This is a genomic window from Saprospiraceae bacterium, assembly GCA_016709995.1.
In the GTDB taxonomy this organism is placed as follows: Bacteria; Bacteroidota; Bacteroidia; order Chitinophagales; family Saprospiraceae; genus JADJLQ01.
The window spans coordinates 1-922,746 of sequence record JADJLQ010000002.1 but is presented as its reverse complement, the minus strand read 5'-3'; the positions used below and the strand labels follow the sequence as shown (position 1 = coordinate 922,746).

Here is a 922,746-nt window from a genome sequence, read left to right as displayed (position 1 = left end):
AAGGATTATACTCAATGGAGGACGGACATGATATTTTTTGATAATAGCCGTATCTGCCTGACTCCCAATTATTATGTACAACAAATTTTTTCTGTCAACCGGGGTGACGCTTATATAGAAAACATCATTTCAAAAAATAAATCGGATACGGCACTTTCCGCTTCTGCGGTGCAGGATTCACGAAGTGGTGATCTCATATTAAAATTGGTCAACACCGGAGATATTGAAGGACATTTCCAAATCAACCTGGCCGCTTTTCAATATCTTAATCCTACCGCTAGTCTTACTGTGCTTGCTGGAGGTGGAATGGAAGAAAATACGCTGGAAAGCCCGAATAATATAGTCCCAAAAACTACTGATCTTTTGATAGGTAGTGTTATTGAGTATACTACTCCACCCATGTCGCTTAACTGCATACGCATCCAAAGTCAGCGCAGATGAATATGAAGACTATTTTTTTGACCTACTTGATCGTAATCACGCTTCCATCTGCAGTTTTTGCTCAAAATAAATCTGCCCAAAACCCTCTGATCTTTGCTGATGTACCGGACATGTCCATGATTCGGGTGGGCAAAAACTATTATATGAGTAGCACGACCATGCATATGAGCCCTGGCCTGCCTATCATGAAATCTACTGATCTGGTCAATTGGAAACTGATCAATTATGCCTATGACACCCTGGCCAATATCGATGAGCTCAATCTTACGAATGGCAAGAGTGCCTACGGCAGAGGATCATGGGCCAGTAGTTTGCAATATCATGCGGGTGTTTACTACGTAACCACATTTGCTCAGACCACCGGTAAGACTTATATCTTCAGAACAAAAGATATCGATCAAGGTCACTGGCAGATGTCTTCATTTAAGCCTGCCTACCATGACCACACCTTGTTTTTTGATGACGATGGTAAGGCGTACCTGATCTATGGTGTAGGTAAGCTGAGGCTGGTGGCTCTCAATGATGAACTGAATGGTGTCCGAGCGGGAAGCAAAGAACAAGTTATTCTGGAAAATGCCAGTGCTCCGGCTGGAGAAAATATTGGATTAAAGGCAGAAGGTTCGCAATTATTTAAAGTCAACGGCCGGTATTATCTTTTTAATATCGTATGGCCAAAAGACGGGATGCGTACCGTATTGATTCATCGGGCTGATCAAATCGCCGGCCCATGGGAAGGTAGAATTGCCTTGCAAGATCGGGGCATCGCACAGGGCGGAATGGTCAATACCCCAGATGGAAAATGGTTTGCTTACCTGTTCCGGGATTATGGTGCAGTAGGTCGTATACCCTATTTGGTTCCTGTCACCTGGGAAGATGGCTGGCCTGTATTAGGGATCAATGATAAAGTGCCCGAATCACTGAATTTACCAGTAAATAAAGGCTTGATTCCAAACCTGGTGACCTCGGATGATTTTAAGCGCAAAAAAAACAGTCCTGCACTTCCGTTGGTTTGGCAATGGAATCACAATCCTGACAACAGTTTGTGGTCCGTCAACGAACGCAAAGGTTTTCTTCGTCTCAAGACCGGGCGAATCGATACCTCTTTTGTCCAGGCCAGAAACACACTTACTCAACGAACTATTGGTCCGCAATGCTCCGGATCAATATCGATTGATGTGAGTAATCTGCAGGAGGGGATTTTGCAGGTTTGAGTCTGTTGCAGAAAATTTACGGATTAGTCGGGGTGAAGATAGAGCAGGGTCTAAAATCAATCGTCATGGTCAGCGCAGCCGGTGGCAGCCTCGTAGAAGTACAACATATCCCAATATCCCAATCAACTGTTTACTTCAAAATCAATTGTGATTTTAGAGACAAGACTGACCTGGCAAGATTTTTCTATAGCCTGGATGGTAAATCATGGTTGCCTATTGGTGGAGAATTGAAGATGTCCTATACACTTCCTCATTTTATGGGTTACCGTTTTGGACTTTTTAATTATGCCACAAAAAACATTGGTGGCTATGCCGATTTTGATTGGTTCCGGATAGAAAACAAAAACAATCTGACGAAGGAATCGGTGGCTAAATAAATGAAGTGCTTTTTTTTAATTTTTACAATATTACTAATGCGGGGTCTTTTCCGGTAAAGCAGATTCTGGCATCATCGGTGGAGATTTAAATGAAGATTAAAATTTCGACAAGCAGGGTCAATATTTGCCGGTAAAAAACGAAGTGGATACCAAGGGAACGGGTTTAGTTATACCTTCCTGCCTCATTCTTTTACACAAATAAAAGTAAAGATCATCTCGCAATGATTTGCTGCACTGGTCAGATAAAAGATGATTCTTGTGATTAAATTTGTTTTTTTGTACGAAATGAAAAAAATGAAACATTCTGCATACTTCTTATTCACTCTTATTTTTTTCTCGGGGGCACTAATGGGCCAGTCTGGGGCAGTCTCTGCCCATAGATCGTCATATCCTGATGAGCCAGCAGTTTGTGGTCCTGTCCCCAGTCTCATTCAATGGCGCTGGCAACAAATGGAATATTATGCATTTATACATTATTCCATCAATACTTATACCGATGTTGCCTGGGGTTTTGGCAATGAAGACCCCAAACTATTTAATCCAGCGCACTTAGATTGCAGACAATGGGCACGAATCTGCAAGATGGCAGGAATGAAAGGGATTATCTTCACTGCCAAACACCACAGTGGTTTTTGCCTTTGGCCTTCAAAATTTACAGACTATTCAGTTAAAAACATACCTTGGCGCAATGGCCAGGCAGATATAGTCAGAGAATTGGCAGATGCCTGCAAAGAATACGGACTGAAGTTTGGAATATACCTTTCTCCCTGGGATAGAAACCATGCCGAATATGGAAAACCGGAATACATTCAATATTTCCGCAATCAGCTCCGTGAGCTTTTGACTAACTACGGAGAGATTTTTGAAATATGGTTTGATGGCGCTAATGGCGGGTCTGGTTATTATGGGGGAGCAAACGAGACAAGAAAAATTGATCCAAAAACCTACTATGACTGGCAAAATACCTATAAACTGGTGCGAGCATTACAACCCAATATTGTAATCTGGAACGATGGGGGAGACCGTGCAGACTTGCGATGGGTAGGAACTGAAGCAGGGTATGTTGGTGAGACCAACTGGAGTACACTTTACGGTACGGGAGATGTGCCTGAGCAAATGTTGCGACATGGAGTAGAAAATGGTACGGACTGGGTGCCAGGTGAAGTAAATACCTCCATTCGTCCTGAATGGTTTTATCACCCAAAAGAAGATAAAAAAATCAAGACATTGCCTCAGCTCATGGACATTTATTATAATTCTATCGGCAGAAACGGCACCCTATTGCTCAACTTTCCGGTCATGCCCAATGGATTAATAAATGAAAAAGATGAACAAGCTGCCTTGGAATTTTCCAATGCAAGGAAGCAGGCATTCCAGACCAATCTCGCTAAAAATAGTAAAGCGGTTGCTACTCAAGTGCGGAACCAAAATAGTGATTATAATGAAAGCAAAGCTTTTGATGACAACCCGGATACTTACTGGACGACCAATAATGAAATCAAAGAAGCTTCTATGGACATATATTTTGATCGACCTACCTCGTTCAATCGCTTTCTGATTCAGGAATTTATTCGCTTGGGTCAAAGGGTCAAATCATTTGAGTTGGAAGCATGGACAGATGGTCAGTGGCATAAAATTGCCGAGGCGACTACTATAGGTTACAAACGTATCCTGAGGTTTCCAACGGTCGTGACCAGTCAGCTTAGATTACATATAAAAGACTCCAAATGTTGCCCTTTGATTTCCAATATTGAAATATATAATGCCCCGCAAATTCTCTCTCCACCAGAAATCATTCGTGATCAAGGAGGGTATCTTCATATGACCCCGAGTGACCCGGAATCCGAAATTTATTACACCCTGGATGGTGAAGTTCCCTCAAATCAATCAAATAAATATGTTGACTCGATCGCTACGCCGGACGGAAAGGTGGAGGTTAGAGCCATCTCGTACAATCTCTGGATCAATAAAAGCAGTCTCCCCGCTGAAGAAAGGTTTGACATATCCAGGAAAAACTGGAAGATCATAGGTATTGAAGAAAAAAACGTTTATAATATTTTGGATGGAAATGTTCTTACCAACTGGCATCAAAGCAGAAACAATAAATTGCCTGCCGATTTAATTATTGATTTGGGTAAATCTGAAACTCTGACCGGATTCAAGTACCTCCCAGATCAAAACTGGTGGGCAGAAGCCAGTATAATTTCTCAATATCAAATTTTTGTTTCAGATAATTTAATTGATTGGAAAATGGTACACGAGGGAGAGTTTGCAAATATCAAAAACAATCCCACCTGGCAAACGATTGCAATGGAGACTATAAAAACCCGCTATATCAAATTCAGAGCAATAAAAACTTTGCAGGAAGGCGCTGCAGCAGGGTATGCTGAAATTGATGTTGTCACTAATTAATATGGTATCATGACACTTACCCCACTCCATAGATATCCTGATATTATCTCTTTAATTTCATTAATTTAGGAAAATTTTATTATTCTCAAATTCCTTCTTCGGTATGACAAAACAAATATTGATATTAATTTTCGTTTTCCTGGGGTTCAATCAATTAATAATGGCTCAGCCACCCAGAGGGCCTTTCATTGTATCTCCGCAAATCAATAAAGACAATATGGTCACCTTTCGTTACCTGGCTCCGGGTGCAAAAGAAGTAACGCTGAGTGCCCAGTTTGAAAAAGCCCCTGTACCGATGGTCAAAGACTCACTAGGCATCTGGAGCGTAACTGTAGGGCCGATCTCACCGGATATCTATCCATACAGTTTTCGTGTCGATGGCGTGACCGTCATGGATCCGGCCAATGTAGCCTTTTTTCCTAATGAAAGATTTAAAGCAAGTCTCGTGGACATTCCAGGTGATACACCTTTGATCCACGCCTTGCAGGATGTACCTCATGGCACGATTACCTATGATTATTATGTATCGTTAGAAGGATCTACCGGATCCCTGGTGGTCTATACACCGCCCGGTTACGGGATAAATCCAACCATAAAATATCCTGTCTATTATCTGATCAGTGGTACTACTGATACCGAAGAGACTTTTTTTAAAGTAGGCAAAACTAATCTGATCATGGACAATTTGATTGCCGAAGGCAAGGCAAAACCAATGATCATCGTCATGCCTTATGGCAACACGATGGCGAGGATAGCAGAGCAATCCGGAGGATCAAAATTAGCGGATCCGGTCAACCGAGAAAGTGATGAAGCTATAACCCGCGCAAAAGCGTTTGAAACAGATTTGATCAGCCGGGTAATTCCTTATACTGACAGTAATTATCAAACCATCAGCAACCGTCAGAGCAGGGCTGTCGGTGGATTTTCCAGGGGAGGAGGACAGACCCTGCGCGCCGGATTTGGCAACCTGGATAAGTTTGCCTGGATATGCAGTTATAGTTCTTATCTATCCAGTGAAGAAATGGAAAAATCGTACAGCCAAATCGTTCACAATCCGGATAAGACCAACAAACAACTTAAACTACTGTGGTTGAGCGTGGGCACTGAAGACTTTTTGTACAAAGGAGCCACCGACTTTATGGATTACCTCACTGCGAACAAAGTCCAGTATAAAAAATATATCAGCGACGGGGGTCACACCTGGATGAATGTCAAAAAGTATCTCACCGAAACCCTTCCCCTACTTTTTAAACAATAGAACCATGAAGATCCACCGCTTTTTATATACTTGTATAGTAATTCTATTTATTGCTGGAGGTATCCAGGCTCAGCGACCACCTGCTATCAGCTCGCCCGATGTACATCCGGACAACAGTATCACCTTCCGCTATTTTTCAAAAAACGCACAAAAAGTTACCCTTTCAGGTGAGTTTTTGCGTGCCCCATTACCGCTCGTCAAAGACACCTCCGGTATATGGAGTGTAACCGTGCCTCCTGTAATACCAGACATTTATCCTTATGCATTTTGGGTGGATAGTGTACTCGTGGCTGATCCAAACAATACCTATGTTTTCGCCAATGAAAGATTTAAACGCAGCATCGTTGAGGTGAAAGGTGACCTACCACTCATCCACTCCCTGCAGCAGGTACCGCATGGCAAAATCCAGTATACATATTATCCATCAACGACCTTGGGTCTCACCCGCCAATTGCTGATATATACGCCACCCAATTTTGATGCTTCCGGTAAAACCAAATATCCGGTTCTATATCTGATACACGGGGGATCAGATACCGAAGAGACCTGGACCAAAGTCGGCAAAGCCCATCTGATATCAGATAATTTAATCGCACAGGGCAAAGCCGTACCTATGATCATCGTGATGCCTTATGGTAATGTGCGTCCGGCACCTATGGCGGATTTCACCAAAGATGTGATCAATGATATTATTCCCTTTGTAGAATTAAACTATCCGGTGCAAGCTGATAGCCATCACCGCGCAGTGGCAGGATTTTCAGTTGGAGGTGGTCAGACATTGAATATCGGATTGACCAATACAGATAAATTCTCCTATATCTGTTCCTATGCGCCTTACACAGCTACTGATGAGTTTAAGAAGAATTTCACTGAATGGACTCCGGATGCGGACAAGATCAACCAACAATTAAAATTATTTACCATCAGCGTAGGCACTGAAGATTTTCTATACGAAAGCGTCAAACAAAATCTCGCAATGTTTGACCAGAAGAAGATTAAAGTAGAGCCACTGATCGTGCCTGGCGGACATACCTGGATGAATTGTAAGTTATACTTGGCTAAAACTTTACAGGTGCTCTTTAAATAATAAACATGAATGAAAAATGAATGATTTATAAACTTAAATTTTTAAAAATGAATATCAAAACTTTATTGTTTGCTTTTTTAAGCATGGTATGCTGTGATATCAGCCTGGCACAATCTACTTTACCACCTGTTATTGAAGACTTTAAACCTTCTTCTTTGAATCAGCCGGGACAGGAATATCCCCAGGTAAATTCACAAGGGTATGCCCGATTTAAAATAATAGCCCCTGCAGCAGATAGTGTACGAGTGAGTCTGGGCCTGGGTGGACGCGGGGGAACCAAACTGGAAAAAGCCGAAGACGGAACCTGGATGGGTACCACCGAAGGTCCCCTGGACGAAGGCTTTCATTATTACAATGTCAAGATTGATGGCGGGAAATTTAATGATCCTGGCGCAATGAATTTCTTTGGTTCTACCCGTTGGGAAAGTGGGATCGAAATTCCAGCCCATGACCAGGACTTTTATGCACTCAAATCTGTTCCTCATGGCAACGTGCAGCAGGTATTATTCTTATCGCCCAGCACCAATACTTCGCGACGCGCTTTTGTCTATACACCACCGGGATATGATAAAAAACTTACTATGAGATATCCGGTATTATACCTGCAGCATGGATGGGGGGAAGATGAGACTGCATGGAGCAATCAGGGCCACGCTAACCTGATCATGGACAATTTGATTGCCGAAGGCAAGATCGAACCGTTTATCATCGTCATGACTTATGGTATGACCAATGAGGTCAAATTTGGTGGATTGAGAGATTTTAAAATAGAGCCGTTTCAAACAGTGCTTGTCGACGAACTGGTTCCTTATATTGATGCCAATTTTCGCACCGTGGCGCAATCTTCACATCGCGCGATGGCTGGACTCTCCATGGGCGGAATGGAAACGCATACCATTACACTTAACCAACCAGAAGTATTTTCATATTATGGTTTGTTAAGCGGAGGCCTGTATACACCGGAGGAAATCAAAGACAAGTCAAAAGCAAAGCTAATATTTCTAAGCTGTGGCTCCCGTGAAAGACCGGAAAGGGTCTTGGATGCCGTTGCAAAACTAAAAGAGGCTGATATCAATGCCGTCTCTTATGTATCGGATAAAACCGGGCACGAATTTCAAACATGGCGTCGTAGTCTTAAAGAGTTAGCTCCGCTATTGTTTAAAAATAATTAGTTGTGATTGGTATTTTACTCAAACAATTTTTGTACCCAACTTTCTATTCGGAAATAATTAATTAAATAAAATATTGTGAAAAAAATAATTTCAATTTGTTTCCTGCTCATTGGAAGCAAGCTTGTTTTCTTTGCCCAACCAACTCTAAAAGAAGCTCCGATTGGTTTTGACCAGGTCCGCCCGGGAATAGCCAAAGGCAAAATAGATACCATCACCTATGAATCAAAAACGGTCGGGACAATGCGTAAAGCACTACTCTATACACCGCCTGGTTACGACAAAAAAAACAAGTATCCTGTCTTCTACCTGTTGCACGGCATAGGCGGTGACGAGAAAGAATGGTTGAAGGGTGCTAATCCACAAGTGATATTGGATAATCTGTATGCGGAATCAAAAATAGAACCCATGCTCGTAGTCATGCCCAATGGTCGCGCGATGAAAGATGACCGGGCAGTAGGTAATATTTTTGACAAGGATAAAGTAGAAGCTTTTGCCAGGTTTGAAAACGATCTGCTGAATGATCTCATCCCTTTTATTGAAAAGACCTATCCTACGCTTACGGACAAAGACCATCGCGCCATCGCCGGCTTGTCTATGGGAGGAGGTCAGTCTTTAAATTTCGGATTAGGCCATTTGGATAAATTCTCCTGGGTTGGTGGATTTTCATCTGCTCCCAATACCAAGCTTCCACAGGAATTGGTACCTGATCCTGAAGCAGCCAAAACTAAACTCAAATTACTTTGGATCTCTTGTGGAGACAGTGATGGACTATTGTCTTTTAGCAAACGCACCCATGATTATTTATTTCAGCACGATGTGCCTCATGTCTATTATCTCGAACCCGGCGTACACGATTTTAAAGTTTGGAAAAACGGTCTGTATATGTTTTCACAGTTTTTGTTTAAGCCTGTGGATGCAACTTCCTTTACATCCTATACCGTCTTAGGATCTCCTGCCACTTCTAATGTACGCAATGCCAAATTCCCCCAGATTCTACCGGATAACCGGGTAGTCTTCAAACTGAAAGCGCCGGATGCACAAAAAGTTCAAATTGATTTGGGCAAAAAATATGACCTGATTAAAGACACCAGCGGATATTGGAATGTAACGACTGAGGTGATCACAAGAGGGTTTCATTATTATTCATTGCTGATAGACGGGCTCGCCGTAGCGGATCCTGCCAGTGAATCATATTATGGCATGGGGCGGATGGCCAGTGGAATAGAGATCCCGGATAAAGAGGGTGATTTTTATGCACTCAAAAACGTACCTCATGGGGATCTCCGGCTTAAAAAATATTTTTCAAAAGCATCCAATACCTGGCGCGAAATGTACGTGTACACGCCTCCGGGCTATGATCAATCCAACGATAAGTATCCTGTATTATATATTTTGCATGGTGGCGGTGAGGACCAAAGGGGTTGGGCCACCCAGGGTAAGACGGATCTTATCCTTGACAATCTTATTGCCGACCTTAAAGCCAAACCAATGCTGGTTGCCATGCTGGATGGCAATATGGGTGGTCCGGGCGGTATAGCCGGATTTGGCGAAAATCAATTGAGAGCGTTTGAAAATGAATTAAAAAACGGAGCTATCCCGTTTGTGGAAAATACTTTCAGGGTAAAGACAAATGCATCTGATAGGGCACTGGCGGGTCTATCTCTGGGAGGCTTGCAAACTTTATATGCTGGCTTAAAAAATATTGACCAATTTGCATACCTCGGCGTATTCAGCTCCGGTTGGTTTGCCAATAATCCAACTTTGTCGGAACCGCAGTATGACTATATGAAACAAAATGCAAGTATGATTAACGAACGGCTCAAAACATTCTGGATCTCGATGGGAGGTAAGGAAGATATCGCACATGCAAACTGCAAAATGATGATGAGCAAATTTGACGAAATCGGCATTAAGTACGTATACAGCGAATACCCTGGAGGTCATGCCTGGCCAGTATGGCGTCATGATCTTTACATGTTCTCTCAAACTTTATTCAAGTAGTCACGTGTGTAGAAAGGTATTGCTCATAGGTAGCCTTCTGCTGGCCTACATCATCGGTGCCAGCCAGATCCGGTTGCCAAAGCTGATCAGTGATGGTATGGTTTTGCAGCGGGAGGCTGATCTCCGTATTTGGGGATGGGCACTACCCGGTGAAAAAATTACCCTCCAGTTTCAAAAGGAAGTCCGGCACACTATTACAGCTGAAAACGGCACCTGGAATATCCATTTGCCCAAGCAAAAAGCAGGAGGCCCCTACGATATAGTGATTGCCGGCACCAATACTTTGACGGTACATGATGTCCTGGTAGGTGATGTGTGGGTTTGCTCCGGGCAATCAAATATGGAGCTTTCCATGAGAAGTCTGACCTCCAAATACGGAGATGATATAGCACAATCAGAAAACAAATTTATCCGGCAGTTCGATGTACCCAAAAAGTATTTTTTTGACAAGGAACAAAAAGACCTGGTGAGCGGTTCCTGGCAAGCTGCAGACCCTCAGAGTATTCTCCGGTTTTCCGCAGTAGCTTATTATTTTGCTAGAGAACTTTATCAGCGTTATAAAATACCCATCGGGATCATTAATGCTACATTGGGTGGCTCGCGGGCTGAATCCTGGATGAGCGAAGAAGCCTTAAAACCTTTTGCTAATTTGTATGAAGACGGGTTAAAATTTAAAGATAGCCTCTATGTAGCTAAGGTCATATCTGACGACCGGAATCGGGCTGCAGACTGGTACAGCAAACTAAGGACCTCAGATGCGGGATATCAGGATCCATTGGGTTCCTGGACAAAGCCTGATTATGATGATAGCAGCTGGGAGGAAATGATGATTCCCGGGTTTTGGACTAAAGACAAACTTGGCCCCATCAATGGATCTGTATGGTATCGCAAATTTTTTGAAGTCCCTTCCAGCATGATTGGTAAGACTGTCAGATTACCATTTGGCAATATAGTAGATGCTGACTCCGTCTTTATCAATGGAGTTTTTGTAGGAGCCATGTTTACTCAATATATTCCGAGATCTTATACGATTCCAGCTGGTTTACTTAAAACAGGCAAAAATCTGATCGCCGTGCGCATTGTGAGCCCGGCGGGCAAAGGAGGTTTTGTTCCTGATAAAGAATATACTATCGTCGATGGTACTAATAAGATAGACTTGAGCGGCATGTGGAAATATCGATTGGGCAGTGAGATGCCGCCACTGCAAGGCCCTACTTTTATCCAATGGAAACCTACTGGATTGTACAAAGGTATGATTGCGCCCATCTTGCCGTATGTCATCAAGGGCGTACTTTGGTACCAGGGTGAGGCAAATGTTGGGAGGCATCTTGAACACAATACCTTATTTCCGGCCTTGATCCAATGTTGGCGGGAAAAATGGAATATAGGCGATTTTCCCTTTCTCTGGGTACAACTGCCTAACTTTAATGAGCCCCAAAAAGAACCCTCAGAGGGTGGTTGGGCTTCGTTCAGAGAATCTCAAACCAATGCCCTCTCTGTGCCGAATACCGGAATGGCCGTAACCATAGACATTGGCGAATGGAATGATATTCATCCGATCAATAAAAAAGATGTGGGTATCCGGCTGGCTTTGGTCGCACAACACTTTGTTTATGGTGATAAAAAAATCGTTTATTCAGGTCCTACCTATAAATGCATGAAAATTAAGGGAAAGCAGGTCATCCTATCGTTTGATCATATTGGCAGCGGTATGTACAGCAAAGGTGATACGAACTTAAACTACTTTTCAATCGCCGGGAAAGATAAAAAATTTCAATGGGCAAAGGCAGTAATTAAAAACAACAAAATAGTGGTCTGGAGCGATCACATAGATCACCCTGTTGCCGTGCGGTATGCATGGGCCGACGATCCGGAAGGTGCCAACCTATACAATAAGGAAGGGTTACCGGCGAGACCGTTTAGAACAGACAAGTTTTGATCATTACATTGATTTGATGGGTGATACTATATAAATACTAATCAATAGCAGCTTATATTTATCTATATATTTGTCAGCTTTCTTTATTTAAAACCTTATAGATTCATGAAAAAAATAATTCTGTTTTTGGCGCTGCTATGCGCTCAATATACTTACGGCCAACTAGTCACCGGTGAGAATATTGCCGTCACTTCCACCAACAGCGGTAAAGTGCGCGGATATATCTTCAATGGAATTTATACTTACAAAGGGATACCCTATGCCGAAGCAAATCGTTTTGAGGCTCCACATGCTCCAGCATCGTGGGATGGCGTACGTTCATCCATGACTTATGGTCCGGTAGCTCCCTTATTAGATCCCACGACCAGGGTCCAGGATGAAAGCGAATTTGTATTTGATCACGACTGGGGTTATACCAGTGAAGATTGTATGCGACTGAATATTTGGACCAAAGCTATTAATGATGGAAAAAAACGACCAGTCATGTTCTGGATCCATGGTGGTGGGTACACTGCCGGCTCGAGCCAGGAGCTACCCTCCTACGATGGTGAAAATCTGGCCCGCAAAGGAGATGTAGTCGTAGTCTCTATCAATCATCGGTTGAATGTGTTGGGATATCTCGATCTCTCTGTATTCGGAGAAAAATATAAGCATTCAGCCAATATCAGTATACTCGATATAAAAGCTGCCCTCGAGTGGGTACAGCAAAACATTGCCAACTTCGGAGGCGATCCGGGCAATGTAACCATCTTTGGACAGTCCGGTGGGGGAGCAAAAGTAAATACGCTGATGGCAATGCCTTCCGCTAAAGGTCTATTTCATAAAGCTATTAATCAAAGTGGTGCGTTTCGGGGGACAATGCTTGAAAAAGAGACCACCCAGGCCATCACCGCCGAAGTTTTAAAAGAATTGAATATCACCGCCTCTTCTATAGATGATATCCAAAAAGTGCCGTTCACCGCCTTGAGCGAAGCGAGCAAAAAGGCATTAAAGATCGTAGCAGATCAATTGAAAGCAGCCGGCAAACCGGTGACAGGTTTTGGGTTGAGCTGGGGTCCGAGCGTAGATGGAGTGGACCTGCCTTACCAGATGTTTGCACCGGAAGCTCTGGAACTATCTAAAAATGTGCCTTTGCTAATTGGAACGGTCAAAAATGAATTTATGCCTTCATTGGGAGCAGGACTCAGTAATGCACCATTGGATAAGGTCATAGAGTTCATTCAGAAACAATATGGAGATAAATCAGATGCCTTTATTAAAGCTGTCAAAAAAGCATATCCGCATGATATAAAACCTTCTGATCTGATCGATGTCGATACCCGGTTCAGACCAGGAGCTGTTTATGAGGCTAATCTAAAATCAAACCTTACTGGTGGAGCTCCTGTCTATATGTATTTATTTGACTGGCAATCACCGGTGATGGATGGAAAATATAAAGCGATCCATTGTTCAGAGCTTGCTTTTTGCTTTAATAATATTCAACGCACCAAAAATATGTGTGGTGGCGGTGCAAAAGCTCAGGTACTAGCAGACAAAGTAAGCCAGGCCTGGATTAATTTTGCAAGAAAAGGTAATCCAGCTCATGCAGCACTACCAGCCTGGCCAGCTTATAATGAAAAAAACACAGCTACCATGCATTTTGACAATAGTTGTTCATTAAAACCTCAACTGGATAAGGAACTATTTGAATTGGTGGCTCAATAGTCATCCGTGTAAAATGAGGGAGCCTGGTTGATAGGTGAATTATTTACGGACTACTTTGTAGATTCCCATAAGGCCTGTTTTACCTCTTATCCCGGTATCAGTGATCTTGACCGGAGTGAAGGAGACATTGTTAAACCGTTGTACCAATGGCTCAGTCACCAATAGCTGCTCGCCATATTGACGACACAGGCCTTCTACCCTGGAGGTGGTATTCAACACATCGCCACTGAACTTGATGGATTTTTTGATCTTTCCGATTTCACCGATGATGACCTGGCCGCTGTGTATGGCTACTTTAAACTCCGGCACCGTCCCATATTTTTGCTGATAATAGCTTGACCTTTGTTTGATCACTTTTTCGAAATCAAATATACATTCTACACAATTTCCTTTTTTAGTGCCCTGGATGATATCCCAACTTACTATCACCTGGTCCCCCACATATTCTACCACTTCCCCGCCATGCCTCTCGATCACCGGAGCGATGTCATAAAAAAAATCATTGATCAGGTCATAAAATTTTTCATTTCCCAGTTTCTCCGCCAGTGTAGTTGAATGATTGAGATCGAGGAAGAGCATGACCCGGTCCTCCTGCTGGGGATGAAAATATTTGCCCGACATCATCCTGCTAAATTCTTGCCTGCTAAATCGTTCTGTAACTTGTAGAAAAAAGGTGCTGATGATGATTAGAATTAAAAATGGAAGTATGGGGTGAAACAAGGACTTTGAAGTCAGAAAATGTTTAGCCTTGGCCCACCCTAAGGGATCGAAAAAACTTCGTTGCGATAAAATCGTGTTGTACAATAAAGAGGTCAAAGCCAGTAAACAAAAAATAAATACTACGTAAAAGGCAATTCTCAATATTACCGCTTCCCAAAATCGAAACCGCTTGGAGATTTTTTGAAAATAAAAAAACTCGAATAAACAATATATCAGCGCGCCTACACCTAATGAAAAACAGGCTGCTATCAGATTGTTGGTAAAATTATACTGAGCAAGAGGCTCTGTATTGAGTATGCCCGGATAATTGGAAAGGAAAAAGTATTCATGAGCAGTGATAAATAGTCCTGCCAAAACCCACACCAGGACGATAAGTATAATCTTGCTGAGCACTGTTTTATTGTACATAGGAGCCTTTTGATAAAAGAAGAACGTACTGAAAAGAACGATGTTTCTTCTAAAAGTTGCATGAAGTCAGAAATTAGGTCCCCTTTGCACGCCATTTAAAAAAATATTGCCCGGAGAAAAAAGTTTATTTCCATCTTTGCGCCCTCAAGATTTAACAGATACCCATCGATGTACCCAATTAGCTTGCGCGTCCAGCATCGAATAGCGCTCAGTACCTTTTTCTTTTTATCCGGATTTTGTTTTTCTACCTGGGCTTCGAGGATACCGACGATCAAGATGACCTTTGGTCTCCATGATGCCCAGCTAGGTAGCCTGCTGATGGTGCTACCCATCAGTTCTTTGGTCGGATTGCCGGTATCAGGATGGTTGGTATCGAGATTTGATAGTCGTATTCCTTTGAGTATAGCCTTTGTCGCTTTTTGTATAGCCCTGGTCGGTATAGGCATGGCTGACAGCATGGCAGTACTCATCCTGTCAGTTTGTTTTTATGGTTTTTGTATGAGGATCTTCAATATTGCGATGAATACACAATCCATTATGCTTCAGAAGAAATACGACAAAAAGATCAACGGCTCTTTTCATGCGCTTTGGAGCACCGGAGGTGTATTTGGAGTGCTTTTTACAACCATTATGGTCCGGTACCAGGTAGACCTGCATTGGCATTTTTTAATAGTGGCTTTTATCACCATTATGACCATCACTGTGTCCTATCCCTATTTATTAAAAAATGATCGGGCGACTTCTGGCAATAAAATCGTCTTCGGCAAACCCAATGCTTTAATTCTTTCCTTAGGCTTGATCGTATTTCTTTCTGCTATCTGCGAAGGTGGTATGTTTGATTGGAGCGGTGTCTATTTTCGCGAGGTGGTCAAACAAGAAATTTTTACCCTCGGCTATTTGATTTTTATGATTTTTATGGCAGTTTCAAGATTTTATTCTGATCGCGTAGTTGATAAGCTCGGCATGCAGAAAACATATTTGATCAGTGGCTCTTTTATAGCAGTGGGTATCGGTATAGTAATATTATTTCCTTATTATTGGCCTGTCCTGATCGGGTTTTCTATTACCGGAGTAGGCGTGGCTTCCATCGTGCCTATGACCTTTACCCTTGCCGGCAGATCTACCAAATATTCTCCTGGTATGGCCATTTCTATGGTTGCCACCTATAGTATCGTCGGGATGCTCATCGGGCCTTCCTTGATAGGATATATTTCGCACTGGATGGGGCTTCAGTATTCGTTTATCTTATTTGTTTTAGGTGGGATATTATTGATCCCCATTTCTAAAAGGGTGTTTAAAATATTAAAGGAATGATGACCAGCACAATGACTAAAAACGATCCTTTTTAAGGTGAATCGGGTCGCTTGAAAAATACCCGGTTATTCAATAAGCGGTCCAGCCTCCATCAGCCGTGATCACTGCTCCATTGACAAAGCTTGCATCATCTGAAGCCAGAAACAAAGCTACCCTTGCCACTTCGACAGGATCCGAAGATCGGGGATTCAACACCATCCCGGGCATGACCCTGTCATTGACCAAAGGTGATATATGGGCAAAGTCTATTCCGGTAGCTATATTTGTCTCCATCGCTCCGGGCGCAATGGCATTACACCGGATTCCGGATTTGGCATAGATATATCCAGTGTTTTTGGTGATCCCTATCAAAGCATGTTTACTTGCAGTATAGGCCACACCTGCCCGAGCGCCATATAAGCCTCCTATCGAAGCTATATTGATGATGACACCGGCTTTTTTTTGCAAAAACATGGGGATTAATTTTCGCATCGCCTTTAGTGGTCCTGTGGTGTTTATGGCCATCACCCTTTCCCAGGTATGATCACTTACATCACCAGCCGGACTAAAATCGTCCATAATGCCCGCATTATTGACCAATATATCGATGGTCCTGTAGGTGGCAATTGAAACATCTATCATATGATCTATGTCTGCAGCCTTGGACATATCCGCTACTACAGTGGTGATTACGCCGTCCTGGTCTAAAATCTCATTTTTTAAATTATTGAGCGAGGTCTCATTGATATCAGCTGCGACGATTTTGGCTCCTTCTGATGCAAAGAGGGTGGCAATGGATTTGCCCAGACCTGATGCGGCACCTGTGATCAGGGCCACTTTATTTTCCAGTTTTTTCATTTGTAATTTGTTATGCTAAATAGAATAAGTACAAAGTACCAGTCAATCGCAGGATGCCACTATGATGTGAATCACAATAAAGCCTGATGCTGAGGTGGGGCAGCCGGCATACCCTTTAATCAAGTCCGAAATTAATCAGGGACAGAACTAATTATGATCAGGTCATTGTATCCTCAGTGCTGCTAACTTTGAAAACATGTGACAAGCATTATTTGATAATCATTTAAAACCCAATATTATGTTAAATAAGATATTAGTCCCAATCGATTTTTCTGCTTGCGCTGACAACGCAGTAAATTTTGCAGTACAATCAGCCAAAATATTGCCAGTAGAAATTGTATTGATGCATGCTATGGATATCCGAGGAAGTGTTTATAATGACTATCTGGGTGTCAACAAGGAGTATAATCAAGAGATCCTCCACGATATGAAGACTAAAGTGGCAAAACTTAAAAGAAAAATTGAAGAAAATGAAGGTGTATTGGTATCCACTCACATTAGCACCGGTAGGTTAAAAGAATCGGTCAACTCTCTGGTAGAGGATCTGCATATAGACCTGGTGGTGATGGGCACCTCCGGAGCAAGTGGAGTAATAGGTAAAATATGGGGCAGCAACACCGCTGCGGTCATCGGCAACTGTAAAGTGCCCGTTCTAGCCATACCACAATATTATAAATGGAAAAAGCCACAGACCATCTTATTGTCTTCCAATCATTTTGAGAAAGATCACGCTGTACTAGATATTATTTTTGAAATGGCAGATCTTTTTATGGCATCTGTCAAGGTGGCAGTGTTTACCGATATAGAAGCTGAAAAAGTAGGCGGGCTGTTGGATCACACTCGTCAAATTCCACAGTATGAAAAATTTCTCAAAGAAAGCTATCACGAGAATACACTTACGGCTTATAGCCTGTCAGGATTGCATTTTGAGGAATCACTGCAGGAATTTATCGATTGGAATGAAGTGGATATGATGGTCATGGTGACCTACAAAAGAAATCTCCTTGATAAAATATTAAAGCCCAGTATGACTAAAAAAATGAGCTATCAGACAGAGGTTCCTTTGCTGGCTATTCCTGCACAAACTGAAGTGCAAGCTGAACCAAAAAAAAAAACGATGGTAAACCATTGAAATTTGTGCTATCAAGCTATTTCTGCGAGGTGGGCGCATTCAACATCTGATTGCTCTGGAAGTGAAATAAACAGGTCAATATCTGACCATGCACTGTATTGTTATTCGGGTTATAACTGTAACTTGTGGTGAGTATTTTTTCTTACCCAGTTTTGATGATAACCTTATAATATGAGTCGTTTTATTACCCTATGCTTATTGGTATTAATTGCCCTGTCGACTTTTAAGAGTTTAGCTCAGACTGTCTATAAAGACTATTTAATCTATCCTGTTTCACAAAAAGCTAGTGTTAATGTCGAAGGAAAAGACCTTATATTAAACAATGGTCTGGTCAAAAGGGTGTTCCGTTTATCGCCTAATGTAGCCTGTACAGATTATACCAACTTAATCAATGGCCAGCAACTCCTCAGATCCGTTGAGCCCGAGGCTAGGATCATTATCGATGGAAAGCAATATGAAGTCGGAGGATTGCGTGGACAAAAGGAAAAGGCTTATTTATTGCCGGAATGGGTAGATAAAATGCTTATTGGTCAGGAAGATTTTATCTATTCAACATACACTGTCTCAGATCTTACCCCTTTCATCAATTGGAAATGCACTACCTGGGCTATGAATAAAAAACAGGCCACCGGCAAACGCGTGATTTTTGAATACATATCTCCATTAAAGTCACTTTCGGGCATCATCGTAAAAGTGATGTATGAATTGTATGATGGCATCCCATTGATCGTAAAATCGGTTGGTGTAGAAAATAGATCGACTTCCACATTTAAATTAAATCGTGTCGTCAATGAAGTGCTGGGCCTGGTGGAAGAAGAAAGTGCGGTCGTAGGCTCGCCTGAAGAAATGAAAAAACAACATGGGATCTACGTAGAGACCAATTATGCCTTCAACAATGCCATGCGATATGATATCAGCGATCAGACCACACATTGGAAGACAGACTCTACTTACACTTCGCAGGTCAATTATAATTTTCAAACACCTTGTTTGTTGGAAGTCTATCCAGAAAAAGCCCCGGGTATTGACTTGAATCCCGGAGAGCAATTTAGTTCCGTGCGCACGCACGAATTGTTGATGGACAGTTATGACCGTCAGCGAAGGGGATTGGCCATCAAAAAAATGTATAGCACCATAGCACCGTGGACCACACAAAATCCCATCTTTATGCATCTGGTGAGCAAAACGGACGAACAGGTACGTACTGCTATAGATCAGTGTGTGGCTACTGGATATGAAGCAGTGATCCTCAGCTTTGGTAGTCACTTGAATATGGAAGATAATTCAGAAGGCAATATATCAAGGTGGAAGATTCTCGCTGACTATGCACATCAAAAAAACATCTTGTTAGGCGGATATTCACTCTTTAGTAGCCGACGGATCAGTGATGAAGATGATGTGATAGATGACCGTACCGGTAAGCCGGGAGGTGCATTTTTTGGGCATGCTCCTTGTTTTGGCAGCAAATGGGGATTGAACTACAGAGACAAAATAAAATATTTTTTCGAACAGACAGGTTTTGATATCTGGGAAAATGACGGACCCTATCCCGGAGATATATGTGCGTCTACCGAGCATCCTGGACATAAGGGCCTGGATGACTCGCAATGGAGGCAAATGGAAATTCAAAAGGAGTTATATCACTGGCTCAATGAACGCGGGGTGTATATCAATGCACCCGATTGGTATTTTCTCGATGGCACTCACAAGATAGGCATTGGTTATCGGGAGGTCAATTTTTCCTTGTCCAGAGATCAGCAGAAGATATTGAATCGTCAAAATATTCATGATGGCACTTTAGAAAAAACTGCTTCGATGAGTTGGGGATTTGTGCCATTGACCAAATACCAGGGTGGTGATGAAAGCGCAGTCCTGGAGCCTTTGAGTGAGCACCTCAAAGATTATGAACAGCTCATGATCCAGTATTATGGTGCCGGAGTACAAGCCTGTTATCGCGGACCCAGGTTGTTTGATACTGAAGAGACCAGGATAATGGTGAAAAAGACTATTGACTGGTATAAAACTTATAGAGAGATACTCAACTCTGATATCATACAAATAAGACGGGCTGATGGCAGAGATTGGGATGGCATGATGCATGTCAACCCTTTACTTTCCCAAAAAGCGTTTATCCTGCTATACAATCCCACCAAAGAAAAAATAACACGCACGATTACCCTGCCATTATATTATACAGGCCTTACTAAAGCTGTCATTGAAGATTCAGTTGGGAAAAAGATCAAGTATACACTGAATAACAAAAGTGAAGTTGACTTTACATTTACGATAAAAGCGGACAGTTACTCCTGGTATATTGTGAGATAAACAATTGCAGTTAATACTTAACTTGATTTATGTTTTTGGCCTAACGGTCATTTAGGTCCTCTATAACTGGTAAATTGATTAACTTTGTAAATCACCGCCAATGAATAATTGGTACACGCAAAGGTATTCGCTTTTCCAGCGCATTCAATTGTACTTTGTGTAAGCCGCTCTTGACTTGGTAGTAAATAGCAGTGATAGCATCCTTCCTAATTAATTGGCATTCGGACTTGAATGCGACCTGTTAAACAATGATTAAACATTTGCCATGACTCACATTCATTCCTACAACTTTTTTGCAGCATGACGACAGATACATATTCAACCCTGGACCTTATCAATCCCACCCTCATTGGATTGGATGAATCAGACACACTCGCTATTAATGAACGATCAAAAAAACTGATCTCAGAAGGAAAAACTGTATATCGATTTGGATTAGGACAGTCTCCATTTCCAGTGCCGGACAGTGTAGTCAAAGCATTACGATTGAATGCCCCTCAAAAAGATTACCTACCTGTCCGAGGGCTTCCGGCACTCAGAGAAGCTGTAGCTGATTTCCATCGAAGAAAAGATGGTATCAATGCACAACCGGAATATGTTTTAATTGGACCGGGGTCCAAGGAGTTATTGTTTTTATTGCAACTCGCTTTTAGAGGGGAAGTAATTATAGTGAGTCCCTCCTGGGTGTCCTATGTCCCTCAGGCTAAAATATTAGGCAAAAAAATTTCGATCATACATAGTACCTATGAGGACCAATGGCAGTTGTCGCCAAAATTATTTAAAACTTTTTTAGAGGCACGTGCTAAAAAAAATGATCCTGCGGTCTTGATCATGAATTACCCGGGCAACCCCGATGGTATCACTTTTAATGAAGATGATTTGATGGAGATAGCGGCCCTTGCCAAAGATTATAACATCATGATTTTATCAGATGAAATTTATGGTCAACTTCATCACAAAGGGCATCATATATCTATCAGCAAGTTTTATCCGGAAGGGACCATCATTAGTTCTGGGATATCCAAATGGTGCGGGGCAGGAGGCTGGAGATTGGGCACCTTTACTTTTCCAGCCAATCTCCATTGGCTTTTGGATAAAATGGCTGTGGTCGCCAGCGAAACGTATACCTCTGTCAGTGCACCCATTCAGTATGCCGCGATCCAAGCTTTTAAGGGAGGACTTGAAATCGAAGAATATCTGTGGCATGTACGAAGGATATTATTTTCTCTTGGACAAGAATGTGCTGATATCTTGATCGATGCCGGTGTGAAGACGCATCGACCTATCGGAGGATTTTATTTATTTCTGGATTTTTCAGCATTTTCAGAAAAATTAAAATCCCGTGGCATCACTACCTCCTCACAACTTTGCTCCAGGCTGCTTGATGAAACCGGGGTAGCGATTCTGCATGGCAGTGCTTTTAACCGCAATGAAAATGAATTTACTGCGAGAATGGCCTATGTTGATTTCGATGGCGCCAGTGTATTGTCTGCTTCCAAAACCATTCCATTGCATGAACCGCTACCGAATGATTTTAATAAATATTATTGTCCAAAAGTGATCCTGGGAGTTATCAAAATCAATGAATGGTTAAAAAAGTAAAATATGATAAATAATTATAAAGCCTATTCTCTGAATAATTTCAGGCAGATCCCTCAAATTGAAAAATTGACTGAAGAGCAGTTATTTAACATTGAAGTGGTCGGCAATGTGCTTCCATTTAAATCAAATAATTATGTGGTCAACGAGTTGATCAATTGGGACAATGTCCCCAATGATCCTATGTTTATCCTGACCTTTCCGCAGAAAGAGATGCTCATCCCGGAACATTTTGAAGAAATGGCTGCGCTACTTAGAAAAAAGCCCGGCAAAGATGAGCTCAAAGCTACCGCCAATAAGATCAGGGCCCAATTAAATCCACATCCTGCGGGACAAATGGATCACAATGTGCCTGAGATCGATGGAGTAAAAATGACCGGTGTACAGCATAAATACAAACAAACCTTATTGTTCTTCCCGAGCAATGGCCAGACCTGTCATGCCTATTGCACTTTTTGTTTTCGCTGGCCCCAGTTTGTTGGCATTGATGAATGGAAATTTGCAATGCGCGAGACAGAACTCCTGGTGAAATATGTCAAAATACATACTGAAGTGACAGACATATTATTTACAGGCGGTGATCCGCTCATTATGAAAGCCAAAAGCCTGGCTGCCTACCTCGAACCCCTCCTCGAAGCGGATATACCCAATCTGCAAACCATTAGGATCGGGACCAAAGCACTAGGGTACTGGCCTTATAAATTTCTCACAGATACTGATGCCGGGGAATTATTAAACCTTTTTGAAAAAATTGTAAAAAAAGGAATTAATCTGGCGATCATGGCTCACTTTAATCATCCGGTCGAGCTCAAAACAACTGCTGTCATCGAAGCCATGCGGATTTTAAGAAGCACTGGTGCTCAAATCAGAACCCAATCGCCAATTATGAAAAACATTAATGACACACCAGAGATCTGGGCAGAAATGTGGCGGTTACAAGTAAATAATAATTGTATCCCATATTATATGTTTGTAGCTCGCGACACAGGGGCACAAGAATATTTTTCAATACCCCTGGTCAAAGCGTGGGAAATTTTTCAACATGCATATCAGCAGGTGAGTGGAATCTGCCGGACAGTAAGAGGGCCAAGCATGTCCTGTGCGCCAGGTAAGGTGCAGATATTGGGGATCACCGAAATCCCGTTAAATGGAGTCAGAAAGAAAGTGATCGTGCTTCGATTTTTGCAGGGGAGAAATCCTGACTGGGCTGCAAGACCATTTTTTGCTGCGTACGATGACAAAGCCGGTTGGATCGACGAATTAAAACCAGCCTTCGGAGAAGAAAAGTTTTTTTTCGAAGATGAATTGACCAAGATATATCACGATAGCTTAGGTAGTGTGACTACAAACTACCTGGAGTGATTCAGGGGCCAGATGTCAGCCGTCAGATTCAGAAGTCTGAAGTCTGATTTTGAAATCTGCTGTATGAAATCTAAAATCACTGACTACAAAGACTAATGTTTTTAGCATTGTACCCAAATTTCGGAGCATCTTCAAATGCAAAGCAAAGTATCAGACAACGATCCTGGGTAGGCGTGAGATCCATGAGTACTTTGTCACCCACCTGAAGATCCTGCAGCAATAAACTCTCTACCGAACCGTCGCAATAATTGAGCACAGAGATGGCATTTTGATACTTTTTTTTAGAAAATATATCTGTCCATTCTGCCTCTGAGTCTACACTTTTTTGTGTAAGGGCAAATACGTAGGCTTCACAACCTTTTCTCACCAGCACGGATTGATTGGGAGCAAGCGGACAGTCAACAGTAGTCTCTACCATAGACTTATTGCATGCCATCATGGTAAGTAGCCATCCAATAAGCATCATTCTTATAATATGCATCATTCTTAGTTTCATATCTTAATAAACGAGTGAACCCGGCAAATGGTTTGTCGCCTTCGTTCGCAACCAAATGGACATCTTTGTATTATTGAACTTATATTTTGTCAGAGGAAGAGTTAATAGACCGAATTAAGAAGAATCCTGAAGCTTTCTCAGAGCTGTTCAGGCAGTTTTATAAAGCGATTTTTGGTTATGTATTTCGCCGGATCGGGATTTTTGAAGTGGCTGCAGAGGTGTCCGCAGAGACTTTTGCAAAAGCTTTTCAGAACATTAATCGTTTCGACTATAGAGGTATCCCGGTCAAAGTCTGGCTATACCGTATCGCCAGCAATGAAATCAATCTTTACTTCAGGAATAAGAAAAAATATACCACTTTACTTACAAGGTTACAACAAGATGGACAGTTTGCGCAGTATATTCAAGATGACAGGGAGCGATTAGAAGCAGAATTGCAGGTTCATCAACAATATCTTCTGGTCGTCGAGCAGCTCAAAACATTGTCTATTCCATACCAGGAAGTCATTGCCCTGCGATACTTTGAAGGTAAAAACAATAAAGAGATCGCTGAGATTCTGGATATCAAAGAGGGTACTATCAAATCTCTATTGTCCCGAGGACTCGAAAGACTCCGAATGAAGTGCAACCAACTATGACCTATTACATTATTGATGTGAAAATGGATGAGTTTGAAGAAAAACTATTGAAGATGACCAAACCGGAAGTCGATAAGCTAAAACACGAATCCATGTTAGCTCAGGAAATCATTAAAGCCAAAGAAAAATCTGTACTCAGTCTGTGGTGGATCTCCTTACCACTATATGTTGTAGCTATGTTTTTGATGAAAGCGTTGTTTGATCCTGAAGGCAATTTTTTTCTCTATTTGTATGAATTTGTTTTGTCCTCTTCGTACAAAGTAGTGATCTTGTTTTATGTCTTGCCTCTGGTCATGATCTGGATCAATGCGGTCAGTGTTCGGCGAGTTTATTTTCTGGCTGGCGGCCCTCCCGTTATGCCATTTTTAAGGTTTGTATGGTTTAATATATTGATGATCTTATTGTCCTTATTCTTATTAGTCCTCACATTTTAAATAAATAATTGAAATATGAACAATACCTGGTTTAAAAGAGTATCCTGTTTTTACATACCGACGAGCATGCCAGGCTGGGTGATCCTGATGATGGCGTTGGGGTATGCAGCCTATCAATTTAGGGTGATCGATCGGGATTCTCATTCTGTAAGTGATACTTTGATCAACTGGGGATTCCAGGTATTGATGATCAGTGCAGTGTATACGTTGGTGGCGTATGGAAAGCTAAGAAAATGGGGAGGAAGTTGAAAGTCACCATTTTTTGGTCATAGTTTGGCAGGAGTTTGCGACCACTTCGAGGAGATTGGCTTAATATTAAGCTGGAAGGCAACAACCTCCATCCAGTTAACAATCAAATAGACCAAAAATCTTAACTATCCTGCCGAAAATGCTCTATTTTAGCCCCCAAACATCCATATTCAATTATGATAAACGGACAAAGTCGGGTATTTGCCGGGATTCTTTCACCGGTAGTAGATGGCGGACAATATTCTATTCGCCGGGTTGTGGGTCAATGGGTACAGGTAGATGCCCAGGTTCTGTGTGATGGACATGATATCATCCAGGCAGAGTTGCAGTTTAAACCAGCGAGCCAGAAGGAATGGGATGCTCACCGTATCTGGGGGCATGCAGAAGATCGGTATAGTGGACGATTCCAGGTGACTGCGCAGGGCCTTTGGCAATATCGCGTCGCCGGCTGGGTTGATCATGGGCTGACCTGGAGAGAAGGCTTGTACAAAAAAGTTCAAGATGGGCAATATGTCCGAACCGAACTGCATGATGGAATCGAGCTGCTCGAATCCCTGATTAAATCAAAAAAAGGGGATAAAGCATCCATCACTTTATTGAAAAATGCGCTTGCCCTTATTCGGGATGATGACCAATATGAGGCAGCAGTACAAGCTGCACTATCCAACGAACTACAACATATATTATACACCGCGCCTGAAAAAAAATACATTTCCTATAGCAAGGTATATGAAGTATATGTTGACCGTAAAAAAGCTTTGTTCAGTGCCTGGTATGAGTTTTTCCCCCGCTCTGCCTCGGAGATCTCAGGTCAGCACGGAACCTTTAAAGACTGTGTTCGACTGTTGCCCCGGGTCAAAGAAATGGGTTTTGATGTATTGTATTTTCCTCCTATTCATCCTATCGGTGAAATCAATCGCAAAGGAAAAAACAATGCTACCATCGCCGGACCTGAGGATGTAGGTTCGCCCTGGGGCATTGGGAGTAAACTCGGAGGTCATGATGCTATCCATCCGGACCTGGGCACGCTAGCTGACTACAAAGACTTAATGGCAAAAGCAAAAGCGATGGACATAGAGATCGCCATGGATTTTGCGCTTCAATGTGCACCGGATCATCCCTGGGTCAAAGAACATCCTGCCTGGTTCAAATGGCGCAGTGATGGTACTGTACAATATGCAGAAAATCCGCCCAAAAAATACCAGGACATCCTGCCGATTTATTTCGAGACAGAAGATTGGAAGGCACTCTGGACAGCCATCCGTGATGTAGTAGTTTATTGGATCAAAGAAGGAGTGACCATATTCAGAGTAGACAATCCGCATACCAAACCATTCGTCTTCTGGGAATGGCTGATCGCCGAAATAAAAAAGGACTATCCGGACATTCTATTTTTATCGGAGGCATTCACCAGATCGGCCCTGATGTTTCATTTGGGTAAAATCGGGTTTACGCAGAGTTATACCTATTTCTCATGGAAAAACTCCAAACAAGAATTGATCGGTTATATGAATGAGCTGACCACAGGCTCCACGGCAGAGGTGTTTAAACCCAATTTTTGGCCCAATACACCCGATATCAATACTTTCCCGATGCAAAATGCCAACCAGTCACTGTATATGATCCGTATTTTCCTGGCTGCGACCTTGAGTAGCAACTATGGCATGTATGGCCCGGCTTATGAAATGATGGTGCACCAGGCTATGCCCGGCAGGGAAGAATATTACAATTCAGAAAAGTATGAGATTTACCATTGGGACTGGGCAGCCCGCAATCCCATCACTATGCTCATCACCATGCTTAATAAGATTCGAAAGGCGCATCCGGCTTTGCAGGAGACCAATAACTGGCAAAATGTACCAGTGCAGAATGATCACCTCCTGGCCTACTACAAGCAGAATGACGATGGCAGTGACAAAATACTCTGTGTCGTCAATCTCAACCCCTACGAAAAACAAGCAGGCAGTTTGCAGGCTCCTCTCCAACGGATTGGAGTACATCCGGGTCAGCAGTTTGTAGTACAGGATATGATCAGTAGTAATAGTTGGATCTGGCAGCAGGAGTGGAATTATGTAGCCCTCGATCCGGGTCTGCCGTTTCATTTGTTTGAAGTGAGGGTGTGAGTCAGACATCAGACTCTGAAATCTGATTCTGAAGTCTGAATTCTGATTCTTATTTTCGATCATGCAAAGAAGACATTTTCTCAAATCAGGCAGCCTGCTTCCATTAGCTCCATTGGCTATTCATTCTTCACCTGAAAAAAAGCTTGATCTTATCTCCCTCAGGCCGGACATCAAGCTGAGTGTGTCCAGCTATTCCTATTGGCATTTTAAAGGGGACAAATACCCGATAGAAAAAGTAATCGACCAGGCAGCCATGTTAGGATTGGATGGCATCGATGTGCTTCACCGCCAAATGGAAAGTGAAGAAAAAACTTATATCAATAGACTCAAACGACATGCTTTTGTCAATGGGATCGCCATGACCTGCCTGTCCATACACCAGGGTTTCGTGACACCGGATCAGGCGGAACTCAAAAAGCATATAGACCATACGATCCACTGTATGCAGTTAGCAGCGGATATGGGTATACCCTGTATGAGACTCAATACAGGCCGCTGGGGGACCATAAAATCCTTTGACGAATTTATGGCGCAGCGAGGCCAGGAACCTGCGATCGATGGATATACCGAGACGGATGCCTTCAAATGGTGTATCGATAGCATCAATCAATGTATGCGTACTGCAGAAGATCTTGGAGTCTTGCTCGCGCTGGAGAATCACTGGGGCCTCGGGTCCACTCCCGAAGGAATGCTACGCATTATGAAAGCAGTGGATAGTCCCTGGCTTCAATTGCTGATGGATACGGGCAATTTTCTCGAAAATCCTTATTCAAAACTGGAGAAGATCGCCCCATACACTTGTTTTGTCCAGGCCAAGACTTATTATGGGGGAGGAGTATGGTATTCGCTGGAACTGGATTATGATCGGATTATATCTATATTGAATAATGTTGGTTACAAAGGGTATATTTCCATTGAGTTTGAAGGCAATGAAGCAGCAGATACCGGTGTGAAGAAAAGTGTAGAACTCCTCAGAAAGGTTTTGGGTAAATAATACAATGAGTTGAAATATAATAAGTTAATCATTTTTCTTGGGATCAATTTTTTAGCGTTGGCTATCGGTGCTCCTCACGCCATGAATGGGGTGGCTTCTCCCTGGTACCAGGCACTTCAAAAAGCTCCCTGGACACCACCTGGTTGGGTATTTGCAGCTGCATGGAACATCATCATGCTCTGTTTTTCTGTGTATATGGCCTTTGGCTGGTAACAAATCAAAAACCGTCGAGGGTTGATCATCTTATATATCGGACAGTGGATTTTAAATGTAGCCTGGAATCCCGTCTTCTTTACCATGCACCTCACCTTATTGGGGCTGGCTCTGATTTTGACGCTAACCCTGGTGGTGATCTATATTGCCTTCAGATTTTATCCCGAAATGAAAAACAAAACGGGGTGGTTAGTGCCTTATATACTCTGGATGCTCATAGCTACTTCACTCAATGCCTATATTTATGCTCAAAATTAATAACCATCTCTGGCATGAAGCATACTATTATTACCATTAGACTTATATCATTGACCTTGCTAGTCCTGTTTCAAATGGTAGCAATCCACAGCCAGGTATACATCCGTACCAACCTGGTAGGCTACCGGCCCCAGGATACAAAAACTGCGGTTGCTTTTTCAGATGAAATAATATCAGGCAATTTTACTGTGGTGGACCAAACAGGACGAATAATCGCGACGCTTCCTGTCAAACCCGCGGCTGCTCCCGGGTACGGGCCGTTTAAGCATTATTATGAGTTGGATTATAGCGGTATCTCTCAAATCGGAAAGTATGACATCAGGCTCGATCAATATCCGGAGGTAAAAAAAGAGTTTTTGATTCAGGCTACTGGCATCTACTCGACTTTGCCCGATGTGCTGCTGCAATTTATGCGTCAGCAACGCTGTGGTTACAATCCTTTTTTTGATGCAGTCTGTCACCAGGCTGATGGCCGGGTCATGGATGGCCCTATGCCGGACTCGACTTATATAGATGTGTCCGGTGGCTGGCATGATGCAGGGGATCAACTCAAGTATCTGATCACAGGGAGTAATGCTACAGCCAGGATGATTATGGCCTACCAGATGTCACCAGCATCTTTTGACGATAAGTACAATGCCCTGGGCCAATCAGGAGCCAATCATGTCCCGGATGTCCTGGATGAAGCTAAATGGGGCCTGGACTGGATCCTTAAACTACATCCGGCCTCAGATCAACTGATACACCAGGTCGCTGACGACCGGGACCATCTAGGTTGGAAGTTTCCGATGAATGATCCATCCAATTATGGTTGGGGTAAAAATTCTTATCGGGTAGCTTATTATGCCACCGGCAAACCTCAGGGTCTCCATAAATATAAAAGCCAAGCCACGGGCATAGCCAACCTGGCAGGCAGGTCGGCTGCAGCGCTGGCACTCGGCTACCAGGTGTGGAATGCTAAAAAATACGATCCTTCTTTCGCAATGAGATGCCTCCAGGCTGCCGAAGAATTGTATGCGATGGCTAAAAAACAACCCGGGTATCAGCAAGGCAATTCTTATGGAGCTCCATATCGTTACAATGAAGATACCTGGACTGATGATATGGAATGGGCCGCGGCCGAATTGTATCGAGCCACCAAAAAAACGACCTATCTCAAAGATGCTCAATACTATGCCACCCTCACTGGCGAACTATCCTGGATACAGCATGATACCTCTGCCCACTACCAGTATTATCCTTTTTTAAACATTGCCCACTTTGCTTTGTATGATTTGGTGGATTCAAAATTTAAAAGCCAATTGGCCACCTATTATCGCAATGGCATTAAACAAACCCTGTTCAGGGCCGGCAAAAATGCTTTTAGTCAGGGTGTACCTTTTATCTGGTGCTCTAATAATCTGCTGGTGGACCTGATCATCCAGATCCATCTTTATGAAAAAATGACGGGTGATCAACAATTTAAAAAATACAAGTACGCTCTACGGGATTGGTTATTCGGGAGAAATCCGTGGGGTACGAGCATGTTTATGAATATTCCTGCACAGGGGCCCTATCCCCGTGATGTGCATATGAGCACCTGGGCACTGACTAAAACAGAAGTGCCGGGAGGGCTGGCAGACGGACCTGTGTATTATACGACTTACAAAAGCCAGTTGGGTTTAAGACTGACCCATGAAGATGCATATGCTGCTTTTCAAAACGATTACGTAGTCTATCATGACGATATCGGGGACTATGTGACCAATGAACCTACCATGGATGGGACTGCCTGCGCTATTATGATGATGATCTGTTTTGAATAAAGACCCAAATCCGATGATACGATTTCATTACGCATATCCCTCCTTCAAAGTCAACCAGGCTACCAAAGTCAAAGCCTGGTTGAATAGTGTGGCAAAATCCGAGGACAAAAACATCGATCAACTCGAATTCCATTTTGTAGACGATGAAGCTCTCCTGGATATCAATCGTCAATCCTTGAATCATGATTATTATACTGATATTATCACTTTTCCTTATGCTTATGAACCTATCAGTGGCGAGCTCTTCATCAGCATCGACAGGATACGGGATCATGCGGCTCAGTACAAGGTGACTCCGCAACAGGAGCTATTGAGAGTGATGGTACATGGAGTGCTTCATCTCTGTGGATATGATGACAAAGCCGGCAAACACAAAAAACAGATGACGGTGAAAGAGGACTTTTACTTGGCCAGGCTGGAGATGACAGCCTTTTAAGTAGAATCATTACACTCAGATCTTTCCCAACTAGCTAATTTAAAATGGCCAGAAAGGTCGTGTATCTCCGCTCCAAAATATCTTTCTTTTTTAATATCAGGGTCAATAATTGTTCAAAAGTCGATAACCTCTACTTGTTTTAGAACTATATTTTCATATAAAATGATAAAATAGTTGAACAATCGAATTCATTTGTATTTAATTGATTACCAATATATTAAAACATTAAAAATGAATAAAATACATGCTTTAACATAATTCATACCTAAAACATTATAGTTTTGAGTTATCATTGATACAAATTGATAAACTAATTTGATAAAATTCTATCTGAATAAATTTGGCAACACATTGCGCGTAAAATGACTTTAAAAACTTATTAATCCTTTATTCTAAAAACCAAGATTATGGCTGAAATATTTAGAGAAATCACTCCACTGACACATTATGATTGTTTCCTGGTCTTTGAGCGTTCCAAAAAGGACTTTGACTTTCCAATCCATACTCATGACGAACTTGAGCTCAATTTTATATTTAATGGTGCGGGAGTCTTACGAGTAGTTGGTGACCATAAAGAAGAGATCAGTGACCTGGAGTTGGTCCTCGTTGGAGCCAGACTGCCACATTGCTGGATGACTCATAATTATGAATACAAAAAGGACAAAGGTGAAATGACAGAAATCACCATCCAGTTTCACAAAGACCTGTTGGATGAAAAATTTCTACGACGCAACCAGCTGATTTTTATTAAAAGCCTTTTGGAAAAAGCAGGCCGGGGCATTAGTTTTCCTCAGGAGACGATCAAACAATTAGAACCTCGCCTCCGTAAACTATCTAAACTGAGCGGATTTGACTCCGTACTGGAACTATATTCTATTCTGCATGACCTGTCACTGACCAGGGGCATCCAGCTATTGTCTAACGAATCTTTTGCGGACGAAAAACCCAGCTTTGTCAATCGACGCGTAGAGCTCGTGTACGAGTATATCCGTGCCAACTATCATAAGCAGATCACCCTCGGCGAGATATCCAAGATGGTCGGAATGACCGAAGTGTCCTTCAGCCGATTTTTCAAAAAGACTACCTGCAAAACCTTTGTGGACAGCATCAATGACATCCGCCTGGGCAATGCCTCCCGCATGCTGATGGATTCCAGTTTTTCCATATCAGAGATCGCTTTCAAATGCGGCTTTAAAAATCAATCCTATTTCAACCGACTTTTTAAAGAGAAAAAAGGAGAGACGCCGAAGGAGTTTAGAGAGCGGTATGCAGGGACTAGGATGTTTGTGTAGTGGAGTAGGCAATAGGCGTCCAGTGTCGGCTCGAGTGATTCAGCAAGGTTATCAAAAAACGAAATCCTGGTCAATCTCAAAAATCCAGGTTCAGACATTCACACTTACATTTCCCCTATATTTGTAGCCTTTCACATGACACATATCCGGATGATTAAAATATTCAGCACATTTTTATTGATCGCCTGTACTTCCATCTTATCTGGTCAGGATGCCCGCCTGGCAGAGCAATATTTTCAAGATGGTGAGTATGAGAAAGCGGGTATCTTATTTGCCAAGCTTTTAGATCAAAACAAAAATCAAAATTATTATTTCAACCGGCTGACTGACTGCCTGATCTACCAGGACAAGACGGCCGAAGCAGAAACTTTGGTTAAAAAACAATTAAAGTCTTTCCCTGATGAAGCGGGTAATTATGTGGTGTACGGCAATCTGCTGGACAAGATGGGGCAACCTGATGCGGCTGCGGAGCAATATAAAAAGGCGATAGACAAACTGCCAAATGACCGATCCAAGATCACCAGCCTGGCAGGCAATTTTATCAATATGTCTAAATTTGATTTTGCCATCGCTGCTTATGAGAAAGGCATGAAAGTGTTTAATGACAAAAACATGTTTCCCTACCTGTTGGCAGACATGTATCGACGCAAAGACGATGTACCCAAAATGATTGAGTACTACCTGATCAGCCTCGATGCCGATCCTCAACGTGATGTGACGATCGAATCTATCTTTCAGCGCACTTTCCAACCCTCAGATTACCTGGAGCTGCAAAAACAACTGTATGCAGCCATACAGGGTGCTCCAAGGGCGATACACTTTGCAGAAATGTTGCAATGGGCTATGTTACAATCACGTGATTACCTGGGAGCTCTCCGCCAGGCACGGGCACTCGACAAAATGCTGGATGAGAATGGATCCCGGATATATCAGATCGGTCAGATTGCCAAATCAGCCAATGAATGGGATGCAGCCGTAAAAGCTTTTGAATACATCACCAAGGAGAAGGGACCGCAGAACTCGTTTTATGTCGAAGCCAAAAAAGATGCACTGGCCTGTAAAAGAAATAAAATAAAACTATCAGCCAGCCCGACGACTATGGATGAACTCAAAGTCCTGGAGCAGGATTATGAATCTTTTATCCAGGAGTTTGGCAAAAATAGGGCGAGCAGTGTCCTCATCATTGAATATGCTGAATTGGTGGCACTGCATCTCAATAATATTCCCAAAGCGATTGCTATCCTGGATGAATTGATCCACCTGCCTAATATACCCCGGCCTGCAGCGGCTCAAGCCAAGCTCAACTTAGGTGATTATTACTTAGTACAAGGTGAAATCTGGGAAGCAACCCTCTTATATTCTCAAGTAGACAAAGCTTTTAAAGAAGATCAGCTGGGTGAAGAAGCAAGGTTTCGCAATGCACGGTTGACTTATTTTAATGGCGATTTTGAATGGGCTCAAAAACAATTTGATATTTTAAAATCGGCCACTTCGAGGTTCATCAGCAACGATGCTATCGATCTCTCTGTATTCATCCTGGACAATATGGCTGGAGATAGCGTCTCGGTACCGTTGCAATATTATGCACAAGCAGAACTATTGGGTTTTCAAAACAAACATCAGGCAGCCCTGGAAAAACTGGATTCGATCGTATTTCTGTTTCCCAATCATGACATCGTAGATGATGTATTGTATCTGCGAGCAAAAATATATAGCCAGCTAAAACAGTGGGATCAAGCCATACCGATCTATCAGACCATCATCGAAAAATACAAAGAAGGTATCCGCTGTGACAATGCACTCTTCGAGCTGGCAGAGATCTATGACTTTAAACTCAATGAAAAGGAAAAGGCCAAATCACTGTATGAGACGCTGTTCATGGATTTTTCCAACAGCACTTTTGCAGTAGAAGCACGAAAAAGATTTAGGGTTTTACGTGGAGATAAGATCCAGTGAATAAGGAATTTAAACCTGTAAAAAAATCAGGCATTATTCTTCCAGGTGATCAAATTCATTGGCCATCGCATACTTACCAAACAAAAATAGTCCGGCACAGATCGGGATGAATACAATGAGGATGATCACCCATTGAAGCAAAGTATTGGTCCTCGGAATGCCCTCCGCCGCCAGGTTGACTTTGAGATAAGCCTGGTATACCATGAATATCACCAGGACTGGTGACAGCAACATCCAAACTATACCGAGTGATTGTTTTAATTTATTCACAACATTAAAATTGGGTAATTATTCTGGAATGACCAAATCGGATCCTGTTCTTTTTATAAATATTCGATCTTGACCAGGTTGAGTCGCAGGCTTCGTTGAGAAGGTACTACAAAGGCATTGGAGGAGATTTGTATGGCATCTTTAAACCTGAGTTGAAGCCGTACATATTCGGTACTAAGGACACTTTTCCGCTGATATTGACCATCAGACTGTACTACATATTCGCTCACAGTATTTTCGGAGCTGATCTCATCGTTATACACCAGTCTTAGGCGGGAGGGATTTTTGAAAAGGAAGAAGGAAGAAAATACACCATCATCATCGTGTGAATATTGTTTTTTGTGCAATACTTCTGACCAGTCCAGGTTACCATTGCCATCTACCGCAAAGACCGCCATGTCTTCGTAATAAAAATCTACCATCATAGGTGATCTTAATCCATAGGGGTTGCCGCCGATACTGCGAGTACCTGCGCCATAAGATGCGCGCCGTTCATATTCTTTTTTGATCTCAGTGATGAGCAAAGCGCCACCATCCTGTTTGAGAGCGATATCACTGACTACCAGTTGACTGAATTCGTTTTTGTCTTTTGACCTGCGGGTGATCTCATCGTCAAACCTGGTTTCAAATGGAAAGGTCGTAACTCTCTCATTAACTCCCTGCATCAGGTCATGTTTGATATAATAGATGCCTTCTGCCCGATTCAGATTTTTTTGAGTATAGATGCCTCCACCTACCAGTTGTTGATTGACATTATCAAAAATAAATTTGCTATGAAAGCTTACAAACCTGTATACGGGGATGTAAAATATTTTGTTTGGTTCATTGTTAGAAAAAAAACGATGTACTTCAAACAGGTGTTTGTCTTTCTTAGTGCGAAAATTGTTTTTCTCAAATATCACCAACATGTCCCCTTCATTGGTGACAAGCAAACTTCTAAAATCATCCCGAAGGTCCGTTTCTTTAAAAATAATCTTGCGATCAAAAATGGTTTTTCGGGTATTGACATCGTAAAGGATCGTCTGCATCTCGTGATCGTGCTCGGTCGTAAAAAATATCATTTTAGACCTATCTTCTGATTTGGCAAATTTTACAGTGGGGTTGAGTAATATGTCTTCAAATACTTTGATGGTATCCGAACTGACGAGGCTACAATCCTGATCAAACTGATCTGCCTGGATGTAGTACTTGCCGCGATGTCTGAATCCATAAAATATAAAAAAAGAAGTGGGTGTGGGCAAGGAGGACAATAGCGCACAGTTCTTATCTGCCAGAACGATCTCCTGCTCGACCTTAAACTTAAGATCTTGGTCATAGATGCGGGCTTCATACTTGTTGCCCCGATCTCTAAAGAGGACAAAATGACTATCGATCTTACCTACCAGGTCATAGGACAGGTCATTTCTCAGAGTGACTTCTTCAGAAACGGTGACTTTTTGAGCATGCAGGGCCATCGTACAAAACAAGGATAGCACAGCCATACATAATGGCTTTAATGGATGCAAGCTATAAATCTCAATATTGCTTAAAACTTTCATCATGGTCGGAGTAACCAAAGGTAAATGAAAATTTGGAGGAAGGTGATGAAAGAATTCGGCACTGGACAGAGAGCTTCTCAATGGGCAAAATCCAGATCATAATTGACCATTCTCTCCCTGGGAGGATTAAAATAGCCAAATTTTAGATCCGGATATCGCAACCTCAACCGCATCATCAGGGGCAAGATACCGATCATCTCTTCTTCAGGAGCTATATGGAGTTTGTTGAGATAAAAATCGGGGTCAATATTAAAATTGCGCCATTGAATCATATGCAGCCGGGTATAGTCTATGAGTTCACAAAGGGCTTCGTATTCTGCTTCCGTATCGGTCACTCCAGGAAAAACAAAATAATTGATAGAGGCCCAACCCCCATGATCCCGGACGATCTTGAGGCTTTCTACAATGTCTCTGAACTGATAATTATTAGGAAGGTAATAATTGGTGTATAAGGAGGCCTGAGCAGAATTCATGGAGACGCGAATAGAATTGAGCCCGGCTTCGCAGAGGATTTTTACAGCATCTGGTTTGCTGCCATTGGTATTGATATTAATAGATCCTTTGTCCGTAAATTTTCTAATTCTGATGATCGATTCTTTGATCGTTTCCCACATAAGCAAGGGCTCTCCTTCACATCCCTGGCCAAAACTGACGATGGGGTAAGGAGCAGATTCGAGGTGAGGTACAGTGTACTCTACGACTTCGTCGGCACTGGGCTTGAAGTCGAGCCGATCATGGGAAGATTGGAATACTTCCGTCTCAGGTATGAAGGAGATACAGCCCAGACAGTTAGCATTGCAAGCGGGTGAGATTGGGATCGGGCACTCCCATCGTCCGAGAAAAAAATTTCTTGCCGCCGGACAACAATATCGTTCGGCACAGTTTTCTGCGAGGTGTTTTACCAATCTATTGTGTGGATAGGCAGCAGTCAGTTTTTCGATCCCTGCTTCAATCATAGCATCGTCATATCCCGCAGCCTCTTGCCTGATGTCCTGCTCGATCCGCGTAGCGGCGACATAGATTTTTCCTCCTGCCCATCCCACGGCACTGTAACAATATAAAGGTAGTGGAGTCGCTTCAGGCAAGGTGACATAAGGGACCAGTCTCAAAACTGTATAGGCAGGGGGCACAAATGCAGATACTGCCCTGCCTTTTTCACAAACCCTTACTTCACCTGTTTTTACATCGATACCTATAGCCTGGCGGTCGGGCAGGGTGTAGAGGGTACCCCCATTCGGGATTTCTATCCATTCTTCCAGCGGAACATCCAGGGCATCCCAACCGGATCTGCCCAAAGCATACAGTGTGCGATCTTCAAAAGTATTCCCTTGAGGATCTGCATATAGGAGATAAGGAGATTTTTTTAGTATCAAAACCCTGCAAAGGTAGGCATAGAATGTAGTCCATCCATCAAAATTTACTTTATCAATGTATCAAAGCAAGTATATCCGGGTCTGGTTCGATATGGTTCATTTGAATCATGATGTCATCATATTGGCTTCGTATACGGTTGCTCATGGGTTTGATCGTATATTTTTTGGGATTTGGCAGGGCTGCTGCGATCATCGCCGCTTCAGCCCTACTCAACTCCAGTGCATTTTTATTAAAATATTGTTTTGCAGCTGCCTGGACACCAAATATGCCCGGACCGGTCTCGATTACATTGAGATACCGGCAGAGAATGGTCTTTTTACTCCAAAAAGTCTCTATCATGAAGGTAAAATAGACTTCGAGGCCTTTTCTGATAAAATTGCGGCTTTGCCATAAAAAAACATTTTTGGCAGTTTGTTGACTGATGGTACTGGCTCCCCTGGTCTTGCCGGGCCTGCGCTTATTGTATTTGAGGGCAAGTTTGATGGCTTTGACATCAAATCCATCATGGTCGGTAAAAAGTTGATCTTCACTGGCCAAAACAGCGAGTTTCATGTGAGGACTTATCAGGTCATAATCAACATAGTCTCGTCTCATACCATATCCACCCAGTATACTTCCAAGTTGAGTGAGCGTTATGGGCGGATTGACCATTGAAAAGACCACTAATGCAACCCACTGCAATAAATATAAGACCATAAAGACTTTGGATCCTACACCTACTACTCTGTGGATTGACTGGACTTTATCCAACCATTTGAAATAAATGATCAATATAAGGATGACGACCAGGCTGGCTAGCCCTGTCCTGGCTAATAGAGGAGAAATATCCTCCCATCGTTCTTTGAGCTCACCGGCATAAATCCACAGAAAGAGGATCAATTGTGAAATCAGAAGTAGCGCCATTAATTTCCGTAGCCGACTCCATATACGGGAATCCCCAAGCTTGAAGTTTGAAAGCAGGCGTAGCAACTGCCCTGGAAATGAGAAGTGATCCAATCCGATGTTATTAATTATTATTCAACATCAAATCTAGACAAGCATTTTACATCCTACAAGTGGATTTCACGTTTTGAAGAATATATTCTCCCTATGTCCTAATTTTAAATTTTGGCTTCCTAAAAGTTAATTATATCTATGGCTTGGTACATTCTTTGATTATAAAACATTCAATATAAAACAGATTCATGGCTACATTACACAATATCTACTGGTGGAACCTCGAAAACCTCTTCGATGTACAAAACTCACCCCGCCGTCCTGATTGGTTACAAAAAGAATTAAAATCAGAGCTCAAAAACTGGGACGAGGCCTTACTGGACAAAAAGATCGCCAACCTATGCTCTGTGATCAAAAAATTTAATCAGGGCCTAGGTCCCGATATCCTGGGAGTCTGTGAGATCGAAAATGAGTTTGTTGTAAAAAAATTAATGGACAGGGTGGGCCAGGAACTCAACCGTTCCTACAAAGTGCTGCACAAAGACACGAAGGATCAGCGGGGCATCGATATCTCGATTATTTATGACCAGGACAAATATCATGATGATGGGAGGATATTTACCCTGGAGATCATGAAACGATCGTATACCCGTGATTTATTCCAGGTCAATCTGACGACTACGGCAGGCAATAATGAGCTAATATTGATTGGTAATCACTGGCCGTCCCGATTAGGCGGCAAGTTTGAGTCCGAGCCATATCGAATGATGGTCGGCGAAATTTTGAGCTATTGGGTCACACGGATCCATGAGATCAAATTGGAGGAGCTTGGCGAAGAAAATCCTGCGATCATCGTGATGGGAGATTTTAATGATCAGCCATATGACAGGTCTATTACCAATTACCTCAACAGCACTTCCAATCTTGAAAGGGTCAAAAATGCCAGAACCCCGGTACTGTTTAATACTATGTTTCCATTCCTGAATGGGAAGCTGGGTACCCATGTATTTGGCAATGAGATCAATATCCTGGATCAATTTATCGTGTCTAAATCTCTGACATTTGAATCTGCCAATTATCCATTTCAGTTTATTTCCAGCAAAATTATTGACTATCCTGAGTTGGTCAGGGGGGATTACAACACGCCTATTCGTTTTTCGAGGCCATCGTCTTCAGATTTTAATTCTAATGGGTTTAGTGATCATTTGCCTATTGAGTTGATCATTAAGGAAAGGTGATTAAAGTGGTATTTCAGATCGGCGACCACAATCGCAGGTGTAGAAAAAATGGAAAACTCCATCTAAAGCATGAAAATGCAGCACTTCTGCTTTTGAAGTCTCCCCAAGGCGGCAAACGAGGATAGATTACCCTATATTTATGTCGATGAAACCTTATTTGAAGCACATATTCCTCCTGGCGCTCATTTTCCACAATGGCGATTTCCTGGGGGCGCAGAAACAGAGGCCTCCGGTTAAAGTGATATTTGATACCGATATGGGTCCGGATTATGATGATGTGGGTGCAATCACTTTATTGCATGCCCTGGCTGCCAATGGAGAATGTGAGATCCTGGCTACCGTAGCGAGTGATGGCTATCCGTTTATAGCACCTACCCTGGAGGTATTTAACCGTTATTTTAAGAAACCGGATATCCCTATTGGGGTGCCGGATACTTCTGCTCCGGATTTTTCATGCCCCAATCATTGGAACGATTCATTGGTCGCCCGCTATCTGCCCCAGCCTAAGACCAATCAGAATTATCCTTCGGCAGTCGAGGTTTATCGCAGGACGCTGGCTGGTCAAAAGGATCAGAGTGTGGTGATCGTCACGGTCGGTTTTTTATCTAACTTGTCTGCATTGTTACAGTCTATGCCAGATCGATTCAGTACATTGAGCGGTCGTGACCTGGTGGCAAGGAAGGTGAAAAAATGGGTCGCCATGGCGGGTGGTTTCCCTCAAGGCAATGAATTTAACATCAATCAACATGCCAGTGCCTCTGCCTATACCATTTCTAATTGGCCGACCCCCATTTTATTCAGTGGTTTTGAGATTGGGGTAAAGATCATGACCGGCCATAAGGTTGCCACACAAGGATCACCTGAAAGTCCTGTGAGGTGGGCTACAGCGTATTGTTTGTCTAATTATGAGCATAAAACTTCACAAAACCGCAATAGCTGGGATCAGACAGCAGTGTTATGTGCTATCCGGGATCCTGAGAAATATTTTTATGTCATCAATAATGGCACCATGGTGTGTCAAGAGGATGGAACCAATACCTGGAACCCTGATCAAAACTCCCGGCATTCCTTTTTAGTCCACAAATTTCCTTATGAGGTGATTGCTACTCAGATAGAGGCACTTATGCTCTATGAACCAAATTGATACAATCATTTTAATCAGGTCGTGAACTTCACACAGATATTTGTTGGAGTATTCTTAGAGCTTTTTTTAGTTAAAATAAAAAAGGGATAAACACGATAATTTAAATATTGGTCATTTATAAACTCTGGAGCTTTCTTTTTACCTTTGCAACAAATTTATTGAATACAATCAAATGGATATTTTTGAACGAATCAGAGCGAATATGGGTCCGCTCGGCCAGTATGCTGAAATAGCGGAGGGGTATTATATTTTTCCAAAACTCACTGGTGAGATTGGATCTCGCATGATGTTTAATGGCAAAGAGGTGATCTGTTGGAGTATTAACAACTACCTGGGTCTGGCCAATCATCCCGAAGTGCGCAAAGCCGATGCTGAATCTGCTGCTGAATGGGGCATGGCTTACCCGATGGGTGCAAGGCTAATGACGGGTGAAACGGCCCAACATATTCAATTAGAAACCGAACTGGCGCATTATGTCCATAAAGAAGCCGGTTGTTTGCTCAATTTTGGATATCAAGGCATGGTATCTTGTATTGATTCGTTGGTTTCGAGAAGAGATGTGATTGTCTATGATGCTGAAAGTCATGGCTGTATCATCGATGGTGTGCGACTGCACATGGGCAAGCGCATCGCCTTTGAGCACAATAATATGGAGAGTTTTGAAAAACAATTGATTCGTGCTGTAAAATTGACTGAAGAAAGTGGTGGATCAGTCTTAGTTATCTCCGAAGGTGTATTTGGGATGCGAGGTGATCAGGGCAAACTCAAAGAAATAGCAGCTTTTAAATCTAAATACCCTTTCCGCTTTTTAGTAGATGATGCTCATGCTTTTGGAACACTAGGTCCAAATGGTGAAGGAGCTGGTGTAGAACAAGGTTGTCAGGACGATATCGATATATATTTTGGCACCTTTGCCAAATCTTTTGCCTCTATCGGTGCCTTTATAGCCGGGCCAAAAGACATCGTGACCTTCCTGAGGTACAATATGAGGTCCCAGGTCTTTGCAAAGTCACTGCCCATGCCCCTGGTGATTGGAGGACTCAAAAGGCTCGAATTGATGAAAAATCATCCTGAACTGAAAGAAGCCCTCTGGAAAAATGTAAACTCACTACAAAGTGGACTCCGGGAAGCAGGTTTTGATATAGGTACTACCAATAGTCCGGTGACCCCTGTATTTCTTAAAGGCCATCCACAGGAAGCATCTCAGATGGTCCATGACCTCCGTGAAAATCATCGCATATTCTGTTCGATGGTGATCTATCCGATCATACCCAAAGGGGAAATCCTGCTTCGATTGATACCAACTGCGGTGCATACTCAGGATGATATTGATAAGACCTTAGAAGCACTCAAAATCGTCAATACAAAACTTCTAAACGGCGAGTACAGCACAGATATCATCAACCCCCTGATTGCACAAGAGGCTGTTGCTTAATTAGTTCAACATGCGACTTATAAACTTAGAATGGTAAAATTTTAAGCGATAAGCCTTAGCTTCTGGTGAACCCGGCTCACCGCTGGCTACCTGAACTTAAATTTATAAAAATGTTTGATGATCTGCAAAAAGTTAAACCATTTATGTCAAGCAGGAATTGAAGCCTAATTGAAAACATACTTTTCAATACGCTAACTTTTTATTATTTAGTTCAACATTAAAGTTCACTTTTGCTCCCAAAGCTTCAAATACCTTCATAATAGTTTCAAATCTTGCGTTCTTCACGCTATTTTCAATTTTTGAGATTTGAGCTTTTTGAACTCCAACAAGTTCTCCTAATTCTGCTTGTGTCATATTACGTTCTTGTCGAGCTTGTTTTATGGCTTCTCCTAATAAGTCAATTCTCAACTCATGCTCAAATGCTTCTCGCTTATCGGTTCCGCGTTTTCCAATGTGTTTGTTAATCATAGTATCAAGCGAAACGGTTTTAAATTTATCTGTTGCCATAACTATTTATTTTTTTGTCTTGTTTTCTAAATATTGTTTTCTGATTTCTTCCGCTTTATTAATTTCTTTTGGCGGTGTTTTCTGCGATTTCTTTAAAATTCCGTGTGTTGCAATAACCAAAGTTTCAATTTCGTTTGTTTTATCCCAAAATGCAAAAAGTCGATAAGCTTTACCGTTGTACAAAGTCCTAAATTCCCAAATAAAGGCATTCAATTTTTTGAAAAAGTCATTGTCAATGACGAATTGGGCCTTTTTGATGTTGAAATAGATTTTTTCTCTAGTTTTATCGTCAAGAAGTTCTAAAAACTCAATTGCTTCAGGCAATAATTCAATGTCAAAATTTGGATTCAATAACAGTTTTTGTCAAAGATACAAATTTCCCAATTGGGAAACGAGTGAATTCTAAAATTATTGAGGTTGAAATTTGATTTTATATAAATTTGCCTCTGGAGTCGGAAGACCTAATGTCTTGTTGCTACAACCTTCATAAATTGTCCAGCGGAGCTCTACTCCAGCCTCTAATATAAGCGTAGCATAGGAGTGTCTTTGTATTTGTACAAAAGCGCATCTCCATCCGGACCTTCGACTAACCATTATAGGGCCAATCAGACTTTTAAAGTATTCTCAGACCAAGCACTCTTACCTGGCAGTACACCCTATTTAGCAGTCATTCATATACTGGCAACTTGTGAAAACCAGGTGTATACATTTACTATATTCTCGAGTATACCTGACTTTCAATGCAATAATCAGCGGATCTGGAAACGATTAAATCTATTCCAAAATGGGTGATTAACATCTTGTACATCAATTTGGTATCAAATTTTTTAAACTAATCTTTCCGCAAAGAATTTCTTTTTCGTTTATTACTTTGGTTTGCGCCACGCTGTTGTTTCCTGAAACTTTATAAAAGTTAAAAGCTCTTTGGTGCCTTCATAAATATAGTTAATATTTTCTTTCAAAAGAATTACCATTGAAACGATACACACCATTGGGACCTCCGCCAAACCACAATTCACCCGTTTTGCTTTTGTAAATAATCCAAATAAGGTCACCATTGAGACCATCTTTTTTTGTAAAATTTTTCACGGAATTACCAGCGTCCGCAGACGCGTCATATCTCCATACACCAGATTCTGCAGTTCCAAACCAAATATTTCCTGAATCATCCTCTCCAATGGAAAAAACTCTCTCAAGCGAATTGCCTTTGGTATCCTCCTTTTTCAATTTTTGTTGCTCTGTGAAATTGATTATTTCTTTTCCATCATATTTAAAAACACCAATTCCATTATTGCCAATCCAAAGATTTCCTTTGCGATCTTCCATCATACTGCGGATATGCAGATGACCTGTTTCATCATTTAATCCCAAAGAAGCATCGTTTATTATTTTAAAATCTGAACCATTATAACCAATCAATGCGCCATAAGTTCCAAGCCAAAGCGCTCCATTTTTACTTTTGACAAAAGGTGTTGAAATTGAATAGTGATTCTCTTGCCCTAATTTTGTTTTAACAGGAAGTGTGCGATATGAAAGTTTTTTACCGTCATATTGATACACCCCTGGATTCCCTTCGAGTCTGTTGTAGCCAGCCGTTTCATCACCTTTAAACCAAAGGTCATTATCAGTTAATTTCCATTCGTTTATTGAATCATAATTTCTTTCTTTGTAAACAGTTGTTTTTTGCCCATCATAATTACTTAGTCCTTGCCCACATTCGAACCAAATGATGCCGTTTTTATCTTCATAAATACTCCTTACTTGATTGTTACTTAACCCGTTTTCCGTTGTGAAATATTGGAGCTCTCCCTTATGAAGTAAACACACTCCTTCGTTATAACTACCAAACCAAATATTTCCTTTGCTATCTTCTAAAATTGAACGAACTCCTGTTGTGTATTTCAACAAATTAGTGTCAGTTTGATTCTGTACTAGCTGATTTTCCTTATTTGATTGACTTTGATTTTGTGCTCCGCAGGAAGTGCAGAAGACAAACATCCAGAATAAATCATATACGTGCATGTATTTCATAATTTTTTTATTGATCCTGTAATGAAAGTATCTCGCTAGCCTTTTTGATGGCTGAAGGGCCAACCTCCGCGTTCTAGAAATATTCAAAATCATTTTTAAAATTTTTACTTAGACCGGCGAAATTACTTTGATATTTTCCAGAATGAGTGACTTAGATTGTGAAAAGAAGTGTAAACTTTGTAAAATAATATCTTTACAATTTGCTTTTTAGAAAAAATATCCTGTCTGGGAAGCGTAAATACCTGTACGGATTGTCCCCTACTCATGTGTACCCATTTAATCAGCGTGGCCTTCAGTATGCTGTCAGTGACGATTTTGATTTCTCCAGGAGGGAAGTTATATTCGCCGGATCGGACATGAAAAATAATTACAGTCTGGCGATAGTATATCACGGGCACTTCCAGAAAAAAAGTTCACAAAAATAAATACCAGGTCAGTTTTGAGAATGCTTTTACTTTTCAACCCGACCTCCTGGTGAATACTACCCAGCGTTTGTTGGACAAAGATAGTGCTGGAATCTACTCCAAAATGGGTGATTAACATCTTTACATCACTTTGGCATCAACTTGCACTTAATATGAACGGCTTGGAAAAGATCTCTAACTTACTTTTGCATCTTTCAATAAATAATATATGTATGAAATTCAATTTACTAATTTATCTTGTAAGTTTGTCCTTTTGCCTTCAAGCTCAATTATTGACTCCTTCTGCCGGAGGCAATAGAAAAGCATCTGTATCAGAAAGGATCGGCATCACTGATGTCGGGATTCATTATGACCGACCCGGGGTCAAAGGGCGGGAAGGCCAGATCTGGGGCAAAGTAGTGCATTACGGTTTTGATGATCTGGATTATGGCACTAGCAAAGCCGCCCCCTGGAGAGCCGGAGCCAATGAAAATACCACGATAGAGTTTAGCACGGCAGTCACTGTGGAAGGAATGACCTTGCCAGCAGGTAAATATGGGTTTTTTATAGCCATGGGACCTGATACAGCGACTTTGATTTTTTCAAATTTTAATACTGCCTGGGGCAGCTTCTTTTATGATCCCAAAGATGATGCACTGAGAGTAAAAGTGCCTGTGAAAAAATCTCCTGAAAGTGTTGAATGGCTTAAATATGAATTTGAAAATGAAACGAATAACAGTGCTGACATCGTCATGAGATGGGAAAAGATAGCTATCCCTTTTAAACTGACTGTCGATCTACAACAAACCCAGATCGCTGAGTATCGTAGGTCTTTTAATTCAGGAGACTTTCACCGCTACTGGCAGAATATGTACAATGCTGCCAATTATTGCCTGGTGAATAATATAAATTTAGAGGAAGGACTTAGTTGGGCTGATAGGTCGGTCAATACTTATTTTGGGGAAGCGAATTTTCTAACCTTGACTACATATGCAGGGCTGCTCGAAAAAGCGGGCAGACAGCAGGAGGCGGACTCATTGATGAAAAAAGCGTTGCCAATGGGATCGCTACTTCAAATGAATTCTTATGGCAGGACCTTGCTACGCATGAAAAAATATCAGGCAGCATTCAATATATTTAAAATGAATTTTGATAAATATCCTAAAGACATTTACACCAATATTGGAATGGTTAAAGGATATGCAGCCATTGGTAATAAAACTGAAGCTATCAGGTTTGCAAAGGATGCAAAATCATTGGTACCTGATGAAAATACGAAGTCCTATCTGGATCAGTTTATACAATACATCCTTGAGGACAAAGACATTACCAATTTGTAATAAAAGTATTCCTCGTAGATCTTCATTGTGGTGGTAAGATAAATGAATGGTCCTTATGTTTCAATTATAATAGTAGTTTTTTGTATTTAAATCAATGTTGCATAAAACGCTTAATTCTCTTTTTTTAATGCGTCTTTATATTCCGGCCTTGTTTTCCACTGCTCTAGATAAGGTATATATTCAGGCAAAGTATTCCACAAAACATTGTATCCGTTTGGTTTGATAAGTCCTTTGGGATAATCCTTACCTGCTACACTTGCTTCAACAGATTGATTCCATATGTTGAATTTTTCGATCATTTGCCTGGCTATAACTTTTTCTGTGTCGATAATATCTTTCGTTTCGTTGGGGTCTTTTGCCAAATCATATAATTCAAATTTATTTTTGTTGATATCCAGAGAAATAAGTTTGTAATTATTATCTATGATGGCAGCTTTTCCTAAATGTCTGAATGGAATTGGTTTTGTTCTTGTTTTTAAATCTTTTTTAAAAAGTTTTTTAATGCTTGCTCCATCCATCGGTAAGACCATATCGGATTTTGGAAGATTAAGTATGTCTGCAATGGTTGGAAATATATCCATGGTTGATGCAGGATAATTAGTCACCAAACTTTGGTGTATACCAGCCGGCCATTCAATAATGCAAGGAACACGCAAACCGCCCTCGTATATTTGACTTTTATAGCCGCGGAGCCCTCCAACAGTTTCAGGTCCAAAATTGGGCAATCCTCCATTATCGCTATTAAACCAAACAAGGGTGTTTTCCTCGATTTTTAAGGATCGCAAACCACTTCTCAAATCCCCGATGCTGCTATCCATACTAACAAGTTCACCGTAATGGTTTTGAGCCTCTTTGGCCAGATCGTGAAATGGTTTTTTATCCTTTTCATCAGCTCGCCATGGTGCATGGGGACTTCCATACCAAATCACGATAAACAATGGCTTTTCGTTGTCTTTCTCCTTTTCAATAAATCGAAGGGCTTCGTTGACAATAATGTGCGACGATTCCCCTTTCATTTCCACAAATTCACCATTGTGGCTCATAATTGGATCGATGTCGAAAAAATTGGAAACTGATAACCATTCATCGAAACCAAATTTTCCGGGGTTTCTTTCATCACTTGCAAAAATAGGCACTCCGGGTCCTTTAAGGCCGCTGAGATGCCATTTCCCAAAATGTGCTGTTTTATAACCTGCTTTTTGCAGTGCCTGGGCAATGGTTTTTTCCTGGCTGCAAAGAGCATAACCAGCCGAATATACCCCTGTGCGATCATTTGAGCGTCCCGTTAAAACACTAGCCCGCGAAGGAGAGCAGACAGGCGCTCCGGCATAAAATCGATTGAATCGGATTCCGTTTTCAGACATTTTATCCAAATTGGGTGTTTTCAAGATGGGGTGATTATTATAACTCGTTTGTCCCCATCCCTGATCATCGGACATCACTAAAATAATATTTGGCCTTTTTGTTCCGTTGGCTGAAAGTGCCAGGTATCCAAATACGATCAGCGTAACAAGAATTGTAATTCGTTTCATTTTCAACTTTATAAATTATTGTTTGATGGTAACTTCATTTTAAAACCTCCTCTATATTTCCTTCAAAAAATGGCCATGTATCAAACAGCCTTTGTACTGGTTTGTAATTTACCATTTTAATCACCCAGGTATCTTTGGGTGAATCCAGATCATACTCAATTAGGTTTCCATTTGGATGTTTGAATTGCTTTTTCAATAGATTTTTATCATCATTATTTTGCTGAATCGCTCGTGCTACTTCCTCCGCGGAATTGCCCCTGGCAATAACCATTAAACCTAATTCTTTTTTGGAGAAGACAGCAAGAAATATGCCTTCTGATATAGAAAAATATTGCCACTCCTCCGATGTGAGTACTGCCAGTTTTCCTTCGGGAATGTGGACTGTACCCCTGGAGCAGGCAAAATCTTCATACACCCCCGTATTGTTCCAATCCATAAAATCCTCACCTGGTCCGTACATATGAAAAATTTCTTTCAGATTTTCAGCATCGTCATCTAAAAACAAAACAGTCGGTTTGGGCATAATCAGAGAGCGCCTGCCTTGATTGGCGCCTCCTGCAGAGAGCAAATAACTTTTGTCACCAGAACAAATCTCTGGACAGGAGTTATAACCGTGTCCTATCTTTACGAAATACGGGTTTGGTTTATTCAATGTCCATTCCATGATTTTATCTGAAGGACGATAAGGCAACATGGAAGGCCATAAAGCCATGTGTTCCCCTCTCGAAAGATCTATTTTTAATGAATCGTTGTAAAATCCAGCCCATACCATCAACATCACCGAATGATAATCGGAAACAATCTCTTTGCGAAAATCTTTTTTAAACCGTCTTCTGTAAGGCGGGAAATGTTTGAATTGGTAGCTGTTCAACGCATATTGCCAGTTAATTAGATCGAGGATTTTTGTCGCCATTTCTTTTATCCCCCCCTTGGCAAATGCATTTAGATTTAACAATGCAGAATAAGAATAACCCAGGTAGGGGTCAGCATTGAACTCATACATCCCAAAGGTGTAAACTTCTTTCAAATAATCATACAACCCCGCTTCAACTCCATTGTTTTTATTATCAAATTCAGGGGATTTATTACCGTTTTCCCATCGCCACTGATTTTTTAGATAGCGTGAGCTTTCTGCCATCAAAATATGATTTTCAGTGTCCTCCATCGGCAGCCCCGGGACATTCCTCTTAAATCCTGACCCCTCAATCGTGAGAATATTTTCTACCAAATGCTTTTTTGTCGCAGGATACAACAGTTCAGGCTTGGCATCAAAAAGATAAAGTACAGGGGTTAATGCCATTGTGGTAAAATTATAACCTCCTTTGGGATTTAAGAGCCAGCGGGAACCGGCCGTCCCCACCGCATTTTGCTTGAGAAGATACTGATTAATTTCTTCCACACGCTTGCCCGACAGTAAACAACCCAAAACTGTTCGTGGATTTTTTAGATCAGGTTTTTCGCCATCAACCCAATCCGAAACTTCACCTTCCGACCAGGTTTTAATTATTTCTTTCTGAATTTGAGAAGTGCTGTTATAGTGGATCGAACGGCAGACGGGAATTTCAATATTCCCTTTTGGAAGTGGTTTTCCAATTTTTCTTCCTGCTCCGGCAAACAGAATAATCGATAGGAGGAGCAAAAGGGGGACAGCCAAGATGACCGCGGCAATGATGAAGAGTCGTTTCTTCTTTTTCATAGGGTTATGATTCTAATAATTCGGAATATACCTTGCTTCTTCTTCATTGTCTTCGTTTTCTTACGTTTCATTATTCAATTTCTAACTCGAATCACTGAAATGGATTTTCGTACCAAACGAGTCCCAACCCTTTGCTGTTTTCACCAAAGTTTTCTTCGCAAATCAATACATCCAAATCGCCATCTTTATCCAAATCAATCAGCTCAACTTTATCGTATTTTGAATTGTGTGCTTCAGAAATATATTGCCAGTCGGTCACTTTATAATTGTTGAGCGATTTACCATTTAACCAAAGTAATCCATTTTGGGCTTTTTGGTTTGTATTGGTACTAAGAACCAAATCGTCTACCCCATCATTGTTCAAATCTCCAACTTCAATTGATTTTACTGTTCGGGTGGCAATGGGGATCTGAATTGATTTTTCTTTCCACAGAGTCCCTTCTTTGTCAAGCCTGGTACAAAATTTAACGGTATTTTTTGTACGCTCGCAAACCACTGCATCTTCGGCTCCATCTCCGTTTAAATCGGCCATGCACATAAACATTATTTCAAGATTTTGTGCACCAATAAAATGGTTTCTCCAGAGTTGCTTTTGAGCCTCTCCCTGTCCGGGATTTTCAAGCCACCTGCAGCCTTGTAAGGTTCCATACCGGTCGGAAATTACCAAATCTATATCTCCATCGTCATCCATATCCCTTTTAATGATGGACATCACCCAACCTACCTGTGAAATTTCATGCCACTTCCATTTCCTTAAATCGCCTGAAGGCTCTGGTGATTCAAACCAACCGATGGCAGCATTTTCATTTTTACCTGCGGCGACCAAGTCAATGCCAGCCTTGTTATCAACATCCAACGGTTCGGCATACATCCACATCATTAATCCATCAGACGCCGGCAGGACTTCTTGTTTCCAATTTTCAGGTTGCAAAACCTCTTTCCCGAGATTCCAATGAACAAATATTTTTTTTGTTTTTCCTTCGGAGCAGCTAACTACATCCAGCTTTCCGTCATTATTCAAGTCAGCAAAAACGGCGTCTTCAACATTGGGTGATTTTCCAACAAGTACAGCCGGCCATTTTTCTTTTATCAATTTTGTTTCAGGTTGAAGATATAATTTAGTGATACCTCCTTCTTCCCACCCCGTGACGATATCTAAACGACCATCATGATTAATATCTGCCAGTTTCACTCCGTCTGCTCCATTGGAAGCGTTGTCAATAATGTGCATTTTCCACGTACTTTGAGCTTGAGCGGATAAACTAACCGCTACCAAAAAAGCCAATATGTATTTCATTAAATCTAATTTTTATTTATTTGTAGGCATTCTACGATTTTTTGTGCCACTGCTTCGCCCAAAACCTCATAGCCGGGTTCGGTAAAATGTACGTTGGACGGAAGTTGGATTTCGCTCATCCGGGGCAATACCAATGTATATAAATCATTAATTACTACCCCATTTTCTTTCATTATTTTTTCGGCAACCACGTTGTACTTTTCTGGCATGCCGGGCAAACGCATTGGTTTTATCGCTGTGTCGGGGTATGGAGTAGTGGTGGCAAATATCAATTTTGCACCGGTTCTTTTTAGTTTTCCTACTATCTCTGTCATGTTCTCTTCATATTGTTTCAAATTGGCTTGATGAGGATCCTTTGGATTATTGCTGTTTTTACCAGTTTCCGTATGAACATTCTTTAAATCGTGCAAACCGAAATTAAAATGAATGACATCCCATTTTGTATCTCCTATCCACCGGTCGATATTTTCAACTCCACTTGTAGTTCCCTCGCAATTTTCAGGGGTGCTATCGGGACTAAAGGGTCGGGTAACCATTGCTTTTTCTTTCATAATTTCCTTTACAAAGGGAAAATAGCCAATAGAAATCGAATCTCCAAGGATTAGTACATTGGGTAGTCTTTTATTTGTTTTTCCAAATATATTTTTGGGAAAAGCTAATACCGGGCTAAACAAAAGGGTGGCTTTCAGGAAATGTCTTCTTGATTTCATATAATACCTGGTTTAATTTAATTACATATTGATGAAGCGTGCTATTAATAAGAATCAGGGAATTGAATAATCTGGAATTTTTTTGGCAATCCCATAATTGTTTAATTTATTTTGACATTTTGATCATTAATTGGTTTAACTCCTCAATCCAAATCTTCCTTTTCCTATTGTTCATTTGGCTTTTTTAACCATTAATAAGTTCATCCAAATGCATTTGTCTTGTCAATGATGCCTTACCAATGTCATCGAAACAATTTCTATTCCCAAAAAGAATTCCAACGCGGGTGAAAATCGCAACGGTTTTCGGCATTAATTCCGCAACTGGTGCAGAAAGGCAGCAAAGATGCTAATTTTATTGCCCTCACTTTGAGATATCGTATTCATTTTCCCGGGCAGATGCATTGGCAAAATGAATGAAAGGTATTTTCGTTTATAGTTTTTCGTTACCAAAATAATAAACGTTTTTAATCTTGCCTATTGAACTCTAAAAAATGATCCTCAACCGCCTTCATTACAATCATATTTTTACTGTTACAATTGCTGCCAACCTGAACATCCTTTATTGAGATACGATTGACATCCTGTGCCATGAAAATCGGACGGGGATCATACTTATCCGCATCAATTGAAAAATTATTCACAGTAATTTTATCAACGTGCCTGATAAACAGGCCCGAAACAGGTAAGTTGCCCCAATTGGTAGGCTGCGGATAGCCTTTTATGACTTCGCCTACATCTTCTAATGTAGCTAAATACTCCCCTTCCTTTAGTCCACCTTGCTGAATAATATTGAAGTTACTCAACTTCACATTTTCAATCTTATGACCCGGTATGCCCGTAACGGAACAGGCAAAATTTCCACTGCCGTATGCAATAATATTGCTAATTGAAATATTACGCATGGAACCTACAGTTGGTTCCGGGGCATCTATGCGATGCTTTCTGTTTCTTCCTCCGAGTCGTATATAAACCGGACACTTCGTACCCTCAATTGTAAGGTTGTTGACGGAAATGCCCTCCATAACCCCTCCATCAACGATCTCCAGTGAAAGACCTGTAATCCCAATGGCGCTGGGATTTCCACTTTCCTTAGGTTTTTCAGGATGAATGGATGGTTTTATGATACAGTTGCTAATATTGATGTTTCGAAATCCACCTGTTGATTCGGTTCCCATTTTAATCCCATTACAAAAACTACTGACCACACAGTTGCTGATTACAACGTTCTCGCATGGAGCAGGACCCGTGCTTTTAAGGCAAATGGCATCATCCCCCGAATCGAAAATGCTGTTGGTTAGTATGACCCTTCGACATCCGTCAATATCAATTCCGTCATTATTTCTATTACTGTGATTGTATACGTTGATATTGTTAATAGTAAGGTCTTCACAATTCAGGTAATGCTGGTTCCACATACCTGAGTTTTTCAATGTGATGCCAGATACACTTATTTTCTTACAACTAATAAAGAGGATATTACTAGGTCTTCCATCTAAATCACCCCCCAATGAATTGGGCAGACCTTTTTGCTTTGCACCTTGCCCATCTATCGTACCATTTCCGCTTATGGATATATTGGTTGCACCTTCGGCATATATGAATGAATACCAACCGCCTTGATCTCTCAGTGATCTGTATTTAGGTTGCGGCTGGCGTGGGTAGTCTTCTTGTCTTGCACTTGCAAGTAATTGAGCTCCTTTTGCCAGGTATAATTCAACGTTATCTTTTAAGACAAGTGTTCCCGACAAAAAAACTCCTGTTGGAATAAGCACCTTACCTCCTCCATTTTTATTTGCTGCATCAATGGCAGCCTGTATCGCTTTTGTGTTTACCGATATTCCATCCCGTACGGCGCCAAAATTGGTGATCAGGTAATCTTGTGCCGTACTGATTACAGAACTGATCAATAGCAATATACAAGCTAAGGTGACTTTGATATTTTTCATCGATTGTCAGTTTAAATAAGTTTCAGGAGTATGTTTTATGCGATTCATGTTGTTGGATTTTTATAATAATTTTTTTACCTAGAATTACATCATTGCTTTTTTTCCGATTAAAATAATCTGGATCCAACTATTTGATCTTAAAAGTTGCCATAAACAAATCAAGCCCTGATTGTAAATATTGTCTTTTTTTTTCTTTACCAGACCGTCATTTCATTTGATCCTCTATTGCATCATGAATAGTTGGGAATCAAAATAAGCTTTTCTGATGTACTTTTTCATTTTCGTCACTATTATTGGCATCAACGGTCAAAACCGTTACTTCTCCGGCTTTTTCCCATTTGTACCTGAGCAGACTCCGGGAACAACAAAATATGCTGATAACCTGAGTGATGTTAGTATAAATAGGCTTGGCTCCATATTTAAATTGTTTACTCAAATTTAAATTCGGGCAAAGGCCAACTTTGATCTTCGGGCATTTGTTGTCCTTTTTTGACTCCGTATTGGTTTTTTACTTGCAAAGCATGCGCTATTGGTTTTATTACTGCTTCAACTTTTTCATCTTTCTGATTCAATATTATTTCGTCACCCACTTTAAGGTCAATCTTGAATTCACCATCCGCAATGCTGGTTATTGTAAACCTGTTCCCTTTGCTTATTTGCACTGCCATAGTCCAGTCCGGGATTTTCACAATGCAGGGTTCTCCTGCCAGACTTTTTACCGTAATCCATCTTGTTTTTCCGTTACTTCTGGAGGCACTTACCAAAAATCCTCCCTGTGCTCTTAGCTGGTAAAAGGAAGCATCTTTCCACTGATCAGGTACGGCAGGAAAGACCCTGATTTTATTGCCCCAACTTTGAAGAAGTAACTCCATGATGGAGGCGGCAGCACTAAGTGGAGTTTCTATAACCGGATTTCTCCCTTTACCTTCTACATACATTGTGTTTGGTAATAGATCCCCTTTGTAATCTTTCCCGGAAAGAAATTGCTGAAGAAGCTCCCCGGCCTTGTTCCCATTGCCAAGCGCCGCATATAACGAGGCTGCGCCAGTAAAGGAATAACCGTTCAATTTTCCATCCTTACTGATATTATGCCAGTGAATCACAGATTTTTCTACCAGTTGGCGATCCTCTGGATTATCCGGGCTTAACTGAAACAAGGGGTATAACCCGAGTAAATGGGAATAATGGCGATGCCCTGTATCAAACGACTGGTTGCTTCCAATCTTCAATCCATTTTCGTCTACAGGAAAGGGAATTAGATCAGCCAGCATCAGTTTCCATTTAACTATTTCGGATTGATGGGCATCAAATTTTTCATTTGATTCAATGAGTGAATTAAGCAACCAATGTAAAATGGCAAGGTTGTAATTTGTATTTGGGAAAACAGCAAATCCATTGTATTCGGGTGACCCCATCGGTAACAATTCAATTTTCCCTTTTGCATTTCTGTGCTGCAATTCTTCATAAGCTGCAACAATTTTCATGGCTTTGGGAACCCATTTATCCTGGATTGATTTCCAGTCGCCCAAATAGCGATATTGCAACCAGTAATTATGCATCACCCATCCGAAATCACCCAGTTTAGGCCCAAGAAAGCTTTCGAGTAAGGACTCAAATTGTTTATCAATAAGGTCAATTAAATTACCGGACAGGTTGAGATGATTGCTCGTATAAAAGGGCCAGTAGGTCAGTTGCACGTTCAGGTTCCACCAAAGACCCGGCCATTGACTCACGCGAAAAATGGGGCCAAACAAATCAATAGCAGGGCCATCAGGCCGCGAACATACTGCCATCTTGTAAATCTGAATCCAGAAAAAAGACTCCATTCGCACATCAGGAATAGATAGAAATGATTGCTGATAAAACCGATGCCACCAGTCACGATGAGGTTTTATGAGATCCTGTGGATCAGATTTTGCCGCATCGAGAACCGTTTGAGTTGCGGCTCCCTCAGAGACACCTGATTTTGGCACTTCGTTGGCTGTGGAAACATACAAGGTGGACTGTGATGCTTCCTCTGTTGTTTTTTCTATCCATGCTGTAGCATAATCTCCTCCTGCCAACAAGGGTTGTACACATACTGATGCATCATTTTTTCTGCGGATTATTGGGTTGGGATTGGCGATATAACCCTCTTTTCCAATTCGCTCAGGAAGAACCTGTGCTCTAGGAGAGGCTGGATTTCCCGGTAAAAAATCCCATTTGAATGCAACCTTGCTGCTATCCTTTTTTTCAGAAGAGCTAATCTCAATGACATTGAGCATTTGGTCGTGGAGTGTATAAGCTTTGAATGAAATTTCACCCAGATCAGTTATAATTTTTCCACTGATTTCAGCATTCCATAAATCCTGCCGCATGGTTCCTGAAATGATTTTCCCGGCCGGGCGTAAAAGCATGCGGCCAATATCCAATCGAGGATAATCAAACATCACATCAGCCTCCTTCGCTCCCATGGAAGATTTACGGTTGGGCGCTTTCCGGTGGTCGGTCACATCCTGCCGACCCAGGTGAAAATCGATTCGGTTGTCTGAAGGCGTTGCATAAATCATCATCCCTATTTGACCATTTCCTGCAAATACGCCTTCGTTCCATTGCAGCGGCAGTTCTTCCCAAATGGGATCCTGTTGACCCAGAAAAACCGGCCAATCAATATTCGTTTTGACCTGACTTTGCACTTGCAGTGAAAAAGCCAGGAAAAAGCATGCCACAATAACAGCATTGCGTAAGAAATCAGCTTGCTTCATTTATTGACCTTTAAAATTTGAACGGGACCCAGCAAACCAGATGGCTCCAACGGTATCTCTTTTTGCTTTCTTCCTCTGTAATCATTTATCAGCTCAATATTTGTTTTGGTATTTTGTTTTTTTTCAGGGAATGTTTGATCACCTGCCACCCGGTTGTGCCAGGAATTCACAACCTTTATCTCAAGGGTATTTTTGCCTTTTTGTAATTCTTCGCTAATCTCTATACGGAAGGGATTTGTCCAAAGAATTCCTTTTTCTTTCCCATTGATTTTTACCACTGCAATTCCTACATCTTTTACACTTCCCAGTTGCAGGAAGTATTGCCGATCTTTTTGAGGTTCAAAATCCACATTAAAGGATTTGTGATAAACTGCATTACCTGAATAGTATTTAATTCCTTCATCCGGGTGTTTAGTCCAGTCTGTTAATTCAGGGAAAATTACTGATGGCGGTCCTCCCCATTTTGGGTCGAAATTGACTTCCCATTCACCAGTAATGTTTATTATTGTTTCAAAGTCGGGGTAATTATATTGTTCGGTGCCTTGTTTGTTTTTGCCAATCGGCGTGTTAAAAACGACCATAACAGCTCCATAGGGCTCTAAGGTCAATGGTACCGTTGTTATACCTTCATTTTGAGTAAACGCCTGGGCTTCCCGAATATCTCCCGTTAAGGCGTCCCAAAGTTCAGGTTGTAATCCTGATAACCGAAACTGGCAGTTTATCTTTTGTTTTTCTGTAGTTTGATTGGTAACGAAATATACTTCACTCTGCCCAATGGTATAATGGATGTAATCATAGTCTGTTTTACTATCGCTCTCAACTACATTAAAGTCGGCTGGGACTCCTTTCGACAACAGAAATTCCCTTGCTGATATCCCCCAGCTTATAAGACCTTTCCCATATTTTTTTTCTCCTTTTTCAGAACCACCTTTTCCCCAGATATTGTCCGTTAGTTCGGTAAATTGCTGCTGCGCTGTTTCGCCACCAACAAGGCTAATAGAATTTTTGGGTTTGTAACCGATGATCTGTGCCCCCTGATTTAATAATTCTTCCACTTTCTCTAATACTGCTGCAGACAATACCTTATGGTCAGGCAAAACCAAAACATGATACTGAATACCCCCGGGAGCAGTTATCTTCCCGTCTTTCATTTTCAGTTGCAAAAAAATGGTTTCATCAGTCACATCGTAGTCAAATCCAGGTATAGCTCCGGCAGGGTCAGCATGTTTAAAAGGAAACACATTGGGCACATGGTCGCCGTAATAATAAAGCACATCGGCTACAAATTTTCCGTTTTGAACGATTAACTGCGTTCTATGTATATAATCAATAAAGACACCGGACTGCTCCCACCATGTCACCTGTGGATTTATATGGGTGCCGGCAAAATACTCCTGCCCAGGCAAACCCATTTCAGGCGGTGAACAGGTAAAAGTATGAAAGTACAACCTGTTTAAGCCTGCGCAAATTTCATGATCGAAGGCTGATTTTTGGTTGTGCCACAATTCATCGTTCCAGTGTGGGCCAATGCTGGTGAATGATTCGGCACCAATTATTTTTTTTCCGTAAATATGGGCCGCAGAGGAAGCTTGTTTCAGAAAGAATCGATTTTCAGGCATTGGGCGGTGTAGCGATGGTGACCAGAATTCACTCATCACAATATCACTAAAACCGTAGTTCTTAATCCCATCCATCGGACCGGCATGTGGACCGGCTGATTCAGGCAGAATTCCCATATTGTATTTATGAGCATGCTCCTGAAAACGCGCATAGTGATTGTACGCAACCAGGTCGCCCAAAGTTTTTCGAAAATCGGCGATAAATGCATTGGATGAATTTACATCATCTATAACATAACCTGCAACAATAGGTAAATAACGTATAAGGTCATAGCCCCGGTAGCTTTTAAACTCTTCGGCAAATTTATCCGTCCAGTTCATTCCACCACACTCCCAGCTGTCGGTTTCCATGTATTTAAGCGTAGTACCAACGTGTCCACCTGCCGCTTTAAAAATGGGTTCCACCACATCGTTCCAGTAAAAATCGAAGGCATCCCTGCTCATGTAATCCAACACGCTGCCTTGCCAATCGCCACTTGAAGTAGACACACGTGAGTCGGTACAAGTATATCCGAAGCGAATGATTACCCATTCTCCTTCAGGGGCATGCCATGTAAGGTTTCCTTCCCTATCCATTTTAGACGAGAGAATAGTTACTTCGCCTTTTTTGATGATGTAAGTCGATTTTTTATCATTGTTTTTTCTGCCACTGGGTATATTTTCCAACAGAAACCGCGTATCCGGGGCCGAACCTCCAAGTTCATGATAACCCAATTTATATTCCAAATCAGTAATTACCACATCTGTTTCAGAAGATACTTTAATTGGAAATGCTACTACAACAATGTCTTTATAAAAGTCTCTTCGAATTGTTGGCACCTCTAATTTTTGCGAAATTTGCCTGTTCCCTGATACTTTTGTTTCTGTAAAAACAATTTGTTTTGCAGTGTATTCAGGGGTTACCCGTGGCCCACCCAGGTTCCAGCCACTTTGAATATTAAAGCCCATTTCCAGTCCCAGCCTTTTGGCTTCGTCCATAGCAAAAACCAATAGTTTATTCCACTCATCCGAGCCAAATAATGGACCCGCAGGAATATCTTTATTTCCACGTTGATTATGACCACCGGCATCAAATATCATTGCTCCCTGAAAATTTCTGGATTTCATGGCTTCCAGATCTTTGGTAATGGCTGCATTGTTTACATTGCCATTGAGCCACCACCACCAGCAGTTTACACCATAGTTTGATGGGGGATTTTTAAAGTTTTCTTTCAAGTAGCTGTAATCTGCTGCTTCAACACTACCCTTTGGTTTACCATCACTGAGGTAATTCAACAAAAAAAAGCAGATGGCAACTAAGGCTGAATGATTTATCATTTGTTTTATTATTTGATTTATCGTCTGATTTCAAAGATTTTCGAAAATTCAATCCTTAATGTCCCCCTTTTTGACTTGCACCGCTCTTATCTAAATGTAATTTATTCCTTTTTACAGGACCTGAATTGCCAAGCAGATATAATTTACTGTACTTTCCTTCCGGGTTGACTGGTGTTTCGGCAACAATCACCCGCGCGTCCGGGTGAGCATTTCGTATCAAAGCACTCATTTCATAAGTTGCCTCTGTAGAGGAGAGCATGGGTGCTTCTTTTTCCCATGTTAAGCCATGGTCTTTGGAATTCCACCAGCCAACTTCGTTGTGATCCATAAGACTGTAAGAAGCAAAAAATCGGGTTCTATCTTCATTTTCAAAGATCAGATCCCCATCATTAAAAGTATATTCAGGGGGATTTATGGTCGAAGTTTGCCACCCTTTTCCAGTCCACCCACTATAAAAAATTGCGGGACTTTTTGAATTGTACCGGAAATATAAATGTGGGTTTCCATGAGAATCTGCCAGATTGGTCCCCAGTCGCGTCTTTTCTCCCTTTGAGTCAAAAACCATTGTCAGGGAATCTGCAGATTCTTTGGTCAGAGGCATGGCCAACTTCTCTCCTTTCGCATTTTCCCAGGTATCATCGACCGTATTCATCTTCATCGCATATTCATTTACCCGAAGGGAGGTATGCTCCAAACTATATGAACATGGATGATAATTGAAAGAAGATGTAACAGTATTATCCGGTCCCTCCTGAAACCAGGCATACCAGGTATCATATATTTTCGGATTTTCCTTTTGAGGTTTATGTTTAAGAATGGACACCGGGCTAGCAAAAGTCCTGCCATTGTCGATGGATTTTTGATATACCCAGTCGCTCTGATGAGGTCCGTGCCGGTAGAATAAATAAATGTGGTTATTCGACATTTTGATAAACTGGCTATAAGTCCCAAAAGGAGGAATGTTATCCAGTATTTCCCAGGAGGAGATATCGCCTGGTTTTTTTGAAACGAGATGAGTTTGCCTTCCACTGCCGTATGACCCCAGCGAATTATTTCCCTGATCGCTCTCTCCGCCATGTCCGCCAAAAATTAAATGGATATATCCTTTGCCATCAACGATCAGCGCAGGGCGTCCATGATTATCAATCTTATCCGGATATTTTGGATTCGGAGTCTTGCCCAGTGCGCTCGTCCCTGCCTTGACGGGCCCGCTCCAAACTTTTGTCCGGTGATTATAGGCACAAACATAGGGATCTTCCTTTGGCCCCTGGTAAGCCAGGTAAGTGGTTCCCTTATAATATTCACCCGACGGATGCTGAATCGTTTGCAATGGTCTGCCGAAACCATTTTCAGCGAAATAAGCTGTAGAATCAACATACAAAACAAATGATTTGTGGCGATTTATGCTTTTGTAATCATACCGATGGATGCTTCCAGGTAAGATGGCATGCTTTTGCAGAGGAAGGTCCGCGCCAGTCTTTATCTCGAGACTGCCTGTCAGATTATCCCATCCGGGTACAACTAACATATTTTGTCCAATGCTGTCTGCTTTATCTATGGCTAATTGACTGGCTTTGGTATTCAAGGATTTTTCATCCGGTTCAGATAAACCTGTGCTGCTACCGATAACAGACCAGGTCAATAACAATAGATAAGTAAAGATGATTTTATAATATTTCATTTGTTTGTCAATTATTGGAACAAAAGGCTCCAAATGAAGCTTCGCTGCTTTTTCCTTATTGCTTGCCGTATTCATTGCATTTGTAACATTTTATTTTAGTCTAAAAGTAAATTGGTTTTTTTCTCCGCTTTATCCCATAACAATACAGCAATTATTCGCTATGGCTAGTCATGGTCACCCTTTCTTCCTGAATATGGAATAAAATTACCCCCAAAACCGCGAATGGAAACGCATTTGATCATTTATCATTGACATACCTGCTTTTTTACATTAAAGTCAAGTTTGAAATATCTTTTGGAAGAGTCGGCTGCTTCGACAAGTAGGGTGAGCTATTCATATTTAGTTTTTTTGAGAAAAATATCGACCTTTGATATATGACCAATCCAATCTATCCTTGTTTGTGGTTTGATGGCCAGGCCAAGGAGGCAGCTACCTTCTATTGTTCGATCTTTGAAAACTCGAGGATCACCTCAGATAATGCTATGGTGGCCAATTTTGAAATAGGAGGATTTAAAGTCATGGGTCTCAATGGGGGTCCGGCTTATAGTATCAACCCAGCGATTTCATTATTTTATACCACTACGGATGGGGACGAACTGCAAGTCATTTGGAACAAATTAATCGAAGGTGGAAGTGCCCTTATGCCACTGGATAAATATCCCTGGAGTGAAAAATACGGATGGGTCAAAGACAAATTTGGGTTGACATGGCAGCTCATGATCGGTAGTCTGCCTGATGGAAGTTTAAAAATCAATCCATCTCTTCTGTTTGTCAATCAACAATTTGGCAATGCAGAGTCAGCGATCAATTTATACACCTCGATATTTCCGGATTCAAAGATCCACCCCTTGCAACGATACGGGCCTGATAGCCCCCAGCCGGAGGGATATCTCCAATTTGGCCATTTTGAATTAAATCATGACTTATTTTCAGCGATGGATGGCCCGGGCAATCATGATTTTGATTTTAATGAAGGACTTTCTTTTGTGGTCAATTGTGATACCCAGGAAGAAATAGATCACTACTGGTATAAGTTAACTGAAGGTGGTACTGAGGGTCGGTGTGGCTGGCTCAAAGATCCATTTGGGGTGTCCTGGCAAATTGTGCCTTCTGTTTTGTCCAAACTTATGAGTGACCCTAACAAGGCACCTAAAGCAGTTGGGGCTTTTATGAAAATGAATAAATTTGATATCCAGGAGTTAATAGACGCTGCTGAGAGTTGATATTTCAATATTTATAATGAAAGAACTGCAAGCAAAAAATGTTGACGAGTACATCATTGGATTTCCAAAGGACACTCAGGTCCTGTTAAAACTTATGCGAGATACTATACAAAAAGCAGCTCCTAAAGCTGAAGAATCTATTAGTTATAATATGCCTGCCTACAAATATCATGGGCCCCTGGTATATTTTGCTGCTTTTAAAGAACATATAGGATTTTATGCTACCCCTGCCGCCAATGAAGCATTTATAAAAGAATTGGCAGGATATAAAATGGGTAAAGGCTCTATTCAGTTTCCTATTGATAAGCGTTTGCCCATCAGCCTGATCTCCAAAATGGTCAAATATAAAATGGCTCAAAACCTGGCAAAGGCAGAAGCAAAGAAGAAATGAAGCGTAAAAAATGGAACGCCTATCCAACCATGTAGAAACGCTCTGATGATTTTTTTTAGTGTAGCTATGCTAAAGATGGTCATAATCTGCTCAGTAAAAATTATTTTCAGTTATCTTCATGAGTATTAATTAAATATCTAAAACATGGATCGTCGAAATTTTGTAAAATCATCTTCCATCGCTATAGCAGGTACCGGCATTGGTATGAACGCAATGTATACAGTTCCACCACCTGAAAGAAAATTTAAGATAGCGCTTAACCCAGGGATCATTGGAGTCAAGGCCAATCAACAGGAGGCCATAGATTATGCGATCAAGTATGGATACGAAGCGGTGAGTCCCTACATCAATGAAGTGATGAACTATTCTGAAAGTCAGCTTGCAGACACGGTAGCAAAAGCACAAGCGCATAACCTGGGTTGGGATACGACCAATATCCCTGTAGAGTTTCGTCAAAGCAAAACTAAATTTAACGATGATTTTAAAAGTCTGAAAAAATTCGTCCAGACCATGGAGAAAATGGGAGCTGCACGACTTAATACCTGGATCATCTCCTCTTCACGGGACCTGACTTACAACGAAAACATGAGACAAACTGCCTATCGCCTGGGTGAGTGTGCCAAAGTCATGAAAGATTATGGAGTGCGACTCGGCATTGAGTACCTCGGCATGAGGACTTTATTGACTGCTGGCAGGTACCCCTTCATCTGCTCTTTAAAAGAATGCAAAGAACTTATAGCCAATATCAATGAAAGTAATGTTGGTGTAGTGTTGGATAGCTTCCACTGGTTTTGCGCAGATGACAAAGGGGATGACATCCGTTCACTCAAAGCTGAAGATGTGTCTCATGTAGACCTCAACGATGCCCGTTTAGGGTTTACCCGCATCGAACAACAAGATGGTAAGCGTGAACTGCCCATGGCTACCGGTGTCATCAATACCAAAGAGTTTATGCAAGGTTTGTTAGACATTGGATTTGATGGCCCCCTTCGTACCGAACCGTTCAACCAGGTACTCAATGATTTGGACAATGATGCCGCATTGAAAATAAATATGGATGCTATCAGGAAGGCGATGGCCACGGTAGGTGTTTAGTATCACCTATCTTTTTATCTAATCGAGTTTGGGTCTAGATTTCAGTCTAAGGGCTTTTATATCATATGATTTAAATTGGTGGCCGGATATAGGCCAAGGATACTTCTATTAGAATCAAGCTTCTTCATTCGTACAAGATGATTGTTATTATATGTCGAGGTGCAAATTAACATCTTATCTACCCATAATATTTTAATTTTACTCCATGCAGAAATATATCATCGTACCGGCGATCCTCTTAATGACCTTATCATGCTATTGGTCATTTGGTCAATCACCTACTGTATTTGAGATCAATAAAAATCTTGGAAAAGGGGTCAATTTGGGCAATATGTTTGAGGCTCCTTCGGAGACCGAATGGGGTAATCCTTTTCGCGATGATTATTTTCAACGGATTGCAGCACTTGGATTCAATCATGTGAGGATCCCTATCAGGTGGGATGTGGCAGCCAGAACGCAGCAGTCCGCTCCCTATACCATCAATGCAAGTTTTTTAGAAAGGATAAAATATGTGATCGACAAAGCCCTTGCAGAAAACCTGTATGTCATCATCAATATGCATCATCACGATGCGATCTTTCAGGATCCGGATGGAGCTAAAGCACGATTTATAAGCCAGTGGTCACAGATCGCTGCTTACTTCAAAGCCTATGATCATCGATTGCTTTTTGAAGTGATGAACGAACCCAATTCTGCCCTGACGCCCCAGAAATGGAATGTGTTTTTTAAAGATGCTTTGGCCGAAATCAGGAAGACCAATCCTACGCGTGCTGTATTGATGGGGACTGATCCCTGGGGAGGTCTGGCCGGAGTGCCTGATCTGGTATTTCCTGATGACGATTACATCATCCTTACTATTCATTATTACGAGCCCTTTTCATTTACCCATCAGGGTGCTGAATGGGTCAATGGCGCTGATGCCTGGCTCGGCACCAAATGGGAGAATACTACCCTGGAGCGAGATGAGGTAGCCAGCTCATTTGCCTTTGTCAAAGCACTGGCCAAGGAAAAAAACAAACCCATCCATATCGGCGAGTTTGGTGCCTACAGTCGTGCCGATATTGACAGCAGGGTCAAATGGTCTAATTTTCTGGCTCGATGGTTTGAGCAGCAGGACTTTAGTTGGACCTATTGGGAATGGAGCGCGGGTTTTGGAATTTTTAACCCCACGACCAATCAATACCTTACCGCCCTGTCTGATGCCTTGTTAAAGACCCCTATGCTACCTGCAAAACAACAGACGACTGTATTGGTTTTTGAAGGTAATTTTTCACCGGGCGATGGTTGGAACCTATACCTGCAGCCAGCGGCGTCCGCTACGCTCTCAAGATCCAATGGTACCGGCCTCATCAATGTTACCCAGGCTGGTACTGAAGGTTGGCATGTACAATTAGTCAAAGCCCCTATCTCCCTTAAAAAAAATAGCAGGTATCAAGTCACTATAAAAGCCTCCTCCGATGTGCCGGTATCCATCACCAACTACCTGGGTAAGAACGGAGATCCATGGAATAGTTATTCAGGGTATAAATCCATTTCCTTGACCTCTAGCATGGTAGATTATATCTATAGTTTTGAGATGGCTTCTACGACCGACGACCTTGCCAGGATTGTATTTGACCTCGGCACCAAAGTAGCTAAGATATCCATAGCCAGCATCAAAGTGGAAGAAGTAAAGGATGTAGTATCCGGCTATGCTGACAGCTGGACTGACCGGATTAAACTATCGCCCAACCCGGTCAGGGATCATTTTACGATCCTTGGCATGAAAGATTATAAAATGCTGCACATCGTCGATATGCAGGGTAGGCTGATCAGGAAAATAGTGCGTGGTGATGCCAAAATAGATGTGAGTGGATTGAGCCCGGGGACTTATGCCGTTGAGATCCTTGGAGATCAGGGTTGGGGAGTGAAAAAGATGGTGAAAGAGTAAGTGGAGCCAGGCTGGATTGTCTTTTCACCTGGACCTAGTTCAAAAACGGAACAAGCAAGAAGATAAAAATTCTTAGAATTATGATTATTGACAAGTTTCATTGTTATCTTTTAGTCATTAGTGTGGCATTTCAAATTGCTTGCAATTCTTCTAACCAATCATCCTCAAATATAGCTTCTAAGGTATCTACAGATAAGGTGACGGCACCTATAAGTCGATCCTTGAGCGAGCAAGATCCTTTGGAAAATAATTATCTCGACCATGCTGTGCTGATGGTCCACTCTGAACCATTAAAAGTAGGCAAAGCTGACATCCTTCGTTATTTGTCAGAGCATCCGATGAAGATAGATTCGGCTTTTATGCTGTACAGTACACCTGCGACCGGAGATTCAAGCATCATCTACGAGATCAGTGGATTCAGGACTACAGATCAACATCAATACAGACGGTTGATCATCTGGAATACCAAAACCGGAAGCAGGAAAAAAGAACTTGAATATATCGCTCCCGGTCAGGCATATTCGACCATAGATCCATTGATCGATGTACAACGCCAAGCCTGGATGAAATTGTGCAATCAGCATCAGGTAAATCAACTAGTATCTCAGCTATATGCACCACGAGCTATTTATTACAATCACAAGCCAATCATCCAGGGTACAGAGGACATTATCAGAGAATATCAGTACATGAACAGTCCTGGATATCACCTCACCCTTACCCCTTTATTCACCCTGCGGGTCAATGACGCAGAAGTTTTTGAAATTGGTCAGGGTAGTGGCTCTTATGCAGGCAAATATATATTGATATGGCAGAAAACGACCGATGGACCATGGAAGGTGATTTTGGATTCCAATATTTAAATGAATTAGCCTGGGACTGCACATTAGCGAACATTACAGTATAAGCTTTATTATTGTCTCTATATGCCGTCAGAATATACTCCACTTATCGCCAGTCAGCTATCCATTCGTCATGAACAGGTCATGGCTACTATCAAACTCCTTGAGGAAGGTGCCACTACCCCTTTTATAGCCAGGTATCGCAAAGAACTCACTCATTCGCTGGATGAAGTGCAAATCGAACAAATCAGGCAGCTAAAAAATAAGTATGAAGATCTTTTAAAAAGAAAACAAACCATGCTCGATACGATCTCGGGACTGGGCAAACTCACACCTGCTTTGGAGAAATCTATACAGGAAAGCTGGGATCCAAATATCCTTGAAGACATCTACCTCCCATTCAAACCAAAACGCAAAACCAAAGCCACGGTAGCACGCGAAAATGGATTAGAGCGACTCGCTCTCTGGATGACTGCTGAGCCCAATGGCCAACCGGAGCTGGAGGCTAATCGATACTTGAATCAACAGATAAGCACGGCAGAAGAAGCGTTACAGGGAGCCAGGGACATCATCGCAGAGATCATCAATGAAGATACTCAGGCAAGGGCTATCGTAAGGAGTCTGTTTGCCAGGCAGGGAATAATCTATGCTAAAGTGGCCAAAGGCAAAGAAACAGAAGGCCTCAAATACAAAGATTATTTTAAATACGAGGAAAGTCTGAACAGGTGTCCATCCCATAGGGTGCTTGCCCTTCTCAGAGGCGAAGAAGAAGGCTATTTAAAAGTTTCGATTGCACCAGACGAGGATATGACTTTACAAAAACTGAGTCATCATTTTATCCGAAGGAACAATGCATGTAGTGAACAGATATGGGTGGCACTCAAAGATGCATACAAACGGCTCTTACTGCCGTCGATGGAGACAGAAGCCAGGCATCAGGCAAAAGTCAAGGCAGATGATGAAGCCATCAAAGTCTTTGCTGAAAATGTAAAACAATTGCTGCTGGCCCCTCCATTAGGCAGCAAAAGAATATTGGCCATCGACCCGGGATTCAGATCAGGGTGTAAAATAGTATGCCTCGACCAGGAAGGGAAGTTGCTGATCGATGACATTATTTATCCCCATGAACCTCAAAAAGAGGTTCAACGAGCTACCAATCGTATCCTTGAATTATGTAAAAAGTATAAGATAGAAGCTATAGCCATCGGCAATGGTACCGCAGGCCGGGAAAGCGAAGCTTTTGTCCGGCCCCTTGTTTTTGAACAGCCAATTGAAATATATATGGTCAATGAAAACGGGGCATCTATCTATTCTGCTTCTGAGCTAGCCAGAGAAGAATTTCCTGACAAAGATCTTACTGTGCGCGGTGCAGTATCTATCGGACGGCGACTGGCTGATCCACTCGCAGAGCTCGTAAAAATCGATGCCAAATCTATCGGCGTCGGACAATATCAGCATGATGTGGATCCACACAAACTCAAGGACAGTCTCGATGTAGTCGTGGCATATTGTGTCAACCAGGTAGGGGTCAATCTAAACACTGCCAGTAAAAGTCTCCTGACCTATGTATCCGGATTAAACGAAAAGACTGCAGACAATATCATCACATACAGGAATACCCATGGTGCCTTTACTAGCCGCAGCCAAATATTAAAAGTGCCACGGCTTGGAGAGAAGGCTTTTGAGCAATGTGCAGCATTTTTACGGATACCCGGAGCGCAAAATATTTTAGATAATAGTGCTGTACATCCTGAAAGTTACGGAATCGTGCATCGCATGGCTCAAAGTATAAACAGTACGGTCGAGGAGCTGATTCGCCAGGAAGGTCAAAGAAAAAAAATCATACCTGGAGATTTTATCACGGAGACTGCAGGCATGGAGACGATGAAGGATATTTTAAAAGAACTGGAAAAGCCTGGACGCGATCCACGGGAGATGATCAAACCATTTGCTTTTGCTGATGTAAAAAAACCTGAAGACCTGTCACCTGGTATGATAGTTCCTGGCATCATCACCAATATCACCAAGTTTGGATGTTTTGTCGACCTTGGAGTGAAGCAAGACGGCATGGTACATATATCGCAATTGGCAGATAAATTCGTATCTGATCCAAACACTGTGGTCAAACTGCAACAACAGGTCCATGTAAAAGTGCTCGAAGTGGACCTGGTGAGAAAGAGAATAAGTTTGACTATGAAAGGAATTTAATGGATGGATTGTATCTGCGAGAGACTAGGGTCCACTACGTTGTCAATCAAATAAAATAGTCCCAAACCGGTTATAGTCGTGAAAGTTTTTACGGATGGGTTGCCAGGACCATCGGGTTTGATCATTGTCGTAATCCAATCTATACATATTGGCTCTCCAGGTAGTTCCTTTTTTAGGTGGTACATTGCCAAGAGGTTTGAGCAATGTATAAGGGATAAAACATTCCGCTACCCAGCCTGTAGTCTGATCACCACTCTTTAATATCGTGGTCTTATGCCTCGTCAGGCGCTCACCCTCATAATGCCACGGAGCCCATCCAAAAAACACACCCTGATGATTGGGCACTAATATGGCCAACTCATGGTTTAGTGGTGATAATTCATATTCAAAATACAAGGGATGGTTTTCGTCGGTCCAGAAAAAAAATTCTACTACATCTTCATTGTAAAGATCCTCGAAGTCCTTTTGCAGGGTAGCAGTGATCGTAGGGTCTTCGCACCAGAACAAACAATATATCCCTGTAGTTGAATACATGATCTTGACCCTGGTCTGTCTAAGGGCATTGGTTTGATTCGTTTGGACCAGATCAGTCCAGGTGGTTTTACTCCATGCAGTTGCTGCCGTATCACCGGTCAACTCAAAATCCAAGGAAGCGGCGATATGTAAGATTGCTTTTTTGCCGGTGGGTGTTGAAAATTGATTTGCCTGTGAGCTTAAAGGATAATGAATGCATAACGATATCCCCAGAACTGAGACCAAAATAATACTTGATTTAAACAATGGTTTCATAAGAAGGTCCTATTTTTAATGAAAATACTATAAATATAACCATTCATGAAAAAGCTATTTTTTGCCATCCTACTGGCATTTGGATCTTGGATATCCATACTTTCAGCGCAGTCTATTCCGTTGCGCGTCATTTTGATCGGTGCTCATCCGGATGATTGCGACCAGGGTGGAGGTGGTACAGCGATTTTGTGGGCTTCGATGGGTTATGCTGTTAAATTTGTATCCGTCACCAATGGAGACGCCGGGCATCAGACACAAGGTGGTGGTGTATTGGCCAAAAGAAGGATGGCCGAAGCTCAGGAAGCAGGTAAAAGGTTTGGAGTGACTTACGATGTGCTGGACAATCATGATGGTGAGCTGACACCCAACCTAAATGTGCGACTTCAGATCATCCGCAAGATTAGAGAATGGGACGCAGATATCGTTTTAGCTCCTCGGCCCAACGATTATCACCCGGATCATAGATATACGGGAGTGTTGGTCCAGGATGCAGCCTATATGGTGGCTGTACCCAATGTGGCTCCGGATACCAAACCATTGAAGAAGAATCCTCTTTTTTTATATTACCAGGATAGATTCCAAAGGCCTAATCCATTCAGGCCGGATATCGCTATTGACATAACCTCCGTTTATGATCGCAAGATCTACTCTATGGCCGCACATGAATCACAGTTTTTTGAATGGCTACCCTGGATAGGAGGTTATGCTGATCAGGTCCCCACCGGTGATACAGAACGATTGGCCTGGCTGACTGCCCAAAGAGCGCGACCCATCACTCCAGAAATAAAAAGCGCACTTGAAAAATGGTATGATACTGACCGTGCATCTAAAGTCAAATATGCTGAAGTCTTTGAGATTTGCGAATATGGCATCCAACCAAAAGAAGCTGATATCAGGAGGCTTTTTCCAATGCTAAAAAAATGATTTCCATTCATTCAGAAAATTAAAAAACCCTGGTTGGTTGCACTTCAGAAACCATTAAACCAGGGTTATATGAAAAGACTCACTAAATCCTTAATAATAGGCAATACAAGCTACTGTCAGGAGTACATGACATACACCGACAGACATACGGGCAAGCATTGCTGACTGTTTAGAACAGTTTTAAAAACAAGATACTAACCTGGACTAAGCAGCCAGGTATTGATCATTCAGAGTAAGGTTAATTTTGGTAGGGACTGAATACTGAATAAGGATGTAATATTAAAGACAAAGGTTGCTTGATTTTTGATCTTAACAACGAGATCTTCTAATTTAACTTGTCATTAATATTACTTGTTAAAATATACGCGTGTACTTCCCCCCTTTAGGGTGATGGTGGACTTCATTTCTTTACGATCACGCAGGTAGGTCAAGGTCACTTTATCGCCTACATGTTTTTTGGACAACAACTCTTTAAGATGATCATAGTCGTCAATAAAAGTGCCATCCAGATGGGTCAATAAGTCACCGGACTCCAAGCCACCTATTTCGGCTGCGCCTCCGCGAATCAAACTGGTAATCTTAAGGTCATCATTTAAGGTCACACCGATATTAGGTTTTTTAGCCTCCGTACTATCAACTTTTAAATTAAACTCTCCGCCCAGATCGCTGCCGGACTTTTCTTTGATTTCCACACTGCCATCGGCATTCTTTTTTATCACTACCGTGCGTTCGGTATAGCTGGCACCCTTATTTTCAAAATACCCTTCGTTATCGTCGTCCTCGATATCAATATCACTATTGATAATGATCTTTTTTTGATGGCCCATGCTGTCAGAGGTTATTTTGATGGTGCTACCACCTTTTTCATTCCACTCCATATCTTTTTTGACTGCATCGCCTTCGAGGATTTTCTTTTCGATGACTTCATTGCCCTCTTTATCTTTTGATTTTTCGATAGTGACGACTCGTTTTTGTTTTTTGCTGGATTCAGATTGAGCTAAGATCTGACCAAAACCGACAAACAGTAATGCTATGAGGATGAGTTGTTTCATTTTATATTTTTTGAAGTGCAAAATTATAGTATTTATACCAAGGGTGTGCGTTAATCTTTTTTGCCGGATCCACTGAATGTGAAAGAAGTGTTTTCTTTTAGTTCGAATCCGGTCTTTTCTTCGATAAGTGCTTTGAATTCATTGTACGTTTTTTGGTCTTGTTTTTTTCCATTGATTCGCAGGTCTTTTTCATTGATCTTAAACTCATATTTGTCTCCTGATTTGATGATATGATCGTCGACCAGTTTGTCTTGAATGATTTGATCCAGCTTGCCTTTCCCTGAAAGCAGATTGAATCCCTGGCCATCTTTAAAAAACTTCCTTGCATCCATATCGTCAGCTAATTTCCATTGCATTTTATCTAATAATTCTTTTTGGTGTGATTGAGCATCATCTAAAAGTTTGCGGGAATGCTCCATATATTTATCTGATTTTTCTTTTGACCATAAGAGTCTATCATTGTCTAACATTTTGGCTCTTTCCAGCTTATTCATCATGTCTTCAGAATAAAGTTTTTTCAGCTCAGATATATCTCTCAGGGATTTTAAACCCTTTAAATGATCCAGGCCGTATAAATTATTCCCCAAACCTCTAAAGTCATCACTGAAGTCAATGATCACATCACCATGTTCATCTTTAATGATCAGTTTGTCTCCGGCAATTTTTAAATCGCTTGAATCACCCTCAATGACCCAATTGATGGGATCATTGTCTCTACCAGGAAACATACCTCTACCCAGGCCATATATCTTAGGCCCATCTCTACCATCATCAAAATAAAAAGTATTCCCTCCAGCACCTGATTTGATCCTGACCTTTGGCTGTACCTTGACATGCATCTCGTCGATATCGGATTTGATACGATTCTCACCAAAATTAAATACCCGTGGAGCGAAATTATACTCATAATCACGAGGCTCAAAATCACGAGGTTTATCTTTGACCCTCGCAGGCATGTCTATTTCCTTTAATTCTTTTTTTAATGACTCCATCTCTTCTGCATACGTATTATATTCAGCCGGTGGAATAATTTTATCATCTACTTTCAATTCGGTGATTTCTTTGTCTTTGAGTTGAAGTTCTATTTTTTGCTTGCCATTATCCTTTGAGATTTTTTCAATTTTCGACTTTGGCTTGGTAGTGTCTGATGGAGCTACCGCAACCGTTTTGGTTGGAACCTCCCAGACAAAAGATTTGGCCAAAGGTATTTTTACATTGTTGGCTATAATGGGTGTCCACAGATTGCTGAGGATCCAGATCAAAGCCAGGCTACAAATAAGCATGGGTGCCTGAGTGCGACTAATGGAATATTCGTTTTTGGTTTGCATATTAAAAAGTCTTTGAATTCTATAAAATAATTGTTTTTTGTGTGAAAAGGCCATGGCAAATAAAGGCGCAGGAGCATGTTCTTCCAGTTGTACCAGGGCTTTTGAGAGCGCCATAGGTTCTGCTCCCAGTTCGAGTGCAAGATCATCACAGCATTGCTCCCGGAGGCTTTTGATGGTAGTTGAAAACCACCACACTGATGGATGAAAGAAAAATAGGATCTCTGTCATGGAGATCAGAATATTTTGAAGATAATCTTTGCGGATGATATGAGCGAGTTCATGAGCCAGGATAGCATAAGCTTCTTCCGTACTCAATTGATTGATCAGGCTGACAGGCAATAAGATGATAGGTTTGAGATAGCCTATGGTGGCAGGCATATCGATAAGGTGACTAGTCGCTAGCCTAATATTTTGTTTGACTCCGGACTTTACAATCAATCGATCGAATAGTTGATTGATGCCAGGCACAGGGATTGGATTGGACATTGATCGTAACCTGTATACTTCCCTATATCCTAAGCTCATCCGGATACTTAATATAATGACCCCGAGACACCAAACCCCAAACAATGAAGGTATGTACATCTCTATACCCTGAAAGAATGGAATCTGACTTGCAAGGGAAGGTGCTTTAGAAGAAATCGTAGACCATGCTTCTGTAACTCCCGAAGGGTTTGGGTCAGCGGTGGCCAGGACAGGAGCATTGCTGACGGAAGGTAGGTGGAGTATAAATGCTATCAGGCTTCCTATCGGCAAAAGCATAAATAGGCTAAGACCTACTTTGTACTTCACACTGGGTCTGGATCGGGGGAAATAATTTAAATACAAGAAATATAAGCCAGCCAATGTAATCCCGATCCATGCTGAATGAATCATAGCCCACACCCATGCTTGTAATAGATCCTGTTGCTGAGAGAGTGATGAAAGTATCATGATAATATGGAAGTTTTATTTTTTTGATTCAAGATTGGCTATAAACTCTTTGATCTGCTGCAGCTCTTCTTTGCTGCTTTTGTGTTGCCCGAGGGCCTGCATCACCAGGGTAGAGGCAGAGCCTCTGTAGGTGGCATCCAGAAATTCTGATAGCAGGTTTTGCTGGGTTTCATTTTCTTTGACGACAGGCTCGTATATATGACTTCTTTGATTGGTGTTTCTTTTGACCAATCCTTTGTCGGTCATGATCTGCATGATTTTTAGAGTGGTGGTATAGCCTATTTCTTCATGCTGTTGGGCTGCCAGCATTTCGTTGACTGTCCTGACTGACAATGGGCCGTATTGCCAGAGGATCTGCAGGATGGAGAGTTCGGATTCCGTAGGTTTGATTAGTTTTTTCATCAGGCTATATTGAGTTTACAAATCGACAATTATCAGTTTATGTTATACGAATGATTTCGTATTGCAATGATAGCGAATAAAAGGAACAGAAGTCAAGTAATCGTACGAATATTTTCGTATATTAGGAAAAAATTAACTTATTTGCAAATGATGAATCCAAACCTCCAAACCAACCGTATATAGATAAGTAGCGTTATATAGATAGCGCGATTGAAGAGAGTTGAAGTGATTTTTAAATGGCTATAATAAAGTTAAATGTCCACTAAAAACTAATATTAGTCTAATAACTCAGCGTTTAATAAGCAAAACGATAATATTTGATGAAGATTTTTACCTAACATTTTAAACTATAAGGTATGATGAACAAAATCTTGTGGCACGCAATTTCAGTAGGAGCGCTCGTACGCAGTACTCCCAATGAGACTGCGCCCATACTCAAATCGATCGTTAAAGGCACCTGGCTGGGTGTCATCCAGGAAGTAGGTGAATGGATTTATGTCATAGGTAAAGAATCGATAGGCTGGGTGAGAAGAAGTGAATTAAAAAACTTGGAGACGCAGGCATTGCATATAAATAGAGCAGATGACCAGGCACTTGAGATCAGGTACATGGTCTGACATTGCCTTTATTGCTTTTCAACATCTTTGTTTTATCAGCCTATTTTTTGGCCGTTAGTTACTCGGGCATCGGGTTTGAGCAGGACGATTTTTTTGTCCGCTCCGATGACCCCAAGCACCAGGCAATCTGATATAAAGTTGGCAATCTGTTTTGGTGGAAAATTGACCACTGCGATGACTTGGGTATCGATCAAAGCAGCCTTGTCATACAATTGAGTGATCTGAGCCGAGCTTTTTTTGATCCCCAATTCACCAAAGTCTATCGTCAATTGATAGGCAGGATTTTTAGCTTTAGGAAATTCTTTTGCTTCGAGGATGGTACCCACTCTAATATCAATTTTTTCAAAGTCAGCCCAGGTGATCATCGTATCAGTTTATTTCATTAAAAGCCTGATTGCCGATTCGATACTGCCTCCAATCTTTATAATCAAAGTGCCACCACTCATATTCATAGACGGTATAGCCTACGGACTCCATAGCCTTTCTGAGTATATCCCTCATCTGCCGTTGCTTTTCGGTGCCTCCTTTATAATCTGGATATGAACGATCACTCATCTCATCATAAGCACCGGTCATCTCTATTTCCACACCAGTATTAAGATCATACAGTGATAAGTCTATGGCACATCCGCGGTTGTGACGGGATCCTTTTTTTGGATCAGCTACAAATATTTTTTTATCCTTAGGAGTTCTGTCCCAAAACAGTTTGGTGATGCTCCATGGCCTATAACCATCGAAGATCAGCAGGCCGAGCCCCTGTGCCTTTAAGGCGATATGAGCGTCTTTCAATGCCATGGCGGCATCCCGTTGAAGAAATGCCCTCGCTTCGGAGTAGACGGGTCTGCCAATAAAATTATTAGATGTCGCATAGCGGATATCCAATTTTAGTGATGGGTCCACGCTTGTGAGTTCTACAAGATCCGTGGGTAAGAAATCGCCTTTTTCTACCGGAGGTTTTACACCACATGCAAGTGTAAAGAGTAATAAAGAAAGAAAACAAACTGACCTCATGAGGTGATAGGTATTCGAATGAAGAAAGTAGTTCCTTTTCCCTCTTCAGATGTTACGCTCAAATCGCCCTGGTGGGCCTTGAGGATGTCGTATGCCAGTGACAGACCCAGCCCTGTTCCGTGACCTGTAGGTTTGGTGGTAAAGAAAGGCTGAAATATTTTATCTACGATATTAGTAGGTATGCCGAGCCCATTGTCTTTGATTTGAATCTCAATAAACTCGCCCTGGGGTGGGTTTTTAACTTTTTTGGTACTTACAGTTACTTTGGGTCTATATTCTATTAATGCAGGATCTGATTTTGCTCCTTCCTCTTCGCTTGTCGCTGCGATACTTTGATGTAACTTACTATTTACTGCGTAAAAGGCATTGTTGATGAGATTCAATAGCACGCGACCGATATCCTGGGGTATGACGGATACGACAGGTAGATCCGGATCTGGATCGAAAACAAACTCGGCATTAAAACTTTTGTCTTTGCCACGCAATCCATGGTAGGATAGTCTGAGATATTCCTCCGCCAGAGTATTGAGATTGGTTGGTTCTTTTTGTCCGGTACTCTTGCGCGAATGCTGCAGCATATTCTTCACGATAGAATCTGCTCTTTTCCCGTGATGATTTATTTTCTTTAAGTTTTCCTGGATATCGCCGGCTATGTCCTTGACGGATTGTTGGTCACCGTTCGTCATCGCTTCAACCATTTCATCGATCAGTTCGTTGCTAATCTCTGCAAAATTATTTACAAAATTTAATGGGTTTTGAATCTCATGGGCTATACCCGCTGTCAGCTCACCGAGTGATGCCATTTTTTCAGCTTGTATCAGCTGAGCCTGGGTAGATTGAAGTTCTGTTAAGGAGGATTCCAATTCAGCCTTTTGAGTCAACAGAGCTTGTGTCCTGTCTGCGACCAATCTTTCCAGCTCAGCTTTTTGAGCTTCCAGGAGGTGCTTTTCTTCTTCTTCTTTTCTTCTGATTTTTTGTTCCTTTCGGTTTTGACGGAAGATGTAGAAACCAAAACCAAACATCCAGATCACCGCAAAAATATTGGCGGTATTGATGATATTAAATACTGCTCCTTCTTTGGAAGCATATATCCATCCGAAAATTTCGGAGACTAAACCTGACAGGAAGCCTGGTAAGAAAACCCAGACTATCTGACGCGATGATTTGTGGTCTCTGAGATGGTAGATGAAATATAATGCAACGCCTAGTACTATCACGAAATAGGTGCGCTCAATCAAGGCGATATCCAGGATGCTGGCGAGCAGCATAAAGCCAAATATGCCTAGGGGGGAATATTTAACAATTTTAGAATAATGGGGATAGGACCCACCTATGTCAAAATAGGACATGACATATCGCGATATCACAAAGGCAATTACAGTAGCACCAAATACAAATTCGAGATCCATATCCAAAAATAGTGCATAAGATAGATAAGTTAGTGGATATCAGGGATATTTATTCTGCAAAACCTAGCAAAAAACTGATATCATTGGTTCTTATGAATGGTGTGGAACAAAACCGATCTTTCGAAGTGTTAGATAAACTTTTGCTTTTTATCATCGCCCGAATAATCTATTCAACCTCTAAAAAACAAAGAGCTAATAATGTTATGCTCCTTCCATATCCTTACTGATTCATAAAGTTAAAAACCTTTTTGCTTTTGTCTGGATTTTATATTTATTCATCCGGCTTACAAAATATTTTGGATTATTTTTTTGTAAAAGGCATATTGATAATCTAGGCTTAACATTAGCCTCTTCGCTTAATCTTAAGTACATATTTAATTCATTTAAACTTTATACCAATAATACTTGCAGTATACTTTGTAGCTCTAGGTTTGTGGCGTATTAAAAAACGAAAAACTCCTAATACAATGAAATATTTAATTTTTGCTCTCGCTCTCATCAGCCTACACCCTTCAGCTTTGGCTCAGCTGCTCATACATGGTACTGTAAAATCCGCTTCTGATCAGTCTGATCTGATCGGTGCCAGCATCGTGGTAAAAGGAACCTCCATTGGAAGGGTAACAGATGTAGATGGAAGATTTGAAATCGATGTAACACCAGGATCCACGATCGAAGTCAGTTATGTGGGTTTTCAACCACAATCCATCCTGATTGATAATGCCAACCCAGTCAATATTATTCTTGCCGAAAGTGCATCAGGCCTTACTGAAGTAGTAGTCACTGCTTTGGGTATAGAAAAATCAAAATCGAAAGTGGGGTTTGCAGTACAAACCATAGCAGGATCAGATTTGATCAAAGCCCGTGAACCCAATCCAATCAACTCGCTTACGGGTAAAGTAGCCGGATTGAATGTAGGTGCAAGCGCTGAAATACTTGGCGCCCCACAAATCTTATTGAGGGGGTCCTCCAACGTGCTTTATGTAGTCGATGGAGTGCCAATTCAATCTGATACCTGGAATATCAGTCCTGATGATATCGAGTCTATCACCGTATTGAAAGGCCCTAATGCCTCCGCCTTATATGGCTCCAGGGGACAATTTGGTGCTATCCAGATCACTACAAAAAGAGGTACAAAAGATAAACGTGGATTTTCAGTTGATTTTAATTCTTCCACAATGGTAGAAAATGGATTTATGACGATCCCTAAAGTACAACATCAATATGGTCCTGGTGATCATGGAAGATATGCATTTAAGGATGGAAGGGGTGGAGGTCTCAACGATGGTGACTATGACATCTGGGGACCAAAATTTGAAGGACAATTAATACCCCAATATGATAGTCCTGTGGATCCGGTGACTGGCGTGCGCTTAGGCACACCTTATGTGGCCAGAGGTACCAATAACCTTCAACGTTTTTTAAGACCTGGACTATTATCCACTAATAATATAGCCATCTCTACTGCGGGTGAAAACTATGACCTTCGGTTTTCAGGCACCCAGACCTATCAAAAAGGAATCGTACCCAATACAAAATTAAATGGTACTAATTTTAATCTAAGTGGTGGATTGAATTTTTCAAAAAGACTGCGATTTGAATCTAACTTAAACTTTAATCGGCAGTATACTCCCAATATCCCTGATGTACAATACGGGCCAAATAGTATTATCTACAATATTATTATCTGGGGAGGTTCAGATTGGGATATCAATGATATGCGTAATTATTGGCAGGAAGGAAAAGAAGGATTACAGCAGATATATGCCGAATACCAACGTTACAACAATCCTTATTTTTCAGCCTATGAATGGTTAAGAGGGCATTACAAAAATGATATCTACGGCACTGCCGGACTTACTTACGAATTTAGCGATCATTTTAAGGTGACAGGCCGTACCCAGATCACTACCTATGACCTTTTTAGGACGGAAAAATTTCCCTATAGTGCTACTTCATATGGTAGAGAACAATCCAAAGGAGATTATAGAGAGGATAACCGAAATTTGTTTGAAAATAATTCTGATGTATTATTTACCTATGAAAACAACCTGGGTAGAGACTTTAATTTTAATCTTTCGGCGGGAGGTAATATCAGGAACTTCAAATATGCCTCTACTTATGCTACTACGGATTATCTCAATGTACCAGGATGGTATAATCTGAATAATTCACTCAATCCAAGAAGGGTTTACAATTTTGATTCTGACATGATGGTTTCATCAGCCTATAGCTACCTTGATCTGGGTTATAAAAACATCCTCAATCTGTCATTGACAGGTCGGATAGATAAAAACTCTACTTTGCCGATCAACAACAATAGTTTCTTTTACCCTTCTGCCTCGCTGAGTTTTGTTTTGTCAGAAGCCATCAAAATGCCTTCTTTTCTTCCCTATGCTAAACTTAGAGCTTCCTATGCAAATGTTGGTAGTGGCTTGACGCAAACCAATATTGGGCCAGCGGACAGGGCTACCGGGGCAGATGTCACAGGCTATGGCATAGACTACCAAACTCCATTTGGAGGACCTCAATATATCAACTCTGCTGCCTATAGCATACAAAATAGATACAATAATCAACCGGCAGCTTTTTATTCAAATTCTATAGCCAATCCCAATCTTGAACCAAGTTTTAGTTCTTCATTAGAATTAGGCAGTGACCTTAGATTTTTCCAGAATAGATTGGGAGTAGACTTTACCTATTTTAAAAGTACGGATGGACCAAGAATATTCAATCTTCCTGTTAGTGAAGCGACCGGGTACAATAGTTTGATTCAAAACGGTATCAAAACGGATAAGACTGGTGTAGAACTCACCCTGACAGGCAAGCCAATCAGGACTAAAAACTTTGAGTGGAATGTACTGGCCAATTGGTCTACCTATAAAGATGTATTAAAAGAAATCTATCCGGGAGTAGAAGTGTTTAACCAATACCTCAAAATAGGCGACCGAACTGATAAATATTATGCAGCAAAAGTATTCCGCACCCAGGATGGACAGATCATCAATGATGGAAGTGGAAGACCTCTGGTCAATCCAACTCCACAATTTATGGGTTATCTCAATCCGGATTGGATTTGGGGATTGTCCAATCAAATCAGATATAAAAACCTTGGACTTAATTTCCAATTTGATGGAAGAGTAGGAGGGGTTATCGTCAATTATGTTCAGCGACAAACTTTCAGGGGTGGAAGGAATATTGAAACAGTAGAGGGAGCCATGGGTGAGGCCAGGTACCAGGATTACAAAGGAATAAAGTCCTGGGTAGGAGAAGGAGTGCAGTTGACTTCAGGTGCTATCAAGACAGATGCATTGGGTAATATCACCAACTATAATGAACTGCAATTCAAACCAAATGCTTCAGCTACCTTCCTTCAGGATTATATCAGCAGATGGTATGCTACTGAAGAGGCTAATCTCATCAACAGGACTTATGCCAAACTACGGGAGGTGACATTAAGTTATAATATACCTAATACTATTTTTAAGAACACCTTCTTTCAGTCTGCTACTGTTTCTCTGATTGGAAGGAACTTGTTGTACTTCTCTGATGCGAGAAATAACGATATCGATATGGACCAATTTGCCGCAGGTCAGGGTTATTCTGATCTACAGACTCCTACCCTTAAAAGATATGGAGTCAATCTAAATATCACTTTTTAATTCATTGTATAAATTAAAAAAAATAAAATATCATGAAACTATTTAAATATATTTTAATCCTTCCGGCGATTGTGCTTCTAAGCAATTGCTCCACGGATACTTTTGAAGAGTTGGCAGTGAATCCAAATCAACCCACCGCTGCTCCTGCATCATTAATTTTCAATGGTACTTTGAATGATATGTACGAAGCTCCATTTGCTTTGACCCACCGATGGAACCAGTACTATCTGTGTAATTATAATTATTATGGTAACAATGAATACAATTGGACCTCCAACAGCTTTGATTTTTATACCCTTAAGAACGTGTCCAAAATGGTAGAAGAGAATGAAAAGACAGGAGCAGATGCGGTCAATGTCTACTCCGCAATGGCAAAATTTCAGAAGGCATATTTGGCGTATAGAATGACTATGAAGTTTGGGAATATTCCTTTCTCAGAAGCTTTGCAAGGAGCAGAACTCACAGAACCGAAATATGATGATCAGAAACAAGTATTCGTTCAAATATTAAATCTCCTGGATGAAGCTAATAATGAAATGAATACATTGATCACCTCAGGTAAAAGGAATATTGACGGTGATATCTACTTCAATGGTGATTTGACCAAATGGCAACAAGTAGTCAATGCTTTCAAATTAAGAGTTTTAATTCAGTTGAGCAACAAAACAGCCGAAGCTGATCTTCGGGTGAAAGAAAGGTTTGCAGAAATTGTAAACAACCCTGCAAAATATCCCATAGTTAAAACGAATGCCGATGCATTGGCTTACAAATATATTAGTGGCATCAATAATTATCCGCTGAATCCCGGAAATGAAGGCTTTGACAAACGAAGATATAATCTGTCTGCCACCCATCTGAATAAACTTGTGTCCCTCAAGGATCCGCGCACCTTTGTATTAGCTGATCCTGCGGAGGCAAGAATTAATGGAGGTATGACTGCCAGCGATTTTGGTGCTTATGTGGGCGCAGATCCTGGTGAAAGCCTCGATGATATGACCTTTAAAATGAATAAGGGCGAATATTCGGCCATTAATCAAAAACGATATTACGGTTCTTACGGCGGACCTGAGCCTGGAGTGTTGGTGGGATATATAGAAATGGCTTTTAATATCGCTGAAGGTATGAATCGTGGATGGGCTGGAGATGCCAATACTGCTGCATTGTGGTACAAAAATGGTATCCTGGCTTCTTTGAATTTCTATGGAATCAATGACGCATCTACTATCGATACTTATTTTGCCCAGTCGGCTGTGAACTACAAGGGGCAAAATGCTGAGGGGTTGAAACAAATATTAGAACAACGATACCTTGGTCTTTTTAATCAAGCGGGATTTGAATCGTATTATAATTGGAGAAGAACCGGAGTGCCTACGTTTACTACAGGTGTTGGTACAGGAAATGGCGGAGTGATTCCATTGAGATGGCAATATCCTACGGCGGAAAGGACAGCCAATAAAACCAATTACAACGCTGCTCTATCCAATCAATTCGGAGGTCAGGATGATATCAATGCCAAAATGTGGATTATAAAATAAATTATCTGAGTTTCTTTTCATACATATCGTGAGCATTAAGGTCGGTTACCATGCCTTAGTAACCGGCCTTTTTTATAAATTTTTCAATAAAAAATATCATGATTGATTTCGATTCGATGCAAACGAGGATAGACCATCTTTTTTTACTGTTAAACTCGAAGGGTAATGAGGCATATCATTCTGAACCGGTCTCTCAGTTAGAACATGCACTACAATCAGCTTATTACGCAAAATATCATACGGATAAGCCAAACATTATTTTAGCCGCACTTTTGCATGATATCGGGCATTTGATAGAAGATGAAACTGAGGATCTCCTGGGGCATTATGACCATGATCGTATCGGTGCAGCCTACCTAAGAGATCTTGGGTTTGGTCCCGACATTACCCGACTGGTTGAAAACCATGTGCGAGCCAAAAGATACCTGGTGACTACCGATTTTGACTATAAAAACAAACTTTCTGCAGCCAGCAAATTGACTTTGATACAACAGGGTGGTCCCATGAGAGTAGACGAAGTTGAGTCCTTTGAATCCGATCCTGATTTTGATGATATCATATTGATCCGCATTTGTGATGAGTTGGCAAAGACACCCGGTCTTCCCGTGCCTCTATTAGAATCTTATAGTCCCATGATAAAACAGTATCTCATGGATGTCAATAAAATAGAAAACTAATGTATAAGTCATGGTCTCAAATCAAACTACTTTTTTTACTTTTTACTGTATTCTCAAGTCAAACTAAAGCCCAAAAGGCTGGTACTACCGCACCAAATGTTATTATTATTGCTACCGATGGCCTTCGCTGGCAGGAATTATATCTAGGATTAGATCAGGATATAGTAGCTGCTACCGGAGATACCAGCCAGTTTTTTGAGCAGTTCAATGCAAGCGATGAATTTCAATCGCGTGAAAAATTGTTTCCTTTTGTATGGGGCACTTTGTCCAAACATGGAAGATTCTTTGGGAACAGAAAATTGGACAATAAGGTCGATACAAGAAATTTTCACCGCTTTTCCTACCCTGGGTATAGCGAATTTCTCTGTGGCACCTTCGATCCTTTTGTCAATTCAAACAAAAAAATCCTGAATAGAAATGTATCTATACTGGAAGATCTTAATACTATGTACAACTATCGTGGTCGGGTAGCTGCATTTTCATCCTGGGAAGTTTTTCCCTACATTTTAAATGAACCCAGGTCAGGGATCCTTGTCAATGCCGGATGGGAAGCGTGTCCTCAAGGTATTGTTTCGAAAAAAATGGAAAAATTGAATTATGCCAATCAACTTGCTCCTGCCTGGAAAGGTGAGACCCGCTTTGATGATCTGACCTGGCAGATGGCTCTTGAATACACCAGGAATAATCATCCAAAAGCCTTATTTATATCACTGGACGATACGGATCACTATGGTCATAAAGGCGATTATGGATCTTATATTACTGCAATTCATGAATTTGACCAGTATTTGCAGGATATTTGGACTTTGATGCAAACTGATCCATTTTATAAAGACAATACCTATCTGATAGTTACGACTGACCATGGCCGGGGATCTACTCTTGGCACATGGGCTAAGCATGGATTTTTGCCCTCCCGATCCGGGGAAACCTGGTTTTTAGAAGTAGGTCCGGAGATCAAACCAATCGGGGAAGTATCTGAGCCTATACAACTTTGGCAAGCTGACATAGCCAATCGAATCGCCTTAAACTGTAATATTAAGTTTACGCCACATAAATCTGATAGAATGCCAGTGATAGAAGCAATCGAAGTATTAGCGAGTAAAAAGCCTTAATCGCTATAGACCTTGTGTCTTATACTCTGATTAACTTTAACCTTAGATAGAAAAATAGGTGTTCCAAAATTCAATTCTTTTATGAAAAAGTTATTTCCAGCCTTGATGATCGCATGTTTTTTTTACTTTGGATGTAAAGAAAAAGAATCTATGACGGTTACCACGACTTTTACTGCTCCGGCGGTTGATCAGTACTGTTATCTGAATGATCGTGAAGCCATCATCCCTAATGGTCGTTTGGTCAAGCCCATGGGTAAAACTACGCGCATAGCCCCACACCCTTATGGATTGATTTTGTCCAGAGATGGAAGCCTGGCAGTGACCGCCAATTCTGGCACCAACCCTTTTTCAATCACAGTGATTAAATACCCATTTACTGATTCGATGAAAACCATGCAGATACCCAAATCAGCCAACACGGATGATGACCTGCTCTCCGCGGTTTTTATGGGGTTGGCGATTTCACCTGATAATAAAGTGATCTACGTGGCTGGAGGTCAAACAAATAAAATATTTTCGTTTGATGTAGATTCCGGTGAGAAGTTGGGTGAAATATCCTGCAGTTCAAAACAACAAGGATTTAGCTACAACGATGGTTACATCGGTGATATGGTAATGACTCGTGATGGCAAAAAAATATACGCCGTAGATCAAATCGGATTCAGAATTGTTGAAGTGGACTTGCTGGCAAAAAAAGTCATCGGAAACCGGAGGACCGGCCGATATCCATTTGGGATTTCGCTTTCACCAGATGAAAAAAAGATGTATGTCGCTAATGTAGGGATGTTTGAATACAGTTTTGTCAATAACGCTGATACTTCCAATTATAAACAGAAATCCATCGACTTTCCTGCTTTTGCTTATGGTTCTGACGATATGATCCATGGTATTAAAAACGATTCCACCGACATCAAAGGACTGGGTGAGATGAATAGTGAGGAGGCTTTTTCAGTTTGGATATATAATGTGAATGACCCTAAAAATCCAGAACCCACGAAAATTAAAACAGGCTTTTTGGTCGGTGAAAAAATCGATGATATTCCAGCCGTAGGTGGGAGTAGCCCAAACTCTATCGTGGCCAGTGATCAATATGTATTCGTCAGCAATGGCAGTCATGATTGCATAACGGTGATTGATGCCAGGCAAGACACCATGATTCAAAACATTAGGCTGGGTATTGATCCTGCTATGGACGCTTTTAATGGAATCATTCCTTTTGGACTGGCCTTGGATCGTGAAGCAAAACGGTTATATGTAGCAGAAGCCGGTATCAATGCAGTGGGTATCATCGATGTCCCTTCTTTGAAGTTGATCGGTCACCTGCCTGTAGGTTGGTTTCCTTCCAAGTTACAAGTGCATCCGACCCTAAATAAATTGATCGTCGCTAATGCCAAAGGTTTCGGAAGCGGACCCAATGGAGGAGCCAATTATCAAAAAGGACCAGAAGGTGATTACATTGGGTCATTGATGAAAGGTTCAGTGACTACCCTTGATATTCCGCAAGACAATGATTTAAATACATATTCCGCACAGGTGATGGAAAACAATTTTGTAAAATCAAAAATCAGCCGTATACCCGGACACCCTATTCCAGCAGATAACACCTCTCCTGGAATAGGTCCAATAAAATATTTTGTTTTTGTGGCAAAAGAAAACAGGACCTATGATGAAGTATTTGGTCAGCTAACCAAAGGAAAAGGGGATCCTGAACTGGCACGTTATGGCCACAATGTTTCTTTTGCAAATCGTAAAAAAACCGACTCTGTCATCTCGACGACTGTTATGCCCAATCACCTTGCTCTCGCAAAAAGATTTAGCACAGGCGATAATTTTTATGTAGACTCGGATCACTCAGCTGATGGCCATAGGTGGTTGGTGGGTACCTATCCCAACGAATGGTTGGAGACTCATACTGCTGCCGCCTACGGAGGTAAGCGTAGTTTGGATTATCATAGTAATGCCCCGGGACGATTTGGCATGACCGGTGCTTCTGGTGCAATCTATCCGGAGGATTATAACCAGGATGGATCTATCTGGGATCATATGCATCGCAATCATAAAGAGTTTTTCAATTTTGGGTTCGGGGTCGAATTTGATGCAGGATCTTTCTCTGATACCACTTTTAAATATGGAGGTGTTCGTTATGTAGTCAATTATCCATTGCCAGGTCCATTGTACACCAGGACATCTCACAGATATGCTACTTATAATATGGCTATACCTGACCAGTTTAGAATTGATGCTTTTATCGAAGACTATAATGAAAAATGGAGCAAGGATCAGAACCTTCCATCGTTATTAACTTTCTCCTTACCCAATGATCATGGGGCAGGCGAACGAGCACATGCCGGATTCCCTTTTAGAGAAAGCTATATGGCAGATAATGATCTGGCCCTGGGTCGACTGGTAGAGTTTCTTTCACATACACCTTATTGGAAAGAGATGGCTATCATCGTGACGGAAGATGACTCCCAGGACGGACGAGACCATATCGATGCGCACCGCAGTATTCTGCTGGTGATATCTCCGTATGCCAAAAAAGATTATGTCAGTCATACCCATACCAGTTTCGGTAGTATCTTCAAAACCTTCTGGAATGTACTGAAGATCCCTTACCTCAATCAATATGATGCAGGCGCCACTGATCTGGGAGATTGTTTTTCAGAGAGACCTGATTTCACTCCTTATGACGCATTGATGGTCGATACTTTGATCTTTAATCCCCGTAAAGCACTTACGCCTTTTGATAAAGCATTTGACTGGAAGGCCATGACAGAAGGCCCTAGACTGGATGACGAAGATTTTATCAGAACATCGATGAAACAATATCATCAATAGCCATTGACCTACCTGTCAGGGGATCAATAGCCATTTCTATATTATCGATTCTAATAGCGTGCTGATGACACCAAATGAAAGCGTCATTCCATTGCCTCCAAAGGCATTGATCAATACACAATGAGGACTGACCCGGGATATAAAATAAGGATGATCACCTGTTGATTTGTAATATTGGCCTTTCCAATAATTTTTTATCGTGTAATCCGGAAGCACGCAAAATTGTTTTAGATATTCAAGTATATATTTATTCAATCGTTGATCAATAAACGGCATAAAGTGTGGAGCATAATGGTGAGTATCTCCAATGACAATCTCTCCGTGGTGATTTTGTGCTGCCATCACATGAATTCCGTTAGCGATAAGGTGAGGATACTCTGACAACAATCTAATCTGCAGTTCGGACAAGGTTTCAAGATTTTTAAATGCAGGATAATGAATCAGTGTTAACCCTCCACACATGGAAGGTCCCATAGAGAAAAATTCAGGTTGCGTATCGGTGCGCATCATTTGGAGTTCACACAAGACTCCCTGTGTCTTTAATATCTCCGGGAAAAGAAGATCTATATCCCTTCCTGTGCAAACAAATATTTGATCTGCCTGGTGTTTTTTGCCAGGGCTCGTACAAATATTGCCTTCAATAGCAACGACCGGTGTATTGAAATGAAATACACACTGGCCTGTGTTTTGCAACCAAAATGAAATTTTTTGGATTGCCTCTACTGGATCTACCAACATTTCATCCGCACTATACATTCCACCTTTTAGACCGTGGTGATTGACTGATGGATGTTTTTGAGCCAGGTCATTTGGGTTAAGCCAGACCACAGGTCTATGATCACGATGAGTTTCTACAAATTCACGTAAGACTGATTTTTCATCCTCATGGTAGGCTAGATGCAATGATCCGTTTGGATTGAGATCGAAGGCTGCTTTGTGGCTCAGATCGATCCAAATTTTTTTGGATTCCAGGGCCAGTTGGTAGTGGTCGCCGGATGCCTGACCTATCGGCCAAATCATTCCAAAATTTCTAATGGAAGCCCCATCAGCCCTTGAACTTTTTTCGAGTATAGTGACTTGATAGCCCTGTAAAATGAGTTTATATGCCGTAGCCAGCCCTGTGATACCGGCGCCTACTACAATTGCTGTTTTTGACATCAGATGCTAAGTTTTTTGAAAACAATAAGGAGCGAAGCAGTTACCAGAAGTATTCCACTCCATCCAAGGATATAACATAAATTCATGAAAAAATTTAATGGAGAAATCTCTAGGCCTGACCACTCTTTAAAAAATAAAATAAGTATCGTGCCTGCATAGGCGCAGGAGTCCAATAGATACATGATAAATCCTGCATTAGCCGGATGATTTATCAAAGCGATTAACCGATCCACCAAGATGCAATTGAAAGGTATATATCCTGCAAATACACCCATCCCTGCTATAATGAACCAAAGGATGCCGGGTATCCTGCCCTGACTAAAAAACCACGTGCAAGCAATCACCAAAATAAATCCTGTGATCATCAGTATATGTACCCAGATTAAAGCTTTAAAATGATTTTTTAAAAAAATAAAGCCTCCCAACACTGCCAATATGATCATGCTGATATACAGTTCACTTTGTGTTATCCACCATAGCTTAGCATCTTTAATCTCCGCGAATATTTCTGCAGTAAAGCTGTCCCGGTAATCCCGTAGAATGGTAAAAAAAATGTAAATAAATATAAGTGGGATAAGGACGCGGCTCCATTCTTTTAAGTACTTCTTCCGCTCCAATTTGTTCATAGGAACTCTTTTGCTTCGTTGCATTAGATCCGTTTCGTCCGGGGGATTAATTTTATTCAAGACCCACATCATTATGATTAGTGGCAATACAAAAAGGGCACCGGTCATAAATGGCATCCATTGAGGCGCGCTGCCTGATTGTAATAGCAAGCCACCTATACTTTTCACAAATCCTGATGAGAAAATAAAGCTGCTGGCCAGGATTGCAGCTAACAAATCGGTTGTAGTACGCCCTTCTAAATAGCTGAATACGATCCCCCAGATCAATCCCAGGGGAATACCATTCATAAACATACACAAGATAGTCCAGGGAGGAGGTAAAATGGCAAAGAGAAATAATGAAAACCACGCCACACCAATCAATGAAAATAAGATGCCCATCCGGCTGTTTGCTTTCATTTCACTGATTACCCGGATGCCTATGGTTTTGCTCAGCGCATAACCTAATAACTGGGCAGTAATCAACCAAATCTTGTAACCTACACCCAAAAAATTCACGTGTTCAAAAGTGAGCATAGTGAATGGTTTTCTAAAGGCATACATCGCACAGTAGACACTGGCCGCAGCAAGAGCAGCGATCAACTCAGGTGCCAGCTTATTGATCAGCTTAGGGTTAGGCAGTGTGAGCCAAAATGATGTCTGCGGCTTCACGGAGATTGTTGACGAGATGTGTATGCGGATATTTTTTCATTTCTTCCAAAGGAAAATTTCTGGAACAGATACCTAAGTTAAGACCACATTTTGATCGTTGGCCTTCAAGAAGGTCTGAAGGCGTGTCTCCTATTTTGGCTATTTGAGATGGATCAGATATTTTGGCAGTTTTTTTTATATAATTAATCATGTATGGATGGGGTCTGCCAGCTACTACCTGATCAGATGAAATATAGGCATCGAGATATCCATACCATCCTAAACTTTCAAGAATAAGATGAAGCGTCTCTTTTCCAAACCCTGTATTGACTGCTAATTTTAATCCTTTTGCTTTTAATTTTTTCAGTGTGGCTTCAGCATAGGCTATGGATTTGACATGGTGGGAATAATATTCATTCATCATATGTGTAAAAGTGTGATGAATGGTAGTGACCAATTTTTTTCGCCCTTTCACATTGATTTCGTTAAGGATAGAGTCTATGGCCAGTTTTTTCTCAAATCCCATCCATCGATCTACCACCTCCGCGGTAACCACGATGTCATATTTCTTAAAAGCCTGTATGAAGATCTTTCTAACGTAATTTTTATCCTGTACCAGTGTGCCAGCCAAATCGAATATGCATAACTTGATTTTTTTATCTTCCATAAGTATACATTTTAATTTAATGTAAATGTCTCCTAGGCATTTAAACTCAGGGAGAAACTAATATTATCCTTGGGTTAATATTTGAATATATGCATAGGCTATATCCGGGATTAATAAATTCTTACTTAATGCCCGGATCCCAGGGAAAATGAAATAAATTGATTTCTTATTCCTATTTCTAATTAATTTTTGAACAGCTGTGAATTCTATTACCTCGGTGCGTACTCGCACAAATTTTGGTTATTCGGTATTTTAATTAATGAGATTCTTGTGCAGATATTCCAACCAGCTATGTTTTAAATCTTCACTCAATACACAAGGTATTTTCGCCTGGCCATTCATTTTACCTCTTGAATGGAGCCAGCCATAAAAGGATCCTTTTTGAACCAGTTCAACAGATATATTATTCAACAAAGCAGTCCTCTGCACACTATAGTCATCATTATTTGTTTTTAAGTACTCATCTATAGCAGTGCAAATCTTTTTTTTATCAACAGGTTTGTTGGTGGCGAGGTACCATTTATGAGCAAAATGACTTTCATGTTTTTCGCCGCTAACGGTATATTCAACCAGGTCCAGATGAAATAATTGGTTGAGGTGCTGGATGGCACCTGTGATTAATTCTCCAGTGAGATGTTCGCCGGTAAGATTGAGCTGTAGTTTGGTACGGCCGGTTATTTTTATTCTACAATTTTGTTTGTCTGTGAAAACGATGACATCTCCAAGTAAATAGTGCCAGGCGCCTGAGGTTGTAGATATTAATATGGCATACGGCTTATTTTCTTCAACATATTCTATTGGTATAGTTTCTACGAAGCTCGAAATCAAATTTCCTGTTTCATCAAAATGTTTTTGATCGAAAGGTACGAACTCATAGTACACTCCCTGGTCCAGCACAAGTTTCATTGATCGGTCGTTGGGCTGATCTTGATATCCGATAAATGCTTCGGTAGCGGCATAAGTATCGATATACGATATGGGTTTACCCAACGTATTTTCAAATGATTCACGGTAAGGTTCTAAGAAAATACCACTATGCATAAGCATGGTAAGGTTGGGCCATAATTTATGAATATGCTTTATTCCATGGTATTCGATAATTCTCTCCAGGATGAGTTGTACCCAGGCTACATTGCCTACTAAAAATGCAATATCCCAGGAAGAAGCTTTGGCTACGATTGCATTGACCCGATCATTCCAGTCTGGAATTTCTAATATATCAGCATCGGGTTTGTAGAAAGATTTTAACCAGTATGGGCGATTTAATGCCATGATACCGCTGTTGTCACCATACAAGTGTTGGCCTTCCCTGGTCAATTTGCTGGTACCTCCAACCATGAGGGACTGCCTGCCCAATTGTTGAGGCGTGATCTCGGGATATTGGCTGAGAGATGAAAAGAGTCGCTGAGCCGATTTGTTCCAGCAATGTAAACTTTCATGAGTGACCGGTATATATTTGCTCGCCGCCTGAGTACTGCCGCTGGAAACTCCATAATACGGTATGATGCCTGGCCAGGTGACATTGGGTTCGTCCTGCAAAGATCTATGCCACCATTTAGAATACATTTTATCATATGAATAAATCGGTATCCATTGACGGAATTCTGCTCTTGGGTCTTTAATACGGGTCAGGTCTTCAAAGTCATATCGTTTTCCAAAGTCTGTATTTTGTGCTGTCCGCAATAGCCGGTGTAGCACTTTGATTTGTTGTTGTTTGGGAGAAAGCTGGAGTAAAGGTTTTTTCGGACTGAGCTTAATCCCGGTATGCAATATCTGACCTACCAATGACATGTCGTTTATTTTTTTTCATGCAAGGTAGATTGATTGGGTTCTGGTATACGATACTTTTAGTTTAAGTAATTATGATGTTTTCTTTTTCTTATTAATATTGGCTTAATGTATCTGCTTTCAACAGAAGAGTACCGTTCTCGACATTGCATTGACTCGAAGGTCTAATAACAGAACTGAAAATATTAAAAAATGAAAATTACTGAAACTGGCTGCCGATAAAATAAAATAAAGCTCCCATGAGCGCAGAGATAGGAATAGTCAGTACCCATGCCCACATCAAGCTAATAGTGACACCCCATCTTACCGCACTGACACGCTTGATCATACCTACTCCGATGATGCTACCAGTGATCGTATGCGTGGTACTCACTGGTATACCATATCTACCAGTCAACCAAAGTGTAAGGGCACCACTGGTCTCCGCTGCAAATCCTTCAAATGGAGTCAATTTAGTTACCTTGTGACCCATCGTTTTTACTATTCTCCAGCCACCCATCATGGTACCAAGTCCAATGGCTGTGTAACATGCCAGGGGTACCCAGGAAGGAATATGATGCAAATCCGTGATGTGTCCCTGTGCAATAAGCGCAGCAGCTATGATGCCGACTACTTTCTGTGCATCATTGCCTCCGTGCATCAAACTAAAAAAAGCAGCAGAACCCACTTGAAGTTTTCGGAAAACACCGTCGACTTCTTTTGGACTGGATCTGGAACTCAAATACAACATAACTAAAGAGAAAAAATAGGACACAAACATTCCAATCAAAGGAGCCAACACTATAAACACAAGGATAATCCGGATTTTGTCAAAAGAAATCGCGTCGAAGGAACCAGCATGTGCTATGCCGGCTCCGGCGAATCCCCCTATCAAAGTGTGAGAAGAACTACTCGGAATGCCGAGCCACCAGGTCAAAAGATTCCAAATGATGGCTGCCCAAAGTCCTGCCATAATCACCATCAATGTAATGTGCTCCGCATGAACAGTCTTGGCCACAGTATCTGCTACCTTTAATTCAAATAAAAAATAAGCAAGAAAGTTTGCACCACCTGCCATCAAAACGGCTTGCAGTGGTGTCAGGACCCTGGTAGACACTACTGTCGCAATAGAGTTGGCTGCATCGTGGAAGCCATTGACAAAATCGAAGATCAATGCAAAAACAATGATCGTTATTAGCATTGTAGTCATGTAGGCTTAAGAGTTTTTGATGAGTATGCTCTCAATCACATTCGCGGTATCTAGACAAAAGTCTACAGCTTTCTCCAGGTTTTGTATGATCTCTTTCTTTTTAATCAATTGGATAGCATCCTTTTCACTTCTAAATAATTCAGCGATGGCCTCATTATGGATATTGTCCGCATGTTTTTCGATTTCATCGATACGACCGATTGCTTCACGTACGCGACCAGGATCATTGATATTTTCAAGTGCTTTAATAGAGGCTACGATTTCAAAGACAGCAGCTTTCACCAGGTCTGCCAATTGCACCATCGCAGGACTTACCTCGTCCATTTGGTATAGCTTTACTCTTTTCGCGGTGCCATCCATAGTATCTAATACAGTATCCAAGGTGGAGGCCAGTTCGTGGATGTCTTCTCTGTCAAATGGGGTGATAAAGTTCGCACTAAGATCACTAAATATCTCATGCGCTATATCATCTCCTTTTGTTTCCAACATATGCATCTCGTTGGTATGCTCCAGTCTTTCGTCAAAACTGAGTTTCGAAAAGATTTTGCCAAGTAGCTCGGCAGCTTCAGTGAGGTTATTGCCTGCTTGAAAAAACAGACTAAAAAATTTAGTGTTTTTAGGGACTAAAAAAGTAAGTATTTTATTGATATTCATACAGTTTGCTTGATTCTATTACAAAATTAATCCACCAATATTAAGGTAATGTTAAGTCTGAAAGATATAATATTTTTCTATTTGTTATCATTTGACATTGATTATTAAACCATATTCAGACAATAATCCTGATCAAATAGATCGCTACCAGTCCCCAGGCTGTACCGGTCACCATACTCAGGATAGCCAATAACACTGCATGAGGCATCCATTTTTTTTCATATGCTGCTGTCACTGCCGGAGCTGTGGCGATACCTCCTACGTTGGCCATACTGGCTATCGGCACCCAAGCCATATGGATATTGAGCTTTTTAGCGATTAAAATCATTACAAGATAATGAATGAGCAGCCATCCAACTACTATAAGGATAAAGGTGAGTGGGATATTCATTTGATCAAACTTCAGTCTCAATCCGAGAATCGCCATGATGGTGATGATCAGAAAGGCGCCAGATTTGAGGACGAGCCGTTGATGCCAGCCAGGTACCAGATTTCCAAGGATCAAACCAATCAGAGATACCATAATGATCATGGTTAGGAAATCTTTTAATAACCAGCCAGTTAAAAGTATCACCAACAAACAAACCCCTATGGTCAGATAAATACTGTAGCGTGAATATTGGTGGCCTGACAAAAGGTCTTCACTGTGAGCCGGCCGTTCAGCATTGATTTTAAAAAATTGATTAAGCCGGTCACTCTGTTTGATCGATTGAAACATCAGCATAGTCCAGATATTGACCAACACATTGTCTAATACCAGGATAGTGACAAATAGCCCGTCGGGACACCCGACCACCTCTTTTAAAACCAGCTGGCTGGTACTGCCACCAATCCAACTGCCTATGATGGGTACCATACCCTTCCACAAGCCATCCGCTATGATCATTTGATGTAAGCCACTTCCTGGCCACTGAGCCAATAGGACAAGGAGTACAGGGACTATTGCTATGACTAGTGACCCACTGACAAATAGGATGATCGGTTTGAGACCAACTAGTTTTAGCTGGTTGAAAGACATCGCACTCATCACCGTGAGTATCGCAAGTGGAATGATATAATTTCTACTCCAGGTGTGCAAGATCACCTTAGATAAGTCTAAATGAAATAGGTGGGTACACAAGGCAGGAATCACGTATGCAAAAAGGATAGCCGGAAACCAATCCAGTATACTTTTTATTCTTTTCTCCTCCTGGACATCCAGCCAATAAACCGCCACAACTGTAAATACAACGATTACGATAGCAGTCAACAAATTAGGATCCGTCATTCATCGACAAGGTAATTATTCTATAGAAAAGAACCTGTGGGATAATGATATTTAAACAGATATATCCGTTCGATCAAAAATTTTGGATTATACTGAGTCCAAATCTCTATGTGCTTAGTTTATGTCTTTTTTGTCCTTAAGTTTGTCTATGAGGGCCTGTGCTGCTTTTTTTGCATTTTCATTTGGTGCCTGAGATAGCGATTTGTAGGCATATTCCAATGCTTTAGCAAAGTTTGCTTTGGAGGAATACGTATAAGCCAATCCTGTATTGACCGCCTGGATATCACCAAACCTGTCTAAAGCCTTAGTCATTACTTCCATCGCTTTTTCAGACCTTTTTTGACTGATAAGTGACCGACCATAGGCTACATATTGGTTGACATTGGCCATAGGCAATGCTTCACTCATCACTGAATCAGCCTGAGCAGTTTTGTTGAGTTTGGTATAAGCATTGGCCAGGTTGCTTAATGTAGTATAGCTACGGATACTGCCAAATCCATTGACAGCTTTTTGGCTCCAGGAGAGTGCTTCTTCAAGATTGATATTTTTATTGATACAGTATTGAGCTGCCTGTAAAAGATTGCTGGCATTGAAGCCTTTTTGACTGGTCACCTGATCTCTCAGCCGGGCCACGACGATATTGTCTACATCCACTTCTATTTTAAAAGGGACAATCATTTTTTCCCACATCATAGTCACCGTAGCTCCGGTAGGTCGGTGTTCGACAAACTCATATTTGAGCCACTCTACATTTTTATCATTGATCTGTGGTTTGAGAGCCACTCTGAGCTGATCATACTTTTGTTCGTAATAAAAGCTTCCCCACGCATCACTTTTAGTGGACAGGATTAAAATTACACTGTCAGGATACATGGCCATATGGATACCATAAGTCCCAGCAGGCACCTCGTGTCCCTCTAAGGTAACAGGATGTTCAAAGGAAATGGTGGTGTTTTCATTGGCTCCGGCGCGCCAGGGAGCAGTGAGACCATTGGTGATAAAACTAAAAGTGCTAAAACCATAAGGGACAAGTGTGCCCCAGATCTTACCTTCTCTACCGCTCACATCCGGCCTGGAATAAGAGAGGGTAATATCGGTAATGCCGATTGTCTCCGTTATCGTAGCCCTCGGATTACCTCCCGGAGCGGGTACATCCATCTGTGCATAGGCAGATACAGCTATACCTATGATAGCTATTATTAATATATATTTTTTCATCGTAAGCGTGAGTATATCGTTAAGAAAATAGTTTAAATTTTGTGTCTTTCAGCCCGCGTTCCTGAAGAATTATTGCTAACGGTGATGCATCTTCTCCTCCTTTATTGGCATGGTGTAATAGTGAAAAGCCATGTGGGCCCCTCATAGTCAGGTGCTCCGGAAACGCATTGAGATAATTGACTATCATGTCTGTTTGGCCCAACATCGTCATTAAGAATATATTACTTCTGGCTCCTTTGCCCAACAAATAGGCAGCAATATCTTTCCGACCGACATGACCGGCTGCCTCGATCCCTGATTCAAAATCACCGCCTCCCCAGTCCCAGGAACAGTAAATCAAATTAGGTATTTCAGTCAATAAAGCCTTGACTTTGTCGAGATCAGCATGACATACTCCTACAAATTCTTTGACTTTTTCAGCCGGTAGCGCCATAGGTTTAGGCTCGGGCTGCCCGATAACGACGCTAGAAAGTAAGCTGGCACTCATGGTGCCGCCCAACGTATAGATAAACTGTTTGCGATTCATTGGATGAGTTTAAAATGAAAAAACATAATAAAGCTATCTGAATATCAACCAGATAGAGCGTACATCCTCTGTATTTAACCAAATATTAACCGATCTGCTAAAGTTATCTATCTTCGAAATGATTTAGTCTATGCGGCAAATTATCCTTATCTTTGCGGCCTTAAACAAAAAAATTAATATTTATGGCAGAGCCAATCAGAGCATACAATGTGAAGACCAAAGAAAAAAATGTCGAAATGAAAGACGCAGTGATCACTAAAACTGCACGTGGTGGTTATATGGCCCAGGGCAATGACGGTAAAGGTAACAAACTGACCTGTCTTATGGGTGCAGAAAAAGCCCTCCAGGCGATCAAAGACGGTGTGGCTAAACAGTCATTCTAAATCAACGATTAAGTCTTTTTTACCAGCCAGGGTCCTTTAATTTTTTAAAAACCTGGCAAAAACGGCTCTTGTTTTTTGGCAAGGCTAGACTTTTTATTGCTTCAAAATATGTACTATTTGAGTAATAATGAGCCTAAATAGGTGGTTTTAATTCGTTATAGAATACCTGTACGAGGTAGGTCCTACCTATGCCAAGCACTTTTTAATCAATTTTCAATTTGGGCTGCCTTCAGTCATTTGCGATAAAGCTGCGGTAAATCTGTGGCAAGCACCGGAATCGCTATCAAAAAACAAAAGAGGCTCTAAGAACTCAAGCTCCATCAAATTAAACCGGCCCTGATCATCCAGGTATCCATCGATCCTGGCATATAACAGCGGATCAGTAATCAGACCGAGTATGGTGTCAAGGTCTTTTAATAATGATACATCAGGCGTGTAAGATTGGTGATACCCTCCATGCTCAGACTGTACTCTAAAATCACCTGCTTTGGCTTTTTTACAAACTGCGTGACTAAATTTTTTATTGAAGTATATCATAGAGATTTCTCCGCGATCTACGATCTCATGAGCATACTTTTGGATGATCACATCTCTGTATAAGAGCAAATCTTCAAAATCTGCCGTATGAGCCTCTATAGTAGCAAGTTCAACTACCCAGGTTTTATAGGCCCCTCCGGAAATGGAAGGTTTGATGACCGCCTTAGACCATTGATGATTGTGGAGGATTTCACTCAACGAGTAAGTTTGATTTTTATGACAATAATAGAACTGAGGTATGAGGACCCCTTCCGACCTCAACCGAAGCAGATAACTTTTATCGTGATTCCATCGAAGTACAGAGATCGGATTAAAGACTTTAATTCTTTTTTCTTCCAACAGATCCAGCCAGGCAGTAAAAGCGTCCACTTTGTGAAAATAATCCCAGGGGGATCTCACGATGACACAATCAAATGATGTCCAATCAATCGTGTTATCATCCCAAACAGCAGGATGTACCTGATATCCTTTAGAATATAAATATTGGGCCAAAAGAACATCATCTTCAGTCAGATCCGGGTGTTCGAAGTCAGTGACAAAGGCAAGCAACATAAGTATAGGAAATGGTAAAAGTAAGCAGCTTCATGAATATCCTATTGAACAGCATGATACAATTTTTATTTAAAATGTAGTCAAGTCCGGTTTAAGATTAACTAGATTAGTACGGTCAATCAGCATGTTTTGCATCCGTTGACTTGTCTCTTTTTTAACTAGAAGTGTAAAATTATTTGCAATGACAGAGAATCGTAATGGGTCGTCTAATTTAGCCTTTTAAAAACGCCAATCACTAATCCTATGATCTTCGAACCTTTTCAAATCAAAAATCTACATTTTAAACATCGGATACTCAGATCTTCTATCGGGGGTCGTACCTCTTTTTATGATGGAACCGTATCGTCTGCTTTTAAAAATTTTGAAAAACGATTTGCCCAGCACGATGTGGCCGGCATCATCTCTGCAACCATCAGCGTCAATGATGAGCGTACCTCGCCCATGGAATATCCAAAGCTCAGCGATGATCGTTACATCAAGCCCCTGGCCGATGCTATCAAAGCGGTACAAGCCTATGACTGCAGGTACATCGTACAGATCGGAGATACGGGAGGAGCTACGCACACTAGTTTGTTTGCTCAAGCCTCTGATGCCAAATCATCATCGACACTGTTTGATTTGTTTTATGGATATCAAAATCTGCACAAGGCAATGACCATCGAAGAGATCGAAATGACCATCACCAATTTTGCAGAAGCAGCCAGGCGGGTGCGTGCTGCAGGGGCAGATGGACTTGAGATCACTGCCAGCAAAGGGTATGTCATTCACCAGTTTTTGAATCCGGGTATCAATCGCAGGACAGATAAATATGGTGGCACGGTAGACAAACGATTTACACTGTTAGAAGAAATCATCCTGGCTGTAAGAAAAAAAGTGGGTGATGATTTCCCCATCGGTATCAGGCTATCGGCAGCGGATTATAACTACCAACCATTAAACTTGAGGCTACCTATACGCTTTCCGCTCAGACATTGGTATTTTGGCAATACGATCGAGGAAAATCTTCACTACGCTCAAAAACTCAAAGCCCTGGGTATCGATTACCTGCACATTGATAAAGGCTATGGATTTCCCAATCCTAAAGGCAATCCGGGCTCTTTTCCCGTACACGAGATGAAGATGTTTTACAATTCCAATAGACATTTATCTATCAAAGCAGGTTTGCGCGCAGTATTGTTTAATCTGATCCCCGAGTTTATTCTAAACCCTATCGCAAATATTGGTTGGTCGGACACTCCTGCTATATCAGCTGATGATGCTTTGCGATTTAAGCAAGAGGTTGGACTGCCGGTCATTTCCAACGGAGGCTACCAGGATCGTGATATTATAGAGTCTACGCTCACTCATGGCAAAGCAGATCTGATCTCTATGGCACGACCACTCCTCGCCAATGTAGACCTGATCCAACAATTCAGAGCAGGAAGCACCAAAGCTGCCAATCCCTGTACCCACTGTAATCGTTGCCCGGTTCGAACAGCTAATTTTCCTCTTGGCTGTTACGATCCGTCACGGTTTAAATCAGAACAGGAAATGGAAGCACAGATCATGTGGTGGAGTGCTTGTATTGATGAATGAAAATTAGCACTGGATCTTAAGCGTACAAAATATCCGAAGGATGAAGTAGGTTTTTACCCACCAAAATTGTTGAAAAAGATAAAGTGTCTTCAAGGTAAAACTCAAAGACACTTTATTTTTATGAATACATTAAATGGTATTTAGCACTCACTAGTAGGTATTTACAAATGAGTTCGAATAAATAATAATGTTTTTGACTTTTTTAATTATCCCGCGAAAATGTATCCACATCCTTTATTTTGGGCTCTGCCTAAAGCCCATACGCCAGAGGGAACAGCTTGGATACCTGGAAGTATCCCACTCATAAAATCTTTTCTTACTTCTGAGGCATCCAAATTCATGCCTTTTGCAACTCCTGTACTAAAAACAGTCATTGCCGCTTCACAGACACAAAACATGACGCCATTTGCCTGCAACTCGTTTATACCTATTAATACCTCGCCGATGCCTGGGACTTTAAATGCTCCGGCTTTGGGTTTCCAAAAAGGATTGCGTAGAGCGGGCTTGCCAGTTTCAGGATCATTTGCTTTAAATACCTCTCCCAAATTGTATTTAGCCCAAAGCCTGTCCTCCATAGCATAACCTATGGCAGTATGACGAAGTACGACTACCACCCCACAATCATCGGCTTTCTGTCCTGTCATTTCATTGGTCATTAAAAACACCCTGGGCCAGGCAAAGGGATATATCTCATGCGGTTGTGTCGCATCAAAAACAATGCGTTGTGTGCCTTTAATTTTTTCAAACCATGCGACAGGGTCACCAGGTGCAGCAGGCAAAACAGTCTCTGAATTTGCAAAAGCGTTCATGGTAGGAACCATCGTCGTCAATCCGATGGAAGCAGCCCCTGTAGCAATGGAGCTTAAAAATTTACGGCGGTCTGTGTTTTTGTTTTTTTGATAGATTTTCATAGTAATTGGGTTTAATGAAGAATATTTTTTTGAAAAAAAAACTAAGAAACATACAATAAAAACAGATAATAAACTAATAGAGGCACTATTTTTTTTATTTCATTTTGCAGTAAGGCTTTTGTAAATTGGAGTCAGTTTTTCAATAAAATTCGATTATTAAATATCAAAAATATTATCATGAAACGTATATTATTTATTGCATGCATTTTAGTAGCTTCAAGTTATAGTTTGTATTCACAACCCAAACCATATAATGTTGTGTTCGACTTAACTACTGGTGATACCCTGACGCACAAAAGGGTGATCCGCTGGATAAAAGGTATTCTAGAATCTTATCCTGACGCAAAACTGGAGGTAGTGTTTTATGGAAAATCATTAAATATGGTGGAGACGGAAAAATCTTCTGTGTCCATGGATGTAGAAAAATTTGCTGGCTCAAAAAATGTAACCTTTGCAGTCTGTGAGCAAGCTATGAAAGTGCATAAAGTAGCTCGTGATATGTTATTGCCTGGTGTTACTACTGTGCCTGATGCTATTTATGAATTAATTAGTAAACAAGCTGACGGTTATGGTTACATTAAAATCGTAGATTAAATTTATCATAAGAATTGGCGCACCCTGCTTATGAGTTGATTGCCGGTCTACCATCAGAATTTATTTTTAGAATACCTTTCACCTTCGCCACTACCCATTGGTTGCGTATTTTTTGTTACAAGCAACCAAAGTGAAGACAACGCTGCATGGTTTATTAAATCCTGTTAAGTAATTCTGATTTACCCATATTTATTTGGTCTTCTATGACAAGTATCCGGATATGTGCTGCAATGAAGAAAGCATTGAAAGTTAACACAAAAAAATATACCAGTTTCAAATTCAATAACTGTCCGTCAGAGAATGTCGGATAGAGTCAAAAGACCAATTAGGGATCTTTCTGTTTTCAGCTTTTCGACGATTGTCCTTCATCTTCTCTATCTTTGCAGCCCTAAATTATGCCATACAACGAGTACAAATCCCTCAATCTGCCTGATATCGATCGCGAAGTCAGGTCCTTTTGGGAAAATAACGACATATTTAATAAAAGCATTGCAGAGCGTGCTGATGGCCAACCTTTTGTATTCTACGAAGGGCCACCCTCTGCCAATGGCTTGCCCGGTATCCATCATGTGATGGCGCGCGCGATCAAAGACCTTTTCTGCCGCTACCATACGATGAAAGGCGAGCGGGTAGAGCGCAAAGGTGGATGGGATACTCATGGCCTGCCGATCGAACTCAGTGTAGAAAAGGAGCTCGGCATTACCAAAGAAGACATCGGCAAAAAAATATCAATCGACGATTATAACCACGCTTGTCGCAAGACGGTACTGCGCTATAAAGATCAGTGGGACGAACTCACGCGTCGTATCGGCTATTGGGTCGACCTGGAGCATCCATACATCACGTACGAAAATGATTATATCGAGTCAGTCTGGAATCTGCTGCAAATTTTATACAAAAAAGGTCTGTTGTACAAAGGATATACGATACAACCTTTCTCGCCTGCTGCGGGCACTGGCTTGAGTTCGCATGAGCTCAATATGCCGGGCACTTACAAAGAGGTTAGTGATACTTCGATCGTCGCCTTGTTTGAGGTGATTCGGGATGATCGGTCGGCCTTTTTATTTGATACAGAGACCGAAGATGTACGCATAGCTGCCTGGACGACTACGCCGTGGACCCTTCCCTCCAATACTGCCTTGACCGTCGGAAAAAATATTGATTATGTCAAGATCAAGACCAATAATCCTTATACTGATATGCCGATGTCTATCGTGATAGCTTCCGTATTGGCACCTAATTGGGTTGGAGGAAAAACCAAAGCGCCCATTTTGGAGCAATCAGCATCATTCAAAGGATCCGGATTGGCTGATATTCGATATCATCAATTATTTCCCTATGGCATACCAACAGACGGTGATGCATTTAAGGTACTGATCGGAGATTTTGTGACCACAGAGGATGGTACAGGCGTAGTCCATACGGCTCCTTCCTTTGGGGCGGATGATATGCGCGTAGCCAGAGCCAATGGGATAGGTTCTCTTACCCTGGTGGATAAACAAGGTAAGTTTACGGATCAGGTAGGAGAATTCGCTGGTCGGTATGTCAAAGATTACACGGATGATCCAAACTATCAAAATGTAGATATAGACATCGCCGTAAAACTCAAACAAGAGAATAAAGCGCTGAATGTGCAGAAATATGTACATACTTATCCTCACTGCTGGCGCACCGACAAACCAGTCTTGTATTACCCGCTCGATAGCTGGTTTATCAAATCTACTGCAGCCAAAGACAGGATGGTCGCATTGAATAAGACCATCAACTGGAAGCCTGAGAGTACCGGCACCGGTCGATTTGGCAATTGGTTGGAGAACCTCCAGGACTGGAATCTTTCCCGATCAAGGTATTGGGGTATTGGCTTGCCCATCTGGAGATCCGAAGATCAGTCTGAAGAGATCTGCATAGGATCTATAGCAGAATTACAACAGGAGATAGATAAAGCCAATGTAGCCCTGGACTTACATCAAACCGTACCGACCGATCTGCACCGTCCCTATATCGACGAGATCACGCTGATATCCGCTACCGGTCAACCTATGAAGCGGGAACTTGACCTGATCGATGTATGGTTTGACTCGGGCTCCATGCCTTATGCTCAGTGGCATTATCCTTTCGAAAACCAGGAGAAGTTTAAAGCCAACTTTCCTGCGGATTATATTGCTGAAGGAGTAGATCAGACCCGTGGGTGGTTTTTTACCCTGCATGCGATCGCGACCATGTGCTTTGATTCAGTAGCTTTTAAAAATGTAGTGAGCAATGGTCTCGTGCTCGATAAAAACGGCCAGAAGATGTCTAAACGACTCGGCAATGCGGTGGACCCATTTGAGACACTGGACAAACATGGTGCTGATGCGACTCGCTGGTATATGATCGCCAATGCCAATCCCTGGGAAAATCTCAAATTCGATATAGAGGGATTGGAAGAATCCAAGCGCAAGTTTTTTGGAACCCTATACAATACCTATTCATTCTTTTCCTGTATGCCAATGTAGATGGTTTTTATCATCAGGAGCCTTCGATTGCTTTACATGAAAGACCGGAAATCGATCAATGGATACTCTCCACTCTGCATACCCTGATCGCCGGTGTGGACAAAGCTTATGCCGAATACGAGCCTACCGTGGCCGCACGTTTGATAGAAACCTTTGTCGATGAAAATCTGAGCAACTGGTATGTCCGGCTCTGTCGAAGGCGATTTTGGAAACCCTCGCTCAATGCCGATGGCACTCACACCGTCGACAAAATAGCGGCCTATCAGACTTTGTACGAATGCCTGATCACCGTGAGCAAACTGATGGCGCCGCTGGCCCCTTTCTTTGCAGATTGGTTGTATCGGAATCTAAATTCTGCTACCGGGCAGGAGTCTCATGACTCAGTTCACCTGGCTTATTTCCCTATCTCGGAGAAGGCTACCATCAATACAGGTCTCGAAGAGCGCATGGACTATGCGCAGCGCATCAGCTCCCTGGTCCTGTCCTTGCGCAAAAGAGAAAAACTCAGGGTAAGACAACCATTGAGTCGCATCTTGCTGCCGGTGCTGGATGAAAAATTTATCACCCAGATCGACCAGGTCAAGGACCTCATCCTTTCCGAGGTCAATGTCAAAAACCTGGAGTATATCACCGATACCAGTGGCTTGATCAGTAAAAAAATCAAAGCCAATTTTAAGACCTTAGGAAAAAGGTTAGGTAAAGACATGAAGGCAGCCGCTGATCTCATAGCTACTTTTTCGCAAGATCAGATCCGGTCTCTCGAAAAAACAAATTCCTTCATCCTGGAGATCAAGGAAAGTAATTATCCTATCACGCTGGAAGATGTAGAGATCAGCAGTGAAGATCTGCCAGGCTGGTTTGTGGCTAACGATGGATCTTTGACTGTAGCCCTGGACACCGAGTTGAATGATGATCTTCGTGCAGAAGGCATCGCGCGCGAGATCGTCAACCGGGTGCAGAATCTACGGAAGAGTAGTGACCTTCAAGTGACTGATAGAATACATTTGTATTTAGAACATACAGAGACTATCCTGCCTGCATTAAATCTGTTTTCAGACTATATCAAAAACGAGGTACTTGCCGATGATATCAAGTTGAAGCCGTTGACCGGCGTGGACAAGACGGAATTGGTAGAAGGGTTGGCTGTTGGTATTGGGCTGGAGAAAGTATCATAGGCATTATAGAATGAGTCAACTAAGGAATCATCTTGCTTTTTAAATCATTTTTCTACGAAATCCAACTCACGACCATAAGTCTCCTCTATGCCATAAGATGCCCAGATTGCAATACCCATCACCAGGACTCCGGTAAGGATAGCTCCCTGGACATAGTCTCCCGTAGCACTGCGAAAAAATTTAAATAATATAATGAGTAAAGGGGTGGATCCTCTCACCATATTGGAAATACTGATTGCAGCGGAAGCTCTGAGATTGGTTCCAAATTGTTCGACACCCATAGTAAGATATATCACATTGAGTCCAGCGCCAAATCCCAGGCCTGCAATCAAGGTATAAAACCAAGCTGCCGAATTATGGTGCTGCGTAAAAAACAATATCAGGAAGAAAAGACAGATCAAGTAAAATATATAAAGTGTCCTCTTCCGGCTTTTGATCCGCTCGCTCATCCATCCGACCACATAATCGCCTGCAGCGACAGCCAGGTAGAAATACATGATCGCCTGGCCCGGCTCAATACCCTCCACACCAAAAGCGGTACCAAACTGATCTGAAAAAGTAACCAGGATCCCAATGATGTACCATACCGGAATGCCGATCAGGATACATCGGAGATACCGTATAAACCGACGCCTGTTATTAAAGAACATCAGAAAATTACCCCGGGGGACCGCTGTGTTTTTTACCTGGAGATAAATCGTACTTTCCGAAATTCTTAATCGTAACAACAATAAAACAATCCCCATACCTCCTCCAATAAAATAGCATATTCGCCAATCAAATAACTTGCTTACACCAAAAGCTGCCACAGCACCGAGTACCCCAAACCCTGCAATGAATCCGGCGGCTAAGCTTCTTTTTTCTTTGGGCAATTGTTCACTGACCAGGGTCACACCTGCACCCAGTTCGCCCGCCAAACCTACTCCTGCTAAGAAACGTAGGACCGAATATTGATACAGATCGGTGACCATCCCATTTCCAATATTGGCCAAAGAATATAATAGGATGGATCCAAAAAGTACTCTAAGCCTACCCAATTTATCTCCCAGTATTCCAAACAAGATACCCCCGATCAACATGCCCACCATCTGCAGGCTGAGAAGAAACTCACCGTCAGTCAGCACCTGGGACTCAGTGAGACCGATGGCCGCCAGACTAGGTTTTCTGATAATAGCAAATAGCAGGAGATCATATACATCGACAAAAAACCCCAAAGCACTCACGATGACTGCAAGTTGAAAGATAGAAGCAGAAGGTTTATCGTTCATGTAAAATTGTGCCCAATGACCAATTATTAAAAGCCTCTCCCCAAAGCCACTTCAATCTGTGCCAAATGACCCCTGCAATGCCAGGCGACTTTATCCATTTCATCGCGCAGCGTTCTGATCCCGGTCTGACTATGCACGAAGGGCAGATCACCATGGGATACGTAGTATCTTTCTGCAAGGTGTATGACGCCCTCCCGCACTCCGGTGAATATTTGTTTGCTTATCTCCAAAGGAAAAGTATGATAATCGAGATGAGCAGCCCAGGCATCCTGATCAAATGCCCATATCAGGGGATTAGGTTGCTCTGAAATAATCCTTCGAATTCGGTCATACAATACCGTTTCAGCGTCGACGATATGGATCAATAATTGCCTGATATTCCATTTACCTTCGCCATATGACCATAGCAGCGCAGTAGCGGGCAAGTCAAAATGTTGCAGTACCAGTGACTTGCTCAGTTTGAGATCTTGTACAATATCCATTTCCATTAAGCATTCATTTCTTTCATTACCTTTTTATACAAGGCAGTAATTTTTGTTTTTGGATCGCCGGCTCCGAGTGTCTCGATGGGCAAGTATCCCTGGTAGTTTGATTTTTTGATGATCGCAAATAGCCTTGGCAGATCGGTTTCGACTTCTTTGCCATTCACGAAGATGTTTTCTTTGACCTGCCAGTTGATAGCATGATCAATATTTTTTTCAATGGCTTTATAGGGATCTTCCTGGCGATAACTTCCGGTGTCCAGAATCAATCCAAACCAGGGTGATACAATAGCTTGCATAAATTCATTGACGATGTCAGAAGTCAGTATAAAATCATTGTGATTTTGTAATCCGATGATCACCCCATTTTGTTTGCCATACTCCACACATCGTCGTATATCCTCCAGCATCCATTCGGTGATCTGGGCACGTGTATAGCCTTCGCGTTTTTCTTGTCCTCCGAATATTCGCAGCACCGGGGCTCCAAGCCTGGCAGCTACATCCACCCAGGCGAGTACGCGTTGTACCTCCGAGGCACGAAGTATTTTATCAGGGATCGTAAAATCATTGCGTACGCCTGTGCCACTGATTTCTATGCCTAGTGCATGGGCTTTTCTTTTGATGGAGTAGAGATAATCCCTCTCAGGGGGCAGTGGATATCCTTTAAAATAGTATCCTGTGATGTCGACGCCGTCAAACCCAACCTCTGCACAAAACTCCAGCATATCGATAATATCCATCGAACCATCCATCAATGGGGCATTGAATGAAAATCCATTTAGGCTGGACTTTAACCGCTGATGCATCATAGCGCTATGCGAAGCATTTAAAATTTTATTACCCGAAGTCAACTCTGTTGAAACCAACCCTAATGCAGGCAAGGTCATCAAGCTTTTTAAAACCTTTCGTCTGTTATTATTCATCGAGTCACTTTTTTAAAATGATTGTGGACACTATTTATACTATTGAAGATATTGAATTTCATCTACATATAGATCATCACATGTGCCGAATTTTATGCTGTGATGATATACCTGAGGTGATATTTTTTAGTATATCATTGGGTTATCATAAAGTAATAGAATTTCGACACGGCTGCCATAAAAATGAATTTATTGGATAAATAATAAGTCTTTGAGCACTATTTTTCTCTTTAGGAAACTTTTATTTAACCAACTTGGTTAATAATCTTAACAACTTTATTTCTATAGTGAGTTGTCCTAAAATTACCCTTTTTAACCTCAAAAACCATTGTATGACACTACGGGAACGCCTTTTTATCCCTTTTTATTAACTTTCCAGTTTATTCTCATCGGAAAGTAATTTTTAAAGACTTTACTACATCTCTCATTGGCTCTCCAGGCCTGGACAGCTTTTGATCAATAGTTAGAGTACGTGCCAGTACACTTTAATGGGCATCCTAACTTCATTTGTTATTAAACCTCAATCTCCACTTATATGAAATTAGTATTACCCTTATTTTTAATTGCATTTTCATTTGCATTGACAGGGCAATCCCTGTATCGTGTCAGCGGTCAAATAAGCGGCTCTGATGGTGGGCCTCTCAGCTATGCCAGTATCATTTTACTCAAAAGTCTTGATTCAAGTTTTGTCAAAGGTGCCGTATCAGAAGATTCCGGAAAATTTATTTTTTCTGATATTCCTCATGGCACTTATAGAGTGTTGACCAGCATGGTAGGTTTTGCTTCAAGTTACAGTGAACCCCTGCTATTGACCAAAGATGTCGAACTAGAACCAATAAAAATGTCAGAACAGGAAGCGCTTGCAGAAGTAGTCATCGTAGAGCGAAAACCACTCTATACCCATAAAGTAGATCGGTTGGTCATCAATATTGAAAACAGCATCATATCAGTTGGGGGTACGGCACTTGAAATATTAGAACGCTCGCCCGGGGTAGTGATCAACCGGCAAAACAATACCATCTCTCTTGTAGGTAAGGAAGGCGTTGTATTGCTCATCAATGGCAAAAACAGTAATATCCCAACTAATGCCATGGTACAATTATTACAGGGGATGGCGGGGAACAGTATTGAATCCATCGAACTCCTGACTACACCACCCTCAAATTATGATGCCGAAGGCAATGCAGGTTTTATTAATGTAGTATTGAAAAAACGAATGGATATAGGCCTCAATGGCTCGTACGCATTTTCTGTTGGTTATGGGCTTGGGTTTATCAATTCAGACAATATCAATTTTAACTACCGAAAGGATAAGGTCAATCTGTTTGGCAGCTATTCCTTTCTAACCGATAATAAAATTCAGCAATTTTTGGCCAGCAGGAAAGTATTCAGTGGAGGGAATGTCTTTTCAAATTTGACTACGACAGAACGCGATGCAGTACAACGAAATCACAATGTCCGAATAGGTCTGGACTATGAACTGTCCGATAAAACGATCCTTGGAGTACTGTTCAATACCTACGACAATCGATGGTCCATGAACGCCTTCAATCAAAATACAGCTGCTAAAAATAATGTATCAACCCAATTTATAGAGTTGATGAATGATGAAGTAAATCTGTGGCAACACGCGGGTGCTAATATCAATGTCAAACAAAATGTCTCTAAATCGGCTTTTTGGACGCTCAACCTGGATTACCTATATTATAAAGATGACAATCCCAATGACTATAACAATAGCATCTTTGATGAGCACTACAACTTCATCAGAACTGATCTGGCCAATAGTACCAAGTTAACTCCCATCAACACCTTTGTGGGTAATTGGGATTATGCCAACAAACTATCTGACAAAGTCAATCTCGAACTTGGAGTCAAGGCTACTGTATCTACCTTTAATAATGATGTAGAAGTCAATAATTTTATAAACGGTACCTGGGTAAATGATATTGATCTTACAAATAACAGTATCCTGGATGAAAAGATCTACGCGATATATTCTGCTATGGATATTTCATTAGATGCCGCTACCACCTTAAAAGCAGGACTGCGATTTGAACAGACTGATTCGGAGTTGGAGACAGACAAAGAGGGGAAAGTGGTCGATCGCAATTACGGAAAAATATTTCCCACCATATTTTTGAATAGAAAAATCAATAAAAATGTCAATATGAATTGGTCCTATTCAAAGCGCATTACTAGGCCGACATTCAATGACCTGGCGCCTTTCGTGATATTGCTGGACCCAACTACTTTTTTGGCAGGCAATGCTGCACTGCAGCCGGCGATCAGTAATAATTTTAAATATGATATTACTTATGCTTCATATTTTCTCTCCCTTCAATACACTCACCAATCCTCTCCGATAGCAAGCTTTCAAGAGCGCATTGATAAGGCTACCGGGAGATTGATCTTTGAAGCCTCCAACCTGGACTATACCAAGACCTATTCGGCCACTGTAGGAATGCCTATTCAAATAGCACCCTTCTGGAAAACTCAAAACAACTTCAGCCTGGTATATCAAACTGTCCGTGCCACACGAGATGCAAAGCCGCTCCAAATATCTCTGGGTAATTATTCATTAAACTCTATACATGCTTTTAAGTTATCCAGTTCATTCAATGCTGAACTTTCCGGATTTTATAATAGTCCCGGATTTTTTGGCATAGCCCGATACAAAGGATTTTATGGCATCAATGCCGGTGTCCAAAAATCCTTAGGTGATAAGTGGGGCTCACTGAAATTTTCTGTCAATGATATCTTCGAATCTATCATATTTAAGGGTGGTACCAATATCGAGGGAGAAGGATTTGAGACCGATAATAGCTTTGACTTTAGCAATCGAACTTTCACGCTAACCTATTCCAGAAATTTTGGAAGAAGCCAGGTCAAATCCTCAAGAGACCGCAAGACAGGATCTGAAGAAGAAAGAGGAAGAGTCAATCAGTAAAAGGCAAGGAGAGGTGCAGTAGCTCATCCATATGCAGCCTCATGCACTTTGTGGAGAAATTTTTCCAGAGTCTGGTTAAATAACTCAGGATGCTCCATCATAGGTGCATGGCCACATTTTTCTACCACCACCAGCTCCGAGTTAGGTATTAATTCTTTAAATCGCTCACCTACAAAAGCTGGAGTGATATTGTCCTCTTTGCCCCACACCAATAATGTGGGTATAGTGATATTAGATACTTTATCTTCTACATTGTTGCGCATAGCACTTTTTTGGCAGTGAGCACGATGCGGAGACCTTTCATACGGTCATTGACGATATTAAAGACCTCGTCGACCAATTCTTTGTCAGCATTGGCGGGGTCATAAAATGTAAGCTCCGTTTTGTTTTTGATGAATTCGTAATCGCCCCGTTTAGGAAAAGTAGTACCCATAGCGGACTCGAAAAGCCCAGAACTACCGGTGAGCGTAAGAGATCTTACCTGCTCAGGATACTTCAGCGTATAGAGTATAGCAAGATGACCTCCAAGGGAATTACCCAGGAGATCTACGGATAAAAATTCCTTAAAATCAGTAAATTCTTTGACATGCTGTACAAGGCCTTCGAGAGACACTTCTGTGATGGGTAATTCAAATATCGGCAGGATAGGTACTACAACATTGAGTTTTTGATCAAAGTGATGAAGGATGCCTTTGAAATTGCTCAAGGCTCCAAATAACCCATGCAGTAATAGCAATACAGGCTTGCCAGGGTTCGTCTCAATGTATTTGAACCCATGATCATATTGCACTTCGTAGTCCATTACTCTTGCTTCCACAGACGATCGCTTTAATGTTATAAACGACGAAGATAATTAAACGAGTATGGCATTCAAAATTTTCGGGCTTTATAAATTTTATTAATTAGAAGGGTCCTGTGAAGGGATTTAAAGGATTTGACTAATTTCATTCATTTAAAATTAAGGGATTATGCTTAAAAAATTTGTTTATAGTTTGCTCAGCCTCTTATATTTGATCGCAAATCTTGAGGCTCAGACTAATCAATCCTACAAGGTACCTGTATATAATGATGCAGATCGACTGGCGCATATACAGAAGATGCTACCTCTGATAGACAGCCTCTACAAAAAATTACGCAAAGGCAAGAAATTTTCCATCACTCTCCTATGGTGTTCTATTGGATGGTAAAATAGTCTACTCTGGCCATGTCGGCAGTATACAATTAGACAAGAATATTCCCTCAGATATCCACTCGATGTATCGCATTGCGTCCATGAGTAAAAGTATAACCGCTATGGCTATCATGCAGTTGAGGGATGCAGGAGCGCTTCATTTGGATGATCCTGCTTCAAAATACCTGCCTTATCTCAAACAGGACAAGCTGCTCACGACCGATGCACCAGCTATCACGATCAGGCATCTGTTGACACATGGAGCTGGCTTTCCGGAGGACAATCCCTGGGGTGATCGTCAATTGGAGGATAAAAATAGTGACCTGGTCGATTTGATCCAGCAGGGAACGTATTTTTCTAATGTACCCGGCATCACTTTTGAGTATAGCAACACCGGATTTGCCCTGCTGGGCCAGATCGTAGAAAAAGTGTCTGGCAAAACGCTCGAAGCCTATACCAAAGAAAAATCTTCCTGCCATTGGGCATGACCCATACGGAATGGGAGTATACCAAAGTGCCCGCCGATAAATTGGCTCACGGTTATCGGAGCACAGGTGGTCAGTGGGCAGAGGAACCACTCTTGCACCACGGCTCGTATGGTGCTATGGGAGGATTGATCACTTCTATTGAAGATTTTTCAAAATATGTGGCTTTTCACCAATCAGCCTGGCCGCCAAGATCCGGGCCCGAGCATAGTGTCCTCAGGAGGAGTACCCTTCGGGAGATGCAGATGCCTGGCAATTTTAGTGGGTTAAATCCAAATTTTAAATATGCCAGCGGACGCCCCTGTGCGGTGGTATCGACCTATTTCTGTGGCTTGGGATGGATGATGGATTGTGAGGGTAGAGTTTATATCGGGCACAGTGGTGGATTGCCCGGTTTTGGCAGTCAATGGCACATGCTGCCGGAGTATGGGCTGGGCGTAATCTCCTTTGCCAATTTGACTTATGCCGGTCTGGGAGGCATAAATCTTCAAATTTTGGATACTTTGATCAAGGGAGCTGGTCTAAAACCTTTTGCCATCCCTCCCTCTGATATCCTGCTGCAACGAAAAAAAGAAATTCTGGACATCATACCGGATTGGACGGATACTAAGGTTGCTAAATATGGTCATGGCACTACGAACATTTTTGCCGAAAACTTTTTCCCGACTATGGATTGGAACAGCTTAGGACCAGCCACCGATCTATGTTTGACGATATCGGTCAGATAAAATCTATCGATGAGGTAGTTCCTGAAAATCAGTTAAGGGGTACATTTAAGATCCATGGTGAGCAAGGCAGTCTCCTGGTGTTTTATACCCTGAGCCCTGAGAATCCCCCGCTTATACAAGAACTCAGACTGTCAAAAGAAGAATAATATTTTTATGAAATTGAAAACGATATTCATTTTAAACACCCTCCTTCTCTTACAAATGGAAGTGTGGGCTCAGCATGGCAGCCTTTTTATTATCGGTGGGGAGACAGGCCACCTTCCTGATGAGGACCATGATAGATGCTGCTGAATTATCATCCCGGGATCATATTGTTATTCTCACGATGTCCAGTGCTGATCCCGATACTTCGTATTATTATATCCTGCAAGATCTACAGCCATTTTGTCAGCAAGTGATCGCCAAACTGCAGTTTGCCAAGGAAAATGCCCAGGACAAAACCATGTTGGATTCGCTCCGATCGGCAAAGTTGATTTTTATCACAGGAGGTGTACAAAGCAGATTTATGGATGTCGTCCTGAATACACCGATATATACTGCGATACATGAAGCTTATGATCGGGGTGCTATGATCGCAGGCACGAGTGCAGGAGCTGCTGTGATGAGCCGGGAGATGATCACCGGCGAACAATGGAGAGCGGATACGCTATACTCCGGAGCTGTCGATCGTATGGTCAGGGACAATATACAGATCGCACAAGGATTGGGTCTACTAACCAGCGCTATCATCGATCAACATTTTGTAAAAAGAAGCCGATACAATCGCCTGCTCACTGTATTAAATCAATATCCTGGCAAAACGTGTATTGGCATAGATGAGGAAACCGCTATTTTGGTCAAAGGCCATACTGCCAGGGTATATGGTGAAAGCCAGGTGATCGTAATGAAAAATCCTCGTGGGACTACCTACTCCAAAGACAAGAAATTGCGCATGGAAAAAGCAACTTTAAGTATTCTGACTGAAGGCGATAGATTTAAGTTATAGACACTCCTATTACTAATCCATCAATATATCGTTAGTAAATACAGTGACCGGCAACATGACATATTCTTTCATCACAACTCTATGCTGTACGGATAAATTAGTTTTATGTTTTTTGATGAAGGCGTCTTGTCCGATCGTGACAGTCTGAGATGCAATAGGTCCCGGGCATAAAAACTAAACTTATGGCCATGAAAAGCGGTATACGACATCGTAGCACTTTTGACCTCAAGGTCCGGATAGTAGTTCACGATTTTTTTATACAGGCTATTTTTTCCATGGATTTAAATTTTCAACATCAAATCAACTTTGTCAAAGATCCTCTACGATGAAAACTGCATTATTGTTTAGATCATAAAACCAAACTCATTGGTATTCCAGGGAGTAGCTAATCTAAGACGATCCCGACCCACGGTATTCCTTAATACGAATTCTTCAAATATGGGTTCGATATTTTTTACGAAGATCCTGATCACTGATCCACCCAGTAGTGGGTCTTCCAAAGTATTGGCATGCCACTGGAGGTGTATATGCATCCCGTCTCTCACCAGCACTGCATACATAGTATCTTTAAAAATCAGGTCAAACCCTACCCTATCACGATACCATAATACATCGCGATCGATATTCTGGCTTGGAAGGACGGGCGTGATTTGTACGATAGATGATTTCATTGTTGAAAGTTATGCATATTTGTTGTTTTGGGAGTTGTGGTTCTCTACATCATGTCTTTATTCGATCGGGTTCACCGCGACTTGGTCAGCCTGATGGGAGTACTGTTCAGGAGCTGATTTACTCCGACTGAGATAAACCGTGGTTGCCCTCCAATAAACCACCGCCAAAACCTATCTTTGCCCCCATGCAACTATCCACCGAATTATCGACCCGCAGTGAATCTACATGTGAACTCTGTGGTGGCACCTCCTTTCTCTCTGCCTATACCGTGCCCCTAAATCAGGCACCTAACCGATCACCAGGTAGTAGTCTGTGAGACTTGCCTGGGCCAATTGGAAAACCAGGATCAGCTGGATCCTATCCACTGGCGATGTCTCAATGAAAGTATCTGGAGCCTGACTCCCGCCGTTCAGGTCGTATCACTAAGATTACTTCGTAAACTGACTGATCAGGCCTGGGCACAAGACACCCTGGGCATGATAGATCCGGATATTATGGTCGTTGAATGGGCTGACGATACTGATACCGGAGTAGTAGATGAAGTGCACAAAGATGCCAATGGGCAGGTACTGCAACAAGGAGATACCGTTGTGCTCATCCAGGACCTAAATGTAAAAGGGGCCAATTTTACTGCCAAAAGAGGTACTGCTGTACGAAGGATCACCTTAGTCAATGGCAATCCTGAACAGATCGAAGGTCGGGTAAATGATCAGAATATCGTCATACTGACCAAATATGTTAAAAAAGTCAGGTTAAACCGGCCAGTTTTATTTCGATACCGTTGCCTTTGTGCAGGCAATAAATCATGATATCCATAATTAATTATATGATCATGAACTGCACAATATGGCATTGTTTTAGCAATTATAGTGTTCAGAATACCCGTATGATCCATTAATTTTGCCCTCCCTATAGAAAAAACAATAATGACCACTGACTTAAAAAATAAAGTACTGTCGCATATGGCGCGGTTGATAGATCAGCGGCGAGTACAGCTTATAGCCTCCAATATCGAGGACTTGGCTCAGGCGGACCCAGCTGACCTGGCCATGTATGATCGCCTCAAAATAGATGATAAAAAGGTCGAGTCTATGATCAGGTCGCTGCAGGATACCATTATGCAGCCAGACCCTATTGGCCGGGATAGGTATGAGTTTCATCATCCGCAAGGTATGCGGATCGTAAATAGGACAGCGCCTTTCGGGACGATCCTGATCATCTACGAATCCAGGCCGGATGTTACGATTGAGGCAGCAGCCCTGGCATTTAAGGCAGACAATACGATCCTGCTCAAAGGAGGTAAAGAGGCCCGCAGCTCCAATCTATATCTGGTCGCACTGTGGCACGAATCGCTGAGTGCCTACGATATCAATACGGATAAGATCCAATACCTCGACTACACCCGGGAGCAAACTTCAGAACTACTCAAAACCTCCGGGACCAGGATAGATCTGGTGGTGCCAAGAGGTGGAGATGCCCTGATAGAGATGGTCCGGTCACTTTCCACGGCACCGGTATTGGTGAGTGGACGCGGTAATAACTTTGTATACATTCATGAAGATGCTGACATCGATATGGCGATAGAGATTGTAATTAACTCCAAAATGCATAAAATCAGTGTATGCAATGCTACTGATAAAGTTTTGTTTGACCGAAATCACCCGCAACACGGTATTATTATCACCCGCCTGATAGACAAGTTACATGCAGTTGAATGTGAGGTCCTGGTCGATAAGACTTTGGAAGATAAGGCGCTCCAATCCAATCTGACTATCGTACAAGGCGAAAATATATGGTACGAAGAGTTTTTGGCCAAAAAAATCATGTTTTCGCTCGTCGATGGTCTGGAGGATGCCATAGCAAAAATCAATACTTATTCCGGCGGACACACTGCTGTAATTGTGTCGAATGACAGTGAGGTTGCTACAAAATTTATGGAATCGATCGATGCTGCCTCTGTCATACACAATGCTTCTTCCAGATATACGGATGGTGGTCAGTTTGGACTTGGAGCAGAGCTCGCTATCAGTACTGACAAACTGCACCATCGGGGGCCGCTCGGACTCGATCATCTGGTGACTAATAAATGGTATGTCTATGGTCAGGGCCAGGTCAGATACTAAAATATTATATAAAAGGAGATGAAAAAGAAGAATAGTCATCAAACTGGGCAGTACGACACTGACTAGAGGTACTGACAAGATCTCCAGGGGAAACTGGAAGATATCGCCAGGCAGATCAATGATCTCAATGACCAAAACGAGATTGTGATCGTCACTTCTGGAGCCATTGCTGCCGCTAAACACTATATCGAGCTCAATCGTGGCAATCCCGTAGCGGTCAAACAAGCCCTGGCTGCCATAGGTCAGCCGGTGCTGATGCGATTTTACCAGGAGGTGTTCAATGACTATAGCATCAAGATAGGCCAGTGCTTACTCACGTACCGGGACTTTGAAAACGAACTATCGAGATCCAATACCCTGGCCACCATCAATACCTTGCTGGAGAATGGATATATCCCTATCATCAATGAAAACGACACCATTGCCACCGACGAAATCAAATTTGGGGACAATGACAAACTTGGGGCACTCACAGCAGTCTTGCTCAAAGCAGATCTATTGATTTTGGCTTCTGATATTGATGGAGTGTATGATGCTGACCCAAAATCCAATGCCTCTGCTCAACTCATCCACACTGTGACCGATATTCAGGCTATCGAACACCTTCAAAACGGGAGTAGTGTATCTTCGCTGGGGACCGGTGGTATCAAGTCAAAAATAGAAGCTGCCCGTATCTGTGGTGAACACAGCATAGAGATGTGGATCGTCAATGGGGGTTATGATGGATTTGCAGTCAAAGCCTTAAATGGAGAGATAGCATTTACTGCATTCGCCGTAAAATAATCCATGAAGCAAAATCACATAGTGAGTGGATGATCCTCACTCTTTTCTTTGTGCCGTAGAAAAATATAGTAATACAATAAAATAAATAATCCTATACTGAAGGGTATCAAAGCCAGGTGCCTGCCATCGAAGCCACCAATGATCGGCGTCTCATCGATGCCGGTAAACTCACAGATCATCCAGGTACTATTGGCTGCTATCCAGAATATCACTGCCAGGTTATGGGCCAATTCAGACTTGTATTCTTTGTTTTTAATGGTAATATAGATAGCTACAGAAAGCGTCGGTATGATCATGAGTACCCCCCAACACTTTAAAATTGAGACACCAGGATATATCCTTGAGCAACCAAAAAAGGATATGCATATTTTCCATACGACGCAGTTGAGATGGAATTGAGTAATAAACTGGATTCGGAGACATTTGCCTGATTTTTTGCGAAAGATAAATATTAATCAAAAGTATGGACTCACCTTTTTTCAACCCCTAAGGTCATGTATTACGGAGGTCTGATTCCAATTCGATTTTGGTTCGACACTGCACATTAGGCACAACTAGTTTAATCTTAATTTCGTTAATTTTGATGTACTCAATCGTTATGACATGACTATCAGATCTTTAGTTTTCTTCTTTTAATCCTTTTTGTGGGTCTTGTGCAAAAAAACGAACCAGGTATAGAGATTTATGATCATACCCTCCCACTGCAGGAAGACATTACCAGGGTCGGGTCCGTAGAGTTAAAATCAAATCCAAATCGTATCATTATTTTAGTCATACGGTGTATCCAAACTTTCCTACAGATTTTTGGTTGTATGATAGTACCATTACTCAATGGATACCCAAAGCTGATTTTCCCGGAGCTGACCGGTTAGCGCCCATGATGGTATTTTATTCCTAACCTTTTGTATATGGGATTGAGCACGGCGCAACCACTTCCGGATTTAAATGATTGGTATTCTTTTGATCTGAGCGCAGACCTATGGAGCAAAAAATCTTCTTTGCCAATTCAAAATACCCGGTGCAATGGAGCCCAGTATATCAGGTGAAAAAATTATCATTGATGCGCTTACGTGTTGGATGCAACCTTGTGCCCCTCGTGTATACTACTTCTTCCGATAGCTGGACCAGGATCGACTTAACTGTGATTCGACACGCACTACGTGTTATTAACCCAAAAAATTCATTAGGGATGAATTTTTTATCCTCCGGATCCCGATGATGAATATTGGGATACTGATAGAACCATCAGTCACTCCATCAGAGGTTAATCCTGATATTGATTATGAAATGAATTCTTTCATCAATAAATTCACAATTCATTCAAAATCAATCATCAGATCGTTCATAGAAATTCAAATGAACGATCTCGGATTAATTTTAACCGGAGAGTTAAAAATGCAGTCGACCCGGATTAAAAGACCGACCACATCTAAGCTTACTCTAAATCATTTTTTTGTATTACCTATGATCATCGCGATCATTGATTTCTATATGAATACCACCTTCGGCTTTCTTAAATCCCTGATCGAATAGGCCAGCCCCAACATATAGTATCTGCCGAGTGCATTGGTTCGCTGGGTCTCCAGGTAATTGAGTTGGCTACTTCTGCTGATCCCTTTGTTGCGATCCAGGATGTCAAACACCGTGGCGATGACTTTTAGCCTTTGATCTTTGCCCACATAACGGGTGAGACTGGCTTTCCAAAGAGGCACCACCAATTTATCAGGCTGGCTGGATTGTGAGTATGAAATATAATCATACTCCGAATGTAATGACCAATGGGTATTGGGAGTGTAAGTGAGCTCACCAAAAAGATTTGTCTCTTTATATTTTTGATTTAGACTCTTTTGTATGGAGTATTCAGCAGTGTTACCACTCAGCTTGATTCCAGCCAGGGCGTCCACTTTTTCTTTTCTCCTGTTCTCCAAAGAAAAAGTCACCGCATTGCCAAATCGATTGACCCTGTTTTTTTCGCTATTGACGAAAAGAATACTCTTGGCCAATTGAGACCGAAGTCTGATCTTAGATACTATTTTTAATGGCTTGATGGGCGTACTGAATTCGATATTGCCACGCATCGCTTTTTCATCTTTCACATTGACAGGCTGTATGGTGCGACGATACAGAGAGTCTACCTCGATCAGGTCAGTGATTCTATTTCGGGTATAATTGTATCCAAGATTGCCGAAAAAGAAGTAAAAGAAAACTGGTTGTAGCGAAAATACGAAGTATTGAATGAATGAACATACTCTGGTCTAAGGGAAGGATTGCCCACAGATATTGAGTGGATCTGAATTGTTACTCGTAGGTTGCAACTGCTGCAAAGAGGGTTCTTGTACCCTGGTAGAATAATCAAAGTTGAGGTGATGAGCAGTGCCAAATTCGTAATTGAGATTGGCCTCCGGCAGCAGGCGGGTGAAACCCACTGTAATTGGGTTTTCATTATTCAATACTTCCCCATTTAGTGCAGCATGTTGAAGACTCACTCCATAGGACAAATAATACTTACTGCGGTTTTTGATCATTCGCACTCCGGTATTATACACAGTATACCCGCGATTGTAATTGTTAGATAATAATTCATTTCTGATCTCTATCCCCGGATCGATGATATCATAGAAATCTGTATTGGTTTTGTTCCTGCTGTTGGCTGCATATGCGTTCCACTCAGGTATTGTTTTTTGCCAAGAGGCTCGGTATAGGATATTCTTCCATCATATTGGTTTCCCCGATCTGTATAAAGTTGATTTTGAAGTATAGTGTCTGCATATATACTACCAATAAAATATTGATTGATCGCATCCAGATAGCCATCCCTGTCCGTATTGCCAAACCTACCTGAAGTACTCAATACCAGGGAACGACCCGACTTTTAAATCTGCGCTGCCAGGTGAGCGAGGTGGTAAAATTAAATCCATTCCCATTGGCCAGGTATTGTCTTGCACTTTGGTTGACGGGCATATTTGCTGTCAGAAAGGTAAGATTCTGCAAGTCACTGTTGTATTTATTGGCGCTCCAACCCCCGTTGCCCCGAATGATCAGGTTTTGAAATGAATCCAGCTTTGATTTGAGCCTGAAAGTGATATTGTGACCGTTGTTATTACTTATCCGATCTTCATCCTCTTTGCTATTGTATGATTGCTCGCTAAGCAAACTTTGCCTTTCTGTAGAATTCACCAGGGCATTTTTCATCTCATTGAGGAGGTAGCTTGCTGTCAGTTCAGTCTTGCTGGTAATATTTCGATTGATATTGATGCCCCCTGCCATAGACCTTTGTATTCCTTGGACAGCACCACCTCCTACAGGCAGCCCTGATTCTCCTCCAACCTCTATACGCATTCTACCTCCACCTCCACCTTGCATAAAAGAGCCTAGCCCTCCCATAAAATCTATATAATCATTCATCGAAAAACTCTGATCATTGATATTATTGCCCAGGCCGATGATGGAGGTGCGGGCCTTAGGGGCAAACCTATTGAGGTTAAATTTTGTCTTGAACCTATCATGAGTTCCGCCTGCCAGCTCTGCAGTACCAAAATGTCCATTTTTGCGATTTTCTTTGAGTTTAAGATTGATGGTTTTTCATCGCGACCATCTTCCACCCCGGTAAATTCTGCCATGTCAGACCGTTTGTCAAAGACCTGTACTTTGTCTACCGCATCCGCCTCCAGATTTTTTTAGTAGCGATGCGTGTGTCCTTTCCAAAAATTCTTTGCCATCCACCAGGACATTTTGCACATCTTCACCATAAGCTTTGACTGATCCATCACGTTGTACTTCCAGCCCGGGAGTCGCTTGAGCAGGTCTTCTACGGCAGCACCTGGTTGGACTTTAAAAGCTTTGGCATTGTATTCTACAGTATCCTTTCCTATTTTCATCAGATCGTACTCACCGATGACATCTATATTGGGCAGGGCAGATGCAGACGGCAGCAAGGTGAGGATACCCAGATCGATATCATCTGTTGACGACTTGACATTTTTATTTAAAGTCTCCAGTCCCAGGAATAAGACCTGCAGGACATAGTCTTTATTTTTTGCAGCCCGTATTTTAAATGTACCATCATCACCCGAAGTCACGAATTCCTGCATAATAGAATCTTTAGCACTGAGCAACATTACCGTAGCAGCAGGCAAGGAGTTCCCGGAAGAATCCTGCAAAACCCCTCTGACTACCAGTGATTGGGATGTCAATGCCGCCGATAAAAAATAAAACCGAATAATATTGAATACTTCAATGGAAAGGAATAAGAAGTGAATAAAATGTGATTATGTCTATGACTGATATTTCCACCTATCAAAAAACCAGAGCCTTAGTTTTAATATGCTACTACGCTACAATCCCTCTTTGCGTCGTTGCGCGATGAATGTAAAACTCAACTTTGCGTCTTTGTGCCTGCCTGCCGGTAGGCAAGTCGTTGCGCGACTATTACATTGTTATTGCGCGAACAAAGTTCCTAATTCCTTTCCTCCCGAATCATGACTTTAAAAGTGCCTCCTTTGCCTTGTACCGCACCCATTTCTTCCATTTTTTCTTTTCTGATTTTTTCAAATTCTTCTCCAGACACTTTCTTTCCTTTTTCTGGTTTAGTCATTTCTCCTTCAGCCAGGTCCCGGAGTTCAATTTTAGACGCTACATAAATGCGCTCCCCGTTGTCAATATCTACCATCATGATCATGCCAGGCAAACCGGTAAATCCATTAGGCCCCATATTGGCAGGTAGTTTTGTCGTAAACCAAGCCACTGTATTGGTCGTGTCCTGTAACATCGCTTTGACACAAGTATAATCCAGCAGCGTTTTTTGCTCTCCGGTTATTTTCCAAAGTTGTTTTTTGTTTTCACCGTTGATTAAAATAATTTTCCAAAAAACTCCTGCGAGTTGATCATGACATTATTTTTTACATCAGCGTATAGTGTATTTTCAGGGGATTTCATCACCATACGGATCTCGCCGCCATGCTGATCATTATTATTTACTTCTAGATCCTGGTTGCCCAGATTATTTTTATACAGCGATTCTCCACCCTGGAAGTATAAAACCTTTTGTACAGAATGTGTCTGTGGTATTTTTTCATCATTTCCGGATCCTGGCCGGGCATCTCCATATGCAGCTTGATGGTTTCAGTAAAATTGATTACCCCCGAAGTCTGAGCCATCAGGCCATAAGAAAAGTAGAGAACGATAATGAGTACACTTATTTTTTTCATTGATATAAAATTTAGCATGTTTATAAATAATTGCTGGTGCAAACATAGGCAGACAAAATATGATTTGAGGTTAATCAAGGTGGAAGCAAGGTTAATTAAGGTTAATGATATACACATCCCTGCAATATTGCGACTAATTTTGTGCCGTGCCCAGACGAATAAACGAAAGATGGATCTCTTTGCTGATGTGGCCCAGCATGATTGTGCTCACGGCTTTCCTGACTATTTATTTGTACAAAGCCTACCAAACGGAAAAAGAAAATCTCAAAAAAGAAGTCGGCTATCTTTTTGTCAATGCAGTCAATTCGATAGAAGGTGGTCTCATTAATCAACTGATGTTCAGATCTGATAGCTTTAATAATAAATTTGAGTTTACTACTGATATCAAAGCTGATTCTGTCAAGGTGATGGTGATCAATGCTCAAGAAGACCAGACCATAGCCCACAACGGACCACATCCTTTAAAAATACTTACTCAAAAGAAAGAAATTGGCCCAAAAGGGGGCATCACTATCAAAAGAGAGATCTCTGAAGACAATCGCTCCCTGCATCAGACTGAAGGGGTCATCTCACTAATCCTTCGATCCAGTGTAAACAAAGGGATGTCTATCGATTCTCTCCACCGAACACTCAGCACTGTTAATAATATCTCCGATAGTTTAAAGGAAAAGTTTGATCTCAACCTGCAGCGCGCAGGCATACCCATCCACTATACACTCAATCAATATGCTGACACCGGTCAGGTCTCCTGGAATGAAAAAAATATAGCCGGAACCTACCATGACCTTGCTACCAATGAAAAATTTGATGTGTTGCTGCAACCAGAACCCTGGTTGATATTAAAAAAATTATGGGCGGAATTTTTTTTGGCGCTTCTGTTATTGGCTTGCCTGGGCCTGGCATTCTACAGTATGACCACAACGATCAGAAGAGAAAAAAATCTTCTCGAAGCCAAAAGTGATTTCATTCAAAACATGACTCATGAGCTTAAGACCCCCATTTCGACGGTGCGTGTAGCACTAGAAGCGCTGCACGAGTTTGATGGAATCAATGATGTCGCCAAAAGGGATGATTACCTGAGGATATCCCGTAATGAACTGGATCGACTATCGCTCCTGGTCGATCGGGTGCTGTCTATGTCCAATATCGATCGGGCCTTACCAGCCGCCCAAAAAGAGATCATCCCTCTTACACAACTGGTCACTAATATCACAGAGACCTTGCAGCTGCAGACTGAAAAGCAACATACCCGTATTCTGATCCATCAATCCGAGCCTGATATCAGCCTGTATGCCGATCCTCAGTGGGTGTCCGGCATCGTCTACAATCTACTCGACAATGCTCTAAAATACAGCGACAAGGAAGAACCCCAGATAGACATCTATATCAATAAGAATCAAGATCAGGTAGAACTCATAGTAAAAGACAATGGCCCCGGAATAGGCAGTGACCATCAGCAAAAAATTTTCGAAAAGTTTTATCGGGTCCCTCGTGGCAATGTCCATACGGTCAAAGGGCATGGCTTAGGATTGGCTTTTGTCTGGCGCCTCGTCAAAGAAATGGGGGGTGTTATCTCCATCGATAGCGAACTGGGTAAAGGATCTGTATTTAATGTCATACTCCCTGCCGGATGATCAGACTATTGTACGTAGAAGACGAACCCAACCTGGCGAAAATAGTCAGCGAAACTTTAAGTAGTCGCCAATTTGAGGTCCGGTTAGTGACGAGAGGAGATCATGCTGTGTCAGCTTTCACTGAATTCCAACCTGACATCTGTGTGCTGGATGTAATGCTCCCTCATCTGGATGGGTATGAAGTCAGTAAACGCATTCGCCTGCAGGACAAAAATATACCCATCATCTTTCTTACTGCCAAAAATCAAACGGAAGATGCCCTGGATGGGTTTAGCAGCGGAGGCAACGATTATATCCGCAAACCGTTCAGTATGGAAGAATTGATCGTCAGGATTAAAAATTTGTTGGCACTTGTCAATAAAACTCCTTATCCAGATTCCAAACAAGATTTTATCCCCCTAGGCAGATACCTATTTTTTCAAGGCCGCCAGGAATTGTTGTTAAACGAAAAAACAAAAAGATTGTCCCACCGCGAGACGGAGCTGATGTCCATGCTCCTGGAGAATAAACACGAAATCGTCCTGCGTAAAAACATCCTTGATAAAATCTGGGGCGATGATTCTTTTTTCAATTCCCGCAATCTCGATGTGTACATTACAAAATTGAGGGACTACCTCAAAGAGGATGAACAAATACAAATCATTACTTTAAAAGGAGTTGGATATAGATTGGTGGATTGAGGTGTGGGGTGAAGCTGCTAAATCTGTTACCTTTGCCAAAAAAAATTACATGTCGGGAATACAAGATCATGAGATAGACTACAAAATCTATGGCGAAGAAATGCAATATGTGGAGATCGAGCTGGATCCCAGTGAAACAGCCATCGCTGAAGCCGGAGCTTTTATGATGATGGACGAACCCATCCAGATGGAAACAATCTTTGGGGATGGCCGTAATCATGATAAAGGGTTTCTCGGAAAGTTAATGTCCGCAGGTAAGCGTGTTCTCACCGGGGAAAGTTTGTTTATGACCGCTTTTACCAATATGGGTATGAATAAACACCGTGTTTCATTTGCATCTCCTTATCCTGGCAAAATCATTCCCTTAGACTTGTATGCCCTGGGGGGTAAAATGATCTGCCAGAAAGATGCTTTTTTATGCGCAGCCAAAGGCGTGCAGGTGGGTATAGAATTTCAACGCAAGATAGGTACCGGCTTGTTTGGAGGCGAGGGATTTATCATGCAAAAACTTGAAGGAGATGGGATGGCATTTGTCCATGCAGGCGGTCATGTAGTGAAAAAGGAATTAAAGCATGGGGAGACTTTAAAAATTGATACTGGATGTATTGTGGCGTTCACACCTTCGGTGCATTACAGTATTGAATTCATTGGGGGAATAAAAAATACAATTTTCGGTGGCGAAGGATTGTTTTTCGCTACTCTTAAAGGGCCCGGATATGTGTGGGTACAGACTCTGCCGATCAGTCGGCTCGCCAGCAGGATCATCTCTTATGGTGGATTTAAACAAAAAGGTGAAGGCAGCATCTTAGGCGGGCTGGGCAATTTACTGGACGGAGATGGTATTTAAAATTTAACCGGCATTAGCATATGACCAAATGGAAATATTTACTGGCCTATGCCGCTCCGGCGAGTGCTATAGCGGGTTTGTATTTCAAGGGTTGGGCAGCCCCCGGGGCTATGTATATTGGATTTGTTTTGATACCACTGATAGAAGGACTTTTTTTTAATAAAATGAAAAGACCTGCAAAACCTGAGTCGATCCATGAAAGCCCTGTCTTATTCAATTTGTTTCTTTATCTCAATCTTCCCTTACTGTATTTTATTGTTTTTTATTATTTGTATACGGTCCAATATACTTCTGGTCTGACTTTGGCAGAACATATCGGATTTATATTCAGCGTAGGGTTGGTCATCGGGACAGCAGGGATCAATGTAGCGCATGAATTGGGGCATCGGCGCGAGTCCTACCACAGATGGATGTCATGGAGTTTATTATTGCCTGCATTGTATTTGCATTTTTTTATCGAGCATAATAAGGGACATCACAGATATATTGCCACCCCGCAAGATCCGGCTACAGCCCGGCGGGGTGAACCGATCTACAGTTTTTGGGTTAGATCAGTTACAGACTCCTACCGGCATGCCTGGCAATTTGAGAAAGAAAGATTGCGATCAATAAATCGACCTGTCTACGGCAGGCACAATTTGATGATCTGGTTTCTGCTGGTCAGTTTGGTTTATCTGGCTGGCATCTTTGTTTTATTTTCATTTTATGCAATGATCATGGCGATGGTGATTGCTATCGTTGGTTTTCTATTTCTGGAATGTGTCAACTATATAGAACATTATGGTTTAATGCGTACGGTGGACGAAAAAGGTAGTCCGGGACCGATCCATGACGGACTTTCCTGGGATGCAGATCAGCCTTTAGGCAGAATATTTCTGTACGAACTTACCCGGCATGCAGATCATCATACCAATGCTACTACTCCTTATCAGAGATTGAGCTTTAAGGCTGACAGTCCTAAACTAGCGCATGGTTATCCTGCTTCTATTTTATTGTCGTTAATTCCACCATGGTGGTTTAATACGATGGATAAACGATTGCCCACACAACCATAGGCCTTGTCACCGCTTCAGCCACCATCCCAGCCAGGCACCTACCAATCCCCAGGATACGATACTATCTATCAAGTCACCCATGGTATGCGTCTGGAACCAGATCGAGTTGGTATAGACAGTGGTCAGATAACCGATCATTCCAACCGCAAGGCTGGACAATAGAATCGACTGAAAATTCGTATTGTTCATTTTCAGGAGCAACCATGCCAATAACAAGACTGCTATGATGTCGACGAATAGACCTCGCCCCATATTGGCACCCATGCTGGCATTATAGGCCTTGTGGTAATAAACCTGTGCCCAGGGTTTACCGACATATGCTTCCATAGGATTTTCATGTTCTTGCCCGGGAGGTGTATTAGGCATATAATAAAAGCCTTCCTCCAGGTTTTCATTAAGGGCTTTAAGTACTTCGTCCTGCTTTGGCGTATAGGCCTGCATGGAGCTGTGGACATTGAGTACAGACCAGGACAAAAACTGCCACAGAAATAAGATGATGCCGCCTACGAGTGCGCCGATTCCTAACTTTTTCATAATAGAGGTTTACAATTTTTAAAAAATAGTATTAAGCAATCTAAATTTAAAAAAAAAGGAGGATGTTAGACAAATTCAAAAAGGGTAATGGGTATATCTTTATCAGTTTACACCCTTTTTAGCCATTTTGACAAAGAAAGTCGCTTTCTGCTTTGACATAGGATGATGATACTTTGGGATAAAATCGTTGTAGTTAGCTTCGCTAAAAGCAGCAAGCAACAATTATTTGCAATATGAAATAAATGAATGCGGGTATTCACACTTATATTTAATCCATAATCATTCGATATGTCATCCAGAAGATATTTTTTAAATCAATCAGGTGCTTTGATCCTTGGTGCTGGTGTTTTGCCGTCAGTAACTCCATTTTTAGAAACCAAAAAAGGCATGGCCTCTGCAACGCCTGAGAGCCAGGGTGTATCCAGTGAAGCAATCCTGCATTATTTACAAGCTGCCAACGCAAGTGGTCTGGAGCACCACGCATTTATGTTGATGCGGCATGGCAAAGTCATCTCAGAAGCTTATTGGAATCCATTTACCCCAGATCATATTCACACTTTATATTCATTGAGTAAAAGCTTTACAAGTACAGCCATCGGCATGGCGGTGCAGGAAGGCAGATTTAAACTAACTGATAAGGTCATCTCGTTTTTTCCGGAGCACTTGCCTGTGTCGGTATCAGACTATCAGGCCAGGCTGGAGATCAGGCATCTGCTCAATATGGCCTCAGGACATACTTCGGACACCATGGGACCGATGCGTGCAGCAGAAGGAGTGTCCTGGGTAAAGACTTTTTTTGACAGACCATTGGAAAAAGAGCCGGGTACGCATTTTTTGTACAATACAGGAGCCAGCTATATGTGCAGTGCTATCCTGACAAAAGTGACGGGGCAAAAAATGTTTGATTATCTCACTCCCCGTCTTTTCAAACCACTCGGTATCACCCAGGCTGATTGGGAGGAAAGTCCTGAAGGAGTCAATGTCGCCGGCTATGGCCTGAGGGTGACTACCCGGGATATCATCAAGTTTGGTCAGTTATATTTAAACAAAGGACTATGGCAAGGAAAACAATTGATCAATTCAGCTTATGTAGATGAAGCGACTACTTCACATATAACTTCCAATCCGGGTGATGGTGATTGGTCCCAGGGCTATGGGTACCAGTTTTGGCGATGCAAGCCGGGTTTTTACCGGGGAGATGGAGCCTTTGGTCAGTTTTGTATCGTCATGCCCCAGTATGATGCCGTCATCGCTGTCAATTCTGAAAGCACAGATATGCAGAAACAAATGACTTTACTTTGGGATCATATATTGCCGGGCATCAAAGATGGCCCTCTGAAAAAGGACAAATCGGTGCAAGAAAAGGTACTGCAATTCAGTAATAATCTGACTCTGAATGCGAAACTAGGTGAATCGACTTCTCCATTGGTCAAAGAATTAAACAACCAGACATATCAATTGAAGGAAAATCCCTGGGGATGGCATTCGATTCAAATCAACACTAGTGATCAAGGCGGTGAGATCATTTTGAACAAATCAGCCTCTGCGGGTGCTAAAATAGCTATTCCCTTCGGCTGGAATGCCTGGATATCCAATAGTCAACGAATATTGAACCCTTTCTCCGGGGATTACCGTAGCCTGGTGCCTTCCATGGTAGCAGCTACTGCCGGTACTGAAGGCAACGATGTGTTGAAGATTAGATTAAAATACACAGAGGGCATCCATGGTGATCTATTGACCTTAAATCGTCTAAGTAATACTGGAATTGAACTGACACTTTTGAATAGCCTTGCTGAAAAAAATCCAAATACAAAAGAAACCAGAAATAAATTGACAGGAATAATCTGATGCATTTTTTCGGATGTTGGCCTGTTGATATTTATAAAAATAAAATACAATAACATGAAAATCAATATTTTTTCAATACTACTCCTTACATTCCTTATCGCATTGTCTTGCAAAAATGAGAAGGCACCTGCCACGGCAGATCCAGCCCCTGCAAATTCGGAGTGGGTCGAGCTCATCAGTGGCAAAGACATGACCGGCTGGAAATCCTCAACAGAAAATGTAGGCACCTGGACAGTGGTTGATGGAATGCTACAAGCAGTAGGAAAACGCAATCACTTATTTTATGTTGGAGATCAATTAAAGGATAGTTTTAAAAATTTCGAGTTGATTGCCACGGTCAAGACTTTTCCATTGGCCAACTCTGGTATTTATTTTCACACTCATTACCAGGAGACAGGCTGGCCTTCAACAGGTATGGAGATCCAGGTCAACAATAGCCATATTGGCGAAGGTGATTACGTAGAGCTTAAAAAAGCGGGTAGCTTATACGGTATTCGAAATGTGTACAAATCTTTTGTTGAGGATAATGAATGGTACGAGACCCGTGCTTTGGTAGAAGGCAAACACGTACAGATCTGGCTCAATGGCCTAAAAACAGTAGACTACACCGAGCCGGATGATTTTAATGGAAAAAAATTGAGCAGCGGTACTTTTTGTCTTCAAGGACATGATTCACTGAGTAAGATGCAGTACAAAAGTTTTAAAGTCAGACGATTGCCCGATGATGCAGTTTCCAATACTATAGCCGCAGCATTTGGACCCTGGCAAGATAGTATGGCAGTGCTGCAAAGCCGCCAGTTTGCCTTCATCGATCTTAATCCGCATACCGATTTAAGTACAGATGCGCTGGTAGTCTATTGTTATCAATCCGGTATCAATGTTTCTATCGTCAGGGACCCTGCTCAAGCTGCTGAACTAAATAATATAGGAGCTCAACCTGTGTTCAAAGGGATACGTGTAAATGCACTCACTATTGATACCCATCAACCGGGCAGTGAAGATTACACCGTGGCTGAAAGCAAGGACCTCAAGGAGGCAAGGGCTTTGTTGTCTTCCGGCAAAATCAATATCTGGTCACATCATGGAGAAGCCCTCACGACTAAAAATGCCTCAGCCCTGATAGATCTGGCTAAAAAGAATAGCGTAGCTATAGAGATAGACAATGAAGCCAGGACTCCATCTGCCGAAGTGCTCAAGCTGGCCAAAGCCAAAGGGTGCAGATTCACTATTGCCAATCTGGTTCCTGCTTCTAAAATGGATGCCTCTATGTATGTGATCGAAGTACTGAAAGCAGCTGGCATGACTTATAAAGATCTATATGTTCCTAAAGGAGTTATGTAGATATCCAGGTTAAGCAGGCAACTTTCTGATCCTCATCAGCTCAGGGTCATGAAAACACGTTTAAACTTGAAGTTTGATAAAGTGTAGACTTGTACTCATGCATTATGTAAAAACCTACGCTGCTTTATGGCTTTATCCCACCGTATTGATATGGATAATGGTCATGTCTAATTGTAAGGAAAAGGACCTTGGTGCTAAACTTGTATCTCAGGATACCCTAAAAGTGGAAGGTAAAGTGCCTGGCTCCGGTTTGCAATCTGTTCTGTACACACCCCCATTTGAGAAATTGGTGACTGTGGCAGCATATTTTTGTTTCATCGACAGTATCGTACACCAGTATGACACAGCGATGGATCACCTATTGACTGAGCATATATTGGTCCAGGCCAATCCATGGATAATAGACTCTCTCGCCGCCACAGATTATTATACTATGAGATCTCGTGGTGTCCTCGTTAAAGACCAAAGAACGCTGACCATATTTAAAAAAGGGGACAGTCTCCTGATCCCTGACCGGGAGCAAATAGCTCAAATTCAAAGAAAGTTGGATTCTACCTGGATCGATGTCAATGTGCCGGAGTTTAAGCTCAGGATATACGAGGGAAATGTTCTAAAATATACCTTTCCTGTACGAGTCGGTCAAAACAGAATCCGTTACCTGGCTTTGGTAGGCAGAGCAGTAAGCTTACAGACTGATCTCGGTTCAGGCCATATCTACCGCATAGAACGTGAGCCATATTTTATCAATCCGGTGGATGGAAAACATTTTACTCAAACTAAAAGGGATGACGGCATTGTCACCGAAATGCCACTTATACCTTGGTTAGAAACTGAAATCAATGGCGTACGCAACGGAGATATGATACATCCGACGACCAATCCGACCACGCTCAGCAAACCCTGGTCCAATGGCTGCATAGGTACCTCAGAAGCTGATGCCTGGCGCATATATTATCACGCACCTGTTGGCACCAGGGTAAATATCCGATATGACTTGAAGGTTTTGGGCGAGGGCGGGGACTCTATCAGGTTGGAGGATATTTATCGGAGATATTGAATCGATGTCTTTTTTTCAAGTGTGCCAGATTCTATTTTGACCCGCAGACCATACTTGCTTCAGAGGACAGGGTAATGGAATCCGGAAGAATGTTTTTAATCATATGCTTTCAATTAACTTTACGTTTTTTCATAAAACTAAGCTGTTAATTTTTATTGATCATGATTATCTATTCCTGTCAGATAAATAATCACGAGAATAAGACCACTGATACTAGCACGCATGAAGAACACGGAGGGTATTACCATGGCCATTTATAGCGGGTATCTCGCTGCCTGGGCGATTGCAGGATCATTAAATCGCCCTTCCAGGAAATTATTTTATCAGGATACCTACGTTCAAAACTTAAAGACGAGACTTACTTTGTTTTACCTTCTAACTTATCCCGACAAAGACATAACTGTGCATTTGAGATCAGCCATTCGGGAGAGTATTATCAATCAAAGCGAAAATGAAATCTATCTCACTTTTAGCCAACCTACACTGACGAGTAGAGCAGTTGGATTTAACAGAATCTTGCATGAGCATGGACTTAATATGCAACAGGTAATCAGAAATATTGCGTTGCCTCAAGAATTGATGTGAAAAAGCGGTGATCATCTAATAGGACCCTTTTAAGTAAACAATTCCTCTTCTGGGATATGGTAGTTTTATTATGCTCTCTTTATTTTAACAATGCAGGCAATATAAATTCAGTCATCATCCGATCTACCTGCGGGTGTGCATAAGGAGCTCCATAGGCCGTGGCAGTGACTACTATGACCAAAGGCTGATCTTTAAACACATATATTTTATTGCCTCCATTGCCCGTACAATAGAAAGTCTCATAAGTTTTATCTTTAATTTTAAATTTTTTATTCCAAAACAAATAGCCGTAGTATTCGTCTTCTCTTCCTGGAATCATTCTGTGCTTTGAAAATGTGTGATCGATCCATGATCGGGGAATGATTTGTTCACCATGCCAATTACCCTTGTTTTTATATAGCTGTCCATATTTTGCAAAGTCAAGCGCTCTCAATTGTATGCCACCGGCGGTATTGACTACATGCTGAGGAGTATACTGCCATTGGTAGTCGGTGATGTTTAAGGGTTTGAACAGCTTTTGGTTAGCATATGCTTCAAGACCACCAGGTACTGACTTGTGTAGAATATCTCCCAAGACCACCACTCCTGCAGTAAAATAATGCCATTCGTCTTTGGGCCTGGTGAGATTGACCGGCAGGTCCAGGGTAAATTTTACCCAGTCATTTGTAGGATACATATTCTCCTCATTACCTGGAGAATCATAGTCGTCGTCATTTCCATCCAAAACAGCACTCATCGTCAATAGATCTTCAATGGATAATGCTTCCTTTTCCGAAGAGTAGTTTGCAAATGATTTAAAAGGATAAAATTCCTTGAGCGATTGATGCACACTTTTTAGATACCCTTCGTTTAGAGCTATCCCGGTCATCGTAGATGCAAAGGATTTGCCCACAGATCTCGGATCATGAAGGGTATTCCTGTTTTCCCCATTAAAATATTCTTCGAACAAAAGCTTGCCATCTTTGATGACGACCACGCTGCTGATATGCCTAAATACTGATTCATTGACATTACCCATCATTTCTTTCATTAGAGATTGGTTAAAGTCATCCTGTGAGATATCAAATCCATCATATGGTTTTAAAGGAGTCAAGTGAATATTTGAAATGTCGATCTCAGGTTTTAGTTTGACTTGGATATCCAGTTCGCCAGCTGCCATCAGTTCGCCTACTTTCACTCCTGATCCAATATTGATATAGGGTCTGACCTCTAGTCTCAATCTATGAGGCCCTTCAGTCATCGCACTGTCTCCTCCAAAATGCATAAATCTTCCCCAAAATGATTGACTCCACCATCCACCTTCATGTTGATTGTCGATGAGCGGTTTGGTAATAATAGTAGCGGTATCTTTAATTTTTGGATATGGAGCACCGGGATGAAGATTGCTTTCATAGATTTTTTTACCATCCACCATCATTTTAAATTGAAAATTTCCATTCTTTGTTAGTTCTTCTGTTTTTGAGTCAGGTGATAGTACATGCAGATAATTGGTCAAAGAATTCCCTAAAAACACAGTGATAAACAAATCGCTTTTATTAGTCAATACATAAGATTGCATAAAATCAGTTTCTTTGAGCTCTTGCGGAGGGTACGATCGGTCAGTGAATGCTATTTTACCAATATTGGCCTGATGTATGGGTAAGGTAATGCCCTCTGTCTTTACGAAGTCTTCAGGCACTATGATGTTGTCATGACCACCGGCTTGAAAACAATTCGCAAAGCTCATTAACAAAAAAACAATACAATACTTCATAGCTTGAGTAATTATTAATTGCAAAAATATCCTAAAGGCTATTGTGAAAATAGAATGAGATTAACACTAGTTTAAAACAAGTAAGCTTAACTCAATAATATCCTGCGATAGGCAAGCGGATTGAAGCCAACAAGCTCCTTAAAATTTCTTGTAAAATGACTTTGGTCTGCAAAGCCACATTCAAACGCGATTTCAGTCAGAGAGTATTTTTTGATGGGCAGCAGGGAAATTGCTTTTTCAATCCTTACCTTCCGGATATATTCACCGAGGGTGCAGTTAAAGTATTTTGGAAAACACCTGGACAAGTGGACAGGGTGGATATCTAAGGTTTGAACAAGGCTATGAAGGGATAGATTCCGATTGGATTCCTCCTGAAGTATAGCCCTGAGCTTTTCAACCCACAAAGGTTTTTTGCTGGTGATATTTTTTTGCTGATGATTTAGTTCGGACAGACCCTGTAACAATAGGCATTCAATAGATAATATAGAAGCCACATCCAACTGTTTGCTTTCACCAAATATCTTATACAGTAATAGTTTGATTTCCGGGCTGGAAATATTAAAACTGCCTTCTAAGTGATGGTCTCTTAAATCATATTTTTCAAACCATTGTTTTTCAATTTCAATATGAAAGCCTCTTGTATACCCCTCTGGCTTAATATTATAATGCGGCTCTTGCCAATGGTGAAACAACAGGCTGCTGGGTGTGCAGGTATAAATTTCTTTTTTATTGCCTTCTAATACCTGACCTTGGAGTATAAAGGTGAAATATGCATTCTCATGATAGTGCCAATCCACTTTGGCTTGCGTGTATTCTGTATCTGTCAGGGTGATACCGTCTAATGTATGGATTTTATTAGTTTGCCCATGAAATTGTCCTGTAGTTAATACTTTCATTCAATTGGGGCATGTTCAATAAGAATAACTTCTGGATGGGTGAATTTAAAAATGGAGAATATAATATGTAACGGACTACACTTTCACCCTTTTGGCGATCATCTGATCTACGCCGGAAGTAAATTCCTGTACGGTTGGCACATAACCAGTCTTCCCTAATGCCCTGATGCTAAATTGGCCGGTGCCTTTCTCTTTATCAAGGTCAAATACCCATATAGTAGGATAGCCACTGACATTAAACGCCTGTTGTAAAGATTGATTTTGTGCACGGATCGCGTCAGGGATTTTTATGCCCCTGGGAAAATCCAATTCCAGCAAAACCACATTTTTATCAGCCCATTTTTTAAAGTCAGGTTGTAAAAATACAGCGGCTGATAGCCTTTTACACCAACCACACCAATCACTTCCTGTAAAATTGGCCATGATAGGTTTGCCGGTTTTCTTAGATAGGGCAAATGCTTCATCAATGGACACCAGCCAGCCTTCATGAGTAGCTTTATAAGGCGTATTTTGAGTAAATGCAGTCAAAGTCAATCCAAGGGCTACAATCAGCAGAAAAGGCTTTTTGGAAATGGCAGTAATATTCATGATCACTAAATTAGATAAAAATGAGGTACAAAAGTACGATTTTTTCTATTGCAATGCCAGGCTTTGATGATCGGGGATCTGCTCGATGATGCCATATTATTTTCTCATATGATATTTACAGCTTTGACGGGGAGTAATCATATTATTTACTGTGAGTGAACTTTTTATTCTCCTGTCACTCCAGCCAAGCAGATGGTCCCAAAAAGCCGGAATTTTTCTATTTTTCCATAGCCATAAAATCCACTACCAGATTAGCCATCGCTTTTAGGCCTGTGATGAATCCACTGTCATCGATATAAAAATCCGGAGTATGATGTGGAGCCGAGGATTTTGGATCCTTGCCTTTGGGTAGACCACCAATATAAAAATACAGGCCAGGTACCTTGTTGGCAAAAAACGAAAAATCTTCAGCTCCGGTTTCTGCAGGTACCAGGATGACATTGGACTCACCAGCGGATTTTTGCAAGGAAGGCAACATTTGCGCAGTCAGTGCAATATGATTGAAAGTGACCGGATAATGCGTTGAATAAGGTAGTTCTACGACGGCTTCAGCCCCATTGGCTTCTGCCGTTTTAGTCGCTATCTGTCGAATGCGATCAAAAATCAATGTTTCATCCCCCTCACTTAAAGTCCGTACTGTGCCCAGCATCTCCACTTGCTCAGGTATAATGTTAGAACGGTTCCCACCATTGATCGCTCCGATAGTCACGACCGCAGCATTTTCAGTAATATTGACATTGCGACTCACGATGGATTGCAGACTGGTGATGATCTGCGCCGAGGTCAGCACCGGATCTACGGATGACCATGGTTCAGCACCATGAGAAGATTTACCTTTTACCGTAATTTTGAGATCTCCTACTCCAGCGAACATACCTCCGGGCCGATAGGTGATCTTACCTACTTCCGATTGGGCATTGATGTGTAATCCAAATATCACATCGACTTTTGGATGGTCGAGTACGCCTTCTTTCACCATGAGTTCAGCTCCACCTTCTTCGCCTTTGGGCGCACCTTCTTCTGCAGGTTGAAAAATAAATTTGACCGTGCCTTTTAATTCAGGCTGGATTCCTTTTAGTATTTCTGCGACGCCCATGAGAATGGCTACATGAGCATCATGACCGCAGGCATGCATCACTCCCGTCTCTACTCCATTATATACCGTTTTGACTTTTGAAGCAAAGGGCACCGAAGTCCGTTCGGATACCGGCAATCCATCCATGTCTGCTCTGAGTGCCACCACTGGACCTGGGTGCCCTCCTTTGAGTAATCCTACTACACCGGTTTTTCCCACATTTCTGGTCACCTCCATGCCCAGTGATTCAAGATGCCTGGCGATCAGACCTGCCGTGCGGAATTCTCGATTGCCCAACTCTGGATGTTCATGAATATCATGTCGCCAAAGGATCACTTTCTGCTCTATTTTTTCTGCGGCTGATTGTATTTGTTGTCGGAGATGGTCTGATTGTGCATGTACATAACAAAGATTAAAGACAAAGCTTATCAGAACCGGTATGATTGTTTTTCGCATGAGTATTTTGTTTATGATTTGGCTAATTTCTTTTGGCAAGTTTTTCGATGGTCAGACCTTGAACAATGATGCTGAATAATACACAAAAATAAGTTGCGATGAGCAGCATATTTTTGGTTTCGCTGGAAGGTAAGGACAATACCAGGGCTATAGAAAGACCTCCTCGCAGACCTCCCCAACTTATAATCTTGACCTCCTTGTCAGTCAGTTTTAACAGATTGGGAATGATCAGATGGGGCAAATACACGACTACAATCCTGGAACATAATACAATCAGAACCGAAAGGAGTCCGACAAAAAAGTATTTCGTTTTAAAATCAATTTCTATGAGGACTAAAGCGATAAGAATAAACAGGATAGCATTCAGCACGACATCGACCAATTCCCAAAATTTTTGAACATACTCCAGCGTAGTATTGCTCATCGATACTTCAGTTTTAAAATTGCCTACCATCAAACCCATGACCACCATGGCCAGAGCGCCTGAGATATGGAGATAATTGCAAAAAGAATAACCAGCCATGACAAATGCCAGGGTCAGTAAAATTTCAGTTTCATAATGATCAATCCAGGATAAGAGTACATGCAAAGCATAGCCCAAAACAAAACCCATGATAATACCGCCGATGGCCTCCTGAATGAATAATATCCCAAAATGAGACAGACTAAACGAACCGGTATTGAGTGTATCCAATATAGCTATAAAAAGGACTACACCTACTCCATCGTTGAACAGGCTTTCCCCTACGATGGTATACTCCGTCTTTTTAGGCACGTTTGCTTTTTTTAGTATCCCCAATACTGCGATCGGGTCGGTTGGCGAGATCAGGGCACCAAATATTAGACAATGTATAAAATCGATGTTTAAATCAAATAGCTGCGTCAGTCCGTAGAACAAACCTGCAATGATCATCGTAGAGACCAGGACTCCGCCTATGGCGAAAGTGGCTATAGGCTTGATTTGTTGTCTGAGGTTATTCCAGTTGGTGTGTAGCGCACCTGCAAAAAGTAAAAAGCCCAGCAAGACATCCAGGATGATTTCGTCGATCTTCGCACGTTCGATATAGGTTTTGATTTGCTCGGCAGGAATGTCCAGCCAGTACTTAGAGGTGATGACCAGCAAGGAAAGAATAGTTGAGAGAAAAAACAACCCGATTACAAACGGGAGCTTCATAAACCGCTGGTTGATAAATGCGAATCCTGCTGATAAACAAATGATAAAGGTCAGTGCAGTATATAAATTCATGCTAGTACTCCTTTTATTGCTACCTATTTTGTAGTGCGGCTAAAGTACCCAATATATATCTTTTAGGCATCACCGACTTCCTACATTGGCTTAACCTATATGAGCCGGATCCTTAAATCTTGGCAGTTGAAATCAAATGGCTGTGCTTAATCAATCTACCAATCTACTACAGAACCATCACCGGCATCATAAGACTCCGGATTTTTCCAATCATGGCCAATCTTGTCCGCTAATTTGTTTTCATCCAATTCTATGCCACGACCAGGTCCGGATGGTATCAACACGTTACCATCCTTTTCGAGTTTACAGGATTGTTTTATATATCCCTCCCCAATGAAACTTGCTCCTGCACCAGGAAATTTGGAATGCTGGCTGCCAGTTGTAAACCAGAAGCCAGTGATATTGGGCCCATTGGATTGTGTGGAGCGATCACCGCATAATAAGCTTCCGCCATTCCGGCGATTATTTTTCCCTCAGTGATGCCTCCAGCATGGCAAAGATCGGGCTGGAGGATAGAAGCAGCTCCTTTTTCCAGTATTTCCCTGAATCCCCATTTGGTAAAAATTCTTTCACCAGTTGCGATCGGCAAAAAAGTGCTCTTGGCGATATCTACGAGGACATCCACATTCTGAGGCTGACATGGCTCTTCAATAAACATAGGTTGATAAGGTTCGAGCTGTCGGATCAATATTTTTGCAGTCTGCGGAGAGATGGCCCCGTGAAAATCAATCCCGATGTCCATACTATCGCCTCCGGCTTGTCGGAGTGATGCAAAATTTTCAACTGCATATTGAATAAATTTTGGATTCTCTACTGCCCTGGCAGGATTTAGCTTCGCCACTCCAGTCTTGATGACAGTATAACCTTCTTGTACCCTGAGCTTCATGTCCTCTGCATTACTGGCCCGGCCATAGATGCGTACACGGTCCCTGGTAGGACCTCCAAAAAGTTCATATACCGGAAGGTTCAAAAGTTTGCCTTTGATATCCCACAAAGCCTGATCGATCCCACTGAGCGCGCTGGTCAATATAGGGCCTCCTTTATAAAACGCATGCCGATAGATAGCCTGCCAGTGGTGTACGACATGCCGCGGATCTTTGCCGATCAGGTAGGGTTCTATCTCTTTAATGGCAGCTTGTATAGTAAGTGCTCTGCCTTCGAGCAAAGGCTCACCCAAACCTACCACACCTGCATCGGTATGAATTTTTAAAAAGATCCATCGGGGTTTGACTAGAAAAGTCTCCAGCTTGGTGATTTTTATTTGAGTTTTTTCCCGGGCTTCCAGCCTGGCTATATTGATTCCTTCTTCAGGATTTATTGCATTGGCATTAATAGGTAGTGCCGCTGCTCCTGCGAGTGCCAGGAAAGATTGTATGGCCGATCTTCTGGACACGCCTTTCAATTTGCTCATAATTAATTTACGTTTTGATTTTAGAAAAAAGGGAATGACTTCACAAGTTAAGCAAGTTTTTTATTCCAATTTTTAACCACTTTGGATCGGTGAGGGACCATTAAAAACGCCACTCAAAATGGTATCATCCCCGTGTTGAGTATCAAAACAGAATTTTAATTTACCTGGATATTGGAGGGTGTTAATTTGGCATACCTTGCGGCTTTACCTTAAAAGTGAGTTGGGCTTTATCTCTGTGGGAAAGTGAGGTGGCTTTCATTTTCTGCTACCTTTTAATTACATTCAGTACCAGATTATTAATATGAAGATTTTAGTGCCTATTTTTTCTGCATTCTTGCATTCATTCACTGCAAAAAGGGAGCTCAGCAACACTAGCTACTCTGAAAGCATAAAAGTACAAGAGGTGGACGATACTTCGCTTGTACATACCGATGTTCATCCTGGCGATTGGTTGTCCTATGGCCTCAATTATGCCGAAGATCGATACAGCGCTTTGGATCAAATAAAAAACTAATATTGATTCATTAGGTCTGCTTTGGTCATTAGATCTTGGTACCAAACGAGGACTGGAGGCCACTCCACTGGTGGTAGATGGTATCATGTATTTTACTGGAGATTGGAGCAGGGTTTATGCTGTCGACGCCCGCACAGGCACTATGCTCTGGCAATACGATCCTTTAGTACCTCGCGCTTATGGTGAAAAAGCATGCTGTGATGTGGTCAATCGAGGTGTTGCCTTGTACAAAGGCCATGTATATGCGGGGACCTTTGATGGAAGATTGATCTCTCTGAATGCTGTCAACGGACAACGATTTGGAGCATTATGACCGTTGATACTACCAAACCATACACGATAACAGGAGCACCAAGAATCGTCGAAGGAAAAGTAATCATAGGCAATGGCGGTGCAGAATATGGAGTAAGAGGATATATTACGGCTTATGATGCCATCACAGGTCAGCAGGTTTGGCGATTTTATACCGTGCCTGGTGATCCTGCGAAGCCCTTTGAATCAAAGGCTATGGAAGATGCCGCTAAAACCTGGACAGGTGAATGGTGGAAATATGGTGGAGGAGGAACAGCCTGGGATGCTATGGCTTATGATCCCGGGCTCCATCTGCTTTATATCGGTACAGGCAATGGATCCCCATGGGACAGAAATTATCGAAGTCCGGGTGGGGGAGACAATCTTTATCTATCCTCTATTATAGCGCTCAATCCCACCACAGGAGTTTTAGCCTGGTATTATCAAACTACTCCCGGGGATAGTTGGGATTTTACAGCTACACAGCATATCATACTCGCCGATCTTGCTATTAAAGGGCAAATAAGAAAAGTGTTGATGCAGGCTCCTAAAAATGGATTTTTTTATGTGATAGACCGTACAAATGGTCAATTTATTTCAGGTGATCCATTTGTGTATACCAGTTGGGCTAAAAGCATTGATTCGACCACCGGCCGTCCCATTGAAACTGATTTTGCTCGTTTCGATAAAAGCAATACAGATATATCTCCTACTTATGATGGGGCTCATAATTGGCATCCAATGGCCTATAATCCAAATACGAATTTGGTCTATATCCCGGCTGCGGAGCGAGTAGCACCTTATGGACATGATCCTCATTGGGAGCATGGCAAATCCGGACTGGTAGTGGTAATGGGTGGAATCTGGGCACGGGAACGGACCCGACTAAGCCGTTTAGAAAGATACTATAGCAGCCCGGCTAACACCTAAAGGAATGCTGATCGCCTGGGATCCGGTAGCCCGACAAAGAAAAATGGCGCATAACCCATCCTGCTGATTGGAATGGAGGAGTGCTGGCTACTGCCTCGGATATAGTGTGGCAAGGGACCGCGGATGGTAGATTTGTGGCTTGTGATGCTGCTATCGGGACCAAAATCTGGGGAAACCAATGTAGGCGGTGGAGTGATAGCTCCGCCCGTCACTTATATGGTCGATGGACGCCAATATATTACGCTTTTGGTTGGTTGGGGCAGCGGGGTTGGTCAAAAAAGAAAATGGGCACCTTTGCAACCCGGTAGAGTATTCACTTTTGCACTCCAGGGTCATGCCTCCTTTCCGGTGTATAATAAAACTAACCTTCAAACGATTCCCGATATATCATTTACTTCGACGAAAGAAGATATCCAGCATGGCCAGGTTTTATTTAATCAATATTGTGCTATTTGCCATGTAGTTAATGGAGGTGGGGGAGGAATCATTCCAGACCTGGTTTATGCCACTGAAGCCACGCATCAAAACTTTTCACTCATTGTACGCAAAGGAGCTTATTTGGCCAATGGCATGCCTCGGTTTGGCGATAGATTGAGTGAAGCAGATGTGGCGGATGTTCAGAAATTTGTGCTGAACTCAGCCAGGCAAGTAAAAGAAAGAATGAAATAACTGTTTCTATAGAATTTGATTCTAATAGAGATCGGTTTTTTACGAAAACGTTTTACTTAACTGGAACCACCATTTCAAAAAAATTACTACCTTTTGATCGCCTATTTTAACTCAATGGACTATCTATTTGAACTAGAATACCCTTAAAAGTTATTAATATTTTTAAAACTTAATTTTGCATGAAAATATCTACTGGAATAAAGAAATTAATTTTTAGGATTGTTGGCCATTTGTACGCTGATGGGCCAGAGTCAATCTTATGACCTGCTTATTAAAAATGGTCATGTCATCGACCCTAAAAATAATCTGGATGCTATCATGGATGTGGCCGTCCGGGATGGTAAAATTATCGAAGTATCTAAGTCGATCAATAAACCAGCCACTAAAACCATAGATGCCACTGGTCTATACCTGACGCCTGGACTGATAGATATCCATGGCCATCATTTTTTTGGGACTAAGTCCAATGCTTATCTCAGCAATAGTTATACGGCTCTACCTCCTGATGGCTTCACTTTAAGATCCGGCGTCACAGCGGTAGTAGATGCCGGCGGTGCCGGTTGGAGAAACTTTGACGACTTCAGAAATCAGACCATCGCCAATTCAAAAACCAAAGTATTTCGCTTCCTCAATATAGTAGGCTCAGGGATGAGTGGCGGAGCAATAGAGCAAAACCTGGCTGATATGGATGCCAAGCTGACAGCCATGGTAACCAAACAAAATAAGGATAGGGTCGTAGGTATCAAACTGGCGCATTATATGGGCCATGACTGGACTCCGGCGCTCAAAGCAGCAGAAGCAGGCAGGCTGGCAGATATCCCGGTGATGGTAGATTTTGGAGGCGCAGATCCTCCACTGTCGATGGATACTTTACTGAATATCGTATTGCGACCGGGAGATATATTGACACATTGTTTTGGTCATGTCAACGGTCGTGAACCTTTAGTGCAAAACGGAAAAGTACAGCCATTCGCTTTTAAAGCTCAGCAAAGGGTATCATCCTTGATGTAGGTCATGGTGGTGGAAGTTTTGTATACGCGCAGGCAACCGCTGCGTTGAGCCAGGGGCTTAAGCCCAATACCATCAGTACAGATTTGCATACCGGCAGCATGAATGCAGGTATGAAAGACATGGACATGGTGATGACCAAGCTACTTAATCTCGGCATGGACTTTAAAGAAATTATTACAGCCAGCACCTGGAAGCCAGCTCAGGTTATTCACAAAACAGAGCTTGGTCATCTCTGTAGGCGCAGCGGCCGATATGCATTATTGAAAATAGAAAAGGGCAATTATGGTTTTTATGATGTACAGGGCAAGCGCATGACCGGCGACAAAAAAATCGTGTGCGAAATGACCTTGTTGGATGGAGCCATAGTGTGGGATTTGAACGCCTTATCATATAAAGATTAAAACCTTATACCACCAGTGAAACCGATCATTTTACCACTATTGGCTATTGTATTACTGGCTAAATGCAAGCTCCTCTGACAGAATTATACGTTCAGGAAGATTTCAGTCACCGTTGTAGTAGATAGCCTCCCTGGTGGATCTGGGCATATTGCAGTCAATGAGAATGGCGATATCTATGTCAAGCTGATGGTACCCGGACACGGCGCCAATGTAGCCTTGAGAGATACCAATGGAGATGGCAGAGCCGACATCATCAAAACCTTTGGAAATTATAAAGAACTCGGACGCTACGGTACAGCCATGCGGATCTACGAAGGCTATTTGTATTACAGCACGGAGCTCATGATCTATCGCAGCAAATTAATTCCAGGTCAATTGTTGCCGGAAGAACAGTTTGATACGATCGTCATCGATGATCATGAACATGGCTTGCACGAGCACAATGCCAAGCCCATCACTTTCGATCTTGAGGGGCATATCTTTGTTCCTTTTGGTGGACCCTCCAATGCTTGCCAGGTCAATAACAGAACTCCTTTTTCTCCGGGCATAGATCCTTGCCCTCTCCTAGAAAACCATGCAGGTATCTGGCGATTTGATGCCAATAAAAAAATCAAACCCAAAAGATGGGTATAAATATGCTACCGGACTGAGAAGCCTTTTGGCTATCGAATGGAATGATGTGGATGATCGCCTTTATACAGTCATGCATGGCCGGGATGATTTACTCAGGTTGTGGCCCAATAAATTTAGTCCCTGGCAAGTGCCTTGTTGCCCTCAGAAGAGTTCTTGAGGGTCGACGAAGGCAGCAATTCCGGTTGGCCATACTGTTATTACGATCAGATGCAGGGTAAGAAAGTATTGGCACCGGAATATGGCGGCGATGGTAAGATCATTGGAAGATGTGATACATTCAATAATCCCATCATTGGCTTCCCCGGACACTGGGCCCCAAAATGATTTGTTTTTTTTATGAAGGGGACCAATTCCCTGATCGGTATAAAAACGGGGCTTTTATCGCCTTCCATGGAGCTACCAATCGCGCCCCTTATCCGCAATCAGGTTATTTTATCGGGTTTGTACCTTTTCATGAGGGCGTGTTTGACAAAGAAGTCGAGGTATTTGCGGATGGATTTGCCGGGGTCGGCCCAATCGTCAGTGTCAGCGATGCAGTCTACCGACCTATGGGTATCGCCATGGGCCCGGATGGTTCGATGTATTTTGCGGAGACTGAAAAAGGAAGGATTTGGCGTGTAAAATATAAAGGAGATAAAAAACTTTTGGGCAGCCACAGCTGGCTTCCATGGAACTAGGAAGTCAGCGACTAATATCCGCACCCGGACATTAATCTTGATAACCTGGACCGAAATGATACTGCAATGACCAAGGTTGGCGAAAAATTATATACTGTTTATTGTGGCGCCTGTCACCAACCAAATGGCATGGGTGCCTCAGGAAGGTTCCCTACATTGGCTTCAGACTGGGTGGCAGGTGATAAAACTCGATTGATTCAGACGGTACTCCAGGGTGTCGAAGGGGATATCATGATCAATAAAGAAATATTCAATGGTACCATGCCCCGCCATGATTTTCTCAAAGACGAAGACATCGCCAATATCCTGACCTATATAAGAAAAACTTTGGCAACCAGGCTGATGCCGTCACTACTGACGAAGTCAAAGCCCAAAGAGATAAAATAAAAAAGCAACTAATTCACTTAACTTTTAAATTTTCAAGAATCATGAATACGAATCGAAGAACTATTTTTTAAAAAGCTTGCTACCGGTTTGGCAGCAGTCATGGGATTGAAAACGGCAGAGGCTGCTAATATCATGGCTAACAATTCTTCTGTCGTCATGGATCAGAATGTACCCCTGTTTTCTGGCAATAGAGTGCATGGCAATATGGTGTTTATCGCAGGCAAAGGCGCTCATTTTGATGGTGATATCACAGCCCATACCAACCATGTCCTGGATGAATTGCAAAAAGAGTTGGAAAAAGCAGGGTCCTCCATGAACCATGTGCTCAAGGTCAATGTCTACCTCAACGATCTTAAAGATTACAAAGCTATGAATGAAGCTTATAAAGGACGCTTTGGGGATCTCCCGCCCGTGCGCACGACCATTGCGGCTGCAGGTGGTATCCCTGGCGATTCTCTGGTAGAAATAGATTGTATAGCATTTTTTAAAATCATAGTATCATGACAAAACGAAGAGATCTCATCAAAGGAGCTTTTGCTTTGCCTTTCGTCGCTCCATCCATATCACTTAGAAAACGAGGAGAGGAAAAACTGAAGCCCGGTGATTTTGAGCGCGATTATTTCAAAGAACTTGGATTAAGGACATTTATCAACGCTGCAGGTACCTATACGGCACTTACAGCTTCGCTGCCACATCCTGAAGTGATCAAAGCGATCAATTATTCTGCTTTACAATTTGTCAAGTTAGAAGATTTGCAGGATAAAGTCGGGGAGCGATTGGCAGAGCTGTTACAGTGTGAGTTTGCCATGGTCACCGCAGGTGCTGCTTCAGCTATTACATTAGGAACAGCTGGCATCGTCACGGGAGGCGACTGGGATAAGATAACGCAGATACCCAATGATATGACCGGTATGAAAACGGAAGTGATCATCCAAAAGACACATCGGGTAGGTTATGATCATGCTATCCGCAACTGTGGGTTAAAGGTGATTGAGGTAGAATCTGCCAAAGAACTGGAAGCTGCCATCAATAACAATACAGCCATGATGTGGTTTCTCAATGCCAGCAATTTTTTGGGCAAAGTCAGGGATGAGGAGTTTGTGACAATCGCCAAAAGACACCAGATCCCGACTATGATCGATTGTGCTGCAGATGTACCCCCTGTCGAAATGCTTTGGAAGCATACTAAGATGGGTTTTGACCTGGTTTGTTTTTCGGGTGGCAAAGGCCTGCGTGGTCCACAAAGTGCAGGGCTTTTATTGGGTAAAAAGCCCTGGTTACCGCAGCCAGACGAAATGCTCCACCTAATGGAAATACGGTGGGTCGTGGTATGAAAGTCAATAAGGAAGAGATCCTCGGTATGCTGGTTGCGATCGAACAATACCTTAGCCGGGATCATCAAAAGGATTGGAAGCTTTGGGAAAGCCAGGTCAATTTGATCTATGATGCTGCTACCTCGGTCCCGGGTGTCATAGGTGAAAAACATGTACCTCAAATCGCCAACCATGTACCTTCATTAAATATAAAAATAGACCAGTCCAAAGTGAATATGACTTGTGATCAATTAAGGATTGCTCTCAGGGAAGGTCACCCTTCTATTGAGACTGTCGGAGATGCTTCTACCCTAGGCATTACTACCTGGATGATGATACCCGGTGAAGAACGTACCGTAGCAAAACGGATCAAAGAAATATTATTATCAGCCTCCATTAAATAATAAATAAGGCTCTACGGATCATTAAAATATTAAAGACTTCAATAGCTGGTTATTTGAGTATTGATTTACACTTAAATCTGCTGAATATGCTTGTTAAATGAAAAACATTGACACAAATTATCTCATATATAATAGTTATCGTTTTGAGTACGCTATCCACTATTTCTTCAATAGCTCAGAAGACTAAAAATTATGCTGTAAATGCTATTCAGACAGATCAGCTGATTATCAATGGATTGGGGGATAACCCTCTCTGGCAAAAAGCGGAGATCTTGGCAGATTTTATTTATCCGTGGAATGAAGGCTCACCACCCGCAATGAGCTTTCAAGGCTTACATGACCAGGACTATTTATATGGACTGTATAAAGTGATAGATCCTAAAAAGATTTTGATCTTCCAAAACACCAATCATAAAAAGGAGGTCTTAGCTTCTGATCGGGTGGAAATATTTTTTAGAAAAAATGATAAAATGGATCCTTATTATGGGTTAGAGATGGATCCTCTTACGCGTATTTATGATTATAGAGCACGGTATCAACGCAAGTTCAGGCAGGAATGGAGCTGGCCGGAGGGTGAAGTGACAGTCAAGGCTACGATCAATGATACTGGATATATCCTTGAATTTGCCATTAGTAAAAAATCGCTCAGAACTTTTGACCTGATTAAAAACAACAAAATAGAAGCTGGGTTATATCGTGGAGAGTGTGTCCAGCTCGAAGGTGACAAAGCAGAATTTAAATGGATTAGTTGGGTGAAGCCGGATAGCGAAACCCCTAATTTTCATATTCCGAGTTCATTTGGGGTTTTGGAGTTGAAGTAGGTCTTCACTTTTCGTTGGATACACATTCGCTTTTAAATGAGGCTCACAATCCTATTTATTCAAAAATGGATTGGACTTATTATGCCACTTCTACTTATTTCAGAGGCGCTTCTGATTGCTTCTTTTCATTCAATTCAATTTTTTTACTTTTAAAGAAAAATCATATGATGGACTCAGCCAGAATACTTTTATCCTCAGCATTTTTAATAGCAGCTACCACTTTACATTCCCAGTCCTTTGAAGCCCTGCAGTATCGCACTGTCGGTCCGGGCAGAGGGGGTCGGGTCACTTCCGTAGCAGGTACACCTATAGCGCCTTCTACTTTTTATCTCGGTGCTTCTGGCGGGGGCCTATGGAAGACAGGAGGATTATGGTACTAGTTGGCACAATGTATCTGATGGATTTTTCGCTTCTCCATCGATTGGAGCTATAGGTGTGGCAGTCAATGATGCCAATATAGTATATGTAGGTACAGGATCTGACGGCATCAGGAGCAATGTCATCGTCGGTAAAGGCATGTATAAATCCACCAATGCCGGCAAAACCTGGCAACCTATCGGTTTAGAAAAAACAGCTCATATCGGTGCAGTGGAAATAGACCCAACCAACCACAATATCGTCTGGGTGGCAGCCATTGGCAATGCATTTAAGCCAAATGACGAGCGCGGAATATTTAAAACTTCTGATGGTGGAAAATCATGGCAGAAGGTGCTGTTCATTTCCAACAAAGTTGGCTTTGCCGATATAGAGCTCTTGCCTGGCAATCCGAATGTAGCCTGTGCAGCAGCATGGAAAGTAGATCGCAAGCCCTGGAACATCATATCCGGTGGCACCAATGACGAAGGCGGCATTTATAAAACCATGGATGGCGGTAAATCCTGGGAAAAACTCAGCAAAGGTCTACCGCAGGGACTTATTGGAAAGATTGATTTGGCTGTAACGCCTGCCAATTCCAGCATACTATATGCCATCATCGAAGCGTCTGGCAAAGAAGGCGGTCTGTACAAATCGGAGGATCAGGGTGATTCATTTAAACAGGTGTCCAGTGACGAGGGCTTGGTCAATAGGCCATTTTATTACTGCAATGTGGCAGCGGATCCAAAGAATGCAGACATCGTATACTCCATGGCCAATCCCATGCTTAAGTCAGTTAATGGGGGGATATCCTGGACCAGGGTAAATCCTCCCCACGGAGACAACCACGACATCTGGATCAATCCCAACGACCCGGATCTATTCATTCAATCCAATGATGGAGGAGCCAATATCACGCACAACGGTGGCAAAACCTGGTCTACTCAATTTAATCAACCCACTGCTGAACTTTACCAGGTAGAGGTCGACGACCAGTATCCTTATTGGTTATGCGCCGGGCAACAGGACAATTATACTGCCATCGCTGTGCCCAGCTTTCCCCTAGTGCAATTCAAACGCCAGGAGTAGGGTGGATCATCAATGTCGGTGGTTGCGAAACCGGACCTGCGGTGCCCAAACCCGGGAGATCATAACACTGTCTACACCAACTGCAAAGGCGTATTTGGAGTGTTCAATAAAAAGACTGGTATAGAAAAATCCTATCCGGTGGGAGCCTCCAATATCTATGGACATAATCCTAAAGATCTCCAGTATAGATTCCAAAGAGTAGCCCCTGTCCATGTATCTCCTCATAATCCCAATGTAGTTTACCATGGATCCCAATATTTACACAAAACTATCGATGATGGTCTGCATTGGGAGACGATTTCACCGGATCTCACTGCCAATGAAGCAGATAAACAGGTGATCTCGGGCACACCCATCACCAGAGATATTACTGGAGAAGAATTTTATAGCACGCTCTATTCAATCAGAGAGTCAACCGCAAAAGAAGGGTTGATTTGGACTGGATCGAATGATGGGATTATACAAGTCACCAAAGATGGTGGAAAAGTTTGGTCTAATGTGACTCCATCCAAACTCCCCAAAGGAGGTCGAGTCGACGCTGTAGAGCCTTCACCGCATGATCCTGCCAAGGCCTACGTATCAGTTTTGCTATACCAATTAGGAGATGATCGCCCCTACATTTTTAAAACAGTAGATTATGGAAAGACCTGGGAGCTACTCACAACCGGGACCAATGGGATTCCGGCTGATTTTCCTACACGGGTGATCAGAGAAGACCCTGTAAGAGCAGGTCTATTGTATGCTGGCACAGAATATGGATTATTTGTTTCGTTTGATGATGGCAAAAGCTGGAAGCCCTTTCAACAGAATCTACCGGTGACCCCTGTGACGGATATCAAAATATTTCGTGGCGACCTTATCGTGAGCACCATGGGACGCTCCTTTTGGATCCTCGACAATATCACCACCTTGAGACAAGCAGAGATCCTTGATCTGGCTGGCAAGCCGATCCTGTTCAAACCTGATAATACGATTAGATATCGATATCCAAGAGTCAGCAATGACAGATCAGCCTTTCCGGTGTATCCTCAGCCAGGAGTGACTATTGATTATTATATACCTAAAGACAATGCATCACCGATAAAACTTGATATCCTTAATGTGAATAAAAGTATAGTTGCAACTTATATCAGCGATACCAGCAAACAAAAACTACCTCAGACGGTCATTGAAGATATGAATACCAATAAAACCATTTTTTTGGTAAATAAGTCATTGTCCACTCAGTCGGGATTGAATCGCTTTTCATGGGATATGAAATATACCGGACCCTGGACCAAAGAACTCAGTAGAAGGTATCAAAATGGCCCTGTGGCTGCACCAGGTACCTATACGGTTAGGCTAACACTCAAAGACATAGTTATCGAGCAGCGTTTTGATTTATTGATGGATCCTAGAGTAAAGGACGAAGGTTTGTCAGAAGCTGATATTGTCACCCAGGTATCGATGCAACAAAACTGGCTGACCTCGTGACGGAATCTCAAAAATTACAGGATCAACTAGAAAAAGAAGATAAACAATTACTCGTAGATAAAAATCAAACAGATCGGCAATTGAAAGTAAAGGCTGCGCTGAAACTTTTAAAAACAGAGAGCGGTGCTTACCCTCAACCTATGCTCACAGACCAGGTGACCTATCTTTACAATGTGATCAATGACGCCGATCAGCTCCCTGGTAACGAAGTAGAAAAACGATTTGAAGCATTAAAGAATCAAATGAGAGATATAAAAAAGGCATTGGAATAAATGCGTTACTTGTTTGTTTTTTTAAAATAATCAACAGGCAAATAAACGGAAGAAGTCTATACGTTAAAGGCGTAGTTTGGGAGATTCGGGAGAATCACAAGTAACTGAAAGGCTAGGTATATATTACAAAAAAAAATCATATAAAAACCCCGAAAACACTGCCTTAAGTGTAAATTCGGGGTTTAAAGAATTTAAATTATATGGCAAAGTTAATCGAGATACGGAATAATATTTCACAGCTGCCATTTTTGAGTCTTCAAGACCAATTGGCAGAATATGAAGAAGAGTTTAGGAGAAGTGAACTTGGTATGATCTATGCAGCCATACCTTGGTCAGAAATAGCTCGGACACTATCTAAAATAAGTCGAAAGCAAAAGAAGGGTCCTCTATGTTCGATACTAGGGGAAAAGTGGCATTGATGTTATTGAAGAATTATTGTAATTGTACTGATCAGGATTTGATCAATCGATTGAATAGTGATTGGAAGCTGCAAATGTTTTGTGGGGTATTATTAAGACCTAAAGAAGGGATTGCTAATTTTAAAATTGTAAGCTCTATCAGATGTGAGTTGGCCAGAGTATTGGAAGGAGAAGCGTATCAAAAGATCCAGGAGATATTTGCCAAGAGTTGGAGACACTATATGACTCATCCTCATATTGCACGTATGGATGCGACTGCTTATGAAAGTAATTTACGATATCCAACAGATGTAAAACTATTGTGGGAGTGCTGCGAATGGATGCACAAAAAACTACTTTGGTGCTATGGGCATTGGGTGTTGTTCAACCTCGCATTAAATTTAAAGAGCAAAAAACAAGGTATTTAGGCTAAACGAACAATTACTTGAAAACAAGGTAAACCAAGTCATTGAGAAACTCAAAACATACCGGCCAAGAAAAAAGGAAGCTAGTGAGGCCTTGTCAAATGTCATTCGCTATTATGAGGAACCTGAGGATAGAATGCAATACAAAACCTACAGAGAAAATGGATGGCTACTAGGATCTGGCCCCATCGAATCTGCCCACAGGAATGTCCTTCAACACCGATTAAAGTTATCTGGACAGCGTTGGTCAATTCAAGGTGCCCAGCACATTGCCAATCTAAGATGTTTGAAAATAAGTAACAGGTGGACCGATATCACCAATCTAATTAAAAAATGCAGCTTGATGTGCAATTTGTCCTACACCCTAAATAATTGATAATTTGTCGAGCACCATTGTCTGACATTTATGCTAATTTGGAATGAGTTTTAAGGCAAGAATGATTTATTATATTTGATAGCTTTTAGAAGTGGATTTAGCATTTTTTTGAATTATTTCTATGAGGTTGAAAGCATTAATATTTTTATTATTGTCAGTTACTAGTAAGCTTTTTGCTGGCTCACAGACCGATTATCGATTAGTCATTGAAAATTTTAATTTGCCTATTTGTGGTGGTAGTTGTTCTGGTTATTTTGATTACTATGTATTTCATGATTTGACAAATACCAAAGTACCAATTAGTCAACTCCAAATACTCCCTGAAACCTTTGAAGATGATGGACCTATTTCGAGTAATACCTATAGGTTAAGTCATCTTTGCCCAAATACTTCATATACTTTTCGAGTTATTTTTACTCATAATTCGATACAACACTCAATAACTGAGACAATTGTTGTTAGTGAATCTTCCACATGTACTTTCAATAGTTTTCCAATTTCTAGCTATAATGATTGTGAATGCAATCTATTTACGTTCACAGCTTCTGATCCTTCTCCAAATGGATGGACTTTTAAATGGCAATATTCATCCTCATGCAATGGAGTCTGGTCTGATTACACATCTACTTTACCTGAATATCAATCATTATCAGGCAAATTGGGAGCCTGCCCGGAAAGTGCTCCTTTAAACCCATCAACAGGACTAAGAAGAGCTATCCAAACAAATATTTTGTCCGGTTGTTATCGAAGAGCGGCTCAAAATTTGACTACTGGGACTTGGATATATTCTAATGTTATCAATGTTGTGGTCAAGCCTCTTCCTATCGCAAGTATTAATGGTATCACTACGATCTGTAATGGAGGTATTACAACCTTAACTGCAAGTGGAGGAGGTAGTTATTTATGGAGCAATAATTCAACCTCAGCCTCGATTAATATATCTCCTACTATCACTACCGGTTACTCAGTGAACGTAACGAATAATGGATGTCAGGCAACTGCTTCACAAGTAGTAACTGTGATTCCCACCCCAATAACCCCCACCTTAAGTGGAGTGAGTCAACCCGGTTGTGGTGGGACCACCGGCAGTTTTACCATCACCAATTACAATGCATCTTATATTTATACAATAAGTCCTTCCTCCGGAGTAAGCCGATCAGGTAGTACAATCACCGCGCCAACTGGCAGCTACACCGTAACAGCCACTTTAGGGCCGTGTACCTCGGGATCAACACTGAGTGCAACTGTCAATGCTGCACCAACCACACCAACGACACCAACCTTAAGTGCAGTGAGCCAACCTGGTTGCGGTGGGACCACCGGCAGTTTTACCATCACCAATTACAATGCTACATATAGTTATACGATCAGTCCATCCTCCGGAGTAAGCCGATCGGGTAGTACGATCACTGCACCAACTGGCAGCTATGCAGTAACAGCCACATTAGGGTCGTGTACTTCCGGCACCTCACTAAGCGCAACCGTAAATTCAGCACCAACCACACCAACGACACCAACCTTAGGTGCGGTAAACCAACCCGGTTGTGGTGGGACCACCGGCAATTTTACCATCACCAATTACAATGCTACATATAGTTATACGATAAGTCCTTCTACCGGAGTGAACCGATCAGGTAGTACAATCACCGCGCCAACTGGCAGCTACACCGTAACAGCCACTTTAGGGCCGTGTACCTCGGGATCATCACTGAGCGCAACAGTCAATGCTGCACCAACCACACCAACGACACCAACCTTAAGTGCGGTAACCCAACCCGGTTGTGGTGGGACCACCGGAAGTTTTACCATCACCAATTACAATGCGTCTTATGGTTATACAATAAGTCCTTCCTCCGGAATAAACCGATCAGGTAGTATAATCACCGCGCCAACTGGCACTTATACGATAACAGCCACTTTAGGGTTATGTACTTCCGGCAGCTCTTTGAGCGCAACCGTAAATTCAGCACCCACCACACCAACTACTCCAACCTTAAGTGCAGTGAGTCAACCCGGTTGTGGTGGGACCACCGGAAGTTTTACCATCACCAATTACAATGCATCTTATGTTTATACGATAAGTCCTTCTACCGGAGTGAGCCGATCAGGTAGTACAATCACCGCGCCAACTGGCAGCTACACCGTAACAGCCACATTAGGGCCGTGTACCTCGGGATCATCATTGAGCGCAACTGTCAATGCTGCACCAACCACACCAACGACACCAACCTTAAGTGCAGTGAGCCAACCTGGTTGCGGTGGGACCACCGGAAGTTTTACCATCACCAATTACAATGCATCCTTTGTTTATACGATAAGTCCTTCTACCGGAGTGAGCCGATCAGGTAGTACAATCACCGCGCCAACTGGCAGCTACACCGTAACAGCCACATTAGGGCCGTGTACCTCGGGATCATCACTGAGCGCAACTGTCAATGCTGCACCAACCACACCAACGACTCCAACCTTAAGTGCAGTGAGCCAACCCGGTTGTGGTGGGACCACCGGAAGTTTTACCATTACCAATTACAATGCTACATATAGTTATACAATAAGTCCTTTTACCGGAGTAAGCCGATCAGGTAGTACAATCACCGCGCCAACTGGCAGCTACACCGTAACAGCCACATTAGGGCCGTGTACCTCGGGATCATCACTGACCGCAACTGTCAATGCTGCACCAACCACACCAACGACACCAACCTTAAGTGCAGTGAGCCAACCTGGTTGCGGTGGGACCACCGGAAGTTTTACCATCACCAATTACAATGCATCCTTTGTTTATACGATAAGTCCTTCTACCGGAGTGAGCCGATCAGGTAGTACAATCACCGCGCCAACTGGCAGCTACACCGTAACAGCCACATTAGGGCCGTGTACCTCGGGATCATCACTGAGCGCAACTGTCAATGCTGCACCAACCACACCAACGACACCAACCTTAAGTGCAGTGAGCCAACCTGGTTGCGGTGGGACCACCGGAAGTTTTACCATCACCAATTACAATGCATCTTATATTTATACAATAAGTCCTTCCTCCGGAGTAAGCCGATCAGGTAGTACAATCACCGCGCCAACTGGCAGCTTCACCGTAACAGCAACATTAGGGCCGTGTACCTCGGGATCATCACTGAGCGCAATTGTCAATGCTGCACCAACCACACCAACGACACCAACCTTAAGTGCAGTGAGCCAACCTGGTTGCGGTGGGACCACCGGAAGTTTTACCATCACCAATTACAATGCTACATATAGTTATACGATCAGTCCTTCCTCCGGAGTAAACCGATCAGGTAGTACAATCACCGCGCCAACTGGCAGCTTCACCGTAACAGCAACATTAGGGCCGTGTACCTCGGGATCATCACTGAGCGCAACTGTCAATGCTGCACCAACCACACCAACTACTCCAACCTTAAGTGCAGTGAACCAACCCGGTTGTGGTGGGACCACCGGAAGTTTTACCATCACCAATTACAATGCATCTTATATTTATACAATAAGTCCTTCCTCCGGAGTAAACCGATCAGGTAGTACAATCACCGCGCCAACTGGCAGCTTCACCGTAACAGCCACATTAGGGCCGTGTACCTCGGGATCATCACTGAGCGCAATTGTCAATGCTGCACCAACCACACCAACGACACCAACCTTAAGTGCAGTGAGCCAACCTGGTTGCGGTGGGACCACCGGAAGTTTTACCATCACCAATTACAATGCATCTTATATTTATACAATAAGTCCTTCCTCCGGAGTAAACCGATCAGGTAGTACAATCACCGCGCCAACTGGCAGCTTCACCGTAACAGCAACATTAGGGTTATGTACTTCTGGCAGCTCTTTGAGCGCAACTGTAAATTCAGCACCATCCACACCAACGACACCAACCTTAAGTGCAGTGAGCCAACCTGGTTGCGGTGGGACCACCGGAAGTTTTACCATCACCAATTACAATGCATCCTTTGTTTATACGTTAAGTCCTTCTACCGGAGTGAGCCGATCAGGTAGTACAATCACCGCGCCAACTGGCAGCTTCACCGTAACAGCAACATTAGGGCGTGTACCTCGGGATCATCACTGAGCGCAACTGTCAATGCTGCACCAACCACACCAACGACACCAACCTTAAGTGCAGTGAGCCAACCTGGTTGCGGTGGGACCAATGGAAGTTTTACCATCACCAATTACAATGCATCCTATGTTTATACGATAAGTCCTTCTACCGGAGTGAGCCGATCAGGTAGTACAATCACCGCGCCAACTGGCAGCTACACCGTAACAGCCACATTAGGGCCGTGTACCTCGGGATCATCACTGACCGCAACTGTCAATGCTGCACCAACCACACCAACGACACCAACCTTAAGTGCAGTGAGCCAACCTGGTTGCGGTGGGACCACCGGAAGTTTTACCATCACCAATTACAATGCATCCTTTGTTTATACGTTAAGTCCTTCTACCGGAGTGAGCCGATCAGGTAGTACAATCACCGCGCCAACTGGCAGCTTCACCGTAACAGCCACATTAGGGCCGTGTACCTCGGGATCATCACTGAGCGCAACTGTCAATGCTGCACCAACCACACCAACGACACCAACCTTAAGTGCAGTGAGCCAACCTGGTTGCGGTGGGACCAATGGAAGTTTTACCATCACCAATTACAATGCATCCTATGTTTATACGATAAGTCCTTCTACCGGAGTGAACCGATCAGGTAGTACAATCACCGCGCCAACTGACAGCTACACCGTAACAGCCACATTAGGGCCGTGTACCTCGGGATCATCACTGAGCGCAACTGTCAATGCTGCACCAACCACACCAACTACTCCAACCTTAAGTGCAGTGAACCAACCCGGTTGTGGTGGGACCACCGGCAATTTTACCATCACCAATTACAATGCTACATATAGTTATACGATAAGTCCTTCTACCGGAGTGAACCGATCAGGTAGTACAATCACCGCGCCAACTGGCAGCTACACCGTAACAGCCACTTTAGGGCCGTGTACCTCGGGATCATCACTGAGCGCAACAGTCAATGCTGCACCAACCACACCAACGACACCAACCTTAAGTGCGGTAACCCAACCCGGTTGTGGTGGGACCACCGGAAGTTTTACCATCACCAATTACAATGCGTCTTATGGTTATACAATAAGTCCTTCCTCCGGAATAAACCGATCAGGTAGTATAATCACCGCACCACCGGGCACTTATTCGGTAACAGCCACTTTAGGGTTATGTACTTCCGGCAGCTCTTTGAGCGCAACCGTAAATTCAGCACCATCCACACCAACGACACCAACCTTAAGTGCAGTGAGCCAACCAGGTTGTGGAGAGACCAACGGAAGTTTTAGCATCACCAATTACAATGCAACTTATATTTATACAATAAGTCCTTCCTCCGGAGTAAGCCGATCAGGTAGTACGATCACCGCCCCACCGGGCACTTATTCGGTAACAGCCACTTTAGGGTTATGTACTTCCGGCAGCTCTTTGAGCGCAACCGTAAATTCAGCACCATCCACACCAACGACACCAACCTTAAGTGCGGTAACCCAACCCGGTTGTGGTGGGACCACCGGAAGTTTTACCATCACCAATTACAATGCGTCTTATGGTTATACGATAAGTCCTTCCTCCGGAGTAAACCGATCTGGTAATACGATCACCGCCCCACCGGGCACTTATTCGGTAACAGCCACTTTAGGGTCATGTACTTCCGGCAGCTCTTTGAGTACTTTAGTGGACACTATCCGGGCAGTGCCAACTTTAAATATTATCACTACCATTTGTTCCTCAGATCTGACAACTTACTCTATTAGTTACACCAGCAATGGCACCGTCAGTAGTCCCGTAGGAACAGTAAATAATACTACCAAAACCATAAGTAATATCCCCACCGGCACTAATATTACATTGACATCAACAAGTAATGGATGCAGCACCTCATTAAATGTTACAGCCCCATCTTGCACCTGTCCATCCATCACCGCACCAACAAGCGGCGGTAATCAATCAATCTGCTCGAATGAATCGATCCCAAACTTAAGCGCTAACGCAACTGGCATCAATGAGACCATCGATTGGTATGATAGCAGTACCGGTGGCAATTTATTGCAACAGGGGTCCAACACTTATACTCCATCCATAGCAGGGACTTATTATGCAGAAGCCAGAAACACGATCAACGGATGTAAAAGCAGTACAAGAACCCCAGTAAGTTTAATCATCCGTGCTGTGCCCACTTTAAGTTTGACAACCATCACTTGCTCTGCAGATCTTACTACTTACACCATCTCATTTGCAAGTAATGGCACAGTCAGCAGCACCACAGGCTCCGTAAATAATACTACCAAAACCATAAGCGGTATTCCATCCGGTACAAATGTCACGCTATCTTCAAGCCTCAACGGTTGCACAACTACCCTCAATGTTACAGCTCCATCTTGCACCTGTCCTTCCATCACAGCGCCAACGAGCGGCGGCAATCAAACAACCTGCTCGAATGAATCGATCCCAAACTTAAGCGCTACCGCAACTGGCATCAATGAGACCATCGATTGGTATGATAACAGTACCGGCGGCAATTTATTGCAACAGGGATCCAACACTTATACTCCATCCATAGCAGGGACCTATTATGCAGAATCCAGAAACACGATCAACAGTTGTAAAAGCAATACAAGAACCCCTGTCAGTTTGATTATCCGGGCAGTGCCCACTTTGAGCATTATCACTACCACTTGCTCCGCAGATCTTGCTTCGTATAGCATCAATTTCTCCAGCAATGGCACGGTTAGCAGCTCCTCTGGCATTGTAAACAATACTACCAAAACCATAAGCGGTATTCCATCCGGTACAAATGTCACGCTATCTTCAAGCCTCAACGGTTGCACAACTACCCTCAATGTTACAGCTCCATCTTGCACCTGTCCTTCCATCACCGCACCAACAAGCGGCGGCAATCAAACAATCTGCTCTAATGAATCGATCCCAAACTTAAGCGCTACCGCAACTGGCATCAATGAGACCATCGATTGGTATGATAACAGTACCGGCGGCAATTTATTGCAACAGGGATCCAACACTTATACTCCATCCATAGCAGGGACCTATTATGCAGAATCCAGAAACACGATCAACAGTTGTAAAAGCAATACAAGAACCCCTGTCAGTTTGATTATCCGGGCAGTGCCCACTTTGAGCATTATCACTACCACTTGCTCCGCAGATCTTGCTTCGTATAGCATCAATTTCTCCAGCAATGGCACGGTTAGCAGCTCCTCTGGCATTGTAAACAATACTACCAAAACTATAAGCGGTATTCCATCCGGTACAAATGTCACGCTATCTTCAAGCCTCAACGGTTGCACAACTACCCTCAATGTTACAGCTCCATCTTGCACCTGTCCTTCCATCACCGCACCAACAAGCGGCGGCAATCAAACAATCTGCTCTAATGAATCGATCCCAAACTTAAGCGCTAACGCAACTGGCATCAATGAGACCATCGATTGGTATGATAGCAGTACCAGCGGCAATTTATTGCAACAGGGATCGAGTACTTATAGACCATCCATTGCAGGCACTTACTTTGCAGAATCCAGAAACACGATCAACGGATGTAAAAGCAGTACAAGAACCCCAATGAGTTTGATTATCCTGGCAGTGCCCACTTTGAGTTTGACTACCATCACTTGCTCTGCTGATCTTACTACTTACTCCATTTCATTTGCAAGTAATGGCACAGTCAGTAGTTCCGTAGGAACAGTAAATAATACTACCAAAACCATAAGCAATATCCCCACCGGCACTAATATTACATTGACATCAACAAGTAATGGATGCAGCACCTCATTAAATGTTACAGCCCCATCTTGCACCTGTCCTTCCATCACCGCACCAACAAGCGGCGGCAATCAAACAACCTGCTCGAATGAATCGATCCCAAACTTAAGCGCTAACGCAACTGGCATCAATGAGACCATCGATTGGTATGATAGCAGTACCAGCGGCAATTTATTGCAACAGGGATCGAGTACTTTTACTCCATTAATCGCAGGCACTTACTTTGCAGAATCCAGAAACACGATCAACGGTTGTAAAAGCAGTACAAGAACCCCGGTGAGTTTGATTATCCGGGCAGTGCCCACTTTGAGCATTATCACTACCACTTGTTCCGCAGATCTTGCTTCGTATAGCATCAATTTCTCCAGCAATGGCACGGTTAGTAGCTCCTCTGGCATTGTAAACAATACTACCAAAACCATAAGCGGTATTCCATCCGGTACAAATGTCACGCTATCTTCAAGCCTCAACGGTTGCACAACTACCCTCAATGTTACAGCTCCATCTTGCATCTGTCCTTCCATCACCGCACCATCGAGTGGCAGCAATCAAACAATCTGCTCTAATGAATCGATCCCAAACTTAAGCGCTAACGCATCTGGCATCAATGAGACCATCGATTGGTATGATAGCAGTACCGGCGGCAATTTATTGCAACAGGGATCGAGTACTTATAGACCATCCATTGCAGGCAATTACTTTGCAGAATCCAGAAACACGATCAACGGATGTAAAAGCAGTACAAGAACCCCAATCAGTTTAATCATCCGTGCTGTGCCCACTTTAAGTTTGACTACCATCACTTGCTCTGCTGATCTTACTACTTACTCCATCTCATTTGCAAGCAATGGCACAGTCGGTAGTTCCGTAGGAACAGTAAATAATACTACCAAAACCGTAAGTAATATTCCCACCGGCACTAATATTACTTTGACATCATCAAGTAATGGATGTAGCACTACATTGAATATTACAGCTCCATCTTGCACCTGTCCTTCCATCACCGCACCAACAAGCGGCGGCAATCAAACAATCTGCTCGAATGAATCGATCCCAAACTTAAGCGCTAACGCAACTGGCATCAATGAGACCATCGATTGGTATGATAGCAGTACCAGCGGCAATTTATTGCAACAAGGATCGAGTACTTATAGACCATCCATTGCAGGCACTTACTTTGCAGAATCCAGAAACACGATCAACGGTTGTAAAAGCAACACAAGAACATCAGTCAGTTTGATTATCCGCGCAGTGCCCACTTTAAGTTTGACTACCACCACTTGCTCCGCAGATCTTGCTTCGTATAGCATCAATTTCTCCAGCAATGGCACGGTTAGCAGCACCACTGGTATTGTAAATAATACTACCAAAACCATAAGCAATATCCCCACCGGCACTAATATTACATTGACATCAACAAGTAATGGATGTAGCACCTCATTGAATATTACAGCCCCATCTTGCACCTGTCCATCCCTCTCAGCCCCGATCAGCGGCGGCAATCAAACGATCTGCTCAAATGAATCGATCCCAAACTTAAGCGCTAACGCAACTGGCATCAATGAGACCATCGATTGGTATGATAGCAGTACCGGCGGCAATTTATTGCAACAAGGATCGAGTACTTATAGACCATCCATTGCAGGCACTTACTTTGCAGAATCCAGAAACACTATCAACGGTTGTAAAAACAGTACAAGAATTCCGGTAAGTTTAATCATCCGTGCTGTGCCCACTTTAAGTTTGACAACCATCACTTGCTCTGCAGACCTTACTACTTACTCCATCTCATTTGCCAGCAATGGCACCGTCAGTAGTTCCGTAGGAACAGTAAATAATACTACCAAAACCGTAAGTAATATTCCCACCGGCACTAATATTACATTGACATCAGCAAGTAATGGATGTAGCACTACATTGAATATTACAGCTCCATCTTGCATCTGTCCTTCCATCACCGCACCAACGAGTGGCAGCAATCAAACAATCTGCTCTAATGAATCGATCCCAAACTTAAGCGCTAACGCATCTGGCATCAATGAGACCATCGATTGGTATGATAGCAGTACCGGCGGCAATTTATTGCAACAGGGATCGAGTACTTATAGACCATCCATTGCAGGCAATTACTTTGCAGAATCCAGAAACACGATCAACGGATGTAAAAGCAGTACAAGAACCCCAATGAGTTTGATTATCCTGGCAGTGCCCACTTTGAGCATTATCACTACCACTTGCTCCGCAGATCTTGCTTCGTATAGCATCAATTTCTCCAGCAATGGCACGGTTAGCAGCACCAATGGTATTGTAAATAATACTACCAAAACCATAAGTAATATCCCCACCGGCACTAATATTACATTGACATCAACAAGTAATGGATGCAGCACCTCATTAAATGTTACAGCCCCATCTTGCACCTGTCCATCCATCACCGCACCAACAAGCGGCGGTAATCAATCAATCTGCTCGAATGAATCGATCCCAAACTTAAGCGCTAACGCAACTGGCATCAATGAGACCATCGATTGGTATGATAGCAGTACCGGTGGCAATTTATTGCAACAGGGGTCCAACACTTATACTCCATCCATAGCAGGGACTTATTATGCAGAAGCCAGAAACACGATCAACGGATGTAAAAGCAGTACAAGAACCCCAGTAAGTTTAATCATCCGTGCTGTGCCCACTTTAAGTTTGACAACCATCACTTGCTCTGCAGATCTTACTACTTACACCATCTTATTTGCAAGTAATGGCACAGTCAGCAGCACCACAGGCTCCGTAAATAATACTACCAAAACCATAAGCGGTATTCCATCCGGTACAAATGTCACGCTATCTTCAAGCCTCAACGGTTGCACAACTACCCTCAATGTTACAGCTCCATCTTGCACCTGTCCTTCCATCACAGCACCAACGAGCGGCGGCAATCAAACAACCTGCTCGAATGAATCGATCCCAAACTTAAGCGCTACCGCAACTGGCATCAATGAGACCATCGATTGGTATGATAGCAGTACCGGCGGCAATTTATTGCAACAAGGATCGAGTACTTATAGACCATCCATTGCAGGCAATTACTTTGCAGAGTCCAGAAACACGATCAACGGATGTAAAAGCAGTACAAGAATTCCGGTAAGTTTAATCATCCGTGTTGTGCCCACTTTAAGTTTGACAACCATCACTTGCTCTGCAGACCTTACTACTTACTCCATCTCATTTGCCAGCAATGGCACCGTCAGTAGTTCCGTAGGAACAGTAAATAATACTACCAAAACCGTAAGTAATATTCCCACCGGCACTAATATTACTTTGACATCATCAAGTAATGGATGTAGCACTACATTGAATGTTACAGCTCCATCTTGCACCTGTCCATCCATCCCAGCCCCAACGAGTGGCAGCAATCAAACAATCTGCTCAAATGAATCGATCCCAAACTTAAGCGCTACCGCAACTGGCATCAATGAGACCATCGATTGGTATGATAGCAGTACCGGCGGCAATTTATTGCAACAGGGATCGAGTACTTATAGACCATCCATTGCAGGCACTTACTTTGCAGAATCCAGAAACACGATCAACGGATGTAAAAGCAGTACAAGAATTCCGGTAAGTTTAATCATCCGTGCTGTGCCCACTTTAAGTTTGACAACCATCACTTGCTCTGCAGACCTTACTACTTACTCCATCTCATTTGCCAGCAATGGCACCGTCAGTAGTTCCGTAGGAACAGTAAATAATACTACCAAAACCATAAGCAATATCCCCACCGGCACTAATATTACTTTGACATCATCAAGTAATGGATGTAGCACTACATTGAATGTTACAGCTCCATCTTGCACCTGTCCATCCATCCCAGCCCCAACGAGTGGCAGCAATCAAACAATCTGCTCTAATGAATCGATCCCAAACTTAAGCGCTACCGCAACTGGCATCAATGAGACCATCGATTGGTATGATAACAGTACCGGCGGCAATTTATTGCAACAAGGATCGAGTACTTATAGACCATCCATTGCAGGCACTTACTTTGCAGAATCCAGAAACACTATCAACGGTTGTAAAAGCAGTACAAGAATTCCGGTGAGTTTGATCATCCTACTAGAGCCAACTTTAAGTTTGACTACCACTACTTGTTCCGCGGATCTTACTACATATAGCATCAATTTCTCCAGCAATGGCACAGTTAGCAGCACCTCAGGCAACGAAAACAATACAACCAAAACTATAAGTGGAATTCCATCGGGCATCAATGTCACGCTGACTTCAAGCCTCAACAGTTGCACAACTACCCTCAATGTTACAGCCCCATCTTGCACCTGTCCTTCCCTCTCAGCCCCGATCACCGGCGGCAATCAAACAATCTGCTCTAATGAATCGATCCCAAACTTAAGCGCTAACGCAACTGGCATCAATGAGACCATCGATTGGTATGATAGCAGTATTGGCGGCAATTTATTGCAACAGGGATCGAGTACTTATAGACCATCCATTGCAGGCCATTACTTTGCAGAATCCAGAAACACTATCATCGGTTGTAAAAGCAGTACAAGAACCCCAGTAAGTTTAATCATCCGTGCTGTGCCCACTTTGAGCATTATCACTACCACTTGTTCCTCAGATCTCACTACTTACTCCATCTCATATGCAAGTAATGGCACAGTCAGCAGCACCACAGGCTCCGTAAATAATACATCTAAAACCATAAGCGGTATTCCATCCGGTACAAATGTCACGCTATCTTCAAGCCTCAACGGTTGCACAACTACCCTCAATGTTACAGCTCCATCTTGCACCTGTCCTTCCATCACCGCACCAACAAGCGGCGGCAATCAAACAATCTGCTCTAATGAATCGATCCCAAACTTAAGCGCTAACGCAACTGGCATCAATGAGACCATCGATTGGTATGATAGCAGTACCGGCGGCAATTTATTGCAACAAGGATCGAACACTTTTACTCCATCCATTGCAGGCACTTACTTTGCAGAATCCAGAAACACGATCAACGGATGTAAAAGCAGCACAAGGATTCCGGTGAGTTTGATCATCCTACTAGAGCCAACTTTAAGTTTGACTACCACTACTTGTTCCGCGGATCTTACTACATATAGCATCAATTTCTCCAGCAATGGCACAGTTAGCAGCACCTCAGGCAACGAAAACAATACAACCAAAACTATAAGTGGTATTCCATCGGGCATCAATGTCACGCTATCTTCAAGCCTCAACGGTTGCACAACTACCCTCAATATTACAGCCCCATCTTGCACCTGTCCATCCCTCTCAGCCCCGATCAGCGGCGGCAATCAAACGATCTGCCCTAATGAATCGATCCCAAACTTAAGCGCTACCGCAACTGGCATCAATGAGACCATCGATTGGTATGATAGCAGTACCGGCGGCAATTTATTGCAACAGGGATCGAGTACTTTTACTCCATTAATCGCAGGCACTTACTTTGCAGAATCCAGAAACACTATCAACGGTTGTAAAAGCAGTACAAGAACCCCTCTGAGTTTGATTATCCGGGCAGTGCCCACTTTGAGCATTATCACTACCACTTGTTCCTCAGATCTGACAACTTACTCTATTAGTTACACCAGCAATGGCACCGTCAGTAGTCCCGTAGGAACAGTAAATAATACTACCAAAACCATAAGCAATATCCCCACCGGCACTAATATTACATTGACATCAACAAGTAATGGATGCAGCACCTCATTAAATGTTTCAGCTCCATCTTGCACCTGTCCTTCCATCACAGCGCCAACGAGCGGCGGCAATCAAATAATTTGCTCGAATGAATCGATCCCAAACTTAAGCGCTAACGCAACTGGTATCAATGAGACCATCGATTGGTATGATAGCAGTATTGGCGGCAATTTATTGCAACAGGGATCCAACACTTTTACTCCATCCATAGCAGGGACCTATTATGCAGAATCCAGAACCACGATCAATGGCTGTACAAGCCATGTAAGAACCCCAGTCAGTTTGATTATCCGGGTAGTGCCCACTTTAAATATTATCACTACCACTTGCTCCGCAGACCTTACTACTTACTCCATCTCATTTGCAAGCAATGGCACAGTCGGTAGTTCCGTAGGAACAGTAAATAATACTACCAAAACCGTAAGTAATATTCCCACCGGCACTAATATTACTTTGACATCATCAAGTAATGGATGTAGCACTACATTGAATATTACAGCTCCATCTTGCACCTGTCCATCCATCCCAGCCCCAATCACCGGAGGTAATCAAACAATCTGCTCTAATGAATCGATCCCAAACTTAAGCGCTAACGCAACTGGCATCAATGAGACCATCGATTGGTATGATAGCAGTACCGGCGGCAATTTATTGCAACAGGGATCGAGTACTTATAGACCATCCATTGCAGGCACTTACTTTGCAGAGTCCAGAAACACGATCAACGGATGTAAAAGCAGTACAAGAATTCCGGTAAGTTTAATCATCCGTGTTGTGCCCACTTTAAGTTTGACAACCATCACTTGCTCTGCAGACCTTACTACTTACTCCATCTCATTTGCCAGCAATGGCACCGTCAGTAGTTCCGTAGGAACAGTAAATAATACTACCAAAACCGTAAGTAATATTCCCACCGGCACTAATATTACTTTGACATCATCAAGTAATGGATGTAGCACTACATTGAATGTTACAGCTCCATCTTGCACCTGTCCTTCCATCACCGCACCAACAAGCGGCGGCAATCAAACAATCTGCTCTAATGAATCGATCCCAAACTTAAGCGCTACCGCAACTGGCATCAATGAGAACATCGATTGGTATGATAGCAGTACCGGCGGCAATTTATTGCAACAGGGATCGAGTACTTATAGACCATCCATTGCAGGCACTTACTTTGCAGAATCCAGAAACACGATCAACGGATGTAAAAGCAGTACAAGAATTCCGGTAAGTTTAATCATCCGTGCTGTGCCCACTTTAAGTTTGACAACCATCACTTGCTCTGCAGACCTTACTACTTACTCCATCTCATTTGCCAGCAATGGCACCGTCAGTAGTTCCGTAGGAACAGTAAATAATACTACCAAAACCATAAGCAATATTCCCACCGGCACTAATATTACATTGACATCAACAAGTAATGGATGCAGCACCTCATTAAATGTTACAGCCCCATCTTGCACCTGTCCATCCATCACCGCACCAACAAGCGGCGGTAATCAATCAATCTGCTCGAATGAATCGATCCCAAACTTAAGCGCTAACGCAACTGGCATCAATGAGACCATCGATTGGTATGATAGCAGTACCGGTGGCAATTTATTGCAACAGGGGTCCAACACTTATACTCCATCCATAGCAGGGACTTATTATGCAGAAGCCAGAAACACGATCAACGGATGTAAAAGCAGTACAAGAACCCCGGTGAGTTTGATTATCCGGGCAGTGCCCACTTTGAGCATTATCACTACCACTTGTTCCTCAGATCTCACTACTTACTCTATAAGTTTCACCAGCAATGGCACCGTCAGTAGTTCCATAGGAACTGTAAATAATACTACCAAAACCATAAGCAATATCCCCACCGGCACTAATTTTACATTGACATCAGCAAGTAATGGATGCAGCACCTCATTGAATGTTACAGCCCCATCTTGCACCTGTCCTTCCATCACCGCACCAACAAGCGGCGGCAATCAAACAATCTGCTCGAATGAATCGATCCCAAACTTAAGCGCTAACGCAACTGGCATCAATGAGACCATCGATTGGTATGATAACAGTACCGGCGGCAATTTATTGCAACAGGGATCCAACACTTATACTCCATCCATAGCAGGGACCTATTATGCAGAATCCAGAAACACGATCAACAGTTGTAAAAGCAATACAAGAACCCCTGTCAGTTTGATTATCCGGGCAGTGCCCACTTTGAGCATTATCACTACCACTTGCTCCGCAGATCTTGCTTCGTATAGCATCAATTTCTCCAGCAATGGCACGGTTAGCAGCTCCTCTGGCATTGTAAACAATACTACCAAAACTATAAGCGGTATTCCATCCGGTACAAATGTCACGCTATCTTCAAGCCTCAACGGTTGCACAACTACCCTCAATGTTACAGCTCCATCTTGCACCTGTCCATCCATCACCGCACCAACAAGCGGCGGTAATCAATCAATCTGCTCGAATGAATCGATCCCAAACTTAAGCGCTACCCCGTCTGGCATCAATGAGACCATCGATTGGTATGATAGCAGTACCGGTGGCAATTTATTGCAACAGGGGTCCAACACTTATACTCCATCCATAGCAGGGACTTATTATGCAGAATCCAGAAACACCATCAACGGATGTAAAAGCAGTACAAGAACCCCAGTGAGTCTGGTTATCCGTGCTGTGCCTACTTTAAATTTGACTACTACCACTTGCTCGGCAGATCTTACTACATATAGCATCAATTTCTCCAGCAATGGCACAGTTAGCAGCACCTCAGGCAACGTAAACAATACAACCAAAACTATAAGTGGTATTCCATCGGGCATCAATGTCACGCTGACTTCAAGCCTCAACGGTTGCACAACTACCTTCATTGTTACAGCCCCATCTTGCACCTGTCCATCCATAACAACGCCAACGAGCGGCGGCAATCAAACAATCTGCTCTAATGAATCGATCCCAAACTTAAGCGCTAACGCAACTGGCATCAATGAGACCATCGATTGGTATGATAGCAGTACCGGCGGCAATTTATTGCAACAGGGATCGAGTACTTTTAGTCCATTAATCGCAGGCACTTACTTTGCAGAATCCAGAAACACCATCAACGGATGTAAAAGCAGTACAAGAACCCCTCTGAGTTTGATTATCCGGGCAGTGCCCACTTTGAGCATTATCACTACCACTTGTTCTGCAAACCTTACTACTTACTCCATCTCATTTGCAAGCAATGGCACAGTCGGTAGTTCCGTAGGAACAATAAATAATACTACCAAAACCGTAAGTAATATTCCCACCGGCACTAATATTACTTTGACATCATCAAGTAATGGATGTAGCACTACATTGAATATTACAGCTCCATCTTGCACCTGTCCTTCCTTCACCGCACCAACAAGCGGCGGCAATAAATCAATCTGTTCGAATGAATCGATCCCAAACTTAAGCGCTAACGCAACTGGCATCAATGAGACCATCGATTGGTATGATAGCAGTACCGGTGGCAATTTATTGCAACAGGGGTCCAACACTTATACTCCATCCATAGCAGGGACCTATTATGCAGAATCCAGAAACACCATCAACGGATGTAAAAGCAGTACAAGAACCCCGGTGAGTCTGATTATCCGGGCAGTGCCCACTTTGAGCATTATCACTACCACTTGTTCCTCAGATCTCACTACTTACTCTATAAGTTTCACCAGCAATGGCACCGTCAGTAGTTCCATAGGAACTGTAAATAATACTACCAAAACCATAAGCAATATCCCCACCGGCACTAATATTACTTTGACATCAGCAAGTAATGGATGCAGCACCTCATTGAATGTTACAGCTCCATCTTGCACCTGTCCTTCCATCACCGCACCAACAAGCGGCGGCAATCAAACAATCTGCTCTAATGAATCGATCCCAAACTTAAGCGCTAACGCAACTGGCATCAATGAGACCATCGATTGGTATGATAGCAGTACCAGCGGCAATTTATTGCAACAGGGATCGAGTACTTATAGACCATCCATTGCAGGCACTTACTTTGCAGAATCCAGAAACACGATCAACGGATGTAAAAGCAGTACAAGAACCCCAATGAGTTTGATTATCCTGGCAGTGCCCACTTTGAGCATTATCACTACCACTTGTTCCTCAGATCTCACTACTTACTCTATAAGTTTCACCAGCAATGGCACCGTCAGTAGTCCCGGAGGAACAGTAAATAATACTACCAAAACCATAAGCAATATCCCCACCGGCACTAATTTTACATTGACATCAGCAAGTAATGGATGCAGCACCTCATTGAATGTTACAGCCCCATCTTGCACCTGTCCTTCCCTCTCAGCCCCGATCACCGGCGGCAATCAAACAATCTGCTCTAATGAATCGATCCCAAACTTAAGCGCTAACGCAACTGGCATCAATGAGACCATCGATTGGTATGATAGCAGTACCAGCGGCAATTTATTGCAACAGGGATCGAGTACTTATAGACCATCCATTGCAGGCACTTACTTTGCAGAATCCAGAAACACGATCAACGGATGTAAAAGCAGTACAAGAACCCCAATGAGTTTGATTATCCTGGCAGTGCCCACTTTGAGCATTATCACTACCACTTGTTCCTCAGATCTCACTACTTACTCTATAAGTTTCACCAGCAATGGCACCGTCAGTAGTCCCGTAGGAAAAGTAAATAATACTACCAAAACCATAAGCAATATCCCCACCGGCACTAATATTACTTTGACATCATCAAGTAATGGATGTAGCACTACATTGAATATTACAGCTCCATCTTGCATCTGTCCTTCCATCACCGCACCAACGAGTGGCAGCAATCAAACAATCTGCTCTAATGAATCGATCCCAAACTTAAGCGCTAACGCAACTGGCATCAATGAGACCATCGATTGGTATGATAGCAGTACCGGCGGCAATTTATTGCAACAGGGATCGAGTACTTTTAGTCCATTAATCGCAGGCACTTACTTTGCAGAATCCAGAAACACCATCAACGGATGTAAAAGCAGTACAAGAACCCCTCTGAGTTTGATTATCCGGGCAGTGCCCACTTTGAGCATTATCACTACCACTTGCTCTGCAAACCTTGCTACTTACCCATCTCATTTGCATGCAATGGCACAGTCGGTAGTTCCTTAGGAACAGTAAATAATACTACCAAAACCGTAAGTAATATTCCCACCGGCACTAATATTACTTTATCATCAAGTAATGGATGTAGCACTACATTGAATATTACAGCCCCATCTTGCATCTGTCCTTCCATCACCGCACCAACAAGCGGCAGCAATCAAACAATCTGCTCTAATGAATCGATCCCAAACTTAAGCGCTAACGCATCTGGCATCAATGAGACCATCGATTGGTATGATAGCAGTACCGGCGGCAATTTATTGCAACAGGGATCGAGTACTTTTAGACCATCCATTGCAGGCACTTACTTTGCAGAATCCAGAAACACGATCAACGGATGTAAAAGCAGTACAAGAACCCCAGTAAGTTTAATCATCCGTGCTGTGCCCACTTTAAGTGTGACAACCATCACTTGCTCTGCAGATCTTAATACTTACTCCATCTCATTTGCGAGTAATGGCACCGTCAGTAGTTCCGTAGGAACAGTAAATAATACTACCAAAACCGTAAGTAATATTCCCACCGGCACTAATATTACTTTGACATCATCAAGTAATGGATGTAGCACTACATTGAATATTACAGCCCCATCTTGCACCTGTCCATCCCTCTCAGCCCCGATCAGCGGCGGCAATCAAACGATCTGCTCAAATGAATCGATCCCAAACTTAAGCGCTACCGCAACTGGCATCAATGAGACTATCGATTGGTATGATAGCAGTACCGGCGGCAATTTATTGCAACAGGGATCGAGTACTTATAGACCATCCATTGCAGGCACTTACTTTGCAGAATCCAGAAACACGATCAACGGATGTAAAAGCAGTACAAGAACCCCAGTGAGTCTGGTTATCCGGGCAGTGCCCACTTTGAGCATTATCACTACTACTTGCTCCGCAGATCTTGCTTCGTATAGCATCAATTTCTCCAGCAATGGCACGGTTAGCAGCACCACTGGTGTTGTAAATAATACTACCAAAACCATAAGCGGTATTCCATCCGGTACAAATGTCACGCTATCTTCAAGCCTCAACGGTTGCACAACTACCCTCAATGTTAAAGCTCCATCTTGCACCTGTCCTTCCATCACAGCGCCAACGAGCGGCGGCAATCAAACAATCTGCTCTAATGAATCGATCCCAAACTTAAGCGCTAACGCAACTGGCATCAATGAGACCATCGATTGGTATGATAGCAGTACCGGCGGCAATTTATTGCAACAGGGATCGAGTACTTATAGACCATCCATTGCAGGCACTTACTTTGCAGAATCCAGAAACACGATCAACGGATGTAAAAGCAGTACAAGAAACCCAGTAAGTTTAATCATCCGTGCTGTGCCCACTTTGAGCATTATCACTACCACTTGTTCCTCAGATCTCACTACTTACTCCATCTCATATGCAAGTAATGGCACAGTCAGCAGCACCACAGGCTCCGTAAATAATACATCTAAAACCATAAGCGGTATTCCATCCGGTACAAATGTCACGCTATCTTCAAGCCTCAACGGTTGCACAACTACCCTCAATGTTACAGCTCCATCTTGCACCTGTCCTTCCATCACCGCACCAACAAGCGGCGGCAATCAAACAATCTGCTCTAATGAATCGTTCCCAAACTTAAGCGCTACCGCAACTGGCATCAATGAGACCATCGATTGGTATGATAGCAGTACCGGTGGCAATTTATTGCAACAGGGGTCCAACACTTATACTCCATCCAAAGCAGGGACCTATTATGCAGAATCCAGAAACACGATCAATGGTTGTAAAAGCAATACAAGAATACCAGTCAGTTTGATCATCCATACAATCCCCATCTTAAGAATGACTGCTACTACTTGTTCCGCAGATCAGGCCACCTATACCATTGCATATGAAAGTAATGGCCTAGTCAGCAGTTCTTCCGGTACTGTACATACGATTACCAAATTGGTGAGTGGAATACTAATCGGCACAGAGGTCACCCTCACTGCATCATTAAATGGCTGTGCTACTGATTTAATCGTCGGATCACCAAATTGTATCGCAGATACGAATACGATTAAAATAACCTCCATGGTAAGTCCGGTGTCCTGCTTTGGACAAAAAAATGGAAGCATTGGGCTGGTGGTCCATGGAGGTAAAGCACCTTATTCATATGAGTGGCAAGACCTGCCAAAGGGAGGAAATTTGAATTTTAGAACCGGCCTATCGGCTGGTACCTATCTTATAAAAGTTAGTGACCAGAATATGAATCAAGCAGATGCTCAAATCACAGTCACTGAACCTGCAATCCTTCAGTTGAATAAAATTGATGCATCCCCTGGATGTCAGGCGAACAATGGGATGATCCAAATTACTCCCCGGGGCGGGACCGCACCCTATACCTATGCCTGGAGTGATTTGATCGAACAAAAAGAGTCCGGCAGGCGGATACAATTGTCCGCAGGATATTATGAAGTCATCGTCACGGACAGTGCTGGCTGCAGGGCTGGGTTGTCTGTTCCCCTGTATACTCAACCGGGTGACGGGATCGCTGTGCATACCGAAGATATAGGCTGTGAAAATAAGGCTGCAGGTAAAATCCAGCTTACTTTTGATGCTGATCATATTCCTTCAAAAATACTTTGGAGTGATTTTAAAGAGCAGAATAGGGCCAGCAGATCCAATCTGCCTCCCGGTGACTATAGCGCAATAACAATCGATGGGGATGGTTGCTCCTATTTATTCGATTCTATTCAAATTAAAAACAAAAAGCCCATAACCCTACAGGATATAAATATTAAAGCCCCATCATGTTATGGCATAAGCGATGCTGGCATCCGGCTGGTTGTAAATTCATCCGACCCGGGCATCCAATTTAAATGGTCTAATGGCAGCCGGGACAAGGATATAGTAAATCTTCAGGCAGGCAGCTACACGCTCAGGATATTTGGTGACCAGCATTGTACAACCGATACGGTGATCGTCGTGCCCGAAGGCAATCCATTATTGAGTCCCCGGATTGAGCTGAGTGATAGCGTGCTCACTTGTAAGGATCAGGAGGTATTGGTACAATTGCCTGATAGCTTCACTTATGATTGGATCGGTCCAAATCATTTTACATCCATCTCTAACAGCGTGGCATTAAAATCTGCAGGAAAATATTGGGTGACCCTAGAGAACCACCTTGGATGTATAGCCCGGGATTCGATATTTGTGGGCGAATCGAAAGAAGTATTTAAGGCCTCCTTTATCCTTCCCTCCGAAGGAGTATTACATCAACCTGTGATCGCCTCCGAGATATCCTGGCCTATCCCGGACAGTATACATTGGGTATATGATGGGGCCACCACTTCATGGACAGGCAACGATCAAAATCAATATCGGTTTGCTTTTTCAGGCACCGGCATCTTTTCAATTAAAATGATTGCCTATAAATACGGCTGTTCCAGCGAAATAATCAAAACCATCAAAATAGTCGGTGATGCTGCCCTACTGACAACACCTGATCCTGTGACCCCGATCCGGAACATCAGGTCAATCAAGCTTTTTCCTAATCCCAATGCAGGTGATTTCGCAGCCGTTATTTCTCTAAACAGTCCGGGAGCGATGCAGATCCGGGTGTACGACCTTTTTGGAAAAATCTGGCATTCGAGATTGATTCAGGGCCAGGCCGATTATTCAGAGTCCTTTAATCTGACGGAACTGACCAATGGGGTGTATTCCATGACCTTCCTTCAGGGTATCGAATACCTGGTACTACATTTTATAGTGAGTAAATAAGGACTCACTCAAAGTCCAATAACCCATTGCGATTAGAAAATCACAACATGCATAGATATATCCATGAATGTTGGCATAAAATTGTTTAAGGAAATCAACCGCCTGATTATTATATCGCTTTAGAATTTACATGTAATTTACATTTTTTTACACCTAGCTTTGGGTTCTACATTGCTAAGCCCATACGTTTGTACAATATAAAATATAGCATCTCCGGTATAATATTAAAATTGATTAAAGCAATTATTTTCCTGGTCTTAGACACTTCATCACCTGCAATCGTACAAGGTCGGCGTGGATTCCAAACCCTTATCCCATTGATTTAAAAAAAACGATTAAAAGGAGCGTGAAAGAGAGATTTGAGATCTTTGATGCTTGAATCCTATATTAGCACCAACCAAATAAATAACACGATGATACGACAGCTATTCAGCAGTACTGTTTTTCTTGCACTGACAGTAGGCTTCACTTCCTGCCACGGACAAGAAAAAACAAACGCATCGAAAGACTCAAATACTTCCACACCAGGTCCAACAGTAATAAGAACCTTTAAAGCAGCGGCTTTGGCTCCCGATTTTGACACAACCCTGGTCAGCCAATATATCCGAAGTATTTTCCAGGATTCTAAAGGGAACCTATGGTTTGGTACCATAGGCGAAGGCGTAGTGATGTATGATGCTCATCTGTTAGACGGGCACGAAAAAACCTTGACCTACTTTTCCAATCCAAATGGATTTTATAATACCAGTGTTTATGCTATAAATGAAGACCCTAATGGTAATCTTTGGTTTGGAACCGATCAGGGCGTTTATAAATATGATGGGAAAACCTTTAGAAATTATAATCAAAAAGATGGACTAAGCCATATCGATATAAGTAGAAAAAGCATCCTGGTTGACAAGTCGGGTGCTATCTGGGTAGGCACGCATGGTGGCGTATTCCGATATAATCCATCTGCCGATAGCAGTGGCGGTCAAAGTTTTTCACTGTATGAAGAACTCCCTCCTATCAATGTGGCTGGTATCATGGAAGACCAAACCGGAAACATTTGGTTTGCTTCTTCTGATAAAGGTGTCTATCGGTACGGCGCCCACCAGCCGAACCTAAAAAGAAAGACAATTACTCATATTGCAGAAAAAGAATTATTGGGAGAAAACTATGCTGGTGGCCTCGCTCAAGATAAAGCTGGAAACATGTGGTTTACTATGAAAAACGGCATTTGTAAATATGATCCTTCGGCGGAGCTCAAGCCAGGTGGCATTCCTTTTACAGAATACACCCCGAAAGACGGATTAGGAGGAACCGAATTTTGGGGCATATATATCGAGCAGTCGGGTATTATTTGGGTTACAGCACGAGGCAGTACTACGAGATTTGATCCATCTCTCAACAAAACTGACCCAAAAGCTTTTACAGTTTTTACTCCAATGGACGGACCAAGCTGTTGTGTTCAAAGTATGTATCAAGATAGATCGGGCAATATGTGGTGGGGTACAGGGCAAGGACTTTATCGATTTGATGGTAAACATTTTTATCAGGTAAAACAGAGAGGCCCCTGGTAGTTTAAATAAAAATGTCTCAAAAATAGCTAAAACGATCATAGTGCTACACGCCGCTTGATCGTGAAGCAAACTGCCAACACCAATATACAAAAGTACAACAGTATCTCCTTGTAGAACTCGATTACAGATAACTCAAAGCCAAAAGTTTGAAACACCCAACAGACAGACAATGAAATTAAATGCACTTTTACTTTTTTTTCAGCTTGACCATATTGATTTCTTGCAATGGACAAAAAACCACTCAAAGGGCCAACACCAATTCATCGATAAATTTAGCCGACACTGTTTCCATACCGAGCACAAGCATTTGGATTGTATTTCAAGCCAATATCGGTGATTACTGGTTTGGCAGTGACACAGACCGTGCTTATCGATATGACGGAAAGACAATCGTACATTTTTCAGCCAGCGAACCACTTTATGGCAGACGAGTATTTTGTTAGGTTTTCCAAATAACGACTTTTCTTAAACTTTTACGGACACAATCATTCGACTCAGGGGCAATAACACCGCACTATGAGCCCACTGAACTAAAAACAACAAACCCCTAACAAGTTATTGACAAAGTCTGAGTTGTAAAAAATGAAGCATTAGCGGATGAATGAATTTTGGGCTAAATTTGAACCTTAGAATTTTTATACTCGGCCATATTTATAAATACAATTGTCTATGAATTTTGAAAAACTTGTTCCAAATATTTTTTACCAAAATATCACTGATGGTTTAAAATTATTTGTAGACTGCCTGGGTTTTACCATTGGACATGATGAAATAAAATCCAGCCAACCATTTTGTGTATTAGAAAGAGATGGGTTGCGCCTAAATCTTTTTGAAAATGCATCATTAGCAAAAGAACATAATCCCGAATTTAGGTTGGTGACTAAAGATATTGAAGAGGTTTATAGATCAGTAAGTATGTCCCATGTTGAATTTTTGCATCCAAATCTTAAAGTAATTACCCTTCGTCCCTGGGGCGCGAAAGAATTCGCATTAAGGGACAATCAGGTTGGGATTATTATTCAACAATGGTAAAAACTACTCAGGCTGAAGAATGAACAATTTTCCAGGGCCATTGTGATTTGCTCCAACATTCGTTCCTTTGGAAGAAAGATTTATTGGAAAAGTAATAGGAAAATCGCCAGTAACCGTGATCAAAAGATGAACTTATATGGCAAAAAACAAAACAATCGAAACAGAGGTAAGTGTGGCGGATTTCATCAATTCCTATGTGGCTAGCGACCAAAACAAAGTGGATAGTTTTCGACTAATCGATTTTATGAGGGAATGGTCTGGGTTTGAACCTAAAATGTGGGGTGCCACCATTATAGGATTTGGAAGTTACCATTACAAGTATGCAAGTGGTCACGAGGGTGATGCTCCACTTATTGGATTTTCACCTCGAAAAATGGAATTTTCACTTTATGTATTCTCACCCACACCAGACAACAAACATCTGCTGGACGACTTAGGAAAATTCAAAATTGGAAAAGCCTGTATTTATGTAAAGAGACTTTCAGATATTAATATTTTATGCCTTGAAAAACTATGCAAGACTACCATTGCCTACCTAAATGAACATGATCAATGTGCTTGTAAATAGAAAAAAGGAGATTAAAACCTTAGCTTCAAAGTCCCTCTAAAATTAAATTAACAGGTCAGATCCTTTTGAGAACTTGCTCGCCCATGGCTTCTGTGCCAAGCACCCGATCGATCGGAGTCGTGGTATCCGCTATATCCCTGGTACGCCATCCATCGGCTAGAACCTGATCGACAGCGGATAAGATAGCGTCTGACTCTGATTTGAGCCCAAAAGAGATCTCCAGCATCAGCGCTGCAGACAGGATGGAGGCCAGCGGATTGGCCACACCTTTGCCGGTGATATCATGGGCAGACCCATGGATGGGTTCGTACACGCCGGTACCATCGCCTATAGAAGCAGAAGCCAGCATACCCATAGAGCCGGCGATTTGAGAGGCTTCATCAGTCAGGATATCTCCAAAAAGATTAGCAGTAACGACCACATCATACCTGCGGGGGTCTTTGATCAACAACATGGCCATGGCATCTACAAATTGATGTTCGACCTGTATATCGGGATATTCCAGAGCTACTTTTTGCACCACCTCTCTCCAGAGTCTACTGGTCTCCAGGACATTGGCTTTGTCTACTGAACACAGTTTTTTCTTGCGCAAGCGAGCAGCATCGAAAGCTTTGCGGGCGATTCGATCTACTTCGTAGCGGCTGTATTGGGCCACATCGTAAGCAGTATCTCCATTGTCTTTTCGGCCTTTTTCTCCAAAATAGATATCTCCGGTCAACTCTCTAAAAAAGAGGATGTCAGCACCTTTGAGGATCTCAGGCTTGATACTGGATGCGCTCAAAAGGTCATCAAAGAGTTTGATAGGACGGAGGTTGGCGTACAGGCCAAGTTCTTTGCGCATTTTGAGTAGCCCTTGTTCCGGACGCACTTTGGCGGTAGGATCATTGTCATATTTGGGATGGCCTACGGCGCCAAAAAGAACAGCATCAGAGCTCCGCATTTTATCCAGGGTCTCATCAGGGAGGGGATTGCCGGTGACTTCGATGGCAGCATGACCCATGAGCGCATAATCGTAACTAAAAGTATGGCCAAACTTCAAAGCGATCTTATCGAGTATTTTTTTGCCAACCGCAGTGACTTCCTGGCCAATTCCGTCGCCGGGGACTATAAGGATATGTTTTTCTGTCATAATAATTTCTGCCCTTTAGGCGGCGCAAAAGTAAGATAATAATTTTTATAAAAGAAAGAGTGGATGATTTGGATTGCCTTGATTCAACTTTGAAATTTTTTTACCACCACTCTAAACATTATCTTTGCCCACTTTTTAACCAATCAATAGCTTAATGAATTTCGAAAATTATTCTTTACCCTACGCAGCGAATGAGCTTTATACCCAGCGAGTAGCCTATTTTTCTATGGAGTTTGCCATCCATCAGCCATTAAAAATCTATAGCGGTGGCCTTGGTTTTCTCGCGGGCTCGCACATGCGCAGCGCGTACGAACTCAAACAAAACCTCATCGGCATCGGTATTTTGTGGAAGTATGGCTATTATGATCAGGCACGTAACCAGGATCAGACCTTATTAGCTACCTGGTATGAAAAAAACTATTATTTCCTGGAAGAGACCGGCATCAAGTTTCAAATATCCATTCATAACAGCCCTGTTTGGGTTAAAGCGATGTATCTCAGTCCATACGTGTTCAGGTCAGCCCCGGTCTTTTTTCTGACGACAGATCTGCCTGAAAACGACTATGTATCACAGACCATATGTCATAAATTATATGATGCCAACGAAGCGACCAAAATAGCTCAATTCATCTTATTGGGTCTCGGTGGTGCCAAGCTACTCGACCTGCTCAATTACAATGCGGATTTTTATCATTTAAATGAAGCGCATGCTGCCAGTTCTATCTTCCATCTCTACAAAAAACTGGGTTCCAAAGAAGCAGTAAAAGAAAAATTGGTGTTTACTACCCATACCCCGGAAGAAGCTGGCAATGAAAAACACGACATCTACTTATGCGAACAAATGGGTTATTTTAATGGTATCCCCCTGGATGAAGTCCGTGAGATCACGGGCATGGATGGTGATCTGATCAATCACTCCCTGGTAGCTTTGCGATTTGCCAAACGTGCCAATGGAGTAAGCAAACTTCATGGAGAGGTCAGTCGTAAGATGTGGGCCCCCTACGAAGGCATCTGCGAGATATACTCCATCACCAACGCTCAAAACTACAATTACTGGTCTGATAAAAAGCTCTACAACGCCATGGAAGAAGGGGATGATGACGCTTTTGATGAACGCAAACGATACTTGCAGAAAAGATCTTTTGAGAATGTAAGTGATCAATGTGGTAAAATCTACAACCCTGATATTTGTACCATCGTATGGGCCAGGAGATTTGCCGGATATAAGCGACCGGATATCCTCACCTGGGATATGGCGCGGCTAGAGGCTTTACTCAGCAGTGTCAAATATCCTATACAAATCATATGGGCCGGCAAACCTTATCCTATGGATTATGCAGCCATCAGTACTTTTAACAACCTCGTGATACTCAGTAAAAAGTATAAAAATCTCGCGGTGCTCACCGGGTATGAACTCAACCTGAGCAAACGGTTAAAACAATGCGCCGATGTCTGGCTCAATACTCCCCGCGTACCCAGGGAAGCCAGCGGAACCAGCGGCATGACCGCTGCTATGTCAGGTGCAGTCAATTTCAGTACGTTTGATGGTTGGATTTGCGAATTTGCCAAACACGGCCAAAACTCCTTCATCGTACCACCGGTAGAATATGACAAAATGCGTCAAACCGAGCAGGACGCTTATGATATGAATCAGCTTTTTGATATACTAGAGAAAGAAATCCTGCCTACATTTTATGATCAACCGGCTAAGTGGAGAGAAATCACTCAACAAGGCATGAAGGATGTGCGGTACCAATTTGAGAGTAAACGCATGGCTGATGAGTATTATAAGATAATGTATCGGTAGGCAAGTGGCGCCTTCAGGGCCGCATATTGTCTTTGTCCCAAATGGAAGCCAACTCCAAGGCACTGCCTGGCTAAGCACAAAGCAGGAGGTGGCCTTAAAGGAACCGCCTGCTAGCAGCCGCACTCCATCTGATGTAACTTTTCGTACAAACCTGCGTCAACTTTACAGATTTGCATTCCTTGTGTAATCTATTCAACTTTGCAATTTCTCTATTAAATCCTGCTAGTAGATGCGAGCGATACTATTACTATTATTGATTTTGGGGGCAAAACCCGGTTTTGCGCAGTCAGCATTTGAAGCTATCACTTATGACACCATATATTCTTACGATATAGCCTCATTAAAATGTCATGTGTCCGGCTTGCCACTGTCCATGCCGGTCTATGAATTAAATACCGGAGGTACAATCAGCATTTCATATGATGATCTTCGCAGTGGATCCCACCGTTATAGATATGAATTGATCCATATGGACAAAGATTGGAAACAAGATCAGTTGGATGAAATAGAATATATCGATGGTTTTAACCGCTCTGAGATCAGAGATTATACTTACTCTACTAACCGAAATATCGATTATACTCACTATACTTTTTATCTACCCAATAATGATCTTCGATTTAAAATTTCAGGCAATTACCTGCTTAGGGTATACGAAGAGATCAAGCGTGGACACCGGGATTACATCTTTTCCCGCAGGATCCTGGTAGTCGATCCTAAGGTGAGGCTCCATGCCTTGTTTGCCCGACCTACAGATGCATTGAAATACAGAACACATCAGGAGGTAGATTTTGAAATATCAATCAAAGGATTTCCAATTTATAATCCGAGGGAAGAAGTGACCTGCGCTGTCATGCAAAATGGACGATGGTCTACATTGATCTCTGATCTTAAACAAAACCGTGACAAAACAGAATATCTCGTGTTTGATTATTTTGACAAAGTCAGCTTTCCTGCGGGTAAAGAGTTTAGGATATTTGATATCAGATCATTGCTGTATCGAAGCCGATTTGTGACTAAAATCACAGATACTAAAGATGATGTCATAGTCACTTTGCGTGAAGACAAAGAGCGAGGCCCTATCAACTTTATAGATGAAAGGGATGCTAATGGCAATTACCTTCTTGAAAATAAAGACTTTCCCGACGGTAATAGATCATCAGAGTATGCCTGGGTAGATTTTACCCTCAACTGTCCTGAATTTACTAATCACAAGGTGTATATCATGGGAGCCTTCGCAGATTGGCAGTGCAAGGAGCCCTATCTCATGAAATATGATGCAGCATCCGGGGCTTATCTGGGTTCCGCATATCTGAAGCAGGGGTATTACAATTATACTTATGCTGTCCAGGATCGCAGTGGAGCCTTTACCTTCTCCCCTATCGATGGAGATTGGTATGAGACAGAGAATGAGTACCAGATCATGGTTTATTATCGACCCTTTGGAGGTCGATATGACCAGTTGATTGCTTTTCAGACCTCCATTCCTTAATCGACCATTCAATTAATAATTTGATCTGAGGCAGGAATAGAAATGCAGGGCTACGCTCATATTGCTCGGTATTAAATCTCTTGACAATGCCTACTTGTAAGGGAAAAAACACTGACATTGTTGCGCAGGGTTTGATTATCTTTGCATTTTATTTCACCAGATTAAATATTTTATGGGTAAAGGCGACAAAAGAACTAAACGTGGTAAGATCACCATCGGATCCTATGGCAATAGCCGTCCTCACAAAGAGGTAATCAATCCAGAGGCCACCGCTCCGGTAGCAGCCAAAGCTGCTAAGCCAGCTGCCAAACCAGCTGCACCTAAAGCTGAAAAAAAGAAAAAAGCATAATATTTAAATTATTGCTTTTCATGGTTATGAGGCCATTCTGCACAAGGATGGCCTTTTTGGTTTAGCTATTATTTGACTTTTGACCAGGACGAGATCTTGAAGTTAGTCCTTTGCTGGTCTTCCGAGCCGCCATAAATGATCATTTTATCCTGGAGAGGGATTGAGGTTATTTTTTCAAATTTTTCAATCCCTGAATACATAGAGCTGGTAATAGTACTACTTGCCTTGATCTCATACACATTCAATTTGCCACTTTTGGCATACATCAGGTCTATTTCCAGTCCGTTAGAATCCCTCCAAAAGTTGTATTCTCTGTGCTGGGTCAGATGAGCATTTCTTTTCATCAGCTCACTGATTATGGTGTTTTCAAATAGGTTGCCCCAGTTGGAAAATGTAGGATCGATTTCCCCATTTCTGATACCAAGCAGGTGACAGAGAAGTCCGGTATCGTAAAAATATAGTTTTGGAGACTTGATCAGCCGTTTGCTGAAGTTGTTATAAAACGGTGTTACTGTATAAAGAATATAACTTGTCTCAAGGACCGATAGCCAATTTCTGGATGTACTGTGACTTATTCCTGCGTCCCTTGCCAAATCATTATAGTTAAGTAAGGAGCCGGCTCTGACGGCACAATGTTTTAAAAAATTCCTAAAAGACTTGCTATCCTGGACATGCACCAGTTGTGTTACATCTCTGCTCACATACGTATCTATATAATTAGCATAAAATTCGTCCGGGTCTATCTGCCGATTGAATACCGCAGGATAAAATCCTTTCACAAAAACCTCAGATAAATTGGGAGATAGCCAGTCTGCTGATCTCATTTCATCAAAATCAAAAGGGAAAAGTCTAAATAATCCTACTCTCCCGGCCAATGATTGTGTGATCTGCTGCATAAGATGAAAGTTTTGTGAACCGGAGAGAATATATTGCCCCATGACCTGATTTTGATCCACGACCGTTTGCAGATAGGAGAATATATCCGGAGCCCGCTGTACTTCGTCTAAAATGGTTTTGTCGTTATATAGTTTTAAAAATCCTCTTGGGTCTTCCAAAGCAAATGATCTGGAATCAGGATTTTCCAGTGACACATATTTATAGTCTGGAAGCATCGTTCGCAGCAGAGTGGTCTTGCCGGATTGCCGCGGTCCAGTCAAGGCCAGGATGGGGTATTTAGATAGTGATTTTTTAAAATTTTGCCCAAGATTTCGGTATATCATATATGATTGATTGTCAGTGTAAAAATAATAAAAATATTCAATCTGCATAACTATTATATTCAATATACATAAGTATTATTTTCAATCTGCATAGGTTAAATAACCGATCTGCATAAAAACCTTACACGGAGTTAAACGCAGTTAAAAAATAAAATGAGCTTTAGCAGGGATACCGGTCAACTACAGTGAATGAAGAGCGCTATATCCCAAAATATCCACTTAAGGTGTTATTAGTCAATAGATTAATACGATATTTTGGCGAAAGTATGCTGGAACCTAGGTCTACCGGCTTAATCCTACTTCGCAATCAATTCTGTGACCATCGCCTGCCATTCCGACTCCAGCGTCCCATTAAACCTGGACCTGCCGGCCCGGCGATACCAATAATCGGCATTCCAGTCATCTCCTTCCTTGCGATGGAGATAAGCGTGGATGGCAGCGGAAGTACGATCATCTTCATCCTGGATCAATTTGTGCGCGAGGGTCCAGTCCCCACTGGCATCATACCAAAGCGCTTTTAAATGAAGTCCTACCGTCTCAGGGGGTTGCTTCGATCCGAGGCTATCGATAAATTGAGTTTTATCCATTGATATTATTTTGGCTCCAATTTGAGCGATTGCAGGACTTCTTCACTGAGCCTGATTTCGCGACTTAGATTCATTTTGCCCTCATAAAATAAAGTCAAGGTCACCCGTTCATTGGCATACATCGATGGCAAATACAGATCAAAATGTCCGGTGGCATCGGTCGTATCTTTATAAACTCCACCATTGATATCCAATATAACACCACTGGCTGGCCGGGAGTCAAAATGAGCCACTTTTCCTGTCCAATGTTGTTTATTTTCGACAGCAGGGCTGGTTTCTGGAGGGAGCGATAGTTTACTTGCGGATGTAGGTTGCTGCACCCATTTGAACAGGAGTATGGCCAGAAGTAATACGATGGGGGCAGCTAACCACCACGCTTTGGAGATAGGTTTCTGACCCTTTTCAGCGGGCTGGGTGGTATTTGATTTTTTAAGTTTGCCGGTTGACAGCGCTTCCTGAGCAGAAGGTATTGCAAATCCTTCATTGGCGATCGCATAGACCTCCATCGGTTCCTCTACATTTTTGAACGGAAAAGATCCAACCAATACGGTTTTAAACTCAGGGTGGTTTTTTATCTTATTGTAGATTTCTTTGGAAAAAAGGATGGCTCCCGCCACACCCAGTGTTTCGATCCTGGAAGCGATATTGATGCCATCTCCATGTACTTTACCGCTTTCCTCGATTAATACATCCGCAATATGAATGCCTACCCTGATATTGACTACCGGTTCTTTTTTGAGCTCTTGCTGGATAGCCATAGCGCACTGGATGACCTGGATGGCGCTGGGCAAGACACTCATACTACCATCACCCATATCGTTTTTGACTTCACCTCCAAACTGCTGGACACAAGTATCTACTACGTATTGGTGTCGTTTCTGCATCTTTATTGCCAGGATCTCATCGCGCTGCATGACAGCAGTATAACCCACCATATCTGTAAAGAGTATAGCGGCTAGTTTGCGCGTATATTTATCGAGTTCCAACATCAAGCCAGGCTGTAAATCAAGATAAATATATTATTTTTCCAAAGCATATAAGTTGATTGGCACTGGATGCGAGGCAAATCACTTAGCAAAAAGGTCTATAAAAAAAGGACTTTATCGTCAACGATGATCAAAGTTTAAGAATGATCACTTTCAGGAAGTTTTGAATTTCAGATTGTAAATTTGAATTATATAAAAAATAATATTGTTAAAGTACCATTACAAACTTCACTTTTCGTTGATATTCTACATATACTTGAGCTGATGAAAATCTATTTACCCTTTTTGTGTGCTTTATTCGTTCAAATAGTGGCGGCTCAGACCAGTGTCACCCTCAAAGGCAAAGTCGTAGAACTCCATGAGAATAAAACTACCGGTGTGCCCGGAGTCGTGGTCAGTGTCAGTGGCGAAAGTTATGATGTCACTGCACAGGATGGTAGTTTTAAATTATTTGCACCTGATGGACTGGACCAGGTCACGATAACCATCAAAGGCACGACCAATTCTATGGTGACGCCCTATGATGGCAAAGTCAATCTTCCGCCTTTGGCACAACCTATTTTGATCCGGATCTGTAATGAAAAGAATGTAAAACTGTTGGAGAAAATCCAGGGTCTGAACAATCGCATTAAAAAAATGCAAATGGCTCAAAAACTGAGCGACCGACAAGTTGAGCAGCTTCAACAGACGATGATCGATACCATCCTGCATTTTCAGGCAGTGATAGAAGACTATGCTACCCGCCTGGAATCTTCAGAGTCCACCAACAAAGATTTGCAACAACGCATCCTGCAACTCGAAAAAACTAACAGTGAGCTGGAAGAAAAACTCTTTATTGCCTTAGGTGAAAAGTACAAGAATCAAAAAATCTACTTTGATGATATCACGAAAAATCTCAACAACTATATTTCCAGGTTAAAGGATGTACACAAAAATATCCCCGAGAATGCCCTGGCCTGTCTTTCCAACACCCCGATGGCTTGTGATCGTTTTTATCAGATGATCGATAAGTACAATCAAGCCAGGAATGTGATCAATGAACAAAAAGAGATCCAGGTAAAAGCTGTAGAACAATACTGGTCAGACCCATCTGTAGCAGTCGAGCTACAAAAATTATACACCTATATATTGGAAGACATTCACCAACCCTTGCTTTTCGATAAAATGAATGAGGTCATCATCGATCCTTTAAAAAGCCGATCCCAGGGTAACCTCAGTCTCAAAGCCGGGCGAAAAATCATCTCCGAAAAGGGAGAAGCCCTCAAAGACCAACTCGACCCTATGATCACACAGCTTGATCTCAACAAAACATCTTTATATCTATTGCTTACAAACTCCATACAATAATGAAAATCATTCTCTCCTGCTGCACTTTGCTCCTGGTCGTTCTTTTACAATTTTCCTGCAATCCCTCTTGTGAACCCCTGGTTGGTCTCGAGGTCATGCCCGCTACCGGAGTCAGTGGTACAGAAGTACTCTTACGGGCTACCCCATTAGAATCCCTGATCGATCAGGACCTGGAGATCAGGTTTGGGTCTAAGCCGGTTATAGAAAAAAGATTCCATCCACAGCTGGGATTGGTCATCACTATTCCGGAAGGGGTGAGTGGCAACACCGATTTGGTCGTATCTACTCCAGACTGCCAGGAGCGTTTAAATTTTAATGCGGTGACGGAAGCTTTTTTTGAAACCAATAAAAGTTTTATTCCCCCGGCTGTACCTCAGCTATTTATCCCTATTGCCCCACTGCCCCCTTTTCCTCCTTCTTTGGAAAATGCCTGGCTGCACCCGATCAAGACCGACTATTGTATCTGGTTTAAGTTTCTTAAAGATCCTGCCGGAAAATGCACTACTTCGATCGACCCGACCCAAAGCTTCGAGCAGTCGACCTGCAATGGATCTAATACGGCCTTGCTCTATAACAAAAACCCCATCTTCGGAGTATTGGATCCTGCCAAAAACCTGGTCCATTTCTGGATCGATCGATCTAAATCGCCTGGTGGAAACCTCGGAACCGAGGAATTCATCGGATCCTTTATCAATATCAATGACACTCCGTATAAAACCTGGGAGCTCATAGCCTGTACACCAGCCATCGGTTGGAAACGGCAACGCAATCATATGATCGTAGCGACTTCTCAGACTACCCATAGACAACTCATCATTTACCAACAAGCTTTCAATGATCCAAATTTTGGAATTGACTGCAAATAAATAGTATAGATGATGAAATTATTACCAAAAACCATCAGTTTGGGGATTGCAGTATGTTGTTTTTGCAGTTCTTTATATGCTCAGACTACCTCTTCCACCAAACCGGCCGAAGAGGAAGAACAAAAATTTTCTTTCGGCAATATATCTCCTGTCATTTTAAAAAAAGATGGGATAGAAGTGAGCACGACGCATGACCTTTCTTCCTATTGGATCACCTCCAAATTTGGATCCCGTATCCTGGACCGATATAGGGTGAGCAGATTTGACGGCAATCTCAATGTACAGTATGGCTTTGCTCATAACAAAAGATGGGACTTAGGCGCCCAGGTAAAATATGGGCGGGTACGCCTGGATGAAAATTCGCGAAGCTCCCCGTTTAAAGTCTTTAGCGCAGCAGATGCTACCAGCCAGATCTATAGCGGAGTATCTGCCGTCGGACTTCGTATCAGGACAGCCCCTTTTGAAAACAATACTGCTTTTACATTACAAGGTTCGATCTTGTTTCCAATAGCCAAAGATGAGCTCACCCGGACAGCCCTCAGCATGGATAGGATACAGACAGACCTGGTAGGCACTTATTTTAAAAGCCTGGACGATAACCAGAGTTTGTATTTATACCTGCAAGGCAGATATCTGTTGCAACTGGCCAATAAGGAGAATGATCGCACGACCCACTTCCCGGGTTTGAGCGTATTATTGGTCAAATCATTGTTTGACCAGACTGTATTCCTGTTTCCCGGATTGTCTTATCTCAGCGCTTTTCAACAAAACTACGCCGGAGGTCGCTGGAGCCAACAGTCACAGTTTTTGATGATGTCGATCGGAGCTCAGGTACAGCCTGTGACCAATCTAAGTGTATTCATCAATGCCCAGCGCCCTATGATCTACAGCGCTAAAAACAATATTTATTCTGACCTGGTGAAAAACAGTTATTCTGATTGGGCGGTAGGCGTCAGGCTAGTACTTTAAGGTTGAAACGCAGCTTCAGCGTCGACATATTGTTCGCATCAGGTTTCATAAAAGGTAGTTAGTAAAATACATCATTGCACTTTATATTTTGGTTTAGAAAGGTTCGATTTTGTCCTGCACCAAAAATTGAACACACAGGTTGCAGGAATAGGACGCTATTTTACACGACCAGTTCCATTACAGAGATTCATTCAGAAAAAAACATAAAATGAAAAGAAACAAATTCATCACGGCCATGACTGCCCTTTTGTCTGCCCCATTTCTCTCTTTAGCCAAAGGAAAGACACAGCCTTCCCGACCAGGCAAGGCTTTTAAAATCAATGCCGGCGAAGGCAGATTGCATGGCCATATTCAATTAAAAGGCGTCAATACCAATATCCTGGATGTAAAAATCTCAGGTAAGGATACTAACGGCGACCTGGCCATATTTGAACAGACTTCCTTATCCCAGGGCAGAGGCACGCCCCTCCATGTACACCTCCACCAGGATGAGGTGTTTTATGTGCTGGAAGGGGCCTATTATTTTCAGGTAGGAGAGGAAAAGTTTAATCTGACCGTGGGTGATAGTATATTCCTGCCCCGCCAGGTGCCTCACGCATGGACTCAAAGATCAGCCAGTGGCAAAATGACCGTAATCCTGCAGCCTGCCGGCAAACTGGAAGATTTTTTTGTGACGATGTCCAGCCTGGACCATACCCCCGGCCAGGCAGAAATGGCCAAAATATTTGAAGACAATGATATGAAAGTGGTTGGACCTCCATTGATGCTCGATTAGGTGAAAATCAAAAGTTAAACAGAGGGAAGATCCCGGTTTTTGATCTGATGTATTTTTCGGATTAGTAGCTATTATCCAACAAAATTAAATGTTTCCGTCACCCTTGAATGGCAATGTCAAACTCAGATATTGGGTCGCACCCCAAGGTCATACAGCTTAGCGATATCAGCCTTTGATGCATTATTTCCTATTTATACAGTCAGCTTCCTATGTTGAAAATAGGATCTGAAGGGCCAAATCCTGTATTTGCAAGGACTGTTACGACAAAACTATAATCCTCTTACATAGACACCCAATAAGAGAAATACATATCCAGCTAATAATATCCAATCGCCATTCGCAGCGATAACCGGACTTATAGTAGCTCCAAATAATCCCAAAAGGACGAGTACAACGCTAATGATTACAGTGGAGTTTTTTGGTGCTTGTGGCGATAATTTATTCATAATACATTTATTTATAAGGTGAAATGCATGTAATATATAAAGAATTTTACTGATTCTTTTCAAAAGGTACACCGACTCGACCCGTTTCCTGTTTCTCCGTTTCAGAGGAGTTTTACTCCGATTTAACCATTCACTCCGACTTTTCACTTTTCAGCTTCGGAGGAGCTGCACTCCGACCCTCATCATCCACATCTAAAAAACTTATACGCCAAGCAACTTTCCTCTTCCACCCATCACCATTTCAATGCATACCCCAATTCCGTGATCAGGTCACTACTGCTCTTCGCGGCATCAGACAATAGGTACCTGCTCCGTCGATTAAGTCGCAGGTAGAGCTGATGCTGTTTGCGAAGTTGATAGGTATTTTGCCAAAGGATATTGATCACCCGGTGGCTATGAACAGCTTCAGTATAAATCTCCTGGTCGACCAGGGTCCAGGCTGATAACAATCGATTTTTCAAAAAACTGCGTTGGTATTGAAGACTGGGCCCGATGGTGGATTGATGGAGTGCTGAGAGCGTGTTTTGAGTGAATTGCAGACTGATATTCATATTCCAGGTTTTACCGGCACGGTAACTGTATGCAGCCTGTGCAAATAAAAACCGGGTCAGGTCTAGCTGGATGGCGTCATCTACGATGGTCTGACCTTTTTGATATTGGAAGGTGGCGACCAGTCCGGATTCCTGACCATTGCCCCAATTATACATCAGGGTAGTACCAGCCTGGCTCTGTGTAGATACCAGATATAATGAATCCAGGGGCTGAGTTGGATTTAGATTGTTTCTAAATCTGACCGTATTGGAGATATTGCTCCATTGTAGTTGCCACTGAAGGTTTTGTAAGGGGGAGTAATTAATTTGGGCGGAGCCTATGCCTCTTAAGATTTGATTGCTCTCATTGCGCTCTAGGTAGTTGCGCTGGATGCCGGAGCGAACTGCCAGGGTTAGTTTATTTTTGAGGGCATTCACCCGGGCATGAATAGTATAGTTTTCAAAATCATCCTGAAAGTATAAGGTGCCCAGGCTACGGAATCCCGGATCTACATGGTCAAACTGAAATCCGACCAACACTTTTTTGGCATTATAATTAACCTTGGTCATCCAGGCATGCCGATAAGCTGATGAAAATCTAGGGGTAAATAGACCCAGGATATGGTGTGCATAATTACTTTCTTCCGCAGTGGTTGCACGGGTGTCACGAGAGAAAAGACTATAGGTATAATCGAAGTGAGCACTCCAGGGTCCCCATCGCTTGTAAGTCTGAAGGGCCAGGGCCAGATTTTCTGCAGGCTGGAGGGTGGAGGTATGTGCCTCAAAGGGGATCGAAGATGTTTCATCCTGAGCATGAAACATAGTCAGTGCTATCTTCGCTTTTTCGGTCTCATAACCACTCTTGATACCCCAACCCATTCGCTTAAATGCAGGGTCCAGGCCTTGCAGCGTAAGGTAATCATCAGCGACCGCCCTTTTTAATCTTCCGTACATGCCTGTGAATCGAAACCTGCCGGGTTTGAGCTCTAATCCGATGCCTCTAAACTGGTGCCCGCTCAAGGTGTAGGGAGACAGCTCCAGACTCCGGTCACCCAGATGTACCGTGCCCCATTTATAGGTAGGACTGATGCCTGCAAATGTATAAGCCGGTAGATGATAGATGGAATTGCCATTAGAATACAAAAATGAAAAGGGTGCTTGAATACCCGCAATATCGAATTGAAGCTGAGCAAATGCGCGATAAGTCAGATCAGGGTAATAGGCCGTTTGATTTTTGCTTTGATAGAGCTGACCCAGTAGGTCCACAGCACCATATACTTTGACAGGATCCCTTTTTAATCTCGTGCCGACATCTCCAATGGCCTTCTGGATATCTTGTCCCAGGGACTCATATTGGGGTGCGATAAAAACAAAAACTAAAATTGTAATTCGCAACAATCGACGAGAACTTAAACGAGAAAAATATATGATTATTAAGTTGTTCATCACCAACTGATCGTATTCATATTCTGTTCCCTAAAAATATTTAATATTTAGTATTCCAGATCTTCTTTTCTTTAAATAATTGTTTTTATCTTTTTTCCAAAATTTAGAACCACTATGCATGTACGACACACAGGCGAAACGTTTTATCTGTGTTTGTTTTTGCTGATCTTCGTACCATCCGGCATTTTTTCGAATAATGATGTCAGGTTCAGCATAAAAACCTATCCTTTTACCGCTGTACATAATGATACACTCCCGCAGGTCACCCTGGATCCACTGTTAGCTCAGTTGGCAGAAGACTCTATCGATTTGGGTGGCAACTTTGATGAATTAAATAAGGCCAGGAGCGTCCTGGCTTATGCTTTGGACAAATCTAAACTGGTAGATAAAATATCTGGAGGTGACTGGCAGACATTACCCATCGTACTCCAAAAAGAAATTAATAATGTCACTTACACCATGGGGGTCACCGATGTCTATCTCCATCCCTCATTTATTCAGGCCAGTGTGTATTTGAGTATCGAGATTCCCCAACAAAAAAAAGTACTTTATTTTGGTTCTCCTGATATAAAATTTTCCAGCACCGGAGGCATTATTGGTGATGCCAGGTTGGGTTTGTTGGCAGATTATGCAATCAATCTGGGTGCCAACAAATCCCTCTTGATATTAAAAGGAATGTACCGGGAGGATCAGGCTAATGGATGTTTTGTTCGCATTGATTGTGATGGATTTAAAGAATTAAGTCTTGATGCAGAAGTTTTATTTAGTCGTGACCTCGTCGTACCTGTCGATGGTCAGGGGGAGCCAAAAAGTACCGGTCGCGTCAGAGGCAGATTTTCGTTGATATGCTCTGATTGGAATGATATCCTGACCACGATCGAGCTTCCGGATTTTGCGATGTCAGGATACCAGGATATAGCTTTTAGCCTTAATACAGCAGTGATAGATCTCAGCGATATCCGCAATGATCCTGCAGTCATTTTTCCAAAAGAATATGAAGATCCGGAAGGAGGAGGCATGGATGTAACCTGGCGGGGTGTTTATGTCAATAGCCTTCAAGTCATTCTTCCACGCCAGTTTAAAAAACGAAACGGTGCTGATCGCCTGACATTTACCGCCAACCATTTATTATTGGACCACAGTGGTGTCAGTGGTCATTTTTTTGGAGGAAACCTGCTCACCATAGACGAGGGAGCGATGAACAAATGGAGCTATTCATTAGATACGGTCCACGCTCAGTTCGTCCAGAACCGGATCAAAGGATTTGGTTTTAATGGCAATATGCAAATCCCGATAGCAAATAGCAGAAAAAAACAAGGCATAGACTATGGCGCTTTTATGGACGAAGGCGGAACTTTTAAATTCAATGCCGGAATCATGCAGGATATGCAGTTTCCGATCTTTCAAGCCGGTCGGGTCTCCATTGAGAAAAATTCTAAGGTGATAGTTACAGTGACCAAAGATGAATTTCTGCCGGAGGCCGTACTATTTGGAGATATGAGTATCCAGGCTTCACTTAAAGGCGATAAAATAGACAGTCCTGATTCAAATGCACTGTTTTTAGTTGGTAAGTTGAGGTTTGAAGGTCTCCATCTAAGTACTATTGCTCCTTATATGTCCGTGCAGCATTTTGATTTGGGGTCTGGCTCAGCTTTGGCAAAATTTCCTGTCAACATAAATAATTGTGGATTTAAATCTCAGGATGCAGCAGCCAGACTAACTTTTGGGCTTAGTGTCAACCTGGTGCCCGAAAATGAAACAGCATTTGGGTTGAATACAGTGACCACGATCACCGGCAGCATGGATCCATCCTCGCCAATCCATCAATGGAGTTTCAATAAATTCGAATTGGATGCGCTGGAGTTAAAAATGAAATTAAAATGTTTTTCCCTCGATGGCAGACTATATGTGTTTGAAGACGATCCGGATTATGGCACAGGATTCCAGGGAAGTTTAAAAGCGGCCCTTGAAATAAGCACATCAAAAAAATTCGAATTTGAAAGCAACGCTTTATTTGGAAGGACCAGCACCTACAGGTATTGGTATGCGGACGGATTGGCCCACCTGGGCAATGGGGTTCAACTGGGAGGAGGCTTACAGTTGACAGGATTTGGAGGTGGTGCTTATAGAAAAATGAGTGTAGCTGGAAGGACCACGCCAGGTAGTGCAGGTCTGGGAGTAAATGCCAGTGGAATCAAATATATACCGGATGAAAAGGTAGGCTTGGGCATCATCGCTGCCGTAGCTTTGGCCGAAGTCAATCCATCTCTTTTTTCTGCTACCGCGACTTTGGATATGGCATTTGGTGCTGCTGGTGGACTGCTTGCAGTAAACTTCAGAGGGTATGGAGAATTTTTGGCCAAAGCAACACTTAAAACGGGTTTAGCCGGATCGCTAGAAAAAAGGCTGGATCAATTGGCTTCCCTGGGCTTAAAAAAATCTGTTGAGCAAGACAAAACAGAGGCTTCCAATATCAGTGGTGCCATAGCTGCCTCTTTATTTTTAAATGCTGATTTTGCCAATGATGTGTTTCACGGCAATCTTGCCATTTTTGTAGATATAGCCCATGGTACTATTCGGGGAGCTTCCAACCCTCCTGGTTCCTATGCGGGTGGTGCTGATCTTTTATTTACTCCTGGCAAATGGCATATATATCTTGGGACATGGGACTCCAGATTGGCTGCTGCCCTCAACCTGGGAGCATTAAAAGGGTATGCAGGGGCTTATTTTATGACTGGCAATGACCTGGGTGCTCCTCCGCCCCTTGACCCAAAGATCATGGATGAATTGGGCATCCGTGCAGAATCATTGAGTATGGATCGCAGTCAGCATCAGGCGGCTTTGATCAGTGGCAGTGGCCTTGCTTTTGGAGCCAATGCCTCCATCATTTTCGATTATCAGCGTGGACAAAAATACATCCATATCGGAGCAGGGGCCGGCTTTGAAGTCTATTGTATTGATTACGGAGAATCTGCCCGATGTAGCAACCTCCCTATTGCTGCTCCGATTGGTGCCAATGGGTGGCGCGCAGGGGGGAATATCTATGCTTTTGTCCATTTAAGTGGAAAGTGGTTTATTAGATTGCCCAATATCGGCCTGGCGCTTTTGATCAAATCTGATCTGCCTAACCCCAACCAATTTATAGCGGCTTTTAAAATCATCGGAATTAAATTTGAAATCAATTCAGGTGAGTCCTGCGTGCTGGCACAATGAAAATTGATCTTTTAAAATACTTCGTCGTATTGACACTTTTCTTGTCCAATCTGAATCTCTATGGTCAAACCTTCGAAGTCAATCCTACAATTCAATTAAAAGGAAAACTGAAGTCAAATAAACTCTGGCTTCGCTGGGTGATGTATGACCAGGCAGCCTGGTTACAGGGTATCTCTAATGGGTATACACTTAAAAAATATAGGGTGCTTGGCGATAATAAGACTGTAGAATGGGTAAAAAAAATTCGTCCTGTCAGCAAACCTGATTGGCCTCCGTCTGCCGATAGTTTGACAGATATCGAAGGTTTATATCAGTTGATTTATTATTCCGATCAGGAGCTTATAGCAGAATTGCCCAAAAAACTAAATGGTGAAAATTTTGAATATAGCAAGGAGGAGATCAAAGCGCTGCGACATATCCAGTGTCATCTGGCTGCGAATAATAGTTTTCAGGCTGCGATCCTCCAGGGCATCGCTTACGAAGATCTGGAGCTACTCAATGGCGCTGTCTACGAATATACTTTGCTCACGAGTAAGGATTCAGTTTCTCTAAGATTTGATCCTAAAACAACCGTGACGGCTACTTTGCCACCCAGGATGGAATACAAGTTAGACGAAATCAATTTGGAGTTTAATTGGGATGGAAAAGAACGATTCGACACCTACCACGGTTATGTGGCCGAAATTTCTCTGGATGGCAATAATTTTGTCGCGTCCACCTCCGGCGTATTATCTAATTATAGTGAAAATGCGCTGGGGGAAAACTTTAGAGAACAATTTTACTGGCGCGATTCAGTCAACCCGGGGAGCGAAGCATGGTATCGATTGAGAGGGGTAGATTATTTTGGCGAGATCAATAACCCCGGCCCAACGGTGAGAATACATCAACCCATAAGGATACCCAATCCAGTAATCTTAGATTATCAGGTTTTGAATCGGCAAGCCATCATCAACTGGTATTACGAACCAAAATTTGAAAAGGAACTCAGTCACTTTCAAATCTGGGTCAGCGACTCCATAGGAGGTGCGCAAAAAATGGTCCAGGACAATATTCACCGGTCTCAACGAAGTTTTCAAGTGGATCTGGATCATACCACTAAGTATTATTTTATTAGATTGATTCGTTCAGAGGGAAATATATCGATGGGTTCATTTCCAATCATGGTTGTTCCCCAGGATGCTACTCCTCCAGCTGCTCCCCGGTGGGAATCTGCCATTTGTGATAGTACGGGACAGGTGTCCTTAAATTGGTTTAAAAACTCCGAAGTCGATTTACACGGATATAGGGTTTTTCGGTCAAACAATCTCCTTGACGAATTTGGTCAGATCACCCTCAATACGGTACCGGATAGTTTTCACATTGATTCTATCAGTTTAGATAATCTATCCCCATACATCTATTATAAAATTGCAGCTGAAGATATCAGTGGTAATCTTTCGGTCCTGTCGTCAGTCATCAAAGTGGCCAGATATGATACGATCCCTCCCTCACCACCCCAATTCTATCAATGGATTCCAACGGAAAAGTCTATCGAATTGCATTGGTATCCAAGCTCGTCGATTGATGTGAGCAGTACCGCTTTGTTGAGAAAACCACTTCATTCGGATGAATGGACCGAGATCAAACTCATCGAAGCATCAGATACAATGAATGTCCACATAGATGAAAACCTTATTCAGGATTCGTTTTATATCTACAGTTTGGTTTGTTATGATCATGCCGGCAATAAAAGCCAATTGGCAGAGCCGATCACGGCAAGGTCATTAGCTATATCCAGATACCCGAGGATGGAAGACATTCGTTCAAAATATGACAGTACCTCCAATGCCATTATTTTTAATTGGTCCTATACTCCCGGACCTATCGCGGAGTTTTGGATTTATAGAACCCATAGCGCTTCACCTATAACCCTATTGACCACTATAGAAGGGGTGACCAGGTCTTGGGCAGATTATGATATCAAAAAGGGAACCACCTATATCTACCGGATAAAAGCACTGATGCAGAATGGAAGAGACTCGTTCTTATCCCGACCTATTGTAGTAGAGACCCGGTAGTTTTTGAGGAGTTTCACTCCGAAAATTTCCACAAACATCGTTTCCTGATTGTCCTAAATGTTTGTGAGGAGTTTCACTCCGAAGTTTCCACGGTACCCATTTTAAAAGGACACCATCCCCGTTCCTGAGGAGTTTCACTCCGAAATTTCATCTTTTCTAAAGGATCGTAATCAGAAGCACCCTTTTCTAAGGAGTTTGCCACACAAAACAGTTACCCCCTTCAGAGTAAAACTCCTCCAAAACGGTAATATGGTTACCATCTAAGTTAGTTCAAATGCTGAATGATTGGGAAATTTTATTGTTCACACCGAACTTACAAGGAAATCCGACATTTTTAACCTGGAATGGTTGTACTTTCAGAATATTTTGAAAGATAAAGCATATTAGTTCAGATTTTTATTGACTCCAGTTCGATTTTATGGTGCTAAGGCTCCCTGGCAAAGCCAAATATCCGTAAAATAAAATATTATATAAGAAACTATTCATGAAATTATTGTGCTATTATTTGATAAATTTTTCCTAATCTGGGCAGTTTTATTAACAAATTGTTTTTAAAACAAAATTTAAAGTACTTGCTTTTTCTCCTAACTTATTTAACTTTGCGTCAATTATTTCGAAACTTTCAGAAAAATCTGAAAGAAAAACCCCAAAAGATTGTGACCTTTTCAATAGTACTCGTATAGAAGTATAGTATTAATTTTTTAAAATTCGCGGTTTCCATGATTCAATTTTGTCTTAAACTAGGTAATGGCTCGTTCCATCGTATAGCACTTCTCCTTTTAGTTATGGGATTGATCCCTATGAGTGAAAGACTTTTTGGACAGACCAATCCACTGGCACCCGCTTACGGATTTAACATTTTTGTTCAAAACAATGTAAGCATAGGCCCTGCCGATGTGGAGGGAGGTTTCGCCGCCGGTGGCAATTTTACTTTTAGCCCAAATGGATTATCCAATTATGCAGGCAATGCCAATGCCGGGGGAGTCGGAAATGCTTACGGTACAGTATCAGGTACCAAATATGCCACGGTGATCGGTGGTAATATAAACTGGACCGGAAGTGTGGATCATTTCGATTTTAATTTGAACACTACCGGAGCTTTAATGAAATTTGGAAGTGTTAATGGAGGCACTTATGCTTCTAATCGAATTACAAATGGAAGTAAATTTCTAAATATTAATGGTACACATGCTGCTCAGAATACTACTGCTAGCTTTGTCCAAACTGGCATAATTAATTTTTCTTCAGAATTTGCAACCTTGACAGCTACTTCAAGCTGTTTATCCGGGTTGGCACAGACCATTGCAGATCCTACCAGCAGCAGTTATAGTGTCACCTTAGCGACTGGCTTAAATGTGATCAATATCACAGGAGCCCAACTAACGAGTTTAAGCGATTTTAATGTGACGAATGCAAGCAGTTCGAGATATTTAGTGATTAATGTGAATGCTGCCGGATCTTATACTTTAAGTTCTTTAAACCAAAATTTTGTAAGCAGTGCTCCGTATGTGCTCTGGAATTTTTACAATGCTACTACTTTAAGTGTCGAGAGATTGGTTGGTTCTTTGTTAGCTCCCCTGGCAGATGTGACTAAACCGGTTGGTGCTAACAATATTGATGGACAAGTCGTCGCAAAATCTTATACACAACTTGCGGGAGAAACTCATATTGCCTCCTTAAATTTTAATGTTACTTGTGGGTCTTCACCTACCTGTACAATCTCCACCGGTGGTACCATCGCTGCGGATCAAACCATCTGCTCTGGAGGTGACCCTGTGGCTTTTACTTCTTCTGCAGCTGCTTCTGGCAATGGCACTATCACTTATCAATGGCAAAGCTCTACCAGCAGTACTTCTACCGGTTTTTCTAATATATCTGGCGCCACCAGTATTACTTATGACATTCCATCCGGCCTTACTCAGACTACCTATTATAGAAGAGTAGCCACCAATACCATCACAGGAGGTGCTACGTGTACGGCCAACAGCAATGCATTGACAGTGACTGTCAATACCCCACCCGCTATCGCGGAATGTGAAGCCAGGATCAATGGTACCTGGACAGTATTGGCTAACTGTGTCGCGAGCGTGTGTCCGGGTAATTCATTATCCCTCAGTGTCAATCCTGGTACTTATCCGGCAGGTTATACACAATCCTGGTCGGGTCCTAATGGTTTTACGGCCACTGGGAATGATGCATTGGTAGCTAATAGTGTGACTGCTGCTAATGCGGGCACTTATACATTCACTGTTAGTAATGGGGTTTGTTCTGTAAGTAAGACTATTACTGTGGAGGTTTGTTGCGATGCCAAAATCACTAGCCTGTTTTTTTATCATACCAATAATGATGGAAATGACATTGAAATTTCGGAAGGAGGCATTTTAGATATCAATGATTTATTAAGCAGTTACAATCTCAGAGCTACTGCTTCAGGCTCAAATTTAAGTAGTGTTAAATTTACCGTGACAGGGACTTCTGGAGGTTCTTCTGGTACTCGTACAGATGGTTCATCACCTTATTCATATCCTACGGGATCAACAACGGCCTTTACCGCATCAAACCTTACGGTTGGATCATATTCAGTTAAAGTAGAAGCTTTAAACTCTGGTGGCACAGTTTGTCATGATACGACGATTACATTTTCTGTTGCCGATATAGTCCCACTCACTTGCAACTGCCCAAATAATTTGGTGCTCAATCCTAGTTTTGAAGGAACAGGGGCCGGCATAACTACCAATTGGACCACCTCATCCGGCTCTACCTTAATTGCAGCCACCGGTACTGCAGGAGTCACTCCACCATGTGGAAATGATTATGCTATATTTTCTTATGATGGTTCTAGCGGATCTACTCCAGGATCTACCCGAAGATTTTGGCAGGTGATCAATGTTGGAGCAAGCATGCCTGCAGGGTCAACCATTACGTTTGCAGCATTTGCAGGTATCGGGACGCCCTCCGGCAATCACGCTGCCTCCACTTCCTGTGGCCAAAACCTGATGATAGAATATTATAACGGTGCTAGTTTAATCAGACGCGATGTATCTTCTAATATCACTAACAATATTTATTCAGGGGCAGGCCCGGGCTTTTTACCTTATTCCGTCACCGGCATAATCCCCTCAAATGCGACTTCCATCAGAATAGGAGGAGAGGCTGATTGTCAGTTTTTAAAATTTGATGGAGCTTGCTTGCAAGTTGAGTGTACTAATGTTGCTGCCGGCACAGATGGGAGTACATCGGTTTGTGAAAACTCAACCACTTCTATTAATTTATTCAGTTTAATTACCGGTGAAGATACTGGGGGCACCTGGAGCAGACTTACAGGATCCGGAGGCACATTCACTGCAGGCGCTGGCACATATACTCCTGCAGCAGGAGCGACAACATCCACTTTTAGATATGTTCTTTTAGGATCATGTTCCAATGACACCAGTATTGCGACGGTTACCATAAAACCTGCACCGCTTCCTGTTATCATTGCTGGTTCTAATACCGCTTGTGCCGGTCAGCCGGTCCAGTTTTGCGCCGAAATCGTATCGGGCATCCAATATTATGAGTGGGATTTTGGCACAGGAGCTACTCCCTCAACATCAAAGAATAGATGTGAAAATGTAGTCTGGTCTACTACCGGTACGAAAACTATTAGCTTGTATTATATCATGCTTAATGGCTGCACAACCAATACAATTACTTATAATTTAACTGTAAATAATACTCCTAACGCAGGTACTGATGGTTCTACCACTGTTTGTGCCAACAGCACGACCAGCATCAACCTCTTTAGCTTGATCACCGGTGAACAAACTGGCGGTACCTGGTCAAAAGTATCTGGTACCGGAGGCACTTTTAGTGCAGGTGCAGGTACTTTCATGCCTACCAGTGCGACTACCTCCGTATTCCGATATGTGGTCAATGGTACCAGCCCTTGCCCTAATGATACCAGCCTGGCCACTGTCAATATCACGCCAACTTTCACTTTGGGTGATTTTGTATGGTACGATCAAAATAATAACGGTATTCAGGATGGAGGTGAGCCCGGTTTAGGAAGCGTCACAGTAAGACTGTATGATGATCAGGACAATAATAATATTCCTGATGGACTGGCCATACAAACTACCTCTACCAGTCCTTCTGGGGCTTATTCCTTCACCGGTATTTGCCAGGGAAGATATATCGTGAGTATTGTGACTCCTTCAGGATATATCCAATCCATTACTACTGCTACGAGTGCTGATCCTAACAATGCTACCGCAAATGATAATAATGGAATAGCAATCTATAACACTACTGAGTTGAGATCAAACGATATCAACCTTACAGCGGACAATCCACGTGTAGACTTTGGATTAATAGGCACAGGTTCTATCGGCGACCTGGTATTTAAAGACAATGATGGCAACGGCTTACAAGGTGGAGTTGGTGAAACAGGCATCTCCGGAGTCATCGTCACCCTGACTTATACAATCAATGGAAGCAATTTCACCGTAAAAGACACGACAGATGCCAATGGTATCTACACCTTCAATAATCTGCCTCCAGGCACCTATAACGTAAACTTTGGCACCCCCTCCGGGTACAGTGCCACTACCGCCAATGCCGGAGGCAATAGCTCAAACAGCAGCACCACAGATACCAATGACAGCGATCCAACCGGTGGCAATGTGACCGGAATCGTACTGGCTGCCGGTGAAAACAACCTGGGCATCGATGCAGGTTTCAACCAAACTGTCAATCTCGGCGATTATGTCTGGTATGATCAAAATAATAATGGTATCCAGGATCCGGGCGAACCAGGACTAGCCGGAGCGACTGTTAAATTGTATGCTGCCAACGGCACTACCCTTTTACAGACAGCACCGGTGACCGGAAACACCGGGGCCTACAATTTTACAGGACTTACTCCTGGCGACTACGTAGTAGGTGTAACTCCACCTGCAGGCTACAAATCATCAGCAGTAGATGGTGGTGATCCTGACAACAATACACTCAATGACGACAACGGAACAGGATCAGGCACCGGAGAAGTAAAAAGCTTACCAATCACCTTGACCAGTGGTGGCGAACCAACCAATGACGGTGATGGCAATAATGGTAACCTGACTGTAGACTTTGGTTTTGCAGGTACCGGCTCTATTGGCGACCTGGTGTGGAGAGACAATGATGGCAATGGTTTGCAAGGTGGAGTCGGTGAAACAGGCATCCCTGGAGTCATCGTGACTTTGACCTATACGATCAACAGCACGAATTTCACCGTGCTTGATACCACAGACGCCAATGGCATCTATACCTTTAACAATCTTCCGTCGGCCACCTATGCGGTAAACTTTGGCACCCCCTCCGGGTACAGTGCCACTACCGCCAATGCCGGAGGTAATAGCTCAAACAGCAGCACCACAGATACCAATGACAGCGATCCAACCGGTGGCAATGTGACCGGAATCGTACTGGCTGCCGGTGAAAATAACCTGGGCATCGATGCAGGTTTCAACCAAACTGTCAATCTCGGCGATTATGTCTGGTTTGATCAAAATAATAATGGAATCCAGGATCCTGGCGAACCAGGACTAGCTGGAGCGACTGTTAAATTGTATGCTGCCAACGGCACTACCCTTTTACAGACAGCACCAGTGACCGGAAACACCGGGGCCTACAATTTTACCGGACTTACTCCTGGCGACTACGTAGTAGGTGTAACTCCACCTGCAGGCTACAAATCATCAGCAGTAGATGGTGGTGATCCTGACAACAATACACTCAATGACGACAACGGAACAGGATCAGGCACCGGAGAAGTAAAAAGCTTACCAATCACCTTGACCAGTGGTGGCGAACCTACCAATGACGGTGATGGCAATAACGGCAACCTGACCGTAGACTTTGGTTTTGCAGGTACCGGCTCTATCGGCGACCTGGTGTGGAGAGACAATGATGGCAATGGCTTACAAGGTGGAGTCGGTGAAACAGGCATCCCTGGAGTCATCGTGACTCTGACCTATACGATCAACAGCACGAATTTCACCGTGCTTGATACCACTGATGCCAATGGTATCTATACCTTTAACAATCTTCCGCCGGCCACCTATGCGGTTAATTTTGGCACCCCCTCCGGGTACAGTGCCACTACCGCCAATGCCGGAGGCAATAGCTCAAACAGCAGCACCACAGATACCAATGACAGCGATCCAACCGGTGGCAATGTGACCGGAATCGTACTGGCTGCCGGTGAAAACAACCTGGGCATCGATGCAGGTTTCAACCAAACTGTCAATCTCGGCGATTATGTCTGGTTTGATCAAAATAATAACGGTTTCCAGGATCCTGGCGAACCAGGACTAGCCGGAGCTACTGTTAAATTGTATGCTGCCAACGGTACTACCCTTTTACAGACAGCACCAGTGACAGGAAACACCGGAGCCTACAATTTTACAGGACTGACTCCTGGCGACTATGTAGTAGGTGTAACTCCACCTGCAGGTTACAAATCATCAGCAGTAGATGGTGGTGATCCTGACAACAATACACTCAATGACGACAACGGAACAGGATCAGGCACCGGAGAAGTAAAAAGCTTACCAATCACCTTGACCAGTGGTGGCGAACCTACCAATGACGGTGATGGCAATAACGGCAACCTGACTGTAGACTTTGGTTTTGCAGGTACCGGTAGTATTGGAGATTTTGTATGGAAGGATCTCAATGCCAATGGTATTCAAAATGGTGGTGGTGAAACCGGCGTGCCTGGTGTCATTGCTACCTTGACTTATACGATCAATAGTACCAGCTTTACCATAAAAGATACTACAGATGCTAATGGTCTTTATTTATTCCCGAACCTTCCACCTTCCTCTACGTACTCTTTGTCATTTAGCAATGTTCCTGCAGGTATGGTGATTTCTCCATCCAATGTGGGAGATGATAATTTTGATAGTGATGGACCAGGTGCTATCGCAATCACTTTGGCCGCAGGTCAAAATGACTTGAGCAATGATCTCGGGTTATATGCTCCTGCAGCAATAGGCAATTTTGTGTGGCATGACTTAAATGCCAATGGTATACAGGATCCGGGTGAGCCAGGCATTTCAGGTGTAAGTGTCAGCCTCAGTGGAGGACCTTCTACTCCTCCTGCCACTAATACTGATGGAAATGGTAAATACCTGTTTAGCAATTTAACCCCTGGTACGTATACAGTGACTTTCGGTACACCTGCCGGAGGATATCTTGCATCTCCTGCCAATATAGGGTCAACGACAGATGATAAAGACAGTGATGCCGGATCGGGCGGCACAACAAGTGCCTATACCCTGGTCAGTGGTCAAACGGATACGACAGTGGATGCGGGATTTTATAAGCTTGCTTCCCTAGGAGACTATGTCTGGTATGATAAAAACAAAAACGGCATCCAAGACAATATTATTGACCCCAATGGGAATATAGTAGGTCCGGAAATGCCGGTACAGGGTATCTCGGTCCAGTTAAAACGCGTGTCAGACAATAGTGTGGCGGGTACGGCAGTAACGAATTCATCCGGCTTCTATTTATTTAGCAATGTGATTCCCGGAGATTATTATGTGCAAATGGTGACCGCTACGATTCCTGCTAATTTTGATATTACCCAGAAAGATGTAAGCGGCAATACGATGGATACGAAGGACAGTGATTTTAATCCGGCTACAGGGAAATCAGATAATACCAATTTAACTTCCGGCGAAAATGATCTGACCTGGGATATGGGCATTTATATGATTTCTGCCAGTATCGTAGATCCCTGTATTTGTAAGAATAATGCGACTAATGGCAAAAATGGCCAATTTGATGAAATACTTGATGTTATGGCTACGCCAGGTGGATCCTGGATGATCATACAACAAACAGGTATGTACCTTTCTACAAGTCCTGCACCACCCGCTGCCCCTATTCCGGTTCCAGTGGGGACGATGCTAAACAATGTAGGATTGGGAATGTACCGATACAATTTTGTTCATATTGATTCTTTGGGATATACTGTAAGAGTGACCAATGGTACGGATACACTGATGATCACCAACCTTTGCCCTTACCCTGATGTGATCATGGCTGCTTTTGATACCGCATTGTGTATTTACGACGCCCCGATCAATTTGATGGCCACTGCCAATATGCCGGGTACTATCGATTATATTATCACAACTTCTGGAAACACCGAGATTCATACTAATGTCATCGATCCTGCTACCCTGGGTATGGGTACGTTCACCTTGAAGTTGACTTTTACCCCGCTGGATCCGACCTTATGTCAAAATACCTATATACAGTCATTTAATATTTCGATCAGTAATTGTCCTGCCGCCCTGGGCAACTTCGTCTGGAACGACCAAAATGCCAACGGAAAACAAGACCCCGGAGAGCCTGGAATTCCCAATGTTAATGTAACTTTGACTAACGTAACGACTGCCGCTACGACTAATGCCATGACTGCTCCAAACGGAAAGTACCTCTTTAACAATCTTGCCCCGGGCACATATAAAGTGACTTTTGGTACACCGGCGGGATATATACCGACTGCGGCCAATGCGGCAGGAGTATTGGATGATGTGGATAGGGATGCGGGAGCAGGAGGAATGACGGGTAATTATACTTTGATAGGAGGTCAGGTGGATAGTACGGTGGATGCGGGATTTAGATTACCACCCGATTTGACACCAACAATTTCACTGTCACCATCATCCTTTGTTGTTTCAGCGTCGAACCCTAATAGACAATTAAGAATGTTCGTAAGATTATCGGAAATTTTAAATCAACCTACAAATGGTACGACAATAACCATTCAAATTGTGAAAGATAATCGGTTCACCTTTACATATAATCCTGCTCTCACTTCTCTAGGCACCACCACATTAGAGAATACTGATTGGACATTTGATAATTCGAATCCGGTTTTCTGGATATGGAGAACAAATAAAGTTATTCCTGGATTAAACTCAACCACTTTTGGATTACAGGGAAATTTCAACACTCAAGGAGTCAATGGCACCAAATTTTTCACAGTTCAATTAATTAACGGAGGTGGCGGAGAAATTAATCTGAACAATAATGTGAATGCAGAAAAAATAGATTATTTTATATCAAATTAAAGACAAGTAAAAATGAAAAAGATCTCTTTGGTTTTAAGCTTTTTATTATTTTATTTTATAAATTTTGGACAATATCAACCATTTATAACTGATCCGGTTTTAGATCCGGCACCATATAAATTTGCAGGTCAAACCGGTACAGCTACATTTGCAGTAGGGAACTCAGGAGCATGTGCTTTGAACAGATTTAATGAGAATCCGTGCCAAAATAATAGCTGTAAACTTGTAATTCGGATTGGACTATCTGATGGTTCTAGTGAGCCGGAGTCAGGTCAAGCTAATGCAGTCGTTCATCCTACAGCAGATTTGAGTGGGACTGCAGTATCATGGTTTAATTGGGTATATGATGATTTTTCATCTCAGTGGTTAGGCATTCAAAATCAAGTAATACCATCAGGTGCTGGCGATATTATCGTAGTTCATTTGAGACACGTAGTTGGATCTCCAATGTCCAATCCTAATAATGGACTTATTGTAAATCTGGAACCACTTGCATTTGGAAATGGTGCTCCAACTCCATCGGATTGGACAAGTTGTAGCCAAAGACCTTTGAGTGGTGGAAATGTCGAAGCAGATGATCAATTTTCGGAGTATACATATCTTCCTTTGCAACTTATTAATTTCAACGCTAAATATTTGGGTCAAAACAAATCGAAACTAACTTGGATTACAAAAAATGAAATTTCACTTGAATTTAATATTGAAAGAAAGATAAATGGAGAAGAAAATTGGACAACTATAGGCAAGAAAGCCGCAGCTGGTCAATCAAGTAATGAGCAATTATATATATATGATGACAATATTGGAAGTGCAGGGAAAGTATATTATAGGATTAAGCAGATTGATGTAAATGGAAGTTACACTTATACAGATATACAGAGTATTATTATTAAAAAAAATGATAGGTTTAGTATGGAAGCATATCCAAATCCAGTAAAAGGAAAGCTTGAGATAGTTTTTAATAGTAATACTGAGAGCAACGTGAGATTAGAAATCTATGATATTCTTGGTCGAAGTGTTTTCAATAAAGGGTTGCAATTTCGAAATGGTTCGAACTACCTTGACCTTAACATGTCGGAGTATACGCCAGGTACTTATATCGTACGGGTATCGAGTGCGGAGATCAATGAGTCGATGACGGTGGTGAAAGTGGATTATTAAATTCGTGCGCTCCCGAAGTTTCGGGAGGCGCAAAGCGCTACTGAAGCCCCAGGAGAAATCTTTACAAGAAATACCTTTATACCAGATAGCAAGGAGCCTCGCAGGAATGCGGGGCTTTTTTTTGAGGACAAGTGGCGCCTTCCAGGGCCGCCTCTTGTCTTTTGGGGAATGAAAAGAATAACTTTGCAACCGCGCAAAGCAGGAGGCGGCCTTGAAGGCGCCGCCTGCTAGCGACCACACTTGCCGCAATACAGGGCTCCTTTCAGGGCCGCCTCTTGTCTTTTGGGGAATAAAAAGAATTACCTTTTGCAACCGCGCAAAGCAGGAGGCGGCCTTGAAGGCGCCGCCTGCTTACGACCGCACTTGCCGCAATACAGGGCACCTTTCAGGTTGTCGCCTCTTGTCTTTTGGTGAATCGTAGCGATGTGGGGATTTTTTTGGGGACAAGTGGCGCCTTCCAGGGCCGCCTCTTGTCTTTTGGTGAATAAAAAAATTACCTTTTGCCACCGCGCAAAGCAGGAGGCGGCCTTGAAGGCGCCGCCTGCTTACGACCACACTTGCCGCAATACAGGGCACCTTTCAGGGCCGCCTCTTGTCTTTTGGGGAATAAAAATTACCTTTTGCAACCGCAACCGCGCAAAGCAGGAGGCGGCCTTGAAGGCGCCGCCTGCTAGCGACTGCACTTTAGACAAGTAGCACTTCGTGTTCGCCAGTCGTCTGATGATAAGTAATTTGGTATTATATCTAATGTTAATATAATAGTTGTTTTGGCTGGTAGTTTTTGATCACCTGATAAAATTTAAAACATTTAATAATCAAAATATCTTTGGGATAGCAGACAGAAATAAGGATTTAACTATAATTTTTTAATAAGTCGATTTTTATGGAATTTGAAAATTAATTGATATAATATTCATTCATATAGATATAATATATTGTATAAAATATAATAATTAGAACAATATATTAACATTCAAATTGAAACCTATTTGGATTAATTACCAATTGTAGGGGAGGATGGCTATATTAGAGGACCTAAAAACTATTTCTCGATTTAAAACAAAGGTTTGATCTGAGAAAATATTGTACCGTTTTTTTATTTATTACCTAAAATTACCTACCCTATGTACCTCAAGGCCATTACCAAAATAGCTTTTGGTCTGTATTTATTATTAGTAGCATTTAGTGCTTATAGTTTTACTTGCAGCGACCGAATCCTTGGCTTAAAATTTAATAAACTCGATGGAGGAACTGATATCACCATTGACGAAAATGGAAGCTATTTACCGGTAGGTACAGCCTACAACCTCGAAGCAATCTCTAATTCTTCAGCTACCGGCAGTGTCAGGTTTACCATCAGCGGACCTGCAGGCAACAATATCCAGAATCTTGAGACCTCAGCGCCCTGGAATTCAGGTTACTCACTGAATAGTGTAGGATCCTATACCGTGTTTATAGAAATATTCTCTTCTAATACAGCCTCCTCAGCCAATAAATGTCATGACACGACCTTTCATTTTACTATATCCAATTGTACCCCACCCAATGCAGGCCCTGATAAATCGACTCCTGATATTTACAGCGCTGTGGCTTTAGGGGCTACCTCTACATCAGGGGCTAGCTGGGTAATAGCTGCGTCCAATCCAGGCTATTCAGAGCTTTCAAGCACTTCTTCAGCGACTGCAATTGCCAGCGCTTTTATGACTGCCGGAACCTACAAATATATATGGACTAAGGGAGGATGTTCGGATACCATGCAGGTGGTCGTGGGCTCATGCAATTGTGATAATAATTTAATCCTGAATCCCAGTTTTGAGTCTGGCAATCCCCCTGCCAATTGGACTGCGACCCAACCTTATAATGTATTTCAGAGTGATGCTTATGCCGCCCAGTGCGGGTCCGGTCATTCAGCACAGCAAGATGGCTTAAGCAATAGCAACCTGGCTAGTTTTTACCAGGATGTATCGATTGCAGGAGGCTTGCCGGTCACGCTAAAATTTAAAGCGGGAACCCATGTGCCTGGTGATGTGGCCAAATTTGGTTTGATTTTTTTTAATGGCAATACCAGGCTGGATTCTGTGTTTTTAGAGGTCGATCATGTATTAGGAGCATCCGGTTCTATGGAAGGATATACGATTAATGCCAATGCACCGGCATCCGCCAACAAAGTAAGGGTCATCGGTAAGACCGGGGCTGATTGGCTCAAAGTCGACCTGGTTTGTCTGCAAGGTACCGCCGGCTCAGTTTGTGACGGCAATCGGATCACCGGTTTGTTTTTTAATGAATTGTCTACAGGCAATAATGTAACGCCCATCCAGGTGGGAGGTAGTTTTGATGTGAGTACTTTGTCTGATGGTCTGCGCAACCTCGAGGCCACTGTATCAGGCAATGTAGAAAGTGTAAAATTTACCATCACCGGGCCTACCGCCAGTAACAATATTGAAAATCTGGAGGAGTGGAATGCACCTGGTACAGGTACTGCATGGATACCGGCTGCTGGAAATTATAGTGTGCGAATGCAGGCATATACGCAGGATAATGCAGCTGGCAGTCTTTGTCATGATACGACCATCTCTTTCACCTTGACAGATCTCGCCTGCAGCTGCCCGGGTAATATCCTAAGTAACCCTTCCTTTGAAAATAATGGGGGTAGTACTACCGGTTGGTCAAATAGTACGCCAGGCTCCACCGGAAAGTTTTATGTCGGAGACGGATTTAATGTGTGTGGATCCTATAATGCTTTTCTTGATGCCAGAAATGCCACCAATAATAATCCTTTTTGGTTTTATCAGCAGGTGAACAGTGTGACACCAGGCAATATGTATACCCTTAGTATTTACGGCGGTACGCATGAACCCTCTGGCAATCATGCTTTCTTATTGTCTTTTTACAATTCCAGTGGCGTGAGATTGTCCAGAGACAGTGTTCAGATCGATTACGATGTGGATGTCAATCCGGGATTGCAGCAATATACTTTAGCAGGAACAGCCCCTACCGGGACTTCTTATCTGAGAGTCGAAGGCAGAGGGGTGGGCGATTATATTAAGGTAGATCTGGCTTGTCTAACTTTGACCGGCAATTGTCCTACCATCAATGCCGGAACGGATGGTACTGCCTCTATTTGTAATACCTCGACTACTGCCATTAATTTATTTAATTTAATCACTGGCGAAAATGTTGGTGGAGTATGGTCCAGACTGACTGGTACTGGTGGCACCTTTAGTGGAAATACATTTACGCCGGCAGCCAATGCGACCACCTCAACTTTCAGATACATAGTCGCAGGTGCTCCTCCTTGTCCCGGTGATACGAGTATAGCTACTGTGGTGATCACGCCCCCTGTCGCTGCCGGCACAGATGGTATGACAACGGTCTGTTCTAATAGTGCTTTAAGCATTAATCTTTTTAATTTAATCACAGGCGAACAAAGCGGTGGAACCTGGTCGAGAACTTCTGGTAGCGGTGGTAGTTTTACTGCTTCTACAGGTACTTTCGTGCCTACAGGAGCTACTAGCTCTATATTCAGGTATATTCTCATAGGTTCGTCACCTTGTCCAAATGATACAAGCTTTGCTTCTGTCTCTGTGACTACCGGAGTCAATGCCGGCACAGATGGATCTACTGCTATCTGTAATACTTCTACCTCGCCTATCAATTTATTCAGCTTGATCTCAGGAGAAGAGGGAGGCGGTACCTGGTCCAGAATATCCGGATCGGGAGGTACATTTAGCGGCAATACTTTTACTCCGGCGCTCAATGCGACTACTTCTGTGTTTAGATACATATTGACCGGGTCATCGCCCTGTCCCAATGATACCAGTATGGCTACGGTCAATATAACTGGTCCCGCCGCTGCAGGAGTTGATGGCTCCACCTCCATTTGCAATTCTTCAGTTACACCCATCAATTTGTTGGATCTGATTGCAGGGGAAGCCTCCGGGGGGACCTGGACCAGAATATCAGGATCTAATGGTAGCTTCAGTGGCAGTACATTTACGCCATCCTCCAATGCTACCACTTCCTCTTTTAGATATGTCGTCAATGGAGCGTCACCCTGTCCGAACGATACCAGCATAGCCACTGTCAATATCTCTGTATGCTGTGATGGTCGCGTGACGAGTGTTTATTTTAATAGATTGGATGGTGGTGATGACATCCCTATCATCAATGGCCAGGCCTTTGGCATCAATACTTTAGGATCTTTGTATAACCTTGAAGCAGGATTTATTGGAACCATTGGAAGTATGAAGTTTAGCATCACCGGGCCTGCAGCCAATACAAATGTAGAAAACTCGGTACCCTATAATGCTCCCGGTGGTGACACTCCTTTTACACCAGCTGTAGGCACCTACGTAGTCAATATTAAAGTGTACAATCAATCAGATGCAGGCGGTTCGATATGTCACGACACTACCATCACTTTTGATATTTTCGACCCTGGCTGTAGCTGCCCTGACAATATTTTATTGAATCCTTCCTTTGAAAACAATGGAGGCAGTACTACAGGTTGGTCCTCTTCGACTCCCGGATACACCGGCAAGTTTTATCAGGGTACGGGTTTTGATGTATGTGGATCCTACAATGCATTTCTGGATGCCAGAAATGCCAGCAACAGCAATCCATTCTGGTTTTGGCAGCAGGTCAATGGGGTCACCCCCGGATCTCAATATAGCCTCTCTATCTATGGAGGAACACATGATCCAAGCAAAAACCATGCTTTCTTATTATCATTTTACAATGCCGGCGGGACCCGACTATCCAGAGATAGCGTGCAGGTGGATTATGATGTAGACATCAATCCCGGACTTCAATTGTATCTTTTGCAGGGCATTGCGCCGACAGGTACTTCCTATCTGAGGGTCGAAGGCAGGGGCGTAGGCGACTATCTCAAGGTCGATCTGGCCTGTCTTACTTTGTCCAGTCAACCAGCTTCACTGGGCGACTATGTATGGTATGATAAAAATGAAAATGGAATCCAGGATGGTGGCGAACTTCCTGCACCCGGCAAAATAATCAAATTGTATACCCAGGCCAATGTATTGGTGGGGATGGATACTACGGATGTCAATGGAATCTATGGATTCTCAAACCTGCCTCCCGGCAACTACTATATCAGCTTTGATACCACCGGTACGGGATTTAAACTCACCAAACCCAATGTCGGCAATGATGCATTTGACAGCGATATCGATACGATTACGGGCAAGTCCGGTAATATCACCCTTGCCTCCGGTCAGATTGATCTCAAATGGGATGTAGGTCTGGTGGCCAGAGTCGGGGCATCTATAGGTGATCCCTGTACCTGTCATGATATCATCTATCTAAGGGATGAACTGTATGAAGTGCTGGATGAATTAATCATCAATGGCACACCTGGCAGTGTATGGACCATACTCAGCCAGACTGGCATGGAAGTGATAGACACCCTTGCCAATATGGATTTGCCTGCATCCGGTACGATTATTCCGGAGGTATCACCAGGATTGTATAAATTAAAATTTTCTCATGATGTAGGCGTCGGGTATATGGTGACAGTGAGCGATGGCATTCATACACTCTCCTACAGCAATCTTTGTATCGTTTCCAAATTAATCACTTCCATCGATCCTATATTTTCCATTTGTGGTGTAGCAGACCCTATTACACTCACTGGTAGTGCCACACTGGGAGGTAATCCCTCCCCTGGGACAGTTTCTTTCACTATAAATGGTCAACCAGCTACGATATTTAATCCTGCACTTTATGCTCCCGGTACTACGGTTACTGTGATCGTGCGCTTTACTCCTCAGAATACCCAGGACTGTCCTCAAATGTATAAATATGATATCCTCATAGAGCCCAGCGGTTGCCAGGCATCATTAGGCGATAGAGCCTGGTATGATCTTAATAGGAATGGCATCCAGGATAATATCATTGATCCACTGGACGGTAGCATAGTTGGGCCTGAGTGGGGTGCTCCGGGACTCATTATAGAATTACACAGATCCTCCAATGACGCTTTGGTAGCTAAAGATACTACTGATAGCAATGGATATTATTTATTCACCGGTTTGCCTGCAGGAGATTATTATATCAAATTGGTTGTTTCGAGCCTGCCGACAGGTTTTGTAGTCAGCCCAACGGATGCGAATGGAAACACACAGGATGCAGCAGACAATGATATCATGCATATTACCTACCGATCTGCTTCAACCACCCTGGTATCAGGTGAAAATGACCTCACCTGGGATATTGGTATCAACCATTCCGGGTCACCCAATATCACAGATCCCTGCGGCTGTGTAGAAGAATATATCTATACACCGGACAATCAGAACTATATATATTCGGAAGAAGTAGCCGTAGAAGCTACTCCGGGTGGTATATGGCGCATCATAGCCATCAACAATGCTACCGGCAATACGACCTATGGTATCATGCAGGATGGGCCATCAGCTGATTTTCTTCCTCAGGTTTTGGTGCCACAACCCTTCGGGGTAGCCCTGACGGTAGTGAGCCCCGGCGTCTTCCATTATGATTTTTATCACCAGGAGCCCCTGGGGTACGGCATCGTAGTGACCGATGGTATCGATACACTTGAATATCAATCTGCCTGTATCAGTGTGCAGGAGGAGTTTGATCAGTCAATACGATCCATCTGCGCTTTCAGTCCAACGTTAAATCTTCCCACCGTATTCCCGGATGGTACTGTAACCTATTATTTTCTGCAAAACGGCGCTTTTCATTTCATCGATAATTTTGATGAATATATGGCTCAGTTCATCGCAGCCGCTCAAAACCCACCGATCACCACTTTGAATCCGTTGAATTACAGTCCGGGAGACACCATCGCTTTATATATGCGATGGCTACCCAATGGCAATGTCGGAGTACCCGGTACAGGACTATGTCCCAAGACTCTGGTCCTCAATATAGCGGTAGAAGCCGATGTGACAGACTGCGCTGCAGGTATTGGCAATTTTGTATGGAACGATCAGGATGCTGATGGACACCAGGATGCCGGCGAGCCGGGTATACCAGGAGTGACCGTGACGCTGACCAATATTGGTACCAATGCAATGCGAGATACCCTGACTGATGCTAATGGCCGATATTTCTTTGGAAGCATCCCTCCTGGCACGTATAAAGTGACTTTTGGTACACCGGCGGGATATATACCGACTACCGCCAATGCGGGAGGAGTATTAGACGATGTGGATAGTGATGCGGGAGCAGGGGGAATGACGGGTAATTATGTGTTAGTAGCAGGTCAGGTGGATAGTACGGTGGATGCGGGATTTAGATTACCACCCGATTTGACACCAACAATTTCACTGTCACCATCATCCTTTGTTGTTTCAGCGTCAAACCCTAATAGACAATTAAGAATGTTCGTAAGGTTATCGGAAATTTTAAATCAACCTACAAATGGTACGACAATAACCATTCAAATTGTGAAAGATAATCGGTTCACCTTTACATATAATCCTGCTCTCACTTCTCTAGGCACCACCACATTAGAGAATACTGATTGGACATTTGATAATTCGAATCCGGTTTTCTGGATATGGAGAACAAATAAAGTTATTCCTGGATTAAACTCAACCACTTTTGGATTACAGGGAAATTTCAACACTCAAGGAGTCAATGGCACTAAATTTTTCACAGTTCAATTAATTAACGGAGGTGGCGGAGAAATTAATCTGAACAATAATGTGAATGCAGAAAAATAGATTATTTTATATCAAATTAAAGACAAGTAAAAATGAAAAAGATCTCTTTGGTTTTAAGCTTTTTATTATTTTATTTTATAAATTTTGGACAATATCAACCATTTATAACTGATCCGGTTTTAGATCCGGCACCATATAAATTTGCAGGTCAAACCGGTACAGCTACATTTGCAGTAGGGAACTCAGGAGCATGTGCTTTGAACAGATTTAATGAGAATCCGTGCCAAAATAATAGCTGTAAACTTGTAATTCGGATTGGACTATCTGATGGTTCTAGTGAGCCGGAGTCAGGTCAAGCTAATGCAGTCGTTCATCCTACAGCAGATTTGAGTGGGACTGCAGTATCATGGTTTAATTGGGTATATGATGATTTTTCATCTCAGTGGTTAGGCATTCAAAATCAAGTAATACCATCAGGTGCTGGCGATATTATCGTAGTTCATTTGAGACACGTAGTTGGATCTCCAATGTCCAATCCTAATAATGGACTTATTGTAAATCTGGAACCACTTGCATTTGGAAATGGTGCTCCAACTCCATCGGATTGGACAAGTTGTAGTCCAAAGACCTTTGAGTGGTGGAAATGTCGAAGCAGATGATCAATTTTCGAGAGACATATCTTCCTTTGCAACTTATTAATTTCAACGCTAAATATTTGGGTCAAAACAAATCGAAACTAACTTGGATTACAAAAATGAAATTAATACACTTGAATTTAATATTGAAAGAAAGATAAATGGAGAAGAAAATTGGACAACTATAGGCAAGAAAGCCGCAGCTGGTCAATCAAGTAATGAGCAATTATATATATATGATGACAATATTGGAAGTGCAGGGAAAGTATATTATAGGATTAAGCAGATTGATGTAAATGGAAGCCACTTATACAGATATACAGAGTATTATTATTAAAAAAATGATAGGTTTAGTATGGAAGCATATCCAAATCCAGTAAAAGGAAAGCTTGAGATAGTTTTTAATAGTAATACTGAGAGCAACGTGAGATTAGAAATCTATGATATTCTTGGTCGAAGTGTTTTCAATAAAGGGTTGCTATTTCGAAATGGTTCGAACTACCTTGACCTTAACATGTCGGAGTATACGCCGGGTACTTATATCGTACGGGTATCGAGTGCGGAGATCAATGAGTCGATGACTGTGGTGAAAGTGGATTAAAAGTTCGCTGTGCTCCTGAAGCCACAGGAGAAATCTTTACAAGAAATACCTTTATACCAGATAGCAAAGGGCCTCGCAGGGATGCGGGGCTTTTTTTTGAGGACAAGTGGCGCCTTCCAGGGCCGCCTCTTGTCTTTTGGTGACCTATTGCAACCGCGCAAAGCAGGAGGCGGCCTTGAAGGCGCCGCCTGCTTACGACCGCACTTGCCACAATACAGGGCTCCTTTCTGGGCCGCCTCATGTCTTTTGGTGAATAAAAAGAATTACCTTTTGCAACCGCGCAAAGCAGGAGGCGGCCTTGAAGGCGCCGCCTGCTAACGACCACACTTGCCGCATTACAGGGCACCTTTCAGGGCCGCCTCTTGTCTTTTGGGGAATAAAAAAAATTACCTTTTGCCACCGCGCAAAGCAGGAGGCGGCCTTGAAGGCGCCGCCTGCTTACGACCGCACTTGCCGCAATACAGGGCACCTTTCAGGGCCGCCTCTTGTCTTTTGGTGAATCGCAGCGATGTGGGGCTTTTTTTGGGGACAAGTGGCGCCTTCCAGGGCCGCCTCTTGTCTTTTGGTGAATAAAAAAAATTACCTTTTGCAACCGCGCAAAGCAGGAGGCGGCCTTGAAGGCGCCGCCTGCTAGCGACCACACTTGCCGCAATATAGGGCGCCTTTCAGGGCTGCCTCTTGTCTTTGGTGAATAAAAAAAAATTACCTGCCATCGCGCGAAGCAGGAGGCGGCCTTGAAGGCGCCGCCTGCTAACGACCACACTTGCCGCAATACAGGGCTCCTTTCAGGGCCTGACCCGTCCTAAAAAAAGTTTACACAAGACCAAAAAAAATGGACCAGTCAATAGGAATTTCGCCTCCCTTCAGTGTCGGGGTAATAGCATTTTATCTCTATTCATGGCCAGGGTAATTGGCGTTTTATCTCTCTTCAAGATCGGGGTAATAGGCATTTTGTCTCCCTTTAAGGTCATCACCGCAACCGGAGGTGGCTGCTACCAGCAAGTCCATAGACTTCGATCCTGGCATCATTGATACCGATCACCAGCTTATCTCCTATGAGTTGGATATCTTTTACATCCCCTTTGACTTGCAGGCCGGAAGTGCGCTGGTCGAGGTAGTCATAGCCGCCATGCCGGTTGTTGAAATAGACCTGGCCATAATTGGCATCGAGCCTGCCCAGGCGCACGCGCGCGTGTGACTGATTGCCTGCGAGGATCAGGTCTTCGTAGCCGTCTCCATTGAGATCCCTGGTGAGCATGGCGTAGACCGGGGCATACTGCGCCTGGATGGGCAGGGGCGCCGGGTGGAACAGGCCTTTTTCATTGATCAGCAAGGTAGTCTCCAGGGTATTGACTTCCATCGTCAGGGGTTTGATGGTGCTGAACTGACCAAGCACCTCCTCCGTCGTGACAGAAGCATATTGGTCATAAGTGATGTATTTCTTCTTTAAGATGGCCAGTTGATCCAGCAGTTCGTCTTTGCTATACATCGGATAGCTGGTGCCCTGGGTGTAATAAGAGATGAGGGGATCGATAGAGCCATTGCCATCAAAATCGGCCAGGCTAAGGGTGATGGGGGCTGCTTCACTGGCCTGGTATTGGGAGTTGAGTCCAAAATTGCCCACGATCAGGTCCTGGTCGCCATCGTTGTCTATGTCGGTGATTTGTATGCGGTTCCATAAGCCGGTCCTGCCGGGATAGATATTACGGGCCGGTTGCAGATTACCTAGTTTGTTTTCCAAAAGCAGGATGCCTGACCACTCGCCGACTGCCAGCACATCCTCATCGCCATCATGATCAATATCGGTGATGGTGAGGTCACTGATCACGCCCAGGCTGTCGAGTGCCGGCTCCGCAGCGCGGACTAGCCGACCGCCGGCATATCGATAGAGACGGGTGGGATGAGCCAGGGGATAAGCCAGGGGCATACAACCACCGCCGAGGAGGATCTCAGGATGCCCGTCGTGATCCAGGTCTATTTTTTTGACCACATTGTCAGCATAGGGGAGGTCTGTCATGGCGTCCCGGGCTTTGTCAAAATGACCCCGGCCATCATTGAGATACAACCTGTTTTGCAGGGCCAGGTCATGCTCCAGGTATTGGTAGCCCCCACTGGCGACATAGAGGTCCTGGTCACCATCGCCGTCAATATCGACGAAGGTCGCATCCGTATCGGTACATAAACGGTCTTGCTCAAAATCCGCCTGGGGCAGGAGCTCAAAGCCACCGGCGCGATTTTGTTTAAACAGTTGCCCGGCCTGGCCTTTACCTCCACCGATATAAAAATCGATGAGCCCATCCCCATCGACATCTGCCTGGGTCATGCGCGGACCGGTATAGCTGCACATCTGGGGCAGGAAGCGCTGTTGGGTAAAATCATTGGACGGTAGCTGGCTATGCGCGTAGTCAAAAGCTATCCTGACAAAAAGCGGGTCTGAAGGGGGCCCAGGAGCTATAGGCAATGATCCCTGTCGGGAAAGGGGTACCAGCTGGTCTGCCTGGATGCCGGTCAGTTTCTGGCGTGTACCATCCGGCCAAAGGACGATGATGCTGTCGGCGGAGGTATGAGTGCCCAGGCCAAAATGCATCACTCCCAGGTTACTGCTCTGATAGCCATGGGTAGGGCCATACTCCTGGTATTGTGCCAGGTCACCGGCGTAGACCAGGACCTTGGTACCATACATATATATAGTACTGTCCTGCAATTGGATCTCGAGGTAGTGCGCAGATGCTGGGGGGATGGTCTGCCCAGCGCTGAGATTCTGATAGATGGAGGCGACGGCATTGAGATTGTTGGTGACGAGCTCCAGGTCACCATCCCCGTCGAGGTCTACTGCCACAGCACCATTAGAGATGATCGGCTCCTCAAAACCCCAATCCTTCACTTTATTGGTAAATCCAAAGCGGCCACTGCCCTGGCTGTTTTGATAGATATAGTTGGCCGTGCGGGTAGAGGGCATTTTTTCGATCATGTCTTTGACTTTGACTCCTGACTGGATGGAGGCATCGGCATAATACTTCATAAAATCCATATTGGTATAGTCCCGCAGGTAACCATTGGAGAAAAACAAATCTTTGTAGCCATCATTGTCAAAATCGGCCATCAGCACGCTCCAGCTCCAATCGGTATTGGACATCCCTGCCAGCTGGCCGACCTCGGCATAGGTACCATCACCATTGTTTAACTGCAGCATATTGCGCATAAACGAAGGATGGATACCCCCTTTGAGCATGGAGAGATAGGCTTCATATTTGTCCGGTCCAAACAGCAGTTTTGCCTTTTATTGTCTTCCGGCAGCATATCGGTGGTGATGATATCCGGCAACAGGTCATTGTTGAGATCACCGATATCATTGCCCATTGAAAAATAGGAGATATGGTTGGTGCGGCTTTTTATTTCGTCGGTAAAAGTGCCATCCTGCCGGTTGATATAGAGATAATCCTCCTCCAGGTAGTCATTGGACACGTAGATATCGGGCCAGGTATCATTATTGAGATCTGCGATATGAATGCCCAGGCCAAAACCGATCGGATTGCCTTTGATGCCGGCCTGTACCGATACATCGACGAAATGGCCATGATCATTCTGCATCAGCCGGTCCCCTGCCAGCGAATCACGCATAAACTGGATCGCTTTGACATCAAATCGTTTGAAGTCTTTGACATTGTGGTTGAGGATATAGGCATCGAGATCCCCATCTTTGTCATAATCAAAAAATGCTGCCTGTGTAGAGTAAGTAGCGAGGTCGAGCCCATAGGCCGCAGCTTGCTCAGAGAAAGAGATTTCTGCCCCACCTTTTGACTGGTCGCCGTTATTAATGAATAGTTTGTTTTTGCGCCACTCCGGATGATCGATATTGCCTGAGACAGACACATAAAGGTCGGGCCAGCCATCCTGGTTGAGGTCTACCACGGTGACCCCCGTATGCCATGCGTGCGTGTCTTGCTCCGAAGGGAAGGCCCCGGCGGTGACATCTTCAAACCGAAGCTGCCCACGATTGAGATAGAGTCGGTTGGGCACCTGGTTGCCGGTAAAAAAAAGATCGATCTGTCCATCCCGGTTAAAGTCCGCAGCAGCTACACCCCCTCCGTTATAAAAATATTCATAATTGAGTACATTGTCCTCCTCGGTCTCGGTGATGGTATTGGCGAAGGTGACCTGGGTTTTGGCCGGATCCAGTTTTTTAAATATCGAGGTAGTCGGTTTGGTATTACAGGAGAGGGTACACCAAAGAAGAGATAAGAATAATAGGCGATGGCTCATGAAGAAAAAAGCACGAATGGATGAGGACCAAAATTACTATAAATAAGAAGGGGTGGTCCAAAAACTTCACTTAATTTTATGGCTTGGTCCGGTCAGGTTATTTTCAGGAGATCTTTTTAAAAAATTTAAATCGATCTATTATATATGCGATCTCTTGGGTCATGGTGCTGGCACTGCCTGCTTGTGAATCCCGCAAAGCTGATAGCATACCTGCAGCCACCGCAGCCACCGACCGTCCTATCTTCCACCTGCTCGATCCTGCACAGACCGGAGTAGATTTTGTCAATGAGGTCCGCGAGACGCCTGAGTTTAATGTGATCACCTACCGCAATTTTTACAATGGCGGAGGCGTAGCAGCAGGCGATATCAATAATGATGGCAGGCCGGATATTTTTTTTACCTCCAACCAGCATCAAAACAAATTATATCTCAACCTGGGGGACTTAAAATTTAAGGACATTACGGTTGAAGCCGGTGTCGGAGGCGACAAAGCCTGGAGCACCGGGGTGAGTATGGCCGACATCAACGGCGATGGCTGGCTCGATATCTATGTATGCAATTCAGGGGACATCCATGGGGACAATAAAGAAAATGAACTTTTCATCAATAATGGTCCCGCGGGCATAAAAAATGGAGTACCCAGCTTTACCGAAAAAGCCAAAACCTATCATCTCAATAACCAGGGTTATAGCACCCATGCGAGTTTTTTCGATTATGACCGCGACGGAGACCTCGACTGTTATATCCTCAACAATAGTTTTAAAAATCCTGACCGCATCGAGCTCTACAGCAGCATGCGCCTCCAGCCGGATCTCCTGGGTGGTGACAAGTTGATGCGCAATGATATCGAGACCACCGGCAGCTTTACCGATGTGACTACCGCTGCCGGGATCTACTCCAGTGCGATAGGTTTTGGGCTGGGCATCGCCACCGGTGATCTCAACGAAGACGGATGGCCGGACCTCTATATATCCAACGATTTTTTTGAAAAAGACTATCTCTATATCAACAATCAGCACGGTGGGTTTACTGAAGAATTAAATGATCGGTTAGACTATTGTTCGACCTCCAGTATGGGCGGGGATATCGCCGACCTCAATGGCGATGGTCATCCGGAGATCGTCTCTACGGATATGCTGCCGGGGGACAATGACCGCATCAAGCGGATGGTGGTTTTCGAACCCTTTCACCTCGAAGACTATCGCTACCGGGCCAATTATTATCAGTTCATCCAAAACTGCCTGCACCTCAATGATGGCCGGGGGCACTTCCGGAGATCGCCAATTTTGCGGGATCGCCGCGACCGATTGGAGCTGGGGCGCCATGATCTTTGATTTTCAAAATGATGGTTACAATGATATTTTTATCAGCAATGGTATCTACAAAGACCTGATGGAAGGAGACTTTAGAGAGTTTGTATATGATCAAAACAACAAACAAGCCGGCATGGGCCCAAAAAATCTTGGTATCAGTAGCCAACTACCCTCTACAGGCCTGCGCAATTATGCTTTTGTGCAACACGGTGATCTGCAGTTCAAAAACGAAGCAGTCACATTGGGTCTCGATCAAAAAACCTTTAGCAATGGGGCAGTTTATGCCGACCTGGACAGTGATGGTGACCTCGACCTGGTGATCAATAATGTCAATCAGGCCTCGATGGTCTATGAAAATCTCACGCACCAGCCGGGTCATGCCTACCTGACGGTGAAGTTTGCGGGAGACAAATACAATGCCTTCGGTATCGGTGCCAAAGTAAGTTTAAAAACAGGTGGTCATACCTGGGTGAAAGAAAACTTCACTAACAGAGGATTTCAAAGCAGTATCGAGCCCAGCTTATTTTTTGGCCTGGGATCAAGCTCTATCATCGATACTCTCTCGGTATACTGGCCTAATGGCCGGACTGAAGTACAATACCAGGTGCCCGCCAATCAGGCGATCACGCTCCGTGCCGGGGATGCCAAATTGGTATCCTCCCCTGTCCAAAGCCAGGAAAAATTGATTTTTAAAGAATTGAATGCTGCAGAAATCCTGCCGGGAGCAGTCCATCATGAAAACCATTATAATGATTTTAACCAGGAGCCGCTCCTTCTATCCATGTTGTCTACTCAAGGCCCCAGGATATTAAAAGGCGATATCAACCAGGATGGGCTGGAGGATATCTTGCTGTTAGGAGCCAAAGACGACCCTGACAAACTGTTCCGGCAGCAAGCTAATGGCCGTTTTGTCCAAACCAACCAGACCGTATTGGAGAAAGACAAAAGTTTTGAAAGCACCTGTGGTGCCTTTTTTGATTTTGAGGGGGATGGAGACCTGGACCTGCTCATCGGTGCCGGCAGCAACGAAGTAGGGTTGGACAAGCTGGCGTTCATCGTCAGGCTTTACCTTAATGATGGCAAGGGCACTTATACCGTTGATGCCAATAATATACCCCCGGTACTGGGCAATTTTGCCACCATCCGGGTGACTCCATATCCGGACGGGACCCAGGATGTGTTTTTCGGTGCCCGGGTGGTGCCGGGCAATTATGGATTAAGACCACAATCGTACCTGGTACACCTCGCTAAGGGCAGCTGGTCGGATCATACCCCTGCCTCCATCAGTACCCTGGGTATGATCACCGATGCTTCCTGGACGGATGTCTATAAAGATGGCTGGCCGGAGCTGATCGTCACCGGAGAATGGATGCCAATCACGGTATTTCGCAACCAGGCAGGCACTTTAATGGATCCGGTGACCGTCAAGGGCACTACCGGTTGGTGGCAACGCATCGTGGCAGACGATCTCGATGGCGATGGAGATCAGGATTTTGTCGTAGGCAATTGGGGGCTCAACTCTAAATTACAACCATCCACACTCCATCCACTCACTATGCAGGTGGGAGACTTCGATGCCAATGGAAAAAGCGAATTTATCATCAATTGGAAAGCACCGGATGATACTACCCTGTATCCTTTTTGTTCCAAATCAGAGATTATGGCTCAAGTTCCTTCTCTTAAAAAGACGGGGCTCAAATACGAGGATTTTGCCGGTATGACTTTCGCGGATTTATTTCCAAATATGGATAAAACCAGGATGACCACTTTCAATGCGGAAAATTTTAATACCGGCATATTATGGAATGATTCAGATGGCTTGCATTTTAGTCCTCTGCCACTCGAGGCTCAATGGGCTCCGGTCATGGCCATTGCCATCCAGGATTTTGATCAGGATGGCGTGAAAGATATCTTGCTGGCAGGCAATTATTTTGCCTTAAAACCTCAGATGGGCCGACAAGCGGCGGGGCGGGGTTTATTACTTCAAGGGATAGGCCACCAGGGATTCCGACCATCTACCCATGCCGGTTTGAGCCTAAAGACCGAGGTGAGAGATATGGTGATCATCAATCATCGGGTGTTCGTAGCCAATAATAATAGTGCATGCCGGATACTGGAATATTGAATCTGTACACTTAGCCCATGGAGGTAAACGCCTGAAAAAACGTATAAAGGAAAAACGGATGCTGATATCGAGTTTAGCCCAACTCACTTTTCATCCAACTTCTGATAGTAGGCCATCAACTCCAACAATTCAGCTTCCTTCAACGAAACCTTTTTCCTCTTGATATAAGAAGCGATAGAGTTTTTATGATCAGGCAGGAGGTCTGCTATTTTTTTAGCGCTATAGAGTAATTCGGAAGGCCGGGTGTCGACACGCAGATAATATTGATCTTTGCCCGGCACATATTGAGGAGGCGTCCCTTTGGCTTCCAACGCCTTGGCCAATTTGCGATCCTGAAATTTGACGGTTTTCCTTACCATGAGCTTGACCTTGTCATCTACCAGCATTTTAAAAAATCCCAGTTTTAACCGACCCCCTTCTTCATAAGGCTGTACATACCAGGCCTGATCGTGCAGGTCCACTTTGAGCAGATCAGCCGAGGGATCCAGGATAAAGGTTTGATTATTTTTCAAAAATTCTATCCAATCGCGATAAACATCATAGCGCACCAGGACATCTTTAAATATGCCTTTGGTCGTATATACATCTGCTACTTTAAAAGTATCATTGAGATAAGGACTGCCCAACACATCATCTGCCTGGCGGCCAAACGGATCCTGCTGCTTGATCAACATATAATCTTCAATATCGCTACCCCGGATGACATCAAATTGTGCAGATAAGGAGTTTAGCCACAAACTTGAGCACAAAAACAAGATTATTTTTAAAGAATTAATCATAGCCTAAATATTTATAATTGGGTCCATAGTGTAGTCCAAAAACCAATAAAATTACAGGAATAAAAACAAAAAAGGAGGTCGTATAACAACCTCCTTTTTATATGTAATAATATTAAATGCAGTCTATGACCACCTTACTTCTTATCCCACCATACTCTGGTAGTATAATCATTAGGCAGACTTGCTCCTGCTTGTACATTGGCAGCGTTAGTCGCCAACTCACCTGCAGGAATTCTCAACTTACGAGGTATAGTACCTCCTGTCAGATTACCCGGATAGTTGACAGGTACCAATACGGGATAACCGGTTCTTCTCCAGTCAGCCCAAGCATCCCACCAGTTGAAGAATTTAGATACCCACATTTGTTGTCCGATTTGCTCTAAGCCGGCTGCACCCCCTTTGTAAGGATTTGCGGTGACATAAGCATTGGCAGCAGCATCTGATACAGCAGTAGAAGCATCATAAATATCATATTGTTGAATGGCCGCTTTGACGCCTTTGGCAAAATGGCCCGCAGCATCAGAAGCACCACCGATCTTGCGCTCGGCAGCTTCCGCTAACAAAAACTCTACTTCACTATAGTTCATAAAGACATAATCTTCATCATCATCCAACAGTTTAGGGTTGATGATAGAAAATTCTACCATAAGATTAGAACCAGTCTTACCTGTATAAGCATCCAAAGTGGAGGCATCCAGTCCATTAGGGCAGCCTTTTTTGATTGGCTGGGTTCTGATCAACACCACCTACGCCACCACTGATCACCATCAGTCGTGGGTCATTGTTGTTTTTCAAGAAATCTATCAAAGTCTTACTCAAACAAGATGGTTGACCTCCATCTCCATTGGCAAAAGCCCTGGAGATACCATTCTGATTGGTCCACTCACTGGGACCGAGCGCGGTCTTGATTTTGGCGATGTCAGCATTGCTGGTCATCACTCCTCCGGAGATAGCCTGAGCCACATATTGGGCAGCTTTGGCACCATCCACATTAGAGATTCTCATAGCCAAACGCAGTAAAAGTGAATTACCAAATTTTTTCCATTTGGTGATATCCCCTGCATAGAAAAGATCAGCATTGCCAAATCCGTCATCAGGATTGGAAGTGCTCATCGCAGCGGTGGCTTCAGATACTTCTTTTAATAAATCGGCATAGATGGTAGCCTGATCGGTATAAGTTGGGAAAAAGACACCGTCTGTGATCCCTTTCAAAGCATCGTTATAAGGAATATTGCCATAATAATCTGTCAGCCTCATAAAATTGTAAGCTTTCAAAATACGGGCCGCTTCGCGCATATTTTTCCTTCTGCCTTCTTCAAAACCACCAGGTCCAGTCTGGCGAGCTATTTCCGCAAGGTTTTGAAGTACATCATTGTACAAAAAGTCCCAGGGAGCAGCATTGGTTTCACCATTCTCCTGGTTGTATTTGTCGCCGGGGGCGATACTGGCTCCGGTATTGGCTATATGTTGGATAGCATGTGCACACATCCCGATATTGGTACGCCAGTCGATATACCGGTTGTCTCCCCGGGATCCTCCGGACGCTGTACCCAATTGAGCAGAGGTCATCAGGAAGTTCATATCGATGGTACTTGGAGCCTGTGGATTGATATTTAAGTCTTTCAACGCATCAGTGCCGCAACTTGCAAAAAACAAGATCGACAACGCGCCTATAAATAATTTTTTCATGTATTGTTTTTTAGAAATTTTACAATAAATATTTTTTTTAGAAATAGTTATTAGTGATCTGTTTTTTTTAGAAAGTAACATTAAGGTTAACCCCTACGCTTCTGGTAGATGGCAATGCAAAATAATCCAACCCCTGTGCACCTCCGTTGAAGGAATAAGATGATTCAGGATCGATATTGGGGGTGTGCTTAGACAGGATAGCCAGATTCCTTGCAACGATAGAGATACCTACATTTTGAATCTGGGTACCGGTGAGGATGCTCTTAGGCAGACTATAACCCAAAGTCAACTGACGAAGTTTGACGAAACTGGCATCATAGATATAAGCAGCAGCATTTCTACCACCGAGGTTGCCCCAATAATTTCTGGCTTGTTGAGGAGTCAGGGTTATATTGAGTGGTTCACCTTTTTCATTGACACCAGATATCACCAGGGGAGCTTCGCCGGCTCGTCCTTGCAATGATCTTTCAGAGAATCCCCAGCCGTCAATACTTTGGTTGGTACCAGAGTGAATATCGCCACCTGACTTAAAGTCGATCAGGAAATTAAGATTAAGGCCTTTCCAGGTAAAGCTGTTATTAACACCTCCTGTAAAATTAGCTACTGACTCGCCGATCTTCTCGTACAGATCGTTGCGCACAGGAAGACCTTCGTCCGTAAATACTGGTTTGCCATTAAGCATCTTTTGAGTGACCCCGGTGATGACCCCAAATGGCTCACCTACGATATGTTTGATGAAGGTAGTACGGGTACGAGACTCTTCAAAAGTAAGTTCATTAAGTCCTTCGATGAGGGAGATTACTTTATTATTGTTTTTAGCAAAGTTCAAGGAAACATCCCAAACAAAGTTTTTAGTCTCTATCGGCGTACCGGACAATAAGAATTCTATACCCTTGTTTTCAAGTTCACCAATGTTGACAGAAGTACTATTAAAACCTGAAGCGGTAGAGATGGTAGCATTTAAGATATCATCCGTAGTCTTTTGTTGATAGACACCAATATCTAAACCTAGTCTGCCATTGAAGAATTTTAAGTCAGCACCAAACTCTAACTCTGTTGAAAGCGCAGGATTTAAGTTTGGATTGGCGATAGTCCCTTTATTAGAGAAACTGGCCATATTCTTGCCTAAGTGTGGAGAGCCATTCAAACCATAAGGTTGAGACAACTGATACGCGCCCAGACTACCAGTGAGACCTACCTGCGCCCAGGAAGCTCTAAGCTTGCCATAAGACAACCAGCTGGGCATAGCCTCTCTGAAGGCATCGCTGAAGATAAAACTACCTCCTACAGATGGATAGAGAATGTCCTTGCCGTTGAGGATAGAGAACCAGTCCTGTCGTGCGGTGGCTGTGATATATAAATAATTATTCCAACCTAACTCCGCAGAACCGTATAAAGAATTGATACCAGATTCACTATAACCATAACCAAAGTTTCTATTATTGGCCACATTCAAAGCATGGAAAAAAGGCACTGAAAAGCCAGTTCCACCGGCAGAAATTCTTTCAAATTTGCCTCTTTGCTGATTACCCCCGACAAAAGCATTGACGGACAGTTTACCAAAGGTTTTATCGAATCCTAACATAGCATCCAAATTGTCTTCAGAATTTTTCTGGAAAAATTCGTTAATGCCTCCTCCTAGCTGAAAGCCGGTACCTTGAGGGGTGAGATTCTCTCTTTTAGTATTATAGAAGTCTGTGCTCACCCGACCCATTATATATAAGAAGTCCGTGATATCGTATTTTAACTGCGCTGATGCAGTCACACGATCTCTTTTAGAGTTGTCTTTAAATTGATATGCAGACCAATAGGCATTTGAGCCCCAGAAATCATTGTAATTAGACAGGTTTTCATTACCAATCTGTCTGTTGGCAGAGCTATACAATGCAGCATCGTACCCAGCAGGTATGGCACCCGGTTTGTTAGGGTCTCCTTTGGTATCCTCTATATTGATATTGGCAGGCAATCTCCAAATAGCTTCATTGGCATTACCCGGTGAGTCAGATACTCTAGGCCTGTTTTTTGCATTTTCTTTAGAATACAATACTTTGCCGGTGAGTGTCAGTCTTTTACCAAATTTAGAATCTGTGGCTACCGATACGTTCAATCTGTCAAATCCAGAATTAGGTACGATTGAAGTGGATCGAAGGTCTGTCAAACCTAAGCGGAAGTTTTGAGTGCCTGTACCACCTGTAAATGCCAGACCATTGGTTGTAGCAAAACCGGTGCGGTAAAAGCGATCAAAATTATTGCCGGCATAAGAATATGGATGAGTCTGCCCATCGATGCCCATCACCTGGCTGCCATCCATTTTGGGTCCCCATCCCTGCAATCCCCAGTCACTGGCTTGCTGCACAGTAGTAGGTTTGGTAGCTACCCCATTGATATAACTTCCCTGGCCGTAAGTAGTCTGTAACTCACTGAGGTCTACAAGCTGCTCAGCCACATTATTGGTATTAAATTCTACACCAATACCTTTTCTTTTAGAGCCTTTTTTGGTCGTGATATTGATGACACCATTACCACCACGAGAGCCGTACAAAGCTGCTGCATTGGCACCCTTGAGGACGGTGATGTTTTCGATATCATCAGGATTGATGCTGGATAGACCATCCCCTGAGTCAGAACCACCCCACAGCCCTACAGTACCCTGCTGGCTATTGTCGATAGGTACTCCATCGATGACATAAAGAGGTTGGTTGGCACCACCCAGGGTTTTATTACCTCGGATGATAACACGGGAAGATCCTGCAGGTCCGGTAGACATAGGAGTGACATTGACACCCGCTACACGACCAGAGAGCGCATTACCTACGTTGTTTACCCTGGCTTGGGTAAAATTGCCCCCGTCGATCTCCGTCACTGAATATTGCAGTGCTTTTTTGTCACGGCTGATACCCAAGGCGGTTACTACGACCTCATCCAGTACGTTGGCGGTAGCCATCGAAACATTGATGGGATCAGCAGTAGAAATCAATTTTTCCTGCGTGTTAAATCCAATGTAACTAAAGGTGAGCGTCTGGCCGATATTGGCCTGGATAGCATACTCACCCTGGTCATCTGTAATTACGCCCTGAGCCGTTCCTTTTAAGAGCACGTTGACCCCAAACAAAGGGTCTCCATTTTCTTCAGTCACTTTCCCCTTCACCATGACAGATTGAGAGAAAGCAAAACTAGGAAGGATCAGAAGCAGCATCAATTTGATAAAACTTAATTCCTTTTTCATACTTCTGTTTATTATAATTAATTGTTTAAATGTTCTTGCTAAGATGGTTTTACTTGTAGTGTTAATTCTACAAAATGTTGTTTATGGGTGTACGACTGCAAGGAAAATACATGCTCATGAGGATCGGCATTTTGATCATATCAAGTAGAGTTATCGGTTTTTAAAAGGTCTATCGACCTATTTATAGTAGCTATAAACGATTATTAAGCTGCGAATGTAACCCAATCTTAAGAAAATAAAAGCAGATTCTAATATTTTGTTAAGAAAAGTCAACTAATTGATAATATGGTACTTTTAATTGTATTGGACCTGTTCAAGGTACTATGAATAGGTTATGATGACTGTTGCGCAGAATTAAATTTTAGGATAATTGTTTATAGGTGGGTATAAGCTATTTCAAAGGCAAAATTCGCAGACATTGCAATTTTTAAGTTGGTATTTAAGGTGAGATCTGGCTTATTTTCCGGCTCAAATTGTGAGAAGGAAAACTACCTCATTGATTAGAAGAAAAAATGTATTCCATACCTTGAATGGATGAAATAGTATTATAAATTATGTATTAAAGCACCATTTTCGTTTTGCCATCCAAAAATAATTACGACTGACGAGCCTCAAAGTGAGGCTATTACTTTAATTTCATTTTTTTCATTCAAAGCAAAAAAACATCATGTCATACAATTCTCCTTTCAAATTCCTACCGCCTGTATTGATGAGGCCACTTCAACTCGTCATTGTTTTATTGTCTTCCTGGTGCCTATGCCGGGCAGATATCCCAAAAGTATTGGTCATCCGGGCTAATAGTGACACGGTAGCCATGTATGATAGGTATCAGCTGAGCCTCGACTTTAAAGCGGAGTTTACCAATCCGTTTGATCCTCAAGAGGTGAGCCTCAAAGCAGTCATGACCTCCCCCTCCGGCAAAACCTGGAACATTAATGGCTTTTTTAATTACAATAGCTGGCAATCCCAATGGCAGGTCAGATTTGCACCCAATGAAACCGGCAGATGGAGCTACCAGCTTTATATCGAAGACAAAAATGGAGTAAACGACAGCACAAGAAATTATTTCCAGGTGATCCCTTCTAAAACCAACAAAGGCCCTGTACGCGTCGCTCCAAACAATCGCTATCTGCAATATGATAATGGAGACACCTATTATGGAGTAGGATTGTGGTACAATGATGGGTATGCTGCCTTCAACCGGGGGCAGATCAAAGAGACGACCCTCGATGAATTGAAAGCACTTGGTGTCAATTTTATCTCCAGTTTTATTACGCCGCTGGAGACACAAGCCAGTGGGGTAGGAAGGTATGACCAGAGCATCAGTGGTCGCCTGGACGAAGTACTACAGATGCTGGAAGAAAGAGATATGCAGCTCAGTCTCAACATCTGGTTTCATGCATTTTTGTCAGAGACCGTGTGGGGTGGAGGCAATATTCGGTGGAATACCAATCCATACAGACAAATCACTGAAGCCAAGGATTTTTACCGCAGCGAGGATGCCTGGAAAGCACAGGAAAATCTATACCGTTATATGATCGCACGATGGGGATATAGCAAAGCTATGATGCTATGGTTTATCGTTGACGAAGTCAATGGTACAGATGGTTGGACCTCCGGCGATAGTTTGCAGGCAGCCGTGTGGGGGAAAAAAGTACATGATTATTTCAAGGCTAATGATCCCTACCAACATTTGACTACTGGTACACGCAGTGGAGGAATCGGTGAGTACTGGCACGAGGGATACCAGATTTTTGACTTGCCGTCCCGGGAAATTTATGAGGCACAGGGATTTTCAATGATAAAAGATGGTGGTATCGCCAACCACGAAGAGCACCCCCTTGTATTGAGTTATAATAACTATGCCGGCCAGGTCACCAAACTATGGACCAACTATGAAAAACCTGCCATCATCGGTGAAACCGGTTGGGACCATACCTATTATGAACCGAGTATGCCGGGCTATCAATCATTATATCACAATGCACTTTGGGTGTCCCTGGCCAATGGTACGGCGATGTCGCCCTTTTGGTGGGCCTACTCCGGATATCTCAATGACAATATTATCACCAATCAGATCAGAAGTCTATCCAGGTTTACCAAAGAGATCCCTTTTGCAAAACTGACGCATGTCTCCAAAATCGATACGATCTCCGGAGGACATGATGCTTTTGCCATCACCAGCGATCAGATGATCTTTGGATGGGTGGCTGATCCGATGACAGATGTGACTGGTGCAACTATTTCTTTGACATTAAAAAATACCTATCGGCCCCTGAGTTCGTATGTATCCAAATATAAAGTGCGGGTCTATCATACCTGGCGGGGTGCTTTTATCTATGAAGGAGAAGCCATGGTGACCGATGGCAACAAACTGAGTTTCACCCTTCCTGTGTTGAAACCTGCCGGGGGTCATGGCAATTATATGGGACAAGACGCAGCATTTATATTAGAGCCGATGAAGTAGACATGGATACTGTTTTTTTCTAATCTCATTCATGAAAGAAATAACAGGTGTATTTCCCTAGTCTTCACAAGTGATTGGCCACAAGTATCTAGTTCTTTCGATAAAAATTGCATTCCTTTGCTCCTATGATTCATGTCAAATTATTCACATTTAATGCTTTTAGTGAAAACACGTATGTCCTTTATGATGAGCAAGGATCAGCGTTGATCATCGATCCGGGATGCAATGATGGCAATGAAAGAAAAATGCTCGAAACCTTTATCAAAAAAGAAGGACTACGCCCAACACTTCTGATCAACACACATTGTCATATAGATCATGTACTGGGGAATAAGTGGTGCAAAGAGACCTTTGATATCCCCCTTTGGGTGCCGCTGGGTGAAGAAATGATGCTGAGCCAAATGATGCGGGTAGCTGATATGTATGCGATCAAAGCCGAAGCTTCTCCCAGCCCGGATCATTTGATGACCGATGCTGATACGATCCCACTTGGCGAAATGTCTTGGACTCTACTATCTGCGCCAGGTCATTCACCAGCGAGTATCTGCCTCTACCAGGCGTCGGAACAGATCCTGATCGCTGGGGATGTATTGTTTTATGAATCTATCGGCAGGACAGATCTGCCGGGAGGCAATCACCAACTATTACTGCAAAACATTCATCAAAAATTATTCACCTTACCGGATACTGTATCGGTCTATCCCGGGCATGGACCCTCTACGACCATAGGTCATGAACGTATGCACAACCCATTTTTAAACTAATACTACCTATGGCTAGAATCACCACTATCGAATCCATCGATGCCCCCTATCGCTGTGCCTGCTCCAACGGAATCCATACCTGGTATGCCGACGAACCTGAGTACAATCATGGAGGCAATACCGGACCCTCTCCCGGCGAACTACTCCTCAGCGCAGTCGGGACTTGTGCTACGATCACCCTGCGCATGTATGCTGCTAGAAAAGAATGGCCTGTAGATAAGATCAAGATCGAGCTAAGACTCGAGGAAGTCAAAACTGAGTCCGGAGTGCTGAATAAAATCCACGAAGCACTCACCGTCGAAGGCGATCTCGACGAAGAGCAATATGCACGATTAAAATCATTGCTCCCAAAATGCCCGGTCGCCAGGATCGTAACCGGACAGGTCGAAATCGTGTACTGACTTTAACTCAAGGATACTCTGGCTACCAGGTTGGTTGAGATAAAAAGACCAGATATCCCGCTGAATGGGGGAAGGTGTCCTGGATGAGGCCCAATACCTTTGAGCCAAATAATTATTATGGTAAAATTAATGGGTTTTATCCTGGCACTATCGTACTTCACCAATATCGTTGGTCAATCCTCTAATAATGGCATGGTTACAGGAAGCGTTTTTGTCGAAAACCAACAACCGGCAGATTTTGCAACTATTGCTTTGATGAGAATGAGTGATACCTTTTTAAGCAAAACTACTTTGCCGGATAAGGATGGGGGATTTCAGTTAGAAAATATTGCTCCAGAAAAGTATTTTATACTCATCAGCTATATTGGCTACGATACTTATAGATCCGGCGAGATTAACATCAGTCCTGAAATGAACCAATTTAAATTAGGGGATATCATACTAAACGCTTCTACTCAAACATTATCAGAAGTAGAAGTTACGGCTAAGGTGCCCCTGATTGAAAGAAAGCTCGATCGCATCATCATCAATGTCGAAAACAGTATATCTTCCGCCGGCAGCCATGTGCTCAATTTATTAGAGCGGTCACCCGGTGTCGTAGTCAACGAAGAGAGTGGCATCAGGCTTCGGGGAAAACAGGGTGTAATCATCATGATAGATGGTAAACCCAGTCCTTTGGCAGGTACTGACCTCATGCAATATCTTAAAAGTGTTCCGGCATCTTCCATTGAAAAAATAGAGCTCATCACTAACCCCTCCTCCAAATATGATGCCGCCGGCAATGCAGGTATCATCAATATTAAATTTAAAAAAGACATTCGCCAGGGGTTGAACGGCACCCTGAGTCTAAACCAGGGACAGGGAAAATATTATAAACCCTCGGCCACAAGCAATTTGAATTATAGAAACAAAAAATGGAACTTGTTTGGAAATTATTCCATCTCCGCTCCAAAAAATTTTACACGATTCTTTATCAATAGAAAATTTCTTAATCCGGATGGCACCCTGGAGTCTGTGTTTGACCAGCAAAGTTTTATTCCACAACCATTAAATAGTCAAAATCTTAAATTTGGCGCAGACTACTACTTAAACAAAAAAACCATCGTCGGCGTCATGGTCAATGGAAATCTATTAAATCATAGTCGCAATGGCAATACCGCGAGCCGGATCACTGATCCCCTTGGGCAATTGGCATATACCACAGAGACGAACAATCATTTTTCTGGAAAAAATTTTAATGCTTTCAGTAATATCAATCTCAAACACAATTTTGACAGCACTGGCAGAGAGCTCACCGTAGATATAGATTTTGGTGGATATACCTCACGTGCCTTGCAGGATTTTACCAATCAATATTATAATGCTCTGGGTCTGCCTGCCTCTAATGACTTGCTCAATACAAATCAAAAAGGGAATATTGAAGTAGTATCTGCCAAAGCGGATTATTTGCAGCCTATCAATGACAAATCCAAACTGGAGACAGGTATCAAATCCTCGCTGGTCACCACTAACAGCGATATCAAATTTTTCAATATTTTCAATCATGCTGCCACCCTGGACCAGACCCGATCCAATCATTTTATTTACCGTGAAAACATCAATGCTGCCTACATCAATTTTTCACAAGAATATGCTTCTTTTGATTTTCAGGTGGGCATACGCATGGAGCATACGCATACCCATGGCAACCAACAAACCACCGGAGAGTCCTTTACCAGGGATTATGCTCAACTATTTCCCACCCTTTTTTTTAATCAAAAATTGAATAAGGATCACACACTTTCTTTCTCCTATAGCCGCAGAATAGACAGACCAACCTATCGTCAGCTCAACCCCTTTAGAATATTTGTGGACCCATACACCTATGTCGTGGGAGATCCAAGCTTAAGATCGGTATCATCCCAGGTGTTTGAACTCAATCATACTTTTAAAAATAAATATATAACCAATCTGAGTTATACCAAAAGTCATGCAACCATCACGGATATTTTTAGCCAGGATGATCAAACAAAAATATCGTACCAGATCCCTGCTAATCTGCAGGATTTTGAAAATTACAATTTCGGTTTATCTATCCCGCTTCAATATAAAAAGTTTTATACAGCTAATATGGCGGCAAGTGTCTATTACAATGTGTATAACAGTCCACTGCAAGGAGGCCAATTAAACAATGATTACACTGCATTTGATCTCAACTTCTCAAATAGTTTTGTGCTGGGGAAAAAGGGTTGGTCAGCAGAGCTAAATAGTTTTTACCAATCAAAAAATGCCTGGGGCCTGTTTATCATTAAGGATCTTGCTCAAGTTACGGCGGGACTAGCCAAAACTACCCACAATAGAAAATCGACTTTCAAGCTTTCGGTCTCAGACTTATTTACCACCAATCATATTGCAGTGATCGTACAGTATCAAAATATGGATTTTTTACAGATCGGACCTGGGATAGTCGGGTGGCTACCTTGTCTTGGACACATAGGTTTGGCAAAACCACCATCCAGAGAGCCAGGCAAAGGAGCACCGGAGTAGAAGAAGAAAAAAGAAGGGCCGGCAATGGTTGATACTCAGATTTAGTCTATCGCTCCCCACCACCGGCATAGGTCAGATGGTGACTATAAATCGCAATCTTACGCGGGATAGGAAGCTTCACTATCCCCTTTCGAAGCTATATGTAAAACAAGCTAAAATAAACCCAATGCAATCTAACTGGCAAAATGTGCTTCCTTAAAGTGGAATATCACCTGGCATGATAAAAATATTTATCTTGGAGTAAAATATCAACCAACATTACAATGAAAAGATCGTATTTATGGCTTCTGCTGATGCTAAGCTTACCCTGGATGGCATTCTCTCAAATGCAGGAGTCCAAAGCAGAAAGGGATCGCCGCATGGAGTGGTGGCGGGATGCTGGGTTTGGCATGTTCATCCACTGGGGTGTTTACTCTGTTCCCGCAGGGATCTACAAAGGAGAAGAGACTAAAGGCATTGGTGAATGGATCATGCATAGTGCCAATATACCTACGGCGGAATATGAAGAATTTGTGCACCAGTTCAATCCTACCAAATTTGATGCAAAAAAATGGGTAGACATCGCTAAAAGTACCGGTGTCAAGTACATCGTCATTACCTCCAAACATCATGATGGCTTTTGCTTATGGGACTCTAAAGTGACTCAATATGATATTATGGACGCCAGCCCGTTCAAAAGGGATATCTTGAGAGAGCTGACCGATGCCTGCAAAGCAGCAGGAATTAAAATGTGTTTTTACCATTCCATCATGGACTGGCATCAGCCCGATGCAGAATCAAAGAAAAACTATACCCATCAAAATACAGAAAACCCCGATTGGGCTAATTATCGTGAAAACTATCTCAAACCTCAAATCAAAGAACTCATCGAAAACTACGATCCTGCCGTACTCTGGTTTGACGGTGAATGGATCCCTGAGTGGACAGAAGATCAGGGCAAAGACCTCTATCATTTCATCAAACAACTGAGTCCCAATATCATCATCAATAATCGTATCGGTAAAGGACGAAAAGGTATGAATGGCATGAATGAATATGCGGATGCTGCCGGAGATTTTGGCACTCCGGAACAGGAGATTCTCGAGGGTACCTCTAATTATGACTGGGAATCTTGTATGACGATGAATGATACCTGGGGTTTTAAAAAGAATGATCATAACTGGAAGGCTCCGGAAAAACTCATCAGCAACCTGATCGATGTAGCTGCCAAAGGGGGCAATTATCTGCTCAATGTAGGCCCCACCGCAGAAGGGCTCATCCCTGCAGAAAGCGTAGATCGACTGGAAGAGATGGGCAAATGGCTAAAGACCAATGGTGAGTCTATCTATAACACCCGAAGCAGGAAAAATTATAAAGAAGGAGAACATTTAAAATTCACGGAAAGCAAGGATGGCAAATATACTTATGTCATTGCTGATCAGCTGAATGGTCCTACCGCCACGATACATGATATACATCCCAAAGCAGGGTCCAAAATCTATCTGCTTGGATCCAAAAAATCTTTAGCCTGGTCGCAACTTTCAAATGGTGATTACCTGATTACTTTACCAAAAAAAGTTAAAGGGAAATACGCCTGGGTATTTAAGGTGGTCAATGATTGAAGAAGGGAATTTGAAGATCCGTAAAGTTGAGCAATGCGGAAGCGTGACTTCGTATGAGTAAACTGCATACTGTGATTTTCTTTTTCCTGATGGTCTGGATACCTCATGTGCTCCAAGGCCAATCAAAAAGAGATTTAAAATATGATCATGGGGCTATCGTGCGAGGTGATTCGACTACAAAACAAATCGCGATTATTTTTTCCGGGGACGAATATGGAGAAGGATTAAAATTGGTGCGACGGGCTTTAAAAAAGTCGAAGATTAAGGCTTCGTTTTTCTTCACTGGCAGGTTTTACCGGCATGCATCATTTAAAAAAGGTATTCAAAATTTGATCAGGGATGGTCATTACCTGGGAGGGCACTCCGACCAGCATCTATTATATTGTGATTGGACACATCGGGACAGTCTATTAGTGACCCGGCAGCAATTTGAAGCAGATCTTACACAAAACTATCTATCGATGAAAAAGATCGGGGTGGACATATCCAAAGCTACCTTTTTTCTACCCCCGTATGAGTGGTATAACGACGCCATAGCTGCATGGACAAAACAAGCTGGATATCAATTGATCAATTATACACCAGGTACATTGAGTCATGCAGATTATACGGGTGATCAGGATAAAAATTTTAGAAGTAACCTAACTATATGGAATTCGATCACAGCATATGACATGAACTCAACTTCAGGCTTGAATGGTTTTATCCTGTTGATGCATATTGGTGCCGGAAGTGCCAGACATGAAAAATTTTTTAAACAAGTCCCGGGCCTAATCCGCTATCTCCAGGACAAAGGATATTTATTCAAAACTGTATCGGAAATGCTGAATTGATCCGCCCCAATTATCCACTACCCTTCCTTACCTATCTTCATTCATTTTGATCCTTCGGCCCTTGTACATTTTACCATCCAGCGATTTGATCATTTTTGAAGCGGAAGAAGATTCTATCTCAAAGGTGCTGCCAAGCGTCTTCATATCTATTCTACCCAATACTTCCTTATTAAGATTGCTGGTGTCCAGGATAAACTGAAGAAATGAGGCTTTGTAAAATCCATCTTTCTGACCCAGATTGACAAAGATTCTTTTATAATTGGCATTGCCACCTCCGCCATCATATGATCTTGAACGGTCATTGCCAGAGGAAGATCTGCCAACAGGACCCGATTTAAGTTTAGCCCTCGAGCGATCTTCTTTTTTGATATTCAGGTCTGCTGCATTCTCATAATATTGAAGGAATCGATTAAATTCAAATCCAATCATGCGTTTGAGGATGTCTTCTTTGGATATATGATCAAATTTTTCTTTGAGATCCGGCAAATAGGTTTCATAATCACCATGACTGATGTCAGCAGCAAGCATTTTATCCATAAAGTGAAAGAACTGTTTTCTACACACATCCTTTCCGGAAGGAATATCAAATCGGTGAAACTGCATTTTGACAAACCGTTCGATCTGCTCGATCCGGCTGCGCTCTTTAGGGGTCACTATGCTCATACAAATCCCGCTAAGACCTGCCCGTCCGGTACGGCCACTTCGATGTGTATAGACTTCAGGATCGTCCGGCAATTCGTAATTGATGACATGGGTGATCCCTTTTACATCAATACCCCGGGCTGCAACATCCGTGGCAATTAATAGCTGTAACTCTTTGGACCTGAATCTTGCCATGACCTTATCACGCTGCGCCTGGCTCAAGTCACCATGGAGTGCATCCACATCATATCCTTCTCTCACCAGGCTCTCCGTGATGTTTTGAGCATCCAGTTTGGTGCGGGTGAAAATAAGACCATACATGCCAGGGTTAAAATCGATGAGCCTTTTTAAAGCTTCATACCGGTTATTATGCAGGACCATCGTGAATTGGTGATCGATGGAGATATTGGCCGTATTGATTTTGCCGATAGTGATCTCCAAAGGAGCTTTCATAAATCGCCTGCTGACTGCTTTAACTTCTGTAGGCATCGTGGCACTAAACAGCCAAATTCGTTCCCGTTCAGGAGTATGTTGCAGCACATGCTCGATATCTTCTCTAAATCCCATATTGAGCATTTCATCAGCTTCATCCAGGACGATATATTGGATGTGTTTGAGGTCAATGGCTTTGCGTTCGATCACATCGATGAGGCGGCCTGGTGTGGCGATGACGATCTGGATACCGCGCTTGATCTGTTTGATTTGATCGACGATCGAGGCACCTCCATAGACGGCGCAGGTATTGATGCCGGAGGTATACTTTTTATAAGTGATCAGGTCCTTGCTGATCTGCATACAAAGTTCCCTCGTCGGGCAGATGATCAATGCCTGGGGATATTTTTTGCTTGCGTCCAATAATTGGAGGAGGGGCAACCCAAAAGCAGCTGTCTTGCCGGTACCGGTTTGAGCCAGCCCAATAAAATCATTGGTCCCACCGAGTAATACCGGTATTGCTTTTTCCTGAATTTCAGTTGGGGTCTCAAATCCCAAATCTTTAATGGCTTTCACCAGATTAGGTTCTATGCCTAATGTTTCGAATTTATTCACTTGGTTGTATTATAGTCAAAAATTTGCTCGCGCGGCAAAGTTACGTTAATTAAATCCTATAGAAGTAAGCTGCTAAAGAACTAATGGCTCAGCCCAGGCTGGTATTATGAAGCATATACCTAAGGATTTGTAGCTAATATTCGTTCATTGGAAGGTCTGGACCCATCTTTTGTTTCTTTCGCCTGAGTAGAAGCAACTTGACGGAAGGCTTTGGATGAGGGGCTGCGTAGAAAGGTTGGTTCTTTGTGGGAGTTGATCATTAATCTCAAAGATTGGTCATATGAAAAATAATTCCAGGCCCAATTGATCAAAGTCTGCAACCGGTTTTTAAAGCCTAATAATGAAATCAAGTGAATAAACATCCAGATAAACCAGGCAACAAATCCTGAAAATTTAAGGCCGTAGATCTCAGCAACTGCTTTATTACGCCCTACGGTCGCCATGGTACCCATATCATGATATTTAAAAGGTCTCCACTTGGCAAGATCAAATCCTTTATTGAGATTTTTGGCCAGCCTCCATGCTTGTTGTATAGCTACCTGTGCTACCTGCGGCATCGCCGTCACCCCTACCGCCTGATCACCGAGTACATATATATTATCATACCCGGTCACCCGATTGTAAGGATCTACTATGATGCGATTATTTGGCAGGTATACTTCCTGTCTCAAACCATCGATTCGGACAGCTTTGACACCGGCAGCCCAGATCACTGTACTGGTTTGAATGGTACTTTGATCCGATAAGGTAGCCACGGATCCATCATAATGAGCGACTGTCCTATTGGTGAAGACTTCTACACCAAATTTTTCAAGATAGCTTTTGGCTGTAGAGGATGAGCCGGGGCTCATAGCACTCAAGATACGGTCTGACCCTTCGATGAGGAAGATTTTCATCAGGTCAAAATCCACCTCAGGATAATCTTTGGGTAAAATAAATTTTTTCATCTCTGCCAGTGCTCCCGACACTTCGACCCCCGTAGGACCTCCTCCGACCACCACAAACTGAAGTAGTTTTTTTCTTTCTTCATAAGTTTTCGCCAATAATGCATCTTCAAATTTTTTCAGAATCGAATTCCTGAAAACAAGTGATTCCGTCGTTGACTTTAAAGGGAAAGTGTGTTTTTCAAGAGATGGATTGCCGTAAAAATTGGTCTGCGCACCCATGGCCAGCACCAGGTAATCATAGGTGATGTCACCGATGGAGGTCTCCAGGACATGGGTCACAGTATCTATATGGAATACTTCTGCCAGCCTAAAGTGGAAGTTGGGTTTGTTCTGAAATAACTTTCGGAATGGGTAAGAAATCGCGCTAGGCTCTATACCTGCGGTCGCAACCTGGTAAAAAAGCGGTTGAAACTGATGGTAATTATTTTTATCCAGCAGTACGATCTGAAAATCCCGACTAGTCAGTTTTTTGGCAAATTCTATCCCTGCAAATCCCCCTCCGATCACTACTATCCTTTTGCCGTTAGGGGGCGGCAAATGAGGTTCTAATACGCTGTTCATAATATATTTTGTCTTCTGATTCACCCTAAACATACAAGATATATGTATCTGGTAAAATCCGGGGTGGCGGCAAATGTAGGCGCAATAATAATAAGAGGTAGTCCAGTCTAAAAAAATTTCATTTGGCAAAAAATATATTGGATAATGCAATAATAGTACTGGTATCAATATTTACTCACAAAAGAATGAGATTGCTCCGTATTCAGCATATAATTCGTATTTATTTAATATTTCACAATATTATTAAATAAATTGTAAATGTTAAAGGCAATAATGGAATATTATTCTGATGTTATTACAAACCAGTATGGGCACAGATTAGTCTGATCATAGAGCGTAGAGCGCTTATCTTTGCAGCCTCATGTCACAGCCAATAGACCTCCGATCCATGGATCTCGATCAACTCGAGGCCTGGGTCTTATCCATTGGAGAGACCAAATATAGGGCAAAACAAATCTATCAATGGCTCTGGAAAAAAGGGGTAGCTGAAATAGCGCAAATGACCGACCTATCCATGGCATTGAGAGAAAAGCTAGGGTCATTGACGGCATTCAAGCCCATCCAGCTGGACAAATCCCAGGTAAGTACTGATGGTACGATCAAATCCCGGTTTGTCCTGCATGATGGTCCTAAAATAGAGTCGGTGCTCATCCCGGTGGAGCAATCCAAGCGGTATACGGTGTGTGTATCGACCCAGGTAGGCTGTAGTCTGACCTGTAGTTTTTGTGCTACAGGTAAAATGAAACGACTGCGTAATCTGGAGGCTGCAGAGATCGTAGATCAGTTCTTTTTAGTCAATCAACAATCCCTGGAGCAATATGCTACGCCACTCTCCAACATCGTGTATATGGGCATGGGCGAGCCGCTGCTCAATTATAAAGAAGTCATACGTAGTACCCAATTACTCACGCACCATCTGGCGATAGGCCTGAGCCCTAATCGTATTACAGTCAGTACTGCCGGGATCGCCAAAATGATCCGACAGTTGGGGGATGACCAGGTGAGGTTCAACCTGGCACTTTCCCTCCATGCGGCCGATGATATCAAACGCAATGAGATCATGCCGATCAATGAATCTAATAATCTTGAGATCCTCATGGACGCCCTGGAATACTTCTATTACAAGACCCGCAACGATATCACGTACGAATATATAGCCTTCAATAATTTTAATGATACGCTGTTGGATGCCCAACATTTAGTCAGTCTGTGCAAAAGAAACTTCCCAGTCAAAGTCAATATCATTGAATACAATCCTATAGGAGGTGTAGCGTTTGTCAAGACGACCCAGGATCGCCTGGATATATTCACCAATTACCTGTACAAACATGGAGTATATGTGACTGTGCGGCGCAGCAGAGGGAAAGATATCGATGCGGCATGTGGCCAGTTAGCGAATAAGGAGTAGTTTGATAAGGCTTCAACGCTTCTGAAGTTTTGAAAATAATTGCTTGAAGAAAGATACCCCTGCGATTCAATTCACCATCCTGAGATCATACCTAATCAAAAAAATACTTGCCGGTATAATTAATTCAGCCAAAAAAATTTAATTTTAACTATGGCCTACGACGAAAATTTAGCACAGCGCATCCGCAAAAGATTCGCCACCTTATCCAAGGTAGAAGAAAAAGCGATGATGGGTGGGCTCACCTTTATGTATAATGACAAAATGTGTGTGGGCATCATCAAAGATGAGCTGATGTGCCGGATAGACCCAACCATGCATGATGAGATGATAGAGAAACCCGGGTGCCGCCCCATGGACTTCACGCACCGACCTATGAAAGGCTACGTGCTCGTAGATGAGACCGGCATGAAATCACAGAAAGACTTTAACTTTTGGATTGACCTCGCACTGGACTTTAATAAACAAGCGAAGTCGAGTAAGAAAAAGAAGAAATAACGTTGATTCGTATTGTACTGTCAGAATTGAAATGTGATGCACCATCGCAATCCTCAAAATTTCACTCCGATATAATTCCTGCTATAGAGGAGTTCCTTATCATACACTTTTTATGGGTGCGCCTGACCAGGTACACAAAACGCTTGCGTTCCCCCATGCCTGAAAGAAAAATATTTCATTCTGGATGCATATTATCCTACACTCAGTATATATACGGCATCCATCATAATGAAAATCTTAGCTAACTTCATTGATCCAAAAAAAATGAATATGAAAAAAATCACTTTATTACTGGCATTATGTTTTAGTATCAGTATACATGCCCAAACCAAATTTGATGGCATCGGCGTAAACATGGGCAATCTATTTCGTCTATCTGATGCCAGGACCAGGTCTATCAGCCCTGAAAACTTTACTGGTGAAAAAGGCAAAGCAGGAATGGCGACAGAAGGCACCGGCTCCAGGGCATCCCGTGACCTGGGACAGGGATGGAAGGTAAGTCCAAGCGTAAAAATCGCTTCTAAGACCACCTTTACTTTAGCAGAAATCACCGGACCCGGAGCCATACAACACATCTGGATGACCCCTACCGGCAATTGGAGATTTTCCATACTTAGATTTTATTGGGATGATGAAACTGAACCATCCATAGAAGTACCGGTGGGTGATTTTTTTGGAATGGGATGGTGTAAATATGCGCCTTTGTCTTCCCTGGCTGTTACCGTCAATCCCGGTAGCGCATTCAATTGTTATTGGCCAATGCCATTCAGGAAAAAATGCAAGATCACTATGGAGAATATAGACGAAAAAGATATGATCTTGTATTACCAGGTTGATTATTCACTTACCGAGGTAGCGCCGGATGCAGGCTATTTTCATGCACAATTCCGCAGGACCAATCGATTGCCCTACAAATCAGTCTATACTTTGGTCGATGGCATAAAAGGAAAAGGGCATTATGTCGGCACATATATAGCTTATGGATCTCTGGACAATGGATGGTGGGGTGAAGGTGAAATCAAATTTTATATGGATGGAGATCAGCAATGGCCGACCATTGCAGGCACAGGTACAGAAGATTATTTCTGCGGGTCCTACGATTTTGACACCCGTACTAAAAACGCCGCCGGGGTAGAAACAGTAGACTATACCGTTTTCAATACGCCCTATGCGGGCATGCACCAGGTGATCAAAGGAGATGGTCACTACCAGATCACCCAACGATTTGGATTGTACCGATGGCATATCACCGATCCTATCAGATTTGAAAAAGATCTCAAAGTGACGATTCAGGCCTTAGGCTGGCGCAGTGATGGAAGATATCTACCGCTTCAGGACGATATAGCGTCCACGGTGTTTTGGTATCAAACGGAACCTCATACCAAATATCCGGCCCTACCTGAAAAAGATCTGTTGGAGGTAAAATAAAGTCCCGGATCAAGAAGCTACTATTCTTCTTTCACTCCTACAAAATACACCCACTGGTCTGCCAACTGAATCGAAAAAGTCAATAGTTTATGATTGTCGGCCAGGATAGAATTCTTCCAGCTACCTGCCGGATCACCACGATAGAATAATAGTGATTGATCTGCTGTATCTGTTTGCAACGTGATGCCAGGGTATTTTGAGATTTGCCTATCCGGATTAAATCGGGTGAGTACAAATTCGTATTCAGAGGAGTTTGATTTAAGTACTTGCAGAAAGGGCAGTTTGTCTTCAGGCACTACAGCACAACTTATATCTAATAATCGATTGGTAAGATATTTGCCTTCTAAAACACCCTGATCAGCGCTTTGATCCTTAGCACAAGCAAAAAACAAAGTCAGGAAGCATATGCCTATCATTCTATTCATATAACCATAGACGGAGGAATAACCCAAAGTAGTTGGGTTTAAACAACTAAAAACTACAAATTGGCTTCCGGCCGGTTGATAAAAAGACCTTTTGCCCACCACTCTTTCCAGCCGGCTGGTTCTCGTTTTAGTCGATCTACCTCTTCTTTAACGGCATGTTCTATGAGTTGTTTTTCAGCCCGAATGCGGGTCTGCGCTTTAAATGTATCGATTTCATTTTCCTGAGATATTTTGTATTGTGTAGAAGTGGCCAGGATCGAAGTCAATTGTTTATGATTCATCTCGAATACATGTTCGTGTTTGTGCAATAGATAATCATAGGGGCTGCGGGCAGAAATCAGTTTGGTAAAGATTGGAGCTGTTTCAATGGCGATAAAAAGCAACATGATAAAAAGGCTGGCTATCCAGATTGCCTGACTGTTGGCAGCTAGTCGGGACAGGGCATCTATCCTGGAGGCAAAACCACCGAGGCCAGCTCTATTTAATCCATGGATGTCTGCAGTCATAGACTCTTGTGTAGCTTTTATGGTAGCCTCTTTGTCATTGATCAATGGCTGATATTGTGCGATCAACGTTTTTAGTTCAGCATCTGCCTGGTCTGCATCCTTTTTTTGGCTTTGTAGATAGGACCCAGGTTTTTTTGTTTTGAGCCTCCGGTGCCATCAGCTTCTTGCTGAGCGATGGCGGCCAGTTCATCTCGTTTGATTTGTTTGACTTGTATCTCTGCTTTTAGTGAAGCGATCTCGCTTTGGAGTGCCAGGGTCTGACTTTGATAGCGATCCTGTACTTTGGATTCCTGGGTTTTGTACACCTCCTGCTCCATGCTGATGAGCTCTGCATTGATCTCTTTTTCGAATATTTTTAATTCCAATGGTTTGGAAATGACGATTGATATGATGACTGCCAGCACAAGACGAGGCAAAGCGGTCATAAAATCACTGCCAAAAGTGCCACGCCTTTTCATCGAGGATACGATATACCGATCCAGGTTAAATATCATGAGCCCCCATACCAAACCGAAAGCAATGGCCCCTCCCCAACTATCAAAGACAGTATAGATCGCATAACTCGCCGAGATCATCGCCAGCAAGCCAGTAAAAAAAATCGTAGCACCGATACCTATATATTTATTGATATCGGTGGGGCTTTTTTTGAGAATGGTAGCATTGGCACCGGAGCACATCAGGAAAAACTGTTCGATGGAATTCATGTTTAAGGTTTAAGCAATTTTAAACCCCAAGGTATCAGTCTAAATTGTGCAGATGATAAATTATTCGACGGAAAGGAAGTTTTGAACTATGACTTTAGGATATTCTTAGCTTATACTCAACATAGTATAACAAATAATTCACATAACTCCATGCCATGATGTTGTTGAATAATAATTTTATCCAAGCAAGGCCTGGTTTCTGAATTCAATGCATTTGGTTACTAAATAAGAAATATCTTCATGGCAAAAATCTAATCAATGAAATTCTTAATTTTATCTTTTGTGTTTTTATTTACTCTTCCGATAGCGATGCAGTCACAATCCAATCTCACTTCAACCAACAAGCCTAAAAATTTACGCCACGTAGTCCTGTTCAAATTTAAGGACGCCAGTTCGGCGGAGGATATCAAAAAAGTAGAGACCGCTTTTGGAGTTCTGCCCTCTAAAATAAGTCAAATCAAAGGTTATGAGTGGGGCACGAACAACAGTCCTGAAAATCATAATGAAGGCTTTACCCATAGTTTTGTGCTCACATTTACATCAGAAGCGGATAGGGATGCCTATCTGATACATCCGGAACACAAAGCTTTTGGTAAAGTATTGGGTCCACACCTGGATAAAGTGTTGGTGATTGACTTTTGGGCGATGAATTGAGGCTTATCACAAATTTAGATCCTTGTCAGTTTAAAAATTCTTTAATAGGTTTAAACCTATTTCTTTACGGTTCAGCATGGATCCTACTACCAGACAGATGGGTTATTACCAATTGATACACGAGGCCAAAAGGTTAAAAGTAAGACTATGCAGGCAACGATTTATGATGTTAGAAGTTCTATCATAAACATTATTTCCCTACGGGATTAATTGACGGCATCTAAAAATTTTTATACCGTAAGTTTACGGTTCAGCATGGATCCTACTACCAGACAGATGGGTTAATACCAATTGATGCACGAGGCCAAAACGTTAAAAGCAAGCACTATGAAGACAAAGATTTAGTAGGATTAAAATGTACGTGTTAAGCAAAAGTCCTGAATTGATTCCGGAGGCTTCCAGCACGGATCCGAATGTTCCGATTTAATCCTTTAATAAAAGCTGCGGGACTATTTTTTATCCTGCTTAGCGAATACTTTCTTGAGTAAATCAGAAGTACGTAGGCTGATGTCTTTGCGGATACCGATTTCTTCCTTAGCGATCATGGCAAAAAGACCATTGAGTGCCTGAGCTGCAACATAATCGTCCAATTTTGGATTGGTTTTCTTTACTAAAGGTATTTTGTTGTACGCGGTCACTGCTGTCTCCCAATAATCTGCGGCATGCACTTCGTTGAGCGCATCCAGGATAATCGGTTGAAATTCTGAATATAACGGTGCATAGGTATGCTGATTAAGATAAAAGGTAGCAGATGTATCCGCACCCATCAATATATTGGTCGCATCCTGAAAAGTCATTTCTTTTATTGCTTTGACAAATATCGGCTTAGCTTTTTGCGCAGCAAGTTCTGCAGCGCGGTTGACCCGAAGGGTTAAGTTTTGCTCAAGGTCATTAAATCCAGGCACCATCTTGAGTTTATTGATGACATTGGTAGCCTCTGCAGGCAAAAATATTTTATAAGGGCTTTGATAATAGCCATCGACCTGGCTTAAAAGATCAGATCCTTTGCTGATACCATTGTTAAGCGCTTCTTTGAGACCTCCTCCGATCTCTTCTATGCTCAAGCCAGTACTTAATTTGGGGAGTTTTAGCTTTGAAAACTGTGCGCAAGAGGCAATCGCCATAGACAATGCAATCATCAGAAATAAGAATTTTTTCATATGGTCTAAATTTACACTATTCAACGCCACAATAAGCGATTTAGTTAGTTATAAAAGTATTAATACTCTGATTTTACTCTTTAAGGACGCAAGCTGGATCAAATCGTCACAAAGTGATTTCAACAAAAAAACGATCGATCTGAACTGGCAGCACTGGAAACTGTTTGCTGATCCGGACAGTGACAGTAAGTACCATATTGGATAGGAGTTTTATTCGTTGGCAGATCCTGGCCGCTACCGGCTCTAATAATTTGGAGGTCTGGGCCATCTCCAGGGTGCAGATATTTAAGATCTCTTCGTAATTGACCGTGTCTACCAATTCGTCATGAATGGGGCCTTCAAAAGGGTTAAACACTATATATACATCGAGGACAAATTCTCTACCGGTCAAACGCTCTACTTCGTAGTAACCATGATGGGCAAATAACCTGATCCCCTCTATCCCTATCTTTTGATTCATTCTACGGCTAAAGATAATATTCTCACGTTGGGTCTCCCATACGAATGCTTACTTTTGTAATCCATTCATCTTTTAAGACCACCAAATGAAAAGGAGTGCAAAAGAAGACCGTTATCAACACCATGATTATTACCAGGTAGATGATTTGCTTAGTGAAGATCATCTACTGGCCAGGCAGGTCATTCGTGATTGGGTCAAAAGAGAGGTAAGTCCAATCATTGAGGACTACGCCGAAAGAGCTGTATGCCCTACCCATTTGTTTAAAGGGCTTGCAGAAATCGGAGCTTTTGGTCCCAGCCTGCCTAACGAATACGGAGGCCAGGGCATGGACGAAATAGCCTATGGGGTGATCATGCAGGAACTCGAACGCGGTGATAGCGGGGTACGCTCGATGGCATCCGTACAGGGATCTCTGGTCATGTACCCAATCTATAAATACGCCAGTGAAGCACAAAAGAAAAAATATCTCCCCAAATTGGGAAGCGGAGAGTTGATCGGTTGTTTTGGACTGACAGAGCCAGATCATGGATCGGACCCCGGGGGTATGACCACCAGGATAAAAGAGGAAGGAGACCACTATATCCTCAATGGATCCAAAATGTGGATTACCAACTCTCCAATTGCCGATCTTGCGGTAGTCTGGGCTAAAGACGAATCAGGGCTCATCCGAGGCATGATCGTGGAAAAAGACAGCAAAGGCTTTTCTGCCCCGGAAATTCATGGCAAATGGTCATTAAGAGCCTCTATCACCGGTGAATTGGTGTTTGAAGATGTCAAAGTGCCTAAGTCACAGGTGTTTCCCGAAATCAAAGGACTTAAAGGGCCCCTGGCTTGCTTGTCAAAGGCAAGGTATGGCATCGCCTGGGGTGCTATCGGAGCTGCTTTGGATTGTTATGATGCAGCACTGAGATACTCCAAAGAGCGCATCCAGTTCGACAAACCCATCGGTCAATTCCAATTAACTCAAAAAAAACTCGCTGAGATGATTACAGAGATCACCAAAGCTCAATTGTTGGCCTGGCGCCTGGGAGTCCTCGCCAACGAAGGCAAAGCCTCGCCTGCACAAATATCTATGGCCAAAAGAAATAATGTGCATATGGCCCTCACTGTAGCCCGCGAATCAAGGCAAATCTTCGGAGGCATGGGCATCACCAACGAATATCCTATCATGCGTCATATGATGAATCTTGAGACTGTGCTCACCTATGAGGGCACTCACGATATACATCTATTGATTACCGGCATGGATGTAACCGGCTTGAACGCATTTTCGTGATTCTACCAGTAAAGATGTGGAATGTCGTACGAGGTGGACCGTATATAAATTATTCCCTGATTCTATCAGTCAAGCTCATGTTTTTCTACAATAATTACTCAATTTCATAGCTCACCCAAGTGAGGAGTTTTATATTGTTAAACATTCCCCTATTTTTGCACCATACATGAATAATATACTTTCGCGTTTCGGTATTTATTCCTATTGCTTTTTATCACTCATTGCACAGGCTTATAGTCAGTCAAAGACGGTGGATTCGATACGACTGGTCAATGCCTCTTTTGAAGACACGCCTAAACAGAGCTCACCCCCTATGGGCTGGACTGATTGTGGCTTTACCGGGGAATCTGCTCCTGATGTACATCCCAGCAATTTCTGGCAAGTGAGTAAACCTGCTTTTAATGGCAGAACCTATATGGGACTGGTAGTGAGGCATAACGATACCTGGGAGCGAGTGAGCCAGATGTTAGAATCCCCACTCGTAGGGGGTCAATGTTACAATTTTAGCATCTATCTCTCTAGTTCCGAGCAATACCGCAGTGGAACCAATAACCGGGACCTGCCCATCCCAATGCGCTTGAATGACACAGTTTACAATTTTGACATTCCAGCGGTGCTCAGGATTTGGGGAGGCAATATATCCTGTGGCCGATCAGAATTATTGGCAGAAAGTGATCCGGTGGACCATTTTGAGTGGAAACAATACAGTTTTAGGATCAAACCCAAGACTAACTATAAATACATCATGTTGGAGGCTTTTTTTAAAACTCCCGTCCTTTTTCCATATAACGGGAATATACTTCTGGACAATGCCTCCGCCTTTGTACCGGTGCCTTGCAATGCCCCTGTCGAGCCGCCTAAAACTACCGCTGCAGTAGCCAAACCGAAACCTCCTGTTCTGCCAGCTCCTGCAGTTACTCCTCCAGCCAACCAGTCATCAGCACATTTTGTTCCCAAACCCAAAGTGGGGGAAATCATCAAAATAAATAATTTATATTTTACAGCCAATAGCGATAGTATACCACCCAACAGTTTGAAAGCGCTGGATGATATATTCGATTATCTGATGCTCAATCAGACCCTGGTAGTTGAAATCGGGGGACATACCAATGGTCTTCCTAAAGATGATTTTTGTGATAGTCTTTCTTTGCTCAGAGCTAAAGCTGTTGCGGAATATCTGACAGTAAAAGGCATCCCAAAAGAGCGTATGACCTATGTAGGCTATGGTAGACGCAAACCGGTAGACACTAACGCTACGCGGGAAGGCAGGGCCAAAAATCAGAGGGTGGAATTAAAAATCCTCAGCTCCTAGTTTGATCGTTCAGAGTTCGACCACTCCTATTGATTTGGCAACAGGTTTTGAAGTACCGCTTGTGCTGCGTGGATGCGATTTTTAGCTTGTTTGATAACTAGGGAATAATTACTATCCAATACCTCATCCGCTATCTCCAGGTTGCGGCGGGTGGGTAGACAATGCATAAAATAACCCTGATCGGTCAAAGCCATCTTTTGATCCGTGATCATCCAGGAAGGGTCCTGAGTCAATATCTTGCCATAATCATGGTAGGCGCTCCAGTTTTTGGCGTATACAAAATCTGCTCCTGACAGGGCTTCATCCTGATCATACATGATTTTGGCTCCTGCGGTAAATTGAGTATCCAATTCATAGCCTTGAGGATGGGTGATCACCAGGTCGTATTCGTAACCCCGTGCCCACTGTGCAAAGCTATTGGCTACAGCTTGTGGCAGGGCACGTATATGAGGTGCCCAGGTCAATACCACTTTGGTTTTCTTTCTTTCCTTTTTGCGGTATTGTTCCAGGGTAATCATATCGGCTAGGGACTGGCAGGGGTGTAAGGTCGAAGATTCCAGGTTCATGATCGGTACAGTCGCGTACTTTGAAAACTGGTACATAACCTCCTCACTGTAATCCCGGTCTCTGTCTGCCAGCCCGGGGAAGGATCGAATGGCTATAATATCCACCATCTGGCTCATCACGGCAGCAGCTTCACGTACATGCTCCGCTTTATCTGCATTCATGATGGCTCCATCTTCAAATTCTATTTTCCAACCCTGGTCGGCATTCATCGTGATGACTTGCATGCCCAGTCTATAGGCAGCTTGTTGGGTACTCATGCGCGTACGCAGGCTGGGATTAAAAAAAACCATACCCAGCGTTTTATGTCTGCCTAAAGATTCGTATCGGAATGGATCCGCACTATGACCCAGGGCAGCCTGTAATAAAGCCTCCTTGTCTGGGACATCATGTATAGAAATAAATCGCTTCATTATAATGTATTAGAGGATAGATGTACAAAAAATGGGAAAGGATACAGGGCTTATCGAGCCTTGCTCACCGGCCGGAAGCCGGGAGTTTTATCCGAAATCGATCTCAGCACTGATCTTATTTTTTCTGTCAACTGGTCTACCTGGTCTATCTGTATATTTAAAGCCGGCAATAATCTGAGTACATTGGCATCACTTGAAGAACCTGTGAAGACCCGTTCTTTAAATACTAGTTGTTTTCTGAGTTCGGCGATGGCATTTTCAAACTGTACGCCTACTAGCAGGCCTTTGCCTCTGACTTCTCTTACCTCAGGGATATGGGTCATCTCTGCCATCAGATATTCTCCGACCTGGGCGGCATGCGCTATAAGATCATCGTCTTCGAAGATCTCCAAAACAGCCAAAGCTGCAACACATGCCAGGTGATTGCCACCAAAAGTAGTGCCCAATAAGCCATATTTAGGTTTTATATCCGGATGGATGAGTACGCCCCCTATTGGAAATCCATTGCCCATGCCTTTGGCCATTGTGATCATATCAGGTTCGATACCCTCGTGGTGTTGAAAAGCAAAAAACTTTCCACTGCGACCATAGCCACTTTGTATTTCGTCCAGTATGAGCAAAGTCTTTGTTTTTTTACAGGCTTGCTGCAATGCTGTCAAAAACTCACCGGAAGGAAGGTGGATACCTCCAATGCCCTGGATGCCTTCCACGATCACACAAGTATATTCTTCGGTCATGATGGCTGCCACACTGGATTCGATATCATTGAGCTCACAAAAAGTGACTTCAAATGTTTTGTTGATTTCCGACTTGATCTTAGGGTCATCGGTCACATTGCAAGCAGCGGAGGTGCGTCCGTGGAAACTTTTTTTAAAGGAGAGTACCTTTTTGCGTCCATTTTGAAACGAAGCGAGTTTAATGGCATTTTCATTGGCTTCAGCACCACTGTTGACCAAAAACAATTGATACTGATCGCATCCACTCATCTTACCGAGCTTGGTCGCAAGTTCTTTTTGAAGTGAGTTGATGATACTGTTGCTATAAAATCCAAGTTTTTGAAGTTGTTTGGTCAACCGTTGTACATAATGCGGATGAGAGTGGCCCACCGAAATCACCGCATGGCCACCATAAAAATCCAGGTATTCTATGCCTTTAAGGTCATATACATAAGAACCACGACCTCTCACCGGCTCGATCTCGTAGAGAGGATATACATCGAATAAATTCATGGGACGAAATTAGGTATTTTTAAGAGAGACCGTACTGATACTATGGAATTTATTACGCAGAGACTCTAGCAGTTCCGTCATATGTTTCAGTACACACCTTTCCGGCATAAAGGAATTATCCATGAGTTAGTATCTTCGGGCTTTAAGCAATAATACGATGTCAGAAAACACTAAAATATTTATCAGTCGAAGAATACCGGAGTATGGTATCAATCTCCTCAAAGCAGAAGGATATGATCTTACGATTTGGAAAGCCGACTATCCAATCCCACAGGATGAACTGATAGCAGCCTGCAAAAATGCCGATGTCTTATTAAGCCTGGGTGAAAACAAAATCGATCCTCATTTTTTGAATGAATGTAAGCATCTCAAAATGATCTCACAGTTTGCAGTAGGCTATGACAATATTAATATACCCGAGGCCACCCGCCTGGGTATACCTGTAGGCAATACTCCCGAGGTGCTCAGTGATGCTACGGCAGATATAGCCTTTGGCCTGATGATCGCTGTTTCCAGAAAGTTTTTTTTCAATTATAAAAAAATCATTGATGGTGGCTGGGGAGCTTTTCAGCCCACTGCGCATCTCGGCCAGGAACTGCAAGGCAAGACCCTGGGGATATTTGGGCTTGGAGCGATAGGTATGGTCATGGCCCAACGATGCAAAGGCGCATTTGATATGAAGATCATCTACTGTAATCGCAGTCGCAATGAACAAGCAGAAAAAGCATTAGGCGCTCACCTCGTAACATTCGATGAATTATTGGCTCAGAGTGATGTATTGTCCGTGCACAGTGTATTGAGTGACGAAACCCGAGGCAAATTTGACAAAGGAACTTTTAGCAAAATGAAACCAACTTCCATTTTTATCAATACAGCCCGAGGAGGGGTGCACAATGAGACCGATCTGATCGAAGCACTGACTTTTGGTACTATCTGGGGAGCCGGACTCGATGTGACCAATCCCGAGCCCATGGATAAGAACAATCCCTTATTGTTGATGGAGAACGTGTGTGTATTGCCTCATATAGGATCTGCGACCATGGAGGCCCGGGATGGGATGTCGAGATTGGCTGCTGAAAACATCATCTCTTATCTGAAAAGTGGGACGATACCACATTGTGTCAATCCGTCTGTGTTAACGTAAGTTTGAATTCATACTTGATCAATTTATCCGGATTCATCGCTGATTTTAAACCCCTGGGCAAATAGTCCCAAAACTTCGGGATTGTTAGGCTTCCTTAGGACTTAATATGGAATGCTGTAAAAGGGGCACATAATGAAATTGCTTTGCAACTCTAAAATCATTCCAGTTCCCACACCATCAAATGGCTTGAAAAATCTACCCATTTACAAAACAGGTCATAGGTTCGGTTCTGAGGCCACATAGCTTCGTTAGTATAAACTCCGAAAAGTATATTTCTAAAAACAGCATCATAATTTCTCCTTATCCAGCCCTTTACATCTTTATGTTCTTCAAAATCAGGAATGAGGTAAACATCAGGCTCCATCATATCTTCTGACAGTTGATTCATTTCGATATCTGCCCAATCAAAAAAAGGTTTTTTTAGTTTGACCACTAGAGCGCATCGATGGGAAAGATGGTAAGCTTTTTTTTTATTTGCCATGATCGATTTATTTCACTTCATTGATCTCTAATACTACACTTTTCCTCCTAAGTGATATATTGGGATTAAACCCTATGGACATCAAAAAATCGCCGGAATAGGTCACCGACTCCTCTATCATAGACCTGGTCCCTGGATAGAGATTGAGCTCTTTGATACGGTATCTTTTATTAGCATCTAGTCCTTTTAGTTTTATAGGCTCGACCGTATAATTATAATCATATCTATTGGTCGTGAGATAATTAAACATGACAGCCCTGGACTTTGTATCATCTACAAACATCAAAGAGGCATAATCTGCTTCAAATGGATTGACCATACGATAGAGATCACCATAATTGACAATGGCTTTGATATTGTTATAATCTGAGATGGCCTGCTGAGCAGATTTTAAATCATTTTCACTCAACTTGTCCACTACGATGTCAAATCCCAACTTACCCATCATAGCTACATCACATCGATATTTCATACCGGCATTACTCCAGTCGGTGACATGATTACAATGGGCGATCGCAGGATAATAATAAGAGTTTTCCCACTGGATATAGACGCGCTCTATAGGATCCGTATTGTCACTGAGCCAAAACTCTGTGAAGTATTTTAAAGCTTCATAATCTACCCGACCTCCGCCGCCAGAACATAACATCATGTTTACTTTGGGATATTTCGCCCTGATACGATCCAATACCTTGTAGAGTCCTTTGACATAGTCTACATATAGTTTGGATTGTTTTTGATGGGTCCTTTCGAGATATTGAGAATGAGCATTATAGATGACGGCATTGCAATCCCATTTGATAAAAGCGATACCGGGATTTTTGGTAAATAAGGTATCCAATACTCCGAAAACAAAATTTTGAACAGCGGGATTGGTCAGGTCGAGGACCAGTTGGTTTCTGAAATACTGTTCGGGACGCCTGGCTTCTTTGATGACCCAATCAGGATGTTTTTCGTACAGCTCACTATTAGGATTGACCATCTCCGGCTCGACCCAGATGCCAAATTTTACACCGGCGGCTGTCGCTTCTTTGACAAGATAGCCGATGCCATGAGGTAGTTTTTTTACATTTTCCTGCCAGTCTCCGAGGCCTGCATTATCTCCATTACGTGGGTATTTATTTGCAAACCACCCGTCATCCAGTAGAAACATATCCACACCTAGTTTTTTTGCACCTTTAAATAGTCCGACCAATTTGTTTTCATCAAAATCAAAATAAGTCGCCTCCCAATTATTGAGCAGGGTCATACGAGGTCCTGCTCCGTCCATAAGCCGGTATCTCCTGGCCCAACGATGCAGGTTGATGCTGGCTGGTCCCTTGCCTTTGTCAGAATAAGTATAGATAAACGAGGGGGTTTTAAATTCTTCTTTTGCTGCCAGGGGATATTCGGAAGCATGTGGATTGATCCCTGCCAGTAGTCTGAGATGGTGGTAAGAATCGACTTCAAAGTCAAGTTTGAAATTGCCTGACCAAGCCAGTTGGCCAAGCAAGACACTGCCTTCTTCTTCAGTAGCAGGCCTATCAAATGAAAGCTGAAAAGTAGGAGCTGCATACAAATCAGCACGTGTGCCTAGCTTAGAGTCTATTGTCTTGATACCATGGGTGAGTTTTTCCTGTTCAGGCCTCATCTCCTGTGCCCAGGTCCCATGATAGCTGGTGAGATAATAATCGTTGGCGATCAAATACAAGTTGGCAGAGGCGTATTTTTCGAGTTCAATGCCTGAGGTACCATTATTTTTGATGGTAGTCCACTGTTCAATGACATTTTCCAGGGCATAGGTTTTGTAGTTTAAAGTGACTTCTACGGGATAGACTTCATCTTTTAGTTTGATGGTTGTTAGGCTGACATTGTCATCGATCTTCTGAGTGGCATGTGATAGATATTTAAGCTCCAGTGAGGTATTGTCATCAGCGTGGGTGACCTGGAGGGCAGGTTCTACCAGATTGGTGGAACCACTCGAACTATATGCATTATTATATACACCGGCATTGCCATCATTCATTCGAGTCTGAGAGACAATAAGGCTATAGTCGCCTGGCTGGTGGAGTCGTTTTCCAAAATAAGTGGTGAGTAGCCGGTTAGATTGGTCAGTGGCCAGGATGAGGGCATTGTCTTTGGTTTCTATGGAGATGAGGATGGGCGCTTGGCTGAACGCTGTACCGACAAACACTATCAACGTTAAAAAAACAATATATTTCTTAAATAAGGAATGGTCTAACATAGGTAATAAAAAAGTTTACTTTAAGACAATAGTGAGTTACGCCAATAATGGTCTCAAACGGAAAGATACTACTTATTTATTTTTAGTTTAAACTCCTGTAAAAGGTCAGCAGTTTTAACACAGCGAGTATATCCGGCATATGCTAATCCTTTAATAAGTTTTAAATCACCTGTCCATATTCGTCCTTGAACATATTCATTCAATGCTACAAAATTCGTATCATCTTCATCTATATGTTTACATAATTTTTCAGCGTAATAATATATTTCGTCCTGTAAAATTCGATGGTCTATAAACGTAACGTGCCCGAATAAAAGTAAAAAGATATCATCGAACTTACTCTCATTGTATTTTGCAATTATCTTGATTTTTGACTTGTACTTAAAAAGCTCTTCCTTTAAAAAATCCGGAGCAAAAAACTCATAGAATTGTCTCCCTTCAATAAGGATCATTCCTATATTGCTATTGGTGTTTAACATTCCACTAAATCCAATATTGGTATCAATTACTATTTTGGGCATGTAACCCTAACGATTTTTTAGTTCTGGCCCAACGGCCTTTTTTTCCTAGCTTTACTAGATTAGTCACTTCATTTTGGGTGACAGTTGATGTGCTGGTTAGTTCAACATATTTGATATAATCCAGGATGTCTTGAATACGCGATGCCCCTATATTATCGCTTAAGTAGATTAATAATTGCTTATTCTTTCTCTCAACTCTCATTTTTCAAAAATACTATAATCTTTTTAATAATTGCAAATTTCCTAAAAAAGGGTCGTGGATATTATTTGAAAAACTATGTAAATATTGATTATTTAATCCTTGAAAAAAGAAAAAATAGGTTGGGTAGATTGAGTTTCACAAAAAAGATAATTTACACTGGGCAAGATAGGCACTAGATACGGGCTAAGCCGATTAGTATATTTCGCAAAAACAGAAGTCAAGAGCGGCAAGCAAGGCAGCACTTAAGACTTGTATTTCTACTGTCCCCGCCTTTGCTAAAGCTACAAGAAATTATTCTGATTGCTAGTTTTGGAAAAACCCTTTGACCAAACTGTTATTCTTCCCATCTACTTCTTTCTTTTTCTCATGCCAAAATGCTTCAGCAAAGTCACTTCTTTGTCAGTCAAATGCCTGAAATGTCCTCTGGGGATGTCTTTTTTATTCAAGCCGGCATAGGCTACCCGGTCGAGTTTAGTGACCTCGTAGCCGAGGTGTTCAAAGATGCGACGGACTATTCTGTTTTTGCCAGAATGGAGAGTGATGCCGACTTCATTTTTAGGAGCACCATCGATATGGGAGACCTGATCAACTTCTGCTGGTCCGTCTTCGAGCATGATGCCCTGTGCGATGCGTTCCAGGTCGGTGAGTGGAACATTTTTATCAAGGATCACATGATATATCTTTCGGACCTCACTGCTTGGATGACTCAAAGTTTTGGCCAGATCACCATCATTGGTCAATAATAATAAACCCGTCGTCATCCGATCCAGTCGACCTACGGGATATACTCGTTCCTGGATTTTCATAGCCACTAAATCGAGGACGGTTTTGCGACCTTTTTCATCTTTGGAGGTAGTGATGGTATCCTTGGGTTTATTCATCAGCAGGTATACCATATTAGTCTCAGGCTTGAGGATCTTACCCTGGTATGTGACCCTGTCTTTAGGTTGGACCCGATATCCCGGTTCCAGGACTTCGTTGCCATTGACCCATACTTTGCCATTTTTTATTAGTTCGTCTGCAGCGCGTCGGCTGGCAAAACCACATTGAGCGACATATTTATTTAGCCTGATATCTTCCTCATCGCCATGAATGCTGGAAGGTGTTGGTGGTGCAACCTTGGCTTTTTTGGTATTTTTTCTGATCAAAGTATTTTTCTATTAGTCTGGCTCAAATCCCAGGATGATACTAAACTTACCATAGCTACCCAGTTTGCCTTTAGAAGCTTCCGGCACTATTTTATCAAAACCAAAACCATAATCAAATCCTAAAAGTCCAAACATCGGCAAGAACACCCGCATACCCAAACCTCCGGTTCTTTTCAATTCAAATGGGTTGTAATTTTTGCTTCCTATCCAGGCATTACCCCCTTCGAGGAAACTTAAGAGAAATATAGAGGAACTCGGATTGAGGGTCAAAGGAGATCGAAGCTCCATAGTAAACTTATTGAATATGGTAGCACCACCATTAGAAGCCTCATTGGCTGCCAGGTCAGCTACCTCATATCCGCGAAGTGCGAGGATGTCCCGACCGGTGACCCCATAGTTTTGATTGCTGAGGCCGTCTCCTCCGAGTTCGAATCGTTCGAAGGGCGTGAGGCCCACCTTTTTATTATAGAAACCCAGGAGGCCCATTTTGGCCTGCATTTTGAGTACGAGCTTACCGATAAGCGTAGCGTACCACTGTGCATCCAACCTCCATTTATGATATTCTACCCATTTGTATAGTTCCTGTGGGGTTCCATCCGTATTGGGGGCTTTGCCCAGCAGCGAATACGGAGGCGTCAAAGCAATGGTCAACGAAATATTGGTACCAAATCTTGGGAACAAAGGGTCATAAATCGTGTTACGGGCAAATGTTTGTTTAATACTAAAGTTATTATAGCTACCGCCGAGGATAGGCTGACGAGTGCGAGGATCTACGAAAGACCTGTCTGAACCCAGGCTACCGCTGATATTGATATTCTCGATATTGAGGGTAGTATTAGTAACAAAATTGTCATCAGGCCATCGAAGCTGTGAGCCCAAACCGATGTAACCCCTGGCTATCTGTAATTTACCTAAGCCAAACAATTCCTGATTAAACTTGGTCAAAAAGGCTCCAAGCGTGAAGGAATTGGCTTTTTTGCCTCCTAACCAGGGTTCAGTAAAGGAGAAATTGTATGATTGATAAAACTTGCCATTGGATTGACCCCTGAGCGATAACTTTTGGCCATCACCGGTAGGCAGCGGATCCCATTGTTTTTTATTGAAAAGGTTGCGAACTGCAAAATTGTTAAAAGTCACTCCCAGCGTACCAATGACACCCTGGAAACCTCCCCAGCCAGCAGACAATTCCAATTGGTCAGAAGGTTTTTCTTCTACGGAGTATGTAATATCTACAGTGCCTCGTTCTGGGTTGACATCAGTACCGATATCTACTGTTTCTTGATTGAAGTAGCCCAGATTGATGATCTGCCGTTGGCTACGGATGATATTGGATCGGCTGAATTTTTCGCCTGGTCTTGTCCTAAGTTCGCGCCTGATGACATGCTCATGCGTACGATCATTGCCTACGATGCTCACTTTGTCTATGGTGGCCTGTGGTCCTTCGTAGATGCGCATTTCCAGATCGATACTGTCACTATTGATGGATACCTCGACTGGTTCGACCCTGAAAAACAAATACCCATCATCCATATACAAGCTACTTACATCGCTTCCATCCTGGCTAAATCGAAGCCGTTGGTCTAAAAGTTCCTGGTTGTAGATATCTCCTTTTTTGATTCGTAAATAAGCATTGAGTTGTTTCGCTTCATGGATTGAGTTTCCTTTCCAGGTGATGTCACCAATATAGAACCGAGGGCCTTCGTCAATAAACAATTCGAGCTTTAGTGCTCCATCTTCCGTACGCCATACACTGTCTTTGGCTATGCGCGCATCTCTAAAGCCAACTGTGTTGTAATACTTGATCAGTTTTATTTTATCTTTTTCGAAGTCAGCCTTGACGAGTTTAGATTTGCCGAAGATTTTTCCTTTTTGCTTGGTATCAGACATCTTACTTCTAAGCTTTTTATCTGTCACCTGGACATTGCCATTGATGATGATTTCATCTATTTTAACTCGCTCTTTAGTATCTATTTCAAATTCCAAGACTACGGCGTTGCGCATCTTGGTATCCCTTTTTTCAAGTACTTTGACCCCAACATCATAATATCCTTTATCCCGAAAATACGATTTGATCTCGTTGATTGCAGTTTGTTTTTTACTCTCATTGACCACATCATTTTTGCCGACGAACCGCTTTAGTTTATTATTGAGTTCCTCATGTTGTGATTTTTTGATCCCGGTATAGCTATAGCGAGCCAGGCGAGCTTTTTCTTCCAGGTGAATTTCGAGGTCCATCACGGAGCCATCGATGCCGGCATTGATGATATCTACTTCAGTAAAAAGTTTCAGATTCCAAAGAGAACGAATTGCTTTTTGAATTTCAGGTCCAGGCACCGTGATTTTAGAACCGCTTTTGAGCCCGGTGACCCCTATGATCGCATTGGCATCACTATTGAAGGTGCCGGTGACAGTGATCTTGCCTATCTCATAAGGCTTAGCAAGATCATAATCCATAAAAGGAAGTACAGTGTCTTGCTGGCTGTATGATACTACGGTTGCGAAGAGCAGGAAGATAGCGAAAAGCAAAAATTTACTGAATATTTTCATTGTAACACCGTGATGGATTTGATATAAACGATTTCGATTTTCAATCATTCCCTGAAAGATTGTCTTTTTAACATTGTTTTAATTGTTTGCTTTATGCTCAGTAATCAATTGTTCTGAAGTCTTGCCAAACCTGCGTTCGCGATGCTGAAAAGAAGCGATTGCGGTCCAAAAATCTTCTTTTCGAATATCCGGCCAATAAACCGGTGAAAAATAAAGCTCAGTATAAGCGCACTGCCACAACAAAAAGTTGCTCAACCGCTGCTCTCCACTGGTACGAATCATCAGATCCGGATCAGGATAGTCTTTGGTGGTGAGCTCTGCCCGGATACTTTCCTCTGTGATGTCATCGGGAGAAATGAACCCTTGGGCTACATTCAAAGAAATGCGTTTGGTGGCTTCAGTGAGTTCCCAACGCGATGAATAATTGAGGGCAAGTATCAGCTGCATACCTGTATTATGTGCGGTGTCTGCTATCCCTTTCATCAAAGCATCGTAGGAGGCCTGAGGTAATGAATGAAGGTCACCAATAGCCTTTAGCTGAATGTTATTATCATTTAGTGTCTTCACTTCGACTCCAATGGTTTCAACCAACAAAGACATGAGTGCATTAACCTCAATGGCAGGTCTGTTCCAGTTTTCAGTAGAAAAAGCATAGAGAGTAAGGTATTTAATACCGATCTCAGCCGCTGCTTCCGTACACTCCCTGACTGCTTTGACCCCATTGTGGTGGCCAAAGATCCTGGGCATGCCATGATCCTGGGCCCATCGACCGTTGCCATCCATGATGATCGCCACATGTTGTGGGAGCTTGGTGGTATCTATTTCTGATTTGCTGGCCATGCCTGTTTCTAAAGAAATTGGGTGCAAAAGTACTTAAAATACAGATGGTTACCATAAAAATTTTACGGAAGGCTTGAATCAATGTGGTTATCAATTGTTAGCTGGAAGGTAATAACATGGGCTTAGGATTACATGAACAGATTTTGGAGAAGCTTTCAAAAAAAATTACAGTTATTAATGCACCTCCCCTGAGTACGGCCTATAGATTATTTAATCGATTAAGTATTATCTTCGATATGCTATCAGACCCTACCGTAAGCTGGCCTTGAATCCTAATACCTTATGTCAAATTTGATTAAATATCTTAGCCCATACCTTGTAGCAATAGTCATCCTTGTTTCACTCAACTTATTGTTTTTTTCTCCAGAGCTCAGCGGTAAGGTATTACAGCAAAGTGATATGATAAACAATACCGGCATGGCCCATGAAGCTAAACAGTATTTTGAAAAAACAGGGAAAGTAACCTATTGGACCAATGCCATGTTTGGCGGGATGCCCACGTACCAAATCTATGTGCCCCAGACCAGGCCCAGTTTATTTTGGTCAATGACCCGATGGTTGGGCCTTTCTTTTACCGGATCATTGAAGTACTATTTGATTTTGTCCCTGGCAGCATTTATTGGTTTGTGCTGTTTGAGTTTAGGGCCCTGGCTTTCATTGCTTGGAGCCTATTCGATTACATTTGCGGCCAATCATATCGTGCTGGTAGGTGCCGGTCATCTCACTAAAATAGCTGCATTGGGTTTTGTTCCCCTCATCTTCGTCGGACTACACTTGCTTTTTAATAAAAATTGGAAGCTCGGTTTTCTGGTTTTTACTTCCGGATTGGCGGGTAGTATCAGCATGAATCATATCCAAATGACCTATTACGCTGGCATGCTGGTTACGATTTATATAATTTTCGAGTGCTTCCAAAGATCAAAGGAGAAAAAAATAAATACCTTGATTCGTCCGGGATTGGCTATTGCTGCGGGAGTAATTATTTCGTTTTTGGCTAACTTTTCGTTATTGATGGGCTTGCAATCGTATGCCAAAGATACCATGAGAGGAGGCGCTATATTGCATACGGCTGTGGCACAAAATACAGCCAGCAACAGTGCCAGTAGTAAATCGGGACTTGGCTGGGATTATGCAATGCAATGGAGTGAAGGGTTCTCTGACCTACTGTCTATATGCATTCCTGGAGCTGTAGGTGGATCCAGCAATGAAACATGGTCAAAGGAATCTAAAATGGCTCAAGCTTTGGTAAAAAATGGGACTGCAATCAATGAAAACTTTAAACTACCTCTATACTGGGGTAAGCTGCCTTACACCGATGGACCAGACTATGCCGGGATATTATTGATCCTTACTTTTGTCATGGGATTGGTCCTGATCAAGGGTCCCATCAAATGGTTTGCGTTAGTTAGTGCAATAGTATTAATCCTCCTTTCCTTGGGTTCACATTTTTCATTGATGAATAAATTGGTATTCAATTACCTACCTTATTACAATAAATTCAGAGCTCCCAATTCCATTTTAAACGTTCTCACTGTTTTGATACCCCTGTTTTCAATGTACAGTTTGAATGATTTTATTAAACAAAACTGGACACAGGAAAAGTTGCTTCGGTTATTTAAATGGACGGTTTTGCCTTTGATCATATTGTTGTTGGTCGTAGCGTTGTTTGGTCCATCACTATTTAATATGAGATCTGATTTGGGTGATCCGGATTGGAAAAACAACAAGGGTTTATACCAGGCGTTATTAGATGCACGTGCTGGTTATTTGAGATCAGATACGATCAGGTCACTCGCCATCCTGATTGCAGGAGCAGGCTTAATGTATTTTTTTGGGCTAAAAAAAATCAAATTCAATGATTTCTTATTGGCCTTCGGGCTGTTGATCGCCATGGATCTCTGGATGGTGGCAAAACGGTATGTCAATGCCTCTGACTTCCAGGCCGAATCTTTTGAAGAGTCCAATTTCAAACCTAACCTGGTAGACCAGGAGATACTAAAAGATCCTGATCTTTCCTATAGAGTATTAGACCAGAGTGTGAGTACTTATACCTCGTCGAGGCCTTCCTATTTTCACAAAGCCATTGGTGGCCATAGTCCCGCCAAACTAAGAAGGTATCAGGATATGATCGATTTCTATTTTAGTAAGAACGATATGACCGCCTTAAATATGATGAATACAAAGTATTTTATCAATGAAAAAGGGGCTTTGCAAACTAACTCCGGTGCCATGGGCAATGCTTGGTTTGTTGATACCGTCCTAACCGTATCCACTCCTGATGAAGAAATTGCATCCATTAAAAACATTGATCCTGCTAGTCAGGCTATTTTCCTGGCATCCGATTTTGACCACTTAGAGATCCCTTTACGATTTAATAAGGAAGGCCACATCACATTGACAAGGTATGCCCCTAATGAACTTCAATATATGTCTCAGACCAAAGATCAACAATTGGCGGTATTTTCCGAAGTGTGGTATGGCCCGAATAAAGGCTGGCATGCCACAATAGATGGGATGCCAGCCGAACACTTCCGTGTCGATTATCTTTTAAGGGCGATGCTTGTGCCGGCAGGAAACCATACCATCGAGTTTAGATTTGAACCAGATCAGATTAAATCAAACCAACTTGTCTCGTCTATCTCAGGTACAATATTTGGGGTGATACTGCTGATATCAATTGGCTTGGGCATTAAACAGCTGGTGGAAAAACCTGATGAGACAGTAGGCATTGTACCTTTATCAAATCAAGAGAAGAAACTTAAATGAATGGTCTGGAACAAAAATATCAATTCTGGCTCAGCATTGTTACAGTCTGTTACAACGATGAAAAAAACTTAACTAGGACATTGGATAATCTGCGAAGACAACCAAAAGATCATGTACAAATAATCGTTATAGATGGGGGCTCTGAGGATAATTCAAAAAATATTATTCAAGCCAATCTGGATTTGATCTCTGACTGGGTAAGTGAAAAAGATAATGGTCTATATGATGCGATGAACAAGGGCATTCAAATGTGTAGAGGACAATACATCGTGTTTTTTGAATGCAGGAGATGTATTTCACGATGATCATGTCTTACCTATGTCTTTCAAAATCATCAAAATGCGGACATATTGTATGGAGACTCCATCTTCGTGCATCAAGACGGATCTTATAAAAGCCCCAGACATAAAATAATTCCAAAATCACTCAACTGGAAGAGTTATAAAAAAGGTATGGTGATTTGTCATCAGGCTTTGTTTGTAAAATCATGCATTACAGTCTTATATAATACGACATATAAGGTTTGTGCTGATTTAGATTGGGCTATTCGAAGTACTAAAAAAGCCGCCTCTACCTGCAACCTTGGAATCACAGTTTGTGATTTTCAAGATGACGGCATTTCGAGTCGCAAAAGAATACAAGCGCTTATCGAAAGATGGCGAATCCTGAGCCATCACTACGGGATTTGGCAAACCTTTTGGAACCACCTGAGCATTCCTCTTGCCTTTATAATTTGGAAAAGTCATAGATTCAGAACGTTAAAATGGTCTTCAGTGCGCAGTTTCATCCATCACTTCACTGTAAAGCTTTAAATAGGGCTTTAAGTTTTCTGTGTCATTAAATTTTAACGTTGCCCTGGTGCTAATGGTTTCTCTATTGAATATAGTGCGCTGCTGCACAAATTTTAAAATAGCGTCAGCAAAATCTTGAGCCGATTGCCTATAGGTTAAAAAACCATCCATTCCATCTTCAATCATTTCTGGTACTCCGCCTACGTTGAAAGCAATGACTGGAGTGCCACAAAGCAGCGACTCTGCGATAGTGTTAGGGCATTATCACAGATAGATGGATGCATTAAAATCTCGGCTGCATTATAAAGTTCAGCCATCTCGACTTGTTTTTGCACATAGTTCACTTTAGTGTATGTGATATCATTCAAAAGATATAATCTAAATCTTTTACAACAAGGGTACAATGAAAGTTATCCTGAGACAACAATTTGATGGCCAATTTTAATAACCCAAAAACCTTTGATTGTATTTTGAACGAATGCACCACAAATAACAAATTGATTTTATGCGATGGGATATTCCATTTGTTTTTACAATACACCGGATCCCCAATCTTAAATACATTAGGATCGTACACATTAGGCAAATAAAAATGTGCCAGATTCTTAAATATTAAACTTTTAGCTGATTGATTCAACATCCACCTGGAAGGCGCTGCTATCAAGAGTTTTTTAAAATTTTCGATGGCTTGTTTTTTAATTATAAAATATGTTTCAGCAGCCTGGGGTTGATTGGTTGAACCTATTTGAGGACAAGTGGTGCATCCAGTTATAAAACCGGAACAGTGGTGTGCATAATGGCACCCACCTGTGAATGCGTTCATATCGTGTAACGACCATACAACTGGTTTGTTGATATAATTAAAGAAATTTTGATAGTCCAGAAAATGCGAAGTCCAATGAAGGTGAACAATGTCAGCTGCTTGTATGATGTCGGCAACCTCCGGGCGAAATAATGAATGAGGTGAAGTAAAAAGTACCGTATCCTGTGAATACCCGTCATTAGGAGGAAACAAACCTCTTAACAAATAGTTTTCCAGTAAATAATCCATATAATGATGCACCGATTTGTGCTTCAGGTATGCATAATGATTTTTTAATTGAGTAGAATGGTAGTATTTTGACAAAAAAGTAGAATGTATCCCCATCCGAAGTAAGGCATAATGCAAATTTTTTGAAGCCTGAGCTGCTCCACCCACATCGTTGCTATTTACATGTACTACTTTCATATTATTCCCTCAAGCATTGTCAGTCCAAAGCTAAAGCTAACCCCAGATAGATCGGGAAACTATTTTTTTGAATGGGTCGTAGCTTGAAGGATCTGTAGATAAAACTTGTATATTCAATGGCATATTTATAAATTTCTGAATCCTAGACAAGAGAGATCGATGACCCATTAAATTATTGTAACTAAACTTTCTATTTCCCATCAATGTTTGAAACGCCCATACTCTTTTTGGTTTTTAACAGGCCTTCTGCCACCAGGGTAGTGTTCAACCAATTGCGCGAGTGTCGGCCTATGCATCTCTATATAGCCGCAGATGCCCCTAGACCGGAGATTGCAGGTGAATTTAAATTATGTGAGGAAGTCAAAAAATTATTTCCGAAGTCGATTGGCCTTGTAAGGTGCACCATCTTTTCAGGGAACAGCATCTTGGTTGCAAATTGGCGGTGAGTGGCGGTATAAATTGGTTTTTTGAAACAGTAGAAGCCGGTATAATTCTGGAAGATGATTGCATGCCCTCTTTAAGCTTTTTTACCTTCTGTGCAACAATGTTAACAAAATACAGCTCCTATCCGAATGTATTCCATATCACAGGAAATAATTTTCAGCAAGGCATTCCGAGAGGTTTAAGTTCTTATTATTTTTCAAAATATGCACATATCTGGGGTTGGGCTACCTGGCGGCGGGCATGGAATCAGTACCATCTGCAGCTGACCAATTGGAGTCAGTACAGCAAAAGCGCAGATTTTAAAAAATGGTTTACCTCAAAGAAAGAATTTTCATTCTGGAGTAAGAAATTTAACACCTACCATCAAAATCCTGATATTAACAACTACTGGTCCTTACAATGGCAATATGCCTGTTGGTATCATGATGCATGGACTATTACACCACAAAAAAACCTGGTCACCAATATTGGAATTGGTAGTGGCACCAACACAACCATTTATTTGAAACACTTAATCATCCCGGCCGAGCCACTGCTAGCGCCTTATACAACGCCAACTGAAAAAACTTTAAATTTGGAGGCTGACTCGTATACTTTTAAGCATGTATTTTTATATAAGGGAACTATACAGAGCAGAATAAAATATCATATTGGCCGGTTCAGGAAAAAGCTTAATCTATGAAATTAAAATCCTGGGTTCCAGAAAAAATATACCAGCAATATTTAAAGCCGTTCGATTTAAACCACCTTCACAGGTTAGGCAAACGCATCTATTCGCAGGAAGGTGAGGATATTTTAATAGAAAGATATTTGGGCAAAAAGTCCAAGGGGTTTTACATCGATATCGGGGCACATCATCCTTTTCGGTTTTCAAACACTTATTATTTTTACCGACAAGGGTGGTCCGGTATTAATATTGAGCCTAATCCTGAATTGTTTGGACTTTTGTCAAAGCATCGGCCACATGACATAAATTTAAATATCGGCCTTAGTGATAAACCACAGGACCTGACTTACTACTATTTTGAAGAAGCTGCCTATAATACTTTTTCACACGAGATTGCAATGCAATTAATAGCAAATAAAAATATCCTGATACGCAAAGAGCAAATCGCTACCACTACTTTACCGCTCGCTCTTAAAAATTTGATTTTGCCTACCAATATTGATTTTTTGTCCATTGATACAGAAGGTATGGACCTTGATATATTGATGACAAATGACTGGGATAGTCTCAGGCCTCAGCTCATCCTGGCAGAATTAAAAGTCGACAGCCTTCGATTGGCTTTGGAATCGAAGATGAATCAATATCTCGAACAATCTAATTATCGACTGGTGTCAAAATTGTACAATACTATTTTGTTTAAAAGGTTGGATTAACCAAAGATACTTAAAACGAAACTTAACTTAGGAATGAGACCTGGAAGGTGATGTATGAAGTTCCGGGATTTGTGCTGCACACCTTTCGTTTCTAATTCAGCATTTTTTAAAAGTGCTGGCCCTCAAATAAGGTGATAGATCTGAAGCTAGAGGCGAACGAAATATAGGGGTACGAAACCTGCCAGGGCTATAAGTCGCCCATACTTTTTAGGCCTGGCAGGTTGGTTCGTGCTGACGCTAAAATCCGAGAGATGGCCTTCAAGGTATCTGCTTAAGGCTGACACGCAATTCAGGAGGCGGCCCTGAAGGGGTTGCCGCGAACGAAACCTGCCGGATCTACATATAACAGAGGCATTTGAGACCTGGGAGGTTGAGCTTGTCGAAAACAAGGCTGACGCGCAATTCAGGAGGCGGCCCTGAAGGGTTCGACAAGCTCACCCTATTAGGCGCCACCTGAAGCATGCCCGCAAGGGCTATTCGAGAATAATCATACTGACGCTTCGGTTAGCATGATAATCATGGAATAATATAGTCCTAATGGACGCAATGCAATTGCTTACTAACGTTGAAGCTATTATTCCATAATTATCATTTTCTTCGTAGCTCTGAACGATCCTCCTTCAAAACTGTAATACAACACTCCGCTAACTTTCATCTCCTGACGATCGATCCACACTTCATTATACCCTTTGGCCCATTCCTTCTCGATGACTTTGATCGTCCTTCCGGTGATATCTGTCACTTTGAAGGTGCCTCTACCTTGCTGAGCCAGATTAATCCCAATCACGGTGCGAGAATCGAATGGATTGGGATAGTTCTGATACAATTCAGATTTGGCAGTCACTTCCTGGCCGGATTGGTTGACAAAGCGTATTGACAGATTGCCCAGCTCCCCTTTTCCCTCGTATGACTCGGCTTTGGTATGCTGCGATCCGATGTGCATTATTTCACTCAAGCTGCCTGAAGTCTGTGCTGTAAAATTCATAGTAAACAATACATCGTCTTCTTTTAGGTCAATAGATTGGTTTGTATTCCATGACATTGTGATCATGCCTTCATGTTCCCATCGGCGACCAATATTGTTTTCAGTGAAGTTAATTGACGATTGACGATTTATATTGTCTATTGTCAATTGCTTATTGCCTATTGACATAGTTCCCTGGAAACCTGACACACCCTTGAAGTTTGGTGAAGTGAATGACACCTCTACCCGCTCTCCGGCTTTGAAGGTGCGATCTTTTACTTCTAAGATCAATCCTGAACCACTGCCTCTTACTTCTGTATTCATCAGGCTGTGAGGTGCTGCTGTGGCATTGACATCCCCGATTTTGATACCAACAAAATCTTTGACCATAGCTCCTTGAGCAACTACGATTTGCTCTTCGTTTGGTGCGGACCAGGGGTTGAGGATATCATCAAACTGATAAGACTTGGGTACAAATTTCCAACTGGTGTTCTTAGGTAGTTTGTCGTATAGACCCAGGATTAATTTTCTCAATTCGATCAGATCGATCGCACTTACATTCTGATCATTGTCTGCATCGGCAGCGATGATCTTGTACGGTGAAGTGAATCGCTCCGTACCAAGTATATGTTTTTGAATCAATACCAGGTCGAGGGTCGATACGCCATTCATCGGATTATCATCCCGCATGGCGGAGATACTATAGCTGCCGGATGTTGGAATAGAATTAAACTGATAGCTGCCATCGATGCTGCTCTTCCACGCTGGTATACCGGATGGCGTAGCAGATTTAATTTGCACGGTCGCAGATTCTACTCCTTGCTGATCTTCTGTCAGTAGTTTGCCACTGATGGATGCCAGTGAGGCTACCGTGTCCTTACATGCACCTTCTGGTCGTCCATTGGCTGCATCGGCATTGTCCTGAAGTTTGATATAGGTCTTGCACAGATCCTGGTTGCCGGCTTTATCGGTCACCCAGATCTCTACTTCAAAGATTTGGTTTTGACCGTCACTGGTCATATCTGCACAGGTAAACTGCCGACTTGCTGTAACGACATCCGCAGAGAAACTGTATTTCAAATCCGCAGCCGGTGTACAATTGTCACTGCTGTTGATATTGAGGTCCTTGGCCCAGACCGTGACCTGGCCATTGCCCGGCATGATGACTGTGGCGATGCCATTGTAGCAATAGGGAGTTGGTTTTTTGCAATCTTTGATATCAAATCTGAAGCTGGAAGTATCTGCATTGCCGCAATTATCTATACCCACTACATGCACCACATGTCTGCCAGGAGCGCCTAATAAAAAGACGAAGTCTTTGACATACTGTGTACCACCCTGATCTATGCTGGTTGGGTCAAACAGTCTTCCATTGTACACCGCATCGGTTGCATTCAGGTCGATGAAATAACGGAATCTGATATCTGATGCGGCAGCACAATTGTCTGTTCCACTCAGTGGAATCACTACGCTTACCAAACAATTGTCACTGTATACACATACCGTGGTATCCTGGGTAGTCACTACCGGCGGTATCTCGTCGATCACTTTGATGATCTGGATATAGGTCATGTACCCGTCATTATTATCTTTGATATTGCGGTACACACATGAACGGTTAGTACTATTGGCCCTCAATGAATCATTGACTATCACATCAGGATAGTGCCTATGTTGATTTGGATCACCTGCCTGTCCGGTAGGCAGGTAAATACACCAGTCGATGAGTGTCCAGGTGCGGACAATCTTGTAACAGGCAGAATCCTCTACAGTGAATATTTCATCCGAATATCTCACCCCGATTTGTTCACACTCGTCGTCTGTAATTATTGGAACTCCTGCGTGACCCGTATCGGTGCGATTCAATCCCGAACCATCGGGATCACAGGTCACTACTTTATCTTCAGGGAAGATCACTTCGAAATCGCTGCGATGTTTGACGATGATCTTCTGCGTAGCAGTTACTGCATTACCACACTTGTCTTTGATCGTCCAACTGCGCTGGATCCAGCCTTCGCTACAACCATTGAGCGTACCATTATCCACTACGGTAAGCGTCGCATCATCCAAACGACAATTGTCCGTGATCGTAAACTCATTGGATTTTAATACATGATCGAGTGGTCGTTTTTTGTCGACCTTGACCAATGTCGAGAAATAATCTTTTGGATTGACATGTCCTGCCTGATCCCCGCCTGACTGTCGGGCAGGGAAGCTATCTATGTACAACCAACTTCTGCAATAGATCGGAGCCCAGCCTTTATTGAATTCGCAGGCATCCGGATCACTGTGATCGGCCGGATCCGTATGGATGCCTAAAAAGTCTGATCCTCCATAGTACCCATGCACCACTCCTTTGGAATCTTTTAATTGGAGAGGCCATTTATCAAAGCGTTCGCTGTGTTCGCAATTTGGGTAGCCGGCATAGTCGGGGGCTCCGTCACAGTATATTGTGATATCTTCGAGATGATTGACTACCGGAGCTTGTTTGTCATCGGCAAGGACAGTGACCATACAGTCTGAATACAATCGCTGTGAGCAATAGGTACCAGGAGCTTCGGTCGTATTCCATTGTTCGGGGTTTCCATCGAAGAATCTGCTACTGCAAAAAATCAAATAAGGATTCTACCGCTCCAATGTATTGTGCATAACACATTCCGCCTGATTTTGGGGTGCCTCCATTGGTAAACTGGCAGATGGCCCTACCTCGTTTTTGATGCTCCTCGATACACTGTATAGCATATCGGTAATTGCAATTTTTACTGCCTTTGGGATCAAAATAGTTCCAATTATGCTCTATCCTGAATCGCTGATCAGTATTGTACCAGAACCACTGATGTTCTGAGCATTGCCATACGTGGGGATCATATCTCGGTACACCACAAGCCTCATATACCCGCAACACTACCTGGCTGGTACCGCATTCATCGATAGTCAATTCATCTTTAAACACATATGCATTGATCCATCTTTCGATCTGATATTCATAAAAATCTTTATCTGCCCAGTAAGCTGTTTTACCGCAATCAGTCTCTAATTTATTCGTCCAATAATTTCTCCAATAGGTCACACTATCCATTTGAGCCACTGCAAAATGAAGGACATCGCAACAATTATCCCTGCTACCATTATCCAGATCTTTTGCTTTGATCGTACCCCAGCATCCAACCGGATCCAAAGTCACCTGGGTCACCTCAATACAAATTGGGGTAGGTGGAGTAATGTCTACCACTGCTATCTCTATTTTGCCAAAACTTTCATTGTAGCATGCATCTACCAGGCGGACATCGATGCTAAAATATCCCACCGGTAGCCAGATACGACCGGCTGGCAAGTCACCACGCAATACCCTTGGGACTCCTTCTTCCAAAATGGAAATTAAATAAGTTTGTTTGACATCATTACAATCTTCATACTTCAGTGCCGGCAGATCGACATACTGACCACAATCGTGCGGGCTGGATGCTACCACACCTAATTCTTTATTGGTAGGTACTGGTGCCACTTTATCATCGATGGACAGGTACTGTACACAAGTCTTTTCTGTCACGGTACACCAATCGAGAATCGTCCATTCGCGGCGGATTTTTACTCCAGTACCACAGATGGCTAATGGTTTGTCGGTATAGGTCGCATTGATCTTGCAAATTCCGGAAGCAGCCAGGTACACACTGTGTCCGTCCACATTGGGCACTACCGGGATCGATGGATGGAGTACCCTGTCCTTGGTACCATCCTTAAACTCCCAGGTCGCATTTTGAAGGCTAAGTAAAAATTCCGGAGTCAATTTTTTCTGATCGATTTGAATAGGTACTTTCAATTCTTTCGGAGTAGTATAACTACCCAATTGATGAGTGATCGTACAGGGAAAATCAAATCCTTGAGGGCAGTCTACACTATCCAGGCTGGTCTTTCTGATGTAAATCGTACTGGTGCAGGTCTGACTGTTTTTCCAGCGGTCGCTGCCCCAGATGGTTCGTTCTACATAACCCAGGTAAGTCGAGTCACAACCCCAGTCTACCCATTTGTCTGCGAGAAGCTTCACTTCATCGCCGCTGCAATCATTCGATGGTTTGGCCAGTAAGGGCAGATCAGCAAATTCAAAACAACTCACCGTGTCATCTGCGCAATTTAACAGTGGCGGGGCTTTATCCTCTACACATAGCTTGCCCCAGCTTTTATTTCCCGTCAGGAGATCTGTAACCGAATATACCATGCAATAGCCCACATGACTGCGATCGAGTTTGTCGCCTTCCGGATAGGCATTGGTGCCAAATGGGTAAACAAGATTTATATCGACTAAGATTTCAGTGCAAGAACCACTGTTTTGAATTACATCGGCAGCCGTCAACACTTTCATGCAACTTTCATCCAGGGAGATATTTACCTGGTCTTGTGCTACCAGATTGATGATACTTGGTTTTATGATAATGGTTATATAAAATGGTGACCCTTCACAGCTTCCTGCTACACTAGTTGGCTCCACTCTGTAAACAACAGTTTGATTGTCATGGGTGATATTAGTAAGGACATCATTTATTATTTGACTGGTATTTGGTGGATTGACTGTTTCACCTATTACGTTTGGATTGTCGTATGGAACCGCAGATCCTACAGAAGCTACACTATTCCATGAAAATGTGCTTGGTAAATTACACTTTATCAGTCCTTGCAGATCCGTTGTGATTCCGTCAGAACAATTTTCGATTGTCTTGGTGGAATCTTTTCCTTCTGGCAAAGGAATAATATCAAAAGCTAATGTTTTTACACTGTCATCGACACATTCAAGTGCATCGGTAACATTTGATACCTGAAAAATATAATGTCCTGCACCTGCGCCGGTAAACGCCACAGTATACATACCGTCTTGATCGACTACTATGCTAGCAGGCCCAGAAGCCAAGGGTTCACAATTGGGGCCCAAATATGTCCTGGTATGTCCAAAAGTAATCGTATAGGGTGCTGTACCTCCTGTGACTTTGATATTTAAGATGAGGGATGTACCATCTCCTTCACACGTAGTATCAGGACCTGATAATGTGATGGTTGAAGTGAGGGGTAACACCGTAAAACTAGCCTGACAAGAAGCTGTGTCACAGACAGATATGTTTCTGAAAGTTACGATTTTAGTGCCTCCGGTGACAGGTGGTGGCCCATCATTATCATTGGTGATCATACTATTACAGCCTCCAGAAGCTATTGCACCATTAAGCCATTGATCAAATGCCATTGCAATCACCGCTTCATCACAACTTTTAATAGTATCATTTTGGGGACAGGTAATGGATGATGGCATATTATTGGCTACAGTGATAGTAACCTCGCAAGTACCTATATTATCACAATCATCCCGTGCACTATAGGTGCGAACGAAAGAAACATTACATCCCATAGCAAGAGGGGAGTCACTACAAGATATTGAGAGTTGGTTATCACAATTATCACTAGAAGAGGCTATACCATCCGGTAAGCAAGCAGGAATGTCCTTTGCGCACTCGACGGTATCTATTACTCTACAGGTTATCATTGGAGGCATAGTATCGCTAACTACTATCAATCTGGAACAGGTACTCGAATTTCCGGACAGATCTGTGGCTGTCCAGGTGCGAAGGATAGAAAAGTTACCCGCGCATCCGCCAGCTATAGTATCATTTTTCGCAGTAACAGGAATTGATTGAGCAGTATCACACGAATTAAAGGCCATAGCCTCAATAAAATTCACTTGATTACTGCATTGGACCGGTGTCACCTGATCTTTGCATGAAATTGTAGGATTACAAGTAGGTGGATTAAGTGCTGTACCGTTTCTGAATGTCACCTTTAAAACTGTATTCTGAGCAGTATTTAAGTCCGCTACGGCAATGTACTCCTTCACCTGATCGTTAACAAACAAAAAGCTGGTCAAGGTGTCCGTACCCAAAGGAAAGACTTGCTGACCACCAATGGTAGATATATCTATCCAACCCAGAGGAGACACCTTGACATCTATAGCCCTTGATCTGTATTCTGTTCTTTTGACTCGGAGTACATCGTAAGTACCTTCCGGAATAGTCATACTACCCCACGCGTCCACCACATCAAGGCGCTGGTGAGTCTCCCGAAAACGTATTGAATCCGCCGTTGGCACTAAAAATTGAATGATGCTACCAAATGAAGGATCCAAATCTGATGGAGCAAATGCTTCCAGGGAATTACAGGTAGATTGATAAATATCAAAAAAGTTTAATGGGGCATGTCTCTCAGCCAATGGAGGAGTATAATTAAAAAAATTGTTAGCTGCAAGTTCTGATCCTCCCCAAAAGCCCATATTCTTATCAAAATATCCCATGGTTTCCATTACACTGGGTGTAACATTAAAATATTCTTCTGGATGCGGTGCTCCAAACGTGACCAGCTCGGCTCCAGGCGCAGATGCAGCAGCCATACCATCGCTCGGCGGATGGAAAACGATATTTTGAGAGGATTCGACTTGCAAATTGTTTAAGTTCCACATTTGATCGCCACCAGGAGGGGTGAAAATGGCATTTATTGCACCAGGAGGATTAAAGTCACAAGCAAGCTTGAGTGTATCTCCTACAACCGGAAAAGTTGAATTAGTGACAGTAATTAAGGCCAAATCGGCAGCAGCAGGAGATGTATTGTAATCTTCGATGGGTTCTGTGAAGGATGATCCCGTATTCTTTTGAACAGATATACCTACATGTGATTTTGTCTTGTTACCCTCAAAATGATCTGTATATGCCAAAAAAGCCACCACACCCAAAAACAAAAACGAGAAAGCAAATGAAAATATGCTATGCAATATTTTGAACACGCAGTTTGTTTTTGGTTTTTTTGTCTTAATTCCTAATTTTATATCCAACGGATGGAGGCTCCGGACTCAAAAAAAAGGTTTTGCCATTTTAAAGATAAAGAAAGTGTCACCATTCAAAGTATTCGAAGTGAAAAATATTTTTTATTCTGATGCCCAGACAGGCAGAAAAGGGTGGTATGTAGTGATTATCAAATAATTAATACTTTTGCCAAGTTTCGAATTACTTGATGATATCAAATCCAATCGCTCATTTTTCAAATACTGCCTTAAAGCTATCAGGCAGAGTCAGACTCAAATCATTTGACATTTTTCGAGTGGGCAGTACCATTTATAATGAGAGAAATTTCAGGTTCTTTATGGTCGGTTTATTCGTATTGATGGTCGGCATAAGTCCGCAGTTTGGCATTAACGGGGATGAAAGATTTCAGGTAGATTATTCAAAAAAACTTTGGAGTTATTATACCTCTTTCGGCAAGGAAACTTCAGCGTTGTATATCCCTGAAGGAAATATGCATTTATACGGTGGGCTCTTTGAAATATTGGCTATCTCTACTCAGAAGGCATTGGGACTGAATGAGGAGTATGATCCGGCATTTCATATCATCAGGAGGGTTCTATGCGCCATTTTTGGTTTCATCACCATCTATTTCGCAAGCTTGATGGCAAAAAATATGGGTGGTTGGCAAGCCGCATTCTTAACGGCAGTTATGCTCATCTTATCTCCCAGGTTTTTCGGCGACTGTATGGTCAATCCAAAAGATATACCATTCGCAGCGGGCTTTAGCATTGGGCTTTTTTCAATTGCTAATTTTATACGGACTTTACCAAATCCCTCTATTTCTACTGTCACGGGAGTGATAGCCGGCTCAGTAATCGCCATAGGCACCCGCGCCGGAGGTCTGTTATTGATCGTATTCCTGATTTTCTTTGTGATCCTATATCTGGGAGGATCATTTTTTTCTAATTCTCAACTACAAAGCCACCAGGTATTGAAATGCATCCGATATACCATTGTGATCTGTGTAGTCTCCTATTTTGGTGGGCTCTTGTTTTGGCCATTTGGATTGGTCAATCCTTTGGTCAACCCAATATATGCATTAAATGAATTCAGTAATCAACCCATTGCCTTGTCGATTTTATTTAAATCACAACATTTTCTCAATACCCAATTACCTCTTAATTATCTTCCTGAATGGATAATTCGCACCATTCCCATCACAGTAATCCTCGGAATATTTTTATTCATACGCAGGTATCATGATCATACGATACCTCGGTTGGAAGCAAGTGTGCTAACTTTTTTATTTCGTTTTCAATAGGATTCACGCTGATCAGACATTCCTCCCTACACGATGGTTGGCGACATTTCATATTTGTTTATCCAGCCATGGTGGTGCTCGCTGCTACTGGTTGGCTGGTATTGTTTCGGAATACCGGGTCTCCATTATTGAGTAAAATTTGGCCGGTCGTACTTGGACTCTTATTTACAGAAAACATTTATTCTATCATTCATTTACATCCTTATCAATATACCTACTTCAATCCCTTGTTCGGGGGATTGAAAAAAGCCTATGGCAAATTTGAGACAGATTACTGGATGCTTTCTGTTAAAGAGGCTGCCGACTGGATAAAACTACACGAAGAGTCACGGCCCAAAGACAGTACGATTACCATAGCCACGAATTGTTTTTATCCTTCCCGGGTATTTCTGGGAGATAGTTTATTAGGTATAAAGACGGCCTATGTCAGGTATTATGATCGAGGCGAAAAATTATGGGATTATGGAATATTTTATTCAAGGTTTGTAAATCAATATCAGCTTTCTCATCAAATCTGGCCACCTAAAGGAACGATTCATACCATCGACGCTGACGGCATCCCTCTTTGTGCAATAGTAAAAAGGGAAAACATAGATGACTACCTGGGGTATAGCGCTACTGCCAAAAACGATCCTGTAGCAGCCATCCGGCATTTTTCCAAAGCATTGGAATATGACCCCTTTAACGAGAAAGCTGCCATGGCGCTTTCTATTGTTTTCCTGTCGGTCGGCCAACCCGACCTGGCAGAAAAGGCCCTCAATCAAAGTTTAAATTCATTTCCTGATAATCCCGGGGCCCAGGAAGTGATGAACAAAATACAAGCTTCGAAGAAAAAGTTAATTAATAAATAATCAATCAAAAGGGATTACCAGGGTGCATAGCATGTACATTTAATTGAAAATGAAGCGGCAAATTATCTCCAGATTATAGTCTTTTGAAACCTATTATGCCATCGAGTAAAGCTCTACTTCCAGCGCCCGTCAATTTGAGTGATTTTGTCATTTCATCGGTATGTCACTATTGCCCGTAGATAAAAATCCATTATTTGATCACTGCCTTATTGAAGCTTTGTATAGTTCTGATGAATATGGGTTTGAAGCTGCCGATATGCATCCCATTTCCAGGGAAGAGTATCCATTCATCGTGGGATGGCGTATATTTTTCCAAAGTTGAAGAAATTGTGATTCGTCAGCGGGAGGCACACCCAAATCATATTCCCAAACGGTGAATCAAAGAAAATAATTACCTCGCAATTTTTTAAAGCCACTTAAGCCGACACCAATGAGACTAATGCTATATTCGTAACTACAAAAAGCAGACTATCCATTCAGTTAAATTTTCTATGTCAGTGCAGTTATTATTTAAAAATATTGGACCTTATTTGATGGCTGCAGTCATCTTGATTATCGTAAACATTCTGTTTCTTTCATCAGGTCTCAGCGAACAGGAATTAAAGCAAGGAGACATGATTGGCAATATCGGTATGGCACATGAGGCAAAAGCTTATTATGAAAAGACAGGCAAACCAACCTACTGGACAAATTCAATGTTTGGAGGAATGCCCACGTATCAAATGTATGATCCCTACCGAAAAAAGGGAATATTTGAATACATTTTAAAAATATTCAGCTTAAATATAAATGGGAGCCTGAGATATTTCATGGTGCTCTCGCTGGCTTCTTTTATCGGTCTTTGTTTTTTTGGAATTGGCCCATGGCTTGCTTTGATCGGTGCTTTTGCGATTGGATATGCCACCAACCATGTCGGGTTGGTTGGTGCCGGACATCTCACCAAAGTGGCGGCCCTGGGATTTGTGCCTATGATTCTGGCTGGCTGTTACCTGATTTTTAATTCCAGTTGGAAACTTGGTAGTATCGTTTTTACAATCGGCGTGGCAGGTAGTATTCGCATGAATCACATTCAAATGACTTATCACGCAGGGCTGATTCTCCTATTTTATGTATTGGCTGAAGTTGTCCGATATGTCAAAGCCAGGCGGCACCATGAATTGATTACACCCCTGATAGCCTTATTGATGGGAACGGTGATGTCCTTTTTTATTAATTATCATGAATTAGTGGGGCTGAATTCATTTTCAAAGGATACGATGCGTGGTGGTGCTATTTTGACTCATTCTGCAGCCAATCCATCCCAACCTATCTCTGCCAGTAGTAAAACGGGACTTGGTTGGGGATACGCTATGAAATGGAGTGAAGGTTATCTCGATTTACTTTCCTTTTTTGTTCCCGGTGCCGTTGGAGGATCATCCAGGGAAGAGTGGCCTCTTTCTTCCGAGATTGCTAAGGCAATTTCAAAGAGCAATCCCAATCCAAATGCTAAAATTATACTCCCTATGTACTGGGGTAAATTGCCATTTACTGATAGTCCGGATTATGTAGGAATCTTGATTGTGTTGACATTTATCATTGGATTGGTACTAATGCAAGGAAACTTAAAATGGTTTGCCTTGTTCAGCGTACTCTTCCTTATTGCGCAATCGCTGGGCTCCAATTTTCTGATATTAAATAAAATTTTGTTTACTTATTTTCCTTATTATGATAAGTTCCGCACACCCAACTCAATTCTGAATGTGGCTTCAACTGTTATTCCCATTTTTTCTATGTATGGACTTTATCTTTTCATAAGAAAGGATTGGAACCGTGCATCATTGTACCAATTGTTTAAAAAAACAGCATTTCCGTTGATTGGATTCCTGATCCTTTTATACTTTATTGGTTCTGTCCTTTTGGATATGGAATCGGTTTCCGACGATGTTGTATGGAAAAATGGAAGCAATCGTTTATATGATTTGCTGATAAAAACCAGGAAAGATTATTTTAAATCAGATACCCTTCGTACTCTCGGTATATTGATATCAGGGGTAGTTTTATTATACTATTTTGGTCTCAAAAAAATAAAACACCGTGATTTTATCATTGTATTTGGGCTGTTAATTGCTTTAGATCTTTGGACCATCGCGAAGAGATATGTTAATTCCGGTGACTATAATAAAAGCATAGAATCTAATCATTTCCAGCCCAGGCCGGCGGATGAGGAAATACTTAAAGACCAAGATCTCTCTTATCGAGTACTGGACCTAAGCATTAATACTTTTGAATCCTCTTTCGCATCTTATTTTCATAAATGTATTGGCGGGTCAAGTGCTACTAAATTGCGACGCTACCAGGATATGATAGATTTATATTTCAGTAAAAATCATACCTCCACATTAAACATGATGAATACTAAGTATATAATTGAAAAAAGCGGGAAAGTCAGAGCCAATCCAGGGGCCATGGGGAATGCTTGGTTTATTAACAAAGTAGTATCAGTTGCTTCACCCAACGAAGAAATTGAATCACTGCAAGATGCCGATCTATCGAATACAGCATTTTTCCTGCAAGATGAATTTAAGGGTATTCATCTGGATACAAGTTATCGTAAAAATGGAAGTATCTTATTAAAAAGTTATAACCCTAATCAATTGATTTATCAATCTTTGACCGATACCAATCAAGTTGCAGTTTTTTCTGAAATTTGGTATGGTCCCAATAAAGGTTGGCAAGCTTATATTGACGGCAAGCCAATAGATCATTTCAGATTGAATTATATTTTAAGAGGAATTGAAATTCCGGCAGGAAATCACACGATAGAATTTAAATTTGATCCGAAGGATATTGAATCGAATAAATCCATATCCTATTGGTTTGGAAATATTTTTGGGCTCATCGTGATTTTAGGGATGGCAATGGGTATAAAATACCTTTTTTCACATTCATTAAATGACACGTTGGCACTATACCCCACTCAAACCAAGAGTAAGGCTGAATAAAATGCTTCAAGAAAATGAACAGGTCAGCATATTCTGGATTTGTATGATTACAGCGTGCTACAATCATAATGAGAATCTTTAAAAAACCATAGAAAGCATTCAGGAGGCCCATGGACTCAGAATAAGTCAATATTCAATTCAGCAAAAATATCACCTCATCTCAAAATTGTACAATAAACTCATATTCAACATTTTAAGTAAGTGAAACTTTGAGATCGTGGTTTTCAATTTTGATCGCTGTTGAATGGACTTGTGGTGATATAGTCTTATTCATAAAAATAGCCCTGACAGTTGTCAAGGCTATTATGTTTTGATCTGAAAGCAAGCTTTTTCCTATAGCATCAGCGAGTTTGAGTCATCTGTAATTAATCCAGCAAAACCATTTTCTTCGTCGCTTTGAATGCCTTGCTTTCAAATGAATAATACAGTACGCCACTGGCCTTGATCTCCCTTCGTTCGATCCAGACTTCCTGGTAACCCTTTGCCCATTCTTTTTCAATCGATTTGATGGTACGGCCGGTGATATCTGTCACTTTGAAGGTTCCTCTGCCCAGCTCGGCAAGGTTAAAGCCAATCACGGTCCGCTGGTCGAATGGATTGGGGTAGTTTTGGTATAGCTCGGATTGTGCGGTAACCTCTTGTCCATGCTGACCAATGAACCGGATCGATACATTACCCAACTCTCCTTTACCTTCGTAAGACTCTGCTATCGTATGTTGTGAACCAATCCTCAGCACTTCACTCAGTCTGCCATCCTGTTGGGCTGTAAAGTTCATCGTAAAGAGTACAGCCTGGTTGTCCAGGTCCTGACTCTGATTGCTATTCCAGCTCATCGTAATCATGCCTTCATGTTCCCATCGGCGACCAATATTGTTTTCAGTGAAGTTAATTGACGATTGACGATTTAAATTGTCTATTGTCAATTGTTTATTGCCTATTGACATAGTTCCCTGGAAACCTGATATTCCTTTAAAATTGGGTGAAGTGAATGATACTTCTACCCGCTCCCCGGCTTTGAAGGTGCGATCTTTTACCTCCAAAATCAATCCTGAACCACTGCCTCTTACTTCTGTATTCATCAGGCTGTGAGGTGCTGCCGTGGCATTGACATCCCCGATTTTGATACCAACAAAATCTTTGACCATAGCTCCTTGTGCAACTATGATTTGCTCTTCGTTTGGTGCGGACCAGGGGTTGAGGATATCATCAAACCGATAAGACATGGGTACAAACTTCCAACTGGTATTGTTAGGTAGTTTGTCGTATAGACCCAGGATTAATTTTCGAAGTTCGATGAGGTCGATGGCACTTACATTCTGATCATTGTCTGCATCAGCAGCGATGATCTTGTACGGTGAAGTGAATCGCTCCGTACCAAGTATATGTTTTTGAATCAATACCAGGTCGAGGGTCGATACGCCATTCATCGGATTGTCATCCCGCATGGCGGAGATACTATAGCTGCCGGATGTAGGAATAGCATTAAACTGATAGCTGCCATCGATGCTGCTCTTCCAAGCAGGTATGCCGGATGGCGTAGCAGATTTAATTTGCACGGTCGCAGATTCTACTCCTTGCTGATCTTCTGTAAGTAGTTTGCCACTGATGGATGCCAGTGAGGCTACCGTGTCCTTACATGCCCCTTCTGGTCGTCCATTGGCTGCATCGGCATTGTCCTGAAGTTTGATATAGGTCCTGCACAGATCCTGGTTGCCGGCTTTATCGGTCACCCAGATCTCTACTTCAAAGATTTGGTTTTGACCGTCACTGGTCATATCTGCACAAGTAAACTGCCGACTTGCTGTAGCGACATCCGCAGAGAAACTGTATTTCAAATCCGCAGCCGGTGTACAATTGTCACTGCTGTTGAGATTAAGGTCCTTGGCCCAGACGGTGACCTGGCCATTGCCCGGCATGATGACCGTGGCGATGCCATTGTAGCAATAGGGAGTTGGTTTTTTGCAATCTTTGATTTCAAATCTGAAGCTGGAAGTATCTGCGTTGCCACAATTGTCTATACCCACTACATGCACCACATGTCTGCCAGGAGCGCCTAATAAAAAGACGAAGTCTTTGACATACTGTGTACCACCCTGATCTATGCTGGTTGGGTCAAACAGTTTTCCATTGTACACCGCATCAGTTGCGTTCAAGTCGATGAAGTAACGGAATCTGATATCCGATGCGGCAGCACAATTGTCTGATGCGCTCAATGGTATGACTACACTCACCAAACAATCATCACTCAATACACATACCGTGGTATCCCTGGTAGTCACTACCGGCGGAGTCTCATCGATGACTTTGATGATCTGCACATAGGTCATATATCCGTCATTATTGTCTTTGATATTGCGGTACACACAAGACCGATTACTTGTATTTGCTCGAAGTCTGTCATCTACAATCACATCGGGATAGTGGTTATGTTGATTGGGGTCATAAATGCACCAATCAACCAAGGTCCAGGTACGTACTATTTTATAACATGCACCGTCCTCCACTGTAAATATTTCATCTGCGTAACGGACACCTACTTGCTCACACTCGTCGTCTGAGATGATCGGTGCTCCGGCTCCGGCAGTGCTGGTATCCGTCTTATTGAGGAAATCGCAGGTCACGACTTTATCTTCCGGGAAGATCACTTCAAAATCACGGCGATGCTTGACGATGATTTTCTGAATTGCTGTCACCGAATTACCGCACTTGTCCTTGATCGTCCAGGTGCGTTGGATCCAACCTTCGCTGCAGCCGTTGAGCGTGCCATTGTCTACGATCCTGAGGGTGGTATCTTCCAACCGACAGTTGTCTGTAATAGTAAACTCGTTGGATTTTAATACATGATCGAGTGGTCGTTTTTTATCTACTTTAACCAGGGTGGAGAAATAATCTTTAGGATTCACATGTCCTGCATGGTCAAACGAATCCAGGTACAGCCATGACCTGCAATAAATCGGAGCCCAGCCTTTGTTAAATTCACAGGCATCCGGATCATCATGTGCATCGGCATCAATATGTACACCTAAGAAGTCCGATCCTCCGTAATAGCCATGCCATACTCCTTTAGAATCTTTTAAATCCAGCGGCCATTTGGAAAAACGTTCGCTGTGTTCACAAGCGGGATGTCCGGCATATTCCGGTGCACCGTCACAATAGATCGTGATGTCTTGTAAATGATTGACTACAGGTGCTTGTTTGTCATCAACTAATACGGTCACCATACAATCATTGTATAATATTTTAGAATGTCTACGGTTATTCAATAAATTTAATTGCTCAATAGAATTGTTAATATCATCTATAAATACTTTGCCTTCACACTTAGCTGATGATGTGGGGTCAATCACTCTATAAGTAAGTGTCATTCCCACATCTTGAGTAGTTGCTATGCCGGGAACGTAACTGCCTTTTAAAAATTCGACAATATAATTATCAAAACAACGATACTGCTCTTCAATCAAGACCTGACCTGCCCCTAAAAATGCAAAGCCATCATTGTTCAATAAAACCGTGGATATTGCTTTGCAATTTAATGGAGGTGTACCAACGAGCACTTTTCCCTCGCATTTTTGCGATGTCCTGGGGTCTATTACCCTATAGACATACATTTGCCCAATATCCTGGGTACTTAATACAGCCGGTACGTAGCCTGATTTAAATAATTCAACAATATAATTATCAAAACAACCATAATTAGCATTCACCAAAACCTGACCTGCCCCTAAAATTGCAGAGCCATTATTTAAAATGATGGTGGTATTTTCTTTACAATAGATATAGTTGCTAGGCATATCAAATTCCTTAATGGTCACGGAAAATTCACAATTCGTAACCAAAGTATTGCCATCATTAATATTAAATCTATTGGTCGTAGTGCCTATTGGAAATTCATATCCGGAGGCCAATCCCGAAGTCTGAACAGCACTATATCCTGGTGGAAGTATAATTGAATATTTTACGATACGACCACATTCTCCCGGATTTAAATTAATGGTGGTATCACCCGGACAATACGTACCATGAGTATATATTGAATCCATTTGCTTACTTACAGCAGGAGATAAATCAAATTCCTTGATGGTCACTGAAAAGGTACAATTTGTAACCAGTGTATTGCCATCATATATATTAAACCCATTGGTTGTGGTGCCGATTGGGAATTGCGATCCGGAGGGCAATCCGGAGGTCTGGACAGCCGTATATCCCAGAGGAAGTGCTATTGAATATTTTACAATACGGTTACACTCACCGGGATTTAAATTAATACTGGTATCGCCCGGGCAATATGTACCTTGAGATTGTATAGAATCCATTGTTTGATTGATGGTGACCGCGCTGACATCAATGTTATGTCCATACCGACTACTTATGTATTTAGTTTTTTGAGTGTTGATCCAATCCTCTACTATCGATTTACAATCTAACGGCAATCTCCAGGATGCCAATTTGCTTCCTTTTGAATCAAAGAAATTATAATTGTGTGCGATCCTATAGAATATATTACTGTTATAACAATACCAGGCATGTTCTGACCAGGGGAAAATATGTGGATCGCGGAGCGGAATACGATCGGCTTCATATACTCGGAGCACTACCTGGTTACTACCGCATTCATCAAAATAAACTGTATCTCTAAAAATGTAACAATCTATCCAGTCATCAATCCAGGTTTGATACAATTCGTTATTTCTCCAGTATTCTTCTTTACCGCATTTCTCTTCTAATTTTGATGTCCAATATTTTGTCCAATAATCAATGCTGTCCATTTGGGCTGCAGCGAAATGTAATTTACTTGAACAGTTATCACGGCTTCCCTTGTCAAGATCTTTGGCCGCCACTGAAGCCCAGCATCCTGCCGGATCCACCGTCACCTGGGTATACTCTATGCAAACTGGTGTAGGTGGTGTAACATCTTCGACCTTTACAGCTATTGCGCCAAAACTCTCATTGTAACAAGCATCGACGAGCCGTACTATTATATTAAAAGAGCCAACGGGTAGCCAAATATGACTGGCTGGCAAATCTCCTTGCAAAATCCTTGGAATACCTTCTTCATTGATCGACAATGAATATGTTTGAACCACATCATTACAATCTTTATAATCAAGTTTGGGCAGATTAATATATTGGCCACAGTCATGCGGGCCGGATGCTACCATGCCCAAATTTTGATTGGTCGGTATCGGTGCTATTTTATCTTCAATCGATATGTACTGCACACAAGTCTTCTCGGCCTGGGTACACCAATCAAATATGAGCCATTCTCTTCTAATCTTGACACCAGTACCACAGATCGGAAGCGGTTTGTCGGTATAGCTTGCATTGATCTTACATACACCGGATGCAGCCAGATAGACACTTTGACCCTTTACATGAGGTACCACAGGAATAGATGTTAAAAATACCCGGTCTTTGCTGCCGTCCTTAAACTCCCAGGTAGCCTGCTGCAAACTCAATAAAAATTCCGGAGTGAGCTTATTCTTATCGATTGAAATAGGTATTTTCAATTCTTTGACACCACCTATTTGATGGAGAATAGTACAGGGGAACTCAAGAGCGTCCGGACATTGCACCTGCTCCAGGCTAGTCTTTTTAATATATATCCTGCTAGTACAAGTCAAGCTGTTTTGCCAGCGATCTGAACCCCAGATCGTTCGATCTACATAACCCAGGTAAGCTGAGTCGCATCCATAGTCTACCCATTTTTCACTCAAAATGCGTACTGTATCTCCACTGCAATTATCTATATTAGTAGCTACCAGTGGTAGATTGGCAAATTCAAAACAGCTGACAGTATCATTGGCACATCGGAGCGCTGGTGGTGCTTTGTCTTCAACCTTTAAATTACCCCAACAAGCATTCAAATGACCCGGTACATTTAATATCACTTTATAAGTCAGGGAATAGCCCAGGTAGGAGATATCAATACAATTACCCTGTAATTTTCTTCCGGATGCATCAAAGACCTGAATTTCATAATTTTCTTCAGGCAATGTAGGTCCAAGAAGCAGGTCAGCTGCGGTAATACATTTTTGACAATTGCCATCCAGGCTTACATTCAATTGGTCCTGGCAGACCGGATCTCTTAAGATAAAAAATGGTGCAGGGTCCTGATCATCTTCATCCAGGGTTCCATCATTATTTATTTCATTATCGACTGTCCCGGTCTCATCATCGGGAATGCCATTGGGACTGCTGTCAAGATCAGGAAGCGTATTGTGGAAAGTATCCTGAGCGGAATATATCTCGGCAATATTTTGTGTTGACGCTATAGCAATATCCATTCCCAACTGTATGGTGAAAGATACCACAACAGAGTCTCCGAACACCAGACCGGATCCAGGAAGCAATCCATTGGCTCGTGACAAAGTAAGGCAAGCAGTTCCATCATTATTATTCACCCAATTGGGCGAAATCACAGTAGATGCCGGGCTGGGCAAATAATCAATAATCTTAATACTATCAGAGGCTATAGCAAACTGATTATATATTGTGATTTTAAATGGAACGGTTCCTCCGGGGCTGGCAAAATAAGGTGTCGGAGCATCAATCTCCTTTTTCAAGGCCAGGTCAAGGAAACAAATCGGCATTTGCAGAACTTGTACACAGGTATCGCTGTTGCCGCAACAGTCATCAATGGAATACATCCGGGTAAGCGTAGTCATGCCATCAGGAGCTGTCATCGTTTCTGAAATCAGTCTGAACGAAGAGCTGTCAAGACAACAATTATCCAAAACAGTGCCCTGATCGGCCAACAAAGAATCGACATTTGCATATGCTACCGGGAAATCGATCAAACATTCAAATCGTAATGTATCCCGGCAGGTCAGGATAGGAGGGACCGTGTCATTGACTCTGATCATTTGGGTATCCCTGGTCATATTATTGCAAGCATCAGTAGCTGTCCATATTCTCAGGATGGTTTTTTTATTCTGACAAGTTGAATCAATAGAAACTTCCTCCGTAAAACTTACCAAGGCACTACCACAGTTGTCAGTGGCGAAGGGCGCAACATCTTGAAAAGGACAATGCAAACATCCCAAAGAACCAGCAACCGGTGGCACCTCATCTACACATACCACCGTAGTATCGGTCGGAAAAACTGTAAATACCGGCCCGATCGTGTCTTTGACTACGATCTTTTGAGTACAATAGCTGACATTGAGACAAGCGTCGGTAGCACTAAATACTCTATATACTGTCAACTGGTTGGTACAGACTGAATCTGCAGCAGGTATACTATCTTTGACCCAGGCTACAACTGGACCAACCATCATAAATCCTCTTATTTCTCCCCCTGGGAACGTAGATGAGTGAATATTTAGATAGGATTTCCCAGTCTGCAAAGCAGCTACTAAAGCGACAAACGCCGTTGCTGGTACCCCATTAGCGGTGACAAAAGATGCACTGTAACTGCTGGCCAAAGTCATATCAAATGTGATATCATATGTTCCGCTAGTGACTCCAGATGGAAAACCAGTAAAAGATGGCAGGGTTGTAGCTACCCCGGCATTGCCTGAAAATGCTATAGCTGTCGCTGCATGAATATGCGCTGCAGTAGTCGTACCTGTAAGATCACTAAAAGATATTTGTACCCGCATGGTATTGGCTATGGTATTCACTGTGACAATAGCCTTGCCAAAGCCCGGAGATGCATTTGCCGGGCTTTCATTTGGACCGGATAGACTGGCCTGCAGATCGAAGAAGTCATCTGCTCCTCACAATTATCTGTAGCCATCACCTGGGATGCATCAACTACCGGTACTTCGCTTCTACAGGCTACCATCGTATCATTAGGACAAATGATCATGGGAGCAATCGTATCTCTTACAGTAATTTTTGAATACAGACCGTGTCATTATTACATTGATCCATACCGAGGTATTTGCGATAAATCACTTTTTGATTGATACAAGTCGAGTCGGATATGGATACACTGTCTTTGAGGAAAGTAATGGTGACCTCTCCACCGCAGCTGTTAGATGCAGATACAGAAGTGATATCCGGAGCAGGTACCAGCAGTGCACAAGTGACCGTAGTATCATGAGGGCATACTATATCCAGGGTGGGCGCTGGTGCGGGATCTGTAAATAATCCATCTGACTCTGCCGTACTTTGTGTGGGGTCGAAATTGCAATTGCACCGCGTCTTTATCGTCTGTGCAGGCCCATCCTGATCATAGACTGGAAGCGTACTACTCCACATACCTCCGTTTACCTGATATTGAATAGTATTTCCTGGCGGACATGGGGTCCCGGGTGGAGCTGTTATACTGCCACCACTGGCATACAAGACCCCATACAGGTGCTATTGATGATGGTGACATTAGGGAGCTGGGGAGCAAGTCGCACAATTTCCTCCTGAAGGCGAGTTAACAGTTATGATCACCGCCGATCCATCATCCTCCCCAATATTGCCATTGCCGGGACTGGAGTCAGGATCCGGCACTCCAGTGGCAGTGACTTCTGCAAAATTCACATAACAAGTATATCCCCCGCGTCCTGTAATACTAATATTGAAACTCAATGTAACACTGTCATTAGGGGAATCATGAGGTTGCTCCATTTAATATTTGAAAAAGTACTTGTAATTGTCCTAGGCCCAGAAATCGAACCGGAAAAACCAAGCCCAACAGGCAGCATATCTGTCACCTCCACTCCCGTAGCAGGATCAGGGCCGGCATTGCGAACAACTATTGTATAGGTAATCATGGATCCTGAATCAGGAGTCAGCTTATTTACAGATTTGCTTAAGCTGAGATCGGCTGAGGCCAGTTTTAATTGCATTCGTAGCCCATACAATATTGCTCCGAGCAACAGTAAGGAAATCAAACCACTACTCCAACTTAATGTGGCAGCAGACTTGTATAATTTTTTGAATGAATGGTATGAAGCAGAATTGGCCAGTAGACTTTGTTATAAACAGACCAATCCAAAATCAAGTGAATGGTCAGGACTGAAATTGAGCCTAAAAATAAGAATTAAATAAGGGATTTAAGAGTTATATCACAAATTAATAAATAAATTAGTTTTAATTATTTAAATATATGATTGTCAATATTTTATATATATAAACTAAATTAGTTTTAAATAAAGTGAGACTCCATTTCCATCTGCTAATCCAATAAATTTACCTGAATCCTTGATTGATCATGTGGAATGCCTATTGTGTGAACACCACAAAGAACAAAGAAAGAATTAATCCTACCTTTGATTTGTCAGATTTAAGAGCCCCTTTATCTACCTATGATTGAAATTACAATCCCAGTATTGAAAAAACAAAACCTACTAAAAAAAAATGTGGTCGTGCTTCAATTACTTGCTAAAAAATTTTCACCCACCGGACTCCTGGAGCGTCGTGCTCGCGGACTTCCCGGTCTGCCCACACCCGACCGGAGAAAATCTAATTTTAATCCCCCAACCCCCCCGTTATCCGACTTGAAGAAAAGGGGGGCTGGCCTTGCAAACCCCTAGGCCCAGTCAAATGCTGCGATCGGAGGATACAGGATCTCGACCTGGCCACAGATCTGTCTCATCTGAAGGAAGCACTTGTCGCCTTATCTTCCGGGCAGGATATCGTCTATGCTACCCGCTTACATAAAAAATCCATAGTCAAAAATAGGAGCTTGAAAAGAACCATGACCTCCAGAGTTTTCAATTTTATACTTAGAAAATACCTTGGTGTACCAATTTCGGATGGTATGTGTGGATTTAAATTTTTAAAAAAAGAAGTGTATGAAAGGCTATGTGAAAACGGCGCTCGGAGTAAAGGTTGGTTTTTTAGTACAGAGTTATTAGTGATCGCAGCGTGGTTGAAGATGAAAATCTATGAGCTACCGGTCACCTGGACAGATTCGGCAGAAAGCCATGTAAGAATCATACCACTGGCCTGGCAATATCTCAAGGCAATGAGAAGATTAAAACAAAATAAACTGTTAGTTGCCAAACCTTAAATACCTTCACCCCCTGTTTAAGAAATCCGGTTCATGAAAATTACACGACGATCAATCCTGAATTGAATGCAAGAATTTGATGTTATCGTGCTGGGTGGCGGAATATTTGGAGTGTATGCAGCCTTGTATTTGGCCGGGAGAAACCAGTCGGTGTGTTTGATTGAAAAGGAGCCATCCCTGTTTTCAAAAGCTTCGGTGGTCAATCAAGCCAGGCTGCATGGCGGTTATCATTATCCAAGAAGTATGGCTACTGCCCAGATGGCTCATGAATACCAGGCTCGTTTTATGACCGACCATAAACCCTTCATCAATAATCAATACGAAAGTTATTATGGGATAGATCGGTCAGCCTCACTAACCAGTAGCAGTCAATTTGAGCAGTTTTGCGAATTCATTCCTCTTCCGTTCCGGAAAGTCACAAATCACAGTCTTTTCAATATGACTCAACTGGAAGCCCTATACCTCACAGAAGAATACAGCTTTGATACGCAGCAGATGGCAGCATTTTACATTGAAAAATTAAAAGCCAATAAGCATATCTCACTCCAGGTGGGTACCCAGGTGATGCATGCCGAAAAAAACCAGGAAAACTGGCTCCTGGATGCTATCATCGGGGGGAGCACAGATAAAATAAAATTAAAAGCACCCACCGTCATTAATGCCACATACTCTGGAATCAATAGCATCAATCGGCTGTTTGGGATGCAGGAGCTGGATCTGCTCTATGTCATTTCAGAGATAGCTTTTGTGCATTCATCGGCCCTCGCGAATACCGGGCTGACGATCATTGATGGTCCCTTTGCTTCTTATTTGCCATTCGGACATTCCGGCACACACTCTTTGTCCTCGGTAAGGTATACGCATCATCAAACATCTTATAGCAGTTTGCCCACTTTTGATTGCCAGGAGGTGAACCCCAGTTGTAAGCCGGATTTTATATCGAATTGCAATATATGTACTGCGAGGCCTGCGTCCGACTATATCAAGATGATTGAACAAGTAAAAAAGTATCTGCGGCAGGATATCTCCTTAGATTATCTTCATTCTTCGTTCGCGATAAAGACCAATTTAAAATCAAGTGTCCCGGATGCCAGCCGTCCAACGGAAATCATAAAACTCCATACCAGTCCCGATTTTTTTTATTTATTTTCCGGAAAAATAAATTCAATTTACGAAATTGAAAAAGTTGTAGACCGCTAATAGTAAGGAATGGCTCTATAAACCACGGCTGAGCAACCAGGCAGACCGATTCCAATGATATATTTATTTGTGTAGCCTGTAATGAATATATTTTACACTCCGGACTCCAGCTTGAGACCATTTTTTATCCCTTAATGTCCAGGGAGTCTTTTTGATCAAAGCATCATAATGGTCTTCGTCTCTGACATGCCCCCCACGATCTAAGCTGACATAAAAATTATTGATATGCTGGTCCGGGATGGTCAAAACATCTTGTGTATTCAAAGACTTAACCATAGCCCCTTTAGAGACAACCTGGAGCGTAGAGATGACGGACCGATCATCGATATGATGCAATACCCCAAAAAGATTGACAGTGGTGATTTTATATTCGGATAAAAGCTCAATGAGTTGAATTTGCAATTTTTCATCAGAGGACAGCTCAGAGAGATCGAGTCTTATAAATTTTGAAGCGAGCCCTATTCTGTCGGCTTTCCGCGCTGCTTGTCTCAAATAACGATCGGAAATATCGATGCCCAGGTAAAAATCAGGTTTACGTTTACTGTCTACAAACCGCAAAATGTCTGCCGGGCCACAACCAAGGTCAGCAATCCGCTCATCCGGCTCAAAATAATTGCCATATTCTGCCCATTTCTTCAGAGGCATCCCCAATAAAAGGATTTGCCTGGCGTAATGGTAAAAGCCGGGATGACTCAGGAGGTTTTGGAAGTATTTGATCATAGGTAGAATGTACCCTTCAACATGGTTATATTTCAGGCAAATATCCATTAATATCATTAAACCACTCTGAGATATATATAATACTTTTGAGTCACAGAATCATAAACCAGCATGGCAAAAAAAGAAGCTCCCAAACCAAATCGTCCGTCTGGCATAGATTATCATCTGTCACCTGGCATTCCTCACAAAAAATCAATATTCTCTTTTGATAATACTGTATTTTATAATCGGAAAAATTTTACCATCCTATCCATCCTGACATTATTAGGCATGATCAGCCTGAGCATCCATTTTGGAGTGAATGGGGACGAAAAATTTCAAATCGATTATTCAAAAAAACTTTGGAATTATTATTCCTCCTTGGGTAAAGACACCTCAGCTTTGTATGTCCCGGAAGGCAATATGCAACTGTATGGAGGTTTATTTGATTTAACCGCCGTATCGCTCAACAAACTCATTGGTCAAAATGACGAGTTTACCCCAAGCTATCATACGGTGAGACGAGTTCTGTGTGCAGTGTTTGGTTTTATCGCCTTGCTGTTTACCAGTCTTTTTGCCAAACGGATTGGCGGCTGGCCCCTGGCATACCTGACTATGTTATTGATGTTACTTACGCCGAGGTTTATGGGGGATGCCATGGTCAATCCGAAGGATATCCCATTTGCTGCGGGATATATCATGACCTTATATTTTATTTCGATTTATATCAGGCAATTACCAAAACCTAGCTTAAGTGCAATCATGGGCATCGTATTCGGGGTCATGATAGCCCTCAATACCAGGGCAGGGGGATTATTATTGATAGTCTATCTGTTTTTATTTACCGCTATATACTTTGGGAGATCGATGTATCAAGGGCATGCCCTGACTACCCGGGAGATAACCTTGAGCATCGCTTACACCATGGCAGTTGGATTGATATCGTATTTCGCAGGGATTCTTTTTTGGCCCTATGCGCTGGCCCATCCCCTGGTCAATCCATTTAAAGCGTTAACTGAATTTACGCACCAGCCGATTACCATCTCGGTATTGTTTAGTGGACTGCATTCCAGTTCGTCTCTCTTGCCCTGGAATTATATTCCCGAGTGGATCATCCGGACGATTCCAATATTTTCCATTGTGGGTGTATTTTTTTTCTTCCGGCTTTTAAAAAAACGGTACCACGATCTGCCTTTTCTTGAAATCTTTATGCTCTTTTTTACCTTTTTATTTCCGATCAGTTATGCTATTTATAAGCACTCTACCTTGCATGATGGTTGGCGACATTTTCTGTTCGTATATCCCTCATTGTTGTTGATTGCTTCACTGGGATGGATATTATGGTTTACTTCTTTCAGCTCTAAATATTTCAGGTTCATTTCAGTGATATTGCTGTTAGGCCTGATGTCTGAAAACCTCTATTCTATCATTACATATCATCCCTATCAATACACTTATTTCAATCCATTATTTGGAGGTATAAAAAAAGCTTATGGCAATTTTGAAACGGATTACTGGATGTTGTCCGTAAAAGAAGCATCCACCTGGTTAAAAAATCATGAAAAAATAGATAAACTTCATAAACCGATTACGATCACCACTAATGGTTTGTATCCCGCTCAGGTGTATTTGTCTGATACTTCCCATAACTTAAAAGTAACCTATACGCGATATTATGAGCGGAGCGAAAAAGATTGGGACTATGCCATTTTTTATTCACGATTTATTCATCGCGACCAATTGCTAAATCATACCTGGCCTCCAAAAGGTACAGTATATACAGTCAAGGCCGATGGAGTACCGATATGTGCGGTAGTCAAACGCGACAACCGGGAGGATTATCTCGGATTTCAGGCTTTGGAAAAAAACGATGCGATATCTGCTATGAAACATTTTTTGGCTGCTTTAAAATACGATTTTAACAATGAAACGGTTTCGTCGAAGTTGGCCGAATTATATAAAAACCAATGTCTTTACGAAAAAGCAGCCGACATGGCACTACAAAGCCTAAATGCCTTTCCCAGCAATCCTGCTACAATGAATTTATTGGAAGAAATAAAGTATGAGCAGCAGAAAGATGCTCAATAATTCTTTCACCTGAAAGTATCAATTATACACCCAATTTGTATCATCATACCTTACCCATACAATTTTCCGGCACACCAAAAGCATCCACCAGGGCTACTACATCGGGCCTGATCTCCCAACACATTTGATTGACCAGCTTGCGAATCGCTTTGGTCTTTACTCCTTCCATATAACCTGACTCAAGGTACCAGCCAATATGCGATTCTATGGTAAACAATGCAAATAATTGGCATAATCGGGTAAGGGCTGATCTACAGGCACTGTCTTTGATGATGGCGATAGCAGCATGAAACTGCTCCAAAATGATTCTATCTACATAGGCGTCAGCGACCTGGATCAAGTGGTGTTGACAGACATTGAAGGCATCAAAAGAGTCCATTCCTTCCTCTAAAAGTCGCTTTAATCTTTTTGCAGCCGATGCCAATAGATCTTGCTCTCTTGACTTAAAAGCCGTGATGTGAAAATCATGATCGAGCAAATGTGTGGTATCGCTGTTGCGGACAGTAAGCGGATTTTTTTGAGTGATCGTAGAGACTGCTTGCGAAGCAACATAATTGACTACTCCTAAAAAATTGATATTGTGAAATGATTGTTTGAACTCTGTGAGTCTGCTCTTGGCAACCAATTGCATCAAGACGGTATTGTCCCCTTCAAAAGTGGTATAGATATCGGTATCATTTTTTAGTCGATCAATTCTGTTTTCAGACAGATAGCCTTTTCCACCCATACATTCACGACATTCCTGGAGTGTGGCGGTGGTATTCCACGTGGCATAGGCTTTGAGACCAGCTGCGATGGCCTCTATCTCTTGCATTTCCTCTTCTTTACGATATACAAATCGATCGGTCACATATTGGAGGGCAAAATGACAGGCATAGGCCTTAGCTACATAAGGTATCAACCGACGCTGGTGCATCCGATAGTTTAAGATTGGAATCTCCTCGCCCTGATCCGGACCGAACTGCCTGCGACGGTCACTGTATTTGATCGTGATCGCCAATCCTACTTTGGCGGCAGTCAATCCAGACCTCGGCACCCCGATACGCCCGCCAACCAGGGTGCCCAACATAGTGAAAAATCTCCTGTTGTCACTTAATATCGGGCTTTGGAAAGCTCCGGTTTCGTCGATAGAAGCAAATCGATCCAGCAAAGATTCATAGGGTATGGTGATATGATCAAAATGTATTTTACCATTGTCTACACCATTCAAACCCATCTTTGGTCCGCAGTCCTCTATAGTCACTCCAGCCATAGGCTGACCACTTTTATCTCTGATAGGCACTAAAAATGCGCTGACTCCATAATCTTTGCCACCGATGATTAATTTGGCAAAAACAGTAGCCAGCTGACCATGCAGGGCAGCATTGCCGATATATTCCTTTTGTGCACTGTGATGCGGAGTATGTATGGTAAAAGTCTTGCTGTCGTAATGATAAGTAGCGGTCGTTTCGATACCTTTTACATTGGACCCATGACCTGTCTCTGTCATAGCAAAACATCCTGGCAAATCGAGTGTTCCAATACGATTCAAATATAGCTGATGGTGTTTTTCTGTGCCAAGTGCTGCCACACTCATACCAAACAAACCAAACTGTACTCCATATTTTATAGTTAGACTCAGATCGACATAGCTGATCGTCTCCATCACGGTATAATAGGCTTTCATATCATTGCACCCTCCATAACTCTGTGGATAAGCAATAGCGCCATACCCACTATTGGCTAATAACAGACACCAATGATATACCTTCGCTCTGTATGCCTCCAGGTTGCCATAATCTTCAAAATCAAAAGTGCCGTCGGTAATTAATTCTTTAATCTCTCTGATCAATCCTACCTGGTCTCCATCTAGTATGCGGTTCATTTCTTCCACTTCAAAAGTATAAACCGACCTGGCAGATTGTGAGACAGTTGACCTCCATTCCGGATAAAAATGATACAAAGCTTCATGGTTGAGCGCGCCAAGGACATCCTGAAACTTTAGAGCACTCGAAGCAATGGGACTGGGAGATACTTGCAGTTTTGAATGATATAATTTTAGCCCAAGGTCGATGAGTCCCAGGTCGGACGGTGTGCCTTCTTTGACCAGGGCATTTCTCACTTCGAGGATCATATCATCGAAAGGCAGCGGTTCATATCCAGGGCCTGGTCGTACCCAATGGAGGAGGATGCTTTTTTCTTCTTCCATCAGCCAATCCTGGGTGCTTAGGTATTGGATCATCAGGTCCTGTTCTGCCGGTGATACGAGTTGATCCTCCCAGATGATGCACATGAGCGGGATAAAAATATTCAGTCGTGGATAAGCCTCCAATGTTTTTATTAAAGTCGACATAGAGCGTAAGCGATATTGATTTGCTCTAACTTACGCAATATTTTTAATCCTAAAATAAGCATTTGCTTTATTTGACCTATGGGTTCGACGCTTACGGACTGACTGTGACATATATGGTATCTGGCTAAAACCTTGAGTGTCTAGAGTTATAGTTGGGTTAAACCGATCAGTGTATCGCACCTCATTATGCACACAGCTTATTTTTCTGCCAATAAAGCCTGTTCTTTTTCCAGGATGCCATCGAAATCAAAAGTATACAGTACAGACTCCATTTTAGCATTGATCTCAGCATGACAAAGATGGCCTATGCTGCCTTCGTGGGTATGGTGTATGTGATAGTCAGGCTTATAATTACCTTCTTGTATTTTGAGCCCAACCTGTTTGTAGGCATCCCTAAAGGCTACTCCCGAGAGCACCAGTTTATTAACTTCTTCGACAGTAAAAAGGTATTGGTATTTATCTTTTTGAACCAGGTGACTGGCGACTTTGATCTGTGGCAACATGAATGCGGCAAGATCCAACACTGATTTTAAAGACTGAAGCATAGGGAATAATACTTCTTTTAACAATTGAAAATCCCGGTGATAACCAGCCGGCAAGTTGTGGATCATCATGCTAATTTCACCAGGAAAAGCCAATATCCGATTGCAATGGCTTCGAATGAGCTCCCATACATCCGGATTTTTTTTATGAGGCATGATACTGGAGCCTGTGGTCAGTTCATCGGGGAAGGAGATAAAACCAAAGTCCTGCCCAATATACAGACACATATCCATGGCCAGTTTATTGATGGTACTCGCGAGCACCGCCATACTTTGAGACAATACCAGTTCAGTTTTTCCTCTACTCATCTGGGCATTGATCACATTGTAATGGAGGTCATTAAAACCAAGAGCCTGGGTGGTCATGGTCCTGTTTAATGGAAATGACGATCCATAACCTGCAGCGGATCCCAAAGGATTCAGATTGACCATTTGAAATGAAGCCTGCATACTTCTCAGATCATCAGCCAGCGACTCTGCATATGCACCAAACCATAAACCAAATGATGACACCATCGCCACTTGCATATGGGTGTATCCGGGCATTAGATCATGCTTGTGTTTTTCGCTTAGACTCATCAATTCATCAAAAAGCATTTTGGTCCTTTTTACAATCTCTTCTATCTCGTGACGATAGAACAGTTTTAAAGCCACGAGGACCTGGTCATTGCGTGATCGGCCGGCATGTACTTTTTTACCGGTTTCACCCAAAATACGCGTGAGCAAAAGTTCGATTTGGGAATGTACATCTTCACTCCCATCTTCGATGACAAACCTCCCCGCTATAGCATCCTTGTAAATTTGTTGCAATTCTTTGACTATAGATTTTGCTTCCGCTTTGTCCAACAATCCTACTTCATCCAACATCATCACATGAGCGATAGAAGCCAAGGCGTCATAGGGTGCCAACAACAAATCCAGTGCTCTGTCCTGTCCTACTGTGAAAGCCTCCACTAAGTCATCTGTTGTATTGTTTTTATCCCAAAGTTTCATTTTGTCAGTTTAAGATTAATCCGTCCAATAGGTCGATATAAGTTTTGATCCCCAGCCTTATTTCCTCCCGGGTGATAAATTCATCAGCGGTATGTGACCTGGCTGAATCGCCGGGTCCTATTTTGATAGAAGTATAAGGCATCAATGCCTGATCAGACAAGGTAGGCGATCCATAGGCAGAAAGTCCCAGGAAGGTCCCTTTGATCACGATGGGGTGATGTGCGTCGATAGTCGATGAATTTAACCTAAACGACCTGGCTTTCAAAATAGACTGTACCCCTGATTGCAGGAGATCGAGAATTTCCTTGTTGGAATATAATTCATTGCTCCTCACATCGATTACATATGTGCACTGATCAGGTATAACATTGTGCTGCGTACCTGACTGGATCATCGTCACAGTCGCTTTGGTAAGGCCCAGGTAAGGTGAAATCTTATCAAAAGAATATTGTCTGATCCAGGTGATATCCTCTAGTGCCTGATAGATTGCGTTTTTGCCTTCCTCCCGAGCAGCATGACCCGAGATACCCTCCGCTATGGCATCTACCACCATGAGTCCTTTTTCAGCGATCGCCATCTGCATACCGGTAGGCTCGCCCACGATGGCAAGATCTACTTTTGCCAAATGATTGATTACCTGTACGATTCCGTTTTGTCCGGATATTTCTTCTTCTGCAGATGCTGCCAGCACCAGGTGATAGGGCTGATCTGTTGTATGAAGATGCAGATAGGTCATAATCAAACATACCAATGAAGCCCCTGCATCATTAGTACCCAATCCGTAGATTCTATCTCCTTCTGATGTAGGAATATGTGCAGACCTCTGCCAGGTTGAAGAAGGTATGACAGTATCGATATGACTATTGAGTAGGATAATAGGTTTAGAAGTCTGTGGATTCGATCCTAAAATCACGTTGTTAGCTATTCTAAAACATTCGATTCCTAAAGAATTAAAATAATCAACTAATAGGCTGGCTCTCTCATCCTCTTCTTTACTATATGCTGGAATAGCTATGAGTGCTTCAAGCAGTGAAATCGCTTTGGCAGTTAGTGAGTCGAGCTGAGTAATGGAGATTGGCATATCTGAGTACCCGTTGATTGAAATCTATCAATGTCCTGGGCAGCACAAATATAAACATCATTGAGACCTTTAGCGGAAGCTTTGAATGCATTTTCCAGTTTGGGAATCATACCCTTTGAAATAATGCCTTGATCTTTCAGTTTTAAAAAGCGCTCACGGTCTAATCTGGTCAATACGCTGTCCTCATCATTCTGATCCAGCATCACCCCCTTTTTCTCGAAGCAATAGATTAATTGAACGGGATATTTCGTAGATAAAGCTATTGCCAGTTCTGAGGCTATGGTATCTGCATTAGTATTGAGCAAATGCCCTTTATTATCATGAGTGATGGCACACAATACGGGCAACACTCCGTTTTCTAAAAGGAAAGCCCATCTTTTTACGTAGACGCGGGCCACATCTCCAACCCATCCATAGTCTATATCCCGATTCTCTCTTTTATTGGCTTGTATAAGGTTAAGGTCAGCGCCGCTCAACCCTAGTGCATTTACTTCCATGGATTGCAGATGTGCCACCAGGCTTTTATTGGTCCAGCCGGCATAGACCATGGTGGCGATCTTTAACGTTTCAAAATCAGTGATCCTCCTACCATCGACCATCCTGGTGTCTATACCTAATCGAGCAGATAGGTCTGTGGCGATCTTTCCACCACCATGAACTAATATTTTTCGGTTGGGATATTTTATCAGTTTTTGTAAAAAATCAATAGTGTCCTCATGATGGTCCAATACATTGCCACCAATTTTTATTATCATTAAGGGTTCTTTCAGCTCCATGTTTTAAATGGTAATATTCAGACAAATATCTAAAAATTAACCAAATAGTCATCTGTAACTTATATATGTTAGAAATGACCTCCTAATATTATTTTGATACTTCAAATAAATATTTACCGGATCCAACTTGCACTGACACCCTATCATCCTTTCTTTCAATTATTTTTACTTTTTCATAAGTATCGATGGGCATACCATTTAATTTTATAATAGAGGCTTTAGATATTGGTAGAATGATGGTAGAAGTCGTATTTACAGGAATTTCGATTGTAAATTCAGTCGAACTTGATTTTTTATTCCATCCAGAGCTAATTAATCCATATGGCGTCATGGTGCTGCTCTTGGCATATGATAGTGAATCACTCAGCATCGGCTGGATCACACTTTTTTTATAACCAGGTTGCTCGATTTCTAATCCACACACCACCCGATACATCCAATCACCAATCGCACCGTAGGCGTAATGATTAAACGAGTTCATACTGGCAGACTGAAAAGTGCTGTCAGGCTTGATGCCGTCCCATCGTTCCCAGATGGTAGTAGCCCCCATTTTAACAGGATACAACCAGGATGGATACGTATCCTGTAATAATAATCTGTAGGCAAAATCAGTATAACCATATCGCGACAATACATGACAGATATAAGGAGTGCCTAAAAATCCGGTGGTGATATGATAGTTATAAGATTTCACGTTGTCAGCCAGCCTTTTTGCAGCCACCTCCCGGTGACCTTCTTCCAGCATATCAAATTGCAAGACCAGTACATAAGCAGTCTGTGTGCTCGACACCAACCTGCCTGATCCAGTGACATATTCTTTTCTAAAAGCTGACTTAACTTTATTCAATAAATCTTTATAATACTTTTGATCCTCAGACTTGCCCAACACTTCCGCTGAGTTTATCATGATATCCACACTATTGGCAAAAAAACATTGTGCTATCAGGTATTTATCAGTAACTGCCGAACGGCCATCACGGTCATCACCTAAACTATAAAATAACCAATCTCCAAAATGAAATCCTTTGTTCCAAAGATATTGATTACTACTATCCACCATATACTGCACCCACTTTTTCATGCTGGGATATTGTCTTTTGAGAAAAGAAGTGTCTCCATAGATGGTATACATATTCCAGGGAATGATGGTAGCAGCATCTGCCCACCCCGCTGAAGCTGCCGCCTCTGGTCTAAGCGCATTCGGAATTACATGCGGTACTCCTCCATCTGGATTTTGGTCAGCAGAGAGATCTTGCAACCATTTTGCAAAAAAGTTTTGCACATCAAAATTATAGGCTGCTGTTCTCGAAAATGCCTGAGCATCGCCTGTCCAACCAAGTCGTTCGTCGCGTTGAGGACAATCCGTTGGTACATCAAGAAAATTTCCTCGTTGACCCCATTGGATATTGTGCTGCAGTTGATTGATCAGGGTATTGGAACATTCATAAGTACCCACTCGCTGCATGTCAGAATATAATACGATACCCTCAAATTTGTCCAGCGAGATAGGGCCGGGATACCCCTGCACTTTGATAAATCTAAATCCCTGGAAAGTAAAGTGTGGCTCAAAGGTCTCTTCGCCTTTTCCTTTCAAAATATAGGTATTAGATTCTTTGGCATGCCTGAGATTTTCGGTATAAAAATTCCCAAATTTGTCCAGTACTTCTGCATGGGATAACGTGATCTCCGTTCCTGCCGGACCAGTCGCCGATACTTTTACCCAGCCTACCATATTTTGGCCAAAATCCAATACTGTATCCCCTTCAGGAGTGATGAGCCATTTGACAGGTTTGATTGTTTCATGTTTTCTCACAGGTTCATTATAAGTACCGATTAAAACTCCCAGATCGTATGGCTGTACTTTTACAGGCTTCCAACTACCTGTTGTATTTCCAGGAGTAGCCCAACGATCATTTTCTTTTCTTGCATCGTATCGCTCTCCATGATAGATCTCTGAAAACAGGATAGGCCCTGTCGAATAAGTCCAACTATCGTCTGTAGCTAATATCATGGTAGACCCATCTTTTAAGGTGAGCATGATCTGAGCGATAGCAGATAATTCACCACCGTAGATATTGGTGTTTTTGATCCAACCTACTTCTCCGCCAAACCATCCTTTGCCTAAGGTGATGCCGATGGCATTCATTCCTTTTGTTAACTGGCTGGTTACATCATAAGCCTGGTATTGAATACGATGATTGTAACTGGTCCAGCCGGGTGTAAGGTAATCCTGTCCTACTCGTGCACCATTGATTTTTGCTTCGTACAGACCTTTTGAACTGATATATAAGGTAGCTGAGCGTACATCTTTTTTAATGTTAAATTCTTTCCTCAACATGGGGCTCGGAAATAATTCCTTTATAGTCGTATCAATGATAGGAGAAATCCATTTGGCTGTCCAGTCTTTCTGATCAAACAAGCCGGTATGCCACCAAGCTGCCTGGGTCGATGAAGTCATATGCTCATGATTGTCCCAAACGATCAATTTCCAATAATAAGTAGTATTGGAAGTCAATGGAAGTCCGGCATAGGTGATATAAACCGATTGGTCAGAGGTCTGCCTGGTGTTCCACACGATCGTCTTCTTATTAAAATCAGGTGAGGTTGATACAGTGACCTCATAAGCAGATTGGATCGTATTAGGCATTTCGGATTGGAGCTTCCAACTAAATCTGGGTTGTCTTGAGTCCAGTCCCATTGGGTTGGATAATTGTTCAACCCTAAGGTCATATACCTTGAGGGGTTGAGCCAAAAGCGAAATAAACAAGGTAGAAAGCAAAATTGTGTACAAAGATTTCATGATAGCCATTTAAAATTTGATTAAAAGTAAGAAAAGATATCACCAAAGGATTGAATTGTATTGGTAAAAAGAACTCTATCCAAGAATAATCTTAATTAGAAGACAACCTGTTAAACCAATTCATCCACCGCTTTAATAATCGCCTTTTGATTTTGGTTAAGAAAGCCAATGAGTCGACTACTCTCCATTTAATAAAGCATTTTTTCCATCTTTGTGTGATGCGCATAGCTATCAACGCCAGATTGCTCCTTCATGACAAGTTGGAAGGCATCGGCAGGCATGCTTATGAATTAATATCACGACTCATCCTGCTCCATCCTGAACATGAGTTTATACTATTTTATGATAGACGACAAGACATTATCGTGCCCCCGGGTGCCCAGGTCAGAGCGGTATCCTTATACCCGGTATCCCGTCATCCACTATTATTGTGGTATTGGACAGAGATCAGTCTAAAAAAGGCATTGATAAAATACCAGGCGGATCTTTATTATTCCCCTGAACCAATTTTGCCGGACAACCTTCTAATCCCGTCCATCATCACGATCCATGATATATCGCCATTGGTATTGCCGGATGCTTTACCCTGGGATCACAGATTCTACTATCAATATATATTAAAAAGGAATATCCGTAAGGCGACCCATCTGATTACTGTCAGTGATTTTTCAAAAAAAGAAATCATTAAGCACTACGGAGTAGGTTCGCAAAAAATCGAGATCCTATCCAATGCAGCTGGCATAAATGTCCGGCCTTCCCCACTATCAATTCCTCCGGAATACCCTTATTTTATATCCATTAGCTCTATACACGATCGAAAAAACGTGGACCTCATTATTAAAGCATTCGATCTGTTTAAATCGAAGTATAAGACCAACCATCAATTGGTCCTGGCGGGCAGACGAATGGGTAAACATGACAAATTCTTGCATTCATTGGCTCAAAGCCCCAACAAAAAGGACATCCTGGAGACTGGTTATCTGTCAGAAGAAAAAAAAGTCCAACTTTTGGCATTTGCCGCCGCCCTCATCAATCTATCAGAATATGAAGGATTTGGTATCCAGTTGGTTGAGGCTTTTCAAACCGGAGTACCGGTGATAGCTGCTGACAGATCCTGTTACCCTGAGATCACCCAAGGGGCGGCTTTACTCGTCAATCCCACGGACTCTTTAGCAGTAGCTGAGGCCATGTCGACATCTTTAATTGATCCAGGTACTATGATTCAAAAAGGATTGATGAGGGCCAAAGATTTTGACTGGCTGGTGTCTGCAAAAAAACTAAGTGCTCTGATACACCGATCATTCAGTTAGATTAATTATTTTCACAGATATAATCATTTGAATTATGATAGATTGGACGCTAAAAGAAATCGCAGGCATGATCGATCACTCATTGCTGCACCCGACCATGACGGACGATGAAATGACTGAAGGCTGTCACCAAGCGGTGGCTTATGGCATGGCTACCGTATGTGTGAAACCGATGTTTGTCAAACAAGCTCATCATCTTGTCAGGCATTCTAAAACTAAGGTATGTTCAGTTATTGGATTCCCACATGGAAATAATACTACTAAAATAAAAGTAGCTGAGACAAAGCTCGCTATTCTTGAAGGCGCCACAGAGATTGATATGGTGATCCATGCCGGAAAAGTATTGTCCAAAGATTGGGCATATATCAAAAAAGATATCACTGCAGTCAATAAAATATGTGTAAAAAACGGGGCTATCCTGAAAGTGATATTTGAAAATGATTTTTTGCCTGACACCAAGTTAAAAATCAAGCTTTGTACTATTTGTAATAAAGTAGGCGTAGCTTTTGTAAAGACCAGCACTGGCTATGGATATGTCAAGTCCCCTCAAGGCGGATATACCTATCAGGGGGCGACTATCCCGGATGTCGATCTCATGCGTAAATATTGTAATCATGATATCCAAATAAAAGCTGCCGGTGGCATCCGCACTTTAGATGATCTGTTGCTCTTCAGATCGCATGGGGTCACACGAATCGGGGCTACTGCTAGTGTGGCTATGCTGGAAGATGCCAAAAAAAGACTTGGTTTGAATCCATCTGATGCCATCATCAAAGAGGTCAAAGGATATTAATATTAAAAAATCAAAGCATGTTTTCACTTGGATTTGTATCCGCTATACTTGGCGATCATACTTTAGAGGAGGTATTTGTCTTTGCTTCTACCCATGGTTTTTCATGTGTTGAGATTATGTGCTGGCCTGCCTCTAACAAAGATGCCCGACGATATGCAGGCGTTTGCCATATAGATGTAGACCAATTAGATATGCACACGATAGAGCACATCATTCAACTTCAACTAAAATATAAAGTAGGGATCTCTGCGCTGGGGTATTATCCCAACCCATTAGATGATGATGCTGAACAATCAAAATATTACATAGATCATATCAAAAAGGTGATCAAAGCGTGTAAAAGTTTGAATATCCCGGTGATGAATACTTTTGTAGGCAGGGACCCCGCCAGGGATGTAGATTATAATATATCAAGATTTAAAGAGGTGTGGCCCTCGATCATTGCACTGGCAGAAGAGCTGCACATTAAAATTGGTATAGAAAATTGCCCGATGTTATTCACTCGGGATGAATGGCCGGGTGGTAAAAATCTAGCCACTACACCTGCCATCTGGGACAGACTATTTGATATCTTGCCATCAAAGTACTTTGGTCTCAACTATGATCCATCTCATCTCATCTGGCAACGCATGGACGAGGTGGCCCCGATCTACCATTATGCTGACAGACTGCATCATATCCATCTCAAGGATGCTAAAGTATATCCTGAAAAACTGAATAAGGTAGGCATCATGGCTTACCCCTTAGAGTATCACAGTCCTAAGCTTCCGGGTCTGGGTGATGTAAGATGGAGGGATTTTTTTTCTGCCCTGAACAGTGTACGGTATAGAGGACCAGTATGTATTGAAGTTGAAGACAAGGCTTATGAAGGTTCGCGGGAGGATATTTATGCATCCATACTAACTGCCCGAAATTTTGTGTCTCAGTTTTTATCTTCTTAATATGACCAAATCCCGACTAGAAGCTTTTAGTGATGGCGTCATAGCCATTATCATCACCATTATGGTCCTGGAGATGAAAGTTCCCCATGATACCAGTTGGCAAGCATTGAGCAAACTTACTCCAGTGTTCTTAAGTTATGTACTGAGCTTTATCGGCTTGGGCATCTATTGGGTTAATCATCATCATTTATTGCATTCCATCAAAAAAGTACATGGCCGAGTCCTTTGGGCCAATCTTAATTTGCTTTTTTGGTTGTCATTAGTACCTTTCGTCACGGCCTGGATGGGCGAAAGCAATTTTGCTAAAGAACCAGTCATTCTTTATGCCGTTTCATGCAATTGTTGTGGTTTAGCTTATTTTTTGTTGCTCCTGAGCATAAAAAAATCGCACAGAGACTATCCTGATATGATGGAGCTGCTCCGGCATCAAACACATAAAGGACTTCTTTCTAACATAGCTTATTTACTAGCACTTATCTTCGCTTTTTATTATCCCATAGTCAGTGCTGTGTTATTTATCTTGGTCGCTGGAATATGGTTTATTCCGGACAAGGACATAGAAGCCGCTTTGAGCAGGGATATATAGCGTAATAGAAGAAAGAGGTTGAACTCCTCTGTTCTATTATATTTTTTTATTTAATCTTTCTATTTTGGCCTCCTATGCAAAAAATAATCTGTTTTGGCGAAATACTCTGGGATATGTTACCCCAAGGCAAAATGCCCGGCGGAGCTCCCATGAATGTAGCCTTCCACTTGCACCGACTTGGATTGAATGCATCACCTTTAACAGCCTTAGGCAAAGATGATCTTGGCTATGAATTGGCAGACTTTCTACGAAGTAAACTGATACCTACCGATCTGATACAATGGAATGACCAACCTACAGGTCAGGTCCTTGTCCAACTGAATGAAAAACAAGAAGCCAGCTACAATATACAAGCTCCGGCAGCCTGGGATTTTATTAAAATCAAAGAAGAACTTTTATCCAACCTTACCCCATTAGCCCCTATCCTCGTATTCGGATCATTGGCTTGCAGGTCTGAGATCAATCGCCGCTCCTTGCAGCGATTGTGGACCGTGGCTTCCTTAAAGATCTGTGATATCAATTTACGGACACCTTTTTACAACCAGGAACTCGTGCATCATTTGTTTTCTAATACTGACTGGATCAAAATCAATCATGAGGAGTTAACGCTCATCACATCCTGGTTTGGCCTGGTGACAAACAACGAATCTGATCAGGCAAATTTGTTATTGAACACTTTCCCGGAGGTAGACATGATCCTGGTGACCAGAGGGGATCAGGGTGCAGCTTATTATGATCGGGACTCATCCTATTCTCATCCGGGATACAAAGTAGAGGTGGTTGATACAATAGGGAGCGGTGATTCTTTTTTGGCGATGTTTTTGGCCAAGGCCTTGTCAGGTCTTTCCCCTGAGGAATGCCTTCGATATGCTTGTGCTATGGGAGCTTCGGTAGCCGCCAGATCTGGTGCCACCCCGGATTTTGATCTTGGCCCGGCATTGAATCAACTAATGTCTATAGACTAATATATTCACTTTTAGTATCAAACATTTTGCTGATAAAAAATATTGTCATACATTAATGCTCTAATTCTAAAAATTATATGAAATCATTGACCAGCAAACTTGGAATTTTTGCAATCATCGTTGCTATTCCTTTCTTTTGTGAATTTGCCTTCCAACCCAAAGATAGTTGGACTTGGCCTACCAGTCCTCAAAATATGAAGGTACTCAAGGATGTCAAAGGAGATGACTTGAAAGCCGTTATGCAATCGTGGACAAAAGCATTGGGAGTAAAATGTAATTTTTGTCATGTATCCAAAGAAGGTGCGCCCTTCAGCCAATGGGATTTTGTATCTGATGCTAAGCCAGAAAAGGATATGACTCGTGAAATGGTCAAGATGACTAACGGTATCAATAAAAAATATATCACTAAAAAATTCAAATCAGAACATAAATTGACTTGTATGTCTTGTCATCGTGGAGAAAAAGTTCCAAGTATGTAGTAGTATAAAATTTCTCACAATAAGAAGGCGAAACCCGGTGATTTTCAATCCACCGGGTTTTTTTTATTTAAATCTGGTGCTACAAAGCTGACATTTTATTGATTCATTACACTTCTATTCTGAAGCCTGTATTAAATGGCTTCCAATCATTTATGTAATATCAATAAAATGAAAACAGATGTTTAAAGCTGAAACCTCGTTTGATGACAGTTGGATTTCAAAGGTCGAGCACCATTATCAACAATGCTTGTCCAAAGGCAATCTAAAAGTAAAGTTAATCGCCGATCATTTTTCAATCAGTGAAAGACAGTTTCATCGAAAGGTTAAACAATATACTGATCTGACCCCCAATCGATTTCTTCAGGAGATGCGGTTACAAAAGGCCAAAAACATGCTGTTACAAAGCAAGGCGATCACAGTCAAAGAAGTCGGCTATGCTATTGGGTTCAATAACTCGAGATATTTTTCAAATTTATTTATGAAACGATTTGGGATAAGGCCTTCCAAAATATCCAAACTTATTTAATAGCCAGCTGGTACTATTTTATCCGATTATTAAGTAAATACCTCCTGCTAATATAGAAGAAACCAAAAAAATAGCAGATATGGCAGTTTAGCAGCACTAGAATGGCAGAATTACATCAGTTACCTTTTGGATTTTTGATCATATAGGATTTTAAGTTCAAAAGCGATTTTCAGCAAGCTGCCTATGGTTACAAAAAACAATTCATCAATTACAATTTCTCCACATGATAAAGCATGGTTAGAGGAGGTATATCAAATCTATATCCATCATCTTAAGGACAGAAGGCTAAGGATCAGTTTTGTGGCTAAAAAAATGAACTTGAGCGAAAGACAGTTCTACCGACGATTCAAAGAGATATCTCCACTTACGCCTAACCAATCTCTTCAGGAATTAAGATTACTCAAAGGAAAGGATTTGCTCGAAAATGGTCATAAAATGAGCGTCAAGGAAGTCACCTTTGCTGTGGGTTACCACGATGCAAGATATTTCTCTGATATATTCGAAAAACGGTTTGGCATAAAACCTTCTCTTTTAACTTCAACTGTATAAGATAATATGTCTGTATGGTATCATTATTTTGGCAGAAATACCTCATAGACAAGCACCATCTTTGATTACAAAATATGACTAAGCTAAAATATCAGGACAATTTGACCTATTGTACACACTCCATTATATTTTCAGACAAATTCTAGTTTCAGAAGGTGCATGATTGAATGATCCTGCACCTTTTCCTTAAAGGCAAGCTTTATTTATAGCTCTCATATATACCATTGAGCAATTTCTTCATGCGATGATAAGAAGGTATACCATACTTGTTTTTCCTGGGTTTGTGATAGACATTTTCATTCATCCATTCATCGTCATATAGTTTGCTCAGGTAAAGGCTACCGTGATCTGGCACCAAGATGAGTATTTGGTCAGTTGGTTTTAAATTTTTGCGTATTTCAAACACACCCTGTATCGCTGCCCCGCCACTGGGACCGATCATGAGGCCTTCTTCAGCTGTCAGCTTAATCGCTCTTTTGATCGCTAGCTGATCCTTTACCTGGACCATTTGGTCGAGATGATCTGTGATAAAAGTCAATGGAATAATGTTTTTACCTACCCCTTCGAGTGCGTATGGTTTGATGATCGATTTGTCAAAAACACCTTCTTCAAAATATTTTTTAAGTACCGAGCCATATGCATCTACACCTATAATCCGAATATTGGGATTGCGTTCTTTCAGGTATTTTGAAGTGCCGCTCAAAGTGCCGCCACTTCCAGAACAAGCAAGGAAATGCGTGATTTCACCATTGGTTTGCTCCCACACTTCAGGACCGGTGATATGGTAATGTGCATCGACATTGTCCATATTATAGTACTGATTGACAAAATATGAATTGGGAATGCTGTCCGCGAAAAATTGGGCTTGACTATAATAAGACCTTGGATCTTCTGGCTTGACAGAAGCAGGACATACATGTACCTCGGCACCAAGTGCTACCAGAATTCTTTTCTTTTCTTCACTGATTTTATTCGGTACCGTAAAAATACATTTGTAACCACGATGGCCCCCAATCATAGCCAGTGATCTACCTGTATTGCCGGAGGTACATTCTATGATGGTACCACCAGGTTTTAACTTTCCTTCACGCTCTGCTTTGTTGATGATATACAAAGCTATTCGATCCTTCGCCGAATGCCCCGGATTGTAAGATTCAAATTTGGCGTATACATTTGAATTGACCTGGGCAGAGATAGACTGCAATTTGATGATTGGAGTATTCCCTATGGTTTCATCTACAGAGTTGAAATAGGAAAAAGCCATATGCTTTAATTTGTATAATGTGATAGAGTTTGGAGGGGTGATGCAAAGATAGATTTAATATCCAATAAAGGTTCTAATCCAGGTACGTTTATAATTATATAGAGTAAAAATAAATAAACCGCTACAAACTATAGATTTATAGCGGCTTATATATGCGTTAATTAACTTGTAAGTATGTAGCGGTATTAAGTTTTTGATTTAGGATGACACTCACCTTTCGCCATTTTCTCAGCACACTCTGCTTTGCTCATTTGGCTACAATCCATTTTTTTCACTTCTGAGGTGGAGTTGCTGGATACAGGCATTGCATACATTTCATTAGAACTCGTAGGTGCTTTATTGACAAAATTGCCAGAAGCAGGATCAAAGCTCATCTCTACCATCGAGGAATTCGCACTATAAGAACACGACTTTTTCAAATAACTAATGTCCCCTGTAGCGACATCTTTTTTGATTAACAGACCTGCATCCTGAGCAGCAACCATAGCAGCAGCTTTGCTTGCACAACATCCGGAAGCACCTGCCATGGAATGGCAACTTTGACTCTGTCCGATGCTGACCATAGCAATCATGCAGACTAATAAAAACAATTGTTTCATACTTATCAATTTTTTTTGTGAATGAAGATTTTCAAAAGTACATATTAATTTGTAGAATTGCAATGCATTAGGAGTTAATTTTATAACTCCGTACAGTGACGATACTTTAAATTTTCGTCATACTGATAAATGAAAGTAATAAGTTTAATAAGATCGGTTGTATTTTTCCTCCTGATTATGAGTTTCAACCAGCCGGGATTATCACAAAAAAAGATCGCCAACTATCCAAAAGACATCATTTATTTTGGTCAGGGAGGTGGATTTGCCGGGATAGAGACTACCTATGCATTGCTTGAAAGTGGAGATTTATACAAAAAACAATCCTTAAATGACGCTGAATACACTTTCATCAAAAGACTACCGACCGGAGAAACCAAACAAATCTTTAGCAATTATGCTTTTTTAGGCATACCTGCCATGCAACTTAATCAACCCGCCAACACCTATCAGTTTATTGAGTATGCGGACAAAGCATCCAGGCAAAAACTTGTATGGGGTGGAGCAGAAGATGTCCCTGGAAACTTAAAGCTATATTACTCTCTCTTAAAACATATCGTCACTACTACTGATAAAAAAAAGATCTAACTATGCGTTTTGTAATTTTTTTACTTACCCTTACACAGTTGGGTTTAGGCCAATCTGGTTTTAAAAACATCAATTTTGGAAACCAGGTTCCAGGTTCGACAGTACTCCAGCCTGCAAAAAAGGTACCAGGACTGTCCAACCACCTTAACACCAATGAGCCAAGTGAGATTCGCAAGAGCCTCCGGATGGGTCCGCTGACTTCTATTCCTGCACTTTCCAATATGGACTACCTCGATCAATCTTCCTTTTGGGCTCAGAGTGATCAGAAAGTCAGTTTCAATCTAAGAGCTGCCAATTCTTCTGTCTTTGCTTTCCTCCATCAATTCAAAGATAAAATGAAGGTGCAGGATGTGACCCGGGAATTTGAATATCAAAGCACAGAGACTGATGATCTGGGCATGCAGCATATTAAAGTAAGACAAGTATATAAAGGTATACCGGTGTATGGGGGTGAGATCATCATACATGGCAAAAACAATATCATGAATCAAGTCAATGGTACTGTATATGCTACTCCGACTGACCTGGATATTCATGCCACTTTGCCGATTGCACAAGTCGAAACACTCATCAAGGCAGATTTGATGACTATGGGTAAAGACCCTGATGCCCTCCTTGCTTTGGACAAACCTTCAAGCCGAAAGCTTTTCTCAAGTGAAGAGATTATATTTTATGATAAAAACAAAAAAGCCCATCTGGCTTATGCTGTTTCTATCATTGTCAATGGGTTTGAACAATGGGAGTACAGAGTAGATGCCCATACTGGAGAGATTATAAAGAAATATAAAAACTTATGCACTTTTCTTCCGATTGATCAGACATCTTTTCTTAGTCAAAATAATGCCGCTTCTTCTCCAAAATCAAATCATATAAGTAATTACAAGTTTGATTTTGACGGTAAAGCTACTAGCCAAGCTATCGATCTTCAGGGCCGAAATCTTATACTTAATACTTATCTCGACGCTGGCAGGTACTATCTCGTCGATGCTACCCGTGCTATGTTTAAAACTATTGGAGCTGACAATGAAGAACCTATAGGCGTGATCTGGACCTTTGACGGGCATAACAGAAGCCCTGCTAATCCCAGAACCTTTAACTCGAATTTAATCAATTCTACTTCCAATTCAGGCTGGATCAGCGTGGCAGCAGCCTCTGCCCATCAGAATGCGGGCCTTGCCTACGAATATTATTTGAACAAGCATAATAGGAATTCCATCAATGGCCGCGGAGGAAATATCCTTTCTTTCATCAATGTTGCTGAGGACGATGGCACCTCCATGGATAATGCTTTTTGGGATGGCGAATCCATGTATTATGGCAACGGCAAAGATGCTTTTACGCCCTTGGCCAAAGCACTCGATGTAGCGGGTCACGAAATGTCCCATGGGGTGATACAGGCTACTGCCAACCTGGATTATGAATCAGAAAGTGGTGCCTTGAATGAGTCATTTGCGGATATATTTGGACGATTAATCGATCGTGATGATTGGCTCATAGGAGAAGATGTGGTCAAAAAATCAGTATTTCCCACCGGGGCGCTGCGAAGTTTTATCGATCCTCATAATGGTGGTAATCAATTGAATGACAATGGATATCAACCTCGTATTTACTTGGAGCGGTACGAGGGTACCAAGGATAATGGCGGAGTCCATATCAATAGCGGTATCAATAATTGGGCTTTTTACAAATATGCTACTTCTATCAATGACCTTGACAAGGCGGAGAAAGTATATTATCGTACACTGACCAGATATCTTACCCGAAGTTCAAGATTTATAGATTGCCGCAAAGCAGTGATTCAGTCTGCTACAGATCTTTATGGTGCAAGCAGCGCGGAAGTAGTAGCAGCCAAAGCCGCCTATGATGCCGTAGGTATCCTGGATGGAGCGTCTACTCCAACACAGACGGATGTAGTGACCAACCCTGGTACGGATTTTATTATTTTTACGGATGATGCACAATCAGCCCTGTATATGGCAGATGGCACTGGTAAACTCATTTCCAATCCACTGTCTTCGAAACCTCCGCTCAGTAGAGCCAGCGTCACTGACGATGGGTCGGGTATCATATTTGTAGGTAAAGACAAAAAAATACATTATATCATCATCGATTGGGCTCAAAATAAGATCACAGAGACCGGCGTATTGCAAAGTGATCCCATCTGGCGCAATGCGGTGATATCAAAAGATGGCAACCGAGTTGCCGCTATCAAAGATATCAAAGAAAACAAAATTCATGTATTTGACTATACCATTGGTCAAAGCGGTGAGTGGCGAGTATTTGATCTCTACAATCCAACCTATTCTACAGGTAAAATTACAGGTGCTGTAGATTATGCTGATGCAATGGAGTTTGATCATACGAGCCAGGAGATTATGTATGATGCTCAGAGCACCATACGCAACTCCAGTGGAGTGGATATCGTGTATTGGGATATTTCTTTCTTGCGGGTGTTTGATGGCGAAAGAGCTACCTGGGCCGATGGGAAAATCGCAAAATTATTCAGTCAACTTCCTGAGAAAACAAGTGTAGGTAATGCGACATTCTCCAAAAACAGCCCTCATATCATCGCTATGGATATGCTCATTGAGGGAGCCACAGCATCCCAGACCACTTATCTTTTACTCGGCGGCAATACTGAAACCGGCACCCTGGATACTATCTTTGTCAATGGTCAGTTGTGTTTTCCTAATTTTTCTACGGCGGACGACAGAGTCTTGTTTAATGCCAATACTAACTCCAATACCAAAGTCCTGGGTCAGATAAAAGTAGATAAAAGCAAAATTAGTCCTGTTGGCTTTGCCACTGCATTGGTTCAGAACGCCAAGCTCGGTGTATGGTTTGCCAATGGTGAACGAACCATCACCACCTCTGCCAAAGATGATCTCGCTAAGCGATTCGGAGCCAGATTGTCTCCCAATCCTGTAGCCACCGATCTTATCACTTTACAATGGAAGCAACCATCTTCTATCAAAACGAATAAAATAGGGGTATACGATCTCATGGGTAAAATGGTGTGGTCAGCAAACAAGAAGTTTGGTGCGGGTGATCAGTCATGGAGTATCCCTGTAGATAAACTTCAGGCAGGCATGTATGTCATCAATCTCACCCTAGACGGTATAGGAGGTAGTTTGAAATTTATCAAACAGTAAATTTCCTTTACCTTTCCGGAATTGTTGAAGAAGGTATTAGTCATTCGTCTTAGTTCATTAGGGGATATCGTATTGACCACGCTGGCAGTACGATGTCTAAAAACTCAAACGAACTGTGAAGTCCATTATCTTACCAAAAGTGCTTTCAAAGATCTGTTGGTTGCCAACCCATACATTGAAAAAATTTGGCTGCTAGAGTCGTCGCTTGGCGAGTTGGTCCCTTCATTAAAAGCTGAAGGATTCGACCTCATACTCGATCTGCACAACAATCTTCGGTCCAGATTAATCCGGCTTCGACTCTGGCAGGTGCCCGTGGTAACTTATCACAAAGGGAATCTAGCCAAATGGTTGGCCGTATATTTTAAAATAATCAGATTGCCTAAAGATCATATCGCGATAAGATACCTTGAGTCCCTAAAAAAATATCTGGTAGAAGACGATGGTCAGGGCTTAGATTACTTTATTCCGGAAAAAGACAAAGTTGACTTAAAAACGATTGCTGTCCAATCACCTTATATCGCATTGGTGATCGGAGCAGCACATTTTACCAAAAGGATCCCTGTTGAGAAACTACAAGTGCTGACGGCTGACCTGGCTACCAAGTGGCCTATAGTAATCATCGGTGGCAAAGCAGAGGAACGGGAAGGCAAGCTACTTGAATCGGATCGGGTGATCAATACTTGTGGAAGATACTCCATAAGCCAATCTGCCTCCCTATTGGCACAATCATTCATGGTGATAGCACCGGATACGGGTATGATGCATATAGCTGCTGCTTTGAAAAAACCTATACGTAGTGTCTGGGGCAGCACCCTCGCGGAGTTTGGTTTCTGGCCTTTCTATGGTGCTCATTTTCCTGACCTCAACCAATCTTTCGAAGTATCGGGTTTGAATTGCAGACCATGTGCAAGGTTTGGCAGAGATCATTGTCCAAAAGGCCATTTTGATTGTATGCAGCAGCAGGATGTGAACAAAATAGTTCTATCCATATAACTAAGACGACCACGTTTTACCAATCATCTGTAAGACTTTTTTATTAAAATCATTGTTAATTGATTTACAGAGATTACTTGCTTTCAATTCAGGATCATGGGTACTTCAGATTTTGGTCAAACTCTCTAAATAATAATCTGAGGTTACGACGGCGATTGACTTCCAGATGTATTAAAGCTGATCGGGATTCTATGTCTCAGGATCTTTTGAACACCCCTCTATTTCATGATATACATTAAATCTTTTCTTCAGGAAGTACACTGGAAAAAAATCATATTGGTCATTTTGTTTATTATCATCAGCATCGCAATAGGCTCAATTGCATTTTGGGTCATGTGAGTCATGAGTCATTGGTATTGGTATTGCAAGTATCTTTTATCAAAATTTTAATTTCAGAATTTCATCGAAAAGATTCTTTGCAATCTTGTTCTTGATGAAAATAACAGGCCATAATGCTGGTCTTTGGCAGAGCATTTCCCAAATGGGGGTTACAAACATAAGTGTATTATAATTACCTGATTATTTTGTAATTTCCCCCTAATTCCTATTTTTAACTAACCAAAATTAAACAAACATGAAATTTATTACACTAATGTTCTTTGGACTTATGGTTGTATCCACTGCTGTAGGTCAGACCGTGTCTGGTATAATCAGTGATGCCGCCAAACAGCCGATCATAGGCGCCTCGGTCGAAGTACTAAATTCGAGCCTAGGCACAATCTCTGATGAAGATGGACAATACAGTGTCGTCTTGCCTCCGGGGCAATATAAGGTGAGGTTTCTTTATTTAGGATATATACCAGTGACCAAAGATGTAACTATTTCCAGTGGATCTCTAGAGTTAAATGTTACTATGGAAGAAGACATCCTGGGACTTAATGAAATCGTCGTCATTGGTACCCGTGGTGGTGAGCGTACTGTAATCAACTCTCCTGTACCGGTCGATATCATCGGGTCCAAAGACCTTCGCTCTTCAGGTGCCACCCAGACGATACAAGCCATTCAAAATCTGGTACCTTCGTATAGTGTCACCAAGCCTTCTATCACTGATGGATCAGACCATTTCAGACCTGCCACACTTCGAGGTCTGGGTCCCGACCAAGTGCTCATCCTGGTCAATGGTAAGCGTAGACATACCAGTGCGTTAGTACATGTCAATGGTACTGTCGGCAGAGGCAGTACGGGCGTAGACATCAATTCGATTCCTTCCAGCGCCATCGAGCGAATAGAGGTATTGCGCGACGGAGCATCTGCACAATATGGGTCAGATGCCATCGCTGGTGTAATCAATATTATTCTTAAAAAAGATGCCGGCTTTGACTTTGAGATGAGTACCGGCTCACACTTTACTAATTTTGAAAAAGGATATAAACCAGGGGAAGGTCTATTTGATGGCATTACCAATCAATCCTTACAGGACAATAATGGTCCTTTATTTTCTTTTGATTATTTGACCAAAGTAAAAAAAGAATTGATCACGGATGGCCAGCGTGTCAACCTGCATGTTGGCAAAGGATTTAATATTGGCAAAGGTAATTATTATTTAAGTGGGCAGTATCGCCTGCAAGGAAGGACTAATCGCCAGGGGGATGATGTGAGGATAAATTATTTCAGTGGAGACTCCCGTGAAAATAGCTTTGATAGAACTCAGAATTTCAGATATGGCGATAGTAAGTTTAATGACTTTAGTGTATTTCTCAATGGTGAAAGCCCATTGTCAGATAACACCAGCTTCTATTTATTTGGTGGTGGCAATTACCGGGATGGCCTGTCAGGTTGTTTCTTTAGAAGAGCAAGTGATAGTCGCACGATTCGATCGATCTATCCGGATGGATTCCTCCCTTTGATCAATGCTAAACTAACAGACCTTTCACTCGGTGCCGGGCTAAAAGGAAAGATTGGTTCAAAATGGAATTATGATCTGAGTGAAGTCATCGGCACCAATGCCTTTAGACTGGATATGAAGAACACACACAATACTTCGCTAGGTAATATTGGAGCATTTTCTTTTCCGGACAAAGACATTCAGCAAAAGACAGAGATGTATGATGGTACTTTACATTTTACACAAGCCACTACCAATTTTGATATGAACAGGAGTTTCCCTTCGAATTTCGCCAGCCCTCTCAATCTGGCACTCGGAGCTGAGCTTAAGTTTGAAAACTATAAAATCAGTCCTGGCGAAATATCATCTTATTATGATGGCAATGCCATATCCGGAGGTGTTCAGGATGGTCCTAACAAAGGGTCAAGAGCTGCAGCCGGCTGTCAGTGTTTTCCCGGATGGAAAGACAATGTATCTGACAGCCGATCCAGTATGGCTATCTACTCAGAATTAGAAACACAACCCACCAAGGGATGGACTACCTCTGTTGCAGGCCGGCTGGAAAATTTCTCTGATTTTGGATTGGCCGCGAATGGAAAATTTGCAACCCGGATCGAGCTCTCGCCCATAGTTGCACTTCGTGGAGCTATCAGCACAGGCTTTAGAGCCCCTTCTCTTGGTCAGTCCAATTATTCAGCTATTCAGACTACGACTTTAGGCACTTCCTTGATCGAAACTGGATTTTTTCCTGTAGGCACAAAAATCGCTAAAGCGCTTGGAGCGACTGACCTTAAAGCTGAAAAATCGGTCAACCTGAGTGGTGGAATTACTTTTAATGCAAAAAGCTTTGCTTTAACTATTGACGGATATCAGATCAATATCCGGGATCGGGTGATTTTATCTGAACAGTTTGCCGGAATAGAACGCAATGGTGTCGACTTATTAGAGCAGTATCTGATAGGTCAAGGACTCAGCGCTGCACAAGGCGCCTATTTTACCAACGCGCTCAACACCCGTACCCGTGGTCTTGACATTATCGCCAGGTATGGTATCGATGCAGGCAAAGGAAGGATGAAATTTATTTTGAGCGGCAACTTTAATAGCACCAAAATCACTAACAAAGATGAAGTAACTACGCCTGCAGCACTTAAACAATACTCTGAAACACCGCTTTTAGGTGAGTTAGAATTTAATCGATTTGAGAATGCTACTCCAAGAAACTCCTTCAATTTTTCGACGACCTATGATGCCAGTCGATTCAATGCACTGGTGAGATTTATTCGATACGGTTCAGTACGATCTGGTGATTACAATGATTTTGGCAATATAGTCTATCAACGATATGGCGCCAAAGTGTCTACCGATCTTGAATTAGGATGGAAACTTTCATCGGCTTCTTCTGTTTATCTCGGTTCCAATAACCTGTTTGATGTGTATCCGGACAAGTCAAGAAAAGATCTGGCTTTCAATGGTATCTTTCAATATGACGGCACCTCTCCCATTGGTTTCAATGGCAGATACGTATATGCCAGGTTAACCTATAATTTGAAAAAATAATATCTCACTCGAATCAAGAACAAAGGGCTATAGCACGCGTTGCAAATAGCCCTTTTTTCATTATGCTGCTATGTTCTCTGCAGATGATACCTGAGGTAGTATATCCAGGATGTTTTTGGGCTTAGGTTCTAATCGTTCTACTATGTCCGACAAAGTACTCCATCGTTGCAAAGCATAGGGTATCGTGTCAAGTCCGTTTAAAAATTTGATCAGGTAATAATAAATGCCAATAAAATCACCTGCCAGAACCGGGCTGGTAGAAGAATCCGTAGTGATGATGAGAGAAAAAAATATGACTACAATGACCAGGATTTCCATGATTCCAAAATTGATGGCTTCCTGATCGGAGATCCTGATTTGCCATTGCTGAAGTTTGATAAAATGATCATGGATAAGATTGGTATTGCCATGGGACAATACATCTACTTGTTTCTCCAGCTCATCATTTTTGGATTTTTGCAAGCGACGCATTTTTCTGCCATACCACATACCAATGATACCTACCGGAAACAATATCGCAAGGCATAACCATACCAGGGAAGATTGGTAAAAGGCCAATAATATTAAAGACCCAAATATATTATACCCCGCTTCAAGGATAAAATAGACATCGTATTCCATAAAGTCCACCAGGTCTTTGGTCAGTGATGATCTGGCACTCAGTTTACTTATATTATTGAGTTGCGTGTCTTTTGAAGTCAATGACTTCATGATTGAAGTATAGATAGCTGAGTAGGTTCTTGTGTCAAACCGATGTCTAAAATAACTAATCACTAACCACGACAAGTGTATTATGGTCAGGATGACCAATCCTTCGTAACTTTTGTTTATAAGGTCATTGATAGCATTGCCGATCAGCAAGGGCCTAATTAGGGAGCCAGCCATCTCCAGGGTATACAATATATATGTAAGGGCCAGTCTTGACCTATGGACCCAAATCAAACCTTTTATTTCATTAGCTTTCAATAGCATAAATATTTTTATTTTTTATATATAATGACGCAAAACACAGCCCGGCCTCTTTGTGAAGCCTGTTATAATCAAAATACCTGCCTTAATTGTTTCTGTGAAACTGCCTTTTAGACATCCAAAAATAAGGTAAAGTTTAAGCAAAGCGCAGCCTCCACAGCCGGATTCTGACTGTGGGTGATCTAAGGTGCTGGCAGTCAGGAAGTGGGGGCCTGTTAAATTTGGGTTATAAATTATTTAACGCATATTTGCTGGATAGCATGTCAACCAAGATTAGAATTAGTCAGCGTATTATAAATATACAATAAATATATAACGAAATTAATTAATATGTAATTCTTTGTCTTTTTTATCAATAGCTAATTGATCAAGCGTATACTCCGTAGTATCCCCATGGAAAATAGGGACGATATAATGACCAGAATCCAACCTTGCGTGAGGAAATGACTTTTGAATCAGGCTCCACGAGGCAGGCATCACCTTACTTTGAAACAGATAAATAACCTCTAAAGAATTGAGAGCTGTCAAGGAAGTCAATCCCTTTTCTGAGACTGAAGTGCCAGTCAAATTAAGAGACCTTAGTTGTGCCAATGAAGCCAATTTGGAAATATTGGTATCGTCTAAAGAAGTTCCGGTCAAATCCAATTTTATTAAGTGCACAAGCCCGGCTATAACTTCCAACGTTGTATCGTTTAATTGAGTATTTTTCGCTGAAAGCCAGGCTATATTTGGAGCAATTTTTTTTAAAAGCATCCAATCACTGGTTTTCAAAGTAGCTCGGTTCAGTATCACATTGAGATAGTTGGTGTTTTGTGCAACGGGTAGGACCAGGATGCCAATGCTGTCCAAGGATTTAAGAACATGAGGATCTGCTGCCCGGATAACCATCTCGGGCAATAGTGCAGGTGCTTGTTCTTTCGAACCTTCGGTTAATTCTTCAAGGATATATCTGATCTCAGGTGAGGTAGAAGCCTGTAAGACCAATTTATCTTGAGTAGGGTCGTTTTGTAGCCACCATTCGATGAGTTTAATTTCTTCTGGTGTAGGCTGAGGCTTGCCGGAAGGAGGCATATGATCCTCGTCAGAGGTAGGTAATGTGATCCGATGATACATCTTACTTAGCTCCGGAAGACTCGAAAGGATATCACCATGCTTTCCACCCTGAAGGATATGGTCGATACCGTCTAATCTTAAAGCTCCTTTTTTCTTGACTGCCGAATGGCATGACCAACATTTTTCAGCCAGAATAGGCTCGATGATATCATGATATACCAAGGCTGAATCAACATTGGTGACTAATGGAGGCTGGTATTTTTTAAAACTAAAATTAAGGTAGTCGTCACCATGGGTTAGAGATCCTCCCAAATGTCCTGTGATAAATAATCCCAGCGTACTAGCCACCCAGGCCAGATGCTGTACAGCATTTTTATACTGTCGGGTTATGGTCCAGAATAAGAACCCAACAAGGATGGTAAACCCAAAACCAGACCATTTATGATTGGATAACAATGTCTCGGGATAACCTCCGCTTTGCGAAAGAAAATACCCTGAGAGCACTGACGCGATACTAACGACCAGGGTGGTACCCACCACCAACGGAATCACTTTTTCAAATGTAGATCCATTGCTACGGCGACTCCATACTTTCAATAAAATGGCCATCAACATCATGCCGATGGGCAAATGCACCACCAACGGGTGAAACTGAGCTATAAACTGGGTCACTACTGATATCTTTCTTTTAAAAATTTCATCATATATACATTGATATCCCATTGATCCGCCAAGGGTAGATGGGTATAGGGCACAGTAGGAAGATAATTGGGTGGCCCAAACTCGGTGAGAAAGGTCATTCTCTTACTACCTGCTTTGATACGATGATCTATGGCTTTATCCCACCATTCTACATGTTTTTTAAAAGTGTATGCCCATTCCGGAGCGCGTGGATCATTGACCTGGGGTCCCTCTTCGTGGCCGACTCGGGCATGTATATGTTTTGTCCTTCCCAGGGCCAGATCTACACTTTCAGACTGGTCTGCCAGCATCGATTCATGTACGTTGGTCCAATGTGAGATGTCCAGTGTGAGATACATGTCCGGATATTTTTCCAGAAAATGCCTCGTGGTATGAGCTGCAAAACACATCCTGCCCCGATGAGTTTCGTGCAGTATGTCTATCCCTGTTTTGGCCATTCGATCCAGAGTATATTCTATCAGGCTACAATTATGATCGTACCTAAAGTGGTCTTTGCCGGAATGGCAATTGACATATAGAGGTCTGAGGTGGATATTGTCAATGGCGGCATCAATATTGATTTTAAAGGTACGGGCATGTTCTTCATATTCAGTACCATTGCCACTGGTTAGAAAACCCACCTGGAGCTGGTATTTTTCCAAAGCATCAAACAACTCTTTTTGTTCTTCTTTGGTCCCCGGCCACCATATCTCCAATCCATGATATCCTGCTTCTTTAATCTTTTTACAGAAACTATCGATAGTGCCTGAATATCCCCAATTGGTGGCCAATACGATGATCTCCAGCTGGGATTTAATCTGCGTGGAGGAAGGTAATAATTCTAATGAAGATAATATCACTGGAGTAGAGGCAAGGGTATTTTTTATAAATTTTCTTCTATTCATTTTAAGCAATGATTTGTTTGATCGGCTTGCCCGCTACATCGGTCAATCGGTATGGCCTGCCCTGGAAGGAATATGTAAATTTTTCATGATCGAACCCTAACTGATGGAGGATAGTGGCTTGTATATCGTAAGGTGTGACTCTTCCACTGACTGGGGAATAACCCATTTCGTCAGTAGCCCCGTAAGTATGTCCTTTTTTAATACCTCCCCCTGCCATCCACATCGTGAATGCTTCTGAGTGATGGTCCCTGCCGGGGTACTTATTGGGGATGCCATCTCGGTTTTCTGCCATCGGAGTCCGGCCAAACTCACCTCCCCATACTATCAAGGTGTCCTCTAACAATCCACGCTGTTTCAAATCAAGAATGAGTGCGGTCATAGCTTTGTCTATTGGCCTGCATTTATTGATGAGACCTACATCGACCGATCCATCAGCCACATTTCCATGAGTATCCCATCCCCAATCAAAAAGTTGAATAAACCTCACCCCACTCTCCACCAGCTTGCGGGCCAGGAGGGCGTTGTTGGCAAAAGAAGACTTACCCGGTTGAGTACCATACATCTCGTGAATATATTGTGGTTCGTCATTGATATTCATGACCTCAGGCACAGCAATCTGCATTCGATAGGCAAGCTCATATTGGCTGATTCGGCTTAGTGTCTCCGGGTCACCATATTCAGTATATTCCTGTCGATTGATCTCGTTGATCGCATCGATCGAAGCTTTGCGAAGATCTCTTGGAATGCCTTCGGGATCCTTTAAGAACAATACGGGTTCACCCACATTGCGACACTGCACCCCCTGGTATACTGAAGGTAAAAATCCACTACCCCAGACACTTTTACCTGCATCTGGATTGTGACCACCTGAATTTAAAACGACAAATCCCGGCATATCACTGTTTTCTGATCCCAGGCCATAAGTCACCCATGATCCGATACTTGGCCTGCCCAGGCGCGCGCTGCCTGTATGCATGAGCAGCTGGGCGGGAGCGTGATTAAATTGATCAGTAGATACTGCTTTGAGGAAAGACACTTCGTCAGCTATAGTCTGGAAATGAGGAAGGTAATTGCTGATCCAGGCTCCACTTTGTCCATATTGTTTAAAATCTGCTTGCGAAGCCAACATCTTAGGCACTCCACGAATAAAAGCAAATTTCTTGCCTTCGAGAAAAGACTGGGGACAAGCCAGGCCATCGACTTTTTTTAGCTCCGGTTTGTAATCGAATAATTCCAGTTGCGACGGCGCGCCTGCCATATGAAGATAGATGACTGCCTTGGCTCTTGGTGCAAAATGTGGTGCTCTTGGAGCCAGCGGATGGATCGAATCATAGGAGGAGAGATTGTGTATGGCGTCATTTTTAGATTTACACCCGGTCAGCGCGGCGCCAAAGGCTATACCTCCCAGGCCCAAAAAAGATTCGCGTAGAAAGTTTCTGCGAGTATGTCTGATCAGGTCTCTGTGATATGCTTCGAGGGAAATATTTTTTTCTTCATCGTAGATTATGTTTTGGTGATGACTTCATCCAGGTTCATCAGTGCATTGGCGATAAGGACCATGGCTTGTTTTCCGGCTGCATCGTCATCAGAAGTTTGAGTGTAGATGTGCAAAGACTTTTCATACAGATTTTTCAAGATAGTTGCCTTATTGGCATCAATGGTTTTCCCGGTAAGCAGGTGATACGCCCGGGCAATATTTTCAGGTGGGTTTTGCCACCCTACTCTTTCGACCAATTTCATAGCCAATTGGATGTAAGCAGAGTCATTTAATATGGTCAAAGCCTGCAGCGGAGTATTGGTCCTTATTCGCCTGGAAGCACATACTTCCCTACCCATCGCATCAAAATTGGACATCCCGGGATAAGGACTGGTCCTTTTCCAAAAAGTATAAACTGCCCTTCGATATTGGCCGTTGCCTTCACTTTTCTTCCAGGACTTTCCATTGTACGGTGAGAGCCAGACTCCCTCAGGCTGATAGGGCATAGCAGGTGGGCCATACAATTCGGCATTCATGACACCGCTGGCCGCAAGTGCCTGATCTCTCAACTGCTCTGCAGACAATCGCACTCTTGGGCCTCTGGCAAAAAATTTGTTAGTCGGATCCAATTCGATGCTATTTTTATCAAGGCGGGAGTCTTGCCGATATGTCTCACTCATAACCATCTCTTTTAATAATTTTTTTAGGCTCCAACCATCTTCATTCATCAGCTTCCAGCTCAGATAGTCTAATAGCTCCTGGTGCGTTGGTGTTGCTCCCTGGCTCCCCATATCCTCCAAAGTCTCAACTAGGCCGGTACCCCAGATTTGCTCCCACAACCTATTGACAATAGTGCGGGCGGTCAGAGGATGTTGTTTGGAGGTCATCCATTGAGCTAATTCAAGCCGATTTTGAGGATTTTTGGTAATGGATGAAAATATAGCAGGCAATCCCTCGTGAACAGTATCTTTTTTTGCCAACCAGTTGCCTCGCTCAAATATCCGGGTCGTACGAAACATGGTAGGGGTATTGTCCAACATGATGGGTGTATTGGGTATGGGTGCATTCACCAGATCCCAGAAATCTTTTTTGATTTTAGGATCGTCTGTTGGAAACTTTTTTGTCGGATGAAAATAATCAAATATGAGGCAGGTCTCATCGGGGTTTTTATACTCAGTACTGGAGTAGGTCACGAAGATATCGTGGATGCCGGGTATCGGCTTTAAAGGAATCTCCACCATCACCCTTTCTTTACTTGGTTTGACTTCAAATGACCCGATAATGGGCCCCTGCAGGCTATCCAATCTGAATTGGACTAGTCCTTTTTTAAGTGCCCTTTCGTAATTGAAGATTAAAGCATCATGGTTGTCCAAAGGAAAATGAGGTATCCTGGCAGACGAAGGATTGCGCATAGACAGCCACTTGGTGTCATACAATTCACAATTGACAAAACTATTTGACTCCAAAGCGTTGACCGATGGCTGCAGGGTTTTGATGAAATGTACGATTTCCTGTACTTGCGACTCTGGCGTATGGTTTTTTGTCAAGGTGCTTTGCAAAGAATTTAACTTTGATTGCTGGTCCTCATTTAAGTGCCTGATGATAGGATAATCTGCCCAGGTATCTACATCCCTGGTATTGTTAAAATAAGCCATGAACTTATAATAATCTTCATGGCGAAAAGGATCGTATGGGTGACTATGACACTGTACGCAGGCAAAAGAAGTAGACATCAAAGTCTCCCAGGTAGTATTGACCCTGTCGATCACGGCGGCCACCCTAAACTCTTCGTTGTCTGTACCTCCCTCATCATTGGTCATTGTATTGCGATTAAAAGCTGTTGCGAGGTATTGGTCTTCTGTCGGATTGGGCAATAAGTCTCCCGCCAGTTGTTCAGTGAGAAATTGATCATAAGGCATATCCGCATTGAATGCCCGGATCAACCAATCCCTGTATCGCCAGATCACCCTATTGTCGTCTTTTTCGTAGCCTTTGGTATCAGCATATCGTGCCAGGTCCAGCCACATCGAAGTCCATTTTTCGCCATAGTGTGGAGAAGATAGCAGCGTATCGACCAATCGCTCATAATTGGCATCAGTAGGAGCTTGTACATAGGTAGAGGTGACAGAGTCTGCTCCCTGAAAACCTATTAGATCGAGGGCCAACCTTCGGGCCAAAACTTCAGGACTCGCTTCAGCAGCCTGTTTTAATCCAATCGCGGCCGCTTTGGCTTGTACAAATCTGTCCAGGTCATTTCCGGGCCAATCAGTTTTTGAATCTGGCAAGGCCGGTTTTTGAATACTTTGATAAGCCCAATGCTCACCCCATACAGCGCCCTGGCTGATCCACTCTGTCAGAACCTTGATTTCTTCCTTGGGTAAGGCACTATGGTTATAAGGCATTCGCATTTCAGGATCCTCCAGGCCGAGTCTGCGGATCATTTCACTTTGATGAGGTTTGCCTGGCACGATGGCATACTTTCCTGACTTGAGTTTTGCTTTGGCTTCTTCTTCGAATAAAAAGGATAAGCCGCCTTGTTTTTTTACACCCCCATGACAGGCGATACATTTATTATTGATGATGGGTTTTACCTGGGTACTATAATTTATGGGGTCGCTTTGCCGACAGGCACCGATCATCACCAAGGCAATGAAAAACAATGAAATATTCCTTATCAAGTCCATATTCAGGGTTTGAATTTAATTCTTTTTTACTTGAATTTTAAAGTCTTCCTTATATCCATACCAGAGGATGATATTACATATATTTAACCTCCCTAAGATACCAGAGTTGTTAGATGATCGCGACTAATCTATCCAGTCAATGAATTGCTATGATTTACCGGCGCATCTCACCGTGAAGATACCCCAGCACGGACTCCGTTAAAATCTTGCCCATCGATGGCGTGAAGGGCGATACGACCTCTACTTCATAGCCACCATGCTTCCACTCATTTTCTGTAGGCAGATAACCCAGCCAACCATTGGTATACCCGTAATAAAAAGTATAAGGGAAAGGTGATCTGTCCCTTATTTCATTGGAGATTTCACAAAATAGTTCTAGTGGTGCTGACCAGATAGCAACTTCCTCATTAATTCTAAGAAAACGAATGGGCAACTTGACTGTATTATTTCCATTCTGACCAGAATGGCTATAAGCATCCAGATAGGCGGGCCAGCCGAGTTGAGCTTTTCTTGGCCCCTCTACGGTCAATGCGCCGGTAAATAATTTTATTGAGTCTGAGGTGACAGCCAGTTTATTATTGGCCTCCAAAATTTTATCTCCAAGCAAGACCCTGAATTGGCTCAGATGACCGGCCCGGGGATTTGGATACACACTGTAAATAGGAGCAAGATTGCCCGCCGCACCATTGATAAATAATACAGGTACACCTGTCTGATGCTCCACATAATTGGCTACCATCCCGGTGACATCACCACTAATCTCCACATTCTCCTGACCCAGCACAGTACCATGAATAGGATAATTGACGATAAGTGCCAGAGGGCTCCTATCAGCTTTTTCAAGACGAAGCAACCCTATACGCCTGTCTACCGGTCCATCTGGATTGAGCCCTAAAGAAGCTCGTCCATCTACATCGATCGCCCTCCGATTTATATTAGCTTGCGAATATCCCCAGCCGACACCCAACCTGGCCGGCTCAAGTTTTTGACGAGCTTCCTGGATACCTTCTATTAAGGATTTTTCGATAAAATCAGTATATGCTGTATCCACCGGATGTTTGTATCGATCGCCCATAAAAGCTTCTGCAAGACCGGGTACACCTACCTCAGGAGCTGAATGAGTATGGGTGACAGACCACCAAAAATTGACAGGCTGAATGCCTAGTTTTTTTTGCAGTATGCCCGCCACATGATCGTATTCTGAGGGTGACATGAGACAGACTTCCGTCGAAATGAGAAAAAATTGAGTGCTGCCATCGTCCAGTACGATGATTCGGTGGTAGATGCTGTCGTGAATCCCTGTCGATAGTCGGGCACCATAGCCAAGGAGTTGTTTGGGACTGGATGGGCTGATATTTTTTTTGACCACAGCTACCCGAAAACTATTAACTGTAGATAAGCCAGATATTTTTTGACCAGAAGAAGTTGTACTCATGATCAAATCAAACCCAATGAGTAAGATCAAAACTAAAGGCAGCTTCATATTCATATTTAAAAACTTTTATTTCACGAAAGCCATGACACTATGTGTAAGACAGCTTAATTATTTTTTGCTTTTCAGGATCCATGATCTACCTGGAGCATCCACCAGAAAAGTTTCAATATTCCTGGTATCCTGCAGGGTGATATATACTCTCTGACCATCCGGACCGCCAAAAGCGATATTGCTGGGTTTTTTTCCACCGAGTGTGATTTCTTTTAATATAGTCCCTGCTGGAGATACTTTGACGATGGTTCCTTTACCATGTCGGGTGATATAGAGATTGCCATTGGCATCACAGCGCATACCATCCATGCCGAAATCCGGAAACTCGATCAGCAGCCGTTTGTTAGAGATCGTACCGCTGTCAGAAAGGTCATAGGCCCAGACCTTACGCTGTACAGATTCATTGACATAGAGTGTTTTTTCATCAGGACTGACTTCAATGCCATTAGTAGTACCCATATCTTTTTCGAGCAGATGCACACTACCATCAATATTGATACGCCAAAGATTGCCTGTACTTTCTTTCCAGGATGGATCACTGGCAAAGATACGATCATGACTGTCTATGGCGATATCATTGGGTTGGTTCATAGAAGGTTCATGCGCATGGACAGTCAGCTGTTGATCCGCCATCGTGACCTTCAGGATATTGTGATTGGTGTAATCAGCTATGTACATGTCTCCTTTGCTGTCAAACCGGATACCATTGCCAATGCTGCCATTGGGCAATTCTATAAACACACTGGCTTCCCCCTGGGGCGTCACTTTTCCGATGCTGCCTTCATGCTCAAAGTTTACGGCATATAGATTGCCGGCAATATCTACAGCAGGTCCTTCAGCACCCTGTGTAAAACTATTGATTGGGGTAAAAATACTGGGTTCAAACAATGCTTGCGTCTGATCCCCATCCTTGCAGGAAAATGTTGATATCATAGTTATCCCTAAATAAAATAAAAATAATCGTTTCATGAATAGTTGGCTAAAACCCTCGTGACTGGGTTGATGAGGAAATAAAGTTAAAGTATGTTTTGGTAGAAATAGGTGTTTTGCAAAGCAATTTGCAAAAAACGATACACACCAAAAAACTGCAGCAAAATATTTTCTGATTAGAAAATTAGTTTTGAGGCGATTAAGAGACACTTCCATGTACCTTAAATTGGAATCCTTAGACCTATTTAACTTTGACAAAATTCTATTTAAATCGATTGATTCGTTCAGGATTACAATTGATTGGCATTAAGAAAATGCTCCTTAAAAACAGAAAGGGCTAACTGACATGGTCAGCTAGCCCCTAAATATTAGTTATAGATGAAATATCAAATATTAATCACTATCCCTATTGAAGTCGCGATCACCACCTCGGAATCCACCTCGGTCGTTACCACCGCGTCCACCGCCGCTGCCACCTCTGTAGCCGCCGCCACCGCCGCTGCCGCCACGGTCACCACCTGATCGGTAGCCACCACCGCCGCCGCCGCCGTAACCACCTTCACGACGAGGACGGAATCCTCCGCCACCTCCACCGCCGCCAGGTCTAGGGCCTCTGTCTTCTTTGGGACGAGCTTCGTTTACATTTAATTCCTTTTCCATCCAAGTCTGACCATTAAGGGCAGCGATAGCGTTTTTAGCCTCATCGTCATTGTCCATTTCGACGAAACCAAATCCACGGCTTCTGCCGCTCATACGATCCATAATGATCTTGGCGGATTTTACAGCTCCATACTGGGCGAATAGGGCCTCAAGCTGATCATCAGACGCGCTGTAGCTGATGTTTGCAACATAAATATTCATTCTAAGAAAAATTTAAATAAAAAAAAATTGATTACTGAGTTAAGAAAAACGTGTGTGTCTTGGTTATATAAGATTAGGAAACATACTAAAAATGAGTGGCTAATGAATATTTATGTACTTATTTTCAACCAGTTTCTCTAATGAACTAAAAATCGAATTCTTATCAAATGTAAGGTAATTTATTCAATGGAGTTATACTGTCAACATTTTTTTTACGAGCTCAGCAATGGTCTTACCATCTGCTTTGCCACTAAGTCCTTTGTTGGCCAATCCCATGATTTTACCCATGTCTTTCATTCCAATAGCACCATGTGTGGTGATTAGGTCTTTGATATACGTTTCCAGGTCTTCCAGAGACATTTGACTTGGCAGGTAGGTTTGAATGACTTCTATCTCTTCTTTTTCCACCTGCGCCAGATCCGGTCGGTTCTGCGCTTCATAGATAGCAAGCGAATCTTGTCTTTGTTTGACCAGCTTCTGCAATAATTTGATCTCCCGATCTAAGTCCATTTCTAATCCAGATCCATCAGTATTGGCCAATAAAATAGCAGCTTTTATAGCCCGGACTCCTCGCAGTCTCACCGGGTCCTTGGCTTTCATGGCCTCTTTTATATCATTGTTGATCTGCTCTACGAGTGTCATTTGATTATTCATTAAACTAAAACAAAAAACCCAGTACACACAGACTGGGTTGGATTATAACTTCCAAATTTACTTTATTATTGTTTCTTTGGTGCATTGGCCGTAGTACTTACTGCGGGTAATCCAAGTTTGGTTCTTACCAATTGGCTCACATCAGACGATTCATCTGCGTACAATAACATGCCTGCACTGGTATCGAAGATATAAGCAAAAGCATTTTCTTTGGCAACATCCTGTATGGCTTTGTTGATTTTATCCAAAATAGGTTGTAACAGACCTTCTCTTTTCTGAGCCAGTTGATTTTGCATCTCTTGTTCCAATTTGGCCAGGTCATCTTCTTCGATTTTGAGTTTATCGGCTTGCTCTTGCAATGCTTTAGGAGCTATCTCGCCTTGTTTTTCCTTTCTTGCCAATTCCTGGTATTTAGCCTGTAGCGCTTCTACTTTTTGCTGACCTTGTTTGGACAATTGCTCCTGATATGCTTTTAGATTAGATTCTGCTGCTTTTATTTCAGGTACTTCACTCATGATAAGAGAGGAATTGAGATAACCAAACTTTTGAGCTTGACCTGGAAGGCTCACTAAAAGGACAAAAGAAGCGAGTAACAAAAATTTCATTGATTTCATTTTAATAATACTTAATTAGGATATAGATTTTTTTTATTTGGGCTGCAAATGTATCACTGAATTCCCAATTTTTTAAGAATATCTGAGGTCTTGTCCATTCCCGGATTGGAGAATATAACCCCGGCGGAGCTTCCTTTATCAAGGATCAGGTCATATCCTTTGGCTGTAGCGTACTCCTGAATGGCTTTATAGACTTTATCCTGAATGGGCTGTACGAGCTCCTGTCTTTTCATAAATAAAGCACCTTCAGGGCCAAACTTTGCTTTCTGCATTTCCATGGCTTCCTTCTCTTTTGCCATGATCTCCTCTTCTTTATTTTTACGCTGATCATCACTCAAGAGCACTTGTTCAGCCTGGTATTTATTGTACATTACTTTGATCTTATCCCTTGATTCGGAGATTTCTTGTTTCCAGGTGGCAGTAATTTTGTCCAATTGATCCTGAGCTTTTTTGTACTCCGAAAGATTCTCCAATACCTGTGTGATATCGATGATGGCAATCTTTTGAGCTGATGCAAAGGTCCAGGCAAAAGCGAGGAATACAATGAATATGATTCGTTTCATGATGTTAGTTTAAAGATTCAAAGTTAAAATAATTACGTTTCTAATTGAAAATGTAACTGTATTGAAATCCAAAAAGTTACACTCTGTTTAGGGTCGAATAACGAGGCAGTACTGATAAAAATTTGATTACAAGAGTATTACACATAACATTCAAAATGTTTTATTAAAAAGAATAACATAAATTGGATGAAATATTAATAGTTTTAACTAGTCGGTTTAGTATGAATGTCATCAATAAAATTCAAGGGCAGCTGGTAGATATCACCGGGCGAAATATCTATGGGGTAGTGATGTCCATACAAAACGGCTGCATCGTCCATTTCGAAAAGACCCGTTCAAAAAAAGGACCCTTCATATTACCAGGTTGGGTAGATGCGCATATTCATATAGAAAGCTCCATGTTGGTACCGGGTGAATTTGCCAAAATGGCATTGCCCTTTGGCACCCTCGCCACGGTCTCTGACCCGCACGAGATCGCCAATGTCATGGGTACCGAAGGGGTATATTACATGATAGAGCATGCTGAATCGCTTCCAATGGAGATACTTTTTGGCGCTCCTTCCTGCGTACCAGCCAGTGATTTTGAAACTGCCGGCGCAAAATTGGATGCGAGTGAGGTAGATAGATTGTTGGCGGACCCAAGGATAGGTTATTTATCAGAGGTCATGAATTATCCAGGGGTGATACATGGCAATCAGGAACTGCGATCAATGATCCAGTCCGCCCGCAAATACGGCAAACCTGTAGATGGTCATGCACCAGGTCTCAGAGGGTCAGATTTGAAAAAATATCGCGATGCCGGGATAGAGACTGATCACGAATGTTTCACCTATGAAGAAGCCAGGGAAAAAATCTCCCTGGGTATGAAGGTGCTCATCCGGGAAGGCAGCGCCGCAAAAAATTACGAGGCACTCGCTCCCCTCATAACAGAATACCCGGACCAATTGATGTTTTGCTCTGATGACAAACATCCGGATGATCTGCAGAAAGGTCATATGGATCAGATCGTATCCCGGGCTGTCAAGGACGGCTTTGACTTATACGATGTATTAAAGATTGCCTGTATCAATCCCCGGATGCACTATCCTTTAAAATCAGGCATGGTACGAATAGGTGATCCTGCCGATTTTATCCTCGTAGACGATTTAAAAGATATGAAAGTACTGGAAGTGTATTACGGAGGTACCCTAGTAGCCAAAGACGGCAAATCCTTAACTACAACCAAACCTGTCAATATCATCAACCAATTCCATTCGCAACCCGTCGCCGTAGAAGATCTGCATCAGCGGGCTTTATCACCGACACTCCAGGTGATAAAAGCGATGGATGGCCAACTGATAACTAACAAGATCTCTCATGCAGCATATATCCTCGATGGGTACGCAGTGTCTGATGCCAGGCATGATATCCTCAAAATCGTAGTAGTCAATCGATATGCCAAAGCCCGACCTGCGATCGGGTATGTCCAGGGTTTCGGACTCAAAGCAGGCGCCATGGCTTCTTGTGTGGCGCATGACTCACATAATATAGTAGCAGTAGGTGTAGACGATGCCTCTATCGCGCGGGTGATCAATAAGGTCATCGAACAAAAAGGCGGGATTGCTGCTTGTCTGCAGAGTTTTGTATTGGGTCTGGAATTACCTGTAGCAGGTATTATGAGTAACCTGGATGGCCATACTGTAGCCAAATCCTATAGCCTGATCGACCATTTTGTGAGGACGGATCTTAAGTCTCCATTGAGGGCACCTTTTATGACTTTGTCATTTATGGCTCTCCCGGTAATTCCTTCTTTGAAGATGACCGATAAGGGTCTGTTTGACGGGGATCGATTTGAATGGACGACTGTGTTTACCTAACTTAGCCTACCTAAATCTTTAATATCATGACTCAAGCAGCCAAATCAGTGTATTATTTCGCCTTTTACCTATACTTGACCGGTATCACTTTGATTTTTATTCCTAATGTATTTCTCTCCATGCTGGGACTTCCTGAAACCAATGAGGTGTGGATCAGGGTGGTCGGTATCTTGGCTTTGGCTATAGGCTTTTATTACCATCAAACTGCGATCCAAAACAATACAGCATTTTTTAAATTGACAGTTATCGTCAGGTCCCTTGTATTGGTCGCTTTCGTTCTCTTAGTATTGCTTAAACTGGCTTCTCCCATATTAATAGGTATAGGCTTGATAGATTTTATCGGGGCAATGTGGACCAGGATGGCACTAAAGAAAAATTAAGGCCTAAAAAATTCGTTGATCTATTCATTCTTGTGTTTTGTTTTTGAAATAAACCATCAACTGGTATGATCCTGCACGATCAACCAATGTCCGGATATTTTTCTGATCAATAGAGTATAATACCCCTCTATGTCACCGATACTACGGGTGAGATGCCATTGTCCAATGACTTGCATATAATCTGGAGATAGGAGTTTGATAACAATAATTTTATCAGTCAGATGACCCATGGCGGCAGGATCAGGGTATCTTTTTGTATAATTATCCAGCGTTTGCTGCCAACCATAGGTGATCCCTGATTTGCCGATATACATCAAGGAATCACTATGCCAATAAAACTGCATATAGGCCTCCACATCACTACGATTCCACGCTGCTACCTGCTGGCCGAGCTTGGTACGTATATATTGTTCATCAGGTGATTGTGCCTGGAGTAAGGATGTCATACAGACAAAATGAATAAGCAACCAAGTATATTTCATAATAAAAGAAGTTCAATTCAAATTTTTAAAGAACTGTTCCAGCTTGCGCTCGTCCAACCTGCCATCCGTCCTCACTCCGCTGCATAGATCCAACCCAAAAGGACCCACCTCAAGGATAGCAGTACGAACATTGTCAGCATTAAGCCCTCCGGCTAAAAAGACCGGTACCGATACAGATTCCACGATGCGACGACTGAGCTTCCAGTCATGCACTCTTCCGGTCCCACCGAGTTCTTTGATTTTTAGATTAGGATTGCCACTATCGAGCAGTATAGCATCCACATAAGGTGCTATTTGCTGACATTCGTCTATAGAGGATTCGCCTGTAACGTGGACTACCTGGACCAGTTTTACATAAGGCAGGGCTGCCCTGATATCGGCATAACTTCCATCGCTAAGAGCATCGACGATCTGAATGGTATTGGTATGCACTTGTCTATAATGGTTGACTATGGCGACAGCACTGGTATGGCTCGTCAATAAAAAGGTGGCTATAGGTGGTGGTACTGTGCTGGAAATCTGATGGATCATTTCGTCAGAAATCACCCCGGGTCCACTGGGCATTTGACCGACCAAACCCAGAGCTGCAGCGCCGTACCTGATAGCCATCTTAGCTTCGGCCACACTGCTGATGCAACAAATCTTCACTTTTGGTATCACTACATAAATATAGCGAGACTAAATAGATTTCAAGTCATATTACCATCCAGGCACCAGGTTTAAACCAAAAGCACCTTTACTGCCTTTGAGTAGCGGGAAGGCATAATACGGCTCTATAATGATCGCCCCGAAAAGGTTGACCCTGAGCGAAGCTCCAGTAGATGCCACAAATCTCTTGAAGGTAAAATCATTGACCCCAGTCTTGCTGAAACTGATCTGCCCAAACTGATCATAAGCTACGCCTCCATCAAGGAAAACACTGAGCTCAGAGAGCAAATAACCTGATTTGATGACAGCTAACCGCTCAGGACCCGTAAATGGCAGCCTAACCTCTAGATTGCCCATCAAAAGCTTTTGACCACTGAGTTGTTCAAATCCAATGCCATTCTCTGATGCCAATCTATCCAGTTGGGTATAATAAAATCCGTGTACAAAACCCATATTACCCACCAGGATAGGGCTAAATCCACGGGCACTTTCGCCGAATCGGCCATGATACATCACCCTTGCAGCGATGCTGACTGGTTTTTTCCACCAATACTTACGGTAATCAGCTGTGGCTGCAGCAAAATTGTACCCACTAAAATATTTCTCTACTTCAAACCTGTATCGATGACCAGACATGGGTGAAGCCATACCAAAATTAGAATTATCACCTACATAGGCCAGGCCGGTATTGAAGAAGCCTGTCCTTTTGATCAGGTATCCTCCTATATTAATGACATCTGTCTCTAAAGGGATGCGCTCTCTGCGACCCTGATCTATATATTGGTAGGTGTATGGATCATAAAATGTAGGATACCGATCCAGTCTGAAAGACCTGTAATTGCCTGACAAACTGGTCTCAAACCTACGGGTAGTCGATAGCGGAAATTGTGCAAATACCCCCATCTGGTCTTCAAAGATCCTCAGGATGTCCAGGTCCTCACGCAATACTTCATACTGTCCATTGCTAAAATTTAAAGTATCCAGTCTATAACTCACACCCCCGGTCTGAAAAGGGATGTGGGAGAGGGTGGTACCCCATGCAATCTTTCGTTTAGAATTGATATAGGTCACCTGACCTCCAAAATCGTAGATATCACCATTGAGTGCGAGTGTGGAATAAATCTGATGATTACCAAAAAGATCTGAAAACAACATCTGTACACCACCGGCCAAACCTGTTCGGGTGCCAAAACTTCCGGTACCTACTCCGAGTCCGGTACTACCTCCTATATAATCCAGTTTAAATTTATTGACAACCGGTTTGGCTTGAAACTTAAGTTTATAGGCATCTTCAGGGAGTGGGAGCTGAGTATACCCGTCTACCTTGGAAAGATTGTCTGCCACAATATCTTTTTGTCCCAGATTGGTCATAGGTAAAGTACCCGGAGCCATGTCGATGGCATTGACATCTACGACAGGCCTGTTGAGAAATCGATCCTGACCTGCAGAGTAGATCGAAAAACTGTTTTTAGAATAGTAAGAGTAAACTATTTTATCTTTTTTTCGGGATACTGTCAGCGCAGGAGAGTATTCCGTAATGCCACTGATACCAGAGAGAAAATCGGTCATTTGGTAGACTTTATCGTCAGACAATTCGTAGCGGTACATATTTCGAAAACCGTCTTTGTCTGATAAAAAATAAATATTGCCATCATCGTCGTGCTCAGGATTGAGGTTGTTGGCCCCATAGAAAAAGTCAAGATCTTTAGTAGTGCCTGAAGCCAACTCACCATCTGCTCCTTTGCTCAGGATAGCGAGGTTCATAGTGTATTTACCATGTTTTCTACCTCGATCCATGCTGAGTTTGTCTGTCGCATATACGATTGACTTTCCGTCAGTAGACCAGTTAGGCTGTATTTCACTGTATATATCGTTGGTCAGTCTCTTGAGTTTTTTAGATTTTAGCACATACTCATAAAGGTCAGTCTGGCCCTGCGCAAGGCCGGCGAAGACAATGCTTTTACCATCAGGACTCCAGGCAGGGTTAGCAAAAGCGGGCACTTCTTTAAACTGGATCTCTTCTTTGGTACGACCACTAGCCACATCTTTGATGATGAGGGCATGCACTCCTTTTTTATAGGCTATGGTAGCAAATTGTTTGCTGTCAGAACTCCAGGTACCACTCGACTCCAGGTAATTGAGATCATCGAGATGACCTTCTTTAGTTGTACTCAGTACTTTGCGGATTATTTTGCCGGAGGTTGCATCAGCCAGATATAGATCGGTAGAAAATAAATCTTTCTCCGATAAGAAGATAATGTACTTACCATTGGGGCTGAGTACCGGTGATACATTGATACGACCACCATTTTTGGCAGATACCAATTCTCTACCAATCAATCTCTCTTTTTTGTCACCTAAAAATGGGTCATAGTAGGTTCTTAAAGCATTTTGAAATCGCTCAGACAACTGATCAGCCGTCACACCCAAGGTAATGGCGCTTGCGGTTTCTATGCCATAAATTGCGGTATTGACAAACATGGGTCTGATCACATCATCTCCATACATACCTGCCAGGAATGCCCAAAACGCCTGGCCATAGCGATAAGGGAAATATCGGGGATTTTCTAATTGTTTAAATCCCGGCACATCCCCTTGCAGCACAGCATCTCTCATCCACATGGCAGTAAAAGGATCTACTCTACCCAGCGACAAATATTCTGCCAGACCTTCAACCATCCACAAAGGGAGATTCTGCAGATTCTTGATAGAAGAAGAATCGCCATTGATCACTACATCGTACTGAAAAGCATGCACCAACTCATGTCCGAGTACATGCCAGGTCTGCTGGTTGGTCATCGTAAAAGGAAAAATAACCCGATTTCGCAATGCTTCTGTCACACCTCCGGTACCTACACCAATCTCGCCGGAGATGGCATTGGTCTGCTGAAAGTCTGCGTGATCGTTATATAAAATGATTGGATTTTTGGTATAAAATGAATCCCTGAATATTTTTTGATGCATTTTGTACCATTGGTCAGACCATAGTCCTATCCTATCCAGTGCTTCCTTATTGTCCAGGTAGTGGTAGATACTAAAATAGGGGGTTTCGTAAAGCTTGTAATCAAAGGTTTTATAATGGGGCTTATTCCTGCCAAAATATTGAGCGTCCAGGGCAAAAGGTATTAATATACTAAAGAAGAGGATAAAACTACCTAGGTTAAGTGCGTGCTTTTTCATGGGTAAAAAATTTGTTGTACTATATATTAACTAAATTTCTTGTGTTTTTGATCATTAAAGATCTCTTAAATTTTAAAAATAAATAAAACCCTCTGCAGTATCTCTAATTGAACATCCGGAATTAATATTCCTTAGATCAGATTAAAAAAGCCCACCGGAAGATTCCGATGGGCTTGAAAAAACGAAAACCTTAAATGCTATGCGAAAAATGAATGTTTATATTTTTTTGCGTAGTTTGACAGGCAAGGTCCTGACATTGCCATCGCGTAAGATTTTAAACTGTAGAGTCTGTCCTACTCTGGAATCATCCCTTAGGCTGATCAATTGGTCAAACGAATTCACCTCCTTGCCATCTACAGATAGGATAATATCATCAGGGATCAACCCAGCATAATCTGCAATACTCCCTTCCTGAACACTACTGATCAACAATCCCTTATTGCTGGGAAGGTTTTGTTCTTTGGCAAGGGTGGCATCAATCTCATGCACTTCTAATCCAAGACTACCTACCCGCTCCAGGGAGCCATTTTCTTTAATTTCTTTCATCACACGCTGCATGAGGTTGACTGGAATAGCAAACGAATACCCCGCAAAACTTCCATTAGGGGAATATATCGCAGTATTGATACCTATGAGCCTGCCTTGTACATCTACTAAAGCTCCGCCGGAGTTACCTGGATTGACGGCAGCGTCTGTCTGAATAAATTCTTCTATTGGTTTGGCATCCTTGATGATATTGAGTTTGTTTCTTCCTTTGGCGCTGACAATACCGGAAGTCACTGTAAATTCAAGATCAAAAGGATTGCCTACAGCCAGGACCCATTCACCTACTTTGACCGCATCACTATTGCCAAATTCGGCCGGAGTAAGGTTATTGGCATCTATTTTAAGCAAAGCGAGATCGGTACTCGGATCTACACCAATTTTTTGAGCGACAAATTTGCGATCATCAGAGGTTTTGATATTGATCTCATCTGCTCCATTGACCACATGATTGTTAGTGACTATATATCCATCGGAAGAAATGATCACGCCCGAACCTTTTCCTTCACTCGGAATATCAATGCCTCCACCCCCAAACAACTGGCCAAAATCAAATAAGTCCTCAAGATCTCTAGGCATTCTGCGACTGTTTGGCTTTCGATTACTAGTAGAGATGCCTGATTTGGTCTCGATGTAAACAACAGATTTTTTAGCTTTTTCAGCTGCATCCGTGAAGTCGAAAGGCACATAGACTATTTTTGCAGCACTTGATTTGGTATCTGATACAGTTGTTTGACCAGACATACGCGAAAGTAACATTGTGATCATCACCACAAATATCAAAATGGACGATTTTAGCTTCATAGGACTTAAATGATTTTTTTTATAGGACACAAAATTAACAGCAAGGTATAATCAATTGATTCACTTATGGTTTAGATTAACAATAGTTTAACCGGAAGGTTTTAGGAGAAAAGGACTCTAAAAGCAGATAAAGTTGAAATCAGCCTTGGCCAACCATCACGGATAGAGCCATGGTTTTCATTAGTTTTGCACCTTAATACTAATCCTTAGACTACATGTCGCGTAAAAAAAAAATGCTTCGTTTTGCGGAGTTAGAAACCTTTGAGAATGTATTTCAATGCGTTGACTCTAATAGCACGACGGTCAAAACGTTTGATGGCTCTTCAAAAGAAATCAAGGGACATTGGAGCGAGCAAGTATTTCACAATGATCATCCTTTGATCATAGAACTGGCCTGCGGCAAAGGGGAGTATACCGTCTCGCTCGCTCAAACACATCCAGCACATAATTTTATAGGCATCGATGTCAAAGGCAATCGCATGCACCGGGGAGCTAAAAAAGCATTATCCCTAGAAATCGCTAATGCAGCTTTTTTAAGGATTCGTATCGAATGGCTCACCAATCATTTTGCTTCTGCTGAGCTGAGTGAAATCTGGATCACCTTTCCTGACCCTTTCCTCAAACAAAGCAAAGCCAATCGCAGACTTACCTCACCTATGTTTTTAGATCGTTATCGATCACTGCTCAAACCCGGTGGTGTGGTCCATCTGAAGACTGACAGTACAGAACTTTTCGCGTATAGCTTGCAGACCTTATCTGAATATGCCGGAGCGCACATCCTGATACAATCTGATGATATAGATCGGGATGGTTTGACCAAAGAGGACCTTGCCATACAGACACATTATGAAGGGATACATCGGGGTATAGGAAAGCCGATAAAATATGTAAAGTGGCGGTTTGAATAGGGTGATAATCAGCCTGGTTAGAATTTACTATTGCTCATCCGGATTTTTTTGACCAACCAAAGATTGCCAAAAGCAAAAACGAAGATGAGGGCCATCATGGCTAAAGAAAACAAGGTGCCATCGGGCAATACTATAGTCAACCATGGATGTACTATATAACTCAATAGGGCTAGTGGCACTATCACAAATGCCTTCAACGCACTGGATAACTTGTTATCTTTAAAAGTTTGACTTGAAAATTTATAGTTCAAGGCTAGGAACAAAAGCCAGGAGGCTATAAATCCATAAAGCATGTTGAATGGTTATACTACGAAAGGCAGATTATTGTTCACGCTCATACTTACAGCATTCATCGAGCTTGGCATAAGCCTCATCATTTGCTTTTATCTTGTCAGTATCGTAACCAACCGCCGCGATTCGCTGATGAATTTCATCCAGAGATATATTGGATGAGTTAAAAGTAATGGTGAGCAGGTGGGTCTCCTTGTCCCAATTTACTTTTTTTACCCCTTTGATTCGAAGAGCGGTTTCTATTTTTTTCTTACACATACCACAACTTCCATTGACTTTAAAAGTAGAAGTCACATCAGCAGCAGCAGATTCAAAAGAAAAGAGAGACAAAACCATTACAAAAAAGAAGGTAAAAACTGATATAGATTTTTTCATATTCTGTTCTGTTTAGATGCAAAGATAACAGTTACAACCTTTATAAAGTTTGACCCTATAGGATTGTTTGGTTAAAAAGGTGTTATAATAACTTCTAAAAATAAGGTCCTTCTTCAGAGTAAATTTTTAGCTCAGGCTTGTATTTACCCAAAGCTTGGATGACCTGGTTGGATGTATTGGTCCTATAAAGAAATACTTCGCGCAGCGCAGGAAAGTCCAATAAATCTATTGCCGATTTGTCATCTATCTCCGTAAAAGACAGGTTGAGAATTTCGAGGGAAGGTATCTTTTGTAAATAAATCAGGCTTAGGCCGGAGATTTTAGTCTTTTGAAGGTATAACTCTTTGAGATTCTTCATCCTACTCAAATAATAAAGAGCAGCATCATCGATATCACAGGAGACCAAGGAGACCCTGGTAAAATAATCAAAGTATGGCCTTAATTCTTTTAATTGATCCAGTCCAAAAGTGGATGGAGGGAATAACATAGACAAAGTATAGCTATTATCTCCCTGCAAGCTATCTTGTCGAATCACCACTTGCAGTTTTGCAGCCAGTGTCTCTAATTCTGCTTTTAGATTTTGAGAGGAAATTTCGGCCATCAAATGGGACCTCCGATACTGAGCGATCGTCGGATCAAGGTCTTTAATAATCGAAGCCAGTGTCGTAGTATCTGCCACCTGGGATACACATAAAGTATCGCTTGCTCCAAGATTGATCCAGTGTCTGAGCAGATCCAGCTCATCTTTTGTGAGAGGGGTTTTGCCCTGAGGCGGCATGTGCTCATCATGATTAGGGGGCAGGATGACCCGTTTGAATAACTCGCTGTAATCTGCCATACCGGGGGCAACAGCATAATTGCCGCTTTGGCCTTTGGTGAATAATTGGCCGTATGAACCTAGTGACAGTCCTCCTTTAGCACGCTGATCGTTATGACAGGAGGTGCATTTTGACTCAAATATTTGTGCCACATAATCGTCGTACACCATAAGTATTGAGTCAGGTCGTGATAGTTTAGAGACACTCGCATCGAAGATTAAAGGCAGATAACCGGATAAATAATCCCGACCGTGGGTGACGGATCCGCCGAGATGTCCTGTATAGATCGCAGCAATATTGGCAGCGATCAGTGCTACATAATATGGGCCATATTGCCGACAACTCTTCCAGAACACGATAAAAAATGCAAGGGTCACCATCGTCAAGAATGCCGTGATGACACCACCCCAAAAATGTTGGTCTATTAAATAACCGGCGTATTCGCCGGAGGCGTATAAAAAATAACCAGAGCCTACCGTGCTCACTATACAAATCACTGTGACTACCAATAGTGCCAGTATCCACTTGTCACCTGGTTGGTACGAAAAATACAATCTACCTACTTCAATCATCAAGGTTAGGAGAATCAAAACAATAGGAAAGTGTAACAATACGGGATGGAATCTGCCAAGCATCAAGAGTACTATCGGGGCTTGCCTGATCTCAAAATAGGGTAAAGCTAAAAAGCACAACCCCACTAACCACAAGGCATAATAAAACAAACGGCTTCTAACTATTTTCTCCAATCGCTCCACCTCATAAAAATAATAAAAACGGTTACAAGATCGATCTTATGCCATGATGTCCGACAGAGTAGAAGTGCTGTCACCAAATTGTCGCTGTTCAATATCAAGCGCATGCAACATAGTGAGATAGAGATTGGCCAGTGGAGTCTCTTTGGTAAATGCCAGATTTTGACCCGACTTGATTTTTCCACCTCCTCTACCACCGAGTAAGATTGGAAGATTACGTGGAGCATGCCTGTTGCCATCACGCAAATCAGATGTAAACATCACCATTGAATTATCTAATAAAGTATGATCTCCTTCCTGAATGCTTTTGAGCCTATTGAGCAGATAAGCGTATTGCTCAATATGCCAGGTAGTGATGCGGGCATATTCTTCCAGATTTTCAGGTTTATCCATATGATGTGAGATGGAGTGGTGATTGCCTTTTACGCCATCAAGGAAAGCGAAACTGCGGTTGCTCACGGAATTGCCAAACATAAAAGTGGATACCCGACTGGCATCACTCCAGAAAGCCAGGGTCATGATATCCAACATCAACCTTGTTTTTTCCGTCACATCTACCCCGCCATATACTTCCACATATTCATCTATATTTTGATTGATGCGGGTGAGTTCTTTTTTGATATCCCTGGTAATGTTGCCTGCAAATTTTTCGCGATTGGTTTCATTGGTCAATCGTTTTTCTACACTGTAGATGGATTCCAGGTACTCAGACAACTTGTCCTGATCTGACCGCCCCAGGTTTTTTTTGAGTTGATCAGCATCTTCTTTGACCATATCCAGGATGCTTAATTTGTATGGGTCATTTTTTATTTTAGCACCAGGCACATAAGGTTTAAAAAGTCTATCAAATGCAAGGCGGGGATCTATCTCTTTGGACAAGGGGGTCTCCGGGGTCTGCCAGGATATACTGGATCCATATAAGCGGGTAAAACCTACATTGATATCGACTCCCGTAGTAATGCGATCAAGACCATATTCTAAAGAAGGAAAAAGCGTCTCATTGCCCAATCGTTTGGCGATCAACTGATCCAGCGATATACCACCACAGCTGATATTGTCACCAATGGTTTGTTTGATAGACATGCAAGTGAGTAAACTGGCTGATTTGGCATAATGTCCATCTGCCCCTTTAAATATCGAATTTTTATTCATGAGCTCTCCCAATACGAGGATATCTTCTTGCAATCCTTTCAGAGGGAGTAATTGACGAGTCAATTCAAAATCGCAGCCAAAAGTGGAGGGTGTCCAAAGATTGGGATGTACTCCATTGGGCATGTATAAAAAAGCAGATCTTACCGGCGCTTTGGTCTTAAAAGGATTGGGCAATCCAGGAATAGCCATAGCTTCAAGCAAAGGCAAGGCTATACAGGCTCCCCCCATTCCTTTGAGCATTCTCCTGCGTGATATATGCCATTTTTTTTTCATGTACTTACTCATTTGATTGATCAAGATACTTCAATGCTATCTATCTTAAATACTCTTTTTTTCAAAATCATTTAACTTCATGGTAAAGGGATAACTCTTGACCAACTCTAAAATAAAAGGCTCCGGGTCAAAATTATTTGCCAATAAAGTATTTTCAAGAATGACCAAGGCAGGCTCATCAGTAAACAACATCGAGCGACCAAGAGCATAAGACAACATCTTAGTAGCCATATTCCTGGCAAACTTGGTTTTCTCCTCCATCAGGATAACTTTAAGTTCTACGGGTCCCTTAAATTTCTGGCCATCAGCGGTAATTCCGGAAGGATCTATTGCTACTTTACCGTAGCTATCCCGCCATCTACCTGTTGGATCGAAGTTTTCAAGTCCCAGACCCAGGGGGTCCATTTTTTCATGACAAGACCGGCATTCTGGTTTTGCCCGATGTGCTTCCAGTATTTTGCGCAATCCCAGGGCATCGTGAGTGGCTTTGTCTTCCGTAAGCTCAGCTACTACAGCGGGAGGCGGAGGCGGCGATATCCCCAATATTTGTTCCATTACCCACTTACCCCTATTCACAGGACTGGTCCGCATAGGAAATGATGTGGTAGCCAGGACACTCCCCATACCCAATACACCTCCCCGGGTTTGGTCTTTCAGCGTCACTTTTTGAAAATCCTGGTGATCGACGCCATCTATACCATAATAAGTAGCAAGGTCTTTATTGAGAAAAGCATAATCGCTGTTGATCAGATCCAGCAGATTTTTACTCCCTGTAAGAACAAAATAAAAGTATTCGACCGTCTCCTGATACAAGGATTGGCGAATATTTATTTCAAAACCCGGAAATTTATCCGTGTCCACGATTGGTTCTTTTTCCAGCAATTTGCCGATACCAAGCCATTGCACTGCAAAATTTTCGGCAAAGCGCTTTGCTTTGGGATCTCTGAGCATGCGCCTGGCCTGAGCAGCCAGGATGGCGGTATCCTGAAGCTTTCCCTGATATGCCAGATCAAACAATTCCTGATCAGGCATACTGGACCATAAGAAAGCAGATAGTCGAGTAGCCAACTCAAAATCATTGATGGCATAAGATCCCTCCTTTTCCGGTTCTTCTTCGACTTTATACAAAAAATTGGGTGAAACCAATATAGCCTTTAGGCATTGAGCTATCCCCTCATCAAAACGATATTGAGGTTTTAAATTAAAGGTATCCTTTTGACTGTAGACGGTTTGAAACAGAGTCAAAAGTTTGGTCTTCTCTTCGTCCTTTAAAAATCTTCTGTATGCTTTTGTGGCTATTGGTATGAAGACCTCCATCGCAGACTGCTCTGCAAGATCATACCTTCTATCTTCTGCATTAAAAAAAGACTTGAACCAGTGGACGATATATTTCCACCTGGTCTCTTTATATCGAAAAGGAACTAAAGATGCCCACTTAATTGAATCCTGTCGGAGCTTTTCAACTATCAGATCGGCTGCATCATAATAGCGCTCAAATTTTAAAGGTGTAAAAAACAAGGCTCTGCCTTGATTGTCAAATCCCCCCCCCCCTGACCCATCTGAAGGGAAATATTTTTTTGCTTCAAAATCTATATCGAACAAATCTTTGATCGTGTACTGGTATTCAGGATGGCTCAACCGCCTGATCACGATATGTCCGGGGGTTTTATTTTTAAGCGAGGTCTGAAGGATACGATCAATCCCTGTGACCAGTTGATCGTAGTCGGATTCAGAAAGTGTGGGCTCGCTTTTAGGAGGCATATGCCGACTTTTAATCTGGTCGAGCACTTTTAGCCAAAATGCCCCATCCTTGATGACCCTGTCCTGTTCCTTATAATTATCGATATTGACACCAGCTTTAGGTGCGTTAGTATTATGACAACTGATACACTTTTTGACTAATAAAGGCCTCACATCAATCTCATAACGGATGCTATCCCCTACAGACCAGGCAGGAAGCATGAAATTGAGAAAAAAAAATAAGCCTAAAATGTACGGACGCAAAGTATTTTTTTGAAGAACAGCTAAGGTAAATATAAGCAGGCAGAAAATCAAATTCGACCTCAAAGTTTAAATTCGATGAGCAATCCATATCTTTATTCCTTTATAATGATTAGTGAAGAAACGATAGACCGTTGTATAGAAACCATTGCGGAGGGCAGTACCGATTGGCTGGAGGTCATGTCCAAGCAACAGCCTGTATTGGCTGGCTTTCTGACTGCGGAAGACCATGAAGCTTTTACTGAAGAGGAGACTCAGTATTTATATTATCTCGCCGTATTGTGCTGGATGTGTTTTGATACCACTTATGAAGAGATGGATGAGCTCAATGAAGAGGATCTATCCATACGCGAAGAACAAAACTGGAACAGAATAGACTCTATGCGGCCATCTTCGCTGCAGAAAATAGTCGACAAACTAATGCCGGACTATGTGGAGCAAGAGTTGCTATTTTACCTGGAAGATGCATTGCAGATAGATGCTGAAGATCCTGAGCATCCTGTGACCAAATCGGGGCAAATCCCACTTTTTATTACCCTTATTACGCTCGTGGATGTGCTCACGGAAGCAGCTAAAGACTAAAATGGTACGTATAGAGTATTAAGTACTTTGCCTCTTTTTGATAAATTAACTATGGAGGTAAAGTCCTGAATGAACAAAACTGCTTATCTTTCGATCTTTAAAGCTTATGCAAATTAAATCAAACACATTTATTCTCTTGGTGGTTGGACTCCTTGGCTACATGGTTCCGAAGGCGCAAGACATCCACTTTACAATGTTTGATTTGTCACCACTCACCCTCAATCCTGGATTGATAGGCGATTTTAATGGTACCTTCCGGGTTACAGGCAATTACAGAATACAATGGCCGACTATTGCTAAATATCAAACCCCTTCTATTGGGATCGATGCACCTCTGCTGAAAGGATTTCGCAAAAATGATTGGATTAGTTTTGGTATTGCTGCCTACCAGGACAAAGCGGGAGAGAGCAGTGCTTTCCAGCTAAAAAAGACTTCAGGTTGGCTGGGTGGATCCTATCATGCTGTGCTTAATAAAAAAGGCACCAATGTGATGTCTCTCGGAGTACAAAGCGGGGGTACCAGCAAAAGTTTGGTTGGCAATCCCAGGTTTCAGGATCCTTCTGATCCGGCATTCCCTGGAGGATCCGGTGGGCCAAACGGCGACAACAAAAAATCATATTCTGACCTCAATGTAGGCTTGGTATACTCTTCAATACTCAACAAAGAAAAGACATCTGCGCTCAATATGGGTGTATCCATGTATCACCTGACCAAACCCAATGGGTCACTCGGTAGTAGCCAGGGAGGTGGTACTCCTGGCAGTACCAGTAGTGATAAACAAGATGTCCTTATAAATGCCCATGCAGTTTTGAGTATTCCACGAGGCGATTTATTGACTTTTTTCCCGGCAATTGTTCTACATAATCTTGCAGGCAATTTTGAACTTGCCGGTCAATTAAAAGGAGAATTGCTGGTGAACAAAGAAAAAGATTTTGCTGTGCAGGGGGGTCTTGGATATAGAGTAGGTGATGCGGCTTTCGCTTTGTTTGGAGCGAGATATAAGGATTTAAAAGTTGGTTTGGCCTATGATTTTAATATTTCTGGAGCAACTGCCAGTACCTCGGGTATAGGAGGTTATGAACTTGGAGTATCCTATATCGCCAAGATATATAAAAAGCCTGTTGTGAAACCTGTGATATTCTGTCCAAGGTTTTAGTTTTCGATTTAACCATTTTCTCCTCATCCTAACCAGAACCAAAAAAGCTTTGGGGCCTACGCATTCGTTTAATCCCTTCGCTATTTTAATTAGATTTCAAGGGTCTAGAGGAGTAATGTTTCTTTGTTAAAATTTCTTTATTAATTTTACAAAGATGCTGGATCATCAGATCAGCCATTTTTGTGTGTTTTTATCTAAATAATATTTTACTCAAATGATTATGAAACTATTGACTTTCCTGGCTTTTATGTACTTATCAGTGACGGTAACAGCTCAGACTCCTTCGATAAAGACCTCACCCCCATTGAGGGAGGCAGCCCCGAGTAGTGTAGGTATGTCAGCTGAGCGCCTGGATCTTATCGGGGATATGTGCAACCAGGCTATACAAAATGGAGAAGTCCCCGGTATAGTAGCTTTAGTAGCCAGAGGTGGCAAGATCGTCTACTACAAAGCTTTTGGCAAAGCAGATAATGCCTCAGGTAGAAATATGAAGCAGGATGATATCTTCAGAATTGCTTCGCAATCAAAAGCGATCACTTCGACTGCGGTGATGATGCTCTGGGAAGAAGGGAGATTCAGGTTAGACGATCCGATCTCAAAATATATACCAGAGTTTGATAAAGGCCAGGTCCTGGATACGATGTACCCCGATGGTACTTATACGACTGTGCCTGTTAATAAACCGATCACCATAAGACACTTACTCACGCATACTTCAGGACTGGGGTATGGAGTCATAGACGGAGATGAAAGGTTTAAGAAGATGTATAACAAAGCAGGGATCACTGATCTATTCACGACAGAAAATATATCTATAGGAGAAAGTGTGAAGAAACTGGCTAAGCTGCCTCTGCATCATCAACCCGGCGAAAAATTTACCTACAGTGAAGGGCTCGATGTGCTAGGTTATTTTATTGAAATCGTATCGGGCATGCCCTTTGACCGTTTTTTGAGGACACGCATTTTTGATCCACTGGGTATGAATGATAGCTGGTTTTATCTGCCGGAAGCCAAATCTTCCCGACTGGTATCCATTCAGAAAAAAGAAAATAATAGCTGGATAAAGTATCCTACTACTTTTTACGATCCTGACTATCCAATCAAAGGAGCCAGAAGGTTTTTTTCCGGCGGAGCCGGATTGTCCAGCACGGCTAAAGATTATGCTACTTTTCTCCAAATGTATTTGAATAATGGAGAATTAAATGGGATACGATTGCTCAGCAGGACGACCATACAGTTTATGATGGCCAATCAAATAGGCAACCTCATGGGAGATAGTGGCTCCTTTTATGGATTGGCCTTTGGTGTTCTGGATCAAAAAGGTGAGGATATGGGAGGCAGCGGCAGTGAAGGCACTTTCAATTGGGGAGGTTATTTTAACACCCAATATTTTGCAGACCCGAAAGAAAAAGTGATCGGCATCCTGATGAAACAAACTCAGGGTACGAACTCAGACAATACCGGTTGGAGGTTTCGACAATTAGTAAGTCAGGCTATTGATGACTAAGCTATTTTATTTTCTTCAATATCGATTTTTTACGAAAATCCAGCTTAACTAAATGGTAGTCAAAGCTATATTTGTTCAACAAGAATGTCAAATACAGATCCTAAAAGATCGAAACTCTATGTTAGTCTAAATTAATCTATGATTCATCCGGCACTTTGCATATTTGTAACCGAATTAAAGCTATACAATGTCCATTCTCTCCCTAAATCAGGTTTCTAAAAGTTTTCAGCAATACCAGGCGGTCGATCAGGTCAGTTTTTCGGTTCCTAAAGGTTGCATCTATGGTTTATTGGGGCCCAATGGCGCTGGTAAAACGACTACCATCCGTATGATCACGGGCATTATGCACCCGGACACCGGAGAAATCTACCTCTTTGATAAAAAAGTGAATGAAACCATACCTCCGCAGATTGGATACATGCCTGAAGAGCGAGGGTTGTATAAAAAAATGACCATCTGGGATCACCTCCTTTACCTGGCACAACTTAAAGGTATGACTGAAACCGATGCCAAAAAAGAGCTTAAATTTTGGATAGAACGCCTTGAAATGAAAACCTGGTACACTAAAAAAATCGAAGAGCTATCCAAGGGAATGACGCAAAAAGCGCAATTTATCGCCACGGTGATACATAAGCCGGATCTGCTCATATTGGACGAACCCTTCTCTGGTCTGGACCCCATCAGTACCAATATGATCAAGGATGAGATCTCCCGATTGAACGAACAAGGCACGACCATCATATTCTCGACCCATCGGATGGAACAAGTCGAGGAAATCTGCGAAAGGATGGTGCTCATCAATAAAGGCAAAAACGTATTGGAAGGCAATGTGGAAGAAATACGCAAAGCTAACCGGCAACATCTTTTTGAGTTGATATCTGATCATGAGCTTCCAGAAGAGTTTCCAGAAGAATTTAATGCTTCAATCAAAAACAGTAAAAAAGTTGAATTTCAACCAAAATCCAATATTGACTCATCAGACCTGCTTCAATACCTTATTCAAAAAGGTATCCATGTAAGTTCTTTCAGGGAAATTTTTCCTTCCATTAACGACATATTTATTAAAACAGTAGAAAACTCCAACCTGGCATGAATAAACTGTGGCTAATCGTCAAACGGGAATACACTACCCGGGTATTTAAAAAATCTTTTATTTTATTGACCTTGCTGGTACCTCTCGCCATAGTGGCGTTTAGTGTCATCGTAGGATTTATTATGAGTCGGAATACTGTCCAAAAAATCAATATTGCTGTATCTGATCCTCAACATATGATTACAGATTCTACAGGTGCGGCGCCTGCAATCTCCAGCAGGAATCAAGACCTTCAATACACAGTTAGTGAGCTGGATCCCGAGGTACTCAAAGCAGATCTCCAATCAGGAAAATACCAGGCTGTTATAGAAATAGCGCCACCGTTAAACATCAAAGAAGTCGATTTTAAACTTCGTATTCATACTGACCAAAGGTTGGACATCAATACGACCGAGAGTATCAAATCTACCATGTCCAGGATCTTCAGAGACTACAAAATAAAAAAACTAAACCTGAGTGAATCTGACATCAATAATCTGGATGTCAATCTTTCATTGGATCGTCAGGCGGTCTTCGAAAAAGATAAAAAACAATCCAATGCCTCCAATGCTGTTGGTGCTATTTTGGGAGGTGTGATGGGATTATTGATGTACATCTTTGTGCTGACTCAGGGTATGATGGTGATGCGTAGCGTCATGGAAGAAAAAATGACCCGCATCGTAGAAGTATTGCTTTCCTCGGTAAAACCCATCCAACTGATGATGGGTAAAATCATTGGGGTCGGTGCGGTTGGTCTCACTCAACTACTTATCTGGATTGTATTTATGCCTTTGGCCGGTATCATCACCAGTTTATTTTTTGGGGTAAATATTTTCAAACCAAAGATGGCCAATCCAGCCGGAATGGAAGAGGCAATGAAACAGGCTGGGGATATGGGTATCCAAAATATCATGATGGAACTAGGGCAAATCAATTGGTGGTTTATCATCCCTGCTTTCCTTTTATTTTTTGTTTTTGGCTATTTTCTTTATGCCTCCTTGTGCGCAGCCATAGGCAGCGCTGTCGGAGATGACCAGGCAGAAGCTCAACAGCTTCTTTTGCCTATTACTTTATTGATCGTGATGGGATTGTATCTGGCCATTGCGGCTATCAGGGCACCTTATAGCCAATTGGCTGTAATATCCTCCTTCATTCCATTCTTTGCCCCTATGGTGATGCCTACCAGATTGGCCTTTGATCCGCCCTTATGGCAAACTTTAACTTCATTGGTCATCCTGGCAGTGTCCAGTTACTTTTTTGCTTTCATGGCAGCTAAGATATACCGCACTGGTATACTGATGTATGGGAAAAAAGCAAGTTTTAAAGAATTGGCTAAGTGGCTTTTTTACAAATAGACCCCTCGTTAAATCATTTTGAAACTATTATAGCTATTAAAAAATTCCCTTTGCCAGTTATTTTGTGGGCATTGGAATATCATAGAAATCACAGCCTGAGGATGTGTGGACCTTCGCTTTGATTGATCACAATCTCATGAAGAGCATCGTGTTTTATTATAAAATGTTATCTTTATAAATATCTGGATATCTTCATTTTGGATACACATTTTTTCGTGTTGCCCTATAGAGAAAAATTAAGTTTTTCGCTAAAAATAAATATTTTGATCATCCAATTCGCTAGAATTCGCTTTTTTTGAAAGTAATTAAATGACTTTCTTTCATTGATCAATTTGATTAGATAAATTATTTTTCTAATTAATTTATTGCCATTTTACGACTATGGAAAATTCTTTATTATCTCAATACAAGTTTTCACCAGACATATGGGATGAGATGTTCGATCAAAACGGTATTCGTCCCAGCTATAAAAAATTAGTTACTACCTTAGAAAACCTGTCCCCTGAAGAACTAGGCCAGAAAGTAGAGCTGGCCAAAAAATTATTTATGAGCCAGGGGATCACATTTACAGTGTATAGCAGTGGTGAAGGAATAGAAAAAATATTTCCATTTGATATCATACCACGCATTATTGAGGCTTCTGATTGGAGGATCATTGAAGCAGGCATCAAGCAACGCTTAAAAACGCTCAATATATTTCTCAATGATATTTATCACAATCAGTTTATCATAAAAGATGGAATTGTACCCCTGAAACTAATCTATTCATGTCCGGGCTTTATGCGAGCGATGGTCAATGTCAATGTGCCGCATGAAATCTATACCCATATCTCCGGAATAGACCTGATCAGAGATGAGCATGGAGTATTTTATGTATTGGAGGACAACCTGCGTACACCTTCCGGAGTATCTTATATGCTGGAGAATCGGGGTATTACTTATCGGATTTTTCCTAATATTCTTCCAAAAAACAATATTCGATTTGTCAAAAACTACCCGGATCTTTTACTAAATAATTTGGTCTCTTTGAGCAATAGACAGACCAGCAGCCCTACTGTCGTATTACTGACTCCTGGTGTATATAACTCGGCCTATTTTGAGCATACGACCCTGGCTCGTCTGATGGGCATCGAGTTAGTGGAGGGCAAGGACCTGGTAGTAGACAACCATAGGGTTTATATGAAGACTACCCATGGACTCAAACTAGTAGATGTAATCTATAGGAGGGTGGATGATGAGTACCTGGATCCATTGGTATTTAACCGGGATTCGATCTTAGGGGTGCCCGGATTGTATGGAGCTTATCGTCTTGGACATGTGGCCATCGTCAACGCCATAGGCAATGGGGTCGCTGATGATAAAGCCATCTACTCTTATGTGCCCGACATGATCAAATATTACCTCAATGAAGAGCCAATCCTCAAAAGTGTTCCTACCTATCCGCTGGAGATCAAAGAAAACCGAGATTTGGTATTCTCCGAGATGCATAAGATGGTCATCAAGAAGACCAATGAATCAGGAGGGTATGGAATGCTCATAGGTAATAGTGCTACTGAAGAACAGATGGAGCAATTTAAAGTAGCTATCGATCAAAATCCTCGAAGTTTTATAGCACAACCTATCATCAATCTATCCAGTGCACCTTGTTATATCAATGGCAAACTAGAGCCCCGCAGGGTAGATCTGAGGCCATATGCCCTGTACGGTCCAAAAGGGATCGATATTGTACCCGGAGGTCTGACGCGCGTAGCATTAAAAGAAGGGTCGCTGGTAGTCAATTCGTCCCAGGGTGGAGGCAGTAAAGATACCTGGGTCGTCGGAGAGTAATCAATAAAATTATTAAAATCGAATCTCAAAATATATGCTAAGTAGAGTCGCAGAATCAATTTTTTGGATGGCCCGGTATGTTGAACGCACCAACGGTATGTTGCGGTTAGTACGCACCAGCTATGTCTCCTCCCAAGATGAAATCGTCGATTTTGATTGGCAGTATATTTTGAGAAATTATAGTAACCAGCCTGAGTCGACCATCAAAGAACTCACCAGCTCAAATCAAGTATTGGCGCACCTGATTCTCGATAAAGAAAACTCTAATTCTGTGATAAACAATATCACTCATGCGCGGGAAAATGCCAGAGCTGTGCAGGATCATATCACCAAAGAAGTATGGCAATGTCTCAATGAATTTTATCATTTGGTTCGCAGTGAAAATGCTGAATACCAGGTGTTGCATGGAGATGCTATGTCTATCATGGATGACCTGATCAAACAAGGTTTGTTATATCATGGCATAGTAGATATCACCATGGCGAGGGGGGAGGGCTCTTCCTTTCTATCCCTGGGCAAGTATATTGAAAGAGTAAACATATCGAGCGATACCCTGGCAATAAAACTTTCTGAGGTTGAATTCAATGTCAACAGCCCCCTGGAGGTGCCTGCTTTGAGATATTTGTTATATACGCTATCAGGGTATGAATTATTCCTCAAAACACATAGAGAAAATCTAAAACCTGATCTGGTTTTTAATCAAATCCTGTACAACCCAAATTTTCCACATTCTCTCACCTATGGACTCGAGCGTATGTCCAGGTATTTAAACCGATTAAAAGCAGATAGCTTGCCTGAAGCATTCAAGTCTGTTGAATTTTTGACAGGTAAACTCATCAATCACCTAAAGTACACCGCTGTCGATATACATGATGTAAACAGCCTGCGCGTTGTGCTAGAAGATGTGCGGCGAGGGCTCTTCGAGATCACAGATGCCTTCAATCAACATTATTTCGGTAATTCATAATAAATTTTAATAAAAAGCTGAATAATTATGCCAAAATATAGTCTAAAACATCACACAAAATATACTTATACGGGTCCGGTCAGAGAATTGGCTAACCAGATCATGCTCTTCCCGTTTAATGACACTCAGCAAGAAGTAAAAAAACACGAAATCACTATAAGCGGCGATCCTGAGGTAGAAGTATTTGTAGATAATTATGGCAATCAAGTCGGTATCTTTTCCATTACAGGACCGCTGACCGAATTGAGCATTCTCTCTCAACTTGAGATCAGTGTCAATCCGACTTACCCTCCGGCTGACAAAATAGATGCTGCAACCCAATGGAAAGAGCTCAGTCAACTAGCCAATCAATTTCCATATATCGATTTTCTGTGGCAAGAAAAGTTTGAAGCGCAATCTGAATTGTTTGAAGTGATCAAAGCAACCAGGTTTTTTACCAAGAGCCCATTTGTCGCGGCCCAGGAAATGTCAACTTATGTTTATAATCATTTTGAATATAAACAAGGCATCACCGATGTGGAAACCGGGATAGATGAGATCTGGAAAATCAAAGGAGGTGTCTGCCAGGATTTTGCCAGAGTATTGCTGATCATGTTGCGGCATACGGGGATACCCGCGCGATATGTCAGTGGCTATATCTGTCCTAAAAATCATGACCTTCGTGGAGAGGGTGCTACGCACGCCTGGGTAGAAGCCTATCTGCCTAATGATGGATGGGTAGGCCTGGACCCAACCAATAATTGTATCGTGGAAGACAAACATATCCGACTGGCCATCGGAAGAAATTTTGAAGATTGCACCCCTGTCAAAGGCACTTACAAAGGCAACACAGATCATACGCTGGAGGTCCATGTGACTATAGATGGAGAAGGTACCAATATTTCAAGCAATCAGCCTAATCCTGCCTTCTCCTATCAAACTCAAAAAAAATCAACAGACAATTCTTATAGGAAGTTTATTGAGCAGCAGCAGCAATAAAGTGACTTAGAGATATCGAGTCAAAAGTCGGAGTCAGGGAGTGCTTGAATTGCTTTTTATTACTAGATGGCATTTGATGCCAATTTTACGGTAAAAAGCATAAGTTAAACAAAATCAATCAGTTAAAAGGATTACATTGATCTAACTCTCAATAAAGATTGACCTATTTTTTATTCACAAACTCCTTTTTCTGCAGCCCGATGCCCTTTAACGTAAGATTTTTCCAGGTCGGAGGCAATGAAGTCTTGATCTGAGTAATACCCGTCGGGGTAATTTCCAGCCCCCCAAAACCCATCAAGACACTTTGGATAATTCCTCCTGCTCCGGTAGCAAAGTAAGGATTGGTTCCACCTTTGGTTTCAGCGATCACCCGAAACGGGGGTAAGAGGTTGGGGAGGTAGGCTTCTTTAAACCATTTAAACGCAGAGGCACCATCACCCAGACGGGAATATAAGGTGGTGAATACGGCCTGGGTCATGGCCGGCGTACCGGCATCAGGTACCCTGGATTCATAATATTTCAGATCGCGGGTGATGGATATGGGGTCTTTGATTTCTTTTAATGGGTAAGACAAGAGATTTACATCAGCTTGTTTGATGCCTTCTCCTGCATAGCTGGCATGCTCACGGGTAGTACCATCCTGCATTTTTAAGATAGGGATGTTTTGAGCGACCACTGCCCAGTCTGGATTGGGGTCTATCATCAGAAGTTTGGCAGCTTCGGTGGCAAACACAAGGTTGGCTTTAGCAGCTGCATTGGTAAAAGCATTGTTGTCAACATTCTCGGCCCACTCATCAGCTGCCACCACATTATTGATATCGTATTTTCCAGGGCCGTTGCGCTCGACCCTGCTTGCCCAGAAATCGGCGGTCTCCCTGAGTATAGGAAATCCTCTATCCCGAAGCCATTGTCTGTCCTGGGTGACACAATAATAGTTCCATACGGCAATGGCGACACAGGCTGTGATATGATGTTCAAACGGGCCACTCAATGCCCAGACAGGGGTCTCTTCAACACCAGATGCAGCACTTTCCCACGGATACATAGCACCTTTAAATCCTTTACCAAAGGCATTGCGCCTGGCTGCATCCAATCGCTGATAACGATATTCGATCAGGCTTTTAGCAAGGTTGGGTTGTAACACTAATAAGCCCGGATACATCCATAATTCAGTATCCCAAAACACATGTCCATTGTACCCAAGCCCACTTAATCCCATTGGTGAAGGAGAAAGTGCGGTACCTTCCCGGGTAAATGCATACAAGTGGTATAACATGCTATTGATGTCTTGCTGAGCCTGGTCGTCACCGTCCAGGATGATTCGGCTGGTCCAAAGGTCTTTCCATGCTTTGTTGTGAAACTGAATCAATCGATCTCTGCCTTCCAATTTTGCATAGATGGTGAGTCGTTCTGCTTCATTGAGCGGATCGTCGTGATGGGCAGAAGTGATCGAGGAGCCCACTATACTAAATTGATATGATTGATTGGCGGCCAGGGTTTTTGAAAACTTGAGCAGATGCATATTATTATCCCACATCTCATGGATGACCCGGGGTTCTTCGCCATGGAGTTCATTGAATAAGAATGTATTGGACGCGCACAGTTGGAGTTTGCCCGTAGGGCTTTTAGCAGTGGAAGTCAATAGACTGATGGTGACATGAGGACGATCTATTTCATTGTAATAGTTTTCGACATCGCGTAAAGCATCCGGAGCTTCCATGACAGAGGCTGCAGTAACACTGACATTTTTATGAGGCACTACCCTCACATCCATCATAACACAATAAGGCAAATGTCTGAGTGCCATATACGAATATTCAATACTGGCTTTATCCAGGAAATCAAATGAGCAAGTGAACATTCCATTTTGAAAATTCATAGATTGAGTGAGACCTGAAATATTTTTGCCATCGATGCGCTGACCATCGATCTCCAGGTACATATTGAGCAGATTAAAACTTTTTAGAAAATTGCTCACACGACCCCGACCATATAAATCATAAGCCCCTGCGAGGACCACCTCTTTGACTTTGAATGGTTCCGGCGATGAAACGATACCAATCATACCATTGGCTGAGGTGATACCATAATAATTAGCCGGGTCTATAGCTGTCGCCTTAATACGCCAGGGGTCTAAAGACTGAGTATAGCCGACTCGAAAAGAAAAGGCCACCAGGAATAAAATAAAAAAAGGTTTCATAATCATTAGGATATTTAATTATTGATTTTCGAAGATAGGTTATATCCTAGAATCAAAAAGTCATTCAGGTGAATATGTTGGGACGCCAGTCAAAACTCCCTTACCTTTGACGAAAAAATATTCAAAACATGCAAAAAAGACATTTTTTAAAAAGTATAAGCGCATTGGGCTTATTTTCAATCGTCAATAAATCTAATTTAATCTCTGCTGATGGTGTTGTGAGTCCGGCCACTCCAATGTTTGCCCCTACAGATCAATATACTTTACCTGCTTTGGATTATGCTTTTAATGCTTTAGAGCCTAATATAGATGCCAGGACTATGGAGATCCATCATGACAAACATCACAATGGTTATGTCACTAACCTCAATAAAGAACTATCTACCAATGCAGCTGCTGCAAAAATGAGCCTCGAACAATTATTTAAAGTGGTTTCAAAACAAAGTGCAGCTATCCGCAATAATGGCGGCGGTCATTACAATCACAGCATGTTCTGGAAGTCACTGTCTCCTAAACCAACGATGGCACCTACAGGAGATCTTTCTACTGCTATCAACACAACGTTTAAAGATCTTGCCACCTTAAAAGATTTGATGAATAAGGCAGGTGCCGGACGATTTGGATCAGGATGGGCCTGGCTGGTAGCTGATGCTAAGGGCAAACTCTCCGTGGGCTCCACGCCCAATCAAGATAATCCGCTGATGGATGTGTCCGAAATAAAAGGATATCCACTACTCGGAATAGATGTGTGGGAGCATGCCTATTACCTCAAATATCAAAACAAACGCGCTGACTATCTTACTGCGATCTGGAACGTGATCAATTGGGATGAAGTAGCCAAAAGATACGCCGAGGCTAAAAGCATGATGATGAAGAAGTAAATTCTAATTATTAATATTTATTGAATACCGATATTGTATTGTTGGCATAATTGACCACATACATATCCCTCTTTTGTATAAATACATCTGAAGGCTGATCAAAATGCTCCGTCAATACCTGTTTTAACTTACCTTTTAGATCGTAGATCAATACCCGATTGCCTTGATAGTCGGTGAGGGCGATCTCATCATTGGTGATATTGAGGCCACCTGCCAGTTTTATACCATCTTTTTCCCCGATAGATCTTTTATATTTACCGGTAGTATCAAATATTTGTATTCTATTATTTTTAGAATCTACAATATATATAAGACCATTTTTAATCTCGACATCAGAAGGTCCGTTAAATTGGCCATCCCCGATGCCTGGCTGCCCAAAACTCATCACTTTACCCCCATTATTGTAAAATATGCGGTGTTTAAAGTAGTCAGTAATAACCAGATTATTACCATCTATAGCAACTCCATAAGGTGTATCTAAAAATTCATTGGTAGGGATCGTACTGATATAATCCTGGCCTTCTACTCTGCTGGCTACGTGGCCTTCACTTTCTGCCACAACGAATACCCCAGGGCTAAGCATATTGAGGTATTTGGGCTTTCGAATATTTTTGATAGGCAGGATCAGGCCGCCATCGTAATTGAGCTTGTGTACTTCCGTCTTCAGGCCACTGGATACATACAGGTTGTTGGCATCGCCGGTGATTCCTATTGGATATACATTGGTCATAGGAAATGATTTACTATAGTGCCAGCTGGATCCTGATCCTGAATTCTGCTTACATGTTGTAAAAATAAATATGGCGGTGACGAATGTCAGCTTGCTCAAATGATTAAAAATAACCTTGCTCATAAGAATGTAAATGTAAAATATTAGAATAAGATACTTCAATGACTATTAAGGACTTAACCTATTATTAACTCAGGGGTTGCCTGATACTTTACTAAAGAAAATTGATCAATGTTGAATTACCAATTTACCCAAGGCCACACCCTGCAAGGTATACATTTGATAAAAATACATGCCGGCAGGCCAGGTGGATGTTGGAAGGAGCATAGTAGAAGCATCCATTTTTTGAGAAAACCAAAGCCTTCCCTGTACATCATAGATATTCAATACACTGTGTGAAGAAAGACCATCCAAGCCAAAGCTGATAGATTGATCGCCCGGATTAGGATATGTTTTTACAGATACATGCCGGCTATCATTGGGCAGCCTGGTTGATACCATTTGTCTTGCAAGAAGATAAGCCCTGTATACATTGAGCCGGCCATAACCATATAGATTATTGGGGATGGTGGTGATCTGATCATTCCCACAGGACAAAAAGTCAAATTTCGGGGCAGCGCTTTGTTTTAATATTTCTTCCAGGAGTTCGACTTTGCCGGACAGCTGAGGATAAGCGGAAATCAATAATGCTACTGCTCCAGCTACCATTGGACTGGCAAGGCTGGTACCATTAAAGGCTCCGTAGGCATTGTTTTTGATGGTTGATCTCACAGCTACACCTGGCGCCGAGATCTCTGGTTTGATACGTTTACTTTGATCTGCGAGTACGGGCCCGCGGCTGCTAAAGGAAGCCAAAGTGTCGTTGAAGGCAGTAGCTCCAACGGAAAATGAAGAAGCAAGCATTGAGGCCGGATCCATAATACTACTACACCCCAAACTTCCATCGTTGCCGGCTGCGACTGCTACAAAGATGCCAGCTGCTTTAAGCGTGCTGATCACCTGCTCCATCGTGACAAAATTGGCAGGATTACAGCCTTCCTCTGGAGGACAGCCCCAACTGTTGTTGACGACATGGGGTGCTTTCGCCGGATTAGGATTTTTACCCTGGAGATCAGTGGGCGCTAAAAACCATTCAAAACACTCAATATAAGTAGATAACATGCCCCAGCCCCTTTCCATACATCTGCATCCAATCCACTGTGCTTCCGGAGCTACTCCTGTCTGAAGATCTGCAGCATTCATCACGCCAGTAGTCAAAGTGCCATGATTATTGTCATCACAGGGAGCCAGGGTATCAAGTCCGCAGGGATTATTAAAAGCGCCTGGCACAGCGTCCTTATTGAGCGGATTGATGACATGAATGGCATCGTGCCAATTGTAATTGTGATCCAACTGATCCACACCAATCATCCCCCTATAATTTGGTTTTAAAGCCAGATGCAATTCCACTCCGGTATCTTCACTGCCGACCACTGCTCCTTTGCCTTTGATCCCCTGAGCCCAAACACTATCAGCACCTATCCTGGAGATACCCCATTCTACGGCCAGCGGGTTTCTCAATTCCAGTGACTGATTGGTCAGAACCTCCTGGACAGGTTTGATGAGCCTGTAAGTAGAATTGTATTCCAGCCTAAGTACGGCAGGATTGGTTTGAAGGTAACGTACCACTGCCGCATTGGCAGCAGGAATATGGATAGCATCAATGATATAAAATGAATGGTACTCAAAATGATTTTGATTCAAGTAGTTTACGATCTGCGCCTGACTTTTTTGGGCAAATGCAGAGAGGTTAGAATAAATATAATTGCCTTTGGCTTCTTTGCTATCCAATGCCTGTGTGTATTGGCCTGGATTGGCCCATGGTGTCTTGAGGATACATAAGATATCCGCCGATTGGCCCGCCTTCAATTTTTGTTGAATCAGGGGGTCTGTCGTGACAGGAGCGGGACTAAATAGAATTAAATATAAATAAATGAATATCACGCCAGCGGATTTAAATGTTCGGTCTAAAGTCTTATCTGAATTTTAGCAATTTTTATTTCTTGGTTTCTGAATCTTGCTTGCAGAATGTATACTCCGTTTACTACGGCAGAAGGACTCCATTCCACCCGATTAGAATTGAGTGTCACTGGGATAGATCTGCCTAATAAATCGTACAAGTTGACTTGAAGCGGTATATCCCGGGGGTCTAGACTGATATGATCTATAGCGGGATTGGGGAAGATCCTAATGGTTTCCATCGGGTGCTCATGGTGAGAAGCGACGACCTGAGGGCAAATAATATCAAAAAACATTTTATAGGCCAGGTTGGTGAAGCTGTCTAGATATGGCTTAAACTGAGGTTCGAAATAGATATCTGTATGCATTCCACCCGGTACAGATACCAGGGTCTCGGTGATGTTTTTACTTCTGAGTACAGGATGAATCACCCCACTGCCAAAGATATGCACTAGTCCTGCTGCAGCCCCATCGCCATAAGGGACTACATTATCCGCCTGCCCGTGCATACTGGCCATAGGAGGCTCTCCTCTATCGATCCATGAAGTATCGAATATACCACCTGAGAGATTGAGTACACCACGAACCGAGGAACTATAATTTAAAGTTTGAGGGTTGCTGCTGCCTTGTAAGCCACCATTGCGCTCAATGACTGCCTTCAATCCACTGGGTATACTATCACTACTGTCTAGGTATACAGATTGGATAGCTGTGATCGCCCCGGCACTCACGCCACCTGCAAAAATCAAACTAGTGTCTATCTTAAATTGGTCAGCTTTAGATCTGAGAAAACGAATAGAGGCTTTCATATCCCCCATGGCCTTGATCGCTATGTCGACTACAGCTGCTGAGTCCGGAAAAGATAAAACAAACAAAGGCCAGATACGATAATCAATACATGCGACTACGTAACCTTGCCTGGCAAATGTCCTGGCGAGATCACTCAATTGTGTCCTGTCACCGGATATATAAGCACCTCCAAAAGCCAACACCAATGCTGCCCTTGACTTCGCCTGGTCACCTTCAGGTTCATAGATATCCATGTATAAACCGATGGAATCCTTCAATACTGTAGCATTCCTGCCGTATAGATGAGTGGACACTTTAGTCGTGCCAAAAAATTCGTGCAGATACCTGGTACCATCACAACTAGTCGATTGAGCGCTGAGATCTATGATAAACAAGAGGGTGAATAGCGATAGTCCGGCAATTTTCAAATTCATCCCGGCAAAGCTAGGCCATATTGCCATATCTCTGTTGTTAATTTTGGTATAAAGTATCGCCATCCTGGTCCCGAAAGTGATTACCTCAGCTTAAAGTCTATAAATAAAATTATCGGGGTATTTTGTGCGCTATGACTTCCATTTCGTTGGATCGGTGGCCAAAATGGGAACAAGTGATCTTGTTTGCTACCATTGTGAGCCTGGGGATCGGGAATCCTTTTTTCGAATCCGCTTTTGGAGGCAAATCGGTGTCCCTGACAGATTACCTGGTGATCTTCTTCCTACCGCTTATTGGTTGGAAATACCGAAAAAGCCTGGTCACCGTAATCATGTCTAAAAAAATCGTTCCGACCTATATTTTTTTATCAAGCCTTCTTATTCCAATATTTTTTCATCTTGAAGGAGATGGGTGGTTATCAGTGATAGGGTGGTTGAGACCGTGCATGATGTTTGTATTCGTCGTGTTGCTGTTCAGGGAATACAAGGAGACGGAAAATACAGTGGTCATGGCATGCTGGACTTTGGGCCTCATCACTTGCACCGTAGGGTTGCTTGGGTGGGTGGCTGCAGTTTTGCTCAATATCGAAAACCCATTTGTACATATAAGGCCCTATTACCTGGGGATCATACCTATTCAACTTTCAGCCTTAGACGGTCATCCAAATGGTGCAGCCCTGGTGCTTTTTATTATTATTACTGTACTTTATTTTCTGAATCGGGATGCCAAGACAAACAAGGTAGTAATCGCTGCTGGAATATTTGGAATGATAATGACCTTGTCAAAATCAATATTGATTTATAGTGCCCTTGTTTGCCTATGCATTATAAGAGGTAAAAGATATTCAAAAGTGCTTATCAACATTGTAGGGGTTTTCATTTTAATCCTCTATTTGATTTTTACCCATGTTTTACCCTACCAGGTGAAGGTTGTGCACCAAAACAATGCATCCTTCTATATTTATTCCCAAAAACCATTGGTTGAATACATGGGCTTAAGCCTGGTGAAGACACCCTACTTGGCTAATAAGATTGCTGCCGTTCAAATTTTTTTGGAACACCCCTGGACCGGAGTAGGCCCCAGAAATTTTGTGCCAGCTATGGAGCAGATGAAGCTTAATGGGTCATATCCAGCAGAGTCAATCTATCTAAGTCCACACTGCACCTATACTTCAGTTTTAGCCCGATTTGGATTGATAGGATTCCTGGGCCTGATCTATTATATGTGGTGGATATGGTCGAGTATTAAAACTGTAAAAAACAGGACACTTCGATCCTTGTTTTCTATCGTCTACTTTTGTTTTGGGTTAGAAGCTATCAACTCTGATTTGGAGTACAGTCACCTATTTTGGTTTTTCAATGCCTGGTTGATGACCTGCTTGCTGCATCAATCTTCTTCGTCTTACGATCATGAAGAGTATGCCCGTCAGCAAGGTGGCAATAGCCAATATCAGCAATAACAAGTTAAGCGTGCCCATGGTCTGTAGAAATAACACCATAAATATGAACAATAGATTGACTGCTACGAGGATACCGGTAGCCTGCATATGATCTAGTCCGGAATCAATGAGTAGGTGATGTATATGGTTGCGATCCGGAGACATGGGTGATCTTCCTCTTAAGATCCGCATCGTAAACACTCTCAGCGTATCATATAATGGTAGAATGAGCACGCCTATCGCTACGGCTGGTGCTGCCTTGAAGGCATAATATGAATTGGGCAGTTCACGATGAAGTTCGATAAATTTAATAGTGAGTATAGAACATACCAGTCCATTCAGCAGGGCACCTGTATCACCCATAAAGATCCTGGCTGGAGTAAAATTATAATTGAGAAATGCGATCACAGAGGCAGCCAACGAAAATGCCAATACTGCTATCTCCAACCGATCGATCAATAAAAACCAAGTGCCAAGCGCTAAGGTGATCAGGACGGTGATGCTGCCAGAAAGGCCATTAATACCATCGATCAGGTTAAATGCGTTGATGATGACAATGATGGTAAAAATACTTAATAAAATAGAAGGTATCACTGGGATCTCATAGACACCCATGATGCCATACAAGCTGGTTAGCTTTATGCCGGCCTTTAATACCAATATGGACGCTGCTATCAGTTGGCCTAACATTTTATAAAAAGGAGACACACCTTGTATATCATCCCTAATACCTATAAAAAATATGATGACCAGTGCACAAAGTATATATTGTAAATCGGCAAATACCTGAAAAGGTGTCCATAATGTTACCGACAATACTACGCCAGCAAAAATCGCTATGCCTCCTAACCGCGGGATAGGTGTTTCGTGTGATCGTCGGGTATCATCGGGTTGATCATACAAATGCTTATCCGTAGCCACTTTGATGATATTGGGTATAGCAAGATAAGTAAGTGAAAATGCAGTAATAAAACTCAGGATGACATCATACATAGTATCTCTTCACTATTTTTCAGACTTCAACGTAGAATCTCTCACTGCTTGCATGGCATCATCAAATTTTAATCCGGTCATTTCCTGAAAAATCTGAGTAAAGGCCTGATCAGGGTTGGCCCAGGTAGATTTAATTTGATTTTGCATTATTTGCGAGTTAGGGTTTTTATTGTTTAGTAATTCGACGGTGACACGATTGTCATATCTTTTAAAATAATACCTCAGCGCATCAGTCCAAAACTTTTGTCTTTCATCCAGGTAGTATAAGGAATCATATTTAGGATAACAGTTTTGAAGGTATCCTGAAAACACCTGGTCTTTAGATTCCCATTCTTTAATACTGTAAAATTGCTTGGTCTGCATCGTGGCATTTACAAACTGATTGAATTTATTTAAAAGCTCTGTTTTATTTGGCGGACATTCGACTGATCGACAAGCAGCATAAACAAGGACGATCGACAAACCACCCAAAATGTATTTAAAATATTGTGAACCCATACGGTAAATTTATGCAAATTGTTCAACTAGAGTATCCTGTATTCGTAGAAGGAGGATCAATCAATCGATTATAGGTTAAAGAGACTTATAATATGATTATTTAAGGGTTTTTCGCAGCATGCTTTTTATTAAAATGATTATAATTCAGTGCAATTAATTTATTGACCAACCAATAATTGTTTTGTCTACGTGCAGTTTTGGAAATAGCTTAAAACATGGTGTCTTCAAAGGCTTTTGGTTTTTAAGCCTTTCATCAAAAAATTGGCGACTATTTTAGTCTTTCAGCGCTAAATCCGAAAACATATCGGTCTCATCTCCCGGTCAAAATAATTATCAAACACTATAACTGCACGAGCCTGGCCGGAATCTTACTCAAGTTGGTTTTGCTTCCTTTCATAATTGAAAAAAAAGATCAATAACAACAACCGAAAGCAAACCTCTTTCAGTTTTTTTATTTGGCTTACATTATTTTTGTTAATTTTAGGTTAAAATTATTTAAATTTCCTCAACTAACTTAAAATTACTTTTATTAAAAAAATGATCTTAGGGGCTTTATGCTCAATTTTATTCGCTGCCTGTAATGACACAAAATCTCCGGAGGCAAAAATGGATGACAAGCCTGCAGTCGCTGCTGAAGCCAAAATGGCTCCTGCAGAATTTGCCGATGCAAAATATGCCGAGATGGCAGGCAAAAGTATAGCTGCATTATCAGCAGGAGATGTAGATGGCTTCGTGGCCGGATATGCTGACAATGCTGTTTATATGTTTAATAATGGTGATTCTTTAGCTGGCAAGGCTGCAATAGCCGAATATTGGAAAAAAAGAAGAAATGATGTGATTGACACACTCACTTTTAGTAATCCAATCTATCTTCCTATTAAGGTCAATCAACCACAGAGTGTGGAGCAACCTGGCACATGGGTACTTTGCTGGTATCAGGTATATTCCAAATATAAAACCGGCAAAACCATGCGCCAATGGATTCATACAGACCTGCACATGAATGAAGCAGATCAGGTAGACCGTGTCATCATGTATCTCGACAGGGTACCTATCATGGCTGCTCAAAGTAAATAACCTTCAGAGTAATGTTTTATAAAAACGGCACCAGGTGTGCCGTTTTTTTTGTCAAAACCAGGGTCCTTCTACGCAAAGGCACTACTTCTTATAAATATTTTTTTCTTTAGATCATTGACAAACCAGGTAAATCGATCTTTATAAAATTGATTAAAATCGTCAGAGGATGCCTGACCCGGATAATGGAGCATAATAATGGGTAGGTGACCGTTGGCCTAAATTAAAAAAGCACTTTATTTCAGATGCTCCTTCAAAAAAGCGATGACTTTACTCCTCACCATCTCCACATCAAAATACGCTCCGTAGTGTGGTGCGTCCTTGACGATGATTACTTCGTTTTTGACCCCTGCCAGAGAAAGGGAGGCACCTAATAGTTTTGCCTGGGTATAATTGACGGACTCATCTTTTTCGCCATTGATGATGAGGAAGGGAGGGTCATTTTTATCAATATAGGTCACCGGGCTGGCTATCCTGGCCAGATCGGGTCGTTCGATGGCTGAAGCTCCTAATAAATTGTGGATAGGACTATTGGGATCGAAAGCTTCCTCAGGCTTGGTATGACTGATCAGATCTGATGGACCATAAAAATCAACGACTGCTTTTATTTTGTAAGATTGTTTTGCACCAGGAGCCACAAAGGATTTCATCTTATTGTTCTGTGCCAAAGCTGATAGGCAGATCAGATGAGATCCTGCCGAAAAGCCCATGACAGCAATTCGTTTATTATCGATACCGTACTGAGTAGCGTGCTGGTAGAGGTATTCTAACCCAAGATTACAATCCTGCACAATCTGGGGGAATACTGATTGAGTGCTAAATCGATAATCGACGGATGCCAGCATAAATCCATTTTGGAGGATTTCGGCAATCGTGTTTTTCATATAACTCATATCACCACATTGATCGTTGGTGCGCCAGGCTCCACCATGGAACCAAACCACCAGAGGCATATTAGGTTTGACATCTTTAGGCCAATAAATGTCGAGGCGATGTTTTTTTAAAGTATCATTGGCATAAGGGATATTTGCTTTCAGGACTGTGCCTGGCGGACAATTGGCGAAAACCCGATTGGTATTGTCCTGCGCCATGGTAGTGTATTGAAAAGCCAGAATCAGTAAAATGAGCTTAATTTTCATTGTTGGTGAATTGCATTTTGTAAATATAAGCCCGTGGATTGACCCCTCTTTGTGTAATACATAATATTGTTACAATTGGATCAAATAGTACTTTGTGAGAGAATGGGCAAGCCAGATATTTGCTGACAAACCTATCGCACCCCATCCTTAAAAAAATGAACACATACCTCCGGATGCATCGTATACATCCGGTATTGTGCTCCATCGTGTACTAAGATACCACTCGATTTATTTTCTTGCAGGATGGGATTTTGCGAATATTTAGTCCAATGAATTAAATCTTCGGATACGGCCACATTAGTATTCCATGTACTCCAATCCTGATCTGGAGTACCATGGTAATATCCATAATATTTATCATGATACTTTATCACCTGATTCATGGCTACGCCAAACCGATCGTAGGACTCCGGACCTTTAAGTAGAATAGGTTCATCCTGTACATTTGTCCAGACCTGTAAATCTTTGGAGGAGGCGAGCCAGATTGCATCATCGTTGCGTTCATAAAACAAATACCAGGTGCTACCCTCTTTAATTACTGATGGCGTGCCATATGGACCCGCACTGATAGGATCTCCACTTACCAAACGGATATCCAGACTACCCAGATCCTGCCAATGAATACGGTTTGTAGATACGAGTCGGTGTGCAATATCACCTTTACCCTCTGCAAACATCTGGTAAGTATCATCTACTTTGATGATCATCATATCTTCAGTATGCAGCGAATCATAGATGGGATTTCCTGCATATCGTGTCCAGATCAATCCGTCTGGCGAAGTAGCATATCCGAGAGACATCACCGCACCAGTGGTATCTTTGTATCCGGTATACCACAGATGATAGGTGTCATCTTCTTTTAAAATATAACCTCTTTCACGAATGATTTCATCCCAGTCGGATGGTGAGGCAGTGCCTTTAAATACCGGATTTTGAGGATAGGATGTAAATTGAACCAACTCCGCTGGGAAGTCTGATTTTGACTTGCAGGCAATAAAAAGCAAAAATCCTGTGATCAATAAATAGTAGCTATATCTCATGAAAGTTAAAGATAATAAAGAAATGCCTGCATCTATATCATGTATTCTGTTTGGATCTATTAACGCAGTTAAGTTGCAAAGTTTATTTGGACAAATCGAGAGCAGGCGCAGCGGTGAAAAGAATATAACATCAACGCCTGAAGTAGATGCAAGGAACTCCCTTCATCCTTACAACATCAGTTTAAACTTTTGTTACTATTAATATGTCCTGAAATGCCAAATCTATCTGTTTTGGCCGCCCTGACCAATACCCGGAATGACTTTCTAAGATCGTAAGCCCCTGAGTAAAAAAGAGTTGCTCTAGATAGCTTCTTTGATAGGCTACATTGGCAGATTTCACTTTTCGATCCATCAGTGCAGAGGTGGTGGTCCCCTCGAGATTGAATTTTATTTTTGGTTTGGCACTTTGCATGTATTCGATGCTTTCTTTGTCTAATATAAAAAAGGTCATCACAGCCTTACCTTGAGGTTTGAGGACAAGGGCAATTTGCCTAACATAGTTTTCCACCTCATCAGGTAGCATATGTGTAAAAACGGATATAGCACATATAAAATGAAAAGATTCTTGAGTAAAAGGAAATTCAAAAGAAGCGGCTGACCTTCCTTTCGCTTTATAGAGGTCATTGTACAGGTCGATATATTGAAATCCAAAATTTGTATTGCGAGATGTGATGTTTTTTACACACCAGTCCACTCCGGTTTTGACAGCATCAAAGCCTTCGTACTTTCCTTTGAGATAAGGCATCAGTCCGATCGCTATCCTCCCAATACCACTCCCTATGTCCAATACACGATCCTGTGGCAAGAGTGCCGCACGTTCAATAAAAAACTGTTTCCATTCCTGGCCTTGTTTGATAAAATCACCACTACCGGTATAGATCATTCCGCGTGGCGGGACCAATTTATTGCTAAAGAGGCTCAAAATGTCTACGGGCAAAAAAACGATTCTGCGAAAGATAAAACGCATCGATGGGGGCAGTAAATAGAACAGTTTTCTAAGCATGCACTTTACATCCTAATTTTTCCAATTCTAATTTGAATACTATTACGCTTTAAGCTGCATTCCCTGGGGCCAAATATTTGCATGGCAGGGATATTAGTTTTTTAGTTCATTTTCACTAACCTGCCAGGTAGCCAGCACCTCACCAAGCATACCCACAATCTCCACTTTTAGTATCCTGGCATTTTCTTTACCTGAGACTGAAACCCGTCCAAAATTCTGTTTTTGATCCACCCCGACTACCCGATAGGGGTTGTTTTTTTCTGTACCGGAGAAGGTATGAGTACCTGAAGTGAGTGGAGAGATGGTGATATCGTATAGTGGATAGGATCCTGGTCTTTCAACTTTAATAATCTCTGAATGGTGACGGTCACCCGTGAGGAATAGCACACCATTGACCTTTTGATCCATTAAAAATTTCATCAATTCATCATATTCTAATTTAAAATCTAAAAGTTTGTCAAAAGGGGACACCGGATTCAATACCTGGCTGCCTACCATGATGAGCTTAAAAGTAGCATTGCTATAAGCCAGGGAGTTTTTAAGCCAAAGCATTTGCTGTCTGCCTAACATGACTTTATCCGGATTTGGCCGGCCATCAATAGAATCAATGAGTTCATCTGCGCTGCGCCACCAACGATCATCGAGCATGAAGATATCTACATCTCCCCAGCTATTGATAGTATACGCGCCTTGACCATTTTCGCCATAGGAAGGATTGCAGAAATACGACATGAAGATCTTTCGGGTTTCGTCTTTGAGGATAAAATTGGTACCGATGTCGTTTGGTCCATAATCATGATCATCCCACATAGCCCATTGAGGCATAGATTTCAGGAAAGGTTGAATTTCCGGCATCTTCCTGGCGTACTGGGCCCGATACCATAGACCCCATTTACTATAATAATCTACTTCACGCGAATACCAGGCATCACCGGTCCACAACATAAATGCTGCATTTTCTTTGGCCATGGTTTGGAAAATAACCGGATCCCCCCCATAAGGTTTGCCCGGACGATCATAGACTGGTTCATTGCCATAGTGACAGGATCCTACGAGAAAACTAAAGTCTGGAGCCGGCTTGCGCCATTGCCAAAGATCTTTGGTCTTAAAAGTGCCCTTAGCGTTGGATAGCTTGCTATTGATCAAAAATTGATATTCGTAGGCAGTATTATAATCGAGTGCACCAATCTGCATTTGGATTGGATTAAACTCATTGCCTAATTCACCTTTATACATTTTGGTTTTATAGCTTGAGGTATTGGCTTTGCGATATTGAAGGCTGATTGATTTTACTTCAGGTGTCACTTCAAGCCAGATGATCGCATCGCGCAATTCGACCGGGCCAAGCATCGGACCCGATACGATACCTGAAGACTGAGCACCTAGCATGCTTGTAATCAGAAATAGAAAAATTAAAACAAGGTGATTTTTCATACAAACAAAATTATAAAACTAATCCGATGGGCGGAAATTGATGCTATAGGGATTCCTTCAAGTGGACTCTTTAATCAATCCGCCTAATTGTCTGAGTTTGTGTTCGAAGATTTCACTCCAAGGTAGACCCTAGGCCAATCGAAGTCAATGATCGAACTGATCTTGCAAGGTAATCATCCTGCCCGGAGAAATACTGATTTTACGTACTAATTGTTTTAGTTCTATCACTTATGCATAGTCAAATTTATGAAAGTCCACTCCTTCCACCATTTTTTCCTGCGAGATCTGAACAAACCGAAGTAAGTAAGAAATTAAGGCGATGGATATTGGTTACCAAAGACCCACATGGTCTGTATAATCAATTTGGTTGGAAACTAATAGATCATCCTGAACTTTGGATTCATATACACGAAAATAACATTTACAAGCAGATCTGTGAGAGCACTACGCAGTAATTTATCCAGGATTTATAATTTTACTTCGTAAGTTCATTAAAAAAAGAACTTCAATATAATTTTTTCTACATTTAGACTTAATCCAACCAAATGTGGATTGTCAAAAAAGTATGAATAAAAAATCTTGCTTCTTATTTGCTGTCTTGTTTTCATTTTCTTTGATTTCTGCTCAAAGCTATGATCAGCGACCTGTTGTAGCTGCAGCGAAACAATTTATATCCTCACTCACTGAGGTCCAAAAAAAAATTACGTTGAGGTCCATGGCTGATACCAACCGGACGAGATGGTCTAATCTTCCTTTAGAACAAGCCATTCGAGACGGAATCAGGTTAGATGATCTTAATGACGAGCAACGAATGAATATCCAAGCGCTGTTAAGGACTGTACTGAGTGATCAGGGTTATTTAAAAGCACTGTCTATTATGCAATATGATCAGGACACTCATGACAAACTGACTTCAATGAATAGTCCAATCGCACACCGATATGGCCAGGAAAAATTTTGGACCTGGATTTTTGGCAATCCCTCTCCACAAGAAAAATGGGGTTTTAAATTTGAAGGCCATCACCTTTCTATTAATATGAATTTTTCTCCGAAAGGAGTTAGTTGCACTCCTCATTTTACCGGAATTAATCCTGGATTGATATCTAATGGCATCACTGCGGGAAAATATATTATGTACAGGGAAAATGAAATCGGAAAAAACCTTTTCCATTCGCTGGATGGCATGCAACAAAGGAAAGCCCACATCGATTCACTTCCTTTCACCATCGATGCACGTGCTCAAACAGGTAATGAGCCTTTTCTGCGTGATGGCAAGGGGCTTCCATTTAATGAAATGAATAAAGCTCAAAAAGCCATGGTCTGGGATATCCTCAGTGCATGGGTAGATAATTTTAATATTGCAATTGCCAACAACAAGAGAAAACAAATGAAAAAACTTTTAACCAAAAGTCGATTTGTTTGGATGGGAACCAACTCGATTAATGACTTACATTATTATGGTATCATCACTCCTGAATGGTCAGTAGAGTTTACCAATCGGGACCAGGGTATGCAACACTTCCATACCCTTTGGAGATTGATGCCCGATGATTTTGGAAGAAAATTATAATTTAGAATTTTAAATGGCATTTCTGAAAAATCAAGTTTTAACTTAATTCAGATGTTGTTTTTTTGAAAAAAATAATTCATTTGTAGATTTAGTTCAATTCAAAAGTGCATTACAAATGTACTCCGCCTGAAATCTTAATCCTCAAGGATACAGCATACATTAGAGTTGGAATTATTTGTAATACATATCAATTCATACAAACTAAGATTTTTTAAATTAATTGTGGTAATTTTGCCATTGTTAACATTTTTATTTAATTAAAAAGTCCATCATGGCAAATAGTGAAGAATTAAATGTATTATCGATCTGTGTTGAATTGTTAGATTCTATCGATGCAGCTGCTGCAAAAAGAATTTCTGATTATTTAGCAAGTAAATTTATGACAGTCAGCGAGGCACCGGCATCAAGTCCAAATCTTAATGGCCGATTGCAGAAAAAACAAGGTAAAAGGGGAAGACCCGCTAAAGCAGCTAAATTCAAAGCAGTTACTGAAGTAGCATCTGCTACGACAGAAAAAAAGAAACGTGGTCGTCCCGCTAAAAAACGAAGAGGAAGGCCCGCTAAAGCTACTTTAATACCAGCCACTCAAGCGACCACATCAGAGACTCCTGTAATTTCAGAAAAAAAGAAACGTGGTCGTCCTGCTAAAAAAAGAAGGGGTCGACCCAGTAAAGCAGTAACTGCAAATAATGCCACTCAGCCTATTACAGCTATTGCTATTCCTGCAGAAAAAAAGAAGCGCGGTAGACCAGCAAGTGGTACCAAAAGACGCGGCCGTCCTGCTAAAGCCTTAAATCCGAATGCTGACAAAGTACAACTGGTCGTAAAAACGGTAGGTAAAAAACGGGGAAGACCTGCCAGCTCCGTCAAAAAATCTACCACAGGAAAAAAACGCGGCCGTCCAGCTAAAAATGGCAAAGTTATAGTGCCTGCATAATTTATACTGATGAGCCTGTTCATAGGCAAATCGAATAATATCAACACAAAAGGAGGATTTTCCAAAAATTCTCCTTTTTTTATAATATATTTTATCTTTTCTTACGTTTCACTATTTATAATTTTCTCTCACGATATAACCTAATTCTTAAAATGAAATACTTCATTCCAACAGCAACAGCATTTATTTTATGCCTGTTGGCCTGTAATACAAAAGATACTAAACCAGGTGAAGCTATCAAACCCGATTTTGTATTTGAAAACCTGGATACAACGATGAACCCGGGCACAGATTTTTTCCAATATGCCAATGGTGGATGGATCAAGAAAAATCCTATCCCTGCTGATCAATCATCATGGGGCATCGGCAATCTGGTGATAGAAGAAAATATAAAGCGCCTGCGAGAAATCAGTGAAAGTGCAGCGCTTGCACCCAATTCAATAAAAGGTAGTGCTGATCAAATGATCGGAGACTTCTGGACCGCGGGTATGGACAGTGCCAAAATAGAACATGATGGTTTGAAGTATCTCCAACCCTACCTGACGCTCATAGAGGAAGTAAAAGATCTGCCTGCCCTGATCAATGTGGTGACTGAGTTGAAAAAAATCGGATCAGGCGCTTTTTTTGCTGATTTTGTGGCTCAGGACGATAAAAACAGCGATGCCATGGCTTATATATTTTACCAGGGTGGTATCGGATTGCCAGAACGCGAATATTATTTTAAAAATGATAGTGCGACCATCAATATCAGGGAAAAATATGCAGACTACATCAGTAAAATGCTTCAATTGACAGGCCATACTCCAGAAGCAGCTATCGCCTCAGGCAAAAACATATTGTCAATGGAAACCAAGCTTGCCCAGGGATCCCGTAAAATCGAAGACCTCCGGGACCCATATGCCAACTACAACAAAATGGCGATCAATCAATTAAATAAAATATCCCCCGTGATTGATTTAAAGCAATTTTTGAATAAAACAGGAGTCAAAAATATCGACTCAGTAATCGTAGGTCAGCCGGATTTTTTTAAATCAATGAACACGGTAGTTAAAGCTACTCCACTGGCCACTTTAAAAGATTATGTCAGGTTTAATTTAGTGAGTGATTTTGCTTCAGCATTGCCCAATGCTTATGTCAATACCTCCTTTGAATACAGCAAACTTTTTAGCGGTGCTACTGAGATGCGACCCAGATGGAAACGTGTCATGTCCCGCCAGGAAAATCTGATCGGTGAAATTTTAGGCCAATTATATGTAAAAGAATTTTTCACGCCTGTTGCAAAAAAAAGATACGAAGTCATGACAGAAGCAGTTCGTGAGGCGCTGCGTGATCGTATCGGTCAATTAACCTGGATGAGTGACAGCACAAAAATAAAAGCCTATTCAAAATTAGATGCTATCACCAGTAAAGTTGGCTATCCTGAAAAATGGAAAGACTTCTCCGCAATGAATATTTCGAAAGAAAGTTATCTGCAAAACATCATCGAAGGAAACAAATGGTGGAATGAATACGAGCTGAATAAATTGGGCAAGCCGGTAGATCGAACTGAGTGGACTATGACTCCTCAGACTTACAATGCATATTATAATCCCAGCAATAATGAAATCGTGTTACCTGCAGGAATATTTACAGTGCCAGGATATCGGGATGAAGAATTAGACGATGCTATTGTCTATGGTAACGGAGGTGCGAGTACCATCGGCCATGAAATCACCCATGGATTCGATGATCAGGGCCGTCAATACGATGCCAAAGGAAATCTCTCAAGTTGGTGGAATGCCGAAGACGAAAAAGAATTTAATCGTCGTGCAAAAGTGATGATCGATCAATTTTCTGACTATGAACCATTGCCGGGATATAAAATCAATGGCGAAGCTACGCTTGGTGAGAATATAGCGGATCTGGGTGGAGCGTTGTTAGGCCTGGAAGCTTTTAAAAAAACCAATCAATATAAAGATGGTAAACCAATCAGTGGACTGATGCCGACCCAACGATATTTTTTAGGTTATGCTTTGGGATGGCTTGGACAAACAAGGGACGAGACCCTGCGCAGCAGCATCTTAAGCGATGTGCATTCTCCCGGCAAATATAGAGTCAACGGCCCATTTGCCAATATGGAAGCATTTTACGAAGCCTTTCAAGTCAAACCTGGTGATGCCATGTACAGGCCTGATAGTCTTAGAGTCAATATCTGGTAACGCAAGCGTGTAAGGAATTAGTCGTAAAAGATATGCCGCAACTATTCTATCTTAATGAATATAAATGAATAAACTTATTTTAATCGCCCTGGTGGCATCGATGTTTATGGATGTAAATGCTCAATCTACAGAAGTCTCCTCTGGTTTATATGCCTGGGATAAGCTGATGATAAAACAAGGTACACAACGCGTAGGCAGAAAACTTATGGAGGGCAGTTCTCCTCATTTTGAATTTCTCGAAATGCATGCCACTACACAGGAGAAAGGTGCTAAGTCTGCAGCTCCTCATGCACAAAAAAATTTAGAAGAAGTCATTATTGTAAAAGAAGGTACGATGAAATTTACCATGGATTCCGAAAGTGTCGTCCTGGGTCCTGGCAGTGCAATACTCATTCCTCCATTGGCCATGCAATCTTTGGAAAACATAGGCAATGGTCCCCTGACCTATTATGTGATGATGTTTAGAAGTAAAAAGGGCAAGGACATGGATCGAAGTAAAAATGCCGGAGGTCCTTTATTAATAGATGCTGATCTTCTGAAATATATTTCAAATGAAAAAGGAGGCAGGATCAATTATTTTAATCGCCCAACTGCCATGTGTGAAAACTTTGAAATGCATGTCACCCAATTGAATACAAAAGGCCCAAGTCACGCTCCTCATACACATATTGACTCCGAAATAATATTGGTCATCAATGGTCAGGTAGAATTGAGTATAGATGAAATGACTTATACCGGTAGCGATGGTGATCTTTTCCTGATCAAATCAAATGAAATGCACGGTATCAAAAACATAGGTGAAGGGCCTTGTAAGTATTTTGCCTGGCGATGGAGACAATAATTACACCTTCCTCTAAAAATCAAGCCAGGGATCGTTCAATACCCAGTTCCAGGCCCCGCAACTCCGCCAGCCCCCTCAATCTACCTATGGCACTATAGCCCGGGTAAGTCTTTTTATTTAAATCATCTAACATCTGATGTCCATGATCCGGCCGCATAGGCAGTGATACTTGTCTTTTTTGTTGCAGTAAGACGAGTTCTTTCATTACCCCATACATATCCGTATCGCCAGCCAGGTGATCAGCTTCATAAAAATCACCATTCTGGCTTCGTTTGGTATTGCGCAAATGGATAAAATGAATCTGGTCGCCAAATCTTTTGATCATTCGCACCAGATCATTATCTCCGCGAGCGCCATAAGATCCGGTACAAAAACAAAGTCCATTGGATGGGGAGGGGACTACTGCTATCAAATCTGCTGCATCAGCTTCACTGCATACGATGCGGGGCAACCCAAGCACCTGGTAAGGCGGATCATCCGGATGGATGGCCATTTTAACTCCATACTGTTCAGCTACAGGAATTACTTCTTGGAGAAAATATTTGAGATTGGCTTTCAATGCATTACGGTCGATATGTGCATAAGAATCCAATAGGCTTAATACTTGCTCAGCAGTAAACTCAACGGTACTGCCAGGAAGCCCTTGAAGGCAACTGTGATAGACCTCTGCTTTTCGTTCTTCGCTGGCATGATCTAGCCAATTTTGGGCATCCGCGATTTGATCCGGCGTATAATCAACCTCCGCACCTGGTCTCTTCAGCATAAATAAATCAAATGCGATAAATGCAAGTCGCTCAAACCTCAAGGCCTTACTACCATCCTCCATCAGGTACTCCAGATCGGTACGGATCCAATCCAGCACCGGCATGAAATTGTAAGTGATGACCTCCAGACCACAAGCCGCTACATTGGCAATACTTATTTTATAGTTGGCGATATGTTGAAGATAATCACCTGATCTTTTTTTTATGTCTTCACTAACCGGCAAGCTTTCAATGACCTTCCAGGACAAGCCTGCTGCTTCAATCAACGCTTTTCGATGATTGATTTCATCGACCGTCCATATATCACCTACAGGTATTTGATGCAAAGCGGTGACTACTCCCCGGCACCCGGCTTGGCGAATATATTCTAAACTGACCACATCCTGTGGGCCGTACCAACGCATGGATTGTATTAAACTCATGGTGCAAAGTTAGATTACATCTTGAAGTAAGCTTTAGATTTAGTTACTTTTTTATATAAAATCTTAATCAATATTTACCCTATCAATGGGTGGTCTGTGCGTCGATGGCTGAGAAATGACCAGAAATTTGAGATCCTCCTCTGTTGTATTTTGAACATAGTGCTTTTGACCAGCCAGAATCTGTATGGACTCACCTGCATTGACTTCGTAATAGTCCTGATCCAGGTAAAAGCATGCGGTGCCTTGAAGAATGTAAAATACTTGTAGGCATCTTTGGTGAAAATGCATTTGCTCTTTTGTCCCTGGAGGCATATTCTCCTGGATTACACTTAGGTCATCTGCGAGACAGAGTTGCCACCCCTCACAATGGTCCCCCCATAGATAGTGCGGAGCATTTAAAATAGATTTTATCATGAGAGACTGAGATTTTTTTTAAAAGCTGTTAGAAAATTATATTATTTCTACAGGTATAGTTTCCGGACACGATTGTACCAAATACCCAAAATTCGATGTAGGTTAGCGCCCTCAAAAATTACAATACAATAATATGCAGTCCTGGAGTATCAAACAAATCCTCACCGTTTTTATGGGTTTATTTACATTGATTATAATTACCCATTTACTCCATCTTTATCATCCTGGTATTTTCCATGCTGGTTTTCTCACAAGCTTGAGGTGGATGGCTATTGCTACTTTGATTGCCTATGGTTTGAAGAAAAATAATCTCACAACCTGGATTTTCCTATCAATGGTCATTGGAACCGAGATCGGGCATGATTGGCCGCAGGTAGGAACCAATCTAAAGGTACTCAGCGATATTTTCCTTAGAATGATCAAGACTGTCATAGGCCCACTTTTGTTTTCGACTTTGGTAGTAGGGATCGCAGGGCATGCTGACATGAGACAAGTGGGGCGAATGGGTTGGAAGTCACTATTGTATTTTGAGGTAGTGACGACTATAGCACTCATCATCGGTTTATGTGCGATTAATTTCACTAAAGCAGGAGCGGGTATAGACTTAAGCCTGGCGGATACTGCTCAAAAGGTTGAAATCGCAAAACAATCCTGGGACCAAATCATACTGCATACCTTCCCGGAGAATATAGCCAAAGCTGTCGCTGAAGGTCAGGTATTGCAAATCGTAGTATTTAGTATTTTATTTGCTTTGGGTCTATCTATGGTCAAACATCATCACGCTAAGGAGACCATGCTGCATTGGTGTGAAAGCCTTTCAGAGGTGATGTTTAAGTTTACCCATTTGGTCATGTATCTGGCCCCATTGGCAGTAGGGGCTGCACTGGCGTATACGATAGGCAAGATGGGTTTTGATATATTAAAGAATTTATTTTTATTACTAGCCACTTTATACGGTGCGCTTATCCTGTTGATTTTTGGCGTGTTTTTGCCCATAGCTTTATATATCAAATTGCCTATAAAAAAGTTTTTACATGCAGTATCTGAGCCAGTATTATTGGCATTTGCTACCGCATCGTCTGAAGCCGCTTTACCTCACGCGATGAAGGCACTGGAAAACTTCGGTATACCCAGGAAAGTAGTTTCCTTTGTATTGCCTACTGGATTTAGTTTTAATCTTGATGGTAGCACTTTGTATCTCAGCCTTGCTCTCGTATTTGTGGCTCAGGCAGCCAAAATAGATCTAAGCATTGGTGATCAGATCGTCATGATGTTGACCTTAATGTTGTCAAGTAAAGGTGTAGCTGGTGTAGCTCGTGCTTCCCTCGTGATACTGATGGGTACAGCCGCTTCTTATAATTTACCTACAGAGCCTATCTTCATTATACTAGGTATAGATGCACTGATGGATATGGGTCGCACAGGGACCAATCTATTGGGCAATTGTCTGGCAACCGCGGTGATCGCAGTGTGGGAAGGAGAAATAGATTTTAAAAAAACTGAGGTATCAACGAACTAGCCCGGATTAAAAAGGGGGGGTGATCTTTTTGTTTTCTCCCCAGAAGACTCCGTACAATGCTAAGGACAACCCTTCATCACCAGACCGATTTATAAAAATTTTGGCCTGGTACAAGATCCACTCATTAATTCCTATGAAGCAAGATTTCATCGGTTTACCCCTGCTCAAATCAAACCACCGAAGAGGATTATCACGTAGATGAAAACCAGCATGGAATCACTGGTTACACCTTTGGCAACCCTACTTTAATTTTGTGCAATTTAGATCCAATCTTGTAGCCCGCTGGAGATACAAACCAGGATCTAAGCTCTACCTGGTATGGTCGCAAGGCAATCCTCCCGACCTTGGAGTCAATCCCAATGTTGGATTGACTACTGATTTATTTGATCATTTATTTGATGGGCAAGGCAGAAATATATTTTTGGTAAAAGCTACTTATAGATTGGTGAGATAATGAATTCAGTCAACTAATATCAGGCAAATCGCAATCCTCCTGCTGTCAGGGCGATCAATGCCATCAAGATCAATAATATCATCAATCCATTGAACACGGTGCCGACAATCGCCATGGTTTTCTTTTCATCCTTTGAGATTCCAAGTATGCCTACTACCAGGCCACCAATAAACAAAGGAATGGCCAGTAACGCTAAAAAACCTGAAAACATGGTTAAAAGCCCTATCGCCCCTATAATCAAAGAAACCTTGCCTCTTCTATTTGAGTTTTTTGTGTTCGCGATATCATTAGCTTGCTGCAGTGTTACGTTTTTATTGAGCCTGCCTTTTATTATTTGCCTGGACAATCTTTTTTGAAAAAACCTGAAAGATAATTTTTGCACCCAGTTCATTTTGAGTTGGTGGTCTGCGGCTAAACGATCGATGTCAATGCTAGCAATTTCCGTTAAGGTTAACGAAGGATATATTTTTGTGTTTTCTATTTGGGTAAAATCATTCATATGCAATTCATATTAGACTTATAACAAAAACAAAATATCCTAAGTTGATACCTAATCGGTTAAAATAGAGGAGGGCGTAAGATCCCACGACCTTATGCCCAACTCGTGTATTTTAAGTTGGTCTTCGGATGACCTTATTTCTTTCCTTTAGCAGCATACAAGATCCCTGCAAACACATGATTCAAAAATGCAGGGTCACTATAATCAGCCGGCATATGTCCAAGGGCAGTGTAGAATGCTCGTCCTCCATCAAACTCATGATACCATGCCATGGGATGAAAAGCCCCCATACCTTCACTTTTATTTTCTCCCCACTGTACTTTTGGATTATAGGTCGACTCATCGACCGCCAGTATATAATTTAATCCATTGATTTTCTCAGGACCGAAATCATACCACTCTTCTGTCCAGTAATTAGCTTCATTAAAACCTGACAATCCCGGAAATTTATTTGAAGTGAACTTTAATTTGGCAGATTGAATCACCGGATGGATTTTAAATGACCTGCCTACCAATTTGGTATACCACTCCCATCCATATTCTGTATCCGTAGCACTGTGGATACCTACAAAACCTTTGCCTGATTGAATAAATTTCTCCATGGCTGCTTGCTGCACATCGTTGAGGATATCGCCGGTGGTATTGAGAAAGATGATGATATCAAATTTGGCGAGATTATTATCATTAAACTTGCCGGGATCTTCCTGCCAATCAAGATCAAAATTATGTTTACCCGCAAGCTCCCGCATAGCCGATACTCCTTCGTGGATGGATTCATGATGAAAGCCCATCGTCTTGGTAAATAAAAGTGCTCTAAATTGTTTTTGAGCAGTCAGTGTATTGATCATACCTATCAACAGGATAGTCAAACTTAAGTATTGAAATATTTTTTTCATTGATTGTTTTATATTTAAGGTGAATGTAAGTAATATTTTTCTACTGTCAAGGCCGCACGCAACTCCGTTAAATTTATTAGCACACTTTTACCTTTTAGTGGTAGATAATTATTGGGGAATCACTTTATGGTTTACACACAACTTTATTTCACCCTGTTAGTGGTTAAAATTAAGGCCCAATAATAATGCTGCCTATCACTAAAAGATTGGAAGTAAACTAATAACTTAGCATTTCCTATGATTAAATACAGATATATGCCGATAAAAAAATTGTGTTTTTTTCTATTTTTGATGTCGGCAGGCTCGTTAATTGGTCAGGTCACCGACCCGGTCATCAGTCTCTCCCAGGTATATAAAGATTATTTCAAAATTGGTGTTGCCGTGTCCCCAAGAGCACTCAAAACGGACGAGGCACAGCTGATCCTAAGTCAATTTAATAGTATGACCCCGGAGAATGCGATGAAAATGGGACCTATTCATCCTCAAGAAGAGCTGTATAACTGGGCTGGAGGTGATTCAATAGCAGCCTTTGCTCAGCGCAATAATCTTTTTTTACGCGGGCACACTTTGTGTTGGCACAACCAGACCCCTGGCTGGCTATTTAAAACGAGCACAGGCGATACCGTAAGTAAAGAAGTATTGCTGCAAAGACTTCACGATCATATCACCACGGTAGTCTCAAGGTATAAAGGCATCATCTATGCCTGGGATGTGGTCAATGAAGCCATTTCTGACAAGGAGGACGAGTTCTATCGACCCTCCATCTGGTACAGGATCTGTGGGGAAGAATTTATAGAAAAAGCTTTTCAATATGCCCACGAAGCAGATCCAAATGCCTTACTTTTTTACAATGATTACAATGAAATCAATCCGGTCAAAAGAGAAAAAATTTATACCCTGGTCCAGAATCTAAAATCAAAGGGGATCCCAATCGATGGAGTAGGATTACAGGGTCATTGGTCTATCTATGAACCGACTGCTGAAGTGTTGGAGACTACGATGAAAAGGTTTTCTCAGCTTGGGGTCAAAGTGCAGATCACCGAACTTGACATCTCCGTCTATAAAAAAGAACACGGCAGAAGAGACAGGACTCCGGTAGATAGCCTGGCTGTTTTTTCCACAGAACATGAGACCTTACAAATAGAGCGGTATAAGACCTGCTTTGATATATTTAGGAAATACAAAGGAGTCCTTACGGCCGTGACTTTTTGGAATATCTCTGACCGCAACAGTTGGCTGGATAATTTTCCGGTCAGAGGTCGAAAAGATTATCCTTTATTGTTTGATAAAAATCTTAATCCGAAAAAAGCTTTTTGGCCGGTTGTCCAGTTTGATCAAAGCGAGGAAAAGTAATATTAATGTAGGGAGTTTCTAATAGGTCCTGGTCATATCTTCATCGACGCAGAGTATAAAATCTGCTTTGCCTTTATGGACCTTGTCTAAAGTTTTAATTTGATCCTGAGTGACCGTAGCGATGGACACATACTTAATGTCGGGATGATCATGCTTGAGATACCAAATGATGCCTTCGTGATTTTCTGAGTGATAGCTACCCTGATAATGTATAAATAAGTCATTTGACTTCATATTGGTCAAAATAAAATGTGCCATCGTAGCATCTTTTATAGCTTGTGCCTTTGGTAGATTGGGGCCTCCGTGCCCACCCATCATCGAAAGCATATTTTTATAACCAGGTAGCTCCCCATCATAGGCTATGGGCAAAGGAGCGATCCAGGATTTTTCTTCATCAGTCAATGAATCCAGGCTCTCCAGGCCTCTTTTGGCTACTTGCGAAGCAAATCGCCTGGGTATATTGGTAGCAATAAAAGGTAAATGATTGGATTTGGCAAAATCTACGAGGGGAGCATAATCTGTTCCATAATTGGGCCAAAGTCTTGCAGTAGAATCCAATTGAGCTGCATCGATACTGCCGGACAGATAAGCATCCAACTCGTCTTGATTGTCCCGCTCAAACATCTCTGCTCCCAATACGAGGGGCTTGGATCGAAAACAATCTTTGGTCAGTCGGAGCTGCAGCCAATGACTGATCGCATTATTGTGTTCTTCACCAAACAAGACCAGATCTTTTGATAAGGAAGATTTTAAAAGTTTTGAATAGGAGACTTTTCTGCCATTTGAATTAAATAATTGATAAGGTGAAAGTGCCTGGCCCAACATGGAAAAAGTCAACAACATCATACCTGTTACACTAAAAGCTTTAATCATAATTACAAAGACTTGTACCATCCAAGATAACGCAAAATAATTTAATCAAATATTGACAAAGCCAAGTTAAATCGTATATTTGCGATATACAATAAGATATGGCCTATAGCAAAAAAGAGAAATTTGGGACCAAGGAACAGTCCTTGGCTGCTTTTGCCAAAGCACTGGCACACCCTGCACGGATCGCTATATTGAGCCAATTGTGCAAAAAAGAAGGATGCCAATGCGGCGAAATCGTCGACATGCTCCCGTTGTCACAGAGTACGGTTAGCCAGCACCTCAAAGAATTAAAATCTGCGGGCCTGGTATCCGGCGAAGTAGATGGGCCGAGGAGTTGTTATTGTATCAATTGGAAAGCTCTCGAAAAATTTTATAATGATTTTAGCGATTTGTTTACACAATTAAAATCAGAACAGCAAAAGTGCTGTTGCTGACATTTCATTTATTTTTTAACCACTATAATTTTATTAACCATGAAAAGTAGTTTAAATGTGCAGGATCCTGGTGGATGTTGCGGCGGCTTGTGTGGATGTTAATTTAACTCCATAGAAGCATTTTTTATCTACCACTAAGTGTATTGATAAGACATGAAGATTTTATTAAAAAAAACTCTGACTGTGGCTTCAATAACCTTAGTGGTTTTTTTATTTAGAAATTATAGTTGATGCGTAAATTTATATTCCTTCCGGTCTCATCTGCAAAGTATCGTTGACGATCCAGATAATCCCGATATCGTGTATTGAGCATATTTTCAATTTGAATAGAACACATGATCTCCTTTTTACCCACTTTGACTTTGCTGCTCAGGTCTATACCAAACAAAGTATATGCATCTGGCGGAGGAAGGTAATCCTGCTCTGAAGTGATATGGTTTTGATGTGCTACGTATCTGCCATTTACTGCAAGATTGATGAGTCTAAAGTATTTCCAATCATTCAAAGTATAGCTCAATGAATGGCTCATGGTATTGCTCGGTATATTGACCAATCCTATTTTATTAGTCAGATCACGGCCAAGGACATAAGCATATTTGCCTATCCATTTTAATCGTTGCTGGACTGCATAAGACACTAATAAATCCGCTCCAGTAAGCCTTGCATCCGTCTGACGATATTCATATACGGGAAAAGCCCCTCGTATAGTCAGCCTGAATTCCTGCAGTGGCTGCAGGTAGATATAATCTTTAATATGATGATCATAGACCACAGCTTGTATCTGAAGGCGATCATTGACATTATAATCAGCGGATAAAATGCCTTTGATTGATTTTTCTGATTTTAAATCCGGATTGCCCTCTTCAAGACCACTTACTCCCTGGTGCAGGCCATAACTATATAATTCATTAATTTCAGGGGAACGATGTACCAGTCCAACATTGGCAGACAAGCTCAACCCCTCCGAGATAGCCTGACGGTAACCAAGGGCACTGCTCGCATTGAGATAATGATGTGTGATACGTTCGACCATTCTGGGTACTGATCTGGAGATAGTAATTGCTAAAAGATTTTGACAATCCAACCTTAGCCCTCCTTCCAGCATACTTTTTCCCCATGCCTTTTGTAATATGGAATATACAGAAGGCTTAACAGACTGGTAATCGGGTATCAGTGGCAACACGCCTGTCTCCGGATGGTTGGTATTATCTACAAACTGAAATTGCACGCCTGATTTAAGATCCAGGTCATGTGCATAAGTATGATGATAGGCCCCTTCGATCAATTGAGAATACTGTCGCAGTTGCAATGCCGGTATATTAGATCTGCCGCCTCTTCGTACATCATATTCTTTGCGATCATCTAACTGGCTACCAAAGTTTAAAGACCATAGGGTGTGATTGTTTACCTGCCATCGATTTTCAAGTTTGGCCAGGTGGTGATGCACCTCTTGTCTTGGAGAAGCTATGTCATATGAAAAATGGTCGCTGGTAAAAAAGGGCATATCCCGATGAATGGCTTCTTCAAGATCGGTCACATTGCCGATATGGGATCCCCTCAGCACACCGATTTCGGTATTGAAAGTCGAAGCATGCAATCGCATATTCCAGACAGAGGAAATCTTCTTATCCATTTGCAAGCCTATATTGTATTCGTTTTTTCCGGTATTGGTCAGAAGATAATCCGGAGCGCGATTATCGCCCTGATATTTTATGGTGCCGGAAAGTTTCCAGGCCAGAGATGGCCTTGCCTGGAGTAGTTTTAAGTTTGCCGTGTGACCTCGACCATTAGTTTGATAGACATAATTGACTTGGCCATGAAGATGAGGATCAGCATCAATAGCATTGTTTTCTATCATCACCACACTACCCAGACCATTTCCGCCATAAGCGAGGGAAGCAGCTCCCTTTACCACAGAGATATGATCCGAAAGAAAAGGGTCGATCTCAGGGGCATGATCGTTGCCCCATTGCTGGCCACTTTGCACCATGCCATTATTCAGAATAGTGATACGCTTGCCATAAAGACCATGAATGACAGGTTTGGATATTCCGCTACCACTTTTAAGAGACTGAACACCAGAGATTTTTTCTAATAATTCAGCAAGACTTTTATTGGCATTTCGTGCGATCTCATCTTTACTAATGGAGTTGACCGATTGAGAGGTAGTCTGCTGCTGGGTGCCATGGACAGAGATTTCATTGAGTAGCTCAGCATGGTGGTGCAGGGTGATATCAAGTGATGTATCACGCAATAATTGAATAAAGATGACTTCGTTTTCTCCCTCCAGGTGGCTGATCTGTAGATGGTAGGCTCCGGGGCAAAGTTGATTCATCACAAATAATCCGAGGCTATCTGCTACCTGGCCTTGTTGAGTTTCTTTTATCAATATAGTAGCAAACTCCAGCGGAAAGCCGGTGCTTTCATCAGAGATCTTTCCTTTTAAAGTCAGGTTGCAAGTTTGACTCATCATCGGTGTGGTAGATCCGATCCAGCCGATCAATATCCACCAAATTAATTTATTGTACATGGACATTAAATTCAATTTCGATATCAGTGTCGCCTCCTGCATTATCAATGATTCCATTTAAAGCACCTGGGGCAGATTTGTTGGGACCATGTCGCAAAGTAATTTTCAACCTTCCACTACTTGGGTCACCTGTCTCTAATTTAGTGACAATGCCTATAGGCCTGCCATTAATATCGGCATCAGCATAAGTGACAGCGATTTTCAAGCTTGTAGATGCCGCGTAAAAAAATTGATGTGCCTGTTCTTCGCTTTCAATCTCTTCAGTGATATTGGCCGATGGGTATTCCTGTTCATTTAATAATACGAGGCTGCCCAGGTAGGTTGTATTTGGAGTAAGATTACCTTCGGTATAAACCGGCGGATTACCACCATCACCATCGATATCTTTAAATTCCAATATTACAGGATCGTCTCCTGTCATCGGTACCAAAGTGTATCTCAAAGTGGTGATTACTTCTTCTTCGTTGGGAATAATCGGATCAAGCTTTTTACATCCAAAATTGATAACAATAATAAATAAACTTATATATGATAATAATCTCATAAATCGTAAAATGATGAATTAAAAAAGGCCAATAGAATACTTGACCAATGAAATAAGCTATTCTACACCCTGGATTCAGGAGGTCCCCGAAGCTTGAGCTGAATGGAAACAACTATCGGGATTAAAGCTTCATGACACACCTGCCCGTTAGCAAACCAAGTCGGTTCATGGATCCAGAATAACTTGTCCTCTATCACATACGGCGTAGTATAGAACAGATCACACACAAAACACTGGTGCTCTATCTTATGGCAGTGACTGGAATGGGTATCATGGCAACCAATTTCATAGGCATGAGTCCATGAATGTGTACTCTCGATCATCGGCGGAGCCAGGATGATCGTTAAAAGTACCAGGGCCAATATAGCTTGAAAGGTTTTCAAGTCTGATCTTCAAAGGTAATGGTAAGACATTAAAAAATACTTTTTATTTCAGCTTGCGAACATCTGGCCCGGTAAGCTTCCAAATGATTTCACAACGGACCCATAAAGTCACACATTTTTATGAAATTTGCACTTCCTGACTCAATAAATAGCAATATTTTGAGTTTTACAATATTCATATGAATAAGCTCTGGAGTAAACTTTTAACCATCACCAATCCTTCTGGACGACCTATCAGTCCTGGCAGGTACAAAATCGCACGTTGGATGTGGGGCCTGGTGCTGGCTGGCGTGTGTTTTATGATATTGTTTTTTATCTTCCTTTCTTTCCAGGATCTTCCCACATTTGATGAACTTGAAAACCCTGATTATGACTACGCTACTGTCGTCTATTACAATGATCAGAAGGAGATGAGTCGCCTATTTATACAAAACCGTGTAGGGGTTGACTTTAAAGATCTGTCACCCTATCTGGTGCAGGCATTACTTTCTACAGAAGACACTCGATTTAGAAACCATACAGGGATCGATTTTGAAGCCTTGGGACGAGTACTCGTACGAACAGTGTTAATGGGTCAGTCAGGTGCCGGAGGAGGAAGTACCATTACGCAGCAACTTGCCAAATTATTATATTCAAACAGAGACTTTAGAGGAATGAATTTCATCCAAAAAAAGGTTTCCCTGTTTTTAATCAAGTTTAAAGAATGGATCACCGCTACCAAACTGGAGCGCAGTTACACTAAAGAAGAGATCATCGCCATGTACCTCAATCAGGTTGATTTCCTCAATGATTCTTATGGTATTCGCGCAGCCAGTGAGACTTATTTTAACTCTGAACAAGATTCGCTTAAAATCGAACAGGCTGCTACCCTCGTAGGTATGTTGTCCAATCCCGTAAGATACAATCCAAAACGATTTCCCAAAAATTCGGAAACCCGCAGAAACCTGGTCATCAGTAGACTGCATACAGCTGGCTTTGTGGATGCCGCTACAAAAGATTCTTTGCAGAAAATTCCATTGGATGCATCTTCTTTTAAACGAAGGGATGTATCAGAAGGCAATGCTCCTTATTTTATAGTCGAGTTGAGTAAATGGTTGCAGGATCTATTGAAACAAGACGAATTTAAAAAGCCTGATGGAACCAACTATGATATCTATAAAGATGGACTCAAAGTATTCACTACCATAGACCCTGTCCTGCAAGAGCTCGCTGAAGAAGCTGTATGGACCCATATGCCAAAGCTCCAAAAACAATTATTTACTGTATGGAAAGGCATGGATCCCTGGACTTATGATGCCGATGATCGTCAAAAAGAAATAAGACGATATAAATTGCAAAGCCTGATCAGGGAAAGCGATCGTTTTTTAGTAATGAGAGATAAATTTATGGGGGATATCCTTGACTCGGTAGATACCAAATTTGATATCGTCCTTACGGACAATGATATCCTCCGCATAGTAGAAGAACAGGGTAAAACCGGAAAACTAAATGATTATATCAAACAAAAGATACTGAGTGAAGATCGGGCCGCGAAGTACCTCAAGATAATGAAGGATCCACTTTGGCTACAAACCAATACCGCCTGGAAAAAACTACTCTCTGAATCTGAAAAACAGTTTAATGCGCGCGTGCGTATGAAAATCTTTGATTACTCACCATCTCATTTGAAAGATACTTCGATGACACCACTCGATAGTATTCGATATATGCAGATGATCTTACAGACGGGGACTATGGCGATCGAACCCGGCACTGGCAAAATCAAGACCTGGGTAGGCGGTATCGATCATAAGTATTTTAAGTACGATCATATCACAGCAGATCGTCAGGTAGGATCTACTTTTAAACCATTTATTTATGCTACTGCCATAGGATTTAAAGCGATATCTCCTTGTCTTCAGGTGATAGACAGACCTTACACTATCTCCCCGGGTGATGGCAATTTTAAATTGATTTCTGCCTGGTCACCTCACAATGCAGAAGGAAATTTTTCAGGCAGGGCACTTTCCCTCTATCAAGGCTTGGCTAATTCTGTCAACTCCGTGTCCGTCTACCTGATGAAAGAGCTCGGCAATGCAGAGATCGTCTGTGGTCTGGTCAATGCCATGGGTATAGACAGCTCCCGACGCAGAAGTGATGGTGAGTTTCGAGTACCCCGTCAACCATCTATCTGCCTTGGTTCTTCTGACCTCACGGTGATGGAGATGACGGGTGCCTATACCACTTTCGCCAACGATGGAAAATATATCAAACCTTATTTTATTAGCAGCATAGAAGATAAAAATGGCAAGGTGATCTATCAGTCCAAAATCGAAGAATCAAAAGCCTTGCCTTCTGGAGTAAACTATGTGATGGTCGATATGCTCAAGAAAGCTTCCCCCGTACGAGATGGTTCTGTCAAAACGATACATGGTGGCAAAACGGGTACTACCAACAGCTATAAAGATGGTTGGTATATGGGTATCACGCCTAACCTGGTCGTCGGAACCTGGGTTGGTGGAGATCTGCCCTGGATCAGATTTCGATCCTTGGCTTTGGGTCAGGGTAGTGCCATGGCCAAGCCGATATTTGCCGATTTTATGAAACGGGTTGAGTCTGATCCAAGGACAAATTGGGTAAAAGACATGGATTTCTTCAAACCTGCTCAGATAGGTATCGAAATGAACTGTGCAGCATATGATTCTCTCCACGTGATTGATCAAAACCTGATGAAACAATCAAGAATACTCTCCGAAGAATTTGATCTTAATGAACTAAATTAAAAAGCAAAACATCCTGGCTAAATTATTTTTTGCATCTATTAGTTCATTGTTGATAAAATCATTTATTATTTATCTGGCCGGGATGTTACTGTTCACTTTTGCTTCCTGTGAACCAATCAGATCAAACAATCTCAGCCAATACTTAGATCAGCAGGCCATCGAAGCACCTGGTGATACCTTTGCCATCCTTTTTGAACAATATGTGAGTCAAAAAATGCATGCATGCGATTGTCCCGGGGCTGCAGTGACTATCATATCAGATTCCATGGTACGCTCGATCAAAGGATATGGAGTACGATCTACCTTGAGCTGCGATACAGTGGATGTTCATACCTTATTCAGACTGGCCAGTGTAAGTAAAAGCTTTGGAGCAGTTTTGACCGATATTGAAGTAAGAAAAGGGCTATTGAGTTTTGCAGATCCGGTGCACCGATATTTACCTGAGTTCGAATTATCTGATTCTGCATATACCGGCAAGGTGACTATCAATAATCTATTGTCACAGTCGGCCGGATTTCCTTATCACAGTTATACCAACCTGGTGGAGAAAGGTTACTCCCTGTCAGCGATCCTACCTTTGTTTAAAAACATTCGAAATCTGGCCCCCCCCGGTGAAATGTATGCCTATCAAAATGCTTCTTATGCATTGATAGAGCCCATATTAGAAAATGCCACTCAACGATCTATTACCGACTTGTATGCCCAGGAGATAAAAGCAAACCTCTGTATGCCTGATCTATGTTTTAGTTATGAAGCAATGTGCAAAACGCCAAATATAGCTTTACCACATCGGCTGGATTATAACCAACAGGTACATTACCCAATAGAGGTTTCACAAAAATATTATAACACGATTTCAGCTGGAGGCATCAATGCTTCCATCACAGACATGAGCTTGTGGCTGAAATTATTGATTGGAGACTATCCGGCTATCCTGCCACGATCAGCGATTGATAGTCTTTTTCAGCCACAGATTAAAACCACTGAAGACCGACGCTATTATAATTTTTGGCCTGGAGTAAAAGATACTTATTATGCCAGAGGTATGCGGGTACTCGACTATGGTGACCATTATAAATACTATCATGGAGGCTTTGCGAATGAGTACCGTGCCGAGATAGCGATAGATCCCCGGCTTCACATCGGCATTGCGGCATTATTTAATTCTACCTGCAGCCTGGCTGATGATATCGTCCCTACATTTTTTACTATGTATGAAGAGTGGATGGGTGGATGTCGCTGATATCCTGATTTCTTGTCATTAACTTCCACAAAAATTAGGGAGATTCGGGAGAACCGTAAATAGCTGAAGGCTAAGCATATATTACAAAAAAAAGTCATATAAAAACCCCGAAAACACTACTTTAAGTGTAAATTCGGGGTAAAAGAAATTTAAATTGTATGACAAAGTTAATCGAGATACGGAATAATATTTCCCAACTGCCATTTTTAAGTAATCAGGATCAAATGGCAGAATACGAAGAAACTTTTAGGAGAAGTGAATTAGGGAAGATATACGCCGCAATACCCTGGTCAGAAATTGTTCGAACAATATCGAAACTAAGTAGAAGGAGAAAGAAAGGCCCTGCCTCGATGTTCGATATAAGGGGAAAAGTGGCACTGATGTTTTTAAAGAATTATTGCAATTGTAGTGATCAGGATTTGATCAATCGATTGAATAGTGACTGGAAATTGCAAATGTTTTGCGGCGTATTATTAAGGCCAAAAGAAAGCATCACTAACTTTAAAGTAGTAAGTACGATTAGATGTGAGTTAGCAAAAATATTGGAAGCAGAAGGATATCAAAAAATTCAAGAGATATTTGCCAAGAGCTGGAAGCCGTACATGATTCATCCCCATATAGCACATATGGATGCGACAGCTTATGAAAGTAATTTGCGATATCCAACAGATGTAAAACTATTATGGGAGTGCTGCGAATGGATGCATAAAAAACTAGTATGGTGGTATGGAACTTTGGGTATTCCTCAACCTCGCATGAAATTTAAAGAGCAAAAAACAAAGTATTTAGCTTATCAAAAAAGTCGTAAAAAGACATATAAAATGGCCAGGAAGAGGAAGCGGAGTTTGTTGTATTTATTGAATAAGCTACTTCACCTTCACGAAGCAGTGTTGACAAATCAAGGAATAGCGATACATGACCTTGATCCGTCTTACAAGAAACGATATTTGGCTGTACATGAAGTGTATTTACAACAAGAACATTTGTTTGAGGGGGACGATAAGTTCAAAAATAGAATAGTCAGTATACATAAATCATACGTACACCCTATCGTGAGAGGAAAAGAAAATAAACCGGTAGAATTTGGCGCCAAAGTACATATGGTTCAAATCGATGGATTAAATTTCATTGAGCACTTCAGCTATGAAGCATTCAATGAATGTACCAGGCTTACAAGCGCAATATTTCTAGTTCGAAAGTATACAGGTAAATGTACCCATGTAGGGGCTGATGCTATTTACGCTACCAATAAAAACAGATCTTATTGCTCAAAGGAAAACATTCATACTTCTTTTGTTCGAAAAGGCAAGGCAGGCACTTCAGAAGATCAAAGAAGTAAAATGCAAAAATTATTGGCGAAAGACAGATCTACTCGAATGGAAGGAAGCTTTGGCACAGAAAAGAATCACTATGGACTCAGGCGTATTATGGCCCGCACTGCACAAACCGAGAAGCTTTGCGTTTTCTTTGGGGTCCATATAGCTAATCTCTGCCGGGTCATCGATAAAATACCAAAGAATATTAGCTTACAACAAGCTGCATAGAATAATATTTGCATGCTTTTTGGGCAACAAGGGGATTCTATGCCCTTATCAACAGGTTTATTCACATTTCAACATCATAGTCCCAAAAAGAGGCTCCAATAGTGCGCTGTACTTGTTCTTGCACTTTGTTAGAAGTGAATTATTATACGCATTTACAGTATATAATTTGGGGGATCAAAAATTGTGTCTTACTCCCGAATCTCCCAAATTAAACACAACAGGGCGAAGCAGAGTAAATTCTTACAAAATTTTCCAAGCTCCTCTGTACTTCTCCGAGCTTCTCTGTGGCAATCAAAAACGGAATCAAAGCCGAGCAAGCTATCTCTCCAAATACTGACTCAATTTAAAATTCAAATTCATTTTCACGGCAGGCCATTCAGATTGCAATATGCTAAACACTACTGTATCTCTAAGCGTACCATCAGCTCCTATCCGATGATTTCTCAATATGCCATCTTGCACCGCACCTAACCGCAGGATGGCCCGGCGAGAAGCCTCATTAAACCGATGCGTACGAAACTCTACGGCCACACATGCCAAAGACTCAAATGCATGTCGAAGCAATAATAATTTACACTCAGTATTGATCGGGGTACGTTGTGCAGAGGCAGCATACCAGGTATGGCCGATCTCTAGTCGTCTCACCACCTGCTCTATATTCATGTATCTGGTACTGCCTACGATGGCTTCGTCCTCGGATCTTCTCACCACAAAAGGTATACTCTTGCCGGCTAGTTGTTCAGCCAGAGCTGTCTCGATAAATTCATGGACTTTCTCTGGGCGCGGCACACTCGTAAACCATAGATTCCAGAGTTTACCATCTGAGGCTGCTGCTTCAAGACCCTCAGCATGAGTATGATTTAAGGGTTCGAGTGTGACATACTGCCCAGTTAAAATAATTGGGGTGGGTGGATAAGCCTCCATCTTGCAAAAAATTAAAAAGTAAAGATTATTTTTTGAATGAAATCTTGAAATACAACAGCACCATGGCTAAGAATAATATGATACAATTGGCAATGATGATCGCCAAATCTTTTTTTACAATGCCATAAAATAGCCAGGTACTCACATTGCCGATCAATATAAAGAGCATCCAATAGGAGAGATCGCCGGTAGATCTGGATTGCCAGGCTTTATACACTTGTGGGATGAAAGTGACTGAGGATAAAAATGCTCCGAATAAGCCCACATAGTCGATCCATTGCATATGCTTGAAATTTGAGCAGCAAATATAGATCATTTGAACCTGGAGCATTCAATATATTCTCATGTCATAGGGACTGGCTGTTATAAATACTCATTATATTTACCCGTATCGATGAAACGGCTTTTTACCAATCTTACATTCTGGGTACTCCTCTCTATTACTCTGGGAGTCTTATTGGGTCATTTTTTCCCGGAATGGGTCCTTCAACCGGTATTGAAGCAGGAGTGGAAAGGACATTTTTTGGGACAGGAACTTAAATTAGGCAAAACGCTCAGCGAATTTCTTGGAAGCGGATTTATATCTGTAGTCAAACTTTTTATCAATCCAATCATCTTCCTCACTATCACTTTGGGTATTGTGAATATGGGTGATCTTAAAAAGGTAGGCACCGTTGGGGCCAAAGCGCTGATCTATTTTGAAGTGGTGACTACCGCTGCTTTATTGATCGGCATAGTGGTGGCCAATGTAATTCGTCCAGGAGATGGTGTGATACCCAATAGTGCAGGAGGAGATGTGACGAAGTATGCACAGCAGGCTGCAGGTTTTAGCTGGTCACATTTTTTAAAAGACAATTCGACGATCCAAATATTGATATTGGCCATCGTATCCGGTATCGTAATTAATAAAATAGAAGCCAAAGAAAAAATAGTAAAATTTCTTGAGCCAATATCCAAGTGGGTTTTTAAGTGGTTATTTCGCGTGATGTTATTCGCCCCGATCGGTGCATTTGGGGGAATGGCCTATACGATAGGTAAGTATGGCATCCATGCATTATTACCATTGGGCAAGCTCATGCTCACCGTCTATTGCACCATGGTTCTGTTCATTTTTATGGTGCTTCGTTACATCCTTAAATATTATCAAGTAAGTCTATGGAGATTTTTAAAGTATATCAAAGAAGAATTACTCATCGTCCTTGGGACCTCCTCCTCTGAGGCTGGCCTGCCCAATCTCATGGAAAAACTGGAGCGTATGGGATGCTCCAAACCGGTAGTAGGGTTGGTAGTACCTACCGGCTATTCTTTTAATCTGGATGGCACTACGATCTATCTCTCTATGGCTGTCATCTTCCTGGCTCAGGTATACAAAGTCCATTTGAGCTATACAGAAATGCTCACCATCACCGGCATCTTGATGATCACTTCCAAAGGGGCTGCCGGCGTCACAGGCAGTGGCTTTATAGTGTTGGCCTCTACCCTGACTGCTGTCAAGACCATACCCATAGAGGGCCTTGCCTTGTTACTCGGCGTAGATCGATTTATGTCTGAAGCCCGGGCGATCACCAATTTTATCGGCAATGGCGTAGCGACTATATGGATCGCCAATAATGAAGGAGAGTTTGATAGGGCCAAATGTGAGGCACAATTAGGCACGGAGCATTCAAAAGGCTAAACCACCTGATATCTCATCATCACCAATCCTGAATCATAAGACTGAGCACTGAGCAAATGGAGAGGTACCCGTGCAGCGTGACTTAAGAAGGATTTGCCAGCACCCAATAAGATAGGATGGACTGCCAATATAATTTCGTGTACCAACCCAGCCTGCACCAGGCTATTGGTAAACGATGCACCTCCAAACAACCAGATATCTTTGCCCGGAGTCTGCATATAATTCTTGATCCAGGTGATGGTATCGCCAGTGATCAAGCGGGTCCCAGGTTGATCGACAGCATCCAGGCTTTGGCTGAATACAAACTGATGGACATGAGCTATCTGAGCTGTAAATGGATCATCCTGAGGGGTGGGCATAGATTGCATCATATCAAAGGTTTTCCTACCCATAAAGATGGTATCAATCCGTTGAAGAAAATCGCTCATGCCATAATCCTGGTCTGTAAAACACCAATCTATTTCCCCATGAGGGCCTTCGATAAAACCATCCAGCGTGACAGCTACTTGTAATAGAATGCTTCGCATATCGTGGTTTCAAAGATAAGTAAAGATATTAGGGTAATGGTCAGGAATGGCTTATTGGCATCACTCAAAAATTACCTGTCTGCATTTTTACAAGAGTTCCATATCAAGGGGTTAATAAATTGATCTATTTAAAGAGGTTACTCAAAGAATCACTATTTTTACCCAATACATTTTTATTCGTCAGCATGCATTTTCCTGAATCCAAACTTCCCCTTGTAGGCACCAATATTTTTACTAAGATGAGTGGTCTGGCTACAGAGGTAGGCGCTTATAATATCGCGCAGGGTTTTCCTGATTTTGACGCTGACTCCGATCTGATCACGCTGGTCACCAAGGCCATGTCCGAAGGTTTCAACCAATATGCCCCTATGCCAGGTGTAATGTCCCTTCGGGAAAAAATAGCCATCAAAACACAGGAACTCTATGGGCGGTGGTATGACCCTATGACAGAAGTGACGGTGGTACCCGGTGCCACTGCAGGCTTGTATGCAGCGATCAATGCGCTGGTACATGCCGGCGAAGAGGTCATCGTACTGGAGCCGTGTTATGACAGTTATATCCCTTCTATCATTATGGCCGGAGCTACTCCTGTTCGATATAAAATGAAATTTCCGGGATATCATATCGATTGGGAAGAAGTCAAGTCACTTATCAACGCCAGGACCCGGATGATTATGATCAATACTCCGCACAATCCTACCGGAAGTATATTGACCAGCGCTGATATCCTTGCATTAGAAAAAATAGTATCAGGTACTGACATCATCGTATTGAGCGATGAAGTCTACGAACACATCATCTTTGATCATGAACAACACCAATCGATCTCGGCCTATCCTACCTTGTCTGAGCAAAGTATTATGGTCGCATCGTTTGGTAAAACATTTCATACGACTGGTTGGAGAGTAGGGTATGTACTGGCTCCTGCGGCTCTGATGAAAGAAATCCGCAAAGTATACCAGTTTATTGCTTTTTCTACCTCCACACCGATGCAACATGCATTGGCTGCCTATCTGGACCACAAAGAAGCTTACCTGGGATTGAGTGCCTTCTTCGAAGCCAAGCGCAATAATTTTCGCAATATGATCAAAGACAGCAGGTTTACGTTATTGCCTTCGAGAGGATCGTATTTCCAATGTGCTACTTACGAGCGCATTACCGACGAAGCGGATCACGAGCTGGCCATACGCCTGACCAAAGAATACAAAGTAGCCACTATACCTGTCTCCGCTTTTTACCAGGATGGTACAGATCATCATGTGCTGCGATTTTGTTTTGGCAAAAAAGATGAAACCCTCGAAAAAGCCGCTGAGATATTATGCAGGATCTGAGTTTAAGTTTTATTCAATCGTCTATCCATTGGGAGGATAAATCAGCTAACCTGGATCATCTGGGGTCTTTGATAGATCGCATTTTAATTCCAACAGACATCATCCTATTGCCGGAGATGTTTAGTACCGGCTTTAGTATGCATGCACCCGCCCTGGCGGAGTCCATGGATGGTAACACTATATTATGGATGCTAGCAAAAGCAAAAGCAAAAAATGCGCTGGTCATAGGCAGCCTCATCATCAAAGCCAATGAAAATTATTTTAATCGATTGGTGGTAGCCGGTCCTCAGGGTGTGATCGGACATTATGATAAACGACACACCTTTAGTATGGCCGACGAAGATCAGACCTATACGCGCGGAGCACAAGCGCTGATATTTGAGTGGAAGGGATGGAAGATCAGGCCATTTGTATGTTATGATTTGAGATTCCCGGTATGGGCCAGAAATCGTTACAGCGATACGACGGGTTGGGATTATGACCTGGCTGTGTACGTGGCCAATTGGCCCGCTTCGCGCGCGCGCGCGTGGAAATCACTCGCTCTGGCCCGTGCCATCGAAAACCAATGTTATGTCGCCACACTCAATCGGGTAGGGATAGATGATCTTGGACTGGAATACCAGGGTGACAGCCAATTGATCAATTCATATGGTGAGGTTCTCCTGCATTTGGGCAATGAGGAAATAATACAAACCAAGGTCCTGGATAAATCATTGTTGACTGACCACCGTAAGATATTCCCCGTAGGAAGAGATGCCGATGGTTTTGAGATCAGGTAGTTGGGTTTCTCTGATTTGGGGGATTAATTCGCGATGGCCTTAGGCACAATCAATATCAAACATTCAATATATATGACATTCCGGTTTAATTTTTTAATGCTAATCTCTGTTCTTGCTGGTATTAATCAAAAATGTATTGGTAGATCATTCGGCGATTCGTTGAATTATATCTCGCTCGACAAAATCGATATCGGTGGCCACCTGGGTAATAAAATTGACTGGTGCATTCAAAATCGAATCGTCGAACAATCCGTGGACGAGCTGATCGAACCATTTAATTACAAAAACGAAACCCGTTGGTGGCAAACCGAGTTTTGGGGTAAATGGATCACCTCGGCGATCTCCACTTATCAATACCAACCCACTGTTGCTTTAAAAGAAAAAATAGATTTAGCTGTAAAAAAATTACTCCAAACACAAATGCCAGATGGGTATATCGGCAACTATGCTGACGCAGCCCATTTACAACAATGGGATATATGGGGTCGAAAATATGTGCTGCTGGGACTGCTGAGCTATTTTGATTTGACAAAAGACAAAAACACCTTGCAGGCTGCCAGAAAACTTGCTGATCATTTGATGACTGAAATAGGTCCATTGAAAAAAAATATCGTTGAAACCGGCAATTTTCGGGGCATGCCCAGTAGCTCCATTTTAGAGCCGATGGTGCTTTTGTATAATCGTACCGGCGATAGAAAATATCTTGACTTCGCTACTTACATCGTGGATCAATGGGAGACACCAAGGGGCCCACAACTGATCTCAAAAGCTTTAAACGATATACCGGTCGCTCAGCGATTTCCAATGCCAAAATCCTGGTGGAGCTGGGACAATGGTAGTAAGGCTTATGAGATGATGTCATGCTACGAGGGGCTGCTCGAACTGTATCGAGTCACCAAAGAACCCTCCTATCTAAAAGCTGTAGAAAATTCAGTAAAAAATATTTTATTGACAGAAATAAATATCGCGGGATCCGGCTCTTCTTTTGAGTGCTGGTATCATGGTGCAGCTAGGCAAACCTTGCCTACGTATCATACTATGGAAACTTGTGTGACGGTGACCTGGATGAAGTTGTGTTTGAGTCTGCTCCAGACCACGGGAGACCCACTCTATGCCGACGCGATAGAACAATCTGCGTACAATGCTTTGCTTTCATCCATCACCCCGGATGCTTCCTCTTTTTCAAAATATAGCCCCATGGAAGGCATCAGAAGTCTAGGAGAAGACCAGTGTGGTATGAATATCAATTGTTGTACTGCCAATGGTCCGCGCGGCATGATGCTGATACCAAAGTTTGCCGTGCAAAGTAGCTCTGATGGGGTGTATATCAATCTATTTGCTAATCTCCACTCCAGGGTATCTGTAAATGATCGAGTAGATGTACAAATAGAGCAGTCTACCAACTATCCGGTAACAGCATCAACCGAAATAAAAATTATCCCCGACACAGAAGCTTCATTTACCGTGTATATTCGGATTCCATCATGGAGCAAATTGACTACTGTAAAGGTGAATGAAATCATTGTGGAGCAAGTAATTCCCGGGCAATATCTGCCCATCACCAGAAAATGGCGTAGGGGTGATCACATCGTAGTGAACTTTGATATGAGGGGGAGATTGGCAGACAGTGAGTTTCACGCCGCTGTCTTGCGAGGCCCAATTGTGCTGGCCCGCGATTCCAGGTTTCACGATGGCTATGTAGATGAAGTAGGTTTGGTGATGAACCAGGATGGATTTGTGGATTTATTACCTGTACCTACCCAACCTGAAGGTATGTGGATGAGCTACAGTACTAAGATGCGCAAAGGCACCAATCTTGAAATAAATGACGGTGATGAGACGATTTTGTTATGCGATTATTCATCTGCAGGGAATACGTGGACAGCCGATTCGAGGTACAAAGTTTGGTTACCTTACCCGGTCAATATGATGAAAAATCCATTTAAGGATTAAAGAGTTTCATTGGGTCCCTGAGTAAGTAGTTTTCGCTTTGAAGTAGTCGACAAAATCCAACCATCTTAAGTTCTTATCTTTAGATTTTGATTCATTATACTTATCATTTAATTCTATGAAAACCAACCATCTGATTTTATTGACCATCCTTATCTTACAAGCCTGCTCACCTGCGAAAGCACCTGAATCAATCGCTGATCAAATCATTCAGGTGGAATCAGGACTTCCTAAGTATCCGGTATACATTGAAGGAGACTCTACTTTCTCCATAGAGGACCGAATGGCGCATTATGGCGTTCCGGGTGTCAGCCTGGCCGTGATCAATAACTTCAAGATTGATTGGATCAAGACCTACGGAGTCATGGATCGGGAGGATAAAACACCTGTGGATACCAATACCTTGTTCCAGGCAGGGTCTATCAGTAAGCCTGTAGCCGCCTATGCAGCACTAAAACTGGTAGCACAAAACAAGATATCACTGGACTCTAATATCAATGATTATTTAAAATCCTGGAAGTTACCGGACAATGAATTCACCAGGACAAAAAAAGTTACGCTCAGGCATCTTTTAAGCCATACCGGAGGTACCACAGTACATGGATTTTTAGGCTATAGCCCTGATCTGCCGGTCCCTGGCCTTGTACAAGTGCTCGATGGTCTGCCTCCCGCCAACTCTCCGGCTATACGGGTAGACAAAACACCAGGAGAAAGCTTTAGGTATTCCGGTGGTGGGATCAGCATCATGCAGCAGGCGATGATCGATATTGAAGGCCGCCCCTTTCCGTCTATCGCTCACGACCTGGTATTAGAGCCGCTAGGTATGATGCATAGCACTTATGATCAACCCTTATCAGATGCCTGGTTGGCCCATGCAGCTACCGGTTATCTGCCTGATGGATCTATGACCAAAGGTAAGAGACATACCTATCCTGAGATGGCAGCAGCAGGCTTATGGACTACCGCCAAAGACCTTGCCTTGTTTGCTATTGATATCCAACGGACCTATAATCATAAAAGTACTGTGGTCCATACACAAAACATGGTTGATCATATGCTCACTCCATTTGTCACTGACTATATTGGTTTAGGCATCTTTATTGATAAAAGAAAAGACGAAGTCTATTTTGGACATGGAGGCTGGGATGAGGGTTTCTCGAGTCAGATGGTGGCTCATAGAGATAAAGGTTATGGTGTAATAATATTGACCAATGCTAATCAACCTGAATTTATAGATGAGCTGATCGATGCGGTAGCCTTAACTTATAATTGGAACCAATATCTCCCTGTCTACAAAAAAATGGATCTTAGTCCGCAGACCATACAGCAAATATCCGGTCGCTATCATAAAGGAAATGAAAAACTGATTAAGATTTATGCTGATGGAGACAAGGTTTTTTTAAAAACACTGGAAGGCAAACCTTCGGAGCTGTTTAAAATATCTGACACTACCTTTATTATCCATGAAGAGGATAAACCTATAAAAATCAAATCCAACCTGCAATCAAAAAAAATGGAACTAACCTTCTTGAATCCGAAAAGTGGAGCTATCGAATCAAGCTATGTCTCGATGCTTGCCCATGAAAAGATCCCATTTGAATACCTGGAGTCAGGTCAGTTTGATTCCGCTTACATAGCCTACCAGGCACTGATAAAATCCAATCCCAAAGATGTTGCCATTGAAGAGAGAAATATAAATGGGCAAGGATATGAACTCCTAGGAAACGGTTATAACAAATTAGCGCTGGAGGTATTTAAACTCAATACCTTGCTTTATCCAAAAAGTGGCAACACATATGATAGTTATGCCGAAGCACTCATGAAGAATAAAGACTTTGACCTCGCAAAAATAAATTATCAAAAGTCACTTAAGCTGGATCCGAAAAATGAGAATGCTGTGACGATGCTCAAAAAACTGGAAGAGTCAAAGTGATCGTGCAGGCATATTGCATGATGATTCCCAGATATACCTTTACTAAGATCAGTACATTTGTATGATGTATGAGGCACAAAATCATTGGGATACAATTTACAAGACCAAAACTGCTGCAGAGGTAGGTTGGACCCAGGAAGTTCCTTATACCTCTTTGGAATTTATCCATAGCTTTAATCTTGACAAGACAGCCAGTATAATAGATGTAGGAGCCGGTGACAGCAAGTTAGTAGATCACCTGATTTTAGAAGGCTTTAGCAATTTAACGGTACTGGATATATCTGCGGAAGCTCTTGAAAAAGCTAAAATAAGGTTAGGTGAAAAAGCTAAAACTGTCAATTGGCTTGTAAGTGATGTATTGGATTTTAAGGCTGATAGAGCATACGATTTGTGGCATGACCGGGCAGCTTTTCATTTTCTCACTTCCCCAGACCAGATCAAAGCATACCTCGACCTAACTGCCAATTCGGTGAAAAGTTATTTGGTCCTGGGCACATTTTCTGAAACAGGACCTGATCAATGCAGTGGACTCCGTATCAAAAAATATAGTGCAGACACCTTATCCAACACCTTCAAAAATGAGTTTAGCAAAATAAAGTGTATCACCGTGGACCACATCACACCTTTTCAGACAAAACAAAATTACCTTTTCTGTTCTTTTAAAAAACATGACCCATCGAAGTCAAGTTTGTAGCTTAATCTTACTTGTCGTCAATTGATTTCTATCTTCTGTTATATAACCATTCCTAATATTTCATCAAAGTTTTTTCCAGTCTACCACTGTAAACACAATCTGCTTATAGCCATCTCTTTCATATAATACGCCTATATGCTTTTTATCCATTTTCACTATATCGGAGTAGGCCGTAAAGTCCTTAATGGCTTCGTCCGGTGCCTGATCCAACAATCTTTTTTTGGTCCAGGTTTTACCCTCGTCCATACTGATACGTAAGGTCAGTCGGTCCCGTCTTTTTTCATCCGCTGCATTGGTAAAAGCCAGCACCTGTTTTCCTTTTTTCACTCCCAGGTTTAGAATAGATCCTTCACAGACCGGATCCGGGAGTTGACTATCAAAATAGATATGATCCCAGTGCAGGCCTCCATCCCGGCTGAGCGCTACGATCCGCGATCGAATATCCCCTTGCTGATTTCTGGCGTTGATCATCAGTCCATCGTGGCTGAGTTGAGCTGCCGTAGACTCATTGCTGCCCGGAGTCGGGATAGACTCACTCAGTAGAAAGGTTTTACCGTGATCATCCGAATAAAATCCATGCGCCTGATAATCTTCAAATTTTGGTTTTGGGGCTCCAGCCGAATGATTGGCTGCCACGTATAAGCGCCCTTTATATTTACCCGATACCATCTGCATGGCATGACCTGGAGTATTGGCATAGCTTCTCCAATCTTCAGCAAAATGATAATCCGGGTTGATGGTGGGTTGATTGGGTCTGTGGACTTGTTGAGTGATATTGATCGCATCACTCCAGGTTGCACCCTGATCCGTGGAGGTTTTATACCAAACTTCCCGTAGTCCATTGCCTTTTCTGACTTCGCCTTCATGATTATTGCCTGTATTATAAAACAAAAAGATTCGACCCTTTGGATAGGCAGGATCGGTCAGGTCGACTACCGGGGCAGGATTGCCCGCCTGGAGGCGATCATAATCCACCACGGTCTGCATCGCCATCCATGTTTTACCTCCATCTATACTTCTTTTGAGTACAATATTGATATCTCCGAAGTCGCCGCCTCCCGTCACCCTTCCCTCGCAAAAAGCCAACAAGTGACCAGAGGGAGTTTGAATAATCGCCGGGATTCGATACGTTTTATGGCCTTCGGTACCTGAGATAAAAATCGGCATCTTATCAACCTGGGCAGATACAAAAACGCCCACCACGGTGGTCAGAAAAAAGGCAAAACACAATTTTTTCATTTTACTTTAATTTTAAAAGTGGAAGCCGGCAAGCCAAGATCATTCGTCAGGTTAGCGGTAGAATATGGCTGCCAGGCATAATAGATATAGTCAGGTTTGGACATGCCCGGTATGATCACCTTGCGATGATGGATAAGGGCTGTAGTTTCTTTGTGAGGATCGATTGAAAACCCACGCAAGGGCTTCTGATCTGAAGTAGCCAATACCCGTATGGGATAGTGGAAGGTAATCGTCGTTTTTCCACGATGGTATTTGGCTTTTTTTACCAACGGGCCATCAGCCACTATTCTTTTATGATAACTGTTTTTTAAAGCCTGCAATGCCAGGCGGTGTCCTACGGTTTTTTTATCAGTGGGATGTACATCATCTTTAGCTCCAACATCGCTTGACACCGCCATCCCTGTATGATCGACGGTAGATAATATTTTTCTTTGCTCCTCTCTGAATGCCGGCCAGCATTGGCTTTTATACCTGGTCGTATCTATCGATGAAAGTTGAACATAATAAAACGGCAAGCTGGGCTGATGCCACTGTCGCCTATAATCCCGAACCATTAGTTTAAATAAATCTGCATACTCTGCTACCCGATCCTGCTCCTGGGCATTGCTTTCTCCCTGATAGAAAATCACTCCTTTGATAGGTAAAGGCACAAATGATTTTAGCCCCCGGTCAAAAGCAAATCCAGGGGCAAATGGATGTGCTAAATCATTATCCGCACCAAGGGGATTGACATCTCCTAAATTTTGCACTGCACGTTCTTTGATCCATACCGGCAGGGATGGATTGTGGAGCCAATCAGCTTTTATTTTACTGGTAAATTGTGGTGCAGCTTTCATCACTTCCCGATCTATCAATGTCTCCAAAGGAGCACCGCCAATGGACAATTGAATCAAACCAATGGGAATGCCCTGATCTAACAATAATTCTTTTCCAAAATAATAGGCCACAGCACTCATCTGTTTGATTGTGTTGCTGTCGCTGACTTGCCAAACTCCGTGATAAAAAGGGCCTTTTTGTAGTCTTTGGATGATAGAATCGTTGAATGGAGTATTGTAAATCCCTTTACCGGTATAATCCGGATTGTAAAATCGAAGTAGTGGTTGGTCGCTCATAGAGACTGCCTCCTTGTAATGCAGTTCTTTGACCATAGGCCATTCCATATTGGACTGACCTAAACATAACCAAAGATCACCTATGAGGATATCATTCATTTGTATAGACTGACCTTGAGTGCTGATCGTGATTGAATATGGTCTGGCACTGGCGGTTAAGCTGGCAAAGTGGAGTAGCCAGCTGGAATCTGGTTGGACGAATGTGCTTTGCTGATCGTGTTGCATCATACCAGCTATCGTCATGCCCGGTATTGCCTTTCCCCAAACAGTAATTTTCTGACCTTGTTGAAATACCATATGATCTGAGAATATAGGATCCAAACTCAATTGGCCCAAAACCAACAAAGGCATACTCCATATCAGCACACAGAGGTATTTCATATAAGTAATTTAGCCAATTAGCATTGTAAAGATCTTGTCTCAGAGTCCCTAAAAAAATTCAGGAATAACAAGGTAATAAATTCGGTATGAATACAAGAGCTTCATTCTTAATTTATCAGGGATGTCAAAAATTTGAATGATTTATGTAAATTTCTAGAATTTTCAGTGCTAAACCGAAATGAAAACAGAGCAACCATGACTTCAAATTCAGCGTTAATTAATTTCATGTCAAGACCACACTTTTGCGGGATTGCAGTATTGCTTATCCTTTGCGCAATTACCAGTACCCAGACAGCTGCCCAGCGGGTTATCGCAGTACAAACTCCTCAGTTTCACAGGGATTATCTATGGTATTCCTGTAATTTTATGGAGTATCGGCCTGATCAATCGGAAGATCCATCTTTAGCTGCTGTTGAGGCAAAAGTCAGCAGCAATCAAAAAAGCACCGGGAATCAAAAAATTTCTGATAAAAATATCCTCAACCTGGTCAATTCTTCCAACAGGGCATTCGAAGGAATATCTCAAAAGCTGTTGAAACCCATGGAGAGATTGCGTGCTTATAGATTTAATTTCAGCGCCAGCCGGGATACCACTTATCGGTTTCAGGATAAGATTGTTTCTTCCGTCACAAAGAAACCCTTAAAACTGTATGTGTTTGGTTCCAATGGCAACTGTGGTATTGGGGAACTACTCGCACCTCCGTTTGAGATCATTCAAACCAAGTGGGAAAAATATCAAATGAACTTGCGGGCTACCAAAGAGTGGACTCATATCGTAATTTATGCAGCTCATGACATCAGTGATACCTCGCTGGAACTGGCCAATCAATCCTATGTGATGATCAGTCAACATGGCTTATTGGAAGAAACCAATTCGAGGTCAGGCAAGCGGGCCAAAGATCTGTATGACCCGGGTGTATTCAAAATCAATTCATATTCTACGCTTTCTTTTGGCGGCATACTGATGATGTATGAGATCACTCCTAAGTCTATCACTGTGTTTAATAAGGAAGGAGAAATCATGGTATCAGACACCCTGAGAAAGGATTTGGACAGGAATCAAAAACTGGATTCGATCCTAGAAAAATTCCGGGGCATTGATTTTTTGTTTTTGGTTATGAAAGACAAAAAATATAGCAAAAAAAGGTTGAACACTATCAGTTATCTTAAAACCAAATATCCTGAAATCCTGGCTCAATCAAAGGTCATGAAATACAGTACCCTCATCAGTATCCGTAAAAACAAATCTTTGCTCAAAGATTTGTACAGGTTAGAAGATGATGCAGGGGATCTACTGATCGTGGAGAAAGTGCGCGAATTTGTCAAAAAATAGCCTGGGCCGCTCTTCGCTATTACACTTCAGAGGTTTGCTTTATCTACCAACCATTCTTTCAAAACTTGACTACAATACCACTCCTGCCTGGGTAAATGAAAGGGACCTTTAAATAAATTGCCTTTGGCTGGCTGTGCGATGCTTCCATCCCGATGTAAGTAACCGTACCATTCACCATATTGGGTATCATGAAAATGTTGATAAGCATACGCATGAACTGACTGGTGCCATTGCGCGTATTTTTCATCACCAGTCATCAAGTAGGCCAGGAGAGTCGCTATGATCGCTTCATTGTGAGGCCACCAAAATTTCATATCCTGCCAATATTCCTGTACTGGTCGGTGATGTACATCCCTGAAATAAAAAATACCACCATACTCCTGGTCCCATCCTCGTGCCCACATATAGTCTAACATGCGACACCCAAGTCTGATCAATCTGGGATCATTGTTTCTATACCTCGCTTCATGCAGGATAAACCAGGCACCTTCGATGGCATGACCCGGATTGAGCGTACGACCATCGATATGATCTATGATGCTGCCATCTGGAGCCACCTGCTCCATAACGCAACCTAGCTCATCTTTGATAAAATCCCTTTCAATCTCATCGATCCATTTCATAATCCAGGAGTCGCATCGGTCATCCCCGATGGTAGACCTTATTTGCTGCGCTGTATTGATCATGATCATGGGGACTCCTATCCCCTTGGAAGGCCTGGTATCTGTATATTTGGCAATTAATTTTTTTTCACCATTGGCATATGCAAGGCATTCGGTGAATGATTTCCTGGCTGATGAGGTATATTCTTCTGAGCTGCTGGCATGAGCATAAGCTGCTGCCGCTATCGTGTAAAAGGTCTCCGAGAAAAAATACCTCCTTTTGCGAAGCGGTTTCCCTTCCCTCGTCATATGGAAAAACATTTGTCCGTCATGGTCAAAACAATATTGGTCCAAAAAATCAAGACCTATTCGCGCACCCTGTAACCATTCTGGTTTGGATTCCACCGTATTGAATAGCGTGGATAGCATCCAGCTCGCCCTACCCTGGATCCATACAGCCTTGTCATCATCGAGGAGACTTCCATCTGCATCCCGCATCAATAGATATCCTTTATGTTTTTCATCGTACGATCGTGGAAACCAAAATGGAATCGTGTCATTTAATAATCGATCATTGTAAAAACGCTGTAGTCCTGATAATGCAGATAAACTATAGTGCATATGATGGCAGTTAATCTTTAATTTTGAATGAAGAGCATAACAATCATTTTAGTTGATAATTATTCGTCGAGGGACGAAGGAAAATTAGTTGCAATGAAATGGCTATCAAAACGAAAGCAGCCAAAACCGCAAAACTGGATCCCAACGTACCCGCATCAGTAGACCTGCCCAGGACATTAGTGATGACAGCCCCTGCAAATATGCCTGTCATATTCATCAGACCATACGCAGTAGCCCGGTGCCTTGCAGCTACAAACTGGCAGATGATCGGCATGTTATTAGCATCAAACATCCCGAAACCAAATCCAAAACAAAATGCTGCTCCGATGATATGGATCAAAGTATGTCCAGATCCAATCAGTATTAATGCTGGAATCGTCAAGCCAAGGCCTATAGCACTGGTATATATCCTGCCTCTAAGATTTGTCTGAGACCATCGATCTGCCAGCAAACCTCCAAAGATCACTCCTAATAATGAAGACCCTGCCGTTGTGATCGTAGAGTAAGGTCCTGCAAGCGTCATGTCTATGTGCAGGTTTTCAGAGAAAAGAGTAGGCAGCCAGTTTTTTATAGCCCATCCCGGCAAGCTGGGAATAGTAAAACAAAACAGGATGATCCAAAAGGAAATATTTACGACCAGGATAGATACTCCTCCGAACACATCGGTCCATCTTGGAAGTCTGGTCAAAGTCGTAACTGGAGTTGGCTCAGCATCATTTTTTAAAAACAAAACCAAAACCATGGCATAAACCACTCCTACCAAACCAAAGGTTTGAAAGGTAGTCTGCCAGGAAAAAGAAGCAGCGATGGTAGCGCCAAAGCCGCCCAAAGCCTGGCCCAGATACAGACCTGTCATATGGAGACCAATCGCCAAAGACCTTGTCTTATCCCCATGCAATCCCGCGATCAGTGCCAGTCCAGCAGGTATGTAAAGCGCTTCGCTGATGCCCATCAACGCTCTTAAAGCATACAGTTGATTATAAGTCTGGGCAAATCCCATCAATAGGGTCACCAAAGACCATACAAATAAGCTTCCTATGATCAACCACTTTTTATTGAGCCGATCAGCAATGATCCCGGACACAGGGCTCATGAGTCCATAGATCCACAGAAAAACTGCCATGAGATATCCAAAATTAGTCGCGGATTGTAACTCCTCAATATCGATCTGCATAGCTGGCTTCATCGTGGCCAACATCTGGCGGTCGAGATAATTAAGTAAAGCGACCATCCATAATAGTCCTACGGCTACCCAGGGATAGTTTTTTGAATAATTCATGATGTAGGTACTGGTTTCATAGCAATGATGCGTGGAGATCGTATACCCGCTTTGATCTCACCGCAAGGCAATATAATACTTCGTCCCCATTTATATACCGGGGTCGTGACCGGAGTCTCATAAGGCATGATACCCGCCTGTGTCCAAATATTACTTCGGGTATCATAGAATAATATACTGCGATCAAAACCAGGATGGGTAGAAAGCAAGTGGTTTTTTTTGATGATCAATTCTTTTTTAACGACTCATCTGTAGTTTGTTGGATAGCTGCCAGAGCGAGTTCTACCTGGTGAAAAGTAGTACCCTGGTCACCACCAAACAACAAGATCTGATCAGACCCAAAAGCTATGGCACTCCCGGCTGAAAGTGCATAAGGCAATGAGCTTCTTATAGTCCATGCTGCCTGGGCCGCATTGTATTCGTATACTTCTTCATATAATTCACTGATGCCGGAGTTTGTTTTTTTTCGTCCTCCGATCAAATAAATCTTTTGGGACTGATAGATTAAGGCAGCATGAGAGCTGGCGTGGGGCAATGGTGGCAATAGCTGCCAACCCTGATCTTGATGAAGCAGATCCAGCGCCATAAATTGATTCGATACTGCGTCCCTGGTTTCGCCACCAGCAAAATATATAAGGTTGCCCTTCCTCGTAGCACATCCATTGGTAGTAGGTACCGGTATGCCAGGCAAAGGATCTTGCAATAGGGTACGGTCTTTAACATCCCAATGTAGCAGGAATACTTCCTTGCTGAGGCCATATTCATTTTCACCGCCTATGGATACAATTCCTTTGGGAGTAGTGATACACGCACTATAGGCTATTTTATTTTGAAGGCGGGAAGTTTTCTGCGAAATCCAAGTATAAGATTTGTTTTTTTTCTTCATCACGAAGTAGTCATCCCGGTATACTTTTTTTCCACCTGTCCAGGGCATACCATCCGGAAAATTGGCACCACCAGCGACGATAAGATGTTTTCCTGCTATACCCGATACCGGTCCTGCTACGCCTGGTTGATCTTTTTCACCAGCAGCAGGCGGCAAAGTAGAGAGGATGCTCCAGTTAAAATTAAAACCACCAGTTACCTGTGCATTCAACTTGCCCATGAATAAAAAAACTATGACCGATATCCATTTATTTTCAGTGAATGACATTCTATTATTAATTTGAACTATGAACTCTGCAGCCGCACCAGTAAACATTTCTTCATCGCACTACTCCAGCCCTGAAGGGGGGCTCCCGCTCTCTTCTTTATCCGCACTATCCCAGCCCTGAAGGGAGGCTTAAACACTTCGCAACGCACCAGGAACCACATCATTTGCCTATTGCCTATTGTCTCAGCCGCACTACCCCAACCCTGAAGGGAGGCTCCCGCTCTAAGGGATGCTTATTGCCTATTGCCTATTGCCTATTGATTCATCGCCCAATACTCATCCAAGCCTAAGGCTACCACCTCTTTTTCAAATCTTATATAAGCTGCTGCATCCATATTTTTTACAGGGAGTCTGAATTCACCACAATCCAGTCCAATCCATTTCATATAAGATTTACCTGTCGCCATGCCACCATATTTGCCTAATAATCCGATCATTTCTATAGACTTTTGTTGCAACTCTTGTGCTTTACCGACATGGCCTGCTTCAAAATTGGAGGAAATGGCATGATACAGTTTTGGTATATAATTGTAGGTACTGCCTACCGCTCCTTTAGCTCCCATAGCCAGTGCTCCTAACCAACTCTCATCCCGGCCCCAGAGCATCTCGTATTTTCTATTTTGAAAATGAATACAAGACGCAAAATCCATCAGGTTTTCATGCGTATATTTTATGCCGACAAAATTGGAAGCTTTGCCATCAATAGCTTTTAATAAATCAATCATTGGAAAATCTACTCCTGTAAGTACTGGGATATGATAATAATAATAAGGAAGATCTGGCACAGACCTGGCTATCTCAAGGCAGCAGTCAGCTAGCGTAGTAATATGATTAGGTTTAAAATAAAATGGAGCAGTAGAAGCTATTGCATCGATACCCATTTTTGCACCTTCTTGAGCCAGGCTGATACTTTCAATGATACTGGTGCCGCCTACAAAAAGGATGACCTTAAAATGGTCGTCCTTCCTGCATGCATCTGCCCAGGCTTGGGTGACTTTTAGTTTTTCATCGTAGGTCATGGAGGCACCTTCTCCGGTAGATCCACAGATGAATGCACCTCTAACCTGATGATGCTTTAGCATTTTGTAATAAGAGGGGATCAGGTCCAGATGGAGACTGTTATCTGGCAGAAAAGGAGTGAATGGGGCTGCGATGATCCCTTCTAAATGATCAAAATTCATAATATAAATGCGCTGATAAATAAAATATGATTTGACAAGATATTAAAACTTTGGATAGCCGGGATTTTGCTCCAAAGATCTGTTATTGGTCAATGAATTCCGATCTATAGGCCACAGTAATTTGTATGATTCTGTTTCGAGTACAGAGGTATTATCAAAAACATATTTGTCTCCCAACCTTCTCAGGTCATACCAACGCTTTCCTTCAAAAATGAATTCGTAGAGTCTTTCTTTTAATAATGCGTCTTTGGGGTTGGCATCGACAGCCTGATTTGGAAATCCTACTGTCTCCAATTTGTAATTTGAACCAAAAGCTCTCGCCCTTACCAGATTGATTTCAGTAGCGGGGTTTTCACCTAAAACTACTTTAGCTTCGGCTAATAACAAAAGTAAATCAGCATATCGATATATCGGAAAGTCATTGGTATAAGATCTTGACCCCGCATTTTGCTCCCCCTGAAATTTACTTACAAAACAACCCGCTATTTTGAAAGTATCGGCATTGGGTCTTTTGGTAATATCCAGGCTATATGCCGCTGTAATGGACGCATTGCGACGCGAATCCAAAGGATTGAATTTTCTATAAGTAGACGATTGGACAGGCGCTCTCAACAGTCCGCCCCAATTGTCTGTAGTTACATTAAATTTTCGATTGGCCAGAGAATCATAAAAATTAGCGATTAGTCCACTTTGAGGGACAAAACTTGAGCTAATAAACGACATTGCGGCTTCATTCAATGCATGCCGCACTCCAAATATGATTTCGTTATTTCCTTTGGTATTAAATATGCTGGCATAAGAAGGTAATAAGGTCAGTGAGGAGATGTTTGATTGGATTTCTATTAGTGCCGCTTTCGCTACTGAAGCTTCGGCAGTAGCACCCCGGTGTGCATTCCAGAGATTGACTTCAGCCTTCAGCATGAGCGATGCCGCTTTGGACCAGTAAGATTTGGTATTTCTAAATGAATAATCAGAACCATAACTGTTGAGGGAAGACTCCAGATCAGATTTGATGAGTGCCATGACATCGGATTCCGGTGCGGCAGGTTTGGCCAGGTTGGAGACATCTATGGCGGAGATGGCATCAGTTTGTATGATCACCTTTCCCCAAGTACGCAACATTTGGAAATAATAATAAGCACGCATGCCATATGCTATACCCAGGTAATAGTTTTTATTGGCAGCGGTGATGATATCAGTAGATTCAATTTTTTGAATCAACAGGTTGATTTGACCGATATTGGTATAAAAGCCACCAAAATTGGACACCCCTGGATTATCTAAATCGAGATTTTGCATCCACAACCTTTCGACTCCCTGGGTTGCCTCACCGGTAAATGTGCCTGAATTGCCGGGTTCAGTACCAAAAATGTCGGATCGCATTTCACCCAATATTTGAAAGCCTGAGACATGTGTTCTGAACCTGGCGTGAATACCCACTACAAAAGCATCAAACTGCTCCGGAGTCAACCAATAATTGGCATCAGTGATGCTGCTTACAGGGGCTAGATCCAGATCATCTGTACAGGATGGATTCAAAGTAAAAATCAGCCCAAAAAATATATATGGAATTAATTTTTTCATTTTTGTTTTCTTTATTGATGATGAATTAGAATGAAGCTTGCAATCCGAATACGAATGACTTAGGTGTAGGGTAGGTGCCTACGTACACCCCCCCGCTACTATACGCAGGTTCAGGAGTCAGTCCTGAAAACTTAGTCATATAAACCAAATTATTAGCATTGATATATAGCCTCGCCTGTGAAAGCACTTTGGTGCCGGATAATAAACTTTTGGGAAGATCATATGACAAAGTAATTTCACGAATGGCCAGGTAATTACCCTTTTCATAAAAGTGACTGTTATTACTGTTTAATGCGGTAGAAGCATTATTGCCACGGGTATAATTTTGTTTACCATTGGGAGCAGTGACCTGATCTGCAAAATAAACTTTGGGGATATCGGTGTTGGTATTGGTCGGAGACCAAGCTCGATTTTGCCAATCGATGTAATTAAAAGTACCCTGGTAGTTACCCAAAGTTCGTGCTACGAGATCATTGTATATGGTATGGCCGGTGGCATATTCAAATCGGGTATATAGTGAGATGCCTTTGTAGCCAAGGTTGCTTGTAAAACCTCCAGTCCATTTTGGGTTAATATTACCGATTTTGATTTGGTCTCTGGAGTCGATAGTATCATTTTTATCCACATCTCTCCAGTTGACATCTCCCGGGGTTATTTTATTGGTCCCTGTATTATTTCTCTCAGGCCCACTGATACGGGCTACTGCATCATATCGGTTGCCTGCGATGGCTGCTACCTCAGCATCATCTTTAAATATGGATACCTGTTCATAGGCATAGATATCCCCTAATGACCGGCCTTCCTGCAGACCTCCTACCCATATTACTTGTTTTGAGACAGGGTCATATACCTGCAATCCGCCTTGCCTGTTATTCTCATTGCCATTAAATGGTAATTGAAGTATTTTGTTTTTCACCAAAGAAGCATTAGCTCCAATATCCCAGGTCAAGCCTTTTGGCGATTGAATCACATTGGCATTTATCGCCAACTCGATGCCTCGATTTTGGTAGGTACCCAGGTTGGTCGTCACACTATTAAATCCGGTATAACTGGGAAGTGTCAAACCTGTCAGCAAATCACTGGTCTCCCGATTAAAATAGTCAAATAAAAAGATGACTTTATTCTTTAAGATCCCAAGATCTACGCCTATATCCAGGGTTTTACTTTTTTCCCAAATAAGATTGTTGTTCACCAGTCCGGTATTGAGAAAACCACCCTGGCCATTGTAATTGCCTTGTGAACCATAGACACCCTGTACATCGTAATTACCTATACCATTGACATTGCCATTGAGTCCATAACTGATGCGAGGCTTCAAGGAACTGATTACTTTAGACAAACTGCTTTTTTGAAAAAATGATTCCTGGTCTACTAACCACCCCGCAGATAATCCTGGAAAGAAGCCCCATCGGTTTTGAGCAGCCAGGCTGGATACGCCGTCTTGCCTGAAAACCAAAGTCAGCAGATATTTTTCTTTAAAATTATAATTTAGCCTGCCAAAGGTGGAGATGATTTTGTTTTCTGATTTAGATACTGTATTGCCTGCAGGGGTAAATTCTGTAGACGCATTTGCCGTAGGTATGTCGTCAGTAGGTGCTTTGCTGCCTTGTATTTGTAAAAAAGTAGAATTGATATCGTAATGTTCAGCGCCAATCATTGCTGTGATATTATGGTCCCTAGCCAGGGTCGTGGTGTAATTGATGATACCATTGTAAGTCTGCTGAAAACTTTTAGAAATGGATAGGGTCGAGGTGCGAGCCGTATTACTAAAGGAGGGTGGATTGGCAAATAGGTTGAGATACGACTGCGTCGCTTTTTGGAAGGATTCATTTTGGTTTTCGAAGAAATAACCGTTTCCAGAAAGTTTTACATACAGTCCCGGCAAGATGTCATACTTGATAGATGCATTGGCGGTGATCCGGTTTATTTCATTAGATCTTTGCAATTTATCTAACCAATAAAGAGGATTGCCGTCATTGATACCATTGCCAGGATTGGGTTTGGTTTTTGCTTCATCGAGCCATGGATTGAAGGTCGGCCAAATGGATAGATTGCGATAAATATTATTGACTTCAGAGCCATTTACGCCCAATTGACCTGAGTTTGAAAAATTAGCTCCGGTATTGACTTCCAGGTTTTTCCTCAATTTATATGATCCGTTGATCGCTCCGGTATATCTTTTGTAATCTGATCCTACGATCACGCCGTCTTCTTTGTAATAATTAAAACTGGCAAAATAATTTCCCCGGTCATTACCACCAGTAGCACTTAGATAGTGATCTTGAGTCTGCGTGTTTTGAAATACGATGTCCTCTACTTCTCCTTGATGATCTTTAAAGATGATTGTTCCACCGTAAGGATCAGAGAGGGTATCCCATCCCTGAGTTAATAAATTGGCATTGTCGCTATTAAAAGATCTGATGTCAAAGGATGCCAGGTTGGCAGCATCTGTCAGAAGACCAAATCCCCTGGAGGAATTGGCTTGTGCCAGGGTCCTTTTGGAATTTAAATGGCCTAGCCTGGTATAGTAGATAAAGTCTTTGGCTCCGAGATAATTGTAACCTTGCCGTCGCTGATTAAACCCCGCGTTGAATTTGTAAGAAATCTGGCTGGTACCTGCCTTGCCTTGTTTAGTAGTGATCAAGATCACTCCGTTGTTAGCTCGTGCGCCATAGATGGCTGTAGAAGCAGCATCTTTAAGCAATTCTATCGAGGCTATATCATCAGGTGCAATATCATTAAATGCCCTGATGATACCGTCTACCACCACCAAAGGAGCTCCAGGATTATTGATAGAGGCACCTCCGCGTAATAATATATATGGTATAGCTCCTGGCTGGCCACTCAAATTGACCACTTGAAGCCCCGGAAGACTCCCCTGGAGCGCACTGCCTACATTGGCTCGAGGAGCATTGGCCAATACATTGTTGTCCAGTTTGGCTATAGCGCTGGTGATATTCCGTCTGCTTTGGGTACCATAACCAATGACTACCACTTCATCCAGATTCTGGGTCTCCGGAATCAACAATAAGGTCAGATTATTTTGATCCGAAATCAAAATCTCCTGGGAGGCAAAACCAATAAAACTGATTAATAAAACATCACCGCTGGATGCCTGTAAGCTAAAATTGCCCAGCTCATCTGTCTGTGTACCGGTGCCTGCTCCCTTAATGGCTATCGTAACTCCAGGCAGTCCACTATTGGTCTCACTGTCTAATATTGTACCTGAAATGGTTCTTGACTGAGCAAAGGTGATCAGTGATAATCCCATAAAAATTCCGATTAAAAACGATCTATCAAATTTCATTTTACATAGTTTTATGTATGACATAATAATGTCAAAATTAAAACAATATTCCAAAAATCAAAGTTATTTATTGAATATTTTAATAAATTTGCCTTCCTTGGGATCAATACAACTTACTAGTAAATATTAAATTATACATAATGGGGACACTGGGGTTGAGGGCAAAAATAAAATCAGTAGATCATAGTTCGCTGGTGGACCAGGTTGAAGAAAACCTCATTGACTACCTAATAGACAACAATTTTAAAGCCGGTGACGCTCTGCCAAAAGAAATCGAACTTGCTTCTACGCTTCAAGTCAGCAGGACGGTGGTTAGGGAAGCTTTGCTTAGACTCCGGATGATCGGCCTGGTGGAATCAAAGAAAAAAAGAGGGGCCGTACTGACCAATCCTGACCTGATGGCCATTCTGGAGAAAAGCCTGATCCCAAAATTGCTGGACGAGGTCACTCTGAAGAACCTGTTTGAATTCAGGTTGGTGCTCGAGATTGGAATGGCAGACCTGATCATGGCCAAAGTCTCCAAAAAAGATATAGACGAATTAAAAGAAATCGTAGCGATTGAGCCGGAAGCCACCGAGGATTTTAAATTCAATATTGACCACGAAATCCGGTTTCATGGCAAACTGTACGAGATCACAGGCAATGAGAATATGAAAAAATTTCAAAAACTACTCATGCCTGTATTTGCGTATGTACACCAAAGTGACTTACTTAGAAAACCGGAAGCTAAAAACAAATATGTGTCTCATACAGGGCTCGTCCATATCATTGAAAACGGGTCTGCAGAGATGCTACGCAATGGGATGCGAAATCATCTTGAAAATCAATTTTCGAGGTTGTTTTAACCTGATCTCGAATTTAGGTTTTTGAGGATAAAGGTTTTTCTGGCAACGCCTTTAGATTTTCAATATACCTTTTTTCATTAAATTTCTTTTTGTGCTTCATCACATCGTATAGCTCCATCACCAGGCATTGGCCGATCATTTGCATGATTTTATCTTTATCAAAATTAAAATTCTGTAATCGGCGATAGGTGATCCTGACGATAGGAGGGTCATTTTCCTCTATCTGATTATTGATGATTTTGAAGATTTCTTCCCGGGCGGCATTGCTTGACTTCATGATTCTGCTGAAGTGTTATTTTGTGATAATCCAATAAGTAGGAGTGTAAAAATATCAAATTCTTGATCTAGCATTCAACCCAATATTAGTTAGATGCAATGACAAATGCAATTTACATAAATCGACCTTCCTTCAGGGTCGGTATTCACCATACAATTTTTGAGGATATTATCATTCATCTTATCACATCACATGCCTGGTCGTGGGGGTCTGCTGGCTTTTAATGTAGCAGGTTTACCTTGCGTGTTCAATTTTCTTTTATACAGTTTCCCATTGCTGATGATATACAGTTCATCCAGGTTCGGACCGCCAAAACAGAGATCACTGACAAAAACTCCAGGAACAGGAAGAATCATATTGACCCGACCGAGCTGATCGGATATCTGTACTCCCATATTGGTCGCGGTATACAGCAGATTGGCGGTATCGATGACAGCACTTCTGGTTTCAGTGGTCGGCCTACCATAAGGTATATGATAATGGATATAAGATTGTACATTGACTAAAGAGCCATCCGGATTTATTTTGTAAGAAGAGCCAAATACATCATCGGACTCTAAGGAATTGAGAAAAGATTGCTCGGCACTGACCGCCAAACCATTCACTTTAGAAGTGGTGGGAATAGTAATAGTCTTATTCGTTTTAAAATTATAATATCCCAACTTGTTTTTATTGGCATAATTGAAATAAAATCCTTCAGGCGTGACCTCTATTTTGTCAGACCTGACACCGTCTACCAAAGTCCTAAGTCCTGTCTTCTCAGCAATAGAAATACCCGGAGTGTTTTTGCCACATAAGATCAGTTGATCCTTGGTATCAAAACCAAATTCATCATATATCTTGATATACCTGGTCAATGGTATTACACTTCCGTCCGCTTCTATTTTACGAATACCTGCTGCGTCTCTGGCAGTAAAATGTAATTCACCTTTTGAATTGGATGCGATCCGATCTACATATGCCACGCCTGTCGGAATAGCTTGCCAGTCCTCCTGACTTTTAATCAAGGGCAATCCTTTGTATAGGTCCAAATGGGTTGACACAGCATTGGGGTATCCTTGCCATAACCATTTCAAGCCTTCCCCGATGATGGTCAATGCGTGGGTACTACTGTGGGTGCCTTCTCCCCAGGCATGATTGACTTCATAGCCCGCCCAGGTAAGTGCGCTCAACATGGTTTGATTGGCGAGATACCAGTCACCGGCATAGATATTGAGATCATTGTACCCATCTTCTAAAAAAACACGTAGTGGTTTTGGAGCTGTCTTGCGCACCAACGTATGCATTTCGTCAGCCCCGCGCAAACCTACATAAGTACCAATCGTACTGAATACTCTGCGGAAAACATCAGGCCGTTCCCATGCTGCATTAAATGCACAGATCGCACCGCTACTCGCCCCTGCGATACTTCGATCATTTGGGTCGTCGCTGAGGTTATACAATTTTTTTACTTCGGGGATGATCTCCTCAATTAAAAATCTCGCATATCGATCACCTAGGCCGTCGTATTCAAAACTTCGGTTATATCGTGGATAGTCGGTCGTGTCTTTGGAGCTTACCCGGCCATGATCGATATAGATACCGATCATCACCGGCACTTCTTTGAGGTGAATCAATGTATCGAGATATGCTGACAGTTTCCAACCATTGGCGCGACTCAAACCGTCTTGCACAATCATACTGCAAGCTGGCTTGGATGCATCATATTGCACAGGCACATATAGCCAATAATTGCGCTCCGTACCAGGATAGATCTTGCTATAAAATTTGAATGGACCCTGGATAGAACCCGTGGGCACCTGGGCTTGAATGGAGATACATAAAAGAAAGGATAACTGGATTAAAAGATATTTCACGACTGGAGTTTTGAGTAAAAAATGCTTAATTCCTGACAAATGTACTCAATGAAGTGCAAAAAAAATTGCCGTCGTTGGTGTGACCCAAGACGGCAATTATTGTCATTTAAAAGGAAAAATTCCGAAACTGATATAGATTATTAACTCAACTGTTTTGACAACAAACCAGCCATATCAAACATTGATACCTGAGATTTGCCTCCGAATATAGGACTCAACTTAGCGTCAGCATTGATCATACGCTTGTTTTTAGCGTCTTGAAGCTTGTTCTTTTTGATATAATCCCATATTTTTTTTACCACCTCAGTACGAGGAAGTGCTTTATTACCTATTACAGCTGCCAAATCAGCACTTGGATTCATAGCTTTCATGAATGCGGCTGATGGCTTTCGGGTTGATTTTTTCTTAGCTGGCTTAACTACTTTTTTTTTTGCTGCTGGTTTGGCAGCAGCTTTTTTAGCAGGAGCAGCTTTTTTGGCTGCTGGTTTAGGAGCAGCTTTTTTAGCAGGAGCAGCTTTTTTAGCGGCTGGTTTTGCAGCGGCTTTTTTAGCGGCTGGTTTTGCAGCTGGTTTTGCAGCAGCTTTTTTAGCGGCTGGTTTTGCAGCTGGTTTTGCAGCTACTTTCTTAGCGGCTGGTTTTGCAGCAGGCTTTGCAGCTGCTTTTTTTACGACTTTTTTAGTTGCCATGAGTTTCAAATTTTTTTTAAAAAAATAATTGTGTTTCGATTTAAATTTTAAATTTCAAATCGGGTACAAATATATTATTTATTTTAATATATAACACCTTTTTTAAAAAATTCTCTAGGGACAATCACATTTTTCTGCCAAAAAACCTCATTTTCCCTAGGAAAACCCATTTTTCCCCAGGGAAAATGCCAAACCATCTGCCTGATTCGGAAAAGAAAAACGTTGAATTTTTTTTTCTCGAACGACCTTTCAGCCGGGAGACAGGCTTTATTTTTGAATATGTCACTGCATTTAAATTCTAACGCGCTCCTTCTTACCTTCTCAAAGATTTGATCTTTAATCCTTGGGCGCTGTCGGAAATCAATTCGTGTAATCTTTTTGACTGAGTGACTTCTTGTTTTGCACTCATCACCCAATGAATAGCTGTTTTTTGATAGGAAGGTGATGACCCGACAAACCAGGTATAAGCTGGTTTATCTGCCTTGAATTTTTTTAAATAGACTGGCTTCAATACTACTTCCTGGGTTTGCTCGAATGAATAGATATTGACTTTGTTACGATTGCGTTGGTCATACACCGCTCTTCCTGCAGCTGCAACCAGGTTGTTATTCAGCAGGACTTCCATTTTTTCAAGGTTTATTTTACTCCATATACTCTTAGGATTGCGGGGGGTAAATCGAATATAATATCGCTCCTGATCTATCGACCTTCTGATCCCATCGATCCATCCAAAACACAGTGCCTGATCTACTGATTCGGACCAGGTCATGGTAGGCAGGCCGGTGCTCTTTTTGTAATAGCCTACAAAAAGCTCTTTCTCCTTAGCATGAAATTTCATCAGCCATTTTCGGAATGCAGCCGGACCCTGAAAGAATACAATCTCCCTCTCCTGGTGTATTGATTTTATGGACATTTATCGTTTACCTTACACATAGATAAGTAAAAACCTCAAAAATGGAGCATTTGAAAAACGTAATTTTTATATCCTATCGCAGAGCGGACCTCAGCCAGGACCAGGTCAATGTCATTCATGAAGGCCTTGAAAAAGAATTTGGTGATGGCAGTGTGTTTCTGGATACTTCAGACATCCATAGTGGTGCAAAGTGGAAGGAAGTACTGAATCAGGCTGGTACAAATGCCAAAATCTGCCTGGTAATGATCGGTCAAAACTGGTTGGAAAAAAATCATGAAGGCGGGTTGCGCATCCAGGATGAAGGCGACTGGGTGCGAAAGGAAATAGAATATGCCATCGAAAAAAAACTGGCTATCATACCTGTGTTGGTCAATGGTAGTACCCTGCCCAAGTCGGCTGAGCTGCCAGCGACTATTAGAGAAATGCTGGATTCACAGACGATGAGACTGGATCTTCAAAGCTGGTCTATCTATAAAGAGAAATTTATCAAAGATCTTAAACTCCTTCTAGGTGCCAAGGAAAACTCCTCCCTGTCCTTTCTTAATAAATGGTGGTTAGTCTTTTTACCCATCATCGCAGGTATAACCTATTTATTTGTTCGCTCGACTTCGCATGCACCTCCAGTTACCGAACCAACGGTCACTGCTAGTTCTATTCAGGAATGTGAACCATTCACAGATAGTGCCGAGCTCAAGACTTTAATATTTCCAATCATCTCATCTGAAAACGAAAAGCTGGAATACACACTTGAAAGAGAGTTTACCAAAAAATGCCAAAAATATGATCTGAACAATGACAATAATATCGCTGAGTTTTACAGGGACCATCCGGCCACGCTGTCTGATCAAAAATTGATCGCTCGCCGATGTGCAGCTGACCTATATTTCAGCGGACAACTTTTACAGATGGGAACCCAACGAAGTTTTATGGCTGATTTTGGCCTGAGTGATGATGCACTACAAGTGATGAATGCTTCTGCCAAGGACTTCAGCCTGACCCAATCCATCGTCAGCCTGGAAGATCTCACCCAAGGCAAAGCCATAGACAGTCTGTACGAAAATGTACTTCAATATGTGCTGGGACTCGTCGCTTATCGCAACAAGGATTTTAAAAAGTCTGTCCAAATATTTAAAGATTTGCATCCCGAAACGCTTCAAAGTGATACTTTAAAAACCATTGTATACCAACTCATGGCTGATGCATCTATTCAATCTAATCAGCCCGATTCTGCGATCATGTACTTAAGAAAGCTTAATGTCCTGAGCCCCTCCAATTCCGCTGTCATATTAAAAACCGGTGTCGTCGCTGAGAAAAACAAAAAACCAGAAATAGCGATCGCTGCGTACACCCAGCTGATCGACAGCAGTCAATATAATAAGAGCATACTCTATGAACGACGGGGTGACCTGTATAATAAAAACAAAGATTACCAAAAGGCCAAAGAGGATTACAAAAAAGTAGACCCACAGCAGGTACCTCGCGAGCGCCTTGATCCGAAAGTTATTGAAGTAGATAAAAAAATCCTTCAGAACAACACGGAGGTCTCTGCCGTCGCTGCTCCGAAAAGTGCCTTGACTTCCGATAAGATCCTGCTTTCAGAAAAATTATTGCAGTTAAATCAACCTGCCAAGGCACTGGAAATCCTCAAAACGATTGATGCATCTTCTCCTCAATTTAAAGAAGCCAATGCCATTTTGATAGAAGCACAATTCAAAACCAATCCGACAACAGTGACTACGATAGCTCCTGAAGTGCTGCAGGCAAGGCCCAGTTTAAAAACAGCGGTCGAGGTACAAAAGGTGAGATCCAGAATTAAAAATTGAATAGTCTAACAAGGACTATCGATCGGTAGAATTCTTCTTTGTATCTATCGCTGAAACCTGGACAGTGTGATGTCGATCAAAGGTTCTAGTGTCAAAAAGATATCAGCTAAGCGTGTTAATTGATGAGGCAAAGATGGTATATCGAGGGGTAACCAACCTTCTATTAAAGTAAGGGGTCCAAATTGAGTGCTGACATTGGGCCATTGATCTTCCAGTGTTTTAAAAAGTGCTCTGAAGGTGTCGGCAAATTTTCTACTTTCGATCTTATAACCATGCAGCTGGCGAAGTTTGAGTGCATGTATATTATAAAATAATTTTTCTTCTGCCAGGGTAGCTTCATTCACCCAGATAGAAAAGAAAATTCTGGAAGTGGAAGTCAAAGGATCCGGAGATGGATTGGCCCAGGATTTTTTGTATAATTTTAGATACACTGATTCCAGGGTGATGCCCACAGCAACCTCCAGTCCTTTTTGTTTCAGGATTTTTTTATCGAGTTGATTGGCTGTGTCTTGAAATTGATATAAGTATTGTGCAAAGTTCATGATGTGTAATAAAAAATCGGATATCTATATTCTGTTATTAAAGACTGCCATTGACAATTGATTTAATTTTCTCCATGATCTTCTCAAACCTTGAATTTCGATTTTCATAGTCCAAATTTGCGATTTGCAAATCGCAAATAATCATAATGGCGGAGGTACCTAGGAATTCCTCATTAACCAATAAAAGAAGTTAAAAGTGTAAATCTAATGCTGTGTTTTAAGGTGGATTCGCCGGATTAAATAAAATAAATGTTTCCGTACTAGTATTTTTTAAGAAAATGATTCTCCTTCTGTATTTGCTCCATGGATTCAAGAATCCTGTCTATTCATTACCCCAGGTCGTCCCCTCCTTACTATCCTTCAATACTATCTTCAATTTGCCCAGCCGATCCCGCATCAGATCAGAAACTGAATAATCTTTTTTGGCGCGTGACTGCTGTCGAATATCTATCAGTAATTGCATGACTCCATCCAGTTTGTCCGTGCCACCTTCAGCAGCTTCGTCGTCTCGGAGACCCAGGATATCAAAGACCCAACGGGAGATTTCCTGTTGTAGTCGGATTAGAGTGGCAGGACTGATCTGTTGGATATCCGTATGGCCATCTTTAAAAGAATTGATGCGCGTCACCAGGTCAAAAAGAATGGCCAGGGCTTTGGGACTATTAAAATCGTCGTTCATCTCCTTGTATAAGCTGTCCAGGACACCAAGGAGTTCTGTATCTGTTGCTAGATCGTAGGAATTGCCCTGAGTGACCAGGGTTTTTACATGGCGAGTGGCTTCGATCAGGCGTTTGAATCCTTTCTCAGCTCCTTGCAGGGCTTCGTCGGTGAGATCCAGGGTGCTGCGATAGTGGGTCTGGAGCATAAAAAACCGGATCACCATAGGCGCGTACCCGCGCGTCACGTGAGGGCTCTCGCCAGTAAATAATTGCTGAGGAGAGATCGTATTGCCATCGCTTTTACTCATTTTACGACCGTTGAGCAGCAGCATATTGGCGTGCAGCCAGTATTTGGCCGGGGAGTGACCACAGCAGCCTATGTTTTGAGCGATTTCGTTTTCGTGGTGGGGAAATTTGAGGTCATAGCCGCCTCCATGGATGTCAAAAGTGGTGCCCAGGTATTTGGTACTCATGGCAGAACATTCGAGATGCCAGCCTGGAAAACCTTCTGACCAGGGAGAAGGCCAATGCATGAGGTGCCGCTCATCCGCTTTGATCCAGATGGCAAAATCAGAAGGATGCTCTTTTTCGTCCTGGTTTTTGAGATTGCGACTTTCGTTGAGCAGGTCGTCCATGATCTTGCCGGACAGCTTGCCATAGACCTCATGGGTCTCTACCAGTTTTTGGGTATTGAAGTAGACGGAGCCATTGCGTTCGTAGGCATAACCGTTGGCGAGGATGGCTTTGACCATCTCGATCTGCTCGATGATATGACCGGTAGCGCGGGGCTCTATATTGGGAGGTAAGGCGTTAAAGATCGTCATCATGCTGTGAAATCCATTCATATAGCGCTGGACCACCTCCATCGGCTCTACTTTCTCCAGCCGGGCTTTTTTGGACACTTTGTCCTCTCCTTCGTCAGCGTCCCCCTCCAGGTGGCCCACATCAGTGATATTGCGCACATAACGTACTTTGTACCCCAATTGTATCAGATACCTATAAATAATGTCAAAACTCACAAAAGTCCGGCAATTGCCCAGGTGCACATCGCTGTAGACGGTCGGGCCGCACACATACATGCCTACGGCGTCCTCGTGAATAGGCTCAAATCGTACATAATCCCGGGCCAGGCTGTCATAAATAAAAAGGTCTCGATTCATCGGTGCGAAGGTAATTTAAATTGGAGAAACTACGGGCGTTGGGTCCCGTTGTCCACAAAGAATACAGAAGGTTTAAAATTGTTGCGTCGTTAATTTTTCTTTGTTCACGGGCATCATTTTTTGAGCTTAGAGTCTTTCAGTTTTTACTGCTGGTAGGTCGGGGTATCTTTGTTTTGGTTTTCAAAAACAGGAAGACAAGTCAAAATAGTTATCTTGTTTTTATTTGGAATTCCTGATCTGCACAATGAAATACATTTGAAGGTAGTTTTGCCTGTCCTTGTCAGATTTGGGGTCAACTATTTATCATATTCTCAAGTCCTCTGCCCCTTTTCAATTATAATACGACCTTGCAATAAGACTAGCTACCTCAACAAGAGATTTTTAAAAGTACTCAAGAATATCTGTCCAAATTTTCTCTAACGATCCGTCATCTACCTATAACTTTAATAATTCATTCATCCAAAAATCTTAAAAAATGACTTCACAAGAAAATTCACTGAACTGGTTTGAGATCTCCGTAAAAGATCTGGCTCGAGCTAAAAAGTTTTACGAAAAAGTATTTGGCATTAAAATGACAGAAATGGACATGATGGGTATGAAAATGGCTTTTTTCCCCTGGGAAGGCGGAAGCGGCAAAGCAAACGGAGCCTTGGTACAAAGCAAAATGCATAAACCCAGCAAAGCTGGAGCCAAAATCTATTTGAATGCCAATCCTAATCTGACTAAAGCGTTGGCCAAAGTAGAGAAAGCCGGAGGAAAAGTGACCATGCCAAAAACGAAAATCGAGCAGTTTGGCCATATGGCTTTTTTCGAAGATACAGAAGGCAATTCAGTTGCCATGCACTCTAATAAATAATGTAGGAGCGTGTAGAACCTACCGACTATAGCGGATCTTTTTACATGCTAGCTCAATACCGAATACGTTGGCTGGAACGATTCCAGCCATTTTTTTTACTTTGAGGGAAATTTATCAGTATGGCCATCATAGAAAAATCCACCCTTTCCTTCCTCAAAGACCTGGCAAAAAACAACCATCGCGAGTGGTTTAATGCTCATAAAGACCGGTATCTCCTGGCCTATGAAAATGTGATTGCCTTTACGGATGCCTTGCTGGCGGAAATGAATAAACACGATCATATCGAAACACCCTCGGGCAAAGCCAGCCTGATGCGCATCTACCGGGATACCCGCTTTTCCAATGATAAGACACCTTACAAGACTTATTTTGGGGGTGGATTTAAAAGAGCGACCAAACAGCTGAGAGGGGGATATTATTTTGAGATCGGACCGGGTCATACATTGGCAGCCGGTGGATTTTTTAATCCGGAGCCCGCTGATCTGCTGAGGATACGCAAGGACATTGACTACAATTACAAAGCATGGAATAATATGCTGGCGAATAAAAAACTGAGTGGCACCTTTGGTTCGTTACAGGGAGAGTCAGTGGCGACAGCACCCAAGGGATTTGCCAGGGATCATCCGGCTATCGAACTTTTGAGGCATAAAGGATTTTATTTTAAACGGTCTTTCACTGATGCGGAGGTGTTGGATAAATCCTTTTTGAAAGAGATGAATCAGAGTTTTAAAAATTTGAGGCCTTATTTTGATTATATGAGTGTGGTGTTGACCACGGATGGTAACGGGGAAGCGCTTTGACCGCTAAGTAGACCACTAATTATTTTTTAACCACTAAGATCGCTGAGTTTTTTTAACCACCGCCTTGCAGGCTAAGTTCACTAAGGGACACTAAGGGAATTATTATTAATGAATTGATTAACCACTTTGGACCGCTTAATTTTTTTAACCACTTCAACCCGGGGTATAGAACTACAGAAGATCTTTTAACCACTTTGGACCACTGAATTTTTTTTAACCACCGCCTTGCAGGCTAAGTTCACTAAGGGAGTTATCATAAACTGGAATGATCATTCTAATTTTAACCGCTGATTTTTTTAACCACTCAAATATAAAGTTTAGAACTACATAATACCTTTTTACCACTTAAGACACTAAAAGGCATTAAGGAAAATGATCCATTATTAAATTATACCCTTAGTGTCCCTTAGGAACCTTAGCCTGCAAGGCGGTGGTTAATTAAAACCTGAGTGGTAAACTAAAATCTAAGTGGTAAATCAGTGGTGACTACCAGAAGACCGTATACAAGCCCACCAATACACCCCCTATCAATAAAGACCAGATCAAAAAACGCATATCCACCTTAAACATCTCCGGTTCGAGCGCCAGGCCTTTGGGGTTGTGTTTGCTCTTTGGATCCATCAGGGAAATGATGACCATCATGGCTACCAGGATCAGAAAGGACCAGCCCGTACGGTTGAGAAAGGGGATAGGGGTGTCAGGGATGTATTTGAATGCAATGGCCAAGGGAATAGATACTGCCGCTGCTGCTACCGCTGCTGCGGAGGTCGTGCGCTTCCAGAAAAATCCAAGGAAAAATAAGGCGAAGGCACCGGGAGTGAGATAATTGGAATATTCCTGGATGAACTGATAGGCTTGTTCCAATTGACGCAGTTGTGGGGTGACCAACAATGCGATGGCGAAGGCAACCCAGATAGACCAGCGACCTATACGAACGGTCTCGGTCTCGCTGGAAGTCTTTTTTAAATACTTCTTGTAGATATCCAGGCTAAAAATGGTAGCGATACTATTGCATTTACCTGCGAGGGAAGCCACGATAGCAGCAGTGAGGGCTGCAAAGGAGATGCCTTTGAGGCCTATGGGCAGGAGATTCATCAGGGTGGGATAGGCCTGGTCGGGTTTGACTTCTCCGGCGGCATTGACCATCTCGCTGGCAAAAGCTCCCTGTTGGTGCAGGACATACATGGCGATGCCGGGGATGACTACAATGATAGGAATAAGTAGTTTTAAAAAAGCAGCAAACAGAATGCCACTACGAGCCGTAGGCAGATCTGCCCCTAACGCGCGTTGCACGATATACTGGTTGCATCCCCAGTAGTTGAGATTGTTGATCCACATCCCCCCGGCGAGAATCGCAAAACCCGGCAGTTCATAATAGTATTTATGCCCTTTGGAAAAAATCATATGAAAGTGATCATCCGCCTGGGTGCGGAGGATGGAGAGCCCACTGAAGATACCGTTGCCACCAAACTGCTTGGAGACCATATCCAGGGCGAGGTAAGTCACGATCAAACCTCCCAGGACCAATACGACTACCTGGACGATGTCGGTATAGCCAATGACTTTCATCCCTCCCAGGGTAATGAATATGGCAAACAAAGCCAGTCCTATCATACAATACATAAATGGGATGCCCGATATGCTGGACACTGCCAGAGAACCGAGGTATAGAATAGAGGTAAGATTGACAAATACATACAACAAGAGCCAAAACACTGCCATGATCGTAGCCACCGTATCGTTATACCGCTGGGACAAAAACTGCGGCATGGTATAGATCTTATTCTTCAGATAAATGGGAATAAAAAAGACCGCCACCAGGATCAGCGTAGCTGAGGACATCCATTCATACGACGAGATCGCCAGGCCTATGGCAAATCCGGAGCCGGCCATACCAATAAAATGTTCTGCGGATATATTGGATGCTATGAGTGAAGCTCCTATAGCCCACCACGTGAGGGAGCCCTCCGCGAGGAAAAAATCTTTGGTATCGGTCTGCTTAAACTTTTTCTTATGGTAGATCCAATACCCGTAACCGGATACGATCAGGAAATACAGGATAAAGACGCCATAATCCAGCCAATGCAATCTATTCATATGACAAGCTAATTAAAATATTCTGAATTAAATACAGCACCTCAATAAATTATTTGACACTAAAAAAAAACAGTTTGGAGGTATTGTTCCAGCTAAACAAATACATTAAAAATCAAGCCTGTTACTGACAAAAATTTATTTACTTTTGATAGTCCAAATTCATCATTATGGAAAATCATAAGTTTAGTCCTGCCGAAATCGCTCCACTCAAATCTTTGGATGAGTGGGAAGACGATGTTTTGTCCCGATACCCTGAACCCCATATCCCTGCAAAAGCTAAGGAGGAATTCCGAAATTACGAGGACACCAAGAGGGAAACCGTAAAGGAATTTTACCGTCTCAATCATACTTACCAAACGTATGAATTTGTACAGGGCAAACGCAAAGAATTCCTGCAGTTTAATAAAAAGGAAATGCCCATCTGGGATGCATTTGATTTTCTCAATACCCTGGTAGATGATTCTGATCCGGATATCGAACTGGATCAATGGCAGCATTTATTACAAACTTCTGAAGCCATTCGCGCTGATGGTCATCCTGATTGGTTTGTCCTGACAGGACTTTTACACGATATGGGTAAAGTCCTTTGTCTTTTTGGTGAACCACAATGGGCGGTGGTAGGAGATACATTCCCCGTAGGTTGTAAACCATCTGACAAAATAGTCTATCCTGAGTTTTTTAGTTTGAATCCTGATAGCCAGGATGAACGATTTAATACCACCTACGGTGTTTATAAACCTCATTGCGGATTGGATAATGTGACTATGTCCTGGGGGCATGACGAATACCTCTACCAAATGGTCAAAGATTATATGCCGGAATCTGCGCTCTACATGATCCGGTATCATTCTTTTTACGCACAACATAGAGAGCATGCATATAATCACCTGATGTCAGACCATGACCATGAAATGTTTAAATGGGTCAAACTATTTAATCCTTATGATCTCTATTCCAAAGCACCAACACCTCCGGATACGGAAAAACTGAAGCCCTATTACCAGGCACTGCTGAAGAAATATCTTCCAGCTACGCTGAAGTTTTAGTTGACTGCGCTGAGGAGGAGTTATACTCCGACTATTTTCATTAACTGCAGGTCGCAGTAAGACTGCCTGAACTTCGTTCCACCCAAACGACCACTTCCGTTGTGTTGGGGAGGAGTTGCACTCCGACCATTCAACTGCTCCGAAACGATTACCACAAGCCAGCATAGTATTATCCATTCCAACCCCTACTATTTTCGATTAGTTTTCAGATAATGTATTAATTCTTGCACCGTATCAGTCCCTATAATATCCACACCTCTTGATTGCAAATAATGCCAGGCACCTGGCGTATCAGGACTAGCCCAAAATCTAAATTTTTTCTTACGAACATGTATTTGGGTCAATACTGATTTTATCATTTCATCATCTGCTACCGATATCGCTCCTTGACCATCCCAGCGGCTATATTTTTTAAAATCATTGCTCACCATCCCTATTCGTTGCCATTGAGCCGGGGTATACTCCGTATCAGGTCTGCCATCAAAATGTATAAATTCAGGAAATAAAGCCCATTGTCCAGGGTCAGGTACGTTGCCGCTGACCAGGATGGTAAATCCACGTGCATGAAGAAGGTCAGGATATTTTTCCAAAACATTAACTATGCGGGATAGCGTACTCATGCCTTCTGTTTTTATGTCTATCGATAAGCCAAGGTGTTGAGAGCGCCTGGGATAAATCCTTCCTTTATGCGTGGTGACTTCAAGTTGCAGCGGCATCAAATACATGGACTCTATCGTCCTGTCTGCCATCAGTTCATTGGCCTGATGTGCCACCAGAAGATCCTGCCCTTGTAAAAAAACATCTACCTCGATATACCCTACCTGCTGGCGATAGGCATCATAAAAGGGTTTGGTCTGGGCATAGTCGTTGTGGGAAAACACGTTTTTAGGTGCGTAGTGTGCCTGGGCTTGAATGCTTAGGTGAATGCCTATCAGCAATAAAATAAAAACAAATCTCTGAGGTAAAAGAATCATAAGTCAATGTTAGGAAAAAAAAAGCAAAAAAAACCGGATGCAATTCGTCGTATCAAATTACATCCGGCTTCTATCAGCTCGTATACCTTTAATGTTAATAACCCTGGTTTTGCACCAGGTAACCGGGCAAGTTAGACGCCCCATCTATAGCTGTCTGAGGAATAGGGAAAATACGTTTGTTTTTATCAGTATTATTTTTTTCTGTCCAGATGCCTTCGTATTTACCAAAGCGGATCATATCGGGTCTGCGTAAAAATTCCCAGTATAACTCAAATCCGCGTTCTCTATACAACAGGTCCAGGTTCATAGTATTTAAAGGAGGAGCTGGTTTGGTGGCAGTTCGTGCAGCCCTCACCGTGTTGACATCAGCCAATGCTGCCTGTTCTCCACCGCCTTTGCGCAATTTGGCTTCGGCACGCATCAGGTAGATGTCAGCAAGACGGACCAAAACGATATCGGCTTCGCCGAAGTTTCGACCACTGGCTGATTTACTGCTAAACTCATATTTCTCTACCCTGTAGCCATTGCTATAATTACCTCCTTCTACGGTAAAATTGACGGTTTCTGTAAAGTCGACCGGAAGTGTCGGTTTATTCCTGGTTACACTAAAAAGTTTACCGACTTTTAATCTGCCATCGGGACATTTGACGAAAGCTCCATTCACCCGAATCAGGCCATACTGTTGACCTCTCAGGATGCCGCGATCTACTTTAAAATCAGCGGCTGCTACACATGAATCTCCGGGATTGGTATAGATTGAAATGTTTTGTTGATAAAATCTTGGGTCTTTGGTAGCTGGGTCATCCGGGCCGTAAGCAGCTACCCAAGTCCTGTAAAAGTCAGAAGTGATGGCAGGTCCATCCGTGCCGTTGGCATTAGGAAAAGCAGGCAGCGGAAACTGATCGCCGGACAAGGAGAAATAGGCCAATCGATTATGTCCATTGAGATCAGCACGCTGATCATGAGCAAAGATTAATTCTTTATTGTCATGATTATTATTACCAAAAATATCAAAGTAGTTGGGTGACAATTTATACTGACCTGACGCGATAATCTTGTCGCAATATTCTATCACTTTGTCCATATCGGCGGCTGTGAAATTGAAACTGGCTCCATAAATATCCCTGTAGACTGCAGCATTGAGATACAATCTAGCCAGTAGTCCCATGGCTCCATATTGAGTCAACCTACCAGGACCAACGGTGTTGTCCAAATTATTCAGGATACTTTGAAATTCATTGATCAGATAGTTCACAGCCTCAGCGCCGCGTAAAATTCTTGAGGGAGTACCCGGATCATCCTTGACAAATACCAATCCAAACAAATCCAAAGTCAACATACCATAATAAGCATTGAGACCACGAGCTTCAGCCAGATAAACTTTTGAAGCCGGGACATCTATCTCAGGGAGTACGTTGATAGCAGTCACCGCCCTGGAAATTCCTTGTAAAATATGGCCCCAGGTATTACGTACATTGGGATCTGTACTGGTAGTCACATGCTGATGGAGTGATAAATAGATACCATTGTCCCCCCAATCAGTACCTCCACGATAGGGCAATATGGCTTCATCACTTGATATCTCCTGCAAAGCAAAATAATTGGTGTGGATAAATATATCGGTAAATTTGCCATACACCGGTGCAAGGCTTCCATTGGCCGCATCCTGATCTGAAAGATTTGAGGAGAGTGTTTCGTCCAAAATGGTTTCGTCCAGGTTAGTACAACTATTAGAAAGAATCAGACCTGACAATAAAAACAACAGGCTAAGTATTTTTTTCATGACGACTATTTTTTAAAATGAAATTTTTAATCCAAATAAAACCGTTTTTGCTTTTGGGTAACTCAGGTAATCAATACCATAAGAAGAGATGCCATTGATACTTCTATCCGCATTTACTTCCGGGTCATATCCATTATACTTGGTCGATACCCAAAGGTTTTGACCTGTGATCGAAAGACGAATCGCACTCACCCAACGACCCACCTGGATCAGTGATGGATTTAGATTATACCCTAACGACACATTGTTGAGCCGGAAATAAGCCCCATTTTGTAGATAACGAGAAGATACAGGTGCAGCGTTGCTTGTCGATTCTTTTGGCTCGTCCAAAGCATCCGGTGTGACATTAACCCCTTTGGATAGTTTGAGTTTGTAAAAATTGGAGTTGGCTGTATTGTCATAGATCTTATTGCCGGAGATTCCGTTGAAGTTGAGTGAAAAGTCAAATCCTTTGTACCCAAGATCTCCAAACAAACTGTATATCGTCGAAGGCAAGGCACTGCCCAAGGCTACCCTGTCTTTATCCGAAATGATCCCATCACCATCTACATCCCTGAATACACTGAGTCCTTTATCATCGATTCCTGTGAATTCTTTGAGGAAAAAAGTACCGATCGGTTGCCCATTAATATAACCATTGATGGTTGCAGAAGTCAAACCAGAACCTGAAGCCGAGCCTGACGGGATCACTGAATAAGGGCTGTTATTGACCTCATTGTCTATAAAACTCATATTACCCCCAACGGAGTAACGGAATCCCTGACCGAGACTTCTGGCCAGATTAAGAGAAAGCTCCAAACCCTGGTTATTGATTTTCATGTCGTGCACATTCGTCCAAAAGGTTCCAGCCGGCTGCACCGGGTCAGAAGGGATGACCTCCAACAAGATATCACTGGACACTTTTTTGAATACATCTATGGTTCCAGTCAGATCACCACCCAGGAATCCAAAGTCTAAACCGATATTGGATTGAGTAGATACTTCCCACTGAATATCAGGATTGGCCAACCTGGAAAAAGTAGTGCCCGGAGGATAAGCCCCCGTGTTAAATAATGGATAGCTACTATTAGAAGACACCTGGGATGTAAAGGCAGCTTGTGTGATCTTGGCTGGTATCTCCTGGTTGCCGGTAAGTCCCCAACCAGCTCTCAATTTTAAGTTGTCAAAAGGGGAGGATTTCATAAACTCCTCTTCGGTGATCCGCCAACCCAAAGAAAATGAAGGGAAAATACCATATTTATTATTGGCTCCAAATTTTGAAGATCCATCGGCACGAACAGTTGCGGTGACCAGGTATTTATCATTGTATTGATAATTGACCCTTCCAAAAAATGATTGCAATTCATTGATTCCTGCACTTCCGGATGGTTTATTATTTGCCAGGGTGAGTTCCTGACCGAGCCCGGGATTGTAGATTGGCTCGATGTCAGAGATTGGGAATTTATTGATACTGGTACCTCTAAGCTGACCAAAAAATTTCTGATAAGAATGTCCCGCCAGGGCAGAGATATTGTGCCTGGTGGTGACATATTCATAAGTAAGATAATTTTCAATCAATTGATTATTGCCTGTATTGTAAAAGGTCTCCAGTCTGCCTTCACGTAAGGGCACGGCATTGGGCAAAGACTGATTGTTGGTGGTATAATTTGAATGATCGACGCCAAAATTGAGTCTATAGGTCAGTCCTTTTAATAATTTTAAGGAAGGGGAGATATTGCCCGTGATTCTATTGCCCGAATAAATGCTGCTTTCTAAATCTAAAGTGGTGAGCGGATTGGACGCACCAACATATTGAGCCGGCAGTCCTTTGCTGTCATAGGCCGGATAAGTGGGATTGTTAGAGATGGCGTCGGCAATCAGGCTGGATACAGGAGGCCTAAGTGTTTTGTTATAAGTGACCCCCAGGTTAATATCCAGATTGAGTCGGTCTTCGAGAAATTTTTGATTCACATTCAACCTTCCTGTGTAGCGGGTATTATCGTTATTTTTAATGATACCTTCCTGGGTCTGGCTTCCGAAGGAGGCATGGTATGCCAGTTTGTCCGCTCCGCCACTCATGTTTAGATTATAGTTTTGAGTGACAGCCTGACGGGTAATTATTTTTTGCCAATCTGTGTTGGCGCCAAGGTCTTCCAGCTGGCCGCCCACTGCAGGAACTTGTTTTCTAAATTCGGCAGCTGAAAACACAGGTAGAGCTCTGGCTAAAGAAGACAATCCAAGGCTGGTCGAGAAATCGAGTATGGATTTGCCTGCTTTCCCCTTTTTGGTGGTAATCAGGATGACTCCATTGGCACCTCTGGAACCATAGATGGCAGTCGCTGAGGCATCTTTTAACACATCGATGGATTCTATATCGTCAGGATTTAAAAAATTGGCTGGGCCGTTGATTGCCAAACCATCTATTACATATAAAGGATCACTGCCTGTCCTGACTCCACCAGGTCCTCTTACCGTAACTGAAATAGCTCCGGCAGGGTCCCCGCTGGCTGTAGTCACATTGACACCTGCGACCTTGCCTTGAAGCAATTGTTCAGGAGTATTGATGATACCCTTATTAAATTCTTCTGCTCGTAAAGATTTGACTGATCCTGTCACATCACGTTTGTTGATAGAACCATACCCTATCACTACGACCTGGGCCAGATCAGTCGCGCTGGGCTGTAAAGTAAGGTCGATCACGCTCCGACCGTTGATCTGTACTTCCTGTGTTTGGTAGCCCACATATGAAAAGGTAAGCACCGTCACATCATCCGGGACACTGAGCGTCCACTGTCCATTCAAATCGGATATCGTACCTACCTGGGTCCCTTTCGCGAGAATGGATACCCCGATCAGTGGGACTCCACTTTCGTCCACCACAGTTCCTGACAGACTTTGGGTCAGATTGTTTGAAAAACCAGAGGTCAAGCAGGCGGTCATAAGGACCAATAAGCTCATCCTCAATCTTAAAATTAACTTCATACTCATCATTGGATTTAAGGTCAAAAAATCACATCTTCCAAAAATCATAAACCCCTCGCAGGGATGATTTTATGCGATGCGGCTGCAAACATAGAATAGTTTTAAATAGGTAGTATATTATCTGATTATAAATAAATTATGGCCAATAATGAGGTGGATCTGAGTCACTACCTCTTGCTTCAACTGGTCATCCTGGATCATTTAAATGAAAATCCGTGGAAATACAGAGGCAGTACTCAGGAATTTTGGAGTAAAAGTGTTAAAACGAAGACCTTATTATTATCATTTTGTTGACATTCCAGTGCTAGCACCCCAAATAGCTAATCCTCATCTTTGACCCATGAAATCCCAAGAACGCCTGATCATCTTTCTCCTGGCTGCGATCAATTTTACCCATATCCTGGACTTTATGATCATGATGCCACTAGGCAACTATCTCATGCCCTACTTTAATATCAGTCCGGGTAAATTTAGTATCCTGGTAGGCGCATACACATTGACTGCTGCCGTATCGGGCTTTGTAGCTGCCTTTTTTGTGGATAATTATGATCGGAAAAAGATTTTGATTTATGCTTTTGTGGGTTTTTTGATCGGCACCCTGGCTTGTGGATTGGCTCCCAGTTATTCGCTTCTGGTGCTGGCGAGAATATTGGCAGGACTGTTTGGAGGATTGATTGGAGCCCAGGTATTGGCCATCATCTCCGATATATTTGGTTACGAACGTAGAGGTATGGCGATGGGTGCGGTGATGAGTTCGTTTGCCATCGCTTCTACTTTGGGTGTACCCTTTGCTTTGTACCTCGCCAATGCCATCAGCTGGCATGCGCCTTTTATTTTAGTGGGAGTACTAGGTATTGGGCTGATCCCTTTATTGGTAAAATACATACCTGAGATGAAAGAACATGTACAGGACAAGGGTAGCTCCAAACTTAAAATCCTGCGGGAAGTCATCCACAACCCCAAACAGGTATGGGCTTTGATATTTTCTTCGTCTATCATGCTTGGACATTTTTTGATCATACCATTTGTCAATCCTTTCCTGGAGTTTAATATGGGTTTTGCTAAATCCTTGACTCCGATAGTATACCTGGTAGGTGGCATATCAGCTTTTGTAGCTTCTTTTGTGCTGGGCAGGATGTCTGACAGCAAGGGTAAACTGATCATATTTACTTATTCAGTGCTGGCCTCAGCGGTAATGGTATTAGTGATTACCAATATGCCCCATGTTCCTTTTCCGGTAGTATTGGTGTTTTTTGGTTTGTGGTTTACAGTGGCTACCGGCAGAGCCGTAACTGCTCAGGCTATGCTCAGCAATGTACCACCACCTGCGCAAAGAGGTAGTTTTATGAGCTTTAATAGTAGTGTGCAACAGATTGGTACTTCTATTGCATCCTTTTTATCAGGGTTGATCGTGATTCAGGCTACCGACAGCAAATTGTTGAGGTATGACTGGGTGGGATATGTATCGGTGTTCGTTTTGATTGGATCGTTGATGCTAGCTCGATGGTTGTTTAAGGGACTGGACGAAGAGGTCGCTGTGCCGGAGGCTTCACTTGTCAAAAAAATAGTGACATCGTAAGGACTTTGTCTACAGAGCCAAGTTTGTCGGGTTTGATCATTCCGAAAGTGGTGATTCTTTGGTTTCCAGAAGACCCTGCAGCAGCTTTTTCTCTTGGATTCGACCAATTAATTTACCAGGATATGTCATTATATTTCGCTTCAACTACCCAAATATACCTAGTTAGAGCGGAATATCTAGTTATATATTCCGCTCTAAGTGGCTCAAAACACCTGGTTAGAGCGGAATATAAGAGTCCAATATATCTAAAACTCCCCGTTGGCTTCGCGATAAATTACGGCTAAAACTACCTGCCCGGTAGCTTTGAGTGACTCAGGATCAATGATGCTCATGTCGTCGCAGGTAGTGTGCCAGCACTTCATAAAAGAATCGTTGGTCGGTCTATTAATGATATCTACCATAGGGATGCCGGATATTCTGTTGATAAAATAGTGGTCATCGATGATCGGAGGAGAGTTTTCATTGACATAATAATTGCCATAACCCATGCGCTGGGCCAGTAACCAGACTTTATCGGTGATAGCTCCTGCGTAACTGACCGATGTGCCTTCTTTGGTAAATCGGGGTGCTTTGGCCCCTACCATGTCCATCAGGATACCAAACCTGGCCTGGTAACCTGCCACGTGTTTGTTTTTGGACCAATATTGAGAACCCAGACACCAATCTTCGGCTTCGCCACCTTCGCCACCTTGATCTTCCCCATCAAAAAACAGGAGATCGATCCCCAGGTTAGTGATTGGAGTGGCCTGCAATTGCCTAGCGATCTCCAATAATATGCCGACTCCACTACCCCCATCGTCTGCCCCCATGACTGGATTGCTTCGTTTCGATTTATCCGGATCATGATCAGCTAAAAATCGGGAGTCCCAATGCGATGCTAGCACTATGCGTGATTTAATAGCAGGATTAAAAGAAGCTATGATATTGCGGCCTTCAAACTTGAGGCCGGTATAAGTTTGCCCGGGAAATTTTTGCTCTATCACCTGAGCCCCAAAATCCTTGCACCGTTGTACGATCCAATCACCACAGGCTTTGTGGGCAGCGGTACCCGGCACGCGTGCGCCAAAATCAACCTGAGATTGCACATAACTATAGGCAGAATCTTTTAAAAAAGTAGGTACCCTGAGTTTGACCGGAGGTGTGGAAGTCTCTACCGGTTTTGCACTGTTTTTGCAGGCACCGACCCAGATCAGCAGGAAAATAATTAGTATTTTATTCATCATAAGCATTGACCGCAAAGGCAGATTAGTCGCGCAAAAGTACTGGAAATAGAAGCACTACAATAATATATGCGGATATGAATCGAATCTATTGAGGATGATATAAAAAGTCGCTGAGCTTTGTTTTAAAAGTATCGATCTCCCGGTAAGCATTGTGTATAATGTTTTTATCGATATCCTTCATGGTGAGATAGCGGGACACGATGACCTGGTCTTTGTTGGGCACATAGATAAAGATGTTCCAAATTTTTTGCCATAATGACAGGTGCTGGCGGGTAACTGATTCAGTGAAGATCTTTAATTCAAAAAAGCGATCCAGGGATTTATTTATTTCCAACAGGCCCTCTGATTTATGTACTTTAGGATTGGTACTAAACAAGGATCCGGAGAGTGCAGTGCCGATGGCTCCCAGCTCCGTGTGGATGTCGCCGGGCTTTAAAGTTTTTTCATACTGGCCATTGACAATAGAAATCAAAATAATTGGTCGATGGGGTACCAGCAGATCACGCTTAGCTGCAACCAACCTATAAAAATCAAACAAAGATTCAAAAGCAAGATTGTCATAAACACCTCCATCCAGATAATGAAATGAATCGATGCTGGCACTCGCATTGATAATGGGAAATAGCTGACTCGTCAGGATCGACTGGCTGATGGTAAGATCCCTTGAAGGTCTTAGGCTATCCAAAACCGACCAAAATGGATGCATGCCCTCTGATGGCAGGTGCACCGGACTGTGGATGGCCTTGACCCCACGCTCAATATTGTAACTCATCGGGAAGAACAAGGGCAACTCATGGTCTGCGGAATCAGTGTAAATATTACCCCAGGTACTGTCCACCAGCGAGCTTGATTTGAGTTTTAAAAAAGCGGCAACCTCTCTGTAGGAAGCATCTTCTTCTTTCAAAAGAGCCATGTTTCTGGATTTATCGCTATTGATACGGCCGAAGACAGACCGGCTATAATCTGTAAATAACAATTTGAACAGCGAACTGGAGATATAATCTTTTTGATAAAGTATGGAGTCTATCTTCCTCAGCGTGGTAGTGTCCTTTGACGAAATGAGTTGATTAAAAGTCTTGCCTGCAGGAAGGGCATGTTTTATACCGAGATAAAATCCTGTACCATTGGCACTTCCTGAGACTGCAGTGATCAATAACAGATTTTTACCCAACATCGAATCCAGCAAAGTCATCGATGTAAAAAAAGCACATCCGGCTCTCGAACCACCGCCTTGCCCTGAAATCAAATAAATCGGCTCTACGGAGGTAGTATCCCTGCCCATCCATGCATCCACATAACTATCCCAATCCATTCGCTGGTGAATACTATAACCTGGATCGATCCTGTACTGCTCCCGGCCTTTATGCGGCCGGGTGATCAAGCCTAAAAAATAACACACTCCCAGGATAGCCCAAAATTTAAACGTAAATACATTGATATCACTTGAGTTGGCAAAGTATCTTATCAATACACCCAGGCAAAAAAGGATGATCCTGAGACCTAAAAAAAACAGGATCAATACATCGAAAGCATTGCCAAACTTATTGTAATTGCCAAAAAATCGAATCACCAAAGCGGCAAATGCCAGGATGTAGATGGCATTGGCTGTACTATTTTGAAATAAAGAAGTCCACCTAAAATCACCTTCCTTGTTTCTTCGCCTGGAATATTCTCTCACCAATCCAGTGGTCAAAATGGTGAGTAAAATAAAGGTAAGCACCCACAAGGGCAATTTTTCTTTTCCTGCTAATTCTCCAAATTGAATTAAAAAAAAGAGAAAAATCATCAAAGAGAAAATCATAAAGACGAGGATGAGCCTATTGATCTTAGGCTCCTTTTGCACCGGCCTAAAAAAATTGCGTGGCGAACGGGTGATGGCTATACTGACCAGGCTGATCAATACGACTGAAATAAGGATAGACCGCAAGTGAGCCATTGGATAATTGAACGTAATCGCCAGCATCCAGATACTCAAGGGCATCAGGAAAGCGGTCTGATTGACCAACTTAAAGGCTGTAGACCGGTCAATGGGGGCATCGTAAAAATAAGTCTGCCGCATATAGATCAACATATGAAAAACAGTCACTACACCGATCAATAAAGTACTATAGATCGGATCCTGACCTTCGAGCTGGCCAAAGACCAGGTGATTGGCCTGGGGCACCCATCGCATCACTATCGTAAGCAGTATCGGGAGAAAAAAATTGAAAAAAGAGGTGTTGATAAATAACAGATCATTGAGATTGGGCCTCCCCCGGCGGGTTTCGTTGCCTCTATCGAAGAGGAGTCTGCTATATTTTTGCATTCGAAATAAAAACGATCAATCTGGTTATGAGCTCAAAATAATTAAAAGATGTCGTTTGAGTGATTTTTTTATAGAGTCTATGCGAGACCACTACGGGATCGCCAAATTCTAAATCTCTGTACCATCAATATCAGCACAGATATTCCTAACAAACTAAATTTGATGGTTGCGCAAAGACTCGTCATGCCAGCGGTGGCATCTGAGATATTTCCATTTAGGCTTTTAAGCATGCCCAGGTTTTCGATCACATCCAGAGTGCCTGCTATGATCGCGAGCAGCGCTGCTGCCTTACCCAGGTATTTATTATTGACCGGGTTTTGAGCCGAGATCCAGTTCCAATAAAAGAATAAGGCTGAATAGAAAAAGATAAAGACAAAATCCCAGTAGGTATTGATCCTGGCCTGGGAGATATTGGTACGACCGCGGGTGTTAGTGGCTTGCCAGGCATCGTAGATAGCTTGTACTTTGGTTTTGGTGTCTGCAAATTCGAGGGAGAGGATACCGCCGGGGGTAGTTGGGGTTTTTAAGGGATGGCCGGTGTATTGCATGATGAGGATCATGAGGAGGGTACCATATAGCAGGTATTTAATTATGTTCGATGATTGGGTCTTCATGATTATAGTCTTTAATAAAAATCAAGGCTCGACCGTTCAAGATACCTATTTACTCAGGTCCAATCGGAATAATTCAAGTCAAGGTTTTCACCAATCCCATATGTCCTCGCTTTTAATAACCGTGGGCTATTGATTGAGTAAATATTAAAAAGTGTAAGTCCGGGAGCTTGACATGATATTATTTTATTACATTTCTTGTCAACCTTAATTATATCTTAAAATAGATTTGATATTAAAATTAAATTTTGCTACATTTCTTGTCATATAATAAATTCAAATTTTGAGCGTAACATATACAGGCTTTGATTACACTCTTAATGAAGGTTATTTAATCAATTTTTGAAACAAACTTTTTAAAACCATGGCTCAAAAAATCAAAATTCAAGGCAAAGAACTACAGGAGATATCTCATCCGCTAGACAGTCAATTTAATTCGATTGTTAAATCCTTCAGTTTGGATGCTGCTCGCGCCGGAGCAGATATAATCGATATCGGAGCCCAGGATGATGATATCATTGGACTGGAGTTTGATGATGGAGGCGAATGGATCGGGCATATAGAAGATATACATCAGATTTTTGGTGAACATATCCAGGTAAGAGGAGGTGACAATTTATTTCCGGGTAGTCTGAACGCAAATCAAAATGACCGGGGTTTAAAAGAAATCGGAATCAAAATATTAAACCTGATACGAGGACAAAAAAAGATTTCAGAAGCAGCTGCCCGGTTAATTGCCCAACAAGTGGACAAGAAAGTAATGTCAACTCCAGGACTTTTTAAAGTGACAGATAATGGCGATCTCAAGCCCGCTACACTCGACACAAATGCCAAAAAATATCTTTTGTACTTACATGGTACTCTTAGCTCCTTTAACGGCTCATTTGGTGATCTGTATCTGAGCGATGACAAAGCTGTTTGTCAGGCCATCCATCAGACTTTTGGAGAATGTGTGCTGGCTTTACAACATTATACACTTTCTGCCAGTCCCTGGGAGAATGCCCTGGAAATACTCAATCGACTTCCACAAGGAACTACTTTGGACATCATTTCCCACTCAAGAGGAGGATTGATCGCGGACATTCTGGCTTCCTGTGACCATCGAAATGGACAGATTGGATATAATGAAGCTGAAATTTCACTAGCAAATGGAGATGATGCTTTGGTCAAAACATTAAAACAAATCACAAAGCTCGCAAAACAAAAATCGATTAGAATAGACAAAGTCATACGTGTCGCTTGTCCTGCCCGGGGTACTACTTTACTCAGCAACAGCCTCGATCATTTTTTGAATGGGTTACTAAGGGCAGTGGGGCTGGCCTTTGGTGGCAAAACCAATCCAATCTATCAATATATTAGAGGGTTGATCTGCGATGTAATCAGTGCCAGACTGACCCCCGGAGTCATGCCGGGTATTCTGGCTATGGTACCAGATTCGATACCACAACAGTTAATCAACCGTGCGGCTTTGTCACTTAAAAATCATTTGGTCGTTATAGAAGGTGATTCAGAAGCAGGGGCTAAATTCTGGAGATCCGTCCTGGTCGTGCTAAGCAATTTATATTATCGCGAAGAAAATGACTTTGTCGTCAATACGAGCAGCATGCGATACGGAGCACTTCGTGACTTCGGGCTACAGTTTTTCAGATCTCAGGACGAAACTACCTCTCACTTCAATTATTTTAAGAATCAAAATACCCGCGATGCAATATTAGATGCTATCCTCACCCCTGCAGGATTAGCGATCAACCGCTTCGAACAAAGAAATTCCAGTGAGATCGATCGGGGTGTGTTTATAGACCTCTTCAAAAAATACAAAGCTATATCTTATGAGACGATTACCGGTCAAAAGCCAATCGTCCTATTGATACCGGGTGTCATGGGTACCCATCTTCGAATCGGCGATGATATAGTGTGGATAGATTTAGGAGAAATCGGAAAAGGCCGGATGGTCTCAGACTTGCCATCCTCTAACAAAGCAGTGGACACCAAATACATTATCGGAGAGTTTTATGGCAAACTAGTCGAACATTTGCAACCTACCCATGACATTTACACCTTCGGGTATGATTGGAGGTTGACTTTATCAATGTCAGCAGCCCGACTGGAATCCACGATTGCAGACATCACTGTGAAAGCACCGGGACAACCAATCTCAATTATTGCGCATTCGATGGGTGGACTGGTAGTCAGAGATATGATGCGATTGCATGCTACCAGTTGGGCAAAATATATTGCTCAAAAAAACAATAGAGTCCTGCTGTTGGGTACTCCCTGGCTTGGATCACATTTAATCATGGAAGTATTTACAGGACACCAAAGCAGAGTAAGGCAAATCAACCTCATGGATACACATCATGATAGAGATGCTTTGATCAGGGTATTTAACAATTACGAGGGGTTGTATGATTTATTGCCGGTAAACAACGAAGACTTTGAAACAGTCGGATTTTGGAAAACGCTGAATGCCTCCCTGGGTATAGAAAAAGTGTTGATTCCACCTTTGTTGAATTATTTTAAAAATTATAAATCAGCAATCTTATCCTTTAATGCAAACGCTTCGCTAAACAATATTTTTTACCTCGCGGGCAAAGATGATCTTACTACCTGCACGTACCGAATTGCAAAAAATATATTTGGCAGAAGATTGCAATATCTGGGGACTCCCGAAGGAGATGGTTCGGTCACCTGGGCACTGGGCATACCCAAAAACCTACCTACTGAGAGGTTATACTATGCATATCAAACCAGTCATGGCAACCTGGCTAATGATGAATTATTATTTGATGGCATTCGAGATATAATTTCTACAGGTGCTACGCTCAACCTGGAAAAAGATCCCCCATCGATCTCAACAGACCGATCAGTAATCGACCATGCAGATTACCAAAACATCCAGGTTATGCCGGAGATAGCGACTTCTAACCGATCAGAGGAGGCAATTAAATTATTACAAGGCCTCAAACCAAAAAAAATTCGGGTGAAACCTAAGGATGAATATATTGATGTGTCTGTAATACATGGTGATCTAAAGATTGCAGCTCATCCGGTGATGGTCGGCCACTTTAAAGATGATGGCATCGTCACGGCAGAAGCTGCCATAGATTATTATTTTGATGGCAAACTTTCTGATAGGCACAGGATATCCTATTATCCGGGATCGGTGGGAGAAAGCCTGGTATTGTATGACCCAAATAAAAATCCTCCGGGAGCGATTATCATTGGCTTGGGAGATGTGACGGGTATTACGCCCTATTTTCTACGTAAAGCCGTGGAGGCCGGAGTTATTCGATATGCTATGCATTTCAGAGATAATCTGTTTTCTTCATCGGATACCATAAAAGCCGGACAAGAAACATCTATCTCTTGCCTATGCATTGGTACAGGGTATGGCAGCCTTACTATGGAAGCGTCGATGGCGGCCATTCTTTCAGGTGTAATCAGAGCCAACCAAATCATCGGTACTATCAGGTCACTGAAGCCTATTAAAACAATAGAGTTTATCGAGTTATATGAGCACATAGCTCAAAATGCTTATTATCAACTTTCCCAATTGGAGCATTTTAATTCAGCCAATCTGACATTTAGATTGAAGAAAGGAATAATAAAAAAGACCGGAGCCCGCAGAAAATTTCAATTCAGTATAGAGAATTCGTGGTGGCACAATCTTACCAGCCGTATAGGCGATAAAGACAAATCACCACGTATTGCCTTTACCTCTTCCTCAGGAATCGCTCGTGTCGAAGAAGAAAACACTTTTACTTCAAGAAAAATTATTGACGGATTACTGGATCAAATGGCCGTAGACGAAGGAGTATGGAATAAAGAATATTCTAAAACCCTATTTGAAATATTAATACCTAATCCATTCAAAGAAATTCTCCGACATCAAAACAATGTGCTTTGGAAAATGGATATAGAGACCGCCTCTTATCCCTGGGAGCTAATGCATGATCATGAAATTGACCAGAAGCCTACTTTCGTCCGTGCCGGATTGATCAGGCAATTGTATACCAAGGATCTAATCAAAGCGGAAATCATTCATAACCAAAGTGCCCTCGTCATCGCTGATCCGGAATACAGCAGCGATGGACCGCAACAACTGCCTGGTGCCAACAAAGAAGGGCAAACTGTAAGTAAAATTCTGAAAGACGGTGGATTTGATACAGTGCCCCTGATCAGGAAAAATGGTTTGGAAATACTCAACCATTTATATAATCATGAATATAAAATACTCCATGTAGCAGGTCATGGCACTATTTCTGAAAAAAATATAAATGAAACCGGTATCGTCCTGGACAATGGCATGTATATCACGCCGGGAATGTTACGCAACATGAGCAAATTGCCGGAATTTGTATTTGTCAATTGTTGCTATTCCGGTACAGTAGAACCTGGAAAAGAAAAATTGTATCAGCAACGATATGGTTTTGCCGCCAATGTCGGAACGCAATTAATTAGTATGGGCGTGCATGCTGTCGTGGTGGCCGGATGGCCGGTCAATGATGATGCAGCACTCTTATTTTCCAAAACTTTCTATGACCTGATGCTTGTAGGCAAAACGTTTGGAGACGCGGTGCGGCAGGCGAGAGAAGCTTGTTGGGACAAATATGAATATGCCAATAATACCTGGGGGGCATATCAATGTTATGGTGATCAATGGTATCGTATGGTCTCCTCTCAAAATGATCGCAAAACCTCCAAAAACTATTTTACCAGGGACCAGGTAGCGATTGATTTATATAACCTCCATTCGGAGACACGTGACAGAATGATCATTCCAGAAGCCCTGGAAAACAAACTGAATGATATACTCAAAAATGCTGAAAGCAGTCAGTTTATCGACTCTTCCATACTTGAAATGAAAGCGAATATTCTTTCTGAGCTCAATCTCATAGACAAAGCTATAGTATCATACGAATATCTAAGAGCGCTTAATTACAATGATTTCTCCGTCAAATCTGTGGAGCAATCGTGTAACCTCCGCATGAAACACCTGTTGATTAAAGTCATGGCTGATAAGTCGATAAAACCCCAAATCATCGAGTCAGAGATCGATCATATTTTAAAAGATTTGGATTTATTGATTCGGATAGGTACCACACCTGAACGGTTGAGCATTTTGGGCAGTGCACACAAAAAAATAGCCATGATCTATGAATCTTTTTATCAGACCCCAGCCAAGCAGAAGTTGATAAAAAATCATTTAACACAGGCTTTAAAATATTATACACAGGCTTGTAAGGCCATTGACCCAAAAAATCTAAACGAACTAAATTATCCAATTACCAATATTCTAACCATTCATGCTATCATTTCAAAAGTAAAATCCATCCAATTGCATGAAGAAAAACCTAAATTAATTAAAAATATATTTTTAGAAATTAAGCGTGATCTGATGAATTCAACAGAACAAAATATAGATTTCTGGCAAGATGTCAACCTGGTCAATATTTTGCAAAGTGAATTATTCTACGCTTCTGAAAAAGAATTGGATTCCATAAAATCCGATATAGTAAGACTGTATTCTCATGCCTGGACGCTTTCCGGCACCTATCGTCAAAAACAAACCAAACTGGAGCATTTGGATTTTCTACAGATGGGTGTAAGGGTGATAGAAAGGCCGGCAAAATGGAAAAAACAATTGAAAGATGTGCTTGAAGCCTTATCTGCGGAGTTAAGAATATTAAAATAAACAGAGATAGTCAGTTGAACCAAAACTTGTAGTACATCCCTCAGAAAATAAATCTTTATTTCTTATGCTCGTGATGATGAGTCAACTCTTTATCATCGTTACAAAATTTAGAATTGGTGGAAGTGTGGCAGGATATTAATGATATCGGCCGAGGATATCTGCTTTTTTTACTCACCTCATTCTTGCCTGGGTATTATAAAAAAATTAAAAAGGTAGTGGTGGCGTTAATTCATCTGAAAAACTTAAACTCTGATCTTTTACAATAAACACACTAGTGAAAAGTATTCTAATCTATTCTACTATTTACCTATTCTTCAAAACCGAACCACCACCAGAAGCAAGGACCACCCCAATCCCCCCAAATATATCCCCCCGCCTATCCTTCCTCCAAACACCCTTCCAATCACCCCTGCCCGCATTGCCTACCCAGTCCCAGGGCGGGCTGAAATTCAAATCAATAGTAGACATGATCAGGCTATTTTGAGTACCCGTCTCCTGCAATACATCGCCTGCAGGATTGATGATCATGCTGTGGCCATCATAAATAGAGTTTACAAAATAGACGGCATTATCCACTGCACGGCTTCGAGAAATGACTTTCCACATATCAGGCCCACGGACATCGCCAGCTATAGGACAAAATATAATCTCTGCTCCTTTGAGCGCCATGGCTCTAGCGACCTCCGGAAAAGCATAGTCCCAACAGATCAAAATTCCGATAGTGCCAAAATCGGTGGTGAATACAGGAAGCTCGTTGCCCGGTACAGCGCCACTCTCCGCTTCGCTGTCGGGTAATTGTACTTTTTTATAGATAGCTTGAATGGATCCCTGCGGGTTATACAATGCTGCTACATTGTTCAGGGTATCTCCGATCCAGCTGTATAAACCGGATATAATATACATGCCATACTGTTTTGCTTTGACTGCCATCATTTGGGATGCGCTGCCTTCTATCGTATTCACTTCATGCTTTTGCATCCCGATGCCTGTATTATTGGTTGGCCATCCTTCCGGCAGACATATCATTTGACAACCCGCCTGACCAGCCTGATCTAATAATCCACTCATTACGGCGATATTCTTCTCCACGGTCGGGCCAGGGGGGCGGCAATAAACAGTACCCACTTTTACATTTCTGGGCGGTATGTCCGCACAAACTTCCAGACCGATATCATCCCACCAAACGGTGCCGGTACTCCAGCGAAATTCCAGCGAAATCTCTGCTGCAGTGGCACCTGGTAATGCTTTGATTTTATCAGCAGCCAGAGACCAGCCCTTAGATTCACCTTCGATATTCACTATATAATGGTACCCGATATTTTCATCCCCTCTCAACCATTTGATCCGGATCATCACCGATTTATCAATAGATGCGACCTCTTTGGTCATAAACCTTGCGCTAAATGAGTAGGTGAGGTCACCGGTGACCTGGACGACTTGAACAGCTCTGCCATGACCATTTACATTGTTACTCTCCATTTTAAGGGCGGACACACCATTGAAGGAATGGAGATGATCAACGCTGATGATGGGTACCATAGTGGCAACCGGGCCCGTCAGGACCCAATGTGTAGGCTTATTTTCAAAGTTTTCGAAACCCGCATTGAGTACCAGGTTTTCTGAGCTGGCTGGGTTAGAAAAACATAGGCAGGCGGTGATAACAATCTGAAAATAGAGAGTGGATCTTTTCATATGGTCTTGATAAATTATGAAATCAATTGTTTCATGCCCTAATATAAAGGTAATAATCCGTTGGGGTCTTAGCCTTTACATGGGAAGAGACTGTTTATGGTTTAAAGTATTCTGGTAATAGATATGAGTCCGGACAGTATCTACAAATCATCCGCCAACTCCATCTCACTCACCTTCACCGCCGTCACTTTTACTGGTTTTTTGGCTCCCCGCACAGCATCCATGCTCCCATTGGACACCTGGAATAGTCCTAGTCCAAGTACCCCTTCTTTGCCTTGAATATCCAGGCCTACGGCTTTGGTAAAACTCATGGTCAGGTTTGCATTGCCCAAGTCGAGGTTTTCAAGTGCGGTTGCATTGCCTGAAAACACTAACTCCGTATTGGAGTCTTTGGTAGAAATCACGATGGCCTTTTTGGCGAAATAAATTTCGTACACTACTTTGTAATTTGGTCTCCAGGTAGGATGGGCAGCGAGTGTCTGCGCTACAGTATTGGGGCTGGCTATAGCTTTTACTTTGATAGAAGGTGATTTTATGAGAAAGGATTTGGTCCTGGAAAACTGTACTTTGACTTGCGCAGTAATAGAAGTGGCAGGTATGGTTTGTACCGGGACTCCTCCGTCCAGCTTGATGATGGTTGTGCTGGTGGATTTAAAATTGATGCTGGCATCCGGACTGTCCAGGACATCCAGAGAAACTCCAAAATCTTTTTTAATATTACCTCGCCGCACAAACAGACCGTTTTCAATAAAGCCATAATCGCCGATAGTGTACACATTGACGACGGGAAACCAGGCTGCATGAACCCGCAGCTCTTTGCGGATGATTCTATTGTATTGTTTTGAAATGCTCATATGATGAAAGTTTATGTGGGTTAACGTGGGATGAACTGAGAAAAAATTTGCTGAATGATCTTTTGAAATTACGGGGATTTTATATAGAATACAAGAGATATGGGGTTGAATCATAAGGTGGTCCCGATGGGACTTTGGAGAGCGCGTGGGATGAACTGAGAAGTAAATGATATCAAAAAATCGCCCCGATGGGACTTGGTAGTTAACCAAGCATCTCTGACATTTTTTCCCTACTCGCTACCAGGTCTGACAGCTCTATAAACATATCTTCATTTATCGCTTTGGCGTATGGCAATATGAGTGATGAGGTTTCATTAAGATATTTTCTGATAAAAACCGGATCGTTGACAAAACCCAGGTCGACAAGATTGCTGATGCGATCGGCAAGTTTTAAAAGTTTGGCTTTAGCGCTGCCTGACTGCATGATCCGCAATAAAAAATCTTTTTTGGGTTCCTTCTCTCCATTCACCCGGCGAATAGACACTTCCATGACCAGGTCATATACTGCCGGACCGTCTGCATCGAGGTGCCAGATCTCATCTTTTGTGACACCGGGCAAATGTCCTCCATCTTCAAACAGGTCGTGGATGATGGATGCTTTTAAAATCACCGGATCGGTCACTTTATAATCCAGCAAGATACCTAAGGTGCTGATCTGATGTCGAAACATATTGCTGCCGGACTTGCGTTTGATCCCGATTAAGGCAGTCGCCTTGACGATATAAGGAGCAACGATAATGTTTTTGAGCGTTGATTCAAAATTGCTCATAGGTAAACAGTTTTAATAATACGATGTCTAATCTCAACATCCGGAGATCAGCAGGCTAAGCTACAGCAATCTGTCTACACTACATCCAGATGCTCCTGCAGAATCGAGAAATTGTTTAAGACTATACGCTTATCCATATTCGGTTAGCTTACATTTTCGAAGCTACATACTTCAAAGTGTTTTCTATTCGATGCTCAAAGATCCATTGGTTCAAGCCGGTGGATAATTGAGCCATGGCAGGGGCAAAATCGTTGAGATCATAATTATAATAATGTACCCCCTTAATGTCAGCAGGTATCTTGTCTTGCTGGTCCTGTTGTATCAGGATAAAGCAGTCCTTGCCTAAAGTATCAGCTACACCCAGTTCATACAATACATTCGCATTTTGATCTGAGAGGTCGACGATCATAAACCCTGCTTTATTAAATGTATTGTAAAGATTAGAAGCCAGATGTTTTCCTCTCGGTATGGTATCCCCTCTGATGCAAAATATATTGGAAGCCACGACGGTGGGTGAAATGAATTCATTGTACACTTTGTCAGACCAGGGCCTGCTAAAAGGCATAATCGTAAAACAGGAGGGCTGGTCTATATACATGATCGATCCTCCAAATTCATTTCTGCAGACGATAAATTTATTGATGAGTGCAGACGCTATGGGGTGAAGCTTTAGATTTCCTGTTGCCGGGTCAGCCATGACAATACCCTGAGAGGCCACAGCTCCTGGATTGTGTCATTGTAACAGTCTACGCCCATGTCCATTAACTCATTGGTAGACAATTGTCCTTTGGTACAGGTATTGAGGGTATGGATCATCTTCCATTGTGCACGGTAGCTCATAATATCAGTTTTTTGGATTAAGGATTGAAGGCGGCTGTTTTAGAGAATTTCTTTCATTATAAAGATAGTGGTTATCCTATTATACCGATGACCCGGAGATTCTTCCATCCAACCGCCATTTTGTGAGTTTATACCATTAGGTGTAACCAAACCCAAAAAAGTCGGCTTAAATAAATATTGAGAAGCGTAAGGTGTTCTTTGGTTAGCTATCTATTTTTGTTTAAGTTTATAATCCTATTACCATACCAGGAAATGAAAAAATCTTTGCATCCTCCGTTATATTTTCTTCTGTGCGGCCTACTATTTTTCGTAGGCTGTAGAAGCACAAAAATCAATTCAAGTCGTGGTTCGGATTATATAGCACCCTATGATCATCTTACTTTGTCAGCTGACCAGGCTCCTTATCTTATGCCCTACAACAGACTGCTGGAGCCAGCCGGGCAATCAGTTCGTTTTGGCGATGGAGCTTACGAAAATCATAGCCTGGATGTGGTGATATTACCCGATGACAAAACAGTATGCGTAGAAGATCGGTACGGGATCGCTTTTTTTGAGACCCCTACTCAAAAAATGGTGTATCGATGGAGCTATGCAGACGATGCAAAGTATAGGGGTAGTATGAGCACCTATTCGGGGATCGCTTCTATTGTGTATCACGATTCTCTGTTTATTTTTTGGAGTGCCGGAGGACGACAATTAACCGGCAAGGACGGAAGTAATGCGAATTCATATGTATTTCAAGCTTATTGGGATGGCAAAAAAATAGAGATTATAAACTTATTTCCATTTAAAGCGGAGGCTCCGGCTACCATCGCATTGCCAAACCAGGTGCTGGCCAGGATAGAGGGTGAGGATCTATATTTTTATACAGTATTAAATGGAAATAATAAGGCCGTAAAAACAAGGGTGCGGGATCATAAACAAATATGGCAATCCAATACCGGGGTAGCGCCTTATTGCATAGAAATCATACAGGACAAAGTATATGTGACCAATTGGGCGGGACCAGTGCCGGATGCCGCTGATGGTCTGGAGACTGCCGGTATACCCTGGGGACAGGCCTATATCGATCCCAAAACCGGGGCGATGTCTCAAGGATCCGTCACGCTGCTGGATGCAAGTACCGGCATGGTAAAAAAACAAATTCCAGTAGGTCTACATCCAAATGCCATACTCAGCGATCCAGACAAAAACTATATCTATGTAGTCAATGGCAATAGCGATAATATCTCTGTGATAGATGTCATCACTGATGAGGTAATGGATACGATCGCTGTGGGCCTGTTCGACACCTATAGAGCATATATCGGCAGTACTCCTAATGCCCTGGCGATGACCGAAGACGGAAAAACTTTGTTTGTAACTAATGGCATGGACAATGCAGTTTGTGTCATTGACCGACACAAGGACGCCTTACAACTCAGCTATGAAATCAAAGGATATATCCCCACAGAAGCTTATCCTTCGGGCATCGTGGTGCATCAAAATACATTGATCGTCACCAACCTGGAATCTACCGGAGCCCGCGCCTTTGACCTGGTCAAAGCCCATCATCGGGATACCGTCAAAACCGTAAAAGTGTATAATGCACACCATCAACTCGCTTCTATATCCTTCATCCCCGTACCCAGTGAGGATCAATTAAAGACCCATACAGCCAATGTAAAAAAATTGAGCTTGGAATACCGGTTAGCGCTGACAGATCTGCTACCGCGGCCCGATATCGCTCCTACACCTGTGCCGGAAAGGATCGGCGAACCTTCGGTTTTTAAACATGTCTTGTATATCATCAAAGAAAACAGAACTTATGACCAGGTATTGGGGGATCTGAAAGAAGGCAGAGGCATGCCCTCTCTGTGCATATTTGGAGATACGGTCACCCCCAATCAACATAAATTGGCCAGGGACTATGTATTGATGGACAATTATCATGTGTCAGGCAAAGGATCGGCAGAAGGTCATCACTGGGCCAATGCAGCCATGGTCACTGATTATACTGAAAAAAGTGTGAGGGCCTGGTTTAGAAGTTACCCGCATGTGTTGAATGACGCCATGGTCTACAATAAAAATGGATTATTGTGGAATAATGCTTTAGATCACGGGAAATCAGTAAAAATCTACGGTGAGGCCTGCGATTTTAATTATGATAAAACAAAATACAATTGGTCGACCCTATACAATATGTGGAGTGCCGGCACCCTGAGCTCTTTTGATTTTAAGAACACGACTACCATCTCCCGTATCCGTCCGGTCTTATCTGCTACGTTTCCAGGTGGAGCGGATCTTTCCGTCACGGATCAAATGCGTGCCGATGCATTTATCAAAGAACTGGGCGAAATCGAATCTATGCCAGGAGACCAACTACCCAATCTCATGATCATGGCTTTACCCAATGACCATACAGCCGGTACCAACCCGAATTTTCCGACGCCCAGGGCTATGGTAGCTGATAATGACCTGGCAGTCGGCAGAATAGTAGAAGCCCTCACCCACAGCCGTTTTGCTGACAACACCGTGATTTTTATTTCTGAAGATGATTCGCAAGCTGGATGGGACCATATCTCTGCTTATAGGACTACCGGTTTTGTAGTGAGCGCTTATTCAAGATTAAAAAAGACAGTGGGTACGAACTACAATCAAACATCAATGGTACGTACGATAGAACAGATATTAGGATTGCCTCCGATGAATGTACTGGATGCTACTGCCTTACCTATGTTTCATTGTTTTAATGATGTGCCCAATACTTCTTATCAATACAAAGCCGTAAAAAATAATATCCCCTTGAATGAGATGAATCCTCAGAGACAAAATCTGCAGGGTGCTGCTTTAAAATGGAGCGATCGATCGGTCCAATACGCCTTCCATATTATAGATCAGGGTAAAGATGATTTATTAAACCGCATCCTCTGGTATTCTGTAAAAGGCAGTCAACCCTATCCTGCCAAATATGCCGGGGAGGCTGATGACGACGATTAATCGCTGATCATTTAAACTATCCCATTGCTGTTAGATGAATGAAAATACTTTCTAAAAAACTCCATCGAATTGCTATGAAATATCCTTTGTACTGCCTCTGCCGCCGAGATCCGATTGTAATCATTTTTGATCTCCGAAGCAGGGTCCGATAAAAAATTATGAGCATGCCTTTCAATATATTGCACGAGGTCATCCATCTCTTCGGAGGTCCAGAATAAATTGATCGGATCTATGATGCCATCATTATCTGATCCAATCGCTATACTATCCCAGGCAAATACATCATGCTGGTCCAGCAGCTGTACGATGTGCTGAATATTGTTCCATACCAATTTGGAATTGGAGTGCATTCTTTTAGTCTTTGAGCCACTATTGATGTGCACCTGACCGATATATTGTTTGGATCCGATACGCCTTTCGTCCAATTGAAGGCCAAAGATGCCCCCGCTTTTGGCGAGTTCTACGATTTCATTGTCATAAAAATTAATATCTCCTGCATACATCCTGGAGGCAGTTCCTTCCAGTCCTGGAGTATATTCGGGGTGATCCATACTGGCCAGACCATTGCAAGCGCCGTGGCTGACGATAAGGGGCAATTTTTTTAATTCATACTCTTCCGTGCATTCGTTTTTCAAAAAATCAATATACTGTTTGCGGGACAGTGGGCTCATATGTTTGATATCGATATGTATCCTGCCGCCATCCGTGTCATCCATCAGCTTCTCCATCACAGACCAGCCCATGGGGTTGATACCAGTATTCATAAACGGCTCCTGATTGGTAAACCAGTCCTGGATCCAATCTGCCAGGCTCTCGGCATGACCACAAAAATCATTGTAAAAGTGATGAGCAAACGTTATAAAAAAGGGTTTGTGGTCCCATGATTTTAACTGATCAATGTTTTGCAACACGGAAGCCAGTTGAGCAGGACGGGTACTATGCAGATTATGGGCTCCTTCGAGGGTGATGATCACATAGATGGTCTCTATACCTGTATTGGGTTCGTTGGTATTCATGAGCTCCTGGAGGTGCGCATAGTTTTTGACTAAGACATATTTGCGAGGGCTCTCCCCTCTAAAATTGATCACCGTATCATCCAGTTGTTTGTAATAGGCATATTCCCTGGTCACATCGTCGAAATAATCCGTATTGTTTTGGAGAAAGTCTATTCTTTTGCGGCCGATACCGGAGACCAGGTTGGCGATGATGTCAGCTGCAGGACCGGACCCAACATGATTTAATGATACTAAGCCGCGCTCTATCGAATATAACGAAGCACAGATGATCCTCACCTGCCCATAGGCCAGGGCGCTAAAATTGCTTTGAGAAAATTTAGTCAGCTTGGTAAATTTCTGGACGATCTTGTCCAGGCCCTGTGGGGGATCATAATACCAGATTGAATTGCGCCTGCTTTTATCTTTGGAGTTTTCACCCGCGGTGCGATTAAAACTTTTACCATAAGGCTTGATCGATGGGTGGCAATGCAGATCTATATTAAATTGTGTCATGGATAGAGGTTTATAATGACTAATGTAATGAAATCAAGAAATGTCCTCTTAAAGAATCTTTGGTTTGAAAGTTATTTTATTTTGGCAAGGTATAGACTCTAAACTGCTGGTATGGAATAATGGTATAGATTCTAAAGCAGCAATGATCATTTATTTTTCATTATTGAAGTATCAGGGTCATTGGAAGTTTTTAATGTAGGCACACCAGGCAAAAAAGCTCATTAATTCACTTTCTCTTCGTATTGTCCAAATTGACAGCAGCTCGCAACAATTTGGCTATAGCTTCCTCATCTATCTCTTCAGGAGCCTGATAGATTTTATAAAAAATTTGTTTGTTGGTACCATGCGTCAGGTATTGATCGATATCCTCCAGCAGATGCCCATAACAGAATCCTAACAATACTCCTTTTTTAATGCCTCCCCTGGGTATACTAGCAGGCCAAACGAGGCACAGACTTTTGTTCCTGTAAAAGAAAGGTACATTGTAGGATATTTTTTCTTTGATATCAGGTATATGTGCGCTGATGATATCACGCAGAATATCTACTATAATACGTTCATTTTCCGGCAGGAGATCGTATAGCTCTACGAGATTTTTTATTTTGAGGTTGATGGACATAACATTAAACAATTTTACTCCAGGCCTAAACTATTTTTGTGCGACATCAGGTGCAAATCCAATTGCGGGAAAGGAATTTTAATACCGTGCTCAATAAATTTTCTATTGATGATCTTGCGGATATCACTTTTTATTTTTTCAATTCTAAATACTTCTTCACTAAAAAACAAGACCTGAAAATCGAGAGAGGAGTTATTAAAGTCCAAAAATCGGGCTTCAATAAGGATTTTATCGGATATCTCGGGGTGTTCCAATACACTATCGACTAACACTTTTTCCACCAGGTCTATATTGCTACCGTAAGCGACGCCTACATTGATTTTAAACCGGGTTTTTCTGTTCTGATGGCTCCAGTTGATTACTTTATTGGTAGTGATCAATGAATTGGGAATGATGATGGAGATATCATCCCGGTTGAGCCCTTTGGAAGTACGAAGACCTATACCCTGAATTTTGACTATATCTCCATCTATCTCCAGGATATCATCTACTTTAATCGTCCGTTCGGATAATAAAATGATGCCGGAAATGATATCATTAAAAGTCTGTTGGAGCCCTAGGCCAATCCCTACCAACAAGGCTGCTGATCCGGCTATCAAAACAGTCACTTTGATTCCAATCGTTTCCATAGTGAGTCCAATGGCGATGACCCATACCACATATTTAATGATCTGAAAAATAGCATAGATATTACCTCTATCCAGGCCCTGCAGCGTTTGTTTCCTAAAGAGAGATTTTTTGATAATCCACAGTAGCAGCCTGGTAATCAATAAAATCAGGAAAACTGTAAGTATTGTAAACAATTTTACATGATAATCTCCAAGGCTAATGATTTCAAATTCTAAAAATCGTTTTAAGGTTTCCATTGGCAGTTGCTTTTAGGTAAAAAAAATGAAGCAAGCTTTTTATGAGCGGGGTTTGGTAAGCTTGAAATACAATATAAAAAAATTACCCTAACCCAGAAAAAATAGGAGGTTTTAATTTGTTAGTTTTCGTTTGGAGTCACGGGTACTCCGCTTGGCTGCGGCATTGATCAGCAACCAGTTTGTATTCGTGTAAACCGTAACTACAGTGCGCTAGGCTTTATCTAAAACCAGTTTTTTTGCAGCCTTCTGTGCTTTGAGTGCCAGCTCGGTGGCCAGAAAACAGTGAGCTTGTGTCATCGCAGTCTCCGTCCTGTTGATGACATCTTCTACCAAAAGTCTACCATAGGGTGTATCTACATCCTTACAATCGATATAGACGGTTTGTTTTTTATCTACGAGGTATAAGTGACTACCACTATCTGCTCTGGCGATATCTATATTCTTACGGATTTCCATAAACCCTTCTGTGCCAAGTATAGTCAACCGACCATCTCCCCAGGTTTTGAGGCCGTCAGGGGTAAACCAATCATTGCGTATATAGCCGGTGCCTTTATTTCCACGCAGGGTCATATCACCAAAATCCTCAAACTGTGGATATTGAGGGTAATGCACATTGCCTACCTGGGATGCCAGTACCTCTGCAGAAGTAGATCCCGTGAAATATAAAAACTGGTCACACTGATGGCTGCCAATATCGCAAAGGATACCGCCAAAAAATTTTTTATCAAAAAACCAGGAAGGTCTGGAACTGAGGCTGATCCGGTGTGGCCCCAATCCTATCGTTTGTATCACCTGGCCGATAGCCCCCGCCTGCACCAATTCTCCTGCTTTGACAGTAGCCCTGTTTTCAAACCGTTCACTGTACATGATTGAATAGATCCTACCGGTTTGTGCCTGGACCTTGCGCACTTGTGCTAGTTGTTTTAAAGTGATGATACCCGGCTTATCAGACATATAATCTTTGCCATGTTGCATCACGCGTATGCCCAGGGGAGCCCGGTCGATGGGGATACCGGCGCTCAGCACCATTTGAATTGATTTGTCTTCGAGGATAGCCTCTTCACTGCTAGCGAGTTTAGCATCTGGATATCTTTTGGCAAATGCTGCCGCAAGATCTGCCTCTTTGGCATAAAAGGATACCAGCTCACCACCGCCTCGTATCAAAGCCGCAGTCTGACCATAGATATGTCCATGATTAAGACCTATGACCGAAAATTTGATTGAGGGAGGCAGTTTGCGGTGCACATACACAGGGAGCGGTTGTGCAGCAAAGGCTTGTTTGGCTACAGAGATACCTACCGCTGCAGCCAGTGAGGTCTGGATAAACTTCCTTCTGTTCGTTGGTTTTTTCATATTCGTTATTAGACAATTGATATTATAATGAATAAGTAAATATAACTATAAGTTTTGATGAATAATAAGCAGACTATGCCACGTAAGTTAAGTGTCCGGTTAGCCATTTATTTTTTCCGTGATCATGTAATCTGCCAGGCGCTTTTCTCCTTAGATCAAGCTCATTCCTGAGGTGATATTTTCCAGATTTCTTCGCGAGGCTGGTATCAGACCGATTAAAAGACATGGCTTGATTATCTCCTGGATCCATAAACTACCATATCCTTTTCTCCTATGATCAGGGCGGTAGGATATCTTCTGTTTCGCTTTTTGGAAGGAGATCCCTAAATGATGGGATGGAGTATATCATTCTGCCACCAGGCCATTGTATCCGAACCTATAAAAACAAATCGGGCATCAACTCTGATGAAGGATCCACTGCATATTTGTCCAAATCTGTGATACCTTCCTCCGCAAGAATCTCTTCATCAATACAAAATCTTCCGGTGCAGGTATTTGCATTTCGCAGAAAGATATAATATGCTGTATCAGCCAGGATATCCGGTATCCGTGACATACGAATCATCTGATCACCCCCGAGCAGATTCTGTACTGCAGCTGTAGCGATCGTGGTACGAGGCCAGAGGGCATTGACTGCTATCATCTCTCTAAACTCTTCGGCCCAACCCAGTACACATAGACTCATATTCATTTTGCTGAGGGTATATGCCAGATGATTGCCATACCATTTGGGATCCAGGCTCAAAGGGGGTGACAATACCAGGATATGAGGATTGGATGATTTTTTGAGATGGGGCAGTGCATACTTCGTCGCCATAAAATTGCCACGTACATTGATATTATGCATGAGATCGTAGCGCTTCATATCTGTATTTGGGGTATCGGTGAGAGAGATAGCACTGGCATTGTTGATCAGGATATCGATACCTCCAAATGTTTCGACCGTTTTGGCAATAGCTCCTGCGACCTGGTCTTCATAGCGAATATCTACCTGCAGAGGAAGGGCCCTGCCACCGGCTGCTTCGATCTCCTCAGCTGCCGAATAGATCGTACCCGGTATTTTAGCATTTTCTTCCACTGTTTTAGCAGCGATTACGATATTGGCACCTTCGCGGGCCATACGTAAAGCGATGGCTTTGCCGATACCCCGGCTTCCACCAGTGATGAAAATGGTCTTGTTTTTAAATGTCATACTGGAAAGATACTTATATTTTCAATTTTAATACTTGCTTCACCTGCCATTCAGGGTCCGGTGGAGCAAGGGTCGAATACCCTCATGAGTATTAACTATTCAATGATATACTAACCAAGGCATTCTTTCATTTTTTCTCAAATATAAAGTATGGATCAGTTCCTTTCGGTAGCCGCCTTCATTGGTGATGATCGTGGTCATTTCTACAGGGATCTCGGCCGGAAGCGGAATTCTTATCATCTTAAATCTGCTGTCAGGGTATACGGTATAATCATAAAATAACTGGCGGTTGTCCAGCCGTGTGATAACAAAATGTAGTGTATCATTTAGCGGTAAAACATCTTGTGACAAATCAGCCTCCAGCAGCCCAATGGGGTGAATAGTAAAATTGCATTGGTGGACAAAACCATCCGGTAATTTAATGACCGGACCGGAGGGTACCACCATTTGGTCATATTCAAAATCAATGACCCCTATTCCTTCAACCAAGGTATCAAAATAATAATAAAACTTATTGATTAAGGGGAAAGCTTTGACATAAGTGATAAAACGATAGATATTGGTATCCTTCGGATAATCTATCACTAATTCAAAATCTCCTGTCCCTGAAGTAAACGTACTGTCAGACCCTAGTTTTTGTGCAATCCCCCCACAACAAGGTATCCCATAATCAGTATAAACATTGACCCTGGCAGCACCTTTGCCAGTTTCATTATTGATGATTTTACCCTTAATAATGATTTGATCAGTGGTGTCCTCCTTACTGCAACCGGCGATCGATAATGCAAAGACTACAGCCACCACGATTAAATTTAGATAAGGAGAGGCTGCAAAATTTAGAATCTTTATTAAATCATTATTTTTAGACATTTACACCTTAAAGATATTAATTTCAGGTGGCTGTATAATGACTAAATTGTTTTTAAACTTACGATACTGTAGCTCCTTGCTGTTTTTGACATTGTCAATGAGCTTATCAGGTCAATCTTATTTATTCAAAGACTTTATCGTCATAGACGGAACGGGTCACCCCGGTGAATTAAAAGATATTCGGGTCAGGGGGGATAAAATAGTCTTGATGGGCAATCTTATCCCACAAATCAACGAAAAAATCATTGAGGGGCACGGTCGACTGGTGCTTGCACCTGGATTCATCGACACCCATAGTCATCACTCACGTAACCTGGATGATACGGCGCAGTTCAGTTCGTTTCTTTGCCAGGGTATCACGACCCTGATAGTAGGTCAGGATGGATCCTCCTATTTGCCGATACAGGACTATTTCCGCGAAAGACAACAAAAAGGTCTGCCGGTAAATCTCGCCTCCTATGCTGGTCACAACACCATTAGATATGAAGTAATGGGCAATAAAGATGCCAATCGGCTTGCTACCAGGTCTGAGGTAAAGGCAATGAAAAAACTGGTCATTCGCGAGATCAAATCCGGAGCATTGGGTCTCAGCACCGGCCTCGAATATGATCCGGGTATATATTCATCCAAAGAAGAAGTCATGAGCCTGGCCCTTGCGGCAGCCCGCCTCGACGGAAGATACATCTCACACCTCAGGTCGGAAGACATCCATCTTGAATCTGCTATTGAAGAAATCATAGACATTGGTAAAAGGACGAATATGCCCGTCCAAATATCGCATCTCAAAATAGCGATGAAGTCTAAATGGGGGAAGTCTACTGACATCGTGCAGCGACTCGATCAAGCCAGGGCAGAAGGCATACAGATCACTGCTGACATCTACCCTTATGATTTTTGGTTGTCGGATTTGGGGGTTCAATTTCCTAAACGGGATTTTGACAATAAAACAAGTGCTGAATTTGCATTGCGGGAACTAACTCCACCGGAAGGCATGATCCTGTCCAGATATGATGCGCGACCTGAATGGGTGGGCAAAAGCATAGCAGACATCGCCCTCGATAGAAAAGAAGACCCTGCAGATACGTATATGTACCTGATCAAACTCGCCCACGAAGCCAAAGCGGAAGAGTCGGTTATGGGACGATCGATGACAGAATCTGACATCGTCACTTTTATGCAATGGCCCCAGGCCAATATCTGTAGTGATGGATTTGGGGGAGGCCGCCATCCTCGAGGGACCGGCAGTTTTCCCAGGGTGCTCGATCATTATGTCAAAATGCTTCAGGTTTTTCCACTAGAAGAAGCTATCCGAAAAATGACTTCATTGAGTGCAGACCATATGGGTATAGTGATGAGAGGAAAAATCAGCCATGGATATTTTGCAGACCTGGTCATCATCGACCCTGACATGGTGCGAGATCGCTCTACACTTCAAGATCCATATGCCTTGAGCGAAGGGATCGAACAAGTATATGTCAATGGCCAGTGTGTTTGGACGGAGGCCCGATATACAAATATAAATCCCGGGATAGTGATTAAGAATAAAAGATATAATTGAAGTGGGCGTTAGGAGATCTAAAATCTTCAAGATTAGCTAGAAATCCCTATTTTTGAAATAATTATAAGTAGTCGCTTTTTTAAATTTTGAAAAATGATAGCAGAAAATGAAAAAATCAAATTAAACCTTAAGAAATTGGTCAAGGAGGATCCTTTTTTTATAAGGCAATTGATAGTTGAAATAAATGAAGAAATCCTGCTCGCCAAATCTGAAAAACTTAAATCCATAATCAAGGAAGATTTTGAAAGATATGAAGAAGTTTTTAAGGCTTTGGCATAATGATATATCTAGATAAAGAAGACATTATTTTTATTAATAAAAGCACCATTGAGACACACGGAGGAAATTATCTACATCCTTACAATTTTCTACATGAAGAAAATTTAGATTATTTACTTGAAGCAATTCAAGCTGAAATGTTTGATCAGCCTATTTATCCTTTAATATCTGATAAAGCGGCGCTTTATTGTTTTAATATCATTTGCAATCATATTTTTTCCGACGGAAATAAAAGGACTGGACTGGAAGCAGCTTTAGCATTCCTTAAATTAAATGCTTATCAATTCAAAAGTGATCTCTCGAACAAAGAATTAATTTTATTTATCCTTTCAGTTGCCTCCGGCGAGATCAGTCTTGATGAATGCAGGACCTGGTTTGCTTCCAATACTATTCCATTAACTACACGCAGGAAAGGCCCGGATGAAAAGCATTGATTGGACTGTAGCTGGCAAAAAGAAAAAAATGGTCCTCCTGGTGGCGGCTCTTGTCACGATGGTGGTTAGTTTTCTTCAATACCGACTTCCTTTAAAATCATTTGACACTACCGCTCCGAGATACACTCATTATAATAATTATGTGATCTTTAAACAATCGCATTTTCATCTTTTAGAAAATCAGGACATGTATGTTTCGTATCCCGGGGAGCATCATGACCTATATAAATACAGCCCTGCATTTGCCCTGGTATTTGGTATGTTTTCGAACATGCCTGATCTGCTGGGACTCACTTTGTGGAATGTCCTTAATATTTTATTCCTGTTATGGGTATTACTCTATCGGGGAGCTCCCTGGGAGAAAAAAGCAGGGTTGTTGTTGCTTTTTATGATCCCTGAATTGGTATTGACTACCCAGCATGCCCAGTCCAATGCCTTGATGGCGGGTCTGCTTATCCTATCATTTTTGGACCTCGAATCGGATCGGAGTGGGCGGGCGGCTGTGTGGATCGTGATCGCTGCTTTTATTAAGATATACGCAGGACTTGGAGTTTTGTTGTTTTTCTTTTATCCACACAAAACCAAATACTTCCTTACTGCCGTCTCATGTTCAATCATGTTGTGCTTCTTGCCCTTGCTCGTGACCTCCTGGTCCTCCTTGTGGATGCAGTACCAGGGTTGGTGGTATATGCTGAGTCATGATCATGATACTTCGTATGGCTTATCCCTGATGGGGTTGTTGAATTTAATATTTCCCAATTTTCACGCTAAATCAATGATCCAGCTGTTGGGTGTGATTCTGACCCTGGTTTGTCTGATCCCTATGCGAAAATTTCAATCCCTGTCATTGCGCACTTCTTACCTCAGTTTATTGTTATTGACGCTTATAATATTTAATCACAAAAGCGAGTCGGCGACTTTTATTGTAGCAATAGTAGGTATTGGAATCTGGTATTTTTCAAAGAATCAGGTGTCGAACTTAGACACGCTAATATTGATCTTTTCCTTGGTGTTTGCAGAATTAAGTACTTCAGATATTTTTCCAGTCTTTATCCGCAAGGTATATTTCGTACCCTATCATGTGAAGGTATGGCCGGTGATTTTAGTTTACGGGATTATTTTTGCAGAATTGATGAGGGTGGGAATGTCGTTTAAGAAAGGGGATAAAAATTCATACTAGTTCTCTTGATTACCTGAGTACCTTATCAAAAGACCTCCAGGCTTCCACACACAATCCATCGATCTCGGCCCAATCTTTTTCGGTGATATGCGTCCCTTTATTATCCCGCATGACCATAGCTCTTACTCGTTGATCAGCATAAGTGCCAAATCTATTGGCGGGTATATGGTACATCGTCTCCGCTGCACTACCCAGCAGTATTTTCCAATCTTCTGTGTTGTATTTTTCCGGTTCGCGGCGTATGATCCACCACTCCAGTTCCGTTTTGGCCAGGGTCTCATAATCAAAGGGGGTATCGCTGATATTTTGGAGCGCTTTAAAATAACGGATCAGGTATGGCAGTGCTTTTAGATATTCTTCGCGATTCGTACCCTTTTTGAAAACAAATGCTGCCTTTCCTGAATAATAGGCCATGAGATAAGATCTTACTACTGGTGCATGAAATTGTGATCGGATCAATTCACCCAATTGCAAAAACAGTTTGACTGATCTCTTTTCATAATAAGATCGCCACATCGCGGCATCTAAGTGACCTACTAGTACCGGATCAAACTTTTTAAAATCTCGTTTGATGGGCATAAAGAGGTCTAATCCAAGACCGATCAAAAGTATCAGAAGTGTTCCCTGTAAAATATATTTTTTGATCATGACTATAAAAAATCAGGCTTCAAATTTAAGGAAGGAGGGGTGAACACTATTTTCCCATCAAATACTTTTTAGGAGTCACTCCGTATTGTTTTTTAAATGCGGTAATAAAGTGACTGGGGTTGGAATAACCAAGATCATAGGCCACTTCATTGACCTGGAGGTTTTCCACATCCATGAGTTTACGAGCAACCTCCATTTTTTTGGCCAGTGCATAGCCATAGATAGTATTGCCATACAGTTCTTTAAATCCGGATTTTAGCTGATACTCGGGTATGCTTACTTTGCGGGCCAGCTCGGCGATGGTAGGTGGATTTTTGAGTTCAGTGATTAGGATTTCTTTTGCTTCTTTAATTTTCTTCAGTATGTTTTCATCATTGAGAAAAGGACAGGAAGTATTATCAGCCTCTTTGTCGGAAAAATACAGGCTCACCACCTCCAGGAACTTGCCATAATAATAGGTATGCTCGATGGTCTTATTGATTTGGATTTTATATAAAGGCAATAAAGTAAGCAAGATAGACTGATGCATGGGCTTGTCCTGATAGATCTTTTGCTGGATGTGATCGCTGCTGAGTATGGGAAGATCTTCAGTGGTGAAAAGTTTGTGTAGTTTTTCGAGGGGAATAAATAAAGTGATGAGCTTGGTATTTGGAGTGATTTCAATCTGAAAATTGTGTTCCTGCAAAGGATTAAATAAAAAGGTGATGTTTTCTGAGTCTATACTTCGAATATAAGGTCCAAAATGGAGTCTGGTGGTGCCTTCGAGGCCAAAAAAGAATTGAATACGATCTTTCCTGAGCTGAGCATCCAATAAGATTGGTTGGTCACCCTGGTTTTCATATCTGTCAAAAGATATACCCTGATCCTGAAACAAGTTGACATGATGGGAAAGGAAAAGACTGGATGAGGAAAAATTTGACATGATTAAGGCTGTTTTAATTCAAAAATAGGAATAGGATAAACTAAATAACGAATCAGATAAATAGTGAATAACTGTGAAGAGGCACTTTTTGTTGTTTAAAGGTACTTTTTTATCATAGGCTACAATTAAATTAATAATGAAAGTGAAAATATATTCACAATTAATTGACAGTTAGTAGCATATACACTGATATATATCAGACAAGATTTAGCGTTTACGGGCATTCTTTTGCCGTACAAGGGTATTTAATGGATGAAACACATCACACCTTTGTACTTCAGGATGAGATTTTTCCTTACAATAACCTTTTATTTTGTGATGGCCCTATCGGGTTATGCGCAATCTGACACCTTACTTGAAAAGGAAATAGATCCCATATTTATCACCGCCCATAGGGATGGACGCAAACTCTCCAGTCTCTCCACTTCAGCAGTGTTTGTGTCTCAAAATCAAATCAATATGATTGGGGCCAACAGGGTACAACAGGTCCTGTCCGAGCAAAATGGCATTCAGATCGTGCCACAGGTGAATGGTCTTGGATCGGGGATCCAGCTGCAAGGATTCAATCCGGATTATACCCTGATCTTATTGGACGGGGAGCCTTTGGTAGGCCGTAATACCGGACTCTTGGATCTCAACCGACTCTCCCTAAATGCTATCAAACAAATAGAAATCGTCAAGGGCCCCAGCAGCAGCCTCTACGGATCAGAAGCCCTGGCAGGTGTAGTCAATATCATAACCGAGCGCACTGAGCAGGACCATTTAAAGATCAACCTCAAATTAGCCAATAATCGTACCAGCGATATCAATGCCACCGGTGGCTGGACCAATAAATCTACTGATGGCCTGGTACAAGTATCCCGTTACGCTACTGACGGTTATGACCTTAGTCCTGCTTCGTTTGGCAAAACCGTATCTCCCCATCAACAGTGGTCGGGCTTTTCAAAATTTAATGCCAACCTCGGACACCACGAGCTCAGTCTCAGTGGTAGATATTTTGAAGAACATCAGCAAAGTGAATACCTGGTCAACGAAATAGCCACCCGCGGCAAGGGACTCATCAATGACTGGATGATCAATCCGGTATGGAAATACAAAATCACTCCTCGGTTGCACAGCACCTTGCGCACCTATTATACACAGTATAGCGCTGTCGCAGATTACCTCAAAGACAAGACCAACGAACAAATCAGCTCAGATGATTTTCACCAATCATTTACCAGAGTAGAGTGGAACCCCAAATATTTAATATCCGAAAAACAGACATTGCTGGCTGGTGCAGGATGGGTCAAAGAACAAGTCAAAACGATCCGTTACGGTTCAGCGGATCCACAACACCAATATACTTCCTATGCTTTTGCGCAGTATACTTTTAAGCCCATGGATCTTAAAGAAGTCAACCTGGGCCTCCGCTATGATCAGAACAATGTCTATGGTGGCCAGTTAAGTCCCAAGATTTCCTTTACTACTCCCATTAGAAAAAATATCACCTGGAATGGATCACTTGGACTTGGATTTAAAGCTCCGGATTTCAGACAGCTTTATCTTGATTTTAATAATGCAGCAGGCGGTGGATATAGTGTCTTGGGCAGGGAAGTGCTAACATCAAAACTGGCATTATTGCAACAACAGGGGCAGATCGCAGGATATTTAAAAGACATATCCAATGAGGGCCCGATCAAACCAGAAAGATCGCTGTCAGTCAATACTGGTGTTCATATCAACGCCAGTCCGGATACCAAAGCAGACCTCGGGATCTATTACCACAATGTATCCCAACTTATAGAGACAGAGCCTGTCGCACAATTTATCAACGGAAGCAATGTGTTCAGCTATTTTAATATCAATAAAGTCAGGATAGAAGGTGCTGAAGCCAATATCACTCATCGCATCAATACAGCTTTGAATATATGCATGGGTTATCAATTATTATATGCACTGGATCTACACCAGTTAGAATTATTAAAAGCCGGGCTAAAATTTAGAAGAGACCCTGTGACGCTGTCGAGTGTACGAATGAAAAGAAGCGATTATTTTGGTCTATCCAACCGCAGCCGGCACTCAGCTCAGTTCAAAATAAATTATCAATCTGAAAAATCTCCTTTTACCGGATCCTTGCGCATCATTTATCGAAGTAAATCTGGTCTCGGCAGCAATTCCGGTGTAGTACAGGGAGGAGAAGTATTTATCTCTGAGCGAAGCGGCAATGATGTACTCGATCGTTATGATGCATTTATCAAAGGATACGCTTTGACCAATATAAATATCGGATGGAATGGATTAAAACCGCTGCAGATACAAATCGGAACAGACAACGTATTTAATAAAACGATACCTAATGCGTTGCCCGGTCTGTCAGGAAGAATCGTGTATCTAAATCTTAATTATACTTTTAAAAGGAATGGGCAATAGGCAATTGGCAATTGGCCTCCAGAAATTTCTTACCGAAGTTTCGGGAGACTCCCTTTAGGGTTGGGGTTGTGCGGTCGATTGAATGAATAAATGAATAGGAATAAAATAAAAGGCAATATGCAATAAACAATACATAACAATAACCAATAATTTATGAAACGATTTCTTTTAATTTCCTTGCTGATCAATAGCTTGTTATTCTCATTTTGCAAAAAGGATGAAACTGGTGGAACAGTCGCGCCTATAGCTCAAACCATCACCAGTCTGCCTGCTGATCCGGGTACCGGAGTAGATCCAAGCAATGGTCAGCCGATAGGGACTACAGGAAAATACACTTTATTCAATTTTGCTACTGCCACTGTAGTAGCCAACACAGACAGTGCAACCAACAAATGGGATATTGGATTCAAAGGCACAGCCATCATATTTAATAGCGGTATCAGCGGTCCTGGCAATGCAGGAGTGATCATTCAGGATGGTATTCTCGATGATATCACTACAGCACCTACCATCGGCTACCTCCAGGACAATGCCACCAGCCTGGCTATCCCTGTGGGATCAGGCAAAGGATGGTATACGTATGATGGCCAGGCGATGGTCCTTCGCCCCACCGCAGGCAAAATCCTTTTGGTTCGCACGGCAGACAACAAATATGCCAAGATGGAAATCATCAGCTATTATAAAGATGCTCCTGCCAATCCAACATTTATGATACCGGCCAGGTATTTTACTTTCAGGTATTTTTATCAGGGGGATGGGAGTACGGTATTAAAATAAGGGTAAATAAGATTTCAAGATCATCGGGAGAGGGTGTTTTCCCAACCTCCTTTTGCCTTTTGGACAAATGCATGACCATACGTATCTTGTGTAATGCTTTTGCTAAAGTATCATTTATTCCAGGGCTTTTTGATCAGGTCGAAGCGTTTAGGATCCTGTGAACGGCAATATCAAATGGGAATTTAAGTTACAGTCCCTTCCCTGGTCAGGACTTTTATCTACTGCAGGCGGCTTGGTATTTGGAGGGTCTGTCGAAGGCAATTTTTATGCCTTGGATGCTGACACCGGTCAATCCAAATGGCAGTTTCAGACCTGAGGACAAATGGTATCAAATCCGATGTCTTACAGCCTGGATGGACAGCAACAGATAGTTATTGCTGCGGGTAATAGTTTGATTGTGTTTGGGTTGAAGTAGGAGGCTTTATTTTTTTAATGTAAAATCAAATCTGGCGAATCTGGTCTTGCCTAAATACTTATTTCTGTTTACTCATTTAGATAAGTCAGTCGCTCATCGTAATTGTAGCATTGTTGGGGTGGATCGTGAGACATTAACACATACCTACTGTACCTTAATTGCTTTGACATAGCCAAGGACTGTCTTACACAGGTCCCTTGAGTTCATTATCCAGTAGAGAATTGAATTACGGTCTACTCCCTGATTGGGTTATTATCTATTGATGTCGGCTTAGTTATTATGAGGACCAGTAGTATGTGATTTATATTCTTTAAATACCAATACGGATTAATTTTGAGTTTGATTCATCCAGGTTACCTGGTGGGCTTGTCCAGGTTTCACAGGAATAGAAACTACTGGGTGAATAATGTTGAATCTTACCCAATTGTATTTTCCCCCTCGTTCGTCATTTACTCATCCAGATATGCCACCTACTCAAAAGCCACTGTACGGCTCATCAATGCCATATATTAATTGATTGCTAAAGCTTATATTAGATTCCTTCTTTCAGGAAAATGGCCCTTTCTCAAGATCAATTTAACATGATGCCAAAAATATTAACTACGGATCACCATTTAATAAAGCTCAGGCTGATGACTTTTTCTTTTTTCCTTTTCCATTTCTTCATGACCTTTGATTCTGCTTTTGCTCAAGGTCTGGTCAAAGGCAGGATTACAGGAAGAAATGCAGAGCCTTTACCTTTTGCTACGATAGGTATTTTAAGCAGAAATGCCATGACCACTTCTGATCTCGATGGTCGTTTTTCGATTTTAGCCAATCCTGAAGATACCCTGGAGATTTATTATCTTGGTTATTATACAGCCCAAATCCCCGTTGGAACTACAACAGAATTTAATATTACTCTGAGAGAATCAACTCAGCAGATGGATGAATTGGTCATAGTAGGATATGGTAGCTCCAGGAAAAAGGATCTTACCGGAGCAGCAAGCCATATCAATTTTGACGAATTCAATGGGGGCATGCATTCCAATCCGATGACAAAGCTTCAAGGGAAGGTGTCAGGGGTTCAGATATCCAGTGATTATAATATTCCCGGGGGAGCAGTCAGTATCAAAATCAGGGGCAATTCTGCTCTGTCTGGTGCCGGACAGCCATTATATGTGCTTGATGGTGTCCTATTGGATGGTAGGACGCTTCAAATCGGTGAAAATGGTTTGAATGCAGTGCAACCTGGTGTAAATCCGCTCAATTTTATTAATTCAGAAGATATAGAGTCTATTGAAGTCTTGAAAGATGCCTCGGCTACAGCTATATACGGATCGAGGGCTGCGTATGGTGTTGTGATCATTAACACCAAAAAAGGCAGAGAAGGTCAGGCCAGTTTAAATGTTGCGGTTTCAACAGGGGTTTCTGATATTCTGAAAAAAGTAAATGTATTGAGTGCATCTCAGTTCCGTAATGCCATCAAGTATTATGAAGTGGATAATTCTATCGATAAAGGAGGAAATGTTGATCCATTTGCTGCCATACTACACAAAGCAATTCAACAAAATTATACAATTGGAGTCTCCGGAGGTTCTGAGGGAGGAAAATATCGTTTGACTTCAAATATTTCAAACCAACAGGGTATCATCGACCACACAGGATTTAAAAAATATGGTATAAACCTGACTACAAATTTTATATTTCTTGAAACTAAAAAACTAGGGCTTGATATTAATGCAATTGGGAGCCAAAGTGTACAGGATGTCCCTGTGCCGGAATATGGTGCCGCCCAGATAGTGATTCCCGCACTCAAATGGAATCCTACCCAGCCTTTAATAAACCCGGATGGCATGCTCACAGAAGGCACCAATGATCTGCCAAACCCATTAAGTGTGATCGAGAATTTTAAAAATAATTTTAAATCCACTAATCTTCTGGCTAGTTTTTCTCCATATTTTAAATTCAAAGAATGGTTGGAATACAGACTGCTTATCAGTGCAAACTACGGCACAGGAGTAACAAGAACTTCCGTCAAACAAAATCTGGCAAATAACATTGGCGGTACTGCCAGCATCGGCCAGACTGAATTGTTCACCCGGCAAGTCACTCAAACATTGAATTTTAAAAAAAATATACTTCCAGATATATATTTAAATGCTGTAGCCGGTTATGAATTTATGGATTTTACTTTAAAAGGATCTACTATGACCGGCACGGGTGTCCAAGGAATCGGATTTGGAAATTTTGGTTTAAATTATACTAATTATATTCAATATTCAAGCCTGGCCAATCGAAAAATAGCATCTTTTATAGATCCGGTCACCCAATTGAAATCCTATTTTGCACGGACAGTTATTAACTATAAGGACAAATATTTATTAACTGGTACTATCCGCAAAGATGGATCTTCAAAATTTGGGATCAATAATAAATATGGAATTTTCCCTTCTGTGGCAGGAGCTTGGACGATAAGCCAGGAAAATTTTTTTAAACCCCGTTTTATTGATTTACTTAAATTTAGAGCAAGTTGGGGTATTACAGGCAACCAGGAATTTCCTGCAGGGGCTTCACAAGCAAGATACTCTTTCAGGGACAATGGTCAATTAATTCAGACTAACAATCCTAATGCTGATTTAAAATGGCAGTCTGACAAACAGTATAATATTGGAATCGATTTTTCTTTGTTTAATCACCGTATTTCCGGCACGTTGGATTATTTTAATAAAACCACTACAGATTTATTATTTCCCGGACCTCCTATACAACCGGCACCTCCTGGGTCTACTGTGAGGTGGATCAATCTTGATGGTAAAATATTGAATAAAGGATTAGAAATTCTCATTGAAGGAAAGGTGATTGCAAAAGAAAATTTTAGCTGGGAGCTGAGTCCCAATGTCACCTTTCTGAGAAATAAAGTGACTGACCTCCCAGCACCATTATACACGGGATTTGTTTCTGGACCGGTACAGATAATACAAAACCACCTACCCCTTCAATCTTTTTTTACCAGGAAATTTTTAGGCCTGGACAAAGCGACTGGGTTATCAACTTATGAGGATGAAGGTGCTACTAATTTTGTCGTAGGAAATCCTAATCCCAAGGCCCTGATTGGATTGAATACGATAGTCAGACGAGGTAAGTTTTCCCTTTCTGCCAATATGTATGGTGCTTTAGGTCAGGATATGTTCAATGCCACCTTAATGAATTTTATAAATGCAGGTCAGATAAAAGGAGCCAATATCGCACTATCAGTGTTTGAGGAGCCTATAAAAGAATCACTTGCCAATCCCGTCACTCCCTCTTCGAGATTTATTATGAAAGCTAGTTATCTTAAGATGTCTCATTGTACCATCTACTATGAGCCGGGCCATGTAGCCAATATTTTCAAAATGACTACTATTTATCTGACTGCCCAGAATCTTTTCCTGCTCACCAAATATCCTGGATTCGATCCGGAAACTAATTCTAATGCAAGCATCAATAATATCCCCTCTCTTGGTATTGATTATCCACATTATCCTTCATCCAGAACTATACTCCTTGGACTCAGTTTTAACCTATAATATAAAACAATCGATATATGGAATACAAACAATCGATAATAGTCCTCTTAGCTTCGATGGTGTTTTTTTGTACTTGTTCTACATTGGATGAGACCCTTCAGGGCGAGCTTGACGAAAGCCAGATCATCGTCGATTCGACCAATACTGCCGGGTTATTGTTGGGAGTATATAATTCGCTGGAAGAGGCCTTCACAAGTCATTTTTCTATATTTCCTTTACAGGAGCTGTGTACAGATGAAGCTATAGCACCTACACGGGCTACGGACTGGGATGACAACGGTGTTTGGCGCGTGTTGCACCAACAAAAATGGGACTCGAATAATGAAAAAATCAGAGAATGTTTTAATACACTGAATGGCATCTCCTATGCCGCCACAGACATTTTACGATACAAGCCAAAACCTCAGGAGGTGGCAGCAACAAGGTTCATACGGGCATGGGCGATGTATCTGATATTGGATATGTATGACCAGGTACCTTATAGAGATCCTGGTGAAAGTCTCATCGTTCCAGCCAGAGTGAGAACCGGAATGGATGCTTTAAATTACATCATGAGCGAATTAAACGATGTCAGAAATATACTGCCGCCGGGACCTATATATCAAGCGAATAAATTTGCTGCTGATGTATTATTGATGAAATGTTATCTCAACAAAGCAGTATATGAGTCCAGGTCGGCACCTGTATTTAGGATTAACGATATGAATAAAGTGATTGAATTGGCTGATGGCATTCTACAGAGCAATACATTTACTTTGAGTGACAATTATTTCGATAATTTTTCTCCGGAAAACAGTGCTTCAGGCAAAGAGAATATATTCACATTATTGAACAATGCCGGCAATACTTCTAATAATTACTTATTCCTGTCGTGGTTGCTAGTTGTCCATTACAATTCTTTTTTTGGTCAGGGTTGGACAGGGGCTAATGGCTGGGCTACACTGTCTGATTTTTATAATAAGTTTGAAGTGTCAGACAAACGAAGAGGAGTAGCATACAGTTCGGTGGGTGCACCACCCAATGCGGGTAATCGTATAAATGTAGGGTTTTTGATTGGCCAACAATACAACCTGGTCGATGATGAACCATTGCAGGATAGATTTGGAGCTCCATTGATATTTACCCCGGAAGTCAAAAATATTGAATTGGGAGCTAATCTTGAAGTGACCGGTATCAGGCCAATCAAATATTTTCCTGATTTCCCTAATTATTTTAGTCCTGACAATGATTTTGTGTTTTTTCGATTGTCCGATGTATTGTTGATGAAAGCAGAAGCTATACTCAGAGGAGGTACAGGAACTTTAGTAGGTCCCTATCCCGGGACTGCCTTGGGTTTAGTGAATTATTTGCGCACTCATCCTTCCAGGTGGGCTTCTGCACTTACTGCCTTAACCGAAAATATATTATTGGATGAAAGGGGCAGGGAATTATGGTGGGAAGGCTGGCGCAGGCAGGATATGATCCGATTCGGAAAATTTCTGCTTCCTTTCCAGGAGAAAGAATATTTAAGTGATAAAAAATACCTCATATATCCCATACCCGATGAACAACTGGCAGTAAATCCCAATCTTATACAAAATCCCGGATATTAATTATGAATCAATGAAATACAGGCACATTGTACCAATTTGGTTATTTATACTCGGATATAATATTTCTGGATCAGCACAAAGTCCAAATTTAAAAATTAATTTAATTACTAGAGATTCTGACAAACCGATAGGGAAAATCAATGCTATATGCCAGGACCCAGCGGGTTTTATGTGGTTTTGTGGCCAGGGAGAAAAATGCCTCTTTCGATACGATGGAAGTAAACTAGTAAGTTACAAAAATGATTTATCAGACACTAATTCATTAGGAGGCACCAATCTTGAAACGATTTATGTTGATGATGTTGGAAAGATTTGGATAGCTCATAATAACGGACTGGACGAATTCAATCCATCCACCAACATTTTTAAGCACCATCGGCACGACCCAAATGTCTCCGGAAGTTTAGGTAATAATGAAGTCCTTACCCTATTAAAGGATCGCAAAGGTAGATTATGGATTGGAACTCAGAATGGATTAGATTGTTTTGATGAGCAGAAACAACAGTTTATCCATTATAAAAAGGCTCCTGGAAATAGAAATAGCTTAAGTTGTAATTATATCAGTAAAGTATATGAAGACCGAGAAGGTACTATCTGGGTCGGAACAGGTGCACCCTGGGATGGTCTGGGCGATGAAGAAGGAGGTTTAAATCGCCTGGAACAAGATGGTAGTTTCACACAATTTAAGCATGACTCCAAAATGAGTCAAAGTCTGGCTACTAATAAAGTAAGAGCCATATTTGAAGACAGCAGAGGAGTGTTTTGGGTAGGCACTTCCGGGGATGGATTGCACACAATGGATCGCAAAACGGGACTTTTCCAACTACTTAGTTCTAATCCCAAAAGTCCCGCCTATTTAGTGGGATTACCTGTGAACACAACACCAATCGATCACATCACTTTTATTCAAGAAGATCACTTGGGCTCCATTTGGATTGGCAAATGGTCTTCCGGAATCATTCGATATGACCCTATTCTCAAAACGATTACACCTTTCGAAGCTAACAGTTCATTTTCTGACAGTACTAGTTGGACTGCCTTCCAATCACGGGAAGGATTATTATGGATAAGTACGGAAAAAAATAATTTATTTAAAATTGAAATTTTCAATAAACCACTTTCCCTTACTCCGACCACTGACCAGGTTTATTCTTTTCTGGAAGATGAATGGGGTCATTTATGGGTAGGAACTTTTGATGGTGGCTTGGTTCATTTTGATCAACATTATGTTAAGTTATACCAGTACAAAAATATTCCATCGGACTCTTTTAGTCTATTTGATACTAAAAATAAAGTATTTGCTTTAATGCAAATTAAAAAAACATACTTGGCTTAGGTACCTACACGGGAGCCGGCTCATTTAATACGCTTACACACGAATTTTCAAAATTCAAAGAAAATCCAAACTACGATCTTATCGGTATTAAAAACAAACCTGTTCTTCAAATGATTCAGGATAAAGAGGGCATTATATGGATGTCCATTGTAGATGAAGGTGTAGTTAAATTTGATTTAAAAAACCAATCCTATAGAGTGGTAATCCCGGCTACAAAGTCCTCCCCTTCGATCAATATGAGTAGTGCCCCTTACGCCTTAATATTGGATAAGTCAGGAAATGTTTGGGCAGGAGGTTTAGATGGAATAAATTGTGTGAATATAAAAGAAAATCGTATTAAATCCTATTTGGAAAAATCCACCGTATCTGCTTTACTAGAGGATTCAAAAGGTAATATATGGGCCGGGACATATAATGGACCATACTTGTATGACAGATCTAAAGATAAATTTTTGAGTGTGTGCGACCCTAATTCACCTTTGAACGGCTTTAATATTATTGGATTGACTGAAGACAATACCCATAATATTTGGTTGCACTCAAAATCCAATATAATTAAATTAAATCCTGCGGATATGTCCTCAGTTATTTATGACTCAAAATATGGTATAGATTATAATAGCTTATATCCTGGTGCTTACAAAGATCGTATAGGAAGGATATTAGTAGGTCATGCAGGAGGATTGATGTCCTTTGATCCAGAAGAATTGATGGATCCTATTGAGTCCAAAGTATTTCTCACAGAGGTGTCTATTAATTCGATTCCTTTACACTTTGGAAAAAATAGTCCAGTTGACCAGCCTATTAATCAGATACAAAAAATGGTACTGAATCATGATCAGAATAATGTTTCCTTTAGCTTCGCTATGGATGACTATCGTGATGGTGCTAAGTTTTATACAAAATTAGAATATTATGAAACGGAGTGGACTGAAAGAAAAAGTGAAAGGATTTCTAATTACTTTCATATTCCTCCGGGAAAATATATTTTCAAAATAAAAGTTTTTAATGCAGATGGTGTTAAAAGTGAAAAATCTATTGATATTTTGATACTTAAACCCTGGTGGAGACGATGGTGGGCTTATTTGTTATATTTATTTATTTTCGCATTTTTCCTATCTATGATTTATACCAGCCAAAAGAGACGAATCATTCAGGCAGAAAAACAAAAAGCACTATCTAAAGAAATTGAACAATCAAAAGAAATTGCCAAGGCTTATCATGAACTTAAATTAACTCAGGATCAGCTGATCCAATCTGAAAAAATGGCATCCCTGGGAGAGCTCACATCAGGAATCGCTCACGAAATTAAAAATCCCTTAAACTTCATCAATAATTTTTCAGAAATTAATCTTGAATTGCTCACGGAGTTAGAAGAAGAGAATCTGGATATTAATATAAAAGAGACTATCGAGATTAATAAGCATGTATTTCGAAATCTCATAAAAAATTCTGAGAAAATTAACCACCACGGTAAAAGAGTTGATGGCATTGTCAAAGGCATGCTTCAGCATTCCCGCTTAGGCAATGTCACTAAAGAATCAATCGATATCAATTCCCTCTGTGAAGAGTCCATGAAGCTAGCTTATCATGGGTATCGATCTAAGGAAAGATCCTTTAATGCATTTTATGAAACCAGACTGGCTAAAGATCTTCCAAAAGTGAATTGTGTGCCTAGTGATCTTGGCAGGGTCATTCTAAATATAATAAATAATTCTTTTTATGCCGTGCACCAGAAGCAAAAAAAATTACAACAGGAAAATACGGATGAAAAACTGGAAATTGAATCGAATTATAGGCCTTCTGTGGTTCTTTCGAGTAAATTGATTAAATATGACAAGACGGGTGCGCCCGCAGTGACTATAACGATCTCGGATAATGGTATGGGAATACCTCAAGCTATTATCAATAAAATATTTCAACCGTTCTTTACCACCAAACCCACTGGAGAAGGTACGGGACTAGGCCTTTCATTATCTTATGATATTATTAGTAAAGTTCAGGGCGGTGAAATGAAAGTAAAGAGTAAGGAGGGCCTGGGGACGGATTTTGAAGTTATTATTCCCATCAACAGAAATTAACTATTTATAATAATATTTCAATATGAGCAAAATACTGGTGGTAGATGACGAAGAAGATCAGGAAGATCTGATCATTCAACGTTTTGTAAACAAGGATTTATTTCAGGATTATGAATTTATTTTTGCTCGTAATGGATTAGAGGCATTACAAAAAATCAAGAAATACCCTGAAATTGAGATCTTGATGATAGATATTAATATGCCGAAGATGGATGGTTTTACCTTAATGAAAAAGTCAAAGGCAATCAACCCGATTTTGTGTTTCATTTTGATTTCTGCTTATGATGATGAGGCTAATATTAAGTCGGGTTATGAACATGGGGCTTTTGAATTTGTCAATAAACCTATTGATTTTTTATTATTAGAAGATGCGCTTAGAAGAATTATGCTGCATGTAGAAGATTTAAGACAATCAATCAAAGCTAAGAAGGGTATAGAATGATTTTAGGTATTGCTGCTTGATTTAGTGTTAATTTTATTTTGCAAAAAATAACAAAGTTATAGATACATGGGAAAAATATTGGTTGTAGATGATGAAGAAGATCAGGAAGAACTCATTATGCAACGATTTGCGACCAAAGATTATTTACAGGGTTACCAATTTCTATTTGCCACCGATGGCCTAAAAGGTCTGGCAATGGTCAAAATACATCCTGACATTGATTTGGCTTTGTTGGATATCAATATGCCGGGCATGGATGGTTTGACTTTGTTGGAGGAAATCAAATCAATCAATCCTTTGATCCAGGTCATAATGCTGTCAGCTTATGGTGATATGTCGAACATAAGAAAGGCTATGAATCATGGTGCCTTTGACTTTCTTAATAAACCGATCGATGTACATGATTTGAATGCAACCATTAAGAAGACAATCAGCGAGGTTGAAAGATTGAAAGAGAATGCCAAAATCATTCATGAAAACCTGATATTAAATCAAAAAACGACTGAACTGGAGATGCATGCTTTGCGTGCTCAGATGAATCCCCATTTTATCTTCAATGCATTGAGTTCTATTAATAATTTTATCCTTAAAAATGAAAAATCCTTTGCATCAGAATATTTAATAAAGTTTTCTAAATTAATACGATTGATTCTGGAGAACTCCAAGCAACCATTAATCAGCCTTGGCCTCGAATTGGATGCTTTGAAGTTATACACCGATATTGAAAAACTGCGATTTGAGCAACAATTCGATTATGAACTATTCGTTGATCCTGAAGTAGATACCACTTCTATCAAAGTACCTCCACTTATTTTGCAACCCTTTGTAGAAAATGCCATTCATCATGGACTCATGCCGAAACAAGATAAAGGGTCATTGCAAATCTTTATCCGGGAATCCGGCAGTCAATTAAAGATCAGTATTGTCGATAATGGCGTAGGCCGGTCCTACTCAAATGCTGCTAAAAAATCATCAGACCATAAAAAAAGATCAATGGGTATCTCATTGTCTACTGATCGACTCTCTTTGCTTAGTCTCAAAGATGAAGCAGGCAAGATTGAGATTTTGGACCTTGTTCAATCCAATGGTGTCAACGGTGGCACCGAAGTCATTATCACCATTCCAATTTACCTATGATACGGACTATACTTATCGATGACGAGAAAGACAGTTTATCAGCATTGAGTCATGTGTTGACCGAAATGTGTCCGGAGGTGTCAGTGGTCGATAGTTGCCAAATTCCTGCACTCGGTATAGAATCCATTCTTAAGCATAAGCCTGATCTGGTATTTCTCGATGTTGAAATGCCCAAGATCAATGGATTCGAATTATTGGAAGAAGTCAAACACCAGGCGCCGGCTATCATTTTCACCACGGCTTATTCGCATTACGCAATTAGAGCCATTAAATACAGCGCCATTGATTATCTCGTCAAGCCTGTAGATCCCGTGGAGTTGATAGAAGCCATAGCCCGATACAAAATTCAGAAAACAAGGGCAAGTGGAGCAGAACAAATCCAGTTTTTATTGGACAAGCTTTCTGAAAAAGAAAATACGCTCAAAAAATTAGCCATACCCAATATGGAAGGCTTCAAACTGGTGGATATAGAAGAAATCATGTATTGTGCTGCGGATGATAATTATACCGATATTCATCTTAAAAATAAAACTAAGATCACAGCGAGCCGGACGCTTAAAGATATTCAAAACTTATTATCGGATTATCAATTTTTCTTTCGAATACACCATTCCTATTTAATCAACCTTCGGGAAGTAAATCAATACATTCGCGGTGAAGGTGGTTACGTAATCATGAATGATGGTGCACAACTTAATGTATCTCGTAGTAAAAAGGAGACATTGATAAGATATCTGATTCCGTAGGTTTTAATAGTTAATTACAATAACCTATATTAAGCTTTTTATCAGGGTTCACATAGGTATTGAATATGGAATAATTTATGAGCTTGGAGCGAACAACTTCTGCCTGGCGACAATGCTTATGGATCTGTCAAGGCACTCGATCCATTGGATGGCTATCAAATGGGAATTTAAGTTGCAATCTCCACCCTGGTCTGGGCTTTTATCTACTGCAGGCGGACTTGTATTTGGAGGGTCTGTCGAAGGCAATTTTTATGCTTTGGATGCTGACACCGGGCAATCCAAATGGCCGTTTCAGACCTGAGGACAAATGGTATCAAATCCGATGTCTTACAGCCTGGATGGACAGCAACAGATAGTTATTGCTGCGGGTAATAGTTTGATTGTGTTTGGGTTGAAGTAGGAGGCTTTATTTTTGGGTTTAAAAATGTCGTGGGCAACTTAGATTTCTAGTCGCAAATTGACTTCTTTTACAATTGTTTTTCAATAGCATCCTCTACAAATTGATTTAAAGTCATTCCTGCGAGAATAGCTTTGGCGAAAGCTTTTGAATGCAACTCCGGTTTAATCCTTACATTAAATGTCCCTTTAAATGATTTGTAAGGCGACTTTTTTAAAGAAAGACATAATTCGATATAATCCTCGACGGCTTCCTTAAATGATTTTGGTATCAAATCCGATGTCTTACAGCCTGGATGGACAGCAACAGATAGTTATTGCTGCGGGTAATAGTTTGATTGTGTTTGGGTTGAAGTAGGAGGCTTTATTTTTTGGGTTTAAAAATGTCGTGGGCAACTTAGATTTCTAGTCGCAAATTGACTTCTTCTACAATTGTTTTTCAATAGCATCCTCTACAAATTGATTTAAAGTCATTCCTGCGAGAATAGCTTTGGCGAAAGCTTTTGAATGCAACTCCGGTTTAATCCTTACATTAAATGTCCCTTTAAATGATTTGTAAGGCGACTTTTTTAAAGAAAGACATAATTCGATATAATCCTCGACGGCTTCCTTAAATGATTTTTTCAATTCCTTTACATTGCTTCCTTCAAAAGTGACCAAATCGCTTACTCCTTCCAATTTGCCATAGAATACTTCATCCGGAGTGGAAAAATGGATGGACCCTATAAAATCTTTGTATTGAAGTATATCTGTCATATCAAATTTTGATTTTTAAGTTCGGAAATAATATAATTTTTAATATAAAATTTAATTTCGTTTTGAGGATGAGGCTTGTGAATTCTTATGATATGCGTGGAGACTTCATGTACATAAGCTTTTCTGGAGCCAGCCGTTTTGCCTAAAGTTTTTTCAATATACCCTAAGTGAAACAAAATTGATTCCAGCTCATGAAATGTAAGTACTGCACCTGGGTTTAATAATTTTAGAATTAACTTTTCCTTTCGACTCACCAGGCAAAAGTAGTGAGTATTTGGATAAGTTGCAACTAATGATTAGTTGCAACTTATCCCTGCCTGTTTTTGGATCTACAATATCATATTAAAGGTCGATTTATAGCCGAGATCTTCAACACTTGGGATCCCATTTATGGTTTACTATTTCAACATCTTTCCCAATGCTTTGGCTATCAACTCATACCCCCGATCCGAAGGATGCAGACCATCATAAGTCATATCGATGGCATCTATGGGGTACGGATATTCGTCGGTGGTTGGATCAAAAGGAATATCAATAAATGAAGGATACCTAAAGTTTTTATACAGCCCTGTCGCAGGATCTTTTAATCTCTTATACTTAACGAGCTTATCTAACCGGAGTGATTTTTTATAAAATAAGTCTACTACTTTGAAATGTTCGTAAGTGCCTATCGAGTTTATGGCATCTGCCACTTGCGACAATGATTGACCCTTTTTTTGTTTATAAGATCCGTATGCATTGTTTTTAAAATTATTGATATAAACAAAATCGACTCGTTGCATCGGGGTGATCAAAATAATCCTGGCATCGGGATTGAGGTGGCGCAATTTGTTGATAATAATTCTGAAGGAACCATAGATGGTCGTATTGCCGGTGTTGTTTTGATAATCGCTCCATTGACCCACCGGCCGGCCGGCCCACCAATCATTGGTACCCAAAAAACAGAATAGACATCTGCCCTGACCAATCCAAGCTCCTCAATTTTATCGGCGATACCGCCGGAGGTCCATCCATTGTGCCCCTGGTTGATGTATTCTATATCTGGTATTTTTTCAACTACCCGGGTCATATATCCTTTGGTGATTCTATTGCCAGCTTCATCCGGATGTTCGTTTAAATAAGTAATGGAGTCACCGATAGCTATCCAAAGTGTTTTTGGGGGAACGAAGGAACTACCACAAAGGATTATTAGTAATAGGAAGAAGAATTTTTTCATTTATCAAACTCTTTTTGATTTCATCTGCATCATCCATGTCCGGGCCTTGCTGTATTTTTCGCCAATCTATTTCCCGATGATATTTTTTCATAGCCTTACTTACATCAAATATTCTCGGATCATTCATCTCTAAATCATACGAAGAGTAATCAGGTGTATTGGTAAAAAAATCCTGCAACAGAGCAGCAGAAGCATCATATTGATTGACATAGGGTATACCCAATATATTGTAGATCACCTTTAAGATCGACCCAAAATTGGCATGGGTGTGACTAACATAACCCTGTTTGACAAAAGGTCCTGCCATCATGAGAATGCTGCGATGCGCATCGATATGATCAACGCCTCCCTGGGGATCATCTTCTGTAATGATGACCAGCATGTTTTTCCAATATTTAGTGCGCGATAGAAAATGCAGAATCCTGCCTAATGCCAGATCATTGTCAGCCACAAACGAACTTTGATATGGATAGCCATCTTCAGGCCGTGGTCCTGCCGTATGATCATTGGGAACCTGCATAGTGATCAGTGCTGGCATTTCCTCCTGACCATCGAGCCACATTTTGGTAAACTCAGATTCAAATTGATTCATCCTAAATTGATCCGGAATATTGGTATTGTACCCGGCATAATTGTGACTGGTACGGGCAAAAAGTGCTTTTTGAATAGGCACCATCACACCATGCGCTGCCCCGGTAGCAGTATCCATCCATTGTTCACGAACATGTGCAGTCTCATTGGCTTCGCCAAAATTGTAAAAAGAAATTTTGTTGCGCTCCAGGGCTTCCCACAATCCACCGATCTCAGCATAATCTTCGGGATCCATGCTTCCTGTAGAACCTGGAAATCTCCTGCCTGGTGCAGATGAAAATATTTTAGCTGTCTTGCTTACACTGGAGTTAGTCTCTACCCATTCATTAGGGATCACCCCCATCATCCAATGGTGACCGTGTATAGAGGCATCACTATCACAATAAAAGTTATCGCTAAATGCAAATTTTTGAGCTATTTTATGATGATTAGGAGATACCTTCATCCCTATAAACTTTGGCCTTAAAGAATCCTGCAACGTGTATTCACAGTTTACACCAAACCTGGCCAGGGTACTATCTCCTTTACCACCTAGTAGCTGACCTAACACTTCATCATAGGTTCTATTTTCTTTCGTGATGTACACGATGTGTTTGATTGGAGACCTATTTACTGCTGGTAAGGGTGGTAGTGGATTGGTTTTATCATCGGTGATTTCGTGGGATAAAAATGTATTGGCCAATGTTTGTTGAGTATAGGCGCTTAATGTTGCCGGATCAGGCATCTTAATTTTATGAAAACTACCCAGTTGGATATCTCCAATATAAGTGCCTTGAGGTGGGCTCACGAACTTATCACCTCCATTTGGTCCGGCACCATATCCTCTGCAAGAAATCGCATAGAGCTCAGTTTCATCTTTAGACAACTGTACACGTGTCGGACCCCAACCTGTAGGTATCAGTCCTTTCGTGACTTTCGTTTTTACATCGATGACTGCGATAGCATTGAACCCCAACAAAGCGACATACAATGTCTGCTCATCGCTGCTGAGTGTGATACCAAATGGCAGCAGTCCCCTCAATTTATCTAAACGAGGATCTACCTGGATAGGAATGTGGTTTACGATCTTATGATTCCTGAAGTCTATGACAGATATATTATCATTGGTAGCATTGGTCACATAAGCATATTGAGTACCTACGGCAATAGAGTTAGGACTGGCTCCTCCCACGACCTCAGCATCTTCGACCATATGGCCTATTTGGTGACCTGTTTTGTATTTATCGACGACCTTATTGGTAGCAAGATCTATCGTAAAGACACTCATGGCTTCTGGCGATAATGGATCGCCCACACCGGGTATTATTCTGTTTTCGATGATAGTTCCCTCTATAGATTCTTTGGTATTGTCTCCATATGGATGTGCAGAGATCAACATGGAATCATAGTTTTCTTTAGTAATGCCTTCTATGAGTGGATATGCATACATTCCTACATTGGCTACAAAAGCCATATTCCCATCGGGACTCACTGCAAGCCCAAAAGGCTGACGACCGGTAGGTATGGAGGAGGTGATTGTTTTTTTTTCGAGGTCATACCTGACCAGCCTAAAATTGGCCCGATCCAAAATCAACAATTCATTGCCATGCAATATCAGGTCAGATGTAAAACTATCTTCATAGTCCACTCCGTCGACGATACCGTCCAATGAAATAGAATCGAGGCGTGCCTGGGCTTCAATATCATATTTGATCACAGCCCCGTTATCTCCACCACTAAGATAGACTGTCTTAGAGTCATGGGCAAATGCTACACCTAAAAATGATCCTTTTGAAAAGGGAGAGCTAATCTTTTTATCATAGCTGGGTATTCTGATGTGATCCATGGATAACAGATCTAATATGGTCAGCACCCCATTGTGTAGTGTCACTGCCTTCTTGCCATCAGGAGAAACAGCCATGCCAAAAGGATCATGCGTGATGCGAATGCCTGAGCCTGCGGGGGTAACATATCTGCCACTGGGCAATACTGAAATTCCACTTTGGTCAATGCGACAAAAAACATCTTTTCCTGGTACTTCCATCACAGTCACCCGGGAAGTAGTAGGCTGGCATGAAAACAAAAAAGCTAAAATGATAAAACAAAAATATTTACTCATTTTGAAATATTGAAGCATGAAGAATTACCGATACACAACACGGTCGTTCTCAGGTTATTGATTGGTGACCAGCACTTGTTCATTATAAGCTGCCACATCCTCTTTTATTCCAAAACATGCTACCGCCGCCAACAGAAGGCAGGCACCACATAAAAACAAGGCATTGCGTGGATCATCCCCCAGAAAAGTTTTGTAAAAGAAAGGCACAGTCAACATCCCGATAAACTGAGGCACACAAATAAATCCATTGATCAATCCCATGTACACGCCCATGCGCGCAGGTGAGACGGCATCAGCGATCATGAGATAAGGAATGGCTACAATCGAACCCCAGGCAAAACCCATTAAGGTCATACCGGTCAAATAGATCCATTTGCTATCACTCAATATTAAAATAAAAAAACCGATGGCTCCCACAGTAAGAAATATAGCATGGGTCATGCGTCGACTTCCTAGTTTTTTTACAATCGTCGGAATAAAAATAGAAATCACAAAACAGGACACACTGAACATCGCAAAACAAAGATTGCCCCAGTTTTTACCGGCTTCAAATCCAACCGGGTTGGCCTCCGGGCTGGCTGCATTAAAAGCATATTTGGCAGCAGCAAGAGATAAAAATTGCCACATCAAAGGCAGACCGTACCAGGTGAATAGTTTGACCCACCAGATTTGTTTCATCACTTGTGGCATATCAGCCAAGGAAGCAAGAATTTCTTTGAATACCGGTAAGCGGAACAGCCCGTAGAGGAAAACAAAAATACCGGGCCCCCAGAGCAAAGCACTAGTCACTCCTCCCAACCTCAAGGCAAATAATGAACCCATCAAAGCAAATCCTATGCTCAAAGCAAGCCCCCAAATCCCTATCTGTTTAATTTCTTTTGGAGTGTAGACCACTTTTTGTTTATACGATTCATCCTTGGGCGGATATTCTTTGGTCGTATACATTGTCCACAGCACGGTAAGGATGATGGCCGCCGCCCCTATATAAAAAGGATATCTCACCGAGAGTGGGATGCAATTGGGCACATCTGCATAAAGTGCAAGAGATATGCCCAATAAGGGTAAAATAAAAGGCATCAAATTAGAGATCGTCTGTGCAAATCCAATCATAAAGGACTGCAAAGCATATCCTACAGGGCGCTGCTTGGTGTTGAGCATATCTCCGACAAATGCACGAAAAGGCTCCATCGAACTATTAAGTCCGGCATCCAATAACCACATGAGACAAGCCGCCATAAAGACTGTTTTGGCATTAGGCATCATCACCATTGCGATACTACCCGCAATAGCTCCAAATAAAATATAAGGCATGCGTCTACCCCATCTTGGTGACCAACTTTTGTCAGAGAGGGCACCAATTATAGGCTGGAGAAACAATCCGGTCAAAGGTCCAGCCAGCCACAACCCCGGAATATTGCTTTCTTCAGCTCCCAGGTACCGGTAGATCGGGCTCATATTGGCTTGCTGCAATCCAAATCCGTATTGGATCCCCAGAAAACCAAAACTCATATAGAGTATACGCTTAAAAGATAGGTCAGGCTTTTGATTCATATTCATTCAGTTAATCAATGCCGAATGTAAGAATTTTTTGGGGTGCGTAGTACTGAAGTAGGGAGATCTTCAAAATGGAGGTGACTTGAGAACGATATAGAAAATTTTTAGCAGCATGACGGCATAAAAAAGCTGAGCAATGACAGTAGCTCAGCTTTTGAGAAAAAAATGTTTAAAATTACTACTTAGAGCATATTCAGAAATGTCAACTGGAAGTAATCCTTGATATTTTTTTGTTTATAGTCCGGCAGAAAAGATATTAACCACGCCTTCTGTCTCACAACTCACTATAAGTAGATTTTGGCCGGAGGGACTTTCTGCAGCTGGAACAAATACAATGCCTTCCGGACCTTCTCCAGTACGCAATATTTGCAAGAAAACCGGATTGATGGGATTGGATATGTCATAAATGGCTACTGCATTGGCTCGTTCCAACCCAACAAACAATAAATTGGTGCTACCGATTTTTCCAATAACTACTGTTTCTGGTTCTGTACCTTTATCATCACTCCTGTTTTCAGGATACACGCCGAGGGTTACAGCCCTGTTTTCAAGATCATTACGACTATCAAATACGCGATCCCCAGTGCGTCCGTTCCATATAGTAAATGATCTTCCTCCATGAGTATAGATCTGATCAAAATCACCATCATGATCTATGTCACCCAGAGCAGTGCTCACATTCAACCGTCCTAAAATGGCATTGGGCTTGAGTGCAGCTCCCTGTGGCAGCGAATTTGGATCTACTTTATAGTTTGAACTTCCATACCGAAGATTTTCTTCATAAGTAGAATATTCTCTGGCGTCTCCTTCGTTGGCTGTGAATATCAGTGGATTTCCGTTATAATCCAATACTGCAATTCCATCAGGTTCATACATCCCCTTCACAGGATAATTTGCGAAAAGAGCTCCCCCATTCTGATCACTTGGATCAATAGTGTTGGCAGCGAGTTGATAGTTTTTAAATCCTAATGGAAAGATGTCCGTTATGGTCTTAGATTGAATATTGATTTGGGCTACCGCGTTATTTTCCTGTAAGGTGACCCATGCTGTTTTTGAATTGGCAGATACGGCTATATACTCAGGCTCTATGTCCTGGGCGAAACTAGCATTGGGTCCAAATATTTTCATGCCCTTGGCCTCCAGCAAATATCGTTTGTTTTTAAAATTGTCGAAATTAAGTGTGGTGACTGCATAATCGTTGGCTACTTCGATGATAGATACTGTGCCAAGAGGATCGATCGAATAGTCTAAGTTGGGCTCTCCTTCGTTAGCACTTAAGATGTAATGGCCATCCGGAGAAAATGTGACCATATCAGGCAAAGCACCTACTGTCACTTCTTTGATGACAGTATGGTCGGCAGTATTGAATATCACCACTTTGCCATCACTTACTTTATCCATGGACTCGATGCCCGCTGCTATTGTCCCATTACTTACTGCTACGCTATTGACCAGGCCACCAAAAGGTGCCACTGCGATACTGGCCATAAGGACTGGCATGGATGGGTTGGATAGATCGAGTACATCGATCCTATTATTATTATTATTATTATTTGTGTTATTCACTACAAACAATTTATTTGTAGCGGGATCAAAAGCACTGATTTCTGCAGCGCCTGTAGGACCTAAGTCAATAGAACTCAGCGAACTAAAAGACGGTATACCCGACCTTGATTCTAGCTGACTGTTTTCTTCACTGCCTGGTGCAAAAACTTCGTACTGAGAACAAGCACTGACAAAAATTAAAAAAGTAATAAGTGTAATTAATTTACGCATGATTTTATGGTTTAGATTAAATGCGAATTAACTAAACCAATGTTGCGTGAATGTTACTTAAAGATTAATTTAATATTAATGACCTGTACCTTGATAGATTTTATTTTAAAAAGAGGTTCTAAATAGTCTGTTCGGAACTTAGTATAAATGGAGCTATTGTAAATTTTCAATAACCAGTTTTAGTTTATTTTGTACCGATTGGGCCAATGCTCCCAAATTTTCATTTTTTACAGCAATCATGGATGCAATTGGGTCTACTGCAGAAACTTCAATATCACCGTTTTTTGTTCTTTCCTTTCATTTTTCTCAACACCTTTTTAGAATACCTGCATTGTTGATTGTCTGGATGGACATAATAATTTTTATAATTCAATGCCATCGGATCCATACATCCTTCCAGGTTGAGCAACTCGACTTTTCGAAATTCAGTTGGATGACTCTCACTTTGGAGAGAGATAGATCCTCCGGAGATAAGCTGGCCATCGGGTTTAAATTTTGGGTCAAAGCCACTGACCACACCACCTCCAAATTGCGGCTTTTGATACGATAAGACCAACTCCCCATTGACATAATGCTGAATCAAAGAGTCTCCCAGTACCCTCACCTCAGCTCTGACCCACTGATCACCATCAAAGGTTTTGGAAGTGGAGTTGATGCAATGCTCCTTTCTGAGTTCTCCATTCATCTCGATATACGTGCCGGGTGTACATACATTGGAGGTAGTGCGCACAGTGCCGTCACTCCTGCCTCCTAACAATTGCACTTCAACAGAGACAGGAAAATCCTGGTCCTTGCCCATGGACTGAGCTGTCTGTCCATGTACCATAATCCCATTGTTGCGAAACGCCCAATCCGGCCCCCCTTTTGCCTGCTCACCGACAAAGCGGTATTCCACCGCGACCACATAGTAGGAATAGTTTTTATTGTAAAAAATATGACCAAACTTTTCATCATAAGCACTGTAACCATCATAGGATATAACCAACTTACCGTCCACCACTCTAAAGGTATTGGCAAAATTATCATTCAAATTATAACCCCTGATTTTTACATCCCACCCGGTGAGGTCTTTGCCATTAAAAAGCTGTTGCCATTCCGAAGCAGGTACCTGGGGCAATTGAGCAATGGAATAGGTAAGGCTGAAAGCAGTAATGGCTAAAATCAAAAGATATTTCATAATAAATTTATTCAGTGAATGAGTCTGTAATAAAAATCGGTTATATTATTGAAATCATTTTCCATAATTTGTGGAAATCAAATATACTCGAATGTTTAAGCATTTATTTACCATTGTTGTTTTACCTATTATAGCTACTTTATGTTCTTGTAAACAGGAAAAACAATCACAAGGTAGGCCCAATATATTATTTGCCATTGCTGACGATGCTTCCTGGAAGCACTTTGGGGCTTATGGTTGTGATTGGGTCAAGACTCCAGGATTTGACCGGATCGCCAAAGAAGGAATATTGTGTATGAATGCTTACACCCCCAATGCCAAATGTGCTCCTTCCAGAGCATGCATACTCACAGGTCGCAATAGTTGGCAATTAGAAGAAGCAGCTAACCACTCTCCTTATTTTCCGGAAAAATTTAAAACGTATGTGGAAGCCTTGCACGACCATGGTTATTGGGTGGGAAGTGTAGCCAAAGGATGGGCCCCCGGTGAGCCAGGCAAGATAAACGGCAAGCAACGGGAGCTTACGGGACGCAAATTTGATGCCTTTACCACCTCGCCTCCTACTGAAAAGATTTCAAAAAATGATTATTCAAAAAACTTTGAAGCCTTTTTAGAGGCCCGACCAAAGGATCAACCATTTTGTTTTTGGTATGGGAGTACAGAACCTCACCGTGACTATGAATTTAACTCAGGAAGAGAAAAGGGTAAAAAACAGGCTCAGGATATTGATGAAGTTCCACCCTTTTGGCCTGATACAGATACCATAAGGTCAGATATGCTGGACTATGCATTTGAAATCGAATACTTTGATTACCACCTACAGAAAATGCTTTTAAAATTGGAAGAAATCGGCCAATTAAATAATACCATCGTCATAGTCACCGCGGATAATGGGATGCCTTTTCCGAGAATAAAGGGCCAGGTCTATGAATATTCCAACCATTTGCCGCTGGCCATCATGTGGCCCCAAGGCATAAAAAATCCCGGGCGCAAGGTGTACGATTTTGTAAACTTTATTGATTTCGCTCCTACTTTTTTGGAATTGAGTGGATTAAATGCGCCACTGGCTGGCATGCAGCCTATGACCGGCAAAAGCCTTACAGATATATTTTTCTCAGAGAAGGAAGGTAAAGTGACCGACGACCGTGATTTTGTATTGGTCGGGAAAGAGCGTCATGATGTGGGCAGACCCAATGATCAAGGTTACCCCATACGAGGTATTGTAAGGGGAGAATACCTCTACTTACAAAATTTTAAACCCGATAGATGGCCTGCAGGTAATCCTGAAACGGGGTATCTTAACTGTGATGGCAGTCCCACAAAATCCTTCATTTTAAATACCCGACGCAAAAATAGAATAATGAAATATTGGCAATTGAATTTTGGAAAAAGAGGAGCTGAAGAACTGTATAATATCAAAGAAGATCCTTACTGCATGATCAATCTGGCATCAGAGGAGCATCATACAGATCTTAAATTAAAGATGGTTAAAGAAATGACCGATAGACTTATCGCACAGGCAGACCCTAGAATACTTGGTCAGGGAGATATATTCGACCAATATGAATATGCCGGAGCAGTGAAAAATTTTTACAGTCGATATAAGCAGGGAGAAAAAATACCTACGCCCTGGGTGAATGATGCTGATTTTGAAAGGGAGGATATGGATCCGGATGATGCGAAGAAAAAATAAAGTTTGCTCATCTGACTTTTGTGATCTGCAGACTTAAAAGATGGCGCTCAACAAAAACCGGAAGGAGATCTACAAGAGCAACATGAAGCTGAAGTGAATCGTTGAAAAGGGCATGGAAGTAAACTATTAATCATTAAGCCTGGCTCAGCTTATAGGTGGCGGACTCACGATGGATTCCAGCACCTTAACCGGCATTTATTGATTATTTCTAAAATAAATAGAATGGTTCGTACTTTCTATTAGATTGAACTTATATTTGAATTTCAATATGGACACCACATAAAGTATGATAAAGGTTTGCTATGAATAAGTTTGTAACTGCTACTTTTATCTTCGTCCTCATCGCGTCACTCAGCCTGATCCGCTGCAAAACGACCGGCAAAAACATACTTCCTCTTACAAAATCTTGGGAAAAAGCGATACCACAACAGGAAATACCACAAGGCCTAACCTCCTTGAGTGCCAAATATTGTGCCACCTGTCATTTGAAGCACTACCAGGAGTGGTTGTTATCCACGCACGCGCACGCATGGTCTGATCTCCAGTTCCAATCCGAACTAAAAAAAGAGTCTAGTCCCTTTATGTGTATCAACTGCCATATACCTTTGCAAAACCAGCAAGAGTATATCATCCAGGGGCTTATAGATGGCGATATCTACAAACCGGTGAAGACCATCAATGATCACTTTGATAAAAGCCTTCAATCAGAAGGGATCACCTGTGCCAGTTGTCATGTAAGAGATGGCGCCATCATAGGTCCTCATGGATCTGATAAAGCCCCACACAAAACCATAAAGGACACCATCTTCCTATCTGAGCAATTGTGTATTGGTTGTCACAATGCCTCTGCGGTCCTGACCCCCACCCTGGCATGCACCTTTGAGACAGGGGATGAATGGAAAGCCGGACCTTACTGGGGTAAAAGGAATTGTATATCCTGCCATATGGATACTACGCATCGTGAGATCGCGCCTGGCTATGGGTCAAAACTCAATCATCAGCATTATTTTGCAGGATCCGGTATCCCCAAGTTTGATAGCATCGAAAGTAAAATTAAAAATGGGCTGGCTATTTACCCTGCCACGCTTAAGCCAGCATATATGGCAGGAGATACAATCCGGTTTGTACTTAAAGTAAAAAATGAATTTGCCGGACATAGAGTGCCTACCGGTGATCCTGAGCGATTTTTTAATATCACTTTTACCCTTAAAAATGAATCCGACACCGTCAGATCCACTCAGACTGATCGTATCGGCGAAAGATGGGAATGGTACCCTGAAGCCAAAAAAATAGACGATAATAATTTATTCCCAAATGAAGAAAGGTCCTTTTATTTCACTTTCAAACCTACAGAGAAAGAAAAGCTAAAATTATCAGTGATCGTGTCCAAACACAGATTAAATCAAGAATCTGCAGATTACAATAAACTAGGCAAAAACTATCCACTATCTATTACTATTTTTGAAAAGAATTTTTGACAGTGGTTAGATAGTCATTATGCCCCGGTATTTTACTTTTGGAGCATCGTGCGCAATGAGACCAACATTGGTAAAAATTGACAACACTGCTGTTACGCCTTCAGCAGCACTGTCTTCCTTTCCCTATACTCCCGATGCATCTATGGCGGCTTTGAAGTATTTCTATTATACTTTGGGTGATAAATTATTTAAAGAGTACGGTTTGGTGGATGCTTTTAATCTGAGCGAAAATTGGTTTGCCAGTTCTTTTTTGGCAATAGATCAGGGACCGATTATTATCATGATTGAAGATTACCGTTCGGGGATGATTTGGGATTATACCATGAAAAATACTGATATCCGGGCGGGTTTAACCAAATTGGGATTTAGTTATTAAAGAATATACTTTTCCATCAGCAAAGTGGTCAGACAAAGGCCATCATCGCTTTTCCTTTCCCATAATTTCCATCGTGAACAACTCGTGACCGGTATATGGTTTAAGAATAATCAGCAGATCTGTGTATAGGTACACCCAAGATAATAGAATGCTATTACCGGACAATAAGGAATCATTTAAAAAAAATGAGTAATTTAATTTCCGGTGCGGTTTCCCTTTAGTGAATGAGTCTTTCGGAAAAAGTATTGTTGAATCCAGAGAGAAACGCTCGCGTTTTCCGCAATGGGACACCCTGGCGTCTGTGGACAAGTTTTATGCATAATTTGATTCAACAATGCTCGACAATTCCTTTTGAAGGGGATCCATTTTTAAGGTAATCAATTTGTTTTTTTTAGATTCTGGAAGGCTTATTTCCAATTGATACATAGTATGAGTTAGCTCCGCCGCTTGTACTATAGATATTGACGAATGATTCTTATTTAAGATTCTTTCAAGTTCTTTATAAATAGAGTATGCGGCAAATGAGAGGCAAATATGGGCTTCTATCCTTCTTTTTAATCGGTGATATATGGGTCTTATTCTTAAGTCTGTTTTAGACATCCTAAATGCTTTTTCTATATGCCAAAGATTCTTGTATTGCTCAAGTATTATCGAAGGACTAATGGTCGTATTTGTGATATAACCTTTTAGCCCGTCCCATTGTTTATCAGCATTATACTTATCATAATCTATCTCAATATCTACTTTGCCTTTCATTCGTAAGTATTTGTTGTAGCCTTTATTGTTAATGTTCTGCTTGGTAAGTTTTCCAGATTTTACTTGTTTTTCTAAACGAGACAGGCCTCGTTTCCGGTTGTGTTCGTCCTTTTTGGCCTTTTTTTCAGAATACGATATTATAAGCCTATTGCCGTCCATTTTGTGAATTATCCTGGTTTCACCATCATTCAACTTTAAGGAAAGAATTTCGTTTTTGATAATGTTTTTTTCAGACTTAGCTCTTGCTCCTATAATATAACTATACCCAAGACCTGCTAACGTATCAATATTTGCTTTAGTTAATAGGCCAGCGTCGGCTACAATGATTGGTTTCGCCAAATTGAATTTTTTTGTCAACTTGTCAATAACTGGGATCAATGTATCTCCTTCGAATATTTTTCCTTCGAAAAGATCATAGCCGATAGGATAGCCACCTAGGCCTACTAATAAACCAAGATATATCTGAGGTAAGTGATGTTTGCCATCCTTAGAGAATCCGCTCATTCGAAAATCATCTTCTTCATTAGACTCAAAATACAGAGTCGTCATGTCATAAAATACTATACCTATCTCTCCTTCGAGAGTCTTTAAAGTGTGTTGATATGAAATCTGCTCAACTTGTTCTTTTAATGTATCATTTAACTTGTCTAGAAATCGATATACCTGATCAAGACCAATGGTTACTCCTTGATATCGGTAGATGTATTCTATTGTTTTTAGCTTGCTCAGTGGAAAAGCTAAACGGGCTATAACCAATTGCCGGAATAAGTCTTCTTTGATAGCATTGTAGCCGATGGCGTCGTATATTTTTCCAAAAATTAACTCAGGCCCTATAGTCCTAATTTGCATGTTTTCTATAGTGTCCAGGTAATTTTCAAGCTGTACATCCTGTTCAGAATTGAATAAACTTGATTGTCCAACCATACTGATTACATCAAGCTCGGCTTTCTGGACTAAATTCTTTATTTGATCTTCTCGGTCAGAACTGCCAACAGTCTTTTCAACTTTATATCGCCCCCAACCTTAGATATAATCTGAACACTGATACTACCAGATTTATTCTTCTTTTGTCTAATGAACACCCCTAAAAATAAGCCCGGACACCCGTTTCTCAAAAACAATAACTGATTATCAATTACTTATCTCAAAAAAATGCTCTAGTGCGGAAAACAGGAAAGAGTACGGTTTGGTGGATGCTTTTAATCTGAGCGAAAATTGGTTTGCCAGTTCTTTTTTGGCAATAGATCAGGGACCGATTATTATCATGATTGAAGATTACCGTTCGGGGATGATTTGGGATTATACCATGAAAAATACTGATATCCGGGCGGGTTTAACCAAATTGGGATTTAGTTATTAAAGAATATACTTTTCCATCAGCAAAGTGGTCAGACAAAGGCCATCATCGCTTTTCCTTTCCCATAATTTCCATCGTGAACAACTCGTGACCGGTATATGGTTTAAGAATAATCAGCAGATCTGTGTATAGGTACACCCAAGATAATAGAATGCTATTACCGGACAATAAGGAATCATTTAAAAAAAAATGAGTAATTTAATTTCCGGTGCGGTTTCCCTTTAGTGAATGAGTCTTTCGGAAAAAGTATTGTTGAATCCAGAGAGAAACGCTTTTCGAAATGGCAATAATAAATTGCAAGACCGCATCTGCGCATTGGCAAACCCCATCCGGCCTTTACTCTGGTGTTTCGTATCCTAGTGAAGCAATCAATCTTTTGCAATCCCGGGTAAAGCTACTTTTACTACCATTCGTATTACCAACCCATCAATGCGATTTGTTTTTGTTCCTCTGCTTATCATTACCCACACGAATCGAGGAACCATCACCACCCAATCCATGGGCCGGTGATCTTCCATTACTTCAATTAGATTCAATGAATGAATATTTTAAAAAGTATGTATCCATTGGCGTATTGTCCTTCCTTTGCAATTTTGTTTTAGTCAGAACCTGATGCTAATCGATAGTTTATCCCATCGTCTGGATCAAATCAATCAGGATACGGATCGAGTGTTAACCCTGACCTTATTATCTTATGAATTAAGAAATACCAATCCGTATACCTCCATGTTATATGGCTATGAGACATTACAGCTTGCTCAAAAAATTCATTTTAAACAGGGAGAAGCGCGGGCATTATATACAATAGCTTCCACTTATAGAATCCAGGGCGAAATATCTAAATCAATGGAGAATATTTTGAATTCGTTGAAAATTATCCGGGACGGCCACTTCTCCAACGAAATATCCAGAGGTCTCAATCTGCTTGGAATCATGAATCCAGAGTTAAAAAATTATGATAAAGCATCGGATTATTTATACGAAGCACTGGCCATCGCAGGAATAGCTACGCATCAGGACTATGACATATAAAGTTACATCCTTGAACTATCCAATATTGGTGTGCATTACAAATTGTATAATAATCCGGGCAAAAACCTGGATTCTGCCAGATACTATCCTGGGTTAGCCTATGACAAGATGATATCTTCCGGACTATACAATCCTTCTCTTTCAAGTCATATGGGGGATTTAAAATTTCAGATCAGGTGATCTTTCAAAAGCATTTCAATTTTCTAATCAGGCGATTTTATTGGAACTTCAAAACAAAGATCACCATGTAGTATCTTATTGTGCTAATACCAGGTCGGGATTACATAAAGCATTGGGACAAACCGACTCAGCGATTTATTATGCAAAACCGGGACTTGAACAGTGAGAGTCTATAAATATTAAGGATGGAATCTTGATGAATTGCAATATGCTGGCCGGATTGTATGCATCATCAAATCCGAAGCAAGCACAGTAATATACTCAAAAAGCTTATGCCGTCAATAATGAATTATATGGTCCTGATAAAATCCAGGCTATGCAAAAATCCATTGCAAATGACCAGGAGCGTTATCGTCAATTGGAAGCAAACCGGATAGCCGGCGAAAACAAAATAAAACATTATAGCTTGTTGTCCGGCCTGGGTGTATTTGTTTTAATTGCATTTATGCTCTATACCAATAACCGGCAAAAACAAAAGCTAACATCATGCTCGAGAGCCAGAAAAATGAAATACAATATACTCTATCTCAATTAAAGTCTACACAAGCACAGCTCATTCAATTCGAAAAACTCGCTTCTCTTGGGGGGAGCTCACTGAAGGCATCGCTCATGAAATTCAAAACCCGTAAACTTCGTCAATAATTTTTCTGATGTGAGCTCGAAGTTAATTGATGCAATGAATGAAGAAATAGTAAAAAGCAATGAGCAACACAGGGGAAGTCGAAACGAAATATTGAATGAATCCATCAGTACCCTGCCCTATTCCGAAGTGGCCCATTTATAGACACCTTAAGGAAAAGCAACCTGGGAGATCATTGAAAAATATATTAAGGAGACCAGACATGCAAGCAAATATTGTAACTTTAGTCCTAACCAATAATTAAAAAACACAGCAATATGAAAAACCTCTTCCTTTTCTTATGTTTTTTTCTGTTTATGGGCCAAGCTTGTAAGACTGCTTATGTCCCCAACACTGTCAATGTTCCCTTATTTGATGATTCTGGTCAATTACGGGTCAGTGGCGATTCTCAAGGCAATATTCAATTTGCAGCGAGTTTAAACAGACGATTTGGCGTCATGGCAAATGCTATGTTTAGAAAAGATGGGGAGTCGACTGATGCTGTTTATGGTAAAGGGAGTTTCTTTGAGGTCGGGCTTGGCGGGTTTAACTATGGTAGTGGAATGTTGCGTTGGGAAGCATATGTGGGCGGTGGAGTAGGGACCACCAAGACTTTTGACAATGGCAAAAAATTTGAAGCGCAGGGAGCCAGATTTTTTTTTCAACCCAGCATAGGTATTCATCATGATATATTTGAACTGGCATTTACACCACGACTCGTCGCAGGAAAATATAAAAAACCGGAAACTACTTATAGCCTTTCAGAACTGACTAGTAATAAGCTACTGGATATTGAAAAACCTACGTGGATATTTGCTGAACCTGCTCTCACGGCCAGGATAGGTTATAAATGGGTCAAATTGCAAATTCAAATTGGAAAATCGTTTAAACTCACAGACAAACCCCTGGCATACGATGAAAACTTTAATAGTGTAGGGCTGATCTTTGATTTTGGCAGATAGTGATCATCTTTTCACGATAGTGGAGGCAGCACCCTACTGCTATTACAAACTGGCTGAAGAATATTTGCGGCTTTTTTTCCGATAGAATATTCGCGATGAATCTGAAATGATCTCATCATCTACGGGACGCAATGGTCTGTTCACTCCCTGCTCACGGTAAATAAAATCAATGGATCGTAATTCTCCGGAAAGTTCTTCTTCTAATAGGTGTAAATCTTCCGGATCAAGGTCGTGTATCTTGATTGGTAGAAACCGTGAGGTAGAACTGTCACCAGACAATTTAATGTTTCGGCCTAATCGATCAGTGCTTGATTCAGTCTTAAATTGCAGGAATTCTTCTTTCCAGACAGCAGAATTGGTGTCACAGTAGGTCTGTGAAATAATGGGAATAAAAATCAGCGCTTTGACAGCATGTTCGATGGGCCCGGTGGAAGTTGATAAATCTGTCCTGAAATCATCCTGACTCCGGTCAAAGTGAATAGAAAGTCTGTCTTTGAGCGTTGCTTCAAGTTCTTGCTTTAACTTTTCAACCATTTCTGTGACCCAGCCACCCCCTGTTCCTGTTTTGGTCCCGGAAGGAATATATTTATTGTCGTTAGCCCGATAACTTATATATAAATCATATTCAAAGTCAGGAAGGATAGCGGAATTGGCTTTTTTATTGTGAGAGCCCGGTTGCAATTGGCTTTGCTCTTCGCTTAAGACTTCGTATATATTTACGGGTTCTCTCACGTTTTTTAGTATCTCCTGTTTCAAATAACGGGACACAATGCCTTGCTTATTGACAATATTGTGATGTACTGATTCGGAAACCCATATAGATCCGGGTGTAGATAAAGCCTGAAGCCTGGAGGCGATGTTTACGACATCTCCAAAAACATCCTGGTCTTCAAACACAACTTCCCCATGGTGAATACCGATACGCAATAAAAATTCGTTGGTTTTATTACACACTTCCTGAATTTTAATCGCCGCGTATACCGAATCTGTCACCGAATTGAAGCTAGCCATTACTCCATCACCCAGTTCTTTGATCCATGTACCCCCAAATTCTTCGATCACTGGTCTTTGAATCTCCCTGTTGCGTTGAAGGAGTTGAAATGCTTTTTTTTCATCATTACCCATCAATGCAGTATAACCAACGATGTCAGTAAACATGATAGCTGCAAGTCGACGGATCTGAGACATAGAGATAAGTTTATAAAAATTGTTGGTTTAATTAAAATCTTCGGAAAGATTTGTCGACCCAAAATAGTAAAATATGATGAATAACTGTCGACAGGGATATTTTCAAACTATCAAACGTTAAATTATTAGCATTCAACGGCTATTCATGTCTTTACAGCTGCAGGAGATTCTTGATATAGTTAATATATTATACATCTTTTAAACCCGTATCAGAAAGTACTAAGACTTGGATTCTTGATAGATTCTTTTATTTAAATTAGGCATTCTGGTCATATTAAAATACAAGATTGTCCGACCTTAATAAATTAACACATTTGATATAGTTTTGTGCTAAGTTTGGTCATTGAGTTTGGACAGATGAATATGCAAATTACAGTGAATACTGTCTAAGCCAAAACAAATAATAATACTTCAGAAGAAAAGACCCTAATAATAACTAACTGTCCTTACAGAATCATAATTCATCCATTTCTTGCAAGTTCGCTTAATCCGCCACAAAGGCCATTTTTTAGTCTTGGTCTTGGTAGGAATAATTTTTACATTGCTATTTCCTGAGAGTTTACATTCCAGATTTACAAAAAAAAGTATACCGATAGCAGACCAGAATGAAAGGAGCAGAAGGACACTAGCTACCCGAATGCCTTTCTTTCCAAACATGCCCGCATAAGATACATTAATGACTTTTCCCTGAAGAACAGCATCAAATATCATGCAAACCATCCATAAATATCCTGCAGCATAAGATTTGCTTTTGATCCTTTATCGATATCACATACGATCTTTCCCTCCTGGAATTGGATCAACCGATCCCCGTATTGTAAAGCATCTTTTAAATTGTGCGTGATCAGGATCGTGGTGATGCCCATATCCTGATTTAATTTTTCTGCCAGTCGCATGACGACCAGGGCAGACTTGGGATCCAGCGCCGCGGTGGGTTCGTCTAACAGCAAGATATCTGTATCGTCCATGACACTCATGAGTAAGGTCAGCGCCTGGCGCTGGCCACCTGATAGGCTGCCCATAGCTTGACTGATCTTGTTTTCGAGTCCCATACCCAAACTACTGATTTTCTCCTGGACCCGCTTTCGGAATGCCGCATTCGTGCCAATCGTCACGTTTTTGCGCTGAGTTCGCAACGCTGCCAGCCTAAAATTGTCCAGGATAGTCAGGTCAGGGGCAGTACCATTGGTAGGATTTTGAAATACGCGTGCGACCCACTTGCTGCGTTTGTATTCAGGAAGCGCCGTCACCTCTGTATCCTTTATACTGATAGACCCTTCAGTAGGCAATTCAGAACCTTCTATGATATTCATCAGGGTAGTCTTGCCACTGCCGTTAGCACCAATGATGACGACAAACTCGCCCTGATGTATATCCAGGGAGATGTCATCCAATGCAATGACTTCATTTATTTTTCCCTGATTAAAAATCTTGCTAATGTGTCGTAGCGAAATCATAACTTTTTCAACTTTTTTGCAAAGCGCTGGTCAGTCGAGGCAAGGCTACGATCATTAAAACAAATAACGCAGTAACCAGTTTTAGCCAATTGGGATCGATACCCATAGCCAGGGTACCTGCCAATACCATTTGAAACAATATGCTTCCTACGATCACCAGGACGATCTGCCAGCCAATGCTGGTGAGGTGCATCCAGGTCTTGAGGGCATCTGCTATCAGGACCGATCCCAGGCCAGTGATGACGATGCCGATACCCATATTGATATCTGTAAAGTTTTGGTATTGAGCCACGAGATAACCACTCAGGCCGGTGAGGGCATTGGCGATGGCTAGTCCGAGTATCTTGACCATGTCGTTATTGATACCCATTGATTTAGTCATGACCGGATTGTTGCCTGTGGCTCGCATCGCTATGCCAAAATCGGTCTTGAGAACATAATTCAATATCATCATAAGCAGCACCGTTATACAGATCGCTATAACAACCTGATTAAAAAGTACATTCTGAAAAATAGTGACCGAAGTAAATATGCCCGGTTGATTGATCAGGGGTACGTTAGACCTTCCCAGAAAAATCAGGTTGACGGAATACAATCCGGTCATCACCAGGATACCAGCCAGCAAGGCATCGATTTTCAATTTAGTATGGATCACGCCTGTACACACGCCCGCAAGCGCCCCTGCGCACATGCAAGCCGGCAGTATGACCCAGGCTGGCCAATGTTGAATAAGCCCTGTCGCCGTCACTACGGCACCCAAAGTATAACTGCCGTCTGTGGTGATATCAGGGATATTAAAAACCTTCATCGAAATGAATATACCCAATGCCATAGGACCAAGGCACAAAGCAAGTTGAAGCGCCGTGAGATAAAATTGACTCATTGAATAGACCCGAAGTCAGTAGGTATATTAATTCCGAATTTTTGAGCGGCTACGGGATTATAAACTTTTTTCCTAAGGGTGACCATCTCCCAATGTAATCCCTGGAGGTTTTTTGATTTTAAATATTGTGCAGCTTGCGTGCCTGCCTGGTACCCCCATTGATAGATGTCGGCGCCATAGGCTGCCAATGCACCCCGTTGTACCAATCCGGCTTCACTCGTAAAAATCGGGATATTTTTTTGATTACATGATTGGAGTATGGATTCAAATGAAGCAAAAACAATGTTGTCGGGATTTGCAAAAAACACATCGATATTCCTTGCCAATAAAGAGGCTGTAACCAATGGTACATCTGCAGATGAATTGACAGATTGATAGATAAGGGTGATATTATTGTTGGTAGCCAGATTTCGGATGCGTTCCATCGCTTCGACTGACTGAGGCTCGGATTGATTGTATAACATGCCGACCGTTAAAGGACCTGATTTGGATTTTACCACTTTTGGAATGAGTAAAAATGAAGTGTCTATATAGTCCAAGGTCTCTCCCACCCCAAGCAAATTGTCAGGAGCATGGCCTTGTGCATCATTGACTTTCATCAATTCTGGTGAGGGAGAGACCATCATAAATATGGGGATAGTCTTGGTGTTCTGTACAGCGGTAATCGTAGACAAAGATGGGTTCGTGGCTATGAGTGAGACCTCTTGTGCAATAAAATAATTGACTATCTGAGTGAGTGTAGGGATATTGCCCTGAGCATTGCGATAAATAATTTTGAGCGTACCTTTTTTTTCTTCATAACCGGCCTGTTCCAGTGCATCGATAAACCCGGTTTTCGCCTGCCCGATGGTGTTGTCTTCAAAGGCATCTACAAATCCCACTACCGGAACATTCGTATCCTTATGATTACACCCAATCACTAACAACAGACTCAAGGAAATGAATCGCCAATTTTTCATCATCTTCTGTTTAGAATTTTCTTTTTAAAATATCAAATGGTAATAGTTGTCAAAAAATATCTTCGAAAAGTTTACTTATATGCAAGATCATCCTTTTCCACAGAATAACCAAAGCCCAATGCCATCTGAGACTGCTGGATGCTCTATTGCCCTATTTTTCCAAATCCTTCTTCGACCAATAACTTATTGACCCAAAATATCCTGCTATACTTGTCAGGAATAACAAAGCATAACTCAGATAGTTCAACTGTGATCGATACGCTGCGCCTCCACTACCGCTGTATAAGCCAGGCACTGCCCAGGGGAAATATTGTCCCACACCGAGTGCTCCAAGTATCTGAGACATGACCAGCATGATCGTGACCAATCCCAGTGGAGAAAGATACCCCTTGCCCCATAAAGCAAAGTAAGCGACAGGAGTATTCAACAATATTATGAGAAAAGTCGTGAGGAAATAGTGGTTTAACTCCCGGGCGAAAAAGCTCCACTCCCATCCGGATAATCCCAGGATGAAACCGATCAATAGTCCAAGCAGCAGGTTACAGATCACCAATGCTACACACCAGGTTGTTGCATAAATAAATTTTGCATTCAAAATATTGGCTCTGGATACAGGCAGGGCTATCAAGTCTTTGACGGTGCCATCAGAAAACTCCCTTCCAAAAAGCCAGCTGGTGATAAATCCAAATATCAAGATCCCTCCTACTCCAACAGCTTGAGTCAATATACTGAGATATGATGGCCAATCGGCGGCTATAGCTAATACTTCCGATTTGGAACGCAGAGCACCGGACAAACCATCCATACCTCTGGACTGCATCAAAAACATGATGATACCTCCAAATATCGGTGCCAAAGCAAATGCAACTAAAGTGATTCCATGGATGGGTGAATGTTTATTTTTTAATACTTCCGCCTTGAGCGCGTGCCATGCAGTATTCATCATGCTTGGTTTGTATGGGGTCGATGGCTGGATCATCCTGAGGAAAAAGGATTCAAGGTCTTCCTGTACAATATGAAAGGACCTGACAGCAAGGCCGGCTTTAAATAAATCTTCGGACAGGAGCTCAGGCTGATCGAGACCTCTTTTATCCTTGCATATCAGGGGCCCTGCTTTTGCCTTAGATACTTTGAGGCCTTGCTTCACCAACACTTCATAGGCACGATCATTGTCCAGGGTGTCTATATATAAGGTCTTATGTACCAGCTGTGGCAGATCCTCTGTATTGATTTCATGGATTAATCGGCCTTGATGTACGATGCCTATACGAGTGGCGAGCTTAGCGATTTCGGAAAGAATGTGGCTGGATAGGAATATGGTTGCACCCTCTTCCTTTGCTAACTTTCCCAGATATTCTCTGATTTTGACTATACCGGCAGGATCCAGACCATTAATAGGCTCATCGAGGATCAGTAGCCTCGGATGATGAAGAAGCGCTTTCGCCAATCCAAGCCGTTGATTGTTTCCCAGGGAAAGATATTTTGCCTGGACAGATCTATAAGCTGTCAATTCCAGGGTGTCGACGATTTGATCAATGGCTCGAGGTTCCTTCAGTCCTCTCAATGTATGGTACACCTGTAGGTTTTCGACGACAGTCAGATTGGGATAAGACGCCGGGGTCTCTACCATATACCCTATATCATTCCAGATGCGAGATGCCTGCTTTACCTGATGACCAAATAACTTAATAGTGCCTTGTGACGGTTTGATCATACCCAACAAAGCCCTGATCAGGGTGGTTTTACCGGCGCCATTTAATCCTAAAAATCCATAGATCTCTCCTTGTCTCACATGCATGGAGATCTCATCGATAGCCGTCAACGATCCAAATCTCTTGGTCAGCGCACTAGTCTCTATAACATGCTCCATCATCCAAAAATACGACTGTACCACTTTAAAGGGCCAATACGCCTTCATGAATATTTGTCTGGCATAATTTCACGAGGTTTTTTAACCCACTAAGCATTTCTTAAAACAAGAAAATCAATAAACTGCATCATTTTTATGGGGTAACAAAAATTATTTTTTTGAAAAAATAAAAATATATAACAAATTAATTATCAATTATTTATATTTTTTATGACAAAATTTTAACCTGATATTGTAAAAAAAACATGCACAAAAAATTGCCAAAAAATAAGTCCATCCATCCTTAAAAAAACAATTGACAGGGAAATGTCGATTTGAGTATATTTGGCCAGTTTTCCGGAAGATAATGAGCTTCTTACTGTTCTGCTTAAATCTCGATTCGCAAGTTATTCTGCGAAAGCCAAACCCCATTTTATCAATTTTATTACAAGTATTTTTTTATTGAATGGCTTCATTCGTTATCTCTTATTTCTAAATTTTATTAAAAAATATTTATTCAACATTGTATGATAAAGAATCTACGCAAGACGCGCCAACGCCTTGTATTTAATGCAAATGGACTGGTCTTTACTGCGGTCGCCTTACAGTCGACTTTAGAAGTAGATACTGCAAATAAAGCCATATTAAAATTTGATATGAGCAAATGGTCTAATTTTGACCAAAATCAGGATGGCAATGCCATATTACATCACCTCAATGAAATACAAACTATCGAGATTGGTGATGAACAGTATGTAAAAAGATTTGTCAGAAACCGCGATACCTTATCAGAAGATCTGGAAGTAGAGATTCAGCTGCCAGGAAACCAAGTGTACAAACATAGAGCCAATTATAATGTAAAAGGGTTCCAGCTTTCACTGCGGATAGCATAGGACTCTACTGTTGATTTAAATAACCGACCACAGATTTAATTAAATTTTTTGAGTCAAGTGTCATGGTCGGATCGGTTAAGTTCATTTGCTGTTGATACATCGAAAGACACCAGGCAGGTATGGGGGAGTCAGGTATTCTGCCCTGCCAGGATTCCAATAATGTATTGCCTTGCTCTTCTTGGTCTGACATTTTTAATGCCAGTGCATTGATCAACAGCATAGGACTATCCAGGTGCGATCGGTCTTCACTGATATCTTTAAAAAGCTTTTGGGCCTCCTGGAGCCTACCCATGCGCTGCCAGCAAATAGCGGTGCACAATTTTTCGATCCTGCTATCGATGTCTTCATCATAGGGTTTGCCTACCCCAAGATTTTCCGGCCATTGGGCTGCTTGACCGATAAACTGCAATGCCGCTGTAAAATCATTTTTGTACATAGCCTGTATCGCTTGCTGCATCGTCGCTTCGCGATACAAATACCGCCCTTCTGTGGATCCTTCATTGGGGAGAAAAGTTTTACTCATCAATAAAGTATATGCTGCTTCATACTTCTTGTTTTCGATCATACATTTAGCCAGGAGGAAAGCGACTCCATCATTGGCGGGATAGTCTTGATGATACTTGGTCGCTATCATTAGAGCTTCCTGGAGATGACCCTGCGCTAGGTATTCCTGTGCGAGTAACTTGCCGTATCGCCACCCTTTTCCATCCAGTGCCATCGCTTTTTCCAAATTGATTGACCTTTGATCATCAAATAGGTTGGCTTTGGCAGCATAAAAAGCGGCAAAAGCCGGTTCGCCGCAAGATTCAAATAAATCTTTGGCCGCACTCGTATTTCCTCTGCTCCATGCCAGGAGCCCTAAAAAATATTTAGGCGGCCAGGTAGCCACATGTTCTGAAGAAAACTTAAATACTGACTGGGCTGTAGTCCGATAGGGAAAAACCATTTCGGGACTAGAGGATACTGCTTTATGTAAAACATCGGTATAACTCAAATCCCCTGATAAATGTAATGCATAAGCCTTCCAGTACAGTATCTCAGTATGGTCGGGAGCTAATCCTAAGATGCTCACTGCATCCTTTGGACTTTGGACATTCAAATACCAATCCGCCAAATTCAAATATACCTCATCATTAAATTCCTGTTGGATATGGCCCGAGAGCTGTGTTTTGTTATTTAGACTTGGATTGGACAACCATCTTTCTGCATCTACAAAATGGTTCAGTGGATTTAACTTATAGATTTGTGTTAGGTACTCTGCCGCTTTGGATCGATTTTTTTTGATCCGGTATATATAGGCTAGTAATTGTAAGGCCTCTATATTTTTGGCATTGAATTCCGTACTCCTCATGGCATAAGATAATGCACGATCATAAGTTTGATCCAGGGCATCGAGCCTGGCCAGCTCAAGGTAAGCTGCGCTTTTGTAGTCCGTCGATGCAGCAGCAATACTAAAACCATCTCTGGCATCTTGATAATGATACAAAGCTTTTTGAATCAGCCCATAAATAAAATTGGTCTGTGGATCGTAAGTATCCAGGCTCAATCCTTTTAATGCATACTGCAAAGCTCCGCTATAATTCATTTTACGATATTGGAGCTCCGCCATGACAGCAAGGGCAGATATATAAAGTGAGTCTGCTGCCAGGCTTTGTGCGAGAAGATCTTCGGCTTTGATATAATTTCTATCCCTTTGCCACTCTTTGCCTTTCAGATATAGACCATATGCTGAGCTCCAGTCAAAAGTCGATGGTAGATCTACAGGCCGGGCCAAGCCTTCTTTTTGATGAATGGTAGAATATCTAAACTTGTCACCGATCGTAAAAGATATCTCATCCCCACCGGATACGATCAGAATAGAATCTCTGACTACTTTGAGCGGAACAAAACTTATTTTTTTCTTGATCACTTTTTGGTCTACAGTAATAGTCACAGTATCTTTAATAAATTGTACCGGGCAAAATGACCATTTGACATAATTGTTTTCTTTATAAAAATTGAATCCCCCATAAAGATTGACTTTCTGCAGGCCTTTGGTTTTTTTGACCGGAAACCAATACTCGGTCCACTCATCTGTAGCGTAAGGAGAAAATCCTCTATGTTTAAAGGGTGTAAAGGTGCTGCCATCCGCGGATTGATTAAACAGGCGTCCGGATTGGATCTCCACGTATTGTCCATCCTGATCCGTGAGTAGTTGTTCCCAGATCATACCTTGACGGGAAAGTCCCCAGATCCATATTTTGCGTCCCGGCTTGTCATCCTGAAGTGCATAATGGCCCATACCAAAATCTTTATCATGCCAATATGTCGCAAAAAAATCAGCAGGCTGGCCAAAAACATGATAAGACTTATAACCTCCAAAGTCATTATTGTTATAAAAGGAGATGTTTTTGTTATTGGTTTTATTGATAGGCCAGTCTGCATATTCTCCGTCATGACCCAGGTATCTATTTCCCGGGAAGATAAATTCAAGATTGCCGGCAGCGGGCATCCCGGTATTCATCCAGGAGTAATAAGGTTGTTCTAATGGGGTACTGTTATGCCACAATGATTTGGTAGTAAAATAGGCTTTGTCGGGGGCCAGGTTTATTTCGATCGTCCAGGATGTCTGCGTGAGTTTGTCATAGGTACCTATAAAACAACTTACGCTTCTATCAGCATTAGATTGTGTCTTATAATCCACAGGAGTCGCACAGTTAGGCGTATGTCCGATGATTCCATAGTTGGCCTCTATACCGCCGCTGGTCCAGGGGCCACGCATAGCCACATCTCTAAACTTGACCACTTGATTGTTATAGATGAAGGCTTCTCCAGATGCCTTGTCCCAGGCAGCCCAAATCTTTCCTCCTATCTCCGGCAGTATCATCAATTTGATGTATTGATTCTCCAATTCTACTGTAGTCCAGGTTTGTAGTGTTGCAGTATCGGTATAACCATCAAATCTAAAGTATGGATAGATTTTGTCTACGTTGGCGATGGGATTGGGGTCTGAAAATGGGTAAGTCGTAAATGTCCTTTTATATGTTTTGATGGTTGAGGTTAAAGATTGGGCCCTGATGCCCGATACATAAATAATGAGCGATAAGACAACTACTGATATTTTTGACATAAACTGATTTTTAACATTAAAAATGAACCTCAAATGTAGAATATATTGAATGCTTGGACTTACCTGCTTTTTTATATGCTTCTAAGGTATAATGGATTACTAAAAAGTCTATGCATTTTAATGTATCAAAATTTACTACAACGTTTTAGTAGATTTTAGTGCTTTTTTCTGTACTTGATGAGCTATTTTTGTGTGAATAGTGCAACATATTGTACAATCTGTGCAATAAATACTAAAGTTAATCATACATTTTTTGTTCCAAAAGGTCAGTGGTTTTCCATTGGCCTTTTGATTTTAGGGCGAGATATATTCTTATCTTTGAGGCAAACGCACAAGTTCAGTTTGACTAAATAGAAAATTATCCCACAGAGCCTTCTCTTCACCCTGCATCACATAACGCCAGGTTTCTTTTCGTTCTTGCCAGCCTTTTAAATAGGCTAACTGAGGGGGGTGCTCACTGTAAGGTACAAATATCCATTACCTAAATCTACTGATTCGCCACTGGCCATCCACCAGGTGACTCCAAGATTTTGAGGGTTGAAGATCATAAAAAAACATCGTTGCAATTCGACATTCAATTATCCCAGTTCTTGATAGATCAATCCAATAATCGTGGACAGTTCATCGGAGGATTGCATTGCTAACGTTTTAGACCGCACTCTTTCTAAAGCCAGTTCTATCTGGGCTTCTCTAGCCTTAGCTTCTGCTAATTTTAAATCAAGAAAGCGGGTATAAGTCAGTTCAAATACCCTGGCAAAGCGTACAATGATAAGCTCTTCATCTGGCGAAAATAAGTAGGGAGCCAGGATGAGTAAATACCCATTTGAAAAATTAGCACCATAAAATGTAATGCTATCCGAAATATGAGCAAAAATATCTTTCGCTACATTTTCGGGCACATGTTGTGATAGAAACTGATGATGCGCTGTGTTTATTTCTCCCTGAATGGTGCATACATGCAGCGGCTGTTTCATTTTCCAACTCTCGTATCTTTCATTCAAAACATGATCGCCAGTCGGTGGGAAATCAATAAAATTTGGTAAAATGGTGCCATCCGGTAGGGTAACCCAAGCTGTTTGTTTTAGTTTATTTTCATCAATAAACATATAGCCACAACTAAGTGATTTAATTCCCAGTTTGCCAAATTCATGGTACAAAATACGGGCTGCTTCAGCCAATTCATTGCTATTTTGCATGGCCATTGCTCTTTATGGATTTTTTGATTGCTCATCCCAATGGTAAATGGTTAATTACAAATCCTTCCACATCACCCGAAAATTCACCAAAGGGCCCTGGATATAAGTATTTTTTCGATGAGGTAACCAGCATGTATTATTTTACAACTATCTGTGCCGGCTCATCAATCACTAAGGACTTCATGATGGATAAAAAACCAATCACAATAAAAGTAATTGTAAAAAAGATGATGATTTTATAAATATCACTCTACCTGATCAAAAGATAAGAAAGCAAGAGTTTTATTATGGCTCTGGATATTTATCTTCTGGATCCCGATCGTATAGAGCAGCTTATTCAAATTAAAATCTACTTTATTCGTAAGCAAAAAAAAATACCGTATAAAATGAATTACACGGTATTCTATTATTGTTTTTTAAAGCAAACTAATGGGGACTATTTTTTATCCCACCACAGTTTGGTAGTTCCTTTATCAGGCCCTCCCAATAAAGTGTTTACAGCTGCATTTACTGCTGCAGTATTGGTCGTATACTCACTGACCGTATAAGTAACTCTTCTTGGAATAGCTGTCACCGGTATAGCAGGGTCATCCGTATTCAATCTTGGATATAAAGTAGGGTACCCGGTACGCCTTCTTTCGGCCCACGCTTCCCAACTATTAGGATACAGCGATATCCATTTTTGAGTGATGATTTGTTCTAATTTTTTTTCTGTACTTCCTGCTTCGTCGAAGGCTACCGGTACCTTTGATACTGCAGGATTAGTTGCGTCCATCGCAGCAGGTACGTTGCTACTGGTCGTATATTCTTTGCCAGATAAATCTGTAGTGGGTAAGCCATATTCAGTGAATGATCGGCGAATACCTTCTTCATAAAAAGATTTTACGGTACCACTTCCCATATTCCAACCCACCAGAGCACCTTCTGCTCTTAAAAAATAGACTTCAGATGCTTTGAGCAATGGCCAGTTAGGTCCTGCTGTTTCTGCTGCGATGTATATCGGAGCCATGTCAGAAGCCAGGTTATTAAATGCAATTCCTTGTTTAGCTTCTTTTGATTGGCCATTTCGCATTCCTTCATATGGAAATTTCACTCCCGCTGGGTCATCATTATTATCAGGCGTTTTAGCGGCAGAAAAATATTTATCTACTCTTGGATCCTGATATCCTTTCAGTATACTCTCCATGTCAGCACTCATTCTGAATTCACCCCATTGGGTAATGGTAGTGTATCCATTGCGCCAGTTGTTACTGGTTTTTACTGTGGCATCACCAGCTACTGCCTCGATAACGCCATCGGCTACCGCTTTTTCTCCATTGGTTTTTGCTAGGCCTGCATTAGCATATCGCACTCTAATGGCCAATCTTAGACGAAGACTATTGGCAAATCTCAACCAATTGTTCACATTGCCTGCGAAAACTACATCATTTGCGCCCAAAATAGTCGAAGTCTTACCTGCATTACCCTTTAATACGGTGATGGCTTCGTCCAGGGTTTTGAAAAAATCTTCATATATTTTGTCTTGAGCATCAAAAGCAACTGATTTTTCGCCATTGCCAAAATTAGAGTAGGGTATAGGCCCCCAATAATCGGTAATGCGATGATATGCAAATACACGCCATACTTTGAAGATGGCATTTTCAAGGACCATATTGTTGGCTTTAGAAAAATCTTCTACGTACTTTATCTGAGGAGCAGCATCTCTGTAAAAATCGAGATAAGCACCATTGAGCCAACCACCAACTAAAGTAAATTTGTCAGAATCAAAATTAGGAGCGGTAGTAGCCATATAGTTAGAATACACATCAGCAAATAGAGAATGTGCTAATTGAAAGTTGCCCCTGTCATTTACTCCTATATGGACAGGGGTGTACAAGGCAGCTGCTGCTATAAGACCAAATGTGCCCTGGTCTAATTTATCTACTGTTAGATTTTTTGGATCAGTATTGATTTCATCAAACTGATCAGTACATGCCGCAAACAGAAAAAGTGTCGGGATCAGGCATAATAATAATTTTTTCATTTCTATTTATTTTTTAATAATTAAAAATCAATTCCTAAAGACAATCCTATAGACCGGGTAGTCGGTAACGAGAAGGCCTCTTGACCATCAACGTTATTTCCTGTCCCTACGGTTAACTCAGGATCTACATATTTTGCTTTATTGCTGAAGAAAAATAAATTTCTACCCACCAGAGAAATCCTGGCTTTGTACTTTGGCAATCTATAGCCCAAGACCATTTCCCGCAATCTGACATTGGATGCGTCTCTTACAAATGCCTCTCCTGTAGGAGCATTTCTGCCACCCACCAGGTTCCAAAACTTTTCAGCAGATGCCTTAATATCATTTGGAGTGCCGTCTTGTTTTACAGCTGTTTCATTTGTAAATACATCTTTACCGAATACCACTCCGCCTTCTCTTCCAGGTAACGTATAATCTAAAAATCCATCACCTGCCAATATCGCTTCACTAAATGCAGTGATGGTACCACCTTGTCGGATATCTATCAGAAAACTAAAATTGAAATTTTTATAATTGAATTGATTGTTAATACCGCCTAGCCAATCAGGATTAAAATTAGCAATGGGTACATTTTTACCTGCGGTGATTAATGGAAGACCATTGGCACCCACAATGACTCTACCCTGTGCATCTCGCTGAAAACCTCTGGATTGTATATCGCCAAAAGGAAATCCTTTTCTCAATACAAAATCACTGATAAAGCCTGTGGGGCCACCACGATTGAGCTCATTTAAGCCTTCTGCCAGATCCAGAATCTTACTGTTGTTTTTAGCAAAATTTATATTTATATCCCAAGTGAGGTTTTTATTGGATATCGGGGTGAATCCCAATACAGCCTCTATACCTTGATTTTGTATATCTGCACCATTTAGAAATCTTTGGTTTATACCTGAGGCGACAGGAACTGATATGGCAAACAACTGATCAAATGTGTTGGTTTTGTAATAAGATAAGTCCAGTCTGAGGTTATTCTTGAAAAAGCGGGCATCCAATCCTACTTCGGTAGATTGAGTTGTTTCTGGCAATAAATCTGCATTGGGTAAAGTAGAGTTTAAGCTTACCGTACCATTAAATACAATGGCTCTTCGAGATAACTGATAAGGATCCGTATCGCTTCCTACTTCTGCCCAAGACCCTCTCAATTTCAAAAAGGAAATTGCGTTAGGTAATTTAAGTAAATCACTCAAAACAGCTGAGACTCCAAAAGATGGATAAAAATAAGATCTATTGGCAGCCGGTAGAGTAGAGCTCCAATCATTTCTTCCCGAAAACTCTAAATATATACTATTGAAGAAACCTATAGATCCAAAGCCATATAATGATTGCACTTCTTTTTTACTAAATGATTCAGCGGGTCTTGGATCAGCAGTATTGCCCAATGCAAATATATTTTCAACATTAAAATTCACACCAGCTCCTGATACCTGATCAAATAAGGAAGTTCTAAGATTACCACCACCATTGAGATCCAATGATATTTTTTCAGTCAACGATTTATTAAAGTTGAGCAAGAAATCAGTATTCCATTCATATCCGTAGTTAAATGTTTTTGAGTAGGAACCACCTTGAGCCACAGTGTAAGAATCTGTCTTTCTGGTAAAGTCAGTAAAATTATTTATTCTATCCAATGCTGACCTTCCCATGAGTGAAAGGTTTTTTAATATTTGATATTTAAGTGATACCAAACCAGTCACTCTTTCACGAAGGCTGGGTTGTAAAATATTATTTATAGTCCAATAAGGGTTACCACCTCCATTAAATCTTGGTATCCAGTAATGTTGTCTGTTTTGACCAGCTTCATTTATAAATTCATATTGTTCTATATCTGCCGTGCGTATGTTTCTTGGTAACACATATAGATATCGTAGCGGATTGTCAAATCCTTCACCTTGACTTAATATATTTGAAAAATTATCTCGGATGTAGTTGACTTTGGCATCGGCAGATAGTTTTGTATTTAGTTGGGTATTTACACGCAATCCCAGGTTGTGACTATTAAGATTGTTTTTGGGAATAATACCTTTTGCATCGGTATAGGTATAAGATAAGAATGTATTTGTTTTATCATTTTTTATGTTTACACCCAGATTGGTAGCTAAGTTTTGACCTGTTTGAAAAAAGTCTTTTATATTATTTGGCTGAGGGCTCAATGGGTAGTTCTTTCCAAAGTCAGGATGGTTGGGGTTATTGGACCAGTGCGGGATCGATTGGCCTGTCATCTTAGGACCCCATGAGGTGGTTGCAGCAGCAGCATAATTACCTGCAGAACCTTGGCCATATTCATCTTGAAATTTTAACAGATGTATCGGAGATTCTGCTAAAAAATTAATGCCTAGTGAAGTACTTACACCGTTTTTAGCTCCTTTCCCAGATTTTGTAGTCACCACGATCGCCCCATTATTAGCTCTACTGCCATACAAGGCTGCCGCATTGGCTCCCTTTAATACAGATATTTCTTCGATATCATCAGGGCTTAGATTTCGAATATCGCCATTCATAACTATTCCATCTACGATATAGAGTGGTTGGCTACTACCACTTATAGATCGATTGCCACGTAATAAAACTTTGGATCCTCCGCCTACACCTTCACCAGAGCCAGTGACTGAGATGCCAGCTACTTTACCCGACAAAGTATTGAGTATATTGGTAGATCTGGCTTGTTTCATTTCAGAAGAACTAACTCCCTGTGCAGAGTAGGAGAGAGATTTTTTTTCCCTGCTAATACCCAGTGAAGTCACTATTACCTCATCCAGCAATGTACCGAATTCCATGACTACATTCAGCTCAGATTGGCCATTCACACTAATAGATTTGGTGGTATATCCTATATAGGAAAAAACAAGTACTGTGGAGGGGGAATTTAATTTGAGTGAATAAATTCCATCAATATCGGTCACAGTACCATTGGTGGTACCTACTTCCAGTACGGAAACACCCGTCAGGGGATCTCCATCCCTGGAATCGGTCACTTTCCCACTGACATTTTGAGCAAACATTATTTGGCTCATCATCACAAGTAAAAAAGAGAACACGATCCCAATTAATTTTTGTTTAAGCATTTTAGATTTCATTTTTATAATCTTTTGATTAGGAGAGATTTAATTTAATATTTTTAGTTTTAACACATACCCTTGTCAAACTCATCAGAGTAAATGATTTTAGGTTTAATTCCTCTTGAAGACCGATATCTCTTACTCAGGAAATGACAAAGTTTCCTAGTGTAAAGCATACGAAATTAACACCTTTAAAGTAAATACCATTAATATTTCTATAGAAAAAATCATTTTACGAAAACGTTTGAGTTGAGTCCTTTTGTGTCAATTTGATCCTTTGTGAAATTTGGGTTTAGAGACAGTAAAAACGATATGCATGCTAAATTGTTTATTAAAATTTGATGTCAAAGGACTATCAAAAAGCAATTTTATCAATTTATATTTTATAAATTGAAAGGCTTTCATTATACTTCTTTTTGTTACGATTTCTTGGCAAAAGGTTATAATGTTATTGTATTTCCAATTTTTCATCTTATATCTTTGTTTTTAATGAAAATTAGTTTGACCAGCGTTGATCTTTTGGGATGGATAGTGATACTATGTCTTTTAAATCATTCTTGCAAAGAAAATAATAATATACATGCACGGATAGCGGAATCACCCATATTTACTGAAGTCTCCTCATTAGAATCAGGAATACATTTTGAAAACTCAGTGGTGCAGGAAGGGGAAAACAACGTGCTCAACTATTCCTATTTTTTCAATGGAGGTGGGGTAGCCTTGATGGATATTAATAATGACTCTTTACAAGATATTTATTTTACCGGAAATATGGTAGAGAATAAGCTCTATTTGAATAAAGGAAACCTGCAATTTGAAGATATTACTCAAAAAGCGGGCGTGGCATGTACCGAAGGATGGAAAACCGGTGTCACTGTAGTAGACATAAATAGGGATGGTTGGCTAGATTTATATGTATGCAGATCTGCTATGAGTGATACCTCGCTTAGAAAAAATCTATTATTCATCAATAATCAGGATCTTACATTTTCTGAGCAGGGAGCAAAATATGGGTTGGCTGATATGGGCTATAGCACTCAAGCAGCTTTTTTTGATTACGACAGAGATGGTGATGAGGATGCTTTTATTATCAATCATTCTCTACCAGAGTATTCAAAGTTTTCTTACCTCACGCAGCACCTTATTACTAAAGGAAATAATTTTTCACCACGGTTGTATAAAAACGAGAATGGGTATTTTAAAAATGTATCTGACGAAGCTGGTATAGTGAATAATGTATTGAGTTTTGGGCTGGGTTTGGCGATATCAGATCTCAATCAGGATGGCTGGCTCGATATGTATGTATCTAATGATTTTAATGAACAGGACTATCTGTACATCAATACCCAAAATGGTAGATTTAAAAATGTAATAAAGGAAGCTACAGGACATACATCATTGTTTTCTATGGGTTCGGACATCGCAGATATTAATAATGATTTATTACCCGATATTATCACTTTGGATATGATGCCTCACTCCAATGAGCGAATAAAACTAGCTACCGGTGATGACAATTATGATAAAAATGAAGTGCTGGATCGGGTAGGACTACACCATCAGACCATGCGCAATATGTTACAGCTCAATAATGGTGACGGGACCTTTTCTGAGATCGGACAACTGGCTGGTGTGTCCAATACTGATTGGAGCTGGGCTTCACTGTTTGCAGATTTTGATGGCGACGGCTATAAAGATTTATATGTCAGCAATGGTTATGAAAAGGACTTTACCAATATGCAATTTTTGAAATTTACAGTAGATGCAAAAATAAAAAGCCAACAAACCGGTGTAGCCCCGGATATGAACCTGATTTTGAACAATATTCCCTCCATTGAAGAAGGCAATTTTTTATTTAAAAATAATGGAAGGAGCGGGCCTGACTCCACAGGACAAGCTGCCCTTAGCTTTAGCGATTTTACTCAAACATGGGGAGCAGCCAGAAAATTTAAATCGAACGGTGCCGCTTATGCCGACCTGGATAATGATGGTGATCCGGATCTTGTAATCAATGCGATGAATCAAAAATCGTTTATTTACAAGAATAACGCAGTAGAACAAAAAACAGCAAATTTTTTGCGGATAGATTTAGCTTCGAACAATCCTGGCCTGCCAATTGAAGGTACGCAGGTAAAATGCTTTACCAGGGACATGACCCAATTGTATGAGTTCTCCCCTTGCAGAGGATTCCAATCATCGATGTATGGGCCGATATCGATAGGGGTAGGAACTGACCTCATCATTGATTCAGTAAAAGTGATTTGGCCGGATCACCAATATCAGATGTATCACAATATACCTGTACAGACGATGATCACGCCGGCATATAAAGATGCTATACCGACTTTGACTGTGCCAACCCCTTCTTTGTCATTATTTTCTCCTCACCCGGTTCTGAACTGGAGTCATCATCCCGCCCAGGTCAATGATTTTAAACAACAGCTTCTATTACCTCGTATGTATTCTTACAGCGGGCCTAAAATGAAATCAACAGATGTCAATAAGGATGGGTTACAGGATTTATTTATCTGCGGTCCTGCCGGTCAAAGCAGCAGCTTGTTTATTCAGAATATGCAGGGTGGTTTCAAACCCAGTAATGTTGCATTGTTTGAATCTGATAAGGCAAGCCAGGACGAGAATGCTTGCTTTTTTGATGCGGACATGGATGGTGACATGGATCTGTATGTAGTGTCAGGAGCTTATCTAACCACCCTACCGGATCAGTTCCAGGACAGACTTTATTTAAATGATGGCAAAGGCAATTTTACCAAAGCACCTAATAACATTCCAAAGGAAACATATTGTGGTGCTGTAGCAGTGCCGCTTGATGTGGATGGAGATGGTGATACAGATCTTTTCATAGGAAATCGAATGCTACCTGGACAATATCCTATGGCCCCGCCCAGTCAATTTCTAATCAACGATGGACAGGGAGTATTTACCAATCAGATTGCATCCGTAGCAGATGATTTGGAGCATGCAGGTATGATCACCGATGCCTTAGCCATGGACCTCAACAAAGATGGAGCGATGGATCTTATCGTAGTTGGTGAGTGGATGAGCATCAAAATCATGATCAATGAGCATGGCAAGCTGGTAGATAAAAGCAGGGATTGGTTGGGCGAGAATACATCGGGCTGGTGGAATGTAATCACCGGCGAAGATTATGACCAGGATGGTGACATCGATCTTATCGTGGGCAATGCAGGAGAAAATAATCAATATAAAGTATCTGCAGATCATCCGATTACGTTGGTATACAAAGATTTTGATGGAAACGGTCAGGTAGATCCTTTCCTTAGTTATTTTATAGATGGTATATCTTATCCTTATGCCAGTCGGGACGAAGCCCTGGGACAAGTAGGTTTTTTGAGAAACCGTTTTCTAGATTATAACTCTTACGCGACGGCTACTTTGAAAGATATATTTACACCAGATGAATTACGAGACACGACTACTTTAAAAGCCCAAATTTTATCAACACTTTATCTGGAGAACAAGGGGTCATCGTTTGTGCGTAAACCATTGCCCATACAAGCCCAATTCGCTCCGGTGTATACCCTGGTCAGTGAAGATCTTGATCAGGATGGTGATCTTGATATAATCCTGGCAGGAAATGAGACCAAAGTAAGGGTGCGGATGGGACGAGCAGATGCTAACAAAGGTTTTGTCTTTCTCAATGATGGTCGCGGCAACTTTAGTTATCTGCCTCAATCAGTCAGTGGTTTAAATCTCAAGGACGACACTCGCCAATTATTATTCATCAAACTTGAAGGGCAAAGTGTGCTCATGGTCGGTCAGAATGACAAATCCATACTATCTTATATTTTGGGGACGCTCAATCAATAAATGAATTTTACAATATCATCATGCAATATTGGGAAAGTTATACGAGCTTAAAAACGATGCGTACATCAGTGTATTTGTTGACCACTATAAAAGTCACTGTCTTTCAATACGAATCTATTAAACAACCATACCCCGACGACGAGGCCCAATATACCCAATGGCAATGAAAGATGATGCGGACCCACAAAACTCAAAGAAGGCTTGAGGGTGACCGGAAATATTTTGGACAATAGGTCCTGGCTCACATTCTTTTTAGCGTAAAAGATATTATCCCCCCATCTCGCCACACAAAGTGCGACAAATACTACGCCCAGCACCAGGTACTCTACCTTGGAAGTCAGTTTATCTGGATTTGCCTGTTTTAAAGTCAATGATTTTATGACGAGTAGTACCAGTATAAAAGCCAGGATGATTAAAGCAGCATACCAATACAAGTGAATGGATCCATTTGAATAGATCTCTGAACTGCCATTCCACAAAAAATAATCTGCCATTTTATATTGTTCTTTATATTTCTTTTATAGCATCCCGCCTTCAAGTGGTACTATTATGCATCAAGTTACTTCAATATCACCAAGTTAGAATCCAGGATCAATTTATAATGGGCGGTGGAGTTATTTTCATTATTGGTTTTATTGTTTATGATTTCCAAAAGGATGGACATCGATTTTTGACCTTGTAAAAAAGGGTATTGTTCTACTGTGGCAGCTGGTTTGTATATTGAGTGAGCCGTCATTGGAAAATTGGCATAACCGACCACCATATATTGTTTGTCCTTTTTAATGCTCTTAAGGTATTGAATGATATTCATAGCAGCAGTATCATGAAAGCCAATGATGGCAGTCACTTTACGCTTGTATGCCAATAATTTTTGTGTGGCTTGTAATATCCCTTCTTGAGAAAGATCACAGTTGATGACCAGGTGCGGATCGTATTTTAGCCTTTGTTTTTCCAGTGCTTGTCGGTACCCATCCAAACGCTCTCTGGATACAAAGAGCTTTTCCGGGCCATTGATCAAGCCGATTACTTTGTTGTTTTTTTCAAATAAATAATTGACCAATTGTATCGTACCGGAGACCATATTGCACGCTACGTAGTGTATCTCTTTCATGTCCGGGATACGATCTACAAAAACCATGGGCACGATGTCTTTGAGTTTTTGCATATGATCGTAAGTAAAGGTGTTTTTAGACAAGGACATGATGATGCCATCTACCCGGTGTCTTTTCATCGATTCAAGAAGGTTTTTTTCCTTTTCAGGATCTTCATTGGATTGACCAAACAATACCACATAATTATTTTCACTGGCCACTTGCTCTATACCACTGATCAATTCGGGGAAAAAGGCTTCTGACAAATGAGGTAGGATTACTCCAATGGTATTCGTCTTGCCTTTTTGAAGGTCGATAGCTATCTGATTGGGCTCATAATTGAGTTCTTTGGCGAGTTCTTTGACCCGCATCTTAGTTCTCAATCCTATACTGGGATCATCGTGCAGGGCTTTAGAGACGGCTGAAATGGAGATATTCAGTTTTTCAGCAATGACCTTGATAGTGATAGGCTTATTGACCATATATAATCTGCGAATCTATTTATTGACAATATAGATATTTTTCATGGGGCTAACTTAATTGATCCTGACCATCGACCTTTAAGCTGATAATAAACTCAGTGCTGGTCTCTGGCTGATATACCTTATTTGTCTCATTGGGGGTTGCTACCAAAGGATGATAGTTTGTATTAACTTGTATCATGCCTCCATGTGCTTTCACAATGTCATAGGCCAGGCTCAGTCCCAGACCGGTTCCCTGGCCTGTCGGTTTTGTCGTAAAAAATGGTTGAAAGATTTTGTCTCTGATGTCTTCAGGGATACCGGGACCGTTGTCTTTTATAGATATTAAAATTTTATTGAATTGCATTTTCGTCGACACCGTCAGGGCTGGTTTGTAATCCTTCACTCCAGATTTTATCTTTTCATTGATCGCCTGAAATCCATTATTTATTAAATTAAGCAATACGCGCCCGATATCCTGCGACACTACTTGAACCTTTGGCAGATTGGGGTCGAAATCGGTGATTATTTCAGAATTAAAATTATTACTCTTGGCTCTCAAACCCTGGTACGAAAGTCTTACATATTCAGCAGCTAAGGCATTGATGTCGGTCCATTCCTTTTTCCCGGTACTGGTTCTTGAATGTTCGAGCATCCCCTTTACGATGCTTTCGGCACGTTTTCCATGATGGTTTATTTTGTCTGAGTTTGCTTTTATGTCATTGATCAGGTCTTTTGCTTGTTGCAAATGAATAATGGCGTGCTGTGGATTGCCTTTTGCATATTGCTCATTGCCAATGGCCAATTGTTCATCTATTTCTTTGACTAATTCTGCATTTAGTTCAGAGAAATTATTCACGAAGTTTAATGGGTTTTGTATTTCATGAGCGATGCCAGCCGTCAATTCACCAAGCGAAGCCATTTTTTCGGACTGGATGAGTTGATTTTGGGTTGCTTTTAGATCTTCTAATGTGTTTTGCAGTGCCTCTTTCTGATGCACCACTTCTGCTGTTCTTGAAGCTACTTGTTTTTCCAAAAACCTTTTTTGTTCTAGTAAATTGCGTGAACGGTAAAAAACGAATGCCCAAATACTGCCAATGATCAGGAGTCCGTATGATGTATAAGCCCACCAGGTTAGCCACCAGGGTGGATGTACGATAATGGTTAAAACCGCATCTTGTGTACTCCAAGCGCCATCATTGTTAGAACCCTTAACGCGAAAAGTATATTTGCCGGGTGGTACTTTTGTGTAATGAGCTATTCGCCCAGTGCCTTTGTCTACCCAATCATTGTCTACCCCCTCCAGTTTATACCTGTACTCATTTTTTCCGGAAGCGCGGTAGCTCAATGCAGCGAACTCAATGTCAAAGAAATTCTGACGGTAGGAGAGAGAGAACTCTTCACCAATGACTGGATAGTTCTTATCAAAGATTTTGAATTGAGTAATGACTACAGGAGGCTGAAATTTGTTTTCCTGAATCGAACCAGGTTGAAATGCAATCAATCCATTGTGACCATTGTTACTCCCAAAATAAATGATGCCATCCGTGCCTTCCATGCTGAGATAGGCATTATAATCATCTGACTCCACACCTATGGCGGAAGTTGCTAATCCATCCGTGCTTCCAAACTGTTTAGTGCGCATTAAAGTACCGTTGAAACGGGTAATACCCTCATCTGCCATTATCCACAGATTGCCTTCTTCGTCTCCGGCAAGTCCCTGTACAGTATTTGATAGCAAACCATTTTCTTTGGTATAAATCGTAAATTTTCCGGATGATGAATCGAGTCTATTCAACCCTCCTCCGTATGTTCCTATCCAGAAAATGCCTTTTCGGTCTTCATAGAAACAGGTGACACTATTATTGCTTAGGCTGCCCAAAGCACCAGGCTGATGTTTGAAATGATCAATTTTGCCGGTTTTCAAATTGATGTGGTATAGACCATTTCCACCCAAAGCCAAATGAAATGCCTGGATGCCTATCCATAGATCGTCATTGCTGTCTTCGTAAATAAACCGGATACCCGCATTCAATGGCGCTTCTTCATCTTTAGAACGATAATTATAGGTAATAATTTTTTTTGTGGCAATATCGTACCATTGCAAATAACCTTCATCCGTCCCTATCCACAATCTGCCGCTTTTATCTTTGTAAAGTACATTAACCCCATTATTGGCCAGACTTCCGGTGTCCAAAGAATTATGTTGCAGAAAGGTTACTTTGTGTGTATATGAATCATATTGTATAATTCCGGCCTGATCTGTACCTAACCAAAAAATGCCTGGTCGTTCCTCACAGGCTGTTGTTAAAACAAAGCTTTCATTATTTTTCTTTATGTTTTTTAATTGCCATACTTCTTCAAATTCATCTTTATCCGGATTAAATTTTAAAAGGTTTTGACTGGTGGCTACATAAGGCTGGCCATCGGCTGATTTAAAAATTGATTTTATTCTGTTGCTGCCAGGCCCAAATAACATACTTGCTTCATCATTCAGGTAACGCTTAAATTTTCTTGGCTGAGGTGAAAAATAAATAATCCCTCTTCCTACTGTGCCAATCCACACTAAGCCAGCACTATCTGTCTTGATTATATGACCTTTTGTTTCAGTTTTAGGCAGATAACTTTTATTCTCGTAAAGCGTAAAAACCTTGGTTTGCGGATTAAAATGGTACAAGCCTGCTTCGGTCGAAACCCAATAGCTGCCAGTCAAGTCCTGTGTGACAGCAAACAAAACATCATTGCCAATACTATTCGGATCATTTGGATCGTGATGATAATATGCTACGCATTTTTTTGATTCAGGATCTATTACAAACAGGCCATTCCCAAATGAACTTAGCCACAGAAGGCCTTGCTTATCTTGATAAATATGATGAACCAAGCTAATATTAAGCCTCGAAGAATCATTAAAATCTCCTCCGACCAGGTAGAAGCGCTCTTGTATTGGATCGAAAAGATTTACACCTGCATTTGTTCCTATCCAAAGCATCCCTGCTCTATCTTCCACTATTGAATAAACCCTGTTATTACTTAAACTATACTGATCCATTGGGTTATTTTCAAACACGGTAAACCGGTTTGTTTTTGGATTGTAACGGGTAAGGCCATCCGTACTTCCAAACCAAAGCATACCGCTACGATCTTCAGCAATTCCTTCTATGGAGCCCTTACCCATACTATTGGTATTTTTGGGGTCGTGTGGATATCGATTCCACACGCCAGTCTGCGGGTCAAATGAATTAACACCTCCACCTCCGGCTGTACCTACCCATATCAGGCCGGTGTGATCTTCATACACCGACATCACAATGTTATCGCCAAGGCTGTTGGTATCTTTTGGATTATTTTGATATCGGGTGAGCGTATAGCCGTCATATTTAATCAACGCATCCAGGGTAGCAAACCACATAAAGCCTTTTCTGTCTTGCGTCAGGCCAAAAGCTATATTATTGGAAAGCCCATTTTCGATGGCTAACCGTTCAAACTTTATTTCGTTATTTAAATAAAGATTGTTTTGAGCTACCTGTCCCTTGAGTAGAATTACCTGTAAAGACAATAAAAAGAAAAGAAATAAGGCGACAAATTTCATTTTATATAGATTGAATGGGAAAGGTAATTATAAACTCCGTCCGCTCTCCTTCTACGCTTGCACACTCAATGGATCCTCCATGCCCTTTCGTTACAATATCATAAGCTAAGCTTAATCCCAGGCCCGTTCCCTGACCCGTCGGTTTGGTTGTAAAAAATGGTTGAAAGATTTTGTCTCTGATGTCTTCAGGGATACCGGGACCATTGTCTTTTATAGATATTACAATTTTATTAAATTGCATTTTCGTCGACACCGTCAGGGCTGGTTTGTAATCCTTCACTCCAGATTTTATCTTTTCATTGATCGCTTGAAATCCGTTATTTATTAAATTAAGCAATACGCGCCCGATATCCTGCGACACTACTTGAACCTTTGGCAGGTTGGGTTCAAAATCGGTGATTATTTCAGAGTTAAAATTGTTACTCTTGGCTCTCAAACCCTGGTACGAAAGTCTTAAATATTCAGCAGCTAAGGCGTTGATGTCGGTCCATTCTTTTTGCCCGGTACTGGTTCTTGAATGCTCCAGCATCCCTTTGACGATGCTTTCGGCACGTTTTCCATGGTGGTTTATTTTATCTGAGTTGGCTTTTATGTCCTTGATCAGATCTTTTGCTTGTTGTAAGTGAGCGATAGCCTGTTGTGGATTGCCTTTTGCATATTGCTCATTGCCAATGGCCAATTGTTCATCTATTTCTTTGACTAATTCTGTATTAAGTTCTGCGAAATTATTTACGAAATTTAATGGGTTTTGTATTTCATGGGCTATGCCTGCTGTGAGTTCTCCAAGACTGGCCATTTTCTCTGATTGAATGAGTTGGGCTTGGGTGGTTTGTAAACTTTTATGCGATATTTCTAAATCTTTATAGGCTTTTTCTATTTCCCTTGCTTGTGCTAATTCTTTGAATTGAGAGCGGGCACGCTCCTGCCTCAGCACATACTGTTTGTAATATTGATTTCCCAGTTTGGCTAAACCTAGCAGACCTAATACATACATCAGATAAGCCATCTTGGTACGCCACCATGGAGGCAAAATAATAATTTTTATGCCTGCCCCTGCTTCATTCCATTCACCATTGCTGTTGGCAGCTTTTACTTTGAATGTATAGTCGCCGGTAGGAAGATTGGTATAATACGCAGTATGCTGATTGGGTATGTCATTCCATTCTGCATCGAATCCCTCCAGTATGTAGGAAAATTTATTTTTTTGAGGGTCAGTATAGTGTACTCCCAGATAGTCTATGCTGATATTATTTTGATTGTATTTTAGCTCAAGGATAGTATTAATTGTAAGAGAATCAAGGGAGGTTGCTATCGACCTATTGCTTACCTTGACATCTGTGATGGATACAATGGGAGGGATAGATCCGGATTTTATATCATCCGGATTGAACCGGATCAAGGCGTCGCCACCGATAAACATCTGCCCATCCTGAGTTTTTAGACCACTGAAGAATATCCTGCCATTAATACCATCTCCAGCGGAATAATTGGTAAATTTTTCTGAGTTGATATTGAATCTGCTGATACCGCCATCGGTGCCTAGCCACAATACATTATTCTTATCATCGTGCAATATCTTATTTACATTCATATTTGGCAATCCATCCTGCGTGGTATATGTTTTAATTTCACCGGTTGCTGTGTTATATCTATTTAAGCCTCCATCTTTGATACCCACCCAGACTACATTGGAGCTGTCTTCAGAAAAGGTAGAATTAATGGTTTGGGCAATAAAGCTTTTACCTGGCCTGGGATCATACCCATGGCGGGTAATTTTGTCTGTAATATAATCGTATAAAAAAAGCCCGTTTTCGCTGAGTATCCAAAGTCCGTGCTGCCCACCATTCTCCACTAACATACTATTGCTCTGTTCGGAGCCACCGGGTTGGGTACTCAGGTCGATGACCTTATAAGCATCTTCATCTTTCAATTTTTTATATAGATAATTAGTACTGCCTAGCCATTCATTACCGTTCTTATCTTTAAAAAATTGCCTGATTCCGGGATGAGTAACAGGAACTCCGGGAAGGTTGATTTTATTGATTTGTTTTGTTTTAATATTGATTTGATATACTCCCAGATCAGTACCAATATTATAAAGATCTACACCTGTTTCATCTTCTCCTACGACATTTGCTCCTTTAGGTAAAATATCACTTATAGACAGGCGATTTATCTTATTGGTAGCCTGGTCTAAGGTTCGTAAAAAGAATTTATAATTACTCTCTATCTCCTCAAAGGAAAAGATAACCACGGCTCCGGTTTTAGATTGGTGCAATCCGACCACATATCCTTTTACAGATTGGGCCGTATCAGTAGAATTACCTGAATAAGAATTAAACACAGGTTTGTTTTCATACTTAAGCAATCCAGTCTGAGTGCCAATCCACAGTGTATTGAACGTATCAAAATATAATTTACGGATTTTGTAAGGAGTACCATTTAAATCCAATGGTAAATCGATTTTTTTAAATTGTTCCGTCTGCCTATTGAAAAAAAACAAACCCTGAAATGATCCGATCCAGATATTTTGATCCTGATCAAACTCAAGTGCGGTCGGTAAAAAACCTTTTAGTCCGGCAGGCAATAAATGTTTGAAAGAATATTTTTTAGTCGGGGCTTGATGTACATCCTTAAATTCAAACAGCTCAGGGTTGTGACCCAGTATCCAAAAATTATTTTGATGATCATACTTACCATCACCCAGCAAGGTCTGATTAGAGAGCTGCTGGAGATCACAGTATGGTAGCTTCCAAATGGTATCCCTGGATGTTTCCAATTCATAAATTTGCGCATCCTGCCCAATTAAAAGTGTATGTCCTACAGTATTATTTTCAAATTTATAGGAGTAATCAGGGTGTTTGCTGCCAGGAGCAAATATTTCAAACCGGTCATTTTTTACATCATACTCCAATATCGATTTAATCAAAGGGGCATTACTCTCCACCGCAAAAAGCAATTTATCAGCAATCGTACAGATATCCACGATATGAACATATGGCTCGAGATATTTTTTTCCTATCAGTGATTGGTAATTATATTTTTTAAATTTTTTTGCAACAGGATCATACCTTATCAGCTCTCCGTCAAAGGTGCTGAGCCACATTTTTTTTTGCACATCTTCATACAATTTTATGATGCCAATTCCTTTGATTGAAGTCGAATCGGAAGGATCATAGCTATACTTTTTAAATTCATAACCATCATATCGCATCAGGCCATTGTTATCCGTAGCCATCCAGATTTGACCTGATTTATCCGCCATAATATCGGAAATGACGACTCCTTCTGTTTCTTTTAGTAAAATGGCATTGCTTGAATTTTGAGAAAAAAGTGGAGTGCCGTTTAATAAAAAGAGACTAAAACTGATCAATATTAATCGTTGGGGCATAAAGGTCAAATTAGGTAGATTTAAAAATCAATGTAGTAATTTTGATTGAGTATCTGAAAGAATTTTCGGAGCAGCAATTTTTTTATTCCAGGTCACTAAAAAGTAAAAATGATTTCTTGATTTTAAAGCAAGTCCTGGATCCTGACCACTTTCTCCTATCTTTGCGCCCTCAAATATGTTTCCTACCTACGATGTCATAGTAGTCGGCGCCGGTCATGCCGGTTGTGAAGCCGCAGTAGCAGCGGCCAACCTGGGCTCAAAAGTCCTGCTGATGACTATGAATATGCATACCATTGCACAGATGTCCTGTAATCCGGCCATGGGGGGCGTAGCCAAAGGCCAGATCGTCAGGGAGATCGATGCGCTGGGGGGTTACAGCGGTATCGTGACAGATCATACTATGGTCCAGTTTCGCATACTGAATAGGTCCAAAGGCCCGGCGATGTGGAGCCCCAGAGCGCAGAGCGATCGCAACCTTTTTGCCCGCAAATGGAGGACTATGCTCGAAAGTCATCCCAATATTGATTTCTGGCAAGATATGGGTAGTGGTATCCTGGTCAAAGATGGTCGGATACACGGAGTGCGTACATCTATGGGCATGGAGATCGAGTCCAGGGCGGTCGTGTTGACCAATGGTACTTTTCTCAATGGCATCATCCATATCGGTGAAAAACAATTTGGTGGTGGTCGTGCAGGGGAGAAGGCAGCCACCGGTATCACAGAACAACTCGTCACCCTGGGATTTGAGAGTGGTCGCATGAAGACCGGTACTCCGCCGAGACTGGATGGTCGCAGCCTGGACTACACGCGCATGGAGGTGCAGGAAGGGGATCAGCCTGCCGGAAAATTTTCTTATTCAGATACGCCCAGATTGGTAGATCAAATGCCTTGTCATATCACTTATACCAATCAGGAGGTCCATGAGATTTTGAAGACTGGATTTGATCAGAGCCCGATGTTTTCCGGTCGTATCCAGGGCCTCGGTCCGCGATATTGTCCCTCAATTGAAGATAAGATCAATCGATTTGCGGATAAAGAAAGACATCAGCTTTTTGTAGAACCCGAAGGCAGAGATACCTGCGAAATCTATGTCAATGGATTTTCTTCCAGCCTGCCCGAGGAGGTACAATACAAAGCCCTTACCAGGATCCCTGGATTTGAACACGCCAAAATGTTCAGACCCGGATATGCTATCGAATATGATTATTTTCCGCCTACCCAATTGTCCTTGTCTTTAGAAACGCACCTGGTAAAAAACTTGTTTTTTGCGGGACAGATTAATGGTACCACCGGATATGAAGAAGCAGCCTGCCAGGGTCTGATCGCGGGCATGAATGCGCACCTCGCTATCCATGAAGCAGATCCATTTATCCTCAAAAGATCAGAAGCTTATATCGGGGTACTGGTCGATGACCTCGTCAACAAAGGCACCAATGAACCCTACCGCATGTTTACTTCTAGGGCGGAGTATCGCATGCTCTTGCGCCAGGACAATGCGGACATGAGATTGACCCCACTCGCATATCAGTTAGGCGTGGCAGGCAGTGATCTTCGTTATGATAAAGTAAAAATCAAACAACAACAGGCGAGCCTCATCGAATCCTTCGTCAAATCCGGCTCAGTCAGTCCTGATCAGATGAATGGTTATCTCTCTTCTATTGGTAGTACCCCTTTGACTCAAAAGGTCAAGCTACACACCATATTATTAAGACCTGAGATATCGCTGATGGCATTAAAAAATGAAGTGCCCTATCTCAAGGACCAGCTGTCAGTGTATTCCGATGAGTCTATTGAAATGGCCGAAATCGATATCAAATATGAAGGTTACTTGCAACGCGAACGTGATCTGGTAGATAAAATGAGCCGGCTGGAGGAAATGAGGCTCATCGATAATTTTAATTACAAAGGTTTACAATCCCTATCCGCCGAAGCCCGTGAAAAACTGTCTAAACACAAACCAAGGACCATCGGTCAGGCCAGCAGGATAAGCGGCATTACACCGAGTGATATCAGCATATTGTTGGTGCACTGCGGAAGGTAAAACCAATCCATATAGATTTGACCAATTATAAGATTTAGTACAATAAATCTACGTGGTTTGCTTTACCTTTTTCTGTTTACCCCATGGCATTGGTCACGGTCGCCTTCAATTTTGCCAGTCCGGTATTGATCACTGGGGCAGCATCCAGTTTATAATATTCCGGGTTGAATAATTCGAGAGACAGGATGATATGATCCCGATGCAAGGCAAGATCCCTGAGTATTTTTGACATGGGAGTGGCTCCTTCGCCGGGGTAGATGCGGTCGGCATCTGTGATGGTCGCCCGGTCTGAAGATGCTTTGTAATCATTCATGTGAAATATTTCGATAGATTCAGGCCCTACCAATTTTAGAGCATCGAGATTAGAACCTCCTTTATATAAGTGATATACATCCGTCAGCAAGCGGGTTTGTGGATGACCACATTGAGCAGCTACGTACATCAGTTGACTCATATTGTACAGGGTTTTAGAAAATCCCCATAATTCCAATTGTGGGATGACCGCATGCTGCACCCCGATTTCTATCAAAGTATGAAAACGTTCAGCAACGGCATCATACGAAGCAGCAGGCTCATTGGTCGCCCCGGAAGGTGGTGCTGCAATGCGATGGCAACCCATCTCTGCGAGCATATCCATTTCTTCTTTGACTTGCTCCAGGGCTTTGGACCTGATGGTATCATCCTCATGTATCCATTGGGCGAATCCTATCGCATCTGCGACATTCAGGCCCAGGTCTTTAATTTTTTTGCTGAGGTCCTTGATCGACTTACCGCTTTTTTTATATTCGTTCAATACGGGCACCCACACTTCGATGGCATCGTAACCTGCTTTGGCTACCAGCTCGACTTCTTTTTCGATACCGATTTTTTGACCCCGGATCGTACTGGAATTAAAACAATAGGAAAATTTTTTCTTAAAGGGTTTGTCTGATGTATACACCTCTTCTTTTGGATCTTTTATCATTGAGTGTAAAGCAGTGGTAGTGCCAGGCAATAAAGTACTTCCCCCTAAAACACTGATGCCCTTGAGTAGATTTCTGCGGTTTATTCGATCCATTGATAGATTTATTTTTACTGCAATTACGTAAAAAATAAGGGTAAGTACAAATTTTACTTTGGGTGGAAATTCCGGGGTGGGCGTGGGGAGGAACTTGGAAGAGGAGGTTGCCACGAAGTTATGGAAAAATCACACCTATCGATGAATATCTGCACGACCGCTTTGCCGCTTCCGGAGCGCGATTATTCTATGATCTACTCAATCATACCGTTCCTCATATTTCACTTGAATGCCTTTCTCTAAATAACCTTTTAAAACCTTGAGATATATGGCCCAACAGTAGGAAGTAACTCTAAAGTGTTTAGACTGGAGCAAAATCACTATACCCATGAGGCGATCTATTCGGTTCACGAAGCGGTAGTTATGATTATGCAGGTAATTTAATGCTATTGTATTTATGGAAAAAATAAATAGGGTAATACAAGTATTTTCGATAGACTTGAATTGATCTGCAATTTCTATAAAACTTGGATTGACTATGGATCGGCTTTTTTCGGATTGAACATTCAGGTTCCAACTTTCAGCAGCCTAAAAATGAAAAGTTGAACAATTCTCTTACCAATATTGGATAAATGATTTCCGCCTCCGCTCCAAAGACCAAGTTTCCCAAAATTGATTACTTTTAAAACATGCTCGTGATGAAATATTTACTCTTATCCTTCTTCTTTATTTCAACTGTAATCTTGACCAGGGGACAGACCAAAAGCCCGCCGGAAGAGGTAGTGATTATATCTCAAAAAAAGAAAACCCAGGTATCTATAGATGAAAATGGACGATTACAGGTAAATGTTTCCCCAAAGAATGTCCTCAAATTTAAAAATACAGGACGGGTCCGATATAGTGACTTCGGTGCCAAAGGCGACGGAAAGACCGATGATATAGATGCTATCGCTGCGACCCATGCCTTCGCCAATCTGCACGGCCTTATGGTGAAATCTGATGAGGGGGCCACCTACTACATTGGGGGTAAAGAGCGCATAGCGGTCATCCGGACTGACACCGATTTTGGCACGGCGACTTTTATCATTGACGATACCGAAGTCCAAAACCGAAATTCACCTGTTTTCAAAGTCAGTTCCGGTCTGAAACCGTTCAATCTGGAGGGTATCACCTCCCTCAGGAGAAATCAGGACAAAATCAACGCATCCTTGCCTGGAACCTGCCTGGTCACGGTCACCGATACCAGTATAAAGCGTTATATCCGTTTTGGGTTGAACCAAAATAATGGATCTTCCCAAACAGACATTTTTGTAGCCGATAAAAATGGTCAGGTGGATATGGATGCTCCGATCATCTGGGACTTCGACCAGATCACGGAAATCACGGCCCTGCCCATGGACGAGAAGACACTCCATCTCTCCGGAGGACGATTCATCACTATCGCTAACAGAGCAGCATCGAAGTACACCTATTATAGTCGAAACATCGAGATCAGGCGTTCCCATGTCCATGTGTCCGGGCTGGAACATCGCGTCACCGGCGAAGGAGACCATGGCGCGCCCTATGGTGGTTTCATCAGTATTCGTGACTGCGCTTACGTAACGGTTGACAACACCATCCTGACAGGACATAAAACATATAGTACCATAGGCTCAGCTGAGAAACCCGTCACGATGGGCACTTACGACCTTTTGGCCAATCGGGCTCTTAACGTATCCTTTGTCAACTGCAGCCAGACCAATGATATCAACGACAAAACCTACTGGGGAATCCTGGGTTCCAACTACTGCAAAAATCTTCTTTATGACCAATGCATCTTGTCCCGGTTTGATGCCCACATGGGGGTAGCCAATGCCACTATCCGCAATTCGACACTGGGACATATGGGCATCAATGCCATAGGCACCGGAATCTTAACGGTAGAGAATTGCAGGATATACGGTAGGAGCCTCATCAATCTACGCAGCGATTATGGTAGTACCTGGCAGGGAGAGTTAATCATTCGCCACTGTGTTTTCGTGCCCTCCGGAGGCAGCTCCACCAGCGCCAGCCTGATCAGTAGTTCCAATTCCGGCCAGCATGATTTTGGATATACCTGTTATATGCCGGAGCGGATCACCATCGAAACCCTTCATATCGATGACTCCCATCATCCGGAAAATTATCAGGGTCCAGCCATTTTTTCAGATTTCAATCCACAGATGACCGACGATTCTTACCAGGAGAAGTATCCCTTCGTCAGAACCAGGGAAGTCATACTCCGGAATGTGACCATAGCCAGCGGACAAAAGTTGAGGTTATGTGACAATAGCTTCCTGTTCAAGGATGTGAAGGTAGATACTGATTAAGGTTGGCAGCATCGGAGCTATTTTTTACCACATGATTTAGATCGACTTTCTAAGCTTATTCGAAAACAACCAGGCTGATACAACCTTTTTCCCTTCACCTGCACTAATCTACAATTCCCATAAAATGCTGATATCTATGTATCATCGTAATCTGGGGAAAACCAGTGATCACTTTAGATGAATATTATAGACAAGGCTCTAGTCATGGCGTATCTCAATACCAGGGACGAATACTCCTTTAGGTTGCTGTACAAACGACATGCCTCAGCTATGTGGAACATGGCGTGCAAACTGTGTCCGGGTGACTTGTTGGCAGCTGAGGAAATCACTCAAAACGCATGGATGAGAGCAGTCATGAATCTTGAAAAATTTGAATGGCGATCTTCATTGCGCACGTGGTTGATCGGTATAGTGATCAATTCGGCAAGAGAAGAAAATAGAACCAAAACTTTAAAAACATCGCTTCAACCAGAAATCGTGGAAGGCTTGAAAACCGAAGAAAAACAAATCAACGATACGATGCCCCTCATCGAAAAGCTGCCCGAAGGATATCGAACCATCCTATTGTTGCATGACCTCGAAGGCTACAAACATGAAGAGATCGCCTCCATGCTGGATATCGCAGTCGGCACCAGTAAAAGTCAACTGCACCAGGCTAGGAAGGCTTTTAGATTGCTATATAATACCCACAACGTATAATATTATGGATTCACCTTTGAATACTTCCGAAAAAAAAATGCTTCTATCCAATGCGCAAAGTGATAAAGTACCTCATTATTTAATTTCTAAAATCACTGCAAAAATGAAAAACGAAAATTTGATTCAATCACCAGTTCCGCTAATCCCTAAATCTGTACCCGGTATATTGGGACTATTGATACTTACTCTTGGATTGTTAGCTGCCGGATATGCAGTAGGTAAGTCAGGTACTTCCTCTCAACAAATCCAAAAATCAGAGACTGCTTCCCAAGACCTTATGGCTTCTACCAAAGGCAAAGCACAGTTCGTACTCTTCGTACACAATGATGATATACCTCCGGCTGATCCTATGCAACAAGTCGAGGAATATGGTGCCTGGCTCACCAAGATCAAAGCAGATCGAATAGCAGGTGGTGAGCACCTGCATGACCAGGGTTGGGTACTCAACAGTAGCGAAGGCAAAGGAATAGAGGTCACTGCTCAGGATAAGTTTGCCGGGAGAGAAGAGATCGGCGGATACTTTATGTTCGAAGCGACTGATGCCTCAGAAGCGGTAGCCATTGCCAGGACTTGTCCTCATCTGAACTATCAGGGCACACTCGAACTGAGAGAGATCTTTCAGCATTAAGGTAAAGGTTTCATTAAATAATCATAGTCACTTTTTGAAAAATCAAAGGGGGCAGAAACAATTCTACTCCCTTTTGTTTTTTAACGAAGCATACAGCTTACTGTTAAGGATTTCGTGCTCATGAGGGAGGTTCAAGTGTCAAATACTTTGTTGTAATTTGCATTGCTTAAATTTTGCCGATGAAAACCATATATCTCCTGGTATTGTTATTCCAGCTGTCTATACTTTCTGCCCAAAAAGAAATCCAGATTACGGATCTTACCAAAATCCAGACCATCTCCAATGTTCAATTCTCCCCGGATGGAGCTCACATACTATATAATGTCTTATCGATCATACCCGATACTAAGGATAAATGGGATTATCAGTATCAACGACAATTGTGGGTATCTGAGCGGGATGGTCAATCGACATCCAGGCAGCTGACTTTTCAAAAAGAAGGGGCCACTGGAGGCACCTGGGCACCAGATGGCCAGTCCATAGCTTTCGTAAGAAGCGTGGATAGTAAGCCCCAAATCTTTATCCTTCCTATGGCCGGAGGCGAAGCCTGGCAATTGACTAATGAAAAAAATGGTGCATCCAATCCTGTCTGGAGTCCTGATGGCAAATCCATTCTGTTTAGCAGCAATTACACCCTGGCAGAGATCAGCATAGACTCTACGCTCAATCCGGCTAAATCTGTGCCTGCCTGGCCTACAGAGAAAGCTGGATTTATCAATAATGATTATTTAAAACAAAATAATGTCAAAGCTGATCCCAATGGCAGTCTCGAAGAGATCAGGGCCTATCTCGCGCTCAATGAAAAAGATAAAAAAGCCAAGGTCATCACCAAACTTCAATTTCAACAAGAGTCCGGCACTTCCAATGATTTGTCATTTAACCACCTGTTTACAGTAGCAGTCAGCCCTGAAGCAAAACCGGTTAGGCTGACTGATGGATACTATTCCTTCGCCAACCCCCAGTTTATTCCACATTCTTCAAAAATCTTAGTACAATCTGATATCGATCCTACAGAACATCCGGACCGAAGCCTGGAGTCAGAAATATATACCATCGATTTGTCCACCAAACAATTGCATAAAATACTGGGTACACCAGGTATAGCATACAATCAGGCTACCATCTCTCCCAGTGGCAAGACCATCGCATTTGTTCAATCAAAAACCAATACCGTCAGTATCCCTGCATTGTCCATCATACCGCTCAATGGATCCGAAAAAGATATTCGTGTCCTCCAGCATGACCGATCTATCTCCGACATCCATTTTTCCTCAGACGAAAAAAATATTTATCTCTCCTCTCCTTCCAATGGAGGGGTGGTAATCTTCAAAATAGACCTTGAACGCAACCAGTCTACTCCGATGACTTCCTATGATGAGGGCATCAGCAGTTTCGATATGAATCATGGGCATTTTGCTTTTGCCAAAATCACGATCCATAACCCTTCGGAATTGTATACTGCCGATGAAAATCTGAAAGTCCTTAAGCTTTTAACCCAGTTCAACACCGCCTGGCTGGCAGATAAAAAGCTTAGTCACCCTGAGAAGTATAGTTTTAAAAATGAAAAAGGACAGACTATTGAATATTGGGTGATGAGACCGATTGGCTATCAAAGTGGCCAAAAATATCCTGCGATATTGGACATCCATGGAGGTCCTACTGCCATGTGGGGTCCCGGAGAAGCCAGTATGTGGCATGAATTTCAATATTATTGTGGCAAAGGCTATACGGTGGTCTACTGCAATCCAAGAGGATCCGGAGGTTATGGTGAGGAGTTTATGCGAGCCAATATCAATGATTGGGGCAAAGGCCCTACGGATGATGTACTCCAAGCTCTGGATGGTGCAGTGGCCAAAGGGGGAATAGATACTGGCCGGCTTGCCGTGACCGGCGGTTCTTATGCCGGCTACCTGGTAGCCTGGATCATCTCTCATGATCAGCGATTTAAAGCTGCTTGTTCGCAGCGGGGAGTGTATGATCTGACTACTTTCTTTGGTGAAGGTAATGCCTGGAGACTGGTACCCAATTATTTTGGAGGCTATCCCTGGCAACCGGAGGCACTCAAAAATCTTGAGCGGGAGTCGCCGATCACTTATGTGCAAAACATTCGCACCCCCTACCTGATATTTCATGGAGAACAGGACTTACGTACAGGGGTCATACAAAGTGAACAAATGTATAAGTCCCTCAAAGTCATGGGCAAAACAGTAGAATATGTCCGCCATCCCGGAGCCAGTCATGAGATCACCCGAAGTGGCAATAATCGGCAACGGATCGATCAAATGCTCCGTACCTGGGAGTTTTTTGAAAGATTTCTTTATCCAAAGTCGTAATTTCTCAATCATTTGTAATTTCAACCTATGGATTCAGTACTCATCACCGGTGTATCTACAGGCATAGGCCTGGAGACTGCCAAATACCTCAAAGCACTTGGCTACCATATATTTGGTTCGGTTCGCAAGTCAAACGAAGCAGCAGCGCTTGAACAAGAAATGGGCCCGGGGTTTACAGCATTAATTTTTGATATTCGGGATCGGGCGGCAGTGGACCAGGCAGCTGATAAAGTTCGTCGGATGCTTGGCAGCCAATATTTGCGTGCTGTAGTCAATAATTCTGGGATCGCTATCTCCGGTCCCCTACAACACATTTCTATTGATAAATTCAGAGAACAGCAAGAAGTTAATGTCATAGGAACCCTCAATGTGATCCAGGCATTTTTACCTTTACTTGGTGCTGTCAAATCGCAGACAGACAAACCCGGCAAAATGATTAATATTAGTAGCGTCAGTGGGAGGATTGCCCGACCTTTTTACGGTCCTTATGCAGCTTCCAAACATGCCATCGAAGCCATGACAATCTCTCTACGCAGAGAATTAATGGATTTTGGCATAGATGTCGTGGCTATTGAACCCGGGCCTACCAAAAGTCAGGCTTATCAAAAAGCCAAATACGATGACAATACCTTTGAAGGCACTATTTATCACGACCTATTCCAGCATAAAAATAAATTCATTGAGTTTGCGCAAAAGTCTCTATTCCGGCCTCCGAGGTAGCTAAACTCATCCATGAAACGATAGTCAAATCAAAACCTAAAGCCCGCCAGATAGTAGTTGCAAAAAAATGGTATATTCAAATACTTACCCTATTGCCAGATCGGGTCGTCGATAAGTTGATCACCAATCAAATGAAAGGAATTATTCATAAAGGGTAATCTGTACACTGCATCTGATCATTCGAGGCGACTTAATGAGATCACATATTTCATCAAGGTCCATCTATTGCGCCACAGTTCCATATCTATAATGAGCGCGGAGCGTGGCAAAGTTTTTAAATCAGGCAGGTCTCCAAATTTATTCTCCAGGATCTTGTATTGATCCAGAGCCGTAAAACTCAGCGCATAAATGATGGCAGTACGGCGGAGCAATTTTTTTTTCTTACGGTCACTCACTGCCAGCGATCGGACAGATGCTTTAAACTCCTGCATTCGTGCAGACAGTTCGTTTTCTATCTCTTTCACTTTTTGCATCCGGTTGGGGAGTGTATGAATGCCTTCGTGCAGATCTTTGTATACATCATAGATATCATTGCCCAGTTGAATCAAGGCCCCCATTTGATACCAGCATAGTTCTTCGGTTTTATTTTCTAAGAGATCCAGGTAAAATCTGCTGACCAGGATCGAATAACCACCTTTGCGATAGGTGATTTCGGCCAGGGTCTCCCCGGGGATAGTTGGGTCTAATTGTCGAAGACTGTCTACTTGTGATTGGTACAGCTCTCGTATTATATGTTGATATCCTGGTTTGGAGGCCGCATATTGGTTCAGTAGTATGCTGTATTTGATAAAAAATCTTTCTACTTCATTGACGGAAGGATACGCCTCAGGATAAAATGCCAGCTGATACAATTGCTCCCTGGAATAGGTATTGGAATCAAAAAAATTATCCCCCAAAGTGACACAAATGACAAAATACAGAAGTTGCATTTTTTCTTCATCACCCGGTGTCCGGTCATACAATCCTAAAAACGATTTATAGATGATATTATAAAAAATAGCATGCCTCCCTTCTATTTTTTGGATAGTGGCTGGTTCAAGGCTTAGAGGATGTTCCCGCTGGAGCTGGATCAACTTTTTATGGACCCATCGTTTGTCTAACCAAATCCCCACTGCGATATCCACCAACTCTATGGGAATGGAGATTAAGCTGGGTAAAAAAGATCGCATGGACTGGCAAAATAAAACAAATAACCTTGGTGCAAAAAACTTAAAAAATGGGGCCTCGTCTTCCAATTTTTTTATTCACCAAATCCCCCATAGTTCCCTTACTTTTGTACACTCAATATTTTGATTATGAAGTACATGTTGACGATTTTAGTTTTTAGTGTGGTCCTCAGTAATGTTGGTGCAGAAGGCATGGAGTTTCATCATGGCACCTGGGCTGAGGCGCTTGCTCATTCAAAAGAATCCGGCAAATTGATTTTTTTGGATGCTTTCACCTCCTGGTGTGGTCCTTGCAAAAAGATGTCGGCCTCTACCTTCCCTCAAAAAGAAGTTGGCGAATTCTACAATCCCAATTTTATCAATGTAAAAATAGACATGGAGAAAGGTGACGGGCTCATGCTGGCTGGCAAATACAGTGTAAATGCCTATCCTACTTTACTCTACATCGATGGAGAGGGCAAGTTGGTGCACAAAGTCATCGGATATATGGATCCTGAAAAATTTATCAGTGCAGGCAAGGTCGCATTAAAGAAAAACGATAAGACAGCCCTATATGCCAAGGAGTATGATAGTGGCAAACGAGATTTTGCTACGGTATATAATTATGTGCGGTCACTTAACCAGTCTGGTAAATCCAGTTTGAAAATAGCCAATGAATATCTCAATGGTCAAAAAGACCTGACTACTCCTGAAAATCTCAAATTCATTTACGAAGCGACTGTGGAGAGCGACTCCAGGGTATTTGATCTGTTCTTAAAAAACAAAGACAAGATGATCAGCCTGGTTGGAGCTGATGGTTTTCAATCCAAAATAATCGCCGCTTGTAACAAGACTGTCCAGAAAGCTATTGAATATAAGGTGGTCGATTTATTGACAGCATCTCAAGAAAAAATACAAACCCTGCTGCCCGTAGAATCGGATAAATTTAATTTTGAAAGCAATCTGACTTACTACTCAGCGATGCAAGATGCCGATGGTTTGTTGAAGGCGATGAAAAAACTACCTGCCTCGGTTGAGAAAGACGCTTCTCTCATGCATACTCTGGCTTTATCGATTGAGGACAAATTCGCATCAGATACCAAACTGCTGTCCCTGGGGGAGCAACTATTATCTAAAGTAGTTTCATCCACAGATCTCAATCAATCCTACACTCTGGCCCGCCTGTATGCCTTAAACAATAAAGTGGATAAAGCCAGTAAATTATTGGACGAAGTCATCGAACAGGCCAAAGCTAAAAATGTGGACACGATGGAGATGGAACAATTTAAGTTAAAGATTCAACGCAGCTGATCACCCCTATGCGATGCCCTTGGGCTTTGTTTTTTGTATTCATTTCTTCTTTGTCTTCTGTGCTTTTTGAGTCAGGAAGAAAAAATAATTTTCAATAATGCATCCTTCGAACAAGCCCAGCTACAGGGTGCTGCCAAAAATCAGCTTTTATATGTCACTGCCACAGCCTCCTGGGGATGAGGTAGGCCACCTCATAGAACAATCAGTATTTCTTGATACCAGGGTAGGGACGATTTACAATAAGAACTTTTACAGCATCAAGCTTGATATCGAGCGCTTGACCAGGCCACTGTTTGCAGAGATATTGCATCGATACCTTATGAAATGGCTCGAACGATCTCAAAAAACGGACACTCATTTAGAGTATACTAATCAGATCAATACTTTAAGACATACTATAAGGTCCTGATTTTTTCAGATATTGAGGTCTATTTTCACAGTAAGCTTATGTTGGAGTTTTTTCTTAGCCGCGTATTCCGAAATCGATTTCGCCAGGTCGAAGGGTGGATGCGTGAACCCGTGAGGTATCAAAATGAGCTGCTGCTAGATATAGTATACAAAGGATGTTTTACAGAGTTTGGGGCCAAACACGGTTTTGAAAAAGTCAAAGACTACGATTCATTTACCCGTCAGGTGCCTATCCGCACCTATGCTGAGTTTTTCCCCTGGATCGAGCGGATGCGTAAAAAAGAAGAGCATGTGCTTTGGCCCGGCCTCGTCGACATGTTCTCAAAATCGTCGGGTACTACCAGTGGTAAAAGCAAGTATATCCCTGTGACCCGCGAATATCTTGAGCTCAATCATATCCAGGGTGCCAGCGATACTTTATCCATATTATACCAGCAATACCCCCAGCTTGGCATTTTTGACGGTAAAAACATGGTCATCGGCGGTTCGATAGAAAATTTGTCAGCTTATCCAGGAGTGATTAGTGGCGATATCAGCGCCTTGCTCTTGAATAATATGCCCTGGTATGCCAAACAAGTGTTTACCCCTTCGTTAGACATAGCTACTGCGCCAGATTGGGAGTATAAACTGAGAGAAACAACCAAACAAATACTGCGTGAGCCCCTTGTCATGTTTGCGGGTGTACCTACCTGGCTGATAGTATTGTTTAGAAATATAATCGCTGAGACTGGCAAACAGGATTTGCTCGAAGTGTGGCCACAACTCAAATTGTATATTCATGGCGGAGTAAATTTTGCACCTGCCAAGCCATTGTTCCAACAACTGATTCCCTCCAGTCAATTCATCTACCAGGAGGTCTATAATGCTTCCGAAGGGTATTTTGCTTCGCAATTAAAGTCTAACGAAGGCGGTATGCTCTTGTTGATGAACAATGCCGTTTTCTATGAGTTTAAAGAATTACACAGCGATCATGTAGTACCCGTTGAAGGTCTGAAAACGAAAGTAGCTTATCAACTGATCATCACCAATACTTGTGGACTATGGCGATATGATACCGGCGATGTTATAGAATGCCTCAATACGGATCCGGTCACTATCAAAATCGTCGGTCGATCTACTCAATACATTAATGCTTTTGGCGAAGAAGTGGTCATCGAAAATGCAGAACAGGCAGTAAGTAAAGCTTGTGCCCAACATGATTGTCAGGCTACCGATTTTACCGTCGGTCCTAAATATATGGATCATGGCAAAGGCGCTCATGAATGGATCATCGAGTTTGACAAAAGTCCTGAACATCTAGAAGCATTTGCTGAATCTTTGGATTTAGCACTACAGGCAGTCAATTCTGATTATGAGGCGAAACGCACCAAAAATATTGCTTTATCGAGGTTGATTATTCATGAAGCACCAAAAGGCACTTTCTACAGATGGATGAAGGTGCAAGGAAGATTGGGGGGCCAACACAAAGTACCCCGATTAAAAAACGACAGGACCGTCCTTGAATCCTTACTAGATTTTATACTCCATGATGGATAATAACAGCCTTGAATATTGGTTTGCAAACTTACAAAACGAACGACCTTATCTGGACGAAGCTACCCTTATCAAACTGGTCGAATCACGGGTAACTGAATTATTGGACACACAACCCGATTTATTGTGGAGTTACCTCTATCGACTTGATGTGGAAGAGCACAAAATAGAACTGGCATTGCTGCAGGGCACTTCTGTAGCTCATGCGTTGGCTATATTGATCATAGATCGGCAGAAACAGCGGGTAAAAACCAAACGAGCGTATAGAGAAGGCGCTGATCCTGGACAAGATTTTAACCCGACTGATCTGTAAAAACGCTTTTTAACAAGCAAAAATCGTGAGACTATAGAAACCTAACATTGGTTGAATCTAACATTTTAACCACTTTTTGACTTAATTTTAAACCTATTTTTCGCCAAACGATCAGTTTTTTATTCATTTTAGCTAAAATTAAACCTGATTTGGGCCTTATTGAAAATTACAAGCTGGTCTAGAATTTTGATTTTGATTCGTCGTATGCTGATATAGATTTGACCCAACAAAAATAAAGAATCAAATTATGTCAATGAGTCGCAAACTAGCCCTGATACCCTTTTCGATCTTAATGATCCTGGTTATCCTAAGCCTTGTACATCCCGGTATCCCTACCGCGATCTACACAGGAGAAGAATTAAATGCAGGTGATATCGCCTGGATGATTACTGCCACGGCCCTGGTCTTGTTCATGACCCCTGGCCTAGCCTTTTTTTATGGCGGGATGGTGAGAAAGAAAAATGTGATTTCTACTATGGCTCAAAGTTTTATCTCGATGGCGGTCATCACCATTATCTGGGTAGTCGTCGGATTTAGCCTGGCTTTCGGAGATAGCATTGGTGGGATCATAGGCAATCCTTCCACTTTCTTTATGATGGGAGATGGTATAGGAGCAAAGCCCTGGAGCCTTGCACCGACCATTCCATTGATGTTGTTTGCTTTTTTCCAACTTAAGTTTGCTATTATCACTCCTGCTTTGATCACCGGAGCCTTTGCGGAGAGGATTAAGTTTACTTCATACATTTTGTTCATAGTATTGTGGTCCCTGATCATTTATTCTCCACTGGCCCATATGACCTGGCACCCGGATGGTTTTTTCTTTAAACTGGGTGTGCTGGACTTTGCAGGGGGTACAGTGGTGCATATGAGTGCTGGATGGGCTGCCTTTGCCTCCGCACTATTCTTCAAGAGCAGATCTACAGGTGGATTGGTTCCTGCACGGATTACCTATGTCATCTTAGGTACTGCGTTGCTTTGGTTTGGTTGGCTAGGATTTAATGCCGGATCAGCTTTATCGGCTAATTCGTTGGCAGTAGCGGCATTGGCTACGACCACCACGGCGTCTGCAGCAGCTGCTTTTACCTGGGTAATATTTGATGCCGTCAGAGGCAGAAAACCCTCTGCGATGGGTGCTTGTATTGGCGCGGTAGTTGGTTTGGTGGCGATCACCCCGGCCGCCGGCTTCGTTAGTATTCCCCATTCATTGATCATCGGTATTGTAGCTGCTTTGGTCAGCAATATGGTGGTAGAGTGGAGATCTCGCACCAGTATCGACGATACTTTGGATGTGTTCCCTTGTCACGGTGTTGGAGGTATGGTAGGAATGGTTCTTACAGGCGTTTTTGCCAGCCAGGCGATCAATCCAGGCAATACTACCGGCAATGGTCTGTATTTCGGCGAAACCAAATTATTTCTGCTTCATCTTCTGGCGCTTGTGATCGTGTCTGCATTTGCTTTCTTTGGCACCTGGATCTTATTAAGAGTGGTCAACAGGATATCACCATTGAGGGTCACCGCAGAAGAAGAGGAGATGGGTCTGGATCTGTCTCAACACGGCGAAAGTCTATAACAACATCATTTTATTTCCATATAGTTTAATCCAAATAACGCATTTGCGCTATTTGCCCTCCGTCAGAGGTTAACCCCTGACATTGAAATTCAAAGGCTCATTCATAATAAATTCCTTATAAACCTTTGAATTTCAATCGTCAATTGAGCCCTAGAATTTCTAATGCTCAATTTGGGTTTAAGGTATAGCCCCGGGTGGATCGATCCACCTGGGGCTTTTTTATATTGAGTTCAAAAAAAATTTAACAGTTATCCCGTACATTTGATTACATTTGGATATACACCTCAATTTGTGAAAAAAATACTTGTCCCGATAGACTTTAGTCCTTCTACAAAAGAAACTATGGACTTTGCCATCATGCTTGCTGATAAGCTTGGAAGTACCAGTCTTTTAGTGTTAAACGTAATAGATTTTATGGAGAAAATGGTTGGCCTTCGATCAGTCAATCAAGTACTTCAGGATGATGCTATAGAACGATTGGGAACCTTCTTAGAACCTTACAAGAAAAAATCGAATGTCAAGATCTTGTCTAAAATAGTCAAAGGGGAACCTTATAGTGTGATTTCTCGCCAAGCCAACGTAAATCATGCGGATTTGGTGGTTATAGGCGCTCAAGGGGAGGACAATGAAGAAAAGTACTTTCTAGGTAAGATAGCTGGAAGCTTGATCAAATTTGGATCTGTCCCGGTAATCGCAGTACCTCATCTCTACAAAATAAGGGATACCCGGAAGATCCTCTTTATGTATAGAAAGCTGCATAAAAACCTTTTCGATGTCATCAATCCTTTATTAGATCTGGCCAGAGCTTGCGATGCTGCTATATCTTCTGTACATCTCACCGGAGCCCAGACTGGACCAATAGCCTATTCCACCGATTTGATATTTGAAGAAATACCGCATACTCACACAGAACTATTGGCAGATACTTTTACCGAAGGTATCAACAAAGTGTTGGGCGAGGATGATGATATTGGCCTTGTATGCGTGCTCAGGCGTAAAAGAGGATTCTTAGAGCATATTTTCGAGTCGAGTCCTACACCCAAAAGCATAATTGATAGCCCGGTGCCAGTACTTTTTTTAAATGACGATGAGTAGTAGATAAAGAAGTATTTTTATTGAACTACAAGCATCCTGGTCTCTTCATTTAACTTTTCAATCTTTAGCCTTATCCAGCTTTCATCTATCCAATCATAGATCAGCTCAGGCCATTCTACAAAACAATAATCGTTATCCGTCTCCAGTATTTCCATAATCCCGGCATTAAAGGCCTCTTGGACACTTTTTAAACGGTAGAGATCCATGTGAAAGATTGTACCATTAATCTCAGAATGATATTGATTGACGATGGAGAAAGTAGGGCTTGAGCCATGATCCAAAGACCCAAGAATGCCGATCATCGCTTTGATCAAAGTTGTTTTGCCACTACCCATCTCACCGATCAAGGCCCATTTTCTTTTTTCAGGATGGTTGATCAGTAAAGCTTTTGCCACTAGATCCAGGCTGGTTTTATTATAAAGATATGATTTTGAGTAGCTCATTATATATGACAAATATTAATATATAAATCGATGTATAACTAACTTTTGTAAAAGATATCTGCCCAAATTTCTATGAATTAAACTATGGATTCTGACGATAAATTCGTACATTTGCAGTCGATTTATACTAAAAGATAGCATGACACAAAAATCAGGTGAATATACCGCAAAAAACATACACGCTCTAGAAGGTCTGGAGGCTGTCAGATTGCGCCCCGGGATGTATATTGGCTCTACCGATGCCAAGGGATTGCATCACCTGGTGTGGGAGGTGATCGACAATTCTATTGACGAACACTTGGCCGGATATTGCACCCAGATCACTACCATCATCCACCCTGACAATTCGATTACCGTCAGTGATAATGGACGAGGCATTCCTACCGGATATCACGAGCAATTAAAAAAATCTGCCCTGGAAGTCGTATTGACAGTGTTACACGCCGGTGGAAAATTTGACAAAGACACTTATAAAGTATCAGGCGGTCTGCACGGTGTAGGAGTATCTTGTGTCAATGCCTTGAGTGAGTATCTCAAAGCAGAGGTACACCGCGATGGCAAAGTATGGACCCAGGAGTATTCCATAGGTAAACCTTTATCTGAGATCAAAGTAGTAGGTGATTCGGATAAAACTGGTACGACCATCACCTTCAAACCTGATCATACCATCTTTGAAGTGCTTGAGTATAAAAGAGAGACTCTTTCCAATAGAATTCATGAATTATCTTTTCTCAATCCAGGATTGAAGATCTCCCTCATAGATGAAAGAGAGTTGGATGACGATGGCCAGCCCGTCAGAGAAGATTATCTATCAGTAGGCGGACTTGCTGAGTTTGTTACCTACCTGGACGCAGGCCGTACTCCGCTGATAGAAGCACCCATTGTGGTCAAAGGCAAAGAGGAAAATATCGAAGTGGATGTGGCCCTTCAATATAATGATGGCTATACTGAAAATATTTACAGCTTTGTCAATAATATCAATACCAGAGAAGGCGGTACCCACCTGAGAGGCCTTCGTATGGCACTAAGCAAAGTCTTTACTGAATATGGGGAATCCAATGGTTATTTCTCCAAATTAAAATTTAAAGTAGCCGGGGAAGATTTTCGAGAAGGCTTGACTGCAGTGATCTCAGTGAAAATACCAGATCCACAGTTTAAAGGACAAACAAAAGGAGAACTCGGAAATAGTGAAGTCACCACGATTGTATCTCATTCTGTCGGAGACATTCTCAAGCACTATCTTGAGATGAATCCCAATGATGCAAAGCGCATCATGGAGAAAGTGGTACTGGCCGCGCGTGCGCGCGAGGCTGCAAGAGCTGCCAGGGAGCTGATTATTGGCAAGAAAGGTATCAGTGCTATTTCGGTCCCAGACAAGTTTGCAGACTGCTCCAGCAGGAGGCCTGATGAGTGCGAAGTCTTCCTGGTTGAAGGAGAGAGTGCAGGAGGTACCGCCAAAACCGGGCGGGATAGAAACTTCCAGGCTGTTCTACCCCTCAAAGGCAAAATCCTCAATGTTGAAAAAGCATTTGAACATAAAATTTATGAAAGTGAGGAAATAAAAAACATCTTTAATGTATTGGGGGTGCGTATTGAAGAGATAGATGGCGAAAGAAAACTCAACCTGGACAAACTCCGATTTCATAAGGTGGTGATTATGTGCGACGCCGACATTGATGGTAGTCATATAGTCACTTTGATATTGACTTTCTTTTTCCGCTATATGAGGTCATTGATTGAACATGGTTATATCTATATCGCCGCGCCTCCATTGTACCTCATCTCCAGAGGTAAACAACAACAATATTGCTGGACCGAGGAAGATCGCAAAAATGCTGTTGAATTATTTGCCAAAGGTGGCAATGAAGCCAATGTAAAAATCCAACGATACAAAGGTCTTGGAGAGATGAATGCGGATCAGCTTTGGAATACAACGATGGACCCTGCTCAGCGTATGATTAAAAAAGTGGATATTGACGATGCTGCTGCTGCTGACAGAACATTTTCAATGTTGATGGGATCTGAGGTAGAGCCCCGAAGACAGTTTATAGAAGCCAATGCTAAATATGCAAAGGTGGATGTATAAGTAAAGTAGTTTTCGGTATAAAAAAATTATACCATTACTCCAGGCTTTAATCCCTTTTGAATTCTAAGCTTACATTTTAGTATTACTCACAAACGCCAGTCGCTTGCTATCCGGTGACCAACTCGGCACATTGATGGTGCCCTGACCTCCATAGATATAAGCTATCGTCTTCGGTATGCCTCCACTCGCCGGCATCAGGCGTAAGTAGACTTTTTGGTAAAATGGATGTTGTGTAGGATCGATCTCTTTGGGAAAGGAGATAAATACGATCTGCTTGCCATCTGGAGAAAAATGAGGAAACCAGTCATTGTATTCATCAAATGTGACTTGTTCTTGCCTGCTGCCATCCGGCTTCATGCGCCAAATCTTCATACTACCGGTCCGTACTGAATTGAAGTATATCCATTGACCATTGGGACTGAGTTCGGGACCATCATCCAGGGTGGGTTGATTCGTCAGTTGGGTCTCCTTTTTTGTGGCGATATCGATGGAGTATATATCGTATTGTTTATTTCGCTGGCCGGTAAAGATGAGTTTTTTCCCATCCAGGCTCCAGCTGTGCAGATACGAATGACCGGAATCAGGAGAAGTAATCTGCACGGGAGTATCTGATCCTGTGATGGGGAGCGTAAATAAAGTAGAGATTCTTTTTTCACCCACATGATTGCTGATGGCCAGTTTAGTGCCATCGAACGACATCACATGATCATTATTATTGCTTTTAATCGTACCGGTATTGAATTCTGCTATTTTACCATCTGCCAGATTATATTTATACAACACACCAGCAGAACTATTATAGATCAGTGACTTTCCATCCTTAGTCCAGTTGGGAGCTTGTATAGATGATGGAATGGTATAAATAATTTTTCGATGACCGGTAGCCACATCCATGATTTCAAGATTGCTGCCGATATAATCCCTGTAAGGTCTGTAACCGGGCGAAGGTGGTATGGTGATGCGGACATTGCTGAAGATCGCGGTCTCGGCCACATCTTCTAGGTGAGAGCAGATAAACAATCCTGCATATACCTCATCATTTAACACCATTTCTTTGGTGACTGCTTTGTAGTTTTCTCCTTTTGTAGCTGCTGAAAAAGTAAATACGTTACCACTTCGGGAAAACTCTATATCCGTAGGGTGATAGGATAATAAAGTGACTTGATCTGTGACGCTGGTATCGGTAGCACGGTATTGCAGGGAGGTCAGTATATCCCCATGCACACAGGCATCTGCGTACCTGGAGTTAGTGGTGAGTTCGTCCCGTGCTATGATCCCGATCTTGCGGTGCAGTGCAGCACCTTTGCCGACAAACCGGATGGTAGCGCTGATAGTAAAATCACCTTTGATTTTTTTCCAAAGAAAATGAAACTGATCTATTTTGGTCCACATATTGATACCGGCTCCCGTAAGGGTATAGGTCTGATCATCGGCATTGTAAGTAGCTGATCCTGCTTTTTTGGGATTGCCTACATCCTGATGGTGCTCAAACTGACCCAAAGGTGACAAGGATTGACCAGCTACAGACCAGGTCAGCAGGGTACTCAATAAAAAACAAATATTTTTCATTTGATTATTTTAATTAATAATACGAATTTAAAAATACACAGGATCATTTATTGTTCTTTCGGGCCAAATCCAGAAATGAAACAATATTATTTTGAATCCTATCCCTATCTTAATCCATATTAAAACAAAAGACTCATCAAGTGATTGACACCTGAGAGTCTTTGGTCTATATTCTGTTCAAAAAAATCAGCCTTTGGGGTATCCTGAAGCCATTTTGACTTCATTGAGTTGTTGGGTATGTCTATTGGTATGACCCGAAATAAACAATACAAACTGATATGCATCCATTTTGCCAAGAGGCAAGGTAACTACATGGTTGCGCAGATCGGATTTGGTCGTTTTGACAAAATCGATCAACATTGCCCTTTTTGCTTTGTAGGCGCTCAAAGCCTCATCGTAAGATTTGTATCCTGTATTTTGAGGTTCAAATGGAGGAGCTGTTTTGACTTTAGTGGTGCGGTTGGTGATCATGGCTTTGATCTGATCATCCGTTGCCTGGAGCTCAGCCCTGGAGGAGGGATCAGCCGGTGCATTAAGAGCTCCGTCCAAAGCGCCCCGCAAAGCGCCTTCAGAGAAAGCGATATGGTAGAGACACTCTTGAGGAGACCATCGGTCCGATTCGTGAAAATTGAGTTGAGCCGTACTAAGGCTTTTTAGGCTTTTATACAACTCTTTAGATGACCATTGAAGGTACTTGACAGCAGATTTTCTTTCTGCCTTCGTAAGTGATTGAGCATCTACGAATTGTATTAGCAGCATGGCGGCAAAAAGGATAGTTAGTTTTTTCATAAGATGATATTTTTTAAATGAGATTAATATGTAGATTACGAAAATTGATTAAACTTGGAGGTCAAACCTGAAGGATAATTTTTTAAAAATTTTCTCACCGGAATAACCACCAGTATCATAAATGACGATGAAGCCTTGAAAATCTGGACAAGAACATTTAAAATAATTTTTTGTCCAAATTGAAAGAATGACTGCGTCATATATTTAATAAAAAAACAATCTTTTATCCAATCATGGTAGATGTCCTGACCGAAATCCAAATCAATAGACCCCTTGAAGTAGTCTCGTCTTATGCTGCTGATCCGATCAATGTTCCTGCATGGTATGAAAATATTAATTACGCTCATAGATTGCCGGAGGGTACTACCTCACCACTGGAGGTAGGCTCGTTGATCCAGTTTAAAGCTGCATTTTTAGGAAAATCGCTGGACTACACGTATATCATTACAGAGCGCTCCTTTAATAAATTAGTCATGAAGACCAATGAAGGTCCATTCCCAATGGAGACGATCTACGAGTGGAAAAAGATAGATGATCAGACGACCCATATGACCTTACGCAATCGGGGCAATCCCACTGGTTTTTCAAGTTTGCTCGCTCCATTTATGTCTATGGCTATGAAGCGGGCCAATCGAAAAGACCTCCAGAAACTAAAATCGATTTTAGAAACTCCATAATCAGAATTCATTTTCTTTCAACAAAAACTAAAAAACAATAATATGACAGAGTATCTTTTTTTATTCAGAGGGGGTGACAGCGCTACCTTGAGACAATCACCCGAAGCATGGCAATCTCATATGCAAAAGTGGGCCCAATGGATGGGTGCTATGGCAGAGCAAGGAAAGTTTGTTGGAGCTCAACCGCTCGATCAATCGGGAAAACAAATCATTGGCAATAAAAAAATAGTAACAGACGGACCTTTTATCGAAGGTAAAGAAATGGTCGGTGGTTATCTTATGTGTAAAGCTGACAATTATGACGAAGCCCTGGAATTAGCAAAAGGATGCCCCATCCTGGAATTTGAAGATGGCAAGGTAGAGGTCAGGGAGATTATGAGTATGAGCATGTAAGTCATGGATACCTTCAGGAGATAATTCTTCCGAAGGTATTTTATTTATTGATAAGCAGTAATCGTCTGGATGCTTCCGTCTTCGTTGTAATGCAACTCAGTGACTTTTACACAGCGCAAATGTGTCTTGCCACCTGACAAGCTACTATCATGATAAAAAAGATACCACTTTCCATCTACCTCGACGATAGAATGGTGATTGGTCCAGCCGATGACCGGATTGAGTATGACCCCCTGATAAGTAAAAGGTCCATAAGGATTGTCGCCAATGGCATAACATAAAAAGTGGGTATCGCCCGTAGAATAAGAGAAGTAATATTTACCGTTGTATTTATGCATCCAGGATGCTTCAAAAAATCTTCGATCGTGGTCTTTTCCTGCTATAGGCTGGCCGGTGGCATCTACTATTTTTATTTCTTTGACCGGCTCCGCAAATTGTAACATATCTTTTGATAATCTGGCCACACGTGGACCCATCGCCGGGCGTTCATCATTGGGCTCTACTGCAGCAGTGTCATATGTAGCTGTCTGCCACCTTTGAAGCTGACCGCCCCAAATACCACCGAAATACATATAATATTTACCATCTTCATCTTTAAATACTGCAGGATCTATACTGTATGACCCTTTGATTGGTTGAGCTTCTGCCTTGAATGGTCCCGTGGGTGAGGCGGAGGTAGCGACACCAATCCTGAAAACATCCTTTTTATCCTTGGCAGGAAAATAGAGGTAGTATTTACCATTTTCATAGGCTGCATCAGGGGCCCATAATTGACGGCCTACCCAGGGTATATCATCTTTGTCTATTGCTACACCATGATCGGTCACCGGACCGCCTATTTTGTCCATCGATAGGATATGATAATCTCTCATCGCAAAATGACTCCCCAGGTCATCTTCTTTTACCCCAAAATCAAAATCATGCGATGGATAGACATAGATCTTCCCTTCAAAAACATGGGCAGAGGGATCTGCGGTATAGATATTGGTGACCAGTGGATCAGAGATCGGTTTGGGTTCGGCCCTGGCAGGCGTAGTATCTACTGCTGTAGTGGTGACCTCAGGTGCTGGGCTGGAGTTTTTACAGGAAAAAATCAAACTGGCCACAATCAGGCTTAAAAATAGCTGCTTCATGTTTTTAAGTAAAAATTAGGGAATAAAGATATGATATGTAATCGATTTCATTTTGATTTTGATTCGATATTTCCTTTGTTGGTTAGTTACTGAGTCCAGGACCCAAATTTTCCGGCGTGATAGTCCTGGTAAGCCTGGTATATCTCTTGTTCGGTATTCATGACAAATGGTCCACGTGCTACTTTTGGTTCATTGAAGGGTGTGGCGTGGCCACATAAAATCAGTGCGGATTGATCTGATTTTATATTCAATTCATGACCATCATTATTAAACTCTGCCAAATGTAGTTTTGGTATGATCTGTCCCCTTATCAGAATATGCCCATGCACCACATAAAGGAAAATATTTTTTTCATCAGGTACCGAAAGCTGGATATCCGATCCAGAGGCAAGATGTATTATACTCATGAAAACATCTGTCAAAGGCGTGATGGGTCCGGTGGTACTATCCAGGCTGCCAGAAATCAGTTGAATTCTTGTGATTTCATCCCTGGCCACGATGACTGGAATATCTGCCTCCTGAAGTCCTTTGTAAAATGGTGGAGTCATTTTATATTTTGCCGGAAGATTGAGCCAAAGCTGCAAGATCTCCATAGGACCACCATCTTCCAAAAACCGTTCTGAGGAGGTCTCTGCATGAATCAGACCACTCCCTGCCGTCATCCATTGAATACCCCCGGAGGTGATCACACTTTGATGTCCACTGCTATCTCTGTGCGCAATATCTCCTTGCAAAATGAAAGTCACTGTCTCCATACCTCTGTGGGGATGGGGGCCAAAAGGCAATCCATGATTGTGGGCCGGGTAAATCTGAGGACCGTGATGATTGAGAAAAATAAATGGATCTATCTGATCAAGTGTAGGGGTAGGTAATGGCGAGTAGGTGATAAGATCATCTATTGGGCGGTAGACAGCGGAGTGAATTCTTTTAATCGTGCGAAACATAAAATTATACAAATATGGACTTTAAAACTCTACGATTAGTCCAATCGAAGGAGTAAAAAAAGGATCATCGTTTTTGACGCGGGTCGGTATCGCATTACGACCATCAGGCTGTATAGCTAAACCATCCGAAGTTTTAAATGCAGTATTGTCGGCTGTTCGTTCAAAAGTATATTCCGGGATGGCAGGGTTTTTAGCAAGGTACCAGTTGCTAACATCCAAAAAGAGATCAATGGAGGTATGCCTAAAATTCCATTTTTTGTCAATTCGAAGGTCTGAGCTGTTAAAAGAGCTAAGCCGTTGACTATTGACCCGCATATAATCTGGAGTGCCGATTCCTTGTGAAAGATAATTAATTCTGGAGAGGTTTTCATCAAAAGGAGTGTAGGGTGCTCCTCCCTGGTATCGAAACTTGAGCCCAACCTCCCAATTACGCTTAAACTTATACCCAACCGTCATGGAGAGCAATTGTCGATTGTCCCAACTGCTGGGAGCATATTGACCATTGGTCCCGTTATAAAGGCTGCGATAAAAAGTATATGACAGAATACCAAAAAACCGATCGGTCAGTTTTTTCTGCGCGAAAAACTCCAGTCCATAGGCTTTGCCCAGGCCATCTGTCCTGACAGCTTCATTGCCGAGTATATTAAAGTCTGCTCCAAGATTGGACAAGGAGATACCATTCTGTATAGAGATCGGTACCTGACGATATTTTTTGTAAAATCCCTCCAGGGTAAAACGAAGGTTTTCAGCAGGAATGTATTCAAAACCTGTCACATAGTGATCGCTGGAGAGGTAATCTGCATTTTTATTTACCAGCTGATTTTGGTTATCCGCATATCCAAGTATCGTATAGGGGGCTAATTTATAATAACGGCCTAAGGATGCATTGACATTCCATCGATCACTCAAAGCATAAGTCAATGAAATACGCGGTGATAAAGTTTTTAGAGGCTGGTCACCCGTCTGTGTAAATGAATTCATGTCAGTTCTGATGCCTGCAGAGATGCCCAGCCGATCACTGGCTACTCTTCTACCCACTTGTAAAAAAGCGCCATACTTTATGATGGTGGGCAAAGGGCTATTAAAATTATATGCAATGGATGGTTGAAGCAGTGTACCCTGATCGTCTCTGATTTCTTTTCTGATCAAGGTATATGTCTGATTAAAATAATCTGCAGATTGAATAGAAGCACCGTAGGCTAGTTTCCAACCGCCGATCGTTTGATTGATATCCAGGCGCAGTTTGTTTTCTTGTTCGTTAGAGGCCACATCCAGGCTGGTATTGTCCGGAGTAGGGTTTGAATTGTCTTCAAATTTGTGAATAGCATTGTCAAAATGAGTCCTGCTCAGTGCAAGATTGAAATATCCATGAGCAATCAATTTTTTTAAAGATGCACCTACGGTGTAATTCCATTGGTTCACTAAGGGTCCTGAATTGATGATATAACTTTTTTCAGGGGTACTTTCTTTGGGTACAGCAAAGCTGAACTCATCGATTGCTCCCAAGCCTATAAAATTGAGGGTGGTCTTTTTATTGATCTGGTGCGTGATTTTGGTCTGAAAATCCCAATAATTTGGCCTGATGGGAAGATCTATCGCCTTGAATAATAGTTGCAGATATGATCGCCGGGCTGAAGCCAGAAAAGTGGTTTGTCTTTGTTTTGATAGCGGACCTTCCAGAGTAGCGGCCAATTCAGTGGCACTGAGCCGCACATTGCCTTGTACCTGATTGGGATTGCCGTTTTTCTGTTTAAATTGAAACACGGAGCTCATGGCATTGTCATACCTGGCATCAAAAGCAGAAGTAGTCAACTTTACATCTTCGATAAAGCTCACATTGAGCATACCCTGAGGTCCGCCACTACTGCCCTGGGTTTGAAAATGATTGATCACAGGCACTTCGATACCATCGAGATAAAATACATTTTCATTGGGCGCGCCTCCCCGGATGATGATATCATTTCTGAAACTACCTCCCCCTGCTCCACCACCTACTCCCGGCAATGTTTGTATGACTTTACTGATATCAAAATTGCCTCCCGGATTGCTGCGGATTTCTTCGGTAGTCACCCGCTGGACACTCAATGGTGTTTCGATAGTAGCCGCCTTGACAGTTCGATTAGTGCCTTTTACAACAATCTCAGTGAGTGTATTGGCTTCCTCCTCCAGTTCGATCGAAAAGTTACTTTGATTACCGCTGGTGATGACCACATTAAAGAGTGTAAATGTTTTGTACCCTAATGAACTGAATAACAAATTATAGGTACCTACAGGGATATTGTCTATTAAAAAATAACCCAACGAATCGGTGGCGCCTCCTTTGGCTGTCCCATCAACCTGCACATTGACAAATTCTAGTGGGTACTGCTGATATCGATCGATAACTTTACCGGTGACACTACCCAAAGATTGACTTGACAAAGTGAATGGCAGATATACCAGGATCAATACAATGCATCTAAAAAAAACCATAGGACGATTAAGTTATTAATGAAAACTGATAAATAATTCAGTCTAGAAACAACTCATGGACCATTTGGTTGAAGAAAATTCTACAATAATGTTTTGCAGCTTTTGTACTAAAAATCAAATATTACAAAGTACTCATATCGATCACAAACCTATAACGCACATCCCCTTTGACCATACGATCATATGCTTCGTCAATTTTTTGAATAGGGATGAGCTCAATATCAGAGACGATATTATGCTCTGCACAAAAGTCCAACATTTCCTGGGTTTCTGTGGTGCCGCCAATCATAGAACCCATGATAGTGCGTCGGTTTTTTATAAGTGCAAAAGGATCGACTTTAGGATTTTCAGGAGGCAAACCCACCAAGAGCATCTTACCATTGAGCGCTAGCAAGTCAAGGTATTTTTTATAATCGTGTTGAGCAGAGATAGCATTCAATATAATGTCAAAATAACTTTCATGCTTTTTCATCTGATCGGTATCGCTGGACAACAAAAAATGATGTGCTCCTAATCTTTTAGCGTCTTGTTCTTTAGAAGGAGTATGGCTGATCAGGGTCACCTCAGCGCCAAAAGCTACTGCAAACTTTACACCCATATGACCTAAGCCGCCAAGACCGGCTACGCCCACCTTCATGCCTTTTTTTACACCCGCATACTTAAGTGGTGAATAGGTGGTGATGCCAGCGCACAATAGAGGCGCTACTGCTTTCATATCCAGTTTGTCAGAAAAATGATACACAAATCGCTGATCTGTGACTATCTGTGAAGAATAGCCGCCCCTGGTGATGCCCGATCCATCTCTTTCCTTTACATTATAAGTTCCGGTGGGACCTTCGACACAATAGTTCTCCATTTCCTGACGGCAGTTGGCACATTCACGACAAGAGTCGACGATCACACCTACAGCTGCTAGATCACCCTTTTTAAATTTGGAGACATGACTACCCACCGACAGGACGATCCCTACAATTTCATGACCTGGCACCAATGGATAATCTGTACCCTTCCACTCACCACGTGCCCGGTGCAAATCACTGTGACACACTCCACAGTATTTTATCTCGATCTGTATATCGTGAGGTCCTACAGCTCTTCGGTTAAACTCAAACGGCTTGAGTGGTTGGTCTGGTTGATAAGCTGCATACGCTTTTGCTGGAATCATAGTTTTTATTTTTTGGGAAAAATAGAACTCTTTTTCTACATCCACCAATCTACTTTCTAAAAACCTTTCTCTGTGTATCTTCTTCAATACTATTCTAACTGTATTTAACAAATTCATTGAAGAGAATAGCAAGCTGATTTGCTGCCTGACCAAAAGACGGTTACATAATATTTTTTTATATATAGAAGTTAATTTTATATATTTACTTCGAAAAAAATAAAACCTTAATTATATGCTCAAAGGCTTTAAAGAATTTATCAAAAACGGCAATGTGCTCGACCTTGCAGTAGCAGTCATATTAGGAGCTGCCTTTGGCAAGATCGTCGGTTCTCTTGTGGAGGATATCCTGATGCCGGTGATCGGTTCTATTTTTAAGGTCAATTTTGCTGACTGGAAATACACCTTGCAAGATGCTGTGATGGGTGCTGATGGCAAAGAGGTTACACCTGGTATTTATTTTGGTATTGGCAAGTTTATTCAGTCTATCGTTGATTTCTTATTGGTAGCATTTCCAGTATTTCTCATTGTCAAATTTGTTTCTAAATTAAAAGCAAGTGAGCCTCCGGCACCTCCTGCAGGACCTTCTACCTCTGAAGTATTATTGAGTGAGATCAGAGATCTACTCAAAAAATAAGGATCAAAAAATTTCTCAAGGCAAATATTTTTGAATCAAAAAGCCATTCACCCAGGTGGATGGCTTTTGTGTTTTAACGGAATGAATTCATTCAAGTTGCAACATTCACATTAAATATTTGTTCTCCATTGGCTTTGAAATAAATTTAAATGGATATTTTATGCAATTAGGATTATGTAGTTTTGTGGAGATGGCTCCTTCGCCGGAGGATGCAGGTATTCGTGGTCAGGTACGCATGGCCGAACTGATGGAAGAGATCTCTCTGGCAGATGACATAGGACTGGAGGTCTACGCGATTGGTGAACATCATCGTCCGGATTTTATAGCATCTTCACCTGCAGTGATACTGGCCGCAGCAGCAGCCAGGACAAAACAAATCAGGCTTTCCAGTGCGGTGACTGTACTCAGCAGCGACGACCCGGTGCGGGTGTATCAACAGTTTGCTACACTTGATCTGCTATCTAATGGAAGGGCTGAGATCATGGCGGGACGCGGCTCATTCATAGAGTCATTTCCATTATTTGGATATGACCTCAATGATTATGATACCTTGTTTACAGAAAAACTGGATTTATTGCTCAAGCTTGATCAGGATGAAAAGATCACCTGGAGAGGAAGGCATCGATCGGCAATGTCAGGTATGGGAGTGTATCCCCGTCCATTGCAACACCCACTGCCGGTATGGATAGCGATAGGCGGTACTCCGGACTCTGCTATCAGGGCAGGCAAATTGGGTTTGCCGCTGACCCTGGCTATCATTGGAGGTTCCTTAGACCAATTTGTACCGCTCATCAATCTTTATCGTAAGACATGGAACGACAACGGTCATGATCCGAAAAAAATACAAATCGGTATCAACTGTCATGTATATATTTCAGATACGGACCAACAAGCAGCTGATGAATATTATGGTCCCTATGCAGAAGTCATGTCCCGCATAGGACGCGAGCGTGGCTGGGGACCTATGAATAGAATGGGGTATGAGCAGATGCGATCTCCCAAAGGATCATTATTGGTGGGTAGTCCTACCACCGTGATTGAGAAAATAAAATACATCCGTAGCATATTTCAAAATACACGATTCCTTGCTCAGATGAGTGTGGGCCCTATGCCCCATCAGCAAATCATGCGGTCGATAGAATTATTTGGAAATGTTGTAGCGCCAGCTATCAGAGAGTAGGATCTGACTATTTTTAATGCAATCTATTATAATAAGACCAAAGTTCGATCAGATCGTCTTCTTTTAGTTTGGTCTTTTTTTTCGTCATGAAGGACTCCACTTCTTTTTGATGGTCAGGAAATAACTCCGCCAGTTTTTTGACATTGGTGATTTCAATAGCTTCCTGATTGACGGCTTTGATATAAAACAAGGTTTTAGAGGGAGTAAATTTTGCCGGTGTTTCATCAGCCATCGGTTTTGCCGGCAATTTTGGATTAAATTTTATTGTTTTTTTCATCAACAATTTGACTTGTCCGGAATCCAATTGATAAAAATAGGCGAGTTTAAACCTGCCCTGATCATTATACGGATATACATATACTGATTCGTCACCAAAATGAACTTGAGTAATTGAAGGAGTAGGGTCCATGATATAGGTTTGACCTTTCTCTTTAAATTCCATCCATTGACTGTAGAGATCGAATCTCAAAGGTATTCCCTCAAAAACTCCTTTTACCGTACGGATTGTGCCTATTATGAAAGAATCGTTTGAATAAGGGCTGCCCTGAATAGACTCATAGGATTGAGTATTAAGCCCTGATTTCATTTTAACCAGAAGTTGATCAGAGATACTATTACCGAAAATGGCATCTGACTGACATATCCCTGAATGGGTCGCCACCAGGATCGTGCTGATATAAAAAATGTATCTTTTGAATTTAATCATGTTGTAAAAGTATAAGTATTTAATTACCCCAGGTCGAAAACCACCTGATCGTATGGTAACCGTCGTCTTTCATTATAGATGCCCTCTGGCAATCCGACCCCACAAGCAATGATCATGCTGATATCAGCTTCGCTGGGTAGTTTTAAAAATTTTTTGACTTTTTTGTGATCAAAGCCTTCCATCGGGCAAGTAGCATACCCCTGATCTGTCATGCTCAACATAAAATTCTCAGCAGCCAGAGCCAGGGACTTGTGGGAGACCACCCGAAGATCAGAAGACGAGGTCCATCGTATAAAAGGATGGTGGCGTATATCCTGTATCAATAAGTTGACCTTCCTGATAATTGTATGGATACCTAAAAAGTCATTTCGATAAAAATAAGGTATGGAGGTACCGTAATATCTAAGGCTTTTATTCAATTTTTTGTGGTCTTCCGGCCTGGCCTCGATCTCTTGCAAGGTATGATCAAGATGCCACTTGCATCTTGCTTTCCAATGATCTTTTCTGCTGACGAAAAGCACCAGTTCAGAGGCAGTGCGTGCAGCATTTTGTTTTAAGCATAGCGGGACCATAGCCGCTATCCTGGATTTATCTTTTAAGCGGTAAAACTCCCAGGTTTGAAGGTTGGACGAATTAGGTGCCAACATAGCCAATTCGAGCGCACGGGTGACTGCCTCATGATCAAAGGAAGCCTTTGTATCAAATCGCCTCACGGATCGTCTAAGCTTAATAATTTCTGTCAGTGTCATTTAATAAAATAGGTTTAGTGAATCGGTACGATATAATGGTAGTGACAAACTAGTTTTTCTTCACCAAGGTCATTCGATGAAACAAAAGTTTGTTATGGGTAGCATCTGTTCTAAATCTTATCGTAAGTGTGTTTTGATTTTCATCGAGCTGGAGGTCATTGATCTTTAAGGCTGGTACGCGCGTTTCTGCTTGACTAAAAGTGGAGACCCAATCTGAAATCATGCGCTGTCGCTGCCATACCGAAAAATCACACCCTTCACTTAACTTACCTATGTCGAAATACAAAGTATAAGCACTAGCTGGCAGGTCTTTTAAAGAGATACGCAACCAGGTATCTTTGCCAGGAGTAAACAAATAACTTTCGCCACCTGTGCCATACTTCCAGCTGGTCTTTATATCCATATTGCCAAATACATTATAATCCATCAATTGAGGATAGATGACTAAGGTATCAGGTATAAAAACTTTGCTCAATTCATTACCAGGGGTTAAAACCGATATGGGAGGCGTGTCATTATAATAAAATGCCAGGGAGGTATAATCCACTGGAAAAGCATTGCCCACAGGCCCGTGTTCTATCGTATGGTAAAAGTCATGCTCGAAAGTTAGTTTGTCACCAAGACACCAACGATAGCCTCCGGTTCGGCAAAAGGGCAAAGAATAATCCAAAGCACCATGCAAGGGAAGACTCATAGCCCCGTCCCACCGGTCCAGCATGGCGTACCAGCCACCATTAAAATAATCTTCCGATCCGGTACCATGCAGCCGAGGCTGACCATCAATAGTCGTCTCATCGTCTCCTTCAAAAAAATAGGTCATACCGGCTAGTAGTCCCTGAGCTTGAAGGATCGTACCTATGTAATGTCCTTTTCCTTTCACCTCAGCCAATACATGGGGATGACCTGGAGTAGAAAGCAGTTTCTTATTCCACTGCACATATAATCTGCCCTCATTTGCAGGATTCCTTTTTTGCAGGGAGTAATATATTTTTGAATTGATTGATACAGTCTGGTCAGGGTGCCTGGTTGTAGGCCGATAGATAAGTTCGATTTTTGCAGCATGATCAAATGGCATGGGTAGGTAGCAATAATTTTTATTGTCCTGGCAGCCAATAAATAGACTCTGCATGGCTGCTTTACCAAAGGCATAACCAAAAAAATCAGCCACAGGGCAATAAACTGCAGGTAGTTTTTCTTCATCCCAGGTGATTTTAATATCGATATTTTTATACAGCCCTTCAAATGCAGTACCTGGATCCAACTCGATGCCCAGGATACGACCTCCTTCATGCAGATCGAATAAGGTAGTCGTCTGCCCTGCATGAAGTATTGGTTGATCAGTAGCATGTAGGATGGTGCCTGAATAAAAATCAATTACCGATTTTGTTTTTTTAGCCCAAAGTGTTTCGATCTTTTTAAGTTCTGCTTTTTCATTCTCCTCCAGGTTGGGATTAAATGATTTGACCTGGTCGCCGGCAGCATACATTCGATACTGAATCTGGTGAAACTGTGTTTTTTTACCTCTGAATACAATTTTACAACCTTTGCTAAAAGGGATAGGCAAATAACAAAAATATCCACCCAATTGGTTTCCACACAAAGGAGCCACAAAGGGATATTGTAAGCCTGAAAATAAATCGATGTATCGAATAGACCAGGATGGCCTGGAGGCTCCATCCATATAAAAATCTAACGTATCAGAGGATGGAGTCGGTGTCCACATTCGGTTGATCACACCTGCTCCGTGAAGGTCCAATATGACCAGGCTGCTGTCTTCGTTCCTTTTTAAAAAAGAATATTTGCCACTAAAACCATCATCGTTACCTCCGGTAGTATCGTAAGAGGAGACCTGGCCACTGAAAGTATGATCTAAATAAACGGGCAAGCGACTCAAATCGTTCAGAGAGCGAAGCTCAGAGACTAAAGAATGGGTGTTCCTCTCCTGATAAGAAAGATCTACAGGGGCGGTCTCTTGTATCAAACCCAGGATCAAAGCCAGGATTGGGGCCAAAAATAATTGCATCATCAAGTCAAGATAACAAATATCCTAAAGTCCAGTTACTCACTCCAAGTATCAAAGAATCTGGATATGGTATAATCTTACAATCATTATCTTCGAATCATGAAGATCAGATCTATAGACTTTCATCTCGAAAATCTCCAACTAACTAAACCCTACAAAATAGCCTGGAAAACCGTCGATCACGTAGAAAATCTTTTTTGTATTATCGAATTGGACAATGGCATCGTAGGCTATGGCAGCTGCAATCCCGAAAATGAAGTAGTCCATGTATCGACCCGACAGACGGTGCTGGCTAAAGACAACCTGGATCTTGGATTGCTATTGGGTAGGTCTATAGAAGTTCCGGCATCGCTCATAAAAAGCCTGAGTCCTACCTTGGATAAAGTGCCCACGCTACTCGCTGCCATCGATATAGCCATCTACGATGCCTGGGCTAAATACCAGGAGAAATCATTGGTGGAAGCACTTGGTGTCAAGTGTGACCCTTTACCCACTTCAGTTACTATTGGTATTATGGATGTCGAAGCCACGCTGTCTGAAGCAAAAGAATTTTTACGCCTGGGCTTTGACCATCTAAAAGTAAAAATCGGGATCGACCCGGATCAGGATATCGAACGGCTTATGAAACTCCGGGAGACTTTTGGAAATAATATTAAGATACGCACCGATGTCAATCAAGGGTACACGATCGATCAATTTAAAAAATTATACACCGCCTGCCAATCGATTGACATAGAATTGTACGAGCAACCTATCCGAGCTGATAAATTTGAGCAGGTGGATCAATTGCCAGAAGCAATGCGAAATGCCATCGCTGCAGACGAATCACTACATGGTGAAGCAGATGCTCTACCTCATCGCAGAGCAAAAAAGAGCCGGCATCTTTAATATCAAACTAATGAAATGCGGAGGTATCCACGCCGCCAGCCGCATGGCCAATATCGCTAATGAATCCGGCATCGACCTGATGTGGGGCTGCAATGATGAGAGCAGGCTGAGTATAGCGGCAGCGATGCACCTCGCCTATGCGTGTGCGCGCACAAGATACCTTGATCTCGATGGCAGCCTGGACTTAGCGTTTGACCTGGCCACCGGAGGATTTGATATCAAAAATGGAGTCATGTACCCCCTGGATCGACCAGGATTAGGGATTGATTGGTCGATGAGTTGATCCTATGTCACTCCAGGTTCAAATATGGGATGACTTCATTTTAAAAAAAAACAATGATCCGTCAATACACTCAATTGGTCGATTTTATAAAATGGTTATGACCTCGTTTTCTACATTTATTCTGGAAAGTTTTACTCACCTGTTTCTTTAATTCTAAAATCAATAAATCCTTCTCTCATGCAATTAATCATCTCAAACCTCAATAAAACTTATAGCAATGGGGTACAGGCACTCAAAGATGTTAACCTCATCATCAACCAGGGTATGTTTGGGCTGCTAGGTCCCAATGGGGCGGGCAAATCATCCTTGATGCGCACGATCGCTACCTTGCAAGAACCTGATAGTGGAACGATCATGTTGGGGGACATCAATGTGTTGACACAAAAAGATGAAGTTCGGAAAACCTTGGGATACCTTCCGCAGGAATTTGGAGTTTACCCCAAGGTGAATGCAATCACCTTGTTAAACCATCTTGCAGTCCTCAAAGGCATCACCGATGCCGGTGAACGCAAATCCATCGTCGAAGCTTTATTGCAAAAAACCAATCTCTGGGACTCCCGTAAAAAAAACCTCGGCGGCTATTCCGGTGGGATGAAGCAACGCTTTGGTATAGCGCAAGCATTGATCGGCAATCCAAAGCTCATTATTGTAGACGAGCCTACTGCTGGTCTGGACCCGGCGGAGAGAAACCGGTTTTTAAATCTTTTATCAGAGATAGGTGAAAATACTGTCGTCATACTTTCTACCCACATCGTAGATGATGTAAAAGAGTTGTGCTCCGATATGGCTATTTTTAATCAGGGAGAGATCTTGTTTAAAGGCAGTCCCAATGAAGCTTTATCGGGTATTGGAGGTAAGATTTGGGAAAAACCCATCAACAAATCAGATTTGCCAGCTTTTAAAACCAATCATAAAGTAATCTCTGAAAAACTCATAGCCGGTCATCCTGTCATCCATGTACTGGCTGATGAAAATCCTGATGGCACCTGTATCCCCGTAGAAGGTGACCTTGAGGATGTATATTTTTCCAAAATATTTACTCAAGCTTAATCCTCAAATCATCATGTTAAAAGAAATACTTCGATTTGAGTTTTCTTATCGTAAGAACAGGCCAGCCACATATATATATTTTGGAATCCTTTTTTTATTGTGTTTTGCTGCAGTCACCTCCAAGTATGTCACCATAGGGGGAGTAGCAGGAGGTCAGATCAAAGAAAACTCTCCATACAATCTTGCGTTCATGACATTGATCATGACTTTTTTCTTCACCTTCATCGCATCCGCGATCATGGGTGTAGCTGTATTGCGCGATTTTGAGCATAAGACAGAATCGTTGATGTTCAGTACGACGATGTCCAAGTTTGATTATTTATTCGGTCGGTTTTTGGGCTCTTTTATCGTGATGGTTTTGATCTATTGTTCGATCTGGATGGCCTTTATGGCGGGATTTGCATTTGGCAAGCACTTACCCTGGGACCCTTCCTGGAAAGAAAAAATTATGTTGCCTTTTCAAGCCTGGGCTTACTTCCAACCGTTTATACTCTGGGGCCTCACCAATCTATTCATTCAAGGGGCCATATTTTTTGCCGCCGGTGCGCTGAGCAGATCCACACTAGTGATCTATACGCAGGGGATTATTTTATTTGTCGCTTACCAGATATCGACCACAATCACCCAGGATCTGGACAATAAGACTGTAGCAGCGCTCATCGATCCATTTGGTTTTAGAGCATTCAATCTTTTTACAGAGTATTGGACACCTGCTCAAAAAAACAGTCAGCTGGTACCAATGGAGGGGCTGATGCTTTGGAACCGATTGATCTGGTGCTCGGTGGCCGTATTGATCTTAATTGGTACTTATTTTGCTTTCAGCTTTAATGTGGTCCGTAATGCTTTATTCAAGAAAAAAGCATCGAAAAACACGACCCCTTCCATCAATCCGGAGTCAGTACTTATACCCGCTGTCACTCAATATTCCGGTTTTCCAACTCAAATGCAACAACTTTGGACCCAGGCTATTTTTTATTTTAAAATGGTCATTCGTGAAATACCTTTTATAGCTATAGTCTTTATTGGTTTGGCCGATTTGATTATAGGATCTTTTTATTTTCAAAAACTCTATGGCACCAGCTCCTATCCGATTACGGCCAATGTGCTCGGTCTCTTAAACAATTTTGATACCTATTTTTTGATCATAGCAGTATTTTATTCCGGCGAACTGATATGGAAAGAAAGAGTCACCAATATGCACTTGATCGTGGACGCTACACCAGTCGCGGATTGGGTAAATCTACTTGCTAAATTCTTTGGACTGATGTTGGTTTTTTTATCCCTGATAATGCTCTTGATTGGTGCAGGCGTATTGATACAGCTTGCTCATGGATATACCAAATTTGAACTGCCCTTATATTTCAAAACTTTGTTTACGAGTACGCTGGCCTTTCTGGTTCTCTATACCGTCCTTTCATTTTTTGTCCAGGTCATGGCCAATAGCAAATTTGTAGGTTTCGCCATGATGTTTGTTTTTTTCATCCTCACTTTTTTTATGAGTGCTGCTGGTATCGAACATCCCCTGGCCATTTTTGGCAGTGGTAGTCTGGACTCTTATTCCGACATGAATAAGTATGGACATTTTTTTACCTCTTTTACCTGGATTAAACTGTATTGGTTTTTGTTTGTATTATTCTTGTTTGTCATCGCTGTTGTCTTGTCGGTCAGAGGATCCGAAGCTATATTTAAATCAAGACTCAAAGTGGGAAAACTCAGACTTACACGGCCCATTCTCACCTTAGGTTTGTTTGCCTTACTCTCTACCGTACTGGCAGGGTGCTATGTATATTACAACACCAATAAAATCAATCGGTATATGTCGCGTGAGGACCGTGAAGACAAGCGAGTAGCTTATGAAACCACATTAAAAAAGTTCGAAAATATCCCGCAACCTAAAATCGTAGATGTCAATCTTAAGGTAGAAATCTATCCCTACGAAAGAGATTTTACAGCGGAAGGTTATTTCTGGTTAAAAAATAAAACAGCGCTGTCCATATCTGACATTCATATTCAGACTGATGTACAACATGACATGAAAAATGAATACCTCAGATTTGAAGGTGGGGCATCTGCAGATACTTCGTATCACCGATTTGGTTATACCATTTATACCCTGCAAAAACCGCTTACTCCGGGTGATTCGGTAAAAATGTCATTCAAAACCAGGTTTGAAACACAAGGATTTGTAGGAGGTGGGTCCAATACCGATGTGGTGTACAATGGTACCTTCTTTAATAATCTATATTTTCCTACCATCGGATACAACAATGCGTATGAAATCGGGGACGATGACACCCGTCGTAAAAAGAAAATCCCGGAGAAAGAGCGCATGATGGAGCAGTCGGATACCATTGGTTTGTCACAAAGTCTTTTCGGGGATGATGCCGATTATATCCAATTTGAGATGGTGGTCGGCACCTCCAAAGATCAAATAGCGATCGCTCCAGGGTATTTACAAAAATCATGGGAGGAAAACGATCGCAAATATTTCCATTACAAAATGGATGTGCCTATGTGTAATTTTTATTCCATCGTCTCTGCCGCTTACGAAGTAAAAAAAGATACCTGGAATGGAGTCAATCTCGAAATCTACTACCACAAAGGTCATGAATACAATCTTGATAAAATGATGTCCTCGATGAAAGCATCCTTTGATTATTTTTCAAAAAACTTCAGTCCATACCAGTATAGGCAGATGCGGATCATGGAGTTTCCACGCTATGCTACCTTCGCGCAATCTTTTGCCAATACCGTACCTTTTTCAGAGGGCATTGGCTTTATCCAAAAAATAGCCGACTCGACCGAAGATCTGGACATGCCGTTTTATGTCACTGCACATGAGCTTGCTCATCAATGGTGGGGACACCAGGTAGCAGAAGCAAATGTCAAAGGAAATGCTATGCTCTCGGAGACACAGGCTCAGTATTCTGCCCTGATGGTCATGAAGCATGCCCTTTCTCCTGAGATCATGCAAAAGTTTTTGAAATATGAGCTTAATAGCTACCTCAATGGACGCTCCGCCGAACGCAAAAAAGAGCAACCTCTGAACCTGGTCGAGTCACAGGGTTATATTCATTATCGCAAAGGCTCCCTGGTCATGTATGCCCTGCAAGATTATATCGGAGAGGATAAAGTGAACCTCGCGCTACGAAATTTCCTAACTGATTGGCAATACCCGGGGCCAGATCATCCCTACAAGCGCTACCCCACTTCTAATGATTTGTTGCAATATTTTAAAGCTCAAACGCCCGATTCATTACAATATATAATTACTGATCTATTTGAAACCATCACCCTTTTCGAAAATAAAACCGAATCGGTGACTTATAAACAACTTCCTGACAAAACCTACGAAGTGACTATCAAAGTAAAAGCGGAAAAATACCGGGCTGATAGTTCCGGCAATGAAAATTTAATACCGATACACGACTGGATCGACATCGGAATTTATGCCAAAGGGTCCAAATCTGAAGACAAACTGATATACCTGCAAAAACATCTGGTTGAAGGAAAAGACCAGCAGGATGCAGGCCAAATTTTTACCATTATAGTCAATGAAGAACCAACCAAAGCCGGTATAGACCCCATACATAAATTGATAGACCGGCATGCAGATGATAATGTCAAAAATGCTGTGAAAGACAGTGAATCATAAATAGTGGGAGGATGTCGCAGTGCAATTTGGAGGCGCTTGGGAGGCGTTGTACTCCAACCTGGTTAAAGTTAATTTTCACGGACCTTAGAGGCATGGACTACACGAACCACCAATATTCAATTAATTTGCAGCGTATTTTCAATCTTAACTAATATCGACACCGGTAGACAAGTATGACAAAGCACATCTGTAACCTTTATCTGATCCTCGTCTTTTGTATTTTCTCTTTTTCATCCATCTATTCACAGCAAGGATTGCCTGCCCCCCACAAAGGAAACCTCTACTTTTATTGGGGTTGGAACACTAGTGCATTCACCAGGTCCGACCTGCATTTTAAAGGTGCCAATCATAATTTTACACTCAAAAAAATAACGGCGTCAGATCGGCAGACCAAGTTTAGCCTGGACTCTTACCTCAATCCCGGCAATATCACTACACCTCAATTTAATTTTCGGATCGGCTATTACCTCAACGACCACTATAGTATTTCCTTTGGCCTGGATCATATGAAGTATGTCATGGATCAGGACCAGGTCGTAAAAATCTCGGGTTCTATCCAGGCGGGATCAAAGTATGATGGCACCTATAAAAACTCAGACATTACCGTCTACTCAGATTTTTTAAAGTTTGAACATACCAATGGTTTGAATTATTCCAACCTGGAATTGCGTAGAATCGGCGAGTTATTAAGCCTTAATCACCTGAAAATAAACTTCATCTCCGGCATTGGTGCCGGCATCCTGCTGCCTCGCACCGATGCAACCCTTTTAAATAATAAGGAGTATGACGAGTTTCACCTCGCAGGTTATGGCATCGCTGGTCTGGCGGCGATCAATTTTACTTTTTTTAATTCATTCTTTATCCAATCAGAACTTAAAGGGGGTTTTATAGATATGCCCGATATTCGTACCACCATCAATAAAACGGATAAGGCCAGTCAACAATTTTGGTTTAGGCAGACTAATGTGGCATTTGGTGCCAATATCCGGCTAGCACGAAAAAAAAAATAATCTTCATGAATAAATATGCACTCGTCACAGGCGCCGGATCCGGCATCGGCAGAGATGTCAGCATCACCTTATTAAAAAACGGTTTTCATGTGATCCTCACCGGAAGAAACGAAACTTCACTTCGTGAATCGGTCTCGCTCGCGCACGAAGCAGGTGATCATGCCCTGGTCATCCCTTCGGATATCACCCAGCCTGATTCAGTGATCCAATTGTTTGGGCGCATTAAGGCTGAGTGTGGCCGTCTTGATCTGTTGTTTAACAATGCCGGTACCAATACCAAAGGTCTGCTGGAAGATATCTCGTATGAAGCCTGGCGACAAGTGATCGATACCAATCTGACCGGATCATTTCTATGCACTCAACAGGCATTCTTATTGATGAAATCACAAGAACCACAAGGAGGAAGAATCATCAACAATGGATCAATCTCAGCCGCAGTACCGAGACCTAACTCTGCACCTTATACCGCTTCTAAACATGCCATTACCGGACTCACCCGGTCCACCTCCCTCGATGGGCGAAAATACAATATAGCCTGTGGTCAGATCGACATAGGCAATGTAGACACGACGATGGCTGCCACAATGAAGACTGGCATGCCCCAGGCTGATGGATCGATTAAAATAGAGCCAACTTTTGATGTCAGGCATGTTTCGGAGGCTGTCTTATACATGGCTTCGCTGCCACTGGATACCAATGTGCAGTTTATGACAGTGATGGCGACGAATATGCCTTATATCGGTAGGGGGTGATCTGCTGCAAAAAAATTGGTTGAACTATACCTACTCTAGTTTTTGAAGCTTGTGGAAGGTCCACAAAATGATTTTAGGCAAATATGTTTTTTCGTCCGTTCATGCTTATAGTTTTATTATACCGGTCCTGTATAGGTCCAACGCTGCTTGCAGAATAGTTTCGATGGTCTTAACGGGTAAATCTTTGTTTGGATTAACTCTAAAAATCTTCATTTTGGCGCGGTCGCCTGCTTCTAATTTTGGATGGTCAAGGTGTCTTCCTTCAACCATGAGTATATAAGGTCCGTCCGTTTTTTTATCAGTCCACAAGTAACAAAACATCTTTTTCTTATAACAGAAGCATGGCATTCCCCATTTCCTGGTTTCAATGATATTGGAGTCTTGGTCAAGGATAATACTGCGTAATGCAAGCATACAACTCTTGTTTGGCTCTTCTTTATCCAAATAGAAGTCGTGAAGACTGTCAACCATATTTTCTATAATATCAGTTTGATGGCGACCAATATCTTTGTTTATGAAGGGAGGAGTCTTTTAACAGAGTTTCTCCAAGCCTTCCATCGATGATCCTACATATTCTGGGGATCAAACGGGATTATTTCAATTGTGCGCTGCCAAACAACACCGCGAATGCCTTGCACCAGATCAATACATAAGACTTCTTGGTAGTATCCAATTCGGCTGGCACATCGATTTTAAAAGAGCCTGTAAATACAGTTTTGGACAATTCGGTATAGTTATTGGCAGACTTGTCTTCTGCTATCCAGATCCGTATATCAGGTCCTGCGTCGGTAGAAAAATTTTCAAAGACCAGGTATTTTTTGCCGGCAGTATCTTTTGAAAGTTTTACTGTCCCTGTGGTTGGGTGAGCTGCACCACTAAAACTGCCCTGAGAGATCACTGTCAAGTCAGTAGGTATATCTCCACTGCCTTCTTCCAGTGGTTTATTGCAGCTTATACTTAAAAGGCCAAGAAACATGATTGCAAAGATTGTTTTCATGGCCGCAAATATAAGTGCTTATGATCACGAATGTATCACAGCTTCATCAATTGATCCAAGGTGTCCTGAGCGATCGGGCAGAACGAAGCATTTTTTAAGGTGAGTTCTTTTCTCTTCAAAAACACATCTTCGTCCACATAAGGAAACCGATGACAGTCTGAAGGCCTCACTTCATAAATCGTACATTTATTCTGTTCATCTAAAAACGTACACGGTTTGGTATTCAGCACATAATCGCCATCTTCATCGCGGTGCAAATACCGATCCATGAGTTCCTTCTCGGACACGCCCAGGTATTTGCTGATCCGCTTGATATCAGGAGCTTTAAATCTCGGACTATAGTTTTTACAGCAAGCAGCACAAGTGAGACAGTCAGTTTTTTGATAGGCCAGATCTGATATCTTCTGCAAATGAGGAATAGCTTTTTTAATATCTGCCACAGACAGGTATTTTTTATAAGCAGTTTTATTTTTATCGTACTTATTCTTAACCAGCGTTGGGTCCATATAATTATACAAATAAGTCTATGATCAATACCACGCCAAGGCCGACGACGCTCACGACCGTCTCCATGAGCGACCAGGATTTGATGGTATCCTTGATATTAAGATTAAAATATTCTTTGAACATCCAGAACCCGGTATCATTGACATGGGAAAACATCAGGCTGCCAGCGCCAATAGCCAGCACCATCAGGTTAGGATCGACCAGGGAAGGATCGATACCTGGAGCTATGATCCCGGCAGCCGTCAACCCTGCCACAGTGGCACTACCCAGGCTCAGCCGTATCACAGCTGCTATAAACCATCCTGTAATCAGTGGAGAAAAAGACGAAGTCTTGACTAGATTGCCTATCTGATCACTGAGCCCTGCGACGGTAAATATTTCCTTGAGCACACCAGCTCCGGCCACGATCATTAATATGGGAAACACATCTTTGGCTGCCTCGATACCCTCAGGGATTAATTTGCTTAATTTTTCTCCACGAGACATGCCCAATAAATAATAAGCGACAAACAAGGATACCAACATCACAATATTAGCGTCGGAAAGCAAGGAAGCCACCTTAAACGATACGGTATCTTTTTCGAAAATATTAGTGAACCAGGTGCCCATCGCCAACATAATCACCGGCAGCAATGCGGCGACATAACTTTTTATGGACGAAGGCATTTCATGAGCTTCAAAGATCTTCACTTTAAGACTGGCTAGTGGTTCTCCTTTTATATTCCGCACAGTCATCGCAAACAATGGTCCTGCAACCAATATGACGGGTATCGAGGCGATCAAACCATATACCAGGGTCTTGCCCAGATCAGCATGCATCATCGGCACCAGGGCGGTCGGAGAAGGGTGAGGCGGTAAAAATCCATGTGTCACGGAGAGCGAAGCACACAAAGCCACTGCAAGGTAAACCAGGGGTAACTGATATCGCTGGCCAAGAGAATAAATCAAGGGTATCAATAATATAAATCCAACATTGTAAAAAAGAGGGATGCCGACTATAAATCCTGTCAGTGCCAAAGCCCAGGGAAGATATTTTTTTCCAAACAAAGCCACAAGAGATTCCGAAATGCGTTGAGCAGCACCACTCGAGGCGATCACTTTACCGAGCATAGCTCCAAGGATGATCACTGAAAATACTGATCCAAGTATTCCTCCAATACCTTTCTCCAGAGACTTACCGATATTGGCAGGATTCACACCCAGAAACAAGGCTGCTAATATGGACACGATCAGAAAAGAAAGAAAAGGATGTACTTTGGCCCAGGTGATCAGTAATACCAACACAAGCAGGATAAGGACTACAGTAAAAATCATAATCTTCCAAAGATATCAAATGCGCTTTGATTTTTTAACAATTGGTTAGCAGGGTATCTCTTATGGATAAAATACTTTCAAAGATCCCTGATTTTTGCCTCGAACCCCTTAACACTTTTTAATAATGTTCTTAAAATTGTATTAAGTCGGCATATAATACCGCATAAACATATTTAGGTATTATCTTAACGGCATTATTTTTCCTTTAGATATCATTCAACGTTCGATCTATCATTTTGTAAGCGCAATAACCGGGATCGAACTTTGTTTGTTTTTCGTAAATGAGTCACCTTATCTAATCAGTTGTATTGCGATTTGAATCAAAAGACCTGGTTATTTACCTTAAAATTAAAACATGAAATTCTGGTATATATGCTTTGCTTTGTCGTGTTGTGTCGGCTTAGGCTTTTCACAAAATCAAAGTATCGAAATCAAAGGGAAAGTGGTAGAAGCCACTAGCCAACAACCTATTGAATTTGCCACCATAATGATAGGGAGTAATGAATCCAAAAAGACCATTACAGGTGCCATTTCCGATTTAGATGGCCACTTTAACTTGATTACAGAGGTTAAAGAATTTTATGTAGAAATTAGTTTTATCGGATATAACACCAAAACTATCAATGAATTTAAAATAATCGATGGCCTGGTAGATTTAGGGACTATCGCACTGACTTCGAATAGTCAAATGCTGGCAGAAGTCGAGGTCAGGGCCGAAAAATCCCAAACCGAGTTTAAATTGGACAAACGGGTTTTTAATGTAGGAAAAGATTTGAGCACTACTGGAGCCAGTGCTTTGGAGGTATTAAATAATGTGCCTTCGGTCAATGTAAGTATAGAAGGAGCCATCAGCCTGAGAGGCAGCCAGGGAGTCCAAATCTTGATCAATGGAAAGCCCTCAGTGATCGCCAATGAGCAAGGCAAAGCGCTCGGAACGATTACTGCAGACATGATTGAAAAAATAGAAGTGATCACCAACCCATCTGCCAAATATGATGCTGAAGGCACTTCAGGGATCATCAATATCATACTGAAAAAGGAAGATCGAAAAGGCATCAATGGTTCTGCTACGCTCAATGTAGGAATACCTCAAAATTTCAGTGTCGGCTTAAGCTTGAATCGTCGTACAGAAAAGTTTAACCTTTTTAGCCAATTAGGCGTTGGATATAGATCGTTTCCCAGAAACCAGGAAAGCATCAATCGCGATCTGGTCAATGGCACTGCCATCCTATCTGAAGGAACAGAATATAGAAATGAGGTTCCTTATAATTTTATCCTTGGAACAGACTATCATATCGACCGTTACAATGTAGTTACCCTTTCCGGAAGTTTCGCCTACGAAGTAGAAGATCAACCCTCCGATATAAATTTTGCTTTTCAGGATGCCTCCGGGACTGTTATCAGCAAATGGAAGCGTAAAGAAATCACCACCGCTACCAATCCGAAATATCAATATGAACTACAGTATAAGCATGATTTTAAAGACCATAAGGATCATACTTTGCTTTTTAGTGCCCTGGGAAATTTGTTTGCCAAAGACCAGTCTTCAGAATTCGCCAATCTCCCTGTTTTGGGCAATATTACTGCAGACAGACAACAAACCAGAACCGATTTTAAAGAGGCCAATTATACTTTTAAATTGGATTACAACAAGCCTTTTTCGAAAAAATGGACTTTAGAAACAGGGGCTCAATATGTGTGGAATGATGTGGGCAATGATTACGCGGTGACTAATTTGATCAATGAGGAGTGGCTGGAGGACCCTAACCTGACGAACCTTTTTAAATACAATCAAAAAGTACTCGGAGCTTATGGTACAGGCGCCTACGAAGCAGACAAATGGGGACTAAAGCTGGGACTACGGCTTGAAAATACAGACCTGCAGACCCGGCTTGCTACTACAGGTGAACAAAATAATCACAATTACTCTAATCTTTTTCCAAGTCTTCATACCTCCTATAAATTGACGGAGCACTTCTCTGTGCAAGCAGGATACTCCCGCAGAATTTACAGACCTAGATTATGGAGTTTAAATCCATTTTTTAATATCCGCAATAATTATAATATACGTACCGGCAATCCCAATTTATTGCCAGAATTTACAGACTCATATGAATTAAACAGTATTTACATTTTTGGAGAATTATCGATGAATTTGGGGGTTTACCACCGGTATACCACCGATGTGGTAGAATCAATCGCTACGTTTGAAGACAATATAAGTATTTCTAAGCCTTACAATATTGGTACAAATCAAGCTACCGGTGTAGAGGTTAATGCAAAATACAGTCCGAATAAAAGTTGGTCAGTAAATGGAGACTTTAACTTAAATTACTTTGATCGGAAAGGAGTATTTGAAGCGACTACTATAGATTTTAAAGGAAATAGATGGACTACCAAGCTTACCAACAAATTTAAATTACCGGCTCAAATCGAGTTTGAAATCACCGGTAATCTTGAGTCTAAATATAAAACGGTACAAAGCGAATTATCGGGCATCCTATTTGCTGACCTGGGTTTACGCAAAAAAATAATGAACGGAAGGGGTGTATTTAATTTAAGCATCCGTGATCTTTTCGCTTCTCGATTTAGAGAAAGTGAGACCAATCAAACCCGGTTTTATCTATACAGTTATTCTCTGCAAGGTCGATTTATCACAGCAGGCTTTAGTTATGGATTTGGCAAAGGAGAAGCCATGGAGTTTTCCGGATCGCGGCACCATTAAGTGATAGTATTAGTATATAGGACATCGGGACCACCATGTTCTCCCGATTGGCCATCTGGTGTTTTTGGGGGTTCAATTTGCATTACGGTCACAATTACTTTTTCAGAAAAAATGTATCCGCAAATATTTATACCTTTCAAACAATAAACTTTTTATTTTTAAAATCTTTAATTCGCTATTTATCATGTGGATAGAAAAACCAGATCATCTGTATGCCAGCTACCAGTTTGCAGATTTTGCATCAGCCTTTTCATTTATGACCGAAGTGGCCTTCGCTTGTGAAAAACACAATCACCATCCTGACTGGAGTAATGTATGGAACAGAGTAGAGATAAAACTATCTACCCACTCCGCAGGCAATAAGGTGACGGACAAAGACTGGGCGCTGGCCAAAGAAATTGAAAAAATCTATGAGCGCAGAAAAAACTAAGTCATGAAAAAGATATTGATCATTTATCTTTTCCAAATTATTGCTTTGGCTCTAACTGGTCAGAATATACCTGTACCGGGCACTGCATTCATTGGGGTAAACATCATCGATCCTGGTACAAAAAAAATCATCAAAGATCAAACCGTATATATAGAACAAAGCTTCATCAAACAGGTGGGCAAATCATCAGAGGTAGTATTGCCCAACAATGCCATTCGCGTGGAGGCTCGAGGCAAATACCTGATGCCAGGTCTGGCTGAAATGCATGCCCATACTCCGGTACCTGATTCGACAGGGGATTATACGCTGCTCCGTCAGACCTTGTTTTTATATTTTGCCAATGGCATCACTACCATACGCGGTATGTTGGGTCAGCCCTTTCATTTAGCGATAAAACAAGAATTATTTATGCGGAATCTATCCAACGCTACTCCTGATTTAATGTTTACTTCGAGCCCATCACTCAATGGCAATACGGTGCCTGATATAGCCACTGCAGAAAGACTCGTACGAGAATACAAATCAAAGGGATATCATTTTCTCAAAATTCATCCCGGTATCAAGAGGCAGGTTTACGATGCCATCGTGCGTACTGCCAGAGAAGTGGGGATTGATTTTGCAGGCCACGTACCAGTAGAAGTAGGCATTGTACACGCGCTGGAATCAGGTCAAAAAACGATCGATCATCTCGATGGATACATTGAAGCGATGGCGCCACCGCTGGCAGATCTCAACCAAAATGGTTTCTTTGGATTTAATGTAACAGACCAGGTAGATCTCAAAAAACTCAAATCTTTGGTCCAACTAACCCGTAAAAGCAAAGCCTGGCTGGTACCGACTCAATCCTTATTTACCCGATGGTTTTCGCCCGAGGATCCCAACAAAATGATCAATGAAAAAGAAATCTCTTATATGCCCGCCAGGACCAGATACTCCTGGTTGCAAAGCAAAACCAGTCTGTTGAAAAATGAACTGTATACTCAAGATCGATACAATCGGTTTTTAGCTATAAGAAAAAAAATCCTTCATGCGATGTACAAAGGAAAAGTTAATCTCTTGCTGGGTTCAGACGCACCACAAGTGATGAATGTACCAGGTTTTTCCATCCATCACGAGATGAAGACCTGGTCAGAAGCCGGCATCCCCAATTGGGCAATATTGCAGGCAGGGACTTCCAGTGTCGCCAGGTTTTTTGATGTACAATCCTATAGCGGATCTATAGCTTCTGGCAAATACGCCAATTTGATATTACTTGATAAAAATCCAGTAAAAGATATTCAAAACATTGATTCAATATCCGGGGTGATGGCCACAGGAAAATATTATTCAAAACAAATGATTGAAGATCGACTATTGTCTATTGCCAAGACAAATGAATAAAACTTGTTGGCATTTGCTTCATATAGAGTTAATATTGACTTTATACTAGCTTAATATTACATACTTAACTTTACATCATAATAATTACACATACCCCATAGGGGTTTTTTTAAAAGTCGCCTTTCAGCATGTACGGATAATGGAGCACTGAGGGGCTTTTTTATTTATTACATACCGCTCCGGCTTCTCCGCATCTTTTGTGCCTGCCTGCCTCCCGATGTAGGGATGGGCCTGCCTCCCGATGTAGGGATGGGCGGAAATAAAAGCGCGAGGCATAGCCGAGCCCTCCTATTTAAAAAAAATCCACTTCCCCTTCTTTTTACAAAATTTATATACCTTCAGCATTAAATCTTAAATGTATATGAATGTCTTCTTAGCCGAATGTATAGGCACTGCCATCTTGTTGATCTTGGGTAATGGAGTAGTTGCCAATGTAGTACTGAAAAAAACTTTTGGTCATCAGTCAGGTTGGATCGTCATCACTTTTGGCTGGGCGATAGCCGTATTTGCCGGTGTGATGATCGCCGCTCCGCACAGTGGGGCACATCTCAATCCTGCAGTGACTATCGCTATGGCCGCTTTAGGAAGAATCAGCTGGGGAACTGCAGGCAGTTATATCCTGGCCCAATTTCTAGGCGCCATGATCGGCACTACCCTGGTGTATTTGGGCTATAAAGATCATTATAAAGCTACGGATGATCGTGATGGCAAGTTAGGAACCTTTGCTACCGGGCCGGCTATCTCAAATCCGATATCCAATTTGATCACAGAGGCTTTGGGTGCCTTTGTGTTAGTATTTGCTGCACTTCATATAGCTGCACCAGATTATAAACTGGGTGCCCTGGATGCCTTGCCCATAGCACTGGTAGTCCTGGGTATCGGATTAAGTCTGGGTGGCCCTACGGGATATGCGATCAATCCGGCCAGAGACCTGGGTCCAAGGATCATGCATGCACTCCTCCCTATACCGGATAAGCGCGATAGTAATTGGTCCTACAGTTGGATCCCGGTAGTTGGTCCTATCGCCGGCGGATTGCTGGCTGCATTATTATATAGCTTTACGAAGGGTTGAATTTAAACTAACTGGAGTGATCTGTATATAAGTACCATCGACCTCGTAGCTTAATCATCAAACTGGAATAGCGCCCATCCTGCATTTTACCATCCTGATATTTTACATGGAAATAACCCGTGACATAATAAAATTTCTTTGATATCCGCTCCAGCTGTTCTCCATCAAGGGTGAGTGTACCCATTTTTTCTTTGGGCCAATACTTTTTATAGAATGCCAGGATATTCTCTTTACCCATAGCAGCTCCTTTTTTTAAAATCATCCGCGTCGAGTCCAGGGGTGCATACAGTTCTACGTAAGCTTCTACATCGCCACTGCTCCAGGCTTTTTCTTCCTGACGCAATACTGCCAGGATGGCTTTTTCATCTTTAGTTTGAGCCAGAACATGTTGGGACAATAGGGCTAACAGGATGACAGAAAAAAATAATCTGATATTCATAGCTAACAGTGAATAAGGTAGAAGGACAAAACTATATGAATCGCTTGAAACGCTGATCACCCGCTGCGGGGGATATTGAGCCCTGCTCAGCTTCCTGCCGGCAACATATTTCTTATAGCAGAGATTCTCCAGTGGCGCTTTTCACTGACCACAATAAAAGTGCTCCACATCTTTCTGATAGATCCATCCGCGTTTTGGATTTCATACCGGGCGTCGACGACTGCAGCGGAGTTAGTAAGGTATTTTATTTTATCGATAATGATCTTACGGGATCCCGGGTTGCTTTCAGAGCTCCTCATCATTCCTTTTACCGCTACCTCTACGCCTATCCTCCATTCGCCGGATGATACCAATTGATCAATATCATCGGTCAATATGCTTTTGAGCAAGGTAGAGTCTTTGGTATCTCTGGAGAGGGTGTAATGATCGATCAGGGTAGTGATGGCTTTGGCGTCCCTTTGGCCGTAGTTTTGTCCCGTAGAAGATACCGGGACAACCAATGCCATAGTCAAAATCACTATGCTTTGCTTAAGGTATTGATAGAGTATCATAGATCCAATATAAAACATTTTTGTCGTTCCCTACATTCTGCCAATAGCTTACGAATAAAAATCATACTCTTAGTTGCTCCAGAATACTTGTTGCATAAATCTTCTAATTTTAGACATTTATCTATGTCTAGAGATCCAGGTTAAATCGATACTTAATAAAACCAAACGCTTTTTACAAAAAAATGGAGGCGATGTCTGTACAATATGGATTGCCCAACAGTATCTTAGGCAGTCAATCAAAATCAAGCCCATTTGAATCATGAAAGGCCTCCAGGATTTATTATTACTCGGTGATCCTCGTTTGTACGAAGTGTGTGCGCCTGTAGTAAAAGATGAGCTGCCCCAGGTATCAGCATGGGTTGCCGATCTGGATCAGGTCATGAAAGAGATCAGGCACAAATATCATTTTGGCAGAGCCATAGCTGCTCCTCAGTTAGGCATCATGAAGCGACTGATCTATATGCATATCGATCGACCTGTAGTATATATCAATCCTGAACTGACCTTTTTGAGTGAGGAGATGTTTGAACTTTGGGACGATTGTATGAGCTTTCCCCATCTTTTGGTCAGGTTAAAAAGACATAAATCGATAAAAATAAAATATCTGGATGCACACTGGATGCCCCATGAAGACATACTGGAAGATGACCTATCAGAATTATTACAGCACGAATATGATCATCTTGATGGCATACTCTGTACCATGCGCGCCATTGATGATAAATCGTTTAAATGGAGACCCTGACTACCTGCTTAATGATCAATTAAAATATATACATGATACTCAGAGAAGAATTTGACGCCTACACCGAAGATTACTTAAGGGGAATGGATTGGCTTTATCCTAATATGGAAGTGTACGATTACAAAAAAGCAGGTGAAGGCAATATGAATTTTGTAGTCCGCGTATGCACCAATCGCGGAAATTTTATCGTCAAACAGTCCCGTCCCTATGTAGAAAAGTATCCACAGATCCCAGCACCTATAGATCGAATAGCCGTTGAATATGCTTTTTACCAAAAAATCAATCAACATCCAATGCTGACTGGTTTTTCGCCTAAAATCAAAGGTTTTGATCCTATGTTTCACATTATGGCGATGGAAGATCTCGGCTATGGATCAGACTTTCTCGGGTTATATAGCGGCACTGTAACCATATCAGAAGCAGAGATCAGACTGCTTGTTCAGTACCTCATCGCCTTGCATAACTTGCAGGCTATGCCTTTCCCGGATAACAGTGCAATGAAAAAACTCAATCATGAGCATATCTTTCATTTTCCTTATTTGGAAGAGAATGGTTTTAATCTGGATACAATACAGCCAGGGTTGCAATCCTTGGCAATACCATTTAAACAGGATACTGAACTGAAAAAGCAAATCGAAAAACTCGGAGCACGCTATCTGGCTGAAGGAACAACGCTGCTGCATGGTGATTTTTATACCGGCAGCTGGCTCAAAGTAGATCAGGATATCAAAGTGATCGATCCTGAATTTGCCTTTGTAGGAGATGCAGAGTTTGATCTTGGAGTGATGCTCGCCCATTTTAAACTAGCAGGTTTGGATCCAAACCTCGTCGAACTTACCCTTTCGGTATATAGCGATGTCCGAGTCCCTGATCAAAGATTACTGGACCAATATATCGGAGTAGAGATATTGCGAAGATTGATCGGTATAGCTCAGTTGCCTTTAAACCTGACCCTTGATCAAAAGCTCGTACTTTTGACCGAAGCCAGGGCTTTGATCCTGGGATGATTTTTTTTATTTAACCATCCATTTCCTTATGAAAACCATCCAGGTATTTGCACTTATCTTTATTATTACCTTGATATCCTGTGGTACTGATCATGCCCCGATCGTGTTTGAAGAAAAACCCATCGTCAAACTCAATCTCACAGAAAAAGAATTGTACGACAAAGTGCTGGGTATGATCGTGGGTTCGGCCATCGGAGATGCTATGGGTGCGCCGACGGAGATGTGGAGCAGGGAGGATATCAAGACTCAGTATGGTTATGTGACCGGCCTCGACTCTATGGTTAGGGAAGCATCTGCAGAAGGACCCTGGAAGACCAATCTTGGAGCAGGTGGAACGACCGATGATACCCGATGGAAAAAACTTACCGCCGAATACCTGGCCAAACAACCTTCAAAAGATCTCCAGGCAGAAGGTTTTGCACAAGCCATTTTGGACCAATACAATGCATCGATAACAAACTACAGTAAAATCAAATCATTTGACCCGGAACCATTCGAAGAAAATACACTTCGTGTAGCCTGGCTCCAGGAATGGGCCAAAGTGAGCAAGCCTTTTATAGAAAAAAAATACCCTGAATACCATACCGCATTAAGTAAATTTTATGGCGGAGAGATGGTATGCGCAGGATTATTATACGCACCTGCTATCGGTGCATTTTACCCCGGCGATCCAACTACGGCTTACAACGAGATGTTCGATGTCAGTATCTATGACCTGGGATATGCCCGGGATATCAGTGCGCTGGCAGCGGCCATGACAGCGGCCGGCATGCCAAAAGACGCCACCAAAGAATCCATCATCGCTGTATTGCGCAGTGTCGACCCGCAGGGCTATTTTAAAAGCCGTCTGGTCGGCCGGACCTCATTTAATTTATTCAAGACCGCTCAATACCTGGTCAATGAAGCACGTGCAGATACCACCGATCCACTCAAAAAAGCTTTTACCTTACTCGATAAACATCATGAAGTCATGCCATTTCATGCAGGGGAGATTTACCTGGAGGTACTCACAGCTATGTTGTATGCAGATTTTGACTTTGTCAGGACCATGCAGTTTCTGATCAATTATGGCCGTGATAATGATACTACCGCTGCAGTGGCTGGAGGCATACTCGGTGCATTTTATGGTTTTGATAGACTACCGGCTGACAAATCAAAAGTCATCAAAGTAGGGCTGGAAGATCTTGATATCAATATGGAAGCGCTGGCACAACAGATGACCCGGCGGATTATACATCTGAATTAATTCATGTTCGTGCTACGGCACAAAAAATGAAAACTACATTGGTTTGATTAGTCAAAATCATTACTTTTAAAAATCCTAATTGAAAGTACAGCTCTAATAAAACAGACAAGTCACCCTGAATTTTATGGTGTTTCGCAAATACATACCTGGTGCTCCCCTCGACCAATATGTAGATTGTATGGTATATGTCGAAGGCAATAATAAAGGGGTGGGCTTTCCCAAAATTGCCATGAGCCTGGTCTTTAACCTACATGATAGTTTCAAATTGTACAATGATAGCCAGTTTACCCGACATATTGATTACAAAAAATATTGGGCTGCCGGTATCCAAACTCAACCTACTTATGTAGAAAGCTATGGAGAAAGCAAAATGATCGTCGTTCAGTTTAAGACCTTGGGTGCTTATATATTTTTGAATCAGCCTCTTCGACATTTTACCAATCAATATATCAACCTGGACGATGTGTTTTCCTGGGAGGCAGAGCATATCTGGGAGCGCTTACAAGAAAGCAATACTATCCGGGAAAAATTTGAAATCACTGAAAATTTTCTTTTCCAAAGACTCATCAATAGCAAAATGCCCAATGAAAAACTCCTGGCTTCGCTTGGGTCATTGTTTAATCATCAGACGCCTCCTTCTATTCAGGATATTTGTCTTCAACATCGTATTTCCAGAAAACACTTAAGTTTTTTATTCCAGGAGTATATGGGTATTGCTCCAAAAATGCTGTCTTCTTTAAATCGCTTTCAGGGCATTCTTCAAGCTCTCAGCAGATCAAGACCTGACAAATTGGGCACCCTCGCTTATGAACTGGATTTTTTTGACCAGGCCCATTTTAATAATAACTTCAAGAGATTCACAGGTATAAAACCAAATGAATATGTCAAAAACCTTGAGTCAATACCTTCGCTCAGGCTCATTCCCCATTTTTTACCGGTTAGCTAAAAAATCAGCTAGTATCCTGCCTGGTAACATTTTTACAATTCTTCTATTCTACCTTAAAATATCTTTGTACCACAGGCCAAACGACTATCTTTAATTAAACATTTTCTATATGAAATTAGGAGCCTTCTCTATCAGCCTTGCTGTCAAAAACCTGCAGGCATCAAAACAATTTTATGAAAGTCTTGGATTCAAAGTCTTTGCCGGCAATGAAGCCAGAAACTATCTGATCATGAAAAATGAAAACGCCCTGATCGGCTTGTTCAAGGGTATGTTTGAGCAAAACATCTTGACTTTCAATCCTGGCTGGGACGAAAATGCACAAACCCAGGAGTCCTTTGATGATGTGCGGGAGATACAGCGTCAATTATTATCTCAGGACATCCAATTGAACAATGCAGTGGACGAACAAACCAAGGGGCCAGCGAGTTTTACTTTGGCTGACCCGGATGGCAATATCATATTAATAGACCAACATGTGTAAGTATCGGCATACCCCTTTTATATGAAGCTCCTGCCTGTTCACAAAGTATTTAATTTAAAAATGTAAGTTATGCGACTCCTTATCCTTTTGTTATCTCTTGGTATTTATTGTAGTTGTAGTAGTTCTAGAGAAATCAAACTTAGAACAAAAATGTTAAACGGCACCTGGATTCCTCTTAAACAAGAAATCGGTGGTACTGCTCTGCCGGCAATGGCTTTTGAAGGTCAAAGGCTCCTGCTCGAGGACTTGAACTATACCGTCACAGCCGAAAGCATCGACAAAGGCATCGTACAATATGATGGTGACAAAATGGATATTTACAGCAAGGAAGGTGTCAATGCCGGTAAACATTTCACCGCCATCTATAAACTTGATCACGATGAGTTGACCATCTGCTACAATTTGTTGGGGGATAGTTATCCAACCGTATTTGATACTAAAGGCAAACCGCTGTTCTTTTTATCTGTATTCAAAAAACTAAAAGCATAATTATTGCTTTCATTAGTCTTGTGTCATTAGGGAATGCTTTAATGTAAATCGCAAAGTAGCACGCGTCATTGGCTGTCACCGGCAGCTTCTTCTGCCGATGGACCATAAAAAAATACCTCATCTACAAACAACCACCCTTGCTGGCCCTTACCCGGATGCCAGGCAGGCAATTTTGTGATGTTCTGAGCCTTGATCCGATAATACGCTGCCGATATTGGTTTGATATCGATCATCAAAGCTTCGTTGCGCAGAGTACCAAGATCTTTTTTGGTAAGCTGCTCTGGTATAAATTTTTTGATCAATTTAAGTTTGTCTTTATCGTCTCCAGCCCAGATTTCAACCCCGGTTGGAGGCATCAGGAATGCATTGACGCTTTTATTATAACTCAGGATGATTTTATGAATGGGCGGCTTTTGCTCAAAATAAAAAAGTGCCTCCAGAGGTTGTTCTTTGAAGCCTAACCAGGAACCATCGATAAGATTGCCGGGATTGCCTTTGACCAGGTCTATGAGTGCCTGGCTACCCGTACTTCTATATTTTTGATTGGGTGTCGTCATCAAATCAGCGGTGGTAGGTACAATCCCTTTTTTGAAAAAAGAAAACTCTACTGAGGGGCTTTTCAACCATCCTTGTTTGACTGCCATGGCTTTGACGATGCCAAAATATTCTACATCCAGGGGTTTGATATATTCCGGCGAACTCAAACTATCTGGTGTAGTTCCATCAGTAGTATATCGGATAGTGACTCCGGGGATCTGATGTTTGAGTTCGATCATCTCGTCTTTGCCTAATAGGGAGTTTTCTTTTTTGAGCATTGGAGCTGTCAACATTAATATTTCACTGGTATCGACCTGGTAGCCGGTATGGATATCGAGGTTGGTGAGCTTGGCTGTGTGTATATCTCCTTCGCTTATCTGTGTATTCCAAATAAAAACTTCCTTAAGTGAAGGCATTTCTCCGAAAGTCTTTAATGCCTGCTGGTCCAGCTTGGTGCCAGATACGGCCAAAGATTTTAATGTCTTTAATTTGACCAATTCTGCCAGTCCTTTTTGGCTGATAGATGAATAGTTGATGATCAGTCTTTCAAGATTTGGAAACAATGCGATTTTGGCCAGGTCCTCATCACTCACCGGCATATTGTCCATATTGAGCTCTACGATTTGATCCTTGATCTTGGTGAGTTCGTTTAATTTTTGAGCATTGTATTTTTCTCTCACGAAAAAAGTGACTTTTAATGCCGGTGAAGATTGGGAGATAGGCGAGACCGTGCAAAAAGGGTCTATTAAACTTTGAACTAACTCGGGAGGCGCTGCTTTAAAATCATAAATGGTATGGACTACATTTTGATCAGCCATGATTTTTTTGGCCACCAGATATAAAGTATCCTCCCGGGCGTAATCATTGATGGGTTTATCCGTATCTGCCCCTGAGCTAATCCAGGAGAGGAGCATAAAAGTTTCAAGTGGTGTCAACTGGACCTTGCCCTGAGGAGGCATATGTTTTTTATCTTCTAGCGGAAGATGGATATGGTGGATCAAAGTACTGTTGGCAGTATCGCCTGGTACCCAGATGACACCATTTTTTCCTCCAGCTGTTATGGCAGCGACAGTAGTCATGTCCAGCCCGCCTTTTGCCTTTTGAGGATTGTGACACGATATACATTTTGCTTCAAATATAGGGAGGATCATCGCCTGGTAGAGGGAAGTTGAATCAGTGATCGCCAGCTGCGCGGTGGTGGATTTTAATGGCTGTAATAAAAATCCCTTGCCATGGGTCAGCTCTGCTCCATTATGACTCCCTATGATCAAACCCACCAGCGAAGCCAATAATAAGATATCAGATCCTAACGGAAAAGTTTTCCACCGGGCAAACGCCACGTAAGAAAGGTAAATCAATGCTGTGGTAATCAAACTTAAGAGTCGGTGGCGATCTCCCAGCGTCGTATCATATCCCTGCTCCTGGATCAAAAAAAATCCCAATAGGCAGGTAGTCAGCGAAAACAACACTGCCAGTTGAAAGATAAATCCATAATCAAAAGACGCTGCTTTGATATAGGGTCTGAATACACGCAGGATGCCCAGCAATACGATGATGCCTATCGGCAAATGCAAGAATAATACATGTGCTCTGCCCAGGCTCTGAACAATCGGCGGTAATGAAACCTTGTCCTGAAATAGCAATAGAAAAGCCAGTAAGACAGCTATAAAAAAACTAATATTGGCAATAGCTCGATGCAGTCGGGTCATATAAGTCGGTCTAGTTTATGCCAGGATGTCTTTGATAACAGATCCCGCTACATCAGTGAGCCGGTACCTTCTGCCGAGATGTTTGTAGATCAATTTATCGTGTTGTAACCCCATAAGATGTAAGATGGTAGCATGAAAATCATTGACATGAACAGGGTTTTCTACGATATTATACCCAAACTCATCTGTCTCGCCATAGGTGATGCCGGGTTTGATGCCACCCCCTGCCATCCATAAGCTGAAACATCGTGGGTGATGATCCCGACCATAGTTTTCTTTGGTCAGTTTGCCCTGGCAATAATTGGTACGCCCAAATTCTCCGCCCCAGATCACCAGCGTTTCGTCCAACAGGCCCCGTTGTTTTAGATCTGAGACCAAAGCTGCTGAGGGCCGATCTGTATCCATAGCCTGACCTCTCATCTCTTTGGCCAGATTGCCATGCGTATCCCAACCCTGGTGATATAATTGGACGAATCTCACCCCTGACTCTGAAAGTTTTCTTGCTAGCAGACAATTAGCAGCATAGGTGCCGGGTACCAGGCACTCCGGTCCATACATTTTAATCACCTGGTCTGTCTCTTTTGAAAAGTCAGTGAGTTCAGGTACTGCAGTCTGCATGCGATAAGCCATCTCATACTGTTCGATTTTGGCTTTGATCTCCGGATCGCCAAAAGTCTCGAAAGAATGTGCATTGAGTTTTGATAGCTCGTCCAGCATTTTTCTTCGATCTGCTTTGTCGGTACCCTCAGGATTGTTAAGATAAAGTACCCGCTCATCACTATTACTAAATTGTACTCCCTGGTGGATGCTGTCGAGGAATCCATTGGTCCATAGTTTAGAGTATACCCCTTGACCATTTCCTTTTCCCCTGGAGAGGAGCACACAAAATGCAGGCAGGTTTTTGTTTTCACTACCTAAACCATAACTCATCCAGGCGCCCATACTCGGTCGATTGCCCTGCTGAGCCCCTGTCTGCATAAAGGTCAATGCCGGATCATGATTGATTGCCTCGGTATGCATCGTTTTGATCACACAGAGGTCATCCGCGATCTTCGCCATATTGGGGAAGATCTCACTCATCCAGGTGCCAGACTGGCCATGTTGCTTAAATGTAAACTCTGATCCAATCAGGGGAAATTTGTCCTGGCTCGCCGTCATACCTGTCAGTCGTTGTCCGCCGCGGATGGATTCAGGCAGATCCTGACCAAACATTTCATTGAGCTTGGGTTTGTAGTCAAATGTCTCCAACTGGGAGGGAGCACCATTCTGAAACAGATATATGATTCGTTTGGCTTTAGGCGCAAAATGGGGTAGCCCTGCCGGCAGCCCACCTTCTAGTCCTTTGCCACTAAAAAGATCTTTGACCAGTAGCGAACCCAGCGCGACACTTCCTATCGTGAGGCCTGCTTTGCCCAGAAAATGTCTTCGGTTGATATTCAGTCGATGTTCTAAAAATTCGTTTGCCATAGATTAAGTTTTGGTGACTGCTTCTTCGAGATTATAGATCATATGAATGGTCTGCATGAGTGCTGCTGCAGTAGGTTTGTCTTCACCCATAGCTTTTTTGTATTCGCCGATAGCTAAGAGTTGAGTCGCTTTTTCTGGGTTGTGTTCAAACTTGAGTTTTTCTTCCGTAAAAAATCCGGTCAGGATGTCTTGTTCTGTTTGATCAGGTTGACGGCACACGATGGTACGAAAAGCTTTGACTAGAATTTCCCTGGTATCCTGGGAGTCAGTCAATAGTTTTTCGGCAAATACCCTGGAGGCTTCAAGTACCTGGGGATCATTGAGCAAGACCAGTGCTTGCAGTGGAGTATTGGTGATCACGCGTCGTACTTCGCACTGGTCCCGGTTAGATCCGTCGAAAGTCAGCATGGACGGAGGCGGTGCTGTACGCTTGATAAAATTATACATACCACGACGGTACAATAGTTGACCATGATCTTGCACATAGGCAGCCAGTTGCCCTCGGCCGGAGGTCGCAGACTCCCAGATGCCTTTGGGCTGATATGGTTTTACACTTGGTCCTCCGATCGCATCATAGAGTAAGCCACTGCTGGCCAGGATATGATCTTTGAGTAGTTCTGCCTGGAGCCGGGTACGATGCGCACTGCTCAGATAGATATTTTCCGGATCGATGGCATACTTTTCAGGCATTACTTCAGAAGATTGCCGGTAGGTAGCAGAGGTCACGATCTGTTTGACCAGCCTTTTGATATCCCAGCCATGATCCATAAAGTCTAATGCTAACCAATCCAACAGTTCCGGATGAGAAGGCAGCTCCCCCTGCATGCCAAAATCACCGGAAGTCCTGACCAATCCTCTGCCGAAGATCTCCTGCCACATTCTGTTGACAAAGACCCTCGCAGTAAGGGGATGTTTTTTGTCAAACAACCATTCTGCCAGACCCAATCTGTTGCGAGGCAGCCTGGTCGTGTCGAATGGGAATACTTTGGGCGGTGTATTCTTGTGCACCAGATCACCCGGTTGGTCATACACACCTCTTTTTAATATATAGGTTGGTCGCTCGACACTGCTGTCCCGCATGACCATCACGCGCACGGGCGAGGTATCTTTTTTATTGATGAATTGCATCATCTTATTGACATCCTCCGTAGTGATAGACATATATGGAGGGTCAGCCAAAGAGGCAAGGCTGATATCCCCTACGAGCCCTTTTTCATTAACTTGATTAAAAAATGCAAATGTGCTGTAATAATCCTTCTGAGCGATGGGATCATACTTGTGATCATGACATTTGGCACACTCCATGGTCAGAGCCAGAAAAGTCTTGGCGAAAGTATTGGTGCGATCAGTGACATATTCCAATCTGTATTCTTCATCTATGATGCCGCCCTCCTGGGTGATCTTATGATTTCGGTTGAAGCCGGTAGCCAGCTCCATCTCTTTGGTGTGGTCAGGTATGAGGTCACCAGCCAATTGCCAGGTGACGAACTTGTCATATGGGTAGTTTTCGTTGAAGGCATGTATCACCCAATCCCTCCAGGGCCACATGGTACGAAGGCCATCGTCCTGGTAGCCATGACTATCGGCATACCGAGCCACATCGAGCCAGGCTATGGCCATTTTTTCACCATAGTGTTTATTCGCCAGCAGTTCATCGACGATCTTATCATAGGCATCGGGTGCCTGATCTTGCACGAACCGATCCTGTTGCTCCAGGCTGGGTGGCAGGCCGATGAGATCAAAACTCAATCTTTTAAGCAGTCTTTCTTTGTCAGCCTCTTTATTAGGTTTGAGTTTTTTGTCTACCATTTTATTCAAAACAAAATGATCGATTTCATTGATAGGCCAGGTAGAATTTTTGGTCTGAGGCACCGGCTGGGGTTGAGGGGCGATGAAGGCCCAATGTTGCTTATATACAGCGCCCTGCTCGATCCATTTTTTAAACAATTTTATTTCGCGGGCGGACAGTTTAAGATTAGACTCCGGCGGAGGCATCTGGATGGAAGTATCCTGGGAGGTCATACGCACATACATCTCGGAAGCTTGCAGATCACCTGGTACAATGGCAAATTTTCCTTTGCTTTCTTTAAGTGGGGCATAAGCGCTATCCGGGATATCCAGCCTGAGCTGAGCCTCACGTTTATTGGCGTCAGGACCATGGCACTTAAAACACCGATCGGCCAGGATGGGCCTGATATGGAGGTTAAAGTCGACCGTTGAAGGTATTTTTTCTTCGGAATCCCCAGTACAGGATTGCATAATGCCTACCACTACCATCGATACCGCCAGCAGTAAGGACTTGGGTTGAAACAGGAGGAACAATGATTTGATTTTCACTTCTAAAATTCTGAACTTCAAATATAATCAATCAAACAGTCCGTATGGTTAATCTTTTGTCAAGTCTTGTGCGTCTCCCCTTTCGGAGTGGGTCGGGGTGGAAAAAAAGAACCATTAATATTATACAGGATTTTATTTTCATAGACTAATTCTGAAAATAGAAAAGCACAAACGCTAGAACACCGCCATTAAATCCATATCCAATACCAAGCGTATCCGTCTCCCCCTTCGGAGAGGGTAGGGGGTAGAAAAAATGGTTATTTCAAACTTAGCTAAGTCGACTCCCTACCAACTCTGCAGGGGGAAAACCTCCTGCTTAACATTGAAACAGTCTAAATCTTTCACTCCAAAATATAAAACACTAATTTTAACATCTAAACTTTCCACTCAGATTATGCCAATGATAATTTCAATGATATGGTTGATACTGCATTTTATTTCGTTAAATCAGTCACCGTATACAGCATCTTCCGTAAAGAACAAAACCAAAACCAATCAATTTATCATCGAACCCCCGACACTTGTCTGCGCAGGCTTCGAATGGACTATCTCGGGTGACGAAAATCGCAATGCCAGTGTAGCAGTATCCTATCGTAGATCTGGGGACAAAGTATGGCAGTCGGCACTGCCTTTGCTTCGTATCGGAGATGAAAAAATATATGGTCATGATCAGCGATGGGTCTATACTACGGAGCCTATGTTTGCAGGGTCTATCTTTCACTTACAGGAGGGTACTAACTACGAATGCAGATTTGTCTTGAATGATCCGGATGGCATAGAAGGTGATTCGATCAAAACAGTTACGGTCACAACCAAATCCGAACCTCAGCCCTACCCTTTGGGACAGACCTATCATGTATATCCTCCGGGTTATACAGGGCAGAAAATCAGCCCTTCCTTCACCGGGCTCAATGCCGCCTATTATGGTGAAGGCAATACCGGCGATTGGTGGAATGTGCCCGAAGCCCGGGTACAGCCAGGCGATATCATCCTCGTGCACGCGGGCACGTACAAGGCGCATCGACTACGATATGCTGATGACCTGGCGCTGGATTTCCACGGCACCTATGTACTGACTCAAAAAGGTACCCCCGACAGGCCTATTGTGATCAAAGCAGCCGGTGATGGCGAGGTCATCTTCGATGGAGATGGGGCTTATCGACTCTTTGATGTGATGGCTGCCGACTACCACTATTTTGAGGGGATCACCATACAGAATACGGATATTGCTTTTTATGCTGGACTCAAACACGTGATGGGTTCCAAAGGACTCACGGTCAAAAACTGCCAGATCAGAGATGTAGGTATTGCAGTAGTCACTTACAGCGAGGACTCCAAAGATTTTTATATCGCTGACAACACCATCATCGGACGACACCCGAAGGATACCCTGATTGGTTGGTATGGATTTGCGGAGCCTGAGGTATTGACCTCCTATTATGCTATCAAAGTCTATGGTCAGAGTCATGTGATCTGTCACAATGCCATTTCCTTTTTCCACGATGGGATCTGTGTAGATACTCATGGTCAGCCGGAAGCAGGCAAAACCTGTGTGTCCATCGATATCTATGGCAATGATATTTTTAATACTTCTGACGATTTTATAGAAGCCGACGGAGGCGTTCATAACATCCGCGTGTTTGAAAACCGGGGATTCAATTCCTATCATTCTGCACTGAGTGCCCAGCCGATGTTTGGCGGGCCGGTATATTTTATGCGCAATATCTGCTATCATGTGCCGGGTACTGCTTTAAAATATACAGTGAGACCCGCCGGTATCCTGACTTATCACAATACCTTTATTGCCGAAGCTGCTATCAGCAATTTCTCTAACGGACATTTCAGGAATAATCTGTTTATCGGACCGGATGATGAGCGGGCAGCTCTGTCTGGAACGACATTTACCAATTATTCTACCCTAGATTACAACGGTTATCGAAAAAAAATCAATGATAAGATCAATTATCGGTTGAAATATCCACACACAGATTCGCTGAATCAAGCGGATGAACGGGAACTCGATTGGCAGGAAGCTAAGACCCTGGCCGAGTTTGCCCGGCGCACCGGGTTTGAAAAACACGGCATAGAATTAAACGGCACTGAAATTTTTATGCAGGTGCCCTTGCCAGATCCACAGCTCAAGGGTCATATCTATCAACGTTCAGGTTATGACTTCCGTTTAAAATCAACTAGCAAAGCAATTGATGCAGGCTGTTTATTGCCTAATGTCAATGATGGGTATCACGGTAAAGCTCCGGATTTAGGTGCGTTGGAAAGTGGGGGTGCAGAGGTGAGGTATGGACCGAGGAGCTAAGGGGGGAATTGTGAAGTCGGAAAGGGTTTCTTATTTCTTACTTATCATCATGGTACCTGCATCCATTGATGAACAGATTTTTTCCTACAATTTGATAAATAATCCTGTGCTCATGATCAATCCTTCTTGACCACAAACCAGCCAAATCAAACTTTAATTGTACCATTTCAACAAAGCAATCAATGACAATGAAGCTACCCAAACCAATAAATAAAGGGGTAGGATACTATTTGTTTGAAAATCGATATATGGCAAGCAAACATTAACTCATTAATCCAAAATATAATAGAATCCCTATAACTGTCAAGCTAATACTCCCAGTAATATTCCTTCCAAAAGAATATCTTCCAAAGCCATTCTTATATCCATCAAATAAGCTCAAAATAAAAGATACAGTACCAACTGATATCAAACATATTCCTAAAGCTTTGTTCATAACCTATTTTTTCTTCGCTGCCATGAAAGATAGTCTTCCCAGGCATTTTCAGAAAAAATTATTCTCACTTAAAATCGCTTAATTTTTTAACTACTCTATGATCTTTTTGTATTTGCTGAATAGATTCATATATTCTATCCGCATTCTTCCTGGATTTTAATAGATACATGGTTTCCATGATAGAATTGTATTCAGCTAAAGAAATAATAACAGTGCCTTTGCCTGTACCTCTTTTGACTATGAGGGTTTCTTGATTGTCCTCTACCTCATCTAGATATTTTTTTAAGGAATTTCTGAGTTCGCTAAAATTTGCCACTATCATAATTAAGTACTTATATGAGTACAAATATACCCTGTTTTCAAAATCCTATTTATTTGCCTACTGCTTCGCTCTATCTGTAAAATCAAGTGGTGTATTGTCGCCATGCTTCGGTGAGGGATTCTTGGATGTCTTCTACTTTATCAAGATATTTTTTTAAAAAAATTTCAAAATCTTACTTCCTATTTGTTAGTTCTCCCCCCACTCACTCCATCAAAATCTCCATCATCTTCTTCGCCGTCCATCTCCCCTTTTTATCAATAAAATCCCTCGGAGTATCATCTCCAATCTCGTAAGTGATACCGACGGCCTTGAAATGTACATAAAACCAGTTTTTGGAGACCGGTTGCCTGAGGGCGGAAGGAGCTACCCTGGGTTGGTAGCCTTCGAGACCTGACTTGATGCTGTCGATCCATTGTTTGGTAAAATTGGGGATGACCGAAGCAGAATCGCTGAGATTGGTATAGTATACATCAGACCAGGTAGAGTGAAAGTCTAGTCCCAGGACGACCCGATTGCGGTTTTTGTAGGTATAGTGATTGATAAAATCGGTGATGACGCGGGTCTCCGGTTGGTTGTATACGGCCCAGTCGCGATTGAGGTCGATACCACCGACATTGTGACGCCAGTGACCCAGTGCCACTCCATCCGGATTCATCATGGGGAAGACCAGGACATTGTGTCTTTTAAAAAAAGCCTCAGCCAAGGCAGGAGAATCAAACAAACCGTCGATAAAGGCTTTGAGGGCAAACTGTCCGGTCACCTCCGGTGGATGTTGTCTGCTGAGCAAGATGATGAGGTCTTTGTGTTTGGCTTTTTTCTCCCCGAGATCCATATAATATAGGTCGCGGCCTAGTTTGGTTTTACCGGCGATACCATAATCCACTGTCTGGTGATGAGCAGCCTGGAGTGCATTCATCCAGGAGCGTAGTTCGGCCTCGGTATACAATTCCTGGGCCACGATCCAGGTAGTGTCTTTGGTTAAAAAAAATCTGGCGGTAGTCTTGCCATCGATCGAGTCGATTTGAGCCGAATCTATAGCCATCCAATGATGTCCATCCGAGCTGGTCTTGGGAAAATACCGGTGTGCAAAATCTCCATAGTCAAATACCAGCGTCGCTTCCCTTGGTATATTCGACCAGATTTTGAATGCATACCAGGGACTGGGATTGATGGGTTCGTTTTCGGGAGTAGATACGATGCGGTAGGTCGAATCATTGATCGCTATAAAGTCACATAGCCGTGCCCCGTCAAATTGATTGGTTGCACTGACCCCAAAAGGTGTATGGTATATTTTTTTGGTTTGAAAGGTGATAGGTTTTGATTTGGTATCGATGGTTTCAGCATAAGTAGCTCCTGGGGCAGCTTGCCTGGCCAGGTATTGTACTCCTCTGCAAGAAGTCAGTATCAAAGTGGCAAAAAGCAAATACTTATAATTCATCATTCAATAACATTTATTGGTGAAGGTAAGATACCCATTCATATTAAAGAATCAAGCAGGACCTGGGGGAAATTATAGAACATCAACGAAATTATAAAAATGGACATTTCAATAGAGTAGGCATCGGTGACTATGACTGATTGCACAAAATAAATTTGATTTTCACCACATCCTTGCTGGGGAAAATAGGTATGCAAAGTGCCATGATCACATACACACGTGATAGGGTAAAATCTTAGCTCCCCTAATTTATACGTAAATTTGCAGCTTCCAGTGTAGAGTCCTTGTTTATTTCCTGTGTTGAGGGATCATGGTATTAATACATCTTCCTACAACTTGTTCTATTTGGATTCTGTCTTGATCTGGATTATTTATTCTCCTAAACTACTATATGAAAGAAATAGAAAATATCGAATTGACCTTGCTCACCATGGCAGATTATGACGAACTCAAAACCGTCATGATCGAGTCCTATGTCACGATGCCTGATGCCTTCTGGCGGGAGCACCAGATCCGTACCTTGATTGAAAAATTTCCCGAAGGTCAGGTCATCATAAAAATCAATAATCGTATCGCAGGTTGCGCGTTAGCAATTATCATCGATTATGACAGTTTTGAGCAACAACATACTTATCGGGAAATCACCGGCAGATATACTTTTGACACCCATACGGACCTGGGGGATGTGATGTATGGCATCGATGTGTTTATCAAACCAGCATATCGTGGACTCAGACTGGGACGCCGATTGTATGACTACCGGAAGGAGCTTTGTGAAAAATTAAATCTCAAAGGCATAGCCTTCGGTGGACGCATACCTAATTATCACAAATACGCAGATACCATTACTCCTAAAGAATATATAGAAAAAGTGAAGCGAAAAGAGATCCATGATCCTGTACTTAACTTTCAAATATCCAATGATTTTCACCCGGTCAAAATACTCAAAGGCTACCTGGATGGTGACAAAGCATCCAATGAGTTTGCCGTGTTATTGGAGTGGGACAATATCTACTATGAAAAACCCGCTACCCAATTAACATCAAGAAAAAAAGATATACGACTCGGGCTGATCCAATGGCAGATGCGACCTTATGACAGTCTCGACAAGCTGATGCAGCAAGTAGAATATTTTGTAGATGCGGTCTCGGGTTATCGGGCAGACTTCGCCTTATTTCCTGAGTTTTTTAATGCTCCGCTGATGGCAGAAAACAATCACCTGTCCGAGTCCCAGGCGATCAGGGAGCTGGCCAAACATACCCCCGAAATCGTCAGGAGATTTTCAGAATTGTCGATCTCTTACAATATCAATATCATCACAGGCAGCATGCCGGAGATGAAAAATGACCGGCTGTACAATGTGGGTTATCTCTGTCGCAGGGATGGTACCACCGACCGATATGAGAAAATCCATGTCACTCCCGACGAATCCAGGGTCTGGGGTATGCAGGGAGGTAATACGCTCAAAGCTTATGACACAGACTGTGGCAAGATCGGGATACTGATCTGTTATGATTCAGAATTTCCGGAGCTCAGTCGATTGCTGGCAGATGAAGGCATGGACATACTCTTTGTTCCGTTTCTGACTGATACTCAAAACGGGTATTCACGTGTTCGCCACTGCTCCCTCGCGCGCGCGATCGAAAATGAATGTTATGTAGCTATTGCGGGCAGTGTGGGCAATCTCCCCAATGTACACAATATGGATATCCAATTTGCCCAGTCGATGATCATCACCCCCTGCGATTTTTCTTTTCCTACCAATGGGATCAAAGCAGAAGCCACCCCCAACACTGAAATGATCGTGATCGCGGATGTTGACCTGGACCTTCTGCGGGAACTCAATCAATTTGGCAGCGTACGTAATCTCAAGGATAGGAGGAATGATATGTTTGAGGTTAAAAGGCATCCGCTCCCCACCATATAGTCCTCGTGATAACTGTTTTTTATTAGCTTTGGCGCTTACTGTGCTGAAACGGTTTCTACATTTTCCATATGTTAGTAGATATTCTTACTTTTTTTGTTGCCCTGGTCACCCTGCTGGCAGCGGCAAAATATTTTACAGAAGCGGCGGAAGTCATCGGAACCTGGATGCGTCTGCCTCCCTTTGTCATTGGTATTTTCATCGTGGGTATAGGCACCTCTCTACCAGAACTGATATCCGGCGTATTGTCTGTGCAACATGGATTGTCAGAGATCGTGCCGGGCAATATCATCGGGGCCAATATCTCTAACCTTTTGCTCATCACCGGACTCGCAGTAGTACTCAATAAAAAAAATATTATTTTATTGAGTGACTATCTCTACATCGACTTACATTTTTTGTTAGGCAGTTTTGTATACTTTGCGATGATTGCCTATGATGGCACCATTGTTTTCTCAGAAGCAATAATAGGGATATTCATTTTTATCATTTATTCCATCTACCTAATCAAAGGAGAATCAAAGACTAGTAATGAATTGTTGGTGGACAAATCACTTCGTGAAAAATTTCCTATCAAATATTTGGGAATAATCGTGGTAACGGCCATTGGCATATTTTATGGTGCAAATTATACAGTACAATCATTAGAGCACCTGGCCAATGCCCTGGCTATTCCACCTGCCATCATTGCCCTGACGGTATTATCCATAGGCACCACCCTGCCGGAACTGGCAGTCAATATCACAGCTATACGCAGAGGCAAGGCTGAGCTCGCTATGGGCAATGTATTGGGATCTTGTGTCTTCAATACCCTGGTCATTCCAAGTGGTGCAGGGCTTTTCGGCACGATAACCGTGCCTCATAGCTTATTGATATTTTCCCTGCCGATGATGGGGGCGAGTGGTTTGTTGTTTTATTTACTTACCCAGGACAAAAAAATATCGGTATGGGAGGGGCTGCTGTTTTTATGTCTGTATGTGTTGTTTATTTTTAAGGTGGCGAGTGGGGTGTGAGCGGTAAGGTGGCTACTTTGGTGCCCGAAGCGAACGTATATCCATCCCCTTCGATACGCAGTTTGAGTTTGACCGGCAGACTGGGTTCTTTCTGATCCAGCAACGCCAACGTTATTCTAATCTGATCCTGACCCAGCGCTTACTTAGTCTGACAGATACGGAGAATACGGTTGCAGGACCCTGGATCGTCGCCTGTACCGGGAAGGGCTGCACATATAAATCATTACTGATATAGCAGCTTAGGAGTTGGTGCAGGGAGGATAGCACCATACAAATCATTACTTTAGCATTCAATACAAAACCATCATGAATAAAAAAATATCATTATTAATCCTGGGTACCTGTTTCTGCTGTATCCTTTCCATAGATTTGGCGGCTCAAAAATCAAAATCACTTTATACAGCTCCGTTTGGAGTACAGGCATTTACTTTCCGTAGAAGTTTTCCCAACAGCATGGAGAAGACGCTGGATACCATCGCTATGATGGGATTTACGGAGATTGAAGGCGGTGGTGGTCGTATAGCGCCGGAAGATTTTAAAAGACTTTGCAATGACAGAGGAATCAGTATTCCATCCACGGGTACGGGTTATGAACAACTTGTAAAAGATCCTATGAAAATAGCTCAAACTGCAAAAGCACTCGGGGCGCAATATGTGATGTGTGCATGGATACCGCACCAAGGTGCATTCAACCTGGACAATGCCAAAAAAGCAGTTGAAGATTTTAATACTGCCGGAAAAATATTGAAGGAACAAGGACTCACTTTTTGTTATCATGTACATGGCTATGAATTCGGGCCTTACGAAAAAGGCACGCTGCTAGACTACATCATAAAAAACACTAATCCGGATGATGTATCCTTTGAGATGGATGTGCTGTGGACACAGTTTGGTGGAGGTGATCCTGTGAAGCTTTTAAAAAAATATAAAGAACGTTGGAAGCTGGTCCATTTAAAAGATCTTCGCAAAGGGGTGAAAAAAGATCTTACAGGTGGTACCTCTCCGGAGAATGATGTCCCACTCGGTACAGGAGAAATAGATATACCTGGTATCGTCAAACAAGCCAACAAATTAGGCATCAAACATTTTTTTATAGAAGATGAAAGCAGCAATATGCAGGGCCAGGTACCTCAAAGCATCGCATATCTTAAGAGTTTAAAAAAATGATCCGGTGTCCGATGTGCCATAGAAGTGGCGTCACACCTTAAGAAAACTTTAATCTTTGAAGGTTAATTTTTGTAAAAAGGTTTTTGTTGATTATATTGTGATGATTAAGATGAAATTATTTTTTTCCAGCATTATTATTTTATTCTTTACCAATTTGTGGAGCTCTAATACAGTACCATCCATTGCTGATGGCCCTTATGTCAACTATCGTGACAAACAAATAGTGGTGACTACCATCTATCATGATGGCAATGGTAAAAAATATGTAGGCGCAGATAGTTTTGCTGTTTCTTCGAAAAAATCAATTGAATTATTAGTACCGACTGATGAGGCCGGAAAAAACTTTGTCGTCAAGTTTAAATCCAAGCTTGAAAATGAAAAAGCAGAGTATAACAAGGTAAAAAAACAATTTATCGTCTCTGATATAGAAGCCAATTTTAAAGCATTCAGGACTTTACTGCAAGCCAACGGTGTCATAGATGAAAATCTGGATTGGACATTTGGTGAAGGCCATCTGGTATTGACTGGTGACTTTTTTGATCGTGGAAATCAACTCAATGAAGTCTTATGGTTGATCTATTCTCTCGAAGATAAAGCCAATGCGGCCAAAGGATATGTACATTTTATCCTGGGCAATCACGAAGTGATGAATCTCAATGCTGACCTGCGATATGTACATCCTAAATATCATGAAAATGCGCAGCTGATGAATCGTACCTATTTATCGCTTTTTGGGGACGATACAGAGTTGGGCAGATGGTTGAGGACCAAAAATATTATCGAGCGGGTAGGTGATATGTTATGTATGCACGGAGGGGTATCCCGGTATTTAAACATTATGGGTTTGTCGCTCACAGAGATCAATGGCCTGGCAAGGCCGTATTACGCTGATACCTCTTACAACTATCCCAATGTTCAGACTGAGATCATGTTTAGTGATCAAGGTCCTCTTTGGTACAGAGGTTATTACGCAGGTCCTGCCAATGAACGTGCTACACAAGGTCAGGTAGATTCCAGCTTACAACTTTTCCGCGCTAAATATATCGCTACGGGCCATACGATCGTCGCGCATACCGTAGGCCTCTATTTTAACGGCAAAGTATTTAATACGGATGTGCCCCATGCCCAGGGGATCTCCGAAGCTATTCTCATAGAAGACAATAAGTTTTTTAAAGTCAATCTAAAAGGGGAACGCAAGGAGATGGTGGTTGAAAAATCATAGTGACTGCAGGATTCTTATATAGAGTACAGCAGTTGAATCCAAGTCATCAGATCACAGTTACAAAGCAAATATTTTAAATTCCCGCATGGTCCAGGGGGTTATGTAATCGAAGGGTTGGCCTCTTCGTTCACCCTTAACGATGGATGCAGATTGGGTGAGGGTCAAGCGGATATACCTGGCCTCAATGGGATCAAATCGAATGGTCGTGGAGGATCCGGTACCTGCTCCTTTATCTATTATTTTAGTCCACGTGCTGCCATCTATCGATACTTCGAGATTATATTCCCTGGGACAAGTTTGGAGGGGTGGTGGCATCGGCGGTCTGAATCCCCTGTTGATCTGAGGTGACTTAAATTGAAGCTCAGATATTTTTTTGGTAGCCGGCAGTTCTATGTGGAACCACATACCTTCTTGCTGTAGCTTCTCTGTGGTCCAACCTTCGAAAGTAAAAGCACCGCGTGGGGAGGCAGTGCTGCCCTTGCGCACATTGCCGGTATGACTGGCGGTCACTTTCCAGTTTGGCTGGAGTTCCAATACTTTGGGTATAGATGCCCACAATGAATCAAATTTATAAGATTTGGTCTGACTGCTGGTGGCTTTACGCACCCTGCTGACATCAGCCGGGCTGACAGGAGAGGATTCATTCTCAAAATTGGCTCGGATAAACGAAGCTACTGAAGCGATCCATTCATCCGAGTTTTTGCCCATTGGTGCCATCATGATGCCGGCATAAGATTCTTTTTGCAGTTCGCCGATCACTCCATGCAGCAAGGTTTTGATGACATAGTCAGGATGCGCCTGCACACGGGCTGATCCAATCAGGGAAGGTGCGATCAATTTGCCAGGGCCGGCAGAAATCCCATTGCCCAGGGCGCCATGACAGGTGGCACACAGACTGGCGTATATTTTAGAGCCATTGTCTACCAAAGCTTTTTCTTCTTTAGTGAAATTGGGATTGCTTCTTCCAAAAAAGGAAGTCACAAGCTGAGGTTCCAGCACTTGCTTGCCGACCAATTGTACTCCTGCAGTGGTATCCCGGGTCAATACTTTTTTTACCAGATCATTAGTCCCGGGTATCTTCAATAATCTTCCGGTCATCATAGCCCGCATCTTGACCTGGATATCCGGATCATTCATCATGTCCAGGTAGATTTTATCAAAAGATTTGTCTCCTGCTTTATAGAGCGATTCACTCACCCATAGCGCCATTATGCGCATGCGGGGATTGGAGTCTTTCATTTGTTCCTTCACCAGGTCGGATTCCAGGGTGCCGATGCCTTCCAACGCCCATAATGCGTGGAACCTGGCTTCAATTTTATTGCTCTTGCGCACCAGGTCGACCAAAGCACCAGTGACAGAGGAGTCTTTTCGTTGCACGAGGATCTGTTGCGCCATATCACGCCACCATCCATTGGGATGTGCCAGGTGTGCCAGCAGCTCTGCCGATGTCTGATCATACATATGCGGTTTGGTTTTGTCCCGCTCCATTTCTGTATGGGTCAGCCTCCATATCCTTCCCAGGCTGACCACTTTGTCCAGTTGATATTGTTCTATTTTGGCCCGGAGGTAAGATCCAACCGGGGTCCATTCACCTTCCTGGATGATGCCATGATACATGTCTACGATATACATGGTACCATCGGGTGCCGTGGCCATGTCTACAGGCCTGAACAATGGGTCTGTAGATCGAATAAATTCAGATTGTTGTTCCTGATATACATTGTGGAGCGTAGTCAGTCCTTCTTTTACTTCAGCATTGATTTGCCGGACGATGCGGGCTACAGGTTCACCATAAAAATATTGGCCCACCAGGTCCTGGGGTAGTCGGTGACCTCTGAATATATCATTGCCGGAGGCTCCGGTGACTCGATTAAGCGTGCCTTCGGGCATGCGCACCGCACCCATACCACCTTGCATGTCGGCTAAATGGATTGGCGCTCCCCAGGGCACATCAAAGCCTTCTGCAAAATTATGATCCTTTACTACGTAATCACCATAATGTACCGGAAACTGAAAGTAGGATGGCAGTCCATTGGAACCTCCCTGGAACCAAAGCTTGCCGTCATCATCATGGGTGATACCCCACTGGGCATGATTAGAAGCAGTGGATTCCCTGATGACCCCGAGTGCTGTCTCCCGCACTCTAAATGGATTGACGGTGCTGTACAGCCAATTGTCCATACCCCAATATAAAAATGCCTGTTGATGTTCTACATTGCCTGCCCGGCCAAAATTATCTGTGAAAAATTCTTTTTTATCAGCACGGCCATCCTGATTTGTATCGGTATACTTATATACGATGTCGGCATTGGATTCCATGGTCAGGATACTGTTGGGTCCTACCGGTAAAACAAATCTTGGAAATACAAGGCTATCTACAAACAAGCCACCTTTTTCATAGACTCCATCATTGTCTGCATCTTCCCACCTGGATATCCCACTGACCGGCTCCAGCGTACCTTTGGAGTCAGCTGTCAGCATATAAGAGCGAAGTTCGAGGACATACATCCTTCCATTGCCATCAAAAGTGATAGCAGCTGGTTGCTCGATTTTGGGCTCTGTCAACACTGCTTCCATCTTATATCCCGGAGGTAGGAGAAACTTCTCTTGTTCTTTTTTGACAGGAAGAGGCACTACCGGTGCCTTTGGCTCTAAATCTATTCCTTTCCAATATTCGCTTGTCGTATCGGCTCCTTCAGGAAGTTGTACCACCGGCCAGGTTTTGGGATCACTTTTTTGGGGTGCACAAGCTGTAAGCAAAATGATACCGGAGGCAATACAAAGTGCATAAGGAAATAAAAATATTTTCATTTTCGAAAATGGTTGATACGGTGTAGGGATATTGAAAAAAATGAAGAAGTTAAGGTAATATAATGGAGGGAATTATGACGGATAAGAATTACTAAGACCCATCATAAGCATCAAATTATTGATCAATCTTTGCAAGGAGTAATTCAAAATCGACAGTCAGTGAACGACAGGATTAGATTTTGACAATTCTTTCCTACATACAGATTTATTACATTTACTTTCTATAGACAGCATTTTCATTACATAAGATCCAACGATCTAATTTGTGAGGTCAAAGGATGTGTTTATAATAGTATCAAATGAATGATTTAAAACAAAGACTTCGCCTGGGCCAAACCGTCCATGGATGTTGGTTGAATCTAGGAAGTGCATTGACTGCAGAGATCGTAGGCTCCTCCGGATTTGATTGGGTCCTGATCGATCTGGAGCATGGTGCAGGTGCGGAGAAAGATGTGCTGGCACAACTTCAAGCACTGAAAAATACTGGTACTGCCGCTCTCGTCAGAGTGGAAAGTGCAGAGCCTGCTCGCATCTCGAGAGTCATGGATATGGGCGCCCTGGGAGTAATGTGTCCAAAGGTTAATAATGCTGCAGAAGCTCAAAAAGTAGTGCAGGGACTGCATTATCCTCCCTTGGGCCGTCGTGGAGTGGCCATCATGGTCAGAGCGACAGATTTCGGTAACTCATTTGATCAATATTACCAGGATACCAGGACACATGCATTGTGCATCGTACAAATCGAAACCAAAGAAGCTTTGCTTCATCTGGATGAAATCGCCGGGGTAGATGGAGTAGATGTCCTTTTTATCGGGCCGGCTGATCTTACGATGGACATGGGCATTTTTGGCCAGTTTGATCATCCCCTGTATTTACAAGCTGTGCGAGACATAGTACAGGCGGCCGACAAGTCTGGTAAGGTAGCGGGCATTTTGTTTTTTGACCCCAATAATGATTACCCAAAATATCACGGCATGGGTATCCGGTTTTTGGCCTGTGGTTCGGATTCTGTCTTTGTAGCAAATGGAGCCGGTACTTTAGCAAAAAAACTGGATTCGTTAAGATAATAGCGCAAGGTTCAAATATTAGAAACGTGGTGCTAAAATTAGGTGCAGGTTGAACTTTGTTCCGGCAGTTGCAGTGCGACCTAACTACTGTCCAAGAGTTGGAGTGAAACTCCTCCTTAACAGTATTTCTTCGTTATTTCAAGGAGGAACTATGTTCGGGAAGTTCCAGTGCGACCTAACTACCTGTCCAAGGGTCGGAGTGAAACTAACTCCTCCTTAACCTTCACTGCTACTTAACTATCTATCTACAAGAGTTGAAGTGAAACTCCTCTTCAACCTTTAGTATAGCCTGAAAAAATTTCAAAAAGATATGTTGCCAAAAAGTTTACATTTGGCGCGTGAAAAAGACTTTAAAGTTAATTTCCATATCTGCTTTTTCATTACTGTATTTATTTGTTATAAGTTTTTACAGTAGCAAAGCATTTTTAGACAATTTTGAGAATACCCGGCTTTCCGGTTCAGAAAAGGAACAATTCTGTTCTTTGGATTTTTCGGTTTCACTTTGCCATACAGACAAAACAGAGGGGCTGACCACTGTTTTTGCTAAAATCCCCACTTCTTTTTTTAAAAACCCGCTTAAGGAGTCTGCTGCGTGGTCCCGGGCAGAAGAAAGCCATTGGTTTAATAATTTTTCTCAATATTCATTCTATTCGAGAACTCTATCGATCAGCCTGCTCCACACTGCTTTGATTTTTCCTTTTCATTATTTCTGGTAATTTAAAATTTTAGGTTATTAGTGATCTCCGGATCACTCCATGTATTTGCATTTATAAGCTTACAGCTAGAAAATGCCTTCAAAATCATATATAAAATTTTAAATAAAAAAACAAATGGATATCGCATCAGGCATCGTAGGCATTATCATTATATTAATCATATTGACTCCTTTCGCCATAATAAAAATTAATAGTGGCAATAAACAAAAGGCCCAATTGCAAACCCTGTTCAGTTTTGTTGAAGAAAATGGTTGTTCTCTTAGCCAATTTGATTTGTGGAACAATGTCTCTATAGGCATAGACGAAATAAGCCGTAAGCTCTTTTTTGTCAGGAACGCAAAAGAGGCAGCTATTTTTCAACTAGTGAACCTCAATGAAATTAGTAAATGCCAGGTAATAAATTCCAGCAGGACTCTGAATAATAAGGAAGGAATCGTCAAAATAGTAGATAAACTTAAATTAACTTTTACTCCGCTCGACAAAAACAAACCAGATATTATACTTGAATGCTATAATGTTGCATTTGACAATTTAACTTTATCCGGTGAGTTGCAACTTGTTGATAAATGGTGTACCCTGTCCAATTCAAAACTACCCAATCCTGTAAAACAAAAATGATGATCCGAAAATCACTGTAGCTGCAGTTACAGTGCTTTTCTATGATCGGTTTGACACAAAAAAGCTCCCTGAATAATCAAGGAGCTTTAAGTAAAGTTTTTTTATTCTACTATCAATTTAAAACAAAACAACATCGACAAGGGTCGACGCTATACACTTACTTGTTTACTTCTGTCTCAGCAAATATACCCGGGTCAGCAGGAGCATTTGCATTGGCACTGATCTCAGCCTGGGAGACTATAAAGCGTTGAGGATATTTAGAGGCAGTAGCTGTGTTGAATGGAGGCAGGACCGCAATATCTTTTTCTTTGGTACTCAATCTTCGCAAATCGTCAAACGGCATCAGTTGGGTAAATCCGGATACATATCGTTCTTCGATAATTTCTCTGAGCAGTGCTCTGTTCTGAGGTATACCATCCGCATTTTCCATTCCACCTGCAGCAAAGTCGTCCAATACATAAGGATCGTATTTTAAGGCATCGGCAGCAACGAGTTTTTCAAATCCCTTGCCTGAAGCCAGGTGAGCGCGAAGCTTATTGAGATTGGTCAGTGCCTCATCAAGTTTGCCGGCTCTTGCGGCGGTCTCGGCGATCATCAGTAGATTTTCTTCGTATCCAACCATGGTGATTGGCCGGTCTATTTTGGCTATACCCTTATTGTTATTGGCTGCATTGCCATCAAATTTATAATAGGTGAGGCGGGCTGCTTCCTGTGTCTTGGCATTGTTCCTTTTAGTGGTAAGCAGATTGGACAAATAGGTACCACCAAAAGCCCAATAACCTCCCCGTTGGTCTATCATTTTGTAATTATTGTTTTGGCTTCCTATACCTAAATTGGGGGGAGTATAGGCAAGCACTTCAGTTGTAGCGGATATACCTTTGAGTGCCTCCTGGTAAGCTTTGTCATACTCGCGGGTATACAGATACAAACGAGCTTTGAGTGTATGGGCTACTTTGCCCCATTTGGCGACATTACCAGCAAATTGAAGATCTTCTGCTAAGGTACTGGAAGTCGTGCTGGCCAAATCGGTAATAGCTCCATCCAATAAGGTCTGCACTTGTGCAAAAACTTCTTTTTGTGATTGGAATACAGGATCCAGTATCTCGTCATTGGATATCTCACTATAAGGGACATCTCCAAAATAACTGGCGATCGTACCCATCGCATTTGCTTCCAATACTTTGGCGATACCGGATAATTGCGCTGCTTTAGGGCTACCTGCCGTATGCTCCCTGAGCAACCTTGCTTGTTTTACCACACCCTGATAGGCGTTTTGCCAGATTCCATCGGTCTCTTCAGCGGAAAGGTTGTATTCGTAGATACTTTTATATAATAATACTGCACCTGTAGTCTGACCACTCCACATACCGGCGATCCGGTTTTGATGGCCTACCTGTACAGAGATATTGGCCAATTCGATGCCTTTTAACAATAATACCCCTGCATCAAAATTGTCAGAAGAGATATTGTTGGGATTGTCATTGATCCCTTCTACGACTTTTTCGCAACTGAAAGTAGATGCAATGAATAGAGATAATATGATGAATCGTATATTTTTCATAATCAATAGTTCTTAATTTGTTTTCGGATCAATAATTTATTTTTAAGGAGACTACCCATGATCTGGTACTGGGGTTGGTGAAGTATTCTATACCAAATCCATTGTCTACTCCGGACTGATTGACCTCAGGATCTATACCCAGGATGTCTGACCACAATACCAGGTTACGACCTGAGATCGAAAGATCAATAGAACTGAGTTTGGTTGCTTTTTTAAATTTAGGTCCTGTAATGCTATAACCCAGTGACACCTCGCGCAAACGAGTCCAGCTGCCATCGGCGATAGAAAATTCATTGATGGCAGAACCACCGAGACCGCCTCCAAGACTGGTATACCAGCTTTCATCCTGCAGTACATCTCCACCTCCATAATTATAAATATTGCCTCTGACAGTACTTCCAGCGGTAAATGTTTTACCAGCAGAATTCTTCAAATCTTTGGTCAAAGTCACTTCATTGCCCACATCAGCATAAGTTCCAAAACTGTTTAATACAAACCGGCTTCGTTCCGCAAAATCACCTCCCTGATAGGTCTCAAACAATACATTAAAATTGAGGTTTTTATAATTTCCTCTAAGGCCAAGACCTCCCCTCCAATCGGGATTGGGATCACCGATGATGCCTTGTACGGGATCGAGTGTTGGAAAACCGCGCTCATCAAGGATTAAGGCACCACTCGCTGTCCTGGCAGCCCGGCTACCGAACAATATGCCCAGAGGTTGTCCGACGATGGCATTGGAGGTGATAGATTGATCCGTAAGGGGCACTCTGTCTACTCCAGCCAGGTCAGTAACTTCATTTTTATTATTGTTGAAATTACCATAGAGTTCCAGACCATAATTTTTCTTATCAAAAAGTTTAAATCCATAGTCGATCTCAAGTCCACGATTCTGCATACGACCGGCATTGGCATATTTGGATAAAAATCCTGAACTGGGCGAAAGACTCACTGCAAGGAGAATGTCTTTGATCTCATTGCGATAATAGGTTGCGCCTATACTGAACCGGTCTTTAAAGAATCGTAAATCAGTACCTATCTCAAATTCCGTTTTGATCTCAGGCTTTAAAAATGGGTTGCCCTGATCATCGTTGAGGCGGAATCCTCCACCAAATTCGTTGATGTCTATGGCATCATCATAGGTGCTGTAACTAAAAGTCTCGTAGGTAGTACCAAAACGATAAGGATTAGGTTGTACCCCTACTTGTCCCCAGGACAATCTCAACTTACCAAAAGACAAAAGATTGCTTTTTAAATCAGCCAATTTGGTAAACTGCCATGCCAGGTCTGCAGAAGGATAAAAATAAGTCCCACTGATAGAGGAGGCTGCTTCCTGGGTACCAGACAGATTTAAAAATAACTGGTCGAAGGCATCAAACGAAAGCAAAGAATATAAACGATTAGAGCGGATATGATTGAGCGAGTTGGACACATCAAACGGCGATACGCCATTGTTAAAATTCTGTATTTTGCTGTTGACCAAAAAATTGCTGGTAGCTACGTATAAGACTTTACGCTGACGGTCATTGATATTATAGCCGAGCGTGACATTCATACCGATATTACTTCCCAGCAGTTTGGGGAAATCTGCCCGGGCTATTGCATCAACATTGATCTCGGTATTGGAGATGTCTTCATTGTCCAATCTTCCATTATTAAATGAGGCGGAACCGATAGGTGAAAAATACACCCGTTTGTCAAGATAGGAGTCCATACCACCTCGTAGGTCAAAATTGAGCCATTTTACCGGATTGATATTGAGGTTAGAGGACACATTGAATCGATTGACCTTGGTAGTTGCTTCTTGTTCGTTGGTAGTCCAAAGCGGATTGTTATAGGTAGGATTGATATTATTACCGAGATATCTTCTATAACTGCGTTGCCTTCCGGGTGACGCTACTCCTGCAGCGGTAAAATGAGTGCCTACATAGGGTTCATTATTAAAATCCGGAGGTGTACGAAGTAATCCCAGGTATAATCCTGCTGTATTGGAGTTTTGTTGGATTCTATTGCTTCCCGTAGCAATATAATTAGCCTTGGTAGTCAGGTTGATGATATCATTAAAATAAGTCTGGTTATTAAACCGCATGGTGAATCTGTTATAATCACTGTTGCGGACGATACCTTTCTGAGTAAGATTACCTATGCTGAAGAAATTAGTCGTTTTACCACTCCCTCCGGTGATGGTAAGGTTATTTTCTAAAAAATTCCCTTTTTGGAAGACCCCGTCAAAATTGGCATCTTCATAAATATCTCTGGAGTTTTTGGTTTTGATCGGAAACACTTTTACCCCGTTGTCCCCCAGAAAATATTCGCCGGTAGTGGTCAACACATCCTCTCCTCCTGGTCGGTCAGCGATTTTATCTCCCCAGCTATTGGTGGCAGTAGGGCTGTATTTGCCAGCGGCACCCTGACCAAAAACGGTCTGCATGGGGTGCCTGCGATTGACTTCATCTATAGAGTAACTGGATGAATAAGATATATTGATCTTTTGATTGAGCTTGCCTTGTTTTGTCGTGATGACCAATACCCCATTGGCGGCCCTGGATCCCCAAAGTGCTGCTGCTGATGCTCCTTTAAGCACTTGCACAGACTCTATATCTTCAGGATTAAGGTCATTTAAACGTGATTGCTGAGATACCCCACCACTTCGTGAACTACCGCTACCATATAAATTGTCATTGGACAGAGGCACACCATCTACGATGACAAGCGGCTGGGCGGATCCTCCGATCGTATTGGCACCCCTGATTTGGATGCTGGTACCTGCACCAGGGTCTCCATTGGCACGGGCTATTTTCACACCTGCAGCTTTTCCTGCAAGGCTGTTTAAAATGCCAGTCTCTCCTGAAGTGCGTATGGCGTTAGACGAAATGGATGAAGAAGTAGATCCTGCACGGTCACGCTTGCTGGTGAATCCCAGTGCACTGACTACCACCTCTTGCAATTCTGTCACATTGTTCATCACTACATTGATCACAGATTGTCCATTGATCGCTACAGTGATAGCTTCGTAACCGATATAATTAAATATCAGATCTGTTGCTTCATCAGATACTGTGAGAGAATAATTGCCATCGATATCAGATGTCGTACCGATGCTAGTCCCTTTGATGATGATGGATACCCCTGGTAAGGTCTCATCATCGGCATCTTTGACCTGACCGGTGATCGTGCGCTGTGCCATTGAAAAAGAGCAAATGCCAAGCAATAGCAATATAAATGTTGCTTTCATAAATTAAGAGTTCGTTTTAAAATGTATTTACAAAATATTTTCCCGAAATTATCCCTATAGACTAAAATCTACCTAGGTCATAATGTAATAAGAGAGCAGTCCTTAAAAACCGAAATATAAAAAGAACTGTCGAAAAAATTATATAAGAAGATAATAAAATACAAGGTTTAATACCGAACTAATTGGTAATGTGGCAATAAGAGATCAATTTTATAACATTAATCATTAGATCACTGGAGGCAATATCTTTGAATATTAATAGATTTGAACATCACTCGCTTAGTAAAAGCTTTAGATAAATTGGCTTAAAAATGACAGAGAGAAATGGTGGATTAGATATTTTTGAGTAGGTTATGGTATTCTTTAAAAGTTATAGAATTATTATTGTTTCTTCACGTGTAAAACATATAATAATCTTCATCGTTAATCCATATATCTTTCGAATATGAAATTTCTTTTTTTAGTCTTTGTTGTGATCGGGTCCTTATCCCTTAAATCCCAATCTGTCACAGGCACCTGGAAGACAGTGGATGACCGCGACGGCGCCGAACGATCTTATGTTGAGATCTACGAAACTTCAGGTCAGCTCTATGGAAAGATCACCAAGCTATTAAAAGAACCGCCGGAAAAGCTTTGTGATAAATGTAAGGGCGAACGAAAAGATAAACCCTTGCAAGGTATGATCGTCATCGAAGCGCTCTCCAGGGTCAAAGATACTTATAGCAATGGCAGGATCTATGACCCGGTGACAGGTAATGACTATAGTTGTAGTATCTGGATCGAACCTGACAAACCTAATGAACTAAGGGTACGGGGAAAACATTGGTCCGGCATCTATAGGACTCAGACCTGGTATCGGGTACAAAGTCAGCCGTAGATAAGAATAAGCAATTGGCATCCCGAAGCTTCGGGAGGCAATGGGCAAGTTGTCTGATTCTGAGTTCTGATTCTTCCTTTCAGGCCATTCTTTTTTTGATCTCTTCCAGGCTGATACTGGAGTAACATTTACCTCCAAAAGGGCCCCACTCGGCATCTTTACATGCAAATAATTGATCTATAAGATATTGCATTTCCTCTTCACTCAATTTTTGACCGAGCTTGATACTTTGATAACGAGCTACGTATCTGGCTATATACGCTCGATGATTCTTTTTTTGATCTGATTCTTCGACTTCTTGTCTGAGCAAAGTCTCCAAAAATTCATGGATAGAACCTGACTCTCTCCAGTCCATAGGCATACCATGCACGATGAAACTCGTCGGGCCAAAGGGTTCTATTTCAAATCCAAGTGCCGCTAGCTGGGGCAGCATTTGACTTAAAAGCACCTGATCAGCCCCTGTATATTGTATAGTAGTTGGAAATAAGGTTCTCTGACTTGGGGCCGGTTGGTCTTGCATCTGAGTTAGGTATTTTTCATATAAAATCCTTTGATGTGCCTTTTCCTGGTCTATGATCAAAAAACCGGATGCGATCGGAGATAAGATGTACGACCGGTGTATTTGGTAGGGGACCTTTTGCTGGCCACCCTGATTTTGTTCCGTAGAAGAAATATTGCTCTGGTGGATCTGTCCATCTACCACCGATTGGCCAGATGGATCATCTTCATAGTCCATCTGACTACTGATGACCATCGCAGGCTGGTCCTGCAGACTACCCGGTGATTTTAACCCATCATAAAGTTTTCTCCAGTCTTGCTGAGTTTCTACAGGGCCCCCTCCTTGAAAGGTAGTGGTCCTATGCATGGTCGCAGCATGCATTCCAGGAGACAGCTGGTGATCAAAACCAGGATTCGATTCATCAAAATTCAAAGACAAGGGAACATACTGGCCCAAAGCATGCCTGGAGGCTACTCTTATATATTGATAGATGATGCGTTCGTCCAGAAACTTAATCTCATGTTTGCTGGGGTGTACATTGACATCGATTCTGGTAGGATCTATGTCCAAAAATAATACATAGAATGGGTGATCCTCCTCCGCGATCAAAGCCTCATAAGCTGCCCGGATAGCGTGATGAAGATAGGAGCTGCGGATATATCTTCGATTAACAAATAGATATTGATCGCCTCTTTTTTTCTTACTCACCTCCACTTTACCGATAAAACCGCCAATGTTGACGAGATCCGTTTGTTCGTCTACGCTGACTATTTTATCACCAATACTTTTTCCAAAAACTCCGATGATCCGTTGTCTCAGATTTCCTTTCGGCAAATTGTATACTTCGGTGTCATTGTGGTGACAAGTCATCTCCAGTTCAGGGTAAGCAAGGGCGATGTGCTCAAATTCTTCGATGATATTGCGCAACTCTACCGGATCTGATTTTAAAAATTTTCTCCTGGCAGGGACATTATAAAACAGGTTAGACACAGCAAAGCTGGTACCGCCAGGTGACTGGCAGGGTTCTTGTGACTGAAACGCCGATCCAGCTATGGTGATTTTAGTACCCAGGTCTCTGTCATGCAACCTGGTCTTTAATTCTACCTGGGCCACCGCGGCCATAGATGCGAGGGCTTCTCCTCTAAATCCCAGGGTGCGAATATGTTGGAGATCTTCAGACTTTTTGATTTTCGAGGTAGCATGCCGTTCAAAAGCCATGCGGGCATCCGTATCCGACATACCGCTGCCATTATCTATTACCTGGATGAGGGTTTTACCGGCATCTTTGATGATCAACTGGATGCGGGTGGAATCTGCGTCAATGGCATTTTCTAATAACTCTTTTACCACAGATGCCGGGCGTTGAATGACCTCACCTGCAGCGATCTGGTTGGCTATGGAGTCGGGGAGTAGTCGTATGATGTCTGACATCGCCGGGCAAAGGTAAAGCATTGTATCAGAGTAATACCGATTTTAGCATTTCGAAATCCCAATCGTAGTTGTATTGCTTCATAAATATTAACGACAAACAATAACCATTGCCTACCGTTTAATAATATTCATCATATCCCTACATTGTGCCATCATGCGAGTACTTATACAGCGGGTAAAAGAAGCCAAAGTCACCATAGAATCCGGTAAGGTGACCGGTGCTATTGGTGGAGGACTGCTCCTACTGATAGGTATAGAAAACGAAGATACCACTGAGGATATCCATTACCTGGTGCACAAAATCGCTCAGCTTCGCATCTTTGACGATGCAGCAGGGGTGATGAACCTGAGTGTCATGGACATCCGTGGCAGCATATTGGTCGTCAGTCAATTTACCTTACATGCCTCCACCAAAAAAGGCAATCGCCCATCCTATATCAAAGCTGCGCGACCTGAGATAGCCATCCCTTTGTATGAATCGTTTGTAGCAACGATCAAATCTTTGTCAGGTCTCGAGATCCAAACCGGGGTGTTCGGGGCAATGATGGAAGTGACATTGATTAATGATGGACCGGTAACTATCTGGATGGACTCAAAGATGAAAGAATATTGATTTTAGGTTGTTGGTTCAAAATAGATTGTCAAACGACAATAGGTTATTAGAGAAAGTTTTAAATTGGTATTGAATTCGCCTCTTTGTGGCTTCTGATTTAACCCTTAATATCATCCATTATGAAAAAGAATAAAAACAACAAACCCAATCGCCGGTCATTTTTGAAGTCTACCGGTACGGCACTCGTAGGTAGTACCATTGCTTTAAATATTGGCTTTCCAGAACAAGCTTTTGCTTTTGGTGGGCATGCAACCACCAAGTCGAACATCTTAAAAGTAGGCTTAATTGGTTGTGGAGGCAGAGGGACCGGAGCGGCCGCTCAAGCGATGGCCGCTGACCCTGATGTAGTACTTACAGCCATGGGTGATGCTTTTGGAGATAGGTTGGAAGAATCCTATAAATCTCTGATGGAAGTCGATCCTAAAAAAGTACAGGTAGACAAGGCTCACAAATTTGTAGGCTTTGATGCTTATAAAAAGTGATTGACTCTGGGGTGGATGTCGTCATCCTGACTACACCGCCTTTTTTCCGGCCTGACCATCTGATAGCAGCTATTGAGGCAGGAAAACACGTGTTTTGCGAAAAACCGGTGGCGGTCGATGCTCCTGGAGTCCGTAAAGTAATCGCTGCTGCTAAAAAAGCTGCTGACAAAAAACTATCCCTGGTATCAGGATTTACATTCAGGTATGATTTTCCCAAAAGGGCCTTTTTTGAAAGAGTGTTGAACGGAGAAATAGGTGATATCAAAACCGTGTCGTCTACCCGCAACGGTGGTTACCTATGGTACAAACCCAGGCAAACTGAATGGACGGATATGGAATACCTAATGCGTAACTGGTATTATCAAAACTGGTTGTCGGGAGATTACCTGGTAGAAATGATTGTACATAGCCTGGATATGATGTCCTGGGCCATGGGTGATCGCCTGCCCCTCCAGGCTACAGGTACAGGTGGCCGACAAGCCCGGGTGGACAAAATGTACGGAAACATCTATGATCATTTTGCTATCGAATATGAGTATGAAAACAGCGTTCAGGGGTTTAGTTTTAGTCGGCAGCAAGCCGGCTGTTCCAATAGAAATTCAGTAGAGATCGCCGGTACCCTGGGTAATGGTTTTGTCAAAAGTAGTGGAATGCTGGAAATAACCGGCAAAAATAAATGGACCTATCAGGGTGAAAAAAACGATCCGTATCAGACACAACACAATGAGCTTTTTGCCTCCATCCGCAGTGGCCATCCAATGAATGATGGAATAAGAATGGCCAATAGTACCATGTTGGCGATTATGGGAAGAATGGTAGCCTATAGTGGACAAACCCTGAAATGGGATGAAGCGATCAATTCCAACCAGGTTTTAGGCCCACCCTCTGATCAGATGTATTGGGATCTGAAATTCAGTGGTCCGGAGATCGCGATTCCTGGTCTCACTAAAATATAGCGTGATCTTGTTAAAAGTTTAATAACCAATGAAATATTCAATCTCAATGGTAACTCGAATATTGCTGTGGCTTTTCTCGTGTATTTGCATTCAAGGTTACGCCCAACCATCCACTTTAAAGTTTGGTAAAGAATTGAGTTCAGTGCATATCGCTTCAAAAAGCAAAAAAAAGTCTGTCCCCATCGAATGGGTCAATGTCAACACAGCTCCTGATACCTGGTCCTTGCTAAAAAAGGAGCTGATTTGCACCGGAAGACCCATCGGGGTGATGCGCAGTAAATATCAATACGAAAACTTCCTCCTGCATGTGGAGTGGAAACATATCGAACCAGGTGGTAACTCCGGTGTATTCATCTGGAGTGATGCCGTTCCGGGTGAACAGAATCGCCTTCCCAATGGGGTGGAAGTACAGATGCTGGAGCTGGATTGGGTGAAGCTGAATACTAAAGATGGAGTAGAGCCGCCGATCGCTTATGTGCATGGTGAGCTTTTTGGGGTTGGTGGGGTAGAAACCATTCCTGATAACCCTCGGGGTACCAGGAGTAAATCGATTGAAAACCGGTGTAAGGGAAGGGGAGAATGGAACACGTATGATGTAGTATGCGTCGATGGTGTGGTAAAACTCTCTGTGAATGGAAAATTTGTCAATGGCCTGGCCCGGGCAAGCCAGAAAAGAGGATATCTCTGTCTTGAATCTGAAGGCGCTGAGATACACTTTCGCAATTTTACTTTGATGGAACTGCCGACAGGTATAGTTTCAAACCACGAGGCCGCTGCGATTATCAACGAGTGAATAAATCTATTTTTTTACCGATTATCCAATCATTGATTTATGTCTGGGAGTCCGGAGGTCATCGAGCAAAACAACCATATATCTGGATTTAGTAAATGAAAGGCCGACCGATTTGTCGAATTTAAGATACTCCCTGTCTGAATTTGGTTTCTCAAAGGGCCTAATAGGTCTTATAAATCCTATTATGGGCAAAAGCGTATTTTTTTTAAGTAATTTTGCACTCCATTTATTTAAAGTTTTATCATGCAAAAAAAGATTTTTTTCCTGGCATCCATATTGTTGATTGGTTTGATATTTATCGCTTGTAATAATAATAGCGTCAAAACCGGACCTGCAAAAGTGCTGGTGTTCTCCAAGACAGCCGGCTATCGGCATGCTTCAATCCCAAAAGGTATCGCAGCGATCAAAAAACTGGGAACTGAGAACGGCTTTGAAGTAGATGCTACCGAAGATGCCGCCAGTTTTAATGAAGAGAATTTAAAGCAATATGCTACCATTATATTCCTTTGTACTACAGGCAATGTCCTGGACGGGGCACAGGAAGCGGCTTTCGAACGATATATTCAGGCAGGAGGAGGATATGTAGGCGTCCACGCTGCGGCGGATACAGAGTATGACTGGGGATGGTATGGTCGCCTGGTTGGTGGTTATTTTTTAGATCATCCGGGTATTCATGACAGTTCTCCCAATGTTCAGGAAGGCGTCTTTAATGTAGTTGATGCCACCAATATTGCTACAAAACATCTGCCTAATCCATGGAAACGAACGGACGAGTTCTATAGCTACAAAAATCTTAACCCTGACAATAAGGTTCTTCTCACTATAGACGAAAGCAGCTATCAGGGAGGACACAAGATGGGTGATCACCCGATGTCCTGGTATCATGATTTTGATGGTGGTAGATCATTTTATACTGCTTTGGGTCATACCGATGAGTCTTATACTGAAGACAATTTCACCAAACACTTGCTGGGTGGGATTCAATATGCCATCGGTAAAAATCAAGTGCTCAATTATTCAAAAGCCAAATCTCAAATCCCCCCTGAAGCTGACCGGTTTGTCAAGAAAGTGCTCGCGATGGGAGAATTTTACGAACCGACGGAGATGACGATCCTCCCCAACCTGGATATATTAATTGCTCAGCGACGCGGAGAAATAATGATGTACAAAAATGAAACGCAAAAAAGTAAAACAAGTTGGCTTCCTCAATGCATATTTTAAAACATCTACCCCGGGAGTCAATGCAGAAGAAGGAGTACTTGGCCTGGCCAAAGACCCCAATTTTTCCAAAAACAATTGGATCTATATTTTTTACAGCCCTATCGATACTTCTGTAAACCGACTGTCCAGGTTTGAGTTTAAAAATGATACCCTTGATCTTACTTCTGAAAAAATCATATTACAATTTTATTCGCAGCGGGAGATCTGTTGCCACACCGGAGGATCGATCGCTTTTGGGCCGGATGGTTTGTTGTATTTATCTGCAGGGGATAACTCTACCCCATTTAATGAACCCGGTCAGAAATTTGTCAATAATGGATACGCTCCACTCAATGATGAACCAGGCCATCTCCAATACGATGCCAGACGATCCTCGGGTAATTCCAATGATCTGCGCGGAAAAATACTTAGAATCAAACTGAAAGATGACGGAAGCTATGATATTCCTGAGGGCAACCTTTACCCAAAAGGTACTCCTAAAACCCGGCCTGAGATCTATGTACAGGGTAACCGAAATCCATACCGTATCTCTGTGGATCAGAAAAACAGCTTTTTATACTGGGGAGAAGTTGGCCCTGATGCGGCTAATGACAGCCTCGATACCAGAGGACCAAGGGGGTACGACGAGGTGAATCAAGCCAGAAAAGCCGGCAATTTTGGTTGGCCACTTTTTGTGGGCAATAATTATCCCTATAGGAACTATGACTATACCAATGGTACTTCCACAAAATCATTTGACCCTGCTAAGCCTATCAATGAATCCCGCAACAACACTGGTATACAAGAACTACCACCAGTGAGTCCGGCATTTATCTGGTACCCCTATGCTGCTTCGCCTGATTTTCCATCGGTAGGCACCGGGGGCAGAAATGCTATGGCAGGACCTGTATTTTATAGTGATATGTATCCGAAGGAGACAAGCCTGCCTGCTTATTATAATGGAAAATTATTTATCTACGAGTGGATCCGCGGCTGGATCAAAGTGGTGACAATGAAAGAAAATGGCGACTTTGATAAGATGGAACCGTTTATGCCAGGTGTAAAGTTTAATTCTATCATCGATATGGAAATGGGACCTGAAGGCAAAATCTACTTACTTGAGTATGGTTCTGGTTGGTTTAGTAAAAATCCTGATGCGGCCATCTCCGTAATAGAATATGTATCCGGCAATCGTGCTCCGGCGATCGCCAGTCTGAGCAGCAATCGATCCACAGGGGCCTTGCCATTTACGGTAAAATTATCTGCCGAGGCCAAAGATCCTGAAAATGATCCCATGACCTATACCTGGAACCTCGGAGATGGCACTACTAAAGAAACTACTGTACCCACCCTGGATTACACCTATGACAAAATAGGGGATTATTCAGTGAATGTGGATATTAAAGATGATAAAGGAGCTTCAGCTAAAAGCGAAACCATTCAACTATATGCGGGCAATGAGACTCCAGAAGTGTCCATAGCGCTGACTGGTAATAAATCATTTTATTTTCCTGGTAAAAAAGTCAATTACAGTGTTTCTGTCGCTGATAAAGATAATCCTACAGGCAAGACTGATCCAGCCAATCTATTTATTTCAGCAGACTATATCGAAGGTACTGATCTCGCGGGAGCTTCCCGTGGTCACAAACAGGGAGAGATGATCATGAGTGGTAAATCCTTGATGCTCTCACTTGATTGTAAAGTATGTCACAAAGAAGCCGAAAAATCAATAGGCCCAGCTTATACCCAAGTGGCTGAAAAATACAGCAAAGACAGAGGAGCCAGAACCTATCTCATCGATAAAATCATCAAAGGAGGCAGTGGGGTATGGGGTGAAACGGCCATGGCTGCACATCCCAATTTGTCGACTTCAGACGCGGACCAGATCGTGAGATGGATTTTATCACTTGGAAATAAAGGGGCTATCCAAAAATCCCTACCCACTTCCGGTATGGTAGCTTCCACGCTGGACAAACCGGTAAAAGACAATGGAGTGCTCAGTATCTCTGCCAGCTATACGGATGCAGGAGGTGCAGGGATCAAACCCCTCACTGGAAGGAGTACGATGATGCTCAGAAATAATAAAGTAATGTTTACCGGCAAGGAGAAAATGAAAGGTTTTTCCAGCATCAGTTTTAATGGTATGAATTTTATGATCACGCCTAAACCTGAAGGCTGGCTGGCATTGGATCATATCGACCTGACTGATATAGGATCTGTGATGATCGCTTCCGGCTGGCAGACTCCTCCCCAATATGGATTTGATATTGAGCTTAGATTAGATGGTCCTGATGGTCAGGTAATCGGTAATGGCAGTATTGTGGCTCCACCCGGTAATGCTGCTACAAAACCAGGTCAGATTGGAGGCACTGCCTCTAGTATCAAGATTACTGCACCCAACGATGGCAAGATACACGACCTATATATTACCAGTAAAGTGAAAGATCCCGCCGAAGGTGGGCAGGTAGCTTTACAATCTGTCCAGTTTAATATGAAGTAGACTCACGTTTGATCACTTGTTTTGTGTAGGTTGATTTATTGCAAGCTTTTATACATGATGTACACATTGACATAGCCCAAAGTTTGGTGTTTGAAGGCTGAAGGGATTTCTCCGACGATCTCAAATCCAAGAGATTTCCACAAATTGACCGCGGCTGTATTGGTTTTTATTACAAAATTAAATTGCATCGCATGATAGCCAAGCAGGCGTGCCTGTTCAAGGGAATGAATCCCCATCGACCGCCCGATCCCTTGTCCTTTGGCCTGTGGTGACACCATATATGCTCCGTTGGCTATATGTGATCCCCGATCTGGTTGATTGGCTTTGATCCTATAGGTGCCAACGATTCGGGAACCATCTTCTGCTATATAGACATGTGCATCGGGGTCACACCAAAAGGCCATCATTTTGTCTTGTGAAGAGTCCGGGTTAAATACGTAGGTGTCGCCTGTAGCTACGACAGCTTTTAAGATCTCCCAGATTACTTCATGGTCCTGGGTGGTAGCTGGTCTGATGGTCATCACCTATTGATTGAAAAAGTACTTCAGCAAAAAGTATTCTCTTTTACCGATTGATCACATTTTTAAACTTGGGCCGTTTCGGAGTCAAATCACCCAGGCGTGCTTTTTTCTTTTCTTCGTAATCACTGAAGTTTCCTTCGAAGAAGACTACCTGGCCATCATCTTCAAAAGAAAGAATATGGGTCGCGAGTCTATCCATAAACCACCTGTCGTGCGATATGACTAATACAGCGCCGGCAAAATGGTCGATGGCTTCTTCGAGTGCACGAAGGGTATTGATATCAATATCATTGGTAGGCTCATCGAGTAAGAGTACATTGCCTCCATCTTTTAAGGTCATAGCGAGATGCAGGCGGTTACGCTCTCCACCAGACAATACACCAATTTTTTTCTGCTGATCACTGCCGGTAAAGTTAAATCGTGCCAGGTAGGACCGTGCATTGATCTCTGTCTTGCCGATGGTGATGATATCATTGCCCTGGCTGACTACTTCGTAAATAGTTTTTTCAGGATTGAGGTCTTTGTGGGTCTGATCTACATAAGAGAGATGGACCGTCTCGCCGATCGTGACAGAGCCACTATCTGCCTGCTCCAGGCCCATAATGATTTTAAATAAGGTAGACTTACCTACACCATTGGGGCCAATGATCCCTACTATGCCGTTTTTAGGAATAGAAAATGATAGGTTTTCAAACAGTATTCTTTCTCCAAAACCTTTGGTCAGTTTATTTGCTTCTATCACGACATCGCCCAATCTGGGTCCCGGTGGGATATAGAGTTCGAGTGTAGCCTCTTTTTCTTTTACCTCTTCATTGATCAGTTTGTCATAAGCATTGAGACGGGCCTTGCCCTTTGATTGTCGGGCTTTGGGTGACATGCGTACCCACTCCAGTTCCCGCTCCAGGGACTTTTTGCGTTTGGTTTCTTGTTTTTCTTCCATCTCCAGTCGCTTGGTTTTTTGTTCCAACCAACTGCTGTAATTGCCTTTGTAAGGGATGCCCTCTCCCCGATCAAGTTCCAGTATCCAGCCTGCCGCATTGTCCAGGAAATATCGGTCGTGGGTGACCGCTATGACCGTACCTGGAAAGTTTTGCAGATATTGCTCTAACCACAGTACACTTTCAGCGTCCAGGTGGTTGGTAGGCTCATCCAGCAAGAGAATATCCGGGTTGCTCAATAATAATCTGCACAAAGCGACTCTTCTTTTTTCACCACCGGAGAGCACTTTGATCACCTGGTTTTCTTCCGGACAGCGGAGTGCCTCCATGGCTGTATTGAGTTTGTGATCCAGCTCCCAGGCATTTTGCTGATCGAGTTGATCCATTAGTTCCGCCTGACGATCGATGAGTCGGTTCATTTCATCATCTTCGAGCGGTTCTGCCAGTTTATTGCACACTTCCTCATAGTCTTTGATCAGGGCCACGAGCGGGCCGACTCCTTCCTCTACAACCTGCCGCACTGTTTTGTCCGGATCCAGGTGAGGCTCCTGCTCGAGCATACCGATCTTATAATCTTTGTCAAAAACTACTTTGCCCTGGTAGTTTTGATCCGTGCCGGCTATGATACGCAGCAAACTGGATTTGCCGGCTCCGTTGAGACCGAGCACACCGATCTTGGCACCATAATAAAAGCTGAGATAGATGTTTTTGAGTACTTGTTTGTTGGGAGGATAGATCTTATTGACCCCTTCCATTGAAAAAATGATTTTTTCGCCTGCCATATATTTATTTGAATTGGGGTGCAAAGATAAGAAGAAGTATGAGCTGTGGTATCTGGAGTTGGTATTGATAATAAAAGCCCTTCTTCAAAAAAGGTAAGGATTCTGCCTCTACCGGCAAATGTTGACTCATTGCCGGGAAGCTGTCCAGTATATCACACGACTATCAGCTATGTTTGTAAAAAAAAGGAATCATGAAAATCTTTTGCATCTTTATTTTAGTTGTAGGTTGTTTTCTGAATACAGTTGCTCAAAATCCGGCATCTGCTCCGGATCCCCAACCACCCACTAAGCTGACCCTCTCTGAAGTATTATCAAATATACCCGGAGCCAAAGGCGAACGATATGCCCTGGGTATGAGACACGGTACGATGCGAGTGCTCGTCTATGCACCCAAAGGCCAGGACGACCAGTCTCCGCACAAGCAAGATGAGGTATATATCGTGGTGAACGGTTCAGGCACCTTCGAGTGTGGTCCGGAAAAAGTGTCCTTTGGGCCCACGGATGTGCTCTATGTACCGGCAGGAGTTACTCACCGTTTTGTAGACTTTACCGATGATCTGGTACTGTGGGTAGTGTTTTATGGAGTGGAGGGGGGTGAGCATTAACCATTGAGGGCATTTAAAAAATTTCCTTGTTTTTAAAGCACTTAGAGCACTAAAGGGACACTCCATTGAGGATCTTCATTCTAAATAGAAAATGCTTAGTGGCCTTAAGTTTTCTTAGTGGTTAAAAAATTAAGTGGTCTAGTGGTTAAAACGCAAGCCAAAATATCAATAATCCTCCTTGTTTTAAACCACTTAGGATCTTCATAATATGTAGAAAATGCTTAGTGACCTTTGTTTCCCCAGTGGTTAAATAGTTAAGTGGTCTAGTGGTTAGCAAATGCAAACCGCAAGCCCTGGTAGATACCTGGGAGTACGATCGTCGCATGGTTCTTATCCTTTAGCTCTACGTATTTGTAGTGTAATCCGATGGGACGATTTTGAGCTAAATAATTAAGCAATTCGACATTGACAGGAAATCGTACTGGCTGAGTGATATCTTTACGGCATTCAAATAAGGTAGTCTTTATCAAAGGATGGTGACTTAGAAAATCAATGGCGGACTTTCCGACTGATCCTTTATTCCACCACAAACTACCATCGATCGAGATATAAGCTTTGAAAAGTCCTGGTTTGGTATAGAGCGCATGATAGACTAACAACCCGCCCAATGAATGGCCTATCAAAGTATACTGAGGCTGGGTGCGGTATTTTTTAGCAATGGCCGGGATCAATTCTTTTTCAATATAATCTAAGAATGGATTGGCTCCTCCACTGGTAGTAATATCTGCATCCTGTCCTGCGCCTTTCGTGACCGGTGTGGTAAAATCTTTTTGGCGATGATGACTGGTGATACCTACGACGATGCAGGGAGGCATGGCATGGTCCGTTAAAAGTTCAGCGGCAGCTTTGCAAGTCAGATCAAAATAAGTCTCTCCATCCAGAATGAATACGACCGGATATTGATCCTTGGTTGTTTGATAATCATTCGGCAGACCTATCATGGCTGACATGCTCTCATGAAGATTGGTTGATGTAAGGGTAATGTTTTGCGTGAGGCTGGAAGTCTGGGATGAGACTTTCATTCCTGTAAGAAACATTAAAAAAAACACAATTATCTGTGCTGGATTCATTCGCATTACTTTATCCATTGCTGCAAAAATATACGGTTAAGTTCATGTCAGACGGATTATTTTGCAGCGGAATAAAAAACAGCAGCCTGTATATATAAGGAGTGATGAAACCGCAGATCAAACGTACTGCCTTAATATTTTCTTATCTTCCATACCAGGGGATTATTATTATACTTGCATCTAAATATTAAGTATGAAAAGACCTTTGCTAACTTCCATCTTTTTGTTTTTGATTTTAATAGCTGCGATGTCGCAGGCACCCAGACCTGACTCAGCACTTCGTGCGAAAATGCAGTGGTTTGCTGATGCCAAATTGGGCATATTCATTCATACCGGTATCTATGCAGTGAATGGGATAGACGAATCCTGGAGTTTTCACAATAAAAAAATCAGTCATCCGGATTATATGAAGCAGTTGGGTGGCTTCACTTTAAAAAACTACGACGCTACCGCCTGGGCAGGACTGATCAAAGAAAGCGGAGCCCGCTATGCAGTGATCACCACCAAACATCATGATGGCGTAGCCATGTATGACACCAAAATGAATGACCTGAGCATCGTCAAAGCTACCCCGGCAAAAAAAGATATGATCAAGCCTTTTTTTGAAGAACTTCGCAAAAGAAATATCAAATGCGGTGCTTACTTTTCTTTGTTAGATTGGTCCCATCCCGATTATCCCGGTTTTTTAAGTGACAGCTCCCGATATCGCATACAGAATGATTATGCCCGATGGGCTAGATTTAGAGATTTTTTTCAGGGACAAATCAAAGAAATCAGTACCCTGTTTAACCCGGATCTCTGGTGGTTTGATGGTGATTGGGAGCACAGTGCCGAAGAATGGGAAGCAGAGAAAGTACGACAGATGATCCTGGCGCACAATCCTGCTGCGATCATCAATGGTCGCTTGCAGGGCCATGGAGATTATGCTACTCCAGAACAAAATTTCCCGGTCACCCGACCACCCCATCCCTGGTGGGAACTGTGCATGACGACCAACGACAACTGGGGTTTTCATCATGACAATAATTGGAAAACGCCTTACGAAGTGATCTCCATCTTTGTCGATGCGGTCGCTAACGGAGGCAATCTACTCCTCGATATGGGGCCAAAAGCAGACGGTACCATCCCTGATGAACAAATACACGTACTGAAAGAACTGGGAGCCTGGAATAACCGCAATGGCGAAGCCATATTCAACACCCTTGGAGGGATACCACAGGGGCACTATTATGGGCCCACCACGATGTCAAAAGATTCGAGCACCTTATATCTCTTTGTGCATGGCGATTCTCATGGGCCATTGATGATAAAAGGACTTGACAATAAAATTACGGAGATCACTATCCTGGGAAAGGGTACCAAACTTACTCCCAAGATAGTAGGTAAAATAAGCTGGAGCAAAGTGCCTGGCCTGGTCTATATCGATCTGCCTCCCGGGGTACAAGACGAGTATATCACCGTATTGAAATTAAAGCTGGACAAGCCGGTGAGGTTGTATCGGGGACAGGGTGGATTTGAATAGAGGTGGAAATAATGACCTGGAGTAGTTAGAAATAACGAGGCTTTACTAAAAGGTCAGGTGTACATCAATATAGATTAATATCAGATATTTTACAGGGTATATGCCGAAAAATATCGGATATTTTACCAGGTAACATCACAAAAAATGTACTTTTGGTTTGTTTTATAGGATAGATTCAATGAATCGCAAGCTATTCCAAAAGCTCAAAGAGCATCTCCCCAAAAAGAATTTACCATTATTACAGGTGCTCGTCAGACCGGCAAAAGCACTTTATTAAAACAATTGGAGAAGGAATGTCTATCGTCTCGAATACCTTATATCTCTATCAATCTTGAGAACAAAGAATTCCTGATGGAGTTGGATCAATATCCATTATCCTTGCTCAAATACCTTCCTGAAACAGATAAAAAAGTGGTGGTGTTCCTGGATGAAGTCCAATACTTAAAAGATCCATCTAACTTTTTAAAGCTTTTATATGATGAACATGTGAATAAAATCAAAATAGTCGCTACTGGGAGCGGTGCTTTTTATATAGATCAAAAATTCACTGATTCACTCTCCGGACGCAAAAGACTCTTTCAATTATATACTTGCTCTTTTGATGAACATTTAGTTTTATCCGGTCACCAGGGTCTGCTCGATGAATATCATAGATTGAGTAATACCAAAGGTGCAAAGTCATCCCTGCTATCCTATATAAAAGCAGAATGGGATAAATATATGATCTATGGTGGATATCCGGCAGTAATCACAGAAACCAATCCTGAAGATAAAATATTAAGGTTGCAAGAGATCAGAGATTCATTTATCAAAAGAGATATCACTGAATCTGGCGTCCGAAATGAGACGGCATTCTATCAACTCATGAGATTATTGGCAGCACAAACTGGTGGCCTGGTCAACACAAATAAAATATCCATAGCACTGAGAATCACTCAAGAAACGATTCAGCACTATATCTATACTTTGCAGAAATGTTTTCATATCAGTCTGGTAAAACCTTTTTACAGAAACCTTAAAAAAGAACTCATCAAAATGCCTAAAGTCTATTTCAATGACATCGGCCTTAAAAATAGTCTTTTGAATAATTTTCAAACTCCCTTGATTCGATCAGATCGGGGAGAACTATGGGAGAATATATATTTTCGATATTTATTGGATCATCACTCCCTCGATGATATTCATTATTGGCGGAGAGCGGATGACAATGAAGTAGACTTCGTTTTGCCCACACTTCATCCCCCTGTGGCGATAGAGACGAAATACGATATCGTCAATGCCATGCCCAGTAAATATAATAAGTTTAAAGATACCTATCCAGAGATCGGGTTGGAGTATTCCTGGATAGAGCCCTGGGATGAAAGGTTTTGCGGGAGAGTGCGATTTGATAATACCTGATCCTACCTGTCAGATGTTCCCATCTTTTAATGCTCTTCAAAGTGGCACTTTTTGAGGATAGGGTCATAAGCCTTTAAACCCCGAGAAAATAAAATTCATAACTGTTCAATGCTTTTCATTTATCTCGCAAAATATTCATCCCAAGGTGACCCTGCTTCTTTGGTAGGGTATTCATACATCCTTTTATATTCATGGATCATATTTTTGAGGGTGATTGCTTGCTGATTTCCAGCCAAATCAGTTAATGCAATATGGATTGACTCAGCTATTGCAATAGCATCATTTTTAATTTTTAGCCAATTGACATCAGGTATATCATCTGTATCTGGTATATACTTTTGCAAGAGCATGTATCGGGGATTGAGTAAGATCATTTTTTTTTCTGCTTCCAGTCGCTCTATCTGTTCTTTCAAGAGTTCGTGATAGGCTAAAAGATTGTCGTCTGTGTGTATATCCAGCAATTTTTCTTTATTAATCCAGGTGAGCTCCAATCGCAATAATGCTGGTAGATTCTTTTCCTGATATGCCTGCGTCACATCCTGCATGACTTTGGCCTTTTCTGATTTTAAGACTTCATCTTGTTCCAAATCAGGATGTAGTATTTTGGCTAGCTGCCGGTAGATGGTATTTATACTTTTTGATTTAGCCTCTTTGATCTTAATCGCAAGAGCTTCATTTTCGATTTGTTTTCTGGTCTTTTTCTTCGAAGCATCTTTTTTTTCTTTTTCGTATTTCAAACTTTCTTGTTGGGCTTTCAGGGTTTCCTCCAATTTTTTCAGGTAGACAGCAGTTTCTTCATCAGACATATTCAGATCCATATCCTTAAGGTCGATATCAAATCCTTGAATTTCGAAATATTCTTGTAAGTCGGCTTTGGCTTCATCAAACGATTCATGCTTAATCTGGTCAAACGGTACTCCCTCAATGATTTTGAAAATATTGTTCAATTCAGCGTCGATCTCCGATTCGTCCCGTATCCATTCTACAAAATTGCCTAATTGTAAAGAGATAATGTTATGCAGGGATTTTATTTCGCTTTTGGTAAGAAAAGTACGATTCTTTTTTTGCGCTTGGTAAACCGAAAAAAGCAGCTTGATAAGCTTGTTTCGTGCCAGATTTTTGTCAGTCTCCACAGGCAGAACTTGCTCTAGATAATAATTCAGATACCCTTCTATGAGCAGATTGTATTTTTTTATTTGATGATCAAGTTGCTCTACCCGCTGAACCAGTTTATTAAACTTTTTTTCATTTTTTGAAAGTGCTCTTTTCGTAGTTTTTTTTATGCTCAATTCATAGCTGGGACGAAGGTCGGCCGAATGATTAAATAGTGAACCCTGAACCGATTTATTAGGCATCTTCAAATTTAGGTGTTATAAGGAAATATTTTATGTTATTATGAAGAATTTTTGTTCGGGAAAAACCTGACGCTTGCCATTACACCTTCACACCCCCATCATTGCAATTTATCCCCACACAACACCCGGAATCTCTTCTTCGCCTCCACAGCGAAAGTACTGTTGGAAAAATCCATAAACAGGGTCTCATAGAGTGACTTGGCTTTCTCTTTGACCTGGAGTTTAAAATCATAGATCTCTGCCAGTTCTTTCGAATTCAGTGTCGGATCTTAGGTGGTCACAGTAAAACAGTTCTAGAACTTTTCCGCTCCATTCACTACAGCGGAGAGGAACCCAGGTATGTAATTAAAATATCTTCTCAAACATAAAAATTGATCGCCCCCAATTCTTTTGCAAGCCTACGAATCACTTGTTGGATCTTGTGTCGCTCGATGCGATTAAAATCCTTCAAAAGTAAGTGCCCTATCAAAAAAGAGAGAATATGTAGCCACAACAGCTATTTGTATATTTACTTTCTATATGGACGCCCTCTCAAACAAACAATCTGCCCTCGATATCATCACGGAACTCATCACCCGATTTGATGAGCAACTCCCATCCTATAAAAAAGCTGATTATAACGAAACGCAGACCCGCAAAGACTTTATAGATCCTTTTTTTGAGGCACTGGGTTGGGATATGAATAATAAGTCAGGACATGCTGAGGCGTATCGGGAGGTCATCCATGAGGACAAATTGAAAGTAAACGGAGTGAGTCGGGCCCCGGATTATTCTTTTAGATTAGTGGGAGGCAAACGATTGTTTTTCCTTGAAGCCAAAAAACCTTCAGTACTGATCAAAGATGAGATCCCTCCGGCCTACCAGGTGAGGCGCTATGGATGGAGTGCGGGGATGCCTATCTCCCTGATGACTGACTTTGAAGAGTTTGCGATCTACGATACGACCCTCATGCCAAAGATCATGGACAAAGCCTCCAAAGGGCGTATCCGATACCTAACCTACAAAGACTATATCGACGAGTGGGACTTTATCTGGGATACCTTCAGCAGGGAGCGGATCGTCAAGGGGGGCCTGGACAAGTTTCTGGCTGAGTCCAAAAACAAAAAAGGAACCGGTAGGGTCGATCACGAATTCCTCACTTCACTCGATGCATGGCGCAAATACCTGGCGACCTCAATCAGCCTCAACAATAAAACACTCGACGAGGACGAGATCAATTATGCTGTACAACAGACGCTGGATCGCATCATCTTCCTGCGCATCGCCGAAGACCGGGGGGTAGAACCTTATGCTAATATGCAACTGGCCCTCAAACAAGGCGATTATAATAAAAACCTGCTCCATCTGTTTAAGGAGGCTGATGCCCGATATAATAGCGGACTGTTTGATTTTAAAAAGGATAAAATCTCCTCAACACTCACTGTCGACAATAAAGTCATCAAGACTATCCTCAATCAGCTCTACTATCCTGAGAGCCCCTACGAGTTTTCAGTATTGCCGGTGGAGATTCTCGGCAGTGCTTATGAACAGTTTTTAGGCAAACAGATCCGGATAGATAGTGCTCATCGCGCGCGCATAGAGGAGAAACCTGAAGTGCGCAAAGCAGGCGGCGTGTACTATACTCCTCAGTATATCGTAGACTATATCGTAGAGCATACGCTCGGACAGGTTATCACGGAGCGTGCCTCTACCCCGGAAGCCATCAGTGCACTTCGTATCGTAGATCCCGCCTGCGGCAGTGGTAGCTTCCTCATAGGCGCCTACCAATACCTGCTCGACTGGCACCTGGATTATTATACCCACCATGCCAGGAAAACCGGCAAAAACGCGCCCCTCACACCCGATGGTCATCTCACCACTGCCGAGAAAAAACGCATCCTGCTCAATAATATATATGGGGTCGATATCGATGTCAATGCCGTCGAGGTCACCAAGCTCAGCCTCCTGCTCAAATGTCTCGAAGGGGAGACCCATGCCTCCATCGCTCACCAGATGTCTATGTTTAAGGAGCGGGTGCTACCGACCCTGGAGGATAATATCAAGTCGGGCAATAGCCTCATCGACCTGGACTTTTATGCCAGTCAGTTGGATTTTGGAGAAGAGAAAAAAATCAAACCCTTTAGTTGGGAGCGGGGGTTTCCGGAAGTGTTTAAAGAGCAGGGTGGGTTTGATGTGGTGATTGGCAATCCGCCTTATTTGAGAATGCAGGGACTTCAAGAGACACAATCATTTGCCATAGATTATTATAAACAATATTATCAATCAGCTGAGTCAGGTAATTTTGACATATATGTGCTATTTGATGAAAGAGGCTTGAAAATTTTGAATAAAAAAGGAATTCTAGGATTTATCCAACCTCATAAATTCTGGTTCATCGCAATAACAAGTACTTTTTTAAAAACCAGAAAATCAATATCTTAGAGTAAAAAAAGCTATGGATTCAAAAATATTGGAATTAGGATATGGCATAAAAGGGGTTGATATTACAAAAGTTGAAGAGGACAATGGATATATCGGAATACATATAGAAACCAAGAAGGGCAATTTGAAATGTGGAGAATGTGGTAGTCGGAATGTGATAAAACGAGGCAACAATTCGGGAGTTCAGGGATGTTCCGATTGGCCTAAGAGCTGTGCGACTAATAGCAAAGGTGTATCGACTGGAATGAAGAATTGTCTGAAACTAAGACAAGAGAAACTATCCTTTGCTGAGAAAAAAACTACACGAATAACGTAAAGAATCTGTGTTTAAGTTTATTGAGCTGTATGACAATAGAAGATGTATCAAACTACACAGGACTGCACTGGCATACGATTAAAAAATGGATAAGGAGTATCTGAAAAGACGGTACAGGAAAATGGATTTTAGAAGAGTTAAATATATAGCGATAGGTGAATTCGCGGTGAGCAAAGGTCACTAATACCATGAACAGTGGGCCCGGAAAGAACGGCCTTATATGTCAAAAAAGGCAAAGATGGAGCTAGTCTGAGGGAGTTTTGGAAGGAAATCAAGAAGCAAAAAGTCAAAATAAAGGCAGTAGCAATAGATATGAGTCCTGCCTATATCAAATCGGTCACAGATCATATAGGGTATGACAAAATAGTATTCGATTGGTTTCATATCAAAAAGAAAATAAATTTTGAAATAGATGAGTTACGGCGAGAGATGTACAATGAGGAAAAGAGGCTTGGTATCCGCCAAGTAATGAAGGGCAGTAGATGGCTATTATTAAAGAATTCAGAGAACCTAAATGCCGAAAAAGATGAGAAGCAGAAATTGGAAAAGGTGCTACAAATGAATAAGCCATTGGCCACTAGGTACTATATGAAAGAAGAATTAACAACCATGTGGTGGTTGGGTGGAAAAGCAAAATCTGAAGCATACTTGCAAACCTGGGTCTCAGGGCTATAAATAGCGGAATTAAGCAGCTGATAAAAGTTGGAAATATGATAGGCTCGTTTAGAACAGCAATCTTAAGATGGTTTGATTTTGATATTAGTTTATCAACTGGACCGCTAGAAGGATTTAATAACAAAATCAAAGTACTAAAAAGAAAAGCTTATGGTTATCGAGATATTGATTACTTCGGATTGAAAATATTTGATTTGCATAATTATCGGTTGAAGTATGCATTAATGCGATGAACCTAAATTCTTTCAAGCCGAATTTGGAAATGGAATCCGTAATCTAATTGTAAAAGCAAACGCTCTCAAACATATTGTTCATTTTGGAGCCAACCAGGTTTTTGAAGATGCTACCACTTATACTTGTTTGTTATTTTTAATGAAAAACAATCCAACTCATTTAATGGTATCAATTGTTCATGACTTAGTTGCTTTTTCTAAAGATAAAAACCAAGTAGAATCCTTTAATCCAAAGCCTCCAATATTAAATACAAAATGGAATTTTGTTTCAGCTGAAAAAGAGTCGGTATTTAAAAAACTTTACCGCCAAGAACAGACACTTGGAGATATTACCAGGAAAATTTTTGTTGGACTTCAAACAAGTGCAGACAAAATTTATTTGCTCAAAATACTTAGAACCTATTTGAAATTACTTAGTATTTTTTATTAGGAAAAGATGTTAAAAGATATGAACCGCTTGCACCAAAGTACGTTGTGATTTTTCCTTATTCAATCATTGAAGGCAAGTCGATTTTGATGGATCAAAAATTCATTAAAAAGACTTTTCCTTTAGGTTGGAGCTATTTATTAAAAAACAAAAAGGAACTTGAAAATAGAGAAAAAGGTAAAATGAAAGGAGATAATTTTTATGCTTACATATATCCGAAAAATCTATCTGAGTTTGAAGTTCAAAAAATTTGCACCCCTGATATTGCAAATTCTCCAGAGTTTACTTTTGATATTTCGAGTAAATTGTATCATACGACTACTGTTTACAGTTTTGTATTTATCCACACTATTCAAGAAAATCAAAAATACTTTTTAGGAATACTGAATTCCAAATTGTTTTGGTACTTTGTTAAAAATACTGGGAATGTTTTACGAGGAAATTTTTTTAGGTTTAAAACAGAATATTTAAAACCTTTTCCGATTAAACTTATTAATTTTCATAATACAAATGAAGAGATCGTATACAAGGAAATCATCTCCCTCGTCGACCAACTCCTCCAGCTCCATCAAGAAAAATCTACCATCAAACTTCAATCAAGCCTCGCCCAGATACAAGGCAAGATCGACTATTGTGAGAGGCGGGTTGATGAGTTGGTATATGAGTTGTATGGGCTGACAGAGGAGGAGCGAAAGGTGGTGGAGGGTGTGTGAAGGCAAATTCATGCCTATGATCAAGCATCCACTTTCAATCCAATGAAGTCCTCAAAATTTTCTCTATGTATTATGGTATAGTTGCTTTGGGGATAAGCTTTAATAAATGATGCCGGGATCGATTTACCTTTTGACGGATGCCATTTGAATTCATAACAGGATAGGATGCCATCCATGTCTTCAAGATAATCTATCTCGGCCTGATCTGTAGTCCGCCAAAAATAATTATTTGGATAAGTTTCGGTGTATTCCAGTTTTTTTATTCTTTCACTTACTATAAAATTTTCCCATAGTGCGTCTATATCGTTGCGCAGCTCCAGTTGTTGAAAATTTGAAATTAAAGCGTTTCTTACGCCATTATCAAAAAAATAGATTTTTTTACCTCTTTTTATTTCGTTTCTAAGATTTCGGGAGTATGCATTCAGTCTAAAAATTATAAAGCATTGCTCTAAGAGTACTATATACTTTTCGATGGTTTCATTATCAAGATGGATTAACTTACCCAGCTGTGTGTAGTTTACTTCATGGCCTACCTGATAGGCAAGGGCTCTCAACAGATCATATAATTTATCTGATTTCTTTATGTCTTGCCGCAAGAGAATATCTTTGTATAAATACTCCTGTAACAACTCTCTTAATATTTTTCGCTCTAAACCATCATTGAGAACGACATCAGGGTAGTAGCCGTACACCATTCTATGTGATAATAATAGTTTTTCCTTGATCCATCCGTGATGACCCACCATTTCGGAATATGAAAGTGGATACATTTTAAAATCCCATTTTCGGCCTGTCAACATTTCCTGGATACTATTATTTAGGTGAAAAGCTGAAGATCCTGACACGATCAATTTGATCTGAGGCAAGTCATCCGTGATAAGTTTTAAAGAGAGTCCAATATTAGTAATTCGCTGTGCTTCATCCAGAATGACTATTTCGTTTGACCCAAAAGCTTTTTTAAGCGTCTCTACATTACCTGATTCGAACAGCGTTTGAATTTCCTTTTCATCGCCATTGAGGAAAAGGACATTTTTATTTTCGTTTTGTACACTGCGTAATAAAGTAGTTTTACCGACACGCCTGGGTCCTAAAATGACCAATGTCCTTTTATCAGGCAGATAGTGCCGGATTAAATCATTTAATGCTCTATTAATCAATATCTTACAATTTTAGCGGTTACAATCGCAAATATAGGCCATATTTAGCGGTTACAATCGCTAAATAGGGAAGATTAATATAATTATTTATATATCAATGATTTATAATGGGGTCTACGATAAAGGAAGCAGCCATTTGAAAATTTTATTTCAACCTTATTAGAGACTCATAAGACTAAAGGCAAGAAAAATTATAAAAGGTGAGGAAGATTCAGTTTCTTCCCATACGATCCAAGACTTATTATCACTAATCTATCTAATTTTACATAATTATACATGAAATATATATGAGTGCCAAGTTCAAAATGGATCGTACTATCGGTCGGGGAGTGAGTTTTGATGATGCCAATGATCATGTGACCTATTGGAATGACAAATCACCCAATGAAAGACTAGAGGCTGCCTGGTATCTTATAGGTATAACTTATGGGGTTGACAGTAAAACGAGGTTAGATCGAAAAGTATTTTCTAAAAGGAAGCATGGATCAGCTGTTTAATAAAGACTTTCTAGATTTTATCACTGCATTCAATGACCAAGGTGTTGAACTATGTCAACAACCCCTGCTCGGATAATTTTTTCTTATAATCTTCTTTAGACAGAGGGCAATTACAAAGATCTGTAAAATCAGCATTGCTTAGTTTACATTGCGAGGCCATTTGTCTGATCAAAAAAATTTCCAGGTCCTTGTGACTACCATGGCTTATTTTGGTGTATAATACAAGTCTACCATTATGATAAAATTCTAAATATAAATGGTCGGAGCTTTTATGATAAGAATCTATAAAGCCTTTTTTCTTTAAATTTCTATAGGCTTTTTGTTTGTCAATAACCATTTTTAGATTACTGAAGCCACATAATAGTTCATCATTTGTTTTATTTCTGCCAATCTGGAAGAAAGTTGGGCCTTCTTCAAGGTATTAAGACGATGATATAAAAAGTCAAACTCTTCATTAAAATTTGCCTCTGCAGATTCTGTGCTGACACCGGTCCCAATCAAATCAAGGAATTCATTTTTGATAATATAAAAATCTTCTTCTTTTTCCAGCAGACATCGCAAAGGATATTTTAGAACATACTGACGACCATTCACTGATAGTTGAATCGGTGAATATGAAATTGAATGGCTTTGTTTGGAAATGATCTCTTGAATTTGACTTTTAGTTGAATTTCCATCTTTAACAATACTGATTCGTGCTATGGCAGAGATACCTTGCAACTTTCCCTTTGTGGGCTTTGATTTTACAGATGTCATTGATTTTATCTTACAATTACAAAGATATGGATCACTTGAGATATAATTTGGTCAATCGTTATTAAATCATAATCTGAAAGGTATCAGTATGTTATCATTTGGATGTCTCGTTTTAGCCAAGCTTGATTCACATCTTCTTCCCTGTCATCTCCCAATATCCTAAAGACACCGGCACATTCCCCGTAGCATTAAACCCATCCAGAAAGTCTTTTAATTTAAACGGTTCGCCTTGGGCTTCTTTTTGCCGTGCGTATGCTGCCATCGTTTGATCTATGAGGTATTTGCCGGTGATATAACTGGTACCATAACCCGGCTGCCGGAGGTAAAGATTTTGTTCAAAGATGCGCAGCTCGGGTTCGGTTTTCATCCATCCGCGTGGAGTGTATTCGGAGTGTATGCCACCAGCCTCTTCCATGGTCATGATATTGGCTTGCGCATAGAGCGAGCCCAGGCCGCGGGCGGCCCGCTGAGCTACCATGATATAGACGATTTCCTTAGATCTGGGGCTGTCATCATACAAGCCTGCATGCATAAATATTTCTTCGACTGCAGTAGCGATGCCTTCATTGTGGGTATCAAATATATTGTAGAGCAGAGGTCCTTTTCGGATCTCACTGGTATGCGGCTCCCGATCCATCGTAGCCAACTCAAACCAATGATAAAAATGTGAATACAAAGGCCGTGCATCATAGTGCGTGGTGATGGCAAAAAAATTGCGTTTTTCTTTTGGGGTAAAATGGGTCAGGTGCTCTCGCAGGGCTGGTTCGAAATAATCTTTGATCGTGAGGATATCCTCTGTTTTCAAAAAACGCATCAGACTAGCTGCTGATTGATCGGCCAGTTTGTCGTAAGCCTCCGGAGTCTGCATTTCAGGAAGTAGCGGGAGGTTTCTATTGTGGTGTTCTTCGAGTTTTAGTGCTGACCAGGCTCGCGCGAGCTCACGTTGGAGCAAAAGCACCTCATCGTCCCAGGTGAGAGGCACCAGGTGCACGTGCTGTTGATACCAGGTATAGTTTTCTTTGCCGAGGCCGGAGGGTCCGGTTTTGTTTTTGCTTTCTGCTTCAAGCCAGGTTATAAATTGATCTGTAGCAGTCATAGCTGATCGAACGGCGGTGGTTAAATCGGGGTCCTGGCCTATGAGTGAGTCTGATAAAAATTGAAGGTCTTCGCGTTGCGTTCTGAGTGGTCGGATCCCGGTGATCCAAAGATCTTTGGCATTGCCAGTGAGGTTGCTTTGTGCCTGGATCAAAAAAGACGGAATGGTATTCAATTCACCAATTAGCTTGAGCTTTGCTTCAGGACGAAGTGGAAAGGTATATTTCCAAATATCAATAGCGCAATGTGCGGTTGGGCCCTCATGCGCAGGCACATCGCTACGCTCCATGAAGATGCTGGTATAAAATGCTGGGTCACGCTGCCAGGGTTTGAGGATACGATAGTTAAAATCATACCCATTCATTTCAGCTTTGACGACCTCATAGTCCACCTGCTGATCGACGGGCCAGCCGGATGAATCGATGGAGGACAATCTTGATTGCAGCTTTTTAAACTCCGGATATCGCAGATCAAAAGACTCCGTGGTGTAATCAGGTGCTCCGGATAACATCGGAGGAACTTCAAAGCTGTGCCATTCATTGAATAGTGTCACCAGGTCCCGGTAATCATGGCTGGTGATTAGCGGTTGTGTTTCCTTTGGCTTGCATGCAATGAGGAACAGGACAGGGAGCCATAGTAATTTTGCTTTTAAAGTCATAGGTATTCAGCAAATCTACAATACATTCAGGTTTGAGGGGCGAGGTCTCCGTTTTAGCTATCAGTCCTTTTTTCCCTTAAACAAAGCATAAATAGCCATAGCATGTCCGTGACCAAGGTCAAAATCTTCTTTTAACCATTTTACAATATCCCCAGCTTTGACGCCTTCCTTCATGTTTCCATTTAATAAGAGTCCCTTTTTCTCAGCGATCTTTTTGAAATCTTCGGGTGATTTGCCGGTTTTGGTTTTGATATTATCCAGGTAAGCTTGAAATGACATATGATTTTTGTTATGCGTTATTAGGCTTTAGTTATCAGTGCAAGTCTTCATTTTCTTCACTCCCTGGTCAGCAACACTTCTTTCTTAGTCCCCACATAGATCGGGATCAACTCCTCCTGCACATTGGCTGTCTCAAGGCCAAAGTCTTCCACAGCAGATAGACTAAACCTTTTGATTAAACGATAGCTGCGGATGATCCATCGCTCCAGGTCGGAGAGCTCGCTGTCTACAGAGACCCTATTGTGGGTAATAATAAATTTAAAATCACCCATCTGATCCAAACCTCGAAGTGCCGGATAGGGACTTTTGATATCCACCTCTCCATTATGAGCCATGTCCTTCACTATTTTAAAAAACATACTGTTGATTCGCTGCTCTACCTTGAACCCAAGTCGGAGTTTGATAAAGATGATCTGCCGTGGTACGATACTCTCCACGTGATAGGACCTGGTATAGGGCTCATCGGTGGTATCAACGTGCAAAAACCAATATACATCAGCCCGCTTTGGTTTTTTCTTCATGATGGAGTGAATGATATTGGTATCTATCTTTTTTTCACTATTGGTCATGGCCAGGTAGACCAGGTGGCTGGACTCTTTGGGTATAGAGTGATCGTCGTTTAATTCATCTATAATCTTGGTATAATCACTCACCGGGACAAACCGAGCCAATTTATGTCTTATGAGGTCAGCGTTGTAAAGTACATAGACGATGCTCGTGATCACTAAAGCAATCAAAAAGGTAAACCAACCACCATGGGCAAACTTATCCAGGTTGGCTACTAAAAAAACGATTTCTAAACCTATCAAAAGGACTGTACCTATAAATGGCAATACAAACCGATGCAGTTTAATTCGGTAAAAGAATCCCAGGAGCAAAGAGGTCATCATCATGTCGATCGTGATCGCAAGGCCATAGGCAGCCTCCATATTGGATGATTTTTTGAAAAACAGCACCACGATCAGGCAGCCAATCATGAGGACCCAGTTGATACCAGGAATATAGACCTGGCCAAGCCAATCTGTCGGATGGTTGACTTTCATCTTTAGCCAAAGTTTTAGCTTCATCGCCTCATTGACCAGGGTAAAAACACCAGATATTAATGCCTGGCTGGCTATGATAGCCGCCAAGGTGGCTATGAATAGACCGATAGGGAGAAACCACGACGGCATCAAAGCGTAGAAGATCCGTTGATTTTCACTGAGAAGCTGACCATCAAAATTACTTAGGACCCAGGCCGACTGACCAAAATAGTTGAGTAATAACATAATCCAGACAAATCCCCAACTGATCCGAATATTGGTCTTGCCACAGTGACCCAGATCTGAATAAAGTGCTTCTGCTCCAGTGGTGCATAAAAAAACAGATCCCAATAGCCAAAAGCCTTTAGGATATTGTGTCAGTAGTTCGACCGCATATCGTGGATTGATTGCTTGCAAGATAGCTGGATGGTGCATAAGTGAAACGAGACCCAATACCCCTAACATTAAAAACCAAATCAACATAATTGGACCAAAAGCCAGGCCCACAATGCGGGTACCCACTTGCTGAAATGCAAATAATAAGACGATGATCGTCATGACAATGGGAATGGTATTGATTTCTACATTCGGATAGAGCACATGGATACCTTCCACCGCAGAAGAGATGGAGACCGGTGGTGTGATGAATCCATCTGCGATCAAGGTCGCACAACCGATCATGGCCGGATAGATCACCAACTTGGGATTGTACCTGCGCACGCGCGCGTAAAGGGCAAATATGCCACCCTCTCCATTATTGTCCGCGTTTAAAGCAAGAATAACGTATTTGACAGTAGATATTATAAATAAGGTCCAGAACACGCAGGATACTCCACCATATAAAAGTTCTTTAGTGACTAGCCGATCACCAACTATAGCCTGTATCACATAGAGTGGAGAGGTGCCGATATCCCCAAAGACTATACCCAGTGCAATCAATACGCCACCTGTAGTCCAGGCTTTTTTTTGTTCATGAGATAATTCCATTGTCAATAAACCCGATAGTTGCTTATACAAAAAAGCTTTAAATGTAACTTATTTTTAAAAACTATCGGAAAGGCTAGCCATAAAGTTCGTTATGACAAACGAAATTCCCCTTAATAAAAAAATGCTGTCACCCAGTAGAAGTATAGATCGGGTATAAAGTAAAGATAAGGTGCATTAACTTAGCACTTGCATGGCAAAACATTCATTACTCCTACTCTTGTTGATGACCTCTACGATCGTGATGAGCCAGTCTACCCTGTCTGTCCAGCCCCGCACAATCGTCACCACCGACGGGGAGATCGATGATGTAGATTCTTTCATCAGGATGTTATTGTATGCCAATGAGTATAAGCTGGAAGGACTCATCTACAGTGCTTCGATGTGGCACTACAAAGGTGATGATCACGGCACACCATTTATATCTGAGATGGAGATGACCAAAAAGTTATATGGACAAAAGACCTCGCTTCGCTGGCCCGGTACTCAATGGATGCAAGGGTTGATAGACGCCTATGAACAAGTATATCCCAATTTGAGTACCCATGACCGGAGATTTCCAACTGCTGATTATTTACGCAGCCTGATCAAAGTGGGCAATATAGATTTTGAAGGAGAAATGAATCAGGATACGGAAGGCTCTGATTTTATTAAAGCGCTCTTATTGGCTAATGATCCTTCACCGGTATACATTCAAGTCTGGGGTGGCACCAATACTGTCGCACGTGCCTTAAAATCCATCGAGGCTGAATATCAAGACAGCAACCAATGGAAAGTTATTTATCAAAAGGTCTGTCAAAAAACTATTTTATTTACCATACTGGATCAGGATGCTACCTACAAAAAATATATTGCTCCACATTGGCCCGGTATTAAAGTCATGTACAATGCACACCAGTTTGCCTGTCTCGCTTATCCCTGGAAGCGGCAGGTACCGCAGGAAATGCAAACCTACCTCGAGGGAAAATTCATGAGTGAGCAAATCATACAGGGCCACGGCCCTTTGACCAAAATGTATTACAGTTATGGAGATGGTCAGAAACAAGCTGGTGACGACGAACACATTCACGGAGATCCCACAAAATTAAAAAATACCTATTGGGGTAGTTTTGAAAAATATGACTTTATTTCTGAAGGTGACTCGCCTGCATTTCTACACCTGGTAGATGTCGGACTTGATAACCTGGATCATCCGGAATACGGAGGCTGGGGCGGCCGCCTGATACAATCCTGGGTCGATCCTTCGCGTTGGGAAGACGGTGATCTGGTAGCTGAACTCAATCCTTATACTCAAAAATTTGATCCTGCTTATCCTCAAACCCGTTGGCTGCCGGCACTTCAACAAGATTTTGCCTCCCGCGCTGATTGGTGTGTGAAAAAATATTCTGAAGCCAATCATCCCCCGCAGATCATGGTCCATAAAAAAATTATATCCGCATCTCCGGGTAAAAAATTAAAACTACAAGCCAGCTACTCCGATCCGGATAAAAATAAAGTCCAAATCAAATGGTGGAACTACAAAGAAGTCGGTCACAGCGAATCAGTCGCAACTTTGCAGCAAAACAATGCTGGAAAAGCCCTGATTAAAATACCTGTAACGGCAGTCAAAGGAGATACTTTTCATTTTATCGCAGAGGGCACGGATGATGGGGTGCCTGCTTTGACGAGGTATCAGCGGGTGATTGTGATGGTGCAATAACATTTAAATCGCAATCCTTCTCTTACTGTTATGGCTATCCTGGTATAGCATATGGGTTAGAAATGTAGCCTACCCAAACACCCCCTCAATACTCTTCCCCTTTCCATCCGGTGTCGTATAAAACGGCCTCGCCTCCACCACATAATTAGTCTCCGGAGATATACCCATGGCTTGATAGATCGTCTGATGTACCTGGTCTATCACGATGGGCTCAGTAATAGCGCTGAAGGGTCTTTCGGTAGCAGTCTGCCCGATCACATGACCTTTCTTAATACCACCGCCCCATAGTAGCATACTACATCCCTCCGTAAAGTGACGATGCATACCATAGTGTTTGGGTTCAGTGATTTTATCGGGTACCACTACCTGGTCTTTTACTTTAGAACCTGGTCTGCCTTCGGTAAGCATGTCACGACTAAACTCTGAGGCCAGAATAACGAGGGTACGATCTAATAAACCTGACTGATGCAAATCATGGATCAAAGTACTGATGGGTCGGTCGATAGCTTCCTTCATCTTTACCATGCGGGCATGTCCGTTTTCATGGGTATCCCACCCGAGGAAGGGCTCATATTCAGTGGTGACACTGACAAATCGTGCTCCGCGCTCCACGAGTCGCTTAGCCATGAGACAACCTAAGCCAAACCGGCCGGTATTGTATTGAGCATATGCTTCTTTGGGTTCCTGGCTGAGGTCAAAGGCTTTGGCTTCTGGTGATTTTAATAAAGCATATGACTTTTCCATAGACCGGATGTAGGATTCCTGTTGATATTCATGTGCATGACTCAAGGGACCTTGCTCTGCTATATCCTTAAATAATTTTTGCCTTCGTTCGAATCGCTTTAAATCCATGCCGGGTGGCGGTGAAATACTTTCTAGCCCGGCTTCTGGATCAGGTATGATAAATGGCGCATATTCCGATCCCAGGAATCCCGCGGAGTGAAATGCTTTTAATTCTTCGCCTTCACCTACAGTAAATCGTTGGCCAATGTCTATAAAGGGCGGTATGATTCCATTCTTAGATCCGAGTTCCTTAGCGATCCATGCACCGATATGCGGTGGTTGAAAAGCTTGGGGAGGTTGATAGCAGGTATGCCAATGATATTGATGTCGGGTATGCAAAATAAAACCCAAATCTGCTGCGCGATAGGATCGGATCAGTGTACCCTTGTCCATAGTACTGGCTATGCCTTCGAGACCTTCAGAAAATTGAACGCCATCCAATGCAGTAGGTATAGATTTAAATGTACTGATTACCGATTTGCTCTCCATTCCTGTATTGAATGGTGTGTACGTTTTGGGATCAAAAGTTTCTGTATGGGCCATGCCACCGGCCATCCATAATAAGATTACTGAGTCTGCAGTAGCATTTAATTTTTGGCGAGCACTACATGAAGTCAAAAATGAACTTGTGGAAATGCCTGTAGCAAGTGAAGCCAGGGTGGCTTGCTTCATTTTTTCCAAAAACTCGCGGCGGGTTAGATCATTGTTCATATAAATTGGAATTCCGGTGAAACAAATATTCCCCAAATCAAATCCTCTACTCCAGTCTTATTGTCGGCCATTTTTAAAAAGTTATTCATTGTAGCCAATTCCTTGCTATCCGGTAGCCGGCACAGTAAGGATAAATATAACTGGCGAATGAGTTCATCTGTATCGGATCTATATTTTTCTGACCATCGAAGCGCGCCTTCTGCTATCCGTTGATGCATCAGCGGATGATTAGTCAATGTGATGGATTGAAGTAATCCGGGTTCTTCGTTTCTTCGGGTTGTTACATTTTCACGGGTAGGCCTGCCCATAGCCAATTGAAAAGGATCTGCTTTTACCTGTGAAGCTCGCATTAAATACTGCTGACTGCCATCGATATTAAACCGAATAAATTTTCCCCATGGACTTTTATTAAAACTTGCATATCGATATGCCTTTTTCCACGATCCGTCATTAAAAACAATTTGATTCCAGGAAGCATTCGCTATACTATCCGTGCTAAGCCATGAATCATCAGAATAAATGTTAATCGTATCCTGTCGATCAGAAATAATACGGGCATGTACTAAGACTCCTGCGGGATTAGCCATAAAGCCATCATTTTCGGCTTCTATGGCAACTATATTTTTGCCAGCTTGTAAATACGCTGAGATATCTGTCGTGGTAAATTTCCGAATATCGGTGCCGTGGAGGATTTCGTGCCCGTTTAAATATGCAGTGAATTTGTAATCGGCAGTGGCGATTAATTTTGCTGATTCTATTTTTTGAGCAGTAGGGAGTGTAAACGATTTTCTTAGGTACACTTTCCCGGGTTCAGGTAATACGGTACGGTCATATTTTAGGGTGTGATGCCAGATCCAATAAGCAGGTACGTTCATGTTATTGGGATCAAATGCTGCCCCCTCATACATCGGCTCTATCACCTGGCTAATGGCATCTGCCATTTGCTCAGCATGTATTTTTCGATATGCAGGACCTTTAAAAATAAAGCCGGGTTGATTCATGCGACTGGAGGGTCCATAATCTACCGGTGCTAATTGATAAGTCTTCGATGTCAGCATTAATGCGATCAAATTTTTAATAGAGGTACCCTTATCTCTAAAATCAGCAGCTAAATAATCCAATAGATTCTGATCCCATGCTTTTTGATCCATATCATCTAAGGGACCGATAATACCCCGACCAAAAAAACAATGCCAGATACGATTGACTATCGTCCTGTACAATCTTCCATTAGATGGTTGAGTGATCAAGTTAGCCAACTGTGCTAATCGATCATTTAAACTATCGGCTGTAATGACTCCTAATTCAGGTGATATAAAGGCTGGTTGCGCAAATTTGCCGATAGGGGCATCACATCGATGCATCTCCAGTGGCTTCGTGGAAAAGATACTGGCAAAGCCATAGGATTGTTCTAAAGTGATATTGTTTACAAAACTATTATGACAGGATGCACATTTGAGGTTGATGCCCAAAAGGCTTTGTGATACATTTTGTGCAGCCTGCATTTCGGTTCGTTGACTTGAATTGACTTCTCCTCTCCATGCGATGCCTTTGATAAACCCTTCTGATCCGGGATTGGGATGGATCAGATCTTTGACCATAGATATATAAGTGCTGTCATTTTTTAGCGAATGATATAACCAACTGGTGATTTGCTTCCTGCCTTCTGTGATAAATCCCGGGCCACTGTAATCATTACGCAGTAAATCATTCCAATAGCTTAACCAATGCAAGGTATAGGCTTCGTTTCTCGATAGCAACTGATGCACTATCTTTTCTCTTTTGTCCGGACTTTTATCATTGTTGAAAATAATTACTTCATCCGGTGTGGGCAATAATCCGGTTACATCCAAAAAAACTTTTCTTATAAAAGTTCCGTCAGCTATTAACTCAGGCCATTTGATTTTATTCTTTCTGAAATAGTCATCTACCAAAATATCTACAGGATTAGAAAACGATTTACTTTTTGGCAGGGTAGGTTTAACAAGACTCAAGGGAGCTTCATAAAACAATTTGGTTTTTTGAGTAGACCAGATAGCTCCTTTATCTATCCATAATGCAATGGCTTTGATTTGAAAGGGAGTAAGCGGTTCACCTTTTGAAGGCATAGCATCATGATGGCCTTGGGGTAGTTTTATTCTTCTGATGATTTCGCTCCTGGATGCTTTCCCTTTAATCAAAATAGGTCCATCCTCACCCCCATCCATCACTCCTTCATAATAATCTAAGGCAAGTTCCCCTTTCATTTTTTCTGAGCTATGACAGGAAAAACATTTAGTGGTCCAGATGGCTCTGATCTTTAGATTTAAATTTTCAAGGTTGACTGTTGATGGGTCTTGTTTTACTTTATTGACGATATCTACTAATTCTGGATCTTCCTGTCCAGTAGGTGAATCGGATTTAAAATAATATACTGCAATAGCTAAGGTTACAAGTAAGATGAATAATATAGGTTTGAGGGCAGTCACGACTCCGGGTTTTTATCGCATCAAGGTAAGAAATTAGGGGGAAATTTTTTGTCGCTATGTTCACTGACCCTTTTCATTGCATACTATAACTAAATATCTATTTTTGATATCTATCAAACCTGAAACCCCAATCCATCCTTTTAATCCGTGAAATGCTGGGGGTCAATGTTATTGCGCCAGAGCAGATGCACCTAGGATGAAGACACCATAATGTCCAGAAGTAGTTCGATACAAAAGCGTATTCATGCTTAAGTAAGTAAAGTTTAGTCGAATTGAATAAATCCTTGCCAATCATCAAAGTCTAAAAGGATCAATGCCCTTTACCCATGCCCGTGTAACATTATTTTCAAAAATTCCGCCTTCTTATACCGGGACACCGGGATGATCACCCCATTCATCAATGTAATATTACCGCCATCCCCTTTTTCATATTGCACGATTTCAGCAGTATTGACCAGGTATTGGTGGTGGATTCTAAAGAAATGATGGGCTGTCAATAATTCCTCCATTTTCTTCATGGACTTCGAGGCTATAAAACTTTTTCCGCTTTTGAGATGAAGGGTGACAAAATTGCCATTGGACTGACAATAATATATGTCTTCGATCAGTATAAATCGCAATCCATCTTTCATCGGCATAGCGACCCTGGTGGTTTGACAGAAAGATTTCTTTTCTTGTCTGGTGGTAGGCATAATCATTTTGGGTTTTTAAGACTTTATACCTCCCCACTTCAATTTGTTACCATTCAAACTAAATTTTTTGTAAATTGTCATGTACAAAACCAGCATGACTAAGTTAATACCCTTAACTGATGCAGACATTATCTCCGGGATTAAAAAGGATGACTCCAACATCATAGCCTGGGTATTCAATCATTTTAAAAATCCAGTTCAACAAGTATTGATCAAATATGGGGCCAGCCCCGAAGAAGCCCAGGATCATTATATGGATGGTCTGGAAGCGCTGTATATCAATATTACCCGTAAAGGACTGGTACTGGACAAAGCCAGTTTCAGCACGTATTTACACCAGGTATGCCTGCATCACTGGTTCAAAACTTTAAGAAGAAAAAAACTGCACTCACAGGTAACAAATGGAGATGTCGGTGTACATAGTGATATGACTGATCTGTTAGAAGATATCAACCAGGTGGCACGTATCAAACTGTATAGAGAAAAACTAGCTCTGCTGAGCCCTGAGTGCCAAAAAGTTCTGCACGCAGCGCTCATCGAAGAGGAAAGCATGAAAAACATTGGAGAAAAAATGGGTTACACCGAAGGATTCGCCCGCAAGAAAAAATATGAATGCAAAGAAAAACTCTTTAAATTAATCAAACAGGACCCAATTTATTCAGAATTGATCTGACTTATACATGACTACAGAAGAATCATATGACCACATCGAAAGGTACCTCAGGGGCGAATTGACCGGGGAAGAAAAGTTGCTTTTTGAAAAAGAATTGTCGACCAATACCGCATTGGCTGAGGGTTTGCGTATGCATGAAGACTTAAAGTTTTCGCTCGATAATAATTTCAGAAACACTTTATTGAATATACCATACCTTTCATCAGATCACTCCCAACCCGGCTCGCTCCCCAAAACCAACTGGATTCAGATCTGGAGCCTGGCGGCTAGTTTTTTGTTAATCGTTAGTCTTGGTCTCCTGATATACCAGTTGAACAAAAAAACAGACCCCAATATCCTGTATGCACTATACTTTAAACCGCCCATAGCACTCAGTCCCGAGCTGAGTGCTAACAGAGGTGCATCCAATCCCGATGGTGTTCCTGGTTCGCTGGAGCAGTATTTGTACACTGCCGATAGATATTATATGGCCGGGCAATATGACGAAGCCATTCAAGCACTCTTAAGTTATCCAAATAATGGAAATAGTCAGCGCATTCAATTCCAGCTGGGATTACTCTACCTGGCTGTTGACCGACCTGCTGATGCTTTAATTCATTTTAACAAGGTCACCCAATATAGTCCTGCTGATAATACCTGGTACAAATCTTTGACCTTATTAAAACTAAATCGGATGGATGAGGCAAAAAAAGAGCTGCAGACCTTAGTTAGTAATGAAAAATGGGGGGCTTCTGCCATAAAATTATTGAAACAAATCTGATGCCCTGTTTATTATTATTATTAGCCAAAATGGCCTTTTCTTCTGATCATAACTATGCTAATTATGATGATAGACAGCAAAAGGATCGTTATTAAGATTCCTTTGGTTAAAAACTTATTACCAAAATCCATAGCTTCATTATCCCCTATCAATACTAATCCGGCCCAATAATAGGGATGTTTTAATTCAGGAGGTGCAGTTTGCAGATAATCCAGCTTGGATTGTCTCAAGGCATCCGCTTTCCCCATACCTGCTTTTAACTTTTTCAAAAACCCTACGACGATATCTTTCGTGCTGGCATCATTGGCGGGCCATAGGCTCATCACTATGTTTTTACACCCTGCTGCTTTAAAGGCCCTGGCCAGGGACTGCACTCCATCACCCCGACGATAGAGCCCTACTCCGGTATTACAAGCGCTGAGAATCGCAAGTTCGGATTTGAGTTGCTGTTCATTGAGTTCGTAGGCATAGAGAGGTTGTTGGGTAGAATCATGTTTAAAAAATAATTGAGAATAATCAGGATTTTGGTCATCTGTGATGGCATGCATCGCCAGGTGCAGGATCCGGGAGTCTTTGCTGTTATTCAAAAATGTTTGTTTGTCAACCTTAGTGCCTATAAAAGAGCGACCATTAAATAATTGAGCACTTTCGATGACTTCAGGAATATTAAATTTTAATGGACCCAACATTGCCCTGGCACTATTATATATTTCTTCCAGCATAACTGCTTCTTCGCCCGTGACATTGACCTTGTCGTTACTCGCATACTCCGGAGCGAAACCGGTATAAGAAAAATCAGCTGTCGAAAACGCCTCTTTTATTAACATTTGTGCTGAATATTCATATTGAATGCTATGGTGATCAATAAGCCTGCCCTGATCATCTCTTAATAATTCAAAGGGAAATCTATACAATATTCCATCCGGTATAATGATCAGTGACTTACCGGCTATTACATCTTTAAACGGGCTTAAGAGCATCTGATACCCTTCTTTATCAGGGGTTTGCGTCAATGAGGAGCCCCCTGGTTTTCTTATGTTTTCCACAAAATCACTCAATAATTTCTTTTGCTCAGGACCGTAAGGAATACATCTGGAAACAAAGGTGTCCGGGGCAATGACTGAGGCATTGATAAATTCATCTCCTACGAAATAATCTATCAGACATGCTTTTTTTCGCTTTAACAGTGTTTTGATTTTTTCCATCGGATAATCGATACGATCATTGGGATTATAGGCGACCTGGAGTGTCTGGGTGAACTTTTCCCGTAATTCTTCCAATTGGGCAGTGTATTCTACTAATGAATTATCCAGGTTTTTAATAATTTCATCTTTACGAACAGCAGAGTCTCTTTTTTCGTCTTTGATTCTTATTTTTATTCTTTCGATCATACTTTCAAGTTCCATCACACTGGAGACATTTTCAAGTTCATTTCGATCATTTAGGATTTTAGTGTTAAGGATTGATTTTTTAAGAGATATTGCTTTGATGCCGTCTGACCATTGCATCATTTTCATAAAATAGTCTTGGTTTCGGGTTTTTTCATATAGTGAATTGGCTAATCTGATGGCCTTTTCATAGATGGGGTAATCTGTTTCATCACTGAGTATTTTGGATTCTGTTGTAAAATTTCTCTCCTGTAGGAAGATGGACCCTTTGTGGTAAAAATCGAACAGATTGAGTAGTTTATCTGCATAGCTGATGGTTTGCTTCTGAGTCCATTGCATCTTGGCCATTATTTCAACCTTGAGAAAGTATAATATCTGCTGGGCTTCGTTTGGTTTTAGATTATCCCAACTAAGATTTCTGGTCAATAATTTTTTATAGTTTTCTTCGGAAAGTATTAGTTGATACGATGAGTCACAAAAGGAGATAGCTTTCTCGGAATTAGTTTGACCGTCTAGTTCAGCACTTAATAAGAAGTACTTAGCTAATAAAAACCGCTTATCTTCATTTTGGCTAATTTGCCAGGAATCTAAAACATTCTTTGCAGCCTCCAAATTGCCCCTTCTTATCAAGGTATAAATCTTAGTTTTAATTGCTTCTTGAGAATATTTTTTTCCTGTTACTAAATCAAGATGCTGATTAATACTATCAAGATATGCGGATGACTGTTGGCTGTTGCCCTTTCTTCTAAAATATTCAGATTGATTTCCAAAGTATGATAGTTTCGTATAAATTCTAGCTACGGAGTCCTTTTTAATAACTTGTTTGTATTCCTCTACCTTATTTAAATACGCCACAAAATTATCCCTATCTAAATAGTGCCAAGAGGCATCTAGTACATTCCAGGCATGTGCTCTTGGAATATTGGTCAAGAAAGTATTCTTCCATTTTGGAAAACGATTAATATAATGGGTTACACGCTTCATACTATCATTTGTCAATGGGTTCTGGGTCTGATTATACATCTGATATTGATAGCTGATAATATTTCTCGCCTTTTGCCTAAACAAACTCCCTTTGGCAATATCTCCAATTGCATAATAATAAGCCCCCATATTTCCATACCCATAAGCCAAATAAATATCTACACTGTCACATATCTTCCTCCGTATTCTAAAAGAGCGAAACAGATATTCTCTTTCTTTAGCTAAATCTCCTATAAAATAATAATAAAAAGAAAGCTTATTAAGACACATCGTAGTCAATAAATAATCCTCTCCGAAATGCTCCAGGCAGACATGCAGTGATTTTTTCAGGTAAGGATAACAACTATCATACATATCATTCATTTGATAGGCATATCCCACCTCAAATAATATCTCTGCATAGGTAGCCCATACTAATGAGTCATCAGTCTGAGCGGCCAGCTTTTCGATGATTGGTAGGGCCAGCTTGCCTGAGTCTATGGATTCTTTTTTAATAAAATTGTCAGCGGTTTTGATGAGGAGCTCGTACGCGCGTGAGAAGTCGGTTTCGAAGGTGGGAGTTTTTGTTTCTTTCTTGGCGGGTATAAGTGTGTTAGAGGTGCAGGTGCTGAAAAGGAAGGTTATGGTTGCACTAGCTATTAGGGACAAAAGGAGCTTTGTGTACATATAGAAGTGTTTTTAGGGGATAGGAAGATAAGGAGAGTTTTTGGGGATATATAGTTGTGAGAGGAAAATGGATTGGTGGTATGATTTATCGGATATTAAGTAGGATTCCGTACATAACTAACAGTATCCCATAAATCATACAATAAATATTCGGAGACTGAGACTGTTCAATGAAGTGTGTCAAACTAGGTAAACAAAATAAAAAATTTGACAAATGGAAAATAGAAAGAACAAATTTGATTTTGAAGCTTTTGCTAAGCAAGCTTCAGAAGCTTTAAAATCAGGCAAACCTATGGTCGGTGGGAAGGTATATTTACGACTTTGCTTAAAATTTGGCCGCTACATCAAATGCCTAATAGCATGAGATACATGCCGAAAAAGACCTAAGACCCATATGAAACAGATTTACTTAGCTACTATTAAAGCTCAAACAAAATGGAAGGGAACCATTTTTCCTGGAACGTTATTCGACTTGAATTATATCATTATTTTGGATCTCGATTCATAAATGCTGACACACTTTATGAACACTACCATCAGATAACTGGCATTTCATTCACTTCACCTCAACCCCACTCCAGCTCACCGGACCCATCATTCCCCATTTCCCCAATTCCCAATTTTTCGCAGTAAATAATCCATCCGCTCCCCTGTTTGCCCTTAACCTCGCAGGCATATTGACATTGTAAAACTTTTTCCAGGGTTGATCATGCTGTTCCATATAGATGATGCGATTGGCCATTGTACTGGAGACAATGATCTCGAGTTTATTTTTTCTTTTGTGGAAAGCGGATGCCGGTATGATGGCTTTGTATTCAGGACCCAGGCAGTTAGCCACTGGCAAGTCATTGAGTATGACGGATACTGTACCTCGGACTTCACCCAGATCTAAAAGATAATATAGGGATTTTTTTACCGGGGGGTTACACACCAGGTTATAAGACACGGTGCCTGAAAAATATCGGTCATCTCCGGTCAGTAGTTGTGACCAATCACGGAGAGATTTGGTTTTGATCGTTTGTGGCATTGACGGTCCACCAGATATAAAATCAATGGTCCACTTTCCTTTCATCGATATTTTTTCAGCATTTGATACATACTCAGGATAGAAGTCACCGGAAACCGCCTGATCACTGGTCGATAGGATGATCGTAGATCCGGGAGCAAGTGATATCCTGACTTTGATGCCGTGAGATTCTTCTTGCAGTTTGGCTATTCCAGCGGTCAATGTCATGGGATCGTAGAGAATCGCTGAAGCAGCTTTAGTGTTCAATGGCACCCATTCTTCGACTTTTTTAGTAGAGCTGTTTTTAATGAAATAATAATGATCTGCGCCGATGACCCTACGGACACACTCCAGTCCCATGGCATATAATCCCTCTTCATGATGTATATTTTCTTTAGCTAATAGTTTGATCAGATCGTCCCCTTTTAATAAATTTTTATACCTGATTCGATCCCAATCACTGACGATTGACTTGTACTGTCCATAGTTGGTCGTATTATCCATATAGCCGCAACCATGCAGCGAAGACTGGTGCAGGATGATGCTTGCCCCTTGCCGTATCAGACGATCGAGTTGGAGCAAAGTATTTAACGGCATTCGTGCTACTCCACTGATCACCAAAGACTGATATTCCCCTCCGGGGGAGTGTAGTGCACCATCAGCGAAGGTGATATCCATAATCTGGTGGTCACTGACCAGGTCCCAACTATAACCTTTGGAGGTCATCAGCGCTGCAGATTTTTTAAATACAGTACTATCATAGCCCTGCATCCCATCATAATGATGCAATAATTCTTTACCTGGCTCATAATTGCGATCAGCAAAGGGAAAATATAAGAGAACATGATTGTCCGACTTGCCCTGCTGCAAAAAACTCTGACATCGGGTGATATAGTCGTTTAAGGTTTTAAAGTCATGCCATTGCGGATTGGTCGGCTGTAAATGCACGGAGGCATAAAACAACCATCCCGGCCAGGGATCATCCTTGGGTGAATATGCAGTACCATGATATACAATATGATTGACACCACCAAGGAAGTAATTGTCTACCGATGCTTTTACATCAGCCAGGGTAGACACAAAATGTTCATCGAGCCAGGTGGCTGCTTCGGCAGATACTACATTTTTTCCGGTAATATGGGCCGCCGAACTGGCAAATTTATACCGCAGGAGTTCGGTGCCTTCGGTTTCTGGAATATCAATGGCCGAATACAAGTCAAGGATATTGGCCGGAGCACCATGTGATTGGTTGCGTACGATTTTATTTTTGTTATGTGCCCAGTTTTTCCAGGGAATAGTAAAATGATCCAACAGTAAGTCATCGATAGTCTGCCTGTAGTCATACAATATACCCAACGAATATTCATCATTACCACCACCCAATAGAGCCAGCAAATGGTTTTTTAAATCATATCCTCGTCTGCTACTAAATTCATCAAAAAAATCCTCTGTCCAGTTGCTTTGTCCCCGGGCATCATCTACTTCGTAGGAGTCATTAAAAAAAGCTCTGAGTCCGGAGAGGTCCATAGAACCGAATGCCTGATCAAAACGACTCAGATATTTATTTAAATGGGCAGTCGAAAAATGATCGATCACTTCGCCTTCGCCACCGGGTGCTGCCCGTTCTACCATTTTGCCATGCCACCCCATGAAGATAGCATAGAGGTTCCAATGGCCTTGCGGAGCAGTCCAGTCTAAGACTCCGTCGGTGGAAACTTTATCGGTCAGTTCAATGGATTGTCCATCCTCTGAGTATGCCATCAAGGTATGGAGCGGTAGGCGTTTTTTAAATTTTACCTGATCGAGGGCCAGGGTTTGAAGATTTTTATTGGCACTGATGGGCTGGACCAGATCTTCTATTTTGATTCGTGCACCGGGCAAAAGTGCAGGATCCTGCATAGTTCCTTTTGTTGGTTCGGTCTTGTAGATTCCTTGTGTTTCATAGATCTGATTGCCTACTGCTCGCACCAAAGGCTCCTGGATAAAGCGGATAGTGTCACTCAGACGCTGACCGACGGAAAGGGTATATCGCTTGAATTCAAAGTTTTTGCAGGCTTCTATCTCCGTGATACCCGGTCCACCGCCGAAAGGCCAACCGGTGCCTGTCGCCATATCGATACCCAGATCCAATCGTTTGCCCTCTTTTAAAGTATGCGCAAAAACCTCCATCCACCGTGGAGACAGGTAATCGATGAATTGATTTTCAAATCCTGCTACGCCGTAGATCGGTGTGATCTCGACTCCTCCTAATCCAGCCTGTTGGTATAACTCCATACAACGGGTAAGGTCTTTTTCGTTGACAGCGCTGCCTTGCCACCACCAGCGGGTCCAGGGTCGGGTAGTATGATCGATGGGTGGCCAATGGAGTTGTGCAGCCATCAAAAAGGGGATACAGCAGACAATATATACAGCCAGAGCTCTTTTCAAAATCATCATGGAAAGTATGAAAATATGACCGGGTAGCTCATAGATAGAGGTGATTGTTTTTAAATATTTTATCGGTCTCGGAGATTTTAGACCTGAATGAAGGAACTATATCCAGCCAAAATTGACAAAAAACAGATGTTTTGGCTGATTATAAATAATTATATCCAGCCAAAATCGATAAAAAACAGGTACTTTGGCTGATTATAAAATTACACTAGATGGATCTTATAGGCAGAAAAGAAGAGCAGCTTATTCTAAAACATTGTTATCAATCTACACAATCCAGGCTCGTGGCCATCTATGGCAGAAGGAGAATCGGCAAGACCTTTTTAGTTAGAAAATATTTTGACCATAAAATAAGGTTCGAAGTATCTGGTTTGTATCGTGGCAATATGTCAGATCAATTAGCCCATTTTTCACAGGCCATAGCGCGAGCAGGTTTTGTACCAGCTTCTTTGACCCCACCTGCTACCTGGATGTCAGCCTTTTCACTGTTGGCTTTATATCTTGACCAGTTCAAAGATGGATCAAAAAAGATAATTTTCATCGATGAATTGCCCTGGTTTGATACACCGAGGTCTAAGTTTTTAATGGCTTTCGAAAATTTTTGGAACGAATACTGTAGCCGGAGAAACGATGTGATGGTCATTATTTGTGGCTCTGCTGCGTCCTGGATGATAAAAAAAATCATGAATAACAAAGGTGGACTGCACAACAGGGTTTCAGAAAAAATCCACTTAGCGCCATTTACATTAGCCGAGACGGAAAAGTTTCTCATAATAAAAGGAATCCGATGGAGTCAATATGACATCGCTCAACTTTATATGACTACAGGAGGTATACCCTATTATCTTGATGCAATCAGAAAAGGAGAAAGTGTGACTCAATTTATAGACAGAGCCTGTTTTACTGAACAGGGAGTATTATATGCAGAGTACGAAAACCTTTATGAATCCTTATTTGCTGATAGCGAACATCACAGAACCGTAGTGGCTCTATTGGCGGGTCATAAACAAGGGTTGTTGCGTGATCAGATTATCCTAAAAACGAAATTGCGCACAGGTGGAACGATGACTAAGATTTTGGACGAATTGGAAAAATCGGGTTTCATAAGAACCATGATTCCTTTTGGCAAAAACAAAAATAAAGCCTTGTACAAACTGAATGATTTCTTCAGCTTGTTTTATTTTAAGTTCATGGCCCGTGGCAACAAAAGAATGAAAAATGAATGGTCCAAAATAGTTACCGGTTCATCCTGGCAAAGTTGGTCAGGTCTGGCGTTTGAGCGACTGTGTTTTGCCCATATACCTCAAATCAAAAATGCATTGGGACTATCGGTCATCCAATCAGCCATTTCATGTTGGCAGAGCCAGTCCATAGATGAAGGCGCCCAAATCGACATGATCATCGATCGGTCTGACGGTGTGATCAATGCATGTGAAATAAAATTTTCCAAAACCGAATTTGTTATTGATAAAGCGTACGCTAAAAATCTCAGGAACAAATTGAGCAGCCTGGAAACCACTGTTAAAAAGAAAAATATTTTCCTGACGATGATCTCCACATTCGGCACGGTTGATAATGAATATTACAAAGAGTTAGTACAAAGTGAGGTGACTTTGGAGGACTTATTTAGAGAATGAACTAGTCTTGTATCTGGCTGCGTGGCAGTAGTAGATAAAAATTTTAGTCGCAGTGAAATAGCTAATTGTATTTGCAGATTTTCAATCAGCAATTAATGAAAGAAGTCATCGCCACCCATCATACTTTCTTTTTCAAATAATCTGGGTGTGATGGCATTCCAACGCGTATGCACGTAGTCAGCACTGTAAGTTGGCAAGCTATCAAAAAATAAAATTATATAATTAATTTGATAAACAACATATTGTGTGTTAACAGGCTTTTATGTTTGGTTTTGCCGAGCTAACACCGTTTTCACCAAAGGCCAATTAAATAAAACCACAAACCCCAACATCCAAAGTGTGTGAATCGCAAACTTCGCCACCAGGCCAGGCTCCAGCCAACGATCCATGCCGGAGACTATCAAATAAACTGATACTCCAACGATCATCACCGACACTATTTTACCCAATTCATAGGGGATTGGATAAAACCGCTGCCCCCACGCATACGTGACGATGGTCATACCTGCGTAGCAGATCAGCATAGCCCAGGCCGTACCTATATAAGAGTATTTCGGTACCAGTATCAGGTTGAATACAATCGTCAATGCTACACCGATCACCGCCGAGTACATACCGTATCTGGTGCGATCGGTGAGTCTGTACCAATTGGATACATTATAATAGATGCCGAGGAATACATTGGCCATTAATACGATGGGCACGACTCCGATGGCTTGTAAATAAGCCGGTGTACGTACAATATACTGTTTGAAAAAATCAAGATATAACAAGACACCTACGAACCCAATCATCATGAACTGGGTAAAATAAGTAGTGATTTGACTATAATCTTTTTTGGCATCAGCTGCATGCATATGTTTGAAAAAAAATGGTTCTGCGGCATATCTGAATGCCTGTACGAATAAAGAAATAAACACTGCAAACTTGATACAGGCATTATACTCCCCCATAGCGTTTTGCCTGTCGACCAGGGTGCCGGGGGACAACCAGCCAAGAAACTGCCTGGTCATCGCATCATTGATCACAGCCGACAAAGCAACAATAAGAAGAGGCCAGGCATAGGACAATATCTTCTTGAGTTCTGCTTGATTAAAACTAAAGCCTTCGAACAAATACTCTTTTGACAAGAGGATTAAGGTGACCAGGCTGGCAAAAAGGTTAGCGACAAACACATAGACCAACAAATCCTGTGCATCAGCAATACCATGTCTCGGTCGCCAAAGTAAAAAATAAACATTGAGCAGGAGATTGATGACAATATTGACAAATTTGATCAAAACGAATTTGATCGGTCTTTTTTGAAGGCGCAGCCGTGCAAAAGGCAATTCGCAGATGGCATCGAGGGCGACGATCCCTGCGGCATATTTCACCAGGTGTCCATAACCCTCAATATCCAACCAGCCGGCGATCTGATCACTGAAAAGGAGCACCACAATAGAAAAAGCAATCGCCGTGATTAAAGTAAAGACTTTGGCGTTGGCATAGGAGCTACTCTTGTCATCATTGCTGGTATACCTGAAATAAGAGGCCTCCATCCTAAAGGTATACAGGACCACACCCAGTGCGATCCATGCGTACAATTGTCCCACCACCCCATAGTCACCACGGTTTTTGAACACCTCTGTATGGATGGGGACCAAAATAAAATTGACCATCCTGGCGAGGATACTGCTGACACCATACAAGGCGGTTTCGCCGGCTAATTTTTTAAATACTGACAAGGCTGAAATTGATTTTTACCTGCACAACAGCGTAAAGGTAGGAAAAGGAGACATCACTTCTTTTCTGAAACACCTGACCGGGTAAGTAAAATGATGGCCACAACTGAATAACTCTTTATAGCCAATTATTTATTATGCTCCCCTTTTCCAATCGCAAGGTATGATCCACACCCTCCGGTACCTGCCCAGCATAATGTGTCACGAAAATCAAGGTACGCTCACCATAAGCACAAACCGTATTGATCATCTCGATGAGCTCCTGGCATTGATCATCGTCCAAGCCCTGCAATGGCTCATCCAGGATCAACAGAGGAGCATTTTTAATCATAGCGCGAACCAATAAAGCCTTTCGTTGCTCACTGATGGACAGCTCATACCATCTTTTGTCTGCCAGCGGCGCCAGGTTGGTGGCCATCATCCATTCAGTAACCTTGGCTTTTTCAGCAACACTCAATTTTTTAAACAATCCTATTGAATCAAACAGTCCTGATGCCACGGCTCCAAAACAAGTGCTTTCCGGATCAAAAAATACACAAAGTTCCGGCGAGAAGTAACCAATCTTTTTCTTTAAGTCCCAGATACTTTCGCCACTCCCCCGAGGTTGACCAAAAAGCGTGATATCATGAGCGTATGCCTGAGGGTTGTCTCCAACGAGCAGGCTGAGCAGGGTTGATTTGCCTGCCCCATTGGCTCCGGACAATACCCATCGCTCTCCGCGCTGCACTACCCAATCTATATCCTGCAAGATGATTTTGTCACCATACTGAATAGTCACCTTATGCATCGCGATCACCGGATTGGGCACCTGGACAGGGGTAGTAGTGACGACCAGGGATCTAAGCCTTTCATTACGGGTAGATTTATTCCTTTCAGTGTGGTGGAGCGTGTCAAAAAAATTCTTTTCCAAACATTCGGCAGGCTTATTTTGGTGGAGAAGGAGGACCTTATTGACACATTCCGGTATTTCGCCAGCGGTAGTCACGAGGATCAAGGTCATGCTCGAAGATAAGCTGTTGAGCAAATGATGCATAAAGGCCCTTGTCTCTACATCCAGACCTACAAAGGGTTGGTCCATAATCAAGAGCCTGGGTTTGCGTAGCAATGCCTGGGCTATTTGGAGTTTTTTGTTTTCTCCGTTTGAAAGTTGAATCAAAGACTTGTCCAGCAGGTATTCAATTTTCATCAATTTTAGTACTTCGGATGATTCATCGCCATATTGACTAAGAGTCTCTGCCACGGTGAGGGTATCTTCTGCATCGGCGGAGTTGTATCGTTGCTGATAGTACAGATCATTGGTATTGGACCGATTGGTAAAATGATGTTGTTGATCAACCAGGACCATTAGCTCTTTTGCCGTCGGATGGATCCAGATTTCGCCCTGGTAATAAGATCTCCCGGTGAGCGCATGCAACAGGGTCGTTTTGCCACTACCGGAAGGTCCTAATATGGCTATATGTTCGCCGGGATTTAGCGTAAACGAAAGATCCTTAAGGATAGTCTTGTCAGCCCTGAGCAGGGTGAGGTGGTTGACTTCAATGACTGAAAAGGGGGTATTTTGCATGATTGGGCTAAGGTCTTATATGCTGCTGACACTACCAAAGAAGGATTTTAAATATTTCGATTACCTGCCTGGAGCCTACCCCAAATCATTTTTAGTCTCAAGGGTATTTAATGCAGAGGCATTTAAATCCAGATTTTATCTAAATACTCAAGCTAAACCCACTTTCATCGATTGGCTGCCTGTTTTTATAGAAAAAACCCAATAACTTGCTGATTTTCATCTAATCTTGTCTAAATATTCTATTACCAGTCCCTTTTTATTGTGAAACGATTCTTTATCATCGGTTGCCTCCTTCTATCCGGAGCCATTACCATCTATAGCCAACCAGCATGGTCCCTCCAGCGGTGTGTAGAACATGCACGTGAAAATAGCCTGGCAGTAAAACAGAACAATCTCTTGATAGATCGGGCCAAAATCAGTGCGACTGAGGCTAAAAACAGCAAATATCCAAGAATAAACGCTACTTCAAACTATGGGCTAAACTTTGGACGAACTATCGATCCTGTATCAAATGATTTTGAGACTCGATCGATCAGTAACAATAGTATCGGTATCAATACTGGCATGACTTTATTCAATGGAGGTGCTATAAAGAATACCATAGCCCAATCGGGAATCAATGTACAGACTGCACAGTTAGATGCCGATCAATACACCGAAGACTTATCCCTCAATGTAGTACAATATTATCTGGCCATATTATTTGCACAGGATAGGCTGGATAATGCACGAATCCAGGTTCAAACCACCACTCAGCAGCTGGATCAGGTGGACAAACTCATAGCAGCAGGGAGTAGACCTGAGGGTGACCGGTTGGAAATATTAGCCCAGCAGGCTCGCGAAGAACAAAATATCATTGTATACGAAAACCAGGTCAACAGCAATAAACTAGGATTAAAACAACTGCTTCGATTACCGATAGATGAAGCTTTTGACATCGAACGACCTGCAGCAAATGCCTTGCAACCATCCGTACAAGAAGCCAACCTGGCTGGTATATATAATTATGCCTTAGATCACAGATCTGACATCAAATCAGGTGATTTAAAAATTCAAAGTGCAGAGATGGGTGTAAAAATTCAAAAGTCAGCCTTTTTGCCTTCTGTTACAGTAGGGGGTAATCTCAATAGTTTGTTCTCCAGCCTTGGCAAAAGAATCACGGGATATCAAACCGTCAATACTCCTGTGACGGTCATCTTTAATGGCCAGAGTACTACTTTGACTACTGTAAATCAAATACCTGTAGTAGAGAAAAGCCCTTATTTTAATCAATTAGATAATAACCTGGGGTATGGAATAGGGTTGGGCTTAAGTATACCTATCTACAATAATTATCGTGCCAAAGGGGCTGTCAAACAAGCAGAACTCGCCGTAGAAAATGCCCGACTCAATAATGAACAAACCAAAGAAACACTCAAAAATAATATCCAGACTGCACTCAATGACGCCAGGGCTGCTGCCAATTCCTACGAAGCAGCCAAAAGAAGCACCGTCGCTCAACAATTGGCTTATAATAATGCTAAAACAAAATTTGACATAGGCGCTGCCAATACTTTCGAATTATTATCTGCCAAAAACAGATTGGACATAGCTGTCACCGAAGAGCTGGTCACGCGGTATGATTATATCTTCCGCACCAAAGTCATCGACTATTATCTTGGCAGGAGGATAGCACTTAACTAAAAAAGAATAGTAACTCATTAGATTCATAATATCATGACATCGAGCAATATCAAGAAGAAGAAAAAATCAAATAGATGGTGGATCTGGCTATTGCTGGCACTGTTCATTGGGCTTATGGTTTTCGCTTATTTTAAGAACAAAAACAAACCCAAAGGAGAAAAAGTAACTACTGAAAAAGTGAGCACCAGAACCATTCACGAGACGGTATCTGCCAGTGGCAAAATATTTCCAGAGAAAGAGATCAAAATCAGTTCCGATGTATCCGGTGAGATCGTCGAACTCCAGGTCATGGAAGGCGACAGTGTGCGTGCCGGACAGTTATTGGCCAAGATCAACCCCGATACTTACCTTTCAGCGGTAGAGCGGGGTAATGCCAGTGTCAATAACGCGCGTAGCCAGGTTGGGATGAGCCAGGCACAAATAGAAACCTCCAAAGCACAAATAGAACAAATAGAGGCCAATCTGGCCAATGCTACTAAAATACACAACCGCAATATTGAACTTAAGAATCAGGGAGTGATTTCTCAGGCGGATTTTGATCTTTCTTTATCAAATGTAAATGCATTGCAGGCCAATCTGAAATCGTCCAAATCAAATCTCAACAGTTCTATTCAAAGTAGTAAAGCAGCTGAGTTTACTGTAAAAAGTGCGGAAGCTTCGCTCAAAGAATTAAGAACTTCGCTGTCCAGAACCTCCATCTTTGCTCCCTCTTCCGGCATCATCTCAAAACTCAATGTAGAAGAAGGTGAGCGCGTAGTAGGTACGATTCAAATGGCAGGAACTGAAATGATGCGTATCGCCAACCTTGCAGAGATGGAAGTGCAGGTCGATGTGTCAGAAAATGATATTCTGAGAGTGACCCTCGGAGATACAGCAGACATAGAAGTAGATGCCTATCTCGATAAAAAATTTAAAGGCATCGTCACTGAAATAGCCAATTCTGCATCCAATACAGGAGCCACTACGATCCAGACATTGTCTTCAGACCAGGTGACTAATTTTGTGGTCAAGATCAGGATATTGGTAGAAACTTATCGGGATATGATCAGTAAGGGAGGATTTCCATTCAGACCAGGTATGTCGGCAGCTGTGGAGATCTATACCGATACGCGCAGCGATATCATATCTGTACCCATCTCGGCAGTGACCACCCGGGAAGACGAAAAAAAGGACTCCCTTGTCAAGACTAAATCCAACGAATTTAAAGAATATGTCTTTTTGTACAGTGCAGATACTGCCAAAATGGTGCTGGTGAAATCCGGTATCCAGGATGATACGTATATCCAGATCCTCACAGGTCTTGACGGCGGCGAAGAGGTCATCACCGGACCCTACGCTACGGTAAGCCGAAAGCTAAAACAAGGCATGAAACTTCAAAAAGAGGACAAAAAGGATGCTAAAAATAAAAATGGAGCGTCGGTGTCCGTCACCATAGATTAAACCGAAGTGATCTCTTTTAGATTAGAGAATATCTTTTAATTTTGCTGGCCAAATTATGTAATAAAAAGAGAGGTTATGGAACAAGCTCTTATTATTTTCATCAAAAATCCAGTCCTGGGAAAGGTCAAAACGCGCTTAGCTGCTTCGATCGGAGATGTGGCTGCACTGGAAATTTATAAAAACCTTTTGGATCATACCCGTATAGTCGCTCTTGGAGTAGACGATACGACCAGGCTTTTATTTTATTCTGACAAAGTAGAACGACACGATCTTTGGCCTGAGAAAAAGTTTAGCAAAAACCTGCAGACAGGAGCCGACTTAGGAGAGCGCATGCTCAATGCTTTTAGACTAACGCCTGAGTATGAAAAGATCCTCATCATAGGTAGTGACTGCCCCGGCATCACCAATGACATTATAGAGCAAGCTTATACTGCCCTGGATTTTCATGATGTAGTCATCGGTCCATCCCACGATGGTGGTTATTATCTTTTGGGCATGAATACCCTCATACCTGAGTTATTCCAGCATATCCCCTGGAGCACAGATCAGGTTTTGCTGGAGACGATCAAAGTCCTGCAACATAAAAGACTACTTTATAAACTCCTGCCTACACTTCGTGATGTCGATACTATCGAAGACTGGGAGGCTGAAAAGGGAAAGCTATTGAGAGAACAGACGATCTGATGACCTGATTTGGGGCGCCTGATTAGGAAAAGTGGTCGGTGTTAAATTCCCGAAACTTTGTTCACTCATTCACTGCGTACATTCATTCTTCTTAAATTAACCATTCCTCTTTAGGAGTCTGTACTTGAGCAGCTGCACTGCACCTATTTACTTCGCTGATTATTATTATTAATGTAGACATATTGAGCACTAGCTGATGTCAAACTCCCGGAACTTTGTTCACTTATAAAATTATCGGGTACCTTTGGAAGTATAAATAAAATAAATATACCTTATAAATGATATATGGTCAAATTAGCATAGATCCCGAAATTATGGGCGGAACCCCTGTCTTTTCTGGCACTAGAGTTCCTATACAAAATCTCTTTGATTATATTGAAGGAGGTGATGATTTGGCTGAGTTTTTAGATGACTTTCCATCTATAACCCTGGCGGCTGCATTGGCTGTTTTGGAAATGGCGAAAAAATCGCTTCTGACGGAAAAAACTTTACATGAAAATTTTGCTTGATGAAAGTTTGCCCCGCAAACTAAAATATGAATTTGAATCAGTACATATTGTTTTGTCTGTCAAAGAGCAAGGATGGCTAGGTAAGAAAAATGGAGAGTTATTAAGACTGATGTCAGACAATGGATTTGAATTATTTATAACGGTGGATAAACATTTGGCATATCAGCAAAATTTAAACTCATATCCGACAACGATTGTAATACTTCGTGCAAAAAATAATCGTCGCCAAACTTTAAGTCCTCTCATTCCAAAAAATTTTGATTTATTAAAAACCGAAAATTTTAAAAAAGTAATTGAAGTCTTATAAAAAGACAGGGTCGGAGTATAACTCCCGGAACTTAGCTCCTGTTTCGAGACAATTACACGGTGACATGAATTAATATATTACACCCCTACAGTTCGTCTAACAACACCCTCCTCCATCATAAAAGAACGTGCTACCCGAGATAAAAATATCATCCCGGTGCAAACTTGCCAAAGCGCCTGCTGTTTTGTCACATACAGCAAGTGGTTGATTGGGCATCAGGGTATGTCCTTTTTTGTCATCAAAATAAGCCCGATCTCCAAAATAGATAGCTGTTTTGCCTGTGAACACACAAGGGCCGTCGACTGGCATAGGGTCTTTGATGGCACATACCTCCACACTTTCGATATAGATCAGATGATCGGTAGCATAATGCCTGGGATCCAGTATCCGGTATGGTCTTTTGGCTCTGATCTCCACGGTGCCAAATCCGACCTCGGTGATCATCCTGATATAATCTTTTAGTGGAAGAGATCCGCTCAGACACAAGGCCCTTAATCTTTCATCCTCTCTGAGGGTATCCGGCATCACTGCATCACAAACAGGATCACTCATGACCAGCCTGCCATGAGGTTTGAGTACACGGTACATTTCGTGCAAAGCCTGCATCAGTTCTTCCTGCTTAAATATATTGAACAGGCAGTTTTGGGCTGCTACATCAACACAATTGTCTTCTACCGGAAGGTAAAGGGCATCACCTTTGCGGAGATCTACATATTCTTTTTTAAACCAGGGATTAAGCTGCTCTGCTTCGAGGAAGTTTTTGGCACTGGCAGCTAACATTTCATCAACTACATCTACACCAATCACCCCTTTTGACTGTCGGCTGAAGTACGCAAACTGGAGCAACTCCATGCCTCCACCGACTCCTACATACAGGATACGGGGGTTATTGACCAGGTCGCGTGGATGGACTGTACTGCCGCAACCATAATTCATTCGTTGCATAATCACCGGAATGTCCAGATCCGGCAGTTGCCAGATAGGGGTAGTCGTACAACAAAGTCCGACATCCGGTGTTTCGGCAGCTTGTTTGTATACATTTTTAGTCGTTTCGAGATAAGTGGTAGACATGAGGATAAGTTTTATTTTATTTTTTTGATGAGATAATTATTCAAATAAATAGCGAGAATCGCTCCGATCACCGGCGCTAAAAGATAAACCCATAAATGCTCCAGGTGACCTGATGCGAGGGCAGGGCCGATCGATCTAGCCGGATTCATGGAGGCTCCACTTATGGGTCCGCCAAACATCGCATCGAGACCGACCGTAGCACCGATCGCCACTCCAGCAAAGAGGCCCACTTCTTTGCTTCCATGAGCTACCCGGATAATCACCAGCATCAATAATAATGTAAGTAAGATCTCCAGGAAAAATGATTGGAGGGCACTGCCAGCAGGTATGGTAGACCCTAATAGCTGGTTGGTTGGAAATAGTATTTTTAGCGTAAAGGCTGCTGCCACTGCGCCAAGGATCTGACTGATGATATAGGGCACCAGGTCCGATTTGGGAAATTTTCCGGCAACGGTAAAAGCTATGCTCACAGCCGGATTAAAATGGGCTCCGGATATATCACCCAATGCATAGATCAGGCACATGATGATCAACCCAAAAGTGATCGCGATACCCATGTGGGTGATCACACCATCACTGACCTGATTGATCACGATGGCTCCGCATCCACAAAACAGGAGGAAGTAGGTACCAACAAATTCGGCGGTCAGTTTTCTCATGTGCATGTGATCTTAAATGTCAGGCTACGGCTCCCCCACAGCTGCTGCCTGCTCCTGCAGTACAACCATAACAATGTTGCCCGATGAGGATCTCGCGACTCCGAAGGGCTTTTAAATTAAAATCAGCTATATGTCTGCCGGCTACATTTACTTGCATCTCTAGCATTTGATTAAAATCACAATCATACAGGTACCCATCCCAACCTACGGACAACATGCTTCTGCACATCACCTTTGCAGCAGCCAGTGGATTGTAGGCCTGTATCAGTTTGTCCATATACTGGATATATTTTTCAGATTTTAACAGGTAGTCCAAAAATCTGCTCACAGGAAGATTGGTGATCGTATATAGCTGATTGAATACGATGTCAAAATCACGTTTTAAAAAAAGTTTGTAATCCAACTCCAGTCCTTGTTGAGAGGGGGGCAGGGATGCTCCTACGGGGTTATACACCAGGTTTAATATTAGCCCTGTACCTTCTACCCCATAGCCTACCTCATTGAGCATTCGCAGCGCAGTAATAGAGTCTTCAAATACGCCATCTCCTCTTTGTTTGTCTGTATTTTCTTTGGTATAACAAGGTAGCGAAGAGATGATTTCTATATTATGTTTTTTATAAAATTCCGGCAGGTCAAAATATTTAGAGTTGGCGCGGATGATAGTCAGATTACACCTTACCAATAGATGTCGGTTTAATTTTTTTAATTCCTCTACAAACCATCTGAAGTCAGGATTCATCTCCGGAGCACCTCCGGTGAGATCCACGATTTGGATAGAAGGGTGATCTCGCAATACCCTCAGACATTCAAGCATGGTCGCTTTGGTCATGATCTCTTTTCTATCAGGTCCGGCATCTACATGACAGTGCTGACACACCTGGTTACACATTTTACCAACATTGATCTGCAGGGTAGTGATCTCAGTAGCGGTCAGGGGATACAGTCCTGTGGATTCTAATTTTTGTTGAAATGGTATGAGGATATGGGCATCATCCTCTGACCGCCTTTCCAGAATCCCGATTTGATGTACGGGATCAGCCAATTCATTTGCTGATGCTTTTAAAGATTTGATTTTGTTTTTCATCCAGAGACTGTTTTTGATCAAAAATTCTTCTTTCTACTGGTTATATACGGTATCTGTCGGATGTTTGGATGCATCCTGACAAAACAAACTTAAAAAAATGAAAAAAGTTGAGTGGATAACTCCTTTCCTCTCTGAATCAAAAGCAATATCTTCTTTTCAAGCCTTCTGTCCTTTAAAGTTGGATAATTTTTGTTCCCATCTGTAATCACTAAATTTGACTTTATATCGCCTAAAGTCCTCCTTTAAATACTGGCTCAGGATTTTACGGATACCCGATAGGCCGCCGAAATCAGCCCTGAACCAATCCATCAGCCTCGTGACCTGTACAGATCTATTCGAGACATTTACTATAGTCTCTGTGGTTAAGAATGCAGAGGTAGCCAGGTCCAGTTGTTTTTCTATGTTCTCCGGTTTATAAAACGCAATAGGTGGGCAACTCAGCGCGCCGCAGTTGAGCGCAAAGTGAATTCTAAAATCGCGACGATGAACTGCCAGTCTTCGGATCAGTGAAGTATAAGGAGCGGGTAGATAGCCCCATCCATACTTCCACCGTTTTTTGCGCAAAATACCATGCTCTATATCATCCAGACTAAACTGGTGTCCCGCCAGTGTAATCAGCTTTTCAGTAAAAATGCCAGGTTTCGTTATTAATGGCTGATGGGAAAGAATTTGAAAATATGCATTGTATATATTAATCCAAAAAGTTTTTCGAGCATCATCTGTACTTAATACTTCCTCCAGATCATTTATGTTTTTATTAGCCAAGACCTCCCTGATTGTCTCTGTGGATTGTTCTTTTTTTACCAATAATAGTAGTTGCCCGCCTAAAAGCAGGATAGCCTGATTCATAAATTTTTAATAATGGTCTCTTTGAGCTCCGGGTTTGTTATCAATGGAGCATCCATGGGAAGAGCAGGATCTAAAAATTGATGAAGTAATAAGTCTATTCGATTGCTTTGTAGCCGATATCGACGACATACTTCACAGAGCATGGTATGCATCTTCAGTTGAAGTCGATCTTTAAAAGACAAACCAAACAATGATTTTTTCTCCACCAGGAGTGTAGTTTCTTTGCAGGATATCATAAAAGAATTCATGTTCATAATGAAAGGGTTAAATATTTTTTTCCAAATTGGATTCGATACAAGACCTCAGTTGCATTTTTGCACGATGGATTAATTGCCAATAATTAGTAGGACTTATGTTTAATTCCTGACAGATCAATACAGCTTTTTTTCCTATAAGGTATTTTAACCTGATGACTGCGCTCCAGGATGGGGGTAATTTTTCGAGGCAATGCAACAAAGTCTTTTCGAGCACTTCCTGGGGCTGGCTCTCCGGCCAATCCAAAGGCATAGCAGTTTGCTTCCAACCACCCTCGGGGATAAAATAAGACCCATCCAGGTATTCTGACTCAGGCCTTTTGATCTGAAGCCGATGATGGTCTATTAACTTGAATTTTAGAATGCTCATTAGCCAGGTCAGAGGGCTACTCCTGCCTTCAAATGAAGTATAAGATTGTAAAGCTGCCAAAAAAGTATCCTGTACGAGGTCTTCTGATAGTTCTTTATTCCTTGTTTTATAATAAACCCAGGTATACAGGGTGTCTGCATATTGCTCTACCCAGGATTTGATCATATAGGTACTGGTGGGGTCTTGAGCCTTAGTCATATCAAATCAATTGCCGAATGGCGAAACTATACAATTTTGATTGCTACAACGCAAGTATTAAAAAATAACATGGACTACGCCAGAACAGATGAATTTTGGATGACCATCTTTTGTGAGATAGATTAAGCCTTCTTTAAAAATCGTAGTCGCAAAGTCCAACTGTAACAAAAGTGGCAGACTGTTTTAAAAATACCCCCGAATTTTGTGCCTTCAAACATAAACCAAATGACTTTTATAAACAGATATAGACTTGCAGTGCTCGGAGTAATCCTTGGCGCGATAGCAGGTTATTCATATTTTCATTTTGTAGGATGTACGAGCGGCACTTGCGCGATCACCTCCAGCCCATTGAACAGTACCCTGTATGGGTCACTGATGGGGTTTTTGTTTTTAACAGGATTTCAAAAAAAAGAAAAATAATCATAACACCTATTTAATTTAAAAAAGCATGCAGATACAAGAGATTCTAAAAAAAAGAAATGGAACAGTAGTAGATGTAAGGACCAGAGAAGAGTATATGAGTGGCAGTGTACCAAAGTCTGTCAATATCCCACTACAGGAACTTGATCAAAGAATGCAGGAACTAAAAAAACTTCCTCAACCTCTGGTGTTATGTTGCGCCTCGGGTAATAGAAGCGGTATGGCTGCCCAGATCCTGACTCACCAAGGCATCAAAGCTTATAATGGGGGATCCTGGAGAGAGGTAGACTATATTCAATCCAACTAACTTATGAAGGACAGAATCTTGAAAGGCTGGACCTTTCATCGGGTTATATACCTGGTATTGGGAGGATTTGTGATGATACAATCCGCCCTGATACATCAGTGGCTGGGAGTAGCATTGGGTCTGTATTTTGCGTCCATGGGTTTATTTGCTTTTGGATGTGCTTCGGGTAAATGTTTTGAAGGTAGTTGTGATTATGCACCCACGGAGCCATCCAGCATAAGTCACAAGCACAAATCATAATTGTATAATCTGCTAAAAAACTTAAATGACTTTGTCCTCCTTATTACCCGGGTCAAAGTTCGTTTTAAAAGCCGGTTTCCATATTACCCTGGATGACAGTCTCAAACTCTTCCTGTGTGATATAGATAGGAGTATAACTACCTCCCACGTTCAGAATGTTGCGATAAAAAGACCTCAGGTGATTGCGACTACCTTTGGTAAGCATACTATATACGAGGCTGATATCTTGATTGTCTACCAGGATCATCGCTTGGGTCAAATCAAAGATATCCAGATCTTCGATAGTCGCACCTACCTGGAATGCATTTGACAGACTACTGTTGCCTTTTATGACCAGTTGATTGTATAAGTCCTGCAAGATGGTATTGGTAAAAACACCCACTTCATTAGAAGCTACAGGATCTGGCAAATTATACCTTTGAAGCAAGTGCAAGATTGCATCCATATGGGTCTGCTCACTCGATGAAATATTGATAAAAATATTTGACTTCCATCTTTGGTATAAAGTGCGGTAGACATCCTGGGCTAGTTTTTCTTCTTCTCTCATATAGACAAGACTATTGATCTCACCCTGACTGAGAGCTTCCATTGGAGAATCATTGATCTGATAGTAAAGGTTACTGAGGTTGATATACCCTGAATCCTGATCCGTGGCTACATCGTCTTTAGTACAGTAACTGGTAGTCAATCCAATGACTATCATAAATACGATTAAATAAACTGAATTAAAAAAGTATTTCATGGTGGTCTGATTCTTTGATTTATTACAAAGGTAAAGGAGTATCCGGGTGATGTTCAGCCACTATTGTTACAGTCGATACTGATAGCCTCAGGTATTGGAGCAAATTTGAAGTTTAGATAAAAAAAACTAGTGATTAAACTACCTTGGATCTAATCATTTTTTTTCGAAGGTGATATGCCACATACCTCTTAAATCACCCACTTTATAATCATATGCCATATCTGAAGGGTAGTTTGTCTGCAGTTGATCCCATACGGCAGGTGCTATATCTGCTGACTTGCTCCCATGACAAGCGATACACAGTGGCTGAAGGAGTATTGGCTTGTAAAAATGCACTGTACCATTAGTCCCCGCGATAATAATGGGCTTTAAGGAGTCCGTTTTTATCCCTTGACTGATCTGGTCTTCGAAAGAAGTCAGGACTTCTGCTTCTGCGATACCCGGCTTATTGGCAGGATTGCGATATTTCAGTGATGTCCTGCTGATCCTTATAGAGTCCGATCCATATGTATTGGTCAAAGACAATGCAGCCGTCTTACAGTAGGTGACCGCATTTTCATATCCTGCCTGGCTGATAGCTGACTGTAATGAATGGCGAAGTGTGTCAAAAGTGTTTTTGACTATGCGGTTCCCCATCACTGTATATTGGGCCAGAGGATCCTGGGTGACTTGCTCTTTGGATTTACATCCGATCCAACATGCGATCACCAGCGTCACAAGGATAAATTTACCAGGTTTCATACAAGTTGATATTATTTGATTAAAAGAAGTAGGCTGTCTTTCTTAGCGACTACCCGGTGTTTTACCTGTGGTTCGATATTAATTATATCTGCCGGCAGGAGTATTTCTGATTTACCATGCTCATCTTCAAAAACTATTTCGCCTGTAACACAAATTAATAATGCCGGTATAACTGTAATATGTTCTTTTAATAAACCCCCAGTTTTGATGTTCATGGTTATGACCGACTCTGAAGGGTTTAAGATCTTTTTAGATTGTAGGGGCTGATCACCAGAAAAAAAATCCTGCAAGTTCATCATGTTACAATATTATTGGCGATTTAGACGCCAGTATACAAAGAAGCGGGAAATCTTGGACAATATTATAAGTTTGTCAGTTTTTGCCAGGAAGTGACTGAGAATTGTTATCCCTTACTTTGGAACGACCGTTCAACAGATTTATAATTGACCTTGAACCAGTATTGGAATGAAGTCTATACCATCCAGAGAAATTTATAATCGGGATTTGTTTATTACTTTTTCACTGTCTTCATTTGAATTACATCCACCAAAAACGCAAAAGCCATAGAGAAGTAAATGTATCCTTTGGGTATTTTAAAATGGAAACCTTCAGCTATAAGAACTACACCAATCATCATCAAAAAACATAAGGCCAAAATTTTAAAAGATGGGTGGTGGCGTATAAAATCAGAAATCGGTCCAGAAGCAAAAAACATGATAATAACTGCTACAATTACAGCTGTATACATGACCCATAACTCCTTCACCATACCTACTGCCGTCAGTATAGAATCCACGGAAAACACCAAGTCTAAAAGTATTATTTGTATAAGCAGCTTCTGAAAGTTGTTATTTTGTGATTGAAGGAGCTTGTTATCATTGGCCCTTTCAGATTTGTGATAAATTTCCACTGTGCTCTTGTATAGTAAAAACAAACCACCAATAATCAAAATCAATCCTTTGCCTGAAAAGTCAGTGCCCCAAAGGCTAAATAAGGTTTTGTCTAATTTAAGGATCCAGGATATAAAAGCCAATAAAATCAAACGCATCACCATCGCTAAGCCTATGCCCCAATATCGAAGTTTGGCTCGTCGGTTTTCCGGTAATTTATCTGCCAGAATGGAAATAAAAATAATATTGTCAATGCCCAGAATAACTTCTAAGGCAATCAGAGAGAATAATGGTATCAATATTTCCATAGTTTATGTTATTATTATTGCAATAATCCAGCACTCCATCTTACAGAATAAATTGACTTAAAATATTTGGTTTTCAGTTCGATCAGCTTTTTTTGCGTTTCCAATACTTTATTCTCTCTGGAATTGATCAAAAACAAGGAGCTCTCCCCATTAAACAATAAGGTTTCTTCGGCAATTAATAGATTTTGGAAATTTTGCAACATTTGTTCCTGCGTTTTTATTTGATTTTGATAATTCAAATATTCATTGTGGTACAAGCGAATTTTATTTAAAAGCTCATTTTTTTTCTGCTCCGTCATAATTTGATTTTCAGAAATTTTAAGTTTTGCTTGCCTATATTCTCCTTTTGCAGTACTAAATAACAAAGGCATCGAAAATTTTAAACCGTATTGATAATTATTTCTGAAAAAAAGCCCTTCACTGCTTACTGGGACAAAGTCTTTGTCTATGATGTTATAGGTAAAGTCTGCCTTGGGTAATAGACTCTGAAATTTTAGTTTTTTATCGATTAGCAATATGTTGGATTTCTCACGGTAAATAGCCAATACAGGATGGTTGTCTTCTGCCGACTGCAAAAGCTCGGATAGATCTAATGTAAACTGACTCACAATCAATTCACTTTCCTGGTTAGTGGAGGGTTCTATTGTTTCTGATAGCTGATAAGGTATGTTATCTGGCAACCACAAAAATGTACTGAGCATCAACCCTTCATTGATAAAAGTCATTTGGCTTTCAGTTCTTTGAAGTAATAAATTTTGATATTGTGTGATAGCTTCCAGTGTATCAATAGCCGGCCTTTCACCATTTAGAAAAGACTGTCTGACAAAATCCAATCGTCGGTTGGCTACTAGTTCTGCAGCATCTAAAGTCTTAAGCACTAAAAAAGCATTACACCATTGCCAATAATGAGCTGCTGCATCCATAAGAATATCGTTTATTATTGTAGCCTGCTCCAGTATGGCCATATTTTGGAATAATTTTGATTGTTGTAGCGCAGCCCTGCGTTTATCCAATAGTAGATTTTTAGCTAAAGGAACCGAAAAGCCTAAATAGCTTGATTGTCCCAAAGTTTCGACAGGACTTGTACGACTACCACTTAGTTGTTCGATGCCTGCATGAAAATCTAAGCCAAACCAGGTAGGAATATTAAGGCTGGGGCTCAAATCCCGATAGTAGGTTTCTTGATCCAAAGTTTTGCGACCTACATAAGTTTCAAGTATTGGATTAAAAGCGCCTTTAGCTATGTTTATATTGGCTTTTGCTTTCTCAATTTCAATTTTAGAAAGGCTCACCACCGGATGATTTTGTCTTATGATGTTTAGAAATTGCTCTATACTTAGGGTTTGTGCAAATGAAGTTGCTATATTATACAGTATAAAAAATACTACGACTAATTTCATTTTGTTCTATCCGATTTAGAATTATTTTCGTAAAAATCTGGCGGAAAACCATTTATATTTCTCCATATTTCATACCATATTGGGACATTTTTGAGGAGTAGTATACTTTGGGCTCCAGTACCTATCCTCAATTGTTCGGGCCATTTTTTTATAGATTCGTCTTCAGCAATGAGCACCCGATAAAAGCCATTTTTACCAATAGTATTTTCAAAAGACACTACTTTTCCAGAAAATGTTCCATAACTGCTTTGTGGCCAACCACTAAAAATGATTGCCGGAAATCCATCAAACATAAATCGTACTTTTTGTCCTATATTTACCAAAGGCAAATCCATGGGTCTTATATACATCTCCACTGCATAGTTCACCCGTTCCGGCACGATAGAGCATATTGGTTCACCCTCTTTCAGTATTTCACCCAAGCCAGCTTTATTCGCTTGTACTATCTGTCCATTTTGCGGCGCCAGCACTACATACATTTGGTTACGAATGGTGTAATTGCTCACTTGATTTTCGAGTTTGGCCACTTCCGCTTGCGTATTGGCTATTTGGCTTTTATTTTGATAGTTATCTCCCTCGGCTTTATTGATTTTTTCGGTATATTCCTGTTCAATTCCATTTTGTTCTACTCTAATATTTATTATTTCCTGTTGGGTTTGCGAAAGCTTGTTTTCTGTGACCACCTTTTTCGAAAAAGCATTTTGATATTGAATATTTCTTTGTTGCAATTGGGTTTGAGACACCAAGCCTTGTTCAAACATTTTTAGTTGGCGGTCGTATTGATCCTTAAGTAGTTTAGTTTCATTTTCATTGGCTTGTAGTTCGGCTGTTTCACCTTCCAACTTATTTTTGAGTTGCTGAAGCTTGTTCTTTAACTGCTCTATTTTAAGCTTTTTGGCTTGCATTAGATTTTCAATTTGCTTTTGTGTTGTGTTGATCTTGCCTTGATAAAATTCAATTCCCGTCTTTTTGTTGTCTAATTGACTTTGAGTACGGTTAATAAGGTTAGGGTCCAGGTATTCCTCCTTGATTTCGGAAAGGACCAAAATGGTATCTCCCTTTTTTACAAAATCTCCTTCATTTACTTGCCAAATGAATATTTTACCAGGAATGGATGCATATACTTTTTGGGGGCGGTATTCTTGTTCCAGTGTAGTTACGTATCCTTTTGCTTTTATATTTTGAGTCCAGGGCAAAAAGGAAAAAAGAATCAAGCTCACTATGATACCCCAAAACCATAATTTGATATGCGTCTTTTGGTCGATCAAATAAATAGCCTTTTCAGCCTTTGATATGAATGTTCTAGTTTGCATTGCTCTATTATTGGATATAGCCTTTTTCGATTTTAAGATTTTGATGGCATTGTCGCAAGAATTCTATGTCGTTTGTGGCAACAATTACAGTTTTAAACTTCGCTAATTCAATAAGGTACTTTTTGATGGTTTCTGTTGATCTGTATTCAAGCCCAAACCAGGGTTCTTCTAAAATTACTAAGCTGGGATTACTTAATAAAGCTCGGAGTAGTAATATTTTTTTGCCTACTGTACTGGGCAATTTTACACCTTGAGGGTCTAGGATGGTTTCAAATGCCTGAGGCAAGCTGTTGATAAAATCGTCAATACCAAGTTGTTTTGAAAGTGACATAATCTGATTTATTTCAACCGGCCTCCCCATGCTGATGTTTTCATAAGCAGTTCCTTCAAAAAGATCATTTTCTTGCAAATAAACACCAATATGACTTCTATAATTTTCTAAATCATAATTTTGAATGGGTATTCCATTGACTAAAATAAATCCCGAAAATTTTTTATATAATCCCGATATGAGCTTGAGCAAAGTGGTTTTTCCGCTACCATCTTCACCCGAAATACCGGTTAAGGACTGTGCTGAGATTTGAAAATTTACCTGTTTAAAGACAGGATTATGAGGTTCGTAAGAAAATGATACTTCATGAAATTTTAACTCGATGTCCTGGTTGGCAGCAAATTTTATCGTACCACTTATATCCGATGGATTATTCAGGACTGAATCTATTTTAAGCAGGCCTGTGCTTACATCATAGATGTTTTCCAAACTTATAATGAGTTTTTCTAAAGAACCAATAACAGTGATAATGACTAACTCTACCGCCACAAACTCTCCGATATTGAGTAATTGATTGAATAAAAGGTAGGTACCTATAATCAGCATGAGTGCTGTTATCCCTACCTTAAAAAATACGATGGATCGATATTGGAAAAGCAATATGCGGAAGTGTGAAGTACGGGCAACTAAATAGTCCAGTACTTTATTATCTGTTTTTATAAGGTTGAGGTGGGTTTGGGGGTTTAGCTTAAATGCCTTTATTACCCGACCTGTTTCTTGAAGCCAGGCTGCTACAGTGTATTTATGATTGCTTTCTGATATGCTCGTATCGAGACCGCTTTTACTGGTAAAACGCAATAACAGGAATAATATAAGCAATAACAAAAAGCCAAAAACTATAAATAGTGGATGATAAAAAGAAAGTAATACTAAGCCAAGAATGATCTGAATGGTGGCAATGGGTATATCCAATAAAAGCTTTGATATACCCTTTTGAACAGTCAGGATATCAAAGAAATAATTGATTTTGTCAGGCAAATAATATTTGTCTATGGATAAAAGATCAAAACCGGGAATCTTTAGACCCATATTAAACGTATACCTCACGAATATTTTTTGCTGAATTTTTTCAATAATTTTCATCTGGTAAATATTTAAAATCCCCACCACCAGTGTGCCTAGCACTACAAAAAATATCAATACATAGACAGAGGTAACCATAGTGGCTCCCAATACAAAGCCAATAATGGCCTGTATGCCCAGGGGTAAGCTTAGTTGTACAAGACCATTGAGTATTGCAAAAAAATATATTGAACTGATTTCTTTACGCTCTAGTTTTATCAGCTCTGAAAGCTTTCCAAAGCTATTTGACGAGATGGCCATGTATTATTAAATATGGGTGCAAAAATACAAACATCTTTTCAAAAAATAATAGTATTACTATTATAAAATATAGTTAAATTATCATAAATGTTTTATATGCTATTATATTTGTAACTAAAATGACATAAAAATGGTGGTTGATGTAAAGATTAAGCTAAACGAAAAACTGTATTTGAGAGACCCGCAGACGACATCATTGGGGGAACAAATCCTACAAAGAGGTTTGGAAATGATATCGAAAATCGGTTACGAGGAATTTACTTTCAAAAAATTGGCAAAAGAAATTCCTACCACTGAGGCGTCTATCTATCGATATTTTGAAAATAAACACAAGCTTCTGTTCTATTTAGTAGATTGGTATTGGGCTTTTTTGGAATTTCAGATCATGTTTCAAATCAACAATATTGTAAAACCTGAAGAAAAAATCAAAAAAATTATAGACTTGTTGGTTTGGGAGGATAATACGATAAACTTCAATAGCCAGTTAGACCATAAGCAACTATACTATTTAGTGATAGCTGAAGGTAGTAAAACCTATCTTTCAAAAGTAGTGGATGACCACAATAAAGAGGAATTATACAAACCTTATAAAGACCTTTGTGCAAAGATTGCCGGGGTGTTTTTAGAGTTTAAACCAGCTTATCATTATCCAAATTCACTGGCCAGTACCATCATAGAAGCTTCGCATCAGCAATATTTCTTTATGCACCACTTACCTGGTCTAGGAAATTTTACAAAAAAAAAATTACCCAAAGAAATAGAAGCTTATTTAGAACATTTGGTTTTTGGAGCTTTGGGTAATGTCGGTTAAAAAAACCGATGCTATCTAAATGAATTCAAAATTCTAAGGGCAGAATCGTCATATAACTGGTTCTCAATTGCCTGCCTTCAAATAAGCCCAACCCTTCGTCTCTTTGTCTACGACCTCGATGATACCTGCCGGCACGATGATCGCCTCACCAACTATATCTGCTTTGTCAATATTGCGTTCACGGATGGTGTTGGCACAGGCGGCAAATACCACGCCTCTGCTTTTAAGATCTTTGATCTGTGCCAATGTGGTGGATTTAGAGGTTTGCAACATATTGATGCCGGCGCTGTGACAGACTACTTCTATTTTGCTATTAGGCGCTGCGGTCAGTGCATTGTTGATCTGCCTTAAAGTCCCTTTGTGAACCGACGAATCACCATTAGTCATTTGGATGATGATTTTATATTTTTTGTTATTGACTGATGACTGACTTTGAGCGGATACAAAAAACATCATAGCCATTATCATCAAAATTCCAGCTTTCATTTTCATAAGTATTGCTTTTAAAATAATTTTATACAAATTTATAATCTACTCCAAACACCTGGGACAATAAGGTCTGGGGTGCATCGAGTATCCTGACATTATGATGTGGTGTCGGATCTACCGGAGAAAAGGTATGAAGATAATCCCTCATCATCTGATGTAAGGTAAAATCTAAATTCCGGGTTTGTTTGACTTTTAATATTCTGCAGAGGGTATCTTCAGGATCCCCTTCGCGTTCGCAGGCGGTGATAGTGTATTCACGCTGCAGATCCAGTGGTAGATCACCGACCATTACTTTTTGAACTCTCTGACCCAGCTCCTCAAATGCTTTAAACTCTACAGACATGCCTTTCATTTTGACGACCCAGCCACCAAAACGCCCCGATGCTTCTTTGGCAAATACATTCTGCAATTCTTTTTCAAGCCAGTCTTTGATCTGTTTGCCGGTGACGATTCCTGTCCGGGCAACTGCATCTATCGGCAGCATATCGACGATATATCCTTCGGTGATAGGGACCATGCCCGTATGATCTTTATCGCGTGGGGGACAAAATCTAAATCCATTAGAAAACACGATATCCGTCTTGGCTTTCCACATCAGTGCATCTACGATCATAGTATCAATCGTATTCTCCACGACAAAATACCGATAGAGCGGTACTTTGGAATATCCATGTACTTTTTTAATGTCCGTGATAAAATCTTTCTCCAACGTGGAGATTAGAGTAGCCATGGACGCATCCGCTTTGTATTTATCCGGGCTGACCTCGACGAGTTCGTATTGTTCCTCCAATATTTTCCCGTTCTGCACGGTGAGTTCCAATTTGCCAATAAAAGATCCGAAAGCACCGGGCTCCACAACTTTGGCATATTTACATTGTATCGGCTTACGCACGCGCTCATGTGTATCTCCTCCAAAGATATAGTCCACGCCTTCGCAAGCTGGTAGATTGGCCAGGGCTATTTGTTGAGAAAGACCCATGTGAGCTGGGATGATCACAAAATCACACTGCTCTTGTTTTTTTAAGACTCCTACATAATGAGCCAGGTTTTCTTCTGGTTTGGTATATATGATTCCTTTGCTGTATGCAGGAGATTGTCTGATGGGTACCAGGTGATCGGTGTAACCCAAAAAGCCTATTTTGATACCTTCCACCATCCAGGTATAATATGCAGGAAAGATAAGTTCTCCCTTGACGCCATCACCCAGGTCATGATACATATTGGCACAAACTTTCGGGCCATTCAATCCTCCCATAAGTTGCTGCATGCGATCTTTATGATAGACTACCTCCCAATTGCCAGGCAGGTACAGGTCATAATCCAATTGGTTGAGGATATCTGTATAAGCACCACCTTGTGTCTTGATAGAAAGCATACTGCCCTGAAACATATCACCTGTGTCCATAATGAAGGTATTGGGATTGGCTTTTCGATATTTTTTAAACATGGTAGCCAGGTGAGCGTAGCCTGCTGTCTTTCTGAATACCATAGCTTCATTTTCCCAAAACAATTCGTCATGCGGGTGTATCTGACAATGCACATCTGTCGTTTGAAGTAAAGTGATTTTTTTAGGTTTTGAAACATCCTGATCCATCTCCTCCATTTTATATGCGGGTATCATTGGATGTGCTTTAATTGGCTCCAGTAGCCCCAATCCTAAACCTCCAATGGTCATTGATTGCAAAAACTTGCGCCTATTTTTTTTCATGCTTTATGTTTTAGTAAACCAGATATCTGCACGTATTCAATTCAATACAGATGCATTATTTGGTTTGTTTTTGAAAATCTATGATCGGTTGATAGGGACCATATTTATGTTGTGCTTCTGTAAATGTATCTTCATATGGACCAAATGGATGGTCATAAGGTTTTTTATTTATCTGCGGCCAATCTGTCGCTAAAAACTTGTGCTTGGGTCTTGGTTGACCGTTGACGAAAGCTGCAAGATCCCATGCTTCTTCGTCGCTTAACTGGGGATTGTCAGCTGTTGCACCAAATGGCATATTGGTTTTTATATAACCGGCGAAAGTCGAGACTCTATACAATCCAGCAGCTTCATTGTAGCTGTGATCGCCCCATAACGGGGGATACTTCGTAGAAGGATCTTCTGGTTTGGGCAATCCCTGACCATCAACCCCATGACAACTTTGACATTTGCTTATAAATAATTCATGACCTTTGACCGGATCAGCCGCTCGTGTCATTACTGCAAGTTTTTTTAGCCCAACCCCTTTAGGAGCTTGATTTTTAGGGACCGCCTGACCCAACCACTGGATGTATGCTGCCATTGCTTTCATCTCTTTACTGTCAGGCTTCAGCGTGTCACCATTAAGGCTTCGCTGAAAACAGTCGTTGATCCTTTTGGTGATATTTTCTACTGTACCAGATCGGGCTCGCAATTTTGGATAATTGGCAGCTACTCCGGAATAATTGTTTCCCCAGGCTTTAGTACCTGCATCCAGATGACAGTTTTGACAATTCATCCCATTGGACATAGGTCTTATGATGCCGGCTGGTCCGAGGAAATCAGCAGTATTGGCGATCAACTGGCGCCCATATACCAATAACTCTTTGTCCGGAGACTGGAGCATAAATGATAGGTCAGGAGCGTTCCACACTTTTGTAGAATCATAAGCATGCAGAATGTTTTCCTTCAAAGTATTCTCCTGCAATGAGGCTTTCTGCCAATATTGCCAAATAGTAAAAGCAATCAAGCTAATTAATAAAAATGCAATACTTATCAAGCCGGACTTGACCCATCTAAATTGATTTTTGACCGGTGCAAGATCTTGCTGCAACCTGATAGAGGAAGATATACGCGATACCAGTGTTGTAGAGTAACTTACAAGTACGATGATCAGGATAATAATAGCTCCTATAAATACAGTCATCAGGAAGTAATTCGCTTTGTTATTGGTGAGCTGGCAGTACCACCGGCATTTTCTGTGCATTCCAGGCAGTCATTCCTCCTGCAAGATCATAGATCTGTGTAAAGCCAAGTTCTTTTAATTTGGTGGCAGATTTGCCACTGCGACCACCAACAGCACAGTATACAGCTATAGGTTTAGATTTGTCCAATGCACTCATCCTGGTTACAAAATCAGCACCGGAATAATCAATGTTTTTACTTCCCTTGATGACACCAGTGGCAAGCTCTGCTGGCGTACGCACATCAATGAGTTGGATGGTCTTGTCTTTATGGATTAGGGAATCAAATTGGGACACTGACAGTTTGGTCTGTGCCGACGACAAATAAGAAGTGCTCAGTAAAAGCAATACGGTGCCTATCACCATGGAGAAATATTTCATAAATTTATTTTATTTGATTAAAAAATGTCTTTGGAAAAGAGGCCAATAGCTCAAATACCTACGGATCACAACGCCGGGATGTAGGCAGCTGGTTCCTAATGAACAATTCCACTGCATCTGGGGATTGGTAAAAATATATCTCCACTGATCCAGGGCTAGCCTAAAATCTTTACGGATTATACATAGATCTATACTGGCATTTCGTGTATAACCATTGACGATGATTTTCAAATATTTCATCAGATCAATGAGGTAGTTTTTCTCTAATCAAACCATATACCCAGGTCCCTGCAACAGCACTGAGTAAAGTGACAATCGCTACTGTTCCAATAGATCCTATTTGTGCGTAAAGGGGCCCCGGGCATGCGCCTGTTAAAGCCCAGCCAAAACCAAATATTAATCCTCCGTAAATATTTCCTTTGCTGAAGGGTCTGTCGTGAAACTCCAACTCTTCGCCAAAGACACTTTTGGCTTTGAGCTTTTTGAGAATAAGTATAGAAAGAGCACCTACTGCTACAGCACTGCCAATCACTCCATACATATGAAAAGCCTGCAAACGAAACATCTCCTGGATCCTATACCAGCTGATCACTTCAGACTTGACCAGCACGACTCCAAAAAATATACCGGGTATCACAAACATGAGATCATAATACCATGGCTGTTTGAGATCACTCTCATTGATACAGGCGGTGTCTAAGGATCTTACCTCATGATCGAGATTCTCTTCTATGATTTCTTCGGGTGTCAATACATCTGAATCTTGCATAATCATATCAATTTTAAAATATGGGGTAATATAAGATTGGCCATGATGAAACCACCTGCCATAAAACAAACTGTGGCGATCAGTGAGGGCAATTGCAAAGAAGACAAGCCCATGATAGCGTGTCCGCTGGTGCATCCACCGGCATACCTGGTGCCAAATCCAACAAAAAATCCTCCGATCACCATTAACGTAAATCCTTTGATGGTCAATAGAGAAGACCAATTAAATAAAGAAGTTGGCAATAATGACTCAGAAGTAGTAATGCCATATGACTGCAACTCCGACACCAACTTAGGATTGATATCTACCGGCTGGTGGTTGGTCAACAAATATGCAGCGATAAAACCGCCCAGGATGATGCCAGAGGCAAAAAACAGGTTCCATATTTCTTTCTTCCAATCGTATTTGAAAAAAGAAATGTTTGCAGGTATACAAGCGGCACATACATGACGCAGTGAAGAACTGATCCCGAAGGATTTATTCCCCAGTAGTAATAAAAGAGGTACCATCAATCCAATGATAGGTCCTGCGACATACCATGGCCAAGGCTGGCTGATAAATTGTATAAAAGTCATAAGTTGATATATAGGTATTTGTATTGCAAGATAAGCTTATTTTATCCTTGTGCTTTGCCTCTTAAGATCATATTCCAATACATTCTGGGGAGCACTTGTCTCTTGAGTTGATACATACTCCAGCGCTCTTTACTTTGATCAAAAGGAAAAGTCTCCATAGGCTTATTATTATAGTCAAACTCAGCCAGGACCAACTTGCCATAACCGGTGACGATAGGGCAAGAAGCGTAGCCGTTATAGGTAGCGGGCATACTTTGTCCTGATATCATTGCCAATAAATTATTTGCCACCGTAGGTGTTTGTTTTCTAATGGCTGCACCCGTCCTGGAAGTTGGCAAGGAAGAGGCATCGCCAAGAGAAAAGACATTTTTATATTTATTGTGTTGTAAAGTAAATTTGTCTACATCTACCCATCCGGCGGCGTTGGCGAGAGGACTATTTTTAATAAAATCAGGTGCAGACTGTGGTGGAGTCACATGAAACATCTCAAAATCTACCCAGGATTCCACATCCTTATTGTTTTCACCAAATCCAACAAATTTTGCGCGTTTATTGGGCCCATCTATTTCTTCCAATCTCTCAAAAAAATGCAATTTAATATTATTGCGTTCTACGATTTTGAGTAGCGTCTTTTCATATTTATCTACACCAAACAACCTGGTTCCTCCGCTATAATAATGTATATCGGCTTTGTCCAGGATGCCGTTTTTTCTAAAATAGTCTGCGGCCAGCCACATGATTTTGTGAGGAGCCCCACCACATTTAATCGGAGTATGCGGATTGTTAAATAAGGCTTTGCCTCCTTTAAAGTTTTTGATGACCTCAAAAGTGTAGGGAGCATATTTAAAACTATAATTGCTGGTTACATTGTTTTTACCCAGCGTCTCTTTTAATCCTTTTACTTTATCCCAATCGAGTTGGATACCCGGACATACCACCAAATAATCATAGGTGATTTTACTGCCAGACTGCAGGGTGACCTGATTGGACTCTGGTTGGAAGGTAGCGCAGGCATCTCTTATCCAATCAGCTCCTTTGGGGATATAATCTATCTCATTGCGTTCTGTATCCTGAATATTGTAAACACCGCCGCCGACCAGTGTCCATGCGGGTTGATAATAATGTTTGTCAGAGGGCTCTACGATACCGATATCTAGTTTATTATTCTTCAGTAAAAGATGTGCACTAAGTGACAAACCAGCGTTTCCCCCGCCGATGACCAGAATTTGGTAATGATTTTTCATCAGTTTATTTTTTAATAGTTAATAAATGGCCAGATGAAATCGATGAAAAAAATGATCCGGTAAGGTAAGTATTAGACCGATTTCATGACACTAATAATTTATTTGTTTTTATTGGTATTTATTCCAAATGCTGCCCAGATCGGACAAAAATTAAGAAAAGCGGTGACTGCAAATATAATTGCAACTACTCCGAGGACGATCGCCATCGTACCGGAAATCATTTTAGTAAAATACAATACTGCAACGACGGCCGCAATTACTAAGCGAATCATTTTGTCTGTAGAACCAACATTTTTTTTCATAATACTATTTATTTAAGGTTAATTAAAAAGCGGAGAATTAATGTCCACCCATTCATAAGGTTTGTTTTTTAAGTTACTTCACAAATTGATTTACCTCTTGCCAGCCTCCACCATTGATGACATTGGTGACGCCATTGGATTTGAGGATAGATTGAGCCATTTTACTTCTGGCACCACTTCGACAAAATACAACTATGGTATTTTTATTCTTGAATCGATCCAGTCGCTGAGAGATTTGATCCAGCGGAATATTGACAGATCCTTTGACATGACCTGATTTATATTCATCCGGATTGCGTACATCGACGAGCATAGCTCCCTGGGCAATGATGGATTTCAAATCTATGACTTCTTTTTTAGGGAAGAGTGTATTGATAATTTTTGAAAACATTTTTTTTGACTTTACTGTTTAATTTAAATTTTTTCTGCTACTACCACTGTGGTTGGTATTTCAGTTTGGCTGATGGCTGCGTAGCCACCTTCTATTTCGCTGAAGTTACGATATCCTCTGGCTTGCAAGATCGATGCGGCTACCATGCTACGGTATCCTCCTGCACAATGTATGAGATAATGCTTTGCAGGATTGATGTCCCGGATCCAATCATTAATATTGGCGAGTGGTTTGTTTTCAGCATTAACTACATGTCCACTTTCGTATTCACTTTCTTTGCGTACATCCAATATTTGATAGCCCCCTGATTCTAAAGCACCTTTAAAGGCATCGACCGTGATACGATCTACTGTATCAATTTCTTTACCGGATTTTATCCATTCATCCACACCCCCTTCGAGGTGACCCAGCACATTGTCAAATCCTACCCTACTCAGTCGGGTCACTGACTCCTCTTCTTCTCCGGGCGAAGTGATCAATAAAATCGGTTGATTGACATCTGCGATCAATGATCCAACCCAGGGTGCAAAATCACCTTTGAGACCAATATTGATTGATTGAGGCACATATCCTTTATAAAAATCCGTAGCTGGCCTGGTATCCAATAATACTGCACCGGACTCTTCTGCCACCACTTCAAACACTTCCGGAGTCAATGAGCTCATGCCCCTGCTTTTGACTTCTTCAAAAGAGGTATACCCTTTTTTATTCATAGCCACATTGGCTGGAAAATATGCCGGAGGTGGCATCAGCCCATCCGTGACTGCTTTAATAAAGGCTTCTTTGTTGGGCTGATTCAAGGCATAGTTTACCTTTTTTTGGTTGCCCAGTTTGTCGACTGTCTCTGTCATCATTTTTTTGCCACAGGCACTGCCAGCACCATGGGCAGGATAGACTGTGATATCGTCGTCCAGTGGCATAATCTTGGTGTATAGACTATCATATAACAGTCCTGCTAGTTCTTCCTGAGTCATATGCGCTGCTTTCTGAGCGAGATCCGGTCGTCCAACATCTCCGAGAAATAAAGTATCCCCTGAAAAAATACAATGATCCTTGCCTGCTTCGTCTTTCATTAAATAAGTCGTACTCTCCATGGTATGACCCGGGGTATGCAATACCTTGAAAGTAAGCTTGCCCACTTTAAACTCCTGGCCATCTTTGGCAGAGATACATTCAAATTCACATTCGGCATTGGGCCCGTACACAATAGGTGCTCCGGTGCTTTTACTGAGATCGACATGTCCGGACACAAAGTCTGCATGAAAGTGGGTCTCAAAAATGTATTTGAGTTTTACCTGGTCTTTAGTCAGTCGATCCAGGTAAGGTTGGATCTCCCGAAGGGGATCGATGATCGCTGCTTCACCATCGCTGGTGATATAATATGCTCCCTGGGCAAGACAACCGGTATAAATTTGTTCGATATTCATATTTGATGGATTTGATTAGATATTGAAGGATTTATTTAATTGTTTTTTAAAAATATTTCATTGACTAATATGAAAATACCCATGACGAGTACAAACCAACCAAAGGCCGGTTTTAATTTGGCGCCGCTTACTTTTTTTGATAGGGCCGTACCTGCAAACATACCTATGATAGCAAAGGCTGTAAACAGTAATAGTGTGCTCCAATCCAGGGTGTAATGACCCATATCTCCAGTAAAACCTATGAGTGATTTAAGTGCAATGATCAGCAACGAGGTACCTACCGCTAATTTCATGGGAAGTCCTGCCAATAATACCAAAGCAGGGATGATCAAGAATCCACCTCCGGCTCCAACCAGTCCAGTCAATCCTCCTACCAACACCCCTTCCAGTATGACGGAGAGATAAAACAAGCCCCCGGTATAATTTTTGTGCGTAGATTTTTCTTTGGTAGGCAGGATCATGGAGATCGATGCCATGATCATTAATAAAGCAAATAAGGCCATCACAAAGACTTGTTTGGTGATATCCAGGCTACCAATAGAAAGTACATGCTCCGGTATCATGGGCACCAAAAATTTACGCGTGGTATATACTGCTATGATACTTGGCAAGCCAAATAATAAGCCTGTCTTATAATCGACTAGTTTGTTTTTGGCATATTGCATTGCGCCAACCAACGAAGTGACACCCACTATAAACAAAGAATACGATGTGGAAAGCAAAGGAGATATACCCATAATATAAACTAATACAGGCACCGTCAATACCGAACCACCACCACCGATCATCCCCAAAGAAAGACCTATCAATGTCGCAAATAAATAACCTTCCGGATGGATCATACTTTTATTTTGGAGTTGTATAACAGCAATCCTCCATACAATGGATGATGTTTTTCATGTTAGGATAAGCTAGGCTGAAATACCTGTTTCGCCCCACTTTTTCAGCATTCAGCACCCCCTTATCTTTCAAGAGGATGAGGTGTTGGGAAGCGATGGCTTGTTCTAGGCCAAGTTGGTGCTGGATTTCCAATACGGTGAGCGGACCATTTTGGATTAATAAGTCTACAATAGTCAGTCGGAGCGGGTGGGCAATGACCTTGAGCATATTAGCAGCATGATCTAGTTTGTCTGCATCTACTCTATTTGATAATATTGGTTCCATAATTAGAGATACAAAGATATATATATTTCTATGTATTTATGTATCATTTTAAAATTTTTGGTGTTTTACATACAAAAGATTGATTATCAATAATGTAATAGTGAGGATCCATCCAAGTGGATAAGGCAGGATCAATAATCCATACCACCAACTCAAGGATGAGCCGGCTCCGATGCCACCCAGATAGGAAAAATAAAACATGCACGAGGTACCAAATACTATAAGGAGACTCGCCAATAAATAGCCTTTCCTCATCCTATCTCTGCTCTTATAGGTGAGATACGATAACAACAAGGAGCCAGGGATTATGAGGACTGACCCTTCCAGCGGATCTATGGCTCCGATGACTATAGTGGTCACACCTATAATAAATAATACATGCGCGCTCTTAATGTCTGATACCATATTGATGAGCAAGGTACTTTCTAAGGTGTTGATTCACAATGATCTTTGTCATTAAATACCACTACAGTCATCACCTGGGCTTATAAACACCATTTTGGTGGTCTTTTTTAATTCATTAGCTAAATTCTGTTGATAACAATTTCGATAAAGTTAATTTGAATAAGGTTTGATCGTCTTTGGACTCAGTAAATCCTGGTAAACTCCGCCTTATCTCGTAAAAAGGAAATATATTGGATGATCGAATGAGATTAATCATACTGCTGGTGATATGCTGTCAAACCTTGGATAGCCAGAGTCAATCTTGCTCAGGCAACCTAGGCGAAAATATTTTTACCAACGGAGACTTTGGTCGTGGGACTGCCAATATTCTCACACCGGATCCTAAAATCGCACCAGGCTATATTTATGGTTCCTTTACTCCACCACCTGATGGAGTCTACCTGATTACTAATAATTCTGACTGGTCCAATAAGTATCCCACCTGGATAGGAATCAAAGACAATAGCCCCGACCCTGATGGGTATATGATGGTGATTAATGCCAGTTATACTCCCGGCATATTTTATGAACAGACGGTGACGGGTCTTTGTGAAAATACCCTGTATGCGTTTTCTGCTGATGTGATCAATATGGTGCGCACAGTCATTACGGATCATACCTTTCCAAATGTGTCTTTCCTGTTAGACGATGTGGTCAAATACAATACAGGAGACATTCCTCAAAGTGAAAAATGGAATACGGCCGGTTTTACGTTTACCACGAAACCTGGACAGTTTTCACTAAAACTGACTTTGCGAAACAATGCTCCCGGTGGCAATGGAAATGATCTCGCTATTGATAATATATCTTTTAGGGCTTGCGGGCCACAAGCCCTTATACTCCCCGAGAAAACAGAAAATATCTGTGAAGACGGCAATCCAATTACATTAAATGCTACCATAGAGGGCAGCCAATATCCCAATCCCGCCATTCAATGGCAGATCAGTCAAAACGGTCAAAACGACTGGACCAATGTCGGACAAAATGTGAGTTTTCGACATACTAATTTAAAAGCAGGATATTATTACTATAGATATCTATTGGCTGCTACTCCACAAAACCTGGTCAATTCAAAATGTCGCATTATCTCCAACACCAAAGTCATTTTTGTCCAGCCTAAATTTTACAATTATGCTGATACGATCTGTGATGGAATGGTCTATACTTTTGGCAAAAAGACCTATACGCGGACCGGTATTTACGTAGATTCACTCCAATCCTCTATTGGCTGCGATAGTATCATCACTTTGAGATTGGAGGTCATACCAGATAATAAAATCATGATAGACCGCACGGTCACCTCTCCATCCTGCCAAAAAAAATCGGATGGATCTGTTTCTATAAATAATATTTACAAAGGTTACCCTCCCTACACTAGTTTCTTAAATAACCTGGCACCTGTCAATAACAATTTTAACAACTTATCGGATGGGTCCTATGTATTAAAAGTGATTGATCGATATGGCTGTAACCTTAAAGACACGATACAACTGGTCGAGCCACCCCCTTACCTGGTTGACCTCGGAGATGACTTGCATCTTATACTCGGACAGGAGGTCATACTGCATGCCTCTTCAACCTTACCTACGGTATCCGGGCAGTTTTGGTTTGAAGGCCAGGTCATATGTGATCTTTCCTGTGATGGAGATCCGTATATACCCTATAAGACTTCCACGCTCAAGTGGGTGGCCCGGTCAGAACGGGGATGCCTGGCTTCAGATAGTATCCAGGTGATAGTCGACAATGTGGTCAAAACCTTTGCGCCCAATATTTTTACTCCAAATGGCGATGGCATTAATGATTATTTTTTACCCCTGACCAATAAAAACATCGTCAAGGGAATCTCCTCCTTTATGATTTTTGATCGATTTGGTGGTGTAGTATATGAAGCAAAAAATTTATTCCCCAATGATCTTACACAAGGTTGGGATGGAACTCGTCATGGACTACCGGCCGATCAGGGTATCTATCTCTACAAAGTGGATATCGTGCTTATCAATGACGAAACTGTAAACCTGGCCGGTGATATACTTTTACTCAGATAACCGGCCCTGCTATTGTTTTAATCTAAAAACAGCTATTTAAAAACAGCAGGAGAATATCCTATATTTACAGTAGTTAATAGCATATGCCTAGTCCTAAACCACCACCAGACCCAAGGGATCCCAACATCCTGTATGCCTACGACGAATCGTTTGTGCCCTGGTCTATCTATATGAACCTGCAATCTTCGATTCAATTTGCAGATAATAAAGTCAATTTACTTTTTGTCATAGCCGGTATCATTTTCTCCATCGTGATGGCAGATGCAGATACGTTTAAAGAAGAGAGCCTTCCATATAAAATTGTCTTTGTTTTGTTTTTGCTCATCATGATTCCTTTTATGTATTATAGTATCAAGACAGTAGCCGCTTCTACTAAACACAAAGCGGATGTCCCGTCCAATAAACTGTATTTTTTTGGTGATATCCTGACCATGCAGGCAAGTCAATACATCGAACGATTTAAAATGGAGGCCAAAAGAGAACATTACGATGAACTCTTGCTTCAAATCCATAATTTAAGTCATATCGCTAAAAGGAAATTTGAAAATTATACCAAGGCGCTTTATTTACTTTGTGTACTGATCTGCCTGCTCATGGTGCTGATCATGCTTAAAGCTGTTTTATAATGGAAGTAGTAGCAAACAACAAAAACGATCCCCAGCACAATTCTTATTATCCGCTGGACGAAAAAGACAGTATACTGGGTTCGTGTGACGAATCATTTGTGCCCTGGAATGTTTATATGACTCTGCAATCTTCCATCCAATTTGCAGATTACAAAATTAATTTGCTTTTTGTTATTGCAGGTTTGATACTCTCTATCGTCATCGAAAGTACAGATGATTTTAAAGCTGAATCACTGGCCTTCAAAATTTGTTTTGTGGTTTTTATGCTTTGTATGATACCTTTCATTTATTACAGTGTAAAAACCGTAGCTGCCCATGTAAAAAGCAAACCGGATGTACAAAGTAAAAAATTGTATTTTTTTGGTGAAATTGCCAGTATGCCCACATCAGCCTATATCAAATTATTCAGAGAATCTCCCCGCGCTGTTCACTATGACGAACTCCTGTTGCAGATCCACAATCTGAGCAGTATCACCAAACAAAAGTTTTTTTATTACGGTAAAGCACTCTACCTGCTTTGTGTCATGATCGGCTTGCTGCTGGTCATGTTATTTTTAAAGGCTAAGTTTTAATTGTGCTATGAATAAATATCCTGGACTGGTTAGATCGATAATAATAACCACAGCGATTTCCGGCATGCTCGATCTGGTCGGTGCTGTGATGTCCTATATGATGATCAGGAGAACCTTTCCTGTGAAGATCCTTGAATATATCGCTGGTGGGGTGCATGGTGGAGAGGCCCTTGACGGTAGCCTTTTGATGAATGTGCAAGGAGGTTTATTTCATTTTATTATTACCGGATGCTGGACTGTGTTTTTTTATTTGCTCTATCCACACATTAATTTTTTGCATCGATCGGTGTGGCTAAATGCACTGATTTACGGCATCTTTATTTGGGCTGTGATGAATTTATTGATTCTGCCACTTTCAGCCTGGAAAGTACCTGTCAGCCCTATCAATGTGAAAGAAGCGGCAAAAGCTGCTATTATATTAATATTGTGTGTCGGTCTACCGATAGCCTGGAGGACAAAGACTTTTTATAAACCACATACCTGACGAGACCGACATTCAGTAAGCATTTTTTCTTCTCTCCGGTTAGACTAATGCGTGCTAACCAGATGCTTTTTATATATAAATTAAGGCCCCATACAGCCAAAACGGATAAAAAAGCAGATACTTTGGCTGATAAATTTGATCTTATATCCTATCCAAAGGATTAAATAAAGTCTCTCCCTTGCTTCGCAAGTATGTGGCCCGATTTACTAAAATCAAAGAAAACAAAAACATTTTCATCACCTTAAATCACCACTTTTGGCAGCAGCGATAATGCATGTTACAAAGTGCTAATACAGCGTGAAGTCATTTTGGATGATTTATTTTCGCGGTAGCTGTTTTATCCAATATTATTTCCAGTTATGGTTTTTTGCACAGCCGGAAAGTTCAGATTCTTTATCTTAGCCAAAGTCTTCTATTTTTTATCTAGCCAATGCGCCTTTGTGTATTATTGATCCTGGCCTATAGTCTATTAATTAGACCTGCCATCTGCGCGCAAAACGATGCCAATTTATCCCAAAAAGATAGCTCTATCGAAATCTCCCTATTGTATACCGGGCGCAGCCTGGGCGCATTGGGTGTCTTTCGGTCGCAGCGAGAGCACGAACTGGTTACAGAACAATCCAATGCTGAAAACCTGCCTTTTAAACTGGTAAGCCATGCCTGTTGGCGAGCACCCGGCCTGGTCGTATTTTTACCTTCTGATGAGCCCAAAGGCAATGAACTGGAGCTCATACTATCGCTCAAAGAAGGTGCGGTAAAATATGCGAACCAACGAGCTTTCATTACTCAAAATGTGGTTTTGGTACAGGACCCGTATCGCAATACACCTGATATGCTCGATTTATTGAAAAGGAATCAACGACAGCCGTTGGATTTTCCTGACCTGGTTCAAACCATAGTCACAATCTATAGTATTACCATTAAAGGAGATCACCAGGCCTATATTCTCGAGATGCCTGAGGCTGAATGGCTCAGTGATCCGCTACTATGGACCAAAGGTGAGGTCAATAGGGTCGATATCGGCGATGGTGGCAGATTGTTCGAATTACCTTTTAACCTGGGCGAAATAGTGGTGCGGTCTGAAGTATTAAAGAAAACCACTCGCGATCTCCCTTTAAAAACCCTGATAGATCTTGGACACATTGCCGGACAGTTTGGCATGGGCGCTAAGGATCTGGCCAGGCTCAACTATACTTTATTGGATCAAATGGGTTACACGATATCCGTCCCCTATCATTTTGAGTTATTTCTTGGTGCGGACACCTTGATTTCATTAAAAAAAGAATTTCCACACCTCAGATTTCTAGCAACCAATGTCAAATCTAAAGACAGTACTTTATTTGACCGGCACCTGATCGAAACATATGGCCCCGTAAAAATTGGCTTTATTGGATTGGTAGATCCCACATTACAAGGTGACTTATCCAAGAAAAGCCTGGAAGATTTTCGTTTTGTTTCCGCCATCGAATCGGCCAGATCCGAAATCCGGGTTTTACGACAAGAAAAAGTACAGGCCATCATTGTATTGTCCAATATGGATCCGATGGATCATGCTTTGTTAGCCCAGGAGGTAGACGGGATAGATGTGATCATCGCCGATTTGCAAAAAAACTGGAGCCTTAATCCTATACAACAATCGATCACTTTAGCTCAGGCTCATCGACAAAGCACCGGGGCTCCTTCACTGATCACCCGCTCTTTTGCCAATGGGGTTGGTGTCGGGCATCTCAGGTTAAAATTTACACCCGGGATGTTGCTCAGCAAAATAGATCATTCTGTGCTCCCGGTCACTGACCGCACACCCATCGATACTGTGATGCATCGTGATATCCTGGCTCAAGGTGACCGTAAGACTAAACCTAAAGGCGAACTGCTTTTTCCGGCATTTATAGACATACTTGGACGCAATCCTGATCTTAAGAATTTTGATGCAATCACACAGCAAGGTCGTGTCTCTCAAAAATTATGGGAGGAATTTATAGCCAGGTTGCTCCGAAAAGCCGGCCCTACTGAGCTGACGATTTTGCGGAGATTTCCATTATTTCCACCTTTGATAGGAAAACTACACGAGGACGAGGTACAATCCTGGTTGGGTGTAGAAGAAGACATTATCCTCTGTGATGTCAAGGGCAGTTCACTACTCAAATTGCTGGCTGACGATGTACATGGTGATCTGATCATGAGCGGGCTATCGAGACCTTCTGCCTCTACCCTTGCCTCCTCAGGGGTTGGACTTCCTTCCTTGTCAACAGACTGGTACCAGGCGCATTGCAGGGTGATGGGAAGACCAATTGACCCTGCCGCTTATTATCGTGTCGCGACTACAGATGTAATTTTTGAGGGCATACGGGCATCGGATTTTACTGATTCCCGACGGGTGAGAAAATATTTTATGGTGGATCAGGATGGGCTTCTCCTGCCTGATCCTGATAAAAATACCCTATCCCTGCGCACCTATGTATTAAATGAACTTCTTCGACTTCGCCGGACATATAAAGGAGAAAAAAAATACCTTGATGCCATCGCAGACCGGTTGATGCCTGATCCTATTTACGAAAGGCTTCTTATATTTAATTTTGACAGGCCTACCTTATGGACTTCCTACAACAGAAAATATAATAGTGATGGATATGGCGCAGTACCTGAAAGCAGAATCACCGCCACCAATTCCTGGGTGATCGGAGCCAGTGGACAGTTTAGGGCCACGATAGATGGTCAACACTCTTCTCTGAATCTTGGACTGACCCTGGCTTATGCCAAACAAAATGCAGAAATCTCCAAAACCGTCCAGCAGATTACAGAGTCCGACGATGATATTAAGTTGGATTTGACCTATAAGTACAAAACAAAGGGTGTGCTGAAACCATTTATCCGGGGACAATATGATACCGAATTCACCCCTACGATCAATCCGGTATCTTTTGAATCAAATTATAAACAACAGGCACTTCGCGGTGTCATTGGGTTTACCCGTAATCCCTGGAGACATTGGAAAAATATTGAATTGGCCTCTATCCTGGAGCAGGATTTTGCACAGGACAAAGCACAGTTTGGATTCACAGGTCGTGCTCAGGGGTCTTATCCGATAGGTCATGGGGGCGTCGTCTATTCTCTGCGCAATGAAGCCACCTATTTTTTTAATTCCAGCCAGGACACCAATCGCGACCTTGCTCTCAAATACAATATGATCCACGAAATACTGGTGCCGCTTGTGGATGAACTTTCTCTATCAGTAGGCGCCGATTTTTATTTTTTCAAGGGAAAGGTATCAGAGACAAAGGAACCGGGCATGAGTATGCTGCTGCGGGTTGGTATCACTTATGACCGGCTGTGGAAGCCAAGGTACCAGCCTTTGTTTTAACAGACATTCCATTATCCTCCATCACTTCCCTTTACTTTGCAGGTATGAAATATTTTGTAGAACCCACTTCTATCGTTCGGACTATCTGGGGCAAAGGAGATACGGTCTTATTTGTATTTGCAGGAGCAGCCGCGGAGTTTGCTTTAAATAAGGCTGTGGATTGGCTGTATTTTACCGGCACACTACCGGGTGATCCTTTGGGCAGGCTGTGTTCTACGATGAATTATGCACGCGGGATTGTATTCTCCGAAGAAGAGGCAGCCTTTAAAACTATCGATCAGATCAGTGCGATACATGCCGCTGTTGAAAACAAGCGTGGTCACCAGATCCCTGACTGGGCTTATCGTGATGTACTCTTTATGCTGATTCATTATTCTCAAGCCTCATTCGAATTATTAGAAAGAAAAATGACAGCCGTAGAAAAAGAAGAATTGTACGATGTGTTTCATCGAATGGGTTTGCGCATGGGTTTAAAATCTTTACCGACCGGTTATAATGATTGGTGCGTAGCACGGGAGGTCCATATGAGCGAGGATCTTGCGATGAGTGAATATACCACCGACTTATTTCATCAATATAAAAAACACCTGGGAGGCTTGAGATATAATTTATTGATCGAAGCTCAGAAATTGGTGGTGCCTGCTGCTGCAAGTAAAAAATTAGGCCTTGAAAGCAGTTCATGGCTGCCACCATTATTGAGCAGCTACAAATTGAGTCGCAAGATCGGCATGGATTGGTTTTTAAAATCTATGTTTCTGCCGAAGGCTTATAAAAAACAAATAAAAGATTTGGATAGAGTACCTTGATCAGAATGGCTGATTTCCTTTCAATTTTGTTTTTACTGGTATTGGTTGAAGACCGATTTGTATAAGCTCCCGTAAACTATCGGAAAAGATAAGTTAGACCAAATGTCTCAAAAGAAGTATTGCCTGGTACCAAAAATGAGTACCCTACTGCGAAGTCAAGCAATAGATCTGATGATAGCAGGTAAGATGCTCCGAAATCAATATTGTGGTTAGTCAACTTGAGCGGTCTAAAACTTGAAAAATATTCGCCAAAAAAAGACCACCGGTAAGACAATCCATACCCCAAAGAAAGGGTGGCCAGATATTCCGGTTTTTTTTCAATACCATCCCAGCTGATGCCGATATTATATCCCAAAACAAAACGAGAATTCACTTCGTTTTCAAAAGCCAATAATACTGTAGGAGCATAATAATCGACTTTATTTTTTTTAGAAGCTGCAAAGGGTAATTGTAAATAGGTAACTAAGGTGATGGCAGGTATAATTTGTTGTTGGCTGAGGAGAGCCACTTTGGCACTTATTGATATCGGATCAAGACCAAACGAGGGAGTTTTAAACGCATCATCACTGATAAATCCTTCGTTGATCAATATACGAAATTCCCAATTGGGGCCAACTCCATATCGAAGTAGGGTAGATTGTATTATGTCGTAGAGTTTTTTGTCCGTATGCTCAAAAATGAAGCCTGTCTCAAGCTGGAACGAACCAGGGTTTAATATATGAATACCATCACTTTGATCGGGTCTGTCTGCCTGGATCGCTTCTTCATTCTGACCCCAGCAAAGTGAAGAAAGCAATATTAAACCGAAAAAATATAAAATCTTAGACAAAAAGAAAAGAATTGGATATTGGGGAAATACGAAACATGGTAAATATCGAAAAAAAAATTATTATTTCAAAGCAGTGATCATACTGTTTGGGAGGAATTCTGCTCCCACCAACCCACATAAAGTAATTTTTTTTATAGTCAGGTAGATAGGATCAATCGATGCATGCTGACCTTATACCTTTCGTTTGTCTAGATTGGGTAGTCGCAGTACAACTGTTTCAAAACGGTTTTCAGTTTTTAAAGAGTTGTACTGCGTACTTTATTTTTTGCCCAATCAGATTGATATGATCTTTTCTACTTTGTAGTGGCAATTTATGACTTCTCCAAAACGGTTGATCCTCAACTTCTACTCGTATTTCCTTTCGTAATCTACCTGAGCACAGTTACAGGATCTGGAAAAGTTGTATTAAAGCCTTTGACAACCAGCCAGATGCCCAGTGAAAACTCAAATAACGCTACTGGAATGGCTGATATCATTGCCAGGGGATCGTGTTGTCCAATAAAACCGAAAAGCACTGCGATATAACCAAGCAGGAGTAAAGGTCCTCCCAATAGACCAATAAGGGATAGGCTTCTTGGTACCAGGCGCGACTGATATAGCAGGTAGCCTAGCAGTAGATCACATAAGGCCGGCATGAAGCTTTGTCCGAGCAAGAAGATCCGGTCATAAAGTATGGCTAATGCGTGACTGGCTCCTAACGCTTCAGTTCCTGCACCAGACTGTCGTAATGTCACGATCGACAACAAAAATGAAACCCCGACAAAGATGGTGCCTGATTCCAGGATTCGGGCGGCGACCAGGCCAAGGGCAAGTCTTTCATCTTGTTTCTTGAGCACTGGAAATAATACGACAGCTGTTGCAATGCCTGCGAGTGCCACAATGATCTCCAGCACTCCGCCAATGATGACGGAGGTGTCTGGGCCGGCACTGAGGATGTAATTCGGACCTTTTACGTGACCGTAGAGTGAGAGGGTCGGTATAGAGACAAAGGTGAGTAAATAAAGTACACCTGCTGCCAGTGAAGTCTTTCGCTGTGCGCTCATCGGGAATCGTTGTACTGATGTAGTGGTGATCCATGCCATATTAGTGATTGTTTTCATTTGACTAAATATATTTTAAACTGTACTTACCTGAATGCTCTATCATCAAGCTTTAGAAAAATGAAGACTTATGAGCATATTCCTGTTATATACTTCTTTATCATAAGAAATATTGGTCATGCCATAACAATACCTTAAATCAACAGTGACTATTTTTTGACTGACACGAAACGAATAACCTCCGCCCATTTGAATACCCGCATCAAAGCGCTTAAAACCACCAACCGAATTTTTAAATGTAAGATCAGAAGTCATGTCTTCTATTTTGCGAGTCCCATCAAAATTATACGCCAGGGATGGGCCTGCATTTAGATGGAATTTGCCAAAATGAAAACGTGCCAAAACCGGCAATTCTACCGAATAAAACCGGAGAGTAGATTCCGTATTTGTTAAAGGATTGTTGGCTTTTAATTTTCCTCCTCTCATCATAAAGTACAACTCCGATACTATTGAAAAATCAGACGAAAAACCAACCTGTAATGACAACCCGGCTTGTATTCCCAGCGCAGGCTTCTTATAGTCAGCCAATCCACTATTAGATTTACCATAATTGAGATTTGTACCTACTCCATTAATCAATATGTCTAAAGTAGTCTTTTGTGTGATTTTGTTTTTTACCCTTTCTGATCCTGATTCAATTGATTGACCAGATGTAGTAACGTATAGGAAAATCATACCCAATACGAAACCTGCTTGTACCATTTTTTTCATAACTTTTGTTTTATTAAATTGTTTTAAATGAATTAACAGAACAAAAGTATCTGGAGTAGAAGGGCCTTTAAACTTTGATATGCACAGGAGTAGAAAATGTCTGCATGTAGAGGCTTTTCATCTGCAAACTACCCCGAGACTTATAATCTGTTATTGATCAGATGAAAGAAAACCTCTTTGTAGGTATCCGATATAGGGATTAACTGATCAGCTATTTTTATTCTGCTTCGCTCTATAGATTCTATTTTGTGCAGTGCTACCATATATGATTTGTGCACCCTGCAGACCAGGCTGGAAGGGATGAGCTTTTCAAAATCACTGAAATTCTGTAAGGTCATCACCTTTTTATTTAGTGTATGAATTCTCCGGTAGTCTCTCATCCCTTCAATGTAGACGATTTCACTAATCATGATTTTCTCGAGCCGGTTTTCGGTCTTGACAAAAATAAAGTCAGCCTGTGTTTCAGAGTTCCGGTGGGATATATGTTCCTGCGCTTTATTTACAGCTTGTAAAAATCGATTAAAGGTAAACGGTTTTAATAGATAGTCAGTTATCTGTAGTTCGTAACCCTTTAAGGCATATTCCTGGTAGGCCGTAGTCAGGATCACCTGGCTATTTATTTTTGAGCTCTCCAGCAATTCTATACCGGATAGTTCATCCATATTGATATCCAGAAAAAGTAAATCCACTTTGTTATTATTTAAAAAAGCAAGCCCGGTCAGTGCATTGTCAAAGGTTCCGCTTAAATGTAAAAAAGGAACCTTGTGTACAAAGTCCTTCGTTTTTTCGAGCGCAAGGGGCTCATCTTCAATAATGATACAGGTGTATTTATCCATTGGGAATTGTTAAATTGATGCTATACTGTTCATTCGTTTTATGTACTTCTAAGGTATGCCTACCACCATAGATTAGGTTGAGTCTTTTTTTTATCAGTTCATTGCCTAAGCCACTATTCAATGGAGGAGCCATTGATTTGGGATCAAACTTGTTTTCACAGATTAATTGTATCGTTTCATCTTTTATGTTGAGATTGACTATAATTGCATTTTCTATTTTTTTATTGGTCGTATGCTTAAATGCATTTTCAATAAATGGGATAAATACCATGGGGGCAATGGATTTGAAGCCAGGATTGCCGGTTACTTTGAAATCGACATAGTTTTCGTTTGATGTTCTTATTTTTTGTAATGATATATATTTGTCCATGTATTCAATTTCTTTAGATAATAGAATTTTATCCCCCTTCGTTTCATAAAGTATAAATCGCATGATATCAGATAATTTATTTAAATAATCTGACGCCGTCACGGCATCTTTTAAAATCAAGGCGTCAATATTATTGATGGTATTAAATAAAAGATGAGGGTCAAGTTGAGATTTTACCAGGGCCATTTCCATTTCAAAGTTTTTTTCTTTCAACATCTCCTTAAGTTTGATCTCATTATACCAGGTGATAAACCCCTTAATGACCAAGGCGACACTACCGCATATCGAACCAATAAAAGTCATTACAGCAATAGTTCTTAGAGCGGTTGATCTGCCATGTATGCCACCCTCATCCATATCCATCACGTGACCCGATTCTATCAGATACCTCAACAGGATATAACCTATCACAGCCGCTATTGCAGATATGAGTATGCCCAGGATGATGGCAAGGAAAATTTTTCCCTTTTGAAGATACCGGGGAAATAAAAAAAAATAATACGCCCAATAAGAAATAAACGAAGGAATAAATGCAAATAAAAAAATACTGTTAAACGCATTCGCAACCCGATATTGAGGATTATTCACACTGAGTATGCTTCTGTAGTAGATGCCTAACATGATGACTATTAGTATGAAATAACACAACCAGAAACCAAGATGTAATAAAACAACAAACGACTTTTTCATGAGCTTAAAAATACCTGCCTAAAAGGATGTAAAAATCCTATCTTGCTTTGGTTTAAAAGAAAATGTTCTGCAAACTGGCCAAATTTGTCTGCAAAGTAGAGAATATAACATGATCGTAGTCATCTTAAATGCTTGCCAACTATTTTAACCAAAAAGCACTCTTTTGATCACACAGTTGATTGAGATTCTGCCCTTAACTTAATGAATCAAATTTGTCTTTTTTGAGTAAATTTCTAACTACCTAAGCCTGTGAACAGAGAAATCCATAAAAAAAGCTGGTACCTCATCAACGGTATCACGCTATATAGAATTTTTTCAGCTCCTTTTTTGCTGATATTGATTTTAAATGGGCGATTGGATGTATTCAAGTGGTTGTTGGGATTGAGCTTTTTTACTGATCTGATAGATGGGTACCTGGCTCGAAAATATCAGGTGACTAGTATGCTGGGAGCACGGCTGGATTCTATCGGCGATGATCTCACTGTGCTGGTAGCCATGATAGCCCTCCTGGTTACACAGCCGGCATTTATCAAACAGCAGATCGTGATATTCATCATCTTGCTGGCCCTATTTCTTATTCAGGCGATCTATGCTTTTATCCGGTATGGAAAGTTTACCAGTTTTCATACCTATCTCGCAAAAGCAGCAGCCCTGTTACAAGGTTTGTTTTTTCTGGCCTTTTTCTTTTTAGATCGACCTAATATGGTTTTATTTTATGTAGCGGCTTTAGTGACCATGCTTGAGCTAATAGAGGAGACGATACTGGTCGGTATGGTAAAGGAGTGGCAGACAAATGTGCATGGGGTATGGTGGTGGCTGAAGGGGCGTTGAATTTGAGTCCAGCATTCATTTTGTCGGATAGGAGCTAGGGAATCCTTCATTAGGGAATTTCCATTCTATTAAATAAGCTATCGGGGATATATTAATGACTTAAAGGACATAAGCTCGTGGAGTTAAACCAAAATTATTGGAACACTATTCGACCTATAACGGGAAGTATGTAGCCTCTCTTTGTATCATCTTGATGTGAAAGAGGTTCTATCAATGAAAAATAAGTACTGCTAGCACTACGATCACCAACGCGGTAATCAAAGTAAATCTCCCCAACGTTGTTACTTTATCACCATAGCGCTCATCCCCGCCTTTAATTTTATTAGAGTATGAACTAATGGTAATGATCAATGCAGCCAATACCAGCACCAATACCAGCTTGGCCATCAGCAAAGGTGTATTGCCCAATGACTTCCAATAAGGTGTCATCAGGTAGCCCCCTGACAATATCAGCAATACCAATCCGATCTGCCCCATTCGAAGCAATACGGATGAGCCTGTTCTAAATTTTTTGGCATCTTCTGCTGGCATTTTGGCAGCTGCAATACCCAAAAACATCATAGCGATGCTGGTACCCAGGCCCATGGCCAGCCCAATAAAATGGACGATTAAAAAAATCTCTTTCATGTTTAGTTTTTTATTGGTTTATAATAAGAAACAAGTTAGCACATTTCTGTAAATACCACATACTGTAGGATCCCTAAAAGTCAATGCAACTTTTCAATAAACGGGAAGTCGGTATTGGGCTCCCTGATGATTTTTAATTGGTCCAGCAGTTCTTTTACCACTTCAGGATGCGCTGCCGCTACATTATTCTTTTCTTCAAGATCTGTACGGAGATTATAAAGTTCGGTGGTGATATTGACGGTGTCCAGTACTTTGTACCTGACCAATTTCCAATCTTCTTTTCGTATAGCTTGCCGTCCTCCCTGCTCGTGAAACTCCCAATACAGGTAATTATGTTTTTTCTGATTCCGCTGGCCAAGTAAAGTAGGCAGGAATGAGATACCATCTATTTGCTCCGGAGCTTGGACACCAGCCAGGTCTGCGACCGTAGGCATCACATCCCAAAACGCAGAGATCAAATCGGTCTGAGACGCTGGCTGTATCTTGCCTGGCCATCGCGCTATCATGGGTTCGCGGATACCCCCTTCGTATACATCTCGTTTATATCCTCTCAGTCGGCCATTGCTGTCAAAATAGTCAGGGTCGGCGCCGCCTTCCAGGTGGGGGCCATTGTCCGAAGAAAAGATCACCAGCGTGTTTTGGTCCAGTCCAAGTGTTTTCAATTTATCGAGGACTTCACCGACCTGCTTGTCTAATAAAGTAACCATCGCAGCAAAAGCAGCATGGCTTTCCTCCTGAGTCCCATATGCCCCAAGTCTGAAATTTTCATCACCTGGCTCTGCTCCTTTAAAACTTTTTTCGGGTAACAACTTTCCCCTGAAGGCTTTTATATTCTCTTCCTGTAATAATAATTCTGCATGCGGGATGGTCGATGGATAAAATAAAAAGAATGGATGATCTTTATGCTCTTCAATAAATCGTAAAGCCTGCTGATGGATCTGGTCTGGTGCGTACGTTTCAAATCGGTCTCCTTGATTTCCCGCCAGTATCACTTGCTGCTGATTGTCCCATAAATGTCCAGGATAATAATTGTGAGCCAGTCTCTGACAGTTGTAACCATAAAAAGTATCAAATCCCTGCATATTGGCATCCCCTTCTGAGCCGGGATAGCCAAGCCCCCATTTTCCGAATCCACCGGTGACATAGTCTGCCTGTTTGAGCATTTCTGCTATCGTCACCGAAGCGGCGGCCATGGGCCATTGTCCTTCCGGCATCCACTCTTTGTTGCCCCGGATCGGTGTGTGTCCGGTATGTAGCCCCGTCATTAATGAAGACCGTGACGGCGCACATACGGGACAGCCGGCATAATGTTGAGAAAAGGTCATGCCTTCCTTCGCCATACGATCGATATTGGGGGTTAGAAATCTTTTTTGCCCGTAACAACTCAAGTCACCATAACCCAGGTCATCAGCCAGGATATAAATGATATTGGGCTTTGCTGTTTCAGTTTTTTTTGATGCTTGTTTCCCATTATTCCGGCAGGCTCCACAAATAATCATGACGGTCATTAACACCATCATCCTTTGACCAAGATTCCTTTTGTTATGATGCATTCAATTTTTCTCTTAATAAAACCTTTTATCAAATATATTATTCCAGGTGATTCCTGAGATCATTAAACTTTTTACTTTCTTTTTTTAGTGCAACTAAGGTACCTTCTTCTACGATTCTACCATTGTCGATCACATAGATATAATCAAAGTACTCTAACAAATGCAAACGATGGAGTGCAGAGACCATCACCTTATTCTCGAATAATTGGAATAACCTTTTGTAGATGATGAGTTCTGTCTTGGGATCGACACTGCTGGTAGGCTCATCCATCAATATGATATCGCTGGTTTGTGCAGCGAGAATACCTCGGGCCAATGCCAATCGTTGTTTTTGCCCCCCGGATAGATTGACGCCCTTCTCTTGTATATTGCTATCGAGTCCTTTTGGTAATTGATCTATCACTTCCTGAAAGGCTACTGTCTCACAGGCTTGACGGATTACGCTTTCATCATAAGGCAAGCCTAAGGTGATATTATACCGAATCGTATTCTCAAATATCTCCGGATCTTGTGGGAACAGGGTCACCAGGTTATATAAAGCCTCCAGGTTGGCAAGTTGATGAGCTCCCTGGATCATATTTACTCCCGGAAGTGGCGGGTAAAGCCCTCGCAGGACCGCCAGAAGGGTTGATTTTCCTCCGCCACTTTCTCCAATAAATGCGATTCGTTTGCCCCGATCAAGTCGGATATGGATGTCTTGCAGAGAGTGTGCCAGGTTCGTACCGATCGATTGATCATGGTGGGAATATTGCAGGTTTTTGATCTCTATGGACCGCCAATCCGGGTCTAAGTGTTGGTCTGCCGTAGTAGGATGATATTGATGAAAGGCATGCTGAATCTCCTCGACTGCCCGCACATCCGTATTGTAGCGCACGATTTGATTGTATTGCCAGGCGATGTCGTGAAATACACTGGTAAACTGATTGACATAAGCGATCAGGGTGACCAGGCCTCCTATCAGAAATACTTTGCCCGGCTCATACTGTTGATAAATATAACCCGTGATGGTAATGACATAGATACCGGCGACGAGCATGTCTGCCACAAACCATTTCCATTCGTTGATGGTCACGTTTTTGCGATATGGAGGCCATACCCGCTGAATGGCATCGTACAAACTTTTTTTCATCTGGGGTTCCAACCGGAGGGTGATGACCGTATTGATATTAGATAGGCTGTCAAATAGGTTGGCGCTGACTTTGTGTTCCTGCTCATTGGTCTCGTGCAGGTATTGAATCAGTGGCCGGTCAAAACGAAAAATCACGGCTACAATCACTGCGCCTAAGATCAAACCTATGCCTCCAAACAAGGGCGTAAAATAAATCATGGCAACAAAAGACATCACAAATTTGGCCAGCGCATGGATATACATAAAACCATTTTGGAAAAAATCTTTGAGCGCTTCGTAGGCTTTGCGGATACGGCTGATGATGACTCCACTGTGATGATCCTGATGCCATTTGACGGGCAAATGCAGCGCCTGATCATAGAGCTCCATCATAAAATTGCGGGACAGATTAAATGCCAGCTTGCGTTCCCGTACGCGCGCGGGTCCGTGAAAAAACCACTCCAGCAGTTTAAGCCCCAGGTAAGCCAGGCCATATTGCCATGCATAACGCCAAACTGCGATGCCATACTGTTGTACACCGTTGATCATCCAACCATACAGCAGTGGGTGACAAGCATCGGTGAGGTTGGAGAGCATGAATGAAAAATATACCCGCACATAATCCTTTTTTTCTCCGCGGGCATATCGCCAGGCGGTAGCCAGTAGATTGATATAGGGGTTGCGGGGCATGGGTGTGTTGTAGGTGCGTGGTTGAATGAATTTAAATAAATAAAAGATGCCTCAGATCCATGGTAAGGTTAGTTTTTATAATTATCTGACAACGTTTTATGCACTTTGCAGACTATTAATTATGATAAATATAGTGTGACGATGTTAGAATACAAAACAGGTTGTTATGGATAAAAAAGATCATTTGATCACCTGCCCTGTTATATCTACCCTATTACTTTCAAAAGGATCAAACAATGCATCGAACAGTACAGCAAAGCTACCGCGTGTCATCGATCGGGGACCTTCAAAATCTTTGAGGCTGAGGTGTTCGATGAGGGCTTTTTCATCCTGACTCCAACTTGGCAGCGGACGGGACGGATGTTCGTTTTGAACCAACTCTTTAATCCAGCGCAACATATTGTCATTGGTTAATGATTTGGGTATAGGTAGGTGATTCGACGAAATATAAGGCTTGAGTCCAACTTCCAGCTCTTGTGCTTGTAATAAACTATCCGGATAAAACCAGGTTTGATTTTCCCAGCCTACATTCATACCGACTCCTTTGAGGATACCGGTACTACCGATGCGTTGGTAAGCGGAGAAGTGTGGATGAGTCTTAGGTACATCCAGATAAGGCAATAGATAACCTCCCTGCTCTAAAAGTAGTCTTTGCAATGTGCGTACACTGATATGTTCAGGTGTTGTATTAGATTGTACGGCAAGAGCGGCCAAAGACCCTGCCGCCTGTCCTATTTGTAAAACCACAGGTTGAAGACGAGTAGTACCATTGACAATATTCGATACGGAGATAGACTTTTCTGCTACGATAAAGTTTTTTACTTTTTGTGGCAATAATACACCCAGGGGTACAGTATATGAGGGTACCGGAAAAAAAATGAAGCTCCGGCAGCTGATCGGCATCCGGGTGGGCAGCATGATGATGATCGATAGGATAGTCCCCCACGGCGATACCGGTTCTATATAAAGGATCTTTTTGCTCAAAAGGCTTTGCAATATCATTCACCGTGAGCGTCACCAATCCCTTAATTCTCCTTGATTCTCGGTGGTACGGTATTAGCGGCATATGGTCAGCCGTAGGAAACTCATTTTCGGCCAAACTCAAATTGGAAAAACCTAATTCCGTTTGGAGATAATACAAAAATTGAAGCGATTTTATTTTGGCTTTCTCATATTGTGCCTGACGCTCTGTTTCCGTCAGGTCGACCGTGTTGGAGTAGTAATCATTTCCATTGATGGGCCAGTTGATCATATATTTATTATTGGGAAGTGCACCGTAGGTGATCAGTTTGTCCGGTGGCCAAAGTGTTCGTTTCATCGTTTTGGCCCCAGTGCACAATAAGGACTGACTGGAACAATAGAATACAGAAGCATCGTATCCTGCTGGTGGATCGATAATAACCGGTTTGCCATAATCCTCCAATATCAATACATAGGTCATATCCTGAATCACCTCATTTGCTTTTACCGGAGCTATTGATTCATGATACTTATCCTGAGGATCCATGCCGACACTATATTCTATCCCTGCCAGCTTCACTACATCGCCTAATTCTGTAGCATCGATGACTATTTTGGCTTTTATCTGCTTCTCTCCTTTTTCGGTCCTGACTTTTGCGGTCCATCCGTTTTGAGTGGGAGCTAGTGATAACAAGTTGGTATGGAAATATAAAGACAGTGATTTTTCTTTTTTCGCCAACTGCTGAAAAATCTCGTTGCCCACCGAAGGCTCGAAGAGCGTTTTGCTCACCCATCCTGTCTGCAGTTTTTCTTCCGATCCATAGTGAGCGACCAGGCTGTCTCTAAACTCTCCCCAGAATCCGGAAGGTAATTTGTAGTTGCCATCTGTAGCACTTACTCCTGCGGCAGTCAACATGCCTCCTAGCCAGGGGCCTTGTTCTATAAGGATCGTCGAAACTTGTAGTCTGGCAGAACTTATCGCTGCTGCTATGCCGCTAGCGCTTCCACCTATGACTAATACCTCGGTCTCCTCAGGAGTTGAACACTGAATGAATGGGAGTATGATTAATATGAATAAACGCTTTATCATAAGCATGGATCAAAGTTTATATCTTATTAAAAAAAATTTGACTGCTCTTGAATCCTTAAGGTAATTTATGTTGCCCTCTATAGCACTTATCTCTGACGCCTTCAACCAACCTTGTTCCCTCTTCGATCAGGATAATAAAAGCCTGCGCGGCCTGGAAAGCAATTTTAGTTTCTGCGATCCAACTTACTCTTTCTCCGCAAAATTAATACATCCTTCGATCTGGCATAAAAAGATCGGTTTTCCGTCAATCGTATCTCGTACTGGTGACCATGTCCGCCGATGTCATGTAGTTTTGCTACTCTCCTTTATGTCTAAAACTTTTTATAATTCTACGGAGTATACTGTCATCAATGGTATCGAACTCACTTTTATCGTAAAGTGTTAATAAATAGATTTCTTTATTTTCTGTGACACCCCCCCCCCCCCCCCCCCCCCCCCCCCCCCCCCCCCCCCCCCCCCCCCCCCTTTTCCCCCTTTTCCCCCCCCCCCCCCCCCCCCCCCCTTTCCTCCCCCTGGGGCCCCCCCCCCCCCCCCCCCCCCCCCCCCCCCCCCCCTTCTTTGGTTTCGTATCAATTTTGTAAAATCACTATCAAAACGCTACCGTTTCCACTCCTTTTTCTTTCTTCAAATTCACCATTTTTTCCACCCCATCAACCGATACTCTATAAGTTCCATAAAATGCCGGAATGACAGCCGCCCCATCTCTGTCCATGATTCCGGAGGTACTCGTCCACCAATCCTGAAAGATGAGTTTGTAATACGCTGCAGCGGCAGGGGTCGGTGACCAGTCGCGGCGGTACAAAGAGGATTCGGGTATCCAGTTGGCTCCTGCCCAAAAGCCCCACATCAATATGCTCTCGACGGCAGGGTGTGCGAAACAGATTTTATAATAATCAATGATTTCACTGGCCTTTTGCAGTTCTTGTTCCGGACTCATCTTGGCGGTGTCATTTTGAACATACCGCGATCGCTGTCCCGGAACATTGAATTCTGTCACCTTGATCGGTAATCCAAAAATAGCCAGCGAGTCTAGTGATCGCTTAAGCGCTTCTCTATCAAAAGTATCCCCATGCAGATGCCCCTGCACGCCTATGCCCGCGATGGGCACTCCCTGGCTGAGTAAATCCCTGATCTGCGCCATGTACTTGTCCAGCCACTTTCCAGTCAGGATGTCATAATCATTGAGATAAAGCCTGGCCGTCGGATCAGCCTCGTGTACCCACGCCGCCATCTTTTTGGTGATATCATGACCCAGACGCTGCTCGTAGTAATTGCCATGGATCATTTCGTTATTGAGATCGTACTCAATAAATCGTCCTTTGTATCGGCCGGCTATATCGTGCGCCCGATCTTTTAGCGATTTTTCCAACTCTTCATTGCTCATCGTTTTTAACCAGGGTTGTACAAACTTTTCTATTCCCCAGAAAATATTGTGCCCTCTGAGTGGAATATGATTGGCTTCTGCCCAGGCCAGGATGCCATCAACCACAGTGTAGTTGACCTTGCCTTGCTCCCGCTCCATGCTCAACCATTTTACGGCATTTTCTGTCACCGCACTATTGAAGTTTAAGAGAAATTTTTCGCGGTATTGTTTTTGATTTTCCGCAGACCAATTATCTCCGGCCAAGCCATTGCTGATCGCTGCACCAAACAGGAATTCATGACTGAGTTGTTCGACGACTACTTTGGCACCGGGCCTGGCCTTGATGATGAGCTGGCCTTTGCGGTTGTGGTCGATGTCTTCGTTGATACCTGGGTACTGAGCATGCACCAGCACAATGGAAGTAGTAAATAAGAGAATAAGTGAGGATCTGAATTTCATTAGACAAAATTATAAGCTGGTAAAGTTACTCCGAATTGGGCAAGAAACCATTAGGCAAGAAGCTTGCATAATATTTGAGCGATAAACTCGAACTACACCTATTGCTTATTTTATTCCACTCCATTCATAAGACTCCCTGCTCTGAAATATTCCGATGAAAATGAATATACAAACCTGAATAATATATACAGGTATCTAAAACTTCATTTTTTAGCCGTGTACCCACACTATTTCACCTGGAATCCCGGGCAGATATTACGATCAATACGGTTATCAATAAAACACTATATTCTACTCCGCCTGATTGGTACCCTACTACAAACCAGCCATTCGCGGCGTGTACCAATATGATGCCCATGACCAACTGAAAAATGAATACAGGCGCAATCAACCTGGTAAAATATCCGGCTGCCATCAGTATTCCACCGACTATTTCAAAAAATGTCACACCCCAGGCGATAGCTGAGCCAATAATAAAGCCCTTGCTGTTGAGAAACTCGCCAAACCCATTTACAGTCCCGGCATATAATCGGATGCAGCCATGAGCAGCAAGTAAGAGGCCTGGAATGATTCTTAATAGGGTCAGTGCAGATGATTCAGGCAGGAAAGGAAATTTTTTCATGAGTTTATTGGATATGGAATAAATGATATTATTGAAATTTGAATGAAGTTTTAAATCTTAAGGAGGAGGTTAGGCAAGCGAACACCATGAACAACCAGAAGCTTAATTTTCGTTTTTCAGGGCTCAGGCATGGAAATCATTTTAATAAATAGTAAGCCGTCGAATTGTTTGGCAAGTACCATAGAGTTTGATCCAGCCAGATCTATAAAGCTATCATTAATTGTAATATTCCGGTAAAGCCAGTCGTTGGTTTCATCCTTTATTTTCGGTACATCCAGAAAACCAACAAAACCCGGTAAACTGCCAATTACATGTTTAATATCCAGTGTTGTTGAATCAGGTGGAGCCAATTTTATCCTATTACCTGTATTATCCGCATATTCGCCCGTACCAGCAAAAACCCCAACAGTATACATAGGTGTTGAATAAGCTTGCGCTAAGATCGCTCCCATTACCTGTTCATTTGGATTATCTCGTGCAACATGAAAATTATGGGCAACTACAATTAGTTTTTCGTTTTTAAAAATATACTCTTTCAGCCATTTTATATTTTCTGCCATAGCAAGGTCTCTCGCAGCCCATCGTGAATGCCAATCCCCGTCTTTAACGAATTGAAGCATATATTGCAGGTAAATAACTCTGTTCACAATAGTTCGGAGCACAAGCACAAACATTTTAGAAGTATCTACAGGCCTGCTTTTAACCATTAGCTCATAAACGTGCTGATAATCTTTTACCAGATCTTGTGTTGTTGTATAAACCGAATCATAAACAATGTTTCGGGTTGTAAGCTTACGTTGCAGTAAACCGTACCTGTCTTCAAGAGTTTTGTAATGAACTATATCTAACATTTTATTACTTGCCAGTGTATTCAACCACGGTTCAAAAGTACTCCCGGTCCTTTGCACATCAAATCCGGCTATTGACATACCGGATGATTTAATATATCCCATTAAATCCCTGAATTCGCTGGTACGCCAACTACCAAAAAATCCATGCGTCATTTGTGCATCCGTCAAATTACTTCTATCGATATCAATAGCAACAAGTTCACCAATGCCTGATTCAAAAAGTACCGTGTTGAATCCAGCATTGTTGTGAAGGAAACGGATCAAATCATTTCGCAATTTAAATATTTCCTTTGACCCATGATTAGGCTCTCCAAGCAATACTATGCGCTTGTCTTTAATAGCTGTTTTAAGGGATTGCCAGTTAGATTTTGAAAGGATAGTATCATTACAAATAGTGTTCACGGTGTTATTTAAATAAATCAGTTGATGGGATGTCAAGTTCTGTCCTGTCAGACGCCCAGTCCAAAAAATCAGTAAAAAAGATAACATTACTACGGATCCTTTCATGGTGGCTTATTAGCTATAAAAATTTTTCATGGTTTGTATTCGATTACCCGCGTAAAAGCAAACTATAGAAATTTTATTAATTCAACACACTGCTTATAGGTACCACTTCAAACTGTTGCGAAGCTTTAAACATTTCTTCTAGTATAAAAGCATGACCAAAACCAATGATGACGAGTATTCTTTCTTCCGGTTCGGTACAAAGCTTCTTGATGTTGCTGAAGATCCGGGTATTTCGCTGATACCAATGGCCTGTCAAGTCTGCTCCGGCATAAGTACTTTTGTTGCCTGCATGCACAAGGCCGGTAAACCAAATTCTTTTTCTTGCCGCTTTCATTTCTTCACTGTTGACAAACTGAAGATAATTTTTGAGTGACATCAAGTATTGGACAGAGTCAACATACTGGTTAAACCGCTCATTTAATGAATCAAAGGTTGCCATTTCACTCGCCTCAGATTGTTGAGCTTTATATTGTTCCCAGTCATCTATTTCCAGCAAAGATTCAGGTTGCTTTGGTTTGTTATCTATGCAGAATAACTTTTTATGATCCATCATTTTAGCCAATCTGAAACCAACCTGGTAATACTCTCCCGCTTTTAACTGCCAGGTTCCTTTCAGATAATCCTGGTACCGTTTTTGAAATAAAGAATCCATCTCTGGCAACCACTCTATACAGATCCTGGTGGGGTTAAATGCCTTCAACTGTAAAACGATTTGCTCAATTTCAAGTTGCTTTTTAGAACCCAACATGTCTACCTCGGTCTTGGGTTTCCAGTCACTGGCATTATTACTCAGGTCAAAATGTGGTGACCCTAATATCAATACTTTATGATGAGGACTGGGAGAACCCGGCAAATTTTTTATGGCCTGGGAATAACTGAGCTCGTACGTAACTGGTACAGCCGGTGTTTGCGCTTGTGACCACGTAAGGATCATTAGACTGCAGATCAAACAAATAAATTTATTTTTCATTTTAACAATGTTTTAGACTGGTTCTAGAGAATTAAATACTTGTACTTTTTTACTTTGGAAAGACTGCAATCACGCTGGCTTTTTCATCCAGGAATTCCATTTTCGCGGCTCCAATGTCATCTATATAAAGCCGGGCTCTCACATTCCCCTTTTTATCCTTAAGCTGTATTTGAGCTACTTCGTTTTTACTCCCTATGAACATTCGCTCCACGCCATTTTCGCCATGACCTTTAGCTTCATTCCATAATTTATAGAGTGAATCAACCCTGGGTTTATTTTCCCCTGCTTCTTTTATTTCTTTCAATAAATCAAGCATATAGTCATAGCTTGCATTCACGGGCCTGTCCCATATGCGCATACCCGCATAACGATTGCCGCTTTTATCGTTATAGTCCAAAGCCATCACCTGGTTTTGCTTCCACTGATCGAAGGATAAGTGCCCAACTGCCGAATAACCAGTTGAATCTTTTTTAATACCGGCATATTGTATTCCTCCAACTTCATCACCCAGTTCGTTAAAAAAGATCATTCCTGACATATACTCTCGACCATCAATCACATCTCTTTCATACGTTTTACCATTAAGTGTGGGGCCAGGCATAAGCCGCCTGTTGGAAATCACTAAAACCGGCTTACCATTTGTGCCAATGATATTGATGCGTTCTGCATTAATTTCTTTAAAGTTTTTTACTTTGTCAAATCCGGCGAGAAAGATAAAAACAATAAAACTTATCAGTATAATATTGCTTACCATAAGAAATCGGACAAAAAATGGATACTGTTTCATAATATATTTAAATAATTTAGTTTTTTAGAATCAGTCAATACCCTTTTTAATCAAATGGTTTGTGCCGATCACAAACTGCAGCAGTGGTCGATATCTAAATAAAATGTCCCTTTCATTTTTTTATTTCAGGCTCATTGGTCGATACATTACACACAAGCTTCCATCCCTCCCTTTTGGATTTTTTAAAAATGGAAACCCAGGCAAAATGAGTGATTTCTTCGATAAGGTTATTTTCTGCATTTTTATAGGTAAGCAACACTAGTTTATCTACAATCACATAAGCCATCGAAGCGTCTGTTGAAAAATCGATCCTGGGGGGATTAATATCAGTCCACTCCCGTATCTCCACTTTATCAAAATAATTTTGAAAACGAAGCAGGGTAGAATCTTTTGAGGTGGTTGATATTTTACCACCCTTAACAGAAACCATTTTATCAGCAAATTGATCAACAAACAAATTTGCGTCTTTATTCAGATGTGCTACCTCTTGCTCTTTATGAAGCTCCAGTAATGTAAGCCGCTCCTTTTCAAGGTCAGGCTTTTTACAACAAGCAGTGAAGGATAATAAAAATGGGCACACTGCCACTAATACGAAAAACCTATTATTTAATTTAATCATTCAGTTACCTATTTATATTCAAAATCGGGGATGTTGAATTGAAGTTTTATAAAATTGAAAACGTAGTTTTTCCCACTTTGATCTATTACGACATGATAAGGCATTAGCAAATTTTCAATTTTTTTCCAGTTGGAAAATTTAATTGTAAGCACCTCGTTTAAAGTATCTGGATTTTGGATTTCAATCGCTGTCAACAACCTGGTATCATGATCAAAGGACAATAAACATGGATGATTCAACTCATCTTTTGCCTTTACCTGGTTTACTAGAGTCGCGGCTATTTTGCCTTTTGTAGGTACTTCAAAGTCATGGTATCGTTCATTTAACTCAAGCACTATATTTTGAAATTCATGGCTTCGGATAGAATATACTGCTTCCCTGGAGAGTGGTCTCACTGAATCGAAAAATGAATATCCCTTTATCTTTTTCTCAATCACTGCTTCAAACGTTTCCGGCTTGTAACTGTATACCTGTTTAAAAAAGCTGTACCCTTCAACTGCCGTATGAATCTCTGTGGTGTATTTTCCATCGGGCGATATACAATCTGCCATTGATATAAGATTCATAATTTTCTCTCTGTTGGACTTATTTCCCACGGCGTTCAGGGAGGCTTCTACCATATCTTCAGCGGACTTATCATTTACCTCCTCTCTGTTGGTTGGATTTACACAACTGCAGCAGAGTATCAATATAATTAAAAATAGATATTTATTTGGCTCAGATGACCTATTCATGTGTATAACCAGCGTCCTCTTAGTCATTTGAATAGAGTTTCAAAAATTATTTTTGCTGCATTTTTACTACCAATTGCTGAAGGATGAAACATATCGGGACCATAAAAGGAATAATCTCCTGTTTCCTGGAAATATTTTTTCCAAAGCACACCCACCGGGCACAACAAAGAATTGGTCGAAAGGGCCGCATCTGTATAGTTTTGAATTACTCCGTCAAAAGTTTGAATATTGGAGAATGCCGGCCAAACCATAAAAAAAGCCAGTTGTGTATTAGTATTGTCGCACAATGTTTTAATTTTTACCCCGAAATCAAATAGCCTGCGGCGACCATCTATTTGCGATGAAGGTCCCTGTTGAATTACCACAAAATCATATTTATATTTAGATAAAAGCTTTTGTACTTGCCCGTCGTTCCAATGATCTTCCAATGCATAGTTAGGAGATGCCAGGATAGTTGTTTTTATCTCAACACCGTTTTCTTTTCCAAAAGCAACTACTAATTTGGGTAAATCATTTGTGTAAGTAAGGCTGTTTCCAACAAACAGAATTGTCTTCAAAGCACCTGTGTATGGTTTTTCTGAAGAGATATGTAAAAAATTAGCTGGTTTGGTTGCGCCTACCACTATAATCAGCCCAATAAGTAGAATGATCTTCATTATAGCCGCATACTTAGCACTTACCATAATCATGCAGACTGGTTTTGTAATATTCTGTAAATGGATATGATTTATTCATGGCTCGTTACCAGTTTATTTACCATAGGCTTTCATCATAAGTTCCGCAGTAGTCGTTAAAGCAGGTGGATTATCAAAAAAATCATATAATATTTCTGTAAACCATTGTTTTCTGTCCAGATAAACAAAATGGGTAGTGCCCGGAAGTATGCACAACAAAGCTTTGGGGATATGCTCAAATATCTCCAGTGTATGCTTATTGCGAATGGCGTCTCTATCACCGCTCATGATCAACACAGAGCTTTTTATTTTCTCAAGATCGGCAACCGGAATATTAGGTTGATCTACTAAGAGCCTGAATTGTTTGGATCGAACGCTGTCTTTCTTAGCCTGGCTACTCATCACATCCAGCAACTGAAAAAGGACTGGGTCTAGGCTGTGCTATCCGGCCGCAGGTTTGCACCGCTGGCCAGCAATTTTTGTATTTTTTCAGGGTGACGAATGGCAATCAATAAACCAATCACAGCACCATCACTATGGCCCCAGACCAGCGCTGAGTCTATGCGTAAGTGATTCAATAACTCATATACATCGTCTGCCATCTGTTCATACGTGAGATATTGTGGGGGACAATCTGACTTGCCATGGCAGCGGCTATCTAATGCTATTACTTTATATTTTTTTGCAAACTCACTAATAAGATCTGCTCGGCTTTTTATCGAACCGCCATTGCCATGAATTAATATAAGTGGCCTACCCGAACCATAGATCTCATAATATATTTTTGTTCCGGCATGATCAAAATATTTTCCCACTTCAGGATTGTTTCCATAGAGGACATTTTCCTGAGCGTGACTGTTGGGCCCAATACAAAGGTAAAATAGAAAAAAAAGGTAGTATCTATTTGTTTTCATTTTATGCCTATATTATTTTTCTGAGTGAAGAAAATTTTGACCTGTGGGAATTTTTTAAAAAGCCTTGCTTCTCCAATTTGTCTGTAACCCGGGTATATGTAATTTGGTGATACCCGTAAAATATATATCCTTGCAATCAATATTAAAATTGCTCCCTTATTTTATCGAAGGATATCCAGTAAATGTCCCCTCCCCCATTCTGCGGAGAGGCAAATGACTCACGTAGTTTATTGATTTTTACCGGCTTTTCCAGGTAAGCATTTTTAATATTGATTCGTTCACTCGTGAAAAAGAGTATTTTTTTATCAAAACTTACAAATGGGCAGTAATCCAACTTGGCCGTATTTAACATGGATAAGTTTTTTGCAGGTTGCCAGTGACCAGCAGCATCTTTTACACTCATATACAGGTCTCCCCGTCCTTTATCATCTTTTCTTCCATACGCTGTGAATATGATAAAGTCTTCTTCGGGAGAGACAAAAGCATTGAATTCGTAAGATTTGGAGTTTACAGCTGTGTCTAAAGGCACCGGTGCTGTGTAAGTTCCATTTTCCCATTTAGACACGAAAATATCTTCTTTACCGATGCCGTTCTGATACGCTGCCGTATAATAGAGATTGCCCGAATGAGCAATGGATGGATAAAACTCATCCTCTTTGGTATTGACAGGGGATCCCAGGTTTTTGGGATCTCCCCAGATACCCTTCTCTTTTTGGACAACCCAAATATCAAAATCCTTTATTTCTGATCCACTTAGAGGCCTGTTGGACGAAAAGAACAATTTATTGCCATCTGCCGTAAAGGCTGGCTCCAGATCGCTGAATTTACCGGCAAAAGGAGCTATCTCGGGTTGGCTCCAATTTCCACTTTTATCCTTTTTGCAGTAAACGATGGTTTGAAAAATTCCCTGAGGCGATTGAATCGTGTAGAAAATCTCAGTTCCATCCGGTGAAAGTGCAAAATCTCTTTCACTGATCCCGGTACTGATAAAATTTTTACCAAAGATCTCGGCGGTCGAAGGAGGTGGATTTAACCGGAGACTTTGCTGGGCAGACACACTGCTTATAGACAAAATCACGGTGAATAAGCTGATCCTGATTTTCATATTGAAAGTATTAAAATTGTGATTAAAATTAAGAAGGATACTATCAGATTGGAATGAAAAATCAACCAGGGCATTGTATAAACCTATAGAAAGCAAGCTTCGCCCTTCTATTGCAGTTTGTACGCTTTTACCTGCATTTTAAACGTTCTAAACTGTTATTCCTATATTTAAGGTCCCTGATTCAAAAAAATCACTGATTTTACCTCGGCAATACTAGAACCTGCAAGAAACGTAGACTACGTAATGACAAAACGGATCACCTATCACATTTTATTCTGGGTAGCATATGTATTATTTAAAGCCTATCTCAATTACGATTCTGGTTCATCCGTTATAGAAGGCAAGTCTGGTTCAGGTTTATTCTTTTTCGCCTTACTAATACAACTGGTGTTTCTGATAGTAAAAATCCCTTTGGTGTACAGCTTGTTCTTCGCCACAAACAGATTTTTATCGAGACAATGGAATATAGTCAAGACACTCAGTGTCGCTGGTTTGCTATTTGCTGCAGCCATCTTCGGCTATATGATCATCAATCAGGTTATTGTGTATAGGTGGATACTTCATGCAAAAACTGATCTAGGGATGGGTTTGAATCCATTCAGCAGTATCAGCTACTACTTTTTTATATTAGCCTTTGTCAGTGGCATTGCCATCTCGATCAAATTAATCAGATTAAACATCCGACAAAAAGAAGTCTCTCAGGAAATACTGAGAAAAAAACTGGAAACGGAATTGCAGTTTTTAAAATCCCAAACCAATCCACATTTTCTTTTTAATACACTCAATAATATCTATGCGCTGGCCAGAAAAAAATCAGATGCCACGGCCGATGCGGTCATGAAACTGTCCAAACTGTTGCGTTTTATGCTCTATGAGTCCCAGAAAAAATATATTTCCATCTCGGATGAAATTCAGGTGCTCGATGATTTTATTGAGCTGGAAAAAATAAGATATGGTGAGAAGTTGCAATTGAATTTTAAAAAATCAATAGACAACGAGTCTCACCCGATAGCTCCGCTAATATTATTGCCCTTTGTAGAGAATGCTTTTAAACACGGAGCCAGTGAAAGCAGGTTTGATTCTTTCATCAATATTGACTTAAATCTGGAGAATAGTAAGCTCTGTTTTAAAATCGAAAATTCAAACAGCCTGGACTATGCAACGATCAAATCGGAAAACATCGGTTTGAATAATATTCGCCGTCAGTTGGAGCTGTTGTATCCTGAGCACCTACTTGAAATAGATAATAAGAACAACACTTTTCGGTATCTTTAAAAATCAATCTTGACAAAGATGCATCAGTATGATTGTATAATAGTAGAGGATGAGCCTCTTGCTGCGGAAATACTACAGGACTATATAAAACAAATTCCTTTTTTAAACTTGCGACATATCTGTTCTGACGCTATCATTGCCCTGGAGGTGTTGCAAAAGGAAAAGATAGACCTGATCTTCCTGGATATTCATCTTCCCAAGTTAAAAGGACTTGATTTCATCAAATCGCTAAAGAATCCACCACCTATAATATTGACGACCGCTTATCACGAATTTGCCCTGCAGGGATATGAATATAATGTCCTGGATTACCTGCTCAAACCTATTGAATTCAGCCGGTTTGTCATGGCTGTAAATAAATTGAAGCAACCTGTGGAGGCAAAATCAGGACAAATGCCACCCATCGAAAAGGAAAGAAAATCTATCTTCTTTAACGTGAGTAAGAAAAAAGTAAAAGTTTATCTCGATGAGATCCTATATGTAGAAAGCCTTAAAGAATACATCCGGATAGTAACTTCTTCAAATTCAATTCTGACAAAATATCAGCTTGGGGAAATAGAAGAAATACTTACAAAGAATAATTTCCTCCGTATCCACCGGTCATTTATTGTCTCAATAGATAAGATTGATGCTTATACTGCTACCGATGTTGAAATTAATAATAAGCAGATCCCGATTGGCAGAAGTTATAAAGATATAGTTCAGTCGATCATGGAAAAATAGAATTCTTTAGATTACTTGTTTTGCGATAGATATCCACAAAGAGTGCTTTTTTTGTGCTATTGTCATTCATTCTATGCCGAAGGATACTCTTTTATCAATATCTCTGCCGGCAGATGTAAGTTTTCACTAAGCTTTCTGATCATTTCAATAGATAGTCTTCTTTTTTTATTGAGTATTTTTGAAACATTACCTTTATTTCCAAGTATTTCAGCCAATTGTTTCTGGCTCATCTGGCTTTGTTCCATCATATAGTTAATGACTTCAATTGGGTCCGGTTCTGGCATAGGTATGTGTTTGTTTTCATAGTCTTCAATGATAAGAGCCAGGCGTTTTGCTTCTTTTTCTAAGGAAGCTTTGCGTTTTCGCAGGAGCACCTCCCGTAGTATTTACCAATTTGTTTATCACCCTTTCCCCTGAGTTTTGCATGGCTTTTGGAATCAAGGAAAAGGCATCAGTAAGTATTGCCACCATGACTTTTCTGATCTCATTTGCAGTATCAGATATCCTTTGCGGGTTGTTAAGCAAAGTGATGCAGCAACGCAAAGGCCCTTTGCTGATTTACGCCCTCATTCAAATTGTAGCTGTTACTTATTTTCTCCTGATTCCTCCCGATACGTTGGAAGGATATTATTATCGCTGTATTTTTTTAGGATTCTGTGCCCGGGTATTGGGGCGTGTTGATTACGAACAGTGTCGAACAGTTTGGCACCAATATCCGGGCAACGGTGGCAACCTCTACTCCGAATCTGATCAGGGGTATTACCATCCCTGCAACCCTGATTTTCTCCATGCTGGTAAAATCATATGGGCTGATCATCATTGGAGCGATAATTGGGTTTTCTTTAATTGGTATCTGTATCATCAGTATTTCCTTGTTGAAAGATAAATTTGAAAATAATCTGAACTATACCGAAGTGTTTGAGGACTGATCAGTCGGCTTTAGGTTCGATCTCGTTTTTATTGATTCTTCCTTTGACTTAATGCTGTGGATACCTACATATTAAATTCTGTTCGACAGGGGGATGTAACAATTACCCGGGTTAATAATATTGTAAATTAATGTACATTTAATGCCGCCTTCAGAAGTAAGACAATATTAAACCTGTGTAAATAAATGCCCACACACCAAAACTTATCCTCTGAAAATCCTTCGCACTCATTTTGGGTACGAAGCACACACTGGATCATTACCTTGAGTTTTTTTGCCTTGGTTATTACAGGTATTGAAATGATCATGGTTCACCCCAGGTTTTATTGGGGAGAAGCAGGTAATGATCTGACTCCGGCGTTGTTCGAAATTCCGCTGAGTCGCAACTATAAGCATGGTGGCTGGGACAAACCCGTGCCCTTTACATCTGCTGCAAATGCTCCGGTAAGTGCTTCCCGTACTTATCCTATATTTAATCAAAATGGTTGGGGCCGCAGTTTACATTTTCTGGCTGGTTGGTTTCTACTGATACCCGGGTTGATTTATTTTGTTATGGGGATCTTCACCGGGCACTTTTGGAGATATCTTTTCCCTCGGGCGAAAGATTTTTCATGGCACTTATTGTGGGAAGATGTGGTGAATCACCTCTTCTTACATATACCGGCTGATAAAGTAGGTCCTGACTATGGTCTCTTACAAAAATGCAGCTACCTGTTCGTCATCTTTTTCCTGATGCCGACGATCGTGATGACAGGTATGACGATGTCACCGGCTATCACAGCGGCTTATCCCTTTCTTTTAAAGCTGTTTTTTGGTGCCCAATCTGCCCGTACCATACATTTTATGACCTCCATTGCGCTCATACTTTTTTTGATAGCGCATATCGTGATGGTAGCCAAATCAGGAATAAAACAACAAATGCGTGCAATGACAATCGGAAAATAATGATGAAAAAGAAAAAATTATTTACGCGTCGCGATGCCATCATCACAGGTCTGACGACCGTGGGAGGGCTATTAGCCACTGGCTGTGCCTCGAGACCGACACCTCCTTCATATGGTAGTTTACTGCGTATGGGTGATAATCTCACATATATCGCACATCGCTTTTTATTACCCGGACAGGCATTAGTAAAGGAGTATAATTTTCGGGACATATCATCATTTCCGGCAACAGGCACGACCAATCCAGCGGATACATCAAAACCCTATTATAGCGAATCTTATGAGCGTTTTCAAAAAAACGAATTCGCTGACTGGAGACTGTCCCTGGAAGGAAGTGTATCGCGACCCGGCTCATATACTTTAGTTGACATTCAAAAACTGCCATCCCATACTCAAACTACAAGACATACCTGCGAGGAAGGTTGGACGGCGATTGCTCAATGGACCGGTGTCCCGCTCGGCACGATACTTCAACATGCAGGTATATTACCCGGCGCCCGATTTGTAAATTTCTATTCCTATGATGGGTGGGTAGATAGCATTGATTTGCTCGATGCCTTTCATCCGCAAACCATGCTTGCCTATGGAATGAATGGCCGGGATCTTGCCATTGCTCATGGGGCTCCACTGCGATTAAGAGTAGAGACTCAAATAGGATATAAGAGCATGAAATATTTACAACGTATCGTAGTCACGGATAAATATGTAGATACGGGAGACAGTGGCTGGGCCTGGTATACGGGGATATAAAGTTTATAAATCAATAATCAATATAATTTAACTGCGTTTCCTGTCTTTAGGAAAACTCCTTTTTAGATTTTGCAAAAGGTAACTACAAGAAACGCCTTTTTCGATACATTGGAATGATTAACTTGTAATCCATATGAGATCTCATTGCTGTATACTGATGATCACCTGTACCTTCTGTCTGCAATCTATATCCTTGCACGGACAATCTACTGACAAGATCGCCATAGATAAAGACATCATCTATGGTCATGCCGGTGGAGTAGACCTTAAACTCGATATCGGGAAGCCCGATGGACCGGGACCATTTCCTGTGGTGCTCTTCTTTCATGGTGGAGGCTGGCAACAGGGAGATAAGTCACATATGCATCGCTGGATCCGGCAATTCGTAGCAAAGGGCTATGTGGGTGTATCGGTTGGCTATCGGTTTGCACCCCGGTTTAAGTGGCCTTCGCAGGTAGAAGATGCCAAGCAAGCTGTCCGTTACCTGCGTGCACATGCAGATTCACTGCATATCGATCCAAAGCGAATAAGTGCGATGGGCGAGTCTGCCGGTGCTTATCTTGCTCTTATGCTTGGTGTCACAGCACCAAAGGATAGCCTCGAAGGTCAGACAAATCTTCCACAATATTCCAGCAAGGTGCAGGCTGTAGTCAGCTATTTTTCTGCAACCGATTTTACTCTTCGGGGACCACCACTCACTCCTGCACTCGAAGCAGCGATACAACAATACTATAAGAAGTCCTTGAAGGAAGTACGAGCAGACTTTACCGGAGCTAGCAGCCTCGATGATCCCATATTAAAAAAGATTTCCGTACTACACTATGTAGATAAGACCGATGATGCATCGGTGTTGATCTTTCATGGTGACCAGGATCCATACGCATCGATTGAGCACGCATATCGATTGCATACAGCTTTAGATAGTGCACATGTGCCTAATCAACTGATCATCGTAAAAGGTGGGGGTCATGGCTGGATAGGAGAATTAGAATCAAAAACGACGATGCAGATGTTTGAGTTTTTTGACAGGAGAATGAAAGGGAGGTGAGGGCTGGGAAAAAAACAATTTCTTGTTCTAAAACAAATGAAAAGCATAGCGTCATCGTGTCTGATTGCAATTTCAAATTAATAGCGACTGTTACCGAGTGGCTGTAAATGGTAATAGAGATGTATTGGGTCTAAACTTGGGTGAAAAAGCGAGTGGTAGAAGATGTCTTGTTTTTTTGTGTGGATGGGTTAACGGCTTCCGTTTTAAAACTGTTTCCTGATATAGAATCTACATCCGTGCAAAGCTTTTCCTCTTTAGTCAAAGAGCAATACATCCTTCTTATTCACTACCTATCACCAAAAAACCCCCTCCTTTACCTTAAATTCGCTCTCATATCCACACCTCCACATTCCCTACCATGAAATTAATCCCCACCATCCTCCTCATCGCCATCACCCTCTCCCTCCACGCCCAACTCACCCTGACCAAACTCACCTGCGAATACATGGACAATCCAACCGTCGTAGATGAAACAACACCTCATCTATCCTGGATCAACCTGGCCAAACCCGGCGAACGAGGCCAAAAACAAACCGCCTATCAGATTCGGGTCGCCAGCACCACCAAAAAACTCAAATCTCCTGATCTGTGGAACAGCGGCAAAATACTCAGCGACCAATCAAACCGTATACCCTATGGTGGCGTAGAACTTCGCTCCCGGATGGATTGTTTCTGGCAGGTCAGGACCTGGGACAAAGCCGGCCGGGTATCGGCCTGGAGTCCAGTGGCCACCTGGAGGATGGGGCTGCTCCGCGAATCAGATTGGATCGCCCAATGGATCGGTGCTCCCTGGCAAGGCGATGAAGCTATGCCCAAACCGCCCGGCGGACCGGATGCGCGACCCCAGCAGATGCCCCCACCGGCACCGTTGCTCCGCAAGCAGGTGACGATCAAAAAGAAAATTAAAAAAGCAGTCGTCTATACCACCGGGCTAGGATATTTTGAGTTTTATACCAACGGGCAGAAAGTATCCGATGATCTGCTGGTGCCCAATCAAACCAATTATGACCGGAGACCCCAATTGCCCGCTGCCTTTATCTCCCTGCCTGATGAGTTCCGGGATTACCAGGTCATGTACCTGGCGTATGATTTGACTACCCTGTTGAAAAATGGCGAAAATGTGATCGGGGCTATTCTTGGCAATGGATTTTATAATGCACCTAAATTTTGGACGGCCTCTTACGGGTCGCCGAGGTTTTTGGCACAACTGCACCTTACCTACCAGGATGGTTCCGAGGAGACAGTGATCTCCGATCAAAGCTGGAAAGCAGCCCGGTCTGCCATCATCTCCGACCTGGTCTATCATGGCGAAGTCTATGATGCGCGAAACGAACAGCCCGATTGGTGCAAGCCTGGGTTCGATGATAGCCGGTGGGAACCCGTGGCACTTCGTCGTAAACCTTATGGACGACTTGTAGCCCATACCTCACCTACAGATAAAATCACCAAAGTCTATCAACCCTTAAAAATAGTCAAACTAGACAATGGCCATTACCAGGTCGATTTTGCCGAGGAGATTTCCGGCTGGGTGCGTCTCAAAAATATGACTGCCCCTGCAGGCCATGAAATCAAAATCCACTTTAATGCCAATGTATATTCCGGTGACAATACCTTTATATATAATGGTATGCCGGGTCAAAGCTATGCTCCGCGGTTCAACTGGTTTGTATTCAGCGGGGTCGATATTGACAATTGGTATGGCGAACTAAAGCCGGAAAACATCCAGGCGGAAGCCATCAATACCGATGTCAAAGAAAATGCGGTCTTCGAGACTTCCAATCCTTTATTTAATAAAATCAATCAGATCTGGCGACGCAGCCAGCTGGATAATATGCATGGGGCCATTGCATCAGATTGTCCGCATCGCGAGCGCTCACCTTATACAGGCGATGGACAGGTAGCCTGTCAAACCGTGATGCATAATTTTGACGCTCGTGCTTTTTATAAAAAATGGATCCGGGATATGCTTTCTGCCCAGATCCCTGCTACGGGATATGTACCCAATGGAGCGCCATGGCAACCGGGTTGCGGGGGAGGCGTAGCCTGGGGCTCAGCGATACAGATCATACCCTGGGAGTTTTATCAGCAATATGGCGACCCCGATATCTTAAAAGAAAACTACGAGGGCATGACCGGCTATATGCGGTATATGAGTACCTGGGTCAATACCGCCGGTATCATGTATAGTCAGCGTACCGGCCTCGATGGCAAAGTACTCAAATGGTGGAACCTCGGAGACTGGGCAGGATATGATGACCATCTGCCCCCGGACGAGATGGTACACACCTTTTATTATTGGCTGGGTGCAGACATCACTGCCAAAACTGCGCTTATCCTCGGCAAACCGGATGATGCCGCACGATACAAAAGCATTGCCGAACAGACCCGCCTGGCGTTTATGCATACCTTTTATAATGAAGCTTCGGGCAGCTTTGGAAAGTATGGTGCCAATATTTTTGCCTTGAAAATGGGGGTGCTTCCGGAACAATATGCCCGGGTCATTCAAGCCATCAAAAATGATCTTGCCGCCTCAGACGGGCATCTTGATACGGGCATTTTCGGGACCCGCTATTTTTTTGAAGTATTGGCCGAACATGGTTTGAATGAGTTGGCGTATAATGCTATGAATAAAACCACCTATCCCAGTTTTGGTCACTGGATCGCTTTGGGCAGTACGACCACCCGGGAACAATGGGACGAGACCGGTTCATTTAATCACCCGATGTTTGGAGGCGGATTAAGCTGGTTTTATCGCAATCTCGCCGGCATGAGATCAGACGAATCTGCGCCCGGATATAAAAAATCATCTTCAAACCCATGCCCGCCGGTGATATCAAACAAGTAAAATATTTCACTGAAACTAATTACGGCAAGGCTGGCATTTCATGGAATACTTCCAATGGATTAGAAGTGGAGTTAGCAGTGCCGGTCGGTTCCACGGCGCTCTTGTATTTTCCAAAACAAGGCGTGAATAAAATATTGGAGCATGGTCAGGAGATATCAACTTCCACTTATGTGAAAAAAGAAAAAGAAGAGGATGGGTATGATGTGTTTTCAATGGAGAGCGGAAAATACCTTTTTACTGCGTCAAAATAGAAGTGGTGATATTGTCTTAAATAATTTTAAAAACTCTTCACAGGTATACCGGAAGAATGAGCAGTGATGGTGGCAGCGGCCGGACTTAATCTATCAGATGGTCGCTTATCTTGTATCCCGTTAGTCAATAAAGGGCTTTCTTGGCAGTATGCACATCTCCTTCATGAAAGTACGGATCTAGCGGTAGCTGCAATACAACCTTATGGTCCGGTCATTAGAAAAATAATATATACTTTCGCTTATTGGAAAGTGAGACATTCCGGGTGCGGGAAAAGCAACCTTGACACTTAACTTTTTAGAAATCAACTTTATTGGCCGGCTACTAACAGAAAAGCAAAATATCTATCTATGAAAAGCAAACGTATAAAGACCAACTTTGATATTCATCTGCTTAAACTGGTCACCATGATCATTTTTGCTTCACATATTTTCGCGGCTTTCAGTCAAAATGATTCAGTCAATGCAAGAGATTTAACCTACCTCACGAGCGGAGGAAAGCTACTGCCATTGCAGGCAATAATGGATATTCGACATTATTCGATCGCACTTGATGTCGATATTACAAAACAATCAATCCGTGGATCGGCAACTGTAAGCCTAAACTTATCTAAAAAAACAGATACGATCTTACTTGATTTAATTCATTTATATACGGTTACTAGAATAAAAGTCAACCAAAAAGCAGTCGTGTTCCATCAGAAGGATGATAAAATATTTATACTCTCACCTACTGGTTTTGAGACAGGAAATCAAAAAAGTAACGATTGAATATTATGGTATTCCCCAGTAGCTGTCAAGCCCCCTGGGATGGAGGTTTTACATGGACCAAAGATATCAATGGCAACGACTGGGTATCTATCAATATACAGGGCGAAGGCGGAAAAATGTATTTTCCATGTAAAGATCATCCGAGTGATGAACCCAATGAGGGGGCCGAACTGAAGATTACTGTTCCTTCTAATTTAACGGTGGCCGGACCTGGCTTGTTAGTAAATGTGACTACTAAAAATAACATGTCCACTTATAATTGGAATACAAATTATACCATCAGTAATTACTGTATTGTATTTAATATAGGAAAATACAAAGTGGTAAAAGATGAATATACGACGATTGAAGGCACGAAAGTGCCGGTGGAATACTACGTATTAGAAGTAGATACGATGTATGCAAAAAAAGTAATTGAATTAAAAAAACGAGATAGTAGAATATTAGAAAAGTATTTTGGTGAATATCCGTGGGTTAAAGAAAAAATTGGGATCGCTGAAGTTCCTAATTCCGGTATGGAACACCAAACCATGATCACTTTTGATAACAAATTTTTATTCAAACAAATAAATGGTCAAACCTATTCTGCAAATTTATTCCATGAGTATGCACATGAATGGTGGGCGAATAAAGTAACCAACAAGGATTGGGCTCATATGTGGATCCAGGAGGGTCTTGCGACCTATGCTGAAGCGCTGGCTATGTTAGAATTAGGTGGAGAGGATGCGTATGATGAAATCATCGCCCGACATCGAAGAGGATCAAGAAGTCGAAAAGCCATGGTACCCGGAGATGAAGCCACCGTAGAAGAAGTGTATTCAGGCGGCAATATCTATGGCAAGGGTTCTTTTTTTATGCACAGCTTGCGCTATTTAATAGGAGATGACATCTTTTTCCCCGCTTTAAAAAAATTAGCGACAGATACTGCTTATACCTATGATCATTTTGTGACTTCCATGGATGTTGAAAAATTATTCAGCACCGCTTCTGGAAAAAACTTAAGACCATTCTTTGATTTTTATCTAAGGACGACTGATATACTGGATGTACAGGTGAAGGAAATAGGATTTCAAAAATATGAAATAAAAATAAATAATTTTTTTATGCCCCTGCCCTTTGAAATTATCACGAATGACCGAATGAATAAAATGGTCATTCCGCTTGAAGGAATTGTCGTAGAGAGCGTATTGCCACCACAGGTGGATGCTAAAGGATTTTATCTAAAAAAAGTAACCCTGCAATAATGAATAAAATTAAGACTTATTGGTTAGTCGCATGCCTGTTTTTATTCACCCAAATGGCCTGGGGAGACACTTATCCATTCAATAAAAACATTGATATAATACATTATGCCTTTGAAATTACGGTATCCGATAGCTCCAATGAAATCTTCGGCAACGCACAGATCACTATTTTATTTAAAACTTCCGGAGTTCAGCATTTCAGACTGGATTTCATCAATAAGTCTGACGCTAAACAAGGAAAAGGAATGCAGATAGATGCCGTTAAACTGGCTGACACACCTATCAACTATACACATCAAAATGATGAAATCATCCTTTCACTACCTACCCCCTCCACGGCCAATACGGAAATGGTTTTTACAATACAATACCATGGAATTCCTTTTGATGGATTAAAAATAGGAGCTACTAAATTTGGGGACCGCAGTTTTTTTTGCGAAAACTGGCCCAACAAAGCAAGGCAGTGGTTGCCCACCATAGATCACCCCTACGATAAAGCTACTTCTGAATTTATAGTAAAGGCGCCTGCTCATTACAAAGTAATATCCAACGGATTATTGCAGGAAGAATCAGATCTGGGCAACAATACCAGGCTCACACATTGGAAACAATCCGTCCCGGTATCCTGCTGGTTATTTGTATTGGGCATAGCCGATTTTGCAGTTAAATATGTAGATCAGTTTGGATGTAAATCAATTCAAACCTGGGTCTATACAAAAAACAGAGAAAACGGATTTTATGATTTTGAGGAGCCCACCAAAAAAGTGTTGACATTTTACAGTCAGTACGTAGGCCCTTTTGCCTATGAGAAGCTGGCTAATATTCAATCGGCGAGTGTGAGTGGTGGGATGGAAACCTCCTCGGCAATATTCTATGGAGAAAATCTGGTCAATGGCAAAAGAGATATCCGGACTCGAAATATAGTCATACATGAAATAGCGCATCAATGGTTTGGCAATGCAGTCACCGAAACCACCTGGGACGATGCCTGGCTGAGTGAAGGTTTTGCAACTTTTTTACCTTATTGTTTATTGAAAATGAATATGGCAAAGACGAATACTCTAAAGGCATCCAGCGTGCCAAAGACATCGTCATGGACCTGTCCGCAAAACTACCGGATTTTAGCATTGTAAGTCCCAGATCGGCCGAAAAAGAACCTGTGACATCTGGTATTACCTATCAAAAAGGAGCATGGGTACTACACATGTTGAGACATTTGGTCGGCGAGGCTGATTTTAAAAAAGGCATTCAATCCTACTACGCTGCGTTTTACAATAAAAATGCTACCACAGATGATTTTAGAATAGCCATGGAAAAAGCATCCGGTAAGGACCTAAAAGTATTTTTCAAGCAATGGTTGTATCAACCCATCATACCTCATTTGAATGCAACGTGGGACTATGATGCTATAAATAAAAAAATATAACCATTCAATTAGAACAAACCCAGGCAGGGGACATTGTATTCAACGTGCCTGTAGAAATAGGTTATTATACCAAAGGTAATACAACACCGGCCATACTAAAAATGAATCTCACTAGCCAACATCAAACACAAACTTTTAAAGTCAACCTCGCACCTGAAAAGTTGGAATTTGATCCCCGCAATATTTTACTTGCTAAAATTAATTTTGCAAAAAAAGACTAAAGCCTCTCAGCGACTTGATTAGTTTGGATTGTTTTTCCGAAGGGGGAGACGCATGCGCTTGGCATAGTTAATGAATTATTGAAGGTTTGATTGATAAACACCTAATATAATATTTGGATCATGGTATCGCGCGAAGAGCCGACTAAATGTCCGGATTTTTAGTATGGTGTGTGATGATTTTTTTTGCCAGACAATACTCCTAATTAATTCTTACTCGCATGCCTGCTCGCTAACAACCAACCGTCTTTCACGTGCGTCCATACCTCCGTATAATACAGGTCTACATCCATATCCTTGCCTTCATTGGTAGCATGAAAGATACCTTTGGCGGTGAGTACGGCAAAATTGTTTTTGTATACCCTGACATTGACCTCCCTGGAGTCTACTTTGCGCAGCATCCACTTGCCCTCTTTGATATGTTGTATCATATCTGCTTTGGTCTCTGTCATGCCGTTGGAATGGATAAAGATCATCCGGTCATCCAGGAGTGTTTTGAGCTTGTCAAGGGAGGAGGGATTCATCGATGCGTACTTCTCGGCAGATAGTTTTATGATCACAGATTCTGTTTTAGATTGGGCCAAGATGGAATCACTGACCAGCAGCAGGAGGAATAAAAAGGTAGATTTCATGGCTGTAAGATAATAATTTTTGCTTTTCATTACGGTATCGTCAATCATGTGACATCCTTTCAATTAAGTGCTCTCCCTATCGGGTATAACAAGTAATGGTCGTCATAATATTTTGTTTTGCTGTAAAACCAGGTCAGGATGGCGGATTGATTATTTGCAAAGGATTTATCCGTTGCTTTCTTTTCTTCAAATTCCTTCTGTAATTCCGGGGATTCTTCCAACATTTTTTTTGCCATGGGCTCCATCAAATACGCTTCAATATATTCTGTCCGTTGAAAAATGGAAAGAAAAAATCCCCAACTAAAATAAGAATCTTTTGAAGTGGGTTCCAGAAGGGCCATAGCCAGGTCGCCCAGAGTCTGGTCCGTGGAAATGTAGGCAGAGCCTTTTGGAAATGTCTGCTTGCGGGTTTCAGATTTTGTATTCCCACTCACTTGAATATGTCCTTCATATGGCAGTACTACCTGCGCTTCGTTTTCAAATTTAGCACCTTCTATTCTATACATCTCTACACTTATTTCCTGTGGTTGTGTGATGATATTCATCTTTATGCCGTGCATTTTTAAGCGACTGATTACCTCATCGCATGAGGCTGGAATCCAATAGCCTTTGGGGCGAAGTACAAAATCAATCGGTTCGGTAGCTTTATAACTGACGATGGTTGATTTTTGGGGAATGCCAAGCCATTCTATATAATCTGCGTTTGTAATTGATGATTTTATTATCCTGGATGATATTCCATAAAATTCAAGGCTGTCAGGACTGACTTGGTTCGTGTCGCTCATCTCCATAATTGCTGTTGATTCAAAACTCAGGGAGTTTTTCATCTGGGGTACTTTATAGGACATCGGTACTTTTGAGTCCCTGATTGTTTTATCTTTTTCTGTAATCTGTCTAAGCATCTGTCCGTCTGTTGCCAGTAAATTCAACGTACTTTCCAACAAAACGTAAGTGCCCAATACCCTTTGTTTATAGGGTTTTAATGAATGATTCTCAATCAGGAGGGTTGCCATATGCCGAAGGTTGCCATAGCTGTCGGAAAACCTTGGGCTTCCCAGGATCCATATATTGCCTTCTGAAAAATCCCGGTCATTAAGTGCCAATAACAGTGGTCCGGGAATGTGTCCCTGAGCCAATAAGTCTTTATCAGCGGCTGGTTTATAAATTGTTTCCAACCATTGCGAAATGCCCGGCGAATTGCCTTGCAGGCCAATGCCCCCAAATGTAATATCGTACTGGTAGTCGGCTCCATCGGTTACATGGATATCCATATACAAGACCGGATTATATTCATTCATTACTTTTACCACCGCTCTCAATTCTTTAGTATCCAGTTTTGCATAATCCCTGTTGAGGTTTAAATTTTGAGCATTGGTTCTCCAACCCATGTTCTGCGGTCCTCGTTGGTTGGGTCGGTTGTACTCCGAAGATCGTTCATGCGCATCTACACTCAGTATAGGAATAAATAAAAAGTTTACTTTATTCAATAGTGATTGCTTGCCGCCGAATGCAATATCTCTCAGTAACATCATGCCGGCATCTTTGCCATCGATTTCGCCGGAGTGAATACCTGCTTGCACCAAAAACAAAGGCTTGTTTGATTTTTTTAATGCAGCCGGTGTTATGTTTTGCTCAATCGATGCGACGATCATCACAATATCCCGTCCTTCTAAGCTTTTACCGATGGTGACCATTCTTAATAAGCGAGAGGCTGTAGTCAGTTTTTTAAACCAACTCACCGTCTCGTTATAATCAGGAGTTGTTATAAAACCTGATTTTTCAGTAGGCGTGATCCATGGATCGGTAACATTAGCAATCAGCGATTCGCTTTTACCATGCCAGGCTGTAAGCGGTGGAAGGACAGGTTGGGTCATAGTGTCTGATGCAGACAATACGAGGAGTGTGAATATTTTAAAATATCGTTTATATGACATGATTGACCTTATAAAAATTATGTAGAATAAGGATCGAAAGTTAATACTATTAGAGTTGACTAATTTGTGGTTGGCTGCTACGATCACTTTAAATATTTGTATAAAATCTGTTAGGTACTGGTTTTGTAAAATTCACACTACGGATATCTTTTAGCTGTAACCAACTGTTTATTAGCCTAAAATCATTTATTCTAAAATACTGTTTAATTATAGCAACAGAACCCTTTAACAACCTAATGACCTTGGTTGAAATAATGTTTATAACTTGCTCATTATCAATAAATTAATAAATTAATAAAAAACAGAAGGTTCTATTGCGCACGAGCTAACTCTCAAACCTCGCAGGTTTGGCTTCATTGCTAAACCTCACCTGATTATATCCAGCAAAAGCTCATACTCCGGTCTTATAGTCACCATCCTTTCTTCTTTGTCCATCAGTCGGGTCAGGGATTCTGGCAAAGCGGGTAAAAACCCAATCGCCCGCTCTATCGTTGAGGCAAATTTGGCCCAGTGCGCCGTAGACACAATCACATTATTACCCGGATTGGATTTGGCAGCATCATAGGCCACGGCTGTATGTGGATCCATGATATAGCCCTGCTTTTCATACACCTCCTTTATATTGTCCAGAGTAGTGGTGTCATCGACCACATGTTCGCTGATGTCTTGACGGAGATAGTTCCACGTGGAACGTTCGTCCAATCCTCTGTACATTTCTTTCATGCGCACAAAATTGCTAGGGTCACCCACATCCATCGCGTTGGACAATGTTTCACGTGAAACTCTTGGTACAAACGACCCGGTCCTGAGATACTCCGGCACCATATCATTGATATTGGTAGCAGCTATAAAATGGGCTATCGGTAGCCCAATCCGCTTGGCAAAAAGCCCGGCTGTGAGATTACCAAAATTGCCTGATGGCACTATAAGGGTAAGATCTTTCTTGGAACGTGCTTGCTTGTACGATTCAAAATAATATACCATCTGGGGTAAGAGTCGGGCTATATTGATCGAATTGGCTGACCCAAATACTTTTTTGTCCCGAAGGTCCTTGTCAGCAAAAGCTTGTTTGACCAATCTTTGACAATCATCAAAGGTGCCATCTACCTCAATCGCCTGGACATTATCTTCCCAGGTGGTCAGCTGTCTTTGTTGTAAGGGACTGACCTTACCTTTAGGAAACAGGATGAATACCTTAAAGCTCTCCAAACCACTGAACGCACTGGCGACAGCGCCACCTGTATCTCCAGAAGTAGCCACCAGGATATTGATCTCCGTATCCTTTGGTCTCAAGACCGACATCGTCTGAGCCATGAACCGGGCTCCAAAATCTTTAAAGGCCAAGGTAGGTCCATGAAACAATTCGAGAAAGCACCTATCCTCTGATACATAATGCAGTGGAGCAGGGAATGAAAATGCCTTTGAGACTATGTCTAGTAACGTTGCGTCTGCCAACTCCGTAAAAGGCTGGATGATTTCACAACCTATATCCACAATAGACTTCTGTGCTATATTTGATATAAAGGATTGGCTTAGTATGGGAAAGGTATCCGGCATAAACAGGCCTCCATCAGCAGCTGGACCTAAAAAAATAGCCTGCTCGAAAGGTAAAAAAATGGAATGGTCCTCTTTACCACTCTTCGTGCTGTAATACTTCATTAAAAATAGAAAAATTTAATTTTAATTATTTAGTAATCAATTTGTTACCAAATTTCTTTCATCACTACAGGAGCCTTGCAAGTCCCTATATTAAAAGTAAAAGACTCGTCATGAACTGTCTCGATTTTATGATATTTTTTCGTCTTTAGTTGATAGATTTCCACGGTTTCCTTGTCCGGATCCACCATCAAATACCAGGGGATACCTTCTTTCTCAAATAAAGAATACTTTACTTCTCTATCTTTTTCTTTCGTTGAATCACTCAGAATCTCAACCACTAATGCTGGCGGAAAATCAAGAAATTTCTTCTTGATCGGTTTGCATACAATCAATAAATCAGGTTGAACGACAGTGTATTCGTCTATTTTATAATCTATAGGTTGGTATACTTTACAATCAGCGCAACCTTTTAAAGCCAAAGCAAAAACTAATCCCAAATTATTAGCAATATATTGATGCCTCGGTGTAGCAGCTGGGCTCATGGAGTACGGAATACCATCAATAAGCTCCCAGTCACCTTCCCACAATTTATAATCATCATATGTATAGTGAGGAAGACTTTTTAAAGCATGCATAATGATTCTTTATTACAAATTTAATGCCTTTTTACCTGCCGGCACGATGCTGCATAAAATACCAATGTACCGCTGCCATTAATAGCATAATACCTACCGCCTGGTGCATCACACCCAAACCAACCGGGATCGTACCAATACTTGAGAGCAATGTCCATATTCCTAAAATGATCTGGACAATCAAAATGATCCCAATCATCATCAATGACTTACTCCCTAACCTGAATACCGCTATGAAAAATAGCGTCAATACAGCCATTGCCAGACTACGATGCAATACCTGTACCAAAGCCGGTAAAAAAGGATATACATCATAATCCACAAAGTGCATCCACTGCCAGGAGTCAGCTTTAAAAATTATAGGGTCTATCAAATGACTTCCCATCATCGGAAAACTGGGAAATAGCAGCGCCGCCTTCATACCACTCATCATGCCTCCCAACAAAATCTGGATCGACACCAAAAACAAAAATGTACGGGCCAAAACAGTCCCAATTTTATCCGGAGAGACTCTGTCTACATATTGATATTTCAAAAATACCCACCATAAAAAACTCAGCGTGATCAATGCCAAACCCAGATGTATGCTCAATTTGTATGCATTCACCCAAGGCCTTTCGACCAGTCCACTCGCCACCATAATCCATCCAAACATTCCCACCAAAGCTGCAAGCAAAAAGACGATCAACAAATCCTTTTTTAATCCCTTCACCCCGAGGTATCCTTTCAGCCAAAATATCACCAACGGAATCAAAAACACAAATCCCATACTTCTGGCCCAAAGCCTATGTAGGTATTCCCAAAAATAGATCCACTTAAACCTCGAAAGGTCCATACCTTGATTGATCTTTTGGTACTGCGGAGTTCGTTTATACAGTTCAAATTCATCTTGCCACTGGTCATGATTGAGAGGCGGAATGGCACCCGTCACGATATCCCATTTTGTGATGGAAAGACCTGAACCGGTCAACCTGGTAATACCTCCGATAATAATCTGAAAAAAAATCATCACCAATCCAATGACTAACCAGATTTTTACAGGAGTTTTAAGGTATGGGCTTGCTTGCATTTTTTATTTCGGTCCAAAGATAGCCAACCAGCCGTCAACTCTGGATCCCTTTGGCTTTGGAGTAATAATATATAATAGATTAAATAAATTATAAATAAAGCTATTATTATTAGCACTGTTAGTTTGTGGAAAACATCTGATCCATTTAAATACAGTTTGTTATATATATTTAAAATTATTAATTATTAATGCTCTGCTTACGAGTAACTTAAATAGATACATTACAGGTTATGTAATATGTAATTATAAGAAAAATCCTCAAAACTGATCAATAAAGCTCCTGTGCAAACAATGTGAATAACAAGATAATTACTCACACATATATGGTAAAAGGTTATATGAAAAAGGCGAAATGTGGAAAACAAAAATAGAATCACAGCTGCTCTGCTATTATGCACAAGATGAATGTGGATAAATAAATATAAACGACCCTGTCCTGCTTGACTCTATATAGTAGTTAAAAAAATAATGTGGATAAAATAGATCCAGAATGGTTGTCTAAATCATCTTACTACGCAAAATATAGGTCCCGGAGAATGGAAATAATAACCAACCTTATATTAATGATTGAATCTAATTAAATTCAGGATATGAAGTTAAGTACTACGATCTTTCTGATCCTATTTGCCCAGCGTTTTATTGTACCTGTTTTAGCCCAGACGATATCCTATGATCCTGCCTCACCCAGGCAATCTTATGCTGTAGCGAGAATGCAAGATGCCCTAACTGCTGCAGACCAAAAAACCGCCAAATCAAATAAACCTTTTCAAATAAACTTGCGTATAGATAAGTCTGCAACTACAGGCAGAGGCATATGTTATCCAACTTAAAGTACGACAAATCCTGGTGCGGGGAGGTGATGAAAGAGGACTTATCTATGGATGTCTCTCCATCGCAGAAGACCTGATTCATGGCCATACCCTGGCTCAGATTAAAAACAGCCAAAGCAAACCCTTTCTTCCATTCGGGGTATTAAATATGACCTACCCTGGGATACATATCGACATAGCTATGCCTTGAGCCTGCATGATGAGACCTGTAGAGATACCCTATATTGGAAGGCATTTTTAGACATGATGGCGGAAAACAAGGCTCAATAGTCTGACGCTCTGGAACCTTCATACTTATACCTATCTGATCAAACCAAAGAACTTTCCGGAAGCCAGCCCCTGGACAGACAAAGAAATGAAAGAATGGCAAACTCTTTTTCATGCGATCACCCACATGGCCAGTGAAAGGGCTATCGATACCTATATCATGCCGTTCAATATTTTCGTCACCCCTGAATTTGCCAGGGCTCACCAGGTAGCCATGGACAATCTCGAACATCACTTTTTTGTTAAAGGAGATACTGCTGAAATCATCAAAAGGTATACCAGGGAAAGTGTGACTCAGATGCTCAATGAATATCCCGAGCTCACCGGAATGGGACTGACCCTTGGATATGGGGGGGATGACTCCGGCGCAAAGGGAGTCCTGGGTCAGAGAGACCATTATCGAAGGCTTAAAACAAGCGAACAGACCTTCAAAATTTATCCACCGCATACCCCTGTCCAGCAACACTGGCTCGGGAGGCGCCACCAGTATAGAAACGGAGCAACTCACTCGCAAAATCATCGAATCTGAAGCGGACTTAGGTTTTACAGAAGGCCCTATTTGGGCAGATCTTAAATTTAATTGGTCTCACGCCCACTCTTCTACCAAGCTGTTTAAAGTACATGGAGGAAAATTATATGACACCTATTTCAAACCAACCTCGGAAAAATATAAAATCACCTGGACTGCCCGCAATGAGGATTTTTTCTGTTTAAGGTGGGGTGTCCCGGCATTTGTGAGACAACATATACTGGACAACAAACAAGCTTATTCAGGTGGGTATTTTATTGGTTCGGAGACCTATATTCCAGCCAAAGACTATTTCACATCAGACACGACATCCATGACCTGGTCCTATGCTTTTGAAAGACAATGGTTGTTCTACAAAATCTGGGGCAGACTCTTGTATGACCCATATGTAACTGATAATGTATTTAATGACGAATTCATATATAGATATGGTAATCGTGGCAAACATCTGCTTGCAGCTTCTGTCCTGGCAGGAAAAACTCCACTGAGACTAGCCTCCGATTTTGATCTTAGATGGGACTTTACCTTATATAGTGAAGGTATGATGGCCCTGGATGATTTGACCAAACGGGTAGAGTATATTTCCATAGATCGCTTGATCCATCAGCCACCCCTGGATACCGACTATGTATCTGTAGACCAATATGTGAGGACTGTCTCAAGTCAAAATAAACTTCCACAAACGAAAATCACACCACCCATATTGGCCAGCATGTTGACGAAAGATTGTAACAAAGCATTGCGCCTGGTCAAAAACATTGATAGCTGTAGCGATAAAGCACTTTTCTACGAAGTAGCTGACATCAGGACCTGGGCCTATCTGGGATTACATTTGGCAGAAAAAATAAAGGGAGCGATAGCTTTGCAAACCTATAGGACTCAGGGAAAAGATATCAATAAACAAACGGCCATAGATCATCTAACCAGGGCTCTTCAGTATTGGGACGAAGTCATAAAAATCACCAGACCTATATATAAGGATATGCCCCTGGTGCATTACAGCGAGCAGGACGGATTACCCTGGCAGGAAAATGATCATTTGCGGTTTCATTGGGAGCATTTACGCGGAACGGTGGCTAAGGATGTGGAGATAGCACGGAGGGCAGAAAGAGAATAGGAAGGGGAGTGAAGTGGTTGCCTCGCAATGTAAGGATACCACGGAGGGCACAGAGAGACACGGAGAAAAAGGAGGGTATGGATCGAGTAAATTAAATGTCTTTTTTAGAGGCGCGTTTATGCAATCGGGGTATATCCATCAAAGCAGCAGAGCCATACCAGGGATGCATCTCCATAATGAGAGACCCGGACTGTATAGCAGGGTCAGTCTCTGTCAGCTTTTTTGCTTCCTCTAAAGTAGTCACGTTAAAAAGATAAATTCCCCGGATGTCTTCGTCCGTCATCATAGGACCGGCCAACACCAATTTACCCTCCTCAGCCAGGCGATTGATATTTGCCATATGGGCAGCCTGAAGTTGAGCTCGGGTGGTTGAATCCTGGGATCGATTGGGCCCACGCTTTAACATGACCAGCACATAAGATTTCATCCCATAATCATCGGCACCAAGGCTTGCGGCATAAAGACTGTCGTAGGCATACAGATCAGCAGCAGGCTCTGCCGCCACCGAACTACTTTCTTCACGAGGTTTACAGGCCGAGATTAAAATCAATAAAAAAACAAGGTATTTCATGCTTCGTGGTTGAAGCGTGAAAATAAGATATTATCCCATATTGAGCATTGGAATGTCTAAGATCAATATCTTCATCAGCTGATGAAGATAAATGTCACAGTCCAACCGCAAGCGTCGGACCCTTTGGGCAAATAGCGCTAATGCGTTATTTGCGTTTATTATTAAGTAGATCAATTCTACAGGAATACAAAAAAGGGGCCATCTATAGCCCCCGGTTTTAAAACAGGCCTAACCAAAATAATTTTTTATTCCACTCCGGCGGGTCGGCTAATTCTCTTCAATGTCTTTAAATTTCTCCTTAAATTTCTTTTTGGATTTAGGGTCATTCATATCGTATGACTCTTCGTGACCGTCTTTAAACTTAAACTTGATTTTTTCTCTGGTTTGCGAGATTTCTAATATATCATCAGGAAGCCGAATATCTTCTAAAAGACTCAAGCCGGGTACTGGTGGCACCGGCGGTACTGGAGGCACCGGCGGGATGGGAGGCACCGGCGGCACTGGAGGAACTGGCGGGATGGGGGGCACTGGAGGAACTGGAGGAACTGGTGGTACCATCGGCATTTTACTACCGTATTTGTCATTGAACTCTCGTCTTTCAGCTATATCGTTGAGGTTAAAAGCCTTTTTATCGCCATTGATAAAATAAACGGTAGCGACATCCCCATCATCCGAGTTGCCCTGAATGGTGATGCGCCTGATCTCATCATCCTCATCGGTAGACCAGGACCAGGACATGGAATAGTCTTCGTCCTTTTTCGATTTTTTTTGTGGCACAGTATCTGTAATAAAGCGTTCCGATATACTTTTAAATGGTACAATTGCTGGTTGAGGATGGACGGAGCTACCCAAATCTGTCGAGGGCAATGATATAGGTATATCTATAAAAGCATTCACCGAAGTCAATGTGTCCGGAATGACTGCAGGAGCAGATCTAAAGGCCAATAATAAGATAAGCACCACGGGTAGGACAATTAAAAATTTTAATCGTTGAAAGGGATGAGATTTAATACGATTGATCATAAGTAAACGGGATTTTAAAGAATGAAAATTAAAGGTAGAAGAGAAAGAGTACGTGTTTTGACCAAGAGCCTTTACCAATAGATACTGATAAGCTTGGGCGTCCACTCCCTGCCTGACCATCAGGTCGTCAGTGAGATACTCCAGGTTTTGACGGATAGATTTTTTAAGCAACCAGGCTACAGGATTGTACCAATTGAGAATACAGATGAGCTCACCAATCAATATGTCAAAGCTGTGCCGTTGACGAATATGGATCCACTCATGGCGGATTATTTTTTCATATTCATCAGAAGACATTCCTGTCGGATTTATAAAGATCGAGTCTATAAAAGAAAAAGGGGTGATTTTTTGATCTAAAATATAAATTGGAAGTTCTGAGGGCACTAGTTTGATAGCTCGCTTTTTTAGTCCAATTAATGACGAAAATTGTATAACGAACCTGGCAATAAAGATGGTCATACCGAGGATCCAAAAAAAGATCAACCATTGACCAGGAGAATAAGGTAAAGCAGCAGTGTCAGTCACCGTAGTTTCGGAAATGGAAAATTGATGGAGACTGGGTATATACCGTGTCAAAGGATCCGAAAAGGAAACTGGAGAGATTGGGCTTGAGCTGAAGGTAGCCGTGGACAGAATAAAAGATAGGAGAATACCAAAGATGAAATACCATCGAATGGAAGTAAAAAAAGTAAGCCTTGATAAAAACAATTGATAGCACAGCATCAATACACTCAAGGCGATCGATAGTTTTAGACAAAACATCAAAACAGGGGCAATCATGATTTTTTACTTTTTTCGATGAGAGCAATGATTTCTTTGAGTTCGGAGGGACTTAGTCGTTCTTGTTCCACAAAAAAATTGACCATGTCTTTGTAGCTATTGTCGAAGTAGTCTTTGACAAATCCCTGCATGAAAGATTTTTTGTACTGTTTTTCGGTCACGGTCGGCTTATAGAGACTTACATTGCCGATCTTGCGGGAAGTGAGATATTTTTTCTTCTCGAGATTTTTGATCGTCGAGGCCAGGGTGGTATAAGGCACTTCAGCCTCTCCAAGTTCATCAAGGATAGCGCGGATATTGGTCTCGCCGAGCAGCCAGATGACCTTCATCGCTTGCTCTTCCTGAGGGGTTAATCTTTGAATCATCTACGAATTTTTTGTCAAATCTACGATGTTTTCGTAGTATTGTCAAGGGGTAAGAAAAAAATATTTTGTATGTTGCATACAACCCAGTGTCAAAACCTCAGACCTTGTTTGATGGGCTAAATAAAAAAAACCCTTCCAAAATAGATTGAAAGGGCTTTAGTATCTGTGAATTGAAATTATTCTCAAATCAACTTCCAACCTTCACGATAGGATCGGCCTACAAACTGGTTGGCTTCATCATGATTAGTGATCTTCATATTCTTGCCGTCCCATAAAAGCTTTTTACGACCATTATATGTCATGCCTCTACCATTGGCATTGGGAGTGCCGAGACCATAGCTTCTGATAGCCAGGTTACCCATGATGACGGTCTCTGTCAAAGGACCGGAATAATCAAAAGAAGAGGTGAGGGATCGATGCTGTGCACTACCAAAACCGGCTTTGCAGGCTTCTGTCCAGGATACCTGATGGCCATACTCCGGCAGCTTTTCATTTTTATTGCTAGTTGAAAAATTAGGATCCATCTCCAATTTTTTACCGTTTTTAAAATAAATCTTGGGTACCAATCCATAAGTGCCACAGGTCATGACACCTTTGGTGCCTATCATCATAACACCATTGGCGCTGTCGGTGTCACCGATGGGCTCGTTAGCAGGGATCCACTCCGGATGGAAGGGGCGGATGCCTCCATCGTACCAGGTGAGGGTAATTGCACTTTTATTTTTGGCAGTAGCATTAAATTTGAGCTGAACGTGAGATGAAGGAGGACAACCTTCTGGTATAAACTCAGGTACCCAATCTTGTTTAAACACCTGGCCCACACTACACTCTACTTCTGTGGGGTAACCAAGCCCCAAGACTCTAAACGGAGGATCTATGAGGTGACAACCCATATCGCCAAGGGCGCCGGTGCCAAAATTCCACCAACCCCTCCATTTAAAAGGGTGATACAGTGGATGATAATCTACATAACTGGCAGGGCCTAGAAACAAATCCCAATCGGCAGGTGACATGGACTCAGGGAGAGGCGGTTTTTCAGTAGGGGCAGGGATACCCTGAGGCCATACCGGTCGATTGGTCCAGACATATACTTTGTCAACCTTACCGATCAAACCCTTGTCAAACCACTGAATCATCTGCTGTTGACCGGGGTTAGAGGCTCCCTGGTTACCCATTTGAGATACTACTTTATATTTTCTGGCAGCTTCGGTCAGTTGTCTGGCTTCATAAAGATTGTGGGTCAAAGGTTTTTGAACATACACATGTTTGCCCAGCTGCATGGCCGTTATAGCGGCTATGCCATGGATATGATCAGGAGCAGAGATAGTCACCGCATCGATGTCTTTACCCATGGTATCAAACATCTTTCGAAAATCTTTGAACCTGGTCGCAGAAGAAAATTTTTCAAGTGAATTTTTACAACGGGCGGTATCGACATCGGTCAGTGCAACAACCTGATTGACACCGTTATAGAATGCATTTCTTATGTCCGACTCTCCTTTGCCTCCTGCCCCGATGGCTGCCAGGTTAAGGCGGTCGCTGGGTGCGGTATACCCCTTGCCCAACACATATCTAGGCACAATAAAGAAAGAAGCAGCGGCTATCCCGGATTGCTTGACAAATTCCCTCCGTTTTTTGTTGATCTTTTTATTCATTTTTATTTTATTTGATAGCGTCAAGTTAAGTAGATTCTCTATTTCATCGATACTTTATTGCTCGGAAATAATAGAATTATATAAAAAGATTTCAAGTCTTCAGAGATCTTGCAAAGTCAACACTTTCGGATACCACTTTTGGTCCAGCAGTTTTTGCTTTAATCGACAGGTTATATCGTATTTACAGCGTGGCAAAATACCACTATCCAGAAAAAGACTATATTAAGAACAATAACCAAATAAGGACATTGAATGAAAGAGTATTTTGAAAAATGGACGGCACAGTTGATCCCGTGGATATTCACACATGGATTAAAAATATTGTTGATTCTCGTCGGGGCATACTTTATTCACAAGCTAGCAGCCAGGTTTATAGAGGGTGCTGTAAGGATTTCTGTAAAACCAGACAACCATTCCTCCAATGAATCTGAAAAGAAAAGAGAAGATACCCTCATTCGCATTTTTGCAGTTACGTTTAGGGTGGTGCTGATAATATTAGTTGGGATGATGTTCCTGCAAGAAATCGGTATTATGATAGGACCTATCTTGGCGGGAGCCGGGATCGTAGGCCTGGCATTGGGGTTTGGAGGACAATATATCATCAGGGATTTGATCACCGGACTATTTATCATATTGGAAAATCAATATCGGATCGGGGATGTGGTCTTTCTCAATGAAACCTCAGGATTAGTCGAAGATATTAGTTTGAGAAGGAGTACACTTAGAGACCTGGATGGTACCGTCCATCACATACCTCATGGAGAAATAAAAATAGTCTCCAACCTTTCAAAAACTTTCGCCAGGGTGAATATCAATGTTGGTGTATCGTACAACGCCAATATGGACCAGGTAGAAGAAGTGGTCAATCGCATTGGCAATGACATGGCCAGTGATCCTGACTGGAAGGGCTCCATTATCACCCCACCGCGTTTTTTAAGAATAGATGACTTTGCTGATTCTTCTATTATCATCAAAATTGTAGGAGATACTCAACCCTTAAAACAATGGGTAATAGCGGGAGAAATACGAAAAAGACTTTTAAAGGAATTTAATCGAGCAGGTATCGAAATCCCTTTTCCACAAATGGTACTTCATCATGACACGGGTAGTGGTATAACCGAGTCGCTACAAAAAGACACACAAAAGAAAATTGAAAGTTAGGAAAACCAAGATAGTCGATAGACTCTCATTACTTTTACACTGCACGGCATGTATCTGACTTTCATTCCAATTGAATATCATCTCACCCCTCTCCAATGGTCGCTGATCATTATGGCCTCCATGATCACAGGTATGTCCAAGGCAGGTGTGGGACCGATATCAATTATCTCTGTTGCCATCTGGGCCTGGATATTTGGCAGCCGGCCATCCACCGGAATCTTATTGCCCATGCTCATCGTGGCAGACATCTGCGCGGTATATTACTACAAAAGGCATGCAGTCTGGCCCATTCTCATCAAGCTGATCCCATGGATAGCGATCGGTGTGATCTTCGCGGCATGGTTTGGACACAGAATAGATGACCAATTATTCAAACGCATGATGGCAGGCATCATCTTATTGTCGGTAGGTGCTTTGTTTTATTGGGAAAAGAAACCGCTGGCCCGCATCCCTTCGCATTGGGCTGTTTCCTCGGTGATGGGATTGGCGACAGGATTTACTTCAATGATAGGCAATCTGGCCGGAGGATTTTCTAATATCTATTTTATCAGCATGCGGGTGTTAAAAGATAATTTTATTGGGACAGCAGCATGGATGTTTTTTTTACTCAATCTTTTTAAGCTTCCGTTTCATATATGGGTGTGGAAGACAGTGACGCCAGAAACACTATCTCTCAACCTGATACTGGTACCCGGTATACTCCTTGGATTTTGGTTGGGAGTAAAGATTGTGGCCAACCTCAATGAGCGGAGGTTTAAAAACCTGATCCTTTGGCTGACTGCGATCTCCTCTTTGTTGGTGCTGCTGGATTTATGAGATAAAAGGGTACGACCCAAAAAAGAAAAAGATAAATAAAATTATGACCAATAAAAGGAAGGTAATGCTGACGCTGTTTTGCCTCATAGGCTACTTAGTAGTTTTTTGTCAAACCGAAACTCCAGCGCTTTGGTACTCGAAGCCTGCAAAAACATGGACGGAAGCCTTACCCGTTGGAAATGGTAGGTTGGGTGCGATGATTTATGGCGATTACCTGCACGAAAACATCCAGCTTAATGAGGAAAGTGTATGGGCCGGATCAAAAACAAACAACAACAATCCGCAAGCAAGGGCTCATCTTGGCGAAATTCAGCAAGCCATATTTCATCAGGAATATAATAAAGCGTTGGACCTGGCCAATAATTATATGGTGGGAACACCTCCGCGAATCCGGTCGTACCAACCTTTGGGAAATCTTTTTATCAATTACCAATGGAAGACAGAGCCAACTGTGTACAAAAGATCACTGAATCTGCACAACGGTATTGCAAAATCAGAATACGCCATTGATGGAAATAAAGTTACTCAAGAAGTTTTTGTTTCTGCGCCACAAGATATTATAGTGATCAGTATTAACGCCGAAATGGTCTTTAATGCCGATGTGCTTCTTTCGCGGGAATACGATAACGATAACGAGAATAAGGATAAAAGAAAAAAATCAGATCCACCTTTTGTTCCTTTTTATACCAATATTTATAAAAATGAAAAGGGGCTCGCTTTTTACACAGGACAAATCGTGGATGCCGAGGAACCAAACAAAGGTCTGCCCGGAAAGCACATGCGATATGCTGCCACAATGAAAATTTTATCAGTCGATGGAAAGATAGAACCTATAATAACCAATAAGTCAACAGGGTTTCATCTTCAGTCGGTGAAAAACATAGTGCTTGTTATTACAGGGGCAACCGACTATAACCTTAAAAAACTAGATACGGACCCTCAACTTGACCCTTTGGGTATTTGCAAAACAATCATTGCAAAAGCAGAAAAATTTAAACCTAGCCAACTAAAAGTAATTCATACACAAGATCATCAGCTACTTTTTGATCGTGTGAAATTTTCATTGGGCGACGATGAATTGAAGAGTATGGCAACCGACGAACGTTTGGCCCGGATGAAAGAAGGAAAATCCGACCAGGGACTTATCACGCTCTACTATCAGTATGGCCGTTACCTTTTAATGAACTCATCCAGAAAACCAGGTCGGTTGCCAGCCAACCTGCAAGGTATATGGAATGATCTTTATGATGCACCATGGAATGCCGACTTCCATACCAATATCAACTTGCAAATGAACTATTGGCCCGCCGAAACCGGCAATCTTCCGGAAACAGTTATCCCGTTGTCGGGTTTTATGCGGGAGCTGACTACTTCAGGAGCAGTGACCGCCAAAGAAATGTATAATGCAGGAGGCTGGACGATGCATCACCTTACCGATCCCTTTGGAGTAACAGGAGTAATGGATGGAGTGTGGGGGATTACACCCCTGGACGGTTCATGGATGACCTTTGCCCTTTACGACCATTATGAATTTACTCAGGATATGGGTTACTTGCGGAATGTTGCCTATCCGATGATTAAAGGGTCTGTTTCTTTTGTATTGGATTACCTGATTAAATCACCCGAAGGCTTCCTGGTGACCAATCCATCACACTCTCCGGAAAATGTATTTTATGTACCAAATACGAATCCAAAAGAAAAGTCACAATTATGTTACATGCCCACGGTTGACATTCATATAGTCAACGCCCTGTTCAACAATTTCACTCAAGCAGCCCGAAAACTGAATGTAGATGCGGGCCTGGTAAAGCAAGTGAAGGACGCCCAAAAACTCCTGCCTCCTCTACAGGTTTCAGCAAATGGAACCTTGCAGGAATGGATCAAAGATTATGAAGAAGTAGAACCAGGACACCGACATATTTCGCACTTGCTTGGTTTGTATCCATTGAACCTGATATCACCCAATGACACGGTGTATTTTCAGGCAGCAAAAAAAACACTCGAACGGCGACTGGCCAATGGCGGCGGACATACCGGGTGGAGCAAAGCATGGATTGTAAGCTTGTTTGCTCGATTACTTGAACCAGAAAAGGCGCTGGAAAACCTGAATGAATTGTTGCGAAAAAGCACACTCACCAACTTATTTGACACCCATCCTCCGTTTCAGATAGACGGAAATTTTGGAGGTACTGCCGCCATTGCTGAAATGTTATTGCAATCACAAAACGGAGAGATTCACCTGTTGCCTGCTGTTCCTGCTGCCTGGTCCGAAGGATCAATACATGGACTGAGGTCGAGAGGCGCCTGTACGGTTAATATCGATTGGAAAGGGGGTGCCCTGACAAAAGTTTCCATAAAATCCGATCAGGGCGGTTCTTATGTTGTCCGGTACAAAGAGAAATTAAAACAAATACGCTTACATGCAGGAGAAACAATTCAACTAGATGGCTTCTTGAATTAAAAGTTGAAGCAATTTAAGGTCAATAAGAGTTTTTAATAAGAAAGAATCCGAGTTTATTAGAAAAAACAGGCATATTGAATAGCGTAGTCCCCTCCCAAAGCATTGGTTTCTTTAAAAGCAGATAAAAAGCGATTGTATACTTCTCTGATAAACAAGCGCTTATTTATTTAACAGTAGAAAGTTTCATAAGATTGCAATAATCATTGCTTTAGGGCAGTTTTTATATTGTAAATTCATTTATGATCAATAATCAAACTTTATGGCAAAAACCTTTACACAAAAAGAACTTGTATCAAATAACCTGGGTGGAATAGACCATGAACCTGGTGACACCGCGGAAGAAGACCAGCAGATCCATGAACTCATAGATCGGTTTAAAAACCTCCGTATCAGACCCTCCCTGAAGAGTGTGCACAAAGTCCTGGAGTATTCGAGATTGCATGCGGCAGTCTAAAAAACACCACATTATGCCACATCTGGCGCAAGATGATCAACCTTTGAGTCTGAGACTCAAAGGTTTTTTGTTTAATAGGCTGGACTGTAATAAAAGTGACAGGAGGTAGGCTTAGCAATGCGGATACTTTTTATTTGGGTTTAATAACTAAATTTGCGGACGATTTTTTAAGGCAACAGATAATCGTTTTTTGCAGAGACAAACTTTCTCGAGCAGAAAGCATATAAATTTTTGAAGTTGCCCGCAAAAGACAGATTTATTTATTTATCTATTCATGAGAATCATATCTATATTTTTATTAGGACTTTTTATTATTAATCAATCATGTATCCCGGTAAAAAAGGATCAGATAGCAGCCGAGATCGATACGCAGTCTGTGGAGATTCGATTACAAGACTCCACGATCAGAAATGTCCTGCAGGCCCAGAATGACCAGGATCTCCAGGCACTAATATCCTATTTTGGAGCTACCGACCCATCTGTGAGATATGCAGCTACCGCCGCACTCGGCTCTGTCCGCGACTTCAGTATCATCGATACCTTGAGTTACATGCTACATGATGCCAACGTGTCCGTATCTGCAGCGGCTGCGTACAGCCTGGGTCTGATCGGGTCGCCCAGAAGTCAATCGGCCCTGATCGGTGCATTCCGACAGTATGATACAGCAGGAATCAATTCTTCCATCAATAGTGCTATCCTTGAAGCTATTGGAAGAACAGGCACAGCAGATTTTCTTCATGCTATGGCCACCGTAGAGACCTACGAACCGACCGATACCTTATTATTATTAGGCCAAATCAGGGGCATCTATCGATATATGCTCAGAGGTATTGTCGATCCGGCCGGCACCACTATTGCCCTTAAATATGCCACTGGTGAGATCTACCCTCAAGAAGTGAGGCTAATGGCAGCTCACTATCTGTCCAGGGCAAAAAATCTCGATCTCTCAGGTCAGGCAGATTTGCTCAATGAATCGACTGCAAAAGAAAACAATCCGGATGTCAAACTAGCCTTGATACTGGCGTTGGGTAAAACAAAATCCTCCACTGCCCTGACAACGCTGACCAATGTCATCAGCCAGGATCAGGATACCAGAATGGTGAGCAATGCACTAAGATCGTTAAGTAATTTTGATTACCAACAAGTAAAAACGATCATACTCACGGCCATCAGGCATAGTTCTATATCTGTCGCCACTGCAGCCCTCAACTATCTCAATGACTTTGGCAGAGAGGCAGATGCTAATGAATACCGCAATATAGCCCGGGAAAACATACCCTGGCAAGTCAAAGTCCCTCTGCTGGCCATCGCCAACAAAAACTACTCTTATGCCTATGCCATCACCAAAGGCAATATCAATGGTGAGCTAAAATCCATCTTTGGCCGATCTGACAATATCCAGGAAAAAATAGCTTGCCTCAAAGCACTGGGCAGCGACCCAAAAAACATCAATTATTTGTTGGAAGTAGGCCGGCAATCTGACATTCCTGCCATACACGCTGCAGTGATGGAATCCGGTATCGAATCCTTAAAGAGTAAGTATTTCAATAATGCATTTGGTGGTTCGGGAGAATCTGTAAAAAAGAACATCATAGCCTATATTATGGATAAGCTGGCTACCGGGGATGATGCTGCTTTGGAAATCATCGAATCTTCTGTTAAAGATCAAAGCCTGGGACTGAAATCCATCGTAGATCCAGCAGCTATCGAACAAATCAAAACGACGCTGGCCAATAACCCAACTCCAACGACCCCTTATGCTCAGTATATGCTCGATAAGACACTCAATGCCTTGAAGGGTACGAGTACTCCTTTGAGCCATATGACAAATTATAAAAAGCTCACAGCAGCAGATTTTACGCTGGATGGGGTCACCGCTGTTGCTGAAATAGTGACAGACAAGGGATCCATCAAGATAAAACTATTAAAAGAGATAGCTCCTGCCACAGTCCTCAATTTTGTGCGCCTATCCAAGTCAGAATTTTATAATGGTAAGTATTTTCACAGGGTAGTCCCCAATTTTGTCATTCAAGGCGGATGTCCCCGGGGTGACGGCTATGGATCTATGGATTATAGTATCCGATCGGAGACACCGCAGATCTATTATAACAAAGCAGGCATGGTAGGAATGGCCTCCAGTGGTAACCATACCGAGAGCTGTCAATTTTTTATTACCCACAGCCCCACCCCTCACCTGGATGGCAATTATACGATTTTCGCGCAGGTGATAGAGGGGATCGATGTGGTCAATAGTATCCAGATCGGAGATAAAATACTACGTATCAACTTTACAGAATGAAAGAACTCGCTTTAGCTCAGATCCACAAAGCATTAGGTGCCCGGATGGCAGAATTTGCTGGTTTCAATATGCCTATCTATTATACAAAAGGCATTACAGAAGAGCATCTGCAGGTAAGGAATAAAGTAGGGGTGTTTGATGTATCTCATATGGGAGAATTCATTATCAAAGGACGCGAAGCCCTGGCACTGATTCAATCCATCACCACCAATGATGCATCCCGGCTCTCTATAGGTCAGGCACAGTATAGTTGTATGCCCAATGAATATGGGGGAATCGTCGATGACCTCCTGGTCTATCGTCTTGACGAAGATCAATGCACAGATGGAGAACAAGCCTATATGCTGGTAGTCAATGCCGGCAATATCGATAAAGACTGGAATTGGGTCTTGTCACACAACAACTTTGATACCAGGGTCATCAATATCTCTGACCGCACGGCATTGTTGGCGATCCAGGGACCGCTCGCTACTCAGGTATTACAGTCATTGACCGAAGTCCGGCTGAGTGATTTGGAGTATTACACCTTCTCCAAAGGGCGGTTGGCAGGTATAGACAATGTATTGATTTCAGCAACAGGATACACCGGGGCAGGTGGATACGAACTGTATTTTGATGAACAACATGCCGTATCTATGTGGGAGGCAATCTTCGAAGCTGGAAAGTCATATGATATTCAGCCCATAGGTTTAGGCGCACGAGATACTTTGAGACTCGAAAAAGGATACTGCTTATACGGCCATGATATAGATGATACCACCTCCCCGCTCGAGGCAGGCTTGGGTTGGATCACTAAATTGAATAAAGGCGATTTTACTTCTTCTGAGAAATTTAAGGAGCAGAAAAAAGCGGGAGTGGATAAAAAGCTGGTGGGATTCAAAGTAGATGACCGTAGAGTACCACGCCAGCACTATCCGATTTGGTCCATGCAAAATGAAACTATTGGAGAAGTCACATCTGGAACCGTGTCACCTATATTGTCTATGCCTATTGGGATGGGTTATGTCAAAACAGCATTCGCCAGGCCGGGTACATCCATACAGATTAAGGCAGGAGAAAAACTACTGGCGGCGACCGTGTGTGAACTGCCTTTTGTAAAATGATGGCATAATTAGAGAAAGTAGCAATACTTTTAAAGCCTGGAGTCAAGACAGCGTCATGCACATCAGTCCTTTTATCGGCCATATCCCTGATCTATCCAAAACTGGATTTGATGATAGTTTTTATCAATCTATGCGGGACGATTTTAATGCGCTGTTTGATGCCGGTTTATTCAAACAGGTTGCTCTTCAACCGGCCTATTACCTGGTAGAAATAAAAAACAAAAACAACGTGTCTACCGGTTTGGTCGCGATGACCTCCATGCAGGAATATAACGATCAAAACATTTTAAAACACGAGCAGACGATTTCAAAAAAAGAAAAACTGCACAAAGCCCTGCTTACCTCCCGTAAAGCCATGATCAAACCGGTCGCCTTGCTGATGCCTCACCAGAAGACGCTCCAGCAGGAGTTTGAAGCTATAAAAATAAAAAGCAAACCAATCCTGAGGATCAGGTTTCCCGATCTCACTACTACTCAAAAATTATGGAGGGTGGATGCCCCGGTCTTAATTAAAAAAATCACATCGCTATTTGAAAAAAAAATTAATAAAGTCATTATCGCCGATGGCCATCATAGGTTTGCTTCTCTCGCCAGGTTACAATCATCCAAAAACCCAGCCTCTATCTTGTCGATCTATTTTTCACCGGATCAGATGCAAGTATCTACATTTTATAGGGTGGTCAAAAAACGTAGTAGTCAATCCTATGAGCAATTAATTAAAAAACTTAGGGAACATACTACAACATGGCAAAAAACAACTTCGATTATTGTCGAACGAGGTTGTATCCATTTGTTCTTAAAAGGAGAACTGTATCGGTTCAGATTAAAATCTTCCGGCAGTCAACCGGTACATTTATCTTTTTCTGAACAAATACTGGGACCGGTATTCGAGATACATAAAGAAACGACGAGTAAAAGAATTTCTTATGTGGAAGCGCCACAAAACGAAACGGAACGAGGGCGCATTCTCGAAGAACATAAGGATGAATTCGTGTTTATGCTTCCTCCACTGACTACGCACCAAATTTTGCGCAACAAAAAAATATTACCGCCAAAAAGCACCTTGTTTTCTCCAAGGATCATGAATGGTTTGATAGTGGCACTTACTTGAAGAATAAGAGGAAAGAGATACAATAGCATTTGGTCGAGATCATAATCCAGACTGATGAGTATCAGGGTGATCGGTAAGGTTAGCCTATAACTTTATACCCGCGTTGATACTGATTATCAACAATGTGAATAGGTCGATGATGAGTAGAATTGAACTTTATCGGACTATTTTATATCAAAGGTTTTTCTTCTACTGCTGTAGGGTTATAGAATAGTCCTGCCTCTGTCATTTATTCAATTCTTTTCTTGGGCACCGATTTCTTATTAGATAATGTTTTTTTCAATTTTTAATTATTGATTATGAAAAAACTATTAATCACAGCAGCGATGGCAATGATTATACAAGTTGCTTTTGCACAGGATTCCACGAGCCAGGATCGGTTTAATCAATACGGCAGAATAGTTAGCAGATCACCACTGGATGTAGAAAACAGAAATGGAATACTTGTCTTCGAATCTGCAGATCAATCGTATCGATTATGGTTTGACATCAGGGTGCAGGTTGATGGACAGGTGTTTTCAAAAAACACATTGAATCCCATAGGAAATGGTGCCTCCATTCGCAGGGCTCGATTTGCTACCAAAACCAATCTTACAAAAAATTGGTATGGAGAGATAGACCTTGATTTTTCCAATGGCATACTAGAACTGAATGATGCATACATACAATATGACTTTCGCAATGGACTCGCTTCACGGATAGGCAATTTTAAAGAGCGATTTTCAATGTCACAAACCTCTTCTTCCAGGTATCTTAATTTTCTGGAGAGACCAATGGCGATTGTAGCAATGACCCCATCCAGGCACATTGGCTGGGAGACCAGTTATAGCGCAAAATATTTTTTAGTATCCAGTGGTTTGTTTTTCCAGGCAGTAGAAGATGCAGAGACCAGAATATTTGTAGAGGATAACAACAAGGATTATGGTAGAGATGAAGGTATCAGCTGGACTAGCAAATTAGCTCTCCAACCGTTTGGCACAAGTACAGAATATGGGGGACACCTTGCCCTGGCGCATTCGTATCGTCAACCAAAGACGAGTGTAGATGTAAGTGAATATGGTGGGATACGTTACAGTACCAGATCACTAAGCAGTATTAATCGCAAAAAATACCTGGATACGGATGTGATCCCGGATTTTAATTACTCCAGCATGAACAATGTGGAGTTGGCGGCCTATTACAAAGGATTAGGCGTCCAGGGAGAGTATATCATGAATAGAGTGCACCGCAATAGCGATTTGGTAAGGCTGGATTTTGATGGATTTTATGCTCAAGCCGCTTGGTTATTGTTTGGTGGAAAACAATTTTATAATAAAACCGAAGCGGAGTTTAGCCAGCCCTATCGCGGAAAAAAATGGGGGGATATCGAACTGGCCTTGAGATATGATTATATCAACTTGAATGACAAAGATATCTACGGGGGATCAGCCGAAGGATACACGGCAGGTGTCAATTTCTATGCCGACAAAAACGTAAGATTCCAGGTAAACTATAGTTATGTCAATCATGACCGGTACGCCAATGGAAAGAATAAATTGTTTGTAGGTTATGACTTGACGGGAGCGCTTACCAAAGACCCGACTCAGGTAGCAGACTCAAAAGGAAAAGCGGGTGATGACTATGGTATGCTCGGATTTCGATTTGAAATAAACTTTTAATAGAACCTCTAAATTCAATATCATGAAAGTTAAAACTTTATTATATGTTTCAATTGGCTTTTTCATCATGATGAATGCCTGTGTGAAGGATGACCTCTTTAATGGACCCGCATTGATATCGGAGGTGACCGCCGTACCAGTAGCTCCAAAATCATCGGATAGTGTAAGTATAACTGCCCGAATCACTGATTTAAAGGGAATCGCCACCGCCATATTGGCTTACAGGGCTTCGGCCCAAGGTACATTTACCTCGCTGGCGATGCAACATGAAACTCCCTACCAATATCATAGCACGATACCTGCACAAATATTCGGAAGCAAGGTCGAATATTTTATCGAAGTCAAAAACATCGAAGGTTTTACATCCAGGTATCCTACTGTAAATACATACTATGCCAATTATACGGTCGGAGCATCCAATATCCTTAAACTGTATATCAACGAAGTATTGTCTGATGGAACCAAAGATGCGTCTGATCCTGACTGGGTAGAAATATACAATGCGTCGGATATCCCAGCTGACATCAGCGGCTATGCATTTTATGACGAAGGCATTAAAACATCGGGTGGTAGCAAAGCTAAAAGATTGCTAAATGCAGGGACGATCATACCGTCCATGGGGTTTTTGGTATTAAAAACAGAATACACTTCTGGCGAATACGCCGTTGAATTTGGACTGAGCTCTACAGGAGATGCAGTATATCTTGAGAATGCTTCAGGAGTATTAGTTGCTGCATTGGATTTCCTGGCTATCAACCTGGTGGGTAAGAAATCATATGGTCGCCAACCTGATGGTTCTAATAACCTGGTGATATTTAATACACCATCGAGAGGCACTTCTAATGATTGATCCAATGGTTGTGAGCAGGTAATTTCTTACAAAACCTAATTCATATTCAAAAGGATGAAAAAATGAAAGAGCAGATGGGAAGGGATAAGGTACAGCCTCGCTTTGAATTTAGAACCTTCGGCCAAAATTTTGATTGGGCTGTCAAACGAATGGCCCGATTGTCAATGCCGGTTCCGGAAAATCTCTGGGACCGGCACAGTGACGAAATCTATATTGTATCCAGAGCCATTACTCATAACAATACCAAAATCAGGGACGGCCTATTAGACATCAAGACCCTGATAGAAACCAAACAGGGCTTGGAGAAATGGAACCCACTGTTGAAAGTAGTTTTTCCAATATCTGTCGATGCTTTGAGGGATGAAATATTTCCGGCATTACAGGCAGACATGCCCACTTTTGATCAAAATAATATCCACATGGCCGCATTTTTGGAAATGGTACATGTACACCCAAAGTTGGTGGCTGTTCGTATTCACAAACAACGCAGTGCGTATCTGGTGAATAATGCAATCTGTGAAACAGGCTCCGTATTGATCAATGGTGCCCGGGTGGAAACCATTTGTATCGAATCTACCGAAATGGACGATATTCTAAAGGCGATAAACGAAATTGGCTTAGCAGGAATAGAAAACATTAATTATCTCCAGGCCATAAAACGAGTCATCGGAATGATCGATAAACCACTGGCAAATTAAAACTCAAATCTTTATGCCTCAGGAAATAGAAAGAAAATACCTGGTGACCTCAGATGCCTACAAAAAGGAAGCCATTGCAAAAACCAGGATCACCCAAGGATATCTTAGTTCTGTGCCAGAACGAACAGTACGCATTAGAATCAATGGGGATCAGGCCTATATCACCATTAAAGGTATTGGCAATGATGCAGGAAGCTCAAGATATGAATGGGAAAAAAACATACCGCTGGCAGATGCCATGGAACTCCTTCGACTTTGTGAGCGCGGAGTCATCGACAAGGTACGATACATCATTCCTGCGGGGCTGCATATTATCGAAGTAGACGAATTCTTTGGTCAAAATCAAGGACTAACGGTAGCAGAAGTCGAGTTGAATAGGGAAACGGAACAGTTTAATAAACCCAATTGGTTTGGAACGGAAGTCACAGGTGATGTGAAATATTACAATTCTATGCTGATGAAAAACCCATACACACAATGGTCGCAGGAGACTAATTCACTGATAAAAGACAAAAATGACGAAGGGTGAAATCAGTATAGAATCGCAAAACCCTACTCCGGCATTCGACTTGCTGGATATGAATAATTATAAGGTTGAAAAGCTCAGGAAATTTAAAAAAGTCGGGTTTGAGCGATGGATGGAGCTCACAGGAGGACCTTTAGCAATAATTAGTTTTATCGTTATTTATTATTTTTCAGATATCGGCTTTTTAAATAATATCAATGCAGACATTCTCCAGGAAAGTGGCATCAAAAGATGGAAAGAGCTGGGGGCTGAAGGTTTTTCAAAAATCAATTATGCTATGCTGGCTATTTTTGCAGCGTCCATTATCCTGTGGATTACCGAAGCTATACCCAATTACCTTACTTCCCTGATAGTGATTCTTGCCATGGTTCTTACAGGGGTCACTACAGAGAATGTAGCGTATGCCCAGCTGGGTCATCCTGTAATGTGGCTTAATATTCTATCCTTTATACTGGCGAGCATGTTGGTTACCACCAAAGTAGCCAAAAGATTTGCTTTATGGTTTGTGTTGAAGTTTGGCAAAAATGCCGGAGGTATATTTTTTAGTTTTATAGTGATCAATATTGTATTGTCGATTTTTATATCTGCTACTACGGCCAAAGCGGCCATTCTCTTACCTATCTTCATGGTCATTGCCGCGATATATGGTGCGACGATGGATCATCGAAATAATTTTGGCCGGAACATCGTGTTGCAAAATCTCTTTCAGATCAATATGGGCGCAACGGGTTTTATCACCGGATCCGGGGCTAATTTGTTGGCGGGCTCATTGATAGCGGGCGCATTGGGTCAGTCACTGTTTAGTTACCAGGATTGGTTTGTTGCAGCATTTCCACTTTGTATTATACTCATATTTATTGGTTGGTTTGTGGGGACCAAAATTATATTTCCTATGCGACCAGATGAGCGCAAGCCACAGATAGAAGGAGGCATGGAAAGATTGCGGATAGAGTATCAACTATTGGGGAAAATGCGTGTGAGCGAATATAAATCTATAGCTATATTTTTGGTGGTTCTGGCAATGTGGGCTACGGATAAACAGCATGGCATTTCTCAGACCGCAGTCGCTTTTATGGGAGCCGTGGTGGCCCTGCTACCGGGTATCGGAGTAGTAAAATGGAATGATGTAGATATACCCTGGCACCTTATGTTGTTTTCCGCCGGGGCGTATGCCTTGGGTCTGGGATTGGACACCACAGACCTTCCCGCCAGCATCGTAAATACGCTGTTCAATTATTTTGGAGTCACCGCTGCCACACCGTTTTGGGTTTTATACCTCGGATTGACATTCGTCATGTTGTTTAGCGGTATCCTGTTTCAATCCAAAACGATGCGTGCCCTTATATTTGTACCTATGTCCATCGGAATAGCGCAAAAATTTAATTATCCGATTATGAGTTTAGCTTTTCCGGTAGCATTATTGATCGAGCACGTATATGTGTTACCATTTAATGGCAAACCCTCCGCTCTATTATATACGACCAACCATTATAGCATGACTGATTCTTTTAAATACGGGTTTACAATGATGGTCATCAGTTGGATTATGATCATTATCTGGGGCGAAACTCTGTTGAGATATCTGGGATATACCCAAAATGGAGTCTTTTTCTAATGCGTATTTGGATAACAATAAAATAATTGAATATGTCTATAGATTATGAAATCCTCGTTCGCTTTTTATTAGCAGCACTCTGGGGTGGCCTGGTGGGAACAGAAAGAGAATATCATAATAAATCTGCAGGATTTCGCACCATGATCATGATTTCGGTGGGTTCTTGTTTTTTTACGATGATGTCTGAGGTCATTGGTGAGGTAGCCAATGCAGATCGCATAGCGGCCAATGTGGTGACCGGCATAGGATTTTTAGGCGCGGGTGTAATTTTTAGAGGCGAAAACAGAGTAAACGGGATCACCACGGCAGCGACCATTTGGGTAGTCGCGGCAGTAGGCATGGGTATAGGTGCCGGTAGGTATTTTGCTTCCGCCTCCGCGAGTATCCTGGTTTTATTGGTGTTAGCAGTGCTGCCTTATGTTGAAAATATCATCGGCCGGCTCAACCAGGCCAGGATATATAAGATCCAATATACCGATCAGGAAAATGCCAGAGTTGCTATTGAACAGCTACTTACCCGGGCTAATTTAAAATTCAGGTTGACGGGAGAAATTAAACGAGGGGATCACTTAGACCAGCATTGGCAGGTATCCGGTAAGGCTAAAAACCATGACTTGTTTATAGCCGCACTCAAGAAGATGGATAAAATAAACAGGTTTGAATATTAATACTTCGTATTCACCGAACCAAAGTAAAATCACCTGACTTATTGATTGTCAGACGAGCTCCCTGGCTATCAAGGGTGACGATTTTTAAAAAATACAAATATACACCTGCAGGTGCTTCGCGCTGCCTGAAGGTGCCATCCCAACTCGTATCTACGGACCGTGAAACAAACATCAAATCACCCCAACGATTGAATACAGACCATTCAAATTGATCTATGGGGGGGAAGTCGGGTTTGATTAAAGGCTTTATTTCGTCATTTAGACCATCATGATTTGGTGTGAATATATTGGCTATGTACAATCCTTTTTCGCAAGACTCGATCCTAACCTTAAAACTTTGTGTGATGAGCGGACCACAACGGTTTTCTATTTGTACTGTATACACTCCCGGGGTGTATATAGTCCTGAAATAATTCTTACTTCCATTTTCCCATTGGAGCCTTTGTCCGTCAAGATGCACGCCACCCGATAATACGATTTGTGTGCCCTCACAGATAGTAGTATCGCGACGGGCCAATGTGGAAGCAGCGGTATTTCCAAAAGATCGAATACTAAAGGCTTTTGAAATCATGCATGACGGAGAATAAATCAGCTCAATTCGATAGGATCCATCCTGTGAGGCAGTGTAATATGGAAGTGTACTGCCATCGTGCCATCGATATTTTAATTGAGCCGGCAAGGGGGTAAATGCATTTAAAAGTAAAGTATCATGTACACAGCGCGAAGTATCAGATATCGGTATCTCCATGGGCACCAGTACGACATTATCTACTGCATAATTAGCGATAAGGCCATTGGGGAAGTTAGGATTGATTTTTCCGGTGGGAGAGGTCTCGGTACTGGCATCTATTCGAAAATTGCCTATTAGTAGATAATGTTCTGTTCCATCTGCGACAAAACATTCACTGATTTTGTGCCATTCATAATCTTGATTTATTTTGCTTACCGCGGTCGGTCTCAGAGACAGATAGTTTCTAGGTACATCAAAGTCAAATAAGGGCAATGATTTGGTAAAAGCTACATCCTGGCCATTGGTGAAAACAGTATTGACCAGTTTTCTATTTGGAAAAGTATCCACTGACCGCACCATCATCTCGAAGTAATATTGCTGGCCGGCTTGCAGGGGTTGTATCAGTTTGGCTGCAAGGTATAATCGTCCACTATATATATTGTCATCGGCAAATCCCCGGTAATAAGTCTCTACAAAACCACATTGACTGCCATTGATGCCCATCTTAGGATCACGGATAAATCGCCACCAATCTACATATGGACAAAGGTTGGAGAGATCTACTGGATTGTTTTGAGGCACAAACCAGTCTGAGATAGTGGAAAATCCACTGCACGTAACAGCCTCTTCAAATTCACCATTGGGTACGAGATTGACCTGACCTGGAGTCTGGTAGACACCCAGGGTAGATGCTATCAGCCAATACCAAAAGAGAATCTTCATTTTCATCAAAAAAATAATAGTAGTGCAAAATAAGTTGACTTTCTTCAATATATCTTTTTGGGGGCTTTAAAAATGATTCAACGATTTTAGCGATATTTGAGACATCAAACGCACGAGGCATATATTATTAACAATTGCGGTAGGGATTATTTTCCTCCATAGTATATTTCCGCATGTACACAATGATAAGATTCGGGAAATTTTTCATAATAATCATAGTTCGATCCTCTGCCTCCTCAAAGACCTGGTGCATAATGATTTGGGCGAAGGACACCTGGAGCACTTTTTGCAAAGCCACGCTCAGGATTTGAATGAAGTTATTACGACATTACCCTCCAGCAGTACAGATTTTCTTTGCGTAAATATTTATGGACCTCCGTCAAATATAAATTATGTTTTCCGAGGTCCTATACCATATTTGTTTCTGAGGCCCCCACAGTTTCTGGGACCAGCCGTGACTTCCCGAGGTCCACCATCCTTATCTGTTTTTCCTGGTTGATTTGGATATTTATCAATCAGTCTAACCTCTTTTCCAGGGGTTGGTTTTTTATTTTATCATATCTTATCAAAGAGTATTGTCATGCTTCAGACCATTATACATTATAGTTTAAAACATAAACTGATCAATTTTTTATTTGTCGCGGCCTTGATTGTGTTTGGCATATATGCCTTGATGAATATCCCAATTGGTGCCGTGCCCGACATTACCAATAACCAGGTGCAGGTGATCACCACCTCGCGCAACCTGGCTACAGAAGATGTCGAAAAATATTTGACTTATCCGGTAGAACTGGAAATGGCCAATTTACCCGGAGTAAAAGAGATCCGGTCTATCTCTAAGTTTGGCTTATCGGTGGTGACCATTGTGTTTGAGGAAAATCAAGGGACTTATCTACCACGACAACTCATCGCAGAAAAATTAAAAAGTGCTGAAGAAAAAATACCCAAGGGCTTTGGCATTCCCTTTATGGGGCCTATCACAACCGGCCTGGGAGAGATCTATCAATATGTATTGGATGTCAAGCCTGCCTATAAAGAGCGGTATTCTACTACAGACCTTCGCACGATACAGGATTGGATCGTCAAACGACAACTTTCCGGCATCCCGGGAGTCGTAGAGGTCAATACCTGGGGCGGGTATCTCAAAACCTATGAAGTGGCCGTTGATCCTGCCAGGCTTCGGGCTATAAACCTCTCCATCACCGAAGTATATGAGGCTATGTCGCGTAATAATGGTCTTGCAGGAGGAGGATATATAGAGAAAAACAATGAAAGTTATTTTATTAGAGCAGAGGGCCTGGTCTCTACCCTTGAAGAAATCGGCAATATCGTAGTTGACAACAGAGACGGCATACCAATATATATCAAAGATGTCGCAAAAGTAAAACTAGGGCACGCGACGCGATTTGGGGCTATCACCGGCAACGGAGAAGGTGAAAAAGTGCTGGGCCAAATCATGATGTTAAAAAATGCTTCCTCCAAAGCAGTCATCAATGCAGTACAGAAAAAAGTGGCCAGCATTCAAAGCTCCTTACCGGAAGGTATCATTATCAATCCGATATTAGACCGCAGTCATCTGGTCAAAAAGACTACCCTGACCATTTCGGAAAATCTGATCCTGGGTTGTCTTATCGTGATCCTGGTAGTCATTTTATTATTGGGCAATCTACGATCAGCGCTGGTAGTGGCTTCTGTGATTCCGCTTTCATTAATATTTGCCATTTCATTGATGTATATTTTTGATCTGGATGCTAACCTGATGAGCCTGGGCGCCATAGATTTCGGTATCATCATAGATGGAGCAGTCATCATCGTTGAATATATCGCATTTAATATCAGCAGGGAAATTAAAAAAATAGGGGTGATCTTGCCTGAAAACAGGCGGAGTACCATGGACAAAATCACTGAACATGCAGCGGCCAAGATGATGCGATCTGCTGTATTTGGACAGCTGATCATTATCATCGTTTTTATTCCCATCTTATCACTGTCCGGAGTAGAAGGAAAGATGTTTAGACCGATGGCCCTGACATTTTCGTTTGCACTGATCGGTACGATGATCTTGTGTCTGACTTATGTGCCGATGATGTGTGCATTATTCATCAAGCCGGATACCAAAAACAAAAAGAATATTTCTGATCGATTGATGCTTTTTTTACAAAGACTTTACCAGCCTGTGATCAAAGCAGCACTAAATGCAAGAAGTGTAGTGCTCGGCATGGCAGTAATCCTCATCCTGGTGGCAGTATTTCTGTTTTCAAGGATGGGGGGTGAATTTATCCCTACCCTGGATGAAGGAGATTTTGTGATCCAACCAGTGCTCAAGACCGGGATGTCTTTGGACAAAACCATTGAGATGACGACCCGTATGGAAAAAATCATAAAAAGATTTCCTGAAGTAAATCAAATAGCCAGTAGAATAGGAGCGGCAGAAGTGCCTACTGATCCAATGTCTATGGAAGAAAGTGATATCATCATCACCCTACATGCAAAAAAACATTGGGTAACTGCAAAATCTAAGGATGCATTGGCCGATACGATGAAGGCAGCTATAGAAGCAGAGATCCCAAATGTCGAAGTTGAATTTACACAACCAATAGAAATGCGATTCAATGAATTGATCACCGGAGTAAGGGCCGATCTGGCAATTAAACTTTTTGGCGATGACCTGGATCTATTGTACAAAAAAGCGATAGAGATAAAAAATGCTATTGACCAAGTACCGGGAGCTGCAGATATTACTGTAGAAAAGACCGAAGGTCTCCCCCAAATGACAGTAAAATACGACCGCCGGAAGATTGCCCAATACGGTCTGAATATAGAAGAGCTGAATAATATCGTTTCTATGGGTTTTGCAGGATTGAGCGCCGGCATCATCTTCGAAGGGGAGCGACAGTTTGATCTGGTCATCAAATATGACGAAGCTAACCGAAAGGATATCAGGGACCTGTCCGAATCCCTGGTCAAAATGCCCAATGGACAGCAGATGCCACTGAGTACCTTCGCCTCTGTCCAATATACCACAGGACCAGCCAAAATATCCCGGGACAATACAAAGCGTCGCATTGTGGTAGGAGTTAATGTCCGGGGAAGGGACCTTCAGTCAGTAGTACGAGATATACAAACAATTATTCAATCTCAGGTCAAACTGCCCCATGGCTATCTGATAGAGTATGGTGGCCAGTTTGAAAACCTGCAGAGCGCTATGAAAAGGCTGATGATAGCAGTGCCGATAGCATTGGTCCTGATCTTTTTGATGCTGTACTTTGCTTTTGATTCATTTAGAGACGCGATGATCATATACAGCGCAATCCCTTTATCTGCCGTAGGAGGAGTTTTGTTGTTGTATATTAGGGATATGCCGTTTAGTATTTCTGCGGGTGTCGGTTTTATAGCTTTATTTGGTATCGCCGTGCTTAATGGAATCGTCCTCATTGAATATTTTAAAGAACTAAAATCACATGGTATGCATGATATCCACGAAATGATTGTAGTAGGTACGACCAACAGAATGCGCCCGGTATTGCTCACTGCCTCGGCTGCTGCGCTGGGATTTTTGCCAATGGCTATTTCTACTTCGGCTGGTGCAGAGGTGCAGCGACCGCTGGCTACAGTAGTGATAGGTGGACTTATCACCGCCACCCTGCTGACATTGATCGTATTGCCGGTGCTATATTCTCTCCTTGAAGTAAAAAAGCGAAAAAAGAAAGCAATCAATATTTTGCCATTGATCTTCCTGCTTGTCCCCGTCTTTATGTCAGGACAGACTATCACCCTGGAGCAGGCTATTCAGATCGCAGGGAACAATAATCTTGGATTAAAATCTGCTTCCCTGGAAGTTCAAAAAACGCAGGCACTTCTGGGCAACTATCTCGATGTGCCCAAAACAGGCGTATACTGGGGATATGATCACAACAATCTAACAGAAAGTGGTGACCCCTTGCATGTGGTGGGGATCAGTCAAAGTTTTAAGCTGCCTGGTGTGTATGCTGCGCAAAAAAAACTAAACCAGCAGCAAGCTACATCCAGTGAAACCAGGCTTGTGTTACAGAAAGAAAAATTGACCCATCAAGTCACGGCCGCCTATATGCAGGCGGTCTATTTCAAAAGCCTGATCAAAGAATATCATTACCTGGATAGTTTATTGTCCAGGTTCCAATCGGCGGCCATACGTAAAACGGAGCTTGGCGAAACCAATCATTTAGAGTCTTTAACTGCACAGTCCAAATACCAGGCCAACACATTAAAATTAATACAAGCGGAGGGTGATCTGGGCGAAGCCAAACAATTAATGAAGTATTATTTAAATACGACGGATGATCCGGAGCCTGTAGAAGACTCACTGACACTTTTGGCGGTTCTTCCTAAAAGGATAGAGGATCATTCTTTATTGGTTTATGAAAATTCTCTTTTGGACCTGGCACAGGCTGCACAGGAGGTAACTATCAAACATCAGCTACCCGATATCAACCTGTCCGTCTTTAATGGAATCAATTTTAATAATCATCTCCGGTCATATCCGGGTTTTACCGCAGGCCTGTCAGTACCCTTATGGAAACAGGCTTACAAATCTAATACACTGGCTGCATCCAAAGAGATTGAAATCAGGCAAAATGAAATTGAAAAAAACAAAAACGATCTGATTCAGTATCAAAATCGATTGACAAGCCAGCTGGCCATGCATAGACAGGCTATTGATAAGTACACTCAACAGATCCAACCATTGCAAGGCGCAGTGATCCAGTCGGTGGAAAAATCATTCCAACAAGGAGAAATTGATTTTTTTCAATATATCCTGACCCTGGAAAATAACACGGATATGAAAATGAACTATCTGTATCACGTATACAAATACAATCAGACCGTAATAGAATTAAATTTTTTAATCAATCCAAATTAAGACTCAATCATGAAAGGAATATATATTGTATTAATCGGTTTATGGACATGGTCGGCATGTAAATCCACATCAGAGGCGCCTGCTACCACAATGCCAAATGAAGAGGTAGAGCATATAGTCTTAACCAAAAATCAATTTGAATCATCTGGATATGAGCTGGGTACCATACAGAAAAAAAACTTTGTAACCGAAATACATGCTTCAGGAATGATCGACCTTCCGGAAAAAAACAAATATGTCATCAGCTCCTACCTGGGAGGCGTAGTCAATGATATGAACCTGATCAATGGGCAACGTGTCAATAAAGGTCAGGTATTGTTTCGATTGACCAACCCGGAATTAATCACCTGGCAACAAGAATATATCGAATTACAAGGTCAGCACGATTATCTCAAAGACGAATATCAGCGACAGAAGACCTTGGCGGAAGAAAACCTCTCTGCCAGAAAAAACTACCTCAAAGCGGATGCTGATCTTAAAATGAATGAAGCCAAAATAGCAGGCCTCGAAAAAAAACTGGAATTGTTGGGATTCAGCCCTTCAAAAATCAATACCGCTTCTTTTATTTCATCGGTACCTGTATTGGCATCCACGAGCGGGTATGTATCCGATATCGCCGTAGTAAAGGGCGAATTTCTCCAGGCCAATCAGGCGGCAATGACTATATATAACACCGATCATTTACATCTTGAGCTCAAAGTGTTAGAAAGAGATTTTAGGTTTTTAAAACTGGAACAACCCATTTTGTTCAAACTGTCCTCCGATACTTCTGTCACCTATATGGCCACCGTACATCAAATAGAACCCCTGGTAGATGACCATAGCCTGATCAATATTCACTGTCATCTCGACGATCATGCTACCCGGCGACTGATCCCGGGCATGTATGTTAATGCAGAAATCAATATCGGTCAAAAGGAAGTCCTGGCTCTGCCGGAGAATGCGGTGATATCGATTGAAAACAAAGACTATATTTTGATCAAACGACCGGGTGCGGAGCTTAACTTCCAGAAAACTTTGGTAGAAAAAGGCCTTATTAATAATGGCTGGGTAGAAATACTTCATGCTGAAAAATTTTCTTCTGAAGATCAGTTTTTGACCAAAGGAGCTTATTACCTGGTGACAGGAGGATGATAGTAGCGGTGATGCGATAGCTATTGTATCTATCTAATTACCCTATCTTTGCCCTCCAATTATTTATTTATTTCATGGGAGCCCCCAGAAGCATCGCATTTCACACGTTAGGTTGTAAACTCAACTTCTCGGAGAGTTCGACCTTGAGCAATCTTTGCGAAAAGGAGGGTTATCATGTGACCGACTTTGATCAGCCGGCAGATATCTATGTGATCAATACCTGCAGTGTCACGGAGCAAGCGGACAAAAAATGTCGCTACGCGATACGCCAGGCCTTACAACTGGCACCCGATGCCAAGATCATCGTCACGGGTTGTTATGCTCAGCTCAAACCTCAGGAGATTGTCGATATCCCCGGAGTATCTCTGGTATTGGGAGCCGGGGAAAAGTTTAGAATCACCGAATATCTTGATGCACTTTCAGAGGGCAATGGCCTGGCACCAATGCAAGCTGGAGCTATCCAGGAGGTCAAGACTTTTAGTTCGTCTTATTCTTTTGGTGACAGGACACGATCGTTTCTCAAAGTGCAGGATGGATGCGATTATAAATGTTCTTTTTGTACGATTCCGCTGGCGAGGGGCAAAAGCAGGAGCGACACCATCGAAAACGCCCTCGCCAAAGCGCAGGAAATTGCTACACTTGGCACCAAAGAAATCGTACTCACCGGTATCAACCTGGGCGATTTTGGCAATGGCACCGAAGTGATCGAGGGGACCAAACCTAAGAAAGAAGCCTTATTTATCGATCTTGCCAGAGTACTGGATCGAGCGCTTGACATCCCAAGGATCCGTATCTCCTCCATCGAGCCAAATCTTTGCACCGATGAGATCATAAACTTTGTCGCTGACTCCTCGCGATTTATGCCCCACTTTCATATGCCCCTGCAGAGTGGCAGCAATCTGATCCTTCGATCGATGCAGCGCAGGTATAAAAAAGAAATCTACTCAGCCAGGGTAGAGCACATTAAAAATCGAATGCCATATGCTTGTATAGGAGTAGATGTGATCGTAGGTTTTCCGGGCGAGACCGATGCAGCTTTTCAAGAGACTTATGATTTTTTGCATCAATTGGAGGTGTCTTATTTTCACGTATTTACTTATTCTGAAAGACCTAATACAGCAGCAGTAAAAATACCTGGTACGGTCCCTATGCATATACGTAGAGAGCGGAATGAGATCCTGCGCACCCTCAGCGAAAAGAAAAAACATCATTTTTATCGCGAGCATTTAAATACGACGAGACAGGTTTTGGTAGAGCATGATGGCGATGCGGATCATTGGGCTGGCTTTACAGACAATTATATCCGGGTACAGGTGCCAAAGTCTATGGCCAAACCCAACGAATTGGTCAGCGTCTGTCTGTCCTCTTTTAATGAGCTGGGTGAAGTGGAGGCCACAGAACCACCAAAGAATAAAGTAGATATAGAAAATCTTAACTCCTTAGCGACTTTGAGTTAATAACAGGAAGGTCTGTAATTCAAGTAATTTTCTTATTCTTGGCATTCTTAAGCCATTAATTTTTTTACCATGAAACGACGCGATTTTCTCCAATCTACTTCTATGGCAGGGGCTGGGCTTATCCTTGCACCCGGGCAGAGGTCAGCTCCATCTTATTCTAACCCCGATCAGGCTTTTCAGCTGAGGTATAGGCAGGTTCATCTCGACTTTCACACCTCCGAACTGATAGAAGATATTGCCTCCCAATTTGACCCAACGGAGTTTGCCCAGACACTAAAAAAGTCCTATGTCGATTCGGTCACTGTATTTGGGCGATGCCATCATGGTATGATCTATTATGATACTGATTTGTACCCGGAGCGCCGGCACCCTTATCTGCGGCGCAATCTGCTCAAGGAACAAATCGAGGCCTGTCACAGACTCAATATCAGGACCCCAATCTATCTGACGGTACAATGGGATCACTTCTCCGCCAATCAACATCCGGAGTGGATCCTGATCGATGATCATGGCAAAAGGGTCGGCACAGAACCTTACCAACCGGGTTTTTACAGAGAGATGGATGTGGACTCGCCATACCGGGATTTTCTAAAAAGTCATATTGCTGAGTTATTTGAAAAGGTACCCGTAGATGGGTTATTTCTCGATATTGTACGACCAAGAGAAAGTTCGGCACCCCACTATATCCAGGGGATGCTCCGCAAAAAATTGGACCCCACCAACCCTGAGCATCGGCTATTATATGCTACCAATTTGATGGAAGAATTCAGGCATGACCTTTCGACCTTTATCCGCAAGCTTGACAAAAACTGTTCTATTTTCTATAACGGGGGACACATCTCCCCGGACATCCGCAATACGCTGACTGATTATTCTCACCTCGAACTGGAGTCCCTGCCCAGTGGTGGCTGGGGCTATATGCACTTCCCTTTGACAGGTCGTTATGCAAGGACTTTAGGGACTGACCTCTTGGGCATGACCGGGAAGTTTCATACTTCGTGGGGAGATTTTCACTCCTTAAAAAATCTGCCGGCGCTGCAATATGAATGCTTTACCATGCTGGCCCTGAATGCCAAATGCTCTATCGGTGATCAGCTTCATCCTAAGGGTAAACTGGATCGGGCCACCTATGATTTGATCGGCAAGGTATACGAAGAAGTAGCTCGTAAAGAAGCCTGGTGTAAATACGCAAAACCTGTAGTGGAGATTGGGGTCTTTAGCCCAGAAGCTTCCGACAGATCAGCAGGTCGTGTGCCGGATGCTGCGATGGGGGTTGTGCGCATGTTGCAGGAAGGTCGCTACCAATTTGATGTGATAGATGCGACCTCAGACTGGACCTATTATAAACTCCTGATCATGCCGGATATCATAGAAGTAGACGAAGGATTAAAGGCCAAACTGGAACGTTTCGTAGCCAGCGGCGGTGCTCTTATCGCCAGTCATAAATCAGGATTAAAGCCCAACGAGATGGAATTTGCATCCGGGATCTTTGGCGTGGAAGCAGTCGGCGAGGCACCGTACAGCCCGGATTTTATTCAATGTCAGGGGGCTATTAGCAAAGGACTACCTGAGACAGAGCTGGTTATGTACCTGCAGGGACTCGAAGTAAAAGCCACTGATGGGGCTGTGTTAGCCAATGCTACTATACCCTATTTTAATCGAACTTATCAGCACTTCGTATCCCACCGGCACACACCGTCTACCAACCAGGTTGGTTATCCTGCCATAGTACAAAAAGGCAAGGTCATTTATTTTATGCATCCCATTTTTACTCAATATGGACAGAATGCACCATTATGGTGTAAAAAACTGGTGTTGAACGCGGTAGAATCATTATTGCCCGATGCATTGATCAAAGTAGAAGGGCCCTCGACCATTCTGACAGCACTCAATGAACAGAAAAAATCTAATCGCCTCATAGTACATCTGCTGCATTATATCGCCGAACGCAGAGGAAAGGCCTTTGATGTCATCGAAGAGGTAATACCACTATATAATTTAAAAGTAGAAATATCAACTAATCAAAGAATCAAAAAAGTACTGGCTGTACCAGAAGGCACACCAATACCTTTTAAGCAGACAAGTAATAAACTAGGTTTTGTGTTACCTAAATTGGGCGGTCACCAAATGATAGAGCTAACGTATTGATATTTTTGGATTTATAATTGGACAATCCGTATTTTGGTGTTTGAACAAATCGTATAGCGGCATCTTTCATCCAGCAGTCCTTATTCACTATCGTCGCTATTTTCTATGCAATACGGGCATAAGTGGCTATAAATCATAGGGCGCCCGCCAGGAGATCCTTACCCACTTGATGCCACGGTACCCATTTTATCAAAACTAGCAGATGATGCTGGATGACTACTGAGGAAGAGGCCATCACCAAATACACAAGCCCCAAAAGAAGAGATTGGTGTAATGAAAGATTACTTTTATAATGTAGGGTACATAAGACAAAACTTATTTGGAAATGCCCCGGAGCACGGATTTGAGCTGAATATGAATTAATATTAAGTATTTTGCCATAATAAAAGCTATTTATGATATAGTAGCTCAAACAAATGAATATAAAAATCATCAATAGGCTGAGCCTGCTCAAGGAAAGGGAGGATTTTGCAGTAGTGCAGGTCAACATCAAAAAAAATTCACTGGCAGAAGGCACCAATCTCTGGATTTTGTTTTTTGCTATTTTGATTGCCTGCCTTGGCCTCAATATCAATTCTTCTGCCGTGGTGATAGGAGCTATGTTGATCTCTCCCCTGATCGGGCCGATCGTAGGCATAGGGTTTGGCGTGGCGATCAATGACCTCAAATTGCTAAAGACCGCTTTTACCAGTTATATTTTTGCGACAACCGTAGGCCTCATAGCTTCTACGATCTATTTTTTAATCTCCCCCATGCATGCCGCGCATTCTGAGATCCTGGCCAGGACGACACCTTCAATTTATGATGTAATGATCGCTTCGTTTGGTGGTTTTGCCGGAATTATAGCCATGACAAGTAAGCAGAAAGGCAATGTCATCCCCGGGGTGGCTATTGCTACAGCCCTCATGCCACCTCTATGTACTGCCGGATATGGTTTGGCTACTGCACAGTTTAATTATTTCCTGGGAGCTTTTTATCTCTATATCATCAATAGTGTATTCATATTCGCAGCGACGATCGTCATCACCAACCTGATGAAGTTTCCCTCAAAAAAATACGATGATCCGAAACTGGAAATCAAAGAAAAAAGAATCACCTGGATCATCATCTTTCTCACCCTGGTACCCAGTATTTACCTGGGGTATAACCTAATTCAAAAGCTTCGATTTACAGAGAAAGCGGAAAAGTTTATCACAGCGGAAGCCATTTTTAAAAATGATTATTTACTCAAAAAAGAGATCAATCCGGGAAGGAAATCCATGATACTCACCTATGGTGGAAGAGAAATATCGAAGGAAGAAAAAGATAATGTCCGAAAAAAGTTGAAATATTATGACCTGGATAGCATTTCACTTCAGATCAACAATGGTTTTTATTTTGAAAATGATGACAAAAACCTTACGCAATTAAATCAAACAACGGAACAATTAAGCCAAATCGGAGTCGCCTTAAATCAAAGTGCGGAAGAAAACCAGGTGCTCAAAGCGACCCTGGACAGTATCCAACATCAATATGACCTGGGCGCAAAATTGTATAAAGAATTAAAAATATTATACCCCGATCTGGGCGAGGCAGTCATCCAGCCTGCTACGATCCTACAAGATACCGTGGATGCCCGGCAAGTCGTGTACTTGGTCGCCCTGACCTTAAACAAAGATCCGGGCAAGACCGAAAGAGATAAGCTGGAATCATGGCTAAAAACAAGGATCGGCGATGAACGATTTGCTCTGCAGATATATATTAAACCTCAATAAGATTGTAGATGAATTTTTCAAACATTCTAATATTAAACAGGCAATGACGAAGTTTTTGAAAAAAAAATGTTGGTTAGTTTTCTTTGTTTTCTACTTCAATTTATTCCAGGGATTGCAGGGGCAGGTATACCACCATATAACAGATGCAGGAGCATGGTGCTGGTTTTCTGATCCCCGGGCGATTTATCTTCATGGCAAAGAAACATCGGTGCTGACCGGTTGGGTAAAAGAAGATGGAAGCATCGAAGCTGCACGAATTAATCTTAAAACCAAGGAAATTCAAAAACAAATTCTTTTTAATCAATTAGAAAAAGATGATCACGATAATCCTGCCTTTCTTGAACTTGCAGATAAAGGATACATGGCGTTTTATGCCAAACATGGGCGTGGAGATCTTTATTATCATCGAAATTCAGAAAAAGAGGATCAACTATTTGGAGAGGTTACCATTTTTGATCCCATTGGTAAAGAGGAGCTTGAAAAATTTCCCCGAAGGCAGGTCACTTATGCCAATCCTGTACAATTATCAAATGAAAACAATAGGATATATTGTTTCGGAAGGTGGACTGGATACAAGCCGAACATGATGTGGTCAGAAGACAATGGAAAAACGTTTACTAAATCAAAAGTATTTATTGCAGAAGAAGGTTTTAGAAACGCCAACAGGCCCTATGTAAAATATTATTCCGATGGCAAATCACGCATCCATTTTATTTTTACGGATGGGCACCCGAGAGATGAACCGGTTAACTCTGTGTATTATGCCTATTATGAGCAAGGTGCTTTTTGGCGAGCTGATGGGACTAAAATATGTAATCTTCAGGACATACCATTTAAACCCAAAGATGCTACTGTAGTATATCAGGCTACAATGGAAACAGGCAGAGCCTGGGTGCATGATATAGTGGCAGACAAAAAGGGTCACCCTACCATACTTTATACCAGATACCCTACAGAACAAGAACATATTTATAGTTATGCTCAATTTGATGGGAAGCAGTGGCACAATCATTTTATATGTAATTCGGGTAGCTGGTTTCCACAGACCAAGCCGGGTGAAGAAGAAAAGGAACCCAATTATTCGGCAGGATTGATATTGCACCCCCTACACCTTAATACCGTCTATCTGTCAAGAAAAATAAATGGGATATTTGAAATCGAAAAATGGGTTACGAAAAATCATGGCCAGGACTGGACATCGACGACGATCACGGCTAATTCAAAATACGATAATGTGAGACCATTTATTCCAAGGAATATGAGGAGAAAAGATAAAACAATGTTATTGTGGATGGTTAATGAAAAATATATTCATTATACCGATTATAAGACCAGTATTAATTTTATTATAGAATAGTTTAATTTGACACTCAATAGGTCGGATGCCGGATTATATTTTCCACTTTATCTTTGAAGCGTAGTCCCCTGCCACCCCCTGTCACTCAATTCGTTTTGTTGCTTATCTTTGCAGCTCAAACTAATGCCAGATCATCCAAGGAGGAACTCATCACAAAATAATTCCTCTACGATATTCCGTATAAAGTTTATGCAATGATTAAGTCCCAGAAGATAAAGAAGACCATACTATTTATTGTAGTCGTATCCTACCTGTTGCCTGGTTTTTCAGTGGCTCAGTCTGCCATGCCGGATAGTCTCCTGGCAGAGGTCACCCTATCCAATGCTATCACCTATGCCATCCGCAGACAACCGGCCATCCAGCAAGCCCAGTTGAATGAAGAAATCACCTCAGCGCGCATACTCAGCAAACTGGCAGACTGGTACCCTCAGGTAAACTTCAATTTTAATCTTCAGCACAATTTTATCGTCAATAAAGCAGTCATCGGAGGCAATATCATCAAGCTGGGAGCCAGCAATACTTCTGCCGGTCAGTTTACGGCCACCCAAAACATCTTTAACAGGGATGCTTTACTCGCCAAAAGAACACAGGGTGATGTCCTGCTGCAATCCAAACAGGCCACCAGCAGTGACAAGATCAACCTGGCAGCCGGCGTATCCAAAGCATTTTATGATGTATTGCTGACCATGCAACAAATTAAAGTGGCGGAGTCCAATATAGTCAGGATCGAAAGAAGCCTTAAAGATGCACAGCATCAATATGAAGCCGGTATCGTTGACAAGATCGATTACAAACGGGCGACCATCACCCTCAACAATCTGCAGGCTTCCAAAAAAAGCAATGAAGATCTGCTGCTGGCCAAACTCACCTGGTTAAAATCCTTGATGAACTATCCGGAAAATTCTGATCTCCACATCCTCTATGACAGCTTGCAAATGGAGCAGGAAATCCTGCTCGATACCACCCAGGCGCCGGATTATACCAACCGCATTGAATATCAACAGCTGCAAACCCAAAAAAGGCTGTTGACGACCAATGTACTCTATAATAAATGGAGTTTTCTACCAACCCTCTCAGCCAATGCGGCTTTTAATCTGAACTTTCAGAACAATAATTTTGGCGAGTTGTATGGAGCGGTCTATCCCAATTCTTATCTCGGACTGACCCTGGGGCTACCCTTGTATCAGGGTGGAAAAAGGAAAACCAATATCACCATTGCGGAAATGCAATTGCACAGCAATGATCTGGATATACTCTATTTCAAAAATGCAGTCAATGCGGCTTATGCGCAAGCGTTGGCAGTCTACAAAAGTCATTTGACTAATTACCTTGCACTCAAAGAAAATGTAACGCTGGCAAAAGAAGTTTACGACATCATTCAGCTACAATACAGGTCTGGTATTAAAACGTATCTCGAAGTGATCACCTCCGAGGCAGATCTGCGTACTGCTCAGATCAATTATTTTAATGCAGTCTACCAATTGCTGACCAGTAAAATAGATGTACAGAAAGCTCTTGGTCAAATCAATTATTAATTCAAACAAATCGAATCATTCCGAAATAAAACGCATGAAAATTATTCACTCCCACCGATCGGCTTTGCTCTTCTTACTTTTGTCTTTTAGTATCCTGAGCAGTTGTAAGGAAAATAAGCAAGCTGCTTCTGGCCCACCACCGCCACCACCTGCAATCAAGGTAACCGTCGAACCGGTGCAATATGCCAGGGCCTCTTATTTTGATGAATATCCGGCTACCGTCAACCCACTCAACCAGGTCGATCTGAGACCCCAGGTCAGTGGATTTATCACAGGAGTGCACTTTAAAGACGGCGATAGGGTGCGCAAGGGCCAACTGTTGTACTCTATAGACAATCAACTGTATGCAGCCAACTATCAACAGGCCGTTGCTAACCTGGAAGTGCAGCAAGCCAATCTAAACAAAGTGCAGAAAGATGCTGACCGGTATCATGAATTAGCCCAAAACGATGCCATTGCCCGACAAGTTGTGGACAATGCCGATGCAGCCCTGGAAGTCTCGAAGAAACAAATAGAAGCGGCGAAAGCCAATATCCAGGCACTCCAGACTAATGTGAATTATACTAAAGTGTTGGCTCCATTTGATGGCGTGATTGGTATCTCAAGCGTGAAGTCGGGTACGGCAGTCACTGCCGGCCAATCCATGCTCAATACAGTCTCGTCTGATCAGGAGATGGCCGTGGACTTCAATATTGACCAAAAAGAAATCTATCGGTTTGCAAAATTATTGCAGGACAAGACTAAAATCGTGGACTCTGTATTTACTCTTGCATTTGGAGAAGAAGTATACCCCTATCCAGGACATATTAATTTACTGGACAGAGCGGTCAACCCCCAGACGGGAACACTTAAAGCACGGCTCACCTTCCCCAATCCCAAAAAACTGCTGATAGCCGGTATGAATGGGACTGTACGCGTCAAAAATAATCACACAGAAAACTCCATCCTTATTCCCAACAAAGCGATCACAGAGCAATTGGGTGAATACTTTGTATATATACCCAATGACAGCAATAAAGTGACCCAGCGTAAAATTATACCAGGCCGTCAAATAGGCAAAGACATTATCATCCTAAATGGTTTAAACCCGGAAGACCGCGTGGTGGTAGAAGGGGTACAAAATCTCCGCGAAGGAGCAGCCATTACCACGACCCTACCCAAACCACCTGCTGCTGATACGATGACCAGAAAATAAAATTCTCCAATAAAACTTCCATCACCGGGTTTAAAAAAGCAAGAATAATAATGATTGCAGATACTTTCATCAAAAGACCAGTCACCGCCATCGTCATATCGATCGTACTGGTGTTGGTAGGACTGATCGCCATTTATTTGCTGCCGGTGTCTCAGTATCCGGACATCACCCCTCCTACGGTGACGATCTCCGGGTTTTTTACCGGGGCAGATGCACAGACGGTGGAGCAAACTACGACGACGGCCATCGAAACCCAGGTCAATGGCACACCGGGTATGACCTATATGTCCAGCAATAGTACTTCCAGTGGCCAAAGTTCGATCAATGTCAATTTTGAAATCGGTACCGATGTCAACAATGCAGCAGTCGAAGTGCAAAACCGGGTGAGTATCGCCCAGCCCAGCTTACCGGATGCCGTCAGGCGCCTGGGCCTCACGGTACGAAAACGCAATCCAAGCATCATGGTTGCCCTGGCTTTTTATTCGCCCAACGGTACACATGATGCCACTTTCATCGGCAACTATGCCAATATCTATGTCAAAGATGCCCTACAGCGGGTCAAAGGGGTAGGAGATATCGTTTCGCGTGCAGATGATTTTGGGATGCGGATCTGGCTGGACCCGGAGAAACTGGCCAATTTGGGCATGGCGACGACCGATATTCTGTCTTCACTGACGGAGCAAAACCTCCAAGTCGCAGGTGGTACTGTCGGCGGCAACCCACAGCCCGCTGCTCAGGCATTTGAATACAGCGTATTGACCAATAGCAGGATTAATACCAAAGAGCAGTTTGAAAATATCATCGTTAAAACCGTACCTGCTACCGGAACGTTGGTTTATCTCAAAGATGTAGCCCGGGTAGAATTGGGACGGTTTGATTATAGTACCAATGCTTATACGGATGGAAAACCGGCAGCTTTTATTCTGATTTACCTCGCACCGGGAGCTAATGCGATTGCCACGTTCGATGGGATCCTGAAGACTTTAGGTGAATTAAAAAAGTCATTTCCCAAAGACATCGATTATAAGATGCCACTGGAGACTGTCACTGTCGTCAAAGCTTCTATCAAAGAAGTATTGCATACCTTATTTATAGCCTTGCTCCTGGTGATCTTTGTGGTATTCCTGTTTTTGCAGAGCTGGAGAGCTACGCTCATTCCGATCCTGGCGATTCCGGTATCCTTGATTGGTACGTTTATATTTTTCATTCCGTTTGGATTTACTATCAATACCCTCACGTTATTTGCCTTCGTGCTGGCGATAGGAATCGTGGTAGACGATGCCATCGTCGTGGTAGAAGCAGTACAGCACTATATAGACCACGAAAAAATATCCCCGCTCGAGGCGACCCAAAAGGCCATGAAAGATATCTCCGGTCCGGTGATAGCTATCGCCCTGATCCTGACAGCCGTTTTTGTGCCGGTCGGATTTTTACCGGGCATCGTCGGACGCTTGTATCAGCAGTTTGCAATTACGATCGCCATATCTGTGGTGATCTCAGCCTTTGTAGCCCTTTCGCTTACACCGGCGCTATGCTCGACGATGCTGAGACCATCCAAAGGTGAAAATGAGAAGAAGAATATATTGGAAAAATTCTTCGCTTTTTTTAACCGGGGATTTAATTGGGTCAATCGCAACTATACCAAAGGAGTAGGACGCTGGATCAAACTCACACCCCTGGTATTGATCATGATGATCTGTTTGTTTGTAGGCTTGTATTATATGTTCCAGCATAAGCCTACCGGGTTTATCCCATCAGAGGATGAAGGAAGATTGTATGTCACCTATGAAATGCAGGAAGGAGCATCCACCACCCGCAACAAAACCATGCTGCTCGATATTCAGCAAAGACTGAGGTCGATCCCCGGGGTTAAAACTGTAGGGGGTCTTGCCGGACTCAACATTATCAGTTTTTCTAACAAGTCCAATGTAGGTACCATCTTCGTCCTGCTCAAGCCCTGGGAGGAAAGGATCACCCCGGACCTCCAGGTAAAAAACATAGTAGCTCAGATTCAGAAAAACACTTCGGATATCAAAGAAGCCCGAATCCTGGTCAATAGCCCTCCCGCTATACCCGGGCTGGGTGCTACTGCAGGCTTTACATTTGAATTGCAACAAACCACCAGTACCGACGATATCAAAGAGTTTGAAGCTGTGTCCAAAAAATTTCTGGCAGGCCTGTATCAGCGGCCTGAGATCGGTACAGCATTTACCTTTTTTTCCACCAAGACTCCAAGTTACCAGGTAGATGTGGATAAAGAAAAAGCCAAACGGCTGGGCGTAGCTGTCAATGATGTCTTCGGCACCCTGTCGACTCTCCTGGGCAGCAGTTATGTCAATGATTTTAATCTGTATGGCCGCAATTTCAGGGTAGTGGCACAAGCGGACAGTACCTATCGCTCTTCTATCAATGAATTGGAGAAATATTATGTGCGCAACAACCAGGGAGGCATGGTACCATTGGGATCGCTGGTCTCCACCAAGGTGATCGAAAGTCCATCTCTGATCTCTCACTACAATATATATAGGTCTATTGAGATCAATGGGTTACCCAAGCCGGGTTACAGCAGCGGGCAAGCGATTACGGCCCTGCAGGAAGTAGCAGCAAAAACATTGCCGGATGGCTACGGGTATGAGTTTTCCGGCCTGAGCCGGGAGGAGGTCAAAGCCGGCAACAGTTCCGTATTCATCTTTTCGATCTCCATTATCTTTGTGTTTTTATTTCTCGCAGCTTTATACGAAAGCTGGTCTATTCCGTTTTCTGTCTTGTTTGCAGTACCGATCGGTGCATTTGGATCGATCCTTACACTCACGCTCATCCCGAGTATCAGCAACAATATCTATGCACAGATCGGGTTAATCACCCTGATTGGATTGGCAGCCAAAAACGCGATCCTGATCGTAGAGTTTGCCAAAGAGCGCGTGGACCGGGGCATTGACATCATTGACGCTACACTCCAGGCAGTCGACCTGAGGCTGAGGCCGATCATCATGACTTCCCTGGCATTTATCCTGGGAGTATTGCCCCTGGCATTTGCTACTGGTGCGGCATCCGAATCCCGCAGGACCATAGGCTGGACGGTATTTGGAGGTATGCTTTCCGCTACGACCCTGGCCATTTTTGTTGTACCAGTATTGTTTGTACTGATTACCAAGATTTCTTACGGTAAAAAACTGCAGCGACTAAAAAAAGAAAAAGTGGCTGCAGATGCGATGGATAGGATCATGACAGAAGGCGGGTAATCCGGCATTGCGAGGACGCTGGAATGATATAATTAGGAACTGCTGCGAAAGTCAGGCAAGCCTTTTAGTTTTAAGAGTATATCATATTACAGAGCAAAAGATCCCTATGGGACTTGTGGACTTTTTTTCTCTGACATCGTGTGATGGGTCTGTCTGGTCAATGGGATAAACCTGATGAACTATTCAGAACACTAGTTCTATTCGGGACCTTTTGGTTATTTAAAGATCTTCCTCTGCATTATTTCCGTGGACCATTCAAATCATAGCAATTGAAAAAACGCCAGATTTCCAAGGAGGCATTGATATCATAATTAGTGCCTTTGACATTAAAGGCGGATCCGGGCCAGGTATGATCGCCCCCAAAGATTTTAAAATGTTCTACAGGAGCTGCCCCCCGATAGATATAATGGTCCACGGTGGTGGAGTCTGTCAGGTTGATATCAGGCATATGGGTGATGATGGGGATAGAGTCACATCCGTTATGATGAACCCAATATTGCAAACCTTTCATAATGGGAGTAGCTGTAGGATCACCACCATAGGGTACTACCTGGTCAGCCGTACCATGTATGTGTAACACAGGCACGGGTCGGATCGGATTACAATCCCTATAAGTCTCCGGCGTCATCGAACCAGACACAGAAGCAATCGCCGCTAATCTGGCACTGAGCCGGCAAGCCAGGTGATAACTCATCTCTCCACCATTGGACATACCGGTTACATAGATCCGTTTGCAGTCAATCTTATACTGAGAAGTCATATAATCTATCAGCCCATCGATGAATCCAAGGTCATCGACCGTGCTGCCGGGTGTCCACCCACCGGTATTCCAGTGAGTAGTGTCCTTGTATTTTGTACCCTGTGGATGGACTAAAATGATATCAGCCGTGTCAGCTATCCTGCGAAAATCACCATACCACATTTGTTCTTTAGCATTGCTGGTATATCCATGCAGATTGATCAGCAGTGGAACCAATTTAATCGCAGAGTATACTTTGGGAATATAAATGGTAAAATCTCTGGAAATGCCCCCGTGCTGGATCGACGAATTAATTGTTTTTCCGGAATAACAGCCTATCGCGGAAGACATCATCAAAAGACAAAACAGCGGAAAAATTAATTTTTTCATACTTTATCTTATTAGATCTCATGGGAAAGGATATTATTTTTCGAAACTATTAGCAATCGTCAAGGCGGCATCCTCATATCCCGGGCCATAGATGATCAAAGCATAAAAATTAGTTGCACTTTCCGGATCCAGAAGACCGACGACGATCGTAGTAACTCCATCTTTTTCGGCGATGATATAACCACCTTCAAAACCATTGAGCTCTAACTCGACCAGCGCAGCACCGCGATACCCCAGCGACTTGACCAGCTTTTTTACTTCGGCATTTAGTGTCTCTTTGGTCAGTTGATCATCTTCCCAGGGAAATATTGCCAGGTGCAATAGATCATTGTCCAGTTTGGCTCCAAACTCATCTGCTGAGTTGACCGTAACCTTCATATTGGAAGGAACTGAAAAATTCAGGCCGTAGGTATCCCAGGACCAATCCTCAAAAGCCTGGGCACTGACCCGTGCATAAGAAGTGATAAAAAAGAGAATCATAAAAGCAAAGCTGGTCTTTTTCATATAGGTATTTGTATTGGTGAGACGCAAAGCTAATCTTTTGCCATATTCGGGCTGAAAAATTATTTTTCCCTTTTAAAGTAAATGATAATTTTATCGAGTTAATGGATAACACTGGATGAAACAAGGCTATAAAAAATAAAAATGGACTATTTACAAAAAATAATTGGAGACTTCGAAATACATTCAGTAGAAGGAATTAATGAATGTTTTGAAAACGGCATTGACCCTAATCAGTTGTATAAAGGCAAGCCTCTGATTTATGAAATGATCAATATGTATTTACGCAGCTCTAAATTTAAGGACTGTATAAAAGCTTTTGTAGACCATGGTTTACAGTTCGAAGACAAAGCATTGTTGGCTGTTTTACTTGATGACGCATCGTTGCTGGACACATTTATTATTGAAGACAAAGAATTATTATTAAAAAAATACTCATTAGACTGCACTTTTACACCGCTTTTTGAAGCAACCCTTCTCCATATTTGCGCGGAGTACAATCATTTATCGTGTGCAAAAATGCTTGTACAACACGGAGCAGACATTAATGCAAAAGCAGGAATGGATAGCAATGGTTTCGGAGGGCAGACACCTATATTCCACTCCGTAAATCAACATGCGAATAACTCCATAGAGGTTATGAAACTTCTTGTAACTCAAAATGCTGATCTGGCCATAACGGTTAAAGGACTTATTTGGGGAAAGGGTTACGAATGGGAAACATTTATTCCTTCTGTTAACCCAATCAGTTATGCAATGATGGGCTTGTTGAGACAGTTTCAACGAACGGAGCGACAGATTTATGAAGTAGTATCCATCTTACTAAAAACTGAGTATGGAATAGAATTTTTTCCAGCAAATGTGCCAAATAAATATTTAAGCTCTTCATGTTTTGATATATGAGTTAATTGGTTGGTAATTAATATTTATTTATTGACTATCAATAAATATTTGTTATATTTGCAGTTATAATTCTAAATCTTAAACAAAAATGTCAAATAGCAACAACTTCGTACTTAAAGGCCTAAAGATTGTTACGTGGGTCATTTTCATTGGCTTATGCATTGAAGCCGGAGGCTTGATAGTCAACTTTATTTTCAGTCTTTTCAATCCTGAATTTGCGCATAACCTGTATCAAAAATTAGACTTAAGCGAAATGCATAGTCGCAGCAGATGGGCTTTTTATGGAATGTATAGTTTTATTTTAGTCATTTCCATTTTGAAAGCAGTGCTGTTTTATGTGGTCATCCAACTTATAACCAGGTTTGATTTGGCAAAACCATTCAACAGTTTTGTTTCGAATCAAATAGCAGAAATAAGCTTCTACACTTTATCCATAGGTCTCCTAAGTTACCTGGCTCGACAAACAGCTAAAAATTTACTGCATCGTGGATATGAAATCAACCAACTAGATCAGTTTTGGGAAGACAGTCGGGCCTATATTTTGATGGCTGCTATTGTATATGTCATTGCGACTATTTTCAAAAAGGGACTAGAAATTCAAAATGAAAACGAATTAACTGTTTAAGGTATGCCTATCATTGTGAATTTAGATGTGATGATGGCGAAACGAAAAATTTCTCTGAATGAACTTTCAGAGAGAGTAGACTTAACCTTATCAAATCTTTCCATCTTAAAGACTGGAAAGGCAAAGGCAATCCGTTTTAGTACATTAGAAGCGATTTGTAAAGCATTAGAATGTCAACCAGGGGACATACTAGAATTTGTCAACGACATGAAAAAGGTGACCGACGCCTGACACGAGGTCAGCAAATGGCCCTTAAACCGATTATGACCTCAAAGAGGAAAAAATTGGACCTAATTGTTTTGATGAATCAAAAACGCCCTTTCATTCAAGAACATTAAAAAATAATATCAATGAAATCCTTTTTCGCCCTGATCCTTTTGTGGAGTATTTGTATTAACTGTAATAATCTACCGGCAGAGCACCTTACAGTTGCCGGCGAGGGTTCTTTAAAGACCGGAGCTGAACAAACAGATAAGTATTTGCCTTATCTAAGTGGAAAACGGGTAGCCCTGCTTGCTAACAAAACTGCTATCATAGGAAAAACTCATTTGGTGGACAGCTTGAAAACACTCGGAATTAATATTGTCAAGGTGTTCGGGCCGGAGCATGGTTTTAGGGGAAACGCCAGTGCCGGTACTGCAGTGCCCGACGAAACGGATGTGGCCACAGGAATACCGGTGATCTCCTTGTACGGCAAAAAAAACAAACCCACCAAAGAGGAACTGGCTGATGTGGACATCATGATATATGACCTGCAGGATGTCGGCTGTCGTTTCTATACCAATATCAATGCCCTGGCTCGCCTGATGGAAGCCTGTTATGAAAGCAACAAAGAATTACTCATCCTGGACAGGCCCAATCCCAATGGTTACCTGGTGGACGGCCCGATACTCGATATGACCTATAAATCCGGTATCGGCATGTTTCCTATCCCCATATCCCATGGCCTGACGGTGGGTGAATTTGCTCAAATGGCCAATGGTGAGGGGTGGTTGACAGGCAAAGTAAAATGCAAGCTGCGCATAATTAAGGTAGCCAACTACGACCATGATATGCCCTATACGTTGCCGGTGCCTCCATCGCCCAATTTAAATACACAGCAAGCGGTCTTACTGTATCCTTCTACCTGTTTATTTGAAGGTACTTACCTCAATCACGGACGCGGCACATATTACCCCTTTACGGTCATTGGAAGTCCGGAGCTAAAAGGTCGGTATGATTTCACGTTTACACCCACCGGCATCAAAGGCATGGCAGAAACTCCGTTGTTCATGAACCAGGTGTGTTACGGCCTGGACCTGCGCCAGTATGATGTAGACCTGTTACGAAAAAAGAAACAGATCAACCTGCAATGGATGATGGAACTGTACAAGGCGTCACCCAACAAAGAAAAATTCTTTGACTCCAAACTAAGCAATCAAATGGGCGTGATAGAAAGACTCGCCGGCACTGCATTATTCAGACAACAGATTATAGGGGGCAAATCCGAAAAAGAAATTCGTGAGAGCTGGGAACCCGGCTTGGGCGAGTATAAAGTGATGCGAAAAAAATATTTGCTTTACCCTTAAAGAAGTAGTTGTAAAGTCAGTCATATGGGCATGACATCTTGATCAATTCCGCTGAAGCTGTCCCTACCTTTTTTGCGAAGCTCTACGATTTAAAAATCCAACAGCTCCGAAAAAATATAGATTAAGCAAATTTATCTACCAATACTTGAAGTCTCATTTCGATTAAAAATCGACCGAATAAATAAAGAGTACAGATTGGAATAGAGAACCAAGTTTTCTATTACTATTGAGTTGCTTAAAAGATAACTGGGGAATTGAGCATGATTCCATCCACGTAATTTCAACTGGCGTCGTCAAAGAAATAAACATAAAAATCCCTATATCTTAATCCCTTTCTCTAACTTGTAGATCTATGCACAAAACACTAATCATTACCATACTATTCATCTCATCCAATCTTGCAGCCCAATCACCAAAAGTATCCACTGCCCAAGGATCAGTCATCGGCTATACCGAAAGTGGTATCAATATTTTCAAAGCCATACCCTTTGCTTCACCACCAGTCGGTCCTTTACGCTGGAAGGCACCTCAGGATCCAGTCCCCTGGACTGGCGACAAGGTATGTACTGAGTTTTCTGCCAGTCCCATGCAGCGAGAGCCAAAACCATTCTCTTGCTGGACAGAAGAATTCATCGCCCCTCCGAGCCCACTCAGTGAAGACTGCCTCTACCTCAATGTCTGGACCAAACCGGATGGCAAAAAGAAACCTGTCGTCGTGTGGATCTATGGCGGAGGCTTTAATTCCGGTTCAGCAGCTTGTGCGGTCTATGAGGGAAAGTATTATGCGCAGCAGGGTATCGTATTTGTAGGCATCAACTATCGGGTCAATATATTTGGATTTTTTGCCCACCCGGAGCTGACTGCAACGAGCGGAGGCAAAGGAGATGCTAATTTTGGTTTGCTGGATCAGCTGCAGAGCCTCAAGTGGGTGCATCAGAATATTGCAGCCTTTGGCGGAGATCCTGATAATGTGACCATTATGGGTCAGTCAGCCGGTTCGTTTTCTGTGCATGCGCTGGTGGCCTCTCCCCTGGCGAAAGGATTGTTCCACAAAGCAATTGGGCACAGTGGGGGAATCCTGGGTAGCAACCGCGGCGTCAGTCTGGCTATGGCAGAAGCCAATGGAACCAAACTGGTGTCACAATTGGGTGCCGGTTCGATTGAAGACCTCAGAGCCATACCGGCAGAAGAGCTTTTAGCCAGTGCGGGCAAGTTTAATCCCCCCTACAGCCCGGTGCTGGATGGATATTTTTTGCCAACCAATATTGAATCATATTATGCCGCTGACTTACACAATGATGTTCCCGTGCTGACTGGCTGGGTGACTGGTGATGGGGCGCTTTCGGGCAATACGCAGACCCAGCCTCAGGACTTCAAACAACAGATTAAAAAAAACTATCCACAACAGGCTGCCCAATTATTAAAACTCTTTCCCGCCGACAATGCTACCGTGGCTACGGCATCTAACAGTAAAATGCGCAGGTTAAGTTTTGGGGCTGTACCGGCTATCACCTGGGCTCAATACAACCGATCGCCAGTCTATGTGTATGAATTCGATCATGTGCCGGCACCCAAACCGGATTTTCCGGATTATGGCGCTTTTCATACGGCGGATGTGCCTTTTGCCTTACATACCCTGGATACCTGGCAGCGTCCCTGGAGAGCTACTGATCTTAGTATGGAAAAAATGATGAGCCAGTACTGGATTAATTTTATCAAAACGGGATCACCTAATGGCAAGGGGCTCACCCAATGGCATGCTTATGAGTCAAAAAACAAATCTGTGATGCAGCTCAAACTAAACGGAAAACTAGTGAAGGGCATGTACCAGGCAGAGTTGGCAGCCATGAAGAGTGAGTAGCAGAAGTCGGTCTTCAATTTTAATAAGGAGGAATTCAAAGGTCAATGCTACTAAAAAAAAATATGGTTCTCTGATCAATCGTCAGAAGGAGTCGTATAATTTCCAAAAAGTCTCATCCATTCTGGCCGAATATGGTTTTGTAACAATAAAACTAAATGACGATTGGCAAGGTGCAGATTTTATAGCTCAGCATATCGATGGAAATACTTTTTGGGTATCATCCTGGCATGATCGCCGCAAATATTCCTGGTAGTATCATTATGAGCGTTAATCAAAAATATTGGCCTTAGAGGGTCGTGAGTATAGGGTAATAGGTCAGTTTGGGAATATGTATAAAATTTGGCAGATTTGTAAGCTGCACATAAGGCATTTTGGATAAAGACATTGGATATAGCGCATTTTAAAACGACAACAGAAATAATAAATTAAACGACAAAAATATGAAGCTGAAATTTTTCATTTTAACATTTTTTCTCCTCTTTGCGAGAGGTTGTGACTTCTATTCGACAAGACTGTGGTTTTTTGACGATCCTACGGGTGAACAAAATCCTTTATACAGATTTTTTGGAACTGGGTGGACAGGTTTAATCATTGTTAACTTAATCATTGTTGGACTTATTTTATACGCATTCTACTACTACACGTTTAAATATACTACTGCAAAGGTAAAAGCTAAACCAAGCAGGCTGATTGACTTTATTTCAGAATTATATTTTAACGAAAAAGGACATTTTTTTGAGATTTTTTATAAGACGCCTAAAAATAAAAAGACATTATTAGCCCATTCAGGTTATATATTAGTTAGGGTTGTGATTTTTGTAAGTTTTTTGGCGACTATTCATAATCTTTGCCAATTCTATAATATCCCAATTTACAATTCTTTCAGAGAGTTAGTTGTAAGGCCTCTTTATGTAATTTATGGACTAATGATACTTTCGTTTTTTTATTTTGCTTATAGACTTTGGAGTAAAGAATATAACCTGACTATTAAATATTTTGACAGATTTGAATCAATAGATTAACTTAAAACATCATCTTTGCAATAGGTTAAATACTCGATAGCTGAAGACCGACTCTGTAGAATTATTTAATTTAACCGTAATCATGCATTAGAATGCAATGATTACCTGCTTCGGATCCCGACGATGAATGTCGGGATGCTGACAAAATCGTCAGTCAGCTGATGAAATTATTTTCCTATTGGGAAAATAAATTTATCAGGGTTAAACTGCCGATGATGAATATCGGCATCCTGATTGTAAACATCAGTGACCCGACCTGAGAAAAATGCCCGCCTGACTCTTTAATTAAAAATAAAAAGTCGGGCAGGCATCTAAAAAGTGTTTCTATTACATTGCGTTTGAACCGCATTTTTCCCAGCGTCGGCTCCTACGAGTGACTGATGATTCTATCAGCATCACGATATTTATCGTCGTGATCTGATACGACAATAGGAGTCATCAGACCCTTCGGGCAATCCATGCCTAATGCATGGATTGGGTTTAAAATATTTATCTTCTGTGAGTTGGAAGAACAATAAAAATGGAAAAACTAAGTAATAAGCAGATTGAACAATTCATTGAATTTGGCTTTGTCAAAATAAAGAATGCTTTTTCTCAAGAAATAGCGGATACCTGTCGTACCATTTTATGGAAAGCGATACAAGTGTCGCCTGATGATCCGGAGACATGGACACAACCTGTGATTCGGATTGGGGAGATAGGCTTAGAGCCGTTTAAACAAGCTGCGAATACTACAATTTTACACAAGGCATTCAATCAATTAGCCTTTGACAATTGGGTACCACGTATGAGTTTGGGTACTTTTCCGATAAGGTTCCCTGGTAAAGAAGAAGCTGGCGATACTGGATGGCATGTGGATGCCAGTTTTCCCGGGGAAGATTCAAATAATTACCTTGAATGGCGAATAAATATTCATAGTAGAGGAAGAGCACTATTAATGTTGTTTCTGTTTTCAAATACAACAGAGAAGGATGCTCCAACCAGGATAAAGGCAGGGTCCCACTTAGATGTTGCCAAGCTACTTCAACACGAAGGGGAAGCAGGACTAAGCTTTATGGAATTGGCTGATAAGCTACAGCATCTGCCACTACGAAAAGAAATAACTGCTACAGGAATTGCAGGTACAGTTTATTTATGTCATCCTTTTTTAGTTCATGCTGCACAACAACATAGAGGAACAGAACCTAAATTTATGGCTCAACCCAACTTATTATCTAAAAGAGATTTCAACATAAATCAGCCATTAGAATTGAGGTGTCCAATAGAAAAAGCCATTATCAAAGGAATTGAAAATTAAACACGACCGTCAAGATCAGTTACAATGATTAAATCGGTTAAACGACTGTATCAATCTTTGGATCAATTAAATTCACTTCGCATTCTTCCTAATAGACATATATGACCTTTAGTATTAGACTATCTCATTGTTATCCAATGGTATCCCAATTTTTTAAAACTTCCGAATACTAGCTATTATCGATCATTTCGACCACATGTTATTGGATTTTTAAAAGGAATTCCACTTGGAATTATTGCAAGCTTACTATCTTCGTTATTATTACTTTGGACTAAATAATCGATACAGTACAAATGTTTATCTTGCAAAGTCCTCTACGGTTTGCTACGACACCATAGACTGCACCGTTAACGATTATTGCCAAACTATTCACATGGAGAGAGAATGATACACAACACCAGCGAACTGCTTATTAAATATACTTTTGTCATCTTAGCTTTCATGTCCTTGGCATGCGGCATGCCCAAAAAACAAGAAGAACATATATTATGGTATACGCAACCCGCACAAAATTGGAACGAAGCGCTGCCATTAGGCAACGGCAAGTTGGGTGTAATGGTTTTTGGGAATACTGCTAACGAACGAATTCAACTAAATGATGATTCAATGTGGCCGGCAGATAGTGAAAACTGGACTGAACCCAAAGGAAACAAAAAAGATCTTGACAGGATTAGAGCTTTATTGTTTGAAGGAAAAAATGAAGAAGCTGATAAGTTTTTTGTAGAAAATTTTTCGAATAAAAAGGTCATTAGGTCGCATCAAACTTTAGGTGATTTATTCATGGATATCGACCATAAAAGCATCTCCGATTACAGGAGAGAATTAAATATCAGTAATGCGATTTCAACGGTCTCTTACAAGTCTGATGGCAAACTTATTAGGGAAGAAATATTTGTTTCCAATCCACACAAGGCAATAATTATAAAACTGTCCTCAGAAGCACCGGAAGGACTTAATACAAAGATCAGACTTAGCAGACCCAAAGATCACGGGTTTGAAACAGCAACAGTGTTTACAGCAGCAGATAATCTTCTTTTCATGCAAGGAGAAGTAACGCAAAGAGGTGGGACATTTAACTCTGAGGATGCCCCCTTAACAAAAGGAGTAAAGTTTGAAACCAGGCTTAAAATAAATAATAAAGGCGGTATAATCCAGCAAAATAAAGATTATCTTGAATTGAAAAATGTAAAAGAAGCAACCTTTTTTATTGTTTCTAACTCTTCCTATTATTTTAAAGAATACGGCAAACAGAATGATCTTGACCTGCAAGCAATAAGTTCAATAAGTTTTGACGATTTAAAAGCAGCACATATTAAAGATTATCAAAGTTTATATTCAAGACTGGATCTACAACTTACTAATGATGATTCAGATGCAATTCCAACAGATCAAAGAATCGAAAAAGTAAAAAATGGCGCTATCGATAAAGGGTTAGAAGCATTGCTGTTCCAGTACGGTCGTTATTTACTTATCTCCTCATCCAGAGAAGGTACTAATCCAGCCAATCTTCAAGGGCTATGGAATGAACATATTGAAGCTCCATGGAATGCAGATTACCATCTGAATATTAATCTTCAAATGAATTATTGGCTTGCTGACATGACTAATCTTGGAGAGCTTAACGCCCCGCTTTTTGATTATATAGATCGGTTAATTGAAAACGGAAAAGTAACCGCAATCAAAAATTTTGGTTGTCGTGGTACATTTATCCCGCATGCAACTGATTTATGGGCACCTACCTGGTTGAGAGCCCCAACAGCTTATTGGGGATGTTCCGTAGGCGCAGGTGGTTGGTTGATGCAGCATTACTGGCAACATTACGAGTACACCAAAGACTCAAAATTTTTAAAAGAAAGAGCTTTTCCTGCCATACAGGAAGTAACCAGATTTTACAGTGACTGGATCATTGAAGACCCCAGGGATGGAACACTGATCTCAGCTCCTTCCACCTCTCCGGAAAACAGATTTTTCAACGATGAAGGGAAAGCAGTGGCCACCTGTTTGGGAAGTGCTATGGATCAGCAAATTATCTACGAGGTATTTGATAATTACCTCAAAGCATGTGCTATTTTAGAAGTAAATAATGACTTTGTTGAAAAAGTAAAACAACAAAAAAATCAACTACGCAAGGGATTTGTAGTAGGTGATGATGGTAGAATCCTTGAATGGGACAGAGCTTATAAGGAGACTGAACCCGGTCACAGACATATGTCTCATCTGTATGGATTTCACCCGGGCAATATGGTAACAAAAGAAAAAAATCCAGACTTATTGGAAGCCGTCAAAAAAACATTGGATTTCCGACTGGCTCATGGTGGCGCAGGCCCGGGTTGGAGCAGGGCCTGGTTGATTAACTGCAGTGCCAGGCTATTAGATGGAGATATGGCACATGAACACATTCAATTGCTATTGCAAAAATCAATCAGTAATAACCTTTTTGACCTATGCCCTCCTTTTCAAATTGATGGTAACTTTGGTTATACAGCGGGTGTTGGCGAAATGCTGTTGCAATCACATGAAAAGGAGGTAATTCGAGTTTTGCCGGCATTGCCCGGGCTTTGGGAAAAAGGTCACATCAGAGGGTTGAAAGCTCGCGGCGGTTTAGAAGCAGATATATTTTGGAGTAATAATAAGTTGGACAAACTAGTTATCAAATCTAAATTTAATAACAAATTCGATTTGGTATATCTGGATAAAGTTGTTCCGGTCAACATGCTGAGTGGGGATACGTATATATATGAACCTCAAAATGATAAAACAACAAAACACTAACACTATATATTGTGTATTAAAAAACGGCCGTTCCTCACAAGAGCACTCATAAACTGAATAAATCACCTATTCATCATGCGATCAGTAAACGGTAGATTAATAATTTTAGCAATACTTATTATTTCCTTGACCGGTTTTGTAAAATATATACCCAGAATACTCATAATCGGTGATTCAATTTCGATAGGATACACTCCATTTGTAAAGAAAAAATTGATTAAAAAGGCAACGATCTTTCATAATCCAGGAAATGCTCAACATACAGGTACCGGATTGGAAAAAGTAGATGAATGGATTGGGGATGAAAAATGGGATATAATTCAATTCAACTGGGGGCTATGGGATTTATGCTATCGCCACCCCGATTCAAAAGTCCAGGGAAACAGAGATAAAGAAAATGGAAAAATCACTTACACAATTGACGAATATGCCTCAAATCTTGACTCAATTGTAACCCGGCTACAAACGCTAACTCAGGCAAAATTGATTTTTGTAACAACCACCTATGTTCCCGAAAATGAAGCTGGCCGATTTAAAGAGGATGCAATTCGATATAATGATGCAGCAAAAAGGATCATGAAGAAGCATTCGGTTATTGTAAACGACCTTTATGATCAATCCATTTCAATTCACCATAAATATGGAAAAGGATCAGACGATGTTCACTATACTGACCTGGGATATGAAAAACTTGGTGAATTAGTGTCCAAATTTCTTATTACAGCAATTAAAAAATAGAAGTTATTCTAAATGAGTTAATCATTCAACAACCTGGACTTCGAATATCTAAAAAACCAGAAAATGAAAAAGTATTTAGTGTTATTTATTCTTCTTTATTCGTGGTATTGCAGCACTGTAGCTCAGGAATCGGCATTGGGTATCCCCAAACCTAATGCCGCCCAATTGGCCTGGCAACAGGCGGAAATGGGTGTACTTTTCTCTTACGATCTGCATGTGTTTGATGGAAAAAAATATGAGCAAAATGGTCAGTCAAGTAACCGTACCAACCCTATTCCCGATTATCAGATCTTTAATCCCGAACACTTAAATACGGACCAGTGGATTAAGGCAGTCAAAGCGGCAGGGTTTAAATTTGCTATCCTTACCGCAACCCATGAAACCGGATTTGCGCTTTACCCATCAGATGTAAATCCGTATAGTGTAAAAGCGTTGAAGTGGAAAAACGGGCAAGGCGATATTGTACGCGACTTTGTTCACTCTTGTCATAAATACGGCATTAAACCTGGCATTTATTTGGGTATCCGGTGGAATTCTTTTTTGGGTGTGTATGATTTTAAGGTCAATGGCGAAGGAGCGTTTCAGAAAAACCGCCAGGCATACTACAATAAAATGGTTGAAGGCATGGTTACCGAAATTTGTACCCGGTACGGTGAATTGTTTGAAATATGGTTTGATGGTGGTGCCAGCCATCCGGACCTTGGAGCACCGGATGTGTTGCCCATCGTTAAAAAATACCAACCCAATTGTATATTCTACCATAATAATCAACTGGCTGAAGTAAGGTGGGGAGGTTCCGAATCAGGGACAGTGCCTTATCCCTGTTGGGCCACCTTTCCCAATGTTTATTCACATGCCGGTGATACCCAGGCTGAATATTATCAATTGCTTAAACACGGCGATCCCGATGGGAAATACTGGATGCCTGCTATGAGCGATGCTCCATTAAGAGGATATAATGGTCGCCATGAATGGTTTTGGGAACCTGGAGATGAAGCCCATATTTACCCACTGGAAAATCTGATGGATATGTATAACAATTCTGTAGGGCACAATTCTACCCTGATCATGGGCGTTACACCTGATCCCAGGGGATTAATTCCGGCACCCGATGTGAAACGCCTGAAGGAATGGGGAGATGAGATAAAAAAGAGTTTTGGAAAACCAATTGCCACGACGCATGGTGAAGGGGATGTATTAGAACTTTCCTTACCAAAAGCAACTAAAGTAAACCATATCATTCTTCAGGAAGACATTGTAAATGGCGAACAGGCAAGGAAGTATACCATTGAGGCTTCCATCAATGATGCCTGGAAGGAGGTTGGCCGTGGAGAATGTATTGGCCATAAAAGAATTCAAATCATAGATCCTGTTGAAATATCAAAGATCAGATTGGTAATTTCAGAATCGGAAGCAAAACCTAAAATAAAAAACTTCAGTGTTTACTTTGTGAAATAAAAACCGTGTAGTAATTGACAAAGAAATGGAAATAAATCCCAACGTAATCACTCCATCCACACCTCAAAGCCCCAACGCAACCAACTCCCCCGGATGATCCTTACCCCCAATAGCCAAGACAATATACTGCTTGCCGTTGATCGAATAAGTCATCGGCAATCCGGTTTGGGAAGCAGGCAACGTAAGTGTTGATATCACCTCGCCGGTAGATTTGTTGATGGCCCTTAGTTTATTGCCACCACCCCCTGCGGCCCCGTACAAGCCGGATCCTTCTCCGGCAAATAACAATGTTTTAGTCACGAGCATTCCTACCCGGTCCGGATTGCCGGTCGGAGGGAGCTTGATTTTTTTGAGTGCGGGATTATTGGTGACCCATTCGGGGGTTTCTCCATTGGGTATCATCCAGGCATGATCTCCGGTATTGAGGTTGATGGCGGTGATGCGACCCCAGGGCGGCTTGACCAGGGGCAGTCCCTGCGGTCCTCCCTGGCCAAATCCAAAACCACCGGTCCACCAGGCCACATACTTCATATCGGATATATCGGGTTCGGAAAACAAAGCCATCGCTTCGATATTGGTGGTGGAGGTTACGTATAGGATATTGGTCTCGGGATCGAGTATAGCTCCCTGCCAGTTGGCGCCGCCTGTAGCCGAAGGCAACATGAGTGTACCCTGGGTGCCAGACGGGTCATGCACTGTGATCGGAGTGTATAAGGGACCGTACTTATACCGCTTGACAATATCGAGGGCTTCTTGTTTTAATTGTGGCGTAAAATCAATCAGGATGTCTTCTGTCACCCCCTGTCGGTCGAATGGAAGCGGTTTGGTGGGAAAAGGCTGGGTAGGCGCACTTTCTTCTCCCGGGACTTCACTCTTCGGCACCGGCTGCTCTATGATGGGCCAGACCGGTTTGCCGGTGACCCGATCAAATACATAGACAAATCCTTGCTTGGATACTTGTGCCACTGCTTTAATTTTTGCTCCGTCAACTTCGATATTGGCCAGGACCGGGGGTGCCGGTAAGTCGTAGTCCCAGGTATCGTGGTGGATCATTTGAAAATGCCATATCCGCTTGCCGGTCTTCACATCCAGGCACACCAGGCTCTGCGAAAAAAGGTTGTCACCCGGACGGTGTCCACCATAGAGATCACCGGTGGCAGCTTCCAGGGGCAGGTACACATAACCCAATTCCGGATCGGCGGAGAGCGGTGGCCAGGAACCTACATTTCCTGTATATTTCCAACTGTCGTTTTTCCAAGATTCATTGCCATACTCTCCTTGCTGTGGAATGGTATGAAAGATCCAGAGGCGGTTACCGGTTCGGACATCGTAAGCAGAAATATCCCCACGCATTTCGCGCATGGATCTTGGGGCAAGTCCGGTTGGAAAAGAAGAACCGGTGATGATGACATCATTGACGATGATGGGAGGGGATGTTGATCCGATCACTGCAGTGACCGGATCCAGTCCTAGCGCTTTCCGGAGGTCTACGATCCCTTTTTCACCAAAGGACGCGACGGGTAGGCCAGTTTGGGCATCGAGGGCTATGAGTTGATAAGTTGGAGTGATATAGACGACCCGGTCTGCACCGTTTTTATTTTTCCAATAGGCTACTCCACGGCCAGAGTTTTGCCTGGGCGCATAAGCGGTCCGTGCCCCTTCGTTTAATGAATAGGTCCACCGGGTCTCGCCCGTGCGGGCATCAATGGCTGCCACTGCCCTTCGGGATCCGGCAGTAGTGAAAAGGAGCCCGCCGACCATCAAAGGAGTTACTTCATAATTATACTCCGGGGTGGGTCCGAAATTGTCCGTTTTCCACCGCCACAGGATTTTCAAATCTTTTATATTGTCTGACTTGATCTGCTCGAGACCAGAGTAGTTGGTGCTGTAGAAATCACTGCGATGCACAGGCCAGTCGCCCTCGATGGACTTGATCACTTCTTCAGCATTTTTGGGAGCATATTTATAAGGAACCAGGGGTTCAGGAGCCATGCCTGGTTTAATCTGGCTCAATAGGTTTTTATCCGGAGAGAGGGCAAGTGCGCCGGCAGGATAATTATTTAATTGAAGAAGATATGCGATCAGGGATACATATATACTATCATCATAGGCCCGGGGATTGTTTTTGGGCATGGTGTTTTTGGTGAGGTCAAACAGATTAGCCAATGGCAGATCTTTCCATTTCGATAAAAACAAACTGCCGGTCAGGGGAGGGCCGCCTTCTGTACCTCTGCCGGCAGGACCATGACAGCTCGCACATGCCGTAGAATATAGCATAGCAACCGAGACAGCTTGCTCGGTGGTATACACTCCACCCTGTGCGGTGGTAGCGATCAGTGGATCCGGCACTTTGGATTTGCAGCAAATACAGATAAGTAGTATACACGATAGTAGCAGCTTTGATACCATGGAATTCATTGAGTGAAAATAAATAATAACAGGGGGATAAAGAAGGGGGAGCAGAAGTCAAATTTTGAGGGAAGCAATTGCGTTAGCTTATGACTTCTTTGGGTGTTAGACATTAGTTAGTCGTATAGCTCTTGATTATTTGCCGCATAACAACTAATATTATCCTTTTTACTTTCGTTCCCATCCAGGATGACTACAGAACTTTTCGATCAGGAATTTCAAAATTGTGCAAGTCAATTAAAGTCCTATATTTTAAGGATCACCACGAGTGTCCCAGATGCCGAGGACATCATGCACGACACCTATATTAAGGCACTCGACAAACTAGCTACGTTCAGGTCAGAATCCAGTCTAAAGACCTGGATTTTTGCCATAGCTTCCAATCTGGCCAAAGACAATCTCCGCGTACAAAAGCGCTGGGTAGAAAATGTTACGGATATCACCAAAGCAGCTGCGTTGGTCAACCGGCCATTTTTTGAAAAAGCGATGGAAATCAGGACCCATTCGCCGCAGGGTCAGTACGAAGCCAAAGAACATATAGTCCTATGTTTTACCTGTATCTCCAAATCCCTGCCCCTCGAACAGCAGCTCTGCATTTACCTTAAAGAAGTGTACTCATTTAAAGTCCCCGATATCGCGGTCATCTTGAATACCAACGAAGCGATGGTCAAATATTACCTCCATACCGGCAGGTCAAAAATGATCGATATCTACGAAGGACGGTGTGCCCTGATCAATAAAAATGGAGTCTGTCACCAATGCTCTGAACTCAATGGCATCTTCAATCCCAAACAAAATGCCCAGGAAGAATTGATGAAGCTGGACCTCGTGAAACAAGCCACCAATAAAGACAAAGAACACCTGTTTGACCTTCGGATGAAAATTTTACAGGAAACGGATCCGTTCGAATCTCCGGCAGCTGACCTGCAACTCTTTCATTTAGAGCATAATAGGCAGGTGATGGAAAAAAGGATGGAAGCAACTGCCTCCTGATCCTATCATTTTCTATGGCTGAATCGTCCAAGTTATTAAATATCTAGCCGATGTCAACCATAGAAATAGCAGAAACCGTCAAAACTACTTTTAGCCGTCAGACTACCGTCAGCACCGATATCCAGGCGGATACATCAGTGATCTGGGCCTTACTGACCACCGCTGATGATTACGCCAGGTGGAACTCCACGGTCACCCTACTGGAAGGTAAAATAGCTCTTGGCGAAACGGTCAAACTTAAATCGATCCTCGATGCCAAACGCACTTTTAAGCTGAAAGTAAAAGAAATGGAAGTCAACAAAAAACTGGCCTGGGGCGATGCGCAAGGCACGCGCGTATACACGTTGGATCAAAAAACAAATGGATTGGTCACCTTCACGATGAGAGAAAAAATCGGAGGTTTGCTCTTCCCCCTTTTTGCAAAAATGATACCCCCATTTGACGAATCGTTTGAACGATTTGCAGCAGATTTAAAACACGAAGCAGAATTAATCATGCAATCTAAATAAGATTAAAGGATGAAAACCATACAAGTCACTTACACCGTGCAAGCCGGTTTTGCAGCACAGAACAAAATCAATATCCAGGCAGTGATGACGGACCTGCAACAACTCCATCGTGCAGGACTATTATATCACGCCTGTATCAAAGAAGACGACAAAACATTTATTCATACGGCTATCTTCCAATCTGATGATGACCAAAATTTTTTAAATGAGCTGGCTTCGTTTAAGTTTTTTCAACAGCAGCTCAAGGCCAGCGGTCTGGAAGTGCCCCCCAAACAAGAAATATTAATTTTGATCGGATCATCTACAAGTTTTTGATAAAAAATAAAGCAATATGAAATATAAAATAGGAAGTAAAGAAAAGCCCTTGGTATTAAAGACGCCTCCGTTGACATCCGGGTATACCATGCATGTAGATGAAAAGGATGGCAAAGAGGTCCTGGTATGTACAGTAGGTAAAACGGTATTGCACTACAATCCAGCATGCCTGGAAGACTTACATAAAATGCTTATAAAACACGCCGATTGGATGGAACTAGGCAGTGCGGATGAGCAAAAACCTGCCAAAGAAGGCACCGTAGAAGCCTGGGGCCGCTCAGCAAATAATCCTGTGGGTGGGTGGTATGGTCTTAAAAAAGGACTTCGCGGCCGATTTGGTATGTATATCCCACCGTTGATGGAAGCACTTGGGTTAGCTGAGGTGACGCATGAGGCCAGGGGAAATAAGATGAAAGCGATGTAAAAAGTCCTAGCGGGTAGAAGAAGTCAAGTCTGAGCGAAAGCCAGTGGAGCTCGCTCTATGATTTCTTTATGTGCTGAACAAAAACGGTTCAATCTAAAATGGTTGCAAAGTTTTACTAGTCTACCCCACAACCCCTCCGAACGGGAAGCTTTAGTCCAGCTTCAACACAAAATCTACTTTTTTGACATCCCGGGCATTGGGGCCCACGAAAACTTCAAATAGTCCGGGTTCAGCTATATACTCTAACCGGGTATTGTAAAATTTTAAAAGAGACTCCTTGATATCGAAGCTTACTGTTTTACTTTCTCCGGGTTGTAGAGTGATTTGTTCGAACCCTTTGAGTTCTTTCATGGGTCTGGAGATAGACCCTACCACATCCCGGATATACATTTGTACGGTCTCTGTTACCGGACGGGTACCGCTATTCATGACCGGGATGGATACCTTGATCGTACCGCCTCCTTGCAAAGTTGCATTGCTAATATCAGGATTGCCATATTGACAGGAAGAATAAGTCAGCCCATAACCAAATGGGTAAAGAGGTTCGTTGGGGATATCCAGGTAATTTGATTTGAATTTAGAAAAAGCTTCTCCGTGGTAAGGTCTGCCAGTATTGAGCATGGCATGGTATACAGGAATCTGTCCTACGTGCACCGGAAAGGAAGTCGTCAACCTTCCCTGGGGAGACTGATCTCCAAATAGCACATCTGCTACGGCATTGGCCCCCTCCGTACCGCCAAACCAAACATCCAGGATTGCGTCCATATTTTTTGATTCCCAATCGATAGTCATAGGGCGTCCATTGTATAAAATCATGACAATCGGCTTGCCAGTTTTTTTCAAGGCTTCCAGAAGTTTTCTTTGACTGGCTTGCAACCCAATATCCGCCATACTTGCGGCCTCACCGGTCATATCGGCAGCTTCACCGACGACAGCTATGATCACATCTGATTGGCGCGCAAGAGCCAAGGCTTCGGATAACATGACATCCGGGCTTCTTTTATCTATCTCAATCTCCTGGCCGAATACGTTGACTTTTTTTGCAAACGTGGTATCATCGCTCAGATTGGCCCCCTTGGCATACCGGATAGTGCACTGCCCACCAGCTACAGTTTTTATACCCTCCATGACCGTCACAGCTTTGGTATAATCGCCCGACACTGACCAGGTGCCTAGCATATTCCGCCGGCTGTCTGCAAGCGGACCAATGACCGCGATACTTCCTTGTTTTTTAAGGGCAGGATCGAATTTTTATTCTCCAGCAGAACAAAAGTTTTTTGCAGCCGTAGCCCTGGCAAAAGCGCGCATCTCTGCTGAGAGAATATCTTTTTTTGCACGCACCGTATCAAAGTATTTATAAGGATCATCAAACAAACCAAGGTTGTATTTGGCTTGAAGCACGCGTCTGCAAGCCTGATTAATTTGATCCTCCGATATTTTTTTTCTTCCAATGATTTTTTGAGTGTCGTGAGAAAGCCTTCACCCACCATATCCATATCAACCCCGACGCGTAAAGCTCTGGCAGACACTTCCTGCAGATCACCGATGCCATGGTTGACCATTTCGTTGATAGAGGTATAATCGGTCACGATGAGACCATCGAAACCCCAGTCCTTTCTGAGTACCTGACTCAACAGATGTGTATTGGCAGTAGCCGGAGTATAGTCGACTACGTTAAAAGAATTCATCAAGGATCCTACTCCGGCATCAACAGCTGCTTTATAGGGAGGTAAGTATTCATTGTACAGTTTTAAAGTGCTCATATCCCCCGCTGCATAATCGCGACCTCCTTCGGCAGCACCATAAGCGGCGTAATGTTTGACACAGGCTAGCATAGTCATAGGATTGGATAAGTCTGTACCCTGGTATCCCTGGACCATGGCGGCCGCTATCTTGCTACCTAGGTAAGTATCTTCGCCCGATCCTTCGGAAATGCGACCCCAGCGCGGATCTCTTGCAATATCTACCATGGGTGAAAAAAGTCCACATCAGGCCATCCGCGGTGGCTTCTTTGGCAGCCATTTGTGCGGATTGTTTTATAAGGGACATATCCCAGCTACAAGATAGTCCTAGTGGGATGGGCAAGATGGTTTGGTGGCCGTGGATGACATCCATACCTGTGATCAGGGGGATGCCTAGACGACTCTGCTCTACAGCCAGCTGCTGAGCCCGGCGGGTGAGGTCTGCCCCGCGTATGCCAAATATCCCTCCGACCTGGCCGGTTTTGATTTTCATCTCTACATCTTTGCTGACTACTTCACCAGTGACTGCACCACCCGGTGTCAGGAGATTGAGCTGACCGATTTTTTCTTCAAGGGTCATTTTTTTTATCAAATCCTCTATAAAGGCATTGGGTTGGCCATCAGTAGGGGCGGAATCATTCGTATTACAGGCCATCAAGAGAATAAACCCAAATACACAGGCAGAAAAATGTGTTTTAAAAATAATTTTCATAGAGCGAATTTAAACTTACATGATTATAATCCTAATATCCTTTCTGCAGGATCAATGGGATAGTTATAAAATTGATTTGGTAATAGTATCCCAAGTCACTCAGAAATATCCTGCATATTAATGTATTTTCCATTTATCCATTTTTTACAAGTAAGGGAATTACTCAATGCCATGGGTTTGAGCAACGATTTTCCCATCAGCATCCGCACACACTCTTGAACCCCTTCGATGATAGAGGGATGTGGATGGACGCATTCGGCCAATTCCTCTATGCCTTTGCCCATAGAGATGAGTAGAGCTACTGCCTGAATGGCACTTGAAGCATGGTTTCCAACTACTTTCATCCCTAAAATCTGCATTTGCTGGTCATCCCTGGTGATCAATTTGATAAAACCCTGGGTATTGCGTTTGGCGATGGCCCTTGGTATGGTGGCATAATCCAAAGTAGCTACTCTATAGTCGAGCCCTGCAGCCTGGGCTTGCAGTTCATTTATACCTACGCTGGCAACTTCAGGGTTTAGAAACATGATATTACTGATATTATCATAGACCAACTGGCGGGATGGTCGGCCAAATATCTTTTCGACAGCATGCCGACCTTCAAGCTCTCCTATATTGACCAGAGAAATATCTGAGGTAAGATCACCCACAGCATAGATATTGGGTATATTGGTTTGAGTGCTCAGGTTTTCTACACCCCTTTGATGCATCATGAGCCCTAATTCTGATGGAATAAGATTGTCCAGATTGGGGGTGCGGCCCACAGATACGAGCGCTTTTGCTACGGAAAGCGTCTCTGAGGTACCATCGTCATATTGAATCGTGTACTCCACATGGCCATCCACGATCTTCATGTCTGCCAGTTTTGATTGATGATGAATCACCACTCCATTGTTTTCCATATTTTGCTGGATGATATCGACCACATCTTTATCTTCAAATGGAAGAATCCTGGCACCTTTGTCAATGAGGTATACTTTAGTATGCCCAAATGAACTGAATATAGTAGCATACTCACAACCAATCACTCCCGCACCTACAATCACCAGACTTTCGGGGAATGTTGACATATGCTCAATGCCATCGCTGGTCATTATTATTTTTTCATCAATAGGCAACTCCGGTAAATAGCGGGGTTTGCTACCGGTAGCCAGGATGATATGATCTGCATGGACGATCTCTTTGTGCCCGGGGGTAGCAATTTCGACAGTGTATTGGTCCAGGAGCTTTGCTTCGCCGATCCTGTATTCAAAATAATCATCGGCGGTATTGATAAAACAGCGCATCTGTTCTTCCAGCAAATCTTTTCGTTCTGCTATTGCTTTTTGAACCTCACGATACACTTCTTCAAAGTCGATGGCTGGTGCCTGTATGTTATACTTCTTCAACTGTTTTCTTAGTGCAGCTACATCCCTGGAGAGTTCCCACCAGGTCTTTGACGAAAGAGCTCCATTGTTCATGCCGGCACCTCCGAGCCGATCGCGCTCGATCAATAATGTTTTCTTTTTAAAATCGTGCGCCCGCATGGCTGCAGCAAATCCTGCTGGTCCGGCGCCGATAACTACCAGATCAAAGTGGGTCATAAGTCAAGATGGTTGATAAAGCTTGTATAACTAGGTATCATTGAACAATCAAAATACTCAATAGTAGGAATGAATGTTTGAGGTAAACCTCTTATGTTTAGAGAAGACTCAAACCAGACCTTCACCCGCCATAGATAAATGATCTAATTAACTAAGATACTAACTACCTTTTCATCGGGCACCATATCCTTATCTACAATCCCAAATGATCCAGCTTTATAATTCCAATTGGCATAAGACACATGGTGTTTTTTAAAGATACTGACCATATCCCTATACCAGGCAAGCTTGGGAGGGATAGGTGCTTTGTCTATGATACCAAATTCGCCACAATACAAAGGCAGATGTAGCTTCCTGGCCAGCTGGAATGGTTTTGACATCATTTTTTCCAGGGTATCCCGGTTGTATATTTTCTGTTCTTCAAGAGTAGTCCCATTGACCACTATTGGGCCGGGATAATTTACCTCACCGGTAAAATCTTTTAGCTTTGTCCAAGAAGCTCTGATATGAGATAGATAAAAGGGTTCGTAAAAATGATAAGAAAGGATGATGTTGCGATCATGGGCAGGCACTTTGAGTTGGTCGAAAGTCTGCGCTGACTGCCATCTGTTGGAGCCGATCACGATAGTACGGTTCGGTTCCAGATCCCGAATCACTGAGACCGCACGGGCTATGAGATGGTTCCACTGTTCCGGATCATCTGCTACAGGTTCGTTCATGATTTCGTAGGCTACCAGCCCTTGTGGCCAGGTATGTAAAAACCCGGAGAGGTCTTTCCAAAGAGCGATAAATTTATCTTGTTCTTCAGGTTTGGTCCACAGGGGTTTTTCAGCAGCATTAAAATGATGTGAACGCAATATATGGAGATCGATGATTACTCGCAGACCTGAGCGCTCGCACCATTGAATGCAATCACCCATCAACTTAAACGCTTCTTCTTCCCGCCGGCCATCCAGCGTCCATAGTTGTTCTTCGTCTACGGGTAACCGGATATGATCAAAACCAGCCTGATGAATATATTGAATATCCTTTTCTGTAAAAAAACCGGATCGTTCTGTTCCGCGGCGGGTGCTTTGTGAAAGCCAATGTGCAATATTAGTCCCTTTGTTGATTTTAAATTTATGGAAGGGTGGAGAAGACGCAACTGCAAGAAATGACAAAAACAGGAAGGGCGCCAACAAAACAAACAAGTAAAATGATCTTTTCATAAGTTGAGATTGAGCTTTTAAAGATAATCATTACAACAATGGTATTCCAGAGTGATTAGATAGGTGGATAAAAAAACATAGGAAAGTAAACGCCATCCAGAGAAGGAACTCCACATTTTAGTAGTATCTGTCCTGCCAGGCTGATTGTGCAGCCATGTTCTCCCAAAGCAGAGTACTTTTGCAGCCCGCATGTTTAAGGCAACATCAATAAATAAACTTCCAAAATTTGGTTTCAAAATTATCATGGTTCTTTTAAGCATGTATCTGTTAGGCTTTACCCTCATTTACCTTGTCCAGGACAGATTCATATTTCAGCGACAGATCTTGCCAGCAGATTATCGTTTTAGTCATGATGCAGAAGAAGTTTTTATCCCATCATCGGATAGTGTCCTACTCAATGCATTGCTGTTTCACAGCGCAGAAAGTGCAAAGGGACTGATCCTCTACTTTCATGGCAATCGTCATTCGCTGGACCGCTGGGGCAGATACGCAGCCGATCTCACTACATTGGGGTATGATGTGCTGATGATAGACTATCGGGGTTATGGCAAAAGCACCGGCTACCCTTCGGAGGCAGGTCTGTACCAGGATGCCGAAGCTACCCGGGCCTGGGCAAAAGAAAAATTTCCCGATCAGCCCCTGATCTATTATGGCCGGTCACTCGGTACAGGGGTTGCCACTGCTTTAGCGGTACAGCATGAGCCTCAAAAAATAATCCTGGAGACCCCATATGATGAGCTCAAAAATGTAGTGCCCTGGTATTTGAGGGTCATGCTGTACATCATCCCCTTGAGGCATAGCTTTCACAACAATGATAGAGTGCCAAAGATCCTCTGCCCCATCCTTATCTTGCAAGGCACCGTAGATCCTATCGTTCCCCTATCTTCTGCCTTGGGGCTGCGTCCTTTGCTCAAACCTACCGATCAATTTGTAATCATAAAAGGAGGTAGCCATAATAACCTGAGCAGGTTTGAAGAAAAACGCAATGCTTTAGCGGCTTTTTTAAAGTAATAAAGCGGATCAGTTGCGATCTGCCGACCTTTGAATTTTCGATTCCTGTATTCTTCCTATCTTATCCTGTGATTTAATTCATGGAACGGGCTTTGATAATATTATTGATTCTTTATGTGGTCATTTGTCTGATCATCTATTTTTTCCAACATTATTTTTTCTTTCGTCCGGAGATTTTACCTCGTCACTTCACCTATAAATTCCCTTTCCCTTTTGAAGAGCTGGATTTTAAAATGGAAGATGGAGGTAGTGTCAACGCGATTCATTTTAAAGTTCCTAAAAGCCGTGGCATCGTCTATTATCTCAAAGGCAATAGTAGGAGCATCAAAGGTTGGGGTAAGTTTGCCAAAGATTTTTTGGGCAATGGTTACGATTTTTTAATGATTGATTACAGGGGATTTGGAAAAAGTAAAGGCAAAAGAAACCAAGCGCTATTATTCAGTGATGCTCAATTCGTGTATGAATGGATAGCCGAATCTTATCGGGAGGACCAGATCATCTTATATGGCAGATCGCTCGGCTCCGGTGTAGCTGCTCGCATAGCCTCCTGGAATCATCCAAAACTGCTGATCCTGGATTCACCTTATTTTAGTTTTTATTACAACATCCGGCGCTATTTGTTTTTCACTCCTTTAAAATGGTTGATGCGATATGATCTTCGTACAGATCTATATCTTGCCGAAGCCTCGTGCCCCATCCATATCATACACGGTGATCTTGATAGATTGATTCCGTATACTCAATCCGTAAAATTAAAAGACTTGTATCCTGACAAGATCTCCCTGCATCAAATCAAAGGAGCCCATCACAATAATTTGCCGGACTTTGCAGCCTACTTCGAGGTCTTGTATGAGATATTATATGTCAAACCATCCGCATCATGGCCCTTGTAAAAAAAACTGGAATCAATTTTACCAGGGTATTCGACATACTCGCTTATCAACGGGAGAAATACCCCAATGCCAAAGCGCTTAGCTCCAGAGTCGATCATCAATGGAAGTCTTACTCTATTTACCAAATCCAGGATCGGATAGATCATGTATCTGCCTGGTTGATGGCAAAAGAATTGACCAAAGGCGATCATGTAGTTCTGGTACCGGAGGCAGGATCGCCGGAATGGATGATACTGGACTTCGCGTGTCAGCAGATCGGAGTGATCTCCGTGATCTTATATCCAACGTTGAAAGCAACCGAAGTGAAACGGATCTTATCAGAGGTCGATACAAAAATTTGTTTTTGCGCTACCACCGGTTTGTATGACTTGTATGGCACTGTTTCAAAAGAGGCCGGCATACCACTGGAGGTTTTTCATCTTGAAGAAAATCAGGATGGATATTTTACAGCCTTAACAGAATTTAAATTATTAGAGACTCAACTCAACATCATTCAGGTAGTATCCAGAGAAATCAAAGAAGATGACCTTCTGTGTATCCTCTACACTTCGGGCAGTACCGGGGAGTCAAAAGGAGTCATGCTCTCTCACGCCAATGTGGTTTTTAATATCAAAGCGATCTTGTCACTGGTCCCGCTGGAGTATCATTTTAATACGGTTAGCTTTCTGCCGTTTGCCCATATTTTTGAGCGGGTCACTTGTTATGCCTATATGGCTTTTGGGGTTTCGGTGTATTTCAGTCAGGACAGAGATCACTTCTCCCGGGATTTTAAATCTGTCAGACCTCAAGGTTGTACCAGTGTGCCACGGGTACTTGAGAAATTGCATGAGTTTGCCAACCTAAGAGCACAAAAATCATCTGGATTGAAAAAATGGGTTATCCAATGGGCGGTAGACCTTGGTGAAAAATTCGATATAACTACTCAGCAATCACCATTATATCAGGTCAAATTATTTATAGCCAGGCTATTGGTATTAAATAGATGGCGAAGATCTCTAGGGGGGCGAATGAAATATATGATTGTAGGCGCGGCTGCTTTGAGGCCGGAGATTGGCAGGTTTTTTACAGCGGGAGGAATACGGATTATTGAAGGATATGGCATGACGGAGATGTCACCGTTAATATCCATCAATAGATTCGAACCCGGGATGCAACGATGGGGCACGGTGGGACTAGTCATACCCGGAGTAGAGCTTCATTTAGAAAATATAAACGAGAACGGAGAAGGTGAAATCTGGGTTAGAGGACCCAATCTCATGCAAGGATATTTTAAAAAACCAGCCCTTACCCAAGCGGTAATCAATCAGGATGGTTGGCTGCAAACGGGCGATATAGGCAGATTGATAGAAAGCAAATACGTGCAGATCACCGATCGGATAAAAGATCTTTTCAAAACCTCCGCAGGCAAATACATTGCTCCGACACCTCTGCAGTTACATTTTACAAGATCCATTTATATAGAAAGATGCCTCATCATTGGTTTTCAACGACCATTTGTAACGGCTTTGGTTGTACCCAATTTTGAGATGATAGAGACCTGGTGTCTTCAACACGATATACACTATACCTCCGCAGAGTATATGGTACATAATATCAAAGTAAAAGCTTTGTATGATCAGGAAATAACCCGCCTTAACGAAGATCTGCCAGGTCATGAACGGGTGCGCCGATATATCCTGTGTGCCCAGGACTGGACTCTTGAAAATGATGAAATGACTTCAACCTTCAAACCTAAAAGAGATTTATTGATACAACATTACCAAAAAGCCATTGAGGAGATGTATGGAGATTACGCTTAAGTAAAATTTTTTACTAGCTTAATTTTACTTCGTTTTGAACAAAAACTCCCATATTGTAATAGCGGTGGTTGCGATTTTTTTGTTGAATATAATGGGGTAGAAAGCCTTTATTATAAAAATTTTTACACCACTTGCTTGCACAAATTCACCAGGGTCTAACACATTTCTCTTTGTAGCTGGCCATTACAAATAATTTGGCTTAATTTTATCAAGGATATGTTCGCTAAGTTTAGATTCAGACTTTGAGGGACACTTTCACCAAATTAATCGATGTATTATTATGAATAGAAGATCCACTTTAAAATCTCTGGTCACTGTATCAGGTGCCTTACTCACCCTGCCGGGTTGGGCTCGGTCCTGGAATTTGCAATCCATACAATCCTATGTGTCTTCGTATTCACTTGCTGAGCAAGACACCCTCTCAGCGGTTGCAGATACTATTATTCCCGCTGGGGACTCAATAGGTGCCTTATCAGTGGGAGTAGATAAATTTCTTCAAAAGCTATTCGATCGGTGTTATGAAAAGGAGATGCAGGACAATATCAAAGTACAGTTGGCATCCCTCGAAACCAAGGCGCAGGCTATTTATCAGACTTCTTTCGGTAACAGTACTACAACCCAACGCGAAAACATGTTGATGAACGTGGCTAAGTCTACTAATAAGGATGAAAGCGACTTTTTTAAACTTCTAAAATCTGAGACCATCCGCGGATTCAATACTTCCGAAGAGGTGATGACCAAATATTTAAATTATAAAGTGGCTCCGGGACATTTTTATGGGAGCGTGGAGGTGTGAATTTGGGCAATGGGCAATAAGCAATGGGCAAAAGTGCGGGAGACACCCTCTAGGGCAGGGGTTGTGCGGAAGAATGCATAAATAGACAATAGACAATAAGCAATGAGCAATTTGCGGACGAAAATGAAAAGTTAGAGAATTGCCAGAAAGTGAAAGCACATGGCAGTTTGCTCAAACCTGGATAAAAAAAATCTTTTGCGTCTCTCCAGGATTAGGTAGCGCGACCATAATCAAAAAATATAAATCATGGCAAACATCAATATATCTTCTCAAAAAAAACGAACCTATGATGCCATCGTCATCGGATCAGGTGCCAGTGGTGGCTGGGCTGCTAAAGAGCTCTGTGATGCAGGACTCAAAACGCTCGTACTCGAGCGCGGTCGTGATGTAAAACATATCGTGGATTATCCTACGGCTTCAAAAGCACCGTGGGAATTTGAATTCCGCGGTACCGTACCACTCGAAAAAAGAGTGGGTTATCAATTTGGCCGATTCATGAGAGAAGAATCACTGCATTGGGCACTCAAAGACGACGAGCAGCCTGTGATCTATGAAAAGCCTTTCCGATGGTTTCGCGGCTATCATACCGGTGGGAAATCCTTGCTATGGGCCAGGCAGACCCAACGCTGGAGTGATTATGATTTTGAAGGACCTGCCAGGGATGGTTTTGCAGTGGATTGGCCTATCCGGTACAAAGACCTCGCACCGTGGTATGATCATGTGGAGCAATTTGCAGGTATCGCCGGCAATCGCGATGGCATCGACGAACTGCCAGATAGTATCGTGCAGCCAGCCTTTGAGGTATCCCATATAGAGACTTATTTTAAAGCGCAGCTCGCCAAACATTTTCCTGATCGTCATCTTATAGCAGGTCGATGTGCACACCTTACCGATCCACAAGCTATCCATGTCCAGCAAGGCCGTGGTAAATGTCAAAATCAAACCATGTGCAATCGTGGGTGTATCTATGGCGCCTACTTTAGCGCCAATGCATCTACTATACCCTGGGCCCTGAAGACCAAGAAAATGACCATGCGACCGGATGCCGTAGTTCATTCCATTATCTACAATGACAAAAAAGACCGTGCTACCGGTGTCCGCATCATCGATCGCAATACTCATGAGATGATAGAGTTTTATGCCAAAATTATTTTTGTCAATGCCTCTACGATCAACAGTAGCGCGATCCTGCTCAACAGCACTTCCACCCGATTTCCCAACGGCTTGGGCAATGACAGTGGAGTACTAGGCAAATACCTTGCCTGGCACAATTATCGTGGCAAAGCCAATGCTCAGTTTGAAGCATTACTAGACAAACGCACCGATGGGCGCAGTCCAACCAATAGTTATATCCCCCGCTTCCGCAATGTCAAAAAGCAAGACACTGATTTTCTGCGTGGCTATGCCATCGGTATCGGTGGTGGCCGTGGCATGCGTTCCGACACCAGCATGATAGGGGACAAACTCAGAGATAATATCTTGCATCCGGAGCTTGGGCCCTGGAATATCTCCTCCTGGATGATGGGTGAATGTGTACCCTCTGAGTCCAATCACCTGCGCCTCAGCACAGATCTCAAAGACAAGTATGGCATACCTCAGATCATCCTGTCTTGCGACTGGACTGAAAACGACGATAAGATGGTCGCCGACTATGTAGAACAATCCAAAGCTATGTTTGAAGCAGCCGGTTTTACCAATATCACTGCCAATGATACCAAATCACCTCCCGGCTCCGACATCCATGAGATGGGTGGCGCCCGCATGGGTCACGACCCAAAAACCTCCATCCTCAATGCCTGGAACCAGGTGCATGCCTGCAAAAATGTATTCGTGAGTGACGGAGCTTGTATGACGAGTACAAGTACCCAAAATCCGACGCTGACTTTTATGGCGATGACTGCCAGGGCTGCTACGCATGCTGTCGAGGAACTGAAGAAGAGGAATATCTAGCCGGAGGTAGTTGACATGTTGAGATAGCCTCCCCAAGTTTCGGGACACCATGTTTAGGAGGAGTGCCTATTGCCTCCCGAGAATTCGGGATGCCAGGTAGTCAATTAAGGGTCACCAGTTCAGAACCCCTTTATTCCGTGTCAAATTTGTATTATCTTTCGGTACTAACTTTTAGAAACATTAAACCTTTCCGATGAAACCGTCACTGCTAATTTTCGCATTTTTTATTATTGAGTTTTCTTTGCATGCGCAGCCGGATCAAGCCGTCGTCATCGGCAAGGCCGACAGCATTCATTCCACCATATTAAATGAAAATAGAAACATCCTGGTCCATCTGCCCTCCGGATATAACGATAATCTTTATAGTGCTCAACGATATCCTGTGATCTACCTCCTGGATGGTGATGCGCATTTCCCTTCAGTGGCAGGCATGGTCCATCAATTAAGCGAAATCAATGGCAATACGATATGCCCGGAGATGATCATCGTAGCCATCCCCAATACGGATCGCACCCGCGACCTCACGCCTACGCATGTGGAGAGTGACCTACCCTATGTCGATAGAGATTTCGCCAGAACTTCCGGGGGTGGCGAAAAATTCATGGCTTTCATTGAAAAAGAATTGATCCCTTACATAGATGCTTCCTACCATACACAACCTTATCGAATGTTTATTGGTCACTCATTTGGAGGTCTGACAGTGATCAACACCTTGATCCATCACAAAGATATCTTCAATTCTTATGTCTCTATAGATCCAAGTATGTGGTGGGACCATGAGCGATTGCTCAAAGAATCACAGGCGGCATTAAAATCAGTATCCTTCGAGGGTAAGAGCTTGTACCTGGGTATCGCTAATACCATGGAGGACGGCATGACCATCAAAAAAGTAAAAAAAGATACTTCGGCCAATTCACGCCATATACGCTCCATACTCAACCTCCAGGATCATCTTCAGAAAAATCCTCAAAATGGATTAAAATACATGGGCAAATATTATGATGGTGATGACCATGGTTCAGTACCGCTGATCACGGAATATGATGCCTTGCGATTTATATTTAAAGATTACCCTATACATTTTAAGCCAAATGATTTTAAGGACACCACGGAGGCCTTAAAAAACAAGATCGTAACGCATTATCAAAAAATCTCTAAAATCTATGGCTATACCATCGCCCCCGCTGAGTCTATGATGAATGGCATGGGATACCAGGCACTTGGAAGCAAACAATACACCAAAGCCAAAAGTTTTTTCTCATACAATGTTGACCAATACCCCGGATCCGGCAATGTCTATGACTCTTATGGCGATTATTTTAATGCCATCGGAGACAAGCCTCATGCTATCGAACAATTCAAAAAAGCATTGAGCATCAAAGAAAGTCCGGAAACCAGGAAGAAACTGGATGCACTGGAAAATAAATCGATGGCAGCATCCAATACAAGTCTGCAAGACCTTGATCTGTATGTTGGAGAATATATACTCCCGGGAGAAGGGATCGAGATTAAGACCTTTGTCAGAGACGGAGCATTGAGAATATTGGCTACAGGACGGGACGAGGCCGAACTCGTTCCAGCGAAGACACATGAATTTACGGTCAAAGGAGTAACGGGTTATCTAATAAAGTTCGACATAGTCGATGGTAAAAGTGTTGGGATCGGTCTGGATGTACCGGAGGGTATGTTTAAAGCGGTGCGGAAAAAGCCTTAAGGCAAAGCCATTTATCTAACCCTTCTGTAAATAATCGACTTTGTATTTTTTACAAGATGCAAACGAATACCATGCCAAGGTCTATCCCTATACCGAAGCTTAAGGATATCTGTTCTTCAAAAAGATGCGACACTACACTAAAATTTGTACTAACTTTCGGCACTTATTCAGAAAAACATAAAACTTATTTCAATGAAATCTTTTTTTCTACTTTTCGTCTTTTCGATAGTTGGTTTTTCAATGAATGCCCAATCATTGAACATTAAAGAAAGCCCGGATACCAGAAAAAAACTGGAAGCTCCAGAAAATAAAACGCCTGGAGTATTCAATACAAGTCTGGCAGACCTTGATCTATATGTTGGTGAATATACTATCCCGGGAGAAGGGGTTGACATTAAAATTTTTGTTAAGGAAGGAGCATTGTGGGCATTGGCTACAGAACGAGACGAGGCCGAACTCGTACCAGCAAAGACCCATGAATTTACGGTTAAAGGAGTAGCGGGTTATCTGCTTAAGTTCGAAATAGTGGATGGTAAAAGTGTTGGGATCGACCTGGATGTACCGGAAGGTATGTTTAAAGCGGTGCGGAAAAAACCTTAATCATAAGCTTGGAGTGAATGGGACTCCGACCATTGATGAAGTTGAAGGCAATTAGCCGACACTTTGCTCCTGCATCAACTGTCGGATCGATAGGAAAGGGTTTCACTCTGATCTAATGGGAATGGAAAATTTTCACAGCAGTTTGATTCGGTGAGTGTCTCAGAGAGATTTTGATTTCTATTGATAGTCGGCAATTGTATTCATTAAAGAAACCCACCAATCCCAATTTCCGGCAGAATACATCAGTATATGTTGTAAAGCCATAAAAATTAATACTGGCAAGTACGTAAATTTAACTTCTTTATGATTTCTTTCCTTCCAAATAATAAACAAAAGCACTATTTCTATTAGTATATAAGAAAGAGTTAATGATTTGTCGAAATTGTCAGCTAATCCTACAGAAAAGAAAATTCTTGTCAATGCAGGAATTAAGGGGCCAAATATCGTGCAAACCATCAGACGGGCGTGCAGTTTTAGTCTTTTGCGATAATAAATAGCAAGTAAATAAATTATTACAAATCCTAATAAAGTGACAGCATCTATAAATGCAAGCCTATAAACCATATTTGGAGGATAATTTTCTTGGTTATGAATCATTAATTTCATCATTTCAAATCCACCAAATACTATTGTAGGTACTAGTATCATTGAACTCCAACCTAAGTACTTATGGATTGTTAATTTCCCTTTTGTGTAAAAAAATGGTTGAACTATTAATAATAACATCCATAATGTTGCGCTTAATCCATGTATATGATATGGCAAAGTGGTTTCTCCCAATTTCCCAAAATATGAATTAGAAAAACCCCAGAAGACAACAACCAAACCGATCGCTAAATACAAATGGGCATTATTGTAAAATTTTATTCTTTCCATGTTTTTTGTTTTGATGACCACCGGCGATTTGTATATGAGTTGGTTTATGATTTAACCTACCTGTTAGCTCTTTCGTTTATTTTATTTTATATGCATAACTTTTTTATTATTCGTGTTTTGGTTCTTCTAAATTGAAGTATTCACTCTTTGTTTTGTCCAGGGTAGTTGACATTGTTTTGAAATTGTCTTGCGTAGCAGTAAGGTCAATATATTTATCAATTATTGTTCTATGTTGGTAAATTACAAATGTGTTTTCAACTGCCGGATTTAACTTATTGAGGTTTACTTCGCTTTCTGTGTCTGTCAAAGAAGGCACAAAGGTTAAAGCAATATTTTTTAAGTTTAATTCAAGCCCAATTCTTTCTAACTCCTTTCGTCTATCGTCTTTGTTGTAATTTAATTCATTGCCGTAGACAAAATAAGCTTTCAAGTATTTACTTCGAGTCACACTTTCTTGCTCCAAATAAGTCAACCACTTTTTGATTTCAACCCAATTGGGATTGTTGCCAACAAAATAAACAATGCCTTGGTAGCGTCCATATTTGCAGACAGGACAAGTCCTTGTTCCTTTGTCCGGACCCCAGGCATGGAAAGGAATAAAAGATGGTTGATCTTCACCGATATGAAGTCCCGATTGTTTCTCTTGCTCCAATTCTATCGGATAGTTTGGAATGTTTAGTCCTAAAATAATATTATGCTCGGCAATTTGTAAATCTCCTGAAATAAGAACTCTTAATATACCACTGCCGCCACGATTTTCTAGTGCCTTTCTTTTGGCCCCTGTCAATAATCTGTCGTCGTCAAAAACAAACTCATCAAGGTAATATTCATTGTCAATGTTGGGTTCTTTGATGGAGGTATGAATATGGGCTGGAATATTTTCATTTGGATAGGGCGCGGGTCTGATGGTGTATATTGAAAACTTCCCATGCTCATCTGATTTTATCCAACCTCGAATATGGCCGTGTCGTTTGGCTTTTTCATTCAATCCTTGTTTTGGTAAATAGTAGCCGTTATGGTCTGTCTGCCAATAATAAATGATCACGTTTGGTACCGGCGTTTTTCCGTCATGTTTAAAAACGGTTCCCGTCACCAAAAGTTTTTGTCCTTTCTCTGCCCAACCAGCACTTGTATCAACGGATGAAATATTTGTTGGTATGTCAATATACATTAGTTCACAACCGTCGCAACCGCCACCTACCAGTTTGTTTATGCTTGGTGTGGTTGTTTGCTGATTTGGATTACTATTTTTTGTTTGTCCGCTACAACCTGTCAGAATGCTGAGCAGCATTAGAAAAAGTCCGGGTCGATTTATTTGGTGCATAGTTAAAATTTTGTGTTTCATGGTTGCAGGTAATGGTTTGGGGCTTTTAAGGCACAAATGTTAATGAGAATTACTTTTGTTCAAATGTAGCATTTCTGCTCCAATTTCAACAAAACCCTGTGAGTAGTTGGGTATTTTTGTTTTCAATAGGTTATCTATATCTTTTCAGTCTTTATTCGCAATGTTCGTTCAAAAAAAATAAATTTTACCTTTGCTATTATTTGAATCTTGCAATAATGGAAAACATAGGTATTAAAGATTTTTATAAAGAAATATTTGGTGAATATGGAAGCCAGCTGGATTTCTTTTTAGAAAGCGTTAGCTCAAACAATTTAGGTCATTTCAATGTATTTGATACAAAGAAGTTTTATTTCAGCGGTGTAAAAAATTCCGAAATGACATACAACAGGAGGTTGTATTATAAAATCAGTTTAATTAAAGGCAAAAATTTGGTTGAGTTTGCTGGAAAATCTGTTCTCATTGAAAATCAAGGAATTCTATTTGCAACTCCGAAAATTCCTTATCGGTATATACCACAAGACAAAGAACAGGCTGGATTTTTTTGTGTTTTCACTAAAGAATTTTTGTCGAAGTCCAAAACAGGGATACTGGTAGATGATTTTCCTATTTATCAGCTAAATAGTGATTTTGTTTATGAATTAAATGATGAACAATATCTTGAAATGGAAGCTATTTTCAAAAAAATGGACACAGAACTCTCGTCTGATTATGCTTATAAATATGATTTACTTCGTAACTATGTATTGGAATTGATTCATATGGGACAAAAGTTAAACCCTATAGAAAGTATGTTAAATTCCACGAACGCTTCAAGCAGAATTTCATCATTATTTATTGAGTTACTGGAAAGACAGTTTCCAATTGAAAATGATGCACAAATGATGCAACTCAAAGCACCAATCGATTTTGCCAAAACTTTAGGCGTTCACATCAATCACTTAAATAAAGTATTAAAAGAAACGACAGGTAATAGTACATCTGAAATTATCAATGGCAGAGTAGTAGAAGAAGCCAAAATATTATTAAGACAAACTCAATGGAATGTTTCTGAAGTTGCTTTTGCTTTGGGATTTGATGAAGTAGCTCATTTTTCAAATTTTTTCAAAAAACATACTGGCCTGTCACCATTGAAATTTCGTAATTGATTGAAATTTACAAATTGTAGCTTGAAATTTGCAAGCTTTATTTTATTAGAAGACTGACCTTTGTGGATAATTTAAAAATAAACAAATGAAGAATTCAACAATATTAGGAAGCAGCACACTGAAGGTGAACCGAATAGGTCTTGGTTGTATGGGTATGTCAGAGTTTTATGGCGCTTTTAATGAATCAGAATCTATTATTACTTTGCACAAAGCCATTGATTTAGGCGTTAATTTTTTCGATACAGCCGATATGTATGGAAGTGGAGCCAATGAAAAGTTAATTGGAAAAGCATTTAGGGGCAGATGGAATGATTTGGTTTTAGCTACTAAATTCGCAGTAATGAGAGGACCAAATGGCGAGTGGCTAGGATTAAATGGACAGCCTGATTATATTAGAAAAGCTTGTGATCAAAGTCTTTTAAATTTAGGAACGGATGTCATTGATTTATATTATATGCATCGTCAAGCTCCTGATGTTGAGATTGAAGTGATAGTAGAGGCAATGGCTGATTTAGTCAAACAAGGAAAAGTAAAGTTTATTGGTCTGTCAGAAGTGAATGCTCAAACTATTCGCAGAGCGCACAAAGTACATCCCATCACAGCTATACAAATAGAATATTCTTTATGGAGCCGTGAGCCAGAACATGAACTTTTAAAGGTTTGCAAAGAACTCGGAATCACTTTTGTTTCATACAGTCCTTTAGGTAGAGGTTTTTTAACGGGAGCTTATAAAAGTCGTGCTGATTTTGAAGCCGGTGACTTTAGATTAAATAATCCTAGATTTACAGATGAAGCGATTAAAGAAAATATAAAATTTGTTGAAGTCATAGACCAAATTGCAAAAGCTAAAGGAGTAACTAAAGCTCAAATTGCATTGTCTTGGATTTTAGGTCAGGATGATGAGATTACTGCAATTCCTGGCACAAGAAAAATTCATCGTCTTGAAGAAAATTTAGGTGCCTATAATGTAGCCCTAACTCAAGCCGATTTGGAACTGATTGATGTCTCTATGCCAAAAGAAACCATTGGTAGTAGGTATTAAAATTTGTATTATTTAATTCAAAAGAGTCACAATAATGTGGCTCTTTTTTTGTTTTGCTTGCTGTCTGTGCGCCAAATAGCGTATATACAGCATACAAAACTGCTTCATATTCTCAAATTGGCTACTGGGGCCTACCTTGCGGCATCTTTTTCGTAATAGGCATATACATAGCAACTGGCTCGACTTTGTGCTAATGGCCACAGCTCGACAATTCCGTTCCATCCAAAGAAGGATTACTTTCGAAGTGCATTGCACCCTGATCAAACCATCGCCCTCCTAAAACAGTTTCTAAGTGGAAATAGCGCATTCAGGAAATACATCTCTGCCGAGCATAATTTTGATTTACTTATCTATGAATCCTTATATTCGGGTTTGAAATAAGAACCTTTAAAAAAATAAGTCATGGAAAAAATAAAAGTAGGGATCGTCGGCACCGGTTTTATCGGTCCCGCTCATGTAGAAGCATTGCGCAGACTACCCAATATTGAAGTCGCAGCGCTTTGTGAAGTCAATATGGAGTTGGCTACAGCCAAAGCAGCCCAATTAGGCATAGAGCGTGCTTGTACCTTTGACCAATTGTTGGCGATGGAGGATATTACAAGTGTGCATATCTGTACTCCCAATTTTCTACATTTTTCTCAAGCGAAAGCTGCGCTCCTGGCTGGCAAACATGTGATCTGCGAAAAACCGCTGTCCAAAGACCTGCACGAAGCAGAAGAACTGGTCGCCCTGGCCCAGTCTACCGGTCTTGTCAATGCAGTCCATTTTAACCTGCGCTATTACCCGCTGATACGCCAGATGAAAACCATGCGGGAAAAAGGGGAGCTCGGTGAAGTCTATTCTATCCTGGGATCCTACCTGCAGGATTGGCTGTTCTACAATACAGATTATAACTGGCGCCTGGAACCGGACAAATCAGGCGATTCAAGAGCCATCGCGGATATCGGCTCTCACCTGATGGATGTCATCGAGTACATCACCGGTCTCAAAACGGTAGAAGTGATGGCGGATTTTAATACCATCCACAAAGTGCGTAAAAAACCACTGAAAGCGATCGAAACCTATTCGGGCAAAATGCTGACCCCCGAAGATTATGCAGATGTGCCCATCAATACCGAAGACCACGCCAATGTGCTGCTCCGCTTTGACAATGGCAATCGGGGTTCTGTGACCGTATCCCAGGTATCTGCCGGCCGCAAAAACCAATTGAAGCTGGAGATCTCCGGCTCCAATAAAACTTTCGCATGGAATTCTGAAGCCCCCAATGAAATCTGGATTGGCAATCGGAATAAAAGCAATGAATCGCTCATGCGCGATCCTTCGCTGGTATATCCTGAGGCAGGCAGCATCATCTCCTTCCCCGGAGGGCACAATGAAGGTTTCCCCGATACTTCCAAACAATTATTTAAAGAGGTGTATGCAGCGATCGCTAATAATAAACAACCGGAACACCCTACGTACCCGACCTTTGCAGATGGTTACCGGGAGTTATTGATTTGCGAAAGAATATTGGAGAGCAATCGAAAACAAGCCTGGGTGAAGGTATAGCTGGCAGGGACTTGCCGGCCTTCGTAGCTATTCTGGTATATCGGATAGTTTTATAAGATGATCATTATTTCCTCACAACTACGTTGGTGACGGCACAACACATTTTTGTTTTTTTACAGCTAACCAGAAACTTGCTATCACCAGGACTATGCCCAAACCTTTAAAAAAGTCGATTACAAATTCATTCGTATGAATAAAAAAGTTGGCGATGGCTCCGGCATTCATCACCAAAATTCCTATCGCCATATACCTTAGATAAATTGAATTAACTTTTTTCATTCGTTTGATTTTTTATGAGATCAATTTTGTTTAATAAAGTTTGAATTTTGTGATTCTGTCTTCTTTCCATTATAGGCCGGTAAACAAACCACATGAATGAAAGAAACAAAAACAATAGAGTATAACCTGTGATTAATCTTGTTTTGTTCTGGGAGAGCATTTCGTACACATACAACGAGAAAGCTGAGGCAAGGACCATATAGAGAATTGGGTGTATTTTATTATAAGCTGTTTTCTGAGTTTTTTTCTTTAAATCATCTAAATATTCATTTGTATTTAAAATCTCATCCCGGACATTTTTTTGAAGTAAAGCATACTTTGAAATAACTAAATAAATAGCTATGAGTACAAATAGCACCTCTCCAATCCTCGTGGACCAGAAGTGTGAATGGTATTGCATCATCACATATATCATGGCAAGGATACACATCAATAAAAGCAATACAATAAAAGCGGTATTCTTTCTTTTTTCTTTTTGGTACGCTTTGATAGCATGGTTTATGCTCGTTAGCGATGGCATTCGATCTGAATCATGACTTCGCCATATATCTTTTAATTGTTCAAAATGGTCCATGGTCCAAAAACTTTTTTGTCAACTTTTCTTTTATGCGAAAGACCTTAACTCTGATATTTGAATGACTTAAGCCGACTATTTCAGCAATTTTTTCTTGTGGAATATCTTCCATAAAAAGACCAATAATGATTCTTTCTAATTCCAGCAGCTCTCCGATACAATTTCTCAGAAAAACATGTTTTTGTTCTTGTGCATTATCCAGCTCCATTTCTTGCAATTGGATTGGCAGCTCCACTTTTTTTATCCTTGCATCTTTTTCGATTTGCCTAAGACATTTATTACATGCGATTCTAAATATCCATGTGCCCAGGGTAGCTTCATTTTTAAACGAACCCAGATGTTGCCAAACCGAAATAAAGGTTTCCTGAGTAAGATCAGCTGCCTGATCCGGATCATTAATATAGCTTAAACATACTCTGAATATTTTAGCTGAATAATCTCTATAAATCGTATCAAAATCCATTTTATTACACTAAGTCATTGGCCCTTTTTTTAGAATTAGATACTGCGTATCGTGTAATGTTACAGTTTAGGTAAAAAAATCTATGCTTTAACTAAGAGGACAGTTTTTGCCATAGATCGAAAAGGCGGGTATCTGATAAGGATCCAATTAATTTCCAACCGACTGCTTCAAACTATTCAAATCCCGCTTCATAGCCTCAATCACTTCCGTAGCAGGTATGGAGAGATGAGATTCTCCGTCATTGGCCCCGCCCAAAGGATATTCGAGATGGAGACATAGGGGTGCATGTACATTCAATTTGTCTACCAGGGAAAAATAATTTTTAAAATCTATCAACCCTGTTCCAAGTGGTACATTGTCGATGGTTTGTTTGCCATCTTTTTTTATCCAATCAAAGTCTTTGATATCGAGTGTGTTGATATATGGAGCCAGCAGCTGCAGACCTACCTGCCAGGCACTGAGGCTCTCGACCATAGCGTGTCGCACATCAAACTGCACGCCCATATAGCGGGCATCCAGATCCTTGATCAGGTACCAGATATCCCATAAAGAAGCGCCAACGCCCGTGCCTGAGTGATTTTGATAAGCCCCTTGAAGACTGTACCGTTTGTTCATTTTGGCCAGGGCTTTAAACTGCATGTGGAAGGCGTCTAATTGTTTGAGGACAGGTACACCGGGCTTATAGGTCAGCCAACCGGTACGGTAGGTTTTGATGCCCAATTCGCCGGCAGTTTTTAAGATCGCCTCAGTGTACGGTTCTTCGATAGATGTAATGCTTGTCGTCAAAAGGTCTGCCTTAAGACCGGCTTTTCGAATAGCATTCACTGCCCGCGGCAAATCTTTTTTTACATTTTCAGGCAGGACATGCCCTTTGGACCTGACCGTCAAATCGATGCCATCAAAACCCATTCGTGCAGCTGTGTCTGCCATAGCTTCATAGTCCAGCCATTGAAGGTGTTTGGAGAAAATATAGATATCCCGTTTGTTGGAGCTGTCGATAGATATAGGTTTAAATAAGGGCTTGGCACTTGTGATGGGCATTAGGGCAGCCGAAGCACCGATCGCAACCAGGCTATTAAGATGCTGGCGTCTGGTTATTTTAGGTGACATATTTTTTATCTAACTTGTTATCGAGCGATTCGTCAGGATTTTGCTTTAGCGACGATGTTCTTTTTTACTCCTTTTTCATTGATGATCGCAGTCCATACACTTAGTTTTTTGTCAGCGTAGCTGGTCCAGATCGGCCGGATGATCCCATTAGCCGCAGAGATACCATTATAATCACCGAAAAAGACTTCATTGCCAGGTGGGGTAAAGGTACTTCCTGTCAATAATATCTCTTTAAACGTATTTCCTCCATCTTTTGAGGTAGCCACCACTACATCCGTCTGGGTGTCGGCATGATTGCGACGGTCGTAGTACACTATATATATGTATCCCGTGGCCGGATCTACGCTCATCCAGGGCAGGAACTGATACCTGGGACCGGTATCCTGATTGACTTTGATGCGCTGGGACCAGGTACGACCCTCGTCTCTACTGTGCATGATCCAGACATCCATATTGTCTTCGCCATTTTTTAAGTCAGCCCAGCAGACATAGATGGAACCCCGATATTGATTTATGCTAAGATCGGTACAGGTCACCGGCATGCCATTGGCGCGACCCAGTCCGGGTACATCCAGGGACCAACCACCGATCTGATCCATAATCTCCTGATCCCTGGGCAGCCAGGTCAGACCTCCATCAAGACTTTTGTCAAACCATAGTTTTTGATCAAATGCCCAGACTACATAGATTTGATGATGGAGTCCATAGGCCGGCACAGCGCCTTCGGGAGTATAGTCATCATCTAGACAGTCACCTTCATGGTCGCTGATCGTAATGGCTTGTGTCCAGGTCTTGCCCTGATCAGCAGACTTTGAAAACCGAATCCTTGATTTGTCGGTAGACTGGGTGGATGCATATTTATCAAATTCTGTCCAGGTGACCACCAGGTCCCCATTGAGTGGGTCCGAAGCGATCCAGGGTTTGTCCTGGTTTTTGGGAGGGTTCGTACCTATCGCAGTGCCTTCATCCCAGGACTTTCCACCATCGATACTTTGATGGATCACCAGGCTTTCGAGATATCGAGAGGTATTCCTGCCGCCGCCGCCGGGTGTACCTAAATGGACATAATAAAAATTGCCCAGGTGATCAGCCCACAGTACCGGATCACCAAATACTCCAAGAGGCGATTTTAAAAAAGTATGACCAAAGGTCTGGCCTCCATCGGAGGAATAATGCACCCGATCGAGAATAGATCCTCCCACTACCCACTCAGGATGCAGTGGTGATACTGCCATGCTAGGCTCTGCAGGGCCATAGTGCTTGCCTTCGTTTTCTGCAATTTTGATGAGTTGAATGGCCTTGGGGGTAGAACAACTTAAGGTGAGTAGATAGAGAATACAGATTCCTACTATTGGCTTCATGTTTCTGTTAGATTTGATGACCACTAAATTATTTTTTAACCAATTATTTTAACCACTAAGATTACTTAGGGCACAAAGGAGATTGGTTGTGCAAAATAGAGATTTTGATCAGCATTAAGGCTAGTGGCAGCAGAGAGATTTATTATTAAATTGATGTTAAAAAAAAATCAGACTCATTAATCAGCCATTCAAATGGTACCTTGGCTAATCATAATCAATACCATATCAAAAACAGCTCATATGAAAAACCTCATCACCTCTCTGATTTTATTTATATCTGTTGTCTCAGGTTTTTCTCAAGATCTTAATTATGGGGTCAAAGCAGCGTACACCCGTCCGGTGCATATATCAAATGTCAGGATGGCTAATAAGATGATCGATATCAATCCCGGATACCCGTCCTCCTGGATTAGCCATTATATCTCTGCATCGTTGTCAGCTACCTGCAATGGTACAATAATGAAAGCAGTTAGCGCCGATGACCATCTGAGTACGGAACAAAAAAATATTTTAAAGACAGTCGATATGGGATCAGACATTGTAGTCGATATTAAGTACTATACTACAAATACAGTTACGGGCGAGAACAATGAAGAGCTTATGCATTTTGTGGTCACTGTAGTCCCTGAAATCGAAGCACAATATCTGGGTGGGCACCAACTATTGACTCAATATCTGAAAGAAAATGCTGTTGATAAAATCGCTGAATCTACTTCCAAACAATTGCGACAAGCAGTGGTGCGCTTTACCGTTGATGAGCAAGGCGAAATAGCCAATCCTCAAATAGCGGTGTCTTCCGAGGATGCCCTGACAGATCAATTATTATTAGAGGCCATTACTTCTATGCCAAAATGGAAACCGGCAGAAAGCGCTAATGGCATGAAAGTGAAGCAGGAGTTTGAATTTAGTGTGGGGAATAAGGTGAGTGGTTGTTAGGACCTGTTCTTTTATCCAATAATCTGTTCAGCATTTTTCGATTACTTCATTTAATCTAATACGACGCTATTGAGTCCTTTTTCATATCACTTCTAATCATTTTTAATTCCTAAGAAAGTTTTTTTGAATTCAACTTTCTTTTTTTCAAGGCTTTCATTCCAGCATCAATTTTATTTGCAAGATTCCAATCTTCTGCTTCAGAATGAGCGAGGTACTTGGCAGACATTTCAAGCTTCATGGCAAGATTGATAAACCTTTCATTACAAAATTTGTTTTTTAGTCCGATAAACACTAATCTCATGCTCAAACCAATTTCTTTTACGACCACTGGACAGAAAACACTTATCGCAGATCTCACTATCTATCGGTTTTTACCGAGCCGTTATGCAGATGCCGTAGGTCCCTTTGTCTTACTGGATCATTTTCCTCCAGGTCATGCTGACCCTAAGGAGCCACGCAAAACCAAAGGCACTGGCGCCCATCCTCATCGGGGGATAGCTACACTGACTTACCTGATTCAAGGTGAAGGCGAACACTATGATAGCCGTGGCCATCATGCCACCATTCGCTCAGGAGGAGCACAATGGATGAAAGCAGGCAATGGTATCATACATGATGAGGTCATCAATGCTGATGCTGGTACAGGAGACTTGCTGATACATGGTTTTCAATTCTGGATCAATCTTCCTTCAAAAATCAAGGCTGAACTTCCAGAGTATCTTTCACTCCAGGCCCAGGATATTCCGGTAAAAAAATTAGGAGAAGGTGCCGGCTGGATAAAAATCATTGTAGGGGATTATGAGGAATTGAGTTCAAAAATCCCAAATTATTCCAGGCAGTTTTTATATCATATCCATCTACTGCCTGGTGCAACTTTTTCTTTACCTACCGATGCCACCATGGAGTATGCAGCCTTATTGCCTACCCATGCAGCCATGATCAATACGACTACCTATCAAACCGGCGAATTCATAGAGTTTGGTAAAGATGAAGGAACTATTGAAATCAACAATAAAAGTGAGCTGGCTACCGACATCATTCTATTTGGTGGAGAGCCATATACAGAACCCATCATAGCCCGCGGTCCTTTTGTGATGAACAGTGATCTTGAGATCGCTCAGGCATATAAAGATTTTCATGCAGGCAAATATGGCATCATTTGATCCTTATTATCACACAGCTATCAAATTATTTTTTCAAGTAATATGATGAGAAAACAATTCGGAGGCAAGGCCAGTAAATCAGATTTGGAAAAATATGCCCGTTCAAATAACTGGGATGGTAAAAAGTTTGTCAATCTGCAGACTACCAATATGAACTTCAGTTTTTCATCACTACCAAAATTATTGTACAAACAATTTTGTGAAAAAGAAGGTAGAGAACCCAAAACCAAATTGCCAATTTTGCCTTTTGAACAGGCAGAGTTTCTAAAGCCCTCCAATGAAACGAAATTTATCTGGTACGGTCATTCAGCATTATTGATGCGCATGAACCATCAAACCATACTCATCGATCCTATGCTGGGCCCTAATGCTGCCCCGATCTCGCCGTTTTCAGTAAATAGATTTAGTGATAACACACTTGAGTTAGCAGAAGATTTTCCGGAGATCAATTTGCTCCTGCTCACCCATGACCATTATGACCACCTGGACTACGAAAGCATCCAGCGACTTAAGCCTAAGGTGAAAAAATATTTTGTCGCTCTTGGCGTCGCCCGGCATTTAATTCAATGGGGTATTCCATCAGAAGATATTACCGAATTTGATTGGTGGGAGCACAAAACTTTTGCCGGTATTCAAATTCATTTTACACCATCTCGGCATTTTTCTGGTAGAGGCCTTGCTGACAGAGCGATGACCCTCTGGGGTGGTTGGGTATTCCAAAATGGAGCTGAAAACCTTTGGTATAGTGGTGATGGTGGATACGGTGATCACTTTAAAAAAATAGGAGATAAGCTGGGTCCCTTCGATTTTGCTTTTATCGAATGTGGTCAGTACAATGAAAACTGGCATCAAATACATATGTACCCAGAGGAAAGTGTGCAGGCAGGTATCGATGCTCAGGCGCAGATCATCATGCCGGTCCACTGGGGCAGTTTTTCACTGGCCCAACATAGTTGGACCGAACCTGTGGAAAGATTTATCACTGAAAGCGAGCGTAGGAATATCCGATATCTAACCCCTCAGAAAGGACGGCTAGTCTCTATGCAAGCACTACCTGTACCTATCAGATGGTGGGATTGAGGTCCATATGCCAGATCATCATAAGTTAAAGTTGCGGCCCTGGGAGCTGTCCTACCCAAAAATAAATTTTTGCAACCTATTGCGAAGCCAAATAGTTGCATGTATATTTGCAACCAATTAGTTTCTTAATTAATTTTATATAATATGAGAAGAGATGTTTTTCAAGCGATTGCCGATCCGACCCGTCGGGCTATTATCCTGCTGATTGCATTTCAGCCTATGACACCAAATGCCCTGGCTGAGCATTTTGATAGTACACGCCAAGCCATCTCCAAACATTTGCGCATACTGACAGAATGCCAGCTGGTATCGCAAAATCCGGACGGTAGAGAAATCTATTATCAACTCGACTTCAATAAAATGAAAGAAATAGATCATTGGCTGGACCAATTCAAAAAGATTTGGGAAAGCCGCTTCAACGAACTGGACAAAGTATTATTAACCATGAAAAAAAACAAAAAATGAGTTTCAATCTTGCCTTTGATTTTTCTGTAAACAGGGAAAACAATACCATCAATGTAAAAAGAGCGTTTGCAGCAGCACTACCTTTGGTATGGGACGCCTACACCAACAGGGAAATCCTCGACCAATGGTGGGCGCCTAAGCCCTGGAAAGCCAGAACCAAATCAATGGACTTTAGAGAAGGAGGTCAGTGGCTGTACGCTATGGTAGGTCCTCATGGAGAAGAGCATTGGGCTATCGCCACCTATACCAACATTGAGTTTCAAAAACACTTTACAGGACTCGATGCATTTACGGATGCAGATGGTACTATAAATAACGATCTGCCGAAGTCCAGATGGGAAGTGCATTTTTCAGATCTGGGCCATCATACGAGGGTGGAAATGCGCATATCCTATGATGACCTTGCACAACTGGAGGCTACTATTCAAATGGGTTTCAAAGAAGGACTATCTATGGCCATGGAAGGATTGGACGAATTGCTCGCGTCCATAAAACAATAAGAGCTGATAGATCAAGAATTCTATACCTGATTTCGTATTTAAAAATTTGAAATTATTTTGTCCCCCGGGCAAACTATTCAATGCTATATTTATTGCTTCTATACCTTGATGTTAAAAAAGATATACCAGGTCTATGTGATTGAATTATCTAAGCGGGTATTCAGCGAAAGTGTCAAATTCAGAACTGCCAACCCACAATACAATGGCGTGCTGGAATGCCTCTATGTAGGTATGACCAGCAAAACGCCCAAAGAGCGGTTCGAACAACATAAATCAGGCTACAGAAACAAAAAAGGGCACAAACTGGCTTCAAACATCGTGCAAAAATATGGGCTCTACCTTCGGCCCAGCCTATACAATCATTTAGACCTAATGACTAAAACAGAGGCGCTCAAAATGGAGGAACAGTTGGCGCTGGAGTTAAGGAGGAAACGCTTTGCTGTATGGTATGGTTGAAGGATTGATTGAAAATTATACAAATAGAAAAATCTTATAACAGCTCTATCTGATAAAAAAGCCTAGCCTATGTAAAGATTTTGATTAAATCTTTACATACGAAACTCAATATATATGGATAATTGAAAAAACTTTAGATATCCTATAGGGAGGATGTGAGTTTAATGGGAATTACGGAAGATTTCCTCAAACGGATAAAGCTATGGGCGTAGAACTACTTTATTTTCCGATATTTATCACAAATTCATCCATCTTGGCACCACCTACTGAACTCAAACGATCCCTTACTCCACTAATGCTCTGGGGCCTGGGGGTAGGTTATGTCATATCGGGCATGTACTTCGGGTGGAACCTCGGCCTTGAAAAAGGAGGGACCCTTGGCCTGGCGATCGCCACTTTTTTTATCATCATCCTCTATATCACTTTTACTTTTAGTTATACTGAATTGGCCTGTGCCATACCCAAAGCTGGCGGTGGATTTGACTATGCTACCAGGGCATTGGGCAAAGATTGGGGATTTATAGCCGGTATGGCTCAAAATATAGAATTCATCTTTGCGCCGCCTGCTATCGCATTTGCCATCGGGGTTTATTTTAATTTGTTTTTTCCGCATATCCCTGTATTGACGATTGCTATTTTAGGTTATATCATTTTCACCGGGCTCAATATATATGGTGTCAGGGCCGCAGCCACATTTGAATTGGTCATCACCCTGCTTGCCGTAGGCGAGTTATTGTTATTTGCAGGCATCAGCCTGCCCCACCTCGAAGTCAAAAACCTTCAGCACAATGCCTTTCCACATGGATGGCAAGGTGTGTTTGCAGCCATACCATTTGCCATCTGGTTTTTCCTGGCCATCGAAGGGGTAGCCAATGTCGCAGAAGAAGCCATCAATCCCCGCCGGACTATTCTCCTTGGATTTGGATCAGCTATCCTCACCCTGGTGATACTTTGTATCCTGACTTTTGCAAGCTCGGTAGGAGTAGCAGGTTGGGAAGCCATCGTCTATAAAACAGACGGGACCACTTCTGACTCTCCCTTACCATTGGCGCTGAGTCATATCGTGGGAAATAACAATCTGCTATACCACTTATTGATCACGATTGGATTATTTGGATTGGTGGCATCTTTTCACGGTATCATCCTGGCTGCAGGAAGAGCCAGCTTTGAGTTTGGACGCGTGCGGTTTGCACCGGCCTTTTTAGGCAAGATTCACTCTAAGTTTCAGACCCCTTCCAATGCCTTAATAATCAATATGTTCATAGGCATCATAGCTTTACTCACCGGTAAAACAGCGGAGATCATCACCCTCTCTGTATTTGGTGCTTTGACCTTATATATTGTATCGATGATCGCACTGTTGCGCCTACGAAAGTCTGAGCCTGCACTGGAACGCCCATTCAAGGTGCCCATGTATCCGGCATTTCCGCTCATTGCACTGGCGATCGCCGGTTTTTCCTTTGTCGCCATGACGGTTTACAATGCCAGGCTTGCTTTGGTATATTTTTTGTTATTAGGTATAAGTTATGCCGCTTTTAAACTGTGCTATGGCAAGTCGGGATAGCATGATCTCTAGATTCACTTTCGCAAGGATATAATAAATTTTAATTTTTCAGGTCTGGGAACTATAAACCCAAATTTTAAACAACCATCATGACCAGCAAACAAATCCTCCAATATGTCAAAGATCATCCTTCCGGAAAAGTAAAGCTTGCATTTACAGATATTGACGGCATCTTGAGAGGAAAATATGTCTCATCGGAAAAGTTTTTATCCATTATAGACAAAGGCATGAGCTTTTGCAATGTCATCTTTGGCTGGGATGCTGCCGATGTAGCTTATGACAATGGGACATATACTGGTTGGCATACCGGGTATCCGGACAGTCCTGCAGTCATAGATATCAATACATTTCGCAAAATACCCTGGGAGCAGGATGTTCCGTTTTTCCTGGGAGAACTCACAGATGAAAAAGGTGCCCCTTCTACGGTCTGTCCCAGGCAATTATTACAAAAGGTATTAAGCGAAAGCAATAAAGCAGGGTACACGCCCATTTTTGCCCAGGAATTTGAATGGTATAATTTTGCAGAAACTCCTCAGTCTATCCAGGACAAACAATTTAAAGACCTCACCCCTTTGACGCCGGGCATGTTTGGTTATTCTATACTGAGAAGCTCCTTAGAAAATTCCTACTTCTCAGATTTGTACGACTTACTCAAAAAATTTAATGTGCCTTTAGAGGGCATACATACGGAGACAGGCCCTGCGACTTACGAAGCCGCTATCGGTCATGCGGGTATCCTGGAAGCGGCCGATCGTGCCACTTTATTTAAAACAGCAGTCAAAGAAATCGCCTATCGACACAGTGTCATCGCTACCTTCATGGCTAAGATCAATGAGAACCTGCCAGGTTGTGGCGGACACGTGCACCAGAGTCTGTGGGACAAAGCAGGCAAAAAAAATCTTTTTTATGCAGACAAGGATCCAAAGCATATGAGTGAACTGATGAAAAGTTATGTGGCCGGTCAGTTATATTGTCTGCCTCATATCCTCCCTATGTTTGCGCCTACGATCAATAGTTATAAGCGACTGGTCGAAGGTGCCTGGGCTCCAACTACACTGACCTGGGGCCTGGACAATCGCACCGTAGCGTTGCGTGTGCTCTCAGGAGGCGCTGCCTCCTGTAGATTAGAGACCCGGGTGATCGGATCAGATGTCAATCCTTACCTGGCGATGGCAGCCTGCCTGGCCTCAGGATTATATGGTATCAGGCACAAATTAAAACTGGAACAACCTGCTGTCGTAGGCAATGGCTATCGCGATACCTCCAATGGCATCCTCCCGACTACTTTGATAGAAGCGACCCAACAAATGAAAGTCTCGGAGGTGGCTTCAGAACTCTTCGGTGCTCCATTTGTTGAACATTTTACTCAAACCCGGGAGTGGGAGTGGCGCCAGCACCTTAAATCAGTGACTGACTGGGAATATAGACGCTACTTTGAGATCATATAAATGGGAAATCTTTTTCTGGTTTCTTTAATACAACCATAATATACAAATGTGCACTTTTGCATCCTACTAAATCAATGCTATGACCTTTGATAAAATCTATCAATATAATTTTCCTACGACGATTAGATTTGGAGCAGGATCCAGTAAGGAGCTGGGAGATTATCTTATAAAAAACGGACTTACCCGGCCTTTGATCGTCACAGATCCTACAGTGTCTGGCTTGGATTTTTTTAAAGAGATCCTCCAGGACTTGAAGAAAAAAAATATTTCAACAGAAGTATTTTTCGACATTCATAAAAACCCTGTCAAGTCTGATGTGTATAAAGGAGGAGAGGTCTATGATCATACCCATCGGGATAGTATCATCGGCATCGGTGGTGGTGCTGCCCTGGATGTGGCGAGGGCTATTGTACTCAGAGTCAACCACCGCGAAGACCTTTTTAAATATGATGATCTTATCGGGGGTGATGTGTATGTGACCAATGAGGTGCCTCATTTTATCACCATACCTACGACTGCAGGCACAGGATCTGAGGTCGGTCGCAGTGCGATCATCTCAGACGATGTAACCCATCAAAAGAAGATACTTTTTGCACCAAAACTATTGGCTAAAATTGTTTTTGCTGATCCCCTGTTGACCATGGAATTGCCAGCCTATATTACCGCTGCTACGGGAATGGATGCATTGACACACAATATGGAAGCTTACATCGCCAAAATGCCCCACCCGCTGTGTGAAGGTATAGCACTCGAAGGCATCTCCCTGATACATCAATCACTCGAAAAAGCAGTCAACCATCCTGATCTGGAATCCAGAAGCAAGATGCTCATCGCTTCGCTGATGGGTGCCGTTGCATTTCAAAAAGGATTGGGCGTCGTGCATTCTCTCGCACACCCGCTGTCATCGCTGCTGGACACTCATCATGGTCTCGCCAATGCAGTCAATATCCCCTACGGCATGCAATTTAATATAGAAGGGTTTGAAGAAAAATTTGCCCGCATCGCCCGCACCCTCGAGCTAAATGAAATATCCGGTCAGGGGGTAGTGGATTATTTATTTGACCTCAACACGAAAGTAAATATCCCGCACAGATTGCGAGACATTGGAGTGAAAGCAGAACATATCGACGAACTTTCTGATCTGGCCCTGGCTGATTTTGCACATCCCAACAATCCCAAGCCGGTGAGCAGAGAAAACTTCAGAGACCTTTACACCCGCGCATTATAAACCCTATGACAAAGAAAATCGGGATCTCTTTTACCGGGACTAATTTTCATCATTATTGGTCATGGATTACCTCCCAGGACTTAGGGGATGATCTCGAATTGATGCTTCTATCCTTTGAAAAAAACAATAGGGAAGATATCTATCAATGTGACGGATTTATTCTCACAGGGGGCATCGATGTACATCCCGGTTTTTATCAGGGCTCTTTGGATTATAAGAACAAGCCCGTCGATCATGAACTGGATAGAGATTATTTTGAAGCAGAGATTTTTCAATATGCCCTATTGAATAATTTGCCTTTGCTCGGTATTTGCAGAGGCATGCAATTAGTCAATGTATTGCAGGGAGGCCGATTGATTCAGGATCTTGATCATAAGAATGTCAGGCACCGGAGTGAAGGCACGGACAAAGAGCACACCATCATAACAGATCATGATACTTTACTCTATAAAGTAGCAGGTACATCTTCCGGTCATGTAAACAGTGCACATCATCAATCCATCGACCCTCTAGCACTTGGGGAAAATCTTAGAGTCAATACGTATGATGACGATGAAGAAAAAATAATAGAAGGCCTGGAGTTTGATGATAAAACCGATAAACCCTGGATGCTCTGCGTGCAATGGCATCCTGAAAGAATGTTTCAAAAACAACAAAATCCTTATTCTGAAAACATCAAACAACATTTTTTGACCGCCATCAGAAAAACCAATATGAAAAAACTACCTATCATCAACCCAGCTACAGAAGAATTAATCACTACGCTCAATGAAGATACCCCTGAAAGTCTGCTCAAAAAATTTGACTTATTAAAATCAGCCCAAGCAGCCTGGAGCGAGCTACCTCTGGACGAAAGAATTCGTATTTTAAAACAATTTGCGGTTTTGTTGGCAGATCACATTGAACACCTTGCAGCCATACTTACTTCTGAAGTGGGAAAACCACTCAGCCAGTCTCGCAATGAAATCAACGGAGCCAGGTCCCGGATTCAATGGTTGACAGACCATGCAGTACAATATTTATCAGAAGAGATCATGAGCCGTGGTGATAGCATGGTAGAGAAAATAGTCTATGAACCACTGGGCGTCATTTGTAATATTTCTGCATGGAACTATCCCTATCTCGTAGGCATCAATGTGATTGTACCTGCTTTATTAGGAGGTAATGCCGTGATGTATAAACCATCAGAACATGCCGTGCTAACCGGACTAGAAATAGAAAAACTGCTCAAGGAAGCAGGGTTACCACCCTCAGTATTTCAAGTCGCTATCGGCGCTGCTGAAGTGGGCGACAACTTACTCGACCTGCCATTTGACGGCTACTATTTTACAGGCTCCAGCAAAACAGGACAATATATTTACGAAAAAGTGGCTAAAAAAATGGTGCCCTGCCAATGTGAGCTCGGTGGCAAAGATCCCCTCTATGTAGCCGATGATGTCGGCGATATCAAAGCAGTAGCCGCAGGCACCGCGGATGGTGCTTTTTACAATAACGGGCAGAGCTGTTGTGCTGTCGAACGAATCTATGTGCATGAAAAAATATACGAGTCCTACGTAGATGAGTTTGTAAAAGAAGTGCAATCCTGGCGATCCGGTGCACCTACAGAAGACGGTATTTACTTTGGTCCGTTGAGCAGAAAAGAACAGCTAGCCTTTTTAGAGAATCAAATCAAAGATGCTGTAAGTAAAGGTGCTTCCATCCTTACCGGTGGCAAAAAAGTAGAAGGACCGGGTTATTTTTTCGAACCCACTGTCCTGGTCGATGTAGATCATACCATGGACCTCATGCGATCAGAATCTTTTGGACCAGTGATAGGCATCATGAAAGTACAAGATGACGCCGAAGCCATCCATCTGATGCAGGATACTGCGTATGGACTCACCGCCTCAGTCTATAGCGCCGATCAAAGCCGTGCTGAAAAAATATTGCATCAGATCAATGCCGGCACCGGCTATTGGAATTGTTGTGATCGGGTGAGTGCCGCCTTACCCTGGAGTGGCAGGAATCGATCAGGCTTTGGGGTCACCTTGTCTCATGCAGGTTTGAGGGCTTTTACCAAAGTGAAAGGGTATCATTTGAGGAAATAGGAATATAGGCAATAGGCAATAAGCCTCGGGAGACACCCTTTAGGGTTGGGGTGTGCGGTCGAATGAATGGAAAAATCATCCCTAAGCCTCGGGAGACAAACCTGCGAGGTTTGGGTGTTGGCAGGAGCGAAAGCGAACCTTGCAGGTTTTGTTTGAATAGGTTTAGGAGGAGTTGTACTCCGACATTAATGTATTACTTCAGTTGATACATTTTAAACCCATAACTTTGACTGATGAGTACAGAAGATAAAAAAACCTCCAACATTTTTTCAGAAAGTGAAATCGTGGAAGCGGGTGCTTGCCCAAATTGTTGGGGAAGACAGCAATATGATCATCGTTATATCCAGTTTGTTGACGATCAGACCAAAGACAATATCAATCATAATCCAGAACACCAAAAAGCGTTTATTCAACAGTTTGTGGAAACCTATGTCACTGGCATCAAACTAAAAAATGTGGAAACTTTTCGTCAATGTCCGGTATGTAGTAAAGGGTATTGACGGTATTGAAACATGGATTACCATACAAGATGGAACCCGTTGGTTCGAACACGATCTCGGCAATCTTGTCAAGTAATTAATTATTTTTAACCCAATCCATGCATTAGGCATGGATTGCCCGAAGGGCCGACGCAATGAAAAATGCACTCGAAATGCATTGCAATAGAAACACCTTTTAAGTGCATTTTTCATTGGTCGGGTCACTGATGTTTACAATCAGGATGCCGATATTGATCGTCGGCAGTTAAACCCTGACAAAATTATTTTCATTGAGAAAATAATTTTCGTCAGCTGACTGACGATTCTGTCACCATCCCGATATCCATCATCGGGATCCAAAGGAGATAATCATTGCATTTCTAATGCACGATTACGGTTTAATATTTCCAGCTATATTCAATCCGCTGGGAACAGATGTGGGAATACTTTTATCGTAGTCCGCATCATTTAAAGAGTTTAAAAATGAAATAATAGGCTCCATTTCTTTTACACTCAATTTTAACTCGCTGATCAATGGATCAAATTGCTGTTTGGTTACCTCTTCAAGTCGGCTTTTACCATCTGCCATATCTTCATAAAACTCCAATACCTCTTTTAAACTATTAAAACTTCCATTATGCATATAGGGCGCCGTAAACCGAAGGTTTCTCAAGCTAGCCGTTCGAAATGCATAGGTATCTTTTATCCCTTTATCCATTTCTAATAATTCAGGGTTTTTAGGAACTCCCAATATATGAGGCTGGTAATCAGAAAACATGGGGCCATTGTGACAATTACCACAACCTACCTTTTTAAACAAACGGAATCCTTCTTTTTCTGCCAATGAAATAGCGTCTGCGTCGCCGCGCAAAAACCTATCAAATCGAGTATTAGGGGTTATCAAAGTTCTTTCGAATGCAGCAATAGATTTCGCTATGTTTTCGGCATTAATATCACCGGAACCTCCATAGGCAGCTTTGAATAGAGACACATACTTTGGAATATTTTTCAACCTTTTTATAATCTCACTTAATATTTGATCCTCGGAAAAATGAGTACCTCTCATTTCTTCGTAGGTTAATATAGGTAGTAAAGCTTGACTTTCAAGGCTATTTATGCGCAAATCCCAAAACATCGGCGCACTCTCAGGGGTATACTGATTTGTTGTATTAATTCCATTAAAAGCAACATTAAGTATGGTGGGTGCATTTCGTTTGACCAAAGGGATTTTATTGGGTTTATTAAAAACACGCTTGCTACCCAGGCCTCTGCCATTTGAACCAATGGATAAATCTCTATATTCTGCATAACCATTAGAAGGGTGATGACAAGTAGCACATGCCACATCCTTTTCACCAGATAAAATTGGATCGTAAAAAAGTAATTTTCCCAATTGTACCTTTTCTGGACTTTGGGCGTTATCGCTTGGTGATTTTACATTTTGGGGTAGAGCAATAAATAGACTTAAATAGTCAAAATTTTTCCTTTTTTGTGATTTCTCAGGTAGTATCTGCCTTTTTTCCGGTTCAGGATTGGTGCATTGCACAATTAATAAAAGGATAAATGGAATCAAAAAGCAGCAGATGTATTTTTTCTCTATTTTCCAACCTGAAGAAGCATATTTTTTAAAGAAGGTGACCATGATAACCTGAATACAATGTAATCAACTTTTCTCAATTGGTGGAATTATCCAATGACAGGATTTGAATGTGTATGTTAGGATCTACTTTGTAATCCAACAGCATCAGGTAATACTGCAGTTGCCTCTATCTCTATCAAACATCCATAATGCAGGGTAGGCACTGGGACAATACACCTTGCAGGCTTATGGTCTCCAAAAAAGAGCGCATAACGATCGTTTACCTGGGCCCACAATGCTACATCAGCGATATAGACCCTTGTTTGTAATATATTGTTTTTAGAGCTCCCGGCTTCCTTGAGGATGACTTCGATCTTCTGTAAGGTCAGATCAGTTTGCTCCTCGATAGTGGCAGGAATGTTTTTTGAAATTGGATCGATAGGTAACTGACCAGATAAATATAATATTCCGTAGTGAGCTATACATTGTGAGTAATGCCCATTGGCTTTTGGCATAGAGGGTGTGGTGATGACATGCATTTTGATAAGATTTTTCTTTTGTAAAAAATAAGGTTTGACAGTAATGCTCGATTTTAGAATTCTCAATGTATTTTTCAACAGTCGAGTAAACTTTTTTTGATCATTTACTCGCCAGCGTGCTCTTTATCAATAGACCAATCTCTCCTCCCCATCCTTTCCGTCCATTGTTTTCTTTCATCCGCACTCATGCTTTTCCAGCGCTGTTGTAGCATACCTTTTCCGCTCAGGTAATTTGACCGGTTATTAAATCCTTTTGGACCGATATTGCCCGTAAGGATTCGGACCAGGATCAAAAGACCCAGCGCTTGAAAATAAGATAAGGACTTCAAACCAAATAAGTCTACGACGATATTGTTCCAAAGCAGCATCACTGCATAAGTCAGGAGGGCGAACAAAGCCAGCTTAAATAAAATGATTCTTGCAACCCAGTTTTTTTTGTGCTTTCTCATTTATTAGTCATTAAATAGGTTTTCAAACTCTTTTTTTAATCTTTTTACTGCATAACTTTTACGAGCCAGCAAAGTATTGATGGATACGCCTGATTTCTCAGACATCTCTCTAAAGCTTACATCATTCATTTCGTTTTCGATGAATACTTCCCTTTGTTCAGGTGGTAATTTTAGTAATAATTTTTGAAGTAAATCCCAAAACTCCTGGCTTTCCAGTATTTCAGAAGGCAGACTTGCTTCTGCCCATTCGTTAAAGGATAGCCCTTCGCTTATCTCATCACCATCTTCATCACCCAAATCAGGTTTTTCAAGTGAGCTAAAAGGAATGGTCTTTTTCTTTTTATAAAAATTAATCACTCTGTTATTGGCTGCAGTAAAAAGCCAGCTGCTGATCTGTTCAATATCATCCAGTTCATCCTGGCGTGATAGCTGATACCAAACCTCCTGGGATATATCTTCAGCCTCTTCAAGATCCCCTATTTTTGATTTGATGAACCTCAGCACACGGTTGCCATATTCGGCAAACCAATTGGTTATTTTTATTTCTTTTTGTTGTTGCTGGCTCATGGTGATGACGGTTTTTAGGACCGCCCGGAGGATCAGAATAATGGTTGGATTTAAATAGAAAAAAATAAGCAGATACGGTGAAGCATCTGCTTATAAATATAGACGAAATTTGCTATTCTTTGTCAGTTTTTAGTATGGTCATTTACCAGAGTGTTTTTCATTTCTGTCCCATGGCTTTTTTAGTTGGTGCCAATGCTGACTTGCTTTATCATTGGAATGCCGCCAGGAATGCATAAGATTGTTTGTTTGATCCTGAGGTCTTTCAGCATTATTTTTCTGCCATGCATAACACTCCCATCGATGATCTTTAAGATGATGATGATGTCCAAAGAAAGAGAATAGAGACACAAAAGTTATTACGCCAGTCAATATACCTGTTAGCCAAAGGGTACTTTTTTTCATTTTTGATTTTTATTATTTTAGTTGTTTGATAATTACTTGTTGATTGGTTCGACGATGCCGGAATCATCTTTTCCTGCATTGCGACAACCACGATGCTTCATTTTTTCAAAAAAAGCCTTTTTCTCTTCATCACTCATATTTTGGAATCGCTGCCATCGATGACCACGACCTGCAAAAGCATGTTCATGACTGAAGCCCCTACCAAATCCTCTGCCCATTGTCATTCGGATCATAAATCCCATCAGCCCAAGGAATATGACAGACTTTAGCAAGAAAAAAGGGAAAGCAAATAGTGCCCATCCACCCAGGACACCCAAAGCGCCTGCTTTTAAAATTTGATTGTTCATTTGTTAGTTGTTTTTAATTTGATTGTTATATCAGTTAAGACAACCCAGTATGACAATTATTGTAAGAGCAATAAAATATTTTTTTAAAAGAGTATGAATTAGCCCATGCCTGAAAAAAAATCTAACCCTTTTTGCATTCGATAAAAAGCTCTGAACCTTCACGGGCAGGATGCGAGTTATTACAAAGCTCCATTTTCTTAATTTCAAATTTTGAACTGAATAGTTTCTGGTATTCCTCCAGGTCACCTCCAAATGGTGGTCCTGCCTGGTCAAAATATCGATTGAATAATACGCCGGCAAGCAGTCCTCCCTGTTGGAGTAATTCGTGCATATGGTCGATATACCTTCTTCTCAGACCAGGATCCAATGCACAAAAAAAGGTTTGTTCGAGAATCAACTCATACTGGCCTTGATGTGCAAAAAAATCTCCTTCGATGATATGAATTTGTGATTGATGGCTGGTCCGTGACCTGAGATCGGCGATAAGTGATGGAGCTATATCTATGATGGTGATGTTTTTAAATCCTTGATCTGCCAGGTAAGTAGCTTCATAGGCGTTGCCGGCCCCTGGGATCAATATAGCAAGGTCTTTATTATCCAGGCTATCTATATATGCCTTTAAGGGGGGAGATACGGCCCCAAGATCCCAGCCCGTAGTATGGTTTAAATACTTATTGTTCCAAAAATCTGCATTGAGAGCAGCTGTCGATGATACAATTTTATCTTTCATTTTAATATTATAATCTTTAGTCAAACAAAGTAACTCCGATAACAATCAATTTGAACTAAGAGCTGTACTTTGGATCGTAGAATGGATAGTTAAAATTATTTTGCTTGCTATCATGTATAAAATTAAAAGTTATTCGATCCTTTTCTTACAAATTTGTTGCCTGCTGGCATCTAATTTTTATTTTCCGATGACATCTATTGGCCAGGTTGATCGTAAAGCGACCAAAGAGACCAGGGCACTCTACCAACATCTGTTTGACTTGCGTACCAAAGGAGTCATGTTTGGTCACCAGGATGCACTGGCATATGGGCTTAATGCTGACTTAACAAGATGGATTGGTGGCGTCAATCATTCTGACATCATGACCATTACAGGGGCACACCCCGCCGTGGTGGGACATGATCTTGGGCACCTGGAGCTGGGGCAGGAAAGAAACCTCGACGAGGTGCCCTTCAATAGCATGCGTCAATCGATCCTGCAAGTGTATAAAAATGGAGGCATCAACACGCTCAGTTGGCATCCCAACAATCCGCTGGATCTATCTAAAACTACCTGGGATAAAATGGATAGCACGATAGAGAAGGTCCTGAATAATAGAAAGCACCTAAAAGCATATAAAAAAATTCTGAGCAAACTCGCCACTTATATTAAAAGCTTAAAGGGTCCAGAAGGAGAATTGATACCTGTCATTTTCAGACCCTACCATGAGCATACCGGTAGTTGGTTTTGGTGGGGAGCTGCTCATTGTACAGCAGATGAGTATAAAGCTTTTTGGCAGATGACGGTCGACTATCTGATCAGAAAAAAGAAGGTCCATAATATTTTGTATGCTTACTCTACTGATAATTTTAACAGCGAAGAGCATTATTTGGAGCGATTTCCAGGAGATGACTATGTAGATATCCTGGGATTTGATACCTATCATCGCAATGCGCCTTTTTCAGACTCTGTTTTTATAGCCAATACAAAACGCATGGTGGCTACCATAAAAAAATTAGGTACTGAAAAAAACAAACTGTATGCTATCACGGAGACGGGACTTGAACGAGTGACAGAAAATGATTGGTGGACCCGTATCGTCTATCCTATCATCTCTGATTCTGGTTTAAGTTATATCCTGGTATGGCGCAATGGTCGACCAGATCATTTTTATGCACCTTACCCCGGGCATAGCAGTCAGGAGGATTTTATTCGATTTTTTAACTTGCCAGGTACCTTGTTTGAAAAAGACTTAGACAACTTATATCATTAAAAGAAGAGTACTTTAAATTAAATATTTTAATTCAGTATATACCTATGGAATTTAGTTCGAGATTAGAGATGTTGAGCCAGGTCAAAACTACCTTATTCAGTAAAAAGAATGAAGTCGTTCAGCCAGGAAATGGTATTTACGAAAAATATAAATACCCTGTCGTCACCGCTGATCATGCTCCACTCCATTGGGAGTACGATCTGGATCCTGCGACCAATCCCTATTTGATGAAAAGATTTGCCATCAACGCGACTTTCAATGCGGGTGCAATAAAATGGAACGAAAAATATCTCTTGGTGGTGCGCGTAGAAGGAGCTGACAGGAAATCATTTTTTGCCATCGCCGAGAGTTCGAATGGAATCGACGGGTTCCAGTTTTGGCAGCATCCGATCACCATGCCTGAGACGAGTGACCCTGATATCAATCTGTACGATATGCGTGTGGTTGCACATGAAGATGGTTGGATCTATGGCATCTTTTGTACGGAAAGAAAAGATCCAAATGCAAAAAATGGAGACGAGTCTTCTGCAGTCGCACAAGCTGGCATCGCTCGAACCAAGGACCTGGTCACCTGGGAGCGCCTGCCTGATCTGCAATCGCCATCACCACAACAACGCAATGTAGTCCTGCATCCTCAATTTGTCAATGGCAAATATTTTATCTATACCCGACCTCAGGATGGGTTTATTGAAGCAGGTACCGGAGGGGGTATCGGTTATGGATATTCTGAGACGATGAATCCGGCTATTGTAGAAAAGGAGTACATCCTGGATGAAAAACGCTACCATACCGTGTACGAAGTAAAAAATGGCCAGGGACCGGCTCCCATCAAAACGACCCAAGGCTGGTTGCACCTTGCACATGGAGTTCGAAATACGGCAGCTGGCTTAAGGTATGTATTGTATATGTTCCTGACGGATCTTAATAATCCTCAGGTAGTCACGCACAAACCAGCCGGTTATTTTCTTGCACCGGAAGGAGATGAGCGCGTGGGCGATGTCAGTAATGTTGTTTTCTCCAATGGTTGGATTGCTGATCCGGATGGTAGGGTGTTTATATATTATGGATCTTCAGATACGCGCATGCATGTAGCGACTAGCAGCATTGATCGTTTGCTGGATTATGTGATGCATACTCCGGCAGATGGTTTTAGATCTGCAGCCTCGGTAGAGGTATTAAATCATATCATCGCTCGCAATTTGAATTTGGCACATTCATCCATTGGGTAAAATGACCAATGAGCTTACAGTGTTTTATGAAGAGATACGAACTGAAGCCGATCGTATCCTGTCCTGGTGGCGTATGTATGCCCCGGATCCTATTCACGGTGGCTTTGCTGGCGAAATAGATCAGCACAATATGCCCAAGGTGGATGCAGACAAAGGAAGTGTACTGCATGCACGGATCCTTTGGACTTTTTCAGCAGCTTATCGAAAACTTGGCCATGCCGAAGATCTCGAGCTGGCCCGGAAAGCATTCAATTATCTGGTGACGCATTTTTATGATCTGCAGCTAGGTGGTGTCTATTGGGCTTTAAAACCAAATGGAGACATTAGTAATAATAGAAAACAGATCTACGCACTTGCATTTGCCATCTACGGTTTGGCAGAATATTTTAAAATAACGGGTGATCATGCTGCACTGGATCCTGCCATCCACTTGTACCAGGCCATCGAATATCACAGCCAGGATCCGGAATTTGGTGGATATTTTGAAGCATATAGCAATGAATGGGGCCTATTGGATGACTTAAGACTCAGCGAAAAAGATCGCAATGATCCCAAGACGATGAATACCCACCTGCATCTCATTGAGGCTTATGCCAATCTCTATCTTGTCTGGAGAGAACCCCAACTTAAAGTATCCATAGAAAGACTCCTGGAAATATTTGATAAAAAAATTATTCAACCCAATCATCATCTGGCTTTGTTTTTTGATAAGGCCTGGCAAAAAACATCCGAAGCCATATCATACGGTCATGATATAGAGGCATCATGGCTACTACACGAATGCGCCCATATTTTACAGGATCCCGATTTGTATATCTACTGGAGCGCCAAGGCTATACAAATCGCCAACGCTGCCACAGAAGGTATTCAACATGATGGTAGTTTTATCCACGAATATGATCCTGAGCATTTACACACCGATGCTCACCGTGAGTGGTGGGTCAGTGCAGAAGGTATGGTTGGATTTATCAATGCGTATCTCCTGACAGGCGACGAGCTATATCTGCAGAAAGTGTCCAGGCTATGGGAGTTTACCAAATCACACCTGTTAGATCACGAGTCCGGCGAATGGTACTGGGGAGTACATGCAGATTATACTAAGATGGCAGAGTACAAAATGGGTTTTTGGAAATGCCCTTACCATAATGTCAGAGCGTGCTTTGAGATTATGGAACGGATTGAACAAATAAAAAGCAAATAGGGTCCGCAAAACAAATTGCAGTTAAAGCATTAACCCAAAAAATTCATTAGCGGTTGAATTTTTTATCCTTCGGATCCCGATGATGAATATCGGGATGCTGATAGAACCATCAGTCACTATGTCAGAGGTTAATCCTGATATTGATTATGAAATGAATTCTTCCATCAAAAAGTTCACAATTCATTAATCAATCAATCATCAGATCGTTCATTTGAAATTCAAATGAACAATTTCGGATTAATGCATATGTGGATTGAAAGTCCCCTGCATTAATAATTTACCACGAGCTATCAATGAATCCGACACACTCCCTTCCTCAAAAACCACCTTGTCTGCAGTAAGATCATAAGCCATTTTGCCTTGTTCGGTTACAAAGCCAAATCCTTGATCAAAAGTATAAAACACACTGCCGGTTTGAGTAGAATCTAATAGCTGATGGGCAAATCGGTAGGGCAGATGGAGGCTATCGTTCTTAAAGAGAGATGATAGAAGAGAATAAGCCAGATCGGTATGGGACCCAATTTTATTCAAACTTTTTCCCTTCAAATCATCGTTTAATGCAGGACCAAATATCAACATTGGGATCTTGAATTTGCCAGGGTCAAAATTATTGGTATAATCCCTTGGCATAGGATTGCCATGATCAGCAGTGAGAACAAAAAGGGTAGAGTCAAACCAGGATTGTCCTTGGGCTAGTTGTAAAAACCGGCCCAGACTTTGATCTGTATAGTAGACTGTATTTCTAAAAAGATCCGGCCAGGTTTTACTATGAATCAATGGGGCAATAGGTATATCATAGGGCTCATGACTACTGAGGGTGAGGATACAACTGAAGAAGGGTTGCTTTTCCTGATGTAGATCTTTGGCCATTCGCTCAAAGACATAATGGTCTGCCACACCCCATTTTATACCCCGATAGTCCGCAGGAAAGTCCCTGATATCTATAATCCTTTCAAATCCGGTATTGATCAGATAAGATTTGATATTGGCAAATTCTGATTCGCCTCCGTAATAAAACGAGCTGGAATAACCCTTTTTTTGGAGTGATTTGGTCATAGATGGAATATCACTTGTCAGGTCATTGTTTTGAATGATCGAGCCAACCGGCCTGGTAGGAAATCCATTGAGTATGGAAGGCAGCCCTTTGTAAGTACGATCTCCATTGGCATAAAAGTGAGGCCAGATCAATCCTTGCCCTACTAACGAATCTATAATAGGAGTCAATCCTGATTCTCCTCCAAAGGCCGGTATCACATCCGCAGTAAATCCTTCAAGCAGGATGAATACAATATTGGGCTTTATCACCTTGCTCAAAATATACGGCGTTGTGTCTTTCTGATAAAAATCTTTTAATACCTGATCTACCGCTTGTGAAGTGCCAAAATGATAAGGGTTGGCACCACCATGATTGTTTACGACTTTATTCATCAGGTTCCATGTAGCATTGATCGAGGTGTTATTGTACAGGGGAACATCAGAAAAGTATGCTGAACTCTGATTGATAGGTTCCAATTGTAAGCCGCCGCGAATACCTATAAATGAGAGGCCTATCAAGCCTAAGTAGGCAAGCCCTGATCGCAGGCGTTCAGAAAATGTTTTTGAAAATTCTGGCTGAATTGGATTTGCTAGCACACGGTACAACCACCATAGACCTAAAAAACTGATCAGGAACACCAAACCTACGATCATCAGATGATCACCCTGGCCAATGCTCGCCATGACTTCTGCAGGGTGTCGGGCAAAAGACAATGCAGTAAGATTGAGCTTGGTCGCCCAATGTTTGTATACTACCAAATCTGCTACAGTAATCAAAAGATAGATTGATAAAGCGATCACTTGCCAGTATCGGCGTAACTGATCAAATAATTTATAGGCACTCCAATCATAACACCATGCCAACAATAATGCAAGTGAAGTGATATAACAACTCAAAGAAAAATCCAGTCTACATCCGTAGACAAATGTATTTATCAAATTAATTCCAGCATCGTATTCGCCCCAATGATATAAAACAAAAAGGACACGTGCCCACCAGGCTACTAATAACCAATATGCGATATGAACAATAAAGAATCTAAGTAAAATCTTCACCGGAATAAATAATTTCAAAGGTATCAATTACCCGTGGGGTGTGCTAATGGATCAGACTGGTCAATACAACTGAGTTTTAATGAAGTCCTTTTTTTTCTGGTTTTTTATCTCCGGTGGTAGGGTAGACAAGATTTCACATTTAAGCGCATCGATGATATACCTCTTGATATGCTTACGAAAAGTCACGATACCGATTTCCCGGACTGGCACGGGACTTTTAAAATAGCGGATGCAGTCTATTTTATGGTCAGGTATATCTTTGAGTGCCAGCATAGGCAGGATGGTAATGCCCTGATTAATATCGACTATTTTTTTCAAAGTTTCGATTGTCCCTGCTTCAAAACTTAACTGGTGCATCTCTTTTTCCCTGTTTTTTAATTCACATAGATTGATCACCTGGGACCTGAGGCAGTGCCCTTCTTCTAATAGCCACAGCCTGTTGATATCAATATCACTGGCTATAACATACTTTTTGCGCATTAATTTTTCTTCTGAGGATGCATAGACCACAAATTCTTCAAAAAACAAAGATTCTTCATACAATCGGACATCATTCAGTGGGGTGGCCAAAATGCCCGCATCCAGCTCTAATCGCTCCAGTTTGTGGATGATTTCGTCCGTGGTCAGTTCACTTATTTTTAATTTGAGCTCGGGATATTTTTTTAAAAATGAATTTAAAAACAAGGGCAATAAATAAGGTGCAAGGGTGGGTATGATACCAATGCGCAGCTCTCCGGTTACTTTCCCTTTTTGCTCTTGAACGATCTCTTGAAGTCGATGACTCTCTTGCAGGATATTTTTGGCTTGAGCAATGATTTTTTTGCCTGTTTCTGTGGGTATGATAGGCAGTTTACTCCTGTCAAAGATCTTGACACCCAGTTCTTCTTCAAGCTTTTTGACCATGGTACTGAGGGTAGCCTGGGTCACAAAGCAAGTCTCCGCGGCTTTTACAAAGTGCCGGTGTGTATCCAGGGCAATAATGTACTCTAATTGTTGAATATTCATTTTAAAGATATTGAAGCTGTCAATACAAATATAGCTTCTATCACTTTAGTATATATCATCATGGTCTTTACATAAAGGATATTTTACCCATGAGCTTTATATCAAAAGTGGTTCCAATACGACCACCACATGGAATAAAAGAAAAAGCGCCTGCATCATAGATGAGGCGCTTTTATAAGCTTTATGTAGAATGAATAATTATCTGATCATCAGAATTTCACGATACTTCGGCATTGGCCATTCATCATCATCTACGATCAATTCCAGTTTGTCTATACAATAACGGATGGGATCAAAGAAGGATTTGACTTTTTGATTGTATGCCAAAGCCCTTTTGTGAGAATCTTCAATTGTATTGGCTTTTTTACGGGCTTCAGTCATTTGCTCTACCAAAGTTTGAATCTTGCCGGTATACTCAGAGATTTTTTTGATGGTATCCATCGTAGGCTTATATAAGGTGGCCGGGATTTTGATTTCCTTTTGACCACGTACATTGTCTACTAACCTGGTTTGATATTTAAGAGCGGTGGATACGATATGGTTAATGGCTAAGTCCCCAAGTACCCTGCTTTCTATCTGAACTTTTTTGACATAATTTTCCCACTCTATCTCTACTCTTGCATGCAATTCCTTTTCATTGAATATGCCTAATTTTTCAAACAAAGCCACATTCTCTTTTTTAAGGAAGATAGCCAGGGCGGATGGAGTATCCTTGATATTACTCAACTTGCGTTTGGCAGCTTCTTTTACCCATTCTTCTGAATAGTTATTTCCTTCAAAAATTATTTTTTTAGAAGATCGGATATAACCTTGTAGTACCTCAGTGATAGCCAGTTCTTTCTTTTGACCACCAGCTATGAGCTTGTCTACATCTTCTTTGAATGTAAATAATTGATTTGCGACCATCGTATTGAGCACGGTCATAGGATGAGCGCAGTTTGCACTGGAACCTACCGCTCTAAATTCAAATTTATTACCGGTAAAAGCAAAGGGCGAAGTCCTGTTTCTGTCAGTATTATCGAGGATAAGGGGTGGTATTTTATTTACACCCAACTTCATATAGACATTGTCACCTTTTTCTAAAGTAATTTCTTTGTTCTTTTCAAACTCTGTCAATACTCTATTCATCGTGTTACCTACAAATACCGACATGATGGCTGGAGGAGCTTCGTTTGCTCCGAGACGGTGTTCATTGCCCGGAGTGGCGATAGATGCTCTCAACAGATCAGCATTGTCTGCTACCGCTTTGACTACATTGACAAAGAAAGTAAGGAATCTCAGGTTTTCTTTAGGTTTGGAGCTTGGTCCGAGCAGGTTAATACCGGTATCTGTACCCAATGACCAGTTATTGTGCTTGCCGGATCCGTTGATGCCTGCAAATGGTTTTTCATGAAACAGGACTTTTAGCTTGTGTTTGGCAGCTACTTTTCCCATCAAGTCTATCAGTAACTGATTGTGATCGCATGCCAGGTTGAGTTCTTCAAAAGTAGGAGCTACTTCAAACTGTGCAGGAGCTACTTCGTTGTGTCGGGTACGAGCAGGGATACCAAGTTTTTGGGCTTCTATCTCAAAGTCAACCATAAAAGCATTGACTCTGGGAGGTATAGAACCAAAATAATGATCTTCTAATTGTTGGCCTTTTGCAGGGGCGTGACCAAATACGGTCCTGCCAGCCATCATCAGGTCAGGTCGGGCATTAAACAATGCTTCGTCGATCACGAAATATTCTTGTTCAGGGCCGAGAGTGGCAATGACTCTTTTAACATCCCGATCAAAATAATCTTTCATCACCGCAGTAGCTGCTTTATCTACCTGTGCGATGGCTTTTAAAAGAGGTGTTTTATAATCTAGTGCTTCACTGGTATAGGAGACAAACACGGAAGGAATACAAAGTGTCGCTGTTCCACCCAGGTTTTCCATGATAAACGCAGGAGAAGAGGGATCCCATGCTGTATAACCACGTGCTTCGAAAGTAGATCGAATACCACCAGATGGAAAAGAAGATGCATCAGGCTCTTGTTGTACCAGGGCAGACCCTTTAAATTTTTCTATAGCTTTTCCTGTTTTATAATCGATGTCAAAAAAGGCATCATGCTTTTCTGCTGTAGACCCGGTCAATGGTTGGAACCAATGAGTGTAATGAGTCGCTCCTTTGGATACTGCCCATGATTTCATAGCAGCTGCCACTTCATCAGAAGCATCTCTGTCTATTTTAGAACCAGAAAGTATGGCATCCGATATTTTTTTGTAAGCCTCAGGACTCAGCAGAGACTTCATCACATCATCATTAAAAGTATTGCAGCCATAATACTCTGAGATCTTTTGATCAGGTATCTTGACATGGGCTATAGGTCGGTTTTGAGCCAGATCCAGGGCTTTAAATCTTGAAATTGCCATTTTTAAATTTTTGTAGTTGAAAATCAGCTGTAAAATTATATTTTTTATGACTAAAGCCTACTATCTGCTTTTGTTTTTAATGAAAAATGGGGCCAAAAAATGTTATTTCTAAAAATATAGATTTTGTGATCTTTCACAAGCGAAGGTGAAAGTTAAGAATTACTCCATTGAAAAAGGCCTTAAAAAGGCCTTTTCTCTGAACTCAAAAAACTAATTTTTTTAATTTTCATTACCCAATAAGGGGTTTAGTCTTCCGTGCTGGCCACTGCCTTACCTACAGCTGCGCCGGCTTCCACTTTTTCTCTGATCTTAGTCTCGATTTCATCAGCTACTTCCGGATTGTCAGCCATGAATTGTTTGGCAGCTTCCCGACCCTGAGCGATTTTAGAACCGCCATAGCTAAACCAGGCACCACTTTTTTGGATGATTTCCAGGTCTACTCCAAGATCAACGATTTCACCGATTTTAGAGATGCCTTCGCCGTAGGTAATGTCAAAATTGGCTATACGGAAAGGTGGCGCCAATTTGTTTTTGACCACTTTGACTTTGACGGTATTGCCCAACATATTACCTTCTTTGTCCTTTATTGGCGAACCTTGTCTTCTGATATCAAGCCTAATACTGGCATAAAATTTTAAAGCATTTCCACCGGTGGTCGTCTCCGGATTACCAAACATGACACCGATCTTTTCACGCAATTGATTGATAAATATGCAGCAACAACCTGTGCGACCAATAGTACCGGTGAGCTTTCGCATGGCTTGGGACATCAGTCTGGCCTGCAATCCCATCTTACTATCACCCATCTCCCCTTCTATCTCGGCTCTTGGTACCAAAGCTGCGACAGAATCTATGACGATGATATCTATAGCTCCTGATCGAATCAAGTTTTCTGCTATCTCCAGCGCCTGCTCTCCATTATCTGGCTGAGAAATCAGCAGGTTTTCTGTATCTACTCCCAGCGCTTCGGCGTAATGCCGGTCAAAAGCATGTTCGGCATCTATAAATGCAGCCATACCACCTTTCTTTTGGCATTCCGCTATGGCATGAATAGCCAGGGTGGTTTTTCCAGAAGATTCAGGGCCATATATTTCTATCACTCTGCCTTTTGGCAGTCCGCCGATGCCTAAGGCTATATCAAGACCCAGAGAACCCGTAGATATCACTTCTACATCCTCGACTTGTCGGTCTCCAAGCTTCATGATCGTGCCCTTACCGTAGGTCTTCTCCAGTTTGTCGAGGGTAAGTTGCAGGGCTTTATGTTTTGCGTCGCGTTCGTTGCTCATTATCAATTATTTATAAAATTATATTTAAAATATTACGCACAAATGTAATATATGTATATGATATAACCTCAGATCTACATTTAAATATTCGACATTAATTGGTCGATCTATTCATCCATAGACCTGAGGTACCCATATCCATTGTTTTATGCTGCCAATAGTTTTTCAGTTTGCATCAACTCAAACTCATTGACCACAATCTCCGTGGTATACCGCTTAGTACCGTCTTTGGCTTCATAACTACGCTGACTTAATTTGCCTGTCAGGGTTATTTTGGCACCTTTTTTTAGCTCTTGTTCTACTTTTTCTGCAATTTCACCCCAGGCTACCAGGCGATGCCATTGGGTATTTTCGATTTTTGTCCCACTGGCACTGGTATAAGATTCATTAGTGGCTAGTGAGAAGGATGCCATCTTGGATCCGGTGGAAAATTGCTTGATCATCGGCTCCTGCCCGAGGTGACCCATTAACTGGACTTTGTTCGTTACGCTTGTCATAATAATTAAAAATTTATTGGTTAAAAAATATTGTTTACAAATAGATGCTACAGATAGTTATGCTTTTTGATGTACGCATGGTAGCGACGCTTACGATCTCTTTCGTCTGTATGTGGTGTCTGCGGTTCATAGTTAGTATTTATTTATTTTTTATTGTTGTTGATTGGATGCTAACAGGATAGTCAGGATTAAATCATCGGGACAAAGATGTATCAGCGGCCAAGCGATAGTCGTATTCTAATCAATTACTTGCGGTTGTAGGTGTTTGTAGCCGTTTGTATAATGTTGTTGGCTGTGTGGGAGTATAACGCTAAGAGCCTGATTATTGAGCTCTTATATTCGTATTGGTAATATTTGCCGGCATGCTATATTGTTTTATTTTTTTTACTGAAAAAAGGGTAATCAATAAAAATGTAATCAGAATCTTCTTTGATTAGATAGTTTTCATGCATGTTTTTAAGTAAATTTCATAATGAGACGATATTTATTATTTTTTATCATCCTGTGCACTATGGCTTTAATCCTATTTTTCGCAGTAGAAGAAATGGATATTCGGCTTCTAAAAAATCCTGAGGTCCTTCTTCACCAGGGAGGATTGATAGCAGCATGTGCAGGAATAGGGTTACTCATAGCGGATGTGATACTCCCAATCCCGGCGAGCCTGGTTATGATCGCCCATGGTGCCATATTTGGAGTTTGGTTAGGTAGTTTATTTTCTTTGATAGGTGGGGTAATGGCCTCCTGTGCTGGATACTATCTGGGATACAAAAGCGGACCCATGATCAATAAATTTATCACCATGCAGGAACAAGAACAAGCTTCAGACGCAATGAAAAAATGGGGTGGACTGGCTGTGCTTATTTCTCGGCCGATACCTTTGATGGCGGAAAGTATTAGTATCATGGCAGGAGTCATTCAAATGCCGGTACAAAAGTTCATCATAGCCTCATTATTGGGGATTTTGCCTGCGGCGATCATATTTGCTATTACCGGAGTCTATGCCTTAGAAATGAAAAGTGGTATTTGGAGTTTTGGTATAGTATTGTTAGTAGCAGGCTTTTTTTGGGTCATTGGTAAATACAAAAGGCACTCCTCTTCCTGGTCTAAAGAATTCTGAAGAGATCATATCATGCAAAAGGAAACCACAATTAATTAGCCATTCAAGCCTATGCTATTTTGCAGAACATGAAAACCAAGAATAAAATAAGGCCATCACATCGCTGCAATGGCCTCTGGTGTTGTATTTCTTATATTGAACTTAGAAAAAGGTATAACGATTGTCTTTGATATTGGCATTCTTTTTAAGAGATTCCATAAAAAAAGACTGAACATTGTTTTTGGATACAGCGTTAGCCTGCTCTTTGAAGAATGAAAGATCAGATTCGCCAATGGAGGGAACCCGCTGAACGGTCTTGACTACATAAACCCCACCATTGCCGGTGATTGGCTTGGAAGTAGCATTTTTTTCTGTTCCGAAGGCGGTGGCAATGACTTTTGGTTCATTGCCCATCTGTGGTAGAAAGCTGGTACTAAAATTGACGCTGCTTGCGGTATCAACCTTGGTATTATATTTTGTAGATAAAGCATAAATATCTGCTGTAGAACCAATCTCGGAGATTAATTTTTGAGCCCGTTTTTTATTAGACAAGATCATGCTGATATCATCACGTACAGTTTCGACATTAGCCAGACCTTTTGGCTGAATGGATTTCAATCCGGCTATGGTGATTTGTTTCGTGTAAAAGTTGACTGCATCTTCGTACATATACACTTCAGGAGACACATCGCCTACATTGGTCTTTTTATCGAATGCCCACCTCACCATAGATCGTGTGCTTTCACTGGAAGGCAATAAACCTGCTGTCGCGTCATTCTGCCTTACAGCTCCTGTCTTCTCAAAACTCAAATCAGATCTGGAGGCTAAAGATTTTTTAAGATCTGTAAGATTCCTGCTTGCATTATTGAGCGTAGTGACTTCATCTTCTATCGCATTTTGAGTTTCCTGAGATGGAATAATTGGTCGTCTTACATAAGCTACTTTTACCCAATCAGGACTGTTTTTGCCAAAAGATTGTTTAGTAACTTCTATCAGGTGTATTCCAAACTGAGTCGCTACAGTGTAATAATTTTTTGGCGTCGCCTGAAAAAATATCACATCATTAAATGGTTTTACCATGACATCATGACCTACCGTACCCAGATCACCCCCATTAAATCCAGAACCTGGATCCTGAGAAAAACGGATGGCCAGAGAATCAAATCTGGCTGTACCAGCTTCTAATAATTTTTTAAGGCTATCTATAGTCTGCTGAGCAGATGGAAGTTGATCTGCGGTCTGCACCGAACGCAAAATGTGCCTTACGGTCACTGAGTCAGCGATTTTTTTACGACCAACCAGCTTGGCTATCTTGTAATCTGTACCATCGATATAGGGACCAACTACCCCGCCTGTAGGCAATCCATAGATAGTAGATGCATGCTCAGGGCTCAATTGTGCCTCCGTAAAATAAGCAGGATCCAAAGTGCCCTCATTCTGCATAATAAAAAACGAATCGTTGAGAGCTGTCTTAAAGCTATCAACCATTGCATTGAGCTCATCATATATGGCAGCACTGTCTTGAGAAGTAGGGACGATGTTAAAATTGACATATTCTAAAAATCTAGCCTCTTCTGTATACTTATAGTTGGCCTTATGATCATTGATATACTGCTGAACCTCTTTATCGGTGATGGCGATACTGTCAGTGACGAGGTCAAAAGGAAGTTTGACATATTGAAAATCGATGAGCTCGTTAGATTCTTTGTTTTTCATCTCTGCCATCCAGGCGGGTACATAGATAGCTTTTGAGATCAAGCTTGTGTATTTGGTCTGTAACTTGTCTTTGACGATCTCTTTTTTCTGTTCATTCCAGTAAGTTACCAGGTCAGGTCTCAGGGAGTTATTATCTAGTCCTTGTTTGATCTGATTGAGTTGATCTCTATCCACGATTCCTGTACTTGGATTGATAAATCTTTGTTGGATGATGGGGCTAAGGTTATTGCCAAATTGTAGTTCCTCCATTTCGGTTTCACTGACTCCAAAACCCAATTTATCAGATTGAGTCTCAAGGATGGAGCTTTCTACCAAATAATTCCAAAGATAATTTCGACGAACATAAGGATCTACAGTACTGCTGTTATAGAGGATCTGCTCTGTCCTGGAAAAGTCATTGTAATCAATACTTTTGCCATTTACCTTGCCGATACTGAATTTAGCTTGACTTCCACCCAAAGATTTATTAGTAACTACATCCATGACCAGGAAGCTCAATAGAGCAAGGCCTATCAATACAACCATAATCCAGCTATGTTTTCGTATTTTACCTATTAAAGCCATTTTTAATCAACAATTTATAATTTATAAAAATATTTAATATATCAGAGTATTAGCCTCTGTTTGAAAAAGCGAATGCAAAAGTACACTTTTTGGCTCAATGTACAAGTCAATCTCTATCTACTTCAGCGTCAATAGGGTTATAAAAATTCTGACAAAGGAATTTGTATCAAATCTTTGACTCAATGTGTTGAATTTGTCCTACTTATATATCCAAAAAAACTACTTGATAGAGGGTGTGGTTACCACAAAATATTAAGACATCCTGGGACAACGCTGATTTCGAAGCTGTCAGAGATCCCCCGACCATCACCATCTGTATGAAAGTGTACCGGCCTGGAGGTGTGCACCGTGCAGCGATCAGTTTGGATGGTCTTCACATATCGACTTTTAAGAATATTCCCTGAAAAAACCTTTAATAAAAAGGACGGCAATAATGTCATTGGTACTTTTTGAATCAATGTGATGTCCAATAATTGATCCTCCAGGCTGGCCTTAGGTGCTACGATAGCATTATTACCATATTGACTTGCATTGGCTATAGCGAGTTGAAACAAATCCTCGTGAAAGGTTTGTTGAAGCGCAACAATCTCCATACTTACAGGGGGATATGCGGCATATTCTGTATGGATGAGTTTCATATAGTTGCGCATGCCCCGTTTACCGTCCTGCCCAAATTTGGTAGAAATATAGCCATCAAACCCAATACCGGCTACATTAAAGGACCAATGATCATTGATCAAAATCGCGTCGATCAGTTTACTTTTCTTCAGAGCAAGTCTATTCAGTGCGCCTTTGAGATTCCTGGGCATATGAAAATGCCGGGCAAGCCCATTACCAGATCCCCTTGGAATAATACCTAGAAAAGCGTCGGTATGGACCAGATTTTTGGCAAGCGTATTTACAGTACCATCTCCACCGATAGCCACAAAATATTTAGTGCCTTTGGCCAACTCCTGGCGGATGATCTGTTGAGTCTCATCAGCGTGTTCGGTTATATATACATCAGCCAGGAAGTCCAATGACTTTACTTCCGAACTTATTCTTTGATGAAGTTCTTTATTGCTTTTACGCCCGGATCGGCTATTGATGATGAAAACAAATTGGTCCAAATCGTGGTAAAGATAGTAGTAGGCCGAGATATGGAGTTGATCCTTTGTAAATTGACCAGGTTTTACGATATCATCCAATCCATGACTCTGTTAGTCCTCGCAGCGGACTCTCCGGTACTGGGACAGGTGCCCCTCCCCCGGAGGTCATCGACTATAGTCTGTATCAATGAATATTGGATGTTTTTTGGAACTTCAAAAGTATGTCTTACCGGTGCTTGATCATCAAGATGGATCGTCACTGAAGAATCACCAAAGTAGGGAAAAGAAATAGTGCCTTTGCTCCCATAGATGGTCGTGACTTCTTTTTCTGCAGCAGGGCTCGTGGTAAAACACCAGGATCCTTGCCCGGGCATACCACCCTCAAACTGAAACTGACCCAATACGATATCATCTGCTGCGTATACACCTGCTTGATTGAGATGATATGCCCTCGCGTGCACGATAGGACCAAATAACATGTCCATAATATCCAGTTGATGGCTGGCCAGGTCATTAAAGTACCCTCCGCCTGATCTCACTGGATCGGTCCGCCAATGATCGATTCCCTTATTTTTAAAACTCAGATCCTGCTTAATAGATTTATGTAGCTGAATTTCCACAAATCGGACATCACCTATAGTACCCTCTTCAAGCCAGCGTTTAATAGCCAAAAAATTGGCCAGGGCCCGACGATAATAAGCGACATATAAAGGGACACCTGCATGAGCACAAGCATTGACCATATTGATGCATTGGTCATAAGACATGGCCATCGGCTTTTCGACATACACTGGCTTGCCTGCTGCCGCTACTTTAAGGGTATACTCCTCATGCGAATCTGGTGGTGTCGCGATATAGACCGCAGTGATATCCGGATCATTGATCAGGGCGTTGGCATCATCATACCACTTGGGCACGCCATGCCTTTGCGCATAGTCCCGTGCCATTGCACCATCTCTTCTCATCACTGCAGTTAGCTGAGATCCTTCTATGAGGTTGAAGGCGGGTCCGCTTTTTATTTCACATACATCACCGGCTCCGATGATCCCCCAGGATATAGACATAGTTGATCGTTTTAATTCTCTGACAATATAGGGACAGCCATCTGGATATGACAAAGTTTATATTTTAAAAAATAAAGGTTTAGCCGAAAATGCAGCGGCTTAAACCGATTGATAGGATAAAAAAGGGACAGTTCCTTCAGACCAAATAATTCAATCATCAAGATTATCTCAGCTCATTTATCAAATCTTATAGTCCAACCAATTTGTCCGCTCAATGGCCTATTGGTAATTTATATCAATATTGGGATTGGCAGGAATGGCCTGTTTATCCACTATGGAGTAATGCATGATATCAACGCCAGCCAGAAAAGTATGATTAACCGAAGGTTTATAATGAGCATAGGTCTCCAATAAAGTCCAGTATTGGAATAAGGTTTCAAAAACTGTCTTCTTTTCCCCTGAGACGCTATGACCTCCCGTTTTGGAGAGTACCCGCTTTGGAGGAGTTATACTCCGACCTAGCACTTGTTGCCCCGTTTCACCCTGTTTCGGAGGAGTTTTACTCCGACATTCTGTAGCGTACTCTGTTTTGAAGGAGTTTTACTCCGACTCTCCATCATCAAATTCCAACCTACTTCACCTCACGAAAGCTATTTTAATGACTTTGGTATCCGGCTGCTCCAGACCATCCCCTGCACTGATCCATACGGTATAGATGCCACTGGCGACTTTGCGGCCAGATAGGTCTAAGCCATCCCAGACATAAAGGCCTCCATTAGACTTTCCTTGATTGACCAGGTGCCCTCCAAAATCGGTGATTTTCACATTGGAGTTTCTTCGAAGACCTTGTACAGAGACAGGACCCTGGTACTCTGGTCTCACCGGGTTGGGAAATGCATAGATATCCCCATTTTGATTGGATCGTCCCCCTGCAGTAGCTTCTGTGCGGATAGACTGTATCCCATTGCCGGTACCTATAAACATTTCGCCTGTTAAGGGTTGGTATCGGAGTACAGTGATCAGATCATCAAATAGTGGACTATTATCTATCGTGTATTGATGCACCAGTTGATCACCTGATGCTGATAACACGAGGATCCCATGGCGTGTGCCAAACCATTTTCTATTGGCACCATCGATTGCTATACATTGCACATCCTCACTACCCAAAAGGCTGCCACCGAGGTCCTGCTGTACTATGACGCGTTTTGAACCGGTACAGGCTGCTTCAAATATGGATTCTCCGCATTCGAATACAAATACGCCCTTATTGGTTCCGACCCAGACACTGCCATCCAGGTCAGTGGCTATAGTATTGATGATATTGGTCTCCAGTACGCTGTTGCTGCTGGTAAATATTTTGTACCGGTCGTCCGAGGTAGCATCCACATCCGTACCCGGATCATATACGACTAACCCCTGGCCAATAGACGAAAACCATAAGTATCCCACTGAGTCTGCACTACATGCCAGCAAGTTGGTATTGGAAGGAGTCGAAAAACTTTTCCAGGAGCCATCTTTTTTCATGACAGATATAGGCCTTTCTGCCAGGTAGTTTGACATCCAAAGATTTCCCTGGCGATCATATGTGAGCCCGCCGATCCTTGTTCTGGCTGCATCCCCAACAGTACCTTGAAGACTGCTGTTGCTTTTATCAAATATTTTGATCACTGGCTTATCCGGATCATCCATATTACATTGCATGAGACCACCCCAATAGGTTCCAATATATAAGGTACCATCTACCGGGTCTATGGCCATTTTGTAAAGATCTATGAGGTCAGCTTTTTGGATGTCCTTATTATTGCCGCGGTTATAATATCTCCAGATACCATCTATCAATGAAAAAAAGCCATCTCCCCGGAATAAATAACCATAGGATGCATCTATGCCCCCTGCAGCTACATATACCTTGTCCTGATACAAGGCTATATCGGTAGAATAAGGACTTAGAGGAGTATTAAAATATTTAAAACTACAGCCCTCATTGATTTTATTGTTTGATCGGAAAGCCTGGAATCTGTCCGCAAACCAGCCTCTACTTTGTTCGTCCACGATACCATAAAGAGGTCTGGGTACACAGGAAGTGGATAGGGAGCTTATATTTTTTTGTCGGTCTACCATCAATAAAGTCCCATCGCAATCACCCTTACAGCTACTGCCCACCAGCAGCAGATTGGAGGTACCGCTGAGATATTGAATAGTATGGCCACCCTGCTCCACCAATAATTTGGCTTCGTCTAAGCCGTTCCAACTGAGGAGTTTTGATCCGGATCCAAGATAGAGGAGATCATTAAATGTTTGAATGGCCTGGTATGAACGGGATCCCAAAGACAGGGCTTGTGACCATTGACCAAAATCACTCATATTAAACCGGGTTTTATCATTTGCTATAAAATACACACCACTTTCGGTAGCTGCATATATTTTGTCCTGGTACAAAGTCACTTCATTGACAGGTACGCCGGTAAATGCTGTAAACCCAAATTCCAACTTTGTGAGATTAAGCTCGACGATGCCAAATCCGCATGCCAGGTAAGCCATCTCTCCATTTACAGGGACATGCATTCTATATATAAATCTGTCCCCCAGAATGCGGGTATTTCTCAATATATCCGGGAGGTTTATCACTTCGCCGGTGGTCGGATCATAAAGGTCTATATTGCTGTTTTGGTAAGCTATCAGCAGATGATGGTGCTTTTCGTCCCAGGCCAATGCCTGAATACTATTATCGCTCAATCCCGCCACTTTGGTCACAAACCTGACTTCTTCATTTGATTTGTTGATGATAACCAATCCTCCGTTGGTACCAAAGAATATATCATCAGTACTCTGGGTCACAAAATTGCCGGTAGCATGGGACATATAACTCTTCCATTGGCCGATCCGTTGATCAGATTGTGTCCATACCTGAATGGGAAGGATAAATATGAATATCAGAATACGAAATAAGGTCAAATGATATTGATTGAAAGGGCAAAAATAGCCTAGAATTGATTGAGATACCTCCATAACGTATAATTCATCTAACTCTTTACGATATTAGCTTATTATTTATACCATATATATATGTATGTCATCTCCTGCCTGCCATTTGATCAGCTCTCTCCTGCTGATCTATACGAAATCCTAAAACTGAGGCACCTGGTCTTTGGTATTGAGCAGCATTGCCTCTATATAGACGCCGATGGGTATGATCAAGCGGCTTATCACCTTATATTTAAAAATGAAGTGGGTCAGATCGTAGCTTATACGAGGTTGTTTGGTTTAAACATGCCTTATGCAGGCTACCTCTCGATAGGAAGGGTAGTGACACATCCGGATTTTAGACAAATCGGTTTAGGTAAAAAATTAATGAAGGAATCAATTGAAAGAGTGCGGAACCTTTTTGGAAAACATCCGATCAAAATAGGGGCACAGGGGTACTTGACAGTATTTTATAATGCTCTTGGATTTAAAGACATAGGAAGTTATTATCTGGAGGATGGTATACCCCATCTCAAAATGGTACTTGACTGATCTTGTAATACAATAATAAGAATGTTAGAAACAAACATATTATCTAAAAAAGATATTTGTAAAATTTTAACAAATAGCACTTTCGGCGTAAGATTGGCTGATTCTATCGAAAAATAGTCCTGTTTTATCTACTATTACTGACGCATAGTATAGTATCTGCGCTTTCTATCAGGATTTAGCGCAATTTTGCGCCTTATTATTAAGAAATTCAACAGCTATGCGTCCTTTCTCTCTCTCTCTTTTACTTTTACTCCTAACTTTTACTATTAAAGCCCAATTTCCAGGTGCAGGCGGTGCAGCCAGCCCTGCCATCACTGGCAAAATCACTGGTTCTATCATAGACAGCACTACCCGGGAGGTGGTAGAGTTTGCAACCATAGCACTTCGTAGGACCGGCAATACAAAAGACATCAATGGTACCTTGACTGATGAGAAAGGAAGTTTTAAACTGGAAAATGTATCAGCAGGAAAATATACCGTGATCATATCTTTCCTCGGCTATAATACCAAAACGATCACTAATATCGAACTCACCCCAAAACGGCCTGATGCCAATATCGGTACAGTCATGCTTGCTCCAGAGGGGGTAGCCTTGAGTGAGGTCACCGTAGAAGATCAGGCCAGCCTGGTAGAAAACAGAATAGACAAACTCGTCTATAATGCGGAGAAAGATGCCAGTTCTGCTGGGGGCAGCGCGGTGGATGTCTTGCAAAAAGTACCTATGCTTTCCGTAGACCTGGATGGTAATGTCAGCCTTCGTGGTAGCCAGAGCATCAGAATATTGATCAATGGCAAGCCCAGCGGAATGTTTTCATCCAATGTGGCTGATGCCTTGAAGATGATCCCTGCAGATCAAATAAAAAGTGTGGAAGTAATCACCAACCCATCTGCCAAATATGATGGCGAGGGTACTGGTGGTATCATCAATATCATTACTAAAAAGAAGAATGCCCAGGGGACCAGCGGCAGCATCAACTCTGCTATAGGTACCAGGCAAAATAATACTTTCCTCAACCTGGGCGTGCGTAAAGGCCGTTTTGGTCTGGCAGGTGGCGGTGGATCATTTTGGGGCTGGCCTGGCAGCGGCACCAATACGCTTCAGAGAATTAACTATGTCAATGGTCTGTCTGTGACTACGGACGAAGCAGGTACCAATAAGACATCCCGGCTAGGTTATTTTGGCAATATGAATGCTGACTATGATTTTAATGCTTTCAATTCAATCTCCAGTACGTTCAGGGCCAATGGGTTTACGATGGATCAAAATTCAACCACAGCAGTATCCATAGCTGATCAGGTTCAAAGCCAAAACTTCAATTACGATAGAATAAATACAGCCAATAATGGTCGGGGTGGGTTTGACTGGAATACTGATTTTAAAAGGACCTTTAAGAAAAAAGATCAGGAATTGGGGTTTGCTTTCCAATGGAGCAATAACAAAAGTATTACGGACAATCTATTCATCACTGAAAACAGTCCTTATTATAATTTTAATCAGAAAAGCAATAATGATGGTATCAATAATGAATATACATTCCAGGTAGATTATACGCACCCCTTTTCTGCCAAAGCTAAAATGGAAATAGGTGGTAAGACTGTCATCAGGCATATCAATAGCGACCTTAATTATTTTAATTTTAATCCTGACCTCAATGAATATATCGCAGACGCCGGCCGTCTCAGCCTCTTCAAATACAGCCAGGATGTCACAGCAGGCTACGCTTCATTTAATGTAGGCCTCAGCAAGACGGTTAGCTTGCTGGCAGGTGCACGCCTTGAAAATACCGTCATCAACGGCAAATATACCCAGGGTGCTGGAGATCCCTTTTCCAATGACTATGCCAATGTACTGCCCAATATATCGATATCAAAACAACTACCTAAGTTCCGAACGATCAAGCTGGGTTACTCAAAAAGAATTCAACGACCCAGTTTGTTTTATATCAATCCCTTCCAGAATGCTCAGGATACCCGCAATATCACCGTAGGCAATCCGACCCTCAACCCCGAATTGACCGACCAGGTAGAATTGGCACTAACCACCTTTTTGAAAGGGTCTATGGTCAACCTTGCTTTTTATGCCAAACATACTAACGACATTATTGAAAATTTGACAGAAATCCAAAATAACGGATCCTCGATCGCTACCTATAAAAACGCTGGAGACAACTATTCATATGGATTCAATGCTTTTAGTTCCGTCAATCTTTCTAAAAAATGGACTTTAAGAGGTAATGTCAATGTCGGTTCTTACAATACTGTCAGTGATCTTACCAAAACCAATTTTAGCACAGGAGTTCAATACAATGCTTTCCTGATGTCATCTTTTGATTTTAAGAAAAATGGGTTGAAAGCTGACCTGTTTGGCATCTTCAACTCCCCTCGTCGATCACTTCAGGGCACGACTCCATCATTTTCTATGTATTCTATGGGGTTAAAAAAGGAGATTTTAAAGAAAAAGGGGACATTAGGCTTCAGTACGACCACTCCTTTTACCAAATATAGAGCCTTCAAATCAGAAATTGAAGGCGACAATTTTAAACAAGTCTCTAACTTTAAAATTCCATTTGCCTCGTTTGGTGTAAGCTTTAGCTATCAGTGGGGCAAGATGAATTTTAATGCTCAACCCAAAAAACGTGGAGTTAAGAATGATGATCTTAAGCAAGGTGAAGGTGGCGGCGATATGGGAAATGGAGGAGGTGGTGTACGAAATTAATTCCTTTTCAAGTCTAAGGTATTTCTTTAGGATTTGTTAAGGAATAAAGATTAATACTCATCTGTATAAATATCCTTCCGATCGGTCTAATAAAACCACTTTATACATAGTATCTTTCTGAATCATATGATTTTGTGAGCATATGGCTTTAAATTTGTGCAATTCATGAAAATACATCACGCATTCTTACTTGTTGCCATATTATTATCTGGATTGTCTCAGTGTAAAAAACCTCAGCCTGCTGAAGTAATGGCCGTGCCCAAACCAGCTACTGCCGGTCCCAGTTATAGTGCTATCATAGCCAAAGGATATGTGCTTAACAGAGAGATTCAGGCTCCTGGGAGCATCCTGGCAGAAGAAAATACTAATCTGCAATCAGAGATCTCTGGTCGCATCATCGGCATCTATTTTAAAGAAGGCAATTCCGTTTCTAAAGGGGCTCTCTTATTTAAATTATACGATGGAGATCTCAAAGCCCAACGCTCCAAACTCGAAGTTCAACTCAAAATAGCCGAAGCCAGCGAGGGTAGACAAAAAGAACTTTTAGCCCTCAATGGTACCAGCCAACAGGAGTACGATCTGGCGACCTTGCAAGTCAGCAATATCAAAGCTGACCTGGACCTCAATAGTGTCAGTCTAGGCAAAACTGAAATCAGAGCACCTTATGCAGGAAAAATCGGACTTCGAAATGTAAGTTTAGGCGCATATATCACTCCACAAAATGTATTGGCCAATCTGGCGCAGATCAGTTCACTTAAAATAGAATTTAACGTATTGGAAAAATATGCCCAGGACCTCAAAGTAGGCCATACCGTCCACTTTAATACGGAGACTTCCGATCGAACCTATCTTGCAAAGATTACCGCTTTTGAAAATACGTTGACCAATGATACCCGACAACAAAAATTGCGCGCCCAGGTCATCAAACCTGATCAATATTTGACACCAGGTAGTTTTATATATGTCAATTTTGGGGTAGGGTCTCAGGAGCCCACGATAATGGTGCCAGCTCAAGCCATTATCCCGGAAGCAAGAGATAGGAAAGTTATATTGAACAAAAACGGAACGGCTGTCTTTGCTACTGTGGTGACAGGATACAGAGACTCTTCCAGGGTGGAGATACTCTCTGGGCTTCAAATCGGTGATACCGTAGTTACTTCAGGGCTGATGGCCATCCGTCCCGGAAGCAAAATCATCGTTAACGTTGTCGAATAAAACTGCTATGGTTAGCTCAAATAATTAAAATCGTTATTACTTAGTAAACCATGAATATATCAGAGATTAGCTTACGAAGACCGGTTTTTGCCATTGTGCTTAATCTGATCATTTTATTATTTGGGATTATAGGGTTTAAATTTTTAGGAGTCAGAGAATATCCTGCGATCGACCCGCCATTGATCAGTGTACGCGCCTCTTACCCAGGAGCCAATGCAGATATCATTGAATCCCAGATCACTGAGCCCTTAGAAAAAGCGATCAATAGTGTACCTGGTATTCGCAATGTCACTTCCAGTAGTTCGCAAAGTAGTTCCAGCATCAATGTTGAATTTGAACTTGGAGTCAATATGGAAGAGGCGGCCAATGATGTCAGAGATAAAGTATCTCAAGCTGCCAGAAGCCTTCCTCCGGATCTGGAAACTCCTCCTGTGATCTCTAAAGCAGATGCCAGTAGCGACCCTATATTAAGTATGACGATTCAGAGTCGAAACAGAAATCAGCTGGAGCTCACCGAGTTTGCCAATAACATTTTGGTAGAACGACTTCAGACCATACCTGGGGTGAGTAGTGTCCAGATTTGGGGTGAAAAAACATATGCCATGCGGATATGGTTGAACCCTGATAAAATGAATGCATTTGGGGTTACTGCCAAAGACATCCAAATGGCATTGCAACGTGAAAGTGTGGAAATACCCAGCGGAAAAGTGTCTGGAGATGCAATCGAATTGAGTATTCGCACCTTCGGCCGACTGAATACGGAAGAAGAGTTTAACAACGTAATCATCAAAACCACAGAGTCAAACATATTAAGATTAAGAGATGTGGCAGAAGCTGTTCTGGGTCCGGAAAATGAAGAGACGGGCTTTAGAGAGAGCAATGTACCCATGATAGCTATGGCAGTCATTCCGCAGCCGGGCAGTAATTATGTCAATATTTCGGATGAGTTTTATCGCAGAGTAGAACAAATCAAAAAGGATGTACCTGATGACTTTAAGATAGGTATTGCTGCAGATAGTACCAAGTTTATTAAAAAATCTATCGCGGAAGTAAAAGAGACGCTTTTATTATCCCTTGGTTTGGTGATAGCTATTATTTTATTTTTCTTCAGAAGTATAGGGATAGCGATGAGGCCCCTGCTTGACATTCCAGTTTCGCTGGTAGGTGCGTTTTTTATCATGTATCTCTTTGGATTTTCGATCAATATATTGACGCTATTGGCTATTGTATTAGCTACCGGACTCGTCGTAGATGATGGAATAGTAGTGACAGAAAATATATACAAAAAAATAGAAGCAGGCATGAATAAATATCAGGCTGCCAGAGAAGGTTCCAAAGAAATATTTTTTGCGGTCATTTCTACATCTATTACCCTGGCGGTAGTGTTTCTACCAATAATTTTTCTACAAGGTTTTGTAGGTAGGTTATTCAGAGAATTTGGGATCGTAGTGGCTGGTGCTGTTTTGATTTCGGCCTTGGTATCACTGACACTAACCCCGGTGCTAAATGTCAAACTTGCCACACAAGCTCATCACTCCTGGTTCTATAAAGTCACCGAACCTTTTTTTAAAGGGATGGAAAATGGATACCGTTGGTCCCTCACTCAATTTATTAAAATTAGATGGGCTGCTTTTTTGATCATTTTGGGTTGCGCTGCGATAATTTATTTTATCGGTAAAGATATTCCTTCCGAATTGTCCCCATTAGAGGACCGAAGTATTTTTAGATTATCTGTGACCGCACCTGAAGGTACTTCTTATGAGTCCATGGATCGAAGTATTGAACAAATTACCCAATATGTAATGGACAATGTCCCCGAAAGAACTTCTGTCATGAGCATGACTGCTCCTAGCTTTTCGGGCAATGGTTCGGCCAATTCTGGATTTGTAAGGGTCGTGCTCACTCCGCCCAGTGAAAGATCACGCACACAAGCACAGATTGTCCAGGCGGTGTCTAAAAACTTAAGTCAATTTACGGATGTACGTATTTTTCCAAGTCAGGAACAATCCATTAAGGTAGGTCGGAGGAGTAGTTCTCAACCGGTGCAGTTTGTGATTCAAAACAACGATTTTGAAAAAATTAAAAAAGCTTTGCCCCTGTTTTTAGAAGAAATTAGAAATAGTCAAATATTGCAAAACGCGGACGCTGATCTCAAATTTAACAAACCAGAACTTCGTATCCAGGTCGATCGGCTTAAAGCGAGTGAACTAGGAGTCTCTATTGGTGATCTATCGGAAGCTTTACAGTTGGCGCTGAGCAATAGGCGACTAGGATATTTTATAAAAGATGGCAAGCAGTATCAGGTGATAGGTCAGGTTGAACGCAAGGATAGAGATGATCCAAGTGATCTTAAAAGTTTTTATGTTCGTAATAGTAGAGGGGCATTAGTATCTCTTGACAATCTGGTATCCATGTCAGAAGAAGTTACGCCCCCTACACTATATCATTTTAACCGGATGAAAGCTGCTACGATCAGTGCTGGATTGGCTGAAGGCAAGACTACAGGAGATGGTATCAAGGAAATGGAACGTATTTCTGAGAAAATTTTAGATCCTACTTTTACAACTGCTCTGAGTGGGACCGCCCGGGATCTGGCAGAAAGCTCAGGCAATACGGGCTTTGCTTTTGGTCTGGCACTCATCTTAATATTCCTGGTATTGGCAGCCCAGTTTGAAAGTTTTATTGATCCGCTCATTATCATGGTGACCGTCCCATTGGCTATTGCGGGAGCTTTGCTCAGCCTGTACTTATTTGATCAGACGCTAAATATTTTTTCTCAGATCGGTATGATTATGTTGATAGGGTTAGTGACTAAAAATGGAATATTGATCGTAGACTTTGCCAATAAAAAGCAATTGGTAGGTGAGGACAAAAAACATTCCGCCATTGATGCTTCTGTGATGCGGCTTAGACCTATCCTGATGACCAGTCTGGCTATGGCTCTTGGGGCCCTCCCCCTGGCCTTGTCATTGGGAGAAGCCTCTACCTCTAGGATACCCCTGGGAATCGTCATCGTGGGTGGTATTATTTTTTCCTTAATCCTTACACTCTTTGTCATACCGGCTATCTATACATATTGGAGCACAAAAAAGAAGGAATTGCCATTAGAATTGCAATGACTTTAATTACATCGACATGAATAAAAGATTTTTTCCTATTATTTTATTAGTATTCAGCTTAAAGATCTATTCTCAGGATATTCTTAGCCTCGATGAAGCCATTACCCAGGCATTAAGTCAAAACTATAATATCCTGCTCTCTGTCAACGACAAAGAAATAGCGCAGACTGCCAACAGTTGGTATGCCGCAGGCAAATTGCCTTCAGTTACAGCCAATGGTGTATGGAACAACTCTATCACAAATCTTCTTCAAAAACTATCGAATGGTACTGTAATCGAACGCAATGGTAATCGAACCTCTGTAATAAACCTAAATGGTCAATTCAGCTACAGGCTATACGGAGGCAAAAGGGTCTTTATTGCAAAAAAAAGGCTGGATATCCAAGAGTCTATCGCTGAGGAAGCGCTTAAGCAAGATATAAACCAGGTCGTATTTGATGTGACTAATAGCTATATTAACATCAACAGATTGATCAAACAGAAAAGTGCTATACAGGAGACCATTTCATTTTTTGAAGAAAGGAGTAAACTCTCCCGATCCAGGTTTGAAATCGGTACGGCGGGAAAAAATGATTATTTGCAATCACAGATAGACCTCAATGTGCAACGAAATAATGAGATCAATCTGACCAATAATATTGCGCTGGCTAAAATGGATCTCAATCAACTTTTGGCCCGCGACCCCAATACACCTTTTGAAGTGCAGGATATCATTGTTCCTGAAACGCTCCCTACACAAGCAGAAGTGATGGAGGCCATCGAATCCATCAACCCACAAATCACGCTCTTAAGATACAATCAACAAATCCTGGAGCAGAATGCACTTGAAATAAAAGCACTCCAAAAGCCCAGCTTATTTGCTAATGGTTCGCTTAATTTTAATTATAATAACAGTAGTGCAGGATTCAACCTATTCACTCAAAATTATGGACCCCAGGCGGGACTCAGCGTCTCCGTGCCCTTGTTTACCAGGGCGCTTGCCAATCAACAAATTAAGATCAATGCACTTGATTATAAAAACCAGGGGCTTCAAATAGATGCATTAAAACATTCTCTGCAATCTTCTGCTGCCGAATCGTATCAAAATTATAACAATGCCTTACAGTTGATCGAGCTTGAAGAACAAAATCTAAACATCATCCGTGAGCATAATAATATAGCTATGGAACGCTTTCGCAAAGCGACTATCACTACAGTCGAACTCAGACAAGCCCAGCTCAACCTGGTTGAGGCTCAAAACAGGATTATAAATGCCCGATATATTTTAAAACAAAGCGAAGTCCGGCTATTGTATGTCATGGGAAGGCTGATCCAATAAGCACAAATAAACTTTACTTCAAGTGCAATGCAGAGAAGGAGTACAGGTGTTGGTAAACAAAAGTAAGGCCTGGGTATAACATCCAGGCAGGAAAGGGGTCGCAGCTTATTCTACCGGGACCCGGGGTCAGAAATCTTAGATTTAATGTTGGCCAATAACCTTGAGGTAGCATCAGGACGCTGTACTACATTTTTTTTGATCAAGTCCCTGAAGTTTTGCTCAGTGCGTAACACCCTTTGGAATTCTGGATTCCCCTGGGCTTGGTGTAACATTTGACGGCTTTCATCGTCATTAAGTTGTTGGTCAAGAAACATATTGACCATACGATGGTACTCATGGATCGGATCTGGATTTCTCATACGAATAATCGTTTAGAATTGAACCTAATAAAAATTAACTATTCTATCTTGCGTGTCCTGGGCTTACGTTTGTCTGTAAATCCCATTTTCACGGCATATGCTTTTAATTTGTCCTTAAGATCATTCCGGGCTCTAAATAGTCGGGAACGAACAGTACCAATCGGAACATCCAGGATTTTAGCTATTTCTTCATAAGTAAAACCTTCTACATCACACAATAATATGACGGTACGAAAATCTATAGGCAGAGAGTTGATCGCATTGGTCACCTCATCTCCCATCATATGATTAAATAATTCCTCCCTCAGATCAGTAAACTCACCGATCGCACTATCCTCACTATCCTGATATCCTATGATATCTTCATAATCAACATGTGAAGGCGCTTTGCTCTTTCGCCGATACTCATTGATATATGCGTTTTTCAATATCTTAAACAACCAGGCCTTGGCATTAGTTCCCTCAAGATATTTATCTATAAACCGATAGGCCTTCAAATAAGTTTCCTGCACCAGGTCATCTGCATCGTCTTCATTGAGGGTAAGGTGAAAGGCAAAGGTGCTTAAAGCATTGATATGCGGCAAAAGCTCTTTTTCAAATATCAGGTCATATCGTCTACGCTCGTCTTCGTTCACATGGTAAAAATGACAAAATTCCTTCATTTGATATAACCTTTGCCATACTATTCTTAAAAAGTCCTTGACTGACCTGTATTTGACCTGACTATTTGCGAGGGCCGGGTTGCTTGAAAAGTACATTTAGCTTGATTTGATAGATTTTTTTTAGTGGTTATGAATAGCCGAACCCAAGAACATTGATTTTGAAAAATGGTAAACTTATTTGATGAATTTATTCAATGGTATCATCTTTATGAGAGACAGATTTGTTCATCTTATAACCGAGGCTGATTTGTCTTGGTCTCAAGACAAGACTGTTATTGAAATACGCTTTAAATTAAAGTATCATGGAGCTGATTTTTTCGATCTAACTTATGGTTTTACAATGCTTTAAAACGCTCCGAATATTTTTGAACTTATTTGATTCAATATTTGGTTTATAGGTATTAATCGTATAGATTTAACTCTTCAATAAAGGCAAATAAAATTAACGACTATTCATCCCTTGGAAACTGATCGTACATCTACTTCAAACCACACTTTACAAGATTTATTAAAGCCATTTTGCCTTGTATTCCCAGCATGGCAACCAGTCGTCATTTCAATTTTTTTCGAAACATCAATTTTATTATATGAAACTCAAACAAGGCGAATCAAAATTCGAGATACTTAGCCATCATGGACTGGGTGATATTAATTTCGATCACTCTACTCAGCAACGTAGTTTTGTGGCTACCCGGGACATTACCGCCGGCGAAATTCTTTACCAGTTTAATCCCAAACAAGTGCAATCAAACCCAACATACCTCACTGTGCAGATAGGGGAGGAAAGTCATATTGTTCTTGATCCGGAATTTTTGGCGTCTATCAACCATAGTTGTGATCCAAATGTATTCTTCGATGTCGATCATTGGGTGTTACGCTGTGTTCGTGATATCAAAGCGGGTGAACAAATGACTTATTTTTACCCTTCTACCGAATGGCATATGATACAACCATTTGACTGTAGGTGTGGTAGTCATAATTGTTTGGGATATATCCAAGGTGCTGACTCCATAAATCCAGAGATACTCAGTCAATACCATGTTTCATCTTTTATTCAACAACAAATCAAAACGGTGCCAACCTTAATTTGATCGTTTGATTATATACCTTAATTCAAACTTAATTATGAAGCTTGCAAGGAGATTTAAACACCTTATTGGTCAAAGAAAACTCAAAGTTTGGGTACTTGCTCCGCACCTTAAGACACAGGACGAACAACTCGATTATTATTACGACTTCAGCCAAAGTATTGCTGAGTATACCTGTGTATTCGAAAAGCTAAAGCTACAGTGGGTATGGCAGCCAGTGACCATCGAGGATTATCAGGATATTATCCATCACATTCAATCCGAAGCATTAAACCAGCAATTACTCCCTGTGATACTCAACCTCTGCGATGGCGACGAGGTGAATGGCACACCTGGTATATCTGTGGTAAAGCTGTTGGAGCAATTAGACCTGGTATATACTGGTGCCGATAGTTATTTTTATGAAGTCACTACTTCTAAGGTAAATATGAAAAAGGCCTTTGACACCCACCATGTGGTCAATGCGCCCTGGAAGGAAATAAAAGAATCCAACCCCAGCCCAGCCGGAATCTTCAAAAGATTGGGTACTCCTTTAATAGTAAAGCCTGCAGTCTCTGGCGGTTCATTGGGTGTTGGGATTAAAAACGTGGTCTATTCCCCGGCAGAAATGAAGGTGGAGGTTAAAAAACTATTTAGTGGTTACAGAGGGTGGAAATTTGGTGTCGGTGGCGTAATTGCAGAAAAATTTATCACCGGACCTGAATTTACGACACTAATTGTAGGATCTTACGATCAACCAGGCCACTTGGTTTATTACGCACCTGTAGAAAGAGTCTTTCATCCATCGCTGCCAGATCACGAAAAATTCCTATCATTTGAAAGGTTGTGGGAAATCTATGAGACCGAATCCAACATGCCGCAGCAAGGCAATTTTTATGAGTACAAATCACCCGATGTCAATTTTTTGTCCGCTATCGAACATATCACAAGAGAAGCATATATCTCTGTCAAGGGCAGAGGCTATGGCCGGGTGGATATCCGCATGGACCAGGTGACTGGTGAGATGTATGTATTGGAAGTGAATGCTCAATGTGGACTAAGTGAAGATGAAAACTTTACTTCAATAGGAGCTATCTTGAAATACTCAGGGAAGACTTTTGATCAATTAATCGAAGAAGTCATCATTGATGCCCTGGATCGGGTGTCGCGCAAAGCAATGGTTCAAGCTGATCTAGTGGAAGTGCCCGCTTAATAAACCCTATATTACTCATGCTTTACCTACATCTTTTAGATGAAAATCTGTGTCCTTCAGCCTGACTATTCCACTTCTACGGTAGATTATAAAAACTATGATCCACCCCGTGATCTTTCCAGATTATTGCCCGGTCATGAAGTGGATCATATATTTTTAAATAAGCTGCATACGTTTAAACAACTCAGCGATCTGCGATACAAAGGGTATGACATCTTTGTAAATCTCTGTGAAGGATATTTGGATTGGGACATTCCTTCAATTGATGTCATCTATGCCATGGAGACCTTAAAACTCCCGTTTACCGGGCCGACGAGCAGATTGTATGATCCTGCCAAAGAGCTGATGAAATATGTAGCATTTACAGAAGAGGTGTTGACTCCAAAGTATGCCCTTATTCTGACCAATCCAGATCTCACCAAATCCGTAGAAAAGCTCAAGTATCCCATGTTTGTAAAACCTGCCCGGGCAGGTGATAGTCTGGGAGTCGATGACCATTCATTGGTGCTAAACCACGAAGAGTTAAAGGATAAGGTCGCTCAATTATTGTTAGAGTATCCTTCTGTGCTGGTAGAAGAATATATCGCCGGCAGAGAATTTACCGTACTGGTGGCTGCTGATCCTACCAATGAAAAACAATGCCGTACATTCAAACCGGTTGAGTATATCTTTCCCACCGGGTTTGCATTTAAAACGTATGCACTTAAAACTTCTGAGTTGCACACAGAAGCCAATATCGCTTGTCAGGATCCAGAGTTAGAATCCAGGCTGAGGTCTGCAGCACAACGCATATTCAGAGGGTTTGGAGGAGTTGGATATGCCCGAATGGATTTCAGAGTGAATGATCAAAATGAGATCTATTTTTTAGAAATCAATTTTACTTGTTCAGTATTTTATTCTGATGGTTACGAAGGCAGTGCTGATTATATACTCAGGTTTGATGGCATAGGTCAGCAGGGTTTCCTGCAGCATATCATCGAGGAAGGGATCTATCGGTATAAAAACCAACAGAAAAAATATAAGATGAAAGGCGATTCAATCAATGGATTTGGAATTTACGCCAATCAGCCCATCGCACAGGCTGAGGTCATTTTTAATAACGAAGCCAGGGCTCATCGTATCGTTACGAAAAGATATGTAGATGAAAGCTGGACTCCTGTGGAAAAAGATCTTTTTGCGCGATATGCAGTACCCCTCAGCAAACACATATATATATTATGGGATGATGATCCATCTGTATGGGCCCCTCAAAACCATAGCTGTTATCCCAATACGGCTTACGATGGTCTCAATGTGATCGCTACCAGGCCCATACTAGCAGAAGATGAACTGACCCTGGATTATGCTACTTTTCTCGATGAAACCATGGAGCCATTTGATTGTCAATGTGGATCTTCTAATTGTAGGGGCAGGGTGACAGGTACTTTGGGCAATACCATGGAGCTTAGGGAAAAAAGCAGACCACCCCAATAATTTTTCTGGTTTCAATGATTTTGAATGTATCTTAAGATTCAAATTATTTTGATATGGGTCATTATTTCTATTGTATCACCTTGCTGTTTTCACTTGTCTCTTCATATTCGATTTTCGGCCAAAAATCTGTTGTATTTGATGCAGATGAAATCAATGCTTCGGTGACCATCAAAACAGATCAATGGGGGGTTTCCCATATTTATGCTGCCAATGAAAGAGATTTGTTCTTTGCGCAAGGATTCCAGGCAGCCAGAGATCGTTTATTTCAATTTGAAATGTTTAGAAGGCAAGCCACAGGGACTCTGGCTGAAGTATTGGGTGAAAAGGAAATTGATCGGGATATTGGAGCAAGGTTGTTTCAATATAGGGGGGATATACAGCAAGAGATGAAGCATTATCACCCTCGTGGAGACATCATTATCAAATCATTTGTAGCAGGCATCAATGCTTATATCAAAAAAGTCCTGGATGGAAAAGAAAAAATGCCTCTGGAGTTACAATGGCTTGGAATCAAACCAGGCTATTGGACTCCCGAGGTAGTGATATCCAGGCATAATGGACTCTTGAGTAATGTGCAGAATGAATTGCAGACAGCACGATGGGTGAGTCGGATAGGGGCTCAAAGAGTTTCTGAACTGATGAACTATCACCCACATCTACCTTCCTTAGATCTGGATCCTGTTTTGACTCCCGATGCGCTGGATGAAGACATTCTCAAACCCTACCTTGCCTTTAGGAGAACTATTCAGTTTTCAAAAGATAACCTGGTCGGATCTTTATCTGGCCAACAGAATGATATTATTGATTACCGGCCCAGAGAAGCCAAGTATTCAGACATGAAGTCCCTGGATGGTAGTAATAACTGGGTAATCTCAGGTTCAAAAACAGCTAGTGGGTCTCCAATTATGGCCAATGATCCACATCGATCTATTACAGTTCCGTCATTGAGATACATGACTCATCTGCATGCCCCTGGTTGGAATGTGATCGGAGGTGGTGAGCCTATCCTGCCAGGTGTCAGTATAGGACATAATGAATATGGTGCCTGGGGATTGACGATATTCAGTACAGACATGGAAGACTTGTACGTGTATCCTCTTCATCCCGGGGACAAAGAGCATTATCAATATAATGGGAGATGGATGACATTTACCAAAATCAATGACTCTATTAAAGTAAAAAATAAGCCAGCTGTATCAGTGACCCATCAATATACCCTACATGGCCCGGTCACTTTTATTGACAGTGTGAGGGGCCTGGTATATGCAGTCCGATGTGCTTGGTTGGAAAAGGGCAGTGCGCCTTATTTGGCCAGTTTAAAAATGAATCAGGCAAAAACCTGGAAAGAATTCAGAGAAGCTTGCAAACATTCTTTTGTGCCGGCCGAAAACATGGTATGGGCAGACAAAAAAGGAAACATTGGATGGCAGACAGTTGGGATCGCGCCCATAAGACGCCATCATTCAGGGATGGTGCCTGTGACCGGAAATAAAGCGCATGAATGGGCTGGCTACCTTCCTATGCTCAAAAGGCCACATAGCTATAATCCATCCGAACAATTTATCGCTACTGCCAATGCCAATCTCACCAGCCCAACCTACCCCTATCTAAATAGCATTGGATACAATTGGTCCGATCCATACCGTGCCATGAGAATCAGAGAAGTCCTGAGTCAATCTCTAAAATTTAGTGTGCCGGATATGGAGTCATTACAGACAGACTATCTCTCTATACCAGCCAGACAGATCGTGCCATTGATCCTCCAGACTAAGAGGGTAGATCCGGAATTGCGATATTTTCAAAATAAACTGGCTGCCTGGGATTTTAAAATGGGTGCTGATAAAGGGATGGCGGGTCTGTATATGCTGACAGAACGATACCTGGAAGAATATATCATTGAAGCATTATTGCCAGAAAACACTGATGGAGACCCGAACAATGATGTGGCGATTCGATCCATCTCTACTGAATTATTAATCAGGATACTCAGTCAACCAGATTATTTAAAGGATAAAATAAGCCAGGAAAAAAAGGAAATCCTGATGATCACAGCTTTGACGAAAGCGATCAAAGAAATGAAATCATTATTTGGCGCCAACGACGAAAAATGGGTCTATGGCGATGTGGAGAAATTAAAACGCATAGCCATCAACCATATGTTATCGCCGATCTCTGATGTGGAAAGGAATAAAAAAATGAATATCCAACCAGTCATTCGTGGAGGCTATGCCAATACAGTTGGTGCTACGGGCGATGGCAATAATCAAAATCATGGTGCCTCCTTCCGCATTATTACAGATTGTTCCGATTGGGATCTGGCAGTTGCTATTAATACGCCAGGCCAAAGCGGAGATCCGGAGAGTAAGCATTACCGGGATTTGTTTGAGTTGTGGTCCAGAGACAACTATTTTCCTTTATTTTATTCCGATGAAAAAATAGATGCTGTGACAGAAAAAGTGACTGTATTAAAACCACCTGTAAAATAAGGTCTAAAACTTTAGCTGACATTCAACTACTCTTTTTTTAAACCCAAAACAAAGAGACTATTGAAAACAATAGTAAAATTATACAGCTAACTTCCATTTTGATAGCTCTTGAAAAAGAAGCCCTTGAGTTAAATGGCGTATCAAAACCCCACCCAAATCATGGCTGGAATGTAAAGCCATCGTTTTTAGCGAGGGCTCTTAGAAAGTTTAATGGTGGTCTTGATCCCGATGGAAGTCGAGATCAAGAACCCCGTATGGAATAATAATGAGTTCTAAAAATACATTTCTTTCAAGAGCATTTTTAATTAATTTTTAAAAATGAAAAGAAATGGAAAAGAAAAAGGAAGAAGTATGGCAAATTGTTTACCCTCACAGCGCAGGGATTGATGTAGGGTCTCGATTCCACATGGTAGCGGTGGGACAGTCTGATGATCAGGTAAGGAAATTTGGAATCAATACCGATGATCATAATTTGATGATAGATTTTCTCAAAGTTCACCAAATAACTCATGTAGCAATGGAGAGTACAGGGAGTTATTTTCAGACTTTATTCTTGGCACTTCAAGAAGCAGGATTTGAAGTTAGCCTGGTGCATGGAAGCCATACTAAGGGTATCGGCGGTCAAAAACGATGTAAAAGATTGTAAATGGATACAAAAATTATTCACCTATGGGTTTTTGAAATCTTGTTTTTTGCCATCCAATGCAACTATGGAAATAAGAACATTAAATCGACATCGAAATAATCTGATCGACGAGAGTTCTAGGTTATTGAACCGAATAGGCCAATGCATGAGACAAATGAATATCCGTCTGGATGTAGCCATCAATGATTTGGGAGGCAAAACAGGACAATCGATAATACAGGCAATTGTAGAAGGTCAACGAGATGGAAATAAATTAGCTATACTGGCCGATTCGCGAATCAGAAAAAGTCATCAAGAACTAGCACAATACCTTCAAGGAAGGTGGAATGATAATCAACTCTATATTCTGAAAGATCTCCATCAAGCATATCAGTATGTTCGTAATCGAATAGAAAATTGCGATCAACAAATGAAGAATTGTTTTGATCAAATTATTGAATCACAAGGGGCAGAAGAAGCTGGTAAAATTAATCTGACGAAGAAACAAAAGTCAAGAAATAGCAGCAGTTTAAATGTCTGTACAACAAGTTATCAATATTATGGTGTTGACCTAATGGAAATAGAGTGTTCAGTGAAGCCACTGTGATGTCATTATTGGCGGAAGTAGGAAGAGATATATTCAAATTTAGTACAGCCTCGAAGTTTGTCAGTTGGTTACGGTTGGCTCCAAATAATAAGAAAACCGGAGGTAAAATCATAAGCTCCAAGACCCCACAGACTACCAATAAATTTACATTGACACTACGAAATGCAGCCAATACAATTAGTAGAAAAAAAACAGGTTACCTGCTTCATTTTTTTCAAAAAATAGCTTACAAAAAAGGAAGAGGAGCGGCAATTACTGCAACCGCCAGAAAAATGGCTGTGATTATTTGGAATATGATCACAAAAAAACAACCATATAAGCCAATAGATATGGATCAGTACAAATTAAAAAAAGACAAAGAACGTTGAAGACAATCAATAAATTAATAAAACATATGGAAATAAATACAGATGAATTAATTATTGGTAGTCAACGCTTGGCGGGAAGTTAGATGGAATATCGCATTAGCGCTATTTGCCCTATGGGTCCGACACTTGCGGTCGGACTGTGACATTTATCGTCATCAGCGGATGAACATATTAAATTGAAAATCAATATGTTATCAGGTCGTGACGACTCTGACGAGTGTCAGACTCCATCAGAAGTTAACCTCAATTTGGGTTTAATCTATTTAAGCCTCTATCAAATAAAAAAAGTCTCATGGTGATTACACACATGAGACTCATTCGGAATATATAAAAATGTCTAAGGAAAAATCTATTTTTTCATAAAAGCATCCATACCCATTCTGGCGATATCATCGATGACACTGCCATCGCCATTGCGATCAAGAAATTTATTGATCAGACTCATCTGAGGTTGATTGGTAGTCACTACAGATTTTTTTAACAAATCGCCTATGCCTCCGACATTGACACCACCTTGCTGTCTTTGTTTGCCAAGGAATCCAAGTAAAATTGGAGCCAGCATGGTAGCCATCTGACCTACTTTGGTTTTGTCCAAACCACTGATACGACCGACCATGTCGATTACATTGGGTTGAAGATTTCCCAATACATGTCCTAAGATACCACCACCATTAGAAGCAGAAGTATTTGAGGGCTGCATGGCACCGGTGATAAAACCAGAAAGGTCATTTAATATACTACCATCATGGTCACGGTCCAAAGCACTTACAAGCGCATTCAAACCACTTTGAGAAGTGGCATTCTTTGACAAGGCGGCCACCAGGGTTGACATTAAACCATTAGAAGCAACCTCTACCTGCTTAGGATCATTTACTCCGACCTGTTGAGCGATTTGTTGCAATACCTGAGGATTCATCTGGCCTTGTAGCATTTCTAGAATATTCATCTTAAAAACTTTAAATAATTATTGGTAAAAAAATCAAATGTAATAATATTTAGCGGCACAATGTTCTCCAAAGGGCAATTTAAAGAAATTCAATTTGGGCCGATACGGCTTGATAAGAATTCATTTATGATCATGGTGCCAGGTTTTGGTTATTTTTGCAATCTGTTATATCTATATGATGCAAATGAGACGATACTTTGTTTTATGGGTCACATTAATTTTAAGTTGTAAAAGCAGTCCCGACCACAGCGCTGTCGAAGAGGGACTTGGGGGTAAGACTGTGACTATCTCCAACACTGCCGGATGGATAGCAGACGAAAGGTACAGTGTATCCCAACCCAGCAATATTATAACGCATAATGGTTACTCTTATGTGTTTTATGTAAAAGAACCCATCAATTCAAGCGTAGCAGGTACGGGATACGGAGGTACTATACACTACGCTTTTTCAAGAGATCAAGGTCGTACCTGGTCAGATCAGGGATTGGTATTGAATACCGGCCTTCCGGATCAGTTTGATGGTCTTGGAGTAAGTAAGCCGGCCGTGATAAAAGCGACGGATGATAGTTTTTTCTATTTATATTATGTAGGGGCTGGAGCTGGATTTACTAATAGTGACGGATCACCTGCCAATAGGACCAGTATCGGGCTGGCCAAATTAATTTTTAATGACGACGGCGGCATCCGTATTGCCATCAAACTCAATAGTGCCAAACCAGTACTCGAACCAAGTGACATCAAATCAGGTAGGTTTGATGCATTCAGGGTAGATGATCCCAACCCAATCAATTTAAATGGTCAGGTATGGTTGTATTATACCGGGTTGGATACATGGGGTGGCACTACCCGCATGGGACTGGCGATATCAGCGGATATCAATCAAAGCCATATCAAACAAAATAATGTACGCGCACTTTTGGATGGCAATCCTACATTGGTTCAAAGAAACGATATCGGAGTTATAGCCGTTTTTGGCGAAACCCAGATCGCATGGTATGCCCCAGATGGCTTGAAGTTTTCAAAGTTAAAACAGAAATTGCCCAGCCCTATCAAATATGCCCGGGGCAACAGTGATCAGGCAGGATTGACCTGGGGGCTTGCGGCACCTACCACTCCCGGCCAGGCATTCAATAGATGGCAATTAAATTAGTCTAATCAAATGATATTATAATCTTTATGAAATATACCTTCAGCCTTATTATTCTTATATCTTTTTGCTTAACCGTAAGTTGCAAACAAGTGAACACCAAAAAAGAAGTGATCCCTGTTATCAACAAGCCCGAAGACCTCAGGAAATGGATCCTGGACGAAACGATGAAAGATTATGACCGCAATACTTTTGGTTATGATCTCAAATTTATCAGGCAAAGAAAAACGCCGCTCCTATTACATGATGAAAAGTTTAAAAGCCTGGTGCTCATCAGTCCCGAATATCAGGGTAGAGTGATCACCAGTACAGCAGATGGCCTACAAGGGTATAGTTTTGGTTGGGTCAATTATGATCTCATTGGGTCCGGGACCTTCAAAGATCATATGAACGCTTTTGGTGGAGAAGACAGAGTATGGCTCGGCCCCGAGGGTGGGCAGTTTTCATTATTTTTCAAACCAAAGTCGACTTTTGAATATGATCATTGGCAAGTACCCGGCGGATTCGATACACAAACTTTTGATATCGTATCTGTCAGTGACCTTGAAGCTTCGTTTTTTAAGCGATTGGACCTTACCAACTATGCTGGCAATAAATTAGACATCGTGCTGAGCAGGCAAATCAAGCTCCTTTCACCTGCTGCTTTTTTGTACAATCATGGAGTGACATATTCAGAAAAAATAAAAAGTGTAGGTTTTGAAAGTAATAACGTAATTCGTAACAATGGTGCTGAAGAATGGAATCAACAGACTGGTATGCCCTCGATATGGATACTTGGTATGTTTAGACCGAGCCCTACGGCCACTGTGGTGATACCTTACAAATCAGGACCGGAAACCAGCATGGGTTCATTAATCACGGATGATTATTTTGGCAAAGTAAGCCCGGACAGACTCAAGATAGATCCAAAAGTATTTTATTTCAAAGCGGACGGCCATCAACGCAGCAAGATCGGGGTCAATACTTTTCGTGCCAAGCCTATCTGTGGCAGTTATGATGAGGAGCGCCAGGTACTCACCATTATTGAGTTTACCATGCCTGATGCACCTGCTGACTATGTCAATTCTCAGTGGAAGATTCAAGACAAACCATTTGCAGGGGATGTGGTCAATGCGTACAATGATGGGCCCCTGGAGAATGGCACTCAATTGGGACCCTTCTATGAGATCGAATCCTCTTCACCCGCGGCTCATCTCAAACAAGGAGAGACCATCACACATACCCATAGGACGCTTCATTTTATGGGTGATGAAAATGAGCTTAATACCATTGCAATTAAACTTTTAGGTGTTAGCTTGCAGGAGATTAAAGATGCTTTTAAATAATTTTATTCCTTATAAATAATACTTATGCGATACAGACTGATATTATGGTGTGCCTTTTTATCTGCCAGCCAGGTAGATGCGCAGGCTTTTAAGCAGATTTTTAACATGACTAACCTGGACGGATGGATCGTGTATGGCACCGAGCGATGGTATGTAGATAAAGGGGAGTTGATCTGTGAGAGCGGCCCTGACAAGGAGTATGGTTACCTGGGCACCAAAGATCATTACAAAGACTTTGACCTTAGACTAGAATTTAAACAGGAAGCAGATGGCAATAGTGGAGTATTTTTTCACTCCTCCTTTGAGGGTACCAAAGTGAGTGGCTGGCAGGCAGAAGTAGCACCGGCAGGTCACAGTACCGGAGGTATCTATGAGTCCTATGGCCGGGGCTGGCTGATCAAGCCTACCGGTGACAAAGACACCAAATATTTAAAACCCGACGATTGGAATACGATGCGGGTACTCGTCAAAGGCGATCAGGTCACAACCTGGCTCAATGGGCATAAAATGATCACCCTCAAAGATGACAAAATAGGTAGCAAGACGGGTCAAATAGCCCTCCAGATTCATGCTGGAGGCGGGATCAAAGTAAGATGGAGAAACATGTTTGTAAAATCAAAGGGATAAGATTGCTGCATTCATTGAAAGCATAGCTTAGACATTAGTCAACTTAAGTTACCTGGCGTTCACCGGTACTATAAATTATAATAAGATCCAGATGCCCGCTCCATACAGCAGCAATGAAATCTGGCTCCTCGGACCGAGGATAGATCTCACCGCTACGCGCAATTTTTTCTAACCGGTTTTTTCCAATATAATTCTCTGGCAGAAAATGTCAACATCAATGCCAGGCTCCAGTGGAGATATGCTCAAGTGTCAGATTTTTATATAGTGTATACAGACAATTATTATCCGGATCAATGGAACCTCAAGAATCGGTCTATCGTCGCAAAAATGACTTATTGGTTAAATATGTGATATAGTAGATTGTTCTAAATATTGGTTTTCGTCCTTTTTCTGCCTTTATTTTCCTTGGCAACTAAATCAACCACTTATATACTACTCTAAAATCTATCCTTACTCCATTTTTATATCCCACATCGCCTTAGCCCCCAATAAATGTTCCACAAAATAATTCCACTTTTTCTTGGTAAAATATTGATTATAAATTCCCTGGTACCCATGTCTTTGGCTGGGAAGTATGAGCATATCAAATTCTTTATTTGCCCGGATCAGTGCTTCGGCCAGTTTGAAGGTAGCAGAAGGATTGACATTTTCGTCGATACCTCCATGAGTGATCAATAGTTTACCCTTTAAACTTTTCGCCATGGTTATATTAGACACCAGGTTGTATGTAGAGTCTACCGGCCAGCCCATATACATTTCGGGCCACCAATCTTTTTCCATTCTAAAATCGTGATCTGCAGAACTGGCTACAGCGACTTTATAAAAATCCGGATACTCCAAGACGGCATGTGCCGCATCAAAACCCCCAGCAGAATGCCCAAAGATGCCTACGCGAGTGGTATCTATCCAATTATATTGTCTGCCTAACTGTAGAATAGCGAGTCTGTGATCTTCGAGATTTTTGCCCATGTTTTTATAAGAGACATTATGAAAAGCTTTAGATCGATTGGCGGTACCCATACCATCCACCGTGATGATTATAAAACCCAATTCTGCCAGGGATTGGTTGGATCGGGCCAGGGCGCTACTGAAATTTCGTGGATACATAAACGTGTGCGGGCCAGTATACGTTTGATCAATGATGGGATAGATTTTGGTTGAGTCAAAAGTGGTTGGTTTCCAAATGGCGCCATATAAAGTAGTAAGACCATCCCTGCCTATAGCGGTAAATGATTCTGGTGCTCGGAAATGCAGGGAATCTAGTCCGGTGATAGCTGCCCTACTGATTTCAACAGTCGAATCTGGGGATCCAATACGCTTTAAAATCGTGTGTGTGGGCTGATCAAGCGTAGAGATATTATCCACAAAATATAGTCCATCCGGTGAGATCGATATATCGTGATTGGCATCTTCAGGAGTGAGTAGTTCTTCCTTCAAGTCTGACAAGTCCAGTCTATATAAGTACCGTTGGTATGGATTGCGCCCGGGTTCTTTGCCAGAGGCAGAAAAAAACACAGTATTATTTAAAGTGTCTATTTGCACTATTTCGTTGACATAATAAGTACCGGATGTAAGAGGCGTCAAAGCTTTAGTAGTCAGATCCAGTAGATATAGTTGTTTCCAGCCACTACGCTCTGTGGTGATAATGGCTTTATTCCAGGGTTCTATGATATTCGATTCATAATTGTCTATATTGGTATTGCTTGTTTCGCGATACAATAATTCTTCTTTCTTTGTATAGAGATCACAGCGATATAATTCTACCGATTGATAACCTCTTATGGTATTCTCTTGATATACCATACCAGGATATAGGGACGACCATTCGTATTGAATAGGGTCGGTATGAGTACTTTGCAATTGATATTTGATGTATTCTTCTCCTGTCGATACATTATAAAAAACGGGAATCATTTTGACCATATCTGTATCGCCCGGAGACCCCCTGTAATAAGACAATAGTTTGGGCTTATATATGGTATCGATACTCCAATCCAGTAAGTACATTTTCGGGGCATACCTCATGTCAGTGATATAAGTTTGAAACCATCTCGAATCCGGCGACCAATTTACCAAAAGCCGTTTAGGCCTTTCGCCATTTTCACCTTCGATAATATCGGACCACCCATAGTAGGTACCATATTCATAAAGCCGTTCTCCTTTGGAACTGAGTTGTTTGACCGATCCATCCTGGGTTGATTTGATGTATATATTGTATTTATCTGTATAGGCCAGCCATTTACCATCCGGAGACTTCGACACAAGTGGATCAAAATCAGTACCTGGATTTTGAGAGAATTTGTACTCAGGCAAATCCAGCAGATAACTATTGCCGCCAATTTTAAACTCAAGATGATTAAAAGTATTGCACTCTAAATTGGTGATGGGGAGATCTTGTTCTTTGGTGATAATTTTTAGTGAATCAGTGATCAATCCAGCTACCCTTCTTTGATCAAAAAGAGGTTGTATGAGATTTGAACCAAAGACGATTTTTTTGAAGGACTTGCCATCTATATCCTGGTTGATGAAGCCCAGTCCGGTGCTATCCTGTGCCCATATTGGTTGGATATCGAGATTGAATATTTTCTTATTGATGAGGTTAGACCAAAGATATGATACAGCTCGTTGGTAGTCTTCAGTAGTTGGGCCCGAGATGGCGCTTTGAGGCGATTGTGCGCTCGAGCCCACGTTGGAGATAACTATAAAAACTAATAAAAGTTTGATTTTCATAAGACCTTGTTTAAATCCGAGCAAATTACTAACTTATGATTGCTTTATGCAGGAGATGATGTAGGATTTTACCAGTTAGGTATTTTGTAACAATGGGATATTATCGTAATGATTAGTACAATTATAGATTTTATATTTGTACTAAAGTGGTGCTTTTTATAGACAAGTACAATTATACTATTTTTATACAGATCAACATTTTCCCATTTCATTATCCATAGATTGACTTTTTCAATTAAATCAAACCACCAAGATGAAAATTTTTGAAAGAAACAATCCATTCATATCCGTTATATTTTTGACTATAGTTGTGCTCTGCGATTGCGCTATGCCTAAACCTGACTCAACCGATCCTGAAGAATGGGCTTATTATAATCATGACCCTCAAAATTCTAAATTTTCCGCCCTGGATAAAATCGATACGGGCAATGTCGCCCAGTTAAAAAAAATATGGCAGTTTGAAGATACCACTGTCGATGGGTCTGGTTTATTTTTCAACCCCATTGTCGTGCGGGGTAAGATGATCGTCCTGTTGCCTTCCAATCACCTGGCTGCACTGGACCTGTCGACCGGGCGGGTGCTATGGCAGTTTGTGCCTGACACCAGCAATACATATAATTGGTCCAGATCGATTAATTATTATAAGAGTGAAGATGGACATTCAGACCTGGTATACTTTATATTTGGAGCCGGACTATATTGCCTCCATGCTGAAACAGGGCTGCGGGTTGCATCGTTTGGGACTCAAGGCAAGGTTGATTTTTTTGAAGGACTCGAATATGATTCGACTAAGCTCGATAAAATCTTTATCACCAGCAATGCTCCCGGTGTCATCTACAAAGACTTATTTATCGTAGGCAGCAAGGTGCCGGACGAACTACCTTCCTTACCTGGAGATATCAGGGCCTTTAACCGGATTACCGGTAGAATAGCCTGGACCTTTCATACTATTCCCAAGCCTGGCGAATATGGGGCAGAAACCTGGGGCCCCAATCCAAGAGAGAAAAATGGTGGGGCCAATTGTTGGGCTGGTATGGCCCTGGATGAAAAAAGGGGTATCGTGTTTATACCTACAGCATCCCCTTCATTTGATTTTTATGGTGCTGACAGGCCAGGACAGAATTTGTTTGGCAATTGTTTGTTGGCTTTGGATGCCAACACCGGCAGCCGGCTCTGGCATTTCCAGACCACGCACCACGATCTGTGGGATAGAGACAATGGGTCGCCACCCAATCTACTGACAGTAAATCATAATGGTCGGGATATAGATGCTGTTGGGATCGTCACTAAGATGGCCTATTTGTATTTATTTAATCGGGAGACCGGCGAACCCTTATTCCCGATAGAAGAAGTACCTGTAGATACGGTGAGTACTATGCCCGGAGAAAAACCCTGGCCTACTCAACCTATTCCTACCAAACCAGCTCCTTTTGCCCGACAAGGATTTAAACCGGAATATTTTAGCGAAGCTACGCCTACCTCTGCACAATACATCAAAGATGAAATTCAAAAACATGGCTACAAAACCGGAATTTACGAACCACCCAGTCTGTCCGGATCGTTATTATTGCCTGCGGCACATGGAGGAGGCAACTGGGGAGGCGCCTCACTCAATCCGCACACCAATGTCTTATTCGTCAACTCCAATGATCTGCCCTGGTATTTTGCTTTGGTAGAAAATAAAAACCTGGTAAACAACAACAATCTTTCCGGTCAGGCCCTGTTTAAAATATATTGCAGCAGCTGTCATGGTACAGATATGAAGGGTTCCGTAGCTGCTCCGGATATATCACAAAAAGTAATATCTTATCCTGAAAGCAAGATTGAAACTATCTTGAAGAAAGGGGTTGGTCCAATGCCTTCTTTTAAACACCTTCCTCCGATCCAAATCAATCATATCATATCTTATCTCAAAGGCGGGCCCTCCCAGGATATTCATACAGAAGCTAAAGTCCAAAATGAAGAGCCCTATAGTTTTGCAGGATATGATCTGTATAAAGACACGAGTGGCATATTTGCCATCAAACCACCGTTTGGTACACTGACTGCTATCGATCTCAACAAAGGAGAAAATCTCTGGCAGGTACCTTTGGGAGAAAATAATAAATTATTAAAACTGGGTATTAAAAACTCAGGGGATTTTAATCGGGGAGGAGGTATCGCTACTGCCGGAGGACTCATATTTATCGGAGCTACCGGTGATAAAAAACTACGGGCCTTTGACCAAACCAATGGTGCCGTATTGTGGGAATATGTTTTACCCGGTACCGCTACTTCTATTCCAACCACTTACGGGATCAAAGGGAAACAATATGTGACGGTAGCAGTGAATCCTGATGGTGAAACGAAGTTTAAAGGAGGGTATATTACTTTTGGCTTGGAGTAAGGTCCAGATCAGTTTTTGTTTGAAGTATTAAACTACACCTTTTCGGTTTGTATAAGTTAATGGCATATTTTATCTAAAAATTATCTAAAACCATTTTATTGTTTATACTGGCGGAAAATACTTATAAAAATCTCCCCTGGGTCCAATACTTCTGGCAATACAAACTTTTACAGTATTTTTTAGAAGTTCCAGTCCAATTCTCCAAGGCCCGGTTTTATATCTGTAGTAGTTTTTAAAACCCCGCAGCTTTTTTATATTTGAAATTAATAAAAGATCTTCCACCAATTCTATTTTTTCCAAAACTTGTATTACATCTATTTGGATTTCTCGAGGACATTTCTTCAGTTCTTTGGCAAATTGTTCAGTCGATCTTACTACCATTTAATGTTTTTTTGAGCTCTTCAAGTGATATTGTTTCCTCCTCTGCCTGTGCTTCCATCAGTTTACCCAAAAAATAATCTTCCAATTCTTCATCTTCTATAATATCCAGTATTTTTTCCAATTCATCATCCGTCCAGTTTCCACGTTTCTTTTTCATCGAAAAATTTACAGGGCTCATATCTATTTTTTCAGCCAAATACGAATTTTTATAACCTGACCTTTCTATCAGAAATATCATGTTTTGTTTAAGGTGTTTATAGTCTTGTATGATAGATTTCATAACAATAAGGTTAATTTATATTCACAAATTTACTAAGTTTATTTTGTAATTGAGCCTCAAATCACGCTTTCATATCCCATTAATTCACAGTATTTTAGCGATTCAAAATTCCTATCTAAAATGAAATATTTATCGTTCATCTTCATCTGTACCTGCACACTGACTTTCGCCCAACGAGACATCTACAAAGACCCTTTCCGTCAGCTCGACCAGCAGCTACCTACTCCTAATGACTATCGCAATGCCAGTGGGGCTCCGGGCCATAAATACTGGCAACAACAGGCAGACTATAATATCCAACTGGAGCTCAATGATGATAAACAGACGATCTCTGGTCAGGAAGTGATCACCTATAAAAACAACTCTCCTGATGTACTGCCTTTCATTTGGCTTCAGCTCGATCAGAATATGCGTGCGCAGAACAGTCAGACTTATGAGATCGGCTCTCAAAAACTGGATGATAAAATGTCCGAGGCTCAGGTATCAGGCATGGAGCATCCTTTTGATGGAGGATTTAAACTCGAGTATGTCAAAGACAATGTCACCGGAGCCGACTTGAAAAAAACAATTAATTACACGATGATGCGGGTAGATCTACCTAAACCATTGAATCCCGGTCAGTCCTATTCTTTTAAGATCAAATGGTGGTACAATATCAATGATCGCATGAAGATCGGCGGTCGTTCAGGTTATGAATATATGGAGGAAGACAAAAACTATATCTATACGATAGCTCAGTTTTATCCACGCATGTGTGTGTACAACGATATTGAAGGCTGGCAAAACAAACAGTTTTTGGGACAAGGCGAGTTTACGGTAGGATTTGGCAATTTTGATGTGGCCATCACCGTACCTTCTGATCACCTCGTAGCCGCTACCGGTGAAATCCAAAATACCACAGAAGTCCTCACTAAAGAACAAATCGCACTCCTCGCAAAAGCTAAAAATGAACGCGTGCAGCCGGTGATCATCGCCAGCCAGAAAGAAGCTGAAGCCCGCGAACTCAAACATGCTACCACTAAAAAAACCTGGAAGTTTAAAGCGATCAATGTGCGCGACTTTGCCTTTGCATCTTCCCGCAAATTTATCTGGGATGCCATGGGTGTACCTCAAAGTGATGGTCGTGTCGTGATGGCTCAAAGCATGTATCCTAAAGAAGGCAATCCGTTGTGGGAAAAATATAGCACCAAAGCAGTAGCGCATACCCTCAAATGGTATAGCTATTATACGTTCGATTACCCGTATCCATCTGCCTGGAGTATCAATACTGATAAGATCGGGATGGAGTATCCGATGATTTGTTTTAATGGAGGCCGATGTGAGAAAGATGGCACCTATTCAAGACAGACCAAATATGCGACCATCGGAGTGATCATCCACGAAGTGGGACACAATTATTTCCCGATGATCGTCAATAATGATGAGCGTCAGTGGACCTGGATGGACGAAGGACTCAATACTTTCCTTCAATACCTGGCAGAGGTACAATGGGAGCCCAACTATCCTACCCGCCGAGGCCCTGCTAACCTGATCGTGCCGTATATGAAACTGGATGAAAAATTTCTCGAACCTATCATGACCAATAGTGAAAGCATCCAGCAGTTGGGATCGAACAGTTATGCCAAAGTAGCGACTGGTCTCAATATCCTACGCGAGACCGTCATGGGTCGTGAACTTTTTGATATGGCATTTAAAGAGTATTCCCGTCGATGGGCATTTAAACAACCCTACCCTGCTGATTTTTTCCGCACCATGGAAGAGGCATCCGGTGTAGATCTCGACTGGTTTTGGAACGGCTGGTTTTACAGTACGGATTATAATGATATCTCCATGTCCGAGGTCAAATGGATGAAAGTAGATCCTAAAGATCCGACCAAAGTAGCAGAAATGAAAAAAGAGCAAGCAGCCACAGCGCCTCAAAATATTTCCAAAACTCGCAATATGGAGAGCATAGATAAGTATTACTCAGATATGGATACCACCATCCGTGATTTTTACAGTACTTATGATGCCAACGAACCAGATGCGATCGACCAGGAGGCTTACAAAAAATCGGTCAGCAGCATGTCGGAAGATGAAAAGAAACTTATGGCCACCGGGGATAATTTTTACGAAGTCACTTTCGAGCGCAAAGGTGGACTCATCATGCCGGTGATCGTGCAGTTGCAATATGCCGATGGCACCAAAGAAGATTTTCGATACCCCGCAGAAGTTTGGAAAAAACTACCGGAAAACAAAATCACCAAAGCATTCCGCTCCCCCAAAGAAGTCACCAAGTTTATCCTCGATCCTTATCTCGAGACTGCAGATATCAATACCGAGGACAATCAATATCCACGAGTAAAAGAAGAGCCTTCGAGATTTGAAGTATTCAAGCAGCAGCAGGGGACGAGAGAGAATGAGATGCAGCGGGCGAAGCGGGCGAAGGCGAAGAGTTAGGGTGGAGAAGAAGTCAAGTATGTGCGGATGATCGCGCGGTAGCTCTTGACTTCTTTGCGCGTTGATGACTTGGTTTGCAAATTTGGACTAGCTAGCCCTGCAAGGAAGTCAAGAGCTTTCACGCAATCGCTGACTCACAGACTTGACTTCCGCTACTTCGTTTATTTTCCTACATTTATCCAGTGCCGATAAATATTAAATATCTCGAATCATTTCAGGAAAGCGAGTTTATGCATGTCTTGGCAAAGGCTGTTGGTAATAATGTTTTATTCAACACGGATGACAATAAAATTTATTTCCTGCATCAATACTTTGCGTATTTATCAGGCTATGTAGATACCTATTGTTATTGCCTGTTAGACAATCATGTTCACTGGCTGGTAAAATGTAAGTCAGAGAACGAATTAATGGATTTTTTGAGAATTCAAAATATTTCCCAACTCAAAAAGCATCAACGAGAATTCCTGGAGGGTAATATTTCATTTGAACGTGCGATGGAGTATCAATGGAAAGATTTTTTTATAAGTTACGCATTGGCGTTTAATAAAAAAAATGGCAGGCAGGGTACTTTATTTGTAAATCCTTTCCGTAGAATTAGTATCAAAGATGAAAATCACCTCATTCAAACGATTGTTTATATTCATGCTAATCCTATCAAACATAAGCTACAAAGTAAAATTGAAGACTGTAAGTATACATCATACAAATCGCTCATAAGTGATGATATCACCAGATTATGTAAAGAAAAAATACTGGAAATTTTTGGAGGGCGTGAGGCATTTATGGACACTCACAAGTCGCTTATAAACTATTATTACATCAATCCGTATGGTATGGAGTAGCAGAAGTCATCAGCAAAAGTCAAGTATGTGGGGATGCAAGGCGGCTGTAGCTCTTGACTTCTTTGCGTGCTGATGACTTGGTTTGATGGTTTAGGTTATGCTAACCTGATTCTTTGTGTGCTGATGACTTGATTTGCGAGCTTACATGGGCTAACCCGGCAAGGAAGTCAAGAGCTTTCCCCACAAACTGGATGCATTTTACCATAGGGTACAAAGGATTGATATGGAATTTGCAAAAAGACTACGCCACATCTGTAATACATCTCGAACAGGCCGTCATTCTGAGTCCTGACGACACCATGTGGAAGGATCTGCTCCTACAGGCTCAATATCATCAGGCCAAGTTATTTGTGCGTAGAGTCTCTCAGACCCGACGACGACCACAAACAGTCCTTATAATCGCAATTATATCAATGAAGTGACCCATTGGTGGGATGGGTCCCAGATCTATGGTAGTGACGAAAAGACTTGTATGCGCCTTCGTAGCCAGGTGAAATGAAAAATGAAGCTGACCGAAAAAAACCTCTTGTCGACTGACTCCAAAGGCCTGGAGATCACCGGATAAAATCGCAATTGGTAGGTGGGTCTGAGTTTGTTCCACACCTTGTTTACATTAAAACATAATGCTATCTGTGACGAACTGATACAACACCATCAAGGTTGGAGTGATGATCAACTTTTTCATACCGCCAGGCTCATCAATGCCGCCCTCATGGCCAAAATACATACGATTGAATGGAATAGTGCGATCAATCCCAATCCTGCAATCTATAAAGGCAACCACTCTAATTGGTATGGTTTACTCACGATGCTTAAGCATAAAAGGACTGGCGTACGGTCGCACCTATCAATATCCGCAATACAGAGCTCGGGCGTAGTAGGCAATCCTATCAAAAGATTTGGGCGAGACTTTGGACTCACGGAAGAATTCGTCGAAGCCTATCGTATTCATTCTATGCTGCCGGAAACTTTAGAAATAAGGGATATCCATTCAAAACAAATGATGGCGGATATTCCTTTTACTGCTTCGAGACATATTGGTGCTGCAGCGTGCTCTCTGGTATTCATTGGGAAACATATCTTCATTAGCGTGTTGGACAAGATACTATCGCTCACTCAACACAGACCTGACTTCCACTCTGGTAAGTTTCGATAAAAATAAAAAAATTAACCGTACTTTTAACCGTACGATTAACAACACGATGATATGATAACTGCTAACGAACTGAAAATCAAAGGAATAAAAGCAATTGAAGCAAGCCTTAAAGATCATAAAGAGGTCGGCATCACTGTCCGCGGCAAGACAAAATATGTGGCGATGACGCTGGAGCAGTATGAGTATATGCGCCAGATTGAGTTGGATCATGCTTATCATGAAGTGATGCAGGATTTTGAAAAAGGCATTTATGTCATAGAGACTGCAGAAGATCATATATCCCGTGTCTGGAAAGAATCAAAGATTGAATGAGATGCCCAGACTCGTCACGACTACCACTTATGAAAAGAGGTTGGCACTTTTTAAAAAGAAACATCCAACGCTGAGAAATCAATACATCAAAACAATTACTTTACTTGCAAATAATCCTGTGCATCCTTCTTTACGGCTGCATCGACTTAAAGGAAAACTTGAAACTTTTTACTCAGTTTCGATCAACTTAAAATACGGGATTCTGATTGATTTTATCATTCGGGATGACTTGATTATTTTGATTGATGTTGGTGACCATGGCTTATACGAGTGATGTTAGCTACTTGTGCAGACGAAAGTGTGGAAGCTCTTGACTTCATCGCAGGCAAGCTTATATATATACTTGACTTCCGCTGGAACAGAAAGAAGGAGCCCGGATGGTGAAAGAAAAAGGTCGGGTACAACTTGCGATCCAATTTAGTCGTTTGGGAAGACTTTCACTCTGGCCCGCACGTATTGGGAAGGGATAGGGTTTAATACGTATCACCTAAGGCGAACTCATTCTTCCGTTTGATCCACCTACCTCTGGTGAAATCAGGAAAAGTCACCGGATGACTGCCCAGGGCAATACTTTCTTCTGATAGCGTAGTGATCGATAACCAGGTAGCCGCATCATATGCATCTATCGTGGCTGGTTTGTTGGCCTTAAGACATTCGACAAAAGAATTGATGACAAACCAGTCCATGCCACCATGACCTGCATTCTCGGCCTTTTTTTCATATTTTTTCCAGAGAGGATGATCATATACTTTGAGCATGGCTTCGGCGGGTTCCCAACTATGGTCTTTGGTCTTTCCATGGATCATCAGAGACTGGTTGACATCCATCCAAATCCCATTAGTACCCTGTACTCTGAATCCAAGCGAATAGGGCCTGGGCAGGTTAGTATCGTGAAACAAAGTGATGGTCTCCCCATTATTGCACTTGATCATGGAAGTGATCACATCTCCTAACTTAAATTCGATTTTGGCATTGGGATGCTCTGATCCACCACGGGGATGATTGATGATATAATCATGCAAGCCCCTGGCTTTGCTCGCCATAGAAGTCAGATATATGAATCGATTGCCCCGGTTGATATTATTCATCATAGCGATGGGGCCTACTCCATGGGTCGGATAGAGATCACCATTACGCATGACGGAGTGTTGGGTGCGCCATCGCGCCTCATGAAATCCTTTTTCATTAAATTCTACACCACCACCGTAGTATTGTTTGCCATCATTAAATTTGACTTCACGCAGGTCGTGTTGATACCCACCTTCAAAATGGATCATTTCTCCGAATAGATTTTGCCTCACCATATTGAGTACAGCCATCACATCTCTTCGATAACATACATTCTCCAGGAAAAACAAATGGCTGCCTGTAGCTTCATGGGTGTTGACCAGCTCCCAACATTCGTCGATAGAGAAAGAGCCACAGACTTCGGTGGCGGCATATTTGCCCGCTTTCATTCCGGCGATGGCCATTTCGCTGTGCCACTCCCAGGGGGTGGCAATGATGATGGCATCTACAGCAGGGTTTTGCAACAACTCGAGATAGCCTCTGTCTCCATCGAGGTAAACCTTGGGTAAAGGTTTGCCGACTTTAGTAAACAGTTTATTGCATTCATCAATTGAAAACTGATCTATATCATTAATAGCGACGACCTCACAATCATCTCTGTACAATAATTGTTCTACATGATTGCGACCCCTGGCGCCAACTCCTAAGACCCCGATGCCCGGTTTGCCATTGGCGAAAGTCCTGGTTGCTGATTTTGAAGGAATGGGTTGGTTGGTTGCCTTCAAGACAGATCCTGCACCGGCCAAAACAGTTGCACCTAAAAATTTTCTTCTATTAATCGACATAAACAGAGGATTTGGATTATCAAATAATACTGGATAAAGATAAATTAATCTGAACAGTATTGGATACTCATCCTCTAAGGACCTGATTAAAAGGTCAGTTTTCCATTCATTCTATACACCCATATCAGCAGGAAGATAAAAAGAAAGAAAAATAATATGAAAAGTCCAAAACAAGAACCCTTCTTGCCATAATTTGTATTTACTTCTTCCATTTCGAATAAAAAATCTACTTGTGAAAATCTATGCAAAGAAACACCAATTTTTTCATCCCTCATTGGCTAAGGGATATTTTATTAGATTTTCCTAATTGTTAAATGTAAAATGTTAATATATAATAAAATAAATATTAGACAATAATGTAATATATGATTAAAGAGATATATATTTGTCATAAGATGAACCATTCATCGATCATAACCGTATTTCAAAGAAGAGTATCATGCTAAAACAGTCGATTAGTCAAAAAATGCTTCAAAAGCTGTCTCCTCAGCAGATTCAGCTCATGAAGCTTCTTCAAATACCCTCTGTCAACCTGGATCAGCGTATCAAAGAAGAGTTAGAGGTCAATCCTGCTTTGGAAGAAGGAGATGATGAATCTGCCGATGTATTTGATCTCGCCGGAGAAGGCGAAGAAAAAGCTACCGACGAGCAAAACGAAAAAGATGAAATCCTGGATGAATATATCATGGATTATCTCGAAGACGATCCCTCTACCTATAAAACCAGCACAGGTCAGACACCGACTCCTGAACAAGAGAAACAAACTCCCATGCCGGTGGAGCGGACCTTCCATGAATACCTGATGAACCAACTGAGCTTGCTCAACCTCAACGAAAGGGAGTATAAAATAGCAGTCCATATCATAGGTAGTATAGACGATGATGGATACCTTCGCCGCGACCCTTTGGCGATCATCGACGACCTGATGTTTACTCAAAACATTGATGCCACCAGAAAAGAAATACTCGGTATACTCAAATCCGTTCAACAATTTGATCCCCCGGGTATCGGAGCACGTGACCTTCAGGAGTGTCTTATCATACAACTCAAAGTCAAAGCTGTCAAGCCAGGTAACAGTCCGGACCAAAAGAAAAAAATAGAGGCGGGACTAGCTGTATTGACCACTTATTTTGAAGAATTTACTAAAAAACATTTTCACAAATTAGAGCGCGGTCTTAATCTGCAAGGGGATGATCTCAAAGATGTGATGGATGAAATCTTAAAGCTCAATCCCAAGCCTGCCAGCGCATTCAACGAATCCAGCGCACAGTCTGTCCAATATATTATCCCTGACTTTATCATACTCAACAGTGATGGATTCCTCGAACTCACACTCAACTCCAGGAATGCCCCGGATCTTCATATCAGTGAACAATATAAAAATCTGCTCAATTCCTACAAAGAAAGTTATAAAACGAATAAGACCTCGCGCCAGGCTAAAGAAGCTGTCCTTTTTATCAAACAAAAGATCGACAGTGCCAAATGGTTTATTGATGCGATCCGTCAACGACAGGAGACCATGTTCCGCACGATGTATGCCATCATGCAATATCAGCAGGAGTTTTTTAAGACAGGTGATGAGCGAAAACTCAAACCCATGATCTTAAAAGACATCGCCGAGATCTCGGGCTATGATATATCTACGATATCCCGCGTCGCCAACAGCAAGTTTGTACAGACCGAATATGGAACTAAAAGGTTAAAAGAATTTTTCTCTGAATCGCTACAGACCCAGGAAGGAGAAGAGGTGTCCACGCTCGAAGTCAAAAAAATAATATCAGACATGGTCGGTGGCGAAAGCAAGAAAAAACCATTGTCAGACGAAAAAATAAAAACAACCCTCGAACGCAAAGGATATAATATCGCCCGCAGAACCATTGCGAAGTATCGGGAGCAATTGAATATACCCGTGGCTAGATTGAGGAAAGAACTGTAGGATCAGCAGTCAGCAGTCAGAAATCAGCAGGCAGAAGACAGAAGTCATTAATTGGCAATTCAACGATTCTACAGTTATACAATGCTTCATTTTTTCTTCCCTACATTTATAGTTGTTTTATTAATCAACAATGCAATAATGAAAAAAATCAATCGAGGGAGATTATGCTTTTTTATCCTCAGCCTGATGGCTTTCCCCATCCTGGCTCAGGTCACAGTCAATGAGGTCATAGCTAAAATAAAATCTGAGGTGACCTGCGACTGGGCTGCTCAGACGGTCGATAATATTAAAGCGGGAGATGGCAATACCGTTGTCACCGGTATAGCCACTACATTCATGGCTACGCTGGATGTATTGAAAAAAGCCAAAGCTTTGGGATGCAATTTTATTATCACCCACGAACCTACTTTTTATAGCCATACTGATGATCTCACGCTGCATGAAGGGGATCCGGTACAAGAGGCCAAGTTGAAATATATCAGGGACAATGGCCTGGTGGTATGGCGATTTCATGATCACCTGCACCGCACCAATCCGGACCAGGTATACGAGGGTGTCTTGGACAGGTTGGGTTGGAAAGCTTATACCATGAGCTCCTGGCATATCATAGACATTCCGGAAAAATCATTAAAAAAAGTAGTGAAGGAATTGGAGCAAAAGATGAAAGCAAAGACTATACGGGTAGTGGGAAACCCCAATACTAAAATATCTAAGGTAGGTCTGGTGCTAGGTGCAGCTGGATCAGGAGCACATTTTAATATGCTTAAAAACAAAGACTGCCAACTCCTGATAGTAGGTGAAAGCAATGAATGGGAGACGGTGCCTTATGTACAGGATGCCATATCCGAAGGTCAACAAAGGGCATTGATCGTCATGGGCCATGCCGACTCCGAAGAGTCCGGTATGGTATACTGTAGAGACTGGCTCAAAAAATTTTATCCCTCGATGAAGATTGAATTTGTAGAAGCCGGCAATCCGTACCGGAGAAACTAACCATCCTTTATTTTAGCATCTTGAGTGCTTCACTAATCGCCCGATCCAGTTGCGGGTCACGACCAGACAATTTATCTTCAAAACTATTGATCACTAAGATATCAGGCTGGACACCAGATTTTTCAAGGTCTTTGCCATCCAGCGTGTAACAGCCCCAGGCAGGCATCCGCAGGTTGGACCCATCTACGAGGCCAACTCCACTCGTGAAAATAATCCAATGATAAGTCTCATTGCCAATGATTTTACCAAGTTTGAGCGCTTTAAATCCTTGAGCAGTCATCTCTGCATCGCTCAAAGATTGTTCATTGGTCAATAAGATGATGGGTTTGTCACTGGGAGCAAAATTGGATTGAGGCGATAAGCCACCTTGACGATATTTCCACTGAAGGTAGGAGCGCTGACTCAAAAATTTCAATACTTCATCATGCACATTACCTCCGGTATTATACCTCAGATCAAAGATCAAAGCTTCTTTTTTATTGAGTTCGTGTGTCATGTCTATGATAAAATGATCAAGCTCATCCTGACCCATATTTTTCATATAACCGTAAGCGATCCTCTGGTTACTTTTCTCATCGACCCGTTTTTGATTTTGATCGATCCATTCATCATAGTTGGAATCAAACAATGAAGCCTGCGGATGCAGCATATTGACGATGGTCTGACCATGGCGGTTAAAGCTTAATTGTAGTTCTTTGTCTCTGGATGGCACCGTAAAATAAGCGTTTCGGTTGATGGCATGATTTACACTTTCTTCATTGACTTTAATCAAAACATCTCCGGGCAGTATATCAATCCCTTTTTTATCTGCTGCTGACCGTTTAAGAATTTTTTTGACGGTGTAAGGTTGGTCGTTTTCAAAAATAATCCCGGTCTCCATGGTTTGATTTTGCAGGTCAATCTTTTCGTCATCACCAAATGTGCCAAATCCTTGATGAGATGAGTTTAACTCTCCCAGCATATCATTGAGCAGTGTGCGGAGATCAGCGCGCGTATTGAGATAAGGCAAATATTGTTTATATCGTGCTTTGGTTTTTAGCCAGTCCAGGCCATGAAATCTTTCATCATAATAGTTTTCTTCCATCTGTGCCCAGGCTTCATAAAACATTTGGTTGAACTCAGCTGAAAGATTCCTTCTAAAAGTAAAATCAATATTAATAGGTTCTGCCTTGTTGCCATCCAGATTGAGTTTATGGATAATGCCGTTATGCAGCGAATATAATTTATCACTTACTTCCACGATATCAAAACCAAAAGCATTGTCTGTACCAGCTATTTTCTCCGTTTTATTGGATTCAAAAGGTTCGATGGTGGTCTTCCAAAGGGCTCTTTTGCCTTCACCATGATCACTCACATACAGTACGTTGGTTTTGTCCCCTTTTTGGTATACAGCCTGAAGAAATTGAGTGCCTGCTTCGGGACCGATCTCTTCCATGCGTTCCATGATGAGATCCATATCGATGTGGATGGATTGCGTACTATCATTATTGATTTTCTTAGTGGTATCTTTTTTTTGCTCATTAAAAAGTGCATGGTATTTATCGATCTTGAAAGGTTCGTCTATCTTTTCCAAAGGCAAGCGATACACTTTGGCATCAGGCAAACCTAAGGGATATAAGGGCTTTAATCGCTGTGAAATAAAATAGATATAATGGCTATCGCGGGACCAGATGGGACTGGTCTCGGTGATATCTGTCTCCGTGATATTGATGATTTTGTCCTCCTTAATATGGTAGACCTTGATGTCTTGTTCAAAATTTTTACGTGCAGTATAGATTACATATTCGTCATTTGGAGAAAATCCAGGATCGCTGTTTTGAAATCCCCAGATCTCATCTTTGATAATCATCTTACTGTTCATGCTTGAAAGATCAAGGAGTCTGACCTCATCTCTTCCACTATAATAGACTGCCTGGGTGCGTTTGGTATTCAGGACAAGGTTTCGATTATTGCGTGCATCCTGAGTGATCTGCACAGGTGCTGCCAGGCTATCCGCTGGCACGGTATATAGATTGGTGAAGCCCTCAAAAGTCTGACTAAAAAGTAAAGTTTTATTATTAGCAAGCCACTTTACTTCTTTGACACGTTCTGCAGTAGGTCTATGGATTTGTTGAATAAACTTGCCTTCAATATCACTGACGAATAATTCTCCTCTCGATACCAGTGCAAGTTTTTTTCCGTCAGGGGATACATCATAAGCAGTAATTTTTCCTTTTACATTAAAATCTTTTTCCTTGGGCAGGGTATTGTTGCGCACGATCACGATATTGAGTTGGGATGCTTTATCAGTTCGCGTATCATATAGCCAGAGTTGATAATCTTTTTCAAAGACGATTTTATCACCTTGTGCACTGACCTGGGGAGATTTGATAGAAGTGGAAAATTGAGTAAGTGCTTTTTTCATACCATGATCCAGGCTGTACAAGTTGTATTCACCATTGGCCTGATCTGATATAAAATAGATGTTTCCTTTACGATCAATGGTGGTAGAAAAATCCTTTCCTTCCCAGTCAGTGTATTTTTTAAATTGTTTTGTTTTTAGATTATAAGATTGGATCTCAGGGTTGAAGGGGCCCTTGTATCTTTTGCGGGCCGCTTGATTACTGCTTTCCCAGGTATCACTAAAAAACAATTCGCCGGAGCCGGGAAGTTCGATCAGGTTATGATCATATTGAAAAAAATAATCTCCAAAAACCCTGTAAGGCGTGCCTCCATCGATGGATATTTTGAAGCCTGCGACCTGGCCCATCCGGTTGCTGTTAAAATATAAGTACTTTGAATCCCAACTCCAACTGTATAGCTCATCATTGCTGCTGTGGAAAGTGATTTGTTTGATTTCTCCGCCTTCTACCGGCATAAGGTAGAGATCACCATTGCCATACTGTCTGCCGGTGAATGCAATCCATCGGCCATCCGGCGATACCCGGGGAGAGGTCTCGTATCCCTGCATGGCAGTGAGCCTCGTCGCCATGCCATCCTTGACGGCTGCTTTCCAAAGATCTCCTTCGTAACAAAAAATCACGGTCTGACCATCAGGACTCAGGCAGGGGCTGGATAAGAAATAAGCATTATACTGAGCATAGCTCATGCTTCCGATGAACAAAAGGGCAGAGAACAAGATAGATTTATACATAGTTTGACAAAAATTAGATGGGAAAAATACTATAATTCTGAGTCAGAGTGAGAGGGATACTCCACTTAAATATAAAAGTGAATTGGATAGAAAAGTTACAAATGTTTTAATAAATGGTGATCTACTAATTTAATTGCTTTTATTTTTCTGATCCAATGAATATACTTGTTCTTATTTTGCCATAGCTTTTAGTAAACTCACACCTTATTTATCACGGAGGATGGAGCTACTTTCACTACTTGTTTAGATGCCTGACACAAAAAAGACTTTTTCCAAAGTAAAGCCCGGGTTACATCCCCGCAACAAACATCGTGAACGCTATGATTTTGATTTGCTGATAAAAGATAGTCCGGACCTTGCTACTTATGTGAGATTAAATGAGTATCAGGATCAGTCGATTGATTTTTTTGATCCGGAAGCAGTCATTTCGCTCAACCAGGCGTTGCTTAAAACCTATTATCATATCGACTTCTGGCAGATACCGCCGGGGTATTTGTGTCCACCTATCCCCGGACGCGCTGATTATATACACCATGTGGCCGATCTATTGTACGATCCTGCCAAAATAACAATCCTTCCAGGAAGACAGATACGATGTCTTGATATCGGCGTCGGTGCAAGCTGTATCTATCCTATCATTGGCGTCCAGGAATATGGCTGGTCCTTTGTTGGGACGGACATAGATGCATTGGCTATAGCATCTTCGAGGCAAATCATAGACTCCAATCCTGCTTTAAAAGACAAGGTCACGCTGAGATTACAAACCAATCCCAATAAGATATTTTATGGAATCATACAACCGGAAGAATTTTTTGATGTGACTATCTGCAATCCACCCTTTCATGCTTCCCAGGCTGAGGCCCTGGCTGGATCTGTGAGAAAATTGCAAAATTTAAAACGCAAAAAAATCACCCAGCCTATATTGAACTTTGGTGGTCAAAAAAATGAACTATGGTGTGTCGGAGGGGAGGAAAAATTCGTCTCCAAGATGATCTTCGAAAGTAAAGCTTGCTCAACCAGGTGCCGGTGGTTCACAGCCCTGATCTCCAAAGAGAAAAGCCTTCATCATATATATAAGACTTTAAAGTCAGTGAGTGCTATTGAAGTAAAAACGATACCAATGATTCAGGGTAATAAGTCGAGCAGGATCGTGGCCTGGACTTTTATATCGTGATTCCCCGCGCATCCAAAATCTTTCCTATCTTCCATATATGAACTACTAGAAAGAGAAGTAATAGACTACTATCAAAATCCTAATAGCGTTATTATTTTTGATAATGTCCTTTCAAAGAAAGCACAGTAATCAAGTCATTTGTAACTTCATAAACAAGCCTATGTTCTTTGTCGATCCTGCGAGACCAGCAACCTGTTAGGGTATGTTTTAGTGGTTCGGGTTTGCCTATACCATCAAAAGGTGTTTCAATAATTACTTCAATTAGTTTGCGTATTTTTTTGAGAACGACTATGTTGTTAATTTTTTTCCAGTAAGCTAAATCTTCTTCGGCTTGTATGGTAAATTCTATTTCCATATATCGTCAAGGGCTAATTTTACAGTTTTGCCCTCTATGGCTTGTTTCCTGCTTTTTTGAATTTTAGCCACAAACTCAGGATTGTAAGGCGATTCTTCAGCAACTTCAAATTTTATTTTCAAGGCTTCAAAAAAAGCTTTGATTATGCTTAGTTCGTTTTCATTGGAAGGATGAGCAATAAGTACATTTTGCGTTTTCATCGTTGTGTAAATTTAAAATTGTTTACATTTTATTTTTAGCAATAAAGGCATCTTAGAATGAATATATCATTGTTTTTTCTTATACAAAGATAATAGCAATTATTATGTTGTATTTAGCGAATATATGTATTCTTTTTGTGCAAATAAATTGTCAAGAAAGCAAAAATTAAAAATCACAAAAAACTAGTATTGCTGAACACAGAAGCTTGATGTAGCAATTGTAAAAAACGGAGGCAAGTATTTAGACCGATGACAAAACCCATCGCCCCGCATGCAAAATCTTTGCTATCTTCCATACATGAACTACCGTGTCTACCTACGGTTTTTTGTTACGCTCTTAAGCTGCTATATAAGTAGTGATGTATATGCGCAGCGCTTCCCGGTACAGGCGACGATCCAGGTCCTGCCGCCGTACTCACCGTATTTGTCAGATTATGTAGCGCCGGGTCAGGATCGGATCCGCATCACGTTGGTACTGCTGGATCAGAAAGAACCAAGTCTGCCGGTCAAACTCAAACTGCATATCGAAGGGGAGGGATATACCTTCGCTTCGGGCACCAAAGTAGCCACCTTGCCCCTCACGTTGCAAGCCAATGTGCCGCTGACCCTGACCAATGCAGACCTGCTGCCCTATCTCCGACCCGACAATGCCCTGGTGCAAAACTTCAAAACCAACTCCAATAATCCCTACAAACTCAATGAAGGACTCTACCAGTTTTGTGTAGAAGTATACCACTATATCCGCGACGAGACGCCGATCTCCGATATGGCTTGTACGTTGGCATTTTTGCAGGAGTTGGATCCACCGCTGATCGTATCACCGGAAGGAGAGGTGACCCCAGGTGCACCACAGGCCATGATGATATCGTGGCATACCCAGCACTTTGGAGGATTTCCGGTAGACTATGAGGTATCGGTGTATGAGCAAGTGGCAGGCATGGGAGACCAGGCGATCGTGGAATATACAGCACCCCTGCTGCGGCAGACTACCCCCGGGCTGGCTTATATGTACCGGGCAGATGATCCGCCACTGGAGATCGGCCGGACCTACCTCGTGCGCGTACGGGTTCGCGATGCGCTGGGGCGCAACCTGTTTAAAAACGATGGTTACTCGACGATACAAAGCTTCCAATATGGACGACCCTGTGAAGTACCGGCGATCACAGAAGCCAGGCTCTACCCGGATGGCCATGCGCATATCGCCTGGACGACGGCAAGCAATTATGGAGCCGAAGAGATCCGCTATCGCTACAAAGACGAACTGAGCTGGACCCGGGGCACTACGACAGATCAATCCTATGCGATACCGATCAAAAAATCCAGAGGTCCCCTCGAGGTACAGATCGGGACCACCTGCTACCAAAGTCTGGCTGTCGAAAGCGAGATCGCAAAAATCAAACTCGACCGCAAAAGCCTGCCCAGGGGATTTTACAGTTGTGGTATGGAGCCCGGCGAAGAAGCAGCCCCGACCAATGTCCCACTCGAAGAATTGAATGCCAACGACACCATCTCCAGCAATGGTTATATGGTGATCATCTCCTCGGCGACAAAAAACGGAGACGGCAGTTATAGCGGGACGGGAGGTATCGCCATACCGATGTTTAACGGCGTGGTCGTCAAAGGCAGTTTTAGCCATATCCGGGTCAATGAAGACTATGTGATGACAGCGGGGGAGATCAAACTCGAAAGTGCAGGGGTGCTACTGCTCTCGGACAAATACCTGGCCCTGCTCGATGGGCTGATCGAGACGATGCAGAGCGCCAGTAATATCCTCAATACAGTCACCTTCCAATCTGCCATAGAATATCTGCGACCTTATCTCGGTCTGTTTTTGGACGACGCTCTCAAGGATGCCTTGCAACAGGCGATCGACGACCTCGAAAATGCCACGGATCCGGATGCCCTGCTCAAAGCCCAGGAGCACCTCATATCAGTTCTCGGGGAAATCACCGCAGAGATCAAGATCCTGTACGATGCACCCTATCAGATTAAGTTTGTGGCAGACCCGGATCAACGCTATGGATTTGACTCTTATGACAAGGCTCAGTTTGCGCCACTTCGATCCGATTATGACCAGCTGTCGATCGGTCAACACGAATACGATGTACCCTACAAATCCCTGGCCGTAGGAGAAAGAGACTACCTGATTGCCAAACCCGATGTACTGCCCACCCCTGAGTCAGAGGAGATCTACTTTGTCACGGAAGAAGGCACCCGGGTAGAGTCGATCGTCCAATCGGACGGCAGCTACCGTCTGCACCTGCCTGCCTCCACTGCCAAACACCTATATATATTGTATGCTGTCATCGCACCCATAGACAGTACGCTACCCGAGCACATCGCCGGCCAGTGCAAGATCATCGTCTACGAGCCCCAGGTCCAAAAGGTAGTGCTCATTCCGGTAGCCGGAGCGCAGGCACCGGATGCCGCCGCGATCCAGACTGCTCTCAACAAGATCTATAGCCCTGCGGTAACCCAGTGGAAGGTCAGCCTGGCACCCAACATCACGGTACCCGGCTATGACGGGGTGCTCGACTCGATCAAGACCGGTATCCTCTCGACTTATACCACCGAGATGCGTAGCATCATTCAGGCCTACGATCAGGGACGGGATGACACCACGGCATACCACCTATTTATAGTTTCTTCGACTGCAGAGACCGGGCTGCTGGGCTTTATGCCAAAAAAACGGGCCTATGGCTTTATCGTCAGCACCGATGCGACCACGATAGCCCACGAGCTGGGCCATGGAGCTTTTCGTCTGTCCCATATCTGGGAAGATTATCCCGGAGTCAACGGCAGTGGGGATCTGATGGATTATAGCCAGCCCCAGGGGAGTCAGCTGCTGCATTATCAGTGGGAGTTGGTGCAGAAGCCGGAGCCGATGGTGGGGTGGATGCAGGGAGATGATGAGGGCAAACAGATCGTACAACAAGCATTTTATTACGATCGATATGTATATTTTCGATACGATGGCGGTGAATCCTGTTATGGAGCGATTACGCCGGGAGGTCAAAAAATAAGTTTACCTGCCAATGCGATCGCTTCGTTTTATCCTTCAGATGGTGGAGCCTGGCCCAAGGGCAGCCTGGCCGGTTTTAATATTGATAAAACTACCTACCTGGGTTGGTGGAACCCGGCCAATAATTATTTTTACGGATACGCCCCGGTTCGCCAAACGCCCGGTGGTAATGAACCGATCTTGCCTTATTATACTGGACTTGCAGGATCATCCCAATGCACGATATTCTCCGCATCGGGACTGGATGCCGACTGCAATCAAACCATATTATTTGATTCTCTCCACAGTCTGACGCTGGCCAATATAGGTGTAGACTCCATTGTGGTATCAAAGAAACTGTCCTTACAAAATCTAAGTATCTATGAGTCAGGCAAAGGAGTTCAGGGTCCCTGTGGGTGTTACTCAGGAGCATGCGTGGAGCTATTAGAGAAATTTAAAGACCATCCTTATCTCAAGGAAAAGAGTTTGCTGCGTGATGTCATCTGTCGCAATCCCTGTCTGCTCAATCAACCCTTTATTACTTTTGACAATCTTCCAACAGCATCCGGTCAGTGGATGGAAGATTTTAATACTGTCTTTGGCTCCTTATTACAAATTGGGTTTGCACCCGCTTTAGTCGATGCGGCAGGGGCTTATTTTTTAGCAGAATTGCCGGCCCTGTTACAACAAAAAGGTAAAGACTTTGTCATCGGCTATGTTTTTGATCTGCTGGTACAACGAGCGATGCATGATGTATTTAATGCAGATGAACCACTGCAATTGGATTTTGCACAGGCGTTGAGCTCCGGATTCGAAAGCATGATAGAATTAAAAAATGCGGCCGGAGAAATAGCTGTAAGTGTAGCCCTAGAATGTTTTGTGAATGGAAATTTTTCAGAAGGAAAGATCAGAGATCATTTTGATGTAGATGCCTGTTCTACATCTGCTTTGTGGGCGGTCTTGATACAAGGTGGGATTAAAGGAATCGGCGCGGGCATCAGGACTATACCGAAGGATAAATTTATTGAAGGTCTGGCCAGATTAATCCGATCTCCAGATTCACCGGAAGCATTATTCAAAGCAGGCCTTTCGCCAGACGATGGTACGCTTTGGAAATTGTACAAATTATTCCATGGAGACATCCCCAATGCCACTGATATAGAGGCTTTGTTCAAAACTTCAAAAATTGAAGCAGGGGATGACTGGATAAAACATTTCGAAGATGCAAGTGTGAAGGCTGATTTATTGGAATCTGGATTCTACTTAAAGTTTAGGGACCTGCCATTTACTGAGGAGGAGAAAAAGGAAATGTTGAAAAGCCTCCTGGAATATGGGAAGGAGCATCCCGGGGATTTAAAGAAGGTCTTGGAGGATTTTGATGGGAGTGGGGATAAGTTGGAGTTTGTGAGGGGGTTGAAAGCAATCGAAGGATCCTGGAAAATATTTTTAGAGGATGCCTTTGTGCAGAGAATTAGAAATGAGGTACTGGCTAATATTGAATTAAGAAATAAGTTTCCAACTCTATCGGTTGAAGAATTAACAGCAATTAAAGTATACACAAGCAACCAAATGCGAAATGGTGAATATATCTACAAGTCTTTAAATACGGAATTGAGAGACGGAACATTAAGTGATTTTAGTAGAGAATTGAATGATTTGTTAAATAAAGGCTTAAGTAAATTAGTACCCTACAATGGGCTCAGGGTTTTTAGAGGATGCGGTGAATTAGAATCGCAAATTGCCAAAAAATGGAATGTAGGTGATTTTATTAAGTTTGATGATTTCAAGTCATCTTCCATTTATGAAAACACTGCAATTAATTTCATGAATTTAGGAAGTGGTGATGTAATTTATGAAATCCTTAATCCAAAAGGTTACAACATTTGCCAAATTTCATGTTTACCAGGTGAAGCAGAAATTTTATTCAAATCAGGGTCAAAATTTAAGATACTAAAAACAGAAGGGCTTTTTATAAATATTGAAAAAGGTTCAAAAAAAATACAATTAGAATTTATACCATGAAGACAATGACAATTATTGATAGAAAGCTAGATTTTCTATTAAAGTGGAAAGAAAAGAAGAGAATTTGGATGAGGACTTAAAGAGAGATTTGAATTGCCAAATATCTGCTTGGTTGAACTTAAAAAATGAAATGGAATTTGAGTTATTGACCCCTGTTGAAAAGCAAGTAAAAAGAATTGGATATTTGGCTTCATGTAGAAAGACAAATGCTAATTGTAATGGGAAATTAAAGTCTATAAATATTTATGATATAATCAATATTTCGCTGCCTTATATTAGAGCGTTAAATCATTCATTTAAATTATTCATAATATTAGAATTATGATTGATTTATGGACTTTATTGATATTGATTTAACAGGAGACTACAAATTCTCCTGTTAACTCATGAAATTGAAAATTATTTCAAACCTTATTTTGAAATTATTGCACCTTTTAAGATGGATATGTTTAAAGAATGTTACGAAAGAATAGAAAATTTATATACTGAGCTTAAAAAACTCGACAGCGAATAAATGACTGCAATCCTTAATTAAAAGTTTTTTAAAGGAATGTCAGTTGGAAAAATACTTCTTGAAGAGAAAAAAAATTCGGTAAACAGCTAACCGCTTTGAGACTAAGGTGAATCAATTGAGGTCACCCTCTCGTCTCATTCCTAAGACTAACCCTATCTTTACACCCTCCATGCAAAAAAATCTAATCCAGCCCATCCTTATAGCTCTATTGCTGCAGACTATATGCTATAAGTCCATCACTGCGCAAATGGCTGACACCACTCCCAATCCCATCACTCAAGTCATACTCCTCGGCACTGGCACACCCAATGCCGAAGCGGACCGATCGGGCCCCTCATTGGCCATTGTCGTAAATGGTACCCCGTATCTGGTCGATTGTGGTCCGGGGGTCATACGCAGAGCCGCGGCGGCCTATGAGATGGGGATAGATGGATTGAAGGCCTCTCTGATCAATACCTTGTTTATTACACATCTTCACTCTGATCATACAATAGGCTATCCTGATTTTATCCTCACTCCTGCGGTATTGAATCGCGAGGGCCCGGCCAGGGTATTTGGCCCTGCCGGGATCCAATCCATGACTGATCATATCCTGGCTGCTTACTCAGAAGATATCGACCTGCGGGTACATGGATTGGAGCATGGTGATTCTATGGCTTACAAAGTAATAGCGCAAACGCTGAGTCCTGGTGTGATCTACAGGGATGACAATGTCGTAGTCAAAGCATTTAAAGTCCATCATGGATCGTGGAAAGAAGCATATGGATTTAGATTTGAGACGCCGGACAAGGTCATCGTGGTGTCCGGTGATTGTACTTTTAGTGAGGAACTAATCGAACAAGCACGGGGCTGTGATATCCTGATACATGAGGTTTATTCTGAAGAAGGTTATGCAAAACGAACCCCTGCCTGGCAAGCTTACCATGCACAGTTTCACACTTCTACCAGCCAATTGGCAGCGATCGCTAACCAGGTCAAACCAAAATTATTGGTGCTGACTCACCAGCTGATCTGGAGCTCTACAGAGGAAAAATTATTGGAGGAGATCCGCTCAAAATATGATGGACCGGTCGTATCTGGGCATGACCTGGATGTGTTCTAAAAAGGATAAGCCTATTTTCTTTACTGGTATTGACAGTTCGCTTTTTGTAATCAGGCTATGCCTCCAACTAAAGCCATATATTATTGACTGTACTTTAAATATTTTGTTCCATTATAGGTTTTGCCTTCTGTAGTGACAACTACTTTTACACCTCCGTCCTTTTCTATTTCAAAACTAGCTTTAGGGTATCCTATTCCACCTTCAAAGGTATTATTGCCTATATATTTAAGACCTGCCAAAAGCAGTCCATTTCTTTTCATAAATATCAAGTCATCCTTTTTTAAAAACTCAAAAGCATTACCGTCTCCCAGTGTATAAATCCCGGTAATCTTATCATATACATTTTTGTCAAGAGGAATCTCTTTGTTCAAAATCACATTAAAGACAATCTCGCTTTCGCCGGATTTATTTTTGGAAATATCAAGTATTCTATTTACGGCCTGAGGCGAAGCAGCCCATTTGTCTGTCTCCACATACTTATCCCCTTTAAAATATATTTGAGTTATTAAGTCCTGCTGATTTGGTACAGACACCCGCATATGGATATGAGCAGGCCTCCAGGAGGCTTCATTGTCCGGATTAGCTTTATAGGAAACAGGTACAATCGTCGTAAACTTATAGGTTCCTTGTTTTTTTGTTTTTTGGCCACCACGATACCTGTATTCATCAGAGGCATTGTCATACACTTCATTTTCATCGCAATGCCATATTTCGACTAACGCATTTTCGATAGGAGTTTTTCCATCTTCTTTAAAAATACTTCCTTTTAAAATGACGGGAGCGCCCTTTGAATTGGGGAGGATAAGGTTAGTCTTCAAAGGAGCCCCTGGCCTGTAAAATGGACCAAGAATATCTGTGGTAGTGGAGGTATCACCCACAAAGCTTTTACCATTATAGTTTAAACTTCCGAATGCACTGATGCTAAGGACGGACATCGATGAATTTTTTAAAAATTTTCTACGTTGCATAATTTTAGGTTTTAGGTTAAAAATTTTAGTGGCAAGCCCTCCCTGTATCATTACTAAACGAAAAGGCAGATTGGTGTAGTGTATGCCTGGTGCACAGAACGGTTGCTAAACTGCTTTAAAGATGGGGATTTATATTGTAAAATCATGGGTCAATTAATTGCAACCTTTTTATATGACAATGAACCCTACTGAATTAGTTAATAAAAATTCCTATTGCTTTTAGCCATACCAGGTCCATGTTTATAAAAATTATTTCCAAAATAGCTCTATAATTGCCTTCCAGATTATGAGCATAAAAGCTGTGTTGTCCGCAAGAAATCAACAATGAAACAACCTCATTCAAAAAAATTAAACGAACTCGCGTCCACCGCCATCTCCGGCAACGATATCAGTTCTTCCTGTTTATATGTATCGGCCCTGGCGGTGATCTACTCCGGCCAATATGCCTGGATCGCCCTCCTGATGGTGGGGGCAGTCCTTTTCCTGTTTAGAAAAGTGTATGGAGAGGTGGTAGGGGCATTGCCTTTGAATGGGGGAGCTTACAATGCTTTACTGAATACGACCAGTAAGCCTATGGCTTCGCTGGCAGCTGCTTTTACGCTGCTTTCCTATATGGCTACTGCAGTGATATCGGCCAATGAAGCCATGCACTACGCACATGCATTGTTTGAAAATCTACCGGTGATCGCCTCCACCATCGTACTGCTGGCCATATTCATGGGTTTGAGCATCATTGGGATCGGCGAGTCATCCAAGGTGGCCATCGTCATCTTTATTTTTCACCTGGTCTCCCTGGTAGTCTTGTCGGTGTTTGCGGGTATCTATTTGATGAACCATGGCCTGGATGTCTTTACGAGCAACTCTCTGGCCCCTGTGAAATCAGGCAGTATCTGGAAAGCCCTGTTCTTTGGATTTTCTGCAGCTATGCTGGGCATCAGTGGATTTGAAAGTTCGGCCAATTTTGTGGAGGAGCAGGAAAAAGGGGTATTTCCTAAAACCCTCAGAAATATGTGGATCGTTGTCACGGTATTCAATCCATTGATGGCTTTTTTGGCGTTGGCCATCATCCCGATACCTACAATCGAACAGCATCAGGAGGCTTTGCTATCGTATATGGGAGGTTTATCCGGAGGTAGCTGGCTTTCGATCGTCATCTCGGTAGATGCAGCCCTGGTGCTTAGTGGTGCGGTATTGACTTCGTTTGTCGGTGTCACCGGATTGGTAGAAAGGATGACGCTGGATAGGGTATTGCCACCATTTCTACTGAAGAAAAACAATAGGGGAAGTTCGTATCGAATTGCGATCGCTTTCTTTTTCTTATGTGTATCGATACTGCTGCTCACTCAAGGCAAATTAGGCGCATTGGCTGGGGTATATACTATTGCTTTTTTGTCGGTCATGGTGTTATTTGGTATCGGCAATATCTTATTAAAAGTGAAAAGGAGGAATCTTCCCCGCCCGGAAAAATCATCCTGGCCATCCTTGTTTCTCGCCATTGCAGCAGTGATCATCGCCATCATCGGCAATGCCATCTTAAACCCTGCTTACCTCACGGTATTTTTTGAATATTTTATACCTACTATTCTATTGATCATCATTATGCTTAACCGGACGGTGCTCCTGAAGTTCATTCTCAAGCTGATCAAATATTTTCTCACCCCTGTCCAGCAGGTACTGGAAAAATCCAATAATGATATTCTCCAGATAATCGATAAGATCAACTCCCAGGAGTTCGTCTATTTTACTAAAGATGATACGATCTCAACTCTAAATAAAGTAATGCTATATATTCAGCACAATGAACACACCAAAAAACTCCGGATTGTCAGGGCATTAAATAAAGGAGAAAGAGTAGCTGAACAATTTGTCTCCGACCTGGATGTGTTGGACAGAGAATACCCTGAGATCAAAATAGATTTTATCCAATTGGAAGAAGATTTTGGGCCGGACCTGATCAAAAGACTATCCAAAGAATGGAATGTGCCAGTGAATTTTATGTTTATTGGATCTCCCGGAGATCGGTTCCCATTCAGCCTGGAGCAATTGGGTGGGGTTAGGTTGATTATCTAGGGTTGGAGAAAATATCCGGAACTGTTTGTGGATAATGTTTTCGATTTATCCCCCGAAGTTGATGTTTCATGCAAATGTGATCCTCGGAATATGGGCCTTGGTTTTGCCAATTTATTATTATGGTTTTGTGCTGGCTAGTTTATGAATCATTCCATTAAAAATCAGTCCGTGAAAAGGAAGTACAGCATACCAATATAATCGACCTAATAAGCCCAGGGGTCTAAAGGTGGCTGTTTGTATCAGTATGTCATTTTTGTCAATGATAAATTCCAGCCAGGCTTCGCCCGGCAGTTTCATTTCGGCATACAACAGCAGTCGTTTTTCATGTTTATCAGCTAGCAGCACCCGCCAAAAATCAAGCGCATCACCTGAGGCTATTTCTGTATCACTTTTCCTGCCTCTTCGCATACCCACGCCACCCATCATCTGATCTATAAACCCTCTGATTTCCCAAAGCCAGTTGCCATAATACCAGCCGGTTTTTCCACCAATGGCCCATATTTTTTCAAGCGTAGCATGGCTGTTTTCAACCTTAATCGAACGAATATCTTTATAACACCCATTGACAGGCACTTCAATAAATTTTGAAAGACCCTTACTGAAGATATTACTTGTTTGTGCATCCTTCCAACTGGAGACCACTTGGTTTTGTTCTATTTTGCCAAAAGCAAGTTTTATTGAAGCGTCATAATCAATCAGTTTAATACCCAGCAGTGCAGCTAAATTATTGGGTGTGCAGGTCACTTCAATTTTCATGCTGTTTACCAAATTTTTTGCAAGCGCAAAGGAGGTAGCAGTTACAAAATACAACCAGTAGGACGATATTTTGGGAGTCATGACCGGCACGATCACGATGCGCCGCTTCAAGCCCCGTATTTTGGCAAATCGCAAAAGCATGTCTTTGTAACTTAGTATATCGGGACCACCAATATCGTAACTGTTATTGTATGTTTCGGTTTTACCAATGACACCAATTAAAAATTCTACTACGTTACGAATAGCAATGGGTTGACATTTTGTTTTTAGCCAACGCGGTGCAATCATAAAAGGTAATTTCTCCACTAAATCACGAATGATTTCAAAGGAAGCACTTCCTGATCCTACTATGATGCCGGCCTTTAAAGTGGTGAGGGCAAAATCAGAACCTGATAAAACGGTTTCCACATGCTTTCGCGATGACAAATGTTTTGATAATTCGTCAGCGTTGCTGATCCCACTGAGGTAAATAACCTGTTTGACATTTGTCTGTTCAATGCGATTTTTAAAATTAGTGGCACATATTTCCTCCATGTTTTCAAAGTCCCCGATTTGCGTTGACATAGAGTGGATGAGGTAATATGCTACATCGATATCATTGGGAATATACTGTAAGCTCTCCTTGTTTAAAAAATCTACCTCTATGACGGAGAGCTTGGAGGTTAAATAATTTTTCTTATTAAATCTGATTTTATCTCTGACACAACATATTACCTCGTGCCCGTTTTCCAACAAAACAGGCAATAATCTTTGTGCAATGTATCCGGTGACCCCCGTAAGTAAAATTTTCATAAAAATATTTTTTTCAATCCCTTTTTTCTAAATCAATAATTCTGTAATCAAATTTTTATGGAAGTTGATTTATGATTAAACTGGTGTAATAGCAAGTGCGCCCAACCTCCTCCGTGATGTTTGAAAATATTTGAACTCTTTAACATTCCTAAATTCTTTCATTCAATTTAGTTTTAAATAATAAAATGGCACCATTGATTTTATACTTTTAAAGTAGATATTCCACCATCTACGTGCATAATCTGTCCGGTGATCCACCCAGCTTTTGATGAAAGTAAAAATTCCACCATGTTGACGATATCCTCCGTAGTGCCGATTCTTTTTAGCGGGTGGCGCTGATCATTATATTCTCTTTTCTTATCACTATTTAATAATGACGCTGCCATTGGAGTGTCGGTGAGTGAGGGGCTATACAATTTACTCTGATACGGGGAGCATATTCAGCTGCCAATGCTTTTGTCAGACCTTCGATCGCGCCTTTGGATGCAGACACTTGTGAATGAAACTGCAAACCGGTTTGGACTGCAAAGGTGGAGAATAATATAATGGCTGCATTATCACTGATTTTTAATTTTGGTGCAACCGCTTGTATGACCTTAATGGCTCCTACGACTTGCAGTTGGTAGTCATTTAAAAAATCAGCAGGTTTAATTCTTTCAAATGGTCGCAGGTTGATGCTGCCGGGGCAGTAAATAAGACCGTTTAAGGTATCGGGTAAAAAATCAAGCACCATGCTTTCAGCTAACACATTTAATGGGTAATAATGAAGAAGCGGATTGTCAGCATGGATTTCATTTTTATGATAAGTTCCATACACCTGATGACCGTCATCTGCCAATTTCAAAGCAAGTGCTTTACCTATTCCTGAAGATGCACCGATGATTAAATAGTTAGACATGTAGTATGTACCTTGTATAGTTCATCAGCTGCAACAAATAAATGGCTGTTTTGTTAATTAATTATCTTCATTCGTAAAATATACCCAATCCCAATCTGGAATAAAGGTTTGGATCATATAGTTGCAACTAACTGATTATTAACTACATATAAAGAAGGATGGGGCAATATTGCGCAATACTCTCCGTATTAAATCGACTGGAGTTTTGGCATCATGTTGGAGGAGTGTTAGTATTTATTAATTTTTTGATTTATTCTAACTCTGTTTTTTTAACGATATGAATTCCGCCGATGCTGTATGCTACATATATAGGAATAGGGGTACCATTTAGATAAAAATTACCTTTTTGGAAAGGTGTAATTCTATTGTCAATGAGAAAGAAATAGTCCTCCCTATTGGTCAGTATGTCTACATTGTCATCAGCGAGTTCAATAAAGTCAACATAGTCAACTAAACCAAGTTTGTTTAGTTCGGGTATGGTTATTTTTTGTCCATTTATTTCGCAAAAGAGTTTCTCTCCCAATCCTGGCATTCCATACCAGGGCATTACTTGTCCACCTTTTAATGAAATGATAGAAGTATTGCCTGTGAACAGAAAGTTTTTGACTTTGAAAGTTTCAAAAATCGGGGGCAAGGATTTTTTGGGAAATGGTTCTTCAGCTTTCCAAAAAAACATAACCTTATTTAACCAATCCTGATCGTCTGGGTCTTCACAAACCAGGTGGTCCGTCCAGTAGTGCATATACAGCTGGCTTGCCCGGAGCAGGATAGTTGATTTATCAATTTTTGTTTGTTGCAAAGGTGTGAGCGGTCTGATTATTCTATAGGCATCATTATTCCCAGTCGAAATAAACGTGTCACCTGTCTCTAATTGCTCCTTTTTGATTTCTGTCGGGTGTGGTACATTTTCATCCTTTTTCTTCTTCCCAAAGAGGTTGTCAAACAGTCCCATAATTTATAGTTGTACAGTGGTAATCAGTATCCCGAAGTTTGTTATGATTAAGATCACCCATGCAGGCAATGCTCATTCGATAAATTGAACAACTTCATTTTCAAACAGGCTCCCATAGTTCGATCTTATTGCCCTGGGTGTCCATGATATGTACAAATTTGCCATAGTCGTAAGTCACTATATCCTCCAGTATGGTTACGCCGTTTTCTTTGAGCTTGTCTAGCAGTCCTTCTATATTCTGCACCCGGTAATTAATCATAAACTCCTTTTTTGAAGGAGCGAAATAGTCACTGCCTGTTTTAAAAGGGCTCCACTGAAGCGTGTTTATCTCTTCAGGTTTGTCGATATTTCGGGAATCAAAACTCGAGGCACCCCATTCATTGATTTCAAGTCCCAGATTTTTGCTATACCAGTCTTTCGTTTCCTGCGGATTGTCGGTAAAAAGAAAATGCCACCAATGTCTGTCACCTTTGGGGTAGAGTCAGCAGGTGGAGTATCGTGGTCAGAGGTGTTATTTTGTTTTTCCATAATGAAAAGTTTTTAGTCATCGACTCACTAAAAGTAAGCAGAAGGGGGAGGAGATCAAAATTATTTTGTGGTCTTAGCGCCTATCTGCTCACCGAGCTTTTCAAATTCAATATCGTTTGGCTCCCATAATTCAATTTTGTTGCCCTCCGGGTCTAAGATATGGACAAATTTGCCATATTCATATGATTAAATGGTGTCAACCACGGTTACTCCGCTTTTTTTTCAGTTCTTCTATCAGGGTTTCTACGTTTTCAATCCTGTAATTAATCATAAAGTCTTTGGTGGACGGTTCAAAATACCTGGTTTTTTCGTTAAAAGGACTCCATTGAGTAAAGCCTTTTTTGGAAGTGTCACTGCCTTGTCTCCACTCGAAAACGGCCCCATACTCATTCGTATTGAGCCCAAGATGGGCTGCATACCAGGCGCGCATAGCTTTTGGATCTTTGCACTTAAAGAATATACCTCCGATGCCGGTTACTTTTTTTATTGATTGCTGACTATTAACACTTTTCGTGGTGATTGATTTAAATGCGAAGCCAAGCACGAAGGTCACCGCAAAAGCAAAAAATAATAATATTATCTTTTTCATGGTAAGTAAGATATTGTTTTTGTGAGTATGGTCATTTTCGTTTAAAAAAACGTTTTTGGAAATTATTCAGCGGTGAATAGTACTTTGTCCCTTTTGCATTTTATTAAAGCAACTACCTTTCCAAGGGAGTCTCTATGTACTTTTGAGTTTTCGTTGTCTTTATGCTGTATATAAAAATCCGCAGAAAAAAAGCGCAGGTCACTCCAATTTAGTCTTTCAGTATAAGAGTATCACTAATTAGTTTTAGGCTGACTATCATGGTGGAGTCAAATTTAATTATTTCACTAATTTTGTTTTGATTTGTTTATAAAAGATCAATCGGCATTAATTCCATTTTGCTTTTGTATTAAATCCTCTTGAAAAGTGAATGTCATTAAAAAACAAACATATTCCTCTGGAATTTCAAAGTGTAAGCCTTCTGGTCTATTCGTTAATTTAAGAATCATTACCATTTGAACTTAATTTTATTCCTCTTACAATAAGCCAAATACAGAATATCCATTCTCCGATTGCACTCGGAATAATAATAGCAGGATAAATATACTTTACAAGTAATGGGAATTGGAACCAAACAATACTATTCAATATATAACATATACCTCCAATAAAAAGCAGTACTCCTAAATACCTTGGAAATATTTCAGCTATATAAAGCAAATATCCAAGAAGTAGGAGATGGATTCCAAAAAATAAAAGGCAAATATTATAACCCCTCCATGCATTTTGATCGAAAACAAGGCGAATGCATCAAGTTGGTCTGTATTAAAAGCATTTAAGTAATCCTGGTTGCTTAAGAATGATATGGCAGCATAATGGCTCAAGGCTGTGATTGACAGGATGGTGATACTTGTCAATCTAAATGCAAAAGACAATAAAGATAAATTCTTGCTTGTGTCATTCAACAATATATAAAGAATGGTCGCCACACCCACATCGCAGACAAGCATGAGTAACTCACTGATAAAACCGAATCTATACCAGTACTCAGAAGCAAGAATGTTTTTTGCAGTAACATGGGCATTTCCGTAATCAACTAAATGGTCTCGAACAAAGATTTGAGCAATTAATCCAAAAATTACAATAAGTAAATAAAGGATACCTGCCGTCCTTGCAAGCTTAATTTTTGATTTCATATTAATTTATACTGACAACGCGATACCTAAACCGATATTTTCGGGAATGGTCAGACCCCGAACTGTTAAACAACACCATTATGGGGTATAACCGATTGTTTTCATTTTTCATCATTTTATTAGCAATAAATTTAATAATTTTTTATCATAAAAGAATTGCTTTATTAAAAGTAACTTGAGCAATATCTTCACCTATTATTTTCTTAATTGTGTCTCAACAATTACATATCCTTTCTCGCTAAAAGTATATTCAGCCTTTGGAACAGTTTGCCGACTTCAATTTTTATATTTTTCTAAATATCCACTTGCGGTACATCGTTTTGCAGTTAGCCGTAGGTGATGATTTCGAAGTATTTTACTTTAATTTAGACCTACTTTGATAAAAGCACTAAGCTTGATTTAACCACCGAATAGCCGCTTTTAGACAGGTGCTGTAATGTGTTCGTCCTGCTGTGTCAATCCCATCATTCAGCGGCTTATTTCACACCCTCAATTAGAAGAGCGCTGGAGTCCATCAGGATATTTCCATCAGGATATTTTTGATCCAAAAGATGATACACTTCTTTCCTGATATTTTCTTTTATGTCATCCTCTGCATTATTAAGCGCTAACACAACGAGCGTAATGACTTCCGTCATCATGTCCCAATAGATATCAGCTGTTTTGAAGTGCATTTTAGCGGTGATTTCTTTTTGCTTAATATTTTTCAACCCTGCTTGTAAAAATAAATCTGAGATTAAGCCTTCTTTGGCACAACGAAACATGCCCGGAGCACCTGGCAGTGGTGCAAGCAAATCCATATGTCTGCTGATGGTTCCCAAAATGGCGGTAATCCAAAATTTTTTTCATGCACATTCCAAACCGAAGTAGCGATTTTTCTGCCGGGTTTGAGTACGCGAACCATTTCTTTTGCTGCTAACAGCATGTCCGGGAAAAACATAAAACCCAAACGACAGCTTATGGCATCAAAGGTATTGTCCGCAAAAGGAAGTGCACACACATCGCAGACCCGGGTTTCAATATTTTTAATATCCCTTTTCATTGCATTTTCACGGGCTATTTCAAGCATGTCTTCCGAAAGGTCTGTAATAACCACTTTACCTGCTGTTAACATTGTTGCAATGGTCAAACCGGGTTCTCCCGTTCCGGCTGCAATGTCTAACACTACCTCAGCGCCCCTGGGATTAATACTACGAATGATTTCATCACCCATTGGTTTTAATAAATCCATATTCAGGTCATCCCATTTTTTCCAGCTGGGAGAAAATTTATTCCAGGTGGCTCTTTGTTGGTCCCGGATTTCTTCCAGTGGCAGGCTCATTTGTTTTAGTTTAAAAATTTAATCTGATGTACTACGGATTGGAGTTTGCAGTACGCCTATTCATGACATGTCATTAGGAATATTGAAAACTTTTTATTCAATATACTGCGCTCGGCGTAATCATTTTCCAGTTATTTCACACTTTTTGAAAATTAAGTCTAAAACTTTAGGGAACCGAAATGTCCTACACGATAAAGTATTCTGCTGTCCACAGCTTATCACAGAGACGCTGTACAAGTCTTTGTCTTTCAACGATATCGTCTTTCTTGAAATCTAGATGTGATTTAAAACCTAATTGTTGAATGATTTCAGATTTTAAAAAATTAGGATTCTTAGAATAATAGTCTTCGTTCAAGGTCTGCACATATGTGTTTTCTTTAATATAATGTTCCAACTTATCTTTATATCTGTCTTTGTTAAAGGATTGGTTGGTACCCTGAGGCAAAAGAATTAATGCGCCAATTGAATTACGCCATTCTTGAAAGTCTCCTCTTTGGTCAAATTCCTCTAAATGTTCCTCAAACATATCAGCCCAAATATGTTCTATTTCAAATTGCTTTCCATTTGGATGATGATAAGTCACATAACTGGTATCCTTACCTACTAAACTGTCAACATAGCTTGAAATCCTGGAAAGTAAATGTTTTACAAACTTCCTGTTCATCCCTCTTAGCCTAAATCTTAAAACACCCTCCCAGTTTTCTGCCATATGCAAAACTTCATTTGACAAATGCGAGCCAAGTACTTTCAAATCATTATCTCTAATAAGCTTAATCACATTGAACATTGTGTATTTAATTGCTGTCTGACCAAATTTTCGGTAGTTCACCTGCGTCTTACCGTAAATGTTTCGATATATCGGGCAACAAAATCTAGCTTTTTCCTAATGGTTATTTCATCATCGCCAAAGTTTATTGATGAGAGCAATAAAGGTTCTTGAAGCGATTCTGCAATTCCCCAATGATGGATATAATTCAAATGTGGATTTGCTGAATTATATGTGGTTTGACTTTTCCAACTTTCAATATACCATTTTACAAAAAACGGAAACTGATTTTTAAACGAATAAAACTCATCTGATAGAGTGAGTTTGAATAATGATTTGTGATTGTCTTTAAACCAATTATGAAAACGAGAACCGATTAATTCAAAATCTTGATTCTCTGAACCTGCTTTACCCGGACGAATACTAACAGCGTACTTACTCCTAAACCACGCCTGAAAGAAGCTTTGGTCTGCTGTCTCTCCATATTCATGCAGCCTTTGGATTTCATCTTTCCAAAGATCATTGATTTCGGTTCTTTTATTTTTATCACTGATTTTCGAAAGGATATAACCTTTCAACATTTCTGTTGGGGTCAGATTTAATCCTCTGTCGTTCATAGTTTCAAATATGGTATAGGCATTCTCGTCTGAATAGGCAATGATTTCGACAATTATAACATTCTCTACAAACCAATCAATAAAAAAAGGTAGTGCCTGTTCGTTTATTTCATCAGGAAAAGATGCGTCAATATCTTCATAACGTTCCATCATGTTACGAACTGTTTCATCATCTCCATCTTTGGACTCATATTCACCAACTTCAAAAAGTGCTTTCAGACATTCCTCACGGGCTTCATCACTCATGTTGAATGATTTTTCGCCATACTTTTCAGAAAATATTAACTCAGTGATGTTTACTTTTGCGGACTGTCTTTTTGCAAATGATTTAAGTAAATGAGCAAAAGTGTTATGGATGTAATACGCTGCTGTCCGTCAATAATGGATTTCTTCCCACTTTCTGTATTTACACTGAAAACAACAGGACCTAAGTAATAGCTTTGATAGTTGGCAACTTCTGACCGCTTATCGTCTTCTTTGTAAGATTTTAGAAAAGTTGTCGTTAAGTCTTCAATTAAAAGTTTTATGTGTTTTTCTTGCCACGGGTATTCACGTTGAAAATAGTCAATTGTGAATTTCTGGTCTTTCAGAATTTCACTAATACTTCTATCGTCAGCATCAATTTTGTGATTTAATTTTTGGCTCATTCTTAATTTTTGGATTTACTTATTATTCAATACTGCTAAAATTGTTTTGAAGCTTTCTAACCCTGCTTCCAAATTCTCAATGATTTCTGCAGCTAACACATCAGGGTCGGGTAGATTATCAAGGTCAGCCAAGGAGTTATCTTTTAACCAAGAGATATCTAATGAAGTCTTATCTCTGGTAATAATGTGATCATATTCAAACTTCCTCCAGCGTCCTTCGGGATTTGATTCTGACCAGGTTTCTTTCCGCTTATGTCTGTTTTTTGGATTGTAGCAGGTGATAAAATCACGTAGGCTCTCAACATTCAATGGATTCTTTTTTAGAGTATGATGAATATTAGTTCGGTAATCATAAACCCAAATTTCCTTAGTCCAAGCATTTTTGCTGGCTGGCTTACCATCAAAGAACAATACATTTGCTTTTACGCCATTAGCATAAAATATGCCGGTGGGTAATCTCAGTATTGTATGTAAATCGGTTTTTGCAAAAGAGCAAGCCTCACTTTTTCACTTAACACCGCCTTCAAACAACACATTATCTGGTAAAACAACGGCTGCTTTTCCTGTTGTTTTGAGCATAGACATGATATGTTGTAAGAAATTGAGTTGTTTATTACTGGTGGTTACTATAAAATCCTGGCGGTTGTAAACTAAATCGTCTTTTTCTTCTTCACCGTCTTCATTGGTAATGGTCATGCTGCTTTTCTTACCAAATGGCGGATTAGCCAACACATAATCAAAAGTCGTTTTAGGAGTTGAAAGCAAAGCATCTTCCGAAGAAATAAAACTTTCCTTTGCACTGATGTCGCCAATGCCATGTAGGAAAAGATTCATCAAGCAAAGCCTTCTTGTATTGGCTACTATCTCAAGTTTCCGTAAAAGTACTTGATTTTAGAAATTCTCTCTCTGATTTATCTAAATCCTGACTAGCCAAAAAGTCATAGGCACCTAAAAAGAAACCGCCTGTTCCACATGCGGGGTCGGCAATCGTTTTCTTAGGTTCAGGTCTCACACATTCTACCATGGCAGATATCAATTCTCTTGGTGTGAAATATTGACCTGCTCCGCTCTTGGTATCTTCTGCATTCTTTTTCGAGAATCCTTCGTAAATATCCCCTTGTCCTTTACACCCCATGCCTACCCAATTTTCAGCATCAATCAGCTGAATGAGTTTATACAGTTTGGCAGGGTCTTGAATTTTGTTTTGGCTATAGTGAATATCTGTCCAAGCATTTCCCCTTTTCCCGTCCCAGTGACTTAAGAATTTTATTGTATTGCTTTTCTAAGTCATCACCACTTTCTTTGATTAAACTTTCCCATCCTAGTTCTTTAGGTATAGCAATGTCTTTTCGATTAAGTGGCGGCTCTGAATATTCTTTGGCCATTTTGAGAGGAAGAGCAAATAAGTTAACTGCTCCAAATAATCTCCATAACTCACTCCATCATCACGAAGAGTGTTACAGAAATTCCAAATCTTTTGAACTATCGTGCTTGACATATTTTTCACTATCCGGCATTATCCGGCAATTGGTTGATTATTAATTATATTGAAATTCAATCGCTTACAGCTTTTTCCACAGGTCATCTGGCAAAGTCCGGCATTTTGACTTTTGTAGTATCGACTATAGCTATCCGCCAAAATCCGGCAACTATCTAAATTTAGATTCTTATCTAAATCGCTGTATTTCAATGATGTTTCTTTCTCTATCACCAGCTTATCCGGCAAAATCCGGCAAATTTTTTGTTTGTTTTTGAGTATCGGGTTTGAGGGCCATCTCCAATTTTCCTAAGCCATCCACCCTCGGTCAACTTTTGAAGGTCCATTCTTGCCGTTCTTTCTTTGATATCACCCATAAAGAATTCCGTATAATCCTCGCTGGAAAAAGCATTGTCTGGAGCCATTTCATTAATGAACCGAGTCATCCTTTCATTTAATTTGATTTCCTCTTTTACACCATACATGGTAAGTTTGGTGTATCCGCTTTGAAATGTCCATTCGGGTGATTTCAAGCCTAATTCATCAAACTCCTTCATTATAAGTGAAAGCCCACGACCAAGTTTCTCCATTTTGCCTCTTAAGAAAAACATATGGGCAATGGTTGGATTTCTGAGTACGGAATGATGGGTTTCTATTTTGTTCTTCCCTTTGATGATGTCGTCGGGAATTTCACCCGAATTGATGATTTCGATTTTGTCCTTATGGATGTTGATAATGATTTCACCTGACATATCACCATAGTCACGGTGAACCATTGCATTGACAATCGCTTCTTCCAGTGCTGCGAAAGGATATTTTTCTACGGTCTGTCCTGGTAGGACTGTCTGCATGAAATTCACTTAAAATCGGATTGTTTTTTCTGAAGTAGTCCATCACTTTACTAAAAGAAACAAAAAGATTGTCTTCTATTATCTCAATATCAGAATAACGGTTTCCGGTAACACCTTCAGGCATTTGGGTAATTCGAGATTCTGCTCTGGGTAAAAAACTTGGTTGGCTCGTTACCATATAAAATGACCGCCCCATTTTTTACCGAGGTGTAGTCAAGTAGTTGAAAGTAGCTTAAAAAAATCCCTGGACTTTCAGGTAATGATTTTGTTTTACCCAAGATTTTTGCTAGATGGATGGTAGAGATAATTTCACTCTCCATCAAATCGTTGTATGAAGCTTCAACTGTGGTGAGTTTTTCCCAGCTAGATGTGTATTGATTGGACGACCTTAAAATCAAACTCACATCATCCGGACCGGCTTCCAGGGTCTGATTGCCTTTGCGTATATAGCATTTATTCGAAAAAGAATATGGCTGCCGCGAACCTTCCAAAACATTCAACAACACGACTGATTTTCCATCCAAGGATTCAAGTTGAATATAGATTAGTGGTTGGGGAAAAATTTGCTCTAAAGCCGTTTGTTTAGGTTGATTTACCCTGGTTTCAATAATCATCCGGCAGGCCAATTAATTCCTTTTCATTGTGTTTACAATTATCCAACCGCCATTCGTATTCAGAAAAGCACAAATAGTTTTCAGGATGGCTTCTACATTCAAACTGCTTTTAAACTCTAGCGAATGGTGCTCTTGCTGTTTGATGAGCTCTTTTATAAATGTTACTGCACTCATTTTGCTTTGCCTTTAGAATTTTCAATTAATTTTTTAATCCGTTCCGGATATTTGAACTGGCTTTCGAGATGCATCCTGATGTCGTCATAGCTGATATACTCCTGAACCCAATTCCCAATCCGTTTGGATGCCGGTTTTTCTTTGTCTTTAATGGCTTCATCGTACATACGGATGCACCGGGTATCCATTACCTTGTTCTCAAAAGAGATGCGGTCGAAATCCATTCGTTTGGCAGTAGAATCTTCTACCACAAAAGAATCTCTAAAAGAGACCGGGTGAAAACTACACGATAATCAGCCAATACAAAACGGGGTATATCTCTTTGGTAAGCTGTGTCGAACTCAAAATGTGTAATGGACTTGCCCTCCTTTATCCAAAACACCTGAGCCATAATCCGGGCGGATAAAACCCAAAAATACATCACATTCATTTACCAGCATTGATACAGTTATCAAGATTAGATTTTGAACTGTCTAATGGTATGTGCCTATATGCGACATACATACATCATATCCGTATGAATCGAGCAGTTCATACACCTGCCTCAATACGTACTCGAAATTATAGACTGTTGAAGCCACGAATACTTTGATATGATTTCTTTTTGCTATCATAGTTCGGCTTTTGCTTTCATTTGTTTTTTCTCATTTTTTTCTTTCACTTTCTTTATAGGCTTACTCTTTTCCCTCTCATCCTTTATCCTTTTCAACAATAAACTAGCGGGTTCATCGTCGGGGTCTTGCTCAACCAACTTTCCTTCAAATGCCTTTTGGAGTAAACTCTGGCGTAATGAATTCGAAGCTTGAAGGCTTTGGTTTATTGTTTCTTCGATTTTATCGCAAACAGTAAGTTTGCTCTCTAAATTGTCTACGATGAGTTGTTGTTCTATTTCGTTAGGTAAATCAATTTGCAATTCTCTAACTTTTTGTATCCCAAAGCTGCCTGAGTAGTCGCGCTCATTCCTGCTTTAAAAGCTTTTTCAATTTGATTTGACTGAAAGAAATAATACAAATAAGTGGAATTAACTTTGAGGTTGTATTAATACGATATTGTAGATAAACTGTAGTTTTGGGGAAGTACAATTCTTACAGGTTTTCCAATTGTTCCAATTTTACCAATTACACAAAATCACCTTTTTGGAGTGTATATCGTCTCAAATGTTCAGTTAATACATTAGGAGAAACTTTTCTAGCATTTGTAAAGTCAATTTTATCTAACTCGAATCAAAATCCTTGATGCTTACATAAGCAATACCATTTGGCACTATTGGAGGGGTTCTATGGCTTGGTTGCGGGTCAACAGCATTTGCAACTTCACATAGTTTTGTCTTTTCCCATTCTCCTTTATTTTTGATAAGTTTACCATCAAAAGCATGTTTCAAAATAGACTGCCTATAAACCTTTAACTGCTCCAAAGAAGTTTGTAATTGCTCTTTGCCCTTTTCCAGATCGCTCAGCAATTCATCCAATTTCAGAACAATTCGGTTTTGTTCGTTGAGTGGTGCAAGTGGTATTTCTATATCTCTTACAATTGTTAGATTTACCCTTGCTCGGGTTGTGCCTTTTGTAATTCTTTTAAATTGGTCTTGAATAATTTTACTGTTAATTGCATAAACCAAATAATCCGTACTGACTATGATATTACTTGGTCTCACCCTCATAAGGTCAGCCACAATTATTCCAAATGGATATTTTGCAGGAACTTTGCAACATAGTCCGAGCGGTTCACCAAGCTTTGTAATTATAATATCACTAAATTTGAATGAATGTCTTTTTATTTGCTCAGCCTTTTGTGGAGTAACAAACTGAATATTCTTGTCTAAAAAATAACCAGCCTTAATATTTTGGATTCTAAATACAGGAACACCTTCATCACGATATTCATTTTGCTTACCATATCACTCAATTTGGCAATTATCCAATTACTCGGTAAATCTATATTAGTTAGTTCTGTCATCTTAAGCTGCTAAAGCCTCATTTAATTCGTTAATAATTTCATCCGTTTGGTCTCCAAAAAGGTTCCACATTTTAGTTAAACCTCCATTAGCAATAAAGGGGCTCAGGTCAAAATCATCCCGGTCAATATGAAAACTGTTGGCTACATAATCTTTAATCATTCTTAGCCATTGCATTTGTTCTTCGGTAAACTTTAATGTTTCGGCTTGTTTTCTAAAAACCCAATCCTGAACGTTTTTATCTACGGTTTTGTCAAAGGCAGTAAGGTTTGCTTCAATGCCGTTAACCTTGCGTATCACAGAAAGTATGGCAATCAGTTCATTTGAAGTTGAATCATTTCTTTCTGCCAAATTCATCACTTCCCAATGCCTTGGCAGCAATCCATCTGCAACTTGTACAAGCGGACTTAATACGGACTTAGTACGGTTTTTATGTAGAGTTAGTTCTATCATTTTTCTAATGAAGCAATAAGTATCTGATAATCAACAATTTGAGTTTTTTGTCGTTTTTCTAATGAAGCAAGAACGTAATACATCCTACAAAGTGCAAATAATGGATGTCGTTTTTCTAATGAAGCAATAAGTAACTGATAATCAATTGAATGCATTGGATATCGGTTTTCTAATGAAAAAAAAATTATGCCCATTAAGGGACATATTCTGCAAATTTGGTTGAATTTGTCAGGGTCTTTCCAGTTTGATTTTTCGGCAGCTAATGTGTTCTTGTTGACCAACGACACTTGAGGCCTTTGTCTTTCACTCATCTTAAACCGTTCTCGTAGTGAGGCATTATTCATTGCCCTGCTCAGATATGTATTGAATAATGCTGTGTTGGTACCAAGCTTCTATACGCTCATTTTCTGAAAGCTTGGAAGAAAGGTTTTAGGCATATATAATAGCCTAAATGCATTCCTCTTCTAATTCTTCCACTTTTAATGGAGGGAAGTCCAAAAAGCTCAATAGCTGTAATTATTTTGTAAACCCAGATCACGTTCCTCGCATATTCCCCAAATCTCCTAAAGGAAGAAGCCAAAAATTTCATTTCTACTTTCTCTAGGGAATAGTACCAATTATTCTGTCTAATTGTTTTGAAGGAAGTAATTTACCAGGATTTGTTATAGTTAACCTATCATCAAAAAATTTCAATTAATGGACCTGCTCCCTTTATTGTAAAATCTTGATGTATAAGTGCATTTGCAAATAGCTCTCTTAATGCGATTTCAGGAAAAACTGACTGTTCAGCTCGAAAGGCAGACTTGATTATTTCACTACCGGGTAGCATTTGTCCCAACACAAAAGTTATAAGTCCCTCAAAGCCTATGGCATATCCTTTAGGACCAGGAAATTCTCGGATAGTCTCCGTTTTATTTAAACCCTTATAACGTATTACTCTGATTGCGTTTTCTCGACAAACTGTCAAATCATTCAGGTTTAATGCGCAGCCAAAGTCTAAATTTTATAGTAATATAAAAACCAGCGCTTTGATCTACTAAATTCGTTCATTTTTTAAAACATAAATAATTTCAGGCACGGTTGAAGGAACTGGCTTTTTTAGCAAATCAAACAGTTCTCTATAACCCAAGTATGATAAGACTTGTGTTTCATTCAATAATTTGGTGGCATGAAGTTCTTCAAAATTTGGGGTTTTGCTATTTAGCATTAATCCCTATATCCCATGCAGCTGAGGAATTTGCAGCCTCCAGACCGCAAAAATAAAATAAACAATCTTCAATGGTTTTATTTTTAAGGGTAACTAGTTTTATCGAGCTTTCTTTGATATAAATGGTGAGTGCTGACATCCCTTTATATTCTTCAATACTATGATCTGCACATAAGCTACACCAGTCTCTAAGCTATCTCTTCCAACAGAGCTTAATTGTTCAATAATTTTGTTC

Annotated in this window: 702 protein-coding genes and 34 pseudogenes (1 of these 736 only partly in view); 378 read left to right on the top strand and 358 right to left on the bottom strand. The window is 41.8% G+C overall.

All coding sequences use genetic code 11. The annotated features are described in order from the left end of the window. From IPJ09_18100 to IPJ09_18060, 9 genes and pseudogenes are all read left to right on the top strand, one after another. Positions 1-441 carry the 3' end of an alpha-N-arabinofuranosidase gene (locus IPJ09_18100; GenBank protein MBK7373309.1) on the top strand. The gene continues 1,497 nt to the left of window position 1, outside the view, so the window shows 441 of its 1,938 coding nt (coding positions 1,498-1,938); its start codon lies off the left edge, out of view; it ends in the stop codon at positions 439-441. Between the two features lie 2 nt (positions 442-443). Continuing rightward, positions 444-2,029, top strand: a pseudogene (locus tag IPJ09_18095) (glycoside hydrolase 43 family protein). 348 nt (positions 2,030-2,377) lie between these two features. Further along, the gene (locus tag IPJ09_18090) at positions 2,378-4,441 is read left to right on the top strand and encodes an alpha-L-fucosidase (GenBank protein ID MBK7373308.1); all 2,064 of its coding nucleotides are present in this window, start codon (positions 2,378-2,380) and stop codon (positions 4,439-4,441) included. 103 nt (positions 4,442-4,544) lie between these two features. Beyond that, entirely contained in the window at positions 4,545-5,699 is a 1,155-nt protein-coding gene (locus tag IPJ09_18085) for an esterase (protein ID MBK7373307.1), read from the top strand. A gap of 4 nt (positions 5,700-5,703) precedes the next feature. Then, on the top strand, positions 5,704-6,786 hold the full coding sequence (locus tag IPJ09_18080) for an esterase (protein MBK7373306.1): 1,083 nt from the start codon (positions 5,704-5,706) through the stop codon (positions 6,784-6,786). A 47-nt stretch (positions 6,787-6,833) separates the two neighbouring features. Then, entirely contained in the window at positions 6,834-7,958 is a 1,125-nt protein-coding gene (locus IPJ09_18075; GenBank protein ID MBK7373305.1) for an esterase, read from the top strand. Positions 7,959-8,033: 75 nt separating this feature from the next. Beyond that, positions 8,034-9,959, top strand: a complete 1,926-nt coding sequence (locus tag IPJ09_18070) for an esterase (GenBank protein MBK7373304.1) — start codon at positions 8,034-8,036, stop codon at positions 9,957-9,959. Next, positions 9,922-11,898, top strand: a complete 1,977-nt coding sequence (locus IPJ09_18065; GenBank protein ID MBK7373303.1) for a beta galactosidase jelly roll domain-containing protein — start codon at positions 9,922-9,924, stop codon at positions 11,896-11,898. Before IPJ09_18070 ends, IPJ09_18065 begins: the two co-directional genes overlap by 38 nt. Positions 11,899-12,003: 105 nt before the next feature. Further along, positions 12,004-13,602 carry a carboxylesterase/lipase family protein gene (locus IPJ09_18060; protein ID MBK7373302.1) on the top strand — a complete coding sequence of 533 codons (1,599 nt, stop codon included), beginning with the start codon at positions 12,004-12,006 and terminating at the stop codon, positions 13,600-13,602. 39 nt (positions 13,603-13,641) lie between these two features. Here IPJ09_18060 and IPJ09_18055 read toward each other — a convergent pair whose 3' ends face one another. Continuing rightward, positions 13,642-14,730: an adenylate/guanylate cyclase domain-containing protein gene (locus IPJ09_18055; protein ID MBK7373301.1), complete on the bottom strand. Its 1,089-nt coding sequence runs from the start codon at positions 14,728-14,730 to the stop codon at positions 13,642-13,644. Between the two features lie 168 nt (positions 14,731-14,898). Between IPJ09_18055 and IPJ09_18050 the strand changes: the two genes are divergently transcribed. Next, on the top strand, positions 14,899-16,044 hold the full coding sequence (locus IPJ09_18050; GenBank protein MBK7373300.1) for an MFS transporter: 1,146 nt from the start codon (positions 14,899-14,901) through the stop codon (positions 16,042-16,044). A 69-nt stretch (positions 16,045-16,113) separates the two neighbouring features. On the opposite strand, the gene IPJ09_18045 is transcribed toward IPJ09_18050, so the two are convergent. Next, complete coding sequence (locus IPJ09_18045; GenBank protein MBK7373299.1) at positions 16,114-16,881, bottom strand: SDR family oxidoreductase; 768 nt, start codon at positions 16,879-16,881, stop codon at positions 16,114-16,116. Positions 16,882-17,119: 238 nt separating this feature from the next. Between IPJ09_18045 and IPJ09_18040 the strand changes: the two genes are divergently transcribed. From IPJ09_18040 to IPJ09_18025, 4 genes are all read left to right on the top strand, one after another. Then, positions 17,120-18,013 carry a universal stress protein gene (locus tag IPJ09_18040; GenBank protein MBK7373298.1) on the top strand — a complete coding sequence of 298 codons (894 nt, stop codon included), beginning with the start codon at positions 17,120-17,122 and terminating at the stop codon, positions 18,011-18,013. 171 nt (positions 18,014-18,184) lie between these two features. Continuing rightward, complete coding sequence (locus IPJ09_18035; GenBank protein ID MBK7373297.1) at positions 18,185-20,338, top strand: alpha-galactosidase; 2,154 nt, start codon at positions 18,185-18,187, stop codon at positions 20,336-20,338. Positions 20,339-20,638: 300 nt separating this feature from the next. After that, positions 20,639-21,940 (top strand): pyridoxal phosphate-dependent aminotransferase, encoded by a 1,302-nt coding sequence (locus tag IPJ09_18030; protein MBK7373296.1) that lies wholly within the window; start codon positions 20,639-20,641, stop codon positions 21,938-21,940. A gap of 3 nt (positions 21,941-21,943) precedes the next feature. Beyond that, a complete protein-coding gene (locus IPJ09_18025; protein ID MBK7373295.1) occupies positions 21,944-23,299 on the top strand; it encodes a lysine 2,3-aminomutase in 1,356 nt (451 codons plus the stop codon). Between the two features lie 76 nt (positions 23,300-23,375). Here IPJ09_18025 and IPJ09_18020 read toward each other — a convergent pair whose 3' ends face one another. Beyond that, positions 23,376-23,765, bottom strand: coding sequence for a hypothetical protein (locus tag IPJ09_18020; protein MBK7373294.1), 390 nt, complete (start codon positions 23,763-23,765; stop codon positions 23,376-23,378). A gap of 116 nt (positions 23,766-23,881) precedes the next feature. Here IPJ09_18020 and IPJ09_18015 point away from each other — a divergent pair, with 116 nt between their 5' ends. The 10 genes and pseudogenes from IPJ09_18015 (at position 23,882) to IPJ09_17970 (ending at position 34,193) form a co-directional block, all read left to right on the top strand. Further along, positions 23,882-24,433: an RNA polymerase sigma factor gene (locus tag IPJ09_18015; protein ID MBK7373293.1), complete on the top strand. Its 552-nt coding sequence runs from the start codon at positions 23,882-23,884 to the stop codon at positions 24,431-24,433. Next, positions 24,430-24,867, top strand: coding sequence for a hypothetical protein (locus tag IPJ09_18010; protein MBK7373292.1), 438 nt, complete (start codon positions 24,430-24,432; stop codon positions 24,865-24,867). The genes IPJ09_18015 and IPJ09_18010 overlap by 4 nt, the downstream gene beginning before the upstream one ends. A gap of 15 nt (positions 24,868-24,882) precedes the next feature. Beyond that, on the top strand, positions 24,883-25,116 hold the full coding sequence (locus tag IPJ09_18005; GenBank protein ID MBK7373291.1) for a hypothetical protein: 234 nt from the start codon (positions 24,883-24,885) through the stop codon (positions 25,114-25,116). 176 nt (positions 25,117-25,292) lie between these two features. Then, positions 25,293-27,239, top strand: a complete 1,947-nt coding sequence (locus tag IPJ09_18000; protein MBK7373290.1) for an alpha-1,4-glucan--maltose-1-phosphate maltosyltransferase — start codon at positions 25,293-25,295, stop codon at positions 27,237-27,239. A 61-nt stretch (positions 27,240-27,300) separates the two neighbouring features. Continuing rightward, positions 27,301-28,233, top strand: a complete 933-nt coding sequence (locus IPJ09_17995) for a sugar phosphate isomerase/epimerase (GenBank protein MBK7373289.1) — start codon at positions 27,301-27,303, stop codon at positions 28,231-28,233. Between the two features lie 9 nt (positions 28,234-28,242). Continuing rightward, positions 28,243-28,704: pseudogene (locus tag IPJ09_17990) on the top strand (tryptophan-rich sensory protein). Positions 28,705-28,718: 14 nt separating this feature from the next. Next, the gene (locus IPJ09_17985; protein MBK7373288.1) at positions 28,719-30,509 is read left to right on the top strand and encodes a glycoside hydrolase family 9 protein; all 1,791 of its coding nucleotides are present in this window, start codon (positions 28,719-28,721) and stop codon (positions 30,507-30,509) included. A 13-nt stretch (positions 30,510-30,522) separates the two neighbouring features. Further along, positions 30,523-30,945 carry an rRNA maturation RNase YbeY gene (gene ybeY / locus IPJ09_17980; GenBank protein ID MBK7373287.1) on the top strand — a complete coding sequence of 141 codons (423 nt, stop codon included), beginning with the start codon at positions 30,523-30,525 and terminating at the stop codon, positions 30,943-30,945. 407 nt (positions 30,946-31,352) lie between these two features. Further along, on the top strand, positions 31,353-32,237 hold the full coding sequence (locus IPJ09_17975; GenBank protein ID MBK7373286.1) for a helix-turn-helix domain-containing protein: 885 nt from the start codon (positions 31,353-31,355) through the stop codon (positions 32,235-32,237). A gap of 150 nt (positions 32,238-32,387) precedes the next feature. Then, complete coding sequence (locus IPJ09_17970) at positions 32,388-34,193, top strand: tetratricopeptide repeat protein (protein ID MBK7373285.1); 1,806 nt, start codon at positions 32,388-32,390, stop codon at positions 34,191-34,193. A gap of 33 nt (positions 34,194-34,226) precedes the next feature. On the opposite strand, the gene IPJ09_17965 is transcribed toward IPJ09_17970, so the two are convergent. The 4 genes from IPJ09_17965 to mtgA all read right to left on the bottom strand — a co-directional run bounded on the left by IPJ09_17965 (position 34,227) and on the right by mtgA (position 38,278). Beyond that, entirely contained in the window at positions 34,227-34,463 is a 237-nt protein-coding gene (locus IPJ09_17965; protein ID MBK7373284.1) for a hypothetical protein, read from the bottom strand. A gap of 53 nt (positions 34,464-34,516) precedes the next feature. Further along, positions 34,517-35,944, bottom strand: coding sequence for a hypothetical protein (locus tag IPJ09_17960; GenBank protein ID MBK7373283.1), 1,428 nt, complete (start codon positions 35,942-35,944; stop codon positions 34,517-34,519). 134 nt (positions 35,945-36,078) lie between these two features. Then, positions 36,079-37,374: a radical SAM protein gene (locus tag IPJ09_17955; protein ID MBK7373282.1), complete on the bottom strand. Its 1,296-nt coding sequence runs from the start codon at positions 37,372-37,374 to the stop codon at positions 36,079-36,081. A 52-nt stretch (positions 37,375-37,426) separates the two neighbouring features. Continuing rightward, positions 37,427-38,278, bottom strand: a complete 852-nt coding sequence (mtgA, locus tag IPJ09_17950; protein ID MBK7373281.1) for a monofunctional biosynthetic peptidoglycan transglycosylase — start codon at positions 38,276-38,278, stop codon at positions 37,427-37,429. 281 nt (positions 38,279-38,559) lie between these two features. On the opposite strand from mtgA, the gene IPJ09_17945 reads away from it, so the two are divergent. The 3 genes from IPJ09_17945 to IPJ09_17935 all read left to right on the top strand — a co-directional run bounded on the left by IPJ09_17945 (position 38,560) and on the right by IPJ09_17935 (position 42,128). After that, positions 38,560-39,549: an endonuclease/exonuclease/phosphatase gene (locus IPJ09_17945; protein MBK7373280.1), complete on the top strand. Its 990-nt coding sequence runs from the start codon at positions 38,560-38,562 to the stop codon at positions 39,547-39,549. A gap of 145 nt (positions 39,550-39,694) precedes the next feature. Further along, positions 39,695-40,693 (top strand): nucleoside hydrolase, encoded by a 999-nt coding sequence (locus IPJ09_17940; protein ID MBK7373279.1) that lies wholly within the window; start codon positions 39,695-39,697, stop codon positions 40,691-40,693. Positions 40,694-40,865: 172 nt separating this feature from the next. Then, entirely contained in the window at positions 40,866-42,128 is a 1,263-nt protein-coding gene (locus tag IPJ09_17935) for a pyridoxal phosphate-dependent aminotransferase family protein (protein MBK7373278.1), read from the top strand. 183 nt (positions 42,129-42,311) lie between these two features. Here IPJ09_17935 and IPJ09_17930 read toward each other — a convergent pair whose 3' ends face one another. The 3 genes from IPJ09_17930 to IPJ09_17920 all read right to left on the bottom strand — a co-directional run bounded on the left by IPJ09_17930 (position 42,312) and on the right by IPJ09_17920 (position 44,657). Beyond that, positions 42,312-42,635 carry a helix-turn-helix transcriptional regulator gene (locus IPJ09_17930; protein ID MBK7373277.1) on the bottom strand — a complete coding sequence of 108 codons (324 nt, stop codon included), beginning with the start codon at positions 42,633-42,635 and terminating at the stop codon, positions 42,312-42,314. Positions 42,636-42,641: 6 nt separating this feature from the next. Beyond that, positions 42,642-42,986: a type II toxin-antitoxin system RelE/ParE family toxin gene (locus tag IPJ09_17925; protein ID MBK7373276.1), complete on the bottom strand. Its 345-nt coding sequence runs from the start codon at positions 42,984-42,986 to the stop codon at positions 42,642-42,644. Positions 42,987-43,580: 594 nt separating this feature from the next. Further along, a complete protein-coding gene (locus IPJ09_17920) occupies positions 43,581-44,657 on the bottom strand; it encodes a diguanylate cyclase (GenBank protein ID MBK7373275.1) in 1,077 nt (358 codons plus the stop codon). A 646-nt stretch (positions 44,658-45,303) separates the two neighbouring features. Here IPJ09_17920 and IPJ09_17915 point away from each other — a divergent pair. Further along, entirely contained in the window at positions 45,304-46,410 is a 1,107-nt protein-coding gene (locus IPJ09_17915; GenBank protein ID MBK7373274.1) for a DUF2911 domain-containing protein, read from the top strand. A 110-nt stretch (positions 46,411-46,520) separates the two neighbouring features. On the opposite strand, the gene IPJ09_17910 is transcribed toward IPJ09_17915, so the two are convergent. From IPJ09_17910 to IPJ09_17875, 8 genes are all read right to left on the bottom strand, one after another. Then, on the bottom strand, positions 46,521-47,942 hold the full coding sequence (locus tag IPJ09_17910; GenBank protein MBK7373273.1) for a sulfatase-like hydrolase/transferase: 1,422 nt from the start codon (positions 47,940-47,942) through the stop codon (positions 46,521-46,523). A 34-nt stretch (positions 47,943-47,976) separates the two neighbouring features. Then, positions 47,977-49,638: a hypothetical protein gene (locus tag IPJ09_17905; GenBank protein ID MBK7373272.1), complete on the bottom strand. Its 1,662-nt coding sequence runs from the start codon at positions 49,636-49,638 to the stop codon at positions 47,977-47,979. A gap of 91 nt (positions 49,639-49,729) precedes the next feature. Beyond that, positions 49,730-50,935, bottom strand: coding sequence for a VCBS repeat-containing protein (locus IPJ09_17900; protein MBK7373271.1), 1,206 nt, complete (start codon positions 50,933-50,935; stop codon positions 49,730-49,732). A 5-nt stretch (positions 50,936-50,940) separates the two neighbouring features. Then, positions 50,941-51,645 (bottom strand): SGNH/GDSL hydrolase family protein, encoded by a 705-nt coding sequence (locus tag IPJ09_17895; GenBank protein ID MBK7373270.1) that lies wholly within the window; start codon positions 51,643-51,645, stop codon positions 50,941-50,943. Positions 51,646-52,109: 464 nt separating this feature from the next. After that, positions 52,110-53,591, bottom strand: coding sequence for a glycoside hydrolase family 28 protein (locus IPJ09_17890; protein MBK7373269.1), 1,482 nt, complete (start codon positions 53,589-53,591; stop codon positions 52,110-52,112). 428 nt (positions 53,592-54,019) lie between these two features. Further along, entirely contained in the window at positions 54,020-56,335 is a 2,316-nt protein-coding gene (locus IPJ09_17885) for a hypothetical protein (protein ID MBK7373268.1), read from the bottom strand. After that, complete coding sequence (locus IPJ09_17880) at positions 56,332-59,271, bottom strand: glycoside hydrolase (protein MBK7373267.1); 2,940 nt, start codon at positions 59,269-59,271, stop codon at positions 56,332-56,334. The genes IPJ09_17885 and IPJ09_17880 overlap by 4 nt, the downstream gene beginning before the upstream one ends. A gap of 55 nt (positions 59,272-59,326) precedes the next feature. After that, a complete protein-coding gene (locus IPJ09_17875; GenBank protein ID MBK7373266.1) occupies positions 59,327-60,952 on the bottom strand; it encodes a BNR-4 repeat-containing protein in 1,626 nt (541 codons plus the stop codon). Between the two features lie 374 nt (positions 60,953-61,326). Here IPJ09_17875 and IPJ09_17870 point away from each other — a divergent pair, with 374 nt between their 5' ends. The 6 genes from IPJ09_17870 to IPJ09_17845 all read left to right on the top strand — a co-directional run bounded on the left by IPJ09_17870 (position 61,327) and on the right by IPJ09_17845 (position 68,641). Further along, a complete protein-coding gene (locus IPJ09_17870) occupies positions 61,327-62,175 on the top strand; it encodes a VOC family protein (protein ID MBK7373265.1) in 849 nt (282 codons plus the stop codon). A 16-nt stretch (positions 62,176-62,191) separates the two neighbouring features. Further along, positions 62,192-62,566, top strand: coding sequence for a DUF1801 domain-containing protein (locus tag IPJ09_17865; GenBank protein ID MBK7373264.1), 375 nt, complete (start codon positions 62,192-62,194; stop codon positions 62,564-62,566). Between the two features lie 144 nt (positions 62,567-62,710). Beyond that, positions 62,711-63,661, top strand: a complete 951-nt coding sequence (locus IPJ09_17860; protein MBK7373263.1) for a sugar phosphate isomerase/epimerase — start codon at positions 62,711-62,713, stop codon at positions 63,659-63,661. Between the two features lie 205 nt (positions 63,662-63,866). Next, positions 63,867-65,591 carry a cellulase family glycosylhydrolase gene (locus tag IPJ09_17855; protein ID MBK7373262.1) on the top strand — a complete coding sequence of 575 codons (1,725 nt, stop codon included), beginning with the start codon at positions 63,867-63,869 and terminating at the stop codon, positions 65,589-65,591. 80 nt (positions 65,592-65,671) lie between these two features. Then, the gene (locus tag IPJ09_17850; GenBank protein ID MBK7373261.1) at positions 65,672-66,454 is read left to right on the top strand and encodes a hypothetical protein; all 783 of its coding nucleotides are present in this window, start codon (positions 65,672-65,674) and stop codon (positions 66,452-66,454) included. A 63-nt stretch (positions 66,455-66,517) separates the two neighbouring features. Next, a complete protein-coding gene (locus IPJ09_17845) occupies positions 66,518-68,641 on the top strand; it encodes an RNA-binding transcriptional accessory protein (protein ID MBK7373260.1) in 2,124 nt (707 codons plus the stop codon). Positions 68,642-68,683: 42 nt separating this feature from the next. Here IPJ09_17845 and IPJ09_17840 read toward each other — a convergent pair whose 3' ends face one another. Further along, positions 68,684-69,430 (bottom strand): carbohydrate-binding family 9-like protein, encoded by a 747-nt coding sequence (locus IPJ09_17840; GenBank protein MBK7373259.1) that lies wholly within the window; start codon positions 69,428-69,430, stop codon positions 68,684-68,686. Between the two features lie 45 nt (positions 69,431-69,475). Between IPJ09_17840 and IPJ09_17835 the strand changes: the two genes are divergently transcribed. Then, the gene (locus tag IPJ09_17835) at positions 69,476-70,354 is read left to right on the top strand and encodes a PIG-L family deacetylase (GenBank protein MBK7373258.1); all 879 of its coding nucleotides are present in this window, start codon (positions 69,476-69,478) and stop codon (positions 70,352-70,354) included. Between the two features lie 347 nt (positions 70,355-70,701). Here IPJ09_17835 and IPJ09_17830 read toward each other — a convergent pair whose 3' ends face one another. From IPJ09_17830 to IPJ09_17820, 3 genes are read right to left on the bottom strand one after another with little or no spacing between them, the layout of a single operon-like run. After that, the gene (locus tag IPJ09_17830) at positions 70,702-71,406 is read right to left on the bottom strand and encodes a PDZ domain-containing protein (GenBank protein MBK7373257.1); all 705 of its coding nucleotides are present in this window, start codon (positions 71,404-71,406) and stop codon (positions 70,702-70,704) included. Positions 71,407-71,456: 50 nt separating this feature from the next. Beyond that, positions 71,457-73,667: a M56 family metallopeptidase gene (locus IPJ09_17825; GenBank protein MBK7373256.1), complete on the bottom strand. Its 2,211-nt coding sequence runs from the start codon at positions 73,665-73,667 to the stop codon at positions 71,457-71,459. A 15-nt stretch (positions 73,668-73,682) separates the two neighbouring features. Further along, the gene (locus tag IPJ09_17820) at positions 73,683-74,069 is read right to left on the bottom strand and encodes a BlaI/MecI/CopY family transcriptional regulator (protein ID MBK7373255.1); all 387 of its coding nucleotides are present in this window, start codon (positions 74,067-74,069) and stop codon (positions 73,683-73,685) included. 356 nt (positions 74,070-74,425) lie between these two features. Here IPJ09_17820 and IPJ09_17815 point away from each other — a divergent pair, with 356 nt between their 5' ends. Continuing rightward, a complete protein-coding gene (locus IPJ09_17815; GenBank protein ID MBK7373254.1) occupies positions 74,426-74,686 on the top strand; it encodes an SH3 domain-containing protein in 261 nt (86 codons plus the stop codon). Between the two features lie 35 nt (positions 74,687-74,721). On the opposite strand, the gene IPJ09_17810 is transcribed toward IPJ09_17815, so the two are convergent. From IPJ09_17810 to IPJ09_17800, 3 genes are read right to left on the bottom strand one after another with little or no spacing between them, the layout of a single operon-like run. After that, on the bottom strand, positions 74,722-75,051 hold the full coding sequence (locus tag IPJ09_17810; protein ID MBK7373253.1) for a tRNA-binding protein: 330 nt from the start codon (positions 75,049-75,051) through the stop codon (positions 74,722-74,724). A gap of 4 nt (positions 75,052-75,055) precedes the next feature. Beyond that, positions 75,056-75,697 carry a M15 family metallopeptidase gene (locus tag IPJ09_17805; protein MBK7373252.1) on the bottom strand — a complete coding sequence of 214 codons (642 nt, stop codon included), beginning with the start codon at positions 75,695-75,697 and terminating at the stop codon, positions 75,056-75,058. Next, positions 75,694-77,046 (bottom strand): histidine kinase, encoded by a 1,353-nt coding sequence (locus IPJ09_17800; GenBank protein MBK7373251.1) that lies wholly within the window; start codon positions 77,044-77,046, stop codon positions 75,694-75,696. The genes IPJ09_17805 and IPJ09_17800 overlap by 4 nt, the downstream gene beginning before the upstream one ends. 527 nt (positions 77,047-77,573) lie before the next feature. Between IPJ09_17800 and IPJ09_17795 the strand changes: the two genes are divergently transcribed. From IPJ09_17795 to IPJ09_17775, 5 genes are all read left to right on the top strand, one after another. Further along, positions 77,574-80,765, top strand: a complete 3,192-nt coding sequence (locus tag IPJ09_17795) for a SusC/RagA family TonB-linked outer membrane protein (protein ID MBK7373250.1) — start codon at positions 77,574-77,576, stop codon at positions 80,763-80,765. 32 nt (positions 80,766-80,797) lie between these two features. Further along, positions 80,798-82,300: a SusD/RagB family nutrient-binding outer membrane lipoprotein gene (locus IPJ09_17790; GenBank protein ID MBK7373249.1), complete on the top strand. Its 1,503-nt coding sequence runs from the start codon at positions 80,798-80,800 to the stop codon at positions 82,298-82,300. Positions 82,301-82,416: 116 nt separating this feature from the next. Continuing rightward, entirely contained in the window at positions 82,417-82,977 is a 561-nt protein-coding gene (locus tag IPJ09_17785; protein MBK7373248.1) for an HD domain-containing protein, read from the top strand. Then, a complete protein-coding gene (locus IPJ09_17780; protein ID MBK7373247.1) occupies positions 82,977-84,092 on the top strand; it encodes an alkaline phosphatase family protein in 1,116 nt (371 codons plus the stop codon). The genes IPJ09_17785 and IPJ09_17780 overlap by 1 nt, the downstream gene beginning before the upstream one ends. Positions 84,093-84,173: 81 nt before the next feature. Next, a complete protein-coding gene (locus tag IPJ09_17775) occupies positions 84,174-86,930 on the top strand; it encodes a hypothetical protein (GenBank protein ID MBK7373246.1) in 2,757 nt (918 codons plus the stop codon). Positions 86,931-86,966: 36 nt separating this feature from the next. On the opposite strand, the gene IPJ09_17770 is transcribed toward IPJ09_17775, so the two are convergent. From IPJ09_17770 to IPJ09_17730, 9 genes are all read right to left on the bottom strand, one after another. Further along, positions 86,967-88,088: a TIGR03364 family FAD-dependent oxidoreductase gene (locus IPJ09_17770; GenBank protein MBK7373245.1), complete on the bottom strand. Its 1,122-nt coding sequence runs from the start codon at positions 88,086-88,088 to the stop codon at positions 86,967-86,969. Further along, complete coding sequence (locus tag IPJ09_17765) at positions 88,088-89,365, bottom strand: hypothetical protein (GenBank protein ID MBK7373244.1); 1,278 nt, start codon at positions 89,363-89,365, stop codon at positions 88,088-88,090. The genes IPJ09_17770 and IPJ09_17765 overlap by 1 nt, the downstream gene beginning before the upstream one ends. Further along, positions 89,328-90,011: an HAD hydrolase-like protein gene (locus IPJ09_17760; GenBank protein ID MBK7373243.1), complete on the bottom strand. Its 684-nt coding sequence runs from the start codon at positions 90,009-90,011 to the stop codon at positions 89,328-89,330. Before IPJ09_17760 ends, IPJ09_17765 begins: the two co-directional genes overlap by 38 nt. A 252-nt stretch (positions 90,012-90,263) precedes the next feature. Beyond that, complete coding sequence (locus tag IPJ09_17755) at positions 90,264-91,802, bottom strand: GH3 auxin-responsive promoter family protein (protein MBK7373242.1); 1,539 nt, start codon at positions 91,800-91,802, stop codon at positions 90,264-90,266. Positions 91,803-91,998: 196 nt separating this feature from the next. Further along, positions 91,999-92,988 (bottom strand): inorganic phosphate transporter, encoded by a 990-nt coding sequence (locus tag IPJ09_17750; GenBank protein ID MBK7373241.1) that lies wholly within the window; start codon positions 92,986-92,988, stop codon positions 91,999-92,001. Between the two features lie 6 nt (positions 92,989-92,994). Beyond that, complete coding sequence (locus IPJ09_17745) at positions 92,995-93,642, bottom strand: DUF47 domain-containing protein (GenBank protein ID MBK7373240.1); 648 nt, start codon at positions 93,640-93,642, stop codon at positions 92,995-92,997. A 115-nt stretch (positions 93,643-93,757) separates the two neighbouring features. Then, positions 93,758-94,891, bottom strand: coding sequence for a DUF819 family protein (locus IPJ09_17740; protein MBK7373239.1), 1,134 nt, complete (start codon positions 94,889-94,891; stop codon positions 93,758-93,760). Positions 94,892-95,023: 132 nt separating this feature from the next. Further along, positions 95,024-96,127, bottom strand: a complete 1,104-nt coding sequence (locus IPJ09_17735) for a DUF2911 domain-containing protein (GenBank protein MBK7373238.1) — start codon at positions 96,125-96,127, stop codon at positions 95,024-95,026. 19 nt (positions 96,128-96,146) lie between these two features. Beyond that, positions 96,147-96,560, bottom strand: coding sequence for an ankyrin repeat domain-containing protein (locus tag IPJ09_17730; GenBank protein ID MBK7373237.1), 414 nt, complete (start codon positions 96,558-96,560; stop codon positions 96,147-96,149). Positions 96,561-96,835: 275 nt separating this feature from the next. On the opposite strand from IPJ09_17730, the gene IPJ09_17725 reads away from it, so the two are divergent. Further along, positions 96,836-97,036: a hypothetical protein gene (locus IPJ09_17725; GenBank protein MBK7373236.1), complete on the top strand. Its 201-nt coding sequence runs from the start codon at positions 96,836-96,838 to the stop codon at positions 97,034-97,036. A gap of 213 nt (positions 97,037-97,249) precedes the next feature. On the opposite strand, the gene IPJ09_17720 is transcribed toward IPJ09_17725, so the two are convergent. Continuing rightward, positions 97,250-98,125 carry a hypothetical protein gene (locus tag IPJ09_17720; protein MBK7373235.1) on the bottom strand — a complete coding sequence of 292 codons (876 nt, stop codon included), beginning with the start codon at positions 98,123-98,125 and terminating at the stop codon, positions 97,250-97,252. A 243-nt stretch (positions 98,126-98,368) separates the two neighbouring features. Between IPJ09_17720 and IPJ09_17715 the strand changes: the two genes are divergently transcribed. Beyond that, positions 98,369-99,700, top strand: a complete 1,332-nt coding sequence (locus IPJ09_17715) for a hypothetical protein (GenBank protein ID MBK7373234.1) — start codon at positions 98,369-98,371, stop codon at positions 99,698-99,700. Between the two features lie 206 nt (positions 99,701-99,906). Here the strand turns inward: IPJ09_17715 and IPJ09_17710 are convergent, their stop codons facing one another. Beyond that, on the bottom strand, positions 99,907-100,611 hold the full coding sequence (locus tag IPJ09_17710; GenBank protein MBK7373233.1) for a hypothetical protein: 705 nt from the start codon (positions 100,609-100,611) through the stop codon (positions 99,907-99,909). Between the two features lie 177 nt (positions 100,612-100,788). Between IPJ09_17710 and IPJ09_17705 the strand changes: the two genes are divergently transcribed. Beyond that, a complete protein-coding gene (locus IPJ09_17705; GenBank protein MBK7373232.1) occupies positions 100,789-101,205 on the top strand; it encodes a DsrE family protein in 417 nt (138 codons plus the stop codon). Between the two features lie 395 nt (positions 101,206-101,600). Further along, a pseudogene (locus tag IPJ09_17700) lies at positions 101,601-104,875 on the top strand (isoleucine--tRNA ligase). 44 nt (positions 104,876-104,919) lie between these two features. On the opposite strand, the gene IPJ09_17695 reads toward IPJ09_17700, so the two are convergent. From IPJ09_17695 to IPJ09_17685, 3 genes are read right to left on the bottom strand one after another with little or no spacing between them, the layout of a single operon-like run. After that, positions 104,920-106,143, bottom strand: coding sequence for an MFS transporter (locus tag IPJ09_17695; GenBank protein MBK7373231.1), 1,224 nt, complete (start codon positions 106,141-106,143; stop codon positions 104,920-104,922). Positions 106,144-106,169: 26 nt separating this feature from the next. Beyond that, on the bottom strand, positions 106,170-106,625 hold the full coding sequence (locus tag IPJ09_17690) for a DinB family protein (protein MBK7373230.1): 456 nt from the start codon (positions 106,623-106,625) through the stop codon (positions 106,170-106,172). 5 nt (positions 106,626-106,630) lie between these two features. After that, positions 106,631-107,548 (bottom strand): sugar phosphate isomerase/epimerase, encoded by a 918-nt coding sequence (locus IPJ09_17685; protein MBK7373229.1) that lies wholly within the window; start codon positions 107,546-107,548, stop codon positions 106,631-106,633. A 535-nt stretch (positions 107,549-108,083) separates the two neighbouring features. Between IPJ09_17685 and IPJ09_17680 the strand changes: the two genes are divergently transcribed. Then, positions 108,084-110,498 carry a TonB-dependent receptor gene (locus IPJ09_17680; GenBank protein MBK7373228.1) on the top strand — a complete coding sequence of 805 codons (2,415 nt, stop codon included), beginning with the start codon at positions 108,084-108,086 and terminating at the stop codon, positions 110,496-110,498. 23 nt (positions 110,499-110,521) lie between these two features. Here the strand turns inward: IPJ09_17680 and IPJ09_17675 are convergent. Further along, positions 110,522-111,300: pseudogene (locus IPJ09_17675) on the bottom strand (alpha/beta hydrolase). 166 nt (positions 111,301-111,466) lie between these two features. Between IPJ09_17675 and IPJ09_17670 the strand changes: the two are divergent. The 5 genes from IPJ09_17670 to IPJ09_17650 all read left to right on the top strand — a co-directional run bounded on the left by IPJ09_17670 (position 111,467) and on the right by IPJ09_17650 (position 113,867). Beyond that, a complete protein-coding gene (locus IPJ09_17670) occupies positions 111,467-111,685 on the top strand; it encodes a hypothetical protein (protein MBK7373227.1) in 219 nt (72 codons plus the stop codon). Continuing rightward, positions 111,675-112,157 (top strand): serine hydrolase, encoded by a 483-nt coding sequence (locus tag IPJ09_17665; protein MBK7373226.1) that lies wholly within the window; start codon positions 111,675-111,677, stop codon positions 112,155-112,157. Before IPJ09_17670 ends, IPJ09_17665 begins: the two co-directional genes overlap by 11 nt. After that, a complete protein-coding gene (locus IPJ09_17660) occupies positions 112,154-112,882 on the top strand; it encodes a serine hydrolase (protein ID MBK7373225.1) in 729 nt (242 codons plus the stop codon). The genes IPJ09_17665 and IPJ09_17660 overlap by 4 nt, the downstream gene beginning before the upstream one ends. Further along, the gene (locus IPJ09_17655; protein MBK7373224.1) at positions 112,858-113,028 is read left to right on the top strand and encodes a hypothetical protein; all 171 of its coding nucleotides are present in this window, start codon (positions 112,858-112,860) and stop codon (positions 113,026-113,028) included. Before IPJ09_17660 ends, IPJ09_17655 begins: the two co-directional genes overlap by 25 nt. A 74-nt stretch (positions 113,029-113,102) precedes the next feature. Continuing rightward, positions 113,103-113,867, top strand: coding sequence for a cyanophycinase (locus tag IPJ09_17650; GenBank protein MBK7373223.1), 765 nt, complete (start codon positions 113,103-113,105; stop codon positions 113,865-113,867). Between the two features lie 71 nt (positions 113,868-113,938). On the opposite strand, the gene IPJ09_17645 is transcribed toward IPJ09_17650, so the two are convergent. Both IPJ09_17645 and IPJ09_17640 read right to left on the bottom strand, forming a co-directional pair. After that, positions 113,939-114,115, bottom strand: a complete 177-nt coding sequence (locus IPJ09_17645) for a hypothetical protein (GenBank protein MBK7373222.1) — start codon at positions 114,113-114,115, stop codon at positions 113,939-113,941. A gap of 61 nt (positions 114,116-114,176) precedes the next feature. Continuing rightward, a pseudogene (locus IPJ09_17640) lies at positions 114,177-114,538 on the bottom strand (glyoxalase/bleomycin resistance/extradiol dioxygenase family protein). 185 nt (positions 114,539-114,723) lie between these two features. On the opposite strand from IPJ09_17640, the pseudogene IPJ09_17635 reads away from it, so the two are divergent. The 3 genes and pseudogenes from IPJ09_17635 to proB all read left to right on the top strand — a co-directional run bounded on the left by IPJ09_17635 (position 114,724) and on the right by proB (position 117,445). Beyond that, positions 114,724-115,348 (top strand): annotated as a pseudogene (locus IPJ09_17635) (PhnA domain-containing protein). Between the two features lie 117 nt (positions 115,349-115,465). Continuing rightward, positions 115,466-116,662, top strand: coding sequence for a glutamate-5-semialdehyde dehydrogenase (locus IPJ09_17630; GenBank protein ID MBK7373221.1), 1,197 nt, complete (start codon positions 115,466-115,468; stop codon positions 116,660-116,662). 31 nt (positions 116,663-116,693) lie between these two features. Next, a pseudogene (proB, locus tag IPJ09_17625) lies at positions 116,694-117,445 on the top strand (glutamate 5-kinase). A gap of 14 nt (positions 117,446-117,459) precedes the next feature. Here proB and IPJ09_17620 read toward each other — a convergent pair. Continuing rightward, positions 117,460-117,820: pseudogene (locus IPJ09_17620) on the bottom strand (hypothetical protein). A gap of 278 nt (positions 117,821-118,098) precedes the next feature. Here IPJ09_17620 and IPJ09_17615 point away from each other — a divergent pair. Together IPJ09_17615 and IPJ09_17610 are read left to right on the top strand one after the other, a co-directional pair. Continuing rightward, positions 118,099-118,317 carry a hypothetical protein gene (locus IPJ09_17615; GenBank protein MBK7373220.1) on the top strand — a complete coding sequence of 73 codons (219 nt, stop codon included), beginning with the start codon at positions 118,099-118,101 and terminating at the stop codon, positions 118,315-118,317. Positions 118,318-118,353: 36 nt separating this feature from the next. Then, positions 118,354-118,491, top strand: coding sequence for a hypothetical protein (locus IPJ09_17610; protein ID MBK7373219.1), 138 nt, complete (start codon positions 118,354-118,356; stop codon positions 118,489-118,491). A gap of 441 nt (positions 118,492-118,932) precedes the next feature. On the opposite strand, the gene IPJ09_17605 is transcribed toward IPJ09_17610, so the two are convergent. The 8 genes from IPJ09_17605 to IPJ09_17570 all read right to left on the bottom strand — a co-directional run bounded on the left by IPJ09_17605 (position 118,933) and on the right by IPJ09_17570 (position 122,652). Further along, complete coding sequence (locus IPJ09_17605; protein MBK7373218.1) at positions 118,933-119,541, bottom strand: hypothetical protein; 609 nt, start codon at positions 119,539-119,541, stop codon at positions 118,933-118,935. 159 nt (positions 119,542-119,700) lie between these two features. Then, the gene (locus IPJ09_17600) at positions 119,701-120,150 is read right to left on the bottom strand and encodes an outer membrane beta-barrel protein (protein MBK7373217.1); all 450 of its coding nucleotides are present in this window, start codon (positions 120,148-120,150) and stop codon (positions 119,701-119,703) included. Next, positions 120,039-120,296 (bottom strand): hypothetical protein, encoded by a 258-nt coding sequence (locus IPJ09_17595; GenBank protein ID MBK7373216.1) that lies wholly within the window; start codon positions 120,294-120,296, stop codon positions 120,039-120,041. Before IPJ09_17595 ends, IPJ09_17600 begins: the two co-directional genes overlap by 112 nt. Continuing rightward, positions 120,293-120,850, bottom strand: a complete 558-nt coding sequence (locus IPJ09_17590; GenBank protein MBK7373215.1) for a hypothetical protein — start codon at positions 120,848-120,850, stop codon at positions 120,293-120,295. Before IPJ09_17590 ends, IPJ09_17595 begins: the two co-directional genes overlap by 4 nt. Beyond that, positions 120,847-121,065: a hypothetical protein gene (locus IPJ09_17585; protein MBK7373214.1), complete on the bottom strand. Its 219-nt coding sequence runs from the start codon at positions 121,063-121,065 to the stop codon at positions 120,847-120,849. The genes IPJ09_17590 and IPJ09_17585 overlap by 4 nt, the downstream gene beginning before the upstream one ends. Before the next feature lie 57 nt (positions 121,066-121,122). Next, complete coding sequence (locus IPJ09_17580; GenBank protein MBK7373213.1) at positions 121,123-121,638, bottom strand: carboxypeptidase regulatory-like domain-containing protein; 516 nt, start codon at positions 121,636-121,638, stop codon at positions 121,123-121,125. Between the two features lie 263 nt (positions 121,639-121,901). Next, on the bottom strand, positions 121,902-122,303 hold the full coding sequence (locus IPJ09_17575; protein ID MBK7373212.1) for a GLPGLI family protein: 402 nt from the start codon (positions 122,301-122,303) through the stop codon (positions 121,902-121,904). Between the two features lie 121 nt (positions 122,304-122,424). Then, positions 122,425-122,652: a hypothetical protein gene (locus IPJ09_17570; GenBank protein ID MBK7373211.1), complete on the bottom strand. Its 228-nt coding sequence runs from the start codon at positions 122,650-122,652 to the stop codon at positions 122,425-122,427. Between the two features lie 146 nt (positions 122,653-122,798). Between IPJ09_17570 and IPJ09_17565 the strand changes: the two genes are divergently transcribed. Genes IPJ09_17565 through IPJ09_17550 form a run of 4 tightly spaced genes read left to right on the top strand, consistent with a single transcriptional unit; the run spans position 122,799 to position 126,868 of the window. Continuing rightward, the gene (locus IPJ09_17565; protein ID MBK7373210.1) at positions 122,799-124,286 is read left to right on the top strand and encodes a HAMP domain-containing histidine kinase; all 1,488 of its coding nucleotides are present in this window, start codon (positions 122,799-122,801) and stop codon (positions 124,284-124,286) included. Further along, positions 124,283-124,966, top strand: a complete 684-nt coding sequence (locus IPJ09_17560; protein MBK7373209.1) for a response regulator transcription factor — start codon at positions 124,283-124,285, stop codon at positions 124,964-124,966. Before IPJ09_17565 ends, IPJ09_17560 begins: the two co-directional genes overlap by 4 nt. 58 nt (positions 124,967-125,024) lie before the next feature. Then, positions 125,025-125,813 carry a TIGR00266 family protein gene (locus tag IPJ09_17555; protein ID MBK7373208.1) on the top strand — a complete coding sequence of 263 codons (789 nt, stop codon included), beginning with the start codon at positions 125,025-125,027 and terminating at the stop codon, positions 125,811-125,813. A gap of 20 nt (positions 125,814-125,833) precedes the next feature. Next, on the top strand, positions 125,834-126,868 hold the full coding sequence (locus IPJ09_17550; GenBank protein MBK7373207.1) for an alkane 1-monooxygenase: 1,035 nt from the start codon (positions 125,834-125,836) through the stop codon (positions 126,866-126,868). 6 nt (positions 126,869-126,874) lie between these two features. Here the strand turns inward: IPJ09_17550 and IPJ09_17545 are convergent, their stop codons facing one another. Then, a complete protein-coding gene (locus IPJ09_17545; GenBank protein ID MBK7373206.1) occupies positions 126,875-127,402 on the bottom strand; it encodes a hypothetical protein in 528 nt (175 codons plus the stop codon). A 288-nt stretch (positions 127,403-127,690) separates the two neighbouring features. On the opposite strand from IPJ09_17545, the gene IPJ09_17540 reads away from it, so the two are divergent. From IPJ09_17540 to IPJ09_17525, 4 genes are all read left to right on the top strand, one after another. After that, positions 127,691-129,250: a serine hydrolase gene (locus tag IPJ09_17540; GenBank protein MBK7373205.1), complete on the top strand. Its 1,560-nt coding sequence runs from the start codon at positions 127,691-127,693 to the stop codon at positions 129,248-129,250. A 54-nt stretch (positions 129,251-129,304) separates the two neighbouring features. Next, positions 129,305-130,591, top strand: coding sequence for a DUF1080 domain-containing protein (locus IPJ09_17535; protein MBK7373204.1), 1,287 nt, complete (start codon positions 129,305-129,307; stop codon positions 130,589-130,591). Between the two features lie 97 nt (positions 130,592-130,688). After that, positions 130,689-131,648, top strand: a complete 960-nt coding sequence (locus IPJ09_17530; protein ID MBK7373203.1) for a L,D-transpeptidase — start codon at positions 130,689-130,691, stop codon at positions 131,646-131,648. A gap of 222 nt (positions 131,649-131,870) precedes the next feature. Continuing rightward, the gene (locus IPJ09_17525) at positions 131,871-132,233 is read left to right on the top strand and encodes a hypothetical protein (GenBank protein ID MBK7373202.1); all 363 of its coding nucleotides are present in this window, start codon (positions 131,871-131,873) and stop codon (positions 132,231-132,233) included. Between the two features lie 79 nt (positions 132,234-132,312). On the opposite strand, the gene IPJ09_17520 is transcribed toward IPJ09_17525, so the two are convergent. The 6 genes and pseudogenes from IPJ09_17520 to dgoD form a co-directional block, all read right to left on the bottom strand. Beyond that, entirely contained in the window at positions 132,313-133,986 is a 1,674-nt protein-coding gene (locus IPJ09_17520) for a serine hydrolase (protein MBK7373201.1), read from the bottom strand. Between the two features lie 86 nt (positions 133,987-134,072). After that, a complete protein-coding gene (locus IPJ09_17515; GenBank protein MBK7373200.1) occupies positions 134,073-134,882 on the bottom strand; it encodes a helix-turn-helix transcriptional regulator in 810 nt (269 codons plus the stop codon). Positions 134,883-134,957: 75 nt separating this feature from the next. Continuing rightward, positions 134,958-135,470 carry a thioredoxin family protein gene (locus tag IPJ09_17510; GenBank protein MBK7373199.1) on the bottom strand — a complete coding sequence of 171 codons (513 nt, stop codon included), beginning with the start codon at positions 135,468-135,470 and terminating at the stop codon, positions 134,958-134,960. A 217-nt stretch (positions 135,471-135,687) separates the two neighbouring features. Continuing rightward, a complete protein-coding gene (locus tag IPJ09_17505; protein ID MBK7373198.1) occupies positions 135,688-137,001 on the bottom strand; it encodes an amidohydrolase in 1,314 nt (437 codons plus the stop codon). Positions 137,002-137,023: 22 nt separating this feature from the next. Continuing rightward, entirely contained in the window at positions 137,024-138,247 is a 1,224-nt protein-coding gene (locus tag IPJ09_17500; protein MBK7373197.1) for a sodium:proton antiporter, read from the bottom strand. Between the two features lie 155 nt (positions 138,248-138,402). Beyond that, positions 138,403-139,658: pseudogene (gene dgoD, locus IPJ09_17495) on the bottom strand (galactonate dehydratase). A gap of 301 nt (positions 139,659-139,959) precedes the next feature. Between dgoD and IPJ09_17490 the strand changes: the two are divergent. The 15 genes and pseudogenes from IPJ09_17490 to IPJ09_17420 all read left to right on the top strand — a co-directional run bounded on the left by IPJ09_17490 (position 139,960) and on the right by IPJ09_17420 (position 177,742). Further along, positions 139,960-141,393 (top strand): annotated as a pseudogene (locus IPJ09_17490) (PQQ-dependent dehydrogenase, methanol/ethanol family). Positions 141,394-141,534: 141 nt separating this feature from the next. Then, entirely contained in the window at positions 141,535-142,062 is a 528-nt protein-coding gene (locus IPJ09_17485; GenBank protein MBK7373196.1) for a c-type cytochrome, read from the top strand. Positions 142,063-142,302: 240 nt separating this feature from the next. Then, positions 142,303-143,474, top strand: a pseudogene (locus IPJ09_17480) (amidohydrolase/deacetylase family metallohydrolase). Positions 143,475-143,660: 186 nt separating this feature from the next. Beyond that, a pseudogene (locus IPJ09_17475) lies at positions 143,661-145,242 on the top strand (c-type cytochrome). A gap of 28 nt (positions 145,243-145,270) precedes the next feature. Continuing rightward, entirely contained in the window at positions 145,271-145,675 is a 405-nt protein-coding gene (locus IPJ09_17470; GenBank protein ID MBK7373195.1) for a RidA family protein, read from the top strand. Then, positions 145,672-146,888: pseudogene (locus IPJ09_17465) on the top strand (aminotransferase class V-fold PLP-dependent enzyme). Before IPJ09_17470 ends, IPJ09_17465 begins: the two are co-directional and overlap by 4 nt. A gap of 143 nt (positions 146,889-147,031) precedes the next feature. Further along, the gene (locus IPJ09_17460) at positions 147,032-147,709 is read left to right on the top strand and encodes an endoxylanase (GenBank protein MBK7373194.1); all 678 of its coding nucleotides are present in this window, start codon (positions 147,032-147,034) and stop codon (positions 147,707-147,709) included. Positions 147,710-147,876: 167 nt separating this feature from the next. Then, positions 147,877-150,897 (top strand): annotated as a pseudogene (locus IPJ09_17455) (hypothetical protein). Positions 150,898-151,285: 388 nt separating this feature from the next. Continuing rightward, the gene (locus tag IPJ09_17450; protein ID MBK7373193.1) at positions 151,286-151,723 is read left to right on the top strand and encodes a hypothetical protein; all 438 of its coding nucleotides are present in this window, start codon (positions 151,286-151,288) and stop codon (positions 151,721-151,723) included. Between the two features lie 1,136 nt (positions 151,724-152,859). Further along, positions 152,860-156,177 carry a hypothetical protein gene (locus IPJ09_17445; GenBank protein ID MBK7373192.1) on the top strand — a complete coding sequence of 1,106 codons (3,318 nt, stop codon included), beginning with the start codon at positions 152,860-152,862 and terminating at the stop codon, positions 156,175-156,177. Between the two features lie 53 nt (positions 156,178-156,230). Next, the gene (locus tag IPJ09_17440; protein ID MBK7373191.1) at positions 156,231-170,837 is read left to right on the top strand and encodes a hypothetical protein; all 14,607 of its coding nucleotides are present in this window, start codon (positions 156,231-156,233) and stop codon (positions 170,835-170,837) included. Next, positions 170,771-174,580 carry a T9SS type A sorting domain-containing protein gene (locus tag IPJ09_17435; protein ID MBK7373190.1) on the top strand — a complete coding sequence of 1,270 codons (3,810 nt, stop codon included), beginning with the start codon at positions 170,771-170,773 and terminating at the stop codon, positions 174,578-174,580. The genes IPJ09_17440 and IPJ09_17435 overlap by 67 nt, the downstream gene beginning before the upstream one ends. A gap of 413 nt (positions 174,581-174,993) precedes the next feature. Continuing rightward, the gene (locus IPJ09_17430; GenBank protein ID MBK7373189.1) at positions 174,994-176,142 is read left to right on the top strand and encodes a regulator; all 1,149 of its coding nucleotides are present in this window, start codon (positions 174,994-174,996) and stop codon (positions 176,140-176,142) included. A gap of 669 nt (positions 176,143-176,811) precedes the next feature. Further along, positions 176,812-177,174 carry a hypothetical protein gene (locus IPJ09_17425; protein MBK7373188.1) on the top strand — a complete coding sequence of 121 codons (363 nt, stop codon included), beginning with the start codon at positions 176,812-176,814 and terminating at the stop codon, positions 177,172-177,174. Between the two features lie 136 nt (positions 177,175-177,310). Then, complete coding sequence (locus IPJ09_17420) at positions 177,311-177,742, top strand: DUF1801 domain-containing protein (protein ID MBK7373187.1); 432 nt, start codon at positions 177,311-177,313, stop codon at positions 177,740-177,742. A 55-nt stretch (positions 177,743-177,797) separates the two neighbouring features. Here the strand turns inward: IPJ09_17420 and leuB are convergent, their stop codons facing one another. Further along, on the bottom strand, positions 177,798-178,871 hold the full coding sequence (leuB, locus tag IPJ09_17415; GenBank protein MBK7373186.1) for a 3-isopropylmalate dehydrogenase: 1,074 nt from the start codon (positions 178,869-178,871) through the stop codon (positions 177,798-177,800). Positions 178,872-179,025: 154 nt separating this feature from the next. Here leuB and glgP point away from each other — a divergent pair, with 154 nt between their 5' ends. The 3 genes from glgP (at position 179,026) to IPJ09_17400 (ending at position 182,519) form a co-directional block, all read left to right on the top strand. Next, a complete protein-coding gene (gene glgP / locus IPJ09_17410; protein MBK7373185.1) occupies positions 179,026-180,678 on the top strand; it encodes an alpha-glucan family phosphorylase in 1,653 nt (550 codons plus the stop codon). Positions 180,679-180,907: 229 nt separating this feature from the next. After that, the gene (locus IPJ09_17405; GenBank protein ID MBK7373184.1) at positions 180,908-182,170 is read left to right on the top strand and encodes a DUF5103 domain-containing protein; all 1,263 of its coding nucleotides are present in this window, start codon (positions 180,908-180,910) and stop codon (positions 182,168-182,170) included. A gap of 172 nt (positions 182,171-182,342) precedes the next feature. After that, complete coding sequence (locus IPJ09_17400; protein MBK7373183.1) at positions 182,343-182,519, top strand: 30S ribosomal protein THX; 177 nt, start codon at positions 182,343-182,345, stop codon at positions 182,517-182,519. 68 nt (positions 182,520-182,587) lie between these two features. On the opposite strand, the gene IPJ09_17395 is transcribed toward IPJ09_17400, so the two are convergent. The 3 genes from IPJ09_17395 to IPJ09_17385 form a co-directional block, all read right to left on the bottom strand. After that, a complete protein-coding gene (locus tag IPJ09_17395) occupies positions 182,588-183,739 on the bottom strand; it encodes an ATP-binding protein (GenBank protein MBK7373182.1) in 1,152 nt (383 codons plus the stop codon). Positions 183,740-184,035: 296 nt separating this feature from the next. After that, positions 184,036-184,326 (bottom strand): hypothetical protein, encoded by a 291-nt coding sequence (locus IPJ09_17390; protein MBK7373181.1) that lies wholly within the window; start codon positions 184,324-184,326, stop codon positions 184,036-184,038. A gap of 5 nt (positions 184,327-184,331) precedes the next feature. Next, complete coding sequence (locus tag IPJ09_17385) at positions 184,332-185,315, bottom strand: adenylate/guanylate cyclase domain-containing protein (protein MBK7373180.1); 984 nt, start codon at positions 185,313-185,315, stop codon at positions 184,332-184,334. 261 nt (positions 185,316-185,576) lie between these two features. On the opposite strand from IPJ09_17385, the gene IPJ09_17380 reads away from it, so the two are divergent. From IPJ09_17380 to IPJ09_17365, 4 genes are all read left to right on the top strand, one after another. Next, on the top strand, positions 185,577-186,659 hold the full coding sequence (locus IPJ09_17380) for a hypothetical protein (GenBank protein ID MBK7373179.1): 1,083 nt from the start codon (positions 185,577-185,579) through the stop codon (positions 186,657-186,659). Beyond that, the gene (locus IPJ09_17375; protein ID MBK7373178.1) at positions 186,659-187,525 is read left to right on the top strand and encodes a hypothetical protein; all 867 of its coding nucleotides are present in this window, start codon (positions 186,659-186,661) and stop codon (positions 187,523-187,525) included. The genes IPJ09_17380 and IPJ09_17375 overlap by 1 nt, the downstream gene beginning before the upstream one ends. A gap of 9 nt (positions 187,526-187,534) precedes the next feature. Further along, entirely contained in the window at positions 187,535-188,494 is a 960-nt protein-coding gene (locus tag IPJ09_17370) for a hypothetical protein (GenBank protein MBK7373177.1), read from the top strand. Between the two features lie 208 nt (positions 188,495-188,702). After that, positions 188,703-189,269 carry a cupin domain-containing protein gene (locus IPJ09_17365; GenBank protein ID MBK7373176.1) on the top strand — a complete coding sequence of 189 codons (567 nt, stop codon included), beginning with the start codon at positions 188,703-188,705 and terminating at the stop codon, positions 189,267-189,269. Between the two features lie 269 nt (positions 189,270-189,538). Here the strand turns inward: IPJ09_17365 and IPJ09_17360 are convergent, their stop codons facing one another. Then, the gene (locus IPJ09_17360) at positions 189,539-189,715 is read right to left on the bottom strand and encodes a hypothetical protein (GenBank protein MBK7373175.1); all 177 of its coding nucleotides are present in this window, start codon (positions 189,713-189,715) and stop codon (positions 189,539-189,541) included. 233 nt (positions 189,716-189,948) lie between these two features. Beyond that, positions 189,949-191,643 (bottom strand): hypothetical protein, encoded by a 1,695-nt coding sequence (locus IPJ09_17355; protein MBK7373174.1) that lies wholly within the window; start codon positions 191,641-191,643, stop codon positions 189,949-189,951. A gap of 162 nt (positions 191,644-191,805) precedes the next feature. Between IPJ09_17355 and IPJ09_17350 the strand changes: the two genes are divergently transcribed. The 8 genes from IPJ09_17350 to IPJ09_17315 all read left to right on the top strand — a co-directional run bounded on the left by IPJ09_17350 (position 191,806) and on the right by IPJ09_17315 (position 216,120). Further along, positions 191,806-194,904, top strand: coding sequence for a hypothetical protein (locus tag IPJ09_17350; protein MBK7373173.1), 3,099 nt, complete (start codon positions 191,806-191,808; stop codon positions 194,902-194,904). Continuing rightward, positions 194,901-196,961 (top strand): hypothetical protein, encoded by a 2,061-nt coding sequence (locus tag IPJ09_17345; protein ID MBK7373172.1) that lies wholly within the window; start codon positions 194,901-194,903, stop codon positions 196,959-196,961. Before IPJ09_17350 ends, IPJ09_17345 begins: the two co-directional genes overlap by 4 nt. A gap of 719 nt (positions 196,962-197,680) precedes the next feature. Next, entirely contained in the window at positions 197,681-206,071 is an 8,391-nt protein-coding gene (locus IPJ09_17340) for a carboxypeptidase regulatory-like domain-containing protein (protein ID MBK7373171.1), read from the top strand. A gap of 12 nt (positions 206,072-206,083) precedes the next feature. Further along, a complete protein-coding gene (locus IPJ09_17335; GenBank protein MBK7373170.1) occupies positions 206,084-207,232 on the top strand; it encodes a T9SS type A sorting domain-containing protein in 1,149 nt (382 codons plus the stop codon). Positions 207,233-208,356: 1,124 nt separating this feature from the next. Further along, the gene (locus IPJ09_17330; protein ID MBK7373169.1) at positions 208,357-214,944 is read left to right on the top strand and encodes a carboxypeptidase regulatory-like domain-containing protein; all 6,588 of its coding nucleotides are present in this window, start codon (positions 208,357-208,359) and stop codon (positions 214,942-214,944) included. Between the two features lie 32 nt (positions 214,945-214,976). Then, on the top strand, positions 214,977-215,543 hold the full coding sequence (locus tag IPJ09_17325; GenBank protein MBK7373168.1) for a hypothetical protein: 567 nt from the start codon (positions 214,977-214,979) through the stop codon (positions 215,541-215,543). An 82-nt stretch (positions 215,544-215,625) separates the two neighbouring features. Beyond that, entirely contained in the window at positions 215,626-215,856 is a 231-nt protein-coding gene (locus IPJ09_17320; GenBank protein ID MBK7373167.1) for a hypothetical protein, read from the top strand. An 18-nt stretch (positions 215,857-215,874) separates the two neighbouring features. Further along, positions 215,875-216,120, top strand: coding sequence for a T9SS type A sorting domain-containing protein (locus tag IPJ09_17315; GenBank protein ID MBK7373166.1), 246 nt, complete (start codon positions 215,875-215,877; stop codon positions 216,118-216,120). A gap of 970 nt (positions 216,121-217,090) precedes the next feature. Here IPJ09_17315 and IPJ09_17310 read toward each other — a convergent pair. Further along, positions 217,091-220,383 (bottom strand): annotated as a pseudogene (locus IPJ09_17310) (VCBS repeat-containing protein). Between the two features lie 83 nt (positions 220,384-220,466). On the opposite strand from IPJ09_17310, the gene IPJ09_17305 reads away from it, so the two are divergent. Both IPJ09_17305 and IPJ09_17300 read left to right on the top strand, forming a co-directional pair. Then, on the top strand, positions 220,467-221,717 hold the full coding sequence (locus IPJ09_17305) for a VCBS repeat-containing protein (protein ID MBK7373165.1): 1,251 nt from the start codon (positions 220,467-220,469) through the stop codon (positions 221,715-221,717). Next, positions 221,635-223,821 (top strand): VCBS repeat-containing protein, encoded by a 2,187-nt coding sequence (locus tag IPJ09_17300; protein ID MBK7373164.1) that lies wholly within the window; start codon positions 221,635-221,637, stop codon positions 223,819-223,821. Before IPJ09_17305 ends, IPJ09_17300 begins: the two co-directional genes overlap by 83 nt. A gap of 83 nt (positions 223,822-223,904) precedes the next feature. Here the strand turns inward: IPJ09_17300 and IPJ09_17295 are convergent, their stop codons facing one another. The 3 genes and pseudogenes from IPJ09_17295 to IPJ09_17285 all read right to left on the bottom strand — a co-directional run bounded on the left by IPJ09_17295 (position 223,905) and on the right by IPJ09_17285 (position 229,515). After that, complete coding sequence (locus IPJ09_17295; protein ID MBK7373163.1) at positions 223,905-224,600, bottom strand: hypothetical protein; 696 nt, start codon at positions 224,598-224,600, stop codon at positions 223,905-223,907. A gap of 134 nt (positions 224,601-224,734) precedes the next feature. Next, a pseudogene (locus IPJ09_17290) lies at positions 224,735-226,289 on the bottom strand (SusD/RagB family nutrient-binding outer membrane lipoprotein). 67 nt (positions 226,290-226,356) lie between these two features. Beyond that, positions 226,357-229,515, bottom strand: coding sequence for a SusC/RagA family TonB-linked outer membrane protein (locus IPJ09_17285; protein ID MBK7373162.1), 3,159 nt, complete (start codon positions 229,513-229,515; stop codon positions 226,357-226,359). A gap of 667 nt (positions 229,516-230,182) precedes the next feature. Here IPJ09_17285 and IPJ09_17280 point away from each other — a divergent pair. From IPJ09_17280 to IPJ09_17255, 6 genes are all read left to right on the top strand, one after another. Further along, positions 230,183-231,982, top strand: coding sequence for a DUF5060 domain-containing protein (locus IPJ09_17280; GenBank protein MBK7373161.1), 1,800 nt, complete (start codon positions 230,183-230,185; stop codon positions 231,980-231,982). Positions 231,983-232,107: 125 nt separating this feature from the next. Beyond that, positions 232,108-232,746: an MBL fold metallo-hydrolase gene (locus tag IPJ09_17275; protein ID MBK7373160.1), complete on the top strand. Its 639-nt coding sequence runs from the start codon at positions 232,108-232,110 to the stop codon at positions 232,744-232,746. Positions 232,747-232,754: 8 nt separating this feature from the next. Further along, complete coding sequence (locus IPJ09_17270) at positions 232,755-233,147, top strand: OsmC family protein (protein MBK7373159.1); 393 nt, start codon at positions 232,755-232,757, stop codon at positions 233,145-233,147. A 117-nt stretch (positions 233,148-233,264) separates the two neighbouring features. Continuing rightward, entirely contained in the window at positions 233,265-235,673 is a 2,409-nt protein-coding gene (locus tag IPJ09_17265) for a TonB-dependent receptor (GenBank protein ID MBK7373158.1), read from the top strand. 263 nt (positions 235,674-235,936) lie between these two features. After that, the gene (locus IPJ09_17260) at positions 235,937-237,274 is read left to right on the top strand and encodes an alpha-L-fucosidase (protein ID MBK7373157.1); all 1,338 of its coding nucleotides are present in this window, start codon (positions 235,937-235,939) and stop codon (positions 237,272-237,274) included. Between the two features lie 89 nt (positions 237,275-237,363). After that, positions 237,364-238,107, top strand: a complete 744-nt coding sequence (locus tag IPJ09_17255; GenBank protein ID MBK7373156.1) for a polysaccharide deacetylase family protein — start codon at positions 237,364-237,366, stop codon at positions 238,105-238,107. Positions 238,108-238,134: 27 nt separating this feature from the next. On the opposite strand, the gene IPJ09_17250 is transcribed toward IPJ09_17255, so the two are convergent. After that, positions 238,135-239,796, bottom strand: a complete 1,662-nt coding sequence (locus IPJ09_17250) for a DEAD/DEAH box helicase (protein MBK7373155.1) — start codon at positions 239,794-239,796, stop codon at positions 238,135-238,137. Positions 239,797-239,915: 119 nt separating this feature from the next. Further along, positions 239,916-241,304, bottom strand: a complete 1,389-nt coding sequence (locus tag IPJ09_17245; GenBank protein MBK7373154.1) for an NAD(P)/FAD-dependent oxidoreductase — start codon at positions 241,302-241,304, stop codon at positions 239,916-239,918. A 361-nt stretch (positions 241,305-241,665) separates the two neighbouring features. On the opposite strand from IPJ09_17245, the gene rlmN reads away from it, so the two are divergent. The 3 genes from rlmN (at position 241,666) to IPJ09_17230 (ending at position 244,635) form a co-directional block, all read left to right on the top strand. Beyond that, the gene (rlmN, locus tag IPJ09_17240; GenBank protein ID MBK7373153.1) at positions 241,666-242,712 is read left to right on the top strand and encodes a 23S rRNA (adenine(2503)-C(2))-methyltransferase RlmN; all 1,047 of its coding nucleotides are present in this window, start codon (positions 241,666-241,668) and stop codon (positions 242,710-242,712) included. Between the two features lie 150 nt (positions 242,713-242,862). Beyond that, positions 242,863-243,207 (top strand): TfoX/Sxy family protein, encoded by a 345-nt coding sequence (locus IPJ09_17235; protein MBK7373152.1) that lies wholly within the window; start codon positions 242,863-242,865, stop codon positions 243,205-243,207. 270 nt (positions 243,208-243,477) lie between these two features. Next, complete coding sequence (locus IPJ09_17230; GenBank protein MBK7373151.1) at positions 243,478-244,635, top strand: DUF2961 domain-containing protein; 1,158 nt, start codon at positions 243,478-243,480, stop codon at positions 244,633-244,635. A 20-nt stretch (positions 244,636-244,655) separates the two neighbouring features. Here IPJ09_17230 and IPJ09_17225 read toward each other — a convergent pair whose 3' ends face one another. Further along, positions 244,656-245,087 carry a hypothetical protein gene (locus IPJ09_17225; protein ID MBK7373150.1) on the bottom strand — a complete coding sequence of 144 codons (432 nt, stop codon included), beginning with the start codon at positions 245,085-245,087 and terminating at the stop codon, positions 244,656-244,658. Positions 245,088-245,113: 26 nt separating this feature from the next. Further along, a pseudogene (locus tag IPJ09_17220) lies at positions 245,114-246,270 on the bottom strand (DUF4407 domain-containing protein). 258 nt (positions 246,271-246,528) lie between these two features. Between IPJ09_17220 and IPJ09_17215 the strand changes: the two are divergent. Next, entirely contained in the window at positions 246,529-246,924 is a 396-nt protein-coding gene (locus IPJ09_17215) for a Dabb family protein (GenBank protein ID MBK7373149.1), read from the top strand. 449 nt (positions 246,925-247,373) lie between these two features. Here IPJ09_17215 and IPJ09_17210 read toward each other — a convergent pair whose 3' ends face one another. Further along, positions 247,374-248,084, bottom strand: coding sequence for a DUF4197 domain-containing protein (locus tag IPJ09_17210; protein MBK7373148.1), 711 nt, complete (start codon positions 248,082-248,084; stop codon positions 247,374-247,376). 106 nt (positions 248,085-248,190) lie between these two features. Continuing rightward, positions 248,191-248,544, bottom strand: coding sequence for a dihydroneopterin aldolase (locus IPJ09_17205; protein ID MBK7373147.1), 354 nt, complete (start codon positions 248,542-248,544; stop codon positions 248,191-248,193). 85 nt (positions 248,545-248,629) lie between these two features. Here IPJ09_17205 and IPJ09_17200 point away from each other — a divergent pair, with 85 nt between their 5' ends. Continuing rightward, positions 248,630-249,820 (top strand): acyl-CoA dehydrogenase family protein, encoded by a 1,191-nt coding sequence (locus IPJ09_17200; GenBank protein ID MBK7373146.1) that lies wholly within the window; start codon positions 248,630-248,632, stop codon positions 249,818-249,820. Between the two features lie 166 nt (positions 249,821-249,986). Beyond that, a complete protein-coding gene (locus tag IPJ09_17195) occupies positions 249,987-251,132 on the top strand; it encodes an OmpA family protein (GenBank protein MBK7373145.1) in 1,146 nt (381 codons plus the stop codon). A 26-nt stretch (positions 251,133-251,158) separates the two neighbouring features. Here IPJ09_17195 and IPJ09_17190 read toward each other — a convergent pair whose 3' ends face one another. Further along, positions 251,159-252,109 (bottom strand): N-acetylornithine carbamoyltransferase, encoded by a 951-nt coding sequence (locus tag IPJ09_17190; protein ID MBK7373144.1) that lies wholly within the window; start codon positions 252,107-252,109, stop codon positions 251,159-251,161. 50 nt (positions 252,110-252,159) lie between these two features. After that, complete coding sequence (locus IPJ09_17185; GenBank protein ID MBK7373143.1) at positions 252,160-253,338, bottom strand: aspartate aminotransferase family protein; 1,179 nt, start codon at positions 253,336-253,338, stop codon at positions 252,160-252,162. 157 nt (positions 253,339-253,495) lie between these two features. On the opposite strand from IPJ09_17185, the gene IPJ09_17180 reads away from it, so the two are divergent. Beyond that, complete coding sequence (locus tag IPJ09_17180) at positions 253,496-254,482, top strand: D-glycerate dehydrogenase (protein MBK7373142.1); 987 nt, start codon at positions 253,496-253,498, stop codon at positions 254,480-254,482. Between the two features lie 157 nt (positions 254,483-254,639). On the opposite strand, the gene IPJ09_17175 is transcribed toward IPJ09_17180, so the two are convergent. From IPJ09_17175 to IPJ09_17150, 6 genes are all read right to left on the bottom strand, one after another. Then, complete coding sequence (locus IPJ09_17175; protein ID MBK7373141.1) at positions 254,640-254,963, bottom strand: hypothetical protein; 324 nt, start codon at positions 254,961-254,963, stop codon at positions 254,640-254,642. Positions 254,964-254,970: 7 nt separating this feature from the next. Continuing rightward, the gene (locus IPJ09_17170) at positions 254,971-257,187 is read right to left on the bottom strand and encodes an alpha-galactosidase (protein ID MBK7373140.1); all 2,217 of its coding nucleotides are present in this window, start codon (positions 257,185-257,187) and stop codon (positions 254,971-254,973) included. A 68-nt stretch (positions 257,188-257,255) separates the two neighbouring features. After that, positions 257,256-257,708, bottom strand: a complete 453-nt coding sequence (locus IPJ09_17165; protein MBK7373139.1) for a hypothetical protein — start codon at positions 257,706-257,708, stop codon at positions 257,256-257,258. Positions 257,709-258,257: 549 nt separating this feature from the next. Next, positions 258,258-259,058: an rRNA pseudouridine synthase gene (locus IPJ09_17160; GenBank protein ID MBK7373138.1), complete on the bottom strand. Its 801-nt coding sequence runs from the start codon at positions 259,056-259,058 to the stop codon at positions 258,258-258,260. A gap of 12 nt (positions 259,059-259,070) precedes the next feature. Then, positions 259,071-261,605 carry an outer membrane protein assembly factor BamA gene (bamA, locus tag IPJ09_17155; GenBank protein ID MBK7373137.1) on the bottom strand — a complete coding sequence of 845 codons (2,535 nt, stop codon included), beginning with the start codon at positions 261,603-261,605 and terminating at the stop codon, positions 259,071-259,073. A 78-nt stretch (positions 261,606-261,683) separates the two neighbouring features. Continuing rightward, positions 261,684-262,445 (bottom strand): isoprenyl transferase, encoded by a 762-nt coding sequence (locus IPJ09_17150; GenBank protein ID MBK7373136.1) that lies wholly within the window; start codon positions 262,443-262,445, stop codon positions 261,684-261,686. 282 nt (positions 262,446-262,727) lie between these two features. On the opposite strand from IPJ09_17150, the gene IPJ09_17145 reads away from it, so the two are divergent. Continuing rightward, on the top strand, positions 262,728-265,211 hold the full coding sequence (locus IPJ09_17145; protein ID MBK7373135.1) for a hypothetical protein: 2,484 nt from the start codon (positions 262,728-262,730) through the stop codon (positions 265,209-265,211). After that, entirely contained in the window at positions 265,208-265,516 is a 309-nt protein-coding gene (locus IPJ09_17140) for a glycosyltransferase (GenBank protein MBK7373134.1), read from the top strand. The genes IPJ09_17145 and IPJ09_17140 overlap by 4 nt, the downstream gene beginning before the upstream one ends. A gap of 465 nt (positions 265,517-265,981) precedes the next feature. Here IPJ09_17140 and IPJ09_17135 read toward each other — a convergent pair whose 3' ends face one another. Continuing rightward, the gene (locus IPJ09_17135; GenBank protein MBK7373133.1) at positions 265,982-266,251 is read right to left on the bottom strand and encodes a glycosyltransferase; all 270 of its coding nucleotides are present in this window, start codon (positions 266,249-266,251) and stop codon (positions 265,982-265,984) included. 115 nt (positions 266,252-266,366) lie between these two features. Then, positions 266,367-267,230 (bottom strand): hypothetical protein, encoded by an 864-nt coding sequence (locus IPJ09_17130; GenBank protein ID MBK7373132.1) that lies wholly within the window; start codon positions 267,228-267,230, stop codon positions 266,367-266,369. Positions 267,231-267,774: 544 nt separating this feature from the next. Between IPJ09_17130 and IPJ09_17125 the strand changes: the two genes are divergently transcribed. Both IPJ09_17125 and IPJ09_17120 read left to right on the top strand, forming a co-directional pair. Continuing rightward, a complete protein-coding gene (locus IPJ09_17125; protein ID MBK7373131.1) occupies positions 267,775-268,356 on the top strand; it encodes a hypothetical protein in 582 nt (193 codons plus the stop codon). Further along, positions 268,353-269,054 carry an FkbM family methyltransferase gene (locus IPJ09_17120; protein ID MBK7373130.1) on the top strand — a complete coding sequence of 234 codons (702 nt, stop codon included), beginning with the start codon at positions 268,353-268,355 and terminating at the stop codon, positions 269,052-269,054. Before IPJ09_17125 ends, IPJ09_17120 begins: the two co-directional genes overlap by 4 nt. 574 nt (positions 269,055-269,628) lie before the next feature. On the opposite strand, the gene IPJ09_17115 is transcribed toward IPJ09_17120, so the two are convergent. Then, complete coding sequence (locus tag IPJ09_17115) at positions 269,629-272,634, bottom strand: T9SS type A sorting domain-containing protein (GenBank protein MBK7373129.1); 3,006 nt, start codon at positions 272,632-272,634, stop codon at positions 269,629-269,631. Next, on the bottom strand, positions 272,618-276,832 hold the full coding sequence (locus IPJ09_17110) for a hypothetical protein (GenBank protein ID MBK7373128.1): 4,215 nt from the start codon (positions 276,830-276,832) through the stop codon (positions 272,618-272,620). Before IPJ09_17110 ends, IPJ09_17115 begins: the two co-directional genes overlap by 17 nt. A 227-nt stretch (positions 276,833-277,059) precedes the next feature. Between IPJ09_17110 and IPJ09_17105 the strand changes: the two genes are divergently transcribed. The 4 genes from IPJ09_17105 (at position 277,060) to IPJ09_17090 (ending at position 281,983) form a co-directional block, all read left to right on the top strand. Beyond that, positions 277,060-278,151 (top strand): hypothetical protein, encoded by a 1,092-nt coding sequence (locus IPJ09_17105; protein ID MBK7373127.1) that lies wholly within the window; start codon positions 277,060-277,062, stop codon positions 278,149-278,151. Positions 278,152-278,219: 68 nt separating this feature from the next. After that, complete coding sequence (locus IPJ09_17100) at positions 278,220-279,002, top strand: tetratricopeptide repeat protein (GenBank protein ID MBK7373126.1); 783 nt, start codon at positions 278,220-278,222, stop codon at positions 279,000-279,002. 160 nt (positions 279,003-279,162) lie between these two features. Next, the gene (locus tag IPJ09_17095) at positions 279,163-279,324 is read left to right on the top strand and encodes a hypothetical protein (protein MBK7373125.1); all 162 of its coding nucleotides are present in this window, start codon (positions 279,163-279,165) and stop codon (positions 279,322-279,324) included. A gap of 211 nt (positions 279,325-279,535) precedes the next feature. Next, on the top strand, positions 279,536-281,983 hold the full coding sequence (locus IPJ09_17090) for a hypothetical protein (GenBank protein ID MBK7373124.1): 2,448 nt from the start codon (positions 279,536-279,538) through the stop codon (positions 281,981-281,983). Between the two features lie 365 nt (positions 281,984-282,348). On the opposite strand, the gene IPJ09_17085 is transcribed toward IPJ09_17090, so the two are convergent. From IPJ09_17085 to IPJ09_17065, 5 genes are read right to left on the bottom strand one after another with little or no spacing between them, the layout of a single operon-like run. Continuing rightward, positions 282,349-289,605 carry a CHRD domain-containing protein gene (locus IPJ09_17085; protein MBK7373123.1) on the bottom strand — a complete coding sequence of 2,419 codons (7,257 nt, stop codon included), beginning with the start codon at positions 289,603-289,605 and terminating at the stop codon, positions 282,349-282,351. Beyond that, positions 289,602-289,793 (bottom strand): hypothetical protein, encoded by a 192-nt coding sequence (locus IPJ09_17080; GenBank protein ID MBK7373122.1) that lies wholly within the window; start codon positions 289,791-289,793, stop codon positions 289,602-289,604. The genes IPJ09_17085 and IPJ09_17080 overlap by 4 nt, the downstream gene beginning before the upstream one ends. 17 nt (positions 289,794-289,810) lie before the next feature. Then, complete coding sequence (locus IPJ09_17075) at positions 289,811-290,275, bottom strand: hypothetical protein (protein ID MBK7373121.1); 465 nt, start codon at positions 290,273-290,275, stop codon at positions 289,811-289,813. Positions 290,276-290,308: 33 nt separating this feature from the next. Continuing rightward, positions 290,309-290,548, bottom strand: coding sequence for a hypothetical protein (locus IPJ09_17070; protein ID MBK7373120.1), 240 nt, complete (start codon positions 290,546-290,548; stop codon positions 290,309-290,311). Next, positions 290,506-290,769: a DUF11 domain-containing protein gene (locus IPJ09_17065; protein MBK7373119.1), complete on the bottom strand. Its 264-nt coding sequence runs from the start codon at positions 290,767-290,769 to the stop codon at positions 290,506-290,508. The genes IPJ09_17070 and IPJ09_17065 overlap by 43 nt, the downstream gene beginning before the upstream one ends. Here IPJ09_17065 and IPJ09_17060 point away from each other — a divergent pair. The 3 genes from IPJ09_17060 (at position 290,693) to IPJ09_17050 (ending at position 293,135) form a co-directional block, all read left to right on the top strand. Continuing rightward, positions 290,693-290,971 carry a hypothetical protein gene (locus tag IPJ09_17060; GenBank protein ID MBK7373118.1) on the top strand — a complete coding sequence of 93 codons (279 nt, stop codon included), beginning with the start codon at positions 290,693-290,695 and terminating at the stop codon, positions 290,969-290,971. The two genes, IPJ09_17065 and IPJ09_17060, sit on opposite strands and share 77 nt — an antisense overlap. Positions 290,972-291,608: 637 nt before the next feature. Continuing rightward, a complete protein-coding gene (locus IPJ09_17055; protein MBK7373117.1) occupies positions 291,609-291,935 on the top strand; it encodes a hypothetical protein in 327 nt (108 codons plus the stop codon). 66 nt (positions 291,936-292,001) lie between these two features. Beyond that, complete coding sequence (locus IPJ09_17050) at positions 292,002-293,135, top strand: FAD-dependent oxidoreductase (GenBank protein MBK7373116.1); 1,134 nt, start codon at positions 292,002-292,004, stop codon at positions 293,133-293,135. A 63-nt stretch (positions 293,136-293,198) separates the two neighbouring features. Here the strand turns inward: IPJ09_17050 and IPJ09_17045 are convergent, their stop codons facing one another. Then, positions 293,199-293,855 carry a class I SAM-dependent methyltransferase gene (locus IPJ09_17045; protein ID MBK7373115.1) on the bottom strand — a complete coding sequence of 219 codons (657 nt, stop codon included), beginning with the start codon at positions 293,853-293,855 and terminating at the stop codon, positions 293,199-293,201. Between the two features lie 111 nt (positions 293,856-293,966). Here IPJ09_17045 and IPJ09_17040 point away from each other — a divergent pair, with 111 nt between their 5' ends. Then, the gene (locus IPJ09_17040; protein MBK7373114.1) at positions 293,967-295,922 is read left to right on the top strand and encodes a hypothetical protein; all 1,956 of its coding nucleotides are present in this window, start codon (positions 293,967-293,969) and stop codon (positions 295,920-295,922) included. A 43-nt stretch (positions 295,923-295,965) separates the two neighbouring features. On the opposite strand, the gene IPJ09_17035 is transcribed toward IPJ09_17040, so the two are convergent. The 5 genes from IPJ09_17035 to IPJ09_17015 all read right to left on the bottom strand — a co-directional run bounded on the left by IPJ09_17035 (position 295,966) and on the right by IPJ09_17015 (position 304,455). Then, positions 295,966-298,254, bottom strand: a complete 2,289-nt coding sequence (locus IPJ09_17035) for an acyl-CoA dehydrogenase family protein (protein MBK7373113.1) — start codon at positions 298,252-298,254, stop codon at positions 295,966-295,968. Between the two features lie 197 nt (positions 298,255-298,451). Further along, complete coding sequence (gene argH, locus IPJ09_17030; protein MBK7373112.1) at positions 298,452-299,789, bottom strand: argininosuccinate lyase; 1,338 nt, start codon at positions 299,787-299,789, stop codon at positions 298,452-298,454. Between the two features lie 4 nt (positions 299,790-299,793). After that, positions 299,794-300,858, bottom strand: a complete 1,065-nt coding sequence (locus IPJ09_17025; protein MBK7373111.1) for a M20/M25/M40 family metallo-hydrolase — start codon at positions 300,856-300,858, stop codon at positions 299,794-299,796. Next, a complete protein-coding gene (gene argB / locus IPJ09_17020) occupies positions 300,837-301,646 on the bottom strand; it encodes an acetylglutamate kinase (protein ID MBK7373110.1) in 810 nt (269 codons plus the stop codon). The genes IPJ09_17025 and argB overlap by 22 nt, the downstream gene beginning before the upstream one ends. Positions 301,647-301,734: 88 nt before the next feature. Next, positions 301,735-304,455: a family 78 glycoside hydrolase catalytic domain gene (locus IPJ09_17015; GenBank protein ID MBK7373109.1), complete on the bottom strand. Its 2,721-nt coding sequence runs from the start codon at positions 304,453-304,455 to the stop codon at positions 301,735-301,737. A 209-nt stretch (positions 304,456-304,664) separates the two neighbouring features. On the opposite strand from IPJ09_17015, the gene IPJ09_17010 reads away from it, so the two are divergent. The 8 genes from IPJ09_17010 to IPJ09_16975 all read left to right on the top strand — a co-directional run bounded on the left by IPJ09_17010 (position 304,665) and on the right by IPJ09_16975 (position 310,595). Further along, positions 304,665-305,756, top strand: a complete 1,092-nt coding sequence (locus IPJ09_17010; GenBank protein ID MBK7373108.1) for a glycosyltransferase family 4 protein — start codon at positions 304,665-304,667, stop codon at positions 305,754-305,756. 34 nt (positions 305,757-305,790) lie between these two features. After that, positions 305,791-306,549 (top strand): deoxyribose-phosphate aldolase, encoded by a 759-nt coding sequence (gene deoC / locus IPJ09_17005; GenBank protein MBK7373107.1) that lies wholly within the window; start codon positions 305,791-305,793, stop codon positions 306,547-306,549. A 17-nt stretch (positions 306,550-306,566) separates the two neighbouring features. Further along, a complete protein-coding gene (locus tag IPJ09_17000; GenBank protein ID MBK7373106.1) occupies positions 306,567-307,490 on the top strand; it encodes a sugar phosphate isomerase/epimerase in 924 nt (307 codons plus the stop codon). Position 307,491: 1 nt separating this feature from the next. Further along, positions 307,492-308,076 (top strand): DUF1211 domain-containing protein, encoded by a 585-nt coding sequence (locus IPJ09_16995; GenBank protein ID MBK7373105.1) that lies wholly within the window; start codon positions 307,492-307,494, stop codon positions 308,074-308,076. A 74-nt stretch (positions 308,077-308,150) separates the two neighbouring features. Continuing rightward, on the top strand, positions 308,151-309,041 hold the full coding sequence (locus IPJ09_16990) for a carbohydrate kinase (GenBank protein ID MBK7373104.1): 891 nt from the start codon (positions 308,151-308,153) through the stop codon (positions 309,039-309,041). Positions 309,042-309,118: 77 nt separating this feature from the next. Next, positions 309,119-309,520 carry a c-type cytochrome gene (locus IPJ09_16985; protein ID MBK7373103.1) on the top strand — a complete coding sequence of 134 codons (402 nt, stop codon included), beginning with the start codon at positions 309,119-309,121 and terminating at the stop codon, positions 309,518-309,520. Positions 309,521-309,698: 178 nt separating this feature from the next. Next, the gene (locus IPJ09_16980; GenBank protein ID MBK7373102.1) at positions 309,699-310,046 is read left to right on the top strand and encodes an AraC family transcriptional regulator; all 348 of its coding nucleotides are present in this window, start codon (positions 309,699-309,701) and stop codon (positions 310,044-310,046) included. Between the two features lie 183 nt (positions 310,047-310,229). Next, a complete protein-coding gene (locus IPJ09_16975) occupies positions 310,230-310,595 on the top strand; it encodes a helix-turn-helix transcriptional regulator (GenBank protein MBK7373101.1) in 366 nt (121 codons plus the stop codon). A gap of 199 nt (positions 310,596-310,794) precedes the next feature. On the opposite strand, the gene IPJ09_16970 is transcribed toward IPJ09_16975, so the two are convergent. Both IPJ09_16970 and IPJ09_16965 read right to left on the bottom strand, forming a co-directional pair. Continuing rightward, on the bottom strand, positions 310,795-311,859 hold the full coding sequence (locus IPJ09_16970; protein MBK7373100.1) for a cysteine synthase family protein: 1,065 nt from the start codon (positions 311,857-311,859) through the stop codon (positions 310,795-310,797). 185 nt (positions 311,860-312,044) lie between these two features. Further along, positions 312,045-312,458 (bottom strand): hypothetical protein, encoded by a 414-nt coding sequence (locus IPJ09_16965; GenBank protein ID MBK7373099.1) that lies wholly within the window; start codon positions 312,456-312,458, stop codon positions 312,045-312,047. A gap of 177 nt (positions 312,459-312,635) precedes the next feature. Here IPJ09_16965 and IPJ09_16960 point away from each other — a divergent pair, with 177 nt between their 5' ends. The 4 genes from IPJ09_16960 to IPJ09_16945 all read left to right on the top strand — a co-directional run bounded on the left by IPJ09_16960 (position 312,636) and on the right by IPJ09_16945 (position 320,570). Beyond that, positions 312,636-313,043, top strand: a complete 408-nt coding sequence (locus IPJ09_16960) for a hypothetical protein (GenBank protein MBK7373098.1) — start codon at positions 312,636-312,638, stop codon at positions 313,041-313,043. A 2-nt stretch (positions 313,044-313,045) separates the two neighbouring features. Further along, positions 313,046-316,195, top strand: coding sequence for a M4 family metallopeptidase (locus IPJ09_16955; protein ID MBK7373097.1), 3,150 nt, complete (start codon positions 313,046-313,048; stop codon positions 316,193-316,195). A 21-nt stretch (positions 316,196-316,216) separates the two neighbouring features. Beyond that, entirely contained in the window at positions 316,217-317,188 is a 972-nt protein-coding gene (locus IPJ09_16950) for a glycosyltransferase family 9 protein (GenBank protein MBK7373096.1), read from the top strand. Between the two features lie 574 nt (positions 317,189-317,762). Next, entirely contained in the window at positions 317,763-320,570 is a 2,808-nt protein-coding gene (locus IPJ09_16945) for a TonB-dependent receptor (GenBank protein MBK7373095.1), read from the top strand. Between the two features lie 60 nt (positions 320,571-320,630). On the opposite strand, the gene IPJ09_16940 is transcribed toward IPJ09_16945, so the two are convergent. The 11 genes from IPJ09_16940 to IPJ09_16890 form a co-directional block, all read right to left on the bottom strand. Further along, positions 320,631-321,542 (bottom strand): hypothetical protein, encoded by a 912-nt coding sequence (locus IPJ09_16940; protein ID MBK7373094.1) that lies wholly within the window; start codon positions 321,540-321,542, stop codon positions 320,631-320,633. A 318-nt stretch (positions 321,543-321,860) separates the two neighbouring features. Beyond that, positions 321,861-323,264, bottom strand: a complete 1,404-nt coding sequence (locus IPJ09_16935; protein MBK7373093.1) for a hypothetical protein — start codon at positions 323,262-323,264, stop codon at positions 321,861-321,863. Further along, entirely contained in the window at positions 323,264-324,178 is a 915-nt protein-coding gene (locus IPJ09_16930) for a TIM barrel protein (GenBank protein ID MBK7373092.1), read from the bottom strand. Before IPJ09_16930 ends, IPJ09_16935 begins: the two co-directional genes overlap by 1 nt. 1 nt (position 324,179) lies before the next feature. Next, complete coding sequence (locus IPJ09_16925; protein ID MBK7373091.1) at positions 324,180-325,661, bottom strand: DUF1501 domain-containing protein; 1,482 nt, start codon at positions 325,659-325,661, stop codon at positions 324,180-324,182. A gap of 20 nt (positions 325,662-325,681) precedes the next feature. Beyond that, the gene (locus IPJ09_16920; GenBank protein MBK7373090.1) at positions 325,682-328,339 is read right to left on the bottom strand and encodes a DUF1553 domain-containing protein; all 2,658 of its coding nucleotides are present in this window, start codon (positions 328,337-328,339) and stop codon (positions 325,682-325,684) included. Between the two features lie 154 nt (positions 328,340-328,493). Next, positions 328,494-329,774, bottom strand: coding sequence for a neutral/alkaline non-lysosomal ceramidase N-terminal domain-containing protein (locus IPJ09_16915; protein MBK7373089.1), 1,281 nt, complete (start codon positions 329,772-329,774; stop codon positions 328,494-328,496). Between the two features lie 108 nt (positions 329,775-329,882). Next, positions 329,883-330,794 carry an SMP-30/gluconolactonase/LRE family protein gene (locus tag IPJ09_16910; protein MBK7373088.1) on the bottom strand — a complete coding sequence of 304 codons (912 nt, stop codon included), beginning with the start codon at positions 330,792-330,794 and terminating at the stop codon, positions 329,883-329,885. 354 nt (positions 330,795-331,148) lie between these two features. Next, the gene (locus tag IPJ09_16905) at positions 331,149-331,616 is read right to left on the bottom strand and encodes an RNA-binding protein (GenBank protein ID MBK7373087.1); all 468 of its coding nucleotides are present in this window, start codon (positions 331,614-331,616) and stop codon (positions 331,149-331,151) included. Between the two features lie 192 nt (positions 331,617-331,808). Continuing rightward, positions 331,809-332,258 (bottom strand): GatB/YqeY domain-containing protein, encoded by a 450-nt coding sequence (locus IPJ09_16900; GenBank protein ID MBK7373086.1) that lies wholly within the window; start codon positions 332,256-332,258, stop codon positions 331,809-331,811. A 77-nt stretch (positions 332,259-332,335) separates the two neighbouring features. Further along, on the bottom strand, positions 332,336-332,875 hold the full coding sequence (locus tag IPJ09_16895) for an OmpH family outer membrane protein (GenBank protein ID MBK7373085.1): 540 nt from the start codon (positions 332,873-332,875) through the stop codon (positions 332,336-332,338). 62 nt (positions 332,876-332,937) lie between these two features. Continuing rightward, the gene (locus IPJ09_16890) at positions 332,938-333,447 is read right to left on the bottom strand and encodes an OmpH family outer membrane protein (GenBank protein MBK7373084.1); all 510 of its coding nucleotides are present in this window, start codon (positions 333,445-333,447) and stop codon (positions 332,938-332,940) included. 221 nt (positions 333,448-333,668) lie between these two features. On the opposite strand from IPJ09_16890, the gene ade reads away from it, so the two are divergent. Together ade and IPJ09_16880 are read left to right on the top strand one after the other, a co-directional pair. Next, a complete protein-coding gene (gene ade / locus IPJ09_16885; protein ID MBK7373083.1) occupies positions 333,669-335,303 on the top strand; it encodes an adenine deaminase in 1,635 nt (544 codons plus the stop codon). A 26-nt stretch (positions 335,304-335,329) separates the two neighbouring features. Then, positions 335,330-335,683 carry a hypothetical protein gene (locus IPJ09_16880; protein ID MBK7373082.1) on the top strand — a complete coding sequence of 118 codons (354 nt, stop codon included), beginning with the start codon at positions 335,330-335,332 and terminating at the stop codon, positions 335,681-335,683. A gap of 56 nt (positions 335,684-335,739) precedes the next feature. On the opposite strand, the gene IPJ09_16875 is transcribed toward IPJ09_16880, so the two are convergent. The 4 genes from IPJ09_16875 to IPJ09_16860 form a co-directional block, all read right to left on the bottom strand. Next, positions 335,740-336,165 carry a DUF4440 domain-containing protein gene (locus tag IPJ09_16875; protein ID MBK7373081.1) on the bottom strand — a complete coding sequence of 142 codons (426 nt, stop codon included), beginning with the start codon at positions 336,163-336,165 and terminating at the stop codon, positions 335,740-335,742. A 12-nt stretch (positions 336,166-336,177) separates the two neighbouring features. Further along, positions 336,178-336,825, bottom strand: coding sequence for a phosphoribosylanthranilate isomerase (locus tag IPJ09_16870; GenBank protein MBK7373080.1), 648 nt, complete (start codon positions 336,823-336,825; stop codon positions 336,178-336,180). Between the two features lie 39 nt (positions 336,826-336,864). Further along, entirely contained in the window at positions 336,865-339,993 is a 3,129-nt protein-coding gene (locus tag IPJ09_16865) for a PD40 domain-containing protein (GenBank protein MBK7373079.1), read from the bottom strand. A gap of 216 nt (positions 339,994-340,209) precedes the next feature. Beyond that, positions 340,210-341,340: a trypsin-like peptidase domain-containing protein gene (locus IPJ09_16860; protein MBK7373078.1), complete on the bottom strand. Its 1,131-nt coding sequence runs from the start codon at positions 341,338-341,340 to the stop codon at positions 340,210-340,212. 215 nt (positions 341,341-341,555) lie between these two features. On the opposite strand from IPJ09_16860, the gene trmB reads away from it, so the two are divergent. Next, entirely contained in the window at positions 341,556-342,248 is a 693-nt protein-coding gene (gene trmB / locus IPJ09_16855) for a tRNA (guanosine(46)-N7)-methyltransferase TrmB (GenBank protein ID MBK7373077.1), read from the top strand. Positions 342,249-342,265: 17 nt separating this feature from the next. Here the strand turns inward: trmB and IPJ09_16850 are convergent, their stop codons facing one another. The 5 genes from IPJ09_16850 to IPJ09_16830 form a co-directional block, all read right to left on the bottom strand. Next, the gene (locus IPJ09_16850) at positions 342,266-342,541 is read right to left on the bottom strand and encodes a hypothetical protein (GenBank protein MBK7373076.1); all 276 of its coding nucleotides are present in this window, start codon (positions 342,539-342,541) and stop codon (positions 342,266-342,268) included. A gap of 28 nt (positions 342,542-342,569) precedes the next feature. Further along, entirely contained in the window at positions 342,570-342,914 is a 345-nt protein-coding gene (locus IPJ09_16845; GenBank protein MBK7373075.1) for a heavy-metal-associated domain-containing protein, read from the bottom strand. 94 nt (positions 342,915-343,008) lie between these two features. Beyond that, entirely contained in the window at positions 343,009-344,487 is a 1,479-nt protein-coding gene (locus IPJ09_16840) for a hypothetical protein (GenBank protein MBK7373074.1), read from the bottom strand. A 36-nt stretch (positions 344,488-344,523) separates the two neighbouring features. Further along, positions 344,524-345,909, bottom strand: coding sequence for a DUF1552 domain-containing protein (locus IPJ09_16835; GenBank protein ID MBK7373073.1), 1,386 nt, complete (start codon positions 345,907-345,909; stop codon positions 344,524-344,526). A 45-nt stretch (positions 345,910-345,954) separates the two neighbouring features. Continuing rightward, entirely contained in the window at positions 345,955-347,871 is a 1,917-nt protein-coding gene (locus IPJ09_16830; protein ID MBK7373072.1) for a DUF1592 domain-containing protein, read from the bottom strand. 147 nt (positions 347,872-348,018) lie between these two features. On the opposite strand from IPJ09_16830, the gene IPJ09_16825 reads away from it, so the two are divergent. From IPJ09_16825 to IPJ09_16790, 8 genes are all read left to right on the top strand, one after another. Beyond that, on the top strand, positions 348,019-348,492 hold the full coding sequence (locus IPJ09_16825; GenBank protein ID MBK7373071.1) for a hypothetical protein: 474 nt from the start codon (positions 348,019-348,021) through the stop codon (positions 348,490-348,492). A gap of 106 nt (positions 348,493-348,598) precedes the next feature. Further along, positions 348,599-349,648 (top strand): PorP/SprF family type IX secretion system membrane protein, encoded by a 1,050-nt coding sequence (locus tag IPJ09_16820; GenBank protein MBK7373070.1) that lies wholly within the window; start codon positions 348,599-348,601, stop codon positions 349,646-349,648. A gap of 247 nt (positions 349,649-349,895) precedes the next feature. After that, positions 349,896-351,155, top strand: a complete 1,260-nt coding sequence (locus tag IPJ09_16815; protein ID MBK7373069.1) for a beta-lactamase family protein — start codon at positions 349,896-349,898, stop codon at positions 351,153-351,155. 187 nt (positions 351,156-351,342) lie between these two features. After that, positions 351,343-352,248 carry an ATP-binding cassette domain-containing protein gene (locus IPJ09_16810; GenBank protein MBK7373068.1) on the top strand — a complete coding sequence of 302 codons (906 nt, stop codon included), beginning with the start codon at positions 351,343-351,345 and terminating at the stop codon, positions 352,246-352,248. Continuing rightward, complete coding sequence (locus IPJ09_16805) at positions 352,245-353,582, top strand: ABC transporter permease (GenBank protein MBK7373067.1); 1,338 nt, start codon at positions 352,245-352,247, stop codon at positions 353,580-353,582. The genes IPJ09_16810 and IPJ09_16805 overlap by 4 nt, the downstream gene beginning before the upstream one ends. A 381-nt stretch (positions 353,583-353,963) precedes the next feature. After that, on the top strand, positions 353,964-355,409 hold the full coding sequence (locus IPJ09_16800) for a circularly permuted type 2 ATP-grasp protein (GenBank protein MBK7373066.1): 1,446 nt from the start codon (positions 353,964-353,966) through the stop codon (positions 355,407-355,409). Between the two features lie 34 nt (positions 355,410-355,443). After that, positions 355,444-356,376 (top strand): alpha-E domain-containing protein, encoded by a 933-nt coding sequence (locus tag IPJ09_16795; GenBank protein ID MBK7373065.1) that lies wholly within the window; start codon positions 355,444-355,446, stop codon positions 356,374-356,376. Positions 356,377-356,403: 27 nt separating this feature from the next. Beyond that, complete coding sequence (locus tag IPJ09_16790) at positions 356,404-357,354, top strand: transglutaminase family protein (GenBank protein ID MBK7373064.1); 951 nt, start codon at positions 356,404-356,406, stop codon at positions 357,352-357,354. Positions 357,355-357,517: 163 nt separating this feature from the next. Here IPJ09_16790 and IPJ09_16785 read toward each other — a convergent pair whose 3' ends face one another. Next, a complete protein-coding gene (locus IPJ09_16785; protein ID MBK7373063.1) occupies positions 357,518-359,554 on the bottom strand; it encodes a glycoside hydrolase family 65 protein in 2,037 nt (678 codons plus the stop codon). A gap of 128 nt (positions 359,555-359,682) precedes the next feature. Here IPJ09_16785 and IPJ09_16780 point away from each other — a divergent pair, with 128 nt between their 5' ends. Next, entirely contained in the window at positions 359,683-360,435 is a 753-nt protein-coding gene (locus tag IPJ09_16780) for a superoxide dismutase (GenBank protein MBK7373062.1), read from the top strand. Between the two features lie 10 nt (positions 360,436-360,445). Here IPJ09_16780 and IPJ09_16775 read toward each other — a convergent pair whose 3' ends face one another. From IPJ09_16775 to IPJ09_16765, 3 genes are all read right to left on the bottom strand, one after another. After that, positions 360,446-361,165, bottom strand: a complete 720-nt coding sequence (locus IPJ09_16775; protein MBK7373061.1) for an NHL repeat-containing protein — start codon at positions 361,163-361,165, stop codon at positions 360,446-360,448. Between the two features lie 228 nt (positions 361,166-361,393). After that, the gene (locus IPJ09_16770) at positions 361,394-363,148 is read right to left on the bottom strand and encodes a S8 family peptidase (protein MBK7373060.1); all 1,755 of its coding nucleotides are present in this window, start codon (positions 363,146-363,148) and stop codon (positions 361,394-361,396) included. A 23-nt stretch (positions 363,149-363,171) separates the two neighbouring features. After that, the gene (locus IPJ09_16765) at positions 363,172-364,413 is read right to left on the bottom strand and encodes a carboxylesterase family protein (GenBank protein MBK7373059.1); all 1,242 of its coding nucleotides are present in this window, start codon (positions 364,411-364,413) and stop codon (positions 363,172-363,174) included. A 104-nt stretch (positions 364,414-364,517) separates the two neighbouring features. Here IPJ09_16765 and IPJ09_16760 point away from each other — a divergent pair, with 104 nt between their 5' ends. Continuing rightward, the gene (locus tag IPJ09_16760; GenBank protein MBK7373058.1) at positions 364,518-365,843 is read left to right on the top strand and encodes an O-antigen ligase family protein; all 1,326 of its coding nucleotides are present in this window, start codon (positions 364,518-364,520) and stop codon (positions 365,841-365,843) included. Here IPJ09_16760 and IPJ09_16755 read toward each other — a convergent pair. Next, positions 365,727-366,815, bottom strand: coding sequence for an undecaprenyl/decaprenyl-phosphate alpha-N-acetylglucosaminyl 1-phosphate transferase (locus IPJ09_16755; GenBank protein MBK7373057.1), 1,089 nt, complete (start codon positions 366,813-366,815; stop codon positions 365,727-365,729). The two genes, IPJ09_16760 and IPJ09_16755, sit on opposite strands and share 117 nt — an antisense overlap. 12 nt (positions 366,816-366,827) lie before the next feature. Beyond that, entirely contained in the window at positions 366,828-367,313 is a 486-nt protein-coding gene (locus IPJ09_16750) for a hypothetical protein (GenBank protein ID MBK7373056.1), read from the bottom strand. Positions 367,314-367,919: 606 nt separating this feature from the next. On the opposite strand from IPJ09_16750, the gene IPJ09_16745 reads away from it, so the two are divergent. Then, positions 367,920-368,390, top strand: a complete 471-nt coding sequence (locus tag IPJ09_16745) for a nuclear transport factor 2 family protein (protein MBK7373055.1) — start codon at positions 367,920-367,922, stop codon at positions 368,388-368,390. A gap of 233 nt (positions 368,391-368,623) precedes the next feature. On the opposite strand, the gene IPJ09_16740 is transcribed toward IPJ09_16745, so the two are convergent. The 4 genes from IPJ09_16740 to IPJ09_16725 all read right to left on the bottom strand — a co-directional run bounded on the left by IPJ09_16740 (position 368,624) and on the right by IPJ09_16725 (position 373,003). Next, on the bottom strand, positions 368,624-369,478 hold the full coding sequence (locus IPJ09_16740; GenBank protein ID MBK7373054.1) for an alpha/beta hydrolase: 855 nt from the start codon (positions 369,476-369,478) through the stop codon (positions 368,624-368,626). Between the two features lie 179 nt (positions 369,479-369,657). After that, on the bottom strand, positions 369,658-370,566 hold the full coding sequence (locus IPJ09_16735) for a glycosylase (GenBank protein MBK7373053.1): 909 nt from the start codon (positions 370,564-370,566) through the stop codon (positions 369,658-369,660). Positions 370,567-370,747: 181 nt separating this feature from the next. Beyond that, positions 370,748-371,569, bottom strand: coding sequence for a class I SAM-dependent methyltransferase (locus IPJ09_16730; protein ID MBK7373052.1), 822 nt, complete (start codon positions 371,567-371,569; stop codon positions 370,748-370,750). 93 nt (positions 371,570-371,662) lie between these two features. Continuing rightward, entirely contained in the window at positions 371,663-373,003 is a 1,341-nt protein-coding gene (locus tag IPJ09_16725; protein ID MBK7373051.1) for an alkaline phosphatase family protein, read from the bottom strand. Positions 373,004-373,233: 230 nt separating this feature from the next. Here IPJ09_16725 and IPJ09_16720 point away from each other — a divergent pair, with 230 nt between their 5' ends. The 5 genes from IPJ09_16720 to IPJ09_16700 all read left to right on the top strand — a co-directional run bounded on the left by IPJ09_16720 (position 373,234) and on the right by IPJ09_16700 (position 378,549). Then, positions 373,234-373,458: a hypothetical protein gene (locus IPJ09_16720; GenBank protein ID MBK7373050.1), complete on the top strand. Its 225-nt coding sequence runs from the start codon at positions 373,234-373,236 to the stop codon at positions 373,456-373,458. Between the two features lie 110 nt (positions 373,459-373,568). After that, positions 373,569-374,573 (top strand): DUF3500 domain-containing protein, encoded by a 1,005-nt coding sequence (locus tag IPJ09_16715; protein MBK7373049.1) that lies wholly within the window; start codon positions 373,569-373,571, stop codon positions 374,571-374,573. A 271-nt stretch (positions 374,574-374,844) separates the two neighbouring features. After that, positions 374,845-375,510, top strand: a complete 666-nt coding sequence (locus IPJ09_16710; protein ID MBK7373048.1) for a hypothetical protein — start codon at positions 374,845-374,847, stop codon at positions 375,508-375,510. 152 nt (positions 375,511-375,662) lie between these two features. Further along, positions 375,663-377,708 carry a M13 family metallopeptidase gene (locus tag IPJ09_16705; GenBank protein MBK7373047.1) on the top strand — a complete coding sequence of 682 codons (2,046 nt, stop codon included), beginning with the start codon at positions 375,663-375,665 and terminating at the stop codon, positions 377,706-377,708. 64 nt (positions 377,709-377,772) lie between these two features. Beyond that, the gene (locus tag IPJ09_16700) at positions 377,773-378,549 is read left to right on the top strand and encodes a cupin domain-containing protein (protein MBK7373046.1); all 777 of its coding nucleotides are present in this window, start codon (positions 377,773-377,775) and stop codon (positions 378,547-378,549) included. Positions 378,550-378,568: 19 nt separating this feature from the next. Here the strand turns inward: IPJ09_16700 and uxuA are convergent, their stop codons facing one another. Then, positions 378,569-379,735 carry a mannonate dehydratase gene (uxuA, locus tag IPJ09_16695; GenBank protein MBK7373045.1) on the bottom strand — a complete coding sequence of 389 codons (1,167 nt, stop codon included), beginning with the start codon at positions 379,733-379,735 and terminating at the stop codon, positions 378,569-378,571. A gap of 63 nt (positions 379,736-379,798) precedes the next feature. Next, entirely contained in the window at positions 379,799-380,149 is a 351-nt protein-coding gene (locus IPJ09_16690; GenBank protein MBK7373044.1) for a cupin domain-containing protein, read from the bottom strand. 172 nt (positions 380,150-380,321) lie between these two features. Between IPJ09_16690 and IPJ09_16685 the strand changes: the two genes are divergently transcribed. Together IPJ09_16685 and IPJ09_16680 are read left to right on the top strand one after the other, a co-directional pair. Further along, positions 380,322-381,668: a cation:dicarboxylase symporter family transporter gene (locus IPJ09_16685; protein MBK7373043.1), complete on the top strand. Its 1,347-nt coding sequence runs from the start codon at positions 380,322-380,324 to the stop codon at positions 381,666-381,668. A gap of 253 nt (positions 381,669-381,921) precedes the next feature. After that, on the top strand, positions 381,922-382,122 hold the full coding sequence (locus tag IPJ09_16680) for a hypothetical protein (protein ID MBK7373042.1): 201 nt from the start codon (positions 381,922-381,924) through the stop codon (positions 382,120-382,122). 19 nt (positions 382,123-382,141) lie between these two features. On the opposite strand, the gene IPJ09_16675 is transcribed toward IPJ09_16680, so the two are convergent. Both IPJ09_16675 and IPJ09_16670 read right to left on the bottom strand, forming a co-directional pair. After that, complete coding sequence (locus IPJ09_16675; GenBank protein MBK7373041.1) at positions 382,142-382,621, bottom strand: hypothetical protein; 480 nt, start codon at positions 382,619-382,621, stop codon at positions 382,142-382,144. Positions 382,622-382,755: 134 nt separating this feature from the next. Continuing rightward, a complete protein-coding gene (locus IPJ09_16670; GenBank protein ID MBK7373040.1) occupies positions 382,756-383,517 on the bottom strand; it encodes a ThuA domain-containing protein in 762 nt (253 codons plus the stop codon). Between the two features lie 291 nt (positions 383,518-383,808). Between IPJ09_16670 and IPJ09_16665 the strand changes: the two genes are divergently transcribed. Beyond that, positions 383,809-384,870: an endo-1,4-beta-xylanase gene (locus tag IPJ09_16665; protein ID MBK7373039.1), complete on the top strand. Its 1,062-nt coding sequence runs from the start codon at positions 383,809-383,811 to the stop codon at positions 384,868-384,870. A gap of 18 nt (positions 384,871-384,888) precedes the next feature. Here the strand turns inward: IPJ09_16665 and IPJ09_16660 are convergent, their stop codons facing one another. Continuing rightward, entirely contained in the window at positions 384,889-385,764 is an 876-nt protein-coding gene (locus IPJ09_16660; protein ID MBK7373038.1) for a ChaN family lipoprotein, read from the bottom strand. A gap of 77 nt (positions 385,765-385,841) precedes the next feature. Between IPJ09_16660 and IPJ09_16655 the strand changes: the two genes are divergently transcribed. Next, the gene (locus IPJ09_16655) at positions 385,842-386,177 is read left to right on the top strand and encodes a winged helix-turn-helix transcriptional regulator (protein MBK7373037.1); all 336 of its coding nucleotides are present in this window, start codon (positions 385,842-385,844) and stop codon (positions 386,175-386,177) included. A 214-nt stretch (positions 386,178-386,391) separates the two neighbouring features. Here the strand turns inward: IPJ09_16655 and IPJ09_16650 are convergent, their stop codons facing one another. The 3 genes from IPJ09_16650 to IPJ09_16640 form a co-directional block, all read right to left on the bottom strand. Further along, on the bottom strand, positions 386,392-388,707 hold the full coding sequence (locus IPJ09_16650; GenBank protein MBK7373036.1) for a TonB-dependent receptor: 2,316 nt from the start codon (positions 388,705-388,707) through the stop codon (positions 386,392-386,394). Further along, positions 388,697-389,251 (bottom strand): type 1 periplasmic binding fold superfamily protein, encoded by a 555-nt coding sequence (locus IPJ09_16645; protein ID MBK7373035.1) that lies wholly within the window; start codon positions 389,249-389,251, stop codon positions 388,697-388,699. Before IPJ09_16645 ends, IPJ09_16650 begins: the two co-directional genes overlap by 11 nt. A gap of 62 nt (positions 389,252-389,313) precedes the next feature. Continuing rightward, a complete protein-coding gene (locus tag IPJ09_16640) occupies positions 389,314-389,634 on the bottom strand; it encodes a hypothetical protein (GenBank protein ID MBK7373034.1) in 321 nt (106 codons plus the stop codon). Between the two features lie 179 nt (positions 389,635-389,813). On the opposite strand from IPJ09_16640, the gene IPJ09_16635 reads away from it, so the two are divergent. The 3 genes from IPJ09_16635 (at position 389,814) to IPJ09_16625 (ending at position 395,183) form a co-directional block, all read left to right on the top strand. Then, positions 389,814-392,396, top strand: a complete 2,583-nt coding sequence (locus tag IPJ09_16635) for a transglycosylase domain-containing protein (GenBank protein ID MBK7373033.1) — start codon at positions 389,814-389,816, stop codon at positions 392,394-392,396. Positions 392,397-392,478: 82 nt separating this feature from the next. Next, positions 392,479-393,639: a beta-lactamase family protein gene (locus tag IPJ09_16630; protein MBK7373032.1), complete on the top strand. Its 1,161-nt coding sequence runs from the start codon at positions 392,479-392,481 to the stop codon at positions 393,637-393,639. 158 nt (positions 393,640-393,797) lie between these two features. Further along, positions 393,798-395,183, top strand: a complete 1,386-nt coding sequence (locus IPJ09_16625; protein MBK7373031.1) for a transposase — start codon at positions 393,798-393,800, stop codon at positions 395,181-395,183. Positions 395,184-395,501: 318 nt separating this feature from the next. Here the strand turns inward: IPJ09_16625 and IPJ09_16620 are convergent, their stop codons facing one another. Next, complete coding sequence (locus IPJ09_16620; GenBank protein MBK7373030.1) at positions 395,502-396,107, bottom strand: GNAT family N-acetyltransferase; 606 nt, start codon at positions 396,105-396,107, stop codon at positions 395,502-395,504. Positions 396,108-396,132: 25 nt separating this feature from the next. Continuing rightward, positions 396,133-396,390 carry a SemiSWEET transporter gene (locus IPJ09_16615; protein ID MBK7373029.1) on the bottom strand — a complete coding sequence of 86 codons (258 nt, stop codon included), beginning with the start codon at positions 396,388-396,390 and terminating at the stop codon, positions 396,133-396,135. 111 nt (positions 396,391-396,501) lie between these two features. On the opposite strand from IPJ09_16615, the gene IPJ09_16610 reads away from it, so the two are divergent. Beyond that, positions 396,502-397,782, top strand: a complete 1,281-nt coding sequence (locus tag IPJ09_16610) for a cation:dicarboxylase symporter family transporter (protein ID MBK7373028.1) — start codon at positions 396,502-396,504, stop codon at positions 397,780-397,782. Here IPJ09_16610 and IPJ09_16605 read toward each other — a convergent pair. Then, entirely contained in the window at positions 397,779-398,309 is a 531-nt protein-coding gene (locus IPJ09_16605) for a dihydrofolate reductase (protein MBK7373027.1), read from the bottom strand. The genes IPJ09_16610 and IPJ09_16605 overlap by 4 nt on opposite strands. Before the next feature lie 185 nt (positions 398,310-398,494). Between IPJ09_16605 and IPJ09_16600 the strand changes: the two genes are divergently transcribed. The 5 genes from IPJ09_16600 (at position 398,495) to IPJ09_16580 (ending at position 404,996) form a co-directional block, all read left to right on the top strand. Continuing rightward, positions 398,495-399,640 carry a methionine aminotransferase gene (locus tag IPJ09_16600; protein ID MBK7373026.1) on the top strand — a complete coding sequence of 382 codons (1,146 nt, stop codon included), beginning with the start codon at positions 398,495-398,497 and terminating at the stop codon, positions 399,638-399,640. Then, positions 399,628-400,419 carry an amidohydrolase gene (locus IPJ09_16595; protein ID MBK7373025.1) on the top strand — a complete coding sequence of 264 codons (792 nt, stop codon included), beginning with the start codon at positions 399,628-399,630 and terminating at the stop codon, positions 400,417-400,419. The genes IPJ09_16600 and IPJ09_16595 overlap by 13 nt, the downstream gene beginning before the upstream one ends. Before the next feature lie 96 nt (positions 400,420-400,515). Beyond that, positions 400,516-402,372 (top strand): glycoside hydrolase family 127 protein, encoded by a 1,857-nt coding sequence (locus IPJ09_16590; protein ID MBK7373024.1) that lies wholly within the window; start codon positions 400,516-400,518, stop codon positions 402,370-402,372. Positions 402,373-402,487: 115 nt separating this feature from the next. Then, a complete protein-coding gene (locus IPJ09_16585; protein ID MBK7373023.1) occupies positions 402,488-404,302 on the top strand; it encodes a serine hydrolase in 1,815 nt (604 codons plus the stop codon). Between the two features lie 61 nt (positions 404,303-404,363). After that, positions 404,364-404,996 carry a class I SAM-dependent methyltransferase gene (locus IPJ09_16580; GenBank protein ID MBK7373022.1) on the top strand — a complete coding sequence of 211 codons (633 nt, stop codon included), beginning with the start codon at positions 404,364-404,366 and terminating at the stop codon, positions 404,994-404,996. 63 nt (positions 404,997-405,059) lie between these two features. Here the strand turns inward: IPJ09_16580 and IPJ09_16575 are convergent, their stop codons facing one another. Together IPJ09_16575 and IPJ09_16570 are read right to left on the bottom strand one after the other, a co-directional pair. Next, entirely contained in the window at positions 405,060-406,235 is a 1,176-nt protein-coding gene (locus IPJ09_16575) for an exo-alpha-sialidase (GenBank protein ID MBK7373021.1), read from the bottom strand. Continuing rightward, positions 406,232-407,728, bottom strand: coding sequence for a sialate O-acetylesterase (locus tag IPJ09_16570; protein MBK7373020.1), 1,497 nt, complete (start codon positions 407,726-407,728; stop codon positions 406,232-406,234). Before IPJ09_16570 ends, IPJ09_16575 begins: the two co-directional genes overlap by 4 nt. Positions 407,729-407,953: 225 nt before the next feature. Between IPJ09_16570 and IPJ09_16565 the strand changes: the two genes are divergently transcribed. Beyond that, positions 407,954-409,060, top strand: coding sequence for a hypothetical protein (locus IPJ09_16565; protein ID MBK7373019.1), 1,107 nt, complete (start codon positions 407,954-407,956; stop codon positions 409,058-409,060). A gap of 26 nt (positions 409,061-409,086) precedes the next feature. On the opposite strand, the gene IPJ09_16560 is transcribed toward IPJ09_16565, so the two are convergent. The 7 genes from IPJ09_16560 to IPJ09_16530 form a co-directional block, all read right to left on the bottom strand. Then, the gene (locus IPJ09_16560) at positions 409,087-410,283 is read right to left on the bottom strand and encodes an AGE family epimerase/isomerase (GenBank protein ID MBK7373018.1); all 1,197 of its coding nucleotides are present in this window, start codon (positions 410,281-410,283) and stop codon (positions 409,087-409,089) included. Positions 410,284-410,326: 43 nt separating this feature from the next. Further along, positions 410,327-411,562 carry an MFS transporter gene (locus tag IPJ09_16555; protein MBK7373017.1) on the bottom strand — a complete coding sequence of 412 codons (1,236 nt, stop codon included), beginning with the start codon at positions 411,560-411,562 and terminating at the stop codon, positions 410,327-410,329. Beyond that, positions 411,559-411,792, bottom strand: a complete 234-nt coding sequence (locus IPJ09_16550) for a hypothetical protein (protein MBK7373016.1) — start codon at positions 411,790-411,792, stop codon at positions 411,559-411,561. The genes IPJ09_16555 and IPJ09_16550 overlap by 4 nt, the downstream gene beginning before the upstream one ends. Beyond that, positions 411,789-412,715: a hypothetical protein gene (locus IPJ09_16545; GenBank protein ID MBK7373015.1), complete on the bottom strand. Its 927-nt coding sequence runs from the start codon at positions 412,713-412,715 to the stop codon at positions 411,789-411,791. Before IPJ09_16545 ends, IPJ09_16550 begins: the two co-directional genes overlap by 4 nt. A 254-nt stretch (positions 412,716-412,969) precedes the next feature. Beyond that, the gene (locus tag IPJ09_16540) at positions 412,970-413,896 is read right to left on the bottom strand and encodes a dihydrodipicolinate synthase family protein (GenBank protein MBK7373014.1); all 927 of its coding nucleotides are present in this window, start codon (positions 413,894-413,896) and stop codon (positions 412,970-412,972) included. 42 nt (positions 413,897-413,938) lie between these two features. After that, entirely contained in the window at positions 413,939-415,480 is a 1,542-nt protein-coding gene (gene nanU / locus IPJ09_16535) for a SusD family outer membrane lipoprotein NanU (GenBank protein ID MBK7373013.1), read from the bottom strand. A gap of 25 nt (positions 415,481-415,505) precedes the next feature. Further along, on the bottom strand, positions 415,506-418,751 hold the full coding sequence (locus tag IPJ09_16530) for a TonB-dependent receptor (GenBank protein MBK7373012.1): 3,246 nt from the start codon (positions 418,749-418,751) through the stop codon (positions 415,506-415,508). Between the two features lie 176 nt (positions 418,752-418,927). Between IPJ09_16530 and IPJ09_16525 the strand changes: the two genes are divergently transcribed. After that, positions 418,928-419,632: a FadR family transcriptional regulator gene (locus IPJ09_16525; GenBank protein MBK7373011.1), complete on the top strand. Its 705-nt coding sequence runs from the start codon at positions 418,928-418,930 to the stop codon at positions 419,630-419,632. 13 nt (positions 419,633-419,645) lie between these two features. Here the strand turns inward: IPJ09_16525 and IPJ09_16520 are convergent, their stop codons facing one another. From IPJ09_16520 to IPJ09_16505, 4 genes are all read right to left on the bottom strand, one after another. Continuing rightward, positions 419,646-419,909, bottom strand: coding sequence for a hypothetical protein (locus IPJ09_16520; protein ID MBK7373010.1), 264 nt, complete (start codon positions 419,907-419,909; stop codon positions 419,646-419,648). A 188-nt stretch (positions 419,910-420,097) separates the two neighbouring features. Then, positions 420,098-421,765 carry a gluconolactonase gene (locus IPJ09_16515; GenBank protein ID MBK7373009.1) on the bottom strand — a complete coding sequence of 556 codons (1,668 nt, stop codon included), beginning with the start codon at positions 421,763-421,765 and terminating at the stop codon, positions 420,098-420,100. Between the two features lie 140 nt (positions 421,766-421,905). Continuing rightward, positions 421,906-422,451 (bottom strand): hypothetical protein, encoded by a 546-nt coding sequence (locus IPJ09_16510; protein ID MBK7373008.1) that lies wholly within the window; start codon positions 422,449-422,451, stop codon positions 421,906-421,908. A 313-nt stretch (positions 422,452-422,764) separates the two neighbouring features. Next, positions 422,765-423,364: a YdeI/OmpD-associated family protein gene (locus tag IPJ09_16505; GenBank protein ID MBK7373007.1), complete on the bottom strand. Its 600-nt coding sequence runs from the start codon at positions 423,362-423,364 to the stop codon at positions 422,765-422,767. Between the two features lie 50 nt (positions 423,365-423,414). On the opposite strand from IPJ09_16505, the gene IPJ09_16500 reads away from it, so the two are divergent. Then, positions 423,415-425,187 carry a TIR domain-containing protein gene (locus IPJ09_16500; GenBank protein ID MBK7373006.1) on the top strand — a complete coding sequence of 591 codons (1,773 nt, stop codon included), beginning with the start codon at positions 423,415-423,417 and terminating at the stop codon, positions 425,185-425,187. A gap of 44 nt (positions 425,188-425,231) precedes the next feature. Here the strand turns inward: IPJ09_16500 and IPJ09_16495 are convergent, their stop codons facing one another. Together IPJ09_16495 and IPJ09_16490 are read right to left on the bottom strand one after the other, a co-directional pair. Then, a complete protein-coding gene (locus IPJ09_16495; protein MBK7373005.1) occupies positions 425,232-425,729 on the bottom strand; it encodes a hypothetical protein in 498 nt (165 codons plus the stop codon). A gap of 322 nt (positions 425,730-426,051) precedes the next feature. Further along, positions 426,052-427,548: a cysteine--tRNA ligase gene (locus tag IPJ09_16490; protein ID MBK7373004.1), complete on the bottom strand. Its 1,497-nt coding sequence runs from the start codon at positions 427,546-427,548 to the stop codon at positions 426,052-426,054. Between the two features lie 475 nt (positions 427,549-428,023). Between IPJ09_16490 and IPJ09_16485 the strand changes: the two genes are divergently transcribed. Then, on the top strand, positions 428,024-428,404 hold the full coding sequence (locus IPJ09_16485) for a VOC family protein (protein ID MBK7373003.1): 381 nt from the start codon (positions 428,024-428,026) through the stop codon (positions 428,402-428,404). A 119-nt stretch (positions 428,405-428,523) separates the two neighbouring features. After that, a complete protein-coding gene (locus tag IPJ09_16480) occupies positions 428,524-429,204 on the top strand; it encodes a DUF2461 domain-containing protein (protein MBK7373002.1) in 681 nt (226 codons plus the stop codon). A 486-nt stretch (positions 429,205-429,690) separates the two neighbouring features. On the opposite strand, the gene IPJ09_16475 is transcribed toward IPJ09_16480, so the two are convergent. Then, entirely contained in the window at positions 429,691-431,301 is a 1,611-nt protein-coding gene (locus tag IPJ09_16475; GenBank protein MBK7373001.1) for a sodium/solute symporter, read from the bottom strand. A gap of 167 nt (positions 431,302-431,468) precedes the next feature. Here IPJ09_16475 and IPJ09_16470 point away from each other — a divergent pair, with 167 nt between their 5' ends. Then, a complete protein-coding gene (locus tag IPJ09_16470) occupies positions 431,469-432,347 on the top strand; it encodes an inositol oxygenase (protein ID MBK7373000.1) in 879 nt (292 codons plus the stop codon). Between the two features lie 188 nt (positions 432,348-432,535). Here the strand turns inward: IPJ09_16470 and IPJ09_16465 are convergent, their stop codons facing one another. From IPJ09_16465 to IPJ09_16455, 3 genes are all read right to left on the bottom strand, one after another. After that, positions 432,536-433,321 (bottom strand): alkaline phosphatase, encoded by a 786-nt coding sequence (locus IPJ09_16465; GenBank protein MBK7372999.1) that lies wholly within the window; start codon positions 433,319-433,321, stop codon positions 432,536-432,538. A 94-nt stretch (positions 433,322-433,415) separates the two neighbouring features. Further along, positions 433,416-435,104: a RagB/SusD family nutrient uptake outer membrane protein gene (locus IPJ09_16460; protein MBK7372998.1), complete on the bottom strand. Its 1,689-nt coding sequence runs from the start codon at positions 435,102-435,104 to the stop codon at positions 433,416-433,418. 12 nt (positions 435,105-435,116) lie between these two features. Continuing rightward, the gene (locus tag IPJ09_16455) at positions 435,117-438,074 is read right to left on the bottom strand and encodes a TonB-dependent receptor (protein ID MBK7372997.1); all 2,958 of its coding nucleotides are present in this window, start codon (positions 438,072-438,074) and stop codon (positions 435,117-435,119) included. 129 nt (positions 438,075-438,203) lie between these two features. Here IPJ09_16455 and IPJ09_16450 point away from each other — a divergent pair, with 129 nt between their 5' ends. Next, positions 438,204-438,359 (top strand): hypothetical protein, encoded by a 156-nt coding sequence (locus tag IPJ09_16450; protein ID MBK7372996.1) that lies wholly within the window; start codon positions 438,204-438,206, stop codon positions 438,357-438,359. Positions 438,360-438,405: 46 nt separating this feature from the next. Next, a complete protein-coding gene (locus tag IPJ09_16445; GenBank protein ID MBK7372995.1) occupies positions 438,406-439,644 on the top strand; it encodes an MFS transporter in 1,239 nt (412 codons plus the stop codon). A gap of 245 nt (positions 439,645-439,889) precedes the next feature. Here IPJ09_16445 and IPJ09_16440 read toward each other — a convergent pair whose 3' ends face one another. The 3 genes from IPJ09_16440 to IPJ09_16430 form a co-directional block, all read right to left on the bottom strand. Continuing rightward, positions 439,890-440,867 (bottom strand): M28 family peptidase, encoded by a 978-nt coding sequence (locus tag IPJ09_16440; protein MBK7372994.1) that lies wholly within the window; start codon positions 440,865-440,867, stop codon positions 439,890-439,892. An 85-nt stretch (positions 440,868-440,952) separates the two neighbouring features. After that, positions 440,953-443,172 carry a hypothetical protein gene (locus IPJ09_16435; GenBank protein MBK7372993.1) on the bottom strand — a complete coding sequence of 740 codons (2,220 nt, stop codon included), beginning with the start codon at positions 443,170-443,172 and terminating at the stop codon, positions 440,953-440,955. 77 nt (positions 443,173-443,249) lie between these two features. Further along, positions 443,250-443,786, bottom strand: a complete 537-nt coding sequence (locus IPJ09_16430) for a hypothetical protein (protein MBK7372992.1) — start codon at positions 443,784-443,786, stop codon at positions 443,250-443,252. Positions 443,787-444,147: 361 nt separating this feature from the next. Between IPJ09_16430 and IPJ09_16425 the strand changes: the two genes are divergently transcribed. Continuing rightward, positions 444,148-449,478 carry a CHAT domain-containing protein gene (locus IPJ09_16425; GenBank protein ID MBK7372991.1) on the top strand — a complete coding sequence of 1,777 codons (5,331 nt, stop codon included), beginning with the start codon at positions 444,148-444,150 and terminating at the stop codon, positions 449,476-449,478. Between the two features lie 303 nt (positions 449,479-449,781). Here IPJ09_16425 and IPJ09_16420 read toward each other — a convergent pair whose 3' ends face one another. The 5 genes from IPJ09_16420 to IPJ09_16400 all read right to left on the bottom strand — a co-directional run bounded on the left by IPJ09_16420 (position 449,782) and on the right by IPJ09_16400 (position 453,633). Next, a complete protein-coding gene (locus IPJ09_16420) occupies positions 449,782-451,170 on the bottom strand; it encodes a carbon-nitrogen hydrolase family protein (GenBank protein ID MBK7372990.1) in 1,389 nt (462 codons plus the stop codon). Between the two features lie 140 nt (positions 451,171-451,310). Next, a complete protein-coding gene (locus IPJ09_16415; protein ID MBK7372989.1) occupies positions 451,311-452,024 on the bottom strand; it encodes a hypothetical protein in 714 nt (237 codons plus the stop codon). A gap of 202 nt (positions 452,025-452,226) precedes the next feature. Then, complete coding sequence (locus IPJ09_16410) at positions 452,227-452,793, bottom strand: hypothetical protein (protein MBK7372988.1); 567 nt, start codon at positions 452,791-452,793, stop codon at positions 452,227-452,229. Between the two features lie 148 nt (positions 452,794-452,941). Then, on the bottom strand, positions 452,942-453,490 hold the full coding sequence (locus tag IPJ09_16405) for a hypothetical protein (protein ID MBK7372987.1): 549 nt from the start codon (positions 453,488-453,490) through the stop codon (positions 452,942-452,944). Further along, positions 453,463-453,633, bottom strand: a complete 171-nt coding sequence (locus IPJ09_16400) for a hypothetical protein (protein ID MBK7372986.1) — start codon at positions 453,631-453,633, stop codon at positions 453,463-453,465. The genes IPJ09_16405 and IPJ09_16400 overlap by 28 nt, the downstream gene beginning before the upstream one ends. 252 nt (positions 453,634-453,885) lie before the next feature. Here IPJ09_16400 and IPJ09_16395 point away from each other — a divergent pair, with 252 nt between their 5' ends. Then, positions 453,886-456,612: a phosphoesterase gene (locus IPJ09_16395; GenBank protein ID MBK7372985.1), complete on the top strand. Its 2,727-nt coding sequence runs from the start codon at positions 453,886-453,888 to the stop codon at positions 456,610-456,612. Positions 456,613-456,623: 11 nt separating this feature from the next. Here IPJ09_16395 and IPJ09_16390 read toward each other — a convergent pair whose 3' ends face one another. From IPJ09_16390 to IPJ09_16365, 6 genes are all read right to left on the bottom strand, one after another. After that, positions 456,624-458,120 (bottom strand): peptidase M19, encoded by a 1,497-nt coding sequence (locus IPJ09_16390; GenBank protein ID MBK7372984.1) that lies wholly within the window; start codon positions 458,118-458,120, stop codon positions 456,624-456,626. Between the two features lie 226 nt (positions 458,121-458,346). Next, a complete protein-coding gene (locus tag IPJ09_16385; protein MBK7372983.1) occupies positions 458,347-458,739 on the bottom strand; it encodes a DUF1801 domain-containing protein in 393 nt (130 codons plus the stop codon). A gap of 14 nt (positions 458,740-458,753) precedes the next feature. Continuing rightward, positions 458,754-459,605, bottom strand: coding sequence for a mechanosensitive ion channel (locus tag IPJ09_16380; protein ID MBK7372982.1), 852 nt, complete (start codon positions 459,603-459,605; stop codon positions 458,754-458,756). A 210-nt stretch (positions 459,606-459,815) separates the two neighbouring features. Further along, a complete protein-coding gene (locus IPJ09_16375) occupies positions 459,816-460,958 on the bottom strand; it encodes a Gfo/Idh/MocA family oxidoreductase (GenBank protein MBK7372981.1) in 1,143 nt (380 codons plus the stop codon). Between the two features lie 376 nt (positions 460,959-461,334). Beyond that, positions 461,335-462,150: an NAD(P)-dependent oxidoreductase gene (locus IPJ09_16370; protein ID MBK7372980.1), complete on the bottom strand. Its 816-nt coding sequence runs from the start codon at positions 462,148-462,150 to the stop codon at positions 461,335-461,337. 99 nt (positions 462,151-462,249) lie between these two features. Next, positions 462,250-462,951 (bottom strand): hypothetical protein, encoded by a 702-nt coding sequence (locus IPJ09_16365; protein ID MBK7372979.1) that lies wholly within the window; start codon positions 462,949-462,951, stop codon positions 462,250-462,252. A 166-nt stretch (positions 462,952-463,117) separates the two neighbouring features. Here IPJ09_16365 and IPJ09_16360 point away from each other — a divergent pair, with 166 nt between their 5' ends. The 4 genes from IPJ09_16360 (at position 463,118) to IPJ09_16345 (ending at position 466,471) form a co-directional block, all read left to right on the top strand. Further along, positions 463,118-464,578: an amidohydrolase family protein gene (locus tag IPJ09_16360; GenBank protein MBK7372978.1), complete on the top strand. Its 1,461-nt coding sequence runs from the start codon at positions 463,118-463,120 to the stop codon at positions 464,576-464,578. A gap of 93 nt (positions 464,579-464,671) precedes the next feature. Next, on the top strand, positions 464,672-464,857 hold the full coding sequence (locus IPJ09_16355) for a hypothetical protein (protein ID MBK7372977.1): 186 nt from the start codon (positions 464,672-464,674) through the stop codon (positions 464,855-464,857). After that, entirely contained in the window at positions 464,857-465,291 is a 435-nt protein-coding gene (locus tag IPJ09_16350) for a type II toxin-antitoxin system death-on-curing family toxin (GenBank protein MBK7372976.1), read from the top strand. Before IPJ09_16355 ends, IPJ09_16350 begins: the two co-directional genes overlap by 1 nt. Continuing rightward, positions 465,278-466,471 (top strand): DUF2029 domain-containing protein, encoded by a 1,194-nt coding sequence (locus IPJ09_16345; GenBank protein MBK7372975.1) that lies wholly within the window; start codon positions 465,278-465,280, stop codon positions 466,469-466,471. Before IPJ09_16350 ends, IPJ09_16345 begins: the two co-directional genes overlap by 14 nt. 9 nt (positions 466,472-466,480) lie before the next feature. Here the strand turns inward: IPJ09_16345 and IPJ09_16340 are convergent, their stop codons facing one another. Together IPJ09_16340 and IPJ09_16335 are read right to left on the bottom strand one after the other, a co-directional pair. Further along, positions 466,481-467,119, bottom strand: a complete 639-nt coding sequence (locus tag IPJ09_16340) for a hypothetical protein (GenBank protein MBK7372974.1) — start codon at positions 467,117-467,119, stop codon at positions 466,481-466,483. A gap of 46 nt (positions 467,120-467,165) precedes the next feature. Continuing rightward, positions 467,166-468,041 carry a helix-turn-helix transcriptional regulator gene (locus IPJ09_16335; GenBank protein MBK7372973.1) on the bottom strand — a complete coding sequence of 292 codons (876 nt, stop codon included), beginning with the start codon at positions 468,039-468,041 and terminating at the stop codon, positions 467,166-467,168. A gap of 315 nt (positions 468,042-468,356) precedes the next feature. On the opposite strand from IPJ09_16335, the gene IPJ09_16330 reads away from it, so the two are divergent. The 11 genes from IPJ09_16330 to IPJ09_16280 all read left to right on the top strand — a co-directional run bounded on the left by IPJ09_16330 (position 468,357) and on the right by IPJ09_16280 (position 482,828). Beyond that, on the top strand, positions 468,357-470,453 hold the full coding sequence (locus IPJ09_16330) for a TonB-dependent receptor (protein ID MBK7372972.1): 2,097 nt from the start codon (positions 468,357-468,359) through the stop codon (positions 470,451-470,453). Between the two features lie 153 nt (positions 470,454-470,606). Continuing rightward, entirely contained in the window at positions 470,607-471,230 is a 624-nt protein-coding gene (locus IPJ09_16325) for an HmuY family protein (protein ID MBK7372971.1), read from the top strand. A 157-nt stretch (positions 471,231-471,387) separates the two neighbouring features. After that, positions 471,388-471,546, top strand: a complete 159-nt coding sequence (locus IPJ09_16320) for a PQQ-binding-like beta-propeller repeat protein (protein ID MBK7372970.1) — start codon at positions 471,388-471,390, stop codon at positions 471,544-471,546. Positions 471,547-472,310: 764 nt separating this feature from the next. Beyond that, entirely contained in the window at positions 472,311-475,193 is a 2,883-nt protein-coding gene (locus IPJ09_16315; protein ID MBK7372969.1) for a SusC/RagA family TonB-linked outer membrane protein, read from the top strand. 17 nt (positions 475,194-475,210) lie between these two features. Then, complete coding sequence (locus IPJ09_16310) at positions 475,211-476,785, top strand: RagB/SusD family nutrient uptake outer membrane protein (GenBank protein MBK7372968.1); 1,575 nt, start codon at positions 475,211-475,213, stop codon at positions 476,783-476,785. A 10-nt stretch (positions 476,786-476,795) separates the two neighbouring features. Beyond that, positions 476,796-478,121 carry a hypothetical protein gene (locus IPJ09_16305; protein MBK7372967.1) on the top strand — a complete coding sequence of 442 codons (1,326 nt, stop codon included), beginning with the start codon at positions 476,796-476,798 and terminating at the stop codon, positions 478,119-478,121. A 263-nt stretch (positions 478,122-478,384) separates the two neighbouring features. Then, positions 478,385-480,202 (top strand): hypothetical protein, encoded by a 1,818-nt coding sequence (locus IPJ09_16300; GenBank protein MBK7372966.1) that lies wholly within the window; start codon positions 478,385-478,387, stop codon positions 480,200-480,202. Positions 480,203-480,224: 22 nt separating this feature from the next. Further along, complete coding sequence (locus IPJ09_16295; protein MBK7372965.1) at positions 480,225-480,644, top strand: response regulator; 420 nt, start codon at positions 480,225-480,227, stop codon at positions 480,642-480,644. 66 nt (positions 480,645-480,710) lie between these two features. Next, positions 480,711-481,781 carry a response regulator gene (locus IPJ09_16290; GenBank protein MBK7372964.1) on the top strand — a complete coding sequence of 357 codons (1,071 nt, stop codon included), beginning with the start codon at positions 480,711-480,713 and terminating at the stop codon, positions 481,779-481,781. Beyond that, entirely contained in the window at positions 481,778-482,527 is a 750-nt protein-coding gene (locus IPJ09_16285) for a response regulator transcription factor (protein MBK7372963.1), read from the top strand. Before IPJ09_16290 ends, IPJ09_16285 begins: the two co-directional genes overlap by 4 nt. Before the next feature lie 118 nt (positions 482,528-482,645). After that, entirely contained in the window at positions 482,646-482,828 is a 183-nt protein-coding gene (locus IPJ09_16280; protein ID MBK7372962.1) for a PQQ-binding-like beta-propeller repeat protein, read from the top strand. Between the two features lie 166 nt (positions 482,829-482,994). Here IPJ09_16280 and IPJ09_16275 read toward each other — a convergent pair whose 3' ends face one another. The 7 genes and pseudogenes from IPJ09_16275 to IPJ09_16245 all read right to left on the bottom strand — a co-directional run bounded on the left by IPJ09_16275 (position 482,995) and on the right by IPJ09_16245 (position 492,091). Next, a complete protein-coding gene (locus tag IPJ09_16275; protein MBK7372961.1) occupies positions 482,995-483,198 on the bottom strand; it encodes a toxin-antitoxin system HicB family antitoxin in 204 nt (67 codons plus the stop codon). A 151-nt stretch (positions 483,199-483,349) separates the two neighbouring features. Then, complete coding sequence (locus IPJ09_16270; protein MBK7372960.1) at positions 483,350-483,679, bottom strand: type II toxin-antitoxin system HicB family antitoxin; 330 nt, start codon at positions 483,677-483,679, stop codon at positions 483,350-483,352. Positions 483,680-484,077: 398 nt separating this feature from the next. Then, a pseudogene (locus IPJ09_16265) lies at positions 484,078-484,895 on the bottom strand (SGNH/GDSL hydrolase family protein). Next, entirely contained in the window at positions 484,852-487,584 is a 2,733-nt protein-coding gene (locus tag IPJ09_16260; protein MBK7372959.1) for a bifunctional YncE family protein/alkaline phosphatase family protein, read from the bottom strand. The pseudogene IPJ09_16265 and the gene IPJ09_16260 overlap by 44 nt, the downstream one beginning before the upstream one ends. A gap of 54 nt (positions 487,585-487,638) precedes the next feature. Then, the gene (locus tag IPJ09_16255) at positions 487,639-489,135 is read right to left on the bottom strand and encodes an MFS transporter (protein ID MBK7372958.1); all 1,497 of its coding nucleotides are present in this window, start codon (positions 489,133-489,135) and stop codon (positions 487,639-487,641) included. Positions 489,136-489,372: 237 nt separating this feature from the next. Beyond that, positions 489,373-490,914 (bottom strand): choice-of-anchor I family protein, encoded by a 1,542-nt coding sequence (locus IPJ09_16250; protein ID MBK7372957.1) that lies wholly within the window; start codon positions 490,912-490,914, stop codon positions 489,373-489,375. A gap of 274 nt (positions 490,915-491,188) precedes the next feature. Beyond that, positions 491,189-492,091, bottom strand: a complete 903-nt coding sequence (locus IPJ09_16245) for a DUF1080 domain-containing protein (GenBank protein MBK7372956.1) — start codon at positions 492,089-492,091, stop codon at positions 491,189-491,191. A 91-nt stretch (positions 492,092-492,182) separates the two neighbouring features. On the opposite strand from IPJ09_16245, the gene IPJ09_16240 reads away from it, so the two are divergent. The 3 genes from IPJ09_16240 to IPJ09_16230 all read left to right on the top strand — a co-directional run bounded on the left by IPJ09_16240 (position 492,183) and on the right by IPJ09_16230 (position 495,638). Then, entirely contained in the window at positions 492,183-493,784 is a 1,602-nt protein-coding gene (locus tag IPJ09_16240; GenBank protein MBK7372955.1) for a sulfatase, read from the top strand. Between the two features lie 302 nt (positions 493,785-494,086). Beyond that, complete coding sequence (locus IPJ09_16235; GenBank protein ID MBK7372954.1) at positions 494,087-495,262, top strand: hypothetical protein; 1,176 nt, start codon at positions 494,087-494,089, stop codon at positions 495,260-495,262. A gap of 19 nt (positions 495,263-495,281) precedes the next feature. After that, entirely contained in the window at positions 495,282-495,638 is a 357-nt protein-coding gene (locus IPJ09_16230) for a hypothetical protein (protein MBK7372953.1), read from the top strand. Between the two features lie 312 nt (positions 495,639-495,950). Here IPJ09_16230 and IPJ09_16225 read toward each other — a convergent pair. Further along, positions 495,951-497,476 (bottom strand): annotated as a pseudogene (locus IPJ09_16225) (IS1634 family transposase). Between the two features lie 8 nt (positions 497,477-497,484). Between IPJ09_16225 and IPJ09_16220 the strand changes: the two are divergent. The 4 genes from IPJ09_16220 (at position 497,485) to IPJ09_16205 (ending at position 500,544) form a co-directional block, all read left to right on the top strand. Next, on the top strand, positions 497,485-497,754 hold the full coding sequence (locus IPJ09_16220) for a hypothetical protein (protein MBK7372952.1): 270 nt from the start codon (positions 497,485-497,487) through the stop codon (positions 497,752-497,754). Between the two features lie 609 nt (positions 497,755-498,363). Beyond that, complete coding sequence (locus IPJ09_16215; protein MBK7372951.1) at positions 498,364-498,783, top strand: tetratricopeptide repeat protein; 420 nt, start codon at positions 498,364-498,366, stop codon at positions 498,781-498,783. 496 nt (positions 498,784-499,279) lie between these two features. After that, positions 499,280-499,498, top strand: coding sequence for a hypothetical protein (locus tag IPJ09_16210; GenBank protein MBK7372950.1), 219 nt, complete (start codon positions 499,280-499,282; stop codon positions 499,496-499,498). Positions 499,499-499,860: 362 nt separating this feature from the next. Further along, positions 499,861-500,544, top strand: coding sequence for a hypothetical protein (locus IPJ09_16205; GenBank protein MBK7372949.1), 684 nt, complete (start codon positions 499,861-499,863; stop codon positions 500,542-500,544). A 42-nt stretch (positions 500,545-500,586) separates the two neighbouring features. On the opposite strand, the gene IPJ09_16200 is transcribed toward IPJ09_16205, so the two are convergent. The 6 genes and pseudogenes from IPJ09_16200 to IPJ09_16175 form a co-directional block, all read right to left on the bottom strand. Continuing rightward, positions 500,587-501,732, bottom strand: coding sequence for an adenylate/guanylate cyclase domain-containing protein (locus IPJ09_16200; GenBank protein ID MBK7372948.1), 1,146 nt, complete (start codon positions 501,730-501,732; stop codon positions 500,587-500,589). A gap of 707 nt (positions 501,733-502,439) precedes the next feature. Further along, positions 502,440-503,189, bottom strand: coding sequence for an ATP-binding cassette domain-containing protein (locus IPJ09_16195; GenBank protein ID MBK7372947.1), 750 nt, complete (start codon positions 503,187-503,189; stop codon positions 502,440-502,442). 7 nt (positions 503,190-503,196) lie between these two features. Next, on the bottom strand, positions 503,197-504,072 hold the full coding sequence (locus IPJ09_16190; protein ID MBK7372946.1) for an ABC transporter permease: 876 nt from the start codon (positions 504,070-504,072) through the stop codon (positions 503,197-503,199). Further along, on the bottom strand, positions 504,069-505,031 hold the full coding sequence (locus IPJ09_16185) for an ABC transporter substrate-binding protein (GenBank protein ID MBK7372945.1): 963 nt from the start codon (positions 505,029-505,031) through the stop codon (positions 504,069-504,071). Before IPJ09_16185 ends, IPJ09_16190 begins: the two co-directional genes overlap by 4 nt. Positions 505,032-505,182: 151 nt before the next feature. Next, complete coding sequence (locus IPJ09_16180; GenBank protein MBK7372944.1) at positions 505,183-505,974, bottom strand: ABC transporter permease; 792 nt, start codon at positions 505,972-505,974, stop codon at positions 505,183-505,185. Positions 505,975-506,001: 27 nt separating this feature from the next. Next, positions 506,002-506,901 (bottom strand): annotated as a pseudogene (locus IPJ09_16175) (ABC transporter ATP-binding protein). 506 nt (positions 506,902-507,407) lie between these two features. Here IPJ09_16175 and IPJ09_16170 point away from each other — a divergent pair. Further along, positions 507,408-507,773 (top strand): hypothetical protein, encoded by a 366-nt coding sequence (locus IPJ09_16170; GenBank protein ID MBK7372943.1) that lies wholly within the window; start codon positions 507,408-507,410, stop codon positions 507,771-507,773. A 4-nt stretch (positions 507,774-507,777) separates the two neighbouring features. On the opposite strand, the gene IPJ09_16165 is transcribed toward IPJ09_16170, so the two are convergent. The 4 genes from IPJ09_16165 to IPJ09_16150 all read right to left on the bottom strand — a co-directional run bounded on the left by IPJ09_16165 (position 507,778) and on the right by IPJ09_16150 (position 517,115). Then, the gene (locus IPJ09_16165) at positions 507,778-510,882 is read right to left on the bottom strand and encodes a DUF5107 domain-containing protein (protein ID MBK7372942.1); all 3,105 of its coding nucleotides are present in this window, start codon (positions 510,880-510,882) and stop codon (positions 507,778-507,780) included. A 578-nt stretch (positions 510,883-511,460) separates the two neighbouring features. Further along, entirely contained in the window at positions 511,461-512,078 is a 618-nt protein-coding gene (locus IPJ09_16160; GenBank protein ID MBK7372941.1) for a hypothetical protein, read from the bottom strand. Positions 512,079-512,514: 436 nt separating this feature from the next. Further along, positions 512,515-514,101: a SusD/RagB family nutrient-binding outer membrane lipoprotein gene (locus tag IPJ09_16155; protein MBK7372940.1), complete on the bottom strand. Its 1,587-nt coding sequence runs from the start codon at positions 514,099-514,101 to the stop codon at positions 512,515-512,517. A 20-nt stretch (positions 514,102-514,121) separates the two neighbouring features. Next, a complete protein-coding gene (locus IPJ09_16150) occupies positions 514,122-517,115 on the bottom strand; it encodes a SusC/RagA family TonB-linked outer membrane protein (GenBank protein ID MBK7372939.1) in 2,994 nt (997 codons plus the stop codon). 531 nt (positions 517,116-517,646) lie between these two features. On the opposite strand from IPJ09_16150, the gene IPJ09_16145 reads away from it, so the two are divergent. Then, positions 517,647-521,006: a VCBS repeat-containing protein gene (locus tag IPJ09_16145; GenBank protein MBK7372938.1), complete on the top strand. Its 3,360-nt coding sequence runs from the start codon at positions 517,647-517,649 to the stop codon at positions 521,004-521,006. A gap of 65 nt (positions 521,007-521,071) precedes the next feature. Here the strand turns inward: IPJ09_16145 and IPJ09_16140 are convergent, their stop codons facing one another. From IPJ09_16140 to IPJ09_16125, 4 genes are all read right to left on the bottom strand, one after another. Further along, positions 521,072-521,500, bottom strand: coding sequence for a prolipoprotein diacylglyceryl transferase (locus IPJ09_16140; GenBank protein ID MBK7372937.1), 429 nt, complete (start codon positions 521,498-521,500; stop codon positions 521,072-521,074). Between the two features lie 65 nt (positions 521,501-521,565). Continuing rightward, positions 521,566-522,579 (bottom strand): LacI family DNA-binding transcriptional regulator, encoded by a 1,014-nt coding sequence (locus IPJ09_16135; GenBank protein MBK7372936.1) that lies wholly within the window; start codon positions 522,577-522,579, stop codon positions 521,566-521,568. A 49-nt stretch (positions 522,580-522,628) separates the two neighbouring features. Beyond that, positions 522,629-526,150 carry a hypothetical protein gene (locus IPJ09_16130; GenBank protein ID MBK7372935.1) on the bottom strand — a complete coding sequence of 1,174 codons (3,522 nt, stop codon included), beginning with the start codon at positions 526,148-526,150 and terminating at the stop codon, positions 522,629-522,631. A gap of 1 nt (position 526,151) precedes the next feature. Further along, positions 526,152-529,541 (bottom strand): hypothetical protein, encoded by a 3,390-nt coding sequence (locus IPJ09_16125; protein ID MBK7372934.1) that lies wholly within the window; start codon positions 529,539-529,541, stop codon positions 526,152-526,154. Positions 529,542-529,716: 175 nt separating this feature from the next. Between IPJ09_16125 and mnmG the strand changes: the two genes are divergently transcribed. Then, positions 529,717-531,582 carry a tRNA uridine-5-carboxymethylaminomethyl(34) synthesis enzyme MnmG gene (gene mnmG, locus IPJ09_16120; protein ID MBK7372933.1) on the top strand — a complete coding sequence of 622 codons (1,866 nt, stop codon included), beginning with the start codon at positions 529,717-529,719 and terminating at the stop codon, positions 531,580-531,582. Positions 531,583-531,658: 76 nt separating this feature from the next. Here the strand turns inward: mnmG and IPJ09_16115 are convergent, their stop codons facing one another. Then, entirely contained in the window at positions 531,659-532,639 is a 981-nt protein-coding gene (locus IPJ09_16115) for a sugar phosphate isomerase/epimerase (protein ID MBK7372932.1), read from the bottom strand. A 638-nt stretch (positions 532,640-533,277) separates the two neighbouring features. On the opposite strand from IPJ09_16115, the gene IPJ09_16110 reads away from it, so the two are divergent. The 5 genes from IPJ09_16110 (at position 533,278) to IPJ09_16090 (ending at position 539,307) form a co-directional block, all read left to right on the top strand. Further along, the gene (locus IPJ09_16110; GenBank protein MBK7372931.1) at positions 533,278-534,927 is read left to right on the top strand and encodes a hypothetical protein; all 1,650 of its coding nucleotides are present in this window, start codon (positions 533,278-533,280) and stop codon (positions 534,925-534,927) included. Between the two features lie 177 nt (positions 534,928-535,104). Further along, positions 535,105-535,626, top strand: coding sequence for an RNA polymerase sigma factor (locus IPJ09_16105; protein MBK7372930.1), 522 nt, complete (start codon positions 535,105-535,107; stop codon positions 535,624-535,626). A 103-nt stretch (positions 535,627-535,729) separates the two neighbouring features. Next, on the top strand, positions 535,730-536,254 hold the full coding sequence (locus tag IPJ09_16100) for a hypothetical protein (protein MBK7372929.1): 525 nt from the start codon (positions 535,730-535,732) through the stop codon (positions 536,252-536,254). A gap of 179 nt (positions 536,255-536,433) precedes the next feature. Further along, positions 536,434-538,587 (top strand): S9 family peptidase, encoded by a 2,154-nt coding sequence (locus IPJ09_16095; protein ID MBK7372928.1) that lies wholly within the window; start codon positions 536,434-536,436, stop codon positions 538,585-538,587. 27 nt (positions 538,588-538,614) lie between these two features. Then, on the top strand, positions 538,615-539,307 hold the full coding sequence (locus IPJ09_16090) for an SDR family NAD(P)-dependent oxidoreductase (protein MBK7372927.1): 693 nt from the start codon (positions 538,615-538,617) through the stop codon (positions 539,305-539,307). A gap of 176 nt (positions 539,308-539,483) precedes the next feature. Here IPJ09_16090 and IPJ09_16085 read toward each other — a convergent pair whose 3' ends face one another. Then, complete coding sequence (locus tag IPJ09_16085) at positions 539,484-540,476, bottom strand: hypothetical protein (protein MBK7372926.1); 993 nt, start codon at positions 540,474-540,476, stop codon at positions 539,484-539,486. A 126-nt stretch (positions 540,477-540,602) separates the two neighbouring features. Between IPJ09_16085 and IPJ09_16080 the strand changes: the two genes are divergently transcribed. The 6 genes from IPJ09_16080 (at position 540,603) to IPJ09_16055 (ending at position 546,682) form a co-directional block, all read left to right on the top strand. After that, complete coding sequence (locus IPJ09_16080) at positions 540,603-541,763, top strand: thioredoxin fold domain-containing protein (GenBank protein ID MBK7372925.1); 1,161 nt, start codon at positions 540,603-540,605, stop codon at positions 541,761-541,763. A gap of 97 nt (positions 541,764-541,860) precedes the next feature. Beyond that, positions 541,861-542,172: a hypothetical protein gene (locus IPJ09_16075; protein ID MBK7372924.1), complete on the top strand. Its 312-nt coding sequence runs from the start codon at positions 541,861-541,863 to the stop codon at positions 542,170-542,172. A 38-nt stretch (positions 542,173-542,210) separates the two neighbouring features. After that, complete coding sequence (locus IPJ09_16070; protein MBK7372923.1) at positions 542,211-543,707, top strand: GH3 auxin-responsive promoter family protein; 1,497 nt, start codon at positions 542,211-542,213, stop codon at positions 543,705-543,707. After that, positions 543,697-544,017, top strand: a complete 321-nt coding sequence (locus IPJ09_16065; protein ID MBK7372922.1) for a hypothetical protein — start codon at positions 543,697-543,699, stop codon at positions 544,015-544,017. The genes IPJ09_16070 and IPJ09_16065 overlap by 11 nt, the downstream gene beginning before the upstream one ends. Positions 544,018-544,270: 253 nt before the next feature. Next, positions 544,271-545,587, top strand: coding sequence for an ammonium transporter (locus IPJ09_16060; GenBank protein MBK7372921.1), 1,317 nt, complete (start codon positions 544,271-544,273; stop codon positions 545,585-545,587). A gap of 291 nt (positions 545,588-545,878) precedes the next feature. Next, on the top strand, positions 545,879-546,682 hold the full coding sequence (locus IPJ09_16055; GenBank protein MBK7372920.1) for a universal stress protein: 804 nt from the start codon (positions 545,879-545,881) through the stop codon (positions 546,680-546,682). Positions 546,683-546,699: 17 nt separating this feature from the next. Here IPJ09_16055 and tsaE read toward each other — a convergent pair whose 3' ends face one another. After that, positions 546,700-547,125, bottom strand: coding sequence for a tRNA (adenosine(37)-N6)-threonylcarbamoyltransferase complex ATPase subunit type 1 TsaE (gene tsaE / locus IPJ09_16050; GenBank protein MBK7372919.1), 426 nt, complete (start codon positions 547,123-547,125; stop codon positions 546,700-546,702). Between the two features lie 139 nt (positions 547,126-547,264). Here tsaE and gyrB point away from each other — a divergent pair, with 139 nt between their 5' ends. Continuing rightward, positions 547,265-549,211, top strand: a complete 1,947-nt coding sequence (gene gyrB, locus IPJ09_16045) for a DNA topoisomerase (ATP-hydrolyzing) subunit B (protein MBK7372918.1) — start codon at positions 547,265-547,267, stop codon at positions 549,209-549,211. 69 nt (positions 549,212-549,280) lie between these two features. Here the strand turns inward: gyrB and IPJ09_16040 are convergent, their stop codons facing one another. Further along, positions 549,281-550,780, bottom strand: a complete 1,500-nt coding sequence (locus IPJ09_16040; GenBank protein ID MBK7372917.1) for a PD40 domain-containing protein — start codon at positions 550,778-550,780, stop codon at positions 549,281-549,283. 186 nt (positions 550,781-550,966) lie between these two features. Continuing rightward, a complete protein-coding gene (locus IPJ09_16035; protein ID MBK7372916.1) occupies positions 550,967-551,569 on the bottom strand; it encodes a DinB family protein in 603 nt (200 codons plus the stop codon). 233 nt (positions 551,570-551,802) lie between these two features. On the opposite strand from IPJ09_16035, the gene IPJ09_16030 reads away from it, so the two are divergent. Both IPJ09_16030 and IPJ09_16025 read left to right on the top strand, forming a co-directional pair. Beyond that, positions 551,803-552,246 (top strand): SRPBCC family protein, encoded by a 444-nt coding sequence (locus tag IPJ09_16030; GenBank protein MBK7372915.1) that lies wholly within the window; start codon positions 551,803-551,805, stop codon positions 552,244-552,246. Positions 552,247-552,288: 42 nt separating this feature from the next. Beyond that, the gene (locus IPJ09_16025) at positions 552,289-552,639 is read left to right on the top strand and encodes a hypothetical protein (GenBank protein ID MBK7372914.1); all 351 of its coding nucleotides are present in this window, start codon (positions 552,289-552,291) and stop codon (positions 552,637-552,639) included. A 44-nt stretch (positions 552,640-552,683) separates the two neighbouring features. Here the strand turns inward: IPJ09_16025 and IPJ09_16020 are convergent, their stop codons facing one another. The 4 genes from IPJ09_16020 to IPJ09_16005 all read right to left on the bottom strand — a co-directional run bounded on the left by IPJ09_16020 (position 552,684) and on the right by IPJ09_16005 (position 558,353). Next, complete coding sequence (locus tag IPJ09_16020) at positions 552,684-553,772, bottom strand: glycoside hydrolase family 43 protein (GenBank protein ID MBK7372913.1); 1,089 nt, start codon at positions 553,770-553,772, stop codon at positions 552,684-552,686. Positions 553,773-553,858: 86 nt separating this feature from the next. Continuing rightward, positions 553,859-554,716 (bottom strand): pirin family protein, encoded by an 858-nt coding sequence (locus IPJ09_16015; protein ID MBK7372912.1) that lies wholly within the window; start codon positions 554,714-554,716, stop codon positions 553,859-553,861. 21 nt (positions 554,717-554,737) lie between these two features. Beyond that, positions 554,738-557,188, bottom strand: a complete 2,451-nt coding sequence (locus tag IPJ09_16010) for a TonB-dependent receptor (protein MBK7372911.1) — start codon at positions 557,186-557,188, stop codon at positions 554,738-554,740. A 121-nt stretch (positions 557,189-557,309) separates the two neighbouring features. Then, positions 557,310-558,353: an NAD(P)-dependent alcohol dehydrogenase gene (locus IPJ09_16005; protein MBK7372910.1), complete on the bottom strand. Its 1,044-nt coding sequence runs from the start codon at positions 558,351-558,353 to the stop codon at positions 557,310-557,312. Positions 558,354-558,585: 232 nt separating this feature from the next. Between IPJ09_16005 and mscL the strand changes: the two genes are divergently transcribed. After that, a complete protein-coding gene (mscL, locus tag IPJ09_16000) occupies positions 558,586-558,987 on the top strand; it encodes a large conductance mechanosensitive channel protein MscL (protein ID MBK7372909.1) in 402 nt (133 codons plus the stop codon). Between the two features lie 160 nt (positions 558,988-559,147). Next, positions 559,148-560,167, top strand: a complete 1,020-nt coding sequence (locus IPJ09_15995) for an LLM class flavin-dependent oxidoreductase (GenBank protein MBK7372908.1) — start codon at positions 559,148-559,150, stop codon at positions 560,165-560,167. Between the two features lie 13 nt (positions 560,168-560,180). Here the strand turns inward: IPJ09_15995 and IPJ09_15990 are convergent, their stop codons facing one another. From IPJ09_15990 to IPJ09_15980, 3 genes are read right to left on the bottom strand one after another with little or no spacing between them, the layout of a single operon-like run. Next, positions 560,181-560,873, bottom strand: coding sequence for a hypothetical protein (locus tag IPJ09_15990; protein MBK7372907.1), 693 nt, complete (start codon positions 560,871-560,873; stop codon positions 560,181-560,183). A 23-nt stretch (positions 560,874-560,896) separates the two neighbouring features. Next, a complete protein-coding gene (locus tag IPJ09_15985) occupies positions 560,897-561,622 on the bottom strand; it encodes a nitroreductase family protein (GenBank protein ID MBK7372906.1) in 726 nt (241 codons plus the stop codon). A gap of 49 nt (positions 561,623-561,671) precedes the next feature. Then, positions 561,672-563,648 carry a DUF2961 domain-containing protein gene (locus IPJ09_15980; GenBank protein ID MBK7372905.1) on the bottom strand — a complete coding sequence of 659 codons (1,977 nt, stop codon included), beginning with the start codon at positions 563,646-563,648 and terminating at the stop codon, positions 561,672-561,674. A 96-nt stretch (positions 563,649-563,744) separates the two neighbouring features. Here IPJ09_15980 and IPJ09_15975 point away from each other — a divergent pair, with 96 nt between their 5' ends. The 6 genes from IPJ09_15975 to IPJ09_15950 all read left to right on the top strand — a co-directional run bounded on the left by IPJ09_15975 (position 563,745) and on the right by IPJ09_15950 (position 571,283). Continuing rightward, entirely contained in the window at positions 563,745-564,533 is a 789-nt protein-coding gene (locus tag IPJ09_15975) for a dipeptide epimerase (GenBank protein MBK7372904.1), read from the top strand. Beyond that, the gene (locus tag IPJ09_15970; protein ID MBK7372903.1) at positions 564,490-564,816 is read left to right on the top strand and encodes a hypothetical protein; all 327 of its coding nucleotides are present in this window, start codon (positions 564,490-564,492) and stop codon (positions 564,814-564,816) included. The genes IPJ09_15975 and IPJ09_15970 overlap by 44 nt, the downstream gene beginning before the upstream one ends. Before the next feature lie 177 nt (positions 564,817-564,993). Next, entirely contained in the window at positions 564,994-565,866 is an 873-nt protein-coding gene (locus IPJ09_15965) for an ABC transporter ATP-binding protein (protein ID MBK7372902.1), read from the top strand. A 13-nt stretch (positions 565,867-565,879) separates the two neighbouring features. After that, positions 565,880-569,521: an ABC transporter permease subunit gene (locus tag IPJ09_15960; GenBank protein ID MBK7372901.1), complete on the top strand. Its 3,642-nt coding sequence runs from the start codon at positions 565,880-565,882 to the stop codon at positions 569,519-569,521. Between the two features lie 218 nt (positions 569,522-569,739). After that, a complete protein-coding gene (locus tag IPJ09_15955) occupies positions 569,740-570,531 on the top strand; it encodes a hypothetical protein (protein MBK7372900.1) in 792 nt (263 codons plus the stop codon). Positions 570,532-570,536: 5 nt separating this feature from the next. Continuing rightward, positions 570,537-571,283, top strand: a complete 747-nt coding sequence (locus tag IPJ09_15950; GenBank protein ID MBK7372899.1) for an SDR family oxidoreductase — start codon at positions 570,537-570,539, stop codon at positions 571,281-571,283. 105 nt (positions 571,284-571,388) lie between these two features. Here the strand turns inward: IPJ09_15950 and IPJ09_15945 are convergent, their stop codons facing one another. The 4 genes from IPJ09_15945 to IPJ09_15930 all read right to left on the bottom strand — a co-directional run bounded on the left by IPJ09_15945 (position 571,389) and on the right by IPJ09_15930 (position 574,104). Then, positions 571,389-571,754 (bottom strand): DUF1801 domain-containing protein, encoded by a 366-nt coding sequence (locus tag IPJ09_15945; protein ID MBK7372898.1) that lies wholly within the window; start codon positions 571,752-571,754, stop codon positions 571,389-571,391. Between the two features lie 121 nt (positions 571,755-571,875). Then, positions 571,876-572,280: a DM13 domain-containing protein gene (locus IPJ09_15940; GenBank protein ID MBK7372897.1), complete on the bottom strand. Its 405-nt coding sequence runs from the start codon at positions 572,278-572,280 to the stop codon at positions 571,876-571,878. A gap of 35 nt (positions 572,281-572,315) precedes the next feature. Next, positions 572,316-572,786 (bottom strand): YkgJ family cysteine cluster protein, encoded by a 471-nt coding sequence (locus tag IPJ09_15935; protein MBK7372896.1) that lies wholly within the window; start codon positions 572,784-572,786, stop codon positions 572,316-572,318. A 4-nt stretch (positions 572,787-572,790) separates the two neighbouring features. Then, a complete protein-coding gene (locus tag IPJ09_15930) occupies positions 572,791-574,104 on the bottom strand; it encodes a gluconate transporter (protein MBK7372895.1) in 1,314 nt (437 codons plus the stop codon). 352 nt (positions 574,105-574,456) lie between these two features. Between IPJ09_15930 and IPJ09_15925 the strand changes: the two genes are divergently transcribed. From IPJ09_15925 to IPJ09_15910, 4 genes are all read left to right on the top strand, one after another. After that, complete coding sequence (locus IPJ09_15925) at positions 574,457-576,826, top strand: TonB-dependent receptor (GenBank protein MBK7372894.1); 2,370 nt, start codon at positions 574,457-574,459, stop codon at positions 576,824-576,826. 184 nt (positions 576,827-577,010) lie between these two features. Further along, positions 577,011-577,256: a 4a-hydroxytetrahydrobiopterin dehydratase gene (locus tag IPJ09_15920; GenBank protein ID MBK7372893.1), complete on the top strand. Its 246-nt coding sequence runs from the start codon at positions 577,011-577,013 to the stop codon at positions 577,254-577,256. A 3-nt stretch (positions 577,257-577,259) separates the two neighbouring features. Beyond that, positions 577,260-578,636 (top strand): amidohydrolase family protein, encoded by a 1,377-nt coding sequence (locus IPJ09_15915; protein MBK7372892.1) that lies wholly within the window; start codon positions 577,260-577,262, stop codon positions 578,634-578,636. Positions 578,637-578,997: 361 nt separating this feature from the next. Then, positions 578,998-579,708, top strand: a complete 711-nt coding sequence (locus tag IPJ09_15910; GenBank protein MBK7372891.1) for an aquaporin family protein — start codon at positions 578,998-579,000, stop codon at positions 579,706-579,708. 7 nt (positions 579,709-579,715) lie between these two features. Here IPJ09_15910 and IPJ09_15905 read toward each other — a convergent pair whose 3' ends face one another. Both IPJ09_15905 and IPJ09_15900 read right to left on the bottom strand, forming a co-directional pair. After that, positions 579,716-580,147, bottom strand: a complete 432-nt coding sequence (locus tag IPJ09_15905) for a nuclear transport factor 2 family protein (protein MBK7372890.1) — start codon at positions 580,145-580,147, stop codon at positions 579,716-579,718. An 86-nt stretch (positions 580,148-580,233) separates the two neighbouring features. After that, on the bottom strand, positions 580,234-580,653 hold the full coding sequence (locus IPJ09_15900) for a DUF4440 domain-containing protein (protein MBK7372889.1): 420 nt from the start codon (positions 580,651-580,653) through the stop codon (positions 580,234-580,236). Between the two features lie 304 nt (positions 580,654-580,957). Here IPJ09_15900 and IPJ09_15895 point away from each other — a divergent pair, with 304 nt between their 5' ends. From IPJ09_15895 to IPJ09_15870, 6 genes are all read left to right on the top strand, one after another. Then, on the top strand, positions 580,958-581,443 hold the full coding sequence (locus IPJ09_15895) for a peptide deformylase (GenBank protein ID MBK7372888.1): 486 nt from the start codon (positions 580,958-580,960) through the stop codon (positions 581,441-581,443). A gap of 32 nt (positions 581,444-581,475) precedes the next feature. Then, positions 581,476-582,450 (top strand): phosphotransferase, encoded by a 975-nt coding sequence (locus IPJ09_15890; protein ID MBK7372887.1) that lies wholly within the window; start codon positions 581,476-581,478, stop codon positions 582,448-582,450. Between the two features lie 172 nt (positions 582,451-582,622). Then, positions 582,623-583,696 carry an ADP-ribosylglycohydrolase family protein gene (locus tag IPJ09_15885; protein MBK7372886.1) on the top strand — a complete coding sequence of 358 codons (1,074 nt, stop codon included), beginning with the start codon at positions 582,623-582,625 and terminating at the stop codon, positions 583,694-583,696. A 124-nt stretch (positions 583,697-583,820) separates the two neighbouring features. Next, the gene (locus tag IPJ09_15880) at positions 583,821-584,642 is read left to right on the top strand and encodes an AraC family transcriptional regulator (GenBank protein MBK7372885.1); all 822 of its coding nucleotides are present in this window, start codon (positions 583,821-583,823) and stop codon (positions 584,640-584,642) included. Positions 584,643-584,751: 109 nt separating this feature from the next. Next, a complete protein-coding gene (locus IPJ09_15875) occupies positions 584,752-585,123 on the top strand; it encodes a VOC family protein (GenBank protein MBK7372884.1) in 372 nt (123 codons plus the stop codon). 150 nt (positions 585,124-585,273) lie between these two features. After that, a complete protein-coding gene (locus IPJ09_15870) occupies positions 585,274-585,612 on the top strand; it encodes a TIGR03067 domain-containing protein (protein ID MBK7372883.1) in 339 nt (112 codons plus the stop codon). Between the two features lie 65 nt (positions 585,613-585,677). On the opposite strand, the gene IPJ09_15865 is transcribed toward IPJ09_15870, so the two are convergent. The 3 genes from IPJ09_15865 to IPJ09_15855 are packed head-to-tail and all read right to left on the bottom strand — an operon-like array spanning position 585,678 to position 591,602. After that, entirely contained in the window at positions 585,678-587,858 is a 2,181-nt protein-coding gene (locus IPJ09_15865) for a chitobiase/beta-hexosaminidase C-terminal domain-containing protein (protein MBK7372882.1), read from the bottom strand. Positions 587,859-587,873: 15 nt separating this feature from the next. Continuing rightward, positions 587,874-589,325 carry a DUF1501 domain-containing protein gene (locus tag IPJ09_15860; protein ID MBK7372881.1) on the bottom strand — a complete coding sequence of 484 codons (1,452 nt, stop codon included), beginning with the start codon at positions 589,323-589,325 and terminating at the stop codon, positions 587,874-587,876. 3 nt (positions 589,326-589,328) lie between these two features. Continuing rightward, positions 589,329-591,602 (bottom strand): PSD1 domain-containing protein, encoded by a 2,274-nt coding sequence (locus tag IPJ09_15855; protein MBK7372880.1) that lies wholly within the window; start codon positions 591,600-591,602, stop codon positions 589,329-589,331. 472 nt (positions 591,603-592,074) lie between these two features. On the opposite strand from IPJ09_15855, the gene IPJ09_15850 reads away from it, so the two are divergent. Further along, the gene (locus IPJ09_15850) at positions 592,075-593,976 is read left to right on the top strand and encodes a hypothetical protein (protein MBK7372879.1); all 1,902 of its coding nucleotides are present in this window, start codon (positions 592,075-592,077) and stop codon (positions 593,974-593,976) included. A 37-nt stretch (positions 593,977-594,013) separates the two neighbouring features. On the opposite strand, the gene IPJ09_15845 is transcribed toward IPJ09_15850, so the two are convergent. From IPJ09_15845 to IPJ09_15835, 3 genes are all read right to left on the bottom strand, one after another. Continuing rightward, the gene (locus tag IPJ09_15845) at positions 594,014-594,142 is read right to left on the bottom strand and encodes a type II toxin-antitoxin system YoeB family toxin (protein ID MBK7372878.1); all 129 of its coding nucleotides are present in this window, start codon (positions 594,140-594,142) and stop codon (positions 594,014-594,016) included. Between the two features lie 334 nt (positions 594,143-594,476). Beyond that, the gene (locus IPJ09_15840; protein MBK7372877.1) at positions 594,477-594,734 is read right to left on the bottom strand and encodes a type II toxin-antitoxin system Phd/YefM family antitoxin; all 258 of its coding nucleotides are present in this window, start codon (positions 594,732-594,734) and stop codon (positions 594,477-594,479) included. A gap of 202 nt (positions 594,735-594,936) precedes the next feature. Beyond that, complete coding sequence (locus tag IPJ09_15835) at positions 594,937-596,175, bottom strand: hypothetical protein (GenBank protein MBK7372876.1); 1,239 nt, start codon at positions 596,173-596,175, stop codon at positions 594,937-594,939. Positions 596,176-596,563: 388 nt separating this feature from the next. Between IPJ09_15835 and IPJ09_15830 the strand changes: the two genes are divergently transcribed. Together IPJ09_15830 and IPJ09_15825 are read left to right on the top strand one after the other, a co-directional pair. Next, the gene (locus tag IPJ09_15830) at positions 596,564-598,099 is read left to right on the top strand and encodes a bifunctional GNAT family N-acetyltransferase/carbon-nitrogen hydrolase family protein (protein MBK7372875.1); all 1,536 of its coding nucleotides are present in this window, start codon (positions 596,564-596,566) and stop codon (positions 598,097-598,099) included. Between the two features lie 68 nt (positions 598,100-598,167). After that, the gene (locus IPJ09_15825; GenBank protein ID MBK7372874.1) at positions 598,168-599,109 is read left to right on the top strand and encodes a sodium:calcium antiporter; all 942 of its coding nucleotides are present in this window, start codon (positions 598,168-598,170) and stop codon (positions 599,107-599,109) included. 111 nt (positions 599,110-599,220) lie between these two features. Here the strand turns inward: IPJ09_15825 and IPJ09_15820 are convergent, their stop codons facing one another. Beyond that, complete coding sequence (locus IPJ09_15820; protein MBK7372873.1) at positions 599,221-599,379, bottom strand: hypothetical protein; 159 nt, start codon at positions 599,377-599,379, stop codon at positions 599,221-599,223. Positions 599,380-599,415: 36 nt separating this feature from the next. Between IPJ09_15820 and IPJ09_15815 the strand changes: the two genes are divergently transcribed. Both IPJ09_15815 and IPJ09_15810 read left to right on the top strand, forming a co-directional pair. Further along, the gene (locus IPJ09_15815) at positions 599,416-600,276 is read left to right on the top strand and encodes a sugar phosphate isomerase/epimerase (GenBank protein ID MBK7372872.1); all 861 of its coding nucleotides are present in this window, start codon (positions 599,416-599,418) and stop codon (positions 600,274-600,276) included. Between the two features lie 109 nt (positions 600,277-600,385). Continuing rightward, positions 600,386-601,498 (top strand): metallophosphoesterase, encoded by a 1,113-nt coding sequence (locus IPJ09_15810; protein MBK7372871.1) that lies wholly within the window; start codon positions 600,386-600,388, stop codon positions 601,496-601,498. A 57-nt stretch (positions 601,499-601,555) separates the two neighbouring features. Here the strand turns inward: IPJ09_15810 and IPJ09_15805 are convergent, their stop codons facing one another. Further along, entirely contained in the window at positions 601,556-604,309 is a 2,754-nt protein-coding gene (locus IPJ09_15805; GenBank protein MBK7372870.1) for a discoidin domain-containing protein, read from the bottom strand. 299 nt (positions 604,310-604,608) lie between these two features. Between IPJ09_15805 and IPJ09_15800 the strand changes: the two genes are divergently transcribed. The 3 genes from IPJ09_15800 to IPJ09_15790 all read left to right on the top strand — a co-directional run bounded on the left by IPJ09_15800 (position 604,609) and on the right by IPJ09_15790 (position 606,707). Next, complete coding sequence (locus IPJ09_15800; GenBank protein MBK7372869.1) at positions 604,609-605,373, top strand: 2-dehydro-3-deoxyglucarate aldolase; 765 nt, start codon at positions 604,609-604,611, stop codon at positions 605,371-605,373. A gap of 338 nt (positions 605,374-605,711) precedes the next feature. Continuing rightward, positions 605,712-606,089 (top strand): hypothetical protein, encoded by a 378-nt coding sequence (locus tag IPJ09_15795; protein MBK7372868.1) that lies wholly within the window; start codon positions 605,712-605,714, stop codon positions 606,087-606,089. A gap of 114 nt (positions 606,090-606,203) precedes the next feature. Continuing rightward, a complete protein-coding gene (locus tag IPJ09_15790; GenBank protein ID MBK7372867.1) occupies positions 606,204-606,707 on the top strand; it encodes a hypothetical protein in 504 nt (167 codons plus the stop codon). A 157-nt stretch (positions 606,708-606,864) separates the two neighbouring features. On the opposite strand, the gene IPJ09_15785 is transcribed toward IPJ09_15790, so the two are convergent. After that, positions 606,865-608,268: a SusD/RagB family nutrient-binding outer membrane lipoprotein gene (locus IPJ09_15785; protein ID MBK7372866.1), complete on the bottom strand. Its 1,404-nt coding sequence runs from the start codon at positions 608,266-608,268 to the stop codon at positions 606,865-606,867. A 28-nt stretch (positions 608,269-608,296) separates the two neighbouring features. Continuing rightward, positions 608,297-611,500 carry a SusC/RagA family TonB-linked outer membrane protein gene (locus IPJ09_15780; GenBank protein MBK7372865.1) on the bottom strand — a complete coding sequence of 1,068 codons (3,204 nt, stop codon included), beginning with the start codon at positions 611,498-611,500 and terminating at the stop codon, positions 608,297-608,299. Between the two features lie 445 nt (positions 611,501-611,945). Here IPJ09_15780 and IPJ09_15775 point away from each other — a divergent pair, with 445 nt between their 5' ends. After that, complete coding sequence (locus tag IPJ09_15775) at positions 611,946-612,377, top strand: DUF2147 domain-containing protein (protein ID MBK7372864.1); 432 nt, start codon at positions 611,946-611,948, stop codon at positions 612,375-612,377. 79 nt (positions 612,378-612,456) lie between these two features. Here IPJ09_15775 and mutL read toward each other — a convergent pair whose 3' ends face one another. Beyond that, positions 612,457-614,307: a DNA mismatch repair endonuclease MutL gene (gene mutL / locus IPJ09_15770; GenBank protein ID MBK7372863.1), complete on the bottom strand. Its 1,851-nt coding sequence runs from the start codon at positions 614,305-614,307 to the stop codon at positions 612,457-612,459. 154 nt (positions 614,308-614,461) lie between these two features. Here mutL and IPJ09_15765 point away from each other — a divergent pair, with 154 nt between their 5' ends. The 4 genes and pseudogenes from IPJ09_15765 (at position 614,462) to IPJ09_15750 (ending at position 620,851) form a co-directional block, all read left to right on the top strand. Further along, positions 614,462-614,920 carry a D-tyrosyl-tRNA(Tyr) deacylase gene (locus IPJ09_15765; GenBank protein MBK7372862.1) on the top strand — a complete coding sequence of 153 codons (459 nt, stop codon included), beginning with the start codon at positions 614,462-614,464 and terminating at the stop codon, positions 614,918-614,920. Between the two features lie 119 nt (positions 614,921-615,039). Continuing rightward, positions 615,040-616,358: pseudogene (locus IPJ09_15760) on the top strand (Gfo/Idh/MocA family oxidoreductase). A gap of 46 nt (positions 616,359-616,404) precedes the next feature. Continuing rightward, positions 616,405-617,151, top strand: coding sequence for a DUF1080 domain-containing protein (locus tag IPJ09_15755; GenBank protein MBK7372861.1), 747 nt, complete (start codon positions 616,405-616,407; stop codon positions 617,149-617,151). Positions 617,152-617,394: 243 nt separating this feature from the next. Then, a pseudogene (locus IPJ09_15750) lies at positions 617,395-620,851 on the top strand (ThuA domain-containing protein). A gap of 35 nt (positions 620,852-620,886) precedes the next feature. Here the strand turns inward: IPJ09_15750 and IPJ09_15745 are convergent. Together IPJ09_15745 and ettA are read right to left on the bottom strand one after the other, a co-directional pair. Continuing rightward, complete coding sequence (locus tag IPJ09_15745) at positions 620,887-621,372, bottom strand: GNAT family N-acetyltransferase (GenBank protein MBK7372860.1); 486 nt, start codon at positions 621,370-621,372, stop codon at positions 620,887-620,889. Between the two features lie 43 nt (positions 621,373-621,415). Continuing rightward, positions 621,416-623,092, bottom strand: a complete 1,677-nt coding sequence (gene ettA / locus IPJ09_15740; protein MBK7372859.1) for an energy-dependent translational throttle protein EttA — start codon at positions 623,090-623,092, stop codon at positions 621,416-621,418. A gap of 191 nt (positions 623,093-623,283) precedes the next feature. Between ettA and IPJ09_15735 the strand changes: the two genes are divergently transcribed. Next, positions 623,284-623,697: a cupin domain-containing protein gene (locus IPJ09_15735; GenBank protein MBK7372858.1), complete on the top strand. Its 414-nt coding sequence runs from the start codon at positions 623,284-623,286 to the stop codon at positions 623,695-623,697. Between the two features lie 263 nt (positions 623,698-623,960). Here the strand turns inward: IPJ09_15735 and IPJ09_15730 are convergent, their stop codons facing one another. Then, positions 623,961-624,719, bottom strand: coding sequence for an alpha/beta hydrolase (locus tag IPJ09_15730; GenBank protein MBK7372857.1), 759 nt, complete (start codon positions 624,717-624,719; stop codon positions 623,961-623,963). A gap of 241 nt (positions 624,720-624,960) precedes the next feature. Between IPJ09_15730 and IPJ09_15725 the strand changes: the two genes are divergently transcribed. Together IPJ09_15725 and IPJ09_15720 are read left to right on the top strand one after the other, a co-directional pair. Next, the gene (locus IPJ09_15725; GenBank protein ID MBK7372856.1) at positions 624,961-626,289 is read left to right on the top strand and encodes an alpha-L-fucosidase; all 1,329 of its coding nucleotides are present in this window, start codon (positions 624,961-624,963) and stop codon (positions 626,287-626,289) included. A gap of 178 nt (positions 626,290-626,467) precedes the next feature. Continuing rightward, a pseudogene (locus IPJ09_15720) lies at positions 626,468-627,687 on the top strand (ATP-binding protein). A gap of 119 nt (positions 627,688-627,806) precedes the next feature. On the opposite strand, the gene IPJ09_15715 reads toward IPJ09_15720, so the two are convergent. After that, positions 627,807-629,042, bottom strand: a complete 1,236-nt coding sequence (locus IPJ09_15715; protein ID MBK7372855.1) for a hypothetical protein — start codon at positions 629,040-629,042, stop codon at positions 627,807-627,809. 519 nt (positions 629,043-629,561) lie between these two features. Between IPJ09_15715 and IPJ09_15710 the strand changes: the two genes are divergently transcribed. The 5 genes and pseudogenes from IPJ09_15710 (at position 629,562) to IPJ09_15690 (ending at position 633,827) form a co-directional block, all read left to right on the top strand. Next, a complete protein-coding gene (locus IPJ09_15710; protein ID MBK7372854.1) occupies positions 629,562-631,463 on the top strand; it encodes an N-6 DNA methylase in 1,902 nt (633 codons plus the stop codon). A 511-nt stretch (positions 631,464-631,974) separates the two neighbouring features. Further along, positions 631,975-632,454, top strand: a complete 480-nt coding sequence (locus IPJ09_15705) for a transposase (protein MBK7372853.1) — start codon at positions 631,975-631,977, stop codon at positions 632,452-632,454. Between the two features lie 35 nt (positions 632,455-632,489). Then, a complete protein-coding gene (locus IPJ09_15700; GenBank protein ID MBK7372852.1) occupies positions 632,490-632,687 on the top strand; it encodes a transposase in 198 nt (65 codons plus the stop codon). Between the two features lie 34 nt (positions 632,688-632,721). Further along, complete coding sequence (locus IPJ09_15695) at positions 632,722-633,117, top strand: hypothetical protein (protein ID MBK7372851.1); 396 nt, start codon at positions 632,722-632,724, stop codon at positions 633,115-633,117. Further along, positions 633,108-633,827: pseudogene (locus IPJ09_15690) on the top strand (methyltransferase). The gene IPJ09_15695 and the pseudogene IPJ09_15690 overlap by 10 nt, the downstream one beginning before the upstream one ends. A gap of 20 nt (positions 633,828-633,847) precedes the next feature. Here the strand turns inward: IPJ09_15690 and IPJ09_15685 are convergent. Continuing rightward, on the bottom strand, positions 633,848-634,984 hold the full coding sequence (locus IPJ09_15685) for an ATP-binding protein (protein MBK7372850.1): 1,137 nt from the start codon (positions 634,982-634,984) through the stop codon (positions 633,848-633,850). A 287-nt stretch (positions 634,985-635,271) separates the two neighbouring features. Here IPJ09_15685 and IPJ09_15680 point away from each other — a divergent pair, with 287 nt between their 5' ends. Continuing rightward, on the top strand, positions 635,272-635,481 hold the full coding sequence (locus IPJ09_15680) for a hypothetical protein (protein MBK7372849.1): 210 nt from the start codon (positions 635,272-635,274) through the stop codon (positions 635,479-635,481). 339 nt (positions 635,482-635,820) lie between these two features. Here IPJ09_15680 and IPJ09_15675 read toward each other — a convergent pair whose 3' ends face one another. From IPJ09_15675 to IPJ09_15660, 4 genes are all read right to left on the bottom strand, one after another. Then, entirely contained in the window at positions 635,821-636,237 is a 417-nt protein-coding gene (locus IPJ09_15675) for a hypothetical protein (protein ID MBK7372848.1), read from the bottom strand. 127 nt (positions 636,238-636,364) lie between these two features. Beyond that, entirely contained in the window at positions 636,365-637,990 is a 1,626-nt protein-coding gene (locus tag IPJ09_15670; GenBank protein ID MBK7372847.1) for a hypothetical protein, read from the bottom strand. Between the two features lie 60 nt (positions 637,991-638,050). Next, a complete protein-coding gene (locus IPJ09_15665; GenBank protein ID MBK7372846.1) occupies positions 638,051-638,269 on the bottom strand; it encodes a DUF4287 domain-containing protein in 219 nt (72 codons plus the stop codon). A gap of 56 nt (positions 638,270-638,325) precedes the next feature. Beyond that, positions 638,326-640,278, bottom strand: coding sequence for a KUP/HAK/KT family potassium transporter (locus tag IPJ09_15660; GenBank protein ID MBK7372845.1), 1,953 nt, complete (start codon positions 640,276-640,278; stop codon positions 638,326-638,328). A 190-nt stretch (positions 640,279-640,468) separates the two neighbouring features. Between IPJ09_15660 and IPJ09_15655 the strand changes: the two genes are divergently transcribed. After that, positions 640,469-641,974 carry a DUF1593 domain-containing protein gene (locus tag IPJ09_15655; protein MBK7372844.1) on the top strand — a complete coding sequence of 502 codons (1,506 nt, stop codon included), beginning with the start codon at positions 640,469-640,471 and terminating at the stop codon, positions 641,972-641,974. 69 nt (positions 641,975-642,043) lie between these two features. On the opposite strand, the gene IPJ09_15650 is transcribed toward IPJ09_15655, so the two are convergent. The 3 genes from IPJ09_15650 to IPJ09_15640 form a co-directional block, all read right to left on the bottom strand. Then, positions 642,044-643,468 carry a DUF1501 domain-containing protein gene (locus IPJ09_15650; GenBank protein ID MBK7372843.1) on the bottom strand — a complete coding sequence of 475 codons (1,425 nt, stop codon included), beginning with the start codon at positions 643,466-643,468 and terminating at the stop codon, positions 642,044-642,046. Further along, a complete protein-coding gene (locus tag IPJ09_15645) occupies positions 643,465-645,936 on the bottom strand; it encodes a DUF1549 domain-containing protein (protein MBK7372842.1) in 2,472 nt (823 codons plus the stop codon). Before IPJ09_15645 ends, IPJ09_15650 begins: the two co-directional genes overlap by 4 nt. 320 nt (positions 645,937-646,256) lie before the next feature. Then, on the bottom strand, positions 646,257-646,628 hold the full coding sequence (locus IPJ09_15640; GenBank protein MBK7372841.1) for a LytTR family transcriptional regulator: 372 nt from the start codon (positions 646,626-646,628) through the stop codon (positions 646,257-646,259). A 79-nt stretch (positions 646,629-646,707) separates the two neighbouring features. On the opposite strand from IPJ09_15640, the gene IPJ09_15635 reads away from it, so the two are divergent. Then, on the top strand, positions 646,708-647,301 hold the full coding sequence (locus IPJ09_15635; GenBank protein ID MBK7372840.1) for a sigma-70 family RNA polymerase sigma factor: 594 nt from the start codon (positions 646,708-646,710) through the stop codon (positions 647,299-647,301). 7 nt (positions 647,302-647,308) lie between these two features. Beyond that, entirely contained in the window at positions 647,309-648,061 is a 753-nt protein-coding gene (locus tag IPJ09_15630; protein ID MBK7372839.1) for a hypothetical protein, read from the top strand. A 20-nt stretch (positions 648,062-648,081) separates the two neighbouring features. Here IPJ09_15630 and IPJ09_15625 read toward each other — a convergent pair whose 3' ends face one another. Beyond that, on the bottom strand, positions 648,082-651,099 hold the full coding sequence (locus tag IPJ09_15625; GenBank protein ID MBK7372838.1) for a CHAT domain-containing protein: 3,018 nt from the start codon (positions 651,097-651,099) through the stop codon (positions 648,082-648,084). Between the two features lie 214 nt (positions 651,100-651,313). Between IPJ09_15625 and IPJ09_15620 the strand changes: the two genes are divergently transcribed. Further along, complete coding sequence (locus IPJ09_15620; GenBank protein MBK7372837.1) at positions 651,314-651,463, top strand: hypothetical protein; 150 nt, start codon at positions 651,314-651,316, stop codon at positions 651,461-651,463. Positions 651,464-651,655: 192 nt separating this feature from the next. On the opposite strand, the gene IPJ09_15615 is transcribed toward IPJ09_15620, so the two are convergent. Next, entirely contained in the window at positions 651,656-654,484 is a 2,829-nt protein-coding gene (locus tag IPJ09_15615; protein ID MBK7372836.1) for a glycoside hydrolase family 2 protein, read from the bottom strand. A gap of 266 nt (positions 654,485-654,750) precedes the next feature. Between IPJ09_15615 and IPJ09_15610 the strand changes: the two genes are divergently transcribed. Next, positions 654,751-656,175, top strand: coding sequence for an AAA family ATPase (locus IPJ09_15610; protein MBK7372835.1), 1,425 nt, complete (start codon positions 654,751-654,753; stop codon positions 656,173-656,175). Between the two features lie 260 nt (positions 656,176-656,435). Here IPJ09_15610 and IPJ09_15605 read toward each other — a convergent pair whose 3' ends face one another. Together IPJ09_15605 and IPJ09_15600 are read right to left on the bottom strand one after the other, a co-directional pair. Continuing rightward, entirely contained in the window at positions 656,436-657,899 is a 1,464-nt protein-coding gene (locus IPJ09_15605; protein ID MBK7372834.1) for a polysaccharide biosynthesis C-terminal domain-containing protein, read from the bottom strand. Between the two features lie 115 nt (positions 657,900-658,014). Then, the gene (locus IPJ09_15600) at positions 658,015-659,460 is read right to left on the bottom strand and encodes an ATP-binding cassette domain-containing protein (GenBank protein ID MBK7372833.1); all 1,446 of its coding nucleotides are present in this window, start codon (positions 659,458-659,460) and stop codon (positions 658,015-658,017) included. Positions 659,461-659,721: 261 nt separating this feature from the next. Here IPJ09_15600 and IPJ09_15595 point away from each other — a divergent pair, with 261 nt between their 5' ends. The 5 genes from IPJ09_15595 (at position 659,722) to IPJ09_15575 (ending at position 664,083) form a co-directional block, all read left to right on the top strand. Continuing rightward, positions 659,722-661,143: a TolC family protein gene (locus IPJ09_15595; GenBank protein ID MBK7372832.1), complete on the top strand. Its 1,422-nt coding sequence runs from the start codon at positions 659,722-659,724 to the stop codon at positions 661,141-661,143. A 33-nt stretch (positions 661,144-661,176) separates the two neighbouring features. Beyond that, complete coding sequence (locus IPJ09_15590) at positions 661,177-662,583, top strand: efflux RND transporter periplasmic adaptor subunit (GenBank protein ID MBK7372831.1); 1,407 nt, start codon at positions 661,177-661,179, stop codon at positions 662,581-662,583. 75 nt (positions 662,584-662,658) lie between these two features. Further along, positions 662,659-663,267 carry a TIGR04282 family arsenosugar biosynthesis glycosyltransferase gene (locus IPJ09_15585; protein ID MBK7372830.1) on the top strand — a complete coding sequence of 203 codons (609 nt, stop codon included), beginning with the start codon at positions 662,659-662,661 and terminating at the stop codon, positions 663,265-663,267. A gap of 278 nt (positions 663,268-663,545) precedes the next feature. Then, the gene (locus tag IPJ09_15580) at positions 663,546-663,776 is read left to right on the top strand and encodes a DUF433 domain-containing protein (GenBank protein MBK7372829.1); all 231 of its coding nucleotides are present in this window, start codon (positions 663,546-663,548) and stop codon (positions 663,774-663,776) included. Next, positions 663,760-664,083: a DUF5615 family PIN-like protein gene (locus tag IPJ09_15575; protein ID MBK7372828.1), complete on the top strand. Its 324-nt coding sequence runs from the start codon at positions 663,760-663,762 to the stop codon at positions 664,081-664,083. The genes IPJ09_15580 and IPJ09_15575 overlap by 17 nt, the downstream gene beginning before the upstream one ends. Before the next feature lie 96 nt (positions 664,084-664,179). Here the strand turns inward: IPJ09_15575 and arsM are convergent, their stop codons facing one another. The 6 genes from arsM to IPJ09_15545 all read right to left on the bottom strand — a co-directional run bounded on the left by arsM (position 664,180) and on the right by IPJ09_15545 (position 668,568). Further along, a complete protein-coding gene (gene arsM, locus IPJ09_15570; protein ID MBK7372827.1) occupies positions 664,180-665,154 on the bottom strand; it encodes an arsenosugar biosynthesis arsenite methyltransferase ArsM in 975 nt (324 codons plus the stop codon). 11 nt (positions 665,155-665,165) lie between these two features. After that, positions 665,166-665,813 carry an MIP family channel protein gene (locus IPJ09_15565; protein MBK7372826.1) on the bottom strand — a complete coding sequence of 216 codons (648 nt, stop codon included), beginning with the start codon at positions 665,811-665,813 and terminating at the stop codon, positions 665,166-665,168. A gap of 19 nt (positions 665,814-665,832) precedes the next feature. Further along, the gene (arsS, locus tag IPJ09_15560; GenBank protein ID MBK7372825.1) at positions 665,833-666,885 is read right to left on the bottom strand and encodes an arsenosugar biosynthesis radical SAM protein ArsS; all 1,053 of its coding nucleotides are present in this window, start codon (positions 666,883-666,885) and stop codon (positions 665,833-665,835) included. A gap of 168 nt (positions 666,886-667,053) precedes the next feature. Next, complete coding sequence (locus IPJ09_15555; GenBank protein ID MBK7372824.1) at positions 667,054-667,746, bottom strand: DUF547 domain-containing protein; 693 nt, start codon at positions 667,744-667,746, stop codon at positions 667,054-667,056. Then, positions 667,743-667,994 (bottom strand): hypothetical protein, encoded by a 252-nt coding sequence (locus IPJ09_15550; protein MBK7372823.1) that lies wholly within the window; start codon positions 667,992-667,994, stop codon positions 667,743-667,745. Before IPJ09_15550 ends, IPJ09_15555 begins: the two co-directional genes overlap by 4 nt. 16 nt (positions 667,995-668,010) lie before the next feature. After that, the gene (locus IPJ09_15545) at positions 668,011-668,568 is read right to left on the bottom strand and encodes a sigma-70 family RNA polymerase sigma factor (protein ID MBK7372822.1); all 558 of its coding nucleotides are present in this window, start codon (positions 668,566-668,568) and stop codon (positions 668,011-668,013) included. Positions 668,569-668,793: 225 nt separating this feature from the next. Between IPJ09_15545 and IPJ09_15540 the strand changes: the two genes are divergently transcribed. Genes IPJ09_15540 through IPJ09_15530 form a run of 3 tightly spaced genes read left to right on the top strand, consistent with a single transcriptional unit; the run spans position 668,794 to position 669,535 of the window. After that, complete coding sequence (locus IPJ09_15540; protein ID MBK7372821.1) at positions 668,794-668,988, top strand: hypothetical protein; 195 nt, start codon at positions 668,794-668,796, stop codon at positions 668,986-668,988. A 28-nt stretch (positions 668,989-669,016) separates the two neighbouring features. Beyond that, on the top strand, positions 669,017-669,295 hold the full coding sequence (locus IPJ09_15535; protein ID MBK7372820.1) for a rhodanese-like domain-containing protein: 279 nt from the start codon (positions 669,017-669,019) through the stop codon (positions 669,293-669,295). 3 nt (positions 669,296-669,298) lie between these two features. Further along, positions 669,299-669,535, top strand: coding sequence for a hypothetical protein (locus IPJ09_15530; GenBank protein MBK7372819.1), 237 nt, complete (start codon positions 669,299-669,301; stop codon positions 669,533-669,535). 64 nt (positions 669,536-669,599) lie between these two features. On the opposite strand, the gene IPJ09_15525 is transcribed toward IPJ09_15530, so the two are convergent. The 7 genes from IPJ09_15525 to IPJ09_15495 form a co-directional block, all read right to left on the bottom strand. After that, complete coding sequence (locus tag IPJ09_15525) at positions 669,600-670,238, bottom strand: DUF2202 domain-containing protein (protein ID MBK7372818.1); 639 nt, start codon at positions 670,236-670,238, stop codon at positions 669,600-669,602. Positions 670,239-670,430: 192 nt separating this feature from the next. Further along, complete coding sequence (locus tag IPJ09_15520; GenBank protein ID MBK7372817.1) at positions 670,431-671,018, bottom strand: DUF3365 domain-containing protein; 588 nt, start codon at positions 671,016-671,018, stop codon at positions 670,431-670,433. Between the two features lie 11 nt (positions 671,019-671,029). Next, complete coding sequence (locus IPJ09_15515; GenBank protein ID MBK7372816.1) at positions 671,030-671,233, bottom strand: hypothetical protein; 204 nt, start codon at positions 671,231-671,233, stop codon at positions 671,030-671,032. Positions 671,234-671,529: 296 nt separating this feature from the next. Beyond that, positions 671,530-672,216, bottom strand: coding sequence for a TerC family protein (locus IPJ09_15510; protein MBK7372815.1), 687 nt, complete (start codon positions 672,214-672,216; stop codon positions 671,530-671,532). A gap of 14 nt (positions 672,217-672,230) precedes the next feature. Next, positions 672,231-673,616 carry a TolC family protein gene (locus IPJ09_15505; GenBank protein ID MBK7372814.1) on the bottom strand — a complete coding sequence of 462 codons (1,386 nt, stop codon included), beginning with the start codon at positions 673,614-673,616 and terminating at the stop codon, positions 672,231-672,233. After that, complete coding sequence (locus tag IPJ09_15500) at positions 673,613-674,929, bottom strand: HlyD family efflux transporter periplasmic adaptor subunit (protein MBK7372813.1); 1,317 nt, start codon at positions 674,927-674,929, stop codon at positions 673,613-673,615. The genes IPJ09_15505 and IPJ09_15500 overlap by 4 nt, the downstream gene beginning before the upstream one ends. Before the next feature lie 7 nt (positions 674,930-674,936). Further along, the gene (locus IPJ09_15495) at positions 674,937-676,583 is read right to left on the bottom strand and encodes an ABC transporter ATP-binding protein (protein MBK7372812.1); all 1,647 of its coding nucleotides are present in this window, start codon (positions 676,581-676,583) and stop codon (positions 674,937-674,939) included. A gap of 130 nt (positions 676,584-676,713) precedes the next feature. On the opposite strand from IPJ09_15495, the gene IPJ09_15490 reads away from it, so the two are divergent. Beyond that, complete coding sequence (locus tag IPJ09_15490; protein MBK7372811.1) at positions 676,714-677,394, top strand: TetR/AcrR family transcriptional regulator; 681 nt, start codon at positions 676,714-676,716, stop codon at positions 677,392-677,394. Between the two features lie 63 nt (positions 677,395-677,457). On the opposite strand, the gene IPJ09_15485 is transcribed toward IPJ09_15490, so the two are convergent. From IPJ09_15485 to IPJ09_15420, 14 genes are all read right to left on the bottom strand, one after another. After that, positions 677,458-677,880 carry a DsrE family protein gene (locus IPJ09_15485; protein MBK7372810.1) on the bottom strand — a complete coding sequence of 141 codons (423 nt, stop codon included), beginning with the start codon at positions 677,878-677,880 and terminating at the stop codon, positions 677,458-677,460. Between the two features lie 28 nt (positions 677,881-677,908). Continuing rightward, complete coding sequence (locus tag IPJ09_15480; protein MBK7372809.1) at positions 677,909-679,591, bottom strand: 5'-nucleotidase C-terminal domain-containing protein; 1,683 nt, start codon at positions 679,589-679,591, stop codon at positions 677,909-677,911. Between the two features lie 55 nt (positions 679,592-679,646). Next, positions 679,647-680,774 carry a c-type cytochrome gene (locus IPJ09_15475; protein ID MBK7372808.1) on the bottom strand — a complete coding sequence of 376 codons (1,128 nt, stop codon included), beginning with the start codon at positions 680,772-680,774 and terminating at the stop codon, positions 679,647-679,649. Positions 680,775-680,793: 19 nt separating this feature from the next. Next, the gene (locus IPJ09_15470) at positions 680,794-681,177 is read right to left on the bottom strand and encodes a rhodanese-like domain-containing protein (GenBank protein ID MBK7372807.1); all 384 of its coding nucleotides are present in this window, start codon (positions 681,175-681,177) and stop codon (positions 680,794-680,796) included. A 24-nt stretch (positions 681,178-681,201) separates the two neighbouring features. Next, positions 681,202-681,432 (bottom strand): hypothetical protein, encoded by a 231-nt coding sequence (locus IPJ09_15465; protein MBK7372806.1) that lies wholly within the window; start codon positions 681,430-681,432, stop codon positions 681,202-681,204. A 4-nt stretch (positions 681,433-681,436) separates the two neighbouring features. Next, positions 681,437-681,961: a YeeE/YedE family protein gene (locus tag IPJ09_15460; protein MBK7372805.1), complete on the bottom strand. Its 525-nt coding sequence runs from the start codon at positions 681,959-681,961 to the stop codon at positions 681,437-681,439. A 2-nt stretch (positions 681,962-681,963) separates the two neighbouring features. Beyond that, on the bottom strand, positions 681,964-682,536 hold the full coding sequence (locus tag IPJ09_15455; GenBank protein MBK7372804.1) for a YeeE/YedE family protein: 573 nt from the start codon (positions 682,534-682,536) through the stop codon (positions 681,964-681,966). 41 nt (positions 682,537-682,577) lie between these two features. Further along, entirely contained in the window at positions 682,578-683,780 is a 1,203-nt protein-coding gene (locus tag IPJ09_15450) for an NAD(P)/FAD-dependent oxidoreductase (GenBank protein ID MBK7372803.1), read from the bottom strand. A 98-nt stretch (positions 683,781-683,878) separates the two neighbouring features. Further along, positions 683,879-684,082 carry a DUF2892 domain-containing protein gene (locus tag IPJ09_15445; GenBank protein ID MBK7372802.1) on the bottom strand — a complete coding sequence of 68 codons (204 nt, stop codon included), beginning with the start codon at positions 684,080-684,082 and terminating at the stop codon, positions 683,879-683,881. Between the two features lie 73 nt (positions 684,083-684,155). Continuing rightward, a complete protein-coding gene (locus tag IPJ09_15440; protein ID MBK7372801.1) occupies positions 684,156-684,473 on the bottom strand; it encodes a rhodanese-like domain-containing protein in 318 nt (105 codons plus the stop codon). Positions 684,474-684,496: 23 nt separating this feature from the next. Continuing rightward, positions 684,497-685,900, bottom strand: a complete 1,404-nt coding sequence (locus IPJ09_15435; protein ID MBK7372800.1) for an MBL fold metallo-hydrolase — start codon at positions 685,898-685,900, stop codon at positions 684,497-684,499. A 35-nt stretch (positions 685,901-685,935) separates the two neighbouring features. Next, positions 685,936-686,739 carry a sulfite exporter TauE/SafE family protein gene (locus IPJ09_15430; protein MBK7372799.1) on the bottom strand — a complete coding sequence of 268 codons (804 nt, stop codon included), beginning with the start codon at positions 686,737-686,739 and terminating at the stop codon, positions 685,936-685,938. Between the two features lie 7 nt (positions 686,740-686,746). Then, positions 686,747-687,064, bottom strand: a complete 318-nt coding sequence (locus tag IPJ09_15425; protein MBK7372798.1) for a helix-turn-helix transcriptional regulator — start codon at positions 687,062-687,064, stop codon at positions 686,747-686,749. A 48-nt stretch (positions 687,065-687,112) separates the two neighbouring features. Then, positions 687,113-687,469: a hypothetical protein gene (locus tag IPJ09_15420; GenBank protein MBK7372797.1), complete on the bottom strand. Its 357-nt coding sequence runs from the start codon at positions 687,467-687,469 to the stop codon at positions 687,113-687,115. Between the two features lie 242 nt (positions 687,470-687,711). Between IPJ09_15420 and IPJ09_15415 the strand changes: the two genes are divergently transcribed. The 6 genes from IPJ09_15415 to IPJ09_15390 all read left to right on the top strand — a co-directional run bounded on the left by IPJ09_15415 (position 687,712) and on the right by IPJ09_15390 (position 695,402). Continuing rightward, positions 687,712-689,553, top strand: a complete 1,842-nt coding sequence (locus IPJ09_15415; GenBank protein MBK7372796.1) for a gliding motility-associated C-terminal domain-containing protein — start codon at positions 687,712-687,714, stop codon at positions 689,551-689,553. Positions 689,554-689,636: 83 nt separating this feature from the next. After that, positions 689,637-690,179: a hypothetical protein gene (locus IPJ09_15410; protein MBK7372795.1), complete on the top strand. Its 543-nt coding sequence runs from the start codon at positions 689,637-689,639 to the stop codon at positions 690,177-690,179. Then, positions 690,179-690,751 carry a hypothetical protein gene (locus IPJ09_15405; protein ID MBK7372794.1) on the top strand — a complete coding sequence of 191 codons (573 nt, stop codon included), beginning with the start codon at positions 690,179-690,181 and terminating at the stop codon, positions 690,749-690,751. Before IPJ09_15410 ends, IPJ09_15405 begins: the two co-directional genes overlap by 1 nt. Before the next feature lie 7 nt (positions 690,752-690,758). Then, positions 690,759-691,235: a hypothetical protein gene (locus IPJ09_15400; protein MBK7372793.1), complete on the top strand. Its 477-nt coding sequence runs from the start codon at positions 690,759-690,761 to the stop codon at positions 691,233-691,235. Positions 691,236-691,665: 430 nt separating this feature from the next. Next, positions 691,666-694,596, top strand: a complete 2,931-nt coding sequence (locus IPJ09_15395; GenBank protein ID MBK7372792.1) for a hypothetical protein — start codon at positions 691,666-691,668, stop codon at positions 694,594-694,596. Between the two features lie 44 nt (positions 694,597-694,640). After that, entirely contained in the window at positions 694,641-695,402 is a 762-nt protein-coding gene (locus tag IPJ09_15390) for a DUF2236 domain-containing protein (protein ID MBK7372791.1), read from the top strand. Positions 695,403-695,478: 76 nt separating this feature from the next. Here IPJ09_15390 and IPJ09_15385 read toward each other — a convergent pair whose 3' ends face one another. The 5 genes from IPJ09_15385 to IPJ09_15365 all read right to left on the bottom strand — a co-directional run bounded on the left by IPJ09_15385 (position 695,479) and on the right by IPJ09_15365 (position 699,938). Next, complete coding sequence (locus IPJ09_15385; protein ID MBK7372790.1) at positions 695,479-696,231, bottom strand: transporter; 753 nt, start codon at positions 696,229-696,231, stop codon at positions 695,479-695,481. 368 nt (positions 696,232-696,599) lie between these two features. Beyond that, complete coding sequence (locus IPJ09_15380) at positions 696,600-697,274, bottom strand: DUF4386 domain-containing protein (protein ID MBK7372789.1); 675 nt, start codon at positions 697,272-697,274, stop codon at positions 696,600-696,602. A gap of 102 nt (positions 697,275-697,376) precedes the next feature. Beyond that, positions 697,377-698,042 carry a PorT family protein gene (locus tag IPJ09_15375; protein MBK7372788.1) on the bottom strand — a complete coding sequence of 222 codons (666 nt, stop codon included), beginning with the start codon at positions 698,040-698,042 and terminating at the stop codon, positions 697,377-697,379. Between the two features lie 140 nt (positions 698,043-698,182). Continuing rightward, positions 698,183-698,878: a response regulator transcription factor gene (locus IPJ09_15370; GenBank protein MBK7372787.1), complete on the bottom strand. Its 696-nt coding sequence runs from the start codon at positions 698,876-698,878 to the stop codon at positions 698,183-698,185. Beyond that, positions 698,871-699,938 (bottom strand): sensor histidine kinase, encoded by a 1,068-nt coding sequence (locus IPJ09_15365; protein ID MBK7372786.1) that lies wholly within the window; start codon positions 699,936-699,938, stop codon positions 698,871-698,873. Before IPJ09_15365 ends, IPJ09_15370 begins: the two co-directional genes overlap by 8 nt. 261 nt (positions 699,939-700,199) lie before the next feature. Here IPJ09_15365 and IPJ09_15360 point away from each other — a divergent pair, with 261 nt between their 5' ends. Next, complete coding sequence (locus IPJ09_15360) at positions 700,200-700,769, top strand: CDP-alcohol phosphatidyltransferase family protein (protein MBK7372785.1); 570 nt, start codon at positions 700,200-700,202, stop codon at positions 700,767-700,769. A 210-nt stretch (positions 700,770-700,979) separates the two neighbouring features. Here the strand turns inward: IPJ09_15360 and IPJ09_15355 are convergent, their stop codons facing one another. The 4 genes and pseudogenes from IPJ09_15355 to IPJ09_15340 all read right to left on the bottom strand — a co-directional run bounded on the left by IPJ09_15355 (position 700,980) and on the right by IPJ09_15340 (position 706,797). Further along, positions 700,980-701,396, bottom strand: a complete 417-nt coding sequence (locus tag IPJ09_15355; protein MBK7372784.1) for a hypothetical protein — start codon at positions 701,394-701,396, stop codon at positions 700,980-700,982. An 80-nt stretch (positions 701,397-701,476) separates the two neighbouring features. Continuing rightward, positions 701,477-702,916: an arylsulfatase gene (locus IPJ09_15350; protein MBK7372783.1), complete on the bottom strand. Its 1,440-nt coding sequence runs from the start codon at positions 702,914-702,916 to the stop codon at positions 701,477-701,479. A gap of 70 nt (positions 702,917-702,986) precedes the next feature. Beyond that, positions 702,987-704,747: an ABC transporter ATP-binding protein gene (locus IPJ09_15345; protein ID MBK7372782.1), complete on the bottom strand. Its 1,761-nt coding sequence runs from the start codon at positions 704,745-704,747 to the stop codon at positions 702,987-702,989. Between the two features lie 180 nt (positions 704,748-704,927). Continuing rightward, positions 704,928-706,797 (bottom strand): annotated as a pseudogene (locus IPJ09_15340) (FAD-dependent oxidoreductase). Positions 706,798-706,864: 67 nt separating this feature from the next. Between IPJ09_15340 and IPJ09_15335 the strand changes: the two are divergent. Further along, positions 706,865-707,182: a hypothetical protein gene (locus IPJ09_15335; protein MBK7372781.1), complete on the top strand. Its 318-nt coding sequence runs from the start codon at positions 706,865-706,867 to the stop codon at positions 707,180-707,182. 204 nt (positions 707,183-707,386) lie between these two features. Here IPJ09_15335 and IPJ09_15330 read toward each other — a convergent pair whose 3' ends face one another. From IPJ09_15330 to IPJ09_15280, 11 genes are all read right to left on the bottom strand, one after another. Then, on the bottom strand, positions 707,387-708,619 hold the full coding sequence (locus IPJ09_15330; protein ID MBK7372780.1) for an endo-1,4-beta-xylanase: 1,233 nt from the start codon (positions 708,617-708,619) through the stop codon (positions 707,387-707,389). A 232-nt stretch (positions 708,620-708,851) separates the two neighbouring features. Beyond that, a complete protein-coding gene (locus IPJ09_15325; GenBank protein MBK7372779.1) occupies positions 708,852-709,241 on the bottom strand; it encodes a DoxX family protein in 390 nt (129 codons plus the stop codon). 116 nt (positions 709,242-709,357) lie between these two features. After that, positions 709,358-710,599 (bottom strand): erythromycin esterase family protein, encoded by a 1,242-nt coding sequence (locus IPJ09_15320; GenBank protein MBK7372778.1) that lies wholly within the window; start codon positions 710,597-710,599, stop codon positions 709,358-709,360. A 76-nt stretch (positions 710,600-710,675) separates the two neighbouring features. After that, on the bottom strand, positions 710,676-711,569 hold the full coding sequence (locus tag IPJ09_15315) for a hypothetical protein (GenBank protein ID MBK7372777.1): 894 nt from the start codon (positions 711,567-711,569) through the stop codon (positions 710,676-710,678). Positions 711,570-711,618: 49 nt separating this feature from the next. Continuing rightward, complete coding sequence (locus IPJ09_15310) at positions 711,619-712,356, bottom strand: hypothetical protein (GenBank protein ID MBK7372776.1); 738 nt, start codon at positions 712,354-712,356, stop codon at positions 711,619-711,621. A 112-nt stretch (positions 712,357-712,468) separates the two neighbouring features. Further along, positions 712,469-712,975 carry a hypothetical protein gene (locus IPJ09_15305; protein MBK7372775.1) on the bottom strand — a complete coding sequence of 169 codons (507 nt, stop codon included), beginning with the start codon at positions 712,973-712,975 and terminating at the stop codon, positions 712,469-712,471. A gap of 8 nt (positions 712,976-712,983) precedes the next feature. After that, entirely contained in the window at positions 712,984-713,736 is a 753-nt protein-coding gene (locus IPJ09_15300) for a hypothetical protein (protein MBK7372774.1), read from the bottom strand. Next, positions 713,733-714,398, bottom strand: coding sequence for an SGNH/GDSL hydrolase family protein (locus tag IPJ09_15295; protein ID MBK7372773.1), 666 nt, complete (start codon positions 714,396-714,398; stop codon positions 713,733-713,735). Before IPJ09_15295 ends, IPJ09_15300 begins: the two co-directional genes overlap by 4 nt. Positions 714,399-714,458: 60 nt before the next feature. Continuing rightward, positions 714,459-714,785: an alpha/beta hydrolase gene (locus IPJ09_15290; GenBank protein MBK7372772.1), complete on the bottom strand. Its 327-nt coding sequence runs from the start codon at positions 714,783-714,785 to the stop codon at positions 714,459-714,461. Between the two features lie 29 nt (positions 714,786-714,814). Next, on the bottom strand, positions 714,815-715,297 hold the full coding sequence (locus IPJ09_15285; GenBank protein ID MBK7372771.1) for an alpha/beta hydrolase: 483 nt from the start codon (positions 715,295-715,297) through the stop codon (positions 714,815-714,817). Positions 715,298-715,439: 142 nt separating this feature from the next. After that, positions 715,440-716,402, bottom strand: coding sequence for a PD40 domain-containing protein (locus tag IPJ09_15280; protein ID MBK7372770.1), 963 nt, complete (start codon positions 716,400-716,402; stop codon positions 715,440-715,442). A 243-nt stretch (positions 716,403-716,645) separates the two neighbouring features. Here IPJ09_15280 and IPJ09_15275 point away from each other — a divergent pair, with 243 nt between their 5' ends. Both IPJ09_15275 and IPJ09_15270 read left to right on the top strand, forming a co-directional pair. Next, positions 716,646-717,677 carry a sensor histidine kinase gene (locus tag IPJ09_15275; GenBank protein ID MBK7372769.1) on the top strand — a complete coding sequence of 344 codons (1,032 nt, stop codon included), beginning with the start codon at positions 716,646-716,648 and terminating at the stop codon, positions 717,675-717,677. 18 nt (positions 717,678-717,695) lie between these two features. Beyond that, the gene (locus tag IPJ09_15270) at positions 717,696-718,400 is read left to right on the top strand and encodes a response regulator transcription factor (protein ID MBK7372768.1); all 705 of its coding nucleotides are present in this window, start codon (positions 717,696-717,698) and stop codon (positions 718,398-718,400) included. A gap of 71 nt (positions 718,401-718,471) precedes the next feature. Here IPJ09_15270 and IPJ09_15265 read toward each other — a convergent pair whose 3' ends face one another. Then, complete coding sequence (locus tag IPJ09_15265; protein MBK7372767.1) at positions 718,472-718,774, bottom strand: helix-turn-helix domain-containing protein; 303 nt, start codon at positions 718,772-718,774, stop codon at positions 718,472-718,474. A gap of 95 nt (positions 718,775-718,869) precedes the next feature. On the opposite strand from IPJ09_15265, the gene IPJ09_15260 reads away from it, so the two are divergent. The 9 genes and pseudogenes from IPJ09_15260 to IPJ09_15220 all read left to right on the top strand — a co-directional run bounded on the left by IPJ09_15260 (position 718,870) and on the right by IPJ09_15220 (position 728,604). Then, complete coding sequence (locus IPJ09_15260) at positions 718,870-719,286, top strand: hypothetical protein (GenBank protein ID MBK7372766.1); 417 nt, start codon at positions 718,870-718,872, stop codon at positions 719,284-719,286. Between the two features lie 228 nt (positions 719,287-719,514). After that, on the top strand, positions 719,515-720,273 hold the full coding sequence (locus IPJ09_15255) for a cytochrome b/b6 domain-containing protein (protein ID MBK7372765.1): 759 nt from the start codon (positions 719,515-719,517) through the stop codon (positions 720,271-720,273). Further along, positions 720,273-721,022, top strand: coding sequence for a molybdopterin-dependent oxidoreductase (locus IPJ09_15250; GenBank protein ID MBK7372764.1), 750 nt, complete (start codon positions 720,273-720,275; stop codon positions 721,020-721,022). The genes IPJ09_15255 and IPJ09_15250 overlap by 1 nt, the downstream gene beginning before the upstream one ends. Positions 721,023-721,155: 133 nt before the next feature. Beyond that, entirely contained in the window at positions 721,156-722,070 is a 915-nt protein-coding gene (locus IPJ09_15245) for an alpha/beta hydrolase (protein ID MBK7372763.1), read from the top strand. 358 nt (positions 722,071-722,428) lie between these two features. Further along, a pseudogene (locus tag IPJ09_15240) lies at positions 722,429-725,166 on the top strand (family 78 glycoside hydrolase catalytic domain). A 348-nt stretch (positions 725,167-725,514) separates the two neighbouring features. After that, positions 725,515-725,934 carry a hypothetical protein gene (locus IPJ09_15235; protein MBK7372762.1) on the top strand — a complete coding sequence of 140 codons (420 nt, stop codon included), beginning with the start codon at positions 725,515-725,517 and terminating at the stop codon, positions 725,932-725,934. After that, positions 725,931-727,178: a hypothetical protein gene (locus tag IPJ09_15230; GenBank protein MBK7372761.1), complete on the top strand. Its 1,248-nt coding sequence runs from the start codon at positions 725,931-725,933 to the stop codon at positions 727,176-727,178. Before IPJ09_15235 ends, IPJ09_15230 begins: the two co-directional genes overlap by 4 nt. Then, the gene (locus IPJ09_15225) at positions 727,178-728,311 is read left to right on the top strand and encodes a hypothetical protein (GenBank protein ID MBK7372760.1); all 1,134 of its coding nucleotides are present in this window, start codon (positions 727,178-727,180) and stop codon (positions 728,309-728,311) included. The genes IPJ09_15230 and IPJ09_15225 overlap by 1 nt, the downstream gene beginning before the upstream one ends. Then, complete coding sequence (locus IPJ09_15220; GenBank protein ID MBK7372759.1) at positions 728,203-728,604, top strand: hypothetical protein; 402 nt, start codon at positions 728,203-728,205, stop codon at positions 728,602-728,604. Before IPJ09_15225 ends, IPJ09_15220 begins: the two co-directional genes overlap by 109 nt. 424 nt (positions 728,605-729,028) lie before the next feature. Here the strand turns inward: IPJ09_15220 and IPJ09_15215 are convergent, their stop codons facing one another. From IPJ09_15215 to IPJ09_15195, 5 genes are all read right to left on the bottom strand, one after another. Continuing rightward, a complete protein-coding gene (locus IPJ09_15215) occupies positions 729,029-729,454 on the bottom strand; it encodes a nuclear transport factor 2 family protein (protein MBK7372758.1) in 426 nt (141 codons plus the stop codon). A 59-nt stretch (positions 729,455-729,513) separates the two neighbouring features. Then, complete coding sequence (locus tag IPJ09_15210; GenBank protein ID MBK7372757.1) at positions 729,514-731,388, bottom strand: M14 family metallopeptidase; 1,875 nt, start codon at positions 731,386-731,388, stop codon at positions 729,514-729,516. A gap of 366 nt (positions 731,389-731,754) precedes the next feature. Then, complete coding sequence (thrC, locus tag IPJ09_15205; protein MBK7372756.1) at positions 731,755-733,047, bottom strand: threonine synthase; 1,293 nt, start codon at positions 733,045-733,047, stop codon at positions 731,755-731,757. A gap of 44 nt (positions 733,048-733,091) precedes the next feature. Beyond that, positions 733,092-733,622, bottom strand: coding sequence for a Uma2 family endonuclease (locus tag IPJ09_15200; protein MBK7372755.1), 531 nt, complete (start codon positions 733,620-733,622; stop codon positions 733,092-733,094). Between the two features lie 31 nt (positions 733,623-733,653). After that, positions 733,654-734,691, bottom strand: coding sequence for a COX15/CtaA family protein (locus tag IPJ09_15195; protein ID MBK7372754.1), 1,038 nt, complete (start codon positions 734,689-734,691; stop codon positions 733,654-733,656). A gap of 608 nt (positions 734,692-735,299) precedes the next feature. Between IPJ09_15195 and IPJ09_15190 the strand changes: the two are divergent. Further along, positions 735,300-737,434 (top strand): annotated as a pseudogene (locus IPJ09_15190) (hypothetical protein). A 91-nt stretch (positions 737,435-737,525) separates the two neighbouring features. On the opposite strand, the gene IPJ09_15185 reads toward IPJ09_15190, so the two are convergent. From IPJ09_15185 to IPJ09_15170, 4 genes are all read right to left on the bottom strand, one after another. Next, on the bottom strand, positions 737,526-738,005 hold the full coding sequence (locus IPJ09_15185) for a hypothetical protein (GenBank protein MBK7372753.1): 480 nt from the start codon (positions 738,003-738,005) through the stop codon (positions 737,526-737,528). Positions 738,006-738,272: 267 nt separating this feature from the next. Further along, positions 738,273-739,808, bottom strand: a complete 1,536-nt coding sequence (locus tag IPJ09_15180) for a M56 family metallopeptidase (GenBank protein ID MBK7372752.1) — start codon at positions 739,806-739,808, stop codon at positions 738,273-738,275. Further along, entirely contained in the window at positions 739,805-740,170 is a 366-nt protein-coding gene (locus IPJ09_15175) for a BlaI/MecI/CopY family transcriptional regulator (GenBank protein MBK7372751.1), read from the bottom strand. The genes IPJ09_15180 and IPJ09_15175 overlap by 4 nt, the downstream gene beginning before the upstream one ends. A 185-nt stretch (positions 740,171-740,355) precedes the next feature. Continuing rightward, a complete protein-coding gene (locus IPJ09_15170; GenBank protein MBK7372750.1) occupies positions 740,356-741,828 on the bottom strand; it encodes a Gfo/Idh/MocA family oxidoreductase in 1,473 nt (490 codons plus the stop codon). 252 nt (positions 741,829-742,080) lie between these two features. Between IPJ09_15170 and IPJ09_15165 the strand changes: the two genes are divergently transcribed. The 13 genes from IPJ09_15165 to IPJ09_15105 all read left to right on the top strand — a co-directional run bounded on the left by IPJ09_15165 (position 742,081) and on the right by IPJ09_15105 (position 757,248). Continuing rightward, complete coding sequence (locus tag IPJ09_15165; protein MBK7372749.1) at positions 742,081-742,989, top strand: mechanosensitive ion channel; 909 nt, start codon at positions 742,081-742,083, stop codon at positions 742,987-742,989. Positions 742,990-743,037: 48 nt separating this feature from the next. Then, positions 743,038-743,805 (top strand): sulfite exporter TauE/SafE family protein, encoded by a 768-nt coding sequence (locus tag IPJ09_15160; protein ID MBK7372748.1) that lies wholly within the window; start codon positions 743,038-743,040, stop codon positions 743,803-743,805. A 43-nt stretch (positions 743,806-743,848) separates the two neighbouring features. After that, positions 743,849-746,266, top strand: coding sequence for a glycoside hydrolase family 95 protein (locus IPJ09_15155; protein ID MBK7372747.1), 2,418 nt, complete (start codon positions 743,849-743,851; stop codon positions 746,264-746,266). Positions 746,267-746,525: 259 nt separating this feature from the next. After that, positions 746,526-746,720 (top strand): hypothetical protein, encoded by a 195-nt coding sequence (locus tag IPJ09_15150; protein MBK7372746.1) that lies wholly within the window; start codon positions 746,526-746,528, stop codon positions 746,718-746,720. Between the two features lie 274 nt (positions 746,721-746,994). Next, positions 746,995-749,019, top strand: a complete 2,025-nt coding sequence (locus tag IPJ09_15145; GenBank protein ID MBK7372745.1) for a peptidylprolyl isomerase — start codon at positions 746,995-746,997, stop codon at positions 749,017-749,019. Then, positions 749,016-750,122 carry a glycine cleavage system aminomethyltransferase GcvT gene (gene gcvT, locus IPJ09_15140; GenBank protein ID MBK7372744.1) on the top strand — a complete coding sequence of 369 codons (1,107 nt, stop codon included), beginning with the start codon at positions 749,016-749,018 and terminating at the stop codon, positions 750,120-750,122. The genes IPJ09_15145 and gcvT overlap by 4 nt, the downstream gene beginning before the upstream one ends. Positions 750,123-750,177: 55 nt before the next feature. Beyond that, positions 750,178-751,233 carry a DUF1015 family protein gene (locus IPJ09_15135; protein ID MBK7372743.1) on the top strand — a complete coding sequence of 352 codons (1,056 nt, stop codon included), beginning with the start codon at positions 750,178-750,180 and terminating at the stop codon, positions 751,231-751,233. Positions 751,234-751,532: 299 nt separating this feature from the next. Then, entirely contained in the window at positions 751,533-752,891 is a 1,359-nt protein-coding gene (locus IPJ09_15130; protein ID MBK7372742.1) for a porin, read from the top strand. A 22-nt stretch (positions 752,892-752,913) separates the two neighbouring features. After that, entirely contained in the window at positions 752,914-753,741 is an 828-nt protein-coding gene (locus IPJ09_15125; GenBank protein MBK7372741.1) for a lamin tail domain-containing protein, read from the top strand. 74 nt (positions 753,742-753,815) lie between these two features. Beyond that, positions 753,816-754,439 (top strand): hypothetical protein, encoded by a 624-nt coding sequence (locus tag IPJ09_15120; GenBank protein ID MBK7372740.1) that lies wholly within the window; start codon positions 753,816-753,818, stop codon positions 754,437-754,439. Positions 754,440-754,452: 13 nt separating this feature from the next. Then, the gene (locus tag IPJ09_15115; GenBank protein MBK7372739.1) at positions 754,453-754,968 is read left to right on the top strand and encodes a CYTH domain-containing protein; all 516 of its coding nucleotides are present in this window, start codon (positions 754,453-754,455) and stop codon (positions 754,966-754,968) included. Between the two features lie 49 nt (positions 754,969-755,017). Continuing rightward, on the top strand, positions 755,018-756,580 hold the full coding sequence (locus IPJ09_15110) for an anion permease (protein MBK7372738.1): 1,563 nt from the start codon (positions 755,018-755,020) through the stop codon (positions 756,578-756,580). 32 nt (positions 756,581-756,612) lie between these two features. Next, positions 756,613-757,248 carry an MgtC/SapB family protein gene (locus tag IPJ09_15105; protein MBK7372737.1) on the top strand — a complete coding sequence of 212 codons (636 nt, stop codon included), beginning with the start codon at positions 756,613-756,615 and terminating at the stop codon, positions 757,246-757,248. 10 nt (positions 757,249-757,258) lie between these two features. On the opposite strand, the gene IPJ09_15100 is transcribed toward IPJ09_15105, so the two are convergent. Then, positions 757,259-758,701: a gliding motility-associated C-terminal domain-containing protein gene (locus tag IPJ09_15100; protein ID MBK7372736.1), complete on the bottom strand. Its 1,443-nt coding sequence runs from the start codon at positions 758,699-758,701 to the stop codon at positions 757,259-757,261. Positions 758,702-759,281: 580 nt separating this feature from the next. Between IPJ09_15100 and IPJ09_15095 the strand changes: the two genes are divergently transcribed. From IPJ09_15095 to IPJ09_15055, 9 genes are all read left to right on the top strand, one after another. Then, on the top strand, positions 759,282-763,601 hold the full coding sequence (locus IPJ09_15095) for a CusA/CzcA family heavy metal efflux RND transporter (protein MBK7372735.1): 4,320 nt from the start codon (positions 759,282-759,284) through the stop codon (positions 763,599-763,601). 9 nt (positions 763,602-763,610) lie between these two features. After that, positions 763,611-764,735, top strand: coding sequence for an efflux RND transporter periplasmic adaptor subunit (locus tag IPJ09_15090; GenBank protein MBK7372734.1), 1,125 nt, complete (start codon positions 763,611-763,613; stop codon positions 764,733-764,735). Between the two features lie 74 nt (positions 764,736-764,809). Then, positions 764,810-766,192, top strand: a complete 1,383-nt coding sequence (mtaB, locus tag IPJ09_15085) for a tRNA (N(6)-L-threonylcarbamoyladenosine(37)-C(2))-methylthiotransferase MtaB (GenBank protein MBK7372733.1) — start codon at positions 764,810-764,812, stop codon at positions 766,190-766,192. Positions 766,193-766,294: 102 nt separating this feature from the next. Beyond that, positions 766,295-768,340 (top strand): beta-galactosidase trimerization domain-containing protein, encoded by a 2,046-nt coding sequence (locus IPJ09_15080; protein ID MBK7372732.1) that lies wholly within the window; start codon positions 766,295-766,297, stop codon positions 768,338-768,340. A gap of 416 nt (positions 768,341-768,756) precedes the next feature. Continuing rightward, positions 768,757-770,094, top strand: a complete 1,338-nt coding sequence (locus IPJ09_15075) for a DUF389 domain-containing protein (GenBank protein MBK7372731.1) — start codon at positions 768,757-768,759, stop codon at positions 770,092-770,094. Positions 770,095-770,137: 43 nt separating this feature from the next. Beyond that, positions 770,138-771,451 (top strand): BNR-4 repeat-containing protein, encoded by a 1,314-nt coding sequence (locus IPJ09_15070; GenBank protein MBK7372730.1) that lies wholly within the window; start codon positions 770,138-770,140, stop codon positions 771,449-771,451. 194 nt (positions 771,452-771,645) lie between these two features. Further along, entirely contained in the window at positions 771,646-772,986 is a 1,341-nt protein-coding gene (locus IPJ09_15065; protein MBK7372729.1) for a TolC family protein, read from the top strand. A gap of 34 nt (positions 772,987-773,020) precedes the next feature. After that, positions 773,021-774,181 (top strand): efflux RND transporter periplasmic adaptor subunit, encoded by a 1,161-nt coding sequence (locus tag IPJ09_15060; protein MBK7372728.1) that lies wholly within the window; start codon positions 773,021-773,023, stop codon positions 774,179-774,181. A 50-nt stretch (positions 774,182-774,231) separates the two neighbouring features. Next, on the top strand, positions 774,232-777,423 hold the full coding sequence (locus IPJ09_15055) for a multidrug efflux RND transporter permease subunit (protein MBK7372727.1): 3,192 nt from the start codon (positions 774,232-774,234) through the stop codon (positions 777,421-777,423). A 238-nt stretch (positions 777,424-777,661) separates the two neighbouring features. Here the strand turns inward: IPJ09_15055 and IPJ09_15050 are convergent, their stop codons facing one another. Next, positions 777,662-778,552, bottom strand: a complete 891-nt coding sequence (locus tag IPJ09_15050; GenBank protein ID MBK7372726.1) for a dienelactone hydrolase family protein — start codon at positions 778,550-778,552, stop codon at positions 777,662-777,664. Between the two features lie 33 nt (positions 778,553-778,585). Continuing rightward, positions 778,586-779,056, bottom strand: coding sequence for a hypothetical protein (locus tag IPJ09_15045; GenBank protein ID MBK7372725.1), 471 nt, complete (start codon positions 779,054-779,056; stop codon positions 778,586-778,588). Positions 779,057-779,197: 141 nt separating this feature from the next. Here IPJ09_15045 and IPJ09_15040 point away from each other — a divergent pair, with 141 nt between their 5' ends. From IPJ09_15040 to IPJ09_14995, 10 genes are all read left to right on the top strand, one after another. Continuing rightward, on the top strand, positions 779,198-779,956 hold the full coding sequence (locus IPJ09_15040) for an ankyrin repeat domain-containing protein (protein MBK7372724.1): 759 nt from the start codon (positions 779,198-779,200) through the stop codon (positions 779,954-779,956). 88 nt (positions 779,957-780,044) lie between these two features. After that, positions 780,045-780,581 carry a DUF2975 domain-containing protein gene (locus tag IPJ09_15035; protein MBK7372723.1) on the top strand — a complete coding sequence of 179 codons (537 nt, stop codon included), beginning with the start codon at positions 780,045-780,047 and terminating at the stop codon, positions 780,579-780,581. A gap of 3 nt (positions 780,582-780,584) precedes the next feature. Then, entirely contained in the window at positions 780,585-780,812 is a 228-nt protein-coding gene (locus IPJ09_15030; GenBank protein ID MBK7372722.1) for a helix-turn-helix transcriptional regulator, read from the top strand. Positions 780,813-780,931: 119 nt separating this feature from the next. Continuing rightward, a complete protein-coding gene (locus IPJ09_15025; GenBank protein MBK7372721.1) occupies positions 780,932-782,149 on the top strand; it encodes a DUF1343 domain-containing protein in 1,218 nt (405 codons plus the stop codon). A 352-nt stretch (positions 782,150-782,501) separates the two neighbouring features. Beyond that, positions 782,502-784,010: a carboxylesterase family protein gene (locus tag IPJ09_15020; GenBank protein MBK7372720.1), complete on the top strand. Its 1,509-nt coding sequence runs from the start codon at positions 782,502-782,504 to the stop codon at positions 784,008-784,010. A gap of 440 nt (positions 784,011-784,450) precedes the next feature. Continuing rightward, complete coding sequence (locus tag IPJ09_15015) at positions 784,451-785,032, top strand: hypothetical protein (GenBank protein ID MBK7372719.1); 582 nt, start codon at positions 784,451-784,453, stop codon at positions 785,030-785,032. Positions 785,033-785,552: 520 nt separating this feature from the next. Then, positions 785,553-786,329, top strand: coding sequence for a phytanoyl-CoA dioxygenase family protein (locus IPJ09_15010; protein MBK7372718.1), 777 nt, complete (start codon positions 785,553-785,555; stop codon positions 786,327-786,329). A gap of 384 nt (positions 786,330-786,713) precedes the next feature. Then, a complete protein-coding gene (locus IPJ09_15005) occupies positions 786,714-789,101 on the top strand; it encodes a glycoside hydrolase family 95 protein (GenBank protein ID MBK7372717.1) in 2,388 nt (795 codons plus the stop codon). Between the two features lie 75 nt (positions 789,102-789,176). Next, positions 789,177-789,839, top strand: coding sequence for an SGNH/GDSL hydrolase family protein (locus tag IPJ09_15000; protein MBK7372716.1), 663 nt, complete (start codon positions 789,177-789,179; stop codon positions 789,837-789,839). A gap of 63 nt (positions 789,840-789,902) precedes the next feature. Continuing rightward, positions 789,903-791,297, top strand: coding sequence for an alpha-L-fucosidase (locus IPJ09_14995; GenBank protein MBK7372715.1), 1,395 nt, complete (start codon positions 789,903-789,905; stop codon positions 791,295-791,297). Positions 791,298-791,360: 63 nt separating this feature from the next. Here the strand turns inward: IPJ09_14995 and IPJ09_14990 are convergent, their stop codons facing one another. Beyond that, positions 791,361-793,706: a PQQ-binding-like beta-propeller repeat protein gene (locus IPJ09_14990; GenBank protein ID MBK7372714.1), complete on the bottom strand. Its 2,346-nt coding sequence runs from the start codon at positions 793,704-793,706 to the stop codon at positions 791,361-791,363. Between the two features lie 189 nt (positions 793,707-793,895). Between IPJ09_14990 and IPJ09_14985 the strand changes: the two genes are divergently transcribed. Genes IPJ09_14985 through IPJ09_14970 form a run of 4 tightly spaced genes read left to right on the top strand, consistent with a single transcriptional unit; the run spans position 793,896 to position 795,947 of the window. After that, on the top strand, positions 793,896-794,699 hold the full coding sequence (locus IPJ09_14985; protein MBK7372713.1) for an RNA polymerase sigma factor: 804 nt from the start codon (positions 793,896-793,898) through the stop codon (positions 794,697-794,699). A gap of 50 nt (positions 794,700-794,749) precedes the next feature. Continuing rightward, positions 794,750-795,208 (top strand): SRPBCC domain-containing protein, encoded by a 459-nt coding sequence (locus IPJ09_14980; GenBank protein ID MBK7372712.1) that lies wholly within the window; start codon positions 794,750-794,752, stop codon positions 795,206-795,208. A gap of 9 nt (positions 795,209-795,217) precedes the next feature. Then, the gene (locus IPJ09_14975; protein MBK7372711.1) at positions 795,218-795,523 is read left to right on the top strand and encodes a hypothetical protein; all 306 of its coding nucleotides are present in this window, start codon (positions 795,218-795,220) and stop codon (positions 795,521-795,523) included. Positions 795,524-795,539: 16 nt separating this feature from the next. Next, positions 795,540-795,947, top strand: coding sequence for a hypothetical protein (locus IPJ09_14970; GenBank protein ID MBK7372710.1), 408 nt, complete (start codon positions 795,540-795,542; stop codon positions 795,945-795,947). 150 nt (positions 795,948-796,097) lie between these two features. Here the strand turns inward: IPJ09_14970 and bglX are convergent. The 3 genes and pseudogenes from bglX to IPJ09_14955 form a co-directional block, all read right to left on the bottom strand. After that, positions 796,098-798,401 (bottom strand): annotated as a pseudogene (gene bglX / locus IPJ09_14965) (beta-glucosidase BglX). A gap of 95 nt (positions 798,402-798,496) precedes the next feature. Then, complete coding sequence (locus IPJ09_14960) at positions 798,497-799,984, bottom strand: NAD(P)/FAD-dependent oxidoreductase (protein MBK7372709.1); 1,488 nt, start codon at positions 799,982-799,984, stop codon at positions 798,497-798,499. A 143-nt stretch (positions 799,985-800,127) separates the two neighbouring features. Beyond that, on the bottom strand, positions 800,128-801,192 hold the full coding sequence (locus IPJ09_14955) for a cellulase family glycosylhydrolase (GenBank protein ID MBK7372708.1): 1,065 nt from the start codon (positions 801,190-801,192) through the stop codon (positions 800,128-800,130). A gap of 243 nt (positions 801,193-801,435) precedes the next feature. On the opposite strand from IPJ09_14955, the gene IPJ09_14950 reads away from it, so the two are divergent. The 7 genes from IPJ09_14950 to IPJ09_14920 all read left to right on the top strand — a co-directional run bounded on the left by IPJ09_14950 (position 801,436) and on the right by IPJ09_14920 (position 809,955). After that, on the top strand, positions 801,436-802,203 hold the full coding sequence (locus IPJ09_14950; protein MBK7372707.1) for an alpha/beta fold hydrolase: 768 nt from the start codon (positions 801,436-801,438) through the stop codon (positions 802,201-802,203). Between the two features lie 80 nt (positions 802,204-802,283). Continuing rightward, positions 802,284-803,096: an alpha/beta hydrolase gene (locus tag IPJ09_14945; GenBank protein MBK7372706.1), complete on the top strand. Its 813-nt coding sequence runs from the start codon at positions 802,284-802,286 to the stop codon at positions 803,094-803,096. After that, complete coding sequence (locus IPJ09_14940; GenBank protein MBK7372705.1) at positions 803,084-804,895, top strand: long-chain fatty acid--CoA ligase; 1,812 nt, start codon at positions 803,084-803,086, stop codon at positions 804,893-804,895. Before IPJ09_14945 ends, IPJ09_14940 begins: the two co-directional genes overlap by 13 nt. A 280-nt stretch (positions 804,896-805,175) precedes the next feature. Next, entirely contained in the window at positions 805,176-805,691 is a 516-nt protein-coding gene (locus tag IPJ09_14935; GenBank protein ID MBK7372704.1) for a gluconate 2-dehydrogenase subunit 3 family protein, read from the top strand. Between the two features lie 246 nt (positions 805,692-805,937). After that, positions 805,938-807,641, top strand: coding sequence for a GMC family oxidoreductase (locus IPJ09_14930; GenBank protein ID MBK7372703.1), 1,704 nt, complete (start codon positions 805,938-805,940; stop codon positions 807,639-807,641). A 193-nt stretch (positions 807,642-807,834) separates the two neighbouring features. Next, positions 807,835-809,355 carry an alpha/beta hydrolase gene (locus IPJ09_14925; GenBank protein MBK7372702.1) on the top strand — a complete coding sequence of 507 codons (1,521 nt, stop codon included), beginning with the start codon at positions 807,835-807,837 and terminating at the stop codon, positions 809,353-809,355. Positions 809,356-809,547: 192 nt separating this feature from the next. Continuing rightward, positions 809,548-809,955, top strand: coding sequence for a hypothetical protein (locus tag IPJ09_14920; GenBank protein ID MBK7372701.1), 408 nt, complete (start codon positions 809,548-809,550; stop codon positions 809,953-809,955). Positions 809,956-810,132: 177 nt separating this feature from the next. On the opposite strand, the gene IPJ09_14915 is transcribed toward IPJ09_14920, so the two are convergent. Both IPJ09_14915 and IPJ09_14910 read right to left on the bottom strand, forming a co-directional pair. Continuing rightward, positions 810,133-810,831 (bottom strand): hypothetical protein, encoded by a 699-nt coding sequence (locus IPJ09_14915; protein MBK7372700.1) that lies wholly within the window; start codon positions 810,829-810,831, stop codon positions 810,133-810,135. Between the two features lie 106 nt (positions 810,832-810,937). Further along, entirely contained in the window at positions 810,938-812,155 is a 1,218-nt protein-coding gene (locus tag IPJ09_14910; GenBank protein MBK7372699.1) for an intradiol ring-cleavage dioxygenase, read from the bottom strand. 236 nt (positions 812,156-812,391) lie between these two features. On the opposite strand from IPJ09_14910, the gene IPJ09_14905 reads away from it, so the two are divergent. The 3 genes from IPJ09_14905 to IPJ09_14895 all read left to right on the top strand — a co-directional run bounded on the left by IPJ09_14905 (position 812,392) and on the right by IPJ09_14895 (position 815,911). Beyond that, on the top strand, positions 812,392-813,321 hold the full coding sequence (locus IPJ09_14905; protein MBK7372698.1) for a helix-turn-helix transcriptional regulator: 930 nt from the start codon (positions 812,392-812,394) through the stop codon (positions 813,319-813,321). 85 nt (positions 813,322-813,406) lie between these two features. Beyond that, positions 813,407-814,363 (top strand): aldo/keto reductase, encoded by a 957-nt coding sequence (locus IPJ09_14900; GenBank protein MBK7372697.1) that lies wholly within the window; start codon positions 813,407-813,409, stop codon positions 814,361-814,363. Positions 814,364-814,765: 402 nt separating this feature from the next. Beyond that, positions 814,766-815,911: a Gfo/Idh/MocA family oxidoreductase gene (locus IPJ09_14895; GenBank protein ID MBK7372696.1), complete on the top strand. Its 1,146-nt coding sequence runs from the start codon at positions 814,766-814,768 to the stop codon at positions 815,909-815,911. A 78-nt stretch (positions 815,912-815,989) separates the two neighbouring features. On the opposite strand, the gene IPJ09_14890 is transcribed toward IPJ09_14895, so the two are convergent. The 4 genes from IPJ09_14890 to IPJ09_14875 form a co-directional block, all read right to left on the bottom strand. Then, complete coding sequence (locus IPJ09_14890; protein ID MBK7372695.1) at positions 815,990-816,190, bottom strand: hypothetical protein; 201 nt, start codon at positions 816,188-816,190, stop codon at positions 815,990-815,992. A 560-nt stretch (positions 816,191-816,750) separates the two neighbouring features. Then, positions 816,751-817,227 (bottom strand): RNA polymerase sigma factor, encoded by a 477-nt coding sequence (locus tag IPJ09_14885; GenBank protein MBK7372694.1) that lies wholly within the window; start codon positions 817,225-817,227, stop codon positions 816,751-816,753. A 147-nt stretch (positions 817,228-817,374) separates the two neighbouring features. Further along, positions 817,375-818,337 (bottom strand): sugar phosphate isomerase/epimerase, encoded by a 963-nt coding sequence (locus IPJ09_14880; protein MBK7372693.1) that lies wholly within the window; start codon positions 818,335-818,337, stop codon positions 817,375-817,377. Between the two features lie 32 nt (positions 818,338-818,369). After that, on the bottom strand, positions 818,370-819,698 hold the full coding sequence (locus IPJ09_14875; protein ID MBK7372692.1) for an exo-alpha-sialidase: 1,329 nt from the start codon (positions 819,696-819,698) through the stop codon (positions 818,370-818,372). Positions 819,699-819,938: 240 nt separating this feature from the next. On the opposite strand from IPJ09_14875, the gene IPJ09_14870 reads away from it, so the two are divergent. The 11 genes from IPJ09_14870 to IPJ09_14820 all read left to right on the top strand — a co-directional run bounded on the left by IPJ09_14870 (position 819,939) and on the right by IPJ09_14820 (position 831,125). Then, a complete protein-coding gene (locus IPJ09_14870) occupies positions 819,939-820,634 on the top strand; it encodes an energy transducer TonB (GenBank protein ID MBK7372691.1) in 696 nt (231 codons plus the stop codon). A gap of 299 nt (positions 820,635-820,933) precedes the next feature. Then, entirely contained in the window at positions 820,934-821,797 is an 864-nt protein-coding gene (locus IPJ09_14865) for a pirin family protein (GenBank protein MBK7372690.1), read from the top strand. A gap of 45 nt (positions 821,798-821,842) precedes the next feature. Beyond that, entirely contained in the window at positions 821,843-822,877 is a 1,035-nt protein-coding gene (locus IPJ09_14860; GenBank protein MBK7372689.1) for an MBL fold metallo-hydrolase, read from the top strand. 144 nt (positions 822,878-823,021) lie between these two features. Then, entirely contained in the window at positions 823,022-823,342 is a 321-nt protein-coding gene (locus IPJ09_14855; GenBank protein ID MBK7372688.1) for a winged helix-turn-helix transcriptional regulator, read from the top strand. Continuing rightward, positions 823,339-823,842 carry an SRPBCC domain-containing protein gene (locus IPJ09_14850; protein ID MBK7372687.1) on the top strand — a complete coding sequence of 168 codons (504 nt, stop codon included), beginning with the start codon at positions 823,339-823,341 and terminating at the stop codon, positions 823,840-823,842. Before IPJ09_14855 ends, IPJ09_14850 begins: the two co-directional genes overlap by 4 nt. 108 nt (positions 823,843-823,950) lie before the next feature. Then, positions 823,951-824,298 (top strand): ribose-5-phosphate isomerase, encoded by a 348-nt coding sequence (locus IPJ09_14845; protein MBK7372686.1) that lies wholly within the window; start codon positions 823,951-823,953, stop codon positions 824,296-824,298. Positions 824,299-824,500: 202 nt separating this feature from the next. Next, entirely contained in the window at positions 824,501-825,862 is a 1,362-nt protein-coding gene (gene eat / locus IPJ09_14840) for an ethanolamine permease (GenBank protein ID MBK7372685.1), read from the top strand. 89 nt (positions 825,863-825,951) lie between these two features. Next, positions 825,952-827,310 (top strand): glutamine synthetase, encoded by a 1,359-nt coding sequence (locus IPJ09_14835; GenBank protein ID MBK7372684.1) that lies wholly within the window; start codon positions 825,952-825,954, stop codon positions 827,308-827,310. A 79-nt stretch (positions 827,311-827,389) separates the two neighbouring features. Beyond that, positions 827,390-828,538, top strand: a complete 1,149-nt coding sequence (locus tag IPJ09_14830) for an iron-containing alcohol dehydrogenase (GenBank protein ID MBK7372683.1) — start codon at positions 827,390-827,392, stop codon at positions 828,536-828,538. Between the two features lie 5 nt (positions 828,539-828,543). Then, on the top strand, positions 828,544-830,625 hold the full coding sequence (locus tag IPJ09_14825; protein ID MBK7372682.1) for an aldehyde dehydrogenase family protein: 2,082 nt from the start codon (positions 828,544-828,546) through the stop codon (positions 830,623-830,625). 233 nt (positions 830,626-830,858) lie between these two features. Continuing rightward, positions 830,859-831,125, top strand: coding sequence for a hypothetical protein (locus tag IPJ09_14820; protein ID MBK7372681.1), 267 nt, complete (start codon positions 830,859-830,861; stop codon positions 831,123-831,125). A gap of 370 nt (positions 831,126-831,495) precedes the next feature. Here the strand turns inward: IPJ09_14820 and IPJ09_14815 are convergent, their stop codons facing one another. From IPJ09_14815 to IPJ09_14785, 7 genes are all read right to left on the bottom strand, one after another. Then, on the bottom strand, positions 831,496-832,746 hold the full coding sequence (locus IPJ09_14815; protein ID MBK7372680.1) for a cytochrome-c peroxidase: 1,251 nt from the start codon (positions 832,744-832,746) through the stop codon (positions 831,496-831,498). A 74-nt stretch (positions 832,747-832,820) separates the two neighbouring features. Continuing rightward, on the bottom strand, positions 832,821-833,222 hold the full coding sequence (locus IPJ09_14810) for a RidA family protein (protein MBK7372679.1): 402 nt from the start codon (positions 833,220-833,222) through the stop codon (positions 832,821-832,823). A 104-nt stretch (positions 833,223-833,326) separates the two neighbouring features. Then, complete coding sequence (locus IPJ09_14805) at positions 833,327-833,671, bottom strand: hypothetical protein (protein MBK7372678.1); 345 nt, start codon at positions 833,669-833,671, stop codon at positions 833,327-833,329. A gap of 3 nt (positions 833,672-833,674) precedes the next feature. Continuing rightward, positions 833,675-834,238 carry an RNA polymerase sigma factor gene (locus tag IPJ09_14800; protein MBK7372677.1) on the bottom strand — a complete coding sequence of 188 codons (564 nt, stop codon included), beginning with the start codon at positions 834,236-834,238 and terminating at the stop codon, positions 833,675-833,677. Between the two features lie 138 nt (positions 834,239-834,376). Next, complete coding sequence (locus IPJ09_14795; protein ID MBK7372676.1) at positions 834,377-834,640, bottom strand: hypothetical protein; 264 nt, start codon at positions 834,638-834,640, stop codon at positions 834,377-834,379. 32 nt (positions 834,641-834,672) lie between these two features. Further along, positions 834,673-834,987, bottom strand: coding sequence for a hypothetical protein (locus tag IPJ09_14790; GenBank protein MBK7372675.1), 315 nt, complete (start codon positions 834,985-834,987; stop codon positions 834,673-834,675). Between the two features lie 121 nt (positions 834,988-835,108). Further along, the gene (locus IPJ09_14785) at positions 835,109-835,717 is read right to left on the bottom strand and encodes a methyltransferase domain-containing protein (GenBank protein MBK7372674.1); all 609 of its coding nucleotides are present in this window, start codon (positions 835,715-835,717) and stop codon (positions 835,109-835,111) included. 187 nt (positions 835,718-835,904) lie between these two features. Between IPJ09_14785 and IPJ09_14780 the strand changes: the two genes are divergently transcribed. Genes IPJ09_14780 through IPJ09_14770 form a run of 3 tightly spaced genes read left to right on the top strand, consistent with a single transcriptional unit; the run spans position 835,905 to position 839,399 of the window. Continuing rightward, on the top strand, positions 835,905-836,969 hold the full coding sequence (locus IPJ09_14780) for a beta-mannosidase (GenBank protein ID MBK7372673.1): 1,065 nt from the start codon (positions 835,905-835,907) through the stop codon (positions 836,967-836,969). Positions 836,970-837,013: 44 nt separating this feature from the next. Next, positions 837,014-838,198, top strand: a complete 1,185-nt coding sequence (locus IPJ09_14775; GenBank protein MBK7372672.1) for a glycosidase — start codon at positions 837,014-837,016, stop codon at positions 838,196-838,198. 1 nt (position 838,199) lies between these two features. Next, entirely contained in the window at positions 838,200-839,399 is a 1,200-nt protein-coding gene (locus tag IPJ09_14770) for an AGE family epimerase/isomerase (GenBank protein MBK7372671.1), read from the top strand. A 237-nt stretch (positions 839,400-839,636) separates the two neighbouring features. Here IPJ09_14770 and IPJ09_14765 read toward each other — a convergent pair whose 3' ends face one another. The 5 genes from IPJ09_14765 to ssb form a co-directional block, all read right to left on the bottom strand. Continuing rightward, positions 839,637-841,490 carry a sulfatase-like hydrolase/transferase gene (locus IPJ09_14765; GenBank protein MBK7372670.1) on the bottom strand — a complete coding sequence of 618 codons (1,854 nt, stop codon included), beginning with the start codon at positions 841,488-841,490 and terminating at the stop codon, positions 839,637-839,639. A 60-nt stretch (positions 841,491-841,550) separates the two neighbouring features. Next, positions 841,551-842,495: a LysR family transcriptional regulator gene (locus IPJ09_14760; GenBank protein ID MBK7372669.1), complete on the bottom strand. Its 945-nt coding sequence runs from the start codon at positions 842,493-842,495 to the stop codon at positions 841,551-841,553. Positions 842,496-842,693: 198 nt separating this feature from the next. Continuing rightward, a complete protein-coding gene (locus tag IPJ09_14755) occupies positions 842,694-844,892 on the bottom strand; it encodes a glutamine synthetase III (protein ID MBK7372668.1) in 2,199 nt (732 codons plus the stop codon). A 245-nt stretch (positions 844,893-845,137) separates the two neighbouring features. Then, on the bottom strand, positions 845,138-846,178 hold the full coding sequence (recA, locus tag IPJ09_14750; protein ID MBK7372667.1) for a recombinase RecA: 1,041 nt from the start codon (positions 846,176-846,178) through the stop codon (positions 845,138-845,140). 146 nt (positions 846,179-846,324) lie between these two features. Then, positions 846,325-846,675 carry a single-stranded DNA-binding protein gene (ssb, locus tag IPJ09_14745; GenBank protein MBK7372666.1) on the bottom strand — a complete coding sequence of 117 codons (351 nt, stop codon included), beginning with the start codon at positions 846,673-846,675 and terminating at the stop codon, positions 846,325-846,327. Between the two features lie 511 nt (positions 846,676-847,186). Here ssb and IPJ09_14740 point away from each other — a divergent pair. Next, a complete protein-coding gene (locus IPJ09_14740; protein ID MBK7372665.1) occupies positions 847,187-847,792 on the top strand; it encodes a TVP38/TMEM64 family protein in 606 nt (201 codons plus the stop codon). Between the two features lie 141 nt (positions 847,793-847,933). Here the strand turns inward: IPJ09_14740 and IPJ09_14735 are convergent, their stop codons facing one another. The 4 genes from IPJ09_14735 to IPJ09_14720 all read right to left on the bottom strand — a co-directional run bounded on the left by IPJ09_14735 (position 847,934) and on the right by IPJ09_14720 (position 855,101). Next, complete coding sequence (locus tag IPJ09_14735) at positions 847,934-850,051, bottom strand: peptidylprolyl isomerase (GenBank protein ID MBK7372664.1); 2,118 nt, start codon at positions 850,049-850,051, stop codon at positions 847,934-847,936. A gap of 239 nt (positions 850,052-850,290) precedes the next feature. Further along, positions 850,291-851,238 carry a hypothetical protein gene (locus IPJ09_14730; GenBank protein ID MBK7372663.1) on the bottom strand — a complete coding sequence of 316 codons (948 nt, stop codon included), beginning with the start codon at positions 851,236-851,238 and terminating at the stop codon, positions 850,291-850,293. Continuing rightward, positions 851,223-852,203, bottom strand: a complete 981-nt coding sequence (locus IPJ09_14725) for a Gfo/Idh/MocA family oxidoreductase (GenBank protein ID MBK7372662.1) — start codon at positions 852,201-852,203, stop codon at positions 851,223-851,225. Before IPJ09_14725 ends, IPJ09_14730 begins: the two co-directional genes overlap by 16 nt. Positions 852,204-852,779: 576 nt before the next feature. Further along, positions 852,780-855,101 (bottom strand): hypothetical protein, encoded by a 2,322-nt coding sequence (locus IPJ09_14720; protein ID MBK7372661.1) that lies wholly within the window; start codon positions 855,099-855,101, stop codon positions 852,780-852,782. Between the two features lie 111 nt (positions 855,102-855,212). Here IPJ09_14720 and IPJ09_14715 point away from each other — a divergent pair, with 111 nt between their 5' ends. The 5 genes from IPJ09_14715 to IPJ09_14695 all read left to right on the top strand — a co-directional run bounded on the left by IPJ09_14715 (position 855,213) and on the right by IPJ09_14695 (position 864,030). Beyond that, positions 855,213-855,662, top strand: coding sequence for a GNAT family N-acetyltransferase (locus tag IPJ09_14715; protein MBK7372660.1), 450 nt, complete (start codon positions 855,213-855,215; stop codon positions 855,660-855,662). A 217-nt stretch (positions 855,663-855,879) separates the two neighbouring features. Then, positions 855,880-858,378, top strand: a complete 2,499-nt coding sequence (locus tag IPJ09_14710; GenBank protein MBK7372659.1) for a TonB-dependent receptor — start codon at positions 855,880-855,882, stop codon at positions 858,376-858,378. Positions 858,379-858,543: 165 nt separating this feature from the next. After that, positions 858,544-859,593 carry an efflux RND transporter periplasmic adaptor subunit gene (locus IPJ09_14705; protein ID MBK7372658.1) on the top strand — a complete coding sequence of 350 codons (1,050 nt, stop codon included), beginning with the start codon at positions 858,544-858,546 and terminating at the stop codon, positions 859,591-859,593. Positions 859,594-859,643: 50 nt separating this feature from the next. Beyond that, on the top strand, positions 859,644-862,712 hold the full coding sequence (locus IPJ09_14700; GenBank protein MBK7372657.1) for an efflux RND transporter permease subunit: 3,069 nt from the start codon (positions 859,644-859,646) through the stop codon (positions 862,710-862,712). Between the two features lie 16 nt (positions 862,713-862,728). Next, entirely contained in the window at positions 862,729-864,030 is a 1,302-nt protein-coding gene (locus IPJ09_14695) for a TolC family protein (protein MBK7372656.1), read from the top strand. 110 nt (positions 864,031-864,140) lie between these two features. Here the strand turns inward: IPJ09_14695 and IPJ09_14690 are convergent, their stop codons facing one another. Both IPJ09_14690 and IPJ09_14685 read right to left on the bottom strand, forming a co-directional pair. Next, positions 864,141-864,389, bottom strand: coding sequence for a hypothetical protein (locus IPJ09_14690; protein ID MBK7372655.1), 249 nt, complete (start codon positions 864,387-864,389; stop codon positions 864,141-864,143). Between the two features lie 38 nt (positions 864,390-864,427). Further along, positions 864,428-865,051 (bottom strand): sigma-70 family RNA polymerase sigma factor, encoded by a 624-nt coding sequence (locus IPJ09_14685; protein ID MBK7372654.1) that lies wholly within the window; start codon positions 865,049-865,051, stop codon positions 864,428-864,430. A 587-nt stretch (positions 865,052-865,638) separates the two neighbouring features. On the opposite strand from IPJ09_14685, the gene IPJ09_14680 reads away from it, so the two are divergent. The 7 genes from IPJ09_14680 to IPJ09_14650 all read left to right on the top strand — a co-directional run bounded on the left by IPJ09_14680 (position 865,639) and on the right by IPJ09_14650 (position 872,890). Beyond that, positions 865,639-866,142, top strand: a complete 504-nt coding sequence (locus IPJ09_14680) for an SET domain-containing protein (protein ID MBK7372653.1) — start codon at positions 865,639-865,641, stop codon at positions 866,140-866,142. Between the two features lie 34 nt (positions 866,143-866,176). Continuing rightward, entirely contained in the window at positions 866,177-867,331 is a 1,155-nt protein-coding gene (locus IPJ09_14675) for a hypothetical protein (GenBank protein ID MBK7372652.1), read from the top strand. Between the two features lie 39 nt (positions 867,332-867,370). After that, complete coding sequence (locus IPJ09_14670) at positions 867,371-868,804, top strand: SET domain-containing protein-lysine N-methyltransferase (GenBank protein MBK7372651.1); 1,434 nt, start codon at positions 867,371-867,373, stop codon at positions 868,802-868,804. Between the two features lie 53 nt (positions 868,805-868,857). Further along, a complete protein-coding gene (locus IPJ09_14665) occupies positions 868,858-871,290 on the top strand; it encodes a penicillin acylase family protein (protein MBK7372650.1) in 2,433 nt (810 codons plus the stop codon). A gap of 328 nt (positions 871,291-871,618) precedes the next feature. Further along, positions 871,619-871,936, top strand: a complete 318-nt coding sequence (locus IPJ09_14660) for a transposase (protein MBK7372649.1) — start codon at positions 871,619-871,621, stop codon at positions 871,934-871,936. Continuing rightward, on the top strand, positions 871,884-872,522 hold the full coding sequence (locus IPJ09_14655) for a transposase (protein MBK7372648.1): 639 nt from the start codon (positions 871,884-871,886) through the stop codon (positions 872,520-872,522). The genes IPJ09_14660 and IPJ09_14655 overlap by 53 nt, the downstream gene beginning before the upstream one ends. After that, a complete protein-coding gene (locus tag IPJ09_14650) occupies positions 872,522-872,890 on the top strand; it encodes a transposase (protein ID MBK7372647.1) in 369 nt (122 codons plus the stop codon). The genes IPJ09_14655 and IPJ09_14650 overlap by 1 nt, the downstream gene beginning before the upstream one ends. A 349-nt stretch (positions 872,891-873,239) precedes the next feature. On the opposite strand, the gene IPJ09_14645 is transcribed toward IPJ09_14650, so the two are convergent. Then, a complete protein-coding gene (locus IPJ09_14645) occupies positions 873,240-873,836 on the bottom strand; it encodes a DUF937 domain-containing protein (GenBank protein MBK7372646.1) in 597 nt (198 codons plus the stop codon). A gap of 184 nt (positions 873,837-874,020) precedes the next feature. On the opposite strand from IPJ09_14645, the gene IPJ09_14640 reads away from it, so the two are divergent. From IPJ09_14640 to IPJ09_14630, 3 genes are all read left to right on the top strand, one after another. Continuing rightward, positions 874,021-874,986, top strand: coding sequence for a hypothetical protein (locus IPJ09_14640; GenBank protein MBK7372645.1), 966 nt, complete (start codon positions 874,021-874,023; stop codon positions 874,984-874,986). Between the two features lie 164 nt (positions 874,987-875,150). Then, positions 875,151-876,308 carry a hypothetical protein gene (locus IPJ09_14635; GenBank protein ID MBK7372644.1) on the top strand — a complete coding sequence of 386 codons (1,158 nt, stop codon included), beginning with the start codon at positions 875,151-875,153 and terminating at the stop codon, positions 876,306-876,308. 24 nt (positions 876,309-876,332) lie between these two features. After that, positions 876,333-876,935 carry a DUF1080 domain-containing protein gene (locus tag IPJ09_14630; GenBank protein ID MBK7372643.1) on the top strand — a complete coding sequence of 201 codons (603 nt, stop codon included), beginning with the start codon at positions 876,333-876,335 and terminating at the stop codon, positions 876,933-876,935. 450 nt (positions 876,936-877,385) lie between these two features. On the opposite strand, the gene IPJ09_14625 is transcribed toward IPJ09_14630, so the two are convergent. Then, positions 877,386-879,665 (bottom strand): prolyl oligopeptidase family serine peptidase, encoded by a 2,280-nt coding sequence (locus IPJ09_14625; GenBank protein ID MBK7372642.1) that lies wholly within the window; start codon positions 879,663-879,665, stop codon positions 877,386-877,388. 253 nt (positions 879,666-879,918) lie between these two features. Here IPJ09_14625 and IPJ09_14620 point away from each other — a divergent pair, with 253 nt between their 5' ends. Then, positions 879,919-882,051 (top strand): PQQ-binding-like beta-propeller repeat protein, encoded by a 2,133-nt coding sequence (locus tag IPJ09_14620; protein MBK7372641.1) that lies wholly within the window; start codon positions 879,919-879,921, stop codon positions 882,049-882,051. A 102-nt stretch (positions 882,052-882,153) separates the two neighbouring features. Here IPJ09_14620 and IPJ09_14615 read toward each other — a convergent pair whose 3' ends face one another. After that, positions 882,154-882,432, bottom strand: a complete 279-nt coding sequence (locus tag IPJ09_14615; GenBank protein ID MBK7372640.1) for a hypothetical protein — start codon at positions 882,430-882,432, stop codon at positions 882,154-882,156. Beyond that, a complete protein-coding gene (locus IPJ09_14610; protein MBK7372639.1) occupies positions 882,413-882,712 on the bottom strand; it encodes a hypothetical protein in 300 nt (99 codons plus the stop codon). Before IPJ09_14610 ends, IPJ09_14615 begins: the two co-directional genes overlap by 20 nt. Before the next feature lie 120 nt (positions 882,713-882,832). Between IPJ09_14610 and IPJ09_14605 the strand changes: the two genes are divergently transcribed. The 6 genes from IPJ09_14605 to IPJ09_14580 all read left to right on the top strand — a co-directional run bounded on the left by IPJ09_14605 (position 882,833) and on the right by IPJ09_14580 (position 887,735). Next, a complete protein-coding gene (locus IPJ09_14605) occupies positions 882,833-885,151 on the top strand; it encodes a M1 family metallopeptidase (protein MBK7372638.1) in 2,319 nt (772 codons plus the stop codon). 230 nt (positions 885,152-885,381) lie between these two features. After that, positions 885,382-885,993: a hypothetical protein gene (locus IPJ09_14600; protein ID MBK7372637.1), complete on the top strand. Its 612-nt coding sequence runs from the start codon at positions 885,382-885,384 to the stop codon at positions 885,991-885,993. Between the two features lie 409 nt (positions 885,994-886,402). After that, the gene (locus IPJ09_14595; protein MBK7372636.1) at positions 886,403-886,492 is read left to right on the top strand and encodes a hypothetical protein; all 90 of its coding nucleotides are present in this window, start codon (positions 886,403-886,405) and stop codon (positions 886,490-886,492) included. Positions 886,493-886,597: 105 nt separating this feature from the next. Beyond that, complete coding sequence (locus tag IPJ09_14590) at positions 886,598-887,149, top strand: hypothetical protein (GenBank protein MBK7372635.1); 552 nt, start codon at positions 886,598-886,600, stop codon at positions 887,147-887,149. 51 nt (positions 887,150-887,200) lie between these two features. Beyond that, positions 887,201-887,461 carry a hypothetical protein gene (locus tag IPJ09_14585; GenBank protein ID MBK7372634.1) on the top strand — a complete coding sequence of 87 codons (261 nt, stop codon included), beginning with the start codon at positions 887,201-887,203 and terminating at the stop codon, positions 887,459-887,461. Position 887,462: 1 nt separating this feature from the next. Next, entirely contained in the window at positions 887,463-887,735 is a 273-nt protein-coding gene (locus IPJ09_14580) for a plasmid stabilization protein (GenBank protein ID MBK7372633.1), read from the top strand. Between the two features lie 199 nt (positions 887,736-887,934). Here the strand turns inward: IPJ09_14580 and IPJ09_14575 are convergent, their stop codons facing one another. Further along, the gene (locus IPJ09_14575) at positions 887,935-889,314 is read right to left on the bottom strand and encodes a Gfo/Idh/MocA family oxidoreductase (GenBank protein ID MBK7372632.1); all 1,380 of its coding nucleotides are present in this window, start codon (positions 889,312-889,314) and stop codon (positions 887,935-887,937) included. A gap of 439 nt (positions 889,315-889,753) precedes the next feature. Between IPJ09_14575 and rpoN the strand changes: the two genes are divergently transcribed. Together rpoN and IPJ09_14565 are read left to right on the top strand one after the other, a co-directional pair. Beyond that, a complete protein-coding gene (gene rpoN, locus IPJ09_14570) occupies positions 889,754-891,250 on the top strand; it encodes an RNA polymerase factor sigma-54 (GenBank protein MBK7372631.1) in 1,497 nt (498 codons plus the stop codon). A 138-nt stretch (positions 891,251-891,388) separates the two neighbouring features. Beyond that, positions 891,389-892,243: a Nif3-like dinuclear metal center hexameric protein gene (locus IPJ09_14565; protein ID MBK7372630.1), complete on the top strand. Its 855-nt coding sequence runs from the start codon at positions 891,389-891,391 to the stop codon at positions 892,241-892,243. A 7-nt stretch (positions 892,244-892,250) separates the two neighbouring features. Here the strand turns inward: IPJ09_14565 and IPJ09_14560 are convergent, their stop codons facing one another. Further along, entirely contained in the window at positions 892,251-895,376 is a 3,126-nt protein-coding gene (locus tag IPJ09_14560) for a PD40 domain-containing protein (protein ID MBK7372629.1), read from the bottom strand. A 247-nt stretch (positions 895,377-895,623) separates the two neighbouring features. Here IPJ09_14560 and rlmF point away from each other — a divergent pair, with 247 nt between their 5' ends. Continuing rightward, entirely contained in the window at positions 895,624-896,550 is a 927-nt protein-coding gene (gene rlmF, locus IPJ09_14555; GenBank protein MBK7372628.1) for a 23S rRNA (adenine(1618)-N(6))-methyltransferase RlmF, read from the top strand. A 91-nt stretch (positions 896,551-896,641) separates the two neighbouring features. Here the strand turns inward: rlmF and IPJ09_14550 are convergent, their stop codons facing one another. Both IPJ09_14550 and IPJ09_14545 read right to left on the bottom strand, forming a co-directional pair. Further along, positions 896,642-896,905: a Txe/YoeB family addiction module toxin gene (locus IPJ09_14550; GenBank protein ID MBK7372627.1), complete on the bottom strand. Its 264-nt coding sequence runs from the start codon at positions 896,903-896,905 to the stop codon at positions 896,642-896,644. Further along, the gene (locus IPJ09_14545) at positions 896,896-897,105 is read right to left on the bottom strand and encodes a hypothetical protein (protein ID MBK7372626.1); all 210 of its coding nucleotides are present in this window, start codon (positions 897,103-897,105) and stop codon (positions 896,896-896,898) included. Before IPJ09_14545 ends, IPJ09_14550 begins: the two co-directional genes overlap by 10 nt. A 271-nt stretch (positions 897,106-897,376) precedes the next feature. On the opposite strand from IPJ09_14545, the gene IPJ09_14540 reads away from it, so the two are divergent. The 3 genes from IPJ09_14540 to IPJ09_14530 all read left to right on the top strand — a co-directional run bounded on the left by IPJ09_14540 (position 897,377) and on the right by IPJ09_14530 (position 903,744). Next, positions 897,377-902,128: a hypothetical protein gene (locus tag IPJ09_14540; protein ID MBK7372625.1), complete on the top strand. Its 4,752-nt coding sequence runs from the start codon at positions 897,377-897,379 to the stop codon at positions 902,126-902,128. Between the two features lie 43 nt (positions 902,129-902,171). After that, on the top strand, positions 902,172-902,453 hold the full coding sequence (locus tag IPJ09_14535; GenBank protein MBK7372624.1) for a hypothetical protein: 282 nt from the start codon (positions 902,172-902,174) through the stop codon (positions 902,451-902,453). A gap of 436 nt (positions 902,454-902,889) precedes the next feature. Next, a complete protein-coding gene (locus IPJ09_14530) occupies positions 902,890-903,744 on the top strand; it encodes an MBL fold metallo-hydrolase (protein ID MBK7372623.1) in 855 nt (284 codons plus the stop codon). Positions 903,745-903,824: 80 nt separating this feature from the next. On the opposite strand, the gene IPJ09_14525 is transcribed toward IPJ09_14530, so the two are convergent. Beyond that, entirely contained in the window at positions 903,825-904,712 is an 888-nt protein-coding gene (locus tag IPJ09_14525) for a hypothetical protein (protein ID MBK7372622.1), read from the bottom strand. A 324-nt stretch (positions 904,713-905,036) separates the two neighbouring features. Here IPJ09_14525 and IPJ09_14520 point away from each other — a divergent pair, with 324 nt between their 5' ends. Further along, entirely contained in the window at positions 905,037-906,782 is a 1,746-nt protein-coding gene (locus IPJ09_14520) for an APC family permease (GenBank protein MBK7372621.1), read from the top strand. A gap of 117 nt (positions 906,783-906,899) precedes the next feature. Here the strand turns inward: IPJ09_14520 and IPJ09_14515 are convergent, their stop codons facing one another. The 19 genes and pseudogenes from IPJ09_14515 to IPJ09_14425 form a co-directional block, all read right to left on the bottom strand. Further along, positions 906,900-908,330 carry an SDR family oxidoreductase gene (locus IPJ09_14515; protein ID MBK7372620.1) on the bottom strand — a complete coding sequence of 477 codons (1,431 nt, stop codon included), beginning with the start codon at positions 908,328-908,330 and terminating at the stop codon, positions 906,900-906,902. A 200-nt stretch (positions 908,331-908,530) separates the two neighbouring features. After that, positions 908,531-909,228, bottom strand: a pseudogene (locus IPJ09_14510) (SDR family oxidoreductase). Between the two features lie 250 nt (positions 909,229-909,478). Next, positions 909,479-910,180: a hypothetical protein gene (locus tag IPJ09_14505; protein MBK7372619.1), complete on the bottom strand. Its 702-nt coding sequence runs from the start codon at positions 910,178-910,180 to the stop codon at positions 909,479-909,481. Positions 910,181-910,280: 100 nt separating this feature from the next. Beyond that, positions 910,281-910,708, bottom strand: a pseudogene (locus IPJ09_14500) (VOC family protein). Between the two features lie 60 nt (positions 910,709-910,768). Further along, positions 910,769-911,195, bottom strand: a pseudogene (locus tag IPJ09_14495) (VOC family protein). Between the two features lie 537 nt (positions 911,196-911,732). After that, positions 911,733-912,041, bottom strand: a complete 309-nt coding sequence (locus IPJ09_14490) for a DUF4386 domain-containing protein (GenBank protein MBK7372618.1) — start codon at positions 912,039-912,041, stop codon at positions 911,733-911,735. After that, on the bottom strand, positions 911,942-912,430 hold the full coding sequence (locus IPJ09_14485; GenBank protein MBK7372617.1) for a DUF4386 domain-containing protein: 489 nt from the start codon (positions 912,428-912,430) through the stop codon (positions 911,942-911,944). Before IPJ09_14485 ends, IPJ09_14490 begins: the two co-directional genes overlap by 100 nt. A 476-nt stretch (positions 912,431-912,906) precedes the next feature. Beyond that, a pseudogene (locus IPJ09_14480) lies at positions 912,907-913,751 on the bottom strand (methyltransferase domain-containing protein). Between the two features lie 184 nt (positions 913,752-913,935). Continuing rightward, positions 913,936-915,781, bottom strand: a pseudogene (locus IPJ09_14475) (DUF262 domain-containing protein). Positions 915,782-915,796: 15 nt separating this feature from the next. Beyond that, a pseudogene (locus IPJ09_14470) lies at positions 915,797-917,279 on the bottom strand (SAM-dependent DNA methyltransferase). 209 nt (positions 917,280-917,488) lie between these two features. Further along, on the bottom strand, positions 917,489-918,109 hold the full coding sequence (locus IPJ09_14465; GenBank protein ID MBK7372616.1) for a hypothetical protein: 621 nt from the start codon (positions 918,107-918,109) through the stop codon (positions 917,489-917,491). Positions 918,110-918,225: 116 nt separating this feature from the next. After that, positions 918,226-918,723: a hypothetical protein gene (locus IPJ09_14460; GenBank protein MBK7372615.1), complete on the bottom strand. Its 498-nt coding sequence runs from the start codon at positions 918,721-918,723 to the stop codon at positions 918,226-918,228. 12 nt (positions 918,724-918,735) lie between these two features. After that, complete coding sequence (locus IPJ09_14455; GenBank protein ID MBK7372614.1) at positions 918,736-918,897, bottom strand: ATP-binding protein; 162 nt, start codon at positions 918,895-918,897, stop codon at positions 918,736-918,738. Next, positions 918,894-919,148 (bottom strand): hypothetical protein, encoded by a 255-nt coding sequence (locus IPJ09_14450; GenBank protein ID MBK7372613.1) that lies wholly within the window; start codon positions 919,146-919,148, stop codon positions 918,894-918,896. The genes IPJ09_14455 and IPJ09_14450 overlap by 4 nt, the downstream gene beginning before the upstream one ends. Before the next feature lie 359 nt (positions 919,149-919,507). Then, complete coding sequence (locus IPJ09_14445; protein ID MBK7372612.1) at positions 919,508-919,810, bottom strand: hypothetical protein; 303 nt, start codon at positions 919,808-919,810, stop codon at positions 919,508-919,510. A gap of 300 nt (positions 919,811-920,110) precedes the next feature. Continuing rightward, positions 920,111-920,746: a restriction endonuclease subunit S gene (locus IPJ09_14440; GenBank protein ID MBK7372611.1), complete on the bottom strand. Its 636-nt coding sequence runs from the start codon at positions 920,744-920,746 to the stop codon at positions 920,111-920,113. Positions 920,747-920,854: 108 nt separating this feature from the next. Further along, positions 920,855-921,304, bottom strand: a complete 450-nt coding sequence (locus IPJ09_14435; protein MBK7372610.1) for a hypothetical protein — start codon at positions 921,302-921,304, stop codon at positions 920,855-920,857. Between the two features lie 679 nt (positions 921,305-921,983). After that, entirely contained in the window at positions 921,984-922,271 is a 288-nt protein-coding gene (locus tag IPJ09_14430; protein MBK7372609.1) for a hypothetical protein, read from the bottom strand. 229 nt (positions 922,272-922,500) lie between these two features. Beyond that, positions 922,501-922,650, bottom strand: a complete 150-nt coding sequence (locus IPJ09_14425; protein MBK7372608.1) for a hypothetical protein — start codon at positions 922,648-922,650, stop codon at positions 922,501-922,503. Between the last annotated feature and the right edge of the window lie 96 nt (positions 922,651-922,746).

Coding starts and splice junctions, on each gene's coding strand:
- IPJ09_16380 (MBK7372982.1), bottom strand. CDS start 459,605: ATGGAAACCTTAAAACGATTTTTAGAATTTGAAATCATTAGCCTTGGA.
- IPJ09_17520 (MBK7373201.1), bottom strand. CDS start 133,986: ATGAAGTATTGTATTGTTTTTTTGTTAATGAGCTTTGCGAATTGTTTT.
- IPJ09_15365 (MBK7372786.1), bottom strand. CDS start 699,938: ATGAAAAAGTCGTTTGTTGTTTTATTACATCTTGGTTTCTGGTTGTGT.
- IPJ09_17195 (MBK7373145.1), top strand. CDS start 249,987: ATGAATAATATACTTTCGCGTTTCGGTATTTATTCCTATTGCTTTTTA.
- IPJ09_14935 (MBK7372704.1), top strand. CDS start 805,176: ATGAATAGAAGATCCACTTTAAAATCTCTGGTCACTGTATCAGGTGCC.
- IPJ09_15755 (MBK7372861.1), top strand. CDS start 616,405: ATGGTAACTCGAATATTGCTGTGGCTTTTCTCGTGTATTTGCATTCAA.
- IPJ09_16485 (MBK7373003.1), top strand. CDS start 428,024: ATGACTTCACAAGAAAATTCACTGAACTGGTTTGAGATCTCCGTAAAA.
- IPJ09_16105 (MBK7372930.1), top strand. CDS start 535,105: ATGAATATTATAGACAAGGCTCTAGTCATGGCGTATCTCAATACCAGG.
- IPJ09_17035 (MBK7373113.1), bottom strand. CDS start 298,254: ATGTCGACTTTAATAAAAACATTGGAGGCTTATCCACGACTGAATATT.
- IPJ09_16835 (MBK7373073.1), bottom strand. CDS start 345,909: ATGAAAAAAAAATGGCATATATCACGCAGGAGAATGCTCAAAGGAATG.
- IPJ09_14830 (MBK7372683.1), top strand. CDS start 827,390: ATGACCTTTGATAAAATCTATCAATATAATTTTCCTACGACGATTAGA.
- IPJ09_16145 (MBK7372938.1), top strand. CDS start 517,647: ATGAAAATTAGTTTGACCAGCGTTGATCTTTTGGGATGGATAGTGATA.
- IPJ09_14930 (MBK7372703.1), top strand. CDS start 805,938: ATGGCAAACATCAATATATCTTCTCAAAAAAAACGAACCTATGATGCC.
- IPJ09_18080 (MBK7373306.1), top strand. CDS start 5,704: ATGAAGATCCACCGCTTTTTATATACTTGTATAGTAATTCTATTTATT.
- IPJ09_15475 (MBK7372808.1), bottom strand. CDS start 680,774: ATGACTGTATTTATAGGAGCTATTATTATCCTGATCATCGTACTTGTA.
- IPJ09_14775 (MBK7372672.1), top strand. CDS start 837,014: ATGGAATTTAGTTCGAGATTAGAGATGTTGAGCCAGGTCAAAACTACC.
- IPJ09_15160 (MBK7372748.1), top strand. CDS start 743,038: ATGTATCTGACTTTCATTCCAATTGAATATCATCTCACCCCTCTCCAA.
- IPJ09_18040 (MBK7373298.1), top strand. CDS start 17,120: ATGTTAAATAAGATATTAGTCCCAATCGATTTTTCTGCTTGCGCTGAC.
- IPJ09_15730 (MBK7372857.1), bottom strand. CDS start 624,719: ATGAAAGTCTCATCCCAGACTTCCAGCCTCACGCAAAACATTACCCTT.
- IPJ09_14605 (MBK7372638.1), top strand. CDS start 882,833: ATGAAATATTTATCGTTCATCTTCATCTGTACCTGCACACTGACTTTC.
- IPJ09_18055 (MBK7373301.1), bottom strand. CDS start 14,730: ATGTACAATAAAACAGTGCTCAGCAAGATTATACTTATCGTCCTGGTG.
- IPJ09_16580 (MBK7373022.1), top strand. CDS start 404,364: ATGATGTATGAGGCACAAAATCATTGGGATACAATTTACAAGACCAAA.
- IPJ09_16170 (MBK7372943.1), top strand. CDS start 507,408: ATGATAAAGAATCTACGCAAGACGCGCCAACGCCTTGTATTTAATGCA.
- IPJ09_16765 (MBK7373059.1), bottom strand. CDS start 364,413: ATGGCAATATGGCCTAGCTTTGCCGGGATGAATTTGAAAATTGCCGGA.
- IPJ09_17045 (MBK7373115.1), bottom strand. CDS start 293,855: ATGATCAAATACTTCCAAAACCTCCTGAGTCATCCCGGCTTTTACCAT.
- mscL (MBK7372909.1), top strand. CDS start 558,586: ATGCTCAAAGGCTTTAAAGAATTTATCAAAAACGGCAATGTGCTCGAC.
- IPJ09_15550 (MBK7372823.1), bottom strand. CDS start 667,994: ATGAATTCTTTTATGATATCCTGCAAAGAAACTACACTCCTGGTGGAG.
- IPJ09_14525 (MBK7372622.1), bottom strand. CDS start 904,712: ATGCAACGTAGAAAATTTTTAAAAAATTCATCGATGTCCGTCCTTAGC.
- IPJ09_16800 (MBK7373066.1), top strand. CDS start 353,964: ATGGAAAATTCTTTATTATCTCAATACAAGTTTTCACCAGACATATGG.
- IPJ09_18035 (MBK7373297.1), top strand. CDS start 18,185: ATGAGTCGTTTTATTACCCTATGCTTATTGGTATTAATTGCCCTGTCG.
- IPJ09_14695 (MBK7372656.1), top strand. CDS start 862,729: ATGAATAAAAGATTTTTTCCTATTATTTTATTAGTATTCAGCTTAAAG.
- IPJ09_14585 (MBK7372634.1), top strand. CDS start 887,201: ATGATAACTGCTAACGAACTGAAAATCAAAGGAATAAAAGCAATTGAA.
- IPJ09_17335 (MBK7373170.1), top strand. CDS start 206,084: ATGAAAAAGATCTCTTTGGTTTTAAGCTTTTTATTATTTTATTTTATA.
- IPJ09_15480 (MBK7372809.1), bottom strand. CDS start 679,591: ATGAAAAAAAATAGGCGCAAGTTTTTGCAATCAATGACCATTGGAGGT.
- IPJ09_16150 (MBK7372939.1), bottom strand. CDS start 517,115: ATGATGAGCCAAATAATGTTTGCTCAAAATGTCAGTGGGAAAGTGACC.
- IPJ09_15130 (MBK7372742.1), top strand. CDS start 751,533: ATGAAAAAACTATTAATCACAGCAGCGATGGCAATGATTATACAAGTT.
- IPJ09_15075 (MBK7372731.1), top strand. CDS start 768,757: ATGAATATAAAAATCATCAATAGGCTGAGCCTGCTCAAGGAAAGGGAG.
- IPJ09_17340 (MBK7373171.1), top strand. CDS start 197,681: ATGATTCAATTTTGTCTTAAACTAGGTAATGGCTCGTTCCATCGTATA.
- IPJ09_15050 (MBK7372726.1), bottom strand. CDS start 778,552: ATGAAAAAATTAATTTTTCCGCTGTTTTGTCTTTTGATGATGTCTTCC.
- deoC (MBK7373107.1), top strand. CDS start 305,791: ATGATAGATTGGACGCTAAAAGAAATCGCAGGCATGATCGATCACTCA.
- IPJ09_16545 (MBK7373015.1), bottom strand. CDS start 412,715: ATGTCATTCACTGAAAATAAATGGATATCGGTCATAGTTTTTTTATTC.
- IPJ09_16385 (MBK7372983.1), bottom strand. CDS start 458,739: ATGTCCATCAACCTCAAAATAAAAAATCTCGTAGAGCTATACGATCTC.
- IPJ09_17190 (MBK7373144.1), bottom strand. CDS start 252,109: ATGAAGCGATTTATTTCTATACATGATGTCCCAGACAAGGAGGCTTTA.
- IPJ09_16620 (MBK7373030.1), bottom strand. CDS start 396,107: ATGGAGGCTTATCCACCCACCCCAATTATTTTAACTGGGCAGTATGTC.
- IPJ09_17680 (MBK7373228.1), top strand. CDS start 108,084: ATGAAATTAGTATTACCCTTATTTTTAATTGCATTTTCATTTGCATTG.
- IPJ09_17510 (MBK7373199.1), bottom strand. CDS start 135,470: ATGAATATTACTGCCATTTCCAAAAAGCCTTTTCTGCTGATTGTAGCC.
- IPJ09_15935 (MBK7372896.1), bottom strand. CDS start 572,786: ATGGACCCAACGCTGGTTAAGAATAAGTACGATAAAAATAAAACTGCT.
- IPJ09_15150 (MBK7372746.1), top strand. CDS start 746,526: ATGGCAAAAACCTTTACACAAAAAGAACTTGTATCAAATAACCTGGGT.
- IPJ09_17000 (MBK7373106.1), top strand. CDS start 306,567: ATGTTTTCACTTGGATTTGTATCCGCTATACTTGGCGATCATACTTTA.
- IPJ09_16955 (MBK7373097.1), top strand. CDS start 313,046: ATGCGTTTTGTAATTTTTTTACTTACCCTTACACAGTTGGGTTTAGGC.
- IPJ09_17775 (MBK7373246.1), top strand. CDS start 84,174: ATGAAAAAGTTATTTCCAGCCTTGATGATCGCATGTTTTTTTTACTTT.
- IPJ09_16520 (MBK7373010.1), bottom strand. CDS start 419,909: ATGAAGTCAAGCAATGCCGCCCGGGAAGAAATCTTCAAAATCATCAAT.
- IPJ09_17100 (MBK7373126.1), top strand. CDS start 278,220: ATGGTGGTGCTCGCTGCTACTGGTTGGCTGGTATTGTTTCGGAATACC.
- IPJ09_16005 (MBK7372910.1), bottom strand. CDS start 558,353: ATGATTCCAGCAAAAGCGTATGCAGCTTATCAACCAGACCAACCACTC.
- IPJ09_15745 (MBK7372860.1), bottom strand. CDS start 621,372: ATGACCATCAGACCAGCTACCACCCAGGACCATGAAGTAATCTGGGAG.
- IPJ09_14645 (MBK7372646.1), bottom strand. CDS start 873,836: ATGAATATTCTAGAAATGCTACAAGGCCAGATGAATCCTCAGGTATTG.
- IPJ09_16025 (MBK7372914.1), top strand. CDS start 552,289: ATGACAGAGTATCTTTTTTTATTCAGAGGGGGTGACAGCGCTACCTTG.
- IPJ09_16650 (MBK7373036.1), bottom strand. CDS start 388,707: ATGTACAATAAATTAATTTGGTGGATATTGATCGGCTGGATCGGATCT.
- IPJ09_17835 (MBK7373258.1), top strand. CDS start 69,476: ATGAAAAAGCTATTTTTTGCCATCCTACTGGCATTTGGATCTTGGATA.
- IPJ09_16980 (MBK7373102.1), top strand. CDS start 309,699: ATGTTTAAAGCTGAAACCTCGTTTGATGACAGTTGGATTTCAAAGGTC.
- IPJ09_16135 (MBK7372936.1), bottom strand. CDS start 522,579: ATGGTCAATAAGCCTATCACTATCAAGGTCATTGCTGAAAAACTGAAT.
- IPJ09_17470 (MBK7373195.1), top strand. CDS start 145,271: ATGGGATTGAAAACGGCAGAGGCTGCTAATATCATGGCTAACAATTCT.
- IPJ09_16880 (MBK7373082.1), top strand. CDS start 335,330: ATGACTCAAGCAGCCAAATCAGTGTATTATTTCGCCTTTTACCTATAC.
- IPJ09_16575 (MBK7373021.1), bottom strand. CDS start 406,235: ATGAAAAAATTGTGTTTTGCCTTTTTTCTGACCACCGTGGTGGGCGTT.
- IPJ09_14835 (MBK7372684.1), top strand. CDS start 825,952: ATGACCAGCAAACAAATCCTCCAATATGTCAAAGATCATCCTTCCGGA.
- IPJ09_16990 (MBK7373104.1), top strand. CDS start 308,151: ATGCAAAAAATAATCTGTTTTGGCGAAATACTCTGGGATATGTTACCC.
- IPJ09_16185 (MBK7372945.1), bottom strand. CDS start 505,031: ATGAAAAATTGGCGATTCATTTCCTTGAGTCTGTTGTTAGTGATTGGG.
- IPJ09_14655 (MBK7372648.1), top strand. CDS start 871,884: ATGGAAGCCATACTAAGGGTATCGGCGGTCAAAAACGATGTAAAAGAT.
- IPJ09_16660 (MBK7373038.1), bottom strand. CDS start 385,764: ATGGTACAAGTCTTTGTAATTATGATTAAAGCTTTTAGTGTAACAGGT.
- IPJ09_15800 (MBK7372869.1), top strand. CDS start 604,609: ATGAATGATTTAAAACAAAGACTTCGCCTGGGCCAAACCGTCCATGGA.
- IPJ09_15970 (MBK7372903.1), top strand. CDS start 564,490: ATGCTCTACCTCATCGCAGAGCAAAAAAGAGCCGGCATCTTTAATATC.
- IPJ09_15170 (MBK7372750.1), bottom strand. CDS start 741,828: ATGAATAAAAAGATCAACAAAAAACGGAGGGAATTTGTCAAGCAATCC.
- IPJ09_15850 (MBK7372879.1), top strand. CDS start 592,075: ATGATATGGTTGATACTGCATTTTATTTCGTTAAATCAGTCACCGTAT.
- nanU (MBK7373013.1), bottom strand. CDS start 415,480: ATGAAAAAATTAATTCCATATATATTTTTTGGGCTGATTTTTACTTTG.
- IPJ09_15280 (MBK7372770.1), bottom strand. CDS start 716,402: ATGAAAATCAGGATCAGCTTATTCACCGTGATTTTGTCTATAAGCAGT.
- IPJ09_14715 (MBK7372660.1), top strand. CDS start 855,213: ATGTATGTCATCTCCTGCCTGCCATTTGATCAGCTCTCTCCTGCTGAT.
- IPJ09_18000 (MBK7373290.1), top strand. CDS start 25,293: ATGATAAACGGACAAAGTCGGGTATTTGCCGGGATTCTTTCACCGGTA.
- IPJ09_15885 (MBK7372886.1), top strand. CDS start 582,623: ATGATCGTGGGTTCGGCCATCGGAGATGCTATGGGTGCGCCGACGGAG.
- IPJ09_17975 (MBK7373286.1), top strand. CDS start 31,353: ATGGCTGAAATATTTAGAGAAATCACTCCACTGACACATTATGATTGT.
- IPJ09_17525 (MBK7373202.1), top strand. CDS start 131,871: ATGAAGAACACGGAGGGTATTACCATGGCCATTTATAGCGGGTATCTC.
- IPJ09_16245 (MBK7372956.1), bottom strand. CDS start 492,091: ATGAAATATCTTTTGATTTTAGCCATTACTGCTTTCAGCCTTACCTAT.
- IPJ09_17755 (MBK7373242.1), bottom strand. CDS start 91,802: ATGTCATTGGTAGGTCAGATATTGCATACCGGGATTAAGCTCAGTCCG.
- IPJ09_15250 (MBK7372764.1), top strand. CDS start 720,273: ATGATGAAAAAGAAAAAATTATTTACGCGTCGCGATGCCATCATCACA.
- IPJ09_15855 (MBK7372880.1), bottom strand. CDS start 591,602: ATGGTAGTGGTAGGCATTATGCAATCCTGTACTGGGGATTCCGAAGAA.
- IPJ09_17505 (MBK7373198.1), bottom strand. CDS start 137,001: ATGCGAAAAACAATCATACCGGTTCTGATAAGCTTTGTCTTTAATCTT.
- IPJ09_17535 (MBK7373204.1), top strand. CDS start 129,305: ATGAAAATCAATATTTTTTCAATACTACTCCTTACATTCCTTATCGCA.
- IPJ09_17970 (MBK7373285.1), top strand. CDS start 32,388: ATGATTAAAATATTCAGCACATTTTTATTGATCGCCTGTACTTCCATC.
- argB (MBK7373110.1), bottom strand. CDS start 301,646: ATGGAGCTGAAAGAACCCTTAATGATAATAAAAATTGGTGGCAATGTA.
- IPJ09_15790 (MBK7372867.1), top strand. CDS start 606,204: ATGGATATCGCATCAGGCATCGTAGGCATTATCATTATATTAATCATA.
- IPJ09_15455 (MBK7372804.1), bottom strand. CDS start 682,536: ATGACTTTTATACAATTTATCAGCCAGCCTTGGCCATGGTATGTCGCA.
- IPJ09_16405 (MBK7372987.1), bottom strand. CDS start 453,490: ATGGCTGACCCGGCAACAGGAAATCTAAAGCTTCACCCCATAGCGTCT.
- IPJ09_17935 (MBK7373278.1), top strand. CDS start 40,866: ATGGATATTTTTGAACGAATCAGAGCGAATATGGGTCCGCTCGGCCAG.
- IPJ09_14465 (MBK7372616.1), bottom strand. CDS start 918,109: ATGCAGACAGTCCTACCAGGACAGACCGTAGAAAAATATCCTTTCGCA.
- IPJ09_16095 (MBK7372928.1), top strand. CDS start 536,434: ATGAAAACCATATATCTCCTGGTATTGTTATTCCAGCTGTCTATACTT.
- IPJ09_15370 (MBK7372787.1), bottom strand. CDS start 698,878: ATGGATAAATACACCTGTATCATTATTGAAGATGAGCCCCTTGCGCTC.
- IPJ09_17270 (MBK7373159.1), top strand. CDS start 232,755: ATGGCTAGAATCACCACTATCGAATCCATCGATGCCCCCTATCGCTGT.
- IPJ09_16605 (MBK7373027.1), bottom strand. CDS start 398,309: ATGCGAAGCATTCTATTACAAGTAGCTGTCACGCTGGATGGTTTTATC.
- IPJ09_15990 (MBK7372907.1), bottom strand. CDS start 560,873: ATGATTAAATTCAAAAGATACATTTTTTATATCAGCACGATCCTGGTG.
- IPJ09_16460 (MBK7372998.1), bottom strand. CDS start 435,104: ATGAAAAAAATACTTAGCCTGTTGTTTTTATTGTCAGGTCTGATTCTT.
- IPJ09_15195 (MBK7372754.1), bottom strand. CDS start 734,691: ATGCAAGCAAGCCCATACCTTAAAACTCCTGTAAAAATCTGGTTAGTC.
- IPJ09_15310 (MBK7372776.1), bottom strand. CDS start 712,356: ATGAAACAGTATCCATTTTTTGTCCGATTTCTTATGGTAAGCAATATT.
- IPJ09_16710 (MBK7373048.1), top strand. CDS start 374,845: ATGGCAAATAGTGAAGAATTAAATGTATTATCGATCTGTGTTGAATTG.
- IPJ09_14660 (MBK7372649.1), top strand. CDS start 871,619: ATGGAAAAGAAAAAGGAAGAAGTATGGCAAATTGTTTACCCTCACAGC.
- IPJ09_15345 (MBK7372782.1), bottom strand. CDS start 704,747: ATGCCCCGCAACCCCTATATCAATCTACTGGCTACCGCCTGGCGATAT.
- IPJ09_15290 (MBK7372772.1), bottom strand. CDS start 714,785: ATGAGTAGCCAGGCTAAGAAAGACAGCGTTCGATCCAAACAATTCAGG.
- IPJ09_15940 (MBK7372897.1), bottom strand. CDS start 572,280: ATGAAAACAATCTTTGCAATCATGTTTCTTGGCCTTTTAAGTATAAGC.
- IPJ09_17170 (MBK7373140.1), bottom strand. CDS start 257,187: ATGTTAGACCATTCCTTATTTAAGAAATATATTGTTTTTTTAACGTTG.
- IPJ09_15865 (MBK7372882.1), bottom strand. CDS start 587,858: ATGACCCGACTGCATCGAGCTATTGCCAATATTAGTTTTTTTATAGCT.
- IPJ09_14915 (MBK7372700.1), bottom strand. CDS start 810,831: ATGGAAAGAATAAAATTTTACAATAATGCCCATTTGTATTTAGCGATC.
- IPJ09_16230 (MBK7372953.1), top strand. CDS start 495,282: ATGCCCCGGTATTTTACTTTTGGAGCATCGTGCGCAATGAGACCAACA.
- IPJ09_15235 (MBK7372762.1), top strand. CDS start 725,515: ATGAAAAGCAAACGTATAAAGACCAACTTTGATATTCATCTGCTTAAA.
- IPJ09_17760 (MBK7373243.1), bottom strand. CDS start 90,011: ATGGAAGATAAAAAAATCAAGTTATGCATATTCGATTTGGCTGGCACA.
- IPJ09_15095 (MBK7372735.1), top strand. CDS start 759,282: ATGCTTCAGACCATTATACATTATAGTTTAAAACATAAACTGATCAAT.
- rlmF (MBK7372628.1), top strand. CDS start 895,624: ATGCCTGACACAAAAAAGACTTTTTCCAAAGTAAAGCCCGGGTTACAT.
- IPJ09_15425 (MBK7372798.1), bottom strand. CDS start 687,064: ATGGAACCAATATTATCAAATAGAGTAGATGCAGACAAACTAGATCAT.
- IPJ09_15405 (MBK7372794.1), top strand. CDS start 690,179: ATGGAAGTAGTAGCAAACAACAAAAACGATCCCCAGCACAATTCTTAT.
- IPJ09_15470 (MBK7372807.1), bottom strand. CDS start 681,177: ATGGTGATAGGCACCGTATTGCTTTTACTGAGCACTTCTTATTTGTCG.
- thrC (MBK7372756.1), bottom strand. CDS start 733,047: ATGAAGTATTACAGCACGAAGAGTGGTAAAGAGGACCATTCCATTTTT.
- IPJ09_17610 (MBK7373219.1), top strand. CDS start 118,354: ATGGGATTGAGCACGGCGCAACCACTTCCGGATTTAAATGATTGGTAT.
- IPJ09_15805 (MBK7372870.1), bottom strand. CDS start 604,309: ATGAAAATATTTTTATTTCCTTATGCACTTTGTATTGCCTCCGGTATC.
- IPJ09_17865 (MBK7373264.1), top strand. CDS start 62,192: ATGAAAGAACTGCAAGCAAAAAATGTTGACGAGTACATCATTGGATTT.
- IPJ09_17105 (MBK7373127.1), top strand. CDS start 277,060: ATGATATCAAATCCAATCGCTCATTTTTCAAATACTGCCTTAAAGCTA.
- IPJ09_16140 (MBK7372937.1), bottom strand. CDS start 521,500: ATGGCAGATTATTTTTTGTGGAATGGCAGTTCAGAGATCTATTCAAAT.
- IPJ09_16350 (MBK7372976.1), top strand. CDS start 464,857: ATGATATATCTAGATAAAGAAGACATTATTTTTATTAATAAAAGCACC.
- uxuA (MBK7373045.1), bottom strand. CDS start 379,735: ATGAGTTTAATACAATCCATGCGTTGGTACGGCCCACAGGATGTGGTC.
- IPJ09_15960 (MBK7372901.1), top strand. CDS start 565,880: ATGTTAAAAGAAATACTTCGATTTGAGTTTTCTTATCGTAAGAACAGG.
- IPJ09_18045 (MBK7373299.1), bottom strand. CDS start 16,881: ATGAAAAAACTGGAAAATAAAGTGGCCCTGATCACAGGTGCCGCATCA.
- IPJ09_15165 (MBK7372749.1), top strand. CDS start 742,081: ATGAAAGAGTATTTTGAAAAATGGACGGCACAGTTGATCCCGTGGATA.
- IPJ09_16155 (MBK7372940.1), bottom strand. CDS start 514,101: ATGAAAAAATTATTATTATGCCTGATCCCGACACTTTTTCTGTTTGCG.
- IPJ09_15905 (MBK7372890.1), bottom strand. CDS start 580,147: ATGAATATCAGATTATTTTTTTCTGTCATCCTGTTAGCCCTATTGTCC.
- IPJ09_17430 (MBK7373189.1), top strand. CDS start 174,994: ATGATACGACAGCTATTCAGCAGTACTGTTTTTCTTGCACTGACAGTA.
- IPJ09_17750 (MBK7373241.1), bottom strand. CDS start 92,988: ATGACTACAATGCTAATAACGATCATTGTTTTTGCATTGATCTTCGAT.
- IPJ09_16080 (MBK7372925.1), top strand. CDS start 540,603: ATGAAGTACATGTTGACGATTTTAGTTTTTAGTGTGGTCCTCAGTAAT.
- IPJ09_15185 (MBK7372753.1), bottom strand. CDS start 738,005: ATGAAATACCTTGTTTTTTTATTGATTTTAATCTCGGCCTGTAAACCT.
- IPJ09_16075 (MBK7372924.1), top strand. CDS start 541,861: ATGCATCCTTCGAACAAGCCCAGCTACAGGGTGCTGCCAAAAATCAGC.
- IPJ09_15215 (MBK7372758.1), bottom strand. CDS start 729,454: ATGAAATCTACCTTTTTATTCCTCCTGCTGCTGGTCAGTGATTCCATC.
- IPJ09_18010 (MBK7373292.1), top strand. CDS start 24,430: ATGACCTATTACATTATTGATGTGAAAATGGATGAGTTTGAAGAAAAA.
- IPJ09_15145 (MBK7372745.1), top strand. CDS start 746,995: ATGAGAATCATATCTATATTTTTATTAGGACTTTTTATTATTAATCAA.
- IPJ09_15565 (MBK7372826.1), bottom strand. CDS start 665,813: ATGAGAAAACTGACCGCCGAATTTGTTGGTACCTACTTCCTCCTGTTT.
- IPJ09_15675 (MBK7372848.1), bottom strand. CDS start 636,237: ATGACATCTGTAAAATCAAAGCCCACAAAGGGAAAGTTGCAAGGTATC.
- IPJ09_17120 (MBK7373130.1), top strand. CDS start 268,353: ATGAAATTAAAATCCTGGGTTCCAGAAAAAATATACCAGCAATATTTA.
- IPJ09_14895 (MBK7372696.1), top strand. CDS start 814,766: ATGGAAAAAATAAAAGTAGGGATCGTCGGCACCGGTTTTATCGGTCCC.
- IPJ09_15945 (MBK7372898.1), bottom strand. CDS start 571,754: ATGGTTGACAGTCTTCACGACTTCTATTTGGATAAAGAAGAGCCAAAC.
- IPJ09_16830 (MBK7373072.1), bottom strand. CDS start 347,871: ATGCTTCCTGCCTGGTCTGTAGGGGATAGCATCCGTTATGAGATTGAT.
- IPJ09_15060 (MBK7372728.1), top strand. CDS start 773,021: ATGAAAATTATTCACTCCCACCGATCGGCTTTGCTCTTCTTACTTTTG.
- IPJ09_15305 (MBK7372775.1), bottom strand. CDS start 712,975: ATGATTAAATTAAATAATAGGTTTTTCGTATTAGTGGCAGTGTGCCCA.
- IPJ09_16900 (MBK7373086.1), bottom strand. CDS start 332,258: ATGACACTCGTAGAGCAGATCAACAATGATATAAAAGAGGCCATGAAA.
- IPJ09_15450 (MBK7372803.1), bottom strand. CDS start 683,780: ATGAAAAATCATTACCAAATTCTGGTCATCGGCGGGGGAAACGCTGGT.
- IPJ09_17385 (MBK7373180.1), bottom strand. CDS start 185,315: ATGTTGGAACTCGATAAATATACGCGCAAACTAGCCGCTATACTCTTT.
- IPJ09_16735 (MBK7373053.1), bottom strand. CDS start 370,566: ATGAGATATAGCTACTATTTATTGATCACAGGATTTTTGCTTTTTATT.
- IPJ09_14940 (MBK7372705.1), top strand. CDS start 803,084: ATGGCCCTTGTAAAAAAAACTGGAATCAATTTTACCAGGGTATTCGAC.
- IPJ09_17895 (MBK7373270.1), bottom strand. CDS start 51,645: ATGAAATCAAGAAGACATTTCCTGAAAGCCACCCTTTTGTTTAGCCCG.
- IPJ09_15615 (MBK7372836.1), bottom strand. CDS start 654,484: ATGGCTGCACAACTCCATTGGCCACCCATCGATCATACTACCCGACCC.
- IPJ09_15325 (MBK7372779.1), bottom strand. CDS start 709,241: ATGAAAAAATTTCCTTTCCTGCCTGAATCATCTGCACTGACCCTATTA.
- IPJ09_17345 (MBK7373172.1), top strand. CDS start 194,901: ATGAAAATTGATCTTTTAAAATACTTCGTCGTATTGACACTTTTCTTG.
- IPJ09_16570 (MBK7373020.1), bottom strand. CDS start 407,728: ATGAAATACCTCTGTGTGCTGATATGGAGTATGCCTTTGTTGGTTTTG.
- IPJ09_17560 (MBK7373209.1), top strand. CDS start 124,283: ATGATCAGACTATTGTACGTAGAAGACGAACCCAACCTGGCGAAAATA.
- IPJ09_15400 (MBK7372793.1), top strand. CDS start 690,759: ATGAATAAATATCCTGGACTGGTTAGATCGATAATAATAACCACAGCG.
- IPJ09_17630 (MBK7373221.1), top strand. CDS start 115,466: ATGACCACTGACTTAAAAAATAAAGTACTGTCGCATATGGCGCGGTTG.
- IPJ09_16635 (MBK7373033.1), top strand. CDS start 389,814: ATGAATAAGCTCTGGAGTAAACTTTTAACCATCACCAATCCTTCTGGA.
- IPJ09_16250 (MBK7372957.1), bottom strand. CDS start 490,914: ATGCGTAAATTAATTACACTTATTACTTTTTTAATTTTTGTCAGTGCT.
- IPJ09_17695 (MBK7373231.1), bottom strand. CDS start 106,143: ATGAACGATAAACCTTCTGCTTCTATCTTTCAACTTGCAGTCATCGTG.
- IPJ09_16665 (MBK7373039.1), top strand. CDS start 383,809: ATGTCGGCAGGCTCGTTAATTGGTCAGGTCACCGACCCGGTCATCAGT.
- IPJ09_17150 (MBK7373136.1), bottom strand. CDS start 262,445: ATGGCCAGCAAATCAGAAATAGATACCACCAAGCTCCCACAACATGTG.
- rlmN (MBK7373153.1), top strand. CDS start 241,666: ATGTCACAGCCAATAGACCTCCGATCCATGGATCTCGATCAACTCGAG.
- IPJ09_14890 (MBK7372695.1), bottom strand. CDS start 816,190: ATGAAAAAAGTTAATTCAATTTATCTAAGGTATATGGCGATAGGAATT.
- IPJ09_16090 (MBK7372927.1), top strand. CDS start 538,615: ATGGATTCAGTACTCATCACCGGTGTATCTACAGGCATAGGCCTGGAG.
- IPJ09_14985 (MBK7372713.1), top strand. CDS start 793,896: ATGACTACAGAACTTTTCGATCAGGAATTTCAAAATTGTGCAAGTCAA.
- IPJ09_17130 (MBK7373132.1), bottom strand. CDS start 267,230: ATGAAAGTAGTACATGTAAATAGCAACGATGTGGGTGGAGCAGCTCAG.
- IPJ09_16600 (MBK7373026.1), top strand. CDS start 398,495: ATGCATTTTCCTGAATCCAAACTTCCCCTTGTAGGCACCAATATTTTT.
- IPJ09_14565 (MBK7372630.1), top strand. CDS start 891,389: ATGAAAAAAATCAATCGAGGGAGATTATGCTTTTTTATCCTCAGCCTG.
- IPJ09_17185 (MBK7373143.1), bottom strand. CDS start 253,338: ATGAATTTATTCGATGTATATCCTCTCTACGAGATCGAGCCGGTGAGA.
- IPJ09_15300 (MBK7372774.1), bottom strand. CDS start 713,736: ATGACTAAGAGGACGCTGGTTATACACATGAATAGGTCATCTGAGCCA.
- IPJ09_17570 (MBK7373211.1), bottom strand. CDS start 122,652: ATGAAAAAAATAAGTGTACTCATTATCGTTCTCTACTTTTCTTATGGC.
- IPJ09_18005 (MBK7373291.1), top strand. CDS start 24,883: ATGAACAATACCTGGTTTAAAAGAGTATCCTGTTTTTACATACCGACG.
- IPJ09_16305 (MBK7372967.1), top strand. CDS start 476,796: ATGAAATACAGGCACATTGTACCAATTTGGTTATTTATACTCGGATAT.
- IPJ09_17550 (MBK7373207.1), top strand. CDS start 125,834: ATGACCAAATGGAAATATTTACTGGCCTATGCCGCTCCGGCGAGTGCT.
- IPJ09_16010 (MBK7372911.1), bottom strand. CDS start 557,188: ATGGTTTTTTTTAGATGCATTGTATTGATCCTGGTATATCTGCCATTC.
- IPJ09_14795 (MBK7372676.1), bottom strand. CDS start 834,640: ATGAAAAAAAGTACCCTTTGGCTAACAGGTATATTGACTGGCGTAATA.
- IPJ09_15040 (MBK7372724.1), top strand. CDS start 779,198: ATGGACTATTTACAAAAAATAATTGGAGACTTCGAAATACATTCAGTA.
- IPJ09_17405 (MBK7373184.1), top strand. CDS start 180,908: ATGCGAGCGATACTATTACTATTATTGATTTTGGGGGCAAAACCCGGT.
- IPJ09_15525 (MBK7372818.1), bottom strand. CDS start 670,238: ATGATAGTCATTGGATTGACTACCAGTTACTGTACTAAAGACGATGTA.
- IPJ09_15775 (MBK7372864.1), top strand. CDS start 611,946: ATGAAATTTCTTTTTTTAGTCTTTGTTGTGATCGGGTCCTTATCCCTT.
- IPJ09_17855 (MBK7373262.1), top strand. CDS start 63,867: ATGCAGAAATATATCATCGTACCGGCGATCCTCTTAATGACCTTATCA.
- IPJ09_15020 (MBK7372720.1), top strand. CDS start 782,502: ATGCACAAAACACTAATCATTACCATACTATTCATCTCATCCAATCTT.
- IPJ09_16355 (MBK7372977.1), top strand. CDS start 464,672: ATGATAGCAGAAAATGAAAAAATCAAATTAAACCTTAAGAAATTGGTC.
- IPJ09_16480 (MBK7373002.1), top strand. CDS start 428,524: ATGGCCATCATAGAAAAATCCACCCTTTCCTTCCTCAAAGACCTGGCA.
- IPJ09_14760 (MBK7372669.1), bottom strand. CDS start 842,495: ATGAATATTCAACAATTAGAGTACATTATTGCCCTGGATACACACCGG.
- IPJ09_16260 (MBK7372959.1), bottom strand. CDS start 487,584: ATGAGTAAATATTTTTGTTTTATCATTTTAGCTTTTTTGTTTTCATGC.
- IPJ09_15010 (MBK7372718.1), top strand. CDS start 785,553: ATGGAAAAACTAAGTAATAAGCAGATTGAACAATTCATTGAATTTGGC.
- IPJ09_16455 (MBK7372997.1), bottom strand. CDS start 438,074: ATGATGAGTATGAAGTTAATTTTAAGATTGAGGATGAGCTTATTGGTC.
- IPJ09_15510 (MBK7372815.1), bottom strand. CDS start 672,216: ATGGAAATATTGATACCATTATTCTCTCTGATTGCCTTAGAAGTTATT.
- IPJ09_16310 (MBK7372968.1), top strand. CDS start 475,211: ATGGAATACAAACAATCGATAATAGTCCTCTTAGCTTCGATGGTGTTT.
- IPJ09_16015 (MBK7372912.1), bottom strand. CDS start 554,716: ATGTTTCGCACGATTAAAAGAATTCACTCCGCTGTCTACCGCCCAATA.
- IPJ09_15000 (MBK7372716.1), top strand. CDS start 789,177: ATGCGATCAGTAAACGGTAGATTAATAATTTTAGCAATACTTATTATT.
- IPJ09_16940 (MBK7373094.1), bottom strand. CDS start 321,542: ATGCTATTGAAAGCTAATGAAATAAAAGGTTTGATTTGGGTCCATAGG.
- IPJ09_15820 (MBK7372873.1), bottom strand. CDS start 599,379: ATGGTGCTATCCTCCCTGCACCAACTCCTAAGCTGCTATATCAGTAAT.
- IPJ09_16070 (MBK7372923.1), top strand. CDS start 542,211: ATGTTGGAGTTTTTTCTTAGCCGCGTATTCCGAAATCGATTTCGCCAG.
- IPJ09_15125 (MBK7372741.1), top strand. CDS start 752,914: ATGAAAGTTAAAACTTTATTATATGTTTCAATTGGCTTTTTCATCATG.
- IPJ09_15395 (MBK7372792.1), top strand. CDS start 691,666: ATGCGCCTTTGTGTATTATTGATCCTGGCCTATAGTCTATTAATTAGA.
- IPJ09_14515 (MBK7372620.1), bottom strand. CDS start 908,330: ATGAAAATTTTACTTACGGGGGTCACCGGATACATTGCACAAAGATTA.
- IPJ09_16530 (MBK7373012.1), bottom strand. CDS start 418,751: ATGGGATTATCACTGATCACCTTTGCTCAGTCAAGAACCATTTCAGGT.
- leuB (MBK7373186.1), bottom strand. CDS start 178,871: ATGACAGAAAAACATATCCTTATAGTCCCCGGCGACGGAATTGGCCAG.
- IPJ09_17690 (MBK7373230.1), bottom strand. CDS start 106,625: ATGGATATTGTACAAGATCTCAAACTGAGCAAGTCACTGGTACTGCAA.
- IPJ09_15285 (MBK7372771.1), bottom strand. CDS start 715,297: ATGAAAACAAATAGATACTACCTTTTTTTTCTATTTTACCTTTGTATT.
- IPJ09_16915 (MBK7373089.1), bottom strand. CDS start 329,774: ATGAGTACAACTTCTTCTGGTCAAAAAATATCTGGCTTATCTACAGTT.
- IPJ09_17880 (MBK7373267.1), bottom strand. CDS start 59,271: ATGATAAATCATTCAGCCTTAGTTGCCATCTGCTTTTTTTTGTTGAAT.
- IPJ09_17165 (MBK7373139.1), bottom strand. CDS start 257,708: ATGCCCAAAATAGTAATTGATACCAATATTGGATTTAGTGGAATGTTA.
- IPJ09_17590 (MBK7373215.1), bottom strand. CDS start 120,850: ATGAATGATTATATAGATTTTATGGGAGGGCTAGGCTCTTTTATGCAA.
- IPJ09_15590 (MBK7372831.1), top strand. CDS start 661,177: ATGACATCGAGCAATATCAAGAAGAAGAAAAAATCAAATAGATGGTGG.
- IPJ09_15030 (MBK7372722.1), top strand. CDS start 780,585: ATGCCTATCATTGTGAATTTAGATGTGATGATGGCGAAACGAAAAATT.
- IPJ09_16110 (MBK7372931.1), top strand. CDS start 533,278: ATGAAATATTTACTCTTATCCTTCTTCTTTATTTCAACTGTAATCTTG.
- IPJ09_17080 (MBK7373122.1), bottom strand. CDS start 289,793: ATGATCATTTGTCCTAATGATACGATGGTAGCCTGTAGAAGCGAAGTA.
- IPJ09_16820 (MBK7373070.1), top strand. CDS start 348,599: ATGCAAATTAAATCAAACACATTTATTCTCTTGGTGGTTGGACTCCTT.
- IPJ09_17730 (MBK7373237.1), bottom strand. CDS start 96,560: ATGGCGCTACCGGCTGAAAAAGTCAAAGAATTTGTAGGAGTATGTCAT.
- IPJ09_17850 (MBK7373261.1), top strand. CDS start 65,672: ATGATTATTGACAAGTTTCATTGTTATCTTTTAGTCATTAGTGTGGCA.
- IPJ09_15420 (MBK7372797.1), bottom strand. CDS start 687,469: ATGGTATCAGACATTAAGAGCGCGCATGTATTATTTATTATAGGTGTG.
- IPJ09_14820 (MBK7372681.1), top strand. CDS start 830,859: ATGAGTACAGAAGATAAAAAAACCTCCAACATTTTTTCAGAAAGTGAA.
- IPJ09_17795 (MBK7373250.1), top strand. CDS start 77,574: ATGAAATATTTAATTTTTGCTCTCGCTCTCATCAGCCTACACCCTTCA.
- IPJ09_16490 (MBK7373004.1), bottom strand. CDS start 427,548: ATGAATCGAGACCTTTTTATTTATGACAGCCTGGCCCGGGATTATGTA.
- IPJ09_15315 (MBK7372777.1), bottom strand. CDS start 711,569: ATGAAAAATAAATTTATTTGTTTGATCTGCAGTCTAATGATCCTTACG.
- IPJ09_14900 (MBK7372697.1), top strand. CDS start 813,407: ATGAAGAATTCAACAATATTAGGAAGCAGCACACTGAAGGTGAACCGA.
- IPJ09_16475 (MBK7373001.1), bottom strand. CDS start 431,301: ATGAATAGATTGCATTGGCTGGATTATGGCGTCTTTATCCTGTATTTC.
- IPJ09_17450 (MBK7373193.1), top strand. CDS start 151,286: ATGTTCGATACTAGGGGAAAAGTGGCATTGATGTTATTGAAGAATTAT.
- IPJ09_16780 (MBK7373062.1), top strand. CDS start 359,683: ATGCAAAAAAGACATTTTTTAAAAAGTATAAGCGCATTGGGCTTATTT.
- IPJ09_15055 (MBK7372727.1), top strand. CDS start 774,232: ATGATTGCAGATACTTTCATCAAAAGACCAGTCACCGCCATCGTCATA.
- IPJ09_17905 (MBK7373272.1), bottom strand. CDS start 49,638: ATGAAAAAGAAGAAACGACTCTTCATCATTGCCGCGGTCATCTTGGCT.
- IPJ09_17315 (MBK7373166.1), top strand. CDS start 215,875: ATGGAAGCATATCCAAATCCAGTAAAAGGAAAGCTTGAGATAGTTTTT.
- IPJ09_14770 (MBK7372671.1), top strand. CDS start 838,200: ATGACCAATGAGCTTACAGTGTTTTATGAAGAGATACGAACTGAAGCC.
- IPJ09_14805 (MBK7372678.1), bottom strand. CDS start 833,671: ATGAGAAAGCACAAAAAAAACTGGGTTGCAAGAATCATTTTATTTAAG.
- IPJ09_17830 (MBK7373257.1), bottom strand. CDS start 71,406: ATGAAACAACTCATCCTCATAGCATTACTGTTTGTCGGTTTTGGTCAG.
- IPJ09_16760 (MBK7373058.1), top strand. CDS start 364,518: ATGACTTCCATTTCGTTGGATCGGTGGCCAAAATGGGAACAAGTGATC.
- IPJ09_17175 (MBK7373141.1), bottom strand. CDS start 254,963: ATGGCAAATAAAAAAAAAGCTTACCATCTTTCCCATCGATGCGCTCTA.
- IPJ09_16930 (MBK7373092.1), bottom strand. CDS start 324,178: ATGAATAGAAGAAAATTTATAAAAAATACCCTTGCCTCTACTCCAGTG.
- IPJ09_16850 (MBK7373076.1), bottom strand. CDS start 342,541: ATGCTTTATGGATTTATAGCCTCCTGGCTTTTGTTCCTAGCCTTGAAC.
- IPJ09_16775 (MBK7373061.1), bottom strand. CDS start 361,165: ATGACCAATGTATATCCAATAGGAATCACCGGCGATGCCAACAACCTG.
- IPJ09_14630 (MBK7372643.1), top strand. CDS start 876,333: ATGCGATACAGACTGATATTATGGTGTGCCTTTTTATCTGCCAGCCAG.
- IPJ09_18025 (MBK7373295.1), top strand. CDS start 21,944: ATGATAAATAATTATAAAGCCTATTCTCTGAATAATTTCAGGCAGATC.
- IPJ09_14990 (MBK7372714.1), bottom strand. CDS start 793,706: ATGGTATCAAAGCTGCTACTATCGTGTATACTACTTATCTGTATTTGC.
- IPJ09_14815 (MBK7372680.1), bottom strand. CDS start 832,746: ATGGTCACCTTCTTTAAAAAATATGCTTCTTCAGGTTGGAAAATAGAG.
- IPJ09_16035 (MBK7372916.1), bottom strand. CDS start 551,569: ATGAAAAAACTAACTATCCTTTTTGCCGCCATGCTGCTAATACAATTC.
- IPJ09_15890 (MBK7372887.1), top strand. CDS start 581,476: ATGATACTCAGAGAAGAATTTGACGCCTACACCGAAGATTACTTAAGG.
- IPJ09_17540 (MBK7373205.1), top strand. CDS start 127,691: ATGTCATCCAGAAGATATTTTTTAAATCAATCAGGTGCTTTGATCCTT.
- IPJ09_14520 (MBK7372621.1), top strand. CDS start 905,037: ATGAAACAACCTCATTCAAAAAAATTAAACGAACTCGCGTCCACCGCC.
- IPJ09_17545 (MBK7373206.1), bottom strand. CDS start 127,402: ATGAAAAAGTTAGGAATCGGCGCACTCGTAGGCGGCATCATCTTATTT.
- argH (MBK7373112.1), bottom strand. CDS start 299,789: ATGAAACTTTGGGATAAAAACAATACAACAGATGACTTAGTGGAGGCT.
- IPJ09_15520 (MBK7372817.1), bottom strand. CDS start 671,018: ATGAAACCTGGTAAATTTATCCTTGTGACGCTGGTGATCGCATGTTGG.
- IPJ09_15810 (MBK7372871.1), top strand. CDS start 600,386: ATGAAATTATTTTTTTCCAGCATTATTATTTTATTCTTTACCAATTTG.
- IPJ09_15330 (MBK7372780.1), bottom strand. CDS start 708,619: ATGAAATTCAGATCCTCACTTATTCTCTTATTTACTACTTCCATTGTG.
- IPJ09_16560 (MBK7373018.1), bottom strand. CDS start 410,283: ATGCACTATAGTTTATCTGCATTATCAGGACTACAGCGTTTTTACAAT.
- IPJ09_14740 (MBK7372665.1), top strand. CDS start 847,187: ATGGCTTTAATCCTATTTTTCGCAGTAGAAGAAATGGATATTCGGCTT.
- IPJ09_15495 (MBK7372812.1), bottom strand. CDS start 676,583: ATGGCCATCTCGTCAAATAGCTTTGGAAAGCTTTCAGAGCTGATAAAA.
- IPJ09_14855 (MBK7372688.1), top strand. CDS start 823,022: ATGAGAAGAGATGTTTTTCAAGCGATTGCCGATCCGACCCGTCGGGCT.
- IPJ09_15830 (MBK7372875.1), top strand. CDS start 596,564: ATGAAAGAAATAGAAAATATCGAATTGACCTTGCTCACCATGGCAGAT.
- IPJ09_16895 (MBK7373085.1), bottom strand. CDS start 332,875: ATGAAATTTTTGTTACTCGCTTCTTTTGTCCTTTTAGTGAGCCTTCCA.
- IPJ09_17585 (MBK7373214.1), bottom strand. CDS start 121,065: ATGGCAGAATTTACCGGGGTGGAAGATGGTCGCGATGAAAAACCATCA.
- ssb (MBK7372666.1), bottom strand. CDS start 846,675: ATGACAAGCGTAACGAACAAAGTCCAGTTAATGGGTCACCTCGGGCAG.
- IPJ09_16945 (MBK7373095.1), top strand. CDS start 317,763: ATGAAATTTATTACACTAATGTTCTTTGGACTTATGGTTGTATCCACT.
- IPJ09_14710 (MBK7372659.1), top strand. CDS start 855,880: ATGCGTCCTTTCTCTCTCTCTCTTTTACTTTTACTCCTAACTTTTACT.
- IPJ09_15115 (MBK7372739.1), top strand. CDS start 754,453: ATGCCTCAGGAAATAGAAAGAAAATACCTGGTGACCTCAGATGCCTAC.
- IPJ09_14580 (MBK7372633.1), top strand. CDS start 887,463: ATGCCCAGACTCGTCACGACTACCACTTATGAAAAGAGGTTGGCACTT.
- IPJ09_16165 (MBK7372942.1), bottom strand. CDS start 510,882: ATGTCAAAAATATCAGTAGTTGTCTTATCGCTCATTATTTATGTATCG.
- IPJ09_14665 (MBK7372650.1), top strand. CDS start 868,858: ATGGGTCATTATTTCTATTGTATCACCTTGCTGTTTTCACTTGTCTCT.
- IPJ09_15505 (MBK7372814.1), bottom strand. CDS start 673,616: ATGAAATTAGTCGTAGTATTTTTTATACTGTATAATATAGCAACTTCA.
- IPJ09_16125 (MBK7372934.1), bottom strand. CDS start 529,541: ATGCCCCAACGATTAATATTGATCAGTTTTAGTCTCTTTTTATTAAAC.
- IPJ09_16195 (MBK7372947.1), bottom strand. CDS start 503,189: ATGATTTCGCTACGACACATTAGCAAGATTTTTAATCAGGGAAAAATA.
- IPJ09_17365 (MBK7373176.1), top strand. CDS start 188,703: ATGAAAAGAAACAAATTCATCACGGCCATGACTGCCCTTTTGTCTGCC.
- IPJ09_17770 (MBK7373245.1), bottom strand. CDS start 88,088: ATGTCAAAAACAGCAATTGTAGTAGGCGCCGGTATCACAGGGCTGGCT.
- IPJ09_15700 (MBK7372852.1), top strand. CDS start 632,490: ATGATAGGCTCGTTTAGAACAGCAATCTTAAGATGGTTTGATTTTGAT.
- IPJ09_15260 (MBK7372766.1), top strand. CDS start 718,870: ATGACTTTTCTGATCTCATTTGCAGTATCAGATATCCTTTGCGGGTTG.
- IPJ09_16595 (MBK7373025.1), top strand. CDS start 399,628: ATGCAGGATCTGAGTTTAAGTTTTATTCAATCGTCTATCCATTGGGAG.
- IPJ09_14785 (MBK7372674.1), bottom strand. CDS start 835,717: ATGAAAGATAAAATTGTATCATCGACAGCTGCTCTCAATGCAGATTTT.
- IPJ09_16795 (MBK7373065.1), top strand. CDS start 355,444: ATGCTAAGTAGAGTCGCAGAATCAATTTTTTGGATGGCCCGGTATGTT.
- IPJ09_15515 (MBK7372816.1), bottom strand. CDS start 671,233: ATGAACATCAAAACTGGGGGTTTATTAAAAGAACATATTACAGTTATA.
- IPJ09_14925 (MBK7372702.1), top strand. CDS start 807,835: ATGAAACCGTCACTGCTAATTTTCGCATTTTTTATTATTGAGTTTTCT.
- IPJ09_15640 (MBK7372841.1), bottom strand. CDS start 646,628: ATGCCTACCACCAGACAAGAAAAGAAATCTTTCTGTCAAACCACCAGG.
- IPJ09_16655 (MBK7373037.1), top strand. CDS start 385,842: ATGGCCTATAGCAAAAAAGAGAAATTTGGGACCAAGGAACAGTCCTTG.
- IPJ09_17065 (MBK7373119.1), bottom strand. CDS start 290,769: ATGCAATTAAAACTGGCCTCAGCCGATCTCAGCTTAAGCAAATCTGTA.
- IPJ09_15670 (MBK7372847.1), bottom strand. CDS start 637,990: ATGACTTTAAAAGCAAAATTACTATGGCTCCCTGTCCTGTTCCTCATT.
- IPJ09_16910 (MBK7373088.1), bottom strand. CDS start 330,794: ATGAAACGATTATTTTTATTTTATTTAGGGATAACTATGATATCAACA.
- IPJ09_16700 (MBK7373046.1), top strand. CDS start 377,773: ATGAATAAACTTATTTTAATCGCCCTGGTGGCATCGATGTTTATGGAT.
- IPJ09_15025 (MBK7372721.1), top strand. CDS start 780,932: ATGAAATCCTTTTTCGCCCTGATCCTTTTGTGGAGTATTTGTATTAAC.
- IPJ09_17705 (MBK7373232.1), top strand. CDS start 100,789: ATGAAACGTATATTATTTATTGCATGCATTTTAGTAGCTTCAAGTTAT.
- IPJ09_16810 (MBK7373068.1), top strand. CDS start 351,343: ATGTCCATTCTCTCCCTAAATCAGGTTTCTAAAAGTTTTCAGCAATAC.
- IPJ09_16190 (MBK7372946.1), bottom strand. CDS start 504,072: ATGAGTCAATTTTATCTCACGGCGCTTCAACTTGCTTTGTGCCTTGGT.
- IPJ09_16985 (MBK7373103.1), top strand. CDS start 309,119: ATGAAATCATTGACCAGCAAACTTGGAATTTTTGCAATCATCGTTGCT.
- IPJ09_16410 (MBK7372988.1), bottom strand. CDS start 452,793: ATGAGCAATTTTGAATCAACGCTCAAAAACATTATCGTTGCTCCTTAT.
- IPJ09_15575 (MBK7372828.1), top strand. CDS start 663,760: ATGAAAATTTTGCTTGATGAAAGTTTGCCCCGCAAACTAAAATATGAA.
- IPJ09_14955 (MBK7372708.1), bottom strand. CDS start 801,192: ATGAAAAGATCATTTTACTTGTTTGTTTTGTTGGCGCCCTTCCTGTTT.
- glgP (MBK7373185.1), top strand. CDS start 179,026: ATGAATTTCGAAAATTATTCTTTACCCTACGCAGCGAATGAGCTTTAT.
- IPJ09_17255 (MBK7373156.1), top strand. CDS start 237,364: ATGGTCTGGATACCTCATGTGCTCCAAGGCCAATCAAAAAGAGATTTA.
- IPJ09_15910 (MBK7372891.1), top strand. CDS start 578,998: ATGAATGTCTTCTTAGCCGAATGTATAGGCACTGCCATCTTGTTGATC.
- IPJ09_18050 (MBK7373300.1), top strand. CDS start 14,899: ATGTACCCAATTAGCTTGCGCGTCCAGCATCGAATAGCGCTCAGTACC.
- IPJ09_16360 (MBK7372978.1), top strand. CDS start 463,118: ATGAGCTTATCAGGTCAATCTTATTTATTCAAAGACTTTATCGTCATA.
- IPJ09_15390 (MBK7372791.1), top strand. CDS start 694,641: ATGAAATATTTTGTAGAACCCACTTCTATCGTTCGGACTATCTGGGGC.
- IPJ09_15665 (MBK7372846.1), bottom strand. CDS start 638,269: ATGTCATTTCAAGCTTACCTGGATAATATCAAAACCAAAACCGGCAAA.
- IPJ09_17275 (MBK7373160.1), top strand. CDS start 232,108: ATGATTCATGTCAAATTATTCACATTTAATGCTTTTAGTGAAAACACG.
- IPJ09_15090 (MBK7372734.1), top strand. CDS start 763,611: ATGAAAGGAATATATATTGTATTAATCGGTTTATGGACATGGTCGGCA.
- IPJ09_17710 (MBK7373233.1), bottom strand. CDS start 100,611: ATGAAAATCTATCAAAAAAACAAAAACACAGACCGCCGTAAATTTTTA.
- IPJ09_17300 (MBK7373164.1), top strand. CDS start 221,635: ATGATGGCCGGGGGCACTTCCGGAGATCGCCAATTTTGCGGGATCGCC.
- IPJ09_16060 (MBK7372921.1), top strand. CDS start 544,271: ATGAGTCGCAAACTAGCCCTGATACCCTTTTCGATCTTAATGATCCTG.
- IPJ09_15320 (MBK7372778.1), bottom strand. CDS start 710,599: ATGAAAGGATCCGTAGTAATGTTATCTTTTTTACTGATTTTTTGGACT.
- IPJ09_18065 (MBK7373303.1), top strand. CDS start 9,922: ATGATCTTTACATGTTCTCTCAAACTTTATTCAAGTAGTCACGTGTGT.
- IPJ09_15485 (MBK7372810.1), bottom strand. CDS start 677,880: ATGAAAGCTGGAATTTTGATGATAATGGCTATGATGTTTTTTGTATCC.
- IPJ09_15275 (MBK7372769.1), top strand. CDS start 716,646: ATGACAAAACGGATCACCTATCACATTTTATTCTGGGTAGCATATGTA.
- IPJ09_17180 (MBK7373142.1), top strand. CDS start 253,496: ATGTCAGAAAACACTAAAATATTTATCAGTCGAAGAATACCGGAGTAT.
- IPJ09_16565 (MBK7373019.1), top strand. CDS start 407,954: ATGTCAAGACCACACTTTTGCGGGATTGCAGTATTGCTTATCCTTTGC.
- IPJ09_15845 (MBK7372878.1), bottom strand. CDS start 594,142: ATGGTACAATTAAAGTTTGATTTGGCTGGTTTGTGGTCAAGAAGGATT.
- IPJ09_17915 (MBK7373274.1), top strand. CDS start 45,304: ATGAAATTCAATTTACTAATTTATCTTGTAAGTTTGTCCTTTTGCCTT.
- IPJ09_16280 (MBK7372962.1), top strand. CDS start 482,646: ATGGATCTGTCAAGGCACTCGATCCATTGGATGGCTATCAAATGGGAA.
- IPJ09_14610 (MBK7372639.1), bottom strand. CDS start 882,712: ATGAAATCTATCATACAAGACTATAAACACCTTAAACAAAACATGATA.
- IPJ09_14670 (MBK7372651.1), top strand. CDS start 867,371: ATGAAAATCTGTGTCCTTCAGCCTGACTATTCCACTTCTACGGTAGAT.
- IPJ09_17280 (MBK7373161.1), top strand. CDS start 230,183: ATGTCATACAATTCTCCTTTCAAATTCCTACCGCCTGTATTGATGAGG.
- IPJ09_15335 (MBK7372781.1), top strand. CDS start 706,865: ATGTTGCCCTCTATAGCACTTATCTCTGACGCCTTCAACCAACCTTGT.
- IPJ09_14505 (MBK7372619.1), bottom strand. CDS start 910,180: ATGGGACTGTTTGACAACCTCTTTGGGAAGAAGAAAAAGGATGAAAAT.
- IPJ09_15080 (MBK7372732.1), top strand. CDS start 766,295: ATGGCAGGGGCTGGGCTTATCCTTGCACCCGGGCAGAGGTCAGCTCCA.
- IPJ09_15725 (MBK7372856.1), top strand. CDS start 624,961: ATGAAAAGACCTTTGCTAACTTCCATCTTTTTGTTTTTGATTTTAATA.
- IPJ09_17845 (MBK7373260.1), top strand. CDS start 66,518: ATGCCGTCAGAATATACTCCACTTATCGCCAGTCAGCTATCCATTCGT.
- IPJ09_14725 (MBK7372662.1), bottom strand. CDS start 852,203: ATGTCTATATCCTGGGGGATCATCGGAGCCGGTGATGTATGTGAAATA.
- IPJ09_17930 (MBK7373277.1), bottom strand. CDS start 42,635: ATGGCAACAGATAAATTTAAAACCGTTTCGCTTGATACTATGATTAAC.
- IPJ09_16235 (MBK7372954.1), top strand. CDS start 494,087: ATGAATAAGTTTGTAACTGCTACTTTTATCTTCGTCCTCATCGCGTCA.
- IPJ09_16085 (MBK7372926.1), bottom strand. CDS start 540,476: ATGCGATCTTTTTTACCCAGCTTAATCTCCATTCCCATAGAGTTGGTG.
- IPJ09_15545 (MBK7372822.1), bottom strand. CDS start 668,568: ATGACTAAGGCTCAAGACCCCACCAGTACCTATATGATCAAATCCTGG.
- IPJ09_17295 (MBK7373163.1), bottom strand. CDS start 224,600: ATGATTAATTCTTTAAAAATAATCTTGTTTTTGTGCTCAAGTTTGTGG.
- IPJ09_16395 (MBK7372985.1), top strand. CDS start 453,886: ATGAAAAAATCTTTGCATCCTCCGTTATATTTTCTTCTGTGCGGCCTA.
- IPJ09_14435 (MBK7372610.1), bottom strand. CDS start 921,304: ATGATAGAACTAACTCTACATAAAAACCGTACTAAGTCCGTATTAAGT.
- IPJ09_15245 (MBK7372763.1), top strand. CDS start 721,156: ATGAGATCTCATTGCTGTATACTGATGATCACCTGTACCTTCTGTCTG.
- IPJ09_14425 (MBK7372608.1), bottom strand. CDS start 922,650: ATGTCAGCACTCACCATTTATATCAAAGAAAGCTCGATAAAACTAGTT.
- IPJ09_16415 (MBK7372989.1), bottom strand. CDS start 452,024: ATGAGCATTTCAAAACAATACAATAGAATCATCCGCAAAGAGCTGCGG.
- IPJ09_15915 (MBK7372892.1), top strand. CDS start 577,260: ATGAAAAAGATATTGATCATTTATCTTTTCCAAATTATTGCTTTGGCT.
- IPJ09_15210 (MBK7372757.1), bottom strand. CDS start 731,388: ATGTCATATAAACGATATTTTAAAATATTCACACTCCTCGTATTGTCT.
- IPJ09_14640 (MBK7372645.1), top strand. CDS start 874,021: ATGAGACGATACTTTGTTTTATGGGTCACATTAATTTTAAGTTGTAAA.
- IPJ09_14800 (MBK7372677.1), bottom strand. CDS start 834,238: ATGAGCCAGCAACAACAAAAAGAAATAAAAATAACCAATTGGTTTGCC.
- IPJ09_17920 (MBK7373275.1), bottom strand. CDS start 44,657: ATGCACGTATATGATTTATTCTGGATGTTTGTCTTCTGCACTTCCTGC.
- IPJ09_14615 (MBK7372640.1), bottom strand. CDS start 882,432: ATGGTAGTAAGATCGACTGAACAATTTGCCAAAGAACTGAAGAAATGT.
- IPJ09_16755 (MBK7373057.1), bottom strand. CDS start 366,815: ATGTATGATGTCATCCTGAGTTTTATTACTGCATTTTCACTTACTTAT.
- IPJ09_15710 (MBK7372854.1), top strand. CDS start 629,562: ATGGACGCCCTCTCAAACAAACAATCTGCCCTCGATATCATCACGGAA.
- bamA (MBK7373137.1), bottom strand. CDS start 261,605: ATGAAAATATTCAGTAAATTTTTGCTTTTCGCTATCTTCCTGCTCTTC.
- IPJ09_15975 (MBK7372904.1), top strand. CDS start 563,745: ATGAAGATCAGATCTATAGACTTTCATCTCGAAAATCTCCAACTAACT.
- IPJ09_15355 (MBK7372784.1), bottom strand. CDS start 701,396: ATGAAAGAGATTTTTTTAATCGTCCATTTTATTGGGCTGGCCATGGGC.
- IPJ09_14680 (MBK7372653.1), top strand. CDS start 865,639: ATGAAACTCAAACAAGGCGAATCAAAATTCGAGATACTTAGCCATCAT.
- IPJ09_15445 (MBK7372802.1), bottom strand. CDS start 684,082: ATGAAAAAAAATGTTGGTTCTACAGACAAAATGATTCGCTTAGTAATT.
- IPJ09_16290 (MBK7372964.1), top strand. CDS start 480,711: ATGGGAAAAATATTGGTTGTAGATGATGAAGAAGATCAGGAAGAACTC.
- IPJ09_17885 (MBK7373268.1), bottom strand. CDS start 56,335: ATGAAGCAAGCTGATTTCTTACGCAATGCTGTTATTGTGGCATGCTTT.
- IPJ09_16450 (MBK7372996.1), top strand. CDS start 438,204: ATGGCCAATAATGAGGTGGATCTGAGTCACTACCTCTTGCTTCAACTG.
- IPJ09_16815 (MBK7373069.1), top strand. CDS start 349,896: ATGTACTTATCAGTGACGGTAACAGCTCAGACTCCTTCGATAAAGACC.
- IPJ09_17140 (MBK7373134.1), top strand. CDS start 265,208: ATGAATGGTCTGGAACAAAAATATCAATTCTGGCTCAGCATTGTTACA.
- IPJ09_17815 (MBK7373254.1), top strand. CDS start 74,426: ATGATGAACAAAATCTTGTGGCACGCAATTTCAGTAGGAGCGCTCGTA.
- IPJ09_15655 (MBK7372844.1), top strand. CDS start 640,469: ATGGCAAAACATTCATTACTCCTACTCTTGTTGATGACCTCTACGATC.
- IPJ09_17380 (MBK7373179.1), top strand. CDS start 185,577: ATGAAAATCTATTTACCCTTTTTGTGTGCTTTATTCGTTCAAATAGTG.
- IPJ09_15255 (MBK7372765.1), top strand. CDS start 719,515: ATGCCCACACACCAAAACTTATCCTCTGAAAATCCTTCGCACTCATTT.
- IPJ09_14755 (MBK7372668.1), bottom strand. CDS start 844,892: ATGGCAATTTCAAGATTTAAAGCCCTGGATCTGGCTCAAAACCGACCT.
- IPJ09_16670 (MBK7373040.1), bottom strand. CDS start 383,517: ATGAAAAAAATATTTCAATACTTAAGTTTGACTATCCTGTTGATAGGT.
- IPJ09_14970 (MBK7372710.1), top strand. CDS start 795,540: ATGAAATATAAAATAGGAAGTAAAGAAAAGCCCTTGGTATTAAAGACG.
- IPJ09_16845 (MBK7373075.1), bottom strand. CDS start 342,914: ATGAAAAAATCTATATCAGTTTTTACCTTCTTTTTTGTAATGGTTTTG.
- IPJ09_16875 (MBK7373081.1), bottom strand. CDS start 336,165: ATGAAATATACTTGGTTGCTTATTCATTTTGTCTGTATGACATCCTTA.
- IPJ09_16295 (MBK7372965.1), top strand. CDS start 480,225: ATGAGCAAAATACTGGTGGTAGATGACGAAGAAGATCAGGAAGATCTG.
- IPJ09_15155 (MBK7372747.1), top strand. CDS start 743,849: ATGACCAATAAAAGGAAGGTAATGCTGACGCTGTTTTGCCTCATAGGC.
- IPJ09_15295 (MBK7372773.1), bottom strand. CDS start 714,398: ATGATTATGGTAAGTGCTAAGTATGCGGCTATAATGAAGATCATTCTA.
- IPJ09_16160 (MBK7372941.1), bottom strand. CDS start 512,078: ATGCAAAATAGCAATGAATTGGCTGAAGCAGCCCGTATTTTGTACCAT.
- IPJ09_15100 (MBK7372736.1), bottom strand. CDS start 758,701: ATGAAGATTCTCTTTTGGTATTGGCTGATAGCATCTACCCTGGGTGTC.
- IPJ09_17095 (MBK7373125.1), top strand. CDS start 279,163: ATGTCACTATTGCCCGTAGATAAAAATCCATTATTTGATCACTGCCTT.
- IPJ09_16115 (MBK7372932.1), bottom strand. CDS start 532,639: ATGGATCGAATAAACCGCAGAAATCTACTCAAGGGCATCAGTGTTTTA.
- IPJ09_15920 (MBK7372893.1), top strand. CDS start 577,011: ATGTGGATAGAAAAACCAGATCATCTGTATGCCAGCTACCAGTTTGCA.
- IPJ09_15815 (MBK7372872.1), top strand. CDS start 599,416: ATGAATAAAAAAATATCATTATTAATCCTGGGTACCTGTTTCTGCTGT.
- IPJ09_16465 (MBK7372999.1), bottom strand. CDS start 433,321: ATGATTCTTTTACCTCAGAGATTTGTTTTTATTTTATTGCTGATAGGC.
- IPJ09_17745 (MBK7373240.1), bottom strand. CDS start 93,642: ATGAATATCAATAAAATACTTACTTTTTTAGTCCCTAAAAACACTAAA.
- IPJ09_15630 (MBK7372839.1), top strand. CDS start 647,309: ATGACTACAGAAGAATCATATGACCACATCGAAAGGTACCTCAGGGGC.
- IPJ09_15135 (MBK7372743.1), top strand. CDS start 750,178: ATGCACATCAGTCCTTTTATCGGCCATATCCCTGATCTATCCAAAACT.
- IPJ09_16625 (MBK7373031.1), top strand. CDS start 393,798: ATGACAAAGTTAATCGAGATACGGAATAATATTTCCCAACTGCCATTT.
- IPJ09_15530 (MBK7372819.1), top strand. CDS start 669,299: ATGAAGGACAGAATCTTGAAAGGCTGGACCTTTCATCGGGTTATATAC.
- IPJ09_17995 (MBK7373289.1), top strand. CDS start 27,301: ATGCAAAGAAGACATTTTCTCAAATCAGGCAGCCTGCTTCCATTAGCT.
- IPJ09_17890 (MBK7373269.1), bottom strand. CDS start 53,591: ATGAAAAATATCAAAGTCACCTTAGCTTGTATATTGCTATTGATCAGT.
- IPJ09_14735 (MBK7372664.1), bottom strand. CDS start 850,051: ATGGCTTTAATAGGTAAAATACGAAAACATAGCTGGATTATGGTTGTA.
- IPJ09_17655 (MBK7373224.1), top strand. CDS start 112,858: ATGTTTGACGATATCGGTCAGATAAAATCTATCGATGAGGTAGTTCCT.
- IPJ09_17720 (MBK7373235.1), bottom strand. CDS start 98,125: ATGTTGCTTGCCTTTGTCACTGACTTCGAACACCCGGATCTGACTGAA.
- IPJ09_16905 (MBK7373087.1), bottom strand. CDS start 331,616: ATGAATATTTATGTTGCAAACATCAGCTACAGCGCGTCTGATGATCAG.
- IPJ09_14545 (MBK7372626.1), bottom strand. CDS start 897,105: ATGAAAACGCAAAATGTACTTATTGCTCATCCTTCCAATGAAAACGAA.
- IPJ09_14550 (MBK7372627.1), bottom strand. CDS start 896,905: ATGGAAATAGAATTTACCATACAAGCCGAAGAAGATTTAGCTTACTGG.
- IPJ09_17800 (MBK7373251.1), bottom strand. CDS start 77,046: ATGTCCTATTTTGACATAGGTGGGTCCTATCCCCATTATTCTAAAATT.
- IPJ09_15880 (MBK7372885.1), top strand. CDS start 583,821: ATGGTGTTTCGCAAATACATACCTGGTGCTCCCCTCGACCAATATGTA.
- IPJ09_16750 (MBK7373056.1), bottom strand. CDS start 367,313: ATGGGTTCACAATATTTTAAATACATTTTGGGTGGTTTGTCGATCGTC.
- mnmG (MBK7372933.1), top strand. CDS start 529,717: ATGTTTCCTACCTACGATGTCATAGTAGTCGGCGCCGGTCATGCCGGT.
- IPJ09_16965 (MBK7373099.1), bottom strand. CDS start 312,458: ATGAAACAATTGTTTTTATTAGTCTGCATGATTGCTATGGTCAGCATC.
- IPJ09_14705 (MBK7372658.1), top strand. CDS start 858,544: ATGAAAATACATCACGCATTCTTACTTGTTGCCATATTATTATCTGGA.
- IPJ09_17205 (MBK7373147.1), bottom strand. CDS start 248,544: ATGAATCAAAAGATAGGGATAGAGGGGATCAGGTTATTTGCCCATCAT.
- IPJ09_15105 (MBK7372737.1), top strand. CDS start 756,613: ATGTCTATAGATTATGAAATCCTCGTTCGCTTTTTATTAGCAGCACTC.
- IPJ09_14910 (MBK7372699.1), bottom strand. CDS start 812,155: ATGCACCAAATAAATCGACCCGGACTTTTTCTAATGCTGCTCAGCATT.
- IPJ09_17910 (MBK7373273.1), bottom strand. CDS start 47,942: ATGAAACGAATTACAATTCTTGTTACGCTGATCGTATTTGGATACCTG.
- IPJ09_14860 (MBK7372689.1), top strand. CDS start 821,843: ATGAGAAAACAATTCGGAGGCAAGGCCAGTAAATCAGATTTGGAAAAA.
- IPJ09_16705 (MBK7373047.1), top strand. CDS start 375,663: ATGAAATACTTCATTCCAACAGCAACAGCATTTATTTTATGCCTGTTG.
- IPJ09_14560 (MBK7372629.1), bottom strand. CDS start 895,376: ATGTATAAATCTATCTTGTTCTCTGCCCTTTTGTTCATCGGAAGCATG.
- IPJ09_17875 (MBK7373266.1), bottom strand. CDS start 60,952: ATGAAATATTATAAAATCATCTTTACTTATCTATTGTTATTGACCTGG.
- IPJ09_16440 (MBK7372994.1), bottom strand. CDS start 440,867: ATGATGAATAAAATACTAATTATTTTCCTGCTGATCTGGGTCGGTGCC.
- IPJ09_14790 (MBK7372675.1), bottom strand. CDS start 834,987: ATGAACAATCAAATTTTAAAAGCAGGCGCTTTGGGTGTCCTGGGTGGA.
- IPJ09_16785 (MBK7373063.1), bottom strand. CDS start 359,554: ATGAAACCTTTTTTTATTTTATTCCTGGTGGCCTTTTCTTTTCGAGTC.
- IPJ09_17235 (MBK7373152.1), top strand. CDS start 242,863: ATGGCCTACGACGAAAATTTAGCACAGCGCATCCGCAAAAGATTCGCC.
- IPJ09_15200 (MBK7372755.1), bottom strand. CDS start 733,622: ATGCATGCTTTAAAAAGTCTTCCTCACTATACATATGATGATTATAAA.
- IPJ09_16610 (MBK7373028.1), top strand. CDS start 396,502: ATGAAACGGCTTTTTACCAATCTTACATTCTGGGTACTCCTCTCTATT.
- IPJ09_15625 (MBK7372838.1), bottom strand. CDS start 651,099: ATGTACACAAAGCTCCTTTTGTCCCTAATAGCTAGTGCAACCATAACC.
- IPJ09_16370 (MBK7372980.1), bottom strand. CDS start 462,150: ATGACATTTAAAAACAAGACCATTTTCATCACTGGTGGAAGCCGGGGT.
- IPJ09_16315 (MBK7372969.1), top strand. CDS start 472,311: ATGACCTTTGATTCTGCTTTTGCTCAAGGTCTGGTCAAAGGCAGGATT.
- IPJ09_17015 (MBK7373109.1), bottom strand. CDS start 304,455: ATGGCTATCATGAAATCTTTGTACACAATTTTGCTTTCTACCTTGTTT.
- IPJ09_16100 (MBK7372929.1), top strand. CDS start 535,730: ATGAAAAACGAAAATTTGATTCAATCACCAGTTCCGCTAATCCCTAAA.
- IPJ09_15410 (MBK7372795.1), top strand. CDS start 689,637: ATGCCTAGTCCTAAACCACCACCAGACCCAAGGGATCCCAACATCCTG.
- IPJ09_18085 (MBK7373307.1), top strand. CDS start 4,545: ATGACAAAACAAATATTGATATTAATTTTCGTTTTCCTGGGGTTCAAT.
- IPJ09_17900 (MBK7373271.1), bottom strand. CDS start 50,935: ATGAAATACATATTGGCTTTTTTGGTAGCGGTTAGTTTATCCGCTCAA.
- IPJ09_17790 (MBK7373249.1), top strand. CDS start 80,798: ATGAAACTATTTAAATATATTTTAATCCTTCCGGCGATTGTGCTTCTA.
- IPJ09_17350 (MBK7373173.1), top strand. CDS start 191,806: ATGCATGTACGACACACAGGCGAAACGTTTTATCTGTGTTTGTTTTTG.
- IPJ09_15600 (MBK7372833.1), bottom strand. CDS start 659,460: ATGCAAAATACCCCCTTTTCAGTCATTGAAGTCAACCACCTCACCCTG.
- IPJ09_15535 (MBK7372820.1), top strand. CDS start 669,017: ATGCAGATACAAGAGATTCTAAAAAAAAGAAATGGAACAGTAGTAGAT.
- IPJ09_15120 (MBK7372740.1), top strand. CDS start 753,816: ATGGGAAGGGATAAGGTACAGCCTCGCTTTGAATTTAGAACCTTCGGC.
- IPJ09_16975 (MBK7373101.1), top strand. CDS start 310,230: ATGGTTACAAAAAACAATTCATCAATTACAATTTCTCCACATGATAAA.
- IPJ09_16430 (MBK7372992.1), bottom strand. CDS start 443,786: ATGAAGACCCAATCATCGAACATAATTAAATACCTGCTATATGGTACC.
- IPJ09_17670 (MBK7373227.1), top strand. CDS start 111,467: ATGCTTAAAAAATTTGTTTATAGTTTGCTCAGCCTCTTATATTTGATC.
- IPJ09_17325 (MBK7373168.1), top strand. CDS start 214,977: ATGAAAAAGATCTCTTTGGTTTTAAGCTTTTTATTATTTTATTTTATA.
- IPJ09_15875 (MBK7372884.1), top strand. CDS start 584,752: ATGAAATTAGGAGCCTTCTCTATCAGCCTTGCTGTCAAAAACCTGCAG.
- IPJ09_16730 (MBK7373052.1), bottom strand. CDS start 371,569: ATGCTTAGAAAACTGTTCTATTTACTGCCCCCATCGATGCGTTTTATC.
- IPJ09_15680 (MBK7372849.1), top strand. CDS start 635,272: ATGAGTGCCAAGTTCAAAATGGATCGTACTATCGGTCGGGGAGTGAGT.
- gyrB (MBK7372918.1), top strand. CDS start 547,265: ATGACACAAAAATCAGGTGAATATACCGCAAAAAACATACACGCTCTA.
- IPJ09_16805 (MBK7373067.1), top strand. CDS start 352,245: ATGAATAAACTGTGGCTAATCGTCAAACGGGAATACACTACCCGGGTA.
- IPJ09_17725 (MBK7373236.1), top strand. CDS start 96,836: ATGGCAGAGCCAATCAGAGCATACAATGTGAAGACCAAAGAAAAAAAT.
- IPJ09_16590 (MBK7373024.1), top strand. CDS start 400,516: ATGCTAATCTCTGTTCTTGCTGGTATTAATCAAAAATGTATTGGTAGA.
- IPJ09_16030 (MBK7372915.1), top strand. CDS start 551,803: ATGGTAGATGTCCTGACCGAAATCCAAATCAATAGACCCCTTGAAGTA.
- IPJ09_17785 (MBK7373248.1), top strand. CDS start 82,417: ATGCAAACGAGGATAGACCATCTTTTTTTACTGTTAAACTCGAAGGGT.
- IPJ09_14885 (MBK7372694.1), bottom strand. CDS start 817,227: ATGGATTTTGATACGATTTATAGAGATTATTCAGCTAAAATATTCAGA.
- IPJ09_17070 (MBK7373120.1), bottom strand. CDS start 290,548: ATGGAGCAACCTCATGATTCCCCTAATGACAGTGTTACATTGAGTTTC.
- IPJ09_16790 (MBK7373064.1), top strand. CDS start 356,404: ATGCCAAAATATAGTCTAAAACATCACACAAAATATACTTATACGGGT.
- IPJ09_17685 (MBK7373229.1), bottom strand. CDS start 107,548: ATGAATAATAACAGACGAAAGGTTTTAAAAAGCTTGATGACCTTGCCT.
- IPJ09_17040 (MBK7373114.1), top strand. CDS start 293,967: ATGGCAAAAAAAGAAGCTCCCAAACCAAATCGTCCGTCTGGCATAGAT.
- IPJ09_16555 (MBK7373017.1), bottom strand. CDS start 411,562: ATGAATTATTCAAAAAACTATCCCTGGGTAGCCGTAGGACTATTATGG.
- recA (MBK7372667.1), bottom strand. CDS start 846,178: ATGAGCAACGAACGCGACGCAAAACATAAAGCCCTGCAACTTACCCTC.
- IPJ09_16180 (MBK7372944.1), bottom strand. CDS start 505,974: ATGAATACTGCATGGCACGCGCTCAAGGCGGAAGTATTAAAAAATAAA.
- IPJ09_15635 (MBK7372840.1), top strand. CDS start 646,708: ATGTACAAAACCAGCATGACTAAGTTAATACCCTTAACTGATGCAGAC.
- IPJ09_14845 (MBK7372686.1), top strand. CDS start 823,951: ATGTTAAAAAAGATATACCAGGTCTATGTGATTGAATTATCTAAGCGG.
- IPJ09_15490 (MBK7372811.1), top strand. CDS start 676,714: ATGGTGGTTGATGTAAAGATTAAGCTAAACGAAAAACTGTATTTGAGA.
- IPJ09_16645 (MBK7373035.1), bottom strand. CDS start 389,251: ATGAGATTATTATCATATATAAGTTTATTTATTATTGTTATCAATTTT.
- IPJ09_14875 (MBK7372692.1), bottom strand. CDS start 819,698: ATGAAGCCAATAGTAGGAATCTGTATTCTCTATCTACTCACCTTAAGT.
- IPJ09_15555 (MBK7372824.1), bottom strand. CDS start 667,746: ATGAATCAGGCTATCCTGCTTTTAGGCGGGCAACTACTATTATTGGTA.
- IPJ09_15825 (MBK7372874.1), top strand. CDS start 598,168: ATGTTAGTAGATATTCTTACTTTTTTTGTTGCCCTGGTCACCCTGCTG.
- trmB (MBK7373077.1), top strand. CDS start 341,556: ATGTCGCGTAAAAAAAAAATGCTTCGTTTTGCGGAGTTAGAAACCTTT.
- IPJ09_14635 (MBK7372644.1), top strand. CDS start 875,151: ATGAAAGATTATGACCGCAATACTTTTGGTTATGATCTCAAATTTATC.
- mutL (MBK7372863.1), bottom strand. CDS start 614,307: ATGTCAGACATCATACGACTACTCCCCGACTCCATAGCCAACCAGATC.
- IPJ09_16995 (MBK7373105.1), top strand. CDS start 307,492: ATGACCAAATCCCGACTAGAAGCTTTTAGTGATGGCGTCATAGCCATT.
- IPJ09_15765 (MBK7372862.1), top strand. CDS start 614,462: ATGCGAGTACTTATACAGCGGGTAAAAGAAGCCAAAGTCACCATAGAA.
- IPJ09_16040 (MBK7372917.1), bottom strand. CDS start 550,780: ATGAAAAATATTTGTTTTTTATTGAGTACCCTGCTGACCTGGTCTGTA.
- IPJ09_17960 (MBK7373283.1), bottom strand. CDS start 35,944: ATGGCTGTGCTATCCTTGTTTTGTACGATGGCCCTGCATGCTCAAAAA.
- IPJ09_14530 (MBK7372623.1), top strand. CDS start 902,890: ATGGCTGACACCACTCCCAATCCCATCACTCAAGTCATACTCCTCGGC.
- IPJ09_14575 (MBK7372632.1), bottom strand. CDS start 889,314: ATGTCGATTAATAGAAGAAAATTTTTAGGTGCAACTGTTTTGGCCGGT.
- IPJ09_16210 (MBK7372950.1), top strand. CDS start 499,280: ATGCAAAAATCCATTGCAAATGACCAGGAGCGTTATCGTCAATTGGAA.
- IPJ09_15015 (MBK7372719.1), top strand. CDS start 784,451: ATGAAGCTGAAATTTTTCATTTTAACATTTTTTCTCCTCTTTGCGAGA.
- IPJ09_17215 (MBK7373149.1), top strand. CDS start 246,529: ATGAAATTCTTAATTTTATCTTTTGTGTTTTTATTTACTCTTCCGATA.
- IPJ09_14870 (MBK7372691.1), top strand. CDS start 819,939: ATGAAAAACCTCATCACCTCTCTGATTTTATTTATATCTGTTGTCTCA.
- IPJ09_15780 (MBK7372865.1), bottom strand. CDS start 611,500: ATGAAAGCAACATTTATATTGCTATTGCTTGGCATTTGCTCTTTTTCA.
- IPJ09_14995 (MBK7372715.1), top strand. CDS start 789,903: ATGAAAAAGTATTTAGTGTTATTTATTCTTCTTTATTCGTGGTATTGC.
- IPJ09_14650 (MBK7372647.1), top strand. CDS start 872,522: ATGTCATTATTGGCGGAAGTAGGAAGAGATATATTCAAATTTAGTACA.
- IPJ09_17210 (MBK7373148.1), bottom strand. CDS start 248,084: ATGAAAAAATTCTTATTTCTGATGATTGCATTGTCTATGGCGATTGCC.
- IPJ09_16690 (MBK7373044.1), bottom strand. CDS start 380,149: ATGATAAAATCTATTTTAAATGCTCCGCACTATCTATGGGGGGACCAT.
- gcvT (MBK7372744.1), top strand. CDS start 749,016: ATGAAAGAACTCGCTTTAGCTCAGATCCACAAAGCATTAGGTGCCCGG.
- IPJ09_18075 (MBK7373305.1), top strand. CDS start 6,834: ATGAATATCAAAACTTTATTGTTTGCTTTTTTAAGCATGGTATGCTGT.
- IPJ09_17715 (MBK7373234.1), top strand. CDS start 98,369: ATGATCTTCGAACCTTTTCAAATCAAAAATCTACATTTTAAACATCGG.
- IPJ09_16630 (MBK7373032.1), top strand. CDS start 392,479: ATGTTACTGTTCACTTTTGCTTCCTGTGAACCAATCAGATCAAACAAT.
- IPJ09_14675 (MBK7372652.1), top strand. CDS start 866,177: ATGAAGCTTGCAAGGAGATTTAAACACCTTATTGGTCAAAGAAAACTC.
- IPJ09_17245 (MBK7373154.1), bottom strand. CDS start 241,304: ATGAACAGCGTATTAGAACCTCATTTGCCGCCCCCTAACGGCAAAAGG.
- arsM (MBK7372827.1), bottom strand. CDS start 665,154: ATGTCTACCACTTATCTCGAAACGACTAAAAATGTATACAAACAAGCT.
- IPJ09_17660 (MBK7373225.1), top strand. CDS start 112,154: ATGACCCATACGGAATGGGAGTATACCAAAGTGCCCGCCGATAAATTG.
- IPJ09_17650 (MBK7373223.1), top strand. CDS start 113,103: ATGGCAGCCTTTTTATTATCGGTGGGGAGACAGGCCACCTTCCTGATG.
- IPJ09_14685 (MBK7372654.1), bottom strand. CDS start 865,051: ATGAAGGAATTTTGTCATTTTTACCATGTGAACGAAGACGAGCGTAGA.
- IPJ09_15180 (MBK7372752.1), bottom strand. CDS start 739,808: ATGATTGCCCCTGTTTTGATGTTTTGTCTAAAACTATCGATCGCCTTG.
- IPJ09_15440 (MBK7372801.1), bottom strand. CDS start 684,473: ATGTTTTCAAAAATTATCAATACACTCTTCCCTAAAAAAGAAGTCATA.
- IPJ09_14460 (MBK7372615.1), bottom strand. CDS start 918,723: ATGATTATTGAAACCAGGGTAAATCAACCTAAACAAACGGCTTTAGAG.
- IPJ09_14620 (MBK7372641.1), top strand. CDS start 879,919: ATGAAAATTTTTGAAAGAAACAATCCATTCATATCCGTTATATTTTTG.
- IPJ09_16715 (MBK7373049.1), top strand. CDS start 373,569: ATGAATAAAAAATCTTGCTTCTTATTTGCTGTCTTGTTTTCATTTTCT.
- IPJ09_15110 (MBK7372738.1), top strand. CDS start 755,018: ATGAATAATTATAAGGTTGAAAAGCTCAGGAAATTTAAAAAAGTCGGG.
- IPJ09_15415 (MBK7372796.1), top strand. CDS start 687,712: ATGAGATTAATCATACTGCTGGTGATATGCTGTCAAACCTTGGATAGC.
- IPJ09_15785 (MBK7372866.1), bottom strand. CDS start 608,268: ATGAAAAATATACGATTCATCATATTATCTCTATTCATTGCATCTACT.
- ade (MBK7373083.1), top strand. CDS start 333,669: ATGAATGTCATCAATAAAATTCAAGGGCAGCTGGTAGATATCACCGGG.
- IPJ09_15715 (MBK7372855.1), bottom strand. CDS start 629,042: ATGCCTAATAAATCGGTTCAGGGTTCACTATTTAATCATTCGGCCGAC.
- IPJ09_16970 (MBK7373100.1), bottom strand. CDS start 311,859: ATGGCTTTTTCCTATTTCAACTCTGTAGATGAAACCATAGGGAATACT.
- IPJ09_15580 (MBK7372829.1), top strand. CDS start 663,546: ATGATATATGGTCAAATTAGCATAGATCCCGAAATTATGGGCGGAACC.
- IPJ09_16270 (MBK7372960.1), bottom strand. CDS start 483,679: ATGACAGATATACTTCAATACAAAGATTTTATAGGGTCCATCCATTTT.
- IPJ09_16585 (MBK7373023.1), top strand. CDS start 402,488: ATGAAAACCAACCATCTGATTTTATTGACCATCCTTATCTTACAAGCC.
- IPJ09_16540 (MBK7373014.1), bottom strand. CDS start 413,896: ATGAATTTTGATCATTTAGAAGGGATCATCGCAGCCCCATTCACTCCT.
- ybeY (MBK7373287.1), top strand. CDS start 30,523: ATGATACGATTTCATTACGCATATCCCTCCTTCAAAGTCAACCAGGCT.
- IPJ09_16240 (MBK7372955.1), top strand. CDS start 492,183: ATGTTTAAGCATTTATTTACCATTGTTGTTTTACCTATTATAGCTACT.
- IPJ09_16205 (MBK7372949.1), top strand. CDS start 499,861: ATGAAAAACCTCTTCCTTTTCTTATGTTTTTTTCTGTTTATGGGCCAA.
- IPJ09_17780 (MBK7373247.1), top strand. CDS start 82,977: ATGTATAAGTCATGGTCTCAAATCAAACTACTTTTTTTACTTTTTACT.
- IPJ09_16720 (MBK7373050.1), top strand. CDS start 373,234: ATGCATAGTCAAATTTATGAAAGTCCACTCCTTCCACCATTTTTTCCT.
- IPJ09_16685 (MBK7373043.1), top strand. CDS start 380,322: ATGGGTTTATTTACATTGATTATAATTACCCATTTACTCCATCTTTAT.
- IPJ09_15035 (MBK7372723.1), top strand. CDS start 780,045: ATGTCAAATAGCAACAACTTCGTACTTAAAGGCCTAAAGATTGTTACG.
- IPJ09_15980 (MBK7372905.1), bottom strand. CDS start 563,648: ATGATGCAATTATTTTTGGCCCCAATCCTGGCTTTGATCCTGGGTTTG.
- IPJ09_14455 (MBK7372614.1), bottom strand. CDS start 918,897: ATGAGTGCAGTAACATTTATAAAAGAGCTCATCAAACAGCAAGAGCAC.
- rpoN (MBK7372631.1), top strand. CDS start 889,754: ATGCTAAAACAGTCGATTAGTCAAAAAATGCTTCAAAAGCTGTCTCCT.
- IPJ09_14980 (MBK7372712.1), top strand. CDS start 794,750: ATGTCAACCATAGAAATAGCAGAAACCGTCAAAACTACTTTTAGCCGT.
- IPJ09_15965 (MBK7372902.1), top strand. CDS start 564,994: ATGCAATTAATCATCTCAAACCTCAATAAAACTTATAGCAATGGGGTA.
- IPJ09_15870 (MBK7372883.1), top strand. CDS start 585,274: ATGTTAAACGGCACCTGGATTCCTCTTAAACAAGAAATCGGTGGTACT.
- IPJ09_16960 (MBK7373098.1), top strand. CDS start 312,636: ATGAGTTTCAACCAGCCGGGATTATCACAAAAAAAGATCGCCAACTAT.
- IPJ09_17125 (MBK7373131.1), top strand. CDS start 267,775: ATGTTAACAAAATACAGCTCCTATCCGAATGTATTCCATATCACAGGA.
- IPJ09_16435 (MBK7372993.1), bottom strand. CDS start 443,172: ATGCAAAAATATAGCAGACTCCTCTTCGATAGAGGCAACGAAACCCGC.
- IPJ09_16525 (MBK7373011.1), top strand. CDS start 418,928: ATGGGGACACTGGGGTTGAGGGCAAAAATAAAATCAGTAGATCATAGT.
- IPJ09_16255 (MBK7372958.1), bottom strand. CDS start 489,135: ATGAATCAAAAGCCTGACCTATCTTTTAAGCGTATACTCTATATGAGT.
- IPJ09_18020 (MBK7373294.1), bottom strand. CDS start 23,765: ATGATGCTTATTGGATGGCTACTTACCATGATGGCATGCAATAAGTCT.
- IPJ09_17985 (MBK7373288.1), top strand. CDS start 28,719: ATGAAGCATACTATTATTACCATTAGACTTATATCATTGACCTTGCTA.
- IPJ09_17200 (MBK7373146.1), top strand. CDS start 248,630: ATGAAAAGGAGTGCAAAAGAAGACCGTTATCAACACCATGATTATTAC.
- IPJ09_16745 (MBK7373055.1), top strand. CDS start 367,920: ATGGATGACAAGCCTGCAGTCGCTGCTGAAGCCAAAATGGCTCCTGCA.
- IPJ09_18030 (MBK7373296.1), top strand. CDS start 20,639: ATGACGACAGATACATATTCAACCCTGGACCTTATCAATCCCACCCTC.
- IPJ09_14825 (MBK7372682.1), top strand. CDS start 828,544: ATGACAAAGAAAATCGGGATCTCTTTTACCGGGACTAATTTTCATCAT.
- IPJ09_17735 (MBK7373238.1), bottom strand. CDS start 96,127: ATGAAAAAATATATATTAATAATAGCTATCATAGGTATAGCTGTATCT.
- IPJ09_17400 (MBK7373183.1), top strand. CDS start 182,343: ATGGGTAAAGGCGACAAAAGAACTAAACGTGGTAAGATCACCATCGGA.
- ettA (MBK7372859.1), bottom strand. CDS start 623,092: ATGGCAGGCGAAAAAATCATTTTTTCAATGGAAGGGGTCAATAAGATC.
- IPJ09_17285 (MBK7373162.1), bottom strand. CDS start 229,515: ATGAAAAAGGAATTAAGTTTTATCAAATTGATGCTGCTTCTGATCCTT.
- IPJ09_17860 (MBK7373263.1), top strand. CDS start 62,711: ATGGATCGTCGAAATTTTGTAAAATCATCTTCCATCGCTATAGCAGGT.
- IPJ09_14485 (MBK7372617.1), bottom strand. CDS start 912,430: ATGAAATCAAAAATTAAGCTTGCAAGGACGGCAGGTATCCTTTATTTA.
- IPJ09_16675 (MBK7373041.1), bottom strand. CDS start 382,621: ATGAATGATTTTACCCAAATAGAAAACACAAAAATATATCCTTCGTTA.
- IPJ09_15045 (MBK7372725.1), bottom strand. CDS start 779,056: ATGAAAAAGACCAGCTTTGCTTTTATGATTCTCTTTTTTATCACTTCT.
- IPJ09_15375 (MBK7372788.1), bottom strand. CDS start 698,042: ATGAAAAAAATGGTACAAGCAGGTTTCGTATTGGGTATGATTTTCCTA.
- IPJ09_17515 (MBK7373200.1), bottom strand. CDS start 134,882: ATGAAAGTATTAACTACAGGACAATTTCATGGGCAAACTAATAAAATC.
- IPJ09_15895 (MBK7372888.1), top strand. CDS start 580,958: ATGAAAGGCCTCCAGGATTTATTATTACTCGGTGATCCTCGTTTGTAC.
- IPJ09_16325 (MBK7372971.1), top strand. CDS start 470,607: ATGAAACGATTTCTTTTAATTTCCTTGCTGATCAATAGCTTGTTATTC.
- IPJ09_15650 (MBK7372843.1), bottom strand. CDS start 643,468: ATGAACAATGATCTAACCCGCCGCGAGTTTTTGGAAAAAATGAAGCAA.
- IPJ09_15735 (MBK7372858.1), top strand. CDS start 623,284: ATGAAAATCTTTTGCATCTTTATTTTAGTTGTAGGTTGTTTTCTGAAT.
- IPJ09_16345 (MBK7372975.1), top strand. CDS start 465,278: ATGAAAAGCATTGATTGGACTGTAGCTGGCAAAAAGAAAAAAATGGTC.
- tsaE (MBK7372919.1), bottom strand. CDS start 547,125: ATGAGCTACTCAAAATCATATCTTTATAATAAAACCAGCCTGGATCTA.
- IPJ09_17825 (MBK7373256.1), bottom strand. CDS start 73,667: ATGATACTTTCATCACTCTCTCAGCAACAGGATCTATTACAAGCATGG.
- IPJ09_16445 (MBK7372995.1), top strand. CDS start 438,406: ATGAAATCCCAAGAACGCCTGATCATCTTTCTCCTGGCTGCGATCAAT.
- IPJ09_16340 (MBK7372974.1), bottom strand. CDS start 467,119: ATGATCAAAAAATATATTTTACAGGGAACACTTCTGATACTTTTGATC.
- IPJ09_17375 (MBK7373178.1), top strand. CDS start 186,659: ATGAAAATCATTCTCTCCTGCTGCACTTTGCTCCTGGTCGTTCTTTTA.
- IPJ09_17360 (MBK7373175.1), bottom strand. CDS start 189,715: ATGAATAAATTATCGCCACAAGCACCAAAAAACTCCACTGTAATCATT.
- IPJ09_17330 (MBK7373169.1), top strand. CDS start 208,357: ATGTACCTCAAGGCCATTACCAAAATAGCTTTTGGTCTGTATTTATTA.
- IPJ09_14540 (MBK7372625.1), top strand. CDS start 897,377: ATGCAAAATCTTTGCTATCTTCCATACATGAACTACCGTGTCTACCTA.
- IPJ09_15835 (MBK7372876.1), bottom strand. CDS start 596,175: ATGATGAATTATAAGTATTTGCTTTTTGCCACTTTGATACTGACTTCT.
- IPJ09_16510 (MBK7373008.1), bottom strand. CDS start 422,451: ATGGCAACTAAAAAAGTCGTAAAAAAAGCAGCTGCAAAGCCTGCTGCA.
- IPJ09_15380 (MBK7372789.1), bottom strand. CDS start 697,274: ATGAGCGCACAGCGAAAGACTTCACTGGCAGCAGGTGTACTTTATTTA.
- IPJ09_17420 (MBK7373187.1), top strand. CDS start 177,311: ATGGCAAAAAACAAAACAATCGAAACAGAGGTAAGTGTGGCGGATTTC.
- IPJ09_14700 (MBK7372657.1), top strand. CDS start 859,644: ATGAATATATCAGAGATTAGCTTACGAAGACCGGTTTTTGCCATTGTG.
- IPJ09_17940 (MBK7373279.1), top strand. CDS start 39,695: ATGAAACCTTATTTGAAGCACATATTCCTCCTGGCGCTCATTTTCCAC.
- IPJ09_17500 (MBK7373197.1), bottom strand. CDS start 138,247: ATGAATTTATATACTGCACTGACCTTTATCATTTGTTTATCAGCAGGA.
- IPJ09_15900 (MBK7372889.1), bottom strand. CDS start 580,653: ATGGCATTGGTTGTCCCGGTATCTTCTACGGGACAAAACTACGGCCAA.
- IPJ09_16215 (MBK7372951.1), top strand. CDS start 498,364: ATGCTAATCGATAGTTTATCCCATCGTCTGGATCAAATCAATCAGGAT.
- IPJ09_15540 (MBK7372821.1), top strand. CDS start 668,794: ATGACTTTTATAAACAGATATAGACTTGCAGTGCTCGGAGTAATCCTT.
- IPJ09_16890 (MBK7373084.1), bottom strand. CDS start 333,447: ATGAAACGAATCATATTCATTGTATTCCTCGCTTTTGCCTGGACCTTT.
- IPJ09_16505 (MBK7373007.1), bottom strand. CDS start 423,364: ATGTCCATAAAATCAATACACCAGGAGAGGGAGATTGTATTCTTTCAG.
- IPJ09_14865 (MBK7372690.1), top strand. CDS start 820,934: ATGCTCAAACCAATTTCTTTTACGACCACTGGACAGAAAACACTTATC.
- IPJ09_15620 (MBK7372837.1), top strand. CDS start 651,314: ATGGAAAATAGAAAGAACAAATTTGATTTTGAAGCTTTTGCTAAGCAA.
- IPJ09_16725 (MBK7373051.1), bottom strand. CDS start 373,003: ATGAAAAATCACCTTGTTTTAATTTTTCTATTTCTGATTACAAGCATG.
- IPJ09_14945 (MBK7372706.1), top strand. CDS start 802,284: ATGGAACGGGCTTTGATAATATTATTGATTCTTTATGTGGTCATTTGT.
- IPJ09_15925 (MBK7372894.1), top strand. CDS start 574,457: ATGAAATTCTGGTATATATGCTTTGCTTTGTCGTGTTGTGTCGGCTTA.
- IPJ09_16375 (MBK7372981.1), bottom strand. CDS start 460,958: ATGAAAAAACCAACGAACAGAAGGAAGTTTATCCAGACCTCACTGGCT.
- IPJ09_16860 (MBK7373078.1), bottom strand. CDS start 341,340: ATGAAGCTAAAATCGTCCATTTTGATATTTGTGGTGATGATCACAATG.
- IPJ09_17260 (MBK7373157.1), top strand. CDS start 235,937: ATGAAAAGATCGTATTTATGGCTTCTGCTGATGCTAAGCTTACCCTGG.
- mtgA (MBK7373281.1), bottom strand. CDS start 38,278: ATGGCGCTACTTCTGATTTCACAATTGATCCTCTTTCTGTGGATTTAT.
- IPJ09_15660 (MBK7372845.1), bottom strand. CDS start 640,278: ATGGAATTATCTCATGAACAAAAAAAAGCCTGGACTACAGGTGGCGTA.
- IPJ09_17945 (MBK7373280.1), top strand. CDS start 38,560: ATGGCTACATTACACAATATCTACTGGTGGAACCTCGAAAACCTCTTC.
- IPJ09_14625 (MBK7372642.1), bottom strand. CDS start 879,665: ATGAAAATCAAACTTTTATTAGTTTTTATAGTTATCTCCAACGTGGGC.
- IPJ09_17390 (MBK7373181.1), bottom strand. CDS start 184,326: ATGGATAAAACTCAATTTATCGATAGCCTCGGATCGAAGCAACCCCCT.
- IPJ09_17395 (MBK7373182.1), bottom strand. CDS start 183,739: ATGATATACCGAAATCTTGGGCAAAATTTTAAAAAATCACTATCTAAA.
- IPJ09_14600 (MBK7372637.1), top strand. CDS start 885,382: ATGCATGTCTTGGCAAAGGCTGTTGGTAATAATGTTTTATTCAACACG.
- IPJ09_15860 (MBK7372881.1), bottom strand. CDS start 589,325: ATGGCAAACGAATTTTTAGAACATCGACTGAATATCAACCGAAGACAT.
- IPJ09_17840 (MBK7373259.1), bottom strand. CDS start 69,430: ATGAAACCATTGTTTAAATCAAGTATTATTTTGGTCTCAGTTCTGGGG.
- IPJ09_16020 (MBK7372913.1), bottom strand. CDS start 553,772: ATGAAGCAGCTATTTTTAAGCCTGATTGTGGCCAGTTTGATTTTTTCC.
- IPJ09_15985 (MBK7372906.1), bottom strand. CDS start 561,622: ATGACACTGACAGAAATTATTAAGCTTAGACGATCCGTGAGGCGATTT.
- IPJ09_15225 (MBK7372760.1), top strand. CDS start 727,178: ATGAATAAAATTAAGACTTATTGGTTAGTCGCATGCCTGTTTTTATTC.
- IPJ09_14975 (MBK7372711.1), top strand. CDS start 795,218: ATGAAAACCATACAAGTCACTTACACCGTGCAAGCCGGTTTTGCAGCA.
- IPJ09_16495 (MBK7373005.1), bottom strand. CDS start 425,729: ATGAACTTTGCACAATACTTATATCAATTTCAAGACACAGCCAATCAA.
- IPJ09_17370 (MBK7373177.1), top strand. CDS start 187,535: ATGATGAAATTATTACCAAAAACCATCAGTTTGGGGATTGCAGTATGT.
- IPJ09_15500 (MBK7372813.1), bottom strand. CDS start 674,929: ATGCAAACTAGAACATTCATATCAAAGGCTGAAAAGGCTATTTATTTG.
- IPJ09_17805 (MBK7373252.1), bottom strand. CDS start 75,697: ATGAGGTCAGTTTGTTTTCTTTCTTTATTACTCTTTACACTTGCATGT.
- IPJ09_16740 (MBK7373054.1), bottom strand. CDS start 369,478: ATGGCGCAGGACAATACCAATCGGGTTTTCGCCAATTGTCCGCCAGGC.
- IPJ09_17010 (MBK7373108.1), top strand. CDS start 304,665: ATGCGCATAGCTATCAACGCCAGATTGCTCCTTCATGACAAGTTGGAA.
- IPJ09_17230 (MBK7373151.1), top strand. CDS start 243,478: ATGAAAAAAATCACTTTATTACTGGCATTATGTTTTAGTATCAGTATA.
- IPJ09_17050 (MBK7373116.1), top strand. CDS start 292,002: ATGCAAGAATTTGATGTTATCGTGCTGGGTGGCGGAATATTTGGAGTG.
- IPJ09_14905 (MBK7372698.1), top strand. CDS start 812,392: ATGGAAAACATAGGTATTAAAGATTTTTATAAAGAAATATTTGGTGAA.
- IPJ09_16425 (MBK7372991.1), top strand. CDS start 444,148: ATGGCTCAAAAAATCAAAATTCAAGGCAAAGAACTACAGGAGATATCT.
- IPJ09_16400 (MBK7372986.1), bottom strand. CDS start 453,633: ATGAGCTACCGTGCACAATGGAAGATGATCCATACCCTCAATACCTGT.
- mtaB (MBK7372733.1), top strand. CDS start 764,810: ATGGGAGCCCCCAGAAGCATCGCATTTCACACGTTAGGTTGTAAACTC.
- IPJ09_17090 (MBK7373124.1), top strand. CDS start 279,536: ATGGCTGCAGTCATCTTGATTATCGTAAACATTCTGTTTCTTTCATCA.
- IPJ09_16285 (MBK7372963.1), top strand. CDS start 481,778: ATGATACGGACTATACTTATCGATGACGAGAAAGACAGTTTATCAGCA.
- IPJ09_17870 (MBK7373265.1), top strand. CDS start 61,327: ATGACCAATCCAATCTATCCTTGTTTGTGGTTTGATGGCCAGGCCAAG.
- IPJ09_17810 (MBK7373253.1), bottom strand. CDS start 75,051: ATGATCACCTGGGCTGACTTTGAAAAAATTGATATTAGAGTGGGTACC.
- IPJ09_17145 (MBK7373135.1), top strand. CDS start 262,728: ATGTCAAATTTGATTAAATATCTTAGCCCATACCTTGTAGCAATAGTC.
- IPJ09_15585 (MBK7372830.1), top strand. CDS start 662,659: ATGGAACAAGCTCTTATTATTTTCATCAAAAATCCAGTCCTGGGAAAG.
- IPJ09_15460 (MBK7372805.1), bottom strand. CDS start 681,961: ATGCAAGATTCAGATGTATTGACACCCGAAGAAATCATAGAAGAGAAT.
- IPJ09_16335 (MBK7372973.1), bottom strand. CDS start 468,041: ATGTCAAATTTTTCCTCATCCAGTCTTTTCCTTTCCCATCATGTCAAC.
- IPJ09_15995 (MBK7372908.1), top strand. CDS start 559,148: ATGCAATTAGGATTATGTAGTTTTGTGGAGATGGCTCCTTCGCCGGAG.
- IPJ09_16825 (MBK7373071.1), top strand. CDS start 348,019: ATGATTAGTGAAGAAACGATAGACCGTTGTATAGAAACCATTGCGGAG.
- IPJ09_15270 (MBK7372768.1), top strand. CDS start 717,696: ATGCATCAGTATGATTGTATAATAGTAGAGGATGAGCCTCTTGCTGCG.
- IPJ09_15070 (MBK7372730.1), top strand. CDS start 770,138: ATGACGAAGTTTTTGAAAAAAAAATGTTGGTTAGTTTTCTTTGTTTTC.
- IPJ09_15005 (MBK7372717.1), top strand. CDS start 786,714: ATGATACACAACACCAGCGAACTGCTTATTAAATATACTTTTGTCATC.
- IPJ09_16390 (MBK7372984.1), bottom strand. CDS start 458,120: ATGACACAATTTAATATAGATCTGCATTGCCACCCATCGATCAAGCCT.
- IPJ09_15950 (MBK7372899.1), top strand. CDS start 570,537: ATGAATAAATATGCACTCGTCACAGGCGCCGGATCCGGCATCGGCAGA.
- IPJ09_16200 (MBK7372948.1), bottom strand. CDS start 501,732: ATGTCTCAGATCCGTCGACTTGCAGCTATCATGTTTACTGACATCGTT.
- IPJ09_18060 (MBK7373302.1), top strand. CDS start 12,004: ATGAAAAAAATAATTCTGTTTTTGGCGCTGCTATGCGCTCAATATACT.
- IPJ09_17265 (MBK7373158.1), top strand. CDS start 233,265: ATGGTAAAATTAATGGGTTTTATCCTGGCACTATCGTACTTCACCAAT.
- IPJ09_15435 (MBK7372800.1), bottom strand. CDS start 685,900: ATGAATATCGAACAAATTTATACCGGTTGTCTTGCCCAGGGAGCATAT.
- IPJ09_17530 (MBK7373203.1), top strand. CDS start 130,689: ATGCATTATGTAAAAACCTACGCTGCTTTATGGCTTTATCCCACCGTA.
- IPJ09_14810 (MBK7372679.1), bottom strand. CDS start 833,222: ATGCATGTCATCACCACACCCTCTATGCCAAAAGCCAATGGGCATTAC.
- IPJ09_15610 (MBK7372835.1), top strand. CDS start 654,751: ATGGATCTTATAGGCAGAAAAGAAGAGCAGCTTATTCTAAAACATTGT.
- IPJ09_16615 (MBK7373029.1), bottom strand. CDS start 396,390: ATGCAATGGATCGACTATGTGGGCTTATTCGGAGCATTTTTATCCTCA.
- IPJ09_16420 (MBK7372990.1), bottom strand. CDS start 451,170: ATGAAAAGATCCACTCTCTATTTTCAGATTGTTATCACCGCCTGCCTA.
- IPJ09_14920 (MBK7372701.1), top strand. CDS start 809,548: ATGAAATCTTTTTTTCTACTTTTCGTCTTTTCGATAGTTGGTTTTTCA.
- IPJ09_14690 (MBK7372655.1), bottom strand. CDS start 864,389: ATGAGAAATCCAGATCCGATCCATGAGTACCATCGTATGGTCAATATG.
- IPJ09_17820 (MBK7373255.1), bottom strand. CDS start 74,069: ATGAAAAAACTAATCAAACCTACGGAATCCGAACTCTCCATCCTGCAG.
- IPJ09_16065 (MBK7372922.1), top strand. CDS start 543,697: ATGATGGATAATAACAGCCTTGAATATTGGTTTGCAAACTTACAAAAC.
- IPJ09_14880 (MBK7372693.1), bottom strand. CDS start 818,337: ATGTCACCTAAAATAACCAGACGCCAGCATCTTAATAGCCTGGTTGCG.
- IPJ09_15840 (MBK7372877.1), bottom strand. CDS start 594,734: ATGATAGTGGCAAATTTTAGCGAACTCAGAAATTCCTTAAAAAAATAT.
- IPJ09_16865 (MBK7373079.1), bottom strand. CDS start 339,993: ATGAAAAAGCACGCACTTAACCTAGGTAGTTTTATCCTCTTCTTTAGT.
- IPJ09_14950 (MBK7372707.1), top strand. CDS start 801,436: ATGGTTCTTTTAAGCATGTATCTGTTAGGCTTTACCCTCATTTACCTT.
- IPJ09_18090 (MBK7373308.1), top strand. CDS start 2,378: ATGGGCCAGTCTGGGGCAGTCTCTGCCCATAGATCGTCATATCCTGAT.
- IPJ09_17425 (MBK7373188.1), top strand. CDS start 176,812: ATGAATTTTGAAAAACTTGTTCCAAATATTTTTTACCAAAATATCACT.
- IPJ09_16920 (MBK7373090.1), bottom strand. CDS start 328,339: ATGGACTTGATAAGGAATATTTCATTGTTTTTCATTGCCTTGGTGATG.
- IPJ09_16130 (MBK7372935.1), bottom strand. CDS start 526,150: ATGAAATTTGTCGCCTTATTTCTTTTCTTTTTATTGTCTTTACAGGTA.
- IPJ09_14780 (MBK7372673.1), top strand. CDS start 835,905: ATGACATCTATTGGCCAGGTTGATCGTAAAGCGACCAAAGAGACCAGG.
- IPJ09_15465 (MBK7372806.1), bottom strand. CDS start 681,432: ATGAAATATTTGAAAATCATCGTCAATGGTTATACACGAAATGCCAGT.
- eat (MBK7372685.1), top strand. CDS start 824,501: ATGGGCGTAGAACTACTTTATTTTCCGATATTTATCACAAATTCATCC.
- IPJ09_14850 (MBK7372687.1), top strand. CDS start 823,339: ATGAGTTTCAATCTTGCCTTTGATTTTTCTGTAAACAGGGAAAACAAT.
- IPJ09_15065 (MBK7372729.1), top strand. CDS start 771,646: ATGATTAAGTCCCAGAAGATAAAGAAGACCATACTATTTATTGTAGTC.
- IPJ09_14960 (MBK7372709.1), bottom strand. CDS start 799,984: ATGACCCACTTTGATCTGGTAGTTATCGGCGCCGGACCAGCAGGATTT.
- IPJ09_16470 (MBK7373000.1), top strand. CDS start 431,469: ATGGAAAATCATAAGTTTAGTCCTGCCGAAATCGCTCCACTCAAATCT.
- IPJ09_17060 (MBK7373118.1), top strand. CDS start 290,693: ATGGATCCTGAATCAGGAGTCAGCTTATTTACAGATTTGCTTAAGCTG.
- IPJ09_15350 (MBK7372783.1), bottom strand. CDS start 702,916: ATGATGGTGTTAATGACCGTCATGATTATTTGTGGAGCCTGCCGGAAT.